The organism is Paenibacillus allorhizoplanae, assembly GCF_927798215.1.
GTDB lineage: Bacteria > Bacillota > Bacilli > Paenibacillales > NBRC-103111 > Paenibacillus_E > Paenibacillus_E allorhizoplanae.
Genome location: NZ_CAKMMW010000002.1, coordinates 57,672 through 767,581, shown reverse-complemented (window position 1 = coordinate 767,581; position 709,910 = coordinate 57,672). Strand labels below are relative to the sequence as shown.

693 protein-coding genes, 1 tRNA gene, 4 pseudogenes, 4 riboswitches and 3 other annotated features are annotated in these 709,910 nt (G+C 44.3%); of the genes and pseudogenes, 580 read left to right on the top strand and 118 right to left on the bottom strand.

What is annotated here, in order from left to right; translation table 11 throughout:
• The first annotated feature begins 506 nt into the window (after positions 1-506).
• From L6I86_RS06280 to L6I86_RS06245, 8 genes are all read left to right on the top strand, one after another.
• Complete coding sequence (locus L6I86_RS06280; protein ID WP_236285622.1) at positions 507-1,097, top strand: transposase; 591 nt, start codon at positions 507-509, stop codon at positions 1,095-1,097.
• Between the two features lie 106 nt (positions 1,098-1,203).
• Positions 1,204-1,428 (top strand): membrane protein insertion efficiency factor YidD, encoded by a 225-nt coding sequence (gene yidD, locus L6I86_RS06275; protein WP_236285620.1) that lies wholly within the window; start codon positions 1,204-1,206, stop codon positions 1,426-1,428.
• Between the two features lie 408 nt (positions 1,429-1,836).
• Positions 1,837-3,840 (top strand): methionine--tRNA ligase, encoded by a 2,004-nt coding sequence (metG, locus tag L6I86_RS06270; protein ID WP_236285618.1) that lies wholly within the window; start codon positions 1,837-1,839, stop codon positions 3,838-3,840.
• Positions 3,841-3,967: 127 nt separating this feature from the next.
• Positions 3,968-4,372 carry a hypothetical protein gene (locus L6I86_RS06265; protein WP_236285617.1) on the top strand — a complete coding sequence of 135 codons (405 nt, stop codon included), beginning with the start codon at positions 3,968-3,970 and terminating at the stop codon, positions 4,370-4,372.
• A gap of 190 nt (positions 4,373-4,562) precedes the next feature.
• Entirely contained in the window at positions 4,563-5,477 is a 915-nt protein-coding gene (locus L6I86_RS06260; protein ID WP_236285616.1) for a metal ABC transporter substrate-binding protein, read from the top strand.
• A gap of 38 nt (positions 5,478-5,515) precedes the next feature.
• A complete protein-coding gene (locus L6I86_RS06255; protein ID WP_236285614.1) occupies positions 5,516-6,295 on the top strand; it encodes a metal ABC transporter ATP-binding protein in 780 nt (259 codons plus the stop codon).
• Between the two features lie 12 nt (positions 6,296-6,307).
• On the top strand, positions 6,308-7,108 hold the full coding sequence (locus tag L6I86_RS06250) for a metal ABC transporter permease (protein ID WP_236285612.1): 801 nt from the start codon (positions 6,308-6,310) through the stop codon (positions 7,106-7,108).
• 3 nt (positions 7,109-7,111) lie between these two features.
• Positions 7,112-7,825: a cytochrome c biogenesis CcdA family protein gene (locus tag L6I86_RS06245; RefSeq protein WP_236285610.1), complete on the top strand. Its 714-nt coding sequence runs from the start codon at positions 7,112-7,114 to the stop codon at positions 7,823-7,825.
• A 3-nt stretch (positions 7,826-7,828) separates the two neighbouring features.
• Here the strand turns inward: L6I86_RS06245 and splB are convergent, their stop codons facing one another.
• Positions 7,829-8,890: a spore photoproduct lyase gene (gene splB / locus L6I86_RS06240; RefSeq protein WP_236285608.1), complete on the bottom strand. Its 1,062-nt coding sequence runs from the start codon at positions 8,888-8,890 to the stop codon at positions 7,829-7,831.
• A gap of 158 nt (positions 8,891-9,048) precedes the next feature.
• Between splB and mntR the strand changes: the two genes are divergently transcribed.
• Both mntR and L6I86_RS06230 read left to right on the top strand, forming a co-directional pair.
• On the top strand, positions 9,049-9,474 hold the full coding sequence (gene mntR / locus L6I86_RS06235; protein ID WP_236285606.1) for a transcriptional regulator MntR: 426 nt from the start codon (positions 9,049-9,051) through the stop codon (positions 9,472-9,474).
• A 110-nt stretch (positions 9,475-9,584) separates the two neighbouring features.
• The gene (locus L6I86_RS06230) at positions 9,585-10,562 is read left to right on the top strand and encodes a patatin-like phospholipase family protein (protein ID WP_236285601.1); all 978 of its coding nucleotides are present in this window, start codon (positions 9,585-9,587) and stop codon (positions 10,560-10,562) included.
• Here the strand turns inward: L6I86_RS06230 and L6I86_RS06225 are convergent.
• Positions 10,559-10,816, bottom strand: a complete 258-nt coding sequence (locus L6I86_RS06225; RefSeq protein ID WP_236285599.1) for a hypothetical protein — start codon at positions 10,814-10,816, stop codon at positions 10,559-10,561. The two genes, L6I86_RS06230 and L6I86_RS06225, sit on opposite strands and share 4 nt — an antisense overlap.
• Positions 10,813-11,703, bottom strand: a complete 891-nt coding sequence (locus L6I86_RS06220; protein ID WP_236285695.1) for a DUF1385 domain-containing protein — start codon at positions 11,701-11,703, stop codon at positions 10,813-10,815. The genes L6I86_RS06225 and L6I86_RS06220 overlap by 4 nt, the downstream gene beginning before the upstream one ends.
• Before the next feature lie 199 nt (positions 11,704-11,902).
• Between L6I86_RS06220 and L6I86_RS06215 the strand changes: the two genes are divergently transcribed.
• The 5 genes from L6I86_RS06215 (at position 11,903) to L6I86_RS06195 (ending at position 16,001) form a co-directional block, all read left to right on the top strand.
• Positions 11,903-12,394, top strand: coding sequence for a YqhR family membrane protein (locus tag L6I86_RS06215; RefSeq protein WP_236285597.1), 492 nt, complete (start codon positions 11,903-11,905; stop codon positions 12,392-12,394).
• A 79-nt stretch (positions 12,395-12,473) separates the two neighbouring features.
• On the top strand, positions 12,474-12,905 hold the full coding sequence (gene aroQ, locus L6I86_RS06210) for a type II 3-dehydroquinate dehydratase (protein ID WP_056614738.1): 432 nt from the start codon (positions 12,474-12,476) through the stop codon (positions 12,903-12,905).
• A gap of 61 nt (positions 12,906-12,966) precedes the next feature.
• Positions 12,967-14,040, top strand: a complete 1,074-nt coding sequence (locus L6I86_RS06205; RefSeq protein WP_236285595.1) for a M24 family metallopeptidase — start codon at positions 12,967-12,969, stop codon at positions 14,038-14,040.
• A gap of 15 nt (positions 14,041-14,055) precedes the next feature.
• Positions 14,056-14,619: an elongation factor P gene (efp, locus tag L6I86_RS06200; protein WP_056614735.1), complete on the top strand. Its 564-nt coding sequence runs from the start codon at positions 14,056-14,058 to the stop codon at positions 14,617-14,619.
• 125 nt (positions 14,620-14,744) lie between these two features.
• Complete coding sequence (locus L6I86_RS06195; RefSeq protein ID WP_236285594.1) at positions 14,745-16,001, top strand: aspartate kinase; 1,257 nt, start codon at positions 14,745-14,747, stop codon at positions 15,999-16,001.
• A 9-nt stretch (positions 16,002-16,010) separates the two neighbouring features.
• Here the strand turns inward: L6I86_RS06195 and L6I86_RS06190 are convergent, their stop codons facing one another.
• The 3 genes from L6I86_RS06190 to comA form a co-directional block, all read right to left on the bottom strand.
• Positions 16,011-16,475: a DUF441 domain-containing protein gene (locus tag L6I86_RS06190; RefSeq protein WP_236285592.1), complete on the bottom strand. Its 465-nt coding sequence runs from the start codon at positions 16,473-16,475 to the stop codon at positions 16,011-16,013.
• A 78-nt stretch (positions 16,476-16,553) separates the two neighbouring features.
• The gene (locus L6I86_RS06185; RefSeq protein ID WP_236285590.1) at positions 16,554-17,273 is read right to left on the bottom strand and encodes a 2-phosphosulfolactate phosphatase; all 720 of its coding nucleotides are present in this window, start codon (positions 17,271-17,273) and stop codon (positions 16,554-16,556) included.
• A gap of 3 nt (positions 17,274-17,276) precedes the next feature.
• Positions 17,277-18,080, bottom strand: a complete 804-nt coding sequence (gene comA, locus L6I86_RS06180) for a phosphosulfolactate synthase (protein ID WP_236285587.1) — start codon at positions 18,078-18,080, stop codon at positions 17,277-17,279.
• A 202-nt stretch (positions 18,081-18,282) separates the two neighbouring features.
• Between comA and L6I86_RS06175 the strand changes: the two genes are divergently transcribed.
• From L6I86_RS06175 to spo0A, 26 genes are all read left to right on the top strand, one after another.
• A complete protein-coding gene (locus L6I86_RS06175) occupies positions 18,283-18,546 on the top strand; it encodes a YqhV family protein (RefSeq protein WP_056614722.1) in 264 nt (87 codons plus the stop codon).
• Positions 18,547-18,618: 72 nt separating this feature from the next.
• Positions 18,619-19,587 carry a stage III sporulation protein AA gene (gene spoIIIAA, locus L6I86_RS06170; protein WP_236285585.1) on the top strand — a complete coding sequence of 323 codons (969 nt, stop codon included), beginning with the start codon at positions 18,619-18,621 and terminating at the stop codon, positions 19,585-19,587.
• A 15-nt stretch (positions 19,588-19,602) separates the two neighbouring features.
• Complete coding sequence (gene spoIIIAB, locus L6I86_RS06165) at positions 19,603-20,127, top strand: stage III sporulation protein SpoIIIAB (RefSeq protein ID WP_338113361.1); 525 nt, start codon at positions 19,603-19,605, stop codon at positions 20,125-20,127.
• A gap of 57 nt (positions 20,128-20,184) precedes the next feature.
• Positions 20,185-20,388, top strand: coding sequence for a stage III sporulation protein AC (spoIIIAC, locus tag L6I86_RS06160; protein ID WP_056614718.1), 204 nt, complete (start codon positions 20,185-20,187; stop codon positions 20,386-20,388).
• Between the two features lie 9 nt (positions 20,389-20,397).
• Positions 20,398-20,787: a stage III sporulation protein AD gene (gene spoIIIAD / locus L6I86_RS06155; protein WP_056614713.1), complete on the top strand. Its 390-nt coding sequence runs from the start codon at positions 20,398-20,400 to the stop codon at positions 20,785-20,787.
• 25 nt (positions 20,788-20,812) lie between these two features.
• Positions 20,813-22,012, top strand: a complete 1,200-nt coding sequence (gene spoIIIAE / locus L6I86_RS06150; RefSeq protein ID WP_420851851.1) for a stage III sporulation protein AE — start codon at positions 20,813-20,815, stop codon at positions 22,010-22,012.
• A 13-nt stretch (positions 22,013-22,025) separates the two neighbouring features.
• Positions 22,026-22,772 (top strand): stage III sporulation protein AF, encoded by a 747-nt coding sequence (gene spoIIIAF / locus L6I86_RS06145; protein ID WP_236285583.1) that lies wholly within the window; start codon positions 22,026-22,028, stop codon positions 22,770-22,772.
• A 4-nt stretch (positions 22,773-22,776) separates the two neighbouring features.
• Positions 22,777-23,418 (top strand): stage III sporulation protein AG, encoded by a 642-nt coding sequence (gene spoIIIAG / locus L6I86_RS06140; protein ID WP_236285581.1) that lies wholly within the window; start codon positions 22,777-22,779, stop codon positions 23,416-23,418.
• Positions 23,419-23,457: 39 nt separating this feature from the next.
• Positions 23,458-24,195: a SpoIIIAH-like family protein gene (locus tag L6I86_RS06135; protein WP_056614700.1), complete on the top strand. Its 738-nt coding sequence runs from the start codon at positions 23,458-23,460 to the stop codon at positions 24,193-24,195.
• A gap of 156 nt (positions 24,196-24,351) precedes the next feature.
• Positions 24,352-24,846 (top strand): acetyl-CoA carboxylase biotin carboxyl carrier protein, encoded by a 495-nt coding sequence (accB, locus tag L6I86_RS06130; RefSeq protein WP_236285573.1) that lies wholly within the window; start codon positions 24,352-24,354, stop codon positions 24,844-24,846.
• Between the two features lie 66 nt (positions 24,847-24,912).
• On the top strand, positions 24,913-26,271 hold the full coding sequence (accC, locus tag L6I86_RS06125; RefSeq protein ID WP_236285571.1) for an acetyl-CoA carboxylase biotin carboxylase subunit: 1,359 nt from the start codon (positions 24,913-24,915) through the stop codon (positions 26,269-26,271).
• 157 nt (positions 26,272-26,428) lie between these two features.
• The gene (locus L6I86_RS06120) at positions 26,429-26,842 is read left to right on the top strand and encodes an Asp23/Gls24 family envelope stress response protein (protein WP_056614688.1); all 414 of its coding nucleotides are present in this window, start codon (positions 26,429-26,431) and stop codon (positions 26,840-26,842) included.
• 85 nt (positions 26,843-26,927) lie between these two features.
• On the top strand, positions 26,928-27,488 hold the full coding sequence (gene amaP, locus L6I86_RS06115; protein ID WP_236285569.1) for an alkaline shock response membrane anchor protein AmaP: 561 nt from the start codon (positions 26,928-26,930) through the stop codon (positions 27,486-27,488).
• A gap of 14 nt (positions 27,489-27,502) precedes the next feature.
• Positions 27,503-27,730 carry a DUF2273 domain-containing protein gene (locus L6I86_RS06110; protein WP_056614682.1) on the top strand — a complete coding sequence of 76 codons (228 nt, stop codon included), beginning with the start codon at positions 27,503-27,505 and terminating at the stop codon, positions 27,728-27,730.
• A 119-nt stretch (positions 27,731-27,849) separates the two neighbouring features.
• Positions 27,850-28,311 (top strand): transcription antitermination factor NusB, encoded by a 462-nt coding sequence (nusB, locus tag L6I86_RS06105; RefSeq protein ID WP_171630181.1) that lies wholly within the window; start codon positions 27,850-27,852, stop codon positions 28,309-28,311.
• Positions 28,312-28,378: 67 nt separating this feature from the next.
• Positions 28,379-29,245: a bifunctional methylenetetrahydrofolate dehydrogenase/methenyltetrahydrofolate cyclohydrolase FolD gene (gene folD / locus L6I86_RS06100; RefSeq protein WP_236285567.1), complete on the top strand. Its 867-nt coding sequence runs from the start codon at positions 28,379-28,381 to the stop codon at positions 29,243-29,245.
• 7 nt (positions 29,246-29,252) lie between these two features.
• Complete coding sequence (xseA, locus tag L6I86_RS06095) at positions 29,253-30,623, top strand: exodeoxyribonuclease VII large subunit (RefSeq protein ID WP_236285565.1); 1,371 nt, start codon at positions 29,253-29,255, stop codon at positions 30,621-30,623.
• Positions 30,610-30,861 carry an exodeoxyribonuclease VII small subunit gene (gene xseB, locus L6I86_RS06090; RefSeq protein ID WP_056614667.1) on the top strand — a complete coding sequence of 84 codons (252 nt, stop codon included), beginning with the start codon at positions 30,610-30,612 and terminating at the stop codon, positions 30,859-30,861. The genes xseA and xseB overlap by 14 nt, the downstream gene beginning before the upstream one ends.
• 1 nt (position 30,862) lies before the next feature.
• A complete protein-coding gene (locus L6I86_RS06085; protein WP_420851850.1) occupies positions 30,863-31,771 on the top strand; it encodes a polyprenyl synthetase family protein in 909 nt (302 codons plus the stop codon).
• A gap of 115 nt (positions 31,772-31,886) precedes the next feature.
• A complete protein-coding gene (gene dxs / locus L6I86_RS06080) occupies positions 31,887-33,779 on the top strand; it encodes a 1-deoxy-D-xylulose-5-phosphate synthase (protein WP_236285563.1) in 1,893 nt (630 codons plus the stop codon).
• Positions 33,780-33,812: 33 nt separating this feature from the next.
• Positions 33,813-34,643: a TlyA family RNA methyltransferase gene (locus L6I86_RS06075; protein ID WP_236285562.1), complete on the top strand. Its 831-nt coding sequence runs from the start codon at positions 33,813-33,815 to the stop codon at positions 34,641-34,643.
• Positions 34,644-34,746: 103 nt separating this feature from the next.
• Positions 34,747-35,199, top strand: a complete 453-nt coding sequence (locus L6I86_RS06070; protein WP_236285560.1) for a hypothetical protein — start codon at positions 34,747-34,749, stop codon at positions 35,197-35,199.
• A 2-nt stretch (positions 35,200-35,201) separates the two neighbouring features.
• A complete protein-coding gene (gene ahrC, locus L6I86_RS06065) occupies positions 35,202-35,651 on the top strand; it encodes a transcriptional regulator AhrC/ArgR (RefSeq protein ID WP_236285558.1) in 450 nt (149 codons plus the stop codon).
• Positions 35,652-35,666: 15 nt separating this feature from the next.
• Complete coding sequence (gene recN / locus L6I86_RS06060; RefSeq protein ID WP_236285556.1) at positions 35,667-37,394, top strand: DNA repair protein RecN; 1,728 nt, start codon at positions 35,667-35,669, stop codon at positions 37,392-37,394.
• Positions 37,395-37,512: 118 nt separating this feature from the next.
• Entirely contained in the window at positions 37,513-38,853 is a 1,341-nt protein-coding gene (gene spoIVB / locus L6I86_RS06055; RefSeq protein ID WP_236285554.1) for a SpoIVB peptidase, read from the top strand.
• Positions 38,854-39,088: 235 nt separating this feature from the next.
• A complete protein-coding gene (spo0A, locus tag L6I86_RS06050; RefSeq protein WP_056614643.1) occupies positions 39,089-39,886 on the top strand; it encodes a sporulation transcription factor Spo0A in 798 nt (265 codons plus the stop codon).
• A gap of 145 nt (positions 39,887-40,031) precedes the next feature.
• On the opposite strand, the gene L6I86_RS06045 is transcribed toward spo0A, so the two are convergent.
• The gene (locus tag L6I86_RS06045; protein WP_082595420.1) at positions 40,032-40,124 is read right to left on the bottom strand and encodes a YjcZ family sporulation protein; all 93 of its coding nucleotides are present in this window, start codon (positions 40,122-40,124) and stop codon (positions 40,032-40,034) included.
• 245 nt (positions 40,125-40,369) lie between these two features.
• Here L6I86_RS06045 and L6I86_RS06040 point away from each other — a divergent pair, with 245 nt between their 5' ends.
• The 3 genes from L6I86_RS06040 (at position 40,370) to L6I86_RS06030 (ending at position 42,286) form a co-directional block, all read left to right on the top strand.
• Positions 40,370-41,470 (top strand): MBL fold metallo-hydrolase, encoded by a 1,101-nt coding sequence (locus L6I86_RS06040; protein ID WP_236285552.1) that lies wholly within the window; start codon positions 40,370-40,372, stop codon positions 41,468-41,470.
• A gap of 86 nt (positions 41,471-41,556) precedes the next feature.
• Positions 41,557-41,982 carry a hypothetical protein gene (locus tag L6I86_RS06035; RefSeq protein ID WP_056614634.1) on the top strand — a complete coding sequence of 142 codons (426 nt, stop codon included), beginning with the start codon at positions 41,557-41,559 and terminating at the stop codon, positions 41,980-41,982.
• 73 nt (positions 41,983-42,055) lie between these two features.
• Positions 42,056-42,286, top strand: a complete 231-nt coding sequence (locus L6I86_RS06030) for a hypothetical protein (RefSeq protein ID WP_236285550.1) — start codon at positions 42,056-42,058, stop codon at positions 42,284-42,286.
• A 68-nt stretch (positions 42,287-42,354) separates the two neighbouring features.
• Here L6I86_RS06030 and L6I86_RS06025 read toward each other — a convergent pair whose 3' ends face one another.
• Positions 42,355-42,621, bottom strand: coding sequence for a hypothetical protein (locus L6I86_RS06025; RefSeq protein ID WP_028554204.1), 267 nt, complete (start codon positions 42,619-42,621; stop codon positions 42,355-42,357).
• Positions 42,622-42,765: 144 nt separating this feature from the next.
• Here L6I86_RS06025 and L6I86_RS06020 point away from each other — a divergent pair, with 144 nt between their 5' ends.
• Positions 42,766-43,023 (top strand): hypothetical protein, encoded by a 258-nt coding sequence (locus L6I86_RS06020; protein WP_236285548.1) that lies wholly within the window; start codon positions 42,766-42,768, stop codon positions 43,021-43,023.
• 313 nt (positions 43,024-43,336) lie between these two features.
• On the top strand, positions 43,337-43,516 hold the full coding sequence (locus tag L6I86_RS06015; RefSeq protein ID WP_236285546.1) for a hypothetical protein: 180 nt from the start codon (positions 43,337-43,339) through the stop codon (positions 43,514-43,516).
• Between the two features lie 63 nt (positions 43,517-43,579).
• Here L6I86_RS06015 and L6I86_RS06010 read toward each other — a convergent pair whose 3' ends face one another.
• Positions 43,580-43,765, bottom strand: a complete 186-nt coding sequence (locus tag L6I86_RS06010) for a hypothetical protein (RefSeq protein WP_028554206.1) — start codon at positions 43,763-43,765, stop codon at positions 43,580-43,582.
• A 133-nt stretch (positions 43,766-43,898) separates the two neighbouring features.
• Between L6I86_RS06010 and steA the strand changes: the two genes are divergently transcribed.
• Complete coding sequence (gene steA, locus L6I86_RS06005; RefSeq protein WP_236285544.1) at positions 43,899-45,056, top strand: putative cytokinetic ring protein SteA; 1,158 nt, start codon at positions 43,899-43,901, stop codon at positions 45,054-45,056.
• 40 nt (positions 45,057-45,096) lie between these two features.
• Here the strand turns inward: steA and L6I86_RS06000 are convergent, their stop codons facing one another.
• Positions 45,097-45,360: a DUF2627 domain-containing protein gene (locus L6I86_RS06000; RefSeq protein WP_056614619.1), complete on the bottom strand. Its 264-nt coding sequence runs from the start codon at positions 45,358-45,360 to the stop codon at positions 45,097-45,099.
• 286 nt (positions 45,361-45,646) lie between these two features.
• Between L6I86_RS06000 and lpdA the strand changes: the two genes are divergently transcribed.
• The 4 genes from lpdA (at position 45,647) to L6I86_RS05980 (ending at position 50,565) form a co-directional block, all read left to right on the top strand.
• Positions 45,647-47,071: a dihydrolipoyl dehydrogenase gene (gene lpdA / locus L6I86_RS05995; protein ID WP_236285542.1), complete on the top strand. Its 1,425-nt coding sequence runs from the start codon at positions 45,647-45,649 to the stop codon at positions 47,069-47,071.
• A 108-nt stretch (positions 47,072-47,179) separates the two neighbouring features.
• Positions 47,180-48,190, top strand: coding sequence for a thiamine pyrophosphate-dependent dehydrogenase E1 component subunit alpha (locus tag L6I86_RS05990; RefSeq protein WP_236285540.1), 1,011 nt, complete (start codon positions 47,180-47,182; stop codon positions 48,188-48,190).
• A 2-nt stretch (positions 48,191-48,192) separates the two neighbouring features.
• Positions 48,193-49,173: an alpha-ketoacid dehydrogenase subunit beta gene (locus tag L6I86_RS05985; RefSeq protein WP_056614608.1), complete on the top strand. Its 981-nt coding sequence runs from the start codon at positions 48,193-48,195 to the stop codon at positions 49,171-49,173.
• A 48-nt stretch (positions 49,174-49,221) separates the two neighbouring features.
• Entirely contained in the window at positions 49,222-50,565 is a 1,344-nt protein-coding gene (locus tag L6I86_RS05980) for a dihydrolipoamide acetyltransferase family protein (RefSeq protein WP_236285538.1), read from the top strand.
• A gap of 4 nt (positions 50,566-50,569) precedes the next feature.
• Here L6I86_RS05980 and prli42 read toward each other — a convergent pair whose 3' ends face one another.
• Positions 50,570-50,674, bottom strand: coding sequence for a stressosome-associated protein Prli42 (prli42, locus tag L6I86_RS05975; protein ID WP_157256922.1), 105 nt, complete (start codon positions 50,672-50,674; stop codon positions 50,570-50,572).
• Between the two features lie 72 nt (positions 50,675-50,746).
• Between prli42 and L6I86_RS05970 the strand changes: the two genes are divergently transcribed.
• Positions 50,747-51,877 carry a M20/M25/M40 family metallo-hydrolase gene (locus tag L6I86_RS05970; protein ID WP_236285536.1) on the top strand — a complete coding sequence of 377 codons (1,131 nt, stop codon included), beginning with the start codon at positions 50,747-50,749 and terminating at the stop codon, positions 51,875-51,877.
• A 181-nt stretch (positions 51,878-52,058) separates the two neighbouring features.
• Here the strand turns inward: L6I86_RS05970 and mciZ are convergent.
• A pseudogene (mciZ, locus tag L6I86_RS35885) lies at positions 52,059-52,133 on the bottom strand (Z-ring formation inhibitor MciZ); the annotation flags it as partial.
• A 94-nt stretch (positions 52,134-52,227) separates the two neighbouring features.
• On the opposite strand from mciZ, the gene L6I86_RS05960 reads away from it, so the two are divergent.
• The 17 genes from L6I86_RS05960 (at position 52,228) to sigF (ending at position 66,513) form a co-directional block, all read left to right on the top strand.
• Positions 52,228-52,782 carry an NUDIX hydrolase gene (locus L6I86_RS05960; RefSeq protein WP_056614596.1) on the top strand — a complete coding sequence of 185 codons (555 nt, stop codon included), beginning with the start codon at positions 52,228-52,230 and terminating at the stop codon, positions 52,780-52,782.
• Positions 52,783-53,964, top strand: coding sequence for an endonuclease Q family protein (locus L6I86_RS05955; protein WP_236285532.1), 1,182 nt, complete (start codon positions 52,783-52,785; stop codon positions 53,962-53,964).
• 61 nt (positions 53,965-54,025) lie between these two features.
• The gene (gene spoIIM / locus L6I86_RS05950) at positions 54,026-54,670 is read left to right on the top strand and encodes a stage II sporulation protein M (protein WP_235550466.1); all 645 of its coding nucleotides are present in this window, start codon (positions 54,026-54,028) and stop codon (positions 54,668-54,670) included.
• Positions 54,671-54,772: 102 nt separating this feature from the next.
• Complete coding sequence (fur, locus tag L6I86_RS05945) at positions 54,773-55,243, top strand: ferric iron uptake transcriptional regulator (RefSeq protein WP_056614591.1); 471 nt, start codon at positions 54,773-54,775, stop codon at positions 55,241-55,243.
• Positions 55,244-55,425: 182 nt separating this feature from the next.
• On the top strand, positions 55,426-56,556 hold the full coding sequence (ald, locus tag L6I86_RS05940) for an alanine dehydrogenase (RefSeq protein ID WP_236285531.1): 1,131 nt from the start codon (positions 55,426-55,428) through the stop codon (positions 56,554-56,556).
• 59 nt (positions 56,557-56,615) lie between these two features.
• Positions 56,616-56,852 (top strand): DUF4227 family protein, encoded by a 237-nt coding sequence (locus L6I86_RS05935; RefSeq protein ID WP_057312152.1) that lies wholly within the window; start codon positions 56,616-56,618, stop codon positions 56,850-56,852.
• Positions 56,853-56,938: 86 nt separating this feature from the next.
• Entirely contained in the window at positions 56,939-57,835 is an 897-nt protein-coding gene (gene xerD, locus L6I86_RS05930) for a site-specific tyrosine recombinase XerD (protein WP_236285529.1), read from the top strand.
• A 123-nt stretch (positions 57,836-57,958) separates the two neighbouring features.
• Positions 57,959-59,134, top strand: coding sequence for a phosphopentomutase (gene deoB / locus L6I86_RS05925; RefSeq protein ID WP_236285527.1), 1,176 nt, complete (start codon positions 57,959-57,961; stop codon positions 59,132-59,134).
• Positions 59,135-59,169: 35 nt separating this feature from the next.
• Positions 59,170-59,997, top strand: coding sequence for a purine-nucleoside phosphorylase (locus tag L6I86_RS05920; RefSeq protein ID WP_056614577.1), 828 nt, complete (start codon positions 59,170-59,172; stop codon positions 59,995-59,997).
• Positions 59,998-60,040: 43 nt separating this feature from the next.
• Positions 60,041-60,895: a purine-nucleoside phosphorylase gene (locus L6I86_RS05915; protein WP_236285525.1), complete on the top strand. Its 855-nt coding sequence runs from the start codon at positions 60,041-60,043 to the stop codon at positions 60,893-60,895.
• Positions 60,896-61,050: 155 nt separating this feature from the next.
• Positions 61,051-61,497, top strand: coding sequence for a flagellar protein (locus L6I86_RS05910; RefSeq protein ID WP_236285523.1), 447 nt, complete (start codon positions 61,051-61,053; stop codon positions 61,495-61,497).
• A 147-nt stretch (positions 61,498-61,644) separates the two neighbouring features.
• Positions 61,645-62,028, top strand: coding sequence for a cupredoxin domain-containing protein (locus tag L6I86_RS05905; RefSeq protein WP_056614567.1), 384 nt, complete (start codon positions 61,645-61,647; stop codon positions 62,026-62,028).
• A 134-nt stretch (positions 62,029-62,162) separates the two neighbouring features.
• The gene (locus L6I86_RS05900) at positions 62,163-63,464 is read left to right on the top strand and encodes a pyrimidine-nucleoside phosphorylase (protein ID WP_236285521.1); all 1,302 of its coding nucleotides are present in this window, start codon (positions 62,163-62,165) and stop codon (positions 63,462-63,464) included.
• Positions 63,465-63,633: 169 nt separating this feature from the next.
• On the top strand, positions 63,634-64,809 hold the full coding sequence (locus tag L6I86_RS05895; protein ID WP_236285519.1) for a D-alanyl-D-alanine carboxypeptidase family protein: 1,176 nt from the start codon (positions 63,634-63,636) through the stop codon (positions 64,807-64,809).
• A 140-nt stretch (positions 64,810-64,949) separates the two neighbouring features.
• Entirely contained in the window at positions 64,950-65,303 is a 354-nt protein-coding gene (spoIIAA, locus tag L6I86_RS05890; protein WP_082595419.1) for an anti-sigma F factor antagonist, read from the top strand.
• Entirely contained in the window at positions 65,300-65,746 is a 447-nt protein-coding gene (gene spoIIAB / locus L6I86_RS05885; protein WP_056614558.1) for an anti-sigma F factor, read from the top strand. The genes spoIIAA and spoIIAB overlap by 4 nt, the downstream gene beginning before the upstream one ends.
• Positions 65,747-65,757: 11 nt before the next feature.
• Positions 65,758-66,513 (top strand): RNA polymerase sporulation sigma factor SigF, encoded by a 756-nt coding sequence (gene sigF, locus L6I86_RS05880; RefSeq protein ID WP_056614554.1) that lies wholly within the window; start codon positions 65,758-65,760, stop codon positions 66,511-66,513.
• A gap of 145 nt (positions 66,514-66,658) precedes the next feature.
• Here sigF and L6I86_RS05875 read toward each other — a convergent pair whose 3' ends face one another.
• Positions 66,659-66,868 carry a DUF378 domain-containing protein gene (locus tag L6I86_RS05875; protein WP_236285511.1) on the bottom strand — a complete coding sequence of 70 codons (210 nt, stop codon included), beginning with the start codon at positions 66,866-66,868 and terminating at the stop codon, positions 66,659-66,661.
• Between the two features lie 191 nt (positions 66,869-67,059).
• On the opposite strand from L6I86_RS05875, the gene L6I86_RS05870 reads away from it, so the two are divergent.
• From L6I86_RS05870 to ytfJ, 15 genes are all read left to right on the top strand, one after another.
• Positions 67,060-67,692, top strand: a complete 633-nt coding sequence (locus L6I86_RS05870) for a stage V sporulation protein AA (RefSeq protein WP_236285509.1) — start codon at positions 67,060-67,062, stop codon at positions 67,690-67,692.
• 5 nt (positions 67,693-67,697) lie between these two features.
• Positions 67,698-68,111 carry a stage V sporulation protein AB gene (locus tag L6I86_RS05865; RefSeq protein ID WP_236285689.1) on the top strand — a complete coding sequence of 138 codons (414 nt, stop codon included), beginning with the start codon at positions 67,698-67,700 and terminating at the stop codon, positions 68,109-68,111.
• Between the two features lie 24 nt (positions 68,112-68,135).
• A complete protein-coding gene (locus tag L6I86_RS05860) occupies positions 68,136-69,767 on the top strand; it encodes a spore germination protein (protein ID WP_236285507.1) in 1,632 nt (543 codons plus the stop codon).
• 159 nt (positions 69,768-69,926) lie between these two features.
• Positions 69,927-71,258, top strand: a complete 1,332-nt coding sequence (gene lysA, locus L6I86_RS05855; RefSeq protein WP_236285505.1) for a diaminopimelate decarboxylase — start codon at positions 69,927-69,929, stop codon at positions 71,256-71,258.
• Between the two features lie 117 nt (positions 71,259-71,375).
• Positions 71,376-71,807 (top strand): peptidylprolyl isomerase, encoded by a 432-nt coding sequence (locus L6I86_RS05850; RefSeq protein WP_056614545.1) that lies wholly within the window; start codon positions 71,376-71,378, stop codon positions 71,805-71,807.
• A 183-nt stretch (positions 71,808-71,990) separates the two neighbouring features.
• Positions 71,991-73,169, top strand: coding sequence for a hypothetical protein (locus L6I86_RS05845; RefSeq protein ID WP_236285503.1), 1,179 nt, complete (start codon positions 71,991-71,993; stop codon positions 73,167-73,169).
• Between the two features lie 166 nt (positions 73,170-73,335).
• Positions 73,336-73,516, top strand: a riboswitch (FMN riboswitch).
• Between the two features lie 232 nt (positions 73,517-73,748).
• Positions 73,749-74,858, top strand: coding sequence for a bifunctional diaminohydroxyphosphoribosylaminopyrimidine deaminase/5-amino-6-(5-phosphoribosylamino)uracil reductase RibD (gene ribD / locus L6I86_RS05840; protein ID WP_236285501.1), 1,110 nt, complete (start codon positions 73,749-73,751; stop codon positions 74,856-74,858).
• A 16-nt stretch (positions 74,859-74,874) separates the two neighbouring features.
• Positions 74,875-75,552, top strand: a complete 678-nt coding sequence (gene ribE / locus L6I86_RS05835; protein ID WP_056614538.1) for a riboflavin synthase — start codon at positions 74,875-74,877, stop codon at positions 75,550-75,552.
• 16 nt (positions 75,553-75,568) lie between these two features.
• On the top strand, positions 75,569-76,798 hold the full coding sequence (locus L6I86_RS05830; RefSeq protein WP_236285500.1) for a bifunctional 3,4-dihydroxy-2-butanone-4-phosphate synthase/GTP cyclohydrolase II: 1,230 nt from the start codon (positions 75,569-75,571) through the stop codon (positions 76,796-76,798).
• Positions 76,799-76,863: 65 nt separating this feature from the next.
• Positions 76,864-77,334, top strand: a complete 471-nt coding sequence (gene ribH, locus L6I86_RS05825; RefSeq protein WP_056614532.1) for a 6,7-dimethyl-8-ribityllumazine synthase — start codon at positions 76,864-76,866, stop codon at positions 77,332-77,334.
• A complete protein-coding gene (locus L6I86_RS05820) occupies positions 77,334-77,975 on the top strand; it encodes a site-2 protease family protein (protein WP_236285499.1) in 642 nt (213 codons plus the stop codon). Before ribH ends, L6I86_RS05820 begins: the two co-directional genes overlap by 1 nt.
• Before the next feature lie 16 nt (positions 77,976-77,991).
• Positions 77,992-78,783 carry a segregation and condensation protein A gene (locus L6I86_RS05815; RefSeq protein ID WP_236285496.1) on the top strand — a complete coding sequence of 264 codons (792 nt, stop codon included), beginning with the start codon at positions 77,992-77,994 and terminating at the stop codon, positions 78,781-78,783.
• The gene (gene scpB / locus L6I86_RS05810) at positions 78,767-79,372 is read left to right on the top strand and encodes an SMC-Scp complex subunit ScpB (RefSeq protein ID WP_056614519.1); all 606 of its coding nucleotides are present in this window, start codon (positions 78,767-78,769) and stop codon (positions 79,370-79,372) included. Before L6I86_RS05815 ends, scpB begins: the two co-directional genes overlap by 17 nt.
• 124 nt (positions 79,373-79,496) lie before the next feature.
• The gene (locus L6I86_RS05805) at positions 79,497-80,201 is read left to right on the top strand and encodes a DUF2953 domain-containing protein (protein WP_236285494.1); all 705 of its coding nucleotides are present in this window, start codon (positions 79,497-79,499) and stop codon (positions 80,199-80,201) included.
• A gap of 139 nt (positions 80,202-80,340) precedes the next feature.
• The gene (gene ytfJ, locus L6I86_RS05800) at positions 80,341-80,829 is read left to right on the top strand and encodes a GerW family sporulation protein (protein WP_056614514.1); all 489 of its coding nucleotides are present in this window, start codon (positions 80,341-80,343) and stop codon (positions 80,827-80,829) included.
• 54 nt (positions 80,830-80,883) lie between these two features.
• Here ytfJ and L6I86_RS05795 read toward each other — a convergent pair whose 3' ends face one another.
• Positions 80,884-81,495, bottom strand: a complete 612-nt coding sequence (locus L6I86_RS05795) for a TetR/AcrR family transcriptional regulator (protein ID WP_236285492.1) — start codon at positions 81,493-81,495, stop codon at positions 80,884-80,886.
• Between the two features lie 186 nt (positions 81,496-81,681).
• Between L6I86_RS05795 and L6I86_RS05790 the strand changes: the two genes are divergently transcribed.
• From L6I86_RS05790 to L6I86_RS05745, 10 genes are all read left to right on the top strand, one after another.
• Positions 81,682-82,440 carry an SDR family oxidoreductase gene (locus L6I86_RS05790; RefSeq protein WP_236285490.1) on the top strand — a complete coding sequence of 253 codons (759 nt, stop codon included), beginning with the start codon at positions 81,682-81,684 and terminating at the stop codon, positions 82,438-82,440.
• Positions 82,441-82,655: 215 nt separating this feature from the next.
• Positions 82,656-83,849, top strand: a complete 1,194-nt coding sequence (locus L6I86_RS05785) for a D-alanyl-D-alanine carboxypeptidase family protein (protein WP_236285489.1) — start codon at positions 82,656-82,658, stop codon at positions 83,847-83,849.
• A 40-nt stretch (positions 83,850-83,889) separates the two neighbouring features.
• Complete coding sequence (locus tag L6I86_RS05780) at positions 83,890-84,489, top strand: nucleoside recognition domain-containing protein (protein ID WP_056614501.1); 600 nt, start codon at positions 83,890-83,892, stop codon at positions 84,487-84,489.
• 6 nt (positions 84,490-84,495) lie between these two features.
• On the top strand, positions 84,496-85,029 hold the full coding sequence (locus tag L6I86_RS05775) for a spore maturation protein (protein WP_056614498.1): 534 nt from the start codon (positions 84,496-84,498) through the stop codon (positions 85,027-85,029).
• A 122-nt stretch (positions 85,030-85,151) separates the two neighbouring features.
• A complete protein-coding gene (locus tag L6I86_RS05770) occupies positions 85,152-85,898 on the top strand; it encodes a pseudouridine synthase (protein WP_056614495.1) in 747 nt (248 codons plus the stop codon).
• 83 nt (positions 85,899-85,981) lie between these two features.
• The gene (locus L6I86_RS05765; RefSeq protein WP_236285487.1) at positions 85,982-86,515 is read left to right on the top strand and encodes a redoxin domain-containing protein; all 534 of its coding nucleotides are present in this window, start codon (positions 85,982-85,984) and stop codon (positions 86,513-86,515) included.
• A gap of 42 nt (positions 86,516-86,557) precedes the next feature.
• Entirely contained in the window at positions 86,558-88,219 is a 1,662-nt protein-coding gene (resB, locus tag L6I86_RS05760; protein WP_236285485.1) for a cytochrome c biogenesis protein ResB, read from the top strand.
• Complete coding sequence (gene ccsA, locus L6I86_RS05755; RefSeq protein WP_236285483.1) at positions 88,216-89,475, top strand: cytochrome c biogenesis protein CcsA; 1,260 nt, start codon at positions 88,216-88,218, stop codon at positions 89,473-89,475. Before resB ends, ccsA begins: the two co-directional genes overlap by 4 nt.
• Before the next feature lie 39 nt (positions 89,476-89,514).
• On the top strand, positions 89,515-90,228 hold the full coding sequence (locus tag L6I86_RS05750) for a response regulator transcription factor (RefSeq protein WP_056614488.1): 714 nt from the start codon (positions 89,515-89,517) through the stop codon (positions 90,226-90,228).
• A complete protein-coding gene (locus tag L6I86_RS05745; protein WP_236285477.1) occupies positions 90,229-92,115 on the top strand; it encodes a sensor histidine kinase in 1,887 nt (628 codons plus the stop codon).
• A gap of 123 nt (positions 92,116-92,238) precedes the next feature.
• On the opposite strand, the gene serA is transcribed toward L6I86_RS05745, so the two are convergent.
• On the bottom strand, positions 92,239-93,819 hold the full coding sequence (gene serA / locus L6I86_RS05740) for a phosphoglycerate dehydrogenase (RefSeq protein WP_236285475.1): 1,581 nt from the start codon (positions 93,817-93,819) through the stop codon (positions 92,239-92,241).
• Positions 93,820-93,890: 71 nt separating this feature from the next.
• Positions 93,891-94,123: a binding site (T-box leader), on the bottom strand.
• A 238-nt stretch (positions 94,124-94,361) separates the two neighbouring features.
• Here serA and L6I86_RS05735 point away from each other — a divergent pair.
• Positions 94,362-94,685, top strand: coding sequence for a rhodanese-like domain-containing protein (locus L6I86_RS05735; RefSeq protein WP_056614472.1), 324 nt, complete (start codon positions 94,362-94,364; stop codon positions 94,683-94,685).
• Between the two features lie 52 nt (positions 94,686-94,737).
• Here L6I86_RS05735 and L6I86_RS05730 read toward each other — a convergent pair whose 3' ends face one another.
• Positions 94,738-95,661: a hypothetical protein gene (locus tag L6I86_RS05730; RefSeq protein WP_236285472.1), complete on the bottom strand. Its 924-nt coding sequence runs from the start codon at positions 95,659-95,661 to the stop codon at positions 94,738-94,740.
• A 91-nt stretch (positions 95,662-95,752) separates the two neighbouring features.
• Here L6I86_RS05730 and L6I86_RS05725 point away from each other — a divergent pair, with 91 nt between their 5' ends.
• Both L6I86_RS05725 and L6I86_RS05720 read left to right on the top strand, forming a co-directional pair.
• Complete coding sequence (locus L6I86_RS05725) at positions 95,753-96,361, top strand: CPBP family intramembrane glutamic endopeptidase (protein WP_082595532.1); 609 nt, start codon at positions 95,753-95,755, stop codon at positions 96,359-96,361.
• On the top strand, positions 96,358-96,570 hold the full coding sequence (locus tag L6I86_RS05720) for a hypothetical protein (protein WP_236285470.1): 213 nt from the start codon (positions 96,358-96,360) through the stop codon (positions 96,568-96,570). Before L6I86_RS05725 ends, L6I86_RS05720 begins: the two co-directional genes overlap by 4 nt.
• 68 nt (positions 96,571-96,638) lie before the next feature.
• Here L6I86_RS05720 and L6I86_RS05715 read toward each other — a convergent pair whose 3' ends face one another.
• On the bottom strand, positions 96,639-97,490 hold the full coding sequence (locus tag L6I86_RS05715) for a polysaccharide deacetylase family protein (protein WP_236285468.1): 852 nt from the start codon (positions 97,488-97,490) through the stop codon (positions 96,639-96,641).
• 175 nt (positions 97,491-97,665) lie between these two features.
• Between L6I86_RS05715 and L6I86_RS05710 the strand changes: the two genes are divergently transcribed.
• The 61 genes from L6I86_RS05710 to L6I86_RS05410 all read left to right on the top strand — a co-directional run bounded on the left by L6I86_RS05710 (position 97,666) and on the right by L6I86_RS05410 (position 146,702).
• Positions 97,666-97,977, top strand: coding sequence for a hypothetical protein (locus L6I86_RS05710; RefSeq protein ID WP_236285466.1), 312 nt, complete (start codon positions 97,666-97,668; stop codon positions 97,975-97,977).
• A 248-nt stretch (positions 97,978-98,225) separates the two neighbouring features.
• Complete coding sequence (locus tag L6I86_RS05705) at positions 98,226-98,831, top strand: genetic competence negative regulator (RefSeq protein ID WP_057312084.1); 606 nt, start codon at positions 98,226-98,228, stop codon at positions 98,829-98,831.
• Between the two features lie 181 nt (positions 98,832-99,012).
• Positions 99,013-99,708 carry a glutamic-type intramembrane protease PrsW gene (prsW, locus tag L6I86_RS05700; RefSeq protein ID WP_236285464.1) on the top strand — a complete coding sequence of 232 codons (696 nt, stop codon included), beginning with the start codon at positions 99,013-99,015 and terminating at the stop codon, positions 99,706-99,708.
• A 70-nt stretch (positions 99,709-99,778) separates the two neighbouring features.
• Complete coding sequence (locus L6I86_RS05695) at positions 99,779-99,937, top strand: hypothetical protein (protein ID WP_164483569.1); 159 nt, start codon at positions 99,779-99,781, stop codon at positions 99,935-99,937.
• A 165-nt stretch (positions 99,938-100,102) separates the two neighbouring features.
• Positions 100,103-101,473, top strand: coding sequence for a germination protein YpeB (ypeB, locus tag L6I86_RS05690; protein ID WP_236285456.1), 1,371 nt, complete (start codon positions 100,103-100,105; stop codon positions 101,471-101,473).
• An 88-nt stretch (positions 101,474-101,561) separates the two neighbouring features.
• Positions 101,562-102,224, top strand: a complete 663-nt coding sequence (locus L6I86_RS05685; RefSeq protein WP_327205100.1) for a flagellar brake protein — start codon at positions 101,562-101,564, stop codon at positions 102,222-102,224.
• Between the two features lie 65 nt (positions 102,225-102,289).
• Positions 102,290-102,514, top strand: coding sequence for a hypothetical protein (locus L6I86_RS05680; protein ID WP_236285447.1), 225 nt, complete (start codon positions 102,290-102,292; stop codon positions 102,512-102,514).
• 139 nt (positions 102,515-102,653) lie between these two features.
• Positions 102,654-103,337 (top strand): (d)CMP kinase, encoded by a 684-nt coding sequence (gene cmk, locus L6I86_RS05675; RefSeq protein WP_236285445.1) that lies wholly within the window; start codon positions 102,654-102,656, stop codon positions 103,335-103,337.
• Positions 103,338-103,339: 2 nt separating this feature from the next.
• Positions 103,340-103,921, top strand: coding sequence for a lysophospholipid acyltransferase family protein (locus L6I86_RS05670; protein ID WP_056614442.1), 582 nt, complete (start codon positions 103,340-103,342; stop codon positions 103,919-103,921).
• Positions 103,922-104,071: 150 nt separating this feature from the next.
• The gene (rpsA, locus tag L6I86_RS05665) at positions 104,072-105,385 is read left to right on the top strand and encodes a 30S ribosomal protein S1 (RefSeq protein ID WP_173110161.1); all 1,314 of its coding nucleotides are present in this window, start codon (positions 104,072-104,074) and stop codon (positions 105,383-105,385) included.
• Positions 105,386-105,415: 30 nt separating this feature from the next.
• Positions 105,416-106,474 (top strand): type 2 isopentenyl-diphosphate Delta-isomerase, encoded by a 1,059-nt coding sequence (gene fni / locus L6I86_RS05660; RefSeq protein ID WP_236285437.1) that lies wholly within the window; start codon positions 105,416-105,418, stop codon positions 106,472-106,474.
• A gap of 131 nt (positions 106,475-106,605) precedes the next feature.
• The gene (locus L6I86_RS05655) at positions 106,606-107,226 is read left to right on the top strand and encodes a YphA family membrane protein (RefSeq protein WP_236285433.1); all 621 of its coding nucleotides are present in this window, start codon (positions 106,606-106,608) and stop codon (positions 107,224-107,226) included.
• A 4-nt stretch (positions 107,227-107,230) separates the two neighbouring features.
• Positions 107,231-108,142 carry a YIEGIA family protein gene (locus L6I86_RS05650; RefSeq protein ID WP_236285431.1) on the top strand — a complete coding sequence of 304 codons (912 nt, stop codon included), beginning with the start codon at positions 107,231-107,233 and terminating at the stop codon, positions 108,140-108,142.
• 7 nt (positions 108,143-108,149) lie between these two features.
• Positions 108,150-108,329, top strand: a complete 180-nt coding sequence (locus tag L6I86_RS05645; protein WP_236285429.1) for a capping complex subunit for YIEGIA — start codon at positions 108,150-108,152, stop codon at positions 108,327-108,329.
• A gap of 129 nt (positions 108,330-108,458) precedes the next feature.
• Complete coding sequence (der, locus tag L6I86_RS05640; protein ID WP_068670360.1) at positions 108,459-109,784, top strand: ribosome biogenesis GTPase Der; 1,326 nt, start codon at positions 108,459-108,461, stop codon at positions 109,782-109,784.
• A gap of 13 nt (positions 109,785-109,797) precedes the next feature.
• Positions 109,798-110,391 carry a glycerol-3-phosphate 1-O-acyltransferase PlsY gene (gene plsY / locus L6I86_RS05635; RefSeq protein ID WP_236285427.1) on the top strand — a complete coding sequence of 198 codons (594 nt, stop codon included), beginning with the start codon at positions 109,798-109,800 and terminating at the stop codon, positions 110,389-110,391.
• Positions 110,392-110,422: 31 nt separating this feature from the next.
• Positions 110,423-111,448: an NAD(P)H-dependent glycerol-3-phosphate dehydrogenase gene (locus L6I86_RS05630; RefSeq protein ID WP_236285425.1), complete on the top strand. Its 1,026-nt coding sequence runs from the start codon at positions 110,423-110,425 to the stop codon at positions 111,446-111,448.
• 112 nt (positions 111,449-111,560) lie between these two features.
• Positions 111,561-111,827 carry a stage VI sporulation protein F gene (locus L6I86_RS05625; protein WP_057312634.1) on the top strand — a complete coding sequence of 89 codons (267 nt, stop codon included), beginning with the start codon at positions 111,561-111,563 and terminating at the stop codon, positions 111,825-111,827.
• Positions 111,828-111,926: 99 nt separating this feature from the next.
• Positions 111,927-112,106: a DUF2768 family protein gene (locus L6I86_RS05620; protein ID WP_056614420.1), complete on the top strand. Its 180-nt coding sequence runs from the start codon at positions 111,927-111,929 to the stop codon at positions 112,104-112,106.
• Positions 112,107-112,127: 21 nt separating this feature from the next.
• Positions 112,128-112,421 carry a 2Fe-2S iron-sulfur cluster-binding protein gene (locus L6I86_RS05615; protein ID WP_236285423.1) on the top strand — a complete coding sequence of 98 codons (294 nt, stop codon included), beginning with the start codon at positions 112,128-112,130 and terminating at the stop codon, positions 112,419-112,421.
• A gap of 30 nt (positions 112,422-112,451) precedes the next feature.
• The gene (locus L6I86_RS05610) at positions 112,452-113,039 is read left to right on the top strand and encodes a nucleotidyltransferase domain-containing protein (protein WP_236285421.1); all 588 of its coding nucleotides are present in this window, start codon (positions 112,452-112,454) and stop codon (positions 113,037-113,039) included.
• A gap of 5 nt (positions 113,040-113,044) precedes the next feature.
• Positions 113,045-113,392, top strand: a complete 348-nt coding sequence (locus tag L6I86_RS05605; RefSeq protein ID WP_236285419.1) for a 2Fe-2S iron-sulfur cluster-binding protein — start codon at positions 113,045-113,047, stop codon at positions 113,390-113,392.
• 21 nt (positions 113,393-113,413) lie between these two features.
• Complete coding sequence (locus tag L6I86_RS05600) at positions 113,414-114,157, top strand: hypothetical protein (protein WP_236285417.1); 744 nt, start codon at positions 113,414-113,416, stop codon at positions 114,155-114,157.
• A gap of 249 nt (positions 114,158-114,406) precedes the next feature.
• Complete coding sequence (gene spoIVA / locus L6I86_RS05595) at positions 114,407-115,885, top strand: stage IV sporulation protein A (protein ID WP_056614411.1); 1,479 nt, start codon at positions 114,407-114,409, stop codon at positions 115,883-115,885.
• A gap of 247 nt (positions 115,886-116,132) precedes the next feature.
• Complete coding sequence (locus L6I86_RS05590) at positions 116,133-116,405, top strand: HU family DNA-binding protein (protein WP_056614405.1); 273 nt, start codon at positions 116,133-116,135, stop codon at positions 116,403-116,405.
• A gap of 161 nt (positions 116,406-116,566) precedes the next feature.
• Positions 116,567-116,640: transfer RNA gene (locus L6I86_RS05585), tRNA-Pro, on the top strand.
• A 105-nt stretch (positions 116,641-116,745) separates the two neighbouring features.
• Positions 116,746-117,675 carry a phosphatase PAP2 family protein gene (locus tag L6I86_RS05580; RefSeq protein WP_236285416.1) on the top strand — a complete coding sequence of 310 codons (930 nt, stop codon included), beginning with the start codon at positions 116,746-116,748 and terminating at the stop codon, positions 117,673-117,675.
• A gap of 76 nt (positions 117,676-117,751) precedes the next feature.
• A complete protein-coding gene (gene mtrB, locus L6I86_RS05575; protein ID WP_056614396.1) occupies positions 117,752-118,000 on the top strand; it encodes a trp RNA-binding attenuation protein MtrB in 249 nt (82 codons plus the stop codon).
• A gap of 218 nt (positions 118,001-118,218) precedes the next feature.
• Positions 118,219-118,752, top strand: coding sequence for a hypothetical protein (locus tag L6I86_RS05570; RefSeq protein ID WP_236285413.1), 534 nt, complete (start codon positions 118,219-118,221; stop codon positions 118,750-118,752).
• A gap of 99 nt (positions 118,753-118,851) precedes the next feature.
• Positions 118,852-119,718: a heptaprenyl diphosphate synthase component 1 gene (locus L6I86_RS05565; RefSeq protein ID WP_236285410.1), complete on the top strand. Its 867-nt coding sequence runs from the start codon at positions 118,852-118,854 to the stop codon at positions 119,716-119,718.
• Between the two features lie 13 nt (positions 119,719-119,731).
• On the top strand, positions 119,732-120,487 hold the full coding sequence (locus tag L6I86_RS05560) for a demethylmenaquinone methyltransferase (RefSeq protein WP_236285408.1): 756 nt from the start codon (positions 119,732-119,734) through the stop codon (positions 120,485-120,487).
• Positions 120,488-120,494: 7 nt separating this feature from the next.
• Entirely contained in the window at positions 120,495-121,370 is an 876-nt protein-coding gene (locus tag L6I86_RS05555) for a UbiA-like polyprenyltransferase (protein WP_056614378.1), read from the top strand.
• Positions 121,367-121,981 carry a UbiX family flavin prenyltransferase gene (locus tag L6I86_RS05550; protein ID WP_236285406.1) on the top strand — a complete coding sequence of 205 codons (615 nt, stop codon included), beginning with the start codon at positions 121,367-121,369 and terminating at the stop codon, positions 121,979-121,981. The genes L6I86_RS05555 and L6I86_RS05550 overlap by 4 nt, the downstream gene beginning before the upstream one ends.
• A complete protein-coding gene (locus L6I86_RS05545; RefSeq protein ID WP_236285404.1) occupies positions 121,962-122,825 on the top strand; it encodes a menaquinone biosynthetic enzyme MqnA/MqnD family protein in 864 nt (287 codons plus the stop codon). Before L6I86_RS05550 ends, L6I86_RS05545 begins: the two co-directional genes overlap by 20 nt.
• Positions 122,822-123,799, top strand: coding sequence for a polyprenyl synthetase family protein (locus L6I86_RS05540; protein WP_236285402.1), 978 nt, complete (start codon positions 122,822-122,824; stop codon positions 123,797-123,799). Before L6I86_RS05545 ends, L6I86_RS05540 begins: the two co-directional genes overlap by 4 nt.
• A 78-nt stretch (positions 123,800-123,877) precedes the next feature.
• Complete coding sequence (gene ndk, locus L6I86_RS05535) at positions 123,878-124,321, top strand: nucleoside-diphosphate kinase (protein WP_057312038.1); 444 nt, start codon at positions 123,878-123,880, stop codon at positions 124,319-124,321.
• 123 nt (positions 124,322-124,444) lie between these two features.
• The gene (locus L6I86_RS05530; RefSeq protein ID WP_236285401.1) at positions 124,445-125,227 is read left to right on the top strand and encodes a CheR family methyltransferase; all 783 of its coding nucleotides are present in this window, start codon (positions 124,445-124,447) and stop codon (positions 125,225-125,227) included.
• 92 nt (positions 125,228-125,319) lie between these two features.
• A complete protein-coding gene (locus tag L6I86_RS05525) occupies positions 125,320-125,484 on the top strand; it encodes a hypothetical protein (RefSeq protein ID WP_164483568.1) in 165 nt (54 codons plus the stop codon).
• A gap of 265 nt (positions 125,485-125,749) precedes the next feature.
• Positions 125,750-126,913 carry a chorismate synthase gene (gene aroC / locus L6I86_RS05520; protein WP_236285399.1) on the top strand — a complete coding sequence of 388 codons (1,164 nt, stop codon included), beginning with the start codon at positions 125,750-125,752 and terminating at the stop codon, positions 126,911-126,913.
• Position 126,914: 1 nt separating this feature from the next.
• Complete coding sequence (aroB, locus tag L6I86_RS05515; protein ID WP_236285392.1) at positions 126,915-128,009, top strand: 3-dehydroquinate synthase; 1,095 nt, start codon at positions 126,915-126,917, stop codon at positions 128,007-128,009.
• Between the two features lie 3 nt (positions 128,010-128,012).
• Complete coding sequence (gene aroH, locus L6I86_RS05510; RefSeq protein WP_236285390.1) at positions 128,013-128,399, top strand: chorismate mutase; 387 nt, start codon at positions 128,013-128,015, stop codon at positions 128,397-128,399.
• Positions 128,400-128,689: 290 nt separating this feature from the next.
• The gene (gene trpE, locus L6I86_RS05505; protein ID WP_056614334.1) at positions 128,690-130,237 is read left to right on the top strand and encodes an anthranilate synthase component I; all 1,548 of its coding nucleotides are present in this window, start codon (positions 128,690-128,692) and stop codon (positions 130,235-130,237) included.
• Between the two features lie 21 nt (positions 130,238-130,258).
• The gene (trpD, locus tag L6I86_RS05500) at positions 130,259-131,299 is read left to right on the top strand and encodes an anthranilate phosphoribosyltransferase (protein ID WP_236285387.1); all 1,041 of its coding nucleotides are present in this window, start codon (positions 130,259-130,261) and stop codon (positions 131,297-131,299) included.
• The gene (gene trpC / locus L6I86_RS05495) at positions 131,289-132,089 is read left to right on the top strand and encodes an indole-3-glycerol phosphate synthase TrpC (protein WP_236285385.1); all 801 of its coding nucleotides are present in this window, start codon (positions 131,289-131,291) and stop codon (positions 132,087-132,089) included. Before trpD ends, trpC begins: the two co-directional genes overlap by 11 nt.
• Positions 132,090-132,108: 19 nt before the next feature.
• Positions 132,109-132,807: a phosphoribosylanthranilate isomerase gene (locus L6I86_RS05490; protein ID WP_236285379.1), complete on the top strand. Its 699-nt coding sequence runs from the start codon at positions 132,109-132,111 to the stop codon at positions 132,805-132,807.
• Positions 132,804-133,997 carry a tryptophan synthase subunit beta gene (trpB, locus tag L6I86_RS05485; protein ID WP_056614320.1) on the top strand — a complete coding sequence of 398 codons (1,194 nt, stop codon included), beginning with the start codon at positions 132,804-132,806 and terminating at the stop codon, positions 133,995-133,997. The genes L6I86_RS05490 and trpB overlap by 4 nt, the downstream gene beginning before the upstream one ends.
• Positions 133,998-134,000: 3 nt before the next feature.
• Positions 134,001-134,816 (top strand): tryptophan synthase subunit alpha, encoded by an 816-nt coding sequence (trpA, locus tag L6I86_RS05480; RefSeq protein ID WP_236285377.1) that lies wholly within the window; start codon positions 134,001-134,003, stop codon positions 134,814-134,816.
• A 16-nt stretch (positions 134,817-134,832) separates the two neighbouring features.
• On the top strand, positions 134,833-135,933 hold the full coding sequence (gene hisC / locus L6I86_RS05475; RefSeq protein ID WP_236285375.1) for a histidinol-phosphate transaminase: 1,101 nt from the start codon (positions 134,833-134,835) through the stop codon (positions 135,931-135,933).
• 27 nt (positions 135,934-135,960) lie between these two features.
• A complete protein-coding gene (locus tag L6I86_RS05470; RefSeq protein ID WP_236285373.1) occupies positions 135,961-137,049 on the top strand; it encodes a prephenate dehydrogenase in 1,089 nt (362 codons plus the stop codon).
• A 166-nt stretch (positions 137,050-137,215) separates the two neighbouring features.
• Positions 137,216-138,085, top strand: coding sequence for a polysaccharide deacetylase family protein (locus L6I86_RS05465; protein WP_236285371.1), 870 nt, complete (start codon positions 137,216-137,218; stop codon positions 138,083-138,085).
• A 408-nt stretch (positions 138,086-138,493) separates the two neighbouring features.
• Positions 138,494-139,075 carry an RNA polymerase sigma factor gene (locus L6I86_RS05460; protein WP_056614299.1) on the top strand — a complete coding sequence of 194 codons (582 nt, stop codon included), beginning with the start codon at positions 138,494-138,496 and terminating at the stop codon, positions 139,073-139,075.
• Between the two features lie 6 nt (positions 139,076-139,081).
• Positions 139,082-139,711 carry an anti-sigma factor family protein gene (locus L6I86_RS05455; RefSeq protein WP_236285369.1) on the top strand — a complete coding sequence of 210 codons (630 nt, stop codon included), beginning with the start codon at positions 139,082-139,084 and terminating at the stop codon, positions 139,709-139,711.
• 46 nt (positions 139,712-139,757) lie between these two features.
• Entirely contained in the window at positions 139,758-140,348 is a 591-nt protein-coding gene (locus tag L6I86_RS05450; protein WP_236285367.1) for a histidine phosphatase family protein, read from the top strand.
• A 128-nt stretch (positions 140,349-140,476) separates the two neighbouring features.
• Complete coding sequence (locus tag L6I86_RS05445; protein WP_236285687.1) at positions 140,477-141,592, top strand: hypothetical protein; 1,116 nt, start codon at positions 140,477-140,479, stop codon at positions 141,590-141,592.
• Between the two features lie 176 nt (positions 141,593-141,768).
• Entirely contained in the window at positions 141,769-141,957 is a 189-nt protein-coding gene (locus tag L6I86_RS05440; RefSeq protein WP_056616951.1) for an IDEAL domain-containing protein, read from the top strand.
• Between the two features lie 204 nt (positions 141,958-142,161).
• Positions 142,162-142,593 carry a DUF2487 family protein gene (locus L6I86_RS05435; RefSeq protein ID WP_236285365.1) on the top strand — a complete coding sequence of 144 codons (432 nt, stop codon included), beginning with the start codon at positions 142,162-142,164 and terminating at the stop codon, positions 142,591-142,593.
• A gap of 281 nt (positions 142,594-142,874) precedes the next feature.
• Positions 142,875-143,420: a Rieske (2Fe-2S) protein gene (locus L6I86_RS05430; RefSeq protein WP_056614289.1), complete on the top strand. Its 546-nt coding sequence runs from the start codon at positions 142,875-142,877 to the stop codon at positions 143,418-143,420.
• Between the two features lie 17 nt (positions 143,421-143,437).
• Complete coding sequence (gene qcrB / locus L6I86_RS05425) at positions 143,438-144,109, top strand: menaquinol-cytochrome c reductase cytochrome b subunit (protein WP_028554311.1); 672 nt, start codon at positions 143,438-143,440, stop codon at positions 144,107-144,109.
• A 20-nt stretch (positions 144,110-144,129) separates the two neighbouring features.
• Positions 144,130-145,020 carry a c-type cytochrome gene (locus L6I86_RS05420; RefSeq protein ID WP_056614286.1) on the top strand — a complete coding sequence of 297 codons (891 nt, stop codon included), beginning with the start codon at positions 144,130-144,132 and terminating at the stop codon, positions 145,018-145,020.
• Between the two features lie 89 nt (positions 145,021-145,109).
• Complete coding sequence (locus tag L6I86_RS05415) at positions 145,110-145,769, top strand: DUF1405 domain-containing protein (protein ID WP_056614284.1); 660 nt, start codon at positions 145,110-145,112, stop codon at positions 145,767-145,769.
• A gap of 54 nt (positions 145,770-145,823) precedes the next feature.
• Positions 145,824-146,702, top strand: a complete 879-nt coding sequence (locus L6I86_RS05410) for a sporulation protein YpjB (protein WP_236285364.1) — start codon at positions 145,824-145,826, stop codon at positions 146,700-146,702.
• 71 nt (positions 146,703-146,773) lie between these two features.
• Here L6I86_RS05410 and L6I86_RS05405 read toward each other — a convergent pair whose 3' ends face one another.
• Positions 146,774-147,646, bottom strand: coding sequence for a YitT family protein (locus tag L6I86_RS05405; protein ID WP_056614277.1), 873 nt, complete (start codon positions 147,644-147,646; stop codon positions 146,774-146,776).
• 118 nt (positions 147,647-147,764) lie between these two features.
• Here L6I86_RS05405 and L6I86_RS05400 point away from each other — a divergent pair, with 118 nt between their 5' ends.
• The 14 genes from L6I86_RS05400 to L6I86_RS05335 all read left to right on the top strand — a co-directional run bounded on the left by L6I86_RS05400 (position 147,765) and on the right by L6I86_RS05335 (position 161,230).
• Positions 147,765-148,103 carry a nucleotide pyrophosphohydrolase gene (locus L6I86_RS05400; protein WP_056616948.1) on the top strand — a complete coding sequence of 113 codons (339 nt, stop codon included), beginning with the start codon at positions 147,765-147,767 and terminating at the stop codon, positions 148,101-148,103.
• A gap of 65 nt (positions 148,104-148,168) precedes the next feature.
• Complete coding sequence (locus tag L6I86_RS05395) at positions 148,169-148,693, top strand: hypothetical protein (protein WP_236285363.1); 525 nt, start codon at positions 148,169-148,171, stop codon at positions 148,691-148,693.
• A 16-nt stretch (positions 148,694-148,709) separates the two neighbouring features.
• Complete coding sequence (gene dapB, locus L6I86_RS05390; protein ID WP_236285361.1) at positions 148,710-149,513, top strand: 4-hydroxy-tetrahydrodipicolinate reductase; 804 nt, start codon at positions 148,710-148,712, stop codon at positions 149,511-149,513.
• 25 nt (positions 149,514-149,538) lie between these two features.
• Entirely contained in the window at positions 149,539-149,958 is a 420-nt protein-coding gene (locus L6I86_RS05385; RefSeq protein WP_056614270.1) for a methylglyoxal synthase, read from the top strand.
• A 1-nt stretch (position 149,959) separates the two neighbouring features.
• Positions 149,960-150,652, top strand: a complete 693-nt coding sequence (gene bshB1, locus L6I86_RS05380) for a bacillithiol biosynthesis deacetylase BshB1 (protein ID WP_236285355.1) — start codon at positions 149,960-149,962, stop codon at positions 150,650-150,652.
• A 19-nt stretch (positions 150,653-150,671) separates the two neighbouring features.
• On the top strand, positions 150,672-151,844 hold the full coding sequence (gene bshA / locus L6I86_RS05375; RefSeq protein WP_056614263.1) for an N-acetyl-alpha-D-glucosaminyl L-malate synthase BshA: 1,173 nt from the start codon (positions 150,672-150,674) through the stop codon (positions 151,842-151,844).
• A 27-nt stretch (positions 151,845-151,871) separates the two neighbouring features.
• Entirely contained in the window at positions 151,872-153,158 is a 1,287-nt protein-coding gene (locus L6I86_RS05370; RefSeq protein WP_236285353.1) for a CCA tRNA nucleotidyltransferase, read from the top strand.
• Positions 153,159-153,538: 380 nt separating this feature from the next.
• Positions 153,539-154,507 carry a biotin--[acetyl-CoA-carboxylase] ligase gene (locus tag L6I86_RS05365; protein ID WP_236285351.1) on the top strand — a complete coding sequence of 323 codons (969 nt, stop codon included), beginning with the start codon at positions 153,539-153,541 and terminating at the stop codon, positions 154,505-154,507.
• A 327-nt stretch (positions 154,508-154,834) separates the two neighbouring features.
• Complete coding sequence (panB, locus tag L6I86_RS05360; RefSeq protein WP_157256918.1) at positions 154,835-155,689, top strand: 3-methyl-2-oxobutanoate hydroxymethyltransferase; 855 nt, start codon at positions 154,835-154,837, stop codon at positions 155,687-155,689.
• A gap of 24 nt (positions 155,690-155,713) precedes the next feature.
• Positions 155,714-156,583 (top strand): pantoate--beta-alanine ligase, encoded by an 870-nt coding sequence (gene panC, locus L6I86_RS05355; protein ID WP_236285685.1) that lies wholly within the window; start codon positions 155,714-155,716, stop codon positions 156,581-156,583.
• Between the two features lie 6 nt (positions 156,584-156,589).
• Positions 156,590-156,973, top strand: a complete 384-nt coding sequence (gene panD, locus L6I86_RS05350; protein ID WP_236285349.1) for an aspartate 1-decarboxylase — start codon at positions 156,590-156,592, stop codon at positions 156,971-156,973.
• An 87-nt stretch (positions 156,974-157,060) separates the two neighbouring features.
• Positions 157,061-157,657, top strand: a complete 597-nt coding sequence (locus L6I86_RS05345) for a tetratricopeptide repeat protein (RefSeq protein WP_236285347.1) — start codon at positions 157,061-157,063, stop codon at positions 157,655-157,657.
• Positions 157,658-157,747: 90 nt separating this feature from the next.
• A complete protein-coding gene (gene dinG, locus L6I86_RS05340) occupies positions 157,748-160,606 on the top strand; it encodes an ATP-dependent DNA helicase DinG (RefSeq protein ID WP_236285345.1) in 2,859 nt (952 codons plus the stop codon).
• Between the two features lie 3 nt (positions 160,607-160,609).
• Positions 160,610-161,230: a redox-sensing transcriptional repressor Rex gene (locus tag L6I86_RS05335; RefSeq protein WP_056614246.1), complete on the top strand. Its 621-nt coding sequence runs from the start codon at positions 160,610-160,612 to the stop codon at positions 161,228-161,230.
• 56 nt (positions 161,231-161,286) lie between these two features.
• Here the strand turns inward: L6I86_RS05335 and L6I86_RS05330 are convergent, their stop codons facing one another.
• Both L6I86_RS05330 and L6I86_RS05325 read right to left on the bottom strand, forming a co-directional pair.
• Positions 161,287-162,288 carry an inorganic phosphate transporter gene (locus L6I86_RS05330; protein WP_236285343.1) on the bottom strand — a complete coding sequence of 334 codons (1,002 nt, stop codon included), beginning with the start codon at positions 162,286-162,288 and terminating at the stop codon, positions 161,287-161,289.
• Positions 162,289-162,347: 59 nt separating this feature from the next.
• A complete protein-coding gene (locus L6I86_RS05325) occupies positions 162,348-162,974 on the bottom strand; it encodes a DUF47 domain-containing protein (protein WP_056614240.1) in 627 nt (208 codons plus the stop codon).
• Between the two features lie 258 nt (positions 162,975-163,232).
• Here L6I86_RS05325 and L6I86_RS05320 point away from each other — a divergent pair, with 258 nt between their 5' ends.
• From L6I86_RS05320 to L6I86_RS05285, 8 genes are all read left to right on the top strand, one after another.
• Positions 163,233-164,528, top strand: a complete 1,296-nt coding sequence (locus tag L6I86_RS05320; protein WP_236285341.1) for an amidohydrolase — start codon at positions 163,233-163,235, stop codon at positions 164,526-164,528.
• A gap of 42 nt (positions 164,529-164,570) precedes the next feature.
• Complete coding sequence (locus tag L6I86_RS05315; RefSeq protein ID WP_236285338.1) at positions 164,571-165,059, top strand: cell wall elongation regulator TseB-like domain-containing protein; 489 nt, start codon at positions 164,571-164,573, stop codon at positions 165,057-165,059.
• A 151-nt stretch (positions 165,060-165,210) separates the two neighbouring features.
• Positions 165,211-165,747: a hypothetical protein gene (locus tag L6I86_RS05310; protein ID WP_236285336.1), complete on the top strand. Its 537-nt coding sequence runs from the start codon at positions 165,211-165,213 to the stop codon at positions 165,745-165,747.
• Positions 165,740-167,245 carry an AAA family ATPase gene (locus L6I86_RS05305; protein WP_236285334.1) on the top strand — a complete coding sequence of 502 codons (1,506 nt, stop codon included), beginning with the start codon at positions 165,740-165,742 and terminating at the stop codon, positions 167,243-167,245. The genes L6I86_RS05310 and L6I86_RS05305 overlap by 8 nt, the downstream gene beginning before the upstream one ends.
• Positions 167,246-167,364: 119 nt before the next feature.
• Entirely contained in the window at positions 167,365-168,237 is an 873-nt protein-coding gene (locus L6I86_RS05300; RefSeq protein WP_236285331.1) for a 3-hydroxyacyl-CoA dehydrogenase family protein, read from the top strand.
• Positions 168,234-169,442, top strand: coding sequence for an acetate kinase (locus tag L6I86_RS05295; protein WP_236285329.1), 1,209 nt, complete (start codon positions 168,234-168,236; stop codon positions 169,440-169,442). Before L6I86_RS05300 ends, L6I86_RS05295 begins: the two co-directional genes overlap by 4 nt.
• A gap of 70 nt (positions 169,443-169,512) precedes the next feature.
• A complete protein-coding gene (asnS, locus tag L6I86_RS05290) occupies positions 169,513-170,802 on the top strand; it encodes an asparagine--tRNA ligase (RefSeq protein WP_056614219.1) in 1,290 nt (429 codons plus the stop codon).
• Positions 170,803-170,840: 38 nt separating this feature from the next.
• Positions 170,841-171,527, top strand: coding sequence for a DnaD domain-containing protein (locus tag L6I86_RS05285; RefSeq protein WP_236285327.1), 687 nt, complete (start codon positions 170,841-170,843; stop codon positions 171,525-171,527).
• Positions 171,528-171,817: 290 nt separating this feature from the next.
• Here the strand turns inward: L6I86_RS05285 and L6I86_RS05280 are convergent, their stop codons facing one another.
• Positions 171,818-172,591, bottom strand: coding sequence for a cysteine hydrolase family protein (locus L6I86_RS05280; protein ID WP_236285325.1), 774 nt, complete (start codon positions 172,589-172,591; stop codon positions 171,818-171,820).
• 211 nt (positions 172,592-172,802) lie between these two features.
• Here L6I86_RS05280 and L6I86_RS05275 point away from each other — a divergent pair, with 211 nt between their 5' ends.
• From L6I86_RS05275 to L6I86_RS35880, 5 genes and pseudogenes are all read left to right on the top strand, one after another.
• Positions 172,803-173,300, top strand: a complete 498-nt coding sequence (locus L6I86_RS05275; RefSeq protein WP_236285323.1) for a hypothetical protein — start codon at positions 172,803-172,805, stop codon at positions 173,298-173,300.
• Positions 173,301-173,392: 92 nt separating this feature from the next.
• Complete coding sequence (locus tag L6I86_RS05270; protein ID WP_236285321.1) at positions 173,393-173,638, top strand: hypothetical protein; 246 nt, start codon at positions 173,393-173,395, stop codon at positions 173,636-173,638.
• A 330-nt stretch (positions 173,639-173,968) separates the two neighbouring features.
• Positions 173,969-174,079, top strand: a pseudogene (locus L6I86_RS05265) (IS1595 family transposase); the annotation flags it as partial.
• Between the two features lie 822 nt (positions 174,080-174,901).
• Entirely contained in the window at positions 174,902-178,066 is a 3,165-nt protein-coding gene (locus L6I86_RS05260; protein ID WP_236285318.1) for a fibronectin type III domain-containing protein, read from the top strand.
• Positions 178,067-178,418: 352 nt separating this feature from the next.
• A complete protein-coding gene (locus tag L6I86_RS35880; protein ID WP_420851847.1) occupies positions 178,419-181,919 on the top strand; it encodes a pectate lyase family protein in 3,501 nt (1,166 codons plus the stop codon).
• Positions 181,920-183,039: 1,120 nt separating this feature from the next.
• Here L6I86_RS35880 and L6I86_RS05250 read toward each other — a convergent pair.
• The 9 genes from L6I86_RS05250 to L6I86_RS05210 all read right to left on the bottom strand — a co-directional run bounded on the left by L6I86_RS05250 (position 183,040) and on the right by L6I86_RS05210 (position 192,672).
• Positions 183,040-183,180 carry a hypothetical protein gene (locus L6I86_RS05250; protein ID WP_236285310.1) on the bottom strand — a complete coding sequence of 47 codons (141 nt, stop codon included), beginning with the start codon at positions 183,178-183,180 and terminating at the stop codon, positions 183,040-183,042.
• Positions 183,181-183,470: 290 nt separating this feature from the next.
• Entirely contained in the window at positions 183,471-184,106 is a 636-nt protein-coding gene (gene mtnB, locus L6I86_RS05245) for a methylthioribulose 1-phosphate dehydratase (RefSeq protein WP_236285308.1), read from the bottom strand.
• Positions 184,103-184,765, bottom strand: a complete 663-nt coding sequence (locus tag L6I86_RS05240) for a 2-hydroxy-3-keto-5-methylthiopentenyl-1-phosphate phosphatase (protein ID WP_236285306.1) — start codon at positions 184,763-184,765, stop codon at positions 184,103-184,105. Before L6I86_RS05240 ends, mtnB begins: the two co-directional genes overlap by 4 nt.
• Positions 184,762-186,030 carry a 2,3-diketo-5-methylthiopentyl-1-phosphate enolase gene (locus L6I86_RS05235; protein WP_236285297.1) on the bottom strand — a complete coding sequence of 423 codons (1,269 nt, stop codon included), beginning with the start codon at positions 186,028-186,030 and terminating at the stop codon, positions 184,762-184,764. The genes L6I86_RS05240 and L6I86_RS05235 overlap by 4 nt, the downstream gene beginning before the upstream one ends.
• A gap of 65 nt (positions 186,031-186,095) precedes the next feature.
• Positions 186,096-186,965: a pyrroline-5-carboxylate reductase gene (proC, locus tag L6I86_RS05230; protein WP_236285289.1), complete on the bottom strand. Its 870-nt coding sequence runs from the start codon at positions 186,963-186,965 to the stop codon at positions 186,096-186,098.
• Positions 186,966-186,986: 21 nt separating this feature from the next.
• Positions 186,987-188,234 (bottom strand): glutamate-5-semialdehyde dehydrogenase, encoded by a 1,248-nt coding sequence (locus L6I86_RS05225; RefSeq protein WP_236285285.1) that lies wholly within the window; start codon positions 188,232-188,234, stop codon positions 186,987-186,989.
• A gap of 11 nt (positions 188,235-188,245) precedes the next feature.
• A complete protein-coding gene (locus tag L6I86_RS05220; protein ID WP_236285284.1) occupies positions 188,246-189,949 on the bottom strand; it encodes a proline--tRNA ligase in 1,704 nt (567 codons plus the stop codon).
• A 39-nt stretch (positions 189,950-189,988) separates the two neighbouring features.
• A complete protein-coding gene (proB, locus tag L6I86_RS05215; RefSeq protein ID WP_236285282.1) occupies positions 189,989-191,089 on the bottom strand; it encodes a glutamate 5-kinase in 1,101 nt (366 codons plus the stop codon).
• Positions 191,090-191,466: 377 nt separating this feature from the next.
• Entirely contained in the window at positions 191,467-192,672 is a 1,206-nt protein-coding gene (locus L6I86_RS05210) for a pyridoxal phosphate-dependent aminotransferase (RefSeq protein WP_276574804.1), read from the bottom strand.
• Positions 192,673-192,826: 154 nt separating this feature from the next.
• Here L6I86_RS05210 and L6I86_RS05205 point away from each other — a divergent pair, with 154 nt between their 5' ends.
• From L6I86_RS05205 to L6I86_RS05195, 3 genes are all read left to right on the top strand, one after another.
• The gene (locus L6I86_RS05205; RefSeq protein ID WP_236285273.1) at positions 192,827-193,357 is read left to right on the top strand and encodes a DUF1572 family protein; all 531 of its coding nucleotides are present in this window, start codon (positions 192,827-192,829) and stop codon (positions 193,355-193,357) included.
• A gap of 83 nt (positions 193,358-193,440) precedes the next feature.
• Positions 193,441-194,241, top strand: a complete 801-nt coding sequence (locus L6I86_RS05200) for a carbon-nitrogen family hydrolase (protein ID WP_236285271.1) — start codon at positions 193,441-193,443, stop codon at positions 194,239-194,241.
• 346 nt (positions 194,242-194,587) lie between these two features.
• Complete coding sequence (locus L6I86_RS05195) at positions 194,588-195,970, top strand: glycine--tRNA ligase (RefSeq protein ID WP_056614192.1); 1,383 nt, start codon at positions 194,588-194,590, stop codon at positions 195,968-195,970.
• A 62-nt stretch (positions 195,971-196,032) separates the two neighbouring features.
• Here L6I86_RS05195 and L6I86_RS05190 read toward each other — a convergent pair whose 3' ends face one another.
• Positions 196,033-196,524: a cysteine dioxygenase gene (locus L6I86_RS05190; RefSeq protein WP_236285269.1), complete on the bottom strand. Its 492-nt coding sequence runs from the start codon at positions 196,522-196,524 to the stop codon at positions 196,033-196,035.
• Positions 196,525-196,763: 239 nt separating this feature from the next.
• On the opposite strand from L6I86_RS05190, the gene L6I86_RS05185 reads away from it, so the two are divergent.
• The 18 genes and pseudogenes from L6I86_RS05185 (at position 196,764) to L6I86_RS05100 (ending at position 217,734) form a co-directional block, all read left to right on the top strand.
• A complete protein-coding gene (locus L6I86_RS05185; protein WP_236285267.1) occupies positions 196,764-197,237 on the top strand; it encodes an SgcJ/EcaC family oxidoreductase in 474 nt (157 codons plus the stop codon).
• Between the two features lie 350 nt (positions 197,238-197,587).
• Positions 197,588-198,433 (top strand): LuxR C-terminal-related transcriptional regulator, encoded by an 846-nt coding sequence (locus L6I86_RS05180; RefSeq protein ID WP_056614185.1) that lies wholly within the window; start codon positions 197,588-197,590, stop codon positions 198,431-198,433.
• 648 nt (positions 198,434-199,081) lie between these two features.
• The gene (locus L6I86_RS05175) at positions 199,082-200,071 is read left to right on the top strand and encodes a VanW family protein (RefSeq protein ID WP_236285260.1); all 990 of its coding nucleotides are present in this window, start codon (positions 199,082-199,084) and stop codon (positions 200,069-200,071) included.
• A 59-nt stretch (positions 200,072-200,130) separates the two neighbouring features.
• Positions 200,131-201,861 carry a GspE/PulE family protein gene (locus L6I86_RS05170; RefSeq protein WP_171628767.1) on the top strand — a complete coding sequence of 577 codons (1,731 nt, stop codon included), beginning with the start codon at positions 200,131-200,133 and terminating at the stop codon, positions 201,859-201,861.
• Between the two features lie 30 nt (positions 201,862-201,891).
• Complete coding sequence (locus tag L6I86_RS05165; RefSeq protein ID WP_236285258.1) at positions 201,892-203,115, top strand: type II secretion system F family protein; 1,224 nt, start codon at positions 201,892-201,894, stop codon at positions 203,113-203,115.
• Between the two features lie 36 nt (positions 203,116-203,151).
• Complete coding sequence (locus tag L6I86_RS05160) at positions 203,152-203,829, top strand: prepilin-type N-terminal cleavage/methylation domain-containing protein (protein ID WP_236285256.1); 678 nt, start codon at positions 203,152-203,154, stop codon at positions 203,827-203,829.
• Between the two features lie 73 nt (positions 203,830-203,902).
• Entirely contained in the window at positions 203,903-204,901 is a 999-nt protein-coding gene (pilM, locus tag L6I86_RS05155) for a type IV pilus biogenesis protein PilM (protein WP_236285254.1), read from the top strand.
• Positions 204,902-204,906: 5 nt separating this feature from the next.
• Entirely contained in the window at positions 204,907-205,515 is a 609-nt protein-coding gene (locus L6I86_RS05150) for a PilN domain-containing protein (protein WP_236285243.1), read from the top strand.
• A gap of 8 nt (positions 205,516-205,523) precedes the next feature.
• Complete coding sequence (locus L6I86_RS05145; RefSeq protein ID WP_236285241.1) at positions 205,524-206,231, top strand: hypothetical protein; 708 nt, start codon at positions 205,524-205,526, stop codon at positions 206,229-206,231.
• A gap of 30 nt (positions 206,232-206,261) precedes the next feature.
• Positions 206,262-207,332, top strand: coding sequence for a type IV pilus twitching motility protein PilT (locus tag L6I86_RS05140; RefSeq protein WP_082595411.1), 1,071 nt, complete (start codon positions 206,262-206,264; stop codon positions 207,330-207,332).
• Complete coding sequence (locus L6I86_RS05135; protein ID WP_236285240.1) at positions 207,333-208,532, top strand: S-layer homology domain-containing protein; 1,200 nt, start codon at positions 207,333-207,335, stop codon at positions 208,530-208,532.
• A 16-nt stretch (positions 208,533-208,548) separates the two neighbouring features.
• Positions 208,549-210,933, top strand: a complete 2,385-nt coding sequence (locus L6I86_RS05130; RefSeq protein WP_236285238.1) for a vWA domain-containing protein — start codon at positions 208,549-208,551, stop codon at positions 210,931-210,933.
• A gap of 36 nt (positions 210,934-210,969) precedes the next feature.
• A complete protein-coding gene (locus L6I86_RS05125; RefSeq protein ID WP_236285235.1) occupies positions 210,970-211,500 on the top strand; it encodes a type IV pilus modification PilV family protein in 531 nt (176 codons plus the stop codon).
• Positions 211,501-211,506: 6 nt separating this feature from the next.
• The gene (locus L6I86_RS05120) at positions 211,507-212,046 is read left to right on the top strand and encodes a PilW family protein (protein ID WP_236285233.1); all 540 of its coding nucleotides are present in this window, start codon (positions 211,507-211,509) and stop codon (positions 212,044-212,046) included.
• Positions 212,047-212,072: 26 nt separating this feature from the next.
• On the top strand, positions 212,073-213,962 hold the full coding sequence (locus L6I86_RS05115) for a hypothetical protein (protein ID WP_236285231.1): 1,890 nt from the start codon (positions 212,073-212,075) through the stop codon (positions 213,960-213,962).
• A 35-nt stretch (positions 213,963-213,997) separates the two neighbouring features.
• Positions 213,998-214,348, top strand: a pseudogene (locus L6I86_RS05110) (response regulator); the annotation flags it as partial.
• Between the two features lie 1,313 nt (positions 214,349-215,661).
• Positions 215,662-216,441: a prepilin peptidase gene (locus tag L6I86_RS05105; protein WP_236285229.1), complete on the top strand. Its 780-nt coding sequence runs from the start codon at positions 215,662-215,664 to the stop codon at positions 216,439-216,441.
• Between the two features lie 33 nt (positions 216,442-216,474).
• Entirely contained in the window at positions 216,475-217,734 is a 1,260-nt protein-coding gene (locus L6I86_RS05100; protein ID WP_056614139.1) for a methyl-accepting chemotaxis protein, read from the top strand.
• On the opposite strand, the gene L6I86_RS05095 is transcribed toward L6I86_RS05100, so the two are convergent.
• The 4 genes from L6I86_RS05095 to L6I86_RS05080 form a co-directional block, all read right to left on the bottom strand.
• Positions 217,716-218,027 (bottom strand): DUF5658 family protein, encoded by a 312-nt coding sequence (locus tag L6I86_RS05095; RefSeq protein WP_171628754.1) that lies wholly within the window; start codon positions 218,025-218,027, stop codon positions 217,716-217,718. The genes L6I86_RS05100 and L6I86_RS05095 overlap by 19 nt on opposite strands.
• Positions 218,028-218,059: 32 nt before the next feature.
• Positions 218,060-218,953 (bottom strand): LysR family transcriptional regulator, encoded by an 894-nt coding sequence (locus tag L6I86_RS05090; RefSeq protein WP_236285227.1) that lies wholly within the window; start codon positions 218,951-218,953, stop codon positions 218,060-218,062.
• A 158-nt stretch (positions 218,954-219,111) separates the two neighbouring features.
• A complete protein-coding gene (fhuB, locus tag L6I86_RS05085; protein WP_236285225.1) occupies positions 219,112-221,157 on the bottom strand; it encodes a Fe(3+)-hydroxamate ABC transporter permease FhuB in 2,046 nt (681 codons plus the stop codon).
• 11 nt (positions 221,158-221,168) lie between these two features.
• On the bottom strand, positions 221,169-222,188 hold the full coding sequence (locus L6I86_RS05080) for an ABC transporter substrate-binding protein (protein ID WP_236285223.1): 1,020 nt from the start codon (positions 222,186-222,188) through the stop codon (positions 221,169-221,171).
• Positions 222,189-222,428: 240 nt separating this feature from the next.
• Between L6I86_RS05080 and leuC the strand changes: the two genes are divergently transcribed.
• From leuC to gyrA, 16 genes are all read left to right on the top strand, one after another.
• Positions 222,429-223,850 carry a 3-isopropylmalate dehydratase large subunit gene (leuC, locus tag L6I86_RS05075; RefSeq protein WP_056614125.1) on the top strand — a complete coding sequence of 474 codons (1,422 nt, stop codon included), beginning with the start codon at positions 222,429-222,431 and terminating at the stop codon, positions 223,848-223,850.
• A gap of 68 nt (positions 223,851-223,918) precedes the next feature.
• A complete protein-coding gene (gene leuD / locus L6I86_RS05070; RefSeq protein WP_028554372.1) occupies positions 223,919-224,524 on the top strand; it encodes a 3-isopropylmalate dehydratase small subunit in 606 nt (201 codons plus the stop codon).
• Positions 224,525-224,787: 263 nt separating this feature from the next.
• Positions 224,788-226,278 carry an N-acetylmuramoyl-L-alanine amidase family protein gene (locus L6I86_RS05065; protein ID WP_236285221.1) on the top strand — a complete coding sequence of 497 codons (1,491 nt, stop codon included), beginning with the start codon at positions 224,788-224,790 and terminating at the stop codon, positions 226,276-226,278.
• A 68-nt stretch (positions 226,279-226,346) separates the two neighbouring features.
• Positions 226,347-226,934 (top strand): GerMN domain-containing protein, encoded by a 588-nt coding sequence (locus L6I86_RS05060; RefSeq protein WP_236285220.1) that lies wholly within the window; start codon positions 226,347-226,349, stop codon positions 226,932-226,934.
• A gap of 26 nt (positions 226,935-226,960) precedes the next feature.
• Positions 226,961-229,699, top strand: coding sequence for an S-layer homology domain-containing protein (locus L6I86_RS05055; RefSeq protein WP_236285219.1), 2,739 nt, complete (start codon positions 226,961-226,963; stop codon positions 229,697-229,699).
• A gap of 195 nt (positions 229,700-229,894) precedes the next feature.
• Complete coding sequence (gene nth / locus L6I86_RS05050) at positions 229,895-230,566, top strand: endonuclease III (protein WP_171628747.1); 672 nt, start codon at positions 229,895-229,897, stop codon at positions 230,564-230,566.
• Positions 230,567-230,591: 25 nt separating this feature from the next.
• A complete protein-coding gene (locus tag L6I86_RS05045; RefSeq protein WP_028554377.1) occupies positions 230,592-230,867 on the top strand; it encodes a hypothetical protein in 276 nt (91 codons plus the stop codon).
• A gap of 87 nt (positions 230,868-230,954) precedes the next feature.
• Entirely contained in the window at positions 230,955-234,659 is a 3,705-nt protein-coding gene (locus L6I86_RS05040) for a dynamin family protein (protein WP_236285218.1), read from the top strand.
• A 263-nt stretch (positions 234,660-234,922) separates the two neighbouring features.
• On the top strand, positions 234,923-236,764 hold the full coding sequence (locus L6I86_RS05035) for an ABC transporter ATP-binding protein (RefSeq protein WP_236285216.1): 1,842 nt from the start codon (positions 234,923-234,925) through the stop codon (positions 236,762-236,764).
• The gene (locus tag L6I86_RS05030; protein WP_236285214.1) at positions 236,761-238,608 is read left to right on the top strand and encodes an ABC transporter ATP-binding protein; all 1,848 of its coding nucleotides are present in this window, start codon (positions 236,761-236,763) and stop codon (positions 238,606-238,608) included. The genes L6I86_RS05035 and L6I86_RS05030 overlap by 4 nt, the downstream gene beginning before the upstream one ends.
• A 287-nt stretch (positions 238,609-238,895) precedes the next feature.
• Positions 238,896-239,258, top strand: a complete 363-nt coding sequence (locus L6I86_RS05025) for a hypothetical protein (protein ID WP_236285212.1) — start codon at positions 238,896-238,898, stop codon at positions 239,256-239,258.
• A gap of 647 nt (positions 239,259-239,905) precedes the next feature.
• Positions 239,906-240,721, top strand: coding sequence for a GDSL-type esterase/lipase family protein (locus tag L6I86_RS05020; protein WP_236285210.1), 816 nt, complete (start codon positions 239,906-239,908; stop codon positions 240,719-240,721).
• Between the two features lie 12 nt (positions 240,722-240,733).
• Positions 240,734-241,696, top strand: a complete 963-nt coding sequence (locus L6I86_RS05015; RefSeq protein WP_236285196.1) for an ABC transporter ATP-binding protein — start codon at positions 240,734-240,736, stop codon at positions 241,694-241,696.
• Positions 241,697-241,711: 15 nt separating this feature from the next.
• On the top strand, positions 241,712-242,704 hold the full coding sequence (locus L6I86_RS05010) for an ABC transporter permease (RefSeq protein WP_236285680.1): 993 nt from the start codon (positions 241,712-241,714) through the stop codon (positions 242,702-242,704).
• Between the two features lie 27 nt (positions 242,705-242,731).
• A complete protein-coding gene (gene parE / locus L6I86_RS05005; protein WP_236285194.1) occupies positions 242,732-244,705 on the top strand; it encodes a DNA topoisomerase IV subunit B in 1,974 nt (657 codons plus the stop codon).
• Between the two features lie 117 nt (positions 244,706-244,822).
• Positions 244,823-247,264: a DNA gyrase subunit A gene (gyrA, locus tag L6I86_RS05000; protein WP_236285677.1), complete on the top strand. Its 2,442-nt coding sequence runs from the start codon at positions 244,823-244,825 to the stop codon at positions 247,262-247,264.
• On the opposite strand, the gene L6I86_RS04995 is transcribed toward gyrA, so the two are convergent.
• Positions 247,255-247,422 carry a hypothetical protein gene (locus tag L6I86_RS04995; protein WP_171628731.1) on the bottom strand — a complete coding sequence of 56 codons (168 nt, stop codon included), beginning with the start codon at positions 247,420-247,422 and terminating at the stop codon, positions 247,255-247,257. The two genes, gyrA and L6I86_RS04995, sit on opposite strands and share 10 nt — an antisense overlap.
• Before the next feature lie 331 nt (positions 247,423-247,753).
• On the opposite strand from L6I86_RS04995, the gene L6I86_RS04990 reads away from it, so the two are divergent.
• The gene (locus L6I86_RS04990) at positions 247,754-248,158 is read left to right on the top strand and encodes a MarR family winged helix-turn-helix transcriptional regulator (protein WP_236285192.1); all 405 of its coding nucleotides are present in this window, start codon (positions 247,754-247,756) and stop codon (positions 248,156-248,158) included.
• A 15-nt stretch (positions 248,159-248,173) separates the two neighbouring features.
• Here the strand turns inward: L6I86_RS04990 and L6I86_RS04985 are convergent, their stop codons facing one another.
• Genes L6I86_RS04985 through L6I86_RS04975 form a run of 3 tightly spaced genes read right to left on the bottom strand, consistent with a single transcriptional unit; the run spans position 248,174 to position 250,930 of the window.
• Positions 248,174-248,884, bottom strand: a complete 711-nt coding sequence (locus tag L6I86_RS04985) for an RluA family pseudouridine synthase (RefSeq protein WP_236285184.1) — start codon at positions 248,882-248,884, stop codon at positions 248,174-248,176.
• Positions 248,885-248,887: 3 nt separating this feature from the next.
• Positions 248,888-249,754: a class I SAM-dependent methyltransferase gene (locus tag L6I86_RS04980; protein WP_056620772.1), complete on the bottom strand. Its 867-nt coding sequence runs from the start codon at positions 249,752-249,754 to the stop codon at positions 248,888-248,890.
• A 54-nt stretch (positions 249,755-249,808) separates the two neighbouring features.
• On the bottom strand, positions 249,809-250,930 hold the full coding sequence (locus L6I86_RS04975) for a peptidylprolyl isomerase (protein WP_236285182.1): 1,122 nt from the start codon (positions 250,928-250,930) through the stop codon (positions 249,809-249,811).
• A gap of 182 nt (positions 250,931-251,112) precedes the next feature.
• Between L6I86_RS04975 and glgB the strand changes: the two genes are divergently transcribed.
• From glgB to cls, 5 genes are all read left to right on the top strand, one after another.
• Positions 251,113-253,119, top strand: coding sequence for a 1,4-alpha-glucan branching protein GlgB (glgB, locus tag L6I86_RS04970; RefSeq protein WP_236285180.1), 2,007 nt, complete (start codon positions 251,113-251,115; stop codon positions 253,117-253,119).
• Positions 253,062-254,210, top strand: a complete 1,149-nt coding sequence (locus tag L6I86_RS04965) for a glucose-1-phosphate adenylyltransferase (protein WP_236285174.1) — start codon at positions 253,062-253,064, stop codon at positions 254,208-254,210. The genes glgB and L6I86_RS04965 overlap by 58 nt, the downstream gene beginning before the upstream one ends.
• 6 nt (positions 254,211-254,216) lie before the next feature.
• On the top strand, positions 254,217-255,329 hold the full coding sequence (glgD, locus tag L6I86_RS04960) for a glucose-1-phosphate adenylyltransferase subunit GlgD (protein WP_236285172.1): 1,113 nt from the start codon (positions 254,217-254,219) through the stop codon (positions 255,327-255,329).
• Positions 255,330-255,381: 52 nt separating this feature from the next.
• The gene (glgA, locus tag L6I86_RS04955) at positions 255,382-256,812 is read left to right on the top strand and encodes a glycogen synthase GlgA (protein WP_236285170.1); all 1,431 of its coding nucleotides are present in this window, start codon (positions 255,382-255,384) and stop codon (positions 256,810-256,812) included.
• Positions 256,813-256,921: 109 nt separating this feature from the next.
• Positions 256,922-258,382, top strand: coding sequence for a cardiolipin synthase (cls, locus tag L6I86_RS04950; RefSeq protein WP_338113356.1), 1,461 nt, complete (start codon positions 256,922-256,924; stop codon positions 258,380-258,382).
• Positions 258,383-258,466: 84 nt separating this feature from the next.
• On the opposite strand, the gene L6I86_RS04945 is transcribed toward cls, so the two are convergent.
• Both L6I86_RS04945 and L6I86_RS04940 read right to left on the bottom strand, forming a co-directional pair.
• Positions 258,467-258,892 carry a VOC family protein gene (locus L6I86_RS04945; RefSeq protein WP_056620783.1) on the bottom strand — a complete coding sequence of 142 codons (426 nt, stop codon included), beginning with the start codon at positions 258,890-258,892 and terminating at the stop codon, positions 258,467-258,469.
• A gap of 76 nt (positions 258,893-258,968) precedes the next feature.
• Positions 258,969-259,454 carry a MarR family winged helix-turn-helix transcriptional regulator gene (locus L6I86_RS04940; protein WP_236285168.1) on the bottom strand — a complete coding sequence of 162 codons (486 nt, stop codon included), beginning with the start codon at positions 259,452-259,454 and terminating at the stop codon, positions 258,969-258,971.
• A gap of 109 nt (positions 259,455-259,563) precedes the next feature.
• Between L6I86_RS04940 and L6I86_RS04935 the strand changes: the two genes are divergently transcribed.
• The 10 genes from L6I86_RS04935 (at position 259,564) to speD (ending at position 271,465) form a co-directional block, all read left to right on the top strand.
• A complete protein-coding gene (locus L6I86_RS04935; RefSeq protein WP_236285166.1) occupies positions 259,564-260,514 on the top strand; it encodes an NADP-dependent oxidoreductase in 951 nt (316 codons plus the stop codon).
• 166 nt (positions 260,515-260,680) lie between these two features.
• Positions 260,681-261,664, top strand: coding sequence for a sugar ABC transporter substrate-binding protein (locus tag L6I86_RS04930; RefSeq protein WP_236285164.1), 984 nt, complete (start codon positions 260,681-260,683; stop codon positions 261,662-261,664).
• Positions 261,661-263,100 (top strand): sensor histidine kinase, encoded by a 1,440-nt coding sequence (locus L6I86_RS04925; RefSeq protein ID WP_236285162.1) that lies wholly within the window; start codon positions 261,661-261,663, stop codon positions 263,098-263,100. The genes L6I86_RS04930 and L6I86_RS04925 overlap by 4 nt, the downstream gene beginning before the upstream one ends.
• Positions 263,097-264,671 (top strand): response regulator, encoded by a 1,575-nt coding sequence (locus L6I86_RS04920; protein WP_236285154.1) that lies wholly within the window; start codon positions 263,097-263,099, stop codon positions 264,669-264,671. The genes L6I86_RS04925 and L6I86_RS04920 overlap by 4 nt, the downstream gene beginning before the upstream one ends.
• A 4-nt stretch (positions 264,672-264,675) precedes the next feature.
• Entirely contained in the window at positions 264,676-265,842 is a 1,167-nt protein-coding gene (gene xylF / locus L6I86_RS04915; protein ID WP_236285152.1) for a D-xylose ABC transporter substrate-binding protein, read from the top strand.
• A 112-nt stretch (positions 265,843-265,954) separates the two neighbouring features.
• Positions 265,955-267,055, top strand: coding sequence for a sugar ABC transporter substrate-binding protein (locus L6I86_RS04910; RefSeq protein WP_236285150.1), 1,101 nt, complete (start codon positions 265,955-265,957; stop codon positions 267,053-267,055).
• Between the two features lie 93 nt (positions 267,056-267,148).
• Positions 267,149-268,669, top strand: a complete 1,521-nt coding sequence (locus L6I86_RS04905) for a sugar ABC transporter ATP-binding protein (RefSeq protein ID WP_236285148.1) — start codon at positions 267,149-267,151, stop codon at positions 268,667-268,669.
• Positions 268,670-268,680: 11 nt separating this feature from the next.
• Positions 268,681-269,856, top strand: coding sequence for a sugar ABC transporter permease (locus L6I86_RS04900; RefSeq protein ID WP_236285146.1), 1,176 nt, complete (start codon positions 268,681-268,683; stop codon positions 269,854-269,856).
• Between the two features lie 29 nt (positions 269,857-269,885).
• Positions 269,886-270,530: a hypothetical protein gene (locus L6I86_RS04895; protein ID WP_236285145.1), complete on the top strand. Its 645-nt coding sequence runs from the start codon at positions 269,886-269,888 to the stop codon at positions 270,528-270,530.
• Positions 270,531-270,652: 122 nt separating this feature from the next.
• Positions 270,653-271,465, top strand: a complete 813-nt coding sequence (speD, locus tag L6I86_RS04890; protein WP_236285144.1) for an adenosylmethionine decarboxylase — start codon at positions 270,653-270,655, stop codon at positions 271,463-271,465.
• 111 nt (positions 271,466-271,576) lie between these two features.
• On the opposite strand, the gene L6I86_RS04885 is transcribed toward speD, so the two are convergent.
• Positions 271,577-272,545: a serine hydrolase domain-containing protein gene (locus tag L6I86_RS04885; protein ID WP_236285142.1), complete on the bottom strand. Its 969-nt coding sequence runs from the start codon at positions 272,543-272,545 to the stop codon at positions 271,577-271,579.
• A gap of 217 nt (positions 272,546-272,762) precedes the next feature.
• On the opposite strand from L6I86_RS04885, the gene L6I86_RS04880 reads away from it, so the two are divergent.
• From L6I86_RS04880 to L6I86_RS04835, 10 genes are all read left to right on the top strand, one after another.
• Positions 272,763-273,881 carry a hypothetical protein gene (locus L6I86_RS04880; RefSeq protein WP_236285140.1) on the top strand — a complete coding sequence of 373 codons (1,119 nt, stop codon included), beginning with the start codon at positions 272,763-272,765 and terminating at the stop codon, positions 273,879-273,881.
• A 20-nt stretch (positions 273,882-273,901) separates the two neighbouring features.
• The gene (wsfD, locus tag L6I86_RS04875; RefSeq protein WP_236285138.1) at positions 273,902-275,356 is read left to right on the top strand and encodes a glycan biosynthesis hexose transferase WsfD; all 1,455 of its coding nucleotides are present in this window, start codon (positions 273,902-273,904) and stop codon (positions 275,354-275,356) included.
• A gap of 40 nt (positions 275,357-275,396) precedes the next feature.
• Positions 275,397-276,962 (top strand): hypothetical protein, encoded by a 1,566-nt coding sequence (locus L6I86_RS04870; RefSeq protein ID WP_236285137.1) that lies wholly within the window; start codon positions 275,397-275,399, stop codon positions 276,960-276,962.
• Positions 276,959-278,209: a glycosyltransferase family 2 protein gene (locus L6I86_RS04865; protein WP_236285134.1), complete on the top strand. Its 1,251-nt coding sequence runs from the start codon at positions 276,959-276,961 to the stop codon at positions 278,207-278,209. The genes L6I86_RS04870 and L6I86_RS04865 overlap by 4 nt, the downstream gene beginning before the upstream one ends.
• A 14-nt stretch (positions 278,210-278,223) precedes the next feature.
• Positions 278,224-280,314 (top strand): cellulose biosynthesis cyclic di-GMP-binding regulatory protein BcsB, encoded by a 2,091-nt coding sequence (locus tag L6I86_RS04860; RefSeq protein ID WP_236285128.1) that lies wholly within the window; start codon positions 278,224-278,226, stop codon positions 280,312-280,314.
• Entirely contained in the window at positions 280,311-281,165 is an 855-nt protein-coding gene (locus L6I86_RS04855; RefSeq protein WP_056620813.1) for a GGDEF domain-containing protein, read from the top strand. Before L6I86_RS04860 ends, L6I86_RS04855 begins: the two co-directional genes overlap by 4 nt.
• Before the next feature lie 119 nt (positions 281,166-281,284).
• Positions 281,285-282,607, top strand: a complete 1,323-nt coding sequence (locus tag L6I86_RS04850) for a spore germination protein (protein WP_236285126.1) — start codon at positions 281,285-281,287, stop codon at positions 282,605-282,607.
• A gap of 1 nt (position 282,608) precedes the next feature.
• The gene (locus L6I86_RS04845; protein ID WP_236285124.1) at positions 282,609-283,697 is read left to right on the top strand and encodes a GerAB/ArcD/ProY family transporter; all 1,089 of its coding nucleotides are present in this window, start codon (positions 282,609-282,611) and stop codon (positions 283,695-283,697) included.
• Positions 283,681-284,754 carry a Ger(x)C family spore germination protein gene (locus L6I86_RS04840; protein ID WP_236285122.1) on the top strand — a complete coding sequence of 358 codons (1,074 nt, stop codon included), beginning with the start codon at positions 283,681-283,683 and terminating at the stop codon, positions 284,752-284,754. The genes L6I86_RS04845 and L6I86_RS04840 overlap by 17 nt, the downstream gene beginning before the upstream one ends.
• A 268-nt stretch (positions 284,755-285,022) precedes the next feature.
• Entirely contained in the window at positions 285,023-287,098 is a 2,076-nt protein-coding gene (locus L6I86_RS04835) for a thioredoxin domain-containing protein (protein WP_236285119.1), read from the top strand.
• Between the two features lie 164 nt (positions 287,099-287,262).
• Here the strand turns inward: L6I86_RS04835 and L6I86_RS04830 are convergent, their stop codons facing one another.
• Positions 287,263-287,421, bottom strand: coding sequence for a DUF1540 domain-containing protein (locus L6I86_RS04830; RefSeq protein WP_082593545.1), 159 nt, complete (start codon positions 287,419-287,421; stop codon positions 287,263-287,265).
• 247 nt (positions 287,422-287,668) lie between these two features.
• Between L6I86_RS04830 and L6I86_RS04825 the strand changes: the two genes are divergently transcribed.
• A complete protein-coding gene (locus L6I86_RS04825) occupies positions 287,669-287,887 on the top strand; it encodes a hypothetical protein (RefSeq protein ID WP_056620823.1) in 219 nt (72 codons plus the stop codon).
• Between the two features lie 100 nt (positions 287,888-287,987).
• Here L6I86_RS04825 and L6I86_RS04820 read toward each other — a convergent pair whose 3' ends face one another.
• Positions 287,988-289,910, bottom strand: a complete 1,923-nt coding sequence (locus L6I86_RS04820; RefSeq protein ID WP_236285117.1) for a glycosyl hydrolase family 18 protein — start codon at positions 289,908-289,910, stop codon at positions 287,988-287,990.
• A 176-nt stretch (positions 289,911-290,086) separates the two neighbouring features.
• Here L6I86_RS04820 and L6I86_RS04815 point away from each other — a divergent pair, with 176 nt between their 5' ends.
• From L6I86_RS04815 to L6I86_RS04780, 8 genes are all read left to right on the top strand, one after another.
• Positions 290,087-290,620, top strand: a complete 534-nt coding sequence (locus L6I86_RS04815; RefSeq protein WP_236285115.1) for a DUF309 domain-containing protein — start codon at positions 290,087-290,089, stop codon at positions 290,618-290,620.
• Positions 290,617-291,345 (top strand): response regulator transcription factor, encoded by a 729-nt coding sequence (locus L6I86_RS04810; protein ID WP_056620831.1) that lies wholly within the window; start codon positions 290,617-290,619, stop codon positions 291,343-291,345. The genes L6I86_RS04815 and L6I86_RS04810 overlap by 4 nt, the downstream gene beginning before the upstream one ends.
• Entirely contained in the window at positions 291,338-292,816 is a 1,479-nt protein-coding gene (locus L6I86_RS04805) for a sensor histidine kinase (RefSeq protein ID WP_236285114.1), read from the top strand. Before L6I86_RS04810 ends, L6I86_RS04805 begins: the two co-directional genes overlap by 8 nt.
• 73 nt (positions 292,817-292,889) lie before the next feature.
• On the top strand, positions 292,890-293,501 hold the full coding sequence (locus L6I86_RS04800) for a hypothetical protein (protein WP_236285112.1): 612 nt from the start codon (positions 292,890-292,892) through the stop codon (positions 293,499-293,501).
• Positions 293,502-293,543: 42 nt separating this feature from the next.
• Complete coding sequence (locus L6I86_RS04795) at positions 293,544-295,289, top strand: efflux RND transporter periplasmic adaptor subunit (protein WP_236285110.1); 1,746 nt, start codon at positions 293,544-293,546, stop codon at positions 295,287-295,289.
• A gap of 28 nt (positions 295,290-295,317) precedes the next feature.
• Complete coding sequence (locus L6I86_RS04790) at positions 295,318-296,037, top strand: ABC transporter ATP-binding protein (RefSeq protein WP_276574808.1); 720 nt, start codon at positions 295,318-295,320, stop codon at positions 296,035-296,037.
• Positions 296,034-297,212, top strand: coding sequence for an ABC transporter permease (locus tag L6I86_RS04785; protein ID WP_236285108.1), 1,179 nt, complete (start codon positions 296,034-296,036; stop codon positions 297,210-297,212). The genes L6I86_RS04790 and L6I86_RS04785 overlap by 4 nt, the downstream gene beginning before the upstream one ends.
• A gap of 24 nt (positions 297,213-297,236) precedes the next feature.
• Positions 297,237-299,387, top strand: a complete 2,151-nt coding sequence (locus L6I86_RS04780) for a hypothetical protein (protein WP_236285105.1) — start codon at positions 297,237-297,239, stop codon at positions 299,385-299,387.
• 56 nt (positions 299,388-299,443) lie between these two features.
• On the opposite strand, the gene L6I86_RS04775 is transcribed toward L6I86_RS04780, so the two are convergent.
• Complete coding sequence (locus tag L6I86_RS04775) at positions 299,444-300,022, bottom strand: beta-class carbonic anhydrase (RefSeq protein WP_236285104.1); 579 nt, start codon at positions 300,020-300,022, stop codon at positions 299,444-299,446.
• A gap of 51 nt (positions 300,023-300,073) precedes the next feature.
• Positions 300,074-300,397 carry an iron-sulfur cluster biosynthesis family protein gene (locus L6I86_RS04770; RefSeq protein WP_236285102.1) on the bottom strand — a complete coding sequence of 108 codons (324 nt, stop codon included), beginning with the start codon at positions 300,395-300,397 and terminating at the stop codon, positions 300,074-300,076.
• A gap of 143 nt (positions 300,398-300,540) precedes the next feature.
• Here L6I86_RS04770 and L6I86_RS04765 point away from each other — a divergent pair, with 143 nt between their 5' ends.
• From L6I86_RS04765 to L6I86_RS04685, 17 genes are all read left to right on the top strand, one after another.
• Positions 300,541-302,061 carry a carboxypeptidase M32 gene (locus tag L6I86_RS04765; protein ID WP_236285100.1) on the top strand — a complete coding sequence of 507 codons (1,521 nt, stop codon included), beginning with the start codon at positions 300,541-300,543 and terminating at the stop codon, positions 302,059-302,061.
• A gap of 775 nt (positions 302,062-302,836) precedes the next feature.
• Positions 302,837-303,850, top strand: coding sequence for an ABC transporter substrate-binding protein (locus L6I86_RS04760; protein WP_236285098.1), 1,014 nt, complete (start codon positions 302,837-302,839; stop codon positions 303,848-303,850).
• Between the two features lie 53 nt (positions 303,851-303,903).
• A complete protein-coding gene (locus tag L6I86_RS04755; protein ID WP_236285096.1) occupies positions 303,904-304,677 on the top strand; it encodes an ABC transporter ATP-binding protein in 774 nt (257 codons plus the stop codon).
• On the top strand, positions 304,670-305,515 hold the full coding sequence (locus L6I86_RS04750) for an ABC transporter permease (protein WP_236285095.1): 846 nt from the start codon (positions 304,670-304,672) through the stop codon (positions 305,513-305,515). The genes L6I86_RS04755 and L6I86_RS04750 overlap by 8 nt, the downstream gene beginning before the upstream one ends.
• 78 nt (positions 305,516-305,593) lie before the next feature.
• Positions 305,594-306,553 (top strand): aromatic acid exporter family protein, encoded by a 960-nt coding sequence (locus L6I86_RS04745; protein ID WP_236285093.1) that lies wholly within the window; start codon positions 305,594-305,596, stop codon positions 306,551-306,553.
• Between the two features lie 114 nt (positions 306,554-306,667).
• Positions 306,668-307,234: an outer spore coat protein CotE gene (locus L6I86_RS04740; RefSeq protein ID WP_056620858.1), complete on the top strand. Its 567-nt coding sequence runs from the start codon at positions 306,668-306,670 to the stop codon at positions 307,232-307,234.
• Between the two features lie 142 nt (positions 307,235-307,376).
• Positions 307,377-308,846: a putative amidoligase domain-containing protein gene (locus L6I86_RS04735; RefSeq protein WP_236285091.1), complete on the top strand. Its 1,470-nt coding sequence runs from the start codon at positions 307,377-307,379 to the stop codon at positions 308,844-308,846.
• A gap of 237 nt (positions 308,847-309,083) precedes the next feature.
• A complete protein-coding gene (gene mutS / locus L6I86_RS04730; RefSeq protein ID WP_236285089.1) occupies positions 309,084-311,723 on the top strand; it encodes a DNA mismatch repair protein MutS in 2,640 nt (879 codons plus the stop codon).
• An 81-nt stretch (positions 311,724-311,804) separates the two neighbouring features.
• A complete protein-coding gene (locus L6I86_RS04725) occupies positions 311,805-313,244 on the top strand; it encodes a S41 family peptidase (RefSeq protein WP_236285081.1) in 1,440 nt (479 codons plus the stop codon).
• A gap of 4 nt (positions 313,245-313,248) precedes the next feature.
• Entirely contained in the window at positions 313,249-315,384 is a 2,136-nt protein-coding gene (mutL, locus tag L6I86_RS04720) for a DNA mismatch repair endonuclease MutL (RefSeq protein ID WP_236285079.1), read from the top strand.
• 4 nt (positions 315,385-315,388) lie between these two features.
• Positions 315,389-316,165, top strand: a complete 777-nt coding sequence (locus L6I86_RS04715) for a class I SAM-dependent methyltransferase (RefSeq protein WP_236285077.1) — start codon at positions 315,389-315,391, stop codon at positions 316,163-316,165.
• Positions 316,156-317,127: a tRNA (adenosine(37)-N6)-dimethylallyltransferase MiaA gene (miaA, locus tag L6I86_RS04710; protein ID WP_236285671.1), complete on the top strand. Its 972-nt coding sequence runs from the start codon at positions 316,156-316,158 to the stop codon at positions 317,125-317,127. The genes L6I86_RS04715 and miaA overlap by 10 nt, the downstream gene beginning before the upstream one ends.
• A gap of 67 nt (positions 317,128-317,194) precedes the next feature.
• The gene (hfq, locus tag L6I86_RS04705) at positions 317,195-317,434 is read left to right on the top strand and encodes an RNA chaperone Hfq (protein WP_056620871.1); all 240 of its coding nucleotides are present in this window, start codon (positions 317,195-317,197) and stop codon (positions 317,432-317,434) included.
• A 180-nt stretch (positions 317,435-317,614) separates the two neighbouring features.
• A complete protein-coding gene (locus L6I86_RS04700) occupies positions 317,615-320,200 on the top strand; it encodes a transglycosylase domain-containing protein (protein ID WP_236285075.1) in 2,586 nt (861 codons plus the stop codon).
• 161 nt (positions 320,201-320,361) lie between these two features.
• Positions 320,362-321,108, top strand: a complete 747-nt coding sequence (locus L6I86_RS04695; RefSeq protein WP_236285073.1) for a peptidylprolyl isomerase — start codon at positions 320,362-320,364, stop codon at positions 321,106-321,108.
• Positions 321,109-321,152: 44 nt separating this feature from the next.
• Positions 321,153-321,812 carry an alpha/beta hydrolase gene (locus tag L6I86_RS04690; protein ID WP_236285071.1) on the top strand — a complete coding sequence of 220 codons (660 nt, stop codon included), beginning with the start codon at positions 321,153-321,155 and terminating at the stop codon, positions 321,810-321,812.
• 23 nt (positions 321,813-321,835) lie between these two features.
• Complete coding sequence (locus tag L6I86_RS04685; RefSeq protein WP_236285069.1) at positions 321,836-322,531, top strand: YdcF family protein; 696 nt, start codon at positions 321,836-321,838, stop codon at positions 322,529-322,531.
• 56 nt (positions 322,532-322,587) lie between these two features.
• Here the strand turns inward: L6I86_RS04685 and L6I86_RS04680 are convergent, their stop codons facing one another.
• Positions 322,588-323,454 carry an SDR family oxidoreductase gene (locus tag L6I86_RS04680; protein ID WP_236285067.1) on the bottom strand — a complete coding sequence of 289 codons (867 nt, stop codon included), beginning with the start codon at positions 323,452-323,454 and terminating at the stop codon, positions 322,588-322,590.
• A 34-nt stretch (positions 323,455-323,488) separates the two neighbouring features.
• A complete protein-coding gene (locus L6I86_RS04675) occupies positions 323,489-324,295 on the bottom strand; it encodes a GNAT family N-acetyltransferase (RefSeq protein WP_236285065.1) in 807 nt (268 codons plus the stop codon).
• Positions 324,296-324,418: 123 nt separating this feature from the next.
• Between L6I86_RS04675 and L6I86_RS04670 the strand changes: the two genes are divergently transcribed.
• The 11 genes from L6I86_RS04670 to L6I86_RS04620 all read left to right on the top strand — a co-directional run bounded on the left by L6I86_RS04670 (position 324,419) and on the right by L6I86_RS04620 (position 337,173).
• Positions 324,419-324,898: a GNAT family N-acetyltransferase gene (locus tag L6I86_RS04670; protein ID WP_236285063.1), complete on the top strand. Its 480-nt coding sequence runs from the start codon at positions 324,419-324,421 to the stop codon at positions 324,896-324,898.
• Between the two features lie 13 nt (positions 324,899-324,911).
• Positions 324,912-325,913 (top strand): lipoate--protein ligase, encoded by a 1,002-nt coding sequence (locus L6I86_RS04665; RefSeq protein WP_236285061.1) that lies wholly within the window; start codon positions 324,912-324,914, stop codon positions 325,911-325,913.
• Between the two features lie 125 nt (positions 325,914-326,038).
• Positions 326,039-327,016: an AAA family ATPase gene (locus tag L6I86_RS04660; RefSeq protein WP_056620891.1), complete on the top strand. Its 978-nt coding sequence runs from the start codon at positions 326,039-326,041 to the stop codon at positions 327,014-327,016.
• Positions 327,017-327,200: 184 nt separating this feature from the next.
• The gene (locus tag L6I86_RS04655) at positions 327,201-328,688 is read left to right on the top strand and encodes an FTR1 family iron permease (protein ID WP_236285054.1); all 1,488 of its coding nucleotides are present in this window, start codon (positions 327,201-327,203) and stop codon (positions 328,686-328,688) included.
• Between the two features lie 27 nt (positions 328,689-328,715).
• Positions 328,716-329,882 (top strand): EfeM/EfeO family lipoprotein, encoded by a 1,167-nt coding sequence (locus L6I86_RS04650; RefSeq protein WP_236285052.1) that lies wholly within the window; start codon positions 328,716-328,718, stop codon positions 329,880-329,882.
• 19 nt (positions 329,883-329,901) lie between these two features.
• Complete coding sequence (gene efeB, locus L6I86_RS04645; protein ID WP_236285050.1) at positions 329,902-331,167, top strand: iron uptake transporter deferrochelatase/peroxidase subunit; 1,266 nt, start codon at positions 329,902-329,904, stop codon at positions 331,165-331,167.
• 210 nt (positions 331,168-331,377) lie between these two features.
• On the top strand, positions 331,378-332,706 hold the full coding sequence (hflX, locus tag L6I86_RS04640) for a GTPase HflX (protein ID WP_236285045.1): 1,329 nt from the start codon (positions 331,378-331,380) through the stop codon (positions 332,704-332,706).
• Between the two features lies 1 nt (position 332,707).
• Complete coding sequence (locus L6I86_RS04635; RefSeq protein WP_236285034.1) at positions 332,708-333,958, top strand: methionine gamma-lyase family protein; 1,251 nt, start codon at positions 332,708-332,710, stop codon at positions 333,956-333,958.
• A 95-nt stretch (positions 333,959-334,053) separates the two neighbouring features.
• Complete coding sequence (locus tag L6I86_RS04630) at positions 334,054-334,464, top strand: MerR family transcriptional regulator (RefSeq protein ID WP_047676992.1); 411 nt, start codon at positions 334,054-334,056, stop codon at positions 334,462-334,464.
• A 38-nt stretch (positions 334,465-334,502) separates the two neighbouring features.
• Positions 334,503-335,843, top strand: coding sequence for a type I glutamate--ammonia ligase (gene glnA, locus L6I86_RS04625; RefSeq protein WP_236285032.1), 1,341 nt, complete (start codon positions 334,503-334,505; stop codon positions 335,841-335,843).
• A 91-nt stretch (positions 335,844-335,934) separates the two neighbouring features.
• Positions 335,935-337,173: an aminopeptidase gene (locus tag L6I86_RS04620; protein WP_236285025.1), complete on the top strand. Its 1,239-nt coding sequence runs from the start codon at positions 335,935-335,937 to the stop codon at positions 337,171-337,173.
• A gap of 182 nt (positions 337,174-337,355) precedes the next feature.
• On the opposite strand, the gene lexA is transcribed toward L6I86_RS04620, so the two are convergent.
• The gene (gene lexA, locus L6I86_RS04615) at positions 337,356-337,973 is read right to left on the bottom strand and encodes a transcriptional repressor LexA (RefSeq protein ID WP_056620907.1); all 618 of its coding nucleotides are present in this window, start codon (positions 337,971-337,973) and stop codon (positions 337,356-337,358) included.
• 151 nt (positions 337,974-338,124) lie between these two features.
• On the opposite strand from lexA, the gene L6I86_RS04610 reads away from it, so the two are divergent.
• From L6I86_RS04610 to L6I86_RS04600, 3 genes are all read left to right on the top strand, one after another.
• A complete protein-coding gene (locus L6I86_RS04610; protein WP_236285023.1) occupies positions 338,125-338,526 on the top strand; it encodes a LysM peptidoglycan-binding domain-containing protein in 402 nt (133 codons plus the stop codon).
• Between the two features lie 141 nt (positions 338,527-338,667).
• A complete protein-coding gene (locus L6I86_RS04605; protein ID WP_056620911.1) occupies positions 338,668-338,853 on the top strand; it encodes a DUF896 domain-containing protein in 186 nt (61 codons plus the stop codon).
• Positions 338,854-338,894: 41 nt separating this feature from the next.
• Entirely contained in the window at positions 338,895-339,689 is a 795-nt protein-coding gene (locus L6I86_RS04600) for an HAD family hydrolase (RefSeq protein ID WP_236285015.1), read from the top strand.
• 83 nt (positions 339,690-339,772) lie between these two features.
• On the opposite strand, the gene L6I86_RS04595 is transcribed toward L6I86_RS04600, so the two are convergent.
• Entirely contained in the window at positions 339,773-340,312 is a 540-nt protein-coding gene (locus tag L6I86_RS04595) for a 1,2-dihydroxy-3-keto-5-methylthiopentene dioxygenase (RefSeq protein ID WP_236285013.1), read from the bottom strand.
• Positions 340,313-340,526: 214 nt separating this feature from the next.
• Here L6I86_RS04595 and metH point away from each other — a divergent pair, with 214 nt between their 5' ends.
• The 17 genes from metH (at position 340,527) to L6I86_RS04510 (ending at position 361,856) form a co-directional block, all read left to right on the top strand.
• The gene (gene metH / locus L6I86_RS04590) at positions 340,527-343,964 is read left to right on the top strand and encodes a methionine synthase (protein WP_056620915.1); all 3,438 of its coding nucleotides are present in this window, start codon (positions 340,527-340,529) and stop codon (positions 343,962-343,964) included.
• A gap of 100 nt (positions 343,965-344,064) precedes the next feature.
• Positions 344,065-344,994 carry a ribonuclease Z gene (gene rnz / locus L6I86_RS04585; protein ID WP_236285011.1) on the top strand — a complete coding sequence of 310 codons (930 nt, stop codon included), beginning with the start codon at positions 344,065-344,067 and terminating at the stop codon, positions 344,992-344,994.
• Between the two features lie 303 nt (positions 344,995-345,297).
• Positions 345,298-348,546 (top strand): discoidin domain-containing protein, encoded by a 3,249-nt coding sequence (locus L6I86_RS04580; protein WP_236285009.1) that lies wholly within the window; start codon positions 345,298-345,300, stop codon positions 348,544-348,546.
• A gap of 162 nt (positions 348,547-348,708) precedes the next feature.
• Positions 348,709-349,482: a GNAT family N-acetyltransferase gene (locus L6I86_RS04575; protein WP_236285007.1), complete on the top strand. Its 774-nt coding sequence runs from the start codon at positions 348,709-348,711 to the stop codon at positions 349,480-349,482.
• A gap of 71 nt (positions 349,483-349,553) precedes the next feature.
• Positions 349,554-350,408: a lysophospholipid acyltransferase family protein gene (locus L6I86_RS04570; protein ID WP_338113364.1), complete on the top strand. Its 855-nt coding sequence runs from the start codon at positions 349,554-349,556 to the stop codon at positions 350,406-350,408.
• A 33-nt stretch (positions 350,409-350,441) separates the two neighbouring features.
• The gene (locus L6I86_RS04565; RefSeq protein WP_236285005.1) at positions 350,442-351,437 is read left to right on the top strand and encodes a metal-dependent hydrolase; all 996 of its coding nucleotides are present in this window, start codon (positions 350,442-350,444) and stop codon (positions 351,435-351,437) included.
• Positions 351,438-351,647: 210 nt separating this feature from the next.
• Entirely contained in the window at positions 351,648-353,312 is a 1,665-nt protein-coding gene (locus L6I86_RS04560; protein WP_236285003.1) for a GspE/PulE family protein, read from the top strand.
• A gap of 131 nt (positions 353,313-353,443) precedes the next feature.
• The gene (locus tag L6I86_RS04555) at positions 353,444-354,478 is read left to right on the top strand and encodes a type IV pilus twitching motility protein PilT (RefSeq protein WP_236285667.1); all 1,035 of its coding nucleotides are present in this window, start codon (positions 353,444-353,446) and stop codon (positions 354,476-354,478) included.
• A gap of 29 nt (positions 354,479-354,507) precedes the next feature.
• Complete coding sequence (locus tag L6I86_RS04550; protein WP_236284993.1) at positions 354,508-355,719, top strand: type II secretion system F family protein; 1,212 nt, start codon at positions 354,508-354,510, stop codon at positions 355,717-355,719.
• A gap of 38 nt (positions 355,720-355,757) precedes the next feature.
• Complete coding sequence (locus L6I86_RS04545) at positions 355,758-356,147, top strand: type II secretion system protein (RefSeq protein ID WP_236284991.1); 390 nt, start codon at positions 355,758-355,760, stop codon at positions 356,145-356,147.
• Positions 356,148-356,251: 104 nt separating this feature from the next.
• The gene (locus L6I86_RS04540) at positions 356,252-357,037 is read left to right on the top strand and encodes a prepilin peptidase (RefSeq protein WP_236284989.1); all 786 of its coding nucleotides are present in this window, start codon (positions 356,252-356,254) and stop codon (positions 357,035-357,037) included.
• Between the two features lie 54 nt (positions 357,038-357,091).
• Positions 357,092-358,282 carry a type IV pilus biogenesis protein PilM gene (gene pilM / locus L6I86_RS04535; protein WP_236284988.1) on the top strand — a complete coding sequence of 397 codons (1,191 nt, stop codon included), beginning with the start codon at positions 357,092-357,094 and terminating at the stop codon, positions 358,280-358,282.
• Positions 358,279-359,256 carry a PilN domain-containing protein gene (locus L6I86_RS04530; RefSeq protein ID WP_236284987.1) on the top strand — a complete coding sequence of 326 codons (978 nt, stop codon included), beginning with the start codon at positions 358,279-358,281 and terminating at the stop codon, positions 359,254-359,256. The genes pilM (L6I86_RS04535) and L6I86_RS04530 overlap by 4 nt, the downstream gene beginning before the upstream one ends.
• 9 nt (positions 359,257-359,265) lie before the next feature.
• A complete protein-coding gene (locus L6I86_RS04525) occupies positions 359,266-360,165 on the top strand; it encodes a hypothetical protein (RefSeq protein ID WP_236284978.1) in 900 nt (299 codons plus the stop codon).
• A gap of 19 nt (positions 360,166-360,184) precedes the next feature.
• Complete coding sequence (locus L6I86_RS04520) at positions 360,185-360,838, top strand: stalk domain-containing protein (RefSeq protein ID WP_236284976.1); 654 nt, start codon at positions 360,185-360,187, stop codon at positions 360,836-360,838.
• Positions 360,835-361,296 (top strand): type IV pilus modification PilV family protein, encoded by a 462-nt coding sequence (locus tag L6I86_RS04515; RefSeq protein WP_236284974.1) that lies wholly within the window; start codon positions 360,835-360,837, stop codon positions 361,294-361,296. The genes L6I86_RS04520 and L6I86_RS04515 overlap by 4 nt, the downstream gene beginning before the upstream one ends.
• Complete coding sequence (locus L6I86_RS04510) at positions 361,293-361,856, top strand: PulJ/GspJ family protein (RefSeq protein WP_236284972.1); 564 nt, start codon at positions 361,293-361,295, stop codon at positions 361,854-361,856. Before L6I86_RS04515 ends, L6I86_RS04510 begins: the two co-directional genes overlap by 4 nt.
• Positions 361,857-361,911: 55 nt before the next feature.
• On the opposite strand, the gene L6I86_RS04505 is transcribed toward L6I86_RS04510, so the two are convergent.
• The gene (locus L6I86_RS04505) at positions 361,912-363,411 is read right to left on the bottom strand and encodes a hypothetical protein (protein ID WP_236284970.1); all 1,500 of its coding nucleotides are present in this window, start codon (positions 363,409-363,411) and stop codon (positions 361,912-361,914) included.
• A 91-nt stretch (positions 363,412-363,502) separates the two neighbouring features.
• Positions 363,503-364,111, bottom strand: a complete 609-nt coding sequence (locus tag L6I86_RS04500) for a nitroreductase family protein (protein WP_236284967.1) — start codon at positions 364,109-364,111, stop codon at positions 363,503-363,505.
• 121 nt (positions 364,112-364,232) lie between these two features.
• On the opposite strand from L6I86_RS04500, the gene L6I86_RS04495 reads away from it, so the two are divergent.
• The 9 genes from L6I86_RS04495 (at position 364,233) to L6I86_RS04455 (ending at position 373,940) form a co-directional block, all read left to right on the top strand.
• Positions 364,233-364,481, top strand: a complete 249-nt coding sequence (locus tag L6I86_RS04495; RefSeq protein ID WP_236284965.1) for a hypothetical protein — start codon at positions 364,233-364,235, stop codon at positions 364,479-364,481.
• Positions 364,482-364,540: 59 nt separating this feature from the next.
• Complete coding sequence (locus tag L6I86_RS04490) at positions 364,541-366,829, top strand: DEAD/DEAH box helicase (protein WP_276574803.1); 2,289 nt, start codon at positions 364,541-364,543, stop codon at positions 366,827-366,829.
• Positions 366,826-368,211: a ribonuclease H-like domain-containing protein gene (locus L6I86_RS04485; protein ID WP_236284963.1), complete on the top strand. Its 1,386-nt coding sequence runs from the start codon at positions 366,826-366,828 to the stop codon at positions 368,209-368,211. Before L6I86_RS04490 ends, L6I86_RS04485 begins: the two co-directional genes overlap by 4 nt.
• 99 nt (positions 368,212-368,310) lie before the next feature.
• Positions 368,311-369,114, top strand: coding sequence for an Fpg/Nei family DNA glycosylase (locus L6I86_RS04480; protein ID WP_056620975.1), 804 nt, complete (start codon positions 368,311-368,313; stop codon positions 369,112-369,114).
• 15 nt (positions 369,115-369,129) lie between these two features.
• On the top strand, positions 369,130-369,990 hold the full coding sequence (locus tag L6I86_RS04475) for a deoxyribonuclease IV (RefSeq protein WP_236284961.1): 861 nt from the start codon (positions 369,130-369,132) through the stop codon (positions 369,988-369,990).
• Positions 369,968-370,321 carry a cyclic-phosphate processing receiver domain-containing protein gene (locus L6I86_RS04470; RefSeq protein WP_236284959.1) on the top strand — a complete coding sequence of 118 codons (354 nt, stop codon included), beginning with the start codon at positions 369,968-369,970 and terminating at the stop codon, positions 370,319-370,321. Before L6I86_RS04475 ends, L6I86_RS04470 begins: the two co-directional genes overlap by 23 nt.
• A 19-nt stretch (positions 370,322-370,340) precedes the next feature.
• Positions 370,341-371,114: an ABC transporter ATP-binding protein gene (locus L6I86_RS04465; RefSeq protein ID WP_056620983.1), complete on the top strand. Its 774-nt coding sequence runs from the start codon at positions 370,341-370,343 to the stop codon at positions 371,112-371,114.
• A 55-nt stretch (positions 371,115-371,169) separates the two neighbouring features.
• Entirely contained in the window at positions 371,170-372,207 is a 1,038-nt protein-coding gene (locus L6I86_RS04460) for an SAM-dependent methyltransferase (RefSeq protein ID WP_236284958.1), read from the top strand.
• 143 nt (positions 372,208-372,350) lie between these two features.
• The gene (locus L6I86_RS04455) at positions 372,351-373,940 is read left to right on the top strand and encodes a serine/threonine protein kinase (protein WP_276574802.1); all 1,590 of its coding nucleotides are present in this window, start codon (positions 372,351-372,353) and stop codon (positions 373,938-373,940) included.
• On the opposite strand, the gene L6I86_RS04450 is transcribed toward L6I86_RS04455, so the two are convergent.
• Positions 373,924-374,406: a TspO/MBR family protein gene (locus L6I86_RS04450; RefSeq protein WP_236284956.1), complete on the bottom strand. Its 483-nt coding sequence runs from the start codon at positions 374,404-374,406 to the stop codon at positions 373,924-373,926. The two genes, L6I86_RS04455 and L6I86_RS04450, sit on opposite strands and share 17 nt — an antisense overlap.
• A gap of 133 nt (positions 374,407-374,539) precedes the next feature.
• Here L6I86_RS04450 and L6I86_RS04445 point away from each other — a divergent pair, with 133 nt between their 5' ends.
• The 16 genes from L6I86_RS04445 (at position 374,540) to L6I86_RS04370 (ending at position 392,437) form a co-directional block, all read left to right on the top strand.
• On the top strand, positions 374,540-375,052 hold the full coding sequence (locus L6I86_RS04445) for an acyl-CoA thioesterase (protein WP_236284954.1): 513 nt from the start codon (positions 374,540-374,542) through the stop codon (positions 375,050-375,052).
• 263 nt (positions 375,053-375,315) lie between these two features.
• Positions 375,316-376,446 carry a P-loop NTPase family protein gene (locus L6I86_RS04440; RefSeq protein ID WP_236284952.1) on the top strand — a complete coding sequence of 377 codons (1,131 nt, stop codon included), beginning with the start codon at positions 375,316-375,318 and terminating at the stop codon, positions 376,444-376,446.
• Positions 376,385-377,686 (top strand): TadA family conjugal transfer-associated ATPase, encoded by a 1,302-nt coding sequence (locus L6I86_RS04435; protein WP_236284950.1) that lies wholly within the window; start codon positions 376,385-376,387, stop codon positions 377,684-377,686. Before L6I86_RS04440 ends, L6I86_RS04435 begins: the two co-directional genes overlap by 62 nt.
• Entirely contained in the window at positions 377,683-378,561 is an 879-nt protein-coding gene (locus L6I86_RS04430) for a type II secretion system F family protein (protein ID WP_236284949.1), read from the top strand. The genes L6I86_RS04435 and L6I86_RS04430 overlap by 4 nt, the downstream gene beginning before the upstream one ends.
• A 1-nt stretch (position 378,562) precedes the next feature.
• A complete protein-coding gene (locus L6I86_RS04425; protein ID WP_236284942.1) occupies positions 378,563-379,432 on the top strand; it encodes a type II secretion system F family protein in 870 nt (289 codons plus the stop codon).
• A gap of 15 nt (positions 379,433-379,447) precedes the next feature.
• Positions 379,448-379,675: a Flp1 family type IVb pilin gene (locus L6I86_RS04420; RefSeq protein ID WP_056621006.1), complete on the top strand. Its 228-nt coding sequence runs from the start codon at positions 379,448-379,450 to the stop codon at positions 379,673-379,675.
• Complete coding sequence (locus tag L6I86_RS04415) at positions 379,665-380,669, top strand: TadE family protein (RefSeq protein WP_236284940.1); 1,005 nt, start codon at positions 379,665-379,667, stop codon at positions 380,667-380,669. Before L6I86_RS04420 ends, L6I86_RS04415 begins: the two co-directional genes overlap by 11 nt.
• A gap of 14 nt (positions 380,670-380,683) precedes the next feature.
• Positions 380,684-382,942, top strand: a complete 2,259-nt coding sequence (locus tag L6I86_RS04410; protein ID WP_236284938.1) for a hypothetical protein — start codon at positions 380,684-380,686, stop codon at positions 382,940-382,942.
• A gap of 16 nt (positions 382,943-382,958) precedes the next feature.
• Positions 382,959-383,624, top strand: a complete 666-nt coding sequence (locus L6I86_RS04405; protein WP_236284936.1) for a pilus assembly protein — start codon at positions 382,959-382,961, stop codon at positions 383,622-383,624.
• A complete protein-coding gene (locus tag L6I86_RS04400; RefSeq protein ID WP_236284934.1) occupies positions 383,609-384,160 on the top strand; it encodes an A24 family peptidase in 552 nt (183 codons plus the stop codon). The genes L6I86_RS04405 and L6I86_RS04400 overlap by 16 nt, the downstream gene beginning before the upstream one ends.
• Before the next feature lie 13 nt (positions 384,161-384,173).
• Complete coding sequence (locus L6I86_RS04395) at positions 384,174-385,616, top strand: DUF6382 domain-containing protein (RefSeq protein ID WP_236284932.1); 1,443 nt, start codon at positions 384,174-384,176, stop codon at positions 385,614-385,616.
• Positions 385,617-385,721: 105 nt separating this feature from the next.
• Entirely contained in the window at positions 385,722-387,278 is a 1,557-nt protein-coding gene (locus L6I86_RS04390) for an ABC-F family ATP-binding cassette domain-containing protein (protein WP_056621022.1), read from the top strand.
• Between the two features lie 25 nt (positions 387,279-387,303).
• Complete coding sequence (locus tag L6I86_RS04385) at positions 387,304-387,594, top strand: Dabb family protein (RefSeq protein ID WP_056621024.1); 291 nt, start codon at positions 387,304-387,306, stop codon at positions 387,592-387,594.
• A gap of 180 nt (positions 387,595-387,774) precedes the next feature.
• Positions 387,775-388,797 (top strand): M42 family metallopeptidase, encoded by a 1,023-nt coding sequence (locus tag L6I86_RS04380; protein WP_236284926.1) that lies wholly within the window; start codon positions 387,775-387,777, stop codon positions 388,795-388,797.
• Positions 388,794-390,743 carry an ABC-F family ATP-binding cassette domain-containing protein gene (locus L6I86_RS04375; RefSeq protein ID WP_236284925.1) on the top strand — a complete coding sequence of 650 codons (1,950 nt, stop codon included), beginning with the start codon at positions 388,794-388,796 and terminating at the stop codon, positions 390,741-390,743. Before L6I86_RS04380 ends, L6I86_RS04375 begins: the two co-directional genes overlap by 4 nt.
• 80 nt (positions 390,744-390,823) lie before the next feature.
• The gene (locus L6I86_RS04370; protein WP_236284924.1) at positions 390,824-392,437 is read left to right on the top strand and encodes an ABC-F family ATP-binding cassette domain-containing protein; all 1,614 of its coding nucleotides are present in this window, start codon (positions 390,824-390,826) and stop codon (positions 392,435-392,437) included.
• Between the two features lie 67 nt (positions 392,438-392,504).
• Here L6I86_RS04370 and L6I86_RS04365 read toward each other — a convergent pair whose 3' ends face one another.
• The gene (locus L6I86_RS04365) at positions 392,505-392,726 is read right to left on the bottom strand and encodes a hypothetical protein (protein WP_056621033.1); all 222 of its coding nucleotides are present in this window, start codon (positions 392,724-392,726) and stop codon (positions 392,505-392,507) included.
• A gap of 67 nt (positions 392,727-392,793) precedes the next feature.
• On the opposite strand from L6I86_RS04365, the gene L6I86_RS04360 reads away from it, so the two are divergent.
• Genes L6I86_RS04360 through kapB form a run of 3 tightly spaced genes read left to right on the top strand, consistent with a single transcriptional unit; the run spans position 392,794 to position 394,043 of the window.
• Positions 392,794-393,318 carry a hypothetical protein gene (locus L6I86_RS04360; protein ID WP_420851843.1) on the top strand — a complete coding sequence of 175 codons (525 nt, stop codon included), beginning with the start codon at positions 392,794-392,796 and terminating at the stop codon, positions 393,316-393,318.
• A 2-nt stretch (positions 393,319-393,320) separates the two neighbouring features.
• Entirely contained in the window at positions 393,321-393,644 is a 324-nt protein-coding gene (locus tag L6I86_RS04355; protein WP_236284923.1) for a thioredoxin family protein, read from the top strand.
• Between the two features lie 12 nt (positions 393,645-393,656).
• Positions 393,657-394,043 (top strand): kinase-associated lipoprotein KapB, encoded by a 387-nt coding sequence (gene kapB, locus L6I86_RS04350; RefSeq protein WP_173119451.1) that lies wholly within the window; start codon positions 393,657-393,659, stop codon positions 394,041-394,043.
• On the opposite strand, the gene L6I86_RS04345 is transcribed toward kapB, so the two are convergent.
• On the bottom strand, positions 394,040-394,261 hold the full coding sequence (locus tag L6I86_RS04345) for a hypothetical protein (RefSeq protein ID WP_056621044.1): 222 nt from the start codon (positions 394,259-394,261) through the stop codon (positions 394,040-394,042). The genes kapB and L6I86_RS04345 overlap by 4 nt on opposite strands.
• A gap of 256 nt (positions 394,262-394,517) precedes the next feature.
• On the opposite strand from L6I86_RS04345, the gene L6I86_RS04340 reads away from it, so the two are divergent.
• The 11 genes from L6I86_RS04340 (at position 394,518) to L6I86_RS04290 (ending at position 405,081) form a co-directional block, all read left to right on the top strand.
• Entirely contained in the window at positions 394,518-395,594 is a 1,077-nt protein-coding gene (locus tag L6I86_RS04340; protein WP_236284922.1) for a Gfo/Idh/MocA family protein, read from the top strand.
• A gap of 17 nt (positions 395,595-395,611) precedes the next feature.
• Positions 395,612-396,247 (top strand): trimeric intracellular cation channel family protein, encoded by a 636-nt coding sequence (locus L6I86_RS04335; RefSeq protein WP_236284921.1) that lies wholly within the window; start codon positions 395,612-395,614, stop codon positions 396,245-396,247.
• Positions 396,248-396,294: 47 nt separating this feature from the next.
• Entirely contained in the window at positions 396,295-396,774 is a 480-nt protein-coding gene (locus tag L6I86_RS04330; RefSeq protein WP_236284920.1) for a hypothetical protein, read from the top strand.
• A gap of 485 nt (positions 396,775-397,259) precedes the next feature.
• Positions 397,260-397,415, top strand: coding sequence for a hypothetical protein (locus L6I86_RS04325; RefSeq protein WP_236284919.1), 156 nt, complete (start codon positions 397,260-397,262; stop codon positions 397,413-397,415).
• A 28-nt stretch (positions 397,416-397,443) separates the two neighbouring features.
• Complete coding sequence (locus L6I86_RS04320; protein ID WP_236284918.1) at positions 397,444-398,106, top strand: hypothetical protein; 663 nt, start codon at positions 397,444-397,446, stop codon at positions 398,104-398,106.
• A gap of 284 nt (positions 398,107-398,390) precedes the next feature.
• A complete protein-coding gene (locus L6I86_RS04315) occupies positions 398,391-399,281 on the top strand; it encodes an ATP-binding protein (RefSeq protein WP_236285660.1) in 891 nt (296 codons plus the stop codon).
• Positions 399,282-399,309: 28 nt separating this feature from the next.
• Complete coding sequence (locus L6I86_RS04310) at positions 399,310-401,214, top strand: nitric oxide reductase activation protein NorD (protein WP_236284917.1); 1,905 nt, start codon at positions 399,310-399,312, stop codon at positions 401,212-401,214.
• Between the two features lie 385 nt (positions 401,215-401,599).
• A complete protein-coding gene (gene purT / locus L6I86_RS04305) occupies positions 401,600-402,778 on the top strand; it encodes a formate-dependent phosphoribosylglycinamide formyltransferase (protein ID WP_236284916.1) in 1,179 nt (392 codons plus the stop codon).
• Positions 402,779-402,836: 58 nt separating this feature from the next.
• Positions 402,837-403,310 carry an acyl-CoA thioesterase gene (locus L6I86_RS04300; RefSeq protein WP_056621059.1) on the top strand — a complete coding sequence of 158 codons (474 nt, stop codon included), beginning with the start codon at positions 402,837-402,839 and terminating at the stop codon, positions 403,308-403,310.
• A 176-nt stretch (positions 403,311-403,486) separates the two neighbouring features.
• Positions 403,487-404,302, top strand: a complete 816-nt coding sequence (locus L6I86_RS04295; protein ID WP_236284914.1) for a VanW family protein — start codon at positions 403,487-403,489, stop codon at positions 404,300-404,302.
• Entirely contained in the window at positions 404,299-405,081 is a 783-nt protein-coding gene (locus L6I86_RS04290; RefSeq protein ID WP_236284912.1) for a DUF817 domain-containing protein, read from the top strand. The genes L6I86_RS04295 and L6I86_RS04290 overlap by 4 nt, the downstream gene beginning before the upstream one ends.
• A 54-nt stretch (positions 405,082-405,135) precedes the next feature.
• Here L6I86_RS04290 and L6I86_RS04285 read toward each other — a convergent pair whose 3' ends face one another.
• From L6I86_RS04285 to cysT, 4 genes are read right to left on the bottom strand one after another with little or no spacing between them, the layout of a single operon-like run.
• Positions 405,136-406,251, bottom strand: coding sequence for a sulfate ABC transporter substrate-binding protein (locus L6I86_RS04285; protein ID WP_236284911.1), 1,116 nt, complete (start codon positions 406,249-406,251; stop codon positions 405,136-405,138).
• Positions 406,252-406,294: 43 nt separating this feature from the next.
• Positions 406,295-407,380 carry an ABC transporter ATP-binding protein gene (locus L6I86_RS04280; RefSeq protein ID WP_236284910.1) on the bottom strand — a complete coding sequence of 362 codons (1,086 nt, stop codon included), beginning with the start codon at positions 407,378-407,380 and terminating at the stop codon, positions 406,295-406,297.
• A complete protein-coding gene (locus tag L6I86_RS04275) occupies positions 407,370-408,200 on the bottom strand; it encodes a sulfate ABC transporter permease subunit (protein WP_056621067.1) in 831 nt (276 codons plus the stop codon). Before L6I86_RS04275 ends, L6I86_RS04280 begins: the two co-directional genes overlap by 11 nt.
• A complete protein-coding gene (gene cysT, locus L6I86_RS04270) occupies positions 408,197-409,003 on the bottom strand; it encodes a sulfate ABC transporter permease subunit CysT (RefSeq protein ID WP_236284909.1) in 807 nt (268 codons plus the stop codon). The genes L6I86_RS04275 and cysT overlap by 4 nt, the downstream gene beginning before the upstream one ends.
• A 327-nt stretch (positions 409,004-409,330) precedes the next feature.
• Here cysT and L6I86_RS04265 point away from each other — a divergent pair, with 327 nt between their 5' ends.
• The 3 genes from L6I86_RS04265 to L6I86_RS04255 all read left to right on the top strand — a co-directional run bounded on the left by L6I86_RS04265 (position 409,331) and on the right by L6I86_RS04255 (position 411,471).
• The gene (locus L6I86_RS04265) at positions 409,331-410,161 is read left to right on the top strand and encodes an alpha/beta hydrolase family protein (RefSeq protein ID WP_236284908.1); all 831 of its coding nucleotides are present in this window, start codon (positions 409,331-409,333) and stop codon (positions 410,159-410,161) included.
• A gap of 19 nt (positions 410,162-410,180) precedes the next feature.
• Complete coding sequence (locus L6I86_RS04260; protein ID WP_056621072.1) at positions 410,181-410,399, top strand: YezD family protein; 219 nt, start codon at positions 410,181-410,183, stop codon at positions 410,397-410,399.
• Between the two features lie 121 nt (positions 410,400-410,520).
• Complete coding sequence (locus tag L6I86_RS04255) at positions 410,521-411,471, top strand: alpha/beta fold hydrolase (protein ID WP_236284907.1); 951 nt, start codon at positions 410,521-410,523, stop codon at positions 411,469-411,471.
• A gap of 88 nt (positions 411,472-411,559) precedes the next feature.
• Here the strand turns inward: L6I86_RS04255 and L6I86_RS04250 are convergent, their stop codons facing one another.
• The gene (locus L6I86_RS04250) at positions 411,560-411,985 is read right to left on the bottom strand and encodes an ester cyclase (RefSeq protein ID WP_236284906.1); all 426 of its coding nucleotides are present in this window, start codon (positions 411,983-411,985) and stop codon (positions 411,560-411,562) included.
• A gap of 154 nt (positions 411,986-412,139) precedes the next feature.
• Between L6I86_RS04250 and L6I86_RS04245 the strand changes: the two genes are divergently transcribed.
• The 4 genes from L6I86_RS04245 to L6I86_RS04230 all read left to right on the top strand — a co-directional run bounded on the left by L6I86_RS04245 (position 412,140) and on the right by L6I86_RS04230 (position 415,982).
• A complete protein-coding gene (locus L6I86_RS04245; RefSeq protein WP_236284905.1) occupies positions 412,140-413,159 on the top strand; it encodes a helix-turn-helix transcriptional regulator in 1,020 nt (339 codons plus the stop codon).
• Between the two features lie 133 nt (positions 413,160-413,292).
• The gene (locus L6I86_RS04240; RefSeq protein WP_236284903.1) at positions 413,293-414,087 is read left to right on the top strand and encodes an SDR family NAD(P)-dependent oxidoreductase; all 795 of its coding nucleotides are present in this window, start codon (positions 413,293-413,295) and stop codon (positions 414,085-414,087) included.
• A gap of 22 nt (positions 414,088-414,109) precedes the next feature.
• Positions 414,110-415,255 (top strand): winged helix DNA-binding domain-containing protein, encoded by a 1,146-nt coding sequence (locus tag L6I86_RS04235; RefSeq protein WP_236284901.1) that lies wholly within the window; start codon positions 414,110-414,112, stop codon positions 415,253-415,255.
• A 157-nt stretch (positions 415,256-415,412) separates the two neighbouring features.
• The gene (locus L6I86_RS04230; protein WP_236284899.1) at positions 415,413-415,982 is read left to right on the top strand and encodes a hypothetical protein; all 570 of its coding nucleotides are present in this window, start codon (positions 415,413-415,415) and stop codon (positions 415,980-415,982) included.
• A gap of 55 nt (positions 415,983-416,037) precedes the next feature.
• Here L6I86_RS04230 and L6I86_RS04225 read toward each other — a convergent pair whose 3' ends face one another.
• The 3 genes from L6I86_RS04225 to L6I86_RS04215 form a co-directional block, all read right to left on the bottom strand.
• A complete protein-coding gene (locus tag L6I86_RS04225) occupies positions 416,038-417,021 on the bottom strand; it encodes an electron transfer flavoprotein subunit alpha/FixB family protein (protein WP_236284897.1) in 984 nt (327 codons plus the stop codon).
• Positions 417,022-417,059: 38 nt separating this feature from the next.
• Positions 417,060-417,824 carry an electron transfer flavoprotein subunit beta/FixA family protein gene (locus L6I86_RS04220; protein ID WP_236284895.1) on the bottom strand — a complete coding sequence of 255 codons (765 nt, stop codon included), beginning with the start codon at positions 417,822-417,824 and terminating at the stop codon, positions 417,060-417,062.
• A 61-nt stretch (positions 417,825-417,885) separates the two neighbouring features.
• Positions 417,886-418,473 (bottom strand): TetR/AcrR family transcriptional regulator, encoded by a 588-nt coding sequence (locus tag L6I86_RS04215; protein ID WP_268796233.1) that lies wholly within the window; start codon positions 418,471-418,473, stop codon positions 417,886-417,888.
• A gap of 270 nt (positions 418,474-418,743) precedes the next feature.
• Here L6I86_RS04215 and L6I86_RS04210 point away from each other — a divergent pair, with 270 nt between their 5' ends.
• The 10 genes from L6I86_RS04210 to L6I86_RS04165 all read left to right on the top strand — a co-directional run bounded on the left by L6I86_RS04210 (position 418,744) and on the right by L6I86_RS04165 (position 433,383).
• Entirely contained in the window at positions 418,744-420,783 is a 2,040-nt protein-coding gene (locus tag L6I86_RS04210; protein WP_236284893.1) for a (Fe-S)-binding protein, read from the top strand.
• A gap of 52 nt (positions 420,784-420,835) precedes the next feature.
• Complete coding sequence (locus L6I86_RS04205; protein ID WP_236284891.1) at positions 420,836-423,229, top strand: 3-hydroxyacyl-CoA dehydrogenase/enoyl-CoA hydratase family protein; 2,394 nt, start codon at positions 420,836-420,838, stop codon at positions 423,227-423,229.
• Between the two features lie 129 nt (positions 423,230-423,358).
• Positions 423,359-424,546 carry an acetyl-CoA C-acyltransferase gene (locus L6I86_RS04200; RefSeq protein WP_236284889.1) on the top strand — a complete coding sequence of 396 codons (1,188 nt, stop codon included), beginning with the start codon at positions 423,359-423,361 and terminating at the stop codon, positions 424,544-424,546.
• Positions 424,547-424,613: 67 nt separating this feature from the next.
• Positions 424,614-426,386 (top strand): acyl-CoA dehydrogenase family protein, encoded by a 1,773-nt coding sequence (locus L6I86_RS04195; protein ID WP_236284888.1) that lies wholly within the window; start codon positions 424,614-424,616, stop codon positions 426,384-426,386.
• Between the two features lie 37 nt (positions 426,387-426,423).
• Positions 426,424-428,094: a long-chain-fatty-acid--CoA ligase gene (locus tag L6I86_RS04190; RefSeq protein WP_236284887.1), complete on the top strand. Its 1,671-nt coding sequence runs from the start codon at positions 426,424-426,426 to the stop codon at positions 428,092-428,094.
• 54 nt (positions 428,095-428,148) lie between these two features.
• Positions 428,149-428,565, top strand: coding sequence for a PaaI family thioesterase (locus L6I86_RS04185; RefSeq protein ID WP_236284886.1), 417 nt, complete (start codon positions 428,149-428,151; stop codon positions 428,563-428,565).
• Positions 428,566-428,780: 215 nt separating this feature from the next.
• On the top strand, positions 428,781-430,382 hold the full coding sequence (locus tag L6I86_RS04180; RefSeq protein ID WP_236284884.1) for a PucR family transcriptional regulator: 1,602 nt from the start codon (positions 428,781-428,783) through the stop codon (positions 430,380-430,382).
• 187 nt (positions 430,383-430,569) lie between these two features.
• Positions 430,570-430,911 carry a bacillithiol system redox-active protein YtxJ gene (gene ytxJ, locus L6I86_RS04175; protein WP_068667191.1) on the top strand — a complete coding sequence of 114 codons (342 nt, stop codon included), beginning with the start codon at positions 430,570-430,572 and terminating at the stop codon, positions 430,909-430,911.
• Positions 430,912-431,087: 176 nt separating this feature from the next.
• The gene (locus tag L6I86_RS04170; protein ID WP_236284882.1) at positions 431,088-431,969 is read left to right on the top strand and encodes a DMT family transporter; all 882 of its coding nucleotides are present in this window, start codon (positions 431,088-431,090) and stop codon (positions 431,967-431,969) included.
• Between the two features lie 97 nt (positions 431,970-432,066).
• A complete protein-coding gene (locus L6I86_RS04165) occupies positions 432,067-433,383 on the top strand; it encodes an MDR family MFS transporter (protein WP_236284880.1) in 1,317 nt (438 codons plus the stop codon).
• Here the strand turns inward: L6I86_RS04165 and L6I86_RS04160 are convergent.
• Positions 433,317-434,480, bottom strand: coding sequence for a M20 family metallopeptidase (locus L6I86_RS04160; protein WP_236284879.1), 1,164 nt, complete (start codon positions 434,478-434,480; stop codon positions 433,317-433,319). The two genes, L6I86_RS04165 and L6I86_RS04160, sit on opposite strands and share 67 nt — an antisense overlap.
• Before the next feature lie 133 nt (positions 434,481-434,613).
• On the opposite strand from L6I86_RS04160, the gene L6I86_RS04155 reads away from it, so the two are divergent.
• Together L6I86_RS04155 and L6I86_RS04150 are read left to right on the top strand one after the other, a co-directional pair.
• Complete coding sequence (locus L6I86_RS04155) at positions 434,614-434,922, top strand: hypothetical protein (RefSeq protein WP_236284877.1); 309 nt, start codon at positions 434,614-434,616, stop codon at positions 434,920-434,922.
• Between the two features lie 69 nt (positions 434,923-434,991).
• The gene (locus L6I86_RS04150) at positions 434,992-435,645 is read left to right on the top strand and encodes a GDSL-type esterase/lipase family protein (RefSeq protein WP_236284875.1); all 654 of its coding nucleotides are present in this window, start codon (positions 434,992-434,994) and stop codon (positions 435,643-435,645) included.
• A 7-nt stretch (positions 435,646-435,652) separates the two neighbouring features.
• On the opposite strand, the gene trhA is transcribed toward L6I86_RS04150, so the two are convergent.
• Complete coding sequence (gene trhA, locus L6I86_RS04145; protein WP_236284872.1) at positions 435,653-436,279, bottom strand: PAQR family membrane homeostasis protein TrhA; 627 nt, start codon at positions 436,277-436,279, stop codon at positions 435,653-435,655.
• Between the two features lie 61 nt (positions 436,280-436,340).
• Between trhA and L6I86_RS04140 the strand changes: the two genes are divergently transcribed.
• Entirely contained in the window at positions 436,341-437,111 is a 771-nt protein-coding gene (locus L6I86_RS04140) for an SDR family NAD(P)-dependent oxidoreductase (RefSeq protein ID WP_236284871.1), read from the top strand.
• 85 nt (positions 437,112-437,196) lie between these two features.
• On the opposite strand, the gene L6I86_RS04135 is transcribed toward L6I86_RS04140, so the two are convergent.
• Entirely contained in the window at positions 437,197-437,367 is a 171-nt protein-coding gene (locus L6I86_RS04135; protein WP_236284869.1) for a hypothetical protein, read from the bottom strand.
• Positions 437,368-437,679: 312 nt separating this feature from the next.
• Here L6I86_RS04135 and L6I86_RS04130 point away from each other — a divergent pair, with 312 nt between their 5' ends.
• Together L6I86_RS04130 and L6I86_RS04125 are read left to right on the top strand one after the other, a co-directional pair.
• Positions 437,680-438,528 (top strand): DegV family protein, encoded by an 849-nt coding sequence (locus L6I86_RS04130; RefSeq protein WP_236284867.1) that lies wholly within the window; start codon positions 437,680-437,682, stop codon positions 438,526-438,528.
• 17 nt (positions 438,529-438,545) lie between these two features.
• The gene (locus L6I86_RS04125; protein WP_236284866.1) at positions 438,546-439,388 is read left to right on the top strand and encodes a DegV family protein; all 843 of its coding nucleotides are present in this window, start codon (positions 438,546-438,548) and stop codon (positions 439,386-439,388) included.
• A gap of 67 nt (positions 439,389-439,455) precedes the next feature.
• Here the strand turns inward: L6I86_RS04125 and L6I86_RS04120 are convergent, their stop codons facing one another.
• The gene (locus tag L6I86_RS04120) at positions 439,456-441,618 is read right to left on the bottom strand and encodes a HelD family protein (protein WP_236284864.1); all 2,163 of its coding nucleotides are present in this window, start codon (positions 441,616-441,618) and stop codon (positions 439,456-439,458) included.
• A 184-nt stretch (positions 441,619-441,802) separates the two neighbouring features.
• Here L6I86_RS04120 and L6I86_RS04115 point away from each other — a divergent pair, with 184 nt between their 5' ends.
• The 6 genes from L6I86_RS04115 to L6I86_RS04095 all read left to right on the top strand — a co-directional run bounded on the left by L6I86_RS04115 (position 441,803) and on the right by L6I86_RS04095 (position 446,806).
• On the top strand, positions 441,803-442,282 hold the full coding sequence (locus L6I86_RS04115; RefSeq protein ID WP_236284862.1) for a glutathione peroxidase: 480 nt from the start codon (positions 441,803-441,805) through the stop codon (positions 442,280-442,282).
• 23 nt (positions 442,283-442,305) lie between these two features.
• Complete coding sequence (locus tag L6I86_RS04110) at positions 442,306-442,971, top strand: PIG-L deacetylase family protein (RefSeq protein ID WP_236284860.1); 666 nt, start codon at positions 442,306-442,308, stop codon at positions 442,969-442,971.
• 326 nt (positions 442,972-443,297) lie between these two features.
• Positions 443,298-443,624, top strand: a complete 327-nt coding sequence (locus L6I86_RS04105; RefSeq protein WP_236284858.1) for a DUF1904 family protein — start codon at positions 443,298-443,300, stop codon at positions 443,622-443,624.
• 88 nt (positions 443,625-443,712) lie between these two features.
• Positions 443,713-443,838 (top strand): hypothetical protein, encoded by a 126-nt coding sequence (locus L6I86_RS35630; RefSeq protein ID WP_276574801.1) that lies wholly within the window; start codon positions 443,713-443,715, stop codon positions 443,836-443,838.
• Complete coding sequence (locus tag L6I86_RS04100) at positions 443,835-446,090, top strand: type IA DNA topoisomerase (protein ID WP_236284856.1); 2,256 nt, start codon at positions 443,835-443,837, stop codon at positions 446,088-446,090. Before L6I86_RS35630 ends, L6I86_RS04100 begins: the two co-directional genes overlap by 4 nt.
• A 20-nt stretch (positions 446,091-446,110) precedes the next feature.
• A complete protein-coding gene (locus L6I86_RS04095) occupies positions 446,111-446,806 on the top strand; it encodes a uracil-DNA glycosylase (RefSeq protein ID WP_236284854.1) in 696 nt (231 codons plus the stop codon).
• A 92-nt stretch (positions 446,807-446,898) separates the two neighbouring features.
• Here L6I86_RS04095 and L6I86_RS04090 read toward each other — a convergent pair whose 3' ends face one another.
• Entirely contained in the window at positions 446,899-447,831 is a 933-nt protein-coding gene (locus L6I86_RS04090; RefSeq protein WP_236284852.1) for a zinc dependent phospholipase C family protein, read from the bottom strand.
• 191 nt (positions 447,832-448,022) lie between these two features.
• Here L6I86_RS04090 and L6I86_RS04085 point away from each other — a divergent pair, with 191 nt between their 5' ends.
• Entirely contained in the window at positions 448,023-450,197 is a 2,175-nt protein-coding gene (locus L6I86_RS04085; protein WP_236284850.1) for a PAS domain S-box protein, read from the top strand.
• A gap of 76 nt (positions 450,198-450,273) precedes the next feature.
• On the opposite strand, the gene L6I86_RS04080 is transcribed toward L6I86_RS04085, so the two are convergent.
• Entirely contained in the window at positions 450,274-450,540 is a 267-nt protein-coding gene (locus L6I86_RS04080) for a hypothetical protein (protein ID WP_236284847.1), read from the bottom strand.
• A 274-nt stretch (positions 450,541-450,814) separates the two neighbouring features.
• Here L6I86_RS04080 and L6I86_RS04075 point away from each other — a divergent pair, with 274 nt between their 5' ends.
• From L6I86_RS04075 to L6I86_RS04060, 5 genes are all read left to right on the top strand, one after another.
• Complete coding sequence (locus L6I86_RS04075; RefSeq protein ID WP_236284846.1) at positions 450,815-451,471, top strand: deoxynucleoside kinase; 657 nt, start codon at positions 450,815-450,817, stop codon at positions 451,469-451,471.
• 156 nt (positions 451,472-451,627) lie between these two features.
• Entirely contained in the window at positions 451,628-451,750 is a 123-nt protein-coding gene (locus L6I86_RS35625; RefSeq protein ID WP_276574800.1) for a hypothetical protein, read from the top strand.
• Positions 451,751-451,878: 128 nt separating this feature from the next.
• On the top strand, positions 451,879-452,601 hold the full coding sequence (locus L6I86_RS04070; protein ID WP_236284842.1) for a copper homeostasis protein CutC: 723 nt from the start codon (positions 451,879-451,881) through the stop codon (positions 452,599-452,601).
• Positions 452,598-453,590 carry an NAD-dependent epimerase/dehydratase family protein gene (locus tag L6I86_RS04065; RefSeq protein ID WP_236284840.1) on the top strand — a complete coding sequence of 331 codons (993 nt, stop codon included), beginning with the start codon at positions 452,598-452,600 and terminating at the stop codon, positions 453,588-453,590. The genes L6I86_RS04070 and L6I86_RS04065 overlap by 4 nt, the downstream gene beginning before the upstream one ends.
• 88 nt (positions 453,591-453,678) lie before the next feature.
• Positions 453,679-453,987: a DUF4870 domain-containing protein gene (locus L6I86_RS04060; protein ID WP_056621150.1), complete on the top strand. Its 309-nt coding sequence runs from the start codon at positions 453,679-453,681 to the stop codon at positions 453,985-453,987.
• A gap of 65 nt (positions 453,988-454,052) precedes the next feature.
• Here the strand turns inward: L6I86_RS04060 and L6I86_RS04055 are convergent, their stop codons facing one another.
• Positions 454,053-454,811: an MBL fold metallo-hydrolase gene (locus L6I86_RS04055; RefSeq protein WP_236284838.1), complete on the bottom strand. Its 759-nt coding sequence runs from the start codon at positions 454,809-454,811 to the stop codon at positions 454,053-454,055.
• Positions 454,812-455,066: 255 nt separating this feature from the next.
• Here L6I86_RS04055 and L6I86_RS04050 point away from each other — a divergent pair, with 255 nt between their 5' ends.
• From L6I86_RS04050 to L6I86_RS04025, 6 genes are all read left to right on the top strand, one after another.
• Entirely contained in the window at positions 455,067-455,327 is a 261-nt protein-coding gene (locus L6I86_RS04050) for a hypothetical protein (protein WP_056621159.1), read from the top strand.
• Positions 455,328-455,557: 230 nt separating this feature from the next.
• Positions 455,558-456,526: a ubiquinol oxidase subunit II gene (gene cyoA / locus L6I86_RS04045; RefSeq protein ID WP_236284836.1), complete on the top strand. Its 969-nt coding sequence runs from the start codon at positions 455,558-455,560 to the stop codon at positions 456,524-456,526.
• 40 nt (positions 456,527-456,566) lie between these two features.
• On the top strand, positions 456,567-458,537 hold the full coding sequence (locus L6I86_RS04040) for a cbb3-type cytochrome c oxidase subunit I (protein ID WP_236284834.1): 1,971 nt from the start codon (positions 456,567-456,569) through the stop codon (positions 458,535-458,537).
• Complete coding sequence (cyoC, locus tag L6I86_RS04035) at positions 458,537-459,151, top strand: cytochrome o ubiquinol oxidase subunit III (RefSeq protein WP_236284831.1); 615 nt, start codon at positions 458,537-458,539, stop codon at positions 459,149-459,151. The genes L6I86_RS04040 and cyoC overlap by 1 nt, the downstream gene beginning before the upstream one ends.
• Positions 459,152-459,481 carry a cytochrome o ubiquinol oxidase subunit IV gene (cyoD, locus tag L6I86_RS04030; protein WP_236284829.1) on the top strand — a complete coding sequence of 110 codons (330 nt, stop codon included), beginning with the start codon at positions 459,152-459,154 and terminating at the stop codon, positions 459,479-459,481.
• A gap of 206 nt (positions 459,482-459,687) precedes the next feature.
• Entirely contained in the window at positions 459,688-461,169 is a 1,482-nt protein-coding gene (locus L6I86_RS04025) for a L,D-transpeptidase family protein (RefSeq protein ID WP_236284827.1), read from the top strand.
• A gap of 80 nt (positions 461,170-461,249) precedes the next feature.
• Here L6I86_RS04025 and L6I86_RS04020 read toward each other — a convergent pair whose 3' ends face one another.
• Complete coding sequence (locus L6I86_RS04020; protein WP_236284825.1) at positions 461,250-462,365, bottom strand: aminopeptidase; 1,116 nt, start codon at positions 462,363-462,365, stop codon at positions 461,250-461,252.
• A 169-nt stretch (positions 462,366-462,534) separates the two neighbouring features.
• Here L6I86_RS04020 and L6I86_RS04015 point away from each other — a divergent pair, with 169 nt between their 5' ends.
• The gene (locus L6I86_RS04015) at positions 462,535-463,077 is read left to right on the top strand and encodes a hypothetical protein (RefSeq protein WP_236284823.1); all 543 of its coding nucleotides are present in this window, start codon (positions 462,535-462,537) and stop codon (positions 463,075-463,077) included.
• The gene (locus tag L6I86_RS04010; RefSeq protein ID WP_236284820.1) at positions 463,067-464,224 is read left to right on the top strand and encodes an MFS transporter; all 1,158 of its coding nucleotides are present in this window, start codon (positions 463,067-463,069) and stop codon (positions 464,222-464,224) included. Before L6I86_RS04015 ends, L6I86_RS04010 begins: the two co-directional genes overlap by 11 nt.
• Positions 464,225-464,277: 53 nt before the next feature.
• On the opposite strand, the gene udk is transcribed toward L6I86_RS04010, so the two are convergent.
• Entirely contained in the window at positions 464,278-464,913 is a 636-nt protein-coding gene (gene udk / locus L6I86_RS04005) for a uridine kinase (protein WP_236284819.1), read from the bottom strand.
• A gap of 111 nt (positions 464,914-465,024) precedes the next feature.
• Positions 465,025-465,342, bottom strand: coding sequence for a hypothetical protein (locus tag L6I86_RS04000; RefSeq protein WP_236284818.1), 318 nt, complete (start codon positions 465,340-465,342; stop codon positions 465,025-465,027).
• A 324-nt stretch (positions 465,343-465,666) separates the two neighbouring features.
• On the opposite strand from L6I86_RS04000, the gene L6I86_RS03995 reads away from it, so the two are divergent.
• From L6I86_RS03995 to L6I86_RS03945, 11 genes are all read left to right on the top strand, one after another.
• On the top strand, positions 465,667-466,047 hold the full coding sequence (locus L6I86_RS03995) for a hypothetical protein (protein ID WP_236284816.1): 381 nt from the start codon (positions 465,667-465,669) through the stop codon (positions 466,045-466,047).
• 8 nt (positions 466,048-466,055) lie between these two features.
• Entirely contained in the window at positions 466,056-467,594 is a 1,539-nt protein-coding gene (locus L6I86_RS03990; RefSeq protein WP_236284814.1) for a sensor histidine kinase, read from the top strand.
• Positions 467,591-469,156 carry a DUF3369 domain-containing protein gene (locus L6I86_RS03985; RefSeq protein WP_236284813.1) on the top strand — a complete coding sequence of 522 codons (1,566 nt, stop codon included), beginning with the start codon at positions 467,591-467,593 and terminating at the stop codon, positions 469,154-469,156. Before L6I86_RS03990 ends, L6I86_RS03985 begins: the two co-directional genes overlap by 4 nt.
• Positions 469,157-469,484: 328 nt before the next feature.
• Positions 469,485-470,336 carry a patatin-like phospholipase family protein gene (locus L6I86_RS03980; RefSeq protein ID WP_236284812.1) on the top strand — a complete coding sequence of 284 codons (852 nt, stop codon included), beginning with the start codon at positions 469,485-469,487 and terminating at the stop codon, positions 470,334-470,336.
• A gap of 13 nt (positions 470,337-470,349) precedes the next feature.
• Positions 470,350-470,757 carry a VOC family protein gene (locus L6I86_RS03975; protein WP_276574799.1) on the top strand — a complete coding sequence of 136 codons (408 nt, stop codon included), beginning with the start codon at positions 470,350-470,352 and terminating at the stop codon, positions 470,755-470,757.
• Positions 470,758-471,045: 288 nt separating this feature from the next.
• Complete coding sequence (locus L6I86_RS03970) at positions 471,046-472,062, top strand: ABC transporter substrate-binding protein (RefSeq protein ID WP_056621185.1); 1,017 nt, start codon at positions 471,046-471,048, stop codon at positions 472,060-472,062.
• A gap of 31 nt (positions 472,063-472,093) precedes the next feature.
• Positions 472,094-472,384, top strand: a complete 291-nt coding sequence (locus L6I86_RS03965; protein WP_056621187.1) for a thiamine-binding protein — start codon at positions 472,094-472,096, stop codon at positions 472,382-472,384.
• A complete protein-coding gene (locus L6I86_RS03960) occupies positions 472,384-473,151 on the top strand; it encodes an ABC transporter permease (RefSeq protein WP_056621189.1) in 768 nt (255 codons plus the stop codon). Before L6I86_RS03965 ends, L6I86_RS03960 begins: the two co-directional genes overlap by 1 nt.
• A 19-nt stretch (positions 473,152-473,170) precedes the next feature.
• Positions 473,171-473,947, top strand: coding sequence for an ABC transporter ATP-binding protein (locus L6I86_RS03955; RefSeq protein WP_236284810.1), 777 nt, complete (start codon positions 473,171-473,173; stop codon positions 473,945-473,947).
• The gene (locus L6I86_RS03950; protein ID WP_338113353.1) at positions 473,934-474,722 is read left to right on the top strand and encodes a TatD family hydrolase; all 789 of its coding nucleotides are present in this window, start codon (positions 473,934-473,936) and stop codon (positions 474,720-474,722) included. The genes L6I86_RS03955 and L6I86_RS03950 overlap by 14 nt, the downstream gene beginning before the upstream one ends.
• A gap of 93 nt (positions 474,723-474,815) precedes the next feature.
• On the top strand, positions 474,816-475,376 hold the full coding sequence (locus L6I86_RS03945) for a DNA-3-methyladenine glycosylase I (protein ID WP_236284807.1): 561 nt from the start codon (positions 474,816-474,818) through the stop codon (positions 475,374-475,376).
• A gap of 64 nt (positions 475,377-475,440) precedes the next feature.
• On the opposite strand, the gene L6I86_RS03940 is transcribed toward L6I86_RS03945, so the two are convergent.
• From L6I86_RS03940 to L6I86_RS03930, 3 genes are all read right to left on the bottom strand, one after another.
• Positions 475,441-475,746 carry a hypothetical protein gene (locus L6I86_RS03940; RefSeq protein WP_236284805.1) on the bottom strand — a complete coding sequence of 102 codons (306 nt, stop codon included), beginning with the start codon at positions 475,744-475,746 and terminating at the stop codon, positions 475,441-475,443.
• Between the two features lie 133 nt (positions 475,747-475,879).
• Positions 475,880-476,866 carry a YpdA family putative bacillithiol disulfide reductase gene (locus L6I86_RS03935; protein WP_236284804.1) on the bottom strand — a complete coding sequence of 329 codons (987 nt, stop codon included), beginning with the start codon at positions 476,864-476,866 and terminating at the stop codon, positions 475,880-475,882.
• 160 nt (positions 476,867-477,026) lie between these two features.
• Entirely contained in the window at positions 477,027-477,206 is a 180-nt protein-coding gene (locus L6I86_RS03930; RefSeq protein WP_236284802.1) for a hypothetical protein, read from the bottom strand.
• A 173-nt stretch (positions 477,207-477,379) separates the two neighbouring features.
• Between L6I86_RS03930 and L6I86_RS03925 the strand changes: the two genes are divergently transcribed.
• Genes L6I86_RS03925 through L6I86_RS03915 form a run of 3 tightly spaced genes read left to right on the top strand, consistent with a single transcriptional unit; the run spans position 477,380 to position 478,638 of the window.
• A complete protein-coding gene (locus L6I86_RS03925) occupies positions 477,380-477,688 on the top strand; it encodes a Dabb family protein (RefSeq protein WP_236284801.1) in 309 nt (102 codons plus the stop codon).
• A 15-nt stretch (positions 477,689-477,703) separates the two neighbouring features.
• Positions 477,704-477,958: a DUF2164 domain-containing protein gene (locus L6I86_RS03920; protein ID WP_236284800.1), complete on the top strand. Its 255-nt coding sequence runs from the start codon at positions 477,704-477,706 to the stop codon at positions 477,956-477,958.
• A 32-nt stretch (positions 477,959-477,990) separates the two neighbouring features.
• Entirely contained in the window at positions 477,991-478,638 is a 648-nt protein-coding gene (locus L6I86_RS03915; RefSeq protein WP_236284799.1) for an NUDIX hydrolase, read from the top strand.
• Between the two features lie 102 nt (positions 478,639-478,740).
• Here the strand turns inward: L6I86_RS03915 and L6I86_RS03910 are convergent, their stop codons facing one another.
• Both L6I86_RS03910 and L6I86_RS03905 read right to left on the bottom strand, forming a co-directional pair.
• Positions 478,741-478,905, bottom strand: coding sequence for a hypothetical protein (locus L6I86_RS03910; RefSeq protein WP_236284798.1), 165 nt, complete (start codon positions 478,903-478,905; stop codon positions 478,741-478,743).
• Positions 478,906-478,919: 14 nt separating this feature from the next.
• Complete coding sequence (locus L6I86_RS03905) at positions 478,920-479,174, bottom strand: YpbS family protein (RefSeq protein ID WP_056621204.1); 255 nt, start codon at positions 479,172-479,174, stop codon at positions 478,920-478,922.
• A 162-nt stretch (positions 479,175-479,336) separates the two neighbouring features.
• On the opposite strand from L6I86_RS03905, the gene hrpB reads away from it, so the two are divergent.
• From hrpB to L6I86_RS03890, 3 genes are read left to right on the top strand one after another with little or no spacing between them, the layout of a single operon-like run.
• Positions 479,337-481,823, top strand: coding sequence for an ATP-dependent helicase HrpB (gene hrpB, locus L6I86_RS03900; RefSeq protein ID WP_236284797.1), 2,487 nt, complete (start codon positions 479,337-479,339; stop codon positions 481,821-481,823).
• 33 nt (positions 481,824-481,856) lie between these two features.
• Positions 481,857-482,576 carry a lipase family protein gene (locus L6I86_RS03895; protein WP_236284796.1) on the top strand — a complete coding sequence of 240 codons (720 nt, stop codon included), beginning with the start codon at positions 481,857-481,859 and terminating at the stop codon, positions 482,574-482,576.
• Positions 482,569-482,832, top strand: a complete 264-nt coding sequence (locus L6I86_RS03890) for a hypothetical protein (protein ID WP_236284794.1) — start codon at positions 482,569-482,571, stop codon at positions 482,830-482,832. Before L6I86_RS03895 ends, L6I86_RS03890 begins: the two co-directional genes overlap by 8 nt.
• Positions 482,833-483,368: 536 nt before the next feature.
• Here L6I86_RS03890 and fabF read toward each other — a convergent pair.
• Positions 483,369-484,604, bottom strand: coding sequence for a beta-ketoacyl-ACP synthase II (gene fabF, locus L6I86_RS03885; protein WP_236284792.1), 1,236 nt, complete (start codon positions 484,602-484,604; stop codon positions 483,369-483,371).
• A 111-nt stretch (positions 484,605-484,715) separates the two neighbouring features.
• Between fabF and L6I86_RS03880 the strand changes: the two genes are divergently transcribed.
• The 8 genes from L6I86_RS03880 (at position 484,716) to L6I86_RS03845 (ending at position 492,497) form a co-directional block, all read left to right on the top strand.
• Positions 484,716-485,558 (top strand): helix-turn-helix transcriptional regulator, encoded by an 843-nt coding sequence (locus L6I86_RS03880; protein ID WP_236284789.1) that lies wholly within the window; start codon positions 484,716-484,718, stop codon positions 485,556-485,558.
• Positions 485,559-485,654: 96 nt separating this feature from the next.
• Entirely contained in the window at positions 485,655-486,758 is a 1,104-nt protein-coding gene (locus L6I86_RS03875; RefSeq protein WP_236284788.1) for a GntR family transcriptional regulator, read from the top strand.
• Between the two features lie 84 nt (positions 486,759-486,842).
• Positions 486,843-488,522, top strand: a complete 1,680-nt coding sequence (locus L6I86_RS03870) for a ribulokinase (protein WP_236284786.1) — start codon at positions 486,843-486,845, stop codon at positions 488,520-488,522.
• A gap of 65 nt (positions 488,523-488,587) precedes the next feature.
• Positions 488,588-490,075, top strand: coding sequence for an L-arabinose isomerase (gene araA / locus L6I86_RS03865; RefSeq protein ID WP_236284784.1), 1,488 nt, complete (start codon positions 488,588-488,590; stop codon positions 490,073-490,075).
• 199 nt (positions 490,076-490,274) lie between these two features.
• The gene (locus L6I86_RS03860) at positions 490,275-491,276 is read left to right on the top strand and encodes an aldose 1-epimerase (RefSeq protein ID WP_236284782.1); all 1,002 of its coding nucleotides are present in this window, start codon (positions 490,275-490,277) and stop codon (positions 491,274-491,276) included.
• 108 nt (positions 491,277-491,384) lie between these two features.
• Positions 491,385-491,558: a hypothetical protein gene (locus L6I86_RS03855; protein WP_173109369.1), complete on the top strand. Its 174-nt coding sequence runs from the start codon at positions 491,385-491,387 to the stop codon at positions 491,556-491,558.
• Positions 491,559-491,646: 88 nt separating this feature from the next.
• Entirely contained in the window at positions 491,647-491,994 is a 348-nt protein-coding gene (locus L6I86_RS03850) for an ASCH domain-containing protein (RefSeq protein ID WP_236284780.1), read from the top strand.
• Between the two features lie 56 nt (positions 491,995-492,050).
• Positions 492,051-492,497: a DUF2269 domain-containing protein gene (locus L6I86_RS03845; protein ID WP_236285656.1), complete on the top strand. Its 447-nt coding sequence runs from the start codon at positions 492,051-492,053 to the stop codon at positions 492,495-492,497.
• Positions 492,498-492,530: 33 nt separating this feature from the next.
• On the opposite strand, the gene L6I86_RS03840 is transcribed toward L6I86_RS03845, so the two are convergent.
• The 3 genes from L6I86_RS03840 to L6I86_RS03830 all read right to left on the bottom strand — a co-directional run bounded on the left by L6I86_RS03840 (position 492,531) and on the right by L6I86_RS03830 (position 494,585).
• Positions 492,531-493,226, bottom strand: coding sequence for a class I SAM-dependent methyltransferase (locus L6I86_RS03840; RefSeq protein WP_236284778.1), 696 nt, complete (start codon positions 493,224-493,226; stop codon positions 492,531-492,533).
• Positions 493,227-493,375: 149 nt separating this feature from the next.
• The gene (locus tag L6I86_RS03835) at positions 493,376-493,807 is read right to left on the bottom strand and encodes a threonine/serine exporter family protein (protein ID WP_236284775.1); all 432 of its coding nucleotides are present in this window, start codon (positions 493,805-493,807) and stop codon (positions 493,376-493,378) included.
• A gap of 1 nt (position 493,808) precedes the next feature.
• A complete protein-coding gene (locus L6I86_RS03830; RefSeq protein WP_236285655.1) occupies positions 493,809-494,585 on the bottom strand; it encodes a threonine/serine exporter family protein in 777 nt (258 codons plus the stop codon).
• A gap of 169 nt (positions 494,586-494,754) precedes the next feature.
• Here L6I86_RS03830 and L6I86_RS03825 point away from each other — a divergent pair, with 169 nt between their 5' ends.
• The 7 genes from L6I86_RS03825 (at position 494,755) to thrS (ending at position 502,907) form a co-directional block, all read left to right on the top strand.
• Complete coding sequence (locus L6I86_RS03825; protein WP_236284773.1) at positions 494,755-495,645, top strand: HAD family hydrolase; 891 nt, start codon at positions 494,755-494,757, stop codon at positions 495,643-495,645.
• A gap of 46 nt (positions 495,646-495,691) precedes the next feature.
• On the top strand, positions 495,692-496,243 hold the full coding sequence (locus L6I86_RS03820; protein WP_236284771.1) for a DUF1697 domain-containing protein: 552 nt from the start codon (positions 495,692-495,694) through the stop codon (positions 496,241-496,243).
• A gap of 446 nt (positions 496,244-496,689) precedes the next feature.
• Entirely contained in the window at positions 496,690-497,442 is a 753-nt protein-coding gene (locus L6I86_RS03815; RefSeq protein ID WP_236284769.1) for a polysaccharide deacetylase family protein, read from the top strand.
• A gap of 165 nt (positions 497,443-497,607) precedes the next feature.
• Complete coding sequence (locus L6I86_RS03810) at positions 497,608-498,540, top strand: manganese-dependent inorganic pyrophosphatase (RefSeq protein WP_236284767.1); 933 nt, start codon at positions 497,608-497,610, stop codon at positions 498,538-498,540.
• A 115-nt stretch (positions 498,541-498,655) separates the two neighbouring features.
• Positions 498,656-499,639, top strand: coding sequence for a peptide-methionine (R)-S-oxide reductase MsrB (gene msrB, locus L6I86_RS03805; RefSeq protein ID WP_236284765.1), 984 nt, complete (start codon positions 498,656-498,658; stop codon positions 499,637-499,639).
• An 81-nt stretch (positions 499,640-499,720) separates the two neighbouring features.
• Complete coding sequence (locus L6I86_RS03800; protein ID WP_236284761.1) at positions 499,721-500,608, top strand: multicopper oxidase family protein; 888 nt, start codon at positions 499,721-499,723, stop codon at positions 500,606-500,608.
• 385 nt (positions 500,609-500,993) lie between these two features.
• A complete protein-coding gene (thrS, locus tag L6I86_RS03795; RefSeq protein ID WP_236284759.1) occupies positions 500,994-502,907 on the top strand; it encodes a threonine--tRNA ligase in 1,914 nt (637 codons plus the stop codon).
• Positions 502,908-502,913: 6 nt separating this feature from the next.
• Here thrS and L6I86_RS03790 read toward each other — a convergent pair whose 3' ends face one another.
• Positions 502,914-503,804 (bottom strand): cation diffusion facilitator family transporter, encoded by an 891-nt coding sequence (locus L6I86_RS03790; RefSeq protein ID WP_236284758.1) that lies wholly within the window; start codon positions 503,802-503,804, stop codon positions 502,914-502,916.
• A 211-nt stretch (positions 503,805-504,015) separates the two neighbouring features.
• Here L6I86_RS03790 and L6I86_RS03785 point away from each other — a divergent pair, with 211 nt between their 5' ends.
• Together L6I86_RS03785 and L6I86_RS03780 are read left to right on the top strand one after the other, a co-directional pair.
• A complete protein-coding gene (locus tag L6I86_RS03785; protein ID WP_056621252.1) occupies positions 504,016-504,279 on the top strand; it encodes an HPr family phosphocarrier protein in 264 nt (87 codons plus the stop codon).
• A 147-nt stretch (positions 504,280-504,426) separates the two neighbouring features.
• On the top strand, positions 504,427-505,464 hold the full coding sequence (locus L6I86_RS03780; protein ID WP_236284756.1) for a Gfo/Idh/MocA family protein: 1,038 nt from the start codon (positions 504,427-504,429) through the stop codon (positions 505,462-505,464).
• A gap of 397 nt (positions 505,465-505,861) precedes the next feature.
• Here L6I86_RS03780 and L6I86_RS03775 read toward each other — a convergent pair whose 3' ends face one another.
• A complete protein-coding gene (locus tag L6I86_RS03775) occupies positions 505,862-506,698 on the bottom strand; it encodes a YitT family protein (RefSeq protein WP_236285652.1) in 837 nt (278 codons plus the stop codon).
• 653 nt (positions 506,699-507,351) lie between these two features.
• On the opposite strand from L6I86_RS03775, the gene L6I86_RS03770 reads away from it, so the two are divergent.
• The 6 genes from L6I86_RS03770 to L6I86_RS03745 all read left to right on the top strand — a co-directional run bounded on the left by L6I86_RS03770 (position 507,352) and on the right by L6I86_RS03745 (position 511,940).
• Positions 507,352-508,401 (top strand): YheC/YheD family protein, encoded by a 1,050-nt coding sequence (locus L6I86_RS03770; protein ID WP_236284753.1) that lies wholly within the window; start codon positions 507,352-507,354, stop codon positions 508,399-508,401.
• Between the two features lie 55 nt (positions 508,402-508,456).
• Positions 508,457-508,648, top strand: coding sequence for a hypothetical protein (locus tag L6I86_RS03765; RefSeq protein ID WP_236284751.1), 192 nt, complete (start codon positions 508,457-508,459; stop codon positions 508,646-508,648).
• A 228-nt stretch (positions 508,649-508,876) separates the two neighbouring features.
• On the top strand, positions 508,877-509,185 hold the full coding sequence (locus L6I86_RS03760) for a hypothetical protein (protein ID WP_056621264.1): 309 nt from the start codon (positions 508,877-508,879) through the stop codon (positions 509,183-509,185).
• Positions 509,186-509,200: 15 nt separating this feature from the next.
• Positions 509,201-509,680: a hypothetical protein gene (locus tag L6I86_RS03755; protein ID WP_236284749.1), complete on the top strand. Its 480-nt coding sequence runs from the start codon at positions 509,201-509,203 to the stop codon at positions 509,678-509,680.
• 95 nt (positions 509,681-509,775) lie between these two features.
• Positions 509,776-510,537, top strand: a complete 762-nt coding sequence (gene hisA / locus L6I86_RS03750) for a phosphoribosylformimino-5-aminoimidazole carboxamide ribotide isomerase (RefSeq protein ID WP_236284747.1) — start codon at positions 509,776-509,778, stop codon at positions 510,535-510,537.
• A gap of 29 nt (positions 510,538-510,566) precedes the next feature.
• On the top strand, positions 510,567-511,940 hold the full coding sequence (locus L6I86_RS03745) for a PDZ domain-containing protein (protein ID WP_236284745.1): 1,374 nt from the start codon (positions 510,567-510,569) through the stop codon (positions 511,938-511,940).
• 10 nt (positions 511,941-511,950) lie between these two features.
• Here the strand turns inward: L6I86_RS03745 and L6I86_RS03740 are convergent, their stop codons facing one another.
• Positions 511,951-512,829, bottom strand: coding sequence for an alpha/beta fold hydrolase (locus L6I86_RS03740; RefSeq protein WP_236284743.1), 879 nt, complete (start codon positions 512,827-512,829; stop codon positions 511,951-511,953).
• A 93-nt stretch (positions 512,830-512,922) separates the two neighbouring features.
• On the opposite strand from L6I86_RS03740, the gene L6I86_RS03735 reads away from it, so the two are divergent.
• The 14 genes from L6I86_RS03735 to L6I86_RS03670 all read left to right on the top strand — a co-directional run bounded on the left by L6I86_RS03735 (position 512,923) and on the right by L6I86_RS03670 (position 524,790).
• Entirely contained in the window at positions 512,923-514,476 is a 1,554-nt protein-coding gene (locus L6I86_RS03735; RefSeq protein ID WP_236284741.1) for an SAM-dependent methyltransferase, read from the top strand.
• Between the two features lie 103 nt (positions 514,477-514,579).
• Positions 514,580-515,485: an S-layer homology domain-containing protein gene (locus L6I86_RS03730; protein ID WP_236284739.1), complete on the top strand. Its 906-nt coding sequence runs from the start codon at positions 514,580-514,582 to the stop codon at positions 515,483-515,485.
• A 133-nt stretch (positions 515,486-515,618) separates the two neighbouring features.
• Positions 515,619-515,795 carry a hypothetical protein gene (locus L6I86_RS03725; RefSeq protein WP_164483576.1) on the top strand — a complete coding sequence of 59 codons (177 nt, stop codon included), beginning with the start codon at positions 515,619-515,621 and terminating at the stop codon, positions 515,793-515,795.
• 91 nt (positions 515,796-515,886) lie between these two features.
• Entirely contained in the window at positions 515,887-516,675 is a 789-nt protein-coding gene (locus L6I86_RS03720) for an alpha/beta fold hydrolase (protein ID WP_236284737.1), read from the top strand.
• A 220-nt stretch (positions 516,676-516,895) separates the two neighbouring features.
• A complete protein-coding gene (locus L6I86_RS03715) occupies positions 516,896-517,804 on the top strand; it encodes a Gfo/Idh/MocA family protein (RefSeq protein ID WP_236284735.1) in 909 nt (302 codons plus the stop codon).
• Positions 517,805-517,842: 38 nt separating this feature from the next.
• Positions 517,843-518,826 (top strand): Gfo/Idh/MocA family protein, encoded by a 984-nt coding sequence (locus tag L6I86_RS03710; RefSeq protein ID WP_236284733.1) that lies wholly within the window; start codon positions 517,843-517,845, stop codon positions 518,824-518,826.
• 169 nt (positions 518,827-518,995) lie between these two features.
• Entirely contained in the window at positions 518,996-519,391 is a 396-nt protein-coding gene (locus L6I86_RS03705) for a zinc ribbon domain-containing protein (protein WP_236284732.1), read from the top strand.
• 6 nt (positions 519,392-519,397) lie between these two features.
• Entirely contained in the window at positions 519,398-519,979 is a 582-nt protein-coding gene (locus L6I86_RS03700; protein WP_236284730.1) for a histidine phosphatase family protein, read from the top strand.
• A gap of 93 nt (positions 519,980-520,072) precedes the next feature.
• Positions 520,073-520,651, top strand: a complete 579-nt coding sequence (locus L6I86_RS03695) for a GNAT family N-acetyltransferase (RefSeq protein WP_236284728.1) — start codon at positions 520,073-520,075, stop codon at positions 520,649-520,651.
• A 180-nt stretch (positions 520,652-520,831) separates the two neighbouring features.
• Positions 520,832-521,710 carry an RNA polymerase sigma-70 factor gene (locus L6I86_RS03690; RefSeq protein ID WP_236284726.1) on the top strand — a complete coding sequence of 293 codons (879 nt, stop codon included), beginning with the start codon at positions 520,832-520,834 and terminating at the stop codon, positions 521,708-521,710.
• A gap of 253 nt (positions 521,711-521,963) precedes the next feature.
• On the top strand, positions 521,964-523,067 hold the full coding sequence (locus L6I86_RS03685; protein WP_236284724.1) for a fatty acid desaturase family protein: 1,104 nt from the start codon (positions 521,964-521,966) through the stop codon (positions 523,065-523,067).
• A complete protein-coding gene (locus L6I86_RS03680; RefSeq protein WP_236284723.1) occupies positions 523,064-523,381 on the top strand; it encodes a MocE family 2Fe-2S type ferredoxin in 318 nt (105 codons plus the stop codon). The genes L6I86_RS03685 and L6I86_RS03680 overlap by 4 nt, the downstream gene beginning before the upstream one ends.
• 108 nt (positions 523,382-523,489) lie before the next feature.
• The gene (locus tag L6I86_RS03675) at positions 523,490-524,509 is read left to right on the top strand and encodes a LacI family DNA-binding transcriptional regulator (protein ID WP_236284720.1); all 1,020 of its coding nucleotides are present in this window, start codon (positions 523,490-523,492) and stop codon (positions 524,507-524,509) included.
• Between the two features lie 20 nt (positions 524,510-524,529).
• Positions 524,530-524,790: a hypothetical protein gene (locus tag L6I86_RS03670; RefSeq protein ID WP_236284718.1), complete on the top strand. Its 261-nt coding sequence runs from the start codon at positions 524,530-524,532 to the stop codon at positions 524,788-524,790.
• A gap of 203 nt (positions 524,791-524,993) precedes the next feature.
• Here L6I86_RS03670 and tatA read toward each other — a convergent pair whose 3' ends face one another.
• From tatA to L6I86_RS03650, 4 genes are read right to left on the bottom strand one after another with little or no spacing between them, the layout of a single operon-like run.
• Entirely contained in the window at positions 524,994-525,194 is a 201-nt protein-coding gene (tatA, locus tag L6I86_RS03665; protein ID WP_056621312.1) for a twin-arginine translocase TatA/TatE family subunit, read from the bottom strand.
• A 26-nt stretch (positions 525,195-525,220) separates the two neighbouring features.
• Positions 525,221-525,961, bottom strand: coding sequence for a twin-arginine translocase subunit TatC (gene tatC / locus L6I86_RS03660; protein WP_236284716.1), 741 nt, complete (start codon positions 525,959-525,961; stop codon positions 525,221-525,223).
• 40 nt (positions 525,962-526,001) lie between these two features.
• Complete coding sequence (locus tag L6I86_RS03655; RefSeq protein WP_236284707.1) at positions 526,002-527,723, bottom strand: GMC family oxidoreductase; 1,722 nt, start codon at positions 527,721-527,723, stop codon at positions 526,002-526,004.
• A 33-nt stretch (positions 527,724-527,756) separates the two neighbouring features.
• A complete protein-coding gene (locus L6I86_RS03650; protein ID WP_236284705.1) occupies positions 527,757-528,533 on the bottom strand; it encodes a gluconate 2-dehydrogenase subunit 3 family protein in 777 nt (258 codons plus the stop codon).
• Positions 528,534-528,708: 175 nt separating this feature from the next.
• On the opposite strand from L6I86_RS03650, the gene L6I86_RS03645 reads away from it, so the two are divergent.
• The 5 genes from L6I86_RS03645 to L6I86_RS03625 all read left to right on the top strand — a co-directional run bounded on the left by L6I86_RS03645 (position 528,709) and on the right by L6I86_RS03625 (position 532,036).
• Positions 528,709-529,071 carry a c-type cytochrome gene (locus L6I86_RS03645; protein WP_236284703.1) on the top strand — a complete coding sequence of 121 codons (363 nt, stop codon included), beginning with the start codon at positions 528,709-528,711 and terminating at the stop codon, positions 529,069-529,071.
• Positions 529,072-529,242: 171 nt separating this feature from the next.
• A complete protein-coding gene (locus L6I86_RS03640) occupies positions 529,243-529,842 on the top strand; it encodes a DUF2238 domain-containing protein (RefSeq protein WP_236284702.1) in 600 nt (199 codons plus the stop codon).
• A gap of 75 nt (positions 529,843-529,917) precedes the next feature.
• The gene (locus L6I86_RS03635) at positions 529,918-530,262 is read left to right on the top strand and encodes a zinc ribbon domain-containing protein YjdM (protein ID WP_236284699.1); all 345 of its coding nucleotides are present in this window, start codon (positions 529,918-529,920) and stop codon (positions 530,260-530,262) included.
• Between the two features lie 365 nt (positions 530,263-530,627).
• Positions 530,628-531,059, top strand: coding sequence for a hypothetical protein (locus L6I86_RS03630; protein WP_236284697.1), 432 nt, complete (start codon positions 530,628-530,630; stop codon positions 531,057-531,059).
• A complete protein-coding gene (locus L6I86_RS03625) occupies positions 531,056-532,036 on the top strand; it encodes a glycerophosphodiester phosphodiesterase family protein (protein ID WP_236284695.1) in 981 nt (326 codons plus the stop codon). The genes L6I86_RS03630 and L6I86_RS03625 overlap by 4 nt, the downstream gene beginning before the upstream one ends.
• Before the next feature lie 73 nt (positions 532,037-532,109).
• On the opposite strand, the gene L6I86_RS03620 is transcribed toward L6I86_RS03625, so the two are convergent.
• Positions 532,110-532,640 (bottom strand): DUF84 family protein, encoded by a 531-nt coding sequence (locus tag L6I86_RS03620; protein ID WP_236284693.1) that lies wholly within the window; start codon positions 532,638-532,640, stop codon positions 532,110-532,112.
• Positions 532,641-533,309: 669 nt separating this feature from the next.
• Between L6I86_RS03620 and L6I86_RS03615 the strand changes: the two genes are divergently transcribed.
• Genes L6I86_RS03615 through L6I86_RS03605 form a run of 3 tightly spaced genes read left to right on the top strand, consistent with a single transcriptional unit; the run spans position 533,310 to position 535,055 of the window.
• Positions 533,310-533,819, top strand: coding sequence for a hypothetical protein (locus L6I86_RS03615; protein ID WP_236284691.1), 510 nt, complete (start codon positions 533,310-533,312; stop codon positions 533,817-533,819).
• Entirely contained in the window at positions 533,816-534,613 is a 798-nt protein-coding gene (locus L6I86_RS03610) for a hypothetical protein (protein ID WP_236284690.1), read from the top strand. Before L6I86_RS03615 ends, L6I86_RS03610 begins: the two co-directional genes overlap by 4 nt.
• A complete protein-coding gene (locus L6I86_RS03605) occupies positions 534,600-535,055 on the top strand; it encodes a hypothetical protein (protein WP_236284688.1) in 456 nt (151 codons plus the stop codon). Before L6I86_RS03610 ends, L6I86_RS03605 begins: the two co-directional genes overlap by 14 nt.
• A gap of 103 nt (positions 535,056-535,158) precedes the next feature.
• Here L6I86_RS03605 and L6I86_RS03600 read toward each other — a convergent pair whose 3' ends face one another.
• The gene (locus tag L6I86_RS03600) at positions 535,159-536,538 is read right to left on the bottom strand and encodes a hypothetical protein (protein ID WP_236284687.1); all 1,380 of its coding nucleotides are present in this window, start codon (positions 536,536-536,538) and stop codon (positions 535,159-535,161) included.
• Between the two features lie 240 nt (positions 536,539-536,778).
• Positions 536,779-536,913: riboswitch (cyclic di-AMP (ydaO/yuaA leader) on the top strand.
• Between the two features lie 5 nt (positions 536,914-536,918).
• On the opposite strand from L6I86_RS03600, the gene L6I86_RS03595 reads away from it, so the two are divergent.
• The 3 genes from L6I86_RS03595 (at position 536,919) to L6I86_RS03585 (ending at position 538,654) form a co-directional block, all read left to right on the top strand.
• On the top strand, positions 536,919-537,587 hold the full coding sequence (locus tag L6I86_RS03595) for a CAP domain-containing protein (RefSeq protein ID WP_236284686.1): 669 nt from the start codon (positions 536,919-536,921) through the stop codon (positions 537,585-537,587).
• Between the two features lie 167 nt (positions 537,588-537,754).
• A complete protein-coding gene (locus tag L6I86_RS03590; protein WP_236284685.1) occupies positions 537,755-538,210 on the top strand; it encodes an SRPBCC family protein in 456 nt (151 codons plus the stop codon).
• Between the two features lie 30 nt (positions 538,211-538,240).
• Positions 538,241-538,654, top strand: a complete 414-nt coding sequence (locus L6I86_RS03585; RefSeq protein WP_236284684.1) for a group-specific protein — start codon at positions 538,241-538,243, stop codon at positions 538,652-538,654.
• 128 nt (positions 538,655-538,782) lie between these two features.
• On the opposite strand, the gene L6I86_RS03580 is transcribed toward L6I86_RS03585, so the two are convergent.
• On the bottom strand, positions 538,783-539,592 hold the full coding sequence (locus L6I86_RS03580; RefSeq protein WP_236284683.1) for a sugar phosphate isomerase/epimerase family protein: 810 nt from the start codon (positions 539,590-539,592) through the stop codon (positions 538,783-538,785).
• Between the two features lie 100 nt (positions 539,593-539,692).
• Positions 539,693-540,592, bottom strand: coding sequence for a helix-turn-helix transcriptional regulator (locus L6I86_RS03575; RefSeq protein ID WP_236284682.1), 900 nt, complete (start codon positions 540,590-540,592; stop codon positions 539,693-539,695).
• A 175-nt stretch (positions 540,593-540,767) separates the two neighbouring features.
• On the opposite strand from L6I86_RS03575, the gene L6I86_RS03570 reads away from it, so the two are divergent.
• From L6I86_RS03570 to L6I86_RS03510, 13 genes are all read left to right on the top strand, one after another.
• A complete protein-coding gene (locus tag L6I86_RS03570; RefSeq protein ID WP_236284681.1) occupies positions 540,768-542,879 on the top strand; it encodes a glycoside hydrolase family 52 protein in 2,112 nt (703 codons plus the stop codon).
• A gap of 102 nt (positions 542,880-542,981) precedes the next feature.
• Positions 542,982-543,431: an NUDIX hydrolase gene (locus L6I86_RS03565; protein ID WP_236284680.1), complete on the top strand. Its 450-nt coding sequence runs from the start codon at positions 542,982-542,984 to the stop codon at positions 543,429-543,431.
• The gene (locus L6I86_RS03560; RefSeq protein ID WP_236284679.1) at positions 543,431-543,628 is read left to right on the top strand and encodes a hypothetical protein; all 198 of its coding nucleotides are present in this window, start codon (positions 543,431-543,433) and stop codon (positions 543,626-543,628) included. The genes L6I86_RS03565 and L6I86_RS03560 overlap by 1 nt, the downstream gene beginning before the upstream one ends.
• Positions 543,629-543,705: 77 nt before the next feature.
• Positions 543,706-544,287 carry a YdeI/OmpD-associated family protein gene (locus L6I86_RS03555; RefSeq protein WP_236284677.1) on the top strand — a complete coding sequence of 194 codons (582 nt, stop codon included), beginning with the start codon at positions 543,706-543,708 and terminating at the stop codon, positions 544,285-544,287.
• 31 nt (positions 544,288-544,318) lie between these two features.
• Positions 544,319-545,491 carry an alanyl-tRNA editing protein gene (locus tag L6I86_RS03550; RefSeq protein WP_236284675.1) on the top strand — a complete coding sequence of 391 codons (1,173 nt, stop codon included), beginning with the start codon at positions 544,319-544,321 and terminating at the stop codon, positions 545,489-545,491.
• A gap of 24 nt (positions 545,492-545,515) precedes the next feature.
• Positions 545,516-545,965, top strand: coding sequence for a hypothetical protein (locus tag L6I86_RS03545; RefSeq protein WP_236284673.1), 450 nt, complete (start codon positions 545,516-545,518; stop codon positions 545,963-545,965).
• Positions 545,966-546,357: 392 nt separating this feature from the next.
• Positions 546,358-548,031 carry an alpha/beta fold hydrolase gene (locus L6I86_RS03540; RefSeq protein WP_236284671.1) on the top strand — a complete coding sequence of 558 codons (1,674 nt, stop codon included), beginning with the start codon at positions 546,358-546,360 and terminating at the stop codon, positions 548,029-548,031.
• Between the two features lie 119 nt (positions 548,032-548,150).
• Complete coding sequence (locus L6I86_RS03535; protein ID WP_056621370.1) at positions 548,151-548,549, top strand: RrF2 family transcriptional regulator; 399 nt, start codon at positions 548,151-548,153, stop codon at positions 548,547-548,549.
• Positions 548,550-548,626: 77 nt separating this feature from the next.
• The gene (locus tag L6I86_RS03530; protein WP_236284670.1) at positions 548,627-549,547 is read left to right on the top strand and encodes an NAD(P)/FAD-dependent oxidoreductase; all 921 of its coding nucleotides are present in this window, start codon (positions 548,627-548,629) and stop codon (positions 549,545-549,547) included.
• A 31-nt stretch (positions 549,548-549,578) separates the two neighbouring features.
• Complete coding sequence (locus L6I86_RS03525; RefSeq protein WP_236284669.1) at positions 549,579-550,310, top strand: class I SAM-dependent methyltransferase; 732 nt, start codon at positions 549,579-549,581, stop codon at positions 550,308-550,310.
• 31 nt (positions 550,311-550,341) lie between these two features.
• Positions 550,342-550,716, top strand: a complete 375-nt coding sequence (locus L6I86_RS03520) for a VOC family protein (RefSeq protein WP_236284668.1) — start codon at positions 550,342-550,344, stop codon at positions 550,714-550,716.
• 31 nt (positions 550,717-550,747) lie between these two features.
• On the top strand, positions 550,748-551,257 hold the full coding sequence (locus L6I86_RS03515) for a GNAT family N-acetyltransferase (protein ID WP_236284667.1): 510 nt from the start codon (positions 550,748-550,750) through the stop codon (positions 551,255-551,257).
• Positions 551,250-551,846 carry a hypothetical protein gene (locus tag L6I86_RS03510; protein ID WP_236284666.1) on the top strand — a complete coding sequence of 199 codons (597 nt, stop codon included), beginning with the start codon at positions 551,250-551,252 and terminating at the stop codon, positions 551,844-551,846. Before L6I86_RS03515 ends, L6I86_RS03510 begins: the two co-directional genes overlap by 8 nt.
• Positions 551,847-551,886: 40 nt before the next feature.
• On the opposite strand, the gene L6I86_RS03505 is transcribed toward L6I86_RS03510, so the two are convergent.
• Positions 551,887-553,737: an ABC transporter ATP-binding protein gene (locus tag L6I86_RS03505; protein ID WP_420851840.1), complete on the bottom strand. Its 1,851-nt coding sequence runs from the start codon at positions 553,735-553,737 to the stop codon at positions 551,887-551,889.
• Positions 553,721-555,469, bottom strand: coding sequence for an ABC transporter ATP-binding protein (locus L6I86_RS03500; protein ID WP_236284665.1), 1,749 nt, complete (start codon positions 555,467-555,469; stop codon positions 553,721-553,723). The genes L6I86_RS03505 and L6I86_RS03500 overlap by 17 nt, the downstream gene beginning before the upstream one ends.
• A 203-nt stretch (positions 555,470-555,672) precedes the next feature.
• Here L6I86_RS03500 and L6I86_RS03495 point away from each other — a divergent pair, with 203 nt between their 5' ends.
• The 14 genes from L6I86_RS03495 (at position 555,673) to L6I86_RS03430 (ending at position 569,385) form a co-directional block, all read left to right on the top strand.
• Complete coding sequence (locus L6I86_RS03495) at positions 555,673-556,317, top strand: formylglycine-generating enzyme family protein (RefSeq protein WP_236284664.1); 645 nt, start codon at positions 555,673-555,675, stop codon at positions 556,315-556,317.
• Between the two features lie 65 nt (positions 556,318-556,382).
• Positions 556,383-556,976: an ankyrin repeat domain-containing protein gene (locus tag L6I86_RS03490; RefSeq protein ID WP_236284662.1), complete on the top strand. Its 594-nt coding sequence runs from the start codon at positions 556,383-556,385 to the stop codon at positions 556,974-556,976.
• A 436-nt stretch (positions 556,977-557,412) separates the two neighbouring features.
• Positions 557,413-558,741, top strand: coding sequence for an ABC transporter substrate-binding protein (locus L6I86_RS03485; RefSeq protein ID WP_236284660.1), 1,329 nt, complete (start codon positions 557,413-557,415; stop codon positions 558,739-558,741).
• 72 nt (positions 558,742-558,813) lie between these two features.
• Complete coding sequence (locus L6I86_RS03480; protein WP_236284657.1) at positions 558,814-559,710, top strand: carbohydrate ABC transporter permease; 897 nt, start codon at positions 558,814-558,816, stop codon at positions 559,708-559,710.
• A gap of 6 nt (positions 559,711-559,716) precedes the next feature.
• A complete protein-coding gene (locus L6I86_RS03475; RefSeq protein WP_236284655.1) occupies positions 559,717-560,547 on the top strand; it encodes a carbohydrate ABC transporter permease in 831 nt (276 codons plus the stop codon).
• Positions 560,548-560,572: 25 nt separating this feature from the next.
• Entirely contained in the window at positions 560,573-561,619 is a 1,047-nt protein-coding gene (locus L6I86_RS03470) for a glycoside hydrolase family 43 protein (protein WP_236284653.1), read from the top strand.
• A 266-nt stretch (positions 561,620-561,885) separates the two neighbouring features.
• Complete coding sequence (locus L6I86_RS03465; protein WP_236284651.1) at positions 561,886-563,232, top strand: ABC transporter substrate-binding protein; 1,347 nt, start codon at positions 561,886-561,888, stop codon at positions 563,230-563,232.
• Positions 563,174-565,018: a sensor histidine kinase gene (locus L6I86_RS03460; RefSeq protein WP_236284649.1), complete on the top strand. Its 1,845-nt coding sequence runs from the start codon at positions 563,174-563,176 to the stop codon at positions 565,016-565,018. The genes L6I86_RS03465 and L6I86_RS03460 overlap by 59 nt, the downstream gene beginning before the upstream one ends.
• The gene (locus L6I86_RS03455; RefSeq protein ID WP_236284647.1) at positions 565,011-566,636 is read left to right on the top strand and encodes a response regulator; all 1,626 of its coding nucleotides are present in this window, start codon (positions 565,011-565,013) and stop codon (positions 566,634-566,636) included. Before L6I86_RS03460 ends, L6I86_RS03455 begins: the two co-directional genes overlap by 8 nt.
• Before the next feature lie 101 nt (positions 566,637-566,737).
• Positions 566,738-567,004 (top strand): hypothetical protein, encoded by a 267-nt coding sequence (locus tag L6I86_RS03450; RefSeq protein WP_236284645.1) that lies wholly within the window; start codon positions 566,738-566,740, stop codon positions 567,002-567,004.
• Between the two features lie 189 nt (positions 567,005-567,193).
• The gene (locus tag L6I86_RS03445) at positions 567,194-567,787 is read left to right on the top strand and encodes a YdeI/OmpD-associated family protein (protein ID WP_236284643.1); all 594 of its coding nucleotides are present in this window, start codon (positions 567,194-567,196) and stop codon (positions 567,785-567,787) included.
• A gap of 85 nt (positions 567,788-567,872) precedes the next feature.
• A complete protein-coding gene (locus L6I86_RS03440) occupies positions 567,873-568,223 on the top strand; it encodes a hypothetical protein (RefSeq protein ID WP_056621408.1) in 351 nt (116 codons plus the stop codon).
• A 129-nt stretch (positions 568,224-568,352) separates the two neighbouring features.
• Positions 568,353-568,811 (top strand): SRPBCC family protein, encoded by a 459-nt coding sequence (locus L6I86_RS03435; RefSeq protein WP_236284641.1) that lies wholly within the window; start codon positions 568,353-568,355, stop codon positions 568,809-568,811.
• A gap of 25 nt (positions 568,812-568,836) precedes the next feature.
• On the top strand, positions 568,837-569,385 hold the full coding sequence (locus L6I86_RS03430; protein ID WP_236284639.1) for a GNAT family N-acetyltransferase: 549 nt from the start codon (positions 568,837-568,839) through the stop codon (positions 569,383-569,385).
• 80 nt (positions 569,386-569,465) lie between these two features.
• Here the strand turns inward: L6I86_RS03430 and L6I86_RS03425 are convergent, their stop codons facing one another.
• Positions 569,466-570,443, bottom strand: a complete 978-nt coding sequence (locus L6I86_RS03425; RefSeq protein WP_236284637.1) for an AraC family transcriptional regulator — start codon at positions 570,441-570,443, stop codon at positions 569,466-569,468.
• 159 nt (positions 570,444-570,602) lie between these two features.
• Here L6I86_RS03425 and kdgD point away from each other — a divergent pair, with 159 nt between their 5' ends.
• From kdgD to L6I86_RS03390, 7 genes are all read left to right on the top strand, one after another.
• A complete protein-coding gene (gene kdgD / locus L6I86_RS03420; RefSeq protein WP_236285647.1) occupies positions 570,603-571,517 on the top strand; it encodes a 5-dehydro-4-deoxyglucarate dehydratase in 915 nt (304 codons plus the stop codon).
• Between the two features lie 12 nt (positions 571,518-571,529).
• Complete coding sequence (locus L6I86_RS03415; protein WP_236284635.1) at positions 571,530-572,531, top strand: mannonate dehydratase; 1,002 nt, start codon at positions 571,530-571,532, stop codon at positions 572,529-572,531.
• A gap of 1 nt (position 572,532) precedes the next feature.
• Positions 572,533-573,990, top strand: a complete 1,458-nt coding sequence (gene gucD / locus L6I86_RS03410) for an alpha-ketoglutaric semialdehyde dehydrogenase GucD (protein WP_236284633.1) — start codon at positions 572,533-572,535, stop codon at positions 573,988-573,990.
• A 223-nt stretch (positions 573,991-574,213) separates the two neighbouring features.
• Positions 574,214-575,023, top strand: a complete 810-nt coding sequence (locus L6I86_RS03405; RefSeq protein ID WP_236284631.1) for a metallophosphoesterase — start codon at positions 574,214-574,216, stop codon at positions 575,021-575,023.
• Between the two features lie 351 nt (positions 575,024-575,374).
• A complete protein-coding gene (locus L6I86_RS03400; protein ID WP_236284626.1) occupies positions 575,375-575,857 on the top strand; it encodes a GNAT family N-acetyltransferase in 483 nt (160 codons plus the stop codon).
• A 36-nt stretch (positions 575,858-575,893) separates the two neighbouring features.
• A complete protein-coding gene (locus tag L6I86_RS03395) occupies positions 575,894-576,622 on the top strand; it encodes a (S)-benzoin forming benzil reductase (RefSeq protein ID WP_236284624.1) in 729 nt (242 codons plus the stop codon).
• Positions 576,623-576,700: 78 nt separating this feature from the next.
• Positions 576,701-576,892, top strand: a complete 192-nt coding sequence (locus L6I86_RS03390) for a 5' nucleotidase, NT5C type (protein WP_236284622.1) — start codon at positions 576,701-576,703, stop codon at positions 576,890-576,892.
• A gap of 60 nt (positions 576,893-576,952) precedes the next feature.
• On the opposite strand, the gene L6I86_RS03385 is transcribed toward L6I86_RS03390, so the two are convergent.
• The gene (locus L6I86_RS03385) at positions 576,953-577,693 is read right to left on the bottom strand and encodes an SDR family NAD(P)-dependent oxidoreductase (protein ID WP_236284620.1); all 741 of its coding nucleotides are present in this window, start codon (positions 577,691-577,693) and stop codon (positions 576,953-576,955) included.
• Between the two features lie 116 nt (positions 577,694-577,809).
• On the opposite strand from L6I86_RS03385, the gene L6I86_RS03380 reads away from it, so the two are divergent.
• Positions 577,810-578,712 (top strand): LysR family transcriptional regulator, encoded by a 903-nt coding sequence (locus tag L6I86_RS03380; protein WP_236284615.1) that lies wholly within the window; start codon positions 577,810-577,812, stop codon positions 578,710-578,712.
• 145 nt (positions 578,713-578,857) lie between these two features.
• Here the strand turns inward: L6I86_RS03380 and L6I86_RS03375 are convergent, their stop codons facing one another.
• On the bottom strand, positions 578,858-580,180 hold the full coding sequence (locus tag L6I86_RS03375) for a UDP-glucose dehydrogenase family protein (protein WP_236284613.1): 1,323 nt from the start codon (positions 580,178-580,180) through the stop codon (positions 578,858-578,860).
• Between the two features lie 13 nt (positions 580,181-580,193).
• Positions 580,194-581,351: a glycosyltransferase family 4 protein gene (locus tag L6I86_RS03370; protein ID WP_236284611.1), complete on the bottom strand. Its 1,158-nt coding sequence runs from the start codon at positions 581,349-581,351 to the stop codon at positions 580,194-580,196.
• Between the two features lie 271 nt (positions 581,352-581,622).
• Between L6I86_RS03370 and L6I86_RS03365 the strand changes: the two genes are divergently transcribed.
• The 11 genes from L6I86_RS03365 (at position 581,623) to L6I86_RS03315 (ending at position 602,454) form a co-directional block, all read left to right on the top strand.
• Positions 581,623-582,687, top strand: coding sequence for a Gfo/Idh/MocA family protein (locus L6I86_RS03365; protein ID WP_236284609.1), 1,065 nt, complete (start codon positions 581,623-581,625; stop codon positions 582,685-582,687).
• A 67-nt stretch (positions 582,688-582,754) separates the two neighbouring features.
• Entirely contained in the window at positions 582,755-583,777 is a 1,023-nt protein-coding gene (locus tag L6I86_RS03360) for an SGNH/GDSL hydrolase family protein (protein ID WP_236284606.1), read from the top strand.
• A 91-nt stretch (positions 583,778-583,868) separates the two neighbouring features.
• Entirely contained in the window at positions 583,869-586,139 is a 2,271-nt protein-coding gene (locus L6I86_RS03355) for a helix-turn-helix domain-containing protein (protein WP_236284604.1), read from the top strand.
• A 215-nt stretch (positions 586,140-586,354) separates the two neighbouring features.
• Entirely contained in the window at positions 586,355-587,290 is a 936-nt protein-coding gene (locus L6I86_RS03350) for an ABC transporter permease (RefSeq protein WP_420851853.1), read from the top strand.
• Positions 587,291-587,306: 16 nt separating this feature from the next.
• On the top strand, positions 587,307-588,182 hold the full coding sequence (locus tag L6I86_RS03345) for a carbohydrate ABC transporter permease (RefSeq protein WP_236284602.1): 876 nt from the start codon (positions 587,307-587,309) through the stop codon (positions 588,180-588,182).
• A 64-nt stretch (positions 588,183-588,246) separates the two neighbouring features.
• Positions 588,247-589,899 (top strand): extracellular solute-binding protein, encoded by a 1,653-nt coding sequence (locus tag L6I86_RS03340; RefSeq protein WP_236284598.1) that lies wholly within the window; start codon positions 588,247-588,249, stop codon positions 589,897-589,899.
• An 83-nt stretch (positions 589,900-589,982) separates the two neighbouring features.
• Positions 589,983-591,062, top strand: a complete 1,080-nt coding sequence (gene bglB / locus L6I86_RS03335) for a beta-galactosidase BglB (protein WP_236284587.1) — start codon at positions 589,983-589,985, stop codon at positions 591,060-591,062.
• A gap of 52 nt (positions 591,063-591,114) precedes the next feature.
• On the top strand, positions 591,115-592,863 hold the full coding sequence (locus L6I86_RS03330) for a hypothetical protein (RefSeq protein ID WP_236284580.1): 1,749 nt from the start codon (positions 591,115-591,117) through the stop codon (positions 592,861-592,863).
• 115 nt (positions 592,864-592,978) lie between these two features.
• Complete coding sequence (locus L6I86_RS03325; protein WP_236284578.1) at positions 592,979-599,569, top strand: Ig-like domain-containing protein; 6,591 nt, start codon at positions 592,979-592,981, stop codon at positions 599,567-599,569.
• A gap of 140 nt (positions 599,570-599,709) precedes the next feature.
• A complete protein-coding gene (locus L6I86_RS03320) occupies positions 599,710-602,037 on the top strand; it encodes a right-handed parallel beta-helix repeat-containing protein (protein ID WP_236284574.1) in 2,328 nt (775 codons plus the stop codon).
• A gap of 156 nt (positions 602,038-602,193) precedes the next feature.
• On the top strand, positions 602,194-602,454 hold the full coding sequence (locus L6I86_RS03315; RefSeq protein ID WP_338113352.1) for an EamA family transporter: 261 nt from the start codon (positions 602,194-602,196) through the stop codon (positions 602,452-602,454).
• Positions 602,455-602,687: 233 nt separating this feature from the next.
• Here L6I86_RS03315 and L6I86_RS03310 read toward each other — a convergent pair whose 3' ends face one another.
• A complete protein-coding gene (locus tag L6I86_RS03310) occupies positions 602,688-603,575 on the bottom strand; it encodes a LysR family transcriptional regulator (RefSeq protein WP_236284573.1) in 888 nt (295 codons plus the stop codon).
• A gap of 110 nt (positions 603,576-603,685) precedes the next feature.
• On the opposite strand from L6I86_RS03310, the gene L6I86_RS03305 reads away from it, so the two are divergent.
• The 20 genes from L6I86_RS03305 to L6I86_RS03210 all read left to right on the top strand — a co-directional run bounded on the left by L6I86_RS03305 (position 603,686) and on the right by L6I86_RS03210 (position 622,354).
• Positions 603,686-604,966 (top strand): adenylosuccinate synthase, encoded by a 1,281-nt coding sequence (locus L6I86_RS03305; protein WP_236284572.1) that lies wholly within the window; start codon positions 603,686-603,688, stop codon positions 604,964-604,966.
• Between the two features lie 107 nt (positions 604,967-605,073).
• Positions 605,074-605,526 carry a YoqH family protein gene (locus tag L6I86_RS03300; protein WP_236284571.1) on the top strand — a complete coding sequence of 151 codons (453 nt, stop codon included), beginning with the start codon at positions 605,074-605,076 and terminating at the stop codon, positions 605,524-605,526.
• A gap of 127 nt (positions 605,527-605,653) precedes the next feature.
• The gene (locus tag L6I86_RS03295) at positions 605,654-606,070 is read left to right on the top strand and encodes a hypothetical protein (protein WP_236284570.1); all 417 of its coding nucleotides are present in this window, start codon (positions 605,654-605,656) and stop codon (positions 606,068-606,070) included.
• Positions 606,071-606,112: 42 nt separating this feature from the next.
• Complete coding sequence (locus L6I86_RS03290; RefSeq protein ID WP_236285642.1) at positions 606,113-606,568, top strand: RidA family protein; 456 nt, start codon at positions 606,113-606,115, stop codon at positions 606,566-606,568.
• Positions 606,569-606,737: 169 nt separating this feature from the next.
• Complete coding sequence (locus L6I86_RS03285) at positions 606,738-608,372, top strand: hypothetical protein (protein ID WP_236284568.1); 1,635 nt, start codon at positions 606,738-606,740, stop codon at positions 608,370-608,372.
• A gap of 56 nt (positions 608,373-608,428) precedes the next feature.
• A riboswitch (ZMP/ZTP riboswitch) is annotated at positions 608,429-608,506 on the top strand.
• A 56-nt stretch (positions 608,507-608,562) separates the two neighbouring features.
• Positions 608,563-609,405: a bifunctional 5,10-methylenetetrahydrofolate dehydrogenase/5,10-methenyltetrahydrofolate cyclohydrolase gene (locus L6I86_RS03280; protein ID WP_236284566.1), complete on the top strand. Its 843-nt coding sequence runs from the start codon at positions 608,563-608,565 to the stop codon at positions 609,403-609,405.
• 24 nt (positions 609,406-609,429) lie between these two features.
• Positions 609,430-609,960 carry a DUF6886 family protein gene (locus tag L6I86_RS03275; RefSeq protein ID WP_236284565.1) on the top strand — a complete coding sequence of 177 codons (531 nt, stop codon included), beginning with the start codon at positions 609,430-609,432 and terminating at the stop codon, positions 609,958-609,960.
• Positions 609,961-610,004: 44 nt separating this feature from the next.
• A complete protein-coding gene (locus L6I86_RS03270) occupies positions 610,005-610,790 on the top strand; it encodes a PhzF family phenazine biosynthesis protein (RefSeq protein ID WP_236285640.1) in 786 nt (261 codons plus the stop codon).
• Positions 610,791-610,807: 17 nt separating this feature from the next.
• Entirely contained in the window at positions 610,808-612,010 is a 1,203-nt protein-coding gene (locus L6I86_RS03265; protein ID WP_236284563.1) for a macrolide family glycosyltransferase, read from the top strand.
• A gap of 247 nt (positions 612,011-612,257) precedes the next feature.
• Positions 612,258-613,304, top strand: coding sequence for a leucine-rich repeat domain-containing protein (locus L6I86_RS03260; RefSeq protein WP_236284553.1), 1,047 nt, complete (start codon positions 612,258-612,260; stop codon positions 613,302-613,304).
• Between the two features lie 86 nt (positions 613,305-613,390).
• Positions 613,391-615,322, top strand: a complete 1,932-nt coding sequence (locus tag L6I86_RS03255; protein WP_236284551.1) for a hypothetical protein — start codon at positions 613,391-613,393, stop codon at positions 615,320-615,322.
• A gap of 178 nt (positions 615,323-615,500) precedes the next feature.
• On the top strand, positions 615,501-615,983 hold the full coding sequence (locus L6I86_RS03250; protein WP_236284549.1) for a DUF2975 domain-containing protein: 483 nt from the start codon (positions 615,501-615,503) through the stop codon (positions 615,981-615,983).
• 10 nt (positions 615,984-615,993) lie between these two features.
• Positions 615,994-616,215: a helix-turn-helix domain-containing protein gene (locus L6I86_RS03245; protein WP_236284547.1), complete on the top strand. Its 222-nt coding sequence runs from the start codon at positions 615,994-615,996 to the stop codon at positions 616,213-616,215.
• 36 nt (positions 616,216-616,251) lie between these two features.
• On the top strand, positions 616,252-617,499 hold the full coding sequence (locus L6I86_RS03240) for a DUF4153 domain-containing protein (protein ID WP_236284545.1): 1,248 nt from the start codon (positions 616,252-616,254) through the stop codon (positions 617,497-617,499).
• 29 nt (positions 617,500-617,528) lie between these two features.
• On the top strand, positions 617,529-618,395 hold the full coding sequence (locus L6I86_RS03235; protein WP_236284544.1) for an MBL fold metallo-hydrolase: 867 nt from the start codon (positions 617,529-617,531) through the stop codon (positions 618,393-618,395).
• A gap of 137 nt (positions 618,396-618,532) precedes the next feature.
• The gene (locus tag L6I86_RS03230) at positions 618,533-619,297 is read left to right on the top strand and encodes a sugar phosphate isomerase/epimerase family protein (protein ID WP_236284542.1); all 765 of its coding nucleotides are present in this window, start codon (positions 618,533-618,535) and stop codon (positions 619,295-619,297) included.
• A gap of 110 nt (positions 619,298-619,407) precedes the next feature.
• Entirely contained in the window at positions 619,408-620,349 is a 942-nt protein-coding gene (locus tag L6I86_RS03225) for a methylenetetrahydrofolate reductase (protein ID WP_236284540.1), read from the top strand.
• Between the two features lie 173 nt (positions 620,350-620,522).
• Positions 620,523-621,086, top strand: coding sequence for an MOSC domain-containing protein (locus L6I86_RS03220; protein ID WP_236284538.1), 564 nt, complete (start codon positions 620,523-620,525; stop codon positions 621,084-621,086).
• Between the two features lie 19 nt (positions 621,087-621,105).
• On the top strand, positions 621,106-621,816 hold the full coding sequence (locus L6I86_RS03215) for an aspartate/glutamate racemase family protein (protein WP_236284536.1): 711 nt from the start codon (positions 621,106-621,108) through the stop codon (positions 621,814-621,816).
• Positions 621,806-622,354: a GNAT family N-acetyltransferase gene (locus L6I86_RS03210; RefSeq protein ID WP_236284534.1), complete on the top strand. Its 549-nt coding sequence runs from the start codon at positions 621,806-621,808 to the stop codon at positions 622,352-622,354. Before L6I86_RS03215 ends, L6I86_RS03210 begins: the two co-directional genes overlap by 11 nt.
• 21 nt (positions 622,355-622,375) lie before the next feature.
• Here L6I86_RS03210 and L6I86_RS03205 read toward each other — a convergent pair whose 3' ends face one another.
• Positions 622,376-623,491: an AbrB family transcriptional regulator gene (locus tag L6I86_RS03205; protein WP_236284532.1), complete on the bottom strand. Its 1,116-nt coding sequence runs from the start codon at positions 623,489-623,491 to the stop codon at positions 622,376-622,378.
• A 139-nt stretch (positions 623,492-623,630) separates the two neighbouring features.
• Here L6I86_RS03205 and L6I86_RS03200 point away from each other — a divergent pair, with 139 nt between their 5' ends.
• Positions 623,631-624,278, top strand: coding sequence for a hypothetical protein (locus L6I86_RS03200; protein WP_236284530.1), 648 nt, complete (start codon positions 623,631-623,633; stop codon positions 624,276-624,278).
• Between the two features lie 12 nt (positions 624,279-624,290).
• Positions 624,291-624,626 (top strand): cupin domain-containing protein, encoded by a 336-nt coding sequence (locus tag L6I86_RS03195; RefSeq protein ID WP_236284528.1) that lies wholly within the window; start codon positions 624,291-624,293, stop codon positions 624,624-624,626.
• A 221-nt stretch (positions 624,627-624,847) separates the two neighbouring features.
• On the opposite strand, the gene L6I86_RS03190 is transcribed toward L6I86_RS03195, so the two are convergent.
• Positions 624,848-625,585: a glycosyl hydrolase gene (locus L6I86_RS03190; protein WP_236284527.1), complete on the bottom strand. Its 738-nt coding sequence runs from the start codon at positions 625,583-625,585 to the stop codon at positions 624,848-624,850.
• A gap of 280 nt (positions 625,586-625,865) precedes the next feature.
• Positions 625,866-626,087 (top strand) — a binding site (T-box leader).
• Between the two features lie 52 nt (positions 626,088-626,139).
• On the opposite strand from L6I86_RS03190, the gene argS reads away from it, so the two are divergent.
• Both argS and L6I86_RS03180 read left to right on the top strand, forming a co-directional pair.
• Positions 626,140-627,852: an arginine--tRNA ligase gene (gene argS, locus L6I86_RS03185; protein WP_236284526.1), complete on the top strand. Its 1,713-nt coding sequence runs from the start codon at positions 626,140-626,142 to the stop codon at positions 627,850-627,852.
• 135 nt (positions 627,853-627,987) lie between these two features.
• Positions 627,988-629,187 carry a CapA family protein gene (locus tag L6I86_RS03180; protein ID WP_236284525.1) on the top strand — a complete coding sequence of 400 codons (1,200 nt, stop codon included), beginning with the start codon at positions 627,988-627,990 and terminating at the stop codon, positions 629,185-629,187.
• A gap of 51 nt (positions 629,188-629,238) precedes the next feature.
• Here L6I86_RS03180 and L6I86_RS03175 read toward each other — a convergent pair whose 3' ends face one another.
• On the bottom strand, positions 629,239-629,577 hold the full coding sequence (locus L6I86_RS03175) for a hypothetical protein (RefSeq protein WP_236284524.1): 339 nt from the start codon (positions 629,575-629,577) through the stop codon (positions 629,239-629,241).
• Positions 629,578-629,652: 75 nt separating this feature from the next.
• Complete coding sequence (locus tag L6I86_RS03170; RefSeq protein ID WP_157257061.1) at positions 629,653-629,826, bottom strand: hypothetical protein; 174 nt, start codon at positions 629,824-629,826, stop codon at positions 629,653-629,655.
• A 330-nt stretch (positions 629,827-630,156) separates the two neighbouring features.
• Between L6I86_RS03170 and L6I86_RS03165 the strand changes: the two genes are divergently transcribed.
• From L6I86_RS03165 to L6I86_RS03145, 5 genes are all read left to right on the top strand, one after another.
• Positions 630,157-631,206 (top strand): multicopper oxidase domain-containing protein, encoded by a 1,050-nt coding sequence (locus tag L6I86_RS03165; protein WP_236284523.1) that lies wholly within the window; start codon positions 630,157-630,159, stop codon positions 631,204-631,206.
• A gap of 20 nt (positions 631,207-631,226) precedes the next feature.
• Entirely contained in the window at positions 631,227-632,438 is a 1,212-nt protein-coding gene (locus L6I86_RS03160; RefSeq protein WP_236284516.1) for a ZIP family metal transporter, read from the top strand.
• A gap of 33 nt (positions 632,439-632,471) precedes the next feature.
• Positions 632,472-632,657 carry a twin-arginine translocase TatA/TatE family subunit gene (locus L6I86_RS03155; protein WP_057313821.1) on the top strand — a complete coding sequence of 62 codons (186 nt, stop codon included), beginning with the start codon at positions 632,472-632,474 and terminating at the stop codon, positions 632,655-632,657.
• Positions 632,658-632,809: 152 nt separating this feature from the next.
• Entirely contained in the window at positions 632,810-633,448 is a 639-nt protein-coding gene (locus L6I86_RS03150; RefSeq protein WP_236284514.1) for a class I SAM-dependent methyltransferase, read from the top strand.
• Positions 633,449-633,541: 93 nt separating this feature from the next.
• Entirely contained in the window at positions 633,542-634,609 is a 1,068-nt protein-coding gene (locus L6I86_RS03145) for a Gfo/Idh/MocA family protein (protein WP_236284511.1), read from the top strand.
• Positions 634,610-634,628: 19 nt separating this feature from the next.
• Here the strand turns inward: L6I86_RS03145 and L6I86_RS03140 are convergent, their stop codons facing one another.
• Positions 634,629-634,847: a hypothetical protein gene (locus tag L6I86_RS03140; protein ID WP_056621509.1), complete on the bottom strand. Its 219-nt coding sequence runs from the start codon at positions 634,845-634,847 to the stop codon at positions 634,629-634,631.
• Between the two features lie 284 nt (positions 634,848-635,131).
• Here L6I86_RS03140 and L6I86_RS03135 point away from each other — a divergent pair, with 284 nt between their 5' ends.
• The 6 genes from L6I86_RS03135 (at position 635,132) to L6I86_RS03110 (ending at position 641,734) form a co-directional block, all read left to right on the top strand.
• Positions 635,132-636,634, top strand: coding sequence for a spore germination protein (locus L6I86_RS03135; RefSeq protein WP_236284509.1), 1,503 nt, complete (start codon positions 635,132-635,134; stop codon positions 636,632-636,634).
• A 17-nt stretch (positions 636,635-636,651) separates the two neighbouring features.
• Positions 636,652-637,833: a Ger(x)C family spore germination protein gene (locus L6I86_RS03130; RefSeq protein WP_236284508.1), complete on the top strand. Its 1,182-nt coding sequence runs from the start codon at positions 636,652-636,654 to the stop codon at positions 637,831-637,833.
• Positions 637,834-637,857: 24 nt separating this feature from the next.
• Positions 637,858-638,067, top strand: a complete 210-nt coding sequence (locus L6I86_RS03125; RefSeq protein WP_236284507.1) for a hypothetical protein — start codon at positions 637,858-637,860, stop codon at positions 638,065-638,067.
• A gap of 32 nt (positions 638,068-638,099) precedes the next feature.
• On the top strand, positions 638,100-639,245 hold the full coding sequence (locus tag L6I86_RS03120) for a GerAB/ArcD/ProY family transporter (protein ID WP_236284506.1): 1,146 nt from the start codon (positions 638,100-638,102) through the stop codon (positions 639,243-639,245).
• A 46-nt stretch (positions 639,246-639,291) separates the two neighbouring features.
• Entirely contained in the window at positions 639,292-640,590 is a 1,299-nt protein-coding gene (locus L6I86_RS03115; RefSeq protein ID WP_236284504.1) for an NCS2 family permease, read from the top strand.
• A 157-nt stretch (positions 640,591-640,747) separates the two neighbouring features.
• A complete protein-coding gene (locus L6I86_RS03110) occupies positions 640,748-641,734 on the top strand; it encodes a phosphotransferase (RefSeq protein ID WP_236284502.1) in 987 nt (328 codons plus the stop codon).
• A gap of 73 nt (positions 641,735-641,807) precedes the next feature.
• Here the strand turns inward: L6I86_RS03110 and L6I86_RS03105 are convergent, their stop codons facing one another.
• Both L6I86_RS03105 and L6I86_RS03100 read right to left on the bottom strand, forming a co-directional pair.
• The gene (locus tag L6I86_RS03105) at positions 641,808-642,989 is read right to left on the bottom strand and encodes an NAD(P)/FAD-dependent oxidoreductase (protein WP_236284500.1); all 1,182 of its coding nucleotides are present in this window, start codon (positions 642,987-642,989) and stop codon (positions 641,808-641,810) included.
• Between the two features lie 21 nt (positions 642,990-643,010).
• Positions 643,011-643,442: a DUF1641 domain-containing protein gene (locus L6I86_RS03100; RefSeq protein ID WP_236284498.1), complete on the bottom strand. Its 432-nt coding sequence runs from the start codon at positions 643,440-643,442 to the stop codon at positions 643,011-643,013.
• Between the two features lie 364 nt (positions 643,443-643,806).
• On the opposite strand from L6I86_RS03100, the gene L6I86_RS03095 reads away from it, so the two are divergent.
• From L6I86_RS03095 to L6I86_RS03085, 3 genes are all read left to right on the top strand, one after another.
• A complete protein-coding gene (locus tag L6I86_RS03095) occupies positions 643,807-646,098 on the top strand; it encodes a chondroitinase-B domain-containing protein (protein WP_236284496.1) in 2,292 nt (763 codons plus the stop codon).
• 119 nt (positions 646,099-646,217) lie between these two features.
• Entirely contained in the window at positions 646,218-646,826 is a 609-nt protein-coding gene (locus L6I86_RS03090) for a transglutaminase-like domain-containing protein (RefSeq protein WP_236285638.1), read from the top strand.
• Between the two features lie 86 nt (positions 646,827-646,912).
• Positions 646,913-647,275: a hypothetical protein gene (locus L6I86_RS03085; RefSeq protein WP_236284494.1), complete on the top strand. Its 363-nt coding sequence runs from the start codon at positions 646,913-646,915 to the stop codon at positions 647,273-647,275.
• Between the two features lie 3 nt (positions 647,276-647,278).
• Here the strand turns inward: L6I86_RS03085 and L6I86_RS03080 are convergent, their stop codons facing one another.
• Positions 647,279-648,154, bottom strand: a complete 876-nt coding sequence (locus tag L6I86_RS03080) for a helix-turn-helix transcriptional regulator (RefSeq protein ID WP_236284492.1) — start codon at positions 648,152-648,154, stop codon at positions 647,279-647,281.
• 107 nt (positions 648,155-648,261) lie between these two features.
• On the opposite strand from L6I86_RS03080, the gene L6I86_RS03075 reads away from it, so the two are divergent.
• A complete protein-coding gene (locus L6I86_RS03075; RefSeq protein ID WP_236284490.1) occupies positions 648,262-650,412 on the top strand; it encodes an alpha-galactosidase in 2,151 nt (716 codons plus the stop codon).
• 84 nt (positions 650,413-650,496) lie between these two features.
• On the opposite strand, the gene L6I86_RS03070 is transcribed toward L6I86_RS03075, so the two are convergent.
• Entirely contained in the window at positions 650,497-650,958 is a 462-nt protein-coding gene (locus tag L6I86_RS03070) for a GNAT family N-acetyltransferase (protein ID WP_236284488.1), read from the bottom strand.
• A gap of 610 nt (positions 650,959-651,568) precedes the next feature.
• Here L6I86_RS03070 and nirB (L6I86_RS03065) point away from each other — a divergent pair.
• The 5 genes from nirB (L6I86_RS03065) (at position 651,569) to nasC (ending at position 660,133) form a co-directional block, all read left to right on the top strand.
• Entirely contained in the window at positions 651,569-654,001 is a 2,433-nt protein-coding gene (gene nirB / locus L6I86_RS03065; RefSeq protein WP_236284486.1) for a nitrite reductase large subunit NirB, read from the top strand.
• Between the two features lie 14 nt (positions 654,002-654,015).
• Complete coding sequence (gene nirD, locus L6I86_RS03060) at positions 654,016-654,351, top strand: nitrite reductase small subunit NirD (RefSeq protein ID WP_236284484.1); 336 nt, start codon at positions 654,016-654,018, stop codon at positions 654,349-654,351.
• A gap of 19 nt (positions 654,352-654,370) precedes the next feature.
• Positions 654,371-655,549 (top strand): MFS transporter, encoded by a 1,179-nt coding sequence (locus tag L6I86_RS03055; RefSeq protein ID WP_236284477.1) that lies wholly within the window; start codon positions 654,371-654,373, stop codon positions 655,547-655,549.
• A gap of 62 nt (positions 655,550-655,611) precedes the next feature.
• Positions 655,612-657,993 carry a nitrite reductase large subunit NirB gene (gene nirB / locus L6I86_RS03050; RefSeq protein WP_236284475.1) on the top strand — a complete coding sequence of 794 codons (2,382 nt, stop codon included), beginning with the start codon at positions 655,612-655,614 and terminating at the stop codon, positions 657,991-657,993.
• Positions 657,994-657,997: 4 nt separating this feature from the next.
• Positions 657,998-660,133 carry an assimilatory nitrate reductase catalytic subunit NasC gene (gene nasC, locus L6I86_RS03045; protein ID WP_236284472.1) on the top strand — a complete coding sequence of 712 codons (2,136 nt, stop codon included), beginning with the start codon at positions 657,998-658,000 and terminating at the stop codon, positions 660,131-660,133.
• A 50-nt stretch (positions 660,134-660,183) separates the two neighbouring features.
• Here the strand turns inward: nasC and L6I86_RS03040 are convergent, their stop codons facing one another.
• Complete coding sequence (locus L6I86_RS03040) at positions 660,184-661,218, bottom strand: YheC/YheD family endospore coat-associated protein (RefSeq protein ID WP_236284470.1); 1,035 nt, start codon at positions 661,216-661,218, stop codon at positions 660,184-660,186.
• A gap of 207 nt (positions 661,219-661,425) precedes the next feature.
• On the opposite strand from L6I86_RS03040, the gene L6I86_RS35620 reads away from it, so the two are divergent.
• The 7 genes and pseudogenes from L6I86_RS35620 to L6I86_RS03005 all read left to right on the top strand — a co-directional run bounded on the left by L6I86_RS35620 (position 661,426) and on the right by L6I86_RS03005 (position 666,891).
• Complete coding sequence (locus L6I86_RS35620) at positions 661,426-662,982, top strand: collagen-like domain-containing protein (RefSeq protein ID WP_276574796.1); 1,557 nt, start codon at positions 661,426-661,428, stop codon at positions 662,980-662,982.
• Positions 662,983-663,324: 342 nt separating this feature from the next.
• Entirely contained in the window at positions 663,325-663,519 is a 195-nt protein-coding gene (locus L6I86_RS35615; protein ID WP_276574795.1) for an SDR family NAD(P)-dependent oxidoreductase, read from the top strand.
• A gap of 64 nt (positions 663,520-663,583) precedes the next feature.
• Positions 663,584-663,712 (top strand): annotated as a pseudogene (locus L6I86_RS03025) (SDR family oxidoreductase); the annotation flags it as partial.
• Entirely contained in the window at positions 663,684-664,070 is a 387-nt protein-coding gene (locus L6I86_RS03020) for a Rossmann-fold NAD(P)-binding domain-containing protein (RefSeq protein WP_236284469.1), read from the top strand. The pseudogene L6I86_RS03025 and the gene L6I86_RS03020, both read left to right, overlap by 29 nt.
• Positions 664,071-664,266: 196 nt before the next feature.
• Positions 664,267-665,325 carry an Atu2307/SP_0267 family LLM class monooxygenase gene (locus L6I86_RS03015; RefSeq protein ID WP_236284467.1) on the top strand — a complete coding sequence of 353 codons (1,059 nt, stop codon included), beginning with the start codon at positions 664,267-664,269 and terminating at the stop codon, positions 665,323-665,325.
• A 246-nt stretch (positions 665,326-665,571) separates the two neighbouring features.
• Positions 665,572-666,333: an SDR family oxidoreductase gene (locus tag L6I86_RS03010; protein WP_236284466.1), complete on the top strand. Its 762-nt coding sequence runs from the start codon at positions 665,572-665,574 to the stop codon at positions 666,331-666,333.
• 237 nt (positions 666,334-666,570) lie between these two features.
• Positions 666,571-666,891, top strand: coding sequence for a spore germination protein (locus tag L6I86_RS03005; protein ID WP_236284465.1), 321 nt, complete (start codon positions 666,571-666,573; stop codon positions 666,889-666,891).
• Here the strand turns inward: L6I86_RS03005 and L6I86_RS35875 are convergent.
• A complete protein-coding gene (locus L6I86_RS35875) occupies positions 666,888-667,178 on the bottom strand; it encodes a GerAB/ArcD/ProY family transporter (RefSeq protein WP_420851838.1) in 291 nt (96 codons plus the stop codon). The two genes, L6I86_RS03005 and L6I86_RS35875, sit on opposite strands and share 4 nt — an antisense overlap.
• Positions 667,179-667,268: 90 nt before the next feature.
• Positions 667,269-668,462: an MFS transporter gene (locus L6I86_RS03000; RefSeq protein ID WP_420851852.1), complete on the bottom strand. Its 1,194-nt coding sequence runs from the start codon at positions 668,460-668,462 to the stop codon at positions 667,269-667,271.
• A 200-nt stretch (positions 668,463-668,662) separates the two neighbouring features.
• Here L6I86_RS03000 and L6I86_RS02995 point away from each other — a divergent pair, with 200 nt between their 5' ends.
• From L6I86_RS02995 to L6I86_RS02970, 6 genes are all read left to right on the top strand, one after another.
• On the top strand, positions 668,663-669,358 hold the full coding sequence (locus L6I86_RS02995; RefSeq protein WP_236284462.1) for a response regulator transcription factor: 696 nt from the start codon (positions 668,663-668,665) through the stop codon (positions 669,356-669,358).
• Positions 669,351-670,436: a HAMP domain-containing sensor histidine kinase gene (locus L6I86_RS02990; RefSeq protein WP_236284460.1), complete on the top strand. Its 1,086-nt coding sequence runs from the start codon at positions 669,351-669,353 to the stop codon at positions 670,434-670,436. The genes L6I86_RS02995 and L6I86_RS02990 overlap by 8 nt, the downstream gene beginning before the upstream one ends.
• A gap of 101 nt (positions 670,437-670,537) precedes the next feature.
• Positions 670,538-671,407: a M15 family metallopeptidase gene (locus L6I86_RS02985; protein WP_236284459.1), complete on the top strand. Its 870-nt coding sequence runs from the start codon at positions 670,538-670,540 to the stop codon at positions 671,405-671,407.
• A 37-nt stretch (positions 671,408-671,444) separates the two neighbouring features.
• Entirely contained in the window at positions 671,445-671,990 is a 546-nt protein-coding gene (locus L6I86_RS02980; protein WP_236284457.1) for a VanZ family protein, read from the top strand.
• A 277-nt stretch (positions 671,991-672,267) separates the two neighbouring features.
• Positions 672,268-672,576 carry a hypothetical protein gene (locus tag L6I86_RS02975; protein ID WP_236284455.1) on the top strand — a complete coding sequence of 103 codons (309 nt, stop codon included), beginning with the start codon at positions 672,268-672,270 and terminating at the stop codon, positions 672,574-672,576.
• Positions 672,577-672,755: 179 nt separating this feature from the next.
• Positions 672,756-674,036, top strand: a complete 1,281-nt coding sequence (locus L6I86_RS02970) for an L-cysteine desulfidase family protein (protein ID WP_236284453.1) — start codon at positions 672,756-672,758, stop codon at positions 674,034-674,036.
• Positions 674,037-674,068: 32 nt separating this feature from the next.
• Here L6I86_RS02970 and L6I86_RS02965 read toward each other — a convergent pair whose 3' ends face one another.
• Positions 674,069-674,932: a LysR family transcriptional regulator gene (locus L6I86_RS02965; protein WP_236284452.1), complete on the bottom strand. Its 864-nt coding sequence runs from the start codon at positions 674,930-674,932 to the stop codon at positions 674,069-674,071.
• A gap of 127 nt (positions 674,933-675,059) precedes the next feature.
• Here L6I86_RS02965 and L6I86_RS02960 point away from each other — a divergent pair, with 127 nt between their 5' ends.
• The 3 genes from L6I86_RS02960 to asd all read left to right on the top strand — a co-directional run bounded on the left by L6I86_RS02960 (position 675,060) and on the right by asd (position 678,222).
• Positions 675,060-675,479, top strand: a complete 420-nt coding sequence (locus L6I86_RS02960; RefSeq protein ID WP_236284450.1) for a GNAT family N-acetyltransferase — start codon at positions 675,060-675,062, stop codon at positions 675,477-675,479.
• Positions 675,480-675,564: 85 nt separating this feature from the next.
• Positions 675,565-676,659: a hypothetical protein gene (locus L6I86_RS02955; protein ID WP_236284441.1), complete on the top strand. Its 1,095-nt coding sequence runs from the start codon at positions 675,565-675,567 to the stop codon at positions 676,657-676,659.
• A 60-nt stretch (positions 676,660-676,719) separates the two neighbouring features.
• Positions 676,720-676,980, top strand: a binding site (T-box leader).
• 156 nt (positions 676,981-677,136) lie between these two features.
• Entirely contained in the window at positions 677,137-678,222 is a 1,086-nt protein-coding gene (asd, locus tag L6I86_RS02950; RefSeq protein ID WP_236284439.1) for an aspartate-semialdehyde dehydrogenase, read from the top strand.
• Positions 678,223-678,322: 100 nt separating this feature from the next.
• On the opposite strand, the gene L6I86_RS02945 is transcribed toward asd, so the two are convergent.
• Positions 678,323-678,751, bottom strand: coding sequence for a DUF1801 domain-containing protein (locus L6I86_RS02945; RefSeq protein WP_236284437.1), 429 nt, complete (start codon positions 678,749-678,751; stop codon positions 678,323-678,325).
• A 156-nt stretch (positions 678,752-678,907) separates the two neighbouring features.
• Here L6I86_RS02945 and L6I86_RS02940 point away from each other — a divergent pair, with 156 nt between their 5' ends.
• From L6I86_RS02940 to L6I86_RS02875, 14 genes are all read left to right on the top strand, one after another.
• The gene (locus L6I86_RS02940) at positions 678,908-679,522 is read left to right on the top strand and encodes a DUF3221 domain-containing protein (RefSeq protein WP_236284435.1); all 615 of its coding nucleotides are present in this window, start codon (positions 678,908-678,910) and stop codon (positions 679,520-679,522) included.
• A gap of 50 nt (positions 679,523-679,572) precedes the next feature.
• The gene (locus tag L6I86_RS02935; RefSeq protein ID WP_236284434.1) at positions 679,573-680,478 is read left to right on the top strand and encodes an aminoglycoside phosphotransferase family protein; all 906 of its coding nucleotides are present in this window, start codon (positions 679,573-679,575) and stop codon (positions 680,476-680,478) included.
• 44 nt (positions 680,479-680,522) lie between these two features.
• The gene (locus L6I86_RS02930; protein ID WP_236284433.1) at positions 680,523-681,131 is read left to right on the top strand and encodes a LysE/ArgO family amino acid transporter; all 609 of its coding nucleotides are present in this window, start codon (positions 680,523-680,525) and stop codon (positions 681,129-681,131) included.
• 71 nt (positions 681,132-681,202) lie between these two features.
• Positions 681,203-681,283, top strand: a riboswitch (ZMP/ZTP riboswitch).
• Between the two features lie 47 nt (positions 681,284-681,330).
• Positions 681,331-682,440 carry a GNAT family N-acetyltransferase gene (locus tag L6I86_RS02925; RefSeq protein ID WP_236284432.1) on the top strand — a complete coding sequence of 370 codons (1,110 nt, stop codon included), beginning with the start codon at positions 681,331-681,333 and terminating at the stop codon, positions 682,438-682,440.
• A 266-nt stretch (positions 682,441-682,706) separates the two neighbouring features.
• Positions 682,707-684,497 (top strand): cache domain-containing sensor histidine kinase, encoded by a 1,791-nt coding sequence (locus tag L6I86_RS02920; protein ID WP_236284431.1) that lies wholly within the window; start codon positions 682,707-682,709, stop codon positions 684,495-684,497.
• Positions 684,475-685,935, top strand: a complete 1,461-nt coding sequence (locus tag L6I86_RS02915; RefSeq protein ID WP_236284430.1) for a helix-turn-helix domain-containing protein — start codon at positions 684,475-684,477, stop codon at positions 685,933-685,935. Before L6I86_RS02920 ends, L6I86_RS02915 begins: the two co-directional genes overlap by 23 nt.
• A gap of 128 nt (positions 685,936-686,063) precedes the next feature.
• Positions 686,064-687,392 carry an ABC transporter substrate-binding protein gene (locus L6I86_RS02910; protein ID WP_236284429.1) on the top strand — a complete coding sequence of 443 codons (1,329 nt, stop codon included), beginning with the start codon at positions 686,064-686,066 and terminating at the stop codon, positions 687,390-687,392.
• Between the two features lie 66 nt (positions 687,393-687,458).
• Positions 687,459-688,340 carry a carbohydrate ABC transporter permease gene (locus L6I86_RS02905; RefSeq protein WP_171632948.1) on the top strand — a complete coding sequence of 294 codons (882 nt, stop codon included), beginning with the start codon at positions 687,459-687,461 and terminating at the stop codon, positions 688,338-688,340.
• Between the two features lie 164 nt (positions 688,341-688,504).
• The gene (locus L6I86_RS02900; RefSeq protein WP_056621886.1) at positions 688,505-689,290 is read left to right on the top strand and encodes a carbohydrate ABC transporter permease; all 786 of its coding nucleotides are present in this window, start codon (positions 688,505-688,507) and stop codon (positions 689,288-689,290) included.
• A 143-nt stretch (positions 689,291-689,433) separates the two neighbouring features.
• A complete protein-coding gene (locus tag L6I86_RS02895; RefSeq protein WP_236284428.1) occupies positions 689,434-690,093 on the top strand; it encodes a hypothetical protein in 660 nt (219 codons plus the stop codon).
• 15 nt (positions 690,094-690,108) lie between these two features.
• Positions 690,109-691,200, top strand: a complete 1,092-nt coding sequence (locus L6I86_RS02890; RefSeq protein ID WP_236284427.1) for a toxic anion resistance protein — start codon at positions 690,109-690,111, stop codon at positions 691,198-691,200.
• 136 nt (positions 691,201-691,336) lie between these two features.
• Positions 691,337-692,161 carry a DUF6492 family protein gene (locus L6I86_RS02885; RefSeq protein ID WP_236284426.1) on the top strand — a complete coding sequence of 275 codons (825 nt, stop codon included), beginning with the start codon at positions 691,337-691,339 and terminating at the stop codon, positions 692,159-692,161.
• Positions 692,158-693,273 (top strand): glycosyltransferase family 4 protein, encoded by a 1,116-nt coding sequence (locus tag L6I86_RS02880; RefSeq protein ID WP_236284425.1) that lies wholly within the window; start codon positions 692,158-692,160, stop codon positions 693,271-693,273. Before L6I86_RS02885 ends, L6I86_RS02880 begins: the two co-directional genes overlap by 4 nt.
• 39 nt (positions 693,274-693,312) lie before the next feature.
• A complete protein-coding gene (locus L6I86_RS02875) occupies positions 693,313-694,656 on the top strand; it encodes a sugar phosphate nucleotidyltransferase (RefSeq protein WP_236284424.1) in 1,344 nt (447 codons plus the stop codon).
• A 199-nt stretch (positions 694,657-694,855) separates the two neighbouring features.
• Here the strand turns inward: L6I86_RS02875 and L6I86_RS02870 are convergent, their stop codons facing one another.
• On the bottom strand, positions 694,856-695,857 hold the full coding sequence (locus L6I86_RS02870) for a metallophosphoesterase family protein (protein WP_236284423.1): 1,002 nt from the start codon (positions 695,855-695,857) through the stop codon (positions 694,856-694,858).
• 37 nt (positions 695,858-695,894) lie between these two features.
• Positions 695,895-696,038: a hypothetical protein gene (locus L6I86_RS02865; RefSeq protein ID WP_157257064.1), complete on the bottom strand. Its 144-nt coding sequence runs from the start codon at positions 696,036-696,038 to the stop codon at positions 695,895-695,897.
• Between the two features lie 210 nt (positions 696,039-696,248).
• Between L6I86_RS02865 and L6I86_RS02860 the strand changes: the two genes are divergently transcribed.
• A complete protein-coding gene (locus L6I86_RS02860; protein WP_236284422.1) occupies positions 696,249-696,722 on the top strand; it encodes a golvesin C-terminal-like domain-containing protein in 474 nt (157 codons plus the stop codon).
• Positions 696,723-696,804: 82 nt separating this feature from the next.
• Here L6I86_RS02860 and L6I86_RS02855 read toward each other — a convergent pair whose 3' ends face one another.
• Entirely contained in the window at positions 696,805-698,190 is a 1,386-nt protein-coding gene (locus tag L6I86_RS02855) for an extracellular solute-binding protein (RefSeq protein WP_236284421.1), read from the bottom strand.
• Positions 698,191-698,377: 187 nt separating this feature from the next.
• On the opposite strand from L6I86_RS02855, the gene L6I86_RS02850 reads away from it, so the two are divergent.
• The 8 genes from L6I86_RS02850 (at position 698,378) to L6I86_RS02815 (ending at position 709,214) form a co-directional block, all read left to right on the top strand.
• Positions 698,378-699,307, top strand: coding sequence for an ABC transporter permease (locus tag L6I86_RS02850; RefSeq protein ID WP_236284420.1), 930 nt, complete (start codon positions 698,378-698,380; stop codon positions 699,305-699,307).
• 15 nt (positions 699,308-699,322) lie between these two features.
• Positions 699,323-700,210 (top strand): carbohydrate ABC transporter permease, encoded by an 888-nt coding sequence (locus L6I86_RS02845; protein ID WP_236284419.1) that lies wholly within the window; start codon positions 699,323-699,325, stop codon positions 700,208-700,210.
• Between the two features lie 121 nt (positions 700,211-700,331).
• The gene (locus L6I86_RS02840) at positions 700,332-701,954 is read left to right on the top strand and encodes a type 2 periplasmic-binding domain-containing protein (RefSeq protein ID WP_236284418.1); all 1,623 of its coding nucleotides are present in this window, start codon (positions 700,332-700,334) and stop codon (positions 701,952-701,954) included.
• 174 nt (positions 701,955-702,128) lie between these two features.
• The gene (locus L6I86_RS02835; protein ID WP_236284417.1) at positions 702,129-703,379 is read left to right on the top strand and encodes a DegT/DnrJ/EryC1/StrS family aminotransferase; all 1,251 of its coding nucleotides are present in this window, start codon (positions 702,129-702,131) and stop codon (positions 703,377-703,379) included.
• A 24-nt stretch (positions 703,380-703,403) separates the two neighbouring features.
• On the top strand, positions 703,404-705,146 hold the full coding sequence (locus L6I86_RS02830) for a polysaccharide deacetylase family protein (protein WP_236284416.1): 1,743 nt from the start codon (positions 703,404-703,406) through the stop codon (positions 705,144-705,146).
• Positions 705,147-705,155: 9 nt separating this feature from the next.
• A complete protein-coding gene (locus tag L6I86_RS02825; RefSeq protein WP_236284415.1) occupies positions 705,156-706,373 on the top strand; it encodes a DegT/DnrJ/EryC1/StrS family aminotransferase in 1,218 nt (405 codons plus the stop codon).
• A gap of 41 nt (positions 706,374-706,414) precedes the next feature.
• Positions 706,415-707,707: a neutral/alkaline non-lysosomal ceramidase N-terminal domain-containing protein gene (locus L6I86_RS02820; RefSeq protein WP_236284414.1), complete on the top strand. Its 1,293-nt coding sequence runs from the start codon at positions 706,415-706,417 to the stop codon at positions 707,705-707,707.
• 268 nt (positions 707,708-707,975) lie between these two features.
• Positions 707,976-709,214 carry an ankyrin repeat domain-containing protein gene (locus L6I86_RS02815; RefSeq protein WP_236284413.1) on the top strand — a complete coding sequence of 413 codons (1,239 nt, stop codon included), beginning with the start codon at positions 707,976-707,978 and terminating at the stop codon, positions 709,212-709,214.
• A 149-nt stretch (positions 709,215-709,363) separates the two neighbouring features.
• On the opposite strand, the gene L6I86_RS02810 is transcribed toward L6I86_RS02815, so the two are convergent.
• Positions 709,364-709,837, bottom strand: a complete 474-nt coding sequence (locus tag L6I86_RS02810; RefSeq protein WP_236284412.1) for a DUF2975 domain-containing protein — start codon at positions 709,835-709,837, stop codon at positions 709,364-709,366.
• Between the last annotated feature and the right edge of the window lie 73 nt (positions 709,838-709,910).

Here is a 709,910-nt window from a genome sequence, read left to right as displayed (position 1 = left end):
CCAAACCCGAAACCCCGCACCTCAAACCTCAAACCTCAAACCCCGACTCCCGCCCTCCCTGAACCCTCAACTTGAAACATTACTGATGCACCATCTAAGCCCTAAGCAGTTTTACCCACAATCTATTACCGGAATCTGAGATATCTACAATACTTTTTTACAAAACGACTTGCTGTTGAAATTTTAACCCTAGGTGATCACCTATAACCTTGAGGGAAGATATTCCGCTAAGAACGAAAATCTGTGCTATCTACAAGTCACGGCGGATTGAATTGAACATTTCAAGTAGTTCAAATAGTCGAAGTTAAATGATCTGTCGAACTTAAAAAATACTTTGACTTGTACATATCACAGATTTTGTTTTCTTGCGAATATAACCCTTGCGAGATATCCCTAAGATTTTGTGGCCAAATTGGAAAAAAATATAAAATTATTCATTTACATGCGAACGTTCGTTTGTTATAATGAGTTTATAGAACATCAGTTCTCATAAGGGGTGATTGGATATGAATATTAAATCAATTGCTAGTGATGCGTCATTTTGTGAAACAGAAGAGGCGTGTGAGGATTTTCTTATGAACTTGCGTTGGTTTAATGGATTTCATTGTCCGCGATGTGATCACCATGAAGCTTTTCAAATTCGTACACGTAGATTGTTGGAGTGTAAAGAGTGTAGAATGCAGATTTCGATAACCGCGGGCACAATTTTGCATAAATCTAAATTATCGTTATTAACCTGGTTCAAAGCTATCCAGCTTATGTTCAAAAGCGGTGTTGAAATTACTGCCTACGGTTTATCAGAGATTCTTAATATTAATTATAGAAGTGCTAAGCTGCTCATTGATAAAATTTGTTTAGCAATTAAAGTTGAGGAGAGCAGATTACTTACTTTGCGCAAAATGAAAATGAAATCTGTTCGCTCTGAATCAACTAAATCAAAGTTTCCTATGACGAAGAACAGCGATAATTGGTGTGATCCGTTTGATCTCAAAACATGTATTAAAGTCAAATTATCCAAACTTACTCAGCGATCGCTGATGAAAACATTTGTGTCTATTCATTTATACTCAAGATTCCTGAAGTGTTTTCAGTTATGATTGAGTTAGAAGCCACAGATAGCATAGTAAGTATTTGACGGGATTCTTATTTTCAGTCAAGATGGTAGTGAAGGTTACAACTTTACGAAGAATTAGGAGAATACTGATGAAAAGGGTTGTTCAAGCTCCCATCCATTTTTATCGGAAGTTTATTTCGCCGCTTAAACCACCAACATGTCGATTTTATCCAACATGTTCGCAATATGCGTTAGAAGCGATTGAGGTTCATGGACCTATGAAAGGTTCCTGGTTATCAGTGAAACGAATTTGCAAATGCCATCCTTTTCACCCAGGTGGTGTGGACCACGTGCCTGCAAAGAGAGATAATTAATATAGTGAATCTGTCGGCTTGACATGAGGCTGTTTTTTTCGATATATTGTGCTTAAAGATGCTAAATATTGTTTATTTCGATGAACGGATAAGTACAACCAGATGCCTATAAACAGAGAGCCGGGGCAGGTGAAAGCCGGTATAGGAGAATGTTTGGAATATGGTCCCGGAGAATAGACCTTCGAGCTACTCAGTGCAAGCGTGTAAAGCAAGTGCTTACACAAACTTAGCCAGAGAGTGAGCTGGTCTCGTGTCCCAGCGTTAATGGGCAAGTCGTAATAGACTTACTGAGCCCCGAGCTTGTGAAAGGCGGGGGAACCTGGGTGGTACCGCGTGAGTTCAACTCTCGTCCCAAGATGGATGAGGGTTTTTTGTGTTTTCTAATAACCGCTATTGGAGGAATGAATAATGTCCGAACAATCAAAAACATTTTACATTACCACACCGATCTACTATCCAAGTGATAAGCTGCATATTGGGCATGCGTATTCGACAGTTGCTGGAGATGCCATGGCTCGCTACAAAAGGTTACAAGGCTATGATGTTAGGTATTTAACAGGTACAGATGAACATGGTCAGAAAATTGAACGTAAGGCGCAAGAAAAAGGAACAACACCACAAGCATTTGTGGATAATATCGTTTCTGGGATTAAAGAACTTTGGGCGAAACTGGACATTTCTTATGATGATTTTATTCGTACAACAGAAGATCGACATAAGGATGCGGTTGCTAAGATTTTTCAGCGTTTACTCGATCAAGGTGACATATATTTAGGCGAATATGAAGGTTGGTACTGTATTCCAGATGAATCTTTCTTCCTGGAGAGCAAGTTAGTTGATGGGAAATGCCCTGATTGTGGGCGTCCTGTGGAGAAGATGAAGGAGCAAACGTATTTCTTCAGAATGAGTAAGTATGCGGATAGACTAGTTCAATATTATGAAGAAAATCCTGATTTCATCCAACCGGAATCACGTAAGAATGAGATGTTGAACAACTTCATTAAACCAGGGTTAGAGGATTTGGCTGTTTCGAGAACGACTTTTGACTGGGGAATTAAAGTTCCTGGAGATCCAAAGCATGTCATTTATGTTTGGATTGATGCGCTTTCCAATTATATTACAGCACTAGGTTATGGTTCTGACGATGAGACGATTTTCAAAAAATATTGGCCTGCAGATGTGCACTTAATGAGCAAGGAAATTGTGCGTTTCCATACGATTTATTGGCCGATTATGTTAATGGCACTTGATTTGCCTCTGCCGAAAAAGGTATTTGCACACGGCTGGCTGCTTATGAAGGATGGCAAAATGTCCAAGTCCAAAGGGAATGTTGTGGACCCTGTTACACTTATCGATCGTTATGGTTTGGATGCTCTTCGTTATTACCTCATGCGTGAAGTGCCATTTGGAGCAGACGGTACTTTCACACCTGAGAGTTTTGTTGAACGTGTAAATCATGATCTAGCTAATGATCTGGGGAATTTATTGAATCGTACGATTGTGATGATCGATAAATATTTTGCTGGTAGAATTCCTGCCTATCTTCCAAGGGCTACTGAATTTGACGAAAGCCTACTGGAGACGGTTCGTACAACTGTTGCTAAGTATGAGGAATCGATGGAGAAAATGGAGTTCTCCATTGCGTTATCCGCGGTGTGGCAGTTGATTAGCCGCACGAACAAATATATCGACGAAACACAGCCGTGGTCGATGGTGAAGGACGAAGCCAAGCGCGAAACGCTAGGCTCGGTCATGTATGTGCTGGCGGAATCTCAGCGCATCTCGTCTGTTCTTCTTCGTCCTTTCTTGACGAAGACACCGGAACTGATCTGGGAACAGTTAGGCTTAGCTACGGAGGATTTACCACGCTTGACTGCCTGGGAGAGCGTTCAGTCCTTTGGGCATCTCCCTACAGGCACCAAGGTGCAGAAAGGAGAGCCGATGTTCCCTAGACTCGACGTAGCGGCAGAAGTCGCCTACATCGTCGAGGCCATGGGTGGAGGTGCATCGGAAAGCACCGAAGAACCAAAGGCAGCAGCAGTGCCAGCATCCGCTGCAAATGCTTCTGTGCCAACACCGGAGCCCAAAGAAGAAATCGGGATCGACGATTTCGGCAAAGTGGAGCTGCGCGTGGCCCAAGTGATTTCGGCGGAGCCTGTGAAAGGCGCCGACAAGCTTCTCAAGCTGCAGCTTGACCTCGGCTATGAGCAGCGTCAGGTTGTTTCGGGCATCGCGAAGTTCTACACGCCCGATGATCTTGTTGGACGCAAAGTTATTTGCGTCACAAACTTGAAGCCCGCCAAGCTGCGCGGCGAGCTGTCTCAAGGTATGATTCTCGCTGCTTCACACGGCGATCAGCTCACACTGGCGACCGTTCCGGATTCGATGCCGAATGGTGCGATCGTGAAATAATAGCCTTATGCACGAAGACTCTCTCCCAGATTTTCTGGGAAAGGGTCTTTTGCTTTTTGTGACTAAGTTGAGGGTATTTTTGATGATAAAGGGCAAGCTATAGGAAACTAACCACGGAGTGAATAAGATGCTTATACAACGTATAGGAAAAGGGATAACTTTAGCAATATTGATCATCACTTTAACAGCTTGTTCGTTATTCGGTGGAGGCCAGAAGAAAAAGGAAGAAGAAAAAAAACAAGCTGATGCTAAAAATGAAAGTGTGATTGATCAAGAACTGAAAAAGCAGTATCAAATGTACAATGAAGTGATCAAATATCAAAAAGAGCAGGATGCTAAACTCATTAAGGAATCGGAAGAGCGTTATAAAAAGTTGAAAGAAGAGTCAGATAAACCAATAAAAGGTAGCAGCGAGGAAAAACAAAAAGCCAAAGAAGCTAAGATTGGGAAAGAAGGCTCTGACGATTCTGGGGATTCCGGAGGCTCGAGTGATTCAGGAGATTCAAGCGATTCTGGAGGTTCTGAAGAATAATCAACCTCGCATATGTAAAGTAAAACAAAACATAGGGAAATCATAGGTGAATTTAGAAATGGCCATGCTGTGAACGATGCAGCTGGCTTTTTTGACTTTCCTCTCCAGATATATTGACTTCAATAAACCCACCTCGTATAATCAAAGCGTTAATAAAAAAAATTACGATTTAGAGTAGGTGTTTATTCAAATGACAAGACATGCAAAGCGTTATATCTACATAGCTTTATTGATAATAGTTGCTTTCTGCATTGCGGGATGTAGCAGTTCGAAAGCTGGATTAGTAGAGGGGAAAGTGAATGTTGTAACTAGTTTTTATCCCTTGTATGATTTCACGAAACAAATTGGCGGCGATTATGTTAATGTGATAAATCTAGTCCCAGCTGGTGTGGAGCCACATGACTGGTCTCCAAAAAGCAGGGATATCAAAAATATGTCAGGGGCTCAAGTTTTCGTATATCAAGGCGCAAGCTTTGAAGGCTGGGTTAAAGATTTCCTTGGTAGTCTATCAAATAAATCGACAGTACGTGTCGTAGAAGCAAGTCAAGGTGCTAATTTGATCACAACGGATGAAAATAAAAAAGAATTTGATCCACATGCCTGGTTAAGCCCGTTAAATGCACAAATAATGGCTAATAATATTAAAACAGCTTTAATTGAGGCGGATCCAACTCATAAGGATGCCTATGAGCAAAACTATCAGAAATACAACGCTAAATTATTGGAGTTAGACGCTAGATACAAAAAAGAACTTGCTACTACTACAAAAAAAGAAATTGCAGTATCACATCATGCTTTTGCATATCTATGTAGAGACTATGGCTTGACTCAAATGTCCATCATGGGCTTATCACCGGATGCAGAGCCAACAGCGCAAGATCTCAAACAAATCAACTCTTTTATTAGAGATCATCAGCTCAAATATATTTTCTTTGAAGAACTTGTCTCGGATAAGCTGGCAAAGACGTTAGCCAAGGATGCAAAGGTGGACACTCTAGTGTTAAATCCACTAGAGGGACTTACCGAAGAGCAGATTGAAACAGGAGAAGATTATATTTCGATTATGGACAAAAACTTGAAAAACTTAGTCCTCGCGTTACAATAAGAAAGTAAGACAATTCTTAGTAAGTCAGGAGTAATCAGATGGAAACTAGTAATAGAATGTTATGCCATCAGAAAATCGTTTCAATCGATCAGATTTCATTTGCATATGAAAATAAGACAGTGATTAACAATCTCCAGTTTGATGTGTTTGAGCGGGATTTTGTTGGTGTGATTGGTTCCAACGGCGCGGGCAAAACGACGCTTCTAAAAATGTTAGTTGGTTTATTGAAACCAACCAGTGGAGAAATCCGATTATTTGATCGTCCATTGAATCAATTCAAGGAGTGGGAACGTATCGGTTATGTACCACAGAAGAATGCCTTCAATCCTTTATTCCCTGCGACAGTTAGGGAAGTTGTACTTTCTGGCATGTATACCAAGAAGAACGTGTATCGCCGACTTTCCAAGGCTGATTTGCAAAAAGCGGAAGACGCGATGCTGGCGATGCGCATCGAAGATCTAGCCGATCGACGTATTGGTCAGCTCTCTGGAGGTCAGCAGCAACGAGCCTTCTTAGCTCGTGCGATTGTGAATAACCCGGAGCTCCTCATTCTAGATGAGCCTACGGTAGGGATTGATGCCGAAACACAGATCGGCTTCTTCCGAATGATCAAGCATATGCATCAGCATCATCACATGACCTTCATTATGGTCTCCCATGATATGGACATGATTCAGTCGTATCTGGGAACAGAACCGCAGCAAGTAAGCGGCGGTATTAAGTTTTATGTGAAGCATACCCATGATCCCGAAGATTGCCGTGAGACGAATCTAACCCATTCACTCGGCCAGATTCGAGAGATGATCGGAGTTCAGTAAGGAGCGGGCATTTTGGACATATTTACAGAGTACTTTTTTCAACGTGCATTAATAGGTGGATTATTGATCGGGCTAACTGCGCCATTAATGGGCGTTTTTCTTGTTCTAAGACGCCTATCTATGATAGGGGACACACTGGCGCATGTTTCGATTGCTGGTGTAGCACTCGGTTTCTTGATCAATGTGTACCCACTAGGTGTGGGACTGGTATTTGCCTTACTGGCGTCATTTGCAATAGAAAGACTGCGCAAGGCATATAAGACCTACGCTGAGCTCTCCATAGCCATTATCATGTCAGGCGGCGTTGCGTTGGCAACGTTACTTTTTACCCTAGGAAAAGGGTTTAATATGAATGTCATGAGCTATCTGTTCGGCAGCATCTATACGTTAGATTCCACGGATTTATGGGTGGTATTAGTGGTGTGTGTGCTAGTTATCGGTGTTATAGCTTTTCATTTCAAAGAATTTTTCTTGATGTTTTTTGACGAGGATGCAGCGAGTGTAAGTGGACTTCCTTTGAAATTTTATAATATGATGATTACAATGCTGACGGCACTTGTCATTTCAGTTGCAATCAAAATTGTAGGTGCCTTGTTGGTTTCTTCCTTGTTGACCATTCCCGTCGCATGCAGTCTATTAATTGCTCGCAGCTTCAAACATTCCGTTTTCTTAGCGATTTTATTCTCAGAAATTGCAGTCATCGTTGGTCTTATTGTTGCTGGGATTTGGGATCTGGCACCAGGAGGAACGGTTGTTCTGAGCCTTATCGCTATTTTAATTGGGATTATTTTAAAAAGAGGATTGAGGATATAAATCATGGATTCCGTTAATTTATGGATCGCCCTTTGGGCGGGTATAGCATCTTTCATTTCACCTTGTTGTTTACCTTTATATCCTTCGTTCTTATCCTACATAACAGGTATTTCGGTCAGTGAACTTAAGTCAGGGAGAACAACTGTACAAGTTAGGCGTCAAACAATGCTTCACACGTTAAGCTTTATCGTAGGCTTCTCCATTATTTTTTACGCTTTAGGTCTTACGGCAGGCTTTGTCGGCAGCTTCTTTATTGACTACCGCGACTTGCTTCGTCAAATCGCCGCACTTTTAATATTTGTAATGGGCTTATTTTTACTCGGTATATTTCAGCCGCAATGGCTAATGAAAGAACGCAAACTCTCTATTAAATTTCGGCCAGCCGGATATGTTGGCTCTGTCTTTGTTGGTATGGGTTTTGCAGCGGGTTGGTCACCATGTGTTGGGCCTATTCTTTCAGCCATTCTTGCTTTAGCGGCAACAGAACCGGGCACCTGGTTCCAACTAACCACTTCATACTCGCTTGGATTCGCGATTCCTTTTTTCGTGCTTTCCTTTTTCATCGGTTCAACCAAATGGATTCTACGCTATTCCAACCTACTTATGAAAATTGGCGGAGGCTTAATGATTATAATCGCCATTCTTCTTTATACAGGTAAAATGACGCAGATCACCCTTTGGTTGAACTCCATTACCCCTGAATTCTTGAAATTTTAAGGTTCAAGTAAAATATTCAATCTTCGCTTGAGGGAATTTCTCAAAGATTTGTTCTGTGATAAATTCTCTCAACGCGGTTGCTTGTTCATCTTTGTATACGTATTTACCTTTCCCATATTTGCCCCATTTGTACTTTCTCTTTTCTTCGTCCATTTCCAGCTTCGTTTTAGGATATCGTTTTTCAATAATATTCTTGGCTGTTTTCGTGAAACGATGTTGAATCATCTCGAAAGTAAGATCGTGAGTGGCTTCAGCAGGCAGGGTGTTGTAGAGCTTGTCAATTAGTGTTGCATAACCTTCTTCCCAGCCTTCATGCCAAATTATAGGTGCAATGATGAAACCAAGCGGGTATCCAGCCTTGGCAACTTTGCCTGCCGCTTCAATGCGCTCATGAAATCGAGATGTGCCAGGCTCGAAGTTTTTGATAACATAATCGGCATTCACGCTGAAGCGAAAACGGGTATGCTTGTTATGTTTCGCATCTAATAATGGCTCTACGTGATGGTATTTGGTGACAAAACGTAGGCGACCGTGCTCTTGTTCACCCATAAACTCGATTAATTGTTTGAGCGAACCTGAAATATGCTCAAGCCCTACAGGATCTGATGTGCAAGCGGCTTCGAAACGGGTGATTTCAGGTTCGCGCTCCGCGATATAGCCTTTGGCTGCCCCGAGTATATCGTCTATATTGACATAGACGCGAATATACGGCTTCGCCCCCATCGTTGTTTGCAAATAGCAATAATGACAATGGCCCATGCAGCCTGTTGCGATCGGTATCGCGTATTCGGCAGATGGCTTGGATGTCTCGAACTTTAACGTTTTTCGTATACCAACGACTAAGGTTCGCTTGGCTATCCGATATTTATCTAATTCAGTTTCGCCAGGTAAATCGCGGATTTGATTATGAGAGGTCGTCATATGGATCTCAAGGCCTTCTTGTTCTGCCCATTTATAAATTTGCTTACCTTTGGGATAGTTTAGGGCATCTGGTTCAAAATAAACAAGCTCTGGCACGAAAATCGTCGTGCTAGGCTGCGGCCTTGTAAGCAACTCAGTAGACATGAGGGCCTCCTTTACGAATCGGAATGACAATCTATTATTTTAGTGTGCCAAAGTGAGGTGCTTTGAAATCATGGGAGATTTGACCGCATCTGGGTAGATGGATTATGATAGGAAAGCAGTATGGCTAAGAAATTCGCACAGCAGGGGGAAATATAGCAATGGCTACGCCAAGTATGGAAGATTATTTGGAGAGAATATACAAGCTTATCGATGAGAAAGGTTACGCTCGTGTTTCCGACATTGCTGAAGGGCTTGAAGTGCACCCCTCCTCCGTAACTAAAATGATTCAAAAATTAGATAAAGATAATTATTTAATCTATGAAAAATATCGCGGTCTCATCCTAACGCCCAAGGGGAAGAAGATGGGCAAACGTTTGATGGATCGTCATGAGCTATTGGAAAATTTTCTAACGACAATTGGTGTCCATGAGGACAATATATATAAGGATGTCGAAGGCATAGAGCATCATTTAAGCTGGGATTCGATTACGTGTATCGAAACATTATTAGAATACTTTCGAAGAGATCCAAGTCGTACAGATGAACTTATGAACGTTCGTAAAGAGTTAGAGGCAGAAAATTAGGCAGAGACCGTTTACGGTTCCCTGTCTTTTTTTGTGGGAATAGAAACAAACTGCTCTCGCATACATACCTAAGAAGCCCTACGAAATAGAGCTATAGGAGGATGCAGGGTATGAAGATTAATGGCGTGTTTGAAGGTGGGGGCGTCAAAGGGATAGCCTTGGCGGGAGCTGTGAGCGCAGCCATAGAACAAGGATATACCTTCCATAATGTCGCGGGTACAAGCTCTGGTGCGATTGTGGCTGCTTTGTTGGCAGCGGGCTATTCGGGGGAAGAAATGAGGGAGTTGATCCTTAGAGCACCTTTCAAGTCGTTTATGCAACGCTCTCCTATTTTCAACACGAAGATCATAGGTCCCGCGGCACGCTTATTGCTAAAAAAAGGGCTATATTCCGGCGAAGCCTTGGAACATTGGATCAATCAACAACTCGCGGCGAAAGGCGTTCGCACGTTTGCTGATCTGGGGCCGAACCAGCTCCGTATTATTGCTTCTGATATTACACAGGGCAAGCTATTGGTTCTGCCTAATGATATAGCGCAATACGGCATCGAGCCTGGCAAGCTTTCGGTTGCCAAAGCGGTGAGGATGAGCACGAGCATTCCATACTTCTTCGATCCAGTTAGAATCCGGCGGAATATAAAAAGCTCCGAGAAGGCTAAGCCTTTCTCAGAGCAGTTTAATTATATCGTGGACGGTGGTTTGTTAAGCAACTTCCCGCTTTGGGTGTTCGACAATGAAATGCCACGTGCTAAACTCATTCCTGTTATTGGTTTCCAACTCGTTGGAAAGAGTGATATGCCAACACATATGATCAGAGGACCTATCACGATGCTAGAAGCGCTCTTTAGCACCATGCTTAGTGCGCATGATGAGCGCTACATTGAACAGAAGAATCGCTTCCGAACCGTTAAAATTCCTACGTTAGGTGTTGGGAATACACAATTCACCATCTCCAAGGAATTAAGCATGTCACTGTACGAGTCGGGCTTCTTGGCGGCCAAAGCGTATTTCAAAAGTTGGTCTGCCAGTACCTACGAAGAAAATTATGAGAAATATGTGATGCGACCTCCACATAAATCTTTGACTTAGTGGTATTTCGGGAAATCATCCTTATCGGAATCTTTCGTTCCGTTAATGACGCGGAATTTCGCGTTCTTTGTTTTACCTTTTTCAGCTCCACGAGGGATGGAAGGTTTCTTCCAACGGGAAGGTGGGAATTTATACAATAGGAAAATCGCCCCAAGCACAAGAATAGGAATGAATAACACACGCAGACTAACGATCAAGCCTATTGCAATCAAAACGCCTATGGCAATTTCAACCGGAGAAAACTTTCTTCTCATGCCCGTCCCTCCATAATTCGTTTTTCCGCTTCTAGCATGCGGTTAAAAGATGCAATGGACACCTCGACTTGACTGTCTTCAGGTTCTTTGGTTGTTAGTAATTGAAGCCAAAGACCAGGATACCCTAAATAACGAAGAACAGGTACTTCACGAAGGGAATTCGTAAAACGTAATACCTCATAAGAAACCCCGATAACTAATGGTAACAAAATGAGACGCTGTACAATACGCTCGACCATGCCGTCGTAATGAAGGAATGAGTAGATAACAACACCAATTAAAACGGTAAATACGATAAAGCTGCTTCCACAACGGTAATGAAGGGTGTTGAATTTTTGTACATTGCTAACCGTTAATTCCATACCCGCTTCATAAGCGCTGATGACTTTATGCTCTGCGCCATGATATTGAAACAATCTCCGAATCATAGGTGTAAGAGAGATGAAGTAAATATATCCCACGAGCAAAATGATTTTGATTACACCTTCTATAAGATTATGAAGAATCTGATTGCTAAATACATTTTGAAACAAAAACTGTTCAATAATAGCTGGAACTAACGTAAAAATGAATTTACCAAATAAAAATGAAAGGACACCGACAAAAGCAACACCTAGAACCATGGAGATGCCAGAGAACATGCCTGCTTTCTCTTCTTTCTTCGGCATGTCAACTTCACCTTCTTGCTCGGCGAATGACTCTGCGGAGAAATTCAGATGCTGTGCACCTTTGGCGCTGGACTCGATAATTCCTACAATTCCTCGTACAAAAGGAATTTTCTTAAGTGCTTGAACCCACGGAATCACTTTCTTAGGTACTTCCAAAAAATCAAGGGAACCGTCTTTTTTGCGCACAGCAGTTACATGCACATTTCTTCCTGCGAACATGACGCCCTCGATGACGGCTTGTCCTCCGTATATACTGTTTTGTTCTGCCACAAGATTCACCTTCTTATCTTTCTCGAATTCAGTTACTCACTTTCTTATTGTAACGGATTCAGGTGTTGAATGCTACCGATTGCGACAGAACATACTATGATTGCCAAGGAAAAGACAAGCCTTATCGGTAGAGAAAGGAAGATCGAAGATGACAAGTGCGCATACCACGAAGAAAAAACAAACGAATCGTTGGGTATTTGTGCTATATATCGGTTTTTTTGCGGGGTTACTATGGGGTGCCCTCAAAATCGTCGAGAATTACTTTAAGTTCACAACCATAGGAATTGGTTTTCTTGTTGAACCTTTTTTCAAGCATGATTTTTTTAATACATGGATGGGATTATTCTTGGGGTGGATCGTGTTTGCTCTTTTCTCGATATTGGCCGCCTTCATCTACATGGTCACCATGTGGAAACTGCGCAGTCCTTTTTGGGGGATAGGCTATGGTGCCTTATGGTGGGCGATTATTTACCTCTTCGTAGGGCCGATTACGGGAATGGTGTATTGGATCACGGAGTTGGAGCTAAATACAATCATCAGTGATGTTTGTTTATTTCTCGTATGGGGGATGTTTATTGGGTATTCCATTGCCATTGAATATACAAGCGCTAGAACAACAGAGGCTATACCCAAGACATGAAAGTTATGGTAAAATATCAAAGGCTAATTAGCCGTAAGAAGCTAGTTGCCTATGACGATTGTCGCGGGAGGATTTCGAATTGAAAAGGGTTCTAGTTTTGAATGGTCCGAATTTGAATATGCTTGGCATACGTGAACCTGGTGTATATGGAACCGTCACACTTTCTTCCATCATTGAAGGTTTGCAGCAGCTTGGAACCGAGCTTTCGCTCGAATTGGAGAGCTTCCAATCTAACCATGAAGGCGAGATCATTGACAAAATTCACGCTGCCTACGGTACTAAGGATGGCATACTTATGAATCCTGGTGCCTTCACGCATTACAGCTATGCGATTCGTGATGCGCTATCTACAGTCCAATTGCCAACAGTAGAGGTTCATATTTCGAATATTCATAAACGCGAAGAATTTCGTCATCATTCGGTCATTGCACCCGTTGTAATTGGTCAAATTTGCGGATTTGGCGCAGATAGCTATGCGCTTGGTTTACGAGCATTACTACCCCATCTGTAAGCATTGGGCTTACGAAGCTAGTTTTGCTAAAGCAAAACTTTAAGAAGGAATGGTGATTTGGATGCAGGAGAAACGTATTGAACGTCTTCGCGAGGCTATGCAACAGCAGGAATTACCGGCACTACTCATCACGAACGCATATAACCGTACATATGTATCTGGTTTCACCGGTTCATCTGGCTATGTACTTATTACGTTAGACCGTGCCATTTTATTAACAGATTTCCGTTATATGACACAAGCGCCGCAACAAGCTAAATTGTTTGAAGTGGTAGAACATAAAGCAAAGGCGATTGAGTCCGTAAGAGAGCTCTTGCAGCAGCAAGGGATCACGAAGCTTGGCTTCGAGCAAAGCGACGTGTCTTATGGTGATTTCCTCAACTATCAACAGGGACTTCCGGGCATCGAATTCGTGCCAACTTCACGTCTTGTTGAATTAATTCGAATGGTGAAAGATGATGCTGAACTTCAAGTGATGCAGGAAGCGGCTGATTTGGCTGATCTGACCTTCTCACACATCCTTAATTTCATTAAACCAGGTGTCAAAGAGCTAGATATTGCACTGGAAATTGAAGTGTTTATTCGTAAAAACGGAGGCACTTCGACATCCTTCGAGACGATTGTAGCGTCTGGTGAGCGTTCAGCGTTACCACATGGTAAAGCAAGTGATCGTATTCTCCAATTAAACGAATTTGTCAAATTGGATTTTGGAGCGTATTATAAAGGTTATTGCTCTGACATCACAAGAACGGTTATGCTAGGAAAGCCGACAGATAAACATAAAGAAATTTATGATATTGTGTTGGAAGCTCAGTTGAATTGTTTGGCAAACCTGAAGCCCGGTATTACTGGCAGAGAAGGCGATGCGTTCGCTCGTGATGTCATCGTGAAGCGGGGTTATGGCGATTATTTCGGTCACGGGACCGGACATGGGCTGGGGATGGAAGTACACGAATCTCCGCGTGTGTCGAAAACCGAAGATATGATTTTAACTCCTGGTATGGTTGTTACTGTTGAGCCTGGTATTTATCTCCCTGATTTTGGCGGAGTTCGAATTGAGGATGACGTAGTAATTACTGAAACCGGCATTAAAATACTTACACATTCTACCAAAGATTTTCTTATCATTGACTAGCGGAGGGATTTACAAGTGATATCAGTAAACGATTTTAAAACAGGTCTGACAATTGAAGTTGAACATGATATTTTTACTGTTCTAGATTTCCAACACGTTAAACCAGGTAAAGGTGCTGCATTCGTGCGCTCCAAACTCAAAAACCTACGCAACGGTAACACTGTTGAGCGTACATTCCGTGCAGGTGAGAACGTTGGACGTGCTCACATCGAAAACCGTGAAATGCAGTACCTGTACGCAGCTGGCGACGAGTACACGTTCATGGATACGGAAACTTACGATCAGATTTCGCTTGCCCACGAGCAATTGAAATGGGAATTGAACTTCTTGAAAGAAAACATGAACATCAAAATCATGAGCTACCAAGGGGAAATCCTAGGGATTAACCTTCCGAAGAGCGTTGATTTGAAAGTTATCGAAACCGATGCAAGTGTTAAAGGAAACACAGCACAAGGTGCATTGAAAAATGCGAAAGTGGAAACAGGCCTTAACGTAATGGTGCCACTTTTCATCAACGAAGGCGATGTTCTTTCCGTTGATACAGATGACGGCAAATACCTTTCACGCGCGAGCAACTAAAAAGCAAAGCCTTTCTGACTCCGGGGAGTCCGAAAGGCTTTTTTTCTTTTCTTACCACAGTCAGTCAATTGTATGCTATAATATTGAATTGTTATGCACTAGTATGCGTTAGGAGTGGGTCAGCTTTGTCTCTTATAGTGATGAAATTTGGCGGTAGCTCTGTCGGTGATGCGGAGCGAATGAAACGAGTTGCAAAAAGAATCGTGGAGCGTAAACAAGCTGGACACAGCTGTGTTGTTGTCGTTTCAGCGATGGGTGATACAACGGATGATTTAATCGACTTGTCTAAGCAAATTTACGATGGAGCCCCACCGGCTCGTGAAATGGATATGTTGTTGACGACGGGCGAGCAAGTTTCCGTAGCGCTTTTATCGATGGCCATACATAATCTTGGTGAACAAGCGGTTTCGTACACTGGGTGGCAAAGTGGCATTTATACAGAGCCAGTTCACGGGAAAGCGAGAATTACGGATATTGGGCCTCATCGTGTCCTGAATGCGATTGAACAAGGGAATGTTGTCATCGTAGCTGGTTTCCAAGGGATGACTGAAGCAGGTGAGATTACTACGTTGGGCCGCGGCGGCTCCGATACTACAGCAGTAGCACTTGCTGCTGCGATCAAAGCGGATCTTTGTGAAATTTATACTGATGTTGATGGCATTTATTCAACTGATCCTCGGATTGTGAAAGTAGCTAGAAAGCTTGCTGAAATTTCCTATGATGAAATGTTGGAGCTTGCTAACCTTGGAGCTGCAGTTCTTCATCCTCGCGCAGTCGAGTATGCGAAAAATTACAACGTGACCCTCGTGGTGCGTTCAAGTTTTAATTACAATGAAGGCACCAATGTGAAGGAGGAAGCAGTGATGGAGCAAGGAATCGTCGTTCGTGGCATCGCTTATGACAAAAATGTAGCAAGAATTAGTATTCTGGGTGTTCCTGAGAAACCAGGTCAGCTTGCTAAAGTTTTCCTAGCACTTGCTGAAGTGCAAATTGACGTGGACATTATCGTTCAAAGCGGTGTGATTAACGGATCTGCGGATTTCTCTTTCACAACGACATTGGCGGATCGTGAGAAAGCGCTAGATGTTATTGAACAAATTCGTGCTGAAGTTGGTTTCCGTGAAGTGACGTCCGAAGTTGATCTTGTTAAGGTTTCGATCGTTGGTGCAGGTATGGTTAGCTCACCAGGTGTTGCAGCTACAATGTTCAAAGTCATTTCTGATCTTGGTATTACTATCTCATTGGTAAGTACATCAGAGATTAAAATGTCTTGTGTTATTGACAATACGAACTTAACAGATGTGATTCGTGCTCTTCACACAGCATACGGCTTAGACACAGCAGAGCAAGCCTTCGTTGGTGGGCCAGAAGATCGCAGATAATTTGGAAAACTAATGGAGTTTGTCCGCGATGAAATAAGCAATCTTCAATAGAAATGCCGTTATTCCGGCAGCCATTAATGGTCCTACCGGAATGCCGCGCATAAATAAAATGCCAAATATAGAACCAAGGACAAGACCCACAATTAATTGTGGGTCTACTTTTAGTAACTCCAAACCTTTTCCATTCATATAGGTGGCTATCGCTCCGCCCACGAGGGCAATGATGCCAGGCCATGTTGTGAAGACGTAGAGGATATCTTTCATCGAAATACGGTCACTAGCAAATGGAATCAAAACACCGATTGTCAGGAACAGCAAGCCGAGCTCGAGACCTCTACGTTCCATAGTAGGGAAATAGCGATCGAGACCAATTAACTTAATGGCCAGTAAAAGACAAGCCGCAGTTGTAATGATCGGAGAACGGCCTATGAGTCCAATAATAATTAGAATAACTAAGAGCATATCACCATTCATATACATAACCCCTTGTCCTCATCGTCGTCATTTAAGTTTATGAAAGGGGCTTGTATTTAGAACGCATGGTAAGGGGGACTAGCGCCCAAAAGGAACCATCTGATCGTGTTCCAGAACGGGAACGCATTCCGTTATATTCGTCTTGGCACAAAGTTCGACATCCGCGAGGAAACCGGACTTTTTCATTTTTTTACCGTTGCTGCAAGCGAGTATGGTCTCGAATAAGTGATTCTTAGCTTCGAGATAGCAACCTCGCATTGCTAGACCGAAGTCATTCGTTATCATGTGCTGCTCCCCAAGTAGAATCGCGATTTCATTCAGGATGAGGCCGGCACAGAGGCCGTCCTCTAATGAGAATACATCTTGCGTACCTGCACAAACGATCACTGTGTCCCGTTTAAGATCGATTGCTGCGGAAGCAGTGGCTTTGCCGTTAATGATGGCTCCTGCAAGCACACGATCGGCTTTTATCGCTTTCTGAATCCCTCTTGTGCCATTAGTAGTCGTCAAGATGATGCGTTTGCCTTGGACGACTTCGCGTGTGTACTCAAGTGGTGAATTGCCGAAATCAAAGCCAGGAATTTTTTTACAATAGCGCTCCCCACCAAGCAAATCGCCATCTCTCGCCAATTCCTTCGCTTTTATAACCGTATCCACAGGGACTACCCCCTTGCTGCCATTCATCAAAGCGATGATGATTGTGCTGGTTGCACGTAAAACATCAACGACAATGACGGTTTTATGGAGAAACTCGTCACTTCTTGCTTCGCCGATGTTGGCGATCACCTCGATATGCATGTGCTAATCCTTTCTGGTACCTAAGGACAACGTGTCAGAACGCAGTCCTCTCCTCAAAGCTTCTAATGCAATAACTTCATCTGGGGAAATATTGCCTAAGTGAATATCGGGACCGAGGGAGTTGATCAGGTGCACTTGTTGGCTTTTTTGCGGTGCTTCCCATAAGAGCTTATCACCTGATATGGAAGCAAGCACGCTATGCAATTCCTCATCTTTGCATTTCCCTTCCCCATCGAAAATGCCAACACCCATGCCCGACTCACGCGCTTCAATCGTGACAAGGGAAGCACCTAATTCCGAATCGATTAAGACTGTATCAATTAATTCTGCTAACTCTATGGAGGAGCCCCATCCTTTTTTTCCGTACTCCGTAACGACTTCTAACCCTTCATCTAACCCTCTGGTAATTAATTTATTCCGTTGTCTACGATCCATTTGAATGGTGCCGTCAGATATTTCAACGCCATTAAAGCCGAGTGCAAGTATCATGTCAAAAAATGAATCTACCGCATTCTGGGTTACAGCCACTTCCAGAAAAGTACCTCCTGGATAAATGAGAATGTTATTCTCTTTAGCTAGGTTTATTTTGCTCCGCAGCACGGATTGCGGATAAAGCGGTGAAGTGCCGAAACCGAGTTTGATCATATCCACATGGCTGCTAGAGGTTTGGAGCAAATCCTGAAAAGCAAGCATGCCAAGCCCCTTATCCATCACCATTGTTTTCCCCAACGTTCTTGGTTTCGGCTGCCTTTTTCCTGTAGGGTCGGCTAGAACGGGGTTCCATTTTAATTGAGAGGTCACTTCCATCGGTATTTCTCCTCACTGTCCTTCGAAGGATCAATTATGTGTTCAGCATATGCATGAGCACAAATGGAGGTGCCCAGCATGCCTAAAATGAGACGAGCTCGCATAAGGTAGGGAAAAGCGTATGCTTTCGAAGCTAGTTTTGTGCTGCACTATTCCGCTTCGCTTGCATGTGCTACAGAACTTTTAGGAGGTGTTATAGTTCATGAACAAGATTGTACTCACGATGGCTTCCTTGCGGCTGATGTCAGGGAGCATCGAAATTATTGCTGCTATTCTTATGCTCAGACTGGCGACGATTGAGAAGGCGCTGTTGGTGAATTCAGCTCTAGCACTAGTAGGTCCTCTAGTACTATTAACTACGACAACGATCGGATTAGTAGGCGTGGCTGACAAGCTATCATATGGAAAGATGTTGTGGATCATAGCAGGGGTTAGTTGTTTGTTTATTGGGATTATTAAAAAGTAATAAGTCATATTTCTTTCTAGTAAGCATAGAAATGAATATAGAAGACTGGACAACTTGGAGGGCTGTCTCCCAATGCTAGCGAGTATTTCACATTTGTTGCCGCAGAACATCCGATTCATGCTAAGCGAACTTCCACCGAACGTACAAGCTAGTGTGGAGGAGATCAGGGTGAGAGAGTCACGTCCTCTTGAAATTAGCTGGGCTGACCGATATGCCTTCATTAGCGAGCGTGGGCAAATGATCACCCAAGAAGCTTTGGCATACAAGCCGTCCAGGCAAGATTGTCTGACACTACTTGAGATCCTAACAAATCATTCGTTGTACACGTTTGAGGAAGAACTGCGCAGAGGTTACATCACCGTTTCAGGTGGTCATCGAGTTGGACTTGCTGGTCGTACGATTCTCGACCAAGGTCAAGTGAAGCAAATACGCGATGTGAGTTCTTTTAACATTCGGATCGCGCGCGAAATTCAAGGTGTGGGTCAGGAGATTTTACCGTATCTGGTAGATCAGAGCATCGGAAACATTCATCATACCCTGATCATCTCACCGCCGCAGCAAGGGAAGACCACTTTAATTCGTGATTTGGCCAGGCTGATTAGCCGAGGCGAATGGGGGGCTAGGCATAGCTCACTATCAGGCAAAAAAGTAGGCATCGTAGATGAACGCTCCGAATTGGCTGCTTGTGTCAAAGGCGTACCGAGATTCGACTTAGGACCTCGCACAGATGTGCTAGATGGTTGTCCGAAAGCTGAAGGGATGATGATGATGATTCGTTCCTTATCACCTGAGGTGCTCATCGTCGATGAGATTGGACGAGTTGAGGATGCATTTGCGATTCATGAAGCGGTTCACACGGGGATTCGTGTTCTAGCGACAGCACATGGAGCAAGCTATGAAGATGTCCGTAGACGTCCAGTTCTTAGGGAGTTAATGGAGTCAGGTGTGTTTACGAAATATGTGATCCTGCAGCGAAGAAAAGGTGCTTCAGCTTCCTTTCGGATCTTGGATCAACAAGGTAAGGCAATGGGAGATGGATGACGAACGCAAAGGACGATGAAGATGCTGAAATTCGTTGGAGGAGTACTGATCTTCGGAGCAGCGTCGATGTATGGGTTTATGCAAGCTGCTCACTATGTAAGACGACCCAAGCAAATTCGTATACTTATTGGCGCGCTTGGCCGAATGGAGACGGAAATTGCCTACGCGCTTACGCCGCTTCCTGAAGCTTTCGCTTCATTAAGCAAACAAGTTGCTGATCCGCTTTCGACTTTATTTCGTTTAATGTCAGAGCGTTTGCTCGGAAGCAATGGTGAATCGACTAAGGATCTATGGCAAATGACAGTGAACGAAGTCTGGGCAAGAACCTCTATGCGGCAGGCAGAGCAAGAAGTAATTCTTGGGCTCGGCCCTGTGCTGGGGCTCTCAGATCGAAGTGACCAAATCAAACACTTGCGACTTGCGATGAGCCAACTTCAATCGGAAGAGACGGATGCCAGGGATGAGCAGCAACGTTACGAGAAAATGTGGAAAAGCCTAGGTGTCCTCATCGGAGCGTTGGTCGTAATTTTGATGTATTAGTGGGGATCATTTATCCCTGGATGACAAGTTCCTTGAAGGCGGAGTGAGGTGCCAGGAATGAATGTAGATGTGAACGCCATTTTCCAAATCGCCGGCATCGGAATCATCATCGCGATGATCCATTCGGTGTTGAAGCAGATGGGAAAAGAGGATATGGCACACTGGGTCACGGTCATAGGATTTGTGGTCGTGCTTTTTATGGTCGTTAGTATGCTCGATAACTTATTCAAAGAAATTAAAACTATTTTCCTATTCCAATGAGGTGGTCTGATGGAAATCATCCAAATCGTAGGTTTAGGACTCATCGTCACGATCTTGACGCTCATCATCAAGGAACAGAAGCCGATGTTCGCCTTTCTATTAGCTGCTTTTACGGGCATAGTCATATTCTTGTTCTTAATAGGCAAAATTTCTTCGGTTATCCAAGTCCTTGAGGACTTAGCAGTGAAGTCGAACGTAAACCTCGTTTTCCTCAAAACGATTCTGAAAATTATAGGGGTTGCTTACATCGCCGAGTTTGGCGCTCAGATCGTTAGGGATGCCGGCCAAGATTCCATAGCTTCCAAAATCGAGCTGTCGGGTAAGGTACTCATTATGGTTATGGCTATTCCAATCATAACAGTCATCATAGAAACCGTGGTTAAACTGCTCCCTGCTTAGAAGATTCACCTAAGGAGTGACACGCATGCACCTACTTTATTCGCACCAGAAGCTGAACAACCGGTGGATCTTATTGTTTATTATATCGATGGGGATGTGGCTAGGTTTGATGGGTTCCTTAACAGCCGAATCGCCTACAGATATCATCATCCAAGAACAAGCGAACCGCTTGAATACGGAGCCGGTAGAGCAATATTGGGATAAGCTAATGAAGGAATATGGCGGGTATTTCCCGGAGAGCAAACCACCAACCTTCATGGAACTTCTCCTTGGGACCAAGGGCATTAGTATGAAGAGTATTTTTAAAGGACTTCTAAGCTATGTATTTCATGAGATTATCATCAATGGCAAGTTACTAGCTTCCATCGTTGTTTTGACCGTCTTCAGCATGATTTTGGAGACGCTGCAAAGCTCTTTTGAGCGAAATACGGTTAGCAAATTAGGTTACACGATCACGTATATGGTATTGATCATCATCGCCATCAATAGCTTCAGCGTTGCGATCGGGTACGCCAAAACAGCCATTTCGTCTATGATTCAATTCATGTTCGCCATCATGCCTTTGTTACTAACTTTATTAGCATCCATGGGTAATGTTACTTCCGTGGCCATCCTTCATCCTCTGATCGTGTTCATGATTCATTCGGTGGGAACGGCGATATATGTGTTTGTTTTCCCGCTCTTGTTTTTCTCGGCTGTGCTTCACATCGTTAGCTCACTCAGCGATAAGTTTAAGGTTACCCAGTTAGCAAATCTACTGCGCACCGTCAGTTTAAGTATGCTGGGCGTGTTCGTAACGGTTTTCCTTGGTGTCATCTCTATTCAAGGGACAGCAGGTGCGGTTAGAGATGGTGTGGCGATTCGAACAGCAAAGTACATTACTGGGAATTTCGTGCCTGTTGTAGGGCGATTGTTCTCGGACGCAACGGAAACGGTGATAGGGGCCTCTCTCCTTGTCAAAAATGCAATAGGACTTGTTGGTGTTGTCATTCTCGTTCTGTTGTGCGCGTTTCCAGCGATTAAAATCTTAACGCTAGCTTTTATCTACAACTTATCCGCAGCATTGATGCAGCCCTTAGGCGATAGCCCGATCATTGCTTGTCTGCAAACGATTGGTAAGAGCTTGATTTACGTTTTTGCAGCGTTAGCGGCAGTAAGCTTAATGTTTTTTCTTGCCCTGACCATCATGATCACAATTAGCAATGTCTCCGTCATGATGAGGTGAAAGGAGCTAGGCGATGGATTGGTTAGCAGGATGGCTGAAAACCGTCATTATGGTCATTATGCTCGCGACGTTTGTTGATCTTCTGCTCCCAAGCAATACGATGCAGCGGTATGTGAAGACGGTTTTGAGTCTATTTATTCTACTGACGCTACTCACCCCTGTGCTTCAGCTGTTCCAGAAGGACTGGGATATGGATCGGCTGCTCAGTCAAGTGGAGAAAGAGCAGAATGAGAAAACGATGCTTGCAGGTGGTTTTGGCGGCAATCAAACACAAATGAAATCATTGGCAGCCATCACGAAGGATGCCAATAAGATTCAAGATGCAGAACAGAAGAAAACACAGGAATTAGTACAAACACAATTAGCCGCATTGATTAAAGAGGACTTGCAGAAACAAACGGAATGGCCAGTACAGGAGGTACAAGTTCATGTAGAAGTAGACAATAATGGGAAACCCAGCATTACCAATGTGAAGGTGACCCTTGATGATATAGAAACGAAGAAACAAACTTCAACGAAGAGTAACAGTATTGCAGCGATGGAGCCAGTCAAGCCTGTAGATCCAATCAAAATTGGGTCTACCGCGGTAGCGCAAGATCGTCAGACTTCTGCTCAAGGCGACTTGCAGTCAACCCTTAAAGCGCTGCCTAGCGAGCAAGAAAAGGATCGACTCAAGCAAGATATTTCACGGAATTGGTTAGTGGATCCTGCCAAAATCGAGATCGAAACTATACAAAGCAAAGGATGGATGGCGAGGTGAATCGATGGGGACATTGCTGCAATGGATGGAGCACAAATTCGGCGGCGGACCTGGTGGACCTAAGCGTAAAAATACGTTGCTTTGGGTCATCATGGTTGGGCTTTTAGGAGCTGCGCTAATGATCATAAACGCATTTATAAATGTCAAAGATCTGGATCCCATCAACACAGGCAGAGCGTCTCCCCCAGCGGAAAGTAAGGAAACCTTTGCAGGAAGCGCGTCTAAGGAAAACGCAAGCTTTCATGACTATGAACAAGCTTATGGTGACCAACTGAAGGGCATCCTGCAACAAATTGTCGGTGTTGGCGAAGTGGAAGTGCTCGTTACTATCGAATCTACGGAAGAAATGACCGTTGACAAAAATTATAACGATAATCAGACCATGACGACAGAACGCGACAATGGTGGCGCAACACGCAACATATCCCAGGTAACGCGAAGTGGTGAAGTCGTTCTTTATCAAGTATCAGGTGACCAGAAGCCGCTTGTGCTCAAATACATTAAACCCAAAATTAGAGGTGTCATTGTTGTTGCTAAAGGTGCAGAAAATCTCACGGTGAAGAAAATGATCATGGAAGCCGTTGAGCGAGGAATGGATGTTCAAGCGAGTAAGATTTCGATTTTACCGCGCAAAACAGGGAATTAATTCAGCGAATTATCTAACTATTCTAAGGAGGAATAAACAATGAATGCAAAAAGACAAACAATTTGGCTCGTATCGATGCTTAGCTTGATGGTGGTACTATCCGCGTATTATCTCTTTACTGAGGACGTCAATAAGTTGGATCTCGCATCTTCTGATGCCATCACGCAATCGCAAGAAGTGAAGATTGATATGGCACAAGTGGACCCAGTTACTGGCGCAAAAACGGATGTAAAAGCAACATCTGGAACAGGAACACAATCCGACACTAAAGCGACAACGCCGCAAACTTCTACAAAAACAGACGCTAAAGCGACGACGACACAAGATAGCTCCAAAACTACGACAAAAGATGCAAGCAAACCAACAACGAATAAAACAGATGATCAAGTGTTGAAACAGGTAGAAGAGCAAGCCAAAACGACGTCTGCTAACGACTATTTCACAAATGAACAAGTAAAACAAAATAACTACTTCAGCAAAGTTTCCACAGATCTGATGACAATCATTTTGGATACGAAGAAGACGCCTGAAGCGGTAGCAAAAGCAACAAATGATTTGTCTGCCCTGTCCGATTTGCAAGATAAGATTGAAAATCTTCAAGATCTTTTAATTCAAGATTTCCCGCAAGCAGTCATTAATCAAGATGGTAACAAGTGGAAAGTAACGGTTCAAGCTGATAAATTGGAAAAAAGCCAAGGTGTTTCCATCGTCGACATGGTTGTCAAAGAACTGGGAGCTATGCCAGAAAATATCAAGATCCAATACGTACGTCCGTAGGGATTCTAGTGAAGTTTTTGCTTCACAAATGGGAAGTGGAAAGGGTCCGGATAAACTGGACTCTTTCCATTTCGTGCGTTTATGGGTATAATACATACGTTGCGGCTATGAAAACGCATTTTTAAGGGTTCACCAACGTCTAAAGGAGTGACTTGAATGTTTAAATTGAGTGAAATCAAAGAGTTAATTAAACTCGTCGATCAATCCTCTTTACAAGAACTTGAAATTGAAAATGAAGGTGCACGCCTTTCTATTCGTAAACCGAATAAAGCGGAGCCTCTGTATGTATCCGCTCCAGTTCAACACACATACGCACCGATTGGTCAACCAAACTACACAAATACAGCGCCAGCAGCTACTCTTGAAGTGCCAGTAACTGCTAACGGACAAGCCAAGCAAGAGGATTCATCTTTACATAAGATCGTATCTCCGATGGTAGGGACATTCTATCAATCCGCTTCGCCAGGATCAGCGCCATTCGTAAGCATTGGCTCTAAAGTAACGGACAAGAGTGTTGTTTGTATTGTGGAAGCTATGAAATTAATGAATGAAATAGAAGCCGAAGTGAAAGGCGAGATCGTTGAAATTCTCGTTGAGAACGGACAGCTAGTCGAGTACGGACAACCTTTATTTTTGGTTAGACCGGAATAGTTGCGTTTGCAAGCTTATGCTGACAGCGCAAGCTTTTCGCAGGAAGAGCTCTTAGGAGGGCAAATCATGAAATTTAATAAAATACTTATTGCGAACCGCGGAGAAATTGCAGTTCGTATTATCCGAGCATGCCGTGAACTTGGTATCTATACGGTTGCTGTGTACTCGGAAGCAGATCGAGAAGCACTGCACGTTCGTTTGGCAGATGAGGCTTATTGTATCGGGCCAACAGCTTCCAAAGACAGCTATTTGAACTTCACTAACTTGATGAGTGTTGCAACGTTAACGGAATGCGATGCGATTCATCCTGGATACGGGTTTCTTGCTGAAAATGCAGACTTCGCAGAAATTTGCGAGAGCTGCAATATCACTTTCATTGGTCCTTCGCCAGACGCGATCTCCCGAATGGGGGATAAAGCCGTTGCCAAGCAAACGATGAAGGAAGCAAGAGTTCCAATTATCCCAGGTTCTGATGGGTTGGTTGAGGATATTGATGATGCTGTGGTTATTGCACGTGATATCGGATATCCGATTATTATTAAAGCGACAGCAGGCGGCGGCGGCAAAGGAATCCGTATTGCAGAGAACGAGGAAACACTTGTTCAACAAATTACGGCTGCTCAACAAGAAGCGCAGAATGCCTTTGGTAATGCAGGGATCTACTTGGAGAAGTATTTAACCGGCATGAAGCATGTTGAGATTCAAATCCTTGCTGATAAACACGGCAATGTCGTTCACTTAGGCGAACGTGACTGCTCTGTACAGCGTCGTAGACAAAAACTTGTTGAAGAAGCACCTTGTCCGATTCTTACGGAGGAAACGCGTAAAGCTATGGGGCAGGCGGCAGTGCGCGCAGCGAAAGCCGTGAATTATTCTGGAGCGGGAACCTTGGAATTCTTGTTAGGTCCAGATGGTAATTTTTACTTTATGGAAATGAATACACGAATCCAAGTTGAACATCCAGTTACTGAAATGATTACGGGGATCGATATTATTCAAGAAATGATTCGCGTTGCTGAAGGGAATCCGTTGTCATTCAGTCAAGAGGATGTTCGCATCAATGGATGGGCGATCGAGTGCCGCGTGAACGCGGAAGATCCGAATCGGAACTTCATGCCATCTCCAGGGCAAGTGAAATTTTATTTGCCGCCAGGTGGATTTGGTGTTCGCGTGGATAGTGCCGTATATCCTGGGTATACGATCCCACCACACTATGATTCCATGATCGCGAAGCTAATCGTCTGGGGAAGTACGCGTGAAGAAGCTATTAACCGTATGAAAAGAGCGCTCAATGAGTTCGCGGTGGACGGTGTAAACACGACGATTCCTTTTCATCTGAAGCTGCTTGAGCATAAGAAATTTATCAGTGGCGATCACGATATTAAGTTCTTAGAAGAGCACGACGTGAACGATCCAGAATCGTAGATAATCATTTGTCATATTTTTACCGAAATGTTATACTAATAAATTAAGATGGCTTATCCCATTTATATTTTAAGCTTATCATGCAAGATTGTTACAATCACAATTTTAAGATTTACAAGCCAGTTTTGCTGGCGCAAAACTTTTAGGAGGTGCCACAATGAGCACAATCGCTCCGGATTACGTCAAGACAGACATGGGCAGCATCCAGATTGCCCCCGAGGTTATCGAAATCATTGCCGGATTGGCAACGGTGGAAGTGCAAGGTGTAGCGGGGATGAGTGGCGGATTAGCTGGCGGCATTGCTGAATTACTTGGACGCAAGAATTTGTCCAAAGGCGTAAAGGTAGAGGTCGGACAACGTGAAGCTGCCATTGACGTCTCCATCATTATCGAGTATGGAAATCGTATCCCAGAAGTTGCAAATGATATTCAGAACAATGTGAAGATGGCTATTGAATCAATGACAGGTCTAAATGTTGTTGAGGTCAACGTACACATTCATGATGTTCACTTTAAGCAGGCGGATAAACCGATTGACGAAGAACCAGCGGCTGCCAATCGTGTGAAATAGGCGGTAAAGCTGAGCCATATGGATCAATTGAAACCCCCTACAGGTTGCAGGGGGTTTCCTCTAACTTAGGAAGGGGACAAGCGTAGTGGGTAAAATTGTGGACAGGCTCTTGCTACTTTTCTATAGCCTGATTATTTTCGTCGCATCGATCTTTGTATTGTTCACAGCATCTAGCTGGATCCCACTCGATCAAGCAAGTACAACGCTTAGTCATTTCTATTACGAGAAGAGCTACGCTTATCCGGGCATTATCATTAGTTTGATTATGCTGCTGATTTCCGTACGATTCTTGATCGTAACGCTTCGTCGCGGACGTTCCCAGGCACCATCGATTGATCAACGCACTGATTTTGGGGATATTCGAATTTCCATCGAGACGGTTGAGAATCTTTCGCTGAAAGCAGCGGGTCGCACGAAAGGTGCCAAGGACTTGCGTGCACGAGTTAGAGTGAATCAATCCGGGTTAGAAATAACAATTAGAACGATTGTCGATGGGGAAAGCTCGATTCCGGAACTGACTGAAGACATGCAAGGTACAGTGAAAAGTTACATAGAAGAGATTACCGGTATTCCTGTAGCTTCCGTAACCGTATTCGTAGCGAATATCGTGCAATCTGCCCCAACGTTTAAAAGCCGGGTCGAATAGAGGTGAATCCACATATGTGGAATGAACTGTGGGAATTCCATAGGGGCAAAGTAATCGGAGTGTCAGCGGGTATATTCTTCGGTTTCATTTATTTATTTTTTGGTTTCTGGGATATGTTGATCTTTGCATTTATCGTTCTTGTTGGTTTTTATGTTGGAAATAAGTTGGATCGCAAAGAAAGTTTCGTCATGCTGGAAGACATTTGGCGCTATCTCACACAAAAATGGAGAATGTTTCGCTAAAATCCCTGGTTCAACCATGGATTTTTTTGTTTGGATTGGATCCAATTTGACGTATACTAGGAGCAAGAGTTTTTAGGAGAAGGTCGCTTTGCTGGAGTAAAGCACTTAGGAGGAACAGAATGAAACGCAGAATTGCACGTGAAATTGCTATACAAAGCTTATACCAAATCCAAATGAATGAGGCTACTCCTCAGGAAGCTGTTCAAGTCGCGATTCATGAAGCTGAGCATGATAATGAAACGCAGTTGGATTTCTCCGGAGATAAGATAGATCCTGTCTACATTGTTGAGCTTGTTGAAGGAACTTACAAGAACAAAGTAAGCATCGACGAGTTGTTGGAGGAGTATCTGAAGGGGTGGGCGATGGACAGACTGTCTCGCATCGATCGGGAAATTCTGCGACTGGGTGCCTACGAGATGCTGTATCGCGACGATGTTCCACCGAAGGTTGTTGTTAATGAAGCTATTGATTTGGCCAAGCATTATGGCACTGAGGAATCAGGGAAATTCGTAAATGGTGTGTTAGGAAAAATGATCAAAGAGATCGACGAACTGAAAGAGAAAGTTCTGCGTACGCTTTGAACAACCTTATTGAGATCATCAGCATAGTTAAATAGGGTAAGGCTTAAACGGCTAAGGGGGAAATAACATGTCAGCACAAGTAATTAATGGGAAAGAACTCGTGAGCTCAATCCGTGAGGAAATTAGATCTGACGCAGCGGCACTTACAGCTCAGGGAAACCAGCCAGGTCTTGTCGTTGTGATTGTAGGTGAAGATGCAGCTTCGCAAGTATATGTTAGAAACAAAGCGAAAGCTTGCGATGATGTAGGTATTTATTCCGAAGTACACCGTCTGCCTGAAGAGACGACACAAGCAGAATTAATTGCACTCATCCATGGTTTTAACGCGAATAATCGAATTAACGGGATTCTTGTTCAATCACCACTGCCAAAGCATATCAATGAAGAAGCGGTTGTTGATGAAATTGATCCAGCGAAAGATGTAGATTGCTTCCACCCGATTAATGTTGGTAACCTGATGATTGGTAAAGATGGTATGAAGCCTTGTACCCCGCATGGTGTAATTGAAATTTTGAAGCGGACAGGCGTGGAAATCGCAGGTAAACATGCTGTTGTTGTAGGTAGAAGTAATATCGTTGGTAAACCGATGGCGATGCTGTTATTGCGCGAACACGCAACGGTTACTGTCGTTCATTCCCGTACGCCTAACATGGAAGAGATTACCAAACAGGCTGATATTCTTGTTGTAGCGGTTGGCAAAGCGCATTTGATCAAAGCTAATCATGTGAAACCAGGTGCAGTCGTTATTGACGTTGGGATGAATCGTCCTGCAGACGGCAAATTAACGGGTGATGTTGATTTTGAAGCCGTGAAAGAGATTGCAAGTGCGATCACACCTGTTCCAGGTTGTGTAGGCCCAATGACGATTACGATGCTGCTTCGCAATACAGTTGATGCGGCTAGCCGTGCAGCTAAAGCGAATGTGAGCGTATAGTCATCTTATGGCGAGAAATGAGACCAAGATTTTATCCGTAAAGGATCTAAACCGTTATATCAAGCTATTGCTGGAAGGAGATTCACGACTCCAGGATGTGTGGGTGCGAGGCGAAATTTCGAATTTCACACATCACTCCAGCGGTCATATGTATTTTACATTGAAAGATGCGGATGGTCGGCTGAAAAGCATCATGTTTGCTTCGCATAATCAAAAACTGGGATTTATTCCGAAAGAAGGCACGAAAGTCATTGCTCGCGGCAATATTTCCGTTTATGAGCGTGACGGTGCCTATCAGTTTTATGTGACGGCGATGCAGCCTGATGGCATCGGCAGCTTGTATTTGGCTTTCGAGCAGCTGAAAAAGAAGCTCGAAATAGAAGGATTATTCGCGCCAGAGCGCAAGAAACCGATTCCTCGGTTTCCGCGCGCCATTGGCGTGATCACGTCCCCGACGGGGGCTGCGATTCGTGATGTCATCATCACGCTGCAGCGGCGCTACCCGTCGATCCCGATCTTGCTGTACCCTGTCCTTGTACAGGGTACGCAGGCGGCGCCTTCGATCGTGAAAGCGATCGAAGCCATGAACCGGCTCGGTGAAGCCGACGTGCTCATCGTGGGCCGCGGCGGCGGCTCACTGGAAGAGCTGTGGGCCTTCAACGAGGAGATCGTTGCGCGGGCTATCGCAGCCTCCGCGATCCCGATCATCTCGGCCGTCGGCCACGAGACGGACTTCACGATCGCCGACTTCGTCGCCGATCTCAGAGCGCCGACGCCTACGGCGGCGGCAGAGCTCGCGGTGCCGCACCACCTCGAGCTGAAGCAGCAGCTATCGCAGCAGGCACAGCGCCTGCATTATGGGCTGCTGCAGCAGCTGCGCCGCAAGCAGGAACGGCTCGAGCGCGCGAAGCGCTCGCCGTTCCTGACGAACCCCCGCAGGCAGCTGCTCATGCAGCCTGCGGAGCGACTCGACCGGCTGGCGGAGCAGCTCGGTTACCGTATGCGTCAGCGCCTCACGGAGCTGTCGCAGCGGCGTATGAAGCTGGAGCGTCGCTTATCCAGCTTCAATCCAACGGAGCAGGCCGTGATGGCGAGACGACGTTTGGACACGTCCAAACGCCAAATGCTCACGGCCATGCAGACCCTCCTGCGCTCGAAGAAGCAGGAGTGGCAATCCAGCGTCCGTCATCTGGACGCCCTCAGCCCGCTGAAAGTTATGCAGCGGGGCTACAGCCTTGCATATGACGTACAAGAAAAGCAACTTGTGAGATCGGTAACGCAAGTAAATATCGGTGATCGATTATCCATACGTCTTAAGGACGGTAAAATACAATGTCAAGTTTCGGGGATGGAGGCGAACATTGATGTCAACAAGTGAAACAGAAGTAAGTTTTGAAGTTGCTATCGAGCAGCTAGAGCGTATCGTAAGTCAGCTAGAGAGCGGTGACGTTCCTTTAGAGAAAGCAATTGAACTGTATCAAGAAGGCGTAAGACTCTCCCATATTTGCGGCGTAAAACTGGAGCAAGTGGAGAAGAAAATTGAGATGCTGGTTGAAGGGGAAGCTGGGGTAACAAGGAAGCCTTTCCAGCCTGTCTTGGAAGATAAGGGGAATTAGTTTGAATAACATAACGTCTACTATTCATACATACATCGCTTCCCATGCTGAATTGGTTGAAGCTGCATTGCGTCAATCATTGCCAACTGCTTGGGAGGTGCCAGCTTCGTTACGTGAGTCCATGGACTACTCCTTGATGGCAGGCGGCAAACGCCTGCGTCCTATTATGGTTCTCGCTGCAGCAGAGTCGCTAGGTGGCTCACTGGAGTCTGCTATGCCTGTTGCGATGGCTATCGAATTGGTTCATACCTATTCGTTAGTTCATGATGATCTGCCAGCGATGGATAATGATGATTATCGCAGAGGTAAGTTAACGAATCACAAAGTTTATGGTGAGGCAATGGCTATTCTTGCTGGCGATGCGCTGCTTACGCACGCCTTCTTCTGCGTTGCGCAGTCACACAAGAGGTTTGGTGTTCCTGCAGAACGTGTACTAGCCATTACAGAAGAGCTTGCCGTACTGGCAGGTGCTCGTGGCATGGTTGGCGGTCAAGCAGCGGATATGTTAGGAGAGCAAGGTTTAACCAAGTTAGAAGAGCTTACTTATATTCATACACATAAAACGAGTGATCTTATAGTGTTCTCTTTGCGTGCTGGTGGGCATATTGCTGGGGCATCCGAAGCGCAATTGGAAGCACTCAGTGAATTTGGACACGCGCTTGGACTTGCTTTTCAGATTCAAGATGATATTTTGGATATTATCGGTGATGAAGCGAAACTAGGTAAGCCTGTGAAGAGCGATGAGAAACAGCAAAAGGTGACATTCCCTTATTTTATCGGCATGGAAGCTTCTGAGCAGAAGGTGCAAGAGCTGACGAATCAAGCGAAAGAAGCCTTAATTCGATCCAATATACCGAACCCTGAACGGTTGCTGCAGATCGCAGATTACCTGATGAAACGGGATCATTAGACATACGTATACAATTTGTATGACATACCGGTAGGTAGTTTTTTCACGAATTACCCAATAATATGATATAATGGTGAAATCTTAGTATTTTCACATTGAAAGTGAGGAAACAAGCGTGCTGCTCGAACAAATCAATCGGCCTGCAGATTTGAAGCGGTTATCCTTGACGGAGCTCGAAGAATTGGCAGGAGAAATCCGTCAATTTCTTATTGAGAAGCTTTCCGTTACTGGTGGACATCTAGCCCCGAACTTAGGCGTGGTTGAACTCACGATAGCTTTACACACCATGTTTCACAGCCCGTATGATAAACTGATTTTTGATGTGGGTCACCAGGCGTATGTACACAAAATTTTGACAGGTCGTAAAGACAAATTCGATACTTTACGTAAATATAAAGGGCTCTGCGGGTTTATTAAGCGTTCCGAGAGCGAACATGATGTCTGGGAAGCAGGACATAGTAGTACCTCCCTGTCAGCTGCCATGGGTATGGCAATGGCGCGTGATCTCAAAGGCGAACATAATAAGGTTGTAGCCATCATTGGTGATGGTGCGCTTACAGGCGGCATGGCATTAGAAGCCATGAATCATATTGGTCATGAGAAGAAGAATATTACCGTCATTCTGAATGACAATGAAATGTCGATTGCGCCCAACGTAGGGGCTCTTCATAATTATTTAAGCAAAATTCGTTCGGATCGTCATTATTTGAAAGCTAAAGAGGAAGTCGAATATTTACTGAAGAAAATTCCTGCCATCGGCGGAACGCTGGCCAAAACAGCGGAAAAGCTGAAGGATAGTCTTAAATATTTTGTTTTAAATGGTGTGTGGTTTGAAGAATTAGGCTTTACTTATATTGGTCCTGTAGATGGACATAACCTCCAAGTACTACTGGATACGTTGAAACAGGCTGAGAAGGTTGCAGGCCCTGTGCTCATTCATATCGTTACGACTAAGGGGAAAGGTTATAAACCTGCAGAGAACGATTCCCATACTTGGCACGGCTTAGGGCCCTACAAAATGGAGTCTGGTCAAGTTCTTAAGTCTTCTGGACCGCCGATGTATACCCAAGTTTTCGGAGATACATTAATTGAGCTTGGTGAGAAGGACTCTCGTGTGGTTGCGGTTACGCCTGCAATGCCAGGTGGGTCTGGATTATTGAAGTTTGCAAAGCAATTTCCAAATCGAATGATTGACGTTGGTATTGCAGAGCAGCATGCGGCTACGTTATGTGCAGGTTTAGCAAGTGAAGGCTTGAAACCGGTATTCGCTGTATATTCAACGTTCTTGCAGCGTGCGTATGATCAAGTTGTTCACGATATTTGTCGTCCTAAATTAAATGTTACCTTCGCCATTGATCGTTCTGGCTTTGTTGGTCCGGATGGTGAAACGCATCAAGGGGTTTACGATATTTCATTTTTGCGAACAATTCCTAACATGGTCTTAATGATGCCGAAGGATGAGAAGGAATTGCGTGATATGATGCAAACGGCGCTTGAATATAATGATGGCCCGATTGCGTATCGTTATCCGCGTATTAATGGCACAGGCGCTAATATTGATGAGGCTCCAAAGGCCATTCCGCTCGGTACTTGGGAAACTGTACGTGAGGGTGATTATGCTGCAGTTCTCGCTGTTGGACCTATGGTTCAAGTTGCAGAGGAAGCAGCTGCTCAGCTGGCCCAAGAAGGCATTGAACTTCGTGTTGTGAATGCCAGATTTATTAAACCGTTGGATGAAGCTTACTTACTACAGCTAGCTAAGGAATCGATGCCAGTGATCACGATGGAAGAGGGGTCAATCCAAGGTGGTTTCGGAAGCGCGGTCTTAGAATTCTACGCAGAGAAGCGGGTTGTTGGTTTGCAGGTTGAATTGATGGGGATTCAAGACTACTTCGTAGAGCATGGCAGTGTGCCTGAACAACGCGAAGAAGTTGGGTTAACTGCCCATCACTTGATTGCCGAAGTGAAGAAGCTAGTTCCTCGCAAGGTTCTACGAGCGAAGGTCTAGTAACCGATTTTGAATAGGAGCAACACATCATATATGTCCTCGGATAAAGAACGATTAGACTTATTGCTGCTGGAGCAAGGATATTTTGAAAGCAGAGAAAAGGCAAAGGCCGCCATCATGGCAGGCCTTGTTTTTGCGGATGAAGAACCAGCTGATAAAGCGGGGATGAAGATCAGCAGGAAAGCCGTGCTGAAAGTAAAGGGTGCGCTGCATCCTTACGTGAGCCGTGGCGGATTAAAGCTGGAGAAAGCGTTAAAGCATTTCGACATCGACTTACATGATGCAGTAATGCTCGACATAGGAGCTTCTACGGGGGGATTCACGGATTGTGCGCTGCAAAATGGTGCGGCCTCCGTCTACGCGGTGGATGTTGGCTACAATCAATTGGATTGGTCGCTGCGCAATGATGAGCGTGTTCATGTCATGGAGAGAACGAATTTCCGTTACACGAAATTAGAGGATTTGAACGGTCCGAGACCTAGCTTTGCCAGTATTGATGTTTCGTTCATTTCGCTTCGTATTATTCTGCCACCACTTAAGGAAATCTTAGGGGATCAGGGTCATGTTGTTGCTTTAATTAAGCCGCAATTCGAAGCTGGTCGAGAGAAGGTTGGGAAGTCGGGCGTTGTAAGGGACACGGATGTACATATTGACGTTCTAACAACGGTTCTTTCATTTGCTGAGGAGCTCGGCTTTCGCTTGAAGGGACTCACTTACTCGCCAATAACCGGTGGTGAAGGGAACATTGAATTCCTTGCGTACTGGTCGAGCAACGAAACGGAAGAGTCATTGGCAGCGCCAACTTCGATTAAAGCCCTTATTGCCGAGACGGTTAAAGAGTCTCAGAAATTACATGGAAAATAAACTCATCTTTGAGAACGCCTTTTGCGGCCCTGAGATGGGTTTTTTCACTTAAGAGAAAGGATTTCCCTTCCGGATTCGCGAATACTATGGCGAGGTGAAGGACATGGAACAAGGCGATGTAAGAGTCATTTTGTTAATCCTTATCGTTATTGTTTGTATCGTCTTTTGGCGATTTCAGAAGTGGTCAGCGGGTTCAAGTCGAAGAAGAGGACGTATTCCAAGACATGCGAACATCCCCGAGGATGATGTTGTTGATTTACTTGAGGCTGCTGGATTCGAAGTGCTTGCGGGTAAAACCAAAATTCCAATTACCATGACCGTTGGAGAGAGAGAGCAGCTGGAAAGCCGCCTATTTATCGATTATTTTGTACAAAAGGAAGATGATATTTATCTTGTGAAAGTGGCAAGAGAACGCAAGCCACTTGAGATGACAGGGAGCGCTGTACGTGACATGCTGCTGCCCTACACCCTCATTTATCCGGAGGCACAGGGTATCCTTTACGTTGATATGACCGTTAGCAAAATCAAAAAAATCACTTTTCACATAGAGGTGTAAGGATGAAGGGTCAAAGGCATGTAAAAATCAGAGAAATTATTACTAATCATGAAATTGAAACGCAGGATGAATTGGTCGAGGCACTGCGCGCGGCAGGATTTCATGTTACACAGGCGACAGTTTCGAGGGACATTAAGGAACTCCATCTCATTAAGGTGCCGCTTGATGATGGCAGATATAAGTATTCCATGCCGGCAGATCAGCGATTTAATCCGATGCAGCGACTTCGCCGGGCATTAAGTGACCATTTTGTCAGCATTGATTATACGGATAATTTGGTTGTTATGAAATGCTTGCCAGGTACAGCGAATACGATTTGTGCTTTAATAGATAATTTGGAATGGCATGGCGTCATGGGAACAATCTGTGGAGATGATACGATACTTGTTATTTGCCGCGGGAAAGAGAATAGTGTAACTTTTGTAAATGAAGTCATGTCCTTATTATCATAAAATCAGGAGGCGTTCATGCTTACAGAACTTTCAATTCGTAATTTGGCTGTCATTGAACATGTACATATTCGGTTTAAAGCAGGTTTTCACGTCCTTACGGGGGAAACTGGCGCTGGGAAATCGATCATCATAGATGCGTTAACGCTGATTGTCGGCGGTAGAGGTTCTTCGGAATTAGTTCGTTATGGTGCTGATAAAGCAGAAATTGAAGCGATGTTTGACTTACCTGCTTCTCATCCGGTTTGGCATACGCTTACAGAGTTCGGGATTGAATCCGATGCTTCCGAGCATCTCATTATCCGTCGTGAAATTACGGCGACAGGCAAAAGCTCAAGTCGGATAAATGGTCAGCTTGTGAATATGACGATGTTACGCAAAACGGGGGAGTGGCTCGTTAATATTCATGGTCAACATGAGCATCAATCTTTGCTTCATGTGGACGAGCATATTCATTCTCTGGATTTGTTCGGAGATGCCGAGATTGAGTCAGCGAAGAAGACGTATCAAGCTAGTTATGATCAGTATATGAAGCTTCAAAAGGAGCTGAACGATCTTCAAGAAACGAGCAAGCAGGCGCTGCAAATGTTAGACCTGTATCGGTTCCAGATTGAAGAGATATCTTCAGCCAAGCTGAAATTAGGGGAAGATGAAGCCTTAGCTGAGGAGAAGCGCAAGTTAGCTAATGCAGAGAAGCTATATCAAAGCTCGTCTGAAGCTTATGATTTTCTCTATGCCACGAATCGAGGCCTCGATGCTGCTGGCAAAGCAGTCTCACGCCTTCAAGATATCGTGCAGCTAGATCCGACGAATTTGAGCCCAATTCTTGAACAAGCGCAATCGGCCTTTTACCAACTGGAAGACGCAGCTTATCAAATCAGAGACTATCGCGACAGCATTGAGTTCAATTCATCTCGATTAGATTATATCGAACAAAGATTAGATACCATCACGTCTCTTCGCCGGAAATATGGAGAGAATATTAAAGAGATTTTAAACTATTTAGAAAAGATCAAAAATGAAGTCGATACGATTGAAAATAAAGATGAAATTATTCGTAAATTAGAAGATAAGCTTATTCTTGCTGAGAAACAAGTTGGTGTTCATGCGCTTGACTTGTCTAACCTACGTAAAGGTATTGCGAGTGATCTCTCTGCTCAGATTGAACATGAATTGCGGGATCTTCAAATGGAACGGACACAGTTCCGTGTGCAGATCGCTCATATTATCGATGACCGCGGCGTTGAAGTTGACGGCAATAAGGTTCGCTTCTCCAGACAAGGCATAGATCAGGTTGAGTTTCTCATGGCTCCTAACCCAGGGGAACCGCTGCGGGGATTAAGTAAAATTGCCTCAGGTGGAGAGCTCTCCCGTATTATGCTCGCAATGAAGGCAATTTTTGCACGGATTGACCAAATTCCAGTGCTTGTCTTTGATGAAGTTGATACGGGGGTTAGCGGACGAGCGGCACAAGCGATTGCTGAGAAAATGTCCGTTCTTTCACAAAGCTGTCAAGTCTTCTCCATTACGCATTTGCCGCAGGTTGCAAGCTTTGCAGATGTTCATTTCTATATTCGGAAAGAAGTGGATCATGAGCGAACATTCACGCGAGTTCAAGATATGCCAGATGCTGGCCGAATTGAAGAGCTTGCGAGAATGCTTGGCGGTGTAGAAGTGACAGAAACGACGCTTCATCATGCTGGAGAAATGCTTACCATGGCAAAAAATAAGAAAGCAAGGGTATGAAAGTATAGATAGTCATCATTTACAGTTATAAAAGAAGGGGACTGGGGTTAACTTATAGGTACGCAATTGACGAGGTTATTCGTCAGGGCTCAAGGAATTTTGAAGGAGCGTGTTGATAGTGCAATCCAACAAAAGAAAAAGATTGTTCGGACTCTTGCTCGTCTTCTTCGTTTGCTTGGTCAGTATGTCCCCGCCTTTTCAGAGCTTCGCCTCCTTTCCACAAGAACTCCGCTTGTTTAGCGGCCAAGGGAAGCAGCTTCAGTTAACGATGCCGGTCAGTGCCCAGGTCACGGTCAAGGATACGGATATTGTAAAGGTAAATGGCAACGCCAAGCACTCATTTCAAGTTAATTTGAATGAACCTATCTCACTGCAATCCGACCATTCTGGGCAAACTGAAATGAAGCTCAAGCTGTTCGGAGCCATTCCAATCAAGACTGTCAAAGTGAATGTCGTACCTGATTTAAAAGTAATCCCAGGGGGCCAGACAATCGGTGTTAAAATTAAGTCTGCCGGTATCTTGGTAGTAGGTCACCATCTGGTGACTGTTGCCTCTGAACAAAAAGTTTCACCTGGGGAAGAAGCGAAAATTCAAGTTGGCGATTTAATAACCAAAATTAACGGCAAGGATTCTAAGGATGTTAGTAAGGTCGCAGAGCTGGTGGCCAAATCAGGCGAAAGCAAGAATCCCCTTGTTCTGCAAATTTTAAGAAACAATCAAGATCTTGTTGTGAAGTTGCAGCCAGTATATGACGTAGTAGATAAGTCTTATCGCTTGGGTCTGTACATTCGCGACTCCGCGGCAGGGGTAGGAACGTTAACCTTCTATGCACCAGATCAAGGCGTCTACGGAGCTCTTGGACATGTCATAACGGATATGGATACTCAGACACCCATTATTGTAGGCGATGGTGACATTGTCTATTCGAATGTGACGTCGATTTCCAAAAGCCATAATGGGGATCCTGGTGAAAAGCATGCTACGCTTTACAAGGACAGCAAAGTGATTGGCAATATTGAACGGAATACAGCTTTCGGGATTTTCGGGAAAATGTATGGTGCTCCTGATCACAGCCTAGAAAAAGAAGCTATTCCCGTTGCCTTCGCAGAAGAAGTGAAAGAAGGACCAGCACAGATCTATACTGTGCTTGAAGGTCAAAAGGTAGAAAAGTTTGATATCCAAGTGGTTCATGTATCCAAACAAGACGTTCCGGGTACAAAAGGCATGGTTATCAAAATCACGGATCCACGTTTATTAGATAAAACGGGTGGTATTGTACAAGGCATGAGCGGATCTCCAATTATTCAGAATGGAAAATTGATTGGGGCGGTCACGCATGTATTCGTGAATGATCCAACTAGCGGCTATGGCTGTTTTATCGAATGGATGCTTCAGGACTCCGGCATTATTCTTCGGCCGACTTCAGGGAATACGGACAAAGAACTAAAGGTGAGTTAGTTGCCTTTAGTTCTTTATTTCATTTTAACCTCATTTAACGGAAGAATAGCGAGTTTAGCGACTTCATGTCGAAAAATGTTGGAAATCGAAGATAAATATTTTATTATATAAGAAACTCAAACAAAAGAAAAGAAAAATAATATTCGACAGAAGGATTTTAAAAAGAGCTGTCGAATAGCTTTACATAAGAGAGAAAAATACCAACTTGTTTTAGTAGCTAAAGGAGGAAATTCAGTTGCAAAAAATTCAGGTATTACTTGCAGACGATAACCGAGAATTCACCCATTTATTATCAGAGTTCATTGGTGAGCAAGAGGATATGGAAATTATGGGTGTTGCCTACAATGGTAACGAGGTCCTTCGTTTTCTGGAGCAACAGCGTGAGCTGCCCGATGTTCTCATTCTAGATATTATTATGCCTCATCTGGATGGACTTGGTGTTCTGGAAAAAATGCGAGAGATGAATCTTCCTTCTCAGCCCAAAATCATTATGTTAACGGCATTCGGACAAGAAAACATTACACAAAAAGCCGTGCAGCTTGGCGCTTCATATTACATTTTGAAACCATTTGATATGGAAACCCTTACGAATCGTATTCGTCAGCTTGCTGGTAACTCTTCGACTACGACTACAACATCCTCAACCCCTCGTGCGAATGTCGTACATATGCCGAAAGGCAAAAATTTGGATGCTAACATTACGAGCATTATTCATGAAATTGGTGTACCTGCTCACATTAAAGGCTATCAATATTTACGTGAAGCCATTACGATGGTGTACAACAATATTGAGATTCTAGGTGCGATCACCAAAACGCTTTACCCTGCAATTGCCGAAAAATACAAAACAACGCCTAGCCGCGTCGAACGCGCTATCCGTCACGCGATTGAAGTCGCATGGACACGCGGCAACATCGACAGTATTTCCTTTATTTTTGGGTACACGATTAATATCTCGAAATCTAAGCCAACCAATAGCGAATTTATCGCGATGGTGGCTGACAAGCTTAGAATCGAGCATAAAGTTTCTTGAGACAGTTAGGAGCTTTATAATTTATATCAAATCAAAGGACGCTCAAATCAGAGCGTTCTTTTCATTTTTTAATGTTGCATGAATAAGATGGGAAGCAGAAAAACTACCTAGACAGTCTAGGTAGTCCTTCTGTATTAGTTTTGAATTACCAAACAAATGCGCTAGTGATAATAACCAATAAGATGAAAAGTACCAAGACAGCTGCAGCGGAAGTACCATACCCAGTTCCACAACTCATTCGAATCAACCTCCAATTGGATATTTGGTTTGTGTTTCGAGATAGCTTATGACTATTTCTGAGGAATGTTTGGGCGAAACGACTGATTGTGCTAATGTCCCTGTCCTCTGAAATAAATTTGGGGTAGAGAAGGGGCAACGTGAAAACTTGGAACCAGGGGATAAGTTGTTACGTTATTACATCGTAGCTTATTCTTTTCAACAAGAGAACGTGTAAGCGGAATTAGAGGCATGGAGGAAACGAGAATGTTATTGACGATAGTGATCATTGTGATTTTGATTGGTGTGTATGTTCTCTTTATGAAAGTGTATCCGGTATTCGGTCGAAGACCTTCTGAAGGTGATATTCGAAGGTTCAGTCAGTCACCGCAATATGCGCAAAACAAGTTCGAAAATCCAGTCCCAGCGATGATGAATATGAGCTTTCGTACAACGCTAGGGATTTTGCGCGATATGATCAAAGGAAGCCCTAACCGACGTCCTAAGTCCCCCTTACCTATGGAGAGGCCACAGTTTAATGTGAATGGTGATACCAGCGTCACTTGGTTCGGACACTCGGCTAGCTTGCTCATAATCGATGGGAAAGCCTTGCTCCTTGATCCGATGTTTGGAAGAACACCTTCGCCATTTCCGTGGATAGGTAAAAACAGATATAGCGGCGGAATCCCGTTTGAGATAGCGGAGCTCCCGCAGATTGATGCCGTCATTCTATCTCATGATCATTATGATCATTTGGATTATGGGTCCATTATGAAAATAAAACACAAAGTGAAACGGTTTTTTGTCCCACTAGGAGTAGGTGCTCATTTAATCCGCTGGGGAGTTCCAGCAGCCAAGATTGAGGAGCATGATTGGTGGGAAGAAATATCGTTCGAAGGGCTGGATTTAGCTTGTACGCCTGCCAATCACTTCTCAGGACGCAGTACGAATGATCGCGGGGCGACTTTATGGTGCTCATGGGTGATCAAAGGAGAGAGCTCTAGCATATTCTTCAGTGGGGATAGCGGATATACGCCTCATTTTAAGCAAATTGGAGATAAATATGGTCCTTTCGATCTGACCTTGATGGAATGTGGGCAATATGATGAACGTTGGGCGGATATTCACTTAATGCCGGAAGAAACGGTTCAAGCCCATTTGGATGTAAAAGGGAAGGTGATGATGCCAATCCACTGGGGTGCCTTCACACTAGCCATCCATGATTGGAATGATCCTGTGGCCCGCGCCGCGAAGGCATCTGAGACCAAAGGGGTTAAGATGGTCACGCCACCTATCGGACAGACTATTATTATAAAGGGTTCCGACGTACAGTCCTATCCGAAAACGAATTGGTGGGTACAGGCATAGTTCGAGCTGAACTAGCTACAAGGGACTTCACATGGTATTATGGTTAGGGTTAATAGTCAGATGTGAGCAGGAGAGAAGATAAGTCTATGTCGGAACAAAAAAGTGTACGGAAATTTCATTTTCTAGCCGTTGTGCTAGGAATAGCTATTGATAATATCGGGACGATGTTATCGTCAGGGGTGATTGGCAGTCTATATTTTGCTAACCGGCCTTTGGAAGATCAAGATGTAAATGCGATTTATTCAAATGCAGCTCTCTTACTTTTATTTCTGGTCGTTGGCTTGTTCTGGACTTTCCTAGGTAGTTATTTCACCGCGAAGGTTGCCAAACGAGGGGAACTATTCAACGCAGCGATCATTGGGGTCATTGGTGCAGGGATTGGGTTTGATTCGATATTAACACAGGATGTAATCCCGCTATGGTACGAATTGATTGGATTAGTAGCCATCGTACCGGTATCGCTCCTAGGTGGATATCTTGCATTGAAGAGGAAGAAGACATCCCAATCCTAATTACCTGTTTGGTACATTAGATAGGGTGATCTGCTGAATCTAGTGGAGTGAATTGTGCTTAGGAGGTGGAATTATGCCTAAGTTCGCGAATGAGAGTGAAGAAGCGACGGCATTTCTACGCAAACAGACAGGCAGCAGTCAATTGGTGTGCTACACGTATATTGATGCTGAGAATAGCTTGGAGAGTTTTTTTATTGTGAAGACAAGTAATAAGGTCATTCAAGTATCCTTTGCGGAGATTGCGTATGATCCGAGGAATTACCAGAGCTTACTAGAGGGGCTCTATCGTGTTATCTATGAATAATTAATTGATCTACACATGGAAAACCCCCTAACCAATGCGGCTAAGGGGTTTTCTCATGTTCATGCCAATTACTTAATGAACGTTAAAGCTTGATCAGCGATGGAGAACTTGTAGCGATCAAGGCAATTGCACAGGTAATCTTTGCGGCAAATTGGGCAAGGTTCTTTCATCAAACGGTTCAAATCCGTTACGCGGCCGATGCCAGTTTCAGCATCTCTTTCAAAGAAAAGACGGCATTTGTTGCGATCTTTCAAGGAAACTACAACCTCGAAAAGTCCATTCTTTTTATTATCACTCACTATTGTTGCATCAACTACCTGCGGATCGTAGGCCATATGTATTTCCTCCTAAGAGTTTGCTCAGCTAGACAATCTACATCGCAAATTCATAAATTAACATGCTTTTCTCTTTGTTTGCTCAGTTGCATTAGTATATTATATAAATAAAAAAGATTTTATTCAATAGGAGGTCATCTAGACATGATCATGGACTATTGTGAACAAGAAATTTCAGAAGGTCAGACTTTCATTCACATCGGTTTACAGTTCGAGGATGAGCCTGATTCTTTGTATGTGGCAGAGCTTGAGGTTGACGATCATGGGGTTGTTAAGCATTGGCAGTTATTCTTCAATGGGTTTGATTGCAAATATAATTTCCGACCATCTGAGAAAGAAGAAATGATCCATTACGCAGCTTCACGAGGGATTACCATTCGGGAATTAGACGACCCGGAATAAGAAAAGGAATTATCACCATGTTCATCAGTATGGTTCAAATTCCTTGATTTGTGTTTATTCTGTTGTTTGTTTTGAAGTTCTATTCGTGTTGGTGTCGTTCGGGTTACTGGATTCGTACCGTGCCAGTGCAATCGCTGCATCATAGGATCCAGCTTGCCTTCACGTAGATTGCGTTGACGCAATTTTTGGGCTTGTGATCGGGACATCGTAATTCCTCTTTTCTATTTGTAGTGTGTGAGTCTATTTCTATTGTAACAGGTGATGAGGAAGAGGCAATGGAAAGTTTAGTTGATAATGAAAAAGGGTGAACAATATGCGCATTCAAATCCAGTTAGCGATAGATGGCGAAACGAAGAAAACGGAAGTGCTCGAAATTGCCGAGCATAAACTTGGTGAAATGACGGACGAAGAGATTGAGCAAGCAATTGAGGTGAAGATTCGAACGTGGGTTGATTGGATGGTTCAAGTGGAATGGGAAGTTATTGACGAGTAGGTGGTAATAAAACGGCCCCGTAAGGATCTACCCTACGGAGCATCAGTGTACAACCTATGTATGTTAGTGAACGATGTTGCCTACTCCGGTCTTCTGCAAAGCATGTTCCCAGCTTGGGTAGTAATACAGGGCGTTTTTCATAAGATCAGGATGCAGCTTCTTCACATTTTTTTTGGCTAACGATTCCCCTGTGCTGTGAAGCTGTACAATTTGGCCTAACACTTCGTCTGCGCTCATGTTTAGCTCCATAGATGTCCTCTCCTTTCTTTACGAATATTAAACAATGCTTGCCATTCAAAGCTTAAAATATACATAGAATTTTGTGGGATCGGGTAAATTAGGTAGGCCATGAGACGACGTTAGGAAAGCTAGGTGTCTAACTATGAATTGGTCATCTTTATCTTTATTTGCCACAAAGCCAAACCTAATTTGCAAAGGGAAAATAGCTAAGATAACAGGTTCATTTGAAACGTTTGAACAACTTTCAAGCGGTCGTATACTCGTGCTTTCACAGAGTGATATCGAGGAAGAACAGGCACAAGAACTGTTAGACCGAAGAGTGAAAGCGATCGTTCATTGTGGGCAAGCCATGAGTGGTGTCTTCCCGACGGAAGGTCCGCTATTATTGTTGCAGCAGCATATTCCCATTATTGAAGTGGATGCCGTTCATGCTGAAATCTTTCTGCAGGAAGCGGAAATGATTATTTATCATGATATGATCCATATAGCCGGTCAATCAGTCTCATGTAAGCTATTTACGAGAGAAGACTGGTTGATAGCGCAACAGGCTGCCAATGAGCAGGCGAGTGAACGGTGGGAGCCCTTTATTGAACACACTTTAGCTTATGCAATGCAAGAAAAACAAGCTTTCAGAGAGTCATTACCCAACTTGCCGCTGCGCACGGAATTCACGGGTAGACACATCTTGGTCGTGTCCGATGGGAAGGGTTATAAGAAGGATCTGCAAGCCGCTAGTGGATTTATAACGGCGTTTAAGCCGATATTACTTGGCGTTGGTTCAGGAGCGGATGCGCTAATATCCAGCGGTTATCAACCAGATGTAGTTGTTAGTGATGCAAATCAAATTTCGAATCACGTGTGGAAGAGTGGGGCAGAAATCATTGTCCACACCTACCCAGATCCTCAAGAAATCCTTGATCATTGTTCACTTGATGGCCTAAGTAAGCATCATCATGTCTTGCCCTGTATAGGTAACAGTGAGGATGCTGCTTTATTGTTAGCCTATGAAAAGGGTGGAGAATGGCTGATTACAGTCGGCGTACAATCGTATATGAGTGATTTTGTAGCAAAAGGCTTAGCAAATATGGGAAGTGCGTTGCTTGTTCGAATGAAAATTGGAGCTCGTCTCGTAGATATAAAAAGCTTACAAGCGTTAACGCTTCAACCAACGGGGTGGCGGAGAGAAGTGCTTTCCACTATTGGTCTATCTTGTGTTTTCATTGGTTTGAGTCTGTTCCAATTGCATTGGATACTTAAACGAGCGAGTCATGTCGTGTGGAAGCTTGTTGGGGTAGAATGAGGGCTTTGACGAAAAAAAACGACCGGACATAGTGTCCGGTCTATTTGTTGCGCTTTGGTTTGAATCGTGGAGCCAAATAATTTCGCTTACGATCTCTGAAGAAAGTCCATCCGCCAATAAAGGCAACACCGATCAGAAATAATACCAAGCCTAAGAAGAATTTCCCCCATAGCATACCGCTATTAGCAACTGTATCAAATTGTGCGAAAAAGGCATCTTTCATTGCGAGAAAGCCATAAGTAGCGGTTATTCCAGGAATAACGAGAAGTAGAATAGCAATAAAACGATAAAAGGGTGCTTTCATAGTAACTCCTTACCTGACATGAAACATGTTTTTTCTAACATCATAACCCGAAACCGCTAGCGTGTCTAATTCCCAACATAATAATTTATAAGTTTCCAGTGCTCGGAAAAACAAATTCTTATTGGCGATATAAACACCATTTAAAATGCGGTCGCTCATCCCCGAATTGCTTCAATAGAAGTTTTTCTCACAAATAAGACTATGACTTCGATCCCAAAAAAGGGTAATATAATAGAGACGCACGTATACATATAACAAGTAATTGTTTCATAGGAGGCTAACTAGCATGAGTGAACATAGATATGATGTCGTGGTATTAGGTGGCGGAATCGGCGGGTATACCGCAGCAATTCGTGCTGCACAGCTCGGGAAGTCTGTAGCGATTGTTGAACGCGATAAAATGGGTGGTACATGCCTGCATCAGGGCTGTATCCCAAGTAAAGCTTTGCTGAGAAGTGCTGAAGTGTTTGCCGCGATGAAGCATAGCGAAGATTATGGCATCACAGCACAATCCATCTCGCTGAATTTTGACCAAGTAGTAGGACGTAAGCAACGAATTGTCGATCAACTGCATCAAGGACTTCAATTTCTGATGAAAAAGAATAAGATTACGATTCACCATGGAAATGGACGGATTATCGGACCTTCGATTTTTTCACCACGCAGCGGCGCTGTCTCTGTGGAGAAGGAGGATGGCGATATCGAAACGCTCCTTTCGAGCAATTTGATTATTGCAACGGGCTCTAGACCACGCAGTTTGCCAGGATTAGAAATAGACGGTACTTCAATTATTACTAGCGAAGATGCGCTGCGGATGGAAAGTCTGCCGAAGTCGATCATCATTGTTGGCGGTGGGGTCATCGGTGTTGAATGGGCTTCGATGTTAAACGATTTTGGCGTGGAGGTAACGATCGTAGAAATCGATAAGCGATTAGTCAGCTTAGAAGACGCTGATGTTTCCAAAGAGTTAGAACGTTTATTCAAGAAACGTGGGATAAAGCTGGAGACGGGTACGAAATTGCTCCCGGAGTCTGTGAAAGTGGCAGATGGCAAGGTTACGATGCAAGTGGACAAGCAGGGTGAAGTACAGGAACTATCCGCAGAACGAGTTCTGGTTTCGGTTGGTCGGGTGGCGAATGTCGAAGCAATGGGTCTTGAGAATACGGATGTCAAAATTGATAAAGGCGTCATTCGCGTCAATCGCTATATGCAAACGACGGAATCCCATATCTACGCGGTAGGTGATGTAATCGGCGGACTTATGCTGGCGCATATGGCTGGCCATGAGGGAATCGTGGCAGCAGAACATATTGCTGGACATCAACCGGATGAACTTCAGACGCACCTTGTATCCAAATGTACATATACAAGACCTGAGATTGCCAGTGTTGGTTGGACCCAGCAGCAGGCGATTGATCAAGGTCGCCAAGTGAAAGTTGGCAAATTTAGTTTCAAAGGAATAGGGAAAGCTCTAGTTTATGGGGACTCCGATGGCTTTGTTAAAGTAATTGCTGATAAAGACACGAACGATATCCTAGGTGTTCACATGATTGGCCCTCAAGTTACTAACAGCATTACTGAGGCAGCGCTAGCTCAGGTGTTGAACGCAACGCCTTGGGAGGTTGGACAGACGATCCACCCGCATCCAACACTTTCGGAGGCTTTGGGTGAAGCGATGCTAGCTGTGGATGGCATTGCAATTAGCGGATAAAAATTGTAATCATAAACGTTTGCGTTTATAATATGCTTATAGAGTCAAGTACTAGGACCAGGTATTAAGTTTTAGTAGTCATTTAATCTCACTAAGGAGGCAAACTCCATGTCCATTGGTCAACTATATAAGCACAGAAGTTTAGGATTATCCGATGATGAAGCACTACGTATGTATACGGTCATGAGCCTTGCAACTAAATTCGATGAGCGCGCCTTCATGCTGCAACGGGCAGGTAAAATTCCGTTTCACGTATCAGGTATGGGACAGTATGCCGGACAGGTTGGTATGGCCTTTGCGATGCAAGCTCAGAAAGATTATTTCTTGCCATATTACCGTGATTATGCGTTCGTTTTATCGGTTGGAATGACTGTGAAGGATCTCATGCTCGCCATTTTCTGCAAAGCGGAAGATGTGAATAGTGGTGGCAGACAGATGGCAGGTCATTTCGGTGATCGTAAAAATCATATCGTAACCGCATCTTCACCTGTTACTACGCAAGTTCCGCATGCAGCGGGGATTGCTTTGGCGGCGAAGATGAAAAAACAGGATTTCGTTACTTTCGTTTCATTCGGAGAAGGATCCAGCAATCAAGGAGATTTCCATGAGGGTTGTAATTTTGCAGGTGTACATAAGCTGCCGGTTATCTTCGTTTGTGAAAATAATCAATATGCGATTTCTGTCCCACTCCATAAACAGGTGGCAGGCAAAATCGCGGATCGTGCGATTGGATATGGCTTCCCAGGTGTACAAGTCGATGGCACTGATGTCTTGGAAATGTACCGCGTAACGAAAGAAGCAAGAGAAAGAGCCCTTCGTGGAGAAGGACCAACATTAATAGAGATGCTGTGCTATCGCATTATGCCGCACTCCACCTCGGATGACGATATGTTGTACCGTACGAAGGAAGAAGTCGAAGAAAATCGCAAGAAGGATGGCATCTTGAAATTCAAGGAGTATCTCATCGCTTGTGAGCTGTGGAGTGAAGAGCAAGACCTAGCGCTTCAAGAACGTCAAAAGCAAGAAGTCAATGAAGCAACGAAGTATGCTGATCTTGCCCCTTATCCGAAGCCGGAAGATACGCTTCTTCATGTTTATGCGGAAGGAGATGGCAAATAGAGATGGCAGTTATAACGTATTTGGAAGCAATCCGTTCTGCGATGCAGGAAGAAATGCAACAGGACGACAACGTATTCGTGTTAGGTGAGGACGTAGGAAAAGGCGGCGTTCTTAACACAACCAAGGGACTTCGTGATCAATTTGGCGAAGAACGCGTAATGGACACGCCACTTGCAGAATCGGCAATCGTTGGTGTTGCCATTGGCGCAGCGATGTATGGGATGAAGCCGATCGCTGAAATTCAATTTGCCGATTTTATTTTCCCGGCAACGAATCAAATCTTGAGCGAAGCGGCGAAAATTCGCTATCGTTCGAACAATGACTGGAGCTGCCCGATCGTCATTCGTGCTCCTTATGGCGCAACAGGCGCTGGTGCGTTGTACCATTCCCAATGTCCAGAATCCGTGTTCTTCGGTACACCAGGCCTGAAAATCGTAGCACCATCGAACCCGTATGATGCCAAGGGTCTGCTGAAAGCGGCTATTCGCGATGGAGATCCTGTGCTTTATTTTGAACATAAGAAATGTTACTTGGCTTTATCGGCCGAAGTTCCGGAAGAAGACTACATTGTACCTATCGGCAAAGCTGACGTGAAGCGTCAAGGGACAGATATTACCGTTATCGCCTATGGCATGGTAGTCAATTATGTGCTTCAAGCCGCTGAGGAACTGGCCAAGGAAGGGATCTCGGCTCATGTGCTTGATTTGCGTACCTTGCAGCCGCTCGATCGCGATGCGATCCTAGAAGCCGCTAGAAAAACAGGCAAAGTACTTATAACTCATGAGGACAACAAGACCGGTGGTGTCGGAGCAGAGGTATCTGCGATTATCGCGGAAGAAATGCTATTTGAGTTAGATGCGCCGATCGCAAGATTATGCGGCCCAGATGTACCAGCCGTTGCAAGTAATCCTCCAATGGAGAAGTTTTTCCTTCTCAATGCTGATAAGTTGAAGGATGCTATGCGCCAGCTTGCTTTATTCTAGATGTTTGTTCTTATTCGTTGATCTTTTCCGAAATTAGGAGGTACTTGTATGAACCAAACCGGCCGCCTCACCGAGGTTACTGTTCCGCATTTGGCGGAAAGTCTCGTTTCGGCTACAATCGGCAAATGGCTGAAAAAGCCAGGCGATTATATTGAACAATATGACGTTCTTTGTGAGCTTTTCACAGAGAAAGTAAATACAGAAATGCCTAGTCCCATTGAGGGCAAGTTGATCAAAATTATTGTCGGCGACGGTGAAACGGCTGCCGTTGGTGAAGCGATTTGTGTCATTGAGGAGCCTGCTGACTCCTCAGCGGCGGCTTCAGCAGCGCCTGTTGCTGTCACGGATTCAGCAGTTGCTACCGAAGACACGGATCAAAGCATGCGTGGCCGCTTCTCCCCAGCGGTCCACAGACTTGCCCAAGATAACCGTGTCGATTTGTCACGCGTTGCAGGTACAGGTCTTGGCGGACGTATTACGCGCAAGGATGTAGAGACCTTCATCGCATCAGGTGGAGCTAATGCAGCTAACACTGCACCTGCGGCTGTTCAAGCAGTCTCTTCAGCAGCGCCCGTAGCAGCCTCTGTTGTCCCAGAAGAACCGGTGAACCAGCCTGTTCGCAGCTCAGGTATCCATTTATCAGCGAGTCCACAGACACCGCTGATCGAAGCAGAAGGCCACAACTTAGATGCTCGGAATGAGCATTTCATTGATGTAACACCAATGCGTAATGCGATTGCTACGAAGATGCGTCAAAGCGTCACCGAAATTCCTCACGCTTGGACTATGATTGAAGTGGATGTAACGAATCTAGTTGTTCTGCGGAACAAAGTGAAGGACGAGTTCATGCGCCGCGAGGGTATCAACTTGACTTACCTCGCGTTTATGCTGAAGGCTGTCGTCAATGCGATCAAAGACTATCCGATTATTAATTCCGTGTGGGCTGTTGATAAAATTATCGTGAAACGCGATATTAATATTTCCTTGTCTGTTGGTACGGAAGATTCCGTTATGACGCCGGTGATCAAGAAAGCAGATCAAAAGAATATCGCAGGACTTGCAAGGGAAATTGATGAGTTGACGAAGAAAACGCGTGCGGGGAAATTAGCTCTCACGGATATGGTTGGCGGTACATTTACCGTTAATAATACAGGCTCCTTCGGTTCGATTCTGTCGTATCCAATCATTAACTATCCGCAAGCGGCGATTGTTACATTCGAATCGATCGTGAAGAAGCCTGTCGTCATTCAAGATATGATAGCGGTGCGCTCCATGGTTAACCTTTGTTTGTCGCTCGATCACAGAATTCTGGATGGTGTGATCTGTGGAAGGTTCCTACAAAGAGTGAAAGAAAATCTAGAAAGCTACAACGCGGATACTAAAATTTACTAACGTTTTATGACGTGAAAAATAATCCGGCTGTAAACAATAAACTAGATAACAGCATAACGAAGAGCATAATGTAAATAACGACTTTAAACCATTTCTTATTCTGTAGCACGGGGTTCACTCCTTTTTCATCCAAGCTTGTACTGTTTTATTGTAACTCAAAGTGTGTATCGGAGGAAAGTACATGATTCAACAAGATCGTTTAGTTCAAGAATTCATTTCCCTTGTTCAAGTGGATAGTGAAACTAGATTTGAGCAAGATATCTGCGTTGTACTCAAAGAGAAATTCGGTAAGTATGGCTTACATGTCGTCGAAGATGCGTCGATGTCCAAGAGTGGACATGGTGCAGGTAACTTGATCTGCACATTGGAAGCGACAGACAGCAATCCGGCAATTCCTACCATTTTCTTTACATGCCATATGGACACGGTTGCTCCAGGGAATGGCATTAAGCCTCAAATTGGTGAGGACGGGTATATTCGCTCTGATGGCACAACGATTCTTGGCAGTGATGATAAAGCGGGTATTGCTGCCATGCTTGAAGGGATTCAAGTTCTGAAAGAACAGAACATTCCGCATGGCCGTATTCAGTTCGTCATTACCGCAGGTGAAGAGAGCGGCTTGAAAGGTTCTCGCGCCATGGAACGCAGCTCCATGGAAGCTGAATATGGCTTCGCATTAGATTCCAATGGGAACCTTGGTGCTATTGCTACTGCGGCACCTGGGCGTGCAGAAATTGAAATCATTTTCCATGGAAAAACAGCGCATGCTGGTGTGAATCCGGAAGATGGTATCTCGGCTATCCAAGTGGCTAGCAAAGCTGTTTCGCGCATGTCATTGGGTAGAATCGATAAAGAAACGACAGCCAATATTGGCAGCTTTTCTGGCGTAGGCCCGCTGAACGTGGTATGCGATAAAGTGAAAATGGAAGCTGAAGCACGCAGCATAGTGCAGCACAAACTGGAAGCGCAGATAGAAGCGATGAAACAGGCTTGTGAATCTGCTGCTGCAGAAGCAGGTACGACCTGTGAATTCCATGCGGATATCGTCTACGCATCTTATATGCATGATGATTCTGCACCGATTGTACAATTAACTTCACGCGCGATGAGCACGATAGGTTTAACAGCAAGTACGTTCCACTCGGGTGGCGGCAGTGATGCGAATGTGTTCAATGGGATGGGAATTCCTACTGTGAATTTGGCCGTTGGTTATTTAGACATTCACACGGTCAAAGAGCGCATTGCGATCCGTGATCTCGTCAAAACAGCTGAACTCGTCGTGGCGCTTGTGAAAGAAGCAGCAAAGGTTTAGCTCCATAAATAAAATAAAAACCGATTCGTCCGCCAACTGGCGCGGCTAATCGGTTTTCGTTCATTTATGCTTGGATGATTCGAAGTTTATGTGAATGTCCTTGTGAGGAAGGCTTCTGATTTATGTACAAGCCTGCTAAGAAATCAACCATTGGTATCTTCGGATCCCCTTGTTGAAGCAGTTGTTGCAGCTGATATTTGATCTCCCAGGCTTTACCTACAAGTCGAATTTGATTAGCACTCACATAGCTCTTCATATCACAGACCCTCTTTTCAGGAAAATATTTGATATAATGAACGATATGCTGCATGTGGACAAGTTAGACCAATTTACGAGGATGAGGTGCACGAATGACAGACCATAAGAAATTTGAAGAAGTGACAACGAGCAGTGAAATGATTTTCAAGGGTAAAATAATATCCCTGCAAGTAGATCAAGTGACGTTGCCCAATGGAGGAACAGCTTCGCGTGAGATCGTTAAGCATCCTGGTGCAGTAGCGGTAATCCCGCTCCTAGGGGATAAAATGATCGTCGTAGAGCAGTACCGTAAGCCGCTTGAGAAGAGTCAGGTGGAAATCCCTGCTGGGAAGCTCGACAGCGGTGAGGAGCCTCTGAGAGCGGCCTTGCGTGAGCTTGAGGAAGAGACAGGATATAAGTCAGATAACATTCGATTGGTAAGCTCTTTCTACACGTCACCTGGGTTTGCAGATGAGATTATCCATTTATACATAGCGGAAGATTTAGTAAAGGGTACAGCGAACCCCGATGAGGACGAATTTCTTGATTGTGAAGCGATCACCTTAGAACAAGCTCAGCAGTATATGCGTGAGGGACGTATCAGTGACGCCAAAACGATCATGGCGGTCTATGCTTGGCAGCTTTACAAGTTAACGGGTCAGATCTAAATGTTGAAGGATTACTATGTTGATCTGCATATTCATATTGGCCGGACGGAGAAAGGTCAAGCTGTCAAAATAAGCGCAGCGAATAATCTCACCTTTTTCAATATTGCTCATGAAGCTGCGAACCGTAAGGGGATGGAGATGATCTCCATCATCGATACACACTCTCCGTCAGTCCAAGAGGAGATTATGATGTATTTGGATAAGGGAGACATGGCGGAGCTCGAAGGCGGGGGAATTCAGTATCGGAATACATCCATCATCCTGGGGAGTGAAATTGAAGTAAGAGACCCAGGGATGGGGCCGGCGCATGTTTTGGCCTACATGCCAAACCTTCAAGTGATGCAGGAGTTTACGGGATGGATGAGCCGGCATATGAAAAATGTGGAGCTTAGTTCTCAACGTATCTATGTGCCTGCACGTGATCTCCAGGAAGAGGTGCTGGGCCGGGGAGGCATCTTAATCCCTGCACACATCTTTACGCCGCACAAAAGCGTGTACGGCAGCGCTACAAGCTGCATGAATGATTTGCTTGATGTGAAGCAGATACCTTCGGTTGAACTTGGGCTAAGTGCGGATTCGGATATGGCTGGGTACATCTCTGAGCTGGATGATTTCACATATATAACGAATTCAGACGCTCATTCCTTGGCCAAAATAGGTCGTGAATATAACCAGATGAAACTTGCTGCGCCAACCTTTGATGAGTTAGCTAAAGCTCTTCGACGTCAGGATGGACGAGGAGTTACTGCCAACTATGGCCTGAACTCGCGATTAGGCAAATATCATCGAACCTATTGCAGCGTGTGTGAGGCTGTATTGGACGATAGCGAAACAGCTGTGGAACGCTGTGTTAATTGCGGCAGTGCCAAAATTGTGCGCGGCGTCATGGATCGAATCATGGCGATTGCAGATCGGGAGATGTCTTATCAGCCAGCGCATCGTCCACCATACCATTTTCAAGTCCCCTTAGAATACATCCCAGGATTGGGTCCGAAGAAGCTGGAACAACTGCTAAGCCAGTTCGGAACAGAAATGCAGGTCTTACACCATGCAACGCCAGAGGCGTTAGCTAGTGTCGTTGGGGACGAGATTGCTGCGTACCTTGTGAGTGCTCGAGAAGGGACCTTACATCTCGAAGTTGGCGGCGGCGGAAAGTATGGCAAAGTGAAAAATCATTCATAGTTTTACCTTTTCGCTCATAAGCTTGTCTTTGTAGAGGTTGTACAAGGAGGGAGTGGCGAGTGTGAATAGGAACTTAACGATGAAACAATATATGAAGGATAATTTGCCGTTATTTATATTCGTCTCTGTGCTCTTTGTTATTGGCGTTGTTTTCGGTGCCGTCATGGTTAATGCACTTTCCTTGGAACAGAGGACGGAAATGACCCGTCATTTGGGCAGTTTTTTTCATGAAATTAATGAAGGCATCGAGATTGACAGCCAGCAATCGTTTAGTCAAGCATTCGGTATGCATATGAAGTGGATACTATTAATTTGGTTATTTGGCTTGTCGATCATAGGTTTGCCGTTAATCTTAGTATTGGATTTTCTAAAAGGTGTACTGATTGGCTTCACGGTCGGATACCTGGTGGGTCAGATGTCATGGAAAGGGATGCTTTTTGCACTTGTAGCCGTTGTTCCTCAGAATTTGATCGTAATACCGGCGATCTTATTCTGCAGTGTGGCTGCGATGTCATTCTCGCTTTATATGATAAAGCATAGAATCATGAGTCGTAGTGGTAACATTTACCAACCTTTCATGAGATATACAACGATCACCTTAGCAATGGGAGGCTTCCTTTTAGCAGCTGCATTATTAGAAGGATACTTCTCCCAATATATGATGAAATGGGTAACCCCAATGCTGGTGGGGGTTTATGGGGAATGAAATGAATTGTGATTGTGTTTGACTTTGTCAGCAAGCTCCCCCTATAATGAAAAGAGTGGCTAAAAATGGGCTAGGATGCCCACCTTTCTGAGGGGGAGGCATATGGAAGCAAGGATCGAGAAAATTAAACAACAACTACAATCCCAGGGGTACAAGCTTACACCTCAACGGGAAGCTACTGTTCGCGTTCTACTGGAGAATGAACAAGATCATCTTAGTGCAGAAGATGTGTTTATGCTTGTGAAGGATAAAGCGCCAGAGATCGGGCTAGCAACAGTGTACCGTACGTTAGAACTTCTGAGCGAACTGCATGTCTTGGAGAAAATGAATTTTGGTGACGGCGTGGCTCGTTACGACTTACGTGACGATAATTCACGACATCATCATCATCACTTAATTTGCGTGCAATGCGGAGCCGTAGATGAAATCATGGAAGACTGGCTCGGACCTTTCGAAGAACGGTTAGAATCAGAATTTCATTTTCAAGTCTTAGATCATCGACTTGATTTCCAAGGTATTTGCTTTCGTTGTAACGAACGCGGGAAACCGGACTCATTGGAGAAATCCCACTAACAGCTGCCGCAAGGAAGCTGTTCAACTTATGAAAATGCCTGTATGCAGACAAATGCATACAGGCATTTTTGTGTTTACATCATATGCTAAATAGTAGCTAGGAGTTAGCTTACTGTCACATAATTGGCAAGGGTGTCGGGGTACATTATAGACGAATGATCCGAAGGAAGAAGGTGGCGAGTATGTCGAAACCAAACCTAGTCGTTGGCGTTCCTAAAGAAATCAAGAACAATGAAAATCGAGTAGCTTTGACCCCAGGCGGTGCAGGGATGCTGCAAATGTCTGGTCATCGTGTGTTGGTCGAAGCGGGAGCAGGCATTGGCAGTGGATTTTCAGATGAGGATTATAAGCAAGAAGGCGCTACAATAATCGCACATGCAGCAGAAGTGTGGGCGCAAAGTGATATGATCATGAAAGTGAAAGAGCCGTTGCCTGCTGAATATGGCTACTTCAAAGAAGGTCAGATGCTATTTACTTACTTGCACTTAGCAGCTGCTGGCGATCTGGCAGCTCAGTTATTGGAGAAGAAAGTGACGGGTATTGCCTATGAGACGATTCAACTGCCGAATGGCTCTCTGCCTTTACTAACACCGATGAGTGAGGTTGCGGGGCGGATGTCTGTACAGATTGGAGCCCACTATCTCGAGAAATTCTATGGAGGCCGCGGCATTCTGCTTGGTGGTGTTCCAGGCGTTCCGCCGGCAGATGTCATTATTCTAGGCGGTGGAATTGTAGGCACGAATGCAGCCAAAATGGCGCTAGGACTTGGTGCAAATGTCGTTATTATTGAACGAAGTGCGGACCGGATGCGAGCCTTGGATGACATTTTCGGAGGGCATCTCCGTACATTGATGTCCAATCCGTATAATATTGCTAGTGCAGTCCAAAAGGCAGATCTGCTCATTGGGGCAGTCCTCATCCCAGGGGCAAGAGCACCGCGATTAGTGACAGCAGCGATGGTACAGAGTATGAAGCCAGGCGCCGTCATTGTGGATGTTGCTGTCGATCAAGGAGGTTCCATCGAAACGATTGATCGTGTAACCACCCATAGTGATCCAACCTATGAGAAGTTCGGTGTCCTGCATTATGCGGTTGCCAATATGCCAGGAGCTGTTCCTCGTACCTCAACGCTTGCTTTGACGAATGTCACCTTGCCATACGCATTGGAGTTGGCTAATAAAGGCTTCACACAAGCTATAGCAGAGAACTACACACTACAATTAGGTGTGAATACGTACAAAGGTAATGTCACCCATCCAGCGGTCGCTGAGGCGCTCGGAATGCCTTATACCAAATTGATTGATCTGTCATAATCATAGACCGAACCTCATATTCTGTTCCTAAGACATGGGATAGACATGGGGGACGGGCTATGATATTTTCCTATCGGAAATTAATTGTTCGCTTACAGTATATTTTGGTTTTTGTAGCATTGACGGTCATTTTATATCAAGTGCTGCTTGCTGTATCCGGCTGGATCCAACCTGTGAACAAGTACAAAGCACCTACTGGCAAATCCGTTAAGGTATTCGGACAAAGCGAGCATGTTTCTTTTGATTCGAATTCAATGAGTGAGCGCTTGCGTTTGTTTTATTGGTATGGTGAGTAAAGCGAAAAATAAAGGAATCTCTCCAGTCACCGTGGAATGCTATAGAATGGAAATCATAGCAGGTAAACGAGGGAGAGACTGACATAATGACGAGTGAGCTACAATCCTTCATCCAATTTCTGACGACTGAACGAGGACTTTCACGGAATACACTCGAATCCTACGAAAGGGATCTCCTTCAATTTGTTGCTTATCTTGAGATGCAGGGTGTTACAAACTGGCGAGATACTGGGAAAGTACATCTTGGGAGTTATCTATCACAATTAAAAACGCTCGGACGAGCTTCAGCGACCTTATCGCGTATACGCGTTTCATTACGCTCCTTTTTTCAATACATGGTGAAAGAACGGCTGCTTGATTCTGATCCTTCTGTTTTCATCGAGGTTCCTAAGTTGGAAAAGAGGATTCCTAAAGTTCTAAGCATTCTCGAAGTTGAAAAGTTGCTGGAAGCTCCTCAATCAGAGCAGGTGAATGGCGCCCGGGATAAAGCCATGCTTGAATTACTTTACGCTACAGGGATTCGTGTTTCTGAACTAGTGGCATTAAATATAGCCGATGTGAATCTAGAGATGGGCTTTATTCGATGTATCGGCAAAGCAGAGAAAGAGCGGATGATTCCGCTTAGCGGCATTGCTATTCGGATTATTGATACCTATATTCAGCAGTATCGAATTAAGCTGCTCAAAAGATCGGTAGACGAAGAAGCACTCTTCATCGGGCACTTAGGTACTAGGATGACGAGACAAGGTTTCTGGAAAATTATGAAGCGCTATGCGTTGGAGACGAATATTACGAATGAAATTACGCCTCATACACTAAGACATTCCTTCGCTGCGCATTTAATCGAGAATGGGGCGGATTTACGATCTGTACAGGAAATGCTTGGTCATTCCGATATCTCATCAACACAGCTCTATGTGCAGGTTACAAAGATCAAAATGAAAGATGTCTATAATCGAGCACACCCGAGAGCTCATTTATGATTGTTGACAGAAGGGCAGCGGCACTTCCAACCGGAATTGCTGCTGTTTTGCATTCACGGGTTGGAAGTGGGATAATGAAGGGTGGATATCATTACTATTAGGAATTGATTTGGAGGGACATCGGTGCGCTTTGAACGAATTAGTTTAATCGTATTAGATAGCGTAGGCATCGGAGAATTGCCGGATGCTGATCAGTTTGGCGACCTTGGAGCACATACCCTAGGTCATATTGCAGAGAAAGTAAGCGGTTTTGCGCTGCCCCATTTGCAGCAAATGGGGTTAGGAAATATTGCAGACATTCAGGGGATTCCTCCGGTATCGTCGCCAGAAGGCTATTATGGCAAAATGGCAGAGGTTTCCGTTGGCAAAGATACGATGACGGGTCACTGGGAATTGATGGGACTCCGTATTTCTACACCGTTTAAAGTGTTCCCTGACGGTTTTCCCGAAGCCTTGATCTCGCAATTTGAGCAAGAGACAGGTCGGAAAGTGATCGGTAATAAACCGGCTTCGGGGACTGAGATTTTAGATGAGCTTGGCGAAGAGCAGATGAAAACTGGCGCATGGATTGTCTACACGTCAGCGGATAGTGTGTTCCAGTTGGCCGCACATGAAGACATCATTCCACTAGACGAGTTGTATCGCGCATGCGAGATTGCCCGCAAGCTAACTATGCAAGATGAATTTGCCGTGGGGCGTGTGATAGCAAGACCTTATCTGGGTTCACCAGGTGCGTTCAAACGAACGCCAAACCGTCATGATTATGCGGTCAAGCCACCAGAGCCTACAGTAATGAATCAACTGAAGGATGCCGGATGGGATGTCATTGCCATCGGTAAAATTAATGATATCTTTGATGGGGAAGGGGTCACGAAAGCGACCTCAACGAAAAGCAATTTGGATGGCATTCAGAAAACGATTGACGTGCTTGGAACCTCATTTAAGGGTCTAGCTTTTACCAATCTAGTCGATTTCGATTCCTTATATGGTCATCGACGTGATCCTGAAGGCTACGGAAAGGCGTTAGAGGAATTTGATGCCTATGTACCACAGCTTAAAGCTGGACTCGGTCCGAAGGATCTGCTGATCTTGACCGCGGATCATGGGAATGACCCTGTGCACGCAGGGACGGACCATACACGCGAGTATGTACCCATTTTGCTGTATAGCCCTAGCTTCCAATCGCCAGTTTCCTTGGGAATCCGTGGAACCTTTGCAGATTTAGGCGCGACGATCGCTGAGAACTTTGGCGTAGAACCAACTAAGAATGGTGAGAGCTTTCTGCATCTTTTGAAATAAAGTCGAGAACCATTAATTTGAGGAGGCATGATGGCATGTCAGGTACATCCATGATTCAAGAAATTCAAGAAGCTGCAGCATTTATTAAAAAAGAAACAAATATGACACCACAAATTGGTCTTATTCTAGGTTCAGGTCTCGGCGTTCTAGCTGATTTGATAGAAGAGCCCATTGTAATCGATTATTCACGTATCCCGCATTTCCCGGTCTCTACTGTTGAGGGACATGCTGGAGAGCTCGTTGTAGGCTCCATTAAAGGAAAGCAAGTCCTCATGATGAAAGGGCGCTTCCATGCTTATGAAGGTTACGGGGCTGAGACGGTTTCTTTCCCTGTACGTGTAATGAAAGAGCTTGGGGTACAAACCTTGATCGTTACCAATGCAGCTGGCGGAATCAATGAGTCCTATCAAGTTGGCGATCTCATGGTCATTAGCGATCATTTGAATATGACGTTCCGCAATCCATTGATTGGGCCGAATGATTCAGCACTAGGTGTTCGCTTCCCAGATATGTCAGAGGCTTACAGCAAGCGTCTGCGTAAGTTAGCGCACGATGTCGCGGCTACGCAAGATTTTAAACTACAAGAAGGTGTGTATGTGGGGCTGCTTGGTCCTAACTATGAAACACCTGCAGAAATTCGCATGTTCCGTACATTAGGTGGAGACTCCGTTGGGATGTCTACTGTGCCAGAGGTTATCGTTGCTCGTCATGCGGGTATCGAAGTATTAGGCTTCTCCTGTATTTCCAACATGGCATCGGGTATATTAGATCAACCGTTATCCCATGCAGAAGTGATGGAGACGACGGAGAAAGTTAAACCTAAATTTTTGAAGCTAGTCCTAGGCATTATTGAGGCACTATAAGTGCGTGTTCAAACAACCTCTATAGGCAGATAAGGAGAACAACATGACATTGACTTACATTCAACAAATTAATGAGGCTGCAAGCTTCATCCAATCGCGTTTAGGCAGCGTGTCACCAACAGTTGGACTTGTTCTAGGTTCAGGACTTGGCGATATGGCAAATCAGGTTGAGCAGCCAATAGCGATCGAATATAGTGACGTTCCACATTTCCCTGTATCTACAGTTGAGGGCCATGAAGGCCGTTTTGTGATTGGGACTTTGGAAGGCAAGCAAGTTATTGTTATGCAAGGCCGTTTTCACTATTATGAAGGCTACGATATGAAAAAAGTGGTGTTCCCCGTGTACGTGATGAAAGCGATCGGGGTGCAAACGGTTGTTATGACGAACGCGTGCGGTGGGATGAATCGTTCTTTCCATGCGGGTGATCTGATGTTGATTAGTGATCATATTAATATGACAGGGGCCAACCCGTTGATTGGGCCGAACCATGCAGAGCTTGGTGTCCGTTTTCCTGATATGTCAGAGGCGTACAATCGCGAATATCGCAGTCTTGCTCGGAAGCTTGCAGCTTCTGTCGTTGGAGAGGATGGAGTTCCTCTTCAGCTGCAGGAAGGTGTTTATGCGGGAATTACAGGTCCTACCTACTGCACACCAGCAGAACTGACGATGCTGGCTCGCATTGGTGGCGATGCAATTGGAATGTCTACCGTAGCTGAAGTAATTGCAGCGCGCCATGCAGGGCTTAAGGTGCTCGGCATTTCATGTATTACGGATATGGCGATTGGTGAAGAACTTGAACCCTTGACGCATGAGCAAGTTGTGGCTGTTGCGAATCGGACGAAGCCGAAATTTATTGCATTGGTGAAAGCATTCGTTCGCGAAGTGCAATTGGGATAAACTTGACCGGGAAAAAACATGATTTTTGTGGAATTTAGCATCTTAAGACCTATCCTTTGTATGGGACACATGTTAGAATGTAGTTAATTAGAACTATATTCAGTGGTGATCTTTCTGAGAGAGATTGCCTATTCCATAGAAGGGTGTGTTGGAGCATGGCAGTTCCTCAACAACTCATGGTGGCCAATTGTCCGCGTTGCGGAAGAGTGTATCAAAGAAATTTACGCAACCAATGCATGGATTGCAGCACAAGCATGCACGATCAATTGAAAAATTGTGTTGATTATCTTCGTAGAAATTACCGTTCATCTAATGAACAGGTTTGTGCTGTTACAGGCGTTTCCAATATACAATTACAAGTTTGGATGAAAGAAGGGAAATTACATCTCGCTGATTATCCAAATTTGAGTTATCAATGTGCTTCCTGTGCGGAACCAATTCGTGTAAATAAGCTGTGTGTAAGTTGCAGCACGAGAATAACTCGTGATATTAGAAAACTTTCAGAGAGCGGAACTGTACAGCAGCGTATGAACCAATCTGAAACGAAATCTCAGGTTAACTCGACTGGCTTCCAAATTAGTGATCGTTGGAATCGTGTGTAATTTGCGCTGCATTGGGCAATAGTAAAATGGAGTTCAGTTCACAATTCTGTCACGAAATAGTCAAAGTTTTGCCACGTAGTAGATATGGGATTATTCTCTGATGTTAGGTAGAATAGATGAAGTGAACACACGATGAGGGGGATATGCATGCAAAAGTGGATTTTCTTTGTACTATTTATACTTGCGGGCGCATTGGGGCTGGGAGTCCTCTTTCAAGATATTTCTGATCGCCAAGAGGCACAGGAAGCCGAGGCTGCCGCTGGTAAAATGCAACAGCTAAAATTAGTTGCTTCAAACTGGCAGTTTGATACGCCAGAGTACACGATCAAAAAAGGTGAGCCTACAAAAGTATCTTTATCTTTAAAAGAAGGCGTACATGCGGTTGAAATTGTTGGGTTGGATATTAAACTTGATAAAGAAAACCCTTCGAAAGAAATTACGTTTGACAAACCAGGTACATATGAAATTGATTGTGTTCTTCCTTGCGGCGAAGGACATGCCAAAATGAAATCCAAACTAATTGTACAATAATCTTCATAGATAACAGATAAGAGGGGGCTTATTAGCTCCCTTTTTTCCATTTTCCTCATTGTGATGTAAGATGGAAGCTAAAGCGGATGCTTACGATGTCAGTTTTCTGACGAAAACTTAAAGGAGGTAATATCATGAGAATGGTTGATTTAATACATAAGAAACGTGTTGGTGAAGCGTTAAGTGAACAGGAAATTACGTTTATCATCAATGAATATACCGCGGAGAGTATTCCTGACTATCAAATGTCCGCCTTCTTGATGGCGACCTTTCTAAACGGAATGACAGATGAAGAAACGTCGTTTCTTACACTCGCAATGGCAGGATCCGGTGAAATGATTGATTTATCTGCGATTGCTGGTGTGAAAGTGGATAAACATTCGACGGGTGGCGTAGGGGATAAAGTTAGCCTCATTGTAGGTCCAGTTGTGGCTTCGCTCGGTATACCTGTTGCTAAGATGTCAGGTAGAGGGCTAGGGCACACAGGAGGTACGTTGGATAAATTGGAGTCTATTCCAGGTTTTCAAATCGAGTTGTCGAAGGAAGCCTTTATTGAAGCGGTTAACACGAATAAAATTGCTATTGTCGGACAAAGTGGCAATTTGGCTCCAGCAGATAAGAAAATCTATGCTTTACGTGATGTGACGGCAACGGTGGATTCGATCCCATTGATCGCCAGCTCCATCATGAGTAAGAAAATTGCTTCAGGCGCTGAAGCGATTGTATTGGATGTGAAAATAGGTTCCGGTGCTTTTATGAAAACGGTCGAGGATGCAAGAGTACTTGCTCGTACAATGGTTGATATTGGAACTCGTCTGAATCGAAAAACAATTGCGATGATTACCGATATGGATCAGCCGCTTGGTCGCGAAATCGGAAATGCGAATGAAATTCGAGAATCCATTGATGTACTGCGCGGAACAGGAGACAAGGAGCTAACGGAAGTTGCGATTTCTGTTGCCGCTTATATGGCAGTCCTGGGTAAGGTGTTTACCTCCTTTGAGGAGGCACAGGAAGCTGTTCGTGACATCATCTCCAAGGGGAAAGCATTGGATACGTTCAAGCGCTTTATCGCTAGCCAAGGCGGCGACTCGTGTGTTGTTGATCAGCCTGAGCTATTGCCAACGGCAGCTTATCATATCGAGGTTACTGCACAACAAGCTGGCTTCATTAACGAGATTCAAGCGGAAAATATCGGCATCGCAGCGATGGTCCTTGGCGCGGGACGAGCGAAGAAGGAAGACTTGATTGATTATGCTGTAGGACTGACGTTAAATAAGAAAATAGGAGATGCCATTCAAATAGGGGAATCCATTTGTACCATCCATGCGAATCGACTCGACGTAGCTGAGGTTGAAGCGATGATTCTCGATGCCTATAAAATCACGTCAACGCAGCCTGCACCGAAACAATTAATATATGATGTAATCGAATAACAGTTGCAGTGAGCAAGCACTTTCCTAAAGGAAAGTGTTTTTTCGTTCTGGCTTATTTTCACCGTCATGGAATAATTTAGAGGAATTTCGTCAACACTGATTAGCAGTCATTCATGCTGCAAAATGCCAAAACTTTCACTTCATACATCACAGGAGGGGTACAATTGCTATGCGAAAAAAAGGGCTAATCAGTTTTATTTGTTTACAACTAGGTGTGATGCTGGTTCTGCCAGCGATTTATGCGGCGGAAACCAAGGTCCAACCCGTGGATCTAACACCGAATGCGCTATCAGCTGTTCTCATGGATGCGGATACCGGCACGGTGATTGCGGAGAAGAATAAGGATGCTAAACTTCCGCCAGCGAGTATTACCAAAATCATGACCATGCTATTGATTATGGAAGCAGTCGACAAGGGTACCATCAAAATGGATGAAAAAGTCAGCGTTAGTGAATATGCGGCTTCCATGGGAGGCTCACAGATCTTCTTAGAGCCTGGTGAACAAATGTCTGTTCAAGAGATGCTGAAGGGCATCGCAATGGCTTCTGGAAATGATGCTTCTGTCGCAATGGCTGAGAAAATTGCGGGATCGGAAGAGAATTTTGTTGCCATGATGAATGAGCGAGCAGGGCAACTTGGGATGAAGAATACCCATTTCTCTAACTGTAATGGACTTCCTGTGGCGAATCACTATACTACGGCGAATGATATCGCGATTATGTCACGTGAACTTCTGAAGCACGAAGGGATTACGAATTTCACTGGTGCCTACCAAGATTATTTACGCAAAGACTCACCGAAGCCATTCTGGCTTGTAAATACAAATAAATTAGTCCGTTTCTATAGCGGAGCCGATGGATTGAAAACTGGCTATACGAGTGAAGCCAAATTCTGTTTGTCAGCTACAGCTAAACGAGATAATTTACGTGTTGTTGCTGTTGTACTGGGTGAACCTAATACCAAAACGCGAAACGCGGAAGTAACAAAGTTGTTTGATTATGCTTTTGCGCAATATACGAATTATCCATTGTTCAAAACAGGAGATAGTTTGGGTAGCTTCACGATAAATAAGGGTCAAGTATCGACAGTGCCGTTAGTTGCAAGACAGAATTATAGCATATTAATGAAAAAAGGAACGGACACGGCAAATATCCGACATGAATTGCAGCTTGATCCAAGCTTGAGAGCACCTGTAAGCGAAGGTCAACCGATTGGTAAAATCATGGTCTACAATGGGGATAATGTCTTAGCTGAATACCCTCTAGAGTCTCCGCAAGCTGTTGATAAAGCATCTTGGTGGAAGCTGTTTAAGCGGACAACGTCGGAGTTATTTACGACGAATTAATGCGGAAAACAGCGAATAGAAGTTGATGTGATCGTATATTTTGCCTTCTTTTAGCGGTTTTCTTCTAGTTTTGTCGGGTGGCAGGAATTGCCAACTCAGTTGTAGAAACTAGTGTTCATGACCTGAAGGGAGTGAACATATTGGGCATGCAAATTGAGTTTGAGCAAGGCAGAAGAGCGCTGATTGTTAGATTGAAGGGTGAACTTGACCATCATGCAGCGGATAGTGTAAAGGCGAGGATGGAGGATGCCATTGCGAAGGAGCAGACGCATCACCTCATTCTTAGTTTGAAGGACCTCTCCTTCATGGATAGCTCAGGTCTAGGCGTTATTCTTGGCCGTTATAAGCAAATCACGAGCAAAGGCGGCAAAATGGTCGTCTGTGACGTCTCACCAGCTGTTTATCGCTTGTTCGAACTTTCGGGAATGTTTAAGATCGTTTCGATTCAAGATAACGAACGTAATGCAATGTCCAGTTTGGAGGTTGCTTTATGAGTGAACGAAACTTTATGACCTTGCAATTTGCCAGCCGATCGGAGAATGAAGCTTTTGCACGTGTAGCAGTAGCTGCATTCGTATCGCAATTAGATCCAACATTAGATGAATTGACGGATATCAAAACGGTTGTTTCAGAAGCCGTAACGAATTCGATTATACATGGTTATAACAATAATCAGGATGGTGTCATTACCATTTCAGCTGAAATTGATGATGACACGATTCGATTGACGATTGAGGACAAGGGTGAAGGTATTGCTGATTTAGAGCAAGCGAAGGAGCCCTTGTACACCTCTAAACCAGAGCTAGAACGTTCTGGGATGGGCTTTACAATTATGGAAAATTTCATGGACGAAGTGGAAGTTGTGACGGCCGTCGGAATCGGAACGAAAATAAACATGTTGAAGCGAATTGAATCTAAAAAAGCTTTATACAATTAGGGGTAGGATCTATGGATGTTGATCTGAAGCATGCTTCTCATAGTTATTTAGACGATTCGGAAGTCAAACGGTTAATCGCCCTCAGCCAATCCGGAGATGGACTCGCTAGAGAAACACTTGTCAGCTGCAATATCCGTTTGGTGTGGTCCGTGGTTCAGCGCTTTTTGAACCGTGGTTACGAAGCCGAAGACTTGTTCCAGATCGGGTGCATTGGACTGCTCAAGTCCGTGGACAAATTCGATCTATCGTATGATGTCAAATTCTCAACCTATGCCGTCCCGATGATTATCGGGGAAATTCAGCGGTTTCTACGGGATGATGGTACATTAAAGGTAAGCCGCTCTCTGAAGGAGCTTGCGAACAAAATTCGCAAGACGAAGGATGAGCTTTCGAAACGCTTGGGGAGGCTTCCTACGATCAAAGAGGTTGCCGAGGAGCTTATGATTACGCCGGAGGAGGTCGTGTTCGCTCAAGAGGCGAATAAACCACTCTCGTCGATTCATGAGACTGTATTTGAGAACGATGGAGATCCCATCACGCTCATGGACCAAATTTCGGATGAATCCGGCGAGAAATGGTTCGAGAAGTTAGCCTTAAATGAGGCGATTGGGACGCTCAATGAGCGAGAAAGACTTATTGTATATCTCCGCTATTTCCGTGATCAGACGCAGTCGGAGGTTGCAAGCAGACTGGGCATATCTCAGGTGCAGGTATCGCGCTTGGAGAAAAAAATTCTGCAATCAATCAAGGATCAGATTGCACAATAATTGTTCTATACGTAACAGTGCGCTGGTAAAAACCGTGCTCCCTATGGGAGGACGGTTTTTCAGTGCATATACGTATAGCCGCTAATTTCCCATGAGTAAGTATCAAGGGGATGAGCGGCTTGTTCCTTATACACCGAACGCTTTTTTACCGTGCCGAATAACGGTCAACCGAATAAAATCTGACGCAGTATATCCCGCATAAACCTACGAGGGAATATACAATACGACTTAACCCTGAAGATTCACGGTGTGAATCTCCCCCAAGTAGAGCAGAAACTAAATCCCATTCGAAAAGCCCAACTAGAAGCCAATTCAGCGCACCAATGATGACGAGTGTTAACGCGAATTTTGCCATGTTATCACCTTCTTTATATGGAATAAGTAATCGTATTCCCTATTTAACATGCCTTGCCATATCCAACTTTATGCATGGAGAATTTACCAAATCTCGAATGGATTACGAGAAGGAAGGATTTTGCATACTATTCCTATACATGGATGACTGCAGACAGAATTGACATTGTTAAGCTCTGAGAGGGGTGAACCATGGACCAGGTAGTTAATAAATATTTATACATACGTCTGCGCCGCAAAGCGCGCGTTCGCAAAGGTCAGATCGTGAGACTACACCACATTGCACAGTTATTTGTGGAGCCTGAATATGAACAAGCTCTGAATGAATTGATTATCCATCAACCCCAGCAAGAGGATGGGAATCGCGTGCTAATTGACATGCTATTAATCATTCGTAAAGTAAAGAAACGGTTTCCCGAGCTGCAAGTTGAACATTTTGGAGAACCACACGTGCTGCTAGAAATATATACCGATAATAAGAAGGCAAATCCGCTTCTCATCGTGATCGTATGGTTGCTTTTATTTATTGGCTCTGGGCTGGCGATCATGAATTTCCATGCGGATGTGTCCATGCTAGCCGTCCATCAGCGTATTTATGAATTGATGACGGGTAAAAAGGTCGATCATCCGCTCATTTTGCAAATACCGTATTCAATTGGCATCGGTGTAGGTATGGTGCTTTTCTTTAACCATCTGTTTAAAAAGAAATTCAACGAAGAGCCGAGTCCGTTGGAAGTTGAGATGTTTATGTATCAAGAAAATATTAATCATTACGTAATCACAGAAGAATACTCGAAAATCAATGAAGAAGGGGACACGAAGTGATTACGCTGATCGGGGAAGTTTTCCTAGCTGCTTTTATCGGATTAGCTGGAGGCATTGCAGTTGGGAGCGGCATGGTTGCCTTTCTAGTCGTTCTGGATATCATCCCTAGGTTAGCTCAAATCTCACGTTCATTCTCCAAAATCCACGCTTATGAAGCAGCGGTAGTACTAGGCTCACTTGTGTTTACATGGGTGGATTTCAGTGATTTGCATATGCATTTATTTCCAATGGGCGCAGCACTATTTGGCCTATTTGCAGGTTGTTTCGTTGGCTTACTAGCCGCTGCACTGACTGAAATTGTCAATGTGCTGCCGATTTTGGCTAAACGAGTGGGAATGGATTCTTATCGAATTGTGTTATTAATGGCCATGATTTTCGGAAAGGTAATTGGCTCCTTGTTTGAATGGTTATTTTATTAATGAGCGGAGGATGGTGGCGCACCAATGAAATTTATTGTTCGAAATGGTCAAAACAGCGAAGAGGAGAAATTGCAAGACCTACAGGACGATGATAAACAAGATAATCAAGAAGAAAAGTTAGCTGTTGATGAGGAAGGGAATTTATCGGCCTATAATCCCATTACGAATATGACACCGAAAGAAAAGGCACTTAAGATCCAAGAAGATATTCCTAAAAGTCTGCGAGAAGTACAGCGCATATTGGAAGAAAGGGTCGGCTTAAATCGGAGTTTTGATCTTGTAATGAGAGAGATGGTGTTTGGCTCTAAACGCGTCGGCATCTTCTACTGCAATGGGTTCGCGAAAGATACCGTGTTGACGGACATTATTACTCGACTGACCTATGCAGATAGTGAAGCAGTGGCCCACCATACGTTGGAAACTTTTATTGAAAAATTAATCCCACATATTCAAGTGAAGCATTATACGAAAATGTCGGAGATTGTTGGACAAGTGTTAATGGGTGGGACCGCATTCTTCATTGAGGGAGTAACGACGGCTATTGCGGTTGATGCGAAAAGCTTCCCTGTTAGATCGATTGCAGAACCAGATTTAGAACGTGTGGTTAGAGGTTCGCGCGATGGTTTTGTAGAAACGTTGTTAGTGAATGTTACCCTAGTTAGACGGCGCATTCGTGATGAGCGTTTTAAACTAGAAATCATGCAAATCGGTAAGCGTACGAAGACAGATGTCTGTATCGGATATATTAATGATATTGCGGATGCGGCACTTGTCCAAGATATTAAAGACAAAATGAAACAAGTAGATATAGATGGTCTGCCCCTTGGTGAGAAGCAATTAGAGGAAGTGATTGTAAATAAGGGTTGGAATCCATACCCCATGGTACGCTATTCGGAGCGACCGGATGTGGTCTCTGCACATCTATTAGAAGGTCATGTCTGTGTGTTTGTGGATACCTCTCCAAGCGTCATGATCTTGCCGACGACCTTTTTCCATCATGTACAACATGCTGAGGAATATCGAAATACACCATTTATCGGTACCTATTTGAGGTGGGTACGTTTTGCCGGCATTATGATGTCGATCTTCTTGCTGCCACTCTGGTATCTAATGGTGATGGAGCCTTCCCTTAAACCAGCGGGATTAGAATTCCTTGGCCCGCAGAAGGAAGGTACGTTGCCGCTCCTCATTCAATTCCTGATTGCAGATATAGGAATCGATCTCATGCGGATGGCAGCGGTACATACCCCTTCACCGCTTGCAACTGCGATGGGGTTGGTGGCCGCGATATTAGTCGGAGATATTGCAGTTAAGACAGGACTTTTTATCAACGAGGTCATCCTCTACTTAGCACTCGCTTCAATCGGGATGTTCGCTACCCCAAGCTATGAATTAGGTTTAGCGAATCGAATCGTGAGGCTAGCGTTATTAATAACAGTGTCTATTTTTGGAGTTCCTGGGTTTGTTATTGGCTCCACATTATGGCTAATTATGTTAGCTTCAAAGAAATCTTATGATGCTCCCTATATGTGGCCGTTTATCCCGTTTAATGCCAAGAGCTTCTTCGCAATCTTGCTTCGTCGTCCAGTACTAGCAAGCAAAACAAGACTTAGCATTACAAAGCCAATTGATGGTACCCGACAACCTAAATCATAGCTTAAAAATGGGCTGGAATCTTCCTGCCCTTTTTTGTTTGTTCTAGGCGCATGTATTGTCAAATACGCGTGCACTATGGTACTTTTATTAGTATGTATGCGACCTCTTTAGCGGAATTTGGCATAGGGAAGGTTCAAGTAGAGAGGGGAAAATATTGCTATGTATTTACATGGTACCAGTAGAATAAATGACCAAGGCCACCTCGAAATTGGCGGTGTTGATACGACAAAGTTAGTTGCCGAATACGGTACGCCTCTCTATGTTTTTGACGAGACACTCGTACGTCAGCGCTGTCGTGAATTCGTTGAAGCTTTCGAAGCTTCTGGGCTGAAATTTCAAGTAGCCTATGCAAGTAAAGCGTTTTGTGTAATGGCGATGTGCCGAATTGTCGAAGAAGAAGGTATGTCTTTGGATGTTGTATCCGATGGCGAGCTATATACAGCGCTTCAAGCAGGCTTCCCAGCTGACCGTATTCATTTCCATGGGAATAACAAAACCATTTCTGAGATGGAAATGGCCATTGATGCCAAAATTGGATGCTTCGTCGTGGATAACTTTATCGAGTTGCAAATGTTAAATGCGATTGCAGCTGAGAAACGCCAAAAAGTGAAAATTTTATTGCGGATTACGCCAGGTGTAGAGGCGCACACGCATGAATATATTTCAACAGGCCAGACAGATTCCAAATTCGGCTTCGATTTGGGGAATGGATCTGCATTCCGCGCGATTGGAGAGGCATCGCAGTTATCCAATTTAGATCTTTTGGGCATTCATTCGCATATTGGTTCGCAGATATTTGAAGTCGAAGGGTTCCGTATCGCGGCTGAGAAAATGGCCGAATTTGCAATTCATGTGCGGACAGAATTAGATGTCACGTTCAAAGTAATCAACCTTGGCGGTGGCTTCGGAATTCGTTATGTGAGTGAAGATACACCTCTACCTGTAGCTGTTTATGTTAAGGCGATTACTGATGCGATCCTAACGAATTTCGGCAGCAACGGCTATCCGCTTCCGGAAATTTGGGTTGAACCGGGTCGGAGCATCGTAGGCGATGCAGGGACAACGCTTTACACGGTTGGCACAACGAAGGATATTCCCGGTGTTCGTAAATATGTGGCCGTGGATGGCGGTATGACTGACAATCCGCGTCCTGCCCTATATGATGCTGTATACGAAGCGGGTCTCGCGAACCGCGCTGCAGAGCAGCCAGCCGAAGTTGTTTCCATTGCCGGCAAATGCTGCGAAAGTGGCGATATGCTGATCTGGGATGTGAATCTGCCGAAGATTGCGGCAGGTGATATTTTGGCAGTGTCGAGTACAGGAGCTTACAATTACTCAATGGCCAGCAACTATAACCGAATTCGTAGACCGGGTGTTGTATTTGTCAAAGACGGTCAAAGCGACCTTGTCGTGAAACGTGAATCTTTTGATCAAATCGTAGGGAATGACGTGATTCCAGCGAGAATGAAACAAGTGAGCAAAACGGTATAAAGGCATTATGAAAACAGCGGGAGGCCCTAGAGTTACGCAGGGTTCCTCGTGCTGTTTGTGTAATGCAGTCATTCATAGTAGAATAAGATATTATTTCCTAAAGGAGTGAACCACATAATGGCAAAACAAGCAAAAATTCAACTAGCAGGTGGCGGAGAGGTTGTTATCGATCTTTTTGAGAAAGATGCACCCAACACTGTCGCTAACTTTGAAAAACTAGCAAACTCTGGTTTCTACAACGGACTTGTTTTTCACCGCGTTATCCCAGGATTCGTAGCACAAGGTGGTTGCCCAACTGGAACAGGAACTGGTGGCCCTGGCTACCAAATCAACTGTGAAATCAACCCGAACAAACATGAGCGCGGCTCCCTAGCGATGGCACATGCGGGTCGTAACACAGGCGGAAGCCAATTCTACATCGCTTACCAACCGCAACCACATTTGGATGGCGGACACACGGTGTTCGGTAAAGTATCCAAAGGTATGGAGCTTGTTGATGCATTCAAAGGCAAAGACAAAATGGAAAAAGTAGAAGTTGTAGAAGTATAATTTCTGTCATATGAACTGCTCAGACTTAGGTCTGGGCAGTTTTTTTGTAATTGGGGATATGTGAGGGGCTCTCCCCCGAATCCCGTATCTTAGTTACTCCGTAACCAACACCTCAAGCAGAACCTATCTGAACCCGGATACGTCAAACTTAAAAAGGGAATACGTATGAAAGGTGATGTCTGTTTGAAAAAGAAATGGCTTATGTATGTAGGAGCAGGTATAGGTATACTCTGTTTATTCACTTTGACAGGAAAAGAGCGGCCCACACTAACCGTTCAAAGCTCGCAACATGTCTCCTTGATCTCAGATGTAGATGTAGCTAAAACGCCCTCAGAAACGGTGAGGCGACCTTTGATTGAGCAGCTTAGAATAGAGCTTAGCCACTTCAGTGAACCTATGCCTGATATGACGAAATGGCTTCAAACACGCGTATGGCCATACGATTCAAAGAATGAGTTGTTAAGCGTCATCCAGACGGATCTAGATCAAGATGGCGTTTCGAATGAATGGGTAACTGTGCTAGTTGAGGATATTCGGGATGAGCAAACAGGCGTGGTACAGGAACGAAAGTCTTATGGGGTCATCATTGATTTTGAAGATAGCCAGTACATCCTTCAGTATTTAAATTTTTCATCTGCGAATAACGGTCGAACAAAGGTCATGACCATTGATGATCTTACAGGTGATAACAAGCCAGAGGTTGTTTGGGTATCTATTAATAGCGGCGCACACACCACTTTTTCCGAATATACCGTGTCTTCATGGGTAGGTAGAAAACTTGAAACATACGTGGGAACAGCTGTGATAGCCAGTGAATCCAAAGCGGAAATTCGAGATAAGAAGCTTCAGCTGTCAGGTGGGCTAATCGGTTCAGTTGGAGCGGGACCGTGGCAGCAGGAATTCACCGAGACGTATGCAGTTGTTGAAAATACGCTTAAACGGACTGAGCGCAGCTATGTGCAATCACCTACACCGTATCATCGTCTGATAAATGGCATGTGGGCTGAATCGCATGGATACAGGGAGCAGGCGTTACGTGATTATTCAGAAGCCATCAAGATGAAAGCTGCGTCTTATCAAGATTATGCTTTTATTTTTGAAGGTGAGTGGGTACAGGGTGGGATAAATTCCGATAAGGAAGCTGAGTTCGACCGTACGATCAAACGTTATTCACTGCTGCGGAAAGAACTTTTAACGGAGGTGAACAGAGGCGTTGACCAACGAAACGCTTGTGTATCGGCCAAGAAGAAAGCTGGCTTCGACAAGGCTTGGTTGACATATCTGAATGCACCCGCAGGCTATGCGAATCCTCATTGGGAAGAAGGAACGATTTGTTCAGATATTGCATTATTAGAACAATGAAATCATAGTAAATTCAACAAGGATGAGTTCCAAATCCATTAATTCCGACAAGTTTTATCAGAAAAAATGAAAAAAGACCTTGCAATTTTCATGCGTGAGTGATAAATTTTTGTGTAATAAAGAAATTAGTAGCTAAGGTTTAGTTATTAATTTCTTTTACAGTATGCAAAACCTTCGGGGCGTGGTGAAATTCCACACCGGCGGTGATTCGTATGCATGTACGTGTACATGGTTGCGATCAGTCCGTGACCCGTTGTGAAGCTAGCGGTACCTGACAACAGCTTCGCTACGGTTGACCTGGTGGAATTCCGGGACCGACAGTATAGTCTGGATGGGAGAAGGAAAATGCGAATGCCAATTCGCTAGCATGCTTGTTCATTTTTTCACATTAACCTAAATTCGGCAGGTCTGTCCAAAGTGACTACCTCGTCGGTATTGTTTGATTTGATCAAAAATGTGACAAGCGTAATAGCTGAAGTTTATTCGTGTTATCTAAACAATCTCTGGCCCCCATCCGTAAGCGGAAGGGGCTTTTTTGCATTAGAATCAATGATTGGATTAAGAAGGCGGTGAACATCCATGGGGCTGTTGAATGACGAAACCTATATGAGACTTGCGCTTCAAATGGCGGAGAGTGCACTCGGACAAACGGGGATTAATCCTGTAGTCGGCTGTGTTCTTGTCAAAGAAGGCCGCATTGTTGGCATGGGTGCACATTTGAAGCGTGGTGAAGGGCATGCAGAGGTCTTGGCGTTGCGTATGGCGGGCGAAGAAGCTAAGGGGAGTACAGCTTATGTGACCTTGGAGCCCTGCAGTCATTATGGCAAAACACCGCCATGCAGTGACCGCCTCATCGAAGCTGGTGTAACTCGTGTTGTCGTGGCTACCACGGATCCGAATCCGGTAGTTGCTGGGACGGGAATCGCCAAGCTGCGCGCGCACGGTTTGGATGTGAGCGTAGGCTTACTAGGTGAAGAATCCGCGAAGCTGAACGAGGTTTTCAATAAATTCATCGTCTCGCGTATGCCTTTTGTGACGATGAAGACCGCGAGCACCCTAGACGGCCGCATCGCTTCCAAAACGGGCGACAGCAAGTGGATTACATCCGCGGAGTCGCGAGCTTTTGTTCATACCCTACGCCATCGGCATCAGGGTATCCTCGTCGGCGTGCAGACGGTCATCGCCGACGACCCGCAGCTGAGCACGCGAGGCGACGTACCGGCTGTGCAGCCGGTACGCATCATCGCGGACTCGCAGCTGCGAGTCCCGCTCGGCGCCCGCGTGCTCACCGAGCAGGATCGTCAGCCGACGATCCTGCTCGCGAGCGCACAGGCGCCCGCAGAGCGGCGTGCCGCGCTGGAAGCGCGCGGCGTCACGGTCCTCACCTGCGGGGACGGCCCGCAGGTGGACCTGACGCTCGCCATGCAGCAGCTCGGCGAGCGCGAGATCGGCTCCATCCTCCTCGAGGGTGGAGGCCGCTTGAACGGCGCCATGCTGGAGCGGCGCCTGATTGATAAGCTGGTGCTGATGTTCGCGCCGAAAATTATCGGCGGGGGTCAGGCAGCACCTGTGAACATCCACTTCGACGGTTACGCGAAGATGGATGACGCCATAACGCTCGACCGACTGCGTGTCGAGCAATTCGGACCGGATGTTTGTATAACCGGTTATCCGTTGTATAAGAGCTAGAGAATGGAGGAGTGGCATGTTTACCGGCATTGTTGAAGAAATCGGCCACATGCGCCGCATTCATAGTGGAGGGCAAGCCATGGTGCTGACTATTGGCGCCAAAAAAATACTGGAAGATGTCCATTTAGGAGACAGCATTGCGGTTAATGGCGTGTGCCTCACGGTTATTTCGTATGATAGTGATTCTTTCTCCGTTGATGTGATGCCTGAAACGTATCGGAAGACGAATCTACGGAAGTTGCAATCGGGTACGCGTGTGAATTTGGAGCGGGCGATGGCAGCGAATGGCCGTTTTGGCGGACATATTGTCCAAGGGCATGTGGATGCTACAGCTACGATTCTTTCCCGTATACCGGACGAGAATGCTGTTGTTTACCGGTTCGCACCGGAGAATCCGCATATATTCCGCTACATCATTCCAGGGGGTTCCATCACGATAGACGGGATTAGTTTGACGGTTGTAGATGTCACAGAAAGCGATGTTTCCGTTTCGATTATCCCGCATACACTTGCGCAAACGGTTCTCTACGATAAAAAAGCCGGAGATACAGTCAACATTGAATGTGATGTTCTTGGCAAATATATGGAACGACTGCTCAAATTCGGTCCTTCTGAAACTTCTGCTCACGGAAATGGAGAGCCTAAGAAAAGTAAGCTGACCGCAAGCTTTTTAGCAGATAATGGCTTTATGTAAGTTAGGAGAGGTGTATATGACACAACCCATTCGGTTCAATACGATTGAAGAGGCACTTACGGATCTGAAGTTAGGTAAAGTAATTATTGTTGTTGATGATGAAGATCGGGAAAACGAAGGCGATTTTATCGCCCTTGCTGATAAAACAACCCCTGAAGTGATCAACTTCATGATTAAAGAAGGGCGTGGGCTCGTCTGCACACCGATTACCGAAGACAGAGCCAAAGAACTAGATCTGCCTCCGATGGTAGCACGCAATACCGATTATCACGGTACAGCCTTCACGGTTTCTGTTGATCATACAGATACAAGCACAGGGATTTCAGCTCATGAGCGTTCTAGAACGATTCAAGGATTAATCGATCCGACAACAAAACCGCAGGATTTCCGTAGACCAGGTCACATTTTCCCTTTGATTGCCAAAAAAGGCGGTGTACTCCGCAGAGCAGGTCATACGGAAGCAGCAATCGATTTAGCTATTCTTGCTGATTCGTATCCGGCAGGCGTTATTTGTGAAGTTATCAAAGAAGATGGTACCATGGCAAGGGTGCCAGATCTGATGGAAATTGCCGCGAAGCATGAGCTTAGTATCATTACGATCCAAGACCTTATCCATTATCGCAATCAACAAGAAAAGTTGGTGAAGCGTGAGGTTGAAGTGGATCTGCCAACGGATTTCGGTACATTCAAGGCGATTGCATATACGAATCAATTGGATGATAAGGAACATGTAGCTTTAGTTAAAGGGACCATTGATCCTTCCAAACCAACTTTGGTGCGAGTGCACTCGGAGTGTTTGACAGGTGATGTGTTCCACTCTCATCGTTGTGATTGTGGTCCACAGCTGGACGCCGCATTAAAACAGATTGATGAAGAGGGCAATGGTGTATTATTATATATGCGACAGGAAGGTCGCGGTATCGGCTTAATCAATAAATTGAAGGCCTATGTCCTCCAAGAGCAGGGATTAGACACCGTAGAAGCGAATATTAAGCTTGGATTTGCTCCAGATCTTCGTGATTATGGCATTGGTGCTCAAATTCTCAAAGATCTTGGGATCTCGAAACTTCGTTTGTTGACGAATAATCCGCGTAAAATCAAAGGCTTAGAAGGCTATGGTCTCGAAGTAGATGAGCGCGTTCCGATTCAGATGGAGAGCAAGAAAGATAACCTTAATTATTTGCAAACCAAGCAACAGAAGCTAGGCCACATGCTTACTTTTATCGACGTAGGCAAAGGCATTTAATTTTATGAATGAGTGAAGATCACATACCAAACTAATACGGTTCAAAAGAAAAGGAGATTCTTACCATGGCTACGATTTATGAAGGACATTTAATTTCGCAAAATTTAAAATACGGGATTGTCGTAGGACGTTTCAATGAGTTTATTACTTCCAAACTACTTGGTGGCGCACAAGACGCGTTAAAACGTCACGGTGTGGATGAAAGTGAAGTTGATATCGCGTGGGTTCCAGGTGCATTTGAACTTCCTCTTATCGCGCAAAAAATGGCCGAAAGCGGCAAGTATGATGCTGTTATTACCCTAGGTGCCGTTATTCGTGGATCAACGCCGCATTTTGATTATGTGTGCAGCGAAGTGGCCAAAGGTGTTTCGGCTATTAACTTGAAAACAGGTATTCCTACAATCTTCGGTGTATTAACAACTGATTCCATTGAGCAAGCAGTTGAGCGTGCAGGTACGAAAGCAGGCAATAAAGGCTGGGAAGCTGCCGTAACTGCGATTGAAATGGCGAATTTGACGAAGCAATTCTCTTCCTAATGCTGGCTTATTACCATTTAGAAACACTGCTGCCGCGGCTGTTTGCTTTCCTAATTGCTATGACCTTACATGATACAGCGCATGCTGGGGTCGCTTGGCTGCTAGGAGATCGAACAGCTCGTGATAGCAAACGATTTTCGCTTAACCCCTTGGCGCATCTTGACGTCTTGGGGTTGGCGATGATCATCTTCGGGCCATATGGCTGGTCCAAGAAAATGCCTGTCGATTCAGACCGTTATCCCAAGAATAAAAAACTATCTCTTACCTTTGTTTATCTTGCGGGACCTCTCACGAATCTTGTTCTTGTGCTATTTTTTTGGTGGCTATACTTTTACTTACCTGCCCTTCTTGGTGCAGCATCGGAATCGCTCGTCGTGGAACAGTGGCGTGTGTATTTACAATATTGTGTTATCGTTAACTTAATGATTGGACTCATTCATTTGTTGCCGCTCTATCCGCTTGATGGATGGTATGTATGGCGAGGGTTTGTCTCGACTCCGAAACAGCGTTGGCTAGACAGACAACAGACCAAAGCGCTTATTCTTGTAATCGTTTTAATGGTGACCCCGATTGGACAATGGGCACTCAGCGGAATTTATCCTTACGCCGTAAAGGTTATCATGCATCTTTATTCACTATGACAAGGGGAAGAACGACATGAAGGTTACCTATAAGTTGGAAGCATTTGAAGGCCCCCTTGATCTATTGCTTCATCTAATTGATAAAAATGAACTCGACATTTACAATATTCCGATCAAAGAAATTACAGATCAATACCTTGGGTATGTACAAGCAATGCAGGAGCTGGAGTTAGATATTACGAGTGAGTTTCTAGTTATGGCTGCCACTCTGCTCTCCATCAAAAGCAAAATGCTCTTACCTAAGCCGCCTGTTATTGAATTTGACGAATATTTTGATGATATGGATGATTCGTTAGACCCACGCGCTGAGCTCGTTGCCAAGCTGATTGAATATCGGAAATATAAATCGATTGCTGATATGCTTCGTGACAAAGAGGTGGAGCGCAGCCTCGTTTACACACGTGAACCCGAGGATTTAACACCGTATCTGCCGGATCTTCAAGAGAACCCTGTGGAAGGGTTGGATGTTGCTGATTTATTGATTGCTTTTCAGCGTACTTTGCGCAAATTAGCAAACCGGAACGTAGTTGCACGGATCAGACGGGATGAAATCTCGGTAAAGGATCGGATTCGTGAAGTTGTTGATTTGCTTAAAATAAAAGGTGGTAAGCTGTTATTTTCCAAGCTATTCGATTATGAGATGACGCGGGAAGAAATTGTTGTTACCTTTCTAGCTATCCTTGAGTTGATGAAAATGAAGAAAATCACATGCTACCAAAATCAGATTTTTGAAGATATCGTCATTCAAGCCAAAGAGGAGGGAACCGACCTTGACACTCAACTTCCAACAGATGAAATCGATTATTGAAGGACTTCTCTTCGCCTCTGGCGACGAAGGACTAGATCTCAAGCAACTTGCTGAGGTGATGGAACTTGATGCATATGTGATTAAAGATCTGCTGAAAGATATGCGGACAGATTTCAAGCGTAAAGGGCGTGGCGTCCAAATTGTAGAAGTTGCTGGCGCATACCAACTGACTACATTAGCGGAGCATGCTCCGTATTTTGAAAGACTTGCTTATACGCCATCACGTTCCTCGCTCTCACAAGCTGCTCTTGAAACGTTATCCATCGTTGCTTATAAACAACCAATCACACGCGTTGAGATCGAAGAGATCCGCGGCGTGAAGTGTGATCGAGCACTCGCTACATTAACGGGTAAGGACTTAATTACGGAGGTAGGGCGTGCAGATGCGGTGGGTAGACCGATCTTATATGGTACGTCCAAACAATTCTTGGAGTATTTCGGTTTAAATTCGATCCAAGAATTACCAGACTCTGCTAACTTTCAAGGTAGTTTTGATTTGGAAGAAGAAACTCGGATGCTATTCGATCGCTTAAGCGGGGATCAGAAACAATTGACACTAGACGACGTGAGTGACGAGCACTCTGAGTAGACCATGTTAGGTTAAAGCTTATCCATACATGCATTTCATTTCCTTTTAGAGGTCATACTAACTCCACCTGCGAGAATTCATCTTGCGCGTGGAGTTTTCGTTCATTTTGGCTAAGGAGGCGTAAGTGTTGCTGTGGGTAGGGTTGGCCGTCTTGGTTGTCATCATTGCCATTATCGTTGTGCTATGCAGCTATATGCGCGGTGAGTTTTATTTCTCCCGGGTAAAAGATAATGATACGCTTTCCGTGGAGATGCGAGGGTTGTTCGGGCTGGTACGATACCGTTATGTCATTCCAATCATTCAATTCAAAGGATTCACCCAAGGGATATTAATTAAGTCAGAGAAAGTGACCAAACAAAGCGCTAAGCTGAAAGATGAAACGAAAGAACATATTACCAAAGATAAAGTCATTGCCTTTTACGAGGAAGCGAAAGACGTTCTTGTGCATACGCTGAATTTGTATGGTTGGATGAAGATGACCTTAGCTAAAGTGGAGTGCACAGAGCTTAAGTGGATTACTCGTGTAGGACTTGGCGATGCTCCCGAAACGGCGATAACGACGGGGGCCGTATGGGGAATCAAGTCATCATTGCTTGGCTTTACAATCCGCTATGTGAAGCTAATTGCGAAGCCGCGCATTGATGTGATTCCACAATATAATGAAAAGCAATTTGCAACGGAGTTTCGTTTTGCCGGTCGCATCCGGGTATGGTTCGCTGTCACAGCTGGTATACGGCTGTTGTATCGAGCAGCTAAAATCAAAGGAGGTATTCGAACCTGGATCCAGTTCGCGTTGAAGGCGAGAGCTAGATTCAAACCTGCTTCGTGATTTTTACATAACCCCATGCCAGTAGGGGCATTCTAGAACTGAACCATAATAGTTCTTTAGAGTTCTCGATGCATGAGCTTTCGATGCCAGTAAAGAAACGTATGATGATGGTGAAAAAACGCTAAGGAGGAATATGAAAATGTCTGAACACCCGATTCAAGGCCTCATGAAAGTCGCCATGGAAAATATAAAAGAGATGGTCGACGTAAACACAATTGTCGGTGACCCGGTCGAAACGCCAGACGGTAGTGTCATTATGCCGATCTCCAAAGTTGGATTTGGTTTCGCTGCCGGTGGTAGTGAGTTTGTGACCGACTCCGAAATCGAAATCGAAGGCGGAATAAACCGTGGCGACGCACTCAATGCCAAAGTTGCTCTCCCCTTCGGTGGTGGTAGCGGTGGTGGGGTATCCATTACGCCAATTGCTTTCCTTGTTGTAGGTAAGAATGGCGTGAAGGTTGTGCCGTTAGATAATCAAACGCATATTCTGGAGCGCCTAATCGATTCTGCGCCGCAGGTCGTGGACAAGATTCAAAGTATGATCAAGGGAATGTCAGCAAAGCCGCCAGCAACGACTAGTGCGGCTAGTAGTGTCACCAATATTGAGAATCAGAATTTTATTGTGTAGCCTCTTGTCATTATGAGCTGTCCTTTGAGGACAGCTTTTTTCTGTGGGGATTCATCAATCGTGAGAGCTTCTTACGACCGTTTTAGCAGAGGCCGGACGCCAGTTAATCAGTCTGATCAGTTGATCTTGCATATACGAAGGTGAATATTTAAATTCACTTTCAATCCAATGAAAAATAAGGCCAAGCAAGGCATGAATCGAATAAATACTCAGCAACTCATGATCGATCTCTTTATCTTGATCGGGGTAGATTAATTCTTCTTGTGTGATTTTTTTTAAGGCACTAAACATGGTTTCCTTCAACTTGGGCAGTACTTCACTTTTCATTAGCGTGGTATAAATAGAAGAGTTCTGAAAAAAGTGATCAAATATCATAACGGATTTAGCAGGCAGTTCTTGAATACGAAATACTTCTACATGTTCATAGGGTGCTCGAAAGGATTGAAGTAATTGCTCAGTTAAATTGGCAATGATATCGTCAAGCAAATCTTCCTTACTTTCATAATTGGCATAGAATGTCCCACGATTATAGTTAGCAAATTCTACAATTTCGGTTATTGAAATGGAAGTAAAGGGCTTTTGTGACATCAGCGCCAGCAGGGCTTCTCGAAGAGCGATTTTGCTTCGAACGATTCTGCGATCTGTTTTTTTAGTGATTTCTGACATTCATGTTCATTCCTTTTTGACGTTAGTGAACAAAATCAATCATTTTGTACGTTAGCTTACAAACAATCATTTTTTACTGATTGTAACACTTCTGATACTCTATTATACTCCAAGTGAAAGAGTTTCTATAGGCACAATTCAGTGAGATATTCGCACAAAAATACATGACATTTGGAGGAATTACACATGAAGCTTTCTGGAAAAGTGGCTATCGTTACAGGAGCAGCGTCAGGTATGGGGAAAGCAATCGCAGAGTTGTTCGCAGCTGAAGGAGCTACGGTTATCGTTTCGGATCTTCGGGTTGAGGCGGCGCAAACGGTTGTTACTAGCATTGAAGCAAAAGGTGGTACAGCAATTGCTGTTGCAGCGAATGTTGCAAAAGAAGAAGATGTTGCACAAATGATTGATACGGCTGTGAAAGAATACGGTACCGTTGATATTCTCATAAATAATGCTGGTATTATGGATAACTTTGTCCCTGCTGGAGATCTTACGGACGAGCTATGGGAGCGAGTTTTCGCTATTAACACAACAGGTGTCATGCGAACAACTCGGAAAGTTCTTCCTATTTTTACAGAGAGAAAAAGTGGTGTTATCGTAAACATAGCGTCTGCAGGCGGACTAAATGGATCCAGAGCGGGTGCAGCGTATACGGCATCTAAACATGCAGTAGTTGGATTCACGAAAAACGTAGGTTTTCAATACGCGAATCTCGGTATCCGTTGTAATGCCATCGCGCCTGGTGGTGTGAGCACAAACATCGGAACAACGATTACAGCCCCAAATCCTTTTGGTATGGAAAGAGCAATGGTTGGCATGGGTTTAAATCCACGAGCAGGTGAGCCAGAGGAAATTGCAAAGGTTGCTTTATTCTTGGCTTCTGACGATGCGAGCTTTGTTAATGGGACTGTGGTTACAGCGGATGCAGGTTGGACAGCGTACTAATCGCGAACTAAATTGAATAAGTAAGACGTAAACGCCAAGTTGCGTTAATTGAAGGCTGATCCATATGTAGATTTTCTACTTCTGGACGGCCTTTTTGTTTTGGATCGTTTTCAGGACATATCCCTCGTCCACTCGCATATACTTGTACAAAGTTTCAACAGTGGATTCGATCAAAAAGTGTACAAGTTCGCTCGTGTAGGAGGATAACCCAACCAATGAAAACCAAAAGCCAGTTCATCGTCATTTGCTGTGCCTTGATTGGATTGTTAATTGCGCCATGGACCTATGTAGAAGCCGCGCCGCCAAGCATTCATACGAATGCAGTCGGTGCTTCGCTCGTTGATGTGGAGTCAGGACGTGTGCTTTATAGCGAAAAAGGGGACACGCCTATGCGTATAGCTAGCTTGACCAAAATTATGACGGCGATCATTGCGATTGAACAAGGGGACCTCACCAGCATGGTCAAAGTCAGCAAGAATGCTTTCGGTAAAGAGGGGTCTTCCATCTATTTGAAGCTTGGAGAAGAAATGCGACTTCATGACATGTTATATGGACTCATGATGCGTTCCGGTAATGACGCCGCGACGGCAATTGCTGAGCATATTGGGGGAAGCGTTGAAGGGTTCGTCTATTTGATGAACGAGAAAGCGAAAATGCTAGGGATGGATCATTCCCATTTCACGAATCCATCCGGGCTGGACGAAGGTGAAGGCCATCGCTCAAGTCCGAATGATATGGCTAAGCTTACCGCGTATGCGCTCAAGAATAGTGTGTTTGCTGATATTGTATCTACAAAGCTGAAAAAGGTACCCAATCCGAATGAAACATGGGATTACTCTTGGCTCAACAAAAATAAGATGCTTTCCATGTTCGAAGGTGCAGATGGGGTGAAAACGGGTTATACCAAGCTCGCTAAGCGTTGCTTAGTATCTTCAGCTACACGGAACGGCCAGCAACTTGTCGTCGTGACTTTGAATGATGGTGATGATTGGGCGGATCACGCGAAGTTGCTCCAATACGGGTTCAATAATTTCCCGTTGCAGACACTGGTGAAGAAAGGCGATGCAATCGAAGGCACCCCTTGGGTAGCAAGTCGAACGTTTAAGTACCCACTCGCAGAAGGTGAATACGCTAGCTTATCGCACCAAGTTACCTTGGTAGATCCAATGGCGACGGAGTATCGGTTAGCTGAACGCGGTGCACTGCGAATTTCATTGAAAAATAATCTGATACAAACGATACCTATCTATGATCCAGCAAACCCATTAATGCAAGTACCCGAGAAAGCAACATTCTCCTATCAATCGAGCAGTCCTTATAAAGTGACATTGCTGACAAAATATAGTTATATTTGCAGAATGCTAGTACAAGGGTTATTTCATATATCTGGCTCCATATGGGCGGATTGATGTAAAAGACGTAAAGCCAAGTTGTAAGGAGTGCTGATCTATGGTGAATTGGATATGGCTATTTTTTATCGTTGTTGGTTTCCTCGTCGCAGCTATCAATGGTGATGTAGAATCCGTTACACAAGCGGCATTTGATGGGGCGAAGAATGGCGTAACCGTATGTTTTGGTTTAATAAGTGTATTGGTATTCTGGATGGGAATGATGCGTATTGCGGAAGATGCTGGTATTTTGCACAAGTTGGCAAGACTTCTTCAGCCCGTTGTACGCTTCCTTTTTCCAAGTGTTCCAAAGAATCATCCTGCGCTTGGCTATATCATGTCGAACATGAGTGCTAATATCCTTGGCTTAGGCAATGCTGCGACCCCGATGGGGATTAAAGCGATGCAAGAACTTCAGAAGCTTAATCCTAACAAAGAGGAAGCCAGTGCAGCTATGTCCACGTTGCTTGCACTCAATACGTCAAGTATCACCTTAATCCCGACAACACTTATTGCAATAAGGATGAATTTTAATTCAATGAACCCGGCAGAAATCGTAGGTACAACACTCATTGCGACGATCATTTCCACAACAGTGGCCATATTCGTGGATAGATGGTATCGCAGATCGCGCTCACCTATCCCTCCGCTGAAAGGATGAACCAGCATGTACGCACTCGTTTCACTAATTTCAGCATGGGCAATCCCGATCATGATTGTGTTCATTCCCCTTTACGCTGCTTATCGCAAGGTTCCTGTCTATGAGTCATTTGTAGAGGGGGCCAAAGATGGCTTCGACACAGCGATCAAAATTATTCCCCACCTTGTCGGGATGATGGTCGCGATTTCCGTTTTTCGTGCATCTGGTGCGATGGACATGATGATAGGCTGGATGCGGCCATTTTTCGAAAGTATTGGTGTGCCTACAGAAGTACTCCCTTTAGCAATTCTAAGGCCTATCACAGGAGCGGGTTCCTTAGCATTTACGACTGATTTAATCGAGCAATTTGGTCCGGATTCCATGATTGGGCGGATAGCCTCAACGGTACAAGGGAGCACAGACACAACTTTATATGTGATAACTGTCTATTTTGGCGCGATTGGAATTCGAAAAGCTGGCTATGCGCTCAAAGTGGGATTAATTTCGGATGCTGTTGGCTTTATCGCTTCTCTTGTTATTTGTTATTTCGTGTTTTCGTAAATGGCAGGCACGTAATGGCACCTGAATAGCCATCATTCTGTCACCTTCTGTCAGTTATTGTGGGTTGCCGCTTGAGATTTGTGGTTAAGTCCGTTATCATTAGCTTGAGGTGAAAGCGGATAATGGAAAGACTGCAAAAGGTATTAGCCGAAGCTGGGATCGCATCCCGCCGGAAATGTGAAGAAATCATTACAGCGGGACGCGTGCAAGTGAACGGTGAAGTCGTCACGACGCTGGGTGTGAAAGTGAATACAGCTGAAGATGAAATAAGGGTTGATGGACGTGCGATAGGTCAACAGAAGAAGATCTATGTCATTTTAAATAAGCCCAAAGGTGTTATTACGAGTGCAACGGATCCCGAAGGCCGTAAGGTTGTCACTGATTTCTTGCCAGGAATCAGAGAGCGTGTATATCCGGTCGGTCGACTGGATTATGATACGGAAGGCCTGCTCATTCTAACGAATGACGGTGAGTTCGCACATCTGCTTACACATCCGAAGCATCATGTACCGAAGACATACCAAGCAACTGTCAAAGGAGTGCCACACGGCACGTTATTAGATAAGCTCAAAATGGGCATACAGTTAGAAGATGGTATGACTGCACCTGCTGAAGTCGAGTACGCAGATGTGAATATGGAGAAGAATGAATCTGTCATTCAAATCACTATCTATGAAGGTAGAAACCGCCAAGTCAGACGGATGTTTGAGGCGATTTCGTTCCCAGTAATCAAATTAAAGCGGATTAAATTCGGTCCCATCTTCTTAACTGGCCTGGCAAGAGCGAAGTATCGCCACTTGACGCCCAAAGAGGTTGAAGAGCTTAGGAACGAAGCTCTAAGGACACATAACGTTCAAAAAGGCCAATAAGAATTGGCCTTCTTTTCGTTATAATAAGGGTATAATTCGATATGCAAAAACTAACATTGTCGACAAAGCGAAGGTGATTAACATTGGGTCGTAATAAGAAGTGGGTACAGATTGGGATCTTTGCAATCGTGCTCATTATTGGTGTGTTTACGATTATTACAAATTTGTCTGCTTCAGCAAGCAAGAAATACCCGCAGCAAGGGGAGAAAGCGACGAACTTCTCCTTGGTTGGATTAGATGGTCAAACGCACGAGCTCTCTGATTACAAAGGGAAAGTTGTGCTAGTGAATTTCTGGGGTACATTTTGTCCACCATGTAAAGAAGAAATGCCTGATCTTCAGAAGCAATACGATAAGTGGAAGAGCCAAGGTGTCGTTTTCTTAGAAGTGAATGTGGACAAGAATAAAGTAACGGTCCAGGGTTTCATGGAGCAATACAAATTAAATATGCCAGTGCTGTTAGATGCCAATGAAGTTGTGCGTAAATTATATGGTGTAATGGACTATCCAACAACCTTCTTCATAGGGACAGATGGCAAAATTGCTGTGAAAAAAATTGGCCAAATGGAAGAGTCATTTATTGATGAGACTTTATCTAGCTTGGTCAGTAAATCGTAATTCATAAGTCGTACGCATGTTCAACGTTTTTAGGAGGTCATCATGTTCTACAATACCAAATGCGATTGCGGACATCAGAACCCTACAGGCACTACGCTGTGTGAATCCTGTGGGAATCCGCTGATCGATATCGATGGCAGAGACATTCTGGAAATGCGCTATGATGGGATGGCCAGACGGTCTCAGAAGTCCAATCCTTCTCTGCTCGATAAAGTCTGGAATTTCTTCTCTTCAGTGAAAATAGCCGTTTGGATCATTTTCATTACATTGCTTGCTTCAGCTGTAGGTACGATATTTCCGCAAGAGAATACCTTTCTGGACATGGATCCATCTCAATATTACAGCGAAAACTATGGGGAACTAGGGAATATTTATCATGCCCTTGGCTTTTCTCATACCTTCAGCTCATGGTGGTTCATCACGTTGCTATTCATGATTGGAACTTCGCTTGTCATTTGCAGTTTGGATCGTGTTCTTCCCCTATATAGGGCGTTGTCCAAGCAGCAAATACGTAAACATATCAATTTTCTGACTAGGCAAAATGTCACACTTGTTACAGATTTGCCTGCGGGAACGGATGAAATCGCTTGGACGAACAAGCTGGGTACGCTTTTGCGTAAAAAGAATTACCGCATACATACCGATGGCTCTGCATTACTTGCTGAAAAATATCGCTTTAGCCGCTGGGGGCCCTATATCAATCATATTGGACTCATTATCTTCTTAATCGGTGTGCTTATGCGCGGGATTCCCGGCTGGCATATGGATCAATACATGAGCATCCTTGAAGGTGAAACCAAGCCCATCCCGCATACTTCGTACTACATTAAGAATGAGAAATTTACACTCACGTTGTACGATGAACAAGAGCTTCCTGAAAGCATCAAAGCCAAAGGTCAGATCGTTCCGAAGACGTATGAAACGCAAGCTGTCTTGTATCATTGTACCGCGAACTGCGGGGATGGGGCAGAAGCGCCAGTACTGGAGGAAGTTCATAAGGCCAATATCATTGTGAATCATCCATTGGATTACAAGGGTTTGCAAGCGTATCAGTTTGATTATAAAGCAACACCACTGCTGATCTCGGTGAAGCCTACACTAAGCAATCCAACTACGGGTGAGACTTATGGCAGTTTTGATCTACCAATGAATAATCCAAAAGAGTCTTATCAGGTAGGTGCCTATACACTTACGTTAAAAGGTTTCTTCCCTGAGTTTGGCATAGAGAAGGGTCAGCCGATTTCGAAATCGAATGAGCCGAAAGCTCCAGCCTTTATTTTTAGCGTAACTGGACCAGGGCTAGCTGAAAAAGGGGAACCATATCTGTATTTCCCGAGACAAATCGATAAAGAAACGTTCTCGCAAGACACCATTAACGGTGCGATTAGTCAGAAGCTAAAGATTGCGGTTGGTTCCATGGAAGGTGTTCAATTTGCCAATTACACGACATATTTGAACATACGAGTGGATAAAGCAATGCCATATATCTGGGTTGGCTCTGCGATTTTTATGATCGGTGTCATTATGGGCTTCTATTGGCAGCATCGACGCATTTGGATTCGAATTGATGAGGGCAAGTTGACGCTCGGCGGCCATACGAACAAGAACTGGTTTGGACTGCGAAATGAAGTTGCCGCAGCTCTAAATAAGAATGATCTGGACGTTTTACCGAAAACATTAGCAAATGGAGGAAACCAGGGGTGAATGTAAACTCTGTTAGCAGTACCTTTCTACTCATCGCTTTTTTTGTATATTTGCTCGCATTCTTCCTGTTTGTTCTTTCGATTACGGGTAAGAGGTGGAGCAACCGGAAGCCGGAAGAGCATACGAGGCAATGGGGGTTCGTTGCTTTTATTACTTCGGTTGTCGGGTTTGCTTGTCATGTGACATTCTTCTTCACACGATGGGCTGAAGGGGATCATATCCCTACTTCCAATATGTATGAATTTATGACGTTTTTAGGGATGATGATCATGTGTGCTTTCTTGATCGTATATCTCATTTATCGGACTCCGGTACTAGGTGTCTTTGCATTACCCATTGGCTTTATCATCATTGCCTATGCTTCCGTTTTCCCAAGTGAAGTACAGCCATTGATTCCTGCGTTGCAGAGTTACTGGTTGAAGATTCATGTAACAACAGCGGCTACCGGAGAAGCTTTCTTTGCCGTTGGTTTTGCCGGTGGATTAATGTATCTGCTTCGATCCGTTGACTATACAGAGACGACGAAGAACGATAAGAAGGAACAAAGAGGTGTTGAGCTCACTTTATTCTTTATTCTTATGCTCGTTGCATTTATTGCCTCGATTTTTACATTCAATGGATCAGGTTACAAAGCTGTATTCTCCAAAGATGTGATTGTTACGAATGCTCAAGGCGTACAGGAAACCAATCATACGACGGAAACCTACGTACTGCCTCCAATTGTACAACCGTATGATACGAAAGTCGTAGAAATGAAGTCATTCCTTGGCATGTCTGAACCCTTATTTACAGCGCCATCCTGGATGGAAGGGGCTAGTGCTGGTCGTAAATTAAACACAGTCATTTGGTCAATTCTCGGCGGTTTGATCCTTTATGCACTCGCGCGTCTGGTTGCACGGAAACCGTTAGGAGCAGCGATTGGTCCGATTGTGAAAGGTATGGATGCGGAAGATCTGGATGAAATCAGTTATCGCGCTATTGCGATTGGCTATCCGATCTTTACCCTCGGGGCACTCATCTTCGCGATGATTTGGGCTCAGGAAGCATGGGGCCGTTTCTGGGGATGGGATCCGAAGGAAGTATGGGCATTGATAACTTGGTTATTCTATGCAGTATTCCTACATCTTCGTCTTTCAAAAGGTTGGCAAGGTAAGAAATCCGCTTGGTTAACTGTAATTGGATTTATCGTCGTTATGTTTACATTAGTAGGTGTGAACTTAGTCATAGCTGGACTGCATTCTTATGCAGGTGTTTAAACATTAAGTACGTACATTAATAGAGGATGTGACGCTAAGATGGAATTGAAGCCAAGTATACTCGTTGTTGATGATGAAGAACGTATTCGCCGATTACTCCGCATGTATTTAGAGAAGGAAGGTTATCTGATTGAAGAAGCGGAAGATGGTGAAACCGCTTTGCGGATGGCTACCGAAACTGATTTCGATCTGATTTTGCTGGATGTGATGCTGCCTGGCATCGATGGCATTGAAGTCTGTGCACGCCTTCGTCAAGTGAAGTCCACACCAGTCATCATGTTGACAGCGAAGGGTGAAGAGACGAATCGTGTGAGCGGATTTGAAGTTGGTGCGGACGATTATGTTGTCAAACCGTTCTCGCCGCGTGAAGTGATTTACCGTGTGAAAGCGATTCTTCGTCGTTCTTCAGCGACAGCGTATTTATCCAAAGATGCAAGTTCCAGCAATAATATTGTATTCCCGAACTTGATTATTGAGCATGACGCACATCGTGTGACAGCTGGTGGTCAGGAAGTAGCCCTAACACCGAAGGAATATGAATTGCTTCATTACTTGGCTGTTTCACCTGATAAAGTTTTCTCTCGTGAAGAGCTGCTCAAGGATGTTTGGAACTACGAGTTTTTCGGTGACTTACGTACGGTAGATACGCATGTAAAGCGACTTCGTGAGAAATTAAACAAAGTATCCCCGGATGCTGCAGCGATGATTACGACAGTATGGGGTGTAGGCTACAAGCTAGAGGTGCCTAAATAAGTGTTTATTTTCAGAAGTGTCGTAGGTAAACTGTGGTTAACCATTATAGGCCTAGTTGGGGTTGTCTTGCTCATACTGGGCTTTTTTCTTGTCAATTATATGGAAAATTATTTTGCGCAAGCAACGGATCAGCGCGAGAATATGAAAGAAGTGGCACTTAAGTTTTCAGAGGAAGCAACGACGCATATGTACAACGAGCAATTTTATCAATTAAGTAATGAGTTGCTCAGCTTTCAAGATTCAAGAATGCTTGTGATTTCTACGGATATGAAGGAAATGGCCATCCCGCGAACCAACGGAAGTCAGTTAGCCGAATTCCATGTATCTGATTTCTATACAGAAGCTGAACTGAAGCCTGTATTTGCCGGCCAAACAATCGATAAGCAAATTAATAAATCGCGCACAGGCCGCTTTGATGCAGGTGCGGAATACCTTGTTGTGGCAGTACCGCTTTTCAATTTGGAGGGGGGCATTGTAGGGGCGACATTGCTTTATCAATCCCTGCAGTCGTTAGAAGCCACACAATCGTATATGTTAAGATTGTTTGTTTATGTGTCCATTGTTGGTTTTCTCATGACAACTTTCTTCGCCTTCTTCTTGTTCTCACAAATTACGAGACCTCTGCAGCAATTGAAGAAAGCAGCGGATTTCATCACGCATGGGGAATATGGTACGCGTGTCCCTATCCTTTCCAAGGATGAGATTGGAGAGCTTGCCAAAACCTTTAATCACATGGGGGAAAAGGTGCAGGAAAGTATTCATGCCCTCAGTCAGGAGAAAGAACATCTATCTAGCATTCTACGAAGTATGACCGATGCGGTGATCACCCTGGATGTGAATGGATCTGTGATGCTAAGCAACCCGCAAGGCGAGAAAATCGTAGAAGAGTGGAGTACGATTGAATGGTCGGATGATGAAGGTGAGCCAAGACGTTTCCCGAAACCAGATACTGCACTTGGCGATTGGGGCCTTATGAGCTTCAGCAATCCAAACACGTTACCAATCCCTGTACCCCTGATTCCGCTCTTTGAAGCGGTTGTTGATGAGTCAGCAGAGGCCGCTACAAAGCTTCATGTGCAAAATGGCGTGTGGTCCGTGGCAATGACGCCTCTCTACTCCAGGGATCAAGTGCGCGGCGCTGTGGCCGTTCTCCGTGACGTGACGGAGGAGGAACGACTCGATAAGCTGCGCAAGGACTTTGTGGCGAACGTCTCGCATGAGCTGCGTACGCCGATCTCGATGCTGCAGGGTTACAGTGAAGCCCTGCTAGATGATATTCCTTCCACGCCGGAAGAACGCGTGGAGCTGGTACAGGTCATTCACGACGAGTCGCTCCGCATGGGGCGCCTCGTCCGTGACCTGCTCGATCTGGCGCGGATGGAAGCCGGCCATCTCGAGCTTTCCTTCAGGGAGGTCGAAATCGACTCCCTGGTGAGACGCATGCACCGCAAATTCGCGGTGCTGGCCAAAGAGCGCGGCATCGCGCTAAGCGTGACGTTGCCAGAAGAGCCGCTCATCCTGCAGCGTGCGGATGAGGATCGTTTGGAGCAGGTGCTGACGAACCTGCTCGACAACGCGTTCAGGCATACGCCTGCAGGGGCGCGTATTGCCTTGAAGGCGGAGGCGTGCCTCTCGAAGGATCGGCCCGCGATTCGGATCGAGATCGCCGACGAGGGGCAGGGGATCCCTGCCGAGGATCTGCCGTTTATCTTTGAACGCTTCTACAAGGCGGACAAGGCGCGTACGCGTGGATCTTCTGGGGGAACTGGACTTGGCCTTGCGATCGTCAAGAACATCATTGATTCCCATCATGGGACTGTAACCGTACAAAGCACATGGGGTCAAGGCAGCACATTTACGATTTGCTTGCCCTGCGAACACAAATAAACAGAAAATTGTGTGAATTTCGACACAAAGAAAAAGGCGTTTGCTGAGTTAACACTCGGCAAACGCCTTTATTTGTAGAATATTCAGATAAAATCTTGTTGTTCGTGAAACAATTTGTGCTTATTACAGCGTAAGTGCACGAACATTTACGATTTCATCTTGTTTGGTAAGCTCAGCCAATACCTCAGCAGGAGCCGTCTTATCAATCGTCAGTACCATGATTGCGGAACCGCCAATCACTTTACGTCCAACTTGCATCGTCGCAATGTTGACTTGATTGCTTCCGAGAAGTGTTCCAACGCGTCCGATAATACCTGGTTTATCGTTGTGAGAAATTAACAACAAGTTACCCTCAGCTGCGAAGTCAACTGGATACTGATCGATACGCACGATGCGCTCGCCAAAGCCAGCTAGTAATGTTCCAGCAAGTGTTTTTTCCTCTTGTTTCGTTTTAACCGTCACTGTAACGAGGTTAGTGAAGCTATTTGATGCATTTGATGTTTGCACAACGATGTTAACACCGCGTGATTTAGCCAAATGCATAGCATTAATGATATTAATGGATTCCAATTGATTTTGGAAAATACCTTTTACAATGTAACGTGTTAATGGGCTTGTATCTACATCCATTAAGTCACCAGCATAGTTAACTACGATTTCAGATACTGCACCTTGAGCGATTTGTCCAAGGACAGAACCGATTTTTTCACCAAGACTGAAGTATGGTTGTAGTTTGTTTAATACATCCGCAGGAACAGGAGGCATATTGACAGCATTCTTGAACGGCTCATTACGAAGAATATGAAGAACTTCCTCGGAAACGTCGATTGCTACGTTCTCTTGCGCTTCGATCGTCGATGCACCAAGATGAGGCGTTACAATCACTTTCGGATTCGATAGGAAAGGGTGATCCTTCGTTGGTGGCTCGACTTCAAATACGTCGAAAGCTGCACCTGCAACGATTCCTTGATCAATTGCTTCAACCAACGCTAGCTCATCGATAATTCCACCGCGGGCACAGTTGATGATGCGAATGCCTGGTTTCATTAATTCAAATTGTGGTTTCGCGATCAAGTGACGCGTTTCTGGTGTAAGTGGCGTATGAACAGTAATGAAATCTGCTTTTGCTGCGATTTCGTTAACTGAACCTAGCTTTACGCCCATTTTCTCAGCGCGCTCTTCAGTCAAGAATGGATCATAGCCGATAACTTCCATGCCAAATACTTTCGCACGTTTCGCAACTTCACTACCGATACGTCCCATACCGAGTATACCTAGTGTTTTGTTGCGAAGCTCAACGCCGATGAATTTACGATCCCATTCGCCGCCAACTGTTTTCTTGTACGCTTGTGGAATCATACGAGCTGCTGCCATCATCATGGCGAAAGTAAGCTCACAAGTGGCAATCGTGTTACCGTCAGGTGCATTAATAACGATAATCCCGCGTTTTGTTGCTGCTTCCAAATCAATATTGTCGACACCAACACCTGCGCGGCCAATTACTTTAAGCTTTGTACCAGCATTCATGATTTTCTCTGTTACTTTTGTTTGGCTACGAACTAAGAGGGCATCGTACTCACCGATAATGGCAATGAGTTCGTCTTCAGATAGACCAGATTGCTTAACCACTTCAACATCAGCTGCATCATAAAGCATTTGAATTCCCATGTCACTAATTGGATCGGATACTAGAACTTTGAACATAATTCGGTTCCTCCTTAGATTTGAACATAAAAAAACTCCCAGCCCTCGGATACAGACAATTAGCCTGTAGCCAAAGGGACGAGAGATTGCTTTCGTGGTACCACCCTAGTTCGCTGCCCATTCGCATGGGTAGCCTCATTTGGTCTTGCGACCTGGAACTGTAACGTGTTCCTAACCCGATTGCATCTACTACCGTTCAATGCAATAACTCTGGAGTGCTCCGCAATTTGTTCGCTACCGGTTCTCACCAACCACCGGTTCTCTGAAAGCTACTTTATTTGCTTGGCTCCGTCAACGCTGTACTGTGATATAGAATTTTTAATAGATTACCATGCGTTCGAAATCGTGTCAATACATGTCGAACGATTTTCACTTTTACGTCATAAATGTTCGGATTGACACTCATTAAGAAGCTTTTCGTTTATTTTATAGCAAGAATGTTCAGAATGCAATGACATTTTGCTTATATTTGAGGCTCATTTTCATGTATGGTACAGTGAATGTTAGGATCTTAACTAAAGAAAGCAGGAGTGTGTACCTAAATGGAAATTAAGAGCATTTATCCCCAAATTTTTCTCCAAGCTGTCGACCAGAAAACACTAGGAAATAGTGTCATCATTGATGTAAGAGAACCCCATGAATGGGATTACTATCATATGGAAGAAGCCAAATTAATTCCCATGCAGCAAATTCCGCTCCGTATGGGTGAGCTTCCAGAAGATGAAGATATTTATATCGTTTGTGCACATGGGATGCGCAGTCTACGTGTTGCTGAATATTTAAAAGAAAACGGTTTTGAGCGTGTCATTAATGTAGACGGGGGAATGGCTGCTATTGGCATGTTCCGCGGCTTTCAATACGACTAAATAGAAAAAGCTGATGACTTCGTCCATGAGGACCAAATCTTCAGCTTTTTTCTTAATTTACATCTGAAAAGAAAGGTAATTGAGGCAGTGTTTCATTGGAATACCATTTCGCTTTGCCTTTGACGAAGTCTCCTGTACGAACAGCATTTGTGCTGAGCAATAATTCCATGGTTTGATTCACATCATTCACATTTAATTTTTTGGCTTGGCCGGATGCGATGAATTCATCAATTCTTATCGTTAAATCCTGCGGATAAAAAGGCGAGAATGCTTTGTTTTTCAACAATTTAGCGGTGATATATACATTCTTTACGTTTAAATTCATTGCGCGCCACTGATCAAGATTGGCAGTATTATTAGGATCGAAATATTCAATGTCCGGATCCATAGTGCCGTTCCAGACAAGGATGGAGTCGAAGTAATTTTTCTGCGCAGTTAAGGCTTGTGTTTTGGCTTCAAGGAAGTATGCATCCTTCTGGATGGCATCTAATAACTGTGCGTGACTTTGTGCATTCGCTTTGGACTGATAGTTACTTAATGCATCAGTGAATAGCTTCAAGCTCTTCAGATAGCCTTGGTGTGACTGCACTAGTAAGGGTGAAGATGCAGGCATGTTCTTACTTTGGAGCGTATTGTATTTATCAGCTGCAATTTTACTTAGCTCTTTCAGGACTGCGGAAGCGTCAACAGTTGCATTATCCATTTCGATTTGACTCAATAATTCAAACCATTTATTCTGAAATTCCCTAAAGGGTAAAAAGATGGTATGGTAATATGACACAAGCACTTGTTGATCATAAGCGCCTACTTCGGGGACTGATGACGCTTGATCAGCATGCATGATTTTATCATATTTTAAATCGGATTTCGTTTGTCCTAATCGCAAGCCATAGAAAAAAGCGCCAAGGATACAGACCAGCATAAAGATAAACATGAGGGCAAATAAATAATCAGTGCGGGTAAGACGCTTCTCCATAAATCAAGCTCCTTGTTGTCTCTTATAGTTGTTTTAGTATAGGTCAATCAGCATGAAAAAGGAATATTATAAGGAAATGAGGCTGCTTCCTTTGAAAAAATTCGATTTTAAAAACCTTCGTATTGGGAAAGTTGATATCAATGAACTGAATGACAAAACTTTATTGCTGAATCTTTACATTACACAACTGCTTACGCTTATTATCGGAATTATCATCCTATTATTTCAGAGTAATTCAAAGATTCTTTCTGCGTTGTCGTTTCAAGGTGGTTGGCGTGTCCTTATTTGGGGTTGTTTATTTGCTGTAGTTGTCCTTGGTATTGACCTACTTATTTCAAGATGGGTACCCAAAGAAGTATCTGATGACGGTGGCATTAATCAAATGATTTTTGGGAATAGGGCCCTTTGGCATATTGCACTTATTTCATTCATCGTATCTGTCTGTGAAGAGGTCCTATTCCGTGGTGCGATTCAACATGCCTGGGGACCTTACTGGACTAGTATTTTATTTGCCGCAATCCATGTTCGCTATCTGCAGCATTGGCTCATGACAGGGATGGTATTTTGTATTAGCTATGGCTTAGGTTGGATTTACCTTCATACGGGAAGCCTATGGACACCAATAATTGCTCACTTTATGATTGATATGGTGATGGGTTGCATACTTCGGTTTGGCAAGGAGGAAGATCAAGGTTCATGAGTGTTGGAGAAAGAGTAGCTTCGCGTTCGAATCCTAACATGGAGGAGAAACAAGAGGATGATACCTATTTACCGCCGCGTAGAGCCGTACACCCTTCGGAGCAAGGAAAATGGACGAATCTTTTCTATATGACATTACTTTGGTTATTTATCGCTTTAGTTGTGAGTTTAACTGTTTGGGGGATCAAGTACTCAAATTCTTCGTTGTAAAAAATAAAAAGAGCCCTACGCTGCTACGAACGAAACATTCGCGGCAGCGTAGGGCTCTTCGTTCATTCCTATCTCATTTCTAATTCAATGGCATTGGGATCAACAAACGTATAACCTTTTTCCTCGAGCTTCGTGAGCAACGTATCAAGCGCAGTTACTGTCCAGGGGAGCTCATGCATGAGAATATTGCTGCCGTTGTGAAGCTGTTGCATGACATTCTCAATGACTTTATTGGAATCATTATTCTTATTCGTCATGTCCCAATCTAATGAACCATTCGACCATGTCATGTAAAGCATTTTGTTATTTTTAATTTTCGACTTTAAATAATCATTACCTGAGCCAAATGGTGGACGGAAAAATTGCGGGGATTGACCCGTAATTTCTTTCACAATTTGCCCAACATCGTCAACTTGTTTATCAATTTTATCATTCGGCATATCTTTCATATTGTCGTGATCCCAAGCATGATTACCAATGATATTGCCGCTTTCGTGAACAAGTTTTACGAGCTCAGGCTTTTGCTTTATACGATAACCGTTCATGAAGAAGATGGCCTTCGCCTTATGTTTGTTCAGGATATCAATAAGAGATTGATTCATCGCTTGTTCTTTAGGTCCATCATCAAAGGTTAATAAAACGACTTTTTTATTACCATTGGGGTCATTGGGCACGATATCATAGTTTTTGTTCATGTGATAGGTCTTTTGTACTACTTCTTGAATGGGAGCAGTTGGTGTTGGTGAAGGTGTGGGTGTAGGAGCCGCGGTGGGGGTTGGAGATTCACTTGGGCTTGATGTCACTTGAACAACTGGTGCTACACTTGTAGTCGCAGCAGGACTTGTTTCGGTTTGATCTGCACTGCAGGCAGCCAATAGAAGCATGACTGTTAGGAATAGTGTGCTTGCTTTCTTTTTCATAATTCGTATTCTCCTCAGATCCTTACATGGTGGTCATCCCTTATAGTACCACATTTAAGACCACAATTCGCAGATGTCAATTCTCCTATGTTTTCCTTCTTCCGTTGTGTATGACCACTTGTAAACTCGCACAACCTAGAAAGGATTGATACTACTTATCATGGAGGGAGATCCAATGAAATTAGGAACATTTATGCTTGGTGGCATTGCAGGCGCGGCTGCTGTTATTTATCTCAATCGTAAAAGTAAATCCATGCTTTTCTCAGCATTTAGCTCACCTAGTCAATCGATGGGCAATGTCATGGATAAGGCCAAAGAAACGTTCACAAGCAAATCCGTTGGAGAATCTACAGCTCGAAATTTCTCTTCGACGAGTACAAATGGTTTAAACCAAGTAGAGAAAATCGTCAAAGAAGACCCGAGTTTAAAGGCAACTGTCAATGAAATCCTGCAGGATAATAAAATAAGCAGCGCAACAATACAATAAAGATAAGCGCTCAGCACAGTCTGGCATACCCACGGGGCCGGCTGTGCTTTTTCTTTTTATACATAACTTAAGCGTGCAATTACAAAGATTTAATGTTAACATGATAGGTGAAAACAATAGATGGATGCATGTCCATTTATTGATTAGTGGTTCACCTTTTTATTTTTCTAACATATTCTGATTGAAATAAGGTGACCATGCTTTCGATGCAAGCTTTCCAATTGGAGAGCTCAAAGGAGGATCCTATCATGAAAATAGAACGCTTAAGTCAGGATAAGATACGGATTTTCCTAACATTCGATGACTTAACTGAACGTGGAATTCAAAAAGACGACATGTGGAGAGAAATTCCGAAAGTGCACGAGTTGTTTAGTGAGATGATGGATCAAGCCTATTCGGAGCTCGGATTTGACCCGTCCGGTCCCCTTGCTGTTGAGGTATTCGCCCTCCCAGCGCAAGGTATGGTTGTTATTGTCACTAGAGGCAAGCTTGATTTGTATGCGAGTTCTGATGCGTATGATGATCATGAAGCTGAAGAAGTGTACGAAATGGAAGTTACGCTTGAACAAAGCGATTTAATCTCCTATGCTTTCCGTGATTTTGAAGATCTGCTGCGTGTATCCAAAGTAATTAATCCCCTTCTGATGGAAGGCGGTACCCTGTATTCGTATAAAGGGAAATATATTTTACAGCTAGAACCTGTAGATCTTGAAGAAACCAAGTATCAAGCTCTTATTGCTGTCTTATCTGAGTTCGGTGAAGCTTCTTCAGTGACCTTGGCTGTTCTTGAGGAATACGGGAAAACCATCATTGCAGATGATGCCGTTAAGGTGCTCTGCCGCCATTTCAAATAATGGGGACTCACGTCCTGACGCATGAGAATGAAACAAGCATCTTCCAAAAACAACCGTTTTTGAGGATGCTTGTTTTGTTTTCCATAATACGCAACTATGGTCGTTTGTGTTACACGTAGAAATGTCTAGACAGAACGACTATAATATAGGTATGTATTTCAAAAAAGAGGGGAGCTGGAACATGCATATCGTGCCTATTTTATTGGCAGCCATAGCGCCAGGTCTCTCATTGCTCGCCTACTTTTATCTGAAGGATCGGTACGAAACAGAACCTATCCATTTAGTGGTACGGATGTTTCTTTTTGGTGTACTACTCGTTTATCCGACGATGGTTCTACAGAACGCATTTATTCAGGAGTTCGGCAATGGCACGATCATGACGTCCTTTTTTCTCTCAGGAGGAATTGAAGAGTTTCTGAAGTGGTTGTTACTGTATCACTTGATTTTCCGTCATGAAGCCTTCGACGAGCCATATGACGGGATTGTGTATGCGGTGGCTGTCAGTCTTGGCTTTGCAACCTTGGAGAATATTATTTACGCATTCTTGCATGCTTCTTCTTTCTCGGCTTTGATGCTTCGTGCGCTATTGCCAGTCTCGGGACACGCTTTATTTGGTGTCATGATGGGGTATTACATGGGCAAGGCCAAATTCGTTCCCCATAAGCAAAATAGGTATTTATGGATATCCCTGTTGCTGCCAATTGCTTGGCACGGTGCATTTGATTATATTTTGCTTATATTCACAAACAGCTGGATTTGGATTATGATTCCGCTTATGACTTTTCTATGGTTACGGTCGATATGGCGTGTAGATCGTGCTAATGCACACTCTCCTTTACGCGTTGTAACTGTCGATGAGAAGATTAAAATGGGATGATTTGGGTCATAATGACTGTATATTTGTTGAACTCCATTACATGGAATGGGGAAAGACCGGGAGGGTATACATGTCATTAACGACGCGCGTGAAAGTGAAGATCCGATGTCGGTTATGTGGTGAGAAGTTCGTATTGCGAGGCAAGAAGGAAAAAGACAAGATTGAAACTGGATTTCGGCAATGCATATGCAGTAATGAGCACGATTTTGAAATAGAAACCGAGAGTTAGCAAGAGGCCATTCTTCCGAATAGGCCTTTTTTTGTATGTACAAATCGATAAACGCCATTGTCCTATGGAGGGACGGAGTAGCTGTTTATTTTGTGACAATCTTGTATAAACCTGCCTCCACGCGTAAAAACTAAGCGCAAGATTGGGTATGAAAGGAGCAGTTCTGTGTATAAAAGATTAAGTATCGTCATGTTTCCATTTCTACTGCTGGCATTAATCGGGGCTTCTGTGTGGGGGTATTTGGAACACCAAGAAAAGAATACGATATTAATTAAAGCGGAGAATCAGTATCAACGCGCGTTTCATGACCTGTCCTTTCACATGGATAAGCTACATACGGAATTAGGCAATACATTGGCGGTAAATGAAACTTCGGAACCATCCTATCGGAAAGGGTTGGTTAATGTTTGGCGTTTAACAAGTCAAGCGCAGAGTGACATCACACAGTTGCCTTTAATGCTGCTGCCTTTTAACAAAACGGAAGATTTCCTAGCGAATATGGCTAATTTCTCTTACCGCATGTCTGTTCGCGATATGACGAAACAGCCTTTAACCGAAGCGGAAATGAAAACATTGAACACCCTATATGCACATTCTGCTGATATAACTAAAGAAATTCGAGGTGTGCAAAATAAAGTAATTGCAAATAATTTGCGTTGGATGGATGTGGAGACGGCTCTCGCATCTGAAAATGAAATGCATGACAATGCGATTATCGATGGCTTTAAGATTGTGGACAAACAAGTAGGTGGATATGATGAGTTGAATTGGGGGACAGGCAGTTTAAATGTGTTCTCCAAAAATGATGTTAAAATGCTGACGGGCAATGATATGACGGCAGATCAAGTTAAAAAGAAAGCTATTGATTTCCTTGGCGTAAAAGATTCAAGTGGCATTAAAGTTATCGAGAACGGCGGAAGTGCTCCTGAATTTCAAAGTTATAGTGTTGTTATTCCAAGCAATGACGCTTCCAAAACGGATACACAAATGGATTACACCAAAAAAGGTGGTCACTTGATCTATTTTATGAAGACACGTGATGTACCAGCTGCGAAATTTAATCTTCGTCAAGCAAGAGATATTGCGAATGAATTTCTGGATCAGCATGAGTACAAGGATTTAAGTGCAATTAGTTACGATCAATATCAGAATACAGCCACCATTCTATTCGCAAAGAAAGAAAATAATGTCACCATATATCCGGAACAAGTTACGGTTAAAGTTGCTTTAGATACCCTTGAAGTAACAGGGCTACAAGCAACCAATTATATTTATTCACAGAAGAAACGCACTATTGGTCAACCGAAAATTACAGTAGACCAAGCACGTAAGCAACTGAGTTCTAAAATGAAAGTAACTGGCGAATCGCTTGCGATTATCAAAAATGATCTGGACGAAGAAGTGCTCTGTCATGAATTTATCGGCACGATGAATAACAATATCTATCGTGTTTATGTAAATGCAGATGTGGGCATGGAAGAGAAAATAGAGACAATTCGTCAAGATCAAGCGGAAGCTGCAAAGGGAAAATCATAAGAAGAAGAAGCAGGATATCATCCTGCTTCTTTTTTTTCTATCTAAATGGTGAGGTCATGGTATAATTAATGCATATTACTTCGCGGAGGTGCGGAAATTGCTTCCTAAGGTCAACCAGATTTTACATATGCAAATGAATAGTATTGATGAAGAAGAGTCCAAAATCGAATATAAGTCTAGAATTGCGGATGTGACAGAAAGCGCGATCATCATTGAAATCCCTTTGAATGAAAAGACAGGACGATTGAAAAAACTTTATCAAGGCGATGAGATTAGTGCTCATTTCCTAGGTCAAGGCGGTGTGAAGCATTATTTCACAACAGAAGTTGTAGCCTTTACGGAGGATGTTATTCGCTTGATCGAACTAAGACTCCCAGAGTTAAGTGCGATTACGCAAATACAACGCAGGAATTTCCTTCGAGTTTTAGCTGAATTAGAAATCGCCGTGAAGCTGAACGACCAGATCCAATTTATTGGATTGACGGATGATGTTGGCGGTGGAGGTATTTCATTTATTTGTGATGGTCATATTCCGATAGGCTTAAATGCAATCATATCTTGTTGGGTACTTGCGCCATTCAAAAATGGCACGATCGAGCATATTCCGTTTACAGGTGAAGTTGTACGCGTGAAAGGTACGGAGACGGGTAAGCAATTAGTCATGATCCGATTCGCAGAGATCGCGGATAGAGAGCGACAGAAACTGATTCGTTTTTGCTTTGAGAGACAAATGGATTTTCGTAAACGCTAGGATTGAGACATAAACGCTAAGGGTATACTGCTATGCATATCGGATGCTAGCGGGAGTGTGATCTCATGTCCAAGGAACAAGAGACAGAACCATATGAACAGTTATTTTTACGCTTTTCTGCGAAAGTAGAGAAGGTCATTATTAGAGCTGTAATTTTCGTTGTTATATTGCTAGTTTGTGTACAAGCTTTACTTCAAAATGCGTATATTCGCAAGCATTTCACACGTGTCGAGCCACTCGAAGGGCAACCTTATATTGTACCGGAACATCCCTTAAGAGAACGCTCATAAGCGCATGAAATCAAGGTGGGATCGAACCCAAGTTTTGCATATGACCATGTTGTGTGGTATAATTTCTAGTAATTAGCAGGCAAGTGCCTGCTTTTTTGTTCGTAAGGTACTGTGAAGTATTGTTAGGAGGAACAGCAGCTTGGATAAGTTCAATATTGCCATAGATGGTCCTGCTGGAGCCGGTAAAAGCACCATAGCACGGCTAGTTGCCGGAGCACTTGGTTTCATTTACGTGGATACAGGAGCCATGTATCGAGCAGTAACGTGGAAAGTACAGCAAGAAGGGCTGCTACCTGAGCAAGAAACAGAAGTGGCTGCGTTAGCCAATCGTATGCAGATTGAGCTCATCCCTGGAGATGAAGGGCAACAGGTCATTGTAGATGGTGTGGATGTGACGAAAGCGATTCGTTCAACGGACGTAACGACACATGTTTCACAAATTGCCAGCTATGGCGCTGTACGTCATTTGTTAGTCGCGCTACAGAAGCAAATGACTGTTTCCAAAGGCGTAGTCATGGACGGCCGTGACATTGGTACACATGTCATGCCAGATGCAGAGATCAAGGTTTTCTTAACCGCGAGTGTGAAGGAACGTGCTGAGCGCCGATTCAAGGAATTAGAAAACAGTGGTACGAATACACTGACTCTTTCCGAATTGGAGCAGGATATCGCACGTCGCGATCAATTCGATGAGGCGAGGGAAATTTCACCACTGCGTAGGGCGCATGATGCCGTGTTGATGGACAGTACATCAATGACGATTGAAGAAGTAGTGGACGAAATTCTTGGACTTTGCAAGGACAAAGTCGGAGGTGGCAAATAAAGATGCTATATCGCATCGGAAGAGCCTTATTTCGATTTATTTTCACCGTTTTTTTCCGAATGCGTGCTATCGGCATGGAAAATGTTCCTACGCAAGGGGCAGTTGTTTTGTGTGGTAATCATACTAGCTTCTTAGACCCACCATTCTTAGGTTCACCACTGCGCCGCAAGGTGCATTTCATGGCCAAGGCGGAGTTGTTTGATATACCAGTACTTGGGTCTATCATATCTAAAGTAGGCGCATTCCCAGTTAAACGCGGAGGCGTAAGCAGAGAGTCGATTCGACTTGCTGTACAGCTGCTGCGTGATGGCAATATGCTAGGTGTTTTTCCTGAAGGATCTAGAAGCAATGCGGGTGGAATGGGGAAGAAAGGCGCTGCTAGTCTTGCATTGAAGTCGGGCGCGGCAGTTGTTCCGGTAGCCATCGTAGGTACCTACTCACTTTTCCGTCGTATGACGATCGTTTACGGTAAACCACTTGATATGAGCGCTTATGAAGGCGGTAGTTCAGAGGATCTGGAGCAGGCGACGGAAGCGATTATGAAAGAAATTCGCCGACTACATACAGTCACTAGTAAAGCATAAGAAGAAATGTATGGAATCGAAAGCTTGGAATTATACTAACCATAAAGTGATTTGAACTTATTATTGTGTTTGAAACAGAGTAGGAGCTTGACTGCTGCTTTGTGACTTATAAATTATTTTTGTTGGTTGTAAATAGAGGAGGCTAATCTCATGTCAGATGAAGTAAAAGTTGAAGATCAATCACAGGAAGCTCAAGAAACGGCCGTATCACAAGCAGAAGCAGAGCACGCGCTTAACAATGTTGCTGTGTTGAAGAAAGGCGCTACGGTAAAAGGCAAAATCGTTAAAGTAGACGCTGATCAAGCTTTCGTGGATATCGGTTACAAATACGATGGCGTCATCCCAGTTCGTGAGCTTTCTTCCGTAAGCTTGAATGATGCTGCGCAAGCAGTCGAGCTTGGTCAAGAAGTAGAATTGAAAATCGTTTCCATCAACGATGCAAAAGAAACGTTGGTATTGTCCAAACGTGTCGTTGACAACGAAAAAGCTTGGGAAACGCTACAAGGACAACTTGAGAGCAAAGAAATTATCGAAGCAGCTGTTGCAGAGGTTGTTAAAGGCGGATTAGTTGTGGATATTGGTGTACGTGGATTCGTACCTGCTTCCATGGTTGAGCGTCAATTCGTTGAAGATTTCTCTTCCTACAAAGGCCGCACTTTGCGTCTTCGTGTGAAAGAAATTGATCGTGAGAAAAACAAAGTCATCCTTTCCCAAAAAGATATTTTGGATGAAGAGTTCGAAACAAACAAAAAGAAAATCATCGAAGGTCTTCAAGTTGGTCAAGTACTAGATGGTACTGTACAACGTTTGACACAATTCGGTGCATTTGTTGACATCGGTGGTATTGATGGACTTGTTCATATTTCTGAACTTGCTTGGCAGCATGTTGAACAAGCATCTGATGTTGTTAAAGAAGGAGACAAAGTTAAGGTGCAAATCCTTAAATTGGATCCATCCAATGATAAAATCAGCTTGAGCATCAAAGCTACACAAGATGGTCCTTGGTCAAATGTTGAGCGTGATTTCAAAGCTGGTGATATCGTAACAGGTACAGTTAAACGTCTTGCAGCTTTCGGTGCATTCGTTGAAGTGGCACCAGGTGTTGAGGGTCTTGTTCACATTTCCCAAATCGCACACCGTCACATCGGTACTCCGCATGAAGTTTTGAAAGAAGGCCAAGAAGTACAAGTGAAAATCTTGGAAATCAACCTTGCTGAGAAACGCGTTAGCTTAAGCATTAAAGACACAGAAGATGCTCCTGAAGCACCTGCTGGTGCAGCGGCTCCATCATCAGCTGGCAAACCAGAAAGAGAAAGACAACCGCGTGGTGATCGTGACCGTGGTAACAGCGCTAGTCATCAAAAAGAAATTGCTGGTAACGAAAATGTATCCCTAAGCAATCAAGGTTTGTCCATGACACTTGGTGAGCGTTTCGGAGATAAACTGGCTAAATTTAAAAAATAAATAGATCCAATTTCTAGGGAGGTTACAGAAATGCGCATCTCACGCAAAATGGAGCATGTCCATTATGCGCTGGAGCTTGGTCAAACTCGTCAACAAGGGTTGGCGGATATCAAGCTTGTGCATAACTGTCTTCCTGAGACTTCGACGGATCATATTGCTTTAACAACAACAATCGGCGATCTCACTATGAGTTCGCCGATTTTAATTAATGCAATGACCGGCGGCGCTCACGAGACAGAGAGCATTAATCGCGAATTGGCCATACTCGCGAGGGAGAAAGGTTTGCCTATGGCTGTTGGCTCCCAGATGTCAGCTATTAAGAATAGCGAAGTGGCATCCAGCTATGAAGTGGTGCGACGCGAGAATCCGAAAGGTATCATCTTTGCTAATTTGGGGAGCGAAGCCACAACGGACCAAGCGTTACGTGCGGTAGATATGATAGAAGCGAATGCGCTCCAAATCCATCTCAACGTTATGCAAGAATTGATTATGCCAGAAGGTGATCGCAGCTTCGTAGGCATGCTTGGCCGCATTGAAAGCATTGTTCGTCATACACCAGTACCGGTGATTGTGAAAGAGGTAGGCTTTGGCATTTCGCGTGATAATGCGAAGCAGCTAAGAGATATTGGGGTTCAGGTACTCGATGTAGGAGGCTCAGGCGGCACGAATTTTGCTGCTATTGAAAATGCGAGACGACCTGCTGCATTAGATTGGCTGAATGATTGGGGTACACCTACAAGTATGACTTTATTAGAAGCCCTATCTGTTTATCCGTGGGGTTCTATTATTGCGTCAGGCGGCATTACAAATGCATTGGAAGCGGCGAAAGCACTTACCTTAGGCGCATCGGCAGTGGGTATGGCAGGTGCATTTCTGAAGGTATTGCGTATAGATGGTGTAGAAGCACTTCACGATTATGCAGAAGAACTTCACCAAGGACTCATTTTAATTATGACGGCATTGGGAGCTAATTCGATTCAAGCCTTAACAAGGTGTCCAGTTGTCATCGTTGGAGATACCGCGGAATGGTGTCGAACGAGAGGCATTAACTTAACTTCATACGCAGAGCGAACTAATCAGAGTAAATAATCAAAATATTGCCATACTAAGGATCAGGCAGATCTCCCTTATTACTCACTTGAGGGGGAGCCTGAAGATCCGTAAAGCACATTGATGACAGAGGATGTCATCGATAGCTACGCAGGCTAGGTGGTTTGATTATGAATGCTGGTTATCTGTCGCTTATTCTCCTTTGCATCACGTTGATCTTGCTCGCCAGTGGCTGGAAGGAGCTGTACATCCGAAGTATATCGCATAAAGGCATGCTTCTTTTTTTTGCCTCTTGGCTGATCGGATCACGAGTTACCGTGACGATACAACATGTACATATTCAACTTGTTTATGTTGTTGTACTAACGATTGCCTTTAGTATTCTTTATGTCACAAAAGGTTTTATACATAAGCTACATCTGCTTTCCATAGGACTTCTGATCGGTTCACTCCACTTTCTATTTCAACAACTGCTAGAAATGGACCCTATTCTTATCATTCGTAATTCAGAATGGCAGACTGCTCTGTTAATTGCCCTAGTAGCCGTAGTTGTACAGCGCAATGCATGGGAACAAATTGCAGCCATTTCGATCGGATATTTGATCGGGGATATGTATCAAGCGAGTATTCACGAAGTTGACGGCTTTCATCAGTTGGGTATGGCTACGTTTCAAGATCAATGGTGGTTGTCTATTTTTACAGCTAGAACAATAACGATTGTAGTACAAGCTGCATACAGTGGTTGCCGAACCGTCGTGAGAAGCTGGTTAGACCGCAGGGGGGGCAACTAAAGCAATGGATATAGCTTGGTTACATACGCATCGGTATACCATTGGGATTGTCATTGGTGTTATTTTTGGCATTTTGTCGCGAATTAATATGCTGCGAACGGATTATCGGCAGTATCCAACGTATCCGCATGGCAAAATCATTCATGTCTCGCTCGGTGTGATCGCTGCAGGTCTTGGAGCGGTTGCTGTTCCAGCATTGTTGGAGAAAAACTACACGGCAGTCACGTTTCTTTCCTTAGCGGCACAACAATTTAGAGATGTGCGCAATATGGAAAGACAGAGTTTAACGAAAGTGGATGAGTTAGAACTTGTCCCCCGTGGAGCCGCCTACATCGAAGGAATTGCGATGGTTTTCGAAGGCCGTAATTATTTGGTCATTATGACAGCTTTTTTGGCTTCCTTTTTTAGTATATTAGGAGCTTGGTACTGGGGGATAGTTGCTGGCTTAATCTCAATCTGGCTTGCAAATTTCTTTAAATCGGGCAGCAAATTAGGGGACATCGCTGATATTGAACCCGTTGATATTCATATAGATGGGCCTGATGTTTCGGTAGGTTCTATTTATATCATGAACGTAGGGCTTAGGGATTCGCGTGAAAAAATAATGAAATATGGTCAAGGCTTTCTAATTAAGCCGAAAAATCGTAATGCCCGTGTAACGATTTCTCATGTTGGACAGCGGCAAGCCATTATGTATGATATGTCCACTTTGTTCGGCGTGTATCGTGATGAGGGCGAGCCTTCCTTGCGGCCTATGGCTAAATTGGACCTAGACTCAGGGACGATCGGTTTACTCTTACTTTTGCAGGAAAATGACAAAGAGAAAACATACACTGCCCTTCATCGTGTACCTGTTCTTGAAAGTGCTGTGCGCATGCCTTCTGAAGCTGGTGTAAATAAAAAGAAGGAGGGGTAAAGCCCTTATGTCGCAAATTCTCGCGATCGTGACATTGTCGAAAGACCGTATTGCTGGCGGTGCTCCAATCTTTGTGGTTGAAGGTGAAGACGAGATGCAGAGAACCGCATTCTCTTTAGAGAAAATGTTAGACGCGAATGCCCATGATCTGAAAAATGGTACGATGATTCTGGTGAAACATTCCTGATTATCCGGTGAAAAGGCGCATATTTAATCGAAGTCTCAAAAGAGATTAGCCAAGGCGCCTCTTTTTTGTTATGATGTAAGTTGCGTAATTTTCCATGTATGATCATGGAATCCGAAGGAGAGATGTAAATTGGCTAGACCCGTACTTGCAATTGTAGGCCGACCTAATGTCGGGAAATCCACCATTTTTAATCGAATCGTAGGCGATCGTATGGCGATCGTAGAAGATAAACCAGGTGTCACACGAGATCGTTTATATGGTGTTGGTGAATGGCTTAATACATCGTTTAGTGTCATTGATACAGGCGGTATTGAAATTGACGGCGAAGACGTAATTCTGAAATCTGTTCGTGTTCAAGCTGAGCTTGCTATTGAAGAAGCGGATGTCATCGTGTTCATGGTTGACGCGAAGGCGGGCGTAACCCCATCGGATGAGGAAGTAGCGCAGCTACTATTCCGTTCCAAGAAGCCAGTTGTCTTGGCAGTAAATAAAGTAGATAATTTGGCACGTCAAGATGATATCTATGAATTCTATTCCCTTGGTTTCGGCGATCCTGTAGGGATTTCGGGTTCGCACGGAATTGGGATTGGCGATCTTCTTGAGGTCGTATGTAACTTATTCCCTGACAAAACGGATGACGAGTATGGCGAAGAAGTTGTTAAATTCGCATTGATTGGTCGTCCAAATGTCGGGAAATCGTCAATGACAAATGCGATTCTTGGTGAAGAGCGAGTCATTGTGAGCGACGTTGCAGGTACAACACGTGATGCGATCGATACACCTTTTGAACGTGATGGACAGAAGTTCGTTATCATTGATACAGCTGGTATGCGAAAACGTGGCAAAGTTTATGAGAACACTGAGAAATACAGCGTTATGCGGGCAATGAAAGCTATTGAACGAGCAGATGTGGTGCTTGTTGTTATCGACGGACAAGAAGGTATTATTGATCAAGACAAACATATCGCAGGCTATGCGCATGAAGCAGGAAAAGCGATTGTCATTGTCGTAAATAAATGGGATATCGTTGAGAAAGATGATAAGACGATGCAACATTTCACGACGACGATTCGCGATCATTTCTTGTTCTTGAGTTATGCACCAATTGTGTTTGTATCTGCGAAAACAACACAGCGACTTCATAAACTGCTGCCTGTTATCGTACAAGTGGCTGAGAATCATGCCTTGCGTGTACAAACGCATCTCCTGAATGATGTTGTTTCCGATGCGGTTGCTTACAACCCGCCGCCAACGGACAAAGGGAAGCGTCTGCGCATTAACTATGTGACGCAAGTAGCCGTTAAGCCGCCTGTGTTCGTACTCTTCGTGAATGAGCCAGAGCTTATGCATTTCTCATACGAACGTTATTTGGATAACAAAATCCGTGCTGCATTCGGCTTTGAAGGAACGCCCATTCGCATCTTGAGCCGTAGAAAAACTTCGGACAAAGAATAGGAGATGTTGTACATTGCTTTCGATAATAACAATTGTAGTGGGCTATTTACTAGGATCCATCAGCTTTAGTTATTTATTCGGAAAATGGTTCAAGGGAATTGATATCCGTAAGCACGGCAGTGGGAACGCGGGGGCAACGAATACACTCCGCGTTCTGGGGAAGGGGCCAGCAATCCTCGTCCTGCTGTTGGATGCCTTGAAAGGCGTCGTAGCCGTCTTACTGGGGGTCTGGGCTGCTGATGATATCTGGATTTCTGTTTTGTGTGGGTTAGCAGCCATTGTAGGGCATAATTGGCCAGTGTTTTTCGGCTTCCGCGGTGGTAAAGGCATTGCGACCACCATTGGAGTCATGGCGACACTTTGTTTTGTCCCTACCTTGATTGCAGGCTTAACAGCCATCGCCATCATCGCTATCACACGATTCGTATCGCTCGGCTCCCTTATTCTTACAGCACTCTTACCTTTTCTAATTTGGGGGATGGACCGGCCGTTGCCTGTTTTGTGGATAAGCATTTTGCTTTGTGCTTTTGCCTTCTTACGTCACCGAACAAATATCGTGAAACTTATTCAAGGTAAAGAAAACAAGCTGGGCCAGAAAAGAGCCTAACGAAAAACAACTACGCGTAGGAGGGGAAACCGTGACACATAAAGTATCGGTCCTTGTAGCTGGAAGTTGGGGGACGGCACTCGCCTCGGTATTGGCGGATAATGGGAAAGAAGTCCTTCTATGGTCTCGTAACGAAGAACAAGTGGTAGAAATTAATGAAAAGCACACGAATAGCCGTTTTCTCAAAGACATATCGCTATCTCCTTCGATCATAGCGACACATTCTTTGCAAGAAGCTGTACAAGATGCGGATGCGATTATTATGGTCGTTCCATCTTCAGGCATGCGTGAGGTTGCTTCACGAATTCGTCCATTTTTGAAGAAAGATACACTTATTATTCATGCGACCAAGGGTTTTGAAACAGGGACACTTAAGCGAATGACAGAGGTGCTCGCGGACGAGCTCCCCGAGATGGATCCTAAGCGATTCGTGGTCCTTTCGGGACCGAGTCATGCAGAAGAAGTCATTTGCAAAATGCCGACAACTGTCGTTGTCGCTGCAGAGGATCTAGAAGCCGCTGAGGCTGCTCAAGACCTGCTTATTACACGATATTTCCGTGTGTATACGAATCCGGATGTAACAGGTGTTGAGGTAGGTGGCGCGCTGAAAAATATCATTGGACTTGGGGCAGGGCTAACCGATGGTTTAGATTTCGGTGATAATGCGAAGGCGGCACTTGTTACTCGAGGGCTCGCGGAAATCACACGACTTGGTACTGCAATGGGGGCTAACCCTCTTACCTTTGCTGGATTAGCTGGAATTGGTGATTTGATCGCTACCTGTACAAGTAAACATAGTAGAAACTGGCGAGCAGGCAACAAATTGGCCAAAGGGATTCTATTAGATGATGTGCTCAAAGAGATGGGAATGGTTGTTGAAGGCGTGAAAACGACGAAAGCAGCCTATGACCTGGCGCAACGCTATGAGGTCACCATGCCGATTACGAATGAATTACATAACGTTTTATTTGAAGGGAAATCTCCACAACTTGCAGCCGGTGATCTAATGGGACGTGTGCGTACACACGAAATGGAAGAATTACCGATGACAAGGTGAACAAAAGGTTGGAGATAGCCTACACCAGTTCTTCTCCGCACTCATACTATACCCTATCAGGATTTCTCATTAGCTTAGGGTACAGGAGGCGGCACAATTGGCGAATAAAGATATGTCGAAGGACGTATTAAGTGTGGTCAAGAAGAAGACGGGCAAATCCGTTACAGCAAAAGATATCGAAAAAATTGCAAGTGGAGTAAAACCTTCTACCATGCAGAGTGAAGTTCAATTAAGAGCTCTCATTAAACAGGTTTCTGGATTAGTGAATGTCAAAGTGTCTGAAGAAACGATTAATGATATCGTTCAAGCCGTTAAAAGCAGTAAACTTGATACCAATAATATGCAGCAATTGATGAGTATGATGATGGGTAAGAAATAAGAAGCATGAAGGGGTTCATCCCCTTTATGCTTTTTTCTCATTCTGTGCTATACTTACATGTGTTTCATTTTCACGATTTTTACATAAGGAGTTTATCATATGTCACCTTTAGACAAAATGTGGGCCTCATTCGTGGCCATGGGACTGATGGTTGTTGCGTCATTTTTGATCTCGTATGCACGTACAAGAACATCTGGCGTATGGCGCGGTGTGCTGTCTTTTATTGCTTTTTTAATGTTTATTCCTATCTTACTTTTTATGTTATCTTCGTTGTTTTAACCAACCGGAGGGGAAATCATCATGTTAGAACTGAAAACACGCAAAACGCAGATAAAACTAACGCCCGAGACGGGATTAACCATTCTGGACCATGCTTTGAAGGCAAATGTGGATTGGGGATTCTCGTGTACGCGAGGAACCTGCGCGAGATGCCGCTGTTACGTTGCAGAAGGTCGTGAGCTGCTCGCAGAGGCTTCCGAAGCGGAAGAGGATCGACTAGAGCCAGAGGAGCTTGCACAAGGCTATCGTCTAGCCTGTCAATGCGTAGTAAAAGAAGTAGGAACGATTTCCGTTACGCACAAGCCTTATTTTTAAAAAAAATACTGCCTGAAAGGTGTGGGCATGATGAAACTGCTGGAGCCACTACTCCCGTCGATTTCGACTATTCATACTCGGTTACAGCAAGCCCATAACGTTCAATGGCTGATTGGCGGAAGCTGTGGCTTACTCCTGCATAACGTCGATATTGGAAGAACTCCCAGAGATTTGGATATTTACATCGATCTGAAGGATGTTCACACGGTACATAAGTTGCTGCAGACTTACGCGATTGATAACCCAGAATTTAGTGAAACACCAATATATGCTTCGATGCTGAGTCATTATCGGATTGATGGACATGCCATTGAGGTTGTTGGTGATTTTAAAGTAAAGGCGCTTGGATCCTTGTATCAAGTTGAAGTCAATTACTTGTTTGAAAACTATTACAATTCTGCCTCCATTGAGGAGTGGAAAGTGCCAGTTATGCCGTTAGCGCATGAATTTCTCTTTAATGTCCTGCGAAATCGGCCCGATCGCTATGAACCGATTCTCAGAACGATGCAAGAACATCCTGACAAACATATGCAGGCTTTAAGTGATTTGATGAACCGTAATCAGTGGGGTCATGAATTTCAAGTGAAACTGAACGAATTGCTAGATTGGAACCGGTGACGATGATGAGTGTGTTTGATGTTCATTTTTGGCCAGATAATAAAAAAATTAAAGTAAGACCAGGCACAACTCTGTTGGACGCTGGTAATAAAGCCAAAGTTCATATAAGAACGCGTTGCGGAGCAAAGGCCGCTTGTTTAATGTGTAAAGTAAAGGTAGGCGACCAAAGTGGTCTAGCCCCTCTGAATACGAATGAACGGTTGAAGCTTGGCTCCCTAGTAGATGAGGGGGTTCGTCTTGCATGCCAAGCGCGAGTAATAGGTGATGTGGAAGTTAACATTCCGGAGGATCCTTTAAAGGCTGCAATTCGAGCACAGCTAGCTAGGCAAGCGGAGGATGACGATTTCATTTAGACAAGATAGGATGGTTGAATAGTGAAAGTAAAACGACAACGAACCCAAGGTAGAAGCTTGCTTCTGGCACTCATCTTGGTTATTTTGCTTACAGGCTGCGCGTATCCACAAGAACTACGGAAAGAGAATCAGATTAATCCTGCGGAATTTATTACCGTGGTGGGGCAAGCTGTTGATACCTATCATGAGAAAACAGGTGTACTTCCCATTAAAAATAGTGAGATGACAACACCACTCTATGAGAAGTATGTAATTGATTTTCCAAAACTAAAAAAAACGAATCTGCTCAGTGCAGTGCCCGCGAACGCATTTGAAAGCGGAGGTGTCTTCATCTATGTACTCGTAGATGTCGAAACGAAGCCTACCGTGAAGCTAATGGATCTGTCCGCCTATCAAAGTGTGGAAGATGTGCAGAAGAAAGTGAATGATTACATAGCGAAACATGGTGGTAATATGCCACAAGGGGTTGCCATTAATGATGCTTTTGCCTATGTAGATTTCAAATTGATAGGGATGAAAGAACCGGATATTAAATCTGTGTATAATCGAAAAAATGCCATTACGTACATTTTAAACAAGCAAACGGGAGAAGTAGCCATTGATTATGCAATGGATATCAACACGTTCATTAAGAATAATGCTTTAGAGAATTCCTTGAAACCGGATCAAGATTTGAGGCAGATTCTTGTAGATAAATCCTATTTTGTGCCGATTCGGAGCGTTTCCTATGCCTGGAAAGATAATCAACCTATGCCACAGAATTGAAAATGAGCTAACCTCTTACCCATGTGTAAGAGGTTTTTTTGTCTTTATAGAATAAGCGCAAAGGACTGATCATATATTCTTTCGAAAGCCGTATGTGCTTCATAAAATATGAGCGAAAAAAAGTTGAAACGCATCTATCATATTTCTATCGAAAGTACATATATTTTTACTAGTCCAAATGAATGTACGAGTAGTCAATTGTTACCGTCACTAGCGTCAGTTGACGACCAAACTGTAGGAGGGATTCTCTTGGAGAAAGTGGATATCTTTAAGGACATTGCAGAACGAACGGGAGGGGACATTTACCTGGGGGTTGTCGGAGCAGTCCGGACAGGGAAATCAACCTTTATAAAGCGTTTTGTGGAATCTGTAGTGCTGCCGAACATTCAAAGCGAAGCGGATAGGATCCGGGCTACCGATGAACTCCCGCAGAGCGCTGCTGGCCGCACGATTATGACAACGGAGCCGAAATTCGTACCGAATACGGCGGTTCAAATTTCTGTGGCAGAAGGACTGAACGTCAATGTCCGCCTTGTTGATTGTGTCGGGTATGCAGTCGATGGCGCCAAAGGCTATGAAGACGAGAACGGACCTCGGATGATCAATACACCATGGTTCGATGAGCCGATTCCTTTTCAAGAAGCGGCTGAGATCGGAACACGGAAAGTCATTCAAGAGCACTCCACATTGGGTGTTGTGGTTACGACAGATGGCACGATCTCGGATATCCCGCGGTCTTCCTATGTATTGGCAGAGGAAAGAGTTATTAATGAACTCAAAGAGGTCGGGAAGCCGTTCATTGTGATCATAAACTCTCAGAAGCCAAACAGTGAGCCAGCACTTGAGCTGCGCAGCGAGCTGCAAAGCCGCTATGATGTTCCAGTTGTAACAATGAGTGTAGCTAGCGCTGGAGAAGAAGAAATGGTCTCCGTGCTTCGTGAAGTCTTGTATGAGTTCCCAGTTCATGAAGTGAATGTGAACTTGCCTAGCTGGGTTATGGTCCTAGATGAGAATCATTGGCTGCGGACACAGTTCGAAGCTTCCGTTCGCGATACGGTACAGGATATCAGACGCTTACGCGATGTTGATCGTGTTGTCAGTCAATTTGCTGAATATGAGTTTATCGATAAGGCTGCATTAGCAGGGCTGAATATGGGGCAGGGTGTGGCAGAGATTGATCTCTTTGCACCTGATGAACTCTATGATCGTATTCTCGTCGAGGTCGTTGGTGTTGAGATTCGCGGAAAGGATCATCTTCTCCAGCTTATGCAGGACTTCACACATGCGAAGAGGGAATATGATCAATTTGCTGAGGCTCTTGAGATGGTCAAAACAACCGGGTATGGGATAGCGCCTCCTACACTTGCTGAGATGGCGTTAGATGAGCCTGAGTTAATCCGTCAAGGCTCCAGATTCGGCGTACGTCTAAGAGCAACTGCGCCTTCGATTCATATGATTCGAGTGGATGTAGAATCCGAGTTCTCACCGATCATCGGAACTGAAAAGCAAAGTGAAGAGCTTGTACGTTATCTCATGCAGGATTTTGAGGATAATCCGCTCAAGATTTGGGAGTCCGATATTTTCGGAAGATCACTGCATTCGATTGTGCGAGAAGGCATACAAGGCAAACTTGCCCAAATGCCAGACAATGCGAGATACAAACTTCAAGAAACGCTTGGACGTATTATTAACGAAGGATCTGGAGGCTTAATCGCCATCATATTGTAAGAAAATGTGGACAAAAAACACTCGAAAGGGTGTTTTTTGTCGTTTATTAGCGGAAAGACCCACATAAAATGGAAATAGATACTTGAAATTGCTCCCTGAGTGTATTACTATGAATTTATTCGTCTGCTTTCAAAGTTCATTTTGCTTAGAAAATCAACGATTTTTCAGAAGTTTATGTATAATTTCTAGGAAAACGGTGAAAACAGGAAGTAACGGTAGTGAGAAATTTTGGGGGGAGGTGAATGGCATGAATAAATCTGAATTGATCAACAAAGTTGCGGAAACATCTGAGCTTTCCAAGAAAGACGCAACGAAAGCAGTAGATGCTGTTTTTGATGCAATTTCTGAAGCATTGCAAGGTGGAGATAAAGTGCAATTGGTTGGATTTGGTAACTTCGAAGTTCGTGAACGTTCTGCTCGTAAAGGACGCAATCCACAGACTGGTGGAGAAATTGATATCCCAGCAAGCAAAATCCCAGCTTTCAAACCTGGTAAAGCACTTAAAGATGGCATTCAATAATTTGTATTTATACATAGGATTGAACGTTACATAATTATAAAGCCGTGGCCGCTAAATGCGGGTAACGGCTTTATTTGTTTTGCCTGAAAATGGCTTTACAATTTGAAATTCTCCTACTATACTAACAAAAGTGAATGCGTTATTTTTGGCTGTAAACGTGACGGGGTATGGCGCAGCCTGGTAGCGCGCACCCTTGGGGTGGGTGAGGTCGCACGTTCGAATCGTGTTACTCCGATTATGACAGAGACATCGGTGTTCGATGTCTTTTTCTAATGCCAAGAAACGAAGCAAATTAACATTCATAGGATTGAATCTCTTGGATTACGTAGGGGGTACAGGGTTGACTAAATTGAAGTTGAATGGGCTGATAAGGTCACTGGATTGGACAATGTTCGGAATAATTGCCTCTATTTTCTTGATTTGGCGAATTGGTACGGTGGGCAACTGGAGTACAGAATGTTGGGTATTACTGTGTATCTGTTTATTAGGCGTGCGGAAGGATCAGATCGATGTAGATTGGAAACGCTTTTTTCTATTCGGTATTCCCCTATTAGGTGTTTTTTATTATTTTTATGGGACAGGCAATGGATTTTGGTGGAAAATTGCAAACTGGATGTTTGAAAATAATCGCCACCCCTGGCGCTGGGATAGCTATATGAACGCAATCCCGTTGAATTCGGGGGGATGGGCAAGGTGGATCTCAACACCATTTTTGGATAGAGCAATGGTTTGGGTGTACAACTATGGTTTTGTGCTTTCACTTTGGATCTGTATTGTTCGCAGCTTCTGGACGCGTAGCATCAAAAAAATGTTGTCTTACGCGCTTTCAGGGCATATGCTGCAATTTCCGCTTATCTTGCCTTTTTATAATTTGATTCTGCTTCATGAAGTATGGTATGTAAATAAGCAGCCCGATTTACTTCATCGTGTTTTTGCGGATGAAAACTCCTTATTAGTAGCAGTTATGAATTGCTTTCCTAGTATGCATACGTCCATTTCGTTTGCAATGCTGCTGCTTGCACTTCGGGAGAAGGATCGCATCTTCAAATACATGATGGTCACGTATTGTTCGGCTATAATATTTTCGACGCTGTATCTACAAATACATTGGGTGATCGATGTGATCGCAGGCATGTTATTCGCTTATGGAACCGTTAAATTGACGGATCTTCTTATTCGCTTAGGATCTACGCATGCTTTGCCAGCGAAGTTCATACGATTTTATCGAAAACGCGCAACTACATCAGCGCCATCTGAATTAACTATCTAGTGCATGTTGACTTCCGGTTACTTTTTTTGGCATCATTAGGTAAGGTATGAAGGTTAGGGAAGAACGGAGGATGGATATGGAACAATCGAATAAATCAGATCAGTCAAACTCGAACGGTAACGAGTATTTCGTAATTAAAGCGAAAGATAATGGTGTTCATGTGATTGGGTTAACACGTGGACAAGACACACGTTTTCATCATACAGAGAAGCTAGACAAGGGTGAGGTTATGATTGCTCAGTTTACTGAACATACATCCGCGGTTAAAGTAAGAGGCAAAGCTTTAATTATGACCAAGTTTGGTACGATCGATACAGAAGAGTAAGAGATTATCCCAATAAACGGCTACAACGTCCATCTTGGACGGTCGAAGTGTTTGTCAAGAAATACATCCAAGTTATCGTGTGGAAGAATTGAATACATATATTTTGAGAAAAGCAGGCATAGCCTGCTTTTTTTCTATGTACAATGGTGTATAGGACTTGTTTATTTGGATAACCTGTCGGTTATTTGGCTCCTGCATATGCTTAGGGGGTGTTGATTGTGAAATGGTCAATGCGTATTGTGATCACACTAGGGATTTCGGTTGTTGTTGCGATTAGTCTATCCATGTTACCAAAGCTGGATCTTTCTTCAGGCTTAGGGTCTGCCTACACGTGGTCCAATAATCGAGGGGGACAGCTCACCGAAAATAACTTGGCAGATCTGCTTGTTCAAATTCCACTGCAGCTTCGTATACGGAAAGTAGAACTGAGTTCGTCGCGGTTGTCACTTGATTTAAGCTTACCCAAAAATGCGGAGACGATTGCGGTATATCGTGATTTGTATACAATTGCACAGACCATGCTAGTTAAAACCAAAAATGTTGATCAGGTGTGGGTACGCATTATTGATTATTCCGGCTCGGCCGATACAACCTCAACTCAGCTTGTCTTGGCTATGGTTGCTCAACGTGAATTTGGCGAAGATATGGAGAAGAAGCCGTCAGAGCTTAGTTTAATTCAATTGGAGCAAGAGCTTCAGAACCGATTTCGCATCACGTATACCTCCAAATGGCAACAAAAGTATCCACTATAATTTATTGTGCTTCTATTAACGTGTTATGCTATAATAATTTGGATTGAGACATCTAGTTTCATTAAATGATATTTGGCATACGGTTACGGAGGCTTTTGCATGAATTCTTATCGGATCCCTGAGATCGCTAAACAGTACACACAGTATGATATGATCCAAATTCACACAGACTTGCCCGATTTTCCCGAGTTGCGCACACGTCTGTTGTTTGCATTCTTGAATGAAAATAACAAACTAAGCTCATTAAGTGAATTATTTACTTTAGCAACAGCACTTGTACAGCTAGGACTCGATACTCATGATCTTGTGACAGTGTCCAATGAAGTCAAGGAGAAGAAGGCATCAAGATCGAGGCAGTTAAAAGTGCTTGCTGGAGATTACTTTAGTGCGAGATTTTATCATCTACTAGCTAAAACAGGGCAGATCGATATGATTAAGCAACTTTCGAACGCGATCTGTGAAGTCAATCGGTTAAAGATGAGCAGCTACACGAAAATGAAACAGCTGAAAATGACGGCAGAAGATTACATTCACCTCACGGTGGAAATTAAATCTCAGCTTTTTTTGTCTTTTTCAGAAGTTATGTATGGTGCGAATAAACAAGCATGGCCTGAAATTCTGAGAGGCTTTGTGAGATGTGAACTGTTGTTCACAGAAATTTTCCGGATTGAAACCATTTCTAAGTTCAGGGACAGTTGGGGTTATTGGCATATTAGCCAGAACGGAACACGTGAAGAGCGGAAGCAATTACAAGGTGAAGAGGTTGATACAACGAAGGTTCGTACACTTCTGCATAAATACAATATATCTTCACAGTTGTATCAATTGCTGAACACTCAAATGAAGCAATTGCAGGACTTTGTAAAGAAGCTTGAATCGGATAAGCTACAAAGTGAACTCTTTCACATGGGAGAGCCCTTTTTACGATTTGCTGGGGAGCATCCTAAAGTGTTAGAAGAAATTTAAGGGGACCTGGGGAATGAGTGTAAGCAATACGAATAGTGAAAATAAAAAAGCGAAAAGTAAAGAAGAATTTGTACATGGTGTTTTTGAAAGCATCGCACCTAAATATGACTTGATGAATAATATCATTAGTTTTAATCGTCACAAAGCATGGCGTAAATTTGCAATGAAGAAGATGAATGTACAGCCTGGGGCTACAGCAATCGATTTATGTTGTGGAACTTGTGACTGGACCATTAGTCTTGCTCATGCTAGTAGAACAGGGAAAATGGTTGGATTGGATTTTAGCCAAAATATGTTGGATATCGGTGCCGAGAAAATAAAACAACAGCACTTAGATCAGCAGGTCGAGCTAATTCAAGGAAATGCGATGAGTCTTCCGTTTGACGACAATACGTTTGACTTTGCTACAATCGGGTTTGCCTTGCGTAATGTTCCCGATCTTGAACAAGTCATTCGAGAAATGCAACGTGTCGTTAAGCCCGGAGGGCTAGTTGTGTCTTTAGAGCTATCCAAGCCAACATGGCAGCCATTTAAGTCTATCTATTATGTATATTTCCGTCATATCATGCCGTTCCTCGGCAAATTGATTGTTAAGAAATATGAACAATATAAGTGGTTACCGGAATCATTAATTTCGTTTCCAGATCATAAGCAACTCGCGGCCATCTTCTCGAAGAATGGTTTAGATCACGTACAGGCCCATCCACTCTTTGGTGGTGTGGCGGCGCTACATGTAGGGACAAAAGGTAATAAGAAATCAGGAGTGTAATTCACATATGTTTACTAAATTAAAGATTTTTCTAGAAATGATTAAATTCGAACACAGTGTGTTTGCTTTGCCATTTGCCTTCATGGGGGCTATTCTCGGTTCCGTTGTATGGCAGGGACACTTGCCTAGCTGGGCACAGATCGGTTGGATCACCTTAGCAATGGTGGGGGCACGCACTGCCGCGATGGCATTGAATCGTGTAATTGACCAAGCCATTGACAAACGTAATCCAAGAACTGAGAATCGAGCAATTCCTGCTGGGCTCATTTCAATACCGCAAGTTATTCTCTATATCATCATCTCATTTGCTGTTCTTTTTTGGGCAACCTATCACTTAAGTGCATTGTCCATGAAGCTTCTACCTATTGCAGTGTTCTTTCTTGTGATTTATTCCTATACCAAAAGGTTTACTTGGACATGTCATTTCGTACTGGGCTTGACGTTGGGGCTTGCTCCGCTGGGCGGTTGGATTGCGGTTACAGGTCAATTCACATGGTCATCAATCATCTTTTTCCTTACGGTTGCTTGCTGGAGTGCTGGTTTCGATCTCATTTATGCTTGCCAGGATGCCGAGTTTGATCGCAAAGAAGGGTTGCACTCATTGCCAAGTCGATTTGGCATTAAAGCAGCACTACTAACAGCACGAGTACTGCATGTCTTAACCGCAATCGGTTTAGTCTCCTTATTTTTCATCACGCATCTGAGTTGGTTGTATTTGGTGGGACTAGTTATTGCTTATATATTGTTGTTTAAAGAACATAGGCTCGTTACTCCGCAGGATTTGTCCAAATTAAACACGGCTTTCTTCACAATGAATGGCGTATTGAGTTTAGTCATGTTTACTTTCACATTGCTTGATGTCCTTGTGAGTAAGCACTCATGAGTAGCGGAAACTGGGTTATTGGAATTTCGGGTGCGAGTGGAGCCATCTACGGCGTACGATTATGCGAAGTATTGTTGGATCTTGGTTTAGATGTGCATCTTATTATTACAGATGCAGGCTGGCGTGTGCTGCAGGATGAACATGACTGGAGTGCAACAAGACGTCAAGAGGTACTTGAGAAGCACTTCGGTGGACGAGCAGGTTCGTTTGAATATCATCCCGTTGCGAATATTGGTGCAACCGTGGCAAGTGGTTCTTTTCGAACCAAAGGGATGGTTGTGATTCCGTGCTCGATGGGAACATTATCTGGCATTGCACATGGTTCGTCCGATAACTTGCTTGAGCGTACCGCGGACGTCATGCTAAAAGAAGGAAGAAAATTAATTCTGGTGCCAAGGGAAACACCTTTGCATGCTATACATTTAGAAAATATGCTTACCCTAACAAGAATGGGTGTGCGAATGATACCGGCTATGCCAGCCTTCTATAATCGTCCGCGCTCAATCGATGAGATGGTTGACTTTTTGGTAGGTAAAGTGATGGATAGCATGGAGATTGATCATTCCTTGTACCGTAGATGGGGAGATATTGATGAGCAACCTAGACCCTAAAATCCGAATAGGTCGAATCAACTATACCAACGTGTGGCCGATCTATTATTATTTCCCTGAGCTGATGAATAGTTCAGAAGTCGATATTATTGAACAGGTACCCACATCTCTTAATAAAGCTATGGCTGAAGGCCAAATTGATATGGGACCCATTTCTTCTTTTTCATACGGTCAATTTTTTGAGGATTATATGCTTTTCCCGGATCTATCCGTTAGCTCCTATGGCGAAGTCAACTCGATTCTTCTTTTCCATGACAAACCATTACGAGAAATCGTGAACGGGAAAATCATTCTGCCTACGACGTCTGCGACATCTGTAAATTTACTTAAAATTATTCTAGAAAAATTTTATAATGGTAAACCGACGTATGACTATGCGAAGCCAAATCTAGACCAAATGATGGAGGGAGCAGATGCTGCACTTCTCATTGGGGATGACGCCATTAAGGAAAGCTGGCGGAATCAAAAGTACATGATTACGGACCTCGGTCAAGAATGGGCCAAATGGACGGGGAAATGGATGACGTTCGCTGTCTGGGCAATCCGTAAAGAAACGATTCGTGCCTATCCAGAGCTTGTAACTACTATTTTTGAAGCATTTAAGGCAAGTAAGGAAAAGGCTCATCGGGAGCCAAAGTATATGATTGAAGAGGCACAAGCTACTGTTGGCGGCACTTCCGACTATTGGCATCATTATTTTCATACTTTGTGTTATGATTTCGCGGCTGAGCAGTGGGATGGACTTCATTCGTACTATCAGTACTGTTTCGAACTTGGTTTCTTACCGAAGCCAGTTCAGATTGGCATTTGGGAAGAAACTAAAGTGGCACGGGTGACCGAATGAAAAATTTGTTGGATATATATGCAAGGAAAAGAAGAGATATTTCAGCGATAGAGAAAGAGCTGGAAGAGAGTGTGAATAACGATCACTCTTTGCTAAGAGAAACTTCGATCCACCTACTTAAAGCGGGAGGAAAACGGATTAGACCCGTTTTCGTCCTTCTTTCTGGTGAATTTGGTCATTATGAACTCCAAACGATGAAAAACGTAGCAGTTCCATTAGAGCTTATTCACATGGCTTCTCTTGTGCATGATGATGTTATTGACGATGCGAACACACGACGTGGTCAATTGACGGTTCGCTCCAAATGGGATAATCGCATTGCGATGTTTACAGGAGATTATATTTTTGCAAGAGCGCTAGGTGTGATTACTCAGATTCCGGATCCGAGAATTCACCAGATCATGTCAAAAGCAATTGTTGAAATGTCCATTGGAGAAATGGAGCAAATTCGTTTTTTCTTTCATTCCGAGCAAACCATACGTGACTATTTACTTCGCATTCGACGCAAAACTGCGTTATTAATAGCAATTTCTTGCCAATTGGGTGCGATGGCTTCAGGCGCTCCTGACTGGTTAAGCACTAAGTTGTATAATTTTGGGTATAATGTAGGTATGGCCTTCCAAATTAGGGATGATATTCTGGATTTAACAGGCACAGAAAAGCAGATCGGGAAACCACCTGGAAGTGACGTCAAGCAAGGGAATATTACGTTGCCGGTGATCTTGACCCTGCAAGATCCAGCTTTAAAGCCAATGATATTGACAGAACTTGATCGAATACATAAACTGGATGGACAAACGGATATAAGTCGATTCTTAGAAATGATTCGAGGCAGTGCTGGCATTAAGGAAGCCGATCGACTTTCCCAGGTATATATCGATAAGGCGATTTCGTCATTAGACACATTGCCGGATATCCAAGCGAAGAAAGATCTCATCGAAATCGCTCATTTTATCGGGAATCGATCGTATTAACCAGTTTTCTGACGAAAACGTAAGCCAATGCTTACGAAGTCAGTTTTCTGGCGAAAACTTTAAGGAGGTAGTCTTTCAATGGAAAAAACATTTCTCATGGTTAAACCAGATGGTGTACAACGGGGGCTTGTCGGCGAGATTGTAAAACGGTTTGAACAGAAAGGTTTCCAATTGATTGGCAGCAAGTTGACGGTTATTTCCCGAGAACAAGCCGAGATCCACTATGCAGAGCATAAAGGAAAAGATTTTTTCGAAAGACTTGTGAATTTCATTACATCAGGACCTGTTTTTGCCATGGTATGGCATGGTGATCAAGTTATCACATTGTCGCGAACCATGATTGGCAAAACGAATTCATTAGAAGCCGCACCTGGAACCATTCGCGGTGATTATGCTGTACATACGAATCTTAACTTGATTCATGGATCGGATTCACCAGAAAGTGCTGAGCGTGAAATTAATAATTTTTTTCAGCCAAACGAAATTTTTACATATTCAAAAAACATACAAGAATGGATCTAATCTTCCATCGCAAAGAATCTGTTATCGGATACGACACAGGTTCTTTTTGTTTTTTAATGAAGGAATTTGGTAAATCCACACAGAATGTATCAAGGTACATAATGATCAAGGTGGGTGGACAGCATGGAGGATCAAGATTTTTTGTTGTTTATTAAAAAAATAAAGGAACACACGTCCATTGATCTTGCGTTGTATAAGGAAGCGCAAATGAAGAGACGATTAACTACCTTGCGAATGAAGCGAGGTTACAATACGTTTATTTCTTTTTTTGAAGCGATGATGAAGGACAAGGAACTATTCTATGAGTTTTTGGATCGGATGACGATCAATGTTTCTGAATTTTGGAGAAACCCGAATCGTTGGGAGCTTGTAGAACAGAAGTTTATACCTGAGATGCTGAAGCGGAATCGCCGGTTGAAGATTTGGAGTGCAGCCTGCTCCACAGGTGAAGAACCGTACACACTAGCCATGATTTTAGCTGAGCAAGGAGCGTTGGCTGAGACGAGCCTACATGCGACAGATATTGACGATGGTGCTTTGGAGAAAGCACGTAAAGGGATGTACTTAGATCGTTCCGTGCGTGATGTACCAGCTAATTATGTGAAGAAATATTTTAAACAAGATGGCTTAATGTTTCATGTTTCGGATGAACTCAAAAAGTCAGTTCGATTTCAGAAACAAAATTTGCTTGTTGATACATTTGATAGCGGTTACGATCTGATCGTGTGCCGTAATGTCATCATTTATTTCACAGAAGAAGCGAAGCATGTGCTGTACCAGAAGTTTGCCAAAGCACTTAAACCAGGCGGTCTGCTTTTCGTTGGTTCGACAGAACAGATTTTTTCTCCTGGGCAATATGAGCTGGAAGCGGCTGAAACGTTCTTTTATCGGAAAAAAGGAGTATAAGAACTTCCTTATTTTCCAATACTAAGATGTAGCAGTTCAAAGTGAAGGAGACACCAAGCTTTGAACAATGCATACACGCTTAGGGGGCTATCATGGACAAACGCAAGGTGATTACCGCTTATCGCAGAGGAATGATTTCCATTCAAGAATGTGCTCAAATTTTAGGAGTTGATTCCTCACAAATTACGGGTCTTATGAATGATCCTCAGCTTTGTGAGCCTCCGAGGGTCGTCCAGAAGCAACCTATGCACGGCTAATACTAGTTCCTGCCTAGATGATGACACGCTTACGCGGAAGGGTTTGTCCCTGACCTGTGAAGCGTGTTTTTGCATTTGTGTTGTTGCCAAACCTGAGTAGCTATACTATAATGACAACAGATAATCGCGCGTCAAAGCGCTAAAGTGCTTGGTGCTGCAGCTTTTTTCCGTGGCACATAGAGTAAGTAGGCTCGGTTTTTCCATACTATTATGTTTATATACGGAGTTCGATGTTCTTCGTAAAATTCTTAGGGGGTAACGGATTGTGAGATATTTAACAGCAGGTGAAACGCATGGCCCGCAGCTCACTGCGATTATTGAAGGGTTTCCAAGTAATGTAAACCTTAACTTTGAAGATTTAAACCATCAATTACATAGACGTCAAAAAGGCTATGGTCGTGGTCGTCGGATGCAAATTGAGAAAGATACAGCTACCATTGCAGGTGGCGTGCGTCATGGTAAAACAACAGGTGCGCCAATCGCATTAGTTGTCGTGAATAATGACTGGAAACATTGGACTTCCGTTATGGGGATTGAACCCGTTGAAGAAGATAACGAAGGCAAGCGCCGTGTGAACCGTCCACGTCCTGGACATGCAGATTTAAACGGCGGCCTCAAATATAATCAAAAAGATTTGCGTAATATTTTGGAAAGATCAAGTGCTCGTGAAACAACGATGCGTGTAGCTACTGGGGCTGTTGCTCGTCAGTTGTTAGCAGAGTTCGGGATCAAAGTAGCAGGACAAGTTATCCGCATTGGTGATGTTGAAGTAGAGCGTCAAGAGCTTCCTGTCGATGAACTTATTCGTATTACAGAAGAATCACCAGTACGTGTTGTTGATAAAGAAGCAGAAGCGAAAATGATTGCAGCTATCGATGCTGCTAAAGAAGATGGCGATACATTAGGTGGTATCGTGGAAGTGATTATCGAAGGTGTACCTGTTGGACTTGGAAGTCACGTGCAGTGGGATCGCAAATTGGATGGTAAAATTGCACAAGCTGTGCTTTCTATTCAAGCCTTCAAAGGTGTGGAATTCGGAATCGGTTTCGAAGCTGCAGAGCGCAGAGGCTCGAACGTACATGATGAAATCCTGTATACGCAAGAAACTGGCTTTAGACGCAGAACGAATCGTGCAGGTGGATTTGAAGGCGGAATGACAACAGGCGAGCAAATCATCGTTCGTGGGGTAATGAAACCAATTTCTACTTTGTACAAGCCTTTGCAAAGTGTAGATATCGATACGAAAGAAGTATTTACAGCCCAGGTGGAGCGTTCCGATACGTGTGCAGTGCCAGCAGCAGGCGTGATCATGGAGAATGTCATCGCTTGGGAAGTGGCTAATGCTTTCTTAGATAAATTCGGCGGAGACTCCATCGAAGAAATCCGCACGAACTTAGCGAATTTCCTTAAGCAAGTGGAGAACTACTAAGATGAGAGAACTTACCGTAGAGCTTGGAGAACGGTCTTATCCCATATATATTGGCCAAGGCATTCTTACCAATATCTCGGCACTGTTCGATCGCGCGAAGCTCAGCCGCAAGTCGCCGCTGCTCATCGTCACCGACGAATCGGTGGCGGCATTGCACTTGGAGCGCGTCCTGACACTGCTCCGTGACGGCGGCTTCGCCGCGACAGCCTGCGTCGTGCCCGCAGGCGAAACGTCCAAATCCCTCGCGCAGCTCGAGGGAATCGTAACCGCCGCCCTCCAGGCGGGCCTTGATCGCAATTCTGCGATCATAGCCCTCGGAGGAGGCGTAGTCGGCGATCTCGCCGGCTTCGCTGCGGCGAGCTTCATGCGCGGGATCCGCTTCGTGCAGATCCCGACGACCATCCTTGCCCACGACAGTTCTGTCGGCGGCAAGGTAGCGGTCAATCACCCGATGGCGAAGAACATCATCGGGGCGTTCCACCAGCCAGAGCTAGTCCTCTTCGACATCGACTTGCTGTTGACTTTGCCTGAGCGTGAAGTGAAGGCAGGCCTGTCTGAAGTGATCAAGCATGGCTTGATCTGGGATTCCGCTTTCACACAGTGGTGCGATGAAAACGCAGACAAGTTGTTAGGATTAGATCCAGAAGCGTTAAGTTATGCGCTTTACATAGGTTGTCAAGTGAAAGCGATCGTTGTTTCGCAGGATGAGCGTGAGAATGATCTCCGGGCGATATTAAACCTCGGACACACAATCGGTCATGCATTAGAAGCCGTAGCGGGCTACGGTGAGCTGTTGCATGGTGAGGCTATTGCCATTGGGATGGTCGGCGCTGCTAAGCTTGCACAGCAGTTTGGTTACAGTGAGGACATCCATGCGGTGACCAAAGGTTTATTTGTGAAATACGGATTGCCAGTGAGCATACCGTCACATTTGGATACAGATCGCATTATGAGTGCTATGATGCATGATAAGAAATTCAAAGAAGGTACGATGGTGTACATCATCCCGACCGAGATTGGTAAAGTCGAGATCCGTAAGGATGTTACTTCACAACAAGTCAGAGAAATTGTTGACCTTCTAAAAGGGGAGAAATAACCGATGTACTTAAGGGGAATTCGTGGTGCGACAACAGTTCAACAGAATGATGCAGAAGAAATTCTTACTGCTACGAGTGAGCTTCTTCAAGCAATTGTAGAAGCGAATGATTTCCTTCCAGAGGATATTGGATCGGTTTTCATTACAGTAACGGAAGATATTACGGCAACATTTCCAGCAAGAGCAATTCGTACACTAATTGGCTGGGAGCTTGTTCCATTGATGTGTTCGCTGGAAGTGCCAGTTGAGAATGCATTACCCAAATGTATTCGTTTGATGGTTCAGGTGAACACAACCAAAACCCAAGCGGAAATTAACCATGTGTACTTGAAAGAAGCGAAAGCACTTCGTCCTGATATTGTTAAATTGACAAATGAAGCTACCCGGTAGTATAGTGAAATTAGATGAGTTTAGGTTAGTAGAGCAGAGTTTAGTCGAGTAGAGCAGAGCCGAGTTGAGATGAGAAAAAGTAAAGTAGCTATATGACCATTGGATCGTTCCCAGAGGGGGATCGTCTATTTGCTCATACCCAGCTCTCATTTTCTTTTTTTCACATTCATCCTGATCGTCTACTGAAACTAAAGTCAACCTCTACCCCTGGTAGAGGTTTTTTTGTATTCGAATAGAGTTTTGAGCGCCGCAGACCGCGAGTAGCTCACAAGCTGAGAGGGGATGTTTCCATGTATACACCTGAATTGCAAGAAGTCATTCGTTTGTCCAAAGATTATAATCTTATCCCAGTGGTGCGTCATTTACTAGCTGATACCGAGACGCCAATACGTGTATTTCAACATTTATATCAAGAGCCTCGTGCCTTCCTTTTAGAAAGTGTAGAGGGAGGAGTGAAATGGGCACGTTATTCCTTCTTAGGCAGCGATCCATTCTTGATGATCACGGCGAAGCATGGAAAAACAACGGTCGAAACGGGGTCCGAGAAAAAAATCACGGATGAGAAACCGATCGAAGTGTTGAAGGCTTATCTTCGTTCCTACTCCAGCCCTCAGCTTGCAGATCTTCCACGCTTTACGGGTGGTGCGGTTGGATTCTTCGGATATGACTTATTGCAATACTATGAGAAACTACCGGCTCATCAGATTGATGACTTACAAATGAATGATATTCAGTTCATGTTTTGCGATCAGGTCATCGTATTTGATCATTTCAAACAACAGATCAAAGTGATTGCAAACCTACATGTTCCCCAATTCGCAACGGATGCGGATATTGCGAAGGCGTATCAAGCAACTTGTGAGAAAATTGATGCGACAATCGAAAAAATTAAACGCCCTCTTAGTTCCGATACCATGACGCACAACCCGATCGTGTCAGAACCAGATTTGGGCGAAATTCGTTCCAATATTACGAAAGATAAGTTCATTGCCAATGTGAATAAAGCAAAGGAATACATTCGTGCCGGCGATATTTTCCAAGTCGTGCTCTCCCAGCGTTTTGAAATGGAAACAACGGTTTCTCCCTTACAGGTATATCGTGTGCTTCGTACAATGAATCCATCTCCGTATATGTATGTGCTGAAAATGGACGATGAGGTTATCGTTGGAACGTCTCCTGAGTTGCTAGTACGGGTAGAGGAAGAAAAAGTAGAAACGCGGCCGATTGCTGGAACAAGACCTAGAGGGAAAACCCCAGAGGAAGATCACGCACTTGAGTTGGAGCTGCTTGCCGATGAGAAAGAACGTGCAGAGCATTTGATGTTGGTTGATTTAGGTCGAAATGATATCGGGCGTGTCTCCGAATTCGGTACAGTCAAATGTGACACCTTCATGGACATTGAACGGTACTCACATGTGATGCACATTGTTTCCAATGTGTCTGGTAAAATTGCCAAAGATAAGGATTTCTTTGATGCTTTCCTTTCCTGTATGCCGGCAGGCACGGTGTCTGGAGCACCGAAGCTGAGAGCGATGGGCATTATTGCTGAACTGGAGCCAGAGTCTCGCGGTTCTTACGCAGGTGCGATTGGTTATCTAGGTTTTTCCGGGAATTTGGACACTTGTATTACGATCCGGACGATTGTGTTCAAAAAAGGTAAAGCCTACGTGCAAGCAGGAGCAGGAATCGTTTGGGATTCTGTACCTGAGAGTGAATATCAAGAAACCGTGAACAAAGCGACGGCTTTGCTGAAATCAATCCGAATGGCAGAAGCCATGTTCAGTCCTGAGCCTAGACCTGTTAGCGATATTAACAAAGACTATTTCGTTAACTCATAGAAGGAAGGGGCATGGAAGAACATGAGTGGAACAATTTCGATACAACAAGCACTTGGTAAAGTAATTAGTGGCAATCATTTATCCCGGGAAGAAGCACGTAGTGTCATGTCTGAGATTATGGATGGCGCTGCTTCACCTGCACAAATAGGCAGTTTGTTGACGGCGCTTCGTATCAAAGGGGAAACATTTGAAGAGATTACAGGGTTTGCGGAGACGATGCGAAGCAAAGCTGTGCAAGTGAAGGTACACCAAAGTGACCTACTTGATACGTGTGGAACAGGTGGAGATGGTGCTGACACGTTCAATATCTCAACGACAGCTGCCATTGTAGCATCAGCAGGCGGGATCCGAGTAGCGAAGCATGGCAATAGAGCGATGTCGAGTAAAAGTGGTAGTGCGGATGTTCTAGAAGCGCTTGGCGTTAAGATTACACTGAGCGGCGAACAAGCAGCGAAATGCCTTGAGCGTACTGGCATTTGTTTTATGTTCGCACAGGCCTATCATCAATCGATGAAGCATGTTGCAGCACCTCGCAAAGAGCTTGGATTCAGAACGGTTTTTAATTTGCTAGGCCCACTAACAAATCCAGCAGGTGCGGATCGCCAAGTCCTTGGGGTATTCGATAGAACGAAGACGGAAATGTTAGCACAATCACTGCAGGCACTCGGTCTAAAGCGTGCGATGGTTGTTGCCAGTGAGGATGGGTTGGACGAATTCAGTATCTCTGCACCTACAAAGGTGTCTGAGCTGAAGTCGGATCTTATCACGACTTATACCATTACACCGGACGATTTAGGTCTTCGTGCACATAGTATCAAAGATGTAGCGGGTGGAGATGCTGCCCTGAACGCAGAAATTATTCGTCATATTTTTGCAGGTGAGAAAGGGCCATATCGGGACATCGTGCTAGCGAATGCTGCGGCATGCTTCTATGTAACGGGGCATGTAGGCACACTTCAACAGGGCGTGAAATTAGCTGCAGAAGTCATTGATTCGGGACGCGCGGAGCAGAAATTGCAAGATCTAATCCAATACACAGGAGAACTATGCCATGTTTCTTGATAAAATTGTAGCTACAAAACGCGTGGAAGTAGAGGCGATGAGCGATTTTTCGATCGCGGAGGCTGAAAAGTTAATTTCTCAGCTTCCTCCTTGTTTAGGCTTTGAACGGGCATTGACGCTTGGGAAAAATCGTTCCATGGGACTTATCGCAGAAGTGAAGAAAGCTTCGCCTTCCAAAGGATTGATCCGCGCAGATTTCGAACCGGTTGGTTTGGCCCAAGCATATGAGCGTGCAGGCGCCGATTGTATTTCGGTATTGACCGATGTTTCGTACTTCCAAGGAAGCAATGATTATTTGGAGGCTGTGCGTAAAGCGGTGAATGTTCCGTTGCTACGCAAAGATTTCACCATTGATCCGAAGCAAATCTATGAAGCAAGACTTCTGGGAGCAGATGCCATTCTGCTTATCGCGGCGATTTTGACAACAGAACAGATGAAGCAATATTTGACCCTAGCAAAGGATCTTGGCCTAGATGCACTCGTTGAGGTGCATGATCGTGAAGAGTTGGAGCGCGCACTTGAGCTGGATACCCAACTAATAGGTGTAAATAATCGGAATTTAAAAACTTTCGTAACCGATCTAGGAACAACGGAAGAATTAATAAGCTTTATGCCAAAGGGTAAAACTGTTGTGAGCGAGAGTGGTATATCTACCCTTGAAGATATGGCCTATGTCGAGAAAGTTGGGGCACAAGCTGTACTCATCGGAGAGCATTTCATGCGACAACCCGTCGTTGAACAAGCGGTTCAACAATTGATGGGTGAACTGGTCAATAAGGCGCAGTTATAGGCAGAAAGAGGCGGATTTGATGACTGTGGGAACGATTCCAACGGTAAAAATTTGTGGACTTCAAAGCGTTGAAGTGTTAAAATCAATCGTACATTTGCCGATAGCTCATATCGGCTTTGTTTTTGCACCAAGCAAGCGACAGGTCACGCCCGAGAAGGCAGCCGAGCTGATTGCTTATTTGAAATCAGAAGAGGCGAATGGACAGACTGTGCCACTTACAGTAGGCGTTTTTGTCAATCCAACGAAAGAGCAGTTGGTTGATATTTTAGCTGCAACTCCTCTGGATGTCGTGCAACTTCATAGTCTGGAAACACCGGCTTTCTGTGGATGGGTTCGTGATCAATTTGGTGTACAGGTATTTAAATCGGTTTCCATCTCCAAAACAGAAGATTCCATACCTTCTCTATCCAAGGTAGCTGAGCAACTAGATCCTTATATCGGGCATGTAGATGCCATCTTATTAGATACCTTTGACCCTGTTTACGGAGGCGGTTCTGGGACAACTTTTGCCTGGGATTGTATACCTGTTTATCAAGAGTGGGCTCGTTCTGCTGGTATACAATTGCTAGTAGCTGGCGGACTCCGACATGATAACGTTGATCAATTAGTAGATGCTTATGCTCCTGATGGCGTTGATGTATCGAGCGGCGTGGAGACAGATGGCGTGAAAGATATTGCGAAAATAACCGCGTTTGTGGAAAGGGTGACCCGTAAGTGACACAAGTACCTGATCAGCAAGGTAGATTTGGCAAGTTCGGTGGCCGTTATGTGCCCGAGACTTTGATGAATGCCTTACATGAGCTTGAAGAAGCTTATGCGCGATATAAAGATGATCCTGAATTTATTGCTGAAGTTCGTTATTTGCAGAAGCAGTATTCCGGTAGACCTACTCCGCTTTACTATGCAGAGCGCTTAACCGAGCAACTCGGTGGAGCGAAGATTTATTTGAAACGTGAAGATTTAAACCATACAGGCGCACACAAAATTAATAACACCATCGGACAGGCCGTACTTGCCAAACGCATGGGGAAGAAAAAGATAATCGCGGAAACTGGTGCTGGTCAGCATGGTGTTGCTTCAGCGACAGTCGCAGCATTAATGGGCTTTGAATGTAAAGTATTCATGGGGGAAGAAGACACGAAACGTCAACAATTGAATGTGTTTCGCATGAAATTGTTAGGCTCGGAAGTCATTCCTGTTACCTCAGGAACGCGTACATTGAAAGATGCTTGTAACGAAACATTACGATACTGGGTAAGTAACGTTCAAGATACGTACTATATTCTCGGATCCGTTACTGGGCCACATCCGTATCCGATGATGGTTCGTGATTTCCAACGCGTGATCGGGGATGAGTCCCGTGAGCAAATCTTGGAAACAGAAGGCAGACTGCCGGATGCAGTAGTTGCTTGTGTTGGCGGAGGCAGTAACGCGATGGGGATTTTCTATCCATTCGTTCAAGATGAGTCCGTGAAATTGATTGGTGTCGAGGCAGCAGGTCGCGGCGTTGATACGGAGGAGCATGCAGCAACCATGACAAAAGGAACGCCAGGTGTATTCCAAGGGTCACTCAGTTACTTGCTTCAGGATGAGTATGGTCAAGTTTTGCCAGCGCATTCGATCTCGGCTGGTTTGGACTACCCGGGAATTGGTCCCGAACATGCCTACCTCAAAGATGCTGAGCGTGCCACTTATTATCCAATAACGGATCAAGAAGCACTGGATGCGCTTCAATTGTTGAGCCGCACAGAAGGTATCATACCTGCTCTTGAGAGCGCTCATGCCATTGCACATACGTTGAAATTAGCACCGACGATGACGAAGGACCAAATTATTATCGTGAGTTTGTCAGGCCGCGGCGATAAAGATGTGGAATCCATTATTAGTTATCTTGGCGAGGGGGTATAAGCGATGAACCGTATTGACAGTCGTTTTGCAGAACTCAAAGCGCGCGGTGAAACCGCAATGATCCCTTTTCTAACAATTGGTGACCCTTCGATTGAAGCATCCTTGGAGCTGATTCTAGAAATGGAACGCGCTGGCGCGGATTTAATCGAGCTTGGTGTTCCTTACTCGGATCCACTCGCAGATGGACCTGTTATTCAACGCTCTTCTGAGCGCGCTTTGAAACGTAAAATTTCCATCTTTGATGTAATCGATGTAGCTAAACAGGCAAGGAATCGCGGATCTCAGCTGCCTTTTATCCTTTTTACCTATTATAATCCGGTTCTCCGAATTGGTTTGGAACGTATTTTCAAAGTGATGCAGGAGAATGAAATCAGTGGCATTATTATTCCAGATCTTCCTTTGGAAGAAGATAGTGAGACTAGAGGGATTGCTGAGAAATATGGCGTTCATTTAATTCCTTTAGTTGCACCAACATCGAATGCACGTGTACAACGTATTGCTTCAAGTGCACGTGGTTTCGTTTATTGTGTATCTTCCCTAGGAGTTACAGGCGAGCGTGCTGAATTTTTTGGCGGTATTGAAGATTTCCTTACAACCGTGCGTGAAGCCGCGTCTGTTCCCATTGTTGTGGGCTTCGGCATATCTTCGCGGGAGCAGGTTGAACGCTTTGAGAAGCTGTGCGATGGTGTTGTCGTAGGGAGTGCGATTGTCCGCACGATCGAGAGCGCACTACCACATTTCCAAGAGGATGCCGCTCATCCGGAAGGTCTTAAGCAAATAGGTAATTTTGTAGGTCAATTAAAACGTTCGAACCACTAATTGATGAGGTGACTTCATGAAACCGAAACAAACCATTATACATTTACCAGTTTATCAACCAGGTAAGCCTATTGATGAAGTAAAGCGTGAGCTTGGCTTAACTGAAGTGATCAAGCTTGCTTCCAATGAAAACCCATTCGGTTCTTCTCCGCATGTGAAGGCTGCTATTGAAGCAGAAATTGCAAATATTAGTCTGTATCCAGATGGAGGCGCCGTTCAATTAACAGAAGCTGTTGCAGCTTCTCTAGGTGTTGAGACGAATCAACTTATTTTCGGCGCTGGTTCGGATGAAGTCATCCTTATGTTAGCACGTGCTTTTCTAGTGCCAGGTGATGAATCCGTTATGGCTTCACACACATTCCCGCAATACAAACACAATTGTGAAATCGAGGGTGCGGTATCCATTGAAGTTCCATTGAAAGATGGTACACATGATTTGGATGCTATGGCTGCGGCTATTACTGACCGCACGAAGATCGTATGGATCTGTAATCCGAATAACCCAACGGGTACGATGAATACAGATGCGGAAATTAAAGCTTTCTTAGCTAAAGTTCCAGCACACACGATTGTTGTTCTTGATGAAGCTTATTGTGAGTACAACACAACAGGTGAGTTCCCAGATAGCATTGAGCTTATCGGTCAATACAAGAATGTGATCTCATTGCGTACTTTCTCCAAAATCTATGGGTTGGCATCGCTTCGTATTGGTTATGGTATTGGGCATCCAGATGTCATTCGTTCGATTAATCAAGTGCGAGAGCCCTTCAATACGACTCGATTCGCACAAGCTGCCGCTCTTGCGGCGATTAACGACCAAGACTTCATCGCAAGCTGTCGTGAAGCGAATACTGCTGGTTTAAACTACTTAGAAGAACAATTTAAACAACTTGGGCTGCACTCGTTTCCTGCACATGGGAACTTTATTATGGTGGACGTAGTTCGTCCAGCGGCAGACGTATTCAACGGCTTATTGCGCCGAGGGCTAATTGTTCGTGGTGGTCATATGTTGGGCTTCCCAACATCACTGCGTGTCACAATTGGTTCAAGTGAGCAAAATGCCAAATTCATTGCGGCTCTAACGGAAGTTCTTGCAGAGGTTCCTGTTCTAGTCTAATTCAGAAGATAAAGGTTGATTCTTGTCATGACGAAAATAGCAATATTCGGAGTAGGTCTGATCGGTGGATCTCTTGCCTTATGTTACAAAGGAAAACCAGACTTTACCGTTGTCGGCCATTCACCCAATCCGAATTCCGTCGAAAAGCTGCTGAAACGGAATGTTGTTGACCATGCAACTACCGATATGGCAGCAGCCGTGGATGGGGCTGATTACATCTTCCTATGTGTACCCGTGGGTAATTTAGAGGAATATGTTCAGAAGTTGATGAAGCTGCCTTTGAAACAAGGCTGTATCATTACGGATGTGGGCAGTACGAAAGCATCCATTACAGAGAGCGCAGCGGCGCACTTGAAGGAAGGCTACTATTTTATCGGTGGTCATCCGATGGCAGGCTCTGAGCGACACGGAGTGGAAGCAGCTTCGTCGCATCTGTATGAGAATGCTTTCTATGTCTTAACTCCAGCAGAGGGCACGCCACAGGCTGAGGTGGATCGTCTGACTAATCTGCTCAGTCATACTAAAGCGCAAATCGTGCAAGTTGATGCTCGTGAACATGATGACATCGTCGGTGCAATTAGCCATCTGCCGCATATTATTGCAGTCGCACTTGTTAATCAAGTGAGAAGCTATAACGAGAGTAATCCCTTGTATCAAAACTTAGCGGCTGGTGGTTTCCGAGATATTACTCGGATTGCCTCGAGCGAACCGACGATCTGGCGTGATATTCTCGTCAACAATCGTGAAGTGTTACTCAAGCTGCTCAAGGATTGGAATGATGAGATTTCACGATTCGTTCAGCTGATTGAACAAAGCGATGGCGAAGGGATTGCGGAGCAATTTCGTATTGCTGGCGAATTCCGCAGCAAGTTACCGGAACGTCGTAAAGGTGTGCTCACTTCCTTATTTGATATTTATGTGGATGTACCCGATCACCCGGGTATTATAGGCTCAATTACCTCGCTGCTCGGGAATGCTCGAATCAATTTGAGCAATATTCAAATTATTGAAAGCCGAGAAGACGTTCCTGGTATTCTCCGATTGTCTTTCCGTAACCAAGAGGAAGCCGATCGCGCTTCGGAGTTATTAGGCAAAGAATATGCGGTGCATGTTTAAAATTCGAATGCCTTTTATCTGTTCAGGACTTTCTTTGTGTTGGTTTCCGCCATCGCAAAGGAGGTCCTTTTGTTTTCTTTTTGTAACCGATTCACAGGTCTAAAGGCTCATGCTATAATGGGTCTTATTATTTATATATACTATTCATTGTAATGGGGCGGTTGATGTGAAGTACCGAATGTTCATCGTAGGCTTGCTAACGGTCATGATTGTCATTCTTAATTTTTCACCTATTTTAGCAAGTGCCAAAGATGTGTATTATTCCAATGAGGTTGCCGTTCTTGTCTATCACCACATTGACGAAATTGAACAGAGCTCAGTCACAATCACGCCGAGGCTGTTTGAGCGGCAGCTAGTTTCGTTACAAAGGAAAGGATTCCATTTCATTACCTTGGACCAATTTAAAGACTTCAAAACCAAAGGAACGGCAATACCGGATAATGCGCTGCTTATCACATTTGATGATGGTTACGAAAGCTTCTACACGCATGCATATCCAATTCTGAAGAGGCTTCAAATCCCTGCTGTGAATTTCGTTATTACGAAAGATTTGGATGATCCCAAGAGGCCTAAGTTAGCGTCTTTATCTAAGGATGAGATTAAACAGATGCGTAGTGAAGACCCTAATATTGAATTCCAGGGGCACTCCGATGAGCTTCATGCAATGAAAGATGGAAAACCCATGTTATCTAACAAAGTTATTCTAAATGGAAAGCTAGAAACTGAGGTTGAGTTTAAGAGTCGGGTTGTTCAGGATACTCGCAAGTGTATTGCCAAACTCAAGGAGCTGAATGCTTCGAAAAATGTGGATTCCTATGCTTATCCATATGGCAGCTACGATGATACGACGATTTCTTACTTGCACGAGGCAGGTATCCAATACGCTTTTACAACGAAAGCAGGTATTGCTTCAGAATGGACGGATTCGATGCAAATACCGCGAATCAACGGTGGAAGTCCTTTTGTACGTCCGCATTCCATTAGTAATTTGATCAAGCAGGCCAAAAGAGAACAATCACAATTTAGTTCAAAATGATACTTGGTAAACGTTTTCAAAAAAGTGTTGACAGAATGAAACCGTATACATATAATAAAAGTACAGTATGGTTTCTCTCCACTCCTATCCGATAATCGCACCATAAGTGCAACCGCCGATTCGGCGGTTTTTTTTTTGTCTTTTTAACTTTTTTTAAAATACATATAAAAGGAACGCAGGTAGATGTCGATAGTAGAGTTGTAGTAGAAATATGAACTTTATCCAACAATTTGTCGAATCTAGCAGGAATCTTGTCTTGAAGCGAGAATAGGTTATAGGCTAAATGTTTGCTAAAATTCGAATTCACACTTTTTTTACAAATATAACGCAACTTTTCACTCCAACCGAAGTAAAACATGTATGAACAGTTGGAGTGGTACCCGGAATCGCGAGGAGGGTCGCCACGTAATGACCGATTCCCAATTGATCAGAGAAATCAAGGATGGAAATGTTCAGCTGTATAACGAGCTAATGCGTCGTTACGAGCGTAAAATCCTTGCCTTTATTTATCACATGCTAAAGAGCACACAAATGGAAGCTATTGCTGAAGATTTGTGTAATGAAACATTTTATAAAGCGTATCGCAGTTTGCATTCTTTCCGTGAGATCGAGGCATCTTTTTCTACATGGTTATATACGATTGCCCGTAATACCGTATTGAGTGAGCTGCGCAAAAATAAAAGTGTACAGGTGTCGTTGGAGCAAAGCGGTCTTACACCGCATGCTTCTTTTGATGCGATGCCAGAGCAGGCGATGTTGAGGAACGAAAAGGTGTCCATGGTTCGCGAAGCAATTAATAGCTTGCCTGAAAAGCAAAGATCGGCTTTGATTCTACGCGAATATGATCAGATGGATTATCAGGAAATTGCCAACATTTTGGGTCAAACCGTCAGCTCAGTGAAATCTCTTCTATTTAGAGCGAGAGCATCAGTCAAATTGCATCTAGATCCTTATTTCAGTGAACCGATATTCGAAGAATCGAAGGGATGACAAGCGATGAAGTGTAGTGAGATCCAGGAATTATTTGGAGTCTATTGGGATTTGCCGAATGATGACCTGCGTCGTGCAGCAGTTGATAAGCATTTAGAAACATGCGACTCTTGTAAAGAGGAATTTCAAATATGGGAAGAGAGCATGATTCTGATCCGCAGTGCTGCAACTGACGAGGAGCTGACGGACTTTGAGCCTATAGTCTCCACCAAAGTAATGAGCCGAATTTACGAGGATGAATCATGGCGAATTCCAGTTTCCGAACGGATGTATTCGATTTCCTATAAATTAAGACGGAATTTGACAGCGGTTATTGCATTTTGTCTAGCTCTTTTTATGTTTAGCTTTTTATTTGCCATCGTATATGATGGCTCTCCACAGTCAACATTGGCTTCCGCGGACAATTCACTTTATGATCTTGAAGCACCACAAGCGCTAAAAGTAAGCGGAACAGAATCTTTGAATGGACATAAGTTGGGTGATGCTGTAGCCAGTCTGAATCCTAGTTTCATGGAACCTTTACGTTTTCATGTTGGACCGATCCATTCGTACCCCCATTACTTATTAGTCGTATCGTTTCTTGGATTAGTAGCAACCATTATAATAATGAATTGGTTATCAAGAACGAAAACTTAATGCTCCTAGTGGAGCATTTTGCATTTCTAGCGCTGGAGGTAAAAGAATGACTACGATAGGGTTTATACGCCACGGAAGCACAGAGTGGAATCGATTAGGTAAGCTGCAAGGGCAGTTGGATACAGATTTAACGGATGAAGGCAGAGAGCAAGCAAGATTACTTGGGGTGCGTCTATCTCAGGAAAATTGGGATGGCATCATTAGCAGTGACTTGAAGCGAGCGAATGAAACCGCACAAATTATCTCAACACGAGCTGGTATCCCTCTATTGCGTACAGATAAACGCTTGAGAGAGCGTAAATACGGGTTAGTCGAAGGAACTACTGTCGCTGAACGTGAGGAGCGCTGGGGAGCCGATTGGAAGCTTCAGGATCTGGGTCAGGAGTCGGACAGCGATCTGTGGGCTAGATGGATGGAGCTTGAAACAGAGATTCTGAATCAGTACCCGAGTAAGAAGATCTTACTCATCTCGCATGGAGGCTTTATTGTTCAAGTGCTTCGAGTTCTGAAATTGAATCAAGAGGAGTTCCTGCAGAATACCTCATTGACCTTGTTATTGCGACAAAGTGATCAATGGGATCTTCAATTGTATAATTGTTTAACCCATTTGCAAACGACCTCGGAAACGATGGTATGAAAGTAAACATGACTCGATAGAGTCATGTTTTTTTGTTTGTTACGGAATATTTTCGGGAAAAAATCCCATAATGGTTACTAGAAACATCGGAGTAGAAAGCTCCGCCAGATGGGAGATGTAGGATGGAAATGAACCTAGCGGATATGCTCAGCTATGCCGATATCCATGAATTAGGCCGAATTGCACATACCTACGAGTGTGAGTGCAATGGTCATTCTAAGAATGAGTTGATTCAATCGATCCTGAGTACGGCCATGCGCAAAGACATATTCGAAAAACACATTCAAAATCTTAGTTTGGAAAACATTCGCTTCCTCAACTCCTTACTCTCGGACCCTCGCAATTCGTTTAGTATGGAGGAACTTATTGCTAGAGCCCAGCAGTCACGCTTTCAGAAAGAAGAGGCACCAGGAGATTGGAATCCAAGGGATATGATTTTAAAATTCAAGAAATTAGGTTGGTTGTTTAACGGGCACTCCCAACAGACCAAATACCTCTTTCATGTTCCAGCGGATTTAAAGCGAAGATTTGGTGATGTGCTAGCGAAACAATTTAAGCAAGATTTGGTGAAAACAGATGAACCAACGGTTTATCGCGATGAACAATCACTTCTAGTCGACGACATATTTCATTTCTTAACCGCGATTGCTCAGCAAGAAATGCCATTAACAGCAGAAGGTTTTATGTACAAAAGACAACTTGGGCAGCTCCTCAGTATCTTATCTGTTCAAGAGGGATTGGTAGCAAAGGGGACATGGCGATTCGGTTACGGAAGAATGTTCAAGGAATACCCGAATCGATTTTCACTTATCTATGACTATTGCTATTACCACCAACTAATCAGTGAGCATGGCCTGGTGCTTCGTCTTACAGAAGCAGGAAAGGCACGATTACTGGAAGGGAAAAAAGAAACAGTTACGGATGTGTATACGTTTTGGCTAAGGCTGTACAAAAATCCGATTCCTAATTTGCAAAGTATATCAGTTTGGCTGGATCGACTTTGTGATCAGTGGGTGACGATGGCTTCGATTGTAGATTTATTTAGTAAATTAGTTAAACCATTTTACTATGATGGTTCAGAATCCATTGTCGAGCAGCGAATCCTACAAATGATGATGCACATGGGTTTGATCCGGATAGGTGAAGATCACACGTATGGGGCAGTTATCCAGGTCACTAAGATAGGCTCAAAAGTGATTCGAGGAATAAGTCTTGCAGAGGAAGACAAAGTTGTACTCTTCTGAACTAGGTATTAACACATTCCCGTTCAAACGGGCTTTTGAATGAAGCGTTGAATTAGCTAGTGAATATGATGTAATAGGAGCATAACAACGGGTTGGCGTACACCATAATGCAGACATATATTTTTGCGAAAAAGAAGCTCCTGACAAACCGCGGACAACATTTGGAGGTAGGTCTCATGGGAAAAATGAATGTATCTAACGATGCGCTGCTGGCACTTTTCGCGGAAATGATTTGGGATAATGCCTTACGCAAATATAGAGAAGAAAATCTTTATAAAGAAATCGATAGCGCTCTTGCTAAAGGCGATCAAACATCCTTTTTAGCGCTAACGTCTGAATTAAGGATTTTACAATCACTAGGGTAATCATTAGCTGCGCATGAGCAAGTAAACATAAAGGCATGAGGATACCAGTCCCATGTCTTTTTTGTCTATGTATACCAGTTTACTTGAAAGATTAAATACTTGATTGACAGCTAAGTGATGACGGATTAAAGTACTTAAAGTACAAGTTGAGCTTGCGCTACATAGCTGATGTTCTTTTGGTAAATGATAGGGAGGCGCTACACCTTGAAGTTTAATGAGATTGTTTCACAAGAATGGACGGAATTGAAACCCTATTTGGATACGTGTCTTCTACCTGTGACGGGGTTGACAGGGGTTGAGGATCCGATGGAAGTGACTACCGTGTTAGAGCGGCTCCGTGATGTCATGGAAATTATCGAGATTCCTTACAAGGGCAGAGTTGTCACTTATCCAGCTCTTCATTACATAGCAGATACGGGTGCAAGTAAGCAAGTGGATACCATCGTACATCAATTGAAGAAAAGTGGATTTCGTTACATAATCGTATTAACCTTACATTCGGAAGCAATCCACTGGAAATCAGCTGAAACAGATTTGTTGATCGTTGTCGATAAATTGCAGTGGGCGCAGAAATCAGAGGCAATTAGATCAGGTATATCCAAACAAGTTCAGCAACTATGGTACCCTGTTGAGTAACTTTGGTGATGTCGTGTATTAATGGAAAAAAAATGTGCAAGATAAGGGTAGTAATGGATGAATGTGGCTTGCAAAAAGTTGTGACAATTTCGTTAAAATTTGTCCGAAAGCGAAGATTTCAATCCAATAAAAGGAGTTATGAATTCTTGACGACCTAGTAGACGTAGGCTATTATTAGAAATGTCCTAGTTATGTAGTGTAATGTCGAACGACACGTGATAGAGGTAGCTGATGTCCGAGAGGGTTCGGGCTTCGGCCAATGTAGGAGGGTAGACCTGAGAATGAGTGATCATAACAATCACAATGAAGAACAGCATGGGAAGAAACCCGGGACCAAACGCGAAATGTCTCGTCGACAATTTCTTTCTTATACCCTTGGTGGCGCTGGTGGATTCATGGGGGCCGGCATTATCATACCGATGATTCGGTTTGCCGTTGATCCTGTCCTTCAGCCTAAAGCAGCATCGGACTGGGTTAAAGTTGTCGAAGAAAGTAAAATTACGAATGTTCCACAAGCGTTTACGTTCCAAGTCCATCAGGTAGATGGCTGGTACGAAAGTGATGCTGAACTGGTAGCATGGATTTCCAAAGACAGTAAAGGTGCACTGTTTGCGTTAAATCCGACATGTAAGCATCTTGGCTGTACGGTTAACTGGAACGATAACCCTGCTTACAAAGATCAGTATTTCTGTCCATGTCATGGTGCGCATTATACGCAAGACGGCAAGAACCTTGCTGTAGCACCTAAACCGCTAGACGAATACACAACAAAAGTAGAGAATGGTTTCGTGTATGTTGGACAACTGCATGCTAACACTAGAGTATAAGGGGGCGTCACGATCAGATGTTTAAAAACGTATACAACTGGATTGACGAACGTCTTGATATTACGCCTATGTGGAGAGATGTAGCGGATCATGAGGTGCCAGAACACGTTAACCCTGCTCATCACTTTTCCGCATTCGTTTATTGTTTTGGCGGATTGACGTTTTTCATCACAGTAATTCAAATTTTGTCAGGTATGTTCCTTACTATGTATTACACACCTGATATTATCAATGCGTATGCAAGCGTTGATTATCTACAACATAAAGTAGCTTTCGGTGTTATCGTCAGAGGTATGCACCACTGGGGAGCTAGTTTAGTTATCGTAATGATGTTCTTACATACCCTGCGCGTGTTCTTCACAGGATCTTACAAAGCTCCACGTGAAATGAACTGGGTAGTAGGCATGCTCATTTTCTTCGTTATGTTAGGTCTTGGTTTTACGGGATACCTGCTTCCATGGGATAACAAAGCTTACTTTGCAACACAAGTAGGTATGAAAATTGCAGCATCGGTACCATTTGCTGGTCCGTACATCGAAACATTGCTGCAAGGCGGAAGCATTGTTGGTGCACAAACACTAACACGGTTCTTTGCTATTCATGTGTTCTTCCTGCCTGGCGTTCTGCTCGCTTTGCTTGCCGGACACTTCTTCATGATTCGCAAACAAGGTATTTCCGGACCGCTATAATTTAGGGAGGGGCGAATAGCGTGGCGCATGGTCATAAGTCTGATGAAAAAATCGTTTACGTAGGGGATTCCCGCGTAATTAAGAAAACGCAAGAACAACGACTCATTCCTAGAGATTACTCTGCTTACCCAGGTAAATCAGAAGCCTTCATTCCTAACTTCTTGTTGAAAGAATGGATGGTTGGTGTCGTTGTCTTGGTCGGTATGCTAGTTCTAGTTATGTCCGACCCAGCTCCGTTAGGTTATCCTGCGGATCCGAAGAACACAGCATTTATTCCGATGCCTGACTGGTATTTCTTGTTCATGTATCAATTGCTGAAATACCCATACACATCGGGTGATTACGTAGTTCTTGGAGCGGTAGTTGTACCAGGTTTACTATTTGGTGGTTTATTGCTAGCTCCATTCTTGGATACTGGTAAAGAACGTCGCTTCTATAGAAGACCAATTGCTTCAAGCCTTATGATTTTATCTTTGATCGCTTGTACATACCTGACGTATACGTCTTGGTCTCACTATCAAGTTGAGCTTAAAGAGAAAAATATCATTCCAGAGCACATCAAGCGTGAAGAAGAAATGCACGCTAACAAAGGTGGCGCAGCTGGTGAGGGTGCGAAGAAGGAAACGAAAAAAGCAGCTGCAATTGTTGCTGCTGATGACCCAGGTGCTGCGATTTATGCAAAAGCAACTTGCTTAGCTTGTCACGGTGCACAGCTTAAAGGAATGCCAGCTTCTGGTGTACCCGCTTTGTTAGGTGTAGGCGATGGACACACGAAAGATGACATTATGGGCATTATCAAAAATGGTAAAGGCAACATGCCTGCTATGTATAAGCCTAATATCGATAAAGGCTTAACAGATGCCGATATTGATAAATTAGCTGAGTGGTTATCCAAACAAAAAACTCAATAAAACAGAACCTGGTCGCGAAAGTGATCAGGTTTTTTTTGGAAATTTTAGATGGTCTACGTATCAAACTTGATTCTAAAGGAGGGGCCAATATGTCCGTTTCCTATTTGTGGAGCAGAGACTTCTTACTTAGTAAGAGAATGCTTTGGTTGCTATTCATAAGCAATTTACTAGGAACCCTATATGGCTATGAGTGGTATTGGCTTCAAATGGTAGACACCCTTGCAGAGAATCCGTTATGGTATGTGTTTTTTGTACCGGATAGTCCGACTGCAAGTTTGTTTTTCACCCTTTCTGTTGGTTACTTGATTGTGGATCGGTCCCTTACCAAACCAACGAGTAAGCTGTATAGGGCTATTCGCGGCTTTGTTGAAGCTTTCGGGCTTATCACATCATTTAAGTATGGGATCTGGGCAGTTACGATGATCTGGGCAGGTGCTTGGCATGGGGCAGCTGTTGGTTGGGATGGATGGATGCTGACCGCGTCTCATTTGGCAATGGCTGTGGAAGCGCTGTTATTTGTTCGTTGGTTTTCTTTCCGCTTGCCTGCCATTGTACTGGTGGCGATCTGGACGTTCTGGAATGATTTCATGGACTATGAAAGAGGGGTTTTCCCAAGGCTCCAACGTGAGTTGCATCCCTATTTGGGAACAATCCAATTTTTCACCATTTGCTTAAGTATCATTGGAATCTGGATCGCGATTACATGTCTTATGGTAAGAGAGAAAAAAATGTTGAAAGCTAATACCTGATGGTCTAAAGTGGGACGAACCTCCATATGATGATGGTGAAGGAGGGGATGTCCCATGTTTTTCGATAGAAGGTTAAGAGGGATAGCGGTGACTATCTTACTCGGCCTTGTTCTTTGTTTACTTGCAGCTTGCGGTACCAATCAACATACAGTTGGACAAGCTAGTAAACCTATAGACCCAGTTCAAGTAGAGCGGATTACGTTTTTAAATCAGATTGCGGAAGAAATGTATACATTTACGATGTCTGGACAAGTTGCTGAGGCAAGAAATAAGTTGATTCAATTATCTGATCAAATTCCGAAAATTTCATTTGAAGGAATTACGTCCATTGAGGGATTGAATGCTTTGACTGCAACCATCACGGATGCGAAACGGGTTTATAACGCGGTCAATTACTCACCAACTGATGGACAAGTAGCGGTTGCCAAAATTCGTCTAGCAACAGATGCGCTTTCACATAAGAACCAGCCGATGTGGCTGCAATACTATAAGGTTCTGCAAAATGATAGTCAATTGCTAAGTCAGCAAGTCAAGGCTAATAAACAGCAAGAAGCAATAGAAGAATTTGGTAAGTTATCACAACATATCGCTATTATTCATCCCTCGTTGATCATTAGCCGTGATCCATCATCCATTGAGAAGTTAGATTCCTTAATGGTCTTTCTTCGTACGAATGTGAATACGAAACCAATGCCTATTAGACCTTTAGAAGCTGGAATCGTGAATTTGAACCAAGTGCTGGATGACATCTTTATGAAACATAAAGATGCACTGGCATATGTGCCTCTCACGGATCCGTACCATCCCATCATCTGGTCACTCAGTATTGGTATTATTATTATTGGTGTTTTATCGTATGTTGGTTGGCAAATGTATCAATCTGGTCGACATATCGTTCCCGTTAGGCAAACCAAGGAAAGTGAAAATAGATGAGAAAAAGTGGATTAAGCAAGCTCGGTTGAGCTGTTTAACCCACTTTTTCTTATTTTTATTTAGAAAACAAATCAATTTGTTTTAAAACCCTCACCTATGACCTCATGGACATCCCCAACTATGATGAAAGCACGTGGATCGACGGCGTGAATTAACTCTCGCAATTGCCTTGTCTCATGTCGATAAACGACACAATAGACTACTTCCTTCGTGTTTCCTGAGTAGGCACCTCGTGCTGGGAAGAGTGTTACTCCGCGATCAAGTACTTTGGTGATAGATTCCGCTAACACATTGGGCTGGTCACTAATGATCGTAAAGGCTTTGGCCGCATAAGCGCCCTCTGATATGTAATCAATAATCCGTGATGTGACGAATACGGCTACTAGTGAATAGAGCACTTTTTCTTTAGGGAGATAAAGGAAAGAAGAGCCAATTACGACAACATCTATAATGAGGATGACTTGTCCGACACTCCAGCCTCTTTTTTTATGACCAATGCGAGCTAATATATCAGAACCACCTGTCGTTCCACCGAATCGAAATACAAGCCCAAGACCCGTGCCCAGTGTGATCCCAGCATAGAGAGTTGCAAGAAAATAGTCTTGCGTCGTATGAAAAGGTACTAACCAACCCATATGGATTAGCCATTCCATCACCCACAGAAACAATGAAAGGCAGATGACGCCGAATATCGTATACAGCATGGGACCCTTACCAAAATTTCGCCAGCCTAGGTAAAATAAAGGAATATTAAATACGAGGGTGGAGATGGAGGGGGGGACATTAAGCACGTACTTGAGCAAGAGAGATATGCCCGTTAATCCGCCTTCCATTAGCTCATTCGAAATAACAAAATAGTGCAAACCAAACGCATAAATTGCTGTTCCAATTAAGATTCCCAACACATTGAGAAATTGATCTTGGAACCTTTCTTTAAATATCATCTGAATTCCTCCATGCCTAATATGCTTGTCTTATCTAACAAAAAATTTGTCAACTTTTCTCGTTTAGTTTAACATAAGGAGGATAACCTTTGTGAAAAGGATAGAAAGAAGGATGCCAATGTCAGAACGTACACTTAAAGACCTGCAACAAGAGGTTGATACTTATATTTCCCAGTTCAAGGAAGGATATTTCAGTCCTCTTTCTATGCTGGCTAGAATGTCTGAAGAAGTTGGTGAATTAGCTCGTGAGGTGAATCATTCTTACGGTGAAAAACCGAAAAAGAGTACAGAAGCGGACAATTCAATCGAGTTGGAGCTTGGTGATATTTTATTCATTACGATCTGCTTTGCGAATTCACTTGGCATTGATCTGACTGAAGCGCATGACAAAATCATGCATAAATTCAATACCCGCGATGCAGGGCGATGGACTAAAATAAACACCGAAACGAATTGACCTTCATAAACTAAACCATCCCCCATGAATCGGGAAAACCGCTAATGGCAAAGGAGGATGGGCAGATGAATGGAGAAAATCAAATACAAAAAGCATACGAATCCATACTTGGGCATGATTTTGAAAAGGCCATTGAATGGTTTGAAAAAGCAATAGCTGAAGAACCAAACAATGCTGTCTATCATCACAAACTTTCCATTACTTTCGCGAGAAGTAATAAGCTTATCAAAGCGGTGGAACATGCATCAAAAGCCATTGATCTAGATCCAGCGAACGAGGCATTTCGCTTTCATTTGCAAGTGTTGAATGCACGTGAGCTTGTCGAACAAGCCAGAAGGCAGCTTACGAATCAGTCTGCTCATCCGGAGCGCGCTATTTTTCTGCTGAAAGAAGCGATAGTGCTTGATCCGCTAGCCATTGAAGCGTATCTTATTCTAGGTGAAGCCTTCGCCATGCGAAAGGATTATACCAGAGCTTATCAAACCGTTATGGAGGCTGTACGTCTAGAGCCGCATCATGAGCTTGCAAAGCAGCATGCCACGATCTACAAGATCAAAATGGATTCAGAGATAGGTCCGAAACAAAGATAAAGGAGATCATCACAATATGGAGCGTAGAATACGAGTAGCAGTTATTGGAGCAAGTGGAAGAATGGGGCGGGAGGTTGTGAAGACCGTTCTGCGTGAGACTGATATGGAGTTAGTTGCAGGAGTAAGTCGTACCTCCGGCCCCATTGATCTTGGAAGAATGGTTGGTATGGATGACTGCGGGATTCTAATGGGTAGCGACATCGAAAAGGTCCTAATTGAATCCAAACCAGATGTGCTAGTTGATTTTACAGGACCGCAAACAGCGGTTTCACATACAAATCTTGCGATTCGCTTAGGGATTCGACCTGTGATGGGAACGACGGGTTTCACCCCGCAAGCTATTGCTGATTTGGACATGCTATGCCGTGACAATAATATTGGCGGACTGATTGCACCGAATTTCTCCATCGGGGCTATTCTCATGATGAGGTTTGCTGCCCAAGCTTCGAAATATTTCCCGAATCTGGAAATTATCGAATATCACGGTGATCAGAAACTGGATGCACCATCCGGTACAGCCGTTAAAACCGCTGAAATGATTTCAGAAGTGCGAGAAGAGATTAAACAGGGTAACCCAAAAGAAGAAGAAACAATTGAAGGTTCTCGCGGTGGGTATTACAATGGATTCAGAATACATAGTGTACGTCTGCCAGGTGTATTTGCGCAGCAGGAAGTTATTATGGCTGAACAAGGTCAAGCGCTTAAAATTCGACATGACTCTTACGATCGTGCAGCCTATATGCCAGGTGTAGCCATAGCGGTTCGTAAAGTTATGACCTATACTGGAATGATTTATGGTTTTGAGCATTTTATAGATTAGAGACCCCTAGGAGAGTGGAAGTCAGATGTTAAGCATCGCACTTATTGCCCATGATCGAAAAAAAGATGAGATGGTGAATTTCGTTACGGCTTATGAGCATGTTTTCGAGGGTCACAAACTATATGCAACTGGAACAACAGGCACGAGAATCATGGCAAATACGAAGTTGAATATTCATCGATTTATGTCAGGGCCACTTGGCGGAGATCAGCAGATTGGGGCGCTGGTTGCAGAGAATGAGATGGACTTGATCATCTTCTTGCGTGATCCATTGATGGCTCAGCCGCATGAGCCTGATATTATCGCTCTGCTTCGTTTGTGTGATGTGCAGGGAATTCCATGCGCTACGAATATTGCTACTGCTGAGTTGCTTGTAAGAGCTTTGGATCGTGGGGATTTTGCGTGGAGAGAACTCGTACATAAATATAAGCCAGGGATTGAATAAGATGAGTGAACAATTAGATATTCTTATATTTGGTGCTCATGCAGATGACGCTGAAATTGGGATGGGCGCAACCATTGCCAAACATACACAACGTGGACTTCGCGTTGGACTCTGTGAATTGACCTATGCCGAAATGTCCTCAAATGGCACGGTGGAAACTAGATTAGATGAAGCAGCGGAAGCAGCGAAAATTCTAGGTGTAACAGCACGTACGAATCTGGGATTACCAGATCGAGGATTATTTGTCACAGCAGATCATATCGAACGGATTACACAAGAAATCAGGAAGTTTCGTCCACGAATCGTGTTCGCTCCTTATTGGCAAGATCGTCACCCTGATCATATAGCATGTTCAACGCTCGTACAGGAAGCTGTTTTTAATGCGAAACTGCGTAAATATTTGCCAGAAACAGAAGCTGTGAATGTGGAGCAACTATTTTTTTATTTTATAAATGATGTGTATGAAGCTGATGTAATTGTAGATGTAACAAATACTTACGATAACAAAATGGCAGCACTGCGTGCATACCGGTCACAATTTATAACGGGTACGGGCACCGTTGCGACGCCACTCAATCAAGGTTATGTCGAACGTGTAGAAGCTCGTGATCGAATCATGGGTCAGAAGCGTCAACTGACGTACGCGGAAGGGTTCGTTTCCAAACTCCCCTTGGTGATAGAACATTTTGATTGATCGGAAAGAGGTGTGAGAGATGAAAGACAAATTAAAGATTGGTATTACGTGTTATCCAACACTTGGCGGATCAGGTGTAGTAGCGACAGAGCTTGGAAAGCTGCTAGCTGAAAAAGGACACGAGGTTCACTTTATTACACATAGCATGCCGTTTCGATTAGGCAAATTTCATAAAAATATTTATTATCATGAAGTGGAAGTTAGCCAATATTATGTCTTCCGCTATCCACCATATGATCTATCGCTAGCTAGTAAGTTAGCTCAGGTTGCCAAAATGGAAGAGCTTGACTTGCTTCACGTGCATTATGCGATTCCGCATGCTGTTTGTGCCTTGCTTGCAAAGCAAATGGTGGGTTCGAACCTGAAGGTTGTAACGACACTTCACGGAACAGATATCACTGTGCTCGGGCAGGATCAATCGATTTCAGATCTAATCCGTTATGCCATCAATGAAAGTGATGCGGTTACGGCTGTTTCCAAGGATCTCATCAAAGAAACACGGGAATTGCTAGCCATTGATCGTGATATTGATTTGACTTATAACTTTGTAGATAAACGGGTGTATTACCCGCGAGATATATCGAAGCTAAGAGGCGAATTCGCGCGACCGGATGAGAAAATCCTAATCCATATTTCCAATTTCCGACCGGTGAAACGTGTGCAGGATGTTGTGGATATTTTCGCAAAAGTGAGTAAAGAAGTGCCGTCCCGACTTTTATTCGTTGGGGAAGGACCGGATCTTTCGAAAATGATTTCGAAGGTGAAGGAGCTAGGACTTTCGGATAAAGTAACATTCTGTGGGAAACAGGATGATGTGGCCCAAGTCATTTCACTTGCAGATGTCATGCTGCTGCCTTCTGAGAAGGAAAGCTTCGGACTTGTTGCACTTGAAGCTATGGCTTGCGGTGTGCCAACGATTGGATCCAATGCAGGAGGAATTCCTGAGTTGATTACACACGGTGAAACGGGTTTTCTAGCTGAAGTTGGAGATACGGAGCAAATGGCCAGCTATGCGATTAATCTGTTGAAAAATCAAGTGATGTATGAACAGATGGCACAGAATTGTTTGAACCGTGCGCGGTATACGTTCTGTAACGATATTACGACTGTTCAATACGAGGAGATTTACTATCGCGTGTTAGGACGGGAACTCCCTGAATCACATCGCATTTCAGCATCTTCGTGTCAATAAGGATGCTAACTGGATAGGAGAATTATGTTGGATGCAGGTAAGGGAATGAATGATCCAGGTGCTTCTGAGGTATTGACGACGCTCATGGAAGCTGGTTATGAGGCCTATTATGTCGGTGGCTGTGTACGTGATGCTGTGCTGGGACGACCAATCAAAGACATTGATATCGCGACCTCGGCACTGCCAGAGCAGGTTATTGAAATTTTTCAAAGGACGGTGCCAACGGGACTCCAACACGGCACTGTGACCGTTCTGATAGCTCAAGGAGCCTATGAGGTAACGACTTTCCGTAAGGAGGCAGCGTACGAAGGATTCCGTCGTCCTGCCTCAGTTGCCTATATTTCGGATTTAACCGAGGATTTACAGCGAAGGGATTTTACAATGAACGCGATGGCTATGGATGTAGCTGGCGTTCTGCAGGATCCTTATGGTGGACAAGCGGATCTGGCCGCTGGTGTTCTTCGCTGCGTAGGTATTGCAGAAGAGCGCTTTGGTGAAGATGCCTTGCGGATGCTTCGCTGCATTCGTTTCGCCTCCACCTATGGTCTTGAGATCGAAGAGAGCACTTGGCAGGCGCTGCTGGCGAATGCCCCATTGCTGCGCCATATTGCCATGGAGCGAGTGCGCAGCGAGCTGCAGCGCATGGTAGAGGGCCCAGCCCCTGCGCGGGCTGTGCGGTTACTGCTGGCGAGCGGCTTGCTGGCCTACCTCAAAAAGCAGCTTCCGCTGCCTTTTGAGGCTTGGCTGACTTGGGACGACGCGCTGGACGTTGTCAGCGCGCTGGAAGGGCAGCATGACCGCTGGGCCATGCTGCTGATGCTCCTGGAGGTGCCAGCGGACGTAGTCCGCGCGGCTCTCCAAGAGCTGACGTTCTCCCGCGCCGATGGCGCTGCGGTCGCGGAAGTGCTGGCTCTGCGCGATGCTGTCGCCGCGCAGGCCCAGGTGGATGACCCGGCTCCGCTGGAGCGGGTCTGGAAGCTTGGCGCGGTGCACCGCGGCGAAGCCGCAGCCCGCGCGTTATTGCGGCTGCTGCGCGAGCTGCCTCAGGTGGAGGGGAAGCGCGGCGGTTTGGCGCGCTTCTTGGCCTATACAGCGCCAGAGTTGCTGCGGCGCGGGGAGGATTGGCTGAAGGAGGTCCCCTGCTTCAGCTTGAAGGAACTCGCCATATCCGGCCAGGATGTGGCGGCGGCTCTTGATCGGCAGCCCGGCCCGTGGATGGGCAGGCTGCTGCAGGATCTGCTCGAGCGAGCGGCTCTCGGGGAAATCCCGAATGAGCGCAAGGCTCTGATTTACGCCGCGCAGGCTGCGAAGTAGCAGCGCTGTGCGGTTTTTCTTTTGAGTGGCGGATATGGAAGCCATTGCTTGCACGTATGAAATCAAATAACGGTAAAAACTACATTTTATTTTTCTTGATTTACGCTTGGAACATTGAAAAAGTCGGTGGTTGTAAGGTAGCTAGATTGGGTAAAAGTAGATTGTGAGCATGAAGTAGCTAGTAATTCGAGTTAGGGTATCCTGCAAGTTAGTTGAGTAGACGTATCTAGTAAGGCAAGAATTAGCTAGTTAAATGAATTAGAGGTATATTGTACGATGAAGTAGCAAGTTAATTGGGTTAGAAGTATTATTTGAATTAGAAATCAAGCGCATCACCTGCGCTACTATAGATCAAATTATAAGATTGCGAGTGAAATCGTATGAATGAACGAATTTTAGAGCTTTTTGAGCAAACGCCCGAGACCTACGTATCCGGGGCGGAAATCAGTCGGCGGTTAGGTGTGAGCCGTACTGCAATCTGGAAGCACATTGAGGAACTTCGTGCGGAGGGCTATGCGTTCGAAGCTGCTTCACGCAAAGGGTATCGTCTAATAAGTAAGCCAGCGAAGTGGCAGATCACTGAGTTAATGAATGGCATGAAAACGAAGGTGCTTGGTCAAAAAGTGCATATTTATGATGAAGTAGATTCTACACAAACGATCGCTCATAAGCTGGTCGCGTCTGGGGCCCCTGAAGGCACGATTGTACTCGCAGAGAGGCAGACAGCAGGTAGAGGTCGAATGGGGCGCAGCTGGCATTCTCCAGCAGGGAAAGGGATCTGGTTGAGTCTTATTCTGACACCGCGTATTCCTATGTACTTCATGCCGCAACTAACCCTGCTTAGTGCTGTTGCTTTATGTCGTGCCATTCAAAAAGTGTGCCACGTTGAAATCGGCATCAAATGGCCTAATGATCTTCTAATACATGGGAAGAAGGTTAGTGGTATTTTGCTGGAAAGCAGTGGCGAGGACGAACGCTTAAAGTATGTGATTGCAGGGATTGGAATCAGCGTCAATTTGTTAGAAGAGGATTACCCGGAAGAGTTGCGTTCGATTGCAACTTCCTTAGCGATAGAGTCCGGCGGAAAGGTTTCACGTGAGGGCTTGGTACAAGCTTTTTTATTGGAATTTGAGGATATGTATGCTCTTTATCTGGAGAAGGGATTTGCTCCAATTCGGTTACTATGGGAAGCGTTAAGTGTCACGCTGAAGAGACCGATTCGGACATCAACACCATCAGGCTTTATTGATGGTATCGCTGACTCCTTGGATAATACTGGTGCTTTGACAGTGATAACCCCCAATGGTGAACGGATTAAAATTTATTCTGGAGACATTGAACTAAAGTAGTGGGAGATAAAGGGTATCCTCTGGAAGCAAGCTTTGGTATAATAGAAGCATAAGGCGGTATCCTTATAGGAACTGCACTTGTAAGTTGATCTGGCAAATGACCTTACACATGATCTTGCTGAATGATGCAAATCATCAAGTTGCATGGTCACAAATGCACTGTCGGTGTCTACCACGACAACGGAATAACCTAGGAAACAAGATGTTGGATTCTGCTCTGAGCCTTACAAGGACCGAGACAGAGGGATCATTGATTCTTTCTGCATGCGCTCCTTTTAGCTCTTAGCTAAAAGGTTTTTTATTTTATATGAGGAAGCTGGGATTACTGTGGAACAACGAAAAGCGCTAACGACAGCAAAGATGAGAAAAATGAAACAAGACGGCGTGCCGATTACGATGGTAACGGCCTACGATTATCCTTCAGCACGTTTGTCGGAAGAAGCAGGTATTGATGTCATTCTAGTTGGCGATTCACTAGGCAATGTTGTGCTAGGCTATGATTCTACACTGCCTGTTACACTAGATGATATGGTATATCATACACGTGCTGCAGTGCGTGGTGCCGCGAATACGTTTGTCGTCGCTGATATGCCATTCTTAACGTACCACGGCAGCTTGGACGCTACTTTACAAGGTGTTGGACGTTTGATGCGTGAGGGCGGAGCCAAGGCGGTTAAATTGGAAGGCGGCGCGGAGATCGCGGCTACGGTCAAAGCGATAACAGAGGCAGGCGTGCCTGTCGTTGGTCATTTGGGGCTAACGCCACAGTCAGTTCACCAACTGGGGGGCTTTCGTGTACAAGGGCGCAGCTCGGAGCAAGCGAAGAAGCTGTTGAGTGATGCGAAGGCTATCGAGGAAGCAGGTGCGTTCGCGGTTGTTCTGGAACTGGTGACGGATGAATTAGCGGCATGGATCACGAAGCAGCTGTCCATTCCCACAATTGGCATAGGTTCTGGCGTTCATTGTGATGGGCAAGTGCTTGTGTATCATGATTTGCTGCAGTATGGTTCTGACAGTGCTCCCAGAAAGTTTGTTAAAGCCTATGCAAATATCGGGGAAACTATCCGTGCAGGGATTGGCGAATATGTGAAAGAAGTGAAAGCGCGGACGTTCCCGGCGCAAGAAAATACATTTCATATGGACAATGATGTTGTTCAATATCTATACGGCGATAAGGAGTGATTGGTCATGGAAGCGATCCACACCATGGAAGTGGTTCAGACAATTGCCGATTTACGAGCTCGGATTAAAGCGTATCGACGCAAGAATGATCAGTCTGTCGGTTTTGTGCCGACGATGGGCTTTTTACATGAAGGACATGCGAGTCTTCTCCAAAAAGCTCGTTCTCAAAGTGGATTAGTTGTGTTAAGTATTTTTGTGAATCCGTTGCAGTTCGGTCCTGGTGAAGACTTTGAACGATACCCGCGCAATGCGGAGAAAGATTTGGCGGTAGCTGAGGCGGCAGGTGTGGACATCGTATTTATGCCTTCCGTAGATGAGATGTACCCAACACCAACACGCACCACGGTGAGTGTGTCGGAGGTCACGACAAGACTCTGCGGGGCTTCACGACCTGGTCATTTTGATGGTGTGGCTACGGTTGTTAATAAACTGTTTCATATGGTTCAGCCGGACCAAGCATTCTTTGGTTTGAAGGATGCCCAACAAGTGGCTGTGATTGAGCAAATGGTTCAGGATTTAAATATACCTGTTGAAATCGTACCTTGCCCAACCCTGCGTGAGAACGATGGCTTGGCGATGAGCTCGCGTAATGTATATCTATCAGCAGAGGAGCGTCAGCAGGCGCTGGTATTGTCACAGTCTTTACAGCAAGCGAAGGCATTCATCCAAAGCAAGTCAGCATCCTCATTTACATCACAAGAGCTAGAAAGCTTAGTTCGCGATCATATCCAAACGGCGCCATTAGCCGTTATTGATTACGTTGAAGTATTGTCCTACCCAACTTTAGAGCCTTTTGAACATAGCCATTCTATTAATACTCTTATTATCGCGCTGGCTGTGAAGTTTGGAAAAACACGTTTAATTGATAATCTTATTCTACAAGTTAGGAAGTGACGTCTTATGTTTCGCACAATGATGAAAGCGAAGATTCACCGCGCCACGGTTACCGAGGCGAATTTAAACTATATCGGCAGTATCACGATCGATGAGGACTTGATTGACCTTGTAGATATGCTGCCAAATGAGAAAGTGCAAATCGTGAATAACAACAACGGTGCACGTCTGGAGACGTATATTATTCCTGGGCCACGCGGCACAGGTGTGGTATGTCTGAATGGCGCGGCAGCGAGACTCGTTCAAACAGGTGATACCATTATTATTGTTTCATATGCCATGATGAGCGACGAAGACGCGAAAAAGCATCATCCAACGATTGCCATTATGGGAGCAAACAACACCGTTGCCCAGTTGCTGAAGGAAGAAGAACATTCAACCGTCCTCTAAGCAGGCAGACTTACCATGCCATGCATGAAAACGTCTTTGTTTACAAAGAATGAGGGTAAGCTTTCGAAGCAAAGGTGGGGATGCCAAATGTTTAAGCATTTATTTTCCACAATGAATGAGGTTTTGGAAGAAATCCAGAAGGAATATCCGAACAGCGATGTGGAGAAAAAGGCCGAACTTGACGAACAATTGCAAGTGTTAAAAACGATGAGTGATGAATTCATCGAGGCGTGGCTGCTTTTTGAGGAGAAGCTGGGAAAGTTTTATGGGGCGGTGCCGATCAGCAATACTCAAACCTTACATGATGAACTTATGGAGCTCGACATGTCCGGCAAACAAACGGAAGAATTCATGCGCGGACAAGGGTATTATAAGTTGTACATGTATGATCAAGCGATCAAAGAATTCGAGGTGTTGATTCAGCGGCAGCCGGATTTCTTATTAGCGCGAGTGTATTTAGCGATGGGACATTTACGAAAAGGGGAGTTTGGTGATGCGTATCAACACTTCAAATTCCTCTTGCCATTGATGGAAAATTCAAAGATGAAAGCTATTTCTTATAATGCCATGGGTTGTATTCAAGTGCAAAACCAGAACCTTGAGAAGGCTTTCGAATATTTTCAAAAAGCTTATCATACCGACCCCTCTTGTATGGAGCCGCTAATCAATCTCGATGAGTCCTAAACCGAAACGGTAAAACAAGGTATTCCCTTTTCCTAATCAGATTTGGTATGCTAGGAGAAGTGTAGGACGAAGGGATTGAAGATAGACGTTATGAAATTTGCAGTTTTGGATTTTGAAACGACAGGAAGTCAGCCTGGGGACGAAATTATACAGGTTGGACTCGTCATCATAGATCAATTTGAAATTACAGACAGGTATACTTCTCTGGTGAACCCAGGGATTAGTATACCTTCTTCGATTACAACTTTAACAGGGATTACCAATGAGATGGTTGCGGATGCACCATCACTCGATCAGGTAATGTCAGACATGTTTCCCCTCTTGTTTGATTGTGTGCTTGTAGCGCATCAAGCAGCGTTCGACTTATCATTCCTGCAGCGAGGGCTAACGAGAACTGGTTATCCTCCTTTCTCGGGTCGTGTCCTGGACACCATGGATATGCTGCGTATTTTATTCCCGTCCATCTCTAGTCTACAGCTTAGTATGGTGGCGGCGTTGTTTGGGATTGATCATGAAAGGCCGCACCAAGCAGACAGTGATGCGGAAGTTACTGCATTGATTTGGATCCACTGCTTGGATCGCTTACTGGGGCTGCCTCTCTTAACGGTGCAACGGTTGAACCAAATTTTCGAAAACGGTAACACCGATTTGGGGTGGTTTTTGGACGAAATTTGTTTATATAAAGAGTCAGTAACAAGTGTCGATATGGATACGAATCGTTACTTCCGTCAATTTACCTTGAATGTGACGGATTGGGGAGAAGACGAAGATCCGCGCTCTGAATACGAAGTAACGGCAGCGTTAGGAAATTCTTTTACAGCCTTTCAGCAAGGCCTGAAATCCGCGCTCCAACAACGATTCGAGGTGTACGAGGATCGTGAATCTCAGGATCAAATGATTCTGGAAGTGGAGAAGTCTCTCGAGGCAGATCAGCATTTGATGATCGAAGCGGGAACAGGGACAGGCAAATCACTGGGATACTTGATTCCTTCGATCTATTACGGTTTGAAATATGAGAAGAAAGTTGTCGTCTCGACACATACGATTAATTTGCAGGAGCAGCTGCGTGAGCGGGATATCCCTCTATTAAAAGAAATTTTTCCTATTCCATTCAAAGCAGCTGTCCTCAAAGGAAGAAGTCACTATCTGTGCCTTCGTAAGTTTGAGACGAAGCTCACAACACGGGACTACGAAAATAGCCGAGAAGACCCGATAACGGCCGCGCAAATGGTTGTTTGGCTAAGTGAAACCGAACATGGGGATGAGGAAGAACTGCACTTTGGCAACAAAGGTGCCCAATTCTGGTACTCGGTTGCGAGTGACACGGACTCCTGTCTAAACCGCATGTGCCCTTGGTATAAGAAGTGCTTCTACCACAGAGCTCGTAATGACGCCAATACGGCTGATGTGATCATCACGAACCATTCCCTCCTCTTTACGGATATGAAGGCTGAGAACCGCCTTCTGCCGTCCTACAAGCACCTTGTGATTGACGAGGCGCATCACTTTGAAGAAGTGGCAAGTAAGCACCTCGGGATCGAGCTGCATGCCTCTGCGTTTTACCATTCCTTATTGTGGCTGTATAAGGATAATCGAAGCGGACAGCTTCCAATGCTTCGTTTCCGATTACAGAAATCGGATGAGGCAGGGGAGCGAGCAGCCGCATGGAGTAACACGATTGATGGATTGTTTCCGAAAATCATTTCGATCAAAGAGGACTGGGAACGTTTAAGTGAAGCCCTGTACGAGTTGGTTTCCTCCAGAAGTGATCCTTCACAATCGGAAACTTCGCAATATGTGCTGCGTTTGAAGCCGGAGACTCTGCCTGCGAATTGGCGTGAGTTGTTGATTATGGAGGATAACATTTATCTGAATGCGAGTGAACTTTTGCGAACTTTGGATAAATTGTTGAGTGAGCTAAAGGAGCAGCAAGATGGACTTGGTGTTCAAGGGTTAGTGACCGATCTGAATGGAACTGTGAAAGAGCTGTATGCGCATCGTGATGCGCTTCATTTCTTTATGAAAATGGCAGATGAAGGGTACGTGTATTGGATTGAAGCTGGCACGTATGCGAAAGCCAAATCGGTTCAACTGAATTCCGTTCCAACGGATGTTAGTGGGTTGCTGCAGCAGCATTTCTTTGAAACGAAAGACAGTATTATCTTGACCTCCGCAACGCTCTCGGTGAATAAATCGTTCCAGTACTCGGCGGAGCAGCTAGGCTTAGCCATTCCAGAAGACGAAGAGTCAGGTAAGCTGAAAACAGTGCAATTACCGTCACCTTTTAACTATCGTGAGCAGGCTTTGGTCGTCATTCCACGTAATTTTCCAACGATCAAGGGAGCGGGAGATCCCGTTTTTATCGAAGCACTGATCAACTCTCTAAGTGATGTTGCACAGGTGACAAAGGGGCGAATGCTAGTTCTATGTACCTCGAACCGGATGTTGAAGCTTGTTCATGCAGGAATGAAGGAAAAGCTCAACCCACATGGCATCACTGTGCTTGGTCAGGGTGTTGACAGCGGCAATCGCAGTAAGTTGACCCGAATGTTCCAAGATAATAAAATGTGCGTGTTACTGGGCACTAGTTCGTTCTGGGAAGGTGTAGATATTCCAGGAGATGCGTTAAGTTGTCTGGCGATCATTCGTCTCCCATTCCAACCGCCTAATCACCCGCTTGTCGAAGCCAAATGTGAGAATATCAAGAAGCGCAATGAGAATCCATTTATGAAATTTTCTGTTCCTCAAGCTGTTATTCGATTTAAACAAGGCTTCGGTCGATTAGTTCGGAGGGCGTCAGACAAAGGGATCGTTATTATCTATGATACACGTGTTATTGAGACGTATTATGGCAAGCACTTCCTCTATTCGTTGCCTGGTCCGAAGATCGAGCACATGACCTGCGAACAAATGCTGCCGAGGATTGAGCAATGGATGGGAGGAGCTTAATTCGTGAAAACACAAAAAATTTCAGAAGCTGTTGTCCGCAGATTACCTATCTATTTACGCTATCTAAACGAGTTGCAAATGAACAATGTGTCCACGGTGTCTTCTCAGGATTTAGGTCAGAAATTAGATCTGAATCCTGCTCAAATTCGGAAGGACTTAGCTTATTTTGGCGAGTTTGGCAAAAAAGGGATTGGCTATGATATCAATTACTTGATAGAGAAGATTCGCCAGATTCTGAAGTTAGATCGACATATTCAAGTTGCCCTCGTTGGCGCAGGAAATTTAGGCAGAGCACTTTGCAATTATAATACGTACTTACGTAATGATATGAAAATTGTGGCTTTATTCGATGCCATGCCTTCAAAGACAGGCGAAGTGATTAATAATTTGGTTGTGCTCCCCATGGATAAAATGAAGTCAGTTATGTCTGAGCTTGGTGTGCGGATCGGTATTATTACCGTTCCCGCGGCTGAAGCACAGAATGTAGCGAATGAATTCGTTGCTTGTGGCATTGAAGCGATACTGAACTTTGCGCCAGTCATCATTAAGGTGCCGCCAGATGTACGCGTGCATTATGCGGATTTCACGACAGAGCTTCAAAGCTTAGCTTATTATCTCGATTAGCATGAAAAAGGCACGACCCGCGCAGCTTCAGCGGGTCGTGCCTTTGTTTTTTATTACTACATGATTAAACGGAATATCACAAAGTACAGGGTGTAAGCAAGAACCATGGAGATCGGAATGGTAATAACCCAAGTGACTAACATTCGACCAACCGTACCCCATTGTACTTCATGGAATCGCATGACACTGCCTGTCCCGATAATCGCAGAGGAAATAACATGTGTTGTGGATAATGGTTTACCAATGAAGGTTGAGATTTGAATGACAATCGATGATGTTAAGTCCGAGGCAAAGCCGTTGATCGGCTCAATTTTAACAATTTTACCCGAGACTGTTTTAATGATCCGCCATCCGCCAATGGATGTACCAAGGCCCATCGCGAGGGCTGCAGCAATTTTTACCCAGATCGGTACATTCAAATCATCTTGAACGCCGGCTGCAACAAGACCAAACACGATAATCCCCATCGCCTTCTGCGCATCGTTACCACCATGGGAATACGAAAGTAAACCGGCAGAGATGATTTGTAACGTACGAAAACCACGATTTAGTTTGGATCTGGATGTATTACCTGACCACAGCACGATATTTTTGATCAATACCATAATGAGATAACCTAGAACGAAAGCGATAATCGGCGATAAAATAAGAATGATAATAATTTGTGTGAAACCACTCCAGTTAACGCCATTGAAGCCTGCTCCTGCAATTACAGCACCAGCTAAGGCACCAAGTAACGTGTGGGAGGACGAAGATGGAATAGACAAGTACCAGGTAAGTAAGTTCCAGATGATTGCTGCAAGCAAGGCTGCAATCACGACTTCAACGCCATTTTCGATCTTCGCAGGATTGGCAATACTTCCGCCTACTGTTTTGGCTACCTCCGATGAAACCATAGCCCCAACAAAATTAAGTGAAGCAGCCATGAAAATCGCTACACGCGGACTTAATGCTCGCGTAGAAATGGAAGTAGCAATCGCATTAGCTGTATCGTGGAATCCGTTGATGAAGTCGAATAACAGGGCTAGTGCAACGATTATGATCAAATAAGTTAACATGAATTCCTCCTAGCGCTTTCCAATTGGAAAACTTTCTTCGTACACACAGACATCTTGTCTTAAGAGTAACGAAGTACTACGCTGTCTAGAATGTTAGCGACATCTTCGCAGGCATCGGTTGTTTCTTCCAAACGCTCGTAAATTTCTTTGAGTTTGAAATCTTCGTAGGGGTCTTTGCGTGTGATGAAAATTTGACGAATTCCTTCGCGCATCAAACGATCTCCATCATTTTCTAATTTATTTATAGCCACCGTGTGCTCCGGAATTTGCATATATTTTTTCTTAGCTAAAAGCTTGAAAGCATCTAGCATATGTTGACATGAGTCTACGATAACTCCAGAGAAATCTTTCATGTAGGAATCTGTATGAGAAACACTCAAATAGTCGAAACGAGCAATCGTAGCCTCAATACCATCGGTAACATCATCGACTTTGGAAGCTAGAACCATAATATCTTCCCGATCAATAGGAGTGATAAATACTTTGTTCAAACCTCTGAAAATGTCATGTGTGATGGAGTCTCCTGCATGCTCAAGATCATGAATTGCTTTGACATACTCAATTGGGGGTTTATCACCCATCATAGCTGTACGAAACAATTGAGCTGTTTGCAAAGCGTTCTCTGCAGCACGGATAAGAAGTTGCAAGAAATCGACTTCGTTCTTTCTGGTGAATAACGTTGTCATAGAATCCTCCTAATTTTTACTATATGTACAAGTTTTTGAACGAATTTGTGATTTAAAAATGACCAAATTGTAGAAAAAACTCACAATGTTTAAAGTATCATACTCGTTAGGGCTAAAGCAACGAAAATTCCGTGACAATTTACAATTTCTCAACAACTTAGGAATCGTACACGGCTTCCTTGATTTTACAAGCTTGAAGATGTAAAGTTTATGGAGCAGTAGCTGTTTATAGAATGAGCATAGAGAGGGTTTTTTACTATGAAAAAAACATTAATTTCAAATGGTATTTTTATTTCTAATAAGGAAGACAAAACATCCATCAAGGGCTGCATGGTTATTGAAGGCAGCCAGATTACATACATCGGGACAGAAGTGCCAGAACCATTAGACAATTATGATGAAGTGATTGACGGTACGAATAGGCTGTACATGCCAGGACTTGTGAATACACATGGACATGCTGCGATGTCACTGCTCCGCGGTTATGGTGACGACCTAGCACTGCAAGTATGGTTAGAGGAAAAAATGTGGCCGATGGAAGGGAAATTCACTTCACAGGACGTCAAATGGGGAACGCGGTTGTCGATCCTTGAAATGATCAAAGGCGGCACAACGACATTTGTCGATATGTACGACCATATGAATGAAGTTGCTTTGGCAGTAGAGGAATCAGGGATGCGCGGCGTTTTGACCCGCGGTGTGATCGGATTATGTCCGCCCGATGTGCAAACAGCAAAGCTAATTGAAGCATCTGAATTTGCAAAGAGCTGGCATGGTAAGGCGGATGGTCGAATTACTACAATGATGTCGCCGCATGCACCTTACACATGTCCGCCAGATTATATCGAGCGTATTGTACAGGCTGCACATGATCTTAATCTTCCGATACATACGCATATGTCGGAAACTCGCCGTGAAGTCGATGGCAATGTCGAACAGTATGGCGCTAGACCTGTGGCTCACTTGGAAAAGCTAGGCGTATTCACTCGCCCAACGCTTGTTGCGCATGGTGTTCATTTGAATGATGAAGAAATAGCTATTCTTAAACAATATGATGTACGTGTTTCCCACAATCCGGGCAGTAATCTTAAACTTGCAAGTGGTGTTGCCCGATTGCCAGAATTATTGCGCGCTGGCGTTAAAGTTTCTTTAGGTACAGACGGAGCGGCATCCAATAACAATTTGGACATGTTTGAGGAAATGCGTTTGGCAGCGCTTATTCATAAAGGAGTAACTGGTGACCCATTAGCGATCCCTGCGAAAGAAGCCTTATTGCTTGGAACTCGGATGGGAGCAGAATCCATTTGGCTGGAGGATGTTGGTTTACTTGAGCCTGGTATGAAAGCAGATTTCATCGCACTGGATATCGATCAGCCTCATTTCCTTCCCAAAACGGACTTCGTTTCCCACATTGTGTACGCCGCTTGTGCGAAAGATGTCGTAGATGTTTGCGTTGATGGCAACTGGATCGTCCGTAAAGGTGAGTGTTTAACTTTAGATGAAGAGAAAATTAAACGTGAATTTGAATGTTGTTTTGATCGACTAAAAGGCTAATGCTAAGGCAAAGTAAGTGGTTTGGGGAGGTGCGCGGCGGTTATGAATGCGAAGCGAACGATCACACTTGGCGTTTTTATTATAGCAACGCTGGGTGTCGTGCTTAGCCGATTCTATCTGAATGTGCAGAACGAACACTGGGATGAGAAACGTGTAGCTGTTGAAAAAGCCTATGTGGGAAGTATGATGACAAAGGCATCAAAGGTGGATTTTTTCTACGGTGATGAGCCGTTTCAGATTGTATATGGGGAGAACAAGCTAGGACAGCGTTTAATTGCTTGGGTATCTGCTGAAGATGTTTATACGGAAATGGCGGAGGAAGCCTTCACAGAAGAGCAAGCCCGCGCTGCGGTATTGAAAAAGGCGCCGACTAGTGAAATTGAGCGAGCAATACCAGGCAAACTAGGGAATGACTATGTATGGGAAGTATTTTATAAGACGAAGGATGATAGAGGTACGCGGTATTTCTATGATTATTATACCTTCAAAGATGGTACTTATCTGGATACTTATCGGCTCAGCCTTCATTAAGAAGGTTGAGCTTTTTTGTATTATAACTAGAATGCTGACTTCATGAGTTTCCACTGTTTACATAAGGCATATCGTATATAAGTGGTGATATACTTATCGTATTGCTTTTGAGGCATACAAATATATCATTACAGAAAGGTGGACGCAACCTATGAAGATGAAACTGCGCGTTTTACCTGTTATTTTGAGCGTGATTATTTCGGCTGGAGTACTTTTTGGAGGCTGGTTCGCCTATACAAGTTTTGCGATGGAAAATCCATTATCACATATCATTAATACGGCACCAGGTGTAACGAATTCCACGATGAAGCTTTCTTCGAATCAAGTGGATGTCGAGTTGACTTTGAAGCCTGACGCTAATTTACGACAAGTTGTTGAGGTAATTAAAGACGAAGGCGCATCAATTATCGGGAAACGAACCGTAAATATAACGATTAAAAATCAACCCTCAGACAAGCTGGATCAATGGTGGTCTAAAGCGTTATTTGAGGTAGCTCAAGCGATGGAAACGAAGCATTATGCGGATATTCCAACAACCTTAGAAAAATATGCAAATGGTATACCTACGCTGAACGTAGACAGCGAAATGGATGAGTATAATGTTTACATTCGTTTAACAGATGGTGATACGACTAAATTTATCATGCTGCCAAGAATCTCCCAGATCGGAGTGTGGCCGAATGAGTAAAATATATAAAGAGATTGGGATTGGATTTATTCCTGTTTTTCTAGTGTTCTTAGCTTTCCTAGGTGTGAATGTGATACCTATCTTATTCGTGAGTGCGCTGGGTGGATCGTTATTGTATATGATGAAAACCCGCGGCGGTATTGGAGCTGCAGCAGGCGGAGGAGATCGGAAAAGCAAGAATCGGACCCCTTCGTTTCTCACTTTTGATGAAATTGGCGGACAAGATCGAGCGAAGAAAGAATTGATGGAAGCACTTGATTTCTTGATTAAGCATGAGGAAATTAAGAAGCTAGGCATTCGTCCGCTGAAAGGATTACTATTGACAGGGCCCCCTGGTACAGGGAAAACTTTAATGGCCAAAGCCGCTGCGCATTATACGAATTCTGTTTATATGGCTGCTTCAGGCAGTGAGTTTGTTGAGATGTATGTAGGTGTCGGAGCAAGTCGAGTACGTGATTTATTTAAGGAAGCTAGAGCTCGTGCTGTTAAAGAAGGTAAGGATAATGCCATTATTTTTATTGATGAAATTGATGTTATTGGTGGAAAACGGGACGGTGGCCAACAACGCGAGTATGACCAGACATTGAATCAGTTGTTGACGGAGATGGATGGGATTCATACAAATGATGCACCGAGAATTCTCATTATTGCCGCGACGAATCGGAAGGAAATGCTCGATAGTGCTTTGCTGCGTCCTGGCCGATTTGACCGACATATCGAGGTTGATCTGCCAGATAAAAAAGGTCGTTTAGCCATTCTGCATATCCATGCCAAAAATAAACCGTTAGCTGAAGGTGTTACTTTGGAGCAAACGGCTGATCAAACCTTTGGCTTTTCAGGTGCACAGCTTGAGGGCGTGTTGAATGAGGCAGCTATTTATGCGATGCGTGAAGATAAGCCAGCGATTGAGCAGCCGCATTTGGCTTCGGCAATAGATAAGGTTATGATGGGGGAGCGAACAGATAAAGAAACAGCGAATGGTGAGAAAGAACGCGTGGCTTATCATGAATTAGGCCATGCTATTATTGCAGAGCTTGTTCGTCCAGGGTCCGTTTCCCAAGTAACAGTGAGTCCGCGTGGGAAAGCCTTAGGGTATGTTCGTCATAATCCTCCGCAGGATCATTATTTGTATACGAAAGATTATATCGAAGATCAAATCATGATTGCCCTTGGTGGAGCGGCTGCGGAAGAAATGATTTACGGAGGTCGCAGTACCGGGTCTCGCAACGATTTCGAACAGTCACTTTCCATGGTTCGTAACATGATGGATGCCGGACTTACCAGCTTAGGTATTATTGATCGTGAGATGGTGACGAAGGAACAGCTGATGAAAGAAAATGCTGCCATCCTGGATGCGTTAATGCTGCGTACGAAGAAAATGTTAGATGAGCAACGCAGTGTGTTTGAGCACTCGTTCGCAATTCTGATGAAGGAAGAAGTACTTTCTGGTGATACTTTTCGTACATTATTTGACGCTTCTGTGTCACAAAGTGCATAATAATGACCGTTGGCCAATTAGGCCAGCGGTTATTCGCTTTACTACACGTATGCAGGATACATATACTAATAAAGTAAGGCAGAAGTACGAAAGAAGTACGGAAGAAGGAGAAACAAGCTATGATGTTCAGAACAATTGGTGTCATTGGCGGAGGGACGATGGGGCAGGGCATTTCCGAAATGCTGGCCGCGCGTGGTCTTGATGTCATGCTTGCTGAGAAAACAACAGAAAAGCTAGACCGCGCTTTTGAGCTAATAACGGTTAGTTTAGATAAGCAAATTGAACGTTGGGCTTTGACGGAGGCAGAAAAGAAGTCCATCCTTTCGAAAATCAAACGAGCCAACTCGATTCAGGACATGGCATCCTGCGAGCTCGTAATTGAAACGATTTCAGAAGATTTGAATGCGAAAAAGCATGTCTTTTTCCAACTCAATCAAATATGCTCGCCTCAAATCATACTAGCTACGAATACTTCTACGTTAAGTGTTACGGAGATTGCAGCAATTACAACGCATCCTGAGCGTGTCATAGGTTTACATTTTCTACATCCGGTAGCCAAAGTGAATCTTGTTGAAATCGTACGGGCGATGAAAACGTCGGACGAGACTTATAATCTTACACGTCAGTTTGTGGATGACGTACTCACCAAGAAGAGTATTAAAGTGAATGAATCGCCAGGATATATTACGACGAGATTGATCTGTACGCTCATTAATGAGGCATTGCACACCTTATCCGAAGGTGTCGCTTCCGCGGAAGATATCGATCAAGCGATGCGTATCGGCTATGATTTCAAACATGGTCCACTGGAGATGTGTGACCGGTTCGGGCTAGATGCCGTATTGGCTGCGCTAGAGGGGATGTTCCGTGAATACGGCGATATCAAATACCGTCCTTCCTATTTGCTGAAACAAATGGTACGTGCCGGTCATCTTGGTGCTAAGACGGGAGAAGGTTTCTTCCGTTACGACAAGGATGGTGACCGACTATGAATATTTTGGTCATCAATGCTGGCAGTTCATCTGTGAAATATCAGCTGTATGATATGGAAAATGCAACTGTTCTGGCCAAGGGTAGAGTAGAACGCATTGGGATGGATACCGCTATCCTGATGCACGAACCAGCGGGCAAACCCGATTTTCATAAGGTGGATGAAATTCTAGAGCATACAACGGCCATCCGCAGAGTGCTGGATGTGCTTGTTCATCCGGAGCATGGCGTGTTGACCGCCATCTCACAGATTGATGCTGTTGGCCACCGTGTCGTCCACGGAGGCGAATCCTTCAAGAGCTCCGTCCTCGTTACGGACGAGGTGAAGAAGGAGATTCGGCGTCTCTTCGATTTGGCGCCGTTGCACAATCCGGCGCATATGCTGGGCATCTCGGCGGTGGATGCGAACATGCCTGGCGTACCGCAGGCAGTCGTCTTCGACACCGCCTTCCATCAGACGATGCCGGCGAAGGCCTACCTGTATCCGGTGCCGATGGCGCTCTACCGGAAACATAAGGTGCGCCGCTATGGTTTCCACGGTACGTCGCACAAGTACGTGAGCGAGCGTGCCGCTGCCTTCCTAGGACGCCCGCTGGAGCAGTTGAAGCTCATTACCTGTCACATTGGTAATGGCGCTTCCTGCGCCGCTGTATGGGGCGGCCAGTCGGTTGACACGAGCATGGGAATGACCCCGCTCGAAGGTCTGATGATGGGCACACGCAGCGGCGATCTGGATCCGGCCATCGTGCCCTATGTGATGGGCAAGGAGGATTTGACGATCGGCGAGGTGAGCTCCATGTTGAATAAGCATAGCGGCCTGCAGGCGATCTCAGGGATCTCCAGCGACATGCGTGAGATCGTGGAAGCTGTGGAAGCGGGCGATAAGAACGCTACCTTGGCTTTTGAGATGTATGCGTATCGTCTGCGCAAATACATCGGGGCTTACGCCGCGGCGATGAATGGCGTCGATGCGATTGTGTTTACCGCAGGTGTAGGCGAGAATTCCGCGCCGCTGCGTAAAGCGGTATGCGAGGGCTTGAGCTTCCTTGGGGTTGATTTTGATGAGGAAGCGAACCTACTTGGTAGAGGCATAGAAAAGCGAATAACGAAGCGTGGTTCAAAGGTTGAAGCGCTTGTTATTCCAACGAATGAAGAATGGGTCATCGCACAAGATACTTACAGTCTCGTGCAATCGCAGTCCGACTGATTCTTTCGTGGAAATCGGGAAATAGTGTACAATAGTAATGATCTTCAGTTCTAGGGAGGAAGGATATCCAATGAAAAGTACAATAGGTGAAGTGAAACATCATGTCGGCGAGTCAGTTACCATCGGCTGTTGGCTTAACAAGAAACGCTCAAGTGGTAAAATTCAGTTTTTGCAGCTTCGTGACGGTTCGGGATATATACAAGGTGTTGTTGTTAAAAGTGAAGTGAGTGAAGAGGTGTGGGAAGCAGCTTCAAAGCTAACGCAAGAGAGCTCCTTATACATAACGGGAAAAGTAAAAGAAGACACACGCTCCAAAGGCGGTTTCGAGCTTGACGTAACTGGCGTAGAAATCATTCAAGTTACGGAAGAGTATCCGATTACTCCGAAGGAGCACGGCGTTGATTTCCTAATGGACAATCGTCACCTGTGGATTCGGAGCCCGCGTCAGCGTGCGGTTCTTGTGATTCGCGCAGAAATTATCAAAGCGGTTCAAGCGTTCTTCAATGACAGAGGGTTTCATCTGGTGGATCCGCCAATCTTGACACCTTCCTCTTGTGAAGGCACGACGAACTTGTTCCATACGAAATATTTCGATGAAGATGCCTTCTTGACGCAAAGCGGACAGTTATACATGGAAGCAGCTGCGATGGCACTAGGCCGCGTATATTCCTTCGGTCCTACCTTCCGTGCGGAGAAATCCAAAACACGTAGACATCTCATCGAGTTCTGGATGATCGAGCCGGAGATGGCATTCGTGGATCACGTAGAAAACCTGGAGGTACAAGAGCAGTTTGTATCGCATATCGTGCAAACAGTGCTGCAGAACTGTCAGGCTGAGCTTGAAACGTTGGAGCGGGATACATCGAAGCTCGAGAAAATAAAAGGAAGCTTCCCACGTATCACGTACGATGAGGCTGTTGACTATTTACAAAAAAATGGGCATGAATTCGCGTGGGGAGAAGATTTCGGAGCTCCTCATGAGACAGCGATTGCAGCTCAGTACGAAACGCCGGTATTTATCACCCACTGGCCAACGGAGATTAAGGCTTTCTATATGAAACCCGACCCAAGTCGTCCGGAAGTCGTGCTGTGTGCCGATATGATAGCGCCAGAGGGCTATGGTGAAATTATTGGGGGAAGTCAACGGATTGATGACCCGGAATTAATGGAGCAGCGCTTCAAGGAGCACGAGCTATCGCAAGAGGCGTATCAATGGTATTTGGATCTTCGCAAATATGGAACTGTACCGCATTCCGGTTTCGGTTTAGGCTTAGAGCGCACGGTTGCTTGGATTTGCGGTTTGGATCATGTGCGTGAAACCATTCCATTCCCACGTTTGTTATACCGTCTATACCCTTAAGTAGTGGCGTTGTCCATGGGGAGAAAGGGGAAAGACGTATGAGTACGCAATCTAATACACAGATGAAGGTTGAAGCGATCCTGATGAATAGCTTTCTGGAGGGGAGTGTCGCGGTACCGAGTCTATTGCTCAAGCATTATCGTGCACTACTTTTGAGTGAAGTTGACGTCATGACACTGATTCATTTCATTTCCTTTGTTGAAAAGGATAGGAACACATTCCCGACACTGGATGAAATCCAGGAGCGAATGTCGGCTTCACCAGATGTCGTTATTGCCAGTGTGCAGAAGCTGATTCGTGAGCAGTTTATCGCGATCGATGAGGATACGCACGAAACAACGGGCTTTCGCAGCGAGCAGTATAACCTGACGCCGCTCTACAAGAAATTAGCGAAACGCGTGGCGGAGCAGCAGCTGAAAGAGTTAGCGGAGTTGGCGGCAACTACGCAAGCGCCTAGCGATGATCGAGTGAAGAACATTTATACAACCATCGAAAATGAATTCGCTAGACCGCTAACGCCAATGGAGCTGGAAACAATCAGCAATTGGCTGGACAAAGATATGTACAAAGAAGAGCTGATCATGACCGCTTTGAAAGAAGCTGTATTTGCCGGGAAAGTCCATTTTCGGTATATTGACCGGATTTTGCTGGATTGGAGCCGCAATCGCGTCTCGACAGTGGATCAGGCCAAAGAGTATTCGCAGCGGTTTCGACAGTCGCGATAATAAGGGAAAATGCCCATTTTTTATCTCCGGAAGGGAGAGGAAATGGGCGTTTTTTTTGCTGCTACACTGTGTATTTGTTAAAAGAAAATAAACCATTAGACTGACAAAATAAAGTATTAGACCAGGAAAATAAAGTTGTAGACTGAGAAAATATAGCATTAGACTGGGAATGGCATTAAGCTAACGGGCAGGGGGTTGTGCTATCTAAATTCATCCGTTATTCTGACCAAGCAACCACTTGGGGACAGCTCGGACAAGTTGTATAGGAAATTACCATTGGGGATACTGATTTATAAGTTTGAAATAGCCTCCTGTGTCGTCCAAGTAGCACTGGCAAATGCTTTGTAATTTGTAACGGCAGCTTGAAAATCCTCTTCACTAATTGTTGCGGTGGCATCGTATACAACAGCTGTTTCAAAACCAGTTTCGATTAGATGCCTCATATGTGACTCTACACAAACGTTGGAAAGTACCCCTGCAATAATTATCTTCTCTTTTCTATGTTGTCGTAATTGATATTCCAAGTCATTTGTTTGTGGGCTAGCAACCTTGTGAGGAGTTGCAATGACGGTTCTTCTATCAAAAATATAAGGTTTGAAAGAATGAACAAAATCAGCTCCAAATGACGGTGGTGTGTACGCATTTGCCACTTGATACATTCTAAGACCTAATAGCATCTTTTGTTCATTTCCTGTAAATTGCCAGCCATAATCATGAGGGTATAAATAATGGGGCGAAATGAAAAGTTGGTATCCCTTATTCATGGCAGTTCTCATTAATAGTTCAAGGTTTTGTATAGTATTGTTTCGTTCAATAGTTCCTTTAGTCAGATGATAGCCTCTTCCCCCAGGACTCATAAAGTCATTTTGTGGGTCTGTGATTACAATAGCAGTATTATCGGGATGTGGTTTAAACGGCAAATTACTTACCTCCCTCGCAGCATAAGTTTGCGGAAATGTTTGCAACCTGTTCAGGAAGATAGAGGAGTTGTTTTCTAAAAAGTATAGCATTGGCACGACAGCTGCACCGAACAAGTACATAGTCATTAAAAACTTTATAGGCATCTATATGTATTTGTAGATTGTTTGATTCCCTTTGTTATAGAAATTAGTGTGCAACTTTGACGAATTGTTTCCAGAAGGTATGCTAACGGGTAACATGTGCGCAGGAGCTGCTCTAACACGGCTCTTTATTGCTCATTGAAGTGAAGGTCAGATTAACGCAACTTCCAAGTAATGGTATCGTATAAAGTAAGACGATCGAGGAGGGAAATTCGTGAAATTAAAAACAAAAATAATTGCCATTACAGCTATATGTTTAGTTGCGGCAAGTGTATTTTCTATTTCCGTACTAGCTGCAAAAGATGTAGCCTCTCTGAAAGCTCTAGTTCAGACAGCTAAGGATAAGGAAACGGTTGAGCACAATAAATTGGACTCGATGCCCGACCAAACAAGGGAGGACAAAGAAGCAAGAAACCTACAAGGTATTAAAGTTAAGAGTCTCGGTAATGAAACAAGAAGACTAGAACTGGAAGCTGATCCTGATGATACTAAAAATTTTGCCAGGCAATTAGAGGAGTCTATTGGTACTTTGACACTTTGTGTTATTGGATTTAAAGCAGATGCGGTAAGATATAACGACGATAAGTATCTCAAACAGGCAGAAGAAGTACAAAAAATAATCGAAAAATATAAAAAAGGAAAAGAAGAATACCAAAAAAATGAAAAGTCCGTACATCAACTTCGGAAAGAACTCGATATTCCTGTAAATTAATTTATTTTCTCCACACAACTAAACTAACGAGGAACGTTAGTTTAATCCACACATATAAAGACTGCAGGTAGGACGTGGAAAGGAAAGACTGGATGAGCAGAAAAAGCGTTGTTACCGGGATAATTATATCCTTGGCTGTACCGATGATTATGTACTTAGCGATTATAGGCATTACTAATATCGGTGATGTATCGGGGAATCCGGAAGATTTCCAATATCACGATTCTTACTTCGTTGTGATCCACATTGATCCGTACGTTTATCCCGTACTGTTTTTGATTACCTTCATGTTTTATGCAGCAATTTTTTTGATTGTGCGATATGTTAAGAGAAAGTAAGACGTTGTAGGCTTCCGAAGGAGCAAAACTTCGTTATGCTAAAGGGACACGATAGTTAAGAATTGAAAGCTTGGTGAAAAGATTATGTCGATGACAGATGGCCAATTCGATGAATACTTGGAGTATTGCTACGAGAAACTTAGAAAAGAAACAAGAATTATTACACAAACAGTACGGAAGTGGGGACTTTCATTGCAATGTTCTTTACGCTAACGCAGAAATAGTTAATAGTCAAAGTTCTGTGGGAGGTGGCGGAATTAATACGGTCTATGATGTCGCCAGGAACGACTAGGAGTGTGGATAGGAGATACTGAGAGCGTGCGGATAGGTATCCAGCACCAGAGAAACGAAGTCACTATGAAAGACTTGATTATTAAAGGAAATCTAAAACAAAATACAGAAACATATGATACACTTAGGTTATCTAAGTTCACGATATAATTTTTTACTTCTTATTCAACTAATGAGCATTTAATGAAAGTACATATGTGAAAATTTATACAGGGGGAGGTAATATGTTGCTTTTAATAGCAACCATCGTATTCATTGTTACATGGATTGCGGTATCCCGAGAACTTGTAAAATCTTCAGAAGAGAAAAACAAAGTAAAAATAATAACTTTAATGTCCGCATGTACCTTATCGACGATAGTTCTGAGCATTTCACTTTTTTAAAATTATCCAGTTTAAAAATCACCTATAAATAGTTAGATGTATAAACTAAAGGATAGGTTAATTTAATAAGCAAATAAATAAAAAAAAGAGCTTCCAATTTTATGGAAGTTCTTTTTTTAACCTAATATCAACATTGAACTTTAACATTTGGATTTATTGTTGATGATTTGCTAGAGGTGGATCGTTACTTCCAAAGGTCTTTGATACATGGAGGTAAACTGTTCTAACGGAATGGTTTTGCTTGTCAAAAATATGAATAGTTTTTTAGGAAAATAGAGATAGATGAAGAGAAATATTTCGTTGCTTGCGATAATATAGACAAAGGGATACAACCACTTTCCAACTAAAAGGAGCGAATACAAATTGAAAAATTTACTTCTAACTTTATTGTTAGCGCTTACAATCGGAGTGGTTTTTTAGTATGCAGACCGCATTTGCAACAGCTACTTCAAAATGAACGGATCTTCCTGCCAATCCGCTTTGTGATGGAGAGCCTGGGGTGCCATGTGAATCGGATCAGAACTGCACTCCAGTATTGATACGTCACATGTATTTACAAAAAATATAAAGTAGAGCGAGGTACAAATACTTGTCTAAAAAGAAAAATAAACTTATGTCAGTAGCACTCGCCTCAACATTAGTAATTAGTGGTTTATCTGGAGTTACAGCAGTACCCTACAACATACTGGCATCATCTGTTGCTGTTCAAGCTCCGACTGTGTTGAAAGTCCCTACACTAGCATTTGATGAAAAGAGTATCACTTTAGCTTGGCAGAAACCCGTTAACTATTCAAATATCGTTGATTATATTATTTACATGGATGGCAAAGAAATTGGCAAGGCTAGTCAGAATAAAGCTAGTGCTTCCCAGAAGTATATTAAGAAATTTTACAATGAGTTCGACCCTAGTGGTGTGAAATACACGAAGATCCAATCACATACTTTTACAGTAACGGACTTATCTCCTAATACCGAGTACTCATTCTACGTAAAAGCAGTAGATGCTTCTGGTAACTTATCACCTGTCAGTCTTACTGTAAATCAGAAAACTACTACAATTCCAACGATATTTAATGTAGCTGATTATGGTGCAGTCAGTGACGGAGTAACATTGAATACGAATGCAATTCAAGCTGCAATTGATGCTGCAACTCCTGGTAGTAAAGTAGTTATCCCTGAGGGAGTATTTAAAACGGGTGCAATTTGGCTTAAAAGTGACTTAACATTCGAAGTAGTTAAGGGAGCTAAATTACTCGGTTCTGAGAATGCTGATGACTACCAGTTCAACTATTATCACTATGACTACATGGAAACTCCTCGTTATTATTCTTTAATAAACGCTCAGTCCTTTGACGAAGGTGTATTAAAGAATATCCGTATTGTAGGAGAGGGTATAATTGATGGAAATGGTTGGGTATGGCAGGGGGATAAGCCATTTGTAGTTGAGCCTGCTGAAGGATATACGGATACACAATTCCCTAACCAAACTGTATTAAATGGAAGTAAATATACAGGAAGCACTAGTGATCCTTCTAGCACTGGATATTGGGCTAAAACTGGTATTTTAGCTAAGAGTCAGACTCAGAAAGCAATTGATATGGGTTATGTAGATTCTAACTTTTCACCAGAGTCTAATTTACAAAAATATCAAGTCCCTGCCTACTCGGTACGATCTAATCTCGTCTTGATGAAGGGAGTAGAGAATGTTTATTATGGTGGATTTACAGCAATTAACCCTTCTAACCATACTCTAGTAAACGCCGAATCAAAGAATGTCACTGTAGACGGAGTGCGTATCCTTACATTTGATGACAACAATGCTGATGGTATTGAATTCATCCATAGTGATGGTCTTACTGTAATTAATAGTGTATTTGACACTGGAGATGATTGTGTAAACTTCGCAGCAGGTCAAGGTTCAGCAGGTGCTAAAAATCAGCCTTCTCAGAATGCTTGGATTTTCAATAACTATTTCCGTGAAGGACATGGTGCGATAGTTGAAGGTAGTCATACAGCAGCTTGGATTCAAGATATCCTAGCAGAAGATAATGTCATGAACCATACTGATGTTGGTTTACGTATGAAAACTAATTCACGTATTGGTGGCGGAGCTAAAGACATAATCTTTAGAGATAATGCTATGCGTGATATTTCGGGGCAAGCATTCATATTTACATCTGCTTACGACGATTCTAATGGTACATTAGAATACGAGCCTGCATCAACATCTTCTGAGTTTAAAGATGTTACTGTACAAAACGTAACTGTTGACTCTACTCCAGTAGGTATCCAAGTAGCAGGTGTATCTGGAGGAGAGCACCATGATATTAATTTCGACAATGTAAAGTTCTATGGTGTAAAAACTCCAACAAATATCAGTTATATGAAAAACAGTACTTTCAATGACGTAGTGTTTGATGGCGTAACCAATCCCTGGAAAATTAACTATTCAAGTGGATTGAAATTTACAGGAACAACTACACGGGGGAATCTTCCTACATCTCCTGATGTTGACCAACGATCATCACCAGTTTTCCCTTCTGAATCTAAAATTAGCTCAGTCACTGGTGACACATACGCTGACTTATCTTGGACTGCTGCTACGGATAATGTTCATGTAGCGGGATATTTGATCACGCAGAATGGAAGATACATCAATTCGTTAACTTCCAATAACTACAACTTATTTACAGGACCTACTTACAAAATTATTGGACTTTCTCCTGGTTTAAATTACGAATACAAGGTATATGCTGTTGATGCCTCTGGTAACGTCACTGACGGACCTTCCGCTACAATTAAGACTACTGGTGAGAAAGACACAATTGCACCAATTGTACTTCCAACTTGCACGATCAATTTAACAGGTGGTTCTAACACTACTTGGTTGAATATCAATTGGACACCTGCAGTAGACAACTTTGGAGTAGACCATTATGATGTTTACCAGAATGGAGAAAAGGTAGGTAGTGCTATCGGTTCAACTTCTTATAATGCAACGAAGTTGAAGTTTGATACAAATTACAAATACGAGGTAGTAGCTGTTGATGCAGCAGGAAACGCTATTCAGTATCCAACATCGCTCACAGTAAAAACTCTCCCTGCTTATGATATAACTGCACCTGTATGGAAAGAAGGTAGTAAATTAGAGGCTAGTGATATTGGAGTAGATAGTGTCGTACTTAGTTGGAGTGGTGCTATTGATGATATCGCATTAAGTGGATATCGAATTTACAAGGAAGGCAAGCCTATTGATAATGGTATTCAATTTTTACCTGTAAACTCCGCTAATACAACTTCTTCAACATTTTACAAAGTTACAGGACTTGAGCAAAACACTAAATACACTTTCAAGGTAGAGGCCGGTGATACTGCAAACAAGTGGACAGGCAAAGGACCTAGTGTAATTGTAACAACAAAAGATGGTTTAGCACCAACTTGGGAAGTTGGTAGCAAAATAACAGCTTCCAACATCCGTAAAACGGATTTAACTTTAAATTGGGGAGTAGCTAAGGATAACGTAGAAATTACAGGGTACCGTATAACTCAGGATGGTAAAGTCATTTCTGAGTTGACTGGAACTTCATTCAAAGTAACCGACTTAACAAAATCCACCGCATATACATTCAAAGTTGAAGCTCGTGATGCAGAAGATAACTGGTCAGATGCTTTATCTTTAGAAATCACAACGCCTAAAGATAATGGATCTGGAAATGATGACAAAGAGAGCAAAGAGAAGAAATTTGAGAAATAAAATATTTACCTTGAATTATTTTGGGCATATATCCTTTGATATATGCTCTTTTCATATTTCAGGGCGAATACAAGCAGTTGAAGCCATGTTTATAAGTAAGTTCTTCCCTTTAACTTGAAGATTTGTCGGTAGTATCATATATCCGACCGATAATCATTAGCTTAGAAATACGGGTGATATGATCAAATGATTATTTCGGAACCATATGCAAAACTGATAAGTTGATGAGGATACTCGAATTCATTGAGCCATGTTTGAGCTTTGATGCTGCGAGGGGGGACAAAGCAAATTCGCAATAATTGAAAGCGGTTCCAAATTTGTAATAACCAAATTAAACACGGGAGGAATTAAATTGAAGAAAAATGTGTCAAAGGTAACAAGTTACGTTTTATTGTTTGCAATAGCGCTATCTGTATTCGCAAGCGGAATGTTCAATACGGCAGTACACGCTGCTGCCCCTTCATTGTCGGGCAGTGGAGGCTGGAATGAAACGGCCTTTGTAGAATGGTCACCTGTAAGTAATGCTCAGGGCTATAATGTATTTGTTAAACCTGCAAGTGCAGCAGATTCACAATATGTACAAATTGATACTGAATTAATCCGACAATACCCTACATATTGGAGAGCAGATGCTGTAGGGCTTGCAGCTGGAAGTTATGTAATGAAAGTTGAAGCGATATTGTCAGGTGGTTCATCAGAAAGTACGGTTTCAGGAACGATATCCGTAACGCCACATGACAGATCTGGATTTGCTTTTGCAAGTCAATCACCATTTAGCACTGGTTCAGGTGCCTATAATGAAGATGGTACACTTAGGAATGGTGCTCAAGTTATTTATGTAACATCTGCGACTGCACAAACCGTATCTCTTGATGTGATAACCAGTAGTTCAGGTACTAAACAAACGGGTGTTGGTATTGGTCCAATTCTGGCACTAAGACAAAAAGGCTATGATAAAACACCACTTGCAATTCGATTTATTGGAAAAGTTACAGATGCTGATATGGGTTCATCCCTTAACAGCAGTGGATTTCTTCAAGTAAAAGGCAATTCAAGTTATACAGAAATGAATACTACAGTAGAAGGTATTGGAAAAGATGCAACTGTTTATGGATGGGGATTTCTACTTAGAAATGTCGGCAATGTAGAAGTAAGAAACCTTGGTATTTTGTTATTCCAAGACGATGCCGTTTCCATGGATACAGGCAATGTAAATGTTTGGGTACATAATAATGATATCACCTATGGAAAAGCAGGGTCTGATGCGGACCAAGCAAAAGGTGATGGTTCAACTGACCTTAAAGGCGCATCAACGTATACGACAATCTCGTATAATCACTACTGGGATTCCGGAAAAGCTGCGCTAATTGGTTTGAGTGAATCATCTGAATTCTTTGTAACCTTCCACCATAACTGGTTTGACCATTCAGACTCACGTCATCCACGTATTAGAAAAGGAACTATTCATGTTTATAATAACTTCTTTGATGGCGTCTCCAAATATGGTTCTGGTATGACAACAGCAGGTTCAGCCTTTGTAGAATCTAATTATTACAGACATTCCAAAAATCCAATGTTGATTTCCTTACAAGGCACTGATATTTCAGGTGGGTCACCAGGCACATTCTCTGGTGAGAATGGAGGTATGATTAAAGCATACAATAACAGTATCGTAGATCTTGTTGGAGGTCTTATTTATGCTAATTCAAATGAAGGTTCAGCTCCAGCAAATGCAACATCATTTGATGCGTACTTAGCTTCTACAAGAAATGAGACAGTTCCAAGTTCGTACAAAGCATTAGTAGGTGGAACAGCTTATAATAACTTTGATACTACGATCGATACGGGAGTAAATGTAGCTGACATTGATAGCGTAAGCACGGTAGAACAAGTTGTTACGGCAGAAGCTGGACGTCTAGGTAGTGGAGACTTTACATGGACTTTTAATGATGCAGTTGATGACACATCTTCTGACCTTAATTCAGCACTTATGTCAAAAATACTAAGTTACACATCTCAACTTGTATCTATAGGTGGTAATTCAACAGCAACACCACCAACACCGACACCACCAACACCGACACCACCAACACCGACACCACCAGCAGCAACACCAACGCCGCCAACATCAACACCAACACCAACACCAACGCCACCGGGACCGTCTGGATCGACAATTGTTCACAACTTTACGACAGATGGAAAAGCAAGCAGCTTCTTCAATATTCAAGGGAACCTGTCAACATCGAAGGGAACTGTGATATTTAATGGTTTAACACTAACTCAATGTTTAAAAATGGAGAGTACAACCAGTATAGGGTTCACCACAACTACTGCTTCAACATTAACCTTAGTGTTAAATACAGCAGATGGAACCAAAATCAAGGTAGATGGAACAAGCTATCCAATGACAAATGGCATTGTTACTGTATCACTTGCGCCTGGCGCACATACCATTACAAAGACTGATGTTACAAATCTTTTCTACATGAAACTCACTGGTGTAGAGAGCGATACGACACCTCCAGGGGATGCAACATTTACAGCTAATGTGACAACTCCGACCAATACCAATGTGAACGTAATCATTCAGTACCCGGATGACGCAGCTGTGAAAGAATATAAAGTGGGCATTGAAGGTACATGGCTACCTTACACCACACCGATTATTATGGCAACGAACAATACGATCTTTGCCAGGAGTACCGATACAGTTGGGAATACATCAAATGTAAGCAGCTATAACGTAAGCAACATCGACAAAACACCTCCTGCTGTCGCAACGTTGTCAGCTGACGTGACATCGCTAACTAATATGGATGTTACTGTAACAATTAGCTATCCGCTCGATGCCACAGTGAAGGAGTACAAGCTAGGAGATAACGGCACATGGACGGCATATGTCACACCTGTGGTTGTCTCAGAAATTAGCACGGTTTATGCTAGAGCAACAGACGCTGCGGGCAATGTGTCAAATGAGACGAACTACACGGTCAGTAATATCGATCACATAGCACCTATCGATGCAACCTTGGCCGTAGATACAACAGTACTGACCAACCAAGACGTCACTGTAACGATCAATTATCCGGCAGATGCTTCGTCAATGGAATATAAATTGGGGGCTAACGGTGCTTGGACACCGTACACTGAACCTGTAGTTGTTTCCGACAATGACACCGTGTTTGCAAGAGGAATTGATGCCGTTGGAAATATTTCGAATGTAACTAGCCTTACGGTAAGCAACATTCAAAAGATTGCTCCTGTAACCACCGCAACATTAAGTCCAGCTGCGCCTAACGGCAAGAATAGTTGGTACATGACGGATGTGACGGTAAACTTTTCCATAAGCGCCAGTGTTAACGGCGGATCCGTAACTACAGAATACCAAGTGAATGACGGTGATTGGATAGCTTATACGGGTTTTATCCCAGCTTTCAGTGATGGTACTTATAAGCTGGGCTACCGCAGTAAGGATCAAGCAGGCAATGTAGAAAACCTCAAAACCATCGAGTTTTATGTTGACAAGACGGCACCAGTGCTCACCGTCCAACTAGATAAAACCTCGATTTGGCCGGCAAATCATAAAATGGTTACGATTGATGCTACACTGGATACTGGTGATGCTACATCGGGCGTTGAATCCGTAGTGTTAACGTCCATAACGAGCAATCAACCGAATAGCGATTCAAGCGATATTCAGGTTAATTTCGGCACAGCCGCAACTTCCTTTAGCTTACGTGCAGAGAAAGCACGAATCTATACCATCACGTACACTGCAACGGACAAAGCGGGCAACAAAACAGTTACAACTGCAACGGTCACAGTGCCACATGATCAATCAGTACAATAGAGAGGTAGTTAAATAAATTGATTTAGAGTCATTTGGCAGTATAATCCTGCAATACGACCGAAAACTATAGTTTAGGATCTGCTTCGCGGCAGATCCTATTTGTTTATTGAAGTAAACGTTCTATGCACAGCTGAATAATAGCGACTGTAATTCTTCGATTGAAAGGTTTAAATCGGAATCAACCAAAGTATTAGGTGAACTATAGATAAGCCAGCGGCAGTCTAAGACTTTGATATGAACGAAACCTGTCAAGCACCTCTGTTACTCTCTAGTTTTTGACGTAATTAAATAAGAGTCTGTCAAGTGCTATTCTTGACAAGTGCCCTAATTTTCCCATACTTTAAGGTTTCCCGGCATACCATATGCCGGGCCTGCCTTACGGCGAGTAACGGGTGCAGGGAGTGTACTCCATGCGTTTCCCTTATAGGGGACGGAAGAGGAAATCATTTTTTAGCTCAGGAGCATTCTGATATACGTGGATTCTACATACGTCTGAAGAGCTACGTAGAAGCAAAGAGGATGTCGGTTTCGTTCATTATAACTATTTTTCAAGTCTTGGTCCGCCGCTGTTTCTTTTAATGTATCAGTCTAAAACTTATTTTCTAAAAGCTGACGGTTCTTCAGTTCAAAAACCGCGATAATTCAACGAATCCAGTCTAACACTTTATTTTCACCGAACAGTATTGTGCCAACCCCGGCCCCAGACCCCGCGAATCTCACCCCATTATGAGTATAGTGTAATTAGGAACGTAATATGGCGTGATGAAAGTTATGTGAGTAATTGGAGTGTATAACGATAAAGAGAAGAAATTGGGAGAAAGTGGAGTGATGTTGCAAGTCCTCTAGCCTCTTAAAAATGCAAAAGAGCATTTTTCGAAGGGGTTCCTCCCTCCTTTATTGGATATTGATGCAAATAGGCATCAAATGGGAGTGATTTCAGGAGATTTTCCTGAGAAACCTTAAAAAGGTTGCCTATTCGCACGCATTTCCTAATTTCGATCCTAAATTAGTAGAAAAGGTTGTATTATTGCATTTTTGAGAAAGGGAAGAGGAAGTGGAGAGAGAGTGCGATCAATCCAAACAACGCGTTGCCTCACAGCCCCTCCCCGAAGTACCCTGTCTACCAGCACTCAGCCAGTGCAAACATGCTCACAAACCGCATAGCTACGACTACCCTGCCGCTAACCCACGTTGTTTCCACGCCTACAATCACCCGCTGCCCCAAGTCCACAGCTTCCCGCCTACGCCAGTGATAGCTCATCTCCGAAATGCCACCCATTACTTAACCTGACAACATTGCCTCCGACCCCCAAACCCTGGTGCTCACCATAAAGATACGGAACGAGAGTCTGCTAGTTGTATGAAAATAGCCAATTTAAAAAAGTTGCGGAACGAGGTTCCTATATTTCGCGGCAAACGCAGTAAATGCGCTGAAATTACGAAATAGCGGACAGACGTTCCACAACTTAGGTAAAAGGAGTTTTTCGATAAATAGCGGAACCACGTTCCGTAACTGCCAGGGAAAGTCAGCGGCTACACGTGGAGTCACTTTTACTTGTTCATTACATGCAAGCGGTACACATATTCGAATAAGAATTCGAACGCTTCGAGGTGACGCTTCGCTTCAAAGGCATTGGCACCCCAAGCGTAAATCCCGTGCTTACGAAGCACGATGCCTGGAATGCGAGGTACGATCGCACCTTCGACTAGTTCAGCAATGCGCGGAATATCCGCATAGTTGGGCAGAATCGGGATCTCGATCTGTGCTTCCTCATCCCAAATGTTGAATGCTTTGATCAACTCAACGCCATCAACTGGAATGCTCCCACGTTCTCCGTACAGCTCGGAAGCTAAGTTGTTAAAGATTGTATGCACGTGGAAAATGGCGCCAGCGCCTGTTAAGCGGTAAATCTCACTATGGATCAAGGTTTCCGCAGATGGCTTAAGGCTTGTAGCTTCCGTCGGCAAACCTTTCTCATTGACGAGAAGGAAATCCTCAGGAGTTTGGACGGATTTATCTCTACCGCTAGACGTGATAGCGAACGTGAAAGCACTCGGTTCAAAGCCGCCAACACGAACAGATAAGTTGCCGCTTGTCGCAGGAAACCATCCACGCGCCGCTAGATTTGCTTTGATGTCTCGTAATTCAGCGAAGGCACGCTGTTTTTCTTCTAGTAAAATACTCATTTGACGGGTTCAGCCTCCAATTGCTTAATGATATCGAAGAACGTTTCGAAGGGGTGGTACGCATAGCCAAGTTGATCGCAACGCTCGATGAGATGAGATCTGGCAAAAATCGTATCCACTAACTTAGCACCTTCAAAATCAGTGATGCTGTCTCCGATAATAATCCGCTCATACCGCTCAGGATTGTAGGAACGAATGATACTTGTTTTGCACATCCCGCAGTCGGTTTGACAATGTGCATCACACGGGTTCGGCCACAGGATCTCGATGGTTTCCCCTTCGAAAGAGCTGGCATTGCAATAAATATGATCTTCAGGAATCTCAAACGCACGAAGCAGTGGATAAATAAAGAAATCAATGCCTCCGCTTGTGATCAAAAGGGTAATCCCTTGCTCCTTGCAGTAGGAGACAAATTCTTCAAAACCATCACGGATTGTTGCATTGTTGATAGCATAGTCCACAATCTCCGATTTACGTGAGGTAGGGAGGAGGGCAAACATGGCCCCCACGCCTTCACGAATGGATATTTGCTGTGTCACAATCTGCTCGACGATGCCTTCCCAACCATCAGGATTGAAGTGCTTCATAATCGCTACGATGTTATCGTTAACGGTGATCGTACCGTCAAAGTCACAAAAGATAATGCGTTCCTTGCTCATTCTCTAATCCCCCATGTGTCAATAGCTGATTGTAGCTCTGGATGTGTTAGGGCGTATTCGCGTAATGTTGTGCCTTGTAAAGTCGCATCAATCGCTTGCCGGAAAGCTTGTCCCCCAGCAATCGTTCCCATCGGGTGTCCGTGGATACCGCCTCCGGCGTTCACGATAACATCCTGTCCGAAATCACGCAAAATGAGCGGAACTAGACCAGGATGGATACCCGCGGAAGGAACGGGGAAGCTTGGTGCTAATGTTAATTGTACATCAGACGGCGCTTGATACGTGTAATCTTTACGTAAATCCTGCGTTAGCAGCACGTGTTTAATGGCCAAATTCTCTTCCTTCGGCATCACTACGGAGCCGTATGGGGAAGGGAAGAGCACCAAATCAGCGCCAGCAAGACGCATTAATTTGCCCAGCAAGACTGAAGGTGAGATGCCGTAGTGTGGTGACGGATAGGTGGCTCCAGCCAAAGCAGGATGTGCCATGATCGGAATGTTAATGTCCGGATCCGAACTTAGTTCATGCAGAACGTCGAAGCCGTAAGCTAACACATTGAAAAGTAAAGCATTAGCGCCTGCGGAGACTGCTTTTTTAGCTTGAGAAGCGAGTTTAGAAGTAGGTCCTGTCAAATTAACGGCATACAAAAGCTTTTGCCCTGTCTCCCGCGTCGCTTGCTCAGCTGCTTCGAGACAAATCGCAATGCGTTTCTCCATGGGTGTTAATGGATTTTCGAATAAAATCTCGTCATCCTTGATAAGATCGACGCCACCAGCCGCTTGTAAGTAAAACTGCTCACGCAAGGCGGGTAATTCATACCCAACAACGGATTTGAAGATGCTCATCAGCAGCGGGCGATCATGCACGCCTAGAAGATTACGAACGCCTTGCATGCCAAATTTCGGTCCAGGGAACCCTGCCAGGAAATCAGAAGAGAAGGCAAGGTCGATCAGTTTGATTTTGCCATCCATAGAAAGCTTGCCGAAAACAGTCACTAACAGCGCGGGGATATCTCGGCTATAGTTCACATCGGGATAGGCGATGGTAATATCCGCATAACGTCCCGAAATAGGTTCACCAGCCCCAGGCTCGTGGACTTCAACGGAAACGACTTTACCCAAATGCTTCTCCATAGAAGCTTTCTGAGCCTCAGGTAGTTCCGTCCAGCTGCCAACGGTAAGACCAACTGCGATGCTTGTTGCTTTTTTATGAAAATCGGCTTTCTCATCGAAACTCCGATAAGTTGCTAAACAATATGAACTCATGACGAACTTTCACCTGCTTTACTAGAATCTCTTCACTTAGGTTCCACTTGTTTCACAGAAACAGATTAAACTGATTTTCCAACAGTGCTGGTAGCGGCAATTTGTTCGCCCATTTCCTTCGTACGTGCGGCGCAATGCAACACAGCTTGATGGATAGCTTCATCGAACTGATGGCGATCCAATGCTTGAATAGCAGCATGCGTAGCTCCGTTAGGAGAGGTTACTTTACGGCGTAATTCCGCAGGATGTTCCTTCGTAGTTTGAACCATGTGCGCGGCACCGAGCACCGTTTGAAGCGTTAATTGATTTGCATCTTCTTCGGTTAGACCGCCTTCGATCCCCGCTTTAATCATCGCTTCCATGAGGTAGTACACATAGGCAGGACCACTTCCGGAAATGCCAGTAAGGATTTCAAGCTTATCTTCTTCTACAATCGTAACAGTCCCAACCGCTTCAAACATTTGGATGGCAAGCTGCTTGAATGTATCATTAACCTTAGTCGAGAAGCTCATTCCTGTTGCGCCTAATCCGATGGTGGAGGAAGTATTTGGCATCGTACGAACGATGGGCAAGTCGGATTGTAGAAGTCTTTCCGCTTTTTCGATGGAAAGGCCTGCAATTACGGAAATTAACAGCTGACGCTCGCTCAAAAGCGGCTGAAGCTCTGCAAAAGATGATTCCACATCTTTAGGCTTCATACAGAGAACAACAACGTCGGCTTCTTGAATAATTGTGTTTTTCGTCGCTTGATCTGAAGTGGCTTGAACGCCATATTCCGAGCATAAAAATGACAAGCGATCCTGATTGGAGCGATTCATCATATATACGTTTTGCGGATTCGCGACTTTCGTCTGAATAAGTCCGCGGACGATGGCTTCAGCCATGGAGCCTGCGCCCACAAAAGCAATTTTAACTTGCGATAACATGATTGACATCCGTTGTTCCTCCTCCAAGGTTTATTCGCGTATTTGTCCGCTTCCGTAGACGCGGTATTTGGTTGAAGTTAGCGCAGGAAGCCCCATAGGACCACGTGCATGAAGCTTTTGCGTGGAAATGCCGATCTCGGCTCCGAATCCGAACTCAAACCCATCGGTGAAACGGGTAGAAGCGTTATGATAAACCGCAGCTGCATCCACTTCTTGCAGGAATTTCTCAGCATTAGCGGCATCTTCTGTCACAATACACTCGGAGTGCATCGTACCGTAGTTACGAATGTGAGCTAGCGCCTCATCTAGATCCTTAACAACTTTGATGTTTAGAATATAATCTCCGTACTCCGTACCCCAATCGGCTTGTTCAGCAACCACCATGCTTGGTACCAAAGTTCTAGAACGCTCGTCACCCCGCAGTTCAACATGAACGCCTTGGAAGGCATCGGCAATACCAGCTAAATGCTTCTCCGCAATGGCTTCGTGTACAAGCAAAGTCTCCATACTATTACAAACAGAAGGACGTTGTGCCTTCGCATTAATCCCAATTCGAATCGCCATATCGAGCTGTGCACTTTGATCTATAAAAGTATGACACACCCCTGCACCTGTTTCAATGACTGGGACGGACGCGTTATTGACAACATTTTGAATAAGTGAGTGTCCACCACGAGGAATTAGCACGTCAATGAGGCCATTCAGCTTCAGCATTTCATCGACGGAGCTGCGATCTGCGCTTAGGATTAATTGCAGGGCATCTGCTGGCAAGTCAGAACGCTCTAAGGCTGTATGCAGTACCTCAACAATTTTCTCATTTGAAAATAGGGCTGAAGATCCGCCACGGAGCACAACCGCGTTGCCTGTTTTGAGACAAAGACCTGCCGCATCAACCGTGACATTCGGTCTAGCTTCATAAATAATGCCGATAACGCCGAGTGGTACACGGATTTTGCGAATGCGCAGACCATTAGGGCGATCAAATGATTCAAGCGTATCTCCGATTGGATCAGGAAGCTCAGCGATTTGACGAAGACCTTCGGCCATTGCCGCAATGCGCGTTTCGTTTAATGCCAATCGGTCCAGCAGAGAAGCGCTAGTGCCCAGCTCTTTGCCACGCTGCAAATCCTTGCTGTTAGCTTCAATGATCGCTTGTTGCTCCGTAATTAAGGCGTCTGCCATCAGCAGCAAGGCTGCATTCTTTTGCTCCGTTGTGAGATTGCCCATTGCTTGGGCAGCTTGCTTAGCAAGTTTAGATTTTGTAATTACTTCACTCATGGGTAGACCTCCTAGTTAAATAAGGATTGGCAATGCGTTAACAATTGTTCCACGTTCAGTTCATAGACATCGCCTTGACGGCGTTCTTTGCATTCGATAATTCGCTCGCTCGTTTTCTTACCAACGGTTAGTCGTAAAGGGAAGCCGAGTAAATCAGCATCGTTGAATTTCACGCCAGGACGTTCCTCACGATCATCCCACAAGACCGAATAGCCTGCGCTAGTTAAGGTGTGATAGATCTCTTCGGATAATGTCATTTGGGCTTCATCCTTCACTTGAACAGTTAACAGATGAATGGAATAAGGAGCAATGGCATTTGGCCAAATGATGCCTCGTTCATCCTGGTGCTGTTCAATAACAGCAGCTAGAACACGAGAGACGCCGATACCATAACAGCCCATGATCATTGGCTCAGAAATGCCATTTTCATCGCTAAACGAAGCGCCTAAGGATTCACTATATTTGGTGCCGAGCTTAAAGACGTGACCAACTTCAATACCTTTGGCAAAAGCGAGTTCATGACCGCAATGAATACAGCTTTCTCCTTGGCCCACATTGCGAACGTCAACATAGGTTAATGCACCAAGATCACGTTGAACATCTACGTGCTGAAGATGATAGTCCGCTTCATTGGCGCCAACAACCGCGTTGTTTAAGCCTCGAATCGATGTGTCTGCAAGTAATTTGACGGTTGAGAGACCAACCGGCCCAATAAACCCGGCTATCGAACCAAGCGCTTTGATTTCAGCTTCGGATAGCATCGTGATTTCATCTACACTGAGAACCTGCTTTAACTTGATCTCATTAATTTCGAGATCTCCACGGATGAGCACGATCACAGGCGCTCCGTCCGCTTGGACGGCAACGGATTTGATAATTTGCTGCGGTTTCGTGGTAAGGAATTGGCTTAATTGTTTGATGCTCGTAACGCCAGGTGTGTGTACTTTCGTTGGTTGCGCATGTGGCACATTAGTAGATGATGTACTTTCGTTAGCAATGACCCCATTAGCTTTCTCTAAGTTAGCCGCATATTGACAGGAAGGACAATGGACAATCGTATCCTCACCCACATCCGCTAAGGCCATGAATTCATGCGTATCCGTTCCGCCGATTGCTCCAGAATCCGCTTCAACAGCACGGAACTGTAAGCCGCAGCGTGTGAAAATATTAACATAAGCATTGAACATCGCTTGGTAGCTGGCATCTAGACCGCTTGCTGAGCGATCAAAAGAGTATGCATCTTTCATGAGAAACTCACGGCCACGCAATAAGCCGAATCGTGGTCTGCGCTCATCGCGATATTTCGTTTGGATCTGATATAACGTGACGGGTAACTTTTTATAAGAATGAATCTCATCTTTAACAAGTGTTGTAATCACTTCTTCGTGTGTAGCCCCTAAAGCAAATTCACGGCCATTTCGGTCTTCAAGTCGCATTAATTCAGGACCGTAAACATCCCAGCGACCAGAGGCTTTCCATAATTCGGCAGGATGGAGGGCAGGCATGAGCATTTCCTGTGCACCAGCGCGGTCCATTTCTTCACGCACGATCGTTTGAATATGTTGAAGGGCCTTAAGACCCAAGGGTAAATAGGAATAAATACCGCTGGATAACTGGCGAATGAGTCCTGCTCGCAGCATAAGTCGGTGACTGGTCGCCTCGGCATCTCCCGGTACATCTCGTAAAGTTGGGTTAAGTAATCGTTGTTGTCTCATGTTTAGGGAGATCCTCGCTTTCTATTACTGTTTCGAACCTTAAGTCAAAGGCACCCATTCATCGCGGTGGATGACTTCGATGCGTGATACTTCGACGCGTTTCTGTACTTCGTCGGTCGATAGTCCTGCAGCGGCTTGAACTTGCCAAGCCGCATAATTGACGACGCCACGGCCCAGCAGCGCGCCTTCACTGCAGATCACCTCGACGACGTCGCCGGGGTGGAAGTCACCAACCGCTGACGTGATGCCAGCGGGGAGCAGGCTCTTCCCACCGTTGATCAAGGCTGCTTTCGCCCCTTGATCAACGATGATTTGCCCTTGGGGCAGCGAGTGGAAGCCGACCCACTGCTTCTTGACCGGCAGATTGTTCAGCGCCGTGTCAAAGTACGTTCCCTTGCCGGTACCGCCCACGGCAAGGTTCAGATCATCGGGCTCAAGCACTCGCCCGATGAAGACCGGCACGCCCCCGCGCATCGCGATGCGGGCGGCCTCGACCTTGGAGCGCATGCCGCCGGTGCCGACCGCGCTCCCAGCGCCTCCAGCGAAGCTGAACAGCTCATCGCTGATGGCATCTACGCGATCGATACGCTGTGCGTTCGCGTTCTTGCGAGGATCGTCCGTGTACAGGCCATCCATATCGGTAATGATGATCAATTTGTTCGCCTTGACCAAATTGCCTACCAATGCCGACAACGTATCATTGTCGCCGAATTTCAGTTCATCCACCGAGACGGTGTCGTTCTCGTTAATGATCGGGACGACGCCGCGCTGCAGGAGCTCGTCAATCGTCATCATCGCGTTCTGCACGCGCTTGCGGTTGGAGAAGTCGTACCGGGTCAGCAGAATTTGCGCCACGCTTACGCCGTGGGAGGCAAATGCTTCATGGTACGCCTGCATCAAGAGCGCTTGACCGACGGCTGCCGCGGCCTGCTTCTCATGCAGCACCTTGGGCCGTGTGCGATAGCCAAGGGAGGTGAAGCCTGCGGCTACTGCGCCGGAGGTCACGAGCAGCACTTGGCTGCCGCTGCGCTGTAATTGCGCGAGTTCGGCCGCAAAAAAGCGTATTTTATCCGGATTCAAGCCACCCGTATCTGAGGTTAATGAGGAGCTGCCGATTTTGACTACGATTCGCTGAGTCATATTCATCCCATCCTTCGATTTCCAACTATGTAGATACAAAAAAGACTCCCGTCCTTAAAACATAAGGACGAAAGTCTGTTGCTTCCGCGGTACCACCTTAGATTAGCGCATATCAAATAGAAAGCGCTCAACTCTAGATTCCCTGTATAACAGTAGGGCTCTGTTCAACTCATCGTTGACGGTTCAGGGGCGGGTTCGGATTCGGTTCACGGCAAGCTCTCTCAGTCAATGGAGCTCACTCCCTGGTTACGTGCGGCACGATTCGTACTATTCCCATCATAACGTTGCTGTTTGGAATTTCAATTCTATCTAGAATAGCATGGTACGCGAGACTTTGTAAAGGTATAAATGGCTTGCTTTCAAGGTTCTTTGGATAATTAGGAGTTAAAAAGATTTAATTTCCCAATCCGCTGCACAGCCTCTTCCAATCGCGCTTCCGAAGAAAGAAGGCCCAGTCGGACGTAGCCCTCACCGTGCGTTCCGAAACCAACACCTGGTGCTACGACAACTTTAGCTTCTTCCAGAAGTAAATCGGCAAGGCTCTGTGAGGAATGTCCTTTCGGTACTGGCAGCCAGGAGAAAAAGGAACCTTGCGATGGCTTTGCATTCCAGCCGATGCTGGCAAGTGCCGTGTATAACGCGTTCCGACGACTTTCGTACACATCACGCAGCTCTGTGACACAGTCTTGTGAGGCAGTTAATGCTGTAGCCGCCGCTGCTTGGATACCGCCAAACAAAGAGCAATAGTAGTGATCTTGCATCAAGTTAATGAGGCGAATGACTTCTTTGTTGCCAAGGGCAAAGCCTACACGCCAGCCTGCCATATTGTATGTTTTGGACAAGGTATAGAACTCAATGCCTACTTCCTTGGCTCCAGGGGTTTGCAGGAATGAGATCGGCTTCTGACCATCAAATCCAATAGCGCCATAGGCGAAATCACTGGCAACAACGACACCATTTTTCTCAGCGAAGGTAACTGTATCCTCATAAAAAGAAGCAGGAGCCGTCGCACCTGTCGGGTTGTTCGGATAATTAATGAACATAAGCTTAGCGCGGTCCAGATCAGACTGCTTTAACTGCGAATAGTCAGGCAGGAAGTTATTTTCCTCACGTAATGGCATGAATGCCATCTCTGCACCTGCTAGTGCGACACCTGACCAATAATCAGGGTAGCCAGGATCAGGGACAAGGCAGACATCGCCTGGATTCAATAAGCATTGGGCAATTTCGATGAGACCTGTTTTGCCGCCGAACAAGATTGCAACTTCGGTATCGGGATCCAAATCCACGTTGTGATCCTCTTTATAACGTTGTGCAATCGCCTGTTTCAGAAATGGAAAACCGCTGAATGGCGGATATTTATGATACAACGGATTCGCAGAAGCTTCTTGTATGGAAGTCACAATATGCGGAGGCGTAGGACGGTCAGGATTCCCTTGGCCTAAATTAATGACATCATGGCCAGCAGCAATTTGTGCATTTGCTTTGCCTACGAGCGTTGCGAAGAATTGTGTAGGCAGACCCTTCATTCTTTCAGCTGGTTGTATGGCAAATCGAGAGGTTGTTGAAGATACGTTTGTCACGGTTTAATTCACACTCCGGAGGTCGGGATTTTAAACTATACCCTAAATGTAACATGATTAATCTTTTTTTCATAGTCGATGAAGATATTGAATTGGTCATCATTTTTATATTGATCTATGATGATGGTAACAAATGTAAAGGGGATGAACGCGGATGACAACGAATACACAAGTTGCTGAAGTATTTCTACAGGAATCCATACGTGCTTTTCAGAGTATGAAGAAGTTGGCGGACAAATCATTTGCACAGACAGCGGAGTCATTCTTTTATCAGACTATAGATGAAGAATCGAATTCACTGGAAGTGATTATGAAGCATATGCATGGGAATATGTTGTCCCGTTGGACGGATTTTTTAACCTCGGATGGGGAAAAAGAGTGGCGTGATCGCGATGGCGAATTTGAAGGTGACCACCTTTCTCGGGAAGAGCTGCTTGCGCAGTGGGAAACGGGTTGGCAAGTGGTGATGACGACACTGCAAGATTTGACTCCTGAAGACGTGCTGTCATACGTTCGGATCCGAGGCGAAAGTCATACGGTATTACAAGCGATTCAACGACAAGTGTCCCATTATGGCTATCATGTTGGGCAAATTGTGCAGCTTTGCAAGCATTGGGCAAGCACAGAATGGCAGACGCTTAGCATCGCTAGAGGGCAGTCGAAGCAATTTAAACCTACGATTTAAGCGTGATGCGTGTTGAGTTGAGCGTACTTTTCGACTAGTATGTAGTCATAGATGTTTTATTAATCGGAGGGAGTCAACGCGACATGTCACAGTCACAACTACTTAATCTTGCTCTAATTCAAATGGATATTGCGATCGGTGAACCCGATGTGAATTATGCGGTGCTCGAAACAAAGCTTCTTGAAGCCGTTGACGCGGCACAGAAGCCAGACGTCATCATTTTTCCTGAAATGTGGAATACTGGCTATGCACTAACTGAAATTCATCAACTTGCTGATGTGAATGGGGAACGGACGAAGGCGTTTTTGAGCACTTTTGCTCGGACTCATCAGGTTAACATTATTGGTGGATCAATTGCGGATAAAAAAGAAGATCGTGTGCTCAATACGATTTATGCATGGGACCGCGAAGGTAACGAAATCGCAGAGTATTCCAAAATTCATCTATTCCGGCTTATGGATGAGGAGAAATTTTTGCACAGTGGGGAGCAACTAGGCTTGTTTGAGCTAGAAGGGGTGCCTGCTGGGGCGATGATTTGTTATGATATTCGTTTTCCGGAGCTGTCACGTAAATTAGCGTTAGATGGCGCACGTATTATGTTCGTTCCTGCAGAATGGCCGCATCCACGTCTGCACCACTGGCGTACACTGCTTATGGCGCGAGCAATTGAGAATCAAATGTACGTCGTTTCTTGCAATCGTGTTGGGACGAGCGGTACGACAAATTTCTTCGGTCATTCAATGGTCATCGATCCTTGGGGCGAGGTGCTTGTTGAAGGTGATGAGAACGAAGCAATTCTTAGAGCGACGATTGATTTAGAAGAAGTAGTGCGAGTACGGGGCAAGATCCCCGTTTTTGAAGATCGTCGGCCCCATTTGTACTAGGGAGATTGATTTTTGCTGCGATATTCTGTAAACTAAGACCAATTGAATGATCAATTATGGCTGTGAAGGATGAATAGTACTTGACGGACTTCATGTTCAGCGAGCTGGGGATGGTGAAAGCCCAGAATGAAGGTCAAGGAAACGGCTATCCGGAGCCTATACGATAAAGGGGATATATGCTTGTATCAGGTATATCAACTAGGGTGGAACCGCGGGTGCTAAAGCTCTCGTCCCTAGGCATTATTTGATGCCTTTGGATGTTGAGCTTTTTTGATGTTTGCTCATATCCAAACGGTCGTCATCGGGCGAAGACCCACATATAAGAAGCTTAAGGAGCGATTGAACAATGAGTGTAACAATGGAGCAAGTCGTCGCATTAGCGAAGCACAGAGGTTTCGTATTCCCAGGTTCAGAAATTTATGGCGGTTTGGCTAATACGTGGGATTACGGCCCGCTTGGTGTTGAATTGAAAAACAACATTAAACGCGCATGGTGGAAAAAATTCATTCAAGAATCCCCGTATAACGTTGGATTAGACGCGGCAATCTTGATGAACCCGCAAGCATGGGTGGCATCCGGTCACGTAGGTAACTTCAACGATCCAATGATCGATTGTAAAAGCTGTAAAGCACGTCACCGTGCGGATAAATTGATCGAGAACAAGTTGGCTGAAAAAGATATCGAAATCATTGTAGACGGTATGACGTTCGATGATATGATGAAATTGATCGTGGAACATAACATCGTTTGTCCAGATTGCGGAAGCAAAGATTTCACGGATATTCGTCAATTCAACCTGATGTTCAAAACGTTCCAAGGTGTAACAGAAGCAAGTTCAAACGTTGTTTATCTTCGTCCAGAAACAGCACAAGGGATCTTCGTTAACTTCAAAAACGCCCAACGTACAATGCGTAAAAAGCTGCCATTTGGTATCGGTCAAATCGGTAAAAGCTTCCGAAATGAAATCACGCCAGGTAACTTTACGTTCCGTACGCGTGAATTTGAACAAATGGAGCTTGAGTTCTTCTGCAAGCCAGGCGAAGACTTGAAATGGTTCGAGTACTGGAGAAGCTTCTGCCATAACTGGTTGCTTTCCCTAGGTGCAAAAGCCGATAACCTGCGTCTTCGTGATCATAACGACGATGAGTTGTCACACTATAGTAATGCGACAACAGATATTGAGTACAAATTCCCGTTCGGCTGGGGAGAGCTTTGGGGCATCGCGGATCGTACGGACTACGATTTGAAGCAGCACATGGCGCATTCCGGTGAAGATTTCAACTACATCGATCAAGAAACAAATGAGCGTTATGTTCCTTATTGTATCGAACCTTCCCTTGGTGCAGATCGTGTTACTTTGGCGCTTCTGATCGATGCGTTTGAAGAGCAAAAGCTTGAGGGTGATGACAGCCGTACTGTGCTTCACTTCCACCCTGCGTTGGCACCGATGAAAGCCGCTATTTTCCCACTTTCAAAGAAATTGAATGAGGGTGCTCAAGCTGTATTTGCAGACCTTGCGAAGCATTTCATGGTGGATTACGATGATACAGGATCGATTGGTAAACGTTACCGTCGTCATGATGAGATCGGTACGCCATTCTGTATCACATATGATTTCGAGTCCGAGACAGATGGTCAAGTGACAGTTCGTGATCGTGATACAATGGTTCAAACGCGTATGCCGATTTCGGAGCTAAAAGCCTTTATTGAGAATGCCCTACAATTCTAATTGTTACTTGAAAACCCCTTGTGAGCACGTCAAATGACGTAAGCTTACAAGGGGTTTTTCTTTTAGATAACATAATCTAAGACTTCACTGTAAGGTAAGTAACGTCGAACTTCACGCAGCGGCGGTGTATACACATGGATAGAAATAGCCGGTTCATGAAATGGATTGCTTAACTGGTGAATTTGATCAGCAGGCGCAGTGAAATATTCCCCTGCTTGAATGAAGTCATCCTTGTGAGCAACAGGATAGCCTTCTGTATCTAATAAGAAGGTTGAATTCACTAAGGATCCTGAAACCAAATAAGCCGTGCCTATGGATAAGCCATGGTTATGGATGGCTGTAGAGCGGGAAGTCGGAATGTGAATGACGATAACTTCCAGTTCGGGTGAGCTAAACACTACATTTCTACCATAGGGTAGTTGATTGGGTTCGGTTTTGAAATCTGGAACGAAGATTAGATGTCTCTCTATCGATTGAAGTGCCTCTTTTAATTGTTCCAGTGTTGGTGCATGCAACTTACAGAATGTCTGTTCAATTGCTCTGATGAGCGTCATTGGCATCTCGCCTCCTAGGCATTCTTATCTCTTTATCAATATTAATTTGGGGAAGGATAAGTTTTGTTTATATAATATGCCTTGGTGTTTCAAAAGGTTAGGGTTACATGTAAGAATTTAAAGCGGAAATCAGTCTGTAGACGGGGATATGTTCCTACTCTAGCGGTATGGCATGTGGTTAAAGAGTCTGACACAATAGTAGATATAGAAATTAGCGGAAAATGAGAGGAGGAACAAGGATGCAGCTCAGGGTGAATGAGCAAGATCAGAAAGAAATATTTGCCATATTCACAGCGTTAAGCAAATCTTGGAATGACCATGATGGCCAGGCATTTGGGGCATGTTTTACAGAAGATGCAGATTATGTGACGTTCAATGGGCAGCATTTGAAGGGGCGTCAAGCGATAGCAGATATTCATCAAGAGTTGTTCGAAGGGATTTTACGTGGATCAGTCATGGTTGAAGGTGGCTCTTTGAACATAAGATTCGTGACACCAGATATGGCAATCGTCCATGCCGTAGGGGCTATTAGGTTGCGATGGCAGAAGAAAGCGCCTAAGAATCGAGATTCCATAAATACCAATGTTGTGGTGAAGGAAAAAGGTGAATGGAAAATTACAGCCTTTCATAATTGCCGCATCCAGTCACCTAATGTTATTCAAAGATGGTTCATAAACAGAGCCAAATTGAAAGTTACATCCAAAGAAGTGTAACTAGTAGAATAACCCAGTTTCTAAGAGTGTTGCCCTTCGATGTTAGAAAGGGGACACTTTTTTCGTATATATCCTACGAACGGCACATGCCAGAAATCCTTATTCCTGATGGAAGAACTGCAAACGCTATCTTTTTGTAGTACAAGTATACTATCTTCTTAGAATTACTACCTTTGCACTATTTCAAGCATTCGATTTGAGCCTTATAGTTAGTGACACATGCGCGAAAAATACATAAATTTGTAAAGGTTGTGAAGATAGGGGCGACGGCATACGACAAAAAATTCAATTCTACTCACAGCATGGATGCTATTTATTTCGGGGTTACATAGGAAAAGGGAGTGGAATTGATGAAAGGATTAGCTGAAGAGACGCAAATGCATGAATTTACAGAGAGAGTCGGCATCTCTCAAGCGGAGATAGCCAAGCTACATGAGAAATCATTTCTTAATGGCGTTCAAAGAGATTCGACGCGCGTGAGGTTTCGCGTGCAAGGGAAAATGATGGAACGGCTGCTAGCTAAAAACCAAGGACTCATGGATGTCATCCTTCGGCAAGCACATCTGAAGACGAATACCTTTTACTTTCCTAATTTATTGATGGTAACGGATAATCATGGGGTCATTTTAACGATTAATGGGGATGAACGATCCATCTTGCAAGCTGCGAATTTGAACAACATCGGGATCGGATCTTCGTTATCGTTGTCTAGTGCAGGGACCAATGCGGTTTCGGCTGCTATTGATCTTCAGCGTCCAGTTTGGATTAGTGGTGAGGATCATTATCTGGATACGATGCATAACTGGGTGACGATGTGCGTTCCGATTCAAACCGCGGATAATCAGATCATCGGTTACTTAGTTTTGACTGCTTTTCAGTATATTTCAGCACCTTTTATGTATCCATGTATCAAATCGATTGCACTTCTGCTTGAATACGAGTTGAGAAAGACCGAATTACAAAGTAAAACATGGTTCGTTGAGGAGATGCTGGAAGAACGCTTGAAAGCTTTCAAACTAACGCTGCGTGAAAAAGAAGTCGCGACGTATTGGTTGCTCGACTACGATTATAAGCAAATCGGCAAAGTCTTGGGGATCAGCGAGAATACGGTCCGTGTCTATGTAACGAAAATCAATCGCAAGTTGAAAGTCAATTCTAAAGCATCATTGATTTTGAGTGTACTTGGCGCTATTTAAGGTTGAAAGTTAGAAGTCATACATATGCATTACATAGGATTTATACATATTGACGTATTAAGTTGAGAAATGGTTCAAATTGTAGAAAAAAAGCTTCGATCTTTCACGATGTATGTGGGGATCGGGGCTTTTTTGTGTGTTCAACGTCTTTAGGAATTGAATTTTCAGGAAGGATGAGGAGCGAAAGGCAAGTAATTGCCCGGTTAGTTCGGGTTTTCTATGAATGAATACCTTGGAAATCCCTTACATGCTTTGGCATGGTTAGAATTTACATATACGAGGAAGACCCATTTTTTGGGGAATTTGCTGAAAAAGCGCGTTCGATCTTATACATATGCAAGTGGTATATAATAGCAATGGAATTAATATGGTACGAGTACATTTCAAAAGAACTATATGAAACCGCTTCCTAAGTACGACTTCTATAGCGAAATCCCGACTTCGTCCCCCTGCTCCTGCCCTCATCTAGATTGAATTCCCTATGAAATAGCGTCTGAATGGCTAACGTGGCTTAAGAATTATAGTTCATGCATTAGGTCATTTGAATTAATAAATATGTATGATTTGCTCTACAGAAATTACCGTCTATATTTGAGGCATCCCACCGAAACGGGAGGGAAAATGTCGAGCTTTGAGGGACGGTTGGCTATGAGACAAAGAAGAAGGGCCTTGATCCTGCAGCCTATTAAATGGATTCTTCTTCTAGGCGTCGTCGGTTCCGGAAGTGTATATGGATTATCGGCGGCAGGGTTCATTGAGTGGAATTCAGAGCACAAACTAGAAAGCTTGATGTTCTGGAAAGACACGGATCATGCTTCAACGAAAGGAACAGCGCTTGCAGCTGGCGTGGATAAAGAAAGTGCGAAGCCATCGGTCAAACCGGTATCAACGCCAACGCCTACGACCACGGCATCGCCAACAGTTGTACCTGCTAGTACGCCTATAAGTACAGCAGCAACAACATCTCCAGACAAGACGTCAACTTCGGGTCTGCAAGTCATTTCGCAAGCGCAGAGTATTGTTGCTGTAAATGCGAATGTGAAATCATGGCTAGAGCAGGCGGGACTGATCAAGATTGAGTCAGGTAAGCTATTCTCCTTTCAAGCTTGGTTAACCGAGGTCAGCAAAAGCAAAGTGCCTGAAATGAAGGCAGATGAGTTATCGCATGTGGCATCCCTTTTGTATGAAGCTGCATTGCGTGCTGGCATGCAAGTTGGTGAACGTTATCCACATCAAGATAATCCCGCTTATGCAGCTGCTGGATTTGATGTTAATTTTCAAAGCGAGCTGAAAGATTTAACCTTCTATAATTCAATCGGCATACCCATTACAGTTGGCGTGATATACAACGGGGAATCTCCTGTCGTTACGTTCAATGGGAAACCGAAAGCGGAATGGAAAGCTCCGAAAATTACGGTTAGTAAAGAAGTATTCGCACCAGAGAGCATTGTACTCACGGATTTTACACTGGCTGGTCAAGGTGATAAACGTAGTGAAGGTCAATCAGGACTTCTAGTCAAGGTGTTCGCGGATGAGAAGAATGATGGCAAGAACGAGTTGATATATAAAGATTACTACGCACCGCATCCCAATCTCATCGCGAAGGCGCCAACAGCGGAAGAGCTTAAATCACCTTAAATCACTTGTTAGTTGCATAGATCCGTTACGTACTCCATTAACAGAAGGGAGGACCCCCAATGCGCATAGGTGAATTATTTGTAATGAACGGACTCATCACAGAGGATCAGCTTGAACAAGGGCTGAAGCAGCAAGTGCACACGAGGAAGAAAATCGGTGAGATTCTTATCGATAAAGGGTTGATTACAGAAAGACAACTGGTTGAAGTACTGGAATTTCAGTTAGGGTTTCCGGTTGTTAACATGTTTGAGACACAGCTCGATATGCAAACCGTTCAGCTCATTCCAGAAACGCTGGCTCGTAAGCACTGTGTGATCCCGATTGAACGAAAGAATGGCAAAATCAAAGTTGCCATGGTTGATCCATTGAACTATGGAGCCATTGAAGAAATTCGAATGGCGACGAACATGAGTGTTCAGCCAGTCATCGCGATTCGTTCTGAAGTCGAGCAAGCCATCACGAAAAATTATGGCATGAAAGAATCTGTCGATGAATTGATGGTCGACTTAGATAAAATCGAGATCAAAGATGAGGAATCCGAAGCGAATGATCAAGGATCACCGATCGTAAAGCTGGTCAATCAAATCATTCAATCCGCTGTGCAGCAGAGGGCGTCCGATATTCATGTTGATCCTCAGGAGAAACAACTGATCGTGAAGTACCGAATCGATGGTGTGCTTCGAACGGAGAAAGCGCTGCCGAAGCATATGCAAGGCGTATTGACGGCAAGATTGAAAATCATTGCAAAGTTGAACATCGCGGAAAGACGACTACCACAAGATGGTCGAATCCAGATGCAGGTGGATAACCGCCGAATTGATATACGGGTTTCGACATTACCGACAGTTCATGGTGAAAGTATCGTTCTTCGGATCCTAGATCAATCGGCAGGTGTTAAAAAAATTGCCGAATTGGGACTCAGTGATGCGAATTTGGTGAAATTCGACAAAATGATTCAGAAGCCGAATGGGATCATGCTGATCTCGGGACCTACGGGAAGCGGGAAAACATCAACACTCTATTCAGCATTGGGTCAATTAAATGGCGATGATGTCAAAATCATTACGGTTGAGGATCCAGTCGAGTATCGAATGAATGGTGTAACGCAAGTACAGGTAAACTCGCAGATTGGTCTAACTTTCGCTTCTGGCTTACGATCCATTCTCAGACAAGATCCGAACATTGTTATGGTCGGGGAGGTCCGGGATGCAGAGACAGCAGAAATTGCGGTACGCGCTTCCCTTACGGGGCACTTGGTGTTAAGTACCATCCATACGAATAGTGCAGTCAGTACGATTAGCCGACTTGTTGATATGGGAATTGATTCCTATCTCATCGCCTCTTCACTCTCCTGTATCGTGGCTCAGCGCCTAGTGCGGCGTGTATGTCGTGAATGTGCAGCCCAGGTACCTGCCAGAGAGGATGAGATGAAGCTGCTGGAGACGCATGGGCTGCTAAGCGGCACTGAACAACAACTGGCGGGAACTGGAACAGGTGTCGTAGTACCTATGACTTCGCCGAGAGCCATGGATAAACCAATCATGGTAACAAGGGGGAAAGGCTGTGGAACATGCAATAAGACAGGCTACAGAGGTCGTATCGCTGTACATGAGCTGTTGGTTGTCGATGAACCTCTGCGCAGTCTAATCGTGCAGAATCGCCCAGTTAGCGAGTTGGAGCAGCATTTGATGAAGAATGGTTTTAAAAATATGCTCTACGATGGCTTGCTCAAAATTCGCCAAGGTCATACCACAATTGAAGAAGTGTTGAAAGCCGTGGCAGACGAATAGCAGTTGAACTGAAGAAGGCTATGAATGGGGGTGAACAATAACTTGGCGAACTTTACGTATGAAGCCGTCAATGAAAGCGGTAAGAAGCTGAAAGGGATGGTGAAAGCACAGAACAAACAGCTGGCGATTACGGAGTTGCGAGGACGCGGGATTACCATTCGGAGTATTCAAGAGCAGCGTAAGACAACGATGGATCTGGAGATTCATATCGGAAGAGCAGTCAAATTAGAAGACTTCGTCATCTTCTGTCGGCAATTCGCTACGTTGATCCGAGCGGGGATTCAAATTGACCAAGCAGTTTCAATTCTGGAAGATCAATCCACCTCCAAATATTTGAAAGCAGCCTTAGGTGATATTTCGGAACAAATCAGAAGCGGGCATCCCTTATCCAAAGGGATGGGCGAACATCCGAAAGTGTTTCCCGATATGTTCGTTAATATGATGGCTTCGGGTGAAACCGGCGGTAATTTGGACGAAGTCCTGGAGCGGATGGCAGAGCATTACGAGAAAGAGCATAAAACGGTTCAGAAGGTGAAGTCAGCCATGACGTATCCGATCGTTGTTCTGGTCATTGCCATCGTCGTCGTTATCTTCCTCCTCTTGAAAATTGTCCCAACCTTTGCGGATATGTTTCTAGAGCAAGGCTCAGAGTTGCCGCTGATTACCAGATTTGTTATGAGCTCAAGTGATGCGATCGTCCATTATTGGTGGATGTTCTTGGCTGGCGTAATTGGCATCGTGGTCTTGTATCGGAGCTTTGCTTCGAGTGAAGAAGGGAAGTACTGGATTGATACGATCAAGTTTAAGATTCCAGTCTTTGGCATTATTCTCAAAAAAGCTGCGGTTGCCCGAATGACGCGTACGATGTCATCTCTATTCGTGAGTGCGGTGCCTGTCTTGCAGGCACTGGATGTAACCGCGAAAGTCGTTGGCAATCGGGTTATTGCCAAGGTGCTCCGAGATGCCAAAGACAGCTTGCAGCAAGGTAAAATGCTATCGGAACCGATTCAGAAAAGTGGCATTTTCCCCAAAATGGTCGTGCAGATGCTGATCATTGGGGAGGAGACAGGGCAAGTCGATAATATGCTAGCAAAGATTGCTGATTTCTTCGAAGCGGATGTCGATCAGAGTGTAGATCGATTAAAGGCGGTGATTGAACCTCTGATGCTACTGTTTATCTCTAGTATTGTTGGCGTGATTGTGGCGGCGATCATGAGTCCAATGTTCAAAATGTACGACAATTTCTTAGGATAATTATCGACCGGCTTGAAAGGAGGTGATAGACAAAACATGTCGGCGGCTTTACTAGCAATACAACATAACGTAACACCAGATTGGCAAGAGCACGTACATAACCAAAATAAACTTAGAGGTGGGAATGAAATGAACGCATTGGCATTGGAAAACAATCAAAAAGAAGGATTTAAAGCTCCAAAAATGTCTTTCCGCGAGGCAATGAAGAATGAAAAAGGTTTGACGCTCATCGAGTTGCTAGCTGTTATCGTAATTATCGCGATTATTGCAGCTATCGCTATTCCTTCAATCGGTTCGATTCTAGAGAAAACAAGAATTAATGCGCATCGTTCGAATGCTCACATGGCGATTGACGCTGCACGACTTTATGTATCCAATGAAGGTGTTACTTTGGCAGGAGCGGGAACAACGCTTGTATTATCATTAACTGATCTTAATGCAAGCGGATATTTGGAGAACATTCCAAAAGATCCTTCGAATAAGCCTAGCAACTATAAGCCAGGTGCTGCGGCTACTGTAACAAATGGTGTGAGAAGTGCTGGAGATGACTCGGAATCACACGTACTCGTTAAAAAGGATACCGTGACTGGTAACTTCACATATCAAGTAACTTTGGATGGTGCTCGAAAGTATATGGACGCTACATTAGAGTCCAACATTGAAATTGCTGGATATGTCGTGGAAACAGGTACGCCAACTCCACCTACTCCTTAATTCCATGCCCCCAAGCGCGCCGCCTAGCGGCGCGCCCCTTATCCCTTATGCAGAACCGAGAGGAGTTACCGCAATGTTCGCAAAGAAAACGAGCAAGTATACATACGGCATGCAAATTTCGGATACAGAAGCGAAGCTGGTTGAAATTATGAACGTGAATGGACAGGTTACCCTGACACAGCGTCATTCCATTGCGCTGGATAGAGGCAGTATTAAACACGGAAAATTCGTGGACGAAGATTCGGTCATTGCGCGCATCTCAACCCTAGTCAAGCAAATTGGGTTACAAGGTGCACATATCAATGTGACGGTGCCACTATCCAATGTGGTACTTCGTAAATCCGTTTTTTCGGCCTTAAAAGATAAAGCGTTACGTAACATGATCGACGTTGAATTACACGGCGGACAGCAATTGCCTTTCAAAAATCCTGTGTTTGATTTTGTTCGACTGGGAGCCCCAAAAGATGAGGCTGCAGCTTCTTCGGAAGGTGTAGTGAAATCCTCCAAGCCTTCGGCACAAGAGGAAGTTCTCATATTTGCGACACCTGGTGAAGTGGTTGAAAGCTATGCACACGTTGTCAAGCAATCAGGGTTAGTGCCTGTAGCCGTTGATTTGGCACCACTAGCTCTTCATCGTATGTTGGTACGTCATACCAAATTAACTGGCTCCGCGATGAAGGATCGATTCATGCTGCTGCATGTCGAGCCAGATCATGCGGATGTCAGCATTTTCGTGGATGGCATCCCTGTATTTTTCCGTTCGATTCAAATTAATACAAGTTTCTTCCTAGACACAGGAACGGATCAGCTTGCGGCTTATGCGCGCAATCTATCGATGGAGCTTGGTCGTGTGTTGAATTATTTCCAATACACCGTTTCCAACGATCAGAAGCATGTCGAGCTCGTTTATTTGGTAGGCGATCATGAATGGATCACGGCACTCCCAGAACATCTAGAGAGTGCTTTCGCAGGTGAGATTACATCGTTCCCATTGCCTGCCATTCTGAAAGATGAAGACACAACATGTCAAGCATATGCAGTTCCAGTTGGACTGGCAATGAAAGGGGCTTAAGGTCGATGAGTGCAGGCGTACAGAAGCTACAGTCCATCGAAATTAACTTGCTGCAAATGCGGCACGAAGAACAAGCAGGAACAAGTCCCATTCTCCGTTATGTCTTTATGACTGCGATCGTGTTAGTGGTCGGTGGTATGGGATGGATGTATACGAGTGCAAAGTCAGAAATTAAGAACACGAATAAGGCATTAGAACAGGTGAATCTTCAAATTAAAGAAAGTCAAACAAAGATTGCAAGCTCCCCATCAGCAGGGGCAGTTGCCGATTTCGTTGCTTTACCGAAACAACTCATCGCAAGTAAACCCTTAGCGACAGATGTGCTTGATAAGCTTTCTGCCCTAATGCCACTTACTTCAAATCTAACCGCGCTTTCCTTCGGAGATGGTAATAAGGTCAAGATCACAGGAAATTTTGCTACCAGCGAAGATATCATTACATTCATGCAAGCGACGAAAGCTTCCAGCTCGTTTACATTAATTTCAAGCAGTGGGATGAACAAAGTGATTTCGTCGCAAGAAGATAAAAACGCAGCGGTAGCCGAGCAACCATTGCCTGTTATTCAAGCGACCTTCGAGCTTCAATACAAGTCCGAGCCCAACAAGAAAGGTTGATCGAACGTATGAGCATGCTCAGCAGTAAACGGAATCAAATCATCGTGGCGTTCATCCTTGCGTTGGCGCTTGTGATGGTGTATATCAATTTCATTTCACCGCTTCAAACTGAAAAGGCGTCCAAAGAGAGACTTCTTATACAGAAAAGACAAGAATTAGATGCCTTGAACAAACGCTCTGCAGGCGGAGGAGCAATTGGGGCTGCAGAGCAAGTGAGCCTATCACACACGCGTAATCGCGTTCCTGAAGAACCAGATGTAGAAGGGCTTATACGTGAGATCCGGATGCTAGAGGTCATTACGAAGATGTCACTGGCCAGTTATAACTTTGAAATTGGTAAGGCGTCCGATGTTGTGATTAAAGCTCCAACGAGCTCTACAGCACCTGCGAAAGGAAGTACCACTGTAACGCAAGTCGCTCCACCGATGCCATCTCTCGCCATTCCAATTAAGCTGAGCACAACAGCTAAAGGGGATTACGCACAGATCCATCGCTTTCTAGATGAACTGCAAACGACGAACCGCTTGATGCAGGTAGACAAGTTGACTTTTGCGGTTAAGGGCGGAGCGCCAGTGAAATTGAATGCTCTGAAAAGAGAAATAACGGTCAATGTCTCCTTAGTATCGTATTATGCACCTGGTTTACAGAAATTTTTCAAGAATCCGCTTACTGTTCCTTATACGAAGCCTGCTGGAAAGACGAACCCGGTTTATTAATAAAACCATGTACATACGGGAGGAAACACGATGAGTATGAGTTCGCCAACGACGTCTGACACCTTATCATTGAAAGATTTGCTGCGTGTTTCTTACGAATCGAAGGCTTCTGACTTGCACATTAATGCAACGACAGAACCTCTTATGCGGCTACATGGGAAGTTGATGAAAGTGGTTGATTCCGTTCTTTCTCCTGAAGATACACATCGCATGGCGAAAGAAATTTTAACGAAGGAACAATATGAAACATTGTCTAAAAAGGGGGAAGTTGACTTTTCGTTCGAGCTGCCAGGTCTTTCTCGTTATCGGGGCAATGTATTTAAGCAAAAACGACATATTAACATGGTGTTTCGTGTCTTGTCGACGACAGTGCCCTCCCTTTTTAGCTTAAATTTGCCTGATTTGGTTCAGGAATTTGCACACAAGCATCAAGGTCTGGTTCTAGTAACAGGTCCTACAGGTAGCGGCAAGTCGACCACGCTTGCTTCCATCATCGATTTCATTAATGAAACTCAGAAGAAACACATTATTACGTTGGAAGATCCAATTGAGTATATTCATCCAAGTAAAAATTGTTTGGTGGCACAACGTGAAATTGGTATTGATACCTTAACATTCTCCAATGGTTTGCGTGCTGCACTTCGTCAAGATCCCGATGTCATTCTAGTTGGTGAAATGCGGGATTTGGAAACGATTAAGACAGCCATTACGGCAGCAGAAACAGGTCACCTTGTCCTCGCGACACTTCATACCCCGGATGCTCCTCAAACCGTCGATCGGATTATCGATGTTTTTCCAACAGAGCAACAAAGACAAATACGGGTTCAGCTAGCATCCGTACTCATTAGTGTTTTATCCCAACGGTTAGTACCCCGTATGGATGGACGAGGAAGGGCCATGGCGCTGGAGATATTAATCAATACACCCGCTGTAGCCAACTTAATTCGGCAAGAGAAGATATATCAAATCAAATCGGTCATTCAAACGAATCGACAAATCGGTATGCAAACGATGGTTTCCAGCTTGAAGCAACTAGTGGAAGAAGGCATTATCCATCGGGACGCGATCAAAGAATATGAAATGACCTTAGGAGAAGATTAAATGAAAACCAATAAACATGCACTCGTTACTGCTCTTCTTGTCTTATCCATTCTTTCACCAACAGCCGTTCTCGCGAGTGAAGCTGCAGTCAATTCAGCAGTCAGTGTGCAAGCGAGCAGTCCATTCGCGGTATTAAAAGGGCTCGATAATGAAGCGCGAAGTCAACAGTACGAAAAGATGAAGCTTTCACCAGCAGGTTGGCAGGTCGGCATGATTATTTCCAAAGAACCTTATGCAGTTGTTACTAGCGTAGATGCTTCTGGCGCACATGTGAAAATATGGACAGGAGCAATCGCGCGTGATTACAATGATCTGCTCGTGTTCTGGGACGAAATTGGTGTAGAAGTGTCAGGAAAACTTGATTTCCATGCCACTGACGTTGAAGAGACGACACATTCGTACTTTGAAAGCGCCTCCCAAGAGTCCTATCGTGTCAAAGCCTACCTAGGCAAAGTGCCTTGGGCGAACATCCCTACGGATGCAGAGGCAGTTCGAGATGGCAGTACAAAGGTAACATCGAATGGCTTAATCAACGTATATGGTATCGTTTTTCAGAATCCTGATCGCGCCGTTGCACCGACACTTGGCTCAGTAAAGAATTTGCCAGACATGCCAGATGCCGTGCCAACGCTGCGCACATGGAAACAAACGTCCGTAAGCGCGGTTCCAAGCGATGCATTAACGCACTGGGCCAAAGATGACATCCTTGATCTGATGCAGAAATCGATTATCGATGGCTATGAAGATCACACAATACGTCCGAATCGTACGCTTTCAAAAGCAGAGTTTGTAACACTTGTTGTTAAAGCATTAGGGATTGAACCTGTCCAAACACCTGTCAAAGGGTACGAGGATATGGGGAAACATTGGTCAACCAGCATGGTTGCTTCTGCGCAAGCTATGGGTTTGCTGGATTTGAAACCTGTAGATGTAAACTTTTCTCCAGATTTACCCATTACGCGCATCGAAATGGTTGGTCTCGTTGATCGCATTTTGCAAAAGTATGCCGTTAAGGGCGGATTGGGCACTGGTGAATTCACGGATATCGGAAGTTTAACAGACGGAAATAAAACATCTCTTCAGAATGTGATACATGCAGGTATTGTCGGTGGTTATGAAGATGGTTCGTTCAGACCACAAGGATCACTCACTCGTGCTGAAGCTTTCAAGGTCATCTCGAGAATCATTCATTTGGTGTAGAAAGGAGTTCGTAACTATGCATTGGTATCAAAAAGCGAAAAAGCAAAGTGCCATCTTGTTGACGGGTATGTTGCTCACAAGTATGCTCCCTGTCTTCGTTGGAACGAATACCGTTTATGGGACTGAGGTAGACAATGGTTGCTTAGCTATTAGCGGTGTGGGAAATGTCCCCATAACAAGTGTTGAACGCAATCAATTGGTTACTATTAATTACACGCTAGACCCGAGTGGCACACATACAGTCACGCAAACACGGGATGCGGTTGATATTGCTTTTGTAGCTGACGTATCTGGAAGTATGGCCTACCATATGGACAAAGATGATAACAAAACACCTATTCGTCTTGATATTCTGAAGAGTGCTTCAGCAACATTAACGAATAAATTTAAAACCGTAAACATGGGTGACCGCTTAGGACTTATAAAATTTAGCTCTGATGCGTCAAAAGTGTATGATTTGACAACGGAATATGAGAAAGTACAGACCGAAATTGACAAACTTAAGGCTGATGGTTCTACCAATATTGACGATGGTCTTGCGAAAGCGAAGACGATGTTAACGGCGAGTGGAACGAAGCCCGTGAAACAAATTATTTTGCTAACGGACGGTAAAGCAACGGTTTGGACCGATGAGAACGACGGTAATAAACAAAAAAGCGGAGGAACAAGTGCTGCAAATGCTGCAAAGGCAGATGCTGATGTCCTAGCAGGTCTTGGTATTAAAGTGTATACGATTGCTTTGGCTACAGCTGGTTCTGATGAAATTGATCTAGATTTGTTGCAGTATATTGCAACAAAGACGGGCGGAATGGCTTACGAAGCGAGCTCTGCGAGCCAACTTTCTGCGATTTTTGATAACATTGCAAAAACAATTGAAGCACCAGCTCAACTCAAAACGGTGACGCTTCGTCAACCGATTCCAGCTGGGTTCATCTTGGCACCAAATGAGAATGCTTCGAATGTAAGGTATGAAGCTGCGACACACGAAGTTGTGGTCAACGTAGGTGATATTAATTTTCCTTTTGACCAAGACAAGATCGATCTAGCCATTAAATTAATTCCAGATACAGCAGCAGGTGACTATCCACTGCAAGATGCTAAGGTGACTTACAAGGATGCGTGTAATGCTAATCGACAGTTCAATATTAATTTTGGTACGCAGCTTTCGGTAAGTGTTCGTGTGGTTGATAAATATGGCAATGTGTATATCGGGAATAGTCAAGGAGAACTGCAACGTCTACGAGCTAGTGATAAACAAAAGCAATGGACGATTAATAAGAAGAAGGTAGCCATCTCGGATATTCATTTTATTGATACAGAAATTCATTCCATCGTTCGCATTACTTACAAGGATGGAACGACAGATCAATTTGATTTGAAGCCAACAGCACCGGGAACGTATGAACTGGTTGATGGAAATGGAAAGCCGATAAGTGAAAATGGTTGGCATACGGGTCCAGGTAAACTTCGATCCGTGTCTGGTTCAAGCTCACAGTTGCCGAGCACGACCGTCTATGCCAATGACGATTTCCAAGGGGCTTATCTAGCGGGCTATGAGATATCCGTTGACAATGGCAATTGGCAACCACAAAGCACAAGTGGTGTGGTCATTCCGGATGGGAATGGCGTCAATTTCAAGACACGTGCATTTACTAATGCGATTAGTGGCAGTGCTTCAATTCCTATTGCTGGGGCAGTCGCGACAGGAAATGTCTCCTTAGATAGTTCGGGGCCACTAATTAGCTGGAGTAACGATATCGATCTCACAAAACCGACGAATGATGCCATCATATATATTACTGCAACTGATGATTTAAGTCCTGTCACCAGTGTAAGAGTCTGGTTCGATAATAAATCGTATTCTATCTCTTCGAGCTCATCAAAAATGACTCGGAATGGCAATACCTATGCGTTTCATTTAAGTGATGTAACAGGCTTCGATACGATAGAGAAACGCCAAGGCTGGCATCAAATTCAATTCGAAGCGACTTCTATCGGTGGTACAACTTCAACAGATAAAACACCAGAATATTTCGTTATTAATCCAGGTCCATCGGCTACGCTCAAAGGCATGAATTATAATGCTGGTGATATTTCCGATAAACCTGTAAGTGTTGCTGTGGTGGATGAGAAGTATCCAGTATCTGATCGTACTTTCGGTAGTCACGTAGAGCACGGCTTCACGTTAAAAAATATGTATTACGTGATTAAACAATCATCGGCGACTCCGGAAGCAAGTGAATGGAAGCCATTGGCATCAAAGCGACTAACAGTGACAACCAAAACGAACACGACATCCGGAACGTATTATGTCTTCTTAAAACTAGTTGACAGTTCGAATGTCGAGATGGTTCAACAACCACTCATCGTTAAATTCGATACCGAGCAAAACAACAACTAGACTGACAAATCGGTAAGGTAGTGAGGAGGACTTACGGTGCGCCGCAATGAACGTCGGAAGCAAGCACAGCCAAATGAAGACGGTATGTCACTCGTGGAAATCTTGATTGCTGTGACGATTATGTCGATTATTAGTGTCACGTTGATGGGTTATTTCACCTCAGCTGTTGATAAATCCGCGCAAGAGAGCCGCAAAATTATCGGTGCCAACTTAGCTAGATTGAAAGCAGCTGAGCTGCGTGATTACTTCAAGAATGGCTATAAAGAGGCCATTGTGTCGCAGCTGACAAGCAGCCCCAAATTTTCTGGTGACTTATCGAGTAATGGATCGGAGCTAATGAAAGGCAGATTGGACTCAACGGAGATCAATGGTACAACGTATCGGTATTTGGTTGAACTTGAGAAGAGCTACGCTCGCTGGGAGGCTGCGGATCCGTTTCGTAATGATTCAGATGACTATTTGGCTCAAATGTTCGTTACTGTGTATTGGTCGAACGAAGATTCTCTCGATGCACCTTCAGCGAAATCATCAACGACACTCGATACGTATCTTATCAAAAGGTGGTAGCGCCAGATGCAGCGCAATGAGAAAGGGATGTCCATGATTGAACTTCTGGCTGCCTTGCTGATCGTTGGCATGGTAGCCTCCATCCTGTACTCTTTTATGCTAATGGGCGTGTCGATGTATAAACGAGTCACGATGGAAACCCAGATGCGTAATCAAGGAGACGGGTTATACAGTCAGATTATTTCGGAGTTGAAAGAAGCGATCTACGTTCAAGATGAAGGGACGGATAAGAAGATCATTCGTTATGCGAAAAAGAATGATGACCCGAACATTTATATTGATCTCTATGAAATGGAAGTCATACCGAATCCAACTGGCGGAGGAAAAATCGAAATTAGGGAAGCTGGAACGAATGTTGTTAAACGTGTTTTCCAATTAGGAAGCAATTTTACCATTCAAGAAGGCAGCTTAAGAGAAGCGAGTCAAAATCATGACCGTGTTCAAGTAACGCTTGAGTATGCCAGAATTAATGCGAATCAGTTTAAGTTAGCAGATAACCCCAAGCTGGTCATTAATTCGCAAATCCCACTATTCCGTAATGAATAAATGTACCGGATTGGAGGAGGCATGTTTTGAACTCTAGGAAAGAAGACTATAATGGCCTCCAGCCGAGGAAACGGAATGAGGAAGGCTCAGCGCTAGTCATTGCTTTACTTGCTGTTGTTTTAATGACCATGATGGGTCTCATCCTCATGAGTGTACTTCGTGGAGGCGCTATTCAAGCAGCCACAACTGAGTCAAGAGTTCAAGCGGAGGCGATCGCACAGAAAGGGCTGGATGATACACTTGCCCAAATCCGCAGAGCCGTTGCCAATGGTGAAACGATTGGGGGAACGAACTATCGGAATCGCATTCGCAATGTAGAGAATCAACTGGTGTTGATGCTTCCATTTATTGATAAGCATGTAGGTGATTCTCATCATTCAAATGATAAGAACGGGGAAGTCGTTGAAGCGAAGAAAGGGACTTATCAAGTCGATATTGTTCTTGCAGAGCCCACGAATCCAGAATCACCGACGAAAAAGCCTTTGGCAATCCCAGACGCTCCGTACGTTCGCAAATTCACGATAACTTCTCGAGGTATGATGGCAGGCACTCCCACTACCATTGTTACGAAAGAGATGACCGTTTATGTGAGTACGATTAACCCCGTGTTTCGATATCCCGTCTCATCGGGAGGTGATTTGATACTTAATGGAACACCTTCGATTAAAGGAGATATCTATGTAGCCAAACATTTGTATGTTCGGGATGAGGCTTTATTTACAGGCACAACCAGCGGTACAAATCGAAGTAAATATGGGATTCAAACAGGACGCCCTGAGATTCGCGGTTTTATTCGAGTCGACGGAGACAGCGATACTATAGCGCCAGGGAAGTTCAATTTTACCCGATCGGATGGATTAACTGAATTTCCGCCGCTCACACAAACAAGTGAATTTGTGCAACCCGACTATTTTAGACCGCAATATTTTCCGTTAGAAGATCCAACCCTAGATGCTGACGTTGAAGTAGATGTAGAAGGGGTTGTCACTAGTAAAACACAGACTGATTTAGCAGCCAAGTTATCAGCTTTAGGTGGGTATTCAGCCCCGGATCCAGCCATTATTGAATTGCCGCCATTGTTTCAAGATTTAACAATAAGTAAGCTGTACAACGATCAATGGGTAACTGTTGATGGTGAGGTAAATGTATTTGATGAAGCATCAGCCACGAATGAGGCCGACCTGTTCATTAATAATGGTGTGCTTACCATGGCGAATGACGCATCGAAACTCAAACTGAAGAATGGTTCCCTTTATGTGAAGTCACCTGATCCTAATTTAGTAGCGGCGGATCTCCGAGGCGAACTTTCGGTGGAACCAGGGAAATTCTTAGCTATTGATGGCAATGTGACATTGAATAATGGATTCCGTTTTCCAAATGGCACGATGTATATCAAAGGTGATCTGAAGATCATTGGAAATGTATGGTTGCAAGGTACCGTGTATGTACAGGGGAACGTTGAGTTAAAGCAGATGACCTCTATTAATAAAAACACAGAGGAGACTCCAGACCCTTCCTTAACACCGCTTATTGTTGTCGCCTCGGGGGAGATCGTTCTGGGTAATAGCACAAATACGGATGATGAGAATGTCCGCGCTTTCTTCTACACGAAGCAAGGAATTCGCTTATATGGCGTCATTTCGAAGATGAGGCTGACTGGCGGTATACATGGTGGTGCAGGAGGTGTAGAACTTAATGCAGTGAGAGGTGAACTGACTACAGGTGGAAGCTCCGTTTCTAAGTATCAAGGGAGTGCACCCTGGAGTAGAGAAGTACCTGAAGTGCAATTGGACAATTCAAAACCATCAAGGCTTCAGATTTTCTATGATGATAATCTCTATGATAAACCGCCAGACGGCATCCCGACGACAGACAATTTTAACGTGTTTGTGAAAAACGTCAAATACATCAAGTAACTACAGATTAACCATTCTGGAAGGAGGTACCTTCAATGTCATTCCAAATCCTAGTCGTTGACGATACGAAATTTATGCGGAAAATGTTGACTGATATTTTGAAGCAATACGGTCATGAGGTGGTCGGAGAAGCAGAGAATGGTAGACAGGCTGTACAGAAGTATGAGGAACTTCAGCCTGATATTGTTCTGATGGACATTACGATGCCCGAAATGGATGGAATTGAAGCGATGAAGGAAATTCGTAAACTCAATCCATCGGCAGTCGTTCTCATTTGTTCGGCTATGAGTCAGCAGGATCTCATCTCAGATGCATTGAAAGCTGGTGCAAATGGCTATGTGATGAAACCTTTTAAACCGAATCGCGTGAATGAAATCGTTCGGAAATATGGTGTTCCGCGCGTTATAGGCCATCTCATACCACAAGACATGCAGCGCACGGAAGCTGTCGTCGTAGAAATCGAAGTTGTAGAGGCGACGGTTGGGATAGAGGAATTGGAATTACATGCTAAGTTAGCCGAAGGTGCTACCGCCCCAGAAGCAAGTTTGCATGCCGTTGATCAGGGATATGCAGAGCCGGAGGAGCTACATGTTACGAAGCAAGATGAGGAGATCTTGAATGAAATCTCGTCGAGCAGCGAGTCCAACCAATCCAATCACGAACTAGCAAATAAGCTGATTCATGAGGAAGAGCAGATTCCTGAAGTCGTTGAACTCCAACAAACTAGTGGTGAACCAGAGCCTGTACAAGAACCAGAATCAGAACCTGAATCAGAACCAGAATCAGAACCAGAATCAGAACCTGAATCTCAAATTAAGAATTACGTCGCGGAGGAAAGGAAAGTTACAGGCAAACCTGCTCAGGTTGTCAATGCACTGGAAGTTCTGCTCGCGTTTGCCGAGGTAGAGGAGTCTAAGGTTGCTATGGATTCCTTGGATACCATGCACATGCCTGAACAACCACAGACGACAGAAGAAGAGGATCGTCTCCTGGAAATGGAGAGGCTAGCCGCTGTGATGCAAGGCGACTTGGAACTTGAATGGCAGCTGGAGCAACAGCAAATGCAAGAGCAATTGCAACAGCAAGAAGCAAGCGTTATAGCGAATGAAGACCCATTAATAACGGAGAACTACTCGATCGCAGAGGAATCAGTCGAAACTAATGAGGAAGATACAAATTCGAGCTCAATGGAACTTAGCATAGATGACCTCAATGAGATCACTTTAGAGATGGAATCTTTAGAATCCACCTATGAAGTGAAAGATCCAGCCAAAGAAGTTCCAGTATTCAAAGAAGGAGTTCCCGTAAGCATGTCTTCTAAGTCACAAGAAGCGGTTGACGTGAATAAAGTTGGCTTTAAAGCTATGAATGGCGGAAAGATCATTAATTTATTCAGGGGGACTGGACCAATGAAAAATTTCACAAGCAGTGTAATGTGTAACTGGAGCGAGGATTTGAACGGCGAGATGTCTCAATACTTGGTTGTTTGCACGGAAGCAGAGAACAAAATTGAGATTGATATGACAACCGCAAGTGGGCAAAAGCAATCCATAACAGTTACCATTGAGAGTTTTAATCAATTAGCTGCTTGGCTTCAGGTTCAGTTGGGGACTGCACCCGTAAGCAATCGTGAGTATGCAAAGAAAGCAGATTTCTAATTACATATTGCTAAGGGAAGACATCTAGAGGGGGTTAGGCAATGGGGTGGGAAGCATGGAGTTACACAATTCTATTGTTCATCGTGGGTGCTTTGTTCGGTTCATTCTTTAATGTCGTTGGGCTTCGGGTACCGAAAGGTATATCCGTCGTTGCCCCGCGATCTAGCTGCGGAGGTTGTGGGCGCCAGCTTAACGCGATTGATTTAATTCCGATCTTGGGATGGTTTATCCGAAGAGGGAAATGTCACACATGCGGATCACCAATATCCCCTGTGTATATCGTTGGAGAGTTAGCAGGAGGTATCCTATTTGCCTCCCTTCCCTTCGTGGTCAGCGAAAATGAACTGTGGATTGCTTATCCACTTGTATCTGTGCTTCTCATCCTGACAGTGAGTGATTTGGCCTACATGCTCCTGCCCAACAAAATCATTTATCCAGCCATGTTGCTATTTACGGGATTGCGATTATTCATTCATCCATTGCCAATTTGGCACTATGCGTTGGGATTCGTCATTGGAGGGGGCACACTGCTTGCTGTGTCTCTGGCTGCAACTTGGATGGGGAAGCCGGCTATGGGCTTTGGAGATATTCGATTGATGGCTTTAGTAGGACTCGTCATGGGAATCAAGCTCGTGCTGTTATGCATATTTCTGTCGGCGCTGCTTGGCAGCGTCATCGGTGTGGCTCTAATCGCCTCAGGTAAACTGGATCGGCGTTCACCAATTCCCTATGGTCCTTTCATCGCTGTTGCTGGTTTCATCTGTTTTTGCTTCGGAGACCCATTGATGACGTGGTATATGGACCTCATCGTATGGCAGTAAAACTACATTTTGTAAAAGAGAGGTCGGACTCCTATGAACTGGTTTCTAGCTCAGTCGTTTCGTGCTAAGCTTCAGCTCGGTTATTATACTGTTGTTGCTTTCTACACAATTATTATCCTCATTCTGATGTTAACGGCAGATGTATCCATCATTTTTGCATTATCTTCGTCACTTATTCTCATGGTGTTCAGCTTTCCTTATGTGCGTTTCTTGGAAAAGGCGTTAACAGAGCCCATTGATAACGTAACGCGTGTCGCAATGAATATTGCCAAAGGAGACTTCACACAAACCGTGGATGCTTCCTCCAAGGATGCGCTAGGAGATATGGGACGCTCTTTTAATGCTATGATCGTGAAATTGAAGGAACTGCTGAATGAAACGGCTTCGATTTCGAAGCATGTAGCAGACTCAAGTCGTGATATCTATCATAAAAACGAAGGTATTAACACGATGATCGTGGAAGCTACAGGCTCGGTCACATCACTTGCTGAGGGAGCTAATGAGATTTCATCTGGTGTGTTTAAGAGCTTTTCCGTCGTCAAAGAAATCGAAACCAAAATCACGGATTATGTGGATTCTACACATGAAATGAATAATCGTTGCGGACAAACGCTCGATCTTGTGAAAAAAGGAATGAGAGCGGTAGAAAGTCAATCCGAGAGTGTTTCTCATATCGTACTTGCGACAAGCAACGTATCTGGGACGATTGATGATCTAGTAAAAGAAGCGGCTGGAATTTCCTCCATTACACGTACGATCTCCGAAATTGCCGAACAAACGAACTTGCTTTCCTTGAATGCATCTATTGAAGCAGCGCGTGCAGGCGAGCACGGACGAGGGTTCTCTGTTGTAGCGCAAGAAGTTCGTAAGTTAGCTGAAGAGTCATCCAAATCGGCCAAGAGCGTTTTCCATATGGTACATAATATTGAAAATAGCATTAAAATGGCCCAGAAAAATATTCAGATCAATGAGGAAATTGCCCGCCGGCAGACAGAGTCCATTGAAGCAACAGAAAAAATATTCGGTGAGATGGTTGAAAGTATTCAATTCATTACGCAGCGTATGAGCGAGTTTACAGGAGAAAGTCAGAAGATGTTGAATGCAGCCCAGTTCATAACAGGTACCATGGAAAATATTTCAGCGATTACCCAGCAATCAGCAGCGGGTACTGAGCAGGTATCTACATCGATGGTACAACAAACACGTTCCGTCAAAGCTGTTGTTATTCAGTCCGAGCAAATGCTTCGTATGGTAACCCAATTGCAGCGCACGATTCAGATATTCAAGCTTTGAGAGAATGAAGTTGAGATCCAGTAAGCATGCAAGAGGAGAATACCTAAATAAATAACGGTAGATAGTCGGAATAGATTGTTGATGAGCAGTCGTTTGCCTACTTTTGCTGCAATAAAGAAGAGAGAAAGGGGGAGTATGATTTTAATCCCATAGAAGGCAATGTAGCTATGTTCATACAGGAAAGCCATAATCGGATTAGCCTCGCCAATCAATTGCAACCGGAGACCCATATCTGTTAGTCCTGCATCCATTAAACTAGCAATACACAGGAAAATAATTAAATTACGACTCAAAGGGACCACTCCTTTTGACATTGGAGGTTATGCTAACGTATCGTTTGCATAACCTCTTTCATTGTGGAGATAAAGGCTTCTGCAGCTTTGGAAATATATCGACCTTTGCGATAAGCAATAACAAGCTTGCGTGTGGGTCTGCCCTCTAAGATGACATTTACGGGAGAAAGCTCATGTAAACTTCTTTTGGAAATTAAGTATGGGACGAAAGCAATCCCCATGCCAGCAGCAACGAGCGATTGGACGGTTTCCATATTACTCGATTCAAAAACAATATTCGGTGTGAAGCCAGCTTCCTGGCACAGATCAAGGGTCAGCTTTCGGAAACCTTGTCCTTTTTTCAATGCGATGAAGGCTTCCTTTTCCAATTGCGAAATTCGTATCGGCTCTTTGCTGGATGCTAATGGATGCAGCGGCGGAACGGCTAGTATAATTTCTTCATCTAATAACGTCTCATAGACGAGTGATTCTTCACGTAATGGTAAGGATAGAAGTGAAATATCTGTTTGACCATTGACGGTTAAGGTCTCCAGGTTGGATGAAGTTTCTTCGACGAGCGAAATTTCAATATCCGGATAAGCTGCCTGAAAGACAGGTACCACGTATGGTAAAATAGTTGATCCTGTAATTGGCATACTGCCGATCACTAAGCGGCCTTTCTTCATTTGAGAAATGTCTTCCATTTCTTTTTTGAGCCCTTCGATCATATCGAGAATCTTCTGTGACTTCTCCACAAACAGAGAACCCGCGTGGGTCAACTCAACGGAATTCGTGCTACGTTGAAATAAAAGGACGCCGAGTTCCTTCTCTAGTTTTGACAATTGCTGGCTCAATGAAGGTTGGGCTATATGTAACTTCTCCGCTGCACGTGAGAAATTCCGTTCTATGGCGATCTGGATGGCATACTGTAATTGACGTAATTCCATGCGAAGAAGTGTCTCCTTTATAGTTGTCTTGAAGGTTATCATATCAAGCTTTGTGGGGCGAAACAAGCTGGACATAGGAATAAATAACCATAAAGGGCAATGACGACTGGTTTCATCCAGTTTCATTGCCCTTTATGGTTAATTTTGGTTAATTAACGCTATTTGCGAACAGTGCTTCTATACATGAGGAATAATAGATACGGAGCGCCAATGATTGCTACAACGATACCTGAGGGAATCTCTTTGGGGATAAGTATCGTTTTACCAATGATATCAGCACCTGTAAGCAATATTGCGCCTAGAATGGCCGAAAGGACAACAGATTTCTGGTGATGTTGCCCCAAGAATAGACGTACTGCGTGTGGGGCGAGTAAGCCGATGAAACTGACGGTGCCGACACATGCAACAGCAATGGCAGCAACCAACACACCGATTATTGCCGAGATAAGCCTTGTTTTCTGCAACTTTAGGCCTAGTCCGAGTGACACGTGGTCACCAAAGGCTAACAGATCTACACGACGACCTAGCAGCCATGCACTTGGAAGTAAAATGACTGTTGTGATCAGAAGTTGGATGCATTCCTTCCATCCTCTAGAGTAAGTACTGCCAGCCAACCATGTTAATGCAGGAGCAGCACCGAGCTGCGATTTAATAACAAGAAATTGGATGACAGCCGAACCAAGTGCCGAAACGGCGATCCCAATAAGAATGAGGACTACGGGATTCAGCCCTTTTTTCCAAGCGAAGGCATATACACTTCCTGCAGAGAGGAGTGCGCCAATGATGGCACCAACGGGTATCCAAGCACCAGGAGCAGATGGCCAAATGGTTAGGACCAATAGAGCGCCCATCCCAGCACCTGAGGTGACACCAACAACGGAAGGATCCGCGAGCGGGTTACGAACCGCACCTTGCATCATAGAGCCTGCGACAGCTAAAGAGGCACCTGCGAGAGCGGCAACGAGAATGCGAGGAAGACGCAAAATCAGAATAACATTGCGAGCCATTTCTTCACCTTGGCCTGTTATTACAGCGATAACTTCAGCGAAAGGTATTCTCAGGGCTCCAGCCGTCAATCCGTATAGGAACAAGAAAACTAAAGCGATGCTAGATACGATAACAAGAAGGGGATACGGGATTTTACTTCCGACATAACCGACACTCATTGAGCTGCTTTCAGCAGAAGATTTCATTCTGGAGCCACGAATGGCTAGCCAGATTAACCATGGAGCACCTAATAAAGCGGTAACAGAACCCGCGGGTAGCTCTCCGAGTGTACTTCGAAACATTTTGGCAACTAGATCCGCACTAAGTAAGACGACAGCACCCCAGAGGGCACTACCTGGGATCAAGAGTCGGTGACGTTGTAACCCTATTAAACGGACTAGATGAGGTGCGATTAGGCCGATAAAACCTATGGGTCCTACCACGCTTACTGTTACACCAGCAAGCAGTATGGCCGAGGCAAGGGCTACGATCCGAACCATATTCACATTTTCACCTAGTGAAACAGCGGTTTCCTCATTTAAAGCAAGCATATCCAGTTTCTGACTAAAAAGAAAAGCTACGACAAGACCAATGAATATCCAAGGTAGTGCATATTGGACACCTTGCCAATCGTTCTGTCCTAACGCACCTGATCCCCACATAAATAAGCCATTTGTTTCATTCTCATACATAATTTGCAGACCACTGGTGAAGGCAGATAGTACTAGCGTTACGATCATGCCTGCAAGTGCCATGCGAAGTGGTGAACTTTTGCGACCTCCTGACATGAAATAGGCCATGAACGCAGCGCCGCACGCACCTAATAACGCAAGAAGCAAGGAATGATCTGACTTAAGTGCAGGGAAAAATACCGCCGCCAAAACGATAATGAAGTACGCACCAGCATTCAGGCCAAGTGTTGATGCGGAGGCCAGGGGATTGCGGGTGACTGTTTGTAGCAGTGCTCCTGCAACAGCAAGAGCAGCACCTGCAAGCATACCAATGACAGCACGCGGCATGCGAAGCCCCCGCACCATATGATGGTCGGGGGTATCTTGTGGAGATATCAAAGCTTGGATAACCGTATGAACAGTTATGTTAGCTTCTCCTTGTGTCAAATTGAGGAAAAGGAGAAGGCAGAGTGCAAACAGTCCGCCTCCAAACACAAGAAGTGATTTCCATTCGATATAAGCGAAACGGATAGTTTTCGATTTCATCGCGGATTGGATCATTTTGTTAATGCAGTTGCAGCAAGCTCAGCGAACACTTTAGCTGATAATGGACCACCAAACGTCCATGTATTACCAGGTAGTTTGAAAGTCTTGTTTTCCTTCACAAAAGCAAGACCTTTCCAAACGGCATTGTCTTTCAATTGTTTCTCAAATACATTGTCATTATCTTGAACGATGTAGAAGAAGTTCGCATTTTGCACCGCTGGTAAAGCTTCAACAGAAGCTGTTGAGAATCCGTAAAGTTCAAATTTGCTTGATTTGAAGACGTTTTTCAATCCGATACGTTGCAGAATTTGAACAACCATGGAGTTGTCAGTGAACATACGAAGATCTGCATTGTTTTGGTTACTAAATGCTTGTGTTAATGCGAATTCGGCGCCATCTTTTTTCGCAGTTGCTAATTTCGCTTTCGTATCCGCAAAAGCTTTGTCAAGATCAGCTACGACTTTGTCGCCTTCAGCTTTCTTACCTGTAACATCTGCAATTGTCTTGAATGTCGTTAACATGCCTTCAAATTGATCGCCTTTTCCTTCAGCCGGATAAGATTCAAATACGATAGTTGGGGCGATTTTGGAAAGTGCTTCATAATTTTTACTCGAACGCAATGTGCTTGTGATAATAAGATCTGGCTTCAAGCCTGTAATCGTTTCTAAGTTAGGCTCTTGACGAGTCCCCACATCAACAACGGAAGCATCAAGTGCAGGCTTCACATTGACCCATGTGTTGTAACCTTTCGTATCAGCTTGACCAACAGGTTGAATTCCTAGAGCAAGTACATCCTCGGTATAAGCCCATTCTAATGTAACAATGCGTTTCGGTGTACCTTTAATTGTAGTAGTTCCTAGTGGATGTGTAATTGTTTTCACTGCATCTGCTGCAGGTGTAGCAACTGCTGATGCTGCAGGCTGAACAGATGAAGCTGGAGTAGGTGTAGAAGTTGAAGTTCCGCAAGCTGCGGTAATAAAAAGTAACATGAGTGAAAGTGAAAAAGTAACTGGTTTTATAAAGTTTCGCACAATAAAATCCCCCTGATTGGTATGTATTCAAATGATTGGTGAATCGATGGCCAATTCGATATCGTTAGGAGAATGATAATCATTATCAATGTAAAAGTCAACCATTATATTATATATAGGAATAATCTATCAAGCTTATAGTTATTATATCTTGGAACTATGACGTGATCCGTGCTAAAGTACTTTATGAGGGTAAGACATTAGCAAACTAATGCGGATAATGACAAGAGGTGACTGGGTATGAGTAAAAAGACAATGTTCGAGAAGATTTGGGATAATCACGTTATTAACCAGGAAGATGGCAAGCCTAGCGTTATTTATATTGATTTGCATCTAGTACATGAAGTAACTTCACCGCAAGCTTTTGAAGGACTTCGTATGTCCGGTCGTAAAGTTCGTCGTCCTGACTTAACTTTCGCAACAATGGATCACAACGTGCCAACGAAAGACCGTTTCAATATTACGGATCCAATTTCCAAGCAACAAATTGATACACTTTCACAAAACTGCCGTGACTTCGGCGTTACACTTTTTGATTTGGACAGCCTAGATCAAGGTGTTGTTCACGTTATGGGACCTGAACTTGGTCTTACACACCCAGGTAAAACAATCGTTTGTGGCGACAGCCATACTTCGACGCATGGCGCATTCGGCGCACTTGCTTTCGGTATTGGTACAAGTGAAGTTGAACACGTAATGGCAACACAAACTTTGCAACAATCCAGAGCAAAATCCCTTGAAGTTCGTATCACGGGAAGTTTGAAACCAGGCGTAACAGCAAAGGATTTGATCCTTGGTGTTATCGCAAAATACGGAACAGACTTCGCAACAGGTTATGTTATTGAGTACACAGGTGAAGCGATCCGTGGTCTTTCCATGGAAGAGCGTATGACTGTGTGTAACATGTCCATTGAAGGTGGAGCTCGTGCTGGTCTAATTGCTCCAGATGCTACTACTTTTAACTACCTGCGTGGTCGTGAGTATGTTCCGCAAGGTGCTGATTTCGACGCAGCTGTAGCAGAGTGGACGAATCTTGTTACTGATGAAGGCGCTACGTATGACTGGGTATTGGAATTCGACGCAGATACATTGATCCCGCAAGTAACCTGGGGTACGAGCCCTGGTATGGGAACAAGCGTTACTTCCTTGGTTCCAGATCCACAAAGCTTCGAAACTGAGAACGAACGTAAAGCTGCTGAAAAAGCGCTTGAATATATGGATTTAACACCAGGAACACCTATGACAGAACTGAAAGTAGATTATGTCTTCATCGGTTCTTGTACAAATGGACGTATCGAAGATCTTCGTGCAGCAGCTAAAATTGCGCAAGGTTACTCCGTAGATCCAAGTGTAACGGCAATCGTTGTTCCAGGTTCTGGACGTGTTAAAATTCAAGCTGAAAAAGAAGGCTTGGATAAAATTTTCTCCGCAGCAGGATTTGAATGGCGCGATGCGGGCTGCAGTATGTGTTTGGCGATGAATCCAGACGTACTTCAACCAGGACAACGTTGTGCTTCCACATCTAACCGTAATTTCGAAGGTCGTCAAGGCCGCGGTGGACGTACACACCTTGTTTCCCCAGCTATGGCTGTTGCTGCAGCGATCAAAGGTCATTTCTATGACGTTCGTGATTGGGAAATTAAAGAATACCAACAAGCTTAATTTCGGCTAATTAATGTAATGTTTAAGATGCTAGTTTTGCTTAGCAAAACTTTAAGGAGAATGAGAACATGGAAGCTTTCAAACAACATACAGGTCTTGTAGGCCCTGTTGATCGTGTAAACGTAGATACAGATGCAATTATCCCTAAACAATTTCTTAAACGCATTGAGCGTTCGGGCTTCGGACAATTCCTTTTCTTCGAGTGGAGATGGGATGAAGCAGGTAACGTAATCGAGAATTTCCCATTAAATCAAGATCGCTATCAAGGAGCTTCCGTTCTGATTTCCAGAGCGAACTTCGGTTGCGGATCATCCCGTGAGCACGCGCCTTGGGCGATTCAAGATTTCGGATTCCGCGTTATCATCGCGCCTTCCTATGCAGACATTTTCTACAACAACTGTTTCAAAAACAGCATTCTGCCAATCAAATTGTCGGAAGAGCAAGTTGAAGATTTGTTCCAACGTACTGCGAAGCACGAAGGATACAAATTAAATGTTGATTTAGAAAATAAAAAGCTGACTGATGAGTACGGTCTTGAAATCCAATTTGATTTGGATGAACACCGTCGTCAATTCTTGCTACAAGGCTTGGATGACATCGGATTGACACTTCAACATGAAGCGAAAATTACAGCGTATGAGCAAGCTCACCAAAAACGATTAGCTTACAAATAAGCAAATGCGAGAAGACGTATCCCTAGTGGGATACGTCTTTTTTGTTTTTATTTTCAAGTTTTATATATAAATCTTGCAACTTTTGGCAATTTGCTTCGTCTAATAGGTTACTAGAATGTCGAAGTGAAGGAGGTTGTGCTGTCAGGTATAGGTTAATTTTGCTATAATATAAAGGAAGTTGATAGTTTCGTAGAATTAGCTGATTGGTTGCGTTCCTACATCCCCCGAAATCCCCCAATTCCGACATTACATAGAGGTGAATGATGAAATTTCCTGCATTTTGTTTGTTTTTGCTCGCATGTCTGTTGCTGCTGCCAACAACCGCCTTTGGAGCTGAAGCGCCAAAGCCGATTAAGCTTTATATGAATGAGAAGCAACTCGAAGTCCAAGGTGTTCAACCGCGTATTGTGAATGATAATACGATTGTTCCCGTTCGAATAATCGTCGAACAAATCGGTGCAAAAGTGAGCTGGGACGAAGCCACAAGTAAGGTAACAATCGTGAAGGACAAAATCAATATCCAACTCGTGATAAACAATGTAACAGCTATCATTAATGGTAAAAAAGAAACGTTAGAAGTAGGACCTAAGATCGAAAATGGCTCAACAATGCTTCCGCTGCGTTTCATCGGTGAAGTATTGGGTATAGAATTTAAGTGGGATGGCGCTACTTCTTCCGTGCATATGTTCAAAGATATTGAATCGGATTCTAAACCAGTCACGGGTCCTGTAGAAGTTGTAGTTCCAGATGGAGGTACAGTAAATCCGGAGACCAAACCTCCAGGAACGAAACCTTCTACCGGGACAAACACAGGAAACGGTTCGGGAGCAGGTACTGGAAGTGGAAATGGTACAGGAACAGGTACAATCACGCCAGACCCTTCCGTTCACGTGATTACGTCTATCTCACTATCAGAAACGGAATTTTCTGTCATTGCTAAGGATGGGAGCCTAAGTCCGAAGGTCTTAACTCTATCGAATCCTTCGCGTCTCGTGTTTGATTTCCCTAACACCACATTGGATGAGTCACTGCAGAAGCTACTTGTTAAAAATTCCGGAGAATTACCATCCAAGCAGCCGTTAGTGTCCAAAGTGCGATTTTCAAATTTCAACGATAATCCGGCTACAGTTAGAGTTATTCTGGATTTAAACGCGCCAGCGGAGTACCAGACGATTACATCCAAACTTCCTAATCAATGGAAGGCTTCAATTGGTGAGAGGAAATTAACGGTTATCATCGATGCTGGTCACGGTGACAACGATCCTGGTGCACTTTCCATCACGGGTAAGCATGAGAAGGAATTTACACTTGCTACAGCGAAGAAGGTAGAGGAACTATTAGCGAAAGATAAGCGGATGCATGTCCTGATGACCCGTTCTGATGATACTTTTATTCCGTTAGATGATCGAGTTTCTTTTGCTAATGATATTTCAGCAGACTTATTTTTATCGATCCACGGAAATAGTGCCAAAGCAACGGTATCAGGAACGGAAACATACTATAACAGGCCAGAAAGCTTAGATTTCGCTAACGTAATTCATAAGTACGCTGTTCCAGCTACTGGGTTTGCTGATCGAAAGGTTCGTCAAGCAGATTTCCGCGTTATCACCAAAACTAGTATGCCTGCAGTCTTGCTTGAAGTTGGTTATTTGTCCAATAAGAATGATGAATCTGCCATGTATAAAGAGACATTCCAGGACAAATTAGCTGCTTCACTTGTTGCCGCGATTAAGGAATATTTGAACCTTAAATAAGCATGTAGACCATCAAGCGGATCAAACTAGGCTAGCCTGTCTAGGCATAATGCTAAGGAGTGAATAAGATGAACAAAACAAGTCGCCTAGTTCAAGGAGCGCTCCTTGTAAGTGCCATCACATTGTCTGTTACGGCTTGTGGCCAGAAAATTCAATTATCTGGGGCCGCTACTACGGCACCGCAGTCAACTTCAACACCAATTGCAGCATCTTCCATACCAACGGTCACGCCGAAACCTACAGTTGCCCCTCTGAAGCAGTTGCAGGTAAAAGCCTATTACAGTGACCAAGATGAAATGAAGCTCGTTGAAAAAGTGGTCACAGTGAGTGTTGAGAAGGATTCTGATGCGTATGAGGCTGCTCTTAAAGCACTTCAGAAGAGTGATGATCCGAAGGCTATTCCCTTATTTGATGATTTGAAATTCACAAGTGTGAAATTTGATAGCGTCAAAGGTGAAATGAAGCTGGATATGACATTCGGTCCCAAAACACAATTAGGTGCTCCTGGGGAAGAGTTATTCATACAAGCACTGAAGAAAACGATTTTTCAATTCCCAGAAGTAAAAACATTGTATGTACTTAAAGACGGTAAGCAGGTAGATAGTTTAATGGGACATTTGGAGCTTCCATACCCGATTAAACGGCCTACTAATTAGGATCTGAAGAGGAGTTAACTTTGATTATGAAAAATAAGCAATTGGCGAGTGCTATCGTAAGCTCATTAATCATCACAAGTCTAGCAGGTACGCCAGTCCTTGCAGCACCCGTGAATACTTCAACCACTTCAACCACTTCAACGACAACCTCCAATTCGAATGTTCGTCTTTCTTTTAATGATGTGAGTAGTAACTACTGGGGGATTCGCCACATTTCGAAGCTTGCTTTGGAAGGTGTTATTGAGGGAGTAGGAGATGGCATCTATTCACCAGAAACTTCGGTAACGCAACAAGATGTGCTAATTATGGCTACACGGATGATGGGTTTACAAGCAGATGTCGATAATTTGGCGTCGGAAACGGTGTTTCCTGATTTCATGTTAGTTGATAAATATGCTCGAAACTACGTAGCACTAGCCCTACAAAAAGGCTTGATTTCAACAGAACAAGAAAAATTAAGAAGTCAAGGTACGAAGCTTGTTGGCAATTGGGGACAACAAAAAGCGACAAGAGAATGGGTAGCTGAAGTCGTCATCCGAGCTATTGGCAAAGCTTCTCTTGCACAAAGTTTATCGAGCCAGGCAACATCATTTACAGATAATACGCAGATTAGCAGCAGTGCATTAGGATTCATTAATGCAGCCGTAGCTCTGAAAATCGTAGATGGGTTCGAGGATGGTTCTTTTCAACCGAAAGGCGCTGTAACTCGTGCGCAAATGGCGGCTTTCCTAAGTCGTTCTCAAAAGGATTCGATTACTTTGCCAGAGCGTGCGAAGAAGGGCTATTTGACTAGCCTAACGAGCGGCAGCATCGGACTTATGGATAAGGATGGGAATACTAGTACTTATAAAATTTCACCAAATACCGTATTTTTCGGAAACAAAGATGATGTTGCCATATCACCAAAAGTTCTGCAAGAAACATATGAAATATCGATTGTTCAAGTAAACGGAACAGCTTATTATGTAGAAATTCTAAGTGATGAACTGCACATGGACATTCACGAAGGTCAGTTGTTAAAGCTGAATCTGACAACGATGAAAGCAACCCTCGATGATTATGAAAGCTACGATTTAGCATCGGATGTTGCTGTAACAGATATCGAAGGGCGAGGACTTAGCCTAGGTGAGATCGTTGCGGGCAGCACGATTCAAATTCGTAAAAGTCAGCTTGTGGACAGCGACAAATATACGTCTATCGTTGTGAAACAAATCCCGGTGAATAAAACAGCGGTTGGCGATATTCAGACGTTAAACAAAGACGCTATGCAATTGACGTTGCTTGAGTCCGCAACAGGTGAGCCTGAGACGTTTGGCTTCTCGAGTAATGTAGTTGCGACACTTGCAGATAACACATTGATTAGTGTAGATGCGATACATGTTGGCGATACGGTAGAGTACACGGTCAAGAATAGTGAGATTGTTAAGATTATCGTTAAAAAGCAAGCGGATGTTGGAACGAGTGTCGAAGGAACGTTCAAACAATTTACGGACGATCATTCGACGATTTTAATCAATAAAACTTCTGGTAAGACAGTCGATGCCTTTGAATTGAGTAATAATGCTAGCGTTGTTATTAATGGTTTAACGAACGCAAGTATTTATGATTTGGCTGCTGGTGATCAATTAAAGCTAGACGTGTTGAATAATAAGGTTACAACGATTACAGTTGTAAACCGATCGATTGAGAATTTATATTTTGCCAAAATCATTGATTATAAGGACTCATCAAAAATTCTAACGGTTACAGATAATGCTGGAAATCCAAATGCTTATATTTTAAATGATGGTATTTCCATCACGTTTAATGGCAGCAAATTGCCGTTTAGCTCTTTTAATGGTATTTTTACCCCAGGTAAATATGTAGATGTTCTGGTTTCAAATAAAAAAGTGTTGAGTATTCAAATGTCCACGCAGTTAGACGGCGCATTAACACAATTGAATTTACAGACGAATGATGTCACGTTGAAAACAGATAGTGGGCAAAGCTTAACGTTTAAACTGAACTTTACACCTATCGTTGAAGTTGCAAATAAGCCGAACAGTACGCTTTCTGATTTGAAAGTGGGAGATAAAGTAAGTCTTCTGCTTAGCTATGATCAAACGACTGTAACTAAAATCGTCACAACGAACACGACGATATACAAAACCCTTCTAACCAATGCGAACTTGAAACAAGCTACGGTTATGGATGGCACGAATACGAACTATACAATCGCATTAGATGGTGTTTCCCTTGTGAAAGCCGATGGTACTAGTGCAGTGTTCGCTGATTTGGCGATTGACGACTATCTGAAATTGACATTCAAAGGGCTCGCGATTACGAAGGCAGAGTTAATAACACCGATTCGTGGTAAAGTAACAGCTGTAAATGCAGCAGGTACAAGCTTGACTGTTCAAGATTTTACGGGTAAAAGTCAAGTCATTAGTGCAGGTAGCAATTACAATGTGAAACTTAACGGTGGTGCTGACTTGAGTTTCTCCTCAATTAAAGTGGGGGATCGTGTTCAATTGATGAAAGATATCAATGATAAATTGCTCATCCAAGTAGCTGCAACTTCTAAACGTGAGTTTGATCAATACAGCTCTACATTGAACCAAGTTTACATGAAGACTAATAGTGCAGGTGATCGGACTGCTTACAATTTGTTCCCGAGAGCTTACTTCCATAATGGCTCCACAGTTGTACCGCTATCCTCCTATGTATCTGGTGATCAATTAAATCTGTATATCCTTGACAATAAAATTGTTGAGATTGAAAAATAGAAATTTGAACAAAAGATAGAGGAAAACCGTCTGTATTTGAGAAGCTAATCATCTCAAACAGACGGTTTTTTCTATTTTTCAAAAAAAAAATGTTTATTTTTTAGAAAATGTTCGCATTTTGACGCTTTCAAGGATTGATTATGACCTAACAATTCGCTAAACTGGAGAATATTACGATCCTAAGGAAGATCAGCTATGACACAGAAGACAGTAAGACATATTCTGGATACGATCGGTGAGCTATATCCGGATGCGCATTGTGAGTTGAACCACAGTAATCCATTTGAATTAACAATTGCTGTATTACTATCGGCTCAGTGTACGGATGAAACCGTGAATAAGGTTACTAAAGACTTGTTTGCGAAGTACAAACGCCCTGAAGACTACTTGGCTGTTCCGTTAGAGGAATTGGAGCAAGATATTCGGAGGATTGGACTATTTCGTAACAAGGCTAGTCATATTCATAAGCTGTGTCAATTGCTACTGGACAAGTTCGGTGGTGAAATTCCTGAGAAGCATGAGCAGTTAGTTGAATTGCCTGGTGTTGGACGTAAGACAGCAAATGTCGTTGTATCGAACGCTTTTGGCGTGCCGGCGATTGCGGTTGACACACATGTGGAACGAGTCTCTAAGCGATTAGGACTTGTGGGCTTGGATGATTCCGTGCTGGAAGTTGAAAAGAAGTTAATGAAGAAAGTTCCGCGAGACGAATGGACGCAAACACATCATCGACTCATTTTCTTTGGTCGATATCACTGTAAGGCACAGAACCCCAATTGCACATTTTGTCCTCTATTGGACAAATGCCGTGAGGGGAAGAAGCGTATGAAACCACAACCAACTAGGAAAACTATTACAAACAAATGAAATGCTGACAAAGGATGGGATTGAGATGAAATGCATCGCCGTATATACGAATAGCTTCGAATTGTTCTCCGATATTTATGAGCAAGTAATCAACACACCGTTAGCCGATAATGAGGAAAAAGTCATTGAAGGTGTAACTGTCAGTGAATCCGGTGAGGTTCCTCAGAACTACATAGACAAAATGAAAACAAAATCCGAGGTTGTTGTGATGAAAGTGAAGGATTCGGATATTACGATTCTTCAACATCGTGACGTTTTTGAAATTTTCCTACCGGAAAAAGAAAAAATCGCCCTCACGTAAGTCCAGAATCTCCCTTTGGGAGATTTTTTTTCTGTATAGCTGAGAGGTAGTACCAAAGAACAAATCATAGAGGAGCGGAATGAACGAATGACGCAATTAGTAGCTGGAAGCATCACGGTCATGCCGGATGCACTTAAGAAGATGCAGCAAGTGCTTGGGCATGCAGGTGATGGTGATAATGCCACGAAAATGGGGCAATTGCTGGATAAGCTCGATAGTGGACGGATGAATATTGCGTTCTGCGGGCATTTCTCTGCTGGAAAATCAACACTTATTAATCAGCTGTGTGGCCAAGCTTTGTTACCATCGAGTCCAATTCCAACGAGTGCTAACATTGTTAGTATACGCAATGGGCAACCTGGTGCGCATGTAACTCATCGCAGCCATGAAGGGAAGGTCAACCCACAAGGGATGACAACAACCATTCCACTCAGCGAGTTAGAAGCCTATTGTGTGAATGGAACAGATATCGAAACCGTTGAGATTACTTACCCTATTCCCTTTCTCGGTGAAGATACAGCTTTGCTGGACACGCCGGGCATTGATTCTACAGATGATGCGCATCATCAATCTACCGAGTCTGCTTTGCATTTAGCTGACGTGGTGTTCTATGTCATGGACTATAACCATGTGCAATCTGAAGTGAATTTAGCATTCACAAAGAAAATGAAGGAGTGGGGGAAACCGCTCTATCTTATTGTTAATATGATTGATAAGCACAAGGAATGGGAGCTTCCTTTTGAGCAGTACCAAAGTGGAACGAAGCAAGCCTTCTTAAATTGGGGTATTGAACCTGATGATCTGTTGTTTGTGACGATGAAGGAGCCAGCTCATCCACATAATGAGTATGCTAAGCTGCAGTGGTTGCTGAGCCGCCTTATCGAGCGCGGTGATATCTTGCGAAGCTATAGCATTGATGCATCTGCACGCTATTTGGCTGCCGAGCACAGCAAATGGTTGGCGGAGCAACATGAACCTCAGAAGGCGGAGTTGCTGGAATCGCTCAACGAGGAAGGCGATGTTGAAGACGTTCAAACGTTGGCAGCTGCCAAGCAAGCCGAACTTATGGCATTGAACAATTTGCCAGAATTGTTAATTACAGATCTTCGTAAAGATGTTGGCGCCATTATTGAGAATGCAAATATTACGCCTTCGCTAACGAGGGATAATGCTAATGCCTATTTGGAGAGCCGTAAACCCGGATTTAAGGTTGGATTTTTCTCAAGTGCAGCAAAGACTGCTGCAGAGCAAGAGAAACGGCTAACCGCGTTTCAGGCCGATTTGGCAGAGCAAGTAGAAGCACAGCTGGATTGGCATTTGCGTGATGCGCTGAAAAAGGCAGCAAGCGATCAAGGTCAACATGATGCTGCGCTAATTGCACAGATTGAAGCGTTGAAGGTCGAGGTTACTGGCGATTTGATCAGTTCACAAGTGAATACAGGAGCAACGTTTGGCGGCGAGTATACGCTTAACTACATGAAGCAGCTAGCTGGCGAACTGAAGCTGCAGTACCGCAAACTGGCGTTTACGGTGATTGACATCATCGCGACTTCGGTCCGCGATAACACACTTCCAGCAGCCGCTGCGCTAGCGACTGAGCTGCAAGCCCTAAGCGGCCGGCTGAGCGCCAGCCGCGAGATCGCGCGCCTCGAGGAAGCCGAGGCGGCAGCTGAGACCCAGCTGCTGGGCATGGCCAGCTGGGAAAGACCTTCTGCGCCGGCGCTGCCGGATGCGCAGCAGTACATGGCCATGGAGGAGCCGGCAGCAGCCCCGCTGAGCGGGGCTAACCTGCACGTGACCTCCATGGGGATGATCCTGCAAGCCGCGTCATCAGTAGCGTCGGCGGCTGCAGGCACGGACGCGGCTGCTGCCGTGCCGTCCGCAGTGCCGTCATCCGTGTTCACCACTGGTGAACACGGCAAGCGCATGGAGCGCAAGGCCGCCGACTTGCAGGCGGCTTCGAGCCTCATCGACGGGCTACCGTCGATGCGGTCGCTCGCGCGCTCCATGCGCGAGAAAGCGGATCGTCTGCGCCAGCGGACGTTCACAATTGCGCTGTTCGGCGCGTTCAGCGCTGGTAAATCTTCGTTCGCCAATGCGTTGATTGGTGAACGGGTGTTGCCAGTGTCGCCGAATCCGACGACGGCGGCGATCAACAAGATCATGCCGCCGACGGAAGAATGGCCGCATGGTACGGCTAAGGTCAAGATGAAGAAGGCTGACGCCATCTTGGAAGATGTCCTGTACTCGCTCCAAATTCTTGGCGTAGAGGCCACGGATATGACTAGCGCTTTGAAGCGGATTAGTCAGCTTTCACCTGCTGACGTAACAGCCAAGGGAAAACCGCATTTCTCGTTCCTGAAAGCCGTTGAAAAAGGCTGGGAAGCAGCCTCTAATCATTTGGGGACTGAACTTCGGATCACCAAAGATGAGTTTTCAAGTTATGTGGCGGAAGAACATAAATCCTGCTTTGTAGAATTTATTGAATTGTATTATTCCAACCCACTGACGGATCAAGGTATCATTTTCGTGGATACACCAGGGGCAGATTCCATTAACGCTCGACATACGGGTGTTGCTTTTAACTATATTAAAAATGCAGATGCCATCCTATTCGTCACTTATTATAACCATGCTTTTTCCCAAGCGGATCGTGAGTTCCTACTCCAGCTAGGCCGTGTGAAGGATAGCTTTGAAATGGATAAAATGTTTTTCATCGTGAATGCAGCTGATTTAGCGGCAAGCTCTGAGGAGCTGGCAGGTGTCGTTAAGCATGTGGAAACGAATTTAGTGCAGCACGGCATTCGTCATCCACGAATTTATCCGATTTCCAGTTATTTGGCAGCAGAGGGTAAAATCAAGGGCGACGATAGCTTGGTAGTACAATCGGGTATTCAACCTTTTGAGCAGCAGTTTGTGCAGTTTACCTTGAATGAGCTTAGTGATGTCGCCATTCACTCGGCTAATCTCGAGCTGCATCGCGCCATTGGTACCATGCAGAAGTGGTTGGAGCGGGCACAGTCAGGTGAGGAAGAACGCAGGTTGCAATTGATCATGCTGGATGAGTCGGAGCAGCAGGGCTTAGATTTGCTTGATGACACGCGGTATGATGCGGAGCTAAAAGAATTGAAGAAAGAAATTCAAGAGTTGATGTACTATGTCAAGCAACGTACGATGTATCGGTTCGGAGAGCTCTATAATTTTGCATTCAACCCTTCAACTTTCCGTGATGAGGCCAAAGATCCGAAAGCCGCACTACAATTCGCTTGGAATGAACTATTACGTATGATTGGCCATGACTTGTCTCAGGAGGTTCTAGCGACTACACTACGTGTGGAGAACCGCATGAATCTCATCAGCACCAAACGGATGAATCGCTGGGGCGAGGAGCTTAGCTTACTGCTAGAAGGCTTTGAGAAGGCTGCTTACGAGTCGAATGCATTTGTGACACCTGAGGTGACAACGAAGCTCGAAGCGTCGGAAGTTAGCTTGAAGCTGCTTCAGAGTTATTTCAAGAATGCGAAGCAATTTTTCGAGGGTGATGGTAAGAGCAAGCTCAAAGCCGAATTAGAAAATCGGATCAATGCGCCGGTTGTTGCTTTTATTGAAAGTCAAACCTCAGAGCTTGAACAAGCGTATGGCATCCAATTAGAAAATTGGTTGCTAGCTCAGAAATCGATCATGGAGCAACAGGTCAAAGAGCACGCAGAAGGGCTTCGCGATGCGCTTCAAATGAAGATTGATTTGGATGAACTCATATCTAAACAGCATCAGTTGAAGGCATTTGTTTAGTTGTTAAACAAAAGGGGGACTAGGTTCTGCGGAACTTAGTTGCCCCTTTTTTTGGATTGCTCATGTAAGGGCTTTCATTGGCGGTTATCCCGATGATTTAAAAGAATAGGGGGGATTACTACACGATTTTGTGAATTTATGCCTAATTAAGCGTTTAAATCCGAGTATCCTCGAATTGCTCACATATAGTGATGGTGTTAAGATTCATAAAGTGTTCACACATTATAAGCGTTTCAAATCTATCCTTTTAAGGAGGGCCCAAAGTGGATGTATTCAGGCAACTGAAGCCATATTTTTGGCCAGAGAAAAAACTGTTTTTTGGAGCTATTGCATGTCTTGCAATCGCTACCGCGCTCGGCTTGGTGTATCCGAATTTACTTCGGTATCTGATTGACGAAGTTATCACCAAGAAGCAATTTGACCTGGTGCCTCGACTGGCACTGATCGTTGTTTTAGTCGTTTCAACGAAAGGGATGTTTCAATTCTTACATGGTTTATGCGGGGGACGCTTAGGAAACCGTGTTGCATTCCACTTACGGAATGCGCTTTACCAAAAGCTTCAATATTTATCTTTCCAGTATTATGATCAGGCTAGAACAGGAGATCTAATGTCCAGGTTGACAGCTGATCTGGAAGCGATTCGCCAATTTATTGGTTTTGGCTTCGCACAAATGCTGAATGTGTTGTTAATGCTCGTTTTCGGCATGGGCATGATGTTCTCCATCAGTTGGAAGTTAGCTTTACTTACGATGATCACAATGCCATTTCTGGCATTTACGGCAGTACGCTTTGAAGGCAAAATTCACCCGGCTTTCCGGATGGTGCGCCAGTCTCTAAGCACAATGACGACGGCTGTTCAGGAAAACATTACAGGGGTACGGACGGTTAAATCTTTTGCTCGCGAACCTCATGAGGTTGCCAAGTTCGCAGCACGTAATGAAGATTACAAGTCCATGAATATTGGATCGTCAGGGATTTGGGCGAAGTATTTTCCGATCATGGAAATTCTAGCGAACTTGAGTGTTGTTATTTTACTCGGGGCTGGGGGCTACATGGTTATTGACGGGACGATTTCACTAGGGGAATTGGTTGCCTGCTTTAGTCTCATTTGGTACATAATCGGTCCAATGTGGGGACTTGGTTTTCACATTAATAACTTTACGCAAACGAAAGCTTCTGGTGAAAAGATTCTAGAGGTTCTACATCACTACATGCATGTCAAAGATAGCGAAAACGCTGCAGCGCTAACTAAGGTTGATGGGCATGTGAGATTCGATCATGTCACTTTCGCGTATCCCGAGAAACAGCCAGCTCTTTATGATTTTACTTTGGATGCGCCTCCAGGCTCTGTTATTGGGCTTTTAGGAAGCACAGGGTCTGGAAAGACTACCGTGATTTCACTGCTCATGAGAGCTTATAACGTGAAAGAAGGCAAGGTAATGCTGGATGGGAAAGATATTCGTTCCTTGCAACTTGAAAGCTACCGCAGCCAAATTTCAACAGTTTTCCAAGAAACATTTTTATTCTCATCAACTATTCTTAACAATATCGCTTATGGTCGCAAGGATGTAACGATGGATGAGATTATTCGCGCAGCTAAGCTTGCGAAAGCACATGATTTTATTTCAGAGCTGCCAGAGGGATATAACACGCTAGTTGGTGAGCGAGGACTTGGGCTTTCCGGTGGTCAGAAGCAACGGATTGCTATTGCAAGAGCCTTGATCAAAGATCCAAAAATTCTCGTTCTAGACGATGCTACGAGTGCGGTTGATATGGAAACGGAGCATGAGATTCAAGCAGGCTTTGGTGAAGTCATGGCAGGTCGTACGACGTTTATCATCGCTCACCGGATCTCTTCGTTGAAGCACGCAGATGAAATCATTGTGCTTGATAAAGGGCGGGTCATTCAACGAGGTACGCATCAAGAACTTTTACAGCAAGAAGGCCTATACCGTCAAACGTATGACATTCAGTATGCGGACGGACCGCAAAATCAAACGGCTAAGAACCAAGCAGCAGTTGCTCGTGAAGAAGGTACTTCTCAGGAATCGGTTGATACCAAAATAAATCCAATCGCTACGCCAGAAAGAAGGTTGGCAAATTGAGTACTACATCGAAGCAAGCTGATGCAGCTTCAACCAATCCAGATTCTCAAACAGGGCATCGCTTCGTTTATCAAGATGATGAACTGATCGAAAAGCCTTTTGACTGGGGCCAATTAAAACGCTTGTTTGGTTATATGAAGCCTTATCGAAAACAAATGCTCCCAATTATCATCATCATGATGCTTTTGGGTGCGATTACCAAATTGACAGTTCCACTTCTCATCAGTAAAGCGATTGACAATGCCATTATACCTAAAGATAAGAACCTTCTCTTTCTGATAGTTGGTATTATGCTCAGTGTTTATCTTATTCAATGGATTGCGAACACCTTCCGCATCAAATATACAAACATGATAGGGCAACGTGTAATCTATGATCTCCGACATGACCTTTTTAGTCATATTCAAAAGCTTTCATTCCGGTTCTTCGATACAAGACCAGCTGGATCTGTTCTTGTTCGTGTAACGAACTATGTCAATTCGTTGCAAGATTTATTTACGAACGGTGTCGTTAACTTATTGATTGATATTGTACAACTGGTCGGAATCATCATTATTTTGTTATCCTTTAATTTTAAATTAGGTGCATCGATCATAGTAACAGTTCCGATTATGTTTTTCATATCAACGAAGCTTCGGACCAAAATTCGTCGTTCCTGGCAGGACGTTACGATGAAGCAATCCCGATTAAATGCCCATTTAAACGAGTGTATTCAAGGTATTCGTGTCACACAGGCGTACACGCAGGAGAAAGAGAATATTCAATTTTTCACGAAAATGAATATGACCAATCGGTTGTCCTGGAACCGCGCATCGATGTTGAATCAATCTTTTGGGCCACTCATTGAAATTACAGGCGCGATAGGGTATTGTATCTTGTTCTGGTTAGGTGCACATTTGGTTCAAACGGGGGAAATTTCCATTGGTTTGCTAGTTGCTTTTGCAACCTATATTGGGTACTTCTGGGAACCGATTACGCGATTAGGGCAGATGTACTCACAGTTGTTAATTGCAATGGCTTCCGCAGAACGGATTTTTGAATTCATCGATGAGAAACCTACTGTTTCCGAAATCGAGGGTGCTAAGGATTTACCTCATGTACAAGGAAATGTGAAGTTCAAAGATCTTGTGTTTGAGTATGAGCCAGGACGTCCTGCGCTGAACAGGATCAATTTGGATGTAACCGCAGGGCAATCCATCGCGCTAGTGGGACATACAGGCTCAGGCAAAAGTACGATCATGAACTTGCTTTGCCGGTTCTATGACCCGAATGAGGGCGTTGTAGAAGTCGATGGTCACGACATTCGTCAAGTGACGATCCATAGTCTTCGCTCTCAAATTGGTGTCGTGCTCCAAGATACGTTTATTTTCTCGGGTACGATTCGCGATAACATTCGCTTTGGACGTTTAAACGCCACAGACGATGAGATCGAGCAGGTAGCCAAAGCGGTTCATGCGCATGATTTTATAGCTAAGCTGCCCAATGGGTACGATACAGAGGTGCAAGAGCGCGGTAACGTCCTGTCGATGGGACAGCGCCAATTGATTTCATTCGCGAGAGCGCTGCTTGCTAATCCGCGTGTGCTCATTCTGGATGAAGCGACAGCAAGTATTGATACAGATACGGAGCTCAAAATCCAAGAGGCGCTGAAGACACTCTTAGCAGGTCGTACGTCCTTTATCGTGGCACATCGTCTATCTACGATTCGTAATGCGGACAAAATTGTCGTGCTTGATCACGGACGCATGATGGAAATTGGTAATCATGATGAGCTCATGAAGGAACAGAAGATCTACTACGGTTTGATCCAAGCCCAGTATAAATTTTTGCAGGATGCTGTGTAGTCATAAAGAAGAGGAGCTGCTTAGCCATTTGAATGTGGTTGGGCAGCTTTTTTATGCTATGCGAAGGAAAACTCGTATAGATATTGAGAATGGTTATCATTTGAAATGAGTTGAATGACTTATTCGGGATGGTGGTGCTTATATGGCAATGGAAGACTTAGAGATGAAGAAAGCTCCTATATGGAGCTCGATAGGCTGTGGCTTAAGCATCTATCGTAGCTGCACATCCAAAGGGGCTGTACGTCTTTCAATTCGATGCGATTGATGAAATAGGAGATAGGGGTTCAATGCTAGAAATTACAAGAGCGAGAAGTAATTTCCTGCTGCAGGGTGACATTGGGCTAACCAATGCATCAGCAATAAGCGAACTATGTCATACGATTTGGGTACACTGGCATTCTGTTGAGGCATTAGGTAGAATGCGTTCACAAGCGACTTTTCAAGACCTCCTACGCCGTATTCTAGAGGATGGACAAGCATTTGAGCCAGAGAAGGATCGTCATCTATCTGTGAAGCGCACCATGAACTATTTGGAGCAATTTTCTCATCTTCAAATGACAATTGAGGAATTAGCCGAAATGGCTGTTATTCCACCGGCCACATATATGAAAAATAAACAACGCAAAGTAGCCGCACCAATTGAATACTAGTGAGATCTTCCCTGGTGACGACCCTGTTCCATTGATAAAAAACTCGATATTCAAACCAAATTATTGTTAAACCTCGATAGTAAATAAATGCAGTGGAAGCGGCCGGCCTCTTTTAGGGTTAGGCTGCTTTTTTTGTCATATTCACCATCATTAAGCCCATGGTTTGGTTAATTTTCTGAATTTGAGTGCTACCGATTGATAGGATAATTGAGCCGCAGGGACACACCTACTACAGACAACTGCCACTTAACGTGACACGAATCACTAATAGCCCCCGCGCCCAACCATTCACTACCAGTCATCCAACGACACAATCTGTCACCTGAAAAAGTGGTGTGTAGCATGCTGTAAGTCGATAAAATCGACTTACAAGGGAGAATTAGAGCTGTGAACATGCTGTAAGTCGATAAAATCGACTTACAGGGTGAAGTTAGAGCTGTGAGCACGCTGTAAGTCGAATAAATCGAGTTACAGGGTGGAATTAGAGCTAAGAACACGTTGTAAGCCGATAAAATCGACTTACAGGGTGGAACTAGAGTTGTGAGCATGCCTTAAACTCGACGAATCTGTCCAATGTTTGCAAAATTTGACGAGAAGCTATACTCTTAAATTGGAAATATGCCAATTATTCGCAGGAGGGGACAGCATTGAAATCATCACGCTTCATCTGGGGTGCCATTGGTTTGACCGCGTCAATATCTACGATTGTTTTCGCCGTTGGCTTTGCGTACGCGGCGAATCAAATATGGTTCCCTAAAGCGTCTGGAGATTTGCAACTCGCTACTCCAGCACCTACGAAACCATCGATTATTGAAAGCAGCAGCAAGCTGCAAATCGTCGCACTCGGGGATTCACTCACAGCAGGAACTGGCGACAATACGGGTAAAGGCTATGTTGGTCGTGTCCGTGAAAAGCTGGAAAAAGCAAGTGGTAAACCCGTTTTTGTGCTTAATAACCTAGCTATTCCTGGCTACAAAAGCGATCAGCTTCTTGCTGATTTAGAATTGAAAAAAACACAAGATGCACTAGCGCAAGCAGATATCATTTTGCTTACGATCGGTGGAAATGATATTTTTGCTGGAGGGGATGGGCTCTTTAAAGGAGACAATCAGACCGAATTTAATCCTGAAGCAGCAGAGAAACGGGTAGACCCAGCACTAGCCAAAATGGAAAAGATTATCTCATCCATAAATCAAGCGAACCCGAAAGCAACGCTCTTATATATCGGTTTGTATCACCCTTTTCTAGATCTTGATCCATCGAGACAGGGTTCCTTAACCGTGCAACGCTGGAATAACGGCGTGTTTAAACTGACGAATAAGTACCCACAGATGCTCATTGTTCCTACCTACGACCTATTTGAGCAAAATTTGATCAAATATTTATCTTCTGCCGATCATTTTCATCCGAATGGGGATGGGTATGAGCGAATTGCGGATCGGATCGTCCAAATTTTAAAATAGGGAGGACATGCTATGGCTATAGCAGCAACGCCTAAAATCGTTTTATCTGTCAATAATCTTAAAAAAAGCATCAAAAACAAAGAGATTATTAAAGGCATTTCTTTTGATGTCTATGCTGGCGAAATATTTGGTTTTCTTGGGCCTAATGGATCAGGCAAAACAACGACAATTCGTATGCTCGTGGATTTAATTCGTCCTACGGAAGGGACTATTCAAATCTGTGGGTTTGATGTACATAAAGAGCATGACGAAGCGATGAGAAAAGTGGGTTGTATTGTTGAAAATCCAGAGCTTTATTCCTATCTGACAGGTTGGGAAAATCTTGAGCATTTTGCCCGCATGCTGCCTGATGTCGATGAGAACCGGATTCGAGAAGTCGTGGAAATTGTCTCGATGGATCAGCGGATTCATGATAAAGTGCGTACCTATTCACTTGGCATGCGCCAACGCTTAGGGATTGCTCAAGCACTATTAGGGCGACCAAGCTTATTGATTTTGGACGAGCCTACAAATGGACTTGACCCGCAGGGGATCAAAGAAATGAGGGAGTTTATTCAACGATTAGCTGCGGATGGACTGAGTTTATTCGTCTCCAGTCACTTGCTCAGCGAACTTCAGCAAATGTGCCACCGTGTAGCGATTATTAGTCATGGTGAAGTGATTCAAGTAGGTGCTGTCGATGAACTTATTGCTCAAGGCGGTAGAGTGGTGTGGACGGTTTCACCAGGTGAACATGCGCAGCGCGTACTGCAATCTTCTGAGTTCGTGATTTCAGCCATTGCAGTAGAAACAGATAATCTATCTAACTTACCAACAACGATTATGCAGATTTCAACTCAGATGAATCAAGAAGACATTCCTAAGCTAAGCCAACTTCTTATCGAACAAGGAATTAGTTTGTACGCAGTAGAAATCAAAAATCCAACACTTGAAGATTTGTTTTTGCGTCTAACCGAAGGGGAACGAATCGAGTAGGAGAAGGTGAATGAATTGACAGGACTCTATGCTTTAGTTAAAAATGAAATGATCAAAATGATTAAGAAAAAGCGATTTTATGTCATTCTACTTATTCTTCTTGCTTTAATTCCCATGTTCACTTATGCTCAAATGCGAGTTGCTCAACATACACAGAAGCAATTTGGTACATCGGATTGGAAGGCAGATCAGCGGCAGAAAGTGACTGATTGGGAAAAACGCCTTAGCTCAGCACGAACGCCGGATGAGTGGAAGCAGCAGCTCCGTGTACAAATTCAAATTGCAAACTACTATCTGGATCAAGACGTGAATCCAAGTTCACCGAATGCGGTTACATTTACACGTGAATTTGTGAAAAATGCTGTAGGTTTATTTATTCCGTTGATTATTATGGTCATTTCAGCAGATATCGTATCATCCGAGCATTCTACGGGGACTATTAAATTATTGTTGACAAGACCGGTCAGGCGTTGGAAAATCCTATTGAGTAAATTAATTACCGTTATCTTCTTCACCTCACTGACTGTTTTATCGACGGGATTGATTTGTTACTTGATTTCTGGCGTTGTTTTTGGTTATAACGGATGGAACTTGCCGATTTTCACAGGCATACAGTTGTCTGGGGCAGATGTCGATTTTAGTCGTGTTCGCGCCGTGGATCAATGGTTCTTTCTCTTGATGGAATTCGGCTTAGTATGGTTTACAGCAATCGTTGTCGCGATCATGTCGCTGATGCTTTCTGTACTAATTCGATCAACCGCAGCAGGTATGGGGGTCATGCTTGCCGTATTAATATCAGGAACCATTTTATCAAACATGGTTTCCTCGTGGGAGACGGCTAAATATTTGTTTATGGTCAATTTGGATCTAACGAAGTATCTAACCGGAGGGATCCCACCTATTCAAGGTATGGATTTAGGGTTCTCGCTTAGTGTGCTAAGCGTATGGACTGTAATAGCGCTTATCGTTTCGTTTACGGTATTTTCGCGCAAAGATATTTTAAATTAGAGATTAAAGAGATAAAGGAGGGCTCCAATGGCTGAGCAGCTAGAATTTGCGAAAGGGAAAGCCCCGACACCCACGACAGATTACGAAGCAGACGATATTCAAGTCCTGGAAGGGCTTGTTGCTGTTCGTAAAAGACCAGGGATGTATATTGGCAGTACCAGTTCTTCAGGTCTTCATCATCTGATCTGGGAAATCGTAGATAATGCAGTCGATGAGCATCTGGCAAAGCATTGTTCCAAAATTAATGTCACGATACATAAAGATCAATCGGTTACCGTCCATGATAATGGCCGCGGTATTCCTACAGGCATGCATAAGACAGGTGTTCCTACACCACAAGTCGTATTCACCATCCTCCACGCTGGTGGTAAATTCGGAGGTTCAGGCTATAAGAAATCTGGAGGCTTGCATGGTGTCGGTGCTTCGGTAACTAACGCGCTTTCAGAGTGGTTGGAAGTAGAAATTAATCGCGATGGCAAAGTGCATAAGATGCGTTTTGAATATTGGGTTGATGATAAAGGCATAGAACATGTTGGTGAACCTGTAACAGGACTTGAGGTTATCGGCAATACCAATCGCACAGGGACGAAAGTAACTTTCAAACCAGATAAACGCGTCTTCCAAGGTGGAACGACGATCAATTACGATACGTTGGCTGAGCGATTGCAGGAAATTGCATTCCTGAACTCGGGTCTTCAAGTTAATTTGAAAGATGAACGCACAGATAAAGTGGATTCGTTTCAGTATGAAGGAGGTGCAAGCCAGTTTGTAGCCTTCCTGAATGAAGAGAAGACCGTGCTGCATCCTGTTATTCATTTTGCCTCGGAGAAGGAAGAAATTGAAGTTGAAGTCGCTCTGCAATACAATGATGGCTATACGGAGACGATTGCATCCTTCGTAAATTCGATTCCTACACGCGGCGGTGGAACCCATGAGACGGGTTTTAAGACAGCTTACACGCGAGTGATGAATGAATATGCCCGTAAAGGGGGCATTCTCAAGGAAAAGGATAAAAACCTCGATGGGACGGATCTCAGAGAAGGTATGATGGTCGTCATCAATATCAAGATGGGTGATGTCGAATTCGTAGGTCAAACCAAGGACCAACTAGGAAGTGCTATTGCACGGAGTGCGGTAGATGCCGTTGTATCCGATAAAATGACCGTTTTCCTTGAAGAAAATCCTCACATAGCGCAAATGATGTTGAAGAAGGCTGTACAAGCATCCAGAGCGAGAGAAGCCGCGCGTAAAGCTCGCGAAGAGATTCGCAGCGGCAAGAAAGGGAAGAGTGAGAGCTCTAACCTGAATGGGAAGCTAACACCTGCGCAATCGAAGGATTTGCAACGGAATGAGCTATTCATCGTGGAAGGTGATTCCGCTGGTGGATCAGCGAAGCAAGGGCGTGATTCGAAGCATCAAGCGATATTGCCGCTCAAAGGTAAGCCGATGAATCCAGAGAAAGCCAAGCTTCTTGATATTTTGAAAAATGAGGAGTATAAAGCCATTATCGCAGCTATCGGGGCAGGAGTAGGTTCTGAGTTCGAAGCGGAAGAGACGAATTACGGCAAAATTATTCTGATGACAGATGCGGATACGGATGGCGCACACATTCAAGTGTTGCTGCTAACTTTCTTCTATCGTTACATGAAACCATTGATTGATGCTGGCAAAGTGTATATTGCTCAGCCTCCTCTGTATAAAGTGACGAGAAAAGGTAAAAATGGTGGTCATAAATATGCTTGGACGGACGATCAACTGCAGGTAGTGGTCAAAGAACTCGGTAAGAATACGGAGCTTCAGCGCTATAAAGGATTAGGCGAGATGAATCCGGATCAGCTGTGGGAAACGACGATGAATCCGGAAAGTCGAACGCTGCTCCAAGTACAGATCGAAGATGCGGCCAAAGCAGAACGTCGTGTGACAACATTGATGGGCGATAAAGTAGATCCACGTAAGAGATGGATTATTGAAAACGTTGATTTTACGGAATATGTTGAGTAGATGAAATAAACGACTACTTCGTCCTCTATGGACGAAAGCGTTTATCTAAAAATATAGACAACTTATTATGTGAAACATATAAATTGTTATATTTCCAAAAAGAGTGGTGACGAGAAAGTGAGTATCATAGAAGAGTTTTTACCAGCCTTTCTGGAGGAGATCGTAGGGGATCGCTTCGGTCGGTATTCCAAATATATTATTCAAGATCGCGCAATACCTGACGTGAGAGACGGCTTGAAGCCAGTTCAACGTCGTGTGTTGTATGCGATGTATGACTCCGGCAATACGCCAGATAAGCCTTACCGGAAATCAGCCAAAACCGTCGGGGATGTAATGGGTAATTATCATCCGCATGGTGATGCGTCGATTTATGATGGTATGGTACGTATGGCACAGCCATGGAAAATGGGACATACACTTGTCGATGGTCACGGGAACTGGGGTTCCTTAGACGATGATCCACCGGCAGCAATGCGTTATACAGAAGCACGGTTGTCAGAAATCGCAATGGAATTACTGCGCGATATTGAGAAGCGCACGGTCATGTTCAAAGATAACTTCGATAATTCAACTAAAGAACCGGTCGTATTACCTGCTCGTTATCCAAATTTGCTCGTTAACGGGGTAAGTGGGATCTCTGCAGGCTTTGCAACAGAAATTCCGCCACATAACTTGCGCGAAATTATTGATGCTTGTACGGCTATGATCGATAAACCTGAAATTACGGTTGACGAATTAATGTCCATTGTCAAAGGTCCTGATTTCCCGACTTCAGGCATCATCATGGGCGAAGAAGGCATTCGTGAAGCATATCGCACGGGTAAAGGACGCATCTACATTCGTTCCAAAACCGCGATCGAAGAAATGCGCGGCGGCAGACAGCAAATTGTGATAACAGAAATTCCCTATCAAGTGGTTAAATCTCGGTTAGTAACGGCGATGGAGAACATCCGTCTGGAGAAAAAAATTGAGGGAATTGCCGAAGTACGGGACGAAAGCGGACGGAATGGGCTTCGGATCGTGATTGAGCTCAAGAAGGAAGCGGATGCACAAGGGATTCTGGCCTATTTGCTGAAGAAAACGGATCTACAAGTTACGTATAACTTCAACATGGTTGCGATTGTGAATAAAGCGCCTCGTCAGCTCGGTATCCGCGAGATTCTGGAAGCCTATATTGGGCATCAGAAAGAGGTCGTGACGTTCCGCTCCCAATATGAGCTTGAAAAAGCGGAAGATCGGGCACATGTCCTTGAAGGACTTGTGAAAGCACTGAACATTTTGGATGAGGTCATTGCCACGATTAAAGCATCGAAAAATCGGCAGGATGCTCAAAATAATCTCGTAGAGAAGTTTCATTTTTCGGAACGACAAGCTGATGCCATCCTCGTCCTGCAATTATACCGTTTAACGAATTTGGAAATAACAACGCTGGAGAAGGAATTGAAGGATGTTGAGAAAACAATTGCATACTTGCGTGGGATTCTTGGCAGCTTGAAGAAACTACTAGGCGTTATTAAAGATGAGATGGGCGAGATTCGCAAGAAATTTGGTATCGATCGCCGCTCCGAGATTCAAGGAGAAGTCGAAGAACTGAAAGTTAATCTAGAAGTTCTAGTAACGGCGGAAGATGTACTTGTCACCTTGTCCAATGAAGGCTACTTGAAGCGTACAAGCAAGCTTTCCTTCACACGTTCAGGTGGAGAGCTTGAGAATACAGGCTTGAAGGAAGGCGATTACCTTCGTTTCTTGCTGGATGTCAATACGATCGAGAGCTTGCTGATCTTCACGAAGAAGGGGCAATACTACTTATTGCCTGTCCATCAAATTCCAGAGTATAAGTGGAAAGAGAATGGAACAGCGATCGTAAATGTCATCCCGATTGCGAAGGAAGATCGAATCGTGAATGTCATTCCTGTCAAGGGATTCGAGGATCCGACGAAGTCACTCGTGTTCGTTACACGAAAAGGTCAAGTGAAGCGGACAGAGCTGAAGGAATATATGACGAACCGCTCAAATGCGATTGTTGCGTGCAAACTTGGCGAGCAAGATGAAGTGCTCCATGTTCAAATGAGTGACAATTCGAAGGAAATTCTTCTCGTCACGAAGCAAGGCATGAGCATTCGTTTCCGTGAGGAAGAAGTAAACCCGATGGGCCGTGCGGCCGCAGGTGTACGCGGCATCCAGCTCAAGGAAGACGATGAAGTCGTGTCAGCTGAGTGGATCTATGGGGATGAAGGGGAAGTACTGGTGATCTCGGACCTCGGGTATGCGAAGCGATCTCTCGTTGTAGACTATCCAATTCAAGGTCGCGGCGGAAAGGGGATTATTACCTTCGAATTCAAGGAAGGTAAGCGTGTCAGACCTAACGGTTCAGCTTTAATCCGGACATTCATTGTGAAAATGGATTACTTGATTACAGCAGTGATGAGTAATGGCGAGAAACTGCGATTCTCAACAGAAACAGCTCCGTTAGAAGATCGCAAAGCCCAAGGCAAATCGCTTATTCCTGTGACGAAGACAGAATCGATCGTTGAGATTTTGCGCTTTCCTCAATCGTAACTAACCGTTGGAGGATCCAGTCTTTCAATTAATGCAAAAGCTAATTCTAATAAGACCCACAGAGGCATCGGTTCGTCTAATCGATCCAGCCACTGTGGGTCTTTTAGCATACCGGCTTCCAGCGCTTTTTTGCCTAGCTCCACTTTCCAAGCTTCCAATCCAATCACTCCTTGAAAGTAAGTTAACAGCCTTGCACGTCAAGTTTCTCCGAAAGTAAAGGGATTCGCTGTTGATTACAAGGGTGCATGACACCTTCGATCAGTATATGTAAGTACTGGGCAACTTGTTAAAAGAAGTCGATTCGCTTGTCATTCCACACATGACTAGACAAAGTATGTGAAAGCTCGACATTAGGTTTCATCAAACCACAGCATGTCTATGAATCTCGCAATTTTTGTAAGAAAATATTAATGGCATTAATCTTTAAAGTAGGGAAAAGGCATGCTATACTTGCTGTAAATAGGTGAAAATGGAAGCGAGTTGATGAGGATGTATTCCGATGAATTCGGAAAGCTATGGCTAAAATTATCGAAGGAATTGAAAAATCAGATGGAGGTAGGCTTAGCCCCTACGATTACGGAAGGACAACTGAATGTGCTTGAATTGCTCCTAGTCCATGAACGTATGAAGCCTTCGGATTTAATCGAGTATTTATCCACGACACCTGCTGCCGTTACAACCTTACTAGACCGGATGGAAAAAGCGGAGTTGATTACCCGTGTGCGAGATGAGAAGGATCGCCGAATTGTTTGGATTCACGTCACGGGTAAAGGAAAAGCGGAATGCGAGAGAGGCCGTGGAATCCGTGAAGAACTGTTGGATTCGTACCTGAATCGCGTTTCCGCTCATAATCAGAAATTGCTTATTTATTTATTGGGCAAGGTTGCGAATTAAATGGCCTTCATCCCCTCATAGCTCGGGGATGGTGAATTCGTTCCAAGGCCGCTGCACAGGTGGCAGCGACCGGAAGTGCATCTCCTCTTTGAGCACAGGATGCTCAAAGGCAAGTGCCGTGGCCCACAGCGCGAGCTGTTGGCCTGGTTTGTTGACAGCGCTGCCGTAGCGCTGGTCCCCGTACAGCGTGCAGCCAATGGCAGCCAGCTGCACACGGATCTGATGCGGCCGCCCAGTGTGCAGCTTGATCTGGATCAAGCTGAGACCGTCTTGGCTGCCGAGCAGCTTATAGTCCAGCACCGCCTCTTTGGCGTCCTGCTGGCCTGCCTTGACCACGCTGACCGTATTCGTCCGCGTATCCTTCCACAGCCAGTGGCGAAGCGTAGCGGCCGGCTGGGAGGGTTTACCGTGCACGACAGCGACGTACGTCTTGTCGAGCTGTCGTGTTCGTACCGCGTCCGATAGTCGGGACGCGGCTTTTGACGTTTTGGCGAAAACCATCACGCCGCCAACCGGACGATCCAAGCGATGAACAAGCCCGAGGTAAACATTGCCGGGCTTGTTGTAACGCACCTTGATATCGGCCTTCAAGGCGTTCAACAAGTCAAGATCACGGGACTCGTCTTCCTGCGTAGGCATGTTGACGGGCTTCTCAACCACAAGAATGTGGTTGTCTTCGAAAATAATCGGTATCTGCGATGCACCGTATTCATCCTTCAATGCCACCGCTTACGCCTCCCAGCGTCCCAGAATTCCGCAAGGGAGCATAAGGCCGGAGTGGGTGATCGGCAGACCGATTTCACCGCTGGAGATCGTGCCGCCATGCTTGTCTTTCATCGCCATTGTCAAAATGTTCTGAAGTACAGTTGCCGAGATGCCTGTCGTATAGGAATTGATTAACAGGAACAATGGGTTGTCCGTCAAAATGGATTGACAAGTCTGAATGAATGGGAAGAGGTCATCTTCCAATTTCCAGGTTTCACCGTTAGGTCCACGTCCGTAGGATGGTGGATCCATAATGATCGCATCGTACTTGCTGCCGCGGCGTTGTTCTCTCTGTACGAATTTGAACACATCATCCGTAATGAATCGAACAGGTCTAGAACCCATGCCGCTCAGGTGCAAATTCTCCTTCGCCCATTGAACGACCCCCTTAGAAGCATCCACATGGCATACTTCCGCACCTGCATGCGCACACGCCAGCGTTGCTCCGCCCGTATAAGCGAAGAGGTTGAGAACTTTGATCGGACGGCCAGCACCCTTAATCTTGTCCATCATCCATTTCCAATTGACCGCTTGCTCAGGGAAAAGACCCGTATGCTTAAAACTAGTTGGCTTAATATAAAAGGTCAGCTTCTGATCATACGTAATCGTCCAACGCTCAGGGAGTTCAGCATTCTGTTGCCATTGGCCGCCGCCGCTGGAGCTGCGGTGATAATGCGCATCAGCTTGACGCCAAGCTGGCGTTTCTTTCTGTAGTGGCCAAATAATCTGTGGGTCGGGTCTACGAAGAACAATCGTCCCCCAGCGCTCTAACTTTTCGCCGCCGCCCGTATCGAGCAGCTCATAATCGACCCAATCTTTTGCATAAAACATTGTTGTAATCCATCCTTCAACTGTTTACTAGACTAAACATCCATTGTACACCATTTATTGACCTAAATCGATCTTTTCAATCAGACCAGGCAGTTCTTTTTCGGTAAATTGTTGGAATTGCGCCTGTTCAAGCGAAGCACGCAGTGATTCTTTTACTGCTGAAAAAGGTTTAACAGAGCGAGAGTCAACTTTGATCACGTGATAGCCAAACTCGGTTTCAACGGGATCACCAATTGTTCCAACCGCTTGAGAGATCGCAGCGTTTTTGAATCCTTCAACCCACTGGCTCACATCAGCATCAGCATAAAGACCGCCAGTATCCTTCGAACCTGGATCTTCGGAATATTGCTTAGCAAGCGCTGCGAAGTCTCCACCATTTTTGAGTTTCGTTTGAATATCCTTGGCAAGTGTAAGTGCTTCTTCTTTCGTGCGAAGGGTTTTGCCTTCAGCGTCGTTAAGTCCGATCAAGATATGACGGACAGAAGCGATCGTAAACGCATCTTTATTGGCAGCAAGCGCTGCATCATACTGAGCTTTCAATTGCACGTCAGTAATACTCGATTTCACATAGTTAATCCCTGTCATACTGCCAACGAGGTAATATTGTAGATCCAGTTCTGATGAATGCGCCGATTGCAGGTCCGCTTTAAATTTATCTGCCCCAAACTGTTGCTTCCAAGCAGCTACTTGTTCAGCAGCACCTGTTTTCGCAGCAGCCTGATCTGCTTCGGATGATCGACTATAGAGAATTCGGTTGGTCACGAGTTCTTTAAGAACACTAGTCTGATAGTCTAGGTTGTCCTTAGAAGCCGCATGCGAACTATTGAACAGGGCCTTGAGGTTAAAGAACGCATCGAATTCTCCCTTTGTCACCGTTCCGCCTGAGTATGTTGCAACGACTTGATTCGGATTGTTACCGACCCAAATTGTACTTGTTGTATCATCCCACGTAACTTTCTTGCCAAGAGCGTCGCTCATAAAGCGCAGGGGTACATACGTATTACCTTCATAGATGAATCCTTTGGCATCAGTTGGTGTTTTTTCGACACCATCAAACATATACGTCAGATTACGGAAAGCTACTTCGATTTGTGTACCAGCTGCAAATGCGACAGTTCCACTTAAAACAGAACCAATGGTTAAACCTACGATAAGTCCCTTTACTTTATCTTTCATTATGGGTGATCCACCTTTCATTTCTTGTCCTATCAATAATTCACCGAAGGTTGAGAGATTTCCTTTTTTTTATTCGTATCGAATTGAAGGAATTCCTTACCTGTTTGTTGTATTTGTAGAGGTAGAGACGATTTGTTACACGCATCTTAGAGTAAGGACATGTCGGAAATAGGGGGGATAATGTGGGAGCAAACGTTGGTATACCCAGCTCCGAGGATTTGTTTCTGCTTCATGAAGGATCCCTTTTCCACAGTTATCGTATCTTAGGGGCACATGTTAGCAAAGAAATAGGCCATGAAGGTGTTCGATTCGCCGTTTGGGCACCGCATGCGAGAACCGTGTTTGTACTTGGAGATTTCAATGATTGGCAATCCGGCGGGCATACGATGGAAAAGATTAGTTCATTAGGACTCTGGATGATTTTCATTCCAGAAGCACGTGAAGGCGACTATTACAAGTTCGAAATTCATAGTCAGACAGGGCAGATTTTATTAAAAGCTGATCCCTATGCCTTCTATTCTGAATTAAGGCCCGGTACGGCATCACGGGTGGTTGATTTAGAGGGGTATGAATGGCAGGATCAAACATGGCAGCAGCAGAAGAAAGAGGTACCCGCTTATAACAAGCCGCTGTCCATTTACGAAGTGCATTTAGGCACTTGGCGTAAAAAGGATCGTACAAGCGAGGAGCTGTACACGTACGAACAATTAACGACTGAATTGGTGGATTATGCGGTTGACATGGGGTATACGCATATTGAAGTCATGCCGCTGGCAGAGCATCCCTTCGATCGTTCTTGGGGTTACCAAGCAACTGGGTACTTTTCGGTTACTAGTCGTCACGGTGCTCCGAAGGATTTCATGCGATTCGTTGATCGGTGTCATCAACAAGGTATTGGTGTCATTATGGACTGGGTACCCGGACATTTCTGCAAGGACAGTCATGGACTCCGCCAGTTTGATGGAAAGCCTCTGTATGAATATGAAGACCCTCGCAAAGCGGAGAAACTCGAGTGGGGGACACTTACCTTCGATTTCGGTAGACCGGAGGTACAGAGCTTCTTAATCTCAAATGCCTTATTTTGGATGGACATGTATCATATGGATGGGATCAGAGTGGACGCAGTTGCTTCCATGCTTCATCTTAATTTCGGCAGATGGGATGAGGCTCCGATCCGAAATCAGCACGGTGGCGAGGAGAATCTGGAGGCTGTTGCGTTCATTCGCAAGCTGAATCAAGTTGTATTCTCGTATTATCCAGATGCGCTGATGATGGCGGAAGATTCCACGGACTGGCCGCTTGTTACGGCTCCAGTGCACGAAGGTGGACTTGGATTTAACTACAAGTGGAATATGGGCTGGATGAACGATATGCTAAAATATATGAAGCTGGATCCCATCCACCGGAGATATAATCACAAGTTAATTACCTTCTCATTCATGTACGCATGGAGTGAAAATTATGTACTTCCCTTGTCACATGATGAGGTCGTGCATGGAAAGCGTTCACTCCTGCATAAGATGCCAGGAGACTATTGGCAGAAGTTCGCTAATTTGCGTGTTTTATATGGCTATATGTCGGGGCATCCAGGCAAAAAGCTGCTTTTCATGGGAAGCGAATTCGGTCAATTCGATGAATGGAAGGATCTCGAGGAGCTGGATTGGTTTCTATTAGACGGGTACGAGAAGCATGAGCAGATGCATCATTACGTGAAGTCGCTCAATCAGTTTTATTTGAACGAACCGGCCTTGTGGCAACTGGATCATGATCCAGAAGGCTTTGCATGGATTAATCCACATGACGAGAGCCAAAGTGTTGTCACTTATTTGCGAAAAGGGAAATCGCCGGAGGATGAACTTATTCTTGTGTGTAATTTCACACCTGTTGTTCATCCGGATTATCGGATCGGCGTTCCGAAATTAGGTCTCTACGAAGTTGTTTTTAATAGCGATGCTACTGAGTTTGGCGGTTCCGGACAAGGAAATACGCTGCCAATCACAAGCAAAGCAAGTCCCATGCATGGTAGGCCATACAGTTTATCGTTATGTATTCCGCCGCTTGCGGCTGTCTATATCAAGTGTGTGAGTGAATTCCAATCAGAGATTGATGAAGGTGAAGGGGGAAATCAAATATGCGCAGTAAAGAATGTGTTGCTATGCTCCTCGCTGGAGGAGAAGGGCGAAGATTAGGCGTACTGACGAACAATTTAGCTAAGCCAGCTGTTCACTTTGGCGGCAAATATCGCATCATTGATTTTACTCTCAGCAATTGTACGAATTCAGGGATTGATACCGTAGGTGTTCTTACACAGTATCAGCCTCTTGTTCTCAATACGTACATTGGTATTGGAAGCTCTTGGGATCTTGACCGCAAGCATGGCGGTGTGACTGTATTGCCACCATTCATGGAGCAAAAAGGTGGAGATTGGTACAAAGGAACTGCAAACGCGATTTATCGCAACATCGGCTTTATCGAGCAGTATGATCCAGAATACGTCTTGGTCATCTCGGGTGACCATATTTATAAAATGGATTACGATCTCATGCTTTCTTATCACAAAGAGAAAAAAGCGGACGCAACGATCGCTGTTATCGAAGTGAAATGGGAAGAAACAAGCCGTTTCGGTATCATGAGCGTAAATGAGAAGCAGGAGATTACCGAATTCGCTGAAAAGCCGAAAGAAGCAAACTCTAACTTGGCTTCAATGGGTATTTACATTTTTAACTGGAAAGTATTGAAATCCTATTTACTTGAGGATGAGGCGAATACGGAGTCCAGTAAGGACTTTGGGAAAGATATCATTCCGATGATGCTGAAGGATGAAGCGAGAATGTTTGCTTATCCGTTCCAAGGTTATTGGAAAGACGTTGGAACCATTGATAGCCTTTGGGAAGCCAATATGGATCTTTTAGATGACAATAATGAATTAAACTTAAATGATAAAGACTGGCGTGTATATTCACAGAATCCGTATCAACCAGCTCAATACGTAGCGCCTACGGCGAATATTAAACGTTCATTGGTCAATGAGGGCTGTGCCATTTTTGGAGATGTCGATCATTCTGTTCTCTTCTTCGGTGTCCAAGTTGGTGAAGGCAGCCAAATTAAAGATTCCGTCATTATGCCGAATGCCAAGATTGGTAATAACGTTACGATTATCAAAGCCATTATTGGTGAGAATACGGTCGTTGAAGATGGTGCGGTTGTCGATGGCAATGGTGAAATTGTACTTATTGGCGGTAACGAACGGGTAACAGGCTACGCTAATCAGAAGGGATGATGTCAGATGAAACATGTGATGGGAGTCATTAATTTAGTCAATGAACCGGATGATTTGGAGGAACTGACTTATTTCCGCTGCCCGGCATCTGTGCCTTTTGGTGGTCGTTATCGGTTAATCGATTTTGCACTATCGAATATGGTGAATTCAGGGATTGACAATGTAGCTGTATTCACACAACACAAATATCGTTCGCTCATGGATCATCTGGGATCTGGAAAAGAGTGGGATTTGGATCGAAAGCGAGGGGGACTTTTCGTCCTACCTTCCGTACTGGATGAACCGACGGGCATCTCGCGCGGTGATTTGTATCAGTTCTATAGCCATCGTGACTATTTCTACCGTGGTAAAGAAGAGTTCGTGATTATTTCTCGCAGCCACATGGTGTGCAATCTGGATCTACGCGATGCGGTACGTTACCACGAAGATATGCAAGCGGATATCACTGTGATTTATAAGCAAACCGATGAAGAGGTTCATGGGAAATTCCGCCGCATGGCTGTGAAGGACACTGGTCAAGTAACCTTAATGGAAGATCATACGGGTCGTTTGCGGACGAACAACATCTCCATGGAAATGTATATCATGAGCAAAGCGTTGCTCTTGGATATGGTGGAATCCTGCTTAGCGCAAGGATATGATCATTTGGTCCGTGATGGCATTATGAAAAATATTGATAAGCTGAGCGTTTATGGCTACAAATTTGAAGGGCATCTGGGCATTGTGAATTCCATTCAAGGTTACTACAAGCACAGTATGCAGCTGCTGAATCCTGCGATTTGGCGCGAGCTGTTCTTCCAGAAGAATAATCTGATCTATACCAAGGTTAAGGATGAGCCGCCTGCCAAATATTTGGACTCCGCTTCCGCTAAGAACGCACTTATCGCAAATGGCTGCCAGATTGAAGGGAAAGTGGAGAACAGCATTCTGTTCCGTGGTGTGAAGATTCGCAAGGGTGCATACGTGAAAAACAGTATCATCCTGCAAAACTGCGAGATTGAGGAAAACGTAATTATCGAGAATGCGATTCTGGATAAGGACGTCTTCATTAGCCGCGGCCGTGTATTAACTGGTGACAATAAAGCACCATTCATTGCAGCGAAAACCAAAGTGATCTAATCGCAAGTTCGTGTGTTGGATCAGGTTCTAGCAAAGTTGGAGGAGTGGCAAATTGAAAATACTGTTCGCGGCTTCGGAGGCCGTTCCTTTTATAAAGACAGGCGGTTTAGCGGATGTGATCGGCTCCTTGCCTAAGGAGCTGACGCGTCAAGGACTTGATGTGCGTGTTATTTTGCCGAAATATGGTGATATCCCGGCTAAGTATAGAGATCTGATGACACATGTGACGTCATTTGATGTACAGTTGGGCTGGCGGAAACAATATATCGGCATTGATATGTTGGTGCATGAAGGGGTTACCTATTATTTCGTCGATAATGAGTTTTATTATAAGCGATCTGGTATATATGGCTTTGGGGATGAGGCGGAGCGATTTGGCTTCTTCTGTCGAGGTGTCATTGAGGCCCTTCCTTATCTGGACTTTGGGCCGGACGTGATTCATTGTCATGATTGGCAAGCAGGTATGATTCCTGTGTTGTTGAAGGCTCATTATCAGCATTTGCCGTTCTTTAGCGAGATCAAGACGATGACGACTGTTCATAATTTGAAATATCAAGGCGTATTTGGCCAACAAGTGTTCAAGGATTTGTTCGGTTTGTCAGATGACCACTTCTCAGGAACAGCGCTAGAGCTTCACGGTGGCGCAAGCTTCCTGAAGGGGGGACTGTTGTATTCGGATCAGATAACAACAGTAAGTCAGACATATGCGGAGGAGATTCAAACACCGTATTACGGTGAATTCTTGGACAGCCTACTGCGCCACCGCAAAGATCAATTAACAGGCATCGTGAACGGGATTGATTACGATGTGTTCGACCCTATGACGGATAAGAATTTGGTTGTGAATTATCGGGATTCGTTACCAAAGAAGACGCAGAATAAGACGGCACTTCAGGAGCGTCTAGGACTTCCTGTGAACGGCGATATCCCAATGATTGTACTAGTAACACGTCTAGTACAACAGAAGGGTCTAGATCTGATTCAGCACGTGCTTCGTGAAATCCTAGCCTTAGACATACAGCTTGTTGTTCTTGGAACTGGTGAGCCTGTCTATGAGCAAATGTTTCGGAACGCTGCAATCACACATCCGACTAAGGTGTCGGCGCACATTTATTTTGATGAAGCGTTAGCACACCAGTTCTACGCTGCATCAGATCTCTTCTTAATGCCATCACAGTTCGAGCCATGTGGCATTGGACAGTTGATTGCGCTACGCTATCGTTCTGTGCCGATCGTTCGTGAAACAGGCGGTCTGAAGGATACGGTGCAGCCTTATAATGAATTTACAGGAGAGGGCACAGGTTTCTCCTTCACGCATTATAACGCTCACGATATGCTTCACATCATCAGACGCGCGGTTTTCTTTTATAAGAATGATCGTGACAGTTGGATGAAGATTCAGCACAATATGAAAAAAGGTGACTTTAGCTGGCGCAAATCTGCTCAGCAATATATCACACTTTACACGGAAATGACTTCTTAATTGACTGGAAGAAAGCCTCTTAATTCGAAAGAATTCAGAGGCTTTTTTCGTTATTTAGAAAATTCAGGTATAATAGATACAGATAAGTAAAGAGGGTTGGAGTGGTACAATGGGTATGGATTGGATTTCTCATATGTTGACCGTGTTGTTCGTCGTAAATATATTATTGGCGCTCACGGTGGTTTTCTTAGAAAGGCGTAATGTGGCTGCTACATGGTCTTGGTTAATGGTGCTGCTATTCATTCCAATTCTAGGCTTTCTATTGTACGTGATGCTGGGTCAAAACTTGAGCCGCCGCAAGCTGTACAAATGGAATAAGCGCATGCAGGAACGGATGCAAACGGTGATTGGTGAGCAGCGGCAGCAGCTCATGGATGGGACTTTTCCCTATATCGATCCGATGGTGATGGAGTATCGTTATTTAATTTATTTGAATGTAGCTACGAATGATTCATTTTTGTCGCAGGACAACGACGTACATATTTTCACAGATGGGGTAGAGAAGTTTAATGATTTGATTAGTCGAATTGAGTCTGCTGAGCACCATATCCACATGCAATATTATATTGTTAAAAATGATACCTTGGGTCAGCGGATAATGGAAGTACTCACACGCAAAGCGAAACAAGGGGTGACTGTTCGTTTTTTATATGATGATATCGGCTCGCGTACATTGAAAGATTCGTTTTTCAAGGATTTTCTAATGGCAGGTGGACACAAAGCGGCATTCTTTCCGTCAAGTATTCCTTTTCTTAATTATCGTGTTAACTATCGGAATCATCGCAAGCTCGTCATTATTGACGGGCAGATCGGATACATTGGCGGATTTAATATAGGGAATGAGTACCTGGGCCTGAATCCGAAATTTGGTTACTGGCGGGATACACATCTTCGATTGTCGGGCAGTGTCGTGCGAGCGTTGCAATCACGGTTCATCCTGGATTGGAACCTTGCATCGGCAGAAACATTGGAAGTAGATATGACATATTTCCCAGCAGTTTTGGAGAATGCCAAACAAGGTCAGGTTCCCATGCAAATTGTCGCAAGTGGTCCGAATGAAACTTGGCCGCATTTTGTGTATACATTTCTTAAGTTGATTCATTTGGCCAAAAGCCGAATTTTGCTGCAAACACCTTATTTTATTCCCGAAGAAAGTATGTTGAATGCCTTGCGAATTGCCGCGCTATCGGGGATTGATGTTAGAATTATGATACCTGAGAAGGCTGATCATTTATTCGTTCATTGGGCTTCATTGTATTATGTGGGGGAACTGCTGCGTGCAGGTGTGAAATGCTATCTGTATGATTATGGCTTTCTGCATGCCAAAACAATTATCGTAGACGGTAAAGTGGCCTCAGTCGGTACTGCAAATTTCGATATTCGCAGCTTACGGCTTAATTTTGAGACGAATGCACTGATGTTTCATGAAGAGACAGCAACGAAGCTGGAAAACACCTTCTGGAAGGATATGGAGGGGTGTATGGAGTTGACGTTGGAGGAATATGAGAAGCGGTCGCTTCGCATCCGTTTCCTGGAGTCGATTTCGAAGTTGATATCACCCATCTTATAGTGCAAATAAAAAGGATTCCGTAAACTCACTTGAAGGAAGTGAGCGATGGAATCCTTTTTCTCTAAGGAAAGCTAAGTGTAATTTCTAGAAACTTTCACCACTATCAAGATTGAACTGCCATAGAATGCCGAACTTGTCCTCGACTTGGCCGTACAATTTACTCCAGTCAGTCGCTTGAAGTTCCATGCCAATTTTTCCGCCTTCTTTGAGCTTATGGAAAGCGTTTTGGATTTCATCGGCGTTTGCGCTAACGTAGGAAAGACTGATGTTGTTTCCTACAACGTAAGGCATACCTGGGAATACGTCAGAGAACATAAGCGGGCTTCCGTTAATATCTAGACGAGTGTGCATAACGCCATTTTTGGCTTCTTCAGGAAGCGGATAGTCGGGATGAGCTGGCATATCGCCAAATGTAATGATTTTTGGAGTGGGCAGATTAAATACTTCTGCATAGAAAGTCACAACTTCGCGAGTGTTTCCTTGGAAATTTAAATAAGCATTAATTGACATGACCATTCTCCTCTAATTGTGAAATTGGGACAACCTCCTATATTCTACCACTGGTTACATAGAAAATCCAACAGACCTACAAACTGAATAATAAGGACTGGAGTTGACTTCTGCCTTCGGCGGATAAGGATTGGAGTACCTGATCAGAGGCTTGGCTCATCGCGGCCCGAGCATTCGCAATCATGGGAGGTGCTTCATCCGTCAACTGGAGAAAAGTTGCTCGACGATCATCAGGATCCGTCGTACGGTGGATGAGCGCCTCCTGTTCCAGTGCGTCAACGAATTGTGTGACAGTGCGCGCTTTAATGCCTAATTTGGTCGCGAGATCTGACATTCGAATACGTCCTTCTTCTTCAATCGCAATGAGGACACGTACACGCGGCCCCGTTAAATAAGCAGGGATTCCTAACATCGCTAAGTGCTCCTCAAATTGCGTATGCAATCGATGAGTCGTACGTATCAATAGTTGTAAAATATCTCCCGCCGTAGGAATTGGTGGTGAAAGGCTGGAATCCATGGATGTAGGTAGTTCTTCAGGTGTGTTGGTTTGAGTTGGCTTCATAGTCCTCCTTGACATCTGAGAAAGTACTGAGTATACTCAGTTTAAATCCAATTACTGAGTATACACATTAATTATACCATACATGAGAAGAAAAGAGGAGAGATCCAAAATGAGTGATCCTATGGACAAGATAGACGTTAAGCTGATGCGAGCTGTACGTTACCATGCTTTTGGTGAGGCTGAAGTCTTGCAAGTAGAAACAATTCCTATACCACAGCCCAAAGAAGGCGAAGTGCTTATTCGCATTCTTGCTGCGGGTGTTCTACCTGTGGATTGGAAAATACGCCGTGGACTGTTCCCGATGCCGGTTCAATTTCCATATATTCCAGGAACAGCGTTCGCAGGTGTTGTTGAGGCAGTTGGCGCAGGGGTGTCCACTTGGCATATTGGAGATGCTGTATTCGGCCGCAGTACGAAAGGCACTTATGCAGCGTACACGACTGCGCCTGAGGATGCGATTGCCCGGAAGCCAGCTTCGATAACCTACGAAGAAGCTGCGACATTATCAGGGGGAGCCACAACTGCATGGCGTGCCATTGTTTCGGAAGGCCAAGTGAAGCCGAATGAGCGTGTTCTGATTCATGGCGCCGCGGGAGGCGTTGGCATGTTTGCGGTACAGTTCGCGAAATGGATCGGTGCAGAAGTGATAGGTACGGCAGGGCCGAAGAATGTGTCTTATGTGGCATCATTAGGCGCAGACAAGGTGATTGACTACTCGTCTGAACGATTCGAAGAGATCGTACAGGATGTCGATTTCGTACTAGATACGGTGAGTGGTGACACCCTCGCACGTACATGGTCCGTTCTGAAGCAAGGAGGCAGATTGGCTTCGATCGCGGGCCAACCGCCGCTGGAGAAAGCCAAGCAGCACGGCATCACGTTGATTCGTCCGGGCATCGCCACGAAGGAAGATTTGAAAGCCATTGCTGAGCTAATTGAAGAAGGAAAGTTAACGATTCACATTGATCAATGTTTTGCAATGGCAGATGCGCGCCAAGCACATGAGAAGAGCGAGACGGGGCACGGACGAGGTCGGATTGTGCTGCGGATGACTGATTAAGCAGCTGTTTATGTAAGGCGCTTTCAATCATGAGCGTGTCTTACAGCAGATTGCACAAATCCTACTTCCAGCGACGTAATTGTTGCTGGATTTTATTTTGATTCTATTCGAATCCCCGAAATCATGATAGAATTACTGGAAATTGGAAGAGTCTGTGGGTGAAAGTATGAAAAAATTGATTTTGGTTGCGATCATAGCCAGTAGTTTTGTTACGCTGTCATTTTCTTTCTACTATATGCTCAAGATTTATCAAAGCGATTTGAGTATGTCTACCGCAGGAGAGCCTATGGTGAGTGAACATGCCGAGCGCATCGTGATCATCTCACAGGAACAAGGCAGCTTTATGATGAATGCCATTCAAAAAGGGGCTCGCGAGGCCGCAGAAGAACATCATATTCAAATTGATTTCTGGGGTGTATACCGTTCGAACTTGGAAGGGTTAATTAAGCAGATCGATATTGCAATCGCTTCCAAAGCGAGCGGGATTGTTGTAGAAGGTGTGGATCATCCAGATTTTAATCTTATGGTGAAGAAGGCGACAGAGAAAGGGATACCGATCATTACGATTAATTCCGATGCTCCGAGCAGCTTACGTAAGTCCTATATCGGTTCCGATCATTATCGAGAAGGAATTATTATGGGAGAGTACATTGCGACCCAGTTGAATGGAAAAGGCGTAGTTGGTGTCATTAAGAGCATATCCTCACCATCAACGGATGATCTGCGATTGAAAGGTCTTTCCGAAGTTTTTAAGAAATACGAAGGACTAAGGGTCGTAATTGCAGCTAATGATCCTGAGATGACACAACCGAAGATGCAAACGAATGATATTTTGAATCACTATCCGGATGTGACGGCCTTTATCGGACTGTCGTCCGAATCTGGAGAGAGTATCGTTCAAGCGGCGCATTCGCGCTCGCGGACCAAGGAATATCCGATTTTCCAATTCGATGATTCCCCCCAAACCATGATGCTTATTAAAAATGGGCAGGTGAAAGCTGGGCTCTCGCAGCATTATGAAGATATGGGTATTCTCAGTGTTAATTTAATGAAACGTTGGTTAGATGCTGCGCAGCTGCCGCTTGAGAACAGCTACTTCACGCCAATTAGCGTGGTGACTTCATCTGGAGAAGAGGAGAGAGCGCCTTGAAAACCATTCGAAGTAAAATGATGATGCTGTCGATCTTGATCTGGGTAATTATGGCGATTATTTGGCTTTCCATGAGTATTTATAATCAGCGTACCGTCGAAAAGTATAATGAAATTCTTCAGCGCTATATGCAAATGAATCAAGCCTCGCAATTAAGTCAACAATCACTAACCACTCTGAATAAATATCGAATGTCACCTACGTTAGAAAGCTTGAATCAATATGCCTCGGATAACAATAGTCTACTTCGAACCAAGACAGAGATGAGCTGGTTGCGAAATGCAAGCAACAAGATGTTGCTAGATAATTTGCAAAACATGCTGGAAAGTCAGGCAGAGGCGATGGATTTGGCCGTTCGCTTCCAAAAAGATAATGATGAAGAAAACGCAGCGAAACAATTTGATGAAGCATCCAATATTTCCAAATATATTTCAGAAGCGACACTCACTTTAATTAGTGGTGAACAGAACACCTATGATGCCTTCTATAGAAAAATTATTAAGCGAAGTGAAAATATAAAGAAGATGGGACTCTGGACGTTAGCCCTGGTTTCTTTGCTGCTTTTGCTGTTTTCCTATCGATTTGTTGATAGTGTGACACAGCCACTACTGAAATTAACGCTGTCTGCGCGAGAATTGTCACGGGGGAATTTTAAAAATCCCATTGATTTGGGCAATAACGATGAAATATCCTTTTTGGCTAAAACGCTGGACAGTATGCGACTTAAGATTGGTCATTTTATCGATGATATTCAAAGTAAAGCGCAATTGGAATATGATCTACATCGACATAAGCTCATGCTGAAGGAAAGCGAGTTGAAGAGCTTACAAAGTCAGATTAATCCCCATTTTCTTTTCAATACGTTAAATATGTTGTCGAAGGAAGCTTATTTGGCAGGCGCGGGAAAAACAAGCGAATTAATTAGCTCTGTTGCCGGTATGCTTAGATATAATCTCCGTAAGCTGGATAGCCGAGTGTCATTAAAGGATGAACTCGAAGTGCTTGAGGAGTATTTAACGATTCAGAAGGCTCGCTTTGGTGATCGTTTGCAAGTCGTTCGTGAAATTGATGAGGATGCATTGGGAATTGAGCTTCCTATTCTTATTTTGCAACCGCTTGCAGAGAACGCATTTATTTATGCGATTGAACCTGCTGAAGAAGGTGGTACGCTTACGATTCGAGTTAAGCAGGTAGAGAAACACATCCTTGTTCAGGTACAAGATACAGGACAGGGCATGGATGAAGAGCAGCTAAATCGATTATTATCTCAGACGGAAAATTCCATATATAAAGGCCATTCTACGGGGATAGGCATATGGAATGTAATTCATCGCTTACAGTTATTCTATGGGGTTGAAGAGATCATAGAGATTGAATCCCATCTAGGAGCTGGCACTTGTATTACATTGAAGCTGCCGAGGGGGCATGTCGTATGATTCGTATGTTAATTGTGGATGATGAACCAATTGAGCGGATTGCGTTGCAACGAATTATCGAAGAAGGTTCTCCAGATGTAGAGGTCGTAGGCCAAGCCTCGAATGGCAGAGAAGCCATTGAAGCTGCAGAGCGGTTACAACCAGACCTGATCACGATGGATATTAAGATGCCAGGCATCAATGGACTTCAAGCGATAGAGAAGATTAGGGAGACTAATAAAGCAGTTAAGTTTATTGTGGTTACTGCATTTGACACGTTTGAATTTGCTCAACAAGCCATTAAGTTAGGCGTGTATGACTATATGCTGAAACCAAGCCGACTTTCTGTCGTGCTAGAGACGATTGGCCGGGTAGCCAATGAGATTACAATGATTCAACAGGAGTTGGCGAGTAGAAGCTTAGAGCAAGTACGGCTGCAGAAGATGACGCCTCTGGTAGAGGCTGATATTGTGGAGCAGCTGCTATTTGATTATGTGCAATCGGCATCACTTGCGGAATTGATTGACTTAATTGGGTTTCCGTCTGGGCGAGACGGTTTTGTGATGACCTTGCAATTCTCGCATGATATGGCGGAACCTTCGCATCTACGGGATTACGATGATGTGTATCTGCAATTAAGTGAGTTGCTTCTGGATGTTACCAATCCGATCTGGCTAGGGAAAATGTCAGGCAATCAAGTACCAGCGATTGTATTTGTGGATGGTGAATTTTCCTATCGCGCACAGGCCATAAGTGTAGCGAAGAAATGGATCCAAGCGTTGGATATGAAGCGTGGTTTGCGACTTTTTATTGGCATAGGCGGCTTATGTAAGGACGTGCGGGACATGCGCAAATCCTATCATGAAGCTTTGTTGGCGTCGATGGATAACACGCTGTCTGCTCGTTATTGTTTGTATGAGAATTTGACACGGGATGATATTCAGGCGATTGGCGTTCGAACCGTTGAGATGGAGAAGAGTGTGCTCGAAGAGATTAGACGCGGAAATCTAGAAGCAGCTGGAGATCAGATTGCCAAAATGATTGATGTCTTTGAAGGCGCCCAGCAAGGCGTTGTGATGTCGCAGCAACGAATTTTTGAAGTGTTAATCGTTGTGACCCGCATGTTGCAGGAAATGGGGATGGATGTCCATACACCTTATTTTCCCTATACAACGACAAGTTACATGCAATTGAAAGCAGAATCCCGACTATTAATTCAAAACTTAGTTCAGGTTGGAGAAGTCGTTGAGACAGATTTACTCCAAACGATGAAGTTATATATCCAGAAACATGCTCATGAGGAATTGTCCTTGGAGCGGATTGCAGCTACGGTTGATCGGAATCCTTTCTATGTCAGTAAGCTGTTTAAAGAGCATTTCGGAATGAATTATATAGACTTTCTTACGGAATATCGGATCGAAACGGCCAAACAATTGATGCAGGAAACGGATAAAAGTCTCAAAGAAATTACATTTGAAGTGGGATATAACGATCCGAATTATTTCAGTCGCGTGTTTAAAAAGTTAGTAGGACACTCTCCGACGGATTATCGGAAGATGCTGATTCGGCCAACCAACAAAAAGCACATGTGAATACATGCTTACGAAGTTAGTTTCTAAAGAAAGCGTTAAGGAGGGGTTTGCGCTGAAACATGTCAGGAAGAGTAGTGAAGTGGTTGGTATCACCGTGATTATGGCCTTCGTGCTATCGGCTTGCTCGTTTATTGGAACGAACAGTGCACCAACGGATAAAGCTAGTCAGCAAATCGAAAGTAAGCCAAACCCCAATCGGATTATACAAAACGACAACAAAGTGGTCGTTGGTTTATCGATCGATACCCTGTTGGAAGAACGGTGGCAGAAGGATCGGGATTTATTCAAAGCTGCTGTGGAAAAGCTCGGTGCGCTTATTGAGGTTCAAGCCGCGAATGGCGACGATGCTTTGCAGCTTGCGCAAGCAGAGAACTTGATATCACGTGGTGTAGATGTGCTTGTCGTTGTGCCCCACAACGCAGAGGTATCCGCAGCGATTGTGGAGAAGGCACATAAATCGGGTATTAAGGTTATTTCGTATGACCGTTTGATTGTGGGTTCGGACGTGGATTTATATATTTCCTTCGATAATGAGAAAGCTGGTGAATTGCAAGCGAAAGCGATCGTGAAGAAAGCTCCTAAGGGCAATTATGTCTTAATCGAAGGCGCGGATACGGACAACAATGCGCATATGTTCAAGAAAGGTCAAATGAACATTCTGAAGCCTCTCGTCGAGAAGGGGGATATTACTATCGTTTTTGATCAAGCGACGAAGGAGTGGAAGCCTGCTAATGCATTGGCGAACATGGAGCGGGCTTTAATCGCTAATCAGAATCGAGTAGACGCGGTTGTTGCCGCGAATGACGCGACAGCAGGTGGCGTGATTCAAGCTTTAACAGCGCAGCAGATGGCAGGTCGTATACCCGTTTCGGGGCAAGATGCAGAACTTGCAGCTGCGCAGCGAATCGTCGAAGGTACACAGACAATGACGGTGTATAAACCCATCAAGAAGCTTGCAGAAACCGCTGCTGAGCTTGCAGTGAAAATGGCGAAAGGCGAAAATGTTCATGCAGATAAAAAAGTAAACAATAAGAAAATTGATGTACCGTCCATTTTACTCGAACCGATTGCCGTGGATCAGTCGAATATGGATGCCACGATCATCGCAGATGGCTTTCATTTGAGAGAAGACGTATATAAAAATGTGAATCAAAGGCAAATGACAAAATAGTATAGCATTGTTAAAAAAAGTGCTAATATAAAGCGGTTACATTGGAAAATCCCGGTGATATACTCAGTTTGTAGTTGGCGCACAGCCAAAACAATTGAGAGGGGTATTACAAATGAAACGAAGTGTGAAAGCGATTTCTTTGATGTTAGTGGTTATGTTTCTAGCCGTGATGGTTGCAGCATGTGGGAACTCTAGCAGCTCGAAAGTAAGCGTTGGAATTGTATTGCCTACCAAAGACGAGCCAAGATGGGTTCAAGATGAGCAACGTTTCAAAGACGCTTTGAAAGGTTCGAAATATACAACGGAAATCTTATTCAGCCAAGGCTCCTCAGCGAAAGAAAAAGAAAACGTTGACGCTTTGATCGCAAAAGGAATCAAAGTGTTAATCATTTGCCCGCAAGACGGAGATGCAGCAGCAGCGGCTGTTGAGTCAGCTAAGAAGGCCGGTATTCAAGTCATCTCCTATGACCGTTTGATTACCAAAACAGATGCGGTTAACTACTACGTGACATTCGACAGTATTGCTGTTGGTAAAGCGCAAGCACAGTACCTAGTTGATAAAGCGAAACCAGGTCAACCCTTGTACTTGTACGCAGGTGCTGCTTCGGACAACAATGCGTTCTTGTTCTTCGAAGGTGCATGGCAAGTGCTTCAACCGAAAATTGCCAACGGCACATTCAAAATTGCAAATTCCAGTGAGGCTGCTGCTTTGAAAGGAACTGCCAAATTAACGCGTGAACAAATGAGTAAAATAATCGGGCAAGTCACGACGAACTGGGATGCGAATGAAGCGAAAAATAAAGCGCAAACACATTTGACAGCTGCTGCAGCAGACATGAAGGGCGATGTTGCCATTCTAGCTCCAAATGATGGAACAGCTCGTTCTATCGCAGATGTGTTCGCATCAGATAAAGCGGTTACAAAGTTCTTGGTAACGGGTCAAGATGCTGAGAAAGCTTCGATTCAATATGTAATTGACGGCAAACAATCCATGACGGTGTTCAAAGATGTTCGTACACTCGTTAAAGATGCAATGGGCATGGCTGTAGCTATTCTAGATGGCAAAACACCTGAAACAACAGGATCGTATAACAATGGCAAAATTGATGTGAAAGCCAAACAAACGAATGTAATCGTCGTTGACAAAGCAAATGTTAAATCTGCACTTGTGGATTCTGCGTACTATCAAGCATCCGATTTCAAAGGCTTGTAGGTGTAAGATCACATAGCTTGGAAGGAATAGTGATAGATGCGTCTATCACTATTCCTCTATTCCGAGAGTCGGTTGGCTAAGGAGCGTTTGATGATGAGTAAATATATCTTAGAAATGAACAATATTTCCAAAGAATTTACAGGTGTGAAAGCTCTTGCGAACGTAAATTTTAAAGTGAATACAGGCGAGATTCATTGTTTGGTAGGTGAAAATGGCGCAGGCAAGTCGACTTTAATGAAGGTGCTTAGCGGTGTATACCCAAGCGGCACTTACGCAGGAGATATTGTTTTCGAGGGCAAGGTTCAGCAATTCTCCAAAATCAGCGATAGTGTGAAGACGGGCATCGCCATTATTTATCAAGAGTTAGCGCTATTCCCGGACCTTACGGTGTATGAGAACATTTATGCAGGCAACGAAGTAAGAAAAGGTATAATGGTCGATTGGAATCAAACGATTCGTCAGGCTAAAGAAATGCTTCATAAAGTGAAGCTGGATGTGAATCCAGAGGTTCTAGTTAAAGATTTGGGAGTAGGTAAGCAACAACTCGTTGAAATTGCCAAAGCCTTAAGCAAGGATGTGAAGCTGCTCATTCTGGATGAGCCGACAGCTGCACTTAATGAGAAAGAAAGCGAGAACCTACTTGAACTATTGCGAGAGTTGAAAAAACAAGGCATTACGAGCATTATGATTTCTCATAAGCTTAAAGAAGTGACGGCGATTGCCGATCATATCACTGTGTTACGTGATGGTAGAACCATCTGTACACTGGACGCTGCAAAAGGTGAGATCTCGGAAAGTGTCATTATCAAAAACATGGTAGGTCGTGAGATTGACGATATTTATCCGAAAAGAATGACGAAGTCATTCGGTACGAATATACTCGAGATTCAAAATTGGACGGCGTATGATCCTCAGTTGGGTCGCGACGTAGTGAAAGATGTGAATTTGCATATTAAAAAGGGTGAAATTGTTGGTATTGCTGGTTTGATGGGTTCAGGTCGAACGGAGCTAGCGCAAAGTATTTTTGGAAACCCCAAAGCGTATAAGCTTCGCGGAGATCTCCTTATGGAAGGCACTAAACAAACATTCAGCCATCCGAGGGATGCCATCAAGGCGGGTATTGCTTATGTAACGGAAGATCGTAAAGGGGACGGGTTGTTCCTTATCCAAGATATCAAGCAAAACATTGCTGTTGCCAACCTGCATGAGATTTCCGAGAATGGCATCATTAATCATAATGAAGAAGTGAAAATATCGAATCATTACAAGCAATCATTAAATATTAAAGCTCCTTCCGTGGAACAAATTGTTGGCAATTTGAGCGGTGGAAATCAACAGAAAGTATCTCTCGGCAAATGGTTATTTGTGAATCCGAGTCTGCTCATCTTAGATGAACCTACGCGCGGCATAGATGTCGGGGCTAAATATGAAATTTATACGATTATGAACAATCTGATTAGTGAGGGAATGAGCATTATCATGATCTCATCAGAGCTTAGTGAAGTTTTGGGCATGAGTGATCGTGTCTATGTCATGGCCGAAGGTAAAATAAAAGGCGAGCTATCCATCGAGGATGCGGATCAAGAAATAATTATGAAGCTTGCAACGCAATAGGAGGAAGACCCGTGCAATTTTATAGTGAAGCGAAATCGCTAATTAAAGTGAATATCCGAGAATATGGGATGTACATTGCCCTATTCATCATCATGCTGACGTTCTCCATCATGACAGACGGGTTGTTCATGTCATCGCGAAATATAAGTAATCTGATTGACGCAACGGGGTATATTGCGGTTCTAGCTGTAGGTATGACCCTCGTCATTGTAATCCGACATATTGATTTATCCGTAGGATTTGCGGCAGGGTTTCTAGGCGCAATTGCTGCCGTACTCCTCTCGCAAGCGGGAGTTCCGTTCTATATCACCATTCCAATCATTCTCGTGCTAGGTATCATCGTAGGGTTATTCAATGGATTATTGGTTGCTCAGTTCGGTATTCCGTCCTTTGTGGCTTCCCTTGCGGGCATGTTGATTTTCAGAGGCGCACTGCTGCGCGTAACGGAGAAAACAGGCACGATTATCGTAAAAGATGAGAATTTCAATGCGATCGGCAATGGCTTCATACCCGCGATTACGAAGATAGCGGGATTAAATCTGCTCTCCTTAATTCTGGGAGCAGTCATGATTATTCTTTATATTTATAGTGAATTTTCAAAACGAAATAACAAGCTGAAATACAATTTCGAAGTTGTTTCTGCCAATATTTTCACCGTGAAGGTTATTTTCGTCTCGGCGATCATCGCATATATTACATGGATTCTAGCTGGGTATAACGGCTTTTCCTGGACGGTGATCGTAGTCATGATTGTGGTGGCGGTATACCACTTCCTAACGACTTCAACGGTATTAGGCAGACATATTTATGCCGTAGGCAGTAATCCAGAGGCAGCGAATTTGAGCGGGATTAGTGTGAAAAAGATTACGTATATCGTATTTGGATCGATGGGTATGCTGTCAGCACTTTCCGGGATCCTCTTTACGGCGCGTTTGCAATCCGCTACAACGACTGCAGGAACATTGTTCGAGCTCGATGCGATCGCTGCGGCTTATGTTGGCGGAGTTTCCGCAGCAGGCGGCGTTGGTAAAGTGACAGGTTCCATTATCGGCGCAATTGTAATGGCTTCCTTATCCAGTGGGATGAATCTCATGGGAATAGGCATTTCGTATCAATACATGATTCGTGGCGCGGTACTCGCAATTGCAGTTATTTTCGATGTCGTTACAAGGAAAAAGAGAGCTTAATAGATGGAGGCGCAGAGGAGAGACAGGGTATGGCTATTTACACGCCACAGGGGCTTGAAATAAGTCTGGACGTTCCAACAAGCTTTGGTCTTATGGCGAGATTGTATCCGGATATTAAACCGGACAGCATTCTCAAAACCACGGAGTCCATTAGTGTGATGACTTCATCTTTAGGTTTTGTCACAGGTATCTTGTGCTTTGCACTGCAATTAAGTCCTTCGAATATTGCCATATGTACGTTATTTGCAATGACGGTAGGTATTCTACTTACATTTAGTGGCATCGTGTGGTTCCCTTTTATTCAGTTAGGTGCTATGTTTTCGCATATATATGGACTCTTTCTTCCGACGATAATTGCCGTTGCGATTGGATTCGTATTGACGGGGTGGGCTGGTGTTGCCTCCTACATGGTATCTCGCATCGTAGCGTCAGTTGTTTCCATACTCGTTAGCATAGGGTTTACGACGCAATCTTCTATCTATAATGGGAGTCGGATTAGCACAGCGGAAAGAAATTTTTTCAATGCATATCGCTATCATGCTTTACAATTAGGCAAATTGACGAGTCTGGAACTGTCGAGAGACGAGTTAAAAGAGGCATACTGGGGCCAAACATATCAGGATTTACTTAGGAGCCATCCCAATTTGCAGAAGCGATTTCTAGCTGATTCTTAGAAACTGGAATATGACAAATAGAAAGTTAGCATAGAATAAAAGCGACTCCGACATACCATCCTATGTGTAGCTGTTTAATAATTGTGTAAACAGTTTACAGTTTACACATAGGGGGGATTTACTTGAAATTAACTTCGGAGCAGATGATCACTCTGCATGGCTTTAATAATTTAACCAAATCGCTAAGTTTTAATATGTACGATATCTGTTTCACCAAAACAAGAGAAGAGCGCGAAGCCTACATAGCTTATATTGATAAGCAGTATAATGCGGATCGTTTAACAGCTTTATTGAAAACAGTTGCCGATATTATTGGCGCGCACGTATTAAATATCGCCAAGCAGGACTATGTACCACAAGGAGCTAGCGTAACCATGCTGGTGTCTGAAGGTCCTATTGAGCAGGAACCAAGTGAATCGTTTGAAGAGTCGCCAGGGCCCTTACCAGATGCGGTGGTCATGCATCTCAATACGAGTCACATTACTGTCCATACGTATCCTGAATATCACCCTGATGAGGGAATCAGCACCTTCCGAGCTGACATTGATGTGTCAACGTGTGGAGAAATATCGCCGCTTAAAGCGTTGAATTTCCTTATTCGTTCTTTCGATAACGATATCCTGACGATGGATTACAGAGTCAGAGGGTTCACGCGTGACATCAGCGGGCATAAGCTTTTCATCGATCACGAGATCAGCTCTATTCAAAATTATATTCCAGAGGAAATTCAAGATTTATATCAGATGATTGATGTGAACGTGTATCAGGAAAATATTTTCCACACGAAATGCAAGCTTCGCGAGTTTGATCTGAATAACTATTTGTTCGGATACACGAAAGATACGCTCAGCATAGAAGAGCAGTTGGAAATTGAGAAAAGCGTCAAATGGGAGATGGATGAGATCTTCTATGGGAAAAACATGGTATTTAATTGATCTGGAATTGTATCCCGCATCTCTGGATTGTGCCTTTAGGTGGTTTCTTCGTGTATTCTATTATTATGTAAAAAGTAGGAAGAGAGCTTGCCAGAGGTGGCAAGCTCTTTGCTATTTGGTGATAGAACCTTCAACTAGTTCCAACAAATAAGGTGCCACGCATTGGCGGAACACCTGCAGTGGAATTTTGCTCTTCTTTCGTTGGTCATTGGTCAATACAACAACGGTTTCAATTGAAGGAAGAATATAAATACACTGGCCTCCGAAGCCATACGCGTTAAAGTAATTTAGCGATTGCAGGGAAGCGTCGTTATCTGTACGATCTGGGTAAGTGTCTGTCCACCAATGCCAGCCATAGCTGCCGCGACGAGGTGCCTCCGCACGTACCGCAGATCGCGTGGAAAGAGCGACAAGCTCTTGGGAAATAAGTTGGGTATTTCCCCATTTCCCTTGCTGGAGATAGAGCTGACCAAATTTGAGCATATCGATGGGACGAAGTGACAGTCCGAAACCACCCGTGTGGATACCTTGAGGGTCCTGTTCCCAACTATACGATTCAATGCCAAGCGGCTCGAATAAAGTTAACTCAGCATAACGAGCAACTGACATGCCTGTTGCTTGGGCTAGGATCGCAGATAATAATTGAGAGCCGCCAGAATTATAAGACATTTTCGTACCAGGCAAATCGGATAAGGGTTGTTCCAACACGAAATCCACCCAGTTCGGTGTTCTTGTCATGCGGGGAAATGAATTCTGTCCACCAAATTCTGTCCAATCGAGGCCTGATGTCATCGTTAATAAATGCAGCAGCGTTATTTCGCTCTTATGTGATGCACGATCTTTCGCAAACTGCGGGAAAAATACGGATGCAGGTGTCTCGGGGGCTGGCAACAGACCCTGATCCATAGCGATACAATAGAGTGCAGAGAGGATGCTTTTGGTGCAGGAATTGATTTTTGCAATAGTTTCAGCTAAGTGTGGTTCTCGGTATTGCTCGAAAGTGATCTGACCTCTTTGGCTGATGAGGCAACTTACAAGATTAGCTGGTTCTAGTTCTTTTAATAAATTTGAAAAGTTCATGACATCCTTCTTGTAATTACGACATTTTTCTTGTTTTAGGGAGGATTTACCTTTTGATCGAATAGTTTCATGTGATAAACTACAACTAACTAAGCCAACTCGCGCGTATAATACAACCTCTAGATAAAGATTCCACCTCAGATGTAGTGTGTAGTCTTTTTATCATACCATTCGACGTTTTTTCTGGAAATGATTGTGTTAGGAGCTGCCGGAATACATGAAAATTTTCAGGAATTTAGGACTGATCAGCCTCGGATTAATCGGCATCTATGTGATTAACTTTATGCTTGGAGACACTCCAAGATTGCAGCGGCAAACAAGCAGTCAGTATGGTCAGACCATGCAAGTGACGGACAATCGCCATTTATTAGTGGAATTTTTGAAGGACAAGCTTACAAGTAAACATGGCATTTATACGAATCTGAAGGATACCGATCAATCGGGTGCTGCTGCTTCAGGTCATGAAGTTCTGAGTGAATCAGCGGGTCTCTTCATGCGTTATTACGCTCTAACAGATCAGAAAGATAAGTTTGATGAGCAGTGGCAGCAAGCCAAGCAAGTATTTGATACACCATTTGGATTCAGCTATCGGTATAGTCCAAAAAGGAATAAACAATATCCCATGAATGCCATTGTAGATGATTTGCGTATTATTCGGGCACTCGATGAAGCTTCCACCGCTTTTGGGACCAAGAGCTATAGAGAGGAAGCGGAAACTTACGGAAAGCGACTCTATCAATACAATGTTGTGAATGGACAAATGAGAGACTTCTATGATCCAACATATAAAATGACAAATTCATTCTTAACCTTATGCTATATCGACGCTGCATCGTTGGAGCTTGTACCGCTATCACGGAAAAAGAAGGCGTCACTTGAAGCCAGTATGCTGCAAATTGTCCAACAAGGATATTTGTCGGATTCGTTTCCATTTTACCAAACTCGCTACGATTTTGATAAGAAGGGTTATCAATCTGAAAGCATAAACACGGTAGAATCGTTGCTAACGATTCTAAACCTAGCTGAAGTTAAACTGGAACAGCCAGCCAGTATCCGTTATATCAAAGATCAGATTAAAGCAGGAACCTTATACGGTCAATATGATCTGGATGGAAAACCACTGAATGAAGTTAGGTCAACTGCTATCTACGCGATAGCAGCCATGATTGGATCGGTCATCAAGGATCAAGAGCTTTATGCCGATAGTATTCTCAAAATGAATGAATTTCAAGTCCATAATCCACAGAGCCCACTTAATGGCGGCTTCGGAGATGTCGATGCCGCGCAGGCCTATTCCTTCGATAATTTGATGGCACTTCTAGCCTACACGTACTGATCAGAAAGGAGTGCGATCACATGTGGAACATTCGTTTCATCCAAATGCTGCTGGGCAAGTTGTCCCCAGCTGCTTTCGCTGCCATCGTGGTGTTCTTGATTACAGTGATCGCACTATTTACACCTCCCTATATTGGGATGGCTGATAATGGGGATTATGCTCGAATTTTGAATGGACTGTATGTGAAGGATGCGGACTATACAAGCCAATACTTTGGTTATTTTGTCAAAACCTTTGGTATTTTTCAATACTATAACGAGAATAGTGCCTCCATATTTTCCACACAAACATTTTTCATGAAAGCTGCCATTCTTATCAATCAACTTTTTTATCGTGAAGATACCTTTGATATTCGTTTTCAAGCAGGCATGTACTTGATACTTTATGTAGGTGCCATTTATTTACTAGTGGAAGCATTGACCTGGAAATTGTCTAGGAAATTAGGCTATGTAATGGCCGCGATCGTAATTTTTGTATTAGGCGACACTGGATATACGGCGTATTTTAGCTCGTTTTATGGCGAGAGCGTTGTTCTTATTATGAGTGTTTACATGGTTTCTTTTGGCTTATTGCTCTATCGGAAAAGATATAATGATTACCTTATGATGATACTATTTATCCTTAGTGCCATGATTTTGACGGCTAGTAAACAGCAGAATGCTCCAGTCGGTATGATTGCTGCACCGATTGGTGTCTTTTTCATTTATATCAGGAAAAATACGCTGTATCGCTCAATAACTTCGATTTTGCTCATTGCATTACTTGGAGTTGGTGTTGGCACGTACATGCTCATTCCGAAAGAATTTGTCAATATTAACAAATACCATGCCATGACGCGTGGCGTACTTATGGGCGCTGTGGATCCAGAGAAGACCTTAAAGAGCTTTGACATTGATAAGCAATACGCGATATTGAACGAAACGGAATATTTTGATGCTTATACGACCGTAAATGTGGAGTCAGATATTTTACAAGACGAGTTCTATAGTAAATACGGTTTCGTCTCGATTTTGACCTATTATATGATGCATCCGAACCAAGCTGGTCAAATGTTGAACTTGGCTGCACGCGACGGTTTTAGTATCCGACCTAACGCGATGGGGAATTATGAACGCTCTGTGGGCAAGCCTTTTGGAGCACAAACCGTGTTCTTCTCGGGTTACAGTTTGTTAAAGAAAGCTATTGCTCCTAAAACGTTTGGTTTTATTTTATTATGGATTTTAACTATTCTAGGACTATATCTACCTTCATTTGTCACCGCTATTCGGTCACGATTATGGCGAAATACAATCAGATTGCCTATGATTTTGATGCTAATAGGGATTGGGCTTTCCGGGATTTTTGTATCCATCATTGGTGCCGGGGATGCGGATCTTGCCAAACATGAGTTTTTATTCACACTAATTTTTGATTTAGTATCACTGATTACCATCATAGATCTCATTTCCAAGAGATTATGGAGCCAAGAAACTTGAGCCTTAACTTGGTTGATATCGCGGGAGAGGGGGTATTGGTATGTTTAATCGATACAAAATGGGTACTTCATTATTGCTATTAGTCAATCTACTGATCTTCCTATGCTTTCCCCAAATAACTTCTGCCACTCAAGTGGAGGCAACACCTGTGCTAGTTGTTTATGATAGCTTAGCAAACGGAACGCCCTTCGAAGGTAATGTAGATGCTGTACAACGTATCCTTGCTTCGTTAAATGCCCAGGTAACGATAACTTCCTATGATAAATACGAAGCGGGCATGCTCGCCAAATTTAATAAAGTGATTAACATTAGTAATTTGGAAGATGTTTCGCATTCCCCTGAAATATTTAACCGTGATATGAAAGGTTTCTTTGGGGATTATATGCATATAGGGTATCAACTCCCACCGTATGTTCAACAAGAAATGGGTATTGTGGTACAAAAGCAAGCTACAGACACATTGAAAATTTCAATTGGTCAATTCACTCAAGGATCTATAATTGCAAGCAATATCTCGTATACAACAAAGTTCAACGGGACCTCTTATGGTACTATTTTTTCTGAGAACGGGAAAGCAAGTTATCCATATGGGGTCATTCATGGCAAAAATGCTTATATCCCATACATGCTAAAAGGGAATTTAAGCGAGTTGGCCGCTTCCTTCGTGTTGAAGGATTGGTTACACGTGACTAGTACAGGGCAGAACTTTGTTTTACTAAATGAAATCTACCCATTCTCAGATTTGGATTTACTTAATGAAGTTGCAGATCGTTTATATAGCGCTGGCATACCTTTCATTGCAAGTGTGCAACCTGTGTTTAGTAATTTCCAATTCCCCGCAATGCAGCGATATTTGGAGACACTTAAGCATATTCAGTCTCGCAATGGAAGTATCGTTGTGAATGCTCCCGTAGTTGCTTCTACAATTAGTCCAGACATCGCAGGTTTAAAAGCACAATTGAGTTCTTTTCTTGATGCCTTAGCTGAATATGAGATTGTTCCACTTGGTATAGGTTCCGAATTATATTGGACTTATGATCAACATTATTCAGAGTATGGCTTGTCGATCTTTGATTCAGGCATACTTTATGATAATCGAAACATCAGATACCATACGCAAAGAAATAATTCGAGTGTGTTCCATTCCGCGATGTATACAATCAAAGGGAAGGATTTAAACAAATATATAAATTCAAATAAATCACTTAATCCCCTACCTATGAATACCGCATTTGTTTATCCATTTCCGATAAATCGCCAAGAAATGGAAGCTACACTGGCCACTTTATTAACAAGTTGGACGATATTTGCCGATTATAAGAATGAAGAGCATAGTGTGCGTACGGATAAGAACGAATTAACCTCACATCGTGGTCACTTGCAAATCAATGGACAAGCAATTGCCTTAAACAATACGATAGCTGAGATCGACTCTGACCACACCTATGTGCAAGAAGTGAAGAAGAGCTTTACGACCTTATTCTCGGTGCAAAATAATATCTTCATTGTACTCATCGTAACGACGCTTCTTATTTTTATGGTATTTCTCATCATTGGGTATCGCCTGTACAAACGAAAATTCACCCATCAGGAGAGGTCATTATGACTGTTGCAGATATTTTGATGCTAATTTCCGTCTTCTGTATTTGGTCACTGTTATTGGTTAATGTGGTTCTAATCGTAGCAGGCTACTTGTACTATATTCAAATTGAAAACAAACCGGTTGCACCTATTGAAGGTGAGCCTCCATTCGTTAGCATCATGGTACCGGCACACAATGAGGGAAAGGTCATAACGAAGACGGTGGAATCCTTGCTAGCGCTATCATATCCTCATAATCGTTATGAGATTATCGTCATCAATGACAATTCCTCCGATAACAGCAGTGTCCTATTAGGAAATCTCCAATCGAAGTACCCTGGGCGCAATTTGATCATCTTGAACACGGATAATGTTAAAGGTGGAAAAGGGAAGTCTAATGCTTTGAATTTGGGATTTAAATTAAGCAAAGGAGAACTTATTGCCATCTATGATGCTGATAATACCCCTGAGAAAACGGCTTTGACGTATCTCGTTTCCGAAATTACGCATGATGCTAGTTTAGGAGCCGTAATCGGGAAATTTCGAACCCGCAATCGTGATGCAAGCCTCTTGACTCGTTTTATTAATGTTGAAACATTATCATTTCAATGGATGGCACAAGCGGGGAGATGGAAGTTATTCAAGCTGTGCACGATTCCAGGTACGAACTTTATTGTTCGGCGTTCGATCATCGAGCAAATGGGTGGTTGGGATGTGAAGGCAATTGCAGAGGATACAGAAATTAGTTTTCGCATCTACTTAATGGGATACAAGATAAAATTCCAACCTAAGTCAGTCACTTGGGAGCAAGAGCCACAAACAGTCAAGGTATGGTTTAAGCAGCGAACGCGGTGGGCGAAGGGAAATATTTACGTCATTGTCAAAAACATCCCCTTACTATTCAAACGTTCAGCTCGAAACATTCATTTTGATATTTTATACTATCTCTCCATATATGTGTTGTTGCTAACCTCGTTAGTCATGTCCGATTTACTACTCATATTGCATGCTTTGGGTTATGTTAGTACAACCATTGCTAGTTTTAGCTCTTTCTTGTGGGGGCTTGCCATTATCTTATTTATTCTGGGGACATTCATTACGTTAGTAACAGAGAAGGGGGAAATGAAGCTTTCTAATGTTTGGATTATTATGCTTATGTACGTATCCTATTGTCAGATGTGGATGCTTGTTGCGGCATATGGCATGTACGCATATTTGAAGGATTTGGTATTCAAGCGAGAAGCCAAATGGTATAAAACCGAAAGGTATTAGATTGGGGAGAATTTATGAAGAAACGATGGCTGTTGATTACGACCGTATGTCTTTTATCCCTGTTTAATTCGTTAAGCTCAACAACAGGGGCGGAAGAGCTTTCACCTACTGGGAATAAACAATACCAAACTAATTTTGCAGATACGTCGTTACTTGGAGGCGTAACCTATACAACGCAGTACTTTCAGATCGAGGATTATTGGAACGTAGCCAGTGTTGAAGTTCATCTTGATTATGAGATTTCACGCCTTCTGCAGAATGACCGATCAAGTGTAACGTTATCGATAAACGGAAAGCCGTTTCACTCATTTCGTCCGGTCATTCAAGAAACGAAACAACAGCAGTTGACCGTTCTTGTTCCCGTTTCGTATCTCGTGAAAGACGTGAATACGCTAACGGTTCAAGGGAATTTCGAAACAACCGCGCCGCTCGCTGTGAATGCTTGTTTACCGACAGCTACGCGTGATAATTGGTTGCAAATATCCAAAACCTCTCGTATTTCAGTGAATTACGCAAACTCGGCAATTCAAAAGAATATCCGGGATTTCAATGAGCATTTTATCGGGTTGGATACGATCAAAGAAGGTCTGAATGCGATCCTAGTCACAGAAGGGGAAAGTAATTTGGCTGTACTTGAAGCGGCTACCTACGCACTTTCTGGATTCGCTAAGGTGAATCCTCTTTCGGATAAAGGAATTCCTATCGTTGCCTACAGTGCGGATAGCATGAAAGCAAAGCAAGCTCTTATTCTCATCTCCTTCTATAACGATCTGCCTGAAGAAGTGAAGTCAATGATTCCAGCGGATGATGTGGATAATAAAGCTTACATTAAGTTGGTCACTTTTGCGGGAAAACCGACGTTAGTGGTCACTTCATTGGACACCGCTTTACTGGTGAAAGCAGGACGATTAATAGGCAATCAGTCGTTGCTCAGTCAGCTTGACACGGATACGAAGGTAGTCGATGCCACAACAGAGGTAGAATCTCCTACGGTGAGTATTAGCCGAAACATAACGTTAACGGAAACAGGCGATAAGATCGTCGGTGACCGTCATCGTGAGAAATTTTATTTCGTTTCACTTCCAGGTAACCGTTCGATCGCGGATGCGAGCAAGTTGAGCATTAAGTATCGTTACGCGAAAAATTTAGATTTCGATCGTTCGATGGTTACGATCCTGATAAATGATACACCAATTGGCAGCAAGCGCTTATCTACGGAGCTCGCAGACAATGATCATATTGATATTGCAATCCCCAAAACATTGAATATTAGCGGGAATTTCACAGTGAAAGTTGCTTTCGATTTGGAACTCAAAAATGCAGGCTGTATTGAGAATCAGGATCAAATGCCATGGGCGTTTGTAGATAAGGATTCCATGTTACAGCTTAATACCAAAGATAAAGCGGACATGTTGTTTAACAATTACCCTTATCCCTTTCTGAGAGATGGCAGCTATAACCAGTTGGCAGTCGTTCTGCCCAAAGAACATGATACATACGTATACCAAACGATTTCGAACATTTTTAATTTGTTAGGGCGTTACGCGCAGACCAATATCGGGGAAGTGCTTTTTTACCAAGATAATGTCGCGGCATCACAACTGAAGAACCGCGAGATCATCGCTATCGGTAGTTATAAGAATAATCAAGTTATCCGTACCAATAATGACAAACTATATTTCCAATATGATAAAAGTGGCACAGGCTTCGTCTCCAATGAAAAAATGAGTATCGAAGCTAACTATGGCACTCGCATAGGCTCACTACAATTGATCGATTCACCTTATGGGAATGGCTTCGGGCTGTTAGCCGTCACAGGGGCCAGTTCAGAGTACGCGTATCTGGCCTCTAAACTTATCGGCTCAGAAGGTACGCTGTGGAAAGTATTCGGCGATGGAGCTGTTACGGACATTGACGGGCAAATTAATGCGTTTCGTTTTAAAAAAATAACGACGACTGAGCCATCTACGGTATTGAGCGATGTTATGGATCGCAAAGATGTTCTGGGTTTCATGGTTGCCGTTGTCCTTGTTGCCTTATTGGTTATTCTCTCGCTTATCCTGCTAATTCGTAAATACCGAAAGAAGCGGAGGGATCGTGGATGAGGCGTTTACAAAGCAATATGGTTTCGGATGGCGCATTTATTTTCCTGATTATTGTCTGTTTCGTTTGTATCGTGTTTACAGCGGGAAACCCCAATCTCTATATTCAAAATATTATTTTCTTGAACCTTGCGTTACTAATTGCGATCGTCACCTACTTTACAAATGTTACAACGGGATTGATTTTGAATATCCTATTCATCTTCGGTTACGGCACATTTACGCTATATCAAACGGTGGTTGTGGGCGGAGTAGTTGGAGCTCAGAACTATTTTTGGCTCATCATGACGCCACTATTTACGATCTCAACATGGCTGCTTACTTATGGAAATCGTCAGCTTCAGTTGGAAAATGAGCAACTACAGAAGGCCAACAAATCACTCGCAACTGTTGATGCCAAAACAAGCTTAAAGAATACGTTTTCGTTTCAATCCGATGCAACGATTTTCATGGCGCTGTCGGTTCGTTATCACATCCCATTAACACTTCTGGTTTTCAGTGTGAAATACTGGGATGAAATTCGGCGTATTATCGGAGAAGAACAACTGATGGAGGCTGTACTTGATCTGTCACAAATGAGTCAGACCAGCATCCGTACGAATGATTCGCTGTATTTGCTCAATAAGGAAAATCCAATGTGGGGCATGCTGTTATTCACAGATCGACCGGGTGCTTCAATCGTAATTGATCGATTGAGAAATAGTGTGGAGGAGCGAAACAGGGACGAGTACAGGGAGAAATATCGGGTCGAGCTTATCTTGAAGATGGGCGCGATTGAATATGATGCTAAGGAAGTTCCGAACCCGTTGGAGTTTATTACGCTGGCGAAGAAGCAATTGGAATTTGATGTCTAAATATAAGGTGCAGATCTCAGTTATTGAGGATCTGTACCTTTTTTTATCATGATTAACAAGTTTAAAGTATGCAAATACTACTTGAGAACTATTAGCAAAATTGGAAGGGAGGATATGATTTGTCTATCTTGACCAGTCTGAAATATCATTTTGAACAAGACAGGGCGTATATTTCACGCCAACTATGGATAGGCAGTGATCCTCTAACCTTTCTAGGATTAAGGACGCTCGTTAATTTCCCGAGATCACTTACCATGGTGCGCGATCAGCTACATACAGTAGATGATATAGATCAACCAATACAAGATAGGCTGAGTGGGCTTGGTCACAATGTATCTAATTGCACACTGGATGAGCTCATCTCAGAAATATTAGATGGCATGCTCATTGCCATTCATGAGCCATCTGGTACTTATATTAGCATCATACCGGTTGCACAACCGCTCAATCGTTCTGTAACCGTGCCATTAACTGAAAATGTAGTTAGAGGGTCAAGCAGCGCTTTTAACGAGGATATTGAGCTCAATGTCGGCCTGCTTCGAAAGCATATAAATTCAAGTGATTTGCAGATTGCGACGTATAGATTTGGAGAAGTATCCAAAAATTGCGTGGTTTTGTCCTATTTGAATACAAAGATTGATCCTAGACTTCTAAGATCTATCATCAAAGCAATCGAAACGAATTTGCATTTGGATGTTAGCAATGTACAAGAACTATCGAAAATGTTTGGGTTTTCAAACTTTACACTGGTAACACGTTACAATACAACGGAACTGCCACAGAGTGCAGCACGAGCTTTAAAAAATGGAAAAGCAGTTATTTTTATCGAACGGTTGCCTTTCGCATTAATACTCCCCAGTCTTGTTTCGGATTTGTTCGTGACAGCAGATGATGCCAATCATCCGCAAGTGTTTGCTGCGGCCCTTAGCTTCATTCGTATAATAGGTGCGCTGATCACACTAATTATCCCAGGTTTGTATGTGGCATTAGTTTCTGTGAATCCGGATGTGTTGAGGTTTGAGCTAGCGCACTCAATCGCGAAGAGTAGAATAGATGTTCCTTACCCAGCGATCGTAGAGACCTTGTTGTTATTGTTTGTCCTAGAATTGACATTAGAAGCTATCGTCCGACTTCCTCCGAGTATAGGGCCTACAATTACAATGGTAGGGGGGATCGTGCTAGGTCAAGCCGTCGTATCAGCGAAATTAGTCAGCAGTTTACTCATCATTGTATTGGCTGCTACGACCATCTCAAGTGCAACCGTCGTCGGCTTTCAAAGTGCGCTCACAATACGATTGTTTAAATATGTCTTATTGATTCTTTCAGCAATCTTTGGTGTCCTCGGTCTTTTATTCGGGATCGTCATTATTTGCTCCTACTTAGCAGGCGTCAAATCACTTGGAGTTCCGTATTTGCAATTAAAAAATCCAGAAGGTGAATGACATGATTAAAAACGCACAAGTTGTAGTCATTTACATCATAACCCATTTAGGGTTGATATTTTTTGTATACCCGACGGATATCTTAGCGAGTACACGTGAAGCCTTTTGGATACCTGTAGGCTTAGGTTATTTGATTCATATTACTGTCATTTTTATTTATCTGAAGGGGCTTAGTTATTTTAAGAATCAAAATATCCTTCAAGTACTGAATAACAAGAATAAAGTTACCGTCTGGTTGACGTTACTTCCGGTTTTTTTATATCTTTCGCTGGTTATCGTTATTACAGTCAGGGCTTATGCTGAGATCATATCGATTGTTTTTCTAGCAGACACACCAATCTGGATTCTTATGTTGATGTTACTAGGGATTCCCGTATTTATGGTCATCCATGGAGGAGTTAGATCATTATTAAGAGTGGGGCTTTTATTAGCTGTCCTATTTCTTCCTCCCATGCTATTTGTCATGTTCGCATCTCTTCAAAGCATCGATTTGAACTATGCACTCCCACTGATCCCCAAGGATCGTTCCAAACTATTCGCATTTCTCACCGACTTTTCCTATTATGAAAGCTTGTTTGCATTCGCGGGAGGATTTTTATTTCTGGGCTTTATTCCTTCTTATATCACGTATAAACCCAAAACCATTTATTTGAGCAGCATTATCGTCTTCATTTTTTTCCTACTTTCGGTTTATATTCCTATTGTGACATTAGGGGAAGAAACCGCACGTCAGCTTGCATTCCCCTTCATTTTTACGATTGATACGATAGAAATCAACTGGCTCATGTTTGATCGGATTACGATTTTTTTCCTGCTGAGTCAAATCGCTTTTGTCCTTCTTTTTATCGCAATGACCCTCTGGCAGATCGCATGCATAATCCCGTCTCGAGCAAAAAAAATGAAAAATCAGTATCTTATTTCTGCCATTTCAATTGTCGTGTTCCTGATATGCTTATTCATTCCTGACTGGGGTCATGTTGAATTGCTGCTGAAGTGGAATTCATTTCTTCGGTTGTATGTTGCAATAGTTGTTCCGACTGTCATTTTCATAGCAGGGTATCAGCATCAAAAACATGTCAGAGAGAGTTGAAGTGAAGCATATGCTGAAATGGATTGTTGCAACACTCTTACTTTTTATTCTCAGCGGCTGTTGGGACAACAAGGATATCAATCATCGTTCTTTACCGATCGCTATGGGGGTTTCATACAATCAAGGGCAATATACGGTGTATCTCGATATTCCAAAAGTAAGTGAAACAGACAAGATACAAGTCGTTTCAGAGAGTGGCGACACAATCAACGATATCATTGACAAAATTAGTATGAATATGGAAAGCGAAATCGATCTGCTTCATTTGAAAATCATCCTTGTCGATAAAGAGTTTGCCAAACACGGTTTAAATGACGGTGTTTCAAGCCTTATTCGTTCTAGGCATGTCTCCCCGAAAACACTTTTCGTTATCTGTGATGAATCGCCAGATCGATTTTTTGAAAAAATGGACAAAAATTCAAATGATGGAACCCTAATTTATGACTTTTTTCAGCGCAATAGTGGGTTGAGTCCTGAAATTGCTTACACGCAAACGTGGAAAATTTTCAGGAGCATCCATTCCTTTACCAACGATGTGGTTATCCCTATTATTAAATCAGGACATACAACGGCGATTGAAAGCACAGGCTCAGCCATCATGAAGAATGGTAAAATGGTGGGGCGACTCAATAATGAAGAAACCTTACTCATCAATGTATTTAATGGGAAGAAAACGCAGGGGAAAATCGAAGTGATGGGAAAGGGTACAATTCAAATTGTAAGTAACCATCTGAAGCATAGAAGTTATTTTGTTGATAACCAAGCTCTATTGAAAAGTAAGCTAAGTTTAAAAGTAATCTTATTGGATACGAAAGGTAATCCTTCGGAAGATTCCATCAAGTCAGATCTGAACAAGCTGGTTCTGGAACGGTTCGAGCATTTATTTGAAAAAATTAAGCTAGGCGGAGCAGATGTTCTGGGAGTTGGACAACATTTTCGGAATGAATTGACGCGAACACAACTGGAAGAATGGCATGCCGAGTATTTTAAAAATTTGAAAATCGATTTGCAAGTCTCAACCACGATTCGAAACACGGGGAATTTGAAGGATACTTAAACAGCGACAGATGATACAAAGAGTAGTCGACGTATGTATGACTATTAACTTCAATCCGCCATATACAATTAAAATCATCAAATCAAGTAGGAATTCAATGGCATGGGTATTAGCGAACTGGCAAAATCAGCGTGCCTGGATTTCGATTCCGTAGACGAGCATGGGGAACGATCTCAACTGCTAAATTATTAAGTAACTAGTTTTTATCACTATGCTAAACTTAGCCTATGACATCAATATTATCCAACAAATAAGGAGGTGGTCCCCCATGACAACTCACAATAAACCCAATAGACTAACCAAGGAAAAGTCACCTTACTTGTTACAACACGCAGATAACCCGGTCGACTGGTTCCCTTGGTCAGAGGAAGCTTTTGTAAAAGCGAAGCAGGAAAATAAGCCTGTGTTCTTGTCTATTGGGTATAGCACTTGTCATTGGTGCCATGTCATGGCACACGAATCGTTCGAAGACCAAACCATAGCCAATATGTTAAACAAAGATTTCATCTCGATCAAAGTAGACCGGGAAGAGCGTCCCGATATTGATCACATCTACATGGCGGTTTGTCAGGCGATGACTGGACAAGGTGGTTGGCCGCTGACGGTGTTCCTAACACCTGAGAAGAAGCCATTCTTCGCAGGGACTTATTTTCCACGCAGCCGTAAATATAATCGAGCAGGCATGGTTGAGATCATCGCACAGCTTGCAAACAAGTGGGGGGAGGACTCTGAGCGAGTACGCGAGCTGGGTGAGCAAGTGACTATGGAAACGACACAACGGTTGCTAGAGAATCAAACTGGCGGCACGTTGTCAGAAGAAACTTTACATGAGGCATTTCGCTTATATGCGTCCAATTTTGATGCTGAACATGGTGGATTTGGCACGTTTCCGAAGTTTCCGACCTCCCACAATTTATCATTCCTACTCAGATATTATAAGAAAACAGGGAATGAGCAGGCGCTTGAAATGGTTGAAAAAACGCTAGACGCTATGCACCATGGGGGGGTGTATGATCATATTGGCTTCGGATTCGCCAGATATTCTGTCGATGCCCAGTGGTTAGTGCCGCATTTTGAGAAAATGCTGTATGATAACGCACTACTGGTGATGACGTATATTGAGGCTTATCAAGTGACTGGGAAAGATCAATACGCCGAGGTGGCCGAGCAAATTATTACGTATGTTCTTCGTGATATGACGGATGAAGGCGGTGCTTTCTATTCCGCGGAGGATGCAGATTCGGAAGGCGTTGAAGGCAAGTTCTATGTTTGGACGATGGACGAAGTTGAGGACGTGCTCGGCATTGACGAGGGAGATCTCTATAGTGAGATCTATGGTTTGACGGAGTCGGGGAATTTTGAGGGTAAAAATATCCCGAATTTACTCGACACGACGCTGGCGTCTGTGGCAAGGCGGAAGCAAATCCCTCTGGATGAGCTGAAGCAGCGGTTGGAGGCTGCCCGCATCAAGCTGTTCGCACATCGCGAACAACGGATTCATCCGGGCAAGGATGATAAGATTCTGACCGCGTGGAACGGTCTGATGTTCGCTGCGCTGTCCAAGGCGGCACGCGCCTTGGACAAGCCAACGTACGCGGCCGCCGCGACGAAAGCTGCGGACTTCGTGCTTCGCGAGCTCCGCCGCGAAGATGGGCGCTTGCTCGCTCGCTATCGCGATGGCGAAGCGGCGTTCCTGGGCTACGTGGACGATTACGCGTTCCTCGTATGGGGACTGATCGAGCTGTACGAGACCACGTTCGAGCTTCGCTTTCTCCGTGAAGCGGTCCAGCTGAACGCAGAGATGCTTCGTCTCTTCGGAGACGAAGAGCGAGGCGGGCTCTTCTTCTACGGCAGCGATGCCGAGCAACTGCTCACCCGCCCCAAAGAGATCTACGACGGCGCGATGCCGTCGGGGAATGGTGCAGCCGCGCTCAACATGCTGCGGCTGTCCAAGTTGACCTACGACGCGAAGCTGTCGCAGGCAGCCGAAGAGCAGCTCCAGGCATTCGCCGGAGCTGTCAGCAAGTACCCGCCGGGCCACGCGCTAACGCTGGCCGCGCTTGATTTCGCGTATGGCGAAGCCAGCGAAATCGTGATCGCCGGCGACCCGGCGAAGTCCGAGACACAGCTCATGGTGCGCACGGTGCAGCGACAGTACTTGCCGAATGCGCTGCTGGTGCTTCACCCGCCGGGAGCGGCAGGCGAAGAGGTGCGCCAGCTGATTCCGCTGGTACAGGATAAGCTGCCGCTTGGCGGCCGTGCAACGGCGTATGTGTGTGAGAACTTTGCTTGCCAAGCACCGACACAAGATGTGGAGGATCTTGCAAATCTTTCTTCCCTATAACATCTTTCCTAACGTGTGATTATCCCTACACGCAAAAATCTCTTTCACAATGACTGATAATAATTATCATTATTGGTTACAATAGTGTTAGAAACATAAAAAGAGGCCCGAAGGCCTCTTCTCAAACAAGACTCATTAGTCCAACTCACCGTGTAATGGATGAACTAAACCTTAGATTCAAATGTTTTACAATCAGTTTCTTCCGAATTGCGCGCTTGATCACTACCGTGGTGGCTCACGATCGAAATCGAGCTAGCTTTGCATTTGTTTTCATTTGCCCAGTATTTGCAGGAATTCACTTCGCACATAACATCTTTTGCCATGTCTCTTTCACCTCCCTTACCTCATAGGGTGGGCGAAAGGGACCTCTTTTTATACATAACGCTTAAAATAACTTGAATGAAGGGAACGTAGATCCTTATTACATCAAAATCGAACGAATAGAGGATCCTCGCTCCCTTTCATCGTTAGTTGATCTTTGTAAGTTAGCGCATTGATGTAGGAACAAATGAGACCGCAGTCCGAATATACTTGAAGTAGCGCATCAACGAACTTCAAGGGGATGAAGGTATGGCCGAGAAGAATGAGCTACAAACCTGTGTCAGATGCAAATATGTTGCCGTGAAGGAAGACAGGTACTGTATACGGTGCGGGGCGCCGCTCAAAAACAAATGCACCAAAGAGAAATCACTTATGCACAAGGGGTGCTATAAGGTTAATAAGGCGGATGCCAAGTACTGCGCGGATTGCGGTACGGAGACGACGTTTAGCCAGTTGGGGCTCATCTAGACCAAGTAGGGCCTTATTCAATAAAAAACCTGAGACAAGGACGAAGTCCTCAGCTCAGGTTTATTTGTCTTCTTAACTATCAGGTTTTTTGTCTTCACATCTACTTCTTCTGTAACACAGCCTGCCATAGATCCGGTGTATCATAACCTAAGCGCCAAGCTGCGACACCAGCGATATCATACTTCTTAGCGATATCCATACGAGCCGTAACGGTTGCTTGGTTCTCCAACCAGAATACGAACGTGTAACCATTTTCTTTGTACTCGACCTTATATTGCCCGAATTCGTTGTCCCACGTTTGCGTAATCGATTTGGAAGCCATAAGCGCGGGAATATCTTTCATGAGAACGGTGCGATTCCCGACTAAAGCTCCTTTGGCATCCAACTGCCATTCGCGTACATAATACGGGATGCCTAGAATGATTTTATCCCGCGGAATACCGTAGGAGAGGAACTCTTGAACGCCGCCATCGGCCCAAGGAATACCAGCGACCGAACCAGGTGAGGTGCTTCCTTTCCAGAACTGATCATAGGCCATGATCACCATGTAATCGACAATGGCACCAAGTTTCTCATGATCAAAAGCGGAAAGATGATTCCATTTCACACTGCCGCGCGGCAAATCAATGGAAATGACTAAATTTTTCGCATGCGCAGCGGCTGTCAATTTTGAAATAAACGCAGTAAAGGCATTACGATCAGAACCAGCTAAGCTTTCGAAATCGACATTGATCCCTGGAACCCCCAATTGTACAGAGCGATTAACCAAAGCCGTAATAAACTTGTCCTGCGCATCACTGTTTGCAAGGAATTGTGTAGTTAAGGTAGAACTAAATTGATTGCTAACCAATGGATATACGGTGTAACCGCTTTTTTGCAACCATTTGACCGTGTCCGCATTCGAAGTATCCTTCAGAGTACCTGTGTTATCTGCCAACTCGAAATAAGAAGGAGAATCGACATCAAGTCCAATCGTATTCGATACATGAGCTTTAATGACCTCTGCGCCTGAGCTGCCGTTCCAGCCCCAGACTTGCAGCTTTTTGAAATTATCCCAAAGTATACGATTCTCCAACGTTTGAATGGAAGAATTACTATACTGTTTCCCATAGATTAGGGCTTCTGGTAGGGTTCGGAACTCACCAATGAGATTGGCGCTCTGATACACTTGATAAGAGGCATAATTGTTCCAAATCTTACGGCCATCGCGGTAAATGGCGCTGTGTCCCCATAGCTTTGCATAACTAATGGCTTCATCTACGGATGTGAATTCCTGAAGAAAAGCGTCGTTTTGAAAAACTTTATACGATTTAAGATTGCTGTACACGGTTTGTTTGGAGTTGATATTAACGACAGTAGAATTCCCCCATTTGAGCGCCTCTTGAATCGCATCCTCTAAGGAAGCAAAGCCCCAATTCGGAGCTGAAAATGTACCTTGATATACCTTATATACCAGGCTGCCTGAACGATTTGCCTCTTTCACAGCTGGGGAGATGTTATCCCATATCCATCCGTTCGAGTTCAAATCGATAATATGCGCATTTCCCCACTTTTTGGCTTCCGCAATGGCGTCAGTGAGACTCGTAAACTTCCACGAATCCTGCGTGATTTCATTTTGATAGAGTTGGTAACGCGCATAATTGTTCCACACCCAGCCCGTGGATTGTAAATCCCGAACACTTGCGTTTGTCCATTTCTTGGCTTCTGCGATGGCCTCATTCAGTGTGGCGAATTGCCACTCCGGCAGGGTAATATCTTGCTGATATACCTGATAACGCGGGAGATTGCTCCATACCCAAGTACGTGTGCCTATTTCTTCTACATGGCTGTTGGTAAACCATTTGGCATACGCTTCTGCCTGTCCATACGATGCAAATTCCATAAGCACTTGGTTGTACTGGTAGACGCGATATTTCGTCGTTTTGTCTATGCTGGAAGGACCATTGCTTGCTGCAAGAACTGTTGAAGGTAACGTCATGGAGAGAAGTAAAGTACCGCTAAGTAACCATTTTCCGATTTTCATTCATTCGCCTCTTTCTAGTAAACTACTCTATTGGACGCATGAACTAGTAGATTGGTTGCGCTTCCGACTAGTTGGAAGTTCATGGATGACCGCGCGAAATTGGACGATGACCTGACTTTTTAGTAACATGAGAGATATTGATTTACCGTGATGAACTTAAGGTGAGGGGAATACAAATGACGCAATATCCAGAGGCATACACCGATTATTTATGTTATTTTCACGGAGCGCGGGATTATTTCGAATGTCATGAAGTGATGGAAGAGTATTGGAAAGAGCATCCCAAGGATCCAGCTAGATTAACGTATGTTGGGCTTATTCAAATCGCCGTGGGGATGTATCATAGCCGAAGAGGGAATTATGCGGGGGCTGTGAAAATGCTGCGAAGTGCAGCAAATAACCTCCAGTCGGAGGATGTTCGCACGTTGGGACTAGACGATGTGGAGCTGCAAGCGAGAATTGTGCAGGCTTGGCAAGCGATCGAAACCGAGAACTATCTCTTTGAAGATATGAATTTGCCTATATCTGATCCTGAGTTGTTGAATTTATGTTTAGAGTTATGTCAGCTCAAAGGGTGGAACTGGCAAACGTCAAGCCCGATGTCAGATGAGATGATTATTCACAAGCATACGCGAAGAGATCGATCCGAAGTGATTGAAGAGCGAGCGAGACAACAAGTTATTCGAAAGGAATTAGGTGAAAACCGATGAATTCGGAAGGTAAAATTCTAGTCGTTGAAGATGAAACTAATATATCTGAGGTTGTTAAGTTATATTTGGAGCACTCGAATTATGAAGCCATACAATTGTTTCGCGGTGGTCATGTACTGAAGACCATCATGAACGAGAGGCCAAGCTTGGTGCTGCTTGACATTATGCTTCCAGATATTTCTGGCTACGAGTTGTGTGAGCAAATTCGAAAAATGGATGCGCCTTTTCATCATACACCGATTATTTTCTTAACGGCGAAAGGGGAGTCCTTGGACAAGCTGAGAGGTTTTAATTTGGGTGTAGACGATTATTTAGTGAAGCCCTTTGACCCGAACGAGCTCATTGCGCGGATTAAGGCAGTACTTCGGAGAACCATGCAACCGCCTGCTGATATGACGGGTCCGCAAAGCTCTCCTCGTAAATGGTTGGAAATGGGAAATATTATGATCGACTTAGAGCAGTATCGCGTTACGGTTGGCGGCAATCGTATTGAATTAACACCTAAGGAGATTGAACTATTGTTTTTCTTAATGAGCAACCCGGGGCGTGTATTTACACGTGAAGATTTACTGGGGTATGTGTGGAATTTTGATTTTACGGGAGGCACACGTACGGTAGACGCGCATGTGAAGAACCTAAGGAAGAAGTTAGGCCAGCATGAGACTTGGAATATTCAAACCCTTTGGGGGATTGGGTACTCGTTTGAGGTTGTACAGCATGTTTAAGCGTTGGGTCATGGGGAAATACAATAGCTTATATATTAAAATTTTCCTCTCTTTTCTCGCGACCTGTGTACTTTTTTTTATTGCGCTTTTCGTGTTTTGGAATTCTTATTTTACGGATCTTTTCTATAAGGATAAAATCGAACTTCTTGAAAAAAGAAATACAGAAATTATCCGATTATTGGATTCCGTTCAGGATGGCACGATTTCTACACGTGAGTTGAAATATACAGTTCGGATTTTAGCTAGAAGCATTAATGGACAAGTCTGGCTCGTAGATGACAAAGGAAACATAGCGAATGGTTCTTCAGATAGTGAAGGAAGAGCGATTCCGAAGCAGATGGACACTTTATTCATTGATGGTCTGCACGGACGTTCAGGACATAGCATGATAAGTCTAGAAACGCCGGATGGGAAACGAAATTTATTTGCCTACTATGCGCCCTATCAATTGAATGAACAACCGATGGTCATCATTCTTCATTTCCCTGCAGGTGATATTAGTGAGGTCATCTCTGCAGTGCGTCTTAACCTCTGGTTACCTCTGCTGTTTTCTCTCATCGCAGTTGGCATTATCCTGTTCGTAGTTTCCCGTAAACTTGCAGGGCCGCTGCAACAAATGAATCGTGCAGCTTTAGAATTAGCTCATGGAGATTTCAAGACGCGTGTTCCTGTCAATTCACAGGATGAACTTGGGCAGCTGGCTAGAAGTTTTAACTTTATGGTGGAGCAGTTGGAGGAGTGGGAGGAGACGAGGCAGGAGTTTCTAGCTAATGTCTCTCATGAACTCAGATCACCTTTGACATCCTTACGTGGTTTCATCGTTGCCATGAATGATCATATTATCCCCCAAGAGAAATATCCGCACTATTTACATATTTGTGATCAAGAGGTACAGCGGCTGCAACGACTTGTCACAGATCTTCTGGACCTTGCTCAGATTCAAAATGGGGTGGATGTATTTCGATTACGTCCAGTTGACATTATCGAATTAGTTGAGGACTCACTCGAGTTATTGAAGCCTGCTATTGTGGAGAAGAACATTTCATTGCATCTCATTTTGCCTGACGAAAATACGGATGGTTGTTTCGTACAATTAGACCCCGATCGATTTGCCCAAATCATTCGTAATTTAATGTATAATTCGTTGAAATTCACCCCTGAAGGGGGCACTTTAACTGTTGCATTAGAAGAGCATGAGAAAGAAGTCCATCTGTATATTAGAGATACAGGAACTGGGATGACGGAAAGTGAGTTATCACGAATTTGGGATCGATTCTATAAAGCGGATGAAGCTCGAACATCCGATTCGGATGATGCAATTTCGGGAACAGGGTTAGGACTAACCATTGTGAAACATCTGGTCACGGGAATGAAAGGCAAGGTTTCCGTTCGCTCCCGAATTGGCGAAGGTACGGAGTTTCACATTGTTTTTCCAAGAAATCTTGAAATGTTCACAAAATCGTCACAATAGTATCATACTTCATACACATTTTTCACCTATCCTTTTGCTGATGGATAGGTTTTTTTGTGGAGGTGTATATTGGATGAGCATTCGTACACGCGTTATTTTGCTGTGTGTGATCCTCACGACCTTCTTGTTAGTCGGTTGTACCAAACAGGATATTGGACAAGCCGAATCCTCTGCAACTGGGAACCCGACTATGCCTGCTTCCACCCAAGTCTCGCAAGAGCTCCCTATGGCTGAAGATGTACAGAATGCAACAGAACAGCGGCTGGTTATGCTATTTCAAGGGTTAATCGTGATGGATCGACAACCGTTATTAGCATTGACTGCAGAGCAATCTAGATCCATTTTGCCCATCGTACGCAAAAGTGAAGAAGAAGGCAGCATTGACGAATCCGAACGTAAAGCCGTCATCCAAGTGTTAACGAATGAACAGAAAGCTTATTTGGATGAACAATCGAAGCAATTGAAGCAACGTATCGCGGAACGAGTGAAAACTCACAGGGAAGCGCTAACGGCGGCGGAGAGGGAGCGATTTGTAAACGCTTTCGAAAAAAGGAGGAAGTCTGAGCAGCGGGTTGAAGCTGGTGTGACAGAGCAGGTAAACAATGTTGTGCCATCTCTGGACACACGAGGAATGGGGACCAGTGTTGAAAAGCAATTAATCGAAATGCTGATCTCGAAGTTGTAAGGTCATGTACAAGCGCACAAATGCTAAGGGGGAAGTAACAGAATGAAATTTTTTCGCAGTAAATGGTTCATTTTGATTGTGGCAATTCTCGTTTGCGCTGGTGGTTCCTATGCGTATTTAACGAAAGGGAAGAAATCGAAAGCAGCAGAGGCTAAAGAAGTTACGGTTGATGTTAAAAAAGGGAACATTCGCTCCTCCGTTTCGGGAACAGCTCAATTTGAGCCCAAAGATACCCAAACCATTTCGTCGACGGAAAATGCTAGCATCAAATCGATTAACCTGACACGTAATCAAGCGGTTAAAGCGGGAGATGTGCTGATCGAGTTGACAAGTTCAAACTTGGAAAACGATCTTCAAGATGCCAAGGTGACTTATGAGCAATTGGAGAAAGATTTGAATACGAAGCAGCAACAAAAAGGAATAACAGGCGTAACGGCGCCAATTAGCGGGAAATTAACGTATGCCAATATTGATGTTGGTGCAACGATTAATAAATCAACGAAAATCGCCACGATTGGCGATGCAAGTACACTAACAGTAACCTTGCCATTTTTTGTGGAGGATGCTGCACAACTACATAAAGGCGACACCATAGACATAACGGTTGATGGTTTCATGATCACCAAAACAGGAACGATAGCGGCCATTTCCAAAGACCCGAAATCGGATGGTAAGGGTGGTAAGCTTGTCGATATCGATATTCAAATTAAGAATGACAATTCCATGGATGCAGGTTTGAATGCAATGGGATCTGCAACGATTGGCGGACGTACGGTTGATTCGCAAGGGAAAGCCGCACTACAGTACGTACAAATTGCTACAGTACTTGCAGGTACGACGGGCAGTATTTCCACAATGCCTTTCAAAACAGGTGTAATTGTACACCAAGGTGATCTGCTTGCCTCCTTCCTAAATGATACCTTAGACGATGATATAACGACGGCGCAAGCTGCGCTAGAACGTCAGAAGTTGAAAGTGGATGCGGCACAAGATCGTGTAACGGCATTGAAAATTCTAGCTCCTTTCGATGGCGTATTCTCAACAGATTTCGTGAATAAAAAAGTGGATATTCTTAGCAACTTCAGACCGGGAACAAGGGTTTCAAGCGGGACTCAGTTTGGTACTGTAGCAAGTTTTGCCAAAATGCAGCTTCCTGTGCAAGTGGATGAGCTTGATTTACCTAATATTAAAGTGGGGATGAAAGCGGAAATTAAGGTTGACTCTTTCCCTGGACGCACATTCCCAGCAGAAGTGACACAAGTTTCTACGGTTGGTACAACAACGAACGGTGTAACGTTCTACGATGTTATTTTAGCCACCGAAAATAAAGATAATGTGTTGAAATATGGGATGACGGCAACAGGTGAAATTTTGATTCAGGATAAAAAGGACGTGCTGTATATCCCGCCTGAAGCGCTTCAGCTGCAACGAGGTAAACGTGTAGTAACCGTGAAGAAAGCGGATGGGACATCAGAACCTGAACATGAAGTGAAAATTGGTATTCGTTCGACAACGCAAATTGAGATCACGGATGGACTTAAAGAAGGCGATAAAGTCGTATTGCCTGCGGCTGTTAGAAGACAGCAGAATCTAAGTACAGATGAGATCAATCGCTTAAGACAGCAATTCCAGCAAGGCGGCGGAGCCGGTGGCTTTGGCGGTGGCGGAGCAGGTGGCTTCCAGCAAGGTGGAGCAGGTGGAGCTGGCGGAGCAGCAGGTGGTAATGCTGGAGGCGGAGCTGCACAGCGTACTACCGGTGGTGGTAATGCCGGTGGCGGTAACAGATAAGGCTGCCCTGAAAGGAGCTATTTCTTTGATGAATATCATTGAACTGAAAGATATAACGAAAACGTATAGGCGCGGTGAGGAAGATCTTCCCATTCTGCGTAACATATCGTTATCTGTTGCCGATGGAGATTTCGTTGCCATTATCGGGCCCAGTGGATCCGGTAAATCGACACTGATGAATACGATCGGCTTGTTGGATGTGCCAACATCAGGCAGTTACACCTTGGACGGTGTCGTAACGGAGCGTATGAGTGATAATGAATTGGCAGAGCTTAGAAATCAGAAGATCGGCTTTATTTTTCAACAATTTAACCTGCTACCAAGACTAACCGCGATGGAAAACGTTGAGCTCCCGATGATCTATGCTGGCATTGCTAAGAAAGAGCGTAAGGAACGTGCGAATGCGATGTTGAAAATGCTGGGCATGGGAGAACGTGGTCATCACCGGCCAAGTGAGCTGTCAGGCGGTCAACAGCAGAGGGTAGCCATTGCACGGGCATTGGCGATCTCACCCTCGCTGATTTTGGCAGATGAGCCGACAGGTGCTTTGGACTCGCGTACAGGTGAGGAAGTGCTGGAGCTTATCCTGGAACTGAATGCACAAGGTAACACCATTGTTCTCATTACGCATGATCATCATATCGCGGATAATGCAAAGCGTGTCGTTGCCCTCCGCGACGGCGTCATCGTGGATGATTATCGGAATGACACGAAGAAGTCGCTAGTGCAGCAAGAGGTGAGTGTATGAAGGTAAGTGAACTGATCCGGATGTCGCTTCGGACGATCATTTCAAGTCCGCTGCGTACATTCCTGACCATGCTTGGCGTTATTATTGGCGTAAGCTCAGTTGTCACACTCGTTTCCATTGGACAAGGAACTTCGGAAGCTATTGCGAAGCAATACGAGAACATGGGAACGAATTTGCTCGTCGTAACCGCGACGGGGAATGGGCGTGCGACACAGCTCAGTTATGATGATTTGATGAATTTTGAGAATTTCCCAGAATTCAAATCCATTGCGCCGACGATGTCGAAGAATGGTTCTAATGTTAAATATGATCGCACGCAAGAAAAATATAACGTACTTGGAACGAATGACCGCTATTTCGACATCATCAAAGCGAAAATCGACAAGGGTCGAAATTTGTCGCCGACAGATCTTGAATTTCGTTCGAATGTAGCCATTCTGGGAAGTGAAGTCACGAAGAAATTTTTTGGGACATTGAATCCAGTTGGTGAAAATATCAACATTGATGGTGTTGTTTTCAACGTGATCGGTACACTTAAGGAAAAGGGATCTAATATTGGAGGAGCTTCTGTAGACAGCTCAGTTATCGTGCCGTTAGAATCTGCTAGACGTCAATTCAAGCTGGGTCAAATTCGAACAACGTATGTCGAAGCACCTACGAAGGACGATATTTATACAGCGCAAGAGACGATGAAGCAGTACTTGACGTATAAATTCAAGAGCGATACGGGATTTGTATTAACGAATCAGGACGAGTTGTTGAAAGCACGGACTGAAGCAACGAATACACTTACGAATCAATTAGTGGCGGTTGCCTTGATTTCCTTGCTCGTCGGTGGAATTGGAATCATGAATATTATGTTAGTTACAGTAAGTGAGCGAACACGTGAAATTGGGATTCGCAAATCAATTGGGGCTAAGCGTCGTAATATTTTGCTTCAATTCCTAGTGGAAGCGGTCGTTATTAGTGGTATGGGTGGTTTAATTGGACTGCTGCTAGGCATCGGATTCTCATATGCTTTACCGTATTTTAGTCCGAAGCAGTCGACCAGTCTTTCCTTTAATGTAGGCCTTTATTCATTCTTATTCTCTGTATTAGTCGGAGTGGTTTTCGGTTTATATCCGGCTAACAAAGCATCTAAACTGCGTCCGATCGACGCATTGCGTTCTGACTAAATGTAACTACAAGGAGGACTCCCAGTGATCCAACAACGTAAGATGAAACGACTGCTCAGCCGTTCGGCTTTAATGCTAACCGCTGCAAGCTTTTTAACACTTCCTCTGGCAACATCAGCTTTCGCTGGCAAGGAAGGTGTATTTCTCAGTGATTCCGTCTATTTTACTTTGGACAAAGTGTCGTTATCGGTTGGTGCCGAGGATGGTTCGCTTCGATTCTCATTAGGCTTGAACAATCATAGTGATGCTATCGTCGATTTCAATAATTATGGCGTAAAAGTCATTGATGCCAATGGCATTACGTATACTGCGAAGCTCAATGAGAAGGTTGTTGCACGTGTGAAGGCAGGAGAAACGGGGACGTTTAAATTTACGTCTGAAGTTCCGAACAATCTGACACCTTCCGATTTGAAGGTAGATATTTTCCGATGGAATAATAATACGACATCTGATATCGGTGCGCTTTCTGTCGAATCTGCGATGGTCGAAACAGGTCAAACGTTGGAACAACAAGCCGTTATTAACTTAAAAGAGATTGATACGACGCTCGCTGAAGAAACGTTAGTTACCGCTAAATTAGGACAAAGCTATAAAGTGTACAAAGATGGCGTGTGGATGGTCTATACGGATCTGACTCTGTCAAACGAAAGCAGTGCCAGTGTGAAGCTGCCAGATGGACTAGAACTCAATTTCCAAGACAGCAAAGGGTTGACGTATGGCGCTCAGTTTGTTGCTAATGTAGGTGCCTTGCTTCCTGATCAGCCTGTGACAGCGACGCTTCAAGCAGCTGTTCCCGCTACACTGGATACGAGTAAATTATCATTGCTGTTCTCGCCTAAAGGAAAAGTGAAAACGACACTTCTGGGTACACTGAATGCAGCTAAAACCTTCTCAGTAGGCCGTCTTAGTGACAAAATTGACTACCCGAATAAAGATGCGAGTGATGCTTTGAACGGGCTCGTGATGTCGACCTCATGGGCATCAGCTGTTCAGCAAACAGATGGGTTGCATGTGCAAGCGAATGTGACATTGACGAACGAAAGTGATGGCATTGTTACAGTTCCTAACTTGACTGGAGAATTCCAGGCGAGTCGTAGTAATGTAGGTGTGTCATCGAGCGATAATGCCGTTCGTTCTGCCTACTTATCTCCGAACGAGTCGACGACGTTCCATTTCCAAGGTGTTGTACCCGCTTCACTAAATGCAGAAGCGTTACAACTGGTCGTACTGGAGAAGCAAAGCGCGGCTGCCCCCACAACTACTGGAGCAAGCACAGGAACAGGAAATGGTTCAGGAACAGGTGCTGCAGGTAACGCGGATAATTCGAAGCAAGCAGCTTCGCTGCCCGTTTCCGTGACTTCACTTGCAGGTGCAGGTGTTGCTGGCGAAGCGACAACTTATGCTGCTGCGTCAGCGTATAAGATCGGTGAACCATTTAAGCTAGCCTCGACGAACAGCATGGATTCCAATATAGATATGTCGCTCGTTGAACTAGGAATGAGTGTGAACACAGACTTTGGGTATAAGACAGTTGTTGCGAAATATAAATTAACGAATAAAAGCACGACAACATTGGCTTTGCCTGATTTCCAAACCGATCTGACGAATGAAGATGGATACACCTATACAGGTGTGCGTCAAACGAATGTGGCCAAAAACATTGCACCAAACACGAGCTATGTGTTGAATTATTCGTACATGGTGCCAGATAATGAGGATGCAGATAAACTTGCATTAAACCTCTATGATACGAATCGTTTGGCAGTGGGTTCATATAAAACAGAAGTGCAGCCAATCCCAGCAACGGGGCCAATTTCAGTGTATCCATTTACGATCGATTTCGATGATTACTCACTTAGCGCTACTTATAGCAAAGATGGGTCCTATAGTTACCGTTTACGATTAGATCTAGATGTGCAGCGACAAGCACAAGTTATCACAGATGCGAATTTCTCTTCACTCGTGTTTGAGGTTGTGGATACCGAAGGACGCTTACTGAGCTCCAAACCAATGACCTTTACAGGTCAGCAAAGGATTTTGTCTGGCGTTCAGTTCCTCGAATTTACAAATATTAGATCTGAGCAACTGAATACAGGCTCCTATTTCAACATTTATGAGGTTATCTCTACTCCGAATGGTGAAGCAAAACGCTTGATCCGTACAATTAAGCCATAAAGGTTACAAAAAAAGAGTAGGTCCAGTTTAGAACTGGATCTACTCTTTTTGGTATGCTACAACAACTCTGGTGCAGGCGGATATGCCGCATCAACGAGGTCTAAGCGACCAGTTTCTGGATCGATGATCATACCGTGAACGGGTAAATTTTTGGGAAGTAATGGATGATTTCGAATAATATTAACGCTTTTCTCAATTCCCTCTCGAACATGATTGAAGCCGGTTAGCCAACGCTTCAAGTCAATACCAGCATGTCCCAGTGTTTCAAAGACATCGTCGGAGATGCCTCTGGCCTTCGCATTCGCAATGACGACTTCTGAATTGAGTCCTGTCATACCGCAATCATAATGCCCGATGACGAATACTTCATCAGCCTCCAGCTGATAGACAGCGACAATAATACTGCGCATAAGACTGCCGAAGGGGTGAGAGACGATAGCGCCAGCATTTTTAATAATTTTGGCATCTCCATTATGAAGATTCATTGCCTTAGGAAGTAATTCGACAAGCCGCGTATCCATACACGTGATGACAACCATTCGTTTGTCTGGAAATTTCGTGGTCAAGAACTCTTGGTATTGCTTGGTTTCTACGAAATCCTTGTTGTAACTTAAAATCTCATTGACTAAAGACATGGGTTTCCCTCCAGGTAAGTTGATGTGCTGCATGTCTATGTTTGTGCAGCTTTATCGGTTATCGACTAAGCTCATACCCGCATTGTAAATCTGATTATTACTCTTCAGTATATAGGATTTATTGCCTTCATGGAAGTCGATTTTCATGTTGTCCTCGAAAAAGATCTCGTCCTTCGCTTTATATATCAATGGAAACGAATCGGTTACAGCGGAGATATCTTCAGCATTTGCCGCAGAAACCAACCACAAGGTAGGTACGCCATTCACGGAGCAGCCACAGCCTTCTGTATCAAAAACGAGCTTAAGAAGGGTGTTGTTTTGATCCATCCAAGGCGTTAATCGTTGTCTAGCTGTATCGGTAAATGTAATGTTCATAAGGTCATCTCCTCACTTAGTTGCAAAACAAACAGAATGTTAAATAAAGGCTAGTCCTTATTCTACCACATTCAAATCGAAATTTGATTCTAACCCTCGTTGGAAGTATGATAATTATGAAACATTTGGGAGGAGTTGAGCACATGAGTGTTGGTGTTGTAAATGCCAAGTTGGCATCGTTCAAAGCTTATGTTCGTAAAATGAAGCAGTACGAAGAGGCAATCTCTTTGATTTATTGGGACATGCGGACAGGTGCTCCAAAAAAAGGGATCGAAACACGTTCTGAGGTTGTCGGTGAGCTCTCCACCGAGGTATTTCGAATGTCTACGTCGGAAGAGATGGGCGATTATGTTAATTTCTTCATACAGCCGGATGAGCTGGAGCAGTTAGATCCCATTTCCCGCAAAATGGTGCAGGAATGCAAAAAAGAATACGATCGCAGCAAAAAAATTCCAGCTGACAAATATCAAGCTTATGTCGTGTTAACCTCACAAGCAGAGTCTGCATGGGAAGGCGCGAAGCATAATTCGGATTGGGCGTCTTTTCAACCATATTTGGAGAAAATCGTGGCGGCTACTCAAGAGTTTATTGAGCTGTGGGGCTATGAAGGGCATAAATATAACACCTTGCTGGATATGTACGAGCCAGGGATGACCGTTGAAAAGCTGGATGAAGTGTTCGGTACCCTGCGAGAAAAAGCTGTGCCACTCCTTGCGAAGATTAGTGCATCAGCGAATCAGCCGAATCGCTCCTTCTTAGATCAACAATTTGATATTGGGAAGCAAAAGCAATTCTCGCTTTCCATTTTGAAACAAATGCAATATGACTTTGAAGCAGGTCGCTTGGACGAAACGGTTCACCCGTTTGCAACAGCTTTGAATCCTGGAGATGTGCGGATTACAACCCGATACCTGCCTAATGACATCACATCAGCCTTATTCGGAACGATTCATGAAGGCGGACATGCGCTGTATGAGCAAAATATTTCTACAGACCTCGTAGGTACGAATCTCTGCTCTGGTACTTCGATGGGGATTCACGAGTCGCAGTCCCGCTTCTGGGAGAACGTTATTGGCCGCAGCAAACAGTTCTGGGATCGCTATTACGGTGAACTTCAGACGACTTTTAGCGGGCAAATCGATGAGGTTGGCGTAGACGATTTCTATCGTGCTATTAACCATATCGAGCCATCCTTGATCCGAATTGAAGCGGATGAGCTTACGTACAACTTACATATTATGATTCGCTATGAGCTGGAAAAAGGGCTATTCAGCGGTACGATCGCTGTAGCGGATTTACCTGCGGCGTGGAATGCCAAATACGAGGAGTATTTGGGAGTTACGCCTCCGAACGACGGCGAAGGTGTCCTACAGGATGTACACTGGTCTGGCGGTGCATTCGGTTATTTCCCATCGTATGCGCTTGGGAACATGTACGCGGCGCAATTCACAAACACGCTTCGCAAAGAACTGCCTAACTTTGATAGCTTTATTGCTGAAGGCAACCTAGCACCGATCAAAGAGTGGTTGACAGAGAAGGTTTACCAGCATGGTAAACTGCTGACACCGAACGAAATCATTCAACAAGTAACAGGCGAGCCGTTGAATCCGGAGTACTTGGTGGCGTATCTGGAAGAGAAGTACTCTGAAATCTATGGCATTTAGTAATTACAGAGCTCTATGTTGTTATTCATAAGAGTGTGAGATAAAACAGCTTTCCTGACGGTTTTTTCGTCGGGGGAAGCTGTTTTTTTTGTGTCTTGCTGCTTGTCTATTATCTCCCAAACGGCCATCACCCTGATGAAAAATACTTTACTCGCAACTAAATGGCTCCCCTCGCTATGACATTTATTTGTCTCACACCTAATCCACCATTTATCTTACCCTCAACAGCTACTGTCTCGATTAGCTTCCCACTCACGATCAACGTTCCTTCCCAACATCAACAGCTACTGCCTCGATCGACTAACTTCTCCCCATTTACTTATTCCACCGCCACCAAGCTCCCCCTCCGCATCAAAGTTTCAAATAGGCATCTTTGATTAGCACAATTCGTACCTTTGAGCAAAATTGTTGCATATAGGCACTTATTTTTGAGATTTCATGCCATTTAGCAATAAATATTGAAAAATAGTTGCACTTTCGCACTTATTTCTAATTTGCTCCTCGAAAAGCATCAAAAGGTTGCACATTTGCACTTTTGCCATCGGAGAAGTCGCCAACTTCAACGTTTCGCCTCGCGATAGGATTGGAGGATTGCGATACGCTCAAAACCTCATTCTATCCCTCAACATGTCTTCGTGCACATGCACAAACAGATCAGCATCTTCGGCATAAAAACCAAATTTTATCAACTCGATTAGCTTTTCTGGAAGAACCATTAACCGACGTCTGGGCTCCTGCATAGGATACATTACAATTCAAATCGGAGGGACGTCCTATGAACAATCGGAAAAGATGGGGATTCACATTATCCGTCGTTCTGCTCTTAAGCTTAATCGCTTCAGCGTGTGGAACCAAAACGGAAGAAACAACGAAGGTGCGCATTGGTGAGGTGACGCGTTCCTTGTTCTATGCACCGCAGTATGTTGCGCTATCACAGGGCTTTTTCAAAGATGAAGGGCTCGATGTGGAACTGACAACAACACCTGGTGGAGACAAAACGATGACTGCGCTGCTCTCGAATGCCATTGATGTTGCGCTTGTTGGATCAGAAACATCGATTTACGTGTCACAACAAGGCTCGGATGATCCAGTTATTAATTTTGCACAATTGACCCAAACGGATGGCACTTTCCTAGTTGCTCGAACTAAAGTCGATAAGCTGGATTGGAATGCACTCAAAGGGAAAGTATTCCTTGGGCAACGTAAAGGCGGTATGCCGCAAATGGCTGGCGAGTTCACGCTGAAGAAGCACAACATCGACCCGCAGAAAGATTTGCAGCTAATCCAAAACATTGATTTTGCGAATATCGTATCGGCTTATGCTTCGGGAACTGGTGAATACGTACAGCTATTCGAGCCGCAAGCATCGATCATTGAGAAAGAGGGCAAGGGTTATGTACTTGCATCCTTTGGAGTTGAAAGCGGACAGCTGCCTTATACCGTGTTTATGTCAAAGCAAAGCTTTATCAAAGCCAACCCCGCCACCATTCAGAAATTCACGAATGCGGTTCAACGGGCGCAGCTATGGGTTGCCGCGAAAAGCGTAGATGAAATCACAGAAGCGGTATTGCCTTATTTTAAAGATATCGATGTCGCGATTGTGAAAAATGTTGTGAAACGATACAAAGATCAGGGCTCTTTCGCAACAGATGGCATTGTGGATGAGAAAGAATGGAATAACTTGCTTGACGTGATGACATCAGCTGGAGAGCTGAAAGAGAAAGTGGCCTGGAGCAAACTGGTGAATAACACTTTTGCAGAAAAAGCGAAATCAACCGTTAAGAAATAATCTCTTGCACGAACTACTCAACGCAGGATGAAGATAAGAGGAGGTTTGGTGCCATGGACACAGCTGTTCAGGTCGGAGATGTCACACAGGTTTACGTAACTGAGGAGCGGGCAACGCTTGCCTTACAAGGAATATCATTTGACATAGCGAATGGCGAGTTCGTCAGTCTGATTGGACCTAGTGGTTGTGGCAAAACTACCCTCTTATCCATCATTGCGGGACTCCTTCCACCGACGTTAGGCCGAATTATCGTGGCAGGGCATCACGTTCAGGGTCCATCGCCCAAAGTGGGTTACATGCTGCAGCAGGACTACTTATTTCCTTGGCGGACGATTGAAGCTAATGCTTGTATGGGACTGGAAATCGCAGGCACTCTGACGAAAGAGAAGAAGCAGGGGGCGCTTCACTTATTGGAGGAAATGGGTCTGCTAGCATTCAAAGATTATTATCCTGCACAATTGTCTGGCGGGATGAGACAGCGCGTTGCACTTGTTCGAACATTGGCAACAGAACCTGAGCTGCTACTATTAGATGAGCCTTTCTCGGCACTGGATTATCAAACGAAGCTGCAGCTAGAAGATTTGGTTGTAGAGACGCTGCGCGCCAAGAAGAAAACAGCGATTCTGGTCACGCATGATATTTCAGAAGCGATTGCGATGAGTGATCGCATTATCGTACTGGCTCCGAATCCAGGGCGAATTCGCAGGTCGTTTCTAATGCCAGAGGTGGTAAGGGCAGCTGTGCCATTTGAAGCGAGGGAATTGCCTGAATTTCATGCACTATTTCGGCAAATTTGGCAGGAGTTTGGGGGTGTGCAGCATGGATAATCAGGATAACCACCAGCGCATCCAAACCAATCAACCGAATGAGACATTAAAGCAGGACGTACATCAGCGTTTTCTGAAGGCGAGAAAGAGAGAGACGAAGTGGGTACGACTTTTTCAAGCGGCCATTTTACTTCTATTTTTATCCCTATGGGAGTTAGCCTCACGTTTGAAGTGGATTGATGTCCTGCTTTTTAGCTATCCGACCAAAGTATTCGCTCTCCTGTGGGAGAAACTGCTCGACGGCACGCTGCTTCCACATGTAGCAGTCACAGTAGAGGAGACGATTATTGGATTTTTCTTAGGAACGATACTGGGAACCGCATTAGCGGTAGTTATTTGGTGGTCACCATTTCTGTCGCGTGTGCTGGATCCTTACATCGTCGTGCTGAATAGTATGCCTAAGGTTGCTCTGGGGCCATTATTTATTGTCGGATTTGGTCCTGGCTTGCTCTCGATTATCGCAACAACACTGTCGATCACGGTCATTATTACAACGCTTGTCGTTTATGGCAGCTTCAAGGAAGTGGATCATAACTACGTCAAGGTCGTAAAGTTATTTGGAGGCAATCAGCGTAAAGTATTTCTTAAAGCTATTCTGCCATCATCGTTTCCTGCTATCGTTTCTACGCTGAAAGTTAATGTGGGCTTGGCCTGGATCGGCGTCATCGTTGGTGAATTTCTAGTGTCCCAGAAGGGGCTGGGATACTTAATCATATATGGTTTTCAAGTCTTTAACTTCACCTTAGTGATCTCTACTCTGTTCGTAATCGCAATTGTCGCAACGGTGATGTATCAGCTTGTAGCCAATTTAGAGAAAAAATTAACGAAGCATCGGTAATCAGGAAAGACTTGCCACAGCCCCATGCAAAATGAAATAATGAGCCCATAGAAAAACCTGTAAAAGAGGTGAAACACTATGGGCTTTCGTGTGCTCAAAACAGCCATTGCGGTCATAATCGCTATGTATCTGGCGTATATATTAGGGGTTCATACGCCTGGAGCAGCGGGGCTTCTTGCCATTCTGGGCATTGAAGTGACGAAAAAGAAAGGCATCCAAAGTGCCTTGCACCGTATCGCGGCATCCATTCTGGCACTTCTCATCGGTTCGGTTTTATTTAACCTGCTTGGGTTCCATATTTGGGTCGTTAGTTTATTTATTCTTATCGTGTTTCCAGTTCTAGTACGGTTACGGATTACCGAGGGGGCTGTGACTGGTGCAGTCGTAATGCTGCATCTTTTTGCTTATGAATCAGCGAACTGGCCGACTGTACTTAATGAACTAATCTTGCTTGTTATTGGACTGGGTTCAGCTACTCTTATCAATATTGCTTATATGCCGAAGGCTGACGCCGCACTTATCACTCATAAACAACAAATCGAAGGATTGTTTTCCGACATTTTTGTCAACATTGCAAAGCATCTTCGGGATAATACGGTGATTTGGGATGGGAAAGAACTTCTCGAAGTCAGTGAGGAAATTGAACGCGGGGCGAGCTTGGCGAAACGGTCAATGGAGAATACGTTGTTGTTTGGTTGGGATCCCTATTGGCGCGTTTATTTCTACATGAGAGGCGAACAGCTGGAGTCGATCCATCGGATGATTGATCTTGTTGCCGGGGTTTATCAGACCTTGCCACAAGGAGAGTTGGTTGCTGCGATCTTCGAAGATATTAGCCAATCTGTGAAGGAAGACTATTATACAGGGGAAGCAGAGAAAGAATTACAAGAGCTGAACGCTCGTTACAAGGGAATGCCATTGCCCGAGAGTCGAGAAGAATTCGAAGTGAGATCAGCGATTTTACAGCTTAACAGAGAGTTAATGCACTACTTAGCTATTGCCAAAAAGCAAAAAAAACACCGACCTGAAGCGGGTTGACTCTGACAGATATAAGTATTTTTGAATCTCAAAAATAATATAAAATAATTGTCACTCTAGACTACTGTCCTGCATACACTTGTAATGAATGATTGTATGGAGGAGGTTGAAAGGATGTCATTAGATAAAGATTTGCAATGCAGAGAGATCATTACAAAGGCTGTCTGCGGTAAAGGTCGCAAATTTTCTCATGTAAGTCATACCGTGACTCCGCCTTATTCTCCAACCAGTATTTTGGGCGCTTGGATTATTAATAACCAATTCGAGGCTGTCCATTCTGGAGAGGGCGTAGAGGTAGTTGGTACTTACGATATCAACATCTGGTATTCTTACGATCGTAACACCAAAACAGACGTAGCAAAAGAAACCGTATCGTATGTAGAAATCGTTGGACTAAGCTACTTGGACAAAAAACATAAGCCGACGACAGCCGAAGTATCAGCTGTCGCGACGCAAGAGCCGAACTGCGTAGAGGCCAGCATCTCTTCAAGCGGCGACAGCGTCATCATTCGGGTGGAACGCGAGTTTCAAGTTGAGCTCATTGCCGAAACGAAAGTCTGTGTAGTCGTTTGCACCAACGGCTGCAATGACTTCGACGACAAGCACGTGGATTTCGATGACAGTGGCGATGGTGATTTTGAGGATCTGGACGCCGATCTGCTCGAGGATGAACTGGATTAGGGGATCTTATACGCCATTATATGCGGGCTAAAGAGGTTCGGCAGAGGGCATTTGCCCTCTTTTTTGTTGTATTCGCACATTTGGGCATTCGCGTATATAAAGCGCCAAGAGCAGTGGGAATAGGTGAATAGGAGGTGTTAGAATGGAAACCTTCTTCCTGCACGCACAGGAGAAAGACGCACAGGAGCTGGCCGAACGAATCCGTATTCCGAGTGGAACTAATCTTCCAGTGGATTGGCAAGGTCAGCTCATCATTCATTGGGGAGCTGCACATGATGAATATCCCCAGAAGCTTGCTCTGCAGCCCATTAAAGCGATCATGCGCGCTCAGAATCGAAGGAAGCGAGATGCGTTGTTACAACTTCACGGTATAAAAACGATCACCTCACAGACAGTCTCCTCAAGAGGGAAAAGGGAACCCGTGCTTTTTACGCATAAATATAAAGTAGCTGTGTTTCATCTCCAAACACTTCTTATTTATGAGAAGAAGGAGACAGTTCTGCTTTCGGAGAAGTCCTTGCAGCATCAAAGACAAGTGAATGTGAACGCTGCTTACATAGAAGTGGGTCCAAGTCAAATCAACTTCCACTCACGCAGGGCGAGCCGAGAATCCGTCAAAGCGATCTATGCCCTTGGGTTAGATTATGGCCTCGTCACTATCGGCATCACGCCTTCGGGGCACACGCTCGTGCTGGACGTCGATCCCGTTCCGAAGCTGAACGGGAGATTGGTGCAGCTCTTCGCGCAAGCGATCGATCAGTACGATCAATCACTTGCGAAAGAGCTGGAACGCAAAGAGCGAGCAGTGCTCGGCTGCGATCCAGAGTTCCTGCTCGTGAACCCGCAGGGCAAGGTCGTCTTCGCCGACCGCTTCCTAACCCGCGATGGCGCTGTAGGCAGCGACGCTATCGTGCTAAGCGGGCATCGTGTGATTCTGCCGCTGGCTGAGCTGCGTCCGCAGCCTAGTGTGGACCCGCTGCAGCTCGCAAAGAACGTGCGTGTAACCATGGGACTTGCCGCACGGAAGATCACAGACCATAGCCTCGCCTGGTGCTCGGGTGGCATGCCCGTGCGCGGCTACCCGCTGGGCGGTCACCTGCATTTTAGCCGCTGCTGGATGAATGGTCACCTATTGCGTGCGCTGGATAACTATCTCGCGCTGCCACTGATCTTGATCGAGGACGAATCGACACGTGGTCGGCGTCCACGTTATGGCTATCTTGGAGACTTCCGTAAGAAGTCGCATGGGGGATTCGAATACCGGACGTTGCCAAGTTGGCTGGCCTCACCCGTCATCACTCGTGGTGTCTTCGCACTGGCAGCGCTGATTGTTAATAACTATTGGCGCTTAACGCGGAAGCCACTGCAAGAACCTGATATCCAAGCCGCGTACTACAGCGGGGATAAGCGGAGGCTACAGGATGAAGTAGCGAAGTTATGGAAGGACTTGGAGCAGCTTAAGGGGTATGAGGTCCATGCTGCATTGTTGGAAGGTCTTCGTTCACAAATCACTTCCATGGTGTCGTGGAACGAAATGGCGGACATTCGGTTCGCTTGGAAAATTGCACCCGGGGTGCTGAAAGAAGCTTTTGATGAAGGAATCATGTTATAATAGATTATCTATCGCATCATAGAGTTAGGGATATTCAAGAGATTAGTAGTAGTTGGAAATTGGTTGAATAATGAATGGAATATGAAGGCTGTACACGAATTTCGTTGTTCTGCTTGCTGGCCATGATTGGCTATGCCGCAAGCAGAATGACTTCTATTAATCTGTGTACGGATGAAAATAAGAATAATAGTTTCAAAGAGTTCACCTTAATAACGGAATAGGTTGGAGGAACACAAGTTGGCTACATATACGCCGATGATTCAGCAGTACTTAGCCGTGAAGGCACAGGTTCCAGATGCATTTTTGTTTTTTCGTCTGGGCGATTTTTATGAGATGTTTTTTGAAGATGCCATTAATGCGTCACGCGAATTAGAGATTACGTTAACAGGCCGTGAAGGCGGCGGTGAAGAGAAAATTCCGATGTGCGGCGTCCCTCATCATGCTGCGGACAACTATATGTCCCGCTTAATTGAGAAAGGCTACAAAGTTGCCATCTGTGAACAAGTGGAAGATCCTGCTGAGGCCAAAGGCGTTGTACGCCGAGAAATTGTACGGATCGTTACGCCTGGTACAGTGATGGATAGCAAACTCCTTGGAGAATCCGTCAACAACTATATCGTATCTTTGGTCAACCAAACAGATGGATATGCATTTACAGCCTGTGATATTTCAACAGGTGAGCTTTACACAACAAAGCTTGCTAATTCCTGGGAACTCGTCGTTGATGAGTTAAATGTCTATAATCCATCTGAAATTGTGACCAGTCAAGCGCTGCTGACTACGATTCGCGAGTCTGGTGCTGCGTGGGGCCGAAATATGGTCCTAACGGAGTGGACCAGAGCGGATGAAACGCTGCTTGATGAGCATTTCGCAGAAGATGCTGCGTTATCGCATTTATCTAGCATCAGTCGACAAGGTGTCGCTTCGTTGCTTGCTTATTTGAAAGAAACGCAAAAAAGAGCGCTAACGCATGTGAAGCACATCCGCATCTATGAACCGGATCAATTTATGACGATGGATCCGTTTACTCGTCGAAATTTAGAACTCGTTGAAACGGTTCGTGAGCGTGCCAAAAAAGGGTCGTTATTGTGGCTTTTGGACAAAACCGTAACGGCCATGGGCGCGCGAATGCTGCGCCGTTGGATCGAGAAGCCACTTATGAATGTGACTCGAATTGAGGAGCGGTTAGAAGCTGTCAATCTGCTCTACAATCAATTGATTGTGCGAGAAGATGTGAAGCAAGCCCTGAAGGAAGTCTATGATTTGGAGCGTTTGGTCGCTCGAATCTCCTATGGCAATGCCAATGCCCGCGATATGATCGCGTTGAAGCACTCCTTGCAGCAAGTTCCGATGCTGCAGCAGTTATGTGCCACGTCTGGATCCGAAACGCTGCGGAAGCTTGTTGAGAATATGGATGTCTGTGATGATGTCATGTCCTGGATTGCCAATGCGATTGAGGACGAGCCGCCCGTTTCGATTCGTGATGGGGGAATGATTCGCGAAGGCTATCAGCCTTACCTAGATCAGCTTCGAGAAGCTAGCAAGAATGGGAAGCAATGGATTGCCGAGCTGGAGCGTCAAGAACGCGAAGCAACGGGCATTAAGTCGCTCAAAATCGGCTATAACAAAGTGTTCGGTTACTTTATTGAGGTCACGAAAGCCAACATGTCCGCTCTGCAGGAAGGGCGTTACGAGCGTAAACAAACGCTTGCGAATGCGGAGCGATATGTGACGCCAGAGCTCAAAGAGAAAGAAGCGCTCATTCTGGAAGCGCAGGATAAAATGATTGATCTGGAGTATGAGCTGTTCACGGAGCTGCGCGACCGGATTTCGAAGCATATCTCCAGATTGCAGAAGCTGGCGGAGGTTATTGCCACCGCCGATGTGTATCAGTCGCTGGCTACGGTCAGCGCGGCGCATCACTTCCGTAAGCCTGAGATCGGCGAAGGCTTCAATCTTGAAATCGAAGACGGACGACACCCGGTGGTGGAGGCTGTCATCCAGGACGGCTCGTTCATCGCGAACGGGACGAGTCTGCTTCAAGAGCAGGGCCGCATTCTGCTTATTACCGGGCCGAACATGGCCGGTAAGAGTACGTATATGCGGCAAGTAGCCGTGATCTGCCTCATGGCGCAGATTGGCTGCTTCGTGCCTGCGAGATCCGCGCGCATCCCGGTCACGGATCGGATCTTCACGCGGATCGGAGCAGCCGATGATCTGATCGGCGGTCAGAGTACGTTCATGGTCGAGATGATGGACATCCAGGTCATGACGGAGAAGGCGACGAGTCGGAGCCTTGTCATCATTGATGAACTGGGCCGCGGCACCTCGACAGGAGAAGGGATGGCGATCGCTCAGGCCGTCATTGAATTCCTTCACGATCGGATCGGCTGCAAGACGCTCGTGTCGACGCATTTCCATGAGCTCGCCCATCTGGAAGAGAGCCTTGCCCATCTGCGCAATCACTGCATGGCCGTGAAAGAAAGCGGCAGGCAGGTGACCTTCCTGCGCAAGCTCATCCCTGGGGCAGCTAGTACGAGTTACGGCATCTACTGTGCCGAAATCGCCGGGCTGCCAGATGCGATCATTCAGCGCTCGTATGCGCTGCTGAATGGCTTTGAAGAGCGCGCGGCGGCATCAGCTGTACCGCAAGCCGCAGAGACCGTTGCCGTTGCCACAATTGCACCACCCGTGGCAACGCCGATCCGGCAGCTGTCCCTCTTCGAGGAGGACAGTCCAGCTGAAGTTGCCGTCAAGAAGAAGCCTGACGGCAAATCCCAACTGGTACTAGACCAGTTGAAGGGGATTGATCTCATCAATATGACGCCACTACAGGCGCTCAATTTAGTCTATGAATGGAAGCAAAAACTACAGTAACCAAAGGCGCCTGTTTCAGTTATTTTTAACCGTACACTTCATAACTTGTCTTTAGATCACTACTGGAACGGAGATATGGATATGAGTTTCTCACCATTGAATAAGAAAGCAGTTAAAGCAACTTTGGCACTCGCATCGGCTCTAGCCGTTGTTATGCCTGCAAGTGCCATGGCAGATGAGGATCTACAGACCGTTCTCGTACGAAAGACACTTGTCGAAAACCATGTGAGCGGCGTTTCCTTAGAAGCACTGGAAAATCAGAGCATTGAGCAGATGATTGCAGGGTTGAAGGATCCGTATACAGTACTCTTCACACCTCAGGATTACGGTCAATTCTCGAATACGCTTGAAAATAGCTTTGAAGGAATCGGATGCGTAATTGGGCTTGATGACCAAGGGGTATATGTTTCGAGAACAATCCCAGGTTCACCGGCAGAATCAGCTGGGTTGCAGTCTGATGATTATATCAAAGCTGTGGATGGCGTAGCTGCTTCAACGACTTCAATTGATGCTGTTCGGAGTAAAATTATTGGCGTCGCAGGTACCAAAGTAAAGGTGACCGTACTTCGGGGAGATAAAGAAATAACGTTCGAACTTACTCGCCAAGCTGTAAATTCCCCGGAAGTGTATAGCAAAAGTTTTACCAATGGCGTTGGTTACGTACAAATCACGGACTTTTCAGATGAAGCTGATGAAGAATTTGACAAACAACTAAGTGCGCTGCAAGCCAAAGGATTGAAGTCGTTAATTCTAGATGTTCGTGATAATCCCGGCGGATATCTAGAAACGGCACGTAATATTGCCAAGCATTTTGTAAAAGATGGCGTCCTCATTCATACTCAGAACCGTGATGGTGTGGATGATCCAGTGACTTTTCAAGATGGAAGTCCGCTGGGGATTCCTGTATATATTTTAGCGAATGAGAATAGTGCAAGTGCTTCAGAAGTACTTTCGGGTGCTTTACAGGACTACGGGGTTGCGAAAGTGATCGGTATGCAAACTTTTGGTAAAGGAAGCGTTCAGCAGCTCTTCGAGCTTCCAGACCAAAGTGTATTGAAGGTAACAGTTGAAGAATACTTAACACCCAAAATGCGAAAAGTGAACAAAGTAGGCATTACACCGGACTTGAAGGTTGATGGCGTATCGGCACAGCTTATTACAGCACTTCATGAAACAGGTATTTCAGATATCCAAGTGTCGTTTACAAAACATAATGTTACGTATAACGGTGTTGATGTTGGCTATGGCTTCGGCAGCTTTAGTGAAAAAGGTAAGTTCTACGCTTCGGCACGTGGTCTAGCCGCTTTAATCGGGGCCCAAATTACATGGAATGATCCGAATCGCACCGTGGATATCACGGATAGCAAGGGAACGCACGCATTTGCGATTGATTCCGATAAGCTGATGATTGTTAACGGTATGAGCTACGTGAATGTCGATGTATTTGATGATTATTTTCCGCAGCTGAAGGTCGTTCATCAAGGGGAGAACGTTTCTATACAGGCTACAAAGGGGAATTAAGACGATGGGGAAAATTCAGCTCTTAAGCGAGCATATTGCGAACCAAATTGCAGCAGGTGAAGTGGTGGAGCGGCCTTCATCGGTCGTGAAAGAGCTGGTTGAGAACTCGGTTGATGCGGGGAGTACCCGTGTTGACGTCACGATTGAAGAAGGTGGCTTAACCTTAATTCGGGTATCCGATAACGGCTCAGGCATGGCTCTTGAGGATTGTGAATTAGCTTTCCAGCGGCATGCTACGAGTAAAATTGCTACGAGCAAGGATCTGTTCTCGATCCGCACGCTAGGCTTCCGTGGTGAAGCCTTGCCAAGTATAGCTTCTGTCTCCAGGCTCGAGTGTGTAACTAGTGCAACGAATGATGGGTTAGGACGTAAAATCACCATCGAGGGCGGCACGATTCGTGCTGTGGAAGAAACAGCCGCATCGCGCGGAACAGAAGTGACAGTACGTGATTTATTTTATAATACGCCAGCTAGATTGAAATATATGAAAACGATCCAGACGGAGCTTGGGCATATTTCCGATTATTTATATCGACTTTCGCTTGCTCATCCTGGCATTGCTTTCACCTTGAAGCATAATGGCAATGTATTGCTCCAAACGCTAGGCAATGGGGATCTGCTTCAAGTCATTGCCGGCATCTACGGCACGGCGATTGCCAAGCAAATGCTTCCACTCCAAGTGGAAAGCTTGGATTATACGATCTCGGGCTTCGTCGCCAAGCCCGAAATGACACGCGCGAATCGCGGCGGCATCTCCACCATCGTCAATGGTCGGTATGTGCGTAACTTCGCGCTGAATCAAGCCCTTCTGCAGGGGTATCACACCCTGCTGCCGATCAATCGCTTTCCCGTTGCTGCACTGCACATCGGGATGGACCCTGCGCTCGTGGATGTCAACGTGCATCCATCCAAGCTGGAGGTCCGCTTCAGTAAAGAAGCGGAGCTAACGGCACTGATCGAAGCCGAAGTGAAACGGCTGTTCGGCAGACAAGTGCTGATTCCTACGGGAGTCAAAGCGTCATCAGTGCCCAAAGGCGCTTACGTTCAGGAACAATTGGAACTCACACGTACTGTGGAGCCGCCGAAAGAAACTCGTAGTCCGTCGATGGAGCTCGATGCGGAATTTTATAAGGATCATAAAGATGCTGAGGATTCGAAAGATTCGAAGGGTTTGAATGCATGGAATGGCTTGGAAGCATCGAATAGCTTGGATGGCTTAAATGACTTGAAGGAATCAAGCTCTAACCAGAAGACGGATGACACCAAGTGGTTGCCACCTCAGATTAGAGAAGTGGCTCCTGACTACCATCAGGCAGCGCCAGTTCCTTCCACGTCACCTTCGCAAAAGCAGCCGTCTGACGTGTCTTATTCGAGAACTGCTCCACCTTCTGAGAGTGGATTTGCCCAGAAAAAAACGACAGCAAATACTCAGAGCTACACGCCTGTACGAGATGCAGCATTTCGAAACACCTCCATTCAACAGCAACGTCGCACGAATGAGGCATTTATGGATTTGATGCCTTCGGGTGAGGACAGCGATGCACCTAAACTCCCAACGTTTCCTCGTTTGGATCCGATTGGACAAATGCATGGCACCTATTTGATTGCGCAGAATGAAACAGGCTTGTACTTAATTGATCAGCATGCAGCACATGAACGCATCAATTATGAATATTTTTATGAGCATTTTGGCAATCCTGCTGAGGCGAGCCAAGAATTGCTCGTTCCGATTACGCTGGAATTTACTCCGTCTGAAGCGGGTGTTATTGCGGATAAGCTTGCCTTATTTGAACAAGTTGGCGTGTATATGGAAGCCTTTGGTGGTAATACCTTCTTAGTACGTGCGCATCCTCATTGGTTTCCTTCAGGGGAAGAGAAAGCTATCGTCGAAGAAATGTGTGAGCTTATTATTTCCGATCGCAAAGCTTTGGATATCGCCAAACTACGTGAGAAAGCAGCGATTATGTGCTCGTGTAAGACTTCAATAAAAGCTAATCAAAGCCTTAGTATATTGGAGATGGAGACATTAATTGATCGTCTCGCGGGCTGTCGAAATCCCTATACGTGTCCGCACGGACGACCGATCGTTGTAAGTTTTACAACCTATGAGTTAGAAAAAATGTTTAAGCGAGTGATGTAACCCTGTGCTAGTAACAACTTCGTATAACCCATCCGCTGAATTGATGGCGGAAGCCGCACGCTTATCCGTATTATATGGGGGCCGAAATGTGCCCCGGAAGAAGTATTCTTTGGAACTTCTTAGGAGAAATTATAAGGATAGTTCTGTTCTGCTTGTGACAAGGGAAGAGATCAGGTACTATGAAGAAGACCACCCTGCAACTTTTTTCCATCCAAGTATGTCTCTCGTTCGTGTCAAACGGATGCAGAGGGGAGAGCCTGATTTACTCATTGAGGCATCAGGAGCAGTTTCCGGCGACCGTATTGTGGATTGTACAGCGGGGCTTGCGTCGGATGCCATCGTATTCTCCTATGTGGTCGGTATGGAAGGGCGTGTAACAGCGCTTGAGAGTGAGAAGATCCCAGCCATGCTGATTCAAGAAGGTTTGGCGCAGTATCAATCAGAAATGCCAGAATTGAATGCTGCAATGAGACGTATCGAGGTTAGGCACACGCATCACCTATCCTATTTGCAGCAGTTAGACTCGCAGAGTGTGGATGTGGTCTATTTTGATCCCATGTTTCGCAGTCCGATTGAGGAATCGCATGCGATATCTCCACTTCGGCATCGTGCGAACGATGAAGCCGTTAGCTTGGCTTCGATCGCTGAAGCAAGACGCGTTGCGCGCAAAAGTATTGTGCTTAAGGAAAACCGAGACAGTTCGGAGTTTGCTCGATTAGGGTTCGAGCATGTGTTACGATCAACAACGAAAACAACGTATGGAGTGATTCGATTGTGTTAGCCCCATCAGCCAAGCCGAAATTACTCGTGCTACTTGGTCCCACCGCTGTTGGCAAGACCAAGCTTAGCTTGGAAATTGCTCAGCGCTTCGATTGTGAAATTATTTCTGGTGATTCGATGCAGGTGTATCGTGGTATGGACATCGGAACCGCCAAAGCGAGCGAGGCGGAGCAGCAAATCGTCCCGCATCATCTAATTGATATTCATGATCCATCGTATTCGTTTTCTGCAGCCGAGTTTCAAGAGCGAGTAAAAGGATTAATTCAAGACATCCACTCGCGCGGTAAGCTGCCTTTTATCGTAGGTGGCACAGGATTATATATCGAATCGGTCTGCTATGATTATCAATTCACGGATGTCAGCATGGACGAGGAATTCAGGCAATTGCAGGAAGAATTCGCAAATTCGTATGGGGAAGAAGCCCTACATGCCAAATTGCGGGAAATTGACCCCGAGAGTGCCAATCGTCTGCATGCGAATGACCGCAGGCGCGTTATTCGAGCGCTAGAGATTTTCCATATATCTGGAGAAACTATGACTGCTCATTTGGCCTCCCAGAAAAAAGAATCTCCTTACGAACTATGTATCATTGGACTAACGATGGACCGAGCCTTGCTCTATCAGCGGATTGAAGAACGCATTGATGCGATGATTCAGGAAGGATTGGTCGAAGAGGTACAAGCGCTTCTGGCCGCTGGCACCCCAAAGTCAGCCATTTCCATGCAAGCTCTTGGTTACAAAGAGATCGTTAGTTATTTGGAACATGAACTCAGTTTCGAAGATGCTGTGATCCTGCTCAAACGGGATACACGGCGATTTGCGAAGCGTCAATTGTCTTGGTTTCGGCACATGAAGGACATTGATTGGGTTGATGTGACAGATACAGCAAATTTTTCTGCCCATTTCGAAATGATTAGTGATATACTAGCAGGAAAGTTTGTACATAAAATAGAATATAATTAACAAATATCACCAATAGAAAATAGCGCCGTTTGGGCGAAAGTTTCATTCCATTAAGGGGGACATACTGATGAACCGATCCATTAATATTCAGGACAATTTTCTAAATCAGCTGCGTAAAGAAAGCATTCCCGTAACCGTTTATTTAACGAATGGCTTTCAAATTAGAGGACTTATTCGTGCATTTGATAACTTCACTATCATCATTGACAGCGAAGGCCGTCAACAAATGGTGTACAAGCATGCCATCTCTACCTTCACACCACAGCGTGCTGTTTCGTTAATGGCGGCTGCAGAAGCAACGGAATAATCTGTATATCGCTTCAATTTGCAACTTTTTAATGGACTGAAACGTCTAACCGAATAGAAACTTTTGGGAGCAACCTTGTATAAAGGTTGTTCTTTTGTTGAAATTTAGGCGATTTTTCATTGGGCTTGATAAATCGACTATCTATCTAGAGAGAAACGAAACGTAAGGGAGTTGGTGAATATGGATAAAAAACCTACGAGACATCCATCCACGCCGCAAACCAAGCCAAGGGAGTCCAAACCAAGCCAGAATAAGGGCTCCAAGAAGAAAAAATTCAATGCACGTAAGCTCATTATGGGGTCCATCATTGCTGCAATTGTTGCTGTGATTTGCGCAACGGGGATTTATATTGTTGTCATCATGAGCGGCTTCAAAATCCTGGATGCAAATATTGATAAAATTATTTCCACAACAGAGTCGACCCTTATTTATGCACAAGAAGAAGGTAAAGATAAGGATGGGAAAGATAAACCTGCCACTGAGATTTCGAAAATCTATCGCGGTGAAAATCGGGAAAGCGTCAATATCAAAGACGTTCCGGAACGGCTGAAGCAAGCTTTTATCGCTACAGAGGATCGTCGTTTTAATGAACACTCAGGTGTCGACTTGAGAGCCATCGGGCGTGCGCTTGTCACGGATATTATTCATATGTCCGCAGTAGAAGGTGGGAGTACGATCACTCAGCAGCTTGCTAAGAACGTATTTCTAAGCTCGGAAAAGACAGCCTTCCGGAAAGGTACGGAAATGTCGATCGCGTTTGCGCTTGATGAGCGGTTTACAAAGGATGAGATTCTAGAGAAATATTTGAATCGTATTTTCTTCGGAAGTAATGCGTACGGCATTAAAGCGGCAGCCAAGGTGTACTTTAATAAATCGAATTTGAACGAGTTGGAAGTATGGGAAATGGCGACACTTGCCGCTCTACCTAAAGCACCTTCCCGCTACTCACCTTTAACCCATCCTGATTTATCGAAAGAACGTCGAGCAGTTGTTCTAAGACTGATGACGGATCAGGGTTATATTACGGAGGCTGAGCGCGCCAAAGCTGCTGATGTCGATTACGTACCGCCTGTATCGACAAGCACAGGAGGGACGAAAGAATATGCTTCGTTCGTGGACTATGTGGTTAATGAAGCGGAGGATATGTATGGTATTGAAGAGGATGAGCTGTTGACCAAAGGTTATCGAATTTACACAACGATGAATATGAAAGCTCAGCAAACCATCGAGCAAACCTACGCAGATCCGAGTTTCTTCCAGAAGGACGCGGCCGATGGTCAGAAAATCCAGAGCGCCATGGTTATACTGGATAATAAAACCGGTGGTATCATGGGATTAATCGGTGGCCGGGATTATAAAACCAAAGGGTTCAGTCGTGTGTATTCCAAAAGACAGCCAGGGTCGTCTTTTAAACCAATTGCTGTCTATGCACCCGCTTTAGAAAGTGGTAAATACACACCCTATTCGTTGTTAGATGATACGCAGACGTCTTTCGGTTCGTACACACCACAAAACTATGATCGCCAAACACATGGTCAAGTTACCATGTTTGAAGCCGTCAAGAAATCCTACAATCTAGCACCAGTCTGGTTATTAAGTAAAATAGGTGTTGGGACGGGGACTGCATTTGCTAATAAACTAGGTACCACCTTAAATCCTCAGAAAGATCAGAATTTAGCTGTTGCGCTAGGTGGACTGACGGATGGTGTATCGCCATTGCAAATGGCTGGAGCCTATACAGCTTTTGCAAACCAAGGTTCGCAAAATAAAACACATGCGATTTTGCGCATTACTGACGCTCAAGGTAAAGAAGTTGCAGCATATAAGCCTGAGAAAAAGCAAGTTATGCAGCCAAGCACTTCCTACTATATGACCCTGCTGCTGCAAGGTGTTGTGGAGACGGGCGGTACGGGTGTGAAAGCGAAGTTCAATCGTCCGCTTGCTGGGAAAACAGGATCAACCGGACTTGATATTAAGGGCATTGAACAGTACGATCGAGATGTATGGTTTGTTGGCTATACGCCTGAATGGACTGCGGCCGTATGGGAAGGTTTCGATAAGGTCGATTCCAAACATTATGTGACGGTGGGTAGCGGCAGTACGGCTGCCATTTTCAAGACCGTCATGTCAAAAGCGCTAGACGGCAAGCCAATTACAAACTTCGTTAAGCCTGCCAATGTAGACGATTTGAAAGAACCGCCTAGTGGAATCTCAGATGTTACGGCCACTTATGTACCGGAGTCAAAGCGTGTTAAGATAACATGGACCTCTCTCGGAGAGAAAGTTAGCTACGAAGTGTATCGTAAAAGTGCGACAGAGGCTGAAGCGAAAATGATTGTTCAAACACCTAAAGTGCTGGTCGAGGACACGACGATAAATAGTGGAGAAACCTATCAATATTATGTGGTACCTCTGGCGAACGAATCGAATACACCGGGTGCGAAGTCGAATATTGCTACTGTTGAAATTCCGAAGGATGATTCGCTTCAGAATGGCGGAATTCCGTCACCATCCCCATCGGTTTCGCCGTCACCCTCACCAGGTAATGGGGGGAATAATCCTAATCCATCTCCATCACCTAGTGGGAAGCCTGGCCCTTCGACATCCCCTGGGGCAACGATCAAACCTGGTACAGGAACGGAAACAGGGCCAAGCCCAACGCCAACACCTAGCCCATCCATAAGTTCTAAGCCGAGTCCAACGCCGACGCCATTACCGGTAAATAAGCCGATTGACGAGAAACCGAAGAACGGCAACGGCAATTAACTAACATTGCGAGTATAATAAGGCCCTGAAGGGCCTTATAGCTCCAACGGGCCAAAGCGGACAAGCCGTTACGTCCCATAAGGGTTGGGAAAATATTTTCTTGCCCTAGTGGCACGTACGAGCACGCAACATCAAACAATATCAATCTGGAGGTCCATTACATGAAACTAGCTACCAAATCCATGAAGTCCAAAATGCTAATCACCGCTTCCTTGCTTACTTTAACCCTGATCGCATCCGCTTGCGGCAATAAACCTACGGAAACAACTGGGGGTACGGCAACGCCTGGTTCTAGCACTTCTGCACCACCAACAACATCACCAGCTTCATCTGCAACAGCAACATCGGCGGCATCGACATCCGCATCAGCTGGCAAGCAATGGAGCAAAGCCCCAGAAATGATGATTGATACGAACAAAACATATCAGGCTGAAGTAACAACGTCGAAAGGAACTTTTACAATCGACTTGTACGCCAAAGAGGCACCGAAAACGGTCAATAACTTCGTCTTTCTGTCCAAAGAAGGCTTCTATAACAATGTGACGTTTCACCGTATTATCAAAACCTTCATGATCCAAACGGGAGATCCGCAAGGGACAGGCAGAGGTGGCCCAGGTTATAAATTTGCTGATGAACTGAAAACAACGCATAAGTATGAACCAGGTACTGTAGCGATGGCTAACTCAGGTGCGAATACAAATGGCAGCCAATTCTTCATTTGTTCGGGTACGGATTGCGCGAATTTGAACAGTACGCCGAATTATTCGATTTTCGGAAAAGTCACAGCCGACAGTATGGCCACAATTACGAAAATCGCAGAAACACCAGTGGAAATGGGTGGAGAGGCCACCCCAAGTAAGCCAAAAGAGAAGGTAACGATTAACACCATTTTAATCAAAGAAAAATAAACTAACATAAACAACGCTTTCATAAAAGGATAGGAGTGGATCTCATGAAACAACCGTGCCTATTGTTCCATGGATTTACAGGTGGACCTTATGAGGTTGAGCCGTTAGCTCGGCATTTACGAGAGCGTGGTCAGCTGTGTGAGGTGCCAATCCTACCTTGGAATGGAGAATGCCGACATCAGCTTCACGCTTCGCGTTGGGAAGATTGGGTGCAGGCAGCCGAATGGCATGCGGCCAAAATGACAGAGACATATGGTTCTTTTGATATGGTTGGATTTTCAATGGGAGGTCTATTGGCTGCCTACTTATCGGTTCGTTACCCGGTACGTAGACTCATACTGTTAAATACGGCGGTCATTTATGTGAGCCCAGGTCGACTTTTGAACGTCCTTCGTGAGGAATGGAAGTATCAACGTAAAATTAGTTTAATCAAGGGGAAATCGACGCCATTGGTGGCGACTTGGCAGTTTACGAGGCTTGTCCGACATCTGAAACCGGAGCTCAGTTTAGTCAATAAGCCTACCCTTATTGCACAAGCGGAAAGAGACCAAGTCATTCATCCGCAGAGTGCGCGGTATATTTATAGCAAGATTAGAGGGCAACGAGAGCTTCACTGGCACGCCAAATCGGATCATTTAATCTGTTTGAGCGAGGACGCCCCAGCCTTATTTCGGCAGGTAAGTACATTTCTGGATAAGGAGTAGGAAGGATGCCGGCAAAGCCTAGCATGAACAAAAAACAACGCGCCATCGTACCTGCGCCAACGAAAAAGAAGGCAAGCACCTCGAAAGGGAAAACACCATCTAGGTTGTACCGTATATTTGTAAGGACGTTTCAATTCGTTTTGATCTCCTTTGCCTTGCTGGTGAGTTGGGTTGTGTTTATCCAGTGGAAAGTACAGTTAGGCCCAAATCAGTCGAGTTTGCCTAAGCAAGTTGATGTAGGCATTGTATTGGGAGCTTCGCTGCGTAATGATATTCCAAGTCCTGGGCTGCAAGAGCGGCTGGATTTGGCCGTGGAGTTGTACAAGCAGGGGCGCTTCAAGCAACTTATTGTATCTGGTGGTTTGGATCATAATGGTTCTAAGCTGACTGAAGCTGAGGGCATGAGGGACTATTTGGTGAAGAATGGATTGCCGAAGTCAAGTATACTTATCGAGCCCAAGGCAACGAGTACCTACGAGAACTTACTGTTCAGTAAGCAAATTATGGATGAGAAGTCGCTTGTTAGCGCAATTATCATCACACATAAGTTTCATAGCTCTCGTTCACTTGATATTGCAGAAACGATTGGTTTCAAAGATCCGATAGTTTCCGGGGCCAAGTCAGAGGTGCTTTTCATGCCTTATCATGATACAAGAGAAACGCTAGCCTATACGAATTGGTATTTAACTAAACTGCAATTGAAGCTCGGGCTGAAATGAATAAAAAGCATGACAGGGTAGCGGGGAAGGCCGCTCCTTGTCATGCTTTTTCTCATTTATCCATTTACGATGGCTCCACCATTGATATGTAGAATTTGCCCAGCCATGTAAGAGGAGTCTTCACTGGCTAAGAACACATAGCTTGGTGCCAATTCACTAGGCTGTCCGGCCCGTTTCATCGGTGTCGTAGAGCCGAAGACCTCAACTTCCTGCGCTGTAAATGTAGATGGAATTAACGGTGTCCAGATGGGACCAGGAGCAACACCGTTCACTCGAATGCCTTTGGCGTTCAACTGCAATGAGAGCGAACGCGTGAAGGTGACAATTGCACCTTTCGTTGATGAATAATCAATTAATTGTTCGTGACCATGGTAAGCAGTAATTGAAGCGGTGTTTATAATCGCACTACCTGGCTTTAGATGAGGAAGGGCGGCTTGCGTCATATAAAAGTAGGAGAAAATATTCGTTCGGAATGTCCGTTCAAGTTGCGCTGACGTTATATCCGTTATACTTTTCTGTGGATGCTGCTCAGCGGCATTGTTAACTAGAATGTCTAGCTTACCGAACTCTTTGACGACTTGGTCAACGACTTGCTTGCAAAAGCTCTCTTCACCAATATCGCCTGCAACGTGACGACACCTGCGACCCGCTTGTTCCACATGTCGGTGTGTTTCTTCAGCGTCCTTATGCTCATTTAGGTAGACGATGATGACATCGGCACCTTCTTTGGCGTAAGCTACGGCAATAGCGCGTCCTATCCCGCTGTCACCTCCAGTGATGATGGCAACTTTATCTTTTAGTTTGCCAGCGGGTTTATAGTTCGCATTCTCAAATTCGGGAAGTGGCTTCATTTCCGATTCGATACCCGGTTGATGGTTCTGATGCTGTGATGGGAACACAGGTTTTTCCTTGGTGGCTGTCATGTAATCGGCTCCTTTCATCCTAAGAAATTCTTTGTTAGGATGATACAAGAGCAGCCAAATCATACTTCACTCGGTAATGATAGCCATATTTCATTTGATATCCTAGCTTCTCATATAATGTAACTGCGGGCACATTGTTTGCGATCACTTGCAAATATTGCTGCGTCGCGCCATGTGTGATGCTCCATATCGTCATTGCATGAAGAATGGCATAGCCGTATCCCTTGCCGCGGTGTTCTTCGTGTACGATCACATTGACGAAGCCAGCCCATTCTCCTTCAACGATGGCTGTGCCAAGTGCGACAGTGTGACCTTGGTCTTTCAATGTAAAGAAAGCCTTCGATGCTGGCATTCGCTCACTTAAACCTTGATAAAACCCCCGACGTTCCTCAGGATACTGCTCTAAGAATAGGAAAGCATCTAGCCACTCATTCGTTACGGATTGTGTAATTTCTAATTCAAGATCCAGTGCTGAAGGATATTGCTTCTTTATGCGTTCTTCAGCGTGTGAAGCCACTTGCTGGCAATCAGCTGTCATCATATAACATGGAGTATCTAATTCGTAGCCCTGGTCTTGAAGCAAGCTGTCTAATTGATCAGGAGAGGCAGAACTAACATGAAAAATAGCAGGTAACCCATGACTATGGTAAAATTGTTCAACATGCGATAACCAATTGTCATCACGAGGGTAAGACCCAATTGCGAAAACGCTGTTTGCTCTTTTCGTTATTCCGTTTGAAACTCGAATGAGCCAATGATCTACCATAACATTGCTTTCCGCTGGCCAAGTATTTGCTGCAATACGATCAAGATATTCGAAAAAATGATGTTCTGTGTCCATGAAAATTGCCTCCATCCTCAAAAACTATTACATAAATATACAATTTAGTGTATAAAAATTCAATTGAAATATTGAATAACTTGCGAACATTTTATCAGTGTGTATCTGGGGAGGAAGACTACGATGGAACTACGATTGCGAACAGCCACATGGGAGGACTATGATGCTGTGAATACGATCATTCGTGAAGGTCAGGAAGAACATGCCGAAGCATTGCCAGATCGATTTGCCAAACTTGATCATGTTGTTGCGATGGGCTGGTATCGAAGCTTCTCGGATCGGGAGGACAAAGAGATTATTGTGGCAGAGATTGGACAGGAAGTAGTCGGCGTCGCGATGTTAGAGATGAAGCAAAGTCCAAACTATGAAGCGCTTGTGCCGCGTAAATATGCTTATTTAAATGAACTTGCCGTTGCCTCCGTACATCAACGTCAAGGAATTGGTAAGAGACTTTATCAGGCTGCTGCTGAATGGGCACGAGCACGCGAAGCCGAATCACTCGAGTTAAATGTTTGGGAATTTAATGAACGTGCATTGCTTTTCTATGCATCTCTTGGCATGCTGACGTTAAATCGCACCCTTACGACAAATTTAGTGAAATAGAAGGAGATTACCTATGCTTTTTATAGATAATGAAGGAATCACAGATCCGAGAATCAATCTAGCCATTGAAGAGTTCGCCTTGCGTAAGCTCCCAGCAGGGGAGAGTTATTTACTCTTTTATATAAACGAACCTTCAATAATTATTGGCAAAAACCAAAATACACTAGAAGAAATTAATCCCGAATATGTGAAAGCGAATAACCTGCATGTGGTTCGTCGATTGTCTGGTGGTGGTGCGGTCTATCATGATCTGGGGAACTTGAATTTCAGCTTCATCACCCAAGATGACGGCAATTCGTTTCATAATTTTCAGAAGTTTACGGCGCCAGTTGTTGAAGCGTTGCATTCACTTGGAGTTCAAGCTGAATTAACAGGGCGCAATGATATCCAAGTTGGTGAACGCAAAATTTCAGGTAATGCGCAATTTTCAACCAAGGGAAGAATGTTCAGTCATGGGACACTTTTATTCGATTCGGAGATAGAGAATGTCGTTTCGGCACTTCGCGTTGATCCCGATAAAATTCAATCGAAAGGTATTAAATCGATCCGTAGTCGGGTCGCGAATATTGTGGAGTTTCTGAAAGAACCAATTGTGATGGCAGAGTTTCGATCTAAGTTGCTTAGTTCCATTTTCGGAGTCAATGCTGAGCATGTACCTAGCTATAAGCTAACAGAGAAAGATTGGTCAGAGATTCATCAGATATCGGAAGAGCGGTATCAGAACTGGGATTGGAATTATGGGAAATCACCTAAGAGCACCATTCAGCATGCCAAAAGAATTGAAGGTGTTGGTAGAGTGGATATTCGCTTAAATATCGAAGAAGGACATTTGCAGCATGTTAAAATATTTGGTGATTTCTTCGGTGCCCATGATGTCGCTGAACTAGAACATAAGCTGGTTGGCACGCGGTATGAGGAAAGTGCGGTTCGTGAACGTTTGGCAGATGTGGAACTGAAACGCTACTTCGGTGCTCTGGATAGGGAGACATTCGTGGCCTTACTTATGCTGACTTAAGCGCCATTGATGTTAATAAACAAAGACTATTGGTTTCTGGCAGAGGCTGCGGTCTAAAATGGCGTTTACAAGCGTAGGATGGTGGATACGCACTAATAAACCATCAAGTAAACGAGGTGATCCTCATGAGTGGTAGAAGCTTGCCATCCAGACAAATCAACATCGTTCTACGGCAGCCGGAACCGGGCAGTCAGCGGCGAACTGTTGAGGGATCAGGTGGGCAGTCAGGCGCTTCACCCCTTGCCGACGCCGAGCCGATGATCTCTGGCAAAAGGACGCCAATGGAAGGTCCGCTATCGGATGTTTTCAAAGAGCTGAATGGACTGATTGGCTTAGAAAATGTCAAAGAACTGGTGCATGAAATTTATGCGCTGCTGCAGATTTCTCAATTTCGAGTTGAAGCCGGACTTATGAGCAATGCTCATGTGTACCATATGATTTTCAAGGGCAGCCCTGGAACTGGGAAGACGACAGTAGCACGATTGTTAGGTCGTATGTTTCATGCCATGGGTGTACTGAGTAAAGGGCATTTCATTGAAGTGGAGCGTGCAGATCTCGTAGGTGAATACATTGGACATACTGCACTAAAAACGCGCGAACTCATGAAAAAAGCGATGGGCGGTGTCCTATTTATTGATGAAGCATATAGCTTGGCACGTGGCGGTGAGAAAGATTTTGGCAAGGAATCAATTGATGCGCTAGTCAAAGGAATGGAAGATAAGAAAAATGATTTCATCCTCATCCTAGCGGGATATAGTGAAGAAATGGAGCAATTCCTTGCAACGAACCCTGGACTTCCTTCACGGTTTCCGATTCAAATTGATTTCGAGGATTATGCCATTGATCAATTGATCCAAATTACGGAGTTGATGGCGAAGGATCGGGAATATGTCCTGCTGCCACAAACATTAGCGAAGCTTAAGCAACACCTAGCCGAGGAGAAGGCGATGACCTGGCGATCTTTCAGCAATGCGAGGTATGTTCGGAATATTTTGGAGAAAGCGATGCGGCATCAAGCCGTACGATTGTTAAGTCAATATGTGAACGCACCATCCAAACTTGAACTGATGTCGATTCGTCCGGAAGATGTGAAATTTAAATGACAGATCAAAGAGCCAATTAACTTATTTAAGTTAATTGGCTTTTTTTTATGGGAAAGTAATTGACAGTTTAGAGGATCAGAGTAAAATATACAGAGTAATTATTTTGCTGATAATGATTATCAATATTGTTTCTAAATAAATGTTGGAGCGTGAAATGTTCACCACTCCAGAGGAGTTGTCATGTATGCGGAAAGTTGTTTTAGCCAGTTGGATCGCTCTTCTATTGTTTTTATCAGTACCAATGATCGCCAGTGCGAAGCCTCAGGATGATCTTGCCAAGGAAGATGCAGGCATCGTAAGTGCAATTCTAGCTGCAGAAAGCGGAAATATCGAGCAAGCGACGAAGTTGTTTGAAGCTTTTCAAATCAATTGGCTGAACTATGAGGAAGGCATTAAGGCGCAATCCTTGGCAGCATATCAGAAAATCGAAGGTGCGATGGGCGAAGCATCACTGCAAACGATGAAGCAGCCTGTCGATGCTCTGAAACTTGCGGCCAAATTAAAGGATCTACATAAGTTGAACTTATCTTTCATAGAAGGAGATCTCTCTGCATTCGGGTCTTCCGCGAAGAGTGATAGTAAAGTAACCGTTACATCACTAGTAACTTTGTTGGAGAAAGCATCCAATCAAGTGAAGGAGAAGGATATAGAGGGAGCTTCCGAGAGTATTCAAACGCTTCGTAACTCCTGGTTGCTTATTGAGGGAATTGTATTGACGCAGTCCTCAGCCGTTTATACCTCCATGGAGCGAGACATGGTAACAGCTTACGCTCAGCTTTCCGCTAGTCCGCCTCAAACAGAGGAAGCTGCTGTGACTATTTCTCGGATGCATGCTGATTTACAACCCTTAGCATCGAAGACAAGCTACACGATGCTTGATGCCACAACGATAATCCTTCGTGAAGGGCTCGAAGCCTTACTCGTTATTATTGCATTACTTGGGTTTCTTAAGAAAGCAGGTCATGAGGATAAGAAAAGATGGATTTGGTTCGGTGTTTATGGCGGACTCGTTGTCAGCTTGGCGCTGGGCATTGTGGTTCAACAGTTATTCTCGGCAAGTGCTTTTGGGAATAACAATTTTCTAATTGCCGGGTGTACTGGAGTATTTGCAGCTCTGATGCTCCTGTATATGAGCTATTGGCTGCATAGCAAGGCAAGTATTTCGAATTGGCAATCTTATATTCGTAATCAAAGTGTCAAAGCATTAGCAACTGGAAGTCTAGCGTCGCTTAGCTTACTTGCCTTTCTTGCTGTGTTCCGTGAAGGGACAGAGACGGTCTTATTTATGATCGGGATGGCTTCCTCTATTTCATTGGCTTCGCTGCTTGGCGGAATTGGGATTGGTGTAGGTTCGCTGCTCATTATTGCCTTTCTAATTCTGAAGATCGGACTGCGTATCCCGATGCGTCCTTTTTTCTTGATATCAAGTGTTTTTGTTTTCTACTTATGCTTTAAATTTGCCGGGATGGGCGTTCATGGACTTCAGTTAGCCGGTTATTTGCCAGCGACAACAGCCAATTGGCTGCCTAGCTGGGATGTCGTTGCGCTATATCCTACCTTAGAGAGCGCAATCCCACAGTTCCTCTTGTTGCTTCTGGCGCTCATAGCAGTGGTAAGGGACCGTCTTAAAAGCATGTCTAACAGACATATGTCAATAAACAGTAAATCCTAATTCAAAGAAAAGTGGAGGGTTCATCCCATGAAAAAGAGTCAACAACTTCTTATGTTAGCAGCAGCAACAACACTTGTTCTCGCAGGTTGTGGAAAATCAGAGCCAACCGAGATTGCAAAAGTGCCATTTAAAGAGGGTTCAACGACCTTAGTAACAAGTGTCGATAGTTTGAAGGGTCAATTGGATGCTTCGAAAGTCAAGGATGCCAAGAAACTTGCCGACCAGCTGGAAGATCAATGGGCAAGCTTTGAGGATGAAGTAAAGCCTAAATTCCCTGAATTGTATTTTAAAGTTGAAAAGTTTTTGACACCTCTGGAAGCGGGCTTGAAAGAAGATAAGCTGGATTTCCCTACGTTAACGGCTTTGAATACGAATTTAAAAGCGGCGTTGACGGAGCTGACAACTTCTTTTGCAGAGAACAAAGGTGCAGTTAATAAAGACGTCATTGAAGCTTCTACAGCGCTTAAGGATGCCGCTCAAGCTTACAATAAATATGTGCAAGACCAAGGTAACCAACTGGTGACATTGCTCGATCAACTGAACACAGCCATTAAAAGCGGTGATATGAAAAAAGCGACAGAAGCATATGGACTAGCACGTATGCCGTATGAGAGAATTGAGCCAATCATCGAAACGTTCAGTGAGCTAGACGGTGTGATGGATGCGCGCGTTGATGATTTCAAAAATGAGAAGGATCCTGCTTTTACAGGGTATCACCGAATCGAATACTTATTGTTTGTGAAGAAAAACATCAAGGATGCTGAGCCTTTTGCGGCGCGTTTGCTTGAAGATGGTAAGAAAATGCAACAAGCGATTGCGGCTACAACGATAGCACCTACTGATTTTATCGCTGGTGTCGGGGAATTAATGGAGGAAGCGCAATCCAGTAAAATTACAGGTGAAGAAGAACGCTGGAGCGGTGCGACAGTGCCGGTGATCCGTGCAAATGTAGAAGGCGCTCAAGCAATCTACGATCTAGTTAAAGCTGAATTGAAGAAGAAAGATGCGGCTTTGGATGAGAAAATCAGCAAGAGCTTAGCGACAGTTATCGAGACGATGAACACACTTTCGCCTGTTGGCCCAACATGGAATGATTTCAGTAAATTAGAACAAGCCAAACAAGTCGATTTGAAAAATAAATTAGAAGCTTTAGCTGAACCGCTTGTAAAAATGCCGGGAACGCTAAGTAAATAGAGGAAAGAGGTTAAGTGGTATGTCGGACAAAATGAATCGTCGAGCCTTCTTAGGAATGACCGCTGCAGGTGCGGCCGGCGTTGTTTTGGGAGATTTGCTGGGGAAGGCGCAAGCCGCGCTGCCAACGAATAAAGCTGCCGCTACCACGACAAGTGAAACGCTGGATTTCTATGGCACCCACCAAACGGGAGTTGTCACTCCTGCACAAAATTTTGCTAATGTCGCGGCTTTCGATGTAACGACTAGTGATGTGAAAGAGCTGCAAACACTTATGAAGCAGTGGACGGAGATGGCTGCCACCCTGATGGCAGGTAAACCGCTAGCTGTGGAGCCACAGGATGCGGCTTTTCCACCAATGGATACCGGCGAGCAACTTGGTCTTGATACGGGGAAATTAACTCTTACATTTGCTATAGGTGCCTCTCTTTTTGAAAAGGAAGGTGTTGACCGTTTCGGACTTCGTTCACGTAAACCGGTTGGCTTGACCGAGATGCCGATCTTTCATAAAGATTCACTTCAAGAGCAATTGACTCATGGGGACATCGTTGTTCAAGCATGTGCTGACGATCCGATCATCTGTTTCCATGCGATTCGCAACTTAACGAAGGCGGCTAGAGGAATTGCTCACTTGCGTTGGCAGCAAACAGGTCAACTTGGCGTGAAAGCGCAAGGAACAAAACGGAATTTATTTGGCTTTAAGGATGGTACGGCTAACCCTGCTTTACAAGATGAGACTTTTATGAAAAATAACGTCTGGATTGATGCTAGCGATAAGGATAGCGCACCGTGGTTAGCAGGCGGAACTTATATGGTTGTTCGTCGCATTCATATGCGAATCGAAACATGGGATCAACAAACCTACTCGGATCAAGAAGAGATCATTGGCCGTCAAAAGGTATCTGGAGCACCCATGGACGGCAAAGCTGAATTCGATACGCCGCAGTTTGCCGCAGACGCCGAAGGCAAGGTGACGGCTTTGGACTCGCATATACGCTTATCTAACCCACGTACCGGTGAAAATTCTGAGCGTGAACGTATTTTGCGGCGCGGTTATAATTTCATGGAAAATCTGGACAGCGTAGGTCGTATCAATGCCGGATTGTTGTTTGTGTGCTTCAATCGGAATATCCAAACGCAGTTCGAATCGATTCAGAAACGCTTAACGAACCCTAAGATGCCGGATCAAATGCTGGCCTATACGGATACGACTGGCGGCGGTTATTTTGCTGTATTGCCTGGTGTTTCTTCGAAAGGCTCGTACTTAGGGCAGACATTGTTTGAGTGAAATAAAGAAGCAGGAGCAGGGTTGTTCCGCGAGTAGAGCGATCTACTTGTGCGACTACCCTGTTTTTTGTTGGTAAGACCGTTATAATCGAATTTTCCTGTGTCTCAAATTGACTTTCCTAATCATTTCCTCCACAATGATGAAGGAATAGGCCAAATAGGCCTTATTTCAGTCATTTTAAGCATTTTGCAGGAAGTAAAGGAGACGACTATGAAAACAACTTCACATATGGTAGAAAAAGAAATCGACGACAGAGCGGTGCTCGTCAGTTTGGTTACACAGAAGCAGAAGAAAAATGAGCTGCTGGCTGAATACTCGTTGCAAGAACTTGTGAAGCTGGCAGAAACGGCTGGCGTTCAGGTGCTGGATACGATGACACAGAACAAAGAAGCTAAGGATACCAAGTGGTTTATTGGGAAAGGGAAAGTCGAAGAGTTAAAGCTGATGTTGGAAGAGCTTGGTGGGAATACGGCGATCTTCGATCAGGAATTGTCAGGTGCGCAGGTTCGTAACTTGGAAGCAGCACTTGATGTGAAAATTATCGATCGTACTCAGCTCATTTTGGATATTTTCGCACAGCGTGCCAAAACACGTGAAGGCATTATCCAGGTTGAATTAGCGCAGCTAAGCTATCTCCTACCTAGACTGTCAGGGCAAGGCAAAAACTTGTCGCGTTTGGGTGGAGGCATCGGGACAAGAGGACCAGGGGAATCGAAGCTGGAAACGGATCGTCGACATATCCGCGGACGTATTGATGAACTGAAAGCGCAGCTGGAAGAAGTTGTGCGTCATCGTACTTTGCATCGGGAACGTCGTAAGAAAAGTGGTGTTTTTCAAGTTGCGTTAGTTGGGTATACCAATGCAGGGAAGTCCACGTTATTGAAACAATTAACACAAGCAGACGTCTATATTGAGAACCAACTTTTCGCTACGTTAGATCCGACGTCACGGACAATGATATTGCCAAGCGGCAAGGAAATCGTCCTCACAGATACAGTAGGCTTTATTCAAAATCTACCCCATGATCTAGTTGCTTCGTTCCGTGCCACGTTAGAAGAGGCGAATGAGGCAGATTTGATTCTGCATGTGGTGGATAGTTCCACAGATATGCGGGGCGAGCAAATGCGTGTTGTTGGAGAGGTACTAGAGCAGCTAGGCGCCCATCAGAAGGAACAGATCACTGTCTTCAACAAAATTGATCTTATCTCAAAAGAAGAGCGGGAATTGCTGTCTGACCAAGGTGAGTTCATGAAGGTGAGTGCTTACACACCTGAGGATTTAGAACGTCTTCGTATTACGATTGAAGATAAGCTGATGGGCGATAGCAAAGAATTCCGCATTCCAGCCAATAAAGGGGATATCATTGCCCTCATGTATCGTATTGGTGAGGTGCTTGAGACCGATGTGGATGGGGAAGACATGATCTTCAAGGTTCGTGTGAACAAGGAAGATTATGTGAAACAGGCCTATTTGCTTGTAGAATACGATCAGTCTTCAGCGAAGCCAGAGCAGGATGAGAACGAGGGAGAGAGCAACTAAGATGCATTTCGGGGAAAAAGTTATTGCCAGAATGGAAAGAGCGGAGCAGCGTGTAGAGAGCGCTTTTCGTCAAATTGAGAAAACGATCGATCTAAATCAATGGAAAGTTATACGTGCTTTCCAAACACATAAAGTAAGTGATTATCATTTTGCTTCTTCGACGGGTTATGGCTACAATGATCGAGGCAGAGAAGTGCTTGATCTAGTCTATGCCGATGCTATGGGGGCAGAAGCAGCACTGGTTCGGCCACACTTTGTATCGGGGACACATACGATAGGTACGGCTTTGTTCGGTGTTTTGCGTCCTGGCGAACATCTACTTTACATCACAGGTAAGCCCTATGATACGTTGCACAAGGTCATTGGTAAACCTGGCGACGGCACGGGCTCCCTGCAAGACTTCGGCATCGGCTATGGTGAAGTCGCGCTTCTGGAAGACGGCTCGCCAGATTGGCCGGCAATCACGGCAGCCATTCAGCCGAACACGAAGGTGATCGGCATCCAGCGTTCCCGCGGCTACTCTTGGCGGCCGTCGTTCACGGTCGAACAAATCGGCGAAATGGTCCGCTTTGTCAAAGAGATCAACCCAGAGCTCATTGTCTTCGTGGACAATTGCTATGGTGAATTCACTGAGCCGCAGGAGCCGACGCAGGTTGGCGTCGATCTGATGGCCGGCTCGCTGATCAAAAACCCCGGCGGCGGCATCGCCCCTTCGGGCGGCTATATCGCCGGGCGACGCGACCTCGTGGAGCTCGCCGCGTACAGATTGACCGCCCCCGGCATTGGGGGCGAGGTCGGAGCCATGCTCGGCGCGACGCGAGCCATGTTTCAAGGGCTATTCCTTGCCCCGCATTTGGTGGGGCAAGCCGTCAAGGGCTCGGTCTTCGCGGCAGCGATATTCGAAGACCTCGGCTTTGTCAGCTCACCGCGCTGGGATGTGCAGCGGACGGACTTGATTCAAGCGATCCGCTTCACATCAGCGGAACATTTGATTACTTTCGTGCAAGGCATTCAAAAGGCGTCTGCTGTCGATTCGCATGTCGTACCCGAGCCTTGGGACATGCCTGGGTATGAGCATCCTGTTATCATGGCAGCAGGGACGTTCATTCAAGGTGGCAGCTTAGAGCTGTCAGCGGATGCTCCGATTCGTGAACCTTTTATCGCTTATATGCAAGGCGGTTTGACCTACTCACATTGCAAGTTAGGTGTACTAACTGCTATCCAACATATGGAAGACAAGGGATTACTGTGAAAATTTAAACTGTGAACAAACCTGACACTCCTTGACACGTTTTTGTTAGAAAGGTACAATGAGAATGAGGTACTTACTGACCAGGAGTGATTAGCATGAGTGATGAAATACGTAGGAATATGGCGTTATTCCCCATTGGGATCGTCATGAAGCTGACAGATCTAACGGCAAGACAAATTCGTTACTATGAGCAACACGAATTAATCATCCCAGCTAGAACAGCTGGAAATCAACGGCTCTATTCGTTTAATGACGTGGAACGTCTTCTTGAGATTAAAGATTTGATTGAAAAAGGTGTTAACATTGCGGGTATCAAGCAGGTTCTTATCCCTGTAGATAAGGATTCTGAAGATGCAACTATTCTTAACGAGCACACGGAAGTGAAGCGTAAGGAATTAACCGACTCTCAATTGCACAAAATGCTGAAGCAGCAATTGATTGGCGGGGGTAAACGCCCGGACCAGGTTTCACTGATTCAAGGCCAGCTTTCCAGATTTTACAAATAGGTTGCCAAATCGCTTACATTTGAGAGGAGAATGCACGCGTGACTTACAACAATAACTACTCCAAAGAAGATATTCTTCGCATTGCCAAAGCTGAAAACGTTCGCTTTATCCGTTTGCAATTCACAGACTTGATGGGCAGTATTAAGAACGTTGAAATTCCTTTGAGCCAGCTTGAGAAAGCGCTTGATAATAAAATGATGTTCGATGGATCTTCCATCGAAGGGTATGTGCGAATTGAAGAATCGGATATGTATTTGTATCCCGATTTAGATACATGGGTTATTTTCCCATGGGTAACGGAGAGCAAAGTTGCTCGTTTGATCTGCGATATCTATATGCCAGACGGAACTCCGTTCGCTGGAGATCCGCGCGCTATTTTGAAAAATGCGTTGAAGCAAGCAGAAGAAATGGGCTACACAGCAATGAACGTTGGACCTGAACCAGAATTCTTCTTGTTCAAAACAGATGACAAAGGAAATCCAACAACGGAATTGAATGACCAAGGTGGATACTTCGATTTGGCACCGATGGATCTTGGGGAAAACTGCCGTCGTGATATCGTGCTAACTCTGGAAGAAATGGGCTTTGAAATCGAAGCTTCTCACCATGAAGTAGCGCCAGGCCAGCACGAAATCGACTTTAAATATGCAGATGCGATTAAAGCTGCTGACCAAATTCAAACGTTCAAACTAGTTGTAAAAACGGTAGCTAGACAGCATGGTTTGCATGCTACATTTATGCCGAAGCCATTGTTCGGTATGAATGGATCTGGTATGCATTGTCACCAATCCTTGTTCAAGGGTGATACGAATGCCTTCTACGATGAGAGCGACAAATTAGGCTTGAGCACGGTTGCAAGACAATATATGGCTGGTGTACTTCGTCATGCGCGTTCTTTCGCTGCTATTACGAACCCAACTGTTAACTCATACAAACGTCTGGTTCCTGGTTATGAAGCGCCTTGCTATGTAGCTTGGTCTGCTAGTAACCGCAGCCCAATGATTCGTATCCCAGCTTCCCGCGGTCTTAGCACACGTGTTGAAGTTCGAAACCCGGATCCAGCGGCAAATCCTTACTTAGCTCTTGCTGTTATGCTAGCAGCTGGTTTAGATGGCATTAAGAACAAAATGCAGCTTCCTCCGCCAACAGATCGCAACATTTATGTGATGACAGAAGAAGAGCGTGAAGCTGAAGGCATTCCTAGCTTGCCTCTTAACTTGAAACAAGCTTTAGACGAGTTGCTTCGTGATGATGTTGTCTGCGATACGCTCGGGGAGCATGCGCTAGCACATTTCTATGAATTGAAAGAAATTGAGTGGGACATGTACCGCACTCAAGTTCACCAATGGGAAAGAGATCAATACCTGTCTCTGTACTAGGTTTTGAACATGACAATTAGATAACTAAAGCCCGTCAGTCTCGTCTATGAGAACTGATGGGCTTTTTAATGCGAAGGAGAATAATTGAACTATGGACAATTTCAATCGAAATTTAGAGAAGTATGCAGAGTTAGTAATCCGGATCGGGGTTAACTTGAATAAAGGTCAAGATTTGTTGGTTGAAGCTCCCATAGAAACGTTGGATTTAACCAGATTAATCGTTCAGAAAGCGTATGAGGCTGGGGCAAATTATGTCCATGTGCATTGGCAGGATGATGTCGTTACGCGGAATAAATTTGATTATGCATCAGAAGATTCAATGGACTATTACCCGGAGTGGTACACGACGATGCTCGAACGATTTGTTGAAAACGGAGGAGCCTTATTGAACATTAAGGTACCGAATCCGAATTTATACGATGGTATTGAAGCCAGTCTGATTTCAAGAGCTTCCAAAGCAGCATCAACGGCAAGAGCCAAGTATCAGCACTATGTGCGTACGGGAGAATTTAGCTGGTGTTTAATTAAAGCTCCTACAGAAGCGTGGGCTTCGATTGTGTATGCGGATTTGCCCGAGGAGCAGCGTATTCCTGCGATGTGGGATGCTATTTTCAAAATTAACCGTGTATATGAAGAGAACCCCGTGGTAGCTTGGCAGTCCCATTTGGATACGCTGAAGGCCACGCATAGCTTATTGAATGAAAGAAGCTATAAAGCTTTGCGATATCGGGCAACGGGTACGGATTTGCGTGTCGAGCTGCCGGAAGGTCATATTTGGCTAGGTGGAGATAACGAGAACGCTCGCGGTGTCCGCTATGTAGCGAATATGCCGACCGAAGAAGTGTTCACCATTCCAAACCGAACAGGTGTTAGTGGAACGGTAGCGAGTACAATGCCACTGAATATTAATGGCGCATTAGTGGATCGGTTTACCTTTACGTTCGAGGCGGGCAAGGTTGTGGACTTCCAAGCGGAGGTAGGTTATGACCATTTGGCACGTTTACTGGATATGGATGAAGGTGCGAGGTATTTAGGTGAGGTTGCACTTGTACCGTTTGATTCTCCGATTTCTAATCTAAATCGTATTTTCTACAACACTGGCATTGACGAGAATGCTTCTTGTCACTTAGCGTTGGGTAGCTGCTATCCGATTAATTTGAAGGATGGTACCAAGTTGTCAAATGCAGAGCTGAAGGCTCGCGGAGGGAACAGCTCCTTGATACATGTAGACTTCATGATTGGTTCTGCGGAGCTTGAAATCGATGGGGAATTAGTGGATGGGACGATCGAACCGATCTTCCGTGCGGGGAACTGGGTATTGACGTTTTGAATGTGAGAAAAACTTCTATCGAAGTCCTTGGATGAGCGACCGCGTTTAGAGGTTGTTTTTATCGCCAATAAGAATTTGTTCTTCAGGGTACTGGAAACTAATAAATTCTTATGTGGTAAAAAGCAAGGCTCTCAAGTGAAAGTTCACTTTGAGAGCCTTGCTTTATTTGTTATCTGCCGTTCTTACATATCCCGGAACAAGCCAATTACACGTCCAAGGATCGTTACATTCTTCAAAAGAATGGGTTGTAAAGCGGAGTTCTCAGGTTGAAGGCGAATATGATCCTTCTCTTTGTAGAAACGCTTAACAGTAGCTTCATCATCTTCTGTCATTGCGACAACGATATCACCGTTGTTCGCTGTTTGTTGTTGTTTAACGATGACATAGTCGCCATTATGAATACCAGCTTCAATCATACTGTCACCCATAATGCTAAGCATGAACACGTTGTTGTCACCAACCATACTTGAAGGAAGTGGGAAATAATCTTCGATATTCTCAGTGGCTGTAATAGGAACACCAGCCGTTACTTTACCAACAAGGGGAACACGAGCGACGGAGACAGCGAATTGGGATTCAGCACCATCAAGCCCTAGAATTTCAATTGCACGCGGTTTGGTAGGATCTCGACGAATCATGCCTTTTTTCTCAAGACGTTCCAAATGGCCATGTACGGTAGAACTGGAGGCTAGTCCAACGGCTTCGCCGATTTCACGAACGGAAGGCGGATAGCCCTTATCTTTCACTTCGTTCTTAATGAATTCCATTATTGCTTGTTGACGCTGCGAAATTTTACTCATAAGATATCACTCCAATACTGGGAATCATTACCCAAAGTATAACATAGAACCCGAGTTCGTACAAACATAAGTTCGAGAAATGGTTGACTCAAACATGTGTTCGTGTTATTCTAATAACAGAACAAATGTTTGGGGGATGAATTATATGTATATGGCTTATTCACAATCTAACGGAACAACAACAACACTTCGTGGTACTGCTCATGCATCCAAAGGGATGACGAAAAAACAGGGTTATACGAAGCTACTACTTCGTTTCATGCTGATAGCAGTAATTCTTGGAACTGTGTTTTCGTTCGGTGCGATCGTGCAAGCCTATGCAGGTGATGGTACTGTTACCGTGTCTACACCGATCACTTCCGCGCAACCATCAGCGCAAGCTACTCAAAGCGAGAAGGTTGTTATTCAAAGTGGTGATACACTTTGGGGGATTGCAGAAGCTCACAAAAAGAAGGGTGAGAACACGCGTTCTTACATCGAGAAATTGAGAGCATTTAATCACTTATCGAACAGTTCATTGCAAGAGGGGCAAGTTCTACTACTACCTTATTGATCTAATTTCTAGTTCACTATATAGATGATTGTTCGAGACATAGCCGTCTGTTGCTATGTCTCTTTGCGTTGCATCCTTGACAATCCTAATCGGTGATGGCAAAGTAGTACTCATATTGAAATTTTGACTGGGAGGATTACAATGAGTGACAGCATGGATAAGACGATTGAGCGAATCAATGAACTAGCTCGAAAAGCGAAGACAGTTGGCCTAACGGATGCAGAGATTGATGAGCGAAATGAGCTAAGGAAAATCTATATTAATGCATTCAGGGGTAACCTGAAGGTTCAACTAGATTCCATAAAGTTTACTGACGAAGAGAAATAAGCCTACTACAATAGATACTACATTCAAAGGGGAAATGAATGATGACGTTGAAAGCTGTGCTATTTGATTTGGATGATACACTGTTATGGGATGATCGTAGTGTGGAGGAAGCTTTTGCTGCAACATGCGCAGAAGCCGCGAAGCAAGTTAATGGATTGAACCCAGAGGAATTAGAAGCATCTGTTCGTAAAGAAGCAAGGAGTTTATATGAATCTTTCGATACGTTCCCATTTACCAAAATGATTGGGATTAACCCGTTTGAAGGACTATGGGCTAACTTCACACAAGGCGAGGATGAAAACTTCCGCAAATTAGAGAAGCTAGCACCTGGCTATCGCACAGAATCTTGGACCAGAGGGCTTGCAGGTTTAGGGATTGAAGATCGTGAGTTAGGGTACAAGCTGGGTGAATTGTTTGCAGCCGAACGCCGCAGTCGTCCCTATGTATATGAAGAAACATTCCGTGTTCTAGATGAGTTGAAAGGCAACTACAAGCTTCTTCTTTTAACGAATGGTTCACCGGATTTACAAAAAGAGAAACTAGCAGGGGTTCCTAAGATTGCTGCTTACTTTGATCATATCGTGATTTCTGGAGAATTTGGACAAGGAAAGCCAGCAGCGGCGATTTTCAATTATGCACTGGATCTGCTTGAAATTAATGCGGAGGAAGGCATCATGATCGGGGATAAACTGACGACAGATATTTTGGGATCAGGAAGCATTGGAATGCGTAACATTTGGATTAATCATCATGGGCTTCAAAGTGGCGATGAGATCGTACCTGCTTATGAAGTGTCACGACTTCAAGAAATTTTACCAATTATCAATAATGGTTAATTTCGTATAGAAATAAAGCCCAACAGCTACTTAAGACGCAATGGTCTGAAGTGCTATTGGGCTTTATTCTGTTAACGTAACAATTATGCTTTAATAAAGTCAGGATCATCAATGTTGTAAGCTACCCAGCCATCTTTTTCGATGAAAAGGCGAACAGCGACGATTTCACGGTTATCCATCAAGGTGAAGAAATGATTCGTGTTTTCAGGAACAGAGATTACATCACCTGGCTCAAGTTCAACATCGAAATAACCAAGTTCCTCGGATTTGATGATGAAAATTCCTTTTCCAGAAACGATAGCGCGGATTTCATCTTCAGTGTGCGTGTGCACTTGTTCGAATTTTTTTAGAAGCTCTTCAATATTCGGAGTTACATCAGATAGGGAGATGACATCCCAAATTTCATAACCGCGTCTAGCAGCTAAATCTTTAATTTCAGCTTCATAAGTGGAAATGATTTCTGCTTTTTCTTCATCGCTAAGAATGAATTTCTCGCGAAGTGCTACAGGAAGTTTGTTCGCATCCCAATGCTCGTATACGACTTCTTGACTATCTAAGAAGGCTTTAACTTCATCTTCGCCCTCGATACGTTCATTTGTATTTCGAATTCTAATTTGTGCCACGTTACATCCCTCTTTCATTAATAAATATAACCATATTATAGAGGATATCAAGCTAACTGTCGATGGAAGGATATAATTTTTTCCGATAAAACCTATAGGAATTTATCATAATTCAAAATCTTTTCATAGAAGCCGTATTCTGTTACACTAAATCTTAACATAATTTGTCGTTTTTTATATTTTGCTTTAGGAAAAGTTGAAAGGGAGTCTTGACATGAAGAAACCACCGATTCAAGAACAGCTTAAGAAGAAGATTATGATCCTAGATGGTGCCATGGGTACGATGATTCAGCAAGAGGACTTGACTGCTGATGATTTCGGAAGTGATGATCTCGATGGGTGTAATGAAATTCTATGTGTCACACGCCCAGATGTTATTCAAAAAATTCATGAAGCTTATTTCGCCGCTGGCGCTGATATGATAGAAACGAATACGTTCGGGACGACGAGTGTCGTACTGGCGGAATACGATTTGCAAGACCGTCATCGGGAGTTGAACATCGCAGCTGCGAAATTGGCGATTGCTGCCGCTGAGAAATATTCGACACCGGAATGGCCACGTTACGTTGTAGGTGCTATGGGACCGACAACTAAGACCTTGTCTGTGACAGGTGGCGTGACGTTCGAACAACTGGAAGAAAGCTACTATCAACAAGCACTTGCGCTTGTCGAAACAGGCGTTGATGCTATGCTTCTGGAAACATCCCAAGATACGCTAAACGTTAAAGCGGGCAGTATTGGGATTCGCAGAGCTTTTGAAACGTTAGGTGTAGAGCTTCCGATTATGATTTCGGGAACGATTGAACCGATGGGAACAACGCTTGCTGGTCAAAATATTGAGTCCTTCTATATTTCCCTTGAACATTTAAAGCCAATTTCGATGGGCTTGAACTGTGCGACAGGTCCTGAATTTATGCGGGATCATATTCGTACTCTTTCCGGTATTGCGGATACAGCGATCAGTTGTTACCCGAATGCAGGGTTGCCGGATGAGAATGGGCATTATCATGAGTCTCCAGAATCTTTGGCCAAAAAAATGGCTGGCTTTGCTGAACAAGGCTGGCTCAATATTGCTGGTGGTTGCTGCGGAACGACGCCTGCTCACATTCAAGCAATGGCAGAAACACTTGCCAATTACAAACCAAGAGGGGAATACGGTTCTCATCCACCTGCGATTTCAGGTATTGAGACTGTATATATCGAGCCGGAAAATCGACCAATCATGGTTGGAGAACGGACGAATATCTCCGGATCTAGGAAGTTTAAACGCCTTATTAAAGAAGGCAAATTTGAAGAGGGCTCTGAAATTGCGCGTAACCAGGTGAAAAATGGCGCACATGTTATCGACATTAATCTACAGGATACGGACATTGATGAAGCTTATGCAGTAGAAGAATTCATGCAAGAAGTTGTAAAAAAGGTCAAAGTTCCGTTAATGATTGATTCCACCTATGATCATATTATTGAACTCGGGCTCAAATATTCGCAAGGTAAAGCGATTATTAACTCGATTAACTTAGAAGATGGAGAGAGCAAATTCGAAGGGATTTTACCTCTGATTCATCGTTATGGGGCATCGGTCGTTTGTATCTTAATTGACGAGCGTGGGCAGGCGGTTTCCCGTCAAGCCAAAATTGAGGTGGCAACACGTTCGTATGAGCTTCTTACAGGCAAATATGGCATGAATCCAGAGGATATCATTTTTGACCCGAATATGTTCCCAGTTGGGTCAGGAGATCCGCAATACATTGGCTCTGCCGTAGAAACAATCGAGGGGATCAAGCTGATTAAGGAAAAGTATCCTCTCGCTAAAACGATTCTAGGACTAAGTAACATCTCATTCGGTTTACCGGATGCAGGTCGTGAGGTTCTGAACTCTGTTTATTTGTACCATTGTACGAAGGCGGGACTTGATTACGCCATTGTAAATACGGAGAAACTAGAACGGTACGCTTCGATTCCTGATACAGAGCGTCAACTAGCAGAGGAACTCATTTATAATACGAACGATGATACCTTAGCGAAGTTCGTTGCCCATTTCCGTGAGAAGAAGGTCGAGAAGAAGGAGAAGATTTCGAACTTATCTCTGGAAGAAAGACTGGGTTCTTATGTTGTTGAAGGCACGAAAGAAGGCTTAATACCGGATTTGGAGATTGCACTTCAAACTTATTCACCTTTAGAGGTCATCAATGGGCCGCTTATGAAGGGAATGGAGGAAGTTGGGCGTCTGTTCAATGGCAACGAACTTATCGTAGCTGAGGTGCTTCAAAGTGCTGAGGTCATGAAAGCATCCGTTAATTTCCTGGAGCCGTTCATGGAGAAATCCGAGACAGCCGTGAAGGGTAAAATTATTTTGGCAACCGTCAAAGGGGATGTTCACGATATTGGGAAAAACCTCGTTGAAATCATCCTATCCAATAACGGATACAAGATTATCAATTTAGGGATTAAAGTACCTCCGGAGCAAATCATTGAAGCTTATCGCAAAGAGCAAGCAGATGCGATCGGGCTATCTGGATTGCTAGTTAAATCCGCACAACAAATGGTGATCACTGCGCAGGATTTAAAGACTGCAGGTGTAGATGTACCGATTCTCGTCGGTGGTGCTGCGCTTACGCGGAAATTCACCAAGACACGTATTCAACCGGAATATGAGGGTGTTGTTCTTTATGCGAAGGATGCGATGGATGGTTTGGATATCGCGAACAAGTTGAGTGACCCTGAGCAGCGTAAACGGTTGATTCAAGAGCTTCGTGAAAGCCTGGAATCCGATGTTATGGATACAGGGAAAAAAGAAGAGAAGCTGCCACAGCTTACGCGTGTGAGTTCTTCTGCAGTTTCTAAGGATCTACCTGTTCAGGTGCCACAAGATACTGATCGTCATATCATGCGTGATTACCCGATTAGTCATTTGATGCCTTATGTCAACATGCAAATGCTGTTAGGTCATCACCTTGGTTTGAAGGGTAAAGTAGAGCAACTGCTGAGTGATAAGGATTCCAAAGCACTTCAGTTAAAGGACACGGTAGATTCAATCCTTCACGCAGCGCAGCATAACGGTATCATTAAGGCTCACGGCATGTATCGTTTCTTCCCAGCACAATCGAACGGGAATGATGTCATCATTTATGATCCGCAAGATACGAGCAAGGTGCTTGAGACATTTACATTCCCTCGGCAAGATAAAGAGCCGTACCTCTGCTTGGCTGACTATTTGAAATCCGTAGAAAGCGGCGAAATGGACTATGTAGGTTTCCTACTCGTGACAGCTGGACATGATATTAACGAATTGGCAAAAGAGTGGCGTGACAAAGGGGATTATCTGAAATCCCATGCGTTGCAAGCGACAGCGCTTGAAGTAGCCGAAGGCTTTGCAGAACGTGTTCATCACATTATGCGCGATGTTGTTGGTATTGCAGACCGTGTCGATATGACGATGCAAGAAAGATTTGGAGCCAAATATATCGGACAACGTTTCTCATTCGGTTATCCAGCTTGCCCTAATCTCGAAGATCAAGCGAAGCTGTTTAATCTGCTGAAGCCTGAGGATATCGGCGTTGAGTTGACCGAGTCATTCATGATGGAGCCGGAAGCTTCCGTATCTGCGATTGTATTTGCACATAAAGAAGCACGTTATTTTAACGTAGGATAAGATTGCGAGAGCGAGGCAGCGTGTAGGAACGATTCTGTTCCGCGGCATCCTCGCTTTCCGTTTTGCCGATGTGATATTGAGATAGAATGGGGTTTGGCTAGTGGACTTGTATTTTCTAGGAACGGGGGCAGGTATGCCCTCCAAGCAACGAAATGTAACCTCAATTGCCTTGAATTTATTAGACGAACGGGGAACATATTGGCTTGTTGATTGCGGAGAGGGGACGCAACAGCAGATTCTGAACTCTCCAGTGAAACTGGGACGAACGGAGAAATTATTCATAACGCATTTACATGGTGATCATCTATATGGGCTCCCAGGATTATTGACGAGTCGCTCTTATTTGGGTGGAGATACACCATTGACTTTATATGGTCCGCGGGGGCTTAAGCAATTCGTTGAAACTGCGCTGGAAGTCAGCGGGGCACATTTGAGTTATACACTTCATCTTGTAGAGCTTGATGAAGAGGGGATTATTTTCGAAGACGAAAGCTTTCTTGTGGAAACGGCTCGCTTAGAGCATCGTATTGAATGTTTTGGATTCCGCATCGTGGAGAAGGATCAACCTGGCAAGCTTCTAAATGAAAAGCTTAAGGAACTCGCAGTACCACCAGGTCCGATCTATGGCCAGCTGAAACTAGGACACACGGTACAGCTTGAGGATGGCCGGACTATACATGGGAAAGATTTCTTAGGTGCCCCAGTTCCTGGTCGTGTGGTCGTCATTTTAGGAGATACACGCTACTGTGAGGGAGCTAAAAAACTGGCAAGAGGTGCCGATGTTCTCGTTCATGAAGCGACCTTCGCCATGGATAAGCAGGAGCTAGCCTATGCTTTCGATCATGCGACTTCCACCGATGCGGCACGGACTGCACAGGAGGCTGGTGCGAATGTGCTGATCATGACGCATCTTAGCTCGCGGTATCAAGGGGATAGCGTAAATGAACTGCTTCACCAGGCACAACAAATCCACGGAAATAGTCACTTAGCAAGGGATTTCTGGAGCTTTGATATTCCACGTAAAGTGTAAAAAATAAGCTTCTCCCATTGATTACGAATGGGAGAAGCTTATTTTTGTATCCTAACGTCAATTTCCTGCATTCACCTCATACACTAAACAAAACCAACGGAAATCGAGGTGAAGGTATGGAAATTACACTTGGTGAAGTGCTGCTTTCTATCTTTATATCCTCGATCTTTTTCATTATGATTAAGGAAATTAGAAAGTCGTACAAAGATTCAGAATAGTTCGAAGATTGGATCTGAAGCCCTATACGTAATGATAGGGCTTCTGATAAAATAGTTGTAAACGCTTAATAACTGGGGGGTGGACATGACGTATCCGGTTTACAGAGTGACTGTATACCATTTTGCCTTACTCATTTCTATTTGTGTCATTATTGGGATTTTATGTCTATCTAGAGATACCTATGCCTCTGAAATACCAGTTTCTCAGGGGAAATCTGCTGTGGCGTCATCTGTTACAGGAGCTACATATAGTGCAAGTCAAGCAGTGGACGGTCTCATTAATACCAAATGGTTAGCTAGTAATTCACAACTTCCACAATGGCTAACAGTAGACCTTACACAAAATGTACATGTTTCACGTGTTGAAACTGTATTTGAGCATGTGAACAGCTCGTATGCTTACAAGATTGAATCCTCGATCGATGGCATCAATTGGAGCATTTTTGCGGATCGTTCTGCGAATACAGCCATAAATTTCCCTTTTTATTCTGACAGTGGGGATGTTCTAGCAAGATTCGTCAGATTACAAGTCGTAGGCGTTGGCTCACCAGGAGATCAAGCCAGTGTATTTGATTTTCGCGTATATTCAACGAGTGAGGCGCAAACGCTTCTGTCTCAAAATAAGACTACGGCTGCATTATCAAGTTTCTCTGGTTCATGGGGCTCTGATAAGGCCGTGGATGGCCAATTGTTATCTAGTTGGGCACCCAGTAGTACTTCTTTACCGCAATGGTTAGTTGTGGATCTAGGGCAACTGCGCAATGTGCAGCGCTTTGAGACGACGTATGCCAATATACAGGATATATATGGTTACAAAATTGATTTTTCAATCGATGGCATCATTTGGTATACCTTTACCGATCGAACAGGGAATATGCAGGCGGGAGATCCGCGTTTTGTGGATGAAGGGAATGTAACGGCACGCTACTTTCGATTAACAACTACGCGTGTCGCTTCAGGAGGGTATGCTAGCGTTGCAGAGTTTCAAATATATGGTCCGGATAGTGGTTTGAATAATACTCCCAATGCACAACCGCTAACTCGCGTGTATTTGGATGACGAAGCTTATAATCTACAACCAACTGAAACGGTAGCGAGTTACTTAACAGGGGTTTATGCGAATGGCAATACATTCACTATCCAATCAGGAGCGACCTATAGAATCGCGAATACAGCTGTGGCTACAGTCAATGCGAGTGGTGTTATCACGGGAGTTGCTGCTGGCTCAACAACTTTAACGGTAACCTATAATGGCCAGTCGACTTCAGCCAATATTACGGTATCAACAAATTTGACGAATTTGAATCGTATTGCATTCGACTCCTATTCATATTCACTTCAATCTGGCTCTACACGGTCTCCCTATGTGATTGGTTATAAAAATGACAGCACCACACAAACGTTGACAACTGGCCTGACCTTCACGAGTTCAAATCCAGCAGTGGCAAGTGTAAATTCAAGTGGCATGGTGACTGGCATTTCGCCAGGTGTTACGACGATTACAGCATTTTATGGTAGTTTCACAGCATCAGCGAGTGTGAATGTGACAACTACCGTTAGTCGGATTGAAGCAGATGAAAGTACAGTTTACTTGGAGATAAATGGGACACAGTATCTTACAATCAACGCTTATGATCCGCAATATAATATCACTGACGTAACCTCGAATACGAGCTTCACAAGTTCAAATTCATCTGTCGTTACCGTAAGTAGTTACGGCTATATCACAGCAGTTAGTGCAGGTAGTGCAATCATTACTGCGACTTATAATGGTATCTCGACAACGATATATGTCACGGTAGGATTCAAAGACTTACTAGCTCCTACCTGGAACTATGGTGCCAATGTAACGGTTACACCGAGTTCGGATTCTTCTGTCACATTAACCTGGTCGGCAGCAACGGACAACGTTGGGGTCACTTCCTACCGGATATATAAAGATTCGGAGCTGCTAACTACGATGAACGGTAGTGAGCTTACTACGCAATTATCAGGCTTAGCTGCAGGCATAAACATGAGTTTTAAAGTGGAAGCGGGAGATTTAGCGAATAATTGGTCCTCATCTGGACCTAGCGTAACTTACACGTTAACAGGAGTTACGAAGTCAATAGGTTCTCAAGCACTCCTAATTTCGAGTCAGCGTGTCCGTGAAGCGGCACCTGACGGCAGGATGCTCTCCAAATTCCATGTCGATGAAGGTGAGTTACGGGATGCTTTTAAAGCAATAAATGAGGGCTCGGCTTCATCTTTGCTATTACAAATTCAAGATGATCACGATACGACAGTCGTCGAATTTGCATCCAGCGTATGGAATGATTTGCAGGATATGAATGGAAGTATTCAACTGGATATGAATACCATTCAGTTTACAATTCCATTGCTTCTTTTCAAAAATCATGTAAGTGATGCTGAACGATCGAATGGTCTATTCTCAGTGGTTATCCGACACGAAGCAAGTCAACTAGCAGAAACACTGAAAGATAAAGCAACTGCCGAACAAACTGGTTTGCTGCTGACCAATCCAATCGAGTTTGAAATCCAAGCAGGCGCCATTCCGATTCGTCATTATGAAAACATGCAAGTGGAGAGAGCAATCACTCTTCCTGGCACTTCTTACACAACCAATGTGACCGCTGTACGATTAAATGTGGAAACTGGAGAAATAGCCTTCGTTCCGTCTATCTTAACCGGTAGCGATGGTGCCTGGAAGATGGTCATTAAAGACCAATATGGTGGGTTATACACCATCATTCAGAAAGATAAACATTTTGAAGATATGAAGTCGCATTGGGCACGAGAAGATGTAGAAAAACTTGCTTCCAAAAGGATCATTTCTGGGGTAGATGAACAACATTTCGAACCAGAGAAGGAAATATCTCGTGCTGAGTTTGCTACATTGCTCATCCGTGCCCTTGGCATAGAAGCTAACGAATCAGTTCCAGGAACTTCTGGTTTTCAGGATATTAAGGACAATGACTGGTATTCGCAAATGGTCAACACTGCGGCTAAAGCAGGTTTAATTGAGGGCTTTGAAGATGGGACTTTCCGACCGCTGTTGCAGGTGACACGTGAGCAGATGGCTGCAATGATCAATAGAACGATTCAAATCACAGGTAGCCAGCAATTAAACTACGAACAAGATACAGTTCTTAATCCGTTTATAGATAAACATGCGATCGACATCTGGGCTAGGCAAGCAATGGCGTTTACCCTGCAAACAGGGTTAATACAAGGCGTCACTGAGACACAACTTAATCCCAATGCCTTCGCGACTCGCGCGCAAGCAGCTGTCATGTTGAAACGGTTACTAATTTATTTGCAGTATATCAATTGATGAGTCCTATAAACACAATTCGCCTTCGGGTGGGTTGTGTTTTTTTCATTTTTCTCAGCAAATATCATAATGCTTACAAAAACTTTACAACTAGCAAATCAGCAGAAAATAAAGCTTTGATAATCTGGAGTTGTAAACTCTAGTCGAGGGGCGTGAGGAAAAATGAATGGAGTACCTCTATTGACGGCGCCACAACCTGCAAAGCTGATCGTGAAACTTGCCAAGCATCAACAAGAAATTGAGCAAGCCATGCAACTGCGATATCAAATATTTGTGGAGGAAGAGAAAAATTTACGATTGATGAATGAACAAAAACTTGAGTGTGATGCTTATGATCCGTATTGTGATCACTTAATTGTTAAAGACCTTGAAACCGATCAAGTGATCGGTACTTATCGACTTCTGCCTGGTGATCGGGCAAGCGAGGGGATTGGATTTTATTCCGAAACCGAATTTAATTTAAGCGCAATGTCAGAACTGAGACAACAATCACTAGAACTGGGTCGCAGTTGTATTGCTCCAGCTTATCGCGGCGGAAGAGCCATACAATTGTTGTGGGAAGGAATTGCGAGTTATATTAGTGAGCGCAATTTCACTCATTTAATCGGCTGTGCAAGTGTACACTTTTCAACGATTGAGGATTTAAATGAAATATATACGATGCTGAAGCAGAAACTGGTGCTAACGGACCGATTTGGTATAGAACCCCTCGAGACACATCGGATTTCTGGCCTCGCTCAAATTGATCTCTCTTGTAATGAGAAAGACATGTTTCGCAAACTGCCGCCTTTGATGAAAGGCTATCAATGGCTTGGAGCGGAAATTGGTGGGGATCCTGCGTATGATGGGCTGTTTGGGACGGTAGATTTTTTTATCATATTGCAAAAAGATAAGGTGGCGCGTCGATATAAACGTCATTTTCTCAATGCAGAGTGAGATGAGGTGGGCTTGCCTTGTATGAATGGATCGCAAAACTAACCTCAGGTGAAGGAGAACGAAGTCTTCTGGTGCGAGTGTTACCCATTGTTCCATTGTGGATGTTATCGTTCCTTTGTTGGGGAATAGCTTCCATATGGTATCTCATTTCACGAAACGGGTTTCTAAAGAATGTGAAGCATAATCTGACAGATGTTTTAGGGCCGATGTCGGAACGAAAAGTCAGATCACTTACAAGAAATTATCTGCGAAATGTTGTATTTTCACTGTTCGAAATTTGTTTCCAAACGGATCGATTACCCACGTACAAATTCAAGTTGCAAGGTGAGGAGCATTTGCAGGCCGCGCAGCAGGTAGCTAGCGGGAAAGGGTTTATTATTTACACACCGCATGTGGGTAATTTTTTTAATTACTATTGGTATTTCTCAAGAAGGTTCGATTGTCTTACTGTAGCCTCAGCGGGGAGCCCTGAACTCAAGCCCTTATATGACAGGTTCGCGGCGTTAGGTTGTAAAGGTTTAGATTATGACAGTGTTCCCGCACTGGAATTGTATCGCAGCTTAAAGAGACATATACAATCCGGAGGCGTCGTTTTCTTGCTTGGCGATTTCTGGCGGCCTTCTTTTCCATTGTCGAAGCTATTCGGCAGGGTGACGCGCACTCCTGAAGGTACGGCTATGTTGGCACTTGAGCTGCAAATTCCAATCGTACCCTTCTATGGCTTCCGTTCTTATGGCTTCAAGCACCGGCTTGTGGTGGGTGAACCTCTTTTTGTTCACGCCCGCGATACTAGTGGTGTCCGAGCTGCAAGGGTTGAAACCAATCTGATTTTAAATAGCTTCGTCGAGCGGGTTATCCGGGAGCAGCCTGCTTCTTGGTTTTACTGGTTTAACGTTCATGAACGTTGGGAAAACGGTCTTCAGTAAGCATGATGGACATAAGGACGGGGGAATCGATAAATGGATACAGCAAGCCACTTATTGTTTGGGGTTAGCCTCGCAGGATTAGCTTGTTTAGAAACGGTGGTTACGCAGCAACCCGCATTAAGTCATGCCATTCTCGCTGGAACGTTGATTGGATCCCATGCGCCGGATTTAGATGCATTTGCCCGATTACGGGGGTATGCGAGTTATGTTCGTATACATCGAGGCGTGACACATTCAATACCAGCTTTATTGATCTGGCCTCTGTTGATAAGTTTACCGCTCGCGGCTGTTTTCGGTATTTGGGAGAATTTCTTTCATCTATTCCTATGGACGTTTCTTGCTGTTCTATGCCATGTGGGGCTGGATGCTCTGAATGTTTATGGCGTACAATGCTTGCGGCCTTTTACAAAAAAATGGGTACATCTGGATACGCTGTGTTTGTATGATCCATTCTTGTTCACGCTTCATGCTGCGGGTGTAATCCTGTGGTTTGCGTTATGGGGAGGAGTGGCCGGAAGTCATATCGGGGAGATGTTTGCCCTTATTTTTGCAGCATCGCTTCTGTATGTATGCTTCCAAAAATCGCAAAGAAATAAGCTCATTAAGCATGTGTATAGTGAGTTGAAAATTCCTACAGGTGTTTGTCATCTTGTACCGAGTTTAAGTTGGTTTTATTGGCAGTTTGTTTTTGAAAGTGATACCAGCTTTTATTTAGGTGAGCTTCGCCATGGTCAGGTGATTGTCCTAGAGCAGTATAGTAAGAAAGATTACAATAAACAGCAATCCCATCCAATCGTGAAAGCATCGATGGGGACAGATGGCGTTCGTGCATTTCTGCAATTTGCTCAGCACATTTATGTGAGTTGGAAAGAGAAGAATGGTGGATATGAAGTACAGTGGCGCGATATGCGATTCTGGCACAAACGAAAGCTGAGCTTCGGCGTTGATGTACATCTAGATCGGGAAATGAATGTGGTGAGTGATCGGATTGGTATGGACAAAAAAGCTTGGGATCCGCCATTTGTGTGATTATGTTGTGACTTACTCTGTAATTGCGAGGATTTCGGGATTTGGATGAAACTTACATTGACCAAAGTTTTCACGTTATGTTTAAATAAAAGAATATATCCATTTTGCGCCTCTAATAATAGGTTAGCCTCTTATCCTAGGCGTAAATAAGTCAGGTGCGTATTAAGCAACTGGCCTTTTTTTTTGAAATCGATGGGGGTGAATGGAGTTATGGCTCCTCGTAAAAGAATCGGAGATCTTTTGGTTGAATCTGGCCTGATCTCGGAAGAACAATTGAAAAATGCCCTCAGAGAGCAAAAAGAGCTGAATATGAGGCTCGGCGATGTGCTGATCACCCGTAACTACATCACAGAACAGCAGTTAATTGAAGTTCTTGAGTTCCAATTGGGTATTCCGCATATCCAGCTTTACCGTCAAAAAATCGAAACCAAAATTATTAATATTATCCCACAGCGGCTTGCTGAACAACATCAGGTTTTACCCATTCGGACTGAAGGCAATAAACTTATTTTGGCAATGGCTGACCCGTTAGATTATTTTGCAATTGATGAGCTTCGTATGACGACCGGTTTCCGTATTGAGCCTACGATTGCTTCAAAAGATGAACTCCAACGGGCGATTAAGCGTTATTATGGGCTGCAGGAATCTGTTGAGCAGATCATGCAAAACTTAACAATTCGTGAATCGGAAGAAGCGAAGCCAGTCGTGGAAGATGAGGATTCACCAGTCGTTAAGACGGTTAATCAAATCATTATTCAAGCGATCCAAATTGGAGCGAGCGACATTCACATAGATCCGCAGGAAGATAGTTTGCGTATTCGTTATCGCGTGGATGGGGTCATGCGCACAGAGAGGACATTACCTCCTCACATGCAGAGTGTCATTATTGCTAGGATCAAAATCATGGCCAATATGAACGTGGCAGAAAGAAGATTGCCGCAAGATGGTCGCGTTGAGATGGATATTGAATTCCGTAAAGTAGATATCCGAATCTCCTCGCTTCCTACGATTCATGGAGAGAAAGTTGTCATGCGAATTCTCGATCTGGGAAGCACGCTCACCGAAATTGAGAAATTAGGACTATCTGAGCACAACCTTATGTTATTTCAAAAAGGAATTAACAATGCTCATGGCGTAGTACTTATTACAGGACCGACTGGCAGCGGGAAAACAACAACCCTATACTCCGCATTATCTAAATTGAATAATGAGGAAGTTAACATTATCACCGTTGAAGATCCCGTGGAATATCAACTTCAAGGTATTAATCAAGTACAGGTTAATTCGGTTACTGGGCTGACATTCGCGAAAGGACTGCGTACGATTCTGCGGCAAGATCCTAACATCGTCATGGTTGGAGAAATCAGGGACGTAGAGACAGCCGAGATTGCAATTCGCGCAGCCATGACCGGACATCTCGTACTCAGTACACTGCATACCAACAGCGCTGCGAATTCCATTTCTCGTTTAATTGATATGGGAGTTGAGCCTTTCTTGATTTCATCCGCGGTAACTTGCATTATTGCACAGCGACTTGTACGTAGAATTTGTCCAGGCTGTTCAACTTCCTATGTCCCTTCTCACGAAGAAAAGATGTTGCTAGAAGGCCATGGATATACAGTTGAGGTACTGCGTAGAGGCAATGGATGCGGAGAATGCGGGAGAAGTGGATACAAGGGACGGCTTGCGATTCATGAAATTTTGGCAATTGATGATACACTTCGGACTATGATTTTGCAAAAACGTTCAGATAACGAGTATCAGAATTACGCAACTGAACATGGATTAGTACCGATGATAAAAGATGGTATTAGCAAAGTGATCGCCGGTCAAACGACATTAGCGGAAGTGTTCCGTGTTACGGGTAATGGTTGATTATTTTTTTTGCTTTATCCATAAAAATTATGTCGAATAATATTCCTAACACTTTACTTACAGTTCTATAGTACTATGTATGTATGAGTAAATATACCTATGGTCTCGGATTGGGGGGGATACTTGTGGCCATGATAGAGTTGATGAAGCTTGCTCATGACCGAAAAGCTTCTGATATACATATTACCGTTAATTCACCAGCTATGTTTCGTATTCATGGCGTACTTAAGCCAGTAAACGATCAAACTCTGATCCCTTCTGCAACGTTAGAGATGGCGAAAGAATTGATGACGACTGAACAATATGAATCCTTTTTAGAAAAAGGGGATTTAGATCTCTCTTATGGTATTGCAGATGTTTCCAGATACAGGGTCAATGTTTATAAACAAAAAGGAAACGTTAGTCTGACGATTCGTCTTATTCCTACTAAAATACCGGCAATGGAAGTGCTAGGTCTACCATCGATCGCACAAGATTTTGCCAAAAAGCCACAAGGTCTCGTGCTCGTCACAGGACCTACAGGAAGCGGGAAATCAACGACATTAGCTGCAATCTTAGATTTTATCAATCGTACTAGAAATGATCACATCATCACACTGGAAGACCCTATTGAGTTTGTGCACCCGCATAAATCATGTATTGTCAATCAAAGGGAGATCGGCGTGGATACCCATTCGTTTTCTTCTGGACTTCGGGCAGCACTACGACAAGATCCAGACATTATTCTGGTGGGTGAAATGCGCGACTTGGAAACGATTAGTATTGCCATAACCGCTGCTGAAACTGGTCATTTGGTTTTTGGAACTTTACATACGGCGGATGCTCCTCAAACAATTGACAGAATCATTGATGTATTTCCATCGGAAGCGCAGCAACAAGTACGCGTACAACTTGCATCCGTTATGTTGGGCGTACTGGCGCAAAGGCTTTTACCAACATCAGATGGCAGCGGTCGTGTAGCTGCGATTGAAGTGTTGGTTAATACGCCAGCGGTAGCTAACCTTATTCGTTCGGAGAAGGTACATCAGATCCGATCTGTGATGCAAACTGGCAAAGCTCAAGGCATGCAGACCATGGAAATGGCGCTTCGCGAGCTGCTTCAGCAGCGCATAATCACTGTGGATACGGCGAAAGAAGCGCTCTTTGGTTTCGCAGAGCTGCAATAAGTGAGCTGTAAGTAAGGAGGCGAGCTCGAGTGCCTAAGTTCAGGTATCAAGCTGTTGACAATCAGGGTCATTACTATAAAGGGGTGCTCGAAGCTGCTACATTTCAATCGGCAACGGATGAGTTGAAGGGAAAAGGGCTATGGATTCTTGATTGCTTTGACCAAGGTAAGAGCATCTTGCATCGAGAAATTACTTTCGGTGGCCCGAAGGTCAAAATGGAGCACTTCACCGTGTTCTGTCGACAACTTTCAACGTTATATAAATCTGGTGTCAATATGGTGGAGTCTGTTCGCATCTTAAGTGAGCAAACAGAGAGCAAAGTGTTTAAGAAAATTCTGAAGGAAGTTGCCGAGGACATGCAGCGAGGTACGCAGCTTTCAGTAGCTTCCGCTCAGTTTCCAACCGTATTTTCCACCGTTTTCGTCAACATGATCCGAGCTGGTGAGGCAAGCGGGAACTTAGACGATATGTTGGATCGCTTAGCTGTGTTTTACGAGAAAGAGCATTACACCAAGGAAAAAGTTAAGTCTGCTATGATCTATCCGATCATTATGGGTGTAGTTACGATAGCAGTCGTCACGCTTATGATGACATTCGTAATTCCAAGATATGTGGAGAATTTCAAGTCAATGGGATTGGAGTTGCCGCTACCAACTAGGATTGTCATCAAAATGAGCGATCTCCTGAAATCTTACTGGTTCTTTATACCAATCTTCGTGATCGCGCCAAGTTTTATTATTCAAGCCATGAAGCGTTCGAAGAAAGGGAACTATTACTGGGATTATTTTAGGCTCAAGATTCCCGTCTTTGGCAAATTAGCGCATAAGCAATCCATTGCACGCTTTAGTCGAACCTTCAGTTCATTGTACGCAGCGGCAATTCCAATGCTTCAAGCCATGACGATCGTTTCAAATGTAGTAGGCAATGAAGTCATAGGGAAGCTGATCTTGGAATCACGAGAAGGTCTCAGGAGCGGAAGAGCGCTCGCAGATCCGTTCAAAGATTCTTGGTTATTTCCGCCAATGGTTGTTCAAATGCTAGCGATTGGTGAGAAGACTGGTGCTCTGGATAGTATGTTGGAAAAGGTAGCTGATTTCTACGAGGCTGATGTGGATACAATGGCTGATCGATTGAAATCGCTATTAGAACCGCTAATGATATTACTACTCTCAGGAATTGTTGGTGGCATCGTATTAGCAGTTATGCTCCCAACGTTTAAGCTGATGGGTGGTATTCATTAAATATATGATTAATTTTATTATTCGAAGGAGAGTGTACTATGTTTAAAAAAATGATGAACACAAAGCTTAGACTGCTTAAAAATCAAAAAGGGTTAACGCTTGTCGAGTTGTTGGCTGTTATTGTAATTTTGGGGGTTGTTGCTGCGATTGCGGTTCCGGCTATTGGGGGAATAATTAATAATTCAAAAGTAAATGCAGACGCACAATCGGTAGAATTGTTAAAAGATACTGCTATTCGTTATTTGACAGATATTAATCCATCTGGAACAAGTGCTGGAACTTCTGTGACAATTGGGACTCTTGTGACAGCTAATTATTTAAAAGTAGCTCCTGTTAAACAATCAGGCACCAATGCAGGTACAGCGTATGCAACAGTCACCGTAGCTTACACAGCAGCAACAGGCTGGACTGCAACAGCAGCAGATTAATACACTATTTTTTAGTCAATAACTTTTTGGTACAACATCTAATAAAGGTAACTCTCACGAGTTACCTTTATTGAATCCTTCAATCTTTCCCGAATGGAGCTACTATGGACACACTAACTCTTCTTTACACAATCACAGCTGCACTATTCGGACTTGTATTTGGAAGCTTTTTTAACGTAGTAGGTATCAGGGTTGTAAAAAAAGAATCCATCGCCTATCCACCCTCACATTGTGTTCACTGCAATCATGAACTTAAGGCTCTAGATCTGATTCCTGTACTCAGCTATTTAGGATTACGAGGAGCTTGCAGGTATTGCAGAGCTAAAATTTCTGCGATTTATCCCATAGGTGAACTCCTAACTGCAGTTGCGTTTGCCGTCACTACTTGGCAGATTGGTCCTTCTTTAGAACTAATCGTCGGACTTGTTTTTGTTTCTATCTTAATGATTTGTTCAATTGCGGATAGTAGATATAGAATCATCCCTGATGTAGTTGTTTTCTCAGGCATGGGTGTTGCTTTCCTCCTTCGCATTTGGATACATCCTTTACCTTTTTGGAACTATGTAGCAGCATTTTTCGTTGGTGGAGGATTACTTTATCTGATCGCACTTTCATCGATCTTCATACTGAAAAAAGAAGGTATGGGCGGCGGCGATATCAAATTATTCGCATATATTGGTCTCATAGCTGGAATCAAATTAACTTTATTTACACTTTTTGCTGCTAGTTTATTAGGAACTATGTATGGACTTGTACAAATGCGCGTGAAATCGTCGCGAGAAGATCAAGGCATTCCATTTGGTCCTTTCATAGCTGCGGGTGCCTTCATAAGTTACTGTTGGGGAGAGCCCGTAATTAACTGGTACTTAAGCTTGATTCATTTCAATTAAGCGTTCATAACGATGCAAACATCTCAGAAATTCATCAAAGGAGTGAGTCCGGACATGCTAACATCATCATTTAATTTTATAAAAGCGCTGAAACCAGGACAAACTTCCTTGGGAATTGAAATTTCTGATTCAACCATAAAAATGAGCAAAGTATTGCTAAGAAAAAATAATGAACCTTTGATACAGATGAATGTAACAGAGGAGCTTCCACCACTTATGATGGAAGAAGGTAGAATTAAGGAACCGCTTCGCTTGATACAAACGTTGCAAACCATGATGACACGATTGGATTCGAAACCAAAGCATATACATCTGGTGTTTCCTAGCCAACTTGTGATGGTAAGGTTTTTAAAGCTGCCTGATATCCCAGAAAAGGATTTGGCTAAGCTAGTCGATTTTGAAATCAAACACAATATACATTTACCATTCGAGAATCCGCTTTATGATTTTGTGAAAATGAATGGGATTGCACGTAAAAAAAGAAAAACTGTAAAAAAGTTCAAAAAGGAAGCTGAAGCTCCTACAGGGAAGGAATTTTTCTTGGAAGCTGCTGCTGGTAAAGAGGAACTAGGCGGGGGCAAAGGGTTGTTTGATGATTTCCAAGAGGAAGAATTCAAAGCAGATACAGCTATGCAATGCGATGTTATGCTGGTTGCGGCACCAAAAGAAATAATGGATCAATATCTTGAAGTTTTGGATTCTGCAGGGATTAAGCTAACGAGTATTGAGATTAAAGCACTCTCTTTATTTCGGTTGCTGCAAAGCACATCATTGACTAAGTTAAAGGACACCTTCTTGATTGTTGATTTGAACGAGACTGCTGGTGATCTTAGTATTTTTCATGGTGAGGATCTCAAGATTACACGTAGTATTCCGCTCATCTTCGCTGCAAAGTCGCAGGGAAATGTAGATGTCAAAACGAATGCAGATCAGCTCTTCTCAGAGTTTTTGGACGGCGATGCTGATTTTCGAAATCATTGTAATGATTTGGCACATGAGCTTGAAAGATTGATGAATTTTTATCGCTATACGTTAAACAATCGGAATCAAGAATTTGCAGGTGTGGTCATCTCAGGTGATTTGAGCAGAATGCCTGAAATCGTATCATTTTTGACCGAGCGGCTTCCGATTCCAGTACAATTGTTTCAGTCTGCCCATTATTTTAGTTGTAATTCGGTTTTAAAAGATGATTTTTCCATGTATGCAGTTACTTTAGGTTTAGCTCTAAGGGGGGCTGAATCATGAGAAATATAAATCTGCTGCCTAAGGCACCCAGATCTAAACGAATATTTGTACCCCTTTTGCTGTCATCTGTATCATTTTTTCTAATCCTTTCATCATCACTTGTGTATGCAGGTCACTACTTTAATAGTAATATGCAAAACGTTGAGAATCAGATTGTATTAACGAATGCTTCGATTCAATCTTTAACCAAGCAGCGCCAATTGGATGAACAATCAATCAACTTTCAAAACTTACAAACCGAAATTGATAAATTAAAAAATAAACGTGTTGATTGGATTCCTATTTTAGAGACGATCTCCACGAAGCTCCCGACAACTGGGCGGATTTTGTCTGCGGAAATCCCTAAGGATGAGAACAAAGCACAAAATAATGGAGCAAATTCTGCCGTATCTCAAGCTACTCCGATTATCGTAAGTTTGAAGCTTGAGTTCGCAGCTTTATCATCAGTAGCTGATTATATTTCTTTGCTGCAAAGTTCATCATTGTTTAGTTCCATTTCGATCCTAACGGCGGTTAAAACAGAAAAAACGTTTAGTCCAGCTGTTGCGAGTTCACCAAGTCCAGTTACTTCGAGTACACAGCCTACATCAGTTCAAACAAATGAAAACATAAAAAAGGTCTTTGAAGACACACTTACTGAAGGCGGTAATGAAGGAGATAAGCTCCTAAACGAACTCAAATGGACAATTAATCAGCAAATTGCGAAACAAGAATACGGATTAAAACTGCCAGATAAAAAATTTAATGAGGAAACAAATACGCAAATGGATCAGAATGATACGTCAGCCTTAACCGATGCGGATTTTGAGGATGCGCGTAAAACGCTAAACGAAATGAAAATGAAGTCTGAAAAATCTACAGAAGCTGAAGCCAAAACTCCTTCTACCGCAAACCCAGCTGCAACTGCACAAAAATATAACGTATATGAAGTAGTTATTGAAATTACACTGAAAAATCCTGTTAATAGCAAATAAGGGGGGCTTATGAATAAAGAACAATGGAATCATCTCATAGGTCGATTGAGATCCCCGGCAACCATGCTGTTTCTCGTAATTATTGTAGGTTGCTTGATCAATGGATATATCGTAGTTCGAGATGTGCTTCCATCTTCGAAGCAGCATATAACACTTCAAATGCAACTGAGTAAAATTGAGCAAGAAAAAAAACGAATTCTGCAGCGACCTATTCCCAAAAAAGTGGAAGAGAATGAAATTCAACAAGCCCTATATCAAGTGCCAACGAAAGAAGAGTTACCGCGTTTATTGCTTGGTATCAGAGAGCTAGAGCAGCAAGTCGGGTTATCAATTCTTTCGATCAAATTCGGTGACCAAGAGCCAGCGAGCAGCTCAGCAGATCGTTTAATAAATGAGAAGGGGCAAGCGAACATCACACAAGGTTATACGACAAACTCGAACGGCGTTCAACAACCGGTGCCATCAGCAACTCCTACAACAGGTGCTAATCAGCAGAATCAGGCTCAAACGGTCATTATGGAAGAATCATTTATAATTCAAGCATCGGGTACGTATCCACAAATCATTGACTTTATGAATAAGGTTCAACATAGTGAGCGTTTTATTACAATTCGAAAATGGAACTGGCAAACAGCTGCAGTAAAAAGCAGTCATACAGAGCAAACAGACATTTCGAATGTACTTCCAGCAGTGAGCATCACAATACCAAATCATACAGAGGAGCAAGAGTCGAAACTTCTAGTTACTTTGGAATGCTCCTTTTATTATGCGCCATCTTTTGTAGGGAAATTAAAAGAGCTGCCTTCTTTACCGGTAAATGAACCAAGTAAGCGAACGAATCCGGTTCAATCAGATGAAGAGTATTTTAAGCAACTCCAGCAATTACAAGCATCTAAGCCAACTAATTAATGTAAAAGGGGATAATTGAATGATTAGGAAGTACAAACTGATTCTTTCAATTGGGATCATTGGCTTATTCACGATGAGCGGTTCGGCATGGGCGGAAGATCAATTTCGAAACGTTGAGGTGTTCTTCCAAAGAATAAATATAACAATTAACGGTCAACAAACTACTCTCACGAAAGACTCGATTTTGTACGAGGGATCGGTGTACGTGCCTTTACGCAGTTTATCCGAAATGTTAGGCGCAGAAGTTGGTTGGGATAGTGACAATAGGAACGTAGCACTTGATTTTATCCATGATAATAGAAATGAGCTCTTCACAGCTTTGCAAAAAAAAATGGTTCAATATGTGGCTATTCGAAATAATCAAATCACTAAAGATTTAATTCCTATTTTTAAAAACACAGATTTTGACGATCTGAGAAGTATCGTTGATCGCTATGCAGAGATCAGCAAAATCGCGAAAGACATAGATGATCTCGCGATGTCACAAACCATCGACAAAATGAAAGCTGCCATCATTTTATTGCAAACTGGCTGGGAGAAGAAGAATACGGATGACTATATGCTGGCTTGGACGATATACAGTAAGAATGCAGACCTTTTGAACAAGGATCTAACAACGAAATTATCAGAGTCGTATCACTATGAACTAATTGACAAGTCTATAAAAAATTGAAGCTGATTGAAGAGAGAAGGGATGCAATGCTAAGAAATGAAAGAGGGCTTACCTTACTGGAAGTGCTGGCTGCCACAGTGATATTAAGTCTTGTCGTATTAATGTTTCTTAATATTTCTTCCTTTTCTATGATGTCAAATAAAAATGATGATTTGCGCGTGAATGCCTTGCATTTAGCGGAGCAGAAATTAAATGAATATAGGAGCACTTACACTGCTGCCGTACCCGTTTTACAAAATTGGGCAGATCTTAATCCCGCATTAGATCCAGCTTTACCTTATGGGTTATATGTGCAACAATCCAGCCTGCAAAATACCCCTTTTTCACCAGCTGTGTTTATAAACAGGAAATTAGTTTCACTACAAAGTATCATCTTATTCCGAGATGTCAGTACAACTCCGGCTACGCTAGTTCCACGTATTTTGACGGTAACGGTTTACTGGGGGTCGACGAATTGAAGAATGAACGCGGTCTTACTTTAATTGAGGTATTAGCTACGCTAACCATTAGCACTGTATTGTTGGGAGTAATCCTTATGTTGCTTTCCTCGACAAGCCTTCAATCCAAATCAAGTGGAGAGAAATACAATGTTGATGCAGAGATTCGTAAAACGATGGATACGATTGCAAAAGAAATCAGTGATTCAAATCAAGCCTATGCAGCGACGAATGACTTTCGTTATGTGACTTATGTATCGGGCACTAAAAAAGTCAAATCGCTATACTATGATGCTGTTGCCAAAACTTTATCGATGTATGACTTTAATTCTACGACTATTCAAGACAGTGTAACTTTAGCAACTCCTGGAATCTATACGAATCAAAGAGTTCTAACCTCTCATGTTACAGGGTTGCAGTATTTACCTACTATAGGGACTACACCAATTTCGGGGAATTTGATCGGTGGTTCAGCATTCAGGATGGTTATGACGTTTACGTTTCAGCGTTCAAAGTTGTTCGGAGGGTTTGAGAATTACAATATGAAGAGAGAAACAGGGTTTAAACTGCTTCAATATTAAACTGTAAATAAGCCCAAATGCCAAGGGGGACTTGATCTTGGCATTTGGGCTTATTTTATTTTCTAATAGGATTCCAATCAGGTGGTGGGGTTGCAGTTACTGCTGATGACGAAGTTGGCGTTGGTGTAGGTGTAGCGGATGAAGTCCCACTTAATTGTAAGGAAGTTACAGGCGGATTGGATGTTCCGGTTGTAATTGTTTTATTGTTTGCAAAGTCAATTTTCCCTGCAACTGCAATAATGCCACCTGTCGTTAGGTTTATTTGAGTCCCAGAGGTAAAATCTCCTGATACAAAGATATCTCCAGAAGACACGTTAAACTCGGCATTATTTTTAACATAAATATTTCCTGAAGCTAGATTGCCATTTGAGATATTTAAGGTGGTTTGGGTTTCAATTTTAAATGTGTCATCGATTGTCATTTGTTTAGTTGTTACGTTACCTCCATTGCTAAGTGTCATACTTCCAGCATAGATGTTATTATCAATTTTCAAGGTAGTTTGCGTGCCTGTAATAAAGCTACTTTCACTCCACAAGTTGCCGTAGGTGCCGCCATTGCCGCTCTTAATTGTTATATCAAGTTGATTATTTCCAGTAATTTTTCCCGTTGTAGATGGATTAGATGCAGTTTGGTTTGCTATTAGACTTCCATACACTTCTAGATTTGCATTATTAAATGAATAATTATCGGCTATTAGAATGACTGGCTGTGTACTTGAACCAAGTGTTTCAGTGCTGGAGACATTTAATGTACCTGGCACATAGATAACAATAGGATTGGCTGAACTTGCATTAATACTCGACTTTACTTGACTTATGCTGCACGATGTACAGGTGATTAGACCGGGTGTCTTTGTCACATTCAAATAGTCGTCAATGGCAGATGATACGCTGGACTTGATACTGGACATATAACTGGTAATTGCTGGTGAAAGAGTTGTGTTTTTCCCAGCGTTAACATTGGAACTATTTCCGTACAAGACACCAACTCCCGCTGGAATAGGCACGGTTTGCCCCGGTTCAATGTGGGTTGATGTATTGGGGGTAGGGCTAGGTGTCGGTGTTGTTACTACGATTGCGTTAAACGCAGATATTTGAAATTTGATTAATTTGCTATGCGCATTATTGACGGTAGCTTTGAAAAAAACATTATATACATTGTCAGATGTAACGGGGCCATTGATTCTAGTATTGGTGGCTGCCACTTCAACATATTGCTCGTAAGTCGTTACAATGCCCTCTGGAGTTGTAATGTTTCGTGCGACCCAACCTAATCCTTGCGTTCCCGAACCACCGCCGTACATATTGAAGTACGTTCTGCGGTCCATTCCGTTTGCATAGGTATCGTAACTCTTCAAATAGGTAATAAATGATTCCATGCCACTAACGGCCAGATCAGTAGCCTTTTTCTCATAGTCAGTTTGGCTATTGGCAAGTTGATTCGTTGAAGACGAAGCTAGAATAACAGGTGTTACGATCATCAAGACAAGGAGAATAAGAAGTACGTAGGTAAGTACATTTCCTCTTTCACTCTGGAGTGGAATAAGAAATTTCATGATGAACTCTCCTTTCTTCTGGATTACATATCCCCTATTATATCGAATAAAAAAAGGCTAGTATAGTACTGAAGTACTATACTAGCTCTATTTACTTCGACAAATTTTGACCAAACTCACCTGCGAATATGGTTTCGTTTATCGGGAGTCTGCCAGATGGAACTTCACGTTCTTGCAGCTTTTCAGGAAGTGCATCTGCAGGACCGCGGTATCCGATGGCAATAACTGCATGAAGTTCGTAGTCAGCAGGAATTTGGAGTGCTTCGCGTGCTTGTTCACGTTCGAAACCACCCATCGCATGAGTGATTAACCCTTGATTATTCGCTTCAAGCGCTAAATATCCCCACGCAGTGCCTGCATCGAATGCATGGCTAGGATTGTCTGTTCCTCTTGGACTTTTGGTGTGTGAAATAACAAGTGTAAGTACGGGGGCTTTCTCACACCACACAAGGTTAAACGGATTAATAAACGTATGGAATTTAGCAAGTTGCTCAGGTGTACGGGCAATGATGAAACGCCAAGGCTGATTATTACTTCCCGATGGTGCCCAACGTGCTGCTTCAAATAGACTTAACAGTACTTCTTCCGATACTTCTTGGTTCGTGAAGGAACGAGGGGACCAACGCTCAAGAAACTGTGGATTAATTTCATGATCCGGTTGACGATGAGCTTCAATTTCATTGGGTAGTGATGTGGACATTAGTTATTCCTCCTTATTGTGGATTTCATCCTAATTTTACCTTATTATGAGCTTCTTTACGAATTTCTCAATTTTTCATTGACTTGTATGTCATTGGCGCAATTTGGCAAAGCTAATTGTTATGAACATGATGGACCAAGAAGAGGTGCGAGAAGCCGTGAATTTCACGAGTCATGATGTCATTATTATTGAGAGAGCTTTAAGAACTGCCATGAAACATGATCGAGAAGAGCACCGTTCGAGAGACTATCAAGAAGTGTTGTTCAAAATGCAAGAGAGTGCCAACCAAGCGCTGGCGGTCAATGCTCAAATCACTAGTGACCATGATGGCCTACGATACGATTATGATGATTCAGCTGATTTGATGTAGACATACGAACGTATATTCTGTAAAATGGAAGAAACGAAATGGGTAAGGAGATTCGGTTTATGAATCCTTTCACAGGTAAGGTTTCTTCAATGATAGAGATGATTGACGGGCTGCGCAAATCGCCTGAAATCATGCAGCAAGTCACATATTGGCACACGATACCCCCACGAGATCCGAAACTGGCTGATTTTCCAGAAGGGTTGCATGAGGGTATTTGTGTTGCGCTTCGACATAAAAACATCGGGCAATTATATACGCATCAGGCGGAATCGTTTCGCCAAGTGACTGCTGGCAATCACGTTGTTACTGTGACTCCGACTGCGTCGGGGAAGACGCTTTGCTACAACCTGCCTGTCCTTCAGAAGATTTTGGAGAACGACGCTTCGCGAGCGCTCTATTTATTCCCTACTAAAGCACTGGCACAAGATCAGGTCGCAGAGCTGCAAGAAATGATTGAATTTATGGACGTGGATATTAAGACGCATACGTATGACGGTGATACACCACCTACAGTTCGACAAGCGATACGAAACGCTGGACATATTGTTGTCACGAACCCAGATATGCTGCATTCCGCGATTTTGCCGCATCATACCAAATGGGTGAAGCTGTTCGAGAATTTAAACTACATTGTGATTGATGAAGTGCATTCCTATCGGGGGGTATTCGGCAGTCATGTCGCGAATGTGATACGCAGGCTGAAACGAATTTGCCGCTTTTATGGTTCCAATCCGCAATTTATATGTGCTTCGGCTACGATAGATAACCCTAAGGAACACGCTGAGCGACTTATCGGTGAAACCGTTGCGTTGATTGATAATAATGGTGCGCCGGCAGGAGAGAAGCACTTTGTATTCTATAACCCGCCTGTTGTGAATCAACAGTTAGGGATACGTAAAAGCTCCGTCTTGGAAACACGGACGCTAGCAGGCAAGTTGCTGCGGAGTGGGATTCAGACGATTGTGTTTGCCCGTAGCCGCGTGCGTGTGGAGATCTTGCTGACCTATTTGCAAGAGCTCGTGAGTCACGAGCTGGGCAGCAAGTCGATCCGCGGCTATCGCGGCGGATATCTCCCTAAGCTGCGCAGGGAGATCGAAAGAGGCTTACGCAGCGGGGAAATCCGCGGCGTTGTGAGCACGAACGCACTGGAGCTGGGCATCGATATTGGCCAGCTGCAAGCGTGCGTGCTCAATGGCTATCCCGGCACGATAGCCAGCACTTGGCAGCAGTCCGGGCGTGCCGGACGGCGGCAGGAAACCTCGCTGACGATTCTCGTCGCGAGCAGTAATCCGCTGGATCAATATTTAATCCAGAATCCGCGCTATTTCTTCGAGCGTCCGCCTGAGCAGGCGCGCATTCATCCAGATAATTTGATCATTCTCGTGGATCATGTGAAGTGTGCGGCCTATGAGTTGCCTTTCGAAGCGAATGAGAAGTTCGGTGAGGAGTCACTCACCGATGTTCTTGAGTATTTGACTGAGGAGCAGGTGCTGCACCAAGTCAATGATCGTTGGTATTGGATGGAGCAGTCGTTCCCTGCGCATAACATTTCATTGCGCTCTGCGGCGCAAGAGAATTTTGTCATTATTGATATGACCAATGGTCATCGCGTGATTGGGGAATGTGATCGTTTCAGTGCGCCAACCTTGATTCATGAAGAGGCAATTTATATACATGAAGGCATACAATTCCAAGTTGAAAAGTTGGATTATGAAGAGAAGAAAGCGTTTGTTAGACAAGTAAATGTAGACTACTTCACGGATGCGAGTATGGCGGTGCAGCTCAAGGTGCTGCACGTGAATCGTGAAGGGCGTGTTGGCGGTTTACTGCGTCAATTAGGCGAAGTGACAGTGAATGCGCAGCCAACGATTTTCAAGAAAATCCGTCTGCGTACGCACGAGAATATCGGCTCAGGGCCGATCCGATTGCCAGAAGAGGAGCTGCATACTAGCTCCTATTGGTTTACTTTCGACGAGGCGATGTCGGCAGGACGATCGGCGAATGACATGCAGCATGCGCTGCTTGGCATTGCCAATGTCCTGGCGCATCTAGCGCCGCTGTATTTGATGTGCGACCCGATGGATATTCGGGTCGTTCCGCAAGTGAAGGCGGTGCACAGCAAGCTGCCGACCGTGTTCTTCTACGACCGCTACCCAGGCGGCGTGGGTCTTAGTGATCGGCTGTACGAGGTCCACGGACAGCTGATGGATCAGGCGCGCAGCCTGATTAAGAGCTGCGGTTGCATCAGCGGCTGCCCGGCCTGTGTCGGGCCGATCGAAGAGGTCGGCCTGCTGGGCAAGAAGCTCGCGTTGGAGCTGCTCGCAGAGCTCGATGGCGGTGCCCGATGAGCGGGCTCCGCGAAAGGCTCGGCCGCCTGCGGGGACCCGCAGCGGCTGGGGTAACACCGCCGCCCCCGGCGGAGGCAGGGGGCGAGTGGGCGCAGCTCGGCGCCCATATTGCGACGAGCCCCGCGGGCTCGTTCGTCATGCGGCTCCGCCAGTACGGCGCGGACAGCGTGCACGGCATCTACCGGCTGCGTGACCTCGCTGATGTTGCTGCGCAGCTGTCCTGCTTTCACGACGGAGACGCCGTCGTCCGGCTCGAAGAGCTGCTCTTCTTCGATACGGAGACTACTGGACTTGGCGTCGGTGCTGGCAACGTGCCGTTCATGGTCGGCATCGGCTACTACACAGGTGAGCTGTTCACGGTTGAACAGCTCATGATACGCAACCCAGCAGAAGAGCATGCGATGCTGGTGTATTTACAAGAACTGTTAGGACGATACACGCATATCGTCTCTTATAACGGCCGTACGTTCGATTGGCCGATTCTGAAGAATCGCTTTGTCCTGAATCGTCTTAAACTAGATGACGCGAAGCTGCTTCAGCTCGATCTTCTTTATGCTTCACGAAGTCTGTGGCGTAATACGCTGCCCTCCTGTCGGTTGAGCAAGGTAGAGGAGAGCAGATTAGGCTTTGAACGCTTAGATGATGTGCCAGGGTCAATGGCGCCAGCATTGTATTTTCAATATTTGGCTGAGAAAGACCCTGCAATCCTTCAAGGTGTCTTTATTCATAACGAACATGATATCGTGACCTTGGCCGCGTTGACGATCCATTTTGGTAAGCTATTGCGTCCTGATGTGAATGATCTTGATCTCATTTCCAATCTTGACTCGGAAGAACTCTTTCGGACAGGACTCTGGCTCGACAAAATGGCAAGGCCTGCCAAGGCGGAGCAATATTTCAATGTATTATTCGAGAAACTAATGAATAACACGACTGCTGCTCAGTCGGCTGAACAAGAAACTGACTTTCTTCAACTAGCAACCTACTATAAGAAAATTGGACAATATAACCGTGCGATTGAGCTATGGAAGCAAGCTATTTTACTTAAACCTGCAAGCATTTCGTTACAGCTAGAACCGTATTTAGAGCTTGCGATGTACTATGAACACCGTGAAAAGGACTTGGGTCAAGCCGTCTTTTATGCAGAGGAAGCGTGGGCGAGGCTTTGGCGTCGGCGCGCGCTTCATCGAGGTGACCGCAAGATCAACGAAATTGAAGAGGCTTGGGAAAAGCGGCTTGCACGTTTGCAGCAGAAAATGCGAAAGAAAGAGATGAGTTTACGAGCACTAGCAGATTCGTATCCATCATCTTCGGATAAAATGGTAATAACGAAAAGAAAAAAGGCGCCAAAACCTACTTACGTCAGCGAAGGTTTAATTTAAAGAATAATCATCACATCTCATCCATTCTCCCTAGGGTACGCGTTTACGCATTCCGTCAATTGGTTATACAAGGTATAAAAATGGCAAGGAGTGATTCTCGTGCCTGAGCTTCCGGAAATGGAAACGTATCGTCAGCAGTTGACACGATTAATCATAGGAGTACCGATTACGGGAGTCGATGTGACACGCCCAAAATCGTTGAATGTAGATCCTGAAGAATTTGCGGGGAAGCTTATCGGCAATCGAATTGTGCGGATAGAGCGCAGAGCCAAACACCTACTGTTTCATTTGGCCACAGGTGAGATCCTGCTTTTACATCTCATGCTTGGCGGTTGGATGTTCTTTGGTACGCAAGAAGAGAAGCCAGATCGAACGATTCAAGTGGACATTCATTTAGGTAACAACAGTTTGTCCTTTATTGGATTGCGTTTAGGTTATTTGCATCTGCATACGCCAGAGGTAACCCATAAGCTCTTACAAAAACTTGGACCTGAACCGTTCGAACTTAACCTCACTCAATTTCGAAACGTACTGCGATCTAAGCGAGGGAATCTTAAAGTAACGTTTGTAGATCAAACCTTTCTTTCGGGTATAGGGAATTGTTACTCGGATGAAATCTGCTTTGAAGCGGGCCTACTCCCTTTACGGAAGGTACCCTCGCTTACTGATAATGAACAACTTCAACTCTACCAAGCTATGCAGGCTTTACTTCGTGAAGCGATTGCCGTCGGTGGCTATATGGAAGAACCTTTATTCGTGGGAGATCGTTTAACAGGACAATATAATCCGAAATGTCGTGTCTATGATCGCAAAGATGAGCCCTGTTTACGATGCGGGAGCCCTATCATTCAAACCGAAGTCTCAAGCCGTAAATGTTTTTATTGTGCCCATTGCCAGAAGTGAAAGGTCGGATTGAACATGTTTATAGGCGCCCATGTAAGAACGAGAGGCGGTTATTTGAATGCAGCCAAAACCGCCCTTTCAATTGGTGCAAAGGCTTTTCAATATTTTCCGATGAATCCGCGTAGTTTGGCTACGAAAGTTGTCGATCGTAAAGACGCGAATGCATGTGCTCAGTTGTGTGTGGAACACGGCATTCTCTCCATCGGGCATGCCCCTTATGCATTAAATCCCGCAGCAGATGAGCCTGAACGTGAGATCATGGTTAACTTGCTCAAAAATGGCCTAGACATTACAAATGCCTGCGGTTCTGTTGGACTTGTGGTGCATTTTGGTAAATATACGGGAAAAGACCCGTTACAAGGTTACAAAAATATAATACAATGTTTGAATAGTGCTACGGAAGGTTACACGGGAGCTTCTTTCATATTGCTTGAAAACCAAGCAGGTGAAGGTTCCCAACTGGGTCTAACCTTTGAAGAAATGGTGCAAGTTCGTAAGCTATGCGATTCACCCGAGAAAATTGGTTTTTGCTTAGATACTTGTCATGCTTTTGCTAGTCGTCTTTGGCAAGGAACGGATTGGGCAGAGCTGGAGTCGAAGGGAGATCAGCTAGATTATCTACCTCATCTGAAAGCTATTCATTTGAATGATTCGGTGCATCCATGGGGATCGCGCCGTGATCGGCACGCCAACATTGGATCGGGTCATATTGGCATTTCGAATTTTCAAAGCCTCTTACACTCCCCATATTTACGAGACATTCCAATTGTTCTTGAGACAGGTACGGGGCGTGATGGCACGCATCGGGAAGAGATTGCGTTCGTAAATTCGTTGTTGGAAAGGAAATGTGAGGATGATTCATGTATACTTAGATGATTCGCGTCCTTGTCCCCAAGGATTTGTTTTAGCCAAAGATGCGAAAGAGTGCATTGCTTTGCTTGAGGAATGTGATGTAGACATCTTATCTCTGGATCATGATTTGGGTTGGATGTCGAAGCAAACGGGCATGGATGTTGTCATTTGGTTGATTCAGCAGCGCAAATTTCCAAGAGCAATTTATATTCATACGTCTAGTTCTTCCGCATGCACACAGATGTATCAGATGCTATATGCTGTCAAGCCAGATGAAATGGGGCTATATGCGCATCGTATGCCTGATGAAGTATTGATGGGGGTTGCACAAAAAAACGATCCAAGTAAACCGTAATGTGAAAGGAAACGAACTTATGATCCATTTATCCGGTATTCATTTTATACGTGGAGAACGCCATATTTTAAACGATGTGAATGTACATATCGAATCCGGTGAACACTGGGTATTGCTGGGCCGAAATGGCTCTGGCAAAACAACGCTGCTTGAAATGATGAATGGCTATGAATTTCCAAGTCGTGGCACAGTCGATGTGCTCGGAAACCGGTACGGTCAATGTGATGTACGGGAAGTTCGTAAGAAGATTGGCTATATTTCTCAATCTCTTTTCGAAAAATTAAGCTTAATTGATCCAGTGCTAGAGGTTGTTGCGACTGGTGAATACGCTTATCTGAGGTTCTATCAAGAAATTCCACAGGAAGTGAAAGACCGTGCACTGGAGATGCTTACTCGTGTACGTATTCCACATCTGGCTGATCAGCCTCTGGGAAGCCTTTCACAAGGGGAACGTAAGAAGGTCATGCTTGCACGATCCTTGATGAGTAAGCCGTCAATTCTCGTTATGGATGAACCTGCTGCGGGCTTGGATTTGTTTGAGCGTGAACGGTTCTTATCTGACGTAAATGAGCTTAGTAAACAAGATGTAACGGTCGTATATGTCACCCATCACATCGAAGAAATCATGCCTTTATTTACGCATGTTGCGATAATCGAGCAAGGTGAATTAATTGCCTCTGGACGAAAGGAAGATGTTTTGACACCAGAGAATATTTATAAGGCCTTCGGAATTCATGTTGCCTTGGAATGGTTCCAAGATCGCCCATGGATTAAGGTTATTGAGGACAAATAGGCATATTGAATAAGTTTGCCTAAAAAAGAATGTAGATTATTAAAAGGATGCGGCTATGACACAATTAACGACCTATATTGGAACCTCGAATCATGGGTTCGCACAATATGCGCAAGACGAACTGAGGAAATTATTTCCACTTACGAAATTTACGTTATTGGTACCAACAGAAGTGTTTTATTTCCAGGTACCTGAAGATACGACAGATGTCATTACAACCATGCAAGAGAATGAACCTATCTTTCTGCGACATGTTCAACCAGTTCATCAAGAATGGGAGCTTAGTCACACGGATGCTGACATTGCACATTTGACAGCTTGGCTTCGTGAAGCCTATGCCGCTGGTTTATTTGGTTACGGAGAGAAGATTGCCACGCAAATTCGGAAGGAAGAGCGTGCAGATGTTCCTTATGCACCTTTTGCTATTAAGGCAGCCATAGATGAAATTCTCACTGCGGAATGCGGTGGCGAACCTGTTGTCCGTTATGCAGACCATATTATTTCGGTGTATATAAGTGCTAAAAAGGTCTATATCGGCATTTCAAAGCCAAGTGAAAACTTATCAGATTGGTCAGGTGGAGCGATCCGTTTCATGAAAGAAGAGGATCAAATTTCACGTGCCAAATTTAAGCTTTTGGAAGCTGAGCAACGGTTCGGGATTGATTTCAGTATCGCTCGTAAAGCGGTTGATATTGGAGCTGCGCCAGGCGGATGGACGTCTTTGCTGCTAGAGCGCGGTTTGAAAGTTACGGCGATTGACCCGGCTGCGATGAACCCACGTCTACTCGGCAATCCATTGCTGACGTTCCTGAAGAAAAATGCGAATGATGTGAAGCTGCGTGAGAATGAGTTTGATTTATTAGTCTGTGACATGAGCTGGGATCCGCGGCAGATGGGACACCTTGTGTCGGATTTACTTTTCTCTTTGCAAAGTGGCGGAACAGCGATCGTTACCGTGAAACTTATGCATAAAAAACCGTTCCAAACGGTTCGCGATATTCTGCGCATTTTCGAAGACTCACTGTTTCTCTTGAAGGCGAAGCAGTTGTTTCATAATCGGGAAGAATTGACACTTTATTTGCAAAAAATATAAAAAACGGAAAAATAGCTAGATTTTCCAATGACCCTCCCTTATAATCAAGAGCAATATGACTTGGATATAAGAGGGGGTTTTTACTAATTGTGAAGCCTAGACCACAGTGGCAAGGGTCAATTGTAGGAGGGAGATACGAACTTGTGTCCATGCTTGGACAAGGCGGCATGAGCCAAGTATATCTCGCTAGGGATAAGAAATTAAAGGGCAAGCGTTGGGCAGTGAAAGAGGTTGAGTGTGCAGGTTCCGATGAGACTGCTTTCTTGGAAGAAGCGGAAATGCTGGCCAAGCTAGGGCATGCACAGCTCCCACAGTTAGTGGATTATTTTATTACCGAGGGTGGATATGGATATCTGGTCATGGACTATATCGAGGGTCCAACACTACAGGATTTATTTGAAAAAAACCAACGTGAACTACCCATTAAGCTAATCGTTCAAATTGCTTTTCAGTTACTTGATATTTTCCACTACTTACATACATTTCAGCCCCGACCTATCATTTACCGCGATCTCAAGCCATCCAACGTCATGATTAACCAGCATAATCAAGTCCGCTTAATTGATTTTGGAGTAGCTAGACAATTTAAACAAGGACAAACTTCCGATACCATGCAAATGGGAACGATTGGGTTTGCTGCACCGGAACAGTATCTAGGACTGCAAACAGACGCCCGAACCGATCTTTATACACTTGGCTCTATGTTATATTACTTGTTGTCCGGTGGTCACTATGTATATAGCAAGGCCAAACCTCTGGAACTAAGGCTAGATGAGATCCCTGAAACCCTACGCACAACAATTCATTTTCTCTTGCAGGATCAACCTCAGAACCGCTGTCAAACCGCAATGGAAGTGAAGCTTAGACTACGTTCCTTAACCCCCGAAGCCGATCTGATTGTTACCGAATCAGGGCTCCCAGTCAACTCTCACCAATCCAATACGTCTGATAAATTAATCGTCATCGGCGGGTTATTTGCTGGTGTCGGTGCGACTTTCACAGCTATTACACTAGCTAGATTATTACATGCACTCCATATCCCCAACGCGCTTGTTGAACAGCCGACGATTGAACCAGATTTATATATGTTATTGTATGGAGATCGCCATGCACCAAGCCCCTACATGTTTCCCTCTGAACACATTTGTGACCCATCTTCTACCTTCGCTACACCATGGATAAACGGTTTTACCACTTGGGCACCTATTAATCCTGATGGTTTTCATGGTAATTGGCAGGCCTCTCATGCATTTAAGCTTCTGCACATGCTCAAAAAGCCGATCATCCTATGGGATGTATCGACTGAGTGGGAGCATCCTGCGGTACAGGAGCTTTGTTATAGTGCAGATGAAATAATCGTTATTGTGGATAGCTTGCCTGGGAAATGTGATCGCCCACGTTCTCGACAGCGAATAGCGCAATTCACATCCTACCAACAACGAGGGAAGAAAGTGCATTACATCGCGAATGGTGCGTTGCCTTCGCATTATCGATCGGAGTGGCAGGATTCATTTCCATCTAAACCCTTGTGTGCCATGCCCATAATTGCAAGATCCGAAGTGTTGCAAGCTGTGTGGAAAGGGGATTGCATTCAAGATCAGCCGCAGTATTTGGACGTTTTTTATGAAGCATTGAAACCATTCCTCAACGAGATTCTCCCGGACCAAAGCCTCAATCAATTCGCACTACTTCCCAGAAAATCGATATTTTCCCGTTTCAATAAGCGCGGTTAGTGTTTTTATTTAACTGATAAATCGTCCATGCTAGTAGTGTAGCGAAACAAGACCATACTAAATAAGGAAGCAATAACCAAGCAGCCAGCTTGGAATAAGGAATTGTTGCGTATAGTAATAAAAACGTGGTGATAGCCACAATAGCGGAGTCAAGGAAAGCAAGGCGTAAGTTTTTTAATTTAAATTCGAAAAAGGTGAAGGCTTGATTTGCCACGTAATTTATCAATAATATCAACACATAACTGCTAGCCGCTTCTTGAAATCCATCGGTTTTCGTGTAGACAATAGCGACAGATGCAGAAATTAATGCATATAAGATCGCCCAAACAATACCGAATAACTTAGCTGGTGGATTCCAGCTTGGTTTTTTCAAAGTGGCATAGTAGGGCAGATCTGTTGGGAACAATACGCCTGAAATCGAAAATAGCGCATAAGTGATCAAGAACACGATGATAAACGTAAACACATGCAAACACCTCCTAATTATGAATGAGCTTGTATTACTATATTACACGCGTGGGATAAGTTATAACCAAATTCAGCCAAAAGTATGATATGATGAGTCATATTTTGCATGAGATATTGAGGGGGAAACAGAGATGGAGCAGCGATTTTCCAGAGATTCTAGATGTTTCAAAACATCACGTATTTTTCCAACCGATGTAAACAACCATAATACGCTTTTTGGCGGAAAATTGATGTCTTATATCGATGACATTGCTTCCATAGCGGCTCATAAGCATTGTCGGAGGTCAGTTGTGACGGCATCTACGGATTCTGTTGACTTTTTGTCACCGATTCATACATCGGATTCTGTCTGTTTAGAGTCTTTCGTGACTTGGACAGGTAAAAGCTCCATGGAGGTATTCGTTAAGGTTGTAACAGAGGATTTGAAATCAGGCGCTAGAAAAATTGCGGCAACTTCTTTCCTAACTTTTGTCGCTTTAGATGAAAATAAGGTGCCCGTGGAAGTGCCAGATGTTATTCCCGAAACGGAAGAAGAGAAGAAGCTCCACGAATCGGCTCCACACCGCGCTGAGATGAGACGAATTCGCCGCGTGGAAAGTAAGAAGCTTGCTAGTTTCTTCACCATGAAATATCCTTGGGAATAAGGGATTGATTTATTAGGGAAATGTGGTACAATTTGGGTAATTGAAAGTCGGACAAGCGGAAGCACCGCTGATCGTAGAGAAATAATCTCTACTGTCAGCGGTGCTTTTTTTGTTTTTCCGAAGCAGACAGGAGGGGAAGTATGAGGGCGGAAACGATAAAGCGAATAGCAATCGTGCTCGCTGTTATGGGTTGTGTACTCATTGGCAATGGTATGTACGCGAAGTTCGCTGGATAGCAAAAGTGTGGGAGAGGGGGTGCTGCTATGAAGAAGTTTCAATTGTTTGTCTTAGATGACGACATGATTTATGCCGAACGATTAGCCATATTCATACGGGCGACGGAGTTCGCTGAACGCATGCAAGTAAAGCTTTTCTCGCAGGTTGAGCTCTTACTGCAGGTGTTAGAAGAACCTAGCCACAGTGGTGTGCTATTGATATCGGATGCTTTTTATCCGTTATTGCAGCATCATCGTACGTCATTAAGCAAAGTATTTTTGAGTCAATATATCAGGAATTCAGAATCACCAGAAACTATCCATCCATTCTTATTCCGTTTTCAGCCCCTGCACGAGTTGGTCTCACACATCCAAGCCTTATACACGGAGAGATCTCCGTCAGGCTCTGGTCGAACACAAATGAATCGTACACGTGTGATATCCGTGTATAGCAGCAGTGGCAATGCCGGTAAATCGATTACGGCCGTTCATATGGCGAAGCAGTTGGCATTCCGTGGTGAGCGTGTCTTGTATCTGAGCATGGAGTCGATTAGTGTTGCTTCTCAGTGGTTGCAAGGTGAATCGGGGCGATTGTCACAGCTCCTATATTATTTGAAAGATTCATCAGAGTCGATCGGACCTAAGTTGGCGCTATTAAAATCACATGATGCTACTCGAAGGTTCGATTATTTAACACCACTTGAGCAAATGCGGGAGATGCAAGAAATGAGTGGTGAGCAAGTGAAAAAGCTCTTTGCATCCATTGTTGGCCTGTCAGTCTACGATACCCTTATCGTGGATCTCGAAACGTCCGTTCATCCGAGAATCATCAAGAGTTTAGAGCTTAGCGATGTGATCATTTGGCTGATCCGAGATGATTGGAATGATGCTTTTCGAACTAAAACACTATTAAAACAAATGAGTGCATATCCTCAAATCCGTTTTGTTATGACGAGCTTTAGGGGGAATCATACCAATTCTTTCGATTTTCTAGGTAAAGAATTAACATTCAAACTTCCTTATATTCCTGATTGGAAGGTGATGAGTTCGGCAGAACAAGTATGGCAATCGGATATATTTTCCGAACAGGTGCATGTCATGCTGCAAACTGTAAGCAATGAGAAAGAGGGTAGTTCCAAGGAAGGAGCACATTCTTATCTTAAATCAAGGGCTGTTTAACGAATTAAAGCAGGAGATTAAAGAAAATCTCGATCTCACACATGAGGTTAGTGACGCACAGTTACTGGGGCATATCGAAGAAACCATTTTTCGTGCTGCAAGAGTGCATAGCTGGACTTCAAGTGATATGCATGTCGGTGTTAAGCGTATTTTCGATAGCTTTCGGGGGTTAGATATTCTCCAACCGTTAATCGACGATCCGACGGTGACAGAGATAATGGTTAATGGTCATAGCTGTATTTTCTTCGAACGGATGGGTGCTGTCGAACGTTATCCCTATGAGATTGAAAGCGCAGAAAAGCTTGAAGATTTAATTCAAATGATTGTCTCCAAGGTGAATCGGATTGTCAATCAAGCCACACCTATTGTGGATGCACGGTTGAAAGACGGTTCACGCGTAAATATCGTGCTTCCACCGGCCTCGCTCAGTGGCCCAACGTTAACTATCCGTAAATTTCCTGCAAAGCCATTAGATATGTCGGATTTGATTCAGATGGAGAGTATTTCAAGTGAAGCTGCGGAAATGCTTCAGATGATGGTTGAAGCGGGGTTTAATATATTCGTAGGCGGTGGAACGGGGTCAGGTAAAACAACGTTTCTCAATGCCTTGAGTGCATGGATTCCTGAGCATGAACGTGTGATTACAATCGAAGATTCAGCTGAACTTCAGATCCAAACTGTACCTAATTTAGTCCGATTGGAAACAAGAAATGCGAATACAGAAGGGAAGGGGGCGATCACGATGAGAGAATTGATTCGATCTTCCCTGCGGATGCGTCCTAATCGCATTATTGTAGGTGAAGTACGTGGAGCTGAGGCTTTGGATATGCTGGCTGCAATGAATACGGGGCATGATGGCTCATTAAGTACCGGCCATGCGAACACCTCGCAGGATATGCTCAGTAGACTGGAGACGATGGTACTGAGTGCGGCGCCGCTCCCCATTGAAGTTATACGTAAGCAGATCGCCTCAGCACTTGATGTCATTGTACACATTTCCCGGATGCGAGATCGATCACGCAAAGTAACAGAGATTCAACAAGTAGTAGGGATGAAGGATGGCGATGTTCAGCTGCAACCGCTGTTTCTCTTTGAGGAAAGCGGGGAGTCGCCAGAAGGGAAGCTTCTTGGAACACTCCGATATACGGGGCAGACACTTGCAAATATGTACAAACTACAAATGGCAGGTAAGCAGCTACCCAGTTGGTTTACTCGAAGTGTAGGAGGTGATGTGGGATGAGTGTGTGGTTGCTGCTCATCTTCATGGGTGGCGCGAGTTGGCTTCTATTACGATATCTTGAAAGACGAAAATCCCCTCGTAAAGCAAGTGAGATCCCCCTAATACACAAGTCACCGCCAATCCTCCCGATTGTATTCATCGATTATAACGATTATCACTTGTCATCCAAAGAGAGAATAGCAGCCATACTCATGCTAGGTTTACCGGCATTCATGATCGGTTATATTTTCTACCAAAATGTTATCCTCGCTGCCGCTTTAGCATCTATGGGTTTTCTGTTTCCTCGCTTTCGTCGGCAGCAATTAATCCAAAAACGTAAGAATATGCTTTATGTACAATTTAAACAGGCTCTCAGCTGTCTTTCTTCCTCTATGACGGTAGGGAAATCCATTGAATCGGCATTTCGAGAGGCATGGGAAGATTTAAAGCTGCTGTATCCTGATCCAGCTTGTTTGATCGTTGTTGAGTTTGGCTTGATATGCCGTAAGGTAGAAAATGGCGAGCCGATCGAGGCAGCGCTTAAACATTTTGCAGATCGCAGTCATTTAGAAGATATTCTCAGCTTTTCTGATGTTTTTCTAACCTGTAAACGTACGGGAGGAAATCTAGTTGAGGTGATGAAACGTACAGCAACGGTCATTGCCGAGAAGTTAGACATAACCCAGGAAATCTCAGTCATGGTCGCTCAAAAACGTTTTGAATCGAGAGTTCTTGTTGTTGCTCCAGTCCTCATTGTTGCTGTATTGGCATTTTCCTCGCCTGATTATATGGTTCCATTGTATCGTGGGAGCGGGATTCTCATCATGACCGTATGTTTGTCGTTGCTTGGGGCTTGTTATGTACTCACTCAAAAAATAATGAATATCAAGGTGTAGGATGTGGATATGGTTATTTGGCTTGGCACAAATTGTGTTTTGTATGTCAGTGCAGGTGATCGGACGGAAGAAATACGGTAGTCAGATTCAGATACAAACGTACCCCTTTCGGATGAAAATGCTCTTACCGACGAGCTATTATGTGATCGATAAGCTCCAATTGTTAGAGAGGTTCCCCGATTTTACTTCAAAAATCCATCATAAATGTATGACCTTGTATGGAAGAAGCTTGTCCTCGCAAGGCAGTAAATGGTTCATGGCAGAACTAATATCGGCTTCCATCGTGTGTCTATTCGTCGTTACCGTACTTGCCATTCTAGCAGGTGAAGATAGTTCGTTGCTTGCCTTTGGCGTTGTTGCTGCGATAGGGACACCCGTGATGATGGTTCGTGATTTGGACAACAAAATACGTAAAAAACAGCAATCGATGATTCTTGAGCTGCCTGAATTTCTGAGCACAATCGTGCTTTTAGTAAATGCTGGAGAGACAGTCAACCGTGCTTGGATCCGTTGTGTTCAAGCAAAGCCAAATATGTCGGATTCCCCGCTTTACAAAGAGCTGCTTGTTGCTGTGCATGAACTGGAGATGAATATCTCCTTCACGAAAGTATTAGAGGATTTCAGTAAGCGCTGCGCGTTACATGAAGTGTCATTATTTGCTTCAACGTTAGGTCTTAACTATAGAAGAGGCGGCAATGATTTTGTCGTTTCGCTGCATTCCCTTTCACTGGAGCTGTGGCAGCGGAGGAAGAGTGTTTCACGGACATTAGGGGAGGAAGCATCTTCTAAGCTTGTATTCCCGATGGTGTTAATTTTTGTTGTGGTGATGGTGATCGTCGCAGCACCTGCGTTACTCATGATGAACCAATAGGAGAGGAATGTTGAAATGGAAACAATACTTGAATTCTTTAAGCGTATGTGGAAAGAGGAAGACGGTTTAGGTACGTTAGAAATTTTATTGATAGTAGCGGTGTTAGTTGCAATTGCTATCATTTTCAGAAAGTGGATTGTCTCGTGGTTCCAAAAGCTGATCGGTGATGCAAACTCCGACCTAAAGGATAACAGTGCGGTTGCACCCTGTGCGCCGAGCCCGACCACGAGTTGTGCGCCGTAGTCGACTTCGTCAGATCATCAACAATGAGCTGGGTACCTTTACGTTAGAAGCATCCCTTGTATTTCCAGTGATCTTAATTTGCACAGTGACATTGTTGTTTGTAGGCATGTTTGCTTATCAACATGTTTATGTAGGTCAATTAGCTCGCTCAGCCGCAGAAAAGTTAGCTTTTACTTGGACTAACAGCCATAAAGATATAAGTACTGGAAGTTATAATCCGCAGGAAACGGACGGTTTGTATTGGCGTCTGACGCAGGACAATGTAAGCGACTTATTTGGCTTGTTACTAGGTAGATCTGGGGCTAGTGTCGCACTTCCCACCAATCAAGCAAATGGTTTAGTCGAGAAAAAGCTAGCTAAAGCCGCGGTATTACTTCCAACTGGCGTTACTGGAACAGCCTCCTATACGAATTATTTATTAGACCATCGAGTTGAAGTGACTGTGAACAAGTCTTTTATCATGCCTTCAATACTTAGTCGGTGGATGCATACAACGCAAACGGAAAGTAAAGCTATCGTACATGTTATTGATTCTATTGAGCTGATCAGAACAACAGACCTAACGCGCACTTATCTGCCAACTTTAGTCGGAAGGATATCTTCCGAGAAAGCGAAAGCGGCACTTGTAGATCCGGTCAAAAGCGATTTGTCAGGTCCAAGCGTCAGTATTCAATCTGAACGTCAAGCATCTTCGTACTTGAGGTCACTTGTAGGAGGGACAGAGGTTGTAAGAACGACTGCGTCTGGTAAAAGCCGAAAAATTGATGCTTTAGATGCAAGAGGCGTTGGTCATCAAGCGTTTTATAGTTTGACGGAAGCTCAGCTTCGCACCGAACAGCTCCCAAAGGATGTTGAATTACTCGAGCATGATCCGACTGTGAAAGGTATCGTTTGGCATTTTTTTAAGAAGGATGCCAGCGGCAAAGGAATGCCCACGGCCTCTTTTCGCAAAGAACTTGAACGTAAAGGGATTGTAGTCGTTATTCATAATTAGAAAGAGGGGAGCCATTGAAAAGATTCTTACGAGCAGAAAATGGCGCAGTATCTGTCTATTTGATCCTTATTATTGTGCCAATTTTTTTATTTCAAGCGGTACTCATTGATTTTGCCAGAATTAAAGTAGCCGAGAAAGAAACGGAATCTGCCTTACATGCAGCTGCACGATCAGTGATGTCTTCCTTTGATCCCGAGCTGCAGAAGAGAGGACTATATGGCATGGGTCTCTCTCAAGAAGCGTCAGAAAAATTGCTTAACGATGTTTTTATCCAAAACTTATCGGGTGGAGTCTCCGCGAATGCTTTTCACTTTATTAATACCAAAGCTGTCGATGGAGCTTTGCGCGTTACGCCAGTTTATACGCTTGCTAGTCATGTCATATTTGAGGGGCAGCTCTTAGAGGATATGAAAATAAAAGCACCGATTGAATACACGCTTGAGATTGTTGATAAATTTCAAAAGAGCGGTGTCCGTGAGCCCTTTCAGATGGGTTCGCAATTTGCCAAGGAAGCGTCTGAGCTCGAGAAGTTGATCGAACAACGGGAAAGCTCGCTAGATGAAGCATGGCAGAGTGCGGAAGAGTTCCATGCCAGAACTACTGAATTTCATAGCTATTATAGAGCCAGAGTAGCTGAATTAGACAAATTAGCTGCTGAAATTGGCATTCATACAGTTGACGAGGTTCGCAGTGAAATCAGTCAAGTTCAAGAGAATTTGCGTTCGCTTAAAGCGAGCATAAGGAATATGGATCTTTCATTAGCATCCCTTGCACAAGCAGGTCCTGAGGCAGCTGCCAGTATCCGATCACTTGCCGAAGGCAAAAGCAGGCTAGAGGAGCAGGCTGGAATGCTTTCACAAAAGTTAAATGAGCTGGAAGCTTTAGTACAGAAAATAATGACTTACACAGCTCTTATCATCCGTACGAAACTTGAGGTGGCTGCAGATGAAAAAGTTGTTCAACAACTACAGCAGGTGATCGAGCCAATCTTGCGACAAGCCAAGCAAAATAATGACGAAATTCGCTCAAAACTGACGGGAATCTCGAGCACTTCAGCTCAGGGGAATTCATCTGTGTATGATGTGTTTCAACATGTGTCATTGATTGGGGATGATTATTTTTACCAATATCAAACGTCGATCGCAGCAATAGCCGCGTTATTTTCATCATTCCGATCTGCTGTAGAAAGTGTCGTCTTGTATACTACCGTACATACAAGCAAGGTTAATCAAGCCAACGACAGCTACCTGGCAGTTGCTAATGATTTTCATGCCAAACAAAGTCCGTTAGAAAAATCCAGAATGGATGCAAATGAAGCTACAACGACGAATAAGAAGACACAAAAGAATAAAATCCAAGACATTATGGACAAGGCCAAGCAAGCTATTGGTGGTTGTAGCCTAACAAGTACGCAATCCAGTGATTCTGGGACTTATAGTAAGCTCCAAGGTGATTCAGGCTATTATCAGAAATATCGACAAGCGAATGCGCAAGATACAATGATTGGGAACGATGTTGCCTATGACATTGAGAAAGCAGAACCTACTAGTTTGAGGGCAATGGATTTGCTTGGCGTATTAAACAGCGCGGCGGAAGTTCTCCGAGATGAACTTTACGTAAATGAATATGCGCTAACGAAGTTTAACTTCCGAACCTATGGACTTGAGAAAGATTCAAGTGGGAACGCAAAATTGTCGAATGAGTCAGTTGATCCTGGGACACACGCTTTAGTAAATCAAGAGGTTGAATATCTGTTGTATGGTTTCTCTTCCTGTGCCGCGAATATGTCTTCAGCTTATGCAGAAATGTTTTCTTTACGCTTAGCGGTTCGTACCGTTGAAGCATTATTAGATCCCAAAAAAGAACTTCTCCAAATAGGGTCCCCGTTACTCGTTTTTCTGGCAGCCGCGGCTCAAGGTGCAGCTGAGGCATTCGTTGACATGAACGCTTTGGTGAAAGGTGACGCTGTTGAATTATCGTCAAAACTCTCCTCATCGGCACTCAAATTGACGTATAAAGACTACCTCCGTTTATTTCTTATGTTGCATAGCAACAACACCAAGCTGATGTCCCGAATGCAGGCCCTCCACGAATTAGAGACAGGTAAAGATCTCAATCAACAAACGTCCTATATCCAAGCGAATGCTTCGAGTGAAATCAGACTTTGGTTTATTCCTCAAGTCATGAAGCTGCTGGATGGGACTGGACTTTTAGGATGTAAAGTTGTTGGAACACATTGTCAAATGAATCGAGCTGCCGTCGTTTCGTATTGAGGAAGGAGACATGGATTTGCTTCTCAAATTTCACAAAGAGCAAGAAGGCGGCATCGTACTGGAAGCTTCACTTATTCTACCTTTGTTTCTTGCTTTCGTAGTAGGTCTTGTCCTTTTTATTCAAATTGCTTTGGTAGAGATGGCGTTGCAGTCCGGCGTTTCCGAGGCAACGAAGTCTATTGCGGGGCAACTGTATCCTGTGAGGATACTAGTTCAAGAAGCGCGATCAAAATATGATCAAAGCCGCGCAGCGGAGATGCTTAATGCTGTCGTGGATCAAGTCCAAACAGCGAGGGAGCATGTGACGAGTACAGAGGAAATCGCTAATGAATACGCGGCTTACATACCCGATTCGCTTTTAGAACTCGTTCGTTGGGAAAAAGAGAAGCGAGAGCTTGGCGAAGGCATGGCACAAGAGGAGTTGAATGAATTTTATCAATCACAAGTTATGCCGCGGATGCTTACTGCCTTTACACCAATTGTGTTTGCATTTTGTGATGTGAAGTTCGTTAATAAGAGGAACTTCAAAGTCATTTCCGTTACGTTGCCGAGTTTGAAGCAAGATGGGGAGGCGTTTTTTGGGATTGAGGCTCAACTGAGCTATCAATTACCCATTCCTTTTATGAGCCAAACGATTCTTTTGAAAAAAAGAGCCTATGAGCGGGCTTGGGTAGGAGCTTAATTGAAGGGAGGAGTGACCATATTCTTGTATGTCTTGGTCTATTTATTATTTTTATAACTGTCGCCTTTGTCATTGATGCACGGTATTCAAAATTGCCCAATAAGTTGACCATGTGTGGAACGATATTCGGAGTATTGTTCCACACATGCTCTGAAGGCTGGAATGGGTTGCTTTTTTCTCTCATTGGCGCAAGTACTGGCTTTATCATGGTACTTGTGTTGTATGTAGTTGGGGCATTGGGAGCTGGAGATGTCAAACTTTTTGCTGCTATAGGCGCAATAATGGGCGTTATGTTTGTTGTACAAACACTTGTTTATGCGATTTTATGGGCAGGATTAATCGGACTTTTACTTCTACTTATTCAAAGAAAAATAAGAACAACGAGCCGTAAGCTTGCAGGTTGGTTGTTCACTATACTGGCGCTCAAAAAGTTTGAAACTATTATCGAACTTAAGCAACAAAAAAACATCAAATTCCCCTTTATGTACGCGGTTTTTCCAGCTGCAGCCGTAACGATTTACTATTCTTTGCTTTGAATGAGGTGTTTGTATGACGCAAGAAGTATTCGGACTTCGTTATGAATTTGTTTATCGACATGGACATCTTATGGAGTTGTTCAAGGAAGGAGGTTTAGAAGCAAGTGAGCTTTCCAATTTGCAGGTGCGCATGTTAGAAGCCAATCAAATTCCGAGGCTGCTGCCGCTTGACATTCATGAGGTGGATTCAAACATTCGACTACTGTATCGATTGTCCTCCAAACGAATGCTTTCACATGTTTTGAAAGTAGAGAATTTCTCAATCCGTTTACTTGCCAAGTTGATGTACGCGATCGTTTGTACACTGGATGAGAGCAAGAATTATATGCTGAGTGAGATGAATTTCGTCTTGAAAGATAATTTTATTTTCATAGGACAAGATTGGTCGGATGTTTACCTGACGTATGCGCCGCTAAATATAGCTCATGATGTCGATGAGAGCTATCTTACAATAGATGCACTACTCCATAAACTTATCCTATACCTTGGAGAAGAGGAACAGGTTCAACTTCAGACTTGGATGTCAACACATTTAGCTAGAAAAAGTTTCCATGCCTATAAAGAAGCGTTATTAAAGTTGATGGACGAGCCAATTCTTAAACGAGAAACAATTACTACACCACATTCCGAACCTATTGTAGCCCTGGTATCAGAACTGGGATTACCCCAAGCACATTGGAAGCGTGATGAAGCGAAACATATCCAACCCAAAACTGAAAATCCCATCTTGTCTAAAACTGAACAGATGTCACTATCCTTTATTCCTCTACAGCAACGGGGGCGATGGATGACAATAGCTTTTATCCTTATTTTACTTGCTTATCTGTGGCAGCAATATTTTGGAAATCCCTCGATAAGCCTGCTGCAAATCATTGCAGGAACTACTTTGTTATTGGGGGATGTGGGCTTCGTTCTACTTTTCTTAGGTCGCCCTGATTTCTCTAGTCGAACGATTCAAAATCAGAAAAGTTCCTCCATCGCTCATAACATCTATGTTCCCGGTAACGAAGTCATGCTTGATGATGCTACTCGTGCGACGGACCCACTGGACATCCAGAGCTATTATCAAAATCTGACCTTGCATACAACTTTGCTCAGTCCATCACATTCAAATGCCACGGTGTTTCTTGGGAAATCTCCCAAGCAAGTTCAAGTTGGACCTCGATTGGAGAGACAAGTTGAAGGAGTCAGCCAATCCGTGCCTATCAACAGAGAAGTATTTACAATTGGCAGGGGAGATTCAAGCAGCAAGATCGATTATGTGGTGGATGATGTGGGTGTTTCCAGAATCCATGCGGAAATTGTTCAAACTAGCACTGGCTTTCAACTTCGAGATGCAGGTTCTACGAACGGAACGTTTTTGAATGAGTTTCCGCTCATCACTTATCAGGGATATCCATTAAAAGATGGGGATATCGTGCGAATTATTCGACAAGAACTGACTTTTCGGCTCTAATACAAATAGTTCTACTTCCTGTCTGCCCTGAGCAGTGGTATAATAAGAAGTCGCGAGTAAAATACGTGATTATCTTAGAACTAGACAGGGGTTTGGTTTTACAAAATGAGTCTTTTAACAATTGAAGATTTAAGCCACAGCTTTGGCGATCGTACATTATTCAAAAATGTTTCGTTCCGCTTGCTTGCTGGTGAACGCGTTGGCATCGTAGGAGCTAATGGCGTGGGGAAATCCACGTTGATGAATATATTAACAGGCAAGCTTTTGAAGGATACTGGAAAAGTAGAATGGACACCGAGAGTTCACTACGGATATTTGGATCAACATTCCGTGTTGGCCGCGGGTCGAACAATCCGTGATATTTTGCGTGATGCATTCCTGCCTTTGTATGAAGAAGAAAAAAGAATGATGGCTATAACCGACAAAATGGGAGATGCCACGCCTGAGGAGCTTGAAGTGCTTCTTGAGGAAATGGGTGAAATTCAAGAACGTTTGGAGATCGGTGATTTCTATCTGCTTGATGTGAAAATCGAAGAGATGGGTAATGGTCTTGGTTTGAATGCCATTGGATTAGATCGTGATGTGACGTCTCTTAGTGGTGGACAAAGAACGAAGGTTCTTCTTGCAAAGCTTTTGCTAGAAAAGCCAACCGTGCTATTGCTCGATGAGCCTACCAACTATTTGGATGTAGAACATATTGAATGGTTGAAAATGTACTTGAAAGATTATCCGTATGCATTCATGCTGATTTCACATGACACGGAATTTATGAACGAAGTCGTCAATGTTGTCTATCATTTGGAATTTTCCAAGTTGACGAGATATACGGCGAATTATGAGAAATTCCTTGATATGGCTGAAATGAATAAGGCACAGCACATCGATGCTTATGAGAAACAGCAAGAGTATATCAAAAAGCAGGAAGATTTCATCGCGCGTAATAAAGCACGTGCTTCAACTTCAACTCGCGCGAAGAGCCGTGAGAAGCAGTTGGATCGCATTGACCGCATTGAGCGCCCTGAAACGGCAATGAAGCCTACATTTGTATTCAAAGAATCGCGTTCAAGTGGTAGAATCGTATTTGAAGCGGAAAATTTGGAGATCGGCTATGATCGTGCCTTGCTTCCAAGAATGAATGTGACGATTGAACGCGGTGAGAAAATTGCGATCGTCGGCTGCAACGGGGTAGGTAAATCCACCTTATTGAAGACGATTCTTGGCAAAATAGAACCGTTCAGCGGTAAGACGTATCGCGGTGATTATTTGAGTCCTGCGTACTTTGAACAAGAGGTCAAAGCACCAAGCATGACGCCGATTGATGATGTATGGAATTCATTTTCTTCCATGACTCAGAATGAAGTTCGAGGAGCGCTTGCGCGAGTTGGGCTTAAGAATGAGCATATCACGCGAGCGATGAGCATGTTAAGTGGTGGCGAGCAAGCGAAAGTTCGCTTGTGCAAACTGCTTATGCAGGAAAGCAACTGGTTGTTATTCGATGAGCCGACGAACCATTTAGACGTCGTAGCCAAAGAAGAGCTTCAGCGTGCTCTGAAAGAGTACAAAGGTACTGTCCTTCTTGTTTGCCATGAGCCGGAATTCTATGAAGGTTGGGTAACACGCGTATGGGACGTTGAAGAGTGGTCTGCCAAGGTTACAAATTAATGTATTCAAATCGGAGGAGATAACGATGTTAACGCATGTCGTGTTTTTTAAACTCAAAGATCGTAGTCCAGAAGCCATTGAAGTAACCAAAGCTGTTCTTACGAACATGGAGGGTAAAATCCCGGTTTTAAGGCACATTGAGGTTGGAACTGATATTTTACACCTAGAGCGTTCTTACGATATCGCACTCATTACGAAATTTGATTCTCTAGACGATTTGAAGGTTTACGATACGCACCCTGTGCACGAACAAGTCAAAGCTCATATGAAAACAGTTCTTGATGGAACCTCCATCTGTGTTGATTTTGTAAGCTAACCCATGTTTGAAAAACATAGGAGAACAGTGTAGTATCCTTAGAAGAGGCTCGTTCATGACGTTGTCATGGACGAGCGAAAATTCTTAGGCTGCACTGTTTTTTGTGTGTTTAGCCCAGGTGCGAAATTACATAGACATGGGAGAGGAATCCAAGTGAAGTCCAAATTAGATAGAGCTTACATGACACAAGTTCTAGAAATGCTGCTGCGGACTCCTAGTCCAACAGGGTATACGCATCACATTATGCAAAAAGTTGAGCTAGAAGTGAGTAAGCTTGGCTTTGAGCTTTCTTATACGAATAAAGGCTGCGGCATCGTGACCATTCCAGGCGCGAGTTCTGATCGTGTAATTGGCATTTCGGCGCATGTAGACACACTTGGTGCTATGGTTCGTTCAATTAAAGAAAATGGCACGTTGAAAATTACGTCGCTTGGCGGTTTTATGATGGGTGCAATTGAGAATGAATACGTGCAAATTCATACCCGTGATGAGCGTGTTTATGATGGTACGATTCTTACGTCCAGACCATCCGTGCACGTATACGAAGATGCGAGAGAGTACAAGCGCGATGAGGCGAATATGGAAGTTCGTATTGATGAGCTAGTGAACTCCAAAAAAGATGTGCAAGCACTTGGCATCCGCGTTGGTGATTTCATCTCTTTCGATCCGCGTGTACAGGTGAAGGAAAATGGATATGTGAAATCTCGCCATTTGGATGATAAAGCAAGCGTTGCATCCTTGTTTGGTCTTCTTAAATGGATGAAAGAGCAAGATATCCAACCGTTCTATACGATCAAGCTGTTCTTCTCCAATTATGAAGAGGTGGGTCATGGCTCATCTTTTATTCCAGAAGATATTACAGACTTTATCGCAGTAGATATGGGTGCGCTTGGTGACGATTTGAGCGGAAGCGAGCGTGATGTTTCCATTTGCGCCAAAGATTCGTCAGGTCCTTACGACTATGCGATGACGTCAAAAATGATTGAACATGCCGAAAAGTTAGAAATCGGCTATGCTGTTGACATTTATCCGCGCTACGGATCCGATGCATCCGCAGCGCTTAGAGGCGGCCGTGACATTCGTGCGGCGCTAATAGGGCCAGGAGTTCATGCGTCACATAGCATGGAGCGAACGCATATGGATGCTGTAGTGAACTCAGCAGCCCTTCTTGCGGCGTACATCCAGGAGCCGGTGCAAGGATGAATATTCTAAGCGCAGTCGATATAACCAAAACCTATGGCGACAAAGTGCTCTTCGATGATATCTCGTTTACACTGAACGAGAAGCAGCGTATTGGCCTCATCGGCGTGAACGGCACAGGCAAGTCCACGCTGCTGAAGATGCTGGCGGGTCTGGAAACACCGGATCGCGGCAAGCTTGTGCACGCGAACCATTTCCGCGTGGAATACTTGCCGCAAAACCCAGAGTTCGATCCGAACTCTACGGTGCTTGAGCAAGTATTCCACGGCGATTCTCCGCGCATGAAGACGCTGCGCGACTATGAGCTGGCCCTTGCGGAGTTGGAGCAGGATTCCTCCAACGAGAAGAAACAAGCGCGCCTATTCTCTGCTCAGGCGCGCATGGATGAGCAAGGTGCCTGGGAAGCCAGCACCGTAGCCAAAACCGTGCTGATGAAGCTCGGCATCAGCGAGTTCGACAAGCCCGTCGGCCAGCTGTCCGGCGGTCAGCGCAAACGCGTCGCCATGGCGCGCGTGCTCATTCAACCCGCCGATCTGCTCATCCTGGATGAGCCGACGAACCATATTGATAACGAGACGGCCATCTGGCTCGAGGAATTCCTTAGCAAATGGCGCGGCGCCTTGCTGCTCGTTACCCATGACCGGTACTTCCTAGAGCGGGTCACCACCCGCATTCTGGAGCTGGACCGGGGCAAGATCTACAGCTATGAGGGGAACTACGAGTGGTTCCTCGAGAAGAAGGCGGAGCGGATGGATTCCGAAGCCGCTAGTGAAGATAAGCGGCAGAATCTACTCCGCCGCGAGCTGGCCTGGCTCCGTCGCGGCGCGAAAGCGCGCACGACGAAACAGAAGGCGCGCATTAACCGCGCCGAGGATTTAAGGGACCGTAAGGTCGACGGTCCCGGTGAGAAGCTCGACATGGCGCTGGCTGGCAGCCGCCTTGGCAAAAAGGTGATGGAGCTTGACGACATCACCAAATCTTTCTCAGGCGGGAAGCAGCTGCTCAGCGGCTTCAGCTACATTGTGATGCCGAAGGATCGTCTCGGCATCATTGGTCCCAACGGCAGCGGCAAGTCGACGCTGCTTAACATGCTCGCCGGGCGCATTCAGCCCGACAGTGGCACGATTGAGACCGGCACAACTGTCAAGTTGGCCTATTACACGCAAGAGAACGTCGAAATGGACGAGAAGATGCGTGTGATTGAATATATCAAGGAAGCCGCAGAGCAGATCCGCACGTCGGATGGTGAAACCATTTCGGCCGCACAGATGCTTGAGCGCTTCTTATTTTCTCCTAATTTGCAGTGGTCGCCAATCGGTAAACTCTCGGGTGGAGAGCGCCGTAGACTTTATTTGTTACGTACGTTAATGGGCGAACCAAATGTTTTGCTTCTGGATGAGCCGACCAATGACTTGGACATCCAAACTTTGACGATACTGGAAGATTATCTAGATCAATTCTCCGGGGCTGTTATTACGGTTTCCCATGATCGATACTTTTTGGATCGAACCGTGACGCATTTATTTGCCTTCGACGGTAATGGTGGGATAGAGCCCTTCATTGGAACATATTCCGACTATTTGGAAGACAAACGGGAACAAGAAGAGGCGGAGCAAGCTCGGAAAGAAATCATTCGCCAAGCGAGTGCGAAGACGACTAGCGGCGCTCCTGTTGCAATTCCTTCAAACTCGGCTCCAGCCGCGAATCGTCCGAAGAAACTATCGTTTAAAGACCAGAAGGAATGGGACGAAATCGAGAACACGATTGCTACTTTGGAGGACAAAGTCGACAGCTTGAAAAAGCAAATCGAAAACTCTGGTAGTAACTTTGATCTCGCTCGTGATCTCTATGAACAAGAGCAACAAACTGCTGCGGAACTTGAGGCTGCAATGGAAAGATGGACTTATTTATCAGAGTTAGTAGAAGAAATAGAGCGAAATAAGTTATGATAGAAGATGAAGTTCAAAAAGTCATCTATTGATTACGAAGCTAGCCAAGAAAATATTATAAAGGTAGGTATATAGTCCCCATGATTAATGTAAATAACGTGACGCTTCGTTATGGCAAGAGAGCCCTGTTCGAAGACGCCAATATTAAATTCACACCAGGAAATTGCTACGGATTGATCGGAGCGAATGGTGCAGGGAAATCCACATTCCTCAAAATTCTTTCCGGTGAAATCGAGCCAAACACAGGTGAAGTGAGCATCACACCAGGTGAGCGAATGGCTGTCCTTAAACAAAATCATTACGAATTTGATGATATTGAAGTTTTGAAAACTGTTGTTATGGGGCATTCCCGTTTGTACAAAATCATGGAAGAGAAAGATGCTTTGTATGCAAAGGCTGATTTCTCCGAAGAAGATGGCATGAGAGCAGCTGAGCTCGAAGGCGAATTCCAAGATCTTGATGGTTGGCAAGCTGAATCCGACGCAGCTGAGCTTTTGATTGGTCTAGGTATTCCAACATCCCTGCATGATACGAAAATGAAGGATCTTGATGGCAACGAAAAAGTTCGTGTGCTCTTAGCACAAGCTCTATTCGGTAACCCGAACATTCTGTTACTCGATGAGCCTACCAACCATTTGAACTTGGAGTCTATTAAATGGCTTGAGCACTTCTTGTCCCGTTTCGAAGGCACTGTTATCGTCGTATCACATGACCGTCACTTCTTGAACCAAGTATGTACGCATATTGCTGATATCGACTTTGGTAAAATCCAAATGTACGTTGGTAACTACGACTGGTGGTACGAGTCCAGCCAACTGGCGCTTCGTTTGGCACGTGATGCGAACAAGAAAACGGAAGAAAAACGCAAAGAGTTGGAAGCCTTTATCGCGCGCTTTAGTGCGAATGCATCCAAATCCAAGCAAGCGACTTCCCGTAAAAAACAATTGGAAAAACTTACACTTGAAGATATTCGTCCATCCAGCCGTAAATATCCGTTCATTCACTTCAAAGGTGAGCGTGAAGCTGGTAAGCAGTTGCTTGCAGTTGAAAGTCTCTCCAAAACGATTGATGGTGTTCAAGTACTGAACAATGTGACATTCACCCTGAACAAAGGGGATAAAGTTGCTTTTGTAGGCCCAGACGGGATTGCCAAAACAACCTTATTCAAAATTTTGATGGGCGAAATGGAAGCGGACAGCGGTACGTTCTCATGGGGCGTAACGACGTCGCAGGCTTATTTCCCAAAAGACAGCCAAGACTACTTCAATTCCGAACTAACTCTCGTGGATTGGCTGCGTCAGTATTCCAAAGATCCGGATGAGTCATTCCTACGCGGATTCCTAGGACGTATGTTGTTCTCTGGTGAAGAAGCATTGAAAAAAGCGAATGTCCTTTCAGGTGGAGAAAAAGTTCGTTGTATGTTCTCCAAGATGATGCTAAGCGGTGCGAATGTGCTTATTCTTGATGAGCCTACCAATCATTTGGATTTGGAGTCCATCACTGCATTAAACAATGGTTTAGTTGATTCCGACTGCACGATGCTGTTCGTTTCCCATGACCATCAGTTCATTCAAACGATTGCGAATCGCGTTATGGAGATTACGCCGAAAGGTCTAATCGACAAAATGCTGACGTACGATGAGTACTTGGAAAGCGAAGATGTGAAGAAACAACGTGAGATTCAATACGCATAAATAATAAAAAGTGAAAAGCGCCCTGAAGTGTTACTTTCAGGGCGCTTTTAGCTACACAAAGTGTTGTCTAGCTGCCGCCGGTGCGACGGCGTTGGTTATTTACTTTTTTGGTCATTTGGCTTTTCGCAGTTTGATTCGCATTTCCTGCTGCTTTCGGGTTAGCACGCGCTGCGGCTTGATCCGCTTGTTTCTGGGCTAGTTTGGCTTTGATCGCGTCGGCTAAACTGACTTTTTTGACACCTTGTGGTTCGACCTGGTCGGATTGCTGGTCTTGAGGCTTGTCTGACATAAGAACACCTTCTTTACGTGGTATATCCATAGTATAATCGAATCAAAGAAAAGATGAAAGAAGGTGTGTGGGGATGTTTGATCCGACGATCTATGACAATATCAAAGTTGTGCTCGAAGGGGCCGTCTATGATTTGGATTTGGAAGGTAAAATCATCATAACACGAAGAGAAGATTTAATTGACTTGTCCTCGATGTCTCGCACATTTGCTATAGAATTTGCTAGACAAGTGGGATTACCGAATAAAGCGGAAATTCACTTACATGTGCATTTGAGTGATTTGGCAGCTGAAATTCTAGAAAATCCTACGGCTAAGCCTGGGTGCACGCTGTTAATTAAGCTTCATACGTATGTGAACGATCCAGAAATTGATTGTCCGATGATTGAAGCACAATTGAATGCTTTTTGGGAGCAACGCCCTCGTATTACCCAACAAATTTCCTATCTGTATGGAGAACAACCAGAGGAGTATCGCAATCTCATTACGTTATCCTTTGGCCGCAAAATTGATGAGAGCCATCTCGATGACTTTTCTGATCTGATTGACTATGCGTTTGAAAGCTTAGTATGGCTGGATGAAAGAGGGACATAGTGATGCAAGAGTTATCTCAACAAGAATTGCAATCCAAAGTAAATCAAGATGACGAAAAATCCTTTGCTGTTTTTATGTACACGCCGTTATGCGGTACTTGCAAAGTAACAGAGCGCATGTTGGACATTATACTGACGATGAAGCCAAACATGCCGTTAGTGAAATGTAATATTAATTTTCTGCCTCAAATCAGTCAAGAATGGCAAATTGCAAGTGTCCCTTGCGTGGTCATTATCGAGCCTGGGAAAGAGAAACAATATATATATCGGATGCAATCCGTGGATGAGCTATACCGCAGACTAATGCCATTAGTAGAACAAGAATAGGAGTGGAGTATAATGAGCTTTCAAATCGGAGACCGCGTTATCGCTGAGTATAAAACAGGGGTTTATTATGGTGAGGTTGTAGAGATGTCATCCAGCATGAAGGCGGCTGTTCGTATTCTTGCCGTGAAGGACCACCCAACACAAGGAGATTTACATAATCCGATGGATCCAAGCGTAGCTTTTTTTCATCAAAGAAGGGCATTATCCCATCAAGAGATCGCATTAATGCCAATTGCAACGATTCGTCCTTATGCGGGTGAGGTTCCAGATTACCAAGTGTCTCTGAAGAGAGCGCTATTGGCTCAAATCGATAAGCTGTCAGACATGGAAGCATGGGCCCGACGCTCTCTGCAGGAGCTTGATCAGCTGAGTAAAGAATATTTTCCACCGTCCAATTAGGAAACTTCTAAGTACAACTTCGTGCCATCATTGTATTTGAAAATAGCGACATCACCAATGATCTCGATCATCGAGATCATTTTTAATTTTCTGCGAAATTCAAAATGTAGTTCGTATTCCTTCAACTTAGTTGACAGTAACTCCATCTGGGAACGTTTATGAGTAAAGTTCATCACAGGGATCGATTTATTCTTGAAACGGATTGTGTTAGCTTGCATGTTCAAAAACCTCCTTTACACAGTAAATGCTGCTTTGTTGCTGCCTTACACTATTTAGGATACATTTCAAATGTTAGATATGTTTGCGTGCAACTATTAAAAAAGTTTTAGCAATTTATTATATGTGAATAATAGCGCTACAGGGCTAGTTCCGCTAAGATAAATTTTAGAGGGCCAGATTCGTGGTTGCGGGGAGGGTTAACCCCATTTATAATAAATAAGATTGTATTCTAACAGGTTCTGGAGGGTCACAGAAATGACAGTAACAAAACCAACGCGCATTGGGATTATTGGCGCCGGAAATATCGGAAATGTACACATGGAGACGTTTAAGACGATACCATGGGCACAGCTTGCAGGTGTGACAGATGTCTATTTGCCGCTTGCTGAAATGAGAGCGAAAGATCATAACATTGAACAGGTATATGCAAATTCAGATAAATTGTTAGAGGATCCTACGATTGATGCCGTTGTCATTGCTGTTTCGAATGAGTGGCATGCACCAATTGCGATAAAGGCGTTAGAGGCTGGCAAGCATGTCATGCTGGAAAAGCCGATGGCGATCGATTTGGCATCAGCTCGTCGAATCGTTGAAGCTGAGCGCAAATCGGGCAAGATTCTCATGATACCTCACCAAATGCGCTGGGAAGCAGCGGCCATTGCTGTGAAGGAGCAAGTAGAGAAAGGTGCCCTTGGTCACATTTATCATGCGAAAGCGAGCTATATGAGACGTAAAGGCATTCCAGGCTGGGGAACTTGGTTTACGCAAATGGCCAAGTCTGGTGGTGGTCCTCTGATTGATCTTGGCGTACATATGCTGGATTTAACCATGTACTTGATGGGTAATCCAAAGCCAGTTTCAGTTTACGGTGCAACCTATGCAGAATTTGGACCGCGCAAACAAGGGATTGGCACATGGGGAGCTCCGAATTGGGAAGGGAAATTTGATGTAGAGGATTTAGCAACAGCCCTAGTTAAGTTTGACAATGGAGCAACTCTTTCCTTGGATGTCAGCTGGGCAGGCTTGCTTGAAACAGATAACTTACCCGTCGTGCAGTTGTTAGGTTCGGAAGGCGGCGCGTATTTGAAAGGCGCGAAAGGAAAGCTTTTTGCAGAAAAATTCGATAGAATCGTGGAAACGGAGCTTTCGCCACCTGCAGCGAATGATGATCCGCGTGCACGAATGGTGCAGCATTTCTTGTCCAGTATTTCGAGTGGTTCTCAGCCGATTACATCTGTCATGACAGGTTACACGAATAATTTGATCCTAGATGCGATTTACCGTTCGTCGCAAACGGGCGATGAAGTGAAATTGAACTGGGACATCGAGTAGACAGGGGCTGCAAGCAAGTGAACTGGGAGTTATTTAGTATCATCGGGACGATCGCCTTCGCAGTTAGTGGTGCGATTGTGGCGATGGAAGAGGAATATGATATCTTAGGTGTGTATGTACTTGGGCTTGTTACAGCATTTGGTGGCGGAATCATCCGTAATATGCTCATCGGAAAACCGATTGTACTTCTATGGGAGCAAGGGATGTATTTTCAAATCGCATTATTTGCAATGACGGTTGTATTCCTTATGCCTGTAAAATATATTCGAATGTGGAAAACGTGGGAAGCCTTCTTCGATGCAATTGGCTTAGCAGCATTCGCTATCCAAGGGGCGCTCTATGCAACGAATATGGGTCATCCATTAAGTGCCATCATCGTTGCCGCGGTACTCACTGGGATTGGCGGAGGTATGGTCCGCGATGTGCTGGCAGGTCGTAAACCGTTGGTGCTCAAAGATGAAATTTATGCGGTCTGGGGTATGCTTGCGGGCGCTTTAGTTGGTCTTGGTTGGTCACAGGGCACATGGCAGTTAGCCATTCTTTTTGCAATTATCATCATTTTGCGCATGTTCTCAGTTAACTACAAATGGAAGCTGCCGAAACGCTCTTTGCGTGATACATTAGTGGAATCCACACGAAGATCGGATTCGTAGTCCAATTCAGCTGCATGGTAATTGCTTGCAGATAGGAGGAGAGTCAAATGGAAGCATCTTTAACACTGGAACAGAAAATTTCAGCTGAAACGATTGCGACCCGTATTATTTCCGTCAAGGAATTGTTGCAAACGGAGTTAGATCTGTATGAAATATCGAAGGATTCAGAGACTGGTGAACATTACTTGCATTACGCGTACATGCACCGAGATTTCACAAATACAGGAGAGCCAGAGTCCTTTCATTACTTAATGCCAATTGAGAGTGATGATGTTCTTGGTATGATTTTTGGCGAGCAAGGGTATGCCTATCCTGAGCACTGGAACGCTTCCTTTTTGAGAAATGGGCCAGAAGGCTTCTACATCTGGTTTGATCCTTCCCACGAAGCAGAACAATCCGAGGATGAGGCCATAGCGGCAGAGCTCCTTCAGAAGCTTCGAGCTTTTCATGATCAAGGAAATGTAGACCCGGAAGCCGTACGTAAGCTGTTGGAAGATATGGATGAGACCAGGAAGAAAGAAGATTAGATTGGAAGCAAATTGAACCTCTTCGAAACCGCTCAACTTGAGTGGGGGCGATGGAGGTTTTTTTTGTGATTCGCCAAACCGTCCACATCGTATCAAAAATGCGGAAATACAACCCTTCCAGCACCATTTTGTTGGAAGAGTGCCAGTTGGAATCCCAATCGCAACACAATTGTCATTTCGTGTTATAGATAGCGTTATGCTATCATTCTAATTTCTTTGAAAGTACGCTAAAAGCCCAAATAACATCATGGAATAACGCTATGTACACATGCAGCCTTTTGGGTCACACCTAAGCTGCAGAAATTTCAGGCATTACCACGAAGTGCATAAGTCATGGAGAGAAATGTATATTCACATTCTCTAAATGGAGCTAGGGATGTCAGGAGAAGAACCGTAATATTTTCACCGAGACGTTTAGTAAAAATAAGGGAAATAGACCATATTAACTCTAGTGTCATTTAAATTAAGAAAGGGGGCATATGAACATGGAAATGGAATCGTATCATTTTGCAAATTTAGGTATTCATGAGGAATTAATGCAAGATCTTCGCAATCTAGAAAATCGTATGAAAGAGGAATTAGGGTACGAAATTGCGCTAATTGCGTATACCAAGGAAGCAGATGGGCTCCCAAGCAAGTAATACATATAGAGAAATAGGGGGAATGACGATGAAAGCTGTGAAAATGTCAGTCATCATGACGGCTGCCTTCGTCGGCTTGACGGGGTGTTCAGCAACGCACTCAAACAAACTAGAAAAGGCATCGCTGTCTATTCAGAGTGTAGGACTATCCGATTCTGAAGATGCGAAGCTTCGCGACCATATGAAGGAAATTGCACCTGCCAAAAAAGTAGATCAATCACGGATAGAGGAAGAGAATCCACATCACAATACCTATCTTTCCATGAACCGCGAAGTAGCTGATCAAGTGATGCAAGAGGCTCGTTTGGGCACAACTTCAATCGCAATGACGGATACGAATATCTACGTAGCAGTTGATATGGGAGAGTTCCAAGATCCAGGGATGAATGATCAAGTTAAGCGATTAAGCAAGTATAATGATTCAGCGACGGAAGCGGGATTATTCGGTTCAGGCATGGGCGCTCAAATGGATTGGGTATCTGCGAAGCCTTTACCTAGTGACAGCCTCAATGTGATTCGTCATGTCTTGACGCGTATTTATCCTGATTCGCATATTTTCATTTCGTCAAATGCTTTGTTCGTTAACCGAATGATGTACTACGACATGCAGCAACGAAAAAATAAACGCATGGATATGTACTTGCACGAGTTTAATACCATGGTGCAATATACGTTCAATAGTCCCAAATGAGTAATAAATACAAGGTTCGCGCCTACTGCAGCTCGAGAGTTTGTGAATATGTCCACAAAGAAGACGTGATGATTGCAATTAATTATGAAACGGCCTACAGCTTGGCGCAGGTATATAACGAATTTGAGTCTAAACCAAGCTGTCCTTCTTGTGGTGAAGCCATGGCTTTCTATGCCCATTCTGTCATTGAGGAGCCTTGGTTAACCTGATGAAGCTTGACAATTCGCGCTTTCCTGATAATAGTTAGAGAATAATGCAATCAGGAGAGGACTACCGACGCGATGATGACAGATTTTTTGAAAATAGATGGTTTACCACCAGAGGTTCGAGCGCGATTGGAGGAGCAAAAGCAAATCCTTCATTCCGCTGAGGACAGTAAGCTAATCGGAATTGCAGCATATGAAGCTCCCACAGAAGAGCTGCTCACAGATGCGATTTTGTCACTCTTTCTAGGCAAAAATGTACTCTTAAAGGGGCCGACAGGGTCTGGCAAAACGAAACTTGCAGAGCACGTATCCGCTATCTTTCATCAGCCTATGCACAGCGTGAATTGTTCCACGGATTTGGATGCGGAGGCGTTACTTGGCTTCAAAACACTAACACATGATGAGCAAGGCCGCAGTCAAATTGCGTTTATCCCCGGACCAATTATGAAAGCGATGACTAAGGGGCACTTTCTTTATATTGATGAGATTAATATGGCCAAACCAGAAACACTGCCTCTTATCAATGGTGTGCTGGATCACCGCAGATCAATAACAAACCCATTCACAGGCGAAGTAGTTACTGCGCATCCAAACTTCAGAGTTGTCGCAGCGATTAATGAAGGCTACATTGGTACTGTTCCGTTAAATGAAGCGCTGAAAAATCGTTTTGTCACTGTGGAAGTGCCTTATTTGCAAGGAGAATTATTGTTTCAGTTGTTAAAAAGCCGTTCCGTGTTGCGTGATGAAAAGTTGTTGCGTACTTTCGTACAACTATCTGCTGATTTGCTTTCCCTGATTGAAATGGGGCAACTGCCCGATGAAGCCGGTTCGATTAGGGCTTTGTTAGACGCGTGTGATTTGGCGGCGTATATACCACCTATGCGGGCAGTTACGCGGGCGATTGCGGATAAGCTAGAGGATGAAAGGGAACGTGCAGCTGTGATGAATACGGCTGAAACGTTACTGTAAAACCATGTTCGTAGGAAGCCTTAGCCGATTGGATGATAAAATCGATGCGCTGCTCCACATGCAGTTGGTGGATTTGGCTCGTTTATTTACGAAACGTGGAAAGCTGGAAGTTGAGGCTGGATTTCACGCGCATTATGATGAAACTGCTTTGCAAATGACGGTGAGTCAGTTTTGGTGGGACTATCCGCTTCGTGATAAAACAGCGGGTATGAAAAGCGATGTATATCTGCGTTGCCTTGGCAGCGCTTGGTTTACAGGAAAAGAGGCAGTGACTGCCTACCTCCATTACTGCTCAAGTGTCAGGCTTCCGAAGCTGGCGAATAGCTTATTTGCACTATGTGAGGATATGCGCTTGGAGCGAATTTGCCGCAGCCAACGTCCTGGAATGGGAGCTGTTTTTGCACATCGGCATCAGATCTTAGGTGGATATTTCGGGCATAAGCTCCGAACGCATGTGAGCAAAGGTGAGTTGGTAGATGCGTTATTGTTGATCATGTATGGTTGGTTTACTGGAAAGTCGTGGCAAGGGGAGTCGTTCTCTTCTGCGCTTGGCAGCGAGTTAATGGGCCGTTTGGGTGGACTCTATGCGATGCTAGAGCAAGTAGAGGAAGCGGCGCATACGGCTCAAGTTGCGGCTTTATGTGAAGCAATATTAGAGAATCTGTCCCCGTGCTTGGAGCGTGATGCTGTGTCTGCGTACTTCTGGACACAGCAGGGAAGCGGTAGCGCAGATCCCTTGCCTGCGGACTATAAAGGCGAGCTGAAGCGCGCGAAGCGGCTCGCCAACGATGATGTGCTCCCCGAGCAAGAGGGGGAGCGTCAACTGCCGGGCCAAGAGCGGATGCCGACTTGGCATCGTGAGAGCAGCGACCGCAGCCCAGGGCTGCTGCGGTTCGAGCTGGAGCGCGGCGCTCGCACCGCCGCGCAGGGCACTGCGCCCCGTGAGGGCGATGCCGCCGACCAGGCGCTCGCCATCACCCAGGGGCGCTCGCAGCGCGCCCAGCGCACCGGCGCCGCCGCTGAGCGGCGCCAAGGGCCTTCCGTGCCCGCTGCTGCGGGGCACGGGGAGGGCGAGGTCGCCGCGTATGCGACGGCGACGTGGCTCTTGCCTGAACGTCCTACTGCTGCGCAGGAGGACGGGTTCAGGCGCCTGAGCGAGCGCGCAGCGCCGCTCGCGAAGCCCTTGCAGCGTGCGATTCGGCGCACGCTGGAGCAGAGGCGGATCGCCCCGCGCGGCGATCGCCTATTCGGGCGGCTCGATAAGCGGCTTACGCGAGCCGTTACACAAGAGCTGCCGCGCCTCTTCTATAAGAAGCGCGCGCCAGTCCCTCAACTCGACGCGGCGTTCGCGCTGCTCGTCGACTGCTCAGCGTCCATGTATGACAAAATGGACGAAACCAAGCTCGGTCTCGTGCTATTCCACGAGACCCTCCGAAACCTGCGAATCCCCCACGAAATTGTGGGATTCTGGGAGGATGCGGACCGCGTAACAGAGCAGGAGGCACCGAACCTGTTTCAGGTTGCGGTGGACTTCGGCTCCTGCTTCGCGGCCGGGAGTGGAGCGGCTCTGATGCAGCTGGAGCCGCAGCAGGACAATCGCGATGGCTTTGCAATACGCGAGATGATGAAGCGGCTGCTGCGGCGCACAGAGCGGCAGCGCATCCTCCTCGTGTTCTCGGATGGGGAGCCTTCGGCAGCCCACTACAACGATGTCGGCATCCTGGATACACATGAAGCCGTTCTGCAAGCTAGACGCATGGGTATCGAGGTGATCAGCGTTTTCCTAGCGAATGGCGCCGTGCATGAAACACAGCGGAACGCGATGCGTAATATGTATGGGCGAAGCAGTATCGTTGTTCCCCATGTGGAAGGATTACATGAACAGCTTGTGCCGATTTTACGTAAGCTTTTGCTGAAATCGATCCACTCATGATCAGTTTATTCGAATTCGCTTGTCATTACCTACATAAACTCCAGTTACTTTTTCGGGATTTTCTAGATGTATCTCCTAAATCCTAAAATTAACTGGAGAAAATCCATTACTCGTTTGAAACTATCCCAATGACGCAAATTAGAAGTATTTTTTACATATTTCTATAAGTTTCCCCTTGTTGAGCCGCACGCAAAGTGACAGTCAGCATAACTTCCAACAGCTTATTCGGAAGATCTCATCTATCTTTTAACCTCAAAATCCAGTACAATAGATCAGGGTCATTCTAGGTAAAATTCGCCAAACTCCGACACTAATCGGATGAATCACATACGTAATCATCTTTTATAGCTTGTACTCATCTTTCATTTAGGGGGCATTTCATCACATGTACGGAGCACCATTATCCAACAAATCTAAGAAAATTATGCTGCTTGGCTCTGGCGAGCTAGGTAAAGAAGTTATTATTGAAGCACAGCGACTCGGTATTGAGACGATTGCCGTGGATCGTTATGCGAATGCTCCTGCCATGCAAGTTGCGCATCGCAGCCACGTTATTTCGATGTTGGATGGCGAGCAGCTTCGTGCGGTTATTGAGAAAGAACGCCCGGATCTCATTGTGCCGGAAATTGAAGCAATCGCAACGTCTGTTCTTGTAGAACTTGAAAAAGAAGGCTACCGTGTCATCCCAACGGCGACAGCATCCCGTTTAACGATGGATAGAGAAGGGATTCGTCGACTCGCTTCCGAAACTCTTGGTCTGCGCACAGCCAAATATGAGTTTGCCAATAGTCTTGAAGAATTGCACGCAGCTGTAGCGGTAATCGGGACACCTTGTGTGATCAAGCCGATCATGAGTTCTTCCGGAAAAGGGCAAAGTGTTTGCCGTACACCTGAAGGTGTAGAAGATTCATGGAACATAGCGATGGAAGGCGGGCGGGCCAAAAACGCACGTGTGATCGTCGAAGAATTTATCCATTTTGAATCCGAAATTACGTTGTTGACGGTTCGTTCAGTTTCAGGAACAACGTACTGTGAGCCAATTGGTCACATTCAAAAAGACGGCGATTACATCGAATCTTGGCAGCCGCATACGATGTCTGAGCAGCAAATTGTGGATGCACAGGAAATGGCAAAAACGATTACCGATGCACTTGGTGGTCATGGTCTATATGGGGTTGAATTATTCCTAACTGCAGATGGCGTATACTTCAGCGAAGTGTCCCCGCGTCCGCATGATACAGGGATGGTTACGATGGCTACGCAAGATCTTAGTGAGTTCGCCCTGCATGCGAGAGCGATTCTGGGATTCCCGATAACGGGCGTTCGCTTATTGACGCCAGGTGCCAGTTACACGCTGAAAGCCGATCGCGAGCAAGTAGAATATACCATTAGCGGCATTGACGAGGCGTTATCCGTACCGAATACGCAAGTAAGAGTATTTGGCAAGCCTGAAACCAAAGTAGGTCGCCGTATGGCGGTTGCCCTGAGTTCTGGGGAAACAGTGGAAGAAGCACGCAGATTAGCTAAAGAAGCAGCTGGTAAGCTCTCATTGAATTACAACTAAACTGAATGACTGAAGTACGCTATACCACGTCTGAAGTCATCATCCGGAGGCAAGCACTATGGAACCTAAAGCAGCAAGACTGTCTCGAACCGTGTTGACAGAAATTATTTTGCCGGCGGACACGAACTACCATAACACAGTGTTTGGTGGTCGCGTGATGCAATATATTGATAAAGTTGCGACGATTGCCTCCATGCGCCATTGTCGTAAGAGTGTGGTAACAGCTTCGAGTGATAGCTTGGATTTTTTCGCACCGGTAAAGCTAGGCGAGGCTATTCAGTTGGAAGCATTTGTTACGTGGACGCATCGGAGTTCGATGGAAGTTTATGTGAAAATCGAGTCCGAGAATCTACTGACAGGTGAAAAAAAACATACAGCCACATCGTTCCTGACGTTTGTTGCCTTAGATGACGCGGGGCAGCCGTGTCCAGTCCCAGGTATTATTGCCGAGACGGATGAAGAAAAAAAGCTGTTTGAATCCGCGGAAGCACGGTTTACAGCGCGAAAGCTTCGTAAGGAAGCGCGTCTATAAGCTATACGTTTACCTGATACAGCTAGCAGTTCCCAAGGAGGGAACTGCTTTTTTTCTTTGGAAAAAGTGTCCAACTCACAACTTTTTATTTGGTTAAGGAGTCAAATGAAGAGAGGATTACATGCCTCCATTTTATTTTCACAGAGAAGGATGAAGAATTAGTGGGACTTGTTGATATGAAACAACGGATAGGCAAACGATTTCCATTCTTATATGGGCTGCGCGTCAAGCAGTTGATGTTACAACGAAGCATTCTCAATTTAAATCCTAAAATCAAATATGCTTATGTTAGAAGTCCTCAGCCATTTACTTATATTGCAAAGAAGCACAAATCTATACTGCGGCGGGTGCTCGGCAATACGGATCCAATTTTACAAGAAAATAAGATCGTGAATTTGAAAATCGCGCTGAGGTATGTGGATGGGATCGTCATTCATCCAGGTGAGACGTTTTCCATTTGGAAGCTAATTGGTGTGACTAGTAAAGAAAAGGGGTATATCGAGGGTCTCATGCTCTCTCATGGCGAAGTTCGTGTAGGTACGGGAGGTGGTTTGTGTCAGTTAGCGAATATGTTATATTGGCTTGCTTTACATACGCCGCTTGTGATCAAAGAAAGGCACCATCACAGCTTCGATCTATTCCCTGACGACCGTAGAGTAATCCCTTTTGGTACGGGAACGAGTGTATTTTATAATTACGTAGATTTGCAATTTTATAATCCTACCGAGAATCGGTTTCAATTTCATCTGGAGGTCACGGAAGCGTACTTAGAAGGCTCGATAAGCTGTGATAATGAACTGACTTATGATTATCGAGTGAAAGAGAAGAATCATTCGTTCTACGAAACTTCAAACAAGTGGTACAGAGGCAACGAAATATGGCGACAAAAAGTAAATAAACATGATGATTCAATCGTTGATGAAGAGCTAGTTAATGTGAATCACGCAGAGGTCAAGTATATGAAATCTAATGGAACTCAGGAGAACGAATGAAGAGAGAATATGTGAAGGATTTTCTCATTTTCGGTTGGAAACAGGCGTTATGCTGCATTTTTCCAGTTATCATCTTTTTGACATTAGCTGTGTCCAAAGCAGTATCCCTGCCATTCGTACATCGCTATGATTTCATTTTACTTGTGTGTATTCTCGCGCAATTAGTATTGGTATGGACGAAGATAGAGAGTGTAGATGAGCTGAAGGTTATTACTGTATTTCATATTATTGGACTTGGGTTGGAGTTGTATAAAGTACACATGGGATCGTGGTCCTATCCAGAGGAAGGCTTGACGAAAATAGCTGGAGTCCCGCTATATAGCGGTTTTATGTATGCCAGTGTATCGAGTTATGTGTGTCAGGCGTGGAAACGTTTTGATCTACATCTTGTTAATTGGCCTAGCAAATACATGGCGATCCTGGTATCGATAGCTATATATGCTAATTTTTTTACCCATCATTTTATGTATGATATTAGGTGGATTCTCATTGCCTTGATTGGAATCTTATTTTTTAAGTCACATATTCGGTTCACAGTCACCACCCAAACCTATCGCATGCATACGATCCTTTCCTTCATGTTAGTTGCTTTTTTTATTTGGCTGGCTGAAAATATTTCAACCTTTCTTGGCGCTTGGCGCTATCCTGATCAAGAAATTTCTTGGCGGATTGTTCATTGGGGTAAAATTAGTTCTTGGTTTATGTTAGTCATTATTACGATCATCATCGTCGCGGAATTGAAGCGTATCAAATATCCAAAGCAAGTTAAAGGTGCATGAAATAGCGAAACCCCCGGAAGCACTTAGCCTCTGGGGGTTCTTTTTGCAATTCGTTTATTTCGCTCCGCCTTCGGCAAGGATGGTTTCCCAAATAGCGCCTTTACCGTAAAGGTCTTTGTTCACTTTGTCCCAACCACCTAGGTATTCGATATTGAATAGGCCTGGAGGTGTTGTGTAATTTTTCTCATATTGCTTAGCCACTTCAGGAAGAACAGAACGGAAGCCTTTGTCAGCGAATACTTTCTGAGCATCAACAGAGAACAAGTAGTCATAGAACGCTTGAACAGCTGCACGATTACCATGCTTATCAACATATTTATCAATAATAGCAACTGGATTTTCAATGGAAGTCGTGTATTGTGGAATAACTTCAACATATTTCTTGCCCGTTTGAATACGAGCGACAAGTTCATTCTCATACGTAATAATCGCATCGCCTACACCTTTATCGAAGGTCGCTAGGGAATCCGCGCCGCTCTTATCGAGGACTTTAATGTTTTTGTATATTTTAGCTACGAGATCTTTGGCTACAGCAGGGTCTTGCTTACCAGCAGCTTCAGAAATTTTGAGTCCCGCACCGTAGACAGCATTGATATCCCATTTAGCACCACCAGAAGTGCTTGGGTTCGGAATGAGGACTTCAACGCCTGGCTTTGTCAGATCAGACCAATCCTTAATGCCTTTCGGATTCCCTTCACGCACACCGATAGCGGCGATAGAAGTTGTTACGAAACCTTTTTGTGGGGTATTTTTCCAGTCGTGAGTAATTAGACCTTTTTCAACGATTTTTTGAATATCGCCTTCAAGTGAGAGAGGAGCGATGTCCGCTTCGAATCCTTGAATGATAGCTGTAGCTTGGGAACCGGAAGCAACATAGGATTCTTGGAATTCAACCGTTGTGCCTGTCTTCTTCTTATATTCTTCTTTGAATTTAGGCAGGATTACATCAAAGGAATCTTTCAAAATGGAGTAAGCACCGACTGTAATCGTTACTTTTCCGCCGTCAGCTTTCGGTGTTGTACTAGCCGCAGCCGTTGCAGCTGTCGTTGCAGCAGCAGATGGAGCACTTGTGCTAGCAGTCTTCGTTGAGCCGGATCCGCAAGCTGTAAGAGCAATACTTGCTGTGAATAAAGCTGCTGTAACTAGGCCAAGCGTTTTGAAATTTTTCATGGTTAACAACTCCCCTTCTTTTCTAAAGCTTATTTGGTATTGGTTATATGAAGACAGGCTGTGGATCTTGTTTGGCCTGATTATCAATCCAGGTTGTACCTGTTTGGGTAAATACGGAAATCTGGTGGATAAGAATATTAACTTCATCGCCAACTTGATAAATGCGTTCTTTCACGGGCTGATAGGCGAAAAACTTGATATGACCTGTATCCACTTCTAGATACCAGGAATCCCCGCGGAAGTGAACATGCGTTACTTTGCCTTTTTCACCAGCTGTAGCCAGATGACTTACATTGTGCGGACGAACTTCGATGTTCTCAGGACGTATAAGTACATTTACATGTGGAAGCCATTTGCCATCTTGTTGAAGATCTGCAAGTGTAGGGAATCCGACAAGTGGTGAATAGGAGGGAATTACATTGGATTCACCAATGAAAGAAGCTGCGAACGATGAGGCAGGCTTCGTATAAATTTCCCATGGGCTTCCTTGTTGTTCGATTTTACCGCCTTGGACCAAGATGATTTCATCAGCAACCTCAATCGCTTCATCCTGATCATGCGTTACGAAAAGGGTCGTTACTTTGAACTCGTTGATTAAATTTCGCAGCCAGACGCGAAGCTCTTTACGAATTTTGGCATCGATCGCGGCGAAAGGCTCGTCGAGTAGAAGCAGCCGTGGTTCAGGAGCTAGCGCTCTAGCGAAAGCTACCCGCTGGCGTTGTCCGCCTGACAGTTGGTGCGGATATTTTCGCTCATGGCCTGCGAGTCCCATTAAGTTGACCAGATAGGTTACGCGATCCTGAATCTCAGCTTTCGATTTTTTGAGCACCTTCAGCCCATATGCGACGTTTTCAAACACTGTCATATGTTTAAATAGCGCATAACTTTGAAAAACGAAGCCGATGCCTCTTTCTTGAACCGGAAGATGAGTGGCGAGCTTGCCATCGAAATAAATATCACCGCTAGTCGGGCTTTCGAGTCCGGATAGCATCCGAAGGATGGAGGTTTTACCGCCGCCGCTCGGTCCAATCAAACCGACAAGATTCCCTTCTTTTATTTTGAAATTAACATCTTTGATCGCATGAAAGTCGCCGAAATGTTTATTCAGGTTGGTTACTTCAATGTGCATGTGGGGATCCTCCTCCATGATTTCTTGTTGCTTCGCTTCTTCGTTTCAACCACTCTAGCGATAATAATATCGTAATGGAGATGAGACCTAATACGAAGGCCACGCTATTGGCTGCTACGAGCTGGAATTGTTCAGCGTCTTGATAGACAAGAGTCGTTGCTGTTTGTGTTTGATTAATGATGTTCCCTGAGACAACTAGAATGGAGCCGAATTCACCAAGTGAGCGAGCTATCGTCAAAATCAAGCCATACACGACGCCCCAACGAATACTCGGCCATGTCACTTGGAAGAATGTGCGAATGGGTCCAGCACCTAAAGTTGCGGAAGCTTCTTCGGACTGTGTCCCAATTTCTTCTAATAAGGGAACTACTTCACGAACCATTAAAGGGAAGGTAATAAACATGGTTGCAATAACCATCCCGGGAATCGCATAAACGATTTTCATATTATGATCTTCGAGGAATGTACCGAGTGCCGTGTTGGGTCCGAAAATCAAGATCACCATTAAACCTACAATGACAGGTGATACCGCAAATGGTAGGTCGATCAGAGCATTAATGATCGGTTTCAACCAACGTGAAATCCATGAACCTCTAACAATTTCTAAGGAAATATAAATTCCGATAATGGCATTGAGCACGGTAACGATGCTTACGATAATGAATGAAATCTTTAATGCGTGCAGAGCTTCTGGACGAACAAGTGCATCAAAGAATGCACCAGGGCCATCTTCAAATGCGCCAAAGGTAATCCCTAAGAATGGCAATATGATTAGTAGGAATATAACCAAAAAAGAAATGCCAATCAATAACTTTCTCATGCTAGCCGCCCCTTTCCGCGAGTCCATAAATGGATTCCCCATAAAATCAGGACGGAGAGTGTCAGGAGCACAAGTGAGATAGCAGCTGCACCTTCAGGATTGTAGTTCTGTGTTTCACCATATATATAGACGGAGGCGACCATCGTTTTACCGGGTAAGTTACCGGAGATCAAGGAGATGGCACCAAACTCTGCAAGTGATCGGGAGAAAGCGAGCATACTACCAGCAATCGTACCAGGCAATAGCGCTGGCAATACGATGCGATAAAACGTATAGAATCTGTTTGCACCAAGTGTGAAACTCGCTTGTTCTTCTGCTGGATCAATCTGCTCTAATAGTGGTTGAACCGTTCGTACTACAAATGGGAAAGTAACAAAGACTAAACCAATAACAATTGCTGTTTGATTGTAAAGCAGTTTGATTCCAACCGAGTCTAGCCAAGCTCCTAGTGGACTTTGTGGTCCTAGTAGAGTGAGGAACATTAGGCCTGCAACGGAGGTCGGAAGTGAGAAAGGAAGATCAACCATACTGTTAAGGATGCTCTGTCCCCGGAATCGATATCGGACTAGGACATAGGCGATTATCGTTCCTATTACTGCTTGAATGACCGTTGCAACAATACTTAACTTCACTGTTAACACGATTGATTTCCATGCTAAAGGTCCTGTGACTTCTTTCCAAAAAGGTTCCCAGCCTAATGAAAATCCTTTGACGTAGATGGTGGCAATGGGGATAAGAAGAAGCACAATTAAGTAGCCTATAAGCACGGATCGAACCGTCGCTTTAAAAACCTTGTTACGCATGGAGCACCACCTATTCTTATAAAGCATACCAACTTACTTGGTTTTATTAAAATGACTATAACAGCGCCAGGATTATTCTGTCAATAAGTAATTTTGGGGTAAACAGGTGATGTTAAGTATTTATTTTTTCCTATAATAGTAGAAATGCATTTTTGAAATAGGAACATACATTGAAAGAAAAATCTTTAACCATTTTTATGAAAAATGTTTGGATAATTAAGTAAAACATACGTTGACACAAGTATAATCCCGTGCTAAGATTGGTTTACATTTTAATTCCGAGTAAAAAGATAAGATTAATATGAGTAACGAAAGGGAGTTACCAGCATGGAGCATGCCATCACGATTCAAAGCGACGATGTCGAATTAGCCGCAACATTACATTACCCTACACAGCAAACCACAGCGGTTCAAGCCGATTGTCAACGCTACCCCTTAATTATCATTTGTCACGGATTTATCGGGAGTCGAATCGGTGTTGACCGGCTTTTTGTAAAGGCAGCTCGTTCTTTCAGCGCACAAGGTTATTTTGTACTTCGTTTTGATTATGGTGGCTGTGGCGAAAGTACAGGGGATTACGGCGCAGGTGGACTAGATGTACTAATTGAACAGACCCGACGAGTGATTGATTATGGTGTTTCCATTGATTGTGTGGATCTGAGTAGAGTTATTCTTCTTGGACATAGCTTAGGCGGTGCCGCGGCAGTCTTAACAGCAGCGAAGGATCATCGCGTGAAAACCCTTGTCCTTTGGTCGGCTGTTGCCCATCCACACAACGATATTATGCGAATCGTCGGCAAGAACGAATACGAGAAACTGCCACTGGGTGGTTCGATCGATCATCATGGCTATAAACTAACAAGTCGATTCTTCGAATCTTTGTCGCAGCATCAACCGTTTGAACAATTACGTAAATTTACTGGCGATGTATTTGTTCTTCATGGAACAGCAGATGAAACCATACCTGTCGATTATGCGCCGTTATATCAGAAGATGTTCTGGCTGCGCAAAGAAGGTCAATGTGACCTGGAGCTCGTGTATCAAGCAAATCATACGTACTCGACGACACCTTCAACGACTGAATTGCTGGAGAAAACGGGAGATTGGCTAAACTATACGTATAAACGAAACAAAGAGTGGAATGATTGGACAATTTAAATGACATGGAGGCATGACGATGGCGAAACCACTGGAATTAGACGAAATTTGGGTTGAGCGAATTAAGCAAATTTTAGATGGACTAGAATATGGTTCTGTACAAATTGTGGTTCATGATGGCAAGATTACACAGATTGATAAAACAGAAAGAAAAAGATTTGAGACCGCGGCTGCGCCACAAGCACAAGCCACCTTACAAGCGGTGAAATCGACGAACAAACAAAAGAGTAAAGTTTAGATTCATTATTGGACTTATCATTTATCATCAGCCCCCATGCCTTGTGGAATGGGGGCTGTTTTCATTCGTCAGAAGACGTATACTAATGAGGAGTAGAAGAGAGATTTGGAAGGAGAATCTTATGCGTAAAGGTCACTTTATTTGGGAAGATACGCAGGGAATCAAACACTATGTGTACGAGTGGCTGCCTTCGGAAGACGTGGGATTCAAGGGGATTGTGCAGATTGCACACGGGATGGCAGAAACAGCCGCCAGATATGAGCGTTTAGCTAAAGTTCTGACTAAGAACGGATACGCCGTCTATGCAAATGATCACTTGGGACATGGCCGAACAGCGGGTTCTCTGGAAGCCGTGGGTAAGTTTGGCAAGGATGGCTTTCATGCCATGGCTGATGCAATGGGACAAATTACATCACAAATTCGTATGCGTTATGCAGAGTCCTATCTACCCTTATTTATGTTAGGGCATAGTATGGGTTCATTTTTAACGCAGTATTACATGGGTTCTTATTTGGAGCGATACCCGAGTCATGTTCAAGGGATTCTATTGTCCGGTTCGAATGGAAAAGAAGGCCCAGTCCTACAAGTTGGAATTGGGATAGCGACGCTGGAAGCAGCAATTCGTGGAGATCATTTTAGGAGTGTCCTGTTGACCGCACTCTCTTTTGGATCGTTTAATACGAAGTTCAAGCCGAATCGTACCGCGTTTGATTGGTTGAGTCGGGATGAACGTGAGGTTGATGCATACATCAATGATCCTTACTGCGGTGGGATTTTTACATCGGGATACTTCAGGGATTTCTTCAAAGGATTAATGGAAATACATACCCCCCAGCATTTGGCTCGTATTCGCAAGGAAATTCCAATTTATATTTTCTCAGGTGAGGATGATCCAGTCGGCGGGCAAGGAAAGGGTATTCGCAGTTTAATTAAGACCTATGAGAAGCTGAGGATACAAGATATCAGTTATAAGCTATATCCAGGTGGCAGGCACGAAATGTTGAATGAAATTAATCGCGATGAGGTAATGGGAGATATTGTTGCAAGGTTAGATAGTTGGATCGCGAAGTGAAGTAAGCTGTTCCTTATCGGCCGGAGGGCTGGTGGGAACAGCTTTTTTGATGATGGTTGGAAATGCCACTTTGTGAGTTCGATAGTTATTACTTCGCATTCCGTTCGAGTTGCGCACGAATGCCTTCACGGTCGATTTGGATCCAGTATTCTACGATTTTTGCATCCTCAACACGATAAACAGCGCTAGCGATTTCGACAATCGGTTTCCCGGTAGGTGAGAAGCCATCAACTTCTCCAATATGTGTACCCGTTTGTTTCCATCGAACATAGACACGATCTTCCTGGGCGAGGAGCTCCTGAACTTCTAATTGAAAAGTGCCATAAGCGTCAAGCATTTCGCGAACATGATCAGCATAATTCGTCGGCGTCCGATGGACTGTTGTTTCATTTTCAGCTGTCATTTGATGAGCTAGAACCTGTTCGGCCATGTAATCTTGGGCTGCATCGGGCTGCTTGCCAGAACGGACGAGTTGAAAAAATCGTTGAACGACGTCTCTTGGTGATAATGACATAGGCGTTGCTCCTTAGTTGGAAGAATGAGTGATTGGTAGAAAAGTATAGGGGATTGTGGGTGGAAGTGCAAGCGGTGGATTAGAAGGGTGATGAGGCAGGTAACTTTCAAAGGCAATGTGTTAAACTAATATAAAATGAAGGAGGCTCCAATGTATGAAGGATCTTACCTCAGACCGAATTAAAATCCCCCTAGGATTTTGGGCAGGATTACAACACTTGGGGATTTATCCCCACGATATAGCTCGCCAAGCACGATTGCCGCTCACCATTATTACTGAGTCAGCAGTCACCACTACCCAATATTTCGCGATCTGGCAGGCTTATTCCGATCTCGTTGGTGACAATGCCCAAGGAATCATCAAGCTAGTGACCGCCTTTGAAACAGCCAAGTACCCACCGTCTGTCTTAGCGACTTACCATGCTCGTGACTATCGTGACGCACTAAACCGAATGGTTCGTTATAAGCAAATGTGCCCGCCGGAAAGCTTACATATCACCGAGGAGGGGGAGAGCTGTGTAATTGAACTGAATTGGTTGACTACAGAGCAAACCGGTCCATCCATGCTGGTTGGTATCACACTGGCATACCTGCTGGAACTCGGGCGACGAGGCACAGGCAAGCCTTTAACGGCGAGATTCGTCGAATTTTCACAGCCCATGGGCGATGTACAGGCACTTGAAGCTTACTTTGGCTGCCGTGTTGAGGTTGGTGCACAAAGTAACCGATTGATATTGGATCGAAGAGATTTGGAACGCCCCTTTGTTTCGTACAACGAAGAATTGCTGGAGATGCTCACTCCTGTTCTGGACCAAACCTTGGATGAACAGCAGCGTAGACGATCTGTTACTGAGATGGTCAAATGGATCTTGAAACGCAGCCTTACCGGAGGACGCCCCGACATTCATACGGTCGCAAAGGAGTTGGGTATGAGTGAGCGCACATTGCAGCGCCAGCTTACAGAGGAGAACACGAGCTTCCAGCAACTGTTGACTCAAGTTAGGCATGAACAGGCAAGGGAGTACTTGGCAGACCCCACGTTCGAAATTAAAGAAGTGGCTTTCTTGATTGGATATGAAGATCAGAACTCATTCTACCGTGCCTTCCGCATGTGGGAAGGTGATACGCCTTCCAATTGGCGTGCGGCCAATGTTACTTTTGCTGCAGAGAAATAACAGGTACGGCTATTAATAATTTGGCGTGTTATGCAAGAAATTTGGCGTAATAGGCTAGTTACGAAACAATCCAAACCAAGTAAGATAATCCCTATCCGGTCACAAGATTTTTTACCAAAAGGAGACATGTACGATGGATATGGGATTAACCAATAAAACAGCTTTAGTTACAGGATCTACGAAGGGGATAGGTAAAGCTATTGCGATTGAACTTGCCAAAGAAGGTGTCAATGTCCTCATTAATGGACGGAATTTTGAAGAGGTAGAGCGGAATGTTCAAGAAATGAAGTCGAATTTCCCAGCTACCTCACCTCAAAATGCGACGGCCGATATTGTAGATCGTATGCAAAGAGAGGCTCTATTTAAAAAATACCCCGACATAGATATTTTAGTGAACAATATGGGGATTTATGAAATAATGCAATATGAGGACATTGATGATGAAATATGGGAAAAGTACTTCCGTACCAATGTTCTAGCTGCAAATGGATTATCTAAATTTTACTTACCTAACATGCTGAAAAATGATTATGGGCGGATTATCTTTATCGCAAGTGAAGAAGCACTGATGCCTTCTGGTCAAATGCCACAGTATTGTATGACAAAATCAATGCTATTATCGTTGTCCAAAAGCCTATCTAAATTAACAAGAGGGTCAGAAGTCACTGTCAATTCAATCATGCCAGGACCAACACTCTCTGAAAATGTGCAACAAATCATTGAAGGTATGTATCCTAATGAAGATATGACTTTTTCAGAAAAAGAGAAACAATTGATGTCTACAATCTTACCTCAATCTGAAATCCAACGGTTTATCAATCCTATTGAAATCGGAAGACTAGCTGCCTTCCTATGTAGCCCATATGCTTCCGCATTTAAAGGTTCTCCGATTCGGATGGATGGTGGGATGATACCTACTATTTTTTGATATTTATATTGGAGGCGTGTGCGTGGATACAGGTAAGAAGAAGCCAGCTCATACGGCAGCTAACCTCGAAACTGCTTCAGTTCTTGGAAGACGCGCTTTGAACCGTGCTTTGCTCGAGAGACAATTTCTGCTTAGGAGAGTCAATCTACCAGCGCTTGAAGCCATTGAGCATTTAGTTGGTTTGCAGGCGCAAGCCCCCAATCCTCCATACTATGCTTTGTGGACACGGCTTGAAGAATTTCGACAGGAAGAACTGAGTCAACTTATTGAAGAAAGGAAGGCGGTGCGCATCGCGATGATGCGCTCCACAATTTACTTAGTGTCAGCTCGTGATTGTTTGGAGATGCGACCATGGATACAAGGTGTCCACGACCGAGCTTTTACCGGTACCTATGGCAAAAGTCTCGCTGGTTTAGATGCACAGGCGCTAGCCGCTGCAGGCCGAGCATTGGTTGAAGCGAAGCCAAAGACATTCAGCGAAATAGGCAAGCGGCTAAGTGAAGAGTGGCCGGACCGTGATCCGGATGCTCTCGCAGCTGCCATTCGGACGATGGTGCCACTTGTTCAAGTGCCGCCGCGCGGACTTTGGGGTCAAAGTGGCCAATCATTGCATACGTCTTCAGAACTCTGGTTGGGATCGTGCCTCTCTTCCGAACCGAAGCCGGAGATAATGATCCAACGCTACTTGTCCGCCTTTGGCCCAGCTTCAGTCAAGGATATGCAGGCATGGTCGGGTCAAACCAGGTTGCGTGAGGTATTTGAGAAGCTTCGTCCTGATCTCATCTGCTTTCGTGATGAGCAGGGGAATGAATTGTTTGACCTACCAGATGCACCGAGACCCGACCCAGCTAGTGCGGCTCAACCGCGATTTTTGGGCGAGTATGATAATATCCTCTTATCACACGCAGATCGGACAAGGATTATTGATGACACGTATCGAAATCGGGTATTCACCAAGAACGGCATCATTCGGTCAGTTATCCTCGTGGATGGCTTTGTGAGCGGTATATGGAATCTCAAGCGGGGGAGCGGAACAGCGACACTCACCATTGAACCCTTCAGGAGTTTAACTTCTCAGGAACAAGATGAATTAGCAGTAGAAGGGGCTAAACTGTTGAAATTTGCAGCGGCTGACGACCTCACCCCTGATATTCAGTTCCTAACCTAGGCAATGCAACGAGCACAACGTTTATAAACAATCAAACACCTAAATGGATCAGCTGGATAGGAAATAATTTACATTATTCTTGAAACATTTGGGAGCGCTGGTCCGTTTAAGAGTTGTGTGAGTTGTTATGAAGTTGGGGTTAGAAGGGGGAGTTGTGGTGAGAAGAGTAATAAGTATCCTACTTATGACGGTTCTAGGATTAAGCTTCATGATGATCTTCCATTCTTCTGATGTATATGCTTGCTCTTGTGCTCAGCCTCAAACTGTGAAAGATCAATTTAGTCGATCGGAAGCTGTTTTTTCTGGGAAAGTGCTTGAAGTGAAGGAGCAAAAAAACGTAAACGGAAGTATGACCAAAGCTGCGCTATTCGACGTAAGTCGTATATGGAAAGGCGGCACTGAATCTCAAATTATTATTCATACGGGAAGCGGTGGCGGGGATTGTGGAATTAATTTTGAAAAAGGCAAAGAATATTTGGTTTATGCTGCGCCATCATCGATGTATGGAGGTAAAGAGTTGCTTGTTACAATTATTTGTGACAGGACGGTTGCTTTAAATCAATCGCAAGAGGATTTGGCAGTATTAGGCGAGGGAAAATTTCCGACCGAACAAGTTCATCTTGAAGGTGAGCTGTCACGCATGCACCCCTTTATCTGGGTTGCGGTAATTGGAGTAGTTGCGATAGGAACGACGATTTTCTTGTTCCGGCGAAAATGGAAGAAATGATTATTAAGCAGCCCCCTTCGCGTACTGCGAAGGGGGCTGCTCTCGTCTGCTGCGTTTACGCCAGCAGCTTCTTAAATTCCTCGGTCAGCAGCGGCACGACCTCGAACAGATCGCCGACGATGCCATAGTCGGCAACTTTAAAGATCGGCGCCTCTGCATCCTTGTTGATCGCGATGATGACGCGCGAAGAGCTCATCCCCGCCAAATGTTGAATGGCGCCGCTAATGCCGCACGCGATGTAAATTTCTGGCGTCACGACCTTGCCGGTCTGGCCGATCTGCATCGCGTACTCGCAGTACCCCGCGTCGCAAGCCCCGCGGGAAGCCCCAACCGCGCCGCCTAAGACGGCAGCCAGCTCTTCGAGCGGCTGGAACCCATCGGCGCTGCGCACGCCCCGTCCGCCGGAGACGACGATCTTGGCTTCTGCCAAGTCGATGGCGCCGGACGTTTTTTTCACGACCTCCCGGATGATGCTTCGCAGGGAGGGAGCGGGATAGGCAACATCGATGATTGCAGCTTGACGCGAAGCGTCAGGGGAGGCAGCCGTGATGTTGTTGGGTCTTATCGTGACGACCCATGGTGCGGCAGGGTCGGTAAACGCTTTCTTTTCGACCGCTTTACCAGCGTAAAGCGGTCGGGTGAACAAGACGTTATCGCCAGTGCGTTCGATGGCGGTAACGTCAGAGATTTGGCCGGCTGAAAGCGAAGCGGCGGTCAATGGCGCAAGGTCTCGGCCTATCGCTGTATGGCCGAAAAAAACGGCATGAGGTCCGGCAACAGCGGTAACGGCCAACAAAGCACTTAGATAGGCCTCAGAGCTATAACTCTCAAGCTGAGGATCTTCGACAACATAGACGGTGTCTGCGCCGTAAGCGGCGAGCTCACCAGCTAACGATTTCGTGCCAGCGCCACCGAGCATAACGGCAGCAAGTGTATCACCATCAGCAGCAGAAAGCTGCGCCGAACGTAAGGCCTCAAAGGATACTTGACGAAGCTTGCCACTGCGAGCTTCTGCAACTACAAGAAATTGTTTAGCCATCGATATAGCCTCCTAAGTTATTATAGTTTCGGGTGTATTTAGATCACTTTGGATTCGTTTCGCAATGCTTGAACGAGCTCAGTTACTTGGTGGGCAAGTTCACCTTTGAGGATGCGACCAGCTTGACGCTCGGGCGGGAGGGATAAAGCCAGACGTGTCGTTTTGGCAAGAATGGCATCCGCACCAGAAATGTCATCAAGGGTTAAGTGTTGGAAAGGTTTTTTCTTCGCTTTCATAATGCCAGGAAGTGAGGGGTATCTAGGTTCATTTAGGCCTTGTTGCGCTGTAAATAAGGCAGGGAGTGGAACTTCGATCACTTCGATATCGCCTTCAGCATCGCGATGAACAAGTGCTGTTTCTCCTGTGATTTCCAGCTTAGTAATCGAAGCAACATGAGGCAATCCAAGTAGGTTAGCTAGACGAATAGCTACTTGACCTGCCCCGTTATCAACGGAGAAGTTACCTCCTAGTAAGAGATCGACAGATTGGCTGCGTAAATACGCGGCTAAAATTTCAGCAATTTCAAATTCGTCCCCGAGGATTCGATCATCGGTAATCAAAACAGCCTCGTCGGCACCCATCGCGAGAGCGGTTCGCAATGCTTCCGCCGTGCGATCAGGTCCGATCGATAGAAGTGTCACTTTACCGCCATGCTCATCTCGCAATTGTATAGCTTGCTCTACCGCATACTCGTCGTATGGATTTATGACGAACTTCGCGCCATCCTCTTGTACGACGCCATTCTGCAAGACGATTTTCTCCTCTGTATCAAACGTTTGCTTCAATAATACAAAAATGTCCATAGCCAAGCTCCCTCCTGAATATACATGAAATAGAGACCTTACTTGCCCAACTCTAGAATAGTTATGACTCAATGCCTTTAATGAAAAAATCAAGCGTAGGACCAACCTGAGCCGTTAAGGAATACTTTTGCCCAGAAATCAGCCAAGAGGTGACGACCTCATCCATACCTCCAAAAATAAGAAGTCTTACCAGCTTCACGTCCAGATCCGCACGGAAGCTGCCGTCATTCTTTCCTTTTTCTAATATATTTTCAATGAGGATAATATATCTCTTTAGGGCAAGACCAATCTCTTTACGAAGCTCCAAATCACTTTGACGAAGCTCAATTTGCGTGAGGTAGGCCATATGAATGTTATTTTCCAACTCGCTAAAATGAATCTCACAGATTTTGCGCAGCGCCTCCTTCGGGCTCGTGCTTTCTCTGACAGCTGCGTTGAATTTCTCGACAAGCTCGCCTAATTTCTCTTGAAAAAGACTAGTTAAGATATCCTCCTTCTTCTTGAAGTAGAGATAAATGGTGCCATCCGCGACACCGGCTTCTTTGGCAATGCGAGAAACTTGGGATTTATGAAACCCGTTTTCCGCAAATACTTTCATCGCGCCTTCGAGAATCGCATAATACTTGTCTGGTTTTTTGCCACTTGTCAAGGAGATCACCTCGGTGTTAGAATACAAATATCGGTGAATGAATACTCATTCATTTTCGTAATTTCATCATAAAATACGCAGTACGCCTTGTCAACGACTTATTCCGCTTAACAAGCAGTAGGGAGGTTTGTCGGCTTACTCTTCACATGGAAGCAGGTTTCTACTCTTATTTTAAAAGGGACTCATGGAATTTGCTTTTTTGCGATTCGGGAATGTAAGCGTTAACAAATAGGTGAGTGATTAACAAATCTAATAAAAGGAGGGTCCTCCATGACCGGTACGCTGATTCAGTTTCTACTCTTTTTGGCGGTTACGGGTTTGGCGCTCTACGGGTTCGGCCGGGTTGTGTATCACCGATACTTATACATCCAGTTGGGGAAATCGGTGGATTTGAAGAAGGAAGCCAAGATAAGGCTCAAGGGGTTTGCGGTTCAAGTGTTTGGCCAGACGAAGTTATTGAAGGATAAAAAGAGCGGTATCATGCATATCGTCATTTTTTACGGCTTCATTATTCTACAGCTAGGTGCTTTGGACCTTATTTTAAAAGGATTAATTGACCGAGGGTTACCTGTCCCAGGTTATGACTACTTCACCCTCATGCAGGAAGTGACGGTCGGGTTGATCGTGCTGGCGATGGGTTACGCGACCTATCGACGCTATATCGAGAAGCTTAAACGCCTTAAGCGAGGCTGGAAGCCAAGTATTGTCGTGTTTTTTATCATGTTCCTGATGCTGTCAGTCGTTATAAGCGGTGGCTTTGAACGAGTGCGCGAGGGGCTCCCAGCCTCAGGCTTCGCTCCGCTGACATCCGTTTGGGCAGCCTTATTCGATGGGATCTCAACATCGGCGGCGACGGTGGGCTTCTATGCAGGCTGGTGGATGCACTTGTTGATTCTGTTATCTTTCCTTATCTATGTGCCGCAGTCCAAGCATTTTCACATTATTACGGCTCCGATTAACATCTTGCTGCGACGCACGGAGCCGACGGGTAAGCTTGCATCCCTGAATTTGGAGGATGAAGACGCAGAGACATTCGGTGTTGGCAAGATTGAGGATTTTACCCAAAAACAAATGCTGGATTTCTACTCCTGTGTAGAATGTGGTCGTTGTACGAGCGTATGTCCCGCTAATACGACTGGGAAGCTGCTGTCCCCGATGCACCTCATTACGAAGCTGCGCGATCATTTGACGGAGAAGGGCGCTGCTATAACCTCGAAATCCCCTTGGGTACCTGCCATGGTGTTTGCGCCGGAATCGCAGGGTAACGCTCTTGAAGTGGAACTCATCGGAGGTGTGATCACCGAGGAAGAGCTGTGGGCTTGTACAACCTGTCGAAACTGTGAGGATCAATGTCCAGTTGCGAATGAGCATGTGGATAAAATCATTGATATGCGCAGGCACTTGGTGCTGACGCAAGGCAGTATGCCGCATGACGGTCAGCGCGCACTTCAAAATATCGAAAGACAAGGAAATCCTTGGGGGATTTCACGCAATGATCGTGTGAAATGGGTCAAAGAGGTTGACCCGGAAGATGTGCTTGAGGTTCGAACCGTTAAAGAAAATCCAACGTTTGAGTATTTGTTCTTTTTAGGCTCAATGGGCGCCTATGATAATCGCAGTCGTAAAATCACACATGCATTTGTGAAATTAATGAAGGAGGCTGGTATCTCTTTTGCCATATTAGGAAATGAGGAGAAAAATTCAGGTGATACACCGCGTCGGATGGGGAATGAATTCTTGTTCCAACAGCTGTGTGCGGACAATATCGCTACTTTTCAAAAGTATAAGGTAGGGAAGATCGTCACGACTTGCCCGCATACGTACCACACGTTCAAAAATGAGTATCCCGAATTTGGCTTAACGGCAGAAGTTTATCATCATACAGAATTGCTGGATCTATGGGTGAAAGAAGGACGCTTGACTCCGCAATACGAGGTCAATGAACGCATAACGTACCACGATTCTTGCTACTTAGGTCGTTATAACGAAGTGTACGAGGAGCCCCGTAATGTGTTGCGGGCGATTCCTGGTGTGGAACTTGTGGAACAAGCGCGTTCTCGTGAGAACAGCATGTGCTGTGGAGCGGGTGGAGGCATGATGTGGATGGAGGAAACGGCCGGTACTCGTGTGAATGTGGCGCGTACGGAGCAGCTTCTGAGTGTCAAGCCAACGGTGATCACCTCGGCGTGTCCTTATTGTTTGACGATGGTGGAGGATGGCACGAAGCTGAAAGAAGTAGAAGAGCAAGTAAAAGCACGAGATATCGCAGAAATTCTTGCACAATCGGTGTTTGGTCTATCGAAAAACTAAAGTAGTGCTTTCGAAGCCAGTTTTCTAACGAAAACTTTAAGGAGATGATCTCATGACAACTATTCGTACGGCAGCGGTAATCGGTTCGGGTGTAATGGGTTCCGGTATTGCTGCGCATTTGGCCAATGTAGGTATTCCTGTTTTATTGCTCGATCGTGTGCCTGAACAGTTAACACCACAAGAGGAAGCGGCAGGTTTGACGCTCGATCATCCCAAAGTACGGAATCGGTTTGCTGTTACTGCTCTGGAGAAGCTCGGCAAGACAAACCCAGCACCCTTGTATAGTGAAACTTTTGCCTCACGCATCACGCCAGGGAATATTGAAGATGATTTGGCGAAGCTGAGCCAAGTGGATTGGATTGTCGAAGTCATTATCGAAAATTTACAGGCTAAACAAGAGCTTATCGCTCGTATTGAAAAGGTGTGGAAACCCGGTACGATCGTTTCATCGAATACGTCAGGAATTTCCATAAATGCGATGGTGGAGAACGCTGGGGAAGCATTCAAGAAACATTTTCTAGGGACTCATTTCTTTAATCCTCCACGCTACATGAAATTATTGGAAATTATTCCGAATGAGCAGACGGATCCTGTGATCATCTCGAGTATGAGTGATTTTTGTGAGAAAAAGCTTGGTAAGGGCGTTGTGCAAGCGAAAGATACACCTAATTTTATAAGTAATCGGATTGGTACTTACGGTTTGCTCATTACGTTAAGAGAAATGCTGGCCAAAGGCTATACGGTTGAAGAGGTAGATGCGGTTACAGGACCTGCCATGGGGCGACCGAAAAGCGCAACATTCCGCACATTGGACCTTGTTGGTCTCGATACATTCGTGCATGTGGCGAACAATGTGTTTGATCTTGTGACGGATCCGGTTGAGAAGGATGTCTTCGATACCCCTGCAATTTTGAAAGAGATGGTAGCCAAAGGCTGGATTGGTGAGAAACAAGGTCAGGGCTTTTATAAAAAGGTAAAAACAGCGGAAGGCAAGGAAATTCAAGCTTTGAATTTAGAGACTATGGCCTACGCGGCAGGTCGCAAAATTAGTTCAGCATCCTTGGAGGCTGCCAAACAGGCGAAGGGAACTGTGGGCAAGTTGAAGGCATTGCTTGGTGCGAAGGATCGGTATTCGGAGCTAGCGTGGAACATTCTGAAGCCGGTTCTACTGTACGCTGCTGAGAAACGCGATGAAATCGCGGAAACAATCGTTGATATCGATAATGCGCTCAAGTGGGGCTTTAACTGGGAGTTGGGACCTTTTGAAACATGGGATGCGATTGGGCTAAAACGTTCTGTGGAACGCATGGAAGTGGAAGGCAGTACTGTGCCCGAGTGGGTAAAAGCATGGATTGACGCGGGTCATGACAGTTTCTATGAGCGGAAAGAGGGTCGCACCTTCGCGATTTTGAACGAGGAGCTTCGCGAGGTGGAGTCGCGGCCAGAAATCATTTCGCTGGCATCTCTCAAGCAGCAGAACAAAATCATCCGTTCGAACAGCGGAGCGAGTTTAATCGATATTGGCGATGATGTAGCTTGCCTGGAGTTTAACTCTCCGAACAATGCGATCGGGGCCGATATTCTCACGATGATTCAGCAAAGTGTTGATGAGGTGCGTAGTAATTATCGGGGGCTGGTTGTGGCCAATGAGGGCAAAAACTTCTGTGTTGGCGCCAATCTAATGCTCCTGTTGATGGAAGCTCAGGACGGCGAGTGGGATGAAGTGGATGGCATCATTCGGTTATTCCAGAATGCCATGCTGAAGCTGAAAAGACTGGATAAACCTGTCGTCGCTGCCCCGCATAAAATGACGCTCGGTGGTGGCGTAGAGGCCTGCATGCCGGCGGATCAAACGATTTTCTCGGCGGAGACGTATTACGGACTCGTTGAAACGGGTGTTGGACTCATTCCTGCCGGAGGTGGCTGCAAGGAATTAGCGCTGCTGGCCAGCCAACAAGTGAGAGACCCAGAGGTTGATCTGCAGCCATGGATCAATGCAGCTTTTGAGACGGTGGCCATGGCAAAGGTGTCCACGAGCGGCCATGATACGAAACGTCTTGGCTATATGCGAGCGCAAGATTCCGTAGTCGTAAATCCGGATCATCGGATTTATGAAGCGAAGCAAGCCGTACTTCGAATGGATGCGGCAGGCTATACGCCACCTGCGATTGAGAAAATCCGTGTCGTAGGCGAGAACGGGAAGGCGGTTATGCAGGTTGGCGCTTACTCGATGCTGAAAGGCGGCTACATTAGCGAGCATGACCAACTGATTGCGAATAAACTCGCACATGTGTTGGCAGGTGGGAATGTACCTGCGGGGACATTGGTGACGGAACAATATATGCTGGATTTGGAGCGCGAGGCGTTTTTGAGTTTATGTGGTGAGATCAAGACGCAGCAGCGGATGCAGTTTATGCTCTCGAAAGGCAAGGCTTTGAGGAATTAAGAACTGGCGTTAACTAACCCCTTACACCTAACTCCGTAAGGGAACGTAGCGAGGCTATTGGTCCAAAAGCGAGATGAGAACACAATTTGTGAGGTATGATACCCAACTATTCCTAATGAGGTGAGTTCGATGAAGGAAGCCGTCATTGTATCCATAACACGCACAGCTGTTGGACGCGCGAAAAAAGGCAGTTTCGCGCAAACGCGCGCGGAAGATCTAGGCAAAGCCGTACTTGAAGAAGCCGTACGGCGAGTGCCTGGTCTCGACAAAGGTGATGTCGAGGACATCATCATCGGGTGCGCGATGCCCGAAGGCGAGCAAGGGCTGAACTTCGCCCGCACGATGTCGCTGTATGCGGGCTTTCCCGTGACGGTGCCGGCGATCACGGTCAATCGTTTCTGTTCCTCCGGCTTGCAAGCCATCGCGTATGCGGCGGAGCGCATTATGCTCGGCCACGCCGAGGTGATCATTGCCGGAGGCGTTGAGAGCATGAGCCACGTCCCGATGACGGGCTTCAAGCTCTCGCCGCATCCGCGGCTGGTCGAGACCATGCCCGAGGTATACATGGGCATGGGGCATACGGCCGAAGCCGTCGCGCAGCGCTTCGGCATCTCGCGCGAAGCGCAGGATGGCTTTGCGACGCGCAGCCATCAGAAGGCAGCGGCGGCCATCGCAGCGGGCCGCTTCACGGATGAGATCGTGCCGGTGAGCACGAGCGTGAAGGGCGTTGACGAACGAGGCAAGGCCTTCGTTCGTGAGTATGTGTTTGCTACGGATGAGGGCGTTCGCCCCGATACATCCGTGGAAGGGCTGAGCAAGCTGAAGCCTGCGTTCAGCTTGGGTGGCTCTGTGACGGCGGGCAACGCGTCACAGACGTCGGACGGCGCAGCGGCGGCCGTGCTGATGAGCCGAGAGCGCGCGGAAGCGCTCGGGCTGAAGCCGATGGCGACGTTCCTGTCCTTCGCACTTTCCGGTGTGGAGCCGGAAATTATGGGCGTTGGCCCCGTCAAAGCGATTCCGAAAGCACTGAAGATGGCTGGTATTTCCCAAGATCAAGTCGATCTCTTCGAGATTAATGAAGCTTTTGCTTCACAGTGCGTTCATATCGTTCGCGAGCTGGGAATTGACGAGGAGAAGGTCAATGTAAATGGTGGAGCGATTGCACTGGGTCATCCACTTGGCTGCACAGGTGCAAAGCTGTCAACTAGTTTGATCTATGAGCTACAGCGCCGAGGCGGCGGGTACGGGGTTGTGTCGATGTGTATCGGCGGTGGTATGGGAGCGGCTGGCGTGTTTCAAGTCCATGCAATGGAGTAAGGCGGCACTCATTTTACTTTCATATATGTTCATTATCATCATTCCAAATCATAAGGAGAGTTGACTCATGACGAACAAAGTCGTTGGCGGAAGCTTTGTTATATCGGATCTTGATTTTCATTCCATCGTAACACCGGAGGATTTCACGGAAGAACATCGCATGATTGCAGAAACAACGCGTGATTACGTGAACGGGGAAGTTATGCCGAATGATGAGCATTTAGAAAAGTTAGATTATGATTTGACTGTCAAACTCATGCGTAGTGCAGGTGATCTTGGGTTGCTTGGGGCGGATGTGCCAGAAATCTATGGCGGACTTGGCTTGGATAAGGTCAGCTCCACAATCATTAGCGAAAATTTAGCGCGAGCATCCTCCTTTGCTTTATCCATTGGCGCACACGTGGGGATCGGAACGTTGCCAATCGTGTTCTTCGGTACAATGGAACAGAAGAAAAAGTATCTGCCTGATTTAGCCACTGGAGCGAAAATCGCTGCCTATTGCTTAACGGAGCCAACTTCGGGTTCCGATGCGCTTGGTGCCAAAACAACGGCCCGCCTTTCCGACGATGGAAAGCACTACCTTTTAAACGGGTCCAAACTCTATATCACAAATGCCGGATTCGCAGATATATTCATCGTGTATGCCAAAATTAACGGCACAGACTTCACCGCTTTTATCGTGGAAAAAGGTGATCCAGGGTTTACGATGGGACCCGAAGAGAAAAAGATGGGAATCAAAGGCTCCTCGACGCGCCCGTTATTTTTCGAAGATGTGAAAGTGCCGGTAGAAAACCTGCTCGGAGAAATCGGCAAAGGCCATCTGATCGCTTTTAACATTCTGAATATCGGGCGTTACAAATTAGCTGTTGGTTGTCTAGGTGCGTCCAAGGAGACTATTGAGCTTGCAGTGAAATATGCGAATACGCGCCAGCAATTCCAAACGCCAATCTCAAAATTTCCACTAATTGGTAAAAAACTAGCAGAAATGAATATCCAGACTTATATCTTGGAAAGCATGGTGTACCGGACGACTGGCCTATTTGATACGATCCTCAAGGATATTGACCATTCCAGTCCTGATGCAGGCAAAATATCGGCAAAAGGCATATCGGAATACGCGCTTGAATGCTCAATTAATAAGGTTTTCGCTTCGGAAGTTCTTGACTTTGTTGCGGATGAAGGACTACAAATTCACGGTGGTTACGGCTTCATTCAAGAATATAAAGTAGAGCGGATCTATCGTGACTCGCGGATTAATCGCATTTTCGAAGGGACGAATGAAATTAATCGCTTGCTCATCCCGGGTACGCTGGTCAAGAAAGCGATGAAAGGCGAACTGCCTTTGCTGCAAAAAGCGCAAGCACTACAAGGTGAGTTACTTGCCTATATGCCAGGCCAATCGTTTGAAGGTACATTGGCTGAAGAAACTCATTTGGTCGGGATGGCCAAAAAGGTGTTCCTCATGGTGGGCGGGCTTGCCGTACAGAAATACGGTATGGCTCTCGAGAAAAATCAGGAAGTATTGAGCAACCTCGCGGATATCATGATTCAGATTTTTGCGGCTGAAAGCGGGCTGTTACGGACCCAAAAGATCATTCACAAACTAGGTGAAACGAAGGCGACGAATGCCATTCAGCTTACGACGGTATTTATTCATGAGGCTTTTGACAAAATTGAGGCATATGCGAAAGAAGCGCTCAGTACGATGGAAGAAGGAGATGTGCTGCGGACTCAACTATCCATACTCAAGAAGCTGTCTAGACGCAGCAGTGTCAATACGGTGGGGTTGAAGCGCGACATCGCCGCACGTGTAATTCAGGGTGAGAAATACATCGGATGAGTCTTGGGAGTCAAGAACCTGAAGGGGATGGTTTTGTATGAGGGAGTCAAAGCCTTGGCTGCGTCATTATCCATCGGAAGTGGCGCCGACTTACGAGTACCCGAAACATAATCTAGCACGTTTGTTGGTTGATTCAGCACATCAATTTCCCGAACGGCCAGCCTTGTATTTCTTGGGGAAAAAGCTATCATATCGCGAATTGCTACATGCGTCTTATCAATTTGCTCACGTGTTAATGGATCTTGGGGTACGACCAGGGGAACGGGTGTCGATTATGCTGCCGAATTGTCCTTCGGCTATCATTGCATACTTCGGCACGTTGATGATGGGCGGAATTGTCGTGATGACGAATCCGCTTTATGTAGAAAGAGAGCTGATTCATCAGCTCTCTGATTCGGAAGCTGTCGTCATTGTTACATTGGATCTGCTATTTGATCGCGTACAGAAGGCGAAATCGCGGACATTTCTGCGCCATGTTATCGTGACCTCGATTAAGGACTATTTACCGTTTCCTAAGAATCTTTTATATCCGATTAAAATGAAAAAAGATGGCGCCAAGCTCGATGTTACCTATGGTGATGGCGTTTATGCATTCAAGAAGTTACTGCGAGCAGCTTCGGCAGCCCCTATCTGTGTGGACGTCAACGCAGATGACGATATTGCCTTGCTTCAATACACTGGCGGAACCACAGGATTATCCAAAGGTGTGATGCTAACGCATACCAATTTAATTGCCAATACGTATCAGACGAGCAATTGGTGTTATCAAGTCCAGCCTGGCGGAGATCGTTTTTTAGGGGCTATTCCTTGTTTCCACGTCTTTGGTCTGACGGTTCTATTGAATCAATCGATGTATCGAGCAGGGATGCTAATCCTTATTCCGAAGTTCGATATTGATATGATTCTCGATACGATTCACAAGTTAAAGCCTACGATTTTCCCAGGTGCACCTACAATGTATGTCGCATTAATCAATCATAAACGGGTGAAGGAAGTTGATATTTCTTCGATCAATGTTTGTGTAAGCGGTTCAGCGCCATTGCCATTGGAGGTTCAAGAGCGATTTGAGGCGTTGACCGGCGGTAGATTAATTGAAGGGTACGGGCTGACAGAGGCTTCTCCCGTTACGCATGCGAATCCGATTTGGGGATTTCGTAAAATTATGTCCATCGGTGTTCCTTTTCCGGATACGGTAACGAAAGTCGTGGATTCTGACTCTGGAGAGGAAATGCCGATTGGTGAAATCGGTGAAATTATTATTAAAGGCCCTCAAATTATGAAGGGTTACTGGAAACGGGAACAAGAAACGGCAAAGACGATTAAGGATGGCTGGTTATATACCGGTGATATGGGACGCATGGATGAGGATGGTTTCTTTTCAATCGTTGATCGTAAAAAGGATTTAATTATTGCAGGCGGCTTTAATATTTATCCACGCGATATTGAAGAAGTTCTCTACGAGCATCCAGCGATTCTGGAGGCAGCTGTCGCAGGTGTTCCTGATGAATACCGTGGGGAAACCGTGAAAGCTTTTATCGTGCTAAGAGAAGGTATGACGCTCTCGGAAAAAGAGTTAGATGTCTGGTGTAGAGAACGCTTGGCGGCCTATAAAGTCCCTCGTAAAGTTGAATTCAGGCAGTCTTTACCGAAAACGATGATTGGAAAGGTGCTCAGGCGGCAATTACTAGAGGAAGAAGTTAAGCAGTAAGTGTCTTTTCTCATCATGCGTAGGGGCAGCCCTTACAAAGAAGGAGGGAGTCCAATGGATGATGGACATGATCGTATAATTCGAAAATTGCAGCAACTCGCAGCAGCAGCGGAGCCCACCTTCTGGGGCTTTCTGGGTTGTGAATTTGTAGACTTGAAGGACGGTGTTATCACGATTGCCTTGGAGGCGAAGCCGCATCATCTGAATCCGATTGGCATGGTTCATGGCGGTGTAACCTCATCATTGTTAGATACGGCAATGGGGATTATTGCAATGATAGCTAGGCCCGAGGAGAAGGTTGTTACGACAAATCTGAATGTGCATTTTGTGTCACCGTTATATGCGGGTAGGCTGCTCGTGACAGCAGAACTTGTCCATCAATCACGTAAAATGATCACCGCCCAAGGCCGAGTTGAAGATAGTGAAGGTAATTTGGGAACGATGGGGACGGGAACGTTTCGAGTGATTTAGACGAAAGCTTCAGCAAAAGGAGCCTTCATTACCATGGAAATCGTGGTTGTGAAGGTTCTTTTTTTAGTTTATGTCATATAAACTAACATTAAATTAATAATTTTCATGAAAATTTCATATATTTTCTATTGATGTCATGTTTTCTTACGTAAATGCATTGACTGATGACATACGGTCATCCTATAATCGATAAAAAGGCATAGGGGGGAAGCACGATGCATCTTACCATTCGTGAAGCGTTGGCAATTTATCCTTTAACAGAAGCAAAGCTAGTCGCTGGCAAACAAGGGGAATCCCGAATTGTTAAATCAGTCAATGTCATGGACGCACCTGATATTGCAGATTGGACGAAATCAGGTGAAATGCTGTTTACCACAGCCTTCGCGATGAAAGACAGCCCGCAAGAAACCGTGAACCTCCTGCGCAAATTAAATGACCGCGGAGCCGCAGGTCTAGGGATTAAGCTCGGGAGATTTTGGACGGAGCTGCCGCAAATCGTCATGGACGAAGCGGATCGATTACATTTTCCTATTATTGAGATGCCCTTTCAATTTACATTTTCGGATCAAATGAATGCACTTTTTAACGCCGAGTATCGGCGGAATACAGAACTGCTGCAAACGGTACTTGAAAAGCAGAAGAAGCTGATGCAATTTGGACTAAAGCAAGACAATATGCTCTCTATGTTTCAACTCGTATGTGAAATTTTGGGGTATCCGATGGCGGTTGTTGGAGCGAGAGGTCAAGTTTTATATAATACCAGTAACTGGAGTTCAGATCAGCTTGCTCAGAATTGGCCGAAAAAACGGAAGTCTGGCTGGGTATACGCAGGGAAAGAAAGAGCGTATCGCGTTGGATTGCAACAACAAGATGATGAACCTTTAGGTCATTTGTTAATTATTCCAGATGTGATGTTACTAGCAACCGTTGAAGAAGGTTTGTTCCAACAAGCCGCTGATATATTGACCTTTCATATGAGTTATACATTTAGATCCCATGTGGAAGCTTCAGCAGAGCGGGATTTACAGAATAACCTAATCCGTTATTTGGACAAAGGAACTTCCCTTGAAGAGTTTATGGAGCAAGCAGAGTCTAGAGGATTATTCATCTTCACCGGTGCTTACCAATGTGTGATTGGAAAGTGCAAGAAGGAGTCCTTGATTCCAGATGCTTCAAACGAGAAACTTAAAGAGTTAAAGCAATACATGGAGTCCCATTCGAAATCAAGCAACTTGCGTGGACATCATTTTGTTCTGAAGGATCACCTGTTCTCCATTTACTCGACGACACAAGCGGATGGCTTCCCAGAAGAAGAGCTATCGCAATTGTTAAGTAAATATGAGGGAGACGCTGGGCATGCGTCCGATCGAGATGGCATGGTGTTCTACACGTCAGCGCTTAAGGTGAAGCCAACGGCGCTTCGCGAAGCGTACCTGGAATGTGGTGAAACAGGGCGAATGGCAGAGAAGCTCTGTTTGCCTGATCGAGTCCTGCACTATGAAACGATTGAATTCGCTCATCTCTTCCAGCACTTGTCGTCTCCGATGATGGAGGATTACTGCGCCAAGATCTTGCGTCCTCTTTTAGAGAAGGATCCGGAGTACTCCCAAGAAATGATTCGTACACTTGAAGTTTTTATTCGGAATGATGGTCAAGTCAGCGAGGCGGCTAAGCAATTATTCATTCATCGTAATACGGTCACATATCGGTTGGAGAAAATTAGTGATCTTCTGCAAGTTGACTTTAAAAAAGTAAATGACCTCTTAAAGCTGAAAGCGGTATTCCTTTTCCGTCAATTCTTGCAAGTGAGATCTTAAATCAATAGACCCGAGGCAGCCAGTTGGCGCTAAGGGTTTTTATTATGTGTATAACGTTGCATACACGGTATGTTTTACTGAGGCTGGTTGTAGAAGTATTTAAAGGTCGTTCAAATCAAGTTAGTTGCATAAGCGAAATCGTTACCTTATAATTTTGAAGAGAGCGTAGAGAAAGGAGATGTGAAACATGTCTGCATGGAAAGAGTTAACGACGTTAACTGAATGGCAGGAAGTGCTTGATCGCTCCAGCGAAAAGCCTGCTGTCGTTCTGAAGCACAGTACAACTTGTCCAGTAAGTGCTAGCGCACTTGATGAATACGAACAATATTTGGCTGGTACACACAACGAGGCTGTTGATTATTTCTTGGTGAAAGTGATTGAATCACGTCCGGTATCGAATCAAATTGCAGAGGATCTTGGTATCAAGCATGCATCCCCGCAAATTCTTTATTTCAAAAATAAAGAATCCATCTGGAATACTTCGCATTGGTCAGTAACGAACAAACATATGTCCGCGGTTTTGGACTAATTCTGTCACACATTGGGCCCTTCGTTTTGTCTACGTGATGTAGGTGAAACGGAGGGTTTTTCATGCTGTTCATTAAATGAACGACGGTCAAAAAAAGATTGGCAAGCCAAACATCCTCCTATATACTTATTGACGACAACATGACGGAAACGTTCAACTAAGGAGTTTACATATCCATGAATGCAATGAATAAAACGAAAATCCCAATCCCGATCTACCTAGTAATTGGCATCATTGCGATATCTTTTTCGTCGATTTTTGTTAAGTGGTCAGACGCATCAGCTTCCATCATTGCCATGTACCGATTATTTATGACCAATGTATTAATGCTGCCATTCCTCTGGACCTATCGCAATGAATTTAAGAGAATCAAACTGAAAGATTGGCTGCGCACGGCAATATCGGGCATTGCGCTAGGCTTGCATTTTTTATTCTGGATGGACTCCCTGCGATATACGACGGTGGCTAGTTCAACAGCGATCTTGACACTGGAACCGATTTTTGTGCTCGTTGGCGCGTTCTTGCTCTATGGTGTTCGGACAAGCCGTACCTCATTGATTGCGATGTGTATAGCGATTGTGGGAGCCATCTGCATCGGATGGGGTGATTTTCAATTTTCTGGAGAGGCGCTTAAGGGGGATGTGTTATCCTTTGTGGGCACGCTCGCTGTGGCATTTCATATGTTACTGGGCAAAAGCTTGCGGGAGCGCATTTCCGCTTATGTATACAGCTTTCTCGTTTTCTTATTCGCTGGGCTAACACTAGCGGTGACGAATGTTTATTCAGGCGAATCGTTTACGGGCTATCCATGGAAGGAATGGGGAATCTTTTTCCTGTTAGCCTTTGTTTCCACGATTTTCGGTCATTATGTCTTTAATTGGCTGCTGAAATATATGAAAGCTTCATCGGTGTCGATGACCGTGCTTGGAGAGCCGTTGGGTGCATCAATTTTGGCTTATTTCTTAATGGCCGAAACGATTACAACGATGCAGCTATTAGCCGGTTGTCTTCTATTGGTTGGCGTAGCCTTATTCTTACGAAGTAATGAGAAACCGTAAAGGTTTCTTTTTTCCATTAATTGAACGATGGTCAATCATCTGGAAGGATAGCTGTTGATCAATTTTCAAAAGTTGTAGAGAAGGGGGTACAGACAGCATGAGGTTTCGAGATTTTCATCGTAATGTGAAATTAAGAATAGGTCTTTCGTTCCTTTCGGGCACAGCGAACAATATGGTGCTTCCCTTTATGTCGATTTATTTCTCGGGGAAATTAGGGGACACACTGGCTGGGTTGGTTGTTATTCTGGGTATTATGGCCGGCGTTGTTGCTGGGATCATAGGTGGTTATTACTCGGATCGATTTGGTCGGAAAAAGCTAATGCTTGCCGCAGAAATCGGTTGGATGTTCTGTTTCGCTCTTATGGCGGTAGTGAATTCGCCGTGGTTTGAATCAGCAGGTATTACCTTCCTACTCATGATTATTGTCAGTATTTTCTGGGGAATTCATGGACCTGCCAATGAAGCGATGCTTCTAGATGTTACCGCTCCAGAAGAACGTAAATTTATGTATGCCATCATGTATTGGATGAATAATTTATCATTTGCCATTGCGGGTATGGCAGGTGCATTCTTGTTTAAGTCGTATTTATTTGAATTGTTTATTTCCCTCTCTGTGATCGGATTGATAACAGGAATCATTACCTACGTCTATATTCAAGATGATTATAAGGCGCCAATAAGTGGGAAGCCCAGCACAACGAAGAAGAATAGCCCTTCCATTTGGGCGAATTACCGCATGGTTCTGCGAGATAAGACATTTCTGATTTTCACAATGGCTTCCTTATTATTGGTTTCGGTTGAGTTTCATCTGGGGAACTACGTGGCTGTTCGCTTAGGGAAAGAGATGGTGGATACGCCTTTCCTTCCATGGGTAACGGATGCGTGGCAAATTGATGGCTTCAAAATGTTAGGGTTTATGCGTACGGAGAACACTGTACTCGTGGTTGTACTCTCGGTCTTTATGGGAGTGCTAATGCGTAGGTTTTCTGATCGCCGAGTATTGTTTATTGGCTATGCTTGCTATATCGCGGGGTATAGCTATCTCGCTTACAGTAATCAGCCAGGGTTACTCTTGCTGTCAATGCTGATTGCAACGGTTGGAGAACTGATGTATGTTCCGATTAAACAAGCGTATCTTGGCAACCTAGCACCAGACCATGCACGCAGCTCCTATATGGCCCTATATGGCATGGTATATAGAGGAGCTACGTTCCTAGGTGGTCTTGGCGTTATCTTAGGAGGTATGCTGTCTTCCTGGCTTATGGCTTCGTTGATCGCACTCAGCGGAGTGATCGGTATGGTGATGTTCTACACGATACTTGCACAACTGGAAGAGCGGAAGAACGGTCATTTCGCAGCGGCAAATTCCTCTTTTATGGAAGCTAATAAAGCTGGTTTAGAGAGTACTTCATAAGCGGTATAGGCTAGCGCTTTGGCTGTGAAGAGCATACTGTCTAAAGCAGGTTCCGTCATGGTAAGATCACGGAATTCCTTGGTATGCAGCAAATGTCGCTCATTAACTACTTTCACGAATGGGTGAATAGTGGGGCACTGGGTCGAGACATTGCCGAGATCTAGGGAACCGTGATCTTTGCCAATTTCGATTTCCTTCGGTTGAATGCCAAGCTCAAACAATTGATCAGTGAACACGTTCGACAAAGTTTCATTCGTGCGGAGCTCGTCGTACGAGTACTCATAGAAGGATGTTTTCAACGTGCAACCGGTTTGAAGTGCAGCACCTTCTGCGCAATGCAGGACTTTCTGGACGAGCTCGTTCGTGTACGTACGAGTAGCTGAGCGGACGTAAAATCTAGCAACGGCATAATCGGGAATGATGTTCGGTGCTTTCCCGCCTTCGCTGATGATACCGTGAATACGGGCATCTGTCTTGAGCTGTTGGCGCAGCGCATTGATGCTGTTGAAGAGCTGTAAGACCGCGTCAAGCGCATTAATGCCTTCATACGGTTGTGCCGCGGCATGTGCGGAGCGGCCAAAGAATTCGTATTCGATCGCATCCATCGCGAGCGATTCTCCTGATTTTTCATACGTATAGTAAGGGTGTGCCATGAGTGCGATATCAACGTCTTGGAAAAGCCCGGCAGCAGCCATCGGAACTTTAGCGCCTTTCGTTTCTTCGGCTGGCGTTCCATAGACGCGTATGCTGCCGCCAGTTTCGGCTATGACGGATTTGAGGCCGATTGCAGCCCCGATGCTCATCATGCAGATAAGATGATGGCCACAGGCGTGACCGAGCTCAGGAAGGGCATCGTACTCAGCCATGAACGCAACGACAGGGCCTGGTTGGCCTGAGTCATAAGTCGCGATGAAAGCGGTAGGAATATCTAGAACACCGCGTTCGATCGTAAAGCCATGATAGGCTAGTTCTTCGGTTAAACGAGCAAAAGCAAGGAATTCTTCATGTCCAAGCTCGGGGTTTGCCCCAATAAAGCGTGAGATGTCTTTAAATCTTGCAGCATTGCTTTCTATGGTTTGTGTGATCATTGATTTCATTGGCTTTGTAAGCTCCTTTGTTGAATGGTTCTTAACTCCATTGTAGTATATAGGAGCGAGAACTACCAAATGCAAAGAACTAAGGGCTATAAAAGGGATCATTCTTGAAGATATGAAATTGGAGGAATCGACAATGATGAAATATGGGGCAGAGCATGAGGGACACCGATTTAGCTTGTGCTTTCTTGAAGAGGAAAGCCGCGGTCAGTGGCAGGATGTATATTTGGGTATCCAGCTAGAAGATGGTGAAAAGCTTCCAGAAGGCTTGATCGATCCATCTATTCTTGTGATTTGTAATGTGGAAGGTGAGATTGTGCAGATTGTTTTGCACGATGAAGGTTGTGATAGTGAGTTCCAATTCACCTATGCGGAGAAGGAACAAATTGAAAAATATGTGAATCAACATGTAAGCGCAAAAAAAACGACGAATGAACCCCTGTAGGTATCCCTTCCCAAACTGGGCGGTGGCGCATATAGTAATATACGTCACGCTTTAGGGGAGAGGATAGCGATGGAAAAAAGAATTCAATATTTGGCATTTGGTGATTCTTTAACCGTTGGTTATGGTGCTGAGGAAGGTCAAGGCTTCGTTTCGCTGTATCGACAAAGGTTGGAATGTTTGCTGAATGTACCTGTTTCCTTACGTCATGCGGGCACCAATGGTGCCACGACTGCGCAATTGCTGGAGACTATCGAATCTGATCCGCAGCTTCAGAAGGATATTCAAGAAGCAACTCTCATCACCATTACAGCTGGCGGTAACGATCTCATTCAAGCGGCAATTCCTTTCTTTTATGATGGCGATAATACGGTGCTCAAAACAGCTTTACAAACGTACGAATCCAACTATCGTAAACTTATCGCTCAAATTGAAAGGTTGCGGCAAGGTATACAAACCCCGTATTTAATGGCCTTAATTGGTTTATATAATCCATTACCGCAGATTCCAGATGCTGCTTATTGGGTACAGCGCTTTAATTTATTTCTGCGCAAATTAGAGCAGCCGCATATTCAAATTGTGCAGGTTTACGACGCATTCGTTGGTCAAGCAGCACAATTTTTGTCAGAGGATGCGATCCATCCAAATGAACTAGGTTATGAGCGGGTAGCCAATCAATTAGAAGTAGCTGTATCTTTACAGCAACTGCAGCAGTTGTTCATGTGAAATGAGACTATCTCACATAACCGAATACGGAGATGAAATGACTGGCGCTGCCGGCTAGCACGAATACGTGCCAGATGGCATGGTGATACGGGATGCGCCTCCATACATAAAATATCGAGCCAAGTGTGTAGAATAAGCCACCTACTACTAACCAGATAATGCCGTCAAGAGGCAACTGAACGTAAAGTGGCTTGAACGCGATCACAATCAACCACCCCATAACGATATAGCACAAGGTTGAAACGAGTACGAATCTTTTGACGTAAAATAGCTTCAGCACGATGCCAATGAGGGCTAGCCCCCATATGACGCCAAAAAATGTCCAGCCCAGTGACCCCCGTAAGGTAACGAGTAGATAGGGCGTGTAGCTCCCTGCGATTAGCATGTAGATCGCCGAGTGATCAAGAACTTCGAAAACATCCTTTAATTTCGATTGTGTAACGCTGTGCAGCAGCGTGGAACATGTATACAAGAGAACAAGCGATGTGCCAAAAATGCTAAAGCTAACGATATGCCAAGCATTTCCATGTGCGCAAGCTTGTGTGATGAGCAAGACAAGTGCTGCGATGCTGAGGACAACACCAATACCATGTGTAATCGCATTGGCTTTCTCTTCTTTGATGGAATATTGCATATACAACCCTTCTTTCCTCTAGACAGAATGGGACTCCCTATATAGATTGGACGATGAAACGATGTATTTACCTTCATTTCAACTGAATAATAAAGTTGCCCTGGTGACTGGTGCCGGAAGAGGCATTGGAAGAGCACTTGCTATTGGCTTAGCTGAAGCAGGGGCTGACGTCGCGATCTTCGCTCGAACTGCTTCAGATTTGGAAGCAGTGGCGGGTGAGATTCGCGCTTTAGGCAGACAAGCCTACCCGTTTAGTGTAGATGTTACGAATCGTGAACAAATTGAGGAGGCTGTTTCGGCTATCATCAAAGAAACAGAGCGCATAGATATTCTAATTAATAATGCTGGTATGAACATCCGGAGTCAAGCTTTGGCCGTTACTGATGAGAAATGGGACACGATCATGCAGACAAACTTGAAATCCGCTTTCTTGTGCTCTCAAATCGTCGGTAGACACATGCAGCAGCGGGAATATGGACGAATCATCAATATTGCTTCGGTTGCGGGGCAAGTAGCACTTCGCACAGGTGTCGTATATGCCGCGACAAAAGCTGCAATGATCCAAATGACCAAGGTGCTCGCTTTGGAGTGGGGGAAATATGGCATTTTGGTAAATGGCATCGGACCTTGGTATTTCAAAACGCCGTTAACAGAGAAAATCTTGAATCAGCCAGATTATTTGGCCGAAATTATTGCACGTACACCACTGGGTCGTGTAGGAGAGCTAGAGGAGCTTGTCGGGCCAGCTGTATTCTTAGCTTCTGATGCAGCGAACTATGTTACAGGCCAAACGCTGTTTGTTGATGGCGGCATGACGATTTACGGATTCTAACAAAAAAAGCACTGCATGCTGCGGTTGGCAGCACAAGTGCTTTGAGAATTTAAGATCGTTATATGAAGCTTGGTGAGCGGTTACCTTATTTCTGTAGCACGTATTCTTTCAGATTCACATATTGCGATTTATGTGCAGTTACCCATACTTTTTTGTTGGAAATGGTTTCATCAACAACAGCGTTATTTCCGTCGCCTTTCATCAAGGAAATCAGTGCAGGGAATACAGAGTCATCGCCACGCTCAATTTGATTCACTATAAATGGAATTGCTTGTGTTCCGAGTTTAATGATTTTCTTTACTTTATCATCTGAATTGAGTTGTTTATCCGTTAGAATAGCATCAACGGATGAAGGGATGGATTTAAGATGAACGACTATTTAACATATCATAGAATGATAGTGATTAAAACCATTTTTTATTATGCTTAACTTGCGAATTTTGGCGAATTATGTCTACTATTGTAGGAATAGCTTTCAAAATAGTTCTACTATACTATTCACAGAGATGGGCAAAGACTCATTAGACTCGTTTTTAGAAGTAACAGCCAGATAAGGTGGTAGAATCAGATGACTAGAGTTCGTATTTTTACAGATAGTACGTGTGATTTAAATGATGAACTTTTGCAACACTACCAAATCGAAGTTGTTCCTTTATATGTGATTTTCGAGGAGCAATCGTATCTGGATCGTGTAGATATTCATGCCGAGCAGTTGTTTGATTTTGTGGCGCATACAGGCAAATTGCCCAAAACAGCGGCACCATCACCTGGCGATTTTGAACGCGCTTTTGCACCATTCATCGAAGCGGATGAAGATATTGTTTTCATCGGTTTATCCTCTGAATTATCGTCGACAATCCAGAATGCGATGATTGCCGCTGGGAGTTTTCCAGATGGTAGAATTAGGGTGATCGATTCTCGAAACCTATCAACAGGAATTGGCGTACTAGTAGTTAAGGCGGCGCAAGCTGCATTAGAAGGACGAAGCCCATCAGAGATTCAAGCGATCGTAACATCGTTCATTGATAAAATAGAAGTTTCCTTCATCATTGATACATTGGAATATTTACATAAAGGTGGTAGATGTTCAGGTGTACAAGCTTTTCTCGGGAGTTTATTGAAAATTAGACCGATCGTGAAAGTCATTGACGGCTCTATGCAGTTGACGGACAAAGTACGAGGTAAACGCGAGAAAGCTTTGAATCAATTACTAGAGAATGCGCTCGCATTCAAAGATGTGATGGATACAGATTTCATGTTCATTACACACGCACTAGCAACAGAAGAAGCGAATTATGTGAAAGAACAATTTGAATTGCATACCAATGTGAAAAACGTATTTTTGACGGAAACCGGTTGCGTCGTTTCGAGCCACTGCGGACCACATACGCTAGGTATTGTTTTCGCCAAAAAATAAGAAATGAGTGGACACCCATGACAACGATCAAGATTATCACGGACAGCAGTTGCGACCTTTTGAGAAGCACTATAGAAGAAATAGGAGTAGGGATCGTTCCTTTATCTGTTCAATTTGGCGAGGAATGTATGCCAACGGATATGGATCTTGCTGATTTCTACGCCAGGATGAAGCGGGAGAGTGCGTTGCCCAAAACCTCAAGCCCGTCACCTGGGCATTTTCTAAGTGAGTATCAGAAGGGTGGGCCTGATCAAGATATTCTTGTATTGTGTCTATCATCGGCGTTAAGCTCAACGTACCATCATGCTGTTATGGCGAAAGAAATGCTGCTGGAAGATGGTTTTATAGGCCGCATCGAAGTCATCGATTCCAAGACAACATCACTTGGATTAGGCGTACTTGTATATCGAGCAGCTCGGATGGCGGCAAGCGGCATGTCTTATGAAGAGGTGACAGCTTCCATTCAGCAAGCGGTACCGAGTTCAGGGACTTTCTTTTTCTTAGATACGTTGGAAAATGTCATCAAAGGTGGGAGGCTCGATCGCGTCCGCGGCGCAGTGGCTTCTGTCTTGAATATTAAGCTTCTCATGAAAGCAAGTGAAGAAGGCGCGATTGAGGTTGTCGAGAAAATCCGCGGCTCGCAGCAAGCATTGAAGCGATTACTCTCGTTTCTTGGTGATAAGGAACACGATTACGAGAAGGATGTGATTGCTATCGCGCATAGTAATTGTGAGCATAGAGCGCGCGAATTTATGGCTCAGCTTTTAGAAAAGCATCCGTTCCGCAATGTGCTGTTCTCCAATATGGGTACCGTGATCGGCACCTATGCAGGTGAAGGTGGAGTATTAGTCGCCTACTAAGCTGTGAAAAAAGACACCTATCCTCCGATCGATTCAAGTGATCGGTGAGTAGGTGTCTTTCTCATAGTTACTTCGGAAACTCCGTCGTCGTAATCTCCGATTGATCCACAGTAACTAGCGGTGAAATGTCTCCTGTCACGAGCAGCCAAAGCTCATGTAGCGCACGTGTGCATCCTACATAGAGAAGTTTCGCATCCATGAGAGTTGCTTCATAATGCTCCGCTGTAACGTCCATCAGAATAACCGCATCAAATTCTAAGCCCTTCGTCAAATAAACGGGCAGCACCGATATACCGCCACGATAAACACGTTGTTTGGAGGTGATCAGATTCGTCTCGATCCCGATGAGTGTCAACGCATCATGCAGCTCCTGAGCTTGCTTCTCCGTACGAGCAACGACAGCGACGGTGCTGGAAGTACCAGCTAGTAAGCTCGTAATCGCCTTCTGCACCAGTGTCAGCCGTTCTTTGAGCGAAGTCTGTAGCACACGAACTTTATTTCCGCTGCGGAAGACGGGAACGGCAAGTAAGGGGTTGCTTACGCCGCGTTGGAGCACCGAATTGGCAAACTGAATGATTTCCATAGTGGAACGATAACTCCGCTCCAGCTCGAAATACCCTGTTTCTTCCTCTTGGAAAAAACTGGAAAATTCTTTCCAGTTTTGTATGCCTTGATACGCATGTATCCCTTGCGATAAGTCACCTAAAATCGTGAATGAGCTGTTGCGTGTGTACGCATCTAACACTGCGACTTGGAATGGTGAGAAGTCTTGCGCCTCATCAATTACAACATGATCGAATAACCGATCCGACGAAATGCCATGAAGCCGTGTATGAATGTAGAGGAGAGGAGCTAGATCCTCGAGTCCAACTTCCTTCTTTTTGAAAAGCTTCGCAGATGCAGCCACGATAGATTCGGGGATGTTCTGAAGCAGCTCTACAGGCAAGCTGTCAGGTCGGCCTTTGTCTGTGAACAGCATTTTATAGAATGTAAATGCTGTATACTCAGGCCATCCTGTCAAATAGGTTCGCAGCTTCTGAGCGGATTTCTTCTTCAGCTCTTTTTTTAAACTTTGCTCCCAAACCTTCTCGAGCTGGATCTCCATCCAACGCTTGATACGCGCAACGACGCGCTCACGGCGTTTGATCATCGGATAATGTTTATTCTCGACGAAGAACCATTCGCGAATGGTAGCTATGGGCAGCTTAACGCCATCCCAAGGTGAGAAGTCCGCCGTAGGAACATAGGTGGTTTCAAGACGATTGAGACAATCATCAAGGAAGCTTTTGAAAGCGATAGCTCCTTTGAAGCGTCCTGGCGCTTGGTCATCGACTGGAGGCCGCTTGCTTCCGAGGGCAAACCAACGTTGTAATGTGATCTCTTGATCTGCGATTTGCACTTCATGATCAAGCACATCAAGTGCCCAATCGGTAAAGGTGCTCTGTTGGATATTACCGACACCAAGCTCAGGCAGTACGCCCGAGATATAGTCCAAGAACATGGAGTTGGGTGCGAAAATAATCATTCGTTCTGCCCGAACCTGTTCGCGGTATTGATAGAGAAGGAAGGCGAGGCGGTGCAAAGCTACGGTTGTTTTACCGCTTCCTGCAACCCCTTGAATAATGAGTGCGGTATTCTTCGCTGCACGGATAATCCGATCTTGCTCCGCTTGAATCGTGGAGACGATATCGCGCAGCTTGTTATCTTTATTTTCGCCTAAGCGGTATAGCAAGAACTCATCGCCGACAGAGAGGGAGTCTTCATTCCGGTCATATGTATCGACAACACGCTGGAGAATTTGCTTGCGCACAACGAGGTTTCGCTTCAAATAGACTAAGCCGTCGATAATACCGTCCGGCGAATCATAAGAAGCTGCGTCCAAGCCGCCTGTGAAGGAATAGAATAGGCTTGCTACTGGCGCACGCCAATCAATGACGAGAAGTCGACCTGTTCGTTCGTCTTCCACTCCAGCTTTACCAATATAAAGCGGTGATGGAGAACCGGTGCCTGTTTCTTCGAAGTCAAGGCGGCCGAAATAAGGCTCATCAATGGCTTTGGTTAAATTGTGCCTGCCGTTCTCACGCAAAACTTCAAGTGCTTGCTCCGTTAAATCAGGACCGTAATAAACAGGAGTTGCTCGAAGGCGTTCCAGTTGTTTATCGATTTCCTTATTCGTTTGTTCAAGCCGTTGAAGTTCTTCTTGATAGGCACTTTGAGTCTTTGTGTCCAAGATCAGTTACCTCCTAAGATCAGATGTTGTCTATTGATTTGTCATAAACAGGTAAACACTATAACACACCTAGCGGGAGATAGAAAGTGATTCCGGAAAATCATCGGCGATCATTTGGGCTTCTGTGGAAAGGAATGGTATACTCAGGAAGTATGCATTTTAATTAATGGAGGCGAAGGGATTCATGTCTATTTATGATATCGCAGTTACAACGATTTCAGGCCAAACACAAACACTTTCAGCATATAAAGGGAAGGCGCTTCTCATTGTGAATGTTGCTAGTGCTTGTGGACTTACACCGCATTATAAAGGGCTTCAGGCGCTTTATGAGCAATACCAAGATCAAGGGTTGGTGGTACTCGGATTTCCTTGTAATCAATTCGCTGGTCAAGAGCCAGGGACGAATGAAGAGATCCAAGCGTTTTGCGAGCTTAACTACCAAGTGACATTCCCGTTATTTGATAAAATCGATGTAAAAGGCGAGCATGCGCACCCGCTGTATACGTATTTGCTAAATCATACGCCTGAGCCGTATCGTACTGGCGATATTGAATGGAATTTCGTGAAATTTTTAGTTGACGCGAACGGAAATGTGATCAAACAATACAGTGCTCGTACGGAACCTGCGGATATTAGCGCCGATATCGAGGCTGTTTTAGCTTAAATGAAAGAGGAGGTGGACGTGCAATGGGGTCCCAGAACGGGTTTATTTATGCCCATCCCGATGATGAAACATTCTTAAGCGGATGCCTCATTCGCCGTCTAGCTGATGCTGGAGAAGACAATGTTTTACTTCTAGCCACTCGTGGCGATGCGGGAAGACAAGGGTTGGAGCGGGCGAAGAATCGGCAAGAATTAGCTGAACTACGAGAACATGAAATGCGTGAAGCAGCGGAAATACTTGGGATTTCAACGATTGAGCACTTAGGCTGGCCTGATGGTCAGTTGGATGAAGTTGATTTTGAGACAATCGTACAACAGATTATCACGTTTATTCAGCGTCACAAAGTGGAGAATGTCTACACATTTGCAGAAGATGGCGGTAATGGACATCGTGACCATATCGCGATTTCCAAGGCGACTACAGCGGCCGTACACAGTGGAGCTTGTCCAAGTGTAAGGAAATTGTATTATGCCTTTTCTCCGCTGCTGCGTGCCCAAGGGCATCAACCGTCCATTCTAATTGACACCGAGAAGCTATGGCCTGTGAAGGCTGCTGCACTTAAAGCTCATCAAACGCAGCATGTTACGATTGGGAGACATTTTGGCAATCTGGTGGATTTTCCAGAAGAGAGACGTTGGGAGGCTTTTGTGCTCGGTTGGCAGGTGGAAACCGAATGGGAGACATTGTGAAAAAATATTTCTGATGTACCCCCGGAAATCGACCTGTCATTACGAATGACCTTAACGAGCAGGTCATTCAACGTTTCTAGGGGAGTGTAAGGATGTCACTTTGTAATTGTGATAAATGTGGGCGCGTTTTCCTCACGAAATGGGAAACAAGATGTATAAGCTGCTCGCAGCTAGTTTTGAACGATTCGAATAAAGCCAAAGATTTTGTTCGAACGCATCCACGCGCGACACTTATTGAAATTTACCATCAAACAGGGGTCTCCTTGCAAACTATAAAAGAATTAATGAGAGCTTAACCGCTCCAGTAAGCAAAGGAGCTTTCGACAATGCCTCATATGATTATAAGAGGGATTAGTGTTCCTCAAATTCAATCTATTAGCGCAGCACTGATATCCGAATTAGCTGCAGTCTGTGCTTGTGGTACAGACAATTTCATGTTGGAATGTTTGCCGGTCGTCTCTATTTTCCAAGGTGAGATCTGTGCAACCTATCCATTTGTTGAAGTAGGCTGGTTCGAGCGAGGGCAGGAAATTCGTGATGCCTATGCGGAGGTTCTGACTAAACATATTTTATCACTCGGGATTCCTGAGGTTGAAATTGCTTTCAAGGTATATCGGGAAGATAGTTATTATTGGAATGGGAAGTTGGTTTAATATGTTCGACCTACCATGACAACTTCATTTCCATACATCCATGTAAACCCCTTATTCCACTTCAATGGTGGTGTGAGAGGTTTTTTTTATGCCAAAAGTCATAATTCACGCAATCGATATTGCAGGCGATTATAAAGTGGGATACACTGAATCGACAGAATCTGATTTCCAGTATGACTTCGGGAATCACATGATAGGAGCGATTTGTGTTTGAAGACATTAATTATTGCGGAAAAACCCGATATGGGGCGAAACATAGCTGCCGCAATAGAACCAAAAGCCAAAAATATGAGGTCTCATCTAGAAGGTGAGCAATATATTATCACGTGGGCAATCGGACATTTGATTGAGTTGGCGGAACCGGATCATTATGACGAAAAATATAAAAAGTGGAATATTAATCATCTTCCGATTATCCCTTCTGAATTTAAGTTAATTCCTAACCCGCGTACGTATGATCAGCTCAAGGTGATCGCGGAGTTAGCGAAGAAGTGCAATCAACTGGTTAATGCGTGCGATGCGGGGAGAGAAGGGCAGCACATTTTCTCCCTTATCCAGCGGCATCTCGGGCTCAATCAGCCCGTTAAGCGGCTTTGGATCTCCGATTTAACGTCGGAAACGATTCGCAATGGGTTTGCAACGTTAAAGGATGGCGCCGAATACGAGAACTTGACGCGTGCCGCGCGCTCTCGCAGTGAAGCGGATTGGTTGATTGGCATGAACGGATCACGTGCGTTTACGACGAAACATAATGTGTTGTTATCGGTGGGACGTGTTCAAACACCGGTGCTTGCGCTGATTTATGATCGCCAAAAGCAGATCGAAGCGTTTTCCTCCCTTAAATTTTACGAGTTGGAGGGGCACTTCGCGCAAGGTGAAACACCGTACCGGGGTATGTGGCAGGGGGAACGTTTCACGGATGGTGAGAAAGCGGCTGCACTTGCTGCAAAGGTAAAAGGGAAGTCTGCACGAATTCAGTCCTATGAGGTAAAAGAAACCAAAGAATTCCCATTCAAATTGTATGATTTGACCTTGCTGCAACGTGAGGCGAATGCGAAATATGCATTTTCGGCGAAGAAAACCTTGGATACGGCGCAAGCACTGTATGAGAAGCATAAGGTTATTTCTTACCCTAGAACGAATTCCAACTATGTGACGGAGCAAAATATTCCGGATATGCATAAGGCGCTAAACGCCTTGCAAGGAACGGCTTATCACGAACTTGTACAAGGTGCGAATCGCAATCTTGTTCATATTAATAATAAATTTATTTGTAATCCAACCAAGGTTGAGGATCACCATGCTATTTTGCCTACGAATAAGAAGGCTTCTGGACTAAGTCCAGATGAGCAGAAATTGTATGATCTCATTGTCAGACGTTTTCTCTCTCAATTTTACCCGCCTGCTGCCTACAAGGTACATACCGTCATGACGGAAGTGGAACAAGAACTTTTCAAGACAACTGTCAAAGAATTGTTATCACTAGGCTGGAAGGTCATTTACGCTGATCAGAAGAAAGAAAAGGCGAAGGCGACCAAAGGGAAAGAAAAGGAAGACACTGATGACGACGAAGAAGTCGAAGTCAACGAACCGTTCTCCATCGATGCAAATGGGGATGTCCTGTGTACGGATGCGATTGTAAAAGAGAAAGACACACAGCCACCTAAGCATTTTAATGAAGGCACCCTGCTGAAGGCGATGGAGAGCGCAGGGAAGCAGATTGAGGATGAAGAGCTCCGCGATGCGATGAAGGACTCCGGTCTTGGCACGCCTGCGACTCGAGCAGCAACGATTGAACGCTTGAAGAAAGTCGGCTATATCGACATGCAGGGGAAGAAAATCATTTTGACCCAGAAGGGTAGAATGGTTGTTGAATTGATTCGCGGAGCGGGCATTGAGCTGTTGACTTCACCTGAGATGACAGGGCAATGGGAGCGAAGATTGAACGAAATTTCCCGTGGTACAGCTTCGGACGACCAGTTTATGCACAATGTGAAGCGATTTGCGACGCTGATTGTCGATAAGGTGCGCAAGCAAGCTAGAGCTTCGAAAACGGATTTCGAGGGCGAGAATGCGCCAGAAGCATCTGGCAAACGTGGCTCAGCAACAACGAAGACGGCGGCTCGTGGAGACGGTGCACCGAAAGCTCCTGCGAAGAAGCGAGCGCCTGCTGCGAAACCGGCAGGGGATGGAGCTAGTTCGTTCATTGCAACTTGTCCTAGACCTGGCTGCGGCGGCTCCCTCTTTATGGGTCGAAAAGGCTACGGCTGCTCGCATTATAAGGAAGGCTGCAGCTTCGTTATTTGGAAGGAAAGCTTCGGTAGAAGCTTAACTGACACACAAGTACAAGCGCTAGTTCAAAAAGGGAAAACGACCAAGTTGAAGCTAGTTCTAGCTGATGGAACAGAAACAGACGGGAAGATTGTGCTGATGGATGTTGCTACTGGTGCACTAGGTACTGAATGACTAGATGGGGGAACTAAGGAGTGGAACGTGTAACAAATGATTGGTTGACGGTTTTGGCAGACGAATTTCAAGCACCTTATTATAAGGCGCTTGAACAGTTTCTGCAGGAAGAGTATTCCCAGCATACGATCTATCCACCAGCGGATGAAGTGTTTACTGCGTTGGAGTGGACCTCCTTTGTGGATACAAAGGTTGTAATACTGGGACAAGACCCTTATCATGGGAGCGGGCAAGCGCATGGACTTAGTTTCTCTGTGAAACCAGGGATTGCCATTCCTCCTTCGTTAAGAAATATGTACAAAGAACTAGCGTCAGATCTCGACTGTAGGGTGCCTGATCATGGTTATTTGAAAGCATGGGCAGAACAAGGTGTTCTGTTGTTAAATACGGTATTAACCGTTCGTGAGGCACTACCTAACTCGCATAAGGGAATGGGCTGGGAAAGATTCACGGATCAGATCATACAAGCATTAAGTGCACGCGAGAAGCCTGTCATTTTCCTGCTTTGGGGAAGCCACGCACAAGCCAAACGATCTTTGATCGACACCACTCGACATGTCATCATAACATCGGCCCATCCAAGCCCGTTATCGGCATATCGTGGTTTCTTTGGCAGCAAGCCTTTTTCTAACATCAATTCCGTGCTGAATCGACTTGAAACGACAGAGATCGACTGGCAAATCCCAACTAGCAAGCATAATGAAAACCATGAATGACAATATTCATGGTTTTTTTCATTTGTATAGACCGAAACCCACGTTCCGAAACGAATAGTATATAATGACTATGTAAAGATTGCCTAGCTATTCTACAATATAGGTTGTACATAAGTAATCGGCAAGTTTAGCTCGCAATTCTTACCCGATTCGTAGGAGCGGTTTCCGAGAACTTCGCGAAGTGCGTCGTAGTCAGCTTCGGTGCCTCGTTGCAAGACTTGAATGGCTGCTTTAAGCACAAGGACGGCATCATTCATCGCTGTCTCCAACAATTCCCATACACTGTACGTATAAGTTTCATTCAGGTCGGTTGGACAGTTCCAAGTCGTCTTGGCTTCATTAAAATAATCGCGTGGAGTGGGATGCTTTGTATAAACCAAAGGTGATATTTGACCAACTGTCAATATTCGTTTGATTCCATGCGGATCATGAAATAACCGTTGTGCACGGATCATGTCATAGTAAGCGTCGTCCCAATCGGAATCCTTCATTTGTGAGGCGATACCTGGGTAATGGATTGCGGTTGCAGCCGTGAGAGCCGGAACGATGCCCAAGGGGAACTTTTCACCTACATATATCTCTTTCCATACTGGCGTTTTCCACGTTTGGATATCGCGTTCATGCTTTGCGTAAAGGGTATCCATGATGATTTCAAATCGTTGATGATCCCACTTCTTGAAACCAGATTTATAGAATACATAAGGATGTAAATTGCGATCTAAAACATGGTGTGTTAGAAAACCGAGAACATAGAGAACCGCAGGATTATATAGACCGCGGCCTTGTACCTGTCGAACTAGCTCAAGTAAAAAGGGTCCACAGGACTCCTTGTGCATGAGACTACCAAGTGTATTTAATTTTTTGTCTTTTTGCCAAGGTAGAAAGTTGTGGTAGAAAAGAAAATCAGGTCCCTGGCAGCCAAGAGAAAAGATGTGACGCTGCTGTTTATCGTTTAGAACCGAAGTGTGGCCTAGTTGGTTCATCGCTTTTTGACCGAAAATTAAATGTGTCCAAATATTGGGCAAGGGAGCAACCTCCTACAACGTGAGATGATGAATAATGAACCTTTCCATTCTAACATAATGATGGAAAGCAAGGGCATATTTCGTGAACAATTTCGATCCTTAAGGCTCTAAGTGCAGGATTGTTAGTGGGATTGTCGAATCTATCAAACGGTGAAGATCACCATCTAAGCATGTACCCTGGGGGAAAATATATGAATAAGCATCCGGAAATGGAGCTATCGTTCGATGCGATTTTTGAATTCACCACAATGGGAATGGCGCTAATTTCGCTTGAGGGTCATTGGTTGAAAATGAATCGCAGCTTGTGCGACATCGTCGGCTACTCGGAGCGGGAGCTCCTTACAACGCAAATGAAGTCGTTAATAGAACCCAATCAAGTTCGTCGCATAGAACGTATCATGAAGAATTTACTTGGTGGGGAGTTACCTTCCTACCAAGAAACGATCAGTATCCTACATAAGAATTTATCTTTACTAAGCGTCGACTGGCGAATGTCTATCATTCGAGATGCAGACAGCAGACCTCAGGCTTTCATTGTTCAAGTTAAGGTCGTCTCCCAACAGTCTGACATGGCACGTAAACTGGCGGAAAGTGAACAGCGCTATAAATCATTAATTGAGCATAATCCGGCAGGTATTTTGACCTGTGATATCCATGGACGCATACAAGGTGTCAATCCAGCCATGGAGAGGATTCTAGGCTACTCGGAAGAAGAATTGCTCTCTCAATTTATCCATCATATTTTTCTGCAGAATAACACGAGATACGAATCTGCTGCTGGCATACTCATGCAAAATGATAATTATATGTTGGTGTTTCAACAAGAGAGTGGCGAACGGATTGAATTAGGAGTTAAAAATGTTCCGATCATTGTCAATGATAAATTGGATGGCGTGTATTTAATCGCGAAGGATATCACGCAATTCAATCGTGACCGAGAATCATTGCGAGTCGCTCAACAGGATCTCCATGATACTGTGAGAAGACAACAGGGGATGACTTTAAAGTTTAGAAAAATAAATGGGAATTTCATCCATACATTGTGTGACGGTGAGCTGCTTTATCGTTTAGGTTTTAAGCCATCACACATTTTAGGGAATACGTTACATGATATTTGGCCAGCCTTTTTGGCCAGTTATATAGAAACTTATTACCATCGGGCTTGGAACGGCGAAGAAAATGTGATGTTTGAAGCGACCTTCCGGGGGATTACCTATTTCACTTCATTGCGACCCATTATGGAGAATGAGCGCATGGTGGAGGTTATTGGTTCATGTGTCGATATTACGGAACGTAAGAGGATGGAAACTGAGCTCAGAGAAACGAAGGAGCTTCTAGAATCTGTTATTAATAACACCACGGACGCAATTTGTGTACTGGATTTGAATGAGCGAGTGATCTCAATCAATGCGGCGCATGAGCAAATATTTGGTTGGAGTCAAGCGGAGTTAGCAGATCGAACATTACCAATTTATCCTGATTATTTGGAAAAAGAACGCAAAGATATGTATAACGAACTGCGTCTAGGGAAGCAGATAACAGGGATGGAATCGGTTCGACTTCGTAAAGATGGTCAATTGATCCATGTGAGTATAACGAAAACGCCCATTAGGAATGAAAAAGGTGATATTTTCGGATTCGCAGGTATTACACGAGATATTACTGAACGGAAGCAAACGGAGGAGCTCCTCCGAAAATCGGACAAACTGTCTGTAGCAGGACAGCTCGCGGCGGGGCTGGCACATGAAATTAGGAACCCGCTTACCTCACTTCGCGGTTTTTTACAGCTTCTCCAGCATGATCTGAAAGATAAGAAGCATTATTTTGATATCATGTTATCGGAGTTGGATCGGATCAATTTCATTGTTAGTGAATTCCTAGTGATCGCTAAGCCGGAAGCCATAACGTATAAAAAAAGCGATTTAGTGACGATCTTGCAATCGGTCATTGCCCTTCTGGATACGCAAGCCGTACTCTGTAACGTTCAGCTTGTCTTGGAATTCCAATCGGATATACCTGAGATTACGTGTTCGGAAATGCATTTGAAGCAATTATTCATCAATTTGATCAAAAATGCGATGGAAGCCATGCCGAAAGACGGTCAAATCAAATTAGTCATTTCCTTGCACGGGAATGATCAGATTCGAGTTCGGACACAAGATAACGGATGTGGCATACCGGAGGAACGATTGAAACGGTTAGGGGAGCCCTTTTATACAACGAAAGAGAAGGGAACTGGCTTAGGTTTAATGATGTGCTTCAAGATTGTCGAAGCGCACAAAGGAACTATGACCATCCAGAGCCAAGTGGGGTATGGGACGACTATTGATGTGTTCTTGCCAACGTATACGGGGGAGCATAATTGAGTTGCTTGTGTAACACACGATGAGAAGCTGAAAACCGCCGACCGTTTGAACCGGTATCGGCGGTTTTCTCATTTCATTAGAATGCAATACTAAATTCCGAGGTTTCTCTTGAATACCATGTGGAAATAGTGGTGTTGTTTTCATTGTAGACTTGAACGTGATCTGGCGTGTATTTGACGATAATCCCTGTAGTTACTTGGTAATAAACGCCTAATTGATCGAGTGACCATACGAACACTGGCGTTTTTGATAGGGCAGCAGCAAATAATTCTGAATCTGTATCTAGTAGCTTCGTTCCGTAAATCATCGATACACCTCTGTCATATGGATAGTTGTTAAGCACTTATAAATAGGGACAGTATGGCAGATGAATTCATCACACTGTGTTTTTAATTTTTTTGTGGGTTACATTGAGGATTTCCTAAAATAGGTAGAATATAAGCAGTCATTGTCGGAAATTTTGCGCGGCCAAGTACTTGGACCCTTGAGCAAAGCTAAGTCGACCGATAAAGGAAAAAATAGAGGGTTCCCTCTCCTTAGAATTCCTTGTATAATAGGTAAGCTTTGCTGAATTGACAGTAGGTAAATTACGATTGGGTAGAAGGAGAAAGGGGTCAATGGCAGTGATTGTGGTTGGGGGAATGATCGGTCTTGGTAAGACATCAGTATCCACTTTACTTGGACAAGAACTAAATTCGAATGTTTTCTATGAGAGTGTCGATGATAATCCGATATTACCGCTATTTTACACAGCATCACCGGAAGAAATCGAAAAGCATCGGTATCCGTTTTTGCTGCAATTGCACTTTTTGAATACGCGTTTTAAGGCCATTAAACAGGCATTAGTACATAACAGAAATGTACTGGATAGAAGTATTTATGAAGATTGGTATTTTGCGAAGGTGAACCGCGAGTTAGGGCGCATTTCACAATTGGAATTTGATGTTTATGAGGGCTTGGCTGATAACATGATGTCAGAGTTAGGGGAGCTGCCTAAGAAGGCGCCAGATCTGATGGTTTATTTGAAGGCTTCCTTCGACACCGTCATGTACCGCATTGGTCTTCGTGGCCGCAGTTTTGAACAGGATCAATCATTGGTTGATTATTATCGTAAGCTTTGGTCAGGTTATGATGACTGGGTCATGAATCATTATCATGCGTCTGAAGTTCTTATCGTTGATATGGATCGCGTCGATGTCGTGAATCGCAAGGCAGATGCTATTCAACTAGCCCAAGAAGTTCGGGCAAAGTTATCTGAATTGGCGATCGTGTAATATAACCCGAAGCGAAATTTGTCGAAATGTCGAAAGACCCCCTCAAATCTGAGGGGGTCTTTCGAATGATATAGGAGCAAAGTAAACCAAACGTTGTAATCCTAGAAAGCGAAGGTGATGAAATTGTTGTTTATCGTATGTTACAAAGGCAAGCCTATGAGTGCACCATTGCCGAAATTAGCAGCAACGGAGAAAATGTTGAAGCTTAGTCGTTCATTTGCCAATCTTGAGCTCGTCGAAGTGCATCAACAACAATGGCAAACAGCTTCGAATATTTAGGACATACATTTCCCATAGGGTAACACAACTCCTTAATCGAATAGATTAATGGAGTTTTTTGTGTTGTCCACTTTGTGTTAGAGTGAGAGTGGGAATTCATATATATGAAAGTGGAGGTCGTTAGAAACATGCTATTGGAAGTAATCGCGACTACATTGCAAGATGCTTTACGAGCTGAAGCTGGCGGAGCAAATCGGATTGAACTTGTTGCAAATTTGCAACTTGGAGGCTTGACACCCGAGATAGAGCTTGTTAAGCAAATCATATCTGCTGTGAATATCCCTGTGCACGTGATGATTCGTCCGCATGCTCGGTCCTTTCATATGTCTGAGGATGACATCGCAACGATGATCGATACGATCCAAGGTGCGGAGCAAGCAGGCGCGAGCACGCTTGTATTTGGCGTGTTGACACCGGAAAAGAAGATTGATCGCCACAATCTTGAAAATTTGTTAGCGGCTACTTCTTTACCTGTGACTTTTCACCGGGCCTTCGACGAAATAGAAGAACAAGCAGAAGCTTTGCCAATGCTGATGTCATATAAACAAATTCAATCCGTGCTCACATCGGGAGGATCCGCAAGTGTACTGCATGCTGTTGAGCAGATACGACTCCTTATGGCTCTTACCCGCGGCAGTCACTTAAATATCTTGCCAGGTGGTGGACTCACACTTGATAGTTTGAGTTCATTTGTCCAAGCTACAGGGGTGCATAATGTCCACCTTGGTACAGCTGTAAGAGAAAATGGAAGTGTGAGTGGGAGGGTTGAGGAAGAGAAGGTAAGAAAAGCGAGAACTATATTAGATGAGATCATTCAAGTAAACGCGGAGCGAGGTGGAGGTCACACATGAAAATTTTGATCCTTGGCGGCACCAAATTTCTAGGAAGAGCACTGACGGAAGCAGCACTCGCGAAAGGGCACGAAGTGACACTATTCCATCGTGGTCTTCACGATGCTGCTGCATTTCCTCAAGTCCATCACCTTCTAGGTGATCGGAATACCGACCTTGCTAAACTGCAGGATGGGGAGTGGGATGCGGTCATTGATACAAGTGGCTATGAGCCGGAGTCTGTGATGGCAGCAACTGAAATATTGAAAAGACGTGCAAAGCACTACACTTTCATATCTACCGTATCTGCGTACGCGGATTTGAAGCAGGCCCATTTAGATGAAGCGGCACCCGTATTACGGCTTGAAGAGGCAACAGATCCTGGACAGCGCTACGGGGCGCTCAAAGCGGAATGCGAACAGGTTGTCCAAGGAGCATTTCCTCTTGGAGCACTTATCATTCGACCAGGTCTCATCGTAGGGCCTTATGACGCCTCAGACCGATTCACCTACTGGCCTGCTCGTGTACAACGAGGCGGCGAGGTTTTAGTTCCGCTGCCCAAAGAGCGAAAGCTTCAATTCATAGACGTACGTGACCTAGCGGCGTGGACGATAGGTATGATTGAACAAGGCATAACGGGAACTATTCATGCGAGTGGAAATGAGTATTCCATGGAAGAGGTCATGGAAGCCTGCAGATCTAACGACAACGATGTAGAGTCGACGTTTACTTGGGTGACCGAAGAGTTCTTAGTTGAAAAAGGGGTGGGTCCATGGATGGAGCTGCCACTGTGGCTGCCAAGCGACAGTTTGATCGGCATGTTGCAGTTAAACAATGCAAAAGCGTTCCAATCGGGTTTAACGACGAGACCACTAATTGACACCGTGAAAGATACACGGGAATGGGATCAAGGTCGAGGCACTGATATAATTCGAGTAGCTGGATTAAAACCAGGGCGAGAGCAGGAGTTGCTGAAGGCTTGGCACGAGTGGAAGGTTGGTCAAAAATAATTTGAGATTTGTCCACTAGGCGGATGAATAGCTGCTGAAATTTGAATATAATGGAAGAGTATAACTCTGAGAAGATGAGGTGCTGTCCATGTACGATTCCACAGATATTCAAAGTAACAAGGGAATGGCGATTCTTGCGTACATTTTGTTTTTCATCCCGTTAATCGCGGCGAAGGAATCCAAGTTTGCGTGGTACCATGCCAATCAAGGACTTACTTTGTTTTTGGCATGGGTCATTGTGAATGTGGTTCTCGGCATTATCCCGTTCATTGGTTGGATTCTTCAGCCGATTGCTAACTTGGCTTTAGTGATTTTGGCTGTGCTGGGCATTGTTGCGGCAGCGCAAGGTCAAGTAAAACCTCTTCCTATTATCGGCAGCTATACACTTTTGAAGTAGAACGTACATAGTAGCAAGGGCTGACTACCGTAGATCTTATACGGTAGTCAGCCCTTTTTCGTTCTTTAAGCTTCCATTGAATTTACGATTTCAGCGATTCGTTGATTCACATTATCGGTGATTAAGCCGCCGTGATAGCATAGAACCTGTTCGATATCGAATTGCAAATATTTTCGCAATGATTGTAGGGCCAATGGATAATCAGCGCAATAAGCTGGTATTGGTCCTTGAAGTTCGCCTTCAGCGACAACCATGGAATCCGCGGCGATTAGTGTTTTACTTTTTTTATGATAAAGGCTCAAATGACCAGGTGTGTGGCCAGGCGTGAGGATTACAACAATTCCGCCACATCTGTCGAGTACCTGACCATCTTCCAAAATGGTGGTAACCGGTGCCTTCGGCGGGTTCTCAAGGTTACGTCGAAACGCGTCTCGCCACTCAGGAGTCGTGTCTGCAGGTAAATTCGCAACAGCCCGTTCAATGGACGCGGGGGTTACTTTAATTAACATTTTATCGCCTTGAATATAAGGTTTTTCTAGTTCAGAAGCAAATACTTCAAGGGGATGGGAGGAATCTTCGAGTAGAGCAGGTAAACCTCCGATATGATCGATATCCTGATGTGTAAGGATGACGGAATCCAAAGTCGATGCATCAACGCCTAAGTTTTTTATTGTTTTATGTAAGAGTGGAAGAGTACCAGGGTAGCCTGTATCTACAAGTACAGCTCCTTGCTCATCGAGGAATAAGGCGGGATAAATGACGTTGATTCGTCCCATGAGTGGAACGGATAAGTCAACGGAATAAAGTCCTTCTGAAATTTGCATGCGAAACCCTCCAATTTGGAATGATAAGTGTGAAAAGGCATGGAATTATCATAGCTTTCGGAGGTTGTTGTGTCAATTAAATATTTAATCATAACACATTATTCGATTAAAGTCAATATAAAATTAATTAGAAAACTAGCTCGTGTATTTTTGTCCAAATTTTGATCATCGTGTGAATAAAATATGAACAAAAACAGATTTTTGTGTTATACTAGTTTTAAAGCACTTACATTTAAGTCAGGAGTGGTGATGATAATGTCAAATAGAGCCGTGTCCGTAAATTCTGTTGAGCGTGTTGAACGTGATGTGATGCCGTTAGTGAAATTAATGACTTTTGCCGCGTGGGCGTTGCTTGCTATAGGTTTAGTACTTAGCTTAGTCAGTTTAGAAAGCTTCAGTGATCGCAATACAACTTTAATGGTGGGTATTGGGTTCATGGTCGGTAGTGTCCACATTTATGTGATTCGCACCGCTATTCATTTGGTACATTCTCGGAATGTTTCCAAGAGCGAATGAGAACGAGGGTTCGATGGAATACTATGCAAGCCTTTCAAGTTTAATACTTGGGAGGCTTTTTGCTGTTCATATTTTTCCAGCAGAGTCAACAAACGTTCTGTGACATTTGTTTTACATTACTACGTCGAACCGTTGACGTATTTGTTAAGTTGACTTTGTGATGGTGAACTTTGACGAACAAGATGATATGTTGATAACAGGCAGGATTTGTTGATTGGGAGGTTAAATGGATGAAGAAGAGAAAGCTTGTACAAGCAGGAATGCTCTTCATGATGGTCGCCATCATCTTAGTGCTTTCTGGCTGCAGCCAAGCTATGGTGTTGGATCCTAAAGGACCCGTTGGTGCAGAGCAGAGAGATTTAATTGTGATTGCAACTATTTTATGTGGGGTAATCCTTGTTCCGGTTCTTGTGCTTACGGGTTGGATTGTGTGGCGATATCGCGATAGCAAAAGCAATAAGGCATCGTATAAACCAAATTGGTCTCACAGTACCTCACTCGAAATCGTTTGGTGGGCTGTGCCGATCATCATCATTGTCACATTGGCTGTGGTTACGCTGAAGTACACATATGCTTTGGAACCGTCAAAGCCATTGAAGTCGGATAAAGAACCGATTACCATTCAAGTGACATCACTAGATTGGAAATGGTTGTTTACCTATCCAGAGCAAGGCATTGCTACTGTGAATTATTTGCAAATACCAGAGGATACACCAATTAAGTTCGAGCTCACTTCGGATGCGCCAATGAACTCATTTTGGATTCCACAATTAGGCGGGCAAATTTATACGATGTCAGGCATGGCGATGACGTTGTATTTGCAAGCGGATGAGATCGGCCATTATTTCGGAACGGGAGCGAATTTCAGTGGTGAACATTTCGCTGACATGACGTTTGACGTGAATGCTACTTCCCGAGAAGACTTTGATTCGTTTATTGCGAAAACCAAGAAAGTCCCTACGAAATTAACCAAAGAAGGCTACGATGAATTAGCATTGCCAGGCAAGTCTGGTGTGAGATATTTCTCAGAGGTCCCGGACGGACTTTTCGAACAAATCGTTACGAAATATACGAATGGTCAGCCTGTTCACAATGGTCACGGAGCTAGTCATGAAAGCAAAGATTCAAAGGATATAAAGAAAGAAAGCTCCATGGACCATTCGCAAATGGATCATAGTCAGATGAATATGTCGAAGTAGTAAGTGATAGATCAGAGTTTTATGAAAGGGAGATCTGCTCATGCTGGATAAAATTAAAGATTTTGCATCCGAGTTTTTCGTAACGGGCGATCCCATGATTCTGGGAGCCCAGGTTAGTATCGGGCTCTCGTTAGTAGCCATGGTATTCGTACTCACGTTCTTCCGAAAATGGGGTTGGCTTTGGCGGGAATGGTTGACAAGCGTCGATCATAAACGAATTGGGATTATGTATATTATCTGTTCGTTATTGATGTTATTCCGCGGTGGTGTAGATGCGCTTCTAATGAGGTTACAGCTAGCGATTCCGGATAGCCAGTTCCTACAGCCAGATCACTATAATCAAATTTTTACAACGCACGGTGTAATCATGATTTTGTTCATGGCGATGCCTCTCATGTTTGGTTTATTCAATATTGTTGTTCCTTTGCAAATCGGAGCTCGCGATGTCGCATACCCATTCTTGAACTCACTGAGTTTCTGGATGTTCTTCTGGGGCGCTATGTTATTCAATGTTTCATTCGTTATTGGTGGTTCACCAGATGCAGGTTGGCTCAGCTATCCGCCACTATCCGAATTGTCACATAGCCCAGGAGTTGGCCAGAACTTCTACATTTGGGGTATTCAAATTTCAGGTATCGGAAGTTTGGCAACAGGGATTAACTTCATTGTGACCATTTTGAAAATGCGTACACCTGGAATGAAGTTGATGAAAATGCCGATGTTTACGTGGTCCGTATTTTCAAGCTGTATTATGATTATCTTTGCTTTTCCAATCTTGACAGTTACACTAGCGTTATTATTCTTAGACCGCTTCTTTGGTGCCCATTTCTTTACCTTGGACGGCGGAGGCAATCCGATGATGTATATCAATTTAATTTGGATGTGGGGTCACCCTGAGGTTTATATCGTCGTGATACCAGCCTTCGGTATTTTCTCAGAGATCGTATCAACCTTCTCGAAGAAGAAGCTGTTCGGGTACAAATCGATGGTATTCGCGATGCTGATCATCAGCTTATTATCCTTCTTTACTTGGGCACATCACTTCTTCACGATGGGTTCCGGCGCGGATGTGAATGCTTTCTTCGCGATAAGTACAATGCTAATTGCCATTCCAACAGGGGCAAAAGTATTTAACTGGCTCTTCACGATGTTCCGAGGAAAAATTCGCTTCACGACTCCGATGCTATGGACAATCGCCTTTATTCCATGTTTCGTTGTTGGGGGGATGACAGGGGTCCTGTTATCTGTCGCTCCAGCTGATTTCCAATTCCATAATAGTTACTTCTTGATTGCCCATTTCCATCAAGTACTTATTGGTGGTGTAGCATTCGGATATTTCGCAGGTCTCTACTACTGGTGGCCGAAAATGTTCGGCTTTAAGCTGAATGAACATTTAGGCAAATGGGCGTTCTGGGTGTGGAACATTGGTTTCTATGTTTGTTTCATGCCGCAATACTTCCTAGGTTTAGACGGAATGACGCGTCGTACCTACACGTATAGCTGGGATATGGGCTGGGGCCCGCTTAACATGGTTTCAACCGTCGGCGGTTTCTTAATGGGTCTTGGTTTCATTTTCCAAGTGTGGCAAATTGCTCACTCCATTAAGTTCAGAGAACAAGATGTTACTGGCGATCCGTGGGATGCACGTACATTGGAATGGTCCATTCCTTCACCAGCACCACTCTACAACTTTGCAGTACTGCCTAAAGCAGAAGTCGCTGACGCTTGGTGGGAAGCGAAGCAAGGGACAGGCAAGAAACAACCTAGACCAACTACCTATGAACCCATTCATATGCCTAAAAACTCAGCAATTCCGTTTATTATATCGCTGTTATGGTTTTTTGCGGGCTTCGGATTCGTCTGGGATTGGATGTGGCTTACCATTCCATCTTTAATTGGTGTTGCCATCTGTATGATTGCTCGTTCCTTCAGCTATGATACGGATTACTATATTCCAGCGGATGAAGTGAAGAAGACGGAAGACGCCGCTTGGAAAGGAGTGAAGGTATAATGGCACACGTAGCTGCACATGGTGCACATGACCATGAACACGATCATGAACAAGAGCACGAATCGCTCAAAACGTTCGGTTTTTGGATATTTCTAATCACTGACGTTATTTTATTCGGCTCGTTATTTGCAACCTATATCGTCCTTCATCAAAATACGAATGGCGGACCAACACCGGAAGAGTTATTCAAGATGCCGGGAATTATTGCGGAAACCTTCATTTTGCTTACGAGCAGCTTTACTAGCGGTTTAGCTGTGCTGGGGATGCACAAAGGGAATCTGAAGCAATTAATCGGTTGGTTGATTGTGACCGTGATATTAGGAGCATCGTTCGTTGGACTAGAGCTCTCAGAATTCATTACCATGGTTAATCATGAGGGCGCAACAATCAGTACGAGTGCTTTCCTATCGGCCTTCTTTACATTAGTTGGCACACACGGTTTGCACGTTTCCGTTGGTCTACTTTGGATGATCGGTCTAATATTTCAATTGAAGCGCCGCGGGATCACAACAGTTACGAAACGTAAAGTAGAGATCATTTCCTTGTACTGGCATTTTTTGGATGTCGTTTGGATCTTCGTCTTTACAGTCGTCTATCTCATGGGGGTGATGTAAGTGAGCCAACCACATACAGAATCTCATAACAATCACGGGTCGCATGGATCATTGAAATCGTATATTATCGGTTTTGCGTTATCTATCATTCTGACCATCATTCCACTCGTTGTTGTCATGAACCATATGCTTGGGAAAACAGGTACATTGGTATTAATTTTAGTAATGGCCGTTCTGCAATTTGGTGTGCAGTTGTTCTTCTTCATGCATGTCAAAGAAGGTGAGAATGCACGGTGGAACATCATGGCGCTACTATTTGGTCTAGTGATTCTAGTAACCATCGTAGCCGGTTCCATCTGGATCATGACCTATAATACAGTCGTGCATTAAATAGTTAATAGCATGAATTAGATGACGTTCTTAGCCTTGTTTATAGAGGCTGAGGGCGTCTTTTTTTAATAGATGGCGTACGTCTATTGTTATGTCAGAAAAAGGGTTGTCTTTCCATTTCGCACATGATACATTATGTATCAGAGATACTTATTGTATCACTCAACATGTGTGACGAGCTAAATTTATGAACGGAGAGGAGCCAAATGATCCGACGAAACCAACGATTCCGTAACCAACTCGATGATCACCTCGTCCATTTGCACAAGAATTTGTTCATTAGTCATGCTGATCCACTTTACCATGAGAAGGTTATTCGTTATTTGGATGCGAATTCGCCTGAAGCCCATTTCAATCTGGGGCAGAAATTTCGTGAAAAAGGGAATTGGAAGAGAGCTAGGTTTCATTACAAGGAAGTGCTCAAAACCTATCCCTCGCCGTTCTATTCTGCTGCAAATCGTGCCATTCACATGCTGGATCAGCAGCAAGCCGCTCACGTTGCGAATCTAGAACAGACGCTGCCCGAGAAGCGAAAGCCTTTATTACCGCCATTTATGAAAATGTTGTTGCTTGTCCTTCTGATCCTCAATGTCCTTTTAGTTTTGTTTTTTGCTGGAGATCAGGCAATACCGCGGACGATTAGTAAAATGAAATTGTGGAGTGCAGGCACGCAAGTAACCTACGAATCTGTAGACAAGCCTTTTATTCTGTATCTCTCACCAGAGATGTCACATGCAGAAATCGAGAAGAAGCTCCATGCACAAGCCCTCGTTTTGGCAAAGGAAATACCGAAGTCAACAATTCTCCTCTATGGGATTATCACGGAGGATAATGTGGATAAAGGGAAAACGATGCTGTTGACCAATGAGGATGATATTAAGCGTGCGATGGTTATCGCAACGTATCAGCCAGAGGCAGATGCGTTGGTTCACATCCGATTTCTGAACGCTGAATTTGAAGAGCACCAACCGCTTAGCGCGATTGGTGCTAATTTAGTTCGAACCGCTTTGGCCTCCTATCGCGACAATGTGGGACAAGCGCCCACACGAATAGATGAACTCCTGCAAGACTATCCGCTAAATTACTTGAGCTTCATTCCGATTGAGACTCTTTCGGGTTCGAAGGAGATCAAATCAGCCTATAAAGGGGATGGGGGCTGGGTATTTAACCCCGAAGCGGCAGATATTGCGCATATGTTCTATGCAAATGTCGTTGGAGGTGATGAGGTCCCCTATGAACCTGTGCACCTCGAAGTCAATAAGCGGAATTATCAGTTGCAGCTCGTTAGCGGCTCATATTTGCTGTGGGACAAAGAAATTGGACTCGGTGCTAATGGCAGCACACCTGATGGCGTATATCGGGTCATAGAGCGAGTGCAGCAGCCAAAAGGAAAGACAAGTCAAAGCTATGGTGATGCAGGCTTAGGACTAGGATCTATCGCTTTACATGGCACATATGATGAGAGCTCGATCGGAGTAGCGAAGTCCTTAGGTTGTATTCGATTAACAAATGACGATATACAGCAACTATTCCCTTTCGTACCGAAAGGAACTGAGGTGCGTATACTTTCAAGTGAACATACACCTATTCGAGTTGGACAGGTGAGTCAAATGTCAAAGCTTATTCCAACGAGCCTGCCTCAGCACTCAGAATCCGCGGGAAATACCATCTTCCATTGGTTAGGCTAAAAAGCAGCTGAAGCTTACCGAGTGAATCTACTCGGAAGTCTCAACTGCTTTTTAAGTTTGCTGTCTATTCCTATAGTTAACTACATTAAGTTCTCTGGATTAAGCTTTTCGAGTTCTGGAATGACGAAACGGCCATCTTTACGAATGAGCACATCGTCGAAATAAATTTCGCCGCCGCCATACTCAGGACGTTGAATCAGAACCATGTCCCAGTGGACAGATGAACGATTAGTATTATCCGCGGTTTCATAGGCTTGACCTGGTGTGAAATGGATGCTGCCGTCAATTTTCTCATCAAATAAGATATCTTTCATTGGATGTTGAATGTAGGGGTTCACACCAATTGCGAATTCGCCGATATAGCGTGCGCCGTCATCCGTATCCAAAATCTCATTCAGTTTCATGGTATCGTTGCTTGTCGCATTAATGATTCGGCCATTTTCGAAGGTCAGGACAATGTTCTCAAAAGAAGTACCAGAGTAAATGGTCGGTGTATTGTAACTGATAGTACCATTTACGGAATCTTTCACAGGTGCTGTGTAAACTTCACCGTCTGGGATGTTTCGAAGTCCGGAGCAAGGAACAGCGCCGATGCCTTTGATCGAGAAGCTGAGGTCCGTACCTTTGGCGACCAAACGGACACGATCCGTACGCTTCATCAAATCAACGAGGGATTCCATCGCTTTTGCCATTTTACTGTAATCCAGGTTACAGACGTTAAAGTAGAAATCCTCGAAAGCCTCCGTGCTTTTACCAGCCAACTGCGCCATTGACGGATTTGGATAGCGCATAACGACCCATTTGGTATTGTTAATACGTTCATCAAAGATTGGACGTTGGAAGTACTTCAGGAACAGCTTCATTTGTTCATCAGGCACATCTGATGACTCCGTGATGTTATCTCCGCTGCGGACAGCCACATAGGCATCCATTTGTTTCATTCGAGCAAGCTCTATAGCTGACCACGTGCTGAATTGTTCTTGCGTTCCTTTCATTTGCAAGCTGCGCGTAATGGCAGGATCACGCAATTCAATGAATGGATTACCCCCGGCTGCATAAACCTCTTCAATTAAGCATTTCGCAAGTTCTGGATCTTTAACACCAATCATTTCAATCAATATGTTCTCACCGGGCTGTAGGCTCACGGAATATCGAATAATGTTTCGGGCAAAAGTTTGTAATCTTGGATCTCTCATTCTATAGGTCTCCCTTAATAAATAATACGTACCCTCAAATTATAACGTAACGCGATCTTGTAATCCAATCGGGGCAATGGTTTCATGGAGATGGAAGGGGTATACTAGGTATATGTGTAAGTAATTCCATCATACCAATGACACGCATGATCAACTAGAGGAGGAAGCTATGGCACGAGACCAAATAAAAGTACCCTATGGGTATGAACCCCCGGCAAATTCAGATAAGGGAACAGTCATGGTTTTCGAAACATTCGAAGATTGGACAGAGCACGAAATGAGCGCTTGTATCGCTTGGGCAGAAGAACGGAAATTCGTTCGTGTAATCTTCTATCCACAGCATGAGGAAACGCTTCGTAGAATGGATATCAGATCGGAAATGCCCTATTATGCCCGTCTGAAGCATCTTGAACAACTGTTGGAGGATGTAGATACGAATCTCCAAGTTGAAGTGGACAAATGGGAAGGGAAGCGTAAAAAATATACACCACTCGATACATCACTAAACTTTTTAACGGAGAAATCCGCAGGTCCTCACTTTATTTGTATGAGCGATCGTTATGCGAACCTCTTCGTTACATACCCATCTTTCAAAGAATGGATAAAAAAAGCTAGACTCGTCATATTTACGCAGTTCCGTGTTCCCCTTCATGGCAAGCTAAATGACTGTGCCGAGAGATGGGAAACGGTGGATTTCGGGAATGGCGCTTAAATTACTGCGATCTAATTATCAATTAACCACATTAATCATGGTCATCATCGTGGCGGGAATGAGCCAAGGGATGCTCCTGCCGTTGTTGACGATATTATTAGATCGTTCGGGTGTATCAACAGATACAAACGGTGTAAACGCGGCCGCCCTATATATTGGGATTTTCGCGACGATGTTTTTCATTGAGAAGCCTGTGCGTCGTTATGGCTATAAACCCGTCATTATGATCGGGATGAGTTTAATTATTATCGCGAATTGCCTTTTCCCGGTCTGGCAGCAGGTTGGCTTCTGGTTTGTACTACGGCTAATAGTGGGTATTGGCGATAGCGCCTTACATTTTGCCACACAACTCTGGATAGTTGCCTCCAGCCCGAAAGAGAAGAGAGGACGCAATATCTCCCTGTACGGAATGGCTTATGGGGTAGGGTTTAGTCTCGGCCCATTAGGCATAACGTTGCTTAAAGTGGGGATATGGGTGCCTTTTATGGTGACAAGTGCATTCTTTCTTCTAATCTTATTACTTCTAACGAGATTGAAAAATGAGAAACCAGAGCGAGCCGAACGTGCGGAAGCCGCGCATAAACGTGCTACATCAGTCATTTCATTCGCGTGGTTTCCGCTGATTACTTCCTTACTCTTTGGCTACATGGAAGCTGCGATGAATAGTAATTTTCCGCTCTATGGCCTTCGGATTGGCATCTCGGAGTCTACGATTGGACTTTTACTTCCCGTAACGGGGATCGGTGGACTCATCATGCAGCTTCCGCTCGGGATATGGAGTGATCGCATTGGTCGTAAGCCAATTCTCATGGGTACAGCCATTGTAGGGGCTTTGGCATTCAGTTGTGTGCCTTTCGTTGGGACAAACTTATGGGGACTTGGGCTTTGCTTAGGCGTAGCAGGCGGCATGGTAGGATCCTTCTTCTCGTTAGGGTTGGCCTATGCGGCAGATATTTTGCCGCGACATTTGCTGCCAACCGCCAATATCATTGCCTCCATTCAATATAGTGTAGGGAGTATCATTGGTCCTTTAGTAGGCGGCATAGCTCTTCACTATTTGAGTGTGTTCAGTATTTTCTACTTTCTTGGCCTTGTGTACTTGTTGTTTGGCCTCTCAGGGTTCATTTTCAAAGCTCGTACGGCATGAAAAAAAGCCGCTTTCCCTAGATAAAGGAAGGTGGCTTCTTGCTGTTTCTAATGCTAGCCGATTTCGTAATTTGCAGCTTGATCCGTCATATATCGTTCTGTCAAAATGGTAAGCAGCGAGATACCGATTTGATTTTCTCCGCCTTCAGGAATAATGATGTCTGCATACTTCTTGGACGGTTCGATAAATGCATCATGCATAGGTTTAACTGTCGTTAAGTATTGGTCGAAAACGGATTGTAAGGAACGACCGCGCTCATTAATATCGCGAGATAGACGACGTAAGATGCGTACATCAGGGTCTGTATCCACGAACACTTTAATATTTAACGCGCCGCGCAGGTCCTCATCTGTTAGAACGTGAATGCCTTCAAGCAGCACAATCGGTTTTACATTAATACGGATCGTTTCTTGTGAGCGAGCATGTTGAGAAAAATCGTAGACGGGAATATCGACGGGCTGCCCGCTTTTCAACATATTCAAATGCTGAAGGAGCAATTCATTTTCAAAAGCACGAGGATGATCATAATTAATGCGTTCCCGCTCTTCAAAGGTCAGTCCGCTATGATGAAGATAATAATTATCTTGTGAAATTAAAGTCACGTTCGTGGATCCGAGTTTCGTAATAATCGATTTTGCTACTGTAGTTTTACCTGAACCGGTACCTCCGGCAATTCCAATCACGAGCATGTAAGTAGTGCCTCCCCAAATAACTTGAAAACCTTCTTACGTAGTTTAACATAATGTATGCCTAAAAAGAAAAAGTGATCGAATATCGATCACTTTTGGGAGGCAAAGCGGTTACCGAACCTGCTTTGGCGTATGAAACTTTTCTTGATTAGCTTCAATATCCTGAGCAGCTTGGTTTAACTGTTCGAACGTTTGCTTGATTTGCTGTCCAAACTGTTCGTTAGCAAATTCAGCTAATTGTCTTTGGGCTTGCGTAACCTGTTGATCTGCTTGAACAAGTGCCGCTTGAGCAGATTGAATCGCATGGGGATTAGCTTCTGTTATGGCGACTTGCAGCTTATGCTGGGCGTCTTGCGCCTGAAGAATGGCATGATCAGCGGCGTCAATGGCGTGCTGAACCGGTTGTTGATGCTGATTGGTTCCTGTCATGGGGGGAAACCTCCTTAGGGTTCGTAAAGACAAGGGAGTAGCTATGAAAAGCGACTTTACTACATTGCACCAAAATTGGGGAAATAATTCGGATTCGGGAAATGAAATTATTTCCTGGGTAAGCGCAAAATGTGAGTGTTATCATCTGGATTCGACATTAATTGTCAGACAATTTTGAATAAATCAATTATTCGCGCGATATGGGGGATTCTTACACATGTTACCAAAATAAAAGTGGACAAATTAACTGATTATTCTTAAGCTAGAGAGGATAGTTTTTTGGGCATGTATAGAGATATAAAAACATCTTCATGGGGGATGAAAATGAATAAATTTAAGGGTTTGTATTTGTTAGCAGCATTAACAATCGTAATTTCTGGTTGTGGGAAAGCCAAAACGACAACGTCCACCACACCTACGTTTACACCTACTTTAGAAGTCGCTTACGTTGTTAAAGATGATACTGTCACCTTAGATCTGACAACGGATCTGAAGTTATCGAAGGAACATTATGATCAACAACGTGTAGAAGGTGAAGGTCATGTTCATATATCGTTAGACAAGGGTGAGAAGATCGTAGTCACAACGAAGCAAAAGGTATTGGATCATTTAAGTAAAGGTTCGCATGAAGTGAAGATCTCCTTACATAATAACGACCACACGCCTTACGATGTTAGCAAAACAGTTACGTTCGATGTGAAGTAGGTGTGTTGATGTCTTTTCGTCAAAAGAAATTAAGTTTACAGAAACGTATTGTTTTCCTCATAACAGCGGTCACAGCCGGCATGATCTCGACGATGATGGTGTTTGATACGATCAGCTTGAATCAATCGATCCGTGAAGCATATGTAAGTCAAATCAGCGGTATGACGATTGCAATCAACGGTCGTTATGAAGAATCGAGATCGATCTCCGATATCCAGCAGATTTTCGATTACATACAATATAAGAATAATCGCGTTCTGGATATGAAGCTGTATGACAAACAAGGAAAAATCTTAGCCTCCTCGAATCGACAAGAGGTAGGAACGATTCTGAATGCCGCGAAAATCGTGATTCCTAAGCAAGATAAGACAATTGTAGATCGTATCCCAATTGCCGAGAGTGATAGGCCGATCGTTCGATTAACGGCACCACTGCAAGAAGATGGTTCTGTTGTCGGGGCAGTAGAGGTTATTTTCGACTCATCGGAAGAGGAAATGCTGCTCAAACAAAGAACGAAACTGATTCTGTTCGTTGGACTTAGTATTGCAATTATATTATCGATTTTATTATGGCTTATTCTGCGAGTCATTGTTATCCGGCCATTAAGCCGGTTGCGTGAAGCGGCAGTCATTGTGAAGCAAGGTGGAGAACTGCCTAAATTGCAATTCAAAGCTTCACCCGAAATTGCCGAGGTTTCTGAGGCTTTTAATGATATGGTCAGCAATTTGGATGAACGGTATCAGGAGCTGCAGCAGGCTTTGAATACCTTGCAAGTTACACAAGATCAGCTCGTACATTCGGAGAAAATGGGGGCACTAGGGAATTTAGTTGCAGGCGTGTCGCATGAAATTAACACCCCAATTGGTATTGGTGTAACGGCTATTAGTTACTTGGATCAGAAGGCGAAAGAGTTTCAAGCCTTGTATGAAGCGGGGAAAATGAAGAAATCTGATTTGGAGCAATTTCTATCCATTTCCCATGAGAGCATAGTGATGGTCCAATCTAACTTGGAACGAGCTTCTTCTTTAGTAAAAAGCTTCAAGCAAATTTCAGTGGATCAAAGTGTAGAGATGAAGCGAACCTTCCTATTCAAAGAATATGTGGAGGGGATTATCGCAAGTTTGAAGCCTGCACTTAAGAAAACACGTATACAACTAGACGTTTACTGCGATGATCAACTGCAGTTGTATACGTACCCAGGTGCATTATCTCAAATCATTACGAATTTAGTTATGAATTCTCTGAATCATGCTTACGATACTGATGACGATGAAGGATGTTTATGTATCCGAGTAATAGACTATCCCGATCATGTCATGCTGGCCTATTCCGATGATGGGAAAGGGATGTCAGAAGAGGTGTTGGATCATATTTTTGATCCATTCTTCACAACAAGCCGCGGTCAAGGCGGGACAGGCCTAGGGATGAATATCGTGTATAACCTTGTGAAAGAATCGTTAAATGGTACAATTCAATGTTCAAGCGTACGAGGACAGGGCAGTTTATTTGCAATTACAATCCCCAAAGAGGAGGAAGCTGAGATATGACTAATGAAGTGGAGTCTGTCGATCAGGATGAGCTTCTTTTTGCTGCTGAGGAAGACAGCGTTGCAGCAAATCTAAGGACTGTGGAACAAGACCCGTGGATCGTACTTATTGTCGATGATGAGAAACAAATACACCAAGTAACGAAAATGGTGTTACAGGATCTCGAATTTGCCGGCAGAAAACTGGCGTTTCATAGTGCCTATTCTGCTTTGGAAGCGAAACAACTATTGAAAGAACAACCGCAAACGGCTCTTGTTTTATTAGATGTTGTTATGGAATACGAAGACGCAGGTTTGCAAATTGTTAAATACATTCGTGAAGAACTGAATAATCAAGCTGTACGTATTATTTTGCGAACTGGACAGCCAGGACAGGCGCCTGAGCGCACGGTTATCATGGATTATGATATTAATGATTATAAAGAAAAGACGGAGTTAACCTCACAGAAATTGTTTACTACGGTTGTTACGGCATTGCGCTCCTTCCGTGATATCAAAACAATTGAGAAAAGTAGAATTGGTTTGGAAGAAATTATTAAGTCATCGGCGACTTTGTTTGAATTACAGTCCATGAAGAAATTTGCGTCAGGCGTACTGACCCAAATGACCTCCATCGTTAATTTACATAAGAATGCGATACATTGTAGTTTTGCGGTGACGAAGGGGATCGAGGACATCTACATTCTTGCAGCTAGCGGTGATTATGCGGCGAATCAAGATGCAAGAGCACGGGATGTGGTTCCTACTGATGTTCTTGAGGAAATTGAATTGGCTTTCCATACGCGTAGAAGCAGCTTTGGCGCGGATCGTTTCATCATCTATTTCCAAAGTAAGATGGGGATGGAGAACGTGATTTATATGAACGGGTTTAATGCGCTGAGCGAATGGGAGCATTACCTCGTGGATATTTATTGCGCGAACGTTTCGGTTGCTTTTGAGAATATTTATTTGAACAACGAGCTTGAGAGTACGCAACAGGAAATCATTTATACTATGGGCGAGATCACGGAAACGCGTTCGCAGGAAACCGGTCATCACGTTAAACGAGTGGCTGAGTATTCACGACTGTTAGCTCTGAAGTATGGCTTATCTGAGCAGGAAGCTGAAACGATTCGATTAGCAACACCGATGCATGATGTAGGAAAAGTTGGGATTCCAGATGCCATACTTAATAAACCGGGTTCCTTAACTACGGAAGAATTCGAAATTATGAAAACTCATTCTAATTTAGGCTATGAAATGCTCAAGCATTCGAATAAAAAGGTATTGCACGCCGCGGCGATTATTGCTCATCAGCATCATGAACGATTCGACGGTACAGGTTATCCACAAGGGCTAAGTGGGGAAAACATTCACTTATATGGCCGAATAACAGCCTTAGCAGACGTATTTGATGCACTGTGCAGCGATCGGGTATATAAGAAAGCATGGGAATTAGATCGTGTTCTGGATTTATTGAAATCTGAAAGTGGTAAGCATTTTGACCCTGTCATTGTTGATTTGTTTCTAAGCAACCTCGACGAGTTTCTAGTCATCAAGGAATTGTATAAAGAAAATCGTTAATTACCTTAAGGATTTCTGCCTTCTGGCATAAGATCCGGATCACCTTCTCATACTACGGTTGTTTCAAGCCTTGTCACCCCTTGTTCTATGGAGCAAGGGTTTTTGGCAAATTCATAAACATGTACAGGATTTAAGGTTCGAAAAGTTGACGTACACGTTAAATTTCGGCAAAAATACGGTTGAACTGTGATTTCCCCTAATTTGTCTTAGAAAGAAGGATGAAATCTTCGTCATTGTCTCATTTTCGAAGAAAGAAGCCCGTTTCTTTTAATTTACAATTCCTGTATGCTAGAAAGGGGCTTGAGACAGACAGAAAGAAGGTGTCACCATGGAAGGAATTGGACTCGTACTGGAAGGCGGAGGTATGCGAGGGGTATACACCGCGGGAGTCTTGGAATACTTTATGGAGCAGGATTTATATTTCCCCTATGTGGTGGGTGTTTCAGCAGGAGCGTGCAATGCCGTTTCTTATATTTCTAAACAACCTGGACGGAATAAGAAAGTGACGATTGACTATGTTGCGGATCATCGTTATTTAAGCTATCGAAATTTATTGCGCAGTAAAAGCATATTTGGCATGGATTTTATTTTTAATGAGCTGCCGAACAGGCTTGTGCCATTTGACTATGACACGTTCTATGCCTCTTCACAGCAATTTGCAATAGGTACAACAGATGCACATACAGGGGAGCCGATTTATTTCACGAAACATCAGCTTCAACAGCAAACGATGCCCATCGTACAAGCTTCGAGCTCGTTGCCATTTGTAGCTACGCCGATCCTTTTTGAAGGGAGAACCTTATTTGATGGCGGCTTGGTCGATCCGATTCCCGTTCAGAAATCGGTTGCTGACGGCAATAAAAAGCATATTATTGTATTAACGAAGGAGCTTGGTTACCGTAAACGGCCGTTCAAGCAACGTTGGTTGGCGAAGAGCTTTTATCCGAAATATAATGGACTGGTAAATGTGCTTGTGAATCGCAGCGAAATTTATAATAACACCTTAGAAACGATTGAACGAATGGAAGCGGATGGAAGTGCGATCATTATCCGACCTTCAACCAAAGTTGAAGTTGGACGAATGGAGAAGGATCCGCGGAAGCTCGAGAAATTGCATGAGCTTGGCTATGAAGATGCGAAGAGGCTTGGAGCGCAATTGAAAGATTGGTTACTACACTAGGGGGTTGTAAGTAGTGAGCGAAGGAAAACAGAAAGTTAAGCCATTTTTGATGTTTGAGGGTCGTGCTGAGGAAGCTATGAATTTCTATACCTCGCTATTCGATCAATCTGAGATCGTCAGTATTGAGCGCTATGGTCCTGAAGGACCTGGACCTGAAGGAAGTGTTGTGAAAGCGACCTTCTCTATTCACGGGCAACAAATTATGTGTAGTGACAGTCCGGTTAAGCACGCCTTTACCTTTACACCTTCGATATCCTTGTTTGTGACTTGCGATACGGTCGAGGAGATTAATCGTGTATTTGAAACGCTGTCGCAAGACGGCAAAGTCTATATGGGCTTAGCTACTTACCCTTTTAGTGAAAGATTCGGTTGGGTAGGGGATCGCTTCGGCGTAACTTGGCAGTTGAGCCTTGAGAAATAGTATATCTTTACTTGTATAGCATTTGTTTGCATTTTGTCGAAACATGCGGTATGGTAGAGACTAACCAAATAAGAACCCACGGGAGCTTGAGAAGTCAGGCTGAGATTGTGACCGTCATTGTCACTAACCGTTTATCTGATCTGGGTAATGCCAGCGTAGAGATCTCATATAAATGCACATCCAACGATTTATTTCGTTTGGACATCTCATTTTCTACACATGGCGCTCCCGGATAACGGGGGCTTTTTCTTATGGTTATATAGAGATAAGAGGAGAGGGAAACCAAGTATGAAATGGAACAAAATTGCACCACTTGTTTTAGTCAGCTTTACCGTCTTAATGGCAGGCTGCGGTAATGATTCAGCGAAGTCAGTTCAACCGACAGAAGGAGCGAAAAAGCTAACTGACGTAAAAGTCGTCCTAGACTGGACGCCGAATACGAACCACACGGGGCTGTATGTCGCGAAGGATCAAGGTTTTTTTGAGCAAGAGGGCTTAAATGTGCAAATCATTGCCCCTGGCGAAGGTGGAGCGGATACGATGATCGCTTCTGGCGCAGCCGAGTTTGGTGTGAGCTATCAAGAAAGCATTACGCAAGGCCGTATTCAAGGAGTGCCGTTAGTCTCTATTGCTGCAGTTATTCAACATAATACATCTGGTTTTGCTTCACCTGTCGCGAAAAATATCAAAACGCCGAAGGATTTCGAGAACAAATCATATGGCGGTTGGGGTGCTCCTTCAGAAAGTGCCATGATTGAATCATTGATGCAATCGGAGAAGGCTGATGCGACGAAAGTGAAAATGGTCAATATCGGCGATGCGGATTATTTTACAGCGGTCAAACGAGATATTGATTTCGCATGGATTTACTATGCTTGGACGGGTGTAGATGCGGAATTGCGTGGTGAGCCGCTAAACATGATTTATTTGAACAAATATTCGGATAAACTGGATTATTACACACCGGTATTGGCGACAAATGAGAAGATGATCTCTTCGAAGCCGGAAATCGTTAAAGCGTTCGTTGCTGCTGCTTCCAAAGGATATCAATTCGCTATTTCGAAACCGGAAGATGCGGCGAATATTTTGATTAAAGCAGTCCCGGATCTGGATCCTAAGCTAGTCGTTGCTAGTCAAAAATGGTTAAGCCCACGCTATCAGGACGATGCTGCTCGTTGGGGTGAGCAAAAGAAATCCGTGTGGGAGAACTATGCCACGTGGATGTTGGATCACAAGCTCTTAGAGAAAAAGCTGGATGTGGATGCTGCCTTCACGAATACGTTTTTACCAGGAAGCACGAAATAATTCCTAATCCGAAAAGAGGAGAATTCCAATTATGGCTAATGCACTTGTTAGTATTCAAATTATCCCGAAAACGGTGAATGGTGAAGACGTCATTCCTTACGTAGATCGTGCAATCGAAGTGATTGCAAAGTCAGGAGTTAAATATTTCGTATCACCGCTTGAAACGACGATGGAGGGCGAGTTGGATCAACTCCTTCTCATTATTCAAGATATGAATACGGCGATGATTGACATGGGTAGCCCGAACGTCATTTCTCAGGTGAAAATTTACTTCAATCCGTCGGGCGCCTCGATGGACAAGTTAACGGAGAAGTATAGATAATGAACATCCATCGCTGGATCAAAGCAGGATGGCCGCCACTTGTGGTAGTCATCCTTCTGTTATTTATTTGGCAGCTTGCTGTCACATGGGGAGGAACCGCAGATTGGCTGCTTCCGAGCCCGCTGAAAATATGGCGAGACGGTACGACAGATATGCCGCGCGTGTGGATGCATATGTGGGCTACCGTTCGTTTGATGTGCATTGGTTTTAGTGTGGGAGCCATCGGTGGTGTTCTAGTTGCCAGCGTGTTACATAGGCTTCCTTTCGTTAAAGCAGGTTTCTATCCGCTGCTCATTTTATCTCAAAATATCCCTGTCATCGCTCTGGGTCCGCTGTTAATTATTTTATTTGGCTTTGGCCTTTTACCTAAACTTATACTGATTTCACTTGTTTGTTTCTTCCCTGTGACGATGTCAACGCTAGATGGCTTTATGCAGACAGATCGCAGCATGTACAACTACATGCAAATGATTGGTGCATCGAAACGCCAAATTTTCTATAAATTAGAGCTGCCACACGCACTGCCGTTTCTGTTCACGGGACTCAAAATATCAGCTACTTATAGTGTAATGGGAGCTGTTATTGCCGAATGGTTAGGCGGAAATGTGGGGCTTGGCTATTATATGATCCTACAAAAATCAGCCTTCCGTGCGGATCGGGAATTTGTGGCAATTGGGATCATCGTGATTCTGAGTTTGCTCTTTTTCTGGCTAATCGCAGGGCTTGAGAAGCTCATCATTCGTTGGAACGTCAAACGTTCTTCGTAAGAGAGGAGGAGCTGTGAATATGAGTAAATTAAAGCTTACTGGGATTCACCATGTGTTCCCAAATAAAAAGGGGCATGTTTCCGTACTCGCCGATATTCATCTTCATGTTGAGCAAGGTGAATTCGTTTCCATCATTGGACCCTCTGGCAGCGGTAAGAGTACCTTATTCCATATCATTGGTGGGCTCGTGCAGCCGACGTCTGGCGAAGTTTGGCTAGATGGCGAGAAGGTGACGGGTAAAAAAGGACTTATTTCATACATGCCTCAGCAACCGGCGTTGTTTCCATGGCTCTCCATTGAGGAAAATGTTGCACTTGGGCAGGAAGTGGCAGGGGAGTCGCGCACTTCGGCGATCGCCAAAGCCAGAGAATGGCTGCCCAAAGTTGGTTTAGGCGGCTATGAACGGGAACTACCACATGTACTATCAGGCGGGATGCAGCAGCGAGTTTCTTTTCTGCGAGCCTTGTTAAGCCCCCAAGAGCTTATGTGCTTAGATGAGCCTTTCGGCTCCTTGGATGCGTTAACACGGCTGGATATGCAGGCGTGGCTCCTTAACATTTGGGAACAAAATAAACGATCTATTTTGTTCGTCACTCATAGTATCGAGGAAGCAATCTTTCTGTCTGATCGTATCTATGTGCTTTCCAATAAGCCTGCAAGTATCTTGGAAGAGTTAAAGGTGCCATTTGCAAGACCACGTCAGGAAGCTATCATGCAGGAAACGGCGTTTATAGCACTAAGACAGCGTATTCAAGGACTGCTGCGACAGGAGAAAACAAATGATGTCAGCCATTGATGCGCATATTCATCTCGATATGTACGACGAAGAGTCGGCGAAGGCAATTATTGCAGAGCTGGAAGATTCACAGGTGCAGGCTTTGATCGCGGTATCCAGACATCTGGATTCCTGCAAAGCAACGAAGCAATTGAAGTCACTTGCTCCAGATCACATCTTTGCCGCTTACGGGTTTCATCCAGAGCAAGAGCTGCCCACGGAAACGCAGTTGGAGGCATTAATCGGTTGGATGAGTGAGCACGTAAGTGACATGATCGCAGTGGGTGAAATTGGACTTCCTTATTACACACGACACGAAGTCGAAGAGGCTGGCAAGCCGTTTGACGTAGCACCTTATATTCAACTACTTCAGCGCTTCTTATGGCAGGCGGCCCAGTGGGACAAGCCTGTTGTACTTCATGCAGTGTATGAGGATGCAGAGATTGTATGTGATCTACTAGCGAAGTACGGGCTCAAGAGGGCGCATTTCCATTGGTTTAAAGGATCTGTCGAAACCGTAGAGCGTATGATAGGCGCTGGTTATTATATATCTATAACGCCAGATGTTCTCTATGAAGAAGAAATACGAACTCTTGTTCGAAGCTTTCCTTTGGAACTCATGATGGTCGAGACAGATGGTCCTTGGCCATTTGAAGGGCCGTTCGCGGGCAATGAAACTCATCCTCGTATGATTCACGCCGTCATTGAACAAATCGCTGAGCTAAAGGGGAAAACCGTGCAAGATACGGCAGCTATTTTACTCCAAAATACCTATCGCTTTTATCAGTTGTCATGAGACCTGGAATAAATCCAACTGGACAAGTGTTCGTATTGGATCTATAATGAAATAGAACACATGTTCGATATTTGGATGAGGTGAAAGAATAACATGACAAACCGATGCGGTTGGGTTAACGAAGACCCTTTATATCAAGATTACCATGACCATGAGTGGGGAGTTCCCGTGCATGATGATCGCGTCTTGTTTGAGATGCTGAATTTGGAAGGCGCTCAAGCTGGTTTAAGTTGGTATACGATTTTGAAGAAGCGAGATAACTATCGGGAAGCATTCGATGGCTTTGATCCGCACGTGATCGTGAATTATGATGAGCCGAAGCTGCAGGATTTACTCCAAAATCCCGGCATCGTGCGCAATCGTTTGAAAATAGCTTCCGTTGTTCAGAATGCGAAGGCCTTTCTGAAGGTTCAACAAGAGTTCGGCACGTTTGATTCGTACATTTGGAGTTTCGTAGGTGGCGAAACCATTAAGAATAACTGGGAAGACAGTCGTCAGTTGCCTGCCAAAACGGACATTTCAGATCGTATGAGTAAAGACTTAAAGAAGCGCGGTTTCAAGTTCGTCGGTTCGACGATTTGTTATGCTTACATGCAGGCAGTGGGCATGGTCAATGATCATAGCCAAGCTTGCTTCCGTTATCACAAGGAATAACTTGAAGTAAAACTTAAGGCCATCTGAAGGACGAATTGTCCGAATCAGATGGCCTTATTGTGCTTCAATTGGCATGTTGGAGTTGTTTCTCTATTAAATTGGCTTTGATCATATAAATCCGTTTGCGAATGTAGAAATCATAAACAGCACCTGTAAGTTCCTTAGGTTTAATACGGTTGTTCGTGTCGTTATCTATGATTGTCACCGATCCGTCATCATAAAACTTAAACGTGTAATCGGCATAGTAGGTGTGTGCTTCGTCCAACATGTCCTCGATCTGTGCAGGTAAAAGATGGTCAGTGTCACACAATGCCTTCTGATACCAATAATCTCTCTCGATAAAACGGAAATTGTGACTGGGGTTCATCATGTTAACAACCTCCTCATCTAGTTAGAACATTTGTTCTTGTTTTTATTATAACAAACATGTGTTCGTAATGGAAGAGGAATCTATGAAAAAAGGAAATATTTTCATAGAATTAACATAAAAAAGCCACCAATCTCTAAGATTGATGGCTTTGGCTGTTAACGATGTGTTCTGTAATGGAAAGTCCGTGTAAACGGCCGGTTTCAATGAAGATCTCGTTCGCATCATATTTGGAAGAAGCGACCACACCTGCAACATATAAGCCGGGAATGTTCGTTTCCATGGTCTCGGGGTTGACCAATGGTGCGTTCGTTACTTCATGAAACTGAACGCCAATATCCGTAAGCAGGAACCGATCTGGCCGAAAGCCCGTTAAGGCAAGTACAAAGTCATTCTCCAGAGTGACGTGTTCGCTTCCTTTTCGCACATGAACAGCATGTTCGTCTATGCGTTCTACCTGAGCGTCAAACCACATTCGGATGCGTCCTTTATTCACCATGCTTTCAAATAAGGGACGGACCCATGGTTTAATATTGGCGGAGAAATCTTTCCCTCGATAGACGACAGTCACATCAGCACCAACGCGGAGCAAATCCATGGCAGCATCCACGGCTGAATTGTTACCGCCGATGATCGCAACCTTCGCTCCGGCATAAGGATGTGCTTCTTTGTAGTAATGCGTTGTTTTGGGAAGTTCTTCGCCAGGAATACCCAGCATGTTCGGATGATCGAAATAACCAGTAGCGACAACGACTTTAAGCGTATCATAAGTCGCTTTATTGCCAAATTGATCGGACGTGTGTACCTTGAAGCCAGTTTCAACTTGCTCAATCCGAACAGCTTCTTCATAAGATCGAATGCGCAGTTGCTCACGGCGAGCGACTTCACGATAGTAAACCAGCGCCTCTTGGCGATAAGGTTTGTCATGCGGGGTCGTAAAGGAGTAGCCGCCGATCTCTAACAATTCCGGTGTACTGAAAAACTGCAAATACGTAGGGTATAAATAAATGGCATTCACAATACAGCTTTTCTCTATGAGTAATGGCGACAGACCAGCGCGCCTTAAGGCAACAGCTGCCGATAATCCACAAGGACCGGCACCAATAACAATGACTTGTTCCACGTAGCAACCTCCTCCAATACATACTTCTTAGTCTATAGTAGCGCAGGAGGTAAGAGATGCCAAGTTCGAATACCCTTGAAAATAAGTCGAATTAACGAAAATAGAGCAGCCACCGGCTCCAGGAAGGAACGGTATGACTGCTCTAAAAGAATGAAGCCGACTATTTCTGGTTTAGCTGATTTTCTTCATTTTCTTCACTAATATCGTCTTTGGCAAGATTGATGGAAGATGTGCTTGGCGCGTTTTCCAACGTATCATTTACAAAAGCCATATCTTGATTTTCCGCATTCGTATTCGTAGTACCTGTATAGTTGCCATCATGTTTCTTATTTTCGACCATAGGAGCACTTCCTTTTCTTCTGATTTACAGTACTCGGTTAATGTGTTCAAAAGAGGAGGATTATATTCCCTTTTTTTTAGGTATCGTGAGAGGGTAGTGAGAGTCCATATAGTTCCTTTCGGCAAAATCCGCTATAATAAGCGAAGATGGTATGGAAAAGGAGAGAAATACGAATGAATACGTCAAACATTAAACATATGGTTGTTTTCAAGCTGCACGCAGGTGCAAATAACGCAAATGCCGAGCAATTCCTAAAGATCAGTGCGGAAGAGCTAACAACAATACCTGGTGTTGAGCAATTTGAAGTACTGCGCCAAGTGAGTGCGAAAGCGGATTATGACTACGGATTCTCTATGGTTTTTGCAAGTCAAGCCGCTTATGAGGCTTATAATAATCACCCCGTACATACCCAGTATGTGGCTGAGCGCTGGATGAAAGAAGTTAGCTCCTTCCAGGAAATCGATTTTCAAATTTTCGAGTAATAGGAGGACGTTTAGATGAAAGTTTTGAAATTGCCCAAGGATGAGAAAGATGCCCTAATTAGTGATTTACAGGAACATTTAGATGTAGAGCTTGGGGTAACGGTAGGTCAAATTGCAGCAGAGCAATTGATCGACTACATGCTTCAGCAGCTAACCTCTCCGATTTATAACCTTGCGATTGAGGATGCAATTAAAAGTGCCAAAGACCGAATGACCGTGCTGGAGGACGATCTCTACGCGTTGAAAGTTACCAAGCTTACTAGGAGATAATGTTCATTGACTCGTGTAAGAGCCTGATTGGAGTGGGGAACATAATGAAGAAGTCGGAAGAGCACTTTGATGTGTTTGATGCAAAAAGGAATTGGCTCGGCGTGGCGCCTCGCTCCGAGGTTCATGCCAAGGGGCTATGGCATCAGACCTTCCAATGCTGGATTGTCAGCTTGGAAGAGAACGTACCGAAGCTTCTGCTTCAGCTAAGGCATCCTGACAAAGATCTCTTCCCAGATTTACTGGACATCTCTTGTGCAGGGCATCTAGCTGCGGGTGAAACTGTCGAAGAGGGGACACGAGAGTTAGAGGAAGAATTAGGACTCTCTGTAGTCTTCGAGGACTTAATCTCCTGTGGTGTATTTGCGGAAGAGGATCTGATTTCGGACACGCTGATCGATCGTGAATTCTGTCATGTATTCCTCTATCGGTGCGATCAAGCGTTGCGAAGCTATGAGCTCCAGCCGGATGAGGTGACGGGACTATTCGCTGTGTGCGTCTCGGATTTTAAACAACTTGTTAGTGGTGAACGGGTGGAAATTACGGCGAATGGTTTCAAAATGGGAAGTAACGGCGAGTACACAGATGTCGCATGGTCGATTTCATTGAAGGAAATGGTTCCTCATCCTACGGCGTATTTTGATCTTCTTTTTCAGAAGATGGGGAAGCTTGGTTGGGCGTGAGGATGTTAAGATATGAAGAGGCTAAGAGATAAAGAAATGAAGGCATGAATGAAAAAGAACCGATCAGTCAATCTGATCGGTTCTCATAGTGCGTAGCATCTTTTAGACGAAATAGGCATTCGCAACGTAGACATACGCGATGTAACACACGATGGAGAGGCCAATGCAGGTGATGCCCCATGCAATTTTTCGCTTAAACAAGAGCAAGAATCCAGCGCTGAAGGCGGATCCCATGACAAGCATTGAAATAAAAGTTAGTACACCCATGGAAATGTATCTCCTTACCCTTTGTTTACGTAATCACGAACCATATCCTCAGTAACAAGGGAACGGAGTGGAGAAATACCTTTTTGGGCATGGGCGATAATTTGGGCCGTAACCGCGTTGATGGCATCAACGTTAAATGGCAGCCCGCGTTTGCACAGATCGACAGCCGCGTCAATGGCGTGCTCTCGCTGCGCATCAAGCTCAGCAAATCGAACGAGATGCAAATGCTGTGCATTCGAATGTTTGGAAATCGCTTCATGTACATTCATGTTAAAGTTCTCCTTTAGTGACTAGATTGTCTTCTAGTATACACGATTGAAAAGCGAAGGAACAGGTTTCCAAACAGAAAACAGATGAACAAATCGTGATCTTTCATTCAGTGCACTAACATTTAATGGCATTAATAAGATAGAGAGCTCGGAGTGAACCCCATGAACGTGTTACCCATAAATGCAATACTTCCACAACTCGTACATACCTTACAAGAACGAACGTGTGCCATCGTAGTCGCGCAGCCTGGTGCGGGCAAAACAACTCAGGTTCCTTTGGCGTTATTGGAGGCAGTGTGGCTGCAAGGCCAAAAGATTCTTATGCTCGAGCCAAGAAGACTGGCAGCCCGCGCAGCAGCGCGTTACATGGCCAAATTGCTAGGCGAGGAAGTCGGTCAGACGATTGGTTATCGGGTGAAAAATGATACACGTGTTGGTCCGAAAACGTGCATTGAAGTTATTACAGAAGGTGTTCTAACCCGTATGCTGCAGCAGGACCCTGCCTTAGATGGGGTTGGCATCGTCATATTTGATGAGTTTCATGAGCGCAGCCTGCATGCAGATATTGGGCTTGCATTGTGTCGTCAGTCCCAAACCCTGCTTCGGGATGACTTGAGAATTTTGCTAATGTCCGCAACCTTGGAAGCCAATGCGATTTCTACACTGTTAGATGATGCGCCGATTATTGAGAGTGAAGGCCGAACTTTCCCCGTGGATACTCACTATCTGCAACAGAAAGTAGTTGGGAAAATAGAACCTGTAGTAGTCGCAAGTATTGGGCAAGCGTTGCAAGCGCACGGTGGAAGTATACTCGTATTTCTGCCAGGTGCGGTGGAAATCCATCGTGTTGCGAACGGACTTGCGGCATTGCGATTGGGAGAGGCTGTGCATGTTGCACCTTTATATGCGAATCTCTCGTTGGAGGATCAAGACCAAGCGCTGTCGGCTGTCCGCGCGCCTGGTCATCGCAAAATCGTGCTCGCCACCTCGATCGCCGAGACCAGCTTGACAGTCGAGGGGATCACGGTTGTGATTGACAGCGGTCTCATGCGTGTGCCGCGTTTCTCGCCCCGCACCGGCATGACTCGACTGACGACGGTGCCGGTATCCGTTGCCTCTGCCGATCAGAGGAGAGGCAGAGCAGGGCGTCTCGGTCCAGGCGTATGTTATCGCCTGTGGACCGAGACCGAGCATCGGCAGCTCCCGCCGAGCTCAACGCCCGAGATCCGCGAAGCTGATCTCGCCCCGCTGGCGATGGAGCTTGCCGCCTGGGGCGCGCCAGACCCCGCTGCGCTGGTCTGGCTAGACCCTCCGCCTGCTGCTGCGTATCAGCAGGCGAGGGAACTGCTCGTGCAGCTAGGCGCGCTGCACGAGAACGGGGGCCTAACGCCACACGGCAAGCGTGTCGCGGCGTTAGGCCTGCACCCGCGGCTTGCGCACATGGTGCTGCAAGCCATTTCGCTTGAGCTCGGCACGCTGGCGTGCGAGCTCGCGGTCATGCTCAGCGAGCGCGATTTCATGCGCGCCGCCGAGAGGGATGCGGATGTGCGCAGCCGCATAGAAGAGCTCTGGCGCGCGCTGCGAGGCGACGCGCGCGAGGGTGTGGACCTTGTCCTTTGCCGCCGCATCGCGGCGGAGGCCAAGGTCTTGATGCAATCGCTCGGCATCCGGCCGAGCGTGAGCCAAGCAGCGGCGAGCGGGCTGCTGCTCGCCTTCGCCTTCCCCGACCGCGTCGCGCAGCGACGGTCGGCGGGGCGGTTTACGCTCGCGAACGGCCGCGGGGCCGTGCTGCCGGAGCTGCAACCGCTCTCGAACGAGCGATATATCGTCGCAGCCGAGCTGGACGACAGCGGCACGGAGAGCCGCATTTACCTCGCAGCTCCGCTGCAAGAGGAGGAGCTGTTCACTGCTTTTGAAAACCACATCCGCAAGGAACAAGTTGTGGAATGGGACAGTGCAGTAGGGTCAGTGCGTGCAAGAGAACTGTGGCAGCTTGGTGCGCTAACACTCAAAGATAAGCCGCTTCAGGAACCCAATCCGGATCTCGTCCTACAGGCATTGCTTGCAGGCATTCGATCGGAATCTTTAGACGTACTGCCTTGGACACGAAATGCGCGTCAGCTACAAGAACGCAGCATCTTTCTACATCGTTTTACGGAAAATTGGCCTGATCTTCGGGATGAAACCTTGTTGGCAACCCTTGAGGAATGGGCAGGTCCGCATCTCTATGGACTGAAAAGTAAAGGAGCTTTGAGCCGCCTTAACTTGACAAGCCTATTAGAAGAAATGCTAACATGGGAACAGCGACGTTCGTTAGACGAATGGGCTCCTACACACATTCAAGTGCCGAGTGGGTCACAAATTCCCGTTGACTATAGCAACATGGAATCACCGACGCTATCTGTACGTTTACAAGAGATGTTTGGATTGGCAGATACGCCTCGTATCGCTAAAGGGAGAGTGCCAGTCACATTGCACTTGTTATCTCCAGCACAAAGGCCGATGCAGGTGACGAAGGATTTGGCTAGCTTCTGGCGCGAAGCCTACTTCGAAGTGAAAAAAGATCTCAAAGGCCGCTACCCCAAGCACTACTGGCCAGATGATCCTATGGCGGCGATTCCGACGAACCGTGCAAAGCCCAGAACCTGAACCCATGTATCTGAGAAAGGAACGGAGCAAGTCATGACAATTCATGCTGATACCACAGACATCGTTATATATGTTTCAGCTGGATTTGCAACCGCGTCTAACTTCCTAGATGACTTTGCGGCAAAACTTGCATTGCGATATAAGCAAGCAGGCAGAAATGTGCAGGTACATGTTTATTTTCCATATGGCGATTGGGACCGAACCAAGCATGGTCAGCTGACCGAAATCATACGTGATATGTGGCATAACGCGCATCGTAAGCAATCCGTTTATGGTGGTAAAAGCTTGCGTGAGTTCGTAAAAGCGACCAGGGGGCATGGCCAAAAGCTTATCTTTATCGGACATAGCGCTGGTGCTATAGCCTCGATAATGGCGGCGGAATATCTTGCACTTGAGGGACAAAAGATCCTAGGTGTCATCCAAATTGGCTCACCGAGATGTGCAATTCCGGCATTGTTAAAAAACAAAGTGTTGTACATACATGCTATGAATCCGCAGAATCAATCCCGTGATCCCATTCCTCGACTGGGAACATGGGGTGGGTGGGGTCGAACACGATTAGGCATTTACGGCTGGAACCGTGCGAAACATGCGCCGATTCACCAGTTAATGCTCCCGATTATCGGGAGTCATGCTGATTATTTTAGAGATCACAATCCATACATATGGGATAATGCTTCAAACTTACAAACCACCATGAACGCAATATGGACATGGCTACAATCAATTGAAAAGGATGTTGAACATGATTGAAATTTTGAAAGCAAGTATGGAACACAGCAAAGAAGATGGCTACCTTGGGCACGTAGAATTTAAAGTCGAAGGCCACGAGCATCCGTACGAAATCACGCTCCAAAGCACCAAAGGCAAAAACGACTGGAGTTACGCCCTTCACTTCCTAAGTGAATCCGGCAAAGAAGAGGACATCGAGGCTGTAGAGGAATTATTAGAAGAAGATGAGCATTTCGATCTACTCGTGAACGCAGCACGTGAAACGTTGGCGAAATAAGTCAACCCCACACTTAACTTTTTCGGAAATGCTAATTCACAGAAACCCGCGCATTATGCGCGGGTTTTCGTCGTGATTAGTGGTGCTGAAACTGCCAGGCTATAACCTGACCAACTTATTAAACAGAGGTTATAACCACGTGCTGCAACTTACAACTAACAATATTGGATTTTTGTCACAGCGCTTTATCTGAATAAATGATGTGATATACGTTCAGAGGGTACAACGTTTTCAAAACTGCCAACTGACATCTTGCAACTGACATTAATTGAAAAATGTCATTTCCCACTTTGCGGAACAGTGAAGTGATGGCCTCCCGGTAAGTGAATTACGTTTCTCCACAAAGCCAACTGACATCTTACAGCTGACATTATTTGAAAAATGTCATTTCCCTCTTGCAGTACAGTGATGTGATAGCCCTCCGGTAAGTGTATTAAGTTTCTACAAACAACCAACTGACAACTTACAACTGACATTATTTAAAATTTGTCATTTCCTACTTTGCAAAACATCGAAGTGATGTGCCGTTCCCCCGTTCAACCAAACCGCTTCAGAATCAAAACCGCATTATGCCCGCCAAAGCCAAATGAGCTCGACAGCCCGTACAGAAGCTCCGCACGCCGCGCCACATGGGGCACGTAATCCAAATCACACTGAGGATCTGGATTGTCCAAGTTGATGGTTGGGGGGATGAGGCCGTCCTGTAAGGTTTTGATCAGAGCGACGGCCTCGACACCGCCTGCGGCGCCTAGCATGTGGCCGATCATGGACTTGTTGGCGCTGATTGGCACGTCGTAAGCGCCGCGGCCAAGGAGACGCTTGATGGCCAGCGTCTCGGAGAGATCACCGGCGACGGTGCTCGTCGCGTGAGCGTTGATGGTGCTGATCTCCGACGCGTCGATCCCCGCATCAACCAGCGCTTCGCGCATGGCTCGGTAAGCCCCCGAGCCTTCAGGATCGGTTGCCACGATGTGGTAGGCGTCCGAGGTGGATCCATAGCCGACGATTTCGGCATGGATCCGAGCCCCGCGTCGCTCCGCATGCTCGAGCGACTCCAAGACCAATACGCCGGCGCCTTCGGCGGCAACGAATCCGTCGCGCTGCGCGTCGAACGGGCGGCTTGCCTGCTCGGGCGCATCGCAGCGCGTCGACAACGCGGTTGCATTGCCGAAGCCCGCGAGCGCGAGGTCGGTGACCGTCGCTTCGGCGCCGCCGGCAATGACGGCATCTGCGCCTCCGCGTTGGATGAGCTTAAAGGCTTCGCCAATGGCGTTATTGCCCGTTGCGCAGGCGGTAACGGGAGCCAAGGTTGGCCCTTTAACGCCGTACAAGATGCTAACCTGTGCAGCCGCCATGTTGGCGATCATCATCGGAACAACGGTCGGACTGACTCGGCTTGGCCCTCTGGCCAGCAGCGTTCGATAGTTGTCCAAGATGGTTTGGATGCCGCCAATGCCAGAGCCGATATAGACACCAATACGTTCTTCGTTGGAGGCATCAATCACGAGAGCAGCGTCATCGAGGGCTTGCTTAGCTGCCGCAACGGCGAACTGGCAATATCGATCCATGCGTCGCACCTCGCGACGTCCAACAGCGGCTTCGGCATCAAAATCCCGGACAACACCAGCGAAGTTCGTTTTGTAATCCGATGTGTTGAAATGCTCTATTTTAGAAATACCAGATTGCCCTGATGTCAAATTTCCCCAGAATGTATCCACCTGATTTCCTATTGGCGTAATAACGCCCATTCCTGTTATAACTACACGTTTCATCGCGTCGTCCTCCTTTTTCATTTAGAATGTCACACTACGTATCCTATTACAAGTTAGCGTTTATACTGGTATAATGGCTTCTATGATACTAGGCTGAGGAGGAAAGCTGGCATGAACACGAAGGAGAGGCTTCAAGAATTATCTAACTTTCTAACGGCACATCGGTCACGAATCCAGCCGCATGAAGTTGGATTATTAGGTGGTAGCAGGCGCCGTACGCCTGGCTTGCGCCGAGAGGAAGTCGCAACGATTGCTGGTGTGAGTACGACGTGGTATACCTGGCTGGAACAAGGGCGAGACATCAAAATGTCCGTACAGGTACTTGATCGCATTGCAATGGCCTTACAACTAAATGAGGATGAGCGGCAGTATTTGTTCAGTTTAGCGTTAGAACAACCAGCGCCAGCGACTTTTGTTGACCAAATACCGACGATAAGCCCGGCTTTGAATCGGATTTTGACTGAGCTGCATGACTGTCCCACGATTGTTTCGGATCGCCGGTGTCATATTGTTGGTTGGAATCAAGCGGCTGCGGCCGTCTTTCTTGACTTTGCTAAACTCCCAGAGGGGGAGCGGAATATGATATGGCTGCTTTTTACCCGGAAAGAATTGAAATCATTAGCTGTAAATTGGAGCGACTTCGCCAAAGGTTTCTTGTCGATGTTTCGTTCCTATTATGGTCAGTATGTGGGAGATAACTGGTATAGCGAATTTATTGAGGAATTGAGTGAGCGGAGCAAAGATTTTCGTGCTATTTGGAACGAGAGTGATGTCAGCTCTGCGCCTGAAGTTTTCATTGAATTTCGACATGCTAAGGTAGGGAAAATGTTGTTCGATCTAACGACCTTGCAAGTGCAAGGGAGAACAGATCTGAGATGCAGTGTATATACCCCATCCATCGGTTCTGATACGGATACGAAGATCAGATTGTTGATGAGTAAATTGGGTGAATAGCAACTATTTGACATATCAATGTCGTTCCATAAAATATGTACATACAAGTTGAACGGATGGTATAATACGTTCACAATCAAAGCCCTGAGGTGAAGCATGAAGGAAAAGCAATTACCGAAATATCAACAATTGAAACAGGAAATTTTATCCTGGTTACATACAGGAAGGCTTAAACCGAATGATCAAATGCCATCCGAAAATGAAATAGCTGAACAGTTCCTGATGAGTCGTCAGACAGTAAGGCAGACATTTGGCGAATTGGAGAAAGAAGGCTGGTTGTATCGGATGCAAGGCAAAGGGACGTTCGTTTCTACGCCACAAACGCAAAAATCACGCGATGTACAAACGATAGGCATCCTAACGACCTATATATCTGACTATATTTTTCCTCATATTGTTAGAGGGGCAGAGGCTACATTACGGGCGAGAGGCTATAGATTACTACTCTCCTCCACGGATAACGACAAAGCGAAAGAACGGGAAAGCTTGGATATGATGATGAGTCAACCCTTAAGTGGACTTATCATTGAGCCGACGAAAAGTGCGGAGGGAAACCCCAATCTTAGCTACTATTTGTCATTGGACTACCAGCATATTCCTTATCTCATGATAAACGAACGATACCCTGAGATGAACTGTCCTTCCTTGATCGTGGATGATGAAGTTGGTGGATATAAGGCTGCTGAGCATTTGATTCAGCTGGGGCATAGACGGTTGGCGGGCTTTTTCAAAACAGATGATTTACAAGGTGTGAATCGGTTAAAAGGCTTTATCCGCGCACATCATCATTACCAGATACCGCTGCTGCCTGAATTCGTTATTCATTATACGACGGAAGAAAAGCGGACAAAACCATACAGAAGTGCGCTCGATATGCTAGGACACGGTGCAGTTGAGGAACGGCCAACCGCTTTCGTGTGCTACAATGACGAACTTGCGATTCATCTCCTTGAAGCTGTACGTACAATTGGCATGCAGGTACCACAAGACATCTCTTTAATTGGGTTCGATGACTCGAATCTTGCAACGGCAACAGAGGTGAAATTGACGTCACTTTCACATCCCAAAACAGAGCTCGGCAGCGACGCGGCGGGCATTTTAATTGATATGATTGAGAATAAGCGCGTAATCGGCAGTGAAACGGGGAAAGTGTACAAGCCGGAACTGGTTATCCGAGAGTCAACAATTCGTATTCCGTAATTTTTAAAATAGGGGTAGTCAACTTGTACGTACAAGTGCTATACTAAGAACAAGAAATAGGTATAATCTTGAAGGAGGCTCCCCATGTCGAAGAAATATGCGATTGGTGTTGACTATGGTACGGAATCAGGACGCGCGGTTCTGGTTGATTTGAGTGATGGCACAGAGGTAGCAGATCACGTTACGCCATATCCTCACAATGTTATTGATGAGAAACTGCCGGTGTCCGGTGTGAAATTAGAATACGATTGGGCTTTACAACATCCTCAAGATTATATTGATGTACTTACACAATCTGTTCCAGCAGTTGTACGTGCATCTGGCGTAGATCCAGCAGATATTATCGGATTGGGTATTGATTTCACGGCGTGTACGATGCTCCCGATTAATAAAGAAGGTCAACCACTATGCTTCGAGCCAGCACTTGCGGCGAATCCGCATAGCTGGGTGAAACTGTGGAAGCATCATGCCGCACAAGATGAAGCCACACTCATTAATGAGATTGCAGCGAGCAGAGGAGAAGCTTTCTTACCACGTTATGGCGGTAAAATTTCTTCCGAGTGGATGATTGCGAAAGTTTGGCAGATTTTGAATGAAGCACCTGAGATTTATGAGCAGGCGGATCGTTTCTTAGAAGCGACGGACTGGGTTGTGTCTCAAATGACAGGTCAATCCGAGATCGTGCGCAACAGCTGTACAGCAGGTTATAAATCGATTTGGCACAAGCAAGATGGGTACCCAAGCCAAGATTTCTTTCAAGCATTGGATCCTAGACTTGTAGATGTCGCAGAAACGAAACTTCGCGGAGATGTTGTTGCCCTAGGTACGAAAGCCGGGGAATTGACAGCAGCTATGGCTGAGCGCATGGGGCTCGTTGCTGGAACTGCGATCGCGGTTGGTAACGTTGATGCGCATGCAGCTGTACCTGGTGTTGGCGTAGTTACGCCAGGCAAGCTAGTCATGGCAATGGGGACTTCCATCTGTCATATGCTGCTTGGTACAGAAGAGAAAGAAGTAGAAGGCATGTGCGGCGTTGTGGAAGACGGCATTATTCCAGGCTACTTAGGTTATGAAGCAGGACAATCGGCGGTTGGTGATATTTTCGCATGGTATGTGGAGCAAGGTGTTCCTGCGTATGTGGAAAAAGCTGCGGCTGAGGAAGGCATCAACGTGCATGAATGGCTGGAGCGCCATGCATCCGCTTACAAACCAGGTGAAACGGGCTTACTTGCTTTGGACTGGTGGAACGGTAACCGTTCGGTGCTAGTAGATACAGAGTTAAATGGACTTATCCTAGGTTATTCCTTACTTACGAAACCAGAAGAAATTTATCGCACTTTGCTGGAAGCAACGGCTTTCGGCACACGTAAAATTGTTGATGCTTTCCATAGCAACGGGGTTGAGGTTGAAGAATTGTACGCATGTGGTGGTCTGCCGCAGAAGAATCATCTGTTGATGCAAATTTATGCGGATGTTACGAACCGTGAAATTAAAATCGCTGATTCTAAACAGACGCCAGCGCTTGGTGCTGCGATGTTCGGAGCTGTTGCTGCGGGTGCCGACAAAGGCGGCTATGACAGCATTGTGGATGCCGCGAAGCAAATGGCACGAGTTCGTAAAGAAACGTTCAAACCAATTGCTGAGAACGTGGCTGTTTACGAGAAATTGTACCAAGAATACAGCAAGCTGCATGACTATTTTGGTCGTGGTGACAATGATGTTATGAAACGACTTCGCTCGATTCGCGAGGAAGCTCGTCATTAATGATCCGCGACTCACTGAACGTATTTGCAATTCAATAACCCAATATCCTAGGAGGCATTAATCCCATGAACCCTTTTTCAGAAAAAGTATTTTGGTTTGTTACTGGTAGTCAGCATTTGTACGGACCTGAAACATTACTTCAAGTAGACGAACACTCTAAACAAATTACAGAAGGTATTGATCGTTCTGAAGCTATCCCAAGCAAACTGGTGTTTAAACCCGTTCTAACTACGCCTGATGCGATTCGTAGACTATGTCTGGATGCGAATGCTGATGATTCCTGCGCGGGAATTATTACTTGGATGCATACATTCTCACCTGCCAAAATGTGGATTGCAGGACTTTCGGAATACCGTAAGCCATTGCTTCACTTGCACACACAGTTCAACCGTGATATCCCTTGGGATACGATCGATATGGATTTCATGAACTTGAACCAAGCAGCCCACGGTGACCGTGAATATGGTTTCATCGGCGCGCGCATGGGCATTGCTCGTAAAGTCATTGTCGGTTACTGGGAGGATCCAGCCGTACTTGAGCGTATTGGTGGTTGGATGCGCACGGCCATGGGATTCATTGAAGGTCGTAATTTAAAGGTTGCTCGTTTTGGTGATAATATGCGCCATGTTGCTGTAACAGAAGGCGATAAAGTAGAAGCGCAAATTAAATTCGGTTGGTCTATCAATGGGTTCGGTGTAGGCGATCTTGTACAACGTGTAGGAGATATCTCTGAAGCTGAAGTTGATCATCTGATGGATGAATACAACGAAGTGTATGATATTACGCCTGAAGGACGTACAGCGGGCCCGATTCGAGATGCGATTCGTGAGCAAGCTCGCATCGAGCTTGGGATGAAATCATTCCTCCAAGAGGGCGGTTTCGGTGCATTCACAACGACATTTGAGGATTTGCATGGTCTTAAGCAATTGCCTGGTCTTGCGGTTCAACGTTTGATGGAGCAAGGATACGGGTTCGGTGGCGAAGGGGATTGGAAAACTTCTGCATTGCTGCGCGTGATGAAAATCATGGCGAACAATAAAGGGACTTCCTTCATGGAGGACTATACGTATCATATGGAATCAGGCAATGAGCTCGTGCTTGGCTCGCATATGCTTGAAATTTGTCCAACGATCTCGGCAACTCGCCCGAAAATCGAAGTGCACCCGCTTGGTATCGGCGGCAAAGCGGATCCGGCTCGTCTTGTTTTCGATGGTGCTTCCGGCCCTGCGCTGAATGCTTCACTTATCGATATGGGCAATCGCTTCCGTTTGCTAATTAACGAAGTTGATGCGGTTCAACCGGTTAAAGCGATGCCGAAATTGCCTGTGGCACGCGTTCTTTGGAAGCCGCAGCCGTCCTTGCGTGATTCAGCAGAAGCTTGGATTCTTGCAGGCGGCGCACATCACACGGTGTTCTCTTATCATGTGAGCACAGAGCAACTCGTGGATTGGGCTGAGCTAGCAGGGATTGAAGTCGTCATTATTAATAAAAATACATCAACCTTGCAGTTCCGCAATGAGCTTCGTTGGAATGATGCCGTATGGAAACGCTAAGTTATCTATCTATGTATGTTAAGGACCTGAGGCCCGTAGCCTCAGGTTTTTCTTCACACTTCATGGAAAGTCACATTTGTCGATATAAAAGCAATTTACGTCCATTGACTTTTTTTGCACATATGGGCTAAAGTGAAAGCATTGTGTCCGTCCAAATATTGGACAAGGATAAGCAGTTATTTAGGAGGAGAATGAAGAGATGTCTACCAAAGCATATGAAGGTACGTACAACGGTGAACAAGCGATTTGGCTGCAAGCTGGGCGTTATGAAGCGGTAGTTTTGCCAGATGTTGGTGCAAATCTGATTGCTTTCCGTGATATAGAGAAGGAATACCGTTTCTTGCGCGAGCCTGCGCTGGAAGAGATGGAAGCGTTTAAAGAGCGTCCAATCGTTCATGGGATTCCTGTGTTATTCCCTCCGAACCGTTATGAAGATGGCAAGTTCCCTTGGAAAGGCAATGTATTCCAATTCCCAGTCAATGAACCTAAGACAGGTAATCATTTGCATGGATTTGTACACAATATTCCATGGGCAGTTGAGAATTTCAGCAGTGATGGCAATGAAAGCCGCGTCGCATTAGCTTTGCGAGTACGTGAGGGACATTCCGTTCATGAATTCCTACCTTTTGACTTTACAATTCGCTTGATCTATACCTTGAATGAGCAAGGTTTGCACCAACAGATTTCCGTACATAATGAGGGCATTGAAGCGATGCCATGCTTGTTAGCGTTCCATACAACGATTAACGCGCCATTTGCCGTGAACAGCCAGCCTTCGGATTATACGTTCCAAATGACAATCGGTGAGCGTTGGGCGTTGAACGAGCGAATGCTGCCAACTGGCGAGTATCAAGCGCTATCAGCGGATGAAGAGAAGATGAAAGTTGGCGGTTTGTCGCCATTCTTTGAGGGAATGGATAATCATTATACGAGCGTTCCGCAAAATAGCCGCAACTTTATGGCATTAACAGATGCACGTGAAGGCATCAAACTCGTGTATGATGTCGGGACTTCCTATAAGCAATGGATGATCTGGAACAATGGCAAAACAGAGGGCTTCTTCTGCCCTGAGCCGCAAATGAATTTGGTTAATGCACCGAATGTGGATCTGCCTGCTGATCAAATCGGACTTGTTTCCTTAGAGCCAGGTGAAGTGTGGGAAGAAACTGCCCGATTATATACAATCAAAATCACGAAATAATCGCTACATGATTAGCAATAGGAAGCACCCCCTTTGATGCATGGAGAGAATCCAATGGGATGATCGACTTGCGAGGAGGGGGTATTTTTGAGCCAAGGAGGGGTAAGGATGGGGAAGTGGGATCACTTAGATCGAGATCAGATGATCGCCAAAGTTGAGGCGTTATTGTCTGAGAATGAGAGATTAAAGGCGGAAATCGCGCGTCTGCGCGGTGTTAAGCCTCCTGCGTCGGGTTCCATGGAGAGCATGTCAACGAAGCTAAAAGAAGCTTTGAGGGAGTAAATTCTGCGATTGAATCCAAAGGAAGGCGTCAGTTCGACAAAGCGAACCGGATTCGCTATAATAAAAACTGGCAAAAGGAGGGAACAACATGAATGAAACGAACGTAAATGAGACATTACCACCAAAAACGTGTTCCATCGATCGACTAGTTACGAAAGAAGCAGAAGTAAGCAAAGTGCTTGCTGGCCAAAAAACGGCTTGTCGTCGAAATGGACGTTATGCGGATATTGGTGAAACCATGGATCTGCAAGGAACATCCTTTACAGTAACCAATGTGTATCAACAAGCTTTGGGTGAACTAACACCTGAACATGCGAAACAAGAAGGTCACGAAACCGTTGATGAGTATCGCGACAGTATTCTTGCTATGCATCCAGGAATGCCTTGGCTGCCACAGATGAAAGTATGGGTACACGAATTTACAAAAGCCGAATAACACAAAGAACCGTGTGGATCCTTGGATTCACACGGTTTATTCACATTATAGATAGGATGATCAACTTGTCTTGGTATATTATCATGCTCTATATTCATATTTTCAGCGTTGTGTTAAGTATCGGCCCTTATTTCGTCTTGTTTCCTTTATTAGCGCTTATTCGTAGAGCACCATTTGAGTCGTTGCCTGATTACTTAGAGCCGTTTCGGATTACCGTTCGACTGACGAAGCATGCAGGACATGTGTTGGTTGCGACTGGCATTCTTCTAACATGGATTACGGCCTGGAGTTGGAAAACCTCCTGGATTGTCGCGACGGTCCTAATTATGGTCGCTTCGCTTTACTTCATCGCACGTGCATTTTCACCACTGCTGCGCCAGCTCAAAGCTCCGCATGAAGATCGTAATTTCCTCGTAAACAAGCTACGTAAGGCTTTGATCTTGTATGTGATCATTACGCTTGCGATGATGTGGTTCATGGTGTCCAAGCCGACGATCTGGTAAAGCTTCCGTGTAGAAGTAGTCATCTCAATCCCATTAAAGTTTTCTAGCCAACATCACGACAAAATTATAGGACTTATAGACGCAGTCCACATCTGAAAAGCCGGAGTCGCGAAGCCAGCCAAGCTGCGTATCCAATGGTGCCATTTTGTCCAGCTTCGTACGCTCATAGGCGGCTTGCAGCGCTTCTGGAGATAGATCCGTGGCTTCAATCTTGGCGACCCAATCCGATCGGTATAAGCCATCAAGGAAGGGAGTCTTGCCTAAGACTTGATCGGCATTAACGAAGACGCCGCCTGGTTTTAATAAGTGGAAAATATGTGCATACAGTGCTTGCTTAGCCTCATCCTCCAAATGATGAATGGAGAGGGAGGAGATGATAGCATCATAAGGCTCTCCATCATCAAAGGTCGAATAATCTCCGACATGGTAGGTTACTTCCGAAGCCCCTGTTTCAGCAAATCTTTCTTTGGCTATATCCAGCATCCCCGTCGACAGGTCAATTAAGGTTAAACGCGCCTCTGGGTACGAACGCAAGATATAGGATGAGAAAAGTCCTGTCCCTGCGCCTAAATCAAGAATACGTGGTGCTTGCTGGTCTAATTGGACCAAAGAAGCGGCCGTATTATAAAAATCATCGAAACAAGGAATCAACTTTCTACGTTGGCTGTCATACTTTTGGGCAATTTCATCGAATTTCGTTAAAATCTGATGGTTAGCGTTGTCGGTCATGCGTCTTCAGCTCCATTTCCAAACCTTGGTGTATTTGTTCTATATCCCTAGTGTAAAGGGCAGTTAGAAAAAAATCCAAGATGTAAAAGCACTGGAGTTATAGGTAAAAACTATTAAAGATTAGATAGTTATTCATTTTAGTGCGTAAATTAAGCTCTTGTTCGTCTTAACAACACGTTAATGACTTCTGAGAACACCAGTCCGATGGCGATTGCCCCTGAGAGCAAAAAAGCTTTTGCAGCGAGCTGCACAGCGAGGTCGTAATGATTTTGTACGACATTACGCATGGCGTCATAAGCTAGTCCACCAGGGACTAGAGGGATGATCCCGGAGACACTGAATACGATGACGGGTGTTTTATATATTTTTGCGAAAAACTGCGAAATAATCGTAACTACAAAGGACGCAATAAGGGTGGCCAAGATGGGATCCAGATACACTTTTTGAAAAGAGAAATAGAGCATCCAACCAATCATCCCAACAAACCCACATTGTACAAGCGTTCTACGTGGTACATTGAAAATGATGCCGAAAGCGGAAGTCGAAATGAAGCTTGTTACGAGCTGCTCCAACATGTCCATACTAGAACCCCTTCCCTGGATAAAATGTCAAAACAAAGGCTATCCCTGCGCCGATCGCGAATGCGGTCAAGAATGCTTCCGCGCCTTTGGAGACGCCAGATACGAAATGTCCTGCCATTAAATCCCGCACAGCATTAGTGATCAGCAGCCCAGGCACGAGCGGCATGACGGAGCCAATGATAATTTTATCCAGATTATGACCGAGCCCTATTTTGACCGTTAAGTAGGCTAGAAGTCCAATAATTAAGGATGCGAGAAATTCAGCAAAAAATTTGATTGGAACTAAACGATGGAAAAAAGTCAGCGAGATGGTACCCGCACCACCAGCAAGGAAGGCCGGGAAGAAATCGGACCACGTGCCTTGGAACATGATGAGAAAACAACCGCTCGCGATCGCAGCGGCCAACGCCTGTAACCACGCGGGATATCTACGTGTATCGGCACAAAGAGCTTCAAGCTCCTGATACGCCGCTGTTGGCGATAGCTCACCTTGACTGATTCTGCGAGAAATGGCATTCACGACAGTTACTTTCCGTAAATCCGTTGAGCGCGAAGAAATGCGAATGAGTCGAGTCGTCTGTTCAGGCCCATCTATCGAGAAAATGATGCCAGTAGGCGTGACAAAGCTGTGAGAATTCGGAATACCAAAGGCCTCGGCCACGTGGGTCATCGTATCCTCAACCCGATAGGTTTCGCCGCCGTTTTCCAGCATGATTTTACCCGCGAGTAAACACACTTGTGCGATTTCATAATTCGTCGCTGCAGGCTGCTGTGCCATGTGATCCGTATCCTTTCTCTTTTGGAATAATTGACCTAAGTATAAATCAAATTGATTGCGATTGAAAATGAGAGAGGGTTGAGACATAGGCAAATTTTCCTTGTGTTTATGATATAATGCTTGGATAAAAAAGAAGTCAGATAGGAACAAGGGACTTGGAGGATGGATCATGAGTCTGGATATCAAATTTGTTCAACATAAGGATCGTAACTATTTCTTAACCGATTTGGACGGAACCTTGTTGAACTCCCATGCGAAGCCATCGGACTATACAAGAAGCGTCATAGCTTCAGCACTTGAGCAGGGGGCGGTCATTAGTTACGCAACTGCACGTAGTTATCAGAGCTCGCAGGCAGTCGTTTCGGAAATCCCGTGGCGGTATCCGCTTGTTTTGTATAATGGGGCGATGTTGTTTGATCCTGTGCAGAAGCGGGTCCTTGGCGGACGGTGGCTGGATTGTGAGCGGAGTAATGCGATTATTCAAATGGGCAAAACGATGGGTATGACAACACTGCTGTTTGCACTCGATGAGCAGGATAATGAGCGGGTGCATCACGAGAGATTGGAACGTTCGGGGGATCTTCAATTCCTGGCAAGTCGGCCAAATGATCCGAGATTTCAAGAGGTGGATGAGCTCTGGAGTACGGAAACATTGCGAACGTTAATTTTGACGTATATCGGCCTGTTGGAGGAGCTTCTTCCTTTGAAAACTGCGGTACAGGAAGTAATGGGGGCAGAGGTTCATATTCATTTGATGAAGGATAATTATATTGCTGGGCACTATTTCCTTGAATTCAGTCATCCCGAAGCGAATAAGCAGATGGGTTTGCGGTTATGGGCTGAGCTCGTTGGATGCACGTCCGAGGATGTGACGGTATTCGGTGATAATTTGAACGATACGGGTATGTTTCTTGAGGCAGGTCGTAAAGTTGCGGTGGCGAATGCGCATCCAGAGATTTTGCAGCTGGCGGATGAGATAGTCAGGAGTAATGATGAGGATGGTGTAGCTGTATATATTGCTGCCTGTATCGATGGAACACATGTAAATGAGGTAGGGTAAGTTGTAAAGATTTAGTGAGTAGAAAGAGGTAAAGGGAGTGGATTTTATGGCGCTGTTCGTCGCTATGTTGCGTGGAATCAATGTGAGTGGTCAGAAAATTATTAAAATGGACAGGCTTAGGCAGCTCTTCGAATCTATGGCATTTACGAATGTGAGTACCTATATTCAGAGTGGGAATGTGATTTTTGATGCAGAGGAGCTGGATGCTTCGATCGTACGAGATCGGATCGTTCATGAGCTAAAGGAACAGCTGACGTTTGACATTCCTGTCATTATTCGTACTCCGGCAGAGCTGCAAGAGGTAGTACAAGAAACACCTTATCCGAGTGTAAATGTGGATGCGAATGAGCAAAGATACGTTACTTTCTTGTCCCAAGTTCCGACAGAAGCGGCGCTTGCTAAGCTAGATGCTGCGAAGAGTGAAGTGGACGAGTATCACGTCAAGGGATTGACTGTGTATCTGCTCATACGCAAAAACTACGGCGACTCCAAATTCAGCAACAACTTTATCGAGAAGAAGCTAGGTGTGGCTGCGACCACTCGGAATTGGGAAACGGTGAATAAGTTGATTCAATTGGCGGGGGAGTCGGGGAAATAGTGCACGGCTTGGAGGCTGAGACGCGGCCGTGCAAATCGAAAAAATCGGCTTACAGAGCTCCAAATGCATGTCACTCATGACGGATTACTCTCTCAGCACCCATTAGTCCGAAAATGCCTAATTAATCTCAACGTTCGTGTCATTAAAACTTATTTAGTCCGAAATAGCCGAACTAAATCGCCTCAAACAACCATCAGGCGAGGAAATTGGCTAAATAGTTCGGTGAAATCGGACTATTAGTGCATTTGCACAAGTAATTCTAGTTGTAGTTAGGTAATATTGGATTAACCCAGCTCCCAGTAAATCGCTAATGTTATCAACAATGATCAAGTGTTGATAAGTAGCTAGTGTACTTGGGATTTTTTGCATATTCGACGAGTTGATGGGGGAGGCTTAGGAGAACAATCAGTGAACATACGTGTTCAGTTAAAGGTAGGCGACCTAAGATGAACCTTTGGAAGAATAAGAAAGCGCTGCTGCTCGCGGGCATCCTCCTGGCGTGCTTCGCCACGCCAGCGAAGGCCAAGCACGGGGCCGCCATCCCCGTGCTGAACTACCATAGCATCGGGGTGGACCCGGGGAACACGTACGTGCTCCACCCCGATACGTTCGCGCGCCAAATGGATTATTTGGCCGCGCATCACTACACCCCGATGACGCTGGCTGAATTCGCCACCGTCATCCAGCAAGACCAGCCGTCACCGACTCACCCCGTGCTGCTCACGTTCGATGACGGCTATGCCAATAACGCGGAGGTGGCGTTGCCCATCCTCCAGAAGTATAAATTTCCGGCGACGCTGTACTTGTCGACGGGCCTTGTGGGCACGCCAGGTTACCTTACCTGGCCACAAATTCATGAGCTGAGCGCAGCAGGCTGGGATATTGCGTCACATACCGTGACGCATCCGCATCTGCCCAAGCTCAGCAAGAAAGCGCAGCGCGAAGAGATACTCGCTGCGCGCGCCAAGATCGAGCAAGAGCTGGGGAAACCAGCGAATACGTTCGCTTATCCGTACGGTGATTACAACCGCAAGACGCTCCGAATTTTAAAGAAAGCTCATTTCAGCTATGCTTTCACCACACACGCAGGCTGGGCTTCGTCAGATCAACCCCCACTGGAGCTGCATCGCATTGTCGTAGACAGCCAAAAACCATTCGAAGAATGGGTACAGCAATTAACGGAGGATACGTCCAAGTAAGCGAGATTTGTTTATTCCTTGCTTTTGTATCGATTTTACCAAGCATTTCTAGTGGATTTATGAACACTCCTCGTTTAATAGTGGATTTACCTAAATTTTTGAGTATAATCGTATATAGAGATGATAAGCACTCTCACTAAAATGTGTCGTTTAAGGAGTCGTACAATGTCAAAAACACTTATTTTCGGACATAAAAATCCGGACACTGATTCAATCACATCCGCAATTGCTTATGCAGCACTGAAAACAAAATTAGGTCAAGAAGTAGAAGCAGTTCGTCTAGGTTCCATTAATGGCGAAACGCAATTTGCGCTTGATACTTTTAAAGTTGCAGCTCCACGTGAAGTTCAAACTATTGCTAACGAAGCAGCAAATGTCATCTTGGTTGACCACGTTGAGCGCCAACAAAGCGCCAGCGACATCGATCAAGTACGTGTAGTGGAAGTCATTGACCACCACCGTATTGCTAATTTCGAGACAAGCCACCCGCTTTACTACCGCGCAGAGCCGGTTGGTTGCACAGCAACGATTTTAAATAAATTGTACAAAGAAAACGGTGTTTCCATCGATGCAGATATCGCTGGTTTGATGCTTTCTGCTATTATTTCTGATTCTTTGCTATTCAAATCCCCAACTTGCACAGAGCAAGACGTTGCTGCTGCGCGTGAACTAGCTGCAATCGCTGGTGTAGACGCTGAAGTGTATGGTCTGAACATGCTGAAAGCAGGCGCGGATCTTAGCGACAAAACGGTTGCACAGTTGATTTCTTTGGATGCCAAAGAATTCCAATTAGGCAGCTATAAAGCCGAAATCGCACAAGTGAATGCGGTTGATGTGAACGATGTCCTTTCTGGGCAAGCTGAAATCGAAACGGCGCTTCAAGCGATTATCGCTGAGAAAAACCTAGACTTGTTCTTGTTCGTTGTAACGGACATTTTGAACAATGACTCCGTAGGTCTTGCTCTAGGACGAAAAGCAGATGCAGTTGAGAAAGCTTACAACGTTTCTCTTGTTGATAACAAAGCCGTACTTAAAGGCGTTGTTTCCCGTAAATCACAAATCGTGCCTGTGCTTACAGACATTTTCAATAACCTGTAGGGTACCTACATTAGCGCAATTACGAGCACCGTTCATACTAATGAGCGGTGTTTTTGGTTATCCCGTTAACTTTTGGTATGATAAGAGGATACTTTAAGAAAGAGGTGGCGAAAACATGACAGATTCTATCCAAGAAGTTCATTCAGATAAAGCGACATTTGCAGGAGGTTGTTTCTGGTGTATGGTGACGCCTTTCGAGTCACTGCCCGGCATTATTTCTGTTGTTTCCGGTTATATAGGTGGGCACACGACCAATCCGACATACAAAGAGGTGTGTACCGAAACGACGGGGCATGCAGAAGCTGTGCAAATTACATTTGATCCAGAATTGTATCCGTACGACAAATTACTTGAGACATACTGGCGTCAAATTGATCCAACCGATGCTGGCGGGCAATTCCATGATCGGGGATCTTCTTATCGTACGGCGATTTTTGCCCATAGCGATGAACAGTTCGCCAGAGCTCAGGCGTCCAAACAAGCGCTGCAAGACAGCGGTCGATTCGATCGTCCAATTGTGACGGAAATCGAGCGAATTGATGCAGAAGCATTTTATCCAGGTGAAGAGTATCATCAAGATTATCATCACAAAAACCCGACTCACTACAAAGCCTACCGTAAAGGTTCAGGGCGCGATGCGTATATCTCACAATTTTGGAACACAGCGAAGGATAAAGAAGAGCGCAAGAAAGCACTCACACCTCTCCAATACGAGGTTACGCAAAATAATGCCACAGAGCGTCCCTTCCAGAATGAGTTCCATGATCACAAAGAGATAGGTCTCTACGTGGACATCGTGTCAGGAGAGCCCTTATTCACTTCTTATGATAAATTCGATTCAGGCTGCGGCTGGCCGAGCTTCACCAAGCCATTATTTGAAGGACATGTGAAAGAAGTAACAGATACAAGTCATTTCATGGTACGGACAGAGGTTCGGAGCACGGAGGCGGATTCGCATTTGGGTCATGTGTTTAACGATGGTCCAGGTCCAAATGGTCTTCGTTACTGCATCAATTCAGCTTCGTTGCGATTCATTCCACTCGCTAACATGGAGAAGGAAGGCTACGGCGCCTACCTGCGATTCTTCGACAAGAAGTAAAGTGTTACAGGTAAGACAGGTAAGTCTCTCCCGTTCCCGCATACATTTAACTATGGAGCGTTGAAACGGGAGGGAGCTACCATGGTCGTATCACCAAATTTGCGAGATCTAAGCTTTGTTAATTTGCAAGGTGTGAAGTTTTTTGAGTTAATCGCTGAGCCTGTTGAGCAAGAAATTCTACCAGGTGTGTTCTTCAATGGATGGGGATACAACGGAAGTATCCCAGGGCCGACGATACGTGTGTTTCCCGGTGATTGGGTGACAATTCGTGTACACAATCGGCTGCCGGAGGCGACAAGTGTTCACTGGCATGGGCTCGATGTGCCGAATCGCATGGACGGTGTGCCGGCCGTTGAACCTTCTCCTTATATCGAACAAGGCCAATTTTTTGACTATCATTTTCAAATTGTCAATCCGCCAGGTACACATATGTATCACACTCATGTCGACGCTGCCTTTCAAGAGTTAATGGGCTTAGGTGGAGGTTTTATCATTGAGGATCCCTATGAATGCAGTGCCCAGAGCGATTATTTCATTATGCTGCAAGAGTTTCACTTAAAGGGCATGGAAAAAGGCGTGGTGAAGACAGGGCAGTTTGAGCTGGATACGATGTCGGATGGCTTTAATTTTTTTACGATGAATGGTCGCTGCTTCCCACATACAACGCCGTTACCTGTCCGATTCGGTGATGAGGTGCGTATTCGCTTTGGGAATATTGGGATGAATGCACACCCCATCCATTTGCATGGGCATCAGTTCTGGGTTGCAGCAGCAGATGGGAACACGATACCTCATTTCAATAGAGAACTGCGCAACACGATACTTGTGCCTAGCGGAGTCACCACGGATATTGAGTTTTCAGCGCAAAATTACGGCGTCTGGCCGCTTCATTGTCATATGCCGCATCATACATCGAATAACATGACGAAGCCGACAGGTGGTATGTTCACGGTCGTTCAGTATGTGTAGGAGAGAATGGTTATAGTTATTTTATCCTCGGATGACCCTTGACGTTGACCTGTTTGAGTAGGTAATATGAGTTCCATAATCACATATGAAGTTATGATCAAAGACATGATTTTCATCACGAACTGCCCAGAGAGAGAAGTACTAGCTGAAATCTTCTCCTGTTGCCGGTTGGAAATTACCCCTTTGTAGCTGTGACGCTGAACCCACTGCGAAATAACGCATGGAAGTAAGTGACACCGCCTTATCCCCGATAACGGATACTAATAAGGACTTGCATGATCGGAGTCGAATTAGGGTGGAACCACGAGCTGAACGCACTCGTCCCTTTCTGGGAGAGATGCGTTTTTTTGCGTTCACAACTACAAGGAAAGGGAGGTAAGCAGGCATGGATATTCAAGTGATTTTGCCAGATGGAACAAGTAGGAGGTACGTACAAGGAACGACGATTGAACAAGTTGCTGAATCGATTAGTGTGGGGCTGAGGAAGCAAACGATCGCTGGCAAAATGAACGGCCAATTGGTCGATTTACAGCAACAAATTGAAGCGGATGGCCACATCGAAATCGTCACTTTGGAGAGTGAACAGGGATTAGAGGTTTATCGTCATAGCACAGCTCATGTATTAGCTCAAGCGCTTAAACGGATCTATGGGGCGGCGGCAATTAAACTTGGCATTGGACCCGTTATCAAAGATGGTTTTTATTATGATATCGAGATTGAGAAACCATTATCAAGTGATGATCTAAGAGCAATAGAAGACGTGATGAGTCAAATCATTCAGGAGAACATTCCGATTGTTCGACGAGTCGTCAGCCGAGAGGAAGCATTGGACATTTTTGCAAAATTAAATGAGTCCTATAAACTTGAGCTTCTCCGAGATCTGCCTGAAGACGTGTTGATTTCGATCTATGACCAAGGGGAATTCTTCGACCTATGCCGAGGTCCTCATCTCCCTTCAACTGGACGGATTAAAGCTTTTAAATTGCTCCATGTAGCAGGGGCGTATTGGCGTGGTGATGCGAAGAACCCTATGTTACAACGGATCTATGGCACAGCATTTCTGAAGAAGGCGCAGCTCGATGATCATCTGCACAGGCTCGAAGAAGCGAAGAAACGTGACCATCGTAAGCTTGGGAAAGAACTTGAACTCTTTATGTTCTCGGAAGAAGCGCCAGGCATGCCTTTTTATTTGCCGAAGGGGATGATTCTGCGCAACGAACTTGAGAATTTCGCTCGAGAGCTGCAACGACTTAGAGAATATGATGAAGTGCGTACACCTCTGATGATGAATAATCGCATTTGGGAGGAATCGGGGCATTGGGATCATTATAAAGACAATATGTACTTTACGCATGTAGACGAAACAAAGTATGCGCTTAAACCGATGAATTGCCCAGGTCACATGTTGATTTATAAAAATAGTTTACACTCCTACAGGGAATTACCGATTCGCCTTGCAGAATTTGGTCAGGTTCATCGTCATGAGTTTTCGGGAGCGTTGAATGGGATGATGCGTGTACGGACTTTTTGTCAGGATGATGCCCATCTCTTCGTTCTGCGAGAACAAATTGAGGATGAAATCGGGCGGGTTATTGAGCTGATCTCGCATGTCTATCACGTATTTGGTTTCGAATATCGAATTGAGCTTTCGACAAGACCAGATGATTATATGGGTTCAAGTGAGCTCTGGGATCAAGCGGAGCAATCGTTGCAGAATGTCCTGGATAAAAGAGGGATCGCGTACCATATTAATGAGGGGGATGGCGCTTTCTATGGGCCCAAAATTGATTTTCACATCCTCGATGCCTTAAAGCGGAGTTGGCAGTGCGGAACCATCCAATTGGATTTCCAAATGCCTGAAAAATTCGATTTATCTTATATTGGAGATGATAGTCTCAAGCATCGGCCAGTTGTGATACATCGGGCTGTGTATGGTTCGATTGATCGCTTTATCGGGATTTTAACTGAGCATTATGCGGGAGCGTTCCCGTTGTGGCTGGCACCTGTTCAAGTGAAACTACTGCCAGTTTCTGATCACTATGTGGATTATGCTTTCCAAGTGAAGAAATCGCTTGAAGAGGCAGGAATACGAGTAGAAATGGATGCGCGGGCGGAGAAATTAGGATATAAAATTCGCGAAGCCCAGCTAGACAAAGTCATGTACATGCTCATCCTTGGTGAAAAAGAACAAATCTCCGGCGGTGTCTCCATCCGAAAACGAGGAGAGGGTGATCTTGGAATAAGATCACTGCCGGAGATTATGGAGCAAATCAAGTCAGAAATTGCGGCGAAACAGTAACGAATTTTAGTTTTCGTACCAAGGATTCAAATGGATCAGAACTTCATCTACGTCACTATGCTGATCCATAATGGATTTCTTGATGGCACGTGAAATGTCATGGCCTTGTTGGATGGTTAGTTCACCATGTACTGAAATTCGAGCATCTACCAGAATATAATGTCCGTGCTCTCTCGCACGTACACGATCAATACGTTTCACGCCAGGAACCGCTTCGATCAACGCTGTATATTGCGAAAGCATGTGTTGATCGACGGTTTTTTCCATGAGAATATCAAAGGATTCTTTGGCCATTTCGATGCCTAGTTTCAAAACTAGGAGAGATACAATAACTCCGGCCGCTGCATCGCCATAGGCTAACCAATAAATGTCATAAGCTTTACCAATGAAAGCTAAGCCAATACCAACAACAGCTGCAAGCGAGGCATACACATCGGCTATATGATCATGAGCTGTCGCAATTAAGCCTTTGCTGTTCGTACTACGTCCGATTCGCATGGTGTATACATAAAGAAGATATTTCCATACCACGGAAACTGCTGAAGCGATTAAGGCGATTAGACTTGGTGCGCTTGGTTCATGGAATAAAGCAGCAACTGCGTGGTAACCGATATAAAGTGCAGCTGTTACAAGGATGAAAGCAACAAAGCCTGATCCCAGTACTTCGGCTTTACCGTGGCCATAGGGGTGATCTTCATCTGCTGGGAGCTTGGAAATCCGCATGGCACTTAGTGCGGCAATGGTTGCAATAATGTCCCCTGCGTTATGAACGCCGTCTGCCATGAGGACTTCACTGTTAAATATGAGACCGATAATAATTTTTGTAATCGTTAATAAAATGTTACTGATGAGGGAGAGCCAAATGGCCCAAACCGATGACTTGTTGTTGACGTGCATGAATGATGACCTCCTGCAGAAGTGTTTCCCGAAGGAAAAAAAATCCCTCGACCTAAGGTCGGGGGATTGGGCTGTTATTTTTATGAGAATCTAGTAAACTATCAAAATTAGTCATATTCAACACTTCACTTTTCACAAATATCTTTGTATAATACCACACATAATGAGAAATCACAAACCTCCAAATGTCTTGGGAAGGAAGTCGAGTGGCATGCGCGTACATGAATTTAAGATTACAAAGGATTTAGAGCGAAGCGATTTATCTGGTATTTCTGTGAAATCATCTCATTTTATTTCAGATGTCACGCTCGACTTTCAGTTTGATGATAAGCACCATAAGGTTGATGTGAAAAGTGTATTAGGTATGCTGCTAGTCCCCATCAAGGCAGGCACAACACTGCGTTTGCTCACGAGAGGAAAAGATGAGGAAGAGGCTATGCATTTTATTTTTGATTTATTTCGGATCTTTTGTTAACTGCTTGTTCGTATGCGCTTACAGAGTGCAGAATTGCATTGTTTTGTGACAAGATTGGATAGAGCGCTGACACGATAAAACAGGTAGAATAGCAGATATAAACGGTGTGGAGACACGCTAGTAAAGCCTGTTGGAGGTCATTTATCGATGAGTAGCTATCGCGTGGTTGTTGTTGGGTGTGGCGGTATGGCCAATGTATGGGTTGAAAATATGAAACAAAGACATGAATGCGAAATTGTGGCGCTTGTTGATATTAAAACGGAGTTCGCGCAAGCGATGGCGGAGCGACATGGGCTAACTTGTGGTGTGTATACGGATATTGAAGCTGCCATTCGCGACAATGAGGCTAATTTGGTACTGGATATTACGATCCCAGCGAGTCACTTCCAAATCGGAAGTTCAGCGCTTCGACATGGGTGTGATGTGCTCGGGGAGAAACCGATGGCAGCTACGATGGACGAGGCTAGGGAGCTTATTCAGATAGCAGATGAAACAGGAAAGTCATTGGCTGTTATGCAAAATCGCCGTTATGACGCGAATATCCGCGCCTTTCGTGAGTTGATCCAATCCGGTACGATTGGTCGTGTAGGTTATGTTGGTGCGGACTTCTTTCTGGGGCCGCATTTTGGAGGCTTTCGCGATGCAATGGAAAGTCCGCTCATTCTAGATATGGCGATCCATACGTTCGATCAAGCTCGTTTTATTACAGGGGCAGACCCCGTTTCGGTGTACTGCCAAGAATTTAACCCACCCGGCTCCTGGTATGCCGGGAATGCCTCCGCGATCTGCATCTACGAGATGTCAGACGGCTCTGTGTTCTGCTACCGCGGCTCCTGGTGCGCGGAAGGTGCGCCAACCTCCTGGGAGGCGGATTGGCGTGTGACAGGCGAGCAGGGCACTGCTCTGTGGGACGGAGCGGGTGCGCCGTACGCGGAGATTGTCGCTGCCGGCACTGATGAAGGCGGCAAGTTCCTTCGAGAGTTCACGCGTGTGGACGCGAACGTGAACTGGTCTGGCCGCAGCGGCCATGCCGGCTGCTTGGACGAGATGTTCGCGGCGCTGGCCGAAGGCCGCCGCGCGGAGACCGACTGCCGCGACAATATCAAGAGCATGGCGATGGTATTGGGCGCGCTGGACAGCGCGAAGCTGGGACAGAAGGTCGACCTGCGCTCGTATTGGAACTAAGCGTAACTGCTAAGCATGATAAAAAGCCAACAATTCACACTCGGTGTGGGATTGTTGGCTTTTCTGTTTGTTGCAGGACATACTTCAATTTCCATTCCACCCAACTAAATGGAAAAAATACAGCTAATTTCACTCCATTCAGCCGAAAAAACACGTTAGATGGATTTCCTACAGCTAATTATGCCAATTACGACGTTTTGAAGAAATCGAGGCTAATTAGCTACATGAAATCCAGCTATTTGTTGTTTTCGCAAGATATGCGTGAAATTAGCTGTATGAAATCCAGTTATTTGCAATGATGGGCATCTGGAGGTGGCGCTTAAAGGTTTCGCTCTGATTTACGCTCTGTTTAGATCTTATTCGCCAAAGCTAGGCACGACTAGCAGCAAATCCCCGTTTAGTGAATATCTTTCTTCTTAAAGCGTCCACCCTTAACATCATGGATATTCCCGATGGCCAGGAAAGCTTTGGGATCCAGGTCGTCGACAATGGATTTGAGCTTCGCTTCTTCGAGTCGTGTGATGACGCTGAAGATGACCTTTTTATCATCACCCGTAAAAGCGCCTTCGCCTTTGAGGTATGTGACTCCCCGCCCTAGCCGATTCGTAATCGAATCCCCAATTTTTTCATACTCATCGCTGATAATCCAAACCGATTTCGATTGATCGAGACCCTCTATCGTGATATCAATCATTTTGAATGCAATGAAATAGGCAATCAGAGAATACATCGCGCGATCCCATCCGAAGACGAAGCCTGCGCTGCCAAGAATGAAAAAGTTGAAGAACATGACAATTTCGCCTACGGAGAAGGGCATTTTTTTACTAAATAAAATGGCTACGATTTCCGTACCGTCCAGTGAGCCTCCCGAGCGGATTACGAGTCCTACGCCAACCCCGAGGATAATCCCTCCGAATACGGCAGCTAACAGAGGATCAATGGTGATCGCTTGCACGGGATGAAGTAAAGTAGTGCCAATGGACATAAGCACGACTGAAAACGTTGTTGAAATGGCAAAGGTTTTGCCGATTTGCTTATAACCGAGTAAGACAAACGGAAGATTTAGCAAAACAAGAAATATACCAATTGGAAAACCGGATAAATGAGATAGGATAATGGAAATACCTACGATTCCGCCATCAATAATATGATTAGGAACTAAGAAGATTTCTAATCCAATCGAGACTAGGATCGTCCCAATAATCATAAAAAAGATTCTACGTGCGAACTTCATTCTCGTTAGTTTCCGATGTTGCGCTTGCGCTTGTGCCTGTGTTTGTTCAGCACCTGTTGATGAATTAGCCATGAAAGTTTCCTCTTTTCCTCAATCATTCAATTTCGTTACTTATGAGTAAGAAGGAATGAGGCCCGCATAACGTGAGGTGAATTTGAGGAAAGCAAGTAGGATAACTTTCAGTTTTTTCCAAATTAAATGTGTCAAAAAAACGATGAATACAACAAAAACGGTCATTTCATAGTGTTTGTGAAACTGGTCATGTAGGTGAATTTTATTTTCGTAGATATGAATGAATTCCTTAGAAGGCGGTTGCTGTTGACTAGTCAAGACCTGAGTGGTATTGGCTGAAATGAGAACATCGGTATCGGCTGAGGCATGATTGGATATAGGGGGTGTTAAAGGGAAGACGAAAAGTCCGAGAATCAGCCAGACCATGATTGTCCAACAGCATCTGCGTGTTAAAGGGTTCACAACCATCCCCTCCAGACAATATGAATCCAAATTTGCTTGAATTGTAGCACTTCATTTCCAATGAGTCAAACTCCGCAGTTTGATAAACCCGTTGTCACGATTTCCTTTCGTGAATTTGGACCCTTTAGGCCAATTGTGCATACATTAGTAGGATGAACCCTAGTAGGAGAGGTGAAACTGTGAGCAGTGTGATTGGCATTCTCCTAGATCGTAAAACCTATCTTGGCATCCTTCGGAAGCAAACCGGATATGAGCATATCGACTACTATAATCAAGCTGCAGTTGAGCTTGGGATGATCCCTTTTTATATGTGCTTAAAACATGTTAAGACAAAGTCAGCGCTGGGCTTGTGTTTTGAGAATCAGAAGTACACGTTGAAACGCATGCCGATCCCTAAGGTGATTCACAATCGTGCGATGACGCTGTCCCCAACTTCGCAACAGAAATTACAAGCTATTGCTAAGATAAGCCAAGTTTTTAATGGTCAAAATAGACATGATAAGCTTTATATTCATCGCTTGTTACGTGCGAGTACCGAAAGCTCTGCATTTCTTCCTCATGCCATGAAGTACTCACGTGAAAATCTAGTTAAAGCGATGAGTCGATACGTTTCTTTTTTTGTGAAACCTACTAATAGCTCTGTGGGTAAAGGTGTACTAAAGGTATCTGTAATGCCAGATCAGATATGGCAGGTATGGTGGAGTAATCAATTACCGCGGCAGCTTGCTGAGCAGCAAACGATTGATTTTATAGATGAGAAAGTCAATGGACAATCCTATTTAATTCAAGAAACGATTCCACTTTCAATGTATGAAGGACGCCCTTATGACTTAAGGGTTTCGGTACAACGTGGTGATAAAGGACAATGGGGAGTCACGGGGATTGCCGGAAAGGTTGCTGCTGATGGCCGCCATGTCACGAATTTGGCAAAGGGCGGAGAGGCTGTTCGTTGTGAAAAGTTGTTCCTAAACAATGGCTTTGACCCTGTGGTAAAAAGAAAACAGGTAGAAGAAGCAGCGCTTCAAATCGCAGAAAGCTTGAGTTTGCAAATTCCATCGATCTCGGATGTGGGAATGGATATGGGGATTGATCATCAAGGTGCGATATGGTTAATCGAAGTGAATGGCCGAGATCAGCGATATCAATATAAACATTTGAATTTAAACAAGACTTTTTATCGTACTTATGAAACACCTATGCTTTATGCCAAATATTTATTGAGCAAATGAGTCAATTAGACGCAAATCATATAGTAAACCTGCGTGGAAAAGGTGGAGTGAGGATGTGAGTGAGCGTGTTCTCGTCATTAAAATGAATTTATTACCATGGTATAACGAGCTTGACGATCGTTTGGAAGTGAATCACCCAACCTTTCCCGAAGCTGTTCGTCAACGGATTCAAACGTTTGGTGAATTTCGAATCATCTCGATTAATCGCCTTCAGACTCGAATAAGGCGAATTCCAGAAAAAGCTTAGTGCCATTTATGCGTAGAAATTAGGTAAATGTGGCATAATTAGTATAGAAGCAATACCCGTAGAGGCAGGGAAATACCTGCTTCTTTTTGTGTACAGAAAATGAATTTGGCTTTTGTGTTGCTTCATACCCCTATAAACAAGTAAAATAGAAGTGAAGCATTATTCGTTCGATGTAGGCTTTTACCCACAAGCAAATACAGGGTGTACAGGAAAAGGGGACATTTAAAGGTGAACGTTCATTTAAATTTTACAAACAAGGGCAAAGTGGTAATCGAAAATTTCAATAATGAGGAGCTCATTGAAATTTTTAGTCGTTATATTAACACGTTAACGAAGAAGTACGCAGTTGATATTACGGTGCCTGCTGAAGCAAATCAGAATATCGTCCAAGATGGTTCATTTAAAGTTGTTCTTTCGAATGTACAATGTGATGTTGAGACATTTTTCAAAGAGCTCGGGAGAGATATTAAAGTGCCTCTGAAGAAGAGAGCGGACGGTAAGCTTGAGAACGTGTTTAAAATTCAAGTGATTGATTAAGTTACGGGGGCATGTATGCTTAGTTTAGACGAAAAGTTAGCAATAGCAACATCCTTCCCGGAACTTGCGCGTAAGGATGTTTCACTGGGACGAATTAATTTTCATTATCTAGAAAGTGATTATGAGAAGACTACAGTTCTTTATCATCTTCACCCGAATGGAAATGGATTCGTGTATGCCGAATACATCCCAGGTTGTACGGTGGATGCGAAAGGTTTAATTAACATTCGGGACTATAGTGAAGACGAGCTTCGTGAGATCATTGCGAAGTCGATTCAGTCTTTAACTCGCGGCGGTAGTCCTAAGATTTCGAAGGTCGAAGAAGTCCAAGCCCCTCAAGAAGAGATTTGGGTGGATGAAGATGGCAACACGCTGAGTGTAACTTTCGTGGAAGATTTATGGTATATCTACGCAGGAGAAAACCTCGATTGTGCCTTTGAAACGTATGAAGAAGTACAAGAGTATTTGGAAGAAGAAGGCTTTGATAAGAAGTAACAGTACATGAGAGCCCTCCTTGGAGGGCTTTTTTTGTGGTATACTGTTGGAAAATCGTTCAAGCACAACGAATGTCAAAGGGGAAACATAACGTCATGAAATTTAGACCATGTATCGATCTACATAACGGAAAAGTGAAACAAATTGTCGGTGAAACCTTGGGTGGCGAAGGGCAAGCGGTTGTTGAGAATTTCGTGTCTTCGTATGACTCCACCTATTATGCGAATATGTTCAAAAGAGATCGTTTAACCGGCGGGCATGTCATTATGCTTGGCGAAGGGAACAAAGAAGAGGCGATAAAAGCGCTTGCTGCGTATCCTGGGGGTCTGCAAATCGGCGGCGGCATACATGCGGAGAATGCTAGCTTTTACCTTGAGCAAGGGGCATCACATGTCATTGTAACGTCTTATATTTTCCGCGATGGTCAGTTGAATATGGATAATCTTACGCAGATTGTTGAAGCGATTGGTAAAGAGAAATTAGTTATTGATCTTAGCTGTAAAGAAAAAGATGGCAAATGGTATGTGGCAACCAATCAATGGAAACAGTTAAGTGATGTGGAATTGAATCAAGAGACGATTCGGTTCTTTGAGCAATATTGCGATGAATTTCTAATCCATGCGGTGGATGTGGAAGGGAAGCAAAGTGGCATCCAACAAAGTTTGGTTAGTTCTTTGGCGGCGTGGGTTACAATTCCAACTACGTATGCAGGCGGTGCTAGATCATTTGAGGATTTGGCGTTATTTAGACAGCTTTCCCAAGGGAAATTGGATATTACGGTAGGCAGTGCCCTTGATATTTTCGGTGGAAAACTCTCGTACGATGAAGTTGTGGAGCAGTTAAGCAACTCATTGTAGCGTTAGTTTTTCGCAAAAGGATGTGTGCGATGGCACTTTGGCACAAACTGTATGTATGTGGAATTGTTATGATCCTCCTGTTAATTATGATTGGAGAGCTAGTCTGGCTGCCAGATCCATTAAGATGGGGGACTCGCTTTTACTGGATAGATCTTATTGATGGGCTGATTTATGCGATTGCCATTGTTCCTTTGATCTGGATGGGTGCTGCACTCTTGCATCTTTCACAGTCGCCAACACGGAGGATGAAAGTATTTCGTGGCTTAATTGCCTTCATATGTTTACTAAGTGTTGTTATTGTGGTTTCCATACCCAAAAAGCTGGAGTTCTCTGCTTCCGCAATGATTCTTAGTTTGTTACTTATCGCAACGGATATCGTCCTGCACGAAAGGAAGAAACGCAAGGTGCCACACCAGAGTATAATCGTTTTTGGTGTGACACTCGTTCTCTTGCTTGTAATGCTATGGCCAACGCAATATTTGGTGACATATCCAGGTATTACACTCAATATGAACCGATATGCGCAAGCCGAAGGCGGCTCCAAACATGGCGATATTTCGGGTGTTCTTATTTTCGAACGTCCAGCATTTCCAATGGACTGGTTGTATGCGAAGCTTTTTAAAGATTACACCTTTGAAAAGATTGAAACGTTAGGAATGTCGCTCGGCGAATATAATCAGGAAGTTCGTACGATGAAGGAAGATGCGAATGCCGCGGGGAGTGCAATTGCTTTCCAGAAAGTGGGGATTGGCAAAGGCATTCTATCTGAAGGCGTTCGGATTACGGCTGTTTTGCAAAATACGAAAGCATCTGAAGTGCTGCAGCCAAGCGATGTCATAATAGCACTGAATGGTCAGCCGATTACCATGACTCAGGAGCTTAGTGAGCGAATGAAGCTGATTAAACCAGGCGAATCGATTCGATTGACTGTGTTACGGAATAAAGCGAAAGTCGAGTTGACGGTAGCCACGCGTGCAAGTACAGATGATCCCGCTCGTGCATCCATCGGAATTATGATTGCGAATGAACTCCGCTATGATATCCCAGATCTTGTGACTTATCATAGCTATTTGTTGCACGAAGGTGGACCCTCCCATGGGGCGATGCTGGCTTTAACGTTAATTGATCAGCTAACACCTTGCGGTGTGACGTACGGTCATCATGTCGCAGGGACTGGGACGATTGAACCGGATGGCTCCGTCGGGCCTGTTGGCGGGCTTGTTCAGAAAGCCTATACCGTGAGCCGTACGAATGCGGATGTGTTTTTCGTTCCTGTATCTAATGAAGCAGATGCGAGAAAAGGTGCTGGTGATCTACGTATCGTACCCGTGCGCACGCTAGATGATATATTGAATTGGTTAAAAGCTAATCCCACAACTGGCGCACCCGCTTGTTCATCCTAATACGTTCTAGTTAGTCTCGAGCCGCTTCATATAGCTTGCTGGCTACCAGCTTGGGCTCATAATGCGCAGTCGTCATGTGATCACCATGGAGTTGTATGAATCGGAAAAGGCCGAGCCTGCTTGACATGTGAGGATGCCACCCATAGTTGGGGTCGCCAAATGGGATCACATTATCTTCCATGAGGTGTACGTAGCTTTTGGGAATTGGAAGGCTATAAAATTTCTTCAGATCTAATTTCTCAAATAACGGACCTACCGGTTCGGGGAACGCTTTTTTGTAGATCTGTTGCGCTTGGCTAAGACTGGCCAGATTGGTGAAGGCTTCTCTAAAAAAATCAAAAGGCAGTGTAATCGTATTGTTTTTGGAGCTTGCGGCTAGCTGCTTAAATTGTTCAACGACTTGAGGTGGCAACTCATCTGCAAGCATTTCGCCATCTTTGAGGACAAAAGCGTTGAGAAAAACGAGTCGCTTCAAGCGATCGGGTACTAGCTCCGCTACTTTTTGGATCACTGATCCTCCAAAACTATGGCCAACAAGGACGACGTTATGCAGTTTATGCGAAATGATGAAATCGGCAACAGATTTGCTTATCATCCCATGGGTCACATTTTTATTGGGGTCAGCACCGTGTCCTGGAAATTCAGGAACGAAAACGGTATGGCCTTTTTTGCTTAGCTCAGCAGCAACGCCTGCCCAGAAACTGGCATCTGCCCATGAACCATGGACAAGGACGAAAGTAAGTGGCTGCTCTTTGGCACGATAAGAGGAATCATCCTCTTGGCTCCAAGGGGTTGACATATAAGGCCAGTTCGTAGGCATGGGATTGGTTGGATAAGGGAATGGCCATGAGGGGCCTAGATTCTGATAATTCTCGTTCAAATAAGTCATTGTGGTCTTCCTCTCGCTTAGTGATATATTACTATATGCCTAGATGACATTTGTGCGATTGGAAATTGAAGTAGAAGGGGATTGGATCTCAGAATGACGCATACGGAGAATAAAATGTACCGATTCAGTGAAGCACCTATCTGGGAGCTGCAACGGGCCTATTACGAGGAACAGGGTATTACGGCTTGGCAGAGCGGAGATGTGCCGCAATACATAACAAGCAATCGGGTAATGGCCATTTCTTATGCGGAAATGTTATTTGGTTTCTTGCAGGATCGAGCTAGAATGGGACAGTTGACAGCGAATGTAACGATCCTCGAACTTGGAGCCGGTTCGGGTCAATTTGCTTTTTATGTGTTACAAGAGTTAACGAAGCTTATACAAATGGCTAGCATACAACTGCCCCCGTTTCGATATGTGATGAGCGATTTGGCTGAGAAAAATATAGCATTCTGGCGGCAGCATACTTGCTTAACACCATTTGCGGAGCAAGGCCTTTTGGACTTTGCGAAATTCGATGCCGTAGAGGATAGAGATATTTATTTGCAGCATGCCGGTGAGCGTATTAGATCGGGTGATCTGGCGCAGCCATTAGTCATTTTGGCGAATTACTTTTTTGACAGCTTGCCACAGGAATTAATTTATGTCGAAGACAAACAGGTGTATGACTGCCGGATTTCATTGCAATTTCCAGAAGGTGCAGATGAGCTGAGCGTTTCCCAGCAGTTGAAAGAGGTCGTAGGGAGCTATCATTATCAACGGGAACATATGTATGATGACAAGTCCTACCCTTATCGCGAGCTATTAGATGTGTATCGTCAGCATATTTCTGATTCACACATTCTTTTGCCTGAAGTAAGCTTGGCATGTTTACAACGATTGAAAGATTTATCTCAGGAAGGTTTCCTACTGCTCACTGCTGATAAAGGAGATCATCGCTTAGAAAGCTGGGAATATAACGAACCTCCGAAACTCATACATCATGGAAGCATCTCATTAACGGCTAATTATCATGCGATTAGCTATGTGTGCGAAGCGCATGGAGCCCAAGCATTATTCACGAAGCATCCCTATACCTACTTAAACATCGGTTGTATGCTCAATCTTTCTGAACCTAACGAGTATGGTCTAACAAGATTAGCGTATGATAGGTTTGTGGAGCGATTTGGTCCTGATGATTTTTTCAATCTAAAGGAAGCCTTAGACTTTCAGTTGGAGCAGAAGACGATGCCTCAGCTGTTGGCCTTGTGGCGCTTGAGCGGCTACGATACTCAGTTTCTACTGCCCTCTACGAAACGTCTGATTGACCTGATTCCAGATGGGAAAGACCATGAATGGATCGCGCTTCAGCAAGGAATTGGTCACATGTGGGCACATTATTATCCAATGGATGGTAACACGGATGTTGCCCTCGCTTGTGGGATTCTCTTGTATCAAATGGACATGTATCAGGACGCAATCCCATATTTCGAACGGACACAGCCAAAGCTTGCGAATGATGCGACTGTCCTCTATGAGATGGCGGTGTGTTACTACGAGTTGGGACAAGATGATGCGGCTAAGCGGTATGTAGATCTCACGCTTTCGCAATCCCCAGAGCATGAGGAAGCGATTGCCTTACAGGAGTTATTAATTTCATTGCGTTAACAAAATGACATAAGCTGCAACAATCTCAGTGCTCCTGACGTTAGGAAAGTATCCATAACCTATAAGATGCTAAATACCAACCGAAAATGAGAGGAGCACTAGCATGAAAAAAATAGCAGCATTAAGTTTAACCCTTCTGTTGGGCAGTAGTTTGACATTTGGTTCCGTATACGCGTTCTCAGACTTAGAAGAGGGACAAGCAACTGCAGTTCTAACGCTGAAAGAGCGAGGTATTGTGAGTGGTTTTGATAACGAGCATTTTGTGCCGAGGGGTAAAATCAGCTATGCACAAAGTGTCCAAATGATCGTCAAAGGTCTAGACCTTAACTTGGATCATTTGCGATTCATTAAGCAACCCTTAGCATCTGATAGTTATTCGAATATCTCGAATGATGCTTGGTATGCGGATGCGTTCATTATTGCGCATTATCACAATCTGGACATCCCGAAGGATGTGAATCCGAATACCACGATCACTCGCGAACAATTCGGGAATCTATTGGTTAAAGCACTTGAAACCAAGGGTCAATTTCCATTGGTGAAAATGTATATCCCAATCAAAGATGAAGATCAACTTAACGTGGATTATCAAGGCACCATTCAAAGATTATTGCTGTATAAAATTACGGCTCTGGATGGGAATGGCAAATTCAATCCCAAAAGTGAGCTGACCAGAGGAGAAGCCGCGACATGGCTGTACAATGCCATTCGTGTGCTAGAGGCGCATGTGCAGAAACCACCACAAGTAGAAGAAGTCACAGTATCGGTTGAAAAAGTGACCGATGATGTGAACAAAGTGACACTTTCCAGAGGAATCAAGCCGAACCCTGGCTATGGCATTAGCATCGATAGCATCCAGTTTGAGTCGGGTGGCCAAGCGATTGTGAAGTATTCGTTGATAGAGCCACAACCTGACATGATGTATGCACAAGTTATGACGGAAGCAAAGGCAGAGACTTATGTATCTTCGAAGTATACCGTGAAAGCCGAAGCTAGCGGACTGAAATAATAGGTTGAAATGCTGCTACCCGATGTGGGTGGCGGCATTTTTTTGTGCTTTTAACCCCCTGTATTCGAACTGTGCAAGCTCGTACACTCTCACATAGGATATAGCATCCTCTAATAGACGGGTGGTGAGAGATATGAAAACAATCAACTATTACACGTTAGCATTAGGCTTATTAGGTGCGGCCAAATTGATTTTGGATGCATTTGGTATGAATATCATTACAGATGAGACAGCAAATGCCATCGCCAATGGTGTTGCTGCTTTGTTGTCTGTCATTGGTGTCTATACAAACCATCAAAAAGTGGAATAATCCTATGTACGGCTAAACCCATTGACACCGATATTTGCCTAGTTGAATATCGTATTGGACAGAAGTGATTTCCATAACGGAGGCGTCAAACGTGGGATACTATGTTCAAGTAGAAAATGGTGTGAAATTATTTATTGAAGATGTGAATCCAAAAGGGACGAAGACCATCCTGTTTATCCATGGGTGGCCTTTGTCACATACACAATTTGAGTATCAGTTTAATGTACTCCCAGGATTGGGGTACCGCTGTATTGGTATGGATTGGCGTGGATTCGGACAATCGGATAAACCGATGGATGGCTATACGTACGATCGCCTTGCAGATGACTTGCATGCTGTGATTCAGTCGTTAAAGCTGGAAGGTATAGGTATTACACTTGCAGGACATTCAACAGGCGGCGCGATCGCGATCCGATATATGGCCAGATATCACGGCCATGGTGTAGAGAAGCTTGTTCTGATTGATGCGGCGGCACCAACGGGCTTTACGAACGAAACCGCAGCAAAGTTTTTGCATGAGAATGCCAACGATCGTCCCAAAATGCTGCAAAATGTAACGGATTCGTTCTTTTTTCAGTATATTACGGAGCGATTCTCGGATTGGTTTTTTCAAATGGGCCTACAAGCAGCCAGTTGGTCCACAGCGGCAGTCATTCGATTGCTGAGAGATGAGAATGTGGGATCAGATCTAAGTCGAATTGAAGCGCCTACCTTAATAGTTCACGGTATACATGACAAAGTGATTCCCTACCAACAAGCGGTCGAGATGAATAAACGAATTCCAAATTCGCAGCTGATCCCGTTTCATTATAGCGGGCATGGCGGATTTTGGGAGGAAAGAGATCGCTTTAATTATGTTCTTACACAGTTTATAGGTTGATGTTGTGAGTGATCTTCAATGGAATAAGAGGTATAGCTTCCCTAATGGGGGGCTTATTTTATTTCATGTTAAAGTGTAACTTGACACACTTTTATAGACTATTAAAAGACTTGTCTCTTATGTGGAAGTTCATTATGATAAAAGTGAAGGGATCCTGGGTTAAGCGGATCACAAATTATAGTACAAATTCATTTAAACTGTCTTGGAGGTTGTTCCATTTATGAATCAGTCTACATTTCGAATTGGTATCATTGGCATTGATTCCTCGCATGCACCTACATTTACACAATTGTTAAACGATAAGGATCATCCTTTTCATGTTGCTGGGGGTAAGGTCACCATTGCTTATCCTGGTGGTTCTCCGGATTTTGAGATGAGTTATTCCCGGATTGAAGGATTTACTGCTCAACTTCGCGAACGAGGAGTGGAAATCGTTGGCTCACTGGAAGAAGTAGCAGCGAATTGCGATGGCATTCTAATGACATCGGTGGATGGTCGTATTCATTTGGAACAGTTCCGCCGTGTAGCGTCCTATCGTCGGCCTATTTTTATTGATAAACCAATGACCGTTTCATCTGTCGAAGCTAGTGAAATTTTCGCGATCGCGCAAGAGAATAACATTCCTATTATGAGTTGCTCCTCGCTAAGATACGCAGAAGAATTGACGATAGCACTAGAAGCATCAGATACTAGTAGCAACGTTATCGGGATGGACTGCTACGGTCCTATGGCGTTACAACCAACCCAGCCTGGGCTGTTTTGGTACGGTGTGCATACGGTTGAAATGCTTTTTAGAGTACTTGGCAAGGGCTGTCTCCACGTTACTGCTGCTACAACAGAAGATCATGATCTGATAACTGGCGTATGGGACAATGGCGTTATTGGTACCATCCGTGGCAATCGAAAGGGCAACGGGCAATTTGGTGCGCTTCTACATCGGGAATCACATACGCAATTTGTCGATGTAAACAAACATCCAAAGCCTTATTATGCGAGTCTCTTGGAGAAAATTATGACGATGTTTGTGAGTGCAGCTCCGGATATCGATGGGGAAGAGACATTACAAATCATTCGTTTTATGGAAGCAGCTAATGAGAGTCGAGAAACAGGACTTACAGTGAACTTATAGGTGTGAATGCGTAGGAGCCCAAGGAGAGGATTACAACGATGAAAAAAGCAGAACTAAAGGTAGCTGTCCTGGGAGCGGGGGCTATTGCTGGTCAACATTTTGATGCGATTCGTCGTACGGACGGGTTTGTAGCTTGTGCTGTTGCGGATATTCAACAAGAGAGAGCCCAAGCTATTGCTGATACCTATGGGATAGCGGCCTACAGTGATTATCAAGAGCTCATTCGGCAAGAACGACCGGATGTTGTGGTTATTGCGTTGCCACATTTTCTACATAGAGAAACAGCTATTTTCGCTGCTGAGCATGGGTGTCATTTGATGCTGGAGAAGCCAATGGCCTTGAACGTTGCCGAATGTGATGACATTATGGAAGCAGCTAGCAAAGCGGATATTCGTATTTTAATTGGGCATACCCAGCATTATATGGCAGAGAATATCCATGCAAAGCGGATCATTGAAAGTGGCGAACTAGGTGAGATTGTCATGATCAATGATGTCAGGCATTTGAATTACTACCAAGACACAAGGCCGCAGTGGTTTCTAGAAAAAGATAAATCAGGTGGCGGAATACTTGCCAATCTAGGCACGCACTCCATCGATAAGATTCAATGGTTGATGGACAGTTCTGTCCGTAAAGTGAGCGCCAAAGTGAGTCATCATGGCAAACGAGGCAATGTAGAGGGAAGCGGCATCATCTATATGGAGCTAGCTTCAGGTCTGCCTGCGTCAATTGCACAGTCTGGTTATCCAGGGGCTACTCGGAACGAAACAGAGATCATTGGTACATTAGGGATGCTGAAGCTGGTTACAGGCGTAAGTTTATGGATCAGTCGTGGCGGCGCTTATGAACAGGTCGATGTGCCACCGATGGATACGCCATTCGAGCTGCAGTATAAGGATCTATTGAGTGCGATTGAGGCGAAAAGTGAAACGAGTTGTCCACCCGAATATGCGCGAGGTGTCATAGCCGCGCTTGAGGCTGTATACAGATCTGCCGAGACAGGTGTGGAACAATTTCTATAGGGTGAATTGAGAAATAGCTGGGAAACTTCCAGCTATTTTTTGTCGTTTCGGCATAGAATGGGAAACAACTGGGAAACGGGAAAGTAGCTGCTGCAACACGAGGAAAAATAGGCAGGGATTTGCTGCAGTGCATGGAATAGTAAAAGATGTTCCTGAAAGGAGAATTTCCATGATAGAATGTCCTTGGTGTCATGAACAAGTACAGTTGGTTGAGGATGTTTGTCCTGCATGCAAGCAAGAGGTGCTCACGTACCATTTGAATCCAGATGGTGAAGAAAGTGATGTGGAAGAGCTAACTGAATATGAAGAGATTGACGAGCTGAGTCTAGAAGAGCGAATCTCTCGCCAATACAAGTGCTGCAAATGTAACCATAAGGAGTGTCATATTAAAGAAATAGCGATGACGGGAACAGGCTTAAGTAAAATGTTCGATATTCAGCATCATCATTTCTTAGCTGTCTCATGTTTACATTGTGGATACGTAGAAATGTATGATCCGAATGTGTTACAAAGTAAGAAAGCGGGCTCATTAGGTACACTACTAGATATAATATTTGGAGGTTGAAAGTGAATGACGGTGATTGGACTCATCCGGCACGGATTAACGGATTGGAATACGGAACGGCGCATACAGGGACAAACCGATGTTCCACTCAATGAGCTTGGTCGCAAACAAGCCGAATTATTATCTCTGCGAATGAAGGATGAACATTGGGATTACATCTATGCAAGTGATTTGGGTAGAGCTAGAGAAACAGCGGCATGTATTGGAAATGTGAAGCAAATGGAAGTGAACACAGACCAGCGGTTAAGAGAAATGTTTTGCGGTGAGATTGAAGGGACAACACTGGAGGAACGTGTGGCAAAATGGGGAGAAGACTGGTCCCAATTGGATCTAGGGGTCGAAACGCATCAACAAATTGCTGCTCGCGGTATGAGTTTCATTCAGGAAGTAATCGAGAGACATCCGAATCAGAAGGTGTTAATCGTCAGTCACGGTGCCTTACTTAGTCTAACTCTTATGGACTTGATCCCACATGAAGACATTGAGGAGCATTTACATAACACGTCTGTGACGACAATTCGCCACACGGAGAACCGGTGGGAATGCTTGCAATACAATTGTATTGCGCATTTAGATGGGTTTGAGTAAGTTTTCTACCTGAATAATTCTTAACGATGAACAACCTTTCGGGAATTGGACAGTACTTCCACAGGGGCGCAGCAATTGGAAAGGAGATTCGATATGTTAGTCTACCAAACGGATGCGTTAACGATTCGAGAACTTGAACACAGCGATAAAAACCTGTTAATTTCCTGGCTGAATGACCCCTTGGTATTGACCTACTATGCAGGTCGCGATTGTCCTCATGATGAGGATTTGATAGATGAACATTTTTATAAGGAAGAAGATTCCGTTGTCAGATGCCTTATTGAATATGAAAATCGGCCGATCGGTTATATTCAATTTTATGAGATTGAGGAAGAAGAACGTCTCGAGTACGGCTATTCGAATACCAATGAAAAGATCTACGGAACAGACCAATTCATAGGTGAAACCGCCTATTGGAATAAGGGGATTGGTAAACTGCTAGTAAGGTCGATGCTGGATTATTTGTTGAATGTCCATAAGGTAGATCGCGTTGTTATGGATCCGCAGCAGTGGAACATTCGAGCGATAAGCTGCTATGAACGATGTGGATTTACAAAAGTGAAGGAACTGCCTGCGCATGAGATGCACGAGGGAGAGCTGCGAGATTGTTGGTTGGTGGAGTATTCAAGGATTACGAAGAGAAGCAATATGCGGGTTGGGAAAATTTATTAATGACATTAAAGAAGTTAACGTTCGACATAGAGCGCAATGGTAGACAGATCTTACTAAAGACAGATTGTCTTACTTATGTCGTAAGACAAAAATCAAGAGAATCTTAGTAAGAACCTGGGAATTCATGTATGTGATAGCCCCCTGCGGTTACACTACAAAGGGGAAAGGAGCTTCAGTTAAATGGAGTTAGAAACCGTCTATCTAACATATAAACAGCTGTTATTCTCTGTTGCGTACCGCATGTTAGGTTCTGTATCCGATGCAGAAGATATGCTGCAAGACATGTTTATCACACTGCAGAAGACAGACACCGGGCATGTAACGAATTTGAAATCGTATTTAGTCAAAATGGTTACGAATCGATGCTTGAATTACTTGAAATCAGCTAGTAAGCAAAGAGAAACCTACATGGGCACATGGCTTCCTGAGCCTCAAGTGACGTCATCCCGCGAAGATCCGATGGGAAGTCTTGTCCAAGATGAAACGATCTCATATGCGTTTTTAGTTTTGCTGCAAGAGCTGTCCGCGGTAGAGCGTGCGGTCTTCGTGCTTAGAGAAGTGCTTGGTTACGATTATGAAGAGGTTGCGGATATGCTTCAGAAAAGGGAAGCGAATTGTCGCAAAATTTATAGCCGCGCTAAGAGTAAAATCAATGAGACTTCTGACGAAGAAGATGAACGCTCTTTAGGTGAAACAGAGCCTCTGGTCAAGAAGTTTCTTCACGCAGTGGGGACGGGGGATTTCCAAGATTTCGTGCAACTCCTTATGGAAGATGCTGTGATGGTATCAGATGGAGGCGGGAAGGCAAGCGCTGCCGTTAATCCAATCTACGGGAAGGAGCGCATCGCTGCATTCTTCGAAGGTGTTCAAGCCAAAGGGGCACTGGAGGGAGACTGGTTGACTGTGACGTTCAATGGGCAATCCGGGCTGATTCTTGTTAAGGATCGATCTCCTTTGATGGTGATCTTATTTGAGCTTGCTGCGAGTCGGCAGCAATCAAACCATCTCTATGTCATCCGAAATCCCGATAAACTAATTCAAATTTACTCTGAACTGTAAGGCCACAAGAATGTTCAATCGTAACAAAGCTCGAGTCCGAGTCATGAAAAGGATAATTCCTATTCATGGCTTTTTTACTACTTGAAAAGTAGCGAAGGATGCTTTAGAATTGAATTGTGCCCGAGCACGGAATGGTGAGTCAGTCAAAGGCAAATCGTACAAAGCCATGATGGCTTTATTTTTTGGAGAATTTTGTGCCCGAGCACGGAAGCAAGAAATTCGAATTAATTCCAACCCAAAAGGAGGCGTTAATGTGGCCATTGTTGTTCAGAAAAGAGATTACAGTATTACCGGCCAAGAAAGCATTAGAGCGCAAGAACGAGGTTTAGCTAGTGCTGAGTGGTATGCTAGCCCCATTCCCCGCGCAAAAATGAAAGAGTTAATGAAACGCAAGGATGGACCTGCGATTCGGGATACGATAATTTGGTTTGGTGCCTTGCTGTTATTCGGCTATCTAGCGTATTTATCATGGGGGACGTGGTGGGCTGTTCCGGCTTTTTTCATCTATGGCGTGATCTATGCATCTCCAGGCGACTCGCGATGGCATGAATGCGGGCATGGTACAGCATTTAAGACGCCATGGATGAACGATGTAGTGTATCAGATTGCTTCATTCTTCGTATTACGTTCAGCTACACCATGGCGTTGGAGCCATGCACGGCATCATACCGATACAATAATTGTCGGCAGAGATCCAGAAATTTTGACGGAGAGACCACCGATTTGGAAAATCATCCTCATGCAGATCTTTCATTTATATGGCGGTCCAATCGAGATCAAACGATTTGCTCTACACACAATAGGCCGATTGGAAACACAGGAGAAGGATTATATTCCTGCTTCCGAGTTTCCGAAAGTATTTCGCGAAGCGCGCATCTACATGCTGATAATCCTTGCCGCCACGGCGGCATGTTTATACACGGGGAGTCTACTTCCCGCCATGTTTATCGTCTTGCCATCCTTCTATGGCAATCTGTTCGTACTGCTTTTTGGAATGACACAGCACCTTGGCCTTTATGAAGATGTACTGGATCATCGTCTGAATACACGTACAATTCATATGAATCCGATCTTTCGATTTTTGTACTGGAACATGAACTATCATACCGAGCATCATATGTATCCCATGGTGCCGTACCATGCGTTGCCTAGACTGCATCAAGAGATGTTGGCTGACTGCCCTGCGCCACGCACGAGCTTATGGGCGGCATTGAAAGAGGTCATTTCAGCGCTGCGGTTACAAAAAAATGATCCGTCATATGTGGTGGTGAAACCGTTACCCGTAACTGCTCAACCGTATTATTTTGGCGGCATGGTCGAAGAGGATCAATCTAAATTAAGGAGACAACAAGTATGATGAACGAATGGATTGAGGTATGTGCAACAGATGAATTAGAAGATGAGGATGTCATTCGATTTGACCACGGCGAAGCAACCTTTGCTATTTATCGAAACGCACAGGGGCAATTTTTCGCATCAGACGGGTATTGTACACATGAGAAAATTCATCTGTCCAAGGGACTTGTCATGGGAAATCTCATAGAATGTCCGAAGCATAACGGTCGATTCGATATCACAACAGGAGAAGCGAAGCGAGTTCCCGTGTGTATCAAGCTCAAAACCTATGCGACGAAGGTTGAAGCAGGCAAGGTGTTTATGCAATTGGTATAGCGGGAACGAGAAAACATAAGGTGCGATTGCCGCGGACTTGATATCGAGCTTCATTTCTATCATACTTGTTACGTGCCCGTGCACAATCCCTTGTGAATGGAGAACCCAATGAGCGTTACAATTAGAGAGATTGCCCAACAAGCTGGTGTGTCCAGAGGTACCGTTGATCGTGTGCTGAATGGAAGATCAGGCGTAAAGCCTGAAATTAGGGAACGTATTCTTGCGATTGCAGATAGGCTTCAGTATGTACCTAATTTGGCTGCAAAGGCGCTTGCTTACAATAGAAAACCGATTCAAATCGGTATCGTGATGCCTCCGAAAGAAATTTCGTTCTTTGATGAGATTCGCAAAGGGATTCATGCTGCGGAAGATGAGCTGAAGGGGCTAGGTATTTGTTTAGAGTATGTGTATATCAATAATCAGCTGGCAGATGAGGGTGCGAGAGCTATTCAGACACTGATTGCGAATGGTGCAAGCGGCATTCTATTCTCAGCTATTGATGATGAAGTTAACCGAGTAAGCATAGATAAGGCGATTGAACAAGGTATTCCAGTGGTTACTTTTAATTCTGACGTTGAGAACTCAAAGCGGAGTTGTTTTGTGGGTCAGGATCTGGGGAAAAGCGGTGAAATCGCTGCTGGTTTAATGACTCGTATGTTCACAGGCAAAGCTAAGGTGTTAGTCATTGTGGCCAATATGAAATTCCATGCGCATCGCATGCGAGTGCAGTATTTTAAAGAGAAATTAATCCAGAGTGAGATCGAGATTGTTGATGTCATTGAAGGCTATGATCGCTACGACGATACATTTCGCAAGCTGAATGAGTCACTGAAGATGTATCCTGATTTGGATGGCATTTATATGGCAACAGGTCATGCAGGGGCATGTATCGATGCGGTGAAATTGGCAGGGAAGGGTGGTCACCTCCGTATCGTATGCAATGATTTGATGCCTGAAGTTGAGCAAGGACTGCGAGAAGGATTGATTGATTTTACCATTATGCAAAATCCGGTTCAGCAAGGCTACCGCTCCCTGCGAATATTGTACGATCTTATATTCAATGGGAAGCAACCTGATCATGAATTTCAGTATACCGATACGAGTATTATGATTGCGGAGAGCCTCTAACTAAATCGAGATTCCAGTCTTTGTCCCACCAAACAGTTTGCAGGACTTCGCAAGGTATATCTCTGGCCGCCTATCCTGAGCTCGGTTGCTCGTTGTTGACTTTGAACGGGGATCGAACGTGCCGTTTTGAAATGAAGAAAGCTGGATATCGTATTGCCTATCAGATTGATCCGAAATTTCCGTTCATAGTCTTATTTAAACCAGATAGGACAGATGCTTTCTCAATCGAACCTTACACATATGTGACGGATGCGTTTAATCTTCCTTATCCGCTGAGCTGACAGGGGCAAGGGGGATTGAACCACAAGAAGTGATTCATTTATCGACAGCCTTCTGGCTGGAGAAGTTATAGCTTTGAATGTGGAGTGGTAATAAAAGGAACCGCCACAAAAGGTTTTTGACCTAGAGTGACGGCTTTCCTTGGTAGTGATATGTTCTAGTGATGAAAAACATCAGTACTGGCGCAGTTATGTTGAAGCCGCCTCTATAGAGGCGGCTTTTTGCCTTCATTTTCGATCAAATGGTCATGATCGCCATCCTCCATGATATTCCGAGTTGAGTTACGGAATTCTCGAAGCGTATCCCCAAATGCACGGCCCAGCTGCGGCAGTTTGGAAGGTCCGAAGACAATTAAAGCGATAGCCAGAATTAAGATTAATCCTGATACTCCAATATTGTTGAACATTGCAATCATCCTCTTTTCTTTTTCTCTTAATCTTCAACTAGGTTCAAATTCGCAACACGTTGCATAGCACGCCATTGCCAGCCGGCAACCAATACGCTGACTTCAAACAGTAGAATTAGCGGCACTGTGACCGATAAGTGTGAAATCATATCCGGCGGAGAGATGCATGAGCCGGTGATGGTCAGTGCGATATAGGCGTATTTCCTGGACATTTTCAGAATCTGAGGCGTTAAGAGACCTATTTTTGTCAAAAACAGGAGAACCACAGGCAGCTCAAACGCGATTGCCATCGGAATGACAATTTGAAACAAGAAAGCAAAATATCGATCAATTCCATACGTCTCCACAGCGCCTATCGATTGATTCATTCGGATCATAAAGCGCATCATCATCGGGAAAACGACCCAATAACTGAACGAAACTCCGATGATGAATAACGCAAAAGCGACTGGTATGTAAGGAAGCGCGTTCCTGGATTCGGTTTCAGTAAGCCCTGGCTTTACGAATACCCATGCTTGGTAAAGCACGACGGGCACTGTAAATAAAGCGGCGAACAAAAACGCACATTTCATATAAATCATCAGCCCATCCGTGAACGAAAACACATTCCACTTAATTTCACCGATCAATGGCTGTGATTTCAAGTACAGAAGGATATCCGACGAGAGGTACAAGCCCACACACAGTGTAACGATGAACCAGGCGAACACGATGAGCAATCGCTTGCGAACCTCTGTCAAATGTAAGATCCAATCTTCTTGCTCCATGTCATTCCTCCTTTATCATGAAACGTGTGGGCTGCCCGAGTTAAACGACACTTCCACCTTGTTTCAAATATTTTGCAATGCCGTCCACAGCGCGGTATGCCAAAGCACCCACCGTACCTGTTGGATTGTAGCCGCTGTTGTGAGCGAACGCGGATGCGCCTACGACAAATACATTTTCGGCATCCCACATTTGTAAATATGAGTTAACCGCAGAGGTGGAGGGATCCGCCCCCATAATGACGCCGCCTGTATTGTGGGTCGATTGGTACGGAACGATGTTGTACGCTGCTAACGTATCTGCAGATCCAATCGTCGTTGGGTTCATTTCTTTCATAATTTCTGCAGATTTCCCTGCCATGAATTTGACCATTTGCCGATCCTGTTCTTCAAAATCGAAGGTGATCCGAGGCAGTGGCAGACCGTAAGCATCCTTATAAGTCGGATCCAAATCCACATAATGATGTTTCCATGGCATACTGCTGCCTTGCGGTGAAACAGACAATACACTATTCGCATATTTCAGTGACTTCTGTTTAAAATCTTTCCCCCATGCTGGTGTACCTTTGGGAACGGAGTTTGTCGCAATCGGACGTTGGCCGGTTTGCGAAATTCGGATACCAGCCCCATGGATGAAATTCAGATTCGTGTGGTCGAAATTATCCCCATTGAAATCAGGAATTTCCATGCCAAGGGAACCTGCTCCCGCGTACAAGTTGAACTGCTTTTCATCGAAAAAGCCAGTTGCATTCCCGCCGTTCGTTTGGTAGCAGTAATTTTTACCGATAACACCCTTACCTGTGGCAGGATCGTAGGGTTTCCCCAATTTGGAAGTAAGCAGAAGCTTGATGTTGTTAAATACATAGCTTGCCATGATGACGACATCGGCAGGCTGCTCGAATTGCTCTCCCGTAACAGTATTTACATAAACCACGCCGCTCGCTTTTTTGCCGTCATTCAGCACTTGAATCACATTGGAGTAGGAGCGCAACTCGAAATTGCCGGATTTCTGAGCAATAGGGAGTGCGGTCACGATCACATCTGCTTTTGCCCCGTACTCACAACCAAACCGTTCGCAATAACCGCAATATTGACAGGCTGCACGAGTAATGCCATCGGGGTTCGTATATTGCTCTGACAAATTAGCCGAAGGCATCATATAGGGATGGTACCCGAGTTTTTTGGTCGCATCTTCGAACAATTTCAAGATCGGCGTTTTCACCATCGGTTTGGTCGGGAACGGAGCGGAACGCTTGCCTACAAGTGGGTTTTGCTCAGCATCACCGGAAATGCCTGCCAATTTCTCGAATTTATCGAAATAAGGCTCAAGCGTGTCATAAGTGATGCCCCAATCCTGAATCGTCATGCCTTCTGGGATTTTCTGCTTCCCGTAGCGTTCAACCGTTTTACTGTAAATCTCGAAGTCGTAAGGGAGAAACCGATAGGTTTGTCCATTCCAATGAACACTTGCACCGCCGAGACCTTCCCCGAGCAAGAAGGAGCCGTACTCCCGCATCGGCACAGCGGCCATTTTTTCCGTATTGCGGAAAGTGACGGTTTCTTTGGACAAATCCTGCATAAGATCATAACGAGAAGCGTAACGAAGCTCATCATGCACCATATAGTAATCTGCTGTACTGCGCGGCTTGCCGCGCTCTAGGCCAACAACTTTAACACCTTGTTTCGTTAATTCTGCGGCGATAATTCCCCCGACCCAACCCATTCCAACAATGACAACGGGGACTTTCGGCATTTTAGTAGCCATCAACGTATTCCCTTTCTACGTGAGATTTGTTCCTTAATGTACAAAATGATCGTGCAAGCTGCGAGGTTCCATGACAACGAATTGATCTTTATCAATCATGTTCGTATAGGTCATTTGGTTGCCTGGGTACTTACGCATTTTCCAGCCAGCCATATTCTTATTCCCGCCATATAAGGGATCGGAGTAGACACCTTCCATCACAAGTACGCGAAAAAGGTTGAAAAAGGTTTTACCTGTAATCCCATTTACGACGCTGATTTCACCTTTTTCCATGGAGGTCAGAATCGCATCTTGTTCTTCAGGTTTAATATCTACGAATCCTTTCGTATATTTGGTTTTGGCTGTTTCTTCAAGGCTATTTAACCCCATAGTTATGAGCTCATGGCGTTGAATGCTGAGGTAATCCCCTTGAGTGACTTCACCTTTCACAAACGGTCCCATCCGATAGGTACGGGCATTTACTCCCCATGGGCTAGCTAGTTGATGGTCAATAAAAAAAGCAACACCAAGCTCAGCTGCGCCAGGTCCGCTGTCATCCTTAGGGAAAATACGCTCTGCTGCGGCTTCGGCGATTTGCAGTTGGGATTGATTGAAGAACATCGGTGCTTGATTATAATCAGCTGTGACTTGTGGATTAGGACTTGTTGTAGGTGAAGGAGAGGTCTGGGATGCATCTTTCTTAAACCCTCCAGATACTGCGCTTCCAATGACGCCGCCAACCACCACGCCACCAATGGCAGTTCCGGTGTACTTGAGAAAACGGCGACGTGAGTGATCAGGCGTATGATTATTCGTGTTTTTGTCAGCCAACTTGTCATACCTCCATGGAATTTTATGTACTTCTGGGTAGTTATGGATATGTTGATCTGTAAGCGTATTTCCTATGCATGATTTGCATGAAAATATGGAAACGTGGGTAATGTAGTGGTAGGTTTCCGATTTCTAACCATGTTAAGAACCTATGAATGTGAGGAGAAGCATACTCATGAACAGAAAGATCGTAGTCCTCACCCTCTTGCTTGCTGGAGCTTTATCGGCTTGCGGAAAAAGTGAAACGACACCTAGCCCAACTGCAGGCACAACAACTGCGCCAACTGCATCGGCAAGTACAGGAACAACAACCAAAGCTGATGCACAGACGGTATTTAAAGCTAATTGTGTCAGCTGTCATGGCGCCAATCTGGAGGGTTTAGTCGGGCCAAATCTTCAGAAGGTTGGCGGAAAGCACTCGAAAGAACAACTCACCGCGATAATTGCGAACGGGAAGGGTGCAATGCCTGCTTTTAAAGGAAAGCTATCCGATGATGAGATCAGTTCGTTATCTACATGGCTTGCAGACAAGAAATAATCAGGAATGAACCCGCCCTTCTCTGATAAACGGATCGGCGGGATTTTTCTTTTTTGTAAATAAACGGACATTCATTTCGTTCTCGTAGAGGCATAGGATAATTAAGTAATTGGTAAAATACCGGAAAAAGGTGCTTCCTTTTCTCAATATGCAACAGGGGAGATGAACCAGATGAAGGGCAAAGATCGGTGGAATGATCTCTTTGAGTTTGGGATGTATGTGCTGGCAGGAGCTTGCTTTGTTTACTTTCTTGTTAAAGGCAACGGGGCGAAAATGTTTCAAGCGGTGCTCATTGTGGCTGTACTTCTGCTCATCCGACTCGTAGTTAAATGGACGAAGACGACCATGTTTACCTCGCTGCGTTTCTGTGTGCTGTTATTTATTTTTATCACGATGTTCCTTGCGAATGAATTCGGCTATTATGGTGTCATCCCTTATCTGGATAAAATCGAGCATCTCTTCTCCGGCGTGATCCTTTGCTTCATCGGTTTATTGATTTATACGAAAGCCTCAGATCATCCAGAGGGAACGGAACCACCTTCATCACATGTCGCGGTGTGGCTGTGCTTGTTCTTTTCAATTGCCATGGCAGGAGTTTGGGAGATTTATGAGTTTGCGACGGACCATCTCTTCGGGCTTGATTCACAGAATGGCAGCCTGCTCGATACGATGACAGACATTATTTGTGGAACAATAGGGGCGATTTTGACAGCTTGTTATTTGGCGTTGAAGGCTAGAAAACGGGCTCTACCTTTGGTCGATATAAGATAGTTTTGGCAGTCCCAGCCTTGTCATTTCTCCTCATTTGTGGCACTATTAGCACTATTGAATGGAGGAATTGACAGCATGGAAGAATTGCCTAATTGCCCAAAATGCCAATCTGCCTATACGTATGAAGATGGTAATTTACTGGTGTGCCCGGAGTGTGCGCATGAGTGGTCGTCATCAGATAATGAAGACGAGAACGGCGATGATCAGAAAGTGGTCAAAGACGCGAATGGTAATGTGCTACAAGATGGTGACTCTGTGACGGTCATCAAAGATTTGAAAGTCAAAGGGACTTCATCCGTTATCAAAATTGGTACAAAAGTGAAAAACATTCGCTTAGTCGAAGGCGATCATGATATTGATTGTAAAATCGATGATTTCGGCGCTATGAAGTTAAAGTCGGAGTTTGTTAAAAAGATTTAAGTGTAGATCCGTGCGAAGCGCGGGTCTTTTTTCTTTGAATAGGGGATAGTTTAGTAGCGCGTGACTCAGACTACATGAAGAAGGAAAGATAAGGGTGGCCAACAGAGGAGGGGATCCGTTGCAACTATTTCATCTTAGTTACATTCTTTTGTTTAGCGTTGTGCTCGCGGCAGGAACGATCGGAGTCGCTTGGTTTGTATTTCATAAACGAAAAAGGAAAGCTCGTTAATGTTTAAGATGTATACTTGCCCGTTGGAGCTATAGAAGCTCTAGCGGGCTATTTTTTTTGATTGATTGCTCTATACGACGCATAAAAAGGGAATTGGGAGCTTTTCACGAATACATTCTATGGAGGGGGGCTAACTGTGAAACTATACGAACGATCATTAAAATCTCAACTTGCTAGTGTTTGTATTTTTTTCTTCTTATCTTTGGTACAACTCATCATTAATATTGGAGACCATCGCCCTGTTGGTTTTATTGTTATTTTCAGTTTTTGTCTGGGTCTTTTTCTCCTTCTAGCTATCATTATTAGTATAGATCTCATCCAAAAAGACGCGGAGAAAATAGTGGCTAAAGTAGAATTCATCGAAGAATACCGTATTCATATTCGAAAACCAAATGGAAAGTTAATGAAAGTGCGTGTAAAAGCAACCGAATATGAACAATTCCATATCAATCAATCAGTCGAATTGCTGGTTGCTAAACGGACTAATGCCTTGCTCACAATCAACAGTTTGGATGATGAAATGGAGGATTGCCTTCAAGCGGACATTATTACAACGGAGGACGTATGAAGCGATTACGAAAGCTATTCAAAAGTAAGCTAGTATGGGTTTTGCTCATCCTCATGTTATTCATCTATATGAATAACACATCATTACTTGCCAAAGAACGGACTGGAAGTCCATTTCTAATGGCTCATCGTGGACTCGCGCAAACGTTCCACACCGAAGAATTGAAGAACGATACGTGTACCGCTGAGCGGATCTTTGAGCCGGAACATCCGTATCTGGAGAATACGATCCCTTCCATGCAAGCCGCATTTGATGCCGGGGCCGATGAGGTTGAATTCGATATCCATATGACCAAAGATGATCAATTCGCCGTATTTCATGATTGGACGCTGGACTGTCGGACGAATGTCAAAGGGCAGTCGAAAGACTACACCATGGCTGAACTGAAAAAGGTGGATATAGGTTACGGGTACACGGCCGATAATGGGAAATCGTACCCTTTTCGAGGAAAAGGCATTGGATTGATGCCCTCCTTCAATGAAGTGCTCACGCAGTTTGCTGACAAGATGCTCCTCATTCATATCAAAACCGACGATCGCAAGGAAGGCAACTTATTAGCAGAAATGTTGGCTAAGCTTTCACCCGAAAGGAGGAGCCAGTTGACCATATATGGTGGCGATTTACCTATTTCTATTGTGAAGGAAAAGCTGCCAGATATGCGAGTCATTTCTGTGGATACGATGAAAAACTGTCTGCTCCCGTACCTCGCTTATGGATGGACAGGTCGTATACCTGCCTCCTGTGAGCATATTCAGATTCATATTCCGGAAAAATTGGCTCCGCTGCTGTGGGGATGGCCGAACAAGTTTTTAAACCGAATGGATAAAGTGGATACCCGAGTGATCGTGGTGGGTGGGAACGGCTCGGAGTTTTCAACTGGGTTTGACACACCAGCGGATTTGGAGCGGCTTCCAGCTTCCTACTCCGGCGGAATATGGACGAACCGTATTGACCGCATTGCACCGATTTATAAGTGAGACAAAGAGGGCACCTGCTAGTAGAATCATCTACTTGCGGGCAGCCCTTTTTCATTTTACGATGGCCTATTTTTCACTTATAAAACGTGGATTGAAAAGGTGTTAGCGCTGCAATGACCGCATCACGAAAAACATCACTTCGTGTAATTCGACCATTTGTAAATAAACCATAAGCACCTTCTTTGTGATTACTCCCGATCGTGCTGCTCAGTTCATCTATGATGTGACGCAACTCAGTTCCACCTTGTAATAGTTTCTCGCCAATTTCATGGGGGATGGGGAAATAAAGCCCTTTGCCGACATAGAGTCGCTTCCCGTCCCAAGCTGCACACACGGAGAAGAGATACCACTGCATCGTATGGATGCTGTCATACGTAAGGCCACCTTCGAGTCCAAGTCCAAAGTCGGCTTCAGGCTCTGCCGCAAGCACATTTTTGGCCCTTGTGATCGCACCAAGAATGGTTTCATCTTCGGTCATTGGCTGGTCAGAAACACCAGAAGGGACAGAGTAACAAATCGGTTCTATCCCCGTAGCCACCACCACAGCAGCTCGTTTTGCTTGATTGTTCGTACCTAAAGCGATTCTTACCTTATTGTCAAACATATGAGATCACTCCTAACTCCTAAACGGATCAATGAAATCCATAAGTTCTAGTATATCATGTTTTTATTTCTAATAAGATTAGTGGCGAGATGTGCTTTTTCTGCTCAGTACTAAATGTGTGCGAAGTTGGGCATATTTGTAAAAAAACACAAGTTGATGAAGGGGACAATGGTGCTGCAAGCATGGGGAATATTCTACTCATTACTTTTTATATCCTGACCATCATCACTTTTTTCGTTATAAAGCGAAAGTTGCAACTGTTTGAAACAATCTTTTGCTGGTTAATTGTACTTTTACTACATGGTGTCTACTTTATGATTATCACCTTGAATTATCAGTTATTGATTCCTTCGCCTCGGTTGCCGGATATCATCTTAAGAATCGTATATCAACAAGTGATTACGCCGATTATTGTGATATGGGCTATGGAGCAGTTCTTAAAAATACGTGGATTATTGTACAAGACTTTCTCCATCTGTATGTTCTCAATCTTTCATATGGTATTAAAATTTTGTATGCAAAACTTAGGAATTGTTCAGTACTCTGAAGAGTGGAGAGTATCTTGGTCATGTTTGGAAAGCATCTTGCTCCTTATTTGTACAGGAGTTGCACTACTATTGTATCGTTTGGTTATGCGAAAGGAAGGAATGCCATTTGAGTCATCTTGAGGTGTTATTGCAACGTAATACGCTATTTACACTCGTATGCCTCGTGTTAAGTTATGGTTTCATGTGGGTTTTGCCAAGCAACATGCCTAAATCTGTAAGTATCATCATGATGCTTTTCAGTCTGAATACGGCCAAAAGTTTGGATACGATCATTGCCGTACCACCCTTTGACCTCTATAACACGAATATATATCCGTATTTCGATCTTGCAGATATCCTAACTTGGTGTTTATATCCTGTCTTTGGTTATTTTTTTGCTTACTATTACATCAGGTTCCGTATTCGTGGGTTGATGATTCCTGTCTATATTCTATGTAGTTCATTAATAGGAACAGCCTATGAATCTTTAAATGTTTATTTTGATGTTTTTCAGTATCGACACTGGAAATTAAGTTATTCTTTTTGCGTCTATCTCATCGTGCAGACACTGTGTGTTCTTGTATTTACAAAGCTGAAAAAGCATTGGATTGATCAAAAATATCCATCGACAAGGAGAATCGATCGAACTTGAGTTCTTCACAAGACCATCCGCCACGGAGACAGCAAGCTTTATTAAGTATGGACGGTTTAAGCAGCCTGCGCTGGCAGGATCCAAAGTTAATAGCGTGGTGGTCGGTATCCTTTCCAGGATTCGGTCATTTCCTGCTCCATCAATTTATACGCGGATTTCTTTTATCAGCATGGGAAGTGGCCATTAATTCACTTGCTAGAATCAATGAGGCGATCTATTACTCCTTCAGTGGGCAATTCGAATTGGCGGCACAAGTTATTGAGCCAAGATGGGCATTCGCCTATGCCATCGTTTACTTGTTCGCGATATGGGATAGTTATATCAAAGCGATCGAAGCGAATAAGCAATTCCATCTGGCAAAGTTGGAGGGAGCAAGAATTACTTCCAATTTAATTAAACCTTGGACGATTACGAATATAAGCTTCAAGAGACCTGGAGCAGCTATGGTCTGTTCTTTCGTTTTCCCTGGACTTGGTCAGCTATATAATAACCGACTTGCTTTAGGATTCTATGGCGTATTCTGGTGGTTTATTTATATGACTATGTCACGATCACATGAAGCCACCCTTTATCTCATACTGGGTAAGTTGTCCAAATCGACCGAACTGCTAGATCCACATTGGCTATTATTTATGCCGTCAGTCATCGGAGGCGCTATGTATGACGCATTTATGACAGCGCAAGATCATAATCGACTTTTTCGTCTGGAGCAGAAGCAATACCTAGCAGAAAAGTATCCACATTTTCCATTACGTCTGTTTGAGAAGGAGAATGACCCGCATGCTGATCATTAGTACTTTTGAGCACTCGATTGAAGTGGAGGAAGCACTAGCTGTACTTGAACAGATGGGTCTACCTCGTAATGAAATCATGACCGTCATGATGGATAACTATATGGACATACCCGATCATAATTACAATTCAAATCCGAATAAGAAAACGCTGGCCTTTGAGGTTGGTATGGCAACATCTACGGCATTCACTGTCATAGGGATAAGTTTTGGCTTCATTCTGTACTGGGGACCTATTATTTGGGGAGTTATTTGCGCCATTTGCGGATTTAATATTGGGTATTGGCTAACCCGCATTATGCAAACTAAGATATTTAAACATGTTATAAGGAAAAAAGAGCGATTACCTGAGCTGGCAGTCATTATTCAATGCCATGAGGAACGATTAAAAGAGGTACAGCATGTGTTGTGGGAATATCAAGCGTTATCCGTAGGCAAATTATAAAATAGAACATATACAAGCTTGAGTATTCAAGCTTATTTTTGCTGTAGAAAGAGGCTACTGGATTTATATCCAATAGCCTCTTTTTTTACTATTACGCGTATTTTTATTTCATTTTAGCTAAGTCATAATCAAACCACGTTCGCATTTCACCAGTAGTCAGATTCTCAATCGTGTTGTTGCGATGTTTAATGAAAATGTTTCTGTTCTTATCCAAATAATAATCGCCAAAAACATAGTCGGATAAACGTTTTGTTTCTAATTTCGTATTCAGTGTGTACAGTCCAGCCGTGTCTTGCTCAGCATAATCCTTATTCGAAATGCCATTCAGTACGATATAGAGGCTTCCATCTGTAGATGCAGGATTGGACAATGAAAGATTAGTTATGCCTAATGCATTGACATCTAATTCATGAAGCCGTTCATTGACCATGTGAAGAGTTCCTTCTTGGTCTAGCAAGCCAACGCGGGCGCTACCCGAAATAAAGCCATTTCGACTAGGTAATTTAGCAGAAGCAATCCACACAGTACCGTCGGGGTTCGGGATGACGCGGTCTAGCTTTTGATTGAAGTCTTCGAGTCGTGTCACGTTCCCATTTTGAATAAGAAATGTATACGTCGTGCCATAATTTGGACCAATCGCGGCAATCGGTAAGGTCAAATTAATGGATAAGATAACCTGTTGATCGCCAGCAGGAAAAGCCGTGTACGTATGTTCAGGTGCTCCCCAGGCTGCCGATTCCCAAACATCGGAGTCTGTTAGTGTGTGTACCTTTACATTACCGTAGTACAAATCGCGATCTTTACGCACTAACTCTACCGGTTTACCAGCAAATGGATGTGGAGATGTAGAAAGGCTTTTGATGAATTGATCTTGTTCTTCATTGTTTTTCCATTCGATTTGATAGTTGCTTTTATCCATCTTCAGCATGGACTTTGTACGGTCCGCTGAAAGCAGGGAGTAGAAATATAGTGAACGATGATCGTCACCTATAATGGAATAGATGGCATTTTGCCCGCCAACTAGCGATAGCCCTTCATCATCACTCCATTGGATGTCAATCTGAAGAAGATCATGGACAAATCGCCAAGTTAAAGGCATATAAGTCACATCCTGATACGTTAGAAAGGGGTAAGGCTCTGTTTTATTATTGATTTCTATTTGATTCATCGTGATGGGTACATCGGAAACTTGGACAAAGTAACTGTTTGCATGACTTTTGGTTGTTAGATCCTGTTCAAGTGGGGTTTGATGAATTGGCGGCGGAGTGTTCCGATTTGACCAAATCTGCAATCCATCGGATTCACTCCAGTTGTATTCAATGCCGAGTGTTTGGAAATTGTTCCACGTCATGGGTAGGTAAGTGATGTCTTTATACACCAGAAACGGGTATTGGCTATGGGTAATATCCATGTCTTGACCATTGATTTGAATTGGAAAATAGGGCAGAGATGCCTTCACAGATACGCTTGCTGAAGCTTGCATTGGAAGTATTGGTAACAACCCACACATCAATCCGAGTATGACAAACGAGCATTTTATGGCAAATTTCTTCAAAACATCACCCTTTTCTAAGTTAGTATTGCTACTGATTAGACGCAGAATGATGGGAAAAGTTGTATGAATGGAGGAGGTATTATCCAGATCGTGTTGTTGATGGAAAATTTTGAGTCATGATCTCATTGATTTCCCATGTTACAATCGTTGAGATCCAAGCTGGATCCAAAACTTAGAAGGCCGAAGCTTTTTTGAAGCACGGGGGAACCAATCTTTGGGGTGAAGTCGCGTTATGCGCGGCCGGGTGATTACTCTTTGATCCGAATCCGACAGCTAACCTCGCAGGCCGCAAAAAGGAGAGGTTTATAGTGATACGTTACAAGAAGCTTATTGTTACAGGTGCATTAGGTTTGACTGTCCTGATGGGGGCGAACGCAGCATTTGCTGCTACGGGAACGCACACGGTAGCAGGCAACGATACCATGTGGCTAATCTCTAAGAAATATGGCGTCAGCCTTACTTCGCTGATTAAAGCGAATCCACAGGTAGCCAATCCGAACGTGATTTGGTCGGGGATGAAACTCAACATTCCTGGAAGCACGGGTACAACTGTTGTGACGAAACCACAGGTTACGCCAGCACCTACAGTTACACCGACACCAACGCAATCCACTTTTGCTAGTCAAGTGGTTACCTTAGTAAACCAGGAGAGAACGAAGGCTGGATTGAAGCCTTTGACCAGCAATAGCGCCCTTACCGCGATGGCGCTGGATAAAGCGAAAGACATGTACAGTAACGGATATTTCGATCATACATCGCCAACTTACGGATCACCTTTTGATATGATGAGCTCCTACGGCATTCATTATTCCTACGCGGGTGAAAATATTGCTAAGGGTCAGCAATCCCCTGCAGCCGTCATGACAGCATGGATGAACAGTATCGGTCACCGTCAAAACATTCTAAGTCCGAACTTCACACAAATAGGTGTTGCTTATTATAACGGTGAGTGGGTTCAGGAATTTATAAGTAATTAAAAGGTAAATGTGAATCGTGGCAGTCTCCCTTGGGAGGCTGTTTTTTTGCATGATGTCGAAGGAGATAGGTCGTGTGTGTCGAATTGGAACTCAATTAAAAGATTGGAGTGTTAAAGAAAATTCAGAACACGGTAAATTTGCAATTAAGTTCCCAAGAGGTGCTCATCATGATTAAAATACTAACAGAAATTGAAATTGAAGCATCCATTGATGTTTGCTTTGACATGGCAACGAATATTGATATCCATACGCAGACTGTGTGGCCACATACCAAGGAACGAGCGATAGCTGGAACAACAACTGGCATGGTTCGTGGAGGGGATACGGTTACGTTTGAGGCGAGACATTTCTTAATTAGGCAAAAACACACGTCACTCATTTCGAATTATGTTCGACCTTACCATTTTGTTGATGAAATGTTACAGGGTACTTTCAAAAGTATGAGGCATGAACATGAGTTTATTGATTTAGGGGACAGAACGTTGATGAAAGATACGTTAAGTTTTGAGGCTCCACTGGGTTGGATCGGCAGGTTGGTCGAGAGAGTTGTGTTGAAGAGATATATGACACGATTTTTGAACTATCGGAATGCGCAGTTGAAGATTTTAGCTGAGCGAAAGTAAAGAAAGGAGAAAAGAAGAGAGGGGATACAAATGAGATTCTATATTGCATCCAGTTTCAAAAACATCGACAATGTTCGAAATGTCGCGCAGCAATTGAAGTCGAGGGGATTTATTCAAACTTACGATTGGACGACACACACAGGTATTAATGCACTGCAAGAGCTCGCGGCGATCGGTGCGAAAGAGAAAAAAGCTGTGTTGAGTGCAGACCTCTTCATCATCATGTTACCAGCCGGGAAGGGAAGCCATGTCGAGTTGGGCCTTGCTCTCGGAGCGGGGAAGACTATTTTCATGTATTCTGCAACCAATGAGATATATGATATGGAAAAAACGTGTACGTTTTATCAACTGCCAGAGGTACATAAAATCATTGGAACGATAGATGATTTGGTTTCAACAATCAAGCAAAATAGCCGGTTAACTAATACGGGGGAGCCATATTGAAATAGTAAGGGAACCTAGGTATACATAATTTCGAAGTAATAGGCTCATATTGGCAGCCAACGGAACGTGACAAATAAACCGAAAACGGAAGCCAATGATGTATATCTACATCATTGGCTTCCGTTTTTTTAATCAAATATCGCCTCAAACCGCTTCTTAAACGTTTGAAACATCCACAAATTCACTGCCCACAAGTCTGAAACAGGTTGCTGTGTAAAAGGCAACACTGGCATATACGGCGGCGGCCCGAATTTCGGCGTGAAGGTCATCGTAACCGCTCCAGCATCGAATCGGTGCTGACAGATCGTCAGCCACAAGCTGATGAAGGTTTCCACATGCGCGGCAAATTCTGGTACCCGCGGGTCCGATACCTGCGGTCCTTCCGGATAGCCGACGCGCCCGTGAATGTGGATGGCGCGTGCTAAGCTCAGCTGGACGTCCGCATCCTCCGGACTCGGCATGCTTTCGCAGGCTGCGCACCAATGGCTGAAATCGGCGCCGATTGTAAGCTCCGGCAGCTGCTTCAACACGGCCGCCGTTTGCCACGGCGTGAAAAAAGCTCTCCCGCGATGCGTTTCATGCGCGATTGGAATCCCGATCTCTTGCTCCACACGAATCGCCGCTTCGAAAAAACGCAATTGCTCGTCAGCAGACATACGATCAGCAGCGCTGTGCGAATTGATCAGCTCGGGCCGCAGCTCGGCTGCACGTAACACCTGCTCACGAAAAGATTGAATGTGATTTGGGCCCCGTGTCACCACTTGTGCGATGAACGACAAATTCATGGCGTCCAAATCTTTTCGAAACTGACGATCATCCTTAACGTCGGAAGGAGGCGTGTACTCGACACCGTAATAACCGGCCTCACCGATTTGCTCTAATTTCCCGTTCCACAACCCGTTCCATTCCCAAAGCGATTTATAACCTCGTAATTTCATCTTCATTGCTCCTTATCCATAGTCCAAAGACATATCTATGAGTATAGGACAGGATAAGATTGTAAGACTTATCGTTTCTTCAGAAATACCCAACGTATTTTCACCAAGAAAGATGTCTATAAGCGGTAGGGGATAAATTCGTCCATCGTTTGAATTGTTTGCTGAATTGCGACAAATCCTTGTATCCCAGTTGTTCGGCGATATACTCGATAGAATGAGAGGGGTCCATAAGCATGAGCTTGGCTTGACGAAGTTTAACTGTGCTTAAATAATGACGTGGCGAGACGCCATAAGCTTTGTGAAATACCCGATTACAGTGTGCGGGGCTATAGCCGAGCTGTTTGGCAATGTGCGTTATTCGGAACGGTTCCTGCCCTTTTAGTACCGTAGATGCTTGATGCTCAATTAATGCAGCTAGCTTCGCAGCTAAGCCCGAATCGCCCGTTTGCTGATTAGAAACGACAGCCTCATCGAGTAAGACCTCGCTTAACGCGGTGAAAATACGAAACGAAGCATGCATCGTTTGCAGCTTCAGACTCAGTCCGCTGGAGGTAGTTTCTCTTGCTATTTGGGCGAGATCCATAAGTATGGGGCGGAGTAAACTCTCCATTTTGCTGCCAGAAGGGTGAACGATTTGCCCAATTTGACTTAATTGCTGACGAAACCAAGGATCAGTTACCTCTAAATGTACACACACGTACTCCATCATATTGCCATTGACTGCGCCTAAGCTAGCATGTACTTCATTCGGAAGTATCCAAACCAAGTCACCTTGCTGTTGTACAAAATGCTTGTCGCCAACACGCATACGCTGGGAGCCGTCTACGACAAGATTCAGCTCAAACATCGGATGTTGATGCTCTGGGAATGACCACTGCGCGTTAACCTTGCGAAGATGCGCGGCAAATATTCGGAAGGATGCCTGCACATCAGGCAGCATGCCGCCATGAACGACATTATCTAGACCTGCGGGTAAGGGTTCTTGGTGGAAGACTTTCATATAGGATGACTCCTTTGGAAAAGGTTTTTATGTACTGGATACGATAACTATCTCACTTAAATAGGATGGAATCAAATGTTTCTTTTGTCCAAATGAAGGATTGTATTGCCCATGGGTTCAGGATTTGGATCATTGTATAATAAGGGCAAATGACTGAGAGGAGCATCATCCTGATATGAAGAATCAATTTTTCAACGCACATCATTCACCAATTGGTGCATTTGCAAGCTTTACTCTTGGATTTCCAGGCAAAAGCGGAGGCTTCGATCTCGAACAAGCACGTCCGCCAAAGCAAAATATATATATTGGGCTCGAAACGATCCAAGGCGGCACTTATGACGCACTGCCTTTCTTCGAATATGTTAGTGAGGACGAAAGTCTTCGATATGATATCGAGAATCCGGATCCAAAACCGAAAAAGAAGAAAACCGTTTTCCCTTTTGCACAGGATGAGATTCAACGAGACTTCAAAGTCAGCACAGATACGTGGAAAGCTGGCGATTTGGAATTCAGTCTTATTTCTCCCACGCAGTCTGTACCAGATCCCACAACAGCAAGTGATGAGGAGTTGCGTTTAGCGCTTGTCCCAGCTGTTCTTGCTAAGATTACTGTGGATAATACCAAAGGTACGGCGTCTAGACGAGTATTCTTCGGGTATCAAGGAACAGATCCTTACAGTGCAATGCGCAGGTTGGATGATACGATGGAAGGCGCCGCGGGAATAGGTCAAGGCCGAATTACGGCGATTGTTTCCAAAGATCCTGAAGTACGTTCAGGTCTTTACTTTAGTATCGAAGATATTTTGAAAATGAAAATTGTTGAAAACTTGACCTTCGGTCTCGGTACTGTTGGAGCTTTATTCGCTGATACACCTGCTGGTGAGAAACGCACGTATGAGTTCGCAATTTGTTTCCATCGCGGTGGCATTGTTACTGCGGGTCGTGATGCCTCCTACACCTACACACGTTTATTTCAAAATATTGAAGCCGTTGCTGATTACGCATTAGGTAATTTCGATAAGTTAACAGCATTAGCCCATAGCGCAGACGCTAACATCGAAAATTCACGCTTGTCAGCTGATCAAAAGTTTATGCTTGCCCATGCAATCCGCAGCTATAACGGAAATACACAGCTTCTGGATATGGATGATGAGCCATTCTGGATCGTCAATGAAGGCGAATATCGGATGATGAACACGTTCGATTTGACAGTAGATCAGTTATTTTATGAGTTAGCTGTCAATCCTTGGACGGTTCGCAATGAGTTGGATATGTTCGTGAAACGGTATAGTTATGAAGACATGGTTAGTTTTCCAGGCGACCCTACGGAATACCCGGGTGGAATCTCGTTTACGCATGATATGGGCGTAGCGAATACACTTTCTCGACCAGGGTACTCGGCTTATGAGCTATATGGTTTGGATGACTGTTTTTCCCATATGACACATGAGCAGTTAGTGAACTGGACATTATGCGGAGCAACGTATGTGGCACATACCGACGATCAAACGTGGCTGCAAGCGAATCTTACGATTTTCGAAAAATGTTTAACGAGTATGCTCCATCGCGATCATCCGAATCCAGAATTGCGCAATGGAATCATGTCATTAGACAGCACGCGCACCATGGGCGGAGCAGAAATCACGACGTATGACAGTTTAGATGTCTCGCTGGGACAATCGCGTAACAATATTTATATGGCGGGTAAATGTTGGGCGGCTTACGTGGCGATGGAAACTATTTTTGTTCAAAATGGGAGAGAAGATCTAGCTCTGATCGCAAGTGAGCAGGCGCTAAAATGTGCACAAACAGTAACGTCATTCGTCACAGCAGAAGGATACATACCAGCTGTAGTCGGTGAAGGCAATGATTCCAAAATCATTCCAGCGATCGAAGGCTTAGTATTTCCTTACTTCACAGGCAATAAGTCTGCATTAGATGTGAATGGTCGTTACGGCTTTTATATCGAAGCTTTGAAAAAGCATCTGGACGTTGTTCTTGTTGAAGGTACCTGCCTATTCACAGATGGTGGTTGGAAGCTTTCCTCGACGAGTAATAACTCCTGGTTAAGCAAAATCTATTTATGCCAATTCGTCGCACGTGAAATCTTGGATCTAGCTTGGGATGAAACGGGAGCTGCAGCGGATGCGGCCCATGTTGCTTGGTTGACGCACCCAACATTGTCCATTTGGAGCTGGAGTGATCAAATCATCTCTGGTGAGATTACAGGAAGCAAGTACTACCCGCGCGGTGTTACGAGCATTTTATGGCTGCAAGAAACGAAATAATCACATTCGAGCAACTGAAGCATTCGCTTTGGTTGCTTTTTTGTTGGTACTATTTGTAAAATGGAAGGGATGAGCTTCGTTTGATTGGAGGTAAGTGAACATATGAAAAAAGAAATCTCAGCAGGCGGTGTCGTTTACCGACAAATAGGCGATGATGTTCACATTTTACTAATCGAGGATCGCTATCGGAAGCTGGCTTTTGCGAAAGGTCGCATGGAGGCTGGGGAGACGATAGAGCAAGCGGCGCTTCGGGAAATAAAAGAAGAAACCAATATTGATGGCAAGATCATTCAGCCACTGATCATCAATTATTATCAGTTTGAGCACACGGAACATGGCCAAGTGGAGAAGGAAACTCATTATTATTTAGTCGAAGCGCTCAGCGATGAGCTCAAAGCTCAAACGGAGGAAATTCGGGGAGTAAAGTGGCATGGAGCGGCTGATGCCTGGGCCGAACACAATTTGAATGGATACGAGAATAATCGCGGGATTTTGAAAATGGCGCTTGAAATTTTGGGATTCCTAGGTGAAGAGGATGAGATGAAGGTATAATGAAAGCGTATAGATTTGGTTATGTGTTGGTGACCTTTTGGCTGATTTGGATGTTCTATGGTTTTAACAAATATAACGATGTTGATGAGAATAAAATGTATCAAATTTTAGCGATTACAGGATTAGGGTTTATTCTATTTCCAATTTATTTTGTTGGGGTGTATGTATGTGGCGTGTTTATGAAAAGAAAAACTTAACAGAATACCGACATGGAAATTGTCGATACGATCCTTGTGGACCGAGGTCATGTTAGAACAACTAGGGGGCGAAACTTTTGAATAGTAAAAACGAATTACAACAGCTGCATTTCGAAGATCAACTTGCTTTTGAACAGTGGCTTGCGATAAATCATAACACTTCTCCTGGGATCCGATTGCAAATCGCAAAAAAAGGTGCTCGTATCAAAACGGTTTCTTACGATCAGGCTCTCGAGAGCGCGTTGTGTTATGGGTGGATTGATAGCCAGAAAGAAAAAGCGGACGAGCAGATGTGGCTTCAACGTTTTACGCCTCGGGGTGTTAGAAGCATCTGGTCCAAAGTAAATAAAGATAAAGCAGAGACTCTGATTGCTAATGGGCGTATGAAGCCTTCTGGAATGAAGGCGATAGAGGCTGCCAAGAAGAATGGACAGTGGGAGAAAGCATATGAACCGCAGAGTCATGCCACGATCCCAGAGGATTTTGCTTTGCAATTGGAGAAGAATAGCGAGGCGAAAGCCTTCTATGATACGCTGGATCGTCAAAATAAATATGCCATCACGTTCCGAATTCATACAGCCAAGATTCAAGAAACGCGTGTGAAGCGGATTCAGGAGTTTATTTTGATGCTTGAAAATGGGGAGAAGATTTATCCTTAGATACTAATAATCGGAGAGGAAAACGAACATCATGACGAAAAAACTCTATTATGAGAATGCCTATTTGAAAGAATGGCAAACAACAATAAGCCAAAAGATTGAAAGAGAAGATGGTTATTATGTCCTCTTGGAGGAGACTGCATTTTATCCGCATGGCGGTGGACAACCTTGTGATGCCGGTGAAATAAACGGTATTCCTGTGTCGGATGTTCTTCTTGAAGAGGACGAAGTGCTACATAAGCTGGAACGGATGCCGGAAGGAACGCAGGCAAACTGCAAGCTGGAATGGCAGCTTCGATTCGATCATATGCAGCAGCATAGTGGTCAGCATTTACTTTCGGCCGTATGCCGAGATTTATATGAGGCTAACACAGTGAGTTTTCATTTGGGTACAGATTATTGCACAATCGATGTAGAGACGCTGGATCTTGAACCTAGTAAGTTAGCTGCGATTGAGATTGCGGTGAATTGTAAGATTTACGAGAATCGGGCGATCAGCAGCTATTTCGTAACACCTGAGGAGCTAGCGCAGCTGCCACTTGTTAAACAGCCAAAGGTGACGAAAGACATTCGGATTGTTGAAATCAAAGGCGTGGAGTATAACGCTTGTGGAGGTACACATGTTTCGTCAACAGGTGAAATCGGGATCATTAAGCTTTTGAAAACAGAGAAGCAAAAGGGGAACACCCGGATATATTTCTTATGCGGCTTTCGTGCGTTGGCTGAATTTAACGAGAATGTGAGAATTCTAGGGGCATTGTCTGGTAAATTTAATACGGGCAAGGATGAAATCATAGATCGCATTGAGAAGTGGGAGCAGGAACATAAACTTGTTCAAACAGATTTAGCTGGTCTTAAAGAGAAACTAGATGAGTACTTGGCGCAGGAGTTGTTGGTAGAAAGTAAGGACGTTATTGCACACCAGTTCGACGATAAATCATTGAAGGACATGCAGAATTTAGCAACGAAGGTTGCCTCGAAGACCGATTTGCCAATCTTGTTTATTAGTACTTCTGAGAATAAAGTCGTTCTTGCACACAATGGCCAATATGCACAAGCATGCGGAGCCTTTTTCAAAGCTCATCTAGGAAGCTACAACGGCAAAGGCGGCGGCAGTGATAAGTTAGCCCAAGCGGGGTTCTCCAGTGGAGAGGATGCTTTGGCCTTTTATAAGTTTGCGATAGCGCAGTTGAAAGGGAACTAAGGAAGATCGTTTGGAGGGATTTTAATGAAGAAACGATTAACCATTTTTTTCGCAGCAGCTGTAATATTAATTGGGGTTTATTTTATTTCTGAACTCTTTAGAACCGAACCACCTAAACCGACTATTACGGCTGGCGATAAGAAAATTGCTTTCGCGCAAGGTTCTTATTGTTGGTCAGGTTTATTTAGTGGAAAGTGCTCGGATATGGTTGCTCCTCCTGAGCTTATTAAATATGCGGGTCTTAATCCCGTTGTGGTCTCACCAGAATCCCAAATAACGATCAAATTTAGAAAGAAACCTAAGAAAAATTCATTGGGTGCTCAGTTATGGAAAAATAACGATAGGACATCTGAAACTGTCCAACTGAAGAATCAAATTTTAACGGTACCTAAAGAAAAAGGTGTGTACATATACGGGATTTCCGCAAATTGGAGCAAAGGAAGTTCCATGTATTTCTTTGTTATAGAGGTTTAATCGATCAGTTCTTTTGAAGAAGGCTATCTTAAACTTTGTTTTTGATATTCGATATATGCGAACTAATGTTCTATAATTAATAAATCGCGATTTATCAGCCCTCCTACTATATCAGATCACCGAACTGCTCCTGTAAAGTTGCCTATATATAGTCATTTTGCAACTTGAATAATGTTTGAAAAAATGATATATTTTAATTATTAGATAATTTTCTAAATATATAAAGATAAAGAGGTGAACAACAAAGTTTGAGCATTGGGATGTATTGCTGATGTGTAAAATTACACGTCAAATGGATCCAAACCGATTTAATTATATTGAATTTGAAGATACTTTCGAAATGCTTTGTCTATTAATATTGTGAAAATTTCTCATATTGGAGGCACATACTTTTGAAAACGAATGCTACAATTCCCTTAAAAGTGATCTCAGCTATGCTGGCCTTAACCGTCAGTCTCCCGACCGTCTCAACTGCTGCAGCCAGTAAGACGCTGGTGGTTACTCCTGCTTCACATGTCCAAATTGCTGCTGACCGTTCAGCGCAAAACGTACCCTTACGTGCAGTTGTCGAAACACTTGGTGGAGAAGTGTTGTGGGACGAAACCAGTTCGTCTGTAAGTATCAAATATCTCGGACATGCATTATCCTTGAAAATCGGGAGCAATGAAGCTGTAATCGACGGTAAGGTGATTACATTGCCGTCGGCGACGCAGCTCGTAGAAGAACACACCATTTTTGCGCTTCGTGCTCTCAATGAAGCACTCGGTACCACAATCGGTTGGGACGACCAAGCCCAAGCTATCATCTTTGATAAAACGGATCTCACAGGCAAAGCGACAGCTTTTATTGCCTCCGCATTGGGCTCATCGCCAAACAGTTCGACACAGTATTTTAGCGCCAATCTGGGGTCAGTTGCAACGGCGGAGAGTATCAAACAATTTTTCGGAAACGTAACAGGTCAACTTGGAAGTTATAAAGGTGTAGCCAAACTCACGTCCGACAAAACCATTGTACACGAAAATGTGAGGCTCACTCTCACTTTTGAAAAAAGCGAAATACCTTTCGTCCTCAGATTTAATCATGGAGGAGAGATCGATGACTTTTTGCTCGATTCTTCCGCAGCAATGAAGCTAGAAGGTTACAAACTGCCGAGCTATGCGAATTCGGAAACATATAACGAAAAGGAAGTGATGATCGGTGAAGGTCGCTGGGCTTTACCTGGCACACTGACGCTGCCGACAGGAAAAGGTCCACATCCTGTAGTTGTGCTCGTACACGGATCGGGGCCGAATGACCGCGACGAGTGGCTTGGCGCGCTGAAGCCGTTCAGCGATCTAGCAGTAGGCCTGGCTTCACAAGGTATTGCCGTTCTACGTTATGAAAAACGCAGCCTTGAATATCCGGCGCAGCTCAGTCTTTTGCCAAATATGACGATGAAAGAAGAAGCGCTCGACGATGCGCTTACCGCCGTCAAACAAATGAGAAACACCGAAGGCATCGATCCTAGACAGATTTATGTACTTGGACATAGCCAAGGAGGTTTCATGATGCCGCGTCTTGTAGAAGCGGATATAGATAAGCAAATTGCAGGAACTGTGCTAATGTCAGCGCCAGGCGGCTCCTTTTTCGACTTATTGGAAAAGCAATTTTCTTATCTCGTAGATCTGAAACAGATGCCTCCCCAATCGTTGGACTTTTATAAAAAGCAGTTTGCCATCTTGAAGGACCCTAACTTGTCCACCGCCAACCCTCCGAAAGAATATTCACTCGGAAATTGGTTTATGGACCTACGCGGTTATGAACCCGCTGAAAAGGCGAAGACTCAGACAGGGAAAATGCTCGTCCTACAGGGAGGGCGCGATTACCAAGTCATGCCGGAACAGCTTGATATCTGGAAGAACAATTTGAAAGATCGGAAAGACGTTACTTATCTCCTGTACCCAAAACTCAATCACTTCTATACCGAAGGCGAAGGAGCCATGAGCACGCCTCAGGAGTATTTTAAGCAGGGTAACATCCCGTCGGAAGTCATCAATGACATCGGCAATTGGGTTAAAAACAAATAAGTTTGCAGAAAAGTAAAAGGAGTACTAACAAGTAAATCACCTGGATTCATTGCCTTGCTTGAATTTCATTTAGATCAACGCTATAATAGACTCATAAAGTCTTTAATGGGGGCATGAAAATGAAATATTCACAAGCGACTGATTATGCCCTTCATGCGATGCTCTATCTGGTAAACTCTGACCCTGATAAACCTGTTGGTGTGCAATTGCTTTCTGAGAAGCTAACTGTTTCACAGACTTATTTATCTAAGTTAATGACGAAGCTTGTCAAAGCGGGCCTAATCCATTCTTCTTCCGGAGCTAACGGTGGGTATCGCATCAAGCGTAATCAGCAGGACATCTCCTTTCTCGATATTATTCGGGCAATTGAAGGTACCGCTTCTTTGTTCGAATGCAGCTTTAATCATGGAAACGGCTGTCAGATACAGCAGGTTGTGATGGATGCGGAACAACAGTTGGAACAGTATCTGGCAAGTAAGAAAATCGCAGATTTGGTGGGAATGCATAAGGCGGAATAAGTTCCGTCATTTTTTTTAGGTCTATTGTAGATATTAGGAGTCTATTAAGTCTCTAATAATTCATAAACGAAAGGAAGATGAACATGATTTATGATTGTTTAATTATCGGTGGAGGACCTGCAGGTCTTAACGCAGCTTTAGTTTTAGGAAGAGCAAGAAAGAATGTACTTCTGATTGATGAGGGGCGACCTCGTAATCGGGTTACGCAAGAAACGCATGGTTTTCTGTCACGAGACGGTATAAAGCCAAGTGAGTTTCGGCGGATTGCTTTGGAACAGATTCGTGTTTATCCAACTGTGAATCATGTGTCTGATGCGGCAGTGTCGATAACAGGAAGTGATGGCGATTTTCAAATCACGACAGCTCAGGGAGAGCATTATGAAGGTAAGAAGGTTCTTTTTGCAATAGGTAAAAAAGACATACCATTGGATATTAACGGTTTAGCCGAGGTATATGGTAAGAGCGCTTTTGTATGCCCGTATTGTGATGGTTGGGAATTAAGAGATCAGCCACTGGTGCTCATTGTGAATGGAGCCAAGGCGCTTCATCTTGCGAAGATGATTTCTGGTTGGACGAGCCGATTCACGATATGCACGAACGGACCTGATGAGTTGTCAGATGCTGAAAAAGAAGAACTTAAGCAACATAACGTACCGATATATGATTCGCCTATACGCTCCATTGTATCCAATGAGGGCTACGTTCAACATGTGGAACTAGAGGACGGAACCCGACTCCCGTGTACGGGGATTTTCTTTGGCCCGAAATTAGTGATTGGATCAGATCTGCCGCAAACAATAGGCTGTGAGATGACGGAAGCGAGAACGGTTGTGGTAGATCAATTCGGTAAAACGAATGTTCCAGGCATATATAGTGCTGGAGATGCGGCATCTGAGATGTATCAAGCCATTATGGCTGCCTCCTTAGGCGCGATAGCTGGTATGTCCATAAATGGTGAACTGCTCATGGCGAATTGGCAAAAGGCGAGTTTGCAGTAAGATTGGAAATGAAAGAATGGAGATTGCCCAAATGAAGGATAAATTTACCTATAATACGGAAATGGCTCAGACATATGAAACAAACGCTCGTATCTCAATACCTACGTATGACGCGTTATTCGGGATGGTTCAATCCTATTTCCGTACAGAAATAAGCGGTGAAGACGCTTCGGTGCTAGTCATCGGAGCAGGAGGGGGGAAAGAACTATCCACATGGGGACCAGCTAACCCTGAATGGACCTTCACAGGCGTGGACATTTCAGAAGAAATGCTTAAAATTGCCCAACACAAAACGAACCAACTGGGCATGTCCCATCGCGTAAATCTCATCCATGGAACGATCAACGATTTGCCAATCGCAGACGAGGCCTTTGATGCGGCAAGCTGCATATTGGTTCTGCATTTCATTGACAATGTGCAGGAGAAGCTGGAGCTGCTCAGAAGCATTCATGCACATATGAAACCAGGAGCTCCATTTGTGCTTGTAAGTGCGTATGGGGATCGCGATGCTACTGAACTAAAGGACAGGTTGAATGTTTGGAGGAGTTTTTGGTTGGATGCTGGGAAACCGCCAGCCGTAGTCAACGAAATGGTGAATACAGGTATTATGAAAATATCCTTCTTGCCTGAAAAGCAGATCGAAGGATTATTGCGAGAATCCGGCTTTACCCATATAACGAAGTTCTTTGTAACAGGACTTTTCGGGGGTTGGATGTGTCATGCAGGAGGAACTGATGGCTTGGACATCGAATGTGATGTGTAGTTGAGATCTAAATAATGATGAATTCAATGAAATGGAAAAAGGAGTTAACTACATGCGCGCTCAAAAATTACGCCCTTTTGTTCCGTCAGGGGAGGATTTCCCTCTTGCTGTGCAGTTTTATACGGATCTCGGATTTGAACAAATATTCGCAAATCATCAGGGTGTCATTTTCAAAGTTGACGAAATGGAATTTCATTTACAAAATTATCATAACGTAGAATTACAACAAAATTATATGCTGGAATTGTGTGTACAGGACATAGACGTGTGGTGGACTCATATCCAAAATACGGAGGTCGTCAATAAATATCAAATTCGAGCTACCGCGCCTAAGATGCAACCTTATGGAAAACGAGCCATTCATCTGATTGACCCCGCGGGTGTTCTCTGGCATTTTACTGAATAACATCACCAAATAAGATGAGGAGGAGAAGTCGTTGTATATTCGAGTTTTGGATGAACGTGATGCCAAGATATATCAAGAATTAAGATTAAGTGCGCTGCAAATCAGTCCAGAAGCATTTGGCTCCACGTATGAGCGAGAAGTTCATTTTACATTGGAAATGGTTGCTGATCGTATTAAGCCAACAAGCGGTAAGTTTGTACTTGGGGCATTGGATGAACAGGGATCGCTTGTTGGATCCATCTCTTTTGTAAGAGAGAGCAGTCTGAAGACAGCACATAAAGGCAATGTTTATGCGATGTTTGTTGCTTTGAATCAGCGAGGTCAAGGTTTGGGGAAAAAGCTGCTGATTGAGCTTATTCGGAGAGCTAGTGAATGCGAAGGCGTTGAGCAAATCAACTTAGCTGTTATGTCACATAATGAAGCAGCGAAAAAACTATATACCTCCCTTGGATTTGAGGTTTATGGGGTGGAGCGTAACGCACTGAAATATAATGGTCAGTATTATGATGAGGATTTGATGGTTAGGAGATTGAATGAATAGGAATAAAGCGATGATTTCAATCATTGTGTTATTGCTTCTCATTGCCTTCTTTCCTTTGAAATGGTTATTCGAACAAAATAAATCTTTGTACGATCAAATTGAGCATGTCATTACGGCTAAAGATTCCGATTTCAAAGAACTTCTACATATACATGCCGATAGGAAGCGAACTTTAGCTTTTTATACGACGAATAAGTCAGAACTATGTGTAGTTTTACTTAAGAAGAAACTTCATGGATACTCCTGGGGTGCGTATATCAATAGAAGTTCAATGTTTGTTGGTCGAGAATTAAGCTGGCAAGGATCAGAAAGTCAAGAAACCGACATTCATCTATTGTATGGGGTTGTTGAAAACCCGGAAATCACTCAGATACTTTTAATAAGTGAAGATAGTCAGCCAGCACATATAATTAAAAAGGGTGAGAATGCCATATGGTATTTCTTAGCCGAGAGCAGTTTGAAGAGTCCAATTACGATTCAGGCATCGAATAAAAATGGAAAAACCTTGTATGAAACGGGGAATGCTGAGTTTTGGAAGCAGCCCATTTTGAACATTTATCCGCAAATAGCGTATCCTAGTTCTCTTTAATCAAAAGGCTGTCTCTTTCGAGACAGCCTTTTCGTGCTAATTATTCTGACGTAGGGCTAGAAGGAGCGAATTGATTAGAAAACATCCGAGAATACGTTCCTTTGTGGCTCATTAACGCGTTGTGATTGCCTTGTTCGGCGATCTCACCTTGATCGATAACCATAATCGTATCCGCATTCCGGATCGTGTTCAGTCTGTGTGCAATAATGAAGCTCGTGCGCCCCTTCATGATGGAGAGAAGTGCTTCCTGAATATGAAGCTCTGTCCGTGTATCAATGCTGCTAGTTGCCTCATCCAGGATAAGAATAGAAGGGTCGGCTAAAATAACGCGAGCTATCGCAAGCAATTGTCGCTGACCTTGGCTTAAGTTCCCGCCATTCTCAGAGAGCGGCGTATCATAGCGCTTAGGCAGTCGATTAATGAAAGTGTCGGCATTTGCCAGTTTAGCTGCTGCAATCACCTCCACATCCGTTGCCTCAGGGTTGCCGTACTTGATGTTCTCCTTAATCGTGCCGGAGAATAAATACGTATCCTGCAGAACGATGCCAAAACTGCGGCGAAGACTGCTTCGGGTATAGGATTTGATATCCCGACCGTCAATTAAGATCGTACCGCTTGTTGCATCATAGAAGCGAGTTACAAGATTCACGATTGTCGTTTTGCCTGCTCCTGTGGGTCCAACGAGCGCTAAGCTGCTACCTGCCGTTGTCTCGAAGCTGACCTCTTTAATAATCGGTCGATCCGACCGATAACCGAAAGTAACGTCTTGGAAGGTAACGTGACCAATTGGTTTCTCCAGATCGATGGCTCCTGGTTCATCCTCCGTTTCTTCCGCCTCATCCAAAACTTCAAATGCACGTTCTGCTCCTGCTACACCGGATTGCAGCACATTATAAGTGTTCGCAATCTCATTTAGTGGTCTCACGAACTGGCGCGAATAGCTTAGGAAGCTTGCAATGACTCCGACCGTAATATGACCTTTTACGGCCAAAATACCACCGACGATGGCTACGGAAGAGAAGCCAATATTGTTGATGACACCTAGGATAGGCATCAGAAATCCAGACCAAATTTGCGCTTTTAATCCAACCTCATACAATCGACCATTTACGTTGTTGAACTCATGGATCGCTTTCTGCTCACGATTAAATGCTTTAACGACAAGTAGGCCGGAAATCGTTTCTTCAATATGGCCGTTCAGCTTGCCAAGCTGTGACTGTTGCTCTTTGAATAACACGCTGGTACGTTTGGTAATTGTTTTGGCCAGCAAGAACACAAGTGGAACTGTAATGAGCGTAGCAAGCGTCAAGGTTGGGCTTAAAATTAGCATCATGATAAAAGAACCAACAATTGCAATAGAGCCTGTCATCAACTGTGTGGTTGCTTGCGAGATTGAGTTGCTGACATTGTCGATATCGTTCGACAGTCGGCTCATGACATCACCATGGCTGCGTCCGTCGAAATAAGCAAGGGGCAGCTTCTGCAGCTTTGCAAACATGGTTTGGCGAAGTCTCCGCACGACACGTTGTGCGAGTCCAGCCATAACCCAGCTCTGCATAAAGGTAAGGCCGCCATCAGCAATGTAAGTGGCAATCAGAACAATCATCACTACGTCAAGAACGCTATAATCAACGACTCCTCCAGCCATGGCATCAACGGCGACACCAATGAGATAGGGGCCAGCTAAGGTTAGGGCAGCATCTGCTAGAATAAACAGAAAGACGATGGTCAACCACTTTCGTTCAGTACCCATATAGGACCAGAGGCGGCGTAAGGTGTTTTTAAAATTTTTGGGCTTCACGGCAGGAGCACGTCCACCGCGACCCAGTGGTCCAGTGATCATCGGGACGTCGGGTGCTTGTTGTCGCGAACTATCATTCGGCTTTGACATGATGTGGCAGCTCCTTTCCGAATTGGGAGTGACATATTTCCATATAGATACGGCAACTGGTCATTAACATCTCATGTGTACCGATGCCAACGATTTCACCATCATCCATTACGACGATCTTATCCGCATCCATAACGGAGGTAATTCGCTGTGCAATAATCAAACAAGTAACGCCTGAGGCAAATTCCTTGAGCGATTGTTTGATTTTCGTCTCTGTTGCGGTATCTAATGCGCTTGTACAATCATCGAGAATCAGAATGTCAGGTTTACGAATAAGTGCGCGAGCTATGGATAGCCGCTGCTTCTGTCCGCCGGATAAGTTCACACCCTTTTGACCCAGCCTAGTTTCATAGCCTTCAGGGAATGCTGCAACGAAGCCATGCGCTTCTGCCATGATCGCGGCTTGCTCAACCTCTTCGTGTGTAGCATTTTCATGGCCCCAACGCAAATTCTCTTCAATTGTGCCGCTAAATAGAATGGTGTTCTGAGGCACAATGGCAATACGATCTCGGAGCTTGGAAGGTTCCAATTCGCGTATATTTACACCATCCACACGGATCGAGCCTGAGCTCGGATCATAGAAGCGGGGAACAAGACTCACAAGACTGCTTTTTCCAGATCCCGTGGAGCCGATGATACCAACCGTTTCGCCAGGGAGGCATGTCAAGTTAATATGTTTCAGAATAGGTTCACCGACAGCTCCGTCATAAGCAAATGACACATCCGTAAAATCGATTCGGCCTCCAGGGCATTGAATGGGAAGGGCAGCGGTATCGTTCCAAGTCATTTCATTGATCTGATTGAACACTTCACCGATCCGTGTAGCTGAGGCTTTGGCCCGAACGAACATATTAAATACCATCGAAATCGTCAGCAAGGCAAACAAAATTTGCGTCATGTAATTGACGAACGCTACGATATGACCAACTTGCATTTGATGCTGATTAACCCGCCAAGCACCTAGCCAAAGCACGGCAACAATACCAAAATTGACAGTGAGCAGGATAGAGGGGTTAAAGATCGCGAGTAGTCTTGTGACCTGAATCGACTTGTCCTGATAATCGATATTGGCTTTCTGAAACTTCCCGGCTTCATGATCAAACCGATTAAATGCTTTCACGACACGTATACCGGACAAATATTCCCTTATCACACGGTTGACATTATCCAGTGCTTTCTGAACGTTAACATACCTGGCAAAACCCACCTTCAAATTCAGAGCCACGAGCACGCCAACGAGCGGAACCACGATAAGTAATACAACTGCCAGATGCATATTCAGCCTTATAGCCATAATTAGACTTCCAATACATAAGATGGGTGCTTTAACAAAAATACGCATGAGACCATTCACAAAATTTTGCACCAGCGTCACATCATTCGTTAATCGTGTAATTAAGGAGGCGCGTTCGAATCGCTCGATATTGGTGAAAGAAAGGGATTGTATCTTTTCAAATAAATCCGCTCTAAGCTCGGTACCGAATTTCTGTGAAACATGGCTGGCGACAATATTCCGAGTAGAAGCTGCGACGGCACCAAACGCTGTGATAAGGAGCATCAAGCCACCCATGCGAAGCACATAATCAAGCCGTTTCTCCGCAACGCCAACGTCCAAAATGTGAGACATGATGGTTGGTTGCATTAAATCCGCAAGCGCTTCCAGCATGACGAAAAAAACAGCCACTAGAAACAATTTCCAGTGCTTCCTGATATATTTTTTCATGAAAATCATTGATGCACACACTCCTCTTCCCGCAGTCCATAGTTCATCCTTAGTTAATAGCCATTTTATAACGTAAGCCATTTCACGTGCAATATAAGGATTGCAATAGCCACATGATAAATCAGAGATAGGATTGGTATCATGCGGTAATTTTAGATAAAATATAGTTAATTCTAGTACGCTATTATGATAGTGAGGTGTAGAAATTGGAGATGGCTGAAATACCAGCGGGAGAAGTCGAATTAAGAGACGATAGAAGGAAAATCAAATGGACAGCTGAAATACGACCGTTCCTTCTTGCTCGGTATCCTGTAACTGTAGGTCAATACGATGCGATTACTGAGCAATTCCCCCCAACAAGTGGCGCGAATCTTAGGCCGATTGTTAATGTTTCTTGGCATGAGGCTATATCCTTCTGTAACTTACTTTCACAGAAAAAGGGACTGAAGCCTTGTTACTCCGTCAGTTCTGATGGCGAACAAGTTAGTTGTGATTGGGAATCAAACGGATATAGACTTCCTACTGAAGCTGAATGGCAATATGCATGTAAAGCTGGGACGACAGGCTATACGTACGGAGAGATTAATAAGATTGCCTGGTTTGCAGGTAATTCAGGGGGCAACGTCCATGAAGTAGGAACAAGGGAACCGAATCCATGGGGGTTATACGATATGTTGGGAAATGTTTGGGAATGGTGTTGGGATGTGTATGATGAAAAAGTTTACGGCACCTATCGCATTTTTCGTGGTGGCAGCTGGGCTGAAGAGGAACGGGGTTGCGGGGCAACCTGTCGTCGTCGTAGTCATCCAACATTTTGCATAGATGATCTTGGATTCCGACTTGCAAAATCTTTATAACGAAGTCACTATGTCACAGTGGATAAATAATCATATAAAATCGAAAAGGAAAGGTTGTGAGTATCATGAGTCAAGCGTTGATTGCTGCGGTTGAGCGGAATGATATCGCAGAATTAGAACGACTTGTAGAACATGGGTTCGAATTAAATGAGCGAGACAACAGAGGTAGAACGGCTATCATGGCGGCAACGCATGCCAACAATCCCAAGATCGTAAAGATTTTGATTGAAGCTGGAGCAGATATCAATTTGAAAGATGATAAGCAGGATAATCCATTTCTTTATGCTGGGGCTGAAGGACGTCTTGAAATATTGAAGCTGCTTATAGAAGCTGGTGCCGACACGAAACTGACTAACCGTTACGGTGGGAATGCCCTCATACCAGCAGCAGAAAAAGGTCATGTTGAAAACGTAAACGTGTTGCTTTCAACGACAGATGTGGATGTCAACCACATTAATAACCTAGGTTGGACTGCCTTACTTGAAGTGACCATTTTGAGCAAAGGCGGACCAAAGCATCAGCAAATTACCCGACTGCTGCTAGACCATGGTGCGAATGTAAATATTGCGGATCGGGATGGCGTTACGCCACTTCAACATGCTAAGCGAAATGGCTTTACAGAAATTGAACAAATACTAAAGCATGCAGGAGCGCAATAATACGGAACAGGAACAAACGGGTATGATCAAACGGCAGCAGTCTAGTACTTTTTTTTCGAGTCCTAGTCGGTCGCTGTTTTTTTGTTCGCATTATTGTCTATACGTATACCTGAAAATATGTCCAATGGTTCATGAATATCGTCATGGTAACGTTTTCTCGAAAACCTTATAGTTAAATTGTGGTTAACTTAGACGAGCGAAGGAGGGCACAGTATCCGAATTGGCAATTGGAGAAACCTAAAGATACAGGTACGGGGATGGCAAGCAAAGGAAAGAGCGATCTAAGGTCCATTGGCGTGGGAACTCCTTAGAATCGCTCTCGGTAGTGAGAATGAATTTCAGTTGAAATTCACAGCTCACTACAATTTTGACACAAACTCAGCTGGATAAGCAAGTGTAAATTGTGTGTTTAAAATTGAAGGGAGTTAAAAAGACGATGAGAAAAATGAAAAGCTTACAGATGATGGGTGCAGCAAGTTTGTCGATGGCTTTGGTTTTGGCAGGATGTTCGTCTACGAAAACGGCAGAAACTTCCCCGGCTGCGGTTTCTCCAGCAGCAACACAAGCGGCAGCGGCAACGAAAGCGCCTGAGCCAGCAAAAAGTGGAGAGAAAGTTACCGTTAACTTTTGGAACCCTTTCTCAGGTAATGATGGCCCTTTTATGAAGAAAATCGTAGATAACTATAATAAATCGCAAGATAAATATACGGTAAAAATGACAATTCAACCGAATGGTGACTACTATAAGCTGCTGGATACAGCCATCGCTACGAAAAAAGGTGTACCGGATGTTGCGATCATGCATCTTGACCAAACACCGACGTACATTGCCAAGGATCAGCTGCAACCGCTCGATGCCATTGCTAAAGCTGTGGGCGTTGAGAAAAGCAACTTCCCACCAGCAACGGTGGAATACTCGACGAAGGACAATAATTGGTACAGCATTCCGCTTGATATTCATCCTCTAGTCATGTATTACAATAAAGATTTGTTTAAAGCAGCCGGTATTACGAAAGTACCAACGAATCGTCAAGAGTTCGTCGATGCAGCAGTCAAGTTAACCGATGCTTCCAAAGGTATTTGGGGAGCAGCAATGCCAACCTTCTGGATCCAAAACTTCTTGTTCCCGACGGTATTATTCCAGAACGGCGGCGATTTCTTAGACGATAAAGGTAACATTGCTTACAACTCACCTGCAGGTGTAGAAGCGGTTACCTTTATGAGAAGCTTAACAACGATGAAGGTTTCCCCTCCAACCGTTGCAGCAGATGGCGATTTCAACCTGTTCCAACAAGGGAAAAGTGCGATGCACTTTAATGGTCCATGGTCGAAGGATGCCTTCGATAAAGCGAAAATTAATTATGGGGTAGCTCCGGTTCCACAGCTTGGTACAGTAAAACAAGCCGTATTCGGCGGATCTCATAACTTCGTTATTCCAAAAGGAACAACAGATGCAGCGATTCTTGCAGGTGTTGGTGATTTCCTGAAATATGTGAATGCGAATTCCATTGATTGGGCAGAGTCCGGTCAAGCTGTAGCATCCAAAGTCGTTCGTGATAGCGCAGCTTTCCAAGCCATGACGCAGCAACAAACCGAAGTAGCGAAAGAATTTGAGTATGTGAAATTTGCACCAAAAGTATTAAATTGGGGTCCGATTTCTGACAGTATCTGGAGCGAGCTTGCTAATGCTCTTCAAGGTAAAAAAGATCCAAAAGCTGCGCTAGATGATGCAGCTGCTAAATCAACTGCAGCCATGAAGAAGTAACCATAGCGAAACAACATGGAAAGGCGGGTACCCAGTACCCGTCTTCCCTTTTAAAGAAGAGGAGGGAATCAAGTGCCTACCCCATCACATTGGAAATCGAAGCTGACTTCAAGCTTATTTATATTACCTTACCTTATTGCTTTCTTAGCCTTTACATTGATCCCCATCATTTACGGGTTCATCATTAGCTTGAAGCAGTACAACCTGCTAGATCCTGTGCATCCGTTCGTGGGTTTAGACAATTACCGGAAAATATTTACGAACGGAACCCAAGAAAATGACTTATTTTTCATTGGAATGAAAGCTACCTTGAAATTCGTCGTGTTTTCCGTTCCTTTTTTAGTCATAGTTGGACTCGGATTTGCCTTATTATTGAATGCACTTCCAGCGAAATTACGATCCTTCTTCCGATCGATCTATTTCATCCCCTATGCTGTATCTGCTACGGTCATGGCGGTTATTTGGAAGCGGATGTTCGACGTCACAGGCGGATTCATCAATCTACTCCTTGCCAAAGTTGGCATTCGTGAGTTCGATCCAGTTCCTTGGCTGTTGGATACGCCTTTCGTGTGGTTTGCACTAGTTATCGCAACACTTTGGTGGACGATTGGCTTCAATATGATCATCTTCGTGAATGCCCTGAATGGTGTCCCTGAGGATCTCTATGAAGCAGCCAAAATTGATGGTGCCAATGGTTGGGACAGACTGAAGAGTATTACACTTCCATTTATTAGACCAGTCTTGATTTTTGTATTGATTACGTCGACGATCGCCTCGTATAACATCTTTGCCCAGCCGAATCTGATGAGTAATGCAGGGGATGAAACGAAGGTGCTGTTGATGGGGATTTTGCAAACGGCCTACACGGCTAGAGAAATCGGTTCCGCTTCCGCAATGGCTATTCTTATGGGTTTAACGATAATGATTGTGTCTGTTATCCAATTCAAAGTCACGAGCAGGAAGGAGTAGAGGACGTTGAAATCACTGAAAATCTTTTATGTGCTGCTTGCTTCCATATTAGGGATCATTTTCATTTTGCCGATATTATGGATGTTTTCCAATTCGTTCAAGACGGATGTAGAGGTCATGTCACCTGTATTTCATTTATTTCCACAAGAGTTTACATGGGATAATTTCCATACTATTTTTGTTGGTGGCGCTGTTGAGGTTCCGATTTTCCGATGGATGTTTAACTCTTTTTTCGTAGGTTTTGCTGCGACATTCCTAGTGATTATATTGGATGCGATGGCTGCCTACGCGTTAGCGAAGTTAGATATTCCTTTTAAAAGAACGATATTCGCCATATTCGTTGGATCGATGATGGTGCCGGGCATTATTTCCTTTCTTCCTCAATATTTGAATTTCAGTAATTTCAATCTGATTAATACGTATTATGTGCTTATTTTGCCATACTCAGGTGGGGCGCTCGGTGTTTTTATGTTAATTCAATTTTTCCAATCATTCCCAAATGAGATTATAGAAGCAGCACGGATTGATGGGGCCAATAAATGGCAGGTATTTACGTCTGTCTTGATGCCATCATCCATCTCAATTGTAACAACGTTAGCGATTTTCACCTTTATGGGTGTATTCAATGACTATGTATGGCCTTTCTTTACTGTGACGGATCTCGAAATGCGTACGTTAACGGCTGGTGTGGCGGTTATGGCGACTGGTAGTTTCGTGCAATCCTATGGCAAATTAATGGCACTTGCGACGTTATCTACAATACCGACATTGATTATTTTCCTCATTGGTCAAAGACAGTTCATTCAATCGATTACTGCAACAGGGGTCAAGCAATAGGGGATAGGTAGAGGTGAGGCTTTTGATGTGGAAATTAAGCATAGTATGTTTGAGTTTGATGATCCTAGCAGGGTGTACGAAGGGAGTTGCAGAGAACAAAGTGAAAGAAACTGAAATCGTCGTTTCTCTGGCGAAAGATGCGAAAACATTTACCAATCCGATTATCGATAATGGGGCAGATCCTTGGGTCACGACCAAAGATGGTACCTACTATTACACGCATACAACCGGAAATTCCATCCGCGTATGGAAATCAAAGACACTGACAGGATTAGCAGATGCTGAGTATAAAGACGTCTGGTTCCCGCCAACATCAGGTCCGAATACATCTAACATTTGGGCGCCTGAATTACATTTTATAGCTGGAAAATGGTACATCTACTATGCCGCTGATGACGGCCAGAATGAGAATCATCGTATGTTCGTGCTTGAATCCGTGTCGGACGATCCACTAGGTGCTTACGTTGATAAAGGGATGATGGACACAGCTGGCCGCTGGGCAATTGACGGGACTACGCTGCAGAAGAAGGATGGATCGCTCTATTTCATTTGGTCGGGATGGGAAGGCGCTGTCAATGTAAGCCAGCATCTCTACATTGCGCCAATGAGCAATCCGTACACGATTAGTGGAAAGCCTGTTGAAATTTCACGTCCCACCTACGATTGGGAATTAGTCGGGAATCCCACGATCAATGAGGGACCGCAGGTCTTGCTGCATGGCGATCGCATTCATGTGATCTATTCGGCTAGCGGCAGCTGGACCGATGACTATTGTCTTGGCATCCTGAGTACGGCGATGAGCAGTGATGTGCTGAATCCAGCTTCTTGGAAGAAGGGGGAGAAGGCAGTTTTTTCTAAAACGGATCAAGTATTTGGACCAGGGCATAACTCATTTACGAAGTCGGTCGATGGCAAAGAGGACTGGATCCTGTACCACGCGGCCAAAACACAAGGCTCAGGCTGGAATCGCAACGTGCGTATGCAGCCTTTCCAGTGGAATAAGGATGGTACGCCGAATTTCGGTACACCGATTGCGGAGGGCGTCCCGATTCCGGTGCCTGGTGGGGAGTAAAATGAGGTGAGGGGGCGTTATCGTCCCCGCGCGAGCGAGAACTCCCGCAGAAGTCGATTTTATCGACTTGCAGAGCTCGAAAATCCGTAATCGCCACACGTGTACCACGCGAGCGAAAACTCCCGCAGAAAAGAAGCTGAAATCCCCTTTCCGGGCATTTCAGCTTCTTTTTGTCTAGAAATCCAAAAATATGTCCATGACTAACGGAAATAGGTCATTGGCTTGCCACAGCTTAAGTTTGTATAATGAAGGCATAGTTTGAAGGCATGGAGGCGATTCATCTGAGCGGAAGACAACGACTAGGTAATCAAGCAGCGAAAGCGACATGTTTTCTTCTCCTGTTGAGCACGTGCACGGTAGGTTGTGACTCAAAGAAAGACCCCACGTTCGATGAGCCTACGGCGAGTAAGCTAAGGATTACCTTTTGGACGCCGTTTAGCGGTGGGGATGGGCAATTTATGGCGGAGCTCATTCAGCAATACAATAATGAGAACAAAGATCATGTGAAAATAGAGCAAATTAACAATAACTCAGGTGATTATTATACAAAGTTGTCCACGGCCATTGTTACCGAAGAGGCGCCGGATATCGCAATCGTTCACTCGGCCAAGTATTCGCAGTACGCACCTGCTGGGTTCCTGACAGATTTGAATGCGCTTGCGATTGAAGCTGGCGTCCATTGGGATGATTTTAACCAGACGATTCTACAAAGTACCTTAGCTGACAATAAGCACCTGGGTATCCCGCTGGATACGCACTTGGAAGTCATGTATTACAACAAGGATTGGCTGAGGCTTGCGGGCCTTTTGGACGAGAAAGAAAAGCCGATTATGGCGAGCGGTGAAGCAGGGTACTTAGAATTTCTGGAGAAAATACGTGCTAGTGTGCCGTCGAATGTTACGCCGCTTGCTGAACCCAATGTACGAATCGATTCATTCTGGATCTGGTACTCCTTCTATAATCAAATGAACCAGGATGGCGGACGATTCTACACCGACGATGGAAAAGAGGCAGCGATTGACAATCCATCTGCTCTGAAATCTTTGGAATTCGTCAATTCGCTATACACGAAGAAGCTCATTTTGCCGAATATTAATGATCAGATTCAAAGCTTTGTGAAAGGCACGGCAGCGACGTTAATTTCAGGTGTATGGGGAACAGGAACGTTCGAGCAAGCGTCAGATTTGCATTTCGGCGTGACCAAAATTCCACAAATCTACGATCATCCTGCGTCGTGGGGTGATTCTCATACCTTTTCGCTTCCCTATCATGAAAAGCCTGATAAACAAAAACAACTCGCTGCGCTTAAATTTGCGAATTGGGTAGCTGCTCATGGGGCTAGCTGGGCGAAGGCAGGGCATATCCCGGCAGTGAAGAATGCTGTTGCTTCCGAGGAGTTTCAAAAGCTGAAATACCGTCCGGACTATGCCAGTGCAGCCGATGATGTGAAATATTTCCCAAATCAACCGCGGCAAGGAACGATTAACGATGAGATTGTGCGTGAGTTTGAGAAGATGATGGCAGGTCAAATCACGCCACAAGAGGTGCTGCAAAATGCGCAAAAGATCATTAACACGAATCTTCAAATCCAGCAAAATACGATTGCAAAATAAGCTGCAGTTACTCAAAGATTTGCCAATCGCGATGAAGTTGATTGCGTTGAGTGCTGTTTTTATAGCGGTACCCCTGGGTATTGCCAGTTATTTAACGTTTACGAGCTATTCGGAATCCATTCAGAAAAATACAGGGAAATATCAGATGGACGTGGTGAAAGAACTGACTGCCAATATCGATACGTACTTAAATGAGCTTAATTTGTTGACATTATTACCTTATCAATCTCCACAAATCATGAAATATTTGGAGGTTGGTGAGCAGACGAGTGCTAATCTCTCGTTTAACGATCGTGTAACGATTGAAGATTTTGCAAAGCGTGTATTTGCCAATGGAAGAGTGGATATTTCCGGTCTGACTCTTTTTCGTACTAGAGGCGGGAATACGTACACAGCAATGTCGGAAGAACAAGCCAATTATATGACGCGCGATGTGAAGAATGAAGTTTGGTACAGCAAGGTATCACAGACTGGGAAGATGGTTTATCTCGGTACATTTAATAAACAGGGGATGGGTACGCTGAATCAAGTGTATTCGTTTGCCAGAAAAATACGAAGTGTGGATACGGGAGCTGATCTCGCTTTCCTCGTCCTTGATGTAGACAAAAATATCATTCGCAATAAGATTGAAGCGATCTCCAATGATAAGAAGAACATCATGATCGTGGATAATGAAGGTTCGATGATTTATAAAAGCATGGTTAGTGGCCCCGATGCGGATCAAATCAAGCAATTTAAAGGTATTGGGACTGTCGTCTATAAACAAGATAACGATTCTGAGCTGGTTTCCTACTATACGTCACCTTTAACGGGTTGGACGATGATCGAGATGGTTCCGCTTGCGGTTTTGTTTCAAGACACGGTTTATGTGAGGAATTATATTATTGGCATTGGTGCGGCATGTTTGCTATTAGCAATCATAATCTTTACTTTATTTGCCCTTCGGATCACGAATCCGATCAGTGAATTACGGAATCTCATGAAGAAAGTTGTCGTAGGTGATTTAGCCGTATCGATTCCGATTCATAGTCGTGATGAAATTGGTCAGCTAAGTCAATCTTTCAATATCATGGTTTCCAAGCTCAGTGATCTGGGTTATCGCCTATATGAGTCGGAGATCAGGGAGAAAAATGCCCAAATATCGGCACTTCAGAGCCAAATAAATCCTCATTTTTTATACAACACGTTAGGTTCTATTAGCATGTATGCTGAAATTCAAGGCAATAAAGAAGTTGTGAAAATGACAAATCATCTTAGTAAACTTTTACGTTACAGTATTAATAGTCATCAGAGCCAAGTTCCTCTCCATATGGAAATCGAGCATGTGACGGGCTATATGGCCATTCAACAAATTCGATTTGAGGATAAAATTAAGTTTCATGTTCGCATAGAACCAGAGTTGCTGGGCTATTCGGTTATTCGCTTTATTTTACAGCCAATCGTGGAGAACGCTATAGTACATGGCATTGATAAAGGAAATGGCTATGGCACCATTAGTCTGATCGGGAAGAAGCAAGATAACCATATGTTGATCCAAATTCAAGATGACGGCGCTGGTATGAGCGCTGCGCATTTACAAAGCTTACTCGATCGGAAGTTCCAAATGACAACAACGGAAGAGGGCACGGGCGGTACTGGTTTAATGAATGTACATCGTAGAATTGCCCTGCGTTATGGGAATCAGTATGGCGTAACAATTGAGAGCAATTTGAAGCAAGGAACGACGATTACATTAACGTTACCGCTGATCGAAAGTCATCACGATGGGAGGATTATAGATGCCTAGTATTTTGATCGTGGACGATGAAACGATTTTCCGCAAAGGGATACGTTTGATGATTACGGACATGCAAAGTGAGTGGAACGTCATTGATGAAGCAACGGATGGTGCAGATGCGTTAGATAAGATTGAAGATCTGCAGCCTGACTTGATCATTACGGATATCAAAATGCCAAGGATCGATGGAATTCAGCTCCAATATATTGTAAAAGAGCGTTATCCGCATATTTCTTGTGTGGTGATGAGCGGTTATAACGATTTTCAATATGCACGTGAATCGTTGCGACTGGGTGCTAAGGATTACCTAATGAAACCTTTTCAGCGGGAAGAGCTATATGCGTTGCTTACAAAGCTGCAGGAAGAATGGTTAACGGAAAAAAGACCGAATAAATCGAGTGGCATGGATCAACAAGTTCAGAATCAAATGCGCCAGCATGTGTTGGCGAGTCTTATCACGGGAAATGTTCACCATGGAGAGGCAGAACTGCTAGATAATGTGGGCATTCAGCTTCCGCATGCCAATATTAGTTGTCTAATAGCCAAGCTGGATCGGGATTCGGTAACGGATGAGCGTTATTATCAGTTGAATCCATCTTTGTTTTCGATCTATATTCAGCAATTTATACAGGAGAGTCTTGATGAAAGCTTCAAAGGTTATGTGTTCATACATCACGAGACGGAAATTGTTGCTTTAATAAACCATGAGAATGTTTCTTCTATCCATGCAGATATGGAAAAGCTGACGAATCGGATTCGGAAGGAAATTCGGGTGCAATCCAATTTTACCCTTACCTTCGGGTTAGGTAGTCCGGCGAAAGACTTGGAATCGATTTCCAAATCCTATAAAGAGGCTGGATTAGCGCTACTTTATCGATTAGTGATTGGCGGAGATCGGTTGCTATCCAACGAGATTGTTGCCGAGATGAAAATGGAAAAGCTCGATTGGCACGCTGCCGATTGGCATTCCTTGAATCAGTTCGTCCAAGAGGGCGACTTAGCAAATGTGCAGCAGCAAGCCAGTCTTTATGTAACGAAGCTATGTCAGCAGTGGAAGGATCCTGAGATTATACACCAACAAATTTGCAAAATGCTGCTGCATTTCTACGAGTTGGCCGTGAATTTGGCCGTTGTGAAGCAATGGCTGCAGAACACGGATGTGAAGCAGGTTTTGGTGGATATTTACTCCTATTCTTCCAGCAAAGAGTTGATAGAGCGCTGTCAGAAGCTTCTGGGTGATCTAACCGTCTGTATCGGGAACCGTCAGAAGAAGATGGTAACCAGTCCTGTCGAAATTGTGGTTCGTTACGTTGAGGAGCATTATGCGGAATCTATCACGTTAAATACGATGGCAGAAATCGTTTATCTCAGTCCGTCCTATCTCAGTTCTTTGTTCAAAAGCAAACAAGGCCAATCCTTCATAGATTTCCTAACGGAGAAACGGATTGAGAAGGCGAAGTCACTTTTACTTTATTCCGATGAAAAGATTCAAGTCATCTCGGATTCTACTGGATTTACGAATATTAGACATTTCAATCGTGTGTTCAAAACGATCACGAATCGGACCCCGTCCGAGTTCCGTGAGGGGAAGAGTATTGCGGGGACAGAGCCGTTCAAGGTTAAGTAAACTTGAGCGGTTTTTTCTGTTTGTTTATTGGTATCCATACCAAATTTTAATAACTGAATAGAATAGAAGGGATACTAGAAAAGTGAAGGAGAGAAAGTAGGATGAAAAAAACACAAGCTGCCAGATTAGAAAATCAGGTGTATTCAAATCGTGTTGCAAGGTCGGAATTCGATAACAATTGGAAGACAAGCGTGACGAGGAGTGGTTATGTTGTTTACACAGCTACTACGAATAACGCAAAAATTCTCGTGTTATTAACCACTGGCTTAAGAAAACTGATTATTTTTAATAAAGGCGGAAAAGTATTTGTCGGCTCTGGTGGGGTAAGTCATTATAGTAAACCGCATAAGGCAAAAGATTTGAATTAAGCAGGCAGAGGGCGGGAAAGAGCGGAGAACGAGGAGATAGTCGAAAAAATCGTCTATCTCTCCGAAGCATGCGTTAGGAGAGTCTGTAAAAATTTAAAAAAAGTAGTACAATTGAACATAAGATGACGTCGTAATGACCTGATTAATATAAAAGCTTATTAAAATTGTGAACAAGAAAGGTGCTCTTTCATGGTAAGTAGTAGAATGAGTATTTCGGTCGATGAATTTTATGGTAAAGCCAAAAGGTGGAAGGATGAATTCGGGGAATTAAGAAGGATTATTCAGGAGTGTCAACTAAACGAAGAAGTGAAGTGGGGTTGTCCTTGTTACACGTTTCAGAATAAAAACATCGTATTGGTACATGGATTTAAAGAATATTGTGCGGTTCTGTTTTTCAAAGGGTCGTTGTTGCAGGATGCAAATGGTGTTCTCATCCAACAAACGGAGAATGTACAGGCGGGGCGCCAGATGCGATTCACGAATGTTCGTGAAATTGCAGCAATGGCATCGATTCTGAAAGCCTATATCTATGATGCCCTTGAAGTTGAAAAAGCTGGCATTGAAGTTAATTTCAAAAAAAGTACCGAATACAAAATCCCTGAAGAGTTACATAGTAAATTTGAAGAAATGCCTGTTTTGAAAACCGCCTTCGAAGCCTTGACGCCTGGACGGCAAAGAGCCTATTTACTTCATTTTTCTGAACCAAAACAATCAAAAACACGGGTTTCCAGAATTGAAAAGTATGAGCAACACATTCTCGAAGGCAAGGGATTACAAGATTAGCCTGTCACACGGTATTACTTTCCGACATTTTCGCATATGATTCGTTATGAACCGAATAACTTAAAGGCTGGGGAGTGGAAGGCTAATGTCTTTTTTTGATAAAGTCAAGCAAGGGGCATCGGAAGCGGCGAAAAAAGCACAACAAACCGTAGAAATAACGAAATTCAAGACACAAGTTTCATTAAAAGAAAGAGAAATTGATAAAATTTACAAAATTATCGGCGAATCGGTTTACACATCTTATCTCTCAGGGGATTACACACAGGTGGAAGCCAATGTTTCGGAGTACTGCCAAGGTATCGCTCAAATCAATCAAGAGATCAGTGAACTCGAGCAGAAGATTGCTGAAGTTCGGAATGAAAAAGAATGCACATGTGGGAAAGTCGTTGCGGCAGACACCAAGTTCTGTTCGTCATGTGGTCATCATTTTGTCTAAGTTGATTGATGTGCAAGGAGATAGGGCAGTTTTCGCAGAGAATGATTCTGTGGGAACTGCTTTATTTTTGGTTGGTCATCCTCCTATGCTATGATAGTGAAAAACAGGAAATTCATGGAGGTATAGAAGATGGCTGAGCTTCTTCAAGATCCGATGGTTAAAGTTGAAATGCTGATTCGAAAACCAGTACAAGAGGTATTTGAGGCTTTTATCGATCCTGAGATTACGTCGAAATTCTGGTTTACTCATGGAACTGGCAGATTAGAGGCTGGATCACACGTGCAATGGCATTGGGCAATGTACGGGGCGACTGCAGAGGTCGATGTCAAAGAAATCGAGGTAAACAAGCGGATTTTGCTGGATTGGGGCACATCGGTCGAATGGATCCTTACGGCTCAAGCAGATAACGAAACATTCGTGACCATCACAGACTCGGGTTTTAAGGGCAGTCCGGATGAAAAAGTAAAACAAGCGCTGAATTCAACCGAAGGATTTACGATCGTTTTATGTGGATTGAAAGCGTACCTGGAACATGGCATTCGCTTGAATCTGGTTTCGGACAAGGCTCCCTACGCACATATCTCATAGACTTCGCTTAGTAAGGAGCACTAATATGAAAGTCATATGTAAGACAAATCGCATGTCACTTGTTCAACTATACGCATCATCCAGTGCGCTGGTCGTTGATTACTTTCGTCGTAATCGTGAATTTCTCGAACCATGGGAAATGGTGCGGGACGAGTCGTTTTTCACTGCGGAGTTTCACGCAGAATTGTTGGAGAAAGAATTGAAGCTGTTCGAGGACGGGCAGCTTTTCAAAGTTTGGATGCTATACGAAGAACGTATCATTGGCTCTATTGCGCTCAGTAATATCGTGCGCGGCGCCTTCCAATCGTGTCATTTGGGCTATCGGATGGATGGCGCACTGCTGAATCGGGGGCTGATGACAGAAGGCATCGAAGCGGTTATTGCGTATGCGTTCGAAGAAATGCAGCTTCATCGGATCGAAGCGAATATTATGCCGCGCAATCAGGCTTCCATGAAGGTCGTTCAGAAGCTAGGCTTTTATGAGGAAGGCTTGGCGCTCAAATATTTGAAAATTCATGGCGTCTGGGAGGACCATATCCATATGGTGCTTCGAAATACGGCGATGGAAGTGTAGGATCTGAAAAACTCCAGTTAAATTTAACCAAATTTCGCGGAAAGCGAGCAGATTGGTGAAAATAGCTGGAGTTTTTCCAGTTATTCGCCAGAAGTCGGCACCAGCCTATTTTTCTGATAACGCGTAGCGACTTGCGCGAGATATTTATGAATCCAAGCATCGACGGTTTCGGAGTTCAAACAGTTTTTACGGAAATGACTGGGTGGCGTTCCCATTTCTCTGGTAAATACCTGTGTGAAGTAATGGATGCTTTCGAACCCGGTATCTTCGGCGATTTGTTTCAATGGAATGTCTGTGTACCCGAGCAGATAGGCGGCTCGTTTAATCCTTTCCGTTTTCACGATAGAAGGGAAGGTTTGGCCCAATTCATCCGAGATCAGACGAGAGAGCTGGCGTTCAGACAAGTGGAGGCTTTGCGCCACGTCACTAAGTGCCATTTTATGAGAAAGATGATCCTGAATATAAGCTTTGACTTTCTTAAGCGTGCCTTGCAGCTCCATATCCAAAGAAGACGAAGCTGTATCACCAGAGCGGCAATGCTGCAGAAACAAGGAGATACAACTGATGACCAGCGTATAGGCTAATTGCTCAATCGTTTCCTTATAGCGATCACCCGTCTCTGAAGCTTGGATGAGCAGTGCCTGCCAAATGAGCACCGGAGCAGTTCCCTCAGCATTGGGTATGAAGAGATGCGGATACGCGCTAAGCTGACTAAAATCCTGCATAAAAGCCTCACTCGATTCGGATGCGATCGGTTCTAACGCAAAAAACAACAACAGCATGCCTTCATCACTTTGGATGGAATGTCGACTTTCGGGCTTCGAGCAATACAGGGTGCCAGGTCGAAGTGGATAGGTGATACCATTGTGATAGTAGTGGCCTTCTCCTTCAACGACGTAGCAAATTTCAAAAAAGGAATGTGTATGCGGACGATTGCCCTTATGCTGCGGTTTCGCACCCCAGTAATGAACGAATATGGAGGCAGAGGCACCTTGTAGCTGAACCAGGTTTTGGTTGAGATACAAGTTACTACGCGAGTAAATGGATGGATTCAACACGCATGAGGGCTCCTTTCAAGTAGACTGATGATCATTATAGCATGGATTTTTTGAAAAAAAGCGGCATGTTTTTACAAAGACGAAAACGCCTCCATTTTCTATACTTACTTTCATAGGCACATTAGAAGTGAAAAGGAGCTGTTAGAAGTGGGCAATCAGATGAACATTTCACTCGCAGGCATCATGGGATTTCCGGTTACACCATTTGATCTTCAGGAGCAAGTAGATGAGAAAGCTTTACAAGCTAATATTAACTTTTTAGTAGAAAATGGCTTGGATTCCGTCTTTGTTTGCGCAGGTTCTGGAGAATATCAATCCTTGGATATCAAAGAATACGAGCGCGTAGTCACTGTTGGCGTAGCGACGGTTGCTGGCAAAGTGCCTGTATTCGCAGGGGCTGGAGGTAATATTCGAGAAGCGGTGGAACGCGTTCAACTTGCAGAAAAGCTTGGTGCTGACGGTTTATTGTTGCTCCCGCCTTATTTGATCATCCCCGAGCAAGAGGGCTTGTTTAACTACTATCGGACCCTTGCACAGAGCACAAGTTTACCTGTCATTATCTATCAGCGTGATAACGCGATTTTTACTTTAAGCACATTAGAAAAATTGGCTAATTTACCTAACGTCATTGGTTTCAAGGATGGATTAGGCAATTTTGAACTAAATATTGAATTCGTACAATCGCTCGGTTCAAGGTTACAATGGATGAATGGGATGCCGCTTGCTGAACTAACGATGCCAGCATACTCGGCACTAGGCTATCTATCATATTCATCCGCGATTTCCAATTACATACCGCAGGTATCGAGAACCTTCTACACAAGCTTGCTTGCCGGAGATCAGGCAACGCTCAATTCCATCTATCAAGAAGTCATTTTACCCATCCATCGGATTCGTCAATTGCGCAAAGGGTATGCCGTTTCACTAATTAAAGCGGGCATGAACATTGTTGGATTGCCAGTTGGTCTCGAAGTTCGAACTCCGCTAGTTCAAGTAGAACGTGAGCATTATATACGATTGGAATCCATTATTAAACGAAGCATAGACCTGGTCGCGATCGCCAATAACGGGTAGGAGGAAAATATCATGATGAAGGTATCCATTCAAGTTCCCACATGTGAATTATCGGATAGCGATTTGAGACAAATGTGTCAGCTCGGGGTTGATTGTATTGATTTTACACAAGGAGGTTCTTTCCCAGGTGTTCGTGAGCAGGGATTTCCGGATCTTGATCAACTTTTACAATTAAAACGGAGAGTTCGTTCCCATGGGATGGAAATTAATCGGGTGACGCTTCCAGATATGTCGACTAGCTTCATGTTGGAAGAGCCAGGCTCGGAGATCCAATTAGAGAACGTCAGCAACGCGATCAAAACCTTCGGCGAAGCTGGGATCACGCTCGTTCGTCAGCGTTTTGCAGGGGATGTATTTCCTTATATGGCTGAGGAATATACAGCCGTACATCGAGGCGGCGCGCTAGTTCGCGGGGAGTCATTGAAACGCAATCTGGACAAACAACCTCCCACGGTGGAGCAATTGAATGCTTGGTGGAAGCGCTTTGATTTGGTTTTCGGCAAACTAGTTCCACTTGCGGAAGAGTATGAGATGAAATTAGCTGTACATCCATCCGACACGCCATATCATAACACGCCTTTCGGCGGACTTGGTTTGAATCGCGTCATCGATAGCTTCCCTAGCAGAAACGTTGGTCTAGTCTATTGTGTAGGTACACGGGGGGAAGCAGGCGGAACGCCGCTTGTTCTTGATGAAATTTATCAGTATGGACGCAAGGATAAAATATTTCTGGTTCATTTCCGCAATGTACGGGGAAGTTTGGCAACGGCTGGGGCGTTTGAAGAAGCCATGCTGGATGATGGACATATGAATATGGCGAAAATATTGCTGGAGCTTCATAAAGTTGGCTATAACGGATGTATAAATCCAGATCACATTACCTCGCTCGAAATGGATCGAGCGCCGCATCGAAGTGCAGAAACCAAAATGAATTGGGTCGGCTGGGCCTATGCGATTGGCTATGTAAAAGCTCTATTGGCGGCATTAGTGGAGTTTAGAGGCGGGAGAGATTAACATGGGTGAAATGAAAACATATCTGAACTATATCAACGGAATGTGTGTTGCGTCTTCTAGCGGCGAGGTGGAGGGAAGTGTGAACCCAGCGAACCGACATGAGATCGTAGGCTATGTTCAGAAATCGTCCATTGCAGATGTGAATGAAGCCGTTGTTGCAGCGAAAGCAGCAAAGTTAGGCTGGCGTAAATTATCCGGTTCTGCACGTGGGGAATATTTGTACAAAGTCGCAGATAAGCTTGAGCGGCGATTGGAAGAAATTGCTGCAATGATGACGCGTGAAATGGGCAAAACGTTCCCTGAAGCCAAAGGTGAAACGGCAAGGGGCATCGCGATTCTACGTTATTATGCTGGCGAAGGCATGAGGAAGACTGGTGATGTGATTCCATCTACGGACAGTGAGGCTTTAATGTTTACCACACGCGTGCCCTTAGGCGTTGTTGGTGTGATTACACCGTGGAATTTCCCCGTAGCTATTCCGATTTGGAAAATCGCTCCCGCATTAATCTTCGGTAATACGATTGTGTTCAAGCCTGCTCAGGAAACGGCTGTAACAGCAGCCTTAGTCATGGAATGCTTCGAAGAAGCGGGAATTCCTGCAGGTGTTGTCAATATGGTGACGGGTCAAGGAGATGTGATTGGTCAAGCTATCGCAGATCATCCAGACATCCACGGAATTACCTTTACAGGATCGGATCGTATTGGGAAAATGGTTGGTCAAAGCGCACTCGCGAAGGGTGCGAAGTACCAGCTGGAAATGGGTGGTAAAAACCCGATTATCGTGGTCAACGATGCAGATCTGGACCTCGCTGTTGAGGCAACCGTGAGTGGTGGCTTACGTTCAACGGGGCAGAAATGCACCGCTACTAGCCGAGTAATCGTCCAAAGTGATGTTTATGATGTTTTTAAAATGAAGCTGCTTCAACGTATTAAGGAAATCCGTGTTGGAAATGGTATGGAGGCATCAACTTGGATGGGGCCTTGTGCAAGTGAGAAGCAATATCTTACGGTACTAGCCTATATTGCCAAAGGGATCGAAGAGGGTGGGACCTTGCTCTGTGGCGGCGGTAAAGTGGAAGATGAGGCTCTAGATGCAGGCTATTTCATTTCGCCTACGGTATTTGAACATATTACAAGTTCGATGACCATCGCGCAGGAAGAGATTTTCGGACCTGTTCTTGCTTTGATTAAAGTAGATTCCTTCGAGGAAGCTATTCATATTGCGAATGATGTGAAATTCGGACTTAGCGCGTCAATTTTCACGAAAGATTTCTCGAAAATGCTAACCTTCATGCACGAGATGGATGCAGGGCTTGTGCGCATCAATGCCGAAAGCGCGGGTGTGGAGCTGCAAGCCCCATTCGGCGGTATGAAAATGTCGAGCTCAGGCTCTCGGGAGCAAGGGCAGGCCGCTATTGAGTTCTACACGGAGATCAAAACCGTGTTTATAAAGTCTTGAATGAGAGCCAGTTGCTGCCGCAGCTGGCTTTTCCCTTGTAGAGCAACTTGACAGCGTTCCATATTGGAACTCATAATGATAAGACTTGCCTTCTACCGGAAATTCTGGAACGATAACTTGGCACAGCTGCAGTTTCTCTTACAAGCCAACTCTGATGATTGAAATAGACATAGATGGACCGCGCTTTTGATAGGAATGTCCTTCATGAAGGGAGGTTAACGGCGTGATTGTTAGTATCAGTATCGTTATTATACTTGTGCTTGCAGTACTATTTATTGGATATAGTACCTTGTGGGTGAAGTTTTCACATATTCAGCTGGGCGATCCAGCTAGCAAGAATGTCACAGTTGTGCAAATTTCTGATTTGCATGGTCAGACTCATTTCATCAATGGCTCCTTGAGTAAAATGGTGAATCACGTTAACCCAGATCTTGTGATGATCACAGGTGATTTAGCATCTACCAAAGAGCAATTGGACAAAGTTTTGAAAGAAATTCGTCAAATAAAGTGTGTGCATTTATTTTTTGTGCCAGGTAATCATGAACGTTATGGGTTAGTCCAATCCAGATTCCAACTGAATTCAGATCAAGACTACGAGGCGATTCTTAGATCCATTCAGGACGCGCATATTAATGTTTTATCCAATCGTGAATACCCTGTCTACATTGGAGATAAGAAGTTGTTGATCTACGGTTTCGACAATTCTTTATATGGCAAAGAACGCCTGACTATGCGTGTTGAAGATCTACAAAGCTTTGACGTGATCATCATGTTAGCACATTCTCCGAGCATTATTGAAACTTCTCTTCAGCAACACATTCCATTTGATTTATTGCTCGTCGGGCACACGCATGGGGGGCAGATTAGGCTGTTTGGACATACGATTGGTGCGTATAAGAACTATCATGTTGGGCTCAAACGTATTGATAAGCGAAAGCATTTCTATATTAATCGAGGTCTGGGAAACTCACGGTTGTTACCGATACGCTTTGCTTGCTCGCCAGAGATTGCTGTTTTCAAAATCGGTTTGTAGACATTGAATGTGAGATTGAGGCTGCCGCGGAATTTCGCGGTGGTCTTTCTTTTTGCGTCAAGGATTACTCCCCACCAACGCTTAGTCCGAAATTGCCGAATTAATCTCACCGTCTATGCTAGCTAGACTTAATTAGTTCGAATTTACCCATCTAAATCAACCAAAGCAGCCCCCGCGTAAGGAAAATGGGGAAATAGCTGGGTATAATCGGACTATTGGTACTATTAAACAAGGAAGACTCAGTTTAGCTCGGCAAAGTCGGACTAATGCAACTTCTGGAGAAGAACTACAGTTATCCGAAGTTCATTTGGTGAATAAAGGAAATGACTGCTGTTCAGCGAATTTACTGGGATGACGATTTTGCGAGGTTACAATATGGAAATAATTCGTTTGGCTACATTGGAAGATATAGATAAACTCGTACAAATGCGATGGGATTTCTCAGAGGAAGACAATAAGAGCGGTACACACTTTGAGGGATTTCAATTGATATGCAGAGCGTTTTTAGTCAACGCGCTTAGCGGAAGCGACTGGAAAATTTGGGTTGCAGAAGTGGATGGCGAGATCGTCTCGCATATGTATCTGCAATTGATTCATAAAGTTCCCAGACCAGGCAAATCGCCAGATCCGTACTTTGGCTATGTAACGAATGTGTATACAAGGCCAAGTTATAGAAGTAAGGGATTAGGAACCAAGATTCATCAAGCTATGGAACGATGGTCGAAAGACCATGAGGTCGAGTTTCTTATTTTATGGCCGAGTACGAATAGTGTTGATTTTTATGAAAGAAATGAGTTCGCTCGAAGCGAAGAAGCATTGGAGAAGCATTGGTAACTATTGGTATTTTCGCTATGAAGGGGGATGCAGGGTATGACTAAACACGTCTACATCATTACGGGAGCCTCAAGTGGGTTAGGAGCAGCACTATCACGCGAGTTGCTATCGCAGGAAACACAGGTATTGGGTATATCACGAACGGTGGATAAGGAGATTCAACAGCTTGCGCAGGAATTAAATGCTAACTATGCGTTCATAGCTGCAGACCTCACTCAGGTTGAGCGTATAGAAGCTACCTTGCAGGAGATCATTGAATCCATGGATTCATCCAAAGTTGAAACGATAACCCTAATTAATAATGCGGCAACTGTAACTCCAATTAAACCGATAGAAGCATGTTCGTCAGATGAAATTGTGTCGTCCATTCAACTGAATCTTACGGCCCCTATACTACTTACTTCTTGCTTTATAAAGGAAACTGCGAACTGGTCTGCTAAACGTTCGATTGTTAACATTTCATCCGGCTCCGGGCAATATCCTGCAAGCAGCATGAGTGTGTACTGTTCTTCAAAAGCTGCCCTGAATATGTTCACGAAATGTGTGGCCATGGAACAAAAGGAAGAACCGAATCCAGTTCATATGCTGACAATAGACCCTGGCATGATGAATACGGGTATGCAACAAATAGCGCGAGAAAGCGATTTCGAGTTATCGAGCTTTTTTAGAAAACAAAGTGAAGAAGGTCATTTAGCGGAGCCAGAGACTGTTGCACGGAACATATTGCTTGAACTCAATCAACATAGGGATGTAACACCTGCTTAGAATTGTAAGAGGGGGATAGAAACACGATGCATATTGGCATAGATTTGGACAACACTGTACTGGAAGCTTCAAGCTTGCATGCACTATGGAGTTGATGTTCTGATTGATGATGCTCCACACTATGCAGAGGAGTTAGCTGCGGCTCAAAAGCCTGTCATTTTATTTGATCAGCCGTATAATCTGAGCATAGAGAATGACTATGTACACCGAGCTATGAATTGGTTGGAGGTCAAGAAACAGATCGACCATTTGGCTTCAAGGTGTAAGTGAATAGGTACATCAAACAACGTTCTCGTCAATTTGACCGAGAACGTTGTTTGATTACAGGGATTACAACGTCTGACCACTATCAACGGTGATGATTTGTCCGGTCATGGCTTCCTGTTCCAGTGCTGCACAAATAAACTGAGCGATGTCTTCAGGCGTTGAAATTTGCTGCAGCAGCAGGTTAGGAGCTAGTTTCTGCATCTGTTCTTCTCTTCCAGCCCACCAACGCGTGGCAACTGCTCCTGGTGCGACACAGTTCACCCTAATATGTGGAGCTAGGGCTCGTGCTAAAGATTTGGTCAAGCCATGGACAGCCGATTTCGATATGGCATAGGGAAGAGAAGAACCAACTCCCGTTAATCCCGCAATGCTTCCCACATTGACGATCGCCCCTTGTCCGTTTGATTTCATCATTGGCGCGACGGCCCTTGCACAGTAAAACATCCCTTTCACATTCACGTCGAATAATTCATTCCAGATGACCTCGGTTACAGCTTCAAGGTCAGGAAGGGGAATATGATGTGTCATACTTGCATTATTGACTAATAAATCTACAGTTCCCAAAAGGTGTTCAATTGATCGTACCATCTCAATGACTTCGTAATTATTGGAAACGTCTGCTTGTATGGCAATCGCACGACCACCTTCTTCAATAATCCTTCGAGTTGTTTCCTCCGCATCCTCCTTTGAGCGTGAGTAGTTCACTGCGACCGCAACCCCTCGCTTAGCAAGTGCAAAGCTTACCGCGCTGCCAATGCCAGTACCTCCCCCTGTAACGAGTGCCACTTTATTGGATAACTGCATACAAATCTCCTCCTTGTTTGCTATATATAAATTTTAAAACTTAATTTGAATTCTGTATAATTGAAGATATTGAAGTGTTGGTTCAAATAAATTGAATTAAGCGAAAGGAGTACAGAATGGATATTAAAACGCTAAAAACTCTACATATGATCGTGAAACATGGCAGTTTTCATCAAGCGGCAGTGGAAATGAACTATGCCCAATCTACGGTGACGATGCAAATTCAAAAGTTAGAAGTCGATTTAGGTATTCAACTCCTAGAACGCGGCAAGAAAATCCGATTAACGGAAGCAGGTCGATTATTTTACGAGGAAAGTTTGGAGATTGTTAAGCGCATGGAGAGATTGCAAACAAATTTATCGGATCTGCAATCGGGAGAAGTAGGGAACGTGCGAATCGGGTTGACAGAACCAACGGCCAGTTATCGATTACCGTCATTGTTAAAAGAGTTCATGACCATTTATCCACGAATTCGTGTCTCGCTTGAAATTGCTAGCACTCCAGCTTTGGTTGAGTCCTTGCTGGAAGGTAATATCGATTTCGCGTGCTGTTCAGCACCGGAAATAGGAACTGATCTTTTTTTTCATCCTCTATTCTCGGAGAAATTTATTGCTTTAATTCCTGAAGATCATCCTCTTAGCCAGTATGAGGATCTTGAACCGAGTCTATTCCTAGGACATCGCCTTTTGATAACGTCAGCAACGTGTCCATATCGTAAAAAATTAGAAATGATACTGCAAGAACTAGGGCATGTGGGGATAGAAACGATGGAGATTGGCAGCATGACTGCTTTGAAAAGCTATGTGAAAAATGGATTTGGCTTTGCACTCGTGCCTGAGATTGTACTAGACCCAATGCCTAGCGGGACCAAGGTACTTCAAGTGAATGGTACATCCATCGATATGTTGACGGGGTTTATCTACCAATCGGCTCCATTAAGTTATGCGAGTGCACAGTTGTTTCGATTCTTGAAAGAGAAATTGAGCACGTTTGATGTGGAAGGGATTGTATTCGTCTAGAAACAGATTCTGAAGGCTTGCATTTACATATTTTTTTTAAATGCTTATTTTCCTCCTGCGATAAGATTTATTTTTTCAGGTGGAAGTAAATAAAACCGGTAATCAAGGACTTATTTCTAGTCCGAGGTAGCCGGTTTTTTATTTATTATATTTTGGATAAAATGTCATACCCAGCTCGTTCCATCGCTCTCCCCACAGGGATATAGATCATGTTATCTACCATCAGTAACCTCGAAATGATCTCGTCGGATAAGACATTGCGTCCATCAAGTAAAATTGGTTGGTGCATGAGCTGAACCATAAGTAACCAATCCAATTCAGCGAATTGCGGCCATTCCGTCATGATGATGATCGCGTCAGCACCTGCTGCTGCCTCATAAGCCGTTTCCATCTGGATCACTCTTTCTATGGACGTTGATTGGACGACCGGATCAAAGGTTTGCACCTCAATCCCGTACAGGTAACATAGTCGTAGCAAAGTGAGAAATGGCGCATCACGCATATCATTCGTATTCGGTTTAAAGGAAAGACCAAGTACGCCTAGTCGCTTTCCACGTGGATTTCCCCAAAGTGAAATCAGTTTCTCCAACAACTGCGGAATTCGTTCGTCGTTGATTTGAGCTGTTGCTTCGAGTAAGGGCAGCGAGCGGGCAATGGCTTTACCAGAAGCCAGCAGAGATTGCAAATCTTTTGAAAAGCAGGATCCACCATAACCTATGCCTTCACGCAAAAAGTGAGGACCGATGCGCCGATCTGTGCCTACGCCTTGCATAACCTGGCGATTATCTGCCCCATATCCCTCACAAACGTCCGCGATCATATTGGCAAATGAAATCTTCATCGCTAAGAAGGCATTGGAGGCATATTTGATCAGCTCCGCACTGCGTCGATCACAGACTTGAATCGGGGCATTGATCCCTTTGTATAGTTGGTGAAGTGCAGCTTTGGCAAGGTGTGATCGGCAACCGAATACGATGCGGTCGGGGTTCATAAAGTCGTTAATTGCACTGCCCTGACGCAGAAATTCGGGGTTAAACACGACTTCCGTTTGGAGACCTGCATGAAGTAAATTAGCCTCAAGCTCATCGCAAGTGCCCACGGGAACGGTGCTTTTCATAATGATAAAGGGAGGGCAGACGCCACCAGCATGCTTCAATTGAGCAATCACATCGTCAACTTGACTAAGATCGGTCTGACCATTCACGCCAGTTGGGGTACCAACTGCAATCATCAGTGCATCAGCATCTTTGGATGCTTTTGCTACATTGGTGTCAAAGGACAAACGGCCTTCTTTATGGCATGTTTCAAGCATTTCCTGCAGATCAGGCTCCCAAATGGCTAATTTATTCTCACGAAGGTCTTGAATGACATGTTCCCGATCGATCGCTGTGACGAAATGACCTAACTTGGCGAAGCAAACTGCGGCTACTAATCCGACATAACCTGTTCCAATAATCGTTAATCGCATGCGAAGTCCTCCTTCAAGCCGAATAGAAACCAGATTTCTTACCGATACGGCGAAAATCAATGATCATCTCATAATCATGAAGCAATTGATCAAAGATAGCGTCCCACGAGCGACCGAGAGCGAATTCCCTGGCTTCGAAACGAAACTTCGTCAAGCGGTCACTGTCATCTACTAAAGAGGTGATTTCTTGAACAAAAGATTGCGGCTGACGTGGCGTACATAACATACCATTTTCCCCGGAACTCACCATTTCTAGGACGCCTCCGCTATTGGCAGCAACAACGGGAAGCCCTGATGCCATCGCCTCTTGAACGACATTCCCAAACGTTTCCGTACTTGAAGGAAAGACGAAGAGATCAGCCGAAGCATAAATCTGAGCGAGCTCTTCGCCACTTTTATATCCAGCGAATGTGACATTCGATGGTGCTTGCTCACGCAGTTCTTGCAGCTGTGGACCGTCTCCGACAATGAGCCAGTGTACACGCGATTTCACGGAATCTGGCAACAGTTTCATAATCGCGGATAGGGTATCTATATCTTTCTCAGGAGCGATGCGACCTACATACAGAAGGAGGTATGGCGCTGTAATTCCATATCGTTCGTGAACGTCCATGCTCTTCTTCTCTGGTGTATATAAGGAACAGTCTACGCCTCTCGTCCACAGCAGTAAGCGATCCATGCCTTGTTCTTGCAGGGTGTCTAAGGTATCCCGAGAAGGAGCGAAGGTCGCATCACAGGACTGGTGAAACCATTTCATATAACTCCAATAGAGTGGGATTGCAGCCTTCATATGGTAATAAGTCAAATAGCGATCGAAGTGCGTATGATAAGAGGCCACATGTGAGATGCGATGTTTGCGAGCGTAGTGCAGACCACATAATCCAAGGTTAAAAGGGGTCGCTAAGTGGAGCAAATCAGGCTGAAAGCGATCAAGCTCTGTACGAATAGCAGCTAGGTTCGGTAAGGCTAGACGACATTCGGGATACAGAAAAAAAGGAATGCTCGTTACAGGACGAATAGGATCCGAATAGACCATATCAGCCGTGCTTTTAGGTGAAAAAACTAGATGCTCGATGCCCCTTCGATTCAAATACTCGGTTAAACGTCCTAGTGTGAGTGCAACGCCGTTCATTTGAGGAACAAAAGTGTCGGTAAACAACGCGAGACGCATATGAATCCCTCCTGTAGTTCCAAGTTTAGCTTCAGCGTAGCAGGGGAGTATTCGGGGAATGTCAATGGAATATGAACGTCATATTATAATTTCCGTTAGGTATATGGTGATCTGAAAAACATATACTTCCGTGAAATAGGTTTTCCTGTATACAAGAAAATTGAATATTGCTTCGTGAACAGGCTGCCCTGTATGGTGAGATCGAAAGAAACACCGTAATGCTGATTGCGTTAGCGATGAATTCCCAGATTATGAAAAGGAGTAATTCAACATGAAGAATAAGTTGAAATTAGGTATTGCTGGGGCAGGTAATATTTTCAAAGTAGCCCATGCACAGGTCCTTTCTGAGCATCCCGAAATCGAGTTCGTAGCCGTTTGCGATCCGATTGCCGATAGAGCGAAACAGCAGGCCGAGCAATGGGGGATCCCGTATTTTTATACGGATTATAAGGAAATGCTGACTAATCATCCTGAATTGGACGCGATTGACATTTGTGCGCCGAATAAATATCACAGTGATATTGCGGTTGCTGCACTTGAAGCTGGCCTTCATGTTTTCTGTGAGAAACCTGATGCAATCTCACCTGAAGAAGCGAGCAGATTGGCCAATGCTGCTGAGAAATCAGGCAAGCTGCTCATGACCATGCGGAATAATCGGTTTCGTCCGGCGATCCAATTCCTCAAAAAGTATGTAGCCGCAGGTCATGCCGGTGATATTTATACGGGGCGCTGTGGTTGGGTGAGACGCAGAGGCATTCCGGGTAAAGGCGGATGGTTTACAACTAAGGAATTGTCCGGTGGAGGCCCACTGATTGATTTAGGCGTGCATTTTATCGACGTTGCTGTATGGCTTATGGGGAATCCGAGACCAATCTCCGTTGTTGGAGCCACTTACACCAAATTCGCAGCTACGTCCCTAAGTGATTCGGCACATAGTCAGTTCGGTGAGAAATCAGATCAAGGCATCTACGATGTTGAGGATTTGGCGACTGGCTTTATTCGTTTCGACAATGGGGCAACGCTGCAAATTGAATTCAGTTGGGCTTCAAATATCGAAGAAGAGATGAATTTCGTTGAGTTAAGAGGCACCAAAGCAGGGTTCACTTTTAAACGCGGTGAAACGAAGATTTTTACGGAAATTGAAGGTACGCTATGCGACATCTCACCGAAGCTGGCGAAAGACAACCATGGTCACGGCGAGCATCTTCATCACTTTATTGATTGTGTACAAGGCAGAGACCAACCGATGATCACGCCAGCAGATGGCTTACATATGATCCAAATTTTATCGGCTATTTATGAATCAGCGCGTACGGGACTTGAAGTGAAATTATAAGCTAGGCAAGGGGCTGCTCTGCAGCTCCTTTCTTGCGATTCAGATTAGATAAGGAGAGCGAATATAGATGATCAGAGAGCACGTGTATTTGCATAATGTGACTGAGATAGAAGAGCATCCCACGACGGGAGAATTGCAATTATATAGATTTCCAAAGCATGTACGCCATGCATTGGGTGATCGAGGACGTATCGTATCCGAAGAAGCTAGCGGTTGTGAGATCCGGTTTGTAACGGAAGCGCCAGCGATTCGGATCATGCTCTGTATACCAGAAACGAATGGAGATGTTTTTATTTTCAAAGGGGGACTGTTTCATTCGCAGCACCGATTGAACGCAGGTGTCAGACATACGCTTCATTTGGAAGCACCTAATCGTATACAGACCATAGATCGCGAGCATCTCATGCAATCGGGCTTTGCTCCTGAAGTATGGCGAATCTTCTTCGGAAGAACGACTTGTCTCATTTCCTATTTGCATACGTTTGGGTATCCTGTTCGTCCGCCTCAACCGAATGAAATGCCAACACAGAAGTGGCTTGCCTACGGGTCCTCCATTACGCATGGGATGTATAATCAGCCGATGACCTACATACAGCAAGCTGGGCGAAGATTAAGTATGGATGTTTACAATTGCGGATTAAGCGGGTCCTGTCTGTGCGAGAAAGAGGTTGCAGATTTCCTAGCAGATCGTCAAGACTGGCAATTAGCGACCTTGGAGCTAGGCGTTAACATGCGGGATCGCTTCACAGTGGAGCAATTCCATGACGCAACGGATTACTTGTTGAAGCGACTTATTGCACAACATCCGGATAAACCCATTTTCGTCATCACGATTTATCCGAACTTCGCCACCTACAACGACAGTGAAACTACGAAGAAAGATGCCGCATTCAATGAAATCCTTCGCGCCCATGTAAGGAAATTCAATCATCCTAACTTACATCTCATTGAAGGTGATGACATCTTAGATGATTTCTCTGGGTTGTCCGTGGATCTCGTGCATCCCGGAGAATATGGACATATGAGAATGGCTTCTCAATTAGCTGAGCAAATAAAGAAGATTTTAAACGGATATAACGTACAGAAGTGATTAACGAGAAAGTTGATGATGTCTTTTTCACCGGATATCCTTTACAATGAGTTGTAAAATCGATGCTATCCAGCAACAGGAGAGATGTACCGTGCAGAAAAAATGGTTGTATCGCTTAATTATGTCTTACATTCCGATCTTCTTCGCGGTGATTTTTTGCCTGATGCTGTTATTTTTTATGACCATGAGTGATATGGTTCGTAAACAGACACTTCAAGCTAATGAAGTTTTCGCTGGACAAGTTGTACAAATTCTAGATTCTACGTTGAAAAATATAGACACGGTTGCCAGCAAAAATGTGCTGCTGAACAGTAAAATTACAGCTTACTTTAACAGTAAAGTGCCACAGTCTGTTTACAACTATTATGAGGTGACCGAGGTCCTGCAGGACTTCATGGCATCTGTGCCAATGATCGATTCGGTGTATTTATATCGAGAGTCTGATGGCAAGATCATTATGCAGCACTTCTCATCCGAGTTGTCTCTGTTTGGTGACAGAGCGTTCGTCAAAGAGTCGATGTCTGTTCAAAAACCCATGATGTGGAGTAATCTTCGGACCCTTTCTTTGTTCCAAGACGAGGATCAAACGAAACGTGTGATTTCGTTGGTCAAAAAAGTTCCCTATTACTCCGGTGAGCAAGGGCTCATCGTGTTTAATGTGAGAGCAGATTCGCTGCATGATTTGACACGTGAGATGAAAATTGATGGGGTTTCCTCCTTATGTCTTAATGACAGCAACGGGAATAGCTTTGAAGGCATGGAACGGAGATGCGTCAACGCAGGGCAAGATTTGTCTGATGATACGATGCTCAAATCCTCTTATACGAATTGGACGCTGCACGTTGGGATGAAGCACGAGGGACTCTTCGCTTATGTTTCTACTTTTTCCTATGTTTGGGTGTTGCTTGGATTTATAACCATCGTTGGCGGGATCGCCGCCATGACCTATATCAGTCACCGGCACTTTCGTCCGCTCGATCAGGTTATGAATCGGATTTCCACCTTCTCCGAACATAAGAATAGTTTAGTGAAACGGCAGGATACGGATGATGAATTCGCCTTTATCGACAAATCGCTTGAAAGCTTGATTGAACATACGAATAACTTTGATAAGTTACAAGCCGAAGGTATGCTGTTCCGGCGTGCTCAGTTGTTTAAAGATATTTTGGATGGTACACGCGTATTGCCATTGAATAAGCTTACAACTGAACTAGCGGCTGTCGGGCTTGATGAAGTGTTCGATCACATCGTGGTTGCCGTTATCGAGATTGATTATTATCGGTCATTTGCCGAGGCCTATACGCAGAAGGATCAATCCTTATTCAAATTTACGCTGCGCAGTGCGGTTCAGGAAATTGCTGAAGCAGAGAATGAGCACCTCTGGACGGAATGGATTGCTCCTCATCAACTTGGTTTGTTGTACCGAACAGAAGGAGCCGATCGTGAGAGACAAACGATCCTCAAGATCAAAACGATGGCCGAACGGGCTAGAGCTTGGATCGAACAATATTTGACCTTCACCGTGACGATTGGTATTGCGAATATCGTGAAGCAGACGGAAACACTACCCGTTTCGTTCCTTGAAGCACGCAAAGCACTGGACCGTAAAATTACGGTAGGTCCAAATTGCGTACACATGTATGATTCTCGCTGGGATATGGTTACCGAGGGAAGAGGGCTGGATACCTTGCAGATGGATTTGCGCGAGGCTGCGCAGCTATTCCGCATCGGTAATCCAGAGTGGGAAATGCTGCTGCAGCAATCGTTCGATACCATGGTAGCTGGATTCTACACCAAAGCAGAAATGACCAGCTTACTGCGAAATTTCAAAATGCAGTTGCATCGCGAAATGCAGGAGCTGCCGCAGGAGTTTCAGGAGAAGTGGCGCGCAGGCGGTTTCGTGCAAATGAATGCCTTAGCAGATGACTTCGAATGGATCGGGGAAGCCCAAGCGAAGCTGTTGCCGCCTCTTAGAGACTCACATAGTGAGCTGCAAGATTTACGTATGAATCGAGAACAATATACATTAGCTTCTAACGTACAAGCTTACTTAAGCGTTCATTACGGCAATCCTGACGTGTCGTTAGCTCAAGTTAGTGAAACCTTCAATGTTAATACGAAGACATTAAGCCGTATTTTCAAAGAAGAAATCGGCGAGAAGTTCGTCGATTACTTAGCGAGAATTCGAACCGAACACGCGAAGCAGCTTCTTGAAGAAACGGCGGATCCCGTTCAGGTGATCTCCGAGAAGGTAGGCTATCTGTACCCGATGTCCTTTATCCGCGTATTCAAGAAAATCGTAGGGACGACACCTGGCGATTATCGAAAAGAGTATGAGGAACGGAAAGGGAACCTGTCCTAATTAACCTAATCAACTTTCTCATTCATACCTTAGAAACCCGGCCAAATGGCTGGGTTTCTTTGCTTTTTCCCCAGATATGTATACGAGAAAAGTGAATATTGCTTGGAGTCCTTGCAAGACGGTATGTTGGTGTCAGCCAAGGCACAAGACAATTGACACAAGGAGGTATGACATTGGAGACAAGTCCAATACTCGAAACACGAACGACTGCCAACATGAAAGCAGGCCAGAAAAAATCCTCGAAAACGCGAACCTTTTGGATGAGTCGCCGAGTTCGGCAAAACATTCCACTCTGGATCATGTTTCTGCCGATCGCAGCTTTTTACCTCATTTTCAAATATACGCCGATGCTTGGACTTGTGATTGCTTTTAAAAACTACAATTTCTATGAAGGGATTTGGGGAAGCCCGTGGGTGGGCTGGCAGAATTTCCAACATCTGTTCACACAAGCACAATCTGTTCAAATTATCCGCAATACGCTTGTTCTAAGTGTGCTGACCGTGTTCGTGAGTTTTCCATTCCCGATTATTCTTGCCATTCTACTAAATGAAGCACGTAAAATGTGGTTCAAACGTATGGTGCAGACGCTCGTCTATTTACCTCACTTCTTTTCATGGGTCATCGTCGGTGGAATCGTCGTTACCTTGTTTTCGCAAAGCGGGGTTATTAATGCGGGAGTGACGAAGCTGTTCGGAGAATCCTATGCTTTTCTTTTTCATGAATGGTCGTGGGTTTCCATCTTTCTAGGCTCAGGTATTTGGAAGGAAGCGGGCTTCAGCGCCATTATTTATCTAGCAGCATTAACGACCATTGATCCAAGCCTCTATGAAGCAGCCAGTATGGATGGCGCGAATAAGTGGAAGCAAACGTGGCATATTACGATTCCAGGTATTAGTCCAACGATTATCCTCATGCTCATTCTGGCAATGGGTCATGTCATGGAAGTTGGATTCGATCAAGTCTATGTGTTGCAAAATTCAATTGTCTCCAATGTGTCAGATGTGATCTCAACCTTCATTTATCAAACGGGTTTGCAAGGCGGGCAATTTAGCTTAACAACAGCACTCGGTTTGTTCGAATCCCTAGTAGGACTTGTGCTTGTTGTGATGACGAACGCAATCGCGAAACGGTTTAACCGTCAATTATGGTAAAGGGAATGATGTGTGCATGAAAACGACTTCAGGTGAGAAAGTATTTTATGGCATTAATTATGTAATTTTGGCTGTAGCTGGGCTGCTCTGTCTACTCCCCTTAATGCATTTGGCTTCGCTTTCTTTAAGCGGTAAAGATGCGGTATTGTCAGGATTCGTTGTTCTCTGGCCGGTAGATTGGTCTACGGAATCGTATTCCCTTCTGTTCAAAGGCACGCCGATCATCCAAGCTTTCACGAATAATGTAATCATTACGGTTGTTGGTGTTGCTCTGAGTATGATCTTTACCGTGCTGGCCGCTTACCCGTTATCTAGAAAGGTATTCTATGGTCGCAAGTATCTGACGCTTGCTATCGTGTTTACCATGCTGTTTCAGGGTGGATTGATCCCGACTTATTTGGTCATCAAACAAATGGGGCTCATTGATTCCTACGGCGCCTTATGGCTGTCAGCTTTGGTTAGTACGTTCAATATGCTCATTATGCGATCCTTTTTCGAAAATATTCCCGAAGAGCTGGAAGAAGCGGCTCGGATGGATGGCTGCGGCGAATGGAAGTTGTTGCTGCGGATCATCTTACCTCTATCTATGCCGATGATTGCCACGATCGCACTCTTTTATGGCGTGCAATATTGGAACTCCTTCTTTAATGTGATGATCTATGTGAATAGCCCTGAAAAGTTAAATTTGACTGTGTTGATTCAGCAAATGATCAAGAGCCAAACGCTCGTTACAGATATTAATAATCTGGGTCCCGAAGCTGTCGTCAATGTGACACCGGAAGGGATGAAGGCGGCGGGAGTTATCATCATGATTATTCCAATGCTCATCGTGTATCCGTTTCTGCAAAAGTATTTCGTTAAAGGGGTGATGATCGGCGCCATCAAAGGGTAATGGCAGTTAAGGACAAGACGTATTAGAATGTAAACAGCGATACTAATTCGGGAGGTCACCACCAATGAGACAAAGAACATGGACAAAACGTAACACAACAGCAACAGCAGCGATTGCGACAGCACTTGCTTTGGTTGTCGTAGGCTGCAGCACGAAAGATGACAAAACATCAACGACGAGTCCAAGTGCCGCAACCCAAGCTACACCGGAAAAGCGTGGTTCCATTACAGCATCGCTCTATGATCGTGGAAATATCCCGGCTGAAGAAGGGACGATTATTAACAATCGTTGGACGAAATGGGTGAATGAAAAAGGACCTGCGGATGTGAAATTCGTTCCGATTCCACGGTTTGAATCTCTGCAGAAATATAATGTATTATTTGCCTCAGGTTCAGCGCCGGATCTTATTTTCGAATTCGATAAATCGTATTTAGGTCAGTTGTATAACCAGAAGCAATTGATGCCACTCGATGACATCATTAATAAATATAGTAAAGAATACAAGGCGCGACTTGAGAAATATCCTGCATTGAAAAAGGCAACAACGATGCCAGATGGCAAAATGTACTTCTTGGGCCGTCCCTACAACTTAGATCCCAACCATTATTTGTTCGTTCGTGCGGATTGGCTCAAAAAGCTAAATCTGCAAGTGCCGAAGACTACGCAGGAATTATTAGCAGTCGCTAAGGCGTTCACAGAGAATGATCCAGATGGCAATGGGAAGAAAGATACGCAAGGTATCGGACTTAGCTTCATCTCGGGCATCGTTTTGAACCATATGTTTGGCAATGGCTTCACGCTCTTTGGAACGGATCAATATCCGTGGAATCTGAAGGATGACAAAGTTGTTCATGATTGGGATAGCTTGAAAGCGGCGATTGCATATCAGAAGACGATTTATGAAGCTGGTTATACAGATAAGGATTTTGTTACGGATAAAAATGGTGCTAAATCCGCGCAAGATTGGATGGCTGGTAAAGTAGGGATCATCGGAAGCTCCCTTCCAACGAAGAACTATGAAACCTTGAAGAAAAATGTGCCTGATGCTGAAATTATTCCGATTGCATTGCCGAAGAGTGAGTTTGGACAATTCAGTCCGCTATTAAATAACCCGATCGCTGTTACTGGTGCTGTGAACGCTGCAGCTAAAGACCCAGCAGCCATTGTGAAAGAAATCGATTTCATGTCCAGTGAAGCGTTCAAAACGACTGTGAATAATGGGATTGAAGGCGAACAGTACAAAAAAGGCGCCAACGGCTGTCCAGAACCGATTGATGCGGAGAAAACGAAGAAAGAGGTTAGCTACATTGCTGACTTGAACATGTTGGCTTCATTAGCGAAAGATTCCTGTACAGGTCTTGAAAATAAAACGAATCCTACGCCGATTGAGAAAGACATGCTTGAGGTATTAAAGCAAGGGCGCGTTGCGTATGTCGATCCGAGCCGTCCAATGCCAGGTGTGACGCATCGTGATTTCTTACCGCTTCTCCCGCAAGAATTAGTCGCGATAAACACGAATGCGAATAAAACGATTGTCGATTTGGCGACGAAAGTGATTGTTAGCGGAAATAGCTACACGATGGATCAATTCATTACAGAAGCGAAGGCAGCTTGGGAAAAAGCAGGTGGACCGAAAGTGGATGCTTTCTATGATGAATGGTACCAAGCTAATAAGAAAACAGCTTTGTTAATGAAAGATTTGTATGAGATTAAATAAAATCATCTCCTGAAAAGTGGATAGAGAAAGTGTCTCCTATGAGGCACTTTCCGTGTTTTCAGAAGGTGTGGAGGAGAAGCGAGATGAAACAAATGATGGAGTTAAGAGATGTCGCTAAACGCGTTATTCATCAGATGAAGACGCTTGGCAATGAAACCAGATTAGAGGAAGAGTGTCCCATTAGCATTATCGATATAGGGAAATGGGAGTGGGCCCAGGGGGTAGGATTATATGGATTACTTCGCTACTATCAGGAAACGGGTGAAGGTGATGGTTTAGCATTCTTGATTAAATGGTTTGATCGCAACATGGCGGAGGGCTTACCGGAGAAAAACGTGAATACGATGTGCCCCATGCTGACCTTGACGTATGTTTACGAAAGTACAGGGAATCCCGCGTACTTAGCGCTTTGCCAAGAGTGGGCGGAGTGGATACTGACAGACATGCCGAGAACAGAAGAGAACGGACTTCAGCATATCGTTTCCGGTCAAGCGAACGAACAACAGCTGTGGGATGATACGTTGTTCATGACTGTTTTATTTTTAGCTAGAATGGGCAGTCTGCTCGGGAGACAGGATTATTTGGATGAATCGGTTCGGCAATTCCTCGTGCATATTAAATATTTGACGGACCGTAAGACAGGTTTATGGTTTCACGGCTGGACGTTTGAAGGACGGCATCACTTTGCGAACGCACTTTGGGCGCGTGGCAATTGCTGGTATACAGCCGGTATTGTCGATTATCTCGACATCATCCAAGATCTGAACGGCGGGGTGAAGCTGTTTCTGCTGGATGCTTTATTGTCTCAAGTCGAGGCGTTGGAGAAGCTTCAGCATGATAATGGGATGTGGCATACACTCCTAGATGATCCAAATTCGTATGTGGAAACATCGGCTACGGCAGGCTTCGCGTATGGGATTCTGAAAGCCGTTCGTTTGGGATATCTGCCTCCACGGTTTAGATCAATGGGAGAGGCGGCTTTAAATGGCGTCCTTGCAAGAACGAAAGAAAACGGTATTGTTACTGAGGTTTCGTATGGGACGGGGATGGGAGTAACGTTGGATGCTTATCGGGAAATTCCGTTGTGTCCTATGACGTATGGCCAAGCGCTTACGCTGATGCTTTTAACCGAGGGGATTAAGCTTGATTCCAGCCAATCGTAGACAAGGAGAGGTGAGAGAATTGATTAGTATGAAGCCTAATATACACAAATTAATGAATGAAACCTTTCTTTACGAAAACAACGGGGTCATTCTGGAAGACGGCATGGTTAGATACAATAAACCTGGTCATACCCGAGAAATTGCTCATTTAGGCTATTGCCATGAAGGCAGGCAAACCGCGCATTATTATACCTTTGGCATGTTATTGGGACATTTGGATGAGCAAGCCGGGTTACACATGCTTCAGTCGATTTCTATGCTGCAACGAACAGACAAATTGGATCCACACTATGGTGGATTTCGTTGGTATCGGGAAGAGAAGCTCGTGAACGATACGAACGCCGCCTTTTTCATCCTTAGACCACTTGTCATGTTGTATATGTGCCATCCAGATGTTATTCCGGCCAGCCATCGGACGGTTATACATGACATGTTGCACCATGCAGGTGAGTGGTTCCGCAAAGAATGTGAAGACCCTATCCTCTATTACCCGAATAAAATCGTGAGTGATGGCGCACTGCTCTTAGCGATTTCGTACTTACTTAACAATCCTTATTATTTGGAGGAGGGCATTCGATTCTTTGAACGGTGGGAGGCGTATACGACGCGTAGAGGCTGGGGCTGGGGAGAAAATATCAGCTTAGTTTATTTGTCAGTAATCTTAAATGCGCTTCAAATTGCAATTAAGGTGTTAGTGGGACAGCAGCATCCGCTTGAGCAGCAACTTCGTTTTCGAATCCAGAACATTTACCAGTTTCTTAGGTTTCAGGATGGCGAAGAATTCGTCCCTACGATTCGCAGCTATAATTTTAGCGGTGAAACCAAACGTGATGATATGATTTGGAGCATTGCGGGCATAGTAGCAGTCGATGGGCTACAACCAGAGAAATTAACAATGAATCATTTGCTAAGCCTACTTTTATTCGAAGAAGAGTTATCCGAGGCGGCAGATTCACCGAAGTCACTGTCAAAGCCGAGAATATGGGAAGAGCCCATTTTCGATATGAGTTCCGCGTACTATTGGATTGGCACAAGCTCCCGGCTCGGTAGTATTAACCGCTTTCCCGTCATTCCCGGCAGCTACCAGTGGTCGGATTGGGGGCTTGGCTGGCAATCCTTCCCTGTCAGCTTCAGTGTAACTGGCGAGCAGGTCTCATTCTTACGTTGGTATGTTGATTTAGGCGATGAGGTTCGCACACATCCAGGAGAATCGTATCGAACGTCGTATTTGGCACCGGCGCTATTCAAGGAATCGTTCTTTCCAGACATTCAGACGCGTTCGGCGCAGTTTGAACATTGTTTACTCACGGTTCGCTGCATGTCGAATTTGAATCATTACGCAGCTGAGATTGCTGATGAGTGGGTTATTCATCGCTATGTTGGTGTCATTGAAGAGTTCGTTACAACGGTAGAAGGTAGACCATGGCTGCTGTTGAAATATGCTCATACGACCATTGCGATCACAGCTTTGAATGGGATCACGAGCGATGCTTCGGAGAGACAGGTAATGACAGTAGAAATTGAGCATGAATCGGATCGAGTTAAGTTAAGACAGGTACTGCACACAGGTCAGGCAGGTTTTGTTCAACAACCACGGTTGGAAACGGGGTGGGCCGTTCTTTCCCTTGAGCACCTTACGCAAAAAGATGACATTCTTGCTTACTTGGAAGAAGTACGAATTGAGGATCTCAGCTTTGCAGATGGAGAAGTCCCACGTACAAAATTTGCAGATATCAGACAGATTCGATTAAGCATTGCAGGCATGGAAAAGGTCCACTTGCACTTAGATCCTCATGAATAGAGCCTAGACGGCCCCCTTAAGCGATATACGGGAAAGTTGAATATTGCTTAAGGGTGTATTTGCGTCTTATGTTTACTTCCAGAAACAACAATACACTAGAAAAGGTGGAGGAATAATGAGAAGATTCATCTTAAAATCCAAATTTGTATGCGCTTTCTTGGTGTTCGCCTTATTGGCAGGTCTTTGTCTACCAGTAGCGGTACCTATCGTCACGGCGAGCTCGGATGATGTATTAGTCGAAAATTTTAATACAAGTACGCTTGGTGTAAAACCTGCCAACTGGACAGGAAACCCGCCAGCAGCAGATGCTTCTGCTCCAGTGCCTTATATCGCTAAAGCAACGGTTGAGAATCTGGCTGATTACCCCACGCCATTGCTGAAGTTCGAGAAGAACGGCAAATCTACAGGCAATTTACAAATAGAGAGAGCATTTGTAAACACGTACAGTCAATCTGTGTTTACCTACAAAGTGAGAGCAGAACAAACGACGGGGACTGTATACTTGCCTTCTCCGAAAAGCGGCGCCACAGCGATGGCTAAATTCGCGATGAATGGCGGTAACTTCCAATATATGAAGAAAGGAGCGTCAACTTGGACGACCATTCAAGCCTTTACAAGCGCCACTTGGTATGAGGTGAAGCTACTGCTGAATTCAGATATAGATACCTTTGATTTATTCATTAATAATGAGAAACGACTTACGAATGAACCGATGGCGGAAACTGGAGCCGTAACTTCCTTTTATTTGGGGCTCTACAAGGATACGATCGGAACGGCTTACTTTGATGATTTTCATATTTATCCTTATATACCCGTCCAAGCTATTGCAGTAACTCAGGCTGTTTATGAAGTAAATGTTGCTGCTATTCAACCATTAACAGTTATCTTTACGCCACAAACAGCGACCAATCAAAGTTTGACTTGGTCATCCAGTAATACGGGGATTGCAACTGTCACGGAGATGGGTGTAGTTACTGGAATTGCTTCTGGAACAGCGATCATTTCTGCCAAAGCAGTGGGCAATGTTCCGGATGCAACTGTTGTCGTGAACGTGAATGCTGCGAATTCACCAATTGGAGGAGAAGTAGGGGATTTACTATCTGCAGCTTTCGATGGAGAAACAACAGGAATGAAGCCCTCAGGTTGGAAAGTACCAGCACCTTCAGCAGCAGTTATTCCTGCTCCAGATCCTTATATATTGGCAGCTACCATAGGGGAAATAGCAAGTTACCCGGGTAAATTGTTAAAGCTTGAGAAAAACGGGAAATCAACGGCCTCCTACAATATTGAGAAAACAATCACAGGTGCCTCTTCGAAAGTGACCATGATGTACAAATTTCGAGCAGAACAATCCGATGCTGTGATTTATTTACCCTCTCTGAAGAGTGCGGTTACAGGGAGCGCTGCTTTGAAATTCGCTTTAAATACAGGGCAATTTAGTTATATGAAGCAAGGAGCAGCAGCGTGGACGAATATCCAACCGCTCACCAGCGGTGAGTGGTATGAAGTTAAGCTGATGCTCGACACTGATGCGGATGTCTTCGATTTTTACATTAACGGAAATCAGAAATTGTCTCGTGAGCCTTATGATATCGGTGGCGTACCATCTGTGATGTATTTGGGGATTTATAAAGACAGTATCGGTACAGCCTTTTTTGATGACTTTCAAATGTATGCGTATCACGCTGCTGTAAGCGCATCCATCAGTCCAGATGAGGTCACTTTGGCGAAGGATGCTAGTTTGCAGCTTCCACTAACGTTTACACCTGCGAATGCAACCGTACAAAGTGCGGTATGGACTTCGAGTGAACCGCTCGTTGCTTCGGTAGATAACAATGGGGTTGTAAAAGGCCTACTACCAGGAACGACACTCATTGCAGCACGACCATATGAGAATATTCCACAAGTAACGGTAACCGTCCATGTCTATGAGGTGCCAATTACCGGAATTTCCGTTGCCACTGTCTCTGGCAATGTCCCCGTCGGATCTAGATTGTATCTGAAAGCTACGCTCACACCTCCTGGTACAACAGAGCAGCAAGTTAGATGGGGAACAACCAACGCTGCTGTTGCAACGGTTGATACCTATGGGGAATTGACTGCGATTGGAGCCGGCACAACGAGCATATATGCGACGAATAAGGAAGGTTCGATACAAGGTCAAACGAATGTGACTGTGGTAAACAGGTCTATCGCACATGAACTGTATGTCTCCCCGGAGGGGAATGACTCAAATCCTGGAACGCTGCAAGCCCCTTTCAAAACGATTACCAAGGCACAAACAGCTGCAAGAGGGCTAAATGCCAGCATGAATGGCGATATCGTGGTTTATTTGCGTGGCGGAACCTACACATTAAGCGACACACTTAGATTTGATGAGACAGACTCGGGCAGCAATGGCTATTTTGTCACGTATCACAATTATCCCGGTGAACAGCCTATTATTAGCGGTGGGCAAGCGATTTCAGGCTGGAACGAGATTGATAGCGAGAAGCATTTGTATCGCGCGTTTGTAGGGCAGGATTTTAAAACAAGACAGCTCTATATCGATGGGGTACGTGCGGTTCGCGCGCGAAGTGAAGGTGGGTTAATTAACGCAACGAAGACAGCGACAGGATACACGTCAGACGATACATTCCTTGCTAATTATCATCGGATTAGTGATCTTGAAATGGTCTTCAATGATTTATGGTCAAATTCACGTGTGAAGGTGGAGTCAGTGAATGTGAGTGGCAGTAAAGCGCAGATTACGATGGAAAATCCAGGCTGGACAGCATCTTCTGTGCGCGGATTATCTTCTGCTACCGTTCCAGTCTATTATGAGAATGCTATTGAATTGCTGGATGTGGCCGGTGAATGGTATTACGACCAAACGGACGGTTATCTCTATTATAAACCAAGAGCTTGGGAGGATTTAACTACGGCTCAAGTTACAGCACCTATTTTAGAACAATTAGTAACGGTCATCGGGCAGTCCGCGGACCTTCCGGTGCGTAATCTTCAATTCGAAGGTTTGAAATTTATGTATACGACATGGATGAGACCGAGTACAGATATGGGGCATTCAGATGCCCAGAATAACTATCTGCGCTATGCGGGAACGCCAGATGAGCTCCCAGATGCGGCTATCGAAGTAGAGCTTGCGAATACGGTTAATTTCATTGGCAATGACTTTGCTAAGTTAGGTATCACGGGCTTAATCCTGCAAAATGGCGTACAAAACAGCCTAATTGAAGGGAATCGCTTTTATGACATTTCTGGCAGCGCAATATCGGTGGGACAGCCGATATCGAATGATCGTCAGTATTTTAATCCTACCGATCATCGCATGGTGATGAAAAATGACGATATCCTCAATAATCTATTTTATGATATCGGGATTGATTTCAAGTCAGCTTCTGCTATTTCTGCCGGTTATCCGCTGGATATGGACATTAGCCATAACGAGATTTACAACATTCCGTATAGTGGAGCCCATATTGGGTATGGGTGGGATAAGAATTTTGATCCGGTTACCAAAAATATAAAGATTCAAGACAATATGATCTATGATCTCATGGGCAAAGGGGTTCGCGATGGCGGAGCCATCTATAGCCTTGGCACAAACGGTGCCAATCCGCAGGATAAGAACATCGTTTCCGGTAATTATATCCGCAATCAAATGGACGATAGTGCCGTGTTGTATGCTGATCAATCGTCCGCGTATTGGCGATATGAGAACAATGTCATCGACTTGAAAGAATCAGCGCCATGGCATGGTTCCAAGCGATGGGCGCAGGCATGGACGAATTTAATCCATGATCTAGATTTTGTAAATAACTATACGACGGAAGCGTATTACGTCAATATTGGGATCAACAATACGTTCGAAGGAACGAAAGTCGTGCCAGATGCTAACTGGCCAGCGGGTGCCAAGGCGATTATTGCGCAAGCGGGGATAGAACCAGCTTATCAGGATTTACAGACAGGGATTGTCAGTCGTTGGTCCACCGAACGTCTAAGTCTGAATGTTGGCACCACAAGTACGGTGAAAGTCACTGCTCAAAACGGGAAAGATCAGCAGCTTAATATGGAAGGCAGTCAGTTGTATTACGAATCCAAGAATCCCAACATTGCTACAGTTGATGCACAAGGGCATGTAACTGGCATCTCTACAGGCAGTACCCAAGTTGTTATCTATATCGTGAATGGTACTGTTTTGCGTGAGCTTGAAGCGGATATTTTTGTCGGTGATGTCTTAACAGATATTCGACTAACAGACACAACGGGCAATATTCTACATGCCGAACAAGGGACGACTACCGAGCTCCACGCGTACGGGAACACATCATTCGGTAATCGGACAGAACTTGATCACGTGACATTTACTTCGTTGACGCCAGATATCGTCACAGTGACCAGTGAAGGTACGTTAACTGCGCTTCAAACAGGATCGGCGATTCTCTTGCTGAAAGGAGATTTTCTAGGACAGCAGCGAGAAGGTTATTATCATGTGAAGGTGTGGAACAATACCACCACAGACAATTACAAACTGCGTAAGGAAATTAACGATTTGGATGGCTGGTATGTGTATCCGACTACGTTGAATAACGTGCAGAGTGACGCAGATCGTATCACCATTACGACACCTAACAGTGGTCATGCCGTGTATCAAGGACGTACTTTCTTGAACGAGTTTATTGATTTCAATCTGAAAATCAATGCCACGACAAGTTGGTATGCCCTACTTTTCGGAAAGCAAAGTAATACCCTTGGTTATAGTCATGGGGATGAAGATAATTACCTTATGGTTGTCTCCGAAGCTGGCATAGAGCTTCAGCGCTACAATAAGGCACAAAGAACGGTGATTTACGGCACGATAGCTAATTATACAAGTCTTGCTGGACCAGCGATCCCGAATACGATGCTCCCTTTCAATCAGGAACGGCACCTACAACTGGGTACTTTCAACGAAGCGAATGGAGTGCGCATTATTTTGAAAGTGGATGGCGCAGAAGTGATTAATTATTTGGATACAGCTCCGCAAGCGATTCGCAAGCCAGGATATTTCGGACTTGTCGCTAGGAACGGCAGCATGACTTTCTCTAAAACCGATGATTCTGCTCAACCGATCGTTGGCCTCATCATGAATGGGCTAGGTGATATGGTAGTTGGCGAGTCCGCGATTGCCACAGTGAAGGCGATGGATGACACGGGAGTACTGATCGAGCCAGAAGCAGGGGTTACTTTTGAAAGTGACCGTCCGGATGTTGCAAGTGTTGGAGTGGATGGAACGGTTGTAGCCATAGGGCAAGGCACTGCGCTTATTACCGCTACTTATGCGGGGGCAACGACAACAGTTGAGCTTGACGTTCGAACTGAGGATGATTCGACAGAGCAAACGACAGAGCCATTAACAGAATCAAGCACAGCACCAGGTTCATCTGTGCCACCTGCTGTGAGTGGGCAGTTGTTGACTGAGATCGAGAAAGGCGTTCAGTTACAAGGCGATGGACTTACAAAGACGGTGCAAACCTACCCTGATGGGACTAAAGGACAACATATACGCGTCTCAGCAGAAGCACTATCTCAGGCTTTGAAAAGCTTGCACGGAACATCAAAGCCATATATCGTAATTCCAACTTCAGGTGTAGCTGGTGGTACAACAGTTGCTCTCCCGAGCAGTTCACTCGTGAAAGCAGCTGCAGCAAATTCGCAAGCAGTCCTAATTGTTCAAACGGAGGGAGCTTCCTATAGCTTGCCGTTACAGCTTCTAGATCTTACAGCGATAGCGAATTCATTGGGTGCTGCGCAAGATGAGATTCAAATTTCAGTGACCATTAAGCAAGTCAATGCGGATCAAGCAGCGAAAGCAAAGCAAATGATGAAACAGCTAGACGCTATTTCGTATTCTGAAATGTTCGATTATCAGGTGATCGCAGAAGGGGCAGGTAAATCCATTGAGCTGAAAAGCTTCAACCAATATGTGGAACGAAGTCTTGATCTGCATGGATCTATCGATGAGGATGAAGTGACAGCCGTAATGATCGATGCCAGTGGGAAATTGACTTTTGTCCCGATGACGATCCAACAAGAGGGTGGCAATACGGTTGCGGTAATCAAAAGAAAAGGGAACAGCGCCTACATGGTTATTCAGCACAAGAAAACTTTCGGTGATCTTACCCATCACTGGGCTCGTTCAGACGTGGAACTCCTCGCTTCTAAATTGTTAATCAAGGGGAGAAGCGAGGAGGCTTTCGCACCTGATCAACCTATTTATAGAAGTGAGTTTGCTGCTTTATTGGTTCGTGCACTTGGATTGAACGAATATGCTGCAGGCGCAAGTTTCAAGGATATTTCACCAAGTGAATGGTATGCAGAAGCCGTTGGAGCAGCTGTTAGCGCAGGACTTGTTGAGGGCATGTCTGAGAGTGAATTTGGTCCGAAAATCACAATTACGCGGGAGCAAATGGCCGTCATGATCACACGTGCTTTGAAAGTGGCAGACAGCATCAACCAAACAGAAGATGTAACTTCTGTTCTTCCTTTCACTGACGTGGCTGACATATCAATATGGGCGCTCTCAGCAGTTAAGCAGTCTGTTGCTCTTGGCTTATTACAAGGTGAAGACGAGGGGCACTTTGCACCTGATAACCCAGCGACACGAGCACAGGCGACTGTGATTTTGAAACGGTTCTTACAGCATGTGAAATTCATAAACGAATAGTATACCTACACATCCGGCGGAGCTTGCTACAGTTTCGCCGGATTTTTATTATGCAAAGAGGGAGGAGGAAGTGTTAAGTAAAGAAGGGTATAAGAAGCGATGTCTATGCGTTTACATTTTAGTATTAGGAGGCTGTTCATATGAGATTTCAATTCCTTGTTCGTTTATTAACTGTCAGCATTACATTGTTAGCATCGCTATTTATTTACAACATATCCGCTGTCCAAGCAGCTGTTCAAGCTACGTATTATGCTTCACCAACTGGAAGCGGAACGACATGTTCATTAGCTTCACCATGTTCTCTCAGCGGAGTGAGAGATAAAGTACGTACAGTGAACGCGAGTATGAGCGGCGATATTCAAGTCTTTTTGAGAGGAGGCACCTATACACTGAGCGCGCCATTAACGCTGGACTACAGGGATTCCGGAACGAATTCATATCGTGTTAGTTGGTCCAATTATAGTAATGAAGTTCCAGTCCTTTCCGGTGGTCAATCGCTAACGGGTGGATGGACACTACACGATGCCGCTGCGAACATTTATAAGAAAACAGGTGTTACTGCGGAATTCCGTCAGCTATATGTCAATGATGTTCCGGCAACTCGTGCTAGGATCCCAAATTTATCGAATTCAGACACTTTCGCTTCGTATTACGATACGATCAGTGGGGATGTTACGAATAAACAGTACAAAATCAATAAAGCTGAAATTAGCAATTGGACTGACTTCAATCAAGTAGAAATGGTCGTCCAGCCCCATTGGTATCACAACCGCTTGCGATTATCTTCCTACACGACAGATACGAATTATGCTTATGTTAGTTTTCTTTCTCCTGATCAAGATCATGCTTTCGATAAATCGGCTCCTAATTATGCCTCGAATGCCTATTATTTTGAAAATGCCTATGAATTTCTGGATGCGCCAGGTGAGTGGTATCTGCACTCGGGAACGGATACGTTATTCTACAAGCCATTAAGCGGGCAAAATATGTCAACCATCCCCGTGACCATCGCTGTTTCAGATGTCTTAATGAATCTAGCTGGAACGGCAGCAACGCCTATCCATCATCTAACCTTGAGTGGTTTGAACTTCACCTATACGGGGTGGAAAAGTCCAAGTTCGAACGGAGTAGTCATGACGCAAGGCGCCAATCCACTAAACGGGCCTGTTGTACCAGGTGTTTTGCAAGCAACCTATGCCTATGAACTGCGAATAAGCAACAATACATTTCGTCATTTAGGCGGTACAGCACTTAAGCTTGGCAACGGATTAAAGGATAGTCAAATCGTTGGAAACACGATAGAAGATGTGGCTGCCAATGGGATCGAACTAAAATCACCTAAAAATGCGAGCACAGACGATTTATCTGAGCATGTCTTGATCGGCAACAATACGATTACCCGTGTCGGTCAACACTACACGAACGGTATTGGGATTGTTGGATACTTTGTTAATGGCGTCGTCATCGAGCATAACGATATTTCTTATACGCCTTATATGGGCATTCAATTAGGCGGTCAAGGCGGTTGCAATTGTTCCACGGGAATGGCTGACAATCGTATTCAGTATAATGACGTTCACCATGTGATGCAGGTACATGACGATGGAGGGGCTATTTATTTACTTGGACGGCAGCCTGGTACTTATGTCGTAGAGAATTACGTGCATGATATTGCCAAAAGCAGTTATGCCATGAGCTCTCCTGTAGCTGGTTTGTATCTGGATAACTACAGTGAGTTTATTACCGTGCAACATAATGTCCTTTCATCGATTCAGACAGCAACAGGAGCAACGTTGTTGTATGAACAGACGGGGATTGGCGCTATGAATAATCAATGGGTGAATAATAATACGCAGGATACTTCGGTAATCAATCAATCTGGAACTTCCGGCAGTTATGTAGAAGCGGTGCTTGTGCGATTGGATGCTAATTTTAATGAAGGAGCGTCAGGAAGTGCACCTACTGGATGGTCGATTACGAATGGCGACGGTTCTGTTACAACGGCAGATATCCCATCAACAACGGATAAAAGTGTGTTGATCAACAAAGCCGTTTCAACGACAACAACGACGGCTAATAAATCACTTGCTGCTTCACTGAGTGGAATTGTTTCTGTTAGAGCCAACATTCGAGTAGAACAAACGTCCGCGTGGAAAATGGCACCATACGTGGTTGATAGTTCTGGCGTTCAAGCGGTTTCTGTTGGATTCGATGGCGGTTATATCAAAACGTACAATGGCTCAACCTTGACGACTGTTCAGGCATTTACAGCAGGTACCTGGTGTGAAATACGGATCATCATGGACACGAATACGGATCAATTTGATCTGTATGTGGATGGGATCAGACTCGTAACCGACGCTAGTTTTCGTAATCCAGTGACCAACATTAAGACAATTAGTTTTGGTATTGGCACAGGTCATATCGGTAGCTTTTATTTGGATGATGTGCAGGTTCTTGCTCCTTAAAAGTTAAATGCTTGTTTGCTTGAATTCTCCTTTTCTAATCAAGTAGGATTAGAGTTTCTAAGGAAAATTTAGATTACTTTCTTTATCTAAAATCATTAGAGCTCATCCCAGCCGTTGAAGCGTCCATGTTAAATTATTTATTTCCTATCTTCATCGTTGTCTTTGCTATTTGTATGGCTATGCCTGAGTAATATCGTTTTCGGTTTCTTCCTGTATTTCAGGGCATTGAAGTACTCTTCCGCATCGTTAATCGCGAGCTTTACTTTCTTTGCCCCATTTGTAACACTTGTGTTTATCATGATTTTGTTGGGAGAGCGGCTGACTTGGCTGGATGGCCTTGCAGCTGTTCTCATCTTATTCAGTGTACCGGTACAGAAGTTAGGGGATGTTATTCGGAAGCGAAAGGGAGGACTTTGATGAGAATAGCCTGCCAGTTGCTAAGTAGACAAATAAATGGAAAACATCCCGGTAATTTTAGTGAAATTAGGGAAATGAGCACATTAGATGGATTTAGTACAGGTAATTTCTCCATAATCGACGTATCTGAGGAAAATATGTCGAATTAGCTACATGAAATCCAGTTATTTGTGAATTCCGCAAGGAATGGATGAAATTAACTACGTGAAATCCATTTATTTTGCCTTGAGTGGTCATTTCGGAATAGGCAACATCGCCAGAAATGACTTCGAAGCCGCCGACAGGGGAACTCCCCGAAGTGTGGCAATCCCAATTTGACGGTCGGGAGGTGGAGAAACAAGAGGTACTTCGAACAATTCGCCAGCAGCGAGTTCCTCGGCTACATAATTGCCGATTACGAATGCAAGGCCGAATCCTCGTTTGGCGAACTGTACAAGGAGGTCAATGCTGCCCAGTTCGAACTCGGGTGTGAGAGATACGCCTTCAGAGGCGGCGAAGTCATCGATATAGCGCCGCGTGCTAGCCCCATTTTCCAATAGTAAAAGGGGGTATTTGTGTAAATCTTCAAGGGATAACGGACTTCCTGCTAGATGCGCATAGGGTTTTCCGCCGACAAGGCAGTCTTGAATAGCCGTACTTTCGCGAAAGTCGATTTGTTTGTCGGAAGCGGGGAGGCTGACAATGCCAAAGTCGATTTTCCCCTCCTTTAGAAGTGTGATGGTTTCAGGTGTTGTACGGTTCGTAACTCGGATTCGCACGCCTGGAAACTGTTCATGAAATGCCTCTAGATACTGCAAAAGATAATACTTGCACAACGTATCGCTCGCCCCAATATTAATCTCCCCGCTATGTAAACTATGCATGTCTGCGATGGCTTTTTCGCCAATTTTCATAGATTGAAAAGCCTGCTCGACATAACGAAATAACACTTCACCTTCAACAGTTAGCGTGACACCTTTGGCCGTACGAAAAAAGAGTTGACCTCCAAGAGCTGCTTCCAACTGCTTAATCGTATGACTCACTGCGGGTTGTGTGATATGCAGTACTTCGGCTGCTTTGGATAAACTTCCCGTTTGGGTTGTCCAATAAAAGACACGGTACCACTCCAAATTAACATCCATCAAACATTACCTCACTTTATATCTGGTATAACTTATATCAATTATTCTAATGTCATTAGGGCAATTATAATAAGCTTTGTCAGGTAAAACAAGTGTAGGAGGCGTTCGATATGACTGTAACTGCGATAGTTGGGGCGAATTGGGGAGACGAAGGTAAAGGGAAGATGACGGATGTTCTAGCGGCGCAATCATCTTATGTTGTTCGATACCAAGGAGGGAGCAATGCAGGTCATACGATCATTAATGATTACGGTAAATTTGCATTGCGGATGCTGCCTTCCGGTGTATTTTATTCCCATGTGACGAATGTGATAGGGCCGGGTACGGCACTTGACATCGACATCGTGCTTAGTGAACTAGAAGAACTTGCAGCAAGAGGTGTACCTAAGCCGAAATTGTTCATCTCGGAGCGGGCACAAGTCGTTTTGTCTGTCCATCGACTTTTCGACGAACTCGAAGAAGAGCGTCTGGGTACACGCAGCTATGGATCTACGAAGCGTGGGATTGCACCTTTTTACGCGGATAAATATGCGAAGCTCGGGATTCAGGTTGCTGATTTATTTAATAAAACTCGGTTGGAGGAACGACTCGAGCATTTGCTCACAGCGAAAAATGTATTACTCCAACATTTATATGGTCATGCAGCCATCCAAACGGATGAACTGTTGAATCAGCTGTTGAGCCAGGTTGAGCGAATAGCTCCCTATGTGTGTGACACAACCACACTGCTTCAAAATGCCGATGCAAGGGGAGAGCTCATCGTGGTGGAAGGACAGCTCGGTGCTTTACGGGATCCGGACCATGGGATTTATCCGTATTCAACATCGTCTTCAACGCTTGCTGGTTTTGCATCAGTAGGAGCTGGGCTGCCAGCTAAATCTATCTCACAGGTCATTGCGATCGTTAAAGCCTATTCGAGCTGCGTTGGAGCTGGCCCCTTCGTCTCTGAGCTTGCGGGCAGCGAAGCTGAGGAATTACGTCGTCGTGGAGGCGATGCCGGTGAATATGGCGTAAACACGAAGCGTCCTAGACGCATGGGGTGGTTCGATGTAGTTGCAACCAAGTATGGCTGCATGATCCAGGGAGCGACAAGTGTCGTTTTAACAAATTTGGATGTGTTAGGCTACTTGGATGAAATTCCAGTCTGTGTCGGCTATGAATTGGCGGATGGTACAATTGTTGATCACTTCCCAGTCAATGCGTTGATGGATTCGGCTAAGCCTGTATTGTCGCGATTACCAGGTTGGAAATGTGATATCTCACAGGTTAAAAGCATGGAAGACCTTCCTAATGAGGCTAAGGCCTACATTCATTTCGTTGAATCTGCCATCGGTGTGAATATTTCAACGGTTTCTGTTGGACCAAGACGCGAACAAGTGATTCAACGATAGTTTTAGTAAATTTTATTTTAGCAGCCGCGAGGTGGCTTTTTTAAAAATCATCATAGGATTTGAGAGAATGGGAAAAATAACCACCAAACCTGTTTCGGAGGGATCTTATGAAGAAGATGATGGTGGTTGTGTTGATGGTTGGGAGTGTCTTGGTTCAACCTGTTCAAAGCGATGCTGAAGTACCTATGCCATGTAGTGCCGTTCTTGAATCTGTCGTTGCGGATCAAGCGAATGCCAAAGGGGCAGCTCTTGTTTACAAAGTGAAGCTAACACCAAGCTTTCCACGAACAAGTATTAGCATCCATGCGAATCATTTACCATTGCCATCTGCAGCGGGAGATTATGATGGGTTTGAAGGCTTTGCTTTTATTTCAAATGAGATCAGCTGGCGTTTCAAACTATTCCCTACTCCGGAAGAAGGTAGTCCGACTTGGGCTGGGAGGATTGACGATATAACGGCTGATTTAACGAATAGTGCGATGGAGGTTCGTTTATCGAATAGCAAAACTGGGAAGTTAGGGCCTGTCATTTTAAGGAATACGATGAATGCATGTAAATAATGGGAGGTTAATTGCAACTTATTTGTATGGCCATCGTCTATTGAAGTAAGATGTTAAAAACTGGGTTATATGTAAACCTAGTGTGTTGTATGTAAACAACGAAAAATTCATTAGACGAGGCGATGCTATGAAATGGTTGTTAATGCTAATCTTACTTAGTTGTGTTAGTTGTATGACGGGTTGCGCTTCTTATGTTGTACATCATGATCAGACCAACGATGTGAGTATCCAGCAACAGGATGACTTGAAGCCAATCATTAACAAACTGTTTGGTACTGAATTAGAAAAGGACATGGCTTCTTCGGTCTCTACTAGCAAAAGAATATTAGATTATAAAATTTATGATGACATTCAGAGTTTAAAAAATGAGGAAGATACCTACTTTATTGTTACATATGACGTATTACCGGCTTCCCTAGAATTCATTATTGCTGGCGGAGGTGAAAGAACCGAAGATGGTTGGATCAAAAACCGTGTTAGATATGTTACACTTCAAGTCGTAAATGGTGAATATCACATTAAAAGCTTGAGTTCTGGGCCATGAAGTGGTAAGAAGAATAGATGCATGTGGGAGGATATGTCTATGATGGAACAAACCATTGCTCAAAGATTAATTGCACTAGGAATCACGCTGCCTATGGCAAGTGAACCCGCAGCGAAATATGTGAATTATGTCAAAGTGAACGGTTTTCTGTATGTATCTGGCAAGGGTCCATCTGGCAGTCCAAAAGGTAAATTGGGGAAGGAATACACAACACAAGAGGGTTATCAATTTGCTAGATTAACTGGTATCGAGATTCTTGCTGTTCTGCAATCTGCCTTAGGTTCTCTGGAGCCTGTTAAACAAGTTGTCAAATTGCAAGGATTCGTGAATGCTGTTCCTGAATTTGAAGAGCATCATTTGGTGCTAAATGGCTGTTCGGATCTGATGCTGGATGTGTTCGGCGAAAAGGGGAAGTCTGCTCGATCGGTTTTCGGCGCTGTTTCACTTAGAGATAATCTGCCGATTATTGTAGATTCCATTTTTGAAGTAGCGGAATGAGAATAATGAGCGGGCGGTCCATGATGAATCATTGATCGTGCCGCTCTAATTTTTTTTAGTGATGCATAATGGAATCAATGATATCATTGGCATGAGTATTTATTGAACGTTGGAAAATTAAATGTGCATCTTTATTTATTTTTCAAATAAGGTTTGGAGGAATTGTGAAGTGAAGAAAGCAAGATGGAAGCTACTTACCTATGTGCCTTTTTTAGCAGTCATCGTCATCATCGGAATCATTCAGTCTTTCATGTTAGCTAATGAAAATGTGAAGCCATATCCAGAACCATTCGGCCGTGCAACGGAATTACCACAGTTGGCAACCTATGGTGAACCTGTACAAATGATTGGTGATGGTAGTTTCACCTATTTAGCGGGGAAAACACTCCAAATCGTCACAATTGATGAGGAGGGACGTCAGAGTACGGAAAGTCGTCCTTTACCTGATGTTGGCGTTGTCCGTACCTATAAGATGATAGATAAGGATCATGTTATATGGATCGGGGACAGCAATAAACTGTATGAAAGTGAATGGAAGAGTGGTTCATGGAGTTCGAAGAACGCACTCATGGAGAACGAGATTGTTCGTGTGCAAACTGTCGTTGGCCCTAAGGGGAATAGCGTTATCCTAGCGTACAATGATTCATCGCTTTATGTCAGCGAATTTCATCCGAATGCCAAGCTTACCTGGACTACACTTGATATAGCGAATGTGAAGCAAGTTCATGGTGTATGGGATACCTCTGGGGACAGCTTATCTCTTGTTTACGCCGTTAGTAAAGATGGCAGTGAATCCTTTCACTACGCGAAGCTTGCAGAGGCATCATGGAAGCCACTTGTGCAGATCAAGCTGAAGGACGTAGATTATGCAACGAGCAGCTTAGATGATATGGCGCTAGGCGTAGATGGTTCTACATTTATGACCGCGTATACAACGAGCTCACGCAAATCAGGTAAGAGCACCTTACATATGCTCACTTTCACAGAGAATCAACCCAATAGGATACAAGATGAGGTTATTAACCTACCGGTCACCAAGGGGAACGATTCCGATACCATTTTGCATCCGACATTTACGCATTCAACTTCTGGTGAAGTAACGCTTGTCGCATCGTCCGTTTACGAGAAAAATAGGCGTCAAACGAGTCAAGAGGTGTACAAGATTAGCTTTAAGGATGGCAAAATGTTGAATGCTGCGCGGATCAGCCAATTCGGTGGTTTTTCCGTATATCCGATTTTTGCTTGGAACCAAGGGAGTTCACTAGCCATATGGCTGGACGCCGTTAACGCTGATACGTATCGCGTTTATTACACCACAGATCAGCTTCCTTATGCGGAGCGAATGAACAGCATTCATGCAGAGGACTATCAGCAAGCTGCTGGGAATTTGCCGTTGTTTTGGGGGATTGGCGTACTCACGGCACTAATTAGCTTAAAATGGATTCTATTGCCTGGCCTTTATTTAATCGTGATGAGTGTCTTTTGGCAGTATCACTATGACGAGCATGCGAAGCGGCATTTTGGCATATCTATGGCGATGTACCTCGTGGTAAAGGCGTTATTTATTGGTGATTACCGTAAACCGATTGCGCTGCAGGTGATGCCGGATTTCTTGCAATCGGTTTGGGTTAGCTTGATTTTACTACTTCTGTTTGCTGCGATTTCGTATGGGTTAACCCGCTTGTGGAGAAAAGGCTTGTCCGAACGGAATGTTGGACTTGAGATGTTTTACTTCGTCGTTCTTGATGTTTTCATGACAAATATGTGGTATTCATTCTTTATGTCACCTGCAACCTTGTCATGATGTTGGTGCAAAGTAATTGAAAATAATGGCATTCATTGTTATGATAGAAGTACTAATAAACGATGTGTGACTGGCGGAGCATGGGGAACCATGAGGGAGCATATCGATAACGGCCGTACGCCTGGGCAAGAGGTAAGGGGAAATCCCCTTACCTCTTTATGTTTGAACCTAACTTGAGAGGAATGATAAGATGACCGCGGAAACCGTAATCTTGGATGGGAATCGAGTGGCAACAGACATGAAAGAAGCGCTGAAAGGTAGAATTAATCAATTAGCCGGGAAGGGGATCATTCCTTGCTTGGCTACGATTTTGGTCGGTGGTGATCCATCGTCAGCTACGTATGTGAAAATGAAAGGAAATGCCTGTAAACGACTTGGCATCAGGTCGATTCGTATTGAGCTTCCCGAGCATACCTCGACAGCCGATTTGATTGCTGAAATTCAGAAACTGAATGTTGACCCTTCTGTCCATGGGATTTTGTTACAACACCCGGTGCCTCATCATATTGATGAAAGGGCTGCATTTGAAGCGATCGGCATTGAGAAAGATGTAGATGGCGTTACGACGCTTGGATTTGCTCAAAATGCTTTCGGCTTCGCAAATTTCCCTTCTTGTACGCCGGCTGCGATACTTGCTATCATGGATTATTATCGCATTTCAATGGAAGGCAAGCACGCTGTTGTCATAGGGCGAAGCCCCATTCTCGGAAAACCTGTTTCCATGATGTTACTCAATCGGAATGCAACAGTAACGACATGCCATTCAAAGACTGCGAACTTAGAAGAGATGATACGATTAGCTGATATTGTGGTAGCGGCGGTTGGGAAACCGAAATTTGTGCAAGGGGATTGGATTAAACAAGGGGCCGTCGTGTTGGATGCGGGCTATAACGAAGGCAACATTGGGGATGTTGATTATGAGGCCTGTAAGGAACGAGCATCAGCAATTACGCCTGTTCCTGCAGGAGTTGGGCCTGTCACAATCGCTACCTTGTTGAAACACACCGTCGATGCGGCAGAAAAGTTAGCGTAGCCCAGGATGAAAAGGGGGAGCAAGATGAAATTATTTCACGTCAGTGAAGAAAAAAATATTTCTATTTTCAACCCAAGACTTCCTTCAAGGCAAGATCTGGACCCAACCAAAGGATTAGTCTGGGCGATTAATGAGAAATGTTTCCCCAATTTTCTAACGCCTCGGAACTGTCCGAGAGTTACTTTTCATGCCAATGAGGCTACTACGGAGGAAGATAGGAAGAACTATTTATCTTCTAATGCCATAAATCACGTCGTAGCGATTGAACATAAATGGTTTGAAATCATGAAGAATACAACGTTGTATATCTATGAGTTTGATACGTCAGATTTTTATTTACAGGATCTTGGAGCAGGATATTATGTGAGCGAGAAATCACAGGTTCCCATCCGTCGATTCGAAATTCAAGATCTCTTTGGTGAGCTTTTTAAAAGAAACATAGTAGTCCGACTTCTGGGAAATTTGTGGGATTTATCTGATAAAATACAGCAAACGAGTTTTCAATATTCGATGTGTCGGATGGGCTTTGCTGAGCAGAGACTAACTGAAGTTTAGATCAGATTTTTTTGAAAATAGTGATGAATATTGGGGGGATTATCTTGACATTAACAATCTATGTTGTGGATGCTTTCACGGATCAAGTATTCAAAGGAAATCCTGCTGCTGTTTGTTTAACTTCTGAACCTCTTGATGATGAGTTGATGCAACGAATTGCTTCTGAAATGAATCTGTCAGAAACAGCTTTTTTGTTTCCTCAGCAAGAAGGGTTTTCACTTAGATGGTTTACACCTATTGCTGAGGTGGATTTGTGCGGTCATGCTACTTTGGCTAGTGCTCACATGTTGTGGGCAACAGGGATTTTACCACTGAACCAAAGAGCTAGTTTCTTTACCAGAAGTGGACTTATAACGGCAATAAAGCATGATGCTTGGATTCAACTTAATTTTCCGTCAGAACCTGTGATTGCGTGTGAATATCCATCCGAATTGGTGGATGCACTTCAAATTGTTCCTTTATATGTTGGACGAAATAGATGGGATTATTTCATTGAAGTTGAATCTGAAGACATCATTAAGCGTCTAAGTCCTGATTTTTCTTTGTTGCAAACGATTCAAACACGAGGGATCAATGTGACAAGTCGTTCGAAAGAATTTGACTTTGTTTCAAGATGCTTTTTCCCAGCTGTTGGTGTGAATGAAGACCCCGTAACGGGCTCATCTCATTGTGGTCTTGCCCCATATTGGGGTAAGAAATTAAATAAAACGGACATGTATGCGTATCAGGCATCCGCTAGAGGCGGCATACTAAAAATTAGTTTACATGAAAACAGAGTTCTACTGTCAGGACAAGCAGTTACAGTTATGAAGAGCGAGTTGTTCATCTAGCATAAGGAGAGATAGTAATGGCGCGCATTTTATTTATGAATGGTGGATCAGAGGGACATATCAATCCCACTATTGGAGTCGTGCAGGAGCTGATTTCCCGTGGTGAAGAGGTCGTGTACTTTTGCATAGAAGCGTTTAGAGAGCGAATCGAGAACACGGGAGCAACCGTACGAACATTTGACGACCAAAAGTTTATAAAAGCCTTCATCTCAGGTGGAAGAAATTCCTTGTTGGAGAGAATTAACGGTCTTTTACTTACCGCAGATATTGTTATACCGAGCGTGCTTGAACAGATCAAAAATGAGAAATATGATTATATCATTCATGATTCCATGTTCGGTTGTGGACGTTTACTTGCTCAGATACTTAAACTGCCAGCAATTAATTCTTGCACATCTTTTGCGCAGTCCAAAGAATCCATTGAGCTAGAGTTGGAACATTTTTCAAATAACGTCCCTGCTGAAATCCTTAAACCAATTTATAAGAAATACCAAAACCTTACGATGATGGTAAAGGAAAAATATGATATAGAAATCCATTCTCCTTATGAAGTATTGTGTAATCCAGCACCGCTTACAATCGTATATACCACTAGGGAGTTTCAACCGAATGGTGTATCGTTCGACCAGTCCTATCAATTCGTAGGGCCATCGATCTCAACACGATTAAGCTCAGAAAGCAATGCATTTATAAGAATTCAAACTGAAAAACCAATTTACATTTCATTGGGAACTGTGTTTAACCGATCCATTAATTTCTATAAACTTTGTATCGAGGCATTGGGGAATACTGAACATGCCGTTGTCATGTCAATTGGGAATAACGTTCAATTATCTGATTTAGGTGAAATTCCAACTAACTTTACTGTGAAACCGTATGTTCCACAAACGGAATTGCTGCCCCATACGAAGTTATTTATCACACATGGCGGCATGAATAGTACGCATGAAGGTCTCTATTTCGGGGTTCCACTCCTTGTAATCCCACAAAGCGCTGATCAACCGATAATTGCTAAGCAAGTCGAAAGTATCGGAGCAGGTGTGTCGTTGCAAATGCTAACTTTGAGTGCTAAGCAACTAAGGGAAGCCGTAGATCAGGTGTTAAGTGACTCTTCATTATTGACTGCTGTTGCAAAAATAAGGGAATCTTTTCGAGAATCAGGTGGGTATCGTCAGGCTGTTGATGAGATTTTTAAGTTTAAAAGGGAGTTAGGGATTTAAGTAGAATGAAGACCCTCAGCATGTTGCTGGGGGTCTATTTTCTCAAAAAATAGATTCCTAATTATGGTAGAATATACAGAGTTGATTTTATTTTTGTAACTGGAAGAAGTTTGTTGCCATATTGTTGGGTTCGTGGTAATTGGTCCTACGATTACGATTTTAATATCGCGGTTGTTTAATTAACGAACAGTCACATTCATTGCTTCTATTGACATAATTACTTCGATTTGGATTGGAGATTCAGCTAATGAGAATGCATACAGATCCCAAAGGAGATGCCTACAAGCAAGTCATTGATTTAGCGATACGAAATTCGGAATGTTTTGTACTTAGCGAAAGACTATGGCATCTTGCAGATGGGGAACAGAAGCTATACACAAGCGTGTTAGCAGCGTTAGAGCCTTACCTGGTGAAAACAATCATCATCCAAGGCGAGAATATCGAAGATGTTATTCAAATTAAAAAAGAATATCGCAGCCATGCTTTTTACACCGCGGGAACTTATTATTTGTATAAATGCTGTGAAGAAAGCGGAAATTTACTGAAACAGATGGCAAATCAGTTGTCGGATTGGATATTCCCTAAACTTCCGGAAGACTTATGTTTCTTGAAAGAAGGTGGTGGAGACTACCTTTATTCGATTGTCCATGAAGATCAGTATGGGATGGATGTAACCGAGGAAGAAGCAATGGGATTGATGGATGAAATGACAGGACTTTTTCTAAAAATAGCGGCTCACACGAACTTTGATCGTTTACTAGACGATGCCATTAAACATAAAACGGATAGGCTGTATATTAGTCGACATCAATTGACAGAGTTGCCTGAGAGAATCCGGGAGCTTACGGAGCTGCGCAAACTAGACATTTTTGAACAAGATCTTTACTACTTACCTGAGGCGTTGTTTGAGTTAAGTAAGCTTGAAAGCTTGACAATCCAAACAGCTGATTTAGCGTATATTCCAGCATCCATAGCGAAGTTGAGGAACCTAAGCGTACTTTGCATCCAATGCGGAAGCTCTGATCGACCGACTCCAGAATACAAGATAAAGCCGAAGGAAGAAATCAGCCTAACCGCCTTGCCAGCAGAAATTGGAGAGCTTGAGAAACTGGAACAATTAACGATCCAATATACCTCGATACATGACTTGCCGGTCGAGCTAATGAAGTTGAAGAAGCTGCGATTATTAAATGTAGCCATGTGTATGATTGATCGGAAGCCTGATTTTCTCAATGAAATGGAGCAATTGGGATATATAAATTTGTCTCGAGATTCGTTGTGGGAAAATGAGTGATTAGAGTTGTGAGTGAGGAGCTAGCCATGCGGCAGCTTCTTTTTTTTGGCGTGATGAGGTGTGAAGCCGAAACAATTACTCGCCAAATGAGTCAAATAATGGAAGGTGTCATCGCGCATCATGGAATCTGTTTATCGAAGGAGGTAAAGATGGCCTATATTCGTTTGATTGTTTTGGTCCTGTTCGTTGAAGTTATAATAACCTTGGCAGTCAGTTTGGGTATTTACTTTGGATTTTCGATCTATCCGTATACACTGTCAACGTTAACGCCATCAGGGGCTGCTGTTCACTCAGCAGGTTTTAATGCAACGATTCCTTTGTATATGCCTTCACTTGCTGATTTGAAAGTTCCATATACGTTTCTAAGGGTAGCCACTCCTGCTTGGGGAATCGTAGCATTCCTAGTCACTGCCGCCTTAATGGGTGTTCAAAGTTTTATACGAGGTATGTATCTAGGCGGGCTGAAAGGATGGGCGCTGAACCAAGAGAAAGTTCCACTGCTTGTATATGGGCGCAGATATTTCGGTGATATGATCGCATGGACGATTTTTCAATTCGTGACTGGCGCGGCGATGATCTTCTTTGCAGCGGCTTTTTTTCCAATTGGAATCATCTTGATAATAGTTTTAATGTGTTATTCACTCACGCCATATATCATCGTTCTCGAAAATATCAGCTTTAGTACTGCTTTGGCAAAGGCAACGGGTACGTTTAGGCGGAATTTTGGTGCCCTGCTGCCACTCGCGTTGCTTGCGATGATGTGCACGCTAATTGTGAGTTTGTTCCGTTCACTAACACCACCGTGGGGATATGCAGTGCCGTTGCTCGCATACGCATGTATGGGAACTTTGTTGATAGGTAAGCTTATGAAAATACTAGCGGATAAGCTTGGGATTAACCCTGAGCAACAGAGTACGATGCAGCTAACTGATGATGAAATTCGAACTCGCGGCTTGGTCAACGTTGTGATTGTGCTGTTAATACCAGTTTTACTCTTCACAGGGATATTTACTGCTTCAGGAAAGCATTTATGGTTGTTCGACTTCGGTAGTAAAAAGCAAATCGAAGGTATCTCGTATATGACAAGTTTCTCCGATGTGTATTATGCGTCCAAGACGAGGTATACAGCTTATTTGTGGCAGTCAGCCGAATACAGTATGTCAATAAAGCTTCCAGATTTAACCGGCGAACGTAAGCCAGACGAATTGCGAGGCATAGCAGAAATCACGTGGCGGATGGATGAGAATAATCACAGGTTACAAGGGACTTCACTTCAAATTGCTGAAAATCCCAACTTACACAAGAGCCAGTTGATGTATCGACTTGTCAAAGAGACAGCTAAGAATGGCAATGTTTATTATTCTAGTTTGAGAGGCTCATCTTCAATACTGCCTGGTGATGTGGAACCTCGTGAGCCATTGTCCGTGCAAATCATGGTCAGTGGAGATGGCAGTCAACTATTTGTTATACAGTACCCAACGCGCTTCGATATTTCGCCTGTATTCCGTGTTTCGGATGATGGGAAATATGTGATCACAGGAACAAGCCCAGTAAATCCAATGGATTTCCACACCTATTGGTTCACCGCAGATCAACGTATCGATCACATGTTCAACTTACTGGCTGCCAAAAACCAATTGAATGACATTACCATGTTTAACCGAGCTTACCTTGCACTCGCTTCTGCGATGCAGGAGGGAGATGGAGGTACGGTCGTTAAAGTGCTTGAGATGATGCGGAAGTCCGGCGTAGACGTGAAAGCACCCGATTGGGATATCCCGACATGGACGGATCATTTACATCGTCGATATCAAGCTGCAAGCTTGCCTAATTTCCTAGAACTGCTGTCGAAGGCAGGCATTCAAGGGGGTTATGAAGTCACAGAGATATCAGACAAAATTGAGGATAAGGTCGGTGTTTACCGTCTGGAGGTACCGTTCCCTGATGGCGTTATACCGATAACGTATAAGGAATCTAAGGTAGATGGCAAGCTGTTGTCTATCCAAGTCATGGAGTAGACAATCATTTGATACGAGGGTGCACTCAAAGCCATGTATGTGGCGGGGGCACTCTTTTTTAATTTTAGAAAAAATTTATGAAACAATAATAAAACGCTAAAAATCAATAATGTTTTATTGTAAAACGATAAATTATATGTTAAAGTCAAATCAATAATTATGAAAAGAGGTGCTTTTGGTGAAACAAGGAACAACATTATTTTTGAAAATCGTCGTATTTCTTATTGGCCTTCCTGTGCTTGCCCTGTGCATATTCGTGGTGCCGGAGCTTGGGAGATATGCAGTGGAGTTGTATCCAGGCAAGACGTATTTGCAATATCTCTTTTACATTGATATCTATGCTTCAGCGATCCCCTTTTATTTTGCGTTGTATCAGGCTTTCAAGCTGTTAAGTTATATCGATAAGAATGTTGCCTTCTCAGAATTATCTGTCATAGCATTGAAAAATATCAAATACTGTGCCAACGCGATCAGTATCTTATATGTGGTAGGCTTGCCGATCTTATATCTGATTGCGGAGAAAGATGACGCCCCTGGTCTCATCGCCATCGGTCTGATTATTATATTTGCTTCCTCCGTGATTGCTGTTTTCGCCGCTGTTCTTCAAAGGCTTTTGCAAGAAGCGATCGATATCAAATCAGAAAATGACTTAATAGTCTGAGGTGAATAATATGGCGATAATAATCAATATTGATGTGATGCTGGCTAAAAGAAAAATGAGCGTGACAGAACTTTCGGAAAGGGTTGGCATCACGCTAGCTAATCTGTCTATTCTGAAAAATGGTAAGGCAAAGGCGATCCGAATTTCCACGCTGGAAGCGATATGTAAGGCTTTGGATTGTCAGCCAGGTGATATCTTAGAATTCAAAAGTGACGAAGAAACGCTAGACTAATACGTTTGGTTAATAAACATGGAGGAGGGATACTTTGTGGACAATAATAATCTGATCATTAAACATATGGGCAACCCCCATGAGCTTGAGCGAATGTTTAGAAAAGAACCTGAAGCTTTCAGAAAAATATTCGCTTACGCTTGGGAGCAAAATCCCAATTCGCAGGTGCTTGCAACTTGGTATGAGAGATTGCATTTCCAAGAAGATGTACATACAGAAAAGGCGTCCTTATTTCAAAAGGACTTCTTTATCATGGGCATTTTGGCGATATTGGCAGGGATCATCACACGGATCCTTTTCCATTTTGTCGAACAAGAGACAATCGCTCCAATCAATCTTGTTTTTGGTGTGCTACCATTTATTGCGGCCTACTTTGTAGGTAACAATCCCCCACGGCGAAATGTTATTTATACACTTGCAGGGTTATTTCTTGTCTCCATCATATATGTGAATGTACTGCCACTAGAGCAGAATGACAGTATATTGTTATCTTATATACACCTTCCTATTTTCCTATGGGTGTTAGTTGGGCTTGCTTTTACAGGAAATGAATATCGTCGTGGCAGCGTCCGATTAGCCTATCTTAAATTTAATGGTGAACTTGGCATTCTTTACGCGACTATGGCCATAAGTGGTGTATTGTTAACAGGTTTAACTATGCAGCTATTTAGATTTGTAGGCATGGATATCTCAGAATTTTACTTTAAAAATGTTGTGTTATTTGGAGCTGTTGCACTATCTCTTGTGGCGACATATCTCGTTTCTCGCAATCTAAAACTTGCCAAAAATATCGCGCCTTATATCGCCAAAATTTTCAGTCCGCTTGTGTTGGTAACCTTGTTGGTCTATCTCATAACAGTTATGGTGGTTGGGAAAAATCCATTCTTGGATCGGGATTTTCTCCTTTCCTTCAACGGAATACTGCTTTGTGTACTAGCCGTTACCATTTTCTCCATTACAGAAAGCGGTACAGATGAGAAAAAGAATATTTCGGATTATATAAACTTTGCTTTACTTGTGCTAGCACTTATAATTGATAGCGTGGCAGTATCAGCCATCGTATTCAGGCTTTCCTCTTATGGGATTACGCCAAACCGGATTGCTGTTCTAGGTGTCAATATATTGATTTGGGCTAATCTTATTTGGATTATGGTTTCATATCTGCTTTTCTTACGAAATAAAACAGGACCTTCTACCATCCAAGACGCCGTAACGAGGTATCTACCAGTCTATGGAATTTGGGCTGCTTTTGTTGCATTTACGTTTCCTTTTATTTTCAAATAAAATAGCTATTCCAATGGAGTGTAACCGACATGGGAAAAGAACGTTTAAGACCAATTTACAATGCTGGTGAATCGCTGTTGAAGGAAATTCAACGTACGATTGTCCCAGTGGATGGGGTAGCAATCTGGAGTTTGGGTCAAGCCGGGGCTTTGATAAAAGGCGGTAGTTCAGACGAAGTCATTTGTATCGATCCTTATCTAAGTTATTCAATTGAATTGGAATATCCTGATACGGAATTTAAAAGGGAAATTCCACCGCCGCTTACGCCTCAGGAGCTAGATGTAAACATCGTATTGCTCACGCATTTCCATAATGATCATATGGATTTAACTACGATCAAAGGTGTTTCTGAGGCTCATCCAGAGACGAAATTCGTGGCACCAGCTTCACATGTGAATTTGCTGCATGATATAGAAGTGGATGCAAGCAGAATCATTGCTGCCAAGCAAGAGCAGGTGATTTCCGGACGTGGTGTTACCATAACTCCTGTTGCGGGAGCGCACACAGCCTATGAAACGGATCAAGATGGGAATCAGTACTATTTGGGTTATTTTATCGAAATCAACGGAGTGAGAATCTTCCATACGGGAGACACGGTTGTCACACCAGCGTTGATCGAGCATGCCAAGCAATTTCAGCCTCATGTAACACTTCTTCCAATAAATGGAGGCGATTACGCACGGACCTCAAGAGGAATTGTAGGCAATATGAACTTCCGTGAAGCGGCAGATTTTGGCGTTGAGATTGGGTGCGATCTACTAATCCCTATCCATTACGATATGTTTTCCAATAATCGTGATAATCCGGCCTACTTCGTTGATTATTTGTTCCACACGTATCCTGCGCAGAAGTTCCATATGATGTCCGCGGGAGAGCGATTTATCTATTTTAAATAATTGAAATAGATTGAAATGAAAGGGCTGTCCTATGGCAGTTCTTTTTTGTGTTTCAAATAAAAGATCCACTTCGTTGTAATTCCTTGGTATATTAAATAGGGAGAAATGAACTTATAAGCCGTTAGGGAGGAATGTACATGTACACATTTGGATGGTGCAGTGGGATTCAAGAAGCGGAGAGACTTAAACAATTGGGCTTTGATTATATCGAATGCGCGCTCGTAGCATTAAATTTAGAGGATGAGGCGGATTTTGCCGCCAAGCTTCCCATGTATTTGAACAGTCCGCTTCCCGTACAGGCATTCAGTATATTTTTCCCAGGAGATTTGAAAGTGGTCGGTCCAGAAGCCGATGAGGAAAGAATCAGACGTTATATCCATAAAGCTGCAAGCGCTTTAAATAAGATTGGAGCCACAACAGCCGTTCTCGGCAGTGGAAAAGCACGTCAAATTCCGGATGGTTGGGATCGTAATCGCGCAGAGCAACAGCTTCTTCAGTTACTAACACGAATCGGAGATGAGTTCGAAGGAACAGGTGTTACACTGGCCATTGAACCCTTGAATCAAAAGGAATCCAACATCGTGAATACGGTTTCGGATGCAGTGATGTTGGCCAAGCAGGTTAGTCTTCCTACGATTCGAGTTTTGGCAGATTTCTATCATATGGATGAGGAGCAGGATCCGATTTCCACCCTGATTGAAAATAAGGATTGGCTCCAGCATATTCATCTTGCGGATACGGGACGGTTGTCACCTGGCACAGGTGAATATCCCTATGATCATTTCGCGGCAGCGTTGAAAGCATCTGGCTATGCGGGGATGATTTCAGCGGAGTGTACCGTTCATGATCCAGAGAAAGAATTCGCGGCAAGTTTAGCTTTTATGAGAGCGAAGTTCATGTAGAGATCCTACCGAATTGAAAAGGATTTAGCTAAAAGGGGTCGAAATATACAATACCGAGTAATTAACTGTGATTTCATTTTCGGGAATTAGGCAGATAAGGTTGTGACGCAATGTTAAAAGACAAAATTCTTAGAAGAGAAACAGGTATCATTACTTACGGTATGACACCTCCTAAGGAAACGCATTCGCTAGAGAAAATGGCTGAAATTTCACACAAACAATGTGAGAGACTTCAGAAACTTCAAATAGATGGCTTAATTCTCTATGATGTTCAGGAGGAAAGTGATCGTATCGATCAAGATCGTCCTTTTCCCTATTTACAGACGGTTGACCCGACTACGTATAGTAAGACGTACTTGAGCAAGTTACATATCCCGAAAATTATTTATCGATGTGTGGGGAAATACACAGAGGAACAGCTGGCGGAATGGATTCAAGCTGATCTTGAAGAGGAGCGATTCTCCGTATTTGTTGGGGCATCTTCCAGTAAACAAGATGTTCAAATGGGTCTTCCAGAAGCATATGCGTTAAGCAGAAAGCTGAATGACAATCTAACTTTAGGGGCCGTGGTAATCCCCGAAAGACATATGAAAAAAGATGATGAACATCTCAGAATGATCAACAAAATAGCGAGTGGCAGTCGTTTTTTCATTTCACAAGCGACATATAACGTTGAAGCGTCCAAGAATTTCTTATCGGATTATTATTATCATTGTAAAGAAAATAAGCTCGATATGGTGCCAATCCTCATGAATATTGCACCGTGCGGCTCGACGAAGACGCTAGAATTCATGAAATGGCTTGGGATCTCCATTCCCAAATGGTTGGAAAATGATTTGAAATATTCGCATGATGTCTTGGATAAATCAGTATCGGTTTCCCAACAAATATTTGAGGAAATTTTTGAATTCGGCCTTGAAAAAGGGATTCCGATCGGGTGCAGTGTTGAAAGTGTCTCCACACGAAAAGTTGAAATCGAAGCTTCAATTCAATTGGTGCATGAAATCAAAGCTATGATGGCGAAGAAGATGAGATCATCGTTTGTTTTTTAAGAGTATGCAAGAAGAAGGAGCAGATCTGCGTTAGCAGATGCTCCTTGTTTTCATTTTAGCGAAACTCTATGTGAAGTAGATCAGGGCTTGTCAACGCGAGTTGGCTTTGTGGAGGATTGGAAGTAAAATAAGGTTGAAAAGAGTTTTTCAAAATCGGAGAGGATGAGTTAGGAATGGCCATTAACCATGAATCTCAAATTGGAGAAGTTCTGTCAACCAGTCGTTATGCAACACATTCTTTTAGTAAACAGACGTTCGAGGGCATTCGGCTCCTGGCTGGACTAGGCGTGGAAGGCGATGCACATATGGGAAAGACGGTAAAGCATCGTTCACGTGTTGCACAAAATCCGAATCAACCCAATCTTCGCCAGGTTCACCTCATTCATTCGGAGTTATTCGACGAATTAGTACGTTCAGGTTTTCACGTAAAGCCCGGTCAATTGGGTGAAAACATTACAACACGTGGCATAGATTTACTTGGACTGCCAACCGGAACAAAGCTAACCATCGGTGTGGAAGCTGTCATTGAAGTTACTGGACTACGTAATCCATGTGCACAAATCGATCATTTCCAGTCAGGGTTGTTGCAAGCCGTATTGGATCATGATGAAAATGGCAACCTCGTCCGTAAGGCCGGAGTGATGGGGATCGTGTTATCCGGTGGAGAAGTTCGAGTTGGTGATGAAATCCGCGTTATCCTACCTGTGGAGCCATATCGTCCACTCGAACGAGTATAGAGAATGAAAGGAAATCGGTATGAAAACAATAGGATTAATTGGTGGTATGAGTTGGGAATCCTCTTTGCTCTATTACCAAATCATCAATCAGCGGGTAAAGGAAAAGTTAGGTGGGCATCATTCGGCCAAAAGCCTCATGTATTCGGTGGATTTTCATGAGATCAAAACGCTCCAGCATGAAGGTAAGTGGGAGGAAGCGACTAGAGTCATGATCGAGTCGGCTCAAAAACTGGCATCCGCCGGTTCAGATTGCATTGTGATTTGTACGAATACGATGCACAAGATGGCCAAAGAAGTTGAAGACGCCGTATCCATCCCGTTACTTCATATTGCGGATGCAACAGCCAATGAGATTGTAAAAGCTGGTATTAAGAAAGTGGCTTTACTCGGTACAGCCTTTACAATGGAACAAGATTTTTACAAAGGCAGACTTGTAGACAAATATGAGCTGGAAGTCCTTGTCCCTTCTGCAGAGTCTAGGAAAATTGTTCATGATATTATCTACGAGGAGTTATGTCTCGGAACGATAAAGGAGGATTCCAAGCAATCCTATATAGAGATCATCCGAGATTTAGTTAATGAAGGGGCGGAAGCGGTTATTTTGGGCTGTACGGAAATTACACTTTTAATATCTCAGCAGGATGCGACGGTTCCTTTATTCGATACAACGAAAATTCATGCTGAATATGCGGTTGATTTTGCATTAAAGGACGTTGAGCATGATTTATAAAATAACGACTCAGTGGGATGAAGCACTTTGGGAAAAAGCGGAGCACGTATATAAAGAGGCTTTTCCTGAACACGGTAGAAAAAATCGCGCACTCATTCGAAGTATGTTCGAAAGAGGTATTTGTATGCTGCACACGTGGAGCCTTGATCAGGATGTGGTGGCAATGGCACTTACCGCGTTGAATACCAAAGCACGCATTCTTATTATCGATTATATTGCGGTTCGCCAAGAGCAACGAGGTCATGGTGTAGGTTTGGCATGTATGCGTGACATTCGAAATTGGGCAGAGAACGAAGCAGGTTGTCTGGGTATCGTCATTGAGGTCGAGGCGGAACCTTCCAAGGAAAATGCGGATCGGATTCGATTCTGGGAAAAAGCTGGATTTCATTTGACCGATTATGTGCACACCTACATTTGGGTCCCTGAAACCTATCGGGCCATGTACTTGAGCTTGGGAGCGTTCGAACAGCATGACGGGAGACAATTGTTCGATTATATTACCGAGTATCATGAGAAAGCTTATCGTGTAAAAGGGTAATGAGAATAGCCCACTCCTTGATTAGGAGGGGCTATTTCTGATAATCTTTTTGGTTGCGCTATATTTGAACAGCATCCGTAATAGTGGTGGTACCGCAAAGAATATGAAAAAAGTGCGAAATAACTGATAGCCAACAACGACGGATAAATTAGCATTAATTTCGTGAGCGATGATCCCCATCTGGTCCATTCCTCCTGGTGCGAGACTGAGTAAGGCCGTTGATTTGGAGATGGCATGCAGCTGCATAAAGATAAAACTGAGTCCAAATGAGCCTAGAAGAAGGACTAGACTACTGCCAATTGCAAGCGAAATGATCCGAACCTTGTGGTTGAGTTGGGCTGGTTTGAGCATTAATCCAACCTGGATACCAATCATGATTTGTGCTGCATTAATTATACTTGTTGGCAGCGCTGGTCCATGAAGTCCAAGTAGTTGAATGATTGCGGTACTGAAGGCAGGTCCGAGCAAAAAGGCAGTTGGAAATTTGACTTTATTACCTAGAAGTGCACAACTGATACTGACTACGGCGAATATGAAGATATTCGGTGTTAGGGCACCCCAGCTTGCTGTCGTAGTCGTAATCGATTGAATCAGAGTTTCAACGGAATGCTGATTACCCATGATCGGACTAAACACTAGTAACGGTACACTGATAACGATCATCATGAGGCGAATGACTTGCAAGACGGTCACGATGGTTAAATTGATACCCTCTGTTTCTTCCGCCAAAATAACCATTTGTGTAAGACCGCCAGGGATGCTTCCGAGCAATGCCGTTTTGAAGTTAATCCGAGATAGCTTGGAGATGAAGTAGGCAAGGAATACGCAGAGTAGCATTAAGAGCAGTGTCATGAGCAGCATAGAAGGCAGCTGAATCGCCATTTCATGTAAAGCTGTCGCGGTCATGGAGAGACCAATCGTATACCCGACAATGATGAGTCCTGCATTTCTAATTGGGGTAGGCCATGCATATCGCTCTTTGAACACAGTGGAACCAATGAATACCGCGATCATCGGTCCAAGCAGCCATGGGATGGGAATATGTATAAGTTGGAACAAGTAACCACCTAACAGGGCAGTAATGAGAGCCAGGAATAGCTTAATGGGCTTATGTAGGAAGATCTTATTCATTACCATGGTTCCAATTCACCACCTTGACAGAACTGTACTTATGTTAGCACAGTTCTACTAAGCGTTCAAATACGTTACAATTTTGTTAATTAAGCCTTAAAACCAATACGGAAAGTCGAGGTAAGTCATCATGATCTTAAGAAGGATGTATCGTGCTGAATGGCAATTAGGGATGAAAGACGCCGGTGTAAAAGCACTAGAACTAGACAAACAAGCACAATTGTTGGTAGAGCAAGGTGAGCTAATGACAGCTGCGGCATTCGTCTGGCGGGACAACCTATTCCTCTATTATGAGTGCATGAGCCGAGAGGTATTGCCTGATGAAGTGGCTGGAGCTGCGATGCCTTTTTTGAAGGAATGGCCAGGACAGGAACAGCCTCGCAAGTGGATATTAATGATTGATGTGTTTCATTTTAACGAGCCTGCAAGCGCGGAGCACTGGTTGAGAAAAGAACCCGTGGTATCGCGGGTGGGAAGGGTTGCTCATTTGAAACCAGAGATGATGAGCAGTTACATCTATTATCATTATCAGCTGCAAGAGGAGCGTGCTTTTCACGGGGAAAAGTATGAAATCATTGCAATGCATGAGAACTTGCTATTCGGTTATCAGGAATTTCCCAAAGTGATTGAGGAGCCAGTTGTGACAGGACGTCTAAGCACGAAAGGGACTCCCAAGAATTGGAACGATTCACGGATGGATCTGCATTTTCAGCCATGGGAAGAGGATGGACATCTATATTTTAAACCGATTGATCAAGTGTTTGCTTATTATGTTGGTGATCTGAAAGGATAAGGGGATAGTACGGTGAATTTTAAATTAATGGATTTGCGAAATCATCTTAATGAGTTGAAAGAAGTAGAAAAAAATGCGTATTATGAGTTTCTAAAGGTATCGTCAATGAGTGTAGGCTTATATAAATTGAATAAAGGTGAACTGGATAAACAAAAGCCACATACAGAAGATGAGGTTTATTTCATCATTGAAGGTGAAGCATCGTTTCAAAATGGAGATACAATTACACAAATAAGCAAAGGGGACGTTCTATTCGTAGAGGCTCATAAAGACCATAGATTCTTTAATATTACGGAAGACTTAACTACTTTAGTTTTCTTTTCGCCTGCAGAACACGCCAATAAATAGTGTGCGAATGTAAAAAGACACCTGAGGGGTGTCTTTTTTGTGAGGTGAATGTTCCAGGAGTGTTTACGGTGCTGCGAAACGGAACTACGTTCTGTAACTTGGCGTGGTGCAGAGATATCGTGCTCCAAATTGGGAATAGTCCATAAATGAAGGCTGAGATAATCGAAAAATCAGACTATCTCAGAAGAACTCAGCGGCTTAGGGCTGAGATAGCCATTGACTTATTTACTTATAAAAACATTATCCATATAGTAGACGCCCGTAGCATCAGCGGCGACGCCAACTTTTAACCGACTGACATCGGACGCTGCTGTATTTTTGAAGCTGAATTGATTGGCTTTCTTAGCGCCATTGACGTATATGTCGAACTTTTTGGTATCGGTGTTCATGATAACTTTGATATCATACCAGGTGCCACTGGTGATGGGTTCAATACTCGAAAGCGTTGTTGCACCATCATATACCTTTAAGAAATTGCCTTGTAGGCCCACATGCAAGGCTGCTCTGCTCGAGCTGTCATACACAATGAAGTCTTTCCAATTAGCATCTTCTGTCCGTATTGTCTCATGCCAAGAAAGGGTGACAAGTCCTCCTTTTTTCCAATAGTCCGTCGCATGATCGACAATAAAGGAGCGCCATTTGCCGAGATCGGAAGCATTCGTCACGTTGTATAAAAGATCATAACCAATCAACGCCGGGTATTTGCCAGTCAAATTATAGAGGTGATCAGTCTCTAAGTAGCCATAATTTTGCCCTCGTACGTACTGTCCAGAGATGATTTGATTATTCGTTTGGACGGTATCGAAATAATTAAGAACATCTTGCACAGCTTGCGTCGCATTAGGATTAACAGGGGTTGCAGCATGAGCAGTTGGTGCACCTAACGATGGTAAACCGGAACCGAGCAGGACCACAATAAGTGTTGTGGCAAGTAATTTGGACAACCATGTGTTCAACATTCGTAATTTCCTCCTAGAGTGGATTGGTTTTAGTGAACTGTTTCGACTCATTCATTGCATTGTCTTAATAGAAAACGTTTACATTTATTTAGTTATTATCTTCCCTCCTCTGATGCGAATGGTACAATTGTAAATGCTTTGAATGGGGAAGAAGTCTAATTTTTTTGGAAACAAGTTATGGATCTTCGGATGTTAGCACACTTCTATAACCATCATGCTCTGATGAATATGGGCTTGACATTCCCGTGGATCCCTTGTAAGATATTGAAAAATTCATATCGAAATATTAATGAATGGGACAGTAATTCCTAACGGACAGTCACAGCGAGCCGGGTCAGTGTAAGCCGGTACGGATGTTAAGAATGAAACGGACCCAGGAAATGGTTTGCCGAAAATGAGAGTAGGTAAATCCGGTCTCACGACCGTTACGAAACAGAGGGGTTAAACCAGAGGTTTAACACTTAGAGTGGTACCGCGGGAATTTTCAGCTCTCGTCTCTTTTATAGAGACGGGGGCTTTTTATATTTTCTAGAAAATGATAGGAGAGAAACGCTATGTTAAATTATAAGCAATATTTTGCAGAGAAAATTACATCGGTACTCACGGGTTTCGAGGTACAGGACATGATGGCATGGATGGAATACCCAGCGAATCCGGATCAAGGTGATCTATCTTTACCATGCTTCCGACTAAGCAAAACCCTAAGTAAGTCACCACAAGTCATTGCTGAAGAGTTAAAAACAACCCTAAAAGACGAGCACATTGACGAGATGAATGCCGTATCCGGTTATCTAAACATTTTTCTCAAGAAGTCTACATTTGCAGAATCTCTTATTCGTCATATAAGTCAAGCTGGAGATGGATATGGATCACAGAAGTTGGGACATGGCAAGACGGTGGTGATTGACTATTCTTCTCCGAATATTGCCAAACCCTTTCATGTTGGACATTTGAGATCCACGGTGATTGGCAATGCGTTATATCATATCCACGCCTTTCTTGGATACAACTGTGTGGGGATTAACCATTTAGGCGATTGGGGGACACAGTTCGGGAAGTTGATTGTTGCTTACCAACTGTGGGGCAGTAAAGAGGCTGTAACCCTTAGAGCTATCGATGAGCTTCTCGATCTGTATGTGAAATTTCATGAGGAGGCTCAGAAAGATCCAGCTTTAGAAGATCAAGCTAGATCTTGGTTTACGAAAATGGAGCAGGGTGATCAAGAAGCCCTAGCTTTGTGGCAGTGGTTTATTGAGATCAGCCTTACCGAATTTCAGAAGATTTACAACCTGCTAGGTGTCAAATTTGACGCATTTCAAGGTGAAAGCTTCTACAATGACAAGATGGAGCCCGTCATACAGGAGCTGAAAGAGAAGCAGCTTTTGGTAGAAGATGAGGGTGCTTTATTAGTTAGGTTAGATGATTTTGGCATGGCTCCAGCATTAATGCTGAAGAAAGACGGCAGTTCCCTGTATCATACGCGTGACCTAACGGCAGCTATTTATAGAGCGGGTAAGTACGAATTTGAGAAATTGATCTATGTGACGGATTATGCTCAAAATCTTCATTTCCAGCAGTTGTTTAAGGTTGTTGAATTAATGGACTATGCGTGGTCCTCCAAGCTTGAGCATGTCCCATTTGGCCGCGTGAGCATTGAAGGAGGGAGCTTGTCAACACGTAAGGGTAATGTGATAAGACTGGAGAACGTGCTGGAGCAATCCATTCAGAAAATAAGGGATGTTATCGAAGCGAGAAACCCAAACTTGGCGAATAAAGCTATAGTTGCTGAGCAAGTTGGTATTGGAGCAGTAATATTTAACGATTTGAGTGCGAATCGAATTAAAGATATTGATTTTTCATGGGAGGAAGCTCTTAATTTCGATGGTGAAACGGGGCCCTACGTGCAGTACACCTATGCAAGAACATGCAGTGTACTGAAGAAAGCGGTATTGGCTGACAGACATGCGATGCAAACAAATGAGGTAGTCGGAGCTAATTTGCATAATAAAGAGGCCATGGCGGTTATGAAAATGCTCTATTTATTTACGGAAAAAGTAGAGCAGGCCATGGTAAAGCTCGAACCCTCGATCGTTTCACGTTATCTCATTGATCTTGCCCAAGCATTTAATCGCTTTTACCATGCCTGTTATATCTTAGTGGAGGATGCACAGTTACGTGAAGCACGACTAGCACTGGTTCAATGCGTTCAAATTACGTTGCGTAATGGCTTGAAACTTATTGGATTGCAAGCTCCTCAAGAAATTTAATGACATTAATCATTAATAATAAATTAAAATAGGCTGAGCGAAATGAATTGGTAAAAATCCTCATTCATGAGAGATTTTCTTAGGGGGAATACTATTTGGCAATACAAGGTTTAACCCTTAAGGAGCTGGTTTGTCGTGCTAAAGCGAGCTGCTGCGATTGTTTCGACATGCTTATTGGCAAGTGGATGCTTAGGAAGTACGGCTACGCCTAAAGATCCTAGCATGGAAGCGAAGCAAGTCGCACCCTTTGTCCAGATGACGTCTCCACCGATACAACAATATCATTCGACCTCAAAGAAACAAGCAGAATCAGAAACCAAAGTCTCTCAGGTTACGCTTGCTGCAATCGGGGATATCCTCATCCATGATAAAGTTTATATAGACGCGAAGCAGAAAGATGATACGTATAATTTTAATCGCATTTTCAGCGGGGTGTCGAACTTATTACAAGCACCAGATATCCTTGTTGCTAATCAAGAAACGATGATTGGTGGCAAGGATCTTCGGCTATCCAGTTATCCAACATTTAATAGCCCTCACGAAATTGGAGATGCTCTGAAAATAGCGGGAGTGGACGTCGTTACGGTTGCCAATAATCATGCGCTAGACCGTGGCGAAAAGGTCATTCAAAGCGCACTCACTTATTGGGATACTCTTGGGATTCCCTACACGGGTGCATTTAAATCCCAGAACGATCGGGACCATATTCGGACGGTTACGCGAAATGAGATTACGTTCTCCTTCTTAAGTTACACCTACGGAACGAATGGGATATCAACACCAAAGGGAAAGCCGTTCTTGGTCAATCGGATCGACGATTCCCAAATTCGTAAAGATGTGGAACAAGCCAAACAATTGTCGGATGTCATCGTGGTTGCACTTCATTGGGGAAATGAATATCAACGATTTCCGGATGCCAGCCAAACTAGTCTTGCTCAAAAACTAGCGAACATGGGGGTTCATATCATCATTGGGAACCATCCGCATGTCTTACAACCGCCTGCTTGGGTAGAAGGGAAGCAAGGGCATCGAGCCTTTGTTATTTATTCGCTGGGCAACTTTCTATCCGCTCAAATCAACTTATATAAGCAAATAGGTGGCATGGCAACCATTGACGTGTTGAAAACCACTAAAGAGAATATCAAAAAGATTGAGCTCATTAAGCCCAGCTTTCTTCCAACCTATACGTACAGTCAGCAAGGACGTCATTTCCAAATTATTTCAATGGATAGGTTAACCAATGATCAACTTAAACATGCTAAATCTCACTATGAACTGATAAAAAAACATATGCGAACCCATATGCCTGAACTGGTCATTAAGTCGTCAATGTGAGAAGTCAAAAACACCGCTCCTTAGCAGGGCGGTGTTTTGCTTTGCTATCAATTACGATGAGGATTCATCCTTCGGAGTCGCTTTAGCGAGATTCGACTTCAATGCAGCTTTCTTAGCTGCCAATTCTTTCGCGATATCTTTTTGTAGACGATCACTTGTCTTAATCTCTTCGTTCAGCTTATTTACGCGTGACATTTTGCTGCTCAAATCACTATGTGACTGGCTTAATTTCATATCTCGCCCAATCTGATTAATTTTGGCTTGGGCTTGTTCTTTCTTTTTCTTCGCGTTTACCTGTTTGCTTTCAAGGTCTGCAATTTCTTTTGTTAACTGAGTAACAATTGTTTTCGTAAAGCTAATGGCCATTCCTACACCCCGTATCCATTTCATGTAGCTGAGACACCATTTTACTATAAAAGGCGGCGCTAAGCGAGGAATAGCCCTATGAATTTATTATCTTAACCGTTATTTCCACCCTTTTGCAGTTATGGTTTGCTTTTTGCGATTAAAAAGCCTTTTGAACAAGCTTACTTGTTTTTTACGTCTGAGAGTGAGGCGAACACCTTCGATTAGCAGTAAAGACCTTAATGAATCGCGACGATTAAGTGTGTGTAATCTTTTAATAAACTGCTCGTCCATGTCGATCATCCTCCCAAATGTATGCACAATAGTTAAGAACCTCAACAGTAAACCTTACTTTATTATAAATTCAATAGACGAAAATATTTGTCAAACCATCGATGAGAATTAGGCTACTTTTGTCGAATATGCATGTGATTTTGTGAAATTGGCAGATGTATAGAATTTTTTAACAAATAGGTTTACTTTCGTGACCATTCAGCATATAGTTAAATCACGGTGTTTCCTTTGGTAAACTTTTTGTCCCACTGGAAACTTTATTTTCACCCAAAATGTTTCCCTAGGTAAAAAAAATTGTAAACAAGCAATTTATAATAGGAGGTCATAGCGATGTTTCAGAAATCAGATAAAAAGCTATCGAGACGTAATCTTTTAAAGCTAGGAACGACAGGAGCGTTTGCTGTGATAGGGAGTGCATTATTGAATCCTTCCTCATTATTCGGTAGGCCACCGATCGCACAAGCGCAAGATAAACATGATATTCACCATGCCATGAAAGAACAATTACATGAAGGTATGAAGCATGGCTATGTGCCAAGCAACGAAGTAACGGAAGGTTTCAAAGCTGCGCAACATGCACTGACCGCTTTTGATTATGGCAAAGTAAGTAAGCTTCCAGACGGTAGAACGCTTAGGGAATATGAGATCGCAGCCTATGAGGCTAATGTGGAGATTGCCAAGGGAATCAAGTTTCCAGGCTGGACGTTCAATGGGACGATACCTGGTCCAACTATCCGTTGTACCGAGGGTGATGTCCTTCGCGTGAAATTTACCAATGGAACACTTCATCCACATTCGATTCATTTTCATGGGATGCATCCTACGAATATGGATGGTCTTGAATCTGTGCTTTCTGGGGATTCTTTTACGTATGAATTTGAAGCCAAACCAGCTGGCATGCACGTCTATCACTGCCATGTGGCTCCTTTAGCCAGACATATCCATAAAGGTCTCTATGGCAATTTCATCATTGACCCGAAGAAACCAAGAGCTGCTGCCAAGGAATTCAACATGCTGATGAATGGCTACGATCTGGATCTCGACGGGGAAAATGAAATTTACACCGTGAATGGCTATGCATTTGCCTATCAGCAGGAACCGATTAAAGTGAAAGTAGGGGAGCTTGTACGTATTTACTTAAGCAATCTGACTGAATTTGATTTAATTAATTCCTTTCATCTTCATGCGAACTTTTTCAACTACTACGCTACGGGGGCAGATCCTGAAGCTCGACCTGCGTATACCGATACCATTATGCAATGCCAGGGTGAACGTGGGATTCTGGAAATTGTGTTTCCGGGGCCCGGTCGATACATGTTTCATGCGCATCAAAGCGAATTTGCGGAACTAGGTTGGATGGGATTCTTCATTGCTGAATAAGAAAGGAGGCGACGTACGATATGAGTATTAACGATCAAACCACTAAGCCATCATCATCTTCTTCTAAAATAAAAGCTATTCTATGGGGCCTTCTGCCCTTAATCTTGCTATTAGCCATTATTACAACGATTGCCAAAGTGGGTACCGGCATAGAGAACGAACCTGCTGCTCCGATCGAAGTCTTGAATGTAGAGAAAATCACACTAAATGATGACGGCATTCAAGTGAAAGTACTGAACTCTGGACCAGAAGAAGTAACCATCGCTCAAGTCGTCGTTGATGGCGCATTTTGGAATGCTTCATTCTCACCGAGTGATACGTTAAAAAGATTCGAACAAGGCATGATCCATATCCCATACCCGTGGGTTCAAGGCGATCCGCATGAAGTGAAACTCATCACGTCGAATGGTTTAATTTTCTTAGGTGAAGTAGCAGCTGCTGCCGCTACGCCAGAAGCGAATGGGAAGTTATTTTGGCAATACGCGCTAATTGGCTTTTATGTAGGGGTAATTCCCGTAGGGCTTGGCCTATTATGGTATCCATTTCTTCGTAGATTCTCGGTTAGAGGCATGCACGCGATTCTTGCCTTGACCGTTGGTCTGTTGTTCTTCCTAGTCATTGATACCTTTGGCGAAGGCTTTGAGATGGCTGCAGAAGCGCCAGGCGTCTTCCAAGGTTCCGGGTTAGTGTGGTTTGGGGCCTTGCTGAGCTGTTTATTCCTGATTGCTGTCGACCAGTCGAATGAGCGTAAATTAAGCAGTGAGTCTTATGTGGGCAAACGTGTAGCTAATAAAATCGCAACAGGCATCGGGCTTCATAATTTTGGAGAAGGTCTTGCGATCGGTTCAGCTTTTGCAGTTGGGGAAGCAGCATTAGGGACTTTCCTTATCATTGGTTTCACCCTTCACAACATTACAGAGGGTGTAGGTATTGCAGCTCCGCTATTGAAAGATCGCCCAACGTGGAAGACATTTGTCAAATTAGCATTAATCGCCGGCGGACCTGCTATAATAGGTACATGGGCGGGTGGTTTCATATTTAACGATACATTAGCTGCTCTCTTCTTCGGTATCGGTGCGGGTGCGATTCTGCAGGTCATTTACGTTATTTCGAAAATGATTCTTAAAGAGTCTGAGAAAAAAGGATTATCTCCGGTATCTTGGTTAAACTTCAGTGGACTTACAGCAGGGATATTAATCATGTATGTAACTGCGTTAATGGTGAAATTTTAAGTTTTCTCAATAAAGGGAAGGGTGGTGACTCACATGTTATCAGGTATTGGCATACCAGGTCTTATTGTAATCGTAGGAGTTGCATTACTTTTATTCGGACCAACGAAGCTTCCGCAACTAGGTCGTGCTTTCGGAACGACAATCAAGGAGTTTCGACAAGGAACGAAGGGATTGTTGGAAGAAGAAGAGACAAAAGATAAGCAGAAAGATACACATTGATCTTAATGAGATTTCGGTGAATGTGAGAGGGCTGTCCAGAAGAAGCGTAAGCTGCTTCATTGGGCAGCTTATTTTTTATGCATACCTTGGATTTTACTGCTTGTTGCAGTAGTATATATAAAACAAAAACGCATAACGGATGGAGCAAAGTAATGACATCACTAGAACAATATTGGAATGAATCGTATCAAAGGCTCGACCTCAAACCTACTTTCGATAACTGGTTGGACAAATACTGGCATGAATACGTATCGAAAACAAGACAGGCAGATCTTATCGTTGATCTTGGTTGTGGTGTCGGTAATAACGCCAAGTACCTTGTAGAACATGGACTGTCGCCAATCGCTTGTGATATCTCCGAAGTGGCCATCCGTACATTAAAGACTTTTCTGCCAGATATTCAAACGCTTTGTTTGGATATGGCAGAGGGGCTTCCTTTTCATAAAGATTCTGTACAAGTCCTCATTGCTGATCTCAGTATTCATTATTTCGATGAAGCGACTACCCATGAAGTCATCCGAGATCTCTATAACGTGCTGAAAACAGATGGTATTTTACTTTGCAGGTTGAATTCGACCAATGAAATTAGCAATAAAGGAAACGTCATTCCAACGATAGATAAATATTTTATGGAATCGGAAGGGATATACCGTAGGTTTTTTGATCGAGAAGAGATAGCGCGATTTTTTGATAATGAAAAGTGGACTTACCTGCATATGGAGGAGTACGAAATGGATCGGTATACCAATAAGAAGAAGCTGTGGGAAATTGCGCTAAAACCACGCAAGTAAGCGGAAAAGTCATGATAAAGCAATAAGTGGTCAATTTGCGCATGCAGAATCGTAAAGGATTTGGTGTAGGATGAGCGAACCTCTAATATATACATGTATAACATCAAGTTGGACCATTATATCGAAGCAGAAAAGGGGATTCCAATGAAACAAATTGGCATTGCACTTATTGGTTGCGGGGCGATTTCCGGTGTTCATCTGAAAGCTATTTCACAAATACCAACAGCGAAGCTCGTAGCCGTAGTTGACACGAACGCCGAATTAGCGGCTCAAACAGCAGAAACATATGACTGTGCGTATTACACCGATTATCTCGACATGTTGAAAAATCCTGATATTGACGTCGTTCATATATGTACGGCACATTACCAGCACGCGCCAATGGCGGTGGATGCGCTTCATTCAGGTAAGCATGTTCTTACAGAGAAGCCGATGGCTGAAACGAAAGAAGCAGCGCTAACGATGTTACGTGCAGCAGAAGCGAATCCGCATGTACAGCTTGGTGTTATTTTCCAAAATCGATATAATCCAGCCTCCCAAATCATGAAGAAAACCGCCCAATCCGGTGAACTAGGGAAGTTACTTTGTCAAAAAGGAATTGTTACTTGGTCCCGAGATGCGTCCTATTATCAAACAGAGTGGAAAGGGAAATGGGCCACAGAAGGCGGTGGCGTCCTGATTAACCAGTCCATTCATACGTTAGATTTACTTCAATGGATAGGCGGCGAAGTAGCTAGTATTAAAGGAACCATGTCGACGGATTCACTTGAGGGAATTATTGAAGTAGAAGATACCGTTCATGCACACCTCACGTATCGAAGTGGAGCAACGGCTATCTTCTATGCAACGAACGCGTATGGGGTAAATTCCCCTGTTGAGATTGAGCTTGTCTTTGAGAAAGGGAAACTCGTACTCACGGGAGATACGTTGTATCGCGTGATAGATGGTGAGCAAACGATGCTGACCTCACCAGAAACGACGAATCTAGGGGCCAAATCGTACTGGGGAATCAGTCACGGTACTCAAATTGCTGATTTCTATGATCATCTATTATCCGATCGCAGCTACGGGTTGAATGGACCTGAGGGCTTTAAAGCATTTAATCTCGTTATGGATGTGTACGAATCGGCTAGATCAGGGAAACGAATTAGTTATCTATAACAATCAGGCACAATTGGTTTTAGGTTTCAGCTCGAAATTCCGTCCCATCGTCGCGAAAATAAAAGGCAATCTCATCGGTGATCGTACTCATTCGAATGGATATTCTTGTGAACTCTTCGATGATACCGCGATCAACTTCACAGAAAACACCATTCTCGTCTGTTTGCCACACGGATACCGTTGTTTGAGATAGCGCGGCAATAAATAGATCTCCATCGGATGTCAAGGTCATCATCATGAATAACGCCCTCCCTTTCGGTCGCCGCCGCATGGCGGCTGGCTGAATCTTAAGTAATGTTCCTAATCGTTCCGTTGTTACTTGAGTATATTCGCAGTTAGCTACGAAATGCGAATTAAGCAAGATATGTTCTTTCTTATTCTACTATGTAATTCTAGTCGTTACCTTTTGGTAACGGCTTTTTGTTGTTCCAACAAGAATTGGCCTACTCATTCATCACCGTTTATCTACCAAGTCAAATGGTCATAATGGGGAAGGGATGAGAATAAGGAGGGATTCACATCATGCCAGATGATGCAACGATTCCTATTGACCCGAATGTTGAAATAAACCTTGAACGAATCATGAAGGATTTAGGTGGAAGCGACGATGTCGTCATTCGTGAAATACAAGATGATGGCACTTTGATAGTAGCGGCCGCAGTAGTGTATATCGATGGACTTTCCGATACATTGGCCATTAATACATATATTTTCGATGTGTTAAAAATGATGGTTAGGAATGTCACACAGGACGCACATGGAGACAATTCGGATACAGAAACACTTGCCAAGGAGCTGCTGACTGGATTGGGTTCCATTAAAACCGTAGCGGATATGGCAGCTCTGTATGAGAATTTACTTTCAGGCGAGGCTATTATTTTATTTAATCAGCAGCATCACGCGTATCGCGCAGATATTCGTCAGTGGAAGGGGCGAGATGTTACTGAATCAACGAACCAGACGTCCATACGTGGACCTAGGGAAAGTTTTACCGAGACACTGCGCACCAATACTTCGTTAATTAGACGTAAAATAAAAGACCCAAGGCTGTGGCTGGAGACGATATCAATCGGTCGGATGACAAAAACCGACGTAACGATCATGTACATGAACGGGATTGCCAAGCCATCCGTAATCGAACTCGTACGTTCTAGATTAAATGCAATTGATATCGACAGCATTTTGGACAGTGGTTATATCGAGGAATTAATCGAGGATAATAAGTATTCGCTTTTTCCAACTGTTTACAATTCTGAGCTCCCAGACACCACGGCGGCCCAATTGTTAGAAGGGAAGGTAGCGATTCTTGTAGATGGCACGCCTAATATTTTACTAGTACCTACGCAACTCGTTACATTTTTTCAATCAGCGGAGGACTATTATCAAAGAGCCTATTATGCAACTCTGCTTCGTCTACTTCGATTTAGCACGGTATTCATCTCTTTGCTGCTGCCTTCCATTTATATCGCAATAACGACTTTTCATCGCGATATGCTGCCAGCATCACTGTTAATCGGGCTGGCGGCGCAACGTGAAGGGGTGCCATTGCCCGCATTTATTGAAGCGCTTGTCATGGAAGTTACCTTCGAGATTTTACGAGAAGCAGGTCTTCGTATGCCGCGAGCGATTGGACAAGCCGTATCTGTCGTTGGCACACTTGTCATCGGACAAGCCGCAGTTGAAGCGGGAATTGTCTCGGCAGCCATGGTTATTGTCGTTTCAGTAACGGCCATTTCAACATTTACGCTGCCAGCGTATAGCATGTCTATTCCAGTGCGTCTGCTTCGGTTTGTATTTATGGGGGCTGCGGCAAGTTTTGGGTTATTCGGGATTGCCATGGGGTTGTTTGTGTTATTGCTTCATCTGTGTGCTCTTCGTTCTTTCGGAGAGCCTTTTATGTCTCCATTTTCACCATACCGCAAAGCAGATTTAGAGGATACGCTGGTTCGTTTACCGAGATGGCTTGTGTTTAAGCGTCCTGAGACATCACTCGATGAAGGCAGTGATCGAATACGAAAGCGTTAGCAGGGAGGCGCTTTAGGGTGAAATATAAATTAACGGTGTTGATTCTTTGCTTACTCATGCTAACTGGGTGTTGGAGCAGACGAGAATTAAATGAGCTGCTTATTGTCCTTGGAGTTGGTGTGGATTGGAAGGACGGCGAGTATCTAATGTCCTTTCAAGTTGTTAATCCAAGCGAAATATCTGCCCAGCGAAGAGGGGGAGATCGTCCGCCTAGTACACTCTATCAAGGTAGAGGGAAGACATTATTTGAGGCAGCTAGATCTTTAACAGCGGAGGCACCACGGAAAGTATATATGGGACATTTGCAGATGTATGTCATTGGGGAGGAATTGGCGAAGCGAGGGATTAAAGATTTTCTTGATAATTCATTCCGTGATAATGAATTGCGAATGGATTTTAATATTGTTGTAGCAAGAGGAGACATGGCGGAGAATGTATTGAAACTATTTACACCCGTCGAGAAATTACCTAGCTATAGTATGCAGCAATCTTTACAAACTTCACAAAAGTCATGGGCACCGACAGTTGCAATGACATTGGATGAAACGTTGAACAGACTTTCTAGTAAAGGCTACGAACTTGCATTAACAGGTATCGAATTAATAGGGGATCCTACCTTAGGTGACACGAAAAAGAATGTGGAATATTTTCAGCCGCCAAGTCGATTCCGCTACATGGGGATCGCAGCTTTCAAGGATGACAAATTAATTGGCTGGTTAGATGAACAGGAAAGTAAAGGTTATACAGACATTACAGACAAATTGGATAGTACATCTATCGAAATTCCCTGCGGTGAGAAGAAATATATGGGAATTGAAGTTACCTCCTCGAATACTAAATTGAAATCAAGCGTGAAGAACGGGAAGCCTGAGATGAATGTGTCCATACGAACGGAAGCGAATATCGTGGGCAGGCAATGCAGAGATATCGATTTGACGGATCCTCAAGTGATCAAACGATTGGAAGAAGAAAGCGAACAAATCTTACAATCTCACGTTGAGGCTGTCGTTTCACGAGCGAAGAAAATGAAATCGGACATACTCGGTTTCGGCAGCCAGCTTGGAAAGGATGAGCCTGCCTACTGGAAAGAAGTTAAAGATACATGGAATGATGACATGTTCCCTCAAACAAAAGTCAACTATAAGGTCGATTTATTTATTAGAAAGACAGGTACTATTGGAAATTCAACTATGCAATAAGCATGGAGAGAGGTCTGGTTACGGATGGCGTCTGTATTTGCTGTTCTTGCGTTAGCCGCGGGTACGTTCTGGCTAGAGGCGCCTAAACTAATCCGTCAAAAACATAGACGCGAGTTTGTCCTTTTCGCGATATTTCTACTGACAGCAAGTGCTCTGTATGTGTTGTTAGTCCTAGAGGTTGTACTACCGAATCCATTCAAGATTATTGAATGGATGTTCGGTTGGATTGTTTAAATGAGGCTGGATGCAGGGACAAGGAGGTTCAAATGCACACATTTGACAATGCTACCATATCTGTTCGCCAGTTTACGATCTTGATTATTCTTGGAGTTATTGGAGATTCGATTCTCATTATGCCAACCATTCTTGCTGCATCGGCTAAGCAAGATGCATGGTTATCTATGCTTTTAGCCATATTTCTTGGATTTATTGCAGCAGGTTTATTTGCTGGGATCGCGAACAAGCTGCGAAGACGGAGACTCTTTAATCTCCTGAGGTTGCAATTAGGTGTTTGGATTGGAAGTTTCTTCATCGTACTATTTTTGTTCGAATTCTATATGTGTTCGTTAACTTTGTTAAGTGAGATGAGTCAGTTTATGACCACTCAATTAATGCCAGAGACGCCAGTTAATGCGATAAATGCCGTTTTCCTTCTGGTCATTATTATCGCCTATCGATACGGTGTTGAAGCATTTGCGCGTATGGGAGAACTGCTTTTTTCTGTGTTTATGCTGTTATTCCTTATTCTCGTCGTTCTTTTACTGCCACAAGTGGATTTTGCAAACTTGGAGCCTATTGCAATAGAAGGAATTGGACCAATCTGGCGGGGATCTTTAATGGCTTTTTCGACGGCATTTGCTGAAATGGTTATGTTTCTCATGCTCGTATCCAATGTTACCGGTCATGCTTCATTGACAAAACCAATCGTCATTGGTTTTGCCATCGGAGGTGCCATTTTATTTGTCACCGTTGTTTTGTGTTTGCTTGTGTTAGGCACTCACTTAATGGAAACCAAATATTATCCGACCTTCGTACTCGCTCAGAAAATAACAATTGGACATTTCTTGGAGAGGTTAGAGGCGGTTATGGCTTTTTTATGGTTCATATCGGTGTTCTACAAAACGTTACTCCTCTTTTTCGCACTCATCTCAGGGCTTGCACAATTATTTCAACTGAAGGAAAGTCATATGCTGACCATTCCCATTGGTATGCTGATTCTGGTAGGAACGATTTCGGGTACACCTAATATTACGGTTTATAACGATATTCTCCAGAGATATTACGGTAGGTTCGATATCGTTTTTTGTATCTTTATTCCTGCGTTGTTGCTGATCTTGTTTTATATCCATGATCTCCGAGATAAACGAAAGAAGGGTACACAGAACGACTCTGAATTACTCCCGGAATCGTGACAATTAGCTATCTAATTAAACAAAACCTAATCTCAGGAGGACGACCATGGATCAACTATTCAAATTGAAAGAACGCGGGACTTCCGTAGCAACGGAACTAATGGCGGGTGTGACGACATTCCTAACGATGGTTTATATCGTGATCGTAAATCCTGGGATATTAAGTACAACGGGGATGGATTTCCATGGTGTTTTCATGGCTACTGTACTTGCAAGCATTGTAGCAACACTGATCATGGGGCTCTTTGCCAATTATCCGATTGTGATTGCACCAGGTATGGGATTAAACGCTTATTTTGCATTTACTGTTGTGGGAGGGAATGGCGTGCCGTGGCAAATCGCATTAGGGGCTGTTTTTATCGCAGGAGTTTTGTTCATTGTGCTGTCGCTCACTTCATTCCGTTATGTATTACTCGATGCGATTCCCACTAGCCTTAAACACGCCATTACTGCAGGAATTGGGCTCTTTATCACCTTCATTGGTTTACAAAATGCGAAAATTATTGTGAGCTCTCCAACAACCTTACTCACGTTAGGTAATTTGAGAGAGCCCATGACGGCACTTACCTTGATCGGACTCATCATTTCACTTGTATTACTGGCGTATCAGGTACGCGGATATTTATTCTTCGGCATGCTGATCACTGCCGTTCTTGCATGGATGTATGGGCTATTAGCTTTGCCAGATACCTTCGTGGCAGCTCCAGCGGGATTAGTGGCTACGGCTTTTCAACTTGATATCAAGGGTGTTTTTACAAGCGGGTTATATGCGGTTATTTTCACATTCCTGTTAATCACTTTATTTGATACGACAGGCACCATGTTAGGTGTTGCTGAGCAGGCTGGCCTTCTTAAAGAGAATAAATTTCCTCGTTCGAGAGGTGCTCTTCTGGCAGATGCGGTTGGCACCACAACGGGGGCATTACTGGGTACAAGTCCAACCTCCGCTTATATCGAATCCAGTTCAGGTGTCGCAGTTGGTGGAAGAACAGGACTCACTGCCGTTATCGTAAGTCTGCTATTAGCGTTGACCTTATTGTTCTCACCGATTATTGCTGTTCTAGCGAGTATACCGGCCATAACGGCTCCTACTTTAATTATTGTGGGTTTCCTCATGATGAACGTATTGCGACAAATTGAGTGGCAGGACCTGGAAGAGGCGTTTCCAGCATTTCTGATCGTTGTTCTGATGCCATTGACCTACAGTATAGCCACGGGGATTGGCATTGGATTCATTGTTTACCCGATACTTAAAGTCATTCGCGGCAAAAGAAAGGACGTACATCCTATTTTCTATCTATTTGCGGTGTTGTTTTTTGTTCAAATCGTATTTTTCACTCATTAACAATGAATGAATATGTCGTAAAGCAGACGCCGCGGCGTACTGCTTTTTAGTGTTTCTATCATCTCTCAATTGGGCAAAACATGTTCCGCTTTCATACCATGCCTTTCTGGACAAGGGACATAGACTATCTAGAACTACTAGTGAGAGAGTGGTGCAGATGGGGAAAGGGCTACTCGCAGAGATTGCGATCAAATATGATTTGTCAATTCGACAGGTTGAACTCATTCGTAAGACTTCACGTTCTTATGTCATGAAAATCACTGCGCACCAAGGCTGTTTTATATTGAAAAGAATGCAAATGGAGGAGCACCGCTTGCAGTTTATGGTAAATACCGAAGAATATCTTAGAAGTCGGGGCATTAACATTCCAACGGTTTATCAGACATATGAGAACAAGCATTATGTGAAATATAAAGGTTATTTCTATGTCCTTCAGGAATGGATTTGTGCCGTACCTTATCCAGTGATTAACTTAGACCATATAGTTCGGTTAGCTGATTTATTGGGCAGGATGCATGCGATATCCAAAGAGTTTCAAGATGCCCATGGTCAAATCCGAATGGGGGGAGCAAAGTGGGAGCAAGAGTATGAAGAAGCTCTTCACTTTTTGGGGAAATGGAGAGAAACCAATGCATGCGTTGAAGAACCCTGGCGCAAAGCGGTGTTTGCTTATATTGATTTTTACATGAGAACAGGTGAGTTTGTAAAAGAACAAATGAAGCAACAGGGGCGTTGCTTGGCCTGGAGGGAGCCTGACATTCAAGTCGTGCTAAGCCATCATGATTTTCATACACAAAATGTTTTACTGGATGAAGCAGGGAAGATTTATATCATTGATTGGGAATTTGTTCGATTCGATTTACCTTCCAGGGACATGAATCGATTGTTATATGCCATGATTAAGAAGTCGAGAGCTTGGAATCATCATGCTTTTCTTAAGGTAATGCGTGTTTATCTTAGAAGGAACACATTGTCTAAGCGAGAAATGAAGCTGCTCTTTCTAGATTTGGCGTTTCCTCACAATCTGTGCCGCAATCTGATTTGTGGCAAGTTCACTCGTATGACTGTGAATCAAATCAATGAGCTATTGCAGAAAGACACCGAAAAGATGCAATATATGATTGATTCGTATCTCAACCAATAGCAACGATCAACAATGTGTAGAGAATAAAAAAGATGCCTCACAAACCATATAGGTTGGGAGACACCTGTGTTAACTAATAAGCTAATGCGAATAGGCCATGAATGTGTGAAAGATAACGAACGTTGCTTGCTTCTTTCATTAGTGTAGCGGGTAAGCCCTTCAACTGTGTGTTCTTACCGCCGATCGTACCAATACCATCTTTACGTCCAAGGCTGCCTAGTGTTCCAGAGAACACAGGTACGAATTTCTCCATAACGCCGCCTTTAAGTTGCACTGACAAATTGTAACCAACCGTCTCACCCATTTGCCAAGCAAGTTGTGCAGTTGGGGGATAGGGTCTTTCGCTTCCTTCAGGGAACACAACCGCGCAGTCACCTGCCAAGAAGATATCCTCGTGTGATGTGGATTGCAATGTCGAAGTCACCGTAGCACGGCCGCGATCTTCTGCGATCCCACAGCTGCCGACAACTTGGTTGCCTTTAACGCCGCCTGTCCAAATAATCGTGCTAGCCTCGATTGTTTGTCCGCTTTTCAATGAAACCGAATTATTCGTAGCTTCTGTGATGGCAACACCCGTCAAGAACGTAACGCCACGCTTCTCAAGACTTGTGACAGCACGCTCAATGAGAACGGATGGGAATACAGGAAGAATGGAAAGACCCGCTTCCACACAGTAGATGGAGATATCATTGAAATCAATTCCTTTAGCACGGCATACTTCAGGAAGCTTATCTGCGAATTCACCGACGAGCTCAACACCTGTTAAACCACCGCCACCAACGACAATCGTTGCATCCGCCTTATTCCCAGAAGCTTTATAAGCGTCCAAGCGAGCTTCAACATGAGCACGAATTCGGTTAGCGTCAGAAGCTGATTTCAGAATTAAACTGTTCGCTTCCAATCCCGGAATGCCAAAGTAGTTCGTTTCACTGCCAAGTGCTACTACTAGTGCATCGTATTTATGTACAGCACCGCTGCTTGTAAGAACTTGTTTCTCATTTGGTTTAATCTCTTGGATCGTGTCAACAACGATATTGACATTTTTATCGCCTAATAGTTTTTGAAGGGGAAGTGCAACGGCCTGTTCTTTAATCGTGCCGCCTGCTAATCGATGTAACTCGGTAATGATTTGGTGCGTTGAGAATTTATTGATGATTGTAATGTTAGCTTCTGAAGCTGATAAATGTTTACGTGCGGTTAACGCAGTCAAGAGACCACCGTACCCGCCGCCAAGAATTAGTATTTGTTTAGCCATTGTTATCATCCCTTGTCCGGATTAATTTTTTCGTTCAGCGAGTACGTTCAAGAATGCTTGAGCAAATCGAAGTGTTTTCTGTACTTCAGGGTCTTTCAGCATTTTCAACATACCGAATAGACCGATGGTTGTACCAACGTCAGCTTGCGACCGCTCACCAGCTTCAATAGCTGCCGATGCGATGTTTTTTGCTTTCTCTTGTACAGGCTTTACGAATTCCCCAATTCCTTGAGCAAAATCATTGATGAGTACTTTGTCAGTCGCTACGTTTTGTGCGAAATCGTAGGCTTTAGTTAGCATGTTAACCATTTCAGCTAATTTAGGGAGATTATCCACCAGAAGTGTTAACGATTCTTGCACCTCGGGCTTCAGTAATTGGTCAAGTACGTCTAATGATTTGGGTTCAGTAACAATTGAAACGGGTGCTTCTTGAATAGTTGATGTCTGAGACATATGACAAATCCTCCTTTGCGTAAAAAAAACGTATTACATTATTCTACACCTTTTGACAATAAATTTATAAAGGCAGATATTTCAAATTGGTGAACAACTCCTATATAAAACACAACTCGACCTAGAATTAGCCCAGTCTAACTTTTATAGATTGATTTTATAATGAAGTTGTTCACTTGATTGGAAATTGTTGGATCAAGTACATAGTCATCACTAGATAGATGAAAGGAGTTGATTAGAGAGGGATAGATGAAGTAAGCTGAAAGGCAATTTGCTTTGACAACTAGAAAGCGCATTCAATGGAGGAGGCTCATACTAATACTTATTGGTAGCTACAAACAATCAAACTTAAGGAGCAACGTACATGACAATCAACAAGTCGAAAAAGATTATTCCTATAGCACTCAGTTGTATGCTTTCATTCTCCTTATTGCCGCTTGCCACACCAGCGTTCGCTGCAACTTTGTTAAGTGATACTTTTGAATCTTACAGCAGCTTCCCATCAGGGGGTTGGACGAATGCTTCCGGTAACGGAAGTTGGAGTATTGCGACAGATGGTAGTAAAGTTGCTACCCAAACTTCATCCACTTCAAATACCTATATCATGACAAATGGGACCTCAACATGGACGAATTATACGTATTCAGCCAAAGTAAAGGTGGGATCTACGAGTGTACGTAATGGGATTGTAGCTCGTTATACCAATAGTAATAACTACTATTTCCTAGTTTTGTATAATGGGAATTTAGTTCTGAACAAAAAAGTAAGCGGTTCCACGACAACGATTCAGCAGGTTCCGTTCACGGCAAACACCTCAACCTTTTATGATTTGCAGTTGGAAGTGAATGGGACTTCGGTCAAAGGTTATGTGAATGGCACTTTATTGGTCCAAGGGACGGATAGCAGCTTAATCAATGGTGTTCCAGGGTTTTATGCCAATGGAGTCGTGGAATATGATGATGTTTCCGTAACAGACAGTGCGGTTAGTGATACACAAGCACCAACCGTCCCAACGAGCTTATCAGCAACGGCAGCATCCAGCAGTCAAATTAACTTGAGCTGGACAGCCTCCACAGATAACGTCGGTGTTACAGGTTATGATATTTATCGGGCTGGATCGTTCGTGGGTTCATCCGCTGCCACCTCCTACAGTGACACGGGTTTGAACGCATCTACTACTTACAGCTATACAGTAAAAGCGAAAGACGCAGCTAATAATACGTCTGCCGCAAGTAGTTCTGCCTCTGCAACAACGCAAGCAGGCGGAGGAGGAGGAACAGTTGTCAATGTGTCAACTTCAGCGCAACTAACGTCTGCGATTAGCAGTGCTGCAGCAGGTACAACGATTGTGCTTGCAAATGGTACCTATACGAATGGTGGCAATTTCAGCATCAGCGGCAAAACAGGTACGGCTTCGAATCCGATTACGATAAAGGCAGCGAATACGGGGCAAGCAGTTATTTCAGGAGGAGCGTATTTTGTAATAACCAATTCTTCTTATGTAACGATTGAGGGTTTGAAATTTACGAACACAGGTAACACGGCAGTTAAGTTGGATCAAAGTAACAACATTCGAGTAACCCGAAATATATTCGCCCTTACCGAAAATGGGAACTCACTTAAATGGGTATATATAGGAGGCGCCAATAGCCATCATAATCGCATTGATCATAATGAATTTGGGCCCAAGCATGATCTGGGCAATTTTATTACGGTTGATGGTTCCTCAACTCAAATTTCGCAATACGATACCATTGAATACAACTACTTCCACGATATCGGACCACGTGCAACGAATGAGATGGAAGCGATACGATTAGGTGTAAGTACGCTTTCGATGTCGAATGCGTATGCAACCATTCAGTATAATCTCTTTGAAAATTGTGACGGCGATCCAGAATACATTTCTGTGAAAAGTGGCAACAACACCGTGCGATATAACACTTTCCGCAATTCGCAAGGCGTGCTCTCTTCTAGGCATGGACATGCACAGAGCTTCTATGGCAACTTCTTCTTAGGGGATGGGGTAAAAACAGGCATCGGTGGTATTCGGTTGTATGCAAATGACCACAAAGTATTCAATAATTATTTTGAAAATCTAACGGGAAGTGGCTATTCGGATGCCATTAACGTGGATGGCGGGGATTTCGATGGAGGTACGAACGGTACAACATACACAAGCTCTGACCTAAGCAAGCACTGGCGAGTTTATCGTGCCCAAATTGTCAATAATACGATCGTCAATAGTACAACCGGTATCGTTATCGGCGGGAACTACACGCAAGCGCCTGTGGACAGCATCATTGCGAACAATATTGTGAAGAACGCAACGGGTACGCTATATAATCAGGTGAAAACAAGTAATACAACGTTCCAAGGAAACATTGGCTACGGTTCTACGTTAAGTAATGTTACTAGAACAAGTACTGAAATCAACAACGTGAATCCACTGTTAACGAACTCAAGTGGTTTACAGAAGCTGTCTAGTTCAAGCCCAGCTATTAACGCTTCTACGGGTTTATATCCATTTGTAACGATGGATATGGACGGCCAAAGCCGCTCAGGTACGAACGATGTAGGCGCAGATGAGTATGCAACGAGTTCGGTAGTGAATGTACCGTTGACGACTGTGGATGTTGGACCGCTTGCTCCATAAGTAAGGAAGGGATGCTTTATGTGATGAGCGTAGGGCATCCCTTCCTTTTCAATTGAATATTAATGCATAATAATGCATAATTATTATAAAGTTAACGTCTTTGTTGAGGAGAATGTATGATGCACTTGATATGCGAATCGAACGTAATTGAAGATTATTTAGTTGAATCGAAGGAAGTAAACTATAGCCACATGACAATTAAAGAGAAGGCTGAAGAATTACACGCAGGATCTCTTAACGAAATTGACTTTGTAAAGCGAGCCTTTGTTTTTGTCCGTGACAGCATTGCACATTCTTGGGATATTCAAAGTTCTCGAATTACTTGTAATGCTTCTGAAGTCCTCCATTTTAGCGAAGGCATCTGTTATGCGAAATCGAATTTGTTATGTGCTATTTTAAGAAGTAAAGGAATACCAACGGGTTTCTGTTATCAGAGACTTACATTAGGAGATACTCCTGATACAGGTTATTGTGTCCATGCGTTAAATGCTGTTTATTTACATACAATTGGCAAATGGATTCGACTTGATGCACGTGGGAATAAACCAGGCATACATGCGGAATTCTCACTAACTGAAGAGAAATTGGCATTTCCAATCCGCGATGAATATGGCGAAATGGATTATTTACACATTTATGCAGCTCCGAATCCCAAAACCATTCAATCATTAAAACAAAGTACAGATTGTCTCACGATGTATCAGCTTGGTTTGCCTACTACTTTGTAGTTAAAAGTTAGCTGCAAAGGATATCTCTCATTTACAGCGAATACATTAATTGTAAAATATGTTGTAGATGAGGAAGGACGTTCACGATGATACTTGGACTATTTTTTTTGGTAGCTATAATTGGCATTATTGCCTCACTTGTTGCAACAGGTGCAGGATCAGGTGGTGGGCACCGCAGATCTCAGTCGAATTTCGACAACCCTACGACTACCATCAATCCCATGCCAATGGATAATCATCATCAACTTCATTTGGATAATAACAGTCAAACAGGACTTAATTATGATTCGAATGGTACCTCTGCAGATTACAAAAGTGAGAATTGTGACGATCGTAGTACAGGAAGTACGGACAGCGGTAGTAGCTGGAGTTCAGATAGCGGCAGTAGTGGCGGATTTGATAGCGGTGGCGGTGGCAGCAGTGATAGTGGGACAAATAGCGGTACTTAGAAATCACTCCAAGAATCGTAAGTAATCTTCGCTCTCACTGAGTTCCAATTGGCGGAACGCAAGGGGGGATAATCCCACCATTTTATGGAATACCTTCCCAAAGTAGCTCAAGCTGGTATAGCCGCATAGTGCTGCAACGTTTGTAATGGACAGTCCGTGATCGCGAAGTAGCTCGGCTGCTTTCTCGATTCGTCGGTTCCGGACATAGTCCATCGGGGTTATGCGGAAGTAGTGGGGGAACATTTTGCATAAATAATATTTATCGAGCTGTGCGACTTCTGCTAACCGATCCAAGGTAAGGTCATCGGCAATATGTTCCTGGATGTAAGCGGCGACGCGCTTGTAGGCGGAGGGGATTTCTAAACTTGTTGGCGCGTTTCCATCCAATAAACAACGTTGTAGCGAAAGCATCCATTCATAAATGCGAAGCGAGAGATCAAATCGATCATTCAATTTGTTCATCGCTGTATCTGAATACAGACGCCATAGAAGCTGAATAGGAGCTGCATCAGGAAGGATTTCAAATACAGGCCCATACGTTTGAAGTAAATCTTGTCGCAACCATTCCTCTTTAAACCCCTCGAAACGTATCCAAATAAACTCCCATTGATCGCACAATGACGCATCGAATGCATATTCATGATCGTTAGGAATAGACACCACAAATGCATGGCCTTTCGGGACAGTGTAATGCTCTTTCCCAATGCGCAGTTTACCTACTCCTTTTATTGACCATTGAAAGATGATCCCTTGTCCGCCGCGCCTTAGTCCATTCCATTGGTAGTTTTCGTCACTTACCGAGCTGTGCCCGATCGAGAGTAGCTTAAACAGATGTCGATTCACATCTTCCGTGTATCTAAAGCCATAAGATTTATGCACAATATTTTACCACCTTTCTTCAAAATGTTACTATATTTTCTACTCTTACTTGGATATATAATGTCCGTAATAGATAATATATTACCATAATGGAGGTTGCTGAAGATATGCTGCTTAAGGAATGGTTGGATTGTTATGTTCGTGTAGAAGGGACGTATTTACGGGTTGGGAATGCCAAGATTGAACGGTGTTGGTCATTTGCTGGCGGCCGTCCAGTTAATGTCTCTATTCTAGATAAAAATACGAATCAGGAATGGCTTACAGCTGAATCCGATACTCCGATATTTCAAATACCAGGAATGTCTGATGACCAGCAGCCGCATGCCATTTTCATCTCAACTTTCGTTGAGAATGACTATGGCGTATCTCAGCCTTATTTACAAACGAATGTAGATATGCACGATGAAGCGGCGTCAGCCATCCAACGATTGACATTGAAGATTTATCCTGGAGCACCATTCCTTCGACATGAAATAACCGTGATTCAAGACAGTACTGTCCAAGGCAATTATCTCCCATTAGATATAGAGCGATCCCTTGTCTGGACGAAAGATGATTTCAAAGCAAATAGCAATCTGCCCACTCATGCACTTCAGCTTGATACGAATAATAAGCAACATCACGCTGCGCTGGCTGATTATTGTGAACATATAGTACTTCGAGATCTTCATTGCAGATGGACAACTATTCAATTTCTTGATCAGACGGATACGAATAATAATCTCGTAAGTCGTGACACGGGGTTGTTATACGTCAATGAGAAGCGATGCTTACGAGGAAATCTGTTGTTTCTTACGAAAACACTGCACGAAAGCGGTTTGTTAATTATTAAAGAAGGTCCGACACAATTGGGGATATTCGGTAACTCTCAGATGGAATTTCAATTTCGCGGAAAGCGTTTGAGTCTGGAAGGAACGGGGATTCGTGATGAAGATTTTCAACAAAGTGAAGAAATCACCTCTTATGGTGTGACCGTTGGTGTTTACGATGGGACTAAGCACAGCGGATATGACTTGCTGCATAGGTATCATCGCAATCTTCGTGCGCACATACCAGCTAGAGACAGCTTCATGATGAGCAATACGTGGGGGGATCGCTCGAAAGATGGGGCCATAAGCGAGTCATTTTTGATCAAAGAATTGCATGCAGCTGCTGCTCTTGGGTTAAGCATTATGCAAATTGACGACGGGTGGCAGAAGGGGGTTACGAGCAATTCCGTGCATGCAGCATCGATGGCGAATGGGGGACTGTGGAGCGATTATTATAGCGGCGATGGAGATTTCTGGGAGGTGCATCCGGACAGATTTCCGAACGGTCTCGCACCAATAGTTTCACTTGCCAAGGAACTGGGGGTCGCTTTAGGTTTATGGTACTCGCCAGACGCTGTCCATGACTATATGAATTGGGAGAAGGATATTGCTACATTGTTGCATCTCCATCGAAATTACAATATTCGTGCATTTAAATTGGATGGGATTGAAATTCGATCTAAGCTGGGCGAGATTCGTTTACTGAATATGATGCGATGCGTTCAAGAAGCGACCAATGGGCAAGTTGATTTCAATATCGATACGACTGCTCAGAAGAGACTAGGTTACTTTGGGCAAACCCAATATGGAAGTATTTTTCTTGAAAATCGCTACACCGATTGGAAAAATTATTATCCTCACTGGACGCTGCGCAATCTTTGGATGTTAGCTCCTTATTTACCATCTTCGAGACTGCAAATGGAATTCTTGAATGTGAATCGCAACATGGATAACTATGCAGAAGATCCTTTAGCTCCAGATGCATGCGGGCAAGTCTATGCTTTCGCAGCAACAGCGTTCTCGAATCCATTAGCCTGGATGGAACTAACGAAATTAACGGATCAGCAAATGGCTTGTTTGTCTAAGATCATTCAGGCGTTGAAGCCTTATCATGTGGAGATCTTAGCTGGACAAGTGTTACCTATAGGTGATGAACCATCGGGTGCTAGCTGGACAGGCATGCAAAGTATTTGCAGCCCAATGCACGGTTATTTCATCATCTTCCGCGAGCTGCACGAATCCGACACCGCAGTTATGAAACTGTGGGGCTTGAGTGGTGAAGTGAACGTCACCGAGTTGCTGCGAATGGATGTAAAAGATGATGTGTTAATTCCACAAACGCAGCCTCAAGTAGTCTGGGAATCTACACAGCAAGGAGAATATGTAGTTACTCGACCAGCGCCATTTACTTTCATTATGTATCGGTATGACATTTCATCGATTTCCTGAATATTGGATTGTTGGATGAGCAACAAAGAAGAGGTTGGCCCATTGTCTTCAAGGACATGGGGCTAACCTCTTTTGTTATCTCGCTTATACGAGTGCCTTCTCATATAAAAAGACGTGGAAACCATCGATGGTAGCTGGACCTTTCTGTTGGTAGCCATTTTTCACAAATAACTTTTGCGCACCGAGTTGATTAGAAAGTGTGTCAAGAATCAGGTGATTGACACCGAGTTCTCTAGCTTTCTCTTCTAATTGCGAGAGGATCTGTTGACCATATCCTTTCTTCTGGTGACTGGGGTGAACACGAAGACGCTTAATCTCGGCTTTGCCATCCGTAAGCAGCTTTAAGCCACCCATGGCCAACACATTACCGTCTAATCCGGTGCCTACCAGAAATTCACCGCCATCTTTCAAATACTGTTCAGGGATATGTAAAATGTCATGGTAATGCTGATGAGTAGGTTCTACATTTGCTTCAGAGATGACTAATAAATGAATCCGCCATAAATCATCCGTATCCAACGTGGAGTAACGCCTCGTTTTAATCATAAAGTTTACCTCCTCTTTCCATTAATTTCATAGTAGGTATATATGTAATATAAACTAACGTAAATCTGATAACAAATAACCTTTTCTTATGGGTTATCATATTATTTTGAATATATCTGACGAAAATATAGCGATAACTGACATGGGTTTGCAATTGGCTGAGATTTCTCATGAGAGCATAACAAATATGTCTTTAAGAAATCTGCGGAGTTGAGTTGGTTTTTAGGGAGAATTAGTTGAGAATACTGTGGAAATGAATAACCTTACACAAAATCTTGTTATGTAACATGACATTTAAGTGGGGGAGGGTTGTTAATTTATCGATGTTGAAATAAAAGGTTGAATGAAGTGGAAGCGGAAACATTAATAAAAAAAGCGTATGAAAATAATGAATTTATAGACAATTGTTCGTGTTTTTCAAATTTGATGTACTTATTTACAACGAATTGGCAAATTTTTGTTGAAAAAAACGATGTTACAGCGTATATTGGTAACAAGGAACAGATGTTAGATAATTTTACACAATAAAGCGGATATCCATTTTACAACACAATTTAGATATAATATCACACATAGTGTTAGTTTAATTCGAATAGGAGCGTGACATAGGATGAAGAAAAAAATAGTTTTAGTTGGAAATGGTATGGCTGGTGTTAATTGTATAGAGCAATTGCTAAAACTTGCACCTAACTCATACGAAATCACGATCTTTGGGAAAGAACCACATCCAAACTATAACCGTATCCTGCTCTCATCTGTATTGGCTGGAGATGCGGATATGAAGGATATCGTCATTAATGATTGGTCTTGGTACACGGATAACAACATTACCTTGCACACGGGTCATACCGTTAACAAGATAGATACAGAACGCAAGCTCGTTAGTACAGATCATGGAATCACGGTAGCCTATGATGAATTGATACTGGCAACTGGATCACTGCCATTCATGTTGCCGCTGCCCGGTGCAGACAAAGAAGGTGTGATTGCATTCCGCGATATTGCGGATTGCGAGACGATGATGGAAACCGCCAAGAATTACAAAAGAGCAGTAGTTATTGGAGGCGGTCTACTTGGGCTTGAAGCGGCGCGCGGATTGCTGAACCTGAATATGGAAGTTTCCGTCGTTCATATCAACGAATACTTAATGAATCTTCAACTCGACAGAACCGCATCCACAATGTTGCAACAAGAATTAGAACAACAAGGGATGAAGTTCCTACTTAAGAAAAATAGTGAAACCATTTTAGGTAAGAAACGAGTGACTGGACTTCGCTTTACGGATGGTTCAGAGGTAGATGCTGATCTTATCGTGATGGCTGTTGGGATTAGACCTAATATGGCACTAGCAAAGAACAGTGGCATTGAGATCAATCGAGGCATCGTAGTCAATGATTTCCTTGAAACGAGTGTCCCACATATTTACTCCATTGGTGAATGTACGGAGCATCGTGGTGTTGCATACGGTCTAGTGGCGCCGCTTTATGAGCAAGGAGCAGTTCTAGCGAAGCGTTTAGCAGGTGTTAGTACAGATGGCTATCAAGGTTCCGTTGTTTCTACAAAGCTCAAAGTTTCTGGTGTTGACGTCTTCTCCGCAGGTGAATATGCAGATAAACCAGGTACGCGTGCTGTGCGTGTACAAGATGATTTTGATGGCATCTATAAGAAAGTTGTTATTCGTGAAGGGAAAGTGATCGGGGCTGTCTTGTTCGGTGACATCAGCGATGGTTCGAGATTGTTCGCAATGATTCGCAATGGTGAGGATGTAACGGGCAAAGAAAAGATGGTACTTCTTGGCGATGGTGGAGGCAAGACGAAGTCAGGTGTTGATCTAGTTGCTGGCATGAGCGCAGATGAAATCGTATGTGGCTGTAATGGTGTTTCCAAAGGGGCCATTGTCCAAGCGATTCAAGAGAAAGGCTGCTCTAGCGTTAATGATATCAAAGCTTGTACCAAAGCTTCCGCTTCTTGCGGAGGGTGTAAGCCGCTAGTAGCTGATGTGCTTACTTATGTCCTTGGAGCAGACGGTGTGAAGACCGTCAAGGAAGGGATTTGTGGTTGTACAACGCTCGGGCGTGACGAAGTTGTTGAAGCGATCCGCACCATGCAGCTTACGACGACGAAAGAAGTGATGAACGTTCTCGAATGGACCAATACAGAAGGTTGCTCCAAGTGCCGTCCAGCATTGAATTACTATCTGGGAATGGTGTGGCCAGAAGAGCATGAGGACGAAAGAGAGTCTCGTTTCGTGAACGAGCGTAATCACGCGAACATTCAGAAAGATGGCACGTACTCTGTCGTTCCGAGAATGTATGGTGGTGTAACGACTCCGAAGGACTTAAAGAAAATTGCTGAGATCGCTGAGAAATATGAAGTTCCCCTAGTGAAAGTGACAGGCGGACAGCGTATCGATTTGCTCGGTGTGAAGAAAGAAGACCTGCCTGGCATGTGGGCTGATCTAGATATGCCTTCAGGGTATGCATACGGTAAGTCACTTCGTACAGTGAAAACATGCGTGGGCTCCACCTTCTGCCGCTTTGGTACCCAAGATGCGATCGGCATGGGCATTCAACTTGAGAAGAAGTTCGAACGGCTGTATACACCAGCTAAGGTTAAAATGGCAGTCTCAGGTTGCCCACGTAACTGTGCGGAGGCGACAATCAAAGATTTTGGTGTAGTCGCCATTGACGGTGGCTGGGAACTCCATGTTGGTGGTAACGGAGGAACGAAGCTGCGTGGAACTGATCTTTTATGCAAAGTGAAGACGGAAGAGGAAGTGCTCGAATGGTCTGGTGCTTATCTGCAATACTATCGGGAAACCGGGAAGTACAATGAGCGCACATCGGAGTGGTTGGAGCGCGTAGGTCTAGAGACCATTAAGACAACATTGGCGTCAAGCGAAGATCGCGCTGCATTCAACGACCGCATTAATAAAGCATTATCCCTGCTGAAAGATCCATGGAAAGAGATTATTGAAGAAAAGGCACTCCGTCAAACATTTTCACCCATTGAAGAGCAATCGGCAGCGTCGATTTTGAAATAGAAGGGATGAGGCATATGAAAAGGGTACACATTGGCCATATTTCAGAAATTGCAGTAAAGAGATCGCGAGTTGTACGAATCGGTGACTTAGAAATTGCTGTGTTCAAACTTTCTGACGGAGTCATCAAAGCTATTGAAAATCGCTGCCCGCACAAAGCGGGTAAGCTTTCAGAAGGTATTGTTTGTGATCATCATGTATTTTGCCCCTTGCATGATTGGAAGATAGATCTGCACAACGGACTTGTTCAGGCACCGGATGATGGCTGTGTTGCCAAATTCGAGGTTGAGATCGAAGAAGCGAGTGGAGAGATGTATTTGCATATTTCAGAAGAAAGTATCTTGGCATCTTAGCAAAGGGGTGTACGGAATCATGCGACATAATGGATCAGCAGTTGCTTTAGGATTATCCACGTTAGCCATGATGGCATCCTTTGTGATCTGGGGCGTATTTTCACCTATCGCTGGACAAATTCAAGAATTATTTCAGTTAAGCACGATTCAAAAAAGTCTGTTAATTGCAACACCAGTGCTGCTTGGCTCCATTCTGCGAATTCCGATGGGGATATATACAGATTGTTTCGGTGGTAAACGTGTATTCGCGATTACGATGCTCTTTCTTACGATTCCACTTCTGCTTGCGAGTTTTGTGCACTCTTACTGGATGTTGCTGCTTTGCGCATTATTTATAGGGATGGCGGGGACGACCTTTGCCATTTCCCTTACATATGTTTCTAGATGGTTTCCTCCTGAACGACAAGGTTTGGTACTTGGATTAGCTGGCTTAGGTAATCTAGGCGGTGCGGCTGCGAGCTTTTCATTGCCCTTCGTGTTTAACCAATACGGTTTTCAATGGGTGTTCTGGAGTCTCGCAATCATGATCGTGCTGGTGACGGCTATCTTCTGGATCGGAACGAAGGATTTACCTACTCCCCCTCAAAAGAAGACGTTTAAACAATCGATGGTAGTCCTAAAGGATCAATCAACCTGGTATTTATCATTTTTCTATTTTCTAACATTCGGCGGGTTCGTTGCATTTGGTGCCTACTTGCCTACGTTTCTCAAAGATCTTTTTCATTTATCAGCCACGGATGCAGGATTGAAAACTGCTGGATTTGTCGTCATTGCGACGCTCATTCGTCCTTTAGGTGGCTACCTAGCAGACCGTATTGGATCACGTAGTGTACTTGTAGTGGTATTTACAGGTATGATCATTACTTCGATTGCATTGTCAGTGTCCCTGCATCAATTCACTTTCTTTAGTGTATGTTGTCTAGTTGCGGCTACCTTGCTTGGTATTGGGAATGGCGCCGTATTCAAAATGGTTCCCGAAGTTTCTTCGGGTAATACGGGAGCTGTCACCGGAATTGTTGGTGCAGCAGGCGGTTTAGGCGGATTTTTCCCGCCAATTGTTTTAGGGATTGTGAAAGATTTATCAGGTGCTTATACGTTAGGATTTGTCTTGCTTATGGTATTCGCGTGCGCTTGTCTTTGGATGAATCTTGCAACGAGACGCATGGTGTTAAACAAACAACGAACCTTAGCATCGTAGCGCTGGTTATCTACGGCTAGGAACATGAGTACTTCAGCATGGGAATGTGGAGGTCATTAGCTATGGGGAAACAAAAACTTGTCTTAATAGGAAACGGAATGGCTGGCGTTCGCTGTGTGGAAGAAATTCTCGCGCTTGCGCCAGATCGATTCGAAATCACAATCTTCGGTAGTGAACCGCATCCCAATTATAATCGGATTATGTTGTCGAAAGTGCTTCAAGGAAGTACAACGGTGAAGGACATTACCATCAATGATTGGCAATGGTATGAAGATAAAGAGATTACACTTTATGCTGGGGACCCCGTAATCAGTATAGATACTGCCAAACGCAGAGTCGTTAGTGAAAAAGGGAGGATAGTTGAGTATGATCAATTGATCCTTGCCACGGGTTCGTTACCATTCATGCTTCCTTTACCTGGTGCAGATAAACCGGGTGTGACGGCATTCCGCGATATTAATGATTGCAACAAAATGATAGAAACATCCAAAAACTATAAGAAAGCAGTTGTTATCGGTGGCGGCCTACTCGGTCTTGAAGCAGCTCGCGGCTTGCTTAATTTGGGGATGGATGTTCATGTCGTTCATATATACCACCATTTGATGGAGCGCCAGTTAAGTCCGACTTCAGCAGGAATGCTGCGAAGAGAGCTTGAGAAGCAAGGGATGAAATTTCTACTTGAGAAGCAGACTGAGAAAATTCTTGGTAAGAAACGAGTAGAAGGGCTTCTATTTAAAGATGGAAGCAAAGTGGAGGCAGATCTAATCGTCATTGCTGTCGGTGTACGTCCCAATATTAAGCTTGCGGCTGATAGTGGTATTGAGACGAATCGCGCTATCATGGTTGATGATTATATGGAAACGAATGTGCCAGGCGTGTATGCGGTCGGAGAGTGCGCAGAGCATCGTAATATGGTATACGGACTGGTAGCTCCTTTATATGAACAAGGTAAAGTACTGGCTAAGAAAATATGCGGCCTAGAGACCGAAGGCTATCAAGGGTCCATTTTGTATTCCCAATTAAAAGTATCAGGTGTAGAAGTATTCTCGGCAGGAGAAATTCGTGATTCCGAAATTACAACGTCACTGAAAGTGATAGATGGAATTAAAAACACCTATAAGAAGATTGCTGTACGTAATAACAAAATCGTTGGAGCCGTCCTCTTCGGAGACAGCAGTGAGGGTAACAAACTCCTCGGATACATCAAACAACAAGCGGACGTGTCTGTGTTGGAGGAAGCGTCGGCAGTCGGAGGCGGAGCAGATGAAGCCTATGCGGCTTCACTGGCGTTAACGGCGACCGTATGCTCTTGCAACGGTGTAACTAAGGGCGGCATCCTCGATGCGGTACGTGATAACGGATGCGCGACTGTTGAGGATATTCGCGCTTGTACACGGGCATCGAGCACCTGCGGTGGCTGCAAGCCGCTCGTATCGGCGATGCTGCAGCTGGCGCTGCAGAGCCAGGACGCACCGGCTGCGCCGAAGGAAACGGTGTGCGGGTGCACATCGCACAGCCATGACGAATTGCGCGACGCTGTGCGCAGCGTAAGCTTCGAGACCGCGCATGAAGCTATGCATGCGCTTGGCTGGAGCAAGGCGGACGGATGCGCGATATGCCGTCCGGCTGTGCAATACTATCTCGGCCAGGCACGTGGTGCTGCTGCCGATAAGGTTAGTACTGAATCCATGAAGCTGGATTCAGCCGCGAGCTTGCTCGCCGATGGCACGTATGCCATCACCCCCCGTATGTATGGCGGCGTCACGAACGCCGAACAATTAAGGCTTCTTGCCGACGTGATCGATAAATATAGGATTCCGTTAGTGAAACTAACCGGCGGTGCGCATCTCGATCTACTCGGTATTGCTGAGGAGCAAGTCAATGCCATTGGTGCTGAGATTGGCCACCAGGCAACAACCGCCTCATCATACGGTAGAACCATCACATCTGTTGCAACATGCTCGGGAAGAGAATATGATCGAAGTGCACTTCAAGATTCTATACACATGGGTATCGGGCTTGAACATCGCTTGGAAGGATTGCAAATGCCAACTCAGGTAAGTGTTGCGGTTTCCGCGAGTCCTTTACACCGAGCGGGCACGCTGTCTAAAGACTTAGGTCTTGTAGGTGTTCCAGGTGGTTGGGAAATCTATGTTGGCGGCAGCGGAGGTACGAAACTTCGTCAAGCCGAGTTGCTCTGCATGGAATCCAACGAGGTGACCGTGCTAGATCTTGCAATCTCATTTATGCAATGGTACCGTGAAGAAGCGAATTTCGGTGAAACGACGGGGCAATGGGTTGAACGCAAGGGGATTACGCAACTTCGTGAACATTTATTTAATCTTACAATACGTATGGAACTACTCCGTAGATGGCAGATAGAAAGCAAGTTGATAGAAGAACAGCAAGTAAATACGCAGCACACAGCTGCATTGGCCAGGTGAGCTTATGAGTCTATTTGCGCAGCAAGAACAAGTCGCTACTGATTCTTTACACGTGATTGATACGCAATGCCCATTTTGCAGTGTCCAGTGCAAAATGCAAGTCATCGAAGATCGCAGCGCCTCTGATGGAAAGTCTGTTTATTCAGTTGTACCTAAGCCAAATCAAGCATCTGAAGGCCGTCTTTGCATCAAAGGAATGAACGCCTATCAGCATGTGCTAACAGGAGAACGACTACTCCATCCCATGGTGAAGCGAAATGGTCGGTTCGAGCGAATGACTTGGGACGACGCCTATGAGCTCATTGTAAGTAAATTTAACAACCTTCGTGAAGCCTATGGCAACCACACGGTTGGGTTATATGGCGGAGGTTCGCTCACGAATGAATCCGCTTATGTGTTAGGGAAATTCGCGCGAGTTGCGCTGCAAACGAAATACATTGATTATAACGGCAGATTCTGTATGTCAGCCGCTGCATCAGCTGGTGTTAAAGTATTCGGGATTGACCGAGGGTTAACGAACCAACTATCGGACATTGAATTAGCTGAGTGTATCATACTGGCGGGAACGAACATTGCGGAGTGTCAACCGACGTTGATGCCCTATTTTACAAGAGCCAAAGAGAAAGGTGCTATCCTCATTGCCATTGATCCGCGTGAAACGGGTACAACGCGTATCTCCGATATTCATTTGCGTGTGAAGCCTGGCATGGATGCGACTTTGGCCAATGGGATGCTTAAAGTTCTGCTTGAGGAAGGTTGCTTAGACGAAGAATTCGTAGCTAATCGGACTACAGGCTTCATGGAACTGAAAGCACATCTTGATTCGCTTGATATGGAGGAAATTGCACACCTAACCGGAGTGCCATCTCAATTGATTCGGAAGGCTGCGTTAAGTTACGGGAAAGCGCAGACTGGCATGGTGTTTACAGCAAGAGGCGTGGAGCAGCAAACAGATGGCCATATGGCGGTTCGAAACTTCCTGAATCTCGTACTTCTTACCGGTAAAATCGGCAAACCTGGGTGCGGCTATGGCGCTGTTACAGGACAAGGGAACGGGCAGGGCGGAAGGGAGCATGGTCAAAAAGCGGATCAACTTCCAGGCTACCGGCTTATCGAAAATCCAGAGGATCGCGCTTATGTCGCGAATGTGTGGGGCATAGATCCGAGTGAATTGCCAGGCAAAGGTGTATCTGCTTATGAAATGATGGAGAAGGTTCACGAACAGGAGATTCGGGCGTTATTCGTGATGGGCTCGAATCCACTCGTTTCGAATCCCAACGCAAACTTCGTTGAAGAAGGGTTGAAGAAGCTCGATTTCCTTGTGGTTGCAGACTTTCTTAACTCCGAAACGGCTCAGTTAGCTGATCTGATTTTACCGGTAACGGCCTATTTAGAGAATGGTGGGACGTTAACTAACTTGGAGGGACGCGTGCTTCTACGAAAGTCTGGTCGTCCTGCACCTGGAGAAGCGAAGCATGATTGGCAGGTTCTTTGTGAGCTCGCCGAGAAGCTTGGGAGAGGGGAATTCTTTCCATTCGGACAGGTGGAAGATGTCTTTAATGAGCTTCGACTTGCAAGTCGCGGTGGAACAGCTGACTACTATGGCATTACCTATGAGAGATTGCGGAAGGAAGAAGGCGTCTATTGGCCTTGTCCAGAAGAATCGCATCCAGGTGCCAAACGCTTGTTCGAATCTACTTTTCCGCTTCCAGCGGGCAGAGCGCTTCTCACTACTGTGGAGAATCATCTGCCCAAGGAGCAGACCAGTGAGGATTTCCCGCTGTATTTGACTACTGGCCGAGTTCTCGTACATTATCTAACAGGTGTGCAAACCCGTAAAAGTCCATCTTTAGCAGCACGAGATGTGGAATCCTTCATGGAGATCCATCCCAGAACAGCGAAAAAGCATCATATCGAAGATGCTACACTTGTGAAGTTGACGTCCAAACGCGGTGAAATTTATGTGCGTAGTCGCTATAGTGACGCTATTCGCGAAGATACTGTGTTCGTGCCTATGCATTGGGGCGATACACAGAACGTCAATAAATTGACGAATGATGCGCTCGATCCAACCTGCAAAATGCCTGGTTTTAAGGTGTGTGCCGTACAGGTAAGTCCATTAGTAACGGAATATGTATAATATGAAAAAACCGAACTCATCGATCGCTTGCAGCGGTGAGTTCGGTTTATTTATGTTTGAGTAAGATGATAGGCATATTCCATTGGTCTACGATACAGATCCTTATGTTTAAAACCCTTAAGATCCTCGTATATATTTTTTTGAGGTTTTCCATTCAGTTCAATAATCCATAATTTACTTTGTTTGTCCAAAACAAAATCCACACTCAGTTCTCCCAATGATCCCATAAGATTTTCTGCTTCTTGAGCGGCCATTACACTTAATTCGTTCAGAGACTGTAGGATTTCAGTTGCTTTTTCAGGCGAAAGTATTCGCTTGAGAATTTCTGCTGCCTCATAAACGCGTTCACACATACTTGTGTTAAAGTAACGTTCGTATGCCACTCTACAAGTGATGTTGTATATCATCCACTGACCAACATTCCCCTTTTGAACAAGGACACGGATGTCAAAATATTGACGATCGAGTTGACTCATTTGAATCCCTTGTTGGATCAAGTAGTTCTTTCGTCCGAGGAGAACATCTAACTTTTCCTGAATGCTTTCATTTTTCCTGCAAATAACTTTTGGAGCTAGACTGTGTAAGGAAATGTGAGTATCGTCATTATCCAGACGTTCAATTCGATAGACAGACGCCCCTTTAGATCCATAAATTGGTTTTATAAAGAGAAGATTATTTTTGTCTAATAGTTCTGATATGTTCACTTCATTATATTGAAATGTGTCGGGTATATATTCCGAAAGATTGGATTGGTGTAGCTGGTTATGAAGATCCCATTTATTGAAGTGATTGATTGAATTGAAACACTTATTCTTACCTATTATTTTCTCTAGGCTTTGAATGGTCATTGAGTCTTTGTTATAACAACGGTTATAGACGACACGAGGGAAAGGGAACATTCGTTGTATCCATTTGCCATTTATCAGGCTAAGTCCAATAATACGTTGCTTTTTCCACCGTATATCTGCTGGAGTGAAAGCATAAAGTCTCAGATTTTGATTTTGATAACGTTGACAAAGACCCAAAATACTTTTTCTACTAATCCTTTTAGTTACCATAATACCTATTAATAGGCGCTTGTCCATTCCTATCACTCCCTGCCATCATCCATCTTTAATAATGAATGCTAGCGCGGTCATTTTGGTATGGGACAATCACATAAAAGAGCTGATTTTTGTTGAATAATTAGCTTTATTTTCCACTTTTACTAATTTGGTAGGCATTTACTGTGTCTATCTATTTAGGCTTTTAATATGATGAAATACGCTTGAAAATAGGGAGATGAGATTAGTATGGGGAAATGTAATTGCCCGCCAGGTCCTCCAGGGCCAGAAGGACCACGGGGGCCCCAAGGTCCTACGGGGACATCAGGGGCAGCAGGTCCTACGGGAGCACCAGGACCAGTAGGAGCACCAGGACCAGCAGGAGCGACGGGAGCAAAAGGAGCTACGGGGCCAGAAGGTCCACGAGGACCCAAAGGGTCAGAGGGACCAGCAGGACCACGAGGTCTTCAAGGACCGGAAGGCCCAACAGGACCTGCAGGGCCAACAGGAACAGCGGGTGCAGTGGGATCTATGGGACCAATGGGACCAATGGGACCTGCAGGGCCGACGGGACCATCAGGAACAGTGGGACCTATGGGACCAACGGGAACAGCGGGATCAGTGGGTGCAACAGGAGCTACAGGTGCAGGAGCTACGGGAGCTTCAGGAGCTACAGGAGCAACCGGACCAGCCGGTGCAGTGGGTGCAACAGGAGCTACAGGTGCAGGAGCTACGGGGGCTGCAGGAGCTACGGGAGCAACCGGACCAGCGGGTGGTCCACCGGGGCCAACAGGAGCAACGGGAGCACCAGGGCCAACCGGATCAGCGGGAGCAGCGGGAGCAGTGGGTGCAACGGGAGCTACAGGTGTAGGAGCTACGGGGGCTGCAGGAGCTACGGGAGCAACCGGACCAGCGGGTGGTCCACCGGGGCCAACAGGACCAACAGGAGCACAGGGGACTGCGGGAGAAGTAGGGCCAACTGGAGCAACGGGTACAGCCGGAGCAACAGGGCCAACTGGAGCGCCAGGTACAGCGGGAGCAGCAGGTGCAACCGGAGCAACAGGGTCAACTGGAGCGCCAGGTACAGCGGGAGCAGCAGGTGCAACCGGAGCAACAGGGCCAACGGGAGCACCAGGTACAGCGGGAACAGCAGGGGCAACTGGAGCAACGGGTACAGCGGGTGCAGTAGGGCCAACTGGATCACCAGGGTCAGCGGGAGTAGCAGGGGCAACTGGAGCAACAGGGCCAGCAGGACCAGCAGGTGCTGGAGGATTAATTCCATTTTCAACAGGTATCATCCTCAGTGGCGCTACAGTTGTATCAGCTGCTCCAATTTTAATGGGTTTTGGTAATCACACGGTTGAAGTTATTAATGGAGCTGGAGAATCAACGATGCCGCCAGAAGCAGGTGGTTTTGCTTTCCCAATTCCCTTTAATGGAATTATTCGAAATTTACAAATAAGCGCAGATTTATTGGTTGCTTCAGTGGCTTCTATAAATGTGACACCACTTGTATATGATTTCACAGTTTTCAGAGCACCTTCATTTCCTAATAATGGGGTTAGTCATCTTGCTTCACAATACTTGACAACTCCGCTGACTAGCTCACTTACTTTTGGAGGTCCTGGTAATACGGTAATTGCCGGTACTTTCTATGCAGCAACGAATATTAATCTCGGAACATTAGGTGTCGTAGCAGGTGATCGTATTGGTATTCGTATAAGGACGAATGTAGCATCTAATCCTTCAGCAGCTGATATTACTCAACTCTCTTTTAGTGCTAGTCTATCTTATACTCCTAGTTAATAACAACGTGACCGCAAATCACGTTAGGATTCTGTAGGTTTATGAGCAACCCAACAGGCTTCCTTGTGCAGCTTTTTTAACATAGTTTATGTGTTAGTGGTCTTGGGGTAAGGGAATCTTACCCCTTATTTTATTTTTGAATGTTTGGACTTGTATTTCTACTGGCTACCGTAGTTTTATTAGGACTTCATGCAGCTGTTGGAAGCGAATGAAAGCGTAGAGAGTTATCGCATAGGCAAAAATGAAAATTTAAGAAGATTCAATGAGTTATAGGTGCTAGTAAATAGGGGAATATAATCGTTGGCTTGGTGTTTCTCGTGCCGTATAAAAAAGGAGTAAGATATGGGGAAACTTGATGGTAAAGTTGCACTAATTACAGGCGGTAGTAGTGGAATCGGGTTGTCAATTACAAAACTGTTTCTAGCAGAAGGTGCGAAAGTTGTGATCACAGGTCGGAATCAAACGATGCTAAACGCAGTGGCAGAGGACTGGACATTGTTTAAGCGAGTGCCGGAGTTGCATCTGCTACACCCTTAGGAGGTACTGAGCTTTCGGTTTTCGAAAAAGTAATTAAGGTTAATATAACCGGAGTCTTTTTCATCCAGAGGAAATTGCTAGTGTGGCCTTGTTCCTCGCTTCCGATGACTCATCCTTTGTGCAGGGAGCAGAAATAACCATAGATGGGGGAGCACGTTCACCTTTTGGGGCACCAATTTACCGTGAAGGATAGGATCGTTAAAGAATCATACATATTTAAAGATGAAAATGATAATGAAAAATATCCAAAAGAGTTGGCCGCTTACGGTGGGCTAGACGTTGTGTACAATAACGCGGCGATCCAACGTTTCGGTCCGATGCCCGATTTCTCTATTGAAGACTGGCGGGTGACCATACAGGTGGCCCGGGACGCAATAACCAAAAAGACGCTTCTCAAGCGCTTTGGTCTATCTGAGGAGCTCGTGGAGCTTGCAGCTTTCATCGCTTCTGATCGGGCAACTTATATTACAGCGCCAACTTCCCGGACGACGGTGGTACGTCTGCTTGGTAACTCATACTCATTGCGACATAACGCGAATGAAAATCAATAATGGAGGGGAGCTTGCTTCATAGCAGCTTCTTTTTTTGTTCTTTCTAGTTCAATATTTCCCATTCTATATGCTGCTGCCATGTTCTTGACTTTATCCTTGTTGACAAATACAAAGAATGTATATATCCTATCTTTAGAATATATAATAATATTTTAAATATTATTAGTTTTAATTTTATATATAGGAGGATCCGAAAATGGAAATAGGTGTAGATACTTTTGTCGAAACAACGCCGGATGTTCAAACAGGCGAGACGATAAGCCATGCAGAGCGATTGCGACAGGTAGTAGAGGAAATTGTCCTAGCTGATAAAGTTGAGTTGGATATATTTGGGGTCGGCGAGCATCATCGTAAGGAATTCGGGGATTCTGCTACTGCGGTTATACTTGCGGCAGCGGCAGCCGTTACACAAAGGATACGTTTAACCAGTTCGGTAACTGTACTTTCTGCAGCGGATCCAGTGCGTTTATTTCAGCAGTTTGCTACGCTCGATGGTATTTCAAATGGACGAGCTGAGATAATCGCGGGTCGAGGCTCTATGGTCGATGCTTTCCCCTTGTTTGGATATGATTTAAAAGACTATGAAGTACTTTTTGAAGAAAAACTGGAGTTATTATTAAAACTAAGAGACTCGGAAAAGGTAACCTGGAAAGGCGGCCATAGACCGGCCTTTACGAATCTTGGTGTGTATCCACGTCCAGTTCAGGACCCATTACCGATATGGCTTGGCAGTGGGGGGAATTCGGAATCGGTCATAAGGGCCGGGGTACTTGGACTGCCTCTTGTTTTGGCGATTATTGGCGGGAGTCCACTGCAATTTGCTCCACTTGTGCCGCTCTATAAGAAAGCAGCAACTCATGCAGGACACGATGCTTCGAAATTAAAGATAGCCGTACACTCCCTAGGGTTCGTCGCGGAAAGCACGTCGCTTGCGGTAGACAAGTATTTTCGTCCGACTCAAGCATCGTTTAATTATTTTGGAAAAGAGCGGGGTTGGGGACATTACAGCCGCGCAAACTTCGACGCTGCAAGCAGCTTAGAAGGCGCATTATATGTCGGCGATCCTGAAACGGTGGCGAACAAAATAATTTACATGTACAAGCATTTAGGCTTCTCGCGATTTTTCCTTCATTTGCCTGTCGGCACCATGCCGCACGACGATGTGATGAAAGCCATTGAACTATTGGGAACGGAAGTCGCACCACGAGTTCGAGAAGAAGTCGCAAGGTTGGATGCCGTTGAAAAGAGTTTCTAAAACACATTAACCGTGGATAATGCCTTATGGGGTTAAGGAAGCCGTTGGGTACAATCAACGGCTTTTTGTTATTTAACTTACAGATATAGCACGCTCGTTTCAGGCCTATCAAGAAGGTGAAATTAACCAGAACTTTTTTGTCACACTTAGAAGACGCCAATTGTCTTATACATGTCAAACAAATTTGAGGTAGTCAATTACACATCTCTAGCCTATATAAAAGGCTATAAATTAGGAGGAATTCATATGAAAATTGTAGTTATTGGTGGTAGTGGGCTTATTGGATCCAAAGTTGTAAAAAACCTTCGTGAGCTTGGGTATGAAGTCGTACCAGCATCACCTTCCTTAGGCGTCAATACGCTTACTGGTGAAGGGCTTGCGGAAGCACTGCGCGGTGCACAGATTGTCGTGGACGTGACGAACTCGCCTTCGTTTGAAGACGAGGCCGTTATGGAGTTTTTCGTGACGTCGAATAAGAACCTTCTAGCTGCTGAAGCAGAGGCAGGTGTAAGTCATCACGTTGCACTGTCGGTCGTTGGTACTGAACGTCTTCTCCAAAGCGGTTATTTCCGCGCAAAAATGGCCCAAGAAGAGCTAATCAAGGCTTCCCCGATTCCTTATACAATTGTCCGTGCTACACAGTTCTTTGAATTCATTGGCAGCATCGCTTATGTGGCTACGGAAGGGGATATCGTTCGGTTACCTTCGGCACTTACGCAGCCTATTGTTTCAGATGATGTCGCGGCCGTGGTGGCTGATTTCGCCCTTGGCGCACCTGTGAATGGCATTGTCGATGTGGCTGGCCCTGATCAAATTGGCCTTGACGAACTTGTTCGACAATTCTTGGCTGCCAATCAAGATGCACGTCAAGTGATCACAGATGACAAGGCACTTTACTTCGGTTCAATAGAAGTGAATGATCAATCTCTCGTTCCGAATGACAGCCATGCCCGAATCACTACGACACGTTTCTATGATTGGCTCAATCACTCTGTAACCCAAGGATAATTAGGCAAATCATGTTCCAACGTTGTAACCACCAACAATTATCAAACAACCACCTTGTGATCTCACAGGGTGGTTTTTCGTGTTTTTCGAGGCAGTTTAACGGGAATGGAATGGGATAATGTTCTTGTCATTTATGTTACTTTATTTGGGATAAAAGCAGTGATTGTGTCAACCAGGAGGATTTTTCATGAGATGGTTTATAAGAGGAAAAATCAAAAAAAATGCAATCTGCATACAATGAAAACCAATAGCCTGGAGGAAGATAATAATAATGAGTTTTCAACGGATATGGATCACAATGAAAAACTTTTAAAAGAAGCGTTCGAGGATTGTTTGGATTTGGTATACCGCAAGATAGAAGTTAACCAAAACACGAAGTGGCTTATTGTTTATATTGATAACCTGATTGATACGAATATGCTTGAAGAACACGTCATTAAACCCATGCTTACAAGTGTAACAAGGGATAAGGTTCCGACGAAACCAGGAGAACTCAAAGATGAATTGGTCTCCATAGGGACTACTACCAGCTCTACCAAAGTTTCAGATGCCATTTAAATTGTCCTTTGGGCGAAACGTTCGTGGGGGAACAAATGAAAACACTGAAATATATCATGCTTCTCGTCGTAACTGTCCTCATTAGCGGGATAGCGTTTCGATAATGCGATCATAATCCATACTTGCAAGGCTCCGATCAAAAAAGCAGGGAAAAAAATCGTCATCCACGCATCTTGATGAGATATTTTCTCCATTAGAGATGGTACAACAAGAATGAGGGTGGGAGCTATAAAGGAAAAAACTAATAAACATAGCTGATTTCCCGTTATTCTTTCAGTGGACTCCATTCACGTTCTCCTTCTGATCAGATTCACTCCAAGTATTCCCTCCATTACATCATGTATGCAGTTAGAAATCATTTGGTCAGGACGTTAGACTCAGCGAACTTTGGTTTCTTTACCGAATAATAGAAGTATCCCTGTACCCAACAAAATTACGACTGCAAACATGCCAAAAATCGATGCGTAGCCAATGTTTTTCTGTACCATTGCGCCCACCAAAAATGGTGCAATCACACTACCTATCCTGCCGAAGCTAGCCGCAAAGCCTGTTCCGACTGCTCTAATTTCAGTCGGGTAATTTTCTGGTGTGTACGCGTATAATGCACCCCAAGCTCCTAAATTAAAAAAGGACAATAAGGATCCGGTTAATAAAAGCATGGAAATGTTGTGGCTTAATCCGAAACCCACTGACATCACCCCTGAAAGAACAAGGAAAACGGATAAAGTCGGCTTGCGGCCCCATTTCTCCACCAGGTAAGCGGCTGCAAAATAACCAGGTAGTTGGGCTAGTGTCATTAGAAGTACATAACGAAAGCTTTGAATCATCGAGAAACCTTTATCGACCAAAACGGAAGGAAGCCAAAGAAACATCCCGTAATAGGAAAAAGCAATGGCAAACCAAACAGCCCAAAGCGCAATGGTCTCTCTTTTATACGTGGTGAACAACTTCGTTAACTTCATCGGTTGCCCGGGGTGATTACCGAATTGCGGAGATTCAGGAACCGCTCGCCGGACCCAGAAAGCAAACAAAACGGGGATTGCCCCGATCATTACAGCTGTTCGCCAGCCGAATGGAGGGATCACAAAGTAAGCGAGGACGGCGGCTATAATCCAGCCTACAGCCCAGAAACTCTCTAGCATCACAACAATTCGCCCTTTTTTATCGGGCGGCGCGAATTCATTAACAAGTGTAGAGGCTACAGGAAGCTCAGCACCGAGCCCGAGCCCCATGAAGAAACGCAGAATGAGCATACTACCTAATCCGCCCGCAAACGCGCTGCCAAAGCTGAATACACCAAAACACACTAAGGTCAGTAAAAATACGGGACGACGTCCAATCTTATCCGCAAGGTATCCGCCAAAAGCTGCTCCGATAGTCATGCCAATCAAATTGACCGAACCAAGAAGCCCCGCCTCTTGAGCCGTAAGCGCCCACTCTTTGCGAAGTGCAACAAGGATAAAAGATAACAAACCGACATCCATGGCATCAAATAACCAACCAAACCCGGCAGCCCAAAATACTTGGCGAAAGACGAGTTTGGGATCTTTATTATCGCTAACTTTGATGATAAAGCTTCCTCCTTTATGTACTAGTCGAGTTTACACCTACATCAATTCGTTTATATTTTCCCATCTAATGCTTGAAAGATACGGTGTTATGCTTGTCCATTGAGAAAAGTTGGAAGAGAGGTACCCATAGAAGACGAATCGGTTATAATAGGAATGAATTGTAAACGACAGTTACAAGTATTATGAGGAGTGCGATAAGAGTGAAACGTACGACGATTTTAATCGCAGATGATGAGGCGGAGATCGCCGATTTGGTTGCGTTACATTTGGAAAAAGAAGGGTATCACTTGATCAAAGTATCCGATGGAAAGGAAGCCATTCAAGCCATTGAGTCCCATGCCATTGATCTAGCTATTTTGGATATCATGATGCCGAAGATGGATGGGTATGAAGTGACGCGGCAAATTCGAGAGCGATATCCATTGCCGATCATTTTTTTGAGTGCCAAATCCTCTGATTTAGATAAAATTACCGGGTTAGTTATGGGCGCAGTCGATTATATGACGAAACCGTTCAACCCTATGGAACTGGTCGCTCGGGTGAATGCTCAGCTGCGGCGCTCTATTCAGTTGAGCCAGCCGGCAGCAGCAATCAGTCCCGTATTGGACGTGGGAGGCGTGACCATCGATGTGGATCAAAGGTCCGTTCTTCTATATGGAGAGAAAGTCGAGCTTACACCGAAAGAATTTGATATTCTTTACCTTTTAGCGAGTCACCCTAAGAAAGTGTTCAGTGCAGAACATATTTTTGGACATGTGTGGGGTGAAGCTTACTATGAAAGTGGTAACACAGTCATGGTACATATTCGTACGCTGCGCAAAAAACTCGGTGAAGATAGCAATAAAAACAAATTAATCAAAACAGTATGGGGCGTGGGATATACATTCAATGGCTAATTTATTACGCAGCTTTCGATCTAAAATGATCGGTTTATTAGGGCTTAGCATGCTGTTGTCTGGTACATTTACTTTTATACTTTATCGCGTATTGAAGCTTTATTATGCAGGTGTTCGAAGGGAAGATCCTGTAGCTAAATTACGTCATTTTGTGAATACAATTGGGGACTTAAACTTTTTCTTGATTGTGTTTGTACCGCTTTCTATTTTATTTTTCTTCTTCCTAACGAAGCGCTATGCCACCTATTTTAACGAGATCTCGACGGGAATTCATCGTCTTGCTGGCGGTGACTTCCTAAGCCGTATTCATATTGATTCTAATGACGAGTTCAAAGATATAGCTGATGATATTAATATGGCGAGTGAGAAGCTGCAGCAAGCGGTAGAACGAGGAGATTTTGCAGAAAATAGTAAGGATCAGCTCGTGTTGAACTTAGCTCACGATCTACGTACCCCGCTCACCTCGGTCATTGGTTATTTGGATTTTATTCTCCAGGACGAGCAGTTATCGAGGGAACAAATGATACATTATACGACCATCGCTTATAACAAATCGCTACGTTTAGAGAAGCTTATTGATGAATTGTTTGAAATTACGCGGATGAAATATGGCATGTTGACCATTGAAAAGAAGCAAATTGATTTAAGCGAGCTGCTTATCCAATTAAATGAGGAATTGTATCCTGTTTTTGAAAAGAGTAATTTGATAAGCCGAATGGACATCTTACCGCACTTGGAAATATGGGCTGATGGAGAGTTGCTGGCCCGTGTATTTGAAAATCTATTGACCAATGCCAATCGCTATGGAAAAGATGGTCAGTTTGTTGATATTAAAGGCCAGAGGGACGGGGGAGAAGCCGTTGTTCAAGTGATCAATTATGGCAATTGCATACCTGAAGATGAGCTTCCACATCTGTTTGAAATGTTTTATACAGGTGACCAGGCTCGGACCCATCAGGGAGGGAGTACGGGACTTGGTTTATTCATTGCCAAAAATATTGTAGAACAGCACGGAGGAACGATTACAGTTCAAAGTAATGTGATACGCACGCTTTTTGAAGTGCGTATACCGATATGAGAATAACCGAAGTTTAAGAAAAATTTTATATTTGTCCCACTTCTAATTTAAACAGTTTTCTTTATTCTAAATGCAAGCAAGGTTTAGGAGGGAAATTAGTTATGAAGAAGTGGGTTTTTTGGCTTGTAATAGCCGTTCTTCTCAGTTATGAGGCTATACAGCAGCATTCAGCAAAAGCAGATCGTCAAGTTGACCAAACGGAAGTAGAAATGAGTCCTCATGTGGTGATGTCTCCAGCTAAGGATCTTGTGATTAAACTGACCAAGGATCAGATATACCAAGGGAATCTAGTCTTAATCAATAAAGAGAATCCGGTTCATCAAGTGGGGATACACACGGATGTGCTCAATCTTTTTCAACATAAAGAGTTGGTCCAAGGATTTGGTTTGCTAGATAACTCGATCCGGTTGTCACAAAGCATCATTCAGCCCTTTACAACGATGATGAAAGCAGCAGAAAAAGACGGAGTACGTCATTTTATGATTAATAGTGGTTACCGAGACAATCAAGAGCAAGGTCAGCTCTATAAAGATATGGGATCCAATTATGCATTACCTGCGGGATATAGTGAACATAACTTAGGTTTGGCTCTTGATATTGGTTCTACGCAATCCGACATGAATCAAGCGCCTGAGGGAGAATGGTTGACCCGAAACGCCGCGGAATATGGGTTTATTTTACGGTATCCCAAGGATAAAACAGCTATTACTGGCATTCAATATGAACCTTGGCATTTTCGCTATGTAGGCTTACCGCACAGTTTGATTATGCAGCAGATGAACTTAACGTTAGAAGAATATTTGGCTTATTTGAAACAACAAAAGAACATCACAACGAAGGTAAAAGGGAAAATCTACGAGATTTCTTACAATCCTATCACACAAAATAGCACGATCCAAGTGCCTACTAATCGTTCTTACCACCTGTCGGGTAACAATATGGATGGCGTCATTGTAACTTTGTTTCCATAAGGTGTAACTAATTTATTAGGGAGAGTGAGCTTGCGGTATGAAACAAATGAAAATATGGAATGAGATGCTGCTGTCGGCTTTATTCGCCTTTTATCTATATGTTCTGTTCAAGGTCATATTATTTAAATTCAGTGCCATTGACTTACCTTCTCTGTGGCAACAATTTCAGCGGAATATCGAGAATCCTGAACATATCCAAAATCGATTAGAATTTGCAAACTTCAAGCCTTTCGTTTCGATATCGAGTAATATTCAAAGTTTATCTCAGCATGATCTCGTAAATTTGTTTGGGAATATCGCGGTATTCATGCCCTACGGCATGTTTCTAGTCTTGATGTGGCGGCATAAGAAGATTTCGTTGTTCGGTGCACTCCTGAGGTCCGTGGGGTTAAGTTTATGCTTGGAAAGTTTACAAGTTGTACTTTCAATGGGGAGCTTTGATGTGGATGATCTCATTCTAAATGGGTTAGGTGGTCTACTCGGGTATTCTATTTTTAAGCTGTCCATAAAATGTAAGTCAATTATCATACGTATGTTCGAATCTCAACACATGACGTTTTCAAAAGAAGGTAACATCACTTAAGGTGATGACATGTGAGAATAGGCCGTCCTTCAAGTAAAGCAAGCTTCTTGAGGACAGCCTATTCGCGTTCACGAGGAGGTGAATGGCAATCTGTTCCTGATTTCCATTTACCCACTTGTTACTACGCTCCATTGTCTCTAGTTGGCATTCTTCTAAATTTGTCCTATCATAAGAGAGTGTTCGTAGATTATACAGGGCTTTGTTCCAGAACGACGACCAAGAGTTCTTCAAGCCGTTTATTTATCAGATGAAATTATACATTCACGGAGGGCGTACAATGAGTCAACGTTATCGCATTACGAGATCTTTTCAACAAAATGAACAAGCCGAACCATCCATTTCATTGGAAGAGTGTAAAGAATACTTTTCTACAAAACCGGATTTCACTTATTCTTCCGTATTTACAGTGACTGGTGCCACCAGCATGTCCATTGAGGGAGATTTCTTCATGTGGAGCTATGGCGAATTCAAGATTCCTTTTCGGCATTATCAGGGGGATATTTATGTTTCAGGCACGAATGAAGCCGTCATTCCTAAGATGCTAGAGGTAGCAAGTGAATTGGGAGCCGATGTGGCGGAAGGTTAAAATCGAGATGTTTTTGTTCTACACAAAAATTCATCTAATATTTTCAACATACACTCCACATACATTTACGCTATAGTAGTAGTAGTAGTAGTAGTTGAACTTAGCTGACAAGCTAAATAACCATTCGAGGATCACAGATCACAGATCACAGACAACTAGGGGATTAAGGGGGGGCATCTTTGCATACACATACATTCATTCACATATTACAAACCGAGCTCGTCGTCGCGCTTGGCTGCACAGAGCCGGTTGCGATTGCCTTAGCTGCCGCGAAGGCACGAAGTTATGTGAAAGGTCCAATTGAGAAAGTAACTGTTCATGCCAGCGCAGGGATCATCAAGAATGCTTTGGCTGTTGGGATTCCGGGTACGAATGTAACCGGGATTGATTTTGTCGCGGCTTTGGGAGCTATCGCTGGGAATGCTGACAAGCAATTAGAAGTGCTTGCTGATATTCAACCGGGTGATGTTGTTGCGGCGCAGGGCATGGTAGAACAGGGCTTATCGATGGTTCATCTCGCTGATACAACCAGAAAATTATATATTGAGGTCATCGTTAACACAGAGCAAAGTTATGCAAAGGTTGTTATCACAGATAACCACACGAATATCACCTTAATTGAGGTGGATGGGAAGGTCGTTGAATCTGGAGGCTGTGCCAACGCGAGCTTCAAGAGTTCTAAAGAGGAACGCGGTGAACTAACCGTCGATGGCATCGTAGAATTCGTAAATACAGTTGATCTAGCCGAGCTCCAATTGGTCAAGCAAAGTATTGAATTAAACCGTAAAGCTGGATTAGATGGCTTAGCGAATGACTATGGTCTCCAAGTTGGGAAGACGATTAAAGAAAATGTCAAAAAAGGAATTTTGTCTGATGATCTAATCTCTCACGCCATGGCGCTTGCTTCTGCGGGGTCGGATGGTCGCATGGCGGGTTCGAGCATGCCTGTAATGGCGAATTCGGGCAGTGGAAATCAAGGTATTGCCGCGACGAATCCTGTTATTGCAGCAGCAGAGAAGCTTGGCTCATCGGAGGAACAACTCATTCGTGCTGTAGCGTTAAGTCACCTAGTTACGATTCATATTAAATCCAAATTCGGTCGATTATCCGCTTTATGCGGAGTCACTGTGTCTGGGACAGGTGCTAGCTGCGGGATTACTTATCTGCTCGGCGGTGGGAAGAATGAGATTAAAGCCGCGATCCAAAACATGCTCGGCAATGTAACAGGGATGATGTGTGATGGTGCCAAAGGCGGCTGTGCGATGAAAGTAGCCACTTGTACGAGTGCCGCGGTCCAATCTGCGCTTCTCGCTTCGAAGGGAATGACCATATCCTCCACAAATGGTTTTATCGAAAATGACGCTGAGAAAACGATCGACAACTTCTGTCGGATCGGGAATGAAGCGACATCGGATATCGATAAGCTTGTCCTTGAAATGATGTTAAATAAGGACATATAGTTAGATGGAAATCCGCCATTATGGCGGATTTTTTATTTTTGTATGGAGGCACCTAGCATTTCTAAGCCTAATTTCACGCTAGCGTGTTCACGATTTTCGGTAAGGTAGACGGCTTTTGCACAAATTGTTGGTGTGTCAAAATCACATTCAAGCTGAATTAATTGTTGTGAATCTAGAAATGGTTGTGCAATCGACCTAGGTAGAAAGCCAAATCCGGCTCCTTGTAAAAGCATAGCAACCATAATAAAGGAATGATCGGTTTGTAAAGATGGGACAAATCCGGCTCCGACGATACTTATAAACCATTCAGGGAAAGGGTCTCCCCATTCAATATGACAATACTCATGAGAAATAAAATCCGTTTTACGAATAGCGGAGTCTTTTTTATGTGCAGATACGAGAATAATGTCATCCTCAAATAGCAATTCTTTTGATACTTTAGGATGATCAGGTGGATCAAAACGAACGGCAACATGTACAACCCCATCTAACACGAGATCACGTACCATATAACTTGGATCAATATTGCTTAGGAATCTAATAGCCACATTAGGATGTTTTCTTCTGAAAGCTAGAATGTCCTGTAAATACCGATAATGCCATACTGATCCTGGTCCACTTAGAACGAGGTATTGTTCAAATTCTTCGGAAAGCTGCACTTTGCTTTCTTCGTATAAAAGCATAATTCGCTCTGCGTAAGGAAGAAAGGCGATACCTGCTTGTGTTAAAGTTACATGTCGATTATCACGTTGGAATAATGTTTTTCCTATTGAGCTCTCCAGAGCTTTTATTCTTGCAGTAACAGCAGATTGCGAAATATGTAAATGCTCTGACGCTTTTGTGAAATTTCGTATTTTACAAACGGCCAAAAATGCTTCTAACTGAGATGAATCCATGCTTCGCGCCTCTCTATCATTTGAATTATTGATTGTCACAACATAAATTATGCGTTATACATATCATAGAATGTCCAGTAACATAGGGGAATAGCCTTTATATACCCTACTTGTAAGGAGAATTGGTATGCGAGCCATCAGAGAAATGACGATTAATGATTACGAACAGATGATTGAATTGTGGAGCGGTATTCAAGGACTAGCCTTAAGTGACGCTGATTCGAAGGAAAATATCAACATGTATTTAGTTAGAAATAAAGGGTTGAGTTATGTTTTTGAACATAATAATGAGATTGTTGGAACTATTCTGTGTGGTCATGATGGAAGAAGAGGATTTATCTATCATGTAGCAGTAAGCCCCGCCTTCCGAAAACAGAAAATTGGCAACAGTTTGGTGCAAACAAGTTTAGATAAATTAAGCAAAGAAAGTATTCATAAATGCCATATTTTTGTTATCGAAGATAATTCGGTTGGGAATCACTTTTGGACTTCGATGGGCTGGGAAAAGAGAAGTGGGTTTTATGTGTATTCAAAGAATACAAAATGATAGGCCTTGGTTGAAGGTTGAATGGAAACTAATTGTAGATTGCTTCGTCTAATTCATTAGAATTTAATGTTTGGAGTGATGAAGATTGCGTATATCTAGTGTAGGTCCATTCATCAAAAAAGGAACAATTCTGTCAGTCATCTTGTTGTTGATGGTTCCAATATTTTCGCACGCGGCAGAGGCTCATTGGGTTGAACCTGAACAGAAGAGCTATAAACAGCAGATCGTGCCGTATAAGGACGGCAGCTCGATGAATGGACCGGTTACGAGGGAAGAGTGGAACTCGTTCTACTTCTACGTTCTCCACCCAGCACGATATGATGAACCGATTGATATTGGAAACTGGGCAACGATGATTAAGATGGGGGTACAGTTGCCAAAGGGCAAGGAAGACGATCTGATCAAAGGATATGTCTATGATCTGGTTCCGATGTATGCGCAACATGTGAATCGCGAGACGGCAGTAGGTGGATTAATTAAATTGCTGTCGTTTAGCCTTGTACAAGGCAGTGGGAATAACAAGCAACTGGATGCGCGTCAAGATTTCTTGGATTTTAAAGACATTAGGGAGATGCATCAAGGACTTGTTCAAACTGCTTATCAGGACGGCTTGTTAGACAGCGTAACGACAACCAATTTTCGGCCGAAAGACAATCTGACGAACGCTGAAGCCATTTCGATTATGGCAAAGGTAATGAAGAAATACGAGCAGGAAGCATCGAAGATTACGCCACCGACTCAACCAGGTTTTCCAAGTGTCGTTACTTTATTTGAGAATACACCGATGTACAGCTCCAAGGATGCATCTCAGGGGATGAACGGGATGATTTCACCACAGCATGTTCGAATCCTTGCAGTACAAGAGGATTGGCTTACTTATAGCAATGTAACAGATACAAAGTGGTTTCAAGTCGCAACCTGGCTTGGACCCCAATGGATCCAGTTGGAGCTGCAACAGGTAGGCAACTTTGAACAAGTAGATACGAATTTGCTTCTACAGCAGTCAACTTCACTTCAAGATTCGCCTCACCCTGACAGTACGCTTTCGTTCGCACTCTCGCCGCAAAAGGTTCATGTCATTGGGTTTTTCCGCAGCAAATTCGCTGAGAGTTTTCTAATTGAAACATGGGTAGGGCCTAGATGGATCAGTAATCCTCATGGAGCAACTCAAAATAAATAATGAAGTTTCCAAAATTTATTGTTTACGTACCTCTCGTAATTTGATAATATTATCGCAATAACAAATGCGTTGAAGAGAAGAGTAAATAAATGAAATCTTTCACAGAGAGCTCCGTCCGCTGAAAAGGAGTAAAGAGAACTTTATTGAACAAAGCCTCAGAGCAGCACATCGGAACCAATCATGGGGGATGGTGTGACAGGAGCTCCTGTTATAGAGCTAAAGTATACGCAAGGCTTCGGATTGTCGTACTTGAAGAGGCTGATATGGCGACATATTGGTGAAACTGGGTGGTACCACGAGGATATGAATCTCGTCCCTAAGACTGGCAATAGTCTTGGGGGTGGGATTTTTTTGTTATTGCGTAAATATCTTTGCGCACGTGCTATAATATTAGGCACACCGAAATAAGCAGTTTGAATTTACTATTAAGATGCTTATCATCAGTATCATACGAATGTGAAAGGATTTGAATATAGAATGTCGAGAAAATTAAAAGTAGGTATTGTTGGAGGAACTGGCATGGTTGGCCAGAGATTCGTTGAATTGCTGGATCAACATCCATGGTTTGAAGTAACTGCCATTGCAGCAAGCAGCAGCTCCGCTGGTAAAACGTATGAAGAATCGGTTCAAAGCAGATGGAAACTGGCTACGCCAATACCTGATAATGTGAAACAAATTATCGTGCAAGATGCATCGAAAGTGGAGGAGGTTGCCACTGGGGTTGATTTTATTTTTTGTGCCGTTGATATGAAAAAGGATGAAATTAAAGCGTTAGAAGAAGCTTACGCCAAAACGGGCACGCCAGTTATCTCAAATAACTCAGCTCATCGTTGGACACCTGATATTCCGATGGTTATTCCAGAAGTGAATCCAGGTCATATTGAAATCATTGCTGCGCAAAGAAAACGTCTTGGCACATCGACAGGTTTTATCGCAGTAAAACCTAATTGCTCCATCCAAAGCTATGTGCCAGCCCTAAACGCTTTGTTAGACTTTAAACCAACGAACATAGTTGCTTCAACGTATCAAGCGATCTCAGGCGCGGGTAAAAACTTCACAGATTGGCCGGAGATGTTGGATAACGTTATTCCTTACATCGGTGGGGAAGAAGAGAAAAGCGAGCAGGAGCCGCTGCGTATCTGGGGAAATATCGTAAATAATGAAATCATTAAAGCGAGTTCTCCGCTCATTACGACGCAATGTATCCGCGTTCCAGTAACAGACGGACATTTGGCAACGGTGTTTGCATCTTTCGAAAATAAACCTTCGAAAGAAGAAATTCTTGCTCGCTGGTTGAACTACAAAGGACGTCCGCAAGAGTTGAATCTGCCTAGTGCTCCGAAACAGTTCATCACTTACTTTGAAGAAGAAAATAGACCTCAAACGAAGCTAGATCGCGAGATTGAGCGCGGAATGGGCGTTTCCGTTGGACGTTTGCGTGAAGATTCCATGTTTGATTTTAAATTCGTTGGATTATCGCATAACACATTGCGCGGTGCAGCAGGTGGTGCGGTTCTAATCGCTGAATTGCTTAAAGCAGAAGGGTATATTCAAGCGAAATAAAGCCCCGTAGGCTCCACCTGAACTTGGCTATTCCCTTAACATGCAGATAGGGGCCACACCCGTGTAGATGGATCTACACGGAGGCGGCCCTTTTTTTATTTTAGGTATGACTCGGGTAACGTTCCTGCAGGAATGTTACCGATTGGCTGATTAGAGCTTTTAATATATCCACATTGATATCTGCTACTTTATTGATGTATACACAGGCTTTTGCAGCCTCATGCTTGCCAAGCTGTTTCAATAATTCTTCTCGATCGGTATCGCCTGTTGCAAAATACAAGCTGATTTTGGCTTTTCGCGGCGAGAAACCAACTAGCGGAGCATCGCCCTCATGACCGGATGCATATTTGTAATGATAAGTGCCAAAACCAATAATGCTTGGACCCCACATTTTCGCTTCATAACCTGTTACCTCTGCAAAAATATCTAATAATTGATAAGCGTCTTCACGCTTTTTAACACTTTCCACATTTTCGATAAACTCAAGGACGCTGTTATCCGTTTCTTTCATTTTTGCTTCGTATGCCATTGAATACACTCCTTATCGATGATACCGATGTGATGACGAGCTATGATTATTTTACCAAAGAATTGTTTGAAATAGAAACATTCGTCTGGAAATGATCGTCTAATACATACAACAGGAATTGCGTATTATCATGTGGAACAAAGGGTGGGTTATTTCATGTGGACAAAGCGATATTGGTTGCCGATGGTTCAATGTACGATTCTTATAGGTGTCCTGATTACAGGTTGTGGTGATCGAAAGGTAGTAGAAGACCAAGTCGAAGTAAGTGGGAAGATCACGGCGATTAATGAAAAGGGAAGCTTTTTGGTTGTATCACCCGATAAATTCATTGGTCAGGACATGAAAATGCCTGATGCTGCATGGTATAGTATGGCGGATCATGCACGCATTGAGTTCAAGGGGAAAAAGTTACAACTGAATGAAGTCCAGATTGGATCTACCGTTAAAGTATGGACGGACGGAATGATGCTGACGAGTTATCCAGGTCAAGCAACAGGGTTTCGTTTTGAAATCATAGCACTGGATAATGGTGCAGGTGATGCAAGCGGTAAGGTCACAGCGTTAGTTACAACAGGCGAAGGTGTTAATGTGGAACGTAGCATTGAAATCGATGGGGTAAAACATAGACTGCTTCCGATTGCGCAACTAAGAAAGGGAAGCAGCCCCGTACAATTCTCTGATATAACAGTCGGTAAACAGGTGAAAATTTGGTTTGCAGGTTATGATTTCGGTAATGAGAAATTTGTGACAAAGGTGGTCATGGATAGTTAGAGGCGGAGGCAATTCATTCAATCTTGAATTAGGCAAAAGGACGTGTTCGAATGAGCCAATCGAAAGAGATTGCTATTGACTTGAAACTGGTGCAACACCTGATCCATTCACAATTTCCACAATGGGCAGAGCTGCGGCTACAACCTGTGGATTCAGCTGGAACAGACAATGTGATCTATCGTCTTGGTGATGATATGGCGGTTCGATTACCTCGAGCAGAATGGGCCATTGGACAAGTGGAAAAAGAGCAGCGTTGGCTTCCGAAGCTAGCCCCGAAGATCCCGGTATCCATGCCGGTACCACTTGCAAAGGGTGTTCCCACGGAAGACTACCCATGGTTCTGGTCTGTGTATCGTTGGCTAGATGGTGAGAATGCGACAGTTGGACAATTAGACAGCTATAACCAAGCAGCAACAGTTCTGGCACATTTCGTTAATGCTATGCAAACCGTGGACCCTACGGATGGGCCAGCCCCAGGTTCTCACAATTCTGGCAGGGGAGAACCTTTAGCGATGCGAGATGGGGCAGTTCGAGATGCTATCGCGAGTTTAAAAGAAATCATCGACCCTGTCGTGGCACAGGCTGCATGGGAATTGGCGCTTCATGCTCCTGTATGGCAAGGACAAGGTGTTTGGATCCATGGAGATTTGCATCCGGGGAATCTTCTCATTGAACAGGGCGAGCTTAGCGCTGTGATTGACTTTGGCACCTTAGGCGTGGGTGATCCTGCCTGTGACCTTATGGTGGCATGGACATTTCTTACATCGGAGAGCCGTGGAAATTTCCGCAGCTTGTTAACGGTCGATGAAGCAACTTGGTCGCGAGCGCGCGGCTGGGCACTTTCCTTCGGATTGATCGCTTACGCTTACTACTTAGACAAGAATCCAGGGCTTGCGGCCATTTCGCGACGCGCGATTGATGAGGTGCTTAGCGAGCATGCGAAGCTATACGCATAATTGAATTTAAGTTCACAATGATTTGTAGATAGGAGAAATACATCATGCTTAGTGCCATCTTACAAGGAATTCTTTTATCAGCAGGTCTGATCTTGCCGTTAGGTGTACAAAATGTATTTGTTTTTAATCAAGGTGTGACACAACCTCGTTTAATTAGAGCGTTACCGGTCGTTCTTACAGCATCACTTTGTGATACGGCATTCATTACTTTGGCTATTTTAGGAATATCCGTCATTATCGTTACGATACCTGCTATTAAGTTCGTGCTTTTCATATTAGGTATCCTGTTCCTTATCTATATGGGGATTGTGACGTGGAAAAGCAAACCTGCCGCCACGACATCCGATGAAAAAGCGTTATCACCTAAGAAGCAGATCGCATTTGCTGCATCGGTTTCACTTTTAAATCCTCATGCGATTTTGGATACGATTGGAGTCATAGGAACCAGTTCTATCCATTATGTTGGAAAAGAAAAATTGGTATTTGCAATTGCCTGTATACTCGTGTCATGGATTTGGTTTTTTACGCTTGCCGTCGTGGGGAGACAGGTTGGGAAATTAGATAAATCGAACACATTTATGAATTATCTCAATAAAGCTTCAGCGTTGATCATGTGGGCGACTGCCGTTTATTTACTTACGCAATTAGTCTAAACGAAATAGGGCATGGCTGAAGACTTTTTTCTTGATTTTCACAGTTATGTCCGACTATAATAAAGGAAATATTTGGTATGTGTAACTGGCGAAACGTAGATCACTACGGGGGAGCACATATTCCATAACAGCCGTTCGCCTGGGCAAAGTATTTGATCAATCGATCAAATGCTTTTTTTATTTCGAGGAGGAGAATGGAATGGAACGAGCTAGAAATGTGGCGGTCCTCATTTATGAAAAGGTGGATTTATTGGATATTGCAGGGCCATTCGATGTGTTTGGGGTATCGAGTAATTGGGGCAAAGATTTCAAGGTTTATACAGTTGGCGAAAAGCAAAATCCTGTGAACACAGTCAGCGGCCTTACGATTCAACCCAAATACAGCTTCGACAATTGCCCATTGCCAGACATTTTGATTGTACCCGGTGGTTTAGGCTCACGCACTGAAATGAACAACGCAGCGATTACCTCATGGATTAACCAAACTTCTGCTAGTGCGGAAATCGTTTTATCCGTTTGCACAGGTGCGCTATTGTTAGCGAAGGCAAACCTACTGGACGGTTTACGAGTGACGACCAATCGAAATGCATTTGATTTATTGCGCGAAAATGCACCACCTAGTGCTGTGATCGTTGAGGATGTTCGATATGTGGATAATGGCAAGATTGTGATGTCCGCTGGGGTTACCGCGGGATTCGATGCTGCGCTCTATGTCGTTGCTAGGTTATTTGGCGAAGAAAGAGCGCTCGCTTCCGCTGCTAAAATTGAGTATCATTGGCACAAAGATGAGAAAACGACAGCGCTGCAACAAAACGATGTATTTAGCATTAGAAAAGCTCAAATAGAAGATGTAGATAACATTCAGAAATTGTTTATTGAAGCAGCTCACTGGATTCAATTGTCAAAGGGATTCACACAGTGGAGAGAGGATTCGTTTACCAAAGCCTACGTAACATCTTTCATTCATGAGCAAGAAGTATTTGTCGCATGTCAGAAGGGTGAGATAATTGGTTGCTTTTCCATCCAGTGGAAGTACGAAGAGATTTGGGGAGACTTGTTCCATGATGATGCTGGATACGTACACCGGTTAGTCGTTGCGCGAAAATATAAAGGAGAGAGTTTCGGCAGCAGGTTATTATCTTGGGCAGAGGACTATATAAAGAACAAGGGGAAAGGCTGGCTGCGTTTAGATTGTATGGCAGATAACCCAACATTGAATGACTACTATCGTAGCCTTGGATTCATTTATCAGGGTAGATTCGATGGTCGCGGTTGGAGCGCCAACTTATATGAACGAGAAATTGAATAAGTAAGGTAATCGCAATCTAATAAAGCTGCCCGACAAGTAGAATAATCTATTTGAGGGCAGCTTTTGTGCGCTCACGGGGATAAACTCAACCACTATCTGATAATCAGTAAATCGTTCTATGAAATAGTGGATTTTGTTTCTTGAAGGGTTGAAGGGAACTTCTTAGAATGAGAGGGGGCTTCCTCTGGTTTGTTCTCTTTCCAGATCCCTTTATGATAGACTAAGAAAATATTTGACATTGAACAGCTGAAGCGAGGGATATTCACGTGCCGTTACTAAACTGGTTTTCATCTTTAACCTTAAAAAATCGCCTTTTCCTGGCGTTCATCGTACTTATTCTTCTGCCGTTCTCTGTCTTGGATATTTATAATTTTCAAAAAGTGAAGCTCAATTTACAACAAAAAACGAGTGAACAAAGCCTTGTACAAATGAACAAAATGAATGAATCACTTGAAAGTCTGCTCGCTACAACGTTTAAGACGATTACGATGTTCGAGCAAGATTCATCCGTCATTTCCGTGTTAAAGCAGCCAGAAGCAGTCGATCAAATCGTCAATCAACGTAAAATTGAAGAACGTTTTCGTTCGGTAACGAATAGTCTGTTCATCTCTAGTCCACCCGTTTTCTATACGATTGCTGATTTACTCGGTAATGTGTATACCTCATTCCCGCCAGCGCAGCGCTTAAATTATGAATTGATACAGTCAAAGCCTTGGTTTAAGAGTGCTTTAACTGCTTCTGCACCGTATCAATGGCAGTTGGAAAGTAATGAAGTGCTGTTTGATGTTAACAAAAGCCCGCAGCTAGTTGCCATTTCTACTCCTATAAGGGACGCAGATGGTATCATTCGAGCGATCATACACATCGCTGTGGATTACGAAAGCTGGTTTAAATCAGCTACTAACGGAAGTCCAACCTCCGATCAGTATTATTTGATAGATCAAAGAGGAATCGAGATCGTTCACTCTGGTGCAGAAAAGTCTACCATGGCATTGGAGTCACCGATCAAAGATCGTTTGCTTGCAGACGGTTCCAGTAGTGGCTTTTTCATACATGGCAGTACGTTTATTAACTATACCGTTGTACCCTCATTCCATGCCTATTTAATCAAAACAGTGCCATCGAATGTACTCTTTGCTGAGCTTCGATCGATTCAGAAAGCCTATATGGGTACACTTATTGTTTTCACAATCGCCTTCATGCTGATCACGTTGCTTATCGCGTCTGCGGTTACGCGTCCACTTCGACTCATTCAAGCTAAAATGCTCGATGTCGTTCGGAAAGATTTGAAAGTAAGACTTCCTGATCAAAGATACGGCGGGGACATTCAGCCCATTGTACAAGCCTTCAATCAAATGATTGTCGATATGAACGGCCTCATACAACGCTTAAAAGTTGAGGAACGGCAGAAGGAAGCTAGTCGATTCCAAATGCTGCTTTCGCAGATGAATCCTCATTTCTTGTTGAATACGTTGAACACAATTCGCTGGCTGGCTTTGGAAAAAGGGGACAACGCGATTCCGAAAATTTGTGTGTCGCTTGGAAGATTAACAGAGGCAGGATTGAAGCTCGATGTAGATCTCATTCATTTGGAACAAGAGTTAGAGCTTGTCCGAGGTTATGTCTATATCCAACAATTCCGATATGATCAGAAGTTTCAAGTTGACTATGTGTATGCCGATGACTTGACATACGCACTCGTACCGAAACTTAGCCTTCAACCGATCGTGGAAAATGCCATTTATCACGGAATTTCGCAGATTCAAGAGAAAGGTCACATCTCGATCCATGTTTATACGAAAGAATCACATCTTATCCTTGAGGTGGTCGATAATGGCATCGGTCTCGTAAAAAGTGAAGGAGTGTCCAAAAAGGACCATAATGGCATCGCTTTACAAAATTTGAGAGAGCGTTTAGCCCTCCTTTTCAAGAAAGAAGCAAGTCTTGAATTCGTTCCGGTATCACAGGGTTGCAGGGTACGTATCCAGCTTCCGCTCCTTATGTCCACCCCTTACCAGAAAGGAAGTGATTCCCATGTGGACCGTTCTACTCGTTGAGGATGAGGTATTCGTTCGAAGAAAAGTGAGAGAAACGATGCCTTGGAAGGAAATGGGCTTCACCATCATTGGAGAAGCAGGTAATGGCTTAGAGGCGATGGAGAAAATTCGTGAATGCCAACCTGACGTTGTCATCACAGATATTGTCATGCCGCTGATGAATGGTGTGGACTTGTTGAAACAAGCGCGGAAGGAAGGCTTCACAAGTCGTTTCGTCATGCTGACGGTTATGAGTGATTTCGAGAACGTTCAGCAAGCGCTGGAGTTCGGCGCGTCCAGTTATATGCTCAAGCTTTATATGGATCAAGAGACATTAGCAGAGACAATGAGTAAGGTAGAAAAAGAGCTTATCGACCGCAGAAGTGCCGAAATACGGGAAGCTGAAGCGCTGTTATATAAACTGTGGAAGTTAATGCCCGGGGGAGCCGAGTCCCCGGAAATAAAGGGAAGCGAGCTTGAGGTTCCTGGTGTTCATGGACGCAGTCTGAGTATCATCGCGGTACAACACGGGCAACCAACCTACACACGAGATGATTTCTTCGCACTCCGTGTTATAGACAACGATGTGGCATCCGCAGCTGTCTGGCATTTGCTGACCATGGACGGGGTTAGCTACCTATTTATGTGGTTGCCAACAAATTCGCAGTTCAACATTTTTGCAGAAAAAGCCTTGCCATATAGCCTAATCTATACGGAATTAATCTCTGCTGCACACCTCATGGATACGTGGAAAAGCATTCAAATTAAATTGAATTTGGAATGGTACAATCCCACTTTCAGGGCGAAGCTATGCACTTCTGCAGGCACACCTTTGCGTGAAACTGCTGATACGTGGGGGTTGGAGCATGAAATCTGGCACAACTTGGAGCAGCTAAGATGGGATGCCGTTGTTGGCGCGGTGAATGAGCTGTGGGGTAAATTCGAAGTTCAGCAAGCTCCGCAGCTGCAAGTGAAGCAAGCAGCCGCGAGAATTGCCCATTTGTGCGCGAGAATATCGCAACTCAACACGGTTGACGAAGAGGCGATACTCGCATCCGACCATCATCGGCTAAAATTGGTGTTCATGGCTCGTTTGGAAACGCATTTCAAACACTTGAGCGCTTCGCGCATTCCTATATCTGATCATCCAGAGGTCAATAAGATCATCTCCTATTTGCATGAACACTATGTGGAGGAAATTACCTTAGACACCTTGGCAAAGTTAGTTTGCATGGATGATAAATATGTTAGCGGTTTATTTAAGAAGAAACTTGGCGTCAGTATTATTCAATATTTGCATCAGATTCGAATTGAACATGCCCAAAGATTGCTGCGGGAAACGGATCGAACGATTAGTGAGATTGGTGAACGAGTCGGGTTCGCGAATGATAATTATTTCATTAAGATTTTTAAACGTTCGACTGGCGGGACACCTGCAAGCTTCAGAAACCGAACATAAACCCTTTTCGTGTTTTTTCGACAATGTGACTTTTGTTCTATAGATTCATGGATTCTGTTTCTTATTCGCATTCGTAATGGGTGATAAAGTAGGTACTGTAAGTAATCAATTGCAGGAGGTCAATCCAAATGACAAAGAGAAAGAACACAATGATGCTTGGTGCACTAGCTCTTACTTTAGGTCTTACAGCATGCGGTAATACTTCTGGTGACTCATCCTCCAGCAACTCTAGTACGACTAGTCCTAGTACTACAGCAGCCTCTGGTAAAGTCGTAAAGTTAAAAATGTGGGGAGGCGTTCCACCAGAATCCGGCCCTCAAGCTGTGGTTGACGATTGGAATAAGAAAAACCCAGACATTCAAGTGGAGTACGAACGTTATGTAAATGACGACGCAGGAAATCTGAAGTTAGATACGGCATTGCTCACGGGTCAAAGTGTTGATTTATTCGTGAACTATTCAGGGACAGCATTGAAGAAACGTGTAGATGCAGGTGTAGCGTTGGATTTGAGCAGCTATACCGACTATAACATTGAGCAGAAGATGGGCTCGACGACGAAGGATTGGCAAGTTAATGGTAAATATTACGGTATTCCAACCGTTAAAAGTACGTTCTTCGTGTGGTTTAACAAAGAGATGCTTGATCAGGCTGGACTTAAAGTACCTACATCCTGGACATGGAAGGATATGCAGGACTATGCCACCAAATTGAAAGCCGATAAGCGCTTTGGACTTGTCCAGCATTTGGAATCGTTCCCAGATTCCTTGGATTCAGCTTTGACTCACGATGGGTACACGAAAAAAGATGGCAGTTCAAACCTTGATAATCCATTAATGGGTACTTGGTTAGATACATTGAATACCATGATGAAGGACAAGAGTACGCCAATGCTTGGCGAACAGCTGACAACCAAGATGCCTGTAGAAACGATGTTTCTTAAAGGTGAGAGCGCAATGCTAAACGCAGGTTCCTGGATTTTCCGAAATTCAAATAACATGAAAGATAATCCAAGGACATTCAAAATTGCATTCGCGCCTGTTCCGAGGCTAGATAGCAATGAGCAAAATGGTATCGGTCGTGGTGGGTTAGGCGATTTCGTTTCGATCAACGCGAAGACGGCTAATAAAGATGCAGCATGGAAGTTCTTGAAATGGTATGCAGACGGAGGATTACTGCCACTTGCTTCTGGCGGACGAATTCCTGCTTCCAAAGATGCGAATGTTGAGGATGCTTTGAAGTTGCTATTAGGTGAAAATGAGAGTACGTATGATATTCCTTCTTTGAAATATGTACTGTTTGAGAACAAAACTCCTACGTTTACGCGTAACCTGCCTCAACAAGTCATGGACCTGCGCAGGGAAGAATATGAGAAGTTTTTCTTAGGCAAGCAAGATACTGCAACAACTTTGGCTGCTATGGTAAAACGACATAATGAATTTATGAAAACAACCAAATAATTAGAAAAGCAGGGGGAGTGGCTTCGGCTGGTTCCCCTGTATGCATACTAAGGGAGGTTATCGGATGTGAAGAAAAACTGGATGGCCAGACAAAGTTTAACCGGCTATTTATTTATTGCACCAAACATGCTGGGTGTTCTTCTCTTTTTTATTGTACCAGCAATTTTCTCTTTCGGTCTTATTTTCACTAATTATCAATTCGCTAATCCCAATTATCATTTCGTGGGCATTGATAACTTTAAACGACTAATCCATGACGATCTTTTCTATGTTTCGCTCCGAAATACGGGGTGGTATCTCCTGTCAGTACCCATTTCAATTATGCTTGCGTTTCTTGTAGCACTTGTACTGAATAAGCATGTGTATGCCAAAGGATTGCTGCGCGCCATGTATTTCCTACCATACATTACAAGTGGTGTAGCAGTTGCTTTCGTATGGATGCTGTTGTTTCAACCTTCTGAAGGCCCAATCAATCAGATGTTACGAGCAATAGGCATGTCAAATCCACCGGGATGGCTCTCTACAACGGAAACGTCCATGATGGCTATTGATATCATCTGGATTTGGTTCATGCTCGGCTATAATATGATTATTTATTTGGCGGCGTTACAGGAAATTTCCCCTGAGTTGCTCGAAGCTGCCAAGGTGGATGGCGCAAGCGGATGGGTCAAAATTAAATCCATCATTTTTCCTATTGTCAGCCCGACGACGTTCTTACTTCTCATTACTGGTCTAATTATGACCATCAAATCGTTTGGGTTGATCCAAGCCATTACACAGGGTGGTCCTGGGAACAGTACGACAATTTTATCTCTCTTCGTCTACAAAAATGCGTTCGGCTATTATGAAATGGGCTACGCATCTACGATATCCTGGGTATTGTTCTTAATTATCGCCGCGATTACATTCGTCCAATGGTTTGGGCAAAAGAAATGGGTTCATTATTAAGATATTTGAATCCGTATTGAAGATAGCCGATTCATCGGCGAATAATTGAGTAGGAGGTAACCTCTATGGCTACTGTGCAATCAGACATTAGGGCAAGTGCAAAAGTTCGAACCAAGAGGCGGTTTCCGCTCCCAACCCTAATCAAAGCAGGAACGACACTTATCATGTTTATCCTTGGTCTTGCTATGATTATGCCATTCATTTGGATGATCAGTACGTCATTTAAATCGCCAGCTGAAGTATTTGAATACCCCATCCGCTGGATTCCGTCCCATTTTAATATGGAGCATCATATCCGAGTTTGGACAGGCAGCATGGGCTTTGCAACTTACTATATGAATTCCATTAAGGTAGCGGTAGTTTGTACAATTGGCGCGACGTTGCTCTCTTCCTTGGCTGCTTATAGCTTCGCCAGAATTACGTTCAAAGGTAGAGATACTTTGTTTCTAATCTACTTGTCAATGATGATGATTCCGCCTCAGGTATTGTTCGTTCCGAAATTCATTATGTTTGAATGGGTGGGTATTTATAATACACTATGGGCACTTATTCTGCCTGGTATGATATCTATTTTTGGTGTGTTTTTAATGAGACAGTTTTTCATTCGGATTCCAGCCGAAATCTCAGAATCGGCTTTCATGGATGGAGCCGGTCATTATCGTATATTTCTTCAACTGATGCTTCCTTTAGCAAAGCCTGCTATGGCTACGTTAGCGATCATCGATTTTTCTTGGCATTGGAACGATTATGAGAACGCACTCGTATTTCTGACGGATCGCAAATTATATACGATTCCATTGGGTTTGCAGAATTTCATTATGGAATTTAATGTGGATTACAACGGAATGATGGCTGCGGCTAGTGCAGCTATTCTACCGATGATTCTCGTCTTCATGCTGGGTCAGAAGTTCATCATTCAAGGGATTTCCAATACAGCTGTGAAAGGATAATGAGATAAAGTTGATGAAAGCCGATAAAGCCAGTAGACGCGTGATGCGTTTAACTGGCTTTTTGCCTACTAAAAATTGACATCAATCGCTAGGGGAGATATGATTTTAGTGGGTAACACGATGGAACAGGGGTGTGAAGAATCATGCAAAAGCAATTCAAAGTCGCAGCAGGCATCTCTCTTGCAGGATATGTCGTCAGTCTCATTACGACTAATTTCTTACCGGAAGCCATTAATTTATTAGTACCAACAACGTTAACATTTGGAACTATTCTAGTCCTCCAACGTACTTCCAAAGCCATTATGGGAACAACGACTAATGTGCCTATAAGCGAACCTGCTACGAATAAAACTTTAGCACCGGTTTCCAATCCGACAAGCGATACAGAAATCCAAGCTGAGAATGATCCCTTCTGGGGACCGATTGCCGAGTATATTCATGTGATTGAAGAGACAATGATCTCGGAGGGGCAGAAGAATACCTTAGATGATGAAATTGTCGAAAAGACGCTTAGCTTGCTCTCTAGGGTAGGTCGGTTAATTCCTCAATTAAAAGAGCTAAATGATGCAAATATGAATCATAACATACAAAGATTGATCTTTAAGGATTTAAATGGCGCGATTAATCCCTTTCTGAAGTTAGGCGGGGAAGCCAAACGATTGAATCGTCGACTTCTTCTTACAGGAATCAAGGATATTAACTCTAAGCTCACCGACTATGTAGAAACGATCGAACAAAAAGATTTAATTGAATTGCAGACACGCATGGAATTAATCCAGCAGCGCTATCGTTCAACAGACTAAGGAGGCATGGAAAACTTGACAACCCAATTGGTGCAATTAAAACCGACCGATTTGCAGAAAGTAGAGCAAGAAGCCAAACAATTACTCGACAAAGTTTCGTCGACCGATACGATGGAATTAGAAACCTTAATGGATTCGATTGGACGTATGGGATCCAAAACGATGGAACAAGCGGGACAATCTCTAGCGATGCTAGAACGCCCGGTGAATGAATTGATGTCGGGTAAACGCTCAGAGGTCCAAAACAACATTTTGAAGCTGCGCGGCGAAATTGATTCGCTCAGTAAGAGCAAGCAGCTTGGCTTTTTTGAGAAAATGATGAAGAAGACGCCACTTAAGAACTATATTTATAAGTATCAGTCCGTGAAAACAAATGTAAATGCCATTGTACAATCCCTTCGTAATGGGAAGGAAACGCTAGAAGAGAACATGGCGTATATGAAGACGCTGAAGAAAAATTCAATTGAGTCTGTCTATAATTTGCAAATGCGAATTGCGATGGGAGAAAATTTAAAGCAGCTTTTCGAAGTTGAAATAGCCAAGCCCGAGAATGAACATCGTAAAACACATCTGGAGAGAGGACTTCGTAAGGTAGTGACGCGGATTCAGTCCTTTCAAGAGATGGTGATCCTGTATCAACAAGCGATTGCAGGAACCGATATCATTAACGACAACAACGATAAGCTGATTGATGCCGTAGATGCGACGATTGACAAAACACAGAACCTGTTGACAGTCTCTGCCATGATTTCTATGGCCATTGAGGATCAAGTTCAGACAATTGAAGCCGTCAATTCCGCGAACTCGACATTGAATAAAATGTTTGAAGATAATTCGCGATTATTGAAAGAAACGACGCAACGAACGAATGAGCTGCTTGGGAAACCAGGTTTGCAAATGGATTCGATTGAGAGAGGCATGACAGACTTATTCGCTGCGTTGGATTTATTTGAACAGTCAAATCGGACAATCATCCAATCAGCAACGGAGCACACGCAACGGCTTGGTAACATCAGCCAGCAAATGACACAAAGGCTTGGCTTAACGCCTGGGAATAAAACGAATGTAGAAATAAAAGCGTCTGAGCTTAGCGGATTATTGGAATAAATTGGATAGATTGACAGAGCTGCCAAGGATCTAATCTTTGGCGGCTTTTTTGTGCTTGCCTCATGCCGCTTAACCCATGCCATTTCGTTCTCCTGACATATGATAATCCATACGTTTGAATAATGGAGATGAGTAAATGTTTATGCAAATTAAAGAAGAGATTAGCAAGACACCCCAAATCGATGTGCTAATCCCAGCAATTGAGAAGGATCTGGGGACGCTCCCCCTAGTCATTGACGCTGTAAGGAAATATGTTAAGCATCCGATTGGTGAAATCATCATTGTGGCTCCGCGGAAACAACGAATACTCGATCTATGTGAGAGAAAAGGATGCCGCTTCGTACATGAAGATACCGTTCTCCCTATCACGAAAAAGGACATCCATTATCAGTCCAAAACGTGGGATCGGACTGGATGGCTGTACCAACAGTTACTTAAATTGAACGGAGATACCCTCTGCACATCCAATTATTATATGGTCATTGATGCGGATACTGTGCTCATACGACCGCATGTTTTCAAAGTTGGTGATAAGACGGTATTTTATTGTCGGAACTGGAGTCAGGGCGAATATTTCAATACGTATAGAAAGTTGATGGGTAGAAATCGATCAGCTCGATTGTCCTTTGTTACCCATTACATGCTTTTCGAGAGGTCTAAAGTCAAGCAGTTGAAACAAACCATTGAATCCAAACATAAGAGTTCCTGGTATTCCGCCATTATGAAAAGTATGAATAAATCCAAGCAGTTTGCCTTTTCGGAATTTGAAACGTATGGCAATTTTCTATATGCATCCGAGGCTCACAAGATGATTTTAAAGCCTGCATTGAATAAGAGCTTACATTTGAGCAATTCCCAAATTACACCTTCGAGGATGTCTTCCTTAGCTAAAAGGTACAGATCCATTTCTTTGCATAAGCGCAAAGGATATGTTAAAACCCATAGGTTGGTGACCCAATGAAGCCTTATGTGGTTGTCTGGAAGGGACCTGTACACAAAGCGAGCGGTCTCGGTCATGCAAGTAGAACCTATGCTGCTTCTTTGAAACGGAAAGGCGTTCACGTAAGGCTAGGTAATTCTAGAGTTAGTAAAAGACCTTCCATGGGTAAAAGAGTGCTGATCTATCACGATGTTCCGAGCCATATGCAGTGGGAGCGTGCACGAAGTTTATATGATTCTATGATTCTAAATACCGTTTGGGAAACAAGTAAAACGCCAACTGAGTGGCTTTCTCATATGAATAAATTTGATGCCGTATGTGTACCCACGCAGCATAATAAGCGTGCACTTCTGAACAGCGGGGTTACCGTTCCCATTTACATTGTTCCTCATGGTGTAGATACGAAGTCCTTTCATCCGAACAATAAGAAGTTTGTATTGCCGCGTGCTGCCGGTAAGTTTACTTTCGTGTCTGTATTTGGCTTTCAGCACCGTAAGAACCCAGAAGGCCTATTGCGCGCGTACTGGGAAGAGTTTTCCTCCAATGATAACGTTATTCTTGTGATCAAAACGAACGGCTATGAACCTTATGAGACTGAAAAATGGATTCAGAGTCAAATCTGGCAATACAAAAAGAGATTGGGTCTACACAAAGATACAGCCCCCGTTGTCATTATTGGCAGACGATTAAGCGAATGGCAGATGAAAGGTCTATATACACTGGGAGATGCCTTCGTTCTTCCGACGCGAGGCGAGGGGGTAGGCCTCCCTTTTCTGGAAGCATTGGCCAGTGGCATCCCTGTCATCACCACGGCCTGGGGCGGACAAATGGATTTCCTTACGAACAATAACTCATTTCTCATTCCCTATCAATTGAAGAACCCGTCCATTAGCATGAATAGTCGACATGCCATATCGCGCTCATTCAGCTACCTGTTTGCTGAGAAGGGACAACTGTGGGCTGAACCTGATCATCATAGTTTACGAATGAATATGAGGAGAGCCTACGAGAATCCTGCATTATGTAAGCGTAAGGGAAGTCAGGGGAGATTAGATGTCCTTCCTTTGACGTGGTCTCGTGCAGGGATGCTGTTGAAACATGCGGTAGAGAAAGTCATTCAATCCAAGAAATAAGGGTGAAGTGTAATGTCTCCCAGGAAAGGAGGATTTGGCTTGCGTATTGTACTTTTGTGTGGAGGATCAGGTAAAAGGTTATGGCCTTTATCCAATGAGATTCGCTCCAAGGTTTTTCTTAAGCTTTTGAAATCCACAAATGGGGTTAGAGAATCGATGATTGAGCGAATATGCAGACAATTGGATGAGGTAGGTTTACTGCCATCCACATGTATCGTCACACATCATAGTCAAGTAGAGATCACTCGTACGTATGTTGGCGAACACATCCCTATCATAAGTGAACCCTATAAACGAGGAACTTATGCAGCCATCGCTTTAGCAGTCACTTATTTGCATGAGCGTATGCAAATTGATTTGGATGAAACGATATGTATTCTCCCAGTGGACACTTATGCAGATTCCGCGTTTTTCCAGTTGCTTCATCGCTTTCCCGAGATCCTCTTACGATCCAAGGCTGATCTTGCACTTCTCGGAACGAACCCGACATTGCCCTCCGATCAATTCGGCTATATTGTTCCAGTACTTCCGAAAGAGAACGAGGAATTTTCTTTTATTGGTCATTTCATCGAAAAGCCGAATGAGAAAGCTGCTATTGAGTTAATTGAGCAGAATGCTTTATGGAACTGTGGTATATTCGCATTTCCTTTAAAGTACATGCTAGCCTATTTGAAGGACAAAGCGGAGCCAGCTTTAGTTGAGTCATGGCTGGCTAATTATGAACAACTTGCCAATACAAGTTATGATCATGAAGTCGTTGAACACAGTCAAAACGCTGTGGTTATTAGATATGAAGGCATATGGCAGGATGTGGGCACATGGAAGGCGTTAACCCCTCATTGCGAGCAAAACGTTTTTGGACCAGGAAGGATCTCGGACGATTCTGTAAATACACATCTTATCAACGAACTTCCTTATCCCATAGAAGTCATTGGTGTATCGGATCTCGTTGTCGCGGCAAATTCGGACGGTATTTTGATTGCAAACAAGGAGAAAGCCCATTTGATTAAGGAAAGGCTAGCACAAGCCACTCAGATTCCGATGCACGTAGAGAAAAGATGGGGTTCTTATCAAATTTTGAGATATTGGAAGAATGATGAAAATGGGACAGAGGGTATGCTTAAACTTGTGAAGCTCACCCCTGGGAAGATGACCAGTTATCACCTGCATGAGAATCGACAAGAAAGTCTAACGATTCTTTCAGGTATCGCAGAACTTCTTATGGAGGACAAACTGTATAGACTGATAGCAGGTGATGTTATGCTGATTCCTGCTGGCATTAAGCATGGCATCAAGGCGGTTACCCAACTTGAATTCATGGAAGTCTTGTTGGGCAAGGAACTGTCACAAGAAGATTTCATTCGTTTTTCACAAACATGGTAGGATAAGGGGATATAGATTATTTCGACTATCACAGGACCGGAGGCGCCAGTATCCCTCGAGATAGTCGATTATTTCGACTATCTCGGCCATAAATAAGGGGCAAGCTTCGCTTACCCCAACAGCTAAAGCTTACAAAATTCTGGCGTATAAAAATAGACCAGTCACGTAACCGTGGCTGGTCTATTTTCGTTCAATGATCTTATCGCTTTACTATAAAATCAGCTTCGGAGAACCAAGCTCCATTCGCAAAATCTCGTCCCCGTATATGAATGCGATCCTCGTAGACATCAACAATCAGCCCTTCGGAACGATTTCCTTGAATTAGCTGGTCATTACTATCGTAGGGGTAACTCACGGAAGAGCTATTAACCATTGTAAATACATCCCTGATTAGCGTTGAGGTTAATCGCAACTCCCAATGGGTATGTCCTGTGAAAAAAATGACTTCCGGATATTGGGATAACATCTGTTTCAATTCATTATGCTGAACAATGCCCCGTGGCAGACTGCCAGATACGGTTCCTTGCAGAGGCTGATGCAGAAATATAAACAGAGGTTTATGTTGGATATAGTTTTCTTGTAATTTACTTTGCAGCCAGCTTAATTGCGTGGAGGACAACCAGGCATCTTCCTGATTAGCAGGATCAGATTGTCTATAACGCTCGGAACCTAAGAAAATAAAATGAAAGTCTTGAATCCAACGATCGTAATAGACGCTAGGCATTTGTATAAAAGCTAGAAAACGTTCCAAAGAAGCACTGTCCAATTCGCCGTTGGGGAATGTGGTTGGAGACCAATCTCCAGCAGCATTGTAATAGGCTTTGTAGTAATCGTGGTTGCCAATCGTGTAGTAAATTTGCTTGGGTAGCGGATGTGACTGCAAGATGGTGGTTATCTTTGCATAGTCATTGGCACGTCCATCGCCTAGGTCTCCGTTAATTACTAGCGCCTCTAAACTCGGATTTAACTGGTGTAAATCCTCTAAGGCATCACTTAACTTACTCTGAGCTTGCGTATCCCAGTATTGAATGTGAATATCACTGACAACCGAAAAACGTAGCAAAGGGGAGATATCAGCAACTTTACGTAGTTCAATAGCTAGACGGAGAATCTCGTCTTTGTCATTTTGAGATTGAACGAATGTCATTCGCGGTTGAAGAAATGATTCTATGATTTTGAGAGCATCATTCTCATTCAGCACCAGTAACCTCCCCCTTAATCCTGATGTCGTAAGAATATTAATCCTGCGATTGACCTGAAGCTAATCTTAACGCGTTGGCCAGTCGGTGAATCTCATCTTTATCCTCTTGGGAAGTGACGAAATACCACATTGGACTCAAAAAGGTCTCAATAATTATGTTGGCATCTTCTGGGCTTAACACACGCATCGCCTCCCGCAATCAGGTTGTCCAACTAGTACTAGCATATGTTGTATCCTGCTTGAAAGAAATGAGTAAGGCACACATTTTTAAGGACAACGGTAGTGATCTGCCGAAATTATCGATGAGGCTTACGGTATTGCGAAGGTCTCATGCTCATATGCAGGCTCCTTAATTGCTTCAAATGGGGGAAGAGACTATTTCGGAGCTTCCGTGTCGAGCACAAATGCGCCTAACAAAGGGGCAGATAACACCTATAATTCAGCGAGCAGCGCTATCATCGTGGATAACGGAACAACTGGATACTCGGAGCTTTCTGGGACATTTGGGGATAGCAGTTTGTTTGGGGATAGCAGTTTGTTTGGCTATAACAATTCATCAACGCGATATTCCTTTACACCTGGTGCAGCTGTGAAATGGACGCCGACTCTAGCGGCAGGTACCTATAAGGTCTCGATTTATCGGATCGTGTACTCGACTAGTGACAACAATGCGCAGATTAGGGGTAATTCCGTTGCTGGACTTTCCAGTCCGATATCTGTGGATTATACAACTGGTACTAGTGGCTGGTACACGCTCGGTAATTTCACATTCATAGCAGGGACTAGCGGCTATGTGACGAATTCCTTCAGTGGGAATACGGGCAAAAACCTTCGCGCAGATGCGGTCATGTTTGAATTGCAATAGAAGGGCAAGAAGCCGTCCCAAAGGTTAAAACCTAAGGGGACGGCTTTTCTGTTGCTGTAGTGATGAAAACCATCACAATAGATCATCTGCTTGCCACTTTCTTACGTGGAGCAAGAATCTTCTGTAGTCGTTTCGCACATTGCTCTGCCGACTCCATGCCTTCCCAATATAACATCATTTCCTGATTAACCTCTTGCATCATTTGCGTGTCAGAGATGGTTTCATGTTGATAGAAGGCGTCATGTAACTGACCGTCTGAAATATGGAGAGACGCCAAATCAAGTGGATCCCACATCATCTTATTAATGTCGTGAAGGACAGAAAGGAAGCGGGATTCGCCGATTTTGGCTTGCACATCCGGATGGCAAGCTGTCTGAAGGAATTGGATCGCCAGTTCACGTTCCGTACTTGCGGAATGAACCATCAAGGCATTCGCGATTAGCAATGTATTCGGTGAATCTCCGAATGGCATCGGCGCGAATTTGGGCTCGAAAGGCAGCTTGTCGCCAAATCCAGCAAGCTCAATGGTGGTCGTTAGCATCATGGCGACTTGCTCGCTTTGGAAGGCGACGCGATGCAGTTGCATATGAGAAACGAGCGCGCTTCTTTGTCGATAGATCATATCGTGCATAAAAGTTAACGTGTCTAGAAGCGCTTTCTTATTCGGCTTATGAAAGTCAAAGCCATGCTGCATCGCGATTACGTTCCATCGGTTAAGCGTCGAAGGGAGTGAAAAACCATAATTATCGATAATCCCGTCATCGTTCGTATCAAAAGTTAATCGCCTAGCTGTCTTAATAAACGCTTCCTTATCCCATCCATGACGCGGTGCTTCGACATTATATTTGTTGAACATGCGCGGATTGTAGGCAAGGCAAATACCTGAAAATGTGACAGGTATGGCTTTGACGCTGCCATCCTTGCGGAATCCGTCGATCACCTTAGGGTACATTCGATTCAGCTCATCGTCCATAATCCTGTCTAAACTAACGAAGTCATCCATCGATTTAAGCTCTTGGAAGATCGTGTCTGTAATGATACAAATGTCTGGTTGAATGCCCATTTCGATACACTTATGAAGGGACTCCCAGAATTGTGTGATTGGGAAGCTAAGCAATTTAATATCCACGTCGAGGTGCTGTTGTTCGAACGTTTCACAAATGAATGGCAAGCAGTGATCGACAAAGTAAGAGGGCGTAATTGTCAAAATGCGCAATACTTTCCGCTTCGATTTCCGCACTGTGACGTTAGGGGAGACGAAGGTGCCAAGTCCGGCTTTTTTCACAACGAGCCCTTCCTTCAACAGGAGGTCGAGCGATTTGCGAACGGAGCTGCGGCTGAGTTCGTAATATTTGCTTAATTCATTTTCGGACATGAGGAACTCATCCTTCTTAATAAAGCCCGAAAGAATTTGCTCCCGCAGGATATCGGTCAAAGAAGAATAGCAATATTGGTCCTTTTTTCTCATAACTAGAATCGCCACCTATTTGCGCAGTTGTATGTATTCTAAACAATATTTGGAAAATATACAACAAGAAAATAATGAGGACTAGCAAGGCTTTTGGTCAATTTAAAGACATGTTTTGAACATGTATAGTACTTGTATTTTTTTGTGATTATAAATTATAATGGGATTGTAAACGGGGGGTGACCATATGGCTTCCATCATCAATGCCAAGTCAAATCGTGTTATTCGAAAAGTATATCGATATCGATGGTTCTATCTGTTAATGGCCCCAGGCTTATTGTACTTCCTAATCTTTCGCTACATTCCGATGGCTGGCTTACTCGTCGCATTCAAGGATTACAGTGTCACCAAAGGCATCTGGGATAGTCCCTGGGTGGGTTGGCGCAATTTCGAAACAATCTTTGAATCACCTGATTTTCTCCGACTTATGTCAAACACACTCCTCATCAGCCTTTACCGACTCGTCTTTAATCTACTTCCTGACCTAATTCTCGCCTTGCTGCTCAATGAAATCCGAGTCACTTGGTTTAAAAAGATCGTTCAAACGATCACATACGGACCTTACTTTTTATCATGGGTCATCGTATACGGTTTGGTTTATTCATTCTTCTCTCCTGGCACAGGGCTTGTCACAACGTTCTATCAAAATATGGGATGGGGTGAATTGAATGTCCTTGCGAATTCTGATCTCTTCCGGCCACTCATCATTTTAACCGATGTATGGAGAAATACAGGGTTTGGAGCTATTTTCTTCTTAGCTGCTTTAGCGACAATTAATCCAGAATTGTATGAAGCTGCCGTTGTGGATGGAGCAGGGCGATGGAGGCAAATTTGGCATATTACACTGCCTGGTGTCCGCGAGGTGTTCATCTTATTGTTAATCCTGCGGCTCGGGACAATTCTCGATGCAGGCTTCGATCAAATTTATGTATTTCTCAATGCGCGAGTGACGATTGTCGGGGATATTCTAGATACGTGGATATTCCGCCGAATTATTGAACAAAGTGATTTCAGCATTCCGGCTGCCATGGGCGTATTTAAATCAGTCATTGGGTTTGTGCTCGTCATTGCTGCTAACCGAATCGCGAAAAAATTAGGTGGTTCTGGAATCTACTAAGAGGTGGTGGAACCTGTGTCCTATGCGGTACATAAGACCAAATCGGATCGAATAATCGATGTTATTATTTATGTCTTCCTTACGCTCTGTTGCTTATCTGCGGTGTTCCCACTCTACTTCGTGTTCATCGAGTCAATTACTCCCTATAAGGAGTTAATCCGTAATGGAGGATTCGTCCTATTCCCAGAGCAAGTAACGCTGCAGGCGTACCGAGCCATCTTCGGCAGCAATCTTGTACCAGATGCGCTTAAGATATCCGTTGTGATTACAGTCATTGGCACATTCTTAAGTCTATTGGTTACGATTTGTCTAGCTTATCCACTCTCGAAGAAAGATGTACCAGGAGGACGTTTTTTTCTACTAGCGATCGTGTTCACAATGCTCTTTAGCGGTGGGATTGTGCCAACCTATCTAGTCGTGAAGGGCTTGGGTTTGATCAATTCCATATGGTCACTCATTATCCCTACACTCGTCTCGCCGTTCTATATGTTTATTATGCGCACTTACTTTATCAATTTCCCTACCGAAATAGAAGAGTCGGCAAAAGTAGATGGATGTGGGGACGTTAGAACGTTATTCCAACTCGTTATCCCCTTATCTATGCCGATTATTGTCACGATTGGCTTATTCTATGGCGTGATTCAATGGAATTCCTACTTCAATGCCATCTTGTATCTGTCAGATCGAGCACTGTATCCGATTCAAGTTATTCTGCGCAATATGATTGTTACATCTAGCGTGAGCCAAGAGTTGAATACGAATCCATCTGTTATACAAACACTTCCGCCAGACACAATCCGAATGGCAACGGTTGTTGTGACAACATTGCCCCTATTGGCTATCTATCCGTTTATTCAGAAATACTTCATAAAAGGAATGCTTGTCGGTTCCATCAAAGGGTAATGGTTAATCAGTCGAACTTCAACCTTGAGGGGAGTGATGCCGTGTTTTGCTTCGTTTCAGTCATACCAGCAACCAGAGTAGACTTGATAATGAATTCGAGTACAAATGGGAGGTCGTTTGCATGAAATTGCGTAAACAGGTAGCATTCGGCGTAATTGCCAGCTTGGTTGTATTAAGTGCTTGTTCGAAAGATGACGCTACGTCTACACCATCCGCATCTACGACAACCTCATCTGCGCCTGATACAGCGGCAGCTACGAAAGCTCCACCCATGACGCTGAACTGGTTAACTTTTGTACCGACCAACGATGTGTCATTGCCTGCTCCAGATAAGGACTACATTCGCCAAGCCATTGAGCAGAAGTTCAACGTTAAACTGAACATGGAATACGGCGTCCCTGGTGAAGATCATAAGACTAAAATTAATTTGAAAATTTCATCTGGTGCAACCCCTGATATGTTCCAAGCCGACGGCGCGCAAACAAATCAATTTATTATTGACAAAGCAGTCGCCGATCTGACCCCCTACGTGAACCCGCAAACAATGCCCAACTACTACAAGTGGGTAACCCCAGAAATCATCCAACGCTACCAGGTCCAAGAAGTCTTCATGCGTGCTCCTGTCCCTTATGAAAAGCAGCTTTATCAATCGTATTATGTGCGCAAAGACTGGCTGGATAAGCTTGGCCTGAAGGTGCCGACGAATTATGACGAAATGATTAATGTCATGAAAGCATTTACGTTTGGCGACCCAGACGGCAATGGAAAAAATGACACCTACGGTTTCACCACATTCGGGAATGGTATTGGTGTATCGAAACAATTTCCAGAGTGGTATAAAAATGGACTAGGGATTGATCTCTGGTACGATCAAGCCCACGGTGAATACGTTGATCCGCAATCCGATATTCGGGCGGGGAAAGTGCTCGATGATATTCGTGCCGTCTTGGCTCAGAAAATCGTAGATCCTGACTGGTTTTTAGCTAAACCAGGGCAAGAGCTTGAGAAAGTAGAAGCTGGGAAAGCAGGGATTTTCCAAAGCTTGCTGCGCACGGCGGCCTTTGATAACGTTGCTACGAGCGTGAAGAAGAAGACAATTGATATCAGCGGCATCAAAACCGCGGACTTCGTTCCTTTCCACATTATGCCGGATGCTGTTAACTATGCTGCATTACCGGGTGTTCCGTTCTTGTTCGGTGCCAAAACACCTCCAGAGAAAATTAAAAAAAGCATTGAAATCATGGATTGGTTAGCTGGACCAGAAGGTTATTTGCTTTCTCACTTTGGGAAAGAGGGCACCAACTATACGAAAAGCGGTAACACCATTACTTTAATTCCGGATGCGATAACCAAAGATAATCAAGCTAATGGCAATTTCTTCGATGTGTATAGCTCGATCTTTGCTTATGGTGTGCAAGATCCGAGCCCGATTGGTCTGACGATTATCGATCCTCGTGAAACCGACCATGACCGAGCCATTGTTGAGAAACTGAAATCTTATAAGTATCCCGTGCTCGGCACAAACGTAGCTCCACCTCCAGGCTTTGATATCGGCGCATTCCGTACACAAATGCGTGCCTATATGGTGAAGATCCTCTTTGAAGAGAAGGATGCTAGCAACTGGCCGAAATATCGGAAAGAACTGATGACCACTTACCATGGCAAAGAGATTTTCGATAATTATGCGAAAACAATTTCGCAAGTGTTTAAAACACCAGTTGTCTTTAAGTCAGAGAATCCATAGACGAGAAGCTCAGTAAGTCAATAAAACTTTGAACAGTTGTAGGCATTTCGCACGACTCCCGTGTATTCATAATGAAAGCACGGGGGCGTGCTGTGAATCTATTTCTGATTATTCCTATTGATTTATACTAGTTAAGGTTAATCCCTATATCAACACGAGAGAGGGTTTGGCATGATGAATGAACAGTTAGCCATTCTCGGTGGATCCAAAATCAAAACAACACCTTACGGTACCGGCAGGCGATTTGGAGAGGAAGAGGTCAAAGAGCTTGTTGAAGCGCTTGAGCAAAATACACTATTTTATCATTCCGGCCGCAAAGTGAAGCAGTTTCTGGAACGATTTAATGCGTTATATGGTGTAACCTACAGTGTTGCAACTTCATCGGGCACTGGGGCACTTCATGTTGCGATTGGTTCTGCTGGCATCAGTGTTGGGGACGAAGTCATTACAAGTCCGATCACGGATGCGGGCTCTATTATTGGCATTTTGTATCAAAATGCGATTCCTGTATTTGCGGACCTGGATCCACATACGTACAACATGACGGCTGAAACGATTCGAGCACGTATAACACCGAAGACCAAAGCAATCATCGTCGTCCATTTGGCCGGCAATCCAGCAGATATGGATCCCATCATGGAGCTTGCTCGTGAGCATGGATTGATTGTCATTGAAGACTGCGCGCAAAGTTATTTGACCTATTACAAAGGTCGCTTGGTTGGAACGTTAGGCGATTATGGGTGCTTTAGTACCAATGATTATAAGCATATTTCAACAGGAGATGGCGGTATAGTTACTGTTAACTCACAATCAGAGGAAGATAATCAACGGACGCATGCGTTTGCAGATAAAAATTACGGTCGCTTCGGCAATCTGGTACAACGCGAGATGCGTTTACTCGCTCCGAATTACCGGATGACAGAGCTTCAGGGTGCTGTTGGCATTGCCCAACTGTCGAAATTAATTTGGATCTGTGATAAGCGCAGCCATTACGGTGATCGTTTAACATCTGGTATCAAAGACATTCCGGGAATCATTCCACATGAAGTGACGAGTGACGGGCGGTGCACGTATTGGTTTTATATGTTTACGATAGAACCTAGCGTACTCTCGTGTTCGAGGGATGATTTCGCAGAGGCGCTTCAAGCCGAAGGGATCGACTGCTCAGCTGGATACATTCCACAACCAGTGTATATGCAGCCTATGTTTCAGAAACGGGAAGCGTATACAGGCAGTCATTTCCCATTTGACCTCTCAGATATCGCGTACGCCGAAGGCCTATGCCCAGCGGCTGAACATATTCTGAAGCATGCCATCCGGGTGCCAATTAACGAGTTCTATAGCGAACAGGATATTGAAGATATGATTGCCGGCATACGCAAGGTGGCCGCTCATTACAGTGGGTCAGGATCGGAAGTCGTGTAGGCGACAGCGGATGGAGGAATTAAAATGAAGATGGCCAAAGTCGGTGTGCTCGTTGAACATGAAGCAGCTGCACGCAAATGGAAATATGGACTTAACGTATTTGAGAAATATGTAGAAGAAATATTGCAGCATGTTGGCATTTCATATACAACTGTTGCTAAGTTAGATGCGATGAGCCTGCAAGAGTACGATATCCTCATCGTGGCTTGTTCCCAAGAGAGCGGAGTGAAGTCTTCCATCTTGTGGTCATATGTGGAGCAAGGCGGCACCCTTATTTCGTACGCGGGTATCAACGCATTGGCTCTCCGCCTTGGATACATCCAGACAGGAGACATAGGCGTCGGCTATGCAGAGATAGAGCCAACTCGCTCGGGGCAACCGAAATCGCTGAGATTCTTGTCCGCCAACCCCTGGATAGAAGCTGGTGAATCTAATACGGGAGATGAAGTCCCCGTTGCATGCCGACTTGTTGGTACGATTAAACAAGGACGTCCAGATGCTCCGGAATTGGGTCCTGTACTTCAATCCTTTGATGTCGGACAGGGAAGCATTCATCGCTGGACAGTCAATATTCCGTTAACTGTTGTTCACATGCAGCAAGGTACCGGACCTGTGCTGGATGACGGGGTTCCAGCTGCAGATGGCAGCGCGAACGTCAATGAGGATATTTTAAAAGCAGATGACCGAATAGCCTTGGATTGGCAATTCGACCGAGTAGAAACCGATACTGGCGTTCCCTATTTTCCGTGGCCCTACGCAGATTATTGGAGAGAAGCTTTAGTCAGACATGTGCTGGAATGCGCGATTGCTAAGGGGTTGACGTTGCCATTCACTGGTTATTGGCCAGATGGGATCAGTCAAATCGTGACCATGTCCCATGACAGTGATTCGAATCAGGATGAACATGCTGTAGCGACATTAGAACTGCTAGCGGAATGCCAAATACAAACAACTTGGTGCATGATTGAGCCCGGTTATAGCACTCATATCTATGAACAAGTGAAGCAGGCTGGACACGAGCTCGCCTTCCACTACAACGCATTAGAGAAAGACAATGGTTTCTGGGACGAATCGGAGTTTGACCGTCAGGTTAGCTGGTTGAAGCAGGCAACGAGCTTGGAACAAGTAACGACGAACAAAAACCATTACACCCGTGTGGAGGGGTGGGGGGAGTTATTTCAATGGCTGGAGAAGAATGAAATTTCAAGTGACCAAACCAGAGGTCCGAGTAAAAAGGGGAATGTCGGTTTCATATTCGGCACCTGTCTTCCTTATTTTCCAATTGCGTTATTTGACGAACAGAATCGTCTGTATCCCATCTTAGAGATCGGATTCTTGACGCAGGATCTGGATTTAGGTCATCTCGCAGACAACAAGGTGATTGAGCCATTTCTGCAGCAAGTGCGAGAAGTGAATGGTGTTGCACATTTTCTTTTCCATCAGATACACATTTGTACGAGGGAAGAAGTTCGGAATGCTATTCGGATGCTCGTCGCACAAGCAAGAGAGATGGGCTTCACATTCTGGAAGTCCAAGGAAATTCAAGATTGGACGCGTTTAAGAAGAGCCGTTCGTATCTTGGGATGCGAAGACAACGGAAGCATTCATTTGGAGGCAAACGAAGCCATAGAAGGGCTTGTCATATGGGTGCCGATGGCGCCAACAGAGGATTTTAAACCTGAAGAGGGACATGAAAAGCAGTTTGGAATACCATGCCGCAAAGTTGTCTTGCATACGAAAGTAGAATCAAAAGTTAGAATTGGGTGAGGTGAGAACGTGGAGAAGTTAACACTTGCTGTAGAAGGTGGGGTTCCTGTTCGGAAAGAGGGATTTCCGGCTTGGCCAATTTTCGGGCAATTGGAAGAACAACTCATTCTTGACGTTATTCGTTCGGGCAAATGGGGCGGTACGGGCACTGTACATTCGCCTGAATATACCGCAAAGCTTCCAGAGATGGAGCGCCGCTTCGCGGATCTGCACGATGCGGCTCATGCGATTAGTGTCGTAAATGGAACCGTTGCCATTACGGTCGCGTTGCAAGCTGCAGGGGTTAAACCTGGTGATGAGGTCATCGTACCGCCATATACATTTATTGCAACGGCGGCAGCTGCGCTAGCTTTCGGAGCTATTCCAGTGTTCGTTGATATTGAAGAAGATACACTACTTCTCGATCCAGATCAGGTAGCTAGCGCTATTACATCGCGAACGAAGGCTATTATTCCCGTTCATTTAGCTGGGGCTCCAGCGAACATGACCCGTATTAACGAGGTAGCTGCTGTGCATAAACTTCGCGTAATTGAAGATGCGGCGCAAGCTGTTGGGGCAAGCTGGGAAGGTCGACGTGTAGGGGCGATCGGTGATTTCGGGACGTTCAGCTTACAATCCAGTAAAAACCTGAATAGCGGTGAAGGGGGCATTATCCTCACCAATAATCCGGAGTTGGCGGAAATCGCTTGGTCGCTATGCAATGTCGGTCGCTCGCGATCAGGCGCTTGGTACCAGCATGATCGCATTGGACAAAATTATCGCATGACGGAGCTGCAAGCGGCAATCGCGCTTGCCCAAATGAGCCGTTTGGAAGAGCAGATGCTCCTCAGAGAATCCAATACAAAGCTGCTCACGGAGTTGCTTGGACAAATGGATGGCATCACTGTGGTGAAGTCCGATCCACGCGTCACACGGCATGCGAATCATCTTTACATGTTCAAGCTGGATACTGCGGTCACTGAGCTGATCGACAAGACCGACTTCATTCGCAAAGTTAACGCCGAAGGTATTCCAATTAGTTTTGGGTATGTACCACTTAACCGAAACGAGGCGATTGTGAACGCCACACGAGCATTGACGGGTGAAGACAGGTCATATAACTGCCCAGTAAGTGAACGGCTAAGTGACAAGGAAGTAGTATGGCTTTCTCAAAATGTCCTACTCGCTGATGAGCAAGCCATGCATGACATTGCTGCAGCTATTCGCAAGGTAATTGAATCGTATTAATCATTGGGTTCACTAATCATGTGATTAGGGGAATGGTGCATATGGAGTTAGAAGGGAAGATCTCGACTATTCGACTTGGCGTTAGTAAGGTCGATATTACACCTGAGTTTTCAGTACCGCTTGCTGGATTTGCAGTTCGCAGTGAACTTGACGGATTCGAAGGTGTGTCGCATCGCTTGTTTGCCCGCATATTTGTGTTTGTGACGGGTGATAAGGATGGAGAATACGATAAGTGCGATGCCGTGCTCATCTCAGCAGATTTACTTTGGTGGGGGAGTGATCGCGTACCAACGCTTAAGCGGCGTATTCATGAACGCTTTGGTATTGCAGAAAAAGCCATTCTTTTACACGGTACTCACACGCATTCTGGTCCGCAAACGAGCAGCTTGTTCACCTCTTACTTAGGTGTCATAGATGAGAATTATATAGCTTCGTTGGAAAGTCTTGTTATCGATGGCATTGAAGCAGCGTTGTTGCAAGCGGATCCTGTTCAAATTGAGAAAGGCAGCGGATATTCTCCGCTAGGGATAAATCGACGCGGCGTTGTGAAATCGCCTCCGGAAACTGGGCCAGTAGATCATGAACTGAATGTCATTCGTTTTCACAAAGAAGATGGGACTACAAAGGGACTGTTTGTTCATTATGCTTGCCACCCTGTCATAACGCGAGATAATTTCGTTTCATCTGAATATATTGGCGTCGCTATGGAAGCTGTAGAGCAATTCGTAGGAGAAGGTACAGTGGCTGCCTTCCTGCAGGGCACTTGCGGTGACATAAATCCAGGTGATGGAGAGCAGGTTATTCGGGGAAATAATGATGTGGTTATGCAAGTCGGTAAAGATTTTGCAAAGTGCGTAATAGAAACGTTAAATAAACCGATGCAGCAGTTAACACCTTGCGATCTGCAATGGCGTACGACACGGGTTGAGCTACCGCTAAAATCACTGCCAGAGCGTAGTCAGCTGGAGATAACAGCTCAGTCGTCAGGTGTTCTTGGTGAGTGGAGTAGTCTCATGCTAGCGCGATTGGAATGTCTGTCGCCTAGTATTCCTCTAGAGCTGACAGAACTGAAGCTTGGAGAAGAACTCTCGCTTCTCGGCATGAATGCCGAAGTAGTTGTCGATTACGGGCTGTATATCAAGCAGATATCGAAAGGAAACGTGCTGCCGATCGGTTACACAAATGGTATGTTTGGTTACATCCCAACCGCGCAACAGTTAATAGAAGGTGGTTATGAGACACATGAATCCACCTTGTACTTTGCGATGCCTTCGAGCTTTGCTAGCACTGTTGAGTCTACGGTGAAAGAAGTATTATTAAACTTTATAAGCTAAAAAATAGGTGTCAAAAATCAAAACAACGACTGTTATGGACATTATGTTCTCGTTCATGACTATCGTTGTTTTCAATTTCTTGAAATAAGTCTTTAGACCCTCGGCTCCTTGCTGTGGGTCTCTTTTTGCTAATAAAGTAAAGAAAGGATCTGGGAATTATTTGAAGAACTTTATAGGAGTGGAATCGTGTAAGAGGGTGCTTGTGGTGATTGGAAACCGCTTAGTATCCAAGTCGGATGTTACTTTATGAAAAAGGGAGAAATATTCATTGAAAAAAATAGTGCTTGGAATGGTTTTGGGTGCCGGTATTACTTTTTCTACTGCTGTATATGCTTCAGATGCTATTCAAGCAGTGAAGTACCAGGTGGAGTTTCTTTTTAATGGGGTTACTAAACAATTGGATAGTGAGTATACTGTTTTGAACTATAATGGACATGCCTATGTGCCTATCCGTTTCGTAGCTGAAAGTATGAGAGCTCAAATAGAGTTCAATGAGGCTGACAAGCAAATATCCATAAAGTACGGCACACCAACGGAGCAGTTACAATCGCGTATAGAGATGACTGCCCTCCAATTATTGAAATCGACAGAAAATGGGGAAATGGACGAAACTAATAGTCAAATCGATGCTATAGCTCCAACTGAACTCAACTCCGTCTTTATACAGATTTTTAAAATGGCTCATATGTATCAAGGCAAACCGCAGGTTATTAATTTGGTTGAACTATTGATTCAAAAGCAAGTTAATCTTAATATCGTCGATGAGTCCAATGGTTACACCCCGTTGCATTATGCTGCAGAACGATCCATTGATCTAGTGGGAAGTTTTCTGGATGCTGGACCTAAGGTGAACGTACTTGCAAATGGAATGACCCCGCTAATGCAGGTATCGAGTAAAAAACAACTTGGTTTGGTGAACAAGATGCTAGCGATGGGAGCTGATCCGAATTTGGGCGGAGGAGCACTGCTTTCGGCGCTTCACCCTTTTGCCAATTCTGGATTGAACGATGAGAGCGTCCAAATTGTAAAGAATCTTATAGCGTATAAAGCCGATGTGAACGCTACGAACTCAAATGGCGAAACGCCGCTGTTAGCCGCTGTAAGTATGAGTATGCCACAATCTCGCCAAATTGTTCAGTTGCTGCTCGAGCACGGTGCAGATCCCAATCAGATAGCAAAAAGTAATTGGTCAGGGCTGACTCCTCTCATGAGGGCGGTTAATTCCTATGGCCATGACTCTATTCAAGGTGTGTACACGATGGTCGAAATGTTGATTAATGCCCATGCTGATGTCAATGCAACCGACGATAAGGGCAATACAGTGCTCTCTTATGCGGTAGAATTCAATCAATATTCCATGGAAGGAAACAGTGAGGTAATCCGATTGTTGTTGAATAATGGAGCGAATCCACAGGCGAAAGACAAGAATGGCGTTACACCACTTGAAAAAGCTAAGAATATTGTAGACGAAAAAATAAGGGATGAAATCGTAAAGCTTTTAGAATAAGGATTGAAGATAGATAAGTTAATTTTCAACGCTGAATATGTCAATATTGTATATCGACTTCAAATTTCATTGCTATATAAAAAGCAGCCGACGGCTGCTTTTTTCTTTGGCTATGTTAAAGTCTTACAATCCGTTAATCATTCATTTTTTCACTTAATATCAAGGGCATTTTTTAAAGGTTTTTGAAGTGTGTCCACAATGGCTGCGAAGATACTTGTTGCTAAAATACCCATTAAACATAATGAGGTAGGACCCGCTGCATCATCACTTACTGTAACTATAGCTAGCACCCTTAAGCTTACTATTGCTATCAAAATGAGAATAATAACTGTAAAAGCACATTTCTTTATAATCTTCAAAGATTTAAAGGATAGTTCAGAGAAAGCATTGTTCTTCTCGATGTAGGTTAATAGTTTATATGCTTGATACAACGCAACAGAAAAAGCAATACAGAATCCGTATGTACATACTAAAAAGGGGATCACGAAGTAAGCCGTATCTGGATGTACCCTTGCATCTTTAACGGCTATTTGAGGTAACCAGATGCACATAGCAAGCACTGCAATTCCTGCCAGAAAAATAATTACCTTTAAGAAAGTAGTTGAACCACGTTTAACATTCATATCATACACCTCACTTATTTAATGACAACATGATTTTAACATATGAATTATCGTTTTACAATAAATTTGTATT

What these genes read in the sequence shown, in the direction of transcription:
- L6I86_RS02935 (WP_236284434.1), top strand. Translation starts at nt 679,573, where the DNA reads ATGAGCCAATCGAAAGAGATTGCTATTGACTTGAAACTGGTGCAACAC.
- L6I86_RS03450 (WP_236284645.1), top strand. Translation starts at nt 566,738, where the DNA reads ATGAAAAAAACACAAGCTGCCAGATTAGAAAATCAGGTGTATTCAAAT.
- L6I86_RS04560 (WP_236285003.1), top strand. Translation starts at nt 351,648, where the DNA reads ATGGCTCCTCGTAAAAGAATCGGAGATCTTTTGGTTGAATCTGGCCTG.
- L6I86_RS02960 (WP_236284450.1), top strand. Translation starts at nt 675,060, where the DNA reads ATGCGAGCCATCAGAGAAATGACGATTAATGATTACGAACAGATGATT.
- L6I86_RS04975 (WP_236285182.1), bottom strand. Translation starts at nt 250,930, where the DNA reads ATGAAAGATAAAGTAAAGGGACTTATCGTAGGTTTAACCATTGGTTCT.
- L6I86_RS06255 (WP_236285614.1), top strand. Translation starts at nt 5,516, where the DNA reads ATGGAAACTAGTAATAGAATGTTATGCCATCAGAAAATCGTTTCAATC.
- L6I86_RS04060 (WP_056621150.1), top strand. Translation starts at nt 453,679, where the DNA reads ATGTACGATTCCACAGATATTCAAAGTAACAAGGGAATGGCGATTCTT.
- L6I86_RS04160 (WP_236284879.1), bottom strand. Translation starts at nt 434,480, where the DNA reads ATGAAATCAATGATCACACAAACCATAGAAAGCAATGCTGCAAGATTT.
- L6I86_RS04695 (WP_236285073.1), top strand. Translation starts at nt 320,362, where the DNA reads ATGAAACTAGCTACCAAATCCATGAAGTCCAAAATGCTAATCACCGCT.
- L6I86_RS03365 (WP_236284609.1), top strand. Translation starts at nt 581,623, where the DNA reads ATGAAGAATAAGTTGAAATTAGGTATTGCTGGGGCAGGTAATATTTTC.
- L6I86_RS03925 (WP_236284801.1), top strand. Translation starts at nt 477,380, where the DNA reads ATGAATACGTCAAACATTAAACATATGGTTGTTTTCAAGCTGCACGCA.
- L6I86_RS04040 (WP_236284834.1), top strand. Translation starts at nt 456,567, where the DNA reads ATGCTGGATAAAATTAAAGATTTTGCATCCGAGTTTTTCGTAACGGGC.
- spoIIIAE (WP_420851851.1), top strand. Translation starts at nt 20,813, where the DNA reads ATGCACCTACTTTATTCGCACCAGAAGCTGAACAACCGGTGGATCTTA.
- nirB (WP_236284486.1), top strand. Translation starts at nt 651,569, where the DNA reads ATGAAGAAAAAAATAGTTTTAGTTGGAAATGGTATGGCTGGTGTTAAT.
- hfq (WP_056620871.1), top strand. Translation starts at nt 317,195, where the DNA reads ATGAACCGATCCATTAATATTCAGGACAATTTTCTAAATCAGCTGCGT.
- L6I86_RS04605 (WP_056620911.1), top strand. Translation starts at nt 338,668, where the DNA reads ATGAGTGACAGCATGGATAAGACGATTGAGCGAATCAATGAACTAGCT.
- L6I86_RS05140 (WP_082595411.1), top strand. Translation starts at nt 206,262, where the DNA reads ATGAGTATGAGTTCGCCAACGACGTCTGACACCTTATCATTGAAAGAT.
- L6I86_RS03225 (WP_236284540.1), top strand. Translation starts at nt 619,408, where the DNA reads ATGTTAAAAGACAAAATTCTTAGAAGAGAAACAGGTATCATTACTTAC.
- L6I86_RS05250 (WP_236285310.1), bottom strand. Translation starts at nt 183,180, where the DNA reads ATGAGCTATCACTGGCGTAGGCGGGAAGCTGTGGACTTGGGGCAGCGG.
- L6I86_RS04195 (WP_236284888.1), top strand. Translation starts at nt 424,614, where the DNA reads ATGACGAACAAAGTCGTTGGCGGAAGCTTTGTTATATCGGATCTTGAT.
- L6I86_RS05285 (WP_236285327.1), top strand. Translation starts at nt 170,841, where the DNA reads ATGAGTACGCAATCTAATACACAGATGAAGGTTGAAGCGATCCTGATG.
- L6I86_RS05100 (WP_056614139.1), top strand. Translation starts at nt 216,475, where the DNA reads ATGAACTGGTTTCTAGCTCAGTCGTTTCGTGCTAAGCTTCAGCTCGGT.
- L6I86_RS06010 (WP_028554206.1), bottom strand. Translation starts at nt 43,765, where the DNA reads ATGGAGCTAAACATGAGCGCAGACGAAGTGTTAGGCCAAATTGTACAG.
- L6I86_RS04805 (WP_236285114.1), top strand. Translation starts at nt 291,338, where the DNA reads ATGTTTAAGCGTTGGGTCATGGGGAAATACAATAGCTTATATATTAAA.
- L6I86_RS05680 (WP_236285447.1), top strand. Translation starts at nt 102,290, where the DNA reads ATGTCCAAGGAACAAGAGACAGAACCATATGAACAGTTATTTTTACGC.
- L6I86_RS06025 (WP_028554204.1), bottom strand. Translation starts at nt 42,621, where the DNA reads ATGGCCTACGATCCGCAGGTAGTTGATGCAACAATAGTGAGTGATAAT.
- L6I86_RS03385 (WP_236284620.1), bottom strand. Translation starts at nt 577,693, where the DNA reads ATGCAGTTATCCAATAAAGTGGCACTCGTTACAGGGGGAGGTACTGGC.
- qcrB (WP_028554311.1), top strand. Translation starts at nt 143,438, where the DNA reads ATGTTTAAAAACGTATACAACTGGATTGACGAACGTCTTGATATTACG.
- thrS (WP_236284759.1), top strand. Translation starts at nt 500,994, where the DNA reads ATGGATATTCAAGTGATTTTGCCAGATGGAACAAGTAGGAGGTACGTA.
- L6I86_RS03910 (WP_236284798.1), bottom strand. Translation starts at nt 478,905, where the DNA reads ATGGGTGTACTAACTTTTATTTCAATGCTTGTCATGGGATCCGCCTTC.
- L6I86_RS03075 (WP_236284490.1), top strand. Translation starts at nt 648,262, where the DNA reads ATGCTGCTTAAGGAATGGTTGGATTGTTATGTTCGTGTAGAAGGGACG.
- L6I86_RS04765 (WP_236285100.1), top strand. Translation starts at nt 300,541, where the DNA reads ATGAGTGTTGGTGTTGTAAATGCCAAGTTGGCATCGTTCAAAGCTTAT.
- L6I86_RS04835 (WP_236285119.1), top strand. Translation starts at nt 285,023, where the DNA reads ATGACAACTCACAATAAACCCAATAGACTAACCAAGGAAAAGTCACCT.
- L6I86_RS05385 (WP_056614270.1), top strand. Translation starts at nt 149,539, where the DNA reads ATGTTAAGCATCGCACTTATTGCCCATGATCGAAAAAAAGATGAGATG.
- L6I86_RS04735 (WP_236285091.1), top strand. Translation starts at nt 307,377, where the DNA reads ATGGAAACCTTCTTCCTGCACGCACAGGAGAAAGACGCACAGGAGCTG.
- trhA (WP_236284872.1), bottom strand. Translation starts at nt 436,279, where the DNA reads ATGCAATATTCCATCAAAGAAGAGAAAGCCAATGCGATTACACATGGT.
- L6I86_RS06245 (WP_236285610.1), top strand. Translation starts at nt 7,112, where the DNA reads ATGGATTCCGTTAATTTATGGATCGCCCTTTGGGCGGGTATAGCATCT.
- metG (WP_236285618.1), top strand. Translation starts at nt 1,837, where the DNA reads ATGTCCGAACAATCAAAAACATTTTACATTACCACACCGATCTACTAT.
- L6I86_RS03690 (WP_236284726.1), top strand. Translation starts at nt 520,832, where the DNA reads ATGGAGTTAGAAACCGTCTATCTAACATATAAACAGCTGTTATTCTCT.
- L6I86_RS05970 (WP_236285536.1), top strand. Translation starts at nt 50,747, where the DNA reads ATGATTCAACAAGATCGTTTAGTTCAAGAATTCATTTCCCTTGTTCAA.
- L6I86_RS35615 (WP_276574795.1), top strand. Translation starts at nt 663,325, where the DNA reads ATGGGGAAACTTGATGGTAAAGTTGCACTAATTACAGGCGGTAGTAGT.
- L6I86_RS05555 (WP_056614378.1), top strand. Translation starts at nt 120,495, where the DNA reads ATGTTTACTAAATTAAAGATTTTTCTAGAAATGATTAAATTCGAACAC.
- L6I86_RS05160 (WP_236285256.1), top strand. Translation starts at nt 203,152, where the DNA reads ATGTCGGCGGCTTTACTAGCAATACAACATAACGTAACACCAGATTGG.
- trpC (WP_236285385.1), top strand. Translation starts at nt 131,289, where the DNA reads ATGTTTCTTGATAAAATTGTAGCTACAAAACGCGTGGAAGTAGAGGCG.
- L6I86_RS04500 (WP_236284967.1), bottom strand. Translation starts at nt 364,111, where the DNA reads ATGTCCACATCACTACCCAATGAAATTGAAGCTCATCGTCAACCGGAT.
- L6I86_RS06045 (WP_082595420.1), bottom strand. Translation starts at nt 40,124, where the DNA reads ATGAGTTGTGGAACTGGGTATGGTACTTCCGCTGCAGCTGTCTTGGTA.
- L6I86_RS05330 (WP_236285343.1), bottom strand. Translation starts at nt 162,288, where the DNA reads ATGTTAACTTATTTGATCATAATCGTTGCACTAGCCCTGTTATTCGAC.
- L6I86_RS04385 (WP_056621024.1), top strand. Translation starts at nt 387,304, where the DNA reads ATGTTAACGCATGTCGTGTTTTTTAAACTCAAAGATCGTAGTCCAGAA.
- proC (WP_236285289.1), bottom strand. Translation starts at nt 186,965, where the DNA reads ATGTCAATCATGTTATCGCAAGTTAAAATTGCTTTTGTGGGCGCAGGC.
- nirD (WP_236284484.1), top strand. Translation starts at nt 654,016, where the DNA reads ATGAAAAGGGTACACATTGGCCATATTTCAGAAATTGCAGTAAAGAGA.
- L6I86_RS02910 (WP_236284429.1), top strand. Translation starts at nt 686,064, where the DNA reads ATGACAAAGAGAAAGAACACAATGATGCTTGGTGCACTAGCTCTTACT.
- purT (WP_236284916.1), top strand. Translation starts at nt 401,600, where the DNA reads ATGTACGGAGCACCATTATCCAACAAATCTAAGAAAATTATGCTGCTT.
- L6I86_RS03675 (WP_236284720.1), top strand. Translation starts at nt 523,490, where the DNA reads ATGAGCGTTACAATTAGAGAGATTGCCCAACAAGCTGGTGTGTCCAGA.
- mtnB (WP_236285308.1), bottom strand. Translation starts at nt 184,106, where the DNA reads ATGAGTATTTTACTAGAAGAAAAACAGCGTGCCTTCGCTGAATTACGA.
- L6I86_RS04940 (WP_236285168.1), bottom strand. Translation starts at nt 259,454, where the DNA reads ATGAAGCCAACTCAAACCAACACACCTGAAGAACTACCTACATCCATG.
- L6I86_RS03930 (WP_236284802.1), bottom strand. Translation starts at nt 477,206, where the DNA reads ATGGTCGAAAATAAGAAACATGATGGCAACTATACAGGTACTACGAAT.
- L6I86_RS06205 (WP_236285595.1), top strand. Translation starts at nt 12,967, where the DNA reads ATGCAGGAGAAACGTATTGAACGTCTTCGCGAGGCTATGCAACAGCAG.
- L6I86_RS04485 (WP_236284963.1), top strand. Translation starts at nt 366,826, where the DNA reads ATGAGCGGGCTCCGCGAAAGGCTCGGCCGCCTGCGGGGACCCGCAGCG.
- L6I86_RS05935 (WP_057312152.1), top strand. Translation starts at nt 56,616, where the DNA reads ATGATATTTTCCTATCGGAAATTAATTGTTCGCTTACAGTATATTTTG.
- L6I86_RS03105 (WP_236284500.1), bottom strand. Translation starts at nt 642,989, where the DNA reads ATGGCTAAACAAATACTAATTCTTGGCGGCGGGTACGGTGGTCTCTTG.
- L6I86_RS04240 (WP_236284903.1), top strand. Translation starts at nt 413,293, where the DNA reads ATGGATATGGGATTAACCAATAAAACAGCTTTAGTTACAGGATCTACG.
- L6I86_RS03505 (WP_420851840.1), bottom strand. Translation starts at nt 553,737, where the DNA reads ATGTCAAAGCCGAATGATAGTTCGCGACAACAAGCACCCGACGTCCCG.
- L6I86_RS02900 (WP_056621886.1), top strand. Translation starts at nt 688,505, where the DNA reads ATGTTTATCCTTGGTCTTGCTATGATTATGCCATTCATTTGGATGATC.
- L6I86_RS05320 (WP_236285341.1), top strand. Translation starts at nt 163,233, where the DNA reads ATGAAAAAAACATTAATTTCAAATGGTATTTTTATTTCTAATAAGGAA.
- L6I86_RS03880 (WP_236284789.1), top strand. Translation starts at nt 484,716, where the DNA reads ATGAACACGAAGGAGAGGCTTCAAGAATTATCTAACTTTCTAACGGCA.
- L6I86_RS03265 (WP_236284563.1), top strand. Translation starts at nt 610,808, where the DNA reads ATGGCGCGCATTTTATTTATGAATGGTGGATCAGAGGGACATATCAAT.
- nirB (WP_236284475.1), top strand. Translation starts at nt 655,612, where the DNA reads ATGGGGAAACAAAAACTTGTCTTAATAGGAAACGGAATGGCTGGCGTT.
- L6I86_RS03800 (WP_236284761.1), top strand. Translation starts at nt 499,721, where the DNA reads ATGGTCGTATCACCAAATTTGCGAGATCTAAGCTTTGTTAATTTGCAA.
- L6I86_RS02810 (WP_236284412.1), bottom strand. Translation starts at nt 709,837, where the DNA reads ATGAATGTTAAACGTGGTTCAACTACTTTCTTAAAGGTAATTATTTTT.
- L6I86_RS05460 (WP_056614299.1), top strand. Translation starts at nt 138,494, where the DNA reads ATGACCGATTCCCAATTGATCAGAGAAATCAAGGATGGAAATGTTCAG.
- L6I86_RS04075 (WP_236284846.1), top strand. Translation starts at nt 450,815, where the DNA reads ATGGCAGTGATTGTGGTTGGGGGAATGATCGGTCTTGGTAAGACATCA.
- pilM (WP_236284988.1), top strand. Translation starts at nt 357,092, where the DNA reads ATGCTAACATCATCATTTAATTTTATAAAAGCGCTGAAACCAGGACAA.
- L6I86_RS05875 (WP_236285511.1), bottom strand. Translation starts at nt 66,868, where the DNA reads ATGGCAAAATTCGCGTTAACACTCGTCATCATTGGTGCGCTGAATTGG.
- L6I86_RS05795 (WP_236285492.1), bottom strand. Translation starts at nt 81,495, where the DNA reads ATGTCAGAAATCACTAAAAAAACAGATCGCAGAATCGTTCGAAGCAAA.
- L6I86_RS05280 (WP_236285325.1), bottom strand. Translation starts at nt 172,591, where the DNA reads ATGCCTATAAAGTTTTTAATGACTATGTACTTGTTCGGTGCAGCTGTC.
- L6I86_RS04820 (WP_236285117.1), bottom strand. Translation starts at nt 289,910, where the DNA reads ATGAAAATCGGAAAATGGTTACTTAGCGGTACTTTACTTCTCTCCATG.
- L6I86_RS06215 (WP_236285597.1), top strand. Translation starts at nt 11,903, where the DNA reads ATGACAAGTGCGCATACCACGAAGAAAAAACAAACGAATCGTTGGGTA.
- L6I86_RS03490 (WP_236284662.1), top strand. Translation starts at nt 556,383, where the DNA reads ATGAGTCAAGCGTTGATTGCTGCGGTTGAGCGGAATGATATCGCAGAA.
- L6I86_RS03235 (WP_236284544.1), top strand. Translation starts at nt 617,529, where the DNA reads ATGGGAAAAGAACGTTTAAGACCAATTTACAATGCTGGTGAATCGCTG.
- L6I86_RS05305 (WP_236285334.1), top strand. Translation starts at nt 165,740, where the DNA reads ATGAGTAAAATATATAAAGAGATTGGGATTGGATTTATTCCTGTTTTT.
- L6I86_RS03170 (WP_157257061.1), bottom strand. Translation starts at nt 629,826, where the DNA reads ATGGACGAGCAGTTTATTAAAAGATTACACACACTTAATCGTCGCGAT.
- L6I86_RS05040 (WP_236285218.1), top strand. Translation starts at nt 230,955, where the DNA reads ATGACGCAATTAGTAGCTGGAAGCATCACGGTCATGCCGGATGCACTT.
- L6I86_RS06230 (WP_236285601.1), top strand. Translation starts at nt 9,585, where the DNA reads ATGAAGATTAATGGCGTGTTTGAAGGTGGGGGCGTCAAAGGGATAGCC.
- L6I86_RS04530 (WP_236284987.1), top strand. Translation starts at nt 358,279, where the DNA reads ATGAGAAATATAAATCTGCTGCCTAAGGCACCCAGATCTAAACGAATA.
- nasC (WP_236284472.1), top strand. Translation starts at nt 657,998, where the DNA reads ATGAGTCTATTTGCGCAGCAAGAACAAGTCGCTACTGATTCTTTACAC.
- ytfJ (WP_056614514.1), top strand. Translation starts at nt 80,341, where the DNA reads ATGTCTGAACACCCGATTCAAGGCCTCATGAAAGTCGCCATGGAAAAT.
- L6I86_RS06175 (WP_056614722.1), top strand. Translation starts at nt 18,283, where the DNA reads ATGAACAAGATTGTACTCACGATGGCTTCCTTGCGGCTGATGTCAGGG.
- L6I86_RS03950 (WP_338113353.1), top strand. Translation starts at nt 473,934, where the DNA reads ATGTCAGCCATTGATGCGCATATTCATCTCGATATGTACGACGAAGAG.
- L6I86_RS05955 (WP_236285532.1), top strand. Translation starts at nt 52,783, where the DNA reads ATGTTGAAGGATTACTATGTTGATCTGCATATTCATATTGGCCGGACG.
- L6I86_RS06035 (WP_056614634.1), top strand. Translation starts at nt 41,557, where the DNA reads ATGTCGGAACAAAAAAGTGTACGGAAATTTCATTTTCTAGCCGTTGTG.
- L6I86_RS04210 (WP_236284893.1), top strand. Translation starts at nt 418,744, where the DNA reads ATGACCGGTACGCTGATTCAGTTTCTACTCTTTTTGGCGGTTACGGGT.
- L6I86_RS03055 (WP_236284477.1), top strand. Translation starts at nt 654,371, where the DNA reads ATGCGACATAATGGATCAGCAGTTGCTTTAGGATTATCCACGTTAGCC.
- L6I86_RS04010 (WP_236284820.1), top strand. Translation starts at nt 463,067, where the DNA reads ATGGCGCTTAAATTACTGCGATCTAATTATCAATTAACCACATTAATC.
- L6I86_RS03970 (WP_056621185.1), top strand. Translation starts at nt 471,046, where the DNA reads ATGAAATGGAACAAAATTGCACCACTTGTTTTAGTCAGCTTTACCGTC.
- L6I86_RS03010 (WP_236284466.1), top strand. Translation starts at nt 665,572, where the DNA reads ATGAAAATTGTAGTTATTGGTGGTAGTGGGCTTATTGGATCCAAAGTT.
- L6I86_RS05365 (WP_236285351.1), top strand. Translation starts at nt 153,539, where the DNA reads ATGAATGAACGAATTTTAGAGCTTTTTGAGCAAACGCCCGAGACCTAC.
- L6I86_RS05900 (WP_236285521.1), top strand. Translation starts at nt 62,163, where the DNA reads ATGAGAATGGTTGATTTAATACATAAGAAACGTGTTGGTGAAGCGTTA.
- L6I86_RS04000 (WP_236284818.1), bottom strand. Translation starts at nt 465,342, where the DNA reads ATGACAGGAACCAATCAGCATCAACAACCGGTTCAGCACGCCATTGAC.
- L6I86_RS03375 (WP_236284613.1), bottom strand. Translation starts at nt 580,180, where the DNA reads ATGCGATTAACGATTATTGGAACAGGTTATGTCGGATTAGTAGCCGCA.
- nusB (WP_171630181.1), top strand. Translation starts at nt 27,850, where the DNA reads ATGAAACGCAGAATTGCACGTGAAATTGCTATACAAAGCTTATACCAA.
- L6I86_RS04465 (WP_056620983.1), top strand. Translation starts at nt 370,341, where the DNA reads ATGATCCATTTATCCGGTATTCATTTTATACGTGGAGAACGCCATATT.
- L6I86_RS04320 (WP_236284918.1), top strand. Translation starts at nt 397,444, where the DNA reads ATGAAAGCTGTGAAAATGTCAGTCATCATGACGGCTGCCTTCGTCGGC.
- L6I86_RS06190 (WP_236285592.1), bottom strand. Translation starts at nt 16,475, where the DNA reads ATGAATGGTGATATGCTCTTAGTTATTCTAATTATTATTGGACTCATA.
- L6I86_RS02880 (WP_236284425.1), top strand. Translation starts at nt 692,158, where the DNA reads ATGAAGCCTTATGTGGTTGTCTGGAAGGGACCTGTACACAAAGCGAGC.
- L6I86_RS06280 (WP_236285622.1), top strand. Translation starts at nt 507, where the DNA reads ATGAATATTAAATCAATTGCTAGTGATGCGTCATTTTGTGAAACAGAA.
- L6I86_RS04540 (WP_236284989.1), top strand. Translation starts at nt 356,252, where the DNA reads ATGGACACACTAACTCTTCTTTACACAATCACAGCTGCACTATTCGGA.
- L6I86_RS03115 (WP_236284504.1), top strand. Translation starts at nt 639,292, where the DNA reads ATGGATCAACTATTCAAATTGAAAGAACGCGGGACTTCCGTAGCAACG.
- trpE (WP_056614334.1), top strand. Translation starts at nt 128,690, where the DNA reads ATGTATACACCTGAATTGCAAGAAGTCATTCGTTTGTCCAAAGATTAT.
- L6I86_RS04190 (WP_236284887.1), top strand. Translation starts at nt 426,424, where the DNA reads ATGAGGGAGTCAAAGCCTTGGCTGCGTCATTATCCATCGGAAGTGGCG.
- L6I86_RS04295 (WP_236284914.1), top strand. Translation starts at nt 403,487, where the DNA reads ATGAAACAACGGATAGGCAAACGATTTCCATTCTTATATGGGCTGCGC.
- L6I86_RS03310 (WP_236284573.1), bottom strand. Translation starts at nt 603,575, where the DNA reads ATGGATGTTAATTTGGAGTGGTACCGTGTCTTTTATTGGACAACCCAA.
- L6I86_RS05750 (WP_056614488.1), top strand. Translation starts at nt 89,515, where the DNA reads ATGGAATTGAAGCCAAGTATACTCGTTGTTGATGATGAAGAACGTATT.
- L6I86_RS05135 (WP_236285240.1), top strand. Translation starts at nt 207,333, where the DNA reads ATGAAAACCAATAAACATGCACTCGTTACTGCTCTTCTTGTCTTATCC.
- L6I86_RS04370 (WP_236284924.1), top strand. Translation starts at nt 390,824, where the DNA reads ATGATTAATGTAAATAACGTGACGCTTCGTTATGGCAAGAGAGCCCTG.
- L6I86_RS05815 (WP_236285496.1), top strand. Translation starts at nt 77,992, where the DNA reads ATGAAGGTTACCTATAAGTTGGAAGCATTTGAAGGCCCCCTTGATCTA.
- L6I86_RS03260 (WP_236284553.1), top strand. Translation starts at nt 612,258, where the DNA reads ATGAGAATGCATACAGATCCCAAAGGAGATGCCTACAAGCAAGTCATT.
- L6I86_RS04085 (WP_236284850.1), top strand. Translation starts at nt 448,023, where the DNA reads ATGAATAAGCATCCGGAAATGGAGCTATCGTTCGATGCGATTTTTGAA.
- efeB (WP_236285050.1), top strand. Translation starts at nt 329,902, where the DNA reads ATGTCGGACAAAATGAATCGTCGAGCCTTCTTAGGAATGACCGCTGCA.
- L6I86_RS06015 (WP_236285546.1), top strand. Translation starts at nt 43,337, where the DNA reads ATGCGCATTCAAATCCAGTTAGCGATAGATGGCGAAACGAAGAAAACG.
- L6I86_RS03625 (WP_236284695.1), top strand. Translation starts at nt 531,056, where the DNA reads ATGAAGCGATTACGAAAGCTATTCAAAAGTAAGCTAGTATGGGTTTTG.
- L6I86_RS05820 (WP_236285499.1), top strand. Translation starts at nt 77,334, where the DNA reads ATGCTGGCTTATTACCATTTAGAAACACTGCTGCCGCGGCTGTTTGCT.
- L6I86_RS04395 (WP_236284932.1), top strand. Translation starts at nt 384,174, where the DNA reads ATGACGCAAGAAGTATTCGGACTTCGTTATGAATTTGTTTATCGACAT.
- L6I86_RS04205 (WP_236284891.1), top strand. Translation starts at nt 420,836, where the DNA reads ATGACAACTATTCGTACGGCAGCGGTAATCGGTTCGGGTGTAATGGGT.
- L6I86_RS05295 (WP_236285329.1), top strand. Translation starts at nt 168,234, where the DNA reads ATGAATATTTTGGTCATCAATGCTGGCAGTTCATCTGTGAAATATCAG.
- L6I86_RS04905 (WP_236285148.1), top strand. Translation starts at nt 267,149, where the DNA reads ATGAGTAAATATATCTTAGAAATGAACAATATTTCCAAAGAATTTACA.
- L6I86_RS05530 (WP_236285401.1), top strand. Translation starts at nt 124,445, where the DNA reads ATGGAGGATCAAGATTTTTTGTTGTTTATTAAAAAAATAAAGGAACAC.
- L6I86_RS35620 (WP_276574796.1), top strand. Translation starts at nt 661,426, where the DNA reads ATGGGGAAATGTAATTGCCCGCCAGGTCCTCCAGGGCCAGAAGGACCA.
- ald (WP_236285531.1), top strand. Translation starts at nt 55,426, where the DNA reads ATGTCGAAACCAAACCTAGTCGTTGGCGTTCCTAAAGAAATCAAGAAC.
- fur (WP_056614591.1), top strand. Translation starts at nt 54,773, where the DNA reads ATGGAAGCAAGGATCGAGAAAATTAAACAACAACTACAATCCCAGGGG.
- L6I86_RS05440 (WP_056616951.1), top strand. Translation starts at nt 141,769, where the DNA reads ATGGGAAAAATGAATGTATCTAACGATGCGCTGCTGGCACTTTTCGCG.
- argS (WP_236284526.1), top strand. Translation starts at nt 626,140, where the DNA reads ATGTTAAATTATAAGCAATATTTTGCAGAGAAAATTACATCGGTACTC.
- L6I86_RS03870 (WP_236284786.1), top strand. Translation starts at nt 486,843, where the DNA reads ATGTCGAAGAAATATGCGATTGGTGTTGACTATGGTACGGAATCAGGA.
- xerD (WP_236285529.1), top strand. Translation starts at nt 56,939, where the DNA reads ATGACGAGTGAGCTACAATCCTTCATCCAATTTCTGACGACTGAACGA.
- L6I86_RS05240 (WP_236285306.1), bottom strand. Translation starts at nt 184,765, where the DNA reads ATGAGCAAGGAACGCATTATCTTTTGTGACTTTGACGGTACGATCACC.
- L6I86_RS05605 (WP_236285419.1), top strand. Translation starts at nt 113,045, where the DNA reads ATGAGTGTGTTTGATGTTCATTTTTGGCCAGATAATAAAAAAATTAAA.
- L6I86_RS06135 (WP_056614700.1), top strand. Translation starts at nt 23,458, where the DNA reads ATGAATGCAAAAAGACAAACAATTTGGCTCGTATCGATGCTTAGCTTG.
- mutL (WP_236285079.1), top strand. Translation starts at nt 313,249, where the DNA reads ATGGGGAAAATTCAGCTCTTAAGCGAGCATATTGCGAACCAAATTGCA.
- tatA (WP_056621312.1), bottom strand. Translation starts at nt 525,194, where the DNA reads ATGTTCAACAATATTGGAGTATCAGGATTAATCTTAATTCTGGCTATC.
- L6I86_RS04070 (WP_236284842.1), top strand. Translation starts at nt 451,879, where the DNA reads ATGCTATTGGAAGTAATCGCGACTACATTGCAAGATGCTTTACGAGCT.
- L6I86_RS03470 (WP_236284653.1), top strand. Translation starts at nt 560,573, where the DNA reads ATGTGGAAATTAAGCATAGTATGTTTGAGTTTGATGATCCTAGCAGGG.
- L6I86_RS04575 (WP_236285007.1), top strand. Translation starts at nt 348,709, where the DNA reads ATGAATGGAGTACCTCTATTGACGGCGCCACAACCTGCAAAGCTGATC.
- L6I86_RS04460 (WP_236284958.1), top strand. Translation starts at nt 371,170, where the DNA reads ATGACACAATTAACGACCTATATTGGAACCTCGAATCATGGGTTCGCA.
- kapB (WP_173119451.1), top strand. Translation starts at nt 393,657, where the DNA reads ATGAGCTTTCAAATCGGAGACCGCGTTATCGCTGAGTATAAAACAGGG.
- L6I86_RS02895 (WP_236284428.1), top strand. Translation starts at nt 689,434, where the DNA reads ATGCAAAAGCAATTCAAAGTCGCAGCAGGCATCTCTCTTGCAGGATAT.
- mtrB (WP_056614396.1), top strand. Translation starts at nt 117,752, where the DNA reads ATGGAACAATCGAATAAATCAGATCAGTCAAACTCGAACGGTAACGAG.
- xseA (WP_236285565.1), top strand. Translation starts at nt 29,253, where the DNA reads ATGGCGAGAAATGAGACCAAGATTTTATCCGTAAAGGATCTAAACCGT.
- L6I86_RS06220 (WP_236285695.1), bottom strand. Translation starts at nt 11,703, where the DNA reads ATGTTCGCAGGAAGAAATGTGCATGTAACTGCTGTGCGCAAAAAAGAC.
- L6I86_RS05170 (WP_171628767.1), top strand. Translation starts at nt 200,131, where the DNA reads ATGCGCATAGGTGAATTATTTGTAATGAACGGACTCATCACAGAGGAT.
- trpD (WP_236285387.1), top strand. Translation starts at nt 130,259, where the DNA reads ATGAGTGGAACAATTTCGATACAACAAGCACTTGGTAAAGTAATTAGT.
- L6I86_RS05225 (WP_236285285.1), bottom strand. Translation starts at nt 188,234, where the DNA reads ATGAGTGAAGTAATTACAAAATCTAAACTTGCTAAGCAAGCTGCCCAA.
- L6I86_RS05470 (WP_236285373.1), top strand. Translation starts at nt 135,961, where the DNA reads ATGACGAAAATAGCAATATTCGGAGTAGGTCTGATCGGTGGATCTCTT.
- hrpB (WP_236284797.1), top strand. Translation starts at nt 479,337, where the DNA reads ATGAACGTGTTACCCATAAATGCAATACTTCCACAACTCGTACATACC.
- L6I86_RS05960 (WP_056614596.1), top strand. Translation starts at nt 52,228, where the DNA reads ATGACAGACCATAAGAAATTTGAAGAAGTGACAACGAGCAGTGAAATG.
- L6I86_RS03300 (WP_236284571.1), top strand. Translation starts at nt 605,074, where the DNA reads ATGAAGAAGATGATGGTGGTTGTGTTGATGGTTGGGAGTGTCTTGGTT.
- L6I86_RS04180 (WP_236284884.1), top strand. Translation starts at nt 428,781, where the DNA reads ATGCATCTTACCATTCGTGAAGCGTTGGCAATTTATCCTTTAACAGAA.
- serA (WP_236285475.1), bottom strand. Translation starts at nt 93,819, where the DNA reads ATGTTCAAAGTTCTAGTATCCGATCCAATTAGTGACATGGGAATTCAA.
- L6I86_RS03345 (WP_236284602.1), top strand. Translation starts at nt 587,307, where the DNA reads ATGAAAACGACTTCAGGTGAGAAAGTATTTTATGGCATTAATTATGTA.
- L6I86_RS04865 (WP_236285134.1), top strand. Translation starts at nt 276,959, where the DNA reads ATGACTGTTGCAGATATTTTGATGCTAATTTCCGTCTTCTGTATTTGG.
- L6I86_RS03785 (WP_056621252.1), top strand. Translation starts at nt 504,016, where the DNA reads ATGCGCGTACATGAATTTAAGATTACAAAGGATTTAGAGCGAAGCGAT.
- L6I86_RS03320 (WP_236284574.1), top strand. Translation starts at nt 599,710, where the DNA reads ATGAGATTTCAATTCCTTGTTCGTTTATTAACTGTCAGCATTACATTG.
- L6I86_RS03745 (WP_236284745.1), top strand. Translation starts at nt 510,567, where the DNA reads ATGGCACTTTGGCACAAACTGTATGTATGTGGAATTGTTATGATCCTC.
- L6I86_RS03980 (WP_236284812.1), top strand. Translation starts at nt 469,485, where the DNA reads ATGGAAGGAATTGGACTCGTACTGGAAGGCGGAGGTATGCGAGGGGTA.
- hisC (WP_236285375.1), top strand. Translation starts at nt 134,833, where the DNA reads ATGAAACCGAAACAAACCATTATACATTTACCAGTTTATCAACCAGGT.
- L6I86_RS04830 (WP_082593545.1), bottom strand. Translation starts at nt 287,421, where the DNA reads ATGGCAAAAGATGTTATGTGCGAAGTGAATTCCTGCAAATACTGGGCA.
- L6I86_RS04225 (WP_236284897.1), bottom strand. Translation starts at nt 417,021, where the DNA reads ATGGCTAAACAATTTCTTGTAGTTGCAGAAGCTCGCAGTGGCAAGCTT.
- L6I86_RS04285 (WP_236284911.1), bottom strand. Translation starts at nt 406,251, where the DNA reads ATGAAAAATTTCAAAACGCTTGGCCTAGTTACAGCAGCTTTATTCACA.
- L6I86_RS04855 (WP_056620813.1), top strand. Translation starts at nt 280,311, where the DNA reads ATGAGGCGTTTACAAAGCAATATGGTTTCGGATGGCGCATTTATTTTC.
- L6I86_RS05830 (WP_236285500.1), top strand. Translation starts at nt 75,569, where the DNA reads ATGACACAACCCATTCGGTTCAATACGATTGAAGAGGCACTTACGGAT.
- L6I86_RS03645 (WP_236284703.1), top strand. Translation starts at nt 528,709, where the DNA reads ATGAACAGAAAGATCGTAGTCCTCACCCTCTTGCTTGCTGGAGCTTTA.
- L6I86_RS04345 (WP_056621044.1), bottom strand. Translation starts at nt 394,261, where the DNA reads ATGCAAGCTAACACAATCCGTTTCAAGAATAAATCGATCCCTGTGATG.
- L6I86_RS04340 (WP_236284922.1), top strand. Translation starts at nt 394,518, where the DNA reads ATGACAGTAACAAAACCAACGCGCATTGGGATTATTGGCGCCGGAAAT.
- L6I86_RS05915 (WP_236285525.1), top strand. Translation starts at nt 60,041, where the DNA reads ATGACATTGACTTACATTCAACAAATTAATGAGGCTGCAAGCTTCATC.
- gucD (WP_236284633.1), top strand. Translation starts at nt 572,533, where the DNA reads ATGGGTGAAATGAAAACATATCTGAACTATATCAACGGAATGTGTGTT.
- L6I86_RS05720 (WP_236285470.1), top strand. Translation starts at nt 96,358, where the DNA reads ATGAGTGTTGGAGAAAGAGTAGCTTCGCGTTCGAATCCTAACATGGAG.
- L6I86_RS04315 (WP_236285660.1), top strand. Translation starts at nt 398,391, where the DNA reads ATGACAGATTTTTTGAAAATAGATGGTTTACCACCAGAGGTTCGAGCG.
- L6I86_RS04280 (WP_236284910.1), bottom strand. Translation starts at nt 407,380, where the DNA reads ATGCACATTGAAGTAACCAACCTGAATAAACATTTCGGCGACTTTCAT.
- cyoC (WP_236284831.1), top strand. Translation starts at nt 458,537, where the DNA reads ATGGCACACGTAGCTGCACATGGTGCACATGACCATGAACACGATCAT.
- L6I86_RS05715 (WP_236285468.1), bottom strand. Translation starts at nt 97,490, where the DNA reads ATGAAAAAGAAAGCAAGCACACTATTCCTAACAGTCATGCTTCTATTG.
- L6I86_RS04355 (WP_236284923.1), top strand. Translation starts at nt 393,321, where the DNA reads ATGCAAGAGTTATCTCAACAAGAATTGCAATCCAAAGTAAATCAAGAT.
- L6I86_RS03640 (WP_236284702.1), top strand. Translation starts at nt 529,243, where the DNA reads ATGAAGGGCAAAGATCGGTGGAATGATCTCTTTGAGTTTGGGATGTAT.
- L6I86_RS02830 (WP_236284416.1), top strand. Translation starts at nt 703,404, where the DNA reads ATGAAGATGGCCAAAGTCGGTGTGCTCGTTGAACATGAAGCAGCTGCA.
- L6I86_RS03835 (WP_236284775.1), bottom strand. Translation starts at nt 493,807, where the DNA reads ATGGACATGTTGGAGCAGCTCGTAACAAGCTTCATTTCGACTTCCGCT.
- L6I86_RS05105 (WP_236285229.1), top strand. Translation starts at nt 215,662, where the DNA reads ATGGGGTGGGAAGCATGGAGTTACACAATTCTATTGTTCATCGTGGGT.
- L6I86_RS04555 (WP_236285667.1), top strand. Translation starts at nt 353,444, where the DNA reads ATGATAGAGTTGATGAAGCTTGCTCATGACCGAAAAGCTTCTGATATA.
- L6I86_RS05650 (WP_236285431.1), top strand. Translation starts at nt 107,231, where the DNA reads ATGGATATAGCTTGGTTACATACGCATCGGTATACCATTGGGATTGTC.
- L6I86_RS04690 (WP_236285071.1), top strand. Translation starts at nt 321,153, where the DNA reads ATGAAACAACCGTGCCTATTGTTCCATGGATTTACAGGTGGACCTTAT.
- L6I86_RS05525 (WP_164483568.1), top strand. Translation starts at nt 125,320, where the DNA reads ATGGACAAACGCAAGGTGATTACCGCTTATCGCAGAGGAATGATTTCC.
- L6I86_RS03605 (WP_236284688.1), top strand. Translation starts at nt 534,600, where the DNA reads ATGCTGATCATTAGTACTTTTGAGCACTCGATTGAAGTGGAGGAAGCA.
- ndk (WP_057312038.1), top strand. Translation starts at nt 123,878, where the DNA reads ATGGAAAAAACATTTCTCATGGTTAAACCAGATGGTGTACAACGGGGG.
- L6I86_RS03155 (WP_057313821.1), top strand. Translation starts at nt 632,472, where the DNA reads ATGTTATCAGGTATTGGCATACCAGGTCTTATTGTAATCGTAGGAGTT.
- L6I86_RS04740 (WP_056620858.1), top strand. Translation starts at nt 306,668, where the DNA reads ATGTCATTAGATAAAGATTTGCAATGCAGAGAGATCATTACAAAGGCT.
- L6I86_RS03895 (WP_236284796.1), top strand. Translation starts at nt 481,857, where the DNA reads ATGACAATTCATGCTGATACCACAGACATCGTTATATATGTTTCAGCT.
- L6I86_RS04665 (WP_236285061.1), top strand. Translation starts at nt 324,912, where the DNA reads ATGCTTTTTATAGATAATGAAGGAATCACAGATCCGAGAATCAATCTA.
- L6I86_RS06075 (WP_236285562.1), top strand. Translation starts at nt 33,813, where the DNA reads ATGTCCTCGGATAAAGAACGATTAGACTTATTGCTGCTGGAGCAAGGA.
- L6I86_RS02930 (WP_236284433.1), top strand. Translation starts at nt 680,523, where the DNA reads ATGCTTAGTGCCATCTTACAAGGAATTCTTTTATCAGCAGGTCTGATC.
- L6I86_RS05310 (WP_236285336.1), top strand. Translation starts at nt 165,211, where the DNA reads ATGAAGATGAAACTGCGCGTTTTACCTGTTATTTTGAGCGTGATTATT.
- L6I86_RS06225 (WP_236285599.1), bottom strand. Translation starts at nt 10,816, where the DNA reads ATGAGAAGAAAGTTTTCTCCGGTTGAAATTGCCATAGGCGTTTTGATT.
- L6I86_RS05730 (WP_236285472.1), bottom strand. Translation starts at nt 95,661, where the DNA reads ATGGAGAAGCGTCTTACCCGCACTGATTATTTATTTGCCCTCATGTTT.
- L6I86_RS05220 (WP_236285284.1), bottom strand. Translation starts at nt 189,949, where the DNA reads ATGAGACAACAACGATTACTTAACCCAACTTTACGAGATGTACCGGGA.
- L6I86_RS03585 (WP_236284684.1), top strand. Translation starts at nt 538,241, where the DNA reads ATGAGATTCTATATTGCATCCAGTTTCAAAAACATCGACAATGTTCGA.
- L6I86_RS04490 (WP_276574803.1), top strand. Translation starts at nt 364,541, where the DNA reads ATGAATCCTTTCACAGGTAAGGTTTCTTCAATGATAGAGATGATTGAC.
- L6I86_RS04580 (WP_236285009.1), top strand. Translation starts at nt 345,298, where the DNA reads ATGACGTATCCGGTTTACAGAGTGACTGTATACCATTTTGCCTTACTC.
- L6I86_RS03440 (WP_056621408.1), top strand. Translation starts at nt 567,873, where the DNA reads ATGTCTTTTTTTGATAAAGTCAAGCAAGGGGCATCGGAAGCGGCGAAA.
- L6I86_RS05860 (WP_236285507.1), top strand. Translation starts at nt 68,136, where the DNA reads ATGAAATTTATTGTTCGAAATGGTCAAAACAGCGAAGAGGAGAAATTG.
- cyoA (WP_236284836.1), top strand. Translation starts at nt 455,558, where the DNA reads ATGAAGAAGAGAAAGCTTGTACAAGCAGGAATGCTCTTCATGATGGTC.
- L6I86_RS05705 (WP_057312084.1), top strand. Translation starts at nt 98,226, where the DNA reads ATGAAAATAGAACGCTTAAGTCAGGATAAGATACGGATTTTCCTAACA.
- bshB1 (WP_236285355.1), top strand. Translation starts at nt 149,960, where the DNA reads ATGAGTGAACAATTAGATATTCTTATATTTGGTGCTCATGCAGATGAC.
- ribD (WP_236285501.1), top strand. Translation starts at nt 73,749, where the DNA reads ATGGGGCTGTTGAATGACGAAACCTATATGAGACTTGCGCTTCAAATG.
- L6I86_RS03040 (WP_236284470.1), bottom strand. Translation starts at nt 661,218, where the DNA reads ATGGACAAGCGCCTATTAATAGGTATTATGGTAACTAAAAGGATTAGT.
- L6I86_RS05090 (WP_236285227.1), bottom strand. Translation starts at nt 218,953, where the DNA reads ATGGAATTACGTCAATTACAGTATGCCATCCAGATCGCCATAGAACGG.
- L6I86_RS05315 (WP_236285338.1), top strand. Translation starts at nt 164,571, where the DNA reads ATGAATGCGAAGCGAACGATCACACTTGGCGTTTTTATTATAGCAACG.
- ribE (WP_056614538.1), top strand. Translation starts at nt 74,875, where the DNA reads ATGTTTACCGGCATTGTTGAAGAAATCGGCCACATGCGCCGCATTCAT.
- yidD (WP_236285620.1), top strand. Translation starts at nt 1,204, where the DNA reads ATGAAAAGGGTTGTTCAAGCTCCCATCCATTTTTATCGGAAGTTTATT.
- L6I86_RS04425 (WP_236284942.1), top strand. Translation starts at nt 378,563, where the DNA reads ATGTGGATATGGTTATTTGGCTTGGCACAAATTGTGTTTTGTATGTCA.
- L6I86_RS03165 (WP_236284523.1), top strand. Translation starts at nt 630,157, where the DNA reads ATGTTTCAGAAATCAGATAAAAAGCTATCGAGACGTAATCTTTTAAAG.
- L6I86_RS04520 (WP_236284976.1), top strand. Translation starts at nt 360,185, where the DNA reads ATGATTAGGAAGTACAAACTGATTCTTTCAATTGGGATCATTGGCTTA.
- L6I86_RS04380 (WP_236284926.1), top strand. Translation starts at nt 387,775, where the DNA reads ATGACACAAGTTCTAGAAATGCTGCTGCGGACTCCTAGTCCAACAGGG.
- panC (WP_236285685.1), top strand. Translation starts at nt 155,714, where the DNA reads ATGGAAGTGGTTCAGACAATTGCCGATTTACGAGCTCGGATTAAAGCG.
- L6I86_RS06110 (WP_056614682.1), top strand. Translation starts at nt 27,503, where the DNA reads ATGTGGAATGAACTGTGGGAATTCCATAGGGGCAAAGTAATCGGAGTG.
- L6I86_RS04250 (WP_236284906.1), bottom strand. Translation starts at nt 411,985, where the DNA reads ATGTCATTATCACCAAGAGACGTCGTTCAACGATTTTTTCAACTCGTC.
- spoIIIAC (WP_056614718.1), top strand. Translation starts at nt 20,185, where the DNA reads ATGAATGTAGATGTGAACGCCATTTTCCAAATCGCCGGCATCGGAATC.
- L6I86_RS05195 (WP_056614192.1), top strand. Translation starts at nt 194,588, where the DNA reads ATGAGTGTAACAATGGAGCAAGTCGTCGCATTAGCGAAGCACAGAGGT.
- L6I86_RS05540 (WP_236285402.1), top strand. Translation starts at nt 122,822, where the DNA reads ATGAAAAATTTGTTGGATATATATGCAAGGAAAAGAAGAGATATTTCA.
- araA (WP_236284784.1), top strand. Translation starts at nt 488,588, where the DNA reads ATGAACCCTTTTTCAGAAAAAGTATTTTGGTTTGTTACTGGTAGTCAG.
- L6I86_RS03530 (WP_236284670.1), top strand. Translation starts at nt 548,627, where the DNA reads ATGAACATGATTTATGATTGTTTAATTATCGGTGGAGGACCTGCAGGT.
- L6I86_RS03485 (WP_236284660.1), top strand. Translation starts at nt 557,413, where the DNA reads ATGAGAAAAATGAAAAGCTTACAGATGATGGGTGCAGCAAGTTTGTCG.
- L6I86_RS04170 (WP_236284882.1), top strand. Translation starts at nt 431,088, where the DNA reads ATGAATGCAATGAATAAAACGAAAATCCCAATCCCGATCTACCTAGTA.
- L6I86_RS04430 (WP_236284949.1), top strand. Translation starts at nt 377,683, where the DNA reads ATGAGTGTGTGGTTGCTGCTCATCTTCATGGGTGGCGCGAGTTGGCTT.
- L6I86_RS03955 (WP_236284810.1), top strand. Translation starts at nt 473,171, where the DNA reads ATGAGTAAATTAAAGCTTACTGGGATTCACCATGTGTTCCCAAATAAA.
- L6I86_RS04440 (WP_236284952.1), top strand. Translation starts at nt 375,316, where the DNA reads ATGAAGAAGTTTCAATTGTTTGTCTTAGATGACGACATGATTTATGCC.
- L6I86_RS04770 (WP_236285102.1), bottom strand. Translation starts at nt 300,397, where the DNA reads ATGAACATTACATTTACCGATACAGCTAGACAACGATTAACGCCTTGG.
- kdgD (WP_236285647.1), top strand. Translation starts at nt 570,603, where the DNA reads ATGAACATTTCACTCGCAGGCATCATGGGATTTCCGGTTACACCATTT.
- L6I86_RS03330 (WP_236284580.1), top strand. Translation starts at nt 591,115, where the DNA reads ATGAATGAAACCTTTCTTTACGAAAACAACGGGGTCATTCTGGAAGAC.
- L6I86_RS04755 (WP_236285096.1), top strand. Translation starts at nt 303,904, where the DNA reads ATGGACACAGCTGTTCAGGTCGGAGATGTCACACAGGTTTACGTAACT.
- L6I86_RS06260 (WP_236285616.1), top strand. Translation starts at nt 4,563, where the DNA reads ATGACAAGACATGCAAAGCGTTATATCTACATAGCTTTATTGATAATA.
- L6I86_RS03100 (WP_236284498.1), bottom strand. Translation starts at nt 643,442, where the DNA reads ATGTCTCAGACATCAACTATTCAAGAAGCACCCGTTTCAATTGTTACT.
- L6I86_RS04165 (WP_236284880.1), top strand. Translation starts at nt 432,067, where the DNA reads ATGAGGTTTCGAGATTTTCATCGTAATGTGAAATTAAGAATAGGTCTT.
- lysA (WP_236285505.1), top strand. Translation starts at nt 69,927, where the DNA reads ATGTATTTACATGGTACCAGTAGAATAAATGACCAAGGCCACCTCGAA.
- L6I86_RS04785 (WP_236285108.1), top strand. Translation starts at nt 296,034, where the DNA reads ATGAAGGTAAGTGAACTGATCCGGATGTCGCTTCGGACGATCATTTCA.
- L6I86_RS04725 (WP_236285081.1), top strand. Translation starts at nt 311,805, where the DNA reads ATGAGTTTCTCACCATTGAATAAGAAAGCAGTTAAAGCAACTTTGGCA.
- L6I86_RS05055 (WP_236285219.1), top strand. Translation starts at nt 226,961, where the DNA reads ATGAAAAATAAGCAATTGGCGAGTGCTATCGTAAGCTCATTAATCATC.
- L6I86_RS05920 (WP_056614577.1), top strand. Translation starts at nt 59,170, where the DNA reads ATGTCAGGTACATCCATGATTCAAGAAATTCAAGAAGCTGCAGCATTT.
- L6I86_RS04860 (WP_236285128.1), top strand. Translation starts at nt 278,224, where the DNA reads ATGAAGAAACGATGGCTGTTGATTACGACCGTATGTCTTTTATCCCTG.
- spoIIIAB (WP_338113361.1), top strand. Translation starts at nt 19,603, where the DNA reads ATGAAGATGCTGAAATTCGTTGGAGGAGTACTGATCTTCGGAGCAGCG.
- L6I86_RS03430 (WP_236284639.1), top strand. Translation starts at nt 568,837, where the DNA reads ATGAAAGTCATATGTAAGACAAATCGCATGTCACTTGTTCAACTATAC.
- L6I86_RS04275 (WP_056621067.1), bottom strand. Translation starts at nt 408,200, where the DNA reads ATGAGAAAGTTATTGATTGGCATTTCTTTTTTGGTTATATTCCTACTA.
- L6I86_RS02915 (WP_236284430.1), top strand. Translation starts at nt 684,475, where the DNA reads ATGTGGACCGTTCTACTCGTTGAGGATGAGGTATTCGTTCGAAGAAAA.
- leuC (WP_056614125.1), top strand. Translation starts at nt 222,429, where the DNA reads ATGAGTAAAAAGACAATGTTCGAGAAGATTTGGGATAATCACGTTATT.
- L6I86_RS03725 (WP_164483576.1), top strand. Translation starts at nt 515,619, where the DNA reads ATGAAAACAATCAACTATTACACGTTAGCATTAGGCTTATTAGGTGCG.
- L6I86_RS03380 (WP_236284615.1), top strand. Translation starts at nt 577,810, where the DNA reads ATGGATATTAAAACGCTAAAAACTCTACATATGATCGTGAAACATGGC.
- L6I86_RS03175 (WP_236284524.1), bottom strand. Translation starts at nt 629,577, where the DNA reads ATGAAATGGATACGGGGTGTAGGAATGGCCATTAGCTTTACGAAAACA.
- L6I86_RS03110 (WP_236284502.1), top strand. Translation starts at nt 640,748, where the DNA reads ATGGGGAAAGGGCTACTCGCAGAGATTGCGATCAAATATGATTTGTCA.
- L6I86_RS05625 (WP_057312634.1), top strand. Translation starts at nt 111,561, where the DNA reads ATGTCGAAGGACGTATTAAGTGTGGTCAAGAAGAAGACGGGCAAATCC.
- L6I86_RS03390 (WP_236284622.1), top strand. Translation starts at nt 576,701, where the DNA reads ATGCACTATGGAGTTGATGTTCTGATTGATGATGCTCCACACTATGCA.
- L6I86_RS03140 (WP_056621509.1), bottom strand. Translation starts at nt 634,847, where the DNA reads ATGATGATGACCTTGACATCCGATGGAGATCTATTTATTGCCGCGCTA.
- bshA (WP_056614263.1), top strand. Translation starts at nt 150,672, where the DNA reads ATGAAAGACAAATTAAAGATTGGTATTACGTGTTATCCAACACTTGGC.
- L6I86_RS04685 (WP_236285069.1), top strand. Translation starts at nt 321,836, where the DNA reads ATGAACAAAAAACAACGCGCCATCGTACCTGCGCCAACGAAAAAGAAG.
- L6I86_RS05610 (WP_236285421.1), top strand. Translation starts at nt 112,452, where the DNA reads ATGAAACTGCTGGAGCCACTACTCCCGTCGATTTCGACTATTCATACT.
- L6I86_RS03890 (WP_236284794.1), top strand. Translation starts at nt 482,569, where the DNA reads ATGATTGAAATTTTGAAAGCAAGTATGGAACACAGCAAAGAAGATGGC.
- L6I86_RS04525 (WP_236284978.1), top strand. Translation starts at nt 359,266, where the DNA reads ATGAATAAAGAACAATGGAATCATCTCATAGGTCGATTGAGATCCCCG.
- L6I86_RS03775 (WP_236285652.1), bottom strand. Translation starts at nt 506,698, where the DNA reads ATGAAGTTCGCACGTAGAATCTTTTTTATGATTATTGGGACGATCCTA.
- L6I86_RS05060 (WP_236285220.1), top strand. Translation starts at nt 226,347, where the DNA reads ATGAACAAAACAAGTCGCCTAGTTCAAGGAGCGCTCCTTGTAAGTGCC.
- L6I86_RS04800 (WP_236285112.1), top strand. Translation starts at nt 292,890, where the DNA reads ATGAGCATTCGTACACGCGTTATTTTGCTGTGTGTGATCCTCACGACC.
- prsW (WP_236285464.1), top strand. Translation starts at nt 99,013, where the DNA reads ATGCATATCGTGCCTATTTTATTGGCAGCCATAGCGCCAGGTCTCTCA.
- L6I86_RS03755 (WP_236284749.1), top strand. Translation starts at nt 509,201, where the DNA reads ATGCTTAGTTTAGACGAAAAGTTAGCAATAGCAACATCCTTCCCGGAA.
- L6I86_RS03920 (WP_236284800.1), top strand. Translation starts at nt 477,704, where the DNA reads ATGAAAGTTTTGAAATTGCCCAAGGATGAGAAAGATGCCCTAATTAGT.
- L6I86_RS05015 (WP_236285196.1), top strand. Translation starts at nt 240,734, where the DNA reads ATGGCTATAGCAGCAACGCCTAAAATCGTTTTATCTGTCAATAATCTT.
- L6I86_RS04565 (WP_236285005.1), top strand. Translation starts at nt 350,442, where the DNA reads ATGGATACAGCAAGCCACTTATTGTTTGGGGTTAGCCTCGCAGGATTA.
- L6I86_RS04260 (WP_056621072.1), top strand. Translation starts at nt 410,181, where the DNA reads ATGGCGAAACCACTGGAATTAGACGAAATTTGGGTTGAGCGAATTAAG.
- L6I86_RS03535 (WP_056621370.1), top strand. Translation starts at nt 548,151, where the DNA reads ATGAAATATTCACAAGCGACTGATTATGCCCTTCATGCGATGCTCTAT.
- L6I86_RS05045 (WP_028554377.1), top strand. Translation starts at nt 230,592, where the DNA reads ATGAAATGCATCGCCGTATATACGAATAGCTTCGAATTGTTCTCCGAT.
- L6I86_RS05780 (WP_056614501.1), top strand. Translation starts at nt 83,890, where the DNA reads ATGGTGAATTGGATATGGCTATTTTTTATCGTTGTTGGTTTCCTCGTC.
- L6I86_RS05550 (WP_236285406.1), top strand. Translation starts at nt 121,367, where the DNA reads ATGAGTAGCGGAAACTGGGTTATTGGAATTTCGGGTGCGAGTGGAGCC.
- L6I86_RS03710 (WP_236284733.1), top strand. Translation starts at nt 517,843, where the DNA reads ATGAAAAAAGCAGAACTAAAGGTAGCTGTCCTGGGAGCGGGGGCTATT.
- L6I86_RS05560 (WP_236285408.1), top strand. Translation starts at nt 119,732, where the DNA reads ATGAGTGTAAGCAATACGAATAGTGAAAATAAAAAAGCGAAAAGTAAA.
- L6I86_RS06265 (WP_236285617.1), top strand. Translation starts at nt 3,968, where the DNA reads ATGCTTATACAACGTATAGGAAAAGGGATAACTTTAGCAATATTGATC.
- L6I86_RS04015 (WP_236284823.1), top strand. Translation starts at nt 462,535, where the DNA reads ATGGCACGAGACCAAATAAAAGTACCCTATGGGTATGAACCCCCGGCA.
- L6I86_RS04815 (WP_236285115.1), top strand. Translation starts at nt 290,087, where the DNA reads ATGACGCAATATCCAGAGGCATACACCGATTATTTATGTTATTTTCAC.
- metH (WP_056620915.1), top strand. Translation starts at nt 340,527, where the DNA reads ATGAAGAAACCACCGATTCAAGAACAGCTTAAGAAGAAGATTATGATC.
- L6I86_RS04650 (WP_236285052.1), top strand. Translation starts at nt 328,716, where the DNA reads ATGAAAAAGAGTCAACAACTTCTTATGTTAGCAGCAGCAACAACACTT.
- bglB (WP_236284587.1), top strand. Translation starts at nt 589,983, where the DNA reads ATGAAACAAATGATGGAGTTAAGAGATGTCGCTAAACGCGTTATTCAT.
- aroB (WP_236285392.1), top strand. Translation starts at nt 126,915, where the DNA reads ATGAGAGAACTTACCGTAGAGCTTGGAGAACGGTCTTATCCCATATAT.
- L6I86_RS05270 (WP_236285321.1), top strand. Translation starts at nt 173,393, where the DNA reads ATGAGCAGAAAAAGCGTTGTTACCGGGATAATTATATCCTTGGCTGTA.
- tatC (WP_236284716.1), bottom strand. Translation starts at nt 525,961, where the DNA reads ATGGAGCAAGAAGATTGGATCTTACATTTGACAGAGGTTCGCAAGCGA.
- L6I86_RS35625 (WP_276574800.1), top strand. Translation starts at nt 451,628, where the DNA reads ATGAGTGCACCATTGCCGAAATTAGCAGCAACGGAGAAAATGTTGAAG.
- L6I86_RS04895 (WP_236285145.1), top strand. Translation starts at nt 269,886, where the DNA reads ATGGCTATTTACACGCCACAGGGGCTTGAAATAAGTCTGGACGTTCCA.
- panD (WP_236285349.1), top strand. Translation starts at nt 156,590, where the DNA reads ATGTTTCGCACAATGATGAAAGCGAAGATTCACCGCGCCACGGTTACC.
- L6I86_RS03845 (WP_236285656.1), top strand. Translation starts at nt 492,051, where the DNA reads ATGATCAACTTGTCTTGGTATATTATCATGCTCTATATTCATATTTTC.
- L6I86_RS05790 (WP_236285490.1), top strand. Translation starts at nt 81,682, where the DNA reads ATGAAGCTTTCTGGAAAAGTGGCTATCGTTACAGGAGCAGCGTCAGGT.
- L6I86_RS04885 (WP_236285142.1), bottom strand. Translation starts at nt 272,545, where the DNA reads ATGAACTTTTCAAATTTATTAAAAGAACTAGAACCAGCTAATCTTGTA.
- L6I86_RS03325 (WP_236284578.1), top strand. Translation starts at nt 592,979, where the DNA reads ATGAGAAGATTCATCTTAAAATCCAAATTTGTATGCGCTTTCTTGGTG.
- L6I86_RS04290 (WP_236284912.1), top strand. Translation starts at nt 404,299, where the DNA reads ATGAAGAGAGAATATGTGAAGGATTTTCTCATTTTCGGTTGGAAACAG.
- L6I86_RS05775 (WP_056614498.1), top strand. Translation starts at nt 84,496, where the DNA reads ATGTACGCACTCGTTTCACTAATTTCAGCATGGGCAATCCCGATCATG.
- L6I86_RS03360 (WP_236284606.1), top strand. Translation starts at nt 582,755, where the DNA reads ATGATCAGAGAGCACGTGTATTTGCATAATGTGACTGAGATAGAAGAG.
- L6I86_RS04635 (WP_236285034.1), top strand. Translation starts at nt 332,708, where the DNA reads ATGCATTTCGGGGAAAAAGTTATTGCCAGAATGGAAAGAGCGGAGCAG.
- L6I86_RS03945 (WP_236284807.1), top strand. Translation starts at nt 474,816, where the DNA reads ATGACAAACCGATGCGGTTGGGTTAACGAAGACCCTTTATATCAAGAT.
- L6I86_RS03500 (WP_236284665.1), bottom strand. Translation starts at nt 555,469, where the DNA reads ATGATTTTCATGAAAAAATATATCAGGAAGCACTGGAAATTGTTTCTA.
- spoIIIAA (WP_236285585.1), top strand. Translation starts at nt 18,619, where the DNA reads ATGCTAGCGAGTATTTCACATTTGTTGCCGCAGAACATCCGATTCATG.
- accC (WP_236285571.1), top strand. Translation starts at nt 24,913, where the DNA reads ATGAAATTTAATAAAATACTTATTGCGAACCGCGGAGAAATTGCAGTT.
- L6I86_RS02985 (WP_236284459.1), top strand. Translation starts at nt 670,538, where the DNA reads ATGAAGAAGTGGGTTTTTTGGCTTGTAATAGCCGTTCTTCTCAGTTAT.
- L6I86_RS04325 (WP_236284919.1), top strand. Translation starts at nt 397,260, where the DNA reads ATGGAAATGGAATCGTATCATTTTGCAAATTTAGGTATTCATGAGGAA.
- L6I86_RS04065 (WP_236284840.1), top strand. Translation starts at nt 452,598, where the DNA reads ATGAAAATTTTGATCCTTGGCGGCACCAAATTTCTAGGAAGAGCACTG.
- L6I86_RS05415 (WP_056614284.1), top strand. Translation starts at nt 145,110, where the DNA reads ATGTCCGTTTCCTATTTGTGGAGCAGAGACTTCTTACTTAGTAAGAGA.
- L6I86_RS03600 (WP_236284687.1), bottom strand. Translation starts at nt 536,538, where the DNA reads ATGCAAGCTTCAGCAAGCGTATCTGTGAAGGCATCTCTGCCCTATTTT.
- fni (WP_236285437.1), top strand. Translation starts at nt 105,416, where the DNA reads ATGCGCATCTCACGCAAAATGGAGCATGTCCATTATGCGCTGGAGCTT.
- L6I86_RS03230 (WP_236284542.1), top strand. Translation starts at nt 618,533, where the DNA reads ATGTACACATTTGGATGGTGCAGTGGGATTCAAGAAGCGGAGAGACTT.
- L6I86_RS04700 (WP_236285075.1), top strand. Translation starts at nt 317,615, where the DNA reads ATGGATAAAAAACCTACGAGACATCCATCCACGCCGCAAACCAAGCCA.
- L6I86_RS03560 (WP_236284679.1), top strand. Translation starts at nt 543,431, where the DNA reads ATGAAAGCGTATAGATTTGGTTATGTGTTGGTGACCTTTTGGCTGATT.
- L6I86_RS02990 (WP_236284460.1), top strand. Translation starts at nt 669,351, where the DNA reads ATGGCTAATTTATTACGCAGCTTTCGATCTAAAATGATCGGTTTATTA.
- L6I86_RS03700 (WP_236284730.1), top strand. Translation starts at nt 519,398, where the DNA reads ATGACGGTGATTGGACTCATCCGGCACGGATTAACGGATTGGAATACG.
- L6I86_RS03445 (WP_236284643.1), top strand. Translation starts at nt 567,194, where the DNA reads ATGGTAAGTAGTAGAATGAGTATTTCGGTCGATGAATTTTATGGTAAA.
- L6I86_RS04115 (WP_236284862.1), top strand. Translation starts at nt 441,803, where the DNA reads ATGTCTATTTATGATATCGCAGTTACAACGATTTCAGGCCAAACACAA.
- L6I86_RS03370 (WP_236284611.1), bottom strand. Translation starts at nt 581,351, where the DNA reads ATGCGTCTCGCGTTGTTTACCGACACTTTTGTTCCTCAAATGAACGGC.
- L6I86_RS03680 (WP_236284723.1), top strand. Translation starts at nt 523,064, where the DNA reads ATGATGAACGAATGGATTGAGGTATGTGCAACAGATGAATTAGAAGAT.
- L6I86_RS05130 (WP_236285238.1), top strand. Translation starts at nt 208,549, where the DNA reads ATGCATTGGTATCAAAAAGCGAAAAAGCAAAGTGCCATCTTGTTGACG.
- L6I86_RS04870 (WP_236285137.1), top strand. Translation starts at nt 275,397, where the DNA reads ATGTTTAATCGATACAAAATGGGTACTTCATTATTGCTATTAGTCAAT.
- udk (WP_236284819.1), bottom strand. Translation starts at nt 464,913, where the DNA reads ATGCTCGTGATTGGAATTGCCGGAGGTACCGGTTCAGGTAAAACTACA.
- L6I86_RS05300 (WP_236285331.1), top strand. Translation starts at nt 167,365, where the DNA reads ATGATGTTCAGAACAATTGGTGTCATTGGCGGAGGGACGATGGGGCAG.
- L6I86_RS03305 (WP_236284572.1), top strand. Translation starts at nt 603,686, where the DNA reads ATGACTGTAACTGCGATAGTTGGGGCGAATTGGGGAGACGAAGGTAAA.
- L6I86_RS05615 (WP_236285423.1), top strand. Translation starts at nt 112,128, where the DNA reads ATGTTAGAACTGAAAACACGCAAAACGCAGATAAAACTAACGCCCGAG.
- L6I86_RS03815 (WP_236284769.1), top strand. Translation starts at nt 496,690, where the DNA reads ATGAACCTTTGGAAGAATAAGAAAGCGCTGCTGCTCGCGGGCATCCTC.
- nth (WP_171628747.1), top strand. Translation starts at nt 229,895, where the DNA reads ATGACACAGAAGACAGTAAGACATATTCTGGATACGATCGGTGAGCTA.
- L6I86_RS05770 (WP_056614495.1), top strand. Translation starts at nt 85,152, where the DNA reads ATGGAAAGACTGCAAAAGGTATTAGCCGAAGCTGGGATCGCATCCCGC.
- L6I86_RS05445 (WP_236285687.1), top strand. Translation starts at nt 140,477, where the DNA reads ATGAACCTAGCGGATATGCTCAGCTATGCCGATATCCATGAATTAGGC.
- L6I86_RS03545 (WP_236284673.1), top strand. Translation starts at nt 545,516, where the DNA reads ATGAAGAAACGATTAACCATTTTTTTCGCAGCAGCTGTAATATTAATT.
- L6I86_RS03655 (WP_236284707.1), bottom strand. Translation starts at nt 527,723, where the DNA reads ATGGCTACTAAAATGCCGAAAGTCCCCGTTGTCATTGTTGGAATGGGT.
- L6I86_RS02975 (WP_236284455.1), top strand. Translation starts at nt 672,268, where the DNA reads ATGAGTCAACGTTATCGCATTACGAGATCTTTTCAACAAAATGAACAA.
- L6I86_RS03780 (WP_236284756.1), top strand. Translation starts at nt 504,427, where the DNA reads ATGAGTAGCTATCGCGTGGTTGTTGTTGGGTGTGGCGGTATGGCCAAT.
- spoIIIAF (WP_236285583.1), top strand. Translation starts at nt 22,026, where the DNA reads ATGGATTGGTTAGCAGGATGGCTGAAAACCGTCATTATGGTCATTATG.
- L6I86_RS04435 (WP_236284950.1), top strand. Translation starts at nt 376,385, where the DNA reads ATGAGAAAGAGGGTAGTTCCAAGGAAGGAGCACATTCTTATCTTAAAT.
- L6I86_RS05735 (WP_056614472.1), top strand. Translation starts at nt 94,362, where the DNA reads ATGGAAATTAAGAGCATTTATCCCCAAATTTTTCTCCAAGCTGTCGAC.
- L6I86_RS04655 (WP_236285054.1), top strand. Translation starts at nt 327,201, where the DNA reads ATGCGGAAAGTTGTTTTAGCCAGTTGGATCGCTCTTCTATTGTTTTTA.
- scpB (WP_056614519.1), top strand. Translation starts at nt 78,767, where the DNA reads ATGAAATCGATTATTGAAGGACTTCTCTTCGCCTCTGGCGACGAAGGA.
- asnS (WP_056614219.1), top strand. Translation starts at nt 169,513, where the DNA reads ATGAAAAGTACAATAGGTGAAGTGAAACATCATGTCGGCGAGTCAGTT.
- L6I86_RS35875 (WP_420851838.1), bottom strand. Translation starts at nt 667,178, where the DNA reads ATGGAGTCCACTGAAAGAATAACGGGAAATCAGCTATGTTTATTAGTT.
- L6I86_RS03570 (WP_236284681.1), top strand. Translation starts at nt 540,768, where the DNA reads ATGAAGAATCAATTTTTCAACGCACATCATTCACCAATTGGTGCATTT.
- L6I86_RS03695 (WP_236284728.1), top strand. Translation starts at nt 520,073, where the DNA reads ATGTTAGTCTACCAAACGGATGCGTTAACGATTCGAGAACTTGAACAC.
- L6I86_RS05905 (WP_056614567.1), top strand. Translation starts at nt 61,645, where the DNA reads ATGCAAAAGTGGATTTTCTTTGTACTATTTATACTTGCGGGCGCATTG.
- L6I86_RS05185 (WP_236285267.1), top strand. Translation starts at nt 196,764, where the DNA reads ATGCAGCTCAGGGTGAATGAGCAAGATCAGAAAGAAATATTTGCCATA.
- L6I86_RS03210 (WP_236284534.1), top strand. Translation starts at nt 621,806, where the DNA reads ATGATTTATAAAATAACGACTCAGTGGGATGAAGCACTTTGGGAAAAA.
- L6I86_RS03275 (WP_236284565.1), top strand. Translation starts at nt 609,430, where the DNA reads ATGAAATTATTTCACGTCAGTGAAGAAAAAAATATTTCTATTTTCAAC.
- L6I86_RS03735 (WP_236284741.1), top strand. Translation starts at nt 512,923, where the DNA reads ATGACGCATACGGAGAATAAAATGTACCGATTCAGTGAAGCACCTATC.
- lexA (WP_056620907.1), bottom strand. Translation starts at nt 337,973, where the DNA reads ATGAGTAAAATTTCGCAGCGTCAACAAGCAATAATGGAATTCATTAAG.
- L6I86_RS03190 (WP_236284527.1), bottom strand. Translation starts at nt 625,585, where the DNA reads ATGTTGAACACATGGTTGTCCAAATTACTTGCCACAACACTTATTGTG.
- L6I86_RS03825 (WP_236284773.1), top strand. Translation starts at nt 494,755, where the DNA reads ATGAGTCTGGATATCAAATTTGTTCAACATAAGGATCGTAACTATTTC.
- L6I86_RS06120 (WP_056614688.1), top strand. Translation starts at nt 26,429, where the DNA reads ATGAGCACAATCGCTCCGGATTACGTCAAGACAGACATGGGCAGCATC.
- L6I86_RS03005 (WP_236284465.1), top strand. Translation starts at nt 666,571, where the DNA reads ATGAAAACCAATAGCCTGGAGGAAGATAATAATAATGAGTTTTCAACG.
- L6I86_RS05395 (WP_236285363.1), top strand. Translation starts at nt 148,169, where the DNA reads ATGAATGGAGAAAATCAAATACAAAAAGCATACGAATCCATACTTGGG.
- L6I86_RS04660 (WP_056620891.1), top strand. Translation starts at nt 326,039, where the DNA reads ATGAGTGGTAGAAGCTTGCCATCCAGACAAATCAACATCGTTCTACGG.
- L6I86_RS03400 (WP_236284626.1), top strand. Translation starts at nt 575,375, where the DNA reads ATGACGATTTTGCGAGGTTACAATATGGAAATAATTCGTTTGGCTACA.
- rpsA (WP_173110161.1), top strand. Translation starts at nt 104,072, where the DNA reads ATGTCAGATGAAGTAAAAGTTGAAGATCAATCACAGGAAGCTCAAGAA.
- L6I86_RS05175 (WP_236285260.1), top strand. Translation starts at nt 199,082, where the DNA reads ATGAGACAAAGAAGAAGGGCCTTGATCCTGCAGCCTATTAAATGGATT.
- L6I86_RS03510 (WP_236284666.1), top strand. Translation starts at nt 551,250, where the DNA reads ATGAATAGGAATAAAGCGATGATTTCAATCATTGTGTTATTGCTTCTC.
- L6I86_RS04935 (WP_236285166.1), top strand. Translation starts at nt 259,564, where the DNA reads ATGAGTGATCCTATGGACAAGATAGACGTTAAGCTGATGCGAGCTGTA.
- L6I86_RS03245 (WP_236284547.1), top strand. Translation starts at nt 615,994, where the DNA reads ATGGCGATAATAATCAATATTGATGTGATGCTGGCTAAAAGAAAAATG.
- L6I86_RS05850 (WP_056614545.1), top strand. Translation starts at nt 71,376, where the DNA reads ATGGCAAAACAAGCAAAAATTCAACTAGCAGGTGGCGGAGAGGTTGTT.
- L6I86_RS03255 (WP_236284551.1), top strand. Translation starts at nt 613,391, where the DNA reads ATGAGTCAAATAATGGAAGGTGTCATCGCGCATCATGGAATCTGTTTA.
- L6I86_RS03580 (WP_236284683.1), bottom strand. Translation starts at nt 539,592, where the DNA reads ATGAAATTACGAGGTTATAAATCGCTTTGGGAATGGAACGGGTTGTGG.
- L6I86_RS05325 (WP_056614240.1), bottom strand. Translation starts at nt 162,974, where the DNA reads ATGACAACGTTATTCACCAGAAAGAACGAAGTCGATTTCTTGCAACTT.
- L6I86_RS03350 (WP_420851853.1), top strand. Translation starts at nt 586,355, where the DNA reads ATGAAAGCAGGCCAGAAAAAATCCTCGAAAACGCGAACCTTTTGGATG.
- L6I86_RS04110 (WP_236284860.1), top strand. Translation starts at nt 442,306, where the DNA reads ATGGGGTCCCAGAACGGGTTTATTTATGCCCATCCCGATGATGAAACA.
- parE (WP_236285194.1), top strand. Translation starts at nt 242,732, where the DNA reads ATGGCTGAGCAGCTAGAATTTGCGAAAGGGAAAGCCCCGACACCCACG.
- L6I86_RS03855 (WP_173109369.1), top strand. Translation starts at nt 491,385, where the DNA reads ATGGGGAAGTGGGATCACTTAGATCGAGATCAGATGATCGCCAAAGTT.
- L6I86_RS04200 (WP_236284889.1), top strand. Translation starts at nt 423,359, where the DNA reads ATGAAGGAAGCCGTCATTGTATCCATAACACGCACAGCTGTTGGACGC.
- L6I86_RS05205 (WP_236285273.1), top strand. Translation starts at nt 192,827, where the DNA reads ATGACAACGAATACACAAGTTGCTGAAGTATTTCTACAGGAATCCATA.
- pilM (WP_236285254.1), top strand. Translation starts at nt 203,903, where the DNA reads ATGTTCGCAAAGAAAACGAGCAAGTATACATACGGCATGCAAATTTCG.
- sigF (WP_056614554.1), top strand. Translation starts at nt 65,758, where the DNA reads ATGGATGTTGATCTGAAGCATGCTTCTCATAGTTATTTAGACGATTCG.
- ytxJ (WP_068667191.1), top strand. Translation starts at nt 430,570, where the DNA reads ATGTCTGCATGGAAAGAGTTAACGACGTTAACTGAATGGCAGGAAGTG.
- L6I86_RS05645 (WP_236285429.1), top strand. Translation starts at nt 108,150, where the DNA reads ATGTCGCAAATTCTCGCGATCGTGACATTGTCGAAAGACCGTATTGCT.
- L6I86_RS04750 (WP_236285095.1), top strand. Translation starts at nt 304,670, where the DNA reads ATGGATAATCAGGATAACCACCAGCGCATCCAAACCAATCAACCGAAT.
- L6I86_RS03995 (WP_236284816.1), top strand. Translation starts at nt 465,667, where the DNA reads ATGAATAAATTTAAGGGTTTGTATTTGTTAGCAGCATTAACAATCGTA.
- L6I86_RS04965 (WP_236285174.1), top strand. Translation starts at nt 253,062, where the DNA reads ATGCGCAGTAAAGAATGTGTTGCTATGCTCCTCGCTGGAGGAGAAGGG.
- L6I86_RS04545 (WP_236284991.1), top strand. Translation starts at nt 355,758, where the DNA reads ATGTTTAAAAAAATGATGAACACAAAGCTTAGACTGCTTAAAAATCAA.
- L6I86_RS03125 (WP_236284507.1), top strand. Translation starts at nt 637,858, where the DNA reads ATGGCGTCTGTATTTGCTGTTCTTGCGTTAGCCGCGGGTACGTTCTGG.
- L6I86_RS04125 (WP_236284866.1), top strand. Translation starts at nt 438,546, where the DNA reads ATGACAACGATCAAGATTATCACGGACAGCAGTTGCGACCTTTTGAGA.
- L6I86_RS05345 (WP_236285347.1), top strand. Translation starts at nt 157,061, where the DNA reads ATGTTTAAGCATTTATTTTCCACAATGAATGAGGTTTTGGAAGAAATC.
- L6I86_RS04475 (WP_236284961.1), top strand. Translation starts at nt 369,130, where the DNA reads ATGTTTATAGGCGCCCATGTAAGAACGAGAGGCGGTTATTTGAATGCA.
- resB (WP_236285485.1), top strand. Translation starts at nt 86,558, where the DNA reads ATGTTCTACAATACCAAATGCGATTGCGGACATCAGAACCCTACAGGC.
- L6I86_RS03220 (WP_236284538.1), top strand. Translation starts at nt 620,523, where the DNA reads ATGGCCATTAACCATGAATCTCAAATTGGAGAAGTTCTGTCAACCAGT.
- L6I86_RS03565 (WP_236284680.1), top strand. Translation starts at nt 542,982, where the DNA reads ATGAAAAAAGAAATCTCAGCAGGCGGTGTCGTTTACCGACAAATAGGC.
- L6I86_RS03525 (WP_236284669.1), top strand. Translation starts at nt 549,579, where the DNA reads ATGAAGGATAAATTTACCTATAATACGGAAATGGCTCAGACATATGAA.
- L6I86_RS03095 (WP_236284496.1), top strand. Translation starts at nt 643,807, where the DNA reads ATGACAATCAACAAGTCGAAAAAGATTATTCCTATAGCACTCAGTTGT.
- L6I86_RS03635 (WP_236284699.1), top strand. Translation starts at nt 529,918, where the DNA reads ATGGAAGAATTGCCTAATTGCCCAAAATGCCAATCTGCCTATACGTAT.
- L6I86_RS04845 (WP_236285124.1), top strand. Translation starts at nt 282,609, where the DNA reads ATGATTAAAAACGCACAAGTTGTAGTCATTTACATCATAACCCATTTA.
- L6I86_RS04680 (WP_236285067.1), bottom strand. Translation starts at nt 323,454, where the DNA reads ATGACAGCCACCAAGGAAAAACCTGTGTTCCCATCACAGCATCAGAAC.
- L6I86_RS03415 (WP_236284635.1), top strand. Translation starts at nt 571,530, where the DNA reads ATGATGAAGGTATCCATTCAAGTTCCCACATGTGAATTATCGGATAGC.
- L6I86_RS05180 (WP_056614185.1), top strand. Translation starts at nt 197,588, where the DNA reads ATGAAAGGATTAGCTGAAGAGACGCAAATGCATGAATTTACAGAGAGA.
- hisA (WP_236284747.1), top strand. Translation starts at nt 509,776, where the DNA reads ATGAAATTTAGACCATGTATCGATCTACATAACGGAAAAGTGAAACAA.
- L6I86_RS06020 (WP_236285548.1), top strand. Translation starts at nt 42,766, where the DNA reads ATGATCATGGACTATTGTGAACAAGAAATTTCAGAAGGTCAGACTTTC.
- L6I86_RS04105 (WP_236284858.1), top strand. Translation starts at nt 443,298, where the DNA reads ATGCCTCATATGATTATAAGAGGGATTAGTGTTCCTCAAATTCAATCT.
- L6I86_RS03205 (WP_236284532.1), bottom strand. Translation starts at nt 623,491, where the DNA reads ATGGTAATGAATAAGATCTTCCTACATAAGCCCATTAAGCTATTCCTG.
- L6I86_RS05565 (WP_236285410.1), top strand. Translation starts at nt 118,852, where the DNA reads ATGAATTCTTATCGGATCCCTGAGATCGCTAAACAGTACACACAGTAT.
- L6I86_RS04365 (WP_056621033.1), bottom strand. Translation starts at nt 392,726, where the DNA reads ATGTCAGACAAGCCTCAAGACCAGCAATCCGACCAGGTCGAACCACAA.
- L6I86_RS05870 (WP_236285509.1), top strand. Translation starts at nt 67,060, where the DNA reads ATGGACCAGGTAGTTAATAAATATTTATACATACGTCTGCGCCGCAAA.
- L6I86_RS03455 (WP_236284647.1), top strand. Translation starts at nt 565,011, where the DNA reads ATGCCTAGTATTTTGATCGTGGACGATGAAACGATTTTCCGCAAAGGG.
- L6I86_RS02840 (WP_236284418.1), top strand. Translation starts at nt 700,332, where the DNA reads ATGAAATTGCGTAAACAGGTAGCATTCGGCGTAATTGCCAGCTTGGTT.
- L6I86_RS03160 (WP_236284516.1), top strand. Translation starts at nt 631,227, where the DNA reads ATGAGTATTAACGATCAAACCACTAAGCCATCATCATCTTCTTCTAAA.
- L6I86_RS03860 (WP_236284782.1), top strand. Translation starts at nt 490,275, where the DNA reads ATGTCTACCAAAGCATATGAAGGTACGTACAACGGTGAACAAGCGATT.
- L6I86_RS05710 (WP_236285466.1), top strand. Translation starts at nt 97,666, where the DNA reads ATGAAATTAGGAACATTTATGCTTGGTGGCATTGCAGGCGCGGCTGCT.
- L6I86_RS05145 (WP_236285241.1), top strand. Translation starts at nt 205,524, where the DNA reads ATGAGCATGCTCAGCAGTAAACGGAATCAAATCATCGTGGCGTTCATC.
- L6I86_RS03290 (WP_236285642.1), top strand. Translation starts at nt 606,113, where the DNA reads ATGGAACAAACCATTGCTCAAAGATTAATTGCACTAGGAATCACGCTG.
- L6I86_RS03295 (WP_236284570.1), top strand. Translation starts at nt 605,654, where the DNA reads ATGAAATGGTTGTTAATGCTAATCTTACTTAGTTGTGTTAGTTGTATG.
- L6I86_RS03395 (WP_236284624.1), top strand. Translation starts at nt 575,894, where the DNA reads ATGACTAAACACGTCTACATCATTACGGGAGCCTCAAGTGGGTTAGGA.
- folD (WP_236285567.1), top strand. Translation starts at nt 28,379, where the DNA reads ATGTCAGCACAAGTAATTAATGGGAAAGAACTCGTGAGCTCAATCCGT.
- L6I86_RS05235 (WP_236285297.1), bottom strand. Translation starts at nt 186,030, where the DNA reads ATGAGTTCATATTGTTTAGCAACTTATCGGAGTTTCGATGAGAAAGCC.
- L6I86_RS04255 (WP_236284907.1), top strand. Translation starts at nt 410,521, where the DNA reads ATGCGTAAAGGTCACTTTATTTGGGAAGATACGCAGGGAATCAAACAC.
- L6I86_RS04420 (WP_056621006.1), top strand. Translation starts at nt 379,448, where the DNA reads ATGGAAACAATACTTGAATTCTTTAAGCGTATGTGGAAAGAGGAAGAC.
- L6I86_RS04930 (WP_236285164.1), top strand. Translation starts at nt 260,681, where the DNA reads ATGAAAAAATTGATTTTGGTTGCGATCATAGCCAGTAGTTTTGTTACG.
- recN (WP_236285556.1), top strand. Translation starts at nt 35,667, where the DNA reads ATGCTTACAGAACTTTCAATTCGTAATTTGGCTGTCATTGAACATGTA.
- L6I86_RS05025 (WP_236285212.1), top strand. Translation starts at nt 238,896, where the DNA reads ATGCTAGAAATTACAAGAGCGAGAAGTAATTTCCTGCTGCAGGGTGAC.
- L6I86_RS04775 (WP_236285104.1), bottom strand. Translation starts at nt 300,022, where the DNA reads ATGTCTTTAGTCAATGAGATTTTAAGTTACAACAAGGATTTCGTAGAA.
- L6I86_RS04375 (WP_236284925.1), top strand. Translation starts at nt 388,794, where the DNA reads ATGAATATTCTAAGCGCAGTCGATATAACCAAAACCTATGGCGACAAA.
- L6I86_RS05980 (WP_236285538.1), top strand. Translation starts at nt 49,222, where the DNA reads ATGAACCAAACCGGCCGCCTCACCGAGGTTACTGTTCCGCATTTGGCG.
- L6I86_RS03340 (WP_236284598.1), top strand. Translation starts at nt 588,247, where the DNA reads ATGAGACAAAGAACATGGACAAAACGTAACACAACAGCAACAGCAGCG.
- L6I86_RS02945 (WP_236284437.1), bottom strand. Translation starts at nt 678,751, where the DNA reads ATGGCATACGAAGCAAAAATGAAAGAAACGGATAACAGCGTCCTTGAG.
- L6I86_RS04795 (WP_236285110.1), top strand. Translation starts at nt 293,544, where the DNA reads ATGAAATTTTTTCGCAGTAAATGGTTCATTTTGATTGTGGCAATTCTC.
- cysT (WP_236284909.1), bottom strand. Translation starts at nt 409,003, where the DNA reads ATGCGTAACAAGGTTTTTAAAGCGACGGTTCGATCCGTGCTTATAGGC.
- L6I86_RS04760 (WP_236285098.1), top strand. Translation starts at nt 302,837, where the DNA reads ATGAACAATCGGAAAAGATGGGGATTCACATTATCCGTCGTTCTGCTC.
- L6I86_RS02965 (WP_236284452.1), bottom strand. Translation starts at nt 674,932, where the DNA reads ATGGATTCATCTCAGTTAGAAGCATTTTTGGCCGTTTGTAAAATACGA.
- L6I86_RS04245 (WP_236284905.1), top strand. Translation starts at nt 412,140, where the DNA reads ATGAAGGATCTTACCTCAGACCGAATTAAAATCCCCCTAGGATTTTGG.
- L6I86_RS03120 (WP_236284506.1), top strand. Translation starts at nt 638,100, where the DNA reads ATGCACACATTTGACAATGCTACCATATCTGTTCGCCAGTTTACGATC.
- steA (WP_236285544.1), top strand. Translation starts at nt 43,899, where the DNA reads ATGAATTGGTCATCTTTATCTTTATTTGCCACAAAGCCAAACCTAATT.
- L6I86_RS04505 (WP_236284970.1), bottom strand. Translation starts at nt 363,411, where the DNA reads ATGAAATTTCTTATTCCACTCCAGAGTGAAAGAGGAAATGTACTTACC.
- fabF (WP_236284792.1), bottom strand. Translation starts at nt 484,604, where the DNA reads ATGAAACGTGTAGTTATAACAGGAATGGGCGTTATTACGCCAATAGGA.
- L6I86_RS03015 (WP_236284467.1), top strand. Translation starts at nt 664,267, where the DNA reads ATGGAAATAGGTGTAGATACTTTTGTCGAAACAACGCCGGATGTTCAA.
- L6I86_RS03905 (WP_056621204.1), bottom strand. Translation starts at nt 479,174, where the DNA reads ATGAATGTACATGAAGCGATTTCCAAACATTCGAATGCACAGCATTTG.
- L6I86_RS04675 (WP_236285065.1), bottom strand. Translation starts at nt 324,295, where the DNA reads ATGGACACAGAACATCATTTTTTCGAATATCTTGATCGTATTGCAGCA.
- L6I86_RS03070 (WP_236284488.1), bottom strand. Translation starts at nt 650,958, where the DNA reads ATGATTAAAACGAGGCGTTACTCCACGTTGGATACGGATGATTTATGG.
- L6I86_RS05490 (WP_236285379.1), top strand. Translation starts at nt 132,109, where the DNA reads ATGACTGTGGGAACGATTCCAACGGTAAAAATTTGTGGACTTCAAAGC.
- L6I86_RS03215 (WP_236284536.1), top strand. Translation starts at nt 621,106, where the DNA reads ATGAAAACAATAGGATTAATTGGTGGTATGAGTTGGGAATCCTCTTTG.
- L6I86_RS05985 (WP_056614608.1), top strand. Translation starts at nt 48,193, where the DNA reads ATGGCAGTTATAACGTATTTGGAAGCAATCCGTTCTGCGATGCAGGAA.
- L6I86_RS02885 (WP_236284426.1), top strand. Translation starts at nt 691,337, where the DNA reads ATGTTTATGCAAATTAAAGAAGAGATTAGCAAGACACCCCAAATCGAT.
- L6I86_RS04670 (WP_236285063.1), top strand. Translation starts at nt 324,419, where the DNA reads ATGGAACTACGATTGCGAACAGCCACATGGGAGGACTATGATGCTGTG.
- L6I86_RS03830 (WP_236285655.1), bottom strand. Translation starts at nt 494,585, where the DNA reads ATGGCACAGCAGCCTGCAGCGACGAATTATGAAATCGCACAAGTGTGT.
- cls (WP_338113356.1), top strand. Translation starts at nt 256,922, where the DNA reads ATGGGTATGGATTGGATTTCTCATATGTTGACCGTGTTGTTCGTCGTA.
- L6I86_RS04825 (WP_056620823.1), top strand. Translation starts at nt 287,669, where the DNA reads ATGGCCGAGAAGAATGAGCTACAAACCTGTGTCAGATGCAAATATGTT.
- L6I86_RS02820 (WP_236284414.1), top strand. Translation starts at nt 706,415, where the DNA reads ATGGAGTTAGAAGGGAAGATCTCGACTATTCGACTTGGCGTTAGTAAG.
- L6I86_RS05695 (WP_164483569.1), top strand. Translation starts at nt 99,779, where the DNA reads ATGTCATTAACGACGCGCGTGAAAGTGAAGATCCGATGTCGGTTATGT.
- L6I86_RS03730 (WP_236284739.1), top strand. Translation starts at nt 514,580, where the DNA reads ATGAAAAAAATAGCAGCATTAAGTTTAACCCTTCTGTTGGGCAGTAGT.
- comA (WP_236285587.1), bottom strand. Translation starts at nt 18,080, where the DNA reads ATGGAAGTGACCTCTCAATTAAAATGGAACCCCGTTCTAGCCGACCCT.
- L6I86_RS04745 (WP_236285093.1), top strand. Translation starts at nt 305,594, where the DNA reads ATGGGCTTTCGTGTGCTCAAAACAGCCATTGCGGTCATAATCGCTATG.
- L6I86_RS04630 (WP_047676992.1), top strand. Translation starts at nt 334,054, where the DNA reads ATGAGTGATGAAATACGTAGGAATATGGCGTTATTCCCCATTGGGATC.
- L6I86_RS04920 (WP_236285154.1), top strand. Translation starts at nt 263,097, where the DNA reads ATGATTCGTATGTTAATTGTGGATGATGAACCAATTGAGCGGATTGCG.
- L6I86_RS02940 (WP_236284435.1), top strand. Translation starts at nt 678,908, where the DNA reads ATGTGGACAAAGCGATATTGGTTGCCGATGGTTCAATGTACGATTCTT.
- L6I86_RS05670 (WP_056614442.1), top strand. Translation starts at nt 103,340, where the DNA reads ATGCTATATCGCATCGGAAGAGCCTTATTTCGATTTATTTTCACCGTT.
- L6I86_RS04155 (WP_236284877.1), top strand. Translation starts at nt 434,614, where the DNA reads ATGATGAAATATGGGGCAGAGCATGAGGGACACCGATTTAGCTTGTGC.
- L6I86_RS03550 (WP_236284675.1), top strand. Translation starts at nt 544,319, where the DNA reads ATGACGAAAAAACTCTATTATGAGAATGCCTATTTGAAAGAATGGCAA.
- L6I86_RS04610 (WP_236285023.1), top strand. Translation starts at nt 338,125, where the DNA reads ATGGCTTATTCACAATCTAACGGAACAACAACAACACTTCGTGGTACT.
- L6I86_RS03820 (WP_236284771.1), top strand. Translation starts at nt 495,692, where the DNA reads ATGGCGCTGTTCGTCGCTATGTTGCGTGGAATCAATGTGAGTGGTCAG.
- L6I86_RS04330 (WP_236284920.1), top strand. Translation starts at nt 396,295, where the DNA reads ATGGAAGCATCTTTAACACTGGAACAGAAAATTTCAGCTGAAACGATT.
- L6I86_RS02925 (WP_236284432.1), top strand. Translation starts at nt 681,331, where the DNA reads ATGGAACGAGCTAGAAATGTGGCGGTCCTCATTTATGAAAAGGTGGAT.
- L6I86_RS05620 (WP_056614420.1), top strand. Translation starts at nt 111,927, where the DNA reads ATGTCACCTTTAGACAAAATGTGGGCCTCATTCGTGGCCATGGGACTG.
- L6I86_RS03150 (WP_236284514.1), top strand. Translation starts at nt 632,810, where the DNA reads ATGACATCACTAGAACAATATTGGAATGAATCGTATCAAAGGCTCGAC.
- L6I86_RS03590 (WP_236284685.1), top strand. Translation starts at nt 537,755, where the DNA reads ATGATTAAAATACTAACAGAAATTGAAATTGAAGCATCCATTGATGTT.
- L6I86_RS05910 (WP_236285523.1), top strand. Translation starts at nt 61,051, where the DNA reads ATGGCAGTTCCTCAACAACTCATGGTGGCCAATTGTCCGCGTTGCGGA.
- L6I86_RS04790 (WP_276574808.1), top strand. Translation starts at nt 295,318, where the DNA reads ATGAATATCATTGAACTGAAAGATATAACGAAAACGTATAGGCGCGGT.
- accB (WP_236285573.1), top strand. Translation starts at nt 24,352, where the DNA reads ATGTTTAAATTGAGTGAAATCAAAGAGTTAATTAAACTCGTCGATCAA.
- msrB (WP_236284765.1), top strand. Translation starts at nt 498,656, where the DNA reads ATGACAGATTCTATCCAAGAAGTTCATTCAGATAAAGCGACATTTGCA.
- L6I86_RS04495 (WP_236284965.1), top strand. Translation starts at nt 364,233, where the DNA reads ATGAACATGATGGACCAAGAAGAGGTGCGAGAAGCCGTGAATTTCACG.
- L6I86_RS02980 (WP_236284457.1), top strand. Translation starts at nt 671,445, where the DNA reads ATGAAACAAATGAAAATATGGAATGAGATGCTGCTGTCGGCTTTATTC.
- L6I86_RS04220 (WP_236284895.1), bottom strand. Translation starts at nt 417,824, where the DNA reads ATGGACATTTTTGTATTATTGAAGCAAACGTTTGATACAGAGGAGAAA.
- L6I86_RS03985 (WP_236284813.1), top strand. Translation starts at nt 467,591, where the DNA reads ATGACTAATGAAGTGGAGTCTGTCGATCAGGATGAGCTTCTTTTTGCT.
- L6I86_RS05065 (WP_236285221.1), top strand. Translation starts at nt 224,788, where the DNA reads ATGAAATTTCCTGCATTTTGTTTGTTTTTGCTCGCATGTCTGTTGCTG.
- L6I86_RS03280 (WP_236284566.1), top strand. Translation starts at nt 608,563, where the DNA reads ATGACCGCGGAAACCGTAATCTTGGATGGGAATCGAGTGGCAACAGAC.
- dinG (WP_236285345.1), top strand. Translation starts at nt 157,748, where the DNA reads ATGAAATTTGCAGTTTTGGATTTTGAAACGACAGGAAGTCAGCCTGGG.
- L6I86_RS03090 (WP_236285638.1), top strand. Translation starts at nt 646,218, where the DNA reads ATGCACTTGATATGCGAATCGAACGTAATTGAAGATTATTTAGTTGAA.
- L6I86_RS03495 (WP_236284664.1), top strand. Translation starts at nt 555,673, where the DNA reads ATGGCTGAAATACCAGCGGGAGAAGTCGAATTAAGAGACGATAGAAGG.
- L6I86_RS06070 (WP_236285560.1), top strand. Translation starts at nt 34,747, where the DNA reads ATGGAACAAGGCGATGTAAGAGTCATTTTGTTAATCCTTATCGTTATT.
- L6I86_RS03965 (WP_056621187.1), top strand. Translation starts at nt 472,094, where the DNA reads ATGGCTAATGCACTTGTTAGTATTCAAATTATCCCGAAAACGGTGAAT.
- spoIIIAG (WP_236285581.1), top strand. Translation starts at nt 22,777, where the DNA reads ATGGGGACATTGCTGCAATGGATGGAGCACAAATTCGGCGGCGGACCT.
- L6I86_RS04025 (WP_236284827.1), top strand. Translation starts at nt 459,688, where the DNA reads ATGATCCGACGAAACCAACGATTCCGTAACCAACTCGATGATCACCTC.
- L6I86_RS03620 (WP_236284693.1), bottom strand. Translation starts at nt 532,640, where the DNA reads ATGTTTGACAATAAGGTAAGAATCGCTTTAGGTACGAACAATCAAGCA.
- L6I86_RS03790 (WP_236284758.1), bottom strand. Translation starts at nt 503,804, where the DNA reads ATGCACGTCAACAACAAGTCATCGGTTTGGGCCATTTGGCTCTCCCTC.
- mntR (WP_236285606.1), top strand. Translation starts at nt 9,049, where the DNA reads ATGGCTACGCCAAGTATGGAAGATTATTTGGAGAGAATATACAAGCTT.
- L6I86_RS05990 (WP_236285540.1), top strand. Translation starts at nt 47,180, where the DNA reads ATGTCCATTGGTCAACTATATAAGCACAGAAGTTTAGGATTATCCGAT.
- L6I86_RS03520 (WP_236284668.1), top strand. Translation starts at nt 550,342, where the DNA reads ATGGAAAAAGGAGTTAACTACATGCGCGCTCAAAAATTACGCCCTTTT.
- L6I86_RS04265 (WP_236284908.1), top strand. Translation starts at nt 409,331, where the DNA reads ATGGAGCATGCCATCACGATTCAAAGCGACGATGTCGAATTAGCCGCA.
- L6I86_RS04990 (WP_236285192.1), top strand. Translation starts at nt 247,754, where the DNA reads ATGTATTCCGATGAATTCGGAAAGCTATGGCTAAAATTATCGAAGGAA.
- L6I86_RS03875 (WP_236284788.1), top strand. Translation starts at nt 485,655, where the DNA reads ATGAAGGAAAAGCAATTACCGAAATATCAACAATTGAAACAGGAAATT.
- xylF (WP_236285152.1), top strand. Translation starts at nt 264,676, where the DNA reads ATGCTTACGAAGTTAGTTTCTAAAGAAAGCGTTAAGGAGGGGTTTGCG.
- L6I86_RS04185 (WP_236284886.1), top strand. Translation starts at nt 428,149, where the DNA reads ATGGATGATGGACATGATCGTATAATTCGAAAATTGCAGCAACTCGCA.
- L6I86_RS04840 (WP_236285122.1), top strand. Translation starts at nt 283,681, where the DNA reads ATGTCAGAGAGAGTTGAAGTGAAGCATATGCTGAAATGGATTGTTGCA.
- L6I86_RS03850 (WP_236284780.1), top strand. Translation starts at nt 491,647, where the DNA reads ATGAATGAAACGAACGTAAATGAGACATTACCACCAAAAACGTGTTCC.
- L6I86_RS35630 (WP_276574801.1), top strand. Translation starts at nt 443,713, where the DNA reads ATGCCAAAAGTCATAATTCACGCAATCGATATTGCAGGCGATTATAAA.
- L6I86_RS04050 (WP_056621159.1), top strand. Translation starts at nt 455,067, where the DNA reads ATGTCAAATAGAGCCGTGTCCGTAAATTCTGTTGAGCGTGTTGAACGT.
- L6I86_RS03840 (WP_236284778.1), bottom strand. Translation starts at nt 493,226, where the DNA reads ATGACCGACAACGCTAACCATCAGATTTTAACGAAATTCGATGAAATT.
- L6I86_RS04390 (WP_056621022.1), top strand. Translation starts at nt 385,722, where the DNA reads ATGAGTCTTTTAACAATTGAAGATTTAAGCCACAGCTTTGGCGATCGT.
- L6I86_RS03960 (WP_056621189.1), top strand. Translation starts at nt 472,384, where the DNA reads ATGAACATCCATCGCTGGATCAAAGCAGGATGGCCGCCACTTGTGGTA.
- L6I86_RS05120 (WP_236285233.1), top strand. Translation starts at nt 211,507, where the DNA reads ATGCAGCGCAATGAGAAAGGGATGTCCATGATTGAACTTCTGGCTGCC.
- L6I86_RS02855 (WP_236284421.1), bottom strand. Translation starts at nt 698,190, where the DNA reads ATGAGAAAAAAGGACCAATATTGCTATTCTTCTTTGACCGATATCCTG.
- L6I86_RS05455 (WP_236285369.1), top strand. Translation starts at nt 139,082, where the DNA reads ATGAAGTGTAGTGAGATCCAGGAATTATTTGGAGTCTATTGGGATTTG.
- L6I86_RS05150 (WP_236285243.1), top strand. Translation starts at nt 204,907, where the DNA reads ATGAGTGCAGGCGTACAGAAGCTACAGTCCATCGAAATTAACTTGCTG.
- L6I86_RS04020 (WP_236284825.1), bottom strand. Translation starts at nt 462,365, where the DNA reads ATGAGAGATCCAAGATTACAAACTTTTGCCCGAAACATTATTCGATAT.
- wsfD (WP_236285138.1), top strand. Translation starts at nt 273,902, where the DNA reads ATGTGGAACATTCGTTTCATCCAAATGCTGCTGGGCAAGTTGTCCCCA.
- L6I86_RS03740 (WP_236284743.1), bottom strand. Translation starts at nt 512,829, where the DNA reads ATGACTTATTTGAACGAGAATTATCAGAATCTAGGCCCCTCATGGCCA.
- L6I86_RS04910 (WP_236285150.1), top strand. Translation starts at nt 265,955, where the DNA reads ATGAAACGAAGTGTGAAAGCGATTTCTTTGATGTTAGTGGTTATGTTT.
- hflX (WP_236285045.1), top strand. Translation starts at nt 331,378, where the DNA reads ATGAAAACAACTTCACATATGGTAGAAAAAGAAATCGACGACAGAGCG.
- L6I86_RS02850 (WP_236284420.1), top strand. Translation starts at nt 698,378, where the DNA reads ATGGCTTCCATCATCAATGCCAAGTCAAATCGTGTTATTCGAAAAGTA.
- L6I86_RS04445 (WP_236284954.1), top strand. Translation starts at nt 374,540, where the DNA reads ATGGAGCAGCGATTTTCCAGAGATTCTAGATGTTTCAAAACATCACGT.
- L6I86_RS06185 (WP_236285590.1), bottom strand. Translation starts at nt 17,273, where the DNA reads ATGCATATCGAGGTGATCGCCAACATCGGCGAAGCAAGAAGTGACGAG.
- L6I86_RS03940 (WP_236284805.1), bottom strand. Translation starts at nt 475,746, where the DNA reads ATGATGAACCCCAGTCACAATTTCCGTTTTATCGAGAGAGATTATTGG.
- L6I86_RS05410 (WP_236285364.1), top strand. Translation starts at nt 145,824, where the DNA reads ATGTTTTTCGATAGAAGGTTAAGAGGGATAGCGGTGACTATCTTACTC.
- L6I86_RS04945 (WP_056620783.1), bottom strand. Translation starts at nt 258,892, where the DNA reads ATGTCAATTAATGCTTATTTAAATTTCCAAGGAAACACTCGCGAAGTT.
- glgD (WP_236285172.1), top strand. Translation starts at nt 254,217, where the DNA reads ATGAAACATGTGATGGGAGTCATTAATTTAGTCAATGAACCGGATGAT.
- asd (WP_236284439.1), top strand. Translation starts at nt 677,137, where the DNA reads ATGTCGAGAAAATTAAAAGTAGGTATTGTTGGAGGAACTGGCATGGTT.
- L6I86_RS04980 (WP_056620772.1), bottom strand. Translation starts at nt 249,754, where the DNA reads ATGTTTTATGCAAAAGATTGGGTCGATTATGAGCTGCTCGATACGGGC.
- aroH (WP_236285390.1), top strand. Translation starts at nt 128,013, where the DNA reads ATGTACTTAAGGGGAATTCGTGGTGCGACAACAGTTCAACAGAATGAT.
- L6I86_RS05545 (WP_236285404.1), top strand. Translation starts at nt 121,962, where the DNA reads ATGAGCAACCTAGACCCTAAAATCCGAATAGGTCGAATCAACTATACC.
- L6I86_RS03200 (WP_236284530.1), top strand. Translation starts at nt 623,631, where the DNA reads ATGTATCGTGCTGAATGGCAATTAGGGATGAAAGACGCCGGTGTAAAA.
- spoIIIAD (WP_056614713.1), top strand. Translation starts at nt 20,398, where the DNA reads ATGGAAATCATCCAAATCGTAGGTTTAGGACTCATCGTCACGATCTTG.
- L6I86_RS03465 (WP_236284651.1), top strand. Translation starts at nt 561,886, where the DNA reads ATGGAGGCGATTCATCTGAGCGGAAGACAACGACTAGGTAATCAAGCA.
- L6I86_RS04140 (WP_236284871.1), top strand. Translation starts at nt 436,341, where the DNA reads ATGTATTTACCTTCATTTCAACTGAATAATAAAGTTGCCCTGGTGACT.
- L6I86_RS05405 (WP_056614277.1), bottom strand. Translation starts at nt 147,646, where the DNA reads ATGATATTTAAAGAAAGGTTCCAAGATCAATTTCTCAATGTGTTGGGA.
- L6I86_RS03085 (WP_236284494.1), top strand. Translation starts at nt 646,913, where the DNA reads ATGATACTTGGACTATTTTTTTTGGTAGCTATAATTGGCATTATTGCC.
- L6I86_RS02835 (WP_236284417.1), top strand. Translation starts at nt 702,129, where the DNA reads ATGAATGAACAGTTAGCCATTCTCGGTGGATCCAAAATCAAAACAACA.
- L6I86_RS03145 (WP_236284511.1), top strand. Translation starts at nt 633,542, where the DNA reads ATGTATAACATCAAGTTGGACCATTATATCGAAGCAGAAAAGGGGATT.
- leuD (WP_028554372.1), top strand. Translation starts at nt 223,919, where the DNA reads ATGGAAGCTTTCAAACAACATACAGGTCTTGTAGGCCCTGTTGATCGT.
- L6I86_RS05450 (WP_236285367.1), top strand. Translation starts at nt 139,758, where the DNA reads ATGACTACGATAGGGTTTATACGCCACGGAAGCACAGAGTGGAATCGA.
- L6I86_RS04300 (WP_056621059.1), top strand. Translation starts at nt 402,837, where the DNA reads ATGGAACCTAAAGCAGCAAGACTGTCTCGAACCGTGTTGACAGAAATT.
- L6I86_RS05190 (WP_236285269.1), bottom strand. Translation starts at nt 196,524, where the DNA reads ATGACGCTCATCAGAGCAATTGAACAGACATTCTGTAAGTTGCATGCA.
- L6I86_RS04810 (WP_056620831.1), top strand. Translation starts at nt 290,617, where the DNA reads ATGAATTCGGAAGGTAAAATTCTAGTCGTTGAAGATGAAACTAATATA.
- L6I86_RS04600 (WP_236285015.1), top strand. Translation starts at nt 338,895, where the DNA reads ATGACGTTGAAAGCTGTGCTATTTGATTTGGATGATACACTGTTATGG.
- L6I86_RS03715 (WP_236284735.1), top strand. Translation starts at nt 516,896, where the DNA reads ATGAATCAGTCTACATTTCGAATTGGTATCATTGGCATTGATTCCTCG.
- L6I86_RS06000 (WP_056614619.1), bottom strand. Translation starts at nt 45,360, where the DNA reads ATGAAAGCACCCTTTTATCGTTTTATTGCTATTCTACTTCTCGTTATT.
- L6I86_RS03990 (WP_236284814.1), top strand. Translation starts at nt 466,056, where the DNA reads ATGTCTTTTCGTCAAAAGAAATTAAGTTTACAGAAACGTATTGTTTTC.
- L6I86_RS03705 (WP_236284732.1), top strand. Translation starts at nt 518,996, where the DNA reads ATGATAGAATGTCCTTGGTGTCATGAACAAGTACAGTTGGTTGAGGAT.
- splB (WP_236285608.1), bottom strand. Translation starts at nt 8,890, where the DNA reads ATGTCTACTGAGTTGCTTACAAGGCCGCAGCCTAGCACGACGATTTTC.
- L6I86_RS05430 (WP_056614289.1), top strand. Translation starts at nt 142,875, where the DNA reads ATGAGTGATCATAACAATCACAATGAAGAACAGCATGGGAAGAAACCC.
- ribH (WP_056614532.1), top strand. Translation starts at nt 76,864, where the DNA reads ATGGCTACGATTTATGAAGGACATTTAATTTCGCAAAATTTAAAATAC.
- L6I86_RS05400 (WP_056616948.1), top strand. Translation starts at nt 147,765, where the DNA reads ATGTCAGAACGTACACTTAAAGACCTGCAACAAGAGGTTGATACTTAT.
- fhuB (WP_236285225.1), bottom strand. Translation starts at nt 221,157, where the DNA reads ATGAAATCGAAAACTATCCGTTTCGCTTATATCGAATGGAAATCACTT.
- L6I86_RS04880 (WP_236285140.1), top strand. Translation starts at nt 272,763, where the DNA reads ATGAAAATTTTCAGGAATTTAGGACTGATCAGCCTCGGATTAATCGGC.
- L6I86_RS03435 (WP_236284641.1), top strand. Translation starts at nt 568,353, where the DNA reads ATGGCTGAGCTTCTTCAAGATCCGATGGTTAAAGTTGAAATGCTGATT.
- L6I86_RS05895 (WP_236285519.1), top strand. Translation starts at nt 63,634, where the DNA reads ATGCGAAAAAAAGGGCTAATCAGTTTTATTTGTTTACAACTAGGTGTG.
- ahrC (WP_236285558.1), top strand. Translation starts at nt 35,202, where the DNA reads ATGAAGGGTCAAAGGCATGTAAAAATCAGAGAAATTATTACTAATCAT.
- L6I86_RS03135 (WP_236284509.1), top strand. Translation starts at nt 635,132, where the DNA reads ATGCCAGATGATGCAACGATTCCTATTGACCCGAATGTTGAAATAAAC.
- spoIIAB (WP_056614558.1), top strand. Translation starts at nt 65,300, where the DNA reads ATGAGTGAACGAAACTTTATGACCTTGCAATTTGCCAGCCGATCGGAG.
- L6I86_RS04130 (WP_236284867.1), top strand. Translation starts at nt 437,680, where the DNA reads ATGACTAGAGTTCGTATTTTTACAGATAGTACGTGTGATTTAAATGAT.
- L6I86_RS05785 (WP_236285489.1), top strand. Translation starts at nt 82,656, where the DNA reads ATGAAAACCAAAAGCCAGTTCATCGTCATTTGCTGTGCCTTGATTGGA.
- L6I86_RS04150 (WP_236284875.1), top strand. Translation starts at nt 434,992, where the DNA reads ATGGAAAAAAGAATTCAATATTTGGCATTTGGTGATTCTTTAACCGTT.
- L6I86_RS05590 (WP_056614405.1), top strand. Translation starts at nt 116,133, where the DNA reads ATGAATAAATCTGAATTGATCAACAAAGTTGCGGAAACATCTGAGCTT.
- L6I86_RS04620 (WP_236285025.1), top strand. Translation starts at nt 335,935, where the DNA reads ATGGACAATTTCAATCGAAATTTAGAGAAGTATGCAGAGTTAGTAATC.
- L6I86_RS06030 (WP_236285550.1), top strand. Translation starts at nt 42,056, where the DNA reads ATGCCTAAGTTCGCGAATGAGAGTGAAGAAGCGACGGCATTTCTACGC.
- L6I86_RS04055 (WP_236284838.1), bottom strand. Translation starts at nt 454,811, where the DNA reads ATGCAAATTTCAGAAGGACTTTATTCCGTTGACTTATCCGTTCCACTC.
- L6I86_RS05655 (WP_236285433.1), top strand. Translation starts at nt 106,606, where the DNA reads ATGAATGCTGGTTATCTGTCGCTTATTCTCCTTTGCATCACGTTGATC.
- proB (WP_236285282.1), bottom strand. Translation starts at nt 191,089, where the DNA reads ATGACTCAGCGAATCGTAGTCAAAATCGGCAGCTCCTCATTAACCTCA.
- trpA (WP_236285377.1), top strand. Translation starts at nt 134,001, where the DNA reads ATGAACCGTATTGACAGTCGTTTTGCAGAACTCAAAGCGCGCGGTGAA.
- L6I86_RS03575 (WP_236284682.1), bottom strand. Translation starts at nt 540,592, where the DNA reads ATGAAAGTCTTCCACCAAGAACCCTTACCCGCAGGTCTAGATAATGTC.
- lpdA (WP_236285542.1), top strand. Translation starts at nt 45,647, where the DNA reads ATGAGTGAACATAGATATGATGTCGTGGTATTAGGTGGCGGAATCGGC.
- L6I86_RS03460 (WP_236284649.1), top strand. Translation starts at nt 563,174, where the DNA reads ATGCGCAAAAGATCATTAACACGAATCTTCAAATCCAGCAAAATACGA.
- L6I86_RS03810 (WP_236284767.1), top strand. Translation starts at nt 497,608, where the DNA reads ATGTCAAAAACACTTATTTTCGGACATAAAAATCCGGACACTGATTCA.
- xseB (WP_056614667.1), top strand. Translation starts at nt 30,610, where the DNA reads ATGTCAACAAGTGAAACAGAAGTAAGTTTTGAAGTTGCTATCGAGCAG.
- L6I86_RS05200 (WP_236285271.1), top strand. Translation starts at nt 193,441, where the DNA reads ATGTCACAGTCACAACTACTTAATCTTGCTCTAATTCAAATGGATATT.
- L6I86_RS06040 (WP_236285552.1), top strand. Translation starts at nt 40,370, where the DNA reads ATGTTATTGACGATAGTGATCATTGTGATTTTGATTGGTGTGTATGTT.
- L6I86_RS04470 (WP_236284959.1), top strand. Translation starts at nt 369,968, where the DNA reads ATGATTCATGTATACTTAGATGATTCGCGTCCTTGTCCCCAAGGATTT.
- dapB (WP_236285361.1), top strand. Translation starts at nt 148,710, where the DNA reads ATGGAGCGTAGAATACGAGTAGCAGTTATTGGAGCAAGTGGAAGAATG.